The following is an 889483-nucleotide window of genomic DNA, read 5'->3' on the forward strand; positions in this document are numbered from 1 at the left end:
GCTGCCAGGCCGGCGGCGTGCCGTTGATGGCGCGGTCGCCCTCGGGGCTCACCGGCAGTTCGCTGGTGCGGGTGTTGGGAAAGTCGCGCGCCCGGTTGAACCAGCCGGCGCCGCCGTGGATCGACTGCGCCGCCTGCGCGAACAGCTGGCGCAGGGCGGGGTGCGTTTCCTCGCGCGACAGCAGCGAGGTGGTGGCCGCGAGCAGCGACACGTCGTGCGGCGGCAGGTCTTTCGACAGGTCGACCACGCCGCGCGGCAGCGTCACTGCCGAGAGGAACGGAAAGCGCCGCGAGTAGGCATCGGCCTGGCCGAAGTCCATGAGCTTGATGTCGTCCGAGCGCAGCAGCCGCTGCACCTGCGGCGACTGCGGCGCCGAAGACAGCACGATGGCATCGAGCAGCCCGGCCTGCAGCGCTTCGGCCGCCGCCGCCTGCTCGAGGTTCGACAGCAGCAGGTCGTCCGGGCCCAGATGGTTGGCCTTGAGCATCCGCTCCATGATGTCGGGCAGGCCGCTGCCCGGCAGGTCGACGTTCACGCGCAGGCCGCGCAGTTGCGTGAGCGATGTCAGCGTGCCGGTCTTGCGGTCGATCTTCTGCGCCGAGTCGGCGCGGTAGAACAGCCAGATCGGCTCGTAGAACAGGCTGCCGAGCGAGGTCAGGCCGGCTTCTTCGTCGGCCACCGGGTCGGCGCTGCCGCCGCGCACGAAGCCTACGTCGGCGCCGCCGGTGCGCAGCAGCTGCAGGTTCTCGGTGGAGCCCGACGTGGGCTTGAGCTCCACCTCGATGCCGGCGCGCTTGAGCGCTTCCGCGTAGTGCTTGCCGAACTGTGCATAGGCGCTGCCCGTGGGGCCGGTGGCGAGCGTGACGTGCTTGGGCGGCTGTGGCTGCAGCCACCAGTAGGCGGCGATCAGCAGGCCGATCACGATGAACACGATCGGCCCGGCCGAGGCGATCAGGTCGCGGATCGACAGCAGGATCAGTTTCAAGGTTCTGGGAAACGCCATGGTGTCTCTTCCGTGTTCAGCCGCGCGGCGTGGCGAGATCGGCCGCGCAGGGAATGTGCAACTCGCCCACGGTCACGGACCGCGCTGCGTGCACCGCGCGCAGCGTGGCGATCGCGACGGCCTCGGCCGCCATGGTGCTGAGCACCGTCATGCCCGGCGCGCTGCCTTCCAGCGGCACGCGGCCGGTGGCCAGCGCGAACAGCGTGTCGCCATCGCTCATGGTGTGCACCGGGTTGATGGCGCGCGCCAGACCGTCGTGGGCGACCACGGCGAGCCGGTTGGCCTGCACCTTGGTCAGCACCGCGTCGGTGGCGATCACGCCGATGGTGGTGTTGGTGCCCGCCAGCAGCGGCTTGGGGCTGTCGCCGCGCAGCAGCGCGCGGCGCGTGTCGAGCAGCGCCTTGCCGTCTTCGGTGCGCGCGCCGGCCACGGGCTGGCCGGTGTTGTGGTCGATCACGTCGCCCAGCGAGTTGACCGCGATCAGCGCGCCGACCGTGACGCCGCCGACCGTGACAGACGCGGTGCCGACACCTCCCTTCATCGCTCGGTCCACGCCGAAGAGCTTGCCCACCAGCGCGCCGGTGCCCGCGCCCACGTTGCCTTCGGCGGGCGCCGCGGTGCTCGCGGCCTCGCAGGCGGCGTAGCCGGCGGCGGCATCGGGGCGGATGCGCGCATCGCCCATGGGCAGGTCGAACAGCACGGCGGCTGGCACGATGGGCAGGATGCCGAAGCGCACGTCCATGCCGATGTTGCGTTCTTCCATCCATCGCATGGCGCCGTCGGCGGCCGCGAGGCCCCAGGCGCTGCCGCCCGCGAGCATCACCGCGTGCACCTGCTGCACGAGGTTGCCGGGCGCGAGCAGGTCGGTCTCGCGCGTGCCGGGAGCGGCGCCGCGCACGTCCACGCCGGCCACCGCGCCGTCGCGCGCCATGACCACGGTGCAGCCGGTGGGGCGGCGGGTGTCGGAGAAATGGCCGACCTCGATGCCGGCGACGTCGGTGATGGAACCGGCGGATTGGGAGGGAGCAGAAACTGAGGCTGGCATGGCGGCCGATTATGGGACCGCACCCTCTACGATCCTCGTCATGACAGTTGCAAGAAGTTTCTCTCCCGGTGGCGGACGCCGCCATGTGGTGGTGATCGGCGCGGGCGCGGTGGGCAGCGCCACCGCCATCGAGGCGCTGCGCGCGGGCCTGCGCGTGACGGTGCTGGAGCCCGGCGAACCGGGCGGCCCGCAGGCCACGAGCTACGGCAATGCCGGCTGGCTGTCATCGCACTCCGTGGTGCCGCCTGCGTTGCCGGGCGCCTGGCGCAAGGTGCCGGGCTGGCTGGCCGACCCGCTCGGTCCGCTCGCCCTGCGCTGGCGCTATCTGCCGCGCGCCTTGCCGTGGTTGCTGCGCTACCTGGCTTCGGGCTGGACCGAGGCGCGCGTGCAGCGCACGGCCGACGCGCTGCGCACGCTGCTGGTCGATGCGCCCGCGCTGCACGCGCAACTTGCGGCCGAGGCTGGCGTGCCGCAGCTCATCGAGCGGCGCGGGCTGTTGCATGCCTATCGCTCGCGCGCGGAATTCGATGGCGACGCGCTGGGCTGGCGCGTGCGCCGGCGTGTGGGCATCCAATGGAACGAGTGGAGCGAAGACGAGCTGCGCCGCCGCGAGCCCGATCTGGATGCGCGCTACACGCTCGGCATCTTCGTGCCCGAAGCCGGCCATTGCCGCAATCCGGGCGCCTACGTGGCCGCATTGGCGCGGCATGCGCTCGATGCGGGCGCCGAACGCATCACCGCCCGCGCGACGGGCTTTCTCGTCGATGGCGGGCGGCTGCGCGCAGTGCGCACCGAGGCCGGCGACATCGCCTGCGACGGCGCCGCCATCTGCGCCGGTGCGCGCTCGGGCCCGCTCGCGGCGGCGGCCGGTTCCGCGGTGCCGTTGGAGTCCGAGCGCGGCTACCACGTGGTCATCGAAGACGCCGCGGCCGGCCCGCGCACCCCGACGATGGTGGCCGACGGCAAGCTCATCGCCCACTGGATGGACGGCGGCCTGCGCGCGGCGGGGCAGGTCGAGATTGCCGGCCTCGAAGCGGCGCCCGACTGGCGCCGCGCCGGGATCCTGCACCGGCATCTGCAATCGATGTTTCCCGCGCTCGCTGCAGGTGCATCGCCGGCGAAGCACTGGCTCGGCCATCGCCCGAGCCTGCCCGACGGACTGCCCTGCATCGGCCCGGCCGCCGCCAGCGCCGACATCGTCCTGGCCTTCGGGCATGGCCACGTGGGCCTGTGCGGCTCGGCGCGCACGGGGCGTCTGGCGGCGCAACTGCTCGCGGGCGTTGCGGCGGAGATACCGTTGGCCCCGTTCGATCCGGGCCGCTTCAAGCCATAGGGCCAGCCGACATGCCGAGCGCGTCAGTTCGCCGGTGCGATCGACAGCACCGTGAGCGCGCCATCGACCTTGTCGGCCGTGAACTGCACCTTGTCGCCCGGCTTCACCTTCGCGAGCAACGCAGGGTCGCTCACGCGGAAGACCATCGTCATGCCGGTCATTTCGAGGTTGGGAATGTCGCCGTGCTTCAGCGTGATCTTCTTCGCGCCGGTGTCGATCTTGCGGACCTCGCCTTCGACGGACGGCAATGCAGCCTGCGCGAAAGCGGCTGCGGCGAGTAGCGCGGCGGAGAGTGCGGTGAACAGTTTCTTCATGATGAGTTTGCCTTCCTCGGTGGTCGGTTGATTCAGCGATAGCTTTGATAGATGCGCGTGCTGCCATCGGCCAGCACCAGCAGCACGTCGTAGGGATCGCGCTGGTCGCCATAGGCAGGGCCGTCCATGCCCGGCGAGCCGACCGGCATTCCGGGCACGGCGAGGCCGACGGCCTTGGGCTTTTCCTTGAGCAGCCGCTGCACTTCGCGTGCGGGCACGTGGCCTTCGATGGCGTAGCCGCCGACGAGGCCCGTGTGGCACGAGCCCAGCTTGGCAGGCACGCCCAGGCGGGTGCGCGCGGCTGCGTTGCCTTCGTCGTGCACGCGCGTGGCGAAGCCGCTCTTGTTGAGGTGCTTGACCCAGTCCTGGCAGCAGCCGCAGTTCGGGTCTTTCCAGATCTCGACCATCGGTGCTGCGGCCATCGCTGTGAAAGGCAAAGTGGTCGAGGCCAGTGCCAGCAGCAGGTTTCTTCTTTGCATGGGTTCTCCTTCAGGATTTGCCAGCGGCAGCCAGCACGCGGATGCGGCCGGCCATGCCGAGTTCGTAGTGGTCCTTCACGAGGCAGGCGAAGTCGAAGTCGCCGGCGCGGTTGAAGGTCCAGACCATGTCGCCGGTCTTGCCGGCGGGCACGTGCACCATCCACGGGTCGTCGTGTTCCATGTCCGGGAACTTCTTCATCATGGCCGCGTGAGCCTCGATTTCGGCGGTGGTGCCGAGCACGAGTTCATGCAGTTCCTTGCCGCGGTTCTTCAGGCGCAGGCGGATGGTGTCGCCTTCGCGCACTTCGATGACCGAGGGCGTGAAAGTCATGTCGTCGGCCATCGCGATGTCGATGGTTCGCTTCACTGCATTGGCTTTGCCTGCGATGCCCCAGGCCTTCTGCTCGGGCGCGAGCGTGGCAGCGCCTTTGGGCTTGGGGCCGTTGTGGGCCTCGTGGGCCAACGAAGCAGTAGCGGCAGCCGCGAGCACGAGGCCCGCGGCGATGGACTTGATGAGTGTCTTGTTCATGAGTTGAGCTCCAGAGAGGAAAGGGGAAGGAATCAGTGGTTGTGTGCGCCATGCCCGGAGGGCTTGCGCACGGTTGCATTGGGGGTGGCGTTCTTCATCGACGGCGCGGGTGTTTCCTTGCGCGTGGCCGGTGGCGCGTTCGCGTTCGGTACTTCGCGCGCGACGGTGCCGGGCGGGTGCTTGAACCACCCCGGGTCGCGGTAGTCGCCGGGCTTCTGGTCGCGCCGCACCTTCAGCAGCGTGAACATGCCGCCCATCTCGGCCGATCCGAAGGGGCCGGTGCCCGTCATCATCGGCACGGTGTTGTCGGGAATGGGCATCTCCATTTCGCCCATGTCCGCCATGCCCTTGTCTCCCATCACCATGTAGTCGGGCACGAGCTTGCGGATCTTCTCGGCCACGCCCTTGTGGTCCACGCCGATCATGGTCGGCACGTCGTGGCCCATCGGCCCCATCGTGTGGTGCGCCTTGTGGCAGTGCAGCGACCAGTCGCCTTCCTCGTCGGCGATGAATTCCATCTGCCGCATCTGGCCCACCGCGATGTCCACCGACACCTCGGGCCAGCGCGCGGTGCGCGGCACGGGGCCGCCGTCGGTGCCGGTCACCTCGAACTCGTGGCCGTGGATGTGAATGGGGTGGTTGGTCATCGTCAGGTTGCCCACGCGGATGCGCACGCGGTCGCCCTGGCGCACGTTCAGCGTGTCGATGGCCGGGAACACGCGGCTGTTGAAGCTCCAGATGTTGAAGTCGGTCATGGTGTTGACCTTGGGCGTGGCGCTGCCGGGCTCCACGTCGAAGCTGCCGAGCAGGAAGCAGAAGTCTCGCTCGACCTTCTCGATCAGCGGATGCTCGGCCTTCGGGTGCGTGACCCAGAAGCCCATCATCCCCATCGCCATCTGCACCATCTCGTCGGCATGCGGGTGGTACATGAAGGTGCCGGGCCGGCGCGCGGTGAACTCGTAGACGAAGGTCTTGCCCGGCGGAATGTGCGGCTGCGTGATGCCGCCCACGCCGTCCATGCCGTTGGGCAGGCGCTGGCCGTGCCAGTGCACGGTGGTGTGCTCGGGCAGCCGGTTGGTCACGAAGATGCGCACGCGGTCGCCTTCGACCACCTCGATGGTCGGGCCGGGCGACTGGCCGTTGTAGCCCCACATGTTGACCTTGAAGCCGGGCGCCATCTCGCGCACGACGGGTTCGGCGACGAGGTGGAATTCCTTGACGCCGGCGTTCATGCGCCAGGGCAGCGTCCAGCCGTTGAGCGTGACGACGGGGTTGTAGGAGCGGCCGTTCGGCGGCACGAGTGGCGGCGCGGTGGCGGTGGAGCCCCGCGACACCGGTTCGGGCAGCGCGGCCATGGCCACACGGCTTACGGTGGTTGCGGCGACGGCTGTGGCCGCGCCTGCGAAGAAGTTGCGGCGGTTCATGTCAGTGGCCTCCCTTGGCGGGGGCGTCACCGGCCGCAGCGGTCTGCAGCGCCGTCATGCCACCGGGCGAACTCCCCGTGAGCACCAGCTGCAGATCGGTGTCCGCCAGCCAGAAATCGCGCTGCGCCTCGATGCCCGCGTTCACCGCGAGCATGCTGGCGCGCGTCTCGCCGAGCAGTTCCCACACGCTCGCGAGCATGCCGTTGTAGCGCAGCACCATCTCTTCGTTGACCTTCTTGCGCAGCGGCAGCACCTCGTCGCGGTAGCGGCGGGCGAGGGTGTAGGCGGTGTTCCAGCCCTGCCATGCCTCGCGCGCCTCGCTCGCGGCCAGCACGCCCACGTCGCGCACGCGGGCGGCCGACTGCATGTACAGCGCCTCGGCGCGTCCGCTGCGTGCCTGGCCCCAGTCGAAGATCGGAACCGGCAGCTCCAGCTCGAAGCCGCGCTGCGTTCTATGCGAGCGTTCGGCGCCGTTGTCGAACTTGCTGTTGTGCGCAATACCGAGCTCCATCGCGTTGATCACGCTCGTGGCGCGCGTGAGGCCGAGCGAGCCGGCCACGGCCGTGTTCTGCGCCTGGGCCGAGCGCACGTCGAGCCGATCGCGCAGCGCGAGCGCCTGCACGTCGCCGAGTTCGGGCGCGGCCTTGGGCAGCGGCGGGAGGCGGTCGGGCAGGGTGTACCTGGCGGCGCGGTCGCCGCTCAGTCCGAGCAGCCGGGTGAGCTGTTCGCGCGAGGCGACGGCCGCCTGCTCGGCGCGCGCGAGCTGCGCGGATGCATCGGCCAGCAGCAGCTGCTCGCGCGCGCGCTGCAGCGCGCTCCAGTTGCCGACCTGGGCCATGCGGTGCGCGAGTTCGGCACCGGCTTCGGTGGCCTCCTTCGCGCCGCGCAGGTAGACCACGCTCTGCTGCGCGGCCACCGCGCGCACCCACGCGCGGCGCGTGTCGGCGGCCAGCACCAGCACGCTCTGCGCGGCCTGCAGCTTGGCCGACTCGTGCCGCTGGCCGGCCCAGCGCGCCTGCCACGGCAGAGTGAGCAGGCCCACCACGTTGAAGCTCAGCAGCCGGTCGATCTCGCGTTCGCTGCCCTCGGTCAGGCGGCCGAAGGCGAACACCGGGTTCGGCAGGCTCTGCGCCTGCACGCGGTCGGCATCGCTGAGCTGCAGGGTGGCGAAGGCGTCCTGCACGCGCGGGCTGTTGGCCAGCGCGATGCGCACGGCGGCCTCGGCGTCGAGCGGCCCGGCGAGCAGCTCGTCAATGTGCTTGCGCGAGGCTTCGTCCGGTGCGCGCTGGGCCGTGGCGCCTGCCATCAGCGGGTTGCCGTTGACCAGCGCCTGCACGTCGGCGCTGCCGCCGTCAGGCGAGAGGCTGGCGCAGCCGGCCAGTGCCAACACTGCGGCCAGCACGGCGCTGGTCCTGAGGAATGAAAGCAGGGGCCTGTGGGTGCCCGGCGGACGCAGGCCGATGCGCTTGCGATAGCGATGGATGCCGGCAGGCTGCCGGCGAACAATGGGGTTCACGCTCGATCTCCATGAGCAATACGACGGACGCCGCGAGCCGGAAAGGGCTCACCGCGGACGGACTACGGGCAGGGAGATCAGGAAATGGGCGGCTTCAGGCCCGCAACGGGCTCTGCACTGGCGAAGCGGGCCGCGTGTGCCGCAGGCGGCGCCTGGGGCGCGCTGTGCACGATGTCGACGAGGGGCATGCCGCCAAGGGCCACCGTGTGGCAGACCTGGCAGGCGGTGCAGGTGCCGCAGCCTTGATGGCCGGCGCCGTCGTTGCTGCTGTGGTTGTCATGCGAACCGGCGTGGTCCGCCATGTCCATCTGCATGTCCATGCTGTTGCCGGCCTCCATCGCCTCGTGGCAGTGGGCTTCGGTGGCCGCAGTCGCCGTGGACACGGCCGCCTCTGCCGCCGGCAGCGAATGCCGCACCATCTCGATCGCCATGGCATCGCCGAGCCAGCCGCGGATGGGCAGCAGGGCGATCATGAGGGCGAGCAGCAGGGTGCGCATGGGCGGGATGATAAACCTGCGCTCTTAAGACACCAGCTGGCCCCGGGCCTTGTCCACCCATACCTGCAGGTTGTCGAGCAGGTCCTTCTGGCTGAAGGAGCAGCTTTCCTCGCTGAAGAGCGCGCTCGACTCCAGCCGGTCGAGCAGGCTCAGCAGCACCTCGCCGTAGCGCGGTGGCAGGGCGCCGAGCAGCTCGGTGCTGGTGCGGGCTTCGTTCGACAGCGTGGTGACGGATCCGCCGCCATCGGTGCGCAGGGCCGCGATGCGCGCGGCGATGGCGTCGAGTTGCTGTGCGGCGCTCATTGCTTGTTCTTTCCGGGCGGCGGCAGCGACAGCCCGCGCTCGCGCATCAGATCGCGCAGGATGTCGGGGTAGTCCGTGATGATCCCGTCCGCGCCCCAGTCCATCAGCCGCTGCATGTCGGCGCGCTGGTTAACGGTCCAGGGCAGCACCTTCAGTCCGAGCTTCTGAGCTTCCTTGATGACGGTGGGAGTCAGGTCGGCGAAGGCCGGCGACCAGATCACTGGGCCCGGTGCGTTGGCCGATGCGGCCCTGACCATCTGCGGCACCGAGACGAAGCCCGCCGCGTCGATCCCGGCCGTCCAGCGGTTGTCCTTCAGCGTGCGGGGCGTCGTCAGGTAGGCGCGGGGCAATTGCGGCGCGAGCTTGCCGACCAGCGCCAGCGTGCGCCAGTCGAAGCTCTGGATCGTCACGCGGCCTGCCATCTTCGCCTTGTCGATCTCGGCGAGCAGCGCGCGCACCATCGGCTCGGGCGCGGCGGTTTCCTCCGGCCTGGTCGGATCGATCTTGGTCTCGATGTTGAAGCGCACCGTTGCCGCGTCGGCGCCGCGCGCCTGCACCTGCGCGAACAGCGCGGCCAGCGTCGGGATGCGCTCGCCGTCGCGCGGCTGCTGCAGCGCGAACTGCTTGCCGTAGTTGCTCGCCGGATTGAGGCGGCCCACGTCGTAAGTCTGCAGCTGCGCCAGCGTGAGCGAGCGGATCGACGCGCCGCTGTTCGGTGCCAGCCAGGCGCCGCTGGCGTCGCGCGTGTGGTCGGGGTTGAGCGAGGTGTCGTGCGAGATCACGACCACGCCATCGACCGTGAGCCCGATGTCGAGTTCGAGCGTGGTCACGCCCAGGTCGATGGCGTTGGAGAACGCGGCCAGCGTGTTCTCGGGTGCCAGCCCGCGTCCGCCGCGGTGGGCTTCGAGGTCGAAGTGCTGCTTGGCCGTGGGTGCGATGGCGGCGCAGCCGGCGACGAGCAGGGCGGAGGCGAGGAGGACGTATTTCATTTGAGCTGCACTTTGATGCCGTCGTCTTGCACAGTGATGTCGCCGATCTCGTAGGTCTTGCGCCCGACCGTCAGTTCGTTGGCCGTGAAGCTGCGCAGCACCTGGCCCTGCAGCAGCTCCTGCGCGACCAGGGCGCCGATTTTTTGCAGCCGCTCGGCATCGCGGCCTTCGATACCCTGCAGTTCGATGCGCTCGGCCTTGGGCTGGTCGAGCCGCAGCGCGCGCGCGGCTGCGTCGTACTTCAGTGCGCTGCTGACCGACACCACGCCCTGCACCGGCGACGCCGCCAGCAGCGGGCTCGCGATGGTCAGCGTGGCCGTGATGGCCGCGCGGTTGGCCTGCGCGTCGAGGCCCAGCTGAGGATCGCGCAGCCCGACCATGAAGATCTCGGCATAGCGCTCGGCCACCGGAAAACGCTTGGCGATCTGCATCTGCAGCTCGTCGCGGGTGGCGGTGTATTCGCTCGTGAAGAAATTGAAGCCGGCCAGCGCCGCGAAGGGCGCATGCAGGGCCGCGGCGCCCAGCAGCGCGCGCAGCACCCGGCGGCGGGAGGTGGGAAACGGGGTGCGGAGGTTCATGGGGGCTCCGAGCTTGCCACAGGCGGGAACGTTCCCGCCAGTGCGATGGATCAGCGCACCCAGGCCAGAATCAATCGTGCAGCGAAGAAAGAAACTGCTTCAGCTCCGCCGTCTGCGGATTCCCGAACAGCTCCGCCGGCGGCCCCATCTCGTGCACACGTCCCTGGTGCATGAAGATCACGCGGTCGCTGACCTTGCGCGCGAAGCTCATTTCGTGCGTCACCATCAGCAGCGTCATTCCCTCGTCGGCCAGCGACTCCACCACGCGCAGCACCTCGCCCACCAGTTCGGGGTCGAGCGCCGAGGTGATCTCGTCGCACAGCAGCACGGCCGGTTCCATTGCCAGTGCGCGCGCGATGGCCACGCGCTGCTGCTGGCCGCCCGAAAGCTGGTCGGGCATGGCGTCGAACTTCTCGGCCAGGCCCACGCGGTCGAGCAGCTTGCGCGCCTGGGAGGCCGCCTCCATGCTGCCGCGCTTCTTCACCAGCGTGGGCGCGAGCATCACGTTCTTGCCGACCGTGAGGTGCGGAAACAGGTTGAAGCTCTGGAAGATCATGCCCACGCGCTGGCGCAGCTCGCGCATGGCCATGGTGCTTTCGTGCAGCAGCGGCTTGCCGTCGACGGTGAGCGAGCCTTCCTGGAACACCTCGAGCCCGTTGATGCAGCGCAGCAGCGTGCTCTTGCCCGAGCCGCTCTTGCCGATGATGGCGATCACCTCGCCGCGCTTCACGTCGAGGTCGATGCCCTTCAGCACTTCGTTGGTGCCGTAGGACTTGCGCAGCGCGGTGATGCGCACGATGGGGGCGCCCACCGAGGTGGCGGGTTGCTGTTGTTGCGGTTCAAGCACGGCGGCCATGGGTCTTCCTCTCGAGGTTCTTGGCGTACAGGCTCACGGGGAAGCACAGCACGAAATAAAGCAGGGCCACGCAGCTGAACACCACGAAGGGCTTGAAGGTGGCGTTCGAAATCATGCTGCCGGCCTTGGTGAGTTCGACGAAACCGATCACCGAGGCGAGCGCCGTGCCCTTGATCACCTGCACCAGGAAGCCCACCGTCGGCGCGACCGCGATCTTCACGGCCTGCGGCAGGATCACATGGCGCATCTGTTCGGCGAAGCTCAGGGCCAGGCTGCCCGAGGCCTCCCACTGGCCCTTCGGGATCGAGGCCACGCAGCCGCGCCAGATCTCGGTGAGAAAGGCGCTGGTGTACAGCGTGAGCGCCACGCTGGCCGCGGTCCACGCCGACACGTCGACGCCGAACAGCGCGATGCCGAAGTAGGCGAGGAACAGCTGCATCAGCAGCGGCGTGCCCTGGAACAGCTGCACATAGAGGCCGACGGCGCGGTTCATGGCGCTGCCGCCGCGCAGGCGCAGGAACAGCAGCAAGGCGCCGACCAGCCCGCCGCCGATGAAGGCGATGAGCGACAGCACGACAGTCCAGCGCAGCGCCATCAGCAGGTTGCGCAGGATGTCCCAAAGGGAAAAATCGACCATGGTGTGTGTGGCTTTCCCGCGTTCAGCGGCCGAAGAAGAATTTCGGCCCGGCCCAGTTGAGCAGCCGCCGCAGCGCGACCGCCAGGGCCAGGTAGATCAGCGTGGCGACGATGAAGGCCTCGAAGGCGCGGAAGTTGCGGCTCTGGATGAGGTTGGCCGCATAGCTCAGCTCCTCGGTCGAGATCTGCCCGCACACGGCCGAGCCCAGCATCACGATGATGATCTGGCTCACCATGGCGGGCCACACCTTCTTGAGTGCCGGCGGCAGCACCACGCGGGTGAACACCTGCGCCTTGCTGAGTGCCAGGCTCACGGCCGCTTCGATCTGCCCCTTGGGCGTGGCCTCGATGCCGGCGCGGATGATCTCGGTGGAGTAGGCCCCGAGGTTCATCACCATCGCGATGATCGACGCTGTCTCCGGCGTGAGCTTGACGCCCGCCGCGGGCAGCCCGAAGAAGATGAAGAACAGCTGCACGATGAAGGGCGTGTTGCGGATCAGCTCCACGTAGGTGCCCACGATGGCGCGCAGCCATGCAGGGCCATTGGCACGCGCCCACGCGCAGAAGGTGCCCACGATCATGCCCAGCACGGTGCCCACGGCGGTGAGGCCGATGGTCCACGCCACCCCGCGAAGCAGCAGCGGCCACTCGGAGAGCACCGCGCCGAAATCAAACTCGATGTTCATAAGTCAGTCTGTTCGTGAAACGCCGCGGAACCGGCTTTGCCGGGCCGCAGGCGTTGCCCCCGGCGAGGGGGTGTGCGCAGCGACACGAAGTGCGCGAAGCATGGGGGAGCGCTTGTTCAGACCGGCAGGTCGCCGGCGGCCTTGCCGAGCCACTTCTTCGACATGGCGTCCAGCGTGCCGTCCTTCTTGGCGGCGGCAATGATCTCGTTGACCTTGGTCTTCAATGCGGTTTCGCCCTTGGCAACGCCGACGAAGCAGGGGCTGTCTTTCAGCAGCAGCTTGAACTCGGCGCTCACCTTCGGATTCTTGGCGAGCATGTCGCCGGCGACCGCCGCGCTGGTCGCGATGGTTTGCGTCTGGCCGGCCACGAAGGCCGCGATCGTCGCGTTGTTGTCTTCGAAGCGGCGGTAGTCGACGTTCGGGGGAGCCACCTTGTTCAGTTCCTGGTCTTCCATTGCGCCGCGCGTCACGGCGACGGTCTTGCCGGCCATGTCGGCGAAGCTCGTGAGCTTCATGCTCTTGGCCGCATACACGGCCTGGAAGAAGGGCGCGTAGGCCGAGGTGAAGTCGATCACCTTCTCGCGCTCGGCGTTCTTGCCGAGCGTGGAGATCACGAGGTCGGCCTTGCGGGTCTGCAGGTACGGAATGCGGTTGGCGCTGGTCACGGGCACCAGCTCGACCTTGACGCCCAGCTTGGCGGCGATCAGCTCGGCCATCTCGATGTCCAGGCCCTGGGGCTTCATGTTCCTGTCGACCGAGCCGTAGGGCGGGTAGTCGGTCGGCACGGCGATCTTGATGGTCTTGGCCTTGAGCACGTTGTCGAGTGCGTTCTGGGCCTGGGCGGCGCCCGTGGCGGCCATCATGGCGAGCGAAGCCAGTGCGAGCGCGAAGCGGCGTTTGGACGGAGAAGAGAAGGTCATAGCAAGGCTCCTAGGTAAGTCGAAGAATCGGAAGCAGGGGATGCGGCCGCCTTGCGGCGCTTGCCCTTGGGCGCCGCTGCGGCGGCGGTGTTCGTGTTCTGCAGCGGCGCCAGCGCATCGCGCAGCTGCGCGAGCGGATCGGCGGGCGCCTGCACGCGCAACGCCGACTGCACCGTGCCGATGTGCGCGGCCATCAGCGCCTCGGCGGCGGCGTGGTCGCCGCGCTCCAGCGCCGCGACGATCTGCACGTGGTCTTCGCACGACTGCACCGCGTCGTGCGTGGACTGGTAGAGCATGGCGATCAGCGTGGTGCGCGCGGTGTAGTCGCGCAGCGTGTCGGCCAGCAGCGTGTTGCCCAGGCATTCGGCCAGGCACACATGGAAGTCGCCCAGCAGAAAGCTGCGGTTGCCGACGTCGCTCTCTTTCAGTGCGGCTTTTTCACGCTGAAGGTGCGCCTTCAGCTCGCGCAGGGCGGCCTTGTCGATCTTGCCGGCGCTGCCCGCGCTGCGGATCAGCCCCAGTTCGATGACGCGCCGGGCCTCGAAGGCCTCGCGCGCCTCGTCCTGCGAGGGCTCGATGACGAACCAGCCGCGCCGTGCGCTCACCGTGACGATGCCGCGCGCCGCCAGCCGCGTGAGCGCCTCTCGCACGATGGTGCGGCTGCAGTCGAACAGCATCGCCAGCTGCTGCTCGCCCAGGCGCGAACCCGGCGCGAGCTTCTGCGCCATCACCGCTTCGATGATGCGTGCACTGATTTGGGATGCGGAGGTGGCCATGGCCTGCATACCAGCAGCTTCTGTGCCAACTGGTATGCAAGATATGTGCACCGAAATGGGACATGGCCCCACCCTGGGGCCTCCGGGCGGGCGCGTTGCTCAGTGCCTGGTGCGCCCCAGTGCGCTGGCCGGAAGTGCCACAAGCATGAGCAATGCCGACAGCACCAGCGCCCCGCTCAGCACATACAGGCTGGCGGTGAACCCGCCCGTCAGCGTCTTGAGCGCGCCGACCATCATCGGCGCCACCAGCCCCGCGCTGCCGCCGATGGTGCTGATGAGCGCGATGCCCGCGGCCGCGGCGCTCTTCGACATGAAATTGCCGGGCACCGACCAGAGCACGGTGAACGCGGCGGAAATGCCCATGGCCGCCAGTGCGAGGCACAGCACGGCGGCGAAGGCGTTGTGCATGAACAGCGTGGTCAGCGCCAGCCCGGCCGCGCCCACCACCGCGCTCAGCGCGAAATGCCAGCGGCGCTCCTTGTGCCGGTCCGAATGCCGTCCGACGACGATGTTGGCCGCGATGCCCGCCACCGCCGGAACGACCGAATAGAAGCCGATCTGCAGCACGCTGAGCCCCATCGACTTCAGGATCGTGGGCTGCCAGAACGACAGCGCATAGATGCCGAGGATGATCAGGAACGACATGAAGCCGATCAGCCACACCCGGGCGTCGAGCATCGCCGCGCCGAAGGTGTGGCGCCCGGTGGCGCCATTGGCGGCCTGGTCTTCGGCCAGCAGGCGCGCCACGCGCTGCTTCTGCGCTGGCGACAGCCAGGCCGCCTGCGACGGGCTGTTCGACAGCCAGCGGAAAGCCGCCACGCCGAGCAGCACGCTCGGAATCCCTTCGAGCAGGAACAGCCACTGCCAGCCGCGCAGCGACAGCACGCCGTCGAGATACGTCATCGTGAGCCCTGCGATGGGCCCCGCCACGATGGGCGCGGCGCCGAAGGCCATGAAGAACAGCGCGGTGGCCTGCGCGCGGCGGTGCGAGGGGAACCACAGCGTCAGGTAGAACAGCACCCCCGGCGCGAAGCCGGCCTCGAACACGCCGATGAAAAAGCGCAGCACATAGAAGTGCGTGGGCGTGGTCGCGAACATCATCGCCGCCGACGCCAGCCCCCACAGGCCCATGATGCGCAGCAGCGTCGCGCGCACACCGATCTTCGCGAGCATCAGGTTGCTCGGAATCTCGAACACCGCATAGCCGATGAAGAAGATGCCCGCGCCCAGGCCGAACATCGCGTCGCTGAAGCCGAGCTGGTCCTTCATCTGCAGCTGCGCGTAGCCCACGTTGGTGCGGTCGAGGTAGTTCAGCACGTAGCAGGCGCACAGCAGCGGCATCAGGCGCCAGGTGATCCTGCGGAAGAGCGCGGCGTCGTCGCGCGCGGCGGTATCTGCTGCCGGGGTGCGCGCATCCGCTGCGTCGAGGGTGGCGGTGTTCATCGTGTGTCTCCTTCTGTTGTTCCTGCCCGAGATGCTTCAGGCGACCGTGGGCGTGCCGAAGCTCGTCTCGCCCCACAGGTGGCTGGCCGGCGCACCCGGAAACAGCCAGTGCGGCGAGCATTCGGCCGACGGCACCACGTTGCTGAACCCGTGCGAGGACGAGGTGCCGGCGAGGGTCTTCTCCAGCACCATCGACAGGTACTGGTCGTTGCTGCCCTCCTGCGTGTTGCCGTTGAGGATCACCTCCGCGCCCGTGGCCTGCGCGTAGCGGCGGATGCCGTTGTGCCGCGACTGCAAAGGCGCCCAGCTGTCGGCTGCCACGCCGTTCTCGCTGCTCACGCGCAGGCCGTCGCCGGTGCGGTAGACCAGCGAATGGTTGCCCTCGGTGTGGCCCGGCGTGTGCACCAGAGCGAGCCCGCGGCCCAGCTGGATGCTGCCGTCGAAGGCGACGATGCGTTCGGCCGGCACGCCGTCGAGGCCGCGCGGGCAGTACCACTCGGCCTGTATCGGCAGCAGGCCCCGCACGTTCTCGAGCTCCTGGCGGTGCACCAGCAGCCTTGCGTTCGGCAGCAGGCCCGGCGTGCCGGCGTTGCCGAGCCAGCGGCGCACGTCCTGCGTGTGCAGGTGGTCGTAGGTGATGTAGTCGACTTGCTCCGGCGCGATGCCGCAGCTCGCCAGCGCCTGCGGCACGGTCTGGTAGACCGGCGCGATCGCCTTGTGCAGGAACTTCGGCGTCTGCTCGCTCAGGCGCTTGAAGTAGGGCGTTTCGTTGCCGGCCTCGAAGTCGGCCGGCGTGAACAGCAGCGTGCGCAGGCGGCCCTCGAAGTCGTCGTACTGGATCAGCACGGTGCGCGCCAGCAGGTGGACCATGTGCGGCTTGAGCAGTTGCTGCGAGTACACGCCGGTAAAGGCGAACCACGCGGGGTACGGAATGCGCAGCAGGTTGAAGCTGCGCGCAAAGCGCACCGGCGGCGCGTCGAGCAGCCGCTCGCGCAGGCCTTCGGCCCCATGGCGGATGGCGCGCAGGCGATCCTGCGGCATGGCGGCGTTGCGTGTGCCGTCGAATTCCGGCAGCTGTGCGAAGCCGGTGGGCTCGGGGTCTCGGATCATGGTCGTCTCCTGGAAATGAATGCTTGCTTTTCGATTCGTCGTGCGTTGTTCGGGGGAGCGGTTGAACTGCCGGCATGAGCAGAGCGCTCATCGTGCGCAGGGCGCCGGGTGCTCCCCGCAGCGAAATAAAGGAGGAGGCCGCAGGCCGGGGGACATTCGCGCAGGGGAGTACCCGGTGGCCTGTGCACACGCCCCGAATGCCCCTTCAGTACATCGACCGCCCGCCCGAGATGTCGAACACCGCGCCAGTGCTGAACGAACATTCATCCGATGCAAGCCACGCAGCCATCGCAGCCACTTCATCGACCTCGACAAAGCGCCCCATCGGCACGCGCGACAGCAGCGCAGTCCGCAGCTGTTCGCGGTGCTCCACAGGCACGGCCGCGAACACCTCGGTGTCGGCCGCAGACGGCGTGATGCAGTTCACCAGCACGCCCGAAGAAGCCAGCTCCTTGCCCAGCGACTTGGTCAGCGCGATGAGCCCCGCCTTCGACGCCGAGTACGCGGCATTGAATCCGTTGCCCTCCTTGCCGGCGACCGAGGCGATGTTGACGATGCGCCCGCGCCGCTGCGCGAGCATCACCGGCGCCACCGCGCGGCAGCACAGCCACGCGCCCGTCAGGTTGATGTCGAGCACGTTGCGCCACTGTGCGGGCGTGTGCTCCCAGGCCGGCACGGTCGGGCCGAGCACGCCCGCGTTGTTGACGAGGATGTCGATGCCGCCGAAGCGCTCCTGCGACTGCGAGGCCGCGCGAGCAATCTGGTCTTCGTCGCGCACATCGACGACCGCCGAGGTCGCGGTGCCGAGCGGTGCGAGCGTTTGCAGCGCATTCGCCAGCACGGCCGCATCGAGGTCCCACAGCGCGACGCTGGCGCCGGCCGCGAGGTAGCGCTGCGCAATCGCCCGGCCGATGCCGCGCGCGCCACCCGTCACGACGGCGTGGCGGCCCGCGAGCGCATCGTTGCGCGGCGCAGTCATGCGGCTGCCGCTTCTTGCGGGCGTGCGGCTGCGGGCTGGCCCAACAGTGCGCCCATCAGCGCGGCCACATGCTCCGCGGGCACGCCCGCCAGCAGTTGCCGCAGCATCGTCAGCGTGTCGAAGTACACGCGCTCGCACACCAGCCGGTCGCCTTCGAAGATGAAGAAGGCATTCATGCGGCAGCGAAAGCTGTTGCCCGTCGGGGGCAGGCCCTTGAGCGGACCGCGATGCGTGCCCAGCAGCCAGAACTCGACGACCACCGAATCGTCGGCGTGCCGCAGCTGGATGATCTCGTGGCGCTGGTCGGGAAAGGCACGGCGCGTGTCGGTGTAGTACTGGCGCACGTCGGCAATGCCGTCGTGCACCTCGCCGCTCGGGATCAGCTCGTAGTGCGGGTGCGGGAAGGTGCCGAGCACGGCGTCGAAGTCCTGCCGGGTTTCGTCGGCGAAGTGATCGAGCACGAGGCGCTCGCGGCGGGCTTGAAGTTCGGTGCGTTGTGTGTTCATCAGGGGTGTGCTCCATGTGACAGGGACGACAGGTGACATCGGGTTGCTGCGAATGCGCCGGCCCGGGCTCGCTGCGTACTATCGGCACGCCCTTGAAACAAGACTGTCCGGTGTTGGCAATCGCCGCTACGGACAAACCCGCGATGCCACGCACGCCCCCTTCATCTCCCGACACGGCGCCGGACGCACAGCCATCGCCGGTGCACAACGGCGACATGCGGCTGGCCGAAGACGTGCAGCGGCGCCTGCTCGAAGTGGCGCACCGGCGCACGCTGGCGCGCGGCGAGTCGCTCTTTCACAAGGGCTCGTCGCCCGATGCGCTCTTCGGCGTGGTTTCAGGCTCGCTGCGCGTGAGCGTGGTGGCGCCGGGCGGGCGCGAGGCCGTCATCGCGATGCTCGAACCCGGCCACTGGTTCGGCGAGGTCTCTTTGCTCGTGGGACGCGAGCGCGTCTACGACACCTGCGCGGTCGACACCACCGAGATGGCGGTGGTCGCGGCGGCCGATTTCCACCGGCTGGTGGCCGAACATCCCGACGTGCACATGGCCTTCACCCGGCTGGTGTGCCTGCGGCTGCGCCAGGCGCTGGCGTGGATCGACGACGTGATCCTGATGCCGCTGCCGGTGCGGCTCGCGCACCGCCTGCTCACGCTGGACGCACGCGCCGAGGGCACGGGCGAGGGCGGCGGCACGATGCTGGGCGTGTCGCAGGAAGACCTGTCGTTCATGCTCGGCGTGTCGCGCCAGAGCGTGAACCGGCAGCTCAAGCTATGGGAGGAAGACGGCACGCTGCGCGTGCGCTACCGCGCCATCGAGCTGCTGGACCGCGCGCAACTCGAGCGGCATGCGGCCACGCCGCCCTGAGCCACGCCGGGCAAGTCAGTCCATCCGTGCGCCGGATGCCTTCACCGCCTTTTCCCAGCGCGGCGTTTCCGTCGCCAGGAAGCGCGCGAAGTCCTCGCTGCCCAGGAAGGCAGGGTCGGCGCCCTGGCTCACCATGCGTTCGCGCACCTCGGGGCTGTTCAGCACCTGCCTGAATGCATCGCTCAGTTTGGCGACCACGTCCTTGGGCGTGTCCTTCGGCGCGAGGAAGCCGTAGAAGCCCACCACCTCGAAGCCCTTGACGCCCGATTCGATGACGGTCGGGATGTCGGGCAGGGCGGGGTTGCGCTCGCGGCTTGTCACGGCCAGCGCGCGCACCTTGCCCTGCTTGTGATAGTTGGCGGCTTGCGGAATCGACTCGGCCATGAACTGCACCTGCCCGCCCATCAGGTCGGTGAAGGCCGGGGCGCTGCCGCGGTAGGGGATGTGCACCATGAAGATGCCGGTGGCGGTCTTGAACATCTCCGGCACCAGGTGGCTGATGCCGCCGTTGCCGGCCGAGCCGTAGTTGACCTGGCCGGGCCGCGCCTTGGCGTAGTCGATGAACTGCTTAAGGTTCTGCACCGGCAGCTTGGGCGTGACCAGCAGCGCCAGCGGCTGCATGGCGGTGCGCGCGATGGGCACGAAGTCGCGCTGCGTGTTGTAGGGCAGCTTGCTGTAGAGAGCGCCGTTGATCACGGCCACGCCGGTGTTGGCCAGCATCAGCGTGTAGCCGTCGGCCGGGCTTTTGGCGACCGCGTCGGCGCCCACCGAGCCGCCCGCGCCGGGCTTGTAGTCGACGATCAGCGGCTGGCCGAGCACGGCCTGCAGCCTGTCGGTGAGCAGGCGCGCATGCTGGTCGAGCGGGCCGCCGGCCGGGAAGCCGATCACGACCTTGATCGGCTTGTCGGGGTAGGCGGCCATCGCCGTGGTGCCGATGGCAAGGGAAAGGACCGCGAGCGCGATCCGGGCAGTCTTGTTGTTCATGATCCGTCTCCTTTTTGTGAGGAGACGATCATAGGCAGCGCGCTCAGCCGGCCAGCGTGGCCTTCAGCGTGATTTCGGGCACGCTCGCCAGCGCCTTCGACAGCGGGCAGCCGGCCTTGGCGGCGGCCGCGATCTGCTGGAACCTGGCTTCCTCGAGGTTCGGCACGGCCGCGTCGAGCTCGAGCTGGATGCGGTCGATCTTGAAGCCGTCGCCGTCCTTGGCCAGCCGCACGGCGGCCTTGGTGTCGATGCGTGTGGCGGTCAGGCCTTCCCGTTCGAGCGCGAAGGCGAAGGCCATCGTGAGGCAGGCGGCATGCGCCGCGCCGACGATCTCCTCGGGGTTGGTGCCGCGCTTGTCGTCCTCGAAGCGGCTCGCGAAGCCGTAGGGGTAGTCTTTCAGGGCGCCGGTCTCGGTGCTGACCTGGCCCTTGCCGGTCTTGCCGGCGCCTTCCCAGTGGACGCTTGCGTGCTTGTCTGCTGGCATGTCGGTTCCTTCGCTTGGGTGGTGTGTGGAGGGAACGGCAGGTTCGCCCAGAAACCGGCGGCTGTCTGTAGTCGTACGGCGCGTGCGCAGGTTCGAAAGGGGAAGGGGCGTCAGAAGAATGGGCGTCGCCTAGGCGACGCTCCGGGGGGCTTCCCCCATGGGAGCGGCGGCCGTGGCGGCTTAGGCTGGCGGGCTGTCGCTTTTTCTTTTCCCCGCCTGTACTCACCATGCAACAACGCCCGCATTACAAGTTCTGGCCCAAACGCCTCCCTCACTCGATCACCGTCCCCGCCACCTCGCTCTGGCACAACCTGGCCACCTCGGCCGCACGCTACCCCGACAAGCCCGCGCTCGTGTTCTTCGGCCGCGTGACCACCTACCGCGACTTCGCCGCCCAGGCCGAGCGCCTGGCAGGCGCGCTGCATGCGCTGGGCGTGAAGCGCGGCGACCGTGTGATCCTCGACATGCAGAACTGCCCGCAACTGGTGATCGCGCATTTCGCGATCCTGCGCGCCAATGCCGTCGTGGTGCCGGTCAACCCGATGAACCGGGCCGAGGAGCTCAAGCACTACATCACCGACTCCGACGCCAAGGTGGCCATCATCACCGGCGACCTGGCGGGCGAGCTGGCCAAGGCCAGCAATGCGCTGCCCGTGGAGCAGCGGCTCGACCACATGGTCGTGACCCAGTTCACCGATGCCTTCGACGCCGACGCATCGGGCGACGACGCTCCGGCACCCGCCTGGAAAGACTGGCTCACCACCCGCCACCCGCTGCCCGCGCTGGACGGCGGCAAGACCGTCGCGTGGACCGACACGCTCGAAGCCAACCACCCGCCGCCCGAGCACGTGGTGGGCGCCAACGACATGGCGCTGCTGCCCTACACCAGCGGCACCACCGGCCTGCCCAAGGGCTGCGTGCACCACCATTCGAGCCTGATGCACAACGCGGTGGCCGGGCAGCTGTGGGGCGGGTCGACTTCCGAGACGGTGGTGCTGGCCGTGGTGCCCATGTTCCACATCACGGGCGTGGTGAGCATGATGCACACGGCGATCCTGGCGGCGGCCACGCTGATCATCATGCCGCGCTGGGACCGCGACGTGGCCGGCCGGCTCATCTCGCGCTGGAAGGTCACGGCCTGGACCAACATCCCGACCATGGTCATCGACCTCATGGCCAGCCCCAACTTCGCGAGCTACGACCTGTCGAGCATGACCTACATCGGCGGCGGCGGCGCGGCCATGCCGCAGGCCGTGGCGCAGCGCCTGCTCGAGCAGTACGGCCTGAAGTACCAGGAGGGCTACGGCCTCACCGAGACCGCCGCGCCGTCGCACACCAACCCGTCGGACCATCCCAAGCAGCAGTGCCTGGGCATCCCGTTCATGAGTACCGACGCGCGCGTGGTCGACCCTGACACGCTGGCCGAAATGCCGATCGGCGAATCGGGCGAGATCATCATCCATGGCCCCGAGGTGTTCCAGGGCTACTGGAAGCGCCCCGACGCCACGGCCGCCGCCTTCGTCGAGTTCGAGGGCAAGCGCTTCTTCCGCTCGGGCGACATGGGCCGCATGGACGAGGACGGCTACTTCTTCATCACCGACCGCTTGAAGCGCATGATCAACGCGAGCGGCTTCAAGGTGTGGCCGGCCGAGGTCGAGCTGCTGATGTTCCGCCACCCGGCGATCCAGGAGGCCTGCGTCATCTCGACCAAGGACGCCTACCGCGGCGAGTCGGTCAAGGCCGTGGTGGTGCTGCGCGCCACGCACAAGGACACCACCGAGCAGGAGATCATCGACTGGTGCCGCGAGAACATGGCGGTCTACAAGATCCCGCGCAAGGTGCAGTTCGTCGATGCGCTGCCCAAGAGCGGCAGCGGCAAGGTGATGTGGCGGCTGCTGCAGGAGGTGGAGGGCGCATAGGCAAATTGTCTTCTCTCGATCGAGATCGAGCCCGCGGCCGTGCTTGCGCTTCATCGCATGATCGGCCGGGGAAATTGCTGGCTTCACAGGCTCTACCCTATTTGAAGCTGCACTGCAATGAGTACAAACATATTCAAAAGCAGGGCGCAAGCTGACTTCGATGGTCAGGATTCAGAAGATCCTCTCCGTTATTCTTTGCAACACATTCGTTGTAAAAAAGTTATCTATGCGCTCCTCTCGGCTTTGCAGTCTTGTCCTCTCGGCTCTCTGTTTGGGGGGCGTTGCCGCCAACGCTCAAACATCGTTGCGAGCCTGGAACACCCACCCCGATGGCTACCCGGTGACGGAGGCGATGAAAAGCTTCATTCAGGAAGTGGATGCGGCAACCAAGGGGAAATACAAGATCGAGCTGTTTTCCAACGCTGTTCTGGGAGACCAGGGCAAGGCTGTAGCGATGCTCAAGGCCGGCGAGATCGATGTCGCCGAGTTCAATTCGGCGCCACTGTCCGAAGCGGCGCCGGAACTCAAGGCATTCAATCTCCCGTTCCTGTTCACGGACTCGGCCCACATGTTTCGCTACCTGGATGGCGAAATAGGGGCGCGACTGGCGCAGACACTGCAGGCTTCGGGCTACGTGGTGCTTGGCTGGTATGACGGGGGCGCTCGGTCGTTCTATTGCGCCAACAAACCATTGACCACGCGAGAAGATCTTGTTGGCCAGAAAGTTCGGGTGCAACAGTCCGAGGTCTACATCGAGATGGTCAAGCTGCTGGGCGCCATTCCGGTGGTGGTGCCCTACAAGGACGTGCTCGATGGGTTCCAGAAGGGAACGATCGATTGCGCCGAAGGCAACATGGTCTCCTACGAAGCCACCGGACACTACAAGGCGGCCAAATACACATTGCTGGACAGCCACATGATTTCTCCCGAAGCATTGGTCGTCTCCACCAAACTGTGGAACCGGCTCAGTGCGGACGAAAAAGCGGTGTTCCAGAAGGCCGGGAAAAAATCGGCGAACCTGATGCGGGAGCTCTGGGAGAAACGAGTCGTCTCCGCACGTGCTGCCGTGACGAAAGAAGGCGCCCAGTTTTCCAACGTGCAGGACTTTTCTTCATACATCCGGAGAATGTCGCCGCTCTACGCCAAGTACATGGCTGATCCCACAACCCGGGCCGCGCTATTTGCCATCGTCGGCAAGCAGTGAGGAAAGCATCAGGGCGGAGATAGATGCCGCGTCGGTCTTATCGATCTCCCCCGCACCCGTTGCGCTGGAGCACAGGCAGTAGCTGCGGCCCCAGCGACTTCAGCAACTGAGTCGGCAGCGCGCTCGTGAACCGATAGCGAGCGGCATAGGGCTCGTGCACATAAGCCATGATGGTGCCGAAGTAGCGGTCTCCGATCATGAACACGAAGGTGGCCGATCGATCGATCTTGCGCTCCGAGATCACCCGTCCGTTCCGGTCGGTCTTCTCGTAGCGATGGTCTCCGGTGCCGGTCTTGCCACCGATCTCGATCGCGCGGCCATGCGTGTCCACGAGCGAGCCCTTCAGGCGCCGTGCCGTGCCGTCGTTCACCACCTCGACCAGCGCGCGCCGTACCGTCGCGACCACCTCCGCGGGCAGCAGCCGTTCGGCGCTCGCGTTGCGCGGTTCCAGCCGTGTCTCGTAGGGCGTGTCGCGCCCGAAGTGCAGTGCACCGATTCGTTGCGTCGGCAGCCGTACACCGTCGTTGACGAGGATGCCCATCAGTTCCGCCAGGGCAGCCGGCCGGTCGCCCGACGCGCCGATCGCGCTCGCGTAGGACGGCGTCAGCGATGCGAAGGGGTAGCCCAGGCGCTGCCACGAGCGATGAACCTGCGCGAAGGCGTCGAGCTCGATCAGCTCGCGCAGGCGCTTGTCCTGCGCGCTCTTGTGGCGCGTCTTGAAGAGCCAGGCGTAGGTTTCCTGGCGTTCGCGCGCGCTCGCCTCCAGCACCTGGGTCAGCGAGGCGCCGGGTTGGCGCTGCAGGAAACCGACAAGCCAGAGCTCCAGCGGATGCACGCGCGCGACGTAGCCGCGATCGGCGAGCGACAAGCCGGCGTAGGTACTGCGCAGCGCCCGCAATGCGCGCGGCGAGCCGGCGCCGCGGCCCAGCCGCTGCACGAGAAGCTCGTCGAGCCGCGCGTCGCTGGCCTCGGGCTCGATCGTGAACAGCACGCTCGCCAGGCGCGGCGCCGATGGCCTCAGGCCCTGCAGCAGCAGGGCTTCGGCCTCCGCAGCCGACCGGTGCTGGTACTTGCGATAGAAGCGGACGAGGAAGGCCGAGCCTTCGCGATCGGCAAAGCGCGCGAGCAACTCGCGCCGGCGCGGGTCGGCAGGGTCGTTCAGCAGGCGCTCGGCGTCCGACGCGCCGCCGAACATGTGGTGGCGCACCAGGTCGCGCATCAGGCGGATGAACACCAGGTTGACCGAATGCTTGAAGCCCTCGCGCACCGTCATCGTTTCGCTGTCGCTCGAGCGCTCGAAGTTCGCGAACTGATGCAGGCCGCCGCCGGTGAAGAAGGCCTCGCCGGGGTTGGCCGAGTACTTCCGCCCCATGGCCGCCTCGAGCATCGGCGCGAGGCGGCGATCCTTGGCGCGCAGGAGGTACTGCCGCGCCCACGCGCCCAGCGGGTCGCGCGGATTGTTCTCCAGCGCCGAGAGCTGGGCGGGGGAGAGGTCGGCCCAGCGGGCGTGCAACTCGGCCACGAGCTCCAGGTAGCTCACCAGGGTGCGCAGCTTGGCGGTCGAGCCGAGGTCCAGCCGCGCGCCCTGGTTCACATCGAAGGGCTGGTCGATGTTGTCGGCCTGAACGCGCAGCAGGTTCTCCTGCGCGCCCCGCTCGAACAGCGTGAAGCTGTAGACCAGCGGGCCCGGGTCCGCACCCGGATCGAGCAGGTGGAAGCCGAACAATCCCGCAGCCTTGGCCGCGGCGGGCGTCCGCAGGCCGGCCAGCACCCGCGCCACCATCGCCTGCGCCTCGCCGTCCAGGCTGGTCTCGGCCTCGAGGTCCAGTCGCTCCAGGTCGTAGGCGCGCGGCACGCCGAGCAGCGTGGAGATGTGGGTGCGCAGTGCAGTCGCGGCCTTGCGCTGCACGAAGTCCGGCCGAGGCGTTGGTGGCAGTTCGGGCCGCAGCCGCAGGGGCAGTGGCAGGGCCGCATCGCGCAACTCGGGCGAAATCAGGCCTGCCTCGGCCATCAGCCGCAGGTAGCTGTCGGTCAGCCGGCCAAGGCCTGTGCCGTCGCCGAGCAGGTGCTGCGACGGTCGGCGCTGCGCGATCATCAGCGACAGTGCCTGCTTGAAGGCCTCGGCCTGCTGCCGCAGCGCTTCGTCGGTGAGCGCCGTCCCCTCGGCGTTGTCGGCGAGCAGGCGGTTCACTTCGCCGAAGTCGCGTCCATACCAGGCCCACAGGCCGTCGCCCAGGCCGTGCACCTCGCCCATGCCCGGGCGTGCGGCCAGCGGCACCGTGTCGAGGTAGTCGACGACGATCTGGCGGCGCCGCGCCTGCGTGTCCTCACCGTCCTGGTAGGCACGCAGCGAGGCCGATGCCATCTGGCGCAGCTTGTCGCGGACCGACCCGGTGCGGCCTTGCGGCGAGTGGCGGTACTTCTCGATCTGGGTCGCCAGCGTGCTGCCGCCCGTCGCCGTATGGCTCAGGCTGACCGCCCGCAGCGCCTGCTCGAGCGCGGCCTTCGCGAAGCGTTCCGGATCGATCGCGGGGTTGCGCTGCGCCGGCTCCGCGTCCAGCAGGTGGCGGTCTTCGACGAACAGCAGGGCGCTCACCAGCAGCGGCGGCACGTCCTCGAAGCGCTCGTATGCGCGCTGAGGCACGCGCGTGTGCAGCAGAGCCGCATTGCGGCAGTCGCGCACGGCCAGGCCGGCCTGGTTCTTCTCGCGGTACGGGATGAAGAGCCCGCGCTCCTGCAGTTCGATCAGCCGAGGCGACAGGCGGGCCTGGCGGGTGATGGCGTAGCCCTGGGAGTCCAGGCGCTGGATGAAGTCGGGAAGATCGTGATAGCCCAGCCGCTCGTCGTAAGGTCCGGTGTGGGGAAAGCGGATGGCATCGCTGGCACCGGCGTCGACGCTGAAGCTGGCACCGTTGCCGAGGTCGCGCCACAGGGCCGATTGCAGCCGGGAAGTCTTCAGTTCGTCTACCGCGAATACGGCAAGCGTGCCCCCCACGGCGACCCCGGCGCCGACCCAGAAAAGCTTCTTGAACCATGTCATGCTCTGCCTCGCGAACAGTCTGCACCGTGGGTTCGTCAGTGACGATGATGCTCTTTTTCGCGTCGATTTGGCATGGGTAAGATCGCGCCAGCCAACTGGCCCGGGCGTCCTTGCCTTTCCTACTTCCGGCCCACCTACTTCCGGCCCAGCGACTTCAGCAGCCTGCCGGCTTCCTTCTTCCCGTCCACGCTGACATACGAGGAGGCCATCGCCTTCGTCAGGTAGTCGACCACCTTGCGGTGATTCTGGTTCGGTCCTTCCCAGAGAAAGAGCCGGCCCAGTTCCAGCGCCGCGTCGCCGTCGCCTTGCGCATAGGCGCGCTCGAACCAGAAGCGGGCCCAGCGGAAGTTGCCTTCGTCGCGATAGCAGATGGCGAGATTGGCGCAGCCCGCGACATCGCCGGCCCTGGCGGCCTTGCGGTACCAGTCGCGCGCAGCGGCGCTGTCCTGCTTCACGCCGATGCCGTGGTCGAGGAAGTAGCCGACGCTGTTGAGCGCGTGGGCCTCGCCCGCGGCCGCCGCCTTGAGAAACAGCGACAGCGCCTTCTTGTGCGCGCCGGCGTCCCACGCGTCGTTCGCCGCGAAAAACCAGTCGTCCCGGGTGGGTTCCTGCATGTGAGGGGTCTCCTTCGAAGCGCGGTTCAGAAGAAAGAAAAAATCTGTGTCCCGACCCCTCCCTGCGCACGGATCACTTAGCCTCGATCGGTCCGGCCATTCTGCCCACATCCGGCTCTTCCATGCACTTTCGCGCGCTGCCCATCGTTCTTCTTGCCTTTCCTCTTCTCACCCAGGCCGCTCCGCGCACCTGCCTCGTCGTCGGCATCAGCGACGGCGACACGCTCACCGCCCGCTGCGGCCGTATCGGCGCCTACGAGCGCGTGAAGGTGCGCATCGCCGCCATCGACGCGCCCGAGAAAGCCCAGCCCTACGGCCAGCGCAGCAGGCAGGCGCTGAGCAACATCTGCTTTCGGGAGCAGGCGCTCATCACCGAGATCGACACCGACCGCTACGGCCGCACGGTGGCCGACGTGAGCTGCAACGGCGAGGACGCCGGCAGCCGCATGGTGGCCGAAGGCTGGGCCTGGGTGTACGACTACAACCACCTGGCCACCCGGCGCGGCGGCGGGCTGTTCAGGCTGCAGGACAGCGCGCGCGCCCGGCGCCTGGGCCTGTGGGCCGACTCGAAGCCCACCCCGCCCTGGGAATGGCGCAGGCAGCAGCGCGACGAGCAGCCGCACTGGGGCAGCTTCTTCTGACGGCGGTGTGATCGGAGCCTGAGGCCGCTGGCGAGGAGGGCATCGCTCAGGATTCGCTCTTGCCTTGCACTTCCGCCACCACGCGCGCGTTGCGCTGGAAACTCCAGTAGGCGCCGGCCCAATCCATCATCACGACGATGCGATTGCGAAAGCCGATCAGGAAGTACGCGTGCGCGAACAGCCAGAACAGCCACGCGAGCCGGCCGCTGAAGCGCAGCGGGCCGAAGGGCGTGCCCAGGTCGACCACGGCCGAGTTGCGGCCGATGGTGGCGAGGTTGCCGTAGTCGGCATAGCGGAACGGCACCGTCGGCTGGCCCGCGATGCGGCGCAGGATGTTGGCGGCGGCTGCACGGCCCATCTGCTTGGCGCCGGGCGACACCCCGGGCACCGGCTTGGGCGGCTTGCCGGGCGCGTGGCTCATGGCGGCCGCGAGGTCGCCGACCACGCAGATCTCGGGACGGCCCGCCAGGCTCAGGTCGGGCTCGACCTTGATGCGGCCCGCGCGGTCGCACTCGACGCCGGTGGCCGTGCCCAGCATGCGGCCCAGCGGCGATGCTGCCACGCCGGCCGCCCACACCACGCAGCTGCTATCGATCCGGTAGCTCTCGACGGGCGCGCCGTCCGCGCCGCCGCCGGTCTGCACTTCGAGCCCGGTGGCGTCGATGGAGGTCACGCGCGCATTGAGCCGCACTTCGACACCCAGCTTCTCCAGCTGTTCGAGCGCCTTCCGGCTCAGCGATTCGGGCATGGCCTGCAGCACGCGCGGACCGCCTTCGACCAGCAGCACCTGGGCACTGCTGGGGTCGATGTGGCGGAACTCGCCCGACAGCGTGTGCTTGGCGATCTCGGCCAGCGTGCCGGCCATCTCGACGCCCGTGGGGCCCGCGCCGATCACCACGAAGGTGAGCAGGGCTCGGCGGTGTTCCAGGTCGGCCGTGATTTCGGCGCTTTCGAACGACAGCAGAACGCGGCGGCGGATCTCGAAGGCATCGGCCAGCGTCTTCAGCCCCGGCGCCACGGGCGCCCATTCGTCGTGCCCGAAGTAGCTGTGCGTGGCGCCCGCCGCGACGATCAGGTGGTCGTACGGCACCCGGTCGCCGTTGGCCAGGTGCACGGACCGCGTCGCCGGGTCGATGCCGGCCACTTCGCCGAGCAGCGTCGTGATGTTCGGCTGCTTGCGGAACAGCGCGCGCACCGGCGCCGCGATCGACGGCGCCGCCAGCCCCGCGGTCGCCACCTGGTACAGCAGCGGCTGGAACAGGTGGTGGTTGGTCTTGTCGATCACCGTCACGTCCACGTCGGCGTTCTGCAGCTTGCGCGCGGCTTCGAGCCCGCCGAAGCCGCAGCCGACGATGACGACTTGGGGCCTGCCCGAGGGGTTGGTCGTTTGCATGCGGCGAATGATACGCAGCCGCCCTGCACGTGCTTCCATCTTGTGCCACAGTGGCTGCCCTTTTTGCCGATGTGCTCGCGGCGGGCCGGCGGCGTTTTGTCCTACGCGCCGCCGCGGCCCGGATGGGCTACAACTTGCGGCTGACCCGACTGGAGATTCCATGACGCTTTCCCGGCCGATCACACAGGCGGCGAGCGCACTGCGCGACAGGTTTCGCGAGGTGCGTGCAGCGAGCCTGGCGCTTGCCGCCCCGCTTTCCGCCGAAGACCAGTGCATCCAGTCCATGCCCGACGCGAGTCCGACCAAGTGGCACCTCGCGCACACCACGTGGTTCTTCGAGACCGTGCTGCTGCAGCCGCATGCAGCGGGCTACCAGCCTTTCGATGTGCGCTTTCACTATCTCTTCAACTCGTACTACGAGGCGCTGGGGCCGCGCCACCCGCGCCCGCAGCGGGGCCTGCTGACGCGGCCGTCGGTGGACGAGGTGCATGCCTATCGCCGGCTCGTGGACGAGGCGGTGGTCGCGCTGCTGGAAGAGGGCGGGCTCGACTGGGCCACCGTCGAGCCCATCGTCACGCTCGGGCTGAACCACGAGCAGCAGCACCAGGAACTGCTGCTCACCGACATCCTGCACGCGCTGTCATGCAATCCGCTGCTGCCGGCCTACAAGCCGGCCGGCGGGCCTGCGCTGCGGCTGGCCGCGGTACCGCCGGCTGCGCGCTGGCTCGCGCAGCCCGGTGGCGTGGCCGAGGTGGGGCATGCGGGGCAGGGCTTTTCATTCGACAACGAGACGCCGCGCCACAAGGCCCTGCTGCAGCCCTATGCGATTGCCGACCGGCTGGTGAACTGCGGCGACTACGCGCAGTTCATCGCGGATGGCGGCTACCAGCGGCCCGAGCTCTGGTTGTCCGACGGCTGGTCCGCCGTGCAGGCGAACGGGTGGCGGCATCCGGCGTACTGGCTCGCGTCCGACGATCCGCGGCTGGGCTTCGGTTCGCAGCCGCAGGGTGCTGCGGGCTGGCATGTGTTCGGCCTGCATGGTGTGCGGCCGATGGAGGCCGATGCACCCGTCTCGCAGCTCAGTTTCTATGAAGCCGCCGCATATGCCGAATGGGCCGGCGCGCGGCTGCCGACCGAATTCGAATGGGAGGCCGCGTTCGATGCGCCCGGCATCGCGCAGATGGCCGGTCATGTCTGGCAGTGGACGCGTTCCTCGTACGACCCGTACCCCGGCTTCCGGCCGATGCCCGGCATCGCTGCCGAATACAACGGCAAGTTCATGGTGGGGCAACTGGTGTTGCGCGGTGGCAGCGTGGCCACGCCGGCGGGGCACACGCGGCCCAGCTACCGCAACTTCTTTCCGCCGGCGGCGCGCTGGCAGTTCTCGGGGCTGCGGCTCGCGAAAGACCTTTGATCATGCGCAATCCAACTTCCTCTTCCTCGTCGCTGTCGTTCGTGCCTGCCGCGAAGCCGCGCGCTTCGTCTGCGCCTGCAGCCGCCGCGCCGTTGTCCGAGTTCGGACGCGAGATGCAGGCCGGGCTTTCGCGGTCGCCACGCCGCATTTCGCCGAAGTTTTTTTACGACGCGGCGGGTTCGCGGCTGTTCGACCGGATCTGCGAACTGCCCGAGTACTACCCGACCCGCACCGAGCTGCGCATTCTTGGCGAGTGCGCGGGGGAGATCGCCGGGCAGATCGGGCCGAATGCGGAGATCGTGGAGTTCGGTGCGGGGTCGTTGACGAAGGTGCGGCTGCTGCTCGATGCGCTCGACTCGCCCAAGCGCTATCTGCCCATCGATATTTCCGGCGAGCATCTGGAGGCTGCTGCGCAGCGGCTGAAGGCCGACTATCCGGAGCTGGTGGTGCAGCCCATTGCCGCTGACTACACGATGCCCTTGGTGCTGCCCGCGCCCGTGGCGGGTGCCGGGCGGCGCGTCGGTTTTTTCCCGGGGTCGACGATCGGGAATTTCGAGCCTGAAGAGGCGCTGGCCTTCCTGCAACTGGCTGCCCGGATGTTGCGTGGCGGAGGGCTCTTGATTGGCGTGGACCTGGTGAAGGATCCGGGGCGGCTGCATGCGGCTTACAACGATGCGCAAGGGGTGACTGCGGACTTCAATCTGAATCTCCTGCGGCGCGCCAATGCCGAGCTCGATGCGGACTTCGATCTTGACGGGTTTGCGCATGCGGCGTTCTACAACGCGCCTCGGCAGAGGATCGAGATGCATCTTGTGAGCCGGTCGGCTCAGAGCGTTTCGCTGAATGGGGAGACGTTCGGGTTCGAGGAGGGCGAGACCATTCATACGGAGTACTCGCACAAGTTCACTGTTGAAGGGCTTCGTGCCTTGGCTGTTCGGGCCGGGTTTCGACCTGGGGCTGTTTGGACGGATCCGGAGAAGCTTTTTAGCGTTCACTGGCTGGTTGCCTAGGGTTGGGGTCCGGGGCCTGGAGTTCCGCCCGGCGGCGGACTTACTTTTCTTTGGCGAAGCAAAGAAAAGTAGGTCGGCCGCCGGGCCGAGACCCGGCCCCGAAAAACAAACACCCCAACAGGGCACATACAGCCACGAAGAAAGCGACGGTGCCAAGCAAACGGCACAATACCCCGGCCCCGTGCGGCAGCGCAACGGCCAGCGCCCCGCAACCCTCCCCCTGGAGCCAAGACCATGAAAGCAACCTGGAACGGCGTCACCATCGCCGAAAGCGACGACACCGTGATCGTCGAAGGCAATCACTATTTCCCGATGAGCGCACTCAACCGCGACTACGTCACCTTCAGCAACCACAAGACCACCTGCCCCTGGAAGGGCTCGGCCAGCTACTACTCGCTGCTGGTCAACGGCGAGCTCCACACCGACGCCGCCTGGTACTACGCCGACCCCAAGCCCGAAGCCGAAGAGATCCGCGACCGCGTCGCGTTCTGGAAGGACGTGAAGGTCAGCGCGCAGTGACCACGGCCGCCTTCACTCCGCCGTTCATCGCCCCGGCCGAGCTGCCCGCCGCACTGCGCGAGCAAGGCTATGCGGTACTCAGTCCGCAGGGTGTGGGCGAATGGCTTGGCGCACCGATCGCGCAGCTCGATGCACTGCACGCCGACTGGGACGGCCTCCCGCCCGACGACTACCTGAAGGACGGTGGCCGCTACCGCACTCGGCGCCACGCCTGTTTCACCATCGAAGCCGACGACCACGCCACGCTCACGCAGGTGCCGCACCGCGCGCACTGGCAGCCGGTCGAATACAACGCGCTGCACGGCGGCATGCAGCGCTGGTTTGCGCCGATGCTCGATGCCACCGTGGCACAACCCGTGTGGCAGCGGCTGCTGCGGCAGCTCGGCAAGGCCTGCAGCGACATGCGTGGCACGACACAGCAGCGCTGGTACGTGGAAGCGCACCAGTTCCGCATCGACACCGCCGGCGGCATCGGCCGGCCGACGCCCGAAGGTGCGCACCGCGATGGGGTCGATCTCGTGGCCGTGGCACTCGTCGGCAGGCACGGCATCAAGGGCGGCGAGACGCGCGTGTTCGAGGCCAATGGCCGCCGCGGCGAGCGCTTCACCATGACCGAACCGTGGACCCTGCTGCTGCTCGACGATGCGCGTGTGATCCATGAATCGACGCCGATCCAGCCGCTCGAGGAGGGCGGCGAAGGCTGGCGCGACACGCTCGTGATCACTTGCCGGGCCAAGGGTTTCCAGGGGGATTGACGCCCCGTTTCCCGTCGCTGCCTTGAGTCCTACAGGTTCCCTCCGGCATCGGGGTTAAATTCGGGGTCCGGCTCGACGGTGAGTCGTGTCTGTCTGCGACGAAAGCGAGGTCCCGCCATGTTCAATCACATCCTGGTTCCGATCGACGGCTCCGAAACTTCCATGCTCGCCGTCAGCAAGGCCAGCGGCCTCGCGCTGGCTTTCGGTAGCCGCATCACGTTGATTCACGTGATCGACAACTATCCCTTCATCGGCGTGGGCGCGGACTACGCGCTCGGCCAGAACGAATACCTCGCCGCAGCCACGGCCAGTGCCAATGCGGCGCTCGCGCGCGGCGTGGCTGCCCTGGCGGCCGAAGGCCTGCACAGCGACCAGCGCGTGATCGACGGCCACGTGGTGCACGAAGGCATCGTCGATACGGCCATCGCCATCGCGGCCGACCTGATCGTGATGGGCTCGCACGGCCGCAGCGGCATCGAGAAACTGCTGCTGGGCAGCGTGACGCAGCGCGTGCTTCAGGACGCCAACATGCCCGTGCTGGTCGTCAAGGGCGGCTGATCGCTCAGGAGACGATGAAATCGGGCGGCCGATTGAAGCAAAGGTCTTGCTGCGTCACCGGGTGCACGAATCCCAACTCGCTCGCGTGCAGCAACAGGCGCGGCGCACGCGCCTGCAGGGCTGCATCGCCGTACAGCGCATCACCGAGGATCGGATGGCCGATCGAAAGCAGGTGCACGCGCAGCTGATGCGAGCGGCCCGTCAGCGGTTCCAGCAGCACGTGGGTCGCGGCGGGCTCGCCGGGTAGCAATGACACCGCCTTCCACCGCGTGACGCTGGGCTTGCCCGCAGGATCGATCTTCTGCAGTGGCCGGCGCGGCCAGTCGGCCATCAGCGGCGCGTCGATCAGCGACCAGTCTTCCCGCACCGGCATCGCGCCGTCGACGACGGCTTCATAGCGCTTGTGCACCCGCCGCTCGGCAAAGGCCGCGCTCAGCGCGCGCTGCATGGGGATGCCGCGTGCCATCACCACCAGCCCGCTCGTGCCCATGTCGAGGCGATGCACGATCAGCACGTCGGGCCACTGCCGCATTGCGCGCGCGCTCAGGCAATCCTGCTTGTCCTCGCCGCGGCCGGGCACGCAGAGCAGGCCGGCGGGCTTGTCGAACACCAGCAGGTAGGGGTCTTCGTGGAGGGGGTGCAGGAGCGGCGGCGCGGTCATGGATGCCGCCGAGTGTAGAGAGCCCGTTGCAGGCCCGTTTTGGCCCTCTCATGCCGCGCTCATGAAGCCTCGGCTATCCTCGAACGAATGTCCGGCCCCGCCCCTGTTTCCGCTTCTTCCACCGACGCCACAGCCATTCCCTCGGGCGCCGCGGTCTCTTCCCCCGGCTTTTCCGGCCTGACGCGCGAGCGTCCGTTCATGCAGATGTGGACGGCGCGGCTGTTCGGCACCGCCGCCTCGCAGATGCTGCTGGTGGCCATCGGCTGGCACATGTACGAGCTCACCGGCAGCGCCTGGGACCTGGGCCTCGTGGGCCTCTACCAGTTCGTGCCCGCGCTGCTGCTGGCGCTGCTGGCCGGCCATGTCGTCGACCGCCACCATCGCGGGCGCATCGTGGCGGCCTGCTTCGCGGTGCAGGGACTGGTGGCACTGGCGCTGCTGCTGGCGGTGCTGGAGAAGCACGACACGCGCGGCCTGCTGCTGGGGCTGTCGCTGGTGCTGGGCGCGGTGCGCGCCTTCCAGATGCCGGCACAGCAGGCGCTGACGCCGCTGCTGGTGCCGCCCGCCATGCTGTCGCGCGCGATGGCCTTCAGCTCGGCCGGCATGCAGGGCGCGATCATCGGCGGGCCGGCCCTCGGCGGCCTGCTGTTCGTGGCGGGCATGGCGGTGGTCTACGGCGCCAGCGTGGCGTTCTTTGCGGTCGCCTGCGCGCTGGTTCTGCGGCTGCGCTATGCCTACACGCCGGCCGCGCGCGAACCGGTCACGCTGGCCACCGTGTTCGCGGGCGTCGATTTCATCTGGAAGCGCAAGCCCGTGCTCGGCGCAGTCTCGCTCGACCTGTTCGCGGTGTTGCTGGGCGGTGCGGTGGCGCTGCTGCCGATCTACGCCAAGGACATCCTGCACACGGGGCCCTGGGGGCTCGGCCTGCTGCGCAGCGCGCCGGCGGTGGGCGCGCTGGTGATGTCCATCGCGCTCACGCGCCGGCCGGTCGAGCGCAACGTGGGTCGCACGCTGCTGCTGGCCGTGGGGCTCTTCGGGGTGTGCATGGTGGTGTTCGGCATTTCGAAGAGCTTCGTCGTCTCGCTGATCGCGCTGGCGGTCTCGGGCGGCGCCGACATGGTCAACGTGGTGATCCGCCAGACGCTGGTGCAGCTCGAGACGCCCGATGCGATGCGCGGGCGGGTGAGCGCGGTCAACTCGATCTTCATCGGCGCGAGCAACCAGCTCGGCGAGTTCGAATCGGGCGCCACGGCGGCGCTGCTCGGACCGGTCGGCTCGGTGGTGGTGGGCGGCGTCGGGACGATGCTGGTCGCACTGACGTGGTTCAAGCTGTTCCCGTCGCTGGCGCAGCGGGACCGGCTGGTGGTGGCGGCGCCTTCCGCCAGGCCTCCCCCGGCCTAATCCGCGAACAGGGCGCGAGCGCCGGGCACGTCGAGCGTCAGGTCGCCCAGCGCCTGTGCCACGCAAGGCAGGATCCAGCCCTCGGCCTTTTCCTCGGCGCTCAGGCCGGGCCATTCGATGGTGTGGCGGGTTTCGCCGGACAGCCGCCGGCAGATGCAGGTGCGGCAGGTGCCGTTGCGGCACGAGCTCGGCAGTTCGATGCCGGCTTCTTCGGCGGCCTTCAGGAGCGTGGTGGCGGCGTCGGTCTCGAAGTCGAGGCCCGAGGGCTCGAGTCGGACCTTCATGGTTGCGGCGGCGGTTCCTGTTGCTGCTGCTCGCGGCGTTGCTCGCGCAGCATGAAGAGGTACAGGCTCTCGACCTTCTCGCGCGCCCACGGCGTCTTGCGCAGGAACTTGAGGCTGGAACTCACGCTCGGGTCGAGCGTGAAGCAACGGATGGGGACGAGTTCGCTCAGGTGCTCCCATCCGTAGTAGTCGACCAGCGCCGTGACGATGGCTTCCAGCGTCAGCCCGTGCAACGGGTTGCGTGGCTGGGCCTTTTTGGCCGCGGGGGCTGGCGCTTGACCGGTCACTTGTTCTTGAGCTTGCCGCGGGGGATCACGGCGGTGGTGATCGTGCGCACGGGCTCGATGCCGCCGGTGCCCACAGGCTTGGGTGGCGAAGTGTCCTTCTTCGGTTTCTTCGCTTCCTTGGTGCTGCGTTGCTGACCCTTGGCCATGTCGAATTCTCCTGTTGTTGCGACGGATACAGCAGGCAGTTTAGCGGTGCGGCGACAATACGCGGTTCCATCCGATTTCCCGCATTCATGTCAGATTACGAAGTTCGCCCCGCCACCATGCGCGACGCCAAGGCCGTTGCCGAGGTCCACGCCCTGTCCGCCAAGGCCGCCTACGAAGGCATCCTCCCCGAAGAAGAGCTGCGCATGCTGGCCCCGGCCTCGCGCGAAGCCAAGTGGCGCGAAGCCATCGAATTCAGCGAACCCCAGGTGCACGTGGCCACGCTCGACGGCCAGATCGTCGGCTTCGTCGGCTTCGACCGCTCGCGCGACCCCAAGACGCCGCCCACCACCGGCGAGATCTGGGCGATCTACGTCAAGCCCGAGCATTGGGGCAAGGGCGTGGGCGTGGCCCTCTGGGACGCCGCGCGCGAAGGCCTGGAAGAAGAGGGCTGCACGACGGTCACCATCTGGGTGCCGATCCGCAACGATCGCGCCATGCGCTTCCACGAACTCGCCGGCTTCAAGCGCGAGATGAAGACCGCCAAGACCACCGCCCTGGGCACCGTGCGCGTCGAGGAAATCCGCCTCAAGCGCGACGTTTCCTGACATGGACGCCGGCGGCAGCACCCTCGGCCACGCCGCGCGTGTGCGATCGCACCAGCGCCGCACCGCCGCCGTGCAATGGATTCGCCGCACCCATGGCTGGTTCGGCCTGTGGGGCGCGGTGCTGGGGCTGCTGTTCGGTTTCAGCGGCATCTGGCTCAACCACCGCAACGTGCTGAAGCTGCCGCAGGCCCAGGAGCGCACGCGCGCCCAGCTGGCGCTGCCCGATCCGGTGCCGGCAACGCCCGAGGCGATGAGCCTGTGGCTGCAGGGGGCGCTGCACATGAGCGGCCCGCCCAGCTCCTCGCGCATCGAACCGGCCAAGCCCGTCGCCTGGGCCGACAAGAGTGACACGGGCGATAAGAGCGCCCCGGCGCTCATGCAGCCGGCCCACTGGGTGTTCAACTTCGGCGGCCCCAACGAGATCGTGCAGGCCGAGTACTGGCAGGGCAACCGCTCGGTCGGCGTCGCCACTACGCACAATGGTTTCGTTGCCACGCTCACCAACATGCACAAGGGCGGCAGCATGCCGCTGCCGTGGATCCTGCTGGTCGACACGCTGGCCGGCAGCCTGATCTTCCTGTCGATCTCGGGCGTGGCGCTGTGGATGCTTACGCACCGCCGCCGCCGCGTGGGCCTGGCGCTGTTCGGCGTGTCGCTGGCCGCGATGCTGGCCATTGCGCTCGGCGCTCTCTGATTCGCCGGCAAGCTCGCATGCCGGCTCCCGTTCAGGGCGTCCGCGTACGGTTATTGCAGGGGGCGGGTGGCGGCTGCGGATAAGCTCGCCGCTTCTTTTTCAGCCCTGATCTTGCCCCATGGCCACCAGCCTGCTCCTGCTTCTCGACGACATCGCGACCGTTCTCGATGACGTGTCGATCCTCACCAAGGTCGCCGCCAAGAAAACGGCCGGCGTGCTGGGCGACGACCTTGCGCTCAATGCGCAGCAGGTGTCCGGCGTCAAGGCCGAGCGCGAGATTCCGGTGGTCTGGGCCGTGTGCAAGGGCTCGTTCGTCAACAAGGCCATCCTCGTGCCCGCGGCGCTCGCCATCGGCACCTGGCTGCCGTGGCTGGTAACGCCGCTGCTGATGGTGGGCGGTGCGTTCCTGTGCTTCGAAGGTACCGAGAAGCTCGCGCACAAGTTTCTGCACAAGAAGGAGCACGAAGCCGACACCCAGCGCCACGAGAAGGCCGTGGCCGACGCCTCGGTCGACGTGGTCGCGATGGAGAAGGACAAGATCAAGGGCGCGGTGCGCACCGACTTCATCCTCTCGGCCGAGATCATCGCCATCACGCTGGGCACCGTGCAGGGCCAGCCTTTCACGACGCAGTTGACCGTGCTGGTCGGCATTGCGCTGATCATGACCATCGGCGTCTATGGCCTCGTGGCCGGCATCGTGAAGCTCGACGACGCGGGCCTCTACCTGAGCCAGCGATCCAGCGCCGCATCGCGCGCCCTGGGCCGCGGCATCCTGGCTGCGGCACCCTGGCTCATGAAGGCGCTGTCGGTGGCCGGCACGGCCGCGATGTTCCTCGTGGGCGGCGGCATCCTGGTGCATGGCTTGCCGGCGCTGGGCCATGCGGTCGAGGGCTGGGCCACGGCCACGGGCGGCGTGTTCGGCACGCTGGGCTCGATGGGCGTGAACGCCGGCGTGGGCCTCGTGGCCGGCGCCATCGTGCTGGCCGTGGTGGAACTGGTCGGCAAGCTGCGCGGCAAGAAGGCCTGAGAGGCCAGGTTGTTGGCTACTGGCGCGGCTTGCCGCGCTTCACCAGCTCGACCGCGATCAACGCCACGCCCAGCACCACCGCGAACCAGCCGACCAGATAGGCCCCTGCCACCATCTCGAACCAGCGCGTGCCCTGCAGGAAGCGCGGCCCCAGCAGAACGGCGACGCCGATCACGAGGCAGAGGATGCCGCGCTCGAGCGTGCGGAGTTGTCGTTTGGGTTGCGCCATGGCTTTTTCGTGCGGGGGAGTGTGGATCGATCAGTGCGTCATTGTCCCGCGCATCGCGGCCGGATGGCCCTGCAGCGGAAACGACTTGCCCGTTGGCACCAGCGTGTCGCCATCGAGCCGCAGGATCGTGATGTCCTGGTCGATGAAGTTGCCCACGTAGAGGTACTTGCCGTCGGCGCTCCACACCGCGCCCTCGGGCAGGCCGCGCACCTCCACCTCATTGGCGCGCGTGACCTTCTTGCCGTCGATCTTCAGCAGCACCACCGAGCCGTTGCGGTTGTAGAAGTAAGCGCTCTTCGACGCGTTGCTGCCGCGCAGGATCACCGCCACCGCATGCCTGCCGGTCGGGCTCACGGCGAGGCCTTCGGGGCCGTCGCCCACCACCACCTTGTCGACCACGCGTGGCGGCGCGGCTTCGAGGTCGATCACGCTCACCGTGTCGACCTGGCCGTCGGAGGCGCCCGAGTTGCCGTTGTCGGCCGTGAGCGCGAGCTTGCCGTCGGGCGTCACGTCGACGTTGTAGGGCCACAGGCCGGCGGCGAGGTCGACCTTGTTGTAGCTGACCTTCTCGCCGTTCACGTCGAGCAGCGCGATCTTGTGGCTCGGAAACTTGGCAGCCAGCGCGCGCTTGCCATCGGGCGTGAAGCGCACGTGCGCCACCGAATCGCCCATGGCCACGGTGTCGATCAGCGTCACCTTCTTGCCCGCGATGCGCAGCACGCTCACCGAGTTGTCGGCGCGGTTGGCCACCAGCGCGAGGTTGCCCGCGCGGTTGATCGACAGGCCCGAGGGCTGCTTGCCGACCTGCAGCGTGTCGAGCAGCCTGGGCGGCGTGGTGGTCAGGTCGATCACGAAGAGGCGGTTGTCGGGTACCTGCCTGCGCGCGCCGTTCTCCTCGATCACGTTGAGCGAGTTGGCGACCAGCGCCAGCGTTTCGCCGGGCGTGATCGCGAGGTTGGTCGGCGGCCCGGCGATGGTGTTGTCCAGCTGCAGCGTGCCGAGCACCTTGGGCGCCAGCGGGTCGGTGCCGATGTCGAGCACCTGCACCGTGTCGCGCCCCATCGGGCCGAGGGCCACGACACCGGCGTCGTTCCACGACTGCTTCTCGTCGTTGGCGACCAGCATCAGCTGGCGCTGCGGCACGGTGGGCGTCATGTTCGCGCAGCCGGCAAGCACTGCAAGGGCGGCGGCCAGGGCGGGGGCCGCGAGTGCGGCGGGGCGGAACTTCATGCTGTCTGTCTCCGGTGTTGTTGTGCGCGCATGGTAGCGAACGGCGCGGCTTCGCCGCCGGCCCGCGCCCGGCACAATCGATCGATTCATTCCCCGGGGCCCACATGACCATCGAGATACCGAAGGAAGCGCGCCAGCAGGCCATCACCTCCATCGAGCGCTACTTCCGCGAAAACATGGAGGAGCCGATCGGCAACATCGCGGCCGGCGCGCTGCTCGGCTTCTTCCTCGAAGAGGTCGGCCCGCTCGTCTACAACAAGGCCGTGGCGGATGTGCAGGAGCGCCTGCAATCGCGCATCTCGGAGGTCGACCTCGAAGTGCACGAGGACGAATTCCAGTATTGGCGCAAGTACGACAAGCAAAAGAAGGGAAGGTAGGGCGTCGCGCCCGCGCATCGCCGCGCATTCAGAAGTGCTTCAAAACGTTGCAGAATTCGAAGCCATGCATCTCCACCGCACTTCCCCACGTTCCGCGCTCACCTCCGCTCTGCGCGCCCTTGCCGCCTTGCCCCTCGTGCTGGCTGCGTCCCTTGCCACCGCGCAGCAGGAGCCGTCCGGCTTTCCGATGGATTCGGTCGGGTACTTGAACGAGGAACTGCCTCGCATGGAAGCCGCCATCGCCGCGAGGGACCGCAGCTTCTTCCATGGCGCGATGATCCGCACGGTGCAGTTTTCGGAACGCTGGGGCTTCAAGGTCAAGGCCAATCCCGATCTCGCGGCCTACCCGATGTGCACGTCGGCGGTGATGGACTACGTGGTCGTCGGCATGTGCAGGCTCACGCCTTCCGACGAGTGCGAACCGGGGCTGGCCTCGCGCTTCGATGCCAATGTGCAGCGCTGCCGCGAAGCGGCCGCGAAAAAGTAGACGAAAGAGGCACCCGCCATGGACTACGCCCGCTACCAGACCCTCGCCATCACGCGCCGAGGTGCGAATGGCGCGGTGCTCGACATCCAGATGCGGGCCGCCAACGGCAAGCTGCCCACGGCGGGCCATGACGGCCACCGCGAGCTGGCCGAAATCTGGCGCGACGCATCGGCCGACGACAGCGTGCGCTGCGCGGTGCTGCGGGGCGAAGGCCAGGGCTTCTCGGGCGGCGGCGACCTCGCGATGGTGCAGGACATGACCACCGACGATGCGGTGCGCCAGCGCGTGTGGCGCGAGGCGCGCGACCTCGTCTACAACATCATCAATTGCGACAAGCCCATCGTCAGCGCCATGCACGGCCCGGCCGTGGGCGCGGGGCTGGTGGCGGGGCTGCTGGCCGACATTTCCATCGCCGCGAAGAACGCGAAGATCGTCGACGGCCACACGCGCCTGGGCGTGGCGGCGGGCGACCATGCGGCCATCGTGTGGCCGCTGCTGTGCGGCATGGCCAAGGCCAAGTACCACCTGCTGCTGTGCGAGCCGGTGAGCGGCGAGGAGGCCGAGCGCATCGGCCTCGTGTCGCTCGCGGTGGAGGAGTCCGACCTGCTGCCGCGCGCCTACGAGGTGGCCGACCGGCTCGCGGCCGGCAGCCAGAGCGCGATCCGCCTGACCAAGTACGCGCTGAACAACTGGCTGCGCCAGGCCGGGCCGACCTTCGATGCCTCGCTGGCGCTCGAATTCATGGGCTTCGCGGGCGCCGACGTGCGCGAGGGCGTGGCCTCACTGCGCGAACGGCGCGCGCCGGACTTCGGCTGACTGCTTCCATCGGGCAGCGTGCCGAACTCCAGGCACGGTGCGCGGTCCTCAGCCTGGAGGAAAGTCGACGCCCGCCTCGCCCGCCTTCCAGGGCGCGTACTTGTGCATGGCGCGCTCGAACAGGTCCGAGGCGGTCCAGTCCGACAGCCATGCCTGCAGGCGGGGCCAGGGCTGGGCATCGAACCATGTGGCGTCGACCATCGCGAACTGGCGCACGAAGGGCATGACGGCGGCGTCGGCCAGCGTGGCGTGGGCGCCGGCCAGATGCGGCGTGGCCGACAGCCTGGCTTCGAGGCCGCGCAGGAACTGGGCGCCGCGCTCGCGGGCGGGCTTCCCACCATCCGCATGCCGGTCGGGATATTTGTAGCGGTCGAGCTGGGGCTTGAAGTCGTCGTCGCAGGCGCCGACCAGCGCGAGCATGTCCTGCAGCGTGCCGGTGCCGGGCTGCAACCAGCGCCGCGGATCATTGCGGCGCAGGGCCCACAGCATCACATCGAGGCTTTGTTCCAGCACCGCGCCGTCTTCGGTGAGCAGTACGGGCACCGTGCCCTTGGGCGAGGCCAGCAGCATCTCGGCGGGCTTGTTCTTCAGCACCACTTCGCGCAGCTCGCAAGGCTGGCCGCTCGCGACCAGCGCCAGGCGGGCGCGCATCGCGTAGGGGCAGCGGCGGAACGAATAGAGGACGGGGAGAGCGTTGGGCATGCGCGGCGTACAGGCGAAGCGGCCGATTTTCGGTGACCGTGCCCGGTCGCGTGCGGGCAGGTTTTTTCACACAATCGCCGCATGCATGAACGCATTTTTCCTCCGGCTCGACGACGACCCCTTGCACGGGCCTGAATCGAACCTGCCCGCCGGCACGCTACGCCCGCTGAAGGATTGCGTGGCGGTGGTCACCGGCGCGAGCCGCGGAGAGCTGGCGCGCACCGAATCGCCGCGCTACCTGGGGCGGGCGGTCGCGGCGCTGGCGGGCGATGCGAGGGTGCTGGAGAAAAGCGGCGAGGTGTTGCGCGTTGCCGACCTGGCGCGCGAGTACGGCTTCACCGACATCGATGGAAGGCAGGTCGCGGCTTTCGAGATGCAGGTAGGGCCGTAGGACAAGTTCGCGCCCGACCGGGGAAAAGCGCGTACCGGCAACGGCCTGCGCGCGGGTGCACCATGCACGTCAATCCCTTCAATCACCCCAGGAGGTGACCTGCCATGTCCGCCCCAGCCGAAGCCACCGAACTGGTATCCGCCAGCCGGCTTGCCCGTTCCAATTCCGTCCGGTTCCCGGGCGAAAGCGTCGCCTACCGGCGGGCTCGCACGGAACTCCTTGCCGAGGAGATCGATTTGCGCCGACGCATCGAACGCGTCGCGGAAATGCGCCGCGCACTGCCCCCGGGTGGCGAGGTGCCGCAAGACTACGAGTTTCAGGGAGCCGGTGGGCCGGTCAGGTTCTCCGAACTCTTCGGCAAGCACGGCACGCTCATCACCTACAACTGGATGTATGGCCCGAAACGTGAGCGTCCGTGCCCCATGTGCACTTCGCTGCTGAGCGCCTACGACGGCGAGATGCCCGACATCCTGCAGCGCGTGGCGTTCGCGGTCGTCGCGAGCTCGCCGATCGAGCGGATGACGGCTTTCGCCAGGGAGCGCGGCTGGCGGCACCTGCCGCTGTATTCATCGGCCGGCAACACCTTCAACCGCGATTACGCCGGCGAGACGCCCGAAAGCGGCGACAACCCGGCATTCAACGTGTTCCGGCGCGACGGCGGGACGATCCGCCACTTCTGGGGCGGCGAGATGGGCGCTGGAACCTCCGACCCCGGACAGGACCCGCGCGGCGCGCCCGATGCGATGCCGATATGGAACCTGCTCGACATGACGCCCGAAGGGCGGGGGACCGACTGGTATCCCAAGCTGTCCTACTGAGCGATTGGGCCTCTCGGGGGGGGGGTATAAACGCAACATGGTTGCGTTGCTTCATATAATGCAATTCTGTTGCATATATGGAGACCACCCCGATGGCCGACCGCCTTCCCGTCACCGTGCTTTCCGGCTTTCTCGGCGCCGGCAAGACGACGCTGCTCAACCACATCCTCCACAACCGCGAGGGCCGGCGCGTGGCGGTCATCGTCAACGACATGAGCGAGGTCAACATCGACGCTGCGCTCGTGCGCGACGGCGGCGCCCAGCTCTCGCGCACCGACGAGAAGCTGGTCGAGATGAGCAACGGATGCATCTGCTGCACCCTGCGCGAAGACCTGCTGCTCGAGGTCCATCGCCTCGCGAAGGAGGGCCGCTTCGACCAGCTCGTGATCGAGTCCACCGGCATCTCCGAGCCCCTGCCCGTGGCCGAGACCTTCACCTTCGCGGGCGAGGACGGCAAGAGCCTGGCCGACGTGGCGCGGCTCGACACCATGGTGACCGTGGTCGACGCCTTCAACTTCCTGCGCGACTACGGCTCGGCCGACAGCCTCGGCCAGCGGGGGCAGTCCCTCGGCGATGAAGACACGCGCACGGTGGTCGACTTGCTGATCGAGCAGATCGAGTTCTGCGACGTGCTGGTGGTCAACAAGACCGACCTCGTCACGCGCGAGGAGCGCGAGCGGCTGATGGCGATATTGCACAGGCTGAATCCGCGCGCGCGCATCGAGGTGTCGGAGTTCGGCCGCGTGGCGCTCGACCGCGTGCTCGACACCGGCCTGTTCGACTTCGAGCAGGCCGAGCAGGCGCCGGGCTGGCTGGCCGAGCTGCGCGGCGAGCACCTGCCGGAAACCGAGGAATACGGCATCCGCAGCTTCGTGTACCGCTCGCGCATCCCGTTCCATCCCAAGCGCTTCTGGGAGCTGGTGCACAGCGAATGGGAAGGCGTGGTGCGCTCCAAGGGCTTCTTCTGGCTCGCGAGCCGCGCCACACGCGCCGGCTCGTGGTCGCAGGCCGGCGGCGCCTGCCGCCATGGCGCGGCGGGTTTCTGGTGGGCGGCGGTGCCGCGCGAGCACTGGCCGACCGACCCTGACGCGCTGGAGCTGATCCGCAAGAACTGGGACTCGGCCACGGGTGACGCCCGGCAGGAGCTGGTGCTGATCGGCATCGGCATGGATGAGGAAGCGCTGCGCACCCGGCTCGATGCCTGCCTGCTCACGGAAGACGAGATGCGCTTCGGCGCCTCCTGGTGGCGGAACTTCCCGGACCCGTTCCCTTCGTGGAACGCGTGAAAAGAGCTATCGGGCGCAGTCGCCGCAGGTGCCGTGCAGCGTCAGCGCGGTGTGCCGCGTATCGATGCCCTGCTTGCGCAAGGCCCGGCCCAGCCGGCCCATCACCTTCGGAAGCTCGGGGTCGGACGGCAGCGCCAGCACCTTGTGGCACTGGTCGCATTCGAAGGTGTTGCCCGACTCGGCCTCCACGTGGCGCGAGAAACGATTGACTCGGTCGGCGCCGACGCGGCGGTCGCACAGGCCCGCCTCGACCAGTCGGTCGAGCACGCGGTAGACGGTGACGCGGTCGGGTGCTTCGCCTGTGGCCGCCGTATAGGCAGCGGCCACTTCCTCGTGCGTGAGCGGCTGCGAATTGTGTTCGAGCAGTTCGAGCACGGTCTGCGCGGCGCGGGTCACGCGCAGGCCGCTGCCGCGCAACAGCGTTTCGCTGTCGAACGGGGCGGCGGGACAGGGCTTCGGATGCGAGGTGGTGGTCTTCATATGCGAAACGCCATTGTGTTGCATTCCGCGGCGCCGCGGGCGGCGAAACGATGTGCAAGTCAGCCAACCGGCCGTATCGGCGCCTTCGGCCGGGCCCGAATGCGCTAAGGTCTGGCCATCCGCGTCCCTGAATACCTTTGTCCGACCATGTCCCGTCCTCCCATCGAGATCGAAACCGCCCCCAATCCCACCGCCACGGTGATCGTGATGCATGGCCTCGGCGCCGACGGCAACGATTTCGTGCCCATCGCCAACGAACTCGACCTCTCGCCCGTGGGCCCGGTGCGCTTCGTGTTCCCCAATGCGCCGGTCATGCCCGTGACCATCAACGGCGGCTACCGGATGCCGGCCTGGTACGACATCGCCTTGCCCGACCTGGCGGCGCAGGAGGACGAGGCCGGCCTGCGCCGCTCGCAGGCGACCATCGAAGCGATCATCTCGAATGAAAAGGCCCGCGGCATCGCCGCCAGCCGCATCGTGGTAGCCGGCTTCTCGCAAGGCTGCGCGATGGCGCTCATGACGGGCCTGCGCCACACCGAGCGCCTGGCCGGCATCGTCGGCCTCTCCGGCTACCTGCCGATCGCGGCCACCACGGCGGCCGAACGGCACGCCGCCAACCACGAAACGCCCGTGTTCCTCGCCCATGGCCGGCAGGACCCCGTGGTGCCCCTGGCCGCCGCGATGCGCTCGCGCGACGCGCTGGCCGCTCTGGGCCATGCCGTCGAGTGGCACGAATACACGATGGCGCACTCGGTGTGCATGGAAGAAATCGCCGACCTCAACAGCTTCCTGCTGCGGGTGCTCGGCCGAACCTGGTCGAAGGAGGCAACAAAATGATTCTGGTCATCGGACACGCCTTGGCAAAGCCCGACACCCTGCAGGCGATGCTCGCCATCAGCACCGAGCACGTGCTGCGCTCGCGTGCCGAGCCCGGCTGCATCTCGCACGAGGTCTCGACCGACGTGCAGGAGCCGCTGCGCCTGACTTTCGTGGAGCGGTGGAGCGACATGGCCGCGCTGCAGGCGCACTTCCGCGTGGATGCCTCGCGGGCTTTCGGCAAGGCGCTCGCGGCCATGGCCGACGGCACGCCGGAGATGCACGTCTACGAGTCGAGCGAGATCGACCTGTCGGCGGGCCGCGCCAGGGCCTGAGCTTCGTGCGCCATCCGAAGCGCGGCCTATGCAGAAAGCTATCAAAAACATAGCGAGCGACAGGGTAGCGGGGCGAGGGATTCCCTGCACGAGCAATGCCCGCGCGCCCGTGCTACCTTCCAGCCCCTCAGAAGATTGATGGGTATAACAATATGAGCAACAGATTGCAGGAGAGGCTGGTTGCACTTTCAGCCGCACGACTGAAGGGCATGCGGCGTGGCATCGAGAAGGAAAGCCTGCGCGCGCTGCCCGACGGCAAGCTCGCGCTGACGCCGCATCCGATCGCCCTGGGCTCGGCGCTCACGCATCCGCACATCACCACCGACTTCAGCGAATCGCAGCTCGAACTCATCACGGGCGTGCATGCGGGCGTCGAATCGGCGCTCGAGGAACTGACGCGGGTTCACCAGTTCACCTACCGCGTGCTCGACCAGCTCGGCGACGAGCGTCTCTGGGTCTCGAGCATGCCCTGCGGCCTGCCGACCGACGAGACGATTCCGATCGGCCGCTACGGCTCCTCGAACGTGGGCCGCGCCAAGAGCGTCTACCGCATGGGCCTGAGCCACCGTTACGGCCGGCGCATGCAGACCATCTCGGGCATCCACTACAACTGGTCGCTGCCCGACGTGTCGAGCGAACAGTACTTTGCGCTGATCCGCAATTTCCGCCGCCAGGCCTTTTTGCTGCTGTACCTGTTCGGCGCCTCGCCGGCCCTGTGTTCGAGCTTCGTGGCGGGCCGTCCGCACGAGCTGCAGCCGCTGGGCGACGGCAGCATGTTCATGCCGCACGGCACCTCGCTGCGCATGGGCCGCCTGGGCTACCAGAGCGACGCGCAGGCCTCGCTGGCCGTGAGCTACAACAGCCTCGAGGGCTACGCCGCCTCGCTGCAGGACGCGCTCACGCGCCCGTGGCCGGCGTACGAAGCCATCGGCATCCGCAACCTCGGCGGCGACTACAACCAGCTCGGCACCAGCCTGCTGCAGATCGAGAACGAGTTCTACGGCACCATCCGCCCCAAGCGCGTGATCAACCCCGGCGAGCGCCCGCTGCATGCGCTGCGCGAGCGCGGCGTGGAGTACGTCGAGGTGCGCCTGATGGACCTCGACCCCTTCGAGACCGTCGGCATCAACGCGCAGACCATGCGCTTCATCGACGTGTTCCTGCTGCACTGCCTGTTGAGCGACAGCCCCAACGACACGCCGCAGGAAATCGCCGAGCTCGCGCAGAACCAGCACCTCACGGCCGCGCGCGGCCGCGAGCCGGGCCTGAAGCTGCTGCGCGGCGGGCGCGAGGTGGCGCTGGCCGACTGGGGCCTGGAGCTGGTCGAGCAGTGCCAGCCCATCGCCGCCGCGCTCGACGCGGCGCAGGGCGGCACGGCGCATGCCGACGCGGTGCGCGCCGCCAGGGCCGCGCTGCACAACCCCGACAGCCTGCCCTCGGCCCGCGTGCTCGCAGCCGTCGAGAAAGACCATGGCAACTCCTTCATCGGCTTCGTGCGCGCCCAGTCCGAGCAGACCCGCGCCACGCTGCTGGGGCTGCCGTTCCCGGCCGCGCAGCAGGCCGAATTCGAGCAGATGACGGCCGAGTCGCTGCAGGAGCAGAAGCGCATCGAGGCGGCCGACACCATGCCCTTCGAAATTTATCGCGAGCAGTACGTCTCGCCCGCGCGCCTGGGCGTGTCACGCGGCCGCATGGCCGTCGCCGCTTAGGACTTTGGTTCAGTCTTCGTTTCGAGCCCCTTCGCTTGACGACAGGGGGGGTGGCGGATGACCTACAGGCATTGACCCGCATTGCCCACCGCGTGCAAACGGGCCGGGGCGAAGATGGCCGCCATGCGGTTCAAGGCATATCTCGTCGAAGACAGTCCGGTGATCCGGGAGAACCTGGCCGGTTTTCTGGAAGACGTGGCCGAGGCACAAGTCGTGGCTTCCGCGAGCACCGAGCAGGAGGCCATCGACTGGCTGCGCCTGCACGCCTCCAAGGACGACTGGGACCTGACCATCATCGACCTGTTCCTCCAGCGCGGCAACGGGTTCGGCGTGATTCGCGCCTGCCGTCACCGGGCGCCGCACCAGAAGGTGGTCGTGCTCAGCAACTACGCCACCGCCGACATGCGCGAGCGTTCGCGCGCGCTGGGCGCCGATGCCTTCTTCGACAAATCGGCCGAACTCGACCAGCTGGTGGCCTTCTGCGAGAAGGTGCGCTCCCCCGGGTGACGCGCGCACGACTGGGGTCGTACGCCTTCTGGGGTAAAACGCCACGCTGCCGCCCGAGGCGGCGCCGAGCAACTCCCAGGAAAGCGACAGAGAGAAATGAGCAACAACAGCAGCATCGACTTCAAGGGCCGCGTGGCCATCGTGACCGGCGCGGGCGGCGGCCTCGGCCGCCAGCACGCGCTGGCGCTGGCCGCGCGCGGCGCGAAGGTAGTGGTCAACGACCTGGGCGGCGCGCGCGATGGCTCCGGCGGTTCGGTGAGTGCCGCGCAGGCGGTGGTCGACGAGATCAAGGCCGCGGGCGGCGAAGCTATTGCCAACGGCGCGTCCGTCACGGACTTCGAGGCGGTGCAGGCCATGGTCCAGCAGGCGGTCGATGCCTGGGGCCGCGTCGACATCCTGGTCAACAACGCCGGCATCCTGCGCGACAAGAGCTTCGCCAAGATGGAGCTGGCCGATTTCAAGCTGGTGGTCGACGTGCACCTGATGGGCGCAGTGAACTGCACCAAGGCCGTCTGGGCGCTCATGAACGAGCAGAAGTACGGCCGCATCGTGATGACCACCTCGTCGTCGGGCCTGTACGGCAACTTCGGCCAGAGCAACTACGGCGCGGCCAAGCTCGCGCTGGTGGGCCTGATGCAGACCTTGAGCATCGAAGGCGCGAAGAACGACATCCGCGTGAACTGCCTGGCGCCCACCGCCGCCACGCGCATGACCGAGGACCTGTTCCCCAAGGAAATGCTCGAAGCCTTCCGCCCCGAGGCCGTGGTGCCCGCGATGCTGGTGCTGGCCGCGCAGGATGCGCCCAACCGCACCATCCTGTGCGCGGGCGCCGGCACCTTCGAGGCCGCGCACATCACGCTGACGCAGGGCGTCTGGCTGGGCATTGACGCCGACACGCCGGAGCAACTGGCGGCGCGCCTGTCGGAGGTCACGCAGCGCGAAGGCGAGGCCGTGCCACAGAGCGGTACCGCGCAGGGCGCGAACGAAGTCGCCAAGGGCATGGCGAACGCGAAGAGGGGCTGATCGACGCCCATGGTGTCCATGGCGCTTGACCTCGAGTGCACCCGAGCATTTCCAATGGATTTTCCGGAATCGCCGGTTCATTCAATCCAAGCACCGGCCGCACGGTGCACGCCATCCGCTGGTACGAGACGCAGGGCTTGGTGCCCGGCGTGGCGCGCGACGAGGGCGGCCGGCGCCTCTACGTCGAGCTGCACGTCGGCTGGCTCGACCTGATGGAGCGCCTGCGCCGCACCGGCATGTCGATTGCCGAGATGCGCGAATACACCGCGCTGGCAGTGCAGGGCAAGGTCACGCTGCGCCAGCGGCGCGACATGCTCGCCGCGCACCGGGAGCGCGTGACGCAGACCATCGCCGAGTGGAAGCGGGCGCTGTCGCTGGTCGACCGCAAGATCGGCTTCTACGACGAATGGATGGCCAGCGGCCGCCGCCCGCCGCTCGTTCCCGCCGAAACGCCCGGCCCGAAGCCGCCGAAGCGCAAGGGCAGGTGAGCGGACCTACTCGGCGATGAAGCCCGGGTCCGTGCGGATCGAGCCGCGGTCGCGGTGGTTGTGCAGGCGCCCCAGCGTGTTGTCCAGCAAGCGCTTGAGCTTGTCGGCCGCGCCGCGGAAGGCCTCGTCGAGGCTGGTAGCGTGCTGCGTCACCGCCAGCGGCTGATGGTGCGCCAGGCGTGCCTCCATCACGCAGCACTTGTCGCCGCCGCCGGTCTTGTCGTGGTTCTCGTCGCTCAAGTGCACTTCGACGCGCGTCACGTCGTCGACGAAACGGCTCAGGTGCTGCTTGATCTCGGTGTCGGCCCAACGCTCCAGCGCGTCCTTGTTCGTGATGCCGTTGCTCGTGTTGACCTGGATCTGCATGCAATATTCCTGCTGGATAGATGGATGAACGAAGACCCACTGTGCGCCCCCCTGTGCCCCGGCGTGCGTAGGCCTGTTCCCTACCCATGCGCCGGGCAGGGTCCGCAAAGCGGGCAACAGGGGTTCAGCTCTGGATGTACGTGGTCAGCTGCTCGATGGTGGCCTCGTGGTCCGAGATGATGTCGTCCATCAGGTCCTGGATGGAGATCATGCCGATCACCTTGTCGCCGTCGACCACCGGCAGGTGGCGGAACTTGCGCTGGCTCATCAGCGTCATGCAGGCGCGCGTGCGGGTCTGCGGGGTGACGGTCATCACGTCGGGCGTCATGATGTCGCGTACCTTCACTTCCTTCGAGTTCTTGCCCTGCAAGGCGACCTTGCGGGTGTAGTCGCGTTCGGACAGGAAGCCCACCAGCTTCTCGCCGTCCATCACCATCAGCGCGCCCACCTCGAAGCGTGCCAGGGTGGACAGCGCATCGAACACGCTGGTGTCGGGGGAGGTGCGCCATGCTGCGGAACCATGGCGCTTGAGCAGTTCGGAGACGGGTTTCATCGCGGGTAACTCCATCAAAGGGTTTCGATTCGACCGACGCTCGGGCGCCGCACTCGGTCAAATCATAGGGGCGATGACTGCCCCCGCGATGCAAACCCCCTAGGGGATTGCGCGTGTTTGCAACGCACGCGCAATGCGAGAGGACTTAAGGCTGGGCGGGCGCTGCGGCCAGGACGCGGCTCAACGCCACGGGATCGCCCACCACCGTCTTCACGAGACCCCTCTCGTCGAACTGCACCTGGAACTCCGACCAGCTGTCGCGCCAGTAGCGCCACACCGGTGCGTCGAGGCTGGGGTTCTCGCTGGCAACCGGATAGCCGATGGCCATCAGCACCTGCTCGCGCGTCATGCCGGGCATCACCTTCACGGCGAGGATGGCGTCGCGCACGGCGGGCGGGAAGGCCGCCATCTTCTGCTTCGGGTCTTCGGTCACCACATAGCGCTGCGCGAACGCAGGCAACGGGATGTTGCGGCTGTAGTCGTTCTTGATGCGCTGCGGCTTGCCGGCCAGATCCAGGTTGAACCAGCGGAAGTCGTACGCGGTGATGCGCGCCGGCGTGCCCACCGCGACGATGCTCGTGCCCTGCTCGTCGTAGTTGATGTCGCTGATCGAGTCGCCGTAGGTGCGCATGTTGCAGCACAGGTAGCCGTTGATCATGGGGCCGGGGGGAGGAGAAGGCCGCTGGGCATGGGCGACGGTGACGGTCGCGGGCACGACGATGGCTGCCATCAGGGCGGCAGCGGCAAGGCGCTTGAACATGGATTTCCCTCGAAGTTGTTGGAGTGGCTGCGCGGGCAGCGCGCGGATTCTAGGATCGAACAGGCCCGAAGCGAAGGCAGAATGCCCGCATCCAGCTATCGAAAGCGTAGCAACAAGGTCCCGTTCAGGTTCCCGGTTCACAATGCGCACCCGGCCCCCTTTCGGTGGCCACCCATTCCCAGACAGCGCGAAAGAAAGAGCCATCGATGGCGATCCAGTGGTTCCCCGGTCACATGTATTCGACCCAGAAGGCCATCACCGAGCGGGTGAAGGACATCGACGTGGTCATCGAACTGCTCGATGCGCGCCTGCCCGGTTCCAGCGCCAACCCGATGCTGGCCGAGCTCACGGCCGGACGGCCCACGCTGAAGGTGCTCAACAAGCAGGACCTGGCCGACCCCGTGCGCACCGCACTCTGGCTGGCGCACTACAACGCGCTGCCTGCCACGCGCGCCATCGGGCTCGATGCGAGCCAGACCACGCCCGCGCAACAACTCGTGAAGGCCTGCCATGAGCTTTCACCGAACCGCGGCGGCATGGCCAAGCCGATGCGCGTGCTGATCTGCGGCATTCCCAACGTGGGCAAGTCCACCCTCATCAACACGCTCACCGGCGGACGCAAGGCCAAGACCGGCGACGAGGCCGGCATCACCAAGCTCGAACAGCGCATCACGCTGGCCGACGACTTCTATCTGTGGGACACGCCCGGCATGCTGTGGCCGCGCATCATCGTGCCCAAGAGCGGTTACAACCTAGCGGCCAGCGGCGCGGTGGGGCGCAACGCCTTCGACGAGGAAGAGGTGGCGCTGGAGCTGCTCAACTACCTCAAGACGCACTACGCCGCGGGCGTGGCCGCGCGCTTCAAGCTCGTGGAGCTCGACACCGAGACCATGGCCGGCATGAAGGACGAGGCGCTGCTCGACACCATCGGCCGCAAGCGCGGCGCGCTGCTGGGCAAGGGCCGCGTCAACCTTCAGAAGGCAGCGGAGATCGTGATGCACGAGTTTCGCGCGGGCAACCTGGGGCGCATCACGCTCGAAACGCCGGAAGAGTTCGCGCTGTGGCTGGCCGATGGCCAGCGTGCCGATGCCGAGCGCGCGGCGAAGAAGGCCGCGCGCAAGTACAAGGGCAAGCCGAAGCCCGAGATCGCGCCCGAACAGGACGCCTGAGAGGCGCCCGACGCCCCGAGACTCGCCACTCCGGCGCGAAGAGCGCCGCTGTCGCCAATGCAACTGTTCACTACCCCGCCCGTCACGCGCGTGACGGCGCCTGTCCTGCGTGGTTCGTAGAGTGGCCTGAACCGCTTCTCACACCCGCCCCCGCAAAGGACACGCCATGCTCGAAACCTTCAAGGCTCTCAACGAAACCGCATCCTTCAATCGCTGGGCCGGCATCGAGGCCACCCAGGCCGGCAACGGCGAGGCCGAGCTGCGCATGAAATGGCGCAAGGAAGACATGGGGCAGTACGCCGGCTTCCTCCACGCGGGGATGATCTCCGCACTGCTCGATACCGTGAGCGGCTACGCAGCCGCCTCGCTGGCCGGCCGCGTGATGACGTCGCACTTCTCGGTGAACTTCATGTCACCGGCCGTGGGTCAAGCCTTCGTGGCACGCGCGCGTGTGGCGAAGGCCGGGCGCAAGCAGGTGTTCGTTGCGTCCGAGCTTTATGCGCAACCCGAAGGCGGAGGCGACGATGCGCTCAAGCTCGTGGCGACGGGGAACGCCATCCTGGTTCCGGTGGAAGAGGCTGCGGCGAAGCCGGCTGCCTGAGCTTCAGCCCGAACAGCGGCCGAAGCCAGTTCACGCGGCGGATCAGACCGTCGGTCAGCGCCCAGCTGCCGAGCACCGTGAGCGCCACCAGCAGCGCGGGCTCCAGCACCGGGCCGAGCGCAAGCGGTGCCAGCGCGCTCGCGGCGGCGATGATCAGCGTCTGGTGCAGCACGTACCACGGGTACACCGACTCGTTGGCCCAGCGAAGCCAGGGCCATGGGCGGTTCAGGTGGCGGTGGGCATGGCCGAGGATGGCCGCGACGGCCAGCCACAGGTAGAGCATGCGCAGCGTGTCCATCGGCAGGCCGGACGCCGGGCCCTTCGCGCCGGCCCGCAGCGCGATGAAGGCGGCGATCACCGCGACCGCCAGCGTGAGCGACACCCGGCGCAGCCGCTCCAGTTCCCTCCACACGCCGGTGTCCACGCCCATCCAGTAGCCGTAGAGGAACATCGTGAAATACAGGCTGTGCAGGTGGAAGTCGCGCACAAGGTTGTGCGTGGGTGGAAAGCGCGAGGCCAGCAGCGTGGTGAAGACGAGCAGCGGCACGGCCGGCAGCAACAGCAGTTTCCAGTCGCGCAGGCCGTTGAAGCCGCGTCGCAGCCACTGGCCGGCGGCGGAATTCCACAGCGGCAGTGTCAGCGCGACCAGCGCCGTGTAGGTGAACAGATAGGGCAGGTACCAGAGGTGGTTCCAGGTGATGCCGAACTCCGCGCCGTCGAAGGCCCGCTTCGGCCACGGTTCGGCCATCGACAGGTAGCGCAGCACGAAGGCACCGAAGCCCGGCGCGACCAGCCCGTTGGCCACCCCCTGCGCATAGGCCTGGTACGGCACGATCACCGCCATGCCGAAGGCCAGTGGCAGCATCAGCCGCAGACCCCGGCTGCGCAGCAGGCCCCAGGTGCCCTGGCCCCGGCTCAGGAAGCCGAGCGACACGCCCGAGACCAGGAAGACGAGGTCCATGCGCCAGAGGTTCAGGACGCGCATCGGCCACTGCAGCCATTCGGCCGCGTGCGGGCTCTTCAGGTGCCAGGGCCAGTCGGCCACGTAGTACATGCCCACGTGATAGAGGACGACGAACAGGAAGGCCAGCGCGCGCAGGGCGTCGATGTCGTGGCGGCGATGGGCGGACGGGTCGGCGGTGATGTTCATCGCAAGCTCCTCGAAGCAAAGAAGCCGCGATGCTCGGGCCCGTGTTCCCCGCGCGGCGCATCCGGGGGACGGATGCCCCCCGCTTTGTGACGAGCGGTGGTCTCGAGGGACGAAATTCACCGCCCCCAAAGGCCCGTTTTCGGGAGAATCCCGCCCCATGGGAGACCCACGCAGGAACCTCTACGAGCGCTACGAGCCGATCCGCCGTCCCGTGGAGGTGGCCTTCTGGATCGTGTTGATGACGCTGCAGGCCGTGTTCAGCACGATGGTCGCGATCGTCGACATGCGCGCGCGCGCCGTGCCGCGCGCCAACTGGGAGGTCGCGACCTGGGAAGGATCGAGCCACCTGGTGCTGTTGCTGCTGATCCCGGCGCTGGTCGCCGTCGAGCGCCGGCTGTCGCCGCTGGTGCGCGGGCACTGGGTGCGCTTCCTGGCCTGGCATGCGGTGGCGAGCGTGGCGTTCAGCGTGGTCCACGTGGTGGGCATGTTCGGGTTGCGCGCAGTCGTCTACGCGTTGGCCGGCGAACGCTACGAATTCGGCGGCTGGATCGACCAATGGGGCTACGAGTACCTGAAGGACGTGCGTGTGTACGCAAGCATCGTCTTCGGCATCTGGGCCTACCGGCTGTTCATGCTGCGGCTGCAGGGCGAGGCGCGGGTGCTCGATGCGCCGGAGGCTCCGGCGGAACAGAAGGGCGCCGCACCCGCCGAGCCCGAAGCCTTGTCGCCGCCCGTGCGCCCCGAGCGTTTCCTGGTGCGCAAGCTGCGCCGCGAATTCCTCATCGCCGCCACCGACATCGACTGGCTCCAGGCCGAGGGCAACTACGTCGGCCTGCACGTCAACGGCCATGACTACCTGCTGCGCGCCACGCTGACCGACTTCCTGGCGCAACTCGACCCCGTCCGCTTCGTTCGGGTGCACCGAAGCCATGCGGTGAACCTGGGCCGCATCAAGGAAATCGAGCCGCTGGACGGCGGCGATGCCCGGCTGCACATGCACGACGGCACCACCGTGCCCTGCAGCCGCCGCCACCGGGACGCGTTGCGCGCCGGTGCGGGCTGATCCGGTGCGTGGCGGGCTCGCGGAAGTCCGTTTTGGTTCATTGCGCACCATCGGAGAGCCTTCGGGCACCATTTTTGCTTCATCGATCGACCGCTCCAGGTCATTCAGGTGCGACGCACCAATTCGAATCAAAAATCAGCAAGAAGCTTCAATGGACGCACTCAAACAGGGCGCAGATGCGCTGTTCATCCTTCTCGGCGCCATCATGGTCCTGGCCATGCACGCCGGTTTTGCCTTTCTCGAACTGGGCACCGTACGCAAGAAGAACCAGGTCAATGCGCTGGTGAAGATCCTGGTCGACTTCTCGGTGTCGACCATCGTGTATTTCCTCGTGGGTTACGGCGTGGCCTACGGCACGCACTTCTTCGTCGGTGCCAGCGAGCTGGCGGAAAAGAGCGGCTACGAGCTGGTGAAGTTCTTCTTCCTGCTCACCTTCGCGGCAGCCATCCCGGCCATCATCTCGGGCGGTATTGCCGAGCGCGCCAAGTTCTGGCCGCAGCTGATCGCGACTGCGGTGATCGTCGGCTTCGTCTACCCGCTGTACGAGGGCATCGCGTGGAACAAGCACTTCGGCATCCAGGGCTGGATCGCCTCGCTCACGGGCCACGAGTTCCATGACTTCGCGGGCTCGGTGGTGGTGCACGCGGTGGGCGGCTGGCTCGCGCTGCCGGCGGTGCTGCTGCTGGGCGCGCGGCGCAACCGCTACAGGGGCGACGGCTCGCTGAGCGCGCATCCGCCATCGAACATCCCGTTCCTCGCGCTCGGTGCATGGGTGCTGTGCGTGGGCTGGTTCGGCTTCAACGTGATGAGCGCGCAGAGCATCGACAAGATCTCGGGCCTCGTGGCCGTCAACTCGCTGATGGCGATGGTCGGCGGCACGCTGGTCGCGCTGGCCATGGGCAAAAACGACCCCGGCTTCGTCTACAACGGCCCGCTCGCCGGCCTGGTGGCCGTGTGCGCCGGCTCCGACCTGATGCATCCGCTGGGCGCGCTGGTGGTGGGCGGCGTGGCGGGCGCGATCTTCGTCTACATGTTCACGCTGGTGCAGAACAAATGGAAGATCGACGACGTGCTCGGCGTGTGGCCGCTGCACGGCCTGTGCGGCACCTGGGGCGGCATCGCGGCGGGCATCTTCGGCACGCAGGCGCTGGGAGGCATCGGCGGGGTGAACGTGTGGGCGCAGCTCATCGGCACCGTCATCGGCGTGGCCTGGGCCGCGCTGGCGGGTGCGGCGGTGTATGGCGCGCTCAAGGCTTCGGTGGGGCTGCGGCTGTCGCAGGAGGAGGAGTACGACGGCGCCGACCTGTCGATCCATCACATCTCGGCCACGCCGGAGCGCGAGGTCAACTGGTAATCGCCAGCCATCGCAGCAGGATGGGCCTGCTTGGGCTATTCTCGGCGCCCCTTACAACCGCCGAGGAGTAGAACCCATGACAAGAACACCCGCCCGCTGGCTGCGCCGCGGCATCGCCGCACTGGCCGGCAGCCTGTTGATGCTTTCGTTCGCGGCGCAGGCCGGCGCCCCGCAGGTCAAGACCCAGGCGCCCGGCTTCTACCGGATGATGCTCGGCGACTTCGAGGTGACTGCGCTGTTCGACGGCACTCTCGACCTCGAACCCAAGAAGCTGCTCACCAACACCACGCAGGCGCAGGTCGGCAAGCTGCTCGATCGCGGTTTCGAGAAGGATGCCGTGCCCACCTCGGTGAACGGCTACCTCATCAACACCGGCAGCAAGCTGGTGCTGGTCGACACCGGCGCCGGCGGCCTGTTCGGCCCCACCCTCGGCAGCCTGCAGGCCAACCTCAAGGCCGCGGGCTACCAGCCCGACCAGGTCGACGACGTGCTCATCACCCACATGCACGGCGACCACGTCGGAGGCCTCGTGCAGGACGGCAAGCTGGTGTTTCCCAACGCCACCATCCACGCCGGGCAGGAAGACGCCGACTTCTGGCTGAGCAAGGCCAACCTGGAGAAGGCCCCTGCCGAGATGAAGGACTTCTTCCGGGGCGCGATGGCGTCGCTGAACCCGTACGTGGAAGCTGGTAAGTTCAAAGGCATGAAGGGCGGCACCGACCTGCTGCCCGGCATCAGGGCCGTGCCCGCCCATGGCCACACGCCGGGCCACAACATCTACGTCGTCGAGTCCAAGGGCCAGAAGCTGATGCTGTGGGGCGACCTGATGCACGTTGCCGCCGTGCAGTTCGCGCAGCCGCAGGTCACGATCTCGTTCGACGTCGACTCGAAGCCTGCCGCCGTGGAGCGCAAGAAGGCGTACGCCGACGCGGCCAAGGGGCGCTACCTCGTGGGCAGCGCGCACCTGCCGTTCCCGGGGCTGGGCCACGTGCGGGCCGAGGGCAAGGGCTACGTGTGGGTGCCGGTGGACTACCAGCAGGTGCGATAGCCGGCTGAATGGATGAAGCCCGAGCGGCGCGGCCCGGTGTTGCTGCGCCCTCGGCGCGAATGCGCGTCCTGTAGCAAACTGGCCGACCGCTTCGCCTTAATCATTCGCCCCATGACCCAATCTCCCCCCGCCCTCGAAGTCCTCCCCCGCGACCTTTCTGCGTACCGCAAGGGCAACGTCGGCATCGACTACGTGCACCGCTTCGAGTCCGGCAAGCCCGGCCCGCACGTGCTGATCAACGCGCTGACGCATGGCAACGAGATCTGCGGCATGACGGCGGCCACGCACCTGCTCGACAACAACGTGCGCCCGAAGATCGGCACGCTTACCGTGAGTTTTGCCAACGTGGCCGCGTACGAGTCCTTCAACGAGGCGCTCCCCTTCGACAGCCGCCAGCTCGTGCACAACCTCAACCGCATCTGGTCGCCCGAGTGGCTGGACGGCAGCGAAGACAGCCCCGAGCTGAGCCGTGCGCGCATCCTGCGCCCGGTGGTCGATGCGGCCGACCACATCCTCGACATCCACTCGACCAGCCAGCCCGTCGTGCCGTTCTGGGTCTACCCGGCGTTCGAGCGCAACGCCAAGGTCGCGCTGGCCATCGGCCGTCCCTCGGTGCACCTCGTGATGCCCGACGGGCTGGGCTCGGGCACCCCGCTGATCCAGTACGGCAGCCACGGCGGGCCGGACGGCAAGGGCGTGGCGATGGTGGTCGAGTGCGGCCAGCACTTTCTGCGTTCGGCATCGGAACTGGCGACGGCCGTCACGTACGACTTCCTCGCGTACTTCGGCCTCGTCGACAAGGACCTGGCCGCGCCTGCGCCCGAGCCGCAACGGCGCTTCCAGCTGCTGCAGACGCACGTCATCAGGTCGCCGGACTTCGCCTTCGTGCGACCGTTGATCGGCTTCGAGACCTTCGCCAAGGGCGAACTGATCGCGACCAACGGCGACGAGGAAATTCGCGCGCTGTGCGACGACTGCACGATCTTCATGCCGGCGCAGCGCGTGATCGTCGGGCGGGAGGCGGTTTATCTGACCAAGCCGATCTGAGGCACTGAGGTCCAGGTCTCCAATAGCTTCACGGCTTCACCGATCACTTCGAGGTTGCGCACTACGGCATCTTGCGTTTTCCGGTCATACCGGCACAGCCTCGCGTAGTACTTGATCTCGAAACTTCGGAGGCAAACCGTTGGGCGTCAGCACGTCAACCTCCAAGCCAAGCAGGCTCTTCAATTCGAACCTGATCGCTCCAATGTCCATGAGGGTGGCTTGCGCGGTGGGTTCGACCAGCAGATCGAGGTCGCTGTCAGGCCCGTCCTCGCCGCGCGATGCAGAGCCGAACACCCACACGCCATTGACGTGGTGACTCAGTGCAATCTCGCGAACCGGCGCGATGTTGGAGTGTGGCGCGGCTGCTCGTTCGATCTCAAACCGCAATGAACAACGCCGGGTCCACCATCGCCCGGTTCAGCATCACCGACCAGTGCAGATGCGGCCCCGTCACGCGACCAGTCGCTCCGACGGCGGCCAATGGTTCGCCGGTCTTCATCACGTCGCCGACCTTCACGTCGACGCGGCTCAGGTGGCAGTACATGGTCAGCAGGCCGCCGCCGTGGTCGAGCCAGACGGTGCCGCCGTTGAAGAAATAGTCTCCCGTGTCGATCACCTTGCCGGGCAGGGGCGCGAGCACCGGCGTGCCGGTGCCGGCCGCGATGTCCATGCCGCTGTGCGGATTGCGCGACTGGCCGTTGAACACGCGGCGCAGGCCGAAGGAACTGGAGCGGCGGCCGGGGACGGGCACGCGCATCTGCAGAACGGTGTCGGGGCGCATGTCGGTGAGGGTGGCCATCACGCCGGTGAGGTGGTCGCGTTCCTTGACGTAGCGCGCCTCGTCCTCGGGCGACAGGTCGACGGTGCGCGGGGCCACGGTGAGGCGCTGTTCGCGGTACTGCTTCGGGGCCACGGTGTAGGCGATCTGGCGCTCGGGCTTGCCTTCGGCGCGCACGGTGATGCTCGCCTCGCCGGGTTCGGTCGCGAGGGGGATGCCGACGATCGCAGTCCATTCGATGGTGTCGCCCACCACGAGCAGGGGGATGTCGCCCGCGAAGGCCTGCGGCCGCTTGGCCGACGGGCCCAGCGACAGGCGGGCGATGCCACCGGGCACCTGCGAGGCGCGCGGCCATACGCCGGGTGCTGCGGCTGGCTGCTTCTTTGCCGCCGACTTGGTCGCGGCGTCGGCGTGCATCGTGGCGATGAGGCCGATGGTGCCGAGCACGGCGCTGCGGCGATTGAGGGCGGGAGGGGCGGGGAAGGAAAAGGGCGTTTGCTTCATGTGAAGAGAAGGTTGGGAATGCGTTGGATGGAGGGCGCTATCCGCGCCAGGTTCCGGGCGCGAGGCCTTCGAGCGTGTGGGGCCCGATGGCAGCGCGGATCAGCCGCAGCGTCGGGAGCCCCACGGCCGCCGTCATGCGCCGCACCTGGCGGTTGCGGCCCTCGCGGATCGCCAGTTCGATCCACGCGGTGGGAATGCTCTTGCGCTCGCGGATGGGCGGTTGCCGCTCCCACACCTCGGGCGGCGGATCGAGCAGCCGGGCACGCGCGGGGCGCGTGGGGCCGTCGTTGAGCTGCACGCCCGAGCGCAGGGCGGTGAGCGCCGCTTCGGTCGGCTCGCCTTCCACCTGCACCCAGTAGATCTTCTCCATCTTGAAGCGCGGATCGGCGATGTGTGCCTGGAGCTTGCCGTCGTCGGTGAGCAGCAGCAGGCCCTCGCTGTCGGCATCGAGCCGGCCGGCGCCGGAGACGCCGGGGATGTCGATGAAGTCTTTCAGGCCGCGCCAGCGGCCCTCTGGCGTGAACTGGCTGAGGACGCCGTAAGGTTTGTTGAAGCGGATCAGGCGGGAAGAGCTCGGAAAAGTCATGAGCGCACAGGATAGCCCGGGTCTGTCCTGCAGCATTCGGGCCGCCTTGGAGATTCCAATCGGCTCATCACACAGGAGAACCCGGCATGACGATGCGAAGCCACATCCATCTCGCGTGCGTGGCGGCGGCAGGCCTTTCGATGGCCGCCTGCAGCAGCTCATCCTTGCGCGTCGGCGGCGCGCCCGAGGCGAGCGTCAAGAACTGCGTCGCTGCGGCCGCGCGCGAACTGCGTGTGCCCCCGGGCAGCATCGTGGTGGACAGCGGCACGACGCCGCGCGACGGCGTCTACACGATCAACCTGAAGGTCGGGCCGCAGGGACGGTCCGCCGTTTGCACCACCGACGAGAACAGTGCGGTGCTGGGCGTGGTCTACAAGCGGCCCGAATAGCGGCGCAGGGCTTACTTGCCCCAGCTGTCCCGCATCCCCGCCGCGCGGTTGAACACGGGCTTGCCGTCCGCGCTGGCCTTCGCGTCGAGCACGAAGTACCCATGCCGCTCGAACTGAATGCCGACACCCGCTTCGGCCTTGGCCAGCGAAGGCTCGACGAACGCCGAGCACACCTCCAGGCTCGCCTTGTTCAGTTCCTCCAGCAGTTCGCCGCTGCCCGGATGGGCCGCGGCAAACAGCCGCTCGTACAGCCGCACCTCGGCCTGCACCGCATCCGCGGCCGCCACCCAGGTGATGTTGCCCTTTACCTTGATCGCATCCGCGCCGGGCGTACCGCTCTTGGTGTCCGGAACCAGCGTGGCCTGCACTTCGACGAGCTTGCCGCTCGCATCCTTGGTGCCGCCGGTGCATTCGATGACGTGGCCGTACTTGAGCCGCACCTTGTTGCCCGGGAACAGGCGGAAGAAGCCCTTGGGTTGCACTTCTTCGTAGTCGGTGCGTTCGATCCATACCTCGCGGCCGAGCTTGAACTCGCGATGGCCCATTTCCGGGTGATGGGGGTGAACCGGCGCCGAGCAGTCGTCGAGCGTGCCGTCGCCGCCCATCAGTTCGCCCCAGTTGGTGATGACGAGCCTGACCGGGTCGAGCACGGCCATCGCGCGCGGGGCGATCGGGTCCAAGGTGTCGCGCAGCGCGGCCTCGAGGCTGGCGTAATCGATCCAGCCGCCCGACTTGGTCGTGCCGCTGCGTTCGCAGAACAGCCGCAGCGCCTCGGGCGTGTAGCCGCGGCGGCGCAGGCCGGCGATGGTGGGCATGCGCGGATCGTCCCAGCCGTCGACGTATTTCTCTTCGACCAGCTGGCGCAACTTGCGCTTGCTGGTGAGCACGTGGGTCACGTTGAGGCGGGCGAATTCATACTGGCGCGGGTGCGGGCTGGCGACGAGGCCGCCTTCGGCGAGGCGATCGAGCAGCCAGTCGTAGAAGGGACGCTGGTCTTCGAACTCCAGCGTGCAGATGCTGTGGGTGATCTGTTCCAGCGCGTCCTCGATGGGGTGCGCGTAGGTGTACATCGGATAGATGCACCACTTGTCGCCGGTGTTGTGGTGGGTGGCCCGGCGCACGCGGTACAGCGCGGGGTCGCGCATGTTGATGTTGGTGCTGGCCATGTCGATCTTCGCGCGCAGGATGGCGGCGCCATCGGCGACCTGGCCGTCGCGCATGGCGCGAAAGCGCGCGAGGTTTTCCTCGGGCGTGCGGGTGCGGAAGGGGCTGTCGGTGCCGGGCGTGTTGAAGTCGCCGCGGTTCGCGCGCACCTCTTCGGCGGTCTGTTCGTCGACGTAGGCGAGGCCGGCGCCGATCAGGTATTCGGCGGCCTCGTACATGAAGTCGAAGTAGTTGCTCGCGAAATACTCGTGCGGCTGCAGCGTGCCGGGGGCGCTGGGGCGGTCGGCCAGATAGGTTTCGTAGCCGAGCCACTTCACCGCGTCGCGGATCGAGTCGACGTATTCCTGGTCTTCTTTCTCGGGGTTGGTGTCGTCGAAGCGCAGGTGGCTCACGCCGCCGTATTCCTTGGCCAACTCGAAGTTGAGCCAGATGCTCTTGGCATGGCCGATGTGCAGGTAGCCGTTGGGCTCGGGCGGAAAGCGCATGCGCACCCTGGCCGGGTCGGCCATGCCCTGGGCGTGGTGGGTGGCGTTGCCGGGCGATCCGCCCCATTTGCGGCCAGAATAAGCACCCTGTGCGAGATCGTTCTCGATCACGTGGCGCAGGAAATTGCTTGGTGCAGCGGTCGTTTTGGCGCCGTTTTTGTCGGTCGGGGAGGTCATTGCCTCATTCTAGAGGGCACCCCTTATAGGTTACCTTTGGCAACGTTCTTCACAATGCCCGGTGCACCCCCTTTGCATTTGCCGCGTTCAATACATCCATGGGCGGTTCAGATCCGAACGCAGCCCACCGAAACAAGGAGTCCAGGATCATGAGCCTCACACGTTCAACTTTCTTCAAATGGGCCACCGCAGGCGTGGTGGCAGCCGGTGCATTGTTTGCAGCCACTTCAGCCAGTGCCCGTAGCGACGTGAGCTGGTCGGTCGGTGTCGGCCTTCCCGGCGTGGCAGTGGGCGTGGGCGCTCCGGCCTACTATCCGGCGCCGGTCTATGCGCCGCCGGCACCCGTGTACTACGCACCCCCGGCCCCGGTCTACTACAACCCGCCGCCCGTGTACTACCGTCCGGCCCCTGTCTACTACGGCCCGCCGGCCTACTACGGCCCGCGCTACTATGGTCGAGGCTACTACCGCGGCCATGGCCACTGGCGCTAAATTGCAACGCCATTCGTGACTGAATGAAAAAGCCGGCCCCCGAAGGGCCGGCTTTTTCTTTGGGCGCGCCAGCCGATTTCACATGGCGCGAAAAAGATGGGCGTACAGGCGGCTGACCGGGATCTTCTCGGCCCTGCCACGCAGCATCAGGTGCAGCTTGCCGGCCTCGTCGCGGTGCACCGATTCGATGGCCGAACTGCGCACCACCACCGCCCTATGCACCTGCCAGAAAGTGTCGGCGTCGAGCTGGGTCAGCAATTGCTTGAGCGGCGTGCGGATCAGGTATTCGTGCGAGGCGGTCAGCACGCGCAGGTATTTGTCGGCGGCTTCGAAGTACAGCACTTCGTCGATGGGCACCATGCGCACGGTGCTGCCACCGGCGTCGCTGGCGGCGATCAAGCGCAGCGGGGCGGTGGCCGCTGCTGCCGCGCCGGCTCCAGCGGCCGTCAGCACCTGGCGCCACTGGGCGAGCGTTCGTTCGAGCGCTTCGTCGGCCACGGCGGATGTGGGCGCAGGTTGCCGTGCGGACAGTGCCTGCTGCAGCCGGCCTACGGTCTTGCGCAGGCGCCCGGGCTGCACGGGCTTGAGCACGTAGTCGAGGGCCTGGGCCTCGAAGGCGCGGGTGGCGTATTCGTCGTAGGCCGTCACGAACACCAGCTGGGGCATCGGCGCCTCGTCGATGGGCCAGCTGTCGGCCAGTTCGGCGGCGGCGCCCAGGCCGTCGAGGCCGGGCATGCGGATGTCGAAGAACAGCACCTGCGGCAGCAGGCGCAGCGCCTCGCGCACGGCGCTGCGGCCGTCGCCTGCCGTGGCGACGATCTGCAGTTCGGGCCATGCGGCGGCCAGCTCGGCCTTGAGGGCCTGAGCGAGCAGGGGTTCGTCTTCGGCAATGAGGGCGGTCGGGGTCATCTGGTTGTTGTTGTGGGGTGAGGTTGTTCAGACCGGCGTGGGGAAGCTCAGCGTGGCGCAGGTGCCGCCGGCGGGCGAGGGCGAGAGGCTCATGCGGCCCTGGGCGCCGTATACCGTGGCCAGCCGCTCGCGCACCTGCTCGAGCCCGAAGCCGCTGCCTTCAGAAGGCGGTGCGGCATCGAGGCCCACGCCGGTGTCGCTCACCTCGACCACCAGCAGCCCGGCCTGCCTGCGGGCTCGCACGACGATCTCGCCGCCGTCCACCTTCGGCTCCAGTCCGTGGCGGATGCTGTTTTCCACCAGCGGCTGCAGCAGCATCGGCGGCACGGGCGCGTCGCGCAGGTCGTCCGGCAGGTCGAGCGTGTAGCGCAGGCGTTCGCCCATGCGCACCGACATCAGTTCCAGGTAGTCGCCCAGCCGCTCGAACTCGGCCGACAACGGATGCGACAGCGCGCGCGAGCCGCTCAAGGTCATGCGCAGGTAGCTGTTGAGCCGGTCGAGCATGGCCACGGCGCGCGGCGGGTCGACGGTGATCAGCACGCGCAGGTTGGCCAGCGTGTTGAACAGCATGTGCGGCTCGAGCTGCGTCTCGAGCAGCTTGAGCCGTGCCTCCGTGGCATTGCGCTGTGCCAGCTCGATCTGGCCTTGCATGTGCTTGCTTCTGCCGAGGCTGTAGAAGAAGAAGCACATGCCGACCGTCGCCATGATGGTGATCGTGGCGGCAGTGGCCAGCTTGTGGCCCTTGAGTTCGAGGAAGTCGAATCGGGGCGCGCCGAACCAGGCGTCACCGATGAGGTTGCCGACGAAGAAGCCGACGACCATGCCCATCGCGATCAGGAGAAAACCCGCCGGCCATCCTGGCCAGAGGGTTTCGCGGTGTCCGCTGATCAGCAGCCGGCCGAAGTCGATGAACAGCCAGCTCACGGTGCCGATCGCCAGCGAATAGACCAGGTGGCCGGCCCAGTTGCCACCGCCGGTGAGGGTCATCGCGGTGGCGATGAGGCAGCAGAAGACGGCGGTGATCAGGCCATGCCGCAGCATGCTCCTCAGGTTCTCGGGCGTGAACCTGTTGTTTGCAGCAGGCAGGCCTGGATTCACCCGCGGTCCCCGGCACCCAGTGCGCGGCGTTCGCGCTCCACGAGCCTGTCGTAGAAGCCGCCGCCGGCCACGAACCAGACCACGGCGCCATGGATCAGCAGGCCCAGGCCCCAGCCCATGAGCGGGTACATCGCCCAGTTGCGGCCATGGGCAGCCGAGAGCGCAACGAGGCCGAGGTTGACCAGCACGTAGACAAAAGCGTGGATGTACCAGCCCATCTTGGCGCCGGCGCGGCGGCGGGCGAGGCGCTCGACGTCGGAGCGGGTGGGGTTCGATGCAATGTGGTTCATGACAACTCCTTGTATTGGACAGGAATGAAATCTGAGGCGGCCAGCGATGGCGGCGATGTCGCCTGCAAGGCCGCGCGCTCCCGCAGCTCCTCGGTCGTCTCGCCCGGCCCGTCGGGCTTCCAGCCCGGCGGCTTCACGAGGTAGCCGACGAAGGCGCGCACCGAGCGGGCCGAGGCCAGGTCGCGGAACAGCGCGCGCCAGTGCATGAACTCGATCTCGAAAAGGTTGTACGAGGTGACCGGGTTCACCAGCCCGTAGCGGCAGGGGATGTCGGCGCGCTCGGGAATGTAGGTGCCGAACAGGCGGTCGAACACGATCAGCACGCCGCCGTAGTTGCCGTCCAGGTATTCCAGGTTGGAGGCGTGGTGCACGCGGTGGGCCGAGGGGGTGTTCAGCACCCATTCGAGCGGCCCGAGGCGCGGGATCCAGGTCGCGTGGATCCAGAACTGGTACAGCAGGTTCAGCGTGAGCATCAGCAGGATCACCCGCGGCGGCATGCCCAGCAGCGGCGCCAGCATGAAGAACGCCAGGGTGCCGGTGAGGCGGCCGGTCCAGCCGAAGCGGTAGGCGGCCGACAGGTTCAGCTGGTTCGGCGAATGGTGGATGGCGTGGGTGCACCAGAACCAGCGCACCCGGTGCGCCGCGCGGTGGTACCAGTAGTAGCAGAACTCCTGGCCGATGAAGCAGGCGGCCCAGCCGGTCCAGTGGTCCATCGGCAGGGTGAAGAGGCGGTGGGCGTAGAACCAGTCCATCGCGCCGCTCCAGAAGGCCAGCGGCAGCAGCCAGCGCATTGGGTATTCGCGCACCAGGAAGTCGACCACCGAGATGCCGGACGCCTTCCAGTCGTAGCTGCGCCAGCCGTTGCGCCAGGACAGCACGAGCGCCTCGGCGATGGAGGCGGCGAGCACCACCGTGACGGAGATCTTGAGGATCAGCAGGAGTACGTTCATGGCGGTGATTTCCTGGGGGGCTGCGGCTCGGGATCTTAGGCGGCGCCGACCGTGGCCGTCATGGCGTCAGTACGGATGGCCAGCTTCCACAGGCGCACCGCACGGGCCGCGAAGACACCGCTGAAGGCACCGTACAGCACCGGGATCACGAGGCCGAAGGCCGCCTGCTGGCGCAGTTCGGGGTGCATGGCCAGCGCTGCGCCCACCACGTACTTGGTCAGGAAGATGCCCATCATGAGCATCAGCGGCACCGGGCTGCCGGCCACGTGGAAGCGGCGCGCTGCCGCGTCGTAGCGGGTGGTGGCGGGCAGCGGGCGCTGCAGCACCAGCGCCATCATCGCCACCGCCGCGGCGGCCCAGCCGAGCAGGGCGCCGAAGGAATCGCCGAAGACGGAAACCACGCCATAGACCGACAGCGCGCCCATCGCCACGGGCATCAGCGTGACGCGCGTCAGGCTCACGTTGTTGGCGAGCAGCTGCCTGGCGCCGAGCCACAGCAGCAGGAAGAACACGGCGAAGACCCACTTGGGCGTGTGAAGGATGATTTGCATCAGCATGGTTGCGCTCCGTTGAAAGTGGAAGGTCGAATCGATGCAGCGGACTGTGCCGACGCTCGCCCATTCCTGCCACGGGCGTGCGACGAAATGCATGCGGGCGGCGCGAACTGCGGCCCGAAGGCGTGAATTGCGCTTGATCGCGGATGTCGGCGGGCAGCTTTACCGTCGCTTTACGGCATAGCAAACAGCCGGACTACCATTCCGCGCTGTACTACGCTGGTCCGCACTCCTGCCCTGCATTTCCTGCACGCACCGTCCATGGAACAAGAAAAACCGCCCGAGCCCCTGCCTCCCACCGTCTCGCCCACACATCCGACGGTGCGCAGGCGCCGCTGGGTCGGCGGGCTGCTGACGTTGCTGCTGCTCGTGGCATTGGGCTGGGGCGCCTGGTATCTGATCCAGCGGTCGAAGACGCCCGTTCCCGGTCCCGGTGGCGGCCCCGGTGCCGGCCGGCAGGGCGGGCCCGGTGGTCCGGGCGGCCCGGGTGGGCGCGGCGGCGGTGGCGGGGCCTCCAGCACGGTGGGCGTCGCCACGGCCAGGCAGGCCGACATCCCCGTGCAACTCGAAGCGCTGGGCACCGTCACGCCGCTGGCCAACGTGATCGTCCAGCCGCAGGTGTCGGGCGTGCTCACTGCCGTGCTCTTCCAGGAAGGGCAGATGGTCAAGAAGGGCGACGTGCTCGCCACCATCGATCCGCAGCCGTTCCAGAACGCGCTGGCGCAGGCCTCCGGGGCGCGCCAGCGCGACGAGGCGCAGCTGGCGGCGGCGCGCGTCACGCTGCAGCGCTACCAGACTCTGCTGGGGCAGGACTCCATCGCCCGGCAGGACGTGGACACGCAGGCCGCGCTGGTCAAGCAGCTCGAAGGCACTGTGGCCATCGACCGCGCCAACGAGAACACGGCCAAGCTCAACCTTGCCTGGAGCCGCATCACCGCGCCGGCGAGCGGGCGCATCGGCCTGCGGCCGGTGGACGCGGGCAACTACATCTCGACCGGCAGTACCAACGGCGTGGCGACCATCACGCAGATCGCACCCATCGACGTCGAGTTCGCCATTCCGCAAGACCGCGTGCCCGAAGTGCAGGAGCGCCTCGCGCAGGGCGCCAAGCTCGACGCCACCGCCTTCGACCGCACGCGCACGCGCCGGCTCGCGAACGGTACCTTTGCCACCCTCGACAACCTGGTCGACACCGCGACCGGCACCGTCAAGGCCAAGGCCCGTTTCTCCAATGCCGACGATGCGCTGTTCCCGAACCAGTTCGTCAACCTGCGGCTGCTGCTGCGCACCGTGAGCAGCGCGGTGGTGGTGCCGGTCACGGCGCTGCGCCACGGCCCCAACGGCGACTATGTGTATGTGCTGAACGACGACAGCACGGTGTCGCAGCGGCCGGTGACGCGCGGTGAATCGAGCGTGGACAACGTGGCGGTCATGTCGGGCCTGAAGGCCGGCGAACAGGTCGTGACCGAAGGCGGCGACCGGCTGAAGGATGGCGCGCGGGTGCAGACCCAGGCCGAGCGCCCGGCCGGCGCGGCATCGGCGCCCGCGGGCGGCACGGCTCGTGGCGGGCGCCGCCAGGGTGGTGCCGGCGGCGGCGGCGCGGCGATGCCGAAGGGTGCCGCATCGGGCCCGGCCGCAGCGGTTCCCGCTACCCCTGCTGCCCCCGCCGCCCCCGCGGCGGAATCCGCGCCTCCCGCCAAGCTCCCGACCGCCGAGCAGCGCCAGCGCATGCTCGATTCGGCCAAGGACAACCCGGAACAGCTGGAGCGCCGCAAGCGCTTCCTCGAGGCGCTGGACCGCGGCGACCCGGCGGCGCTGGAGCGCTGGCAGCGCATGTCCGAAGGCCGCGGCGAGGGCGGACAGGGCAGGCGCGGCCCATGACAGGCAATAGCCGCTGCAGCGCGGAGACCTCCCGGTGAGCCCCTCACGCCCGTTCATTCTCCGGCCGGTGGCGACCTCGCTGCTGATGGTCGCCATCGTGCTGGCCGGCCTGGTGGCGTTCCGCTTCCTGCCGCTGTCGGCCTTGCCGCAGGTCGACTACCCGACCATCCAGGTGCAGACGCTTTACCCCGGGGGCAGCCCCGAGGTGATGAGCAACACCGTCACCGCGCCGCTGGAGCGCCAGTTCGGCCAGATGTCGGGGCTCGACCGCATGAGCTCGACCAGCGCCGCGGGTGTGTCGATCATCACGCTGCAGTTCTCGCTCGGCCAGACGCTCGACGTCGCCGAGCAGGAAGTGCAGGCCGCCATCAATGCCGGCGGCTCGCTGCTGCCGGCCGACCTGCCCGCGCCGCCGGTGTATGCCAAGGTCAATCCGGCCGATGCGCCGGTGCTCACGCTGGCCGTCACGTCCGACACGCTGCCGCTCACCGAGGTGCAGAACCTCGTCAACACGCGGCTCGCACAGAAGATCAGCCAGGTCTCGGGCGTCGGGCTGGTGTCGCTCAGCGGCGGGCAGCGCCCGGCCGTGCGCATCCAGGCCAACACGCAGGCCCTCGCCGCCAACGGCATCGGGCTGGACACGCTGCGTACCGCCATCAGCGCGGCCAACTCGAACGGCGCCAAGGGCAGCTTCGACGGCCCCAAGCGCGCCTACACCATCAACTCGAACGACCAGCTGCTCACGGTCGAGGACTACAAGAACCTCATCGTCAGCTACAAGAAGGGCGCGCCGATCCGCATGGTCGACGTGGCGCAGGTGGTCAACAGCGCCGAGAACACGCAGCTCGGCGCATGGGCCGGGACAAAGTGCCCCCCCGAAGTTGCTTCGCAACCTCCCCCCAAGGGGGGCGACTGCCTTGGGACGGCCCGGCGCCAGCCCGGGACCGCCGAGGCCGGTGAGGGCAAGCTCACGCCGGCCATCATCCTGAACGTGCAGCGCCAGCCGGGCGCGAACGTGATCGCCACCGTCAACGCCATCAAGAAGCTGCTGCCCGAGCTGCAGGCCGGCTTTCCCGCGGGCCTGAAGATCGAAGTGCTCAGCGACCGCACCGCGGGCATCCGCGCTTCGGTGCAGCACGTGGAGATGGAACTGGTGCTGGCCGTGGTGCTGGTGGTGCTGGTGATCTTCGCCTTTCTCGGCAGCCTGCGCGCCACCGTCATTGCCAGTGTCGCGGTGCCCATCTCGCTCATCGGCACCTTCGGCCTGATGTACATGCTGGGCTACAGCCTGAACAACCTGAGCCTGATGGCGCTGACCATCGCCACCGGCTTCGTGGTGGACGACGCGATCGTGATGATCGAGAACATCGCGCGCTACATCGAGGAGGGCGAGAAGCCCCTGCAGGCGGCCTTCAAGGGCGCGACGCAGATCGGCTTCACCATCATCTCGCTGACGGTGTCGCTTATTGCCGTGCTGATCCCGCTGCTCTTCATGGGCGACGTGGTGGGGCGGCTGTTTCGCGAGTTCGCGGTGACGCTGGCCATCACCATCCTGATCTCGGCCGTGGTCTCGCTCACGCTCGTGCCGATGATGTCGGCGCGCTGGCTCAAGCACCAGCCGAAGAAAGAAGGCGGCACGGGCTTCGGCGCGCGTGCCCAGCGTTTCTTCGAAGGCGTGATGCTGCGCTACGACCGTTCGCTGCATTGGGTGATCGATCACCAGCCGCTCACGCTGCTGGTCGCCTTGCTCACCATGGTGCTGACCGTGGTGCTGTACCTCACGATCCCGAAGGGCCTGTTCCCCACGCAGGACACCGGCCAGCTGCAGGGCCGCATCCAGGCGGCGCAGGACGTGTCGTTCGACCGCATGTCGCAGCTGCAGCAGCAGGCGGCCCGCGCGATTCTGGACGACCCCGACGTGGAGAACCTCAGCTCCTTTGTCGGCGTGGACGCCGCCAACAACACCATGCTGCACACGGGCAGCATGCTCATCAACCTGAAGTCCGGCCACGACAGCCAGCAGAAGGTGATGGACCGGCTGCGCGAACGCGCGCGGCAGGTGGCCGGCGTCACGCTGTACCTGCAGCCCACGCAAGACCTGACCATCGACGCCGAGACCGGGCCGACCGAATACCGCGTCTCGCTCGAAGGCGTGGACAGCGCGACGATCACCGGGTGGATGAAGAAGCTCGTGGCGAAGCTGCAGGACTCCGACAAGGTGCGCAACGTGAGCAGCGATGCCGGGGCGCAAGGGCTGGCCGCCTTCGTGAACGTGAACCGCGATACGGCGGCCCGGCTGTCGATCACCGCGAGCACGGTGGACGATGCGCTCTACAGCGCCTTCGGCCAGCGCATCGTGTCGACGATCTTCACCGAGACGAACCAGTACCGCGTGATCCTCGAGGCGCAGCCCGGGATGGTGAACACGCCGCAGACGCTCGGGCAGCTGAGCCTGATCGCGGGCTCCGGCACTGCGACGCCGCTGTCCGCCATTGCCGACATCACCGAGCAGCAGGCACCGCTGCAGATCACGCACGTGGCGCAGTACCCGGCGAGCACGCTGAACTTCGATACCGCACCTGGGGTTTCGCTTGGCGCTTCGGTCGATGCGATTCGCGCGGCGGCCAAGGAGATCGGGCTGCCGGGCAGCGTGACGATGACTTTCCTGGGCGCTTCAGGGGCCTACGAGAGGTCGCTGTCGAACCAGCTGTGGCTGATTCTTGCCGCCGTGGTCTGCGTGTACATCGTGCTGGGGGTGCTGTACGAGAGCTACGTGCATCCGCTGACGATCCTGTCCACGCTGCCTTCTGCCGGGGTCGGTGCGTTGCTCGCGTTGATGATCACGGGCAACGACCTGGGGGTGATCGGGATCATCGGGATCATCCTGCTGATCGGCATCGTGAAGAAGAACGCGATCATGATGATCGACTTCGCTATCGATGCGGAGCGTACCCAGGGCAAGTCTGCGCGCGAAGCCATTCATCAGGCTGCCTTGCTGCGCTTCCGGCCCATCTTGATGACGACGCTGGCCGCCTTGTTTGCTGCCATTCCTTTGATGTTGAGTTTTGGGGAAGGCGCCGAGTTGCGCAGGCCTCTGGGCTTGGCGATCTTCGGCGGGCTGATCGTCAGCCAGTTGCTGACGCTGTTCACTACGCCTGTGATCTACCTGGCGTTTGACCGGCTGGGTGGGGGGAGCTCTCGACGGGTCGTGATCGAGGAGGAGGCGGTTTGATGCTGTCTGACTCCTGGTGCCTGGTTTGCTTTCCGGGGCCGAGGCCCGGCCGGCGCCCCGAGCAGGGGGCACAGCGATGAATCTCTCGCTGCCCTTCGTCCGCCGCCCCATAGGCACAGTCCTGCTGACCATCGGCGTCGCCCTCGCAGGCATCGCCGCGTTCTTCGTCCTCCCCGTCTCACCGCTACCCCAGGTCGACTACCCGGTCATCTCGGTAAGAGCATCCATCCCGGGAGCAAGCCCCGAGACGATGGCAACCAGCGTGGCAACCCCGCTGGAGCGCCACCTGGGCACCATCGCAGGCGTCAACGAAATGACGTCCACCAGCTCGGTAGGCTCCTCAAGAGTCACCCTGCAGTTCGACCTGAGCCGCAACATCGACGGCGCGGCCCGCGAAGTGCAGGCCGCCATCAACGCCAGCCGCGTGGACCTTCCCGCCACGCTGCGCAGCAACCCGACCTACCGCAAGGCCAACCCGGCGGCCTCGCCGGTCATCATCCTGGCCCTCACGTCCAAGACCAAGACCCCGGGCCAGATCTACGACGCCGTCTCGAACATCGTGAGCCAGCGACTGTCGCAGGTGGATGGGGTGGGCGACGTGGAGATCGGCGGCGGCTCGCTTCCCGCGGTGCGCGTGGAACTGCTGCCTTTCGCGCTCAACCGCTACGGCATCAGCACCGAAGACGTGCGTGCCGCCATCCAGGCCTCCAACGCCAACCGCCCCAAGGGCATCGTGCAGGGCGAAGGCCGCAAGCTCCAGATCTACACGCAGACGCCGGCCCTGCGCGCCAGCGACTACGCCTCGATGGTGGTGGCCTGGCGAAACGGCGCGGCGGTGCGGCTGCAGGACGTGGCGGAGGTGCTCGACGGCGTGGAAGACACGCGCACGCTGGGCCTCTTCAATGGCCAGCCGGCGATCGTCATCCTCATCACGCGGCAGCCCTCGGCCAACATCATCGAAACCGTCGACAGCGTGCGCGCGCTGCTGCCCGAACTGCAGGCGCAACTGCCGCCCGACGTCACGCTGCAGGTCGCGTCGGACAGCACCAACTCCATCCGCGCCTCGTTGCGCGAGGTCGAGTTCACTCTGATCGCCGCGGTGCTGCTCGTGGTGCTGGTGGTCAGCCTGTTCCTGCGCAGCGGTCGCGCCACCATCGTGCCGGCGGTGGCCACGGTGGCGGCCCTGCTCGGCACCTTCGGGGTGATGTACCTGCTGGGCTTCAGCCTCAACAACCTGAGCCTGATGGCGCTCACGGTGGCGACGGGCTTCGTGGTGGACGACGCCATCGTCGTGCTCGAGAACACCAGCCGGCACATCGAGTCGGGCATGACGCGCATGAAGGCGGCGCTGCTGGGCGCGAAGGAAGTGGGCTTCACCGTGCTGTCGATCAGCGTGTCGCTGGTGGCGGTGTTCATTCCGCTGCTGTTCATGGGCGGGCAGGTGGGGCGGCTGTTCCGCGAGTTCGCGATCACGCTGTCGGCGGCGGTAATGATCTCGCTGATCATCTCGCTCACCACCACGCCGATGATGTGCGCATGGCTCCTGAAGCCCGGCGGCGAGCACGACAAGAACAAGCCGCAGGGACGCCTCGGCCGCATGGCGGCGCGCAGCTACGACTGGGTGCTCAAGCGCTACGAGAACAGCCTCGACTGGGCGCTCGACAGCAAGGCGCTCGTCATGCTCATTCTGGTGGCAGTAGTCGGGCTCAACGTCTACCTCTTCAGCGCCGCGCCCAAGGGTTTCTTTCCGCAGCAGGACAGCGGCCAGCTCAACGGCGGGTTGCGCGCCGACCAGAGCATTTCGTCGCAGGCGCTGGCCGACAAGCTGCGGCAAGTGATCGATATCGTCCGCAAGGACCCCGCGGTTGACACGGTGATCGGCTTCACCGGCGGATCGCGTGCGGGTGGCGGCTTCATGTTCGTCAACCTGAAGCCGGCCAACCAGCGCACGGAAAGCGGCCTGGCCGTGATCGCGCGGCTGCGGCCGCAGCTCAACGAGGTGACCGGCCTGCGCGTTTTCCTCGGCCCCGTGCAGGACGTGCGCTCGGGCGGCCGCGCCAGCAATTCCACCTACCAGTACTCGCTCAAGAGCGACAGCCTGGCCGACCTGCGCACCTGGGCCGTCAAGCTGTCCGACGAACTGAAGCTGCAGCCGGTGCTGACCGACATCGACACCGACCAGGACCAGAACGGCGTGGAGACGGTGGCCAAGGTCGACCCGGACAGCGCGCGCCGGCTCGGCCTGACTTCCACCGCCATCGACAACGCGCTCTACAACGCCTTCGGCCAGCGGCAGGTGGCAACCATCTACACCGAGCTCAACCAGTACCACGTGGTGATGGAGTGGGCGCCGCGCTACACGCGCAGCCCCAATTCGCTGAGCGATGTGTACGTGCCGGCGACCAAGACCTCGGTGATCGGCGGGCAGACGGTGACCACGCAGGTGGCGGCGGCGACGGGCACCACGTCGTCCTCCGGCAGTTCGGCGGCATCGGCCACGGCCGCGAGCGCGACGGTGCCGGTCTCGGCCAACGCGGGCCTGCGCGGCGCGTCGACCGGCAACGTGCTCAGCAACACGCCCACCGCCCTGGTGCCGCTGTCGGCGGTGGCGAAGTTCGAGGAGCAATCCGTCGCAACCTCGGTAAGCCATGAAGACGGCGAGTTGGCGACCACGATCTCGTTCAACCTTGCCGAGGGCGCGAACCTCGGCGACGCGCGCGAGGCCATCGCCAAGGCCGAGGCCAACATCGCCATGCCCACCAACGTGCGCGGCGCGTTCGCCGGCACGGCAGCCAGTGCGCAGCAGTCGCAGGGGCAGCAGTTGATGCTGATCCTGGCGGCGCTGGTCGTGATCTACATCGTGCTGGGCATCCTCTATGAAAGCCTGGTGCATCCGATCACCGTGCTGTCGACGCTGCCGTCGGCCGGCGTGGGCGCGGTGCTGGCGCTGCTGATGTTCCGCATGGAGTTCTCGATCATTGCGCTGATCGGCGTGTTCCTGCTGATCGGCATCGTGAAGAAGAACGCCATCCTGATCATCGACTTTGCGCTGGAGGCGGAGCGCTCGCGCGGGCTCACGCCGCTCGAGGCGGTCCGCGAGGCCTGCCTGCTGCGCTTCCGACCGATCCTGATGACCACGCTGGCAGCCGCGTTGGGTGCGCTGCCGCTGGCCATCGGCTTCGGGGAGGGCGCCGAGCTGCGCCGGCCGCTGGGCGTGGCCATCATCGGCGGGCTGATCGCGAGCCAGCTGTTGACCCTGTTGACGACGCCAGTGGTCTACCTGTTGCTGGACAAGCTGCGCCGCCGAAGCAAACATGAACACGAATTGAGCCGTGCCACGCCCGTCTGAGAACAACACCGCCATGAACGCACTGCTTTCCACTTCGCGCTTTTCGCTCTCGGCGCTCGCGCTCGCCGCGGCCCTCGCCGGCTGCGCCGTCGGCCCGCGCTACGTGCAGCCCACCACCGCCGCGTCCATCGACTGGAAAGAGCAGAAAGCCGCCGAAGGCTGGCTGCCCGCCGCGCCGGCCGATGCGCTCGACCGCGGCGAGTGGTGGAAGCTGTTCGCTGACCCCGCGCTCGACGAACTGGCTGGCCGCGTGCAGGTGTCGAACCAGAACATCGCCGCGGCGGTGGCCAACTACACGCAGGCCCAGGCGCTGGTGCGCGGCGAGCGGGCGGCACTGTTCCCGTCGGTGTCGCTCGACGGTTCGGGCAAGCGCTCCGGCACCGTGGGCGGCAGCAGCACGTCGAGCCCGGCGAACACTTTCTCGGCCACGCTCGGCGCGAGCTGGACGCCCGATGTGTGGGGCCGCCTGCGCGAAGCCGTGAGCAGCGCGCAGGCCAACGCGCAGGCGAGCGAGGCCGATCTTGCGGCCGCGCGGCTCTCGGCCATTGGCAGCCTCGCGACCAACTACTTTTCCCTGCGCGAGGCCGATGCCGAGATCGTGCTGCTCGACGAGACCATCCAGGGCTATCAGCGCGCCTTCGAGATCACGAGCAACCGCTATGCGGCCGGCATCGCCGCGCAGACCGATGTGCTGCAGGCGCAGACGCAGCTCGTCAACGCCAAGGCCGAGCGCGTGGGCCTGCAGCGCACGCGCTCCACCTACGAGCACGCCATTGCGATGCTGCTGGGCGTGGCGCCCGCCGACTTCAGCCTGCCGGCCGCGCAATGGACGCCCATGGTGCCCGGTGTGCCGCTCGGCGTGCCTTCCACGCTGCTGCAGCGCCGGCCCGACATCGCGGCGGCCGAGCGCTCGGTGGCGGCGGCCAATGCGCAGATCGGCATTGCGCGCGCGGCGTACTTCCCGAACATCGGCCTCACGGCCTCGGTGGGCAGCAACGCAAGCCGCGTGAAGGATCTGTTCGGCTCGGCCAACACACTGTGGGGGCTCGGGCTGTCGGTGGCACAGGTGATATTCGACGCGGGCGCGATTGCGGCCAATGTCGATTCCGCCAAGGCCGGCTACGAGTCCAGCGTGGCGCGCTACCGCCAGACAGTGCTCACCGCCTTCCAGGCCGTGGAAGACCAGCTCACCGCCAGCGCAACGCTCGCGCAGCAAGAGGGCCTGCGCCGCGAGGCATCCGCGGCGGCCGACAAGACCGAGCAGCAGCTGCTCAACCGCTACCGCGCCGCACAGGTGAGCTACACCGACGTGGTCACGGCACAGGCTGCCGCGCTCAGCGCGCGGCGCACGCTGGTGCAACTGCAGGTCAATCGCCAGAACACCGCCGTCGCGCTGATCCAGGCGATGGGTGGCGGATGGCAGGCCGGGTGGATGGAGGGCAACGCCAAGGCGGATGCGGCAGCACCGCACCCCGCCGCTTCCCGCACGCAGTAGGGCGGCGATGCCGGGGATGGGCGCGAGGCCCATCCGCAAGCCCGAGGGTCAGCGCAGGCGCTTCGCCGGGCCTGATTGCAATGTCACGACGTCCGGGCGGTCAATGCGCCGTACGGTCGATGGTGTGGCCCAGGTAGTCCTTGTCGGTCACCAGCACCCACAGCGCCAGCACCAGGATCACCGCGGCCACGAGCACCGCGTTGACCATGGCCATCTCGATGCCGCGGAAACCGAGCACCCAGGGCGAAACCGCGAGCCAGGCTGCCAGGCCCACCTCGGTCCATTCTTCCCACTGCCGGGGCACGAAGGTCGCACCGAGCGCCACCGCGCCGAGCAGGATGCCGGTCGCAACCATCGTCCACATGGCGGCCGTCGTGCCCGAAAAGCCCAGAACCCAGGGCGAGACGATCAGCCAGGCGCCGGCGACGGCGTTGACAGGGTCTTGCCAATGCTTCACTTGCTTCATGGTCATTACCTCCTGTCGCGACAAGGCGCCGCGACAACGGTTGGATACACCATCGCGGGCAGGGTTCCGCTGGAGGAAGCTAGCTGCCCCGCGCCGCCGGGGCCGTGAGGTAGGCCCCCGATTCGAACAGTTGCGCCTCCGCCTGGTCGATGCGCCGGATCACGGGCTTGCCGGCGCGGCTGGCCAGCAGTTCGACCAGCGCTTCCGTTACCGCCACCCCGGCCGCGACCGAGGGGAAGAACGAGGGGCTGTTGATCGTGAAGAGCAGGGTCTCGTCCGCCAGCAGCGACAGCGGCGAGGCCGCACTGTCGGTGATGGCAACGATGCGGCAGCCCGCCGCCCGGGCCGCCTGCGCCACCTGCAGCGCCTCGCGCGAGTAGGGCGCAAAGCTCGCCACCACCAGCGCGTCGCCCTTGGCGAAAGCGCGCTGCTGCATCTCCAGCGAGCCGCCCTGGCCGTCGACCAGGTGCACGCTGGCGCGGAAGAGCCGGTACACGTAGACGAATGAAAAGGCGATCGGAAAGCACGCCCTGAAACCCGCGGCGTGCACGGCCGGCGCCTTCTCGATCAGCAGGCAGGCCTTCTGCAGCGCCTGCTCGCTTTGCTGGTGGGTGGCCTCGAGGTTGCGGCGCTGCACCTCGAACATTTCGCCGGTCAGCGTCTGGTCTTTCGCGCGGCCGACGAGCTGCTTGGCGCGCCCGCCGTAGGTTTCGGAGCCCAGGCCCATGTCGGCGGCAAATGCTTCCTTGAGCTGCGGCCAGCCTCCGAAACCCAGATGCTGGGCGAACCGCACGAGCGTGGCAGGCGTGCTCTGCGAACGCGTGCCGACGTTGCGCATCGAGCCCGTGACCACCTCGTTCGGATGGTCGAGCACGTAGCGCGCCACCTGCTGCAGCGCGGGGCTCAGTTCGTTGAAATGCTGGCGGATCTGCTCTCTGGTGTTCATTGGATGACCTCCGTGCTTCGCACTGCGGTGCGCGCTTGCTTGGGACGGCCCGGCGGCGGCGCTCATGGCTCCGTCTCTCTTCGGCTGCGGTTGGAACAAATGTACCGGAGGTGGAAGACGGGAACAGTTGACGGAACAAATGTTCCAAACAATAATCCGGGCGAAACGTTGGTTCCAAGCATCCAAAACACCATGACGCACGTCTTCCACCGCCACCTTCGCCAGACCCCGCCCGTAGCCGCCGGCTCCCACGGCATGTTCATCCGTGACGCCGAAGGCCGCGAATACCTCGACGCTTCGGGCGGCGCTGCGGTGTCGTCGCTGGGCCATGCGCACCCCGAGGTGCTGGCCGCCATGCACGCCCAGCTCGACAAGCTGGCCTATGCGCACACCAGCTTCTTCACGAGCGAGGTGGCCGAACAGCTGGCCGACGAGATGATCGGCTCCGCTCCCGAAGGCATGAGCCACGTCTACCTGGTGAGCGGCGGTTCGGAGGCGGTGGAGTCGGCGCTGAAGATGGCGCGGCAATACTTCGTCGAAATTGGCCAGCCGCAGCGCACGCACTTCATCGCGCGCCGCCAGAGCTATCACGGCAATACGCTCGGCGCGCTGGCGGTGGGCGGCAACGCGTGGCGGCGCGAGCCCTTCGCGCCGATTCTCGTGCCGGCCACGCATGTGGCGCCGTGCTATCCGTACCGCGAGCAGCGCGCCGACGAAAGCGCCGAACAGTACGGCCTGCGCCTCGCGGCCGAACTCGAGGCGGCCATCCTCGCGCAGGGTGCCGACCGGGTGATCGCCTTCGTGGCCGAGACCGTCGGCGGTGCCACGGCCGGCGTGCTCACGCCCGTGCCGGGCTACTTCAAGGCGGTGCGCGCGGTGTGCGACAAGTACGGCGTGCTGCTGATCCTCGACGAGGTGATGTGCGGCATGGGCCGCACCGGCTCGCTGCACGCCTGCGAGCAGGAGGGCGTGGTGCCCGACCTGATGACCGTCGCCAAGGGCTTGGGCGGCGGCTACCAGCCCATCGGCGCGGTGCTGGCGCAGCGCAGCATCGTCGATGCCATGTCGAAGGGCAGCGGCTTCTTCCAGCACGGCCACACCTACCTCGGCCATCCGATGGCCTGTGCCGCCGCGCTCGCGGTGCAGCGGGTGATCCGGCGCGACGGGCTGGTGGCCAAGGTGCGCGAAGACGGCATTGCGTTCGGCGCGATGCTGGCCGAGGCGCTGGGCGCGCACCCGCACGTGGGCGACATCCGTGGCCGCGGCTTCTTCTGGGGCATCGAGTTGGTGGCCGATCGCGCGAGCAAGGCGCCGTTCGATCCGGCGCTGAAGCTCAACGCCACCGTCAAGAAGGACGCCATGGCGCGTGGCCTGCTGTGCTACCCCTTCGGCGGCACGGTCGATGGCCGGCAGGGCGACCACGTGCTGCTGGCACCGCCCTTCATCGCCACGCGGCAGGACCTGCAGGAGATCGCCGCGCGGCTCGCGGCCTCCATCGACGCTGTCACGCGCGCCGCTGCGGCAGCTGCGCGCTGAGCACCACTTTTTCAGTTCCCTTTTCCTTCAACCGTCGTTCCGAGGAGCGTTCCATGCCCAAGCTTCGTCTGCCGTTTCCCTTCGGTGCCACCGCGCTCGCGATGCTCTTCGCGGCCCTCATGCCGCTCACGGCCGCACAGGCCCAGGACAACGACACGCTTGCCAAGATCAAGGCCAGCGGCGCCATCACCTTCGGCTACCGCGAGTCGTCGTTCGGCTTCTCGTACCTCGACGGCAACCTCAAGCCGGTGGGCTACAGCATCGAGATCTGCAACCGCATCGTCGAGGCGGTGAAGGCCGAGCTGAAGCTGCCCGCCATCGAGATCAAGTACCAGGCTGTCACCTCGGCCAACCGCATGCCGCTGGTGCAGAACGGCACGGTCGACATCGAGTGCGGCTCCACCACCAACCTGGTCGAGCGCCAGAAGCAGGTGGCGTTCTCGCCGGACATCTTCCGCTACAACGTGCGCATGCTGGTGAAGGCCGATTCGGGCATCAAGGGCATCGCCGACCTGCAGGGCAAGACCGTGGCCACCACCACCGGCACCACCTCGTTCCGCCTGCTGCGCGAGGCCGACCGGGGCCGCAGCCTCGACGTGACCAACCTCGCGGGCAAGGACCACAGCGACTCCTTCCTGCTGGTGGAAAGCGGCCGCGCCCAGGCCTTCGTGCTCGACGACATCCTGCTGGCCGGGCAGATCGCGAATGCGCGCAACCCGAAGGACTTCCTCATCACCGGCGAGAGCCTTCGCACCGAGAACCAGTCGCTGATGTTTCGCAAGGACGACCCGGCCTTCAAGGCGCTGGTCGACCGCGTGGTGTCGGGCATGATGAAGTCAGGCGAGATGGAAAAGCTCTATGCCAAGTGGTTCATGTCGCCCATCCCGCCGAAGGGCATCAACATCAACTACCCGCTCAACGCCGAGACGAAGGACGCCTTCGCGAACCCCTCGTCGAAGGGCATCTGAACCCCATCATCCCATGACTCGCATTGCCCTGATCCACGCCCTGTCGCACTCGGTCGCGCCCATCAACGACGCCTTCGCGCGCGACTGGCCCGAGGCTCGGCGCATGAACCTGCTCGACGACAGCCTGTCGGCCGACCTCGCGCGCAACGGCAGCAAGGGGCTCGACGGCGCCATGCACGAGCGCTTCCAGCGGCTCGCGCAGTACGCGGTCGACACGGGCGCGCAGGGCATTCTCTTCACCTGCTCGGCCTTCGGGCCGTGCATCGAGGCGGTGGCGCGGCGCCATGTGGGCATTCCGGTGCTCAAGCCCAACGAAGCCATGATCGACGAGGTGGCGCAAGGGCAGGGGCGGCTCGGGCTGATCGCCACCTTCGCGCCGACGCTGGCCTCCATGCCGCCCGAGTTTCCGCGGGGTACGGCAATCGAACCCGCGCTGGCCGAAGGCGCGCTCGACGCATTGAATGCCGGCGACACGCAGCAGCACGACGCCCTGATCGCCGCGCAGGCCGTGGCCCTGAGCAAGCGCAGCTGCACGCGCATTGCCTTGGCCCAGTTCAGCATGGCGCGCGCGCGCGCCGCCTGCGAAACGGCCAGCGGCCTGCCGGTGCTGACCACGGTCGACAGCGCAGTGCGCGCACTGCGCCGGCGCATCGGGCCCGGGTCAGCGTGAGCGCGAGCCTTCGATGACCGAGAACAGCGCCGTCATCGCGATCTGCGCCGCGTCGCTGCGCCCCAGGTAGCGGGGTATGCCGGTTTCGCGGTCGGTTGCGTCCAGGCCTTGCGACAGCCGCCGGTAGATGCCCGCCGAGGGCATGCACGCCGAGGTGCCCAGCGCATCGCAATAGGTGTCGATGAGCACGCCCGCGAGCTGCTCGCTCTGCGCGTTCGACAGCTTCATCGGGGTGCCCGCGAACACGGCGGCGATGCAGTGCATCAGGTAGGCCTGCGTTTCGAGCGAGAACGACTGCTGCCGCACGTAGCACTCGACGGCTGCCCAGAACAGCGGCTCGGAGGTGCGGCGCCAGCTTTCCAGCACCTTGCGCGCCTTGGCCACCAGGTCGGCGTGCGCATCGCCGGGCTCGGTGGGGCGCAGCGCCAGGCCCTGCAGCGTGAGCGCGGCCTCGGGGCCGGCCGCACCGAGGATGAAGCTCCAGAACTTCCAGCGGGCGTACCACTTCTTGTCGTGCGCCGGGTCCAGCGTTTCGAGCAGCCGGAAATCGATGCTCTGCATGGCGTCGACCTGCTGTTCGGCCATGTTGCCGCCGCCGAGGTCCAGCACCGGCATGCCCGATTGCATGCGGTCGGCGGCGATATGGCCCTGCGCCACGATGCCGACACTCGTGCCCGAGCGGTCGATGTCGAGCAGCCGCTGCATCAGCTGCTGCAGCTCGCTGGCCGATGCGCCGGTGGCCTCGGCCACCCGCCGCATCGAGGCGCGCTGCTCGCGCTCGAGATCCTGCGCGTTCTTCCGGCGGTCTTCGCCGTGGTCGTCGGCGGTCGAGGCGTGTTCTTCGAGCCCGTCGTTGGGCGTGAACGTTCGCATTGGGTCAAGGCTCCTTCGGGCGCCACACATGCCCGAACATGCCCGACTGTGTGCCAATGCACCGGGTCTGAACATCACCCGAACAGGGGAGCCTGAATGGCGCCTGACTGCTCCCTCGCGATAATGGCCGCTCTTCAAAGGAGTGCGCGTGGACATTGTTTTGCTGGTCAAGGCCGCCGTGATGGGCATCGTCGAAGGGCTGACCGAATTCCTGCCGATCTCGTCGACCGGCCACCTGATTCTTGCGGGCTCGCTGCTCGGTTTCGACGACGACAAGGCCAAGGTCTTCGACATCGCCATCCAGACCGGCGCGATCTTCGCGGTGATCCTGGTCTACTGGCACAAGATCAAGTCGACCGTCGTCGCGCTGCCCCGGCAGCCGAAGGCGCAGCGCCTGGCGCTGAACATCTTCATCGGCTTCCTGCCCGCGGTGGTGCTGGGCCTGCTGTTCGGCAAGGCCATCAAGGCGCACCTGTTCATCCCGACCGTGGTGGCGAGCACCTTCATCATCGGCGGCTTCATCATCCTCTGGGCCGAGAAGCGGCCGCCGGGTTCGGTGCGCGTGGAGCATGTCGACGACATGTCGCCCTGGGACGCACTCAAGGTCGGCCTGGTGCAGTGCTTCGCGATGATCCCCGGCACCAGCCGCAGCGGCTCGACCATCATCGGCGGCATGCTGCTGGGGCTGTCGCGGCAGGCGGCGACAGATTTCTCGTTCTTCCTGGCCATTCCGACGCTGATCGGTGCCGGCGTGTACAGCCTCTACAAGGAGCGCGCGCTGCTGTCGGTGGCCGACCTCCCGCTGTTCGCGGTGGGGCTGGTGTTCTCGTTCATCAGCGCATGGTTGTGCGTGCGCTGGCTGCTGAAGTACATCAGCACCCACAACTTCATTCCGTTCGCCTGGTACCGCATCGCCTTCGGCATCGTGGTGCTGGCCACTGCGTGGACCGGCACGGTGGTCTGGGCGGACTGATCCGGACTTGATTCCTCAGGCCGAGGCGCCCAGCAGGGCGCTTGCGGCCCTGGCTTCCTGCCGCACCGCCGCGGCGATGGGCCCATCGATGGACGGGTCGAAGCCCCCCGTGGCGCCCAGCGCGGTGATCACGGCGCAGACCCTCCCCGCATAGTCGTACACCGGCGCCGCCACGGCGCTGATGCCGCGCAGGTAGGTGTCCCTGACGCTCGCGCAGCGCGCCTGCCGCACCTCGTGGCGCAGCTGGCCGATCGGGTCTTTCGCGTCGAGCAGGGCGCGCATCTCTGGCGTGGCATCGGCCAGCTCCTGCTCGGCCAGCGCCAGCACGCGCGACTCGTCGAGCAGCCCCAGGAAGGCCCGGCCGGTGGCCGACCACAGCATCGACATCACCGAGCCGGCGCGCACATTCACCGTCACAGGCAGTCCCGGCTCCTCGAAGCGCACGATGGTCGGGCCCTTGTTTCCCATCACCGCCACGAAGCAGGTCACCTCCAGCGATTCGCGCAGGCGTATCAGGCAGGGCTCGGCCGCCCGGATCGGATCGGCCTGGCGCATGGCGGCCAGCCCGATCTGGATGGCTTCGGTGCCCAGGTAGTAGTGCTGCGAGGCGGCGTCCTGCAGCACCAGGCCCGCTTCCATCAGGCTCGCGAGGTAGCGGTGCACCTTGGCGGGGCTCTCGGCGACGTGCGCCGACAGCGCGGTCAGGCTGCTGCGCCCGCCCAGGTGCGCCAGCCCCTTGAGCACGGACATGCCGGTCTCGGCGGACTGCACGCGCTGGCGGCGTTCGCGGGTGGGAGGAGAGGAGGGCTCGGATTCCGTGGACTGCGTCATGACGGCTGGATGTTAGGTGCTCGCGCGATGGGGTCGGGTAAACCCGCGATTCGTGAATTACGCTATGCGTATGATAATTACGCAATACACAAAATCCAGTACGGAGACACCCTCATGAAGAAGCACTTCGCCCGCTGCCTCGCGGTTCTTTCCCTGGCTGCCGTCGCTGCCGGCGCCGGCGCACAGCAGGCCTTTCCCGCCAAGCCGATCCGCTGGATCGTTCCCTACGCAGCCGGCGGCGGTTCCGACTTCCTTGCGCGCACGGTGGCGCAGACGCTGTCCACCCAGGTCGCGCAGCCGGTGCTGGTGGACAACAAGCCGGGTGGCAACACCGCGCTGGCCGCTTCCGAAACCGCGCGCGCGGCGGCCGACGGCTACACCATCCTCTCGGCCGACAACGGCACGCTGGTGTTCAACCCCGCGCTCTACAAGTCGCTGAGCTACAGCCCCACGAAAGACCTGGCGCCCGTCACGCTGATGGGCAAGTTCCCGATGATCCTGGTCGTCGGCGCCAACTCGGGCTTCAGTTCGGCCAAGGACTTCATCGCCCAGGCCCGGGCCAAGCCGGGCGGCATCAACTACGCCTCGGCCGGCGCGGGCAGCCCGCACCACCTGGCCATGGAGCTGCTGAAGGTGGAGGCCAAGCTCTTCATGGTGCATGTGCCGTACCGCGGCGCGGCACCCGCGCTGGCTGACGTGGTCGGCGGGCAGCTGCCGGCCATGATGGTCGACCTGGCCGCGGGCTCCGGCTTCATCAAGGGCGGCAAGGTGCGCGCACTGGCCGTGGCCAACCCCACGCGCCTGCCGCAGCTGCCCGACGTGCCCACCTTCGCCGAGCTGGGCTACAAGAACGTCGAGGCCGCCGCGCTGGTCGGCGTGGTGGTGCCCTCGGCCACGCCAGCCGACGTGGTGAACACGCTCAACCGCCAGCTGGTCGCCGCCATCAGCGAGCCCTCGGTGCGCACGCGCATGGTCGACTTCGGCGTGGAGCCGGTGGGCAACACGCCCGCGCAGTACGCCGAGCTGCTGAAGAACGAGACGGTGCGCTGGCACAAGCTCATCCGCGACCTGAAGATCACCCTCGACTGAAGCTGCCCGCCATGTCCGATACCGCCACGTCCTCGCGCACCTCCGGCTGCCCCGTCGCGCACGGGGCGCTGTCCTCCGAGCGCACGCCCACCGGCTGCCCGGTGAGCCAGCGCGCCGCCGGCTTCGACCCCTTCGAGGACGGCTACCAGCAGGACCCGCCCGAGTACGTGCGCTGGGCGCGCGAGCAGGAGCCCATCTTCTACGGCCCCAAGCTGGGCTACTGGGTGCTCACGCGCTACGAGGACATCAAGGCGGTGTTCCGCGACAACATCACCTTCAGCCCCTCGATCGCGCTGGAGAAGATCACGCCCACCGGCGAGGAGGCCAATGCGGTGCTGGCCTCCTACGGCTTCGCGCTCAACCGCACGCTGGTCAACGAGGACGAGCCCGCCCACATGCCGCGCCGCCGCGCGCTGATGGACCCGTTCACGCCCGAGGCGCTGAAGCACCACGAGCCCATGGTGCGCGAGCTGGCGCGCGAGTACGTCGACCGCTTCATCGACGACGGCCGCGCCGACCTCGTCGACCAGATGCTGTGGGAAATTCCGCTCACGGTAGCGCTGCACTTCCTCGGCGTGCCCGAGGAAGACATGGACACGCTGCGCAAGTACTCCATCGCGCACACCGTCAACACCTGGGGCCGTCCGAAGCCCGAGGAGCAGGTGGCCGTGGCGCACGCGGTCGGCAACTTCTGGCAGTACGCCGGCAAGGTGCTGGCCAAGATGCGGCAGGACCCGGACGCACCCGGCTGGATGCAGTACGGCATCCGCAAGCAGATGCTGCACCCCGAGGTGGTGACCGACTCGTACCTGCACTCGATGATGATGGCCGGCATCGTCGCCGCGCACGAGACCACCGCCAACGCCACCGCCAACGCGGTGAAGCTGCTGCTGCAGCACCCGCAGGTGTGGCGCGAGCTGTGCGAGGACCCGGGGCTCATTCCCAACGCGGTGGAAGAGTGCCTGCGCCACAACGGCTCGGTGGCCGCGTGGCGGCGCATGGTCACGAAAGACACTCAGGTCGGCGGCGTCGACCTGCCGGCGGGCTCGCGCCTGCTGATCGTCACCTCTTCGGCCAACCACGACGAGGGGCATTTTTTCGATGCCGACCTGTTCGACATCCGCCGCGACAACGCCAGCGACCACCTGACCTTCGGCTACGGCTCGCACCAGTGCATGGGCAAGAACCTGGCGCGCATGGAGATGCAGATCTTCCTGGAGGAGTTCACGCGCCGGCTGCCGCACATGCGGCTTTCCGAGCAGCGCTTCACCTACGTGCCGAACACCTCCTTCCGCGGCCCCGAGCACCTGTGGGTGGAATGGGACCCGGCCGCCAACCCCGAGCGCGCGAACCCCGGCCTGCGCGACGTGCGCGTGCCGGTGCGCATCGGCGAGCCTTCGGCGCACGCCATCGCACGGCCCGTGGTGGTGCAGGCCGTGACGCCCGTGGCCGATGGCATCGTCAGGCTGCGCCTGGTGTCGCCCGACGGCAAGCCGCTGCCGCGCTGGACGGCCGGCTCGCACATCGACGTGGAATGCGGCACGCCCGAGCTGTCGCGCCAGTACTCGCTGTGCGGCGACCCGGACGACGCGGGCGCCTTCGAGATCGCCGTGCTGCACGAGCCCGAGGGGCGCGGCGGCTCGGCCTGGGTGCATGGCAGCGTGAAGGCGGGCGACCGGCTGCGCATCCGCGGCCCGCGCAACCACTTCAGGCTCGACGAGTCGCTGAAGAAGGCGATCTTCATCGCCGGCGGCATCGGCATCACGCCGGTGAGCGCGATGGCGCGGCGCGCGAAGGCGCTGGGCATGGACTACGAGCTGCACTACAGCGGCCGCAGCCGCAGCAGCATGGCCTTCGTCGACGAGTTGGCCGCGCTGCACGGCGAGCGGCTGCACCTGCACGTCGCGGACGAAGGCCGGCGCAACGACCTGCAGGCGCTGCTCGCGCAGCCGGTGCCCGGCGCGCAGGTGTATGCCTGCGGCCCGCTGCGCATGCTCGAGGCGCTGGAAGACTGCTGCGCGGCCTGGCCCGAGGGAGCGCTGCGCGTGGAGCATTTCGAATCCACGCTGGCCACGCTCGATCCATCGAAGGAACATGCCTTCGAGGTGGAGCTGAAGGATTCCGGCCTCGTCCTCACGGTGCCGCCCGACCAGACTCTGCTGACCGCGCTGCGCGCCGCGAACGTCGACGTGCAGAGCGATTGCGAGGAAGGCCTGTGCGGCTCCTGCGAGGTGCGCGTGCTCTCCGGCAAGGTCGATCACCGTGACGTGGTGCTCACGCGGGTGGAGCGCGACGCCAACACCAAGATGATGGCCTGCTGCTCGCGCGCCTGCGAAGGGCGGCTGGTGCTGGAGCTCTGATCAGACTGCCAGCGGCATTCGCAGCGCGACTTGCGTTTCGCCCGGGCGCGACTGCAGCAGCAGCTCCGCGCCCAGCCGGCGCGCCCGCGTGCGCAGATTGCGCAGGCCCGCGCCGGCCGTCTGGCCCTCGACCTCGAAGTCGCGCCCGTCGTCGCGCACGCTGAGCCGCAGATCGGCGCCATCGCGCGCCACCGTCACGTCCACCCGGCGGCTCGCGCTGTGCTTGAGCACGTTGGTCAGCGCCTCCTGCAGGAAGCGCATCAGGTCCAGGCTCTGCGAGGGCGGCAGCTCCAGCGTGTCGATGCCCGACACCTGCCAGCGGCAGTCGATGCCGTTGGCGTCCAGCAACTGCGCGCTGCGGTGGCGCATCGGCGCCAGCAACTCGCCCAGGGCGCGGGCGCCGTCGTCGCGGCCGGTGGCGTCGATGATGAGCCGCAGGTCGTCGCGCAGGCGCTTGAGCATCGCCAGCAGCTCGGGCGCGCCGAGGTTCCCGGGCTTGCGCTCCAGTGTCGCGATGCTGCCCACCAGCATGCCGCCCAGCCCGTCGTGCAGGTCGCTCACCAGGTTCACGCGCTCGCCGATGCGCGCATGGGCCAGCTCCAGCGCATGCTGCTGCGCCAGCGTGGCGGCCAGTTCGGCCTTGGCCGCGTTCACTTCCTCGATCAGCTCGGTGTTGAAGTTCTCGATGCGCTTGAGGCTGCTCACGAAGCGCGCGGCCAGCGTCAGCGCCATGCCCAGCAGCAGCCCGTAGGACGAGATGGCCGTGTAGTAGATGGTGGCGTCGATCAACTGGGTGAACGCCAGCAGGTCGTGCGTGGCCGCGGCCGCCGATACCGCCATGAAGGGCGTCAGCGAGCGCATGGGGCTGTCGCGATGGCGCGCGGCGTGAACGATCGAGGCGCAGTTCACGGCGATGCTCATGAGCGTTCCTGCCGACATCCAGATGGCGCGATGCGCGATCAGATCGGAAACGGGCGCCAGCCACAGGTCGAGCACGCCGGCGACCGCGATCACCAAGGCCGCACCCTCCAGCCAGGGCATGCGCCGCGCGCAGAAGCGCAGCGCGAAGACGAGGTAGGACACGCTGAAGACCAGCAGCACCGAGATGTTCAGCGCCTGCCATGCGTGGTTGCTCGCAAAGGGCCAGGGGCTGGTGGCGATCTGGTTGTAGCCGAACAGCAGCCACAGCATGTTCATCAGGGCGAACCAGCCGTAGGCGCCTTCCTTGCGCCGCAGCAGCCACAGCGCGGCGAAGAAGGCCGACACGGCGGCGCTCACCGCGAGGCCCAGCACCTGCAGGTCGCGGCGCACCAGGCGTTCGCTGTCGAACTCGGCCTGCGTCGCGGCCGGCGTGCCCAGGCTCACCGGCCCCAGCCCTGCCTGGTAGGCGAAGAGGCCCGACACGCGCACCAGCAGCGTGTTGGTGCTGCCGGGTTTCAGCAACGGCGGCACCAGCAGCCAGTAGCGCGGCGTGTTCCAGGCGCGGGTGAGCGGCTCGACCAGGCTCTGGTCGCGCGAAATCGTCGTGCCGTTGAGCGACACCTCGCCGGCCATGTTCAGGTAGTGCAGCAGCAGGCCCGCTTCACGCGGCTGTTCGGGCTGCTCCCAAGTGAGGCGATACCAGACCACGCCGTCGAAGCCGGGCCAGCGTTCGGCCCAGCTGTCGGGCAGCGTGACGCGCGTCCAGCCGTCGGTCGGCGGACTGGTCTCGTTCCAGCCCGTGCCGCGCACTGCCTCGACATGGAACTCGGGAGGAGGGGGCTGCTGCGCGAGCGTCCTCGCAGGGATGTAAACAAGGAGGAAGAAAAGAAGGGCGCCCATCAACGCGGCAAGCAATGCCTGTGCGGGCGACGCGGGCTGCCGGCTCCTCATCCGATCCAGATCCTTCATTTACCAGTTCTCGGGGATGGCCTCGATGAAAACGAAAAGACACACTTTGCCATGTTTTGTCTTGGTTGTTCACAGAGGGAGAAGTCGATGTCCATCCGGATCCACGTCAATGGCGAGTATGAAGTCTTGCGCGAATGCCCGAGAGGAAAACGGCGGTTCGCAGGGGGGCTAAGGCAACTGCTGGCGATGACCTTGCTTGTCGCAGGAAGCGCGCACGCCGCGGGCTATGCGGCCGGTGGCGCGGGCAACGCAGGGCCCACTCTGCCAGGCTGGACGACCAGTGGCGGCGGCGGCGCGGCTACGGTTTCCGGCGACGGGGCCACCGCGATCGGTGCGGGTGGAGATGGCAGCAGCGGAACTGCTGGCGGAACCGGTGGAACAGGCGGCGTTGGCGCCAGTGCAACCGCGAACGGTTCGACGGCCATCGGGGGTGGCGGAACCGCGGGGGCAGGTTCTGCGGGTGGCACGGGAGGGGCAGGGGGAAGCGGCGCCCAGGCCACGTCCTTCGGCGCCATTGCCGTCGGCGCTGGCGCCGCCGGCATTGACGGCTGCTGCGGCTTCGGCGGCCAGACCGGCGGCAGCGGTGCGCAGGCTACGGGCAACTCGGCGGTCGCCATCGGAAGCGCCGCGGGCACCAACCAGGGCGCATTGGCGTCCGGCAACGGCAGCACGGCGATCGGCGGCGCGAACGGTGGCGCTTGGGGCGCGGCGGCGCTTGCGACAGGCGGTGTGGCGATCGGCTCGGGCAGTCGGGTCGAAGGCGGTGCGAGCGGCAGCGTGGCCATTGGCGCGAACTCCGTTGCCACGGCGGCCAATACGGTCTCCTTCGGGTCCACCGGCCAAACGCGCGGCCTGATCAACGTCAGTGCGGGATCGGTGACTGCCACGAGCACCGACGCGGTCAACGGCGGCCAGCTGTACTCGGTGCGAGAGACCGCCGACACCGCCCTTGCCAATGCAGGTACGGCACAGGCCATGGCGAACGGAGCCCAGACAGTGGCTGTTGCTGCCCAAGGAACGGCGAACACCGCGCTCGCCAACGCGAGCACGGCCCAGACCACGGCCAACGGAGCCCAGGCCGCGGCAGCAGCGGCCCAGGGCACGGCGAATACTGCCTTGGGCGTGGCGAACAACTCGGTCCAGTACGGTCCGGGTGGCGCGACCGTCAGCCTGAATGCCAACGGCGGCGCGGGAACCACGCTCAGCAACGTTCGCGCCGGCACGGCCATGACGGATGCCGCCAACGTCGGGCAGGTCCAGCAGGCCGAGCAAGGCGCCGTGGCGACCTCCAACAGCTTCACGGTGCAGCAGGTGGCCGCATTGCAGAGCGTCATGAATCAGGCCTTCGCCAACGGCCTGTGCAGCTTCAGCGGAGGCAGCGTGACCTGCGGCACGGGCAGCAAGGCCACCGGTGCGGGCGCCACGGCGATGGGCACCAATGCCACGGCCAACGGGGACAGCACCACCGCCGTCGGCAGCGGCGCCGAGGCCCGCCATGCCGGCTCGGTCGCCATCGGTGCAGGCGCCAGGGCGCTGGCCGATCCCACCACCGCCGTGGGCAACAACGCGGTGGCCACCGGCAACAACGCCGTGGCGCTCGGGGCCAACACGCTGGCTTCGGGCAGCAATGCGGTCGCGCTGGGCCAGGGCTCGGTGGCCGATCGCGACAACACCGTGTCGGTGGGCAACGCGGCCACCGGGCAGTTGCGCGGCATTGCGAATGTCGCACCCGGCGTGCTGGGCACCGACGCCATCAACGTCAACCAAATGCAGCAGGCGGTGAGCAGCGCGACCAGCCAGGCGAATGCCTTTGCCGCAAAGGGCATTGCAGCGGCGCTCGCCATGCCCTCCATGCCGACGCTTGCGGCAGGCAGGAAGTGGATGGGGGCCGCCGCGGGCAACTACGCCGGCGCATCCGCCATCGGCTTCGCTTTCGGCTACCAGGTCAACGACAACCTGAACCTGGGGCTGGGTGTATCCACGGCCACCAGCAGCGGCAGCAGCAACCGCATTGCCGCCCGCGTTCAGGCGGGCTATGCATGGTGAAGGGCAGGGAAGAAGGCCGGCGCGGGCCAGGTCAGCGCAGCAAGCCGTGCCGCCGGCCCTCGAAGACGGCTTCGGTGCGCGAGCTGACGGCCAGCTTGCGGTAGATGTTCTTGGTGTGGCATTCCACGGTCAGCCTGGAGATCGACAGTGATTCGGCCATGTCGCGGTTGCTCAGGCCTTGCGAGACGAGCTCCAGTATCTTGCGCTCCCGGCGCGTGAGCGCGGCCGGTGCTTTGCCGGAGGCCTGCACCGCCGCTTCGGCCGGCGGCGGCTGGTGCGTCGCCAGCCAGGCGAGGATGTGGCGGGCGATGCTCGGGTCGATGGGCGCGCCACCCTGTTCGATGCTGCGCAGCGCGATGCCCAGCTCGATGTCGTCGCGCTCCTTGAGCAGGTAGCCGATGGCGCCTGCGCGCAGGGCTGCGAAGATGATTTCCTCCGTGCGCCAGGCCGAGATCACCACCGCCGGAACGCCCGGGTGGTGCGCCTGCAGCCAGCCGATGAGCTCGACCCCGCTGCCGTCGGGCAGGCCGATGTCCACCAGCACCACGCCGTAGCCCTGTTTGTCGAGCAGTTGCCGGGCGCCGGTGACGCTGTCGGTCACCGAAATGCGGTTCTCGTCGCAGCCGAGGGTGGACAGCACGTAGCGCAGGCGCTCCTGCATGGCCGGCTCGTCCTCGACGATCAGCGTGGGGCTCAGCGAAACGGGTTCGGCGTCTTCGGTCGGAAAGGGGGGCATGCGGCGGATTCTTCGGCCAGGCCGGCGAGCCGGGCGCAAGGTATTTGCTTATTTTTCCAGACTTGTTGCCAACTATTGTCAGGTAGGCCTGCACATGATCAGGTAAGTCGAATTCGTGACCGGCTCCAGGTGCTCCGCCTCGCCGCGGAAGCCCAGCCGCTCGTAGAAGGCCACGCTGCGCGGCGTGAAGGTTTCCAGGAAGCAAGGCACGCCCGCCGCGTCGGCCTCGGCCAGCGTGGGCGCCAGCAGCTGCCCGCCCAGCCCGCGCCCCTGTGCATCGGGCGAGATGCCGAGGATCGACAGGTACCAGGCATGCGCCGGCGCCACGGCCGGCGAGCGGGCGGCCATGAAATCGACGATGCGGCGGTAGTTGTCATGGCCTCGCGGGCCCAGCGCCCCGGCGAGGTAGTCGCTCTTCGCCGCCGACTCGGCCGCATCGATCGCATCGGCGCGAGGCAGCAGCCAGGCCGCCGCCCCGAGCCGGGCGTCTTCGGCGGCGAGGTAGCGGCCAGTGCGCGCGGCCTCGCCCAGCGAGTAGGCGAAGTAGTTGGCGAGCACCGCCTTGCGCTGCGGCATGTCGTGCTCGAAATCGACCGAGATCGCGAGATAGAACGGGTCGACGATCAGTGCGTCGGCCAGCGCGGGCGCTGACGGAAATTCAGGCTGCATGCGGAATCGGCGAGGTTCGGGAATGACCCGGGCGATTCTAGGGAGCCCGCCCTGACCACACCTTAGTCCAGCGTGACACCCCCGCTCAGGTTCAGCACAGCGCCCGTCATCGCGCCCGCACCTTCGGAGGCCGCGAACAGTGCGGCGGCCGCCATCTGGTCGAGCGAAGGCAGACGCTGCACCAGCAGGCCGGGCGGCTTGGCCGCGAGCATCTGCTCCACCGTGAGCCCCATGCTCTCGGCGGCCGGGCGGAACACCTCGCGGGCGTGCGAGCCTGCCGTCACCGCCTCGGGAATGGCGTGCGAGCGGATGCACACGGTGCGGATGTTGAAGGCCGCCAGCTCGCCCGCCATGTGGCGCGAAAGCGCCTCCACGCCCGCGCAGGCCACCGCGTGGCCCAGGTAACCCGGCCCCGGCAGGCGCGAGGCTGGCGTGGACACCGAAAGAATCACGCCGCCGCCGCGCTTCGCCATGTGCGGCGCCACGGCCTTGGCCGTGAGAAAGCAGCCGCGGGTGTAGGCCTGCACGGGCAGAAAGAAGTCTTCCAGCGGCAGCGCCGCGAGCGGCGTGCCCTGCACGTGCATCACGCCGATGGCGTCGAGCGCGATGTCGATGCCGCCGGCGCGTTCGGCCACCTCGGCGGCGTGGCGGATCATGGCCTGCTCGTCGAGCGCATCGACCACGTCGGCCTCGGCGCGTCCGCCCTCGGTTTCGATGGTCCGCACTGCCGCATCGAGCCTGGAGCGGTCTCGCCCCGTGATGAACACCCTGGCGCCTTCACGCGCGAAGGCGCGGGCCACCGCGCCGCCGATGGCACCGCTGCCACCGTGAACCACCACGCACTTGTTCCTGAACGTCTGCGACATCGTTTCTCCTCGGATTGCCGCCCGCGACATGCGGGCGTTCCATCCAAGGACGCGGGGCGGCGGTCCGATCCGACATCGCCGCGGAAGTTTTTCCTCTTTTTTCAGACCTGCGGAATGCGCGCCGCAATCACGCCCGGGTCGTACCAGGTGACCGGCCTGATCTCGAACACCCCGCCCTCGAAGGCCAGCCGGTGCGCGGCGTGGGTGGCCTCCTCGACCGACTCGCACTCCACGATGTAGATGCCCATGAGCTGCTCCTTCGTCTCGGCGAAGGGGCCGTCGGTGACCAGAGGGTGCATGTCGCCCGCGCGGCGCACCGTGGTCGCCACGTTCGGCATCAGCCGCAGCACGGTGCCGAGCCGGCCCTGCGAGTGCAGGTCTTCGCGCAGGTCGGTGTGGCGTTCGAGCATTTCCTCTTCGACGCCGGGCTCCCAGGCGGCCACCGCGGATTCGGAGCCGTAGATGAGGATGGAATAGAGCATGGTCTTCCTTTTCTTTCCGTGGTTCGTGGCGGGTGGGATGGATGGAGTCAGCCGGGCGAGCCCAGGCGGTCGAGCATCGTGCGGATGTGCGCGGCCTCCGCTGCCGTGCGGGCCATGCCGAGGGCGCGTGCGAAGGCGGCACGGGCTTCGTCGGCGCGCTCCAGCTGCATCAGCAGCGCGCCCTGCAGGCCGTGGAAGTGGAAGTAGCCGTCGAGCGCGCCGGCCAGCGGTTCGGTCAGCGCCAGCGCGGTCTGCGGCCCGTGCAGCTTGTGCACCGCCACCGCGCGGTTCAGCGTGACGACGGGCGATGGCTGCAAGGTTTCGAGCGCGGCGTAGAGGCGGTCGATCTCGGCCCAGTCCGTGTCCCCGGCGTGCGCGGCCTGCGCGTGGGTGGCGGCGATGGCGGCCTGCAGCTGGTAGGGGCCGGGCCCGCGCTGCCGCAGCGCGCCTTCGACCAGTGCCAGCCCCTCGGCGACGAGCGCGCGGTTCCAGCGTGCGCGGTCCTGGTCTTCGAGCAGCACGACCATGCCGCCGGCATCCAGCCGCGCATCGGCGCGCGCATGCTGCAGCAGGAGCAGGGCGGCCAGGCCCATCAGCTCGGGCTCGCCGGGGAACAGTTCGAGCAGCAGCCGCGCAAGGCGTATCGCCTCCTCGCACAGCGCGGTGCGCACGTGCTCCTCGCCGCCGCTGGCCGAATAGCCTTCGTTGAAGAGCAGGTAGACGGTGGTGCACACGGCCGCCAGCCGCTCGTCGCGTTCGCGCCGGCCCGGCGTGTCGAAGGGAATGCCGGCCGAGGCCACGCGCTTCTTGGCGCGGGTGATGCGCTGCTCCATCGCGCTTTCGCCGACCAGGAAGGCGCGCGCGATCTCCCGCACCGACAGGCCCGAGACGATGCGCAATGCCAGCGCGATCTGCTGCGTCAGCGGCAGCTCGGGGTGGCAGCAGACGAAGAGCAGGCGCAGCACGTCGTCGCGGTAGTGCGCCTGGTCGAGCCGCTCGACCAGGGCGGCCTCGGTGTCGTCGAGGTCGGAAATGAGCGCGTCGTCCTCGGGCAGCGGCTCGTGCTGGCCGCGCCGGCGCACCTCGTCGAGCGCCGCGTTGCGCCCGACGAAGATCAGCCAGGCCAGCGGATCGCGCGGCGGGCCGCTCGCGGGCCAGTGCCGCAGGGCGCGCAGGCTGGCTTCCTGGAAAGCTTCCTCGGCCATGTCGAGCTCGCGGAAGTAGCGCAGCAGCGCGGCCACCGCGCGCGGGCGCGAGGCGGTCAACGTGGTGGCGATCCAGGCGGTGTCGTCGTCGGTCATGCGGCGCGCTTGCTTGTCCTTCGTTCCTGCTCACCCAAGGACGCACGAGTATGCGTCGCGCCGACACGCTCGGCAAAATCGGACGCACTTTCCTCGACGAACAAGAAATGGAGCACCGCGAAATGACGTTGGCAATGAGCTGGAGCGAATGGGCTGATCACGACGGCATCGGTTTGGCCGAACGCGTGCGCAAGGGCGACGTGACGGCGGCGGAACTGGCCGCGCAGGCCGCGGCCGGCATCGCGAAGGTCAGCCCGCATCTGGACGCGGTCGTCGAGGTTTTCGACGACGTGGTGGCCGACCCGCTGAAGGACGGCATGAACCCCGAAGGTGTGTTCGCGGGCCTGCCCTACCTGATGAAGGACCTGGGCCCCACGCTGAAGGGCCGGCTGCAGGAGTTCGGCTCGATGATGATGCAGGGCCATCGCCCGGCGGCCGACAGCTTTCTCACACAGCAGCTGCGCAAGGCGGGGCTGAACATCGTGGGCCGCAGCACCACGCCGGAGTTCGGCGTGTGCAGCTCGGCGGAGAACGCCTTCCACGTCACGCGCAATCCCTGGGACCTCGAATACACCACCTGCGGCTCGTCGGCCGGCACGGCGGCGATCGTGGCCGCGGGCGTACTGCCGCTGTCGCATGCCACCGACGGCGGCGGCTCCATCCGCATTCCGGCGGGCGTGAACGGCAACATCGGGCTGAAGGTGTCGCGCGGCGTGTTCTCGCTGGCGCCGGGGCTGTCCGATCTTTCGGGGCTGGTGTCGATCCAGGGCTGCCACAGCCGCACCGTGCGCGACACGGCCGCCTTCGTCGACCACTGCCGCGGCGGCGCGCCCGGCGAGTTCATGCCCTTCTGGTCGCCGGCCGCGCCGTACAGCGAACTCATCCGGCGCGACCCGGGCCGCCTGCGCATCGCGCTGTCGCACGAGTGGGGCGACTTCCGCGCCACGCCGCATTTCGTGGCCGAGCTGGAGCGCGTGGGCAGGTTCCTTGAAGGGCTGGGCCATCACGTCGAGTGGGCCCTGCCGGAGGTGGACTTCCAGACGGCCTTCGACGCGCAGACCACCTGCTACATCAGCAACTTCGCACAGGTCATCGACGGCCACCTGCACCGGCTGGGGCTGGAGCGCCCGCCGGCCGAGCTGCTGGAGCCGATCAACATCAAGATCTGGGAAGCGGGACTGCACACCTCGTACACCGAGCGAGCGAAGATGCAGGCGGTGTTCAACACCACTTCGCGCGCCTTCGGCGACTTCTTCCAGCGTTGGGACATCATCCTCACGCCCATCACCGCGCTGCCCACGCCGAAGGTGGGCACCAGCGAGTACCTCACGACCAGCACGAATCCTTCGGTATACGACTGGTTCGCCAACCTCTGGCAGAACTTCGCCTACACGCCGCTGGCCAATCTGTGCGGCATGCCGGGCATCTCGCTGCCGATGGCCGCGCAAGACAATGGCCTGCCGCTGGGCATCCAGGCACAGGCTGCCCAGGCGAACGACGGGCTGCTGCTGCAGCTGGCGGCGCAGATCGAGCGGGCGCTCGGGGGCCAATGGAATTCGGGCAGGCGGCCCGGGGTGCACGTTGCCGAAGAGTGACGGCGCGGCGGCCGCTCAGAGCAGGTTGCGCAGCGCCGCCTCGATGGCAGCGGCGGTGGCCAGCGGCTTTTCCATGGGAAACAGATGGCCGCCGTCGAGCATCGCGATGCGTCCCTTGGTGACTTGCTCGGTCATCGCCATGCCTACCTGCCTCATCTCCACCGACTGGCGCCCGCCGATGAAGGCCACCTTGCACTTGGGCGGGTGGCGGCGCAGCAGGGCACCGAGGTTATGGGGCAAGGTGTTGTAGATGGCCGTTTCCACGTTGCGGTCGAAACTCAGCTCGCGCGTGTTTTCCCCCTCGAAGGTGCCGTGGTCGATGTAGTCGTGCAGCACCTGCTCGTCCCACTTGGCAAACGCCTTCTTGCTGCGGAAGTGCTCGAACACCGCCTCCCGGTGTGCCCAGCTGTTCCTGCGCCGGTGGCTGATGGCGCCGGGCGACACGCTCTTCATGAGGGGCGTGCGCTTGACCACATTGAGCGTGTTCGCGCGCCAGCCGCTGAGGATCGGCGAATCGAGCAGCACCACGCCGCAAGCGAGCTCCGGATGCAGCGCCGCGCACATCAGGCTCAGGATTCCACCCAGCGAATGGCCGACCAGGAACACCGGTCTGCTGGCGCGGCCGGCGTGCTGCTGCGCGAAGTCGGCCAGCTGCTGCACGAGGTGCGGCCAGTTGTCGGTGACGGGATACTTCGGGTCGTGCCCGAACTTCTCGATGGCGTCGACCTCGAAGCCGCGGTCGCGCAGGCTGTCGAGAACGACGCGGTAGGTGCTCGCGGGAAAACTGTTGCCGTGCGAGAAGACGACGGGAGGCATCACCACAGCCGCACCGGGCTTCAGATGAGTTTTTCGTCGGGCGTGGAGATCTTGCGCAGCGCGCTGTGCCGCGTGGCGGGCATCTTCAGCGGATGCTCGGTATGGCTGTCGTCCCACACCGGATCTTCGATGCTGTCGAACACCTCGCGCAGCTTCTGGCCCCAGCTGTTGTGCATCATGCGGTAGTAGGGGTTGTCGGCGTCGATGCAGATCACGCGGTCGGTCTCGAGCTTGTTGGCCTCGTACACCACGAGGTCGAGCGGCAGGCCGACCGACAGGTTCGACTTCATGGTCGAGTCCATCGACACCAGCGCGCACTTGGCGGCCTCGTCGAGCGGGGTCTCTGGCGTGAGCACGCGGTCGAGCACGGGCTTGCCGTATTTCGATTCGCCGACCTGGAAGTAGGGCGTCTCGGTGGTCGCTTCGATGAAGTTGCCCGCCGCGTAGACCAGGAACAGGCGCATGCCCTCGCCCTTGACCTGCCCGCCGAAGATGAAGGACACGTTGAAGTCCAGCCCCGCATGCTTGAGTGCTTCGGCGTCGCGGTCGTACACGTGGCGCACCGCCGAGCCCAGCACGCGCGCGGCATCGAACATGCTCTTGGCGTTCCAGATGGTGATCGGGTCGCCCTGCGTGCCGTCCTCGCGGGTTTCGCGCAGTTCCTCGATCTGGAGGATTTCGCGCACCGACTGCGAGATGCTCAGGTTGCCCGCCGACAGCAGCACCATGACGCGGTCGCCCGGCTGCTCGTAGACGATCATCTTGCGGAAGGTGCTGATGTGGTCCACGCCCGCGTTGGTGCGCGAGTCGGAGAGAAACACCAGGCCGGCGTTGAGTTTGATGCCTACGCAGTAAGTCATGAGTTCATCTTGCATGAACGGTGCCCGGTCATGCGGCGCCGAGTTCACGTTTATTCAGTTTTTGAAGGGCATACAAGGCGTCGAGCGCCTCGCGCGGGCTCATGGTGTCGGGGTCGAGCGCAGCCAGCGCGGATTCTACGGCGCTGGCCAGCGGCGTTTCGGCTACCGGGGGCGGTGCGAACAGGTCGACCTGTGCACGAGTTTGCGCATGCTGCGATTCGAGTGCTTCCAGCGCTTGCCGCGCATGGTTGACCACCGCCGCGGGCATGCCCGCGAGCCGCGCCACCTGGATGCCGTAGCTCTTGCTGGCCGGGCCGGGCTGCATTTCATGCAGGAACACGATGTCGCGGCCCGCCTCGGTGGCGCTCACGTGCATGTTCACCGCACCATGGTGCGTGGCCGGAAACTCGGTCAGCTCGAAATAGTGCGTGGCGAACAGCGTGAAGGCCTTGCTGCGGTCGTGCAGCTGGGCCGCAATGCCCGCGGCCAGCGCCAGCCCGTCGAAGGTGCTGGTGCCGCGGCCGATCTCGTCCATCAACACCAGCGACTGGGCCGTGGCGCTGTGCAGGATCTGCGCGGCTTCGGTCATCTCGAGCATGAAGGTCGACTGCGCATTGGCAAGGTCGTCGGCCGCGCCGATGCGGGTGTGGATCGCGTCGATCGGCCCGAGCCGGCAGGCGGCCGCCGGCACGTGCGAGCCGATGGAAGCCAGCAGCACGATGATCGCCACCTGCCGCATGTACGTCGACTTGCCGCCCATGTTGGGGCCGGTGATGACCTGCATGCGCTGCTGCGGCCCAAGCTGCGTGTCGTTGGCGATGAAGCCGCCCGACGACTTCTCTGCCAGCCGCGCCTCCACCACCGGGTGGCGGCCCTGCTGGATCTCGATGCACGGGTGCGCCACGAAGCTGGGCGCGCGCCAGTGCAGCGCGTGCGAGCGCTCGGCCAGTGCGCACAGCGCGTCGAGCGTGGCGATGCCGCCGGCCAGCTGCGTGAGCGCGGGCACCGAGGGCTGCAGCGCGTCGAGCAGCTGCTCGTACAGCCATTTCTCGCGGGCCAGCGCGCGGTCTTGCGCGCTCAGGGCCTTGTCCTCGAAGGCCTTCAGCTCGGGCGTGACGAAGCGCTCGGCATTTTTCAGCGTCTGGCGGCGGCGGTAGTTGTCGGGCACCTTGGAGAGCGCGCTTTGCGTCACCTCGATGTAGAAGCCGTGCACGCGGTTGAACTGCACCCGCAGGTTGCTGATGCCGGTGCGCTCGCGCTCGCTGATCTCGAGTTTCAGCAGGAAGTCGTCGCAGTTCTCGCTGATGGCGCGCAGCTCGTCGAGCTCGGCGTCGTGGCCGGTGGCGATCACGCCGCCGTCTCGCACCAGCGCGGATGGGTCGGGCTTGATAGCGCTGGCCAGCAGGTCGGCGCAGCCCGGTGGCGGGGCGAGGCGTTCGGCGATCCGGGCCAGCAGTGCGGCGGCGCCGGGCAGCAGCGGCGCGAGCTGTTCAGCCTTCGACAGCGCCAGGCGCAGCGCCAGCAGTTCGCGCGGTCGCACCTGGCGCAGCGCGATGCGCGCGGCGATGCGTTCCACGTCGCTCGTGTTCTTGAGCTGCTCGCGCAGCGTGCGCCAGGGTGCAGCCGTGCCGCCCAGCACCGTGGCCTGCAGTGCGCCAATGGCTTCGAGCCGGGCCTGCGCCTCGGAGCGGTCGCGCCGCGGCGAAAGCAGCCAGCGCTTCAGGAGCCGGCTGCCCATGCCTGTCATGCAGGTGTCGAGCAGCGAGAACATGGTGGGCGAGTCTTCGCCGCGCAGCGTCTGCACCAGTTCGAGGTTGCGCCGCGTGGTGGGCGGCAGCTCGATCAGGTCGCCGTCGCGCTCGACCGAGAGGCGTTGCACGTGCGAGAGCGCGCGGCCCTGCGTGTGCTCCGCATAGCCCAGCAGCGCGGCGGCCGCGGCGTGCGCGTTGGTGAGCGACTCCGCGTTCCAGGCGGCGAGGCTGTTGCTGCCCATTTGCTCGCTGAGCTTGCGTTCGCCCAGGCCACCGTCGAACTGCCACGCCGGTCGCAGCGACAGCGTGAACGGCGTGGTGGCGCGCGCGGCCTTCAGGCGTTGCTCGAAGGCGGGCGTCACTTCGGCGCTGTAGAGCAGCTCGCTCGGCGCGATGCGCGCGATCCAGGCTTCGAGCGCGTCGGCCGGGCATTCGGCCAGCCGCAGTTCGGCACCTGTCACGCTGAGCCAGGCCAGTCCGCAGAAATTGCGCGAGCCAGCATGCACCGCGAGCAGCAGCGATTCGCTCTTGTCGTTGAGCAGTTCGGAGTCGGTCAGCGTGCCGGGCGTGACCACCCGCACCACCTTGCGCTCCACCGGCCCCTTGCTGGCGCCGACCTCGCCCACCTGCTCGCAGATGGCCACCGATTCGCCCAGCTTGATGAGCCGCGCGAGGTAGGTGTCGACCGCATGGAAGGGCACGCCGCACATCACCACCGGCTGGCCGGCCGACTGGCCGCGCTGGGTGAGCGTGATGTCGAGCAGGCGCGCGGCCTTCTCGGCGTCGGCCCAGAAGAGTTCGTAGAAATCGCCCATCCGGTAGAACAGCAGGGTGTCCGGATGGTTGGCCTTGAGGCCGAGGTACTGCGCCATCATGGGCGTGTGGCCCGAAAGATCAGTTGCCGCCAACTGTGTTTTGTCCGTCATTGGTTGTCTGCATAAGCCATGGATGACATGGAGAAAAGAGGCTATCCGGCGTTGCCCTGGGGGCAACGCGGCGAAAGATCAACCCATTATTGTGGCCTGCCCGGCGCCACCCTTTCGCAGGGCCATCAGGACACCCGGATCGTCTGCTCGCGCGTCAGAGCGATTCCCGGGGTGCCGATCTCGATTTCCAGCGTCCAGACCGTCTCGAGCCGGTTGCCCGAACTCGACGACATGCCGGTCCGCCGTATGAGCCTGCTTTTCTCGGGTCTCGGCGTCTTCTCTGAAGCTGCCGTGGATCGCTTCCCCGAATGCGTACTCCTTCGCCCGCATGGCACCATTGGCAGCTTATGACTGCGAACTTTGTGGGGTACCGATGCTGATCAACTGCGTGGCCTATGAAAACGGTGCCAAGCTCGCCGACATTCCGGTCGAGGACATCAGCGAATACATCAGCCGGCCGGGGTGCTTTGTCTGGGTGGCACTGAGCGACGCCACGCCGGGGGAGCTGGCCGAGATGCAGCAGGAATTCGGCCTGCATCCGCTCGCGGTGGAAGACGCGCAGCATGGCCACCAGCGCCCCAAGGTGGAGGAGTACGGCGATTCGCTCTTCGTCGTCATGCACCTCGTGGAGCCTTCGCCCGAGGGCGAGCACTGCACGAACGTGGGCGAGGTCGACGTGTTCGTCGGCACCAACTACGTGCTGTCGGTGCGCAACCGCAGCAAGCAGGGCTTTCTGGGCGTGCGCGAGCGCTGCGAACGCGAGCCCGAGCTGCTGCGCAACGGCGCGGGCTTCGTGCTGTATGCGCTGATGGACGCGGTGGTCGACCGCTACTTCCCGGTGATCGACGCGCTGGAGGTGGAGCTCGAGGCCATCGAGCAGCAGATCTTCGGTCAGGGCGGCGTGGCGCGCGACAAGATCAAGCAGCTGTACGACCTGAAGCGGCGCAGCATGATCCTGAAGCGCGCGGTGGCGCCGCTGCTGGAGGCGGCCAGCAAGCTGCACGGCGGGCGGGTGCCCCAGATCTGCATGAGTTCCCAGGAGTACTTCCGCGACGTGGGCGACCACCTGGGGCGCATCAACGGCTCGATCGACGCCATGCGCGACACCATCGGCACGGCGGTCCAGGTGAACCTGTCGATGGTCACCATCGAGGAGAGCGAAGTCACCAAGCGCCTTGCATCCTGGGCCAGCATCTTCGCGGTGTGCACCGCCTACGCCGGCATCTGGGGCATGAACTTCGAGAACATGCCGGAGCTGAAATTCCGCTACGGCTATGCGGTGGCGCTGGGGCTGATCGCCGGCACCTGCGGCTATCTCTACTACCGGTTCAAGCGCGCCGGCTGGCTGTGAGGGCGGGGCTGCCCCGGTTTTTTTCCTTCCCCGGGGAGGGGAAGGAGCAAGACCTTACTCGTCGTGCGTGTCGTGCGTGGCGATCGCGCCGCGGCGCCAGTAGCCCGAGGCCCGTGTCCATTTCGGGTTCGCGCCTCGCTCGCCCACGAGGTGCGCGCGCAGCGCCTTGGCGATCGCCGATTCGCAACCCACCCATGCATGGAAGTCGCCGGCCGGCAGCTGCATCGCTTTCAGCGCGTCGAGCAGCACAGGACTCAGGCCCGGTTCGGTGCCGCGGCGGTGCACCCACCCGAGCGTGAGCTCGGCCTTCGTGTCGAACGGAATCTCGTCGGCTTCGCTGTCGACTTCCGCCAGCACCACCGCGCGCGCACCGGCCGGCAGCTCAGCCAGGCGGCGCGAGATGGCGGGCAGGGCTGTGTCGTCGCCGATCAGCAGGTGCCAGTCGAATTCGGTCGGCACGATGAACGAACCGCGCGGGCCGCCCACGCCGACGACGTCGCCGGGCCTGGCCTGCTCGGCCCATTGCGTGGCGGGGCCGGCTTCGTGCAGCGCGAAGTCGATCTCGAGCGTGCCGGCCGTCGCGTCATGGCGGCGCGGCGTGTAGTCGCGCATGGTCGGGCGGCCTTCGGGCCAGATCGGGCCCTCGGGGCCGGCCGTGGGCAGCGTGAGCTTGCCGGTGGCATCAGGAAAGAAGATCTTCGCGTGGTCGTCGAAGCCGGGGCTGGTGAAGCCCGCGAGGTCGTCGCCCGCGAGGGTGATGCGGATCAGGTGCGGCGTCACGCGCCGCGCGGTTTTCACCGTGAGCCGGCGAAAGCGCAGGTCGTGGCGCACCCGGCGCGGCGTGCGGTCGGGCGCGGTGGAGGCGGATGAGGTACTGGAGTCAGTCATTGCAGGAATCCTGTGGTGAACAGGACGGGTTGAGATTCGGGGGAGGGCGCAGGCTCAGATCTTTTCGATCTGCTGGGCCGCGGCGTCGAGCACCGCGGCGAATTCATGCGCCTGCTGCTCGGTCATCGCGGCGCCCGACAGGCGCATGCGCATTGCGAGCTTGAGGTTCTCGATGGCGCGCGTGACCTGCGGCGGCCGTCCGCCGCGCGGGCCGGCGCCGTCCACGCCGCCGCTCATGCGGGCCATCATGGCGTCGGCCATCTCGCGGTTCGCAGCGAGGAATTCCTGGCCGCTGGCCGTGATGCTGTAGCGCTTGCGGCCGCTGCCGTCGCCGGCTTCCACGCTGAGGTAGCCCATTTCCTCGAGCAGTGTGAGCGTGGGGTAGACCACGCCGGGGCTCGGCGCGTAGCTGCCGCCGAGGCGGTCTTCGATGGCCTTGATCAGTTCGTAGCCGTGAGCCGGCTTGTCGGCAATGAGCTGCAGCAGCACGAAGCGCAGGCCGCCGTGGCCGAACACGCGTGCGCCGCCACGGCCACCGCCGCGGTGTTGTCCGCGCCCGCCGGAAAGGCCGTCTTCATGTTCGCCGCGGGCGGTGCGGCAGTGGTGATGGCCGGAATGGAAATGTCTCATGGCGAGCATCCTTCATGATGTGTATCGGAATTATTTTAGATATATCTAAAATAAAGTCAAACCGATACCCTAGACCGCACGGGAGGCGGCTCGCCCATCGCCGCGAGTCAGCCGTCCGAAGCCTCTCCAGCGGCCACGAAGCGCCGCTGCCGCATCCACTTGGTCGCCACCCATTTCTCGCCGCGCAGCACGGGTCCGCCCGCATGCAGCGATGCATGGTCCACCTGCCCAAGGCTGTTGCAGTACTCGAAGTACACCGCGCTGCCGCGTCGTGGCGACACCGACCAGCCGCATTCGGGAAATACGGTCTCGCCGCCTTCCTCCACCTCGTTGAGGTAGCTCACGAGCGTGCTCACGCGCTGGCCGCTGCGTGCCAGCGAGGCCTTGTTGGCTGCGTTCGACGGCACCAGGAAATCGAAGTGGGGCATGCTCTGCGCGCCGGCCGGGTAGCACAGCACCTGCAGGCCTTCGCCGTTTTCCACCGGCAGGTTCATGAGCTCCGACACGCGCTGATCGAGCCTGGCGATGAAGGCGTTTTCGCGCAGCCGGAAGAACATGCCCAGGCTGCTGCGCTGTTCACCGACAAGGTCGCGCCCGGACAGCGGATCGACGGTGGTCGATGGCGCCAGCCGGGGCCTCGCGAGCGCGATCAGCTCTTCGCATTCCCGCGCGTCGAACACGTCGTCGAGCACAGCCATGGCCGGCTGCGCCGCGCGCGCGGCCACGCGCACGAGCCGGTCCGTGGTGCGGATCGACGTGCCCGGCGGCAGCCGCGGCGGCTCGTACTGGTAGAGGGGCGCTACCGTTACCGAATCGACAGGCACCGGGCTTCCGGTGCGCAGCGCGAACACGAAGGCATCGACGATGGTCCTGGCGGCCTCGGGCGGCATGTCTTGCGCGCACATGGCCTTGATCACGTTCGCGGGGGCGCAGCCCTGGCGCAGGTTGTGCAATACCCAGTCGCTCAGCGCGGGCGAGAAACGCAGCACCGCATCCATCGGCTCAGACTTCCGCCGGAACCCAGCCGTTGCCGGTGCGTTTGAAGTTCTGCTTCAGCTGCATGGTGCCGGCGCCGCGCACCACGCGGTCGACCATCGGAAAGGCCTTTTGCACGTCGGCATTGTCCGTCCAGGGCGCGGCATCGATCCTGTAGGTGTAGGTGACGACGACTTCGGCCGGGTCCTTGGCGTCCTTGCGCGCTTCCCAGCCGACGATCTTGTCGAGCGTCAGGTGGGCGGCGCAGAAGTCGCCCTGGCCGCCCTGGCCGCTTTGGTTCTTGCGCACCAGAAAGTACTTCTTTCCTTCGTCGGTCAGCGCGTAGCGGGTGACCTCGATTTCGCCAGCCTCCTTGTCGTTCTCGACCTTCGCCGTGGACGCACTCACCAGCCCGACATGCTCCAGCACCGGCATCTGCACCGCGTTGCGCGCGCGCGTGCCTGCCTCGCGCTGCGGCACGTCGATGGGCCATTGGGTCTTGCCCAGGCACAGGTCGCCTTTTTTCGCAAGGTAGGCGTTCATCGCGGCCGTGAGGTTCGGCAGGTCGGCTTCGGGCTGCTGCGGGCCGCAGCCCGCGAGTGCGGCCAGGGCGGCGGCGCCGATTGCCGCGCAAAGGATCTTGTTGTTCATGTGTAGGCAAATCAATTGACGCACGCCCCCGGCTTCGCGGGCGTGGCCGGTGCCGTGTCCGCATCGCTCAGGGTGTTCAGGAAGCAGAGCAGGTCCGCGATGTCCTGCTCGGACATGGGAGGTGCGGAGCCCGCGGCGCGGCCGTCCATCGGCAGTTGCGTGTCGATGTTGGCTGCGTAGGCAGCCGGCAGGTCGTCGTACTTCCGCACCTTGCCGCCCGTGTACTGCGTCGTGACGAGGCCGTACGCCGGAAAGCCGGGATCGTTCTTCGCCTTGGGCGTTCCGCCGACGGTGGGGTACCACAGCTCGGGCTGCGTGTCGCGCGTGTTGTAGAAGCGCACGACCTGCTCCAGCGAATGCATCACGCCGTTGTGGAAGAAGGCCTGCCGCGTCGCCACGTTGCGCAGGGTCGGCGCCTTGAACATGCCGCAGAAGCCGTTCGCGGCGTTGGGTGCGGCCGGCGCGTGGCCGGTGCGCAGCGGGCCGCACACGCCCATGTCGAAATACTTCAGGTCGCCGTTGGCCGGAATGCCCGCGTTGCGCGGCACGCTGATCGCCTCGTACGAGAAGTCGGTGAACAGCGCCGAGCTGCCGTTCAGGCCCGCGCCCTGGTAGTGGCACGAGGCGCAGTTGCCGGTGGCCGGGTTGGTGAACACCTTCAGCCCGCGCGTTTCCGCCGGCGTGAGCGTGCCGCCGATCTTGTTGGCCGCGTACAGGTCGAACTTGCTGCTGTACGGGTGAAAGCTCTTGTCCTCCAGCTGGTAGGCCTGCAGGGCCTGCAGCGCGCTGGCGAAGGCGGCGTCGCTGTCGTCGAACACCTTCGCGCCGAAGGCCTTGGCGACCAGCGGTGCGTAGTCGGCCGCCTGCAGTTTCTTCACCACGTCGGTGCTGCTCGCGTTGGCCATCTCCAGCGGATCGAGCAGCGGAAGGCGGGCCTGCGCGGCCAGCGTGTCGGCGCGGCCGTCCCAGGCGAAGCCGCCGCCGGGGCCGGGCGCGCTGATGCCGTCGGGGTTGTCCAGCAGGTCGGCGTAGGGCGGCGTGATGTCCTTGTAGCGCAGCGAGGGCACTGCGCGCAGGCCGGCCTTGTCCATGTGCTCGCCGCCGAGCTGCACGGAGAGGTCGTTGGCCGGCGCGTACGCATGGGCCGGGTCGTGGCAGCTCGCGCACGACATGGCGCCGGAGCCCGAGAGGTTCTTGTCGAAGAACATCTTCTGGCCCACCTGCGCCGCGAGGCTCAGCGTGCTGGCGGCGGCGGGCGCCGCCGCGGGCGAGCTCGCCGCCGTGGTGGGCTCGGAGGCGGCCGGCAGCGCGGCCACCGATCCCCCGCCACCGCCGCCGCAGGAGACGAGCACGACTCCCGCCACGCCTGCTGCAGCCAGCACCGCCAGCCCGATCCAGCCGGCGCGTGTTACCGCCGGCCCTTTCGGGCCCGAACGGCGTTCTTCGCTCATTGCTTCAGCGACCAGACGTTGAACTGGTTGGCATCCGGCCCGACCTGCGCGGCGGTCGACACGTCGCCCGACTGCTTCTGCGTGTAGTTCGCCGGGATCACGAAGGCGTGGTTGATCGGCCGCACGCTGTCGAAGTGCGTGTCCGCGCTGCCCGCGTACTCCGGCAGGTTCATGATGTTCTGGGCGATGAAGGCCTCGGTGTACTTCGAGCGGTTCATGTACGAGCCGTCGACCGCCGGGTCGGCCAGCTGGAACATGTCCTGCAGCGTGCGCACGAACGAGAAGTGGCTGTAGGCATCGCTGTCCGATACGCCCTTGGGCGCGTCGGGCTGGTTGGTCAGGATGCCGAAGATGCTCTCGCCGTGGCCGCGGTTGCCCTTGGTGTAGTTGTTGATCGTGGCATCGACCGACCAGGTACCGTCCGCGTTCTGCTTGATCGGGTTGGCAACGGTGCTGTTGGCCACGTTCCAGCCGCAGCAGGAATTGAAGCCGCTGGTGGCGCTGCCTTCGTCGAACATCAGCACGATCGCCACGCGCTTGTGCGTGTTCTTCCACAGCGGCGAAGCCTGGATGCGCTTGACCGTGAAGTCCACGTAGTTGTCGCCGCGCGTGATGATCGGCGAGACGGCCGTGGTCGACACGTTGTTCGCCACGCTGCTGCAGTCGCTCGCGGTGCCGGTGCCGCCGGCGCCCTTCACGCTGATGCCGTGCATGTCGTCGCACTGGTCGGGCACCAGGAAGTTCAGGTTGCCGACGTTGCCGCTGGCCAGGTCGGTGCCGAGCTGGTCGTAGTCGTAGCTTGCGGGAATGGCGTAGTCGGTGCTGTTCTTCAGCGCCGCATCCCATTGGCCGCCGCCCATGGTGCGGTTGCTGTACTTCCATTCGGGCGCGCTGCGCACGTTCTGGTAGGCCATGCCGGGGTGATGCTTGGTCTTGTACAGGCCCGCGGGCAGCGGCAGCGTGAGCGTGGCGTCGCCGATGGTCGCGTTGTTGCCGCCGAGCGTGCCGGGCGGGTAGACGTTGTCCTTCGCGGTGACGGCGGCGTCGGCCACGCTGTCGGTGCGGAAGTCCTGGCCCGGGTTCATTGACTCGCTGTAGGTGCGCCAGGTGAGGCCGGCGCTCGTGATCGCGTTGAAGAGGTTCGGCTTGCCGACGATGTTGTGGTTCACCGCGGCGGCCTGCGTGCAGGTGGCCGCGAATGGCGACTTGGCCAGGCCCGGTTGCGTGTTGTCGGGCACGGGCGTGTCCTGCACCGCATTGGCGCCGGTCGCGTCGCAGTTCCACTGGCTGTCGTCGCTGATGCCCCAGTCGTCCGCGCCGCCCAGCGCCGTGTAGTTGGGCTCGCTCGGGTTGCCGGTGGCGTAGTAGCTCACCAGCTGGTTTCCGGCCTTGAGGTAGCCGTTGATCTTGGGCGCGTAGGCCGAGTTCAGGATCGACATCGTGGCCTTGTTCTCCAGCATCACGATGAAGATGTTGTCGTAGCGCGGAATGCCCTCGACGTTGAATGCGGCCTGCTGCGCCTGCAGGAAGGTGATGGGCTTGCGGTTGTCCGCGACGCCTGCCGTCGCCACCGTCACGCCCGCCATGCCGCTCAGGCGCGGGTCGCCGCCGGGGTTGGCCAGCGCGTCGGGGTACAGGTCGCCGCGGTCAAGCTTGGTGGTCGCGTAGGCGAAGCGGTTGTTGAGCGCATTGGCCTCGCCGAACAAGGCGGTCTGCACATTGGCGGCCGCGGCATTGAAGTCGGCAAGCAGGGCGTCGACCGGCACGCCCAGGCGCGTGGCCAGGTTCTGCTTCTCGGCTGCGTAGCTCGTGCCGTTGGCTTCGATCAGGCGCGCGACCTCGGATGACAGCGGGCTCACTACCACGGCCGTGCCTTGCTCCTTCACCTGGTCGAGCGCCACGCGCAGCACTTCGCGCCTGGGCACGCTGGCGTTGGTGGCGGTGTTCTTCGCGTTGGTGCCGATGTCGGCAATGAGCGCGGACGCGGCGGACAGCGAGAGGCTGAACTTGCCGTTGGCATCGGTCACGGCGGCGGGCTCGCCGCTGTCGCAGCGGCCGTTGTTGTTGCTGTCGACGCAGACCGTGGCGCCTGCGTAGTAGCCGGCCGCAATCACTGGATCGGTGCTGCTGCCGGCCTTGAAGGCGGTGGCCGCGAGCACGCCGCTGAAGGTGGTGTTGCCGGAGCCCGCGGGCTGGCTCGCGGGTTGGCTCGCGGGCGGCGGGAGGAACGCAACCGGCCCCGAGCCGCCGCCTCCGCCTCCGCACGCAGCCAGCAGCGAAGCTGCGAGCACGGTCAGGGTGGGACACAGCAAGCCGGATCTGATTTTTTGAATGGCTTTCAATTTCTTCTTTCGAGCGTGGAGGGGGGCGTGAAGCAGCGGCGCAGCCGATGGCTGCGCTTGCACTGCGGATCGCGGATGAATCTAGGAGCGCCGCATGTCAGTCAAAAGGCAGAAGACTTAGCAGCGAATTAGCGAGGCCCCGCGACCTGACCACGTCGAAAGAAGCACAGGAAAAGCCGAAACGAACGGCGTGCAGGAGGGCTGACTGCCACCTGACTTTTTGGCGCGCCGCGCACCTGAAATGCGGCCGTCGCGGGGCGAGCCGACACTGGCGGCGGCGTGATCGCGAGCCACCCACCCAGACCGTGGAAAGCCGGTCAGGGACGTCGCGCCGGAAGACTCAGGACTTCGCTTTCTTCGAAGACTTCGCCTTGCCCGCCCCATTGAGCGCGACCGCTTCGAGAACCAGCGCCTTGAACGCGGCTGCGTCCGGCTCTTCACCTTCATGGATGTCGATGGCGCGGCGCACGTTGCCGTCGAGGCTCGAATTGAAGAGTCGGGCCGGGTCCTTCAGCGACGCACCCTTGGCGAAGGTCAGCTTCACCACGCTCTTGTACGACTCGCCCGTGCAGATGATGCCGTCGTGCGACCAGACCGGCGTGCCCATCCACTTCCACTCCTCGATCATCTGCGGGTCTGCCTCGGTGATGAGCTTGCGCATCCTGGCGAGTGTTGCGCCGCGCCAGTCGCCGAGTCCGGCGATTTTTTCGGAGATGAGTTCCGAGGCCGGCTGGCCCTGGTCTGCTTTCGTGTCCGACTGCTTCATGTTCGTACCTCGATGAGTGGATCCAGTTCGGCGCGGAGGCGTTTTACCGCCACTTCGTGCCGCAGCGTCTGCGCGCCGCGCCCGTAGGTCGCGGCCTTGCGAATCAGCCGCAACTGCTCACGCTGCAGCCGTGCCTTCAGGCGCCTTGCGCGCCAGCCGTAGGTCCAGCCCGTTTCCCTGCGGAGCTTGTACCGCTGCATGGGCGCGCCCAGCCGCACCCATTCGTCGTCGCGGATCAGCTCGCGCTCCGGCACGAACCAGGCTGCCAGTGCGTGCAGGTACGTGCCGTTCTCGCGCGCGGCAACCTGCCAGAAGAGCCCCGCCACGATGATCGCGGGGAGCCCCTTGATCACCAGCATGATGGCCATTTCGCCGTACCCGCCATCGAAGAGATCTTCGAGGAAAGGCGAGTTCCAGATGAAATGCATCGCCCATGCGAGCATGAAGCACAGCAGCGCGCATGCGATGCGCACCGCCATCGGCCGATGCGGATGCAGCAGGAACCACGCCACGCCGAAAGACGCGATCGCCGTGTAGGCCGCGTGGCTCCACAGCCCGCTCAGCAGCCCGCGCGTCAGCAGGTTGAGCAGCACCGGATACACCTGGTTCTCCAGCGGAAAGTGCATGGAGGCGTTGACCGTGTAGCTCAGGTTCTCGACCACCTGAAAGCCCAGTCCCGCCATCGCGCCGACGATCAGCACCGACAGGTAGGTCTGGAACTGGTTGCGCGCCACCAGCACCAGGAGGACGACCCCGGCAAGCTTCAGGAACTCTTCCGTGACCGGCCCCGCAACAGCCGGCCCCCACACCGCGACGAACTCCGGCGACACCAGCTTGGCGCACAGACTTTGGATGGCGATGTTGGCCGGCGCCGCGAAATACACCGCGCCCATGCCGCCCCATGCGAAGGCCAGCACGTAGGCCTCCGGCGGGTGCTGCTCGAGCAGGTCCAGCGTGCGAAAGGCCAGCACGAAAAGCAGCGTGTAGGCCCCCCACACCAGCAGCCCCAGGAATGCGGTGATGGGCACCACGCGAAACCCCATCGAGAACATCTGGACCGTGTAGAACAGCCCGTTGACGATCAGCGCCGCCAGCAGCCAGAAAGCGGCGCGCCCTGGCTGGAAGAACGAGTCGGTGCCGACCGGCCACTGGGCCCGGTCCTGGTCGAAGACGGGCGGCCTCACTGCGCGGCCTCCAGGTCCATCGAGTCCAGCATGCCGCGGGCTTCGGTCAGCGCGTCGTCCATGCCTTCGTTGGCGCCGTAGAAGTCGATCTGCACGAGCGATTTGCGCTGCAGGTCGACCACCTGCCAGAACCGGCCCGCCAGCTTGGAGCCGTAGTAGGCGAAGGTCTTGCCCTGCAGCCCCCACGACGTGACGAAGTCGGACACGTCGCCATCGATGCGCAGGCGCTGGCCGCGCTCCATCAGCCGCTGCTGCCGCACCAGCGAGCCATCCGGCCCGCCGGCCCAGGGCTGCGTCGTTACCAGGAACTTGTGGCTGCCCTTGAAAAGCATCAGCGACTGGCCTGCCTTTGAGCGGGAAACGTCCATCTCCCATCCCTCGGCGGGGACGAACCTGGCCTGGCCGGCGTCCACCGTCTGTCCCGCGGGCAACGGCCGGTTGCCCGGCGTGTGACGGTTCCAGAAGGTGAGACCGCCCACATAGGCGGCAATGGCGAGGAGCACCGCCAGCGCGCCCGGCCAGGTGCGATACGGTATGCGGCGTGACGGCTCATGCATCCTTTGATCGTGCCATACGATCGCATGCGCCTGGCGGCCCCCGCAACCGATGCGGCATACTGCCAGCCCCTAAAAACTCCCAGAAGCCCGCCGAATGGAAAACGAAGTCGACCCCCAGGTACTCGCAGTCATCAATGAAAAGCGACTGTCCGGACCACGGCTCACGCCGGTCGAAATCGTTGCCAAGATGGGCGTGTTCGACGCGCGCGAAAAGCCGTTCGACCACGCCTGGCTCGCAACCGGCGACAACGTCATCGCCACCATCTGGGCCGAATGGGTGAACGTGGGGGCCGGCGGGCGCTGGTTCTGCCTGGAGTCGCTCGACATCCACCACCGTGCGGGCGGCGGCGAGCGCAACGCGCAACAAGTCCAGCGCGGCAAAGACCGCCTGGCCTTGCTCAAGCGCACCTTCGACGCCGGCCAGGGCTTTCGTGCCGTGGTGCAGACCAACCGCCTCGCCATCGTCGAAGTGGAAAGCAACAAGGACGCCAAGGTGTCCACCCGCGTGCGCGACGACGACGAATGGCACGTCGCCAGCTGGAAGCCCGAGCAGAAGCTGGCCGTGCTGGTTCGCGGCCCGCGCGGCTGGGTGCCGACCGAGGCCGAAGTGCAAACCGCCAGGGCGCGCAGCAACGTGCCGCAGCAGCTGGCCGCAGCCGCCGGTGCAGCCGATGGCGCCGCAAGCAAGGCGTCGCCCGAAGAAGTGCGGGCCGCCGCCATCGCGTATGTCATCAAGCATTTCACCGGCTACGGCTACAAGGCCGAGAACCTCGCCGACAAGAACATCGGCTACGACCTCGAAGTGTCGAACGCCAAGGGCCAGACGCTGCTGCGCGTCGTGGTCAAGGGCACCGCGCCGGGCGTGCCGAGCTTCAAGCTCAGCGAAGAAGAAAGCGCATGCTCCGTGCGCGAACCGCTCTGGCGTCTGCTGGTGGTGACCGACGCGGGCAGCCCGACCGCGCAGCACAAGATCTACAAGCCCACCGAGATCAGCTCGGCCCCGGGCCACGACCCGTCGTAAGCAGCGCGCCGGGGCCGGCGCATCTCAGGCCCACCGCATGGAGGAATCCAGATGCCTGTTGCAATGTTCGCCGCCCTGGGCTTTACGGTCGCGCTCCTCGTCACGACGGCCTACTTCATCATGGGTTCGATCCCGCTTCTGGTCCTGAAGCACGACACACCGCTCGACGCCCGCTTTGTGCGCGGCTTCTTCAACATCTACTACAACGCCGCGTTCATTACCGCGACTGCAACAGCCATCAGCTTTGCACTTGCAGGGCGCGCGGGGCTCGCCGCGGGTGCCGTGGTTTTGGCGCTGATTGCCGTCGCCCTGCGCAGGAAGATCATCCCCAGGATGGACTCGCTCGGGGCGCAGATCCAGGCGAACTACATGGACGCCATTCCGGGATTTCGCCGAACCCACGTCATTGCGATCCTGATCAACATCGCCCAGCTCGTGGCCATCGTGTGGAGCCTCATTTCGCTGGGCCGATAGTTCGAGCCGGAAGCCCGACTGTCTGCTGCGCCTCGGCGACTGCCAATGCCTCGCCCAAGGTGCCGGCGCACAGAACCCGCGCCTCGGGTCGCAGTGCGCGCAAGCCGAAAGCGAAGCCGGCCTGGTACAGAGGGCGGGGGCGGGTGCTCGCGTGGAAATCGACCCGAGTAGACTCCGCGGCTTTCTGTTCTGCAGAGGAGCGACCCGCGATGGCTGTCTTCGGCACTGGCCCTTACTTCCACGGTACGCGGGCGGACCTCCAGGTGGGCGACCTGCTCACCGCAGGCTTCCGCTCGAACTACGACGGCCGCGTCGTCATGAACCACATCTACTTCACCGCCTGGCCAAAGGGCGCCGGGCTGGCCGCCGAAATGGCGAAGGGCGAGGGCCGTCGCCGCGTCTACATCGTCGAACCCACGGGTGCCTTCGAGGATGACCCCAACGTCACCGACAAGAAGTTTCCGGGCAATCCCACACGCTCGTACCGCAGCCGGGAGCCGCTTCGGATCGTGGGCGAACTGGCGACCTGGGAGCTCTTTGACGCGGAGTACATCCTGCAGCTCAGGGAGCGCGTACGCGTGGGCATGGGGGAGATCATTAACTGAATCCGGCCTGCCATGCCGCGCTGGGTAGCGATCGGAAATGGACTGGGTCGCGGAGATCGCCCAGCGCGATGCCCGGCGTTGGATGATGGATTCGAGCGTCGGCCACAACCAGACTTTAGGAGTGCACCACGGATGGTCCGCGCAGCTCGAACAGTCATTCACCGACGGCGAGCGGCCGCACCACCCGCTCACCGCAGTTCCGGAAAAGACAGCCCCATCACATTTGCCGATTCAAGCCAGTGATCCCTGTGGCGCAGGAATTCGCATGCGCGCGTTTCCCACGGCAGCGGTCCTTCCCGCCGTTCATCACCTCTGCGGCATGTCCTTGATCGAATACCCCAGGCTCACAGTCGCATCCTCCGGAATCGCCGGCATCGTCGCATTCCAAGCCTGCCAATCCGCCCGCATCGCAGCCAGCCTTTCCGGCTCCTTCTTCGCCAGATTCGCCCGCTCGCGCTCATCCCCGGGAATGTTGAACAGGTACTCGTTCCCGTCCACCTTCAGGTACTTCCAGTCCCCATCGCGCATGGCTTCCTGCCCGCGGTGGTTCATGCGCCAGTGCAGCGGCCTGCGGAAGCTTTGCTTCGCGTCCTTCAGCACGGGCATCAGCGAGACGCCGTCCAGCGGATAGTCCGCATGCGCCGCCACGCCGGCCGCGTCGAGCATGGTGGCCGACCAGTCCATGGTCATGCACAGCTGCGTGCTCTCGCCGCCCTTGCCAATCACCGCAGGCCAGTGCGCGATCCATGGCACGCGGATGCCGCCTTCGGTCAAATCCATCTTGCCGCCCACCAGCGGCCAGTTGTCCGAGAAGCGCTCGCCGCCGTTGTCGCTGGTGAACACCACCAGCGTGTTGTCGGCCATGCCGTGCTTCTGCAGCGCGGCCATGATCCAGCCGATGCCTTCGTCCATGTGATGGATCATGCGGCGATACACGTGGATGTTGCCGCCGGCCAGGTCGAACAGGTTGTCCTTCACGGCGGGTGCTTTGGCCGCGTCGTCGCGCGTTTCCCATGGCCAGTGCGGGGCGGTGTAGTGCAGGCTCAGGAAAAAGGGCGCTTCCTGCTTCGCCATGCGCTCCACGTACTCGACCGCGCGCTTCGAGAGGATGTCGGTGAGGTAGCCCTCTTCGACCTTGTCTTCCTCGCCGAACCACAGGTCGTGCCGTCCGGTGGAGTCGCAGTGGGTGAAGTAGTCGACCCCGCCCGACATCGGACCGAAGAATTCGTCGTATCCCGAGCGCAGCGGCCCGAAGCTGGGCGGGTAACCCAGGTGCCATTTGCCGATGAGCGCCGTGCTGTAGCCGCTGGCCTTCAGCAATGAAGGCAGCGTGGGATGGTCGGTCGGCAGGCCAAGCGTGGCGCTGCCGCGGCTCCTGCTGTTGATGGGCTCTTCGGCGGCGCCGCGCAGGCGGTACTGGTAGCGCCCGGTGATCATGCCGAAGCGGGTAGGCGAGCACACGGGCGAGTTGGCGTAGCCCTGCGTGAGCTTCAGGCCGTTGGCGGCCAGCCCGTCGAGCACGGGCGACACGGGGCCGAACACGGCGTCGCGGCCGCCGTAGCAGCCGAGGTCTGCGTAGCCGAGGTCGTCGGCGACGATGAAGATGATGTTGGGTCTGTTCATGTCTCTTTGGCGTCGTCGGAGCTCAGGGCTGGTAGCCCGACTTCTGCACCACCGGGGCCCACTGCGCGCGGTAGGACTTCAGCATCGCGGCGGTCTGCGCCTGCGTGCTCACTACCGGGGTCATGCCGGAGTCCTTGAACTTGCGCTGCGTGTCCGGGTCCTGCATCACTTCGCGAATGATGTTGGACAGGCGCTCGACCTTGTCCTTGGGCATGCTGGCCGGCGCGAAGAAGGTGTTCCAGCCGGTGGCGGACAGGTCGAGGCCTGCTTCCTTGAAGGTAGGCACGTTCGGCGCAAAGGGCGAGCGCTTGGCGCCCGACAGCGCGAGGATGCGCAGCTTGCCGGCCGCGTGCTGCGGGATCACCACGTCTTCGGTGTCGACGGCAATGGGCACCTGCCCGCCGATCAGGTCGTTCAGCAGCGGCGCGGAGCCGCGGTAGCCGATCACCTGGGTCTGCACCTTGGCCTTCTCGCCCACCATGAGGCCGAAGAAGTGCGGCAGGCTGCCGGTGGCCGGCACGCCGACGTTGGCCTGGTTGGGGTTGGCGCGCATCCAGGCGAGCAGATGGTTGAGCTCGCGCACGGGCAGGGTGGGGGACACCGCCAGCGCGAAGTTGTAGTCGTTGACGTAAGACACGGGCACGAAGTCGCGCTCGGCGTCGTAGTTGTTGTCCTTGAAGACCAGCGGCGCCACCACCATCACGGCGGGGTTGGCGAGCATCAGCACGTTCTGGCTGGCCGGGGTGGTCTTCACCTGCTGCGCCGCGAGGCGGCCGCCCGCACCGGGCTTGTTGTCGACCACCACGGGCACGCCCAGGCGCGAGGAAAGCTTGTCGCCCACGATGCGCGCCACGCGGTCGGTGGCGCCGCCGGGGGCGTAGCCGACGACGATGCGCAGCGGGGTGTCGAACGTCTGCGCGCTCGCCGCGGGTGCCGTGGCGGCGATGGATGCCATGAAGCCGGCTGCGGCAAGCAGCGTGGCCAGGCGGCGGGTGATGGGGGTCGTATTCGGCATATCGGGGTTCCTCCTCGTTTCGGTCGTTCGTTTGGTTGTTCAGTCGTTGGCCTGGAAATTCACGGCTTTCATGATGCCCGCCCAGCGCGCGGTGTCCTCGCGCATGGTCTTCAGCAAGGCGTCGCTGCCGTCGCCGACCGGATACATGCCGTTCTGCAGCAACTGTTGGCGCACCTCGCGCGAGTTGACGGCGCGGGCGAATTCCGCGCGCAGCTTGTCGACGGTGGCTTGTGGTGTCTTGAGCGGTGCGTAGTAGGCGAACCAGGCGGTGGCCACCACGTCCTTGTAGCCGGCTTCGACGAAGCATGGCAGGTTGGGCATGAGCGGCGAGCGCTTCTCGCCGCTGGTGGCCAGCACCTTCACGCGGCCCGAGGGCATCATCTGCTGCGCGCCGCCGACGGTGTCGAAGTACACGGGTATGGTGCCGCCCATCACGTCCTGCCGCGCGGGCGTGGAGCCGCGGTAGGGCACGTGCACCATCTTCAGCCCGGCCGTGCGGTTGAGCATCTCGCCTAGAAAGTGCGAAGGCGTGCCCGAGCCGTAGGAGCCGAAGCTCAGCTTGTCGCCCTGCGCCTTGGCCCAGGCGATGAACTCGGCCAGCGTGTTGGCAGGCACGTCCTTGTGCACGGTCAGCGCCAGCTCGAAGCGCGCCGCGTTGATGATCGGCACGAAATCCTTGAACGGGTCGTACGAGAGGCTGCGGTAGGCGCTCGGGTACATGGTCATCATGCTGGCCGTTCCCAGCAGCAGCGTGTGGCCGTCGGGGGTGGCCGTCTTGACGGTTTCCGCCGCAATGCGGCCCGCCGCGCCCGCGCGGTTGTCGACGATGAGCGGGCCCAGCGCCTCGCGCAGCAGGTGCGCGATGGCGCGGGTCAGCACGTCCTGCGTGCCGCCGGCGGGCACGCCGATCAGCACCTTGATGGGCTGGCCGGGCCTGAAGGCCTGGGCCCGCGCATCGAGGGCGAGCGGCGCAAGGGCAAACCCGCCCAGGGCGGCGAGTGCGTGGCGGCGGTCGAACGAAGAAAGGTGCGTGGGCATGGGGCGGCGTCTCCGGGGTTTTCTCGGGGTTGGAGTTCGATCCCGAAGACTGTAGAGACGCTACAGTCGATTGATCTAATCAACCAACCCCCGGACTAACCCCCAATGACCACGCAGCACCGTTCGCTCGACGACCTGCTGCTGTACCGGCTGTCGCGGGTGGTCGGCGTGGCGGGTGGCATGGTGATCCGCCTGTGCGAGGGCCGCTTCGGCATCACGCGGCGCGAATGGCGGCTGATCGTGGTGCTCGCGCGCCGCGGCGAACTGGGCTCCTCCCAGCTGGCCGAGCATGCCCAGCTCGATCGCGCCCGCACCTCCAAGGCCGTTGGTTCGCTGGTCGAAAAACAGCTGGTCTCGCGCGTGGCCCGCGTGGGCGACCGGCGGCAGGTGCTGCTGGACCTGACCGAGGCGGGGCACGCGCTGTACGCGGAGCTTTTTCCGCTGGTCACCAGGATCAATGCCGAGCTGATAAGCGCCCTGAGCGGCGAAGACGCGGCGCGCCTGGACCAAATCCTGCACCTCCTGCAGGCGCAGGCCGAGCGTATGGTGGCAGTGGCCGTGCTGCCCAAGGCGGACCGGGGCCGCCGCGGGGCGGGCGGCATCAGGCCACCTTCATCACGGTCGCCTTGACGATGCCGCGGTAGCGCACCTGGTTGCTTGCCAGGCGGTGCGCTGCGGCACCGCCTTCATCGGCGAGCGCCTCAACGCCGTATCAGGCCACGGCTCGTTGCTGCTGTTGTCCGTATTCCTGGTCGCCGTCGCTCGCGATGCGCATCTTCGGCAGGAACTGCGGGTGCTCGCGCTGCATGAAGTCGATCAGCCCTTCGCGCACGCTGCAGCGCAGGTCGAACGCAAGGCCCGATGTTGCCGCGGTGCACAGCACGCGGATCTGCATGGTGCGCTCGGTCGCATCGGTCACTCGCAGGTTGAAGAAGCGGCCGTCCCATTCGGGTGCGGCCTTCACGATGCGCTCGACCTCCGCGCGCAGCGGCGCGAGCGGCATGCCGTAGTCGACGTAGATGAACACGGCGCCCAGCAGCTGCGCCGAGTGCCGCGTCCAGTTCTGGAACGGCTTCTCGATGAAGTAGGTGAGTGGCAGGATCAGCCGGCGCTCGTCCCAGATCTTGAGGACGACGAAGGTGCCCGTGATCTCCTCGACGCGGCCCCATTCGCCCTCGACCACGAGCACGTCGTCGATGCGGATCGGCTGCGCCAGCGCGATCTGCAGGCCCGCAATGAGGTTGCTGAACACCGGCTTGGCCGCAAGGCCGGCCACGATGCCGATCACGCCGGCCGAAGCCAGCAGGCTCGCGCCCACCTGGCGCGCACCCGGAAAGGTCATGAGCATCATCGCGCCGCCGGCCACCAGCACCACCGTCATGGCGGTGCGCGCCAGCACGCGCGTCTGCGTGAGCACACGGCGCGCCTGCAGGTTGTCGTCGATGTCGGAAGGGTTCTGGGCGAGCACGCCTTCGGCGAAGCCGCTGATGGCCTTCACCGTGAGCCAGGTGGCGGCGGCGATGAGCAGCAGTCCGTTGAGGTGGCGAACGTTGCCGATGAAGCGAAGGTCGTCAGGCGCCGCCTGGAAGATGAGCAGCAGCGCCACCAGCGGCAGCACGAGCCGTGCTGGCGCATTGCAGTTGATCACCATCGCGTGCACCGTGGGTACGGGGCGGGTGATGCGCTTCAGGACAAGGCCGCCGATGCGGTGAACCAGAAGAGCGAGCGGGATGGCGACGAGGATGGCAATCCATGTGCCGAACCAGGGGTGGGCAAGTATCTCTTTGGTCATCAGGCGGTGGTCGTCGTGGCTGCTGTTGTCTCGTTCAGGGGTTGAAGAATGCGCGCCGCGTCGTCGCGCAGCTGCGTGGCGAGTGCCGTGGCGAGGTCGAGCCGGCGCAGCAGCCAGGGGCTGATGTCGTTGTCGAACGGGTCGGGCAGGGGGATCGGGCCACCCACGGTGGTCGAGCCGGCGCTCTCGGGTTGAGAGGGGCCGGTGGTAGGGATGGTTCCGATGGCCGCTTCGATGCGCTGCGCGGTGCGGCTGATCGGGCCTTCGACCTCTGCGGGCGTGAGGCGGTCACGCCGCAGCACCAGCATCGACTTCACGGCGCTCAACTGCGCAAGCAGCTGGTAGCTGTGTGCCTGCAGGTGCTCGAGCGGCTCCAGCGGCGGCTGCACCGCGCGCGGCTCCGAGAGCGAGCGCTGCGTGGCCTGCACCAGCGCCGAGAGGCTGTCGTAGGCCTCGCGGCGCGCGAGCCGCCATTCGAGCTCGGGGCTGCTGTCGATGGCCTTGAGCTGACCCAGGCCGAGCGCGAGCCGTGCATGCCGCGCCTGCGCGCTGAGCACGCGCGACACCAGCGCCGGAATCTGCGTGCGCTCCCACGAGGGCAGCACGTAGCAGAAGCCCCAGGCCAGCGCGGCGCCAATGAGCGTGTCGGCGATGCGCTCGAAGAGCGCGAAGATGGGCGCGATGCCCACGTTCAGCATGTGGGCCTGCACCAGGCCGAGCACGGTGGCGGCCACGGCGGTAATGAGGTAGCGCCGCACTGCGAAGCTGTGCGCGATGGCCTGCGCCACCGTGACGATGACCAGCAGCATCAGCGCCGACGGGTGCGCCGACAGCAGCCCCACCGCGAGCACGCAGCCCAGCAGCGTGCCGGCCACGCGCGCGTTGCGGCGCTCCAGCGTCTGCGACAGGCTGCCGCGCAGCACGACCACGATGGTCAGCAGGATCCAGTAGTCGTGCGAGCCCCAGGGCATCGACACCGCGATGGCGTAGCCGGCTGCGATGGCCAGCGCGGCGCGGATGGCGTGGCGCAGCGGCGGCTGGTCCCAGCTCCACAGTGTGAAGAAGGGGCGCAGCGACCAGTCGGTAGGGCTCACGAAGAGCTGCCAGTTGGCGCGCACCACGGCGAGGTTGGGCTCGGCGTCGCCGCGCGCCATGGCCGACAGGCGCAGCACCTCGTCGTTGATGTGGCCGATGCGGCTGGCCAGCCCGCGCGCGAGCATGGCGGCCGTGGGGCCGATGTGGCCGCCGCTGCCGCCGTGCATGTCGGCGCTGTCGTCGGCCGAGACGTGGATGGCCGCCAGGCGTGGGCGGCGGTCGGCTATGGCCTCGGGGTGGCGGCCCATCATGAGGGCGTCGGCCAGCGCGATGGTCTCGTCGGCGAGCTCTTCGAGCACGCGGCGCATCTCGATCAGCGCCTCGGCGTGCGCGGGGTGGGCGCGCAGGGTGTCGAGGTCGAGCTCGCTGGCCAGCAGCTGGTCGCGCATCTCGAGCACGATCACCAGCATGGCGGCCAGGCGCTGGCGGCGCGGAGTGCGCGGCGATTCGAGCACGATGTCGCGCGTGGCCTGCAACTGGTCGGCCAGCGCGGCCTGCTCGCGCAGCAGTTGGCCCAACAAGGGCGCGGGAGTGTCGCGCACGTCGCGGGTCTCGTCCTGCGGCAGGAACTGGCTGGCCTCGGTTCGCATCAGCGCGGCCAGCGAATACAGCACGTCGGCCACCGACTGGGTGCGAAAGCGCCCGTTGAGCGCGAGGTTGGCCAGCGTGGCCCAGATCACGTAAAGGCCCGCGCCCAGTCCGAAGTGCCAGGTGCGCTCGATGGCGTCGGCCATGCCGGCGGGCGGCGGCGTGGCCATGGAGAACACCATCGAGAACATCACCGCGATGGCGATCGGAATGCCGCGCTTGCCCCAGGCCATGGCCAGGAAGGCGACGAAGGTGGCGGGCACCAGCACCAGCCCGAGCCGGATGGGGGCACTGTGCAGCATCTGCACCGCGAAGAAGAGCGGCAGCCCGATGAGCGGCGCTGGCAGCATCTGCAGGAACTTGCCGCGGCGTGGTCCGGGCAAGTCGGGCGGCGCGGTGACGATCACGCCGGTGGCGGCCGCAGAGGCCGCAATGGTGCCGAGCCAGAGGTGGATGCCGCCCGAGATGAACAGCAGGCCCAGCGCAACGGTGAGCCCGCTCGCGACGTAGTGGCTCAGCGCGATGCGCAGAGCGGCACGAACGCGGGGCGCGGCGTGGGGCCCCAGCATCGTCACTTGGCGGGCGTGTCGCCCTCGGAGGGGCCACTGGCGGCGGGTGCGTCGCGGCGGATGCGCGTGAGCTTTCGGGGGCGGGTGCGGCGGCGGGTGCCGGGGCGGCGCCTTCGGCAGCTTCATCCGCGAAGTCGACCACGGTGCTGCGGGCGTACAGGTCGACCGAGGCGTCGGCGGCATTCGACTTGGTCGAGGCGGACACGGCGCGCACGCGGTCGCTGGCGCGCAGCTTGTCGTCCACGTTGGCAAACTTCGAATACTTGGCGAGCAGCGGCACCAGCTGGCCGTAGATGCGCGGGGCGCCGGCCAGGCATTCGCGCTGTTCGAGGAACTCGGGCTCGCCCGTGAAGTTGCCGATCAGGCCGCCGGCCTCGGTCACCAGCAGCGAACCCGCGGCCACGTCCCAGGGATTCAGGCCGGTCTCGAAGAAGGCGTCGGTGAAGCCGGCCGCCACGTAGGCGAGGTCGAGTGCGGCGGCGCCGGGGCGGCGCAGGCCGGCCGCGCGGGGCATCATGTCCGCCATGATGGCCAGGTACTGCTTGAAGTTGTCGCCGGTGCGGAACGGGAAGCCGGTGGAGATCAGGCACTCGTTGAGGCGGGTGCGCTTGGAGACGCGGATGCGGCGCTCGTTCATGTAGGCGCCGCGGCCCTTGGTGGCGGTGAACAGGTCGTTGCGGGTGGGGTCGTACACCACGGCCTGCTCGATCTTGCCGCGCACCGACAGCGCGATGGACACGCAGTACACCGGGAAGCCGTGGATGAAATTGGTGGTGCCGTCGAGCGGATCGATGATCCAGACGTAGTCGGAGTCCTTGGCGCCGTGTTCGGTGCCCGATTCTTCGGCCAGGATGCCGTGCCCCGGGTACGCGCCAAGCAGCGTCTCGATGATCGCTTTTTCGCTGGCGTGATCGACTTCGGTGACGAAGTCGTTGACCTGCTTCTGGGAGATGCGAACGGCCTCGACGTCGAGGGCGGCGCGGTTGATGATCGCGCCGGCGGCGCGTGCGGCCTTGACGGCCACGTTGAGCATGGGATGCAGGTTGGGGGACGACATTGGATTGTGGGAAGAACGGTGGGGAGGCCCCCGGAGGCGGCCCGGCGATGCGGGCAGCGAGAATCGGGGGATTTTACCGGCTCCGCCGTTTCGTGTCTCCAAATCCGCCATGCGCACCCGTTTCATCCTGATCCAGACCAGCCACGCCGGCAACGTGGGCGCCGCCGCCCGCGCCATGAAAACCATGGGTTTTTCCGACCTCGTACTGGTGGCGCCGCGCTGGGCCAACGTGCTGCGGCGCGAGGAAACCATCCAGCGCGCGAGCGGCGCGCTCGACGTGCTGACCAACGCCCGCATCGTAGAAACGCTGGACGAAGCCCTTGACGGCGTCACCCACCTGTGCGCCACGGCCATGATCCCGCGCGACTTCGGCCCGCCCACGCGCACGCCCCGGGAGCACCTGGAACCCCTGGCCAAACAGGGCGACCAGCACGTGGCCTTCCTGTTCGGCTCCGAGCGATTCGGCATGCGCAACGAGGACGTCTACCGCTGCAACGTGGCCCTGAGCATCCCGACCGATCCGAAGTTCGGCTCGCTCAACCTGGGCGCGGCGATCCAGGTGGTGGCCTACGAGTGGCGGCTCGCGCTCGGTGGCTACGAGGTGCGCGAAGCCATCAACCCCGTGCAGGCGGCCGATGCGCAGGCGGTGGGCGGCATGCTCGACCACTGGGAGCGCTCGCTCGTGGAGATCGGTTTCCTCGATCCCGAAGCGCCCAAGAAGCTGATGCCGCGGCTGCAGCAGCTTTTCAACCGCGCCCAGCCTACGCCGGAGGAAATCCACATCCTGCGTGGCATCGCCAAGGCCATGGCCGACGCCGCCAAGGCACCCAAGGCCGGCAAAAGCTCCTGAATAAAAAACCCCTTCGGCCCTACGCGAAGACCCCCGGCCTTAGACTGCTTCGCCCCTATCGATATAACGACAACAGACAGAAGGCAGCGATGTTTACTCGACTGCGCGCCGACATCCGGTGCATCCTCGAACGCGACCCGGCCGCCCGCAGCGCATGGGAAGTGATCACGGTCTACCCCGGCTTCCATGCCGTGGTGCTGCATCGCTGGGCGCACGCCTGTTGGACGCATGGCTTCAAGTGGCCCGCGCGCTTCATCGCGCACTGGGCGCGCTGGCTCACCGGCATCGAGATCCATCCGGCCGCCAAGCTCGGCGAGCGCGTGTTCTTCGACCACGCCATGGGCGTGGTGGTCGGCGAGACGGCCGAGATCGGCGACGGCTGCACCATCTACCAGGGCGTGACGCTGGGCGGCACCTCGCTCTACAAGGGCGCCAAGCGGCACCCGACGCTGGGGCGTGATGTGGTGGTGAGCGCGGGGGCCAAGGTGCTGGGCGGCTTCGTCGTGGGCGATGGCGCCAAGATCGGCAGCAACGCGGTGGTCATCAAGCCGGTGCCGGCGGGGGCGACCGCGGTGGGCATTCCCGCACGCATCATTCCGTCGAAGACCGGCGAAAGCGCCGATGTGGCCGCGCCGCAGAAGTTCTCCGCCTACGGCATCACGCAGGAAGACGACCCGCTGAGCCAGGCGCTGCGCGGGCTGATCGACAGCGCATCGAGCCAGGAGCACCAGATCGCGCTGCTGTGGCAGGCCATCGAGAAGCTGTCGGCGCAGCCGGGCACCAAGGATTGCGTGCCGGGCGATGCGGCGCGCGACGAGAACTTCGAGGCGGACAAGCTCACGCAGCTGGTGGGCAAGTAAGAAGAAGCCCGATCAGCCGCCCCGCTTGGCCGGCGCGTGCAGCGCCCCGTGCACATGGCCTGCGTGCTGGCCGAAGGTCTCGGGAGCGAGGGAGGCGGTGTCCAGTTCCTGCAGGATGCCGCAGGCGTTGGCCGATTCGGGGCCGCAGCATTGTTGGCGCAGCGCCTTCAGTTGCTTCTCCAGCATCTTGAGTTCGGCGATGCGCGTGGCAACGTGGCCGATGTGGTCGTCCAGCAACTGGTTGACCTCGCCGCAGTCGTCCTGTGGCGCGTCGCGGAATTTCAGCAGGCTGCGGATCTCGTCGAGCGTCATGTCGAGCGAGCGGCAGCGGCGGATGAAGCCCAGGCGCTGGGCATGGTCTTCGTCGTAGATGCGGTAGTTGCTATCGGTGCGCGCGGGCTCGGGCAGCAGTTGCTCGCGCTCGTAGTACCGGATGGTTTCGACCGGCGTGTTCGCGACCTTGGCCAGTTCCCCGATTTTCATGATGCGGCAAATGAACGAGTGGGAATGAGCGTTTGACTCTACACCTGCTTCAGGGTTTCCAATCGATGCCATGACGAATCAGAACGCCCTGAAGCCGGTGACGCCGGCCCTTCATCCGCACGACCACGATCATGGTCACGACCACGCGCCCGGGCATGCGCATTCCCCTGCCGCAACATCCTGCTGCGGCGATCCGGTCTGCGGCTCGTCGCCCGCCATCGACGCGGCCGATATTCCCAAGGGCGCCTTGCTCTTTCACATTCCCACGATGGATTGCGCCGTCGAGGAATCCGAGATCCGCCGTGCGCTCGAGCCAGTCGCGGGGGTCAAGGGCCTGCGCTTCCGGCTTGGCGAACGCACCATGGCCATCACCACCGACGACGGCGTGCTGCCCCAGGCGCTCGCCGCGATCCGCGAGGCCGGCTTCAAGCCCGAGCCGCTGAACGCAGAGGGTGCCGCGGCAGCCGCGCCCGCGAAGATCGCCGGCATGAGCATCGGGCTTGCACGCCTGGTGGCTGCACTGCTGCTGGCCATCGCGGCCGAATCGATCTCCTTCATGGGGTTCGAGAGCAAGGGCTTCATGGCGGCCGAGATGGTGCTGGCGCTGGGCGCGATCGGCCTCGCCGGTCTCGACACCTACAAGAAGGGCTTTGCCGCATTGGTGCGCGGGCGCCTGAACATCAACGCGCTGATGGCCGTGGCCGTCACCGGTGCTTTCATCATCGGCCAGTGGCCCGAAGCCGCGATGGTGATGGCGCTCTATGCCATCGCGGAACTGATCGAAGCGCGCGCCGTGGACCGTGCGCGCAATGCCATCCAGAGCCTGCTGGCGCTCGCGCCCGAGCAGGCCGAGGTGAAGCAGGCCGACGGCAGCTGGCGCACCGTGATGGCCAGCGAGGTGGTGCTGGATGCCATTGCGCGCATCCGCCCCGGCGAGCGCGTGCCGCTGGACGGTGTCGTCACCGAAGGCACCAGCGCCATCGACCAGGCGCCGGTCACGGGCGAGAGCATTCCGGTCGACAAGACCGTCGGCGACCAGGTGTTCGCGGGCACCATCAACCAGACCGCCGGGCTGGAGTTCCGCGTGACGGCGGTGGCGGCCAACACCACCTTGGCGCGCATCATCCACGCGGTCGAGGAGGCGCAGGGTTCGCGCGCGCCGACGCAGCGCTTCGTCGACAGGTTCGCCGCCATCTATACGCCCACCGTCTTCGTGCTGGCGCTGGCCGTGGCGGTGCTCACGCCGCTGTTCATGGACTGGACGTGGCTGCAGGCCATCTACAAGGCGCTGGTGCTGCTGGTCATCGCCTGCCCGTGCGCGCTGGTGATCTCGACGCCTGTCACCGTGGTGAGTGCGCTGGCCGCGGCCGCGCGGCGCGGCATTCTCATCAAGGGCGGCACGTACCTCGAAGAGGCGCGCAGGCTCAAGGCGGTTGCGCTCGACAAGACCGGCACCGTCACCGAAGGCAAGCCGAAGCTGGTCGACTCGGTGCTGGTCGACACCTCGGGCAACGAGGCCACGGTGTTCACCATTGCTGCCAGCATCGCGGGCCGTTCGGACCACCCGGTGTCGAAGGCCATCGCCGAAGGCCTGAAGGGGCCGCAGGACGAAGTCGGCGACTTCGCCGCGCTGCCCGGCCGCGGCGTGCAGGCCACGCACGCGGGGCAGGCCTACGTGCTCGGCAACCACCGCCTGATCGAGGAGCGAGGCCTGTGCACGCCGTCGCTCGAAGCCGAACTGAAGCGCCATGAAGAGGCGGGCCGCACCGTCACGCTGCTGGCATCGGACAAGGCCGTGCTCGCGCTGTTCGCCGTGGCCGACACCATCAAGGAATCGTCGCAGGCCGCGGTGGCGGAACTGCGTGCGCTCGGCGTCGTGCCCGTGATGCTCACCGGCGACAACGCCGCCACCGCGAAGGCCATCGGCGCCCACGCCGGCATCGACGACGTGCGCGGCAACCTGCTGCCCGAGGAGAAGCTCGACGCCGTCAAGGCCATGCAGCAGCGCTACGGCGCCGCCGCGATGACCGGCGACGGCATCAACGACGCCCCCGCGCTCGCGCAGGCCGACATCGGCTTCGCGATGGGCGGCGCCGGCACCGACACCGCGATGGAAGCGGCCGACGTGGTCATCATGAACGACGACCTGCGCCGCATCCCCGAGACCATCCGCCTGTCGCGCCGGGCGCATTCGGTACTGTGGCAGAACATCACGCTGGCGCTGGGCATCAAGGCCGTGTTCTTCGTGCTCGCGGTGTTCGGCAGCGCGACCATGTGGATGGCGGTGTTTGCCGACATGGGGGCGAGCCTGCTGGTGGTGGCGAACGGGCTGCGTCTGATGCGCGCGCAAAAGTAGAAGCCACGGCTTCACTTCACCAGCGCGCAGCCCACGCCTCCAGCGGCACCCGCGCCGCATTGCACACATAGCTCACGGAGTGATACCAACCCGCGAGCATCATCAGCTCGATCAGCTGCGCATGGCTCCAGTGCGCGCCCAGGGCCTCCCACAGTGCATCGTCCACATTGCTCGTGTCGTGCAACTGGTCGACCATCGACACCAGAAGCCGGTCGCGCGGCGCGAGCAATGAAAGATCGCCATCGGCCGATGCCATCACGCGCCGGTCGGTTTCGCTGAAGCCGGCCGCGTCGGCGAAACCGGCCCAGTGCACGCCCCATTCGTATTCGGCACCGCAGCGGACACAGACCCGCAGGATGACGATCTCGCGTTCGCGCAGGCCGATGGCCGCCTTGCGGCCCAGCAGGTAGCGGCCCAGGTCGAGCGCGCGTTCGGCCAGCGCAGGGTTCACGGCCATCACGCGGAACAGGGCGAGGATTTCGGGCGCCTGCGGCGGCGTCATGCGCCGGAGCAGTTCGCCGATGGACTCGGGATAGGGCGCTTCGAGCGGGGGAATCCTCGGCGTGGGGTTCGCGGCTGTGCCGGCCATGGACGGTTCCTTCAATGCAATGATGGAAATCGCTACGAAAAGCGTAGCGATTCGCCGCAGTCTATCGCTACGAAATGCGTAGCGCAAGCGCGTACACTCGCCGAACGACCGATCAACCGAAGGACCCGGCATGGAAGACGCACAACCCGCGGCATCGCGCCGGCCCATCATGCGGCTGCTGGAGCAGCTCGGCCGCAAGGGCACGTTGCGCATCCTGTGGGAGCTGCGCGACGGGCTGCCGCAGAGCTTCAGGGCGTTGCGCACCAGCACGGACGACATGTCGCCCTCGGTGCTGAACGACCGGCTCAAGGAGCTGCGCGCTGTCGGCGTGGTCGAGCTTGCCGATGCAGGCTATGCGCTCACCGAGTCGGGCGGCGAACTCGTCAAGCGCCTCGCGCCGCTGAACCAATGGGCCAACCGCTGGCTCGACGACACGGCTTCGAACTAACATCCGCCGCATTGCCTTCCGTACTCCCGTCCCCCGATGTCTGTCACTTCGCTCCTGCTGCAACTCATCGTCATCCTGATCACTGCGCGTCTGTGCGGATGGATTCTTCGCCACGTGGGCCAGCCGGGCGTTGTCGGCGAGATGGCGGCGGGGCTGATGCTCGGGCCGGTCGTGATGGGGGCGCTGTTTCCCTCGCTGCATGCGCAGCTGTTCTCCAAGGAGTCGCTGCAGGGGCTTTCGTCGCTGTCGACGCTGGGGCTGGTGCTGTTCATGTTCGTGGTCGGCCTGGAGCTGCGGGCGTCGCAGGGCGTGCGTGAGCAGCTTCGCTCGGCGGGCTACGTGGGCGTGCTGAGCGTGGCCGTGCCGATGGCGCTGGGCCTGGCGATCGCGCCGGCGCTGCATCCGGCGCTCGCGCCGGCCGGGGTCGCGGTGTGGCCGTTCGCGCTGTTCGTCGCGGCGGCGCTGTCGATCACCGCCTTTCCCGTGATGGCGCGCATCCTGAAAGACCGCGGCATGACGCGCACGCCCTTCGGCCAGCTGTCGCTGGGTGCCGCGGCCGTGGTCGACGTGTTCGCCTGGATCCTGTTGGCCGTCGTGGTCGCGCTGGTCGGTGCGGGCGAGGGCTACCGGGGCCTGCTCAAGACCACGCTGGGCATGGCGGTGTTGCTGCTGACGCTGTTCTTCGGGCTCAAGCCGGCCTTCGCGCGGCTGCTGCGCGCCAAGGCGCCCGAGGGCGAGCCTTCGACCACGGTGATGGCGGCGCTGATGATCGGCCTGCTGGCGACGGCGCTGGTCACCGAGTGGCTGCACCTGCATGCGGTGTTCGGCGCCTTCCTGTTCGGCGCCTGCCTGCCGCGCGACGACCGGCTGCTGAAGTCGCTCACTGAGCGCATCGAGCCGATTTCCATCGTCGTGCTGATGCCGCTGTTCTTCGCGCTGGCGGGACTGGGCACCACGGCCAATGCCTTCTCGGGCGCGAGCCTTGGCGCAATGCTGCTGATCGTGGGCGTGGCCACCGTGGGCAAGATCGCAGGCGGCGCGGCCGGCGCACGCATGGCGGGCTATGGCTGGCGCGACAGCCTGGCCACGGGCTCGCTGATGAATGCGCGCGGTCTGATGGAACTCATCGTGATGAAGATCGGCCTCGATGCCGGGCTGATCGGCCCCGAGCTGTTCACGATGCTGCTGGTGATGGCGCTCGTGACCACGGCAATGACGGGGCCGCTGATCAACCTGTTCATCGGCCGCAAGGCAGCAGTCGCGTCGGACGGCGCTCACGCCAAGTCCTGACGGCGGTTCAGCCGTCGCGGCGCACTGTGAAGCCGATGCGCGTCTCGCCGCCCTGGCTCGCCGCGAACACGCGCCCGCCGTGCATGCGCGCGATGGCTTCCACGATGGACAGGCCCAGGCCGTGGTGCCGAGGCGAGCCGTCGCGGGCCGGTGCCGCGCGATAGAAGCGATCGAACAGGCGAGGCAACGCGGCGGGGTCGATCGGCTCGCCCCGATTGACCACCGCCAAGGTGAACTCGCTGTGGTTCTTCTCGCTCCCGATCTCGAAGCGGATCGTCGAGGCAGGCGCCGCGAAACAGATCGCATTGCCCAGCAGGTTGAAGAGGGCGCGCCGGACCAGCGCGGCGTCCACGTCGGCCATGGCGTCGCCCTTCACCTCGGCGCGCAGGCCGGCTTCTTCCAGCATGGCGTCGTAGAAGTCGATCACGTCGCCCGCCTGCGCCGCCAGGCTGGCCGCCGCCCGTGTGCGCATCGGCGTGCCGCTTTCGGCCTGCGAGAGAAACAGCATGTCGGTGACGATGCCCGAGAGCCGCCCGATCTCTTCGAGGTTGGACGCGAGCACGGCCTGCAGCTCCTCGTTGCCGCGCGGGCGCGTGAGTGCGAGTTCGGTGGCGCCGATCAGGTTGGCCAGCGGCGTGCGCAGCTCGTGCGCCACATCGGCGTTGAATGATTCGAGCTGCACATAGGCGCGCTGCACCCGCAGCAGCAGCGCGTTGAACTGGGTGATCCAGGGGCGCAGTTCTTCGGCGAAGTCCATCGCATCGATGGGGCGGTTGGCCTTGTCGGGCGCCATTGCAGCGGTGCGCTCGGCCAGCGCCTTGAGCGGGCGCAGGCCGCGCCGCACCAGCCACATGCCCGTGAGCGAGACCAGCGCCGTGCCCAGCACGACGGCGCCCAGCAGTGTCCATCCGAGTCGCTCCAGCAGGCGGTCTTCCTGCGCCGTGTTCACGCCGAGCTGAACCTGCAACTGCGTCGTCAGGCCACTCTGCTGCCAGGGCACCACGAGGTCGCGCCGCATCCAGCGGCCGCCGGCTGTGGGACTGGACTGGAAAAGCTGCTTGCCCGCATGCGAGATCGACAGGCTCACGTCGTCCTGCATCGAGAAGAAGTCGTCGAGCTTGTGCCGCAGGAAGACGAGGTCGCCGCCTTTGTCGGCCTCCTTGAGCAGGTGCTCCACCAGCACTGCCTTCTGGTTGAGCTCCTCTTCCTGTTTCTGCCCGAAGCTCCAGGCCGTGACGAGGTAGATGGCGAAGCAGATCACGCTGAGCCCGAACAGGGTCTGCGCGGCGAACCAGAGCGACAACCGGCTCTGGAGTGAGTGCGGCCGGGCGGTCAAGACCAGGAGCGGTCTTCGAGGACGTAGCCCATGCCGCGCACGGTGTGCAGCAGCTTCACCTCGAACGGATCGTCGAGCTTGCTGCGCAGGCGCCGGATGGCCACTTCCACCACGTTGGTGTCGCTGTCGAAGTTCATGTCCCACACCTGCTCGGCGAGCGTGGTGCGCGACAGGATCTGGCCGCGCCGGCGCAGCAGCACCAGCAGCAGCGTGAACTCCTTGGCCGTGAGGTCGAGCCGTATGCGGTTGCGCATGCACTTGCGGCTGACGAGATCGACCTCCAGGTCGGCCAGCCGCAGCACGGTGGATTCCTGCTGCTTGCCGCGGCGCATCAGCGCCTGCACGCGCGCCAGCAGTTCGGAGAAGGAGAAGGGCTTGACGAGGTAGTCATCCGCGCCCTGCTGCAGCCCCTGCACGCGGTCCTCGACCTTGTCGCGCGCCGTCAGCACCAGCACGGGCACGTTCTTCGTGCGGCGGATGGCCTGCAGCACGGCAAAGCCGTCGATGCCGGGCAGCATCACGTCGAGCAGGACGAGGGCGTAGTCGCCCTCGGTGGCGAGGTACCTCCCCTCGATGCCGTCGCGAGCGATATCCACGACGTAGCCGTTCTCCTCGAGCCCCTTTTTCAGGTAGTCGCCAAGTTTGGGTTCGTCTTCTATGACAAGGATCCGCATTCACGCATGATATCGAAGCGCTTTTGATACGAGGATTACGATTTGGTAATCCTATTGACGGACGAAGCCTTCACCCGGTGCCATACATTGCGCCGGGCCCGCAGGCCGCAAGGCCTTTGCCCGAGCCTGCCGCGCGCCGCCGATATACTTTTTGCTCCCATGCGCCGCTGGCTTCTCATCTTCCTGCTCGTCCTGTTGCCGTTCCAGTTCAGCTGGGCGTCGGCATCGGCGTACTGCCAGCATGAGCGCGACACGCAGACCGAGCACTGGGGCCATCACGAAAGCGAAACCCGCGGCACCGACCGCAGCCACAGCGGGGAGGGCGCGCAGAAGAACTCCAGCACCCAGCCGAATGCCGTGGTCGGCGACTGCGCGGTCTGCCATTCCGGCAGCGTGCAGCATGCAGAAGCTTCGGCGGAGCCGGTGAAGGCCGCGGCGCGCGTGGCTCCGGCCCTGCGCGCGACGTCCGCCGAGCGCTTCGCCTCGCACATTTCCGATGTTCCAGTCCGTCCCGACTGGTCTCTCGCCCTTTGATTCGGCGAGAGAACACCTCTTTTCTGATTTCCACCATCAGCTGAGCTCTCGCCGAATTCGTCCGTCCGTTGTTTCGCAACCCAGGAGAATTCGATGCGCACGCTCTTCGTGCCGCTGGCCGCATTGGCCATGGCGGCGCCCCCGGCTTTTTCACAGGTCACACCGACCGCTGCCGGCTCCCCGTATTCACAGCCATCCGGCGCGGCGGCCCGCACGCTGGAGCCCTCAGGCCCGCTGACGCTGGGCAATGCCGTCGCGATGGCGTTGCAGGCCAACCCCGGCCTGTCCGCGGCATCCCGCGAGAAGGACGCCACCGAGGCCGCCATCGTCCAGGCCGGCGCCTGGCCCAACCCCACGCTCGATGCGCAGGTCTTCCACCTGCGCCGCGACAACCGCACCACCACGCTGCAGCTGAGCCAGCCGCTCGAACTGGGCGGCAAGCGCGCCGCCCGCGTGACGGCGGCCGAGCGCGCGAGAGACCAGGCCGTCTCTGCGCTGGCCGGCCGCCGCGCCGAGATCCGCGCGGCGACGGTCACCGCCTTCTTCGACGTGCTGACCTCGCAGGAGCGCCTGCGGCTCGCGCAGGATTCCGCGGGACTCGCGCAGACGGCCACCCGCGCGGCGGCCAACCGCGTGGCAGCCGGCAAGGTCTCGCCGCTGGAAGAAAGCAGGGCGCGCGTGGCCGAGGCCGGCATCCGCGTCGAGCTGCAGCAGGCGGAGGGCGCGCTGCGCTCGGCGCGCCGGCAGCTGGCCGCGCTGTGGGGCAATCCGAGCCCGCGCTTCACGCAGGTGGAAGGCGTGGTCGACCAACTGCCGGCGATGGTGCCGGCGCAGGAAGTGGAAAGCCGCCTGGGTGCCGCGCCCGCGGTTCGGCAGGCGCGGCTCGAAGTCGAGCGGCGCAAGGCGCTGTCCGAACTGGAGCGGGCCAGGCGCATTCCCGACCTGACTGTGTCGCTCGGTGCCAAGCGCGTGCCGTCCTCCGAGGGCGAGACCGGTGGCAGCCGCCGCAACCAGGTGGTCGTGGGCCTGTCGGTTCCGTTGCCGATCTTCGACACCAACCGCGGCAACGTCGCCGAGGCCCTGAGCCGCGAAGAGAAGGCCCGCGACGACCTCGCCGCCGCCGAGTTGCAGCTGGGCGCAGACGTTACGCAGGCTTCGGAGCGGCTGCGCTCCGCGCGCGCCACCGCGCAGACGCTGCAACGCGATGCGCTGCCTGGCGCCGAAGCCGCCTACGAGGCCGCGGCCAAGGGCTTCGAGCTCGGCAAGTTCAGCTTTCTTGAAGCGCTCGATGCGCAGCGCACGCTGTTCCAGGTGCGTGCGCAGTACCTGCTCGCACTGGCCGACGCGCACCGCGCGGCCGGCGACCTCGACCGGCTGCTCGGCAACGAAGCCAGCGACTTCTCTCCCGCGACGGCGCCCATTGCGCGCTGACAAGCAAGGAATTCCAAAGATCATGAACACCGAAGAACGCAAACCTTTCGCTGAAAAAAGCGGGGGCAGGAAGCAGTGGATCGCCATCGCGGTCGTCGTGGTGCTGGGCCTTGGCGCTGGCGCGATGATTCTGCGCACCGCACCCGCCAAGCCCGAAGCGGCAGGCCATTCGGAGGCCACGGGGCACGGCGACGGCGAGCATCACGAAGACGAAGGCCAAGAAGGCCACAAGGAAGCCGGGGCGCAGGGCAAGGACCACGATCACAGCCATGGCGAAGCCTCGGGCCATATCGACAAGGAGCACCACGAAGAGGGCAAGCGGGAAGCCAGCCACGAGCCCGCCGGCCACAAGGAAGACGAAGAGAAGATCGCCTTCACGGACGAGCAGATCAAGGCGGCCGACGTGAGCATCGAGAGCGCCGGCCCCGCGCGCATCAAGACGTCGCTGCAGCTGCCCGGCGAGATCAAGTTCAACGAGGACCGCACGGCCCACGTGGTGCCGCGCGTGGCGGGCGTGGTCGACAGCGTGTCGGCCAACCTTGGCCAGGAGGTCAAGCGTGGGCAGGTGCTCGCGGTGCTGTCGAGCCCGGGGCTTTCGGAGCAGCGCAGCGAACTGCAGTCGGCGCAGCGCCGGCTGCAGCTGGCCCGCACCACCTACGAGCGCGAGAAGAAGCTATGGGAAGAAAAGATCTCCGCGCAGCAGGACTACCTGCAAGCCCAGCAGGCGATGCAGGAGGCGCAGATCGCAGTGGCCAACGCCAACCAGAAGCTGCTGGCGCTCGGCGCCACGCCCGGCTCGTCGGCGCTGGGCCGATACGAGCTGCGCGCGCCCTTCGACGGCATGGTGGTCGAGAAGCACATCTCGCTCGGCGAGTCGGTGGGAGAAGCCGTCAACGTTTTCACCATCTCCGACCTGTCGACCGTGTGGGCCGAGATCAGCGTGGCCGCCAACAACCTCAACCTCGTGCGCATCGGCGAGCGTGTGACCATCCGCTCGACCTCGTTCGATCAGACGGCCAGTGGCTCGGTGTCGTACGTGGGCTCGCTGATCGGCGCGCAGACGCGCACCGCCACCGCGCGCGTCACGCTCACCAACCCGCAGCGCATCTGGCGCCCGGGCCTGTTCGTGAACGTCGAGCTCGTGGCCTCCGAGATGGATGCGCCCGTGACCGTCTCGGCCGAGGCGGTGCAGACGGTGGAGGACAAGCCGACCGTGTTCCTCAGGGTGCCCGGCGGCTTCGTGCCGCAGCACGTGCAGACCGGGCGCAGCGACGGCAAGCGTATCGAGATCGTGAGCGGACTGGAGCCCGGCGCGGCCCATGCCGCCAGCGGCAGCTTCGTCGTGAAGTCGCAGCAGGGCAAGAACTCGGCCACGCACACCCACTGAGGACGCCTGCATGTTCGAACGCATCATTCGCTTTTCCATCGAACAGCGCTGGCTGATCCTGCTCGCCGTGCTCGGCATGGCCGCACTCGGCATCTTCAGTTACCAGAAGCTGCCCATCGACGCGGTGCCCGACATCACCAACGTGCAGGTGCAGATCAACACTGCCGCACCCGGCTATTCGCCGCTTGAGGCCGAGCAGCGCGTGACCTACCCGATCGAGACGGTCATGGCCGGACTGCCGGGCTTGCAGCAGACCCGTTCGCTGTCGCGCTACGGCCTGTCGCAGGTGACGGTGATCTTCAAGGACGGCATCGACATCTACTTCGCGCGGCAGCTCGTCAATGAGCGCATCCAGTCTGCGCGGGAAAGCATGCCGAGCGGCATTTCGCCGGTGGTCGGGCCGATCTCGACCGGCCTCGGCGAGATCTACCTCTGGACCGTCGAGGCGGAAGAGGGCGCGAAGAAGGCCGACGGCAAGCCGTACTCGCCCACCGACCTGCGCGAGATCCAGGACTGGATCATCAAGCCGCAGTTGCGCAACGTGGCGGGCGTGACCGAGATCAACTCCATCGGCGGTTACGCCAAGGAGTTCCAGATCGCGCCCGACCCCGCCAAGCTGCTGGCCCACGGCCTCACGATGACCAACCTGGTCACCGCGCTGGAGCGCAACAACGCCAACGTGGGCGCGGGCTACATCGAGAAGCGCGGCGAGCAGTACCTCATTCGCGCGCCGGGGCAGGTGAAGTCGGTGGAAGACATCGGCAACGTGATCCTCGGCAACGCGCGCGGCATTCCGCTGCGCGTGCAGGACGTGGCCGAGGTCGGCATCGGCAAGGAACTGCGCACCGGCGCGGCCACCGACAACGGCCGCGAAGTGGTGCTCGGAACCGTGTTCATGCTGATCGGCGAGAACAGCCGCACCGTGTCGCAGGCTGTCGACAAGAAGATGCGGGAGATCAACCGCACGCTGCCCGCTGGCGTGAAGGCCGTGACGGTGTACGACCGCACGGTGCTGGTCGACAAGGCCATCGCCACGGTGAAGAAGAACCTGTTCGAGGGCGCGGTGCTGGTCATCGCGATCCTGTTCCTGTTCCTCGGCAACATCCGTGCGGCGCTGATCACTGCGCTGGTGATTCCGCTGTCGATGCTCTTCACCTTCACCGGCATGGTGAACCAGAAGGTCAGCGCCAACCTCATGAGCCTGGGCGCGCTGGACTTCGGCATCATCATCGACGGCGCGGTGGTGATCGTGGAGAACTGCGTGCGAAGGCTGGCCCATGCGCAGTCACACAAGGGGCGGCCACTGACGCGCAGCGAGCGCTTCCACGAAGTGTTCGCGGCCTCGCAGGAGGCGAGGCGCCCGCTGCTGTTCGGCCAGCTGATCATCATGATCGTGTACCTGCCGATCTTTGCGCTCACGGGCGTCGAGGGCAAGCTGTTCCACCCGATGGCTTTCACCGTGGTGATTGCCCTGCTGGGCGCGATGATCCTGTCGATCACCTTCATCCCCGCGGCCGTGGCGCTGTTCATTGGCAGCAAGGTCAGCGAGAAGGAGAACCGCCTGATGGTGTGGGCCAAGCGCGGCTACGAGCCGCTGCTCGCGCGCGTCATGTCGGCCAAGCCGCTGGTCATTACCCTGGCCGCGGTGGCGGTGGTGCTGTCGGGCCTGCTGGCGACGCGCCTGGGCACGGAGTTCGTGCCGAGCCTGAGCGAGGGAGATTTCGCGATCCAGGCGCTTCGCATCCCGGGCACGAGCCTCACGCAGTCGGTCGAGATGCAGAAGCAGCTCGAACGCACGCTGAAGGCGAGGTTTCCGGAGATCGAGCGCGTGTTCGCGCGCACGGGCACGGCCGAGATTGCATCGGACCCGATGCCACCGAACATCTCCGACGGCTACATCATGCTCAAGCCCGAGAGCGAGTGGCCCAAGCCGAAGCGCACGCGGGAAGAGCTGCTGGCCGCCGTGCAGGAAGAGGTGGAAAAGCTGCCGGGCAACAACTACGAGTTTTCGCAGCCGATCCAGCTGCGCTTCAACGAGCTGATCTCGGGCGTGCGCAGCGACGTGGCCGTGAAGATCTTCGGCGACGACATGGACGTGCTGAACAAGACCGCGGCCGAGGTGTCGGGCGTGCTGGGCAAGATCGCCGGCGCGGCCGAGGTGAAGGTCGAGCAGACCACCGGCCTGCCGATGCTCACCGTGAACATCGACCGCAACAAGACTGCGCGCTACGGCCTCAATGTGGGCGACGTGCAGGACGCGATCTCGGCGGCGGTCGGCGGGCGCGAGGCGGGCACGCTGTTCGATGGCGACCGGCGCTTCGGCATCATCGTGCGCCTGCCCGAAAACCTGCGCACCGACCTCGAGGCCATCAAGCGCTTGCCCGTTGCCTTGCCCAATGGCGCGGGTGCCGAAAGCATGCGCACCAGCTTCATCCCGCTGGGCGAGGTGGCCACGCTCGACATTGCGCCCGGCCCCAACCAGGTGAGCCGAGAGGACGGCAAGCGCCGAATCGTGGTCAGCGCCAACGTGCGCGGCCGCGACCTCGGCTCCTTCGTGGCCGAGGCCGAGGAGGCGATGGGCAAGGTGAAGATCCCCGCCGGCTACTGGACCGTGTGGGGCGGCCAGTACGAGAACCTCGCCTCGGCCACCGAACGGCTGCAGGTAGTGGTGCCGGTGTCGCTGCTGCTGGTGTTCACGCTGCTGTTCGCGATGTTCGGCAACCTCAAGGACGGCCTGCTGGTGTTCACCGGCATCCCCTTCGCGCTCACGGGCGGCATCGTGGCACTGTGGATGCGCGGCATTCCGCTGTCGATCTCGGCGGCGGTGGGCTTCATTGCGCTGTCGGGCGTGGCGGTGCTCAACGGACTGGTGATGATCTCGTTCATCCGCAACCTGCGCGAGGGCGGCCTGCCGCTGGACGCCGCGATCCGCGAAGGCGCGCTCACGCGGCTGCGGCCGGTGCTGATGACGGCGCTGGTCGCTTCGCTGGGTTTCGTGCCGATGGCCATCGCCACCGGTACCGGTGCCGAGGTGCAGCGGCCGCTGGCGACGGTGGTGATCGGCGGCATCCTGTCGTCTACCGCGCTGACGCTGCTGGTGCTTCCGCTGCTCTACCGCATCGCGCACCGGCGGGAGGAGGAAGGCGAGCGCGAGGTCTGGGGCCTCAGCGCCTGATGGCGGACTTCGGCCTGAACGCCTTGCAGACCGAATCGTCCGTCTCGAGGTACGGCCCGCCGATCAGGTCGATGCAATAAGGCACCGCTGCAAAGATGCCGGGTACGACCTGCACGCCTTCGGTGTCCTTGAGCCCTTCGAGCGTTTCCGCAATCGACTTCGGCTGCCCCGGCAGGTTGATGATCAGGCTCTTGCCGCGGATTACCGCCACCTGCCGCGACAGGATCGCCGTCGGCACGAAGCGCAGGCTGATCTGGCGCATCTGTTCGCCGAAGCCGGGCATTTCCTTGTGGGCCACGGCCAGCGTGGCCTCTGGGGTCACGTCGCGCAGGGCGGGGCCGGTGCCGCCGGTGGTCAGCACCAGCGAGCAGCCGGCGTCGACCAGTTCGATCAGCGTCGCGCTGATGCGGTCGGCCTCGTCGGGGATCAGTCGGGGCTCGAATTCGATGGGGTTCTTCAGTGCCCGGCCGAGCCACTCCTTCAGCGCAGGCAGGCCCTTGTCTTCGTAGGTGCCGCTGGAGGCGCGGTCGCTGACCGAGACGATGCCGATGCGAACAGAGTCCGGTGCGCTCATGGTGTTGCTCCTTCCCGGGAGGGGAGGGAGAAAGACAAGGGGCTCATGCGTCGTCTTCCCGGTCTTGTGCGGCGGCGGCCGCCGCATGGTCCGCGCCTCCGTGCACTGCCAGTTGCGCGCGCACGAGCTGAAAGATTTCGCGATAGGCCTTGCCCTGGCGCGGCGCTTCGCCGGCCGGGCCGGACTTCATGTCCTTGCGGGCCTGGCGCACCAGCGCGCGCAGCTGTTGCGAGTCGGTGGCGGGATGGGTTTCGATCCAGCCGCCCAGGGCGTCGTCGTCGGCAATCAGCCGGTCGCGCCACCGTTCGGCCTCGTGCAGGGCGGCGGTTTCGGCGGCCGGCACGCTGTTCTGTTCGCTCAGGGCGAGCTTCACTGCCTCGAGCACTTCGGGCTCCAGCTTGCGCATGAGCTTGCCGATGAACTGCATCTGGCGGCGCTTGCCCTCGAAATTGGTGATGCGCTTGGCCTCGGCGATGGCGTCGACCAGTTTCTCGTCGAGCTGGAGTGCGTCGAACAGGCCGGCGCGCAGTGTGAGCAGCTCGGTGCCAAGCTTCTGCAGTTCGTCGCTTTCGCGCTTGAGATCGGTGCGGCTGGCTTCGTCGGAGCCCTTGAGCTCGCGCTTGAGCTCAAGGTCGAGTTCGCTGCCTTCGGCTACGAACTGGCCACGGACGAAATAGCCTTTTTTGGGTTTGCGGGACATGAGGTGGATTCTGGGCCGCACCGTGCGGCGTTGCAACGCGTGCAATGCGCAGTGGGAAGCTAGGGGAAAACGGGAAATGGGGGGCGCAAGTATCATAGCCACCACATGACGACATCCTCCTCGCGCGCCGATTCCGGCTTCGCCTACAGCCGCTCCTTCTTCGAAAACCTGGTCGACTCGGCCTTGGCCCATGCCAAGAAGCTCGGCGCCACCGACGCCGGGGCCGAGGCCTCCGAGGGCTGCGGCCTGAGCGTCTCGGTACGCAAGGGCGAGCTGGAAAACGTCGAGCGCAACCGCGACAAGTCGCTGGGCATCACGGTCTACGTGGGCCACCGCCGCGGCAACGCCAGCACCTCCGACTTCTCCGACGCCGCCATCAAGCAGACCGTGCAGGCGGCCTACGACATCGCCCGCTTCACGGCCGAAGACCCCGTCAGCGGCCTGCCGGACGAAGAGGACATCGCCAAGGTGCACCCCGAACTCGACCTGTTCCATCCCTGGGACGTGACGAGCGAGCAGGCCGCCAGGCTGGCGCTGGAATGCGAAGAGGCGGCCCTGACGACCGACAAGCGCATCACCAACAGCGAAGGCGCGGGCGTCTCGGCGCAGCAGAGCCACTTCTTCAGCGCCCACACGCACGGCTTTCGCGGCGGCTATGCCAGCTCGCGGCACTCGATCTCGGTGGCGCCCATCGCCGGCAAGGGCGACGACATGCAGCGCGATGCCTGGTACAGCTCCATGCGCTCGGCCGGTGAACTGGCCAGCCCGCAGGCCGTGGGCCGCTACGCCGCCGAACGGGCGCTGAGCCGCCTGAAGTCGCGCAAGATCAAAACCACCGAATGCCCGGTGCTGTTCGAGTCGCCGCTGGCCGTGGGCCTGCTGGGCGGGCTGGTGCAGGCCGTGAGCGGGGGGGCGCTGTACCGCAAGAGCAGCTTCCTGCTCGACTCGCTGGGAAAGCCAGTGCTGCCCAAGCACGTCGATGTGGCCGAAGACCCGCACCTCATTCGCGGCAAGGGCAGTTCGCCCTTTGACGACGAAGGCGTGACCACGCGGGCGCGCAAGGTGGTCGATGCCGGCCGCCTCGAAGGCTACTTTCTCTCGACCTACTCGGCCCGCAAGCTGGGTATGAAGACCACCGGCAACGCCGGCGGTTCGCACAACCTGACGCTGAGCTCGCGCCTCACCAAGCACGGCGACGACCTCGACGCCATGCTCGCCAAGCTCGGCACCGGCCTGTTCGTGATCGAGCTGATGGGCCAGGGCGTGAACTACGTGACCGGCGACTACTCGCGCGGCGCCAGTGGCTTCTGGGTTGAGAAGGGCCGCATCGCCTTCCCGGTGCAGGAGATCACCATCGCCGGCAACCTGAAGGACATGCTCATGGGCATCGAGGCCATCGGGGCCGATGCCTACACCTTCGGCGCCAAGACCACGGGGTCGGTCCTGGTGAACCGCATGAAGATCGCGGGCAGCTGAGCCCCTGGGCGGGCGCCCGCCCACCGGTCACTTCTTTGCAGCTTCTGCGGGCGGTGCGATCAGGTGCTCGAGCATGCGCCGCGCATTGAGCGGCAGGTCTTCCGACGAACGCACGCAGGCCATCAGCGTGCGTTCCGCCCAGGTGTCGGAGAGCGAGGCGCGCGCAATCTTCATCGAACGCGCGCAGCGTTCGGCCGCGGTCTGGGGCACGATGCCGACGCCGATGCCGTACTCCACCATGCGGCACACGGCCTCGAAGTTGCGCACGCGCACCCGGTAGGCCAGGTGCTTGCCGAGCGCGCGCACATGCTGGGTGATCAGCTGCTGCAACGCACTGTTCGCAGGCAGGCCCACGAATTCGCTGTCGACCACGTCGGCCAGCCGCAGGCGCCGGCGTCCGGCCAGCGCGTGGCCGCGGGGCATCACGAGCACGAGGTCGTCGCGGCGAAAGGGGTGGCATTCCAGTCCTTCGCTGTCGATGGCGTCCGAGACGATGCCGATGTCGCACAGGCCGCCGCGCAGCGCTTCCACTGTGTCCGGACTGGCGCGCTCCTCGAGGTCGACCGAAATGCGCGGATGCTCGGCGAGAAAGCGGCTCAGCACCTCGGGAAGGTGCTCGGTCAGCGCCGAGGTGCCGCACATGAAGCGCACGTGGCCCTTGAGGCCCTGGCCGTATTCGCCGAGCTCGCCGCGCAGGCGTTCCATCTGCTGCAGAACGACGCGCGCATGGTGCAGCAGCGTGCGGCCGGCTTCGGTGGCGCGCACGCCCTGCGCGTGGCGCGTGAGCAGCGGGCTGCCGAGGGCGTCTTCCATGCCGCGCACGCGCTGGCTCGCGGAGGCCAGCGTCATGTGCGAACGCCCGGCGCCGCCGGTGAGGCTGCCGGCTTCGACCACGTTGAGAAAAAGCCGAAGGTCGGTGAGATCGAATCGCATGGTTCGGCGGAGTGTGCATCAAGAGCCTCAGTCCCAGCCTGAGGCCGGCTCTGCGAACACCGCATTTCCCGGTGCGGCATTGCCCGGCAGACTCGGCCGCGATGATGCATTCGAACGACTTGACGGGCTTCTGGGTTGCCGCAGCGGCCGTGTTCCTGCTGGCCGGTGTGATCAAGGGCGTGATCGGGCTGGGGCTGCCCACGGTGTCGATGGCGCTGCTCGCGCTGTGGATGCCGCCAGTGCAGGCGGCGGCACTGCTGATCGTGCCATCGCTGGTCACCAACGTCTGGCAGACCGGGCCGCGCGCGAGCTTCCTGCCGGTGCTCGAGCGTATCGGCGGCATGCAGGCGGGGATCGTCGTCGGCACGCTGGGCGGCGCGTTGTGGCTGGGCGTGCCGTCGGGGGCATGGGCGACGGTGGCGCTCGGCGTGGCGCTGGTGCTCTATGCGGGCTGGGGGCTGACGGGGCGGCAGCTGCACGTGGCCGAGGGGCAGGCGCGCTGGCTGGGGCCTGTGGCGGGCATCGCCACGGGGCTGGTGACGGCCGTGACCGGTGTGTTCGTGGTGCCGGCCGTGCCGTACCTGCAGGCGCTGGGGTTCCAGCGCGACTCGCTGATCCAGGCGATGGGAATTTCGTTCACCACCTCGACCGTGGTGCTGGCCATGGGGCTGGCCGGAAATGGGAGCTATCCGGCGTCTGCGGTGGGCGGGTCGATCGCGATGCTGGTGCCGGCCATCGGCGGCATGATGCTCGGGACTTGGCTGCGGCGGCGGCTTTCGGTGGCGGTGTTCCGGCGCTGCTTCCTGGTCGGGCTGGCGCTGCTGGGCGTGTACATGGCCACGCGCGCCGCGGGCTGAAAAGGCTCAGGCCGCGAGCAGCAGGGCCGTGCGCACGCGCTCGATGGTCTGGCGGTAGGGCAGGGCGAAGTCGTCGATGGCATCGCCGGGTTCGAGCCAGCTGAACAGGAAGATGAGGCCTTCTTCTTCGGGACTGCCGGTGGCGGTGTGCATGAAGGTCTCGGGCAGCCCGCCCTCGGCGCGCATCAGGAACAGGTGCCACAGCTGCGGATGGCGGTGCGTGTTGCCCTCGACGCCGGCTTCGCATTCGCGGTCGAGCGTGCCGAGCGACTGCAGCGGGCCGGCGTAGTCGATGCCCGATTCTTCGAGCAGCTCGCGGCACACCGCGATCTCGGGCGACTCGCCGGGCTCGATGGTGCCCTTGGGGAGCTGCATGTTGCCATCCTCGGGATGGCGGAACACCAGCAGCCGGCCCTGCGCGTCGACCAGGCAGGCACAGGCCTTGAGGATCGGGGCGCGGGGCCTGCCGGTGCTCATCAGGCGCCTGTCAGGGCCGCTTTGACGGCAGCGCTGACCTGGCCCATGTCGGCCTTGCCGGCGAGGCGGGTCTTGACCACGCCCATCACCTTGCCCATGTCGCCGGGGCCGCTGGCGCCCAGTTCGGCCACGATGGCCTTCACTGCGGTCACCGTTTCATCGGCGCTCATGCGCTGGGGCAGGTAGACCTCGAGCACCTTGATCTCGGCAGCTTCCTTGTCGGCCAGGTCGACGCGGCCGCCGGTGGTGAAGGCGGCGATCGAGTCCTTGCGCTGCTTGACCATCTTGTCGACGATGGCGACGACCATGGCGTCGTCGAGCTCCACGCGCTCGTCGACTTCCTTCTGCTTCAAGGCTGCGAGCAGCAGGCGGATGGTGGCGAGGCGCTCGGAGTCCTTGGCGCGCATCGCCGTCTTCATGTCTTCGGTGATCTGTTCTTTGAGAGTCATTCGGCAACCTTTGGCAAAAACAAAAGCCGCGGCAGGTTTCCCTGGCGCGGCTGAGGCAACTGGGCGACGGCGCCGACTTTCGTCGAGGCCTGCCGCCCGGGGGCGTTGCTTAGTACAGCTTCTTGGGCAGCTGCATGCTGCGCACGCGCTTGTAGTGGCGCTTGACCGCGGCGGCCTTCTTGCGCTTGCGCTCGGCGGTCGGCTTTTCGTAGAACTCGCGGGCGCGCAGGTCGGTCAGCAGGCCGAGCTTTTCGATGGTGCGCTTGAAACGGCGCAGTGCGACGTCGAAGGGCTCGTTTTCTTTAACGCGGATGGTGGTCATTGATGAATCGTTGAACTGAAGTTGGCTCGGGGAGATCGAGGCCCAAAGCCGGGGTTCCTCAACTGAAATCTTTGGTGGCCGTTGAGGGGAGGCCAGAAGTTAGCCCGAGATTATAGCGCGCTTGCGCAGGCATGCGCGCTCGCCCAGGCCCATTGGAAGTTGTATCCGCCCAACCAACCCGTCACATCGACCACTTCGCCGATGAAATACAGGCCCGGCTGCTTCGATTCCATGGTCTGGGACGACAGGTCGCGGGTGTCGACACCGCCGGCCGTCACCTCGGCCTTCTTGTAGCCTTCGGTGCCGCTGGGCGTGATCTGCCAGCGGGCGATGCGCTCCGACAGGGCGGCCAGCGCCTTGTCGGCGGCCTCGTTGACGGGGCGCTGCAGGGCCGGGTCCTGGCCGACCCAGGCGTCGGCCAGCCGGGAGGGCACCAGCGTGGCCAGTTCGTTGGCGATGCGCTTCTTCGAGCGCAGCTTGGCTTCGCCGAGCGCCTCGGCCACGTTCGTGCCCGGCGCGAAATCGAGCGTCAGCGGGGTGCCGGGCTTCCAGTAGCTCGAAATCTGCAGCACGGCCGGGCCCGACAGTCCTCGGTGGGTGAACAGCAGGTCTTCGAGGAATGCCGTCTTCTCTTTCCTGGCACCGGTCTCGATGCGCACCGGCAGCGCGAGCCCGGCCAGTTCGGCATACGGCGCCCAGGCCTCGCCGCCGAAGGTCAGCGGCACCAGCGCCGGCCGGGGCGCGACGAGGCGCAGCCCGAACTGCTCGGCGATGCGGTAGCCGAAGTCGCTGGCGCCGATCTGGGGAATCGACAGGCCGCCGGTGGCAACCACGATCTTCGGCGTCTCGATGGCACCGCGGCTGCTCTCGATTCGATAGCTGCCAGAGCCCGTCAGCGTGATGTTTCCGGCCTTGCACGGCTGCCAGCGCTCGACTCCGCCCGCCGCGCATTCCGCCAGCAGCATGTCGACGATCTGCTGTGAGGAGCCATCGCAGAACAGCTGCCCCTTGTGCTTCTCGTGGAAGGCGATGCCGTGCCTCTGTACCAGTTCGATGAACTGCTGCGGCGCGTAGCGCGACAGCGCCGAGCGGCAGAAATTGGGGTTGTCGCCGATGAAGTGGCGCTGCGGCGCGCGCACATCGAGATCACGGTTGGTGAAGTTGGCACGGCCGCCGCCCGAGATGCGGATCTTCTCGCCCACCTTCTCGCTGTGGTCCACCACCAGCACCTTGAGCCCGCGCTGGCCTGCGATGCCGGCGCAGAACAGCCCGGCGGCCCCGGCGCCGATCACGACGACGTCGAAGCGGGAAGACGCGGGCGCGCTCAAGGGCCGTCTGCCGCGAGCAGCGGCGGCGGGTTGTATTTCAGGTGGCCCACATAACGCAGCGGCTGCGTGGCGGCGATGGAGGGCACGTCGCCTTCGCGCATGTGCAGCAGGTCGGCCGGGCTCACCCAGCGCGGATCGGCGCTGGTGATCGGCAGGCCGGCCTGCCGGTAGGCCTCGAGCACGAACTGCGAGCAGAAGAACTGGTCGTCGCGGCTCGCGCCCAACTGAACCATCGCCATGCCGCTCATGCAGTAGTGGCTGACTGCGCCCGGCATCAGCGGCAGCTCGCACAGGCGTCGGTTCAGCACGAAAGGCGCGTTCAGCAGCACGCCCACGGTGTTGTAGCGCGCGCCGACCTGCGACAGCGCCCATTCGCGCATGCGCCCGGCGCCGGCTTCGTCCACGCCCGGCACGCGGAAGGCCACCACCATCTGCTCTTCATCGACCACCTCGGCCAGCGGCCGTGCGCGCACGCCGGTGCCCACGGCTTCGGCGATCTGGCCGTCGCCGAGGTAGAGCACCGCATGGCTCACTGGCGAGAAGGTGCCCAGCCGGATGCCGAAGGAGTTCAACGTGGCGATGGAGGTCAGCAGGATGTCGCCCGGCGCCAGCGCGTCGGCGGCGATGAGCTCGCCGCCGTTGCCCGGTGCGATGACCGAGCTCTGCACCCGCACGCGCAGGCCGGTGTCCTTGGTCGGCAGGTCGACGCGGGTGGCGCAGGCCGTGAGCAGCAAGGCGGCGCCCGCGGCAGCGAGGGCCGCGAAAGTCCGGAAGCGGGAGTGCATCAGCCTTTCCAGACGAAGGGGAACTTCAGCTGCTTGAAGAAGCCGTTGGGCACGTAGTCGCCCAGCACGCCGTATTTCTCGGGCCAGAGCTTGGTGCTCTTCACCGCGGTGCCGAAGAGGTAGTCGAGGAAGGCGTAGTGCGCCGCGTAGTTCTTGTCCAGCGCCTCGATGTCCTGGCTGTGGTGCCAGTGGTGGAAGTTGGGCGTCACGATCAGGTAGCGCAGCGGGCCGAGCCGTACGCTCACGTTGCAGTGGTTGAACACCGCCTGGAAGCCCACCACCACGATGTAGGCGTCGATCACTTCCTTGCTGAAGCCCAGCACGTAGATGGGCGCGAGCACCAGCGTGCGCGTGATCAACAGTTCGAGGATGTGCTGGCGCGAGCCCGCCATCCAGTCCATGCTCTTCACGCTGTGGTGCACCGCGTGCAGGCGCCACAGCACCGGCACTTCGTGGTACGCGCGGTGCGTCCAGTACTGCACGAGGTCGGCCACCAGGATGATCAGCAGGATGCCGGCCCAGAACGGCAGGTTGCCCACCCAGCCGCGGATGCCGTCGTTGGCGGCCCAGCCGAAGAACTTGTGCACCATCAGGTTGGTGGCCAGTAACACGAAGCCCACGATCATGTGGTTCACCACGAAGTGGTGGAAGTCGGTCTGCCACTCCTCGCGGAACACGGGTTGGTCTTCGCGCAGCGCAAAGAGCTTCTCGATGAAGATGAAGATCAGCGACGAGCCCAGCAGGTCGAGGATGAACCAGTCCAGCCCGATGTACGGCGTGTTGTCCGCGAAGTCGTGCACCGGCACCTTGTGCCCGCCCAGCAGCGCCGAGGCCACTACCAGCAGGAACGCGGCCGACGACAGCCAGCGCGAGCGGTTGAAGATGATGTTGACCAGCGACAGCCCGCCCGAGATCACCATGGCCGCCAGCAGGATGAAGCGCATCACGTCGACGTTGTAGCTCTTGCGCAGCTCGGGCGTGGTGAGGTACTGCGGAAAGTGGAAGGCCAGCACACCGAGGAAGCACAGAATGCCGAGGCTCAGTGCGATGGTTCCCGTGACCAGGCCTCGGCCGCGGCGCAATTCGCCGTGGCTTTCCGTGAATTCATTGAGTTTCTCGAGCATTTCCGCCTCTTTCTTGCTTGCGCTTTTGTTGGGGCGCGATTTTAGGCGGCTGTAGGAAAACGCTCACGCCTTCCGCACGGAGCGCCGGCGCAGCAGGGCAGCCGCGCCCAGCGCCACCGCCATCACCAGCAGCGACACCACGGTGGTCACCGTGCCGAGCGCATAGATCGAAGGTGTGGTCACCGTCGAGGTCAGCCCCTGCAGTTCGAGCGGCAGCGTGTTGACGTCGCCGATGGCCTGCGAGGTGCGGGCAATCTCGTCCCACGACAGCGTGAAGCCGAACATGCCGATGCCAACGATCGATGGGCCGATCAGCGGCAGCACCACGAAGCGGAAGGTCTGCCACGGCGTTGCGCCGAGGTCGCGCGCGGCTTCCTCGTAGGCCGGGTTGAAGCGGTTGAACACCGCGAACATGATGAGCAGCCCGAATGGCAGCGTCCACGTCAGGTGCGCGCCGAGGGCGGAGCTGAACAGGCCGAGCGCGGTGCCGTAGCCCTCGAGCAGCGTGGTTGCGTCCACGGCCGTGAGCAGGCTCTTGATGCCCGTGTCGAGCAGCCGGAACTGCAGGCCGATGCCCAGCGAAATGATGATCGACGGCATGATGAGGCTGGCGACCGTGACGAAGAACAGGGCGTTGCTGCCCGCGAGCTTCTTGCGGAATGCGAGCCCGGCGAGCACCGACAGCACGACGGTGAAAGCCATCACCACCGCACCCAGCGCCAGCGAGCGCCGGAAGGCCGCGCCGATGTCGACGGTGCCCAGGCCTTCGACCAGCTTGTAGAACCAGTGCAGCGACAGCCCGCGCAGCGGAAAGGTCAGGCCGCCTTCGGGGCCCTGGAAGCTCAGCACGAAGATAGTGATCATCGGGCCGTAAAGGAACAGCACGAAGAGCCCGAACACGGTGGCCAGCGGCCAGAAACCGGGCGCGCGCTGGGCGCCGATGGGTGTCTGCATCTCAGAGCTCCTTGCGGATGTCGACCATCCGGGTCAGGCCCCAGATGATCATCAGCACCACCGCCAGAAGGATCATGGCGTTGGCCGCAGCCAGCGGGAACTGCAGGTACGAGGTCTGTACCTGGATGATCTTGCCGATGGAGGCGATCTGCTGCCCGCCCATCACGCCGATGGTGACGAAGTCGCCCATGACGATGGTGATGACGAAGATCGAGCCGATCAGGATGCCGGTGCGCGACAGCGGCACCACCACGTTCCACAGCGTCTGCCAGCCCGAGGCGCCGGCGTCGCTGGCCGCTTCGAGCAGCGAACGGTCGATGCGCATCATGCTGTTGAAGATCGGCACGATCATGAACATCGTGTACAGGTGCACGAAGGCCAGCACCACCGAGAAGTCGGAGAACAGCAGCCACTCGACCGGCTGGTTCACGAGGCCCACGCCCATCAGCGCCTGGTTGACCAGTCCGTTGCGTCCCAGCAGCGGCACCCACGAGATCATACGGATCACGTTGGAGGTCCAGAAGGGCACGGTGCACAGCACGAACAGCACCGTCTGCATCGTCGACGAGCGCACGTGGAACGCCAGGAAGTAGGCCACCGAAAAGCCGACGAGCAGCGTGATGCCCCACACCAGCACGCAGAACTTGAAGGTGCTCAGGTAGGTGTTCAGCGTGACGCAGAGGTCGCCGTTGTCGGTGAGGCTCGCGCAACCCTCGAACAGGCTCAGGTAGTTGCGCAGCGTGACGGCCGGGATCAGCTCGTACTCGTTGAAGTTCCACAGGCTGACCATGGCGACCAGCGCCAGCGGGATCAGGAAGAACAGCAGGAACACCAGCGCGAACGGCGCCGCCTGCCACCACGCCTTCACCGTCAAAGCTCGCCCCCAGTCTTCGCGCACTTCGTGTCGCTACGCCAACCCCCTACCGGGGGCAACACCAGCGGCCCGGCAAAGCCGGTTCCGCGGTGTTTCTGGAATGGGATCCGCACGGTCAGGCCGCAACGAACTCGTTCCATTTCCTCACCATGTACTCGTTCTCGTCCATGACGGCGTTCCAGCACGCGATGCCGCCCATGCGCTGCTCGTAGCTGCCGCCGTCGCGCACCGCACCGGCCTTGGCGATCACGTCGCCCTGCGGGCTCTTGATGTCCTGGGTGGCGGGCTTGCCTTCCATCCAGTAGGCCCACTCGTAGGCTTCCATCTTGGTCTTGGCGGTGTCGAGCACGGCGCTGTAGTAGCCCTGGCGGTTGAGGTAGGCGCCTGCCCAGCCATCGAGGAACCAGTTGATGAATTCATAGGCACCGTCGAGCTTCTTGCCCGAAAGCGTGGCCGGCAGGCCGAAGCCCGAGGCCCAGGCGCGATAGCCTTCCTTGAGCGGCTGGAAGGTGCAGTCGATGCCCTTGCTGCGCACGGCCGTGACGGCGGGCGACCACATCGACTGGATCACCACTTCGCCGGAGGCCATCAGGTTCACCGACTCGTTGAAGTCCTTCCACAGCGCGCGGAACTGGCCGGCCTTCTTGGCTTCGATCAGGGTCTTGATCGTCAGGTCGATCTCGGCCTTGGTCATGTTGCCCTTGTCGGCGTATTTGTGGATGCCCTTGGCCTCCACCACCATCGCGGCGTCCATGATGCCGATCGACGGAATGTTCAGGATCGCGGCCTTGCCCTTGAACTCGGGGTTCAGCAACTCGGCCCACGAGCCGATGGGGCGCTTGATCAGGTCCGGGCGGATGCCCAGCGTGTCGGCGTTGTAGGTGGTCGGGATCAGCGACATGAACTGCGTGGCCGACTTGGCGAAGGCCTTGCTCTTCTCGCCTTCGAGGTAGATCACCTTGACCGGCGCCGTGCCCTGGCTGCCGACCTTCTTGCCCGCCACTTCGCCCTTGGTGAAGAGCGAGGTGATCTTGTCGGCGTTCTTCACGCGCTTGGTGTCGATGCCCTTGAGGTTGCCGGTCGGCACGATCTTCTTGAGCGAGAAGAACTCGGTGTCGATCAGGTCGAAGCTGTTCGGCGCGGTGACTGCGCGCTTGGTCACGTCGTCGGTGGTCACGGCCACGTACTGGATCTCGATGCCGGTGTCGGCCTTGAACTTCTCGGCGATGGCCTTGTCCTGGTTCACGGCGGTGCCGAGGTAGCGCAGCACGACCTTCTCCTGCGCATGCACGAAGGGCGCGACGCCCGCAGCCAGGATGCCGGCCGTGCCTTGCAGAAGGGTGCGGCGCTTGACGCCGGTGGACGAGTCGATGGGGTCGGTCATGGCTAGGTCTCCAGAAAAAAAGTGGAAGGGGACGAACGCGGGAAAACGAGAAAGCGGGCTACTGGAGCGCTCACAGGGTCAGGGCGAGTGCGGCCGTGTCGTCGCGCAGGGCGTTTGCGTCGACGGGCGCCGGCACGCGCTCGCCCGGCGGCCTGGCGCCGGGGCCGAGCACGCGAGCGTCGGCCTCGGCCCACGAAAGGCGCACCGCCTCGCCCTGCGCATAGGGGCGCGAAAGAAAGGCGGCCTCGCCCAGAAGCACCGAAACGTTCTGGCGCCCCGGCGCGACGGCGTCGAGCGCCAGGCCGAGCAGCACGTAGGTGCCCTGGTACTCGACGTCGGTGACGGTGGCGGGCAAGCCGGCCGCCGTGGCGGCATCCGTTGCCGCGGCGATCCGCATGTGGTCGTTGCGCACCGCGATCGGGCCGGCCGGCGTATCGAACACGTTGTGGCCGCCCATGAAGCGTGCCACGAATTCGCTCGCCGGATGGTTGTAGACCGCGTGCGGCGAGCCGACCTGCTCGATCACGCCGTGGTTCATGACCACCATGGTGTCGGCCAGCGCCATCGCCTCCTCCTGCGAGTGCGTGACGTGCACGAAGGTCAGGCCCAGTTCCTTCTGCCAGCGCCGCAGCTCGGCGCGCATCTGGATGCGCAGGAAGGGGTCGAGCGCCGAGAGCGGCTCGTCGAGCAGCAGCACGCGCGGTTCGGTGATGAGCGCCCGCGCCAGCGCCACGCGCTGCTGCTGGCCGCCCGAAAGTTCACCGGGCTTGCGTGCGGCCAGGTGGCCCATGGCGACGCGCGCGAGCAGGTCGTTGGCGCGCCGATGGCGCTCGGCCTTGCCGACGCCCTTCATCTTGAGACTGAAGGCCACGTTGTCGGTGGCCGACAGGTGGGGGAACAGCGCGAAGCTCTGGAACATCATCGCCGTGCCGCGCGCGGCGGCGGGCAGGTTCGTGATGTTGCGGTTGTCCAGCAGGATGTCGCCGCTGGTGACGGACTCGTGGCCCGCGATCATGCGCAACGTGGTGCTCTTGCCGCAGCCCGACGGGCCGAGCAGGCAGCAGTAGCTGCCGCTGGCAATGCGCAGGTCTATCCGGTCGACGGCGGCCGGTGTGCCGGGGGCATAGCGCTTGGTGAGCGCGACGATCTCGACTGCGGCGGGTTCGGGCGTGGCGACGGCATTCATTGCCGATGGCTCAGCACGATCCATGCCACGTTGTGGTGCGCGGCGCCCGTGCCGCTCGTGCTGTCCTCGCCCTGGTCAGGTGCCGATCAGGTACCGAACTTGTCCGCGTCCACCGGTACCTCAGCGGCTGCCAGCCCGCGCAGCACGTCGCCTACCACGATCACCGCCGGGCTGGCCAGGCCGGCCTTGGCGATACCGTTCTGCAGGTTGCCCAGCGTGGTCGCGATGTGCCGCTGGTGCGGCAGGCTCGCGTGCTGGATGACCGCCACCGGCGTGTCGCCCGGCAGGCCTTGCAGCAGCTCGCGTTCGATGTGCGCGGCACCCGACACGCCCATGTAGATCACCAGCGTCAGGCGTGCGTTGTAGGCCGTCGCGGCCAGCGCGCGCCAGTCGGTCGGGTCTTCGCCCGCGCCCGCGCCGGTCTTGGCGTGGCCGGTGACGAACACCGCGCCCTGCGCATGGTCGCGGTGCGTGAGCGGCACCCCCAGCGAGGTCACGGCCGCGAGGCCCGCGGTGATGCCGTTGACCACGGCGCATTCGATGCCGGCTTCGCGCAGGTGCTCCACCTCTTCGCCGCCGCGGCCGAAGATGAACGGGTCGCCGCCCTTGAGCCGGACCACCGTCTCGCCTTCGCGCACCGCGGTGATCATCAGCCGCTCGATGAATGCCTGCGGCGTGCTCTTGCAGCCGCCGCGCTTGCCCACGTGCACGATGCGCGCGCCGGGGCGGGCGTAGGCCTGCACGATCTGGTCGCTCACGAGGTCGTCGACCAGCAGCACCGTCGCGGCCTGGATCGCCTTCACGGCCTTGACGGTCAGCAGTTCCGGGTCGCCCGGGCCGGCGCCGACCAGGGTGCAATGGCCGGTGATGAGAGTGGATGCGTTGTTCATGCGTGGGATGCCAGTTGCGTGATGTGCCTGACTTGCGTTGCGATGGCCTCGGGCACGGGAAGCTCGCCGGCCAGCACGCGGCGCGTGTAGTCGGCGGTGGTCGCGACGTCGATTTCCTTCGGCAGGCCCGGCACGTCGGCGGCGGTGCCGGCCTGCTGCGCCTGCAGCTCGGTGCGCACGCCGCGCACGAAGCCGTCGATCTGCGCGGTGCGGCGCGGGTCGGACACCACTTCGCCTTCGAGGCCGCGCGAGAGCAGGGCGGTCATGCCCGTGAGCTCGAAGGTCTCGCCCATGGTGCGCGCGTATTCGGGGTGCGTGTAGCTCGCGATCACCACGCAGGGGCCGGCGGTGGGCTGCATCAGCTTGACCACGCTGTGGCCGGGGTTGCGCAGGCCGACCACGCGGCGCACGTCGAGCAGGCGCTTGAGCGCGGGGTTCAGCAGCTCGGTGGGCGCAAAGGCCGCTTCGCCGTTGGCGATGGGGCGGATTTCGGCCATCGGCGGCAGCCCGAGTGCCGTGAGCACGTTCGATGCGAGCACGCGCGAGGTTTCGCTTGCGCTGCCATGCACCAGCACCGGCAGGCCTTCGCGGGCCAGCAGCAGCGCCAGCAGCGGCGTGAGCACCGGCAGCTTGCGCGCGCCGTTGTAGCTCGGCAGCACGACCAGCGGGCGGTCACCGGCAGGGATGCGGTTCAGCCGCGCATGGGTCGCATCGAGGAAGCCGGCCATCTCCTCGGGCGTTTCGCCCTTGATGCGCATGGCCAGGCAGAAGCCGCCGATCTCGAGGTCGGTGACGGTGCCGTCCAGCACCTGGCCGAACAGGTCGGTGGCCTGTTCGCGCGTGAGCGGCTTGGCGCCTCGCGCGCCGCGGCCGATTTCCTTGATGTATTGGCTGATTCCCATGGGTGGATGGATTGTCCTGCAAGGCTTATGCCGGAATGCGAGATGGCTTATGCCTTGGATTGGCTCCCTCCCCCAGCGGGGGAGGGAGCAAGACTGGGAATCATGGGGTGACCGCTTCGGCCTCGGCCGGCGTCGCCCGCACCATCCGCTTGAGTTCCGGAATGCACGATCCGCAGTTCGTGCCGCACTTCAGGGCCCCCTGCAGCTTGGCCAGCCGCTCGTCGGCCGTGCCGCTGCAGCGCCCCAGCTCGGTCTGGATCGCCACGTCCGCGACGTTGAAGCATGTGCACACCGTCTTGCCGCGCGACTGCACCGCCACCGGTGCCTTCGAGCCCGGCGACAGCAGCAGGCGGCCATAGCTCTGCGCCGGCAGCTCTTCCCGCAGCAGCGTGGCGATCCAGGCTTCCGCGCTGGTGTCGCCGCCCAGCAGGAAGGCCTCGAGGCCGGCGCTGCCGTCGGCACGGCGCACCAGCCGCGCGGAGCGTCGCTGGCCGCGCCGGCGGTCGGCGTAGCGCAGGGTGTCGGCGGTCTGCAGGCCGAGCAGGGCTTCGATCTTCTCGACCAGCGCCTCGTCGGGCGCGTCGTGCGCGGCGGCGCGGAACAGGATGCCGCTGCGCTCCTGGCCTTGGGTGTTGCCCGCGAACGGCACGCAGGTCGCAAAAGGAAACAACGCCATCAGCGGCTGCAGCGCGCGGTGCGTGGCCAGTGCCGCGTCGGCGGGCAGCCAGGCCATGGCCAGCAGCGACCACAGCAGTTCGGCCTTGAGGATCTTCACCGGCGTGTGCTTCAGCTCGGGCTGCTTCGAGGTCGGGCAATAGGCCGGCGTGGTGAGCGCGTTGATACCCGCCAGTCGCACGCCGGTCGACGAGCAACCGCTCAGGTATTCCTCGCCCCAGTGCATGGCGACGAAGGCCTGGCTCAGGCCGATCTCGGCGCTGGCGCGCGCGGGCAGCATGATCGAGCCCCGCTTCGAGGTCAGGTGCACGAGGTCGCCTTCGCCGATCTGGCGGCGCGCCATGTCCTGCGCGTTCATCTGCACGACTGGCTCCGACACGTGCCCGAACAGCCGGCCGGCCGTGCCGGTGCGGCTCATGCCGTGCCACTGGTCGCGCAGGCGGCCGGTGTTCAGCGAGAAGGGGTAGCGCGCTTCGCGGGCCTCGGCCACCGGCTTGTAGACGGTGTCGACAAAACGGGCGCGGCCGTCGGGCGTGGGGAACACGCCGTCTTCGTAGAGGCGAATGCGGCCGGTGCTTTCGCCTTCCTTCAACGGCCATTGCTGCGGGCCGGCGGTTTCCAGCATCGCGTAGCTCAGGCCGGTGATGTCGAGGTCGCGCCCACGCGTCGATTCGCGGTGTTCGTTCCAGACCGATTCGGCCGTCTCGTACGGGAACAGCGTGGGCGCGCGGCCGAGCTGTCGTTCGAGCCGGTGCGCGAAGGCCACCGCGATCGACCAGTCGTTGCGCGCCTCGCCGGGTGCGGCAACGGCCGGGCGCACGCGCGAGATGCGGCGCTCGCTGTTGGTCACGGTGCCTTCCTTCTCGCCCCAGGTGGTGGCGGGCAGCAGCAGGTCGGCGAAGGCGCAGGTGGCGGTGGTGGCGAAGGCTTCCTGCACCACCACGAACTCGGCGCGCTCCAGCGCGCGGCGCACCGTCGCCTGGTCGGGCATCGATTGCGCGGGGTTGGTGCAGGCGATCCACAGCGCGCGGATCTCGCCGTCGGCCGCGGCCTGGAACATCTCGACCGCCGTCTTGCCCGGCTTCTCGGGCACCGAGGGCACGCCCCACAACGCGGCCACTTCGGCGCGGTGATCGGGGTTCGCCAGGTCGCGGTGCGCGCTCAGCAAGTTGGCCAGGCCGCCGACCTCGCGTCCGCCCATCGCATTGGGCTGGCCGGTCAGCGAGAACGGGCCCGCGCCGGGCCGGCCGATCTGCGCGGTCGCCAGGTGCAGGTTGATGAGCGCGGCATTCTTCGCCGTGCCGCTCGACGACTGGTTCAGGCCCTGGCAGTACAGGCTCAGCGTGGCAGGCGATGTGGCAAACAGCCGTGCGGCCGCGAGCAGGTCGTCCTTCGAGATGCCGCAGACCTGCGCCACCTTGTCGGGCGTGCATTCGCGCACCGTGGCCTTCAGCGCGTCGAAACCGCTGGTGTGGGCGGCGATGTACTTCGCATCGATCCAACCTTCCCACAGCATCAGGTGCAGCATGCCGTTGAAGAGCATCACATCGGTGCCGGGCTGGATCGGCAGGAACAGGTCGGCGATCTCGACCGTGTCGGTACGGCGCGGGTCGGCCACGATGATCTTGAGCGCGGGGTTCGCGGCCTTCGCGTCCTCGATGCGGCGGAAAAGAATGGGGTGTGCCCACGCCGTGTTGCTGCCCACGATGAACAGGCAGTCGGCATGCTTCAGATCGTCGTAGCAGGCCGGCGGCGCATCGGCGCCCAGCGTCTGCTTGTAGCCGGCGACCGCGCTGCTCATGCACAGGCGCGAATTGGTGTCGACGTTGTTGGTGCCGACCAGGCCCTTGGCGAGCTTGTTGAAGACGTAGTAGTCCTCGGTGAGCAGCTGGCCCGACACATAGAAGCCGACCGCGTCGGGGCCATGGTCGCGGATCACCTGCGCGAACTTGCCTGCGGCGTTGTCGAGCGCGGTGTCCCACGCAACCGCCACGGGCGCTTCCGCGCGCACCAGGCGCTGCATGGGCTGCAGCAGCCGCGTCTGGCGCGTGACCGTTGCGCTGGCCGTGAGGTGCAGCGTCGAGCCCTTGGTGCACAGGCGGCCAAAATTCGCCGGATGGTCGGGGTCGCCGCGCACGCCGGTGATCTCGTCGCCACTCGATTCGATGATGACGCCACAGCCTACGCCGCAGTAGGGGCAGGTGGAGCGGGTTTCCCGCATTGCACCCGCTCCCTCCGGGAGCGAGCGGGGGTGAGGGTCGACGGCGCTCACGAAGGTCACGCTGCTGCCCTCACCCTAGCCCTCTCCCAGGGGGAGAGGGGACAACACCTTGGGACCGGCAATGGGGCGTGGCAGGTCGATGGCGTGCGTGGCCAGTTCGCCCGCGTCGAGATGCACCACGCCGTCTTCCACCTTCACGGCGAACTTCGGCGTGCAGCCTTCGTCGGGCGACTTGGCGCAGCCGTCGTCCAGCCCGATCGCCCAGTTGTGCAGCGGGCAGGCCACGCTGGTGCCGAACACGATGCCCTGGCTGAGCGGGCCGCCCTTGTGCGGGCAGCGGTCGAGCAGCGCGAACACCTGGTCCTCGGCATTGCGGAACACGGCGACGTCCACGCCGGCAGGCCGCGCCACGCGGCGGGCGCCGAGCACGGGGATGTCGTCGATGCGGCAGATGACTTTCCAATCGCTCATGGTGGGCTCTCTTTTCGTCTACGTCTTGATTTCTGAGTACAGGCCGGTGACGCGGTCCATGATCGCCAGCAGGTTCTCGCTGGCGACGAACACGTCGGACATCAGGGCGGGCGACGCGCCGGCGCCTTCGAGGCGCTGCAGGCCCCGGTTGAAGAACATCCACTGCGCATCGGCCAGCACCAGCTCCTGCCTGATCTGCGCGGTGGCCTCGGGCGCGTTGCGCAGCACTTCGAGCGCGGCCAGGAATTCGGCGCGCGACTTGCCGATCTCGGCCGTGCTGCCTGCCGGGTCGATCTGCATTGCCGTGGCCAGGTAGAACTTGGCCATGCGCTGCGACAGCATGCGCTGGCGGCCCGCGATGTTCACGAGCTTGCCCACCGGCCTGCCCGAGGCGGCTTCGTACTGCGCGGTGCCCTGGTTGGCCAGCGCGAGCACGGCGGCGTCGAGCTTCACGACTCGGGTGGCTTCCTCCTTGCCGGGCGTCATGCCCGTGAGTTCGCGCTTGAACTCGCTCCAGGCGTTGTCGAGCGACTCGTAGGTGCCGCGAATGGTCGGGTTGGGCGCGAAGGCTTTCAGCTCGCCGAGCTGGCGCTCGAACAGCGCGATCGACTTGTCGAGCACCTGCTGCGCGTTGCGCGATTCGACGTTCTGCACCAGTGCCAGATATGCCTTGCTCGCGCGCTGCGACAGCATGCGCTGGCGGCCCGCCTTGTTGATCGCATCGTTCAGGTCGGTGACCTGGGCATTTGCGCCCATCCCGGCGCCCATGCCGGCGGCGGCCGCGGATGCGAGGAAAGCCCTGCGCTTCATGCGGTCAGCGGCGTGAACTGCCGCACGTCCACCGAGGCCTGCGCCGACTCGAACCACGGATCCGGCTCGCCGTCGAGCGCGAACTGCAGGCGCTCCCACAGCGTCTTGCGGGCCTCCGCGTCTTCGAGGATCCGCTTCTTCACGTAGTCCAGGCCCACACGGCCGATGTAGTGCACCGTGCGTTCCAGGTACCAGCCCTCTTCGCGATACAGCTGCAGGAACGCGCCCGCGTACTCCATCACCTCTTCGCTGGTCTTCACCTTGACGAGGAATTCGGCCACCTCGGTCTTGATGCCGCCGTTGCCGCCGACGTAGATTTCCCAGCCCGAATCGACGCCGATCACGCCCACGTCCTTGATGCCGGCCTCCGCGCAGTTGCGCGGGCAGCCCGACACGGCCAGCTTGACCTTGTGCGGCGAGTACATGGCCCACAGCGCGCGCTCCAGGTCCTTGCCCATCTGCGTGGAGTCTTGCGTGCCGAAGCGGCACCACTCGCTGCCCACGCAGGTCTTCACCGTGCGCAGCGACTTGGCATAGGCAAAGCCGCTGGGCATGCCGATGTCCTTCCAGACGTTCTCCAGGTCTTCCTTCTTCACGCCCAGCAGGTCGATGCGCTGGCCGCCCGTGACCTTGACGGTCGGGATCTTGTACTTGTCGGCCGCGTCGGCGATGCGGCGCAGCTCGTCGGGCGTGGTGTGGCCGCCCCACATGCGCGGAATGACGGAGTAGGTGCCGTCCTTCTGGATGTTGGCGTGGCTGCGCTCGTTGATGAAGCGGCTCTGCGGATCGTCCTTCGCTTCTTTCGGCCAGGTGCTGATCAGGTAGTAGTTGACGGCCGGGCGGCAGGTGGCGCAGCCGTTGGGCGTGCGCCAGCCGAGGTTGCGGTAGACCTCGTCGTGCGTGAGGTAGTGCTGCTTGCGGATCGCGTCGCGCACGTCCTGGTGGCTCACGTCGGTGCAGCCGCACACGGCCTTCTTCTTCGGCGTGGCCGAGTAGTCGCCGCCGGCGGTGAACATCAGGATCTGCTCGACCAGCCCGGTGCACGAGCCGCAGCTCGCGCTGGCCTTGGTGTGCTTCTTCACCTCGTCGAGCGTGAACAGGCCCTTGTCCTTGATGGCCTTGCAGATCGTGCCCTTGCTCACGCCGTTGCAGCCGCATACCTCGGCGTCGTCGGGCATGCTCGCGGCCTTGCTGTGGCCCTCGTGGCCGGTGTCGCCGATGTTGGATTCGCCGAACATCAGCTTGTCGCGAATGTCGTGCACGCTGCGGCCATCGCGCAGCAGCTTGAAGTACCAGCTGCCGTCCACCGTGTCGCCGTACAGGCAGGCGCCGACCAGCTTGTCGTCCTTGAGCACCAGCTTCTTGTAGACGCCGCCGAAGGGGTCGCTCATGACGATCTCTTCGGTGCCTTCGCCGCCCATGAACTCGCCGGCGCTGAACAGGTCGATGCCAGTCACCTTGAGCTTGGTGGAGGTGAGCGACCCGAGGTAGCGGCCGATGCCGAACTGGGCGAGATGGTTGGCCGCCACCTTGGCCTGCTCGAACAGCGGCGCGACCAGGCCGTAGGCGATGCCGCGGTGCGCCGCGCATTCGCCCACCGAATAGATGCGCGCGTCGGTCACGGTCTGCATCGTGTCGGTGACGACGATGCCGCGGTTGCAGTGCAGGCGCATCTTCTCGGCCAGCTCCACGTTGGGGCGGATGCCGACCGCCATCACCACCAGGTCGGCCGCGACCTCTGTGCCGTCCTTGAAGCGGATGGCTTTGACGCGGCCCTCTTCATTGCCGACCATGTCCTGCGTCTGCGCACCCATCAGGAACTTGAGTCCTCGGTCTTCCAGCGACTTCTGCAGCAGCTTGCCCGCCACGTCGTCGAGCTGGCGTTCCATCAGCCAGGGCATCACGTGCACCACCGTCACGTTCATGCCGCGCAGCATCAGGCCGTTGGCGGCTTCCAGGCCCAGCAGGCCGCCGCCGATGACCACCGCGTTCTTGTGCGTGCGCGCGGTCTCGATCATGTAGTCGGTGTCGGCGATGTCGCGGTAGGCGATCACGCCCTTCAGGTCCTTGCCTGGCACCGGCAGCATGAAGGGGTTGGAGCCGGTGCACATCAGCAGGCGGTCGTAGGCGGCTTCGGTGCCATCTTCCGCGCGCACGATGCGCTTCACGCGGTCGACCTCGACCACCTTCTTGCCGGCATGCAGCGTGATGTGGTTGTCGCTGTACCACTCCCAGCTGTTGAGCACGATCTCGTCGACCGTCTGCTCGCCGGCCAGCACGGGCGACAGCAGGATGCGGTTGTAGTTGGGATGCGGCTCCGCGCCGAAGACGGTGATGTCGTACAGGTCGGGCGCGATCTTCAGCAGCTCTTCGAGCGTGCGCACGCCGGCCATGCCGTTGCCGACCATCACGAGTTTCATTTTCTTCATGGGGCCCTACCTTTCGTCGAATCAAGCAAGCGAGTGCCCGCGGCGCGCGAGGAGAATCGCGCCATGAGCTTTGAAGTGGACATCGGCTACAGCAGCCAGCGCGGACCGCGCGAGCTGAATGAAGACTTCGCCGGCGCGGTGCATGCGCCGCGGGGCGACGAGGCGCGCGGCCTCATCGCGGCCATTGCCGATGGCGTGTCCAGCGGCGGGCACGGCCGCGAGGCGGCGCAGACCACGGTGATGGGCCTGCTGGCCGACTACTTCGCCACGCCCGATACCTGGGAGCCGACCGCCGCGCTCGACCGCCTGATCGGCGCGCAGAACGGCTGGCTGGCCGACCACAACCGCCGGCGCCAGGGCAAGGACGGCGGCGGCACGGCGCTCACCACGCTCACCGCACTGGTGCTGCACGGCCAGGGCTACACGCTGGCGCATGTGGGCGACACGCGCGCCTGGCGTGTGCGCGCGGGCGGCGAGCCGGCCGTGCCGCTCACGCAGGACCATGCCTTCGACCATCCCGACATGCGCAGCCGCCTGACGCGCGCCATCGGCCTGGACGACCAGGTGCGCGTCGACTACGTGCAGGGCGACGTGCGCGTGGGCGACTGCTTCGTGCTGAGCTCCGACGGCGTGCATGGCGTGCTCAGGCCGCAGCAGGTGGCCGCGCTCGCCTTGCAGGGCGACGCCGAGGCGGCCAGCGAGGCGCTGGTGCGCGCGGCGCTGGAGGCCGGCACGCGCGACAACGCGACGGCGCTGGTCATCCGCGTGGTGGGGCTCGACGCGCGGCAGCTCGACGACGAACTCGGCGACGGCCGCCGGCTCGCACCACCGCCCGCGCTGAAGGTGGGCGACGTGCTCGACGGCTACGCCATCACCGCGCTGGTGGCCGACACCGGCGTGCACCTGCTGTACCAGGCCAGGCATCCGGCCACGCGCGAGCTGGTCGCGCTGAAGACGCTGCACCCCTCGCGCGCCGGCGACCCGCAGGAGCGCGCGATGCTGGCGCACGAGGCGTGGCTCGGTTTTCGCGTCGGCGGCAACGGCTTCGTGCGCGTGCACGAGCGCGCCGCGGATGCGAGCGCGCTGTACATCGTGTTCGACTGGCACGGCGGCCGTACGCTGGAGCAGCTGCGCAAGGCGAACGCGCGGGGCGCGGTGGGCGAGGTCGTTGCCGCCGCCATCGCACTGAGCCGTGCGCTCGGCCGGCTGCATCGCCAGGGCGTGGTGCACCGCGACATCAAGCCGGGCAACCTGCACCTGGGCGAGGACGGCCGCTGGCGCATCATCGACCTGGGGGTGGCGCTGTCCGGCCGCGAAAGCGCGGCGCAGCGCGAACTGCATGCCGGCACGCCGAGCTACATCAACCCCGAGCAATGGGAGGAGGGTGGCGTCGCCGATGCGGGCAGCGACCTGTTCGCGCTCGGCGTCACGCTGTACCAGTGGCTCACCGGCCACCTGCCTTACGGCGAGATCGAGCCCTACCAGGTGGCGCGCTACCGGCGGGACCCGGTCGCGCTCTCGCGCCTGCGGCCCGACGTGCCGATCTGGCTCGACCACCTGGTGCGCAAGGCCGTCGCCCGCGATCCGCGCGAGCGCTTCGAGACCGCCGAGGAGCTGCTGCTCGCATTGGAGCGTGGTGCCTCCCGCCCGGTGAATGCGCCCGCCGCCACGCCACTGATCCGCCGCGACCCACTTGCGCTCTACCAGCTGGCGCTGGGCGTGTCGATGCTGTTCAACCTCTTGCTGATCGTGTGGCTCCTGTTCCTGCCACGTTGAACGGAGGTCGGCGGGGCGGTTCATGACCGGGCAGCTTTCCGCGAGTTGTTGTTGACTGCGGGCGAAGCATGTACCGGTGCAACGCGCGCTCGGCCACCCTTCTCGGCCCAGGTGCGGGTCCAGCGGATCTGCATCACGCGCATCACGCCCAGCATCGCTAGCGACAGCATGGCGAAGAACACGAAGCCCCACAGGTAGCTGCCCAGATACTGCTTCGACAGGCCCATGGCGTTGGGCACGAGGCCACCGCCCAGCGCGCCGATCTCGCCGATCATCGAGCCGGCCACTGCCGTACTTGCGGGCCAGCGCAGCGGCACCAGCTGGAACAGTGCGCCGTTGCCCGCGCCCAGCGCGGCGAAGCACACGATCAGCACCAGCGTGGTGACGGCCAGCGAGCCCGGCGAGACGCCCACCAGCACGAGGCTCACGGCCACCACCAGCAGCACAACGGTCAGCGTGTTCACGCCGCCCCAGCGGTCGGAAAGCCAGCCGCCCACGATGCGCACCGCCGCGCCCATGAAGGCCGCGAGCATGGTCAGCTGGCCGGCCTGCACCTTGCTCACGCCGAACTGGTCGTAGTAGTAGGAGGGCAGGAAGGTCGTCAGGCCGATGAAGCCGCCGAAGGTCACGCCGTAGATCAGGCTGAACACCCAGCCGTCCTTCTCGAACAGGCAGGCGATGTGCTCGCGAAAGCTCGAATGGGCGTTCACGTCCGGCGGTTCCTTGGCGAACACCACCATCACCACCATGGGAACCAGGATGGCGACCGCGGCCACGCCGTACACCGCCTGCCAGCCCAGCCACAGCGCGAGCGGCGGCGCCACCAGCACCGACACCGCGGTGCCCACGTTGCCAGCGCCCACCAGACCCATGGCCAGGCCCTTGTGCTGCGGCGGGAACCAGCCCGAGCCCAGCGACAGCGCCACGCCGAAGCTCGCGCCCGCGATGCCCAGCAGCACGCCCATGGCGAGCAGGTTGTTGAAGCTCTTCACGAAGAAGAAGCCGAACAGCATCGCCACCGCGATCAGGCCCATCTCGACCAGCGTGGCCTTCTTGCGGCCGATGTACTGCGAGAGGATGCCGAGCGGAAAACGCATCAGCGCGCCCGCGATGATCGGCACCGACAGCATCAGGCCCTTCTGCGCCGGCGAGAGGTTGAAGGTTTCGCCGATGAAGGGCGCCATGGCGCCGTTGAGCACCCAGATGCAGCAGGAGAACGAGAAGTACAGGAAGGCCGCGAACAGCGTCGGACTGTGGCCTGACTGCAAGAAGTTCTTGAAACTGGACATGGCGTTCAAAGGTGCAAAAAGCCGCGGCGCGACCCTGGAGGGGTCGTGTCGACGGACGGGGTTGGAGACGGAGTGCCGGCAGCGGACGCTGTCGGCGTGGGGGCGCGCTCGGCATGTGCGTTGCCGAGCCGGATGCAGGAGCCTGCAGCCTCACCAAAGCGGTGCTTCGTTACACCGCGGTCCGTTCCATGCAAGAGGCATGCCTGCGAATTCGCGCGGGCGTGGCCTATGCTCGCGGTGCGCTCCCACACCGCTTTTCCAAGATGCCCCTTCTCGTTGTCCTGCCCGATGAAACTGCTGGCCCCGTGCTGCCGGAGGCGCTTGCACAGGCGCTGTCCGACGCCAGTCTCGAGGTGGTCGGCTGCGCGGATGCGGGCACCTTCGCGCGGCAGGTCGAGGCGCTGGCCCCGGCCCAGGCCTTGATCTGCCTGCCTTTGCCCACGCCCGCATTGCTCGACGCGCTGCGCGCGTGGTCCGGCGTGCCGCCGTGTGCGCTGAGCTTCGTCGGCGAGCCGTTGAGCGGTGCGCAGCACGAGGAGCTGGTGCAGCTCGGCGTGCAGGCGTGGATGCAGAACGATGCCGTCGATGCCGCATCGCTCGCCGCGCTGGCTGCTCGTGCCCAGGCCCGCTGGCAGCGCGAGAGCGTCTTGCGCACCGAACTGGAGAGCCTGCGCACCCGCATGGACGAGCGCAAGTGGGTCGACCGCGCCAAGGGCCTGCTGATGTCCGCGCGCGGCATCGGCGAGGACGAAGCCTTCGGCCTGCTGCGCGGCGCCGCGATGCACGCCAACCTGCGGCTCGGCGAGGTGTCGCGCTCGGTCATCGAGGCGGCGCAGTGGGCCGACGCGATCAACCGCGCCGGGCAGTTGCGCATGCTCTCGCAGCGGCTGGTGCGCGTGGCGGCGCAGCTGCTGGGCTGCATCGATGCGCAGCGGGCGCGGGTGCTGCGCACGCAGTCCGCCGAGCGGGTGCAGCAGAACCTCGATCACCTGGCGGCCCTCGGGCTCGATGCGGCTGGCGCGCAGGCGCTCATACAGGCGCAAGCCGCCTGGAGCGGGCTGGCTCCGGCCTTGACGGCGCGGCCCACGGCGGCGGGACTGGCCGACGTCGACCAGCGCGCCGAAGTGCTGCTCTCGGCCGCGGAGGCGCTGACCGAGGCGCTCGAAGCCTCGGGCGCGCGGCGTGCGCTGCGCATCGTCAACATCTGCGGACGGCAGCGCATGCGTGCGCAGCGGTTGGCGAAAGACGCGCTGCTCGCTGCCACGCTGAAAGAGAAAGCCGCGAATGCGCGGCTGGTGCCCACCATGGCCGAGTTCGAGGCCGCCTTGCTCGAACTCGAGCGCGCCCCGCTCAGCACCACGGAGATCCGCACCGCGCTGGCCAGCGCCCGCGACGAATGGCTGCGGCTGGTCGGCGGCGTGCACGCGCTCGACAGCGCCGATGGCCGCGCCACGCTCGTTCGCTCCAGCGACGCGCTGGTCGACACCTTCGAGCGCCTCACGGCGTCGTACGAGCACAGCCTCCAGGTGATCATGTCGTGAACCTGGCACACCCCCAGGCTTCGCGCACTGCGTGTCGCTACGCCAAGCCCCTTGCAGGGGGGCAACACCTGCGGCCCGGCAAAGCCGGTTCCGCGGTGTTTGCTGGAAGGAAGGCATGGCTCGACGCGCCTGGGCGCTGTGTCGATCTGTCAGGCCGCGGCCTTCTCCACGTGCGCCTGGCGCGTGTAGAGGAAGTCGATCACCGCCTTGCGCGCGTGCACGTAGGCCGGGTCTTCGGCCAGCTCGACGCGGTTGCGCGGGCGCGGAATGTCCACGGCCAGCACGTCGCCGATGGTGGCGGCCGGACCGTTGGTCAGCATCACGATGCGGTCGCTCAGCAGCACCGCCTCGTCCACGTCGTGCGTGACCATGACCACGGTGCTGTGCGTCTTCTGCACGATGGCCAGAAGCTCGTCCTGCAGCTTGGCGCGGGTGAGGGCGTCGAGCGCGCCGAAGGGCTCGTCCATCAGCAGCACCTTGGGTTCCATCGACAGCGCGCGTGCTATGCCCACGCGCTGCTTCATGCCGCCGGAGATTTCGCCGGGGCGCTTCTGTGCGGCGGGCGTGAGACCCACCAGCGCCAGCGCGGCATCGGTGCGTGCGCGCAACTGCGCCTTGCTCTCGGTGGCCGCGAAGACGCGCTCGACCGCGAGGTAGACGTTCTCGAAGCAGGTGAGCCAGGGCAGCAGCGAATGGTTCTGGAACACCACCGCGCGCTCGGGGCCGGGGCCCTTGATCTCCTTGTTGGCGCACAGCAGTGAACCTTCGCTGGGCGTGGTGAGCCCGGCGATGAGGTTCAGCAGCGTCGACTTGCCGCAGCCCGAGTGGCCGATGAGCGTGATGAACTCGCCCTTGGCCACGTTCAGGTTCACATCGCGCAGCGCGACGAAGCGGCCCTTGGGCGTCTTGAAGGCCTGTTCGACGCCGTGGATCTCGATGTACTTCGAATCATCGATCATGACTTCACCTCTTCGAACGTGAACGCAGTGGCGAGCTTGATGAGCGCAAACTCCAGCACGAGGCCGACGATGCCGATCACGAAGATCGCGATGATGATGTTGGCGACGTTGAGGTTGTTCCACTCGTCCCACACCCAGAAGCCGATGCCGACGCCGCCCGTGAGCATCTCGGCCGCCACGATCACCAGCCACGCGGTGCCCACGGCCAGCCGCACGCCGGTCAGCATGTAGGGCAGCACGGCGGGGAACAGGATCTTCGTGAGGATCTTCCATTCGCTGAGGTTCAGCACCTTGGCCACGTTCATGTAGTCGCTAGGCACGCGCTGCACGCCCACGGCGGTGTTGATGACCATCGGCCAGATCGAGCAGATGAAGATGGTCCAGATGGCGGCCGGGTTGGCGCCCTTGAACACCAGCAGGCCGATGGGCAGCCACGCCAGCGGCGACACCGGTCGCAGCAGGCTGATGAGCGGGTTGAACATGCGCGAGAGGAACTCGAAGCGCCCGATCGCGAAGCCGGCCGGAATGCCGACCAGCGCCGCGAGGCCGAAGCCCAGCGCCACGCGCTGCAGCGACGAGAGCACGTTCCAGCCCACGCCCTGGTCGTTCGGCCCCTTGCTGTAGAACGGATCGCTGAACACGGTCACGGCCTGCTGCCAGGTGGCCGCTGGCGTCGGGAAGCCAGTGGTGCTCTTCATGGCCACCACCTCCCAGATCAGCAGCAGCAGGCCGAAGCCTGCGAGCGGCGGCAGCACGCGCATCCAGAAGGCGCGCAGGTCGAGTGGCGTTCTCGGTTTCTGCTCCTTCTCCCTTCTGGGGAGAGGGGTGGGGTGAGAGGCGGCTTCGGCGCGGGGCTTGCCCTCGCCCCGGCCCTCTCCCGCGCGCGGGAGAGGGAGGGAGGCTTCGAGCGGTGAATGAAAAACGGCGCTGACCATGGTGTTCTCCCTATGCATGAAGCTTGAAGGACTCGGCGTACTTCTTCGGATCCTTGCCGTCCCAGACCGAGCCGTCGAACAGCTTGCTGGTGCGCATGGTTTCCTTGGGCACCGGCGTCTGCGTGGCGGCGGCGGCCTGCTTGTAGATGTCGATGCGGTTGATCTCGGTAGCGACCTTCAGGTAGTCGGGGTGCTCCTTCAGCAGGCCCCAGCGCTTGTGCTGCGTGAGGAACCACATGCCGTCCGACAGGTACGGGAAGTTCACGGCGCCGCCGTTGTAGAACTTCATGTGGTTGGGGTCGTCCCAGCTCTTGCCCAGGCCGTTGGTGTAGCGGCCCAGGATGCGCTGGTTGATGGCGTCCACGCTCGTGTTGACGTAGCTCTTGTCGGCGATGGTCTCGGCCATCTTGTTCTTGTTCTGCAGGCCGGTGTCGATCCACTTGCCGGCCTCGAGGATGGCGGCCGTCACGGCGCGTGCGGTGTTCGGGTACTTCTTCGCGAACTCGGCGGTGCAGCCAAGCACCTTCTCGGGGTGGTCTTTCCAGATGTCCTGCGTGGTGATGGCCGTGATGCCGATGCCGTCCATGATGGCGCGCTGGCCCCAGGGCTCGCCCACGCAGTAGCCGTCCATGTTGCCCACGCGCATGTTGGCCACCATCTGCGGCGGCGGCACGGTGATGTTCTTGACGTCCTTGAACGGGTCGATGCCGGCCGAGGCGAGCCAGTAGTACAGCCACATGGCATGCGTGCCGGTGGGGAAGGTCTGTGCGAAGGTGTATTCGCGCTTCTCCGTTGCGATCAGCTTGGCGAGCGAGGCCGCATCGACCGCACCCTTGTCCGAGAGCTTCTTCGACAGCGTGATGGCCTGGCCGTTGTTGTTCAAGGTCATGAGCACGGCCATGTCCTTTTTCGGGCCGCTCAGGCCCAGGTGCATGCCGTAGACCAGGCCGTAGAGCACGTGCGCCATGTCGATGTCGCCGTTGGAGAGCTTGTCGCGCACGCCAGCCCAACTGGCTTCCTTGCTGGGGACGATCTTCACGCCGTACTTCTTGTCGATGCCCAGCACCGAGGCCATCACCACGCTGGCGCAATCGGTCAGCGGGATGAATCCGATCTTCACTTCCTCTTTCTCGGGCTTGTCCGAGCCCTGGGCCCAGACGGCGGCGCGCAGCGCGGGGTCGATGCCCACGGCGCCGATGGCGGCGGCTTGCAGGACGCGGCGTCGGCTGAGGCGGGTTGTGAGCAGGTCGGTCATGGGCGGGGCTCCGGTTGAAGGCGAACAAACAAAAGACAAAAACAAAAAAGGCGTCCGCACCGCGCAGGGGCTGCTCGAAAACGAGCCCTTGCGGGATGGGGACGCCTTTGTCCGGTTCGGTAGCAAGCACCCGCCGTTGGGTGCCGCCTGCCTGAAGACCCATTGGGGGCCTGTGAACGAAATGCTTGCAAGCGGTGTGCCAGCCTTCAGGACCTGGGTGCTGCTATCAAGAAAGTAGCTCGATGCAGTGGCGCAGCACGGGCGAGGGCCCGATCGGGCCGCGCAGCGCCGATCGCACGGTTGTTGTGCACTGCACCAAGTTGAACGGCCGGGGGCGCTTCAGCGAGAGGGCGCGCGGTCGAGCATGGGCAGGTAGTCGGCCATTGCCAGCATCGACTCGGCCACGTCGACCAGCCGCCGCTTCTGGTTCATGGCGGTCTGGCGCAGCATCTTGTGCGCCTCTTCCTCGCTGAGCCGGCGGTGCGCCATCAGCAGGCCCTTGGCGCGCTCGACGATCTTGCGTTCATTGAGCGAGGCGCGCACGGTTTCGAGCTCGTCGCTCATGGCCTGCAGGCGGTGCGACTGCTCCTGGACCATGTCGAGCACCGAGCGTTCGAGGTGGCGGCCGAACTGGGCGGGCGTGGCGGCCTGCGCGTCGGCGTCGTCGAAGAACAGGGCGCCGGCCTGCGGCGCCAGCGTGTCCAGCAGCTGCCGGTAGTCCTGCAACTCGCTGCGCGCCTGCGCGGTCTTGCGTTCGCACAGTGCGCGCAAGACTGCGGCCAGGCGCTCTTCCACGGTCTTCATGGCGTCGATGCGGCGGGTGCAGCAGTCGAACCAGGCCTGGCTAAGCGGTACGTCGGCCGGGGCGGAGGTGGCGCCGCGCCGGCGGATGCGTTCGAGCTCTGCCACTTCGGCGTCAGGCTGGCTGCTGCGCCAGAGCGCGAGCACGGCCTGGCCGGAGAAATCGGTGAACACCTGGAAGCAGCGCTCCTGCGACTCGATCAGGTGCTGCCACTGCAGGCGCTGCGCCTCGTCGCTGCGGCCCAGCGCCAGTGCGGCGGCACCGAAGGCGCGCTCCTGGCCGGCAAATTCCTTGCCCTGCATGAAGTTGAACATCGCGACCAGCAGGCGCGAGATCTCGGGGTCGGTGGCGCCGTCGGCGGCTTCGAACACCACCGACAGCAGGCCGGCAACGAGCTTGGCGAAGGCGGCGGTGGACTGCGCAGGCTGCAGCTCGAGCGCATCGATGCGGCGGCGAAGCGCAGGCAGGGCGTCCAGGCCCGGGAGCACCCAGGCGATGCGGCTGAACAGGCGCGCGCTGTGGCCGGCGCCAGCGCCGCGGTGGTCGTCGGCTTCGAGCTGGTCGAAGCCGGCGCGCACCTCCTGCTCGAGCGCCATGCATTCGGCGATCTGCGGGCCGCGCTGGTCTGCGAAGCGGCCGCCGTGCGACGCGAGGAACATGTTCGACATGCCCCGCTCGCGCTGCAGCGCGTGGACGAGGCGGCCGATCACACCCACCAGCTCGCTGGTGCGGGCGAGCCGGTCCAGCTCGTCGATCTCGCAACGGCGGGCGGCGATCAGAAAACTCAGTCCGGATTTCATGGTGGGAGGGGCGCTGACCCTCTCACTGCAACATCCGTGCCTTGCAGGACGCCGTTTGCCCCTTCGCGGGCGGCCGCACGGGGCGCCGCCTACACTCGGCGCCATGCTCTTGTTGGGAATCGAATCATCCTGCGATGAAACCGGCGTGGCGCTGGTCGAGTCGCACGGCAGCGCGCTGCCGATGCTGCGTTCGCACGCGCTGCACAGCCAGATCGCCATGCACCAGGCCTACGGCGGCGTGGTCCCCGAGCTGGCCAGCCGCGACCACATCCGCCGCGTGCTGCCGTTGACCGAGACGGTCATGGCCGAAGCCGGACGCTCGCTGGCCGAGATCGACGTGGTGGCCTACACGCGCGGGCCGGGCCTGGCGGGCGCACTGCTGGTGGGGGCCGGCGTGGCCTGCGCGCTCGGCGTGGCGCTTGGCAAGCCGGTGCTGGGGGTGCATCACCTAGAGGGACATCTGCTGTCGCCCTTCCTGAGCGCCGATCCGCCGGAGTTTCCGTTCGTCGCGCTGCTGGTGTCGGGCGGCCATACGCAGCTGATGCGGGTGGACGGCGTGGGCCGCTACGAGCTGCTCGGCGAAACCATCGACGACGCGGCCGGCGAGGCCTTCGACAAGAGCGCCAAGCTCATGGGTTTGCCGTACCCCGGCGGACCGTGGCTCGCGAAGCTGGCCGAAGGCGGCAACGCAACGGCCTTCAAGCTGCCGCGGCCGCTGCTGCACAGCGGCGATCTCGATTTTTCCTTTGCCGGCCTGAAGACGGCCGTGCTCACGCAGGCCAAGAAGCTCGGCGACCAGCTCGACGCGAACAAGGCCGACCTGGCGGCGTCCACGCAGGCGGCCATCGTCGAGGTGCTGCTGAAGAAGTCGCTCGCGGCACTCGACCAGACCGGACTCAAGCGGCTGGTGGTGGCAGGCGGGGTGGGGGCCAACAGGAATCTGCGCGAACAGCTGAATGCCGCGTGCGCAAAGCGCAAGGTGCGTGTGCACTACCCCGAGTTGCACCTGTGCACCGACAACGGCGCCATGATCGCCATGGCTGCGGCGATGCGCCTGCAGTCCGGGCTGTCGCAGGCGAGCGAGCGCTATGCCTTCGACGTCAAGCCGCGATGGCCCATGGCGTCGCTCTCGTCGGCTGAGGCGCCGCTGCCGCAGGCTGCGTAGCCGGCTGCCGCGAGCGGCCGATTGCCGGCAGCGGCAGCACGTCCAGCACATTGCGCCACAGCTGGCGCCATTGCGGCCAGTCGTGGCCGCCCTCGATCGTGAAGACGCGCCCCGGCGGCAGGGCGTCGGCCAGCAGCTTGTGGTTGCTGGCAAAGCGGTCGTCCAGCCCGAAGCCCAGGTACAGCGGCGGCAGGTTCTTCGACGGCTTGGCGTCCAGGTACTGCTGGAAGAAGGGCCAGAGCTTGCGGTCGGGCTCCTCGTCGGCCTGCGGTCCGGTGGGCGCCTGCCAGGCGCGCAGGCCGCCGGCCTTCCTGATCTCCGCGCCGAGCACCCGGCGCCCCAGGTAGGGCGCGAGTGCCACGATGCCGTCCACCGAGCCCGGCCGCGCCAGTTCGTGGATCAGCGCGCCGAAGCCGCCGATGGAAATACCCACGAGCCAGATCGACTTGTAGCCCCTGGCACGCTGGGGCTCGATGACCTCGGTGTGCAGGCGCTCGCTCAGCGTTTGCTCGTAGTAGTAGGAAACGTCCGCGTCCACCAGCAGCGCGTCCGCCGCCAGATGGCGCTCGCGCACCGCGGCGATGAACCCTTCGCGCTCGAACTCGTCGGGCTTCAGGTAGGCCCCGGGGAGGAACACCAGGAGCGTGTCGGACTGTTCGTTGGGATCGGCAGGTTGAAGGTGCGTTTTCATGGTGCCTTTTGGGGCACCCGAACCGCACCGGCAGGGAATTCGGTGCGTTACGAGACGCCCACGAAGAAAAAAGTTCTAAGAAAACGTCACATCATGTGACGTTATTCAGCGCTATTGTGAATAAGGTGCTCGTTTAAAGTCAAAACGAGGCCGTTACCAACATTTTCTTCTTGTGGGCATAGGCCAGACTAGTTGATTTGCAACTGTGCGGCCTGGCTCGCGGGCACCAGTTTGCCGAGCTTCAGCGTGAGCACGCCGTTCTCGAGCTTGGCCTCGCTGGTGGCCACGTCGATGTCCTGCGGCAGCTCGTAGGCGGCCTTGAACTGGCGCTTGGCTTCGGCCTTGCTGTCGATGCGCAGTACGGCGCCTTCGATGCTGATCGCGAGGTCTTCGCGCGCAAGGCCCGGCACGTCCAGCGAGAGGGTCCAGCTCTTGTCGTCCTGTTCCACCAGCGGGGAGCGGCGGGGGGCGGCGAAGGCATCGTTCACGAAGCGTTCGAAGGCGCGGTCATAGGCGCGGGGAGCGAAGCGGGCGGTGCGAAGGGTGGGGGCGAAAAGCATGGTGAAGAACTCCTGAGTGAACACAATGGGGACAAGGAATGTGTGTCCCTTACACTGCGCGGCCGTTCCATCGTGAGTGCCGCTTGAGACCTCATCTAGGCGCATCGGCACGCGTTTCAAGACAATGAATCTCCCCTTTATTTGGCGTCGCGAGGCCTTGAAATTCGCGGCGCTGGCGCTATGCGCGAGGCCGTTCGCCGCGCTGGCGCAGGCGGCCCCGCCCGCACCCATTCGCCTGGCGCTGATCGAAAGCATGAGCGGCCCGTTCGCCAACACCGGCGAGGCCGTGTTCCGCAACCTGCTGTGGGCGGTGGAGCGCGTGAATGCGCGCGGCGGCGTGAAGCTGCCCGGCGGCGCGCGTCCGTTGCAGCTCGACCGCTACGACAGCAAGGGGCAGAACGAGGAGGCGCTTTCCGCGCTGCGCGCCGCGATGGACGACGGCGCGCGCATCGTGCTGCAGGGCAATTCGTCGGCCACGGCCTCGGCGCTGGTCGATGCCATCGACAAGAACAACGAGCGCGATCCCGCGCGCCGCGTGGTCTTCCTCAACTACGCGGCCGTCGACCCGGCGCTCACGAACGAGCGTTGCAGCTTCTGGCACTTCCGCTTCGACGCGCATGCCGACATGCGCGTGGCTGCGCTGATGGATGTGGTGAGGGACGATGCCGCGCTCAAGCGCGTCTACCTGATCGGCCAGGACTACAGCTTCGGCCAGGCCGTGCTGCGCGAGGCGCGCCGGCAGCTCGGTGCGCAGCGCCCCGACGTGGAGATCGTGGGCGACGAACTGCATCCGATGGGCAAGGTGAAGGACTTCGCGCCCTACGCCACCAAGATCATCGCGAGCGGCGCGCAGGCCGTGGTCACGGGCAACTGGGGCAACGACCTCACGCTGCTCGTGAAGGCGGCACGCGAGGCGGGCTTCAACGGTACTTTCTATACCTTCTACGGCAATGCGCTGGGGGCACCGGCCGCCATCGGCGATGCGGGCATCGGCCGCGTGATCGCCGTGGCCGACTGGCTGCCCAACGTGCAGACGGCGCAGTCCGAAACCTTCTACCGAGCCTTCCGCACGCGCTTTCCGAAGCCGGCCGACGACTATGTGCACATGCGGCTGCAGCTGATGATCGAAGCGCTCGTGCAGGCCATCGAGCGTGCGGGCAGTGCCGACGCGGTGCCGATGGCGCGCGCGCTGGAGCAGGCCGACGTGAGCCTGTACGGCCAGCGCGGGCGCATGCGCGCGACGGACCATCAGTTCCAGCAGCAGCTCGTCGTCGGCGTGATGGACCGGCAGGGCAGGCCGGGCGTGCAGTTCGACGTCGAGGGCTCGGGCTACGGCTTCCGTGTGGTCAAGACGATTCCCGCCGAGCGCGCCGAACTGCCGACCTCGTGCAAGATGAAGAAACCTTGAACTTGGCTCTCCCCGCAGGCTTCGCGCACTTCGTGTCGCTTCTCCCTCCCCCTCACCGCGAGCAACACCTGCGGCCCGGCAAAGCCGGTTCCGCGGCGTTCCTGAAAAAAGAAAGGTATTTCCATGCGTTCTGCGATCCATCAGCTTGAAGCGTCGAAGATCCGCGAAGTCGCCAACGCCGGCATGGGCCGCGACGACGTGCTGGCCTTCTGGTTCGGCGAAAGCGACGAAGTCACGCCCGAGGTGATCCGCCAGGCGGCCATCGATTCGCTGCAGCGAGGCGAGACCTTCTACGCCCACAACCTTGGCCTGCCCGAGCTGCGCGAAGCCATCGCGCGCTACACGAGCGGGCTGCATCCGGCGGTCGATGCCTCTCGCATCGCCGTCACCTCGGGCGGCGTGAGCGCGCTGATGCTCGCGGTGCAGGCGCTGGTCGATGCGGGCGACGAAGTGGTCGCCGTGACGCCGGTGTGGCCCAACCTGACGGCTCAGCCCGCCATCATGGGCGCGCGCGTTCGTACCTTGCCGCTGGTGCCGGTGAACGGGCAGTGGACGCTCGACCTGCCCGCGCTGCGCGCGGCGGTCACTTCGAAGACGAAGCTGCTGATCGTCAACGCGCCCAACAATCCCACGGGCTGGACCATGACGCGCGACGAGCAGCAGGCCGTGCTCGACCACTGCCGCCAGACCGGCACGTGGATCCTCGCCGACGAGGTGTACGAGCGCCTGTACTACGAGCCGACGCCCAATGCCTGCGCGCCGAGCTTCCTCGACATCTCGAAGCCCGACGACCGGCTCGTCGTCACGCACAGCTTCTCGAAGAGCTTCTTGATGACGGGCTGGCGCCTGGGCTGGCTGGTGCTGCCGTCGTCGATGGTGGACGACATCGGCAAGCTGATCGAGTTCAACACCTCGTGCGCCAGCGTGTTCACGCAGCGCGCCGCCATCACTGCCATCGAACACACGAGCGAGATCACGCCGCGCGTGGTGGCGCACCTGAAGCACTGCCGTGACACGCTGGTGCCGCTGCTGGCGGCGCTGCCGGGCGTGCAGGTGGCTTCGGCCAAGGGTGGCATGTATGCCTTCTTCCGGCTCGAAGGCTTCGGCGATTCGCTCGAAGTGGCCAAGCGGCTGGTCGCCGAGGCGGGCCTGGGGCTCGCGCCGGGCAATGCCTTCGCGCCCGAGGCGCAGGGATGGCTGCGCTGGTGCTTTGCCTCGAAAGACCCGCAGCGGCTGGTGAAGGGCGTGGAGCGCCTGCGCAACTGGCTGGCGGAGCAGCCGCAGCGCAAGGGCTGATCCGGCCGTCTGCAATTTCGTTCAATACGCGGCGCGACCGGACCGCGAAGCTCGGACTTTTCTCGAAAGCGAAAGGTCTGGCATGTCGGAACGGTTGAAGGGAATGGCGCTGTGCGCGCTGGCGATGGTCACGGTGGGTAGCACGGTGGTGGCCAGCAAGGTCATCGCAGGCGGACTCCCGCCGTTCACCGCGACCGCGCTGCGGTTCGCGATGGCGCTGCCGGTGTTTCTCCTGCTGCTGCGGCTGACGCGCACGCCTTGGCCTCGCCCCGACCGGCGCGACCTGGTGCTGCTCTTGTTCCAGGCGGGTTTGGGCAGCGTGGGCTATACGGTGCTGCTGATCCTTGGTGTGAGGTGGGCGCCGGCCGCCAGCGCGGGCGTGGTGGCCGGGACGCTGCCTGCCGTTGCGGCGCTGGCGGCGGTGCTGGCTTTGCGCGAGCGGCCGGGGCGATATCTGGTGGGCAGCATCGTGCTGGCGACGGCAGGGGTGCTGGCAATCAGCTGGCCGGGCGAAGGCTCAGCAGGGGACTCCAAATCGGCCGCGGCGTTCGCCGGCAACCTGCTGATACTGGGTGCGGTCGTGTGTGAGGCAATGTTCATCCTGCTCAACAAGCGGCTGCGGGTGCCGGTGCGGCCGCTGGCGCTGTCGACGTTGATGACGGCCTTCGGGCTCCTGCTGTCGCTGGTTCCGGCGCTGTTCGAGCGGGCCTGGGAGCGCCCGTTGCCGAACGATGCGCTGATCGGCGTCGCCTACTACGCGCTGGTGCCGACGGTGCTGGGCTTCGTCCTCTGGTTTGCCGGGGCGGCCAGGCTGAAAGGGGCCGAAGCGGCGCTTTTCACTGCGCTCCTGCCGATTTCCGCACTGATACTGGCTGCCCTCTGGCTGGGGGAAAGTATCAGCCTGGCGCAGATCGGCGGGGCCGCCTGCGTGCTCGGCGCGGTAGGCCTGGCTTCGCTCGATGGCAGGAGTGGCAAGGGGCTCGACCCGGCAGCGGCCCCTTCGTGAAACACCGAGGAACCGGCTTTGCCGGGCCTCAGGTGTTGCCCCCGGTAGGGGGTAGGCGAAGCGACACGAAGTGCGCGCAGCCTGGGGGCGAGCTATAATTCCAAGGCTTTGCATGCCGCAAGGCGCACGGTGAGGGCAGTTCCAGCGCTCACCGCAAGTCAAACACCTAGGAATCAAGGAAATCATCATGATCGCAGCCTCCATCAAGGCCGAAGTCGTCAAGGACAACGCCCGCGCCGCCAACGACACCGGCAGCCCCGAAGTGCAAGTCGCACTGCTGACCGCCCGCATCAACGAGCTCACCCCCCACTTCAAGACGCACGCCAAGGACCACCACGGCCGTCGCGGCCTGCTGCGCATGGTGAGCCGCCGCCGCAAGCTCCTCGACTACCTCAAGTCCAAGGACGCCGACCGCTACACCGCGCTGATCGCCAAGCTGGGTCTGCGCAAGTAAATCGAATCGCATGAAAAAACGCCTGGGTTAGTCCGCTAGCTCAGGCGTTTTTTACTTCGCGATCCACTTTCGGAGTGCCAAACAGAGCGAAGCTGTGTCATTCCAATGAAGTTCCCTCCGAGCTTCGCTGGAATGGCATCGTGTTCTGAGACAGCCTCCGCCCCTTGCGAACCCTGAGTGGTTCGCTACTAAAACAGGAGCAAACATGAGCCTCTTCAACAAAGTCACCAAGTCCTTCCAATGGGGCGACAAGACCGTCGTCATGGAAACGGGCGAAGTCGCCCGCCAGGCCAATGGCGCCGTGCTGGTCGACATCGACGGCACCGTGATCCTGGCGACCGTGGTCGCCTCCAAGTCGGCCAAGCCCGGCCAGGATTTCTTCCCGCTGACCGTCGACTACATCGAGAAGACCTACGCCGCGGGCAAGATCCCCGGCAGCTTCTTCAAGCGCGAAGCCAAGCCCAGCGAACATGAAACGCTGACCAGCCGCCTGATCGACCGTCCGATCCGCCCGCTGTTCCCCGAAGGCTTCCTGAACGAAGTGCACGTGGTCATCCACACCGTGTCGCTGAACCCTGAAGTCGACGCCGACATCGCCGCCATGATCGGCGTGAGCGCAGCGCTCGCCATCTCCGGCATTCCGTTCAGCGGCCCGATCGGCGCCGCCCGCGTGGGCTACATCAACGGCCAGTACGTGCTGAATCCGGGCCAGACCGCCCGCAAGGATTCGCAGATGGACCTGGTCGTCGCCGGCACGCAAGCCGCCGTGCTCATGGTCGAGTCCGAAGCGCAGCAGCTCAGCGAAGAAGTCATGCTGGGTGGCGTGGTGTTCGGCCATGAACAAGCCAACATCGCCATCAACGCGATCCATGACCTCGTGCGCGACGCCGGCAAGCCGGTGTGGGACTGGCAGGCGCCCGCCGAAGACGAAGCCTTCGTCGCCAAGGTCAAGGGCCTGGCCGAAGAAAAGCTGCGCGCGGTCTACCAGATCCGCAGCAAGCAAGCCCGCACGCAGGCCCTGCGCGAAGCCAATGCCAGCGTGATGAACACGCTGAAGGAAGGCGGCGAGCCCTTCGACGCCGGCAAGGTCAACGACCTGCTGTTCGCCATCGAATCGAAGATCGTGCGCAGCCAGATCCTGTCGGGCGAACCCCGCATCGACGGCCGCGACACGCGCACCGTGCGCCCCATCGAGATCCGCAACTCCGTGCTGCCGCGCACCCACGGTTCGGCCCTGTTCACGCGCGGTGAAACCCAGGCGCTGGTCATCACCACGCTCGGCACCGAACGCGATGCACAGCGCATCGACGCGCTGGCCGGCGAGTACGAAGACCGCTTCCTGTTCCACTACAACATGCCTCCCTTCGCCACCGGCGAAGTGGGCCGCATGGGCTCGACCAAGCGCCGCGAAATCGGCCACGGCCGCCTCGCCAAGCGCGCGCTCGTCGCCGTGCTGCCGACCAAGGAAGAATTCCCGTACACGGTTCGCGTGGTGTCGGAAATCACCGAGTCGAACGGCTCCTCGTCGATGGCTTCGGTCTGCGGCGGCTGCCTGTCGATGATGGACGCCGGCGTGCCCATGAAGGCGCACGTGGCCGGTATCGCCATGGGCCTGATCAAGGAAGACAACCGCTTCGCGGTGCTGACCGACATCCTGGGCGACGAAGATCACCTGGGCGACATGGACTTCAAGGTTGCGGGCACCACCAACGGCATCACCGCGCTGCAGATGGACATCAAGATCCAGGGCATCACCAAGGAAATCATGCAGGTCGCCTTGGCGCAAGCCAAGGAAGCGCGCATGCACATCCTGGGCAAGATGCAGGAAGCGATGGGCGAGGCCAAGGCCGAAGTCTCCAGCTTCGCCCCGCGCCTGACCACGCTGAAGATCAACCCCGAGAAGATCCGCGACGTGATCGGCAAGGGCGGTTCGGTCATCCGCGGCCTGCAGGAAGAAACCGGCACGACGATCAACATCGACGAAGACGGCACCATCACCATCGCCTCGACCGACCCGGAAAAGGCCGAACTGGCCAAGAAGCGCATCGAGCAGATCACGGCCGAAGTCGAAATCGGCAAGGTCTACGAAGGCCCGGTCACCAAGATCCTGGACTTCGGTGCGCTCATCAACCTGCTGCCCGGCAAGGACGGCCTGCTGCACATCAGCCAGATCGCGCACGAGCGCGTCGAGAAGGTGACCGACTACCTGAGCGAAGGCCAGATCGTGAAGGTCAAGGTTCTGGAAACCGACGAAAAGGGCCGCGTCAAGCTGTCCATGAAGGCCCTGACCGAGCGTCCGGCCGGTATGGAATACGGCGAGCGCCCGCCGCGTGAAGACCGTGGTGATCGCGGCGACCGCGGCGGCGACCGCCGCGAGCGTTCGGACCGTGGCGACCGTGGCGGTGACCGCGGCGGCGATCGTGGCGAGCGCGCACCGCGCTTCAACGACCAGCAGCAGGCTCCGGCCGGCGAGCAGTCGCAGGCCCCGCGCGAGCCTCAGGAGTAAGAAGGGCGCAACGGCGGTTCACTGCCGCCGTTGCAATCTTTTGAACGTCAAGCTTCGCCCCATCTGCGGGCGTTGGAGGCCGAAAGACCATGAAAGCCATTGAAATCACTTCGTACGGCGCCCCTGAGGTGCTGCGCGTGGCCGATCGTCCCGATCCGGTGGCGGGTGTGGGCGAGCTGCTGATTCGCGTTGCGGCCAGTGGTGTCAACCGGCCCGACGTGCTGCAGCGGATGGGCCACTATCCGGTGCCGCCGGGTGCATCCGATCTGCCGGGCCTCGAGGTGGCCGGCGAGATCGTCTCTGGCGATGCCGCGGCGCTGGCCGAGGCGGGGTTCAAGGTTGGTGATCGTGTCTGTGCGTTGATCGCTGGCGGTGGCTATGCGCAGCTGTGCGTGGCGCCCGTGGCGCAATGCCTGCCGGTGCCGAAGGGTTGGAGCGATGTCGATGCGGCCTCGCTGCCCGAAACCTTCTTCACCGTGTGGAGCAATGTGTTCGAACGCGGCCGTCTGCAAAAAGGCGAGACGCTGCTGATCCAGGGCGGCTCGAGCGGCATCGGCGTCACGGCGATCCAGATCGCCAAGGCGCTGGGTGCGACGGTGATCGTCACGGCCGGCAGCGACGACAAGTGCGAAGCCTGCAAGAAGCTGGGGGCCGACCACGCCATCAACTACCGCACGAGCGATTTCGTCGAAGAGGCGAAGAAGCTCACCGGCGGCAAGGGTGTGGACGTGATCCTCGACATGGTCGCAGGCGACTACGTGGCGCGCGAGATCGAGTGCCTGGCCGAAGACGGCCGGCTCGTGATCATCGCGGTGCAGGGCGGCGTGAAGAGCCAGATCAATGCGGGCCTCGTGCTGCGCAGGCGCCTCACGATCACCGGCTCGACGCTGCGGCCTCGGCCGGTGGCCTTCAAGGGCGCCATTGCCAAGGCCCTGCGCGAAAAGGTGTGGCCGCTGCTGGAAAGCGGTGCCATCAAGCCCGTGATCCACAGCACCTTTGCAGCAGCGGGCGAGCCTAGCGGCGCAGCCCAGGCTCATGCGCTGATGGAATCGAACCAGCACATCGGCAAGATCGTGCTGACATGGTGACGGGAAGAACGCGATGACAACCAAGAAGAAGCTGATCGCCGGCAACTGGAAGATGAACGGCAGCCTCGCTGCCAACGAGGCGCTGGTGAAAGCCTTGCAGCAAGGCCTGGCCGCAAGCCCGGCCGCGTGCGACGTGGCGCTGTGCGCGCCCGCGCCGTACTTCGCCCAGCTGCAATCGCTGCTGGCGGGCTCGCCGGCACTGGCGCTCGGTGCGCAGGACATCTCGGCGCATCCGCAAGGTGCATTCACCGGCGAGCAATCGGCGGCGATGCTGAAGGATTTCGGCGTGCGCTATGCGATCGTCGGTCACTCGGAGCGCCGGCAATACCATGGCGAGACCGATGAGGCCGTGGCGGCGAAAACCGCTGCGGCATTGGCCAATGGCATCACGCCGATCGTCTGTGTCGGCGAAACGCTGGCGCAGCGCGAAGCAGGGCAGACCGAAGAGGTCGTCAAGCGCCAGCTGGCTGCAGTGATTCACGTGAACGGCCATTGCATCAGCGAGATCGTCGTGGCGTATGAGCCCGTCTGGGCCATCGGCACCGGCAAGACGGCCACGCCGGAGCAGGCGCAAGCGGTGCATGCCGTGCTGCGCGCGCAACTGCATCACGCGGCGAGCGAGCATGCAGCGGGCATCCAGATTCTTTATGGCGGCAGCATGAATGCGGCCAATGCCGCCGAACTGCTGGCGCAGGCCGACATCGACGGCGGCCTTATCGGTGGCGCGTCGCTCAAGGCGCCCGATTTTCTGCAGATCATTTCTGCCGCTGCGCGCTGAATGCGCAACGGCTGTATCAATTAGGAGTAAGAACGAATGAACGTGGTCCTCAACCTTCTGGTCGGCGTGCAGATGCTGGCAGCCCTCGCAATGATCGGCCTGATCCTGGTCCAGCATGGCAAGGGCGCCGACATGGGCGCAGCCTTCGGCAGCGGCAGCGCCGGCAGCCTGTTCGGCGCCAGCGGCAGTGCCAACTTTCTCTCGCGCACAACGGCCGTGCTTGCTGCCGTGTTCTTCGCCTGCACGCTGCTGCTGGCCTATTTCAGCCATGCACGTCCCGCAGGCGGCGGCAGTCTTCTGGAGCGCGCCGCGGTGGGTGCACCTGCTGCGCCGGCTTCCGGCGCGGCTGGTGAAATTCCTGGCGCGGCAGCTCCCAGCGCCCCCGCTTCGGCTCCTGTAGCCCCGGTTTCGGGTGCGGGCCAGATCCCCGGCAAGTAATCAACTCGTTTTCATGAGTTGCCCGTGAGAAATGGCTTCATTTCAGGGTAAACTCTAAATCTGTTCGGAAAGCCAAATGCCTCTTGCAGGTACCTCATGCCATCCGAACAGCAAAAAACCGCGGTCGTGGTGAAATTGGTAGACACGCTATCTTGAGGGGGTAGTGGCGAAAGCTGTGCGAGTTCGAGTCTCGCCGACCGCACCAAATCTCATCGGCAGAAAACCTCATCCAGGGGTTCTTCTTGCCGGTGGCAAGCGGTGAAAAACTCTCGATGAATCTCGACTCCTACCTCCCCGTCCTTTTGTTCATTCTGGTCGGAGTCGGCGTAGGCGTCGCCCCTCAGGTCATCGGATACATCCTCGGCCCCAATCGGCCGGACGCCGCGAAGAATGCTCCCTACGAGTGTGGCTTCGAGGCCTTCGAGGACGCGCGCATGAAGTTCGATGTGCGCTACTACCTCGTCGCGATTCTCTTCATCCTGTTCGATCTCGAAATTGCCTTTCTCTTCCCCTGGGCCATCGCGCTCAAGGAGATTGGCGCTATTGGCTTCTGGGCCATGATGATCTTTCTCGCCATCCTCGTCGTGGGCTTCGCCTACGAGTGGAAAAAAGGCGCGCTCGACTGGGAATGACAAGGAAAGCACACGATGGCCATTGAAGGCGTTCTCAAAGAAGGTTTCGTCACCACCACCTACGACTCTGTGGTGAACTGGGCGAAGACCGGATCTCTCTGGCCGATGACATTCGGCCTCGCATGCTGTGCGGTCGAAATGATGCACGCGGGCGCTGCCCGCTACGACATCGACCGTTTCGGCATGCTGTTTCGTCCGAGCCCGCGCCAGTCCGATCTGATGATCGTGGCGGGCACGCTGTGCAACAAGATGGCGCCGGCCCTGCGCAAGGTCTATGACCAGATGCCCGAGCCGCGCTGGGTGCTGTCGATGGGTTCGTGCGCGAATGGCGGTGGCTACTACCACTACAGCTATTCGGTCGTGCGCGGCTGCGACCGCATCGTGCCCGTCGATGTGTACGTTCCGGGTTGCCCGCCCACCGCCGAAGCATTGCTCTACGGCGTGATCCAGTTGCAGCAGAAGATTCGCCGCACCAACACCATTGCCCGCGCCTGAGAGATTGCCGACGATGACTGACTTTGCAATTTCGCCGGAGGTGCTGCGCGCCACCATTGCCGAGACGCTTGGCGCCAAGGCCAGGAGCGTGACGCTTGCCTTGGAAGAGGTGACCGTGGTGGTTGGTGCCGCCGACTACATCGAAGCCGCCTTGCTGCTGCGCGACGCGCCCGGCTGCCGCTTCGAGCAATTGATCGACCTTTGCGGCATGGACTATTCCGACTACCGCGAGGGCGAGTGGCAGGGCGAGCGTTACGGCGTCGTCACGCACCTGCTGTCGGTGAGCCTCAATCAGCGCGTGCGCCTCAAGGTGTTTGCGCCGAGCGAAGACCTGCCCGTGGTCGATTCGCTCCAGCCCGTCTGGAGCGCCGCCACCTGGTTCGAGCGCGAAGCCTTCGACCTGTACGGCATCGTGTTCGATGGCCACGACGACCTGCGCCGCATCCTGACCGACTACGGCTTCATCGGCCACCCGTTCCGCAAGGACTTCCCGGTGTCGGGTCACGTCGAGATGCGTTACGACGAAGAACAGAAGCGCGTGGTCTACCAGCCGGTATCGATCGAGCCGCGGGAAATCACGCCGCGCGTGATCCGCGAAGACAACTACGGCGGCGGTTTGCACTGATATGGCCGAAATCAAGAACTACACCCTCAACTTCGGCCCCCAGCATCCGGCCGCGCACGGCGTGCTGCGCCTGGTGCTCGAGCTCGACGGCGAAGTGATCCAGCGCGCCGACCCCCACATCGGCCTGCTTCACCGCGCCACCGAGAAGCTCGCCGAGTCGCGCACCTTCATCCAGTCGCTGCCTTACATGGACCGCCTCGACTACGTGTCGATGATGTCCAACGAGCACGCCTACTGCCTGGCCATCGAACGGATGATGGGCCTCGAGGTGCCGATCCGTGCGCAGTACATCCGCGTGATGTTCGCCGAGATCACCCGCCTGCTGAACCACCTGCTGTGGCTCGGCGCGCACGGTCTCGACTGTGGTGCGATGAACATGCTCATCTACTGCTTCCGCGAGCGTGAAGACCTGTTCGACATGTACGAGGCCGTGTCCGGCGCGCGCATGCATGCGGCGTACTTCCGTCCGGGTGGCGTCTATCGCGACCTGCCGGACGCGATGCCGCAGTACAAGGTCAGCAAGATCAAGAACGCGAAGGCCATCGAGCGCCTGAATGAAGATCGCCAAGGGTCGCTGCTCGACTTCATCGACGCCTTCTGCGCGCGCTTCCCGAAGATGGTCGACGAGTACGAGACGCTGCTCACCGACAACCGCATCTGGAAGCAGCGCACCGTGGGCATCGGCGTGGTCACGCCGGAGCGCGCGCTGAACCTCGGCTTCACCGGCCCGATGCTGCGTGGCTCGGGCGTCGAATGGGATCTGCGCAAGAAGCAGCCCTACGACGTCTACGGCCAGATGCAGTTCGACGTGCCCGTGGGCAAGACTGGCGACTGCTACGACCGCTACCTCGTGCGCGTGGAAGAAATGCGCCAAGCCAACAAGATCATCCAGCAGTGCTCGGCATGGCTGCGCGCCAACCCCGGCCCGGTTATCACCGACAACCACAAGGTCGCCGCGCCCGCGCGTGAATCGATGAAGGCGAACATGGAGGAGCTGATCCACCATTTCAAGCTCTTCACCGAAGGCTTCCATGTGCCCGAAGGCGAAGCGTATGCCGCCGTCGAGCATCCGAAGGGCGAGTTCGGCATCTATCTCGTGAGCGACGGCGCCAACAAGCCGTACCGCCTGAAGATCCGCGCCCCTGGTTTCCCGCACCTCGCCGCCCTCGACGAAATGTCGCGCGGTCACATGATCGCCGACGCTGTCGCGGTGATCGGCACGATGGACATCGTGTTCGGTGAAATCGACAGGTGAGAAAGAGCGAATGACGACTTCCTCAACCCATCACCATGACGCGGCCCCTTCGGCCCCGTTGAAGGCCGAGATCCTCGAGCGCTTTGCGCGCGAGGTCGCCAAGTACCCCGAAGCGGGCAAGCAATCCGCCGTGATGGCCTGCCTCGCCATCGTCCAGCAGGACGAGGGCTACGTCAGCCTGCAGCGCGAGCGCGAGATTGCCGAATACCTCGGCATGGCGCCCATCGCCGTGCATGAAGTGACGACCTTCTACAACATGTACAACCAGCATCCGGTGGGCAAGTTCAAGCTCAACGTGTGCACCAACCTGCCTTGCCAGCTGCGTGACGGCGTCACGGCCCTCGTGCACCTCGAGAAGAAGCTCGGCATCAAGATGGGCGAGACCACGGCCGACGGCCTGTTCACCCTGCAGCAGAGCGAATGCCTGGGCGCTTGTGCCGATTCGCCCGTGATGCTGGTCAACGACCGCACCATGTGCAGCTTCATGAGCAATGAGAAGCTCGACCAGCTCATCGAGGGCCTGCGTGGCTCCGTCAAAGGGGAGGCCGCCTGATGTCGCCCGAGCAAGTACTCCAGCAGTTCCAGGCCACGGGCGTCCAGACCTGTTTCCATGACCGCCACATCGAGCCGCAGATCTATGCCGGCCTGAATGGCACCAACTGGCGGCTGGCCGACTACGAGGCGCGCGGCGGCTACAAGGCGCTGCGCAAGATCCTCACCGAGGGCCTCACGCCCGACCAGGTGATCGCCGAGGTGAAGGCCTCGGGCCTGCGCGGCCGTGGCGGCGCGGGTTTCCCGACCGGCCTGAAGTGGAGCTTCATGCCCCGCCAGTTTCCCGGCCAGAAGTATCTCGTCTGCAATTCGGACGAAGGCGAGCCCGGTACCTGCAAGGACCGCGACATCCTGCAGTTCAACCCGCACATCGTGATCGAAGGCATGGCCATCGCCGCGTATGCAATGGGCATCAGCGTCGGCTACAACTACATCCACGGCGAGATCTTCCAGAGCTACGACCGCTTCGAGGAAGCCCTCGAAGAAGCGCGCGCCGCCGGCTACCTCGGCGACAAGATCATGGGCAGCACGTACAACTTCCAGTTGCACGCCGCCCACGGTTTCGGCGCCTACATCTGCGGCGAGGAAACCGCGCTGCTCGAATCGCTCGAAGGCAAGAAGGGCCAGCCGCGCTTCAAGCCGCCGTTCCCGGCGAGCTTCGGCCTCTACGGCAAGCCGACCACCATCAACAACACCGAGACCTTCGCGGCGGTGCCCTGGATCATCAACAACGGCGGTCCGGCCTACCTCGAATGCGGCAAGCCGAACAACGGCGGCACCAAAATCTACTCGGTGAGCGGCGACGTCGAGCTGCCCGGCAACTACGAAGTGCCCATGGGCACGCCGTTCTCCAAGCTGCTCGAACTGGCCGGCGGCGTGCGCAAGGGCCGCACGCTCAAGGCGGTGATCCCCGGTGGCTCGTCGTCGCCAGTGCTGCCGGCCGACATCATGATGGCCTGTACCATGGACTACGACTCCATCGCCAAGGCCGGCTCCATGCTGGGCTCGGGCGCGGTGATCGTCATGGACGACAGCCGCTCGATGGTCGAGTCGCTCAAGCGCCTCTCGTACTTCTACATGCACGAGTCCTGTGGCCAGTGCACGCCGTGCCGTGAAGGCACCGGCTGGCTCTACCGTGTGGTGGACCGCATCCACAACGGGAAGGGCAAGCCCAGCGACATGCAACTGCTGGACTCCGTTGCCGGGGACATCATGGGCCGCACCATCTGTGCGCTCGGCGATGCGGCGGCAATGCCCGTGCGCGCCATGATCAAGCACTTCCGTCACGAGTTCGAAGCCCTGATTCCGGGCCACGTCCCGACGGCGCCCGTCAAGGCCTGAGCGCGAGAAGAAACATACTCATGATCGAAATCGAACTCGACGGCAAGAAGGTCGAAGTGACCGAAGGCAGCATGGTGATGCATGCGGCCGACAAGGCGGGCACGTACATCCCGCACTTCTGCTATCACAAGAAACTCAGCATCGCGGCCAACTGCCGCATGTGTCTGGTCGACGTGGAAAAAGCGCCCAAGCCGATGCCGGCCTGCGCCACGCCCGTGACGCAGGGCATGATCGTTCGAACCAAGAGCGAAAAGGCCATCAAGGCGCAGCAGTCGGTCATGGAGTTCCTCCTGATCAACCACCCGCTGGACTGCCCGATCTGCGACCAGGGCGGCGAATGCCAGCTGCAGGACCTGGCCGTGGGCTACGGCGGTTCTTCCTCGCGCTACGAGGAAGAAAAGCGCGTCGTGTTCCACAAGGACGTCGGCCCGCTGATCAGCATGGAGGAGATGAGCCGCTGCATCCACTGCACGCGCTGCGTCCGTTTCGGCCAGGAAGTGGCCGGCGTGATGGAGCTCGGCATGTCGCACCGCGGCGAGCACTCCGAAATCGAAACTTTCCTCGGCGACTCGGTCGACTCCGAACTGTCGGGCAACATGATCGACATCTGCCCGGTCGGCGCGCTCACGAGCAAGCCGTTCCGCTACAGCGCCCGCACCTGGGAGCTGTCGCGCCGCAAGTCGGTGAGCCCCCACGATTCCACCGGTGCCAACCTGATCGTCCAGGTCAAGAACAACCGCGTGATGCGCGTGGTGCCGCTCGAGAATGAAGACGTCAACGAATGCTGGATCGCCGACCGCGACCGCTTCTCGTACGAAGCGCTCAACGGCCCCGAGCGCCTGACGCAGCCCATGCTGAAGCAGGGCGGCCAATGGCAGCAGGTCGACTGGCAGACGGCGCTCGAGTACGTCGCCAACGGCCTCAAGCAGATCAAGGCCGACCACGGCGCGCAAAGCATCGGCACGCTGGTCAGCCCGCACAGCACGCTCGAAGAGCTGCAGCTCGCCGCCATGCTCACGCGTGAACTGGGCAGCGACAACATCGACTACCGCCTGCGCAACGCCGAATTCACGGCATTCGAGGGCGTGCGCTGGCTCGGCACCTCGATCGCATCGCTCACGCAAGTGCAGCGCGCGCTCGTCGTCGGCTCGAACCTGCGCAAGGAACACCCGCTGTTCGCGCAGCGCATCCGCCAGGCCGTGCGCAAGGGCGCCGCACTGTCGGTGATCACCTCGGCGAGCCTGATGGCCGCCCGCGACGCCTGGGCCATCGACGTGGCGCAATCGTCCATCGTCGAAGCCGACCAGTGGGTCGAAGCGCTGGCCGCCGTGGCCGCTGCGGTCGGTGAAACCAACGGCGCAGCCGCGCCACTGGCACCGAAGAACGCACCGGATGCCGCCGCCAAGGCCATCGCAGCCTCGCTGCTGAGTGGCGAACGCAAGGCTATCCTGCTCGGCAACGCCGCCGCCCATCACGCCCAAGCCAGCAGCTTGCTGGCCCTGGCGAACTGGATCGGCGCGCAAACCGGCGCCACCGTCGGCTACCTGACCGAAGCCGCCAACACCGTGGGCGCGCAGATCGTCGGCGCGTTCCCGAAGAACGGCGGCCTCGATGCCGGCCGCATGCTCGCCGCAGGCTCCGGCCTGAAGGCCATGCTGCTGCTGAACACCGAGCCGGTGTTCGATTCGGCCGCTGGCGCCGCCGCCGCCGATGTCATCGGCAATGCGCAGATGGTCGTCACGCTGAGCCCCTTCAAGGCCAACCTCGAGTTCAGCGACGTGCTGTTGCCCATCGCGCCGTTCACCGAGACTCCGGGCACCTTCGTCAATGCCGAAGGCCGCCTGCAAGGATTCCATGCCGTCGTGAAGCCGCAAGGCGAAACGCGTCCGGCATGGAAGGTGCTGCGTGTGCTGGCCAACCTGCTGGGCCTGCCGGGCTTCGCGTTCGAATCAACCGCCGAGGTGCTGGCCACCATCGGTGACAAGGGCTCGGTGCCGGCGAATGCGCTGAGCAACGCCACGTCCGCGAAGGCCGTCGCCTCCGGCGGGGCAGCTGCCGCACCCGTGGTCGCGAGCATCTACCAGCTCGACTCGATCGTGCGCCGTGCGCCGTCGCTGCAACTGACCGCCGACGCGCGCAACGCGTCGTCGACCGCACCGGCGCGTGCCGAGGAGGCACTGGCATGATCGTCGACACCATTCACGGCTTCGGCCAGGGCCTGGTGGCCGCAGGCTGGTGGACCGGCGTGGTCTGGCCCGTGGTCTGGACGCTGCTGAAGATCATCATCGTGGTGATCCCCCTGATGCTGGCCGTGGCGTACCTCACGCTGTGGGAACGCAAGGCCATCGGCTTCACGCAGATCCGCATCGGCCCGAACCGCATCGGACCGCTGGGCCTGCTCCAGCCGATCGCCGACGCGCTCAAGCTGATGACCAAGGAAATCATTCTTCCGACGGTCGCCAACAAGGGCCTGTTCCTGCTGGGCCCGATCATGACCATCATGCCGGCGTTGGCCGCATGGGCCGTGATTCCCTTCGGTCCCGACGTGGCGCTGGCCAACATCAACGCCGGACTGCTGTTCGTGATGGCCATCACCTCGCTCGAGGTGTACGGCGTGATCATCGCCGGCTGGGCTTCGAACTCGAAGTACGCCTTCCTGGGCGCGCTGCGCGCCTCGGCACAGATGGTGAGCTACGAAATCGCGATGGGCTTCTGTTTCGTCGTGGTGCTGATGGTCACGGGCAGCCTGAACATGAGCGAGATCGTGAACGTCCAGGGCAAGGGCATGTTCGCCAACATGGGCGTGGGCTTGCTGTCATGGAACTGGCTGCCGCTGCTGCCGATCTTCGTCGTCTACTTCATCTCGGGCCTCGCCGAAACCAACCGCCACCCGTTCGACGTGGTGGAAGGCGAGTCTGAAATCGTGGCCGGCCACATGATCGAGTACTCGGGCATGAGCTTCGCGATGTTCTTCCTGGCCGAGTACGCCAACATGTGGCTCGTCTCGATCCTGACCGTCGTGCTGTTCCTGGGCGGATGGCTGCCGCCGTTCGAGTTCCTGAGCTTCATCCCCGGCTGGATCTGGCTGGGCGCCAAGACCTTCTGCGTGGTCACCATGTTCCTGTGGGTGCGCTCGACGTTCCCGCGCTTCCGCTATGACCAGATCATGCGTCTGGGCTGGAAGATCTTCATTCCCGTCACTCTCGTGTGGCTGGTCGTGGTCGGTGGCTGGATGCAGACGCCGTTCAACATCTGGAAATAACAGGAAGCGCCAACATCATGACTGCTTCGCACACCGCCGGCGCGCTGGCGCGCCCTTCCAAGCTCGCGTCTGCGCCTTTTTCGCTCAAGGACTTCCTGAGCAGCTTCATGCTGTTCGAACTGTTCAAGGGCCTGGCCATCACCGGCAAGTACGCCTTCGCCCGCAAGATCACGGTGCAGTTCCCCGAAGAGAAGACGCCGCTGTCGCCGCGTTTCCGCGGCCTGCACGCGCTGCGCCGCTATGAGAACGGCGAAGAGCGCTGCATTGCCTGCAAGCTCTGCGAAGCCGTCTGCCCGGCGCTGGCCATCACCATCGAATCGGATGTGCGCGACGACGGCTCGCGCCGCACCACGCGCTACGACATCGACCTGACCAAGTGCATCTTCTGCGGCTTCTGCGAAGAAAGCTGTCCGGTCGACTCGATCGTCGAGACGCACATCTTCGAATACCACGGCGAAAAGCGCGGCGACCTGTACTTCACGAAGGACATGCTGCTGGCCGTGGGCGACCGCTACGAAAAAGAAATTGCAGCGAACAAGGCGGCCGACGCCAAGTACCGCTGATCCGACCAGCCCGAACCCATTCGAATTCCATGGACGTCAAGACCGGTCTGTTCTATCTGTTTGCCGTGGTGCTGCTGTTCGCAGCGTTCCGCGTCATCACCGCCCGCAATCCCGTGTATGCCGCGCTGTATCTGGTGCTGGCCTTCTTCCAGGCATCGGCCATCTGGCTGCTGCTGCGCGCCGAGTTCCTCGCGATCTCTCTGGTGCTGGTGTATGTCGGCGCCGTGATGGTGCTGTTCCTGTTCGTCGTGATGATGCTGGACATCAACGTCGACAGCTTGCGGGAGGGCTTCTGGAAGCACTTCCCGCTGGCCGCCGGTGTCGGCGCGCTCATCGCGCTCGAAATGGCGGCCGTGCTCATGGGCGGCTTCCGCCTGGGCGAGGCACCGCGCGCTGCTGCCGGTGCGATGGGTGCCAACACTTCCAATACGCTCGAACTCGGCAAGCTGCTTTACTCCGAATACCTCTACCCGCTGGAAATCGCCGCGGTCATCCTGCTGGTGGCCATCGTGGCGGCCATCGCACTGACGCTGCGCACCCGCAAGGACAGCAAGTACGTCAATCCGGCCGACCAGGTCCGCGTGAAGGCGCGTGACCGCGTGCGCATCGTGCAGATGCCGGCAACGCGTGCTGCGGAGCCTGTGGTCGAAGTTGCGGACGCTGCAAAGGAAAACAAGGCATGACGCTCACGCTCGGACACTTCCTCTCGCTCGGCGCGATGCTCTTCGCGCTGTCCGTGATCGGCATCTTCCTGAACCGCAAGAACCTCATCGTGCTGCTGATGGCCATTGAGCTGATGCTGCTCGCGGTCAACATGAACTTTGTGGCGTTCTCGCACTATCTGGGCGACATGCACGGCCAGATCTTCGTGTTTTTCATCCTGACGGTGGCCGCGGCCGAGTCGGCCATCGGCCTGGCGCTGCTGGTCCTGCTGTTCCGCAACAAGTCGAACATCAACGTCGACGAACTCAACTCACTCAAGGGTTGAACGCAACATGAGCGCAACCCTTTCCGCATCCACCCTGCTGGCCGTGCCGCTGGCACCCCTGGTCGGCGCCGTCGTCGCCGGCCTGTTCGGCACCAAGTTCGGCGGCGATCACATCGGCCGCAAGGTCACGCATTCGCTGACCATCCTGGGCGTGCTGGTCGCCTTCATCATCTCGGCCATGACGCTCAAGAGCGTGGTGGCCGACGGCGCCCGCTTCAACGAAACCATCTATGAATGGATGACCGTTGGCGGCCTGAAGATGGAAGTCGGCTTCCTGATCGACGGCCTCACCGCCATGATGATGTGCGTGGTGACCTTCGTGTCGCTGATGGTGCACATCTACACCATCGGCTACATGGAGGAAGACGACGGCTACAACCGCTTCTTCGCGTACATCTCGCTGTTCACCTTCTCGATGCTGATGCTCGTCATGAGCAACAACATGCTCCAGCTGTTCTTCGGCTGGGAGGCGGTGGGCCTGGTGTCGTACCTGCTGATCGGTTTCTGGTTCAACCGGCCGACCGCGATCTTCGCGAACATGAAGGCCTTCCTGGTCAACCGCGTGGGCGACTTCGGCTTCATCCTCGGCATCGGCCTGATCGCGGCCTATGCCGGTACGCTGAACTACGGCGAAGCCTTCGCCAAGGCCAACACGCTGGCCGGCATCACCTTCCCGGGCACCGAATGGATGCTGATCACCGTGATCTGCATCTGCCTGTTCATCGGCGCCATGGGCAAGAGCGCGCAATTCCCGCTGCACGTGTGGCTGCCCGACTCGATGGAAGGCCCGACGCCCATCTCCGCGCTGATCCACGCGGCAACGATGGTGACGGCCGGCATCTTCATGGTGGCGCGCATGTCGCCGCTGTTCGAACTGAGCGACACGGCACTGAGCTTCATCCTCGTGATCGGCGCCATCACCGCGCTGTTCATGGGCTTCCTGGGCATCATCCAGAACGACATCAAGCGCGTGGTCGCGTACTCGACGCTCTCGCAGCTCGGCTACATGACGGTGGCGCTCGGTGCCTCGGCCTACTCGGTCGCGGTGTTCCACCTGATGACGCACGCCTTTTTCAAGGCGCTGCTGTTCCTCGGTGCGGGCTCGGTGATCATCGGCATGCACCACAACCAGGACATCCGCTGGATGGGCGGCGTGCGCAAGTACATGCCGATCACCTGGATCACCTCGCTGCTGGGTTCGCTCGCGCTGATCGGCACGCCGTTCTTCGCCGGCTTCTACTCGAAGGACAGCATCATCGAAGCGGTGCACGAAAGCCACCTGTGGGGCGCGAACTTCGCGTACTACGCGGTGCTGGCCGGCGTGTTCATCACGGCGTTCTATTCGTTCCGCATGTACTTCCTGGTCTTCCACGGCGAGGAACGCTACGACCAAAACCCCGACGCGCACCACCACGACGAGCATGCGGAGCACGACGACGATCATGGCCACGGCCACAAGCCGCACGAATCGCCCTGGGTGGTGTGGCTGCCGCTGGTGCTGCTGGCCATTCCCTCGGTGGTGATCGGCTTCATGACGATCGAGCCGATGCTGTTCGGCGAGTTCTTCAAGAACGCGATCATCGTGGACGGCACCAGGCACCACGCCATGAAGGAACTGGAAGAAGCCTTCCACGGCCCGGTGGCCATGGCCATCCACGGCCTGACGGCGCCGCCGTTCTGGCTGGCGCTGGCCGGCGTGGTCCTGTCCTGGTACATGTACATGATCAACCCGGCGCTGCCGGCCGCGATCAAGCGCGCCTTCGGTCCGATCTACCGCCTGCTCGAGAACAAGTACTACATGGACTGGTTCAACGAGAACGTCATCGCCCGCGCCACGCGCGCGCTCGGTACCGGCCTGTGGAAGGGTGGCGACCAGGCCCTGATCGACGGTGCCGTCGTGAACGGCTCGTGGAAGGTGGTCGGCCGGGTTTCAGGCGTGGTTCGCTGGATGCAGTCCGGCTACATCTATCACTATGCCTTCGCGATGCTGCTCGGCATCTTCATCCTGATGACGTACTTCGTCTGGTTCAAACGCTGAGCCTAGCGCTGGAGAAAAAGAAAAATGGGTTTGTTGAGCCTTGCCATCTGGGTGCCGATCGCATTCGGCGCCGTGCTGCTGGCGTTTGGCCGTGACGAGCACGCCAGAGGCGTACGCTGGGTCGCGCTCGTCGGTTCCATCGTGAGCTTCCTGGTCACGGTGCCGCTGGTCACGCGTTTCCAGAACAGTAGCGCCGCGATGCAGTTCGTCGAGAAGACGGGCTGGATCTCGCGCTTCAACGTCAACTACCACCTCGGGATCGACGGCATGTCGCTCTGGCTGGTGCTGCTGACGTCGTTCATCACGGTCGTCGTCGTGATCTCGGCCTGGGAAGTGATCACCGAGCGCGTGAACCAATACATGGGCGCGTTCCTGATCCTGTCGGGCTTCATGATCGGCGTGTTCGCTGCACTCGACGGCGTGCTGTTCTACGTGTTCTTCGAAGCCACGCTGATCCCGATGTACCTGATCATCGGCATCTGGGGCGGCCCGAACAAGATCTACGCGGCTTTCAAGTTCTTCATCTACACCTTGCTCGGCTCGCTGCTGATGCTGGTGGCGCTGATCTACCTGTACAACAAGTCGGGCGGCAGCTTCGACATCCTGAGCTGGCACAAGCTGCCGCTGGGTGCGAGTGCGCAGACCTTCCTGTTCTTCGCCTTCTTCGCGGCCTTCGCGGTGAAGGTGCCGATGTGGCCGGTGCACACCTGGCTGCCCGACGTGCACGTCGAGGCGCCCACCGGCGGTTCCGCCGTGCTGGCCGCGATCATGCTGAAGCTGGGCGCCTACGGTTTCCTGCGCTTCTCGATGCCCATCGCGCCCGATGCCTCGCACGAATGGGCCTGGCTCATGATCGCGCTGTCGCTGATCGCGGTGATCTACGTGGGCCTGGTCGCGCTGGTGCAGCAGGACATGAAGAAGCTGGTGGCTTACTCGTCGGTGGCCCACATGGGCTTCGTGACGCTCGGCTTCTTCATCTTCAACGAGCTCGGCGTGTCCGGCGGCATCGTGCAGATGATTGCGCACGGCTTCGTGTCGGGCGCCATGTTCCTGGGCATCGGCGTGCTGTACGACCGCGTGCACTCGCGCCAGATCGCCGACTACGGCGGCGTGGTCAACACCATGCCCAAGTTCGCCGCGTTCGCGCTGCTGTTCGCCATGGCCAATTGCGGCCTGCCGGGCACCGCCGGTTTCGTGGGCGAGTGGATGGTGATTCTGGGTGCCGTGAAGGCCAACTTCTGGATCGGAATGGCGGCAGCGACCGCGCTGATCTTCGGTGCCGCCTACACCCTGTGGATGTACAAGCGCGTGTACCTCGGCCCGGTCGGCAACGACCACGTCAAGGAAGTCAGCGACATCAATGCCCGCGAGTTCCTGATGCTGGCGCTGCTGGCGATCGCCGTGCTGTGGATGGGCCTCTATCCGAAGCCTTTCACCGACTCGATGAACGCTTCGGTGACCGAGCTCCTGCGCCACGTGGCGATTTCCAAGTTGCCCTCCTGATGCCACGCTGAACAAGAGAACGAGATGATTGACAAACTCAGCTGGGTCACGATCTACCCCGAAATCGTGTTGCTGGTCATGGCCTGCATCATTGCGCTGGTCGACCTGTCGGACGCGAGCCCGCGCCGTACCCGCACCTATGTACTGACGCTGGCCACGCTCGCCGTGGTCGCGGTGTTGTCGGGCCTCGCCGCCCTCGGTGGCAAGACTGCCTACGGCTTCGGCGGCATGGTCGTCAGCGATCCGATGGGCAATTGGCTCAAATGCTTTGCCACCGTTGCCCTGATGGTCACGCTGGTCTATGGCCGTCCTTATGCGGCCGACCGCGAGATGCTGCGCGGCGGCGAACTGTTCACCATCAGCATGTTCGCGCTGCTGGGCATGTTCGTGATGATCTCGGGCAGCAACTTCCTGCTGATCTACCTGGGCCTGGAACTGCTCACGCTGTCGAGCTATGCGCTGGTGGCGCTGCGCCGCGACAACGCGGTGGCCAGCGAAGCCGCCATGAAGTACTTCGTGCTCGGCGCCATGGCCAGCGGTTTCCTGCTGTACGGCCTGTCGATGATGTACGGTGCGACCGGTTCGCTCGACGTCAACGAAGTGTTCAAGTCCATCGCTAGCGGCAAGGTGAACCACCAGGTGCTGGTGTTCGGCCTGGTGTTCATCGTGGCCGGCCTGGCCTTCAAGGTGGGCGCCGCGCCGTTCCACATGTGGGTGCCCGACGTCTACCAGGGCGCACCGACGGCGGTCACGCTGCTGATCGGCGCCGCGCCCGAACTGGCGGCCTTCGCCATCATCATCCGCCTGCTGGTCGACGCGCTGCAGCCGCTGGCCATCGACTGGCAGCAGATGCTCGCCGTGCTCGCCATCGCCTCGCTGCTGGTCGGCAACCTGGCCGCCATCGCGCAGAGCAACCTGAAGCGGATGCTGGCGTACTCGACGATCTCGCAGATGGGCTTCATGCTCCTCGGCCTGGTGGCGGGTTCGGACCAGCAGGGCACGTACAACGCCCAGTTCGCCTACAGCGCCTCGATGTTCTACATCGTGACCTACGTGCTGACCACGCTGGCGAGCTTCGGCATCATCCTGCTGCTGGCGCGCGAAGGTTTCGAAAGCGAAGAGATTACCGACCTCGCAGGCCTGAACCAGCGCAGCCCGCTGTATGCCGGTGTGATGGCCATCGCGATGTTCTCGCTGGCCGGCCTGCCGCCGCTGGTCGGCTTCTACGCCAAGCTGGCCGTGCTGCAGGCGCTGATCGCCTCGGGCCAGGCGATCTACATCGGGTTGGCCGTGTTCGCGGTGATGATGTCGCTGATCGGTGCGTTCTACTACCTGCGCGTGGTCAAGGTCATGTACTTCGATGCGCCCGTCACGGCCACCACGGTGTCGGCACCGCGCGACGTGCGCACCGTGCTCACGATCAACGGCGCGCTGATCCTGATCCTGGGCATCGTGCCCGGCGGCCTGATGACGCTTTGCTACGACGCGATCGTGGCCACGCTGGCCCACTGACGCGGCCGACCTCGGGTGTCGCAAACCGCGTCGGTCTGGGTCGTTCTGCTGGTGGCCCTGGTGGCCGCCAACCTGCCGTTCTTCAACGACCGCCTGTTCGGCGTCGTGCCTCTGGCGACAACACCCAAGTCGCTCGCGGTGCGGCTCGCCGAGCTGGTGGTCTTGTACTTTCTGGCGGGCGGCGTCGGGCTGCTGTTCGAGCGCAGGGCGGGGCAGATCGCCTCGCAGGGCTGGGAGTTCTATGCGGTGACCGGCGCGCTGTTCATCGTGCTGGCCTTTCCCGGGTTCACCTGGCGCTACCTGATGAAACACAGGCACTGACGACATGACCTCGACCACCACGACCACCGATTCGCACCTGAAGGAAGAACTCACGCAGAGCGTGGAGCTCTTCAAGGGCAACTTCCTGCACGCCAAGCGCGACACCGTGCGACTGCCCGACGGCCACACCGCCACGCGCGAATACGTGGTGCATCCGGGTGCCGTGGTGGTCATTCCGTTGCTGGACGATGGCCGCGTGGTGCTGGAGCGCCAGTTCCGCTACCCCGTAGGCCACGTGATGATCGAATTCCCCGCGGGCAAGCTCGACGCGGGTGAAGACCCGTTCGTCTGCGGCCGGCGCGAGCTGCTCGAGGAAACCGGCTATACCGCGCGCGAATGGGCGCATGCGGGTGCGATGCACCTGGCGGTGGCGTACTCGACCGAAATCATCCACATCTACTTCGCGCGCGGTCTTTCGCTGGGCGAGCGGCAGCTCGACCATGGCGAGTTCCTCGACGTGTTCACGGCCATGCCCGGAGAGCTGGCCGGCTGGTGCCGCGACGGCATCGTGACCGATGCCAAGACGCTGACCTGCACGCTCTGGCTGCAGAACGTCCTTTCGGGCGCATGGGCTCTGGACTGGCAGGCCGTGCCGGCAGAAGGCAGCGCGGGATAATCCGCGCATGAAGGTTCTCAATCTCCGCTGCGCACACGGCCACGGCTTCGAGGGCTGGTTTGCGTCCAACGAGGCCTTCGACAGCCAGTTGGCGAGCGGACTGGTCGAGTGCCCGGTCTGCGGCGACACCGCGATCGTCAAGTTGCTGAGCGCGCCGCGCCTCAACCTCGGCAATGCCAAGGCGCCGCAGGAAGCCGTTGCAACTGCCGCTTCAAATGTTGTTCCCGCCGAACTCTCGCCCGAGGCCCGCTGGATGCGAGCCGTGCGCGAGGTGCTGGCGAAGACCGAAGACGTCGGCGAGCGCTTTGCCGACGAAGCCCGGAAGATGCACTACGGCGAGGCCCAGGAACGGGGCATCCGCGGACAGGCCACGCTCGAGCAGACCGAGGCACTGCTCGACGAGGGCATTGCGGTGATGGCGCTGCCGATACCGGCTGCGCTCAAGGAAACCCTGCAGTAGCCAACCGGGCCGCCGCTGTTGCTCATGCCGTGAATTGGAGCGCAGCGAGGCGCGCATAAACGCCGCCCTGCGCCACCAGCGTCGCGTGCGTTCCCTGCTCGACGATCCCGCCGTGGTCCAGCACCACGATGCGGTCGGCCTTCTGCACCGTCGCCAGGCGGTGTGCGATCACGACCGTCGTGCGGTTTTCCATCGCCGATTCCAGTGCCGCCTGCACCATGCGTTCGCTCTCCGCGTCCAGTGCGCTCGTGGCCTCGTCGAGCAGCAGCAGCGGCGGGTTCTTGAGGATCGCACGCGCGATCGCGATGCGCTGGCGCTGTCCGCCCGACAGGCGCACGCCGCGCTCGCCGAGGAAGGTGTCGTAGCCCTCGGGCAGCGCCTGCAGGAAGTCGTGGGCGAAGGCGGCGCGGGCGGCGGCATGCACCTCTTCGGCCGTTGCCTCGGGCCGGCCGTAGCGGATGTTCTCTAACGCGCTGGCCGAGAAGATCACCGCATCCTGTGGCACCAGGCCGATGCGGGTGCGCAGGTCGGGCAGGGCGAGCGAAGCCAGCGGAGTGCCATCGAGCAGCAGGCGGCCCGATTGCGGGTCGTAGTAGCGCAGCAGCAACTGGAACACCGTGCTCTTGCCCGCGCCGCTCGACCCCACCAGCGCCACGGTCTCGCCGGGCGCGACGTCGAGGCTGAAGCCGCGCAATGCCGGCGTGTCCGGCCGGGACGGGTAATGGAAGGTCACCGCGTCGAACCTGATCGCGCTGCCCGCCACGGGAACGGGCGCGACCGTCGGATTCGACGGTGAAAAGATGGCCGCGGGCGCATGCAGCAGTTCCATCAGCCGCTCGGTTGCGCCGGCTGCGCGGAGCAAGTCGCCGTACACCTCGCCGAGCACGGCGGTCGCGCTGGCCAGGATGGCGACGTAGACGACGGTCTGGCCCAGGTGGCCGGCCGTGATGTCGCCGCGCAGCACTGCCTGCGTGCCCTGGTACAGGCCCCAGAGCAGCGCCGCGGAGGTCGCGATGATGATGAACGCCACCAGCACCGAGCGGGCCTTGGTTCGGCGCACGGCGGTGCGGAAAGCGTTCTCCGTCGAACCGCTGAAGCGCGCGGCCTCGCGGCCTTCGGCCGTGTAGCTCTGCACCACCGGAATCGCGTTCAGCACCTCGGCAGCGATGGCGCTCGAATCGGCCACGCGGTCCTGGCTGGCGCGCGACAGCTTGCGCACGCGGCGGCCGAACCACATGCTCGGCAGCACCACCAGCACGAGGATGCCCAGCACCTGCACCATCACATAGGGATTGGTCCACACCAGCACGGCCAGCGCGCCGATGCCCATCACCGCGTTGCGCAGGCCCATGCTCAGCGACGAGCCGACGACCGTCTGCACCAGCGTGGTGTCGGCTGTCAGGCGCGAGAGCACCTCGCCGGTCTGCGTGGTTTCGAAGAAGGCCGGGCTCTGCTTCAGCACGTGGCCATAGACCGCGTTGCGGATGTCGGCCGTCACGCGCTCGCCCAGCCAGCTCACCGTATAGAAGCGCGCCGCCGAGAAAAGACCGAGCGCCACTGCCACCGCGAAGAGGGCGCCGAAGTGCTCGCGCAGCGCCATCGTCTGGGCGCCCTTGTCGGCGCTGATCAAGCCACCGTCAATCAGGCTGCGCAATGCGATAGGGAAAACCAGTGTGGTGAGCGCCGCCATCACCAGAAAGATGCCTGCCAGGACGATCTGCACCCGGTAGGGACGGAGAAAAGGGCTCAGGCCCGAGAGCGATCGGGGCGAGCCCTTGGCCATGGAAGACGGTGGGGGAGAAGCCATGGAAGGATTCTACAGAAACATTGCTACTACAAAGGCAGCCTTGACAATAACTGCCTCGGCAACTAATATTCGGCCCATGAGCGATGCAACTACCCCCCAAGCCCCGTCGGCGCCTGCCGACGCCGAGCGTCGCGCGCCTGCAGCCTTCTACAGCCCGGAAACCTACCGTACCGAAGAAAGCATCGGCTACCTGATGCGCCGCATCGTCACGGCGGTCGGCCAGTCGGTCGAAAACCGCATGTGCGAGCCGGGCAGCCCGACCTATCCGCAGTGGGTGCCTCTCTATAAATTGCATGTAGGCGCCGCTACCACCGTGGCCGAACTGGCCCGTGCCTGCGAACTCGACACCGGCGCCATGACGCGCCTGCTCGACCGCCTCGAGGCCAAGGGCCTGTGCCGCCGCGTGCGATCGCTCGAAGACCGCCGCGTGGTCAATATCGAGCTCACCGACGAAGGCCGTGCCGCCGCCAAGGAAGTGCCCTACGTGCTGAGCCGTGTGCAGAACGAACACCTTGCCGGCTTCAGCACCGAAGAATGGGAGCAGCTCAAGGGGTACTTGCGCCGCATCCTCGACAACGCCCAGGCCCTCGCGGCCCGTGGAGATAAAAATGACTGAATCCCTCGCCGTGCGCGCCGTGCGTCGCACACCCATCATGGCCGCCGCACTGCTGGTGGTGGCATTGGCCGGCTGTGCCGACATGTCAGGCATCGGCTCGCAGGCCAAACTGCGCGACGCCTCGTCGCTGGGCATCGCGCCCGACAGCGCCGCGGCGCCTGCGTCCCGGCTCGACAGCCAATGGTGGCTGGCCTTTGGCGATACGCAGCTCGATTCGCTGATCGATCAGGCCGTGGCCGGCAACCCGAACCTGCAGGTCGCTCAAGCCCGCCTTGCGCGTGCGCAGGCCTCGGCGGACATTGCCGGCGCGGCGCTCAAGCCGCAGGTCAAGGGCGACCTCGACCTGAAGCGCCAGAAGTTCAACACCAACTACATCTACCCCGCACCGCTGGGCGGCTCGACGCAGAACATCGGCCTGCTGCAGCTCAGCGCCAGCTGGGAACTCGACTTCTTCGGCAAGAACCGCAGCGCGCTCGACACCGCCATCGGCGCGGCCAACGCCGCGGCCGCCGATGCGGATGCCGCACGCGTGCTGCTCGCGAGCAACGTGGCGCGCAGCTACTTCCAGTGGGCGCGCCTGAACGACCAGCTCACCGTTGCCGGGCGCACGCTGGCGCAGCGCGACGAAACGCTCAAGCTCGTGCGCGACCGCGTGTCCGCCGGCCTCGACACCCGTCTCGAACTGCGCCAGAGCGAAGGCGGCCTGCCCGAGGCACGCCAGCAGATCGAATCGCTCAACGAGCAGATCGCGCTGCAGCAGCACGCACTCGATGCGCTGGTCGGCCAGCCGAACGTGTCCGCATCGCTCAAGCCACCGGTGCTGGCGAACGTCAGGCCGATGGCGCTGCAGGCGAACATTCCGGCCGACCTGCTGGGCCGCCGCGCCGACATCGCCGCCGCGCGCTGGCGCGTCGAGGCCGCCACGAGCGACGTGGCCAATGCCAAGACCCTGTTCTATCCCAACGTGAACCTCACGGCCTTCGCCGGCTTCCAGAGCCTGGGTTTCGGCAAGCTGCTGAAGTCGGGCAGCGAGCAATGGGGCGTGGGCCCCGCCATCACGCTGCCGATCTTCGAAGGCGGCAAGCTGCGGGCCAACCTGCGCGGCAAGTCGGCCGACCTCGACGTGGCCATCGAAAGCTACAACGCTACCGTGCTCGACGCGGTGCGCGACGCGGCCGACCAGGCCACCAGCGCGCAGTCGATCGCGCGCCAGCAAGCTGAACAACGCGCCGCGCAGGCCGCTGCCGAGGGCGCCTACGACATCGCCGTGCAGCGTTACCGCGCGGGCCTCGGCAACTACCTCAACGTGCTGACGGCGGAAACCTCCGTGCTGGCGCAGCGCCGGCTGGCGGTCGATCTGGCCGCCCGCGCGCTCGACACACAGGTAGGTCTGGCGCGCGCGCTGGGCGGCGGCTGGCAGCCCCCGGCCACCGCCACGGCAGCGGCGCCATCAGCCGCAATGAACTGACATCACCCGAACCAGTCCGATTTTTTCGTCTTCGGAAAGAACTTCATCATGAGCGACAACAACACTCCGACGTCCGCTGCAGCCGCAGCTTCCGCAGCCCCCGAGGCGCCCGCCGGCAATGGCAAGCGCCGCCGCGCGCTCACCGCGCTCGCCGCGGTGGTGATCGTCGCCGGCGGCGGCTGGGGTGTCTACGAATGGCTGGTCGCCAGCCACTACGAGGACACCGACAACGCCTACGTGCAGGGCAACGTGATCCAGATCACGCCGCAGATCGGCGGCACCGTGATGGCCATCAACGCCGATGACACCGACTTCGTGAAGGCCGGCCAGCCGCTGGTGCAACTCGACCCGGCCGATGCCAAGGTGTCGCTCGAACAGGCCGAAGCCGCGCTCGCGCAGGCCGTGCGCCAGGTGCGCACGCTGTACGCCAACAACGGCTCGCTGGCCGCGCAGGTCACGCTGCGCCAGGCCGACATCGTCAAGGCGCAGAGCGACATCGCCAAGGCGCAGGACGACCTGCAGCGCCGCCGCGCGCTGTCGGGCAACGGCGCCGTGTCGAAGGAAGAGCTCAACCATGCCGAAACGCAGCTCGACACCGCCAAGAGCCAGCTCGCAGCGGCGCAGGCCGGCGTGGTCGCCGCGAAGGAAGCCCTGGTCAGCAACCAGTCGCTGACCGAAGGCACCAGCGTGGCCCAGCACCCCAGCGTGCTGGCCGCTGCCGCCAAGGTGCGCGAGGCCTACCTCGCCACGCAGCGCGTGGCCATGCCCGCGCCGGTCGACGGCTACGTCGCCAAGCGCACCGTGCAGCTCGGCCAGCGCGTGGCCGCCGGCACGCCAATGATGTCGATCGTGCCGCTCAACCAGCTGTGGGTCGACGCCAACTTCAAGGAAGTGCAGTTGCGCAACATCCGCATCGACCAGCCCGTGAAGCTCACGGCCGACGTCTACGGCAAGAAGATCGAATACAGCGGCAAGGTCGCGGGCCTCGGCGTGGGCACGGGCAGCGCGTTTGCGCTGCTGCCCGCGCAGAACGCCACCGGCAACTGGATCAAGGTGGTGCAGCGCGTGCCCGTGCGCATCGCGCTCGACCCTGAGCAGCTCAAGTCCAACCCGTTGCGCATCGGCCTGTCGATGGATGCCGAGATCGACATCTCCTCGAAGAGCGGCAAGATGCTCGCCGACGCGCCGCGCGCCGCTGCGCTCACGCAGACGCAGGTCTACAGCCAGCTCGACCGCGGCGCCGACGCCGAAGTGGAGCGCATCGTCGCGGCCAACCTCGGCCGCAGCGCGTCGGCCACGGCAGCTGCCGCACCGGCGAAGAATCCGACAGCGCCTGCCACGTCGGTGGCCGCGCAGGGGCAACCGGGCTGATCGCCCGGACTTTCTTCCTCAGGTAAACAGCTCGCCCATGGCCACCGCTGCTCCTGCTTACGTCGCGCATCCGCCGCTCGAGGGCGCAGCCCGCCTCTGGGGCACGGTCGCGCTGTCTGCGGCAACCTTCATGAACGTGCTCGACTCGTCGATCGCGAACGTGTCGCTGCCTGCCATCTCCGGTGACCTGGGCGTGAGCACCACGCAGGGTACCTGGGTCATCACCAGCTTCGCGGTGGCCAACGCGATCGCGGTGCCGCTCACAGGCTTCATGACGCAGCGCTTCGGACAGGTGCGCCTGTTCATGGCCAGCGTGATCCTGTTCATGATCACCTCGCTGATGTGCGGCCTGGCGCCGAACATGACGACGCTGATCGCCTTTCGCGCGCTGCAGGGCTTCGTTGCGGGCCCGATGATCCCGCTGTCGCAGACGCTGCTGCTGTCGAGCTATCCGCGCGCCAAGGCGGGCCTCGCGATGGCGATGTGGTCGATGACCACGCTGGTCGCGCCGGTGATGGGGCCGCTGCTCGGCGGCTGGATCACCGACAACATCTCGTGGCCGTGGATCTTCTACATCAACATCCCCGTGGGCATCGTCGCCGCGGCCATCACCTGGGCGCTGTACCGTCACCGCGAGAGCGCCACGCACAAAGTGCCGATCGACGCCATCGGCCTTGCGCTGCTGGTGCTGTGGGTGGGCTCGCTGCAGCTGATGCTCGACAAGGGCAAGGAACTCGACTGGTTCCACTCGGCGCAGATCATCACGCTGGCGGTGGTGGCCGTGGTCGGCTTCGCGTTCTTCCTGGTGTGGGAGCTGACCGACAAGCATCCGGTGGTCGACCTGTCGCTGTTCAAGCGCCGCAATTTCTGGTCGGGCGCCGTGGCAACGGCCGTGGCCTATGGCCTGTTCTTCGGCAACGTGGTGCTGCTGCCGCTGTGGCTGCAGCAGTGGATGGGCTACACCGCGACGCAGGCGGGCATGATCATGGCGCCCGTCGGGCTGCTGGCGATCTTCTTCTCTCCGGTGGTGGGGCTCACGGTGGCCAAGATCGACCCGCGCCGCTATGCGACCTTCTCGTTCCTGGTGTTCGCGCTGGTGCTGTGGATGCGCTCGCACTTCAACACGCAGGCCGATTTCGTGACGATCATCATCCCGACGATCATCCAGGGCATCGCGATGGCGTTCTTCTTCATTCCGCTCGTGACCATCACGTTGTCGGGCCTCACGCCCGACCGCATTCCGGCCGCGTCGGGACTGTCGAACTTCCTGCGGATCACCGCGGGCGCGATGGGCACGTCGATCACCACCACGTTGTGGGAGAACCGCGCGGCGCTGCATCACTCGCAATTGGCGGAGACCGTGAACCAGGGCAACAACGCGGCGACCAGCGCGATGTCGGGCCTCGCGGGCAGCGGCTTCAGCAGCGAGCAGGTGCTGGGGCAGCTGAACCGCATCGTCGACCAGCAGTCGTTCATGCTGGCGACCAACGACATCTTCTATGCGTCGGCGATCCTGTTCCTGCTGCTGATCCCGCTGGTGTGGTTGGCGCGGCCGCAGCGCGGCGGTGCCGGCAGCGACGCCGCAGCCGGCGCGCACTGAGCGCGCACACCATCGCCTCATCGACCCCCAGCCTCCGCAAGGAGCCTGGGGGTTTTCTTTGTCGCTGCGACGACAGTCCCGATTCGGATGCCGCACAGGTCCGTGCAGGTTGCACTGCAGCATAGGCATTTGCCCCAGTATCCAAGCGAGTGGCACGCACGAACAATCGGTCCGCGCTCAATGGTGGCGCATTGGGATGGACCGCATGACCGACTTTCTTTTTCCGAATCCGGGCGACCTCGCGAGATGAGCGACGTCATCCTCGAAACACGCGAGCTCACCAAGGAATTCAAGGGGTTCACTGCCGTCAGCAAGGTCAATCTCTCGGTGGTGCGCGGCTCGATCCATGCGCTGATCGGCCCGAACGGCGCCGGCAAGACGACCTGCTTCAACCTGCTCACCAAGTTCCTCGAGCCGACCACCGGCACGATCCTCTTCAACGGACAGGACATCACCGGCGAGCGGCCCGCGCAGATCGCGCGGCGCGGCATCATCCGCTCGTTCCAGATCTCTGCCGTGTTCCCGCACCTCACGCTGCTCGAGAACGTGCGCCTGGGCCTGCAGCGCCGGCTGGGCACTTCGTACCACTTCTGGAAGAGCGAGAAGTCGCTCAAGCCGCTCGACGCGCGCGCCCGCGAACTGCTCGCCGAAGTGGGCCTCGAGGCACTCGCCGACGAACAGACCGTGAACCTGCCGTACGGCCGCAAGCGCGCGCTCGAGATCGCGACCACGCTGGCCATGGAGCCCGAGCTGATGCTGCTCGACGAGCCCACGCAGGGCATGGGCCATGAAGACGTGCACCGCGTGGCCGAACTCATCAAGCGCGTGTCGGCCGGACGCACCATCCTGATGGTCGAACACAACATGAGCGTGGTCTCCACCATCGCCGACACCATCACCGTGCTTCAGCGCGGTGCCGTGCTGGCCGAAGGACCTTACGCCGAAGTCTCCGCGAATCCCCAGGTCATGGAGGCCTACATGGGCACCACCGACGGCCAGCTGCAAGGGGCCCACTGATGACCGCGGCACTTCAGATCAAGGGCCTGCAAGCCTGGTACGGCGAATCGCACGTGCTGCATGGCGTCGACATGGTCGTGCAGCCGGGCGAAGTCGTCACGCTGCTGGGCCGCAACGGCGCGGGCCGCACCACCACGCTGCGCGCCATCATGGGGCTCACCGGCGCGCGCAAGGGCAGCATCGAGGTCAACGGCAAGGAGACCATCGGCATGCCGACGCACCGCATCGCGCACCTCGGCATCGGCTATTGCCCGGAGGAGCGCGGCATCTTCGCGAGCCTTTCGTGTGAAGAAAACCTCTTGCTGCCGCCCGAGCTGAAAGGCGCGGGGCAGGGCATGTCGGTCGAAGAGATCTACGCCATGTTCCCCAACCTCGCCGAGCGCCGCCACAGCCAGGGCACGCGCCTGTCGGGCGGCGAGCAGCAGATGCTGGCCGTGGCGCGCATCCTGCGCACCGGCGCCAAGCTGCTGCTGCTCGACGAAATCTCCGAGGGCCTCGCGCCAGTCATCGTGCAGGCGCTGGCCCGAATGATCACCATGCTGCGCGCCAAGGGCTACACCATCGTCATGGTGGAGCAGAACTTCCGCTTCGCGGCGCCGTTGGCGGACCGCTTCTATGTGATGGAGCATGGCCGCATCGTCGAAAAATTCGGCGCGGCCGAACTTGAAGCCAAGATGCCGGTGCTCACCGAACTGCTCGGCGTCTGAACTCGAACACCCAACAAGATTTTTCAGGAGACCCAACACCATGAACAAGAAACTCGGACTCATCGCCACCGCCGTCGCCATCCTCGCCTTGAGCGCAGGCGCTGTGCAGGCGCAGGAAAAAGTGAAGATCGGTTTCGTCACCGATATGTCGAGTCTCTACGCCGACCTGGAAGGCAAGGGCGGCGCCACCGCCATCCAGATGGCCATCGACGACTTCGGCGGCAAGGTGCTGGGCCAACCCATCGAACTGCTGACGGCCGACCACCAGAACAAGGCCGACATCGCCGCTTCCAAGGCGCGCGAATGGATCGACACCGCTGGCGTGACCATGGTTTTCGGCGGCACCAACTCCGGCACCGCGCTGGCCACCGCCAAGGTGGCGGAAGAGAAAAAGCGCGTGTACTTCAACAACGGCGCCGGCAGCTCGGTGCTCACCAACGAGCAGTGCAGCCCCTACACCGTCCACTATGCCTATGACACCGTGGCGCTGGCCAAGGGCACCGGCGCGGCCGTGGTCGATCGCGGCGGCAAGAGCTGGTTCTTCCTGACGGCCGACTACGCCTTCGGCCACGCACTCGAAGCCGACACCACCAAGGTGGTGAAAGAGAAGGGCGGCACGGTGGTGGGCGCGGTGCGCCATCCGCTGAACGCATCCGACTTCTCGTCGTTCCTGCTGCAGGCGCAGAACTCCAAGGCGCAGATCCTCGGCCTGGCCAACGCCGGCGGCGACACCATCAATTCGATCAAGGCCGCCAAGGAATTCGGCATCAACAAGACCATGAAGACCGCCGGCCTGCTGGTCTTCCTGAGCGACATCCACAGCCTGGGCCTGAGGAACACCGAAGGCCTGCTGCACACCACCAGCTGGTATTGGGACCTGAACGACGACACGCGCAAGTTCGCCAACCGCTTCTTCGAGAAGACCAAGCGCATGCCCACCGACGTGCAGGCTGCCGACTACTCGGCTACCACCACCTACCTGAAGGCCGTGGCCGCCGCCAAGACGACCGACTCCGACAAGGTGATGGCGCAACTCAAGAGCATGAAGGTTGACGACTTCTACGCCAAGGGTCAGATCCGCGCCGACGGCAGCTTCATCCACGACATGTACCTGGTCGAAGTGAAGTCGCCCGCCGAATCGAAGAAGCCTTGGGACTACCTGAAGGTGCTCAAGACCCTGCCGGGCGACCAGGTCTTCACGGCCAAGGCAGAAACCAAGTGCGCCAGCTGGAAGTGATGCTCGCCCTCACGACTTTCCGTTCCTTCTCCAGGAGTTCCCGACCATGAAAAAGACGTTCGTGCTTTCCGGCCTGTCCCTTGCCATGGCGCTTGCCGCGGGCGCCGTCCAGGCCCAGGACAAGGTCAAGATCGGCTTCATCACCGACATGTCGAGCCTCTACGCGGACGTGGAGGGCAAGAACGGCGCCCTCGCGATCCAGATGGCCATCGACGACTTCGGCGGCAAGGTCAACGGCATGCCCATCGAGCTGCTGCAGGCCGACCACCAGAACAAGGCCGACATCGCGGCTTCCAAGGCGCGCGAATGGATCGACACGCAGGGCCTGACGATGCTGTTCGGCGGCACCAGCTCGGGCACTGCGCTGGCCATGGCCAAGGTGGCGCAGGAGAAGAAGCGCGTGTTCGTCGTGAACGGTGCCGGCAGTTCGGCGCTCACCAATGAGCAGTGCAGCCCCTACACCGTGCACTACGCCTACGACACCGTGGCGCTGGCCAAGGGCACGGGCAGCGCCGTGATCGCACGCGGCGACAAGAGCTGGTACTTCCTGACGGCCGACTATGCCTTTGGCCAGGCACTGGAAGCCGACGCGTCCAAGGTCGTGAAGGAGAAGGGCGGCACCGTGGTGGGCAGCGTGAAGCATCCGCTCAACACCTCCGACTTCTCCTCGTTCCTGCTGCAGGCGCAGAACTCCAAGGCCCAGGTGCTGGCGCTGGCCAATGCGGGCGGCGACACCATCAACTCGATCAAGGCCGCCAAGGAATTCGGCATCACCAAGACCATGAAGATGGTCGGCCTGCTGGTGTTCGTGACCGACGTGCACAGCCTGGGCCTGAAGAACACCGAAGGCCTGCTGCTCACCACCAGCTGGGACTGGAACCTCGACGACAAGACGCGCGCCTTTGGCAAGCGCTTCTTCGAGAAGACCAAGCGCATGCCCACCGACATCCAGGCCGCCGACTATTCGGCCACCATGACCTACCTGAAGGCCGTGCAGTCCGCCAAGACGGTCGATGCCGACAAGGTGATGGAGGCGCTCAAGAAGACCCCCGTCGACGACTTCTATGCCAAGGGCAGCATCCGCGCCGACGGCCGTTTCGTGCACGACATGTACCTTGTGCAGGTCAAGTCGCCGGCCGAATCCAAGCAGCCGTGGGACTACTACAAGGTGGTCCAGAAGCTGAAGGGCGAAGAGGTCTTCACGACGAAGGCCGAGAGCAAGTGCGCCCTCTGGAAGTGATCTCCCGCGGGCGCGCAGCCGCCCGGGTTCGTTGAAACACTTATGACCATTTCCCTTCCTGCGTTGTTGAGCCAGCTCCTTCTGGGGCTGGTCAACGGCTCGTTCTACGCCATCCTGAGCCTCGGGCTGGCGGTGATCTTCGGCCTGCTCAACGTCATCAACTTCGCGCATGGCGCGCTGTTCATGCTGGGCGCCGTCCTGACATGGATGGCGATGGAGTATCTCGGCGTCAACTACTGGGTGATGCTGATCGCGGCGCCCCTCGTCATCGGCATCTTCGGCGTGCTCATCGAGCGCCTGCTGCTGCGCTGGATCTACAAGCTCGACCACCTCTACGGCCTCTTGCTCACGCTGGGCCTCACGCTGCTGATCGAGGGCGTGTTCCGCTCGGTCTACGGCGTGTCGGGGCTGCCCTACGACGCGCCCGATGCGCTGTCGAGTTCCACCGACCTGGGCTTCATGGTGCTGCCGAACTATCGCGCCTGGGTGGTCGTTGCATCGCTGGTGATCTGCTTTGCGACCTGGTTCGTGATCGAGAAGACCCGCCTGGGCGCCTACCTGCGCGCCGGCACCGAGAACCCGCGGCTGGTGGAGGCCTTCGGCGTCAACGTGCCGCTGATGATCACGCTGACCTATGCCTTCGGCTGCGCGCTCGCGGCCTTCGCCGGCGTGCTCGCTGCACCGGTGATGCAGGTGTCGCCACTGATGGGGCAGAACCTCATCATCGTGGTGTTCGCGGTGGTCGTGATCGGCGGCATGGGTTCGATCATGGGCGCCATCCTCACGGGTCTCGGGCTCGGCGTGATCGAAGGGTTCACCAAGGTTTTCTATCCCGAGGCATCGTCTACGGTTGTGTTCGTGATCATGGTCATCGTGCTGTTGATTCGCCCCGCCGGCCTGTTCGGCAAAGAAAAATAAGGCGAGTGGCATGAACACGAAAAAAATCTCCCTCATCGTCTACGCACTTCTGCTGGTCGCGCTCGTCGCGGCGCCGTTCTTCGGCGCCTACCCGGTGTTCGTGATGAAGCTCATGTGCTTCGCACTGTTCGCCGCGGCCTTCAACCTGCTGCTGGGCTTCACGGGCCTGCTGTCGTTCGGCCACGCGGCCTTCCTCGGCGGCTCCGCGTACGTGGCGGGCCATGCCATCAAGGTCTGGGGGCTCACGCCTGAACTGGGCCTGATCGCGGGCACGCTCAGCGGCGCTTTCCTCGGCTGGATCTTCGGCGTGCTGGCCATTCGCCGCCAGGGCATCTACTTCGCGATGATCACGCTGGCGCTCGCGCAGATGATGTTCTTCGTCGCGCTGCAGGCCAAGTTCACCGGCGGCGAAGACGGCCTGCAGGGCGTGCCGCGCGGCAAGCTGTTCGGTCTGGTCGACCTGTCCAACGACCTCACGATGTACTACGTGGCACTGGTCATCGTGGTCGCGGCCTTCCTGCTGATCGTGCGCACCATCCACTCGCCCTTCGGGCAGGTGCTCAAGGGCATCAAGGAGAACGAGCCGCGCGCGCTGTCGCTGGGCTACGACGTGAGCCGCTTCAAGCTGCTGGCTTTCGTGATCTCGGCGGCGCTGTCGGGACTGGCCGGTTCGCTCAAGACGCTGGTGCTGGGCTTCGCCACGCTGTCGGACGTGCACTGGACCGCTTCGGGCCAGGTCATCCTGATGACGCTGGTGGGCGGCCTGGGCACGCTCTCGGGTCCGCTGGTGGGCTCGGCCGTGGTGGTGCTGCTCGAGAACAAGATCGGCGAACTCGGCAACCTGCTTGCGCGCATCACGACGGTGGACTGGTTCAACACGCTGGGCGAGTCGGTGACCATGGTCACGGGCCTGATCTTCGTGATCTGCGTGCTGGCCTTCCGCAAGGGGATCATGGGCGAGATCATCGCGTTCATCGACAGGCGGCGGGCGAAGTAATGCGCGGCCAACAAAAAAGGGAGCCTGGGCTCCCTTTGTGTTTGCGGATCAGCAATCGGTAATCAGCAGTTGCCTTTTTTCGCCTGGCCGGGCGGGCAGAAATCGCGATCGCGGTCATGGCCGTGCCGATGGCCGCCGTCGTGGTGGCGGTGGTCGTCTTCCCATTCGCGCTCGCGGCGTGCTTCACGGCGGGCTTCTTGCCGGCGCCAGTCGCCTTCGGTCCAGCGCCAGCCGCCGCGGTCTTCGACCCAGCGGCCCGGGGCATAGGCGTATCCCGCGCGCTCGGGCTGCCAGCCGCCCGGGCGCCATCCGTAGGCGCGGCCGTCCCAGGCCCAGCGGCCTGGTACCCAGACGAAGCCGCCGCGTGGCGGGGGCAGAGGCTCGTAGCGCGGCGGCGGCGGTGCCGTCATCACCAGTCCGGGCACATTGATGTTGACCGAGACTTGCGCGTTGGCGGCAATGGGGCTTGCAAGGATGGAAAGGGCGCCGGCCGCGGCCAGCACTGCGATTCGAATCTTCATGGATGATCCTCCGTTTTAAATGAGTGGGGCACGATTCCCAACGCAGGCGGCAAGGAATCGGTTGTCAGGCCTTGTGCGCGGCTACAACAGTTACAGCTTCAGCGGTGCGGCGTAGCCCGTCATTTCCAGATAGCCGCGGCCCACGCGGTGGCCTTGGACATCGAGCAATTCGCTCACGCCTTCCCAGTACACGCCGCCGGTCGAACCGCGGCTGTCGAGTTCCTGGTCGTCGAGCAAGGCGCGCACTTCGAAGTTGCCGGCGGGCGTTTGCACTCGCCATTGCGTCGGGTACTTCGCCTGCGTGCGCGGACTGTCCCAGGTCTTGAGGGCTTCGAAGCGCACTTCGTCGTTCCTGAAGGCTCGTGCCGCGCCATCGCGCTGGCGGAACGAGCCGCCGGTCCACAGCGCGCTGCCGTCGCTGCGCCGCAGGCGGAAGGCGGTGAGGGCGCTGCCGTCGTCGAGGTTCATGCCGATCCAGTCCCAGCCCACGGCCTCGGGGTGCATCAGCGCTTCGCTCCATTCGTGGTCGAGCCACGCGGCGCCGGCGACATCGAAGGCTTCTCCCTTGAGCGTGAGCCTGCCCTGGGCCTTGAGTTGCGGCTCGCTGTAGTAGTAGCTCGCCTGCGATTCCTCGGGGCCCTTGCGCGAGAGGCCGGCGTTGCCTTGCAGAAGCACCGGCTGCGTCGGCGTGAAGCGCAGCTCGAGCGTGAATTCGCCGGCCGGAATGCGCGCAACGTAGAGCCCGTTCTCCCGCACCAGCGACCAGTCGCGGATGCGCACGTCGGTGTCGTTGGTGCCGGCTTCGGCCACGCCAAAGCCCGCGCGTGCGATGCGCTGGTCGTGCAGCAGCACGCGGCCTTCGAGGTCGGTGACGGCCGCGTGCGCGAACACGAGATGCTTCGCGGCGAAGGCCGAGCGCATGCCCTGCGTGGCGTCGACGCGCGAGCGGAAGAAGGTCACCTGGAAGCCGAACTCTCGTCCGCCCGGAGTCTTCGCGTGGCCGGTGACGTACCACCATTCGGTGTGCAGGTCGGGGTGGCTGCCGAAGTCGCGCGGGAACTCCATCCGGCGCTCGGGCAGTGCCCACGCCGTCAGCGGCCCGGCCGCGAGCGCCGCCAGCAGCAGGCCGCGCCGCGAGAGGCCGAACAGCGACGAAGGAGGAGGCCTCATGCCGCCACCAGCGCATCGATGCGCCGCTGCGCCGGCGCGATGTCGCCGAAGGCATTCCGCACCCAGGCCGCATCGTGGTAGCTCGGCAGATAGCGCTCGCCCGCATCGCACAGCAGCGAAAGAATGGAGCCCTGCTGTCCCGCCGCGCGCATTTCGTGCGCCACGGCCAGCATGCCGATGAAGTTGGTGCCCGTCGACGGCCCGACCTTGCGGCCCAGCAGTGCCGACAGTGCATGCATCGCCGCCACCGAGTCGAGGTTCGGCACTTCGATCATCCGGTCGACCAGCGTGCGGATGAAGCTGGGCTCCACGCGCGGCCGGCCGATGCCTTCGATGCGTGAGCCCGCGTCCGTCAGCGAGGTATCGCCCGTGCGGTGGTAGGCCGAGAACACGGAGCCCTCGGGGTCGGGCACGCACACCTGCGTGTCGTGGCAGCGATAGCGCAGGTAGCGCCCGATGGTCGCGCTGGTGCCGCCAGTACCCGCGCCCACCACGATCCACTTCGGCACCGGATGCCGCTCGCGCGCCATCTGCTGGAACATGCTCTCTGCGATGTTGTTGTTGCCGCGCCAGTCGGTCGCGCGCTCAGCATACGTGAACTGGTCCATGTAGTGGCCGCCGCTGCGCTCGGCCAGCGCGCGCGCCTCTTCGTACACCTGGGCGGCATGGTCCACGAAGTGGCAGCTCGCGCCGTAGAAGGCGATCTGCGCGACCTTCTCGGGCGACGTGGTACGCGGCATCACGGCGATGAAGGGCAGGCCCAGCAGCCGCGCGAAGTAGGCCTCGCTCACGGCCGTGGAGCCACTCGAGGCCTCGACGATGGTGGTGCCCTCGCGCACCCAGCCGTTGCACAGCGCGTAGAGAAAGAGCGAACGCGCGAGCCGGTGCTTGAGGCTGCCGGTCGGGTGCGTCGATTCGTCCTTCAGGTAGAGGTCGATGCCGTGCGCCGCGAGCGAGGGCAGGGGCAGCGGGATCAGGTGCGTGTCGGCGCTGCGCTGGTAGTCGGCCTCGATGCGGCGGATGGCGCTGTCGAGCCAGGCGTTGCAGGACGAAGAAGAAAGTATTTGCTGCATATCGGCCTCAGTCTACAAGTCATGGTTTGTAACCCGGCGCGGCCGTAAATCGGGATACTGTGCGCTGCCGCTCACAAGGCAGAGGAGATGGAGACACATGAAAAAAACGAACCTGGGCGCCGTTGCGCTCGCGGCCCTCGCATTGTCCGGCTGCGCCAGCAGCCCCTCCGGCAACGGCATGCCGACGCGGCCCTCCTCGTCGTTCGCAGTGCCGGGGCTCGAGAAGCCCGCCGAGGTGCTGATCGACCGCTGGGGCGTGCCGCATCTCTATGCGGGCACGCTCTACGACGCCTTCGTGGCGCAGGGCTACATCGCCGCGCGCGACAGGCTCTGGCAGATGGACCTGTGGCGCAAACGCGGCCTCGGCGAAATGGCCAGGGACTTCGGCCCGGCCTGGGTCGAGAGCGATCGCGCCGCGCGCGCCGTGCTCTACCGCGGCGACATGTACCGCGAATGGCTCGCCTACGGCTCCGACGCCAAGCGCGTGGCTGAAGCCTTCACCGCGGGTGTCAACGCCTACGTGGCACAGGTGCGCGCACAGCCCGCACTGCTGCCCGCAGAATTCGCGCTGCTCGGCTACCAGCCCGCGACATGGTCGCCCGAGGACGTGGTGCGCATCCGCCACCACGGCCTCACGCTCAACTTCACTTCCGAGATCGAACGCGCCCGCGCGTTCTGCGGGGGCGCTGCCGGCGTCAAGGCCGACTGGCTGCGCCGCGAGCTCGATCCGCCCGTCACGCCGCGCGTGCCGCCGGGGCTCGACCCGTGCGGCATTCCGGCCACCGAATTGCGCGCGGCCTACCTGCGCGCCACCGAGCCGCCGCAGTTCACCAAGGCCAATACGCGGTTGGGCGTGAACGCGGGCGCGACTGTCGTGCCCGTGTCCCTGCTGCCCGGCAGCGCGGAAGCCACGGCGCAGCTGGGAGAAGAGCAGCAGCAAGCGTCGCAGGGCGACCCGACTGGCGCCTACGGCAGCAACAACTGGGTGATCTCGCCGAAGCTCACCGCCACCGGCCGGCCCATCCTGGCCAACGACCCGCACCGCTCGCACGGCGCGCCGAGCCTGCGCTACATGACGCACCTGAGCGCGCCTGGCATGGACGCCATCGGCGCAGGCGAGCCTTTCCTGCCGGGCCTGTCGATCGGCCACAACGGCACCATCGCCTTCGGCCTCACGCGCTTCTACATGGACCAGGAAGACCTGTACGTGTACCAGCTCAACCCGAGCGACCCCGGCGAGTACCGCTACCAGGGCCGCTGGGAGCCGATGACGCGCGTCACGGAGCGCATCGAGGTGAAGGGCGAGAGCGCGCCGCGCGAGGTGGTCAACACCTTCACCCGCCACGGCCCCGTGCTGCTGGCCGAGCCCGGCAAGCAGCGCGCGTATGCGTTGCGCGCCGCGTGGCTGGAGCCTGGCATGGCGCCGTATTTCGGTTCGATGGACTACATGCGCGCGCGCAACTGGGACCAGTTTCGCGCGGCCATGAACCGCTGGGGCGCGCCAGGCGAAAACCAGGTCTACGCCGACACCAGCGGCAACGTCGGCTGGATTCCCGGCGGCCTCACGCCCATCCGGCCCAACTGGGACGGCCTGATGCCGGTGCCCGGCGACGGGCGCTACGAGTGGGCGGGCTTTCGCAACGGCGACGAGTTGCCTTCGGAGTTCAACCCCGCGCGCGGCTATGTCGTGACGGCCAACGAGAACAACATTCCGCCCGACCACCCCGCCGCGAAGAAGGGCGTCGGCTACGAGTGGAGCGACGCGGCCCGCGCACGCCGCCTCGAGGCGCTGTTCGCGGCCAGGGTGGCGGCGGGCTCGCGCTTTACCGTCGAGGACTCGCAGCGCATGCAGAACGACATCGTCGCCACGCCCGCGCAGCGGCTGCTCAAGCTGCTGGCCGGCTTGCGCAGCGACGATCCGCAGACCGCTTCGGCGCTGCGCATGCTCCAGGGCTGGGACGGCGCCATGGACCGCGACAGCGCCGCCGCCGCGCTGTACGAAGTCTGGAGCAGCAAGCCCTTGCGCGCGGCCGTGCTCAAGGCCGGCGCGGGCGATGCGGGCGCCGCGCTGGCCGGGCCCGGCGACAACACGCGCATGGTGCTGCTGCTCGAGAACCCGTCCGGCTGGGTCACGAACGAGCAACGCGACGCGCTGTTGCTCGAGACCCTGCCGCTCGCCATGCAGGAACTCAGCGCCAGGCTCGGCCCCGATGCCGCTGCATGGAAGTGGGGCACGCTGCATCGCGCCGAGTTCCGCCATCCGCTGGGTGGCGTGGTCGATGCGGCCACGCGCAAGAAGCTCGACGTGGGCGACTGGCCCATGTCCGGCTCGGCCTTCACGCCGATGGCCGCCACCTATCGGCCAAGCGACTACAAGTTGACTGCGGGCGCCTCGTTCCGCATGGTGCTCGACGTGGGCAACTGGGACGCGTCGCGTGTCATCAACACGCCGGGCCAGTCGGGCAACCCCGACAGCCCCAACTACCGCGACCTGGCGCCACTGTGGTTGGAGGGCAAGTACGTGCCGCTGGTCTATACCCGCGCTGCGGTCGAGAAGGAAACCGTGGAGCGCATCCAGCTGACGCCAGGCCGCTGAGGCCGGGACGGCAGGCGAAGCACCTGCCTACCAGTCTTCCTTCACCGCCAACACCACATCCCTGCCGGCCGCCGCCCGCCCTGCCAGCCAGGCGGTGACGGTGCCCGCCACCACCACCGCGCCGCACAGCGCCAGCAGCCGCAGCCACGGCACCAGCAGGTCCATGCTCCAGTGGAAGCTCTGCGGGTTCACCACCTTCACCAACACCACCGACACGGCCAGCCCGAGCAGCAGCCCCGCGACCGCGCCGATGGCCGTCCACGCGGCGCCTTCGCCCGCCACTACCGCCAGCACCTGCCGCCGTGTGAAGCCCAGGTGTGCGAGCAGGCCGAACTCCTTGCGCCGTGCCAGCACCTGCGCGCTGAAGCTCGCGGCGATGCCGAACAGGCCGATGGCGATGGCCACCGCCTGCAGCCAGTAGGTCACGGCAAAGCTGCGGTCGAAGATGCGCAGCGAGGTCGTGCGGATCTGGCCGACCGAGGCGATCTCGACGGACTCCGCGGAGCCGCCTTCCTGGCGCGCCGCCAGTGCGCGCACCTGTGCCTGCACCGCGCCCTCCGGCGCACCGGGCGCGAGCCACAGCGCCACGTCGCTCACGTTGCGTTCGCCGGTGATGCGTTCGAAATCGCGCGCGTCCATCGTGACCGCGCCGAACTGCCGCGCATAGTCGCGCCACACGCCCGCCACGAAGAACACCTGCGGCTTCTTCGTGCCGGCTGCCACGCCCATTGCGGCCGACAGCGGCGCGAACGCGGTGCCCGGCTTCGCGCCGTACAGCTCGACCATCGGCTCGCTCACGTAGATGCCGACCTGCCCCTCGGGCACCGGCAGCGCGGCGCCCACCAGCGGCAGCGACTGCGTGGCGCCGCCTTCGAGGCTGCGCGCGATCAGCGTGACCGCGGGCCGGGTCGCGTCGAGCTGCAGTGTCTTCGTGCGCAGCGTGCCCGTGCGCGCCACGCCGGGCAACTGCGCCAGCGCCTGCACGAAGGCGGGCGGGAAGGTCGCGGTGTCGGTGCTGCTGCTGTTGCCGGCGTTGCTGCCGCGCCCACCCGCAGTGGCGCGCAGGTACAGGTCGGCCGGCAGGACCACGTCGAGCCAGTGCGTGACCGAATCGCGAAAGCTGGCGACCATCACCGTGAGCGCGACCGCGAGGCTCAGGCTCGCGACCACGCCGCTCACTGCCACGGCCGCCGTGCCCCGCATGCGGCGCGCGCGCTCGATGGCCAGCATCGGCAGCACGCGTTGCGCGAACGCGGGCGCGATGCGGTCGTACAGCAGCGCGATGAGCCAGGGCAGGGCGGTGATGCCGCCCACCAGCAGGCAGGCCACCGACAAATACGCGGCCACCGGAATGCCGCCGATGGCCGGCACGTTGGCCAGCACCGCGCCGAGCGCGATCAGCCCCAGCGCCAGCCAGTGGCTGTTGCCCTGGGTAGGCGCCGCGCCCAGCCCCTTGAGTGTTTTCGCTTCGGGCAGCGCCTGCGCCGCGCGCGCGGGCCACCAGCCGCCCACCAATGCGGCCACTACGCCGAGCCCGCCGTAGAGCGCTGCCGCGCCGCTGCTCCAATGCAGCTTGGGCGCGACGCCTTCGAAATACCCGCCGCCCAGGTCGCCGCCGAGCACCCGCAGCGCAAAGGCCGCGAGCGCGGTGCCGAGCACGAGCCCGGCCGTGCTGCCGATCAGACCCAGCACCAGCGATTCGGTCAGCACCAGCCGCAGCCGTTCGCGCGGCGTCAGGCCCAGCACGCCGAGCAGCGCGAACTGCTGCGCGCGCTTGGCCACGCTGAGCGCCAGCACCGAGAACACCAGGAACGCGCCCGTGAAGAGCGCCACCAGCGCCAGTACCGTCAGGTTGACGCGGTAGGCGCGCGACAGGTTGCTCACGCGCTCGGCCGCATCGCCGGGCTCGGCGAACTGCACGCCTGCGGGCCAGCCCGGCGACTGCTGCAGCGAGGCCATGAAGGCGGCCCTGTCGGTACCGGGTGCCAGCCGAAGGTCGATGCGGCTGAGCCGGCCGACCTGGCCGAACAGCTCCTGCGCGGCCGCGATGTCCATCACCGCGAGCGCCGAGCCGCTCGCGGCGACGTGGCCGGACACGTCGAGCCGCTGCCAGGCATCGCCGCTGCGCAGCTGCATCGTCTCCACGACGCCACCGCCGGGCGCTTGCGCGGGCAGGCCCAGCGCAGTGCGCGCCGCGGTGTTGAGAAACACATGGCCCGGTGCGAACAGCGCCAAGCGATCGGCACCGGCTGCGGCCTGTGGCATCAGCGCCGGAGCGATGGCAGGCAGCACCAGCGCATCGACGCCGATCACGCGCATCGGCACCTGGCGTTCGCCCGCCAGCGCCAGGCCCTGGAACTCGACCACGGGGCTCGCCAGCGTCACCTGCGGATGACGGGCCAGCCGCGCGAACACGGCCTCGTCGAAGCCGCCCTGCACGGCGCGCACTTCCAGGTCGGGCTGGCCGTTGACCGAGCGCACCGCGCTCGCGAACTCGTCGAGCGCCGACGCATTGATCAGCTGCACCGAGAAGGCCAGCGCCACACCCAGCATCACCGCCAGCACGGCCGCCGCATTGCGCCAGGGGTGATGGCGGAGTTCCTGCCAGGAGAAGGTGGTGAGCAATGCGCGCATGGGCCGATTGTCGATGTGCACGGATCGAAGCTGCTGGTGCGCGAGACTGAGCCGGTGGCCGCGCCGCGGGAGTGACGGCGGCGTTGATGAAGAGCCGGCCGCTCAGAGCCGGTCCGACATCGCATGCAGATGCGCACGCACCACCGCGCTGGCGCTGAGCCCGATGGCCCGGTCGTAGGCCTGCCGCGCCGCCGCCCGTGCACCGCCGGCCGCGAGCAGATGGGCGCGCGCCGCCCAGAAGGGCTGGTAGTTCGTCACCTCATTGGCCGCAATGGCATCGAGCGCCCGCAGGCCGGTTTCAGGTCCGCGCGCATTGGCGAGCGCGCAGGCGCGGCTGACCTGTGCACCGACGCTCGGCCGCAGCGCCAGCAAGCCCTCGTACAGGGCCACCAGTGTTTCGGGCGGCACCGGTGCGCCGGCGCGGCGCTCGCAGTGTGCCGACTGGATCGCCGCCTCCAGCTGGTAGGCGCCGAGCGACTGCATGGCGCAGGCCCGCCGCAGATGGTGTTCAGCTTGCGCGAGCAGTTCATGGTCCCAGCGCGTGATGTCCTGCTGATCGAGCGGCACATAAGCGCCGGCATCGCTGCGGCGCGCGGCCGTGCGGGCCTCGCAGAACAGCATCAGCGCGAGCAGGCCGAGCGGCTCGGGTTCGTTCGGCATCAGGCCACAGAGGATGCGGCAGAGGTCGATGGCCTCGGCCGTGAGGCCGCGGGGCAGGGCGTCGGCGCCGTCCACGTCGTCCCAGCCGGTGCCGTAGGCGGCGTAGATGCCGTCGAGCACGTCCTGCAGCCGCTGCGGCAGGTCGCGCGCTCGCGGATATTCGAAGGGAATGCCGGCCGCGCGGATGCGGGCCTTGGCGCGCACCAGCCGCTGGCCCAGCGTGGCCGGCGCGGTGAGGAAGGCGCCGGCCATGCGCGCGGCGTCGAGCCCGAGCACGGTCTGCAGCATGAGCGGTGCGCGCGCGGCCGCGTCGATGGCTGGATGCGCACACACGAAAAGCAGGCGCAGCCGCTCGTCGGGCACGGCCGCGCCGTCGGTGGTGCCTTCGTCGACCTCGCCGGCCAGCAACATCAGGCTTTGCGTGGCCGCGTCCTGTACGCGAGTGTGGCGCCAGGCGTCGAGCTTGCGGTGCCGCGCCACGCTCAGCAGCCATGCGTCGGGCTGTGCGGGAATGCCATCGGCCGGCCAGCGCTCGAGTGCTCGCGCGAAGGCGTCGGCCAATGCGTCTTCCGATGCGGCGATGTCGTGCGTGCGCGCCGACAGGATGGCCAGCAGCCGGCCATACGAATCGCGCGCCGCACGCTCGGCGGCCTGGCGAGCTGCCGGATTGCTCACCCGAGAACCTCCGCGCTCCGCGCTGCGATATTCGCCTTGGGAGCGGCCCGGCGGCTCATGCCGTTGCTACGGCCGTGGCCGTGAAGACGGGTCGGACCTCCACTCCACCGCTGGTGGCGCAGGGGGCACGCGCCGCCCACTCGAGTGCCACGTCGAGGTTGGGCACGTCGACCACGAAGTAGCCGCCGAGCTGCTCCTTGGTGTCGGCGAAGGGGCCGTCCTGCACCTGGCGCTTGTCGCCGCGCACGCGCAGCGTGGTGCCGGTCATGGGCGGGAAAAGGCCGTGGCCGCCGAGTGAAATGCCGGCCTGGCGCACGGCGTCGGCGTACGCGACCCAGCTGGCCCGGTAGGCCTGCGAGGACGCATCTTCGCGTTGTTCGAATTCGGCCGCGGGCTGATAGAACATCAACATGTACTGCATGGTGTCTCTCCGTCATGGAAAAGGCTGTCGAGCAGGATCGCTCACCACAATGACGGCCCGCCGGCGGTCATTTCGACACGTGGGGCGTGCCGAGCAGAAGATTTTTTACGCGATTGCCGTCGGGTGCAATGCCCGCCCCGAAGGTGCGAACATCGCCTCCATCTCGCTGCGCAGCTTGTAGGCCGCGGTCGTCTTGTCGATCGCCACGTCGGCCCAGCTCAGGCTCTGGCCCTTCTTCACCGGCCGCACCAGCTTGACGTTGTGCGCCAGCCCGAGCGGCAGGCCGCCCAGGCGCAGAGAGCGCTCGGCCGGCAGCAGCTTGCCCCACACCGTGTAGCCGCCTTCGCCGTCGAGCATTCCGCCTGCCGGCAGGTCGCGCTTGGCAGTGGCGACCACGTCGGCGTTCCAGCAGGTGGCGACACCGGTGGGCTCGCCGCGCAGCGCTACGCTGGCCACCGACATGCCGACTTCGAGGCCGATCAGATGCCAGCGCTTGTAGAGCGTGAAGTAGCGCCCGCTGGGGTCGGTGTGGGCGTTGTATTCCTCGAAGCAGTTCCGGATGTAGTCGGTCTCGGCCTCGACCGTGACCCACACGCCCATGCGGATGTCGTACGGGATCTTCCGCCCGTCGGCTTCGAGCGAGGACACCACCTCGACCATGCCCTTGCACTCCAGCACGCCGCCCTCGCTCTTCGGCCGCGTGACGAAGGGAATGTCCTCCACGCTCGCGGGCGGGTAGAGCAGGCCGTCCGACGGCACGGTGAGGCCGGTGGCGTTGGCGACCGCCGAGCTTTCGATGGAAGGCTTGGAGCCGTCGAGAAAGCTGTTGAACATCTTCGGGTTGAGACCGCCGCGCCTGGCCTGCTCGGGCGTGAGGCCGTAGTTGTCCCACACCGTCTCGGGAGTCGATTCGGTGAAGTGCGGCAGCCACTTGTGGCCGCGCCCGGCCGCCACCACCGGAAAGCCGCAGGTGCGCGCCCAGTCGACCAGGTCGCAGATCAGCGCGGGCTGGTCGCCGAAGGCGAGCGAATACACCACGCCGGCCTGCTGTGCCCGGCGGGCGAGCAGCGGGCCGCAGAAGGCATCGGCCTCGACCGTCACGTTCACCACGTGCTTGCCGTGCGCGAATGCATCCAGGCAGTGGTCGACCGCGGCGATCGGGTTGCCCGTGCACTCGACCACGATGTCGATCGATGGCTCGCGCGTCACGGCCTGCCAGTCGTCGGTGATCCAGGTGGTGCCTTGCTTCAGCGCTTCCTGCACCGAAGCCGCGGCGGCGCGCCCCGCCTTCCAGCCCACGCGTTCGAGGTTGACACGGGCCGCGTCGGGCGAGAGGTCGGCAATGGCGACCAGTTGCACGCCGGGCGTGCGCGGATTCTGCGCGAGGTACATCGCGCCGAACTTGCCGGCGCCGATCAGGCCGATGCGGACGGGGCGGCCTTCGGCGGCGCGCTGCTGCAGGCGGGCGTGCAGACTCATGTCGTTCAGGCCTCCACGGTGTCGAGCGCGTCGAGCGAGGTGCGCGATGCGCTCTCTGGCAGGCCGTTCTTCCACGGCACCTCGACGGGGTAGGGCTTCAGCAGGCAGTCGTCGGGCAGCATCTCGATGGGCGTGAAGTTTCGGTGCGCGATGTACTCGGGCCGCTTGTGGCGCCGGATGTGGTTGCTGACGGCGCACAGGCTCAGGTACACCGCCACGCGGTTGAAGGGCGAGAGGTTGCTGCCCGATGCATGTACGAGGCAGCTGTGAAAGAGGATCATCGAGCCGGCCGGGCCCTTGGGCGAGACGATGCCGCCGTGCTTGCCGCCCGCGCGATCCACCAGCTGGCGGATCAGGTCGTTGTCCACGGTCCACAGTGGGTAGCTGGTGGTCGTGAGGTCATGCTTCGCATCGACCACGCCCTTGCGGTGGCTGCCCGGAATGAACATCAGCGGGCCGTTGTGCTCGGTCACCTCGTCGAGAAAGATCGCGACGTTCATCGCGCGTTCGGTGGGCATCAGGTCATCGTTGAGCCAGGTGCCGTAGTCCTGGTGCCACTGCCACACGTCGCCCTCGAAGGCCATCTTGCCGTTGATCTTGAACTGGTGCATGTAGACCTCTTCGTCGAAGAGGTCGGTCACCGGGCCGACCATGCGCGGATGGCGCGCCAGGCGGGCGAAGGGCTCGCTGACGAGGTGCGCGGCAAAGTTCGTGCGCACGGCGTCGGAGCCTTTCTCGCGCACGTTGAAGGCCTCGCGCCTGCTGTAGAGATCGGGCACCGCGTCGGTCAGCACCCTGGTTTCTTCAGCCGAGAAATGGCCGGGGAAGAACAGATAGCCGTCGCGCTCGAACTGCGCGCGTTGCTCGGGGGGCAGCTTCATGCCTTGTCTCCTTTTTTCTGCGTGGTGGTGGATGCGGTGCGCGCCAGTTGCTGCGCGAGCCGTTCGCTCAATGCCTGGCTGGCCCGAGAGACGTGTTCTTCGCTCAGGCGTGCGGCGCGGTCCGCGTTGCCGGCGGCAATGGCCGCGGCGATCGCCTCGTGCTCGTCCCACAGCGATTCGCGCTGCGGCTCCGCCTGCAGCACCGCGCCCATCGCGCGGCGCAGGTGACGCCAATGCGGGTCGGCGCTCTGGCCGATCAGCGGGTTGCCCGAGGCCTCGTAGATGGCCTGGTGAAAGGCCACGTCCGCATCGATCATGGCTTCGACGTTGCGCCCGCGCGCGGCACGCCGGCCGCGTTCGATGAGCTTCGGGTCGATGCGAAAACGCTGGCGCGCCGCGAGCCGTGCGGCCAGCACGTCGAGCGCGCCACGCACCTGGTAGACCTGGCGCATCGCCTCGGCTTCCAGCGGCGCCACCAGCACGCCGCGGCCGGGCGCGTCGAGCACGAAGCCGTCTTTCTTGAGCAGCCGCAGCGCCTGGAGCACGGGCTGGCGAGACACCGAGAGACGCTGAGCGATGTCTTCCTGCGTGATGCGTTCGCCCGGCGCGAGCGTGCCGCTGCTGATGGCGCCGAGCAGGGCGCGGTAGACCTGGTCGACGAGATCGGGGGCGACTTCGATGCTGAGGAGCTGGGCGGGCATGTCGGCTTTCTTTGAACTCTGTATACAGAGTACAGAAATTGCGCGAGCATGCATCCCGGGTTTTTACCCATCGGGGCTGCAAAAAAACGTGAGCCCCCGCTAAGCTCGGCCCATGCAACTACCTACCTATGACGACGTCATTGCCGCGGCCGCGCGGCTCGAAGGCCAAGCCCACCGCACGCCGGTGCTGCGCTCGACCACCGCCAACGAACGCTGGGGCGCCGAGTTCTTCTTCAAGTGCGAGAACTTCCAGCGCATGGGTGCATTCAAGTTCCGCGGCGCGTTCAACGCGCTGTCGAAGTTCGATGCCGCGCAGCGCAAGGGCGGCGTGATCGCGTTCTCGTCGGGCAACCATGCGCAGGCCATCGCGCTGTCGGCGCGCCTGCTGTCGATGCCGGCGGTGATCGTCATGCCCAAGGACGCGCCCGCCGCCAAGGTCGCTGCCACCAAGGGCTACGGCGCGGAAGTGGTGATGTACGACCGCTTCACCGAAGACCGCGAGGCGCTGACGAAGCGGCTCGCGCAGGAGCGCGGCATGACGATGATCCCGCCCTACGACCATCCCGACGTGCTTGCGGGGCAGGGCACGGCGGTGAAGGAACTGATCGAGGAAACCGGCCCGCTCGACCACCTGTTCGTGTGCCTGGGCGGCGGCGGGTTGCTGTCGGGTTCGGCGCTGTCGGCGCGCGCGCTGGCGCCGAACTGCAGGGTCTATGGCGTCGAGCCCGAGGCGGGCAACGACGGCCAGCAGTCGTTCCGTGCGGGGAAGATCGTGCACATCGAAACGCCGAAGACCATAGCCGACGGTGCACAGACGCAGCACCTGGGCGAGTACACCTTCGGCATCATCCGCCGTGACGTGGACGACATCTTCACCGTCACCGACGAGCAGCTCGTCGACGCGATGCGCTTCTTCGCCGAGCGCATGAAGATGGTGGTGGAGCCGACCGGCTGCCTTGCCTTTGCAGGCGCCATTGCGGCCGGCAAGGCCGTCGCCGGACAGCGCGTCGGCATCGTGATCAGCGGCGGCAACGTCGACCTGTCGCGCTACGCCGCGCTGATCGCGCCGCAGTAGTTCAGGCGCGTATTCCGCCGGCCGTCAGGTGCAGCAGGCGGTCGGCCCGGGCCGCCGCGCTCTCGGAGTGCGTCACCAGCACCAGCGACGCACCGTGCTCGCGGGTCTGGCTGATCAGCAGTTCCATCACCTTTGCAGCGGTGGACGGATCGAGGTTGCCCGTGGGCTCGTCGGCCAGCAGCAGGGCGGGGCGGTGCACCAGCGCGCGCGCAATCGCCACGCGCTGCAACTGGCCGCCCGACAGCGTCTGCGGCAGCCGAGCGCCCATGCCGGGCAGGCCCACCGATTCGAGCATGTGCGCGACGCGGGCGTCGTCCTTCTGCTGTGCGCCGAGCAGCATCAGCGGCAGCGACACGTTCTGCGCCACGTCGAGGTGCGGCAGCACGTGGAAGGCCTGGAACACGAAGCCGACGTGCCGCCGCCGCCAGAGCGCGCAGGCCTCGCCGTCGAGCGCGCCGATGTCGGTGCCTTCGTGCGTGACCGTGCCCTGGTCCCAGCTGTCGAGGCCGGCCATGCAGTTGAGCAGCGTCGACTTGCCGACGCCCGATTCGCCTACGACGGCGACGAACTCGCCGGGCCGGACCTCCAGCGTCACGTTCTCGAAGACAGGCGCATCGCCGTAGTGCTTGCCGAGGTTGGAAATGCGCAGCGTCATCCGGGGCTTGTGGTCTTGGCGATCAGTTGAACGGCGGCCTGCACCGCGTCGGGCGCGTCGCAGGCGATCACGGTGCGCTGCGGCATGCTGCGCAGCCAGGTGATCTGCCGCTTGGCAAGCTGGCGCGTGGCGGCGATGCCGCGTTCGCGCAACTCGGCCATGGCCTTGGCGGAGGGCGCCGCGTTGTCGCAGGCATCGAGCGTTTCCCACGCCTGCCGGTAGCCGACGCAGCGCATCGAGGGCAACTCGGTCGACAGGTCGCCGCGCGCGCGCAACGAGCGCACTTCGTCGAGGAAGCCGGCCGCAAGCATCGCGTCGAAGCGCTCGGCGATGCGCGTGTGCAGCCAGGCGCGGTCGGCCGGTTCGAGCGAGAACAGCACGCCGCCTTCGACAGCCTTGGCGGTCTTGTTGTCGCTCGCATGAAAGCTCGACAGCGGCTGGCCGCTGCTCTCCCACACTTCGAGCGCGCGCTGGATGCGCTGGCTGTCCTGCGGCGCGAGCCGCGCGGCCGTGACCGGGTCGACCTGCGCGAGCCGCGCGTGCATGGCCGGCCAGCCGAGCGTGGCGGCTTCCGCATCGATGCGCGCGCGCACTGCGGCATCGGCCGTGGGCATGGCGTCGATGCCGTCGAACAGCGCCTTGAAATAAAGCATCGTGCCGCCCACCAGCAGCGGCAGCGCGCCGCGCGCGCGGATCTCGCCGATGAGCCGAGTGGCGTCGGCCACGAACGCGGCGGCGCTGTAGCTCTCGCGCGGATCGAGGATGTCGATCAGGTGATGCGGCACGGCGGCCTGTTCGGCGGGCGTGGGCTTGGCGGTGCCGATGTTCATGCCGCGGTAGACGAGTGCCGAATCCACCGAGACGATTTCCACCGGCTGGATGCGCGCGAGCGCCAGCGCGGCGGCCGTCTTGCCCGAAGCGGTGGGGCCGGCGAGTGCGACGTAGCGCGGCGGACCCGGGGGCGCCGCGGTGGGCGTGGCCGGGGGAGCGGCCTCGGCGGCCGGTACGGAGCGGGGAAACATGATGCGCCGAGGGTAGCAAATGGCGCGCGCCGGTCAGCGCGTGCGCGGCGGATGCCCCCGGGCGGCTCAGGTCGCTTCGCGCATCCGCCGGATGTCGCGCAGCGGCGGCGCGCCGAACAGGCGCGCGTACTCGCGGCTGAACTGCGAGGCGCTCTCGTAGCCCACGCGCACGCCTGCGGTGCCGGCGTCGATGCCCTGGTTCAGCATCAGCTGTCGCGCTTCCTGCAGGCGCAGCTGCTTCAGGTACTGCATCGGGCTCATGCCCGCCATGGCCCGGAAGTGCTGGCGGAAGGTCGAGGGGCTCATGTTCGCGGATGCGGCCAGCGCGTCGGCCAGCACGGGCCGCGTGAAATTCATCTTGAGCCAGGCCATGCTCTGGGCCACCTGCTGACTCGGCGAGCCGATCGCCACCAGGCGCTGCAGCTGCGGGCCGTGGCGCCCCGCCAGCAACCGCACGAGGATCTCCTGCTGCAACAGCGGCGCGAGCTGCGGCATCAGCCGGGGCTCGGCGAGCAGCTGGACGAGCCGCGTGACCGCGCCGAGCAGCGTCGGGTCGAGTTCGCCGAGAGACATGGCGCGCTGGGTGCCGTCCCTGGCCGGCGGGGGCAAGGCCATCTCGGCGGCAGCCTGCACGACGGCGCGCGGGTCGAGCCGCAGCATCAGGCCCATGAAGGGCTGCGTGGCGCTGGCCCGGGTGATGTGCGTCACCACAGGCAGGTCGGCGGTGGTCAGCAGCGATTGGCCCGCCGAATAGTCGAACACCTCGTCGCCGAGCGCCACCCGCTTCTGCCCGCGGATGGTGATGCCCACGCCGAAGCCGTAGATGCAATGCAGCGGCTCGGTCGTGGTGCTGCGACGGTGCAGCGAAAGCTCGGGAATGGCCGTCACGTAGTCGCCGTCGCTGTGGGCGATGTGTGCGACCGCCCGGGCCAGATCGTCCAATGCACCCGGTTCGCCCGATTCGCCGTGCTGCGCCGGCTGTGCCGCTTCCATCTGAATCCTTTCGAGTGACGCGAACGAAAAAGTCTAGCCCGCGCGCCTGGCAGGGCCTGCGTTTTCGATGCAGTTTCGGTGTTTCAGGCAAGAACGAGAGCGAATCAGGCAAGTGGCTGGCCGGTCTTCGTCCGACACTCGCGGGCAGCGCTCCTCGGTGCACCGGCGTTGCATCCGATGCGGTCCGCGGGGGAGTGTCCGTCGAATCAGACAACCCGCTTTTTTCCACGGTGCCACGATGAAAACAGAAACGACTTCTCTCTACCGGAACCTGCCGCGCGGCACGGGCCGCATCGCCTCCCTTGCCTTGGCCGCGGCCTTCGGCGCGAGCGCGCTGTGGCCGCTGCACGCCGCTGCGAGCCAGGCGCTGGCGCAAAAGTATTCATGCGTCGCATGCCACCAGCCCGCGACCAAGGTGGTGGGCCCATCCTGGCAAGACATCGGCGCCAAATACGGCGACGGCAAGGGCACGGCCGCACAGTTGGCCGCAAGCATCAAGGCAGGCAGCTCGGGCAAATGGGGCGCGATGCCGATGCCGCCGCAGGCCCAGGTGCCCGATGCCGATCTGCAGTTGCTCGCCCAGTGGCTGCTCGACGGCGCCAAGTGAATCCGACCCTCAACCACCCACGGAGAAAAAGAACATGAGTGCGCTCCACGTCAATGGCCGTGAACACACGGTCGATGCCGATCCCGGCACCCCCATCCTCTGGGCCCTGCGCGACTCGCTGGGCATGACCGGCACCAAGTTCGGCTGCGGTGCCGCGCTGTGCGGTGCCTGCACCGTGCACATGGACGGCCAGGCCATCCGCTCGTGCATCACGCCCATCGCCGCGGCCGAAGGCAAGAAGATCACCACCATCGAGGCCGCCACCGACGGCAGCGACAAGGTCGGCGCCGCGGTGCACGCCGCCTGGGTGCGGCACGACGTCGCGCAATGCGGCTACTGCCAGAGCGGCCAGATCATGAGCGCGACCGCGTTCCTGAAGTCGCTCCCCGCGGGCAAGCAGCCCAGCGCCGACGAGATCGACTCGGCCATGGCCGGCAACATCTGCCGCTGCGGCACCTATGCGCGCATCCGCGCCGCCGTGGCCGATGCGGCCCGAACCCTCGCCTGAAGGAGTCCTCATGCTGCCCTCCATCGACTACCACGACCTGCCGCGCGCCCTGCAGCGCCTGATGGCCCAGGCTTCGGCCGAAGAGCCCGCCACGCTGCCCCGCCGCAGCTTCCTCAAGATGGCCGGTGCCGGCGGCCTCGCGCTCGGCGCCTTTCCCCACCTGGCCATGGCGCAGGCCGATGGTGCAAAGCCAGCGGCCGGCGGCCTCAAGCCGACGCAGCAACCCTCGGCCTTCGTGCAGATCGCGCCCAGCGGCGAAGTCACGGTGACCATCAACCGGCTCGAATTCGGCCAGGGCGTGCAGACCGGCCTGCCGATGATCCTGGCCGAGGAGCTGGACGCCGACTGGGCGCTGGTGCGCAGCCGCAACGGCACGAACGATGCGGCATACGCAGACCCGCTGTTCGGCATGCACCTGACCGGCGGCTCCAATTCGATCAAGAACAGCTTCACGCAGTACCGCGAACTCGGCGCCCGCGCCCGGGCCATGCTGCTGTCGGCTGCGGCGGCGCGCTGGAAGGTCGACCCGGCCACGCTGCGCACGCAGGCCGGCACGGTGCTGGGCCCGGGCGGCCGCAAACTGGGCTACGGCGAACTGGCCGAGGCGGCCATGGCGCTGCCGGTGCCCGAGAAGGTCACGTTGAAGAACCCCAAGGACTTCCGGATCATCGGCCGCGCAACGACGCGCCTGGACGCGCGCGCCAAGAGCAGCGGAAAGCAGGACTTCGGCATCGACGTGCGGCAGCCGGGCCAGCTCACGGCCGTGGTGGCGCATCCGCCGGTGTTCGGCGCCCGCCTGGCCTCGGTGGACGACAGCGCCGCGCGCGCCGTCAAGGGCGTGAAGGCAGTGGTGCGCATCCCGCTGGACCGCGGCGCCGAAGGCGTGGCCGTGGTGGCCGACGGCTACTGGCCGGCCAAGCTGGGCCGCGACGCGCTGAAGCTGCAATGGGACACGGCCGCCGTGGAAAAGGTGGACAGCGACAAGCAACTGGTCCAATACCGTGACCTCGCCGGCCGTCCCGGCAATCGCAAGTTCGACGCCGACATGGCACCGCTGGCCACCGCGCCGCGCAAGCTCGAGGCCGAGTTCGTGTTTCCGTACCTCGCGCACGCGCCGATGGAGCCGCTGAACTGCACCGTGAAACTGTCGGACGGACGCGCCGAACTGTGGGTCGGCACCCAGAGCGCCGACCTCGACGGCCAGGCTGCGGCACGCACGCTGAAGCTCGATCCCGCGCAGGTGAAGGTGAACGTGCAGATGGCGGGCGGCGGTTTCGGCCGGCGCTTCGTGGGCTCGAGCGACTTCGTGGTCGAGGCCTGCGAGATCGCCAAGGCCACGCGCGCGGCAGGCCTCGACGCGCCCGTGCGCCTGCTGTGGAGCCGCGAGGACGACATCAAGGGCGGCTACTACCGCCCCATGCACCTGCACCGCGCGCGCATCGGCTTCGACGAGCGAGGCAAGATCCTGGCTTGGGACCACGTCATCGTGGGCCAGTCCATCACCGCGGGCACGGTGTTCGCCGGGATGATGGTGAAGGATGGCATCGACGCCACGGCCGTCGAGGGCATGCGCGATCCGTACCCGGTGCCGATGCGCCTCACGGTACACCATCCGCAGGTCAACGTGCCGGTGCTGTGGTGGCGCAGCGTGGGTTCCACCCACACCGCCTTCGTGATGGAAACACTGATCGACGAGATCGCCCGCAGCACCAGGCAGGACCCGGTGGCCTACCGCATGCAGCTGTTCGGCGACAAGCACCCGCGCCATCGCGCCGCGCTGCAGCTGGCCGTGGACAAGAGCGGCTACGGCAAGAAGAAGCTGGCGGATGGCCGCGCCTGGGGCGTGGCGGTGCACGAGTCCTTCGAATCTGTGGTGGCCTACGTGGTGGAAGCCTCGGTCAAGGACGGCCAGCCGGTGCTGCACCGCGTGACCAGCGGCGTGCACTGCAACCTCGCCGTCAACCCGCGCAGCGTGGAGGCGCAGGTGCAGGGCGCGGCGGTGATGGGGCTGTCGACCTGCCTGCAAGGCAGCGCGATCACGCTGAAGGACGGCGTGGTGCAGCAGGGCAACTTCGGCGACTTCACCGTGGCGCGCATCACGCAGGTGCCGGAGTTCGACATCCACATCGTGCCCAGCGCCGATGCGCCCAAGGGGATGGGCGAGCCCGGCCTGCCGCCGCTGGCGCCCGCGTTCGCCAATGCCGTCGCGCAGCTGACGGGCAAGCCTTTGCGGCAACTGCCTTTCAACCTGGCCTGATACGGGATTGCGTTCGAAGGGGGTTGTCCTTTCGAACGCAGCCCCGGGCTAGATCGCCGCGGGCACGCTGCTCGCGCGCGCCTCGCCGTGCACGTCCTGCGGAGCCAGCGAGGGCGGCGACAGCTTCGGCTGGTTGCGCGCCACCATGCCCTCGGGCTTCATGCGGAACAGCTGTGCCAGCGCCGCGCGGTACTGCGCCTCGCCGACCGAGTTGGTGTTGTGGTGCGAGCCGCCTTCGACCAGCACGAACAGCTTGGGCACGGTGGCCGCGTCGTAGAGCTTGCGGCCCAGCGTGGGGTTGATCAGGCTGTCGGCCGTGCCATGCACCACCAGCAGCGGCGCACCGATGTCCTTGACGGTGTTGATGGCCTCGAAGCGCTGCGTGATGAGGGCCCCGAAGGGAAGCCAGCCCCACTTGAAGCCGCTGACCACGTCGGCGATGGAAGTGAACGTGCTCTCCACGATGGTGCCGCTTTCGTCGTTCACATGCGCCGCCAGGTCGATGCCGATGGCGCCGCCCAGCGAGTGGCCGAAGATGTAGCGGTGCTGCCTGGGATGGCGCGCAGCCAGCCAGGTCCAGGCGGCGCGGGCGTCCTCGCGGGCCGACTCTTCCGAGGGCAGGCCCTTGGAGCTCTTGCCGAAGCCGCGGTAGTCGATCGCCAGCACCGAGAAGCCCAGCTCGTGCATGCGCTGGATGCGCGGCGCCGAGCCGGCCACGTTGTAGCGGGCGCCGTGCAGGTACAGCAGCACGGGCGTGTCAGTGGTCTCGGGCGCGCCGCCCAGCCACAGGCCGTGCAGGCGGGCGGGCTCACCGGTGGTGGACGACTGGAAATCGATCCACACGTCTTCCATGCCCTTGGCCATGGTGGCGGTATTGCCCCAGCTGCTATCGCTGGGCTGAAAGATCCATTCGCGCTGCCGCTCGTCGAGCGTCGAGCAGCCGGCGGCCAGCAGGGCACACAGCGAGAGGACAGACGCGAGGAGGGTCCAGCGTTTCATCATGGGGTTGAAAGACAGCAGAGCCGGCTGAAAAGTTCATCTGCTTTCACCGAGGTGCGCCGACACTGCACTTTGGTAACCCCCCGAAACAACGCTCGCTGGCGCCTTGACGAACCTATGCAACGTACGTGCCCACAATTCCGATGACGGCGGAAAACCCTAGAAAAAAGGCCTAAAAACGCGGATCTGCCTATCGGCCGCGCATGAACAGCGAATCGAGCTCGCGGATCGACAGCTGGCGCCAGGTCGGCCGGCCGTGGTTGCACTGGTCCGAACGTTCTGTTGCTTCCATCTGGCGTAACAGTGCGTTCATCTCGTCGATGGTGAGCTTTCGGTTGGCCCGCACTGCCCCGTGGCAGGCCATGGTGGACAGCAGTTCGTTCTGGGCGCGTTGCACCACGGTGCTCGCGTCGTGCTGGCCCAGCTCGGCCAGCACGCTGCGCGCCAGTTCCACCGGATCGCCGTCGGCCAGTGTTCCGGGCACGGCACGCACCGCGAGGGTGCGCGCCGAGAAGGGGGTGATTTCCAGGCCCAGCGTCGGCAGCACTTCGGCGCAGGCTTCGGCCGTGGCCACTTCCTGCGGCGTGGCGGCGAAGGTGGCCGGGATCAGCAGCGGCTGGCTGGCGATGGCCGCGCCGTCGAGCTGCGTCTTGAGCCGCTCGTAGACGATGCGCTCGTGCGCAGCGTGCATGTCGACGATCACCAGGCCCTGGCTGTTCTCGGCCAGGATGTAGATGCCCTGCAGTTGGGCCAGCGCGCGGCCCAGCGGCCAGGCCCCCTCGTTGGTGGCGAGGGGGGCGGTGTCGGCGCGGTCGTCCGCGGGCAGCCCTGCGGATGGCGGGAACGTCGTCGCAACCGCACTGGCGGAAGGCCAAAGGAGCGAGGCGGTGGGCTCCGCCGTATGCGCCAACTGCTCGCTGCGCCTGGGCCACATGGCCTCGAAGTCGCCGGCGCCGCGTTCCCGCGCCGTGAAATTGATGCCGGGCTGCGCCCAACTGGCGTTCGATGGCAGCGGGGCCTGCTTGAAGAACGGCTGCGGTGCGCCCGCGGCCACCACGGCGTCGCCCGCGCGTGGAGCCGCCAGCGCGTCCTCGATGGCGTGGCGCACCGCCTGGTGCACCTCGCGCCCGTCGCGAAAGCGCACTTCGATCTTGGTCGGATGCACGTTCACGTCGACGCGCGCCGGATCGATTTCGAGGTACAGCGCATAGATCGGCTGGCGCTGTCCGTGCAGCACGTCTTCGTACGCGCTGCGCACTGCGTGCGAGAGCACCTTGTCGCGCACGAAGCGGCCGTTGACGTAGAAGAACTGCTGGTCGCCGCGCGAGCGCGCCGCATCGGGAATGCCGGCGCGGCCGATCACGCGCACCGGGCCGCCTTCGCGCTCGACGGCCACGCTCTGCGCCACGAAATCGTCGCTCAGTGCGTCGGCCAGCCGCTGCTCGCGCGTGGTGGCGGCGCGCCACTGCTCGACCAGCTTGCCGTCATGCCAGACCGAAAAGCCCACCTCCGGCCGTGCCAGCGCGTGGCGGCGCACCGCCTCGATGCAATGGGCCAGTTCGGTGGCGTCGGTCTTCAGGAACTTGCGGCGCGCGGGGGTTGCGAAGAACAGCTCGCGCACCTCGACCGTGGTGCCGGTGGAGCGGGCCACGGGCCGCAATTCGCCGGTGCGGCCGTCGAGTGCGAAGGCACCCTCGGAACCGGCGAAGCGCGAAAGGATGCTGAGTTCGGCGATCGCATTGATGGCGGCCAGCGCTTCGCCGCGGAATCCCATGGTGCCGACCGTTTCGAGGTCGTTGAGGCTCGCGATCTTGCTGGTCGCGTGGCGGCGCAGGGCCACCGTGAGTTCCTCGCGCGGGATGCCCAGGCCGTCGTCCTCGACCGAGATCAGCCGCACGCCGCCCGAGGCCAGCCGCACCGTGATCTGGCCGGCGCCGGCGTCGAGCGCGTTGTCCAGCAGTTCGCGCACCACCGAGGCGGGGCGCTCGACGACTTCGCCGGCGGCGATCTGGCTGATCAGCTCGTCGGGGAGTTCGCGGATGGGGCGGCGTTCGGTGGGGGAGATGGAAGTGGGGAGGGCGCTCACCGGGGCATTCTAAAAGCGGTGCTCGTTCAGGCGCTGGCCCGCATCGGTGGCACGCGTATGTGCGGCATGGGGTGATTGGCAGGGCGTTCGGTGGCAGCAAGGATAATCCGCCCCCATGGAAATCATCAGCTTTCTCGTCGACTTCATCCTTCACGTCGACAAGCACCTCGAAGCCTTCGTCATTGCCTACGGGCCCTGGGTCTATGCGCTGCTGTTCCTCATCGTCTTCGTAGAGACCGGCGCGGTGGTGATGCCGTTCCTGCCCGGGGACTCGCTGCTCTTCATCGTGGGCGCGCTGTGCGGCGTGGGGCTCATGAGCTTTCCGCTGGCCTGCGGGATCCTCATCGCCGCGGCCATCCTGGGCGACCAGTGCAACTATTCGATCGGCCGCTACTTCGGGCCGAAGGTGTTCCAGTGGGAGAACTCGCGCTTCTTCAACCGCAAGGCCTTCGACCAGGCCCACGGCTTCTACGAGCGCTATGGCGGCATCACGATCATCCTTGCGCGTTTCATGCCCTTCATCCGCACCTTCGCGCCGTTCGTGGCCGGCGTGGCCGAGATGAGCCGCGCGAAGTTCACCATGTACAACGTGATCGGCGGGCTCCTCTGGGTGCTGGGCATCGCGACCGCGGGTTACTTCTTCGGCAACCTGCCCTTCGTGCGTCAGCATCTGGACAAGATCATCTGGGCGCTGATCTTCGTGCCCGGCCTGCTCGCGATCTTTGGCGCGTGGCGTGCATCGAAGGCAGAGAAGGAGCGCGCGGCGCGGGCCTGACGACTTGCTCCATCAACGACAAAGCGCGCCAATCGGCGCGCTTTGTCGTTCAGGCTGCTATCAGTAGTTCGGCCCGTTGCCCGGGTAGTAGCCGCTGCCCCGCGGATAGCGCTGCTGGTTGTAGTAGTAGTTGCGCTCGTCGGCACTGCGACCGATCTGGTTGCCGATGACGCCGCCGATGGCCGCGCCACCCACCGTGCTTGCGGTGTTGCCGCCGATGGCATTGCCCACCAGCGCGCCGCCTACGGCGCCTACCCCGGTCCCGAGATTCTGGTTAGGGCCGCTCGCGCAGCCTGCAATCGCCATGACCGAAGTGGCTGCGGCTGCAGCGATCCAGAGACGTGTGTTCATGATGTCCACCTTTCGAGGAGTGATGAGTCATCATGTCCGCAAGGCGGTGCCCCGGTGTAGGAGCCTGCCGCACCTGCCTGTGCGGTGTAGCGGGCCGCACGGCGTGGGACGGAAGGCGTGCTTTGGCTTTACAAAAGCCGCAGCGCGAGATCAGAGCTGCCGGCTGCGTGCCAGAGGCGGGTTCTGGGCGAAATAGCGCTGGATGCCGCGCATCAGCGCATCGGCCAGGTTCTCCTGGTAGTCGACACGGCGAAGGTTGGCTTCTTCTTCCGGGTTGCTGATGAAGGCGGTCTCCACCAGCACGCTCGGGATGTCCGGCGCCTTCAGCACCGCGAAGCCGGCCTGTTCGACCTGCCCCTTGTGCAGCCGCGCACCGATGCCCTTGATCTCGCCGAGCATTGCGCCACCCAGCTTCAGGCTGTCGTTGATCTGCGCGGTCGTGCTCATGTCGAGCAGCGCGCGCTGTACCTGAGCCTCGTGATTGCCGACGTTCACGCCGCCAACCTTGTCGGCGTCGTTTTCCTTGTTGGCGAGCCAGCGCGCCGCGCTGCTCGACGCGCCGCTCTGGCTCAGCGCGAAAACGCTGGCGCCGCGCGCGGCGGGCGTGGTGAAGGCATCGGCATGGATGCTCACGAACAGGTCGGCCTGCACGCGCCGCGCCTTCTGCACGCGCACACCCAGCGGCACGAAGAAGTCGGCGTCGCGCGTGAGAAACGCGCGCATCGGGCTGCCGTTCACGCTGCTCGCGTTGATGCGCTCGCGCAGCCGGTGCGCCACCTGCAGCACGATGTCTTTCTCGCGCGTGCCGTTGGGTCCGATGGCGCCGGGGTCTTCGCCGCCATGGCCGGGGTCGAGCGCCACGATGATGATGCGGTCGGTGCGGCTCGCCGTGGCGTCACCGCGTCCGGCGGCTACCGGCGGCGCGACGGGCCTGGCGGGTGCCGCGGCCACCGCAGGCGGCGGGGGAGTCAGGGGCACGGGCAGTCCCGTCGGGCGCTCGCTGCCGGTCACCACGGGCGGCGGCGGTGCGGGTGGGCCGGGACGCACCGCCTGCTGTGCCATCAGGTCGCCCAGCGGATCGACGGCCGACGGGGCGAGGCGTGCCGGTGCGGGCGGTGCGCCGGCCACGGCTGCGGAGCTGTTGTTGCTGTTGCCGCTGCGGGGCGCATCGCGCAGGCGCTCGGCGATCAGCGCTTCCATCGGATCGACCGCCTGCTCGGGATACAGGTCGAGCACCAATCGGTGCTTGTATGCAGCCACGGGCGCGAGCGAGAACACCTGCGGCACCACGGCCTGCTTCAGGTCGAAAACGATGCGCACCACCTTCGGCGCGTTCTGGCCGACGCGCAGGCCGTTGATGTACGGGTCACCCGGCTTGATCTTGCCGACCAGTTCGCGCAGCTCGGGGCTGAGCTCGATGCCTTCAATGTCGACGGCCAGGCGCGGCGGGCTGCCGACCACGAGCTGCTGCGAACTGAGCCGCGCATCGGACTCGATGGTCACGCGCGTGTAGTCGGCCGCCGGCCAGACGCGCACCGCGAGGATGGTGGCGCCGCGTGCGATCTGGTGCACGCCGAGCATCAGCGCGATGCTGCCGCCCTGCAGCAGCACGCGCCGTTTCAGGCCGCGCCCCTTCATGCGGCGGTGCGCGCCAGCAGATCGCTGCCGCGAGGGGTGTTCGCGAGGAGGGTCACGCTGCGTGTGTCGTCGGTCATTGCTTCTATTTTAATAGCGAGGTCGGCAACTGGTGTGCGGCCCGCGGCGTTCTCCGGCCATTCGGCCAGCTTGAGGCCCGGCCCTGCGAAGATGTCGCGGAAGCCGGCGTCGTCCCATTCGCGCGGATCGGCGAAGCGGTAGAAGTCGAAATGGAAGATCTGCAGGCCGTCGGGCGCTTCGTGGGGCTCGACCACCGCGTAGGTGGGGCTCTTGATACGGCCCGCGATGCCGAGCGCGCGCAGCAGGTGGCGTACGAAAGTGGTCTTGCCGGCGCCGAGGTCGCCTTGCAGCGCGATGAAGGCGTCGCGCAATGCGGGCGAAGCGGCCAGCGATCGCGCGAAGGCGTCGGTGTCGGCTTCGCTGCACCAGCGCAGGATGCGGGTGTTCTTGTGCGTTTCTACAATCGGCAAGTGATCGTCAGCCATCCACTCGTTGTTCGTATTCGGGCTTTGGCCCGGGAGCTCGGATTCTCCCAAATCGGGATCGCGGGCGTCGATCTATCGAGCGCCGAGGACGGTCTGATGCAATGGCTGGCCCATGGGTTCCATGGCGAGATGCAATACATGGCAACACACGGCACGCGCCGTGCCCGTCCGGCCGAACTGGTGCCGGGCACGGTGAGCGTGATCACCGCGCGCATGGACTATCTGCCGCGCAGCACAGAGTCCGAGTGGCAGGCCATCGAGTTCGACCGCCTCACGCGGCCCGGCGAAGCCATCGTCTCGGTCTATGCGCGCGGCCGCGACTACCACAAGGTGCTGCGCAACCGCCTCGCAAAACTGGCCGAGCGCATCGCGCAAGAGGTCGGGCCTTTCGGCCACCGCGCCTTCACCGACTCGGCCCCCGTGCTCGAAGCCGAGCTGGCCTCGCGCAGCGGGCAGGGCTGGCGCGGCAAGCACACGCTGATACTGGACCGCAACGCGGGCTCGATGTTCTTCCTGGGCGAGATCTACGTCGACATGGAACTGCCGCCGAGCGAGCCCGTCACGGCGCACTGCGGCAGCTGCAGTGCCTGCATCGACATCTGCCCCACGCGAGCCATCCTCGCGCCGCAGCGGCTGGATGCGCGGCGCTGCATCTCGTATCTCACCATCGAGCACGGCGGGCCCATTCCGGTGGAGTTGCGCCCCCTGATGGGCAACCGCATCTACGGCTGCGACGACTGCCAGCTGATCTGCCCCTGGAACAAGTTCGCGAAGAAGAGCGAGCTGCCCGACTTCGATGCGCGCGAAGGGCTCACGGGACGCACGCTGGCCGAGCTCTTTGCGTGGACGGAAGAAGATTTTTTGCGCCGCACCGAGGGCAGTCCCATTCGCCGCATCGGGCATGAGCGCTGGCTGCGCAACATCGCCGTGGCACTGGGCAATGCGGCGAGAGCAGGCGAGGCCGGTGCGCTGGAGGCGCTGGCGACACGCGCCGGGCATTCGAGCGAACTCGTGCGCGAGCATGTCGCGTGGGGCCTGGCGCAGCAGGCCGCGGGCTGACACTTCAGGCCGGCAGGATCTCGCGCACGCGCTCCCGCGGCCGGCACATCAGCGTGCCGCGCGGCGACACCACGATGGGCCGCTGCAGCAGGATCGGATGCTCGACGATGGCGTCGAGCAGCTGGTCGTCGGTCCATTTCGGATCGGCCAGCTTCAGTTCTTCGTATGGCGCTTCCTTGGCGCGCAGCAGATCGCGCGCACCCATGTTCATCGCCTTCGCCAGCTCGCGCAGCTTCTTCTTCGATGGCGGCGTCTCCAGGTACAGCACGATCTCGGGCTCCACGCCGCTCTCGCGGATCAGCGACAGCACGTTGCGCGAGGTGCTGCAGTTGGGCTTGTGATAGATCGTCATCGGATAGGCGGTGGTCGGCGTGCGTGCGGTCATGGGGTCGAAGGGGTCGTGGTGAAGGGAAAGCGCGCCGCCCAGAAGTCTGCCAGCCGGGGATCGGCATCCACGAGGCGAACCACCCGCGCCATGCGCGGCGCCACGCGGTAGAAGCGCGTGCGCTGCGGCGTCCAGCGCGACATCACGGTCACGTACAGGTCGAGCATGCTCAGCTTCTCGCCGAGCAGGTAGGGCGCGGGCTCGTCGATCTGTGTGTCCATCAGGTGCCAGCAGTGCGCGATGCGCTCGGCGGTGCGTTCGAGCATCACGGCCTGCGCGGCCGGGTCGGGCGTGAGGCGCGTGGGTTCGTCGCGCACCCAGAACAGCGAATAGATGGACGCCGACAGGTAAACCATCCAGCGCAGGTAGCGCGCGCGCAGCGGATCGCCGGGCGCGGGGCAGAGCCCGGCCTCGGGGTAGCGGTCGCCGAGCCAGATCAGGATGGCCGCGCTCTCGGTCATCAACTCGCCCGAAGGCAGCACGAGGGCGGGCACCTGCCGCATCGGATTGATGCTCGACATGCGTTCGCGCTCGGCCTCGCTTTCCCAGGGGGAGATTTCGACGGTTTCGACCTGCGCGCCGATCAGCGTCAGCGCGGCGTGTATGGGGGTGGCGCCCGAACCGGGCGCTCCGTAGAGGGTGTAGCGGTCTTCTCTGGGGGATGGTGATGAAGAACTCATCCCCCCAGATTACTGCAGGCTTGCGCCTGTTGTCACGCCGCCAGCAGCGCGTCGACCTTCTTCAGCCCTTCGAGCGTCTTGAAGCAGGCCTCGGCCACTTCCGTGCCCTTGACCGCGAAGTGGCGGTGGAAGTACTTGCGGTGCTCCACGTGCTCGTGGAAATGATGCGGCGTGAGCACGGCCGAGAAGATCGGCACGTCGGTTTCCAGTTGCAGCGACATCAGCGTGCTGACTACCGTGTTCGCCACGAACTCGTGGCGGTAGATGCCGCCGTCGACCACCAGCGCGCACCCGATGATGGCCGCGTATTTGCCCGAGCTGGCGAGCCGCTTGGCGTGCAGCGGGATCTCGAAGGCGCCCGGCACGTCGAAGATGTCGATGCGTTCGCGGGCCACGCCAAGGCGCGCCATTTCTTCGAGGAAGGCGTCGCGTGCCTGGTGGACGATGTCCGAATGCCATTGCGCTTCGACGAAGGCGATGCGCTCGCCACGCGATGCATTCGACGCGGTGATGGCGGAGAGGGGAAGGTCGTTGATCTGACTCATGGTGTGCCTCTGAAAGCAGGTTTCCTGAATCAGGGCGCACGAAACCGCAAGGCAGGCCGCGCGCTCACGGCAGAACGCGCGGGCTCGCCCGCATTTCGCGCTCTCTTTCATCCGGACTGTGACCGTCGGCTTCGGAATCGCACCGAAATCTGCTGACCCCTAGGCCTGCTTGCGCAGCCTCGGGCGCTCGCGGGCTTGTGCGGTTTTTTACGCCGCCATCACCGCCGGTGGGGAATTGCACCCCGCCCTGAGAACGCTTGCCGTCCGGCGAACCGGACAACGGCGCGATTCTAGAAGCCCGTTGCCGCGCGCGGTTGTCGCCCGCGCGCCAGACCTTCGGGCGCAAGGGGATTTTGTCCGGGCTCAGCGCCCGGCCAGGAACTGCGTCATGCGGTGCAGTTCGTCGTCCAGCGCCGCGCGGAAGGCCGCGTCGCGTGGCTTCTTGCCGGCGTAGCCGAAAGCCGGCTGCAGCCGGCCCTCGGGCGCCGTCACGTTGGCCCAGCCGATCACTCGGTCGTGCAGGAGCATCGGCAGCGCGTAGTAGCCGAACTGGCGCTTGGGCGCCGGCGTGTAGGCCTCGAACTTGTACGTCCAGTCCCATAGCAACTCGAAGCGGCGGCGGTCCCACACGACCGGATCGAACGGCGCCAGCAGGCGCACCGCGTCGTCGGGGGCGTGCCGGCGCGAGACGGGGTTCTCGTCGGCAGGCCAGTACCACGTAGTGCCGTCGATGCGGCAGCTCGCGAGTTCTTCGCGGGCGATGCGCAGAGCCGCCTGCGTCTGCTGCGACAGGTGCGGCGCGCCATAGCCGAGCAGCCGCACGAGGTACGTCAGGCTCGCGGCCGGCAGAGGCGCGTACTTGCGCACCACCAGTTCGATCAGCGCGGCGGCGCGTTGGGCGCGGCCGGCGGGGCTGTCGTCGGCGGGCTGATGCGTCACGGCTTCGTAGACGCGCGTGCCGCTGTCGCGCCGCACCACGCGCAGCATGCCGCGGTAGTGCATCTCGTCGAGAAGGTGCGTGGTCGCGTTGCTGGAACCGCCCCAGTAGTTCTTGATGCGGCCGTGTGCAAAGTGCTGTTCCACCTGCCGCGGGTGCACGGGGCCGTGTTCCCGCACGTAGGCGAGCACATCGGCTGCCTTGCGCCGCGTGTCGGCGTCCCATGCGCGCTTGGCTTCGCGCGGATGCATCAGCGCCAAGTGCTCGCGCGGCAGGAAGCCGTAGTTGACGAGGCAGTCTTCCTCGATGGCGAGCCGCGTGTAGCGGTTCTCGAGATCGCCTGCGCGGTAGTCTTTCACGCGATGGCGCAGGGTGAGGTCTTGCGCGCGCGCCGGTGCGCGGATCGGATCGGCCTGCACGAAGCCGAGCCGGCGGATCGCGCCCGGCAGCGTGGTCGGCTTGAACAGGGTGCGCGCTATTGCGTATCGGCGCAGGTCGTCGAGGGTCGTGGCAGCCATGGGCGAATTGCAGCACAGGTGGCTGCTGTTCGCGAGGTGTTCAGGGCGCGCTCACGCCGACGGGGTGCCTTGCTCCGCGAATGTCCTCCGACCCCTTCGGCCTCCCCCTGTATTTCGCTGCGCAAGGCACCCCGCCGGCGTGAGCGTTCAGCAGAGCGGTTGGACTGCCGGCGCTAGCGGAGCAGAACCCGAGCGCCTAGACGGCCCGCTTGTGCCGCTCGATGCAAACATCCAGCGTCTCTTCGCCGGCCCGTTGCCACCAATCGAGGTTCGAAAAGATCTCGACCTCGCTGAACCCAGCGAAACCCGCGTCCTCCACCCAGCCGCGGATCTTCTTCAGTTCGACCACGCCATCGCCCATCATCCCGCGGTCGGAGAGCAGGTCGCGCGTGGGCGTGAGCCAGTCGCAGACGTGGTAAGCCAGCAACCGCTCGCGGCCGGCGCGGGCGATCTGCTGCTGCAGCTTCGGGTCCCACCACACGTGGTAGATGTCCAGGGCCACGCCGAGCATGCCGGTCTTGTCCGCATCGAGTTCGTCGCACAGGTCGAGCGCGTGTTCCAGCGTGTTGATGCACGCGCGGTCGGCCGCCTGCATCGGGTGCAGGGGCTCGATGGCCAGCGGCATGCCGGCTTCGCGGGCGTATTCGAGCGAGGCTGCGATGCCGTCGTGCACCTCGCCGCGCGCGCGGCCGATGTCCTTGTAGGCGGCCTTGCCTTCGAGCGCACCGGGCAACGCGCCGACCACGAGCACCAGGCAGGGTGCACCGAGCGTCTTCGCTTCGTCGATGGCGCGGCGGTTGTCGTCGAGCGCAGCTTTCAGGCCTGCAGCGTCGGGTGCGGGAAAGAAGCCGCCCCGGCAGTAGCCCGACAGGCCGATGCCGTGCGCTTTCAGCTGCTTGGCCACCTTGTCGAGCCCGACAGCCGTTACCTGGTCACGCCAGGGGCTGATGGCGCGGATGCCGCGTTCGGCGCACTGGTCGATGATTCGGTCGAGCGGCACCTCGGAGCCCGACTGCTTGCGGATGGTGGCGGTGTTGATCGACAGCCAGTCGTGGTTCTGCGAGAAATCGCGCATGGCCTTGCTCATCCTTCCACGCCGTGCAGTGCCAGCAGCGTCTTCATGCGCCGAACGGCCAGCTCGGGTTGCTCCAGCAGGTTCGCCGCATCGGCCAGCCTGAACAGTTCGGCGAAGTGCTGCAGCGAACGCGTGCTCTGCTGGCCGCCCACCATCGTGAAGTGCTTCTGGTGGCCGTTGAGCCAGGCCATGAACACCACGCCGGTCTTGTAGAAGCGCGTGGGCGCCGCGAAGATGTGGCGCGACAGCGGCACCGTGGGGCCGAGGATCGCGTGGAACTTCTCGGTGTGGCCCTGGGCCAGTGCGCCCAGCGCGGCGCTCGCGGCGGGAGCGATGGCGTCGAAGATGCCAAGCAGTGCGTCGCTCTGGCCGTGCGTCGGCTCATTTCCGAACCCGTCGCCCGCAATCAGCTCGGCGTAGTTGAAATCGTCGCCCGTGTACATGCGAACGCCCTGAGGCAGCCGCCGGCGCATCGCGATTTCCTTGTCCTTGTCGAGCAGCGAGATCTTGATGCCGTCGACCTTGCCTGGATGCGCCGCGATGATGCCCACGGCGGTGTCCATCGCTGCATCGACATCCTTCGTGCCCCAATAGCCGGCCAGCGCCGGGTCGAACATGTCGCCGAGCCAGTGCAGCACCACCGGCTGCTTCGCCTGGCGCAGGATGCGGTCGTACACGCGCTCGTAGTCGGCCGGGCTCTTGGCCACGCGGGCCAGCGCTCGGCTGGCCATCACGATGAGCTTGCCGCCGAGCGCCTCGATGGCGGCCATCTGCTCTTCGTAGCCGCGGATCACGTCGTCGGCGCTCTTCACGTCGTCGATGTTGAGGTGGTCGGTGCCGCAACCCGAAGCGACCAGCGCGCCCGGCACGTCCTTCGCGGCATCGAGCGAGCGTCGGATCAGCTCCAGCGAGGTCGGCCAGTCGAGCCCCATGCCGCGCTGCGCGGTGTCCATGGCCTCGGCCACGCCCAGGCCCAGCGAGAACAGGTGGCGGCGGTAGGCGATGGTGGTGTCCCAGTCGATCGCGCACTGCAGCCATGGGTCGATGGCCGCGAGCGGGTCGGCTACGACGTGCGCGGCCGAGTAGGCGATGCGGTTGAACTTGACGCACGCATCGGGCTTGACCGGTGCGCTGCCGCGCAGGGCGTAGGGCGCGAGGGCGCCGCTCGCGGTGGGGAGGGTCAGCGAAAGTGCCATGCTGCCTGCCTCAGACTTTCAGCGCGGGCACGTCGACCCAGCGGCGGTCCTTCCACGACTCGAGTGCGGCCTCGACCAGCTGCACGCCCTTGGCGCCTTCGGGCAGCGTCCATTTGTAGGGCTCGTTCTCGACCACGTGGCGAATGAAGTGCTCCCACTGGATCTTGAAGCCGTTGTCGTAGACCTGCGAATCCGGAATCTCCTGCCACTGGTCGAAGAAGTTCATGGTCTGCTTCTCGTCGGGGTTCCACACCGGGCGCGGCGTGGCGACGCGGCTCTGCGCGCGGCAGCTCGACAAGCCCGCGACGGCGGAGCCATCGGTGCCGTCCACATGGAAGGTCACGAGGTCGTCGCGGCGCACGCGCGTCGCCCAGCTCATGTTGATCTGCGCGATCACCGGCTCGCCGTTGTGGCCCGTGAGTTCGCAGGTGGCATAGGCGGCATCGTCGGCGGTGGCTTCGTAGGGTTTGCCGGCTTCGTCCCAGCGCTTCGGGATGTGAGTGGTACCCAGGCAGCTCACCGACTTCACTTCGCCGAACAGGTTGTCCAGCACATAGCGCCAGTGGCACATCATGTCCAGGATCATCCCGCCGCCGTCTTCCTTGCGGTAGTTCCAGCTCGGGCGCTGGATGGGCTGCAGGTCGCCCTCGAACACCCAGTAGCCGAACTCCAGGCGCACGCTGAGCATGCGGCCGAAGAAGCCGGCGCGGCGCAGCATGTCGAGCTTGCGCAGGCCCGGGAGAAAGAGCTTGTCCTGCACCGCGCCATGCTTCAAGCCGGATCCTTCGGCCAGGCGCGCGATCTCAACGGCTTCGTTCAGGTTGGTGGCGATCGGCTTCTCGCAGTACACGTGCTTCCCGGCGCGGATGGCCTTGGCCAACAGCATGGGGCGCATCTGCGTGGTGCCGGCATCGAAGAAGAGGGAGTCGTCCTTGTTCTCGAGCGCCTTGTCGAGATCGGTGCCCCAGCGCGCGATGTCGTGGGCCTTGGCAAGCGCTTCCATCTTCTCGGCGTTGCGGCCGATGAGGATCGGGTCGGGCATGACCTTGTCGCCGTTCGACAGCGTCACGCCGCCTTGCGCGCGAATGGCGCAGATCGAGCGGATCAGGTGCTGGTTCATGCCCATGCGGCCGGTGACGCCGTGCATGATGATTCCTAGACGTTGGGTGGCCATCGTTTTCTTCCTTGAGATGCGAGAGAGATTGAGAAGTCGGCTTCAGTAGACGGAACGCATGGCGTCCCAGGAGATGCCGGCGCCGGGTCTGCCGGTGGCGAAGCCGGGCGCGGTGGTAAGCGAGGACAGGTCGAGCTGGCCCTCGCGGATGGCGAGGCGCACAGCGCCGTCGCTCAGTTCGTACAGGCCCGGGTGGGCGCGCAGCAGGGCCTGCTGTTCGGCTTCGGGCGCCGCGGCCAGGCCGTTGACATAGTGGTGGCCGTTGCGCTCGACGTGCGACAGGCCGAGCCATGCGACCAGTGCCAGGTCTTGCTGCACGCCCAGGCCGGCCTGCATGGTCAAGTCTTCGCCTGAGAGAAAGTAGCGTGCGGCGTCATCGGTCGAGTTCCACTGCGCGCAGCGCGCCGCGTTGACGACCGACTTGTAGAAACCCTTGCAACTCTTGCTCGACACCCCGGTGTAGCCCAGCGCGCGGGCCTGCACGAAGGCATCGAGCGTGGCGTCCGATTCGTCGATGAGCAGCGCAATGCGCTTGCCCAGCGCGGACACGTCGCGCTGCAGCGCCGCGTCGCGGCGGATCGGCTGTTCGACGAAGACCGTCTTCTGCGCGAGCTTCCAGAGCACGGGCGTGGACAGCATGCGGTCCAGGAAGGTGGCGAACGCATCGGCGTCGGCGTATTGCTCGTTGCCATCGAGCGTCACCAACTGCGCGTGCTCGTCGATGACGTGGGCGATGCGTTGGAGGCGCGCGATGTCCTGTGCGGTGTTGCCGCACAGCTTGAGCTTGAAGTGCGTGAGGCCGTAGCGGCGCACGGCGGCTTCGAGAGTCCTCGGAAGGCCGTCGGCGGGGGCGTCCGGCAGGGCGTCGTAGTCGTCGATGGCATCGGCCAGGCCCACCGTATGGCGCGCCGCGATGCGAGTGCGCGGCGATTGCTTCGCCAGGAAGGCCGGCATGTCGAAGCCGGTGAGGTCATCCGCGAGGCCGCTGCCTGCGATGTCGAGGCCGCAGAGGTTGCCGCTCATGGCCGTCGCGAAGCTCACGCCACTGCGCAGGCACAGCGCGTCGAGCAGGGCGCGGTCGATCAGTGCAGGGCCGTAGCTGGCCACCAGCGGTTGCAGACCCTTGGCCTTGGCGCGCGCCTGCAGCGCCGCGTAGTTCGATGCGAAGTGTGTCCACGCGGTTTGCGCATCGGGCTCGGCGATATAGGCCTTGCGCGCATCGCGCAGCGCAAAGCGCAGTTGCTCGAAGTTCTGTTCGTTGGTGAGCGCCGGGTTCTTGTCGAACCACTTGGGCACCATCATCTCGGCGGCGCAGCCCTCGGCCGTGCGGCCGTTTGAAAAGCGGATGCGGGCTTTCACATAGACCTGCGGGCAGGCCGTGACGGTCGCCGCACCGAAGCGGAACGGCAGCCGCAGCGCCACGTCGCGCTCGGCAAAGCGGATCTCCTCGACATGAAAACGGACTGCATCCATGGCCGGTGCCTTCAGTGGTCCAGGATGCCTTGCGAGAAGAAATGCGCGCGCACCAGCTTCGTGTACGCGCCGAACTCGGCTGAGCCCATCATGTCGAGCGTGCGGGGGCGCGGCAGGTCGATGTCGTAAACAGCGGCAATCGAACCTGGCCGCTCGCTCATCACGATCACGCGGTCCGACAGGAAGATCGCCTCGGGGATGCTGTGGGTGATCAGCATCACCGTCTTCTTCGACGCCATCCAGATGCGCTGCAGCTCAAGGTTCATCTTCTCGCGCGTCATCGCGTCGAGCGCACCGAAGGGCTCGTCCATCAGCAGCACCGACGGGTCGTGCAGCAGCGCGCGGCAGATCGAGGCGCGTTGCTGCATGCCGCCCGAGAGCTGCCAGGGGTACTTGCCCTCGAAGCCCTTGAGGCCAGCCATTTCCATCAGCTCGCGTGCGCGGGCTTGCGAGGCCGCCTTGGGCAGGTGGCGCATCTCGGCTTGCAGCAGGATGTTGTCTTCCACGCTGCGCCAGGGCAGCAGCACCGCGCTCTGGAACACAATGCCCACGTCCTTCTGCGGCCCCTTGATCGGCTTGCCCGCCAGCGTGAGCTCGCCGCCGCTGATGGGCAGCAGGCCCGCCACCATCTTCAGCAGCGTGCTCTTACCGCAGCCCGAGGGGCCGACGACGGAGACGAACTCGCCTTCCTTGACGGAGAAGGCTAGAGGCTTGAGCGACTCGACCGGGCCGTCCTTGCTTTGGTAGGTCTTCGAGACGCCGCGCGCCTCGATCAGGACATCACTGGACATGGAGAGTAGTTAAAGGACGGAAGCGGACGAGGCGCCGGGATGCTGAGGTCTTTTCGGGGAACACCGCGGAACCGGCTTTGCCGGGCCGCAGGTGTTGCCCCCGGTAGGGGGAAGGAGAAGCGACACGAAGTGCGCGGAGCCTGGGGGCGAGCCTGCTTACGGCAGGAAGTCGAGGGTCACGTAGTCTTCAGGCTTGCCGCGCGTCGACGGGTCCATGCCGCCGTACTGCACCAGCAGGTCGAGCGAGTCGTTCACGTTCTTCATCGCGACGCGGAACGGGCGCTGGTTGGCCGTTTCCTTCGTGTGATAGAGCGCCACGCTCTGCTTCATGCCCACGATCAGCGTGTCGCGCACGCCTGCTTTAGGGTTGGCCTTGAGCATCGCATCGACAGCGGCTTCTGGGCTCTTCTCGGCGGCTTCGGCGGCCTTGGTCGAGGCGCGCATGAAGCGCTTCACGAGGTCGGGGTTCTCGGTCAGAAGGTTCTTGTTGGCGATGATTCCGGAGCTGATCTGGTTCACGCCGGAGTCGGCAAAGCGGATCGGCGTCACGGGCTTGCCGGTAGCGTCCTGCAGCTTGATCGCCTGGTCCATCACATAGCCCAGCAGCAGGTCGGCCTGGCCGTTGGTCACTGCATTGAGCTTGGTCTGGGCGTCCCCCGAGACGATCTTCACCTGGTCCGGCGAGATGTTGTTGACCTTGAGGAACAGCGGCCACATCTGGGACATCGAATCGCCGGGCGTGACGGCCACGGTCTTGCCGACGATGTCCTTCGGCACCCTGATGTTCTTCTCGGTGAAGCCCATGACCGACATCGGACTCACCTGGAACAGCACGCCGGTCGACTTCAGCGGCGCGCCCTTGGCGGCGGCCTTGATCATGGTCGTGACGTCGATGTAGCCGAAGGTGGCCGACTTGGCGGCCACCGCCTGCGCGGTGACGGCGGAGCCGCGGCCCTCCTGGATCTCGAGGTCGATGCCTTCGTCGGCGTAGAAGCCCTTTTCCCTGCCGAGGAAGAAGGGCGCGTGCTCGCTGTAGAGGTACCAGTTGAGCATCAGCGTGACCTTGTCCTTGGGCTTGTCGGCCTGCGCGTGGGCGGGAGCGATAGCGAAGGTGACGAGCGCTGCGGCGGCGAGCAGCGAGGGAAGCAGCTTCTTCATGGTCTTGTCTCCGGGAGTTGTTGGCTTGGCGAAGGAACTCATTGGGCGTGGCGCTGCGAGGCGTGCCACGGAATCATCACGCGCTCGATGAGGTCGACGGCGACGAAAAGAATCACGCCGATGCTCGACAGCACGACCAGCGCGGCGAACATCAGCGGCAGGTCGAAGTTGCCGTTGGCCACCTGCAGCACGTAGCCGATGCCCGAGTTGGAGCCGACGAACTCGCCGACCACCGCACCCACCACGGCCAGCGTGACCGACACCTTCAGGCCGCTGAAGATCGCGGGCATGGCTTGCGGCAGGCTGATCTTGAAGAAGGTCTGCAGGCGGCTCGCGCCCATCGAGCGGGCCAGGTCGAGCATGTCGGGCTCGACCGACTTGAAGCCCATCACCGTGGACACGACCACCGGGAAGAAGCCCAGCAGGAAGGCGCTGATCACCTTCGGGAAGATGCCGAAGCCGAACCACACCACGAACAGCGGCGCGATCGCCACCTTGGGGATGCTCTGCGAGAACACCAGCAGCGGGTACACGTACGACTCGACGACGCGCGAGTAGGCGATGACCATCGCGATCGGAATGCCGATCAGGATCGTCAGGCCGAAGCCGCCGAGCGTGGCGAGCGTGGTCTTCCAGCTCTCGCCGAGCAGGCGCGGCCATTCGGCGACGAGCTGCTTCACGACCTCCCACGGCGGCGGGATCAGGTAGGCCGGAATCCTGAAGAGGCGGATTGCCAGGTCCCACAGCACCAGCAGCAACAGGATCAGGATGAAAGGACGCAGGGCCGGAGAGAGCAGGAGCTTGCGGAACATGGCGGGCATCGAGGCGTGCGTGCGTGTCTACTGCTGCACCGACAGGCCGGCGGCCTTCACGAGCTGCGCGTTGCTGGCGATTTCTTCCTTGATGTAGGCGTCGAACTGCTCGGGCTTGAGCGTCCATGCATCGGCGCCGAGCTTGGCGAAGCGCTCCTTCACCTCGGGCGAGGCCAGCGCCTTCGCCACTTCGGCGTTCAGCCGCTCGACGATGTCGCGCGGGGTCCTGGCGGGCGCCATCATTCCGATCCAGAAGTTGAATTCGGAGCCGGGCACGCCGGCTTCGGTGGTCGTGGGCACGTCGGGCAGGGCGGCGGCGCGCTTGGGCGAACCGACGGCCAGCGCCAGCAGCTGGCCTTCCTTGATCTGGCCGATGACCGGTGCGATGGGCGAGAAGTAATAGTCGACGCGGCCCGAGAGCACCTCGGTGACGGCCTCGCCCGATCCCTTGAAGGGGATGTTGGTGGCGTCAATCTTCGCGGCCATCTTGAATTTCTCGGCGTTCAGGTGCGTGGCGCTGCCTTGGCCGGCAGAGGCGAAGTTCATGCTGCCGGGCTTGGCGCGCGCGGCGGCAAGCAGCTGCGGCAGCGTCTTGATGTTCTTCGTGGGCGAGATGACCAGCGCGTTGGGCAGCGACGAGATAGGGGTGACGCCTGCGAAGTCGTGCAGCGTGTCGAAGGGCAGCTTGGCGAAGGTCGAGGGGCTCACCGTATGCGACGACGAGTGGATCATCACCGTGTAGCCGTCGGGCGTGGCCGTGGCCACCGCCTGCTGGCCGATGGTGCCGCTCGCGCCGCCTCGGTTGTCGATGACCAGCGCCTGGCCCATGCTGAGGCTCATCTTGTCGGCGATGGCACGCGCAATGATGTCGGTGGTGCTGCCGGCCGCGAAGGGCACGACCACACGGATCGGCTTGCTGGGGTAGGCGCCCTGCGCGGAGGCCACGCACGGCAGCAGGGCAAGGACGCAGGTCAGCGAGGCAAGGAACTTCATGGAATGTCTCCGCGCGGTCGGGCCGTCTTCTCGAATCGATCAATTCACCATTGAGTGAATTATTCATTGTAGAAACGGCTGCGCCGCAGCGTCAACGGCTGCTGCCTAGTGAATACCCGGGGTGTGCGAAGGTGCGCTGAGGCTCAGTGCAGGACGTAGCCCAGCACGAGGTCGGTCATGTGCGAGAGGCGTTGCGCCATTGCCTTGGGTGCGCGCAGGTCGCGCCCGAAGATGGCCGACAGCGTGTGGTTGTTCGAGAGATAGAAGTAGCAGAGCGACGCGATGGAGATGTACAGCTGCACCGGGTCCACGCCGGCGCGGAACAGCTTGTCGCGGCGGCCGCGCTCGAGCACCGTGTCGAGCAGCTGCACCAGTGGCGAGTTCATTTCCTGGATGCGTTCGGAGCGTTTCAGGTGTGCCGCGCAGTGCAGGTTCTCGCTGTTGAGCAGCGTGATGAACTCGGGGTGCTCGAGGTAGTAGTGCCAGGTGAAGGACACCAGCTGGCGGATGGCCTCGACCGGCTCGATCTCGTCGAGGTGCAGGCGCTGCTCGGCCGCGCGGATGTCGGCGTAGACGCGCTCCAGCACCGCGAGGAACAGATCGTCCTTGCTGCCGAAGTAGTAGTAGATGAGGCGCTTGTTGAGGCCTGCGCGCTCGGCGATGCTGTCCATGCGCGCACCGGCAAGGCCGCGCTCCGCGAACTCGTCGCGTGCGGACGCGAGGATGGCGAGCTGCGAACGGTCTGCGTCGCGCGAGCGGGGCTCGAGCGCTTCGGGCGTGGGTTCCTTGGGGGCCTTCATGGCGAGAATTTAACCAATTGGTGAATTAACGCAAGGCACCTGGAGTGGGCACAGAGAATTGCCGAGGACATTGCAGCTGAGGTTCTACTTCTCATGAGTACATCACAACCCGCGGGCCACCTGATCGTCGAGTGCCGGGTCGGATCCCGCGCTCGGCGAAGCAGCGGCACTCGCAGGGTCGAACGCGGCGCTGCAGGCGAAAAAAAAGCCCGCAGAGCGGGCTTCTTGATTCAGGAGCGCGAAGCCCCCGAGCGCTTACTTGACGTGCTTGCCGATCAGCGCGGCCAGCTCGAACATCGACACTTGCGGCTTGCCGAAGATTTCCTTCAGCTTGGCGTCGGCGTTGATGTTGCGCTTGTTGGCCTTGTCTTGCAGGTTGTTCTTCTTGATGTAGTCCCACAGCTTGCTCACCACAGCGGTGCGCGGCAGAGGCGTCGAACCGACCACAGCGGCCAGGGCCGGGCTGGGGGTCAGGGCCTTCATGAACGCAGCGTTGGGGGTGCGCTTCTTGGCGGGAGCGGCCTTCTTTGCAGGAGCCTTCTTCGCGGGAGCAGCCTTCTTTGCAGGAGCAGCCTTCTTGGCGGGTGCCGCAGCCTTCTTCGCGGGAGCGGCCTTCTTTGCAGGAGCCGCAGCCTTCTTCGCGGGAGCGGCCTTCTTTGCCGGAGCTTTCTTGGCCGGAGCCTTCTTTGCAGTTGCCATGGTTGATTTCCTTTTTTGGTTGAACGTTCACCAATGAAAAACTTGCGTCTCCAGTGGCAATGCGGATGCTAAATGAGAAGAAACGCGTTTCCAAGGGAAAAAGCGCTTTTTTCATTGGGAGCTGTTGTTTTTTCAGAGGGGAGAAGCGCGCTTTTTCACGTTCGGCGACCGGGCCACGTTGCAAGCACCACGCCCACGAGCGCGATCACGAACGCAACCAGCTGTGGCGAAGAGAGGCTTTCACCCAGTACGAGCACGCCCACGAGGGCCGCGCTCACGGGCAGCATCACGGCGAAAACGCCCGCCTGTGCGGCTGGTACGTGGCGAAGTCCGGTCATCCAGAGCCACACCGTCCAGATGCTCGCGGCAAGCGCGTAGGCCACGAGCAGCGCCCAGGTGCCGAAGCGCACCGAGGTGAAGTCGAACTGCAGCGCGAACCAGATGCCGAAGGGCATCGAGAGCACGAAGCCCCAGAGATTGATGAGCGAGGCGATGCGCTTGGGCCCCAGCCGCCCCGTGAGCGACTTGCCGATCACCGCATACGCCGTCTCGCACAGCACCGCGCAGAACACCAGCAGGTTGCCGAGCCAGGGCATGGACGATTGCGTGGAGGCGGGCGATGCCCGCGCGTGCGCTGGCGACAACGCGAGCAGGCCGATGCCGAGCGCGGCGCAGCCGATGGCCAGGCCGATGCGCACGGTGATGCGTTCGCGCAGGAAGAGCCAGCTCGCGACGGCCACGCATGCGGGGATCGACGCCATGATCACGCCCGCGGACACAGCACTCGTCAGGCTCACGCCGAACAGCATGCAGATCGAGAACATGAAGTTGCCGAGGAAGGACTCGAGGAACACCAGCCAGCGCGTGCGCGCCGCCATCGGTGGCTCGTCGGTCGCGCGCTTGAGCCAATGCGGCATGGCCAGCGCGGCGATGCCGAAGCGCAGCCAAGCAAGCAGCAGCACCGGAAAGGCCGCAACAAGAGGTTTGGAAAGGGCGACGTAGCCGCCGACGAGCGACATGCTCAAGGCCAGGCAGCCGTAGGCCACGAGGCGGCCTGATGCAGGGGTAGCGGAGTTCAATAGACTGAAGCCATGTAGTTGCGGAGAAAGCGATTTCGATGATGCCCCACGTTTTTGTCTACGGCACGCTGCGCCGCGGCGGGCGCAACGACATCGCGCGCTACCGGCCCGCGCCGGCGTGGATCGGCGAGGCGGGCATCGCCGGCACGCTGTACGACCTGGGCGCCTATCCGGGCGTCGTGCTGGGTGGGACGCGGCGTGTGAGGGGCGAGGTCTACGTCATCGAGCCCGCCGTCGAGGCGGCGCTCGATGTGCTCGAAGAGGTGGCTGCCGACGGCTCGGGTGAGTACATCAAACGACAGGTGCGGGTGGAGGTTGGCAGCCATTGGTTCGACTGCCTGGTCTACGAGATCCATCCAGCGCGCATCGCGGGCCGTCGTGTGATCGAAAGCGGCGACTGGATCGCACATGCGGCGCGCGGCGATGCCCGGTTTTCACAACCGAAAGACTGATTGCGCATAGCGAAATCCACAACTGTTGCGCTGCAATATTTTTTCTCAATATGAGAAAAATAATTTTGTATTGAGAAATATCTCGATAAGTTGTTGATTTTGTTTGATGAAAAATATGTCTTATATAAGACATAAGAGTCTGCGATTCGATTAAAGTAACTCCACGGCCGCAGCGCCAAACTTCAATCAACCTCACGGAGTGACCATGCCCCAGACCCTCACAGAACAACTGAGCCGCGAACAGCAGATCGCCGCCCTCGAAAAAGAATGGGCCACCGACCCCCGCTGGAAGGGTGTCAAGCGCGGCTACAGCGCGGCAGACGTCGTGCGCCTGCGCGGTTCCTTCCCCATCGAGCACACGCTGGCCAAGCGCGGTGCCGAGAAACTCTGGGACAAGATCAACGGCGGCGCCAAGAAGGGCTACGTGAACGCGTTCGGCGCTATCTCCGCCGGCCAGGCGATGCAGCAGGCCAAGGCCGGCCTGGAAGCCGTGTACCTGTCGGGCTGGCAGGTCGCCGCCGACGGCAACACGTCGGAGACGATGTACCCCGACCAGTCGCTCTATGCGTACGACTCGGTGCCGACGATGGTCCGTCGCATCAACAACACCTTCCGCCGCGCGGACGAAATCCAGTGGGGCCGCGGCATCAACCCCGGCGACAAGGAATTCATCGACTACTTCCTGCCCATCGTTGCCGACGCGGAAGCCGGTTTCGGCGGTGTGCTCAACGCCTTCGAACTCATGAAGAACATGATTGCCTCGGGCGCGGCCGGCGTGCACTTCGAAGACCAGCTGGCCGCCGTGAAGAAGTGCGGCCACATGGGTGGCAAGGTGCTCGTGCCGACACAGGAAGCCTGCGAGAAGCTGATCTCGGCACGCTTTGCCGCCGACGTCATGGGCGTGCCCACCATCGTGCTGGCCCGCACCGACGCGGAAGCCGCGAACCTGATCACCTCCGACCACGACGCCAACGACAAGCCCTTCCTGACGGGCGAGCGCACGCAGGAAGGCTTCTACCGCGTGAAGAACGGCCTGGAGCAAGCCATCAGCCGCGGCGTGGCCTACGCGCCCTACGCCGACCTGGTGTGGTGCGAAACCGGCGTGCCGGACATCGGCTTCGCCCGCGAATTCGCACAGGCGGTGCACGCTGCCTGCCCCGGCAAGCTGCTGTCGTACAACTGCTCGCCTTCCTTCAACTGGAAGAAGAACCTCGACGACAAGCAAATCGCCTCGTTCCAGGAAGACCTGTCGGAGCTGGGCTACAAGTACCAGTTCATCACGCTGGCCGGCATCCACGTCAACTGGTTCAACACCTTCCAGTTCGCCCACGCCTATGCCCGCGGCGAAGGCATGAAGCACTACGTCAACATGGTGCAGGAACCCGAGTTCGCCGCGCGCGACAAGGGCTACACCTTCGTGTCGCACCAGCAGGAAGTGGGCGCGGGTTACTTCGACGACGTGACCACCGTGATCCAGGGCGGCTCGTCCAGTGTGAAGGCGCTGTCGGGTTCGACCGAGGAAGAGCAGTTCCACTGATCCGCGGACGCGGTTTTCGCTGTCACTCTCGAGCCCGGCCACGCGCCGGGCTTTTTTATGGGCAACCCGACGAGGCGCCGGGGCTCCACGGCGCCGCGGCCGCGGCTTGAACGGGCAGAAGTTAGAATCCCCGCCTCTGCACTCAACAAGAGCGAGAAAGGCATCTTGGTTATGACACCGCGAACTACTCCGCAAGGATTCAGCGGCTTTTTCTTCTTCGAAGGAAAAGGCCGGTAGCCCCGCGCTCGCTGGTTTCCGCCAGCTCTTCAACCAGGCAAAGCGCGGCATCCACCGCGCTTTTTTGTTTTTCTCCCGAGGTTTCCACATGATCCAGATCACGCTCCCCGACAACTCGCGCCGCGAGTTCCCCGGCCCGGTTTCGGTGGCCGAAGTCGCCCAGTCCATCGGCCCCGGGCTCGCCAAGATGACGGTGGCCGGCAAGATCGACGGCCGGCTGGTCGATGCCAGCGACGTCATCGACCACGACGCCAGGCTGCAGATCATCACGCCCAAGGACGACGAGGGCCTGGAGATCATCCGCCACTCGACGGCCCACCTGGTCGGCCACGCGGTGAAGCAGCTCTATCCGACGGCCAAGATGGTGATCGGGCCCGTGATCGACGAGGGCTTCTACTACGACATCTCGTACGAGCGCCCCTTCACGCCCGAGGACATGGCCGCCATCGAGGCGCGCATGCGCGAACTGATCGCGCAGGATTACGACGTGATCAAGAAGATGACGCCCCGCGCCGAAGTCATCGAGGTCTTCAAGTCGCGCGGCGAAGACTACAAGCTGCGCCTCGTCGAGGACATGCCCGACGAGCAGGCCATGGGCCTGTACTACCACCAGGAATACGTCGACATGTGCCGCGGCCCGCACGTGCCGAACACGCGCTTCCTGAAGGTCTTCAAGCTCACGAAGCTGGCCGGCGCCTATTGGCGCGGTGACGCCAAGAACGAGCAGCTGCAGCGCATCTACGGCACGGCCTGGGCCGACAAGAAGCAGCTCGACCAGTACATCCAGCGCATCGAGGAAGCCGAGAAGCGCGACCACCGCAAGCTTGGCAAGGAACTCGACCTGTTCCACATCGACGAAGTGGCGCCGGGCGTGGTGTTCTGGCACCCCAAGGGCTGGGCCGTGTGGCAGCAGGTCGAGCAGTACATGCGCGGCATCTACCGCGACACGGGCTACTGGGAAGTGAAGGGTCCGCAGATCCTCGACAAAAGCCTGTGGGAGAAAACGGGCCACTGGCAGAACTACCGCGACAACATGTTCACGACGGAGTCGGAAAAGCGCGAATACGCGCTCAAGCCGATGAACTGCCCGGGCCATGTGCTGATCTTCAAGAGCGACCTGCGCAGCTACCGCGACCTGCCGCTGCGCTATGGCGAGTTTGGCCAGTGCCACCGCAACGAGCCCAGTGGCGCGCTGCACGGCATCATGCGCGTGCGCGGCTTCACGCAGGACGACGGCCACATCTTCTGCACGGAAGACCAGATCCTCGACGAGTGCATCGCGTACACGGAGCAGCTGCAGAAGGTCTATGCCGACTTCGGCTTTACGGACATCCTCTACAAGGTGGCCACGCGGCCCGACAACCGCGTCGGCTCCGACGAACTGTGGGACAAGGCCGAGCATGCGGTGATGGAGGCGCTGCGCCGTTCGGGCGTCGACTTCATCATCTCGCCGGGCGATGGTGCCTTCTACGGCCCGAAGATCGAATACACGTTGAAGGACGCGCTGGGCCGCCAGTGGCAGTGCGGCACGATGCAGGTCGACTTCAACACGGCCGAGCGCCTGGGCGGCGAGTACGTGACGGAATCGAGCGGCCGCGCGCACCCCGTGATGCTGCATCGCGCCATCGTCGGCAGCCTCGAGCGCTTCATCGGCATGCTGATCGAACACCATGCCGGCGCACTGCCCGCATGGCTCGCTCCGGTGCAGGTGGCGGTGCTCAACATCAGCGAAGGGCAGGCCGACTACGCTGCTTCAGTGGCGAAAACGCTGCAGAATCAAGGGCTTAGGGTCCAGCTGGATCTGCACAACGAGAAGATTACGTATAAAATACGGAAGCATTCGTTGCAAAAGCTCCCTTACATCCTCGTCGTGGGCGACAAGGAAAAGGAAGCAGGTGCCGTCGCAGTGCGCGCCCGGGGCAATCAAGACCTCGGAGCAATGTCCCTCGAATCGTTCGTGCAACGGCTCGTCCAGGACGTTGCCGACAAGCGTTGATTTGCCTCTGAAACACCCCATATGTTTCCTAGCCAGATCGTCCCGCTTGTCCGCGAGGACTGACCGGCGTTCGCTACAGATTTTGTAGCAATTTTTGAAGGATTCTGACCATCGCTACTGCATTTCGCGACCGCCGCCACCGCGAGGAACGCCAACACCGCCTGAACCGGGAAATCATGGCCCCGGAAGTCCGCCTTGTAGGCCCGGAAAACGAGCCATTGGGTGTTATGAGCCTCTCGGAGGCCTTGCGCCTCGCCGGCGAGGCCGATGTGGATCTGGTGGAGGTCGTCGCGGCGGCCAACCCGCCGGTATGTCGCCTGATCGAGTACGGCAAGTTCAAGTACCACGAGCAGAAGAAGGCAGCCGAGGCGAAGTCGAAGCAGAAGGTCATCGAGGTCAAGGAAATCAAGTTCCGGCCCGGTACCGACGATGGCGACTACAACATCAAGATGCGCAACATCAAGCGCTTTCTTGAGGACGGCGACAAATGCAAGATCACGCTGCGCTTCCGCGGCCGCGAGATCACGCACCAGGAGCTGGGTCTGGCATTGCTGCAGCGCATTCGCGACGAACTGGGCGACCTGATCATGGTCGAGCAGTTCCCGAAGCTCGAAGGCCGGCAGATGATCATGATGATCGCGCCGGGCCGCAAGAAGGCCGGCGGCGGGGTTCCCAAGCCGGCAGCAGACGCTGCGCCGGCAACGGCGCCGGCTGCAACTGCCTGAGGCGCTTGCAGCAGTCAGGGTTTTGAAGGGATTTCGCCGTTGCCGGCACTTTGAAAGAAGAGCGGGCAGGGGCGAGATAAAGAAGTGTCTCGGGGCCAACAAGTCCGTGGAGCATCCATGGCGCCTCACGAGCACAAACTAAAGGAGCATTCACATGCCCAAAATGAAGACCAAGAGCAGCGCGAAAAAACGTTTCCGCGTTCGTCCCGGTGGCACCGTCAAGCGCGGTCAAGCCTTCAAGCGTCACATCTTGACGAAGAAGACCACCAAGAACAAGCGTCACCTCCGTGGTGCAGTCGCAGTGCATGAGACCAACATGGTTTCTGTCGCCGCCATGCTGCCCGGCCGTGGCATTTAACTCAGACGAACAAGGAGTACACACATGCCTCGCGTCAAACGTGGTGTAACGGCTCGCGCCCGCCACAAGAAAGTTCTCGCACTCGCCAAGGGTTTCCGCGGTCGCCGCGGCAATGTCTTCCGCGTCGCCAAACAGGCGGTGATGAAGGCAGGCCAATACGCCTACCGTGACCGTCGTACCAAGAAGCGCGTGTTCCGTCAGCTGTGGATCGCGCGTATCAACGCCGCCTCGCGTGAACTGGGCCTGACCTACAGCCAGTTCGCCAACGGCATCCGCAAGGCCGGTATCGAGATCGACCGCAAGATGCTTGCGGACATCGCCGTGCACGACAAGGCCGCTTTTGCCGGCATCGTGGAGCAGGTCAAGGCCAAGCTGGCTGCTTGATTTTGCACAGCAGGTCGCCGTCTCCGGACGGCTTCTTGCGCCCACGGCTCAAGGGCTGGCGCTTGAAAAGGCTCCAGCTCTTTTTTATTTCCCCTCGAAGATTTTTGTTGCTATGAACGAGTTGGACTCCCTGGTCGACACCGCACGCGCCGCTTTCGCCGAAGCGAAGACGCCCGCCGAGCTCGAAAACGCCAAGGCGCAGTTCCTCGGCAAGTCGGGCCGCATCACCGAGCTGATGAAGGGCATGGCCGCGCTGAGTGTCGAAGAGAAGAAGTCCCGCGGCGCCGCGATCAACGTGGGCAAGCAGTCCATCGAGACCGCGCTGACCGACCGCCGCCAGCAACTGGCCGACGAAGAACTCTCGCTGCAACTGCGCGCCGAAGCGCTCGACGTGAGCCTGCCCGGCCGTCGCCGCATTTCCGGCGGACTGCATCCCGTGAGCCGCACCCTGGAGCGCATCGAGGAGATCTTCTCGAGCATGGGCTTCGACGTGGCCGACGGCCCCGAAATCGAGAGCGACTGGCACAGCTTCACCTCGCTCAACAACCCACCGAATCATCCTGCACGTTCGATGCAGGACACCTTCTACGTCGACCTGAATGGCGACGACGGCATTCCCTACAACCTGCGTCCGCACACCAGCCCGATGCAGGTTCGCTACGCGCATCAGCACATCAAGAAGTACGCGGCCGAATTCGCCGCCGCTGCAGCCGACACCACCGGCACCGTGAAGGCGCCCGAGATCCGCGTGATCGCGCCGGGCCGCACCTATCGCGTCGACAGCGATGCCACGCACTCGCCCATGTTCCACCAGTGCGAAGGCCTGTGGCTCGGCGAGAACGTGAGCTTCAAGGACCTGAAGGTCGTCTTCACCGACTTCTGCCGCACTTTCTTCGAGCGCGATGACCTCGTGCTGCGCTTCCGCCCGAGCTTCTTCCCGTTCACCGAACCGAGCGCCGAGATCGACATCCAGTTCGCGAGCGGCCCGCTGGCCGGCCGCTGGCTCGAGGTGGCGGGCTCGGGCCAGGTGCATCCGAACGTGGTGCGCAACATGGGGCTCGACCCCGAGCGATACATCGGCTTCGCCTTCGGCATGGGCCCCGACCGGCTCACCATGCTGCGCTACGGCGTGAACGACTTGCGCTTGTTCTTCGACGGCGACCTGCGTTTCCTCTCGCAGTTCCAGTGAGCCCCCTCCACAGATAGAAAAACCAGATCGAGATCGAAGAGATGCAATTCCCGGAATCCTGGCTGCGCGAGTTCTGCAACCCGCCCATCGACAGCGCCGCACTGGCCGAAACGCTCACCATGGGCGGCTTCGAGGTCGAGGAGCGCCGACCGGTGGCGCCGCCTTTCACGCGCATCGTGGTCGGCGAGATCAGGGAAGCGGTGCAGCACCCCAACGCCGATCGCCTGCGCGTGTGCCAGGTCGACGCGGGGCAGGGCGCCTTGCTCAACATCGTGTGCGGCGCGCCGAATGCGCGCGTCGGCATCAAGGTGCCGTGCGCGCTGGTCGGTGCCGAACTGCCGCCGGGCGAAGACGGCAAGCCCTTTCTCATCAAGCTGGGCAAGCTGCGCGGCGTCGAGAGCCAGGGCATGCTGTGCTCGGCGCGCGAACTGAAGCTGAGCGAAGACCACGGCGGTCTGCTTGAACTCGCTGCCGATGCGCCCATCGGCGCCGACGTGCGCGACGTACTCAAGCTGGACGACGCGTTGCTCACCCTGAAGCTCACGCCGAACCTGGCGCACGGCCTCAGCGTGTACGGCGTGGCGCGCGAACTCGCCGCACTCACCGGCGCACCGCTGAAGACGCCGGCCATCGCGGCCGTGGCCACGTCGTTCTCTGATGTGCTGCCCGTCAAGGTCGAGGCGCCCGACCTGTGCGGCCGCTTCTCGGGCCGCATCGTACGCGGCGTGAACACCAAGGTCGCCACGCCGGCATGGATGGTCGAGCGCCTCGCGCGCTGCGGCCAACGCAGCGTGACGCCGCTGGTCGACATCTCGAACTACGTGATGTTCGAGTACGGCCAGCCCAGCCACATCTTCGACCTCGACAAGATCCACGGTGGCCTCACGGTGCGCTGGGGCAAGGCGGGCGAGCAGCTCAAGCTGCTCAATGGCAACACGATCACCGTGGACGACAAGGTCGGCGTGATCGCCGACGACCGCGAGGTCGAGTCCCTCGCCGGCATCATGGGCGGCGACGCCACTTCGGTGTCCGACGACACGCGCAACATCTACGTCGAAGCCGCTTTCTGGTGGCCGGAGGCGGTGCAGGGCCGCTCGCGCCGCTTCAACTTCTCGACCGACGCGGGTCACCGCTACGAGCGCGGTGTCGATCCGAGCCGCACGGTGCAGATCATCGAGCGCATCACGCAGCTGATCATTGAAATCTGCGGCGGCGAGGCTGGCAGGATGGACGACCAGACGCTGCGCGTGCCCGAGGCCGTGCCCGTCACGCTGCGCGTCGAGCGTGCGGCGCGCGTGATCGGCATGCCGCTGACGCAAGCGCAATGCGCCGACGCGCTGAATCGCCTCGGCTTCGCGATCACCGAAGGCGAGGGCACGTTGACTGTGACCCCGCCGCCGCACCGCTTCGACCTGCTGATCGAAGAAGACCTGATCGAAGAGGTCGCGCGCCTGATCGGCTTCAACAACCTGCCGACCATCGCACCGCTCGCACCCATCACCGCCCGCGTGCGGCCCGAGGCGCAGCGCAGCCGGTTCGCGGTGCGCCGCAGCGTCGCAGCGCTGGGCTACCAGGAAACGATCAACTTCAGTTTCGTCGAAGCGCATTGGGAGCAAGACCTCGCAGGCAATGCCAACCCGATCAAGCTGCTGAACCCCATCGCCAGCCAGATGAGCGTGATGCGCTCGTCGCTGCTCGGCTCGCTGCTGCAGGTGCTCAAGTTCAACCTCGATCGCAAGGCGCCGCGCGTGCGCGTGTTCGAGCTGGGCCGCGTGTTCATGCGCGACGACAGCGTCGTCACCACCGACAGCACCGTGCGCGGCGTGAATCAGCCGATGCGCGTGGCGGGCCTCGCCTGGGGCGATGCCGACGAGGCGCGCTGGGACGGCAAGCCGAACCGCGTCGACTTCTACGACGTCAAGGGCGACGTCGAGGCACTGCTTGCACCGCTCGTGCCGGTCTTCGAAGTGGCTGAGCATCCTGCGCTGCACCCGGGCCGTTCGGCACGTGTGCTGGTTGACGGCAAGGCCATCGGCTTCGTCGGCGAACTGCATCCGCGCTGGCGCCAGAAGTGGGACTTCGCCCAGGCGCCGGTGCTGTTCGAACTCGACCTCGACGTCGTCACTGCACGCTCCGTGCCGGTTGCGCAGCCCGTGCCGAAGCACCAGGCCGTGGAGCGCGACCTCGCCGTCGTCGTGGCCGAAGCCGTCACGCACGATGCACTGGTACAGGCCATTCGCACGGCAACAGCCGCACAGGGTCTGCTGCGCGACGTGACGCTGTTCGACATCTATCGTCCGCAGCCATTGCGCGATGGTGCCGTGGTTGCGCCCGGTGCACTGGCCCAAGGAGAGAAGAGCATGGCGGTTCGCCTGACCTTCCAGAACGACGGCGCCACCTTGACGGACGAGCAGGTCGAACCTGCGGTCCGCGCAATCGTCGAACAATTGGGCGCCACGCTCGGCGGCCGCTTGAGGGGATGACGGGAATGAACGCTGCCGAATTCACGCTCGAGGCTCTCGAAACGCCCGCGCTCACCAAGGCGCATCTGGCCGACCTGCTGTTCGAGCAGATCGGCCTGAACAAGCGTGAGTCCAAGGACATGGTCGAGGCGTTCTTCGAACTCGTGGCCAACAGCCTCATCGAGGGCACGGACGTGAAGATCTCGGGCTTCGGCAACTTCCAGATCCGCGTGAAGGCGCCTCGGCCGGGCCGCAATCCGCGCACCGGCGAGGCGATTCCGATCGGCGAGCGCCGCGTGGCCACGTTCCACGCGAGCGCCAAGCTCAAGGAACAGATTCACGGAAGCATCGACCAGAACGGCGCAGCCGAAGTCGAGTGGAGCTTGGGGGCGGAATAGTGCTTGGTGCTGTGCGCCCGGGTGGAGTAATCTCTAAGGTTTCCCGCGCACAGTCTTGATTTCAATGGAGAAAACGCTCCCACCGATTCCCGTCAAACGCTACTTCACCATCGGTGAGGTCGGCGAGTTGTGTGGCGTCAAGCCGCACGTGCTGCGCTATTGGGAGCAGGAGTTCACGCAGCTGCGGCCGATGAAGCGGCGCGGCAACCGCCGCTACTACCAGCACCACGAGGTGCTGATGATCCGCCGCATCCGCGATCTGCTCTACGACCAGGGCTTCACGATCAGCGGGGCGCGCAACAAGCTGCAGGAACTCGTGCAGGGCGAGCGCGACCGTCGCAAGGCAGGAGAGGTGCCGCTTGAAGGCGTGGAGGCCATCGAGATCGATCAGGAAGAATTCGACGCCGCGGTGGTGCAGGAGTCCGCTGCACCCGCTGCTGCGCAGACGGTCGATCTGTCGCAGTTGTTGCACCTGCGGCGCGAACTCTTTGAAATTCGTGAGCTGTTGACTATCGGACGCTGAATTTCAACCGCTATAATCGAGAGCTTCGGTGTGTGGCGCAGCCTGGTAGCGCACTTGCATGGGGTGCAAGGGGTCGAAGGTTCGAATCCTTTCACACCGACCAACAAAACGTCCAAGGGCGTCCGGTTTCATCCACCGGACGCCCTTTTTCATTGGGGAACTGGGCGAATCGCGTCCGCCGGCATACACTGAAATCCGGTGACTGCCAGCGCCAAGTGGGGGTACAAAAGGGGGTACAAGCCGCCTGAACCCCCTGGGATGGCGGTTTTGTACCCCCACCCCATGGATGTACCCCATGCCGTTGACCGATGCCGCATGCCGCAACGCCTCCTGTCCACCTGACCGAAAGCAGGCACGCTACGCCGACGCAGGCGGCCTCTATCTGGAGGTTTCGGCCTCGGGTTCTCGTCGGTGGTTCTGGAAGTTCAGGATCGAAGGGGTCGAGAAGAAGTTCGCCTTGGGCTCCTATCCTGACGTGAGCCTCGCCGCGGCGCGCAAGGCGCGTGATGCGGCCAAGGCGCAGAAAGCGGCCGGGATCAACCCCATTCAGGCGAGGCAGGTCGTCAAGCTCAAGGCGGCCGTGAACACCGGCGACACCTTTCGAGAGACCGCGCTCGAGTGGTTCGACAAGCACCATACACGGTGGAGCGGCCACTACGCCACCCGCGAGAAGCGCAACCTGGAAAAGGATCTTTTTCCGTACTTTGCTGCTCGTCGCATCAGCGAAATCGAGGCCATCGAGTTGTTGGCGGCCCTGCGCCGTGTCGAGGAACGCGGCGCTCTCGACGTGGCCGGCCGCGTGCTGATGACGGCACGGGCGGTGTGGCGCTACGCGGTCGCAACCGCGCGGGCGCCGCGCGATATCACGGTGGATCTCAAGGGGGCACTCACGCCCCACAAGAAGCGGCACTTCGCGGCGATCACCGATCCGGCCCAACTGGGGACGCTGATACGCGTCATCCGGGGCTACCAAGGCGGAGCCATCGTGCGCACGGCGCTTCAACTGGCGCCTATGCTTTTTCAGCGCCCGAACGAATTGCGAGCGGCGGCCTGGGCCGAGATCGATCTCGACGGGGCGCTCTGGACCGTGCCCGCTGCGCGGATGAAGCGGCGCATCGATGGCAAGCAACATGGTGATCCGCACTTGGTACCGCTGCCCAGGCAGGCTGTGGAGCTGCTGCGCAAGCTACATCCCATTACGGGCCACAGTACGCTAGTCTTCCCGGGTGAGCGCAGTCATGAGCGGCCAATCTCGGACAACACCCTGCGTGCAGCGCTTCTGACCCTGGGCTACGGCCCAACCGTGCAGACGGTTCATGGCTTCCGGGCGACAGCCCGGACCTTGCTGGCAGAAACGCTGGAGATCGATCCGCTGGTGATCGAAGCCCAGTTGGCGCACGCCGTCAAGGACGCCAATGGCCGTGCCTACAACCGTACGCAGTATCTCAAGCAGCGGACCGTGATGCTCCAGCGGTGGGCGGACTATCTGGATGTGCTGACTACCAAAGCGGGTTCTCCACTGGCTGAGCTGAAAACGGCCGCCTGAGAACGACTCTTGTCGGGTGATAGCACGGCACCTCCGAGAGCGCCGTTCGAGCAGTATGTCGCGGTGCGCTGGTGCCTGGAGGCGGCGTCATCGTTCTCGAGCGGCCGCGCAAGGCGACGGCGACGAGGTATCAATCAGGTCTCGGCCAAGGTGCGAAGCGGGATCGCGCGCAATGGATCGCCGGGACAGTGTCTGCTGTCCTCTTATTGATGATTCTGCACGCTCTGGCTGGCTGCGCGTCTGCGATTGGGGGCGGCTTTGCGGCAGTTGCGGTCTTCCGTTGGACCAGCTCTTTTTCGCGCTTACTGCCGGCAAGCGGTCGCTGGGGGCGGCTGAGCAGAGCAGCGTCAGGAAGGAGGTCATGGAAGTTGTGAGCCACGGCCATCGACGCATGTTCATGGGCGCGCCTTCATAACCTGATTTACGATTAGACACACGTCAGAAGAACCCGTTCTAGCCGACCCTTTGGGAGGACCTGTGATCCGACTAACCGTGCCGTCCGTCAAGGGCGTCGATGCCAAGACTTTGCGGGGTTTTATCGGCCAGCTCGCGCATCCCTCTGAGGTTGTCGAGGGCGCGTTGACAAAGTTCACGGTGCCCTCGCGAACGGGATGGAAGCTGAGCGGCACTGACGGTCGCGTCCTGTATGTCTTTCCTAAGGCACCGCCGACAAGTCAGATGCCAAACGACGGGCCCGTTCTGCTCGGCGATGTCGCTGATGGTGCGGTTGAGGCCGACCTAAGCCAAGGCAAATGGCTCGCCCACCCGGACCTCGGCACTGGTCCCACGGCCGCCCAGGCGCGGGACAGCTGGTTCGCCGCGTTTAACTTCATTGGCGAGGACCAGCTCCGCGGAGGACAAGTCGGCTTGCGCCGCCCTCAACTGGGAGCGCTTCATGCAATTCACGCTCATTGGTCTACCAAGAGCGATGTTGCGACCGTCGTCATGCCGACCGGTACGGGCAAAACCGAGACGATGTTGGCCACGATGATCTCCGCCCTGTGCACGCGGGTCGTGGTGATCGTGCCCACCGACGCGTTGAGGACGCAGATCGCGTTGAAGTTCTTCTCGCTGGGCATTCTGAAGGATCCCCGCTCCGTGCTGCTCGCAGCGAACGTGCTGAGGCCTGTCGTCGGCACGCTTGAGAAGCGGCCCACGACCGTCGAGGAGGTGGATGAGCTGTTCAAACGGTGCAACGTCATCGTGACAACCAGCGTACTTGCAGGGAAGTGCAGCCACGAGGTGCAGGTCAGGATGGCTGAGCTCTGCACGCACCTGTTCATCGATGAAGCCCATCACGCCGAAGCACCGACCTGGCACGCATTCAAGTCGGTTTTCAAGGCACACAAGCGGCATGTCTTGCAGTTCACCGCCACGCCATTCCGCGAAGACGGGGTGCCTCTGGACGGAGAGATCGTGTACGTCTATCCAATGAGGCAGGCGCAGCGAGAGGGCTATTTCCGAGCCATCAGGTTCAGCTCGGTGTATTCCTTCAATAACGCCAGAGCTGACCGCGACATCGCCGCCAAGGTCATCGAGGAGCTCAACGCCGATGCCACAGGCCTGCACGTTGCCATGGCACGCGTATCCACGCAAATACGGGCTGCACAGGTGCTCACGATCTACCAGGAGCTTGGCCAGTTCAATCCGGTGATGCTTCACAGCGGCATGACGAAGGCCGACGCTCAGGCAGCACGCAGCCAGCTGGACCAGCGCAGGTCGCGCATAGTCGTTTGCGTTGACATGCTCGGCGAAGGCTTCGACATGCCGGAGTTGAAGATCGCGGCCTTCCACGATCTCCGCAAGAGCCTGGCGGTGACGCTGCAACTTGCCGGCCGCTTCACGCGGTCCAGGGACGACCTGGGCGATCCGGTGTTCATCGCGAACATCGCCGACGTCAACCTGCGCGAAGAACTCCGAACTCTTTACACCCAAGATCCCGATTGGAATCTCCTGCTCCCCAGCCTGAGCGAAAGTGCGATCGGACAGGAACTGGAGGCACAGCGCTTCATGGGCGGGTTCGACAACCAGCTGGACGAGATCCCGGTAAACGAGATCAGGCCGGCCGCAAGCATGGTGGCCTATCGGACGCACTGTGCCCAATGGAAGCCTTCCGAGCACAACAAGGCTTTCCCGGGGCTGGCTGAAGGCGAAGAGATCTACCCCATCCTCAACGAGAAGGAAAGGACGCTCATCATCATCGCGGCCAAAAGGCAAGGCGTGGCGTGGACCGCCGTACCCGCTGTCGAGGGATTGGTCTGGGAGCTTTGCATCGCAGTCTGGGACAAAGACCAGTCACTGCTTTTCATCCACGGATCCACGAACACGGGCAACTACGCCCCGTTCGCGCGTGCCTTGTGCGGGGACGACGTCGAGCTGATCCAAGCGCCCGGCGTCTTCAGAGCGTTTGCGGGCATCAATCGGTTGATGTTGATGAACGTCGGCCTCGACGAGCAGTTCGGTCGCCAGGTGCGGTACACGGGCCGCATGGGCCCCGACGTCGGGGCACGCTTGACCGATACAACCTTGGAGACGACCACGAAAGCCGTCCTCGCCGGGTTCGGCTTCGAAAACGGCGGCCCTGCCTCGATCGGTGCGGGCAAGAAGGGGCGCGTGTGGGCAACCTTGCGGCTGAAGGTCAACGAATTTGCCGCCTGGTGCAAGCATGTCGGTGCCAAGCTCGTCGACGACAGCATTGACCCCGAGGAGGTCCTGAGGGGCACGTTGATACCCCGGCTTGTGAGTGCGCGGCCGGCCTCGGTGCCAGTAGGTGTGGACTGGCCCGTGGAATTGCTCGACTTGGTGGAGTCGGCGACCAAGATCTCCTTCGTCTACACGGTCGAGGAGCATCTGACCAACGTCAGCATCGAGGTTCGGGACTTCAACTCGACCGGCCCGATCGTCCTGCGCGTGTACAGCGAGTCCCGGGAGGTTCAGGTCCGGCTCAATTTCGTGACGCGTGGCAGGGCCGCCGACTTTGAGTTCGTCTACGAAGGTGCCGCGACCGCAACGATTCATCGCGGGGGCGACTACGACCTTTGCGCCTACCTGACTGAGCATCCTCCGACGATCTGGTTCGCCGACGGATCAAAGCTGGAGGGAAACACACACGTCGAGCTGCGCACCTCGGCGCAGCTGTATTTGCGAGACCGCTTGGAAGTGCTCGACTGGACAGGCATTGACATCACCAAGGAATCACAGAGAGAGGAACGTCGCAAGGACTCCGTTCAGTACCGAATGATTGAGCACATCAAGGCGGAGAACAGGCACGAAATCGTGTTCGATGACGATGGCGCCGGCGAAGCCGCGGACATCGTCGGCATCAATCTGGACAGCCAGAGCCAGCCCCGACTCATCACGGTAGACCTCTACCACTGCAAGTACTCGGGCGGCGATGTGCCCGGGGCGCGCATTGACGACATGTACGTCGTCTGCGGGCAAGCTCAGCGCAGTGTCATGTGGCTCCACAACAAGGAGCGTCGCACTGACCTCTTTGCACATCTCCTTAAGCGGGACGCGGACCGTGTAGAGGGCGGCCGGCCAACGCGCTTTGAGGTTGGCTCCAAAGACCGCTTGGCACAGATCCGTGATCTCAGCCGCATCTGTGCCGTCACGTTGAGGGTCTATATCGTCCAGCCAGGCCTTTCCAAGACGGGGGCAGCTGATCATCAGCTTGCCCTGCTCGGCGTAACGGACCGCTTCCTGTCCGAGACCTACCAGACGCCGCTCAAGGTGTATTGCGGATAGACCGGCCGCACCGGCTGCTCCCACACTCGGCGTCGACTTCGCTGTTGCGTTGCGCGCAGCAGACGGGCTGCATGCAGTATTCATGTCGCGCGCCCGTCCATGCGATCCGCGATCCATGATTGCACGGCGCTCTCTGGCCACGCCGCGGCGCGCTGTCCGGTTTTCACCGAGCGAGGAAAGATGCCCCTGCGCATCTGCTCGTAGATGGCCGACCTGCACAGGCCGGTGAGGCGCTCGACTTCGGGCAGTCTCAGAAGCCTGTCGGAGGCGCGCTTTGCCGTCTGCATCGGCGGCGCCGTTGCGTCACCGCGAAGGAGCGTGAGCGCCTCTTGCAGCAGATGAGCCGCCTGCAGGGCTCTTTGAACGCTAGGGTCGGCGGCGACGCGCGCGCTCGGTTCGTTGAGGGTATGGGTTCGCATGGGCATTACCTTTCGGTTCTTCCGCAGCGCGTTCAATGCCGTTGCGGGACGTCCGTAGGTTGCCAGCGATGTCTGCTGGAACCAACTCGCCAGAGCGATGCGAGGCGCACAACGGCGTAGGCGTGGAAATCGGAGAAGGGCGTTCAGTGCATGGCGAGCGTTCAAGCTCTCTGCCCTATGACCGATCCCCTCTCAACGACCTTCCCTCTTCCTTTCCAGCAGGAATGCCTTGCGCTCGGCTCGTGCGTCGGCGGCTTGCTTCAGTTCAGCATAGGACTTTGACTCGATAACCGCTCCGCTGGGGTTCTTCACGTTCGGGTTCGTGACCACGGCGTAGTAGGTGGGCGGCGATTTAGGCCCAGCATCGCGATAGATCTGCACCTGCATGCCGCTGTGCAAGTACTCTTCGACGACCTGGTCGTGGTCGGAGGGGTCTGAGTGCGGGATCTGGGCCTTCACATGACGCGCACTATCTTCCGCGGCGATCGGATAGACGTTCAGCTCCAGGACTTGGGCATTCAGGCCCACCTGAATTGCCGATCGCAGTGCGGCCTTGGTGGCCTCCGCGCCCTGGCCCGCGAGCGGGTTCATCTCGATGAGAACGTGCGCAAGGATTCGGCGGTTCTCGGCCATGTTGATTTCCGATCGTTTCTGCGAAGGTTGTTGATGTGGGCTGGGGCGCCTCATTCCGGCCACCAAAGCGGCCGTTCCGGCTGCGCCGCTTCGGTACGCAACGCGTTGGCCAGTTCATGCACGGGATCCTTGAGGCTGTTTCGCACGAGTGCGATCCATGTGCGCAATGCGTCGTCCTCGGGTCGATCGCGGGCGATCCCCTCCAGGCGCGACAGCACATCCAGGGCACTGTGATAGGTCGCAAGGGATTGGCCGACCGCAACGGCGCGATGCAGTTGATTCGCTCGCGCTTCCCGGCGCTGCGCATACGCCTGCTCTGCGGCGAGCGCAATGCTGTGCGCCCGCGCCGCCTCCCGCTCCTGCTTTTGTCGGATAACTGCTTCCTCGGTCAGCAGCTTGGACCTCAGTGCCTCGGCTTCCGGGAATGCGATCAGGGCGCGCGTGATCTCCGGGAGTTGCTGCTCCAGCTCTTCGCGGCTGCCTGTCCATTGGCGGGCGATGACGTGCCAGTCTCTCTCCAGCTTCAGCTTGTAGCCATTAAGGGCCCTGTACTCATCTCGATGAAAGAGGAAATCCTGGCGCTTTGGTTGAGCAATTTTCTCAACCTGTTCGGAGAAGTTCAGCCTGATGGCGCCGCCCGCGCGCCGGATCTCGATCGTGTTCGACACGTCTCCCCGGCCAGCGACGACCTGGCATCCCCCGGCAATCAGTCCCCGGATGAGCGCTTCGTGGAAACGGAGAATCCAGTCAATGTGGGTCAGGGTGGCGGTGATGCGCAGGCAGCCGCTGCCGGAGGTGTACCGGCCCGAGGTCATTCTGTGGCTCGACGCGGCGCCGAAGAAGGGCTTGCGCAGTCGCCTGGCTTCTTCCGCCTCCACCGCCAACTTCGCCTCATCGCGCTCGATGGACTGGAAGAAGCGAGCGGTCTTTGCCACCAGAGGGTGGCAGTGGTCGAGTGAGGGCGGTATGTCGATGGGCTGCAGCACGACGGCGTCCCTCGCCCGGGAAAACGCCTGCTGGACCTGCTGGGTCCTCGTGGCGTCGGAAGCGCGGGCCGCCGTGGTGTCCTTCTCCGGCAAGTGGACTTCGTGATCGACGTCGGAAGGCGGCAGTGGGGTCTGCACACAGATCTTGCCGGCCGCGAGGCGGGTCCAATAGCCGACGGGTGGAACAGGGATTTCGTATCGGCGGCAGAGCTTGGAGAGTCCGACATCGGACAGGCCGAGATTCGGCCCCAGATGGCGAAGGGGTGTCTGCCAGACCAACGCATACAGTTCGGATCGTTTCACGCACATCTCCATCGTCAGTCAAGAGGAATGCCACGACGAAGCCGTTGGGAGGACGCCTGAAGCCCGGGTCGCTGACCATCTTGATCGGCGTCCAGCACCCTCCCTCAAGAAGAACCACTGCGCGCTGCGCTTGCCCAATCGGGTGGGAGCGTGGTGGGGCGGCTTGCTGGTTCCCTTCATCTTTGCACACCGTTCTCGCTGTCAAGGTCTGCGCGTGCTGCGCACGCTGGCGTCCTTCGGCCGTCTGTGAACCCTGACGGCTGCGCTGCGGTGTGCCGGTTCCGGTCTCGGGCAATCCCGCCCGATCGCTGGAGTTCGCCATGTTGCACGATCTGTTCTCTTCCCTCGATTCCTTCGTTTCGGTTCCCTCGTCTTCGCTGCTGGTTCGCGATGTCGCGGGCGAGTACCGTCCGGCCGGGGCTGATGAGGTGCTGGCGGCGGCGCAGCGGGTGCTGGCGAGCCAGGTGCGCGGCGCCAACGTGCTGACGTCGCCGGCGGTGGTCAAGGATTTCCTGCGGGCGCGGCTCGGGGCCTTGTCCCATGAGGTCTTCGCGGTGGTCCATCTGGATGCGCAGCATGTGGTGCTGGATTACGTCGAGATGTTCCGGGGCACGGTGACGCAGACTTCGGTCTATCCGCGCGAGGTGGTCAAAGATGCGCTGGCGTTGAACAGTTCCGCGCTCCTGCTGGTGCATTGCCATCCGAGCGGCTGTGCCGAGCCCTCGCGGGCCGACGAGCAACTGACGCAGACACTCAAGCAGGCGGCGGCGCTGGTGGACGTTCGGGTGTTGGATCATCTGATCGTCGCGGGTGGCACCATCCTCTCGATGGCCGAGCGGGGGCTGCTGTGATGCAGGGGGCCTTCGGGCCTTCTCTCGCTTCTTGCTGGTGCGCCGCTTATGCGCGCGGCGCGTCGGCTTCCGCCGCGCCTTCTGCCTTGGGCAGCAGGCTCACAGACCAATGGCCGCCTTGTTCCTGCTGAGAAGCCAGCAGGTCGTAGGTCTTGACCATGTTCAGCAGTCCCGAGTGGCCGTAGGTCTGGGGCGAGAAGGCCGGGTCGGTGCGCTTGAGGTACTGGCCCAGGACGCCCAGGCCGACCTTGCCCTCGGAGGTGTCGCTGGCCAGCAGCGCCACGGCCTCGACGAGGAAGCGTGGCCGGCGCTTCGGCGCCGGCTTGGGTGGCTCCTGCTTCGGCGGCTCGGCCTTGGCCGGCTCCGCCTTCGCGGCGGCCTTCGGCGTGGCCTCGACCCCGGCTTCCGCCGGGGGCTCGGGGCGGACCCATTCGAAGAACTGGTCGCTGGCGTTGCGCAGGGCATCGGGGGTCTTGGGTTCGCCGACGATGCACACGGTGGCGCCGCGTTCGCGCAGCTTGCGGCACAGGTAGGCGAAGTCGGAATCGCTGGTGACCAGGCAGAAGGTGTCGGCGCGCTCGTCGAAGAGCGCTTCCAGTGCGTCCAGCGCCAGGGCGATGTCGGCGGTGTTCTTGCCGGCGGCGTACTGGTACTGCAGGCAGGGCGTGAAGGCCAGGCGAACCAGGGCGTCCTGCCACTTGTTCGCCAGCGTGCCCTGGTTGCCGTAACCGCGGCGCAGCACGACACGGCCGAACTGGGCCACCATGCGCAGCGCGTGTTCGAGGATGTCGGGCGGCACGTTGTCGCAGTCGACCAGGACGGCGACGCGTGTCTCTGTTGTCATTGGAGTGGTGCTCATCCGGGATGTCGTGTTGCGGGGTTGAACTGCTCGCAACAGTAGCTGATTCCTGGCGTCTCCGGCCACGGAAGTGATGGCCGGTCGCGCTGTCGTGCGTGCGCATCGAGCCACCCTTGGCGTCTCGCCCCTTTGGGCTTCCATCGTACCCTCGCTCCGCACGGCTGACGCCTACGGCCCGGCTCGTTGATCCGGGCCTGCGCGCTTCGCTTGCGTGGGGTCTGCGACGAAGGCGGCCGCTGCCTGTCCAGCCATCTTTCCTTCCCTCATCACCTTGTCCGCGACCGTAGCGCGCGCCGGGGCGCTGTCAAGGCGCGCCAGGCCGTGTCCTCGCCTTCGGCTGCGGGCCGCACCAGCCCTGGCGCTTCTTCCTTGACAGCGCCCCGGCGTGCGCTCCTTGGGTCGCGGGCGATGAACTCAGGAAAGACGGTGGCAACGAGGCCAACCGGGTTCTTCGTGCCGACCGCACCGGAAGACCCGAAGAGGGCTCCGAATCTAGGAATCCGGTGAGGCTTTTTTCAACAGCCAACTTCGTCAGGAGAAATCACCATGCAACTTGCATCCCGTTTCGCCAACCACTCGCCGGTGCTGCGCTCGGAGCATCCCTTGTCGGATGACCAAATACGGACCGTGGCTCCGTCCATTTTCGCGCAGGCCCCGCACGGCAGCCGCTCGGAGCGCTACAGCTACATCCCCACGGCCACCGTGCTGGGGGAACTCAGAGGGGAGGGCTTCGAGCCCTTCATGGTGTGCCAGACCCGCGTGCGGCAGGAGGGGAGGCGCGACTTCACCAAGCACATGATCCGGCTGCGCCATGCCAGCCAGATCAATGGCCGCGAGGCCAACGAAATCATCCTGCTGAACTCCCATGACGGGACGAGCAGCTACCAGATGCTGGCGGGCATGTTCCGCTTCGTGTGCAGCAACGGGCTGGTGTGCGGCGACACCGTGGCCGATGTGCGCGTGCCCCACAAGGGCGACGTGGCGGGCCATGTGGTCGAAGGCGCCTATGCCGTGCTGGAAGGCTTCGGGCAGGCCCAGGAATCGCGTGAATCCATGCAAGCCATCACGCTGGGCGCCGGGGAATCCGAGGTGTTCGCCCGTGCCGCGCTGGCCCTCAAGTACGACGATTCGGACAAGCCCGCGCCCATCACGGAAACGCAAATCCTGATGCCGCGCCGCACGGACGACGACCGCCGCGACCTGTGGAGCGTCTTTAACCGTACGCAGGAAAACCTCATCAAGGGCGGCCTGCGTGCCCGCGCCGCTAACGGTCGCTGCCAGAGCACACGGCCCGTGCAGGGCATCGACCAGAACCTGCGGCTGAACCGCGCCCTGTGGCTGCTGGCCGATGGCATGCGCCAGCTCAAGGCCTGAGCCATTCCGAAGGGGCATGCAGCCCCTCCATTCATTCCTCGGTTTTACGTCTTTCCATCTTTCCGATTGGAGCTACTCATGAACACCGCTACCTTTCAAGAAACCGCTGCCATCGGCGCAGCCGCTTACATCGCCGCATCCGTCCCCACGGGCGGCGCTGCCGCTGTCGCGGCTTCGCAGCAACTGCTGCTCATTCCGCTGTCCAGGCTGCGGCCTTCGAGCCGCAATGTGCGCAAGAGCGGCGGCACGTCGATCCCCGAACTGGCATCGAGCATTGCCCGCGTGGGCTTGCTGCAAAACCTCACTGTGGTGGCCGCACCCGATGGCGAGCACTACGAGGTGGTCGCTGGACGGCGGCGCTTGGCTGCGCTCAAGCTGCTGGTCAAGCGCCGCAAGCTGGCGAAGGACCATGAGGTGCATTGTCTGTTGGTGCAGGACGATGCGGCGCGTACCGTGAGCTTCACCGAGAACGTGCAACGCGAGGCCATGTCGCCCATCGAGGAACTGTTCGCGTGGAAAGACCTCGTGGCCGAGGGCCGTCCGGTGGAGGACATCGCGGCCGACTTCGGGGTGACGCCTTTGGTGGTGCAGCGGCGCCTGAAGCTCGCCAATGTCTCGCCCCGGCTGCTGGCGGACTTCGGATCGCAGGCCGTGACGCTGGAGCAGTTGATGGCGCTGGCCATCACCGATGACCATGCGGCGCAGGAAGCGGCGTTCTACGAATCGCCGCAATGGCAGCGCAGCCCCGAGGCGCTGCGCGATCACCTGACCGGTGACGAGATCGACGCCGGCCGCGATGCGGTGGCGCGCTTCGTGGGGGTGGAAGCCTACGAGCAGGCGGGCGGCGGGGTGCGCCGCGACCTGTTCGCGGACGAGCAAAGCGGCATCTTCCTGACCGATGGCGCGCTGTTGGATGCGCTGGCGCGCGACAGGCTTGCACCGACCGTCGAGCAGGTGCGGGCCGAAGGCTGGGCATGGGTGGATGCCGCGCCGCGTGTCGCGTCCTCCGATCTGTACCAGTTCCAACGCGCGCGCAGCGTGCGGCGCGAACCCTGCAAGGCCGAGGCCAAGCGAATCGCCAAGCTCGAAGATCAACAGGCGAAGCTGCAGGCGCGGTTGGACGACGAGAACGCGGACACGACCGACGAACAGGCGCAGGCGCTGCAGGAGGAAATGGACGAGCTCGGCAACGAGCTGGACGCCATCGAGCAGAGGCTGGTCGAATACTCGCCCGCCGTGGTGGCGCTGGCCGGGGCCGTGGTGTCGCTCGATCCCATGGGCGGCGTGGTCGTGCATCGCGGCTTGCTGCGCGAGGAACAGGCCAAGACCTTGCGGGAGCAGGCGCGGCAGGAAGAGGGCGGAGCGGGCAGCAACCCGGTCGATAGTGACGGACCGGCCAAGCCCGGCATCTCGGAGAAGCTGGCGAAGCGCCTGAGCGCGCACCGCACCGCCGCGTTGCAGGCCGAGGTGGCGCGGCACCCGCAGGTCGCGCTGGTGGCCTTGGTACATCGTCTCGCTATGCGTGTGATTGTGGACAGCTACGGCTCGGGCGGTTCGCCGGTCGATATCAGCGCCACGCCGCAGGACGGGTTGGGGCTGCATGCGCCGGACGTGGCGCAGTCGCTTGCAGCCATCGGCATGACGAAGGTTCGACAGGCTTGGGCCGATCGCCTGCCTGACAACCCGGAAGCACTGTTCGCCGAACTGCTGACCTTGCCGCTGCAGGAACTGCTGTCGCTGCTGGCGGTGTGCGTGGCCTCCACGGTCAGCGTGCTGGCTTCGCACGAAGAGGAGATGCCCGCCGCCGCGCTCGCGCGGGCGGTGAACCTCGATATGCACGACTGGTGGACGCCGACCGCTGCGGGCTATTTCGAGCATGTCTCGAAAGCCAAGGCGCTGGAAGCGGTGCAGGCGTTCGCGTCGGATCAGGTGAACCGGCTGGGCAAGCTCAAGAAGGCCGAGATCGCGAGCGAAGCCGAGCGGTTGGCGGTGGGTACGGGCTGGTTGCCTGTGATGTTCCGGGGGCAGGACGCTGCTGTCGCAGCCGAAGCGGAAACGCGTGTCGTGCCGGAGAGTGAGGTCAGGGCCGAAGCCGTAGGCCGTGGCAGCATCGAGGCGGTGGCCAAAGAGGGTGAGCACGCTACTGCGTGAACATGAGCCCCGGCCTTCGGGCCGGGGCTTTTGAATCGGCGCGACGCGCGCGGCAGGTGTGCCGCGCGCGTTTTGACATCCAGCGGCTGCGCCGCTGAGACCTTCCGGGAGTGCGACCCGCCGATGGGCGGAGCGGGTTCACGACAGGCTTGGCTGCGCTGGGTTCCGGAATGCAGCGTCGTCCTCGACGCTGGCGGCAGGCCACCGTGAACGACGGAGGCCTTCTTCGACAGGCCGTCCGCCATGCCCTTCCATTTCGCCGATGCCGACTTCCATGCCGCTGCGATGCGGCGGTGCGTTCTTTCTGGTCTTCGCGAGGCGGCTACTTTGGCGTTCGGGTGCGGGCGGGTCCATGCCGGAATGCTGTTGCTTCGAGCGGGTACCAGGCTCATGCGTCCTTTGCGAGAACAGGTCCGCGCCCACGGCCTTGTATTTGCCGTGAATCCTGGCGCGGGCACGGCGGCGCTGCTCTTCGTTTCGTTTCGCCTCGGGCTTCCTCGCCGCAACCGTGCGGCCCGACAAATTTCCCCTCTGCTGCGCAGATTCCTCGCGAGGCAAATTTCTCGGGCCTGTCGGTCCTCCGCCGCGCTGCGGCCTTCGGTGCGGCGCGCCCTGACCCGCGCCGTCCGGATCACGCCAAGGCCGCGATGGGCGCGGACCTGGATCAACCTCGAAAGGACTTCATCATGAGCACCATTGGTAACTTCATCGCTTCGGGCAACGGCTACACCGGCACGGTTCGCACCCTGACCTTGAACGTCAAGGTCAAGATCGCCGCCAGCGAGAAGGCGAGCGAGAACGCCCCCGACTTCCGCGTCGTCGCGGGCAACGGGCTCGAGATCGGCGCGGCGTGGAAGAAGGTCAGCAAGGCGGACCGGCCCTACTTGTCGGTGACGCTGGATGACCCGTCGTTCCCGGCGACCATCTATGCCCGACTGGTCGAGGGCGAGGACGGTGCGCACAACCTGATCTGGTCGCGCAGCAAGGGCGACTGAGCGTCGCCTTCGGCGCCCCGTTGCGGCGGGGTGCCGTCTTCCGCCAAGCGCTTCGACGGCCCGCGCGTGTTCGCGAGCCTTGTCGTGTCTGATTTCCAGTTCTTGGGTGCCGTGTTCCTTTGCGGAAGCGCGGATCGGCGCAAAAGCGTGCTGTCGTGTTCGCACTTCGTCGTAAAGCCGATGTCCCGGGTTCGTGTGTCTGCGGCTTTGCGGAGATGCGCCAAGCCGGATTCGCGGTTCAGCGGATGTCAGCAGATGCGCTTCCGAGGTTTCACGGATCCGTGCGTCTCCGGCGGTGCCGGACCGCGCTGTCGTGCTGGCGCATCGAGCCGCCCATGGCGTCTCGCCCCGTTCGGGCTTCCATCCCTGACGCCTTCGCACCTGCGGTGCTGCGCGCAGCCGCTTGCGATGCGGGTGCATGCAGGGGGGGGCTGGGCTTGCTGTTCCCTTCATCGTCGCACGCCGGTCTGGCCGTCAAGGTCTGCGCGTGCCTTGCACGCTGGCGTCCTGGCGGCCGTCTTCGAACCCTGACGACTGCGCTGCGCCGTGCCGCTTCCGGTCTCGGGCAATTCCGCCCGGCATCCTTCCAAGGAGAAAGACCATGACGAAGCTCATCACCGACGAACAACGCGCGCAACTGCTGGCCAACGGCCGGGAGTCGGCCGAGAATCCCGACTTCGATCCGCGGCCGGTCGTCAAGCTGTTCACGCCCAATGCGGGCGCGACCTGGCTGCTCACCGAACTTGATGCAGAAGAAATCGCATTTGGACTTTGCGATCTCGGGCAAGGTTTTCCCGAGCTGGGCTATGTAAGCCTGGCGGAGCTGGAGGCCTTGCGCGGGAAGTGGGGGCTGCCCATCGAGCGCGATCTTTACTTCGTCGCGGACAAGCGGCTGAGCGGCTACGCACATGAAGCGCGGCTGGCAGGCCGCATTGTGGCGTAGCGCCGCGGGCGCGGCCCAACGGCCGCGCTTTCATTCTGTTTGCGAGCCCTGGATTTCGGCCAGTTCACGTCGTACACGCTCGAAGAGCTTGTCTCTGGCCCTGTCGTTGTCACTGTAGGCCAGCGTCAGCAGCGTGAGTGGATGCACGTCCATGGCCTCGCACAGGTCGTTCACCTTGCTTAGGGTCGGACTCTTCAGGCCGCGCTCGAGCGAGCTCAAGTACGTGCGACTCGACACATCGGAAAACGCTTCCTGGCTCAGACCACGAGCTTTCCGGACGGCTTTGAGAGCCGCAGGGAAAGAGTGTGTGGTGGAGGTCATTCGGTCGTTCGTCGAGGAACGGCGATGACACCCTATCGACCTCTATAGAGCTACAATCTATAGTGTTCAAAAGGAGAATTCTCATCAAGACATTCGGCTTTGCGTCGAGCTAAGGCTTTGCCGAATGAGATCTCGTAGTTGGGCCATCGTGCGAGCTTTGAGTCGCATGAAGTCACCAATTCGACTTACAGCTACTCGTTGCTCGCACTAGCATTCCAAGGTCTCTTCTCGAAGCCATGGCATTCCTCACTGAACAGCAGCGTGACCAGATGCTGGCCAACGGCGCGGCGCGCGCCAGTGGGCAGGTCGCGGACCCTTATCCGGTCGTCAAGCTGTACACGCTCGACGCTCCTGCTTGCTGGCTGCTCACTGAACTCGATGCCGACGGCGATCGAGCCTATGGGCTGACCGATGCCGGCACGGGCTTTCCCGAACTCGGGCACGTGAGCCTGTCGGCGCTCGAAGGCGTGCGCGGCCCCAAAGGGCTGCGCATTGTGGCCGATCCGCATTTCAGAGCTCGTCAGCCGCTGTCCGGCTATGCAGCCGACGCGCAGCGCGACGGATCAATCAACGACTGATCCTCTTTGGCGGGCCGGCGGGCGTACGGGATCGTCGCCGCGCGCGCGAGAGCGCATCGCCGCAAAAGCCAGCCGTGCCGGCCACGCCTGTGGCAGCCTCGGCGCAAGCAAAGGAATGAGTTCTGCCATGACCGACCGAAAGGCCGAAGGCCTGCCGAGCGCGCCCTGGGGCGTGTCGGCGGCCTACCTCTACACGCTCGATCTCGACAGCCCCGCGCTCGCGTGGGAGTACCTGCGCCGCCATCCGCAGTACCAGGCGGACTGGGCGCGGCGCGCCGCATCGCTCATGCGATGGGGGTTGCGACAGCGCCGAGGACCCCCGGCTCGATGCGCGCGAAGCGCGGCCATTCTGGATCTCGGCGACTGACGAGCTGCTGCACGTGCGCGCTTCGCGCGCGCATGGTGCGTCGGCGCGGCCGGCCTTCGATCTCTGGCAGGTGCCAGGCCGCAAGCATTTGGCGCTCGGCGGTGTCGGCCTGACGCTGCTGACCAACATATCTGCGCAGCGCATCCGCATGTCGCTGGCCGATGACCTCGTCGATGGCGCAGCCTACACCTGCACCGTCCCGCTCGGTCCTGCCCTGCGCGGCCAATTGGATGCGTTCAACGCGCAGGCACAGGTACTTCGAGGTCACGCGCCGGCATCGGCGCATAAGCGGCCCGCTACCCGCGCCGCGCTTCTGCATCTTCGCGCACTGCAGGCACTCGATGGTGCGCAGGCCGGCGCGTCGCACCGCGACATTGCCCAAACCCTGTTCGGTCTCGAAGCCGTAGTGCGCTGGCACGCCGATGGCGAGTTGCGCGCCCAGGTCCGGCACCTGCTGCGGCGTGCCGAGGCATACATGGGCGGTGGCTATCTGAGTCTCGCGGGCATACGGCGCACCGCAGCCGAGTCCCCCGGAGACGAACCGATGCGCTGAATATCTCCCTGCGCAAAAAGGGCCTTACTCCCGAGACTGCCTCCATCGGGCTGTGAATGGTTCGCGGCCCCGTGACAACGATGGAGGCCCTCATGGCAAGTGCCAGTTCCTTGTTTCCCGCCCGTGCTGCGGCGGCTGCGCCGCGGCCCCTTGCGGTGCCCGCCGCGCCTGCCAACCCCGAGTTCCTGACCACTGACGAAGCGGGCGCTTTCCTGCGGCTGTCCCCACGTACGCTGGAGAAGCAGCGCGTGCTGGGCGGTGGCCCGCGTTTCCGCAAGTTCGGCGCGCGCGTGGTCTATGCGGTCGAGGACCTGCGTGCCTGGGCGAACAGCCGCGCCTACGGCATGACCTCCGATCCTGGCTACGTGCAGCGCGACTCCGTCCGCTGACCGGCACGCAAGGCAGGGAGCCTCACCCATGTCGAAGCGCTCGAGCGAACGCGAACAGCTGTCGCTGTTCCGCGCGCTGCCGGGAGCTGACATGGCGCTGCGCGATGCGCAGGACCTGATGGCCTACCCGTTCTTCTCGCTGGCCAAGTCGGCGCGCATCGTGCCGATCCGCTTTGACGCTGGCGGCGTCTCGCTCACCGTCGAGGGCGTGCCGGAGCACGGCATCGCGACGATCTGGGATGCCGACGTGCTGATCTGGGCCGCGAGCCAGATCGTCCAGGCCAAGAAGGAAGGCATCGCGCCTTCGCGCCTGATGGTGGCCACGCCCTACGAGATCCTGCGCTTCACGCAGCGCGGGACAGGCCGCAGTGACTACCTGGGGCTGCGCGCCGCGCTGGATCGTTTGCAGTCCACCACCGTCGCCACCACGCTGCGCCAGCGCGAGCGCCCGAACGGCACCATGCGCGTCCACCGCTTCTCCTGGATCAACGAGTGGAAGGAGTACATGCGCCCCGACGGACGCGCCGACGGCATCGAGCTGATCCTGGCCGACTGGTTCTTCTCGGGCGTCTTGGACGAAGCCCTGGTGCTCACGCTCGATCCCACGTATTTCCGGCTTTCCGGGGGGATTGAGCGCTGGCTCTACCGGCTCGTGCGCAAGCACGGTGGACGGCAGCCCGGGGGCTGGCGCTTCGACATGCGCCACCTGTACCTGAAGTCGGGGGCGCTCCAGCGCTACCGCGACTTCGCCGCGCATGTGCGAGGTCTGTCTGTGCGACAGGCGCTGCCGGGTTACCGCCTTTTCATCGAGCGCAGCGGCGGCATCGAATGGCTGGCATTCCGCCCAAGCGCAGCCGAGCCCTCCCCAAGCGACTTGTCCACAACTTCTGTTGAAGAACCTGTGGATGACGTGGGGACGGACTCGGTGGATCACCGGCGCGCGACTCGGTGGATCACCGGCGCATCTATCGGTGGATCACCGGCGCCAAACAGCCCGCAAGCCGCGCCCAGCAACGGTTTGGGACCTCCCTAAACATCTAAAGGGATACATAAATGGAAGTCACGCGCGCGCGAGCAGATACTGCTCAAAAGATGGGCAATGGTTCGGCGACTGCAAATCAGGCAGACCCAGCATCCGAAACCAGCTCGCCAGGAAGAGAGGACAGCCGCCCCGGCAAAGTGATCGCGCTGCTCAACCAGAAGGGCGGGGCAGGCAAGACGACACTCGCCACGCACCTGGCCGGCGAGCTGGCAATGCGGGGAAGCCGCGTCACGCTGCTTGATGCCGATCCGCAGGGCTCAGCCCTCGACTGGGCGCAGCGGCGGCTTCAGAGCGGCCAGGAGCGGCTTTGCGGCGTCTTCGGGCTGGCGAGGGACTCACTGCACCAGGAGGCGCCGCAGATCGCTTTGCAGGCCGACTTCGTGGTAATCGATGGGCCCCCCCGAGTCGCGGCCCTCGCGCGTTCCGCGTTGCTGGCCGCCGACCTCGTGCTGATTCCGGTGCAGCCCAGTGCCTACGACGTGTGGGCCAGCCATGAGATGGTGCAGCTCGTCATCGAAGCGAGAGTGTTCCGCCCCGCATTGCGCGCGGCCTTCGTGATCAATCGGCGCGTGGTCGGCACGGTCATCGGTCGTGAAGCGCGCACGGCCCTGGCCGATCAGCCATTCGCTGCACTGCACGCTGAAATCTCGCAGCGCATCGTGTTCGCCGACAGCGTCGCCGCGGGGCGGCTCGCCGGCGAAGCGGCGCCGAAGAGCGCAGCCGCGCGCGAGATCGCCGCACTGGCGCAGGCCGTGCGGGAGATGCTGCGATGAAGGTGCAGGCGCCATCCGCAACGCAGAAGCGGGCACCGATCGGCCGCAAACCGGCGGCCGATCCAGCATCGGCCTGGGTGCGGCGCGCCGACGAACCGGCGGCTGCGGGCAAGGCGTCGATCTATACCGCACGCCTGACCATCGACGTGACGCCCGCGCTGCGCGGACACATCAAGGTGGTCGCGTTCAAGCGCGGCGTGACTGCGGCCGAGATGCTGCGCGAGCTTCTGGAGCGCGAGTACGGCGGAAGCGAGTCATGACAGCGCTGGCTTCGCATTCCACGCCGGCTGTCATCCCGATCTCGCTGCAGGCCGCGCTGCCGCAGCGGCCGGCGCACATGCGGGTGTCGCTCGCGTTCGTCGAACACCGCGTGAACGTCTGGCTGCGCTTCGGCCGACCGGTGCGCGAGACCGTCCTCGACCGTTGGCGGCGCGTCGCGAGCTTCGAGCCGGAGGCGGTCTGCTGCCGCGTCCAGTGGATCGGCAACGACTATGGCACGGCGCTCTGGCAGCTGATGGTGTTGCAGGCGCCAATGGCGTTCGACGACGCGCAGCGCGTTGCCGGCGTGCATCCTGGCGCGCGCATTCTGCTGCGCGCCGATGGCGAGGTGCAGGTCAAGGCCGTGCTCGCGGTGGTTGACGCCATAGAGGCCTCAGGCATCGACCCGTGCGCGGTAGCAATCACGTACTGGCGTACGGTCGGCAACCGGCTGGCTGCACGCCTGCCGCTGCCAGCCTACACCGCCGAACGGCATGCGGCACATCTGGCGCGCGGGGCGCTGCGATGACTCCGCGCCTGTTCTTCGCCTGCATGGGCATCGGCTTGGCTGCGCTGTGCGCGCCCGCCGTCATGCCCGTGGCGACACGCGACCGCGTGCTCGTCGTCTACAACCCGAGCGACAGCGTACCGCGCGGTTGGTACCGCATCAGCCGCATGGAAAGCCTAGCGTCGCTGCACGTAGGCAGCATCGTGCTGGCACGACTTCCCGCCGGCGCGGCCGCCTTCGCGGCCCAGCGCGGCTACCTGCCCAGCGGCGTGCCGATCCTTAAGCGCATCGGTGCCCTCGCGCCGCAATCGGTGTGTGTCCGGAACCAGCTTGTGCGCATCGACGGCGTCGCAATGGCGAACGTGCGCATGCATGACGGCGTGCATCGGCCGCTGCAAGCCTGGTCGCAGTGCCGCCTCCTCGCAGTGGGTGAGCTGTTCCTGCTCGGCGACGCGCACCCGGCGTCATTCGACAGCCGGTATTTTGGGCCGATTGCTGCGTCGGCCGTGCTCGGCATCGCGCAGCCTTTGTGGACATGGAGTGCGTCATGAGCCTCGCGATGTCGAGTGATCGAGCTGCAGCCGGCCGTGCGTCTGCGCTGCATTCTGTCGTGCAGAGACCCCGCCGCCAGCGTGCGGCGCGAGCTGCACCGCCGCGGCCCTCCGGGCAGCGTTGCGCACCCCGTGCGCGGCTGGCGGCAAGTCGGAGCCGGGAGCGGATGCGGGAGGCGGAGACGGAGGGCAAGATAAAAGGGGCGGCACGCCTCGGCCTGCCAAGCCGGTCTGCACGTGGGTTGGGGGCGGCACCGCGTCTGCGGCCTCCAGTGCTGCGCAAGCACGCAATGCTTTGCGAGGCCGGGCTTCGGCGTGTGCCGCTTCCGATCCACTGCGCCATGCTGCGCCGGGGCTTGTGCCATGGCTTCGCGTAAGGGAGTGCAAGACGGCGACCATTTCCGCGTCCGACCGTCGGCGCCGAAGGCGCGTTCCGGCCCGCGTTCTCAGCGTTTTGTCGCGCAGGTGCTGAAGGCTGCTTCCAAGGCGGGTGCGAAGGCCTCGGGTGGCAAGGGTGCGCGGCCTGCATCGACTTTCGGCCGAGGCCGCGTCGCGGCCGGCATTGCCGGTAACCGGCTGGGCGCGAACGCCCGGCGCGTCGTCATCAAGTCCCGCTTCGTGATGCTCAAGAAGGCCGGTTGCCGGTCGGTGGCAGCGCACTTGCGCTACATCGAGCGCGATGGCACAACCCTCGACGGGCAGCGCGGCCAAGCCTACGGGGCGAGCACCGATGCCGCCGACCTGCAGGCGTTCGAGGAGCGTGGCCGGGGCGACAGGCACCAGTTTCGCTTCATCGTTTCGGTGGAGGATGCATCGGAGCTCGAGGACCTGCGTGGCTACACGCGCGAACTGATGGCGCGCATGGAAGTGGACCTGGAGACCCGCCTGGACTGGGTGGCCGTCGATCACTGGGATACCGACAACCCGCACACCCACCTCGTGCTGCGGGGAAAGGTGGGGCAGGGCAGGGACGCGAGGGATCTGGTGATTGCTCCCGATTACATGGCCCATGGCATGCGCCAGCGCGCGAGCGAACTGGCGACCGAATGGCTGGGGCCGCGCACAGAACTGGAGATGCGGCAGGGCCTGCTGCGCGAGGTCGAACAGGAACGGTTCACCAGCCTGGATCGGGTGCTGCTCCGGCAGGCGGCTGTGGATGTGGTGGATCTGACCGCGATACCGGGAGCAGCGGTGGACCGGGGGCGGCGCCAGGCGATGCTGCGTGCGCGGCTGCAACAGCTGCAGGCCATGTCGCTGGCCGAGCGGATTGATACCACCCGTTGGCGGCTGGCAACAGGCATGCAGCAGACCCTGAATGCTTTGGGCGAGCGCGGGGACATCCTGCGTGCGATGCACAAGGCGATGAAAGGCGAACCGCGCGAGTTCGCGCTGGAGGCAGCAGTGACCGGCTCCATGGTGGGCCGCATCGCAGCAAAAGGACTGGCCGACGAACTGAATGACCAGGTTTATCTGGTGGTCGACGGCGTCGATGGGCGGGCGCATTACGTGAAGCTGCCCAAGGGAATCGACCTTGCGGAGCTGCAGGGTTTGCCCATTGGCGGCATCGTGGAAGTGAAGGCCAGGGGTCAACCAAGGGGGGTAGACAGGACAGTGGCTGCTATGTCTCAGGATGGCGTGTACCGCGCAGAGGATCATCTGGCCTACCTGCGAATTGCCCGAGTCAGCGATCCGCAATCCACAGTCGACGTGCATGTCCGCAGGCTCGAGGCGCTGCGCCGCGCAGGGATCGTTGACCGACAGGCGGACGGAGTCTGGCGAGTCCCGCACGATCTGGTGGAGCGGGCTCAGCAGTATGACCAGCAGCGTGCCAGTCCAGTGCTCACGCTGCGTTCACATCTATCTATCGATCAGCAGGCTCGCGTCCTGGGCGCGACCTGGCTTGACGAGCAGCTCATAAATCGTGGACAGGGACTGACGGGCAAGGGATTCGGCCTGGGTGCGCGGGACGCCATGCAGCAGCGAACGGACTTTCTGGTGGAGCAAGGACTGGCTGAGCGTCGGGGTGGGGCCGTAACCTTGGAGCGACATCTGCTGCGGACTTTGCGCGACAGGGAGGTGGCCTTGGCGGGCAGGGCGCTCGAAAGCGAAATCGGAAAGGCCCATCGCGCTGTTCAGGACGGTGATCGGGCGAGCGGTGTCTATCGCTGCACCATCCAACTCAACAGTGGACCTTATGCGTTGCTCGACGGCGAACGGGGCTTCTATCTTGTCCCATGGCGGCCAGTCATCGAAAGCCGGCTGGGGATGCAGCTATCGGCCTCTGTTCGGGGCTCTGCCGTGGACTGGGATCTGACCCGGAGCCGCGGTGTTTCGCGGTGAGGGCGGGTACTATTTCGTCGGCTTCTCAAAGCATGGACCGGCCAACACGCTATGTCGCGTGCCATAACAGCACCGTTCGCGCGCAGCTTCTCATATCGAATGCCCGACTCCCTGTGGTGAACCACGCCGGTTGCAGCCGGAGCGGGTCGCATTCGGTAAATGGATGGGTGGAACGCGGCCGTTCAGCGGCCATTGGCCACTCGCTTGCCATGTTGCAATGTTGGGCTGCAAGAGGCTACGACGGTCCCGTCCTGCTAATGAGGTTCGTAGGAATGCAGGCGTTGACAAGAGGAGAAATGCAGCATGACGTGTCACAAGGCGCGGCAAACCCGAGGCTCCGAGCAAGCAGAGCCTTGCGAGCTTTGTTGGACCAGGAAGTCAGCCCCAGGATTGGTTTCGTACGAAGTCTACGAACGCGCGTAGCGGTGCCGGCAAATCGCGGCGTCCTGAGAAGTACAGGAAGGGCCCCGAAAAGTGCGGCCACCAAGGCTCCAGCAGCGGCTCGAGTTCACCGCGCTGCATGAAGGGGCGCAGCCAGTCCTCGAAGAGATAGACGATTCCGCTGCCGGCCACCGCCGCGTCGACTGCCAGGTCCGTTGTCGCGCCGAGCCCGACTATCAATGGCCCGGTCGGTTCGACCTTGAAGGCCTTCCCGTTGCGCTCGAACTCCCAGGGATTCGTGGCCCCGCTCGAAAAGCGTCCGCGCAGGCAAGTGTGGGCGAGCAGCTCGCGCGGATGCTTCGGGCGGCCGCGAAGAGAGAGGTACGCAGGCGAAGCGGCAACTGCAAGGCGCTGCACACGCGGGCCGATCGGCACTGCGACCATGTCCCGCTCGAGCCGCTCCTCATAGCGAATGCCCGCATCGCAGCCTGCGGCCAGCACATCAACGAAGCGATCTTCCGCCACGACTTCCAGCACGATGTCCGGGTACTGAGCCAGGAACGGCGGCACGATCCGCGGCAGAACCAGCCGCGCCGCACTCACCGGCACATTGAGCCGCAGGCGACCAGCTGGCCGGTCGCGGAAGGTATTGACCACATCGAGCGCTGCGCGCACCTCGCCCAGCGCCGGCTCCAGCCGCTCCAGCAGCCGCGTCCCGGCATCGGTCGGCAAGACGCTGCGGGTCGTGCGGTGGAGCAGCCGGACGCCCAGCCGCGTTTCCAGCCGTCGAACAGCATCACTCATCCGCGATGCGCTCGTGCCGGCTCTGCGAGCGGCGCTGCGAAATCCGCCCTCGTGAGCAACGGCCATGAAGGCGGTGAGATCAGCGAAATCGTCCATGGACTGTCCAGAATTCTGCACGCCCTGTGCAGTTTGCATTGGATTGTCGCGCAGTGCACTGCAGCCTAGAGTCGAGTCATTCCCATCTTTTACGAAGCGAACCATGCCATGAACACCAGTACATTTCGACTCGGCGATCGTCATATCCACCGCATCGGCTATGGCGCGATGCAACTCGCCGGCCCGGGTGTCTTCGGCCCGCCGAAGGACACCGCAGCCGCACTTGTCGTGCTGCGCGAGGCCATCGCTCTCGGCGTCGACCATCTGGACACCAGCGACTTCTACGGCCCGCACATCACCAATCAACTGATTCGCGAAGCGCTCCACCCTTATCGGGACGAGCTCGTCATCGTCACCAAGGTCGGCGCGCTGCGCGGCGACGACGGTTCATGGAGGGCTGCGATCTCAGCCGACGAACTGGAGCGCGCCGTGCATGACAACCTGCGCAACCTCGGACTCGAGGTGCTCGAGGTGGTGAACCTGCGCGCGATGTTCGACGCCCACGGACCGGCCGAAGGATCGATCGAGGCGCCACTAAGCGCGCTCGCCGAGCTGCAGCAGCGAGGACTGATCCGGCACATCGGACTCAGCAACGTGACTCGCGCTCAAGTTGCGGAAGGCCGTGCGATCACGGACGTCGTCTGCGTGCAGAACCAGTACAACCTCGTGCACCGCGGCGACGACGCCCTCATCGATGAACTCGCGGCGAGCGGCATTCCCTATGTTCCGTTCTTCCCGCTGGGTGGATTCACGCCGCTGCAGTCCGGCGCGCTGAGCGGCGTGGCCGAGCGGCTCGGCGCGACGCCGATGCAGGTCGCTCTGGCCTGGCTGCTGCAGCGATCGCCGAACCTGCTGCTGATCCCCGGAACGTCTTCCGTCGACCATCTGAAGGAAAACCTCGCGAGTGAGTCGCTCGAACTGACCAACGACGACCTGGCTGTTTTGGACCGCATGGCATGAATTACCTATCAGCGCGCAGACCCCCCAGGGGCAAGAACTAGTTCCTTGGCATGAGCTGCACATTGGCGTGCATAGCCGCACGGGGCTGGGCCATTGCCGCCGGACTTCCGATGACACTCAGTCCGCCGACGGTCCCGCCGCTGACCGAGCCGTTGGCGACGATCCTGATCCTCAATGCGCGGGTTGCCACTCGCCTGTCCGCTCGGCAGGACCGTCGCGTACGGGCCGACATACACCGAAGCCGGCGTCGCTTCGCCTCAACAGCGGGATCATCAGCGTGGCCGAGGTGTCGGTTTCGACGCGCACGTCCAGTGCGCCGAAGCGCGCGTCGGTGGACATGCGCTCGACCTCGGTCCGCAGCGTCACGTCGGAGGTCGGTAGGAGCCAGCGCGCCTTCGACAGTTGCTCTAGGCTCGGAACGCTTCCTGCCAGCGGGTGTCCGGCGCGAACCACCAGGCGGTAGCGTTGAGGTCCGACCCGTGTGTGCGCCACATCGGGGGGAGATGCTGCACGCCAAAGCACACCGCCAGGTCAAGTTTGCCTTCTTCCAGCATGCGCACCAGTTCGGCCGACTGCTTGACGCCCACCAGCAACTGGATAGAGTGCGGGCCGGGGAGCATCTCGGTTAGTACTGGCGCGGCCACGCTGGCCAGCAGCGCCGGCACCACACCGAGTCGGATCGCCCCGCGCAGCGAGGCCACCTCGCCGGCCATGTCGCGCCGCGTCGTGACGGTGAGCGCGCTGAGCTCCCTGGCCCGCTGGTACAAGGTGCGGCCGGCCGGGGTCAGCGCGAGCGAGCGGCTGCCGCGCTCCATCAGTTGGACGCCGAATTCGTCTTCGAGCTGGCGAACGACCTTGGTAACGGCCGACTGGCTCAGCCCGCAGCGAAGTGCTGCACGCTGGAAGGTGCCGGTCTCGTGAACAGCTCTAAAGACATCCAGATCTTCAAGGCGCATTGAGGCAGCATAGCCGAGGTGCACCGGACAGCTTCGGAAGTACGCAAGGTCCCTTCGCCCCAAGACGGGATCGGTCTGGCCCTATGAGGAATCGTCGCGCCGCTGCCATCCCATAAGGAAATGCGTCACCCCCAGAACAAGGACCTCTTTGCTTCGGTATCGAGGCCGTCCTACCGTTGCTTCATCGGCATTGACACACCAGCGAAGAGGAAAAGTCCTGTGAACCCGTCCCGTATCTCTAAGCGCATTCGCCGCATCAAGCCTTCCCCCAGCAGCGCGGCCGCGGATCGCTTCGCCGAGCTTCGCCGGGAGGGGAAGGACATCGTCAACCTCGCCATTGGGGAGCCGGACTTCGACACCCCCGTTCACATCCAGGAGGCCGGCTGTGCCGCCATCCGGCACGGCGAGACCCGCTACACCCCCGTCGCCGGCACGCTGGCCCTGCGACAAGCCATCGCCGCCAAGCTGCAGCGCGAGAACGGCCTGAGCTACAGCCCGCGCGAAATCATCGTCACGGTGGGGGCCAAGCACGCGCTCTTCAACGCGCTGTCGGTAACGGTGGAGGAAGGCCACGAGGTCATCGTGCCGGCGCCGTACTGGGTCTCCTACCCGGACATGGTGCTGGCCTGCGACGGCACCCCCGTCACCGTGCCCTGCAAGGAAGAAGACGATTTCCGACTGACGCCAGAGGCGCTGGAGGCGGCCATCACGCCCGCCACCCGTTGGCTGGTCTTCAACTCGCCCACCAACCCCACCGGCACGACCTACACCGGCGAACAGCTGCGCGCCCTGGCTGACGTGCTGATGCGCCATCCCCAGGTCATGGTGCTGACCGACGACATCTACGAGCACATCCGCTTCACCGATGCGACACCGCCCCACCTGCTGACCATCGAGCCCGGCCTGCGCGACCGCACGCTGGTGGTGAACGGCGTGTCGAAGACCTACGCCATGACGGGCTGGCGCATCGGCTATGCGGCGGGCCCCGCGGACATCATCGCCGCACTCGACATGCTGCAGTCGCAGTCGACCAGCGGAGCCTCGTCCGTGAGCCAGGCTGCGGCCGTCGCCGCCCTGAACAGCGACGCGGACTTTCTACCCGGATGGGTCGCCACGTACAGGCGGCGCCGCGACACCGCGACGCGGCTTCTCAACGAGATTCCCGGCATCCGCGCATGCGCGCCGGGCGGCGCGTTCTACCTCTATCCCCACTGCGGTGGATTGATCGGTAAGCGAACGCCCGAGGGAAAGACGCTGGAGACCGACAACGACGTCGTGATCTATCTGCTCGAAGCAGGCGGCGTCATGCTGCTGGCGGGCACGGCCTACGGGGTGTCGCCTTACTTCCGCATGTCGACAGCCACGAGCATCGAGCAGATCGAGGAAGGCTGCCGGCGCATTGCCTCGGCAGTGGCCAGGCTCACCTGAGCCCGCCGTCGCGCCGGCCTATCAGGAATCCTTATAGGCGAAGGTCGAAGACGTATTGGCTGGCGGGGCAGCCGCTTCCTACCATTCATTCACAACCCCTTCCATGACTCGGAGAAAAGCAATGAGCTACCCCACGAACTCGAGATTGCGCGGCGCGGCCCTGGTGGCCATTGCCGCGATCGCCGGCTTCTGCGCGCTGGCGCCCGCCAGTGCACAGACCGACACCTTCAAGATCGGTGTCATCGCGCCCATGAGCGGCCCCAATGCCCGCTACGGCGCCTTCGCGAACAAGGGCGCGGCGCTCGCCGCCAAGGAAATCAACGCCGCCGGCGGCGTGCTCGGCAAGCAGATCGAGCTCGTGAGCGGGGACAGCCAGTGCGTGCCGGCGGAAGGCGTTGCCGCCACCCAGCGCATGATTAGCCTCGAGAAAACGCCGGTGATCATTGGCGACGTCTGCAGCTCGGTGACGCTGGCGATGCAGCCGCTGGCCGAAGAGTCGAAGGTGCTGCTCGTGAATGCGGCCTCGTCGAACCCAGACATCACCTACAAGGCCGGCGTGGGTGGCTTCAAGTGGACCTTCCGCAACTACCCGACCGACGAGGTGCGGGCCGCGACGGTGCTGGAGTACGCCTCGAAGACCAAGGGCTTCAAGAAGTTCGCGGTGCTCTCGGTCGACAGCGACTACGGCCGCGGCGCCATCAAGTTCACCAAGCGCTACCTGCCGAAGTACGAAGGCGCCGAAATCCTGAGCGAGGACTACTACAAGGATTCGGAAACCGACTTCCGCTCGGTGCTGAGCAAGATCCGCCGCTCGGGCGCGCAGGCCATCATCCTCTACGGGCAGGCCGACACCACGCCGATCATTGCCCGCCAGATGCTCGAGCTGGGGCTGGCCGGCAAGGTGGCACTGGTCGGCAACGGCGAGTTCAACACCAAGGAAACCATCGCCGCCGCGCCGAAAGTCATGAACGGCGCGGTCGAGGCCGCCGCGTGGCTGCCCGAGGTGCCGGCGCCGCGCAGCCTCAAGTTCGTCGAGGACTACAAGAAGGCCAACGGCGGCGAGATGCCGAACAACCATGCCTACACGCACTACGACACGCTGAACCTCGTCATGGCCGCGATCAGGAGCGCCAACAGCCTGAAGGCCGAGGACATCCGCAACGCCATGGCGAAGATCAAGTACGACAGCCCCATGGGTGTCGTGACCTTCGACGACCACAACCAGGCGGTGATGCCCATGGTGCTGCTCGAGATCACCGACGGCAAGCCGGCCATCAAGGGAATGATCGCGACCAAGGTCGACTACGCGGGCGGCGCGAAGTGAAGAAGAAGCGCCCTGCGCGGCCTGCGAGAACACCGTGAGTTCCTTCCTCTTCGAACAGATCGTCAACGGCATCATCACCGGGTCGGTCTACGCCCTGGTGGCCGCCGGAATGACGATGATCTTCGGCGTGCTGCGGGCCATCAATTTCGCCCACGGCGAGTACTACATGCTGGGCACCTTCGCGGCCTGGTGGGTCATGTCGAAGCTCGCGGCCGATTACAGCCTGGCCATCGTCGGCGGCGTGGCCATCGTCAGCGTGATCGCGGTGCTGATCGGGCGCAGCGTGATGCAGCGCCTCATCGGCCAACCGTTCCAGGCCGGCGTGCTGGCCACGCTGGGGCTTTCGCTCATCCTGCAGAACGTGGTCATCCTGGCCTTCGGCGGCGGCTACAAGGTGTTCTCGGGCGGCTGGCTCGAACCCATCGAGCTCGGCGACTTCGGCATGTCGCAGCAGCGCGTGATCCTGGTCGTGATCACGATCGCGGTGTTCGCCGGGCTGGAATGGATGGTACGCAGTACGCGCCTGGGCCGCTCGATCCGTGCCGTGTCGCAGAACATCGAGTGCTGCCAGGTCAACGGCATCGACGTCGAGCAGGTGGTGCGCCGCACCTTCCTGATCGGCGTGGCCATCGCGGCGCTCTCCGGCATCCTGACGGGGCCGATCAACGTGAGCATCTACGGCGGCATGGGCGAGGCGATCACGCTGAAGACCTTTGCCGTCATCGTGATGGGCGGCATGGGCAACGTGCGCGGCACGCTCATCGCGGGTTGCCTGCTGGGCGTCGTCGAAAGCCTCGTCGCCGGCTTCATCGGCCTTCAGTACCGCGACTCCGTCGGCTTCATCGTGCTTCTGTTCATGCTCATGTTCCGGCCGCATGGCCTGTTCAGCAGCAAGGCCCGCTTCTGAGAGCGTCAACGTCATGAAACAGGCAATCTTGTCAACCACCACGCTGGACACGCCGCGCATGCCGGCCGCCCGGGTCGCCGCGGTCAACTGGAGTGCGTGCGCCATCGGCGTCGTCGCGCTGCTTTGCGCGCCGCTCTTCCTCGGCGACTACTACCTGCACGCGATGGTCCTCGCGATGATCTTCCTGCTGCCTGCCCTGGGGCTGAACCTCATCCTGGGCTACACGGGCATGCTGTCGCTCGCGCAGGGCGTGTTCTTCGGGCTCGGCGCGTACGCGTCGGCCCTCATGTCGATCCACTTCGGCACGCCGTTCCTGGTGAACTTCCTGGTCGCGGGCCTGGTGGCCGGGTTGGTCGCATTGCCGCTGGGCATTCCGGCGCTGCGGCTGCGCGACACCTCCTTCGTGATGTGCACGCTCGGCATGGTGGTCATCGCGCAGATGGTGTCGAAGAACTGGATCGACCTGACTCGCGGCGACATGGGGCTGTCGGGCGTGGCCCGGCCGCGCCTGGGCTTCGGCGACTGGGTCTACACCGTCATCAAGGCGCCCGAGTACTTCTACCTGGTGCTCGCCGTTGCCGCACTGGCGGTTGCTGCGTTCGTCGCACTGATCCGCTCGCCCGCTGGACGCTGCATGGTGGCTATTCGCGACAACGAGACGCTGGCCGAATCGCTGGGCGTGCCGACCTGGACCTACAAGCTGCTGGTCTTCATGCTGAGCGCCGTCTTCGCGGGGCTCGGCGGCAGCCTCTACGCGCATTTCTCGACGGTCGTGAGCCCGCTGGTGTTCCAGGCGTACTACTCCAACACCATCCTGATCATCGTGCTGGGCGGTGGCGTGGGCAAGGTGCCGGGCGCCATCATCGGCAGCTTCGTCTTCGTGGCGGTGTCCGAGGCGTTGCGCATCACGCCCGAGCTGCGCATGGTGATCTACGGCTTCGTGCTGCTGGGGCTGGTGTTCCTGTTCCCGCAAGGGCTTGCGCCGCTGGTCCAGCGTGCAGCAGAACGCATTGCCGGTATCGGAAAGGGGCCGCGCGATGTCCGCTGAGTCCATGCTGCGCGTCGAGGGCCTGCGCAAGAATTACGGCGCCGTCGCGGCGCTCCAGGGTGTGGACATCGAAGTCCGCCGCGGCGAGGTGATGGGGCTCATCGGCCCCAACGGCTCCGGCAAGTCGACGCTGTTCGACTGCTGCACCGGCCTGCAGCGCAGCGACTCGGGCCGCGTGCTGCTCAAGGGCGTGGACATCACCGGCTGGCCGATGAACCGCATCGCCCGCGAGGGCCGCTTCCTGCGCAGCTTCCAGAAGACGGTGGTCTTCCCCACGCTGGACTCGGAAGAGAACCTGGTGCTGGCCGGACAGATGTCGCGCTTTCCGAATGTGCTGTCGACCTTCTGGGTCGGGCCGTCGGCCAAGAAGCGCATCAAGGCCCTGCGCGAACGCGCGAAGGAACTGATCGAGGTGACAGGACTGGCGCGCGTGGGGCACCTGCCGGCCGGCAACATGTCCGGCGGGCAGCAGAAGCTGCTGCAGTTCGCGTCGATGCTGATGCCCGAACCCGAGCTGATCCTGCTGGACGAACCACTGGCGGGCATCAACCCCGTGCTCATCGAGAAGGTCATCCAGTGCATCGAGCACGCGAACCAGAAGCTGGGCGTGACCTTCGTGGTGATCGAGCACAACACCGACGTGCTGATGAACCTCAGTCACCGCGTGGTCGTGCTGCACCAGGGCGCCAAGCTGGCCGACGCCACGCCGGAAGAAGTCGTTCGCAACCCGGAGGTCATCGAGGCTTACCTCGGCGGTTGACACGAAAGAACAGCACCATGGAACTCGAAATCGACAACCTCCGCGCCGGCTACGGCCACCTCGACATCCTGCACGGCGTGGATCTGAAGATCCGACACGGCGAATTCGTCACGCTGCTCGGGCCCAACGGGGCCGGCAAGTCGACGCTGCTGAAGTCGCTCTTCGGCATGACCACCCACAAGGGCGGCGCGATCCGCTGGAAGGGCAAGGACATCGCGGGGCTGCGCCCGCAGGCGATGCTCGGCCACGGCATTGCCTACGTGCCGCAGGGCCGCTGCAACTTCCAGCTGATGTCCATCGACGAGAACCTGGAGATGGCGTCCTACACCATCAAGGGCGGCGACTTGAAGGGCGAGCGCGAGTACGTCTACGACCTCTTTCCGATCCTGCGCAAGCGTCGCAACGAGCTCGCCGGCAACATGTCCGGCGGCGAGCAGCAGCTGCTCGAAATGGCGATGGCCGTGCTGCGCCGCCCCGAGATTCTGCTGGTGGACGAGCCCTCGGTCGGCCTCTCGCCGCAGGCGATCACGCTGGTCTTCAACGAACTCAAGCGCCTGCACAAGGGCGGCCGCACGATCCTGCTGGTCGAACAGAACACCCGCAAGGCCATGGAAGCGGCGGAGCGCGCCGTGGTGCTGCGCCTGGGCAAGGTCATCTGGGACAGCCCGGTCGGGGCACTGAGCACCGCCGACCTGGGCGAACTGTTCATGACGGGCAAGCGCGCATCCGACGCAGCCGCGGCCTGAGCCCACATCTCAACCGAACACTCAAGGAGCTGAAAGGCATGAAACTGGCATTTGACACGGGTGGCACGTTCACCGACTTCGCGATGACGGAGGACGACGGCACCATCCTGTTGCACAAGGTCCTGAGCACGCCCGATGCGCCCGCGCGCGCCGTGCTCCAGGGCGTGGACGAGCTGCTGGCCAAAGTGCGCGCCCGAGATGGCGGCAAGGCCAGGGGCAACGGCCAGCTGCAGATCCTGGGCGCGACCACGGTCGTGACCAATGCGGTGCTGGAGCGCCGCGGTGTGCACACCGCCTTTATCACCACCGCCGGTTTCCAGGACATGCTGCGCATCCGTACGGAGGGGCGCTACGACCTCTACGACCTGCGCATCCAGTACCCCGATCCGCTGGTGTCGCGCGAGCTGTGCTTCGGCGTGGAAGAGCGCATTGCCGCGGACGGCACGGTGATCAAGGCGCTCGACGAAGACGGGGTGCGCACCATCGGCCGCGTGCTGCTTGACAAGAAAGTGGAGTCGGTCGCCGTGTGCCTGCTGCACGCCTACAAGTACGCGCAGCACGAGCGGCGTGTGGCCGAGATCCTGGCCGAGGTCGCGCCGGGCATCTCCGTCTCGCTCTCTTCGACGGTCTGCCCCGAGGTGCGCGAATACGACCGCGCGTCGACCACCGTCGTCAACGCCTACACCCGGCCGATGATGGTCGGACATGTGAACCACCTTGAGCGCGAGCTGTCGCAGCGCGGTGTCGAAGGGCAGCTGCTGTGGATGACGTCGAGCGGTGGCGTGGTGCCGAGCTCGTCGGCCTCGCGCACGCCGGTGCGCTTGATCGAATCGGGCCCCGCGGCGGGCGCCGTGGCGGCGGCGGACTATGCGCGCCAAGCCGGCGAGTCGAGCGTGCTGTCGTTCGACATGGGCGGCACTACCGCCAAACTGTGCCTGATTCCGAACGGCCAGCCGATGGTGGCCAACGACCTTGAAGTGGCCCGCCACGAACGCTTCCGCAAGGGCAGCGGCTTTCCTCTCAAGATCCAGTCGATCCACATGATCGAGATCGGCGCGGGCGGCGGGAGCATCGCGGCGCGCAACAAGCTCGGCCTGCTGGGCGTGGGGCCGCGCAGCGCGGCGGCGGCGCCAGGGCCTGCCTGCTACGGGCGCGGCGGCACGGAGCCGACGGTGACCGATGCCGACCTGCTGCTGGGCTACCTGAACGAAAAGTCCTTCCTGGGCGGCGACTTCGCGCTCGACAAGCCCGCCGCCGAAGCGGCGATGGCACGGCTCGCGAAGGAGCTTGGCATCTCTCTGGAGCGCTGCGCCTGGGGCATCCACGACATGGTCAACGAGAGCATGGCCGAGGCCGCCTCGATGCAGGCCACCGACAGCGGTGTCGACCCGCGCGCCCTGCCGCTGATCGCCTTCGGCGGCGCCGGTCCGGTGCATGCCTACGGCGTGGCCCGCAAGCTGGGCATCCGCAAGGTGATCTGCCCGCTGGGCGCCGGTGTCACCTCGGCCATCGGGCTGCTGGGCGCGCCGGTGGCGGCGGACCTGTCGGCCAGCCTGCCGATGCGCATCTCGGCCTGGAACCCGAGCGCGGTGAACGTGGTGAAGGCCACGCTCGCAGACCAGGGGAGCGAAGTGGTGCTGGCGAGCAAGGTGCCTGTGGACCACATCAGCTATTCGTACACCGTGGACATGCGCCACGTCGGCCAGGGCTACGAGATCTCGGTGCCACTGCCGGAACTGGATCCGGCGGACCCGACGTTCATCGAGGAACTGCTGGCCCGCTTCCATGCCAACTACGTGGCCCTGTACGGCCGCGCCGTCAGCGGTACCGACGCGGAGGTCATTACCTGGCGCGTGCGTGCCAGCGGGCCGAAGGCGCCGGTGTCGCTCGCCAGCCTGCGCGGCGAATCTGGTGCGGCGCGCGATGCGCGCAAGGGCACGCGGCCGGTCTTCTTCCCGGAGCTCGGCAAGTACGTCGACACGCCGGTCTACGACCACTATGCGTTGGTGCCCGGCGTTCCGATCGAGGGGCCCGCGATCATCGAGCAGCGCGAGTCGACTGTGGTGATGGGGCCCAACGCCAGCGCCTCGCTCGATGCCCAACACAACCTGATCATGCTTTTGTCCTGAGGTCTTCTCGCCATGTCCATGCTCAAACCCGACTTCAACGACCCGATCACCCTGCAGGTGATGTGGGACCGCCTGGTCTTCATCGCCGACCAGGCGGACAGTGCGCTCGGCCGCACGGCCTTCTCGCCGATCGTGCGCGAGAACCACGACTACGTGAACGTGCTGCTGGACGCCAAGGGGCGCGCGCTCGCGCAGTGCACCTGGTCGATTCCGGTGTTCATCACCACGCTGCCCATGGCCGCGCAGAACTACTTCCTCAAGGCCTTTCCGCCCGAGTCGCTGGAGCCCGGCGACGTGCTGGCCACCAACGACCCGGTGATCGGCACGGGCCACCTGCCGGACATGGTCATGCTCACGCCGATCTTTCGCAAGGGAAAGATCGTGGGTTATGCGGGCAGCATCGCCCACCTGCCGGACATCGGCGGCCGACCGCAGTCGCCCGACTCGACCGACATGTTCGAGGAGGGCATCCGCATTCCGATGCTCAAGCTGTTCAAGGCCGGCAAGCCGAACACCGATGTGTTCTCCGTCATCGAGGCCAGCGTGCGCCTGCCGCACGAGGTGCGCGGCGACATCCAGAGCATGGTGGCCGCCAATGAAGTGATGAGCCGCGAGCTCACGCGCTTCATGGACGAGTACGGCCTGGAAGACTGCGACGGCCTCGGCGAGGCGATCTTCAGCCGCTCGGAGCGCCACATGCGCAAGGCCATCGCGGCCTGGCCGAACGGCAGCTACAAGGCCGACATGACGATCGACGGCTTTGAATCCGACGTGAAGCTGTGCGTAAGCGTGGAAGTGCGCGACGACTCGATTCATGTCGACTACACCGGCACTTCGCCCGAGGTGGCGCGCGGCATCAACGTGGTGCCGCACTACCGTGTGGCGCACAGCGTGTATGCGCTGAAATGCCTGCTCGATCCGGAGACGCCGAACAACGAGGGCTGCATGGTCGCGCTGACCGACTCGGCGCCCGCGGGTTCGATCCTCAACCCGCGGCCACACGCGGCAGGCGCCGCGCGCAATCTCGTGGGCCATTGCATTCCGAGCCTGATCTTCAAGGCTCTGCAGCACGTCGTGCCCGACGGCGCGATGGGCGACAGCGGCGGCGCGCCGATCTGGGGCATCAACTGCCAGGGCCAGCGCTCCGACGGCACGGCCTACGGCAGTGCGCAGAACTTTCATGGCGGACAAGGCGGACGCTCGTCGATGGACGGCCTGGACACGCTGAGCTTTCCGTCCAACTGCCGCGTGACGCCGATCGAGATGTACGAGCTCGCGGTGCCCGTGCTCACCGAATGCAAGGAGCTCATTCCGGACTCCGGCGGCCCCGGCAAGTTTCGCGGCGGACTGGGCCAGCGCGGCGTGATCCGCAACCTGTCGGACTGCGAGATGAACATCTATCTGAGCACTGAGCATGTGAAGTACCCCTGCCTCGGTGTGCTGGGCGGCCAGGCCGGACGCAACGGCGCGGTGCTGCACGACGGCAAGGCCGTGTTCCCGAAGGGCCGCCTGGTGCTGGCGCCGGGCGAGCGACTGACGATCGAGCTGCCGGGCGGCGGCGGCTGGGGCGATGCGCAGCAGCGCTCGCGCGAGCTGGTCGAAGACGACTTGCGACAGGGCCTCGTCAGCATGGCCGGCGCGCAGGTCGACTACGGGTACGAGGCCGAGGCGAGCTCCGAAGCGCAGAAGGCGGTGGCGTGATGGTCGGCGCACTGAAGGGACAGGTCGCGCTCGTCACCGGTGGCGGTTCGGGCATCGGCCGCTCCACCGCGCTGATGCTCGCCGCCGAGGGCGCACGCGTTGTCGTGATGGGCCGCAGGCTTGAACCGCTGCAGGCGGTGGTCGAAGAGATCCGAAGCGCCGGTGGCGAAGCGTGGGCGCGCCAAGCCGACCTGCAGGAACGCGAGCAGCTCATCGCGCTGGTGCGGTGGACCGAGAAGGAAGTCGGCCCCATCGGCATCCTCGTCAACAACGCGGGCCTCACCAGCCGCGTGCGCAACATCCGCTGGATCGAGCCGGACGACTGGGAGTCGGCGGTGTCGGTCAACCTGACGGCGGTCTACGTGCTGATCCAGGCCGTGCTGCCGGGAATGCTCGATGCCGGTGCCGGCACCATCGTCACCGTGTCTTCGCTGGCTGCCGTGCGTCCGAACCTGTTGGGCGGTGCGCCCTACGGCGCGGCGAAGGCGGCGGTGACGAACCTGATGGGCTTCGTGCACGGCACCTTCCGCAACAACAACATCCGCGCCACGACCATCCTTCCCGGCGAAGTCGACACGCCGATCATGGACACGCGCGTGCGTCCGCCGAGCGCCGAGGAGCGCGCGGCCATGGTCGCGCCTGACGACGTGGCGCGCGCTATCCTGCTGGCCTGCACACTGCCGCAGGCCACCACGATCGAACAGCTGGTGATCAGCCCGACCCGCGCGCGCGACCAGGGCCCCGACATCGAGATCAGCCGCTGGCTTGGTGCCCCCGACGGAACACCCGGCAAACCCTGAACGAGACGAAGCATGAGCGACACCCTTCATCAACGCCTGGCACGCGGCGACTCCGTGCTGATGGTCAACCCCAACCATGTGTCCCCCACGCTATGCGAGAAGCTCGTGCGCTCGGGCGCGGACTCGGTGTTCATCGACTGCGAGCACGGCCTGGCCAGCTTCGAGGACATCCATCACATGGCCAAGGCCGCCCGCTATGCCGGCGGCTTCGGCATCGTGCGCCCGCAGAACCAGGAGCGCTCGACCATCACGCGCTGCCTCAACGCAGGCGCGGACGGCGTGATGGTGCCGCTGATCCACACCGCAGAGATCGCGCGCCAGGTGGTGCACACCTGCCGATATGCCTGCCCCGACGATCACGCGACGAAGCTGCTGGTCGGCATGGTGGAATCGGTCGAGGCGGTGCGCAACCTCGACGAGATCCTGGCGGTCGAAGGCATCGACGTGTTCTTCGTCGGACCCGGCGACCTGTCGCAGTCGATGGGCTACTCGCCCGCGGTGGCACCGGGCAAGCGCCGCCCGCAAGCCGCGCTCGACCTGGTCGACCAGACGCTGCAGCGCATTCGCGCGGCCGGAAAGATCGCGGGCACGCTGGTCGTGAAGCAGGACGTCGAACATCTGGTGTCGATGGGTGCGCAGCTGCTGTACTACCACGCGGACCCGTTCGTGACGGAAGGCGTCGGGGCAATGCGCAGCCTGTCGCGGCCGGTGGCGGCCGCCGCGCACTGAGCCTGCGCCCTTTTAATTCAGGCTGCAGGCGGCGCGGCAGCCTCCGGCGCGCGAATGCCTTCGAGGCGCCCGGCCTCGAACAGGCTACCGATCTGCAGCCTGAGGATCTCCAGGACGGCGCGCGCCTGGTCGGACATCGGCAGGTGATCGGGCACACACAGCGCTACCGTGGCTTGCAACTCGGGCTCCACGATCCTGCGGATTACCGGCGCTGCCGCAGCCGATGGGAAGTTCGCCAGCGCGGAGGGCAGGATGGTGGCACCCACGCCGGCCTGGATCGCCTGGCGCAGCGTTTCGGCAGATTCGATCTCGGCGCGGATGTGCGGAACCACGCCGACGCGGGCAAAGGCTTCGTCCACCATGCGGCGCAGGAAGTGCATGCGACTCGGCAGCAGCAGGTCGACGCCGGCGAGCGCACGCAAGGAGATGGTCTGGACGTCCTGCTGCGCCAGTTCCATACCGGGCGGCGCGATCAGGAACAGATCCTCGGTCAGCAACGGCTGCAGCGTGAGCCCCTTCATGGGGCTGCCCGCATAGATAATGGCCATGTCCAGGCGCCCGGTCATGACCATCTCGCTGAGCACCAGTCCGAAGTTGTCGTTGATGAACAGGTTGACGCCCGGGTAGGCGCCGCGCACTGCCTGCAGCAGCGGCATGGAAAGCGCCGAGGCCGTACTGTAGGTAGCAAGCCCCACCGAGACCGGACCAAAGATGAAGCTTTCGTCGGTGCGGTTCATCAGCTCGCGCTCGACCTGTTCGAGGTGGCTCAGCATGATCCGGGCGTGACGGTAGAGCTCGTTGCCCGCGGCAGTGGGCGTGACGCCGGCGTTGGATCGGTTCAGCAGCCTGTGCTTGAAGTGCTCCTCGAGCGAGGCGATGTGCTGACTCAGCGCCGGTTGCGCGACGCTGAGCTGCGCAGCAGCCGCAGAGAGGCTGCGGGCATCCACTGCCGTCACGAAACTCTTGAGCGTCTTGAAGTTGACCGTCATGGGAAATTGGATGCGCGCTGATCGTAACCCCGATTGACGCTCTCCAGAAGTGGCTCGATGCTTGCTTCTCCATAGAAGCAGACAGACAACGGAGTCCCGGTGAACCTCAGGCGGCTGAAGTATTTCGTGAAGATTGTCGACGTGGGCAGCCTCACGCAAGCCTCGGAGGTCCTGCACGTCGCGCAACCGGCGCTGAGCCAGCAACTCGCGACGCTCGAAAGCGAGTTCAAGCAGCGCCTGCTGCTGCGCACCCAGAAGGGCGTGGTGCCCACGGAAGCAGGCCGTGTGCTTTACCGCCATGCGCAGCTCATGCTGCGCCAGTTCGAACAGGCGCGCGCGGACGTCCTCAATGCAGGGCGCAGCCTCGTAGGGCAGGTGTCTGTGGGGCTGGCACCGGGCACCGCAGCCTCGGGCCTCGCCCTGCCGCTGCTACAGACGGTGCAGGAGCGCCATCCGCAACTCGTGCTGCACATCAACGAGAACTTCGGCACCACGCTTTGCGACGTAGTGAGAAACGGTCTCATGGACATGGCCGTGCTCTATGGCGGCGATCACGAGGTGCGCGGTCTTGCGTTCGAACCGCTGCTCACCGAAGACCTCTGCGTCGTGGCGTGCCAGGGCATGCTGCGCATGGACGGCAACGAGTTCGAGCTGTCGGAGCTGCGCGACGTGGACCTGCTCCTGCCCAGCATCGACAACCAGCTGCGTCGCAGCGTAAACCGGGCCTTCGCGTCGGCGAGGATCGTTCCGCGCGTGGTGGCGGAGATGGAGTCATCGAGCACGCTGTCGGCGGCGGTCGCCTCAGGCATGGGGGCGACGATTCTTCCCGTATCGCTCGCACGCTCGGTCGCCGCCGCAGCCTGCGTCGATGTCGGGCGGCTGGTATCGCCGCACGTCGAGATTCCGTTGGCGCTGTGCGCTTCGGATCACCTGCCGCTATCCGAGCCTGCGCAGGCGGTCAAGGGAATCCTGATGGAGTTGGTCAATCGCCTCGAGTTGGGCGGTGGCATGCACATGGTGCACTAAGAACCTGTAGGCGAAATCCAAATGACGGGAGGCTGAGAGCGATATGGACGTGTGCCGACGTCTGAGTTCATAGCAATAGTTCAATCAGGGAGGGGCCCCTCGGCAGCTTGCGCTCGTCGCATCGCATGCGCGAACTGACCTAGGATGCAGGGACAGTGACCACGGGCTCTGGCCGCGGCAACTCGACAGGGACGAACCGCAGGACAGGCGCGGTGCCGTTGGCCGCAAAAGGCACTGCGTCGCCCATGCGCTTGAGGCCCCGATCCGCGAGCCACTTGCGTACGACGTCGGCGTTCAGTCCGTGCGCGATGGCCATGGCCGAGACCAACGCACCGCGTTGCCGGCACTCGGCTAGGATCCGCGCCTTGAACTCAGCACTGTGGACCCGGCGATTAGAGCTATTGGGATGCATAGGCGTCCGCTAAAACAGGTGGACGCCATCCTCGAAGAGCGTCGCGGCGGGCAAGGTGGACCGCCGGACGCTCACGGTGGAGATGATGTCTCGCCATTGCCTAAGCCAGCGAGTGAATGCTTCTCGCTTGTAGCGGCCGAGATAGCTGTTACGGATAATTTGCCACCGTACTCAATGCGGTTGCGCCTGGCCGGCCCGGTGGCCAATCAGAAAGCATGGCGGATACCGAAGTCGTAACCGGTCGATGTCTTCGGGGTGAAGGACTGAGCAGCGGCACCGGTGCCGAGTTGCGTCACGAACGACGGACCTCCCACAGTCAAGGCAGCACCATACTTGTTGCGGATGCGAGCCACCGTCGCGTACAGGGCCGTGCGCTTCGATAGGTTGTGCACGTAGCCGATCGCGAACTTGTTGGCGCGCGGGTCGGGCGACGAGCCGAATAGGGTGAAGGGCGCGTTGAAGTCGTACTTGATGCGCGAGTACGAAGCACGGATCAGGCCGGGGCCGATGGGCACGGTCAAGCCGAGCAGGTAACCCTTCAGATCCACGCCGGGCCTTGGGGACAGCAGGAAGTTTGTGACGTCAACTTCGTTCTTGGCCTTCGAGTATTCACCGAAGAGCGTCGCAACGCCGAAGTCGTAGGAAGCGCCGACGTTGAAGGTCTTCACGTTGGTCGTCGTGCCGGCGAAGAAGGCGTCGCCGATGGTGCTCTGACCGTAAGCTGCAGCCACGTCCAGAGGGCCCTTAGCGTAGCCGAAGCGGCCACCGACGTAACGTCCGGTGCGCTGGGTGTTCAGCGGCGTCGGCGTCGCGGTGCCCGGATCGTACTTGTCACGCTCGTGGAAGGCGTACATCACCTGGCCATAGAAGCCGCCGAGGTTTGGAGGCAGGAAGTAGCCAACAGTGTTGCTGGCGCGAATATAGCTGCTGCCGGTCACGTTGCTGAAGCCGGGGACACTGCTCGTGCCTCCGCCGAGCCAAGCACCGAAACTGGTGTTTGCGGTGCTGATCAGGTTGCTGCCGACGCCGTTCGCGCCGAAGGGGTCGAACACGGCGTCGTTCCAGAACGTCGGGGTCCAGTCACGGCCCAGACGGACTTCACCGAAACCACCGGACAGGCTCACCGTCGAGCGGCGGGCGAAGGTGGCGATACCTTGCTGGCCATCGTCGTTGCTGATCGGGGCTTCGAGCCAGAAGCTGGCAGCTAAGCCGCCGCCGAGGTCTTCCGTGCCACGGAAGCCGACTCGGCTGGAGTTGTAGCCCGAGTTCGACAGAACGGTGCGCTTGACCGTGATGCTGCCGACGAACGCCGGTGGAAATGACGTCGAGTTGTCCGACTTATTGGAATAGCTGCTGATACCAGCGTCAATCACGCCGAACAGCGTAACGGATGATTGAGCCGAGGCAACACCGGTAGCCAGGGCAGCCAGCGCCTTCAGAGAAGCGCGTGAAAATGTGCTCACCGCGATCACAGAGCTTGCGACGCCATTGTGCTGAACCCGTTGCGAACGCCAGGTGACGCCGCGAAGCGCTGCGAAATTTCGCAAATGCGCTGGTCGTCTCGGCTTGTTCTCCCGAGCAATCTCCTCGGCCGTAAGCATAGTTGTCCTCATCATTGTCTCCATAAGAGTGAACTAAGAAAAAGCGAACAGCCAAAGAAGGCCTTCCGAGCAGCGGTGCGTGCCCGATGACCGTTTTCGATACGGCGATTCATTGTTCCGATGGCGCCGTTCCATAAGTCGACGCCGTCGCAAGTTCGAGGAATAGGTCCTCGTCATCGGCACGCCAGCCAGCGTTTCGCGCGGATCAGAGTTCGCGCGTGAAGTTGGAATGGGCTATTCGAGCTTCACTCCTGATCCCTTGATGATCCTGGCATAGGCGGCATGGTCGTCGCGTACTCGCTGAGCAAACGATTCAAGTGAACCTGCCATGGGCTCCACTCCCAACTCGAGCAACTTTTGTTTCACACCCTGGTCTTCAAAGGCCGCCTCAAGGGCCGAGTTCAAGCGGAGCAGAACGTTCTTGCCTGTTTGCTTGGGGGCAAACACACCGAACCAGGTGGACATTTGCCATGCTGCGAGACCAGCCTCTGTGGAAGTCGGAACCTCTGGGAGACTCGCGAGCCGTTTCTTTGCCGCTACGGCCAGGGCCTTCAATTGCCCACTCTTGAGGTACGAGCGGACGGTGCCGAGACTCGTTACCATTGCCTGCAGTTGCCCCGCAAGCAGGTCGGAAACGGCGGGAGCCAATCCCTTGTACGGCACGTGCTCGGCCTGGATTCCCGCCAGAAAGGCCAAGTGGCTCATTGAGATGTGCGGGATGCTTCCGGTCCCGGCCGAGCCGTAGAAAATGGCTCTGGGATTTGCCTTGGCATATGCGATGAAGTCGGTCAATGTCTTGACGGGAAGGGATCCTGAGACGACCAAGAGGTGAGGTGCGTCTCCTGCACCAAATACCCCTTGCATTTCCACGACCGGATCGATGGCCGAACCCTTGTCGAGGAATGGCGTGGAGAAGAGACTCCCGTTGGAACAGAACAGCAACGTATAACCGTCAGCTGGAGACCTGATCAGGGAGTCTTGTGCCAAGCGCCCATTAGCCCCGGCCTTGTTGTCAACGACGAGGGGCGTGCCCAAGCTCCTGGCCACCCTGTCGCCGGCGATCCGTGCCAGCAGGTCTGTAAGTCCGCCCGGCGTGCTATCGACAATGAGCTTGATCGGCTTATTGGGGTAATCGCTTGCCGCATATGCACTGCCAGGCCGCACGGCGACCGCGAAGAGTATTGCCGAGAGCATCGATGCCAAGGTATCCCTGCGGCTCAACGCTCCTCGTAAGTCAGTGTTCCGGAGCGGGATAGAGGCGCGAGCTTTCATTTGTTGTCTCCTGTGTTTTCATGGCAAGGCGCTTCAGTCGGAAAGCGAGCGCAGCGCACAATCGCGGCGCATCACTTCGAGCTGCCTTCTGCGCTGAACCGCTTGAGATAGGCCCATAGATCACTACTCTCTTGGTCGGACTTGATACCCGAGAACGTCATCTTGTTGCCCGGCATCCTTCCCGCCGGATCTCTCATGAATACCCTGAAGCTTTCTTCGGTCCACACGATTCCAGCTTTCTTGACGGCATCGGAATAGCTGAAATTACGCACGGCCCCTGCGGCGCGCCCATCGAGTCCATTGAGCTGCGGGCCGAGCTTGTTCTCGGCGTTCGGCCCGATCGCGTGACAAGCCACGCACTTCTGAAATGAGCGCTCACCCTTCTGAATGTCCTGCGCCAGAGCGCCGCTCGTAGAGATCGTGACCATCAGTGCCACTGCCATTTTCCGGATCATTCCTCGGTCCCTTCGTTTGCGTTCCGTGCGCACTGCTGTCATGAGGATGTCGGGGTTCGCAGCGCGTCGAGCCTCCATTTCGCCGTGATTCGATCTGCCGGACATCGAGTTCTCGGCGGATTGGGCAGCAGCGCCGGACGGTGCCGCAGCAACACCTCCCCCGAAAGACAATGCGAACGTGAGGCTGGCACTCTGAGCGAGGAATTGATGGAGTCCGATGCCTTTTTGCGCGGGCACTAGGCGGCTATTGGATCGCATAGTTCAGCCCTCTGTTGCCGCGCGCTGGATCGCGGTGATGATGCGCTTGTACGTCCCGCATCGGCAGATATTCGTCTGCATGTGTTCGACGATTTGCTCGCGAGTCGGATTCCTGTTCTTTGCGAGTAGCGCTGCCGCACTCATGATCTGCCCCGACTGGCAATAGCCGCACTGCGGTACGTTTTCGGCGATCCAGGCCTTTTGAAGCGGGTGACTGCGGTCGGGCGAAAGACCTTCGATCGTCGTCACTGACTTGCCGCTGACTTCGGTCACCGGCGTCTGGCAGGAGAACGCCCTGTCACCGTTGACGTGGACCATGCAAGCTCCACACAGCCCCGCCCCGCACCCGAACTTGGTGCCCGTCAGCTTCAAGTGCTCCCGGATGACCCAAAGCAAACGCGTCTCACCTCGACTTTCGACCTTAACGGGGTTGCCGTTCAGTTTGAACTCGATCACTTTGGTTGTCTCCGCTCTTGAGTCGGCACAGTCTATGAATCAAAGCAAAATCTTCATAGGCAATGCTGCCAATACGGAGTATCTTTTTTGCAGATGGATGAGCGGGCTACGAATCTCTCATAGGTCGACGATGAGCTGCGCATTGCGCGGGCGGGAGCAGCACCGTGGAAAGCAATCATTGCGCTCCTTGTTAGCGACAGTGCAATCGTGAGCGGCAAGGGGGCGCATAAAAACTGGTCTTATGCCGTAAGTCCAATGCTCTCTTGGTAGTCGATGGGGCTGAAAGAGCCAAGGGAGATCTTGATCCGCTCTTCGTTGTACCAATGGATGTAGGAGTCCACGGCTTGTATGAACTGCTCGGTGGTTCTTCAAGAAGATCTTGTTCGAGCTGCCGTCGTCTGGCGCTCCAGGTCCTCTCGTTGCGGGCCTGCGGGCAAATCGTTGACGCTTCCTGGATGCTCTTGTCGCAGCGTTGTGCGCCTCTCTTCTGCACGCCGCGTTCCATCTGCAAAAAAAATAGATCATATTGTCCGAGCCATATATTCAGATCTACGAGTGCCTCTTAGACTAAACCAAAATGTTGATCGATCCCGCATAGTTCATTGCTACTCAGGGCGAGGTTCACCAACTGATTGATCCAACCTCAAGAGGAAGCAGGCCTTGGCCAAATGTGCCGCTGATCGAAACCACTCGGTGAGTAAGCCAACTCTCCGCGCATTCATCGAGCATTTCGAGACGGTCTGGCATTACGTCCTGGGCTGCTTTGCGGTAAGCGCTCAATAAACCACGCCCTTGCGCTCGGCGCCGGAATCGATGCGCGCGCAGAGGTCTATGGTTCGACGAGCTCGATGTTCCAGGGCAGCAGCGCCTCGTAGTCGTCGGCAGTCTGCGCCAGCGGCAGCTTCTTGAACAGCGCGACGAGGTAGCGGTAGGGCTCGATGTTGTTGGCCTTGGCGGTCTCGATGAGCGAATAAAGATTGGCACTGGCGTTCGCGCCGCCCACGGTGTCGGCGAACAACCAACTGCGCCTTCCGACGACGAAGGGCCGGATCGCGTTCTCCACCGGGTTGGAGTCCAGCGGCCAAGCGCCGTTTTCCAGGAACCGCACGAGCTTGGGCCACTGCCCGTGCAGGTAGTGCAGTGCCTCGCCCAGCAGGCTCGACGGCGCAACACTGTGCAGGTGCGTCAGCAGCAGTCGCTCGATCTCGCGCACGACCGCGGCGCTGTAGCGCGAGCGCATCCGCAACCGACGCGCGGGCGTCCAATCCCTGGCCAAGGCCTCCGCACGGTACAGCTTGCCAATCAGCCGCACGAACCGGGTCGCGAGCTGATCCGGTGAGCGAGCCGCCTTCGGGATGGCTTCCTCGGCCTTGATCAGCGGTCGGCGCGCGTGGACCCAGCATCCGAGATGCGTGAGGCCGCCGGCCTTCGCGATCCCGTTGTAGACCTCGTAGCCGTCAGTGATGAGCGTGGTGCCAGGGCGGATGCCGGCATACAGCTTCTCGGCGTGCACGGCACCGCGCCCCGGCGCATAGGCGAACAATCGCACCGGTGGACCCGTGCCATTCATCTGCGCCCACATAAAACTCTTCGTCTGTGCCTTGCGCCCAGGCTCCTTCAGTACCTGGACGTGGGTCTCGTCGCCATAGATCAGATCCGAGTCCAGCAAGTGATCGCGCAGCAGGTTGATGACCGGCTGCACGGCCTGGCCGATGCGCACGATGCCCGCAGCCAGCGTGTTGCTCGCGATGTCGCCGCCGAAGCGGCGCAGCAATACGGCCGTGCGGTACAACGGCATGCCGAACTGGTACTTGCCGGTGATGACCCAGGCCTGGGCCTCTTCGGTGAGGAGGCCTCGCGGGATGATGCGCGCCGGCGCCCGTGCAAGCTTCAGGCTCTGGTCGCAGCAGGGACAGGCGTACTTGATGCGGTGGTGCTGCAGCACACGCACCTGCTCGGGGATGACGTCCATCTGCTCGCTGACCTCGGCGCCGATCTCCACCAGCGCGTGCCCGTCATGGGCGCACACACGCTCGGCCTCGGGCAGCTCGTGGCGCACGATCTCGCGCGGCAGCGCGGGGTCCAGCGGCTTGCGTCCACGCTTCTTGCGCTGGTGCCCGGCGACCGGCGTCGATTCCTCTTCGTCGATGTCTTCGACCTCGGCCTGCGGCGTCAGATCGGTGGGCGCGAGTGCCTCGGCCTCGTTCAGGAACAGGTCCTTCTGATCGGTGCCACGGGCTTCGCTCTTGGCGGCGAAGAGCTGGCGCTGCAGCGCCTTCAACCGCTCCAGGGCGAGGTCCCGCTCGGTGGTCGCCACCCGCAGCGCGCCGGCCAGCGCATCGCGCTCGGCAATGAGCGCGGCGAGTTCTTCAGCGGTGATGGTGGCAGGGGCGGCTGGTGGCGACACGCCCGCTTGGATCGACATGCCCCATCATTGTTCCGTCAAACCTCAAGCCACGCTGGCATAGCGCAGTCGGGAGTGGCGTTGCACCACCGCGATGTCGATGCCCTCGAGCAGCCAGTGCAGCTGCTCGGCCGTCAGCGTGGGAACCGCCTCGGCCGAGGGCCAGACGAACCTGTCCTTCTCGAGACGCTTGAGCAACAGCCAGAAGCCGTTGCGCTCCCAGCCCAGGATCTTCACCCGGTCGCGCCGGCGGTTGCTGAACACGTACGCGCACGAGGCGAACGGGTCCAGGCCCAGGGCCTGCTCCACCAGCACCGCCAGGCCGTTGATGCTCAGCCGGAAGTCCACCGGCTCGCGGTGCAGGTAGACCTTCAGCCCTTCGTCGAAGCGGAACATGGCAGTCGGCTCAACATCTGCACCAGCGTCGGCAATTCTTGCAAGCTCATCTCGCCCAGATCGAGCTGCACGCCGTTGGGCAGCCGCACCTGCAAACCGACCATCGGGATCGGTGCCGCCGCCAAGGGGCTGTCATCCGGGATCACCGCCACTGCCGTAGCAGGTGCGTGGGCCATCGCGGGCGCAGCCACTGCACACTCGCGATGAGGCAGATCTTGCTCACCCTCGACGTGTACAGCAACGAATGCTGCATCGTGCGTTCGCGCGATGTCACCTGTCGGCACCTGGGCACTTCGCCGCTGGTAAGCCGTGATCCACGTCCTCAGAAGGTTTGTGTTGACACCGTGCTCCATCGCCATGCGTGCCACCGACACTCCCGGCTTGAGGCAGGCAATGATCAATTCCTTCTTGGCAGCTTCGTCGTAGACGCCGCGACCGTCACTCTTGCGTCCCACAACCAACCGGCTTCTCAACTCTGCGTACTGCTCTGTCATTTCTACATGTCCATGTTGCTCTACATGGACACGCAGCCTCACAGCTCATCATTCACTCAACAAGGGCGTGGTTAGTTGACCGCATACGCTTTGCGACGCAGGTTCAACATCCATCTCGGTCGTTGCCGCGGCCGATCGGGCCGCGAAGAAGGCCGAGTCCAGATCGATCGCCGCCGCAAGCCATTCGTTTTCGGCCTCCGGTGTCGCAGCGCCGCTGCCCTGATCGGGCGGTGCCGACCCGCGCGCGTCTCCGCCCAAGTCCGTAACGGCGAAGCGATCTAGCGCGCGGCAGCAAGCTGCAATAGTCAGGAGCAATCTCATGGCCGACTTCCTCCTCGTTCACGGTGCATGGCACGGCGGGTGGTGCTGGCGCGACGTGGTGCCCCATCTCCTGGCCGCCGGTCACCGGGCGCATGCCGTCACGCTCACGGGCCTGGGCGACAGAGCGCATCTGATGTCGCCCGCGATCACGTTGGAAACCATGATCTCCGATGTTGTCAACGCGATGGAGGCCGAAGAGATGACGCGACCAATGCTCGTGGTGCACTCGTTCGCGGGCATGATCGGGACGGCAATCGCGGATCGCATGCCACAGCGTCTCGAACATCTGGTCTACATCGACGCCATGGTTCCGCTGCCCGGCGAAACCTGGAGCAGCACGCATGCGCCCGCCACGCGCGAAGCGCGAATCAGTGCCTCAGAGGCGTCACGCGACTACAGTTTCCCGCCTCCCGATCCATCGGTGTATGGACTTGCCGGCGCGCAGTACGACTGGGTCAAGCGTAGGCAGGTGCCGCATCCCGGCCGCACCTATACAGCCGAGCTGAGTTTCGATCCGGTGCGTGTCGGGTCGGTGCAGCGGACATACATTGCCTGTACATCGCCAGCACTTGCAACCATCGATGTGAGCCGGAAAAGGGTTCGTGACCCGGCGTTCTGGGGTGCGCCTTGGCGGGTCGCGGAACTCTCGACGGGGCACGATCCTATGGTGAGCGAACCGGCTGCGCTTGCCGGCATTCTTCTGAGGATCGTGCAAAGCACATAGCGCCGCGCGGGCGCGGCCGCGAACCATCTATCAATCGCGTCCTGAAAGCCGGGTCCCGGCCCGATATCCGCGCGTGGCCGTCGCTTCCGTGGCGGCGGCCGTTGATCTCGCTTGCGCACTGGAGGCCGACCTCGGCAACTTCGTGGGCGCCTTCGAAGGCCTGTCGTGCGGCGCGCTGAAGGCAGCGTCGCGGCACCTCGGCACCAGCGTCTTTGCAACGACGCCGGAGTACGCTGTCCTCGTGGAACTGTCGAGCACGATGACGCCCGGAACGGGCGTCGAACTCGAGCCACTACTGCTGGACTGGATGGAAGCCCACCTCGAGTCCGGATCCTCGATGCTGTCGTTCACAAGCCCGAACAACTCTGGCGAATACGCCACAGCGTCAGCGAGTCCGTGCAGGCGCTGGGGCGCATGGCGGCCTTCGACATTTCGGTACCCAGATCGGCCTTCGCTGCATTCCGAGGTCGTGCTCAGGACCTGGTCCTGATGACCGTTACCGACGCCCAGCTGTGCGACTTCGGGCATCTTGGCGACGGAGGGGTTCACCTAAACGTCGTCCGTGGTTCAGGACTTTCGGGGACGCTTCAGCGCGGAGCACGGAATCGGTCCCTGCAACCAGAGCTTCTAGGACCGCTTTACGGAGCACCGGATGCGGGCGCTCTGCGGGATCCTCCAATCGACGCTCGACCTTGGCGGGCAGCTTGGCAATGTCAGGTTGAGCTAATTGCGCGAAGCGCAGCGTCTACTGGAACGTGGTCCATAAGGGGCTGGGAGCCAGCGCTTGCCGTAACCAGTTCAGAAGAGCTTGCACTCGAGCGACAGATGCGCGGCTGCTTGGCACCAGTGCCTTGAGCCAGAGTTCCGCGAGTGGATAGCTTGGCAGGACCTGCTGCAGCGCGCCGCGCGCTATCTCTGGCACCGCCAAATATGCAGCTAACGGAGCAATGCCGTTGCCTGCAATTGCTGCACCGCAAACAAGTTGAACATCGTTCGAAGTGAAGCGTGGCTGCAACTGCATCTTTACTTCGCCTGTCGGTCCGAGGAACACCCAAGGGTTACCCGTCGGAATGAAGTTCAAAGTGTCGTGGTCTACGAGGTCTTTGGGATGTGCCGGAGCGCCCTTGCGCGCCAAGTAGGCGGGTGAGGCGCAGAGCCTCCGTGCGATGGCGCACAAGGGCTCTTCTGCCACATCGCTAAATGTATTCGGCAATAGGGTCAAAACGACGTCGAACCCTTCGTCCACGGGGTTGACTACTCGATCTAGCGCAATGACTTCCAGGCTGATGAGTGGGTGGTTGTACTGAAAGGCGTGGAGCAACTCGCCAAGGTGCAAAACGCCCAGTGAGGTCGGAACCTTCACGCGGATGTGGCCTTGTAAATGGGGCGCAGCCCCCCGCACGTCCGCCATCACGCCATCGAGGTCGGCAATGGCGCGCTGCAAGGCGGGCAAAACTTGGCGGCCGGCAGCAGTCAGGCTGACCCGGCGAGTCGTACGTTCCAGAAGCGGAGCCTTAAGGAGCCACTCGACCTGGCTCACTCTCTTGGTCACCACGGAGGGCACTACACCAAGCTCCCGGGCGGCCGCAGCAAACGTGCCTGTGCGAGCTACCGCCAGAAACGCCCGGTAGTTGGCCAAAGTGTCCAAGATTGTTCTCGATGTGCGTATGCAGTCTTCGCATTTTGGCAGATTGTTCTCGATCTGCAATCGTCGCATCATCACATTCCACCGAAAAGGAGTGCCTTGATGACTACCCCGACTCCCTCCCGGCCGGGCTATGCGCCGGCTGCCGTTGCCGATGCGCTGACGCCGGCGCAGGACGCAATGGTCCTGCTGGCGCGCGTGCTGCTCGCCTGGGTCTTCGCGCCCTCCGGCTGGGCGAAGCTCGTCGGCTTCGCGGGCACCGCCGGGAGCATCGCATCCAAGGGCATTCCACTGCCCGAGGTCTGTGCCGCGATCGCGATCGCGGCAGAGCTCGGACTCGGGCTGTTGCTGCTCGTCGGCTGGAAGGCGCGCTGGGCCGCACTGGGCATGGCGATCTTCGTCGCCGTGATCACTCCGCTGTTTCACAACTTCTGGGCCATGCCCGAGGCGCAGCAGATGCTGCAGAAGCAGGCCTTCAGCAAGAACGTCGGCATCGTCGCCGGCCTGCTGGCACTTGCCGCCTTCGGCGCCGGCGCTTTCAGCCTCGACGGCCGCCGGAGAGCCTGACGCAGTGACCGACGGGGATCTCACCTTCAGAGATGCAGCGCCTCGACCCGCACAAGACATAGCTCCCTCGGAAGCGTCATGACAGCACTATTGACCGCAAGCGACCGCCTCAGACGTCGCCCCAAATTCATTCTGAGCGCCGGAATCTCGAATTGCGCATCGCTGGTCGCCGCGTCATGGGCCATTGGGGCCAGCGCTCAGGTCGCAGTGGTGCCGCCCCCCACCTTTCCTTCAGCCGCGCCGTTTCGCGCCGAGCTTGCGCCCCTGTCCGCGCGCCAGCAGAGCGACATGGTGACCATCGCCGGTGGCACATACGACATAGGAGCGCCGGCCACGCACCCCTTTGCCAGCGCAGTTGCGATGCCCGAGCACCGGGTCGAACTCAGCGAATTTCGCATCGATCGGACCGAAGTCACGAACGGCCAATTTGCCGAGTACCTCAATATGCTGCCGGTCAAACCTTCGGGTACGGCGCCCGGCGGCAGTGTCGTCGCATCTCAATTGCCTACAGCGTTCAGCGCTGTGCTTCTCACCTCCGGCTCCTATCCCATCATTCAATTGAATGACGAAGACGTCCGGATCGGCGTTCGCAACGGACGCTTTGCGCCCAACGAGGGATTCGACGAGCATCCGGTGACCGAGGTGACCTGGGCGGGAGCATTCGCCTACTGCCGCTGGCGCGGCGCCCGACTTCCCTCGGAAGCGGAGTGGGAAGCAGCCGCTCGTGGCAAGGATGCACGCCCTTTCCCGTGGGGTTCGGCGGCACCCACGCCATTGCTGGCGGCGATGAACACCTCCGGAGGTGCGCAGCGTGTAGCCAGCCGCCCGCAAGGGGCCACCCCAGACGGACTCCTGGACATGGCCGGGAACCTGTCGGAGTGGACCAGCTCCCTTGACCGCCCGTATCCCTACCGCGCGAATGACGGACGCGAGAACCCGACGGCTGCCGATGAGCGCGTCGTACGGGGCGGCGACGCAACGTTCAACAACTCGGCCGACCGGCTTGTGAGCTGGAGCCGCACGACATATTCCCGAAGGCCGTCGGCTGGCCATCATCACATTGGATTCAGGTGTGCTGCCTGACTAAAAGGCATCACTGCCATGCCTCTTTTCTCACGATTGCGATAGACCACCAGGAGACTTCATGACAGCATTCCACCCACCTGCCAGCCATGTACTGGAGCCAGCCCGTCAGACACCGGTATTCGGTGAATACGACGTGGTGGTGCTGGGCGGCGGTCCCGCAGGGATCGCAGCCGCGATCTCCGCAGCCAAGGGCGGCCAACGCACTCTGCTGCTGGAGTCCTATGGATTTCTCGGCGGTATGGGGACGGCGGCCGGAGTGACCAACTTTTGCGGCCTGCATGCGAACGTGTACGGCGAACTGCGCCAGGTCGTGCATGGGGTGGCTGACGACATTCTCGACCGCATGCGCGCGATCGACGGGCTCAGCACGCCGCACGTGATGTTCGCCGGCAAGACCGCAGCTCAAGCCTACGACAACGCCTCCCTTAAGATCGCCGCCGATCAGGCCGTGGTGGCCAGCGGTGCGGAAGTGCTCTTCCACGCTCTTGCCACTGGTGTCCTGATGCGCGAGAACGGCGAGATCAGCGCCGTGCTGATCGAAACCAAGTCGGGCCGCCAGGCAGTGCTGGGGCGGGTGTTCATCGACTGCTCGGGGGACGGCGATCTGTGTGCCTATGCCGGCGCGCCGTTCGAAAAGGGCGCCGATGGCCACGAGATGATGTACCCGTCTACCTTGTTCCGCGTCAACAACGTCGACCCCGTGCGGGCTGGTGACGCATACAACCACTTCGGGCGATTGATGGAAGAGGCCGAAGCCCGCGGCCGCAAATTCGCCCGCAAGGCGCCCATCATCCGGCCGCAGAAGAATCCGGTGGAGTGGCGAGCCAACGTAACCCAGCTCGCCCGGCCCGACGGAGGGCCCGTCGACGGCACCGATGCGCGCCAGTTGAGCGCCGCGGAACTGGACGGCCGCAGGCAGATCGCCGACTTCATCGGCTTCCTGCGGGAAGCAGCGCCCGGATTCGAGAAGGCATACATCCTGGACATCGCACCCCAGGTGGGAATCCGCGAGACGCGGCGCGTCCTCGGCGAGTACCAGTTGACGGAGGCGGACGTTCTCGAGTGCGCGAACTTCGACGACACCATCGGCGTCAACGGCTGGATGGTCGAAGAGCACCTGGCAGGCAACGTCAACTTCAAGTTCCAGGACATCCCGGGCAGCCGCGGTTTCAACCACTTGCCGTACCGCATGTTGCTTCCACTGAAGGTGGACAACCTGCTGATGGCCGGCCGTTGCGCCTCCATGACGCACATGGGTCAGTCAGCCGCGCGCGTTTCCGGAGGCTGTTTCGTCATGGGCCAGGCCGCCGGCACTGCGGCTGCGCTTGCGCTGCGGCAAGCCGTGCGCCCGCGCGATCTGCGAGTTGCCGATCTTCAAGCGCGTCTGGAGGCAAACGGCGCCTGGTTGGGGCGCACCGATACGCCGCCTTCTCCTCCCATCGTGAGAACAGAAAAAGGCTAAGACTGCCATGCAGCGCAGACGACTTATTCTGGGAGCCACGGCCGCCGCCGGCGTTATGACGGTTCCCGCACTCGCACAGACCAGCGCCACATGGCCCCAACGGCCGATCCGTTTGCTGGTGGGCTTTCCTGGAGGCTCCACGCCAGACATGGCTGCCCGAGCACTCTCCGAGCCTCTCGCTGCCGCGCTCGGCCAACCGGTAGTGGTCGACAACAAGGCCGGGGCAGCGGGCAACATCGCCGCGACTCAGATCGCCAAGAGCTCTGACGATCACACGCTGGGTGTGGTGATCAACGGCAATCTCACCTCAGCCAAGATGCTGTTTCCCGCTCTCCCGTACGATCCAGCTGGGGACTTCACATACTTGTCGTTGCTCACGACAGCTCCTCTGGTGTTGGTCACGCCAGCGGGACAGCCCAGCGGAGCGGCCTTCTTCGCAGAGGCGCGCAAGCGAGGTAAGGCCTGGAACTACGGCTCGGTCGGCACGGGGTCGGTGGCGCATCTGGGCATGGAATTGCTCAAGTCGAAGATGCCGGGCTTTGAGGCGGTGCACATCCCCTACAGCGGCAATCCGCAAGTCGTCACGGCGATTCTGGGCGACCAGATCCAGTTGGCACTCATGCCGCCCGGGGTTGTGTTGCCGCACATCCAATCCGGTAAGTTGCAGGCAATCGGCCTGACAAGCGGCCGCAGCTTGCTGGCGCCTTCGATCGCTCCTTTGACAGACTTCGGCGTACGCGACTACGCCCTCGAGGTCTGGACTGCGCTGGTGGGTCCGGCAAAGCTTTCGGCAGCGGCGCGCCAAAGACTCGGCCAGGAGGTCTCGCGCATCATGCGCAGCCCCGAGACGCGTCAACGGCTGTTTCAGCAAGGGTGGCAGGCTGTCGGAACGGCGCCCGAAGGCCTGCAGCAGCGGGTGCAGGAAGAGAGGGAAATCATGGAGGCAATGATCCGGGTTCAGCGCCTGCAACCCGAAAGCCCGCCCAAGTCGTGACGCGCTATAGGCGTCTAAGAACAAGTCTCGACCCTCAAGGGCGTCATCACCTGGATAGGATTTTTTGCATAGGCGAGCAAACATGACGAGCACCTCATTGAACGCTGCCACGGAAATCGGGGCATCGCTGGCCAGAATTGAACTATGCAGCACCAATCCCTCGGCGCTTGCTTCGTTCTACGAATCGACATTTCGACTCGCGGTGACGCAACAGGCGAACGGAAGCATCCTCTGCGAGGCCCCTGGCCGGCGACTCGTCATTCGTCCCGGTCCTGCCGCTCAATTGCACGAGGCAGCCTTCACCTTCGCAAGCAGGGAGCTCTTCGATCGGCATCGGCAGCGAATTTTCGAGAGCGAGCTAACTGTTCTCGATCACTCGGACGAAAACTATGCAGTGCAGGATCCGGAAGGTCGACGTGTCCGCTTCTCGGCGCCTGGCGTCAAGTCATCCAAGGTTGCGCCAGCGCAGTCGGACGACAGACTGCGCGCGCGTCTGCAGCATCTGGGATTGCGCACGCCGGCCCTCACGCTGCTAGCAGATTTCTACATGAAGAAATTGGGCTTCGTACTTTCCGACGAAGTGCGAGACGCCGCGGGCGATGTCACGGCTGTATTCCTGCGCACGGACAAAGAGCACCATTCCCTGGCGCTCTTTCGTGCGCCGGTCATCCGTTTCGATCATTTCAGCTGCGAGGCGGACGGATGGTCGGAGTTGCGTGACTGGGCAGATTACATGGCAAGCGTCGGGGTGGACCTGGCGTGGGGCATCGGCCGACATGGACCGGGAAACGACAACTTCCTCATGGTCAAGGATCCCGACGGCAACATGGGCGAGGTTTCTTCAGATCTGGAGGTTTGCGTTGCGGATCGTCCGTCCGGCGTGTGGCCTCACCGCCCTCAGACGCTGAACCAGTGGGGCGTAGCAATCATGCGCTCCTAGAACCGAACAGATTAGCCAGAGGGGCGATCACGGCGCCTCACTTTCATCCTTTCAACATTCTCCTCAAATGGACGACGGGCTCGTCGCCTTTCCAAGGTAGGCACTTATGCGATTTCTCAGCTACACCACCCCCGATGGCATGGCATCCTATGGCCTGTTGCTCGATATCGGCATTGTCGATTTAGCACGTCGCCTGCCGCAGGCACCCGACCTGCAGGCCCTCATCGCAACTGGCAATGCGTCGATGCTGTGCGCCGGTCTTGACGATGCGCCCGCTGATTGGCAGCCGAACGAGGTTCGCATGCTTCCGGTGATTCCCCAGCCTCGCACGGTGGTGTGTGTGGGCCACAATTACGAGGAGCATCGCCGCGAAACCCAGCGCGACCCCACCGAACACCCTTCGATTTTTTTGCGCACCGCCGAGTCTCTGCAGGCGGCAGGCGAAGCGCTCCTGATGCCCCGCGAATCCGACCAGTTTGACTATGAAGGCGAATTGGCAGTCGTCATTGGCCGGGCGGGGCGGCGGATCGCCGAGGCAGACGCCTGGGCTCATGTATTCGGCTTTGCCTGCTTCAACGAAGCCAGCGTTCGTGACTGGCAGCATCACTCACGCCAGTTCACTCCAGGCAAAAACTTCCCTCGGACCGGAGCATTCGGGCCTCACCTCGTGACGCTCGACGAAGCCGGGCCCAACCCTGACTTGAAACTGCAGACCCGTCTCAACGGCCAGGTGGTGCAGCAGGCGCGTACGTCGCAGATGATATTTCCGATACCAGAAATCTTGGCTTACGTGTCAACCTTCATCACTTTGCAGCCAGGCGACGTCATTGCGACCGGTACGCCAGGAGGCGTCGGTGCGAAGCGGAACCCACCGCTGTGGATGCGCGACGGCGACAAGGTCGAGATTGAAATCGAAGGAGTCGGCCTGCTGCAGAACACGGTTCGCAGAGAGAGCGCTGGGGCGTAGCACCGCACGGGCGCACACGCGAACCATCAATCGATTGCGTCCCGGAAACCGGACCCCTGCCCGAACAGCTTGGCGATCAGGATACGCAGCCAGACGATCCGCGGATCCTTGTCGAAGCGTCTGTGCCAGAACTGGCAGATGCTGTAGCGAGGAATCGAGAACGGGTGCGCGACTGCAACGATCTTGCCGGTCGATGCGAACGCCACGCCGAGCCCGTGGGGCACCGTGGCGATCATGTCGGATGCGGCGAGGATGGGTGGCAGCGTCATGAAGTGCGTCGTGCGCATCTTGATCTTGCGGACGATTCGATGACGCGCGAAATATTGCTCCAGGACCTCCTGGCTGTGGATCGGCGTCTGTACCACCACGTGATTGAGGCGGCAAAACTCTTCTTTCGTCAGATTCGTGGCGGCCGGATGCCCCTCCCGAAGCACGCAGCAGGGTCTATGCATGAAGAGCTGTTGCTGGAAGATGTTGCTGCCGCCCAGGTCCGGCAAGTGGCCGATGGCGATGTCGAACTTCCCGCTCTCAAGCATGGGCTCGAGTTCCGCATGGTCATAGACCCCCGCGTACACAGTCGAATTGGGGGCAAGGTGCTCGAGCGACTCCAGGATGCGGGGGAGAAACTGTGTCTGCGCGATTTCCGTCATCGCAAAGCGGAACTCCGTCCGGGCTTCGGCGGGGCTGAAATCGGGAGCGGTCAGGATCCGCTGGTTGACGCGATTCAGCACCTCCCGTGCCTCCGAGATGATCAGCTCGCCTCGCGCGGTCGGCTCCATCCCTGAGCCGGTGCGAACGAAGATCGGGTCACCAAAGCAACGGCGGATGCGCACCAGGGCGGTACTCAGGCCGGGTTGGCTCATTCGCAGATCCGCTGCCGCGCGCGTCACGCTCTTCGTGTTCGCGACGGCAACAATGACGGTGAGCAGGTTGAGATCGAATTGTGTCTTTTCCATCTGCTCGAAAAATAGTTCATATCGCCAGAATTGTCTATGCAGATTTGGGGGGTCTTCATAGACTTGGTCGATGGACAAACTGAAATACAGCAGCAGCTGCGGATGCGAGGGCAAACCCCACCGCATCGATACACATCACCACATCTTTCCGCCCAAGTACCTCGCGCACGCCAGTGACCGGATCGTCGCGGCCGCACCCGGTCACACCACGAACCTGACGAAGTGGACGCCGCGACAGGCCCTCGATGCAATGGATGCCAACGGCATCGCAACTGCAGTCACGTCGATTTCGACCCCCGGCATCTGGTTCGGAGATGCAGATGCGACGCGGGCGTTGGCGCGCGACTGCAACGAGTTCGCGGCGCAGATGGCGGGCGATCACAAGGGCCGCTTCGGCGTATTCGCGACGCTGCCGCTACCGAACGTGGACGACAGCCTCGCGGAGATCTCCTACGCGCTCGATGTGCTGGGCGTCGATGGCTTTGGACTGGTGACGAACTACGGCGACGTCCTGCCCGGCGACCCCCGGATCGCGCCGGTGTTCGACGAGTTGAACCGGCGCAAGGCCGTCGTCTACTTCCACCCGACGGCGGCCACGTGCTGCGTCAACCATTCCACGAACCTGCCGCCCGCGATCATCGAATTTCCGTTCGATACGACTCGCGCGATCGCGAGCCTGCTCACCAGCGGTACGCTCTCACGCTGCCCGGACATCCGCTTCATCTTCTCGCACGGCGGCGGCACGCTTCCCATGCTCGCGGGACGGATCGCGCGCATCATGACGGCGCGCAAGGAACTGGCCAGGAACGTGCCGAACGGCGCGATGCATGAACTTAAGCAGCTTTACTACGACGTCGTGAGCATCAACACGTCGGCCGCGTTCCAAGCCCTGCGTTCCGTCGCCGACATTCCGCACTTGCTGTTCGGCAGCGATTTCCCCTACTGGTCGCCCGCGGTGGCCGTGGAGGAGTTGCGCGCCCAAGGCTTGTCGCAGGAGGACATCTGCGACATCGAGCGGAACAACGCGTTGCGCCTGATGCCCCGTCTCGCGCAGGTCCCGGCAGGCGCGTGAGCACGTCGATGACGGACGCGGCCTTCAAGGTCACCCTGCGGCCGAGCGGCAACGTCTATGACGTTCCCCCCGGGGCGACGGTTCTCGACGCGGGCATGGCCGCGGGCATGGCCATGCCGTACAACTGCCGTGCCGGCTCCTGTGGAACGTGCCGTGCGCTCGTCCTGAAGGGCGAGGTCGACTATGGCAACGTCCACGCCGCCTATCTGACCGAAAAAGACAAGCAGCGTGGTTTTGCGTTGCTTTGCAGGGCGAAACCGCTCGGCGATCTCGAGATCGAAGTCGCCGAACTGGACCTGGCCCAGGTCGCACCCCGGGTCATCCCGTGCCGCGTCAAGCGCATCCGGCGCGTCAGGCAAGACGTGGCCATCGTCGACCTCCGGTTGCCGATGAACGAGAACCTGCTCTTCGCCCCCGGGCAGCATGTCGACGTCATGCTGCCCGACGGGCAGGCGAGGAGTTATTCGATCGCAAGCGAGCCTGCGGCCGAAGGCGTGATCGCGCTGGAGCTTCACGTCCGGCACAGCCCCGGCGGGCTTTTTACCGACCGCGTCTTCTCGACGCTCAAGGAGGGGGAACTGCTGCGAGTCCGAGGTCCGCTCGGAACGTTCTACCTGCGGGAGAAGAGCACGAAACCCGTCGTCCTCGTCGCCACAGGAACTGGCATTTCGCCCTTCCTGTCGATGCTCAGGTACGCCGCGATGAAGAAGATCGACAGACCGATGCGCCTCTACTGGGGTGGCCGCCGTCATGAGGACTTCTACGCCGAGGATCTCATGCGCGGCTTCGAGCAACAACTTCCGTTGACGTACGTCCCCGTGCTGTCCAGGGCGCGGCGCGAAGACGGCTGGACCGGCGCCACGGGGTACGTCCAGCACGCGGTCCTGCGGGACTTGCCGGACCTTTCGGGGCACCAGGTCTACGCGTGCGGTTCCCCTGCGATGGTCGCCGCGGCCGCCCGGGATTTCATCTCCGATGCGCGATTGCCGGAGAACGAATTCTTCGGCGATGCGTTCCTGAGCGCTGCCGACGTCGCGAGCGCCGCCTGACGATCGGCCTCATCCGTCCCCCAACCCCATCACTGGAGACACCCATGCGAATCAAAGACGCGCTTGCTCCCAACCCGAACCCGCATTCGATCGTCAACCCGGAATACCTGTCGCACGGAACACTGGAGTGCTTCAGCCTGAAGGAGTCGCGCAGGTTCTATGAAGAGTTTCTCGGCTTCGAATGCGCGCGCCACGGCAAGACCTCAATGGTCATCCGTTGCGGCATGAAGTTCCACATCGTCTGCCTCGAGTCGGGCGACAAGCTGCACCCGTGCCATGTCGACAACCACTGGGGCATTGACGTCGGCAGCCCGGAAGAGGTCGACCGCATCTGGAAGGCCGCGAACGAAGTGAAGGATACGTACGGCATCCGCCAGATCTTCGACGCCGTCAAGCAGCACGGTTGCTATTCCTTCTATCTGGAAGACCGTGACCACAACTGGTGGGAGTTCCAGTATTACGACGGAATCCAGGCCGAGGACTTGTTCGATTTCGGCGATCGTTTCGATGACTCCGGCGCTCCAAAGACCGATGCCTAAGCTTTGACGCCAATCAAGCCATGAGCTACATGATTCTGAATTTCCTGAAGGACGAGGAGCCGCGTGCCGGCCTTCTGGTCAACGGTCTCTGCTACGACATTGTGCTGGAAGCCGGCGAGAAGCGGTTTGCTTCGACGATGGACCTGCTGCAGGATTGGCAGCGTGCACGGCCGATGCTGGAATCCATTGCGGTTCGCATCGGCAAGGGCGATGCGAAATCTTCCGGAACACCTGTTGTGCAGATTCAGATGCTGGCGCCTCTTCTCCAACCGGGCGCGGTCTATTGCGCGGGGGCCAACTACTACGACCACGTTCGCGAGATGGAGCGTGCGCAGAACCTGCCGGAAGGCCCGACTTTGAAGGAACAGGGCGAGCGGCCCTGGCACCTGTTCAAGGGCTCACGCAGCATCATCCGGGGTCCCGGCGTCGCAATTGCCCTGCCCGCATTCTCGAATGCCGTGGATTGGGAGATCGAACTTGTTGCCGTGATCGGACGCACGACGAGCAACGTTTCGGTCGATGACGCGCTGGACTACGTGGCGGGGTACACCATTGCCAATGATCTCTCAGCGCGCGACTCGATGGCGAGGGAGGCGATACCCCCCGGCAACCCTTTTCGCTTCGACTGGCTCCCGCACAAGTCCTTCGACGGCTCCTGCCCCATCGGGCCCTGGATCGCGCCGGCGTCGGAAATCGGCGATCCACAGGATCTGGGGTTGAAGCTCTGGGTGAACGATGAACTCAAGCAGGATTCGAATACGCGCCAGATGATCTTCAGCGTGGCGGAGCAGGTCGCCGCGATTTCGTCGCGTGTGACCTTGCATCCCGGCGACCTTATTCTCACTGGCACGCCTGCCGGCGTCGGCGCTCCGCGCCGCGAGTTTCTCAAGCCCGGCCAGACCGTGAAGCTCTGGATCGAAAAAATCGGCGAACTCGAGAACCGACTGGTTTCGAGCGGCCTGACCGGAGACAAAGAGCAATGAAGTGGGTGACACGCCAGAACCTCCACCTCGACCGCGTGGCCACGCCGTGGCTGATCGTGCGATTCATCGATCCGGACGCCGAGTTCGTTTTCGTGCCCTGGAAGGAAGAGCACCTGGCGCCTCCTGAGGCGATCGGCTTTGCGATTCCCGGCGCCGAGTTGGGACCGCACGACCACGACGGACCGACCTTCGCCAAGGTGATGCGCAAGTACGAGCTCGTCGATCCCGCGCTGGATCGGATTGCCGAAGTCATTGAGGCAGGCGTGGCTTATGTGCTCGAGGGCTACAGGCCGCCGGCGGACGACCACGCCGGGCAAACTGCGGTGGGATTGCTCGCCTTCGCCGAAGGGGTGTTTCTGACGCACCAGACAGACCCGGGCATCTTGGCCGCCAGCTTTCCGGTGTACGACGCGCTCTATGCGAACTTCAAGGTGCTCGAACTCCTGAAGTCCAGGAAGATGGAAATGCCTGACGACCGCGATGGGCGCGGCCCCAGCAAGATGTTCGAAGGCCTGCGGCGCCTCTACAACGAAGCCGGCGAGCCGACGCCGTACGGTCCTGCGACCCGGCTGAGCGACGAGTCCCAGTGATATTCCAATCTGCGTGCATCACATGATCGAAACCGATGTCCTGGTCGCCGGCGGCGGCCCCTGCGGCCTCATGCTCGCCAACGAACTCGGCCCGAGGGGCATCCGCCTGCTGCTGGTGGATCCCAAGCCCGGCACGGCCTTCAACCCGCAGGCCAACGCAACACAAGCCCGCACCATGGAACACTTCAGGCGGCTCGGGTTCGCGGCCGAGGTGCGTGCCGAGGGGCTGCCGACCGATCACCCCACCGACATTGCCTACTTCACACGCTACACCGGCCATGAGCTGGCGCGCCTTTCGCTGCCCACGGCACAGAAGGCGGTGGCGCGTATCCGGGAGATGGGTGGCTCCTGGAGTGCGGCCGAACTGCCGCACCGCGTGTCGCAGAAATTCGTCGAGGCGATCCTCCGCCGTCATGCGCAGGCGCACGCAAGCAATGACATCCGCTACGGATGGCGCCTGGTACGCTTCGAGGATTGCGGCGACCATGTGTCGGCCACCATCGAGCCGGTGAACGGGGGCGTCACGCAGGAGGTTCGCGCGAAATACCTGATCGGCGCCGACGGGGCCCGAAGCGGCGTGCGTCAGGCGCTGGGCATCGAGTGGAGCGGCGAGACTGGCATCCGCCGGGCATTCATGGGCGGGCTGATGTTCGCCGTGTACCTGCGCGCACCACACTTCTATGACGTGCTCCCTCACGCGCGCTCGTGGATGTACGTGTCCTTCAATCCGCAGCGGCGTGCCTTCATGGCGTCCGTGGACGGCCGGGGGGAGTTCGCCTTCCATGCGGCCATCCATGACGGCGAAGACCCCACGAACTGGACCGAGGCCGACGCGCGCCGTGTGTTCGCCGAGGCGCTCGGACGCGAGATCGACTGCGAGGTGCTGTCTTGCGGGAGCTGGCTCGCCGGCCATGCGCTGGTGGCGCAGTCGTTCCAGCTGGGGCGTGTGTTCATCGGTGGCGATGCGGCGCACCTGTTCACGCCCACAGGCGGGCTGGGCTACAACACGGCGGTCGACGACGCGGTCAACCTCGGATGGAAACTGGCCCATGTCATCCAGGGGCGTGCTGCGCCATCGCTGCTGAACAGCTATGACGCGGAGCGGCGGCCGGTGGCGCAGCGCAATACCGCCTTTGCCCGCGGCTTCGCGGACTCGGTCGGTCTGTTCCCGGCCGCGCCCCGCCTGGAAGAGGAAAGCGCAGAAGGCCAACGTCTGCGAGCCGAGGCCGCCCAGCGCCTGAACGCGCATGTCCGTCTCGAATTCAACATTCCCGGTGTGACGTTCGGGGCGCGCTACGACGGCTCGGCGGTGATCGTGGGCGACGGCACGCATCCGCCGCCCGACAGGGCGAACGAATACCAGGCCACCGCATGTCCGGGCGGCCGCCCCCCGCATGCATGGCTCGATGACGGGCGTTCGCTGTACGACTGCTTCCATCGCGAGTGGACACTGCTTGCATTGGGCCCCCAGCCACCCGATGCGTCGCAGTTCGTCGACGCGGCGCGTGAGCTCGGGCTCGACCTCAAGCTGGTGGCGCACGATGTGGGCGGGCTTCGTGAGCTCTACGAGGCGCCTCTCGCGCTGATCCGTCCCGATCACGTCGTGGCCTGGCGCGGTGCGGATGCATCGAACGCCGAGGCGGTTCTGCGCCGCGTCTCCGGCCACTCCTGAAGTCAATCACTGCGGCGGAGCTTCGGCATGCGCAACCTGAACGAAGACAACATTACCGAGGCCGTGGTTGCGCGGTTTGCCGGCACCCCTGACCTACGGCTCAAGGAAATCCTCACGAGCCTGGTGCATCATTTGCACGCATTCGCGCGTGACGTGATCCTCACGGAGGACGAATGGTTCAAGGGCATCGACTACCTCACTCGCGTGGGACACATCACCGACGGCAAGCGCCAGGAATTCATCCTGCTGTCGGACGTGCTGGGGCTGTCGATGCTCACGGTGGCCATGAACAACCAGAAGCCGGCCGGCTGCACCGAGTCGACGGTGTTCGGACCCTTCCACGTCAAAGGCGCGCCGCGCTACGAGCTGGGCGCCGACATCTCCAACGGCGCGAAGGGGGTTCCTTGCCTCGTGCGCGGTACGGTACGCAGCCTCTCGGGCGAAACCCTCGCTGGCGCGAAGCTCGACGTGTGGCAGTCCGACGACGACGGCCTCTATGACGTCCAGCACACCGGCCTCGACCATGCGCAGGCGCGCGGCATCCTGACCGCCGACCACGAGGGGCGTTTCCACTTCCGCACTATCGTTGCCGTGCCGTATGCCATCCCGCAAGACGGTCCCGTCGGCGAGATGTTGCGGGCGAGCCGGCGGCATCCGTGGCGGCCGGCCCATCTGCACTTCATGGTGGAAGCGCCGGGATATGAGACGCTCATCACCCACGTTTTCCGCAGCGACAGTGAATACCTCGATTCGGACGCGGTGTTCGCCGTGCGCGAGTCCCTGGTCTGCGACTGGGTGCGCCAGGCCGATGGTTCCTTCCTGTTGGAGTATGACTTCGTCTTGAACCCGAAGGGGCCACGCGCATGATCCGGCACATCGTGATGTGGAACGTCCGCGGCGAGGACGCGCAGCAGCGGTTCTGCAATATCGAGCTTCTCAAATCTGCATTCCTGAGCCTGCGTGGCCGCATCCCCGGAATGCTGAAGCTCGAGATCGGGGTGGATACCAGCCGTGTCGACTATGCGTGCGACGTGGTCCTCTACAGCGAATTCGAGTCGCAACGGGCGCTGGAGGCGTACGCCACGCATCCCGAGCACCTTCGCGTCAAGGCAGCGCTCGGCGACATGCGGATTGCCCGCCACCAGGTGGACTACAAGACGTGACGACGAGAGGGGAGGCTCCCAATGATCGACAAGATCGCGACATCGATCGCGCATGCCTTGCTAGGCATCCGTGACGGAGCCACGGTGCTGGTCGGCGGCTTCAGCACGGCCGGCAATCCCGACGAACTGATCGAGGGATTGATCGAGCATGGCGCGCGTGACCTCACCGTCGTACGACAACGCGGCCAACGGCGACACCGGACTGGCAGCGTTGCTCAAGGCGGGCCGCGTGCGCAAGATCATCTGCAGCTTTCCCGCCAGGCGGACACCCATGTCTTCGACGGCCTCTATCGTGCCGGGCGGATCGAACTGGAGCACGAGTTTCCGGCCGGCCATGCGGAACTGGAGGGGCTCGTGGGCATGCCATTGGCAGGAGGTGCATCGTGAAGGCTTTTGTCTATTCAGCGCAGACGTCGCGTGTCGTCTTCGGGGCCGGCTCGCTTCGAGGTCTCTCGGCCGAGATCGATCGTCTCGGCGGGCATCGCGCGCTTGTGCTGGCGACGCCCGAGCAGCGCAGGTCCGCGGAACGGGTGGCGGCGCTTCTCGGCCCGGTCGCGGCCGGGGTGTTCGATCGCGCGGTGATGCACGTTCCGAGAGAGACCGCGCAGGAAGCCCGCAGGGTGGCTCGTTCCCTCGGCGCCGATTGCGCCGTCGCCATCGGCGGCGGGTCCACGATCGGGCTCGGCAAGGCGATCGCGCTCGATTCCGGGCTGCCGATCATCGCGATCCCCACGACGTATGCGGGCAGCGAGGTGACGCCGATCTACGGCATCACGGAAGCGGGCCTGAAGAAAACCGGCCGCGACCCCAGGGTGCTGCCACGGACCGTGCTTTACGACCCGGAGCTCACACTGAGTTTGCCCGCCGGCTTGAGCATCACCAGCGGCATCAACGCGATCGCTCACGCTGCGGAGGGCCTGTACGCCGTGGACGGCAATCCGATCATGGACCTGATGGCGCAGGACGGCATAGCAGCGCTGGCGCGCAGCCTTCCCACGATCAAGGCAAAGCCATCGGACATCGAGGCACGCTCACGCGCCCTCTACGGGGCCTGGCTGTGCGGGACGGTGCTCGGGAACGTCGGGATGGCGCTGCATCACAAGCTTTGCCACACGCTGGGCGGCAGCTTCAACCTGCCGCATGCGGACACGCACACGATCGTGCTGCCGCACGCGCTGGCGTACAACGCGGCCGCTGCTTCGGAGGCGATGTCGCGAATTGCCCGTGCAATGGGTGGATCGAGCGCCGCGCAGGCGGTCTTCGACCTGGCTGCACACAACGGCGCACCCGTGGCGCTGCGTGAAATCGGAATGAAGCGGGACGATCTGGCGAAGGCTGCGGATATCGCGATGCAGGATCAGTATCCCAATCCTCGCCCGCTGGATCGCGATGCGGTCCTGCACCTGCTGCAGGACGCCTACGAGGGGCGCAGGCCTGCACGCTGAGCGTGAACGACGGCTTGGCATCTGCCGAAAAAATAGTGCCTATCGGTTCGATCTTCTATGAAGATTTTCAGCCTGTTCATAGACTACAGATGACGACGATGCCCACAGGGTGCCTCGCGTTTGCACGGCCCAACCAGGAGACAGGAATTGATTGAATTCAAGTTGAACGGCAACGCCGTGAAAGTCGAAACGTCCGGCAATACCCGTTTGCTCTGGGTCATTCGTGAACACCTGAAGCTGACGGGCACCAAGTTCGGATGCGGGGCGGGGCTGTGTGGAGCTTGCATGGTCCACGTCAACGGTGACAGGGCGTTCTCCTGCCAGACGCCGGTGACCGAAATCAGCGGCAAGTCGGTCACGACGGTCGAAGGTCTTTCGACCGACCGCAGTCACCCGCTTCAAAAGGCCTGGATCGCCGAGAACGTACCGCAGTGCGGCTATTGCCAGTCGGGTCAGATCATGAGCGCGGCAGCGCTGCTCGCAAAGAACAGGAATCCGACTCGCGAGCAGATCGTCGAACACATGCAGACGAACATCTGCCGATGCGGGACGTACAAGCGCGTCATCAACGCGATCCAGCGCGCGGCGCGGGGGGTTTGAACGATGGCACTCGATAACCGGCACCTGAATGCGCAAGGCGGTGTTCGCCGCCGTGAGTTCCTTGCGCACGGAGCGGGCCTCACTTTCGCACTCTCGTTCGCAGGCGGGCTCTCTGCGGCCCCGTCCGAGGCTCATGCGCAACCCGCCAGTGACGTGCTACAGACAGCATGGGTCACGATTCGCACGGACAACACGATCACGATCATGTCCGCCGCCGCGGAACTGGGGCAGGGGTCCATGACCTCGCTTCCTCTCATCTTTGCGGATGAGCTGGACGCGGACTGGTCGAAGGTGAAGATCCAGGTCTCGCCTTCGGACGACAAGCTCTATGGCAACCCGCGCTACGTCATCATGTACACGGCCGGCAGTTCGGGTGTCCAGACCTATTTCAAACCGCTCCGGATCAAGGCAGCGCAGGTTCGCAGGGTTCTTCTCGACAGTGTCGCAACAAGATGGCGCGTGCCGCGCGGTGAGTTGACGACGGAGCCGAACGTCGTGGTTCACAGAGCTTCGGGTCGGCGAATCAGCTACGGAGAGATCGCGCAGTTCGCGCGCATGCCCGAAGTGCTGCCGGAAGTGGCGGAGGCGGACCTGAAGACATCGAAGGACTTCCGGTATATCGGAAAGGACACGATGCGGATCGACGTCCCGAGTAAGGTGGACGGTTCGGCTCAATTCTCGATAGATGTCCAACTGCCCGGGATGCTATACGGTGCGGTGCTCCGAACGCCGGTTCACGGCGCCAAGCCCGCGACCGTCGATGATTCCGGCGCGCTCAGGATTCGCGATGTCGTCAAAGTTGTGTCGCTGCCCGATGCCGTCGGCATCGTCGCCAAAACTCCGGAGGCGGCGTTTGCCGCGAAAGCCAGCCTCAAAGTCACTTGGACCAAGATGCCGGCCGATTCCTTCGATTCGGACGAAGCGTTCGAGCGCTACGCGCGTGCCGCGAGAAACTTTGGTCCGGAAGGCAAGAACTGGCAAAAGACCGGCGACGTGGCTGCCGCACTGACCGCAGCCGCGATAGTTGTGGAGGCCGAGTACCGTACCGACTTTAATTATCACGCCCAGCTCGAGCCCCTGAACTCGGTTGCCTCGGTGAACGAGGCGGGCGATGGCGCGGAAATCTGGGCGGGTACCCAAGCGCCGACCTCTTCGGTCGCTGCGGCTGCACAAGCTCTGGGAACGACGCCCGACAAGATCGTCCTCCACCGCACTCTTGTCGGAGGCGCTTTCGGCCGCAGAGGCGCTCCTGATATGGAGTTCGTCGTCGATTCAGTGCTGCTGTCGAGAGCCGCCAAGTCTCCCGTGAAGGTCATCTGGACACGAGAAGACGACGTCCACAGCGGGCGCTTCCGCCCGATGACCGCGAGGTACCTGCGGGCTGGCCTGGACGCACAAGGAAATGTCGTCGCGTGGCGCCACCGGATCTCCAGCGAGTCGGCGCTGGCCTTTCTATCCACCGAGCGCTTCAAGGCACGCGGGGAGATCCCCTCATTCGTGTTTCACGGAAGTGAGGAGCCGTACGACTTCCCCAATCGACTGGTGGACCACATCCGTCAAATCGACGGGATTCGCTTGTCGGCGATGCGCGGTACAGGGTACCCGCACAGCGTCTTCGCGGCTGAATCGTTCATGGATGAGATCGCCCTGTCGCAAAAGGCGGACCCGGTTGAGTTCCGAATGCGCCACTTGACCAAGGCACCGCGCATGAGGGAGGTTCTCAAGGTTGCCGTCGAGATGGCCGACTGGAAGCGGAAACGGCCCCAAGGAAGAGGCCTGGGCGTCTGCCTGCGCGAACACGGCGGGACCTACATTGCACTAGCGGCCGAAGTGTCGGTCGACACAAGTACCGGCGCGGTGAAAGTTCACGACGTGTGGGCTGCGGTCGACGCGGGTCTTGTGGTGCAGCCTGACAACGCGGTGGCGCAAGTCGAAGGAGCGATCACCTTTACTCTCGGCGCCGCGCTGTTCGAGCGCGTCACCGTCAAAGCGGGCAAGGTCGAACAAAACAACTTCTACGACTACCGCTTGCCGAGGATGAGTGACCTTCCGAACATAGAAGTCAAGCTCTTGTCCACTGACAACCCGCCCATGGGCGTTGGCGAAGTCGGTGCCAACGTGCCAGGCGCAATTGCCAACGCGTTTGCAGCGGCGACCGGCGTGCGAGTGCGCCACATGCCGCTCACACAGGAACGCGTCCTTGATGCGCTGCGGGCCAAGACCGGCGCATGAGAAGGCTGGCCGCAAGGCACTGGCATGCATCCCGTCGAACAAGAAGGCCGCGACGCGCGAGGATCTGCGTCACCTCGGTGGCTAAATGGGGCTGCTCGTGGCGTCACCGTCCGACTTCTCCGTGCACGAGATGGTGGCCGGCCTGCGTACGGCCGAAGCATTTGGGGCGAACTTCGAGGCGGTCGTTAAGAGCGTGGGAGTGATCAATGGAATCGGATGAGCCCACCGCGCGCGCTACGGCGCCCGAGCAATGCCATTGCAGTTCGAGCCGCCGTCGGTTTCTCAGTGGGCTGCTGGCAGCCGGCGCGACTGGACTTTCTGCTTGCGTAGGCGGCGTAGGTGCGCGGAGGCCCGCAACGCGCGTGGATACGCACCGCCACTTCTTCACGCCACGCCAGAACGCGATCGCCGAAAAGACCGGTGAAGCCAACGCCCTGACGCGCAGTTGGTCGGTTGCACGTACGCTCGACGACATGGACAAGGCAGGGATCGCCACCTCCATCCTCTCATCCGTCACCTTCTACACCGGGGGGCTGTCGCCCGCAGAAGCTCGCGCGGCCAGCCGCGACGCCAACGAGGGGGGCGCCAGGCTCAGGAGCGACCACCTGGGGCGTTTTGGCTTGTTCGCTTCGCTACCGTTGCAGGATACGGAAGGCGCCCTGCGCGAGATCGAATACGCCTTGGACATCCTGCACGCGGATGGCATCCTTCTTCACACCAACTATGGTGACAAGTGGCTGGGGCACGCGCAATACGCCCCTGTGATGGACGAGCTCAACAGGCGCAAGGCAATCCTCTACACGCATCCGCAAAGCGCGAGCTGTTGCGTCAACCTGCAACCCGCCATACCTGACTCGGTGATCGAGTTCGGCGCAGACACCACCCGAGCCATCGTGGACATCGTCTTCTCGGGTACGGCGGCCCGCTGCCCGGACCTGCGCTTCATCTTCTCCCACGCTGGCGGCGCCATGCCCTACCTGTCCGAACGCCTGGTCAGGCTACCGGTCACCGATCCACGGCTCGTTCCGCGTGTGCCGCGCGGCGTGTTGACTGAACTGCGCCGCTTCTACTACGACACGGCGTGGGCGGCCAACCCGATGGCGCTGTCATCGCTCACGCGCTTGGTCGGCATCTCGCAGGTACTCCTTGGCTCCGATCATCCGTATCGCACTGGAGAGGACAACGTCGCGGGCTTGGCTGCCTGCGACTTCACACCCGCCGAGCTGACCGCAATCGAGCGGGAAAATGCTGCTCGCCTGATGCCGCGGCTGAATCAGCTCCTTTCCTAGGGGCAACTCGACGCCTCGGTGAACCAGCCTCGGCTTGACGGCGCGGCAATGGCACCACCCGTGATCCCGAGCCGGCTTGGCACGGCGACTTCGAGAGACTGCCCATTAGGTTCTGCCAGGCAGGTGTCCCGCCCTCGTTGACCTTGGCGGCGGCCCCATGCGCTTACCCCCGGGTATTTGTGCGCCGCGCAACCTGGCCATGTCACGCGCGGGCGGTGCCCCGAACTGGCGGCCATACTCACGGCTGAACTGCGTTGGGCTCTCGTACCCGACGCGATAAGCCGCTGCTGCAGCGTCGAGGTTCTCGGCCAACATCAGTCGGCGAGCCTCGATCAGGCGCAGCTGCTTTTGATACTGGAGCGGGCTCATCGACGTGAGCGCCCTGAAGTGCTGATGAAAGGTCGTTCCGCTCATGCGCGCGTCGCGCGCGAGGTCTTCGATTCGAAGGTCCTCCGCGTAACGCGTCTTCAAGCGGGCGATTACGCGCGCGATTCGGTGGCCTTGCGCGCCGACCGTTGAGATCTGCCGCAACCGGTTGCCTGCTGGGCCAACGAGCAATCGGTAAAAAATCTCGCGTCGGAACAATGGCGCAAGGGACGGCATGTCCTCGGGTTGTTCGAGCAGATCGAGCAGGCGGCGAAACGCATCTAGCAGAGACGGCGTCACTGCACCCGAAGCGATAGGCCCTCCGCCACCGGCCTTATGCGGATTCGTCGGCGCTTCGAGCATGAGCCCGGCGATCTCACGCAGATCGAGTGGCAGCATCAGCGAGAGATAGGGGCGCTGCGGACTCGCTTCGAGAAGCGTCATCGACGTCGGAAGGTCCAACGTGCAAACCAAGTAATGTCGCGCGTCGAAGGACAGCGTGTCGTCGCCCACCACCAGACGCTTGCTGCCTTGCAGGATGACTGCGACGCACGGCTCGTAGACGCCGGACACGGAGCTGTTCAACGCGTCACTGCGAAACACCGTCAGCCCCAGTTGCTGGGACAGCTGGTGCGAACCGCCGGTGGGCGCCAACAGCCGCGCGCGTCCAGCGAGTTCAGCTCTCAGCGTCGCCAGGGTGAGAGGTTCTTCGGAAGAAGGATTCGAGCGGGAAACGGGCACAGCAGCTCCAACGGGAAACGAGCTGAGATGCTAGACCAAAGCGCAGGAATCTTCCGGATCGGCGGCGGATTAGGCAAGCAAACCGTCGGTTTGGGCTACCGCGTTCGCTCACATCCGCTCGACACTGGAGGCCTTCGGAGAGCAACCGCTGTCGAGCGCTCCGGCGATCCGCAATTGCTCAAACTTTCAACCACACCCCAATCAGTCCGTACATGAAGGCAATCCGTTTTCACGCCTACAAAGAGTCGCCTGTAATCGAAGACGCGCCCGTCCCTCAGATCACGCCCGATCAGGTGCTGGTGCGCGTTCAAGCCGCCGCGCTCAATCCGCTCGACGCGCTCTTGGTCTCGGGTCTGGGAGCGAAGTTCTTCTCGATCACATTTCCCCACACGCTCGCCTGCGACTTCGCAGGAGTGGTGGAGCGTGTCGGCAGTTCGGTAACCCAATGGAAGGCCGGCGATGGCGTCATCGTTTGGGCCGACCCGGCCGCGGGTGGAGGGTTGGCCGAGCTCGCGGCCGTACCAGCCAGCGCATGTGTGGCATTGCCGACCAACTTGTCGGCAGTCGAAGGCGCCGGAATTCCGACGGCGGGTAGCACCGCGTGGCATGCGTTGTTCTCGGCGGCCCGCCTGCAGACCAATGAGACCGTGCTGATTCACGGCGCGGCAGGTGGTGTCGGCACCTTCGCCGTCCAGTTCGCGGCCAAGGCTGGCGCGCAAGTCATCGCCACCGCCTCGGGCGAAGGCGTGGCACTGGTGCGCAGCTTGGGTGCGGACCAGGTGATCGACTACAAGTCGCAGGACTTCAAGACCGCGGTTTCCAACGTGGACGTGGTGCTCGACCTGGTCGGCGGTGACACACAAGCGCGCTCGTACGATGTAATGCGCAAGGGCGGACGCCTTGTGAGCACTGCGCTGCCGCCCGACCCCGCCATCGCGCAGGCCCGCGGCGTGTCCGCCAGCATGTTCTACGCCAAGCCCTTTACCGACCGCTTGGCTTCGGTCGTCGAGACGATCCGCGCGCAGGGTGTGCGCGTCGTCATCGACCGGACCGTTCCTTTCGCCGCGTTCAATGAGGCCTGGTCGCGGCAGACCTCCGGCAGAGCGCGCGGCAAGGTCGTGATCGCCCCGATGTAGACGTTGTAGATCGCTGACCATGCAAGCCTCAAAGGATCTCATCGGTATCCTCGGGAGCCGTCCCGTCAGCCGTCTCGGTTACGGTGCAATGCAGTTGGCGGGTCCCGGCGTGTTCGGTCCTCCCAAGGACCGCAACGCCGCGCTCGCCGTGCTGCGCGCAGCCATCGATGGCGGCGTAAACCACATCGATACGAGCGACTTCTACGGGCCGCACGTCACCAATGAGCTGATTCGCGCGGCCTTGCACCCGTATCCGGACGGCCTCGTTATCGCCACCAAGGTTGGCGTCCTTCGCGGCGCTGATGCCTCATGGCGGAGCGCGACGTCGCGCGAGCAACTGACACAAGCAGTGCACGACAACTTGCGCAACCTCGGCGTCGACGTGCTCGAGGTGGTAAATCTGCGAAGCATGCTCGACACCCATACGCCGGCTGGAGACAGTCTCGAGGAGCCGCTCTCGGTGCTTGCCGAATTGCAGCAGCGCGGTCTGGTGCGTCACATCGGCCTAAGCAACGTCACAGCCGACCAGGTCTCCCAAGCCCGTCGCATCTGCGAAATCGTGTGCGTGCAGAACCACTTCAACCTTGCGCACCGCGCCGACGACGTGTTGATCGACGATCTGGCACGCGATCAGATTGCCTACGTGCCGTACTTCCCGCTCGGCGGATTTGCACCGCTGCAGTCGTCCGTCTTGTCGAAGGTCGCGGTGAGGTTGCACGCGACGCCGATGCGGGTTGCTCTGGCCTGGCTGCTGCGTCGTTCTCCGAACATCCTGCTTATTCCGGGCACCTCGTCAGTCGCGCATCTGCGCGAGAACCTGGCAGCCAAGGATCTTGAACTGCCCGAGGATGCCGTCGAGCAGCTCGACACCATCGCCGCTCGTGTGCGTTGATTGAGACGAAGGCGAATGAGATCCGCATAAGCTTCTTGGGTTCAACAAGAACATCCAGGCCGCGTGAGACCGACAAGGATCTCGATCCCTGAGGCAACACGGGCGTCGATTCACATGATCGAACAACAGGCTTCACATCATTCCCAATGGGGCAACTCATGATCAAGTTGACTGTCAACGGCAAACCGCGCGAGGTCGATGTCGAACCCGAAATGCCGCTCCTTTGGGTTCTGCGTGACGTCCTCGATCTGAAGGGAACCAAGTTCGGTTGCGGTATCGCTCAGTGCGGCGCATGCACAGTGCACCTGAACGGCGAGCCGGTGCGCTCTTGCATGTACCCGGTATCGGCGGCGGCGGGCCGGCGCGTGACGACCATCGAGGGTCTGTCCCGCAATGGCGACCATCCGGTGCAAGCGGCTTGGGTCAAGCACCAGGTTCCGCAGTGCGGCTATTGCCAGTCCGGACAGATCATGGCGGCCGCAGCGCTGCTGGCGAAGAAGCCCAACCCGAGCGACGCCGACATCGATGCCGCGATGACCAACATCTGCCGCTGCGGTACCTACGCCCGCATCCGCCCCGCAATCCATACGGCGGCGCGCGGCGTGAAGTCGAGCAAGGCTTGACGGGGCGGCCATGACGAATATCCTGAAAGCAGAGAAGACGTCTAATCAGTCTCGGCGCGATTTCATGGTTCGCACCGCTGCGGTGGGTGGCGGCCTGGCCGTTGGTTTCGGCATTCCGGCCGCTCTGGCGCAAGCGGGGGGCGAACCGGGCGCGGAAGTGGGTCTGTGGGTGCTTATCCGGCCCGATGATGGCGTGGTGATCCGATACGCGCGCTCGGAGATGGGGCAGGGCAGCATGACCTCGGCGCCGATGTTGGTCGCCGAGGAACTGGGCTGCGACTGGAACAGGGTGCGGGTGGAATACGTGGACACCAACGCCAATATGCGGCGCAAGCTTCCCTGGGGCCCGATGGGCACGTTCGGCAGTATGACGATCCGTTCGTCCCAGGAGTATCTGCGGCGCGGTGGCGCCGTTGCGCGGGAGATGCTTGTCGCGGCGGCGGCGCAGCAATGGGGCGTGTCGGCGGCCGAATGCAAGGTCGACAAAGGCGTCATCACGCACGTGACTTCGAAGAGGCGAACCACGTTTGGCAAGGTGGCGGAAGCTGCTTCCAGGCTGCAGCCGCCGACGGACGTGGTCCTCAAGGACTCCAAGGACTGGACGATCGCTGGCAAGCCGATCAAGCGAGTGGACATTCCCGCTTCGGTGAACGGCACGCAGCGCTACGGGATCGATATCCAACTTCCCGGCATGCTCTATGCAGCCATGATGGCTGCACCAGTGTTTGGAGCAAAGTTGAAGTCCTTCGACGCCTCGCGCATCCAGGGGCGTCGGGGCATCGTCAAGGCGATGCCGGTCGGGGACGATGCAGTGGCTGTGGTGGCCGACAACTGGTGGCGCGCCAAAGAGGCCTTGAAAGACGTCACGGCGCTGTGGGAGGAGGGCCCGAACGGTGCCATTTCGAGTGCGAGCATCACGGAGTTCTTGCGCGCCGGTCTCGCCCAGGCCGAAGCGCCTGTGGCGAAACGCACCGGCGACGCCGATAAGGTGCTCGCCTCGGCGGCTAAGGTGTTGGAAGCGGACTACTACACCCCTTACCTCGCACATTCCCCGCTGGAGCCGATGGGCGCCACAGCCCAGCTGAAGGACGGGCGCCTCGACGTATGGCTATCGACGCAGAACTCCGAATGGATCCTGACGCACTGCGCGAGAGCGCTCGGCATGGCGCCTGAGGATGTTCATGTGCACCGGACCCAGAACGGCGGTGGCTTCGGCCGGCGGGGCGCCCCCGTGGACTATGCCGTTCCCGCAGTGCTGATCGCCAAGGCCATGGAGGGCACGCCGGTGAAGCTGCTGTGGACACGCGAGGAAGACACGACGCACGACTACTACCGGCCGGCGGCGATGTATCGCCTGCGCGCCGGGCTGGACGCGTCCGGAAACCTGGTCGGCCTGACCGCGCGCATCGCGTCGCCATCCATCGCCGCGCAGTTCCGTTTTCCGTTGAAGGACGGCGTTGACCAATTCGCCGTAGAAGGATTCCAGGAACTACCCTACGAGATTCCCAACCTTCGTGTCGAATTCGTGCAACGCGACCTGCATGTCCCGGTCGGGTTCTGGCGCGCCGTTGGCTGGTCGCAAACGCCCTTCGCGCGAGAGTGCTTCATCGACGAGGTGGCGCATGCGGCTGGGAAGGACCCGTTCGAGTTTCGCCGTGCGATGCTCGCACATGAGAAGCGGCCGCTCGCCGTACTCCAGGCGGCGGCCGAGGCGGCAGGCTGGGGCAAGCCCCTGCCGAATGGCGTATTCCGCGGCATTGCCGTCACAGAGCCGTACGGAAGCTTTGCCGCAGCGGCGATTGAGGCATCGGTCGACAAGAATGGCGGGATCAAGATCTGCAGGGTCGTCCAGGCAATCGATCCGGGCTACGCCGTGAACCCTGACAACATCCGAGCCCAGGTGGAGGGAAGCACTGCCTTTGCACTCACCATGGCGTTGTGGGGTGAGATCACGATCAAGGAAGGGCGCGCCGAGCAGGCGAACTTCGACGCCTATCGCATGATGCGGCTCAGCGAGATGCCGAAGGTCGAAACCGTCTTGGTGCCTTCCGGTGGCTTCTGGGGCGGCGTTGGCGAGCCTTCGGTGGCGCCTGTCGCGCCGGCGTTGTGCAACGCGATATTCGCCGCCACCGGCAAGCGCATCCGGTCGCTGCCGCTGATGAACGAAGGGATGTCCTTGGTCTAGCGGCCGAGCAGCGTTGATCCTGAATCGGCTTTCCATCCCTCTAAGCCGACGTCATGGGCGGCCAGGTGGCGGCGATTTTCTCGACGCTGCCGCTGCTGATCCAGCCCCACAAGGCAGGGAAGGGCCGCATCCTGACGTAATCCGGCGAAGCGCGCGCCTCATCGGTCGAAGACATGCCGACGTTCGCGGAGGCCGGACATGCGCCGTTGACCATGAGCGAAATGTTCGTCGTGGCTGCGTCCTCGAAGTTGCCGGCGTCGGTTCAGCAGCAACTCGCGGCGGCTTTGAGCGCGGCCGTCGGGTCGGTTACCATGAAGGCGACGCTGCGGGCGGCAGAGTTCGAGCCGCTTTCAATGCCACAGGATGCGATCGTCGCCCGGGTCGATTCCGAGCACCATCACTAGGGTCAGGTCGTGAAAGCGTCGGGCTTCAAGCCGGAATCCTGATGACAGGGCAGGTTCGACGACGAAAAAGCCCCGCACGAGAGAACGTGGCGGATGTGCAGGGGGCCTTGATAAGCAAGCGAAAGTCGAGACCTCAACACGTCGGTGCCGGAGCCTTGAGCCGGCAGCTTCACCCTCTCGTACTTTCAATTGTCGGGCTTCAGGCCGGCGCGTTCGATCACCGGTTTCCAGCGGCGCAGTTCTTCGCCCATGAAGTTACTGAGTGCATCGGGTGTGCTGCCCACTGGATCGAAGTACGCCGTCTGCAAGCGCTTGAGCGTTTCGGGTTCCCTCAACACAGCCGCGATCTCACGACTCATGCGCTGCACAACCTCGGGCGACGTACCTTTGGGCGCCATGTAGGCGTACCACGGCACGGCCTGGAGGTCCGGCAGGCCTGACTCGCGCAGCGTTGGCAGCTCGGGCAGCAGGGACGAGCGCTCGGCCGAGGTAACAGCCAGCGCCTTGAACCGCCCCGCCTGGGCATGCGGCATCACCGCGACGGGCGGCAGGCAGGCGTACTGCACGTCGCCTTGGATGAGTGCCGTGACCGCCTGTCCGGAGGATGCATACGGGATGTGCACCGCGAACGAGTTGGTCTTGAGCTTGACGAGTTCCACTCCCAGATGTGAGATGGAGCCATTGCCAGTCGATGCGAAGTTGAACTTGCCGGGGTTCTGCTTCATTGCCGCGAGCCAGCCCTTGACCGAATCGACATTCATCGAATTCGACACGACACATACGTTCGGCGTGGTGGCCGCGAGCGATACCGGCACGAGGTCCTTGAATGGGTCGTAGGGCAGGTTCTTCTTGTAGAGGACGGTGTTATAGACCAACGGCGCATTGACCGATAGCAAGAAGGTGTAGCCGTCGGGCCGTGCCTTCGAGGCTTGGTCGGTGCCAGTATTGCCACCGGCGCCGGGCTTGTTGTCGACGATCAGCGGTTGACCGACCCGGGCCGAAAGCCTTTCGTTGATGATGCGAGCCAGGATATCAGGCGACGAGCCGGCTGCGAACGGCACGACGATCCGGATCGGGCGCTGCGGCCATTCCTGCGCGTGGGCGGTTACCGCGCCGGCAATGGCAATGGTCATTACCGCCACCGTGACGGGGGCAGGGAGGCGGGATGTATTGAGCTTAGTCAAGGCTGCGCCCCCACGTCGACCATACCCAGATGGTCTTTCTGCTCTCTCGCGATGAACCCTGCGATCATGGCGCGAAAGCAGGCTTCCACGACTTCAGGATACGCGCCCTCCTTCTCGGCCAGCGCTTTCACCTTGTCGAGCACCTCTTGCTGACGCCTCGGCGCCGAAACCTGGAAAGCGTCGCGCTTGAAGCGCGCCGCATCCTTCACGTAGCGGCCACGCTCGGCAAGCAGCGCGACAATCTTCTCGTCGAGTGCGTCGATGCGCTCGCGTACCTCGGCGAGGTTCGCGCACAGCGGTACGTAGGTGGGGTCGGTGAAGCGCCTCAGCGGCGCGGCGTGTGTATTGGGTTCTTTCCGGGGAAGAACTGCCGGTGGCGTGTTGTCCATGCTTTGTGTCTCCTATACCGCCGTGGGGCGGCATCTCTTGTCAGAACAGTGATGATCGCCCTTCGTGCACCGTTGCTCAATAGAATTTGATGAATAGGAAATATTGATTTTGGGAATGTGAGGTGCCATTCATTGGATTGAGGACACCAACTCATCGACGATCCTCTGTCCCGGCGAACGCCGATGATCAGCTTGGGCGCTCTCCGCGTAGCGAAAGATGAATGGGAACTGAAGAGGAGAGCTGCCGTTCAGCAAGCCACTGGCCATGTTTTGGCCATCCTGCACGCCGAGCTGCAGGCGGTGACAACACAGGCCGCTGCAACAGCGATGATCTTGCACTGCATGTATGTTCAGGTTCGAGGGGCGGTTCCGAATGCGGCGCGAAACACCCGGCATGGACCTCGCGCGAAACATCGATGCTTGTTCTCGGGTGCGCGCAGGGGTCAGGCAGAGGCGATACCGGCGCGCCGGAGCATCGTATCGAAGATGAGTCGGTGCACTTCCGCGCTGCCCGCGACGCGGGTTTCCGGCACAGTCTTGAGGATTTCCGCGGGGATCCGTCGATTCGGGCCAAGGCCAGCATCCGAAGCCAGTTGGATCTCGCAGCCGCGTTGCAGTGTCCACAGCCGGTTGAAGGCTGAGGGAATGCCCGGTCCGACGACGAGCAGGCCGTGGTTGCGTAGGATCAAGTGATTTCGCTTCCCGAGCGAGGCGACGAGCCGCGGTTGCTCGTCTTCCTTGGTGGTGACACCTTCGTACTCGTGGTAGGCCACGTCTTCATACAGCATTGCAGTGTAGAAGTTGTCGTGCCGCAAGCCTTCATCCTTGCAGGAGATCGCGCAGCCCGCCGTGGTGTGCACATGCATGATGCAATGGGCATCCTCGCGGGCGGCGTGGATGGCGCTGTGGATGATGAAGCCGGCCTTGTTGACACGTCCACCACTGCCATCGCGCACGTTGCCGTCGATGTCGATGCGAACGAGATTCTCCGGCGTCACTTCACAGTAGTGCAAGCCGAAGGGATTGATCAAGTACTGCGCCTTCTCGCCTGCCGGCGTGGGAACCCGGACCGTGATGTGGTTGAAGATGAGCTCGGTCCAGCCCAGCCAATCGAACAGGCAGTAGCAGTTCGCCAGATCGCGGCGCAGTTGTGCTTCAGTTTCCATCGTGCAATTTCCTCTCGTTTGTCAGATTCCGCCGAGGCATATGTACTTGGTGTGCATGTACTCTTCGATGCCCAGTCGGGATCCTTCGCGGCCCATGCCCGATTGCTTGACGCCCCCGAAGGGGGCCACGGCCGTGCTGATGATGCCGGTGTTGATGCCCACCATGCCGGCCTGTATGGCGTCGGCAACCCGCCAGACCCGTGCGATGTCGCGCGAGTAGAAGTAGGAGGCGAGACCGAACTCCGACGAGTTGGCGATGGCAATGGCCTCGTCTTCGGAACGGAAGCGGATGATCGGTGCCACGGGCCCGAAGATCTCCTCGTTCGCGATGCGCATCTCCGGTGTGACTTCGGCCACCACCGTGGGCTCGAAGAAGGTGCCGCCCAGCCGGTGGCGAGCACCGCCGGCGGCAATGCGTGCGCCCTTGTCGATGGCGTCGTCGAGCAGCGTGAGGACCTTGCCCAGGGCTGCGTCGTCGATCAGCGGGCCCTGTTGGACGTCGGCGTCCCGCCCATCCCCTACCTTGAGGGCTTTGACGGCAGCCGACAGCTTGGCTACGAAGGCGTCATGGATTCCTTCCTGGACCAGGAGCCTGTTGGCGCAGACACAGGTCTGGCCGCTGTTGCGGTACTTGGAGGCGATAGCGCCTTCGACGGCGGCATCGACGTCCGCATCGTCGAAGACGATGAATGGCGCGTTGCCGCCAAGTTCGAGCGACAGCCGTTTGAGCGTCTGGGCGCATTGGCCCGCGAGCAGGCGTCCGGTCTCGGTGGAGCCGGTGAAGCTGAGCTTGCGAACGACCGGGCTGCTGGTCAGCTCGGCTCCGATCTCCCGTGCGGTGCCCGTGATCACATTCAGGACACCGGGAGGAATCCCTGCTTGCTCCGCGAGTGCCGCCAGGGCCAGGGCTGACAGGGGCGTCTGTTCGGCCGGCTTGACGATGATTGTGCAGCCGGCCGCCAAGGCGGGCGCAACCTTGCGGGTGATCATGGCGGCCGGGAAATTCCAGGGCGTGATGGCGGCGCAGACGCCCACGGGTTCGCGCTTGACCAGTATCTGCTTGTCGGCCCAGGGAGATGGCACGACGTCGCCGTAGGTCCGCTTGGCTTCCTCGGCAAACCACTCGATGTAGGAGGCGGCATAGCCGATCTCGCCCTTGGCCTCCGCCAGAGGTTTGCCTTGCTCCGCGGTCATGATCGCGGCGAGCTCGTCCTGGTGCTCCAGCATCAGCTCGTACCAGCGGCGCAGGATGCGTGCGCGGTGTTCGGCGGTAGTGCGGCTCCAGCTCTTGAAGGCGGCGTCGGCGGCCTCGATGGCGCTGCGCGTTGCGTCTCGTCCGGCGCGCGGGACGGTGCCGACTAGCTCGCCGCCGGAGGGATTGCGAACCTCGATGGCAGGGGCGCTCTTGTCGTCGAACCAGCGGCCATCGACGAAGATCTGCGAGCGCAGCAAGGACGAGTTCTTGAGTTTCAGCATCAATAGGCTCCCGAAGGTTCTGCAGGAGTGGCGGTTGTGCCCCTGAAATGGGTAAGCAGATCCTTGGCAGCGCGCACCAGAAGCGTGGTGTCGACGCCGATCGCGACGAAGGTAGCGCCCGCCTCCAGGTATTTCTTGGCGAGCGTCTGGTCTGCGGAAAGAACGCCTGCCGCCTTGCCGGCGGCGGCGACGCAGCTGATGCCCTCGACAATGGCTTCCTGGACTTTAGGGTGCCCGGGCTGGCCAAGCAGGTCCATCGAAGCCGAAAGATCGGCGGGGCCGAAGAACACTCCGTCTACACCTTCGACCGCAGCGATCTCGGAAACCCTACTCAACGCAGTTGCACTCTCCACCTGCACTAGAAGGCAGATGTCGTCCTGGGCCCTGGCGAGGTAGCCGTCGATCTGGTTCCAGCGTGAGGAGCGGGCGAGGGCGCTTCCCACCCCGCGGACGCCGTTCGGGGGATAGCGCGTCGCGGACACGAGCTGCTGTGCCTGCTCAGGCGTCTCCACCATCGGAATCAGCAAGGTCTGTGCGCCCAGATCGAGCAGTTGCTTGATGTATGCCGTCGTTCCTTCCGGGGGGCGAACAACAGGGTGAGACTTGTATGGGGCGATGGCCTGCAACTGCGCAAGTACACCCCGCAGATCGTTGGGTGCATGCTCTCCATCAATCAGCAGCCAGTCGTAATCGGAGGTGGCAAGAGCCTCCGCCACATAGGCGTCGGCAAACCCGACCCACAGACCCAGCTGTACCTGGTGCTTTCTGATCGCTTGCTTGAAGGTGTTCTCAGGCGCTTGCATGGTCAGTGCCTTCAGACAAATCTGAACTCGAACCGACCAAGCGATCCGTAGTCGGCGTCGAAGACATCGCCATGCTTGGCGGCCATGGGTCGGGTGAACGATCCGGCGAGGACCACTTGGCCCGGCAGCAAGGCCTCACCCCAAGGGGCCAACTTCCGAGCGAGCCAGGCGACCCCCACGGCGGGATGGCCTTGAACGCCGGCCGCCAGGCCAGTTTCCTCGACAACGCCGTTCTGGCGCAGGACAGCGCCGCACCACGGAAGATCGACCTCGCTCGGCCGGACCTTGTGGCCGCCAAGGATGATCCCGGCGTTCGCGGCGTTGTCACTGATGGTGTCGTACACCTTGCGCATGACCTTGGTATGCCGATCGAATTGCTCGATCCGCGAATCAATGATCTCGATCGCCGGCTGGACATACTCCGTGGCAGCCAGTACATCCTCGACCGTCGTGGCTTCGCCTTCGAGCTTGTCCTTCAGTATGAAGGCCAGTTCGACCTCCACGCGCGGTGCGATGAACCGGTCGGTAGGAATATCGCCTGGCTCGAAGAACATGTCATCGAGCAGCGTGCCGTAGTCTGGTTCCGTGATCTGGCTTGCCTGCTGCATCGCGCGGGAAGTCAGCCCGATCTTGTGCCCTTTGACGATTCGGCCCTCGGCAAGCTTGAGCATCATCCAGGCACGCGAGATGGCGTAGCCGTCCTGGATGTTCATTTCCGGAAAGCGCTTGGAGAAGTGTTCGATCTGTACGCGAGACTTCTCGCTGGCATGAAGCTCCGCGGCGAGCTGGTGGATCAAGTTGTCGTTGAGCATGGAGGATCAGTGCTTGTTGTTGAAGAGAGGATGCAAGTTGCTGTGCTTGCCGTCATAAACCTGCCCGGGGGGCTCGTCGATCTGCAGCGTGCAGCCCATCAGCTGGTGGCCAAAGATCGGACCGACATGCGCCTTCACGCCTGCAATCAGATCGTCGCCCGCCTTCTTCTTGACGGCCTCCGAGCGCCCCGCGCCCATACGCAGGTTCAGGTAGACGAACGCGTAGTCGTCCTTGCCGTCGGCTACCGCGTAGTGCGCCGCCGGAAAGGCCAGCACCCGCGTGCCGCCGGTGGGAAAGACTTGGCGGCCGTCCTCGTCGCGTTGCTCCAGCATCACGTCCGCCAAGCGCCGGCAGAGCCCCGTCATATCGGTGAGGCCTTCGAGGTTGGGGGTATAGAGAACGACCAGGTGTGGCATGTGGTTCGATGTTGTGGCGGGGTCAGAGGCGAGAAACGGCCTGGAAGCCTTCGGCACTGGACGCTTGGGCCTTGGGGATGGCGTGGCCGTCTTGTGGTGTTACGGGAAACACTGCGTTGATCTGTCCGGTTGCGGAAGATCCGAAGTAGGGCGTGACGATCTCCGCTTTGCCGTCATAGGCCGACCAGCCCAGCGCGCCCAGCAGCATGGCCGTGTCGTGCATGAAGCCCTCGCCGTGGCCTTTGACGGCGTACTCTGGCAGCATGGTGCAGAAGTCGGTCCACTCGCCGTTCTCCCACATCTTCACCACGTCGTGGTCCATGCGCTCGAGCAGCGGGCTCCAGACGCGGTCGGCGAACTGCGGAGCCAGCCCGTTCTGCGCGAAGCGGTGCGACAGTGAGCCGCTGGCGAGGAAGACCACTGTACCGTCATAGTGGTCCTCTACTGCGCGGCGCATGGCCCAGCCCAGGCGCGCACTGTCATTGAGGTAGTGGCTGGTGCACAGAGCCGAGACGCAGATTGCCTTGAAGTGCAAGTCTTCATTCATGTAGCGCATGGGAACCAGGGTGCCGTACTCCGGACCCAGCGTGGTGGCATCGTGCGCCAGCGTCTCCACGCCCCACTCGTTGCACGATTTTGCAAGCAGCCTTCCGAGCACAGGATTTCCCGGAATCTCGTAGGGCATGTTGCTGATGAAGTGCGGCAGTTCGTTGCTGGTGTAGACGCCCTGGAAGTGCGGGCCGCAGTTGATGTGATAGCTGGCATTGACCAGCCAGTGGGTGTCGAACACCACGATGGTGTCTACGCCCAGTTCGCGGCAGCGCCGGCCGATCTCCTTCAGGCCGTCGATGGCGGACTGCCGGCTGCCTTTGCGCGGACCGTCCAGTTCACTCAAATAGAGCGACGGCACGTGCGTGATCTTGGCGGCGAGTGCGAGCGTGCCCATGGTCAGGCTCCCCAATGCGGAATGTGGTGCGAACCCAGCGACACTGCCACGTTCTTCGGTTCGCAGAACACTTCATAGCTCCAGGTGCCGCCTTCGCGTCCCGTGCCCGAGGCCTTGGTGCCGCCGAAGGGTTGGCGCAGGTCGCGAACGTTTTGGCTGTTGACGAAGCACATGCCGGCTTCCACGGCGGCCGCCACGCGGTGTGCTTTGCCGATGTTCTCGGTCCACACGTAGCTGCTGAGGCCGTAGGGGATGTCGTTGGCGAGGCGGATCGCATCGGCCTCGTCCTTGAACGCGATCAGGCAGGCCACCGGGCCGAAGATTTCGTCCTGCGCGATCTTCATGCGGTTGTCGACATCGGCGAAGACGGTGGGCGCCACGTAGTTGCCCTTCTTCACGCGATCGGGCAGTCCCGGCACCTCGAGGCCGCCGCACAGCAGCGTCGCGCCTTCCTTCGGGCCCAGCTCGATGTAGCTGCGCACCTTGGCCAGGTGGGCCTGCGAGATCATCGGGCCGACGATGGTCTTGTCGTCGAGCGGGTCGCCGACCGTGATGCGCTTCGCGCGCTCGGCGAACCTGGCGGCGAAGTCGGCGTAGATCGACTGCTGCACCAGGATGCGTGAGCCGGCCGTGCAGCGCTCGCCGTTGTTGCTGAAGATCATGAACACGGCCGCGTCGAGCGCGCGGTCGAGGTCGGCGTCTGCGAAGATCACGAACGGGCTCTTGCCGCCGAGTTCCATGCTGAACTTCTTGAGGCCCGCGCTCTTCACGATGCGGTTGCCGGTGGCGGTGGAGCCGGTGAACGAGATGGCGCGCACGTCGGGGTGCGCCACCAGCGGTTCGCCCGCTTCCTTGCCGTAGCCGTGCACGAGGTTCAGCACCCCGGGCGGAATGCCGGCTTCGAGCGCCAGCTCGCCCAGGCGCGCGGCCGTGAGCGGCGAGAGCTCGCTCATCTTCAGCACCGCGGTGTTGCCGAAGGCCAGGCAGGGCGCGACCTTCCAGGTGGCGGTCATGAAGGGCACGTTCCACGGGCTGATGAGCGCGCACACGCCCACCGGATGGAACAGCGTGTAGTTCAGGTGCGTGGGCGTGGGGTAGGTGTGGCCGTCCACCCGCGTGCACATCTCGGCGAAGTAATAAAAGTTGTCGGCTGCGCGCGGAATGAGCTGCTTGCCCGTTTGCGCGATGACCTGGCCGCAGTCGTTGGTCTCGGTTTGCGCGATCTCGGGCACGTGCTTCGCGATCAGGTCGCCGAGCTTGCGGACAAGCTTCGCGCGCTCGGTCGCGGGCAGGCCGGCCCATTTCGGAAAGGCTTCCTTCGCGGCCGCCACGGCGGCGTTGACTTCGGCCTCGCCGCCCGACGCGACTTCGGCCAGCACTTCCTGGGTGGCAGGGTTGACGGTTTCGAAGTAGTCGATGCCGGGGATGGGCTTGCCGTCGATCAGGTGGTCGATTCGCATGTCTTTGTTCCAATGTTGATTGCCAGGGTCGAGCTAGCGCCCGAAAATTTCATCGCCCGCGATGGTGTTCACCAGCCGGCCAATGCCTTCGATCTCACAGACCACTTCATCGCCTGTCTTGACGTCAACCACACCCTCCGGCGTGCCGGTCAGGATGACGTCGCCAGGGGAGAGCGTCATGAACGCGCTCAGGTATTCGATGAGATAGGGAATGTCGAACACGAAGTCACGAGTGTTGCCCTCCTGGGTCACTTGGCCGTTGACCAGCGTCCGCAGCTGCATCGCCACCTCCTCGCCGACATCGGCGGCATCCACGAACCAGGGGCCCAGGACCGTTCCTCCGTCGCGGTTCTTCACGCGCAGGTTGGGGCGGTACCAGTTCTCGAGGTAGTCGCGAATCGCGTAGTCATTGGCCACGGTGTAGCCGGCCACATGCTCCATGGCGGTCTCGCGTCGCACCTTGCGGGCTTCCTTGCCGATGACGACGGCCAGTTCGCACTCGTAGTGCATGAACGTCGCGCCAGCCGGGCGGCGTGTCACGCCACGGTGACCGATGACGCCGCCGGGGCCTTTCAAGAAGGCCAGCGGCTCCTCCTGCGCTCCGAAGGACAGCTCCTTGGCGTGGTCGGCATAGTTCAGGCCCAGGGCGACAATGGTGCCGACCTCGAACGGCGGCAACCACACCACGGCGTCTTCAGCGACGACACGCCCATCGGCTAGTTGCAGTCCCCGAGGATGAGGCACTGCTTCGTGAATGGCGCCTGCATAGGCAACGCGTGCGCGCTTCATCGCTCGTCTCCGAAGAAGCTGGCGTGCACTGTGGCGACGCCGCGGATCTCGACAGAGGCCTGTTGTCCCTTGCGAGCGCGGGGAGCACCGTGCGGCACACCGAGCAGAAGCATGTCGCCGGGGGATAGGGTCATAAAGTCCGTGACGTCTGCGAGCAGCTGGGCCGCCGGGCGGATCATGCTGCTCAGCGAGGACTCCTGGACGAGCTCGCCATCCAGATAGGTGCGCAAGGTTAGAGCGCCAGGGTTGGCGACGGCCTTTTGCGCGATGACCTCATCGGCTACGATCAAGGATCCGTCTCTGGCCTTGAACCGGATCGAGGGCCTGTAGAAGCTTTCGTGGGGCACACTCAGGTCCGCAGCCACGGTGTAGCCGGCGACATGGTCGAGTGCGTCGCCGATGGAGACGCGGCAGGCGGTGCGACCGATCACCAGCGCCAGCGACCCTCCAACTTCCCACTGGGGGATCGCTTGCGAGGTGACAACCCTGGCGCCCGATGGGCGGAAGGTGTTCCGGGGCTTGACGTACAGCACGGGCGCCTTTGGTGCGCCCTTGTACGGCGGCTCGTCGACGCTTTCGCCCATTGCCGCCAGCGCATGCCGATCGTTGAGCAAGGTGCCGTACACCGTGCCTGTCAGGCGATACGGTGCAAAGTCGAAGTGGTAGTCGTGGGGATTCAAGATCAAGGCTCCGCTGGCCGCGTGGCGGCCGTCGCGTTCAGGTGGGGCTGGAGGGGCTAGTTGGCCGGCTGTTCGACCAGCTCCAGCATCTCTTCGCAGTGGACGAGTTCCTCTTCACCGCTTTCGGGGTCGCGCAACTGCAGCCAGATGCCGTCGCCGATGTTCTCGATGACTTCGGCTACCGCGCCGTTCTTTAGGCGGATGGTTTGCCCGACCTGGACATTGATGAGATTGAGCATGGCGCGACCTTGTTAGAAAAAGATGCTGAGGTTCTTTGCCAGAAGTACGTTCTGGTGGATGCGGATTTCCCGGCGCGCGAGCTTCCAGCCGTCGGCCGTTCTGCGGATGCGATCCTTGCGATCGCCGACGAAGAAGTACTGCTCGTACTCGCAGCGGTTCTGGTAGGTGAGGAAGCGGCTCGACACATCGACCTCGAGATCGCCCTCGTCATTGGCCTGCATGGCCGTGAGCTGCACATTGCTCACGAGGCGGCTCACGCGCGACAGCGGCTCTTCCGCCCAGTGCACGCCCGTAAGGATCTGCTCGGCGCGCTTGGTCAGGGTCCACTTGCCCTCGTTGAACCAGCTCATCTGCTTCTCACGGGTGGTGAGCTCGCGGCGCGCGTGTTCGCCCGCCTTCACGTTGTATTCCATCGGCATGAAGTACTCGAGGTCATCGGCGAGGGTGTCCACCCATTCCTTGAAATGCCGGTCATCGAGAAGATTCGCCTCGTCGTAGAGGAACTCCTCGATTTCGCGCTTGACTTCGTAATACTTCGCGTCGCGCGGAAGGCGGGCGACATGTTCGACCACCGGTTCTGCGAGTTCAGACATGATTTCTCCTGGTGTTGGGCTCAGTGCGTGGAGGGAATGGGCCCGCCCTGGTGGGCGAAGCAGCCGACATCGATGACGGTCCCCGAGATCGTGGCGGCGTCGTCGGAAAGCAGGAATGCAACGGCATTGGCGAGGTCGCGCCCGTTGGCCGGCCGTCCTGCGACCGTGCCAGGCGCCGGTTTGCTCTTGAAGGCAGAGACATCGCCGCCCATGCGGCCGACGCTCATGCCCGAGACGATCCCGCCCCCGCCCGGAATGGCGACGTTGACGCGCACGTGTTCGTGGAAGTGGTCGTAGGCCATGGCGGTGCTCAAGGCGACGATCGCTCCCTTGCTGGCGCTGTAGATCGCCATGTTCGGCTTGCCCCAGCCTGCGCCGGAGCCGATGTTGACGATCGATCCGCCCCCAGCGCGAACCATGTGGGGCAAGGCGGCCCGCGACATGAGGTAGGTGCCTTTGAGGTTCACGTCGACGATGCGGTCGAAGGTCGATTCGTCGGTGCTGATAATCGTCCCCAGCGGACCGATCGCCGCGTTGTTGACCAGTCCGTTGATTGCCCCGTGCTTTTTGATGGTGTGATCGATGACGCGCTCGACGTCAGCAGCATTCGAGACGTCTGCTTCGAGGACATCGGCGGTGCAGCCCGCGCTCTTCAGTTCGGCCAAGAGGCTGTCGAAGCCCTCGGCCGTGCTGGAAACCTGCGGCTGCGCGAGACCAAAGGCCACGACCTTGTGCCCCCGCCGAGCCAGCTCGACCGTGATCGACTGGCCCAGGCCGAAGGTTCCACCTGTGACGATGACGACACCCATGATCAGGCGGCGAAGCTCGCCGGCTCCTTGTCCTTGCGGCCCAGGAGCGTGTCCCAGTCGGCGCTGTTCATGTAGTCGCGCCAGCGGCGGTAGAACTGCCGAGGGTTCTCTTCGCTCACCTGCAGGCTGACATTGCCCGCGACGGGACCACCCGCTTCGACCTTGCCGAGCGACTGCGCGTAGTTGTAGGGGTAGCGCTTGGCAATGACGCCGCGGCTGCCGGCGGTGGCGTAGTTCCAGTTTTCCATGTCGTCCTGCTCGGTCATGCCCGCCGGGCCGGAGTAGCGCATGTAGTAGGACCGCAGGAAGTCCTTGACCTCTTGAGGGGCATCCGCATCGACGAGGAAAAAGCGCCAGGCTTCGGTGGACTCGGGGCCGTGCGGATGCCACACGCACAGGTTGCGCGGCTGGTTGCCATGGAAGGAGACGTTCGGGTAGATCGTGCCGACGAACGGCACGAGCCGGTGCTGCTCGGCGCCGAGCCGCTCCTTGCGCTTGGCGTGGGCTTCGCGGAAGTATTCGGCGACGATCGGATTGTTTTGGTAGGTGTCGAGGAACTCCCAGGTCTCCGGCATGATGGCGCTGTGCACGCCGTGGCCCGCGGGAAAGTTCACCCAGAGGTGCTTGGCCTTTTCGAGTTCATTGTCACGACGGCCCTTGGCGCCGGATTCGGCGGAGGGGCCGATGCCGATCAGGTCCACGGAGCGGTGGCTCACGTTGTGATAGGTGTCGCCAAGGAAGTTCTCCGCGGCGAATTTCCAATTGCACGGGATGATCCACTTGTGCACGCCGAAGATGACCTCGGAGCCGCCCTCACGACCGTCGCGGCAATCCAGCGCTAGGTCCAGGTGCATCTTGGCATCGCCCAGATAGGTCATAAGGTCCGGTGCATCCTTGTCCCAGGACGCCCACACGGTGCCTTTGTAGGTCTCCATCTTGGGCACCTCGATGAGCGACCATTCCTCCTTATCCAGGCAGCCCTCATAGAGGTTCTTGAACTGCGGCACGCCGAACAGCTTGCCCTCGGTGGTGTAGCTCCAGCTGTGGTAGGGGCAGGTGAAAAGCGTGGTGTTGCCGTGGTCGTACTGGCACACCTTCATGCCGCGATGGCGGCACGAGTTCAGGAAGACGTGGACTTTCTTCTTCTTGTCGCGGGCCAGGATCACCGACTCGGCGCCCATGCGCGAAGTGAAGAAGTCGCCGGGATTGGGGACCTGGCTTTCGTGGCCGACGAAGAGCCATGCGCGGGTGAAGACCTTCTCCAGTTCTTCCTGGAAGATCTCCTTGTCGGAAAAGATCTCGCGGCTGATCTCGCCCTTGCGCAGGTTGATCATCGCGTTGTAGCGGGATTCGGTGGTGATCGGGATCATGGGTTATCTCGGTTAGGGGGTGAGCGCGGGCGGGAAAATCAGGCAAATCGTTCGCACAGGACGTCCTGGCGCGGCAGGCCTGCCGCTTCTGCAGCCTTGCGGCCGGCTTCAACCATCGGCGGTGGGCCGCAGAGGTAGACACGGGTGGTGGGATCCAGGCCAAGAGCGGCGATCAGATCGGTCGCGTAGCCTTGATGGCAATCGGGGTTCGCATCCTGCTCGACTGCAAGCCTTACCTGGACATGCGGCAAGGCCAGGCGAAGGGCTTCGAGTTCCTCGAGCGCAAACAGGTGGCCGGGCGTGCGTGCGCCGATCAGCAGCGTGGTGGGTTGCGCCCGGGCCTTGTCACCCATGCTGCGCAGCATCGACAGGAACGGAGCTACGCCAGTGCCACCGGCGACAAAGAGGCGAGGGCGTTCTTCGTCACGCAGGAAGAAGGTGCCATGGGGAACGCTCAACTCCACCTTGTCGCCTGCCTTGGCGCCGGCCAGCCAGTTCGAGAACGCTCCGTCCGGCACGAGCCGGATGAAGAACTCCAGGCAGTTGCTCCCGGGTACGTTGGCCATGGAATACGACCGATGAAAGTCCGAGCCTTCGGGATGAATCCGCACGTACTGTCCGGGCTCGAACTGGATGCCATCCGGGATCGAAACCTCCAGCAGCATGGTCTCGCTGGCGACCTGGCGCACCGCAGTGACCTCCCCGTCGATCGGGGCGGGCTCTTCTGAGAGAGCCTCGGCCGACTCGTAGGGAAACTCCACCGCGCACGCACTGGTGACACGGCAGACACAGGGAAGGACGGTGCCGGCGTCTCGGTCGTCGTCGGGCAGGACGGCCGTGTCGTAGTCCTCCATTTCCACCGTGCCCGAAAGCAACTGGGCGGTGCAGGTTCCGCACTGACCGTTGGAGCAGTCGGTCAGAAGATTCAGTCCAGCCTCGCTGGCAGCTTCGACGATCTTCTTGCCGCACGGCACGTCCAGTCGGTGTGCGACGCCGTCGGAAAACAGCAGCGTGACCGGAACGATCGAACTCATAGAACAGTCTCCTTTATTTGTGTCCGTGAGGTGGACATGGCATCCATTGTATGGACTTACACCGGTCTGTGCAAAGTGTCCGCGTGACGGACAAAGGCGAGAAGTACCATCCTCAAGACAAGCTGCTGTGGCTGAAACGAAAACATGCAGACCGCCAGGTGCGCACGAGCCCCCGTGAGGTTTCAATCGAGAGATGATCCATAAAGAACCCTTGTCGCTGCGCGGATTGCCTTCGGTGCGGCAGCTGCGCGCGTTCGTCGCGGTCTATCAAAGTGGCCATGTATCGGCTGCGGCCGAGATACTTTCAGTGACGCAACCGGCCGTCACCGTTCTGCTCCGCGAAATGGAAGATCGCCTCGGGGTGCGTCTTTTCGACCGCTCGACCCGCTCCCTGCGCCGCACGGAGGCGGCGGTGGAGGCTTATGGCTACGCCTTACGTACGCTGGCGGAACTCGAATCCCTGGGAAGGTCGATGGCCGACTACTCCGGAAGCAGACGAGGCCGACTTCGCATTGCCGCGACCTCCACGGTCGCGCAGACGCTTCTGCCATCCCTCTTGCAGGCGTACGCCGCGGTTCATCCGGACGTACAACTGCTCATCGATGATTGCGCCCCCGGCGAGTTCGTCGAGCGAATCCTCAGCGAACGTGTTGACTGCGGTATTGGAACGCTGGAGGCGGCCATCCCCGGTCTGGTGGAGCAAGTCTTTCTCCATGACTCACTTGTGGCCGTGGCAACGCCGAGGTATTTTCCAACCGAGAAGCCCCTGACATGGAAACAACTGAGCGCCTACCCCGTCATCGCGGTCAAGCCGGGATACGGTGTGCGCAGGAGAATTGATCGCGCAGCATTTGAGGCGGGCGTGGAGCTGCGGATCGCAAACGAGGTGTCTTTGCTCACGACGGCGATCGCGCTCGCTGCCGGAGGCCTCGGTGTCGCTGTGGTGCCCGGTTCAATCGTGGTGGCCTCCCGAAACGACAGCCTGAAAACGCGCCGCATTCTTCGCCCACAAGTGGAGCGGAACACGGCCTTCATCTTCAAGCGGGACCGCACTCTGCCGCCTGCGGCCGCAAGCCTGCAGGAGCTCGTCCTCCGAAAGCAAAACCTGTAGCGAACCACACCCGGCGAGGTGGGGGGTCTTCAGCGGCGCCAGCGCTTCTTCAAAGAGCAGTCTCGCCGAAGAAGCAACCGCGCAGTCGGTCGACGAGCGCCAGCGAATCGTCGGGAAGGCAGTCGCCGCGCCAAGCGACGTGCTGATCCGGCCTCGACAGCACGAGCGCGTTGCGGTAGGCGCTTGGCACATCCTCCGCCTCCACATCCAGCACCGCCAACGGGACGCCCCTGAGCGCTGCAGCGCGCTCCAGCGGGCCGACGTCCACTGCCCGATCGAATCGCAGCAGCGTGTACTCAGGACCCATCGCATCGTAGAGTGAGCGGCCATCGGCCAGCCAGAGGTGGGGGATGCGGCAACCAGGAACCGTGGATGGCGTGAACGCGTCCATCGCATAAGCAGGGGCCGATTCACCGTCATAGGCGATCAGCGGCGAGGCATCGTAGAAGTAGCCGAAGTTCAGACCGCCGCAACAGTACTGCTTCACGTTAAGGTCGTAGAGTGCCTGCCCGGCGAGCTTGCGGGCCGCCTCGCCCGCCGGGCCCGGCTCCTCGATGCCCGCCGGCACGCCTTCGCGTTCTTTCTGCAGTGCCAGTGCGTGGTCCATGGCGAGCTTGGAGACTTGCTCGGTGATCGGCTGGCGCTCCGCTTCATAAGCGGCCAGTACGCCTTCACCACCCCAGCCATTCAAGTGCGCGGCAAGTTGCCATGACAAATTCATTGCGTCTGCGATGCCCGCGTTCATGCCATAGCCGGCCATCGGTATCCATAGATGGGATGCGTCACCGCAGATGAAGACCCGGCGATCGCGGAACCGGTCGGCAACCAGGCGGCGCCCGATCCAATCCTCCTTGGAGAGGATCTCGTACTCGAAGTCGTCGCTGACGCCCAGGATGGTGCGGATCGCCCAGTCGCGATCGACGGATTCGAAGTCGGGTTCGTCGGAACGCAGATAGTTGTGCAACAGGAACGTCTCGCGCCCATCTATGGCGTACACGTTGCCGCTGCGCCGAGGATTGAGAGAGAACGTGGCCCATGCCGGAGCGCACTCTGCACGTGAGAGGAGATCAGGCGCCCGGAAATAGGTGGACTGCACGCGCCCTACGACATCCGTGCCGGAGAGCTTGGCGCCGATGGCCTTGCGCACAGCGGAGCGGCCGCCGTCGCAGCCGATCATGTACAGGCTGGAGATCCGAACCTCTTCGCCGGTGTCGATGTCGATGCCTTTGGCGCTCACACCGTCGTCGTCCTGGCTGAAGCCGTCGATACGGATGCGGTTGAGAACGGTCAGGCCGCGAGTCGCTGCCGCATGGGCGAAGAGAACGGGCTCGAGATAGATCTGGTTGATCCGGTGCGGAGGCTCCGGTGTGGGCCACCATCCGTCGGGTCCGCTCTTGTCGCTGTACCGGGTTGCCCTGGCGGGGATGTGGATCCGGGACAACTCCTGGCCCGTGAAGGTGGTGCGGTACGACACGTCGTTGGCATGATCCGCTGGAAGGCCGGCTTCGCGCATCGCCTTCGAGATACCGAGGCGACGGAAGATCTCCATCGTGCGGGCCGACACGTGATTGCACTTGACACTGGGTGGCTCGCCGCGGTGCCGCGTTTCCGCAACGAGGACGCAAATGCCTCGCTGAGCCAAATCGATGGCTAGCGTCAGGCCAACCGGCCCGGCCCCGACAATCAGTACTCGAGTCTCGATGTTCTTGGTCATGCGCTGTTCCAAATGGAGGGAGAAGAGAACCCTGATTAGAGGCAGTGCATCGGCAACAGGAAAATGAAACCTCTGCGACGATTCATAAACAAACTTTATCGATGCGGCATCGACGGTGCCGTTGCCAGCTGCGGTGCACGTACCGCACTGGTCGTCGGCGTGGTCCGCAGGACCCTGTCCGTATGGCGGACAATAGGCGGGAACCGCCATCATCGAGAGGAGTTGTTGTGGCTACCACCGACAAGAATGAAAACGTGCGCGCCGTCGGGCGCGCGCTGGAAATCCTGCTGGCTTTCACCGCTCAGGATTTCGAGCTTTCAGCATCCGAGTTGCTCAAGCGCGTGGACCTGTCCCGGCCCACGCTCTACCGGCTCCTGTACACGCTGCAGGAGCACGGGTTCCTGATTTCCGTGGGGGAGCCGCAGCGATTTCGCCTGGGAGCCTCGGTCGCGCGTCTGGCCCACGTCTGGACGTCCAGCCTCGACCTGGCTGCCGTGGCGGAACCGGTCCTGCGGCGAATCTGGCGAGCCACGGGGGAGACGGTGGCGATGTTCCTGCCGCAGCGCGAGTTGCGGCTGTGCGTGGCGGAGCTGCCGAGCCCGCAACCGCTCAATTTCAAGCGCGGCGTTGGCTACACGGAACGGATCGTGCGTGGCGCCACGGGCCGGGCGATCCTGGCGTACATGGGGGCCACTTCGGAGGAGCTGAGTTCCTATGCGAAGGGGACCGGGATCAACGCCAAGGAGCTCGAAGTGGAACTGGCCCGCACGCGCAAGCGCGGTTGGGCGAGCAGCCACAGCGAACTGATCCCCGGGGCAGTGGCCGTTGCGGTGCCGTTCTTTGACAGAAATGCGGCCGTGGCGGGTTCGATCGGCGTCTTCGGACCCGAAGTGAGGCTGGGTGCGGAGCGCTTGAAGCAGATCACAAAACTGTTGCAGGAGGAGTCGAGAAACCTGTCGGCCATGCTGGGGTATGGGAGCAAGGACAAAAACGCCGCCTGAGACCTTCCGGTGCAAGATTGCGAGAGGCCTCCGGCAGGGCTTTCTCGCGTCAGTGCGAAGCCGTCACTTCCCCGTTCGGTCGCGCTGTCATGTAGGCCAGCGTGCTGCCCACCAGGGCGCGCACGCCAACCCGCAAGGCCTTTTCATCGATGACGAATTCCGGAGAGTGGTTCGGCGCACCGGGCTTGTCGCCGAAAGGCGATGCGTTCAGGTTCCAGAAAACCACCGGCCGGTTCTTGCCGAAGGAGCCGAAGTCCTCCGAGGCCATGCGCGGCCCGATCTCGCGCGCCTGCACAGCGGGGGCAGCGGCCGCCTCGAGGCCCTTCACCACCACCTGGGTGGCACCGGGGTCGCTCACCAGCACCTCGTAGCCGGTTTCGATGTCGACCTTGGCCGTGAGACCGTACTGTTCGGCGATCTTCTGTGCCTTCAAGCGGATGTTTTCGTGCGCCACCTTCTGGTTCCTGGCTGACAGCGAGCGCACGGTGCCAGCGATCTCCGCCGTCTCGGGCAGGATGTTCACGCGGTTGCCGCTCTGCAGCACGCCGACGGTGACGACGGTGGGACCGTCGAGCGGGTCGATGCGGTGGCTCACGATGTTCTGCAAGGCCAGCACGATCTCGGCTGCGGCCACCGTCGGATCCTTCGCGGTCCAGGGCGAGGAGCCGTGGCCGCCTTGACCCTTGAGAGAGATCTTGAACACGTCGCCGCTCGCCATCAAGCTGCCGCGCCGGTAGCCGATGCCCAGCGGGCCGCTTGCGTTGATGTGCTGCCCCATCACCACATCCACCTTCGGGTTGTCCAGCACGCCGGCCTGGACCATCGCCGGCGCGCCGCTCGGGACCGGTCCGGGCCCCTGTTCCTCGGCCGGCTGGAACAGGAAAACCACGGCGCCGGGCAGTTCGGACCGCATGTCCGACAGCGCTTGCGCAGCGCCCAGCAGCATCGCGACGTGGGTGTCGTGGCCGCAGGCGTGCGAGACAGGCACTTCCTTGCCGAGCCAGTCGGCCTTGGCGGTGGACTTGAAGGGAAGGTCGTTGCGCTCCTCAACCGGCAGTGCGTCCATGTCGTCACGCAGCGCCACCACCGGCCCGGGCCTGCCCCCGCGCAGCACGGCCTTGATGCCGGTCTTGGCAATACCGGTCTGTACCTGGATGCCCGGCATCTTGCGCAGCGCCTCGGCCACGTAGGCGGCGGTGCGCACTTCTTGGAACGAGAGCTCGGGGTTCTGATGGATGTGGCGACGCCATGCGATCACCTGCGCCTCGGTGGCGTCGGCCAGCGACAGCCCGCGCTGCTGCAGCGCGTCGGGCGCCGCTGCATCGGTGCTCTGGGCGAGGGCGGTCACGTTCAGCAGGCAGGTCGCGGCGAGTCGCAGAGGGAGTGCAGGCGCATGATGCAGATTCTCGAAGTGGTTGAAGAAGAAGGGGATGAGGCCCTCATGGGGGCGAAACCTCAGTCGATCCGCGTCCAAGATAAGCACCTTGATCCTCGATTGTTCGCTGCAGCGCCCTGACGTCGATGTCATGAACGGACACACCACCCGATACGGCGAGCGCAGCCGCTGTGCCGGCAGCCTGCCCCATCACGAAGCAGGCACCTGTCACTCGGGCGGCCGATTGGCCGTCGTGGGTCATGGAGGCGCAACGTCCGGCGACGAGAAGATTGTCCACCCCACCGGCAGTCGAACGGCGGGGCAGCATCATGCGAAAGGGAAGCTGGTTGTAGCCACGCGATTCGGGAATCGGCGGCCACATCCACTTCACATCCCCGGCAACGTGCATCTCCAGGGGCCAACCGTTGACGCCGATCGTGTCGTCGAAGTCCGCGCAGCCGAGCACGTCGTCAGCGGTGAGCATGTATTCGCCTACAAGCCGCCGGGTTTCTCGAATGCCGATCTGGGGCGCAATATCCAAGGCGTAGGCGTTCTCGAAGCCGGGCACCTTTGCGCGAAGGAACTTCAGGTAGTCGATGATCTGCCGGCGGCCCTCGAGCTCGCCGTCGCTGAGAGCGGTGACATCGGTGCCGTCGATGGCCTTGCCATCGGGCATCTTCAGTTGCGTGACGTTTGCGCGCCATTCGTATGGGTGCTTTTGCGGACGGACGATTGCTCCCTTGCGGGGAAATTTGAACTCGCCTTCTGCCTCCGCCTCGGCCATCAAGGACGGAATCCGGGTCCAAGCATCCCCAGCCCGCTGCGCATCGACGTTGCCGATCCGAAAAAGTAGCGTGGGGTACAGCATGTGGCCCTGATCGTCGCCCTTTTCAGTGGGAACGCCCGCCCAGTGCGCGATGTCGGCGTCGCCGGAGCAATCTATGAAGCACTTTCCACGCACCGCGAGCCGCCCCGACTTGGATTCCAGGATGACGGCGTCAATCCGGCCATCGGGTGCTTTCACGACTCCCGCCGCCAGGGCATGAAACATGATCTGGACCCCAGCAGCCGTAACCACCTCGTCCGCCGCGCACTTGAACGCGGACATGTCATACGCTTGGGCGAGGATCTTGCCGAAAATCAGATGTGGTTCGCTGAGTCCGTCCAAGTCGCGCATCTTCTGAAGCACTTCGTCCGCGAATCCATGAACCACCTGTTTCATGGTGCCAAAGACGTTCGCGTGCAGGCCACAGAAATTCGTGACGCCCGCGGCGGTGCCCATGCCGCCCATGAATCCGTATCGCTCGGTCAGCAGCACTGCGCCTCCGTTACGCGCAGCTGCAGTTGCTGCGGCCATGCCCGCGGGCCCGCCGCCAAGTACGACGACGTCATATTCGCCGAATATTGGGACCTTGCGGCCCGGTTCGGCAACGGACTGAGATTGTGTATTCATTTCGTAAGCTCCCGATCAGTCGAGCGTGATGTTGTTCTTCTCAATCACCGGCTTCCAGCGGGCAACTTCGTCATTCACCATGCTTCGAAATTCTGCAGGCGTATTCGCCACCGGATCCATGTACTGGAGGTGCAGCTTCTCTCGGAGGGCCGGTTCGGCGAGGATCTGCACGAGTTCGTTGCGCAGGCGGGTCACGATCTCCACCGGAGTCTTGGCCGGAGCGACGATGCCGATCCACGCATCGGCTTGAACTTCAGGCGCCCCCACCTCGGCGAGGGTCGGCAATTGCGGCAGAAACTGCGAGCGCTTCGATGAGGCGATCGCCAGGGCTTTTACCCGCCCAGACTTGACGAATGGCATGACTGTCGCAGCAGGGAGCACGCCCATATCCACCTCGCCCGAGATGATCGCCGTGACGGCGGCTCCAGAGCCAGGATAGGGGACGTGCACGAGATTAGCCGACGTCCGTGCACCGAGGGCTTGCATTGCGAGATGGGATGCCGAGCCGGCGCCAATGGACGCGAAACTGTATTTCCCAGGGTTCTTTTTCAGCTGCGCGAGCAGATCAGCGACGTTGTTCGCGGAAAGCTTGGTAGACGTGACCAAGACCGCCGGCTGGGAAGCGGCGACCGTGATGAGCTCGATGTCGCGTGCCGGGTCGTAGGGCATTTTCTTGTAGAGCAGCGCGTTCACTGCAAGGGTGCCAGCAATCCCGATTCCCAGGGTCTGCCCATCCGGAGATGCCTTCGCCACCGCCGTGGTTCCAATGTTGCCGGACGCTCCGGCCTTGTTCTCCACCACAACGGGTTGGCCCAGACGCGTACCGAGCCTCTCGCCAACGAGGCGAGCGACCAGGTCCGGGGTCGAACCAGCCGCAAAGGGAACAACGAGGTGGATGGGACCCTTGGGATACTGTTGCGCATGAAGCGAGACGGCCGCAAGGCCAAGGGACAGAGAAAGAAGCCACTTGAGTGACAGGCGACGCTGCATGAGATGTCTCCGATAGTTGGCTCTGAAACCGGGCCAGTTGCCGCCACTCTAGGTTTCGATGATCATGACGTCCATGCAATAGTCACGATACCTTCAAGCAGGAAACTAAATAATGGACATGCGCCTCCTTGCGGTGTTTGATGAGGTGTACAAGACACGCAGCGTGACCCGAGCCGCCGAGAACCTGGACATCCCGCAGACCTCGGTGAGCCTGGCCCTCGCGCGCATGCGACGCCAGTTCAACGATCCGCTCTTCGTGCGGACCGCAGAGGGGATGGTCCCCACGCCACATGCGAATGACCTGCTCGCCCCGCTTCGCCAGGCCCTGGAACTGCTGCGGTTGGCGACCCGGCAGCAGGTCGTTTTCGACGCCGGAAGCTCGAACCGGCACTTCAGGCTTTGCATGACCGACGTCAGTCATCTGGAATTCCTTCCTCGGCTCATCCATCGCGTCGCTGAAGTCGCTCCCTCGATCCATATCGAGGTACTGCGGATAGCGCCGGAAACGCGGCGGTTGCTCGAGAACGGAGACGCCGACCTGGCCGTCGGGTTCATGCCGGAACTGGAGGCCGGCTTCTACCAGCAACGCCTCTTCGAGCAGGGTTTCGCGTGCGTGGTACGCAAAGACCATCCCCGAGTGGGCAAGCGAATGACGCTGACGACTTTCAAACGCGAGAAGCATGTCGCGATCACGGCGCCCGGGACCGGGCACGACTTGCTCGTGCAGCAATTGAAGCGCTTGGGGATCGAGCGACAGCTTGCCCTCTCGCTCCCCACATTGCCGGGCCTGGGCAACCTGGTTGCACAGACCGATCTCATCGCCACGGTGCCAGAGCGAGTCGCCCAGATGTTGGTCCGAATTGCGGCAGTGAGGTTGCTGGCCCCGCCATTTGAACTGCCCACTTTTGCCATCAAGCAGCACTGGCATGAGCGCTTCCATCTCGACCCGGCGAATCAATGGCTTCGATCGATGATCGCCGAAATGTTCCTCGAATAAGCGAAGGACGGCCAGTTCCGGCCGAAGATTGAATCGCCTGTGGCGCTACGCTTGAGCGTCTGCTGCGACCGTTTCCGAATCGAAGAGGGCGATCAGCACCCCCCGAAGCCATTCGCTGCCCGGATCTCGATGAAATCGCTGGTGCCACGTCATGGTGACATCGAAACCCGGAAACTGCACCGGGGGCTCGAGGAGCTGCAGGCCCATGTGCGTTGCAACCATTGCTCCGAGGTTGCTCGGAACGGGGCCGATCAGGTCGGTAGACGCCACGATCGGCCCTACACAAAGGAAGCTGTGAACTCTCAGGGCTACGCGCGCATTGACACGGGGGCCTGACAACACCTTCTCGACCGAAGCGGCGTGCTGCATACCCTCTGGACCTGCGATGACGTGGCGCAGTTCTCTGAGCTGTTCGCGACGTAGCTTTTCGCGGATGCCGGGATGGTTCTTGCGAGCGACATAGACGAAGCGTTCATGAAACAAGCGGCGCTGGTGCATCTGCTTCCCCAGGTCGCTCAGGTAGCCCACGGCGAGGTCGATCTGACCGGAGGCAAGTCCGTCGTGAAGCTCGCCCTGGCTCGGAGAGACTGCGTCCACGACGACCCGGGGCGCGGTCTCTGCCAGATGCGACATCAGGCGGGGAAGGAAGAGCCGCTCGCCGATATCGCTCATGGCGACCCGGAAAGTTCGTGCCTCAACGTCCGGCCTGAACGTTGGTCGTTGCACGGTCGACCGCAGGATCTCCAGAGCGGAGGCCACAGGCGTTACCAGGGTATCGGCGAAGGGAGTCGGCACTACGCCGCGTTGCTGCCGCACGAACAACGCATCGCCATACATCTCCTTCAGGCGCGAAATGCCTCGGCTCACGGCAGGCTGCGTCAGGCCGAGCTGCGAGCCAGCCGCCGTGAGGTTGCGCGTGCGATAGACCGCCTCGAAGAGCTCCAGGAGGTTGAGATCCAACTGCCGCGAGAGGAGGCGCGAGGGGTGCCGCGGCTTGATATCGGATTGAGGCATATGACAAATTCTATTTTTTCATTTCAGGAATGTCACGGGCTCTTCTACATTGACCGCACCTGAAGCCGAAGGAGACAACCAGTGATCAACCTGCTCGACATCCGATACGTGCGTCTTGGCACGCGCCAGCGCGTCGAAACCGATCGTTTTGCGCGCGAGGTGCTCGGCCTGGAGTTGGCGCGGGTGGAAGCAGGCTCCTCCTATTTCCGCAGCGACAGCCGTGATCACACGCTCGTGTATTTCGAAGGTGATCCTGCCGACCATACGGTTGGATTCGAGATCAGGACCTCCGAAGAACTCGACGCCGCCGGTGCAGAGCTCAGCAACTCGGGCATCGAGGTGCGCGCGGGTTCAGCAGAAGAGTGCGAGCAGCGCCATGTGAACGGCTTCATCCATTTCAGGGACCCCACTGGAAACAAGATCGACCTCGTGCTGGGCCCGCACCACAGCGGCCGTCGCTACTTCGCTGAGCGGGATGCAGGCATCACCGGGTTCAGTCATGTAGGCCTTTGCACGACCGATGCGAAACGAGACGAACGCTTCTGGACCCAGGTGCTCGGCGCGCGTGTGAGCGATCGGATCGGCGACGCGCCGCTGCTTCGTATCGACGACGTTCATCACAAGGTGGCGCTGTTTCCGACGAACCGCTCCGGCGTCCAGCATGTCAACCATCAAGTGGAGTCCGTGGACGACATCATGCGCGCCTGGTACATGCTGAAGCAGCGAGGCGTTCCGATCGCTTTCGGACCGGGCCGCCATCCGACCTCGGGCGCAAGGTTCCTGTACTTCCGCGGACCAGACGAGATGATCTACGAATTCTCCACTGGCGTACGGACCATTACTGCCGAGGAGGAGCTGAACTACCAGCCTCGCCAATTCCCCCGCGTCAACGAATCGTTTTGCATGTGGGGCTCCGTGCCAGACATCGCCGAGTTCCGCAAATCCGCTGACGAGGAAACGCAGCCATGAATGCGGCGGAGTCTGTCCAGAAGCAGTTGCGCATCGCGGCTCGCGCACTCGGCCGCCACGGGTTGGCCCACGCGTACGGCCATTGCAGCGAGCGCCTCGACGAGAAGCACTTCCTCGTCTGCGCCGCGCGCCCAATGGCATTGATCGCCCGCGGGGAAGCAGGTCGAGTGGTTCCGGTGAATGGTCCGCTCCCGGATGGTGTTCTGGGGGAGGTTCGCCTCCATCAGCAGATCTACCAGCGCCATCCGCAGACGATGGCTGTTGCGCGAACCATGCCTCCCGCGCTCATGGCCCTGGGAACAGCACGCCGAACGCCTCGACCCCGCCACGGCATGGGCGCGTACTTTGGTACCGGGGCTGCTCTTTGGGACGACGCTCAGCTGGTCCGCGATGACGAACGTGCCTCGGCCGTCACCGACGCGCTGGGCGATGGCAATGCCGTCGTGATGCGTGGCAACGGGGTTGTGGTAGCGGCGGATTCCCTGGTCAAGGTGGTTGTGCTTACCTGGTACCTCGAAGACGCGGCGCGCCTCGAACTGGCCGTCCTCGGGGCCGGTCTGCAGGAGGCATCGGTGATCCTGAGCCCCTCGGAATGCGAGCGTCGGGCGACGGACTCTGGAGGCATATACGAGCGGATGTGGGAGTACCTCACAGCCGGCGATTCCGAACTTCAATCTTAGGAGACAGAGGTGATCCGCAATTTCATCAATGGCGAGTACCGAGAGGGTCGCACGGGCCGGACTTTCGACGACATCAACCCGGTCGATGGCTCACTGATTGACAAGGTGAGCGAAGCCGCTCGCGAGGACGTGGACGACGCAGTTCGTGCCGCGCGGGAGGCGCTCTCTGGCCCATGGGGCTCGCTCAAGCTCGCCCAGCGGTGTGACTTGCTGTACGCAGTCGCTGCAGAGATCGATCGTCGCGCCGAGGACTTCATTGCCGCTGAAATCGCCGACACGGGCAAGCCACGTTCCCTCGCTTCGCATCTGGACATTCCGCGCGGAGCCGCAAACTTTCGCGTCTTTGCCGACGTCGTTCGCAATGTCCCGACGGAATCCTTTGCGAGTCATGCGCCCGATGGGAAGCCGGCTCTCAACTACGCTTCCAGGCGCCCCAAGGGCGTGGTCGCTGTGGTCTGCCCCTGGAATCTGCCGCTTCTGTTGATGACCTGGAAAGTGGGTCCGGCGCTCGCTTGCGGGAACACGGTTGTGGTCAAGCCATCCGAGGAGACGCCGGCAACGGCAGCCCTCTTGGGCGAGGTCATGAATGCCGTTGGCATCCCCAAGGGCGTCTACAACGTGGTCCACGGCTTCGGGCCGGACTCGGCCGGCGAATTTCTGACGACCCATCCTGGCATCGATGCGATCACTTTCACCGGAGAGACCCGCACAGGGGCGGCGATCATCCGCGCGTCCGCGGCCGGAATCAAGCCAGTCTCCATGGAACTGGGCGGTAAGAATGCGGCCGTTGTTTTCGAGGATGCAGACCTCGACGTGACCATTGCGGGACTTGCCCGTTCGGTCTTCGAGAACACGGGTCAAGTCTGCCTCGGAACCGAACGCGTGTACGTCCAGCGCTCGGTTTTCGACTCCGTAGTGCAGAAGCTGGCCGATGCCGCTGCGCGTCTCAAGCCAGGCCGCGCCAATGATCCGGATGCGAATTTTGGTCCGCTGATTTCGGCCGAGCATCAGAAGAAGGTACTCGACTACTACGCCTTGGCGAAGGCAGATGGCGCGAAAGTCGTTGCGGGTGGCGGGATACCCGAGCTTCCCAGTCCATTGAAGGGAGGCTCATGGATCGACCCCACCATATGGACCGGCCTTGCCCACGGTTCGCGTGTTGCGAGCGAGGAGATCTTTGGACCTTGCTGCGTCGTGATTCCCTTTGACACCGAGAAGGAGGCGCTTCACATGGCCAATGACACGCCTTACGGGCTCGCGGCATCCGTCTACACCCGGGATATCGATCGCGCACACCGATTCGCCGGCGCGCTGAGGGTTGGCGTGGTGTGGGTGAATACGTGGTTCCTGCGTGATCTGCGCACCGCATTCGGCGGCTCCGGCGCGTCGGGGATTGGACGCGAGGGTGGGGTTCACTCGCTCGAGTTCTATACCGAACTGTCGAATGTCTGCATCAAGCTAAACGGAGAAGCTCAATGAACCAGCATGATATAGATGCCGCAGCGCAGCTGCTGTGGGCCGCGGCTGAAAGCGGCAACGCAATCGCGCCACTGCGCGAAACCTACCCTGGCTTCGGGCCCCGGGAAGCCTACGCGGTTCAGGAAGTCAATACGCAGCGTCGGCTGAGTGCCGGCGGCCGCCTCGTGGGCAGAAAGATCGGGCTCACTGCGAAGGCTGTGCAGAAGCAACTCGGGGTAGACCAGCCCGACTACGGAATGCTGTTCGCAGACATGGCGATTGCGGACGGAGAGCCAGTGCGTTGGACCGCCCTCCAGCAACCGAAGGTCGAGGCTGAAGTGGCCTTGGTGATGGAGCGCGACTTGTCCGAGCCCGGTGTCACCGTGGCACAGATGTTGCGGGCAGTGGCATTCGCGCTGCCGGCGATCGAGATCGTTGGCAGTCGCATCGCCGACTGGAACATCCGCTTCGTCGACACCGTGGCGGACAACGCCTCGAGCAGCGCGTTCGTGCTTGGGAATACGCCGATTCGCCTGGACGGTCTCGACCTTCGCCTCGCCGGCATGGTGATGGAGCGCTCGGGGGAGCAGGTCTCGCTCGGCGCCGGAGCAGCATGCCTTGGGCATCCGTTGAATGCTGCCGTCTGGCTCGCCAACAAGATGGCGGAGTTGGGGCGGGGATTGAAGGCTGGGGATGTCGTGCTGACCGGCGCGTTGGGGCCTATGGTCCCGGTGCGCCCCGGCGATGTCTTCGAGGCTCGAATCCATGGCCTTGGGTCCGTTCGCGCCGTATTTGAGGAGCAACAGCAATGAGTGAGCAAAGCATCACATCCTTGGCGCAACGGGTCGATGACGCCGCGCGCTACGCCAAGCCGATCGCCCAGTTTGGCGGGGAGGAACAGCTCAGCGTCGAAGAGGCATATGAAATTCAGCGCCTTTCCATCGCCCAGCGCCTCACACGCGGAGAACGGCGAACCGGCATGAAGATGGGCTTCACCAGCCGCGCAAAAATGGTGCAGATGGGCGTGCACGACATGATCTGGGGGCGCCTTACCGACGCAATGGCCGAGGAAGATGGCGGACAAGTCGCCCTGGGCCGCTTCGTACATCCACGCGTCGAGCCTGAACTGGCATTTTTGCTCGGTAAACCGCTGCCAGCAGGCGCCAGCCTTGCGCAGGCACTGGAAGCGGTGGTGGCCATCGCGCCGGCGCTCGAGATCATTGACTCGCGCTTCGAAGCCTTTCGCTTCTCGCTGGAGGACGTGGTTGCCGACAACGCTTCGTCCTCGGGCTATGTGATCGGCCCCTGGCAGGACCCGCGGCAGGACTTCAGCAATCTCGGCCTCGTGTTGTCGGTCAACGGGACACCACGCCAGATCGGAAGCACTGCCGGGATCCTGGGCAATCCACTGCGATCGCTCGTCGCGGCTGCGCGTCTGAGTGCGCAGGCGGGCGAGCCGTTGCAGGAAGGCTGGCTCGTCATGGCAGGGGGCGCAACCGCGGCGGAGGCACTGGCTCCGGGGCAACACGTTGCGCTCGAGATGCAGGGGCTCGGACGCGTTGAGTTCAACACCACAGAGTGAGAAGAGCATGCCACTCATACAAGTCACCCTCATCGAGGGGCGAAGCGCCGAGGCCAAGGCGGCGCTCATTCGCGGCCTCACCGACGCGGCGGTCGACGCTACTGCGGCGCCGCGCGATTCCATCCGCGTCATTTTGCAGGAAGTGCCCGCGGCTCATTGGGGCGTTGGCGGCGTTCCCAAAGGCGCTCCCATCAAGGAGGCAGGACATGGCTGATGGAAAACTGAAGGCCGCCATCATCGGCAGCGGGAACATTGGCACGGACTTGATGATCAAGATCCTGCGCCACGGGCGGCATATCGAGATGGGCGCGATGGTCGGCATCGATACCGCCTCCGATGGATTGGCACGTGCCACCCGAATGGGCGTGGCGACGACCTACGGGGGCGTCGAGGGTCTTTCCCAGCTGCCCATTTTTGCCGACATTGACATCGTGTTCGATGCGACGTCCGCCGGTGCTCATGTTCGAAACGATGCATTTCTTCGGGAGCTCAAGCCCGGGATCCGGCTGGTGGACCTGACGCCTGCGGCGATCGGTCCGTACTGCATCCCTGTTGTCAATGGCCAGGCTCACCTGGACGCGCTGAACGTGAATATGGTCACCTGCGGCGGACAAGCCACCATCCCGATGGTGGCGGCCGTGTCGCGGGTTGCAAAGGTTCACTACGGGGAGATCGTCGCGAGCATCTCGAGCAAGAGCGCTGGCCCCGGCACTCGAGCCAACATCGACGAGTTTACGGAGACCACATCGAAGGCGATTGAGGTGGTTGGCGGTGCAGCCAAGGGTAAGGCGATCATCGTCTTGAACCCGGCCGAACCACCTCTGATGATGAGGGATACCGTCTACACGTTGAGCGAGTTCGCCGACGAGGGCGAAATTGCCGAATCGGTCGCAAAGATGGCGGCGGAAGTGCAGGCGTATGTTCCCGGGTATCGCCTCAAGCAGAGCGTGCAGTTCGACCGCATCGAGGCGGCCAGCCCGATCCGAATCCCGGGAGTGGGCGCGCAGATGCACGGACTGAAGACCTCCATATTCTTGGAGGTCGAGGGTGCAGCGCACTATCTGCCGTCGTACGCGGGCAATCTTGACATCATGACCAGCGCTGCATTGCGCACTGCCGAATCCATGGCCGAGCGCATGCTCGCCGCGGTGGCCGCTTGAAGGAAATCGTCATGACGCACGACCTGAGCAAGAAAATCTATATCTCGGATGTAACGCTGCGCGACGGCAGCCACGCCATCCGCCATCAGTACAGCATCGCGCAGGCCAAGCAAGTTGCCGCGGCTCTCGATGAGGCCAAGGTGGACTCCATCGAGGTCGCTCACGGCGACGGCCTGCAAGGTGGGAGTTTCAACTACGGCTTTGGCGCACACTCGGATGTCGAATGGATCGAGGCGGTCGCAAGCGTGGTTAAGCACGCGAAGATTGCGACCCTGCTGCTGCCTGGAATCGGCACGGTCCACGACCTCAAGGCCGCCTATGAAGCGGGAGCACGCATCGTGCGCGTGGCCACGCACTGCACCGAGGCCGACGTGTCGAGGCAGCATATCGAGTACGCCCGCCATCTGGGCATGGAAGCGGTGGGCTTCCTGATGATGAGTCACATGACCACGCCGCAGGCGCTGGCGGAGCAAGCCAAGTTGATGGAGAGCTATGGAGCGACTTGTTGCTACGTGGTGGACTCGGGCGGCGCGCTGAGCATGAATGACGTGCGTGACCGTTTCCGCGCGTTCAAGGACGTGCTGAAGCCGGAGACCTTGACCGGTATGCATGCGCACCACAATCTGAGCCTCGGCGTGGCCAACAGCATCGTCGCGGTGGAAGAAGGCTGCGACCGCGTGGACGCGAGCCTGGCAGGAATGGGCGCCGGCGCGGGCAATGCTCCGCTGGAGGTGTTCATCGCCGCGGCTGCTCGCCTCGGCTGGAGCCATGGCACCGACTTGTACAAGCTGATGGATGCGGCCGACGACATTGTGCGTCCTCTTCAGGACCGGCCCGTGCGAGTGGACCGCGAGACGTTGGCGCTGGGCTACGCGGGCGTGTACTCGAGCTTCTTGCGGCACTCGGAAGTGGCTGCAAGAAAGTACGGCCTCAAGACGGTGGACATCCTGGTCGAACTTGGCAAGCGGCGCATGGTCGGGGGTCAGGAAGACATGATCGTCGACGTGGCGCTTGACTTGCTCAAGGCTGCCGAGCACGACCGTATCCATCCGCTGCCGAGCATGAGCGAAGCAGCTTGAGGTAGCCGGTCTACCTCTGCATCGCTCAGAGAGATTGCGAGGTCGATCGCGTCAGCCGACCAGCCCGTCGCCCCGTCATATGCGAGACAGACATGACAGAAATCCAAGATGCTGATTTCACAGATGTCATGAGGCTCCCTAGAGTAGCCGGCGCAGCAAGAAGACTGCAGGAAACAGGAGACGAACGATGACGATAGCGACCCGCGCAAATCTGAGCACGCTTGCTCCCGCAAGCGGTCCATCGCATGCAAGCTGGGAAAATGTGAGATGTCGTCGGTGGCTGCTCGCGCCCGCGCTTTTCCTGCTTGCATTGACGGCGGCTGCTCAGGTTCCAACCGCCGCCGCAAAGTGGCCCGCACAACCAGTGCGATTTGTCGTTCCGTTCCCCGCAGGATCCGCCCCCGACGTTCTTATCCGCTTCGTTGGGGTCAAGCTGAGCAACAAGTGGGGGCAGGCAGTTGTGATCGACAACAAGCCTGGCGGAAGTGGCGTCATCGGCATGAATACGATCTTGAGCGGCCCGTCTGATGGCTCGACCTTCGGGTTCGTTCAGGGATCCGCCATCTCTGTCGCGCCGAGCACCATCAAGGGCGTGTCTTACGATTTCGACCGTGATTTTGTGCCGGTGACGTTGGCGGCGGTGGCTCCCTTCGTGCTCGCGGTGCCTGCCGATTCGCCGTACAAAACCCTCGGCGAATTTGTCGCCGCAGCAAAGGCCCGGCCTCAGGGCATGGAGGTCGCGGACAACGGGCGCGGCACGGCGCCGCATCTCGCATCGGCGCTCCTCGGTCTTCAGTCTGGAACTCAGTTTCTCGAGGTCCACTACCCGGGCGGCGCGCAGGCCATGCAGGCAACGCTGGGCGGCCAGACCAAGATGATGGTGGAAACCTATAACGTGGTTGCAGGAAACGTTCAGAGTGGGAGGCTTCGAGTTTTGGCGTCAATGAGTGACCGTGTCGAACCGGGCCTTGATCAATTCCCCCTCGCCAAGGACACCGTTTCGGGAGCGGTGGCGTTTGGTTGGTTCGCGGTGATTGCGAAGAAGGGCATCGATGCTTCCATTCTGGCCAGACTCAACAGAGATATGGGCGAGGCTTTGCTTCTGCCCGATGTGATAGCCAAGTCGCGCGAGTTAGGCACCTATCCGCGTCCTGGCACCCCCGAGCAGCTTGCGAGATACATCGAAGCTGATCGCAAGACTTGGCAAGGCGTGCTCGACAAGCTGAATATCAAGCCGGAATAGCAGGCGGCACGTGCCCGCACTGAGTGCATTGCCTCGCCAACTTGAGCGGAGGGGCGATGCAGGCCCACGCAAGCAAAAGGGAAAAGCGGCCAACCCAAGTTCTAGCTTGATGTAGGGCTGGCGAGTGCGCTTGCGAAGCCATTCGGCCGGTACTCAAGGGGGCTATCTAGTTTCCTGCTAGGAGCTATTAAAGGCTTGAAATAGGCATCGGGCGTTGGTCGCGTCGATGCCGTGTGGCCAGGGCTCCGTGACCTTGCCCCCAAAAAACGTATCCCTTGCTGAGTGTTTCAATACAAGCAAGGAGAGTCGAAATGACGAAGACGGCAAGAGCGCGCTACACGCTCGAATTCAAGCAGGAGGCGGTGCGGCTGGTCGAGGGCGGCCAGAGCATCGCGGCGGCAGCGCGCACCTTGGGCGTGGTCGAGCAGACCTTGTTCAACTGGGTCAAGGCCCAGCGTCAGGGCAAGCTCACCGGCGCTGACAGCAAGGCGCTGAGCGCCGAACAGATGGAGATCAGTCGGCTGCGTGCCGAGCTGGCGCGCGTGAAGATGGAGCGCGATATCCTGGAAAAAGCCACGGCGTACTTCGCGAAAGTGCAGCGGTGAAGTACGCCTTTGTCCAACGCCACCGAAGCGTGTGGCCGATCTCGGTGCAATGCCGGGTGCTGCGAATCAGTTTGACGGGATATCACGAGCACTTCGTGCGCAAGGCCAGCGGCGCGCAGCGCCGTCATCTGAGCGACGATGCGTTGCTGGTGCACATCAAGGCCATCCATGCCGAGACACGTGGCGGCTACGGGTGGCCGCGTGTGTGGAAAGAGCTTCTCGCACGCGGCATCCGCGTGGGCAAAGATCGGGTTCAAAAGCTCATGCAACGGCACGGCATCCGCGCCAAGGGCAAGCGGCGCTTCAAGGTCACCACCGACAGCCGCCACGACCTGCCGATCTCGCCCAACCTGCTGAACCGCGGGTTCACCGTGAGTGAGCCCGACAAGGTCTGGGCCGGTGACATCACCTACATCGCCACCAACGAGGGCTGGCTGTTCCTGGCGGTGGTGATCGATCTGTTCAGCCGCCAGGTGGTGGGTTGGTCGCTGCGAGAAGACATGACGCGCGAGCTCGTGATCGATGCGCTGCGCATGGCGTGGTTCAAGCGTCATCCTGGCAAGCAGGCCGGTCTGATCTTCCACAGCGACCGTGGCAGCCAGTACGCCAGCCACGACTTCAGGGATGTGCTCAAGGAGTACGGCATCACCAGCTCGATGAGTCGCAAAGGAAACTGCTGGGACAACGCCTGCAGCGAAACCCTGTTCGGGTCATTGAAGGTGGAGCGGCTGCACGGACAACGCTTCGAAACCAAGCGCGAAGCCAAGGACGAAACCGTCGCGTGGCTGCTCTGGTACAACCGTACTCGACTTCACTCGACGCTGGCCTACGTCAGCCCGATGCAGTTCGAGCAGAACTGGCTCGCCAATCAACCAAGGCAAGCCAACTCATGAGCTCATCTATGGGATACGGATTCCAAGGGCAAGGTCACCGGCGCGGCTCATATTGAGATGACGGGAGGAATCCTGGCATCAATGCCCTCTGACGAGATCACGCAGTCGCGCAAGCCGGATCCGTTTGTTCACTTGTCCCCGGTCGCCGGATCTACGCCGAGCCTTGGCTGGCTGCTGATTGTCCGGCTGGCGGACTGTGTAATCAGAATTTGACGAGCATCAGATCGTGTCCGTAAAATGGACTATCAATCCGGCATGCGGACTTGATTGATTACGTCGCCCTCGACGACCCAACGGAGACAAGACAATGCACAAGCCATCGGCACGCCCGCGCAGGGCAGCCTTGCGCGCCCTCGGCGCCGCGCTCGCGACGACCTTCATCTCGTTCGCCCCTCAGCTCGCTTCGGCCCAGACCTATCCGGACAAGGCCGTCAAGATCGTCGTCGGCTTCTCGCCCGGCGGCACCAACGACATCCTGGCCCGCCTGCTTGCGGCCAAGTTGCAGGACAAGCTGAAGCAGACCTTCATCGTGGAGAACAAGCCCGGCGCGAACTCCGCCATCGGCAACGACTTCGTCGCCAAGGCACAGCCTGACGGCTACACGCTGCTCGTGTCTTCCAGCGGTGGATTGACGACCAATCCGATCCTGATGAAGAACCTGCCGTACGACCCGGTCAAGGACTTCGAGCCGATCGCGCTGCTCGGGACCTTTCCACTCGTCGTGACCGTGCCTGCTTCCTTGCCCGTGAAGAACTTTGCCGAACTCGTGCAGTTCTCCAAGACCACGAAGGACGGCAAGCTGGACAACGGGACGCCGACCACCTCGTTCGTGCTGGTGGCAGAGACCATCTCGACCACCGCGGGCGTGAAGTTCAACCACATCCTTTACAAGGGGTCCGGCCTCGTCGTGACCGGCCTGCTTGGCGGCGAGATTCAGTCGGGTGTGCTGGACAGCCCCGCGGTGATCCAGCAGGTCAAGGGCGGCAAGCTCAAGGCCCTCGCGGTCACGACCGCCAAGCGCTCGGCCGCATTGCCGGACGTGCCCACCATCGCCGAGCTGGGCTATCCGGGCTACGACGCCCCGATCTGGACGGCCCTGATGGCGCCCAAGGGCACGTCGGCCCCGGTGCTCGCCAAGCTCCGTGCGGCGGCGGGTGAGGTCCTCAAGGAAAAGGACATGGTCGAGAAGATGCATGCGCTTGGCATGGATCCAGGCGACAACGACGCCGCGGCCTTGTCCAAGCGCATCGCGAGTGACATCGCGCGTTGGACCAAGGTCGCCAAGGCCGCCAACCTTCAGCCCGAATAAAAAGCCAAAGGAGACAAATCGTGATCGCTGCAATCTGGCGGCTGGCCGCCCCCTTCGCGCTTCTTTCGATGATCGCTGGGACGGCGGGAGCCCAGTCCTTTCCGGCCAAGCCCATCACCTTGATCGTGCCCTTCGCACCCGGTGCTTCCGCCGACGCCATTGCGCGCATTGTCGGCAAGGAAATGTCGCAACAGCTCGGCCAGCCGGTCGTCGTGGACAACAAGCCGGGGGCTGGCGGAGCCCTGGGCCTGATGGCGGTGACGCGCGCGCCGGCGGACGGCTACACCATCGGCCTGGGGGCCACGGGCGCGATTGCCGTGAATCCGCATCTCCCCGATGCGCCGCCGCTGAACCCGAAGCGCGACCTGTACCCCATCGGAAAGCTGGCAGATATTCCGCTGGTTGTCGCGGCCTCCGCCTCGGCGGGCTATGGCAACCTGCAAGCCCTCCTGGCCGACGCCAAGGCAAATCCCGGAAGGATTTCCTATGCGACCCCAGGCCAATACACGTCGCAGCACCTGTCGGGAGAACTGTTGGCGAAGATGGGGAACGTCTCGCTCTCCGCGGTGCCGTATCGCGGGAGCGGCCCGGCCGTGACCGATCTGCTCGGAGGCGTGGTGCCGGTGGCAGTCGTCGACCTCACGTCTGCCTACCCGCACATCAAGGCAGGAAAGCTCGTGGCTCTGGGAGTCACCAGCGCCACGCGTAGCAAGGTTGCGCCGGAGCTTCCTACGATCGCCGAAGGGGGCGTAAAGGGGTACGCGGCACCGGCCTGGATGGGGCTGTTCGCCAGTGCCAAGACGCCCGCCGACGTGCGCACCAAGCTCTCCGAAGCGCTGCAGAAGGCGCTCGCGAGCCCGGACGTTCAGCAACAGATCACGAACTTGGCTGCGGAGCCGGCTTACATGGACTCGCAGGCCTTCAGCCAGTTCATCGCAGGTGAGTCCAAGAAATGGGCCGACCTGATCTCGCGCATGCCGCCTCCGGCGAAGTAGGACTGAATTCATGATGCACAGGATGATTGCAGCGGGGCTCGCCGCAGCGGGCCTCATGCTGGCCGGAGCACCGACTACCGCTCAGGAATGGGCGCCCACGAAACCCATCAAGATCGTGGTGCCCATCGTGGGAAGCACGAATGACGCATTGGCCCGGCTGATCGCGCCGAAGCTCCAGGAGGCACTGGGCCAGCCGGTCATTGTGGAGAACAGGCCAGGCGCGGGCGGAAACATCGGCGCCGACTTCGTGGCCAAGTCGCCTCCCGACGGACACACCTTGCTTGTTGGCTACAACGGCCCGCTGGCGATCAACCCGTCGCTGTTTGCCAAGATGCCCTACGACCCGCAAAGGGACCTGGCGCCCATCACTCTTGCGGTGAAGACTCCGCAGTACCTGGTGGCGGGGCCCGCAGCGGATTTCTCGACCGCCAAGGAATTCATCGCCAAGGCGAAGGCCAGTCCCGGCAAGTATTCGTACGCGTCGGTTGCCATGGGAAGCGCCTCGCACCTGACGATGGAGATGCTCAAAGCCGCCGCCGGCATCGGTGTCACGCATGTCCCCTACAAAGGAGCCACGCCTGCGGTGACGGATCTGCTCGCCGGCAATGTGCAGGTGGCCTTCATGGTGCCCGGCAACGTCCAGCAGTTCGTGGCGCAGGGGCGACTGAAACTGCTGGCGACCACAGGGGAGAAGCGGTTCCGGAGTTCTCCGAATGTCCCGACGCTGATCGAACTTGGTTACCGGGATCTCGAGGCCACCGGCTGGGTCGGCCTGCTCGCTCCGGCCGGAACGCCCAAGCCGATCATCGAGCGCTATCACCGCGAGCTCGTCAAGATCCTGAACTCACCGGACATGACGGGGCGGCTTCACGACATGGAGTTCGAGGTGGTCGCAAGCACTCCGGATCAGTTCGCGTCGTGGATCGCATCCGAGTCCCGGAAATGGGGCGCGGTCGTCAAGTCCACCGGGGCCAAGGTCGAGTAGGTCGACCTGCACGCCCGGCGATAGACATCAACCTGGGCCTTGCGTGATGGGCGCCGGACGTGGCGCCCCATCCTCGGCTTCTGCACATCCATTTTTCATTTCAAGCGAGCTGCACATGAGCGACACACCGCAAACCACCGGAGGCCAGGCGCTGGTCGATGGCCTGAGCAAGAACGGCATCAAGGATCTCTTCCTCATCCCAGGCATCCAGCTCGATTGGGCAGTGGATGCACTGCGGCAGCGAAGCGACGAGGTCCGCTTGTTCATTCCTCGGCATGAACAGACAACCACCTACATGGCGGACGGCTATTACCGCGCTACCGGCCGGATCGGAGCCGCCATGGTGGTGCCAGGACCCGGTGCGCTCAACGCGGGCGCCGGCCTGGCGACGGCCTATGCTTCGAACTCCAAGGTCCTGTTCGTGACGGGGCAGATCCATTCCAGCGGCATCGGCAAAGGCTGCGGACTGCTGCATGAAATCAAGGATCAGTCAGGCTTCGTCCGGGGACTGACCAAATGGCATCACATGGTCACGTCCCCCTCCGACATCCGCGTCGCGTTGGACAACGCCTTCCGCGAACTTGGACGAGGCCGACCGCGTCCGGTGGGCCTCGAGATTCCTCACGACTACCTGAGCGCGTCGACTGCTATCGATCCCCAGGCCCCGGAATCTGATCAATCGCAGAAAAGTCTGAGCGCGGAAGATCTCGTACAGATTCAGAAAGCGGCCGCCTTACTGGATGAGGCCTCCTTTCCCGTCATCTATGTGGGGGGCGGCATCTTCGCAAGCGCGGCGCATGCTGAACTGCAGCGCCTCGCGGAAAAGATCGGCGCGCCTGTTGTCATGAGCGACAACGGCCGAGGAGCGATCAGCGACAACCATCCGCTGGCGATGAATGCTTTGGCGGGGCGAGCAGTCTTCGAGCACGCGGACGTGGTGCTCGTCGTGGGCAGCCGGTTCGCCGACGTGCTGACGCCGACGCCCTCCTGGCCCGCCGGAAAGGTCCGCTACATCCACGTCAACATCGACGAAGCGGACCTGGGCCCGCCAAGGTCGCCTGAGGTTTCGCTTGTGGCCGACGCCCTGCCGGCCTTGCGCGAACTGGCGGAACGGGTGAAGGCGAATGTTCGTCTGTCCAATGATCGCGCAGCCTTGGTCAAGCGCTGGGCGCAGGGCCAGATCGACTTGGTGGAGCCGCAGGCCTCCTATGTCCGGGCGATCCGCAAGGCGATGCCGGAGGACGGCATCTTCGTCAACGAGTTGACGCAGGTGGGCTACCTGGCACGAATCGCGTTCCCCGTCTATGCGCCGCGAACCTACATCGGACCCGGGTATCAAGGGACGCTGGGCTATGGGTTCCCTGTCTCGCTGGGGGCCGCGGTGGGTGCCGCCGGACGACGCGTTGTTTCGGTGACCGGGGATGGCGGCTTTGGCTGGAACATGCAGGAGCTGGCGACTGCGCAGCGCTACCGGCTTCCGGTGACCTTGATCGTCTTCAATGACGGGTACTACGGCAACGTGCGTGCCATCCAGAAGCGGGAGTTCGGCGCAGAGGTTGGTGTCGATCTGGCCAACCCCGACTTCGAATTGCTGGCGCGAGCCTTCGGTGTCGCCTTCCAGGCGGTGGGATCGCCATCGCAGCTGGAGGCCGCCGTGCGTGAGGCGAACACGCATCCTGGGCCGGTGCTGATCGAGGCCAAGGTGGGCGTGATGCCGAGCCCGTGGCATCTGCTTCGGCTTCAGCCGATGAAGGGCATGAGCGGGCCGCAGGCGCCGGCCAATCCGCTGGGCGAGACCCCGCGATGAGGCGCTATGACAGCTTCTACGCCAATGGCGCGTTCGTGCGATCCGAAGGCGCTCCTGCCATGCCGGTGGTGGATCCTTCCACGGGGTGCGCCATCGGCGAGGTCGTTCCCAGTTCGCCGGGGAATGTCAACCAGGCGGTCCAGAGCGCGCGCACCGGATTCCAGGTGTGGTCACGATCGACGCTGGAGGAGCGAAGCGAGGCCTTGACTCGCCTGCACGCGGAACTTCTCAAGCGTACCGACGAGGCGGTTTCGCTCCTTGCCCGTGAGATGGGCTGCCCCGTGTGGCTGGGCCAACTCATGCAGGTCCCAATGGCCCTGAAGGGCCTGGAGTTCGCGAGAGACGGTATTCAACAGATCACGTGGACCGAGCAGATCGGCAACGGACGGGTCGAACGGGTGCCGTCGGGGGTCGTGGCCGCAATCACGCCCTGGAATTTCCCGCTGCATCAGATCGTCGCCAAGGTTGCCCCAGCGATCGCTGCCGGGTGCTCGATCATCCTGAAGCCCAGCGAGGTCTCGCCCGGTGCCGCGCACGTGTTCATGGAAGCGGTCCACTTCGCCGGCCTGCCGCCGGGCGTGGTGAACATGGTCTGGGGCGGGCCTGACGTCGGAGACAGGCTTGTTCGGCATCCCGATGTCCAGCACGTCAGCTTCACGGGATCGACCGCCGTCGGCCGCCGCATCATGGCTGCGGCGGCTGAGGATCTCAAACCGGTCACCCTGGAGTTGGGTGGCAAGTCAGCTGCAGTACTGCTTGAGGATGCGGACCTGGGCACGGCCCTGGCCGCAGTGGTGCGCTTGAGCATGGCCAACTCCGGACAGGCGTGTGTCAGCCAGTCCCGTCTTATCGCGCCTCGAGGCCTGCTTGAACAGGTCGAAGGCCGGCTGGGCGCCGCGTTGGAACCATGGCCGCTTGGCGATCCCCTGGACGCGGGCACTCGCCTGGGACCTGTCGCGAGTCGCAGCCAACAAGAACGGGTGCTGGCCATGATCGCACGAGCGCGTGAACAAGGCGCGCGTCCGGTGGCAGGGGCTGGCAAGGTGCCGGAAAAGCTCTCGCACGGGTACTACGTGCCGCCGACGGTCTTCTCCGGCGTTCGACCGGACATGGAGATCGCCCGGGAGGAGGTCTTTGGACCCGTTCTCTCGGTGATGGTTTACGACTCCGAGGATGAAGCCGTTGCCCTGGCCAACGCCACACGCTATGGCCTGTCCGGCGCGGTGTGGTCTGCGGACCCGGTGCGTGCCGCCGCGTTCGCGAGGCGCATGAAGACCGGGCAGGTGGTGATCAACGGTGCTGCCCAGAATCTCGCGACACCCTTCGGCGGTTGGGGCTGGTCCGGATTCGGGCGCGAGAACGGCCGGTTCGGGATCGAGGATCTCCTGCAGTACCGGTCGCTGCACGGCGCCTGATCGCTCTTCGCCAACAGCATGGATCAGTGAAAAGATGTTGCGCCGACAATTCCTCTTTGCATCCGCCGCCGTACCGCTCTCGTCTGCCGTGAAGGCGGCGGAGCCTTTCCCGCAAAGGCCGCTCAAGATGGTCGTTCCCTTCGCTGCCGGGGGAGGAACCGACATCGTGGCCCGGCTGGTCGCGGCCGAAATGAGCGGCACGCTGGGGCAGCCCGTGGTGATCGACAACCGGGCGGGGGCCGGTGGGAGCCTGGGTTCGGACATCGTGGCCAGATCGCCCGCGGATGGATACACCGTGCTGATGGCCACCGTGTCGACCCATGCGATCAACCCCGCGCTGCATGCGAAGCTGCCCTATGACCCGATACGCAGCTTCGCACCCGTGTCCCTGATCGCGCGCGTGGGAGGCATCGTCGTGGTGCAGGCCTCCTCGGCCTGGCAGTCCTTGGGGCAGCTCGCGCAGGCCATGCGCAAGGATCCTGGCAAGTTGACCTTTGGTAGTCAGGGGGTGGGTGGGTTCAGCCACCTGATGGGAGAAATGTTCAATTCGCAGGCGGGGGTTCAGTCCACGCATGTCCCCTACAAGGGAGCAGCACCCGCCTTGCAGGACCTGCTCGCGGGGAACATCGACATCGTCTACGACACCGTTCCCGCGCTTTTGCCCCATATCCAATCTGGAAAGCTGCGTGCACTCGCGGTGACAACGCCACAGCGACTTTCAAGCCTGCCGGTCACGCCGACTTCGGCCGAGGCCGGCTTCCCCGCCTTTCTCGCCGAGACGTGGAACGCGCTCCTGGCACCGGCCAACACACCTTCATCTGTCATCTCGCGGCTCAACGACGCAGCGGCGCGGGCAGTGCAGGCCTCGGCGGTGCGAAAACGGATGGAGGATCTGAATGCCGATCCGGTGGGGTCGAGCTCCGCCGAGCTCGGGCAGTTCATGGCCAGCGAAATCAAGCGCTGGGCGCCCGTTGTGCGTGCCTCCGGTGCTCGGGTCGACTAACCCGAATGATGTTGCGCTGATTGCCGGACGCAATCGCGATGCGCCAGCAAAGCTTTCAAATATGACCGGATAAAGACAGCATCGCGCAGCCTTCACTCAACCACGCAAGATCATGTCCATCATTCCTCGTCGCTCCACTCTTCTCCTTGGGCTGGCCATCGCATCGATCGCCTTCTCGGTCCACGCGCAAATGCCGCCGCTGATCAAGCTGGTGGTGCCCTATCCGCCCGGTGGCAGTGTCGACACCCTGGCTCGGCTCATCCAGCAGCCACTGCAGGATGCCCTGAAGACCACTGTGGTCGTCGATAACCGTCCGGGCGCAGGAGGGCGGATCGCCGCATCGCAGGTCAAGCGCGAGGCTGCGAACGGCAGTGTGATCCTAATTGCACCGAACTCGTTGACCACCATCCAGTCATTGGTCTATGCGGACAAGCTGGACTACAAGATCACGGATGACTTCGTTGCAGTTTCCCGCCTCGCGAGCTACCCCTTTGGCCTTGCCGTTCCGGGCACGTCCAGCACCAAGACCGTGGCGGAACTCACCGCGGCGATGAAGGTATCTCCCAACCCCAGCTACGGAACCTCAGGCGCAGGCGGCATGGCTCACTTCACGGGCCTTGTATTCGGGAGAGAGACCGGGATTGATTGGACCCACATCGCCTTCAAGGGAGGTGCGCCGCTGGTCTCAGATCTGATCGGCGGGCACCTGCCCGCAGGCATCGACACGCTCATTGATCAGATCGAGCATCAGCGGGCGGGAAAGATCCGCGTGATCGGCATCTTCAGTGACAAGCGCTACTCGCTCGCCCCCGAGATTCCTACGCTCGCCGAGCAAGGCGTGAAGATGGGATCGGTGCAAGGCTGGTTCGGGGCCTTCATGCCGGCGAAGACCCCAAAGGACATAGTCAATCGCGTGGATCGCGCCTTTGCACAGGCGCTTGCCTCGCAGGAATTGAACGGAAGACTGAACAAGATGGTGATCGAAAGCGCCTACATGCCGTCCACGGACTTTACGCGCCTGCAGGTCCAGGAGCTTCAGCAATGGGCGCCGGTCGTGCGCGAATCTGGTTTCAAGCCTGAGTAGCAGGTTCGGTGGGGACGAGCCCTGTGCCCATCCGGGAGGACGATTCAGGCATGGCGCAGCGGTTGGTCTGAACAACTGCCGCTCAGAAAACTGTCTCGACAACGTGCATCACTCTAGAGGGGATATGGAATGAAATCGTTCATCCGTCCGAGCGCCCGGTCGGTCATTGCCGTGTCCGCGGTTTGGCTGTCCCTGGTTGCGCAGGCCGCAGGTGCGGCGCAGATCGTCGTGGGCCAGGTCGCTCCCCTGACGGGACCAGAGGCGCGGCAGGGCCGGGCCTACAGCGCTGGCATGCAGATGTACTTCGAGGCGGTGAATAAGGAGGGAGGCGCCAACGGCCACACTTTCACCCTGGTGCGCAAGGACGACCGTGGCCAGCCCAGCGACACGGTGGCGCTCACCCGGCAACTTGTGACCGAAGCCAAACCCTTGGTCTTGGCCGGCTACTTCGGCAGCCGAAATATCTCGGACCTGGCAGCTTCGGGGTTGTTGAAAGACGAGCGCCTTGTGCTCGTGGGTTATCGAAGCGCGGAGATGCAGGACGAGGCGCCAATGCTTTATAGCGTGCGCGCCGGCCTTCGCGATGAGCTTGCCCGGATGACTACGCATCTGGCCACGGTGGGTATCAAGCGCTTGGCGCTGCTCTACGAAAATGGCCCCAATGCGCAGGTGCTGGTCGCTGCTGCCGATGCCGAGGCGCAAAAGGCGGGCGCCACAATCATCACGCGAGCCTCCTACACACCTAACACCACCGTGGTGAGCGAGGCGACGAACCAATTCATACAGGCAAAGCCGCAGGCCATCATCATGGTCACCAGTGGCGCTGCGGCGGCGGCCTTCATCGAGGCTTACCGCAGCCTTGGCGGCACGGCCCAGTTGCTGGGACATTCGGGAACCGAAATCGAGCAGCTGTCGCAACGCCTGAGCGAGGAGCAGATGGCGGGGGTGATCATCGCTCAGGTCGCGCCCAGCCCCTATCAGATCAAGGGCCGCCTCACCAAGGAGTTCGTCGACGCGGTGAGGGCGCAAAAGCTCGAGGTGCCGTTGAGTTTCGCGATGATGGAGGGCTACGTTACCGGCCGCGTGATTGTCGAAGCCGTGCGCCGCCAAGGGGCGAAGCCTACGCGCGAAGGCATGGTGAACGCCTTGCACAGCATGGCGCCCTATGACATGGGCGGCTACAGTGTGGCCTTCAAGCCGACGCAGCACACGGGATCGCGCTATGTCGAACTGTCGATCGTGAGCGGCCTGGGAAAGATCCGCCAATAGCGCAGCGAATTCTCCTCGTGGCTGTTGGGCTTCAAGCCTGCGCAAGGGTCGAGCGTTGAAGACCCTGCGTCATGCGTGAGAACGATTTGAGCATGGATGCGAGTTGCGATGCCGCAGGACTCAAGCGCCTTCCAGCCTTGTAGACGATGCCGACTTGAAAGACCAGATCCGCCTGTTCGCGGATACGAATTTCGGTCAGCGTATTGGCTGCAAGCGGGTGCGTGAGCAGCGACGACGGCAGCCGCGCGACGCAGTCGGATTCGAGAAGCATCGAAATGGCTCCAAACAGCGAGTCCGATACACAAGCGAAGCGGGGCCGTCCGAGACGATGCTGCAGGAACAATTCCTGAATGCTCTCGTCCTGCTGCCCCGGGCGGGATGGATCACCCACCACGATCCATTCCGAGTCAGCAAGATCGCCGATAGATTTCGCGTTGCGTAGCGGATGATCCAGGCGCGCGAAGAGCGCGGCGGTGGCCGTGTACAACGCCTGCACGCACAGATCGCCTGTTTCGTCCAATTGGGGCAGCCGCATCACGGCCAGGTCCAGCCTGCCGTCGCGGACGGCCGCCAGAAGCTCGCTGGACGAGCGCTGGGCGAGGTGGATGACCGCTTGTGGAAAGACATGGCGGAAGTCCTTTAGGACCGCAGGTACCAAACGCAAGGAGGGTTCGACTGAAACCCCGACCTTGACCTGCACGTCGCCTGGCGCCTTGATCGCCTGCAACCAATGCTCGGCACGCTCCGCTTCCAGCAGGACGGCCCGGGCGTGGGCCACGAACTCTTCTCCGCGTGTCGTGAGGACGACGCCTTTCGCGGTTCGCTGCAGAAACTCGATGCCGTACTCCTCTTCCAACTTGGCCAAGCTCTTGGTCAGCCCGGCCTGGGAAACACCAAGGACCCGCGAGGCCGCACGGTATCCACCGTGGGCGACCACGGCGACAAGATCTTTCAACTGCTGCAATGTCATGAATGCGCTGGCTGCGAACAGAGAGGGTGATTTCCAAAGGCAATCATGAATGGCGCGGCCTGACTAGGCAAGGCTGGGAAACTACGGGAGCATCCGCACATGACTGCAACGCCCATTTACCCCGCCCATATCGCATCCCTCAAACCCTACGTTCCCGGATTGCCAATCTCCGACCTGGCTGCGCGACTTGGATTCGAGGAGAACGAAATCGTCAAGCTCGCATCGAACGAGAACCCGCTCGGGGCAAGCCCCAAGGCGCTGGCCGCTCTGGCCAGCGCGGCGATCGATATCTCGAGGTATCCCGACAGCGACTGTGCGGCTCTCGTGAAGGCGATCGCTCAGTTCCATGACATCTCGCCGGAGTGGGTGGTCGTTGGCGCAGGTTCAGAGAGTGTGCTGGGAAACATTGCCGCAACGATTCTGGAGGGCGGACGAAAGTCGGCGTATTCGGCGTACTCCTTTCAGGCTTATGTCAATGCGGCGAAGCGAATGGGCGCGGTGCCCATCGTCGTGCCCTCACCCGATCTCAAGGTCGATCTGGGCGGGCTGGAGCGGGCGCTTGGCGAGAATCCCTCGCTGGTCTACATTGCCAACCCGGGCAACCCGACCGGGACGGTCCTGGAACCGGACGAACTGGAATCCTTTCTGTCGCGCGTGCCTGCGCACGTGGTGGTCATTCTCGACGAGGCTTACTTCGAGTTCGTCAGCCCGCAACTTCGGGGGGATTCCGTCCATTGGGTCAGGCGCTTTCCGAATCTTGTCGTGCTGCGCACCTTCTCGAAGGCCTATGGACTGGCGGGACTCCGTGTGGGATACGGAATTGCCCAGCCTGCGCTCGCGGACATGCTCCGCAGGGTTCGCTCTCCATTTACCGTGACGCACACTGCTCAGGTGGCTGCGATCGCGGCGTTGGATGACCAAGAATTCCTGTCGCGCACGATCGAGATGAACGGTCGCGTGTGCCAGATGCTGGTGAAGGGTTTGACGAGCCTTGGAATTCAAAGCCTCGAGTCGCACACTAATTTCGTTCTCGCCAAGGCAGGGCAAGGCGCGGCATTTGCGCGGAGGCTGGAAAAGCATGGCCTCATCGTTCGTCCCGTCGATTCGTATGGTCTACCGGAGTGGGTGCGAATCAGCGTCGGCACGGAGAGCGAGGTCAAGCGGCTGCTACACGCGATCCATGTCGAACTTGCGACTTGATGCCTAATCGGAGCAATGGCGTTTGCGCTGAACCTGGGTGCACTTGCCCGTACGGCTCTGATCAGCCTCGCGTCGGCTAGTGGTTCAGTGACACTGCAGCAAGAATGATTGAGCTTCGCCATCTACGCTACTTCATCGCAGTCGCGGAGGAGCTCAACTTCCGAAAAGCGGCCGAACGCATTCACATCGACCAGAGTCCGCTGGCACGCACCATCCGGGATCTGGAGGATCGATTGGGAGTCTTGCTGTTCGTCCGCTCACCGACGCGCAAGTTGCAACTCACACCGGCCGGAGTAAAGTTGCTGGAACACGCTCACAGGCTTTTTATTCGGCTGCAACGCATCAAACGCGTCGTACGCGCAACTGATGCACGGGACCGTGCGCCGCTTCGCATTGGCGTGGCCGACGGGATGGCCCAACCCAAGCTCTCCGAGTGCTTCGCCAGATGGCAAACGCTCCCGCCCAGCGTCCCGCTCGAAATCACGGAGATGCGCGCGGTCGAACTGCTGACTGCGCTGCGGCGCGAGGAAGTGGACGCCGGGTTCTCCTTCGGTGTGCCGAACGACGATGCCATCGTCCAAGATGCGGCATGGTCATACCCATTGGTCGCATTGCTCCCGCCTGGTCACGAGTTGGCAACACGCGACGTCCTGCCGATTTCTGAGCTCCTTGGGTTTCCTATGATCGCCTCTCACCCCGATCGTTTGCCGGGGCTTCGCAGTCAGATGGATGCTGTACGTCGGAAGTTCGCGGTGAGCGCTGTCATCGCCGGCGAAGCCCGGACCCTGGCGGGTTACGTCACCCGTGTGGCTGCCGGTCTGGGGGTTGGAGTCGCCGATGCCGGCCACATGGCTACCTTGCGCCGCACCGACGTGGTGGCCTTGCCTCTGCAAGAGGACATACACATCACCACGTACGTGCTGCATAAGCGCCAGAGCTACGAGTTGAATGATGCGCTGCAACGTTTCCTCGCGAACGCCATAGCGCCGCGTTGAACCGTACGGCGTGTTGCCGTTGGCGCGACGCTACCTCGCGCCAACGGCGTTGGACAAGCCCACGTTCTCCTGAAATGCTACCCGCCGCCTGACGAGCTGCGATCCTCCGCGCTTGGCCTTCGGCAGGCTCAAAGCCACAACAACACACCCGACCAAGTACGCCGCGCCACGCTCCCGTGGGTGTGCGCGACGGCACTTCCAATCCAGACTTCAGAGAGCGGTGCCGCGTTGGCATGCGCGCTGGAATGAACGCGGAGGTGACTTATGCCGAGGGGAGCGAACGGCATCCTGTTCGGACAGATTGTTGTAGTGGTGGGCGTCACGACGAGTAGCCTGTGGGCTGCCACGCAGTGGACTGCGCATGCGCTGGGGTTTCAGCCGCGGCTCGGAAATCCTTGGGCCGAACCTTGGGGCGTGCCCGTCTACGAACCCTGGAAGTTGTTCCAGTGGTGGTATTGGTTTGATGCCTATGCTCCTGACATCTTCTTGCGTGGTGGGACCATTGCGGCATCGGGTGGGATGCTGGCTACCGGAGCGGCCATCAGTATGGCTGTGTGGCGCTCGCGGGTGGCCGCGCGCGTCACGACCTACGGATCGGCACGCTGGGCGGAATGTGAAGAGATCGCCAAGGCCGGGCTGACGAAGAGCGCAGGCGTGTTCCTTGGTCGGTTACCGGCTCGCGAGGGAAAGTATCTGCGTCACGACGGACCAGAACACGTGATGGCGTTCGCCCCGACGCGATCCGGCAAGGGTGTGGGCCTCGTCGTGCCGACGTTGCTTTCGTGGCCTGACTCCGCAGTAATTCACGACATCAAGGGCGAGAACTGGAATCTGACTGCGGGTTGGCGCGCGCGCTTTTCTCACTGCCTGTTGTTCAACCCGACCGATGCACGATCGGCCGCCTACAACCCGCTCCTCGAAGTGCGCCGTGGCGCCCACGAGGTCCGTGATGTTCAAAACATTGCAGACATCCTGGTCGATCCCGAAGGCGCGCTGGAACGTCGCAACCATTGGGAGAAGACCAGCCACGCACTGCTGGTTGGCGCGATCCTGCACGTGCTGTACGCGGAGGAGGACAAGACGCTGCGCGGAGTCGCGAACTTCCTCTCCGATCCCGCATGCCCCTTCGAGGTCACTTTGCACCGGATGATGACGACACGGCACCTAGGCCAAGAAGTCCATTCGGTCGTTGCTTCGGCCGCGCGCGAGGTGCTCAACAAGAGCGACAACGAACGCTCGGGCGTGCTGTCCACCGCCATGTCCTTCCTGGGCCTGTATCGAGATCCCACGGTGGCCGAAGTCACGTCACGCTGCGACTGGCGCATTGCCGACCTGATCTCCGCCGAGCATCTGGTGTCGCTGTACCTGGTGGTGCCGCCCTCGGACATCAGCCGCACCAAGCCGCTGATCCGTTTGATCCTCAACCAGATCGGCCGACGGTTGACGGAATCCTTGGACGGCTCCGACGGTATCGCCCGCCGCCACAAGCTGCTGCTGATGCTCGACGAATTTCCGGCGCTCGGCCGGCTGGACTTCTTCGAGTCGGCGCTGGCGTTCATGGCCGGATACGGACTGCGTGCGTTCCTGATCGCGCAGTCCCTCAACCAGATCGACAAGGCCTATGGCATGAACCACTCGATCCTCGACAACTGCCATGTTCGCATTGCCTTCGCGACCAACGACGAGCGCACCGCCAAGCGAATCTCGGAGGCGCTGGGCACGGCGACCGAGCTGCGCGCGCAGCGCAACTATGCGGGTCACCGGCTGGCTCCCTGGCTCGGCCACCTGATGGTGTCGCGCCAGGAGACGGCGCGGCCGCTGCTGACGCCGGGGGAGGTGATGCAGTTGCCCTCCGACGACGCGGTGGTGATGGTCTCGGGTCATCCGCCGATCAAGGCCAGAAAGCTGCGCTACTACGAGGACCGCAACTTCACGCGGCGCGTGTTGGCGCCGCCGGTATTGGCACCGGGCATGTACGCGGATCGACCGGCGGTGCGGCCCGATGATTGGAGCGGACTGGCGCCACTCGCCGCACCCGAGGTTGCGTCGGGCAACTTTGCAGGAGCCTTCGCCGAGGAGGGCGGACATCAGCTCAAGCCCGAGCTGGAGGTCGTGCGCGACCCGTCGGCGCTACCGGAGGACGAAGGCTTGCTGGTGCTCGAGGACGAGGACGACGTGCCCCTGCGCTCGCGGGATGTGGACCGTCAGCTCGCGCGTACCGCGCGCCTCGCGGCGCTGGACCCTGACGACGGGATCGCGCTGTGAGCCGGGCTCGACTCAACATATTCATCGAGCCGGAGCACGCCAAGCGGCTGGACCGATTGGCGGTGCACAAGGGCGTGTCGAAGTCGGCGGTGGTCGCGGCCGCGCTGGCGTCGTTCCTGTCGCCCGACGGCGGTGACCAGCGCGAGACAGCGATCGCCAAGCGCCTGGACCGGCTTTCCCGCCAGTTCGACCGGCTGGAGCGTGACCAGAACGTGCTGATCGAGACGGTAGCGCTCTATGTCCGTTACTTCCTCACGGTCTCGATCCCGGTGCCCGAGGGCCAGCAGGAAGCCGCCCGCGCGCAGGGGCGGGCCCGCTTTGCCCAGTTCATCGAGCAGCTCGGGCGCCATCTGCAGCGCGGGCGCAGCCTGGTGCGGGAAGTCCACGAGGAGATCGAGCCCGAACCGACGCCATTGCAGGCAGGGCAGGGGGGATCGGAGGAGGCCGTTGATGGTCCAGCCGCGTGATCCTTCTTCCGGCGCATCGGACGGCGGCGCCGCGGACAGCGCTGTGGCGCGGCGCATCCGCATGCTGCGCACGGCCATGGGGCCGGAGATCGCGGAGGCTCTCGCGGACCCGGAGGTCGTGGAAGTGCTGCTCAACCCGGATGGCTCGCTGTGGGTGGACCGGCTCGGCACAGGACGCGCGCCGACCGGTGTGGCACTGCCTTCACCGGTGGCCGAACGCATCATCCGCCTCGTTGCCGCGCACGTCCGCGCCGAGGTGCATGCGGGCCTGCCGATCCTCTCTGCCGAGCTGCCCGAGACCGGCGAACGCTTTTTGGGCGTGCTGCCGCCGGTGGTGCGCGCGCCCTCGTTCGCGATCCGCAAGCGGGCGCTGCGCATCATGAGCCTGGCGCAGTACGTGGCCGACGGAATCCTGACGGGGGAACAGGCGGGGTTCCTGCGGCAGGCGGTGCGCGAGCGCTTGAACATCGTCGTGGCCGGCGGCACCAGCACGGGCAAGACGACGCTCGCGAACGCGCTGCTCGACGAGATCGCCGAGACGCGCGACCGGGTGCTGATTCTCGAGGACACGGTGGAGCTCCAATGCCGCTCCGATGACCACGTGAGCCTTCGCAGTGAACCGGGTGTGACCACCATGGCCGACCTGGTGCGCGCCACCCTGCGGTTGCGGCCCGACCGCATCGTCGTCGGCGAGGTGCGTGGCGCCGAGGCGCTGGACCTGCTCAAGGCGTGGGGCACCGGGCATCCGGGCGGCATCGCCACCGTGCATGCCGGCTCCGCGCTGGGCGCGCTCACGCGGCTGGAGCAGCTGGTGCAGGAAGTCTCCGTGACCGTGCCGCGCGCCCTGATCGCCGAGGCGGTCCACGTCATTGTCTTCATCGCCGGGCGCGGCCGCGCCCGGCGGGTGCGCGAGATCGCGTGCGTGATCGGCCACGACAACGAGGGCTATCAGCTCGATACCTCGGCGGTGCCTGGGTTCCCGTTGCTCTCTTCATCTCGTCCTGCCCCATCAACCCCGTCGTCTCCTGGAGAACCGTCATGACGATTTCACGCAATTCCGCAAAACCTCTGCTGCACACGGCGGCAGCGGCAATGCTCTTGCTGGCCGCCGCGCTGCCCGCGCAGGCGGCCGGTTCCAACATGCCCTGGGAAGCGCCGCTGCAGTCGATCCTCGATTCCATCCAGGGGCCCGTGGCCAAGATCGTCGCGGTGATCATCATCATCGTGACCGGGCTGACATTGGCCTTCGGCGACACCAGCGGCGGCTTCCGCCGGCTGATCCAGATCGTGTTCGGCCTGTCGATCGCGTTCGCCGCCTCCAGCTTCTTCCTCACCTTCTTCAGTTTCTCGGGTGGGGCGGTGCTGGCATGAGTGAGTCGACTGCTTTCTCACCGGGGCACGCGCCCGGCTTCGAGATCCCGCTGCACCGGTCCCTCACCGAGCCGATCCTGCTGGGCGGCGCGCCGCGCACCGTGGCGATCGCCAACGGCACGCTGGGCGCCGCGGTCGGTCTCGGGCTGCAGCTCTGGCTGCCGGGCATCGCGCTCTGGGTTGTCGGCCACGCGCTGGCGGTCTGGGGCGCGCGGCTGGACCCGCAGTTCATGCAGGTTTTCGCGCGGCACATCAAGCAGCGACCGCTGCTGGATGTGTGATGTGGGGAGGGGAGACGCCGACGCCATGCTGAATCTCGCCGAATACCGCAAGCGCCCGGCGCTGCTGGCCGACTGGCTGCCTTGGGCCGGGCTGGTGGCCCCCGGGATCGTGCTCAACAAGGACGGCTCGTTCCAGTGCACGGCACGGTTCCGCGGACCGGATCTGGACAGCGCGACGCAGGGCGAACTCATCGCCACGTCGGCGCGGTTGAACAACGCGCTGCGCCGGCTCGGCTCGGGCTGGGCGCTGTTCGTGGAAGCCGAGCGGCGCGAGGCGGCTGGCTATCCCGAGTCGTCGTTCCCCGAGGCGCTGTCCTGGCTGGTCGACGAGGAACGCCGCGCCGCGTTCGAGGAGGACGCCAGCCACTTCGAGAGCCGCTACCACCTGACCTTGCTGTACCTGCCGCCCGAGGAGTCGAAGGCACGCGCCGCGGGGCTGCTCTATGAGCGCCCAGGGACAGACGTCCAGGATGGATCGGGTGCGTCGGACGGGACAGATTGGAAGAGTCGGCTGGAAGCCTTCGTGTCCGAAACCGAGCGTTTCCTTGGCCTGCTCGAAGGCGTGATGCCCGAGATCGACTGGCTCGACGATGCGCAGACGCTGACCCACCTTCACGGCTGCGTGTCCACGCGTCGGCATGCGGTCGCGATGCCCCAGATGCCGATGCACCTCGATGCGCTGCTGGCCGACGAGCCGCTGACGGGCGGGCTGGCGCCGATGCTCGGCGGTCGGCACCTGCGGGTGCTGACGGTGCGCGGCTTCCCGACCTCGACCTGGCCGGGCCTGCTCGACGACCTGAACCGCCTGGGCTTCGCCTACCGCTGGAGCACGCGCTTCCTGTGCCTGGACAAGGCCGAGGCGGAAAAAGAACTCGTGCGGCTGCGCCGCCAGTGGTTCGCCAAGCGCAAGAACATCGTGGCGCTGCTGCGCGAGACCATCTTCCAGCAGGAAAGCGCGCTGGTCGACTCGGACGCCTCGAACAAGGCGGCCGATGCCGATGCGGCGCTGCAGGAACTCGGCAGCGACCAGGTGGCCTTCGGCTACGTGACCGCCACCGTGGCGGTGCTCGACGCCGATGCCGCGGCGGCCGACGAGAAACTGCGCGCGGTCGAGCGCGCGATCCAGGGCCGCGGTTTTGTCACGATCCCCGAGACGCTCAACGCTGTCGAGGCCTGGCTGTCGTCGATCCCCGGGCATGTCTATGCGAACGTGCGCCAGCCGATCGTCTCGACCCTGAACCTCGCGCACATGATGCCGGTGTCGGCCGTGTGGGCAGGTCCCGAGCGCAATGCGCACCTCGACGGGCCGCCGCTGATCGTCACACGCACCGATGGCGCGACGCCGTTCCGACTCGTCACGCACATCGGCGACGTCGGGCACACGCTCGTGGTCGGGCCGACCGGCATGGGCAAGTCGGTGCTGCTCGCGACGCTCGCGCTGCAGTTCCGCCGCTATCCCGGCGCGCGCATCCTCGCTTTCGACATGGGACGCTCGTTGCGGGCCACGATCCTTGGGCTGGGCGGCGAGCACTACGACCTCGGTTCGGATGGCGCCATCGCGTTCCAGCCGCTCGCGCGCATCGACCAGGACGGATACCGCACCTGGGCGGCGGAGTGGGTGGAGGGTCGGCTTCGTCAGGAAGGCATCGAGGTCGGGCCGGCCGAGCGGGAGATGGTGTGGTCGGCACTGGCCAGCCTCGCCACCGCGCCGCCCGAACAGCGCACGATGACCGGTCTGGCGGTCCTGCTGCAGTCGAATGCCCTGCGCCAGGCACTGGCGCCCTATGTGCTCGGTGGTGCGCACGGGCGGCTGCTGGACGCGGACCGGGACCGGCTGGGAGCCTCCTCCATCCAGTGCTTCGAGATGGAGGAGCTGATGCACAGCAAGGCGGCCGTGCTGGCTGTGCTCGGCTACCTGTTCGCGCGTTTCGAGGAGCGCTTCGACGGCGCGCCGACCCTGCTGATCCTCGACGAGGCCTGGTTGTTCCTCGACGATCCCGTGTTCGCCGCGCGCATCCGCCAGTGGCTCAAGACGCTGCGCAAGAAGAACGTCTCGGTGATCTTCGCGACGCAGTCGCTCGCGGACATCCAGAACTCCAGCATCGCGCCTGCGATCGTCGAGAGCTGCGCGAGCCGGATCTTCCTGCCGAACCCGCAGGCCACCGAGCCGCAGATCCGCGTGATCTACGAGGGCTTCGGGCTCAACCGCCGGCAGATCGAGATCGTCGCCACGGCGCAGCCCAAGCGCGACTACTACTACCAGTCGCGCCTTGGCAACCGGGTCTTCGAACTCGGGCTCGGGCCGGTGGCACTGGCCTTTGCCGGCGCTGCCTCGCCCGAGGACCAGCGTGAGATCGACCGCGTCCAGGCCTCGGTGCTGGCGTCGCCGTTCGCGCGCATGCCTTCGGTATTCGCGGCGGCCTGGCTGCGCCACCGTGGCCTGGGCTGGGCCGCCGACCTCATCCCTTCGTTTCCCTCTGCATCACCGTCTCTTTCCTCAACCCCGCAGGAGAAATCACCATGAACCTCACGTCCTCATTCAAGCCCCGGATCGCCGCGCTGGTCGCGGCCGGGGCGATCGCTTTCGGTGTGGCCCCGCCGGCGCATGCCATCTTCGGTGTCGGCGACACCGTATTCGATGCGTCCAATTTCATCCAGAACATGCTGACGGCGGCCCGCGCGCTGGAACAGATCAACAACCAGGTCGAGCAGCTGCAGAACGAGGCGCAGATGCTGCGCAACCAGGCGAGGAACCTTCAGGGCCTGGATTTCAGCGCGCTGGCCGAGCTCAAGTCGACCCTGTCGGCCACGAACCAGCTGATCCAGCAGGCGCAGGGGCTGGCCTTCAACGTCTCGCGCATGGAAGAGGAGTTCCAGCGGCTGTACCCCGAGTCAATTTCGGCGGCGCTGTCCGGTGCGCAGATGGCCGGCGATGCTCGGCAGCGCTGGCGCAATTCGCTCGAAGCCCTGCGCACGGCCACGCAGGTGCAGTCGCAGGCGATGCAGAACTTTGCCTCTGACGAACGGGCGCTCACGGACCTCGTGAACCGCAGCCAGTCGGCCACGGGCGCCTTGCAGGCGATGCAGGCGACCAACCAGCTGCTGGCGCTGCAGTCGCGTCAGGCGATTCAGGCGCAGCAGCTGCAGATCACGCAGGACCGCGCCACGGCGCTGGAGCAGGCGCGGCAGGTGGCGGTGCAGGAGCGCGCGCGCGAGGTGCGCCGGCGCTTCATGGGTAGCGGCACGCCGTACACGCCCTACCGCGTGAACTTCTATGGCCACTGAGGGGAACGTCCATGAAGCATCTGAGTTTCATCATCACGGCCGCCGTGGTCCTGCTGCTCGCCGGCTGCGGCAAGTCCGAACCGACCCAGTCTGCGATCGAGTCCGTTGAGGCCCTCGTCGCGAATCCCGAGCGGCTGAAGGATCTGCGGGCGCAGTGCAAGGCCGACCATGCCCGGATGGGCGACGCGCAGTGCCATGCGGTGGCCGAGGCCACGCGCCAGCGCTTCATGCGTGGCGGCTCATCGCCCTACGCGGGCGAGCCGGTCCCGCCGCCGGCCGCACCAGCTTCGCCGCCGGCCAGCGCGGGCGCCAAGGACTGACGCGATGAACGATGTCGCGGTCATCGATCGCTTCCTCGATGTCTTCTCACGCTACATCGATTCGGGCTTCGGACTGCTCCACGGCGAGGTGGCGTTCCTGACGGCCACGCTGGTCGTGATCGACATGACGCTGGCTGGCTTGTTCTGGGCGATGAGCCATGCGGCGGGGCAGGGCGACGACGTGATCGCGCGGCTGATCCGGAAGGTGCTTTATGTGGGGGCGTTCGCTTTCATCATCGGCAATTTCAACCAGCTGGCGGGCGTCCTGTTCCGGTCGTTCGCGGGGCTCGGCCTGCTGGCGTCGGGCTCCAGCCTGACACAGGCGCAGTTCCTGCAGCCGGGCCGACTCGCGCAGGTCGGCATCGATGCGGGCCGGCCGATCATGGAACAGATCAGCGAGATGACGGGCTTCCCCGAAACCTTCGCCCATCTGGACACCATCGCCGTCCTCTTCCTGGCCTGGCTCGTGTTGATCGTGAGTTTCTTCGTGCTCGCGGTGCAGCTCTTCGTCACCCTGATCGAGTTCAAGCTGACGACCCTGGCGGGCTTCGTGCTCGTGCCCTTCGCGCTGTGGAACAAGACCGCGTTCCTGGCCGAGAAGGTGCTGGGCAACGTGATGTCCTCGAGCATCAAGGTGCTGGTGCTGGCCGTGATCGTGGGGATCGGCACCGGCCTCTTCGCGGAGTTCCGTACGCCGCCCGGGGCCGAGCCGTCCATCGACCATGCGCTGACGATCATGCTGGCGGCGCTCGCGATGCTGGGCCTGGGGATCTTCGGACCGGGGATCGCGACGGGGCTGGTGTCGGGCGCGCCGCAGCTCGGTGCCGGCGCGGCGGCGGGGACGGCGCTGGGTGCGGCGGGCCTGGCGGTCGCGGGTGGCGCGGCCGTAGCAACTGCAGGTTCCGCTGTGGCCGCGGGGACGCGCATGGCACCCGGCGCGGTGCGGGCGGCCATCGGTGGCGGCGCGGCCGTCGCGCGCTCGGCCAGTGGCCTGTCGAGCGGCGCGAAATCGGCCTACCAGGTGGGCGCAACGGCGTCCGGCGGTGGCGGTGCGCGCGCGGCCGGTGCCGGGCTCGCCCATCTCGCGAAAACCAGTGCCGGTGCTGCCGGCCAGCGCATCGCATCCGGCGCCAGAGCCGTGAAGGACCGCGTGGCGAACTTCGTGGCCGACGCAGCCGCGCCTGTCGCCGCGGCGAATGCGGCATCTGCCGGTGCGGACGAGGCTGGCGAACCAACGCCCGAACCGGCATGGGCCAAGCAGATGCGCCGCAAGCAGCAGCTGAGCCATGCGGCCTCGACGACAGCGCACGTCCTGCGCTCGGGCGACCACGGCGGCAGCGGCACGGGCCCGAGCCTGCGTGACGACTCCACCTGATCTGAATCTTTGAGGAGAACCATCCATGCGATTCAAGCGACCCCAGGTGCGCTACTCGGACACACCCGAGCCCGTCACCCCGTACCAAGCTGCGGCTCAGGTCTGGGACCAACGCATCGGCATCGCACGCGTGCAGGCGAAGAACTGGCGCTTGATGGCCTTCGGCTGCCTCTCGTTGGCGCTGCTGATGGCTGGTGGCCTGGTCTGGCGCTCGGCGCAGTCCATCGTGACACCCTATGTCGTCGAGGTGGACAGCGCGGGCCAGGTGCGGGCGGTCGGTGAGGCCGCCACGCCGTACAAGCCCAGCGATGCGCAGATCGCGCATCACCTCGCGCGCTTCATCACCGACGTGCGCTCGCTGTCGATCGATCCGATCGTGGTACGGCAGAACTGGCTCGAGGCCTACGAATACACGACGGACCGCGGCGCCGCGACCCTGAACGACTACGCGCGCGCCAACGATCCGTTCTCGCGCATCGGAGAGAGCTCGGTGGCGGTGCAGATCAACAGCGTGGTGCGCGCGAGCGATTCGTCGTTCCAGGTGCGCTGGACCGAGCGGCGCTACGTCAACGGCGAGGCGGCCGGACTGGAGCGTTGGACCGCGGTGCTCGCGATCGTGCTGCAGGCGCCGCGCACCGAGGAGCGGCTGCGCAGGAACCCGCTGGGCATCTACGTTAACGGTCTGTCCTGGAGCCGCGAGCTTGATGCGACGGACGCAGCATCGAAAGGAACCAAGCCATGAAGACTGATTTTCGTAGAGGCGTATCTGCGCCGATCCTGATTGGGGCGGCCGTCCTTGCCGGCTGTGCCACGCAGGGCAAGCCGCCGCCAGCGATCCCGCTGGACGAGCCGGTGGCGGTCCCCGCGCAGTCGGTGCCGGAGCCTGCCCCGCCCATCGAAGTGGTGGAGGTGCCGAAGCCTTTGCCGCTGCCTGGGCAGATGAAGGCGCTGCCGAGCGCGCAGGAAGCCAAGCCGGTGCCCGAACCCGCCGACGAGAAAGTGCGGGTCTCGCGCGCCAACGAAGAGGCCCGCATCGCGCCGACGCGCGAGGGCTACGTCAACGCGATCCAGGTCTGGCCGTATGCCGACGGCGCGCTGTATCAGGTCTACACGAGTCCGGGCCGCGTGACTGTCATCGCGCTGCAGGAGGGCGAGGAATTGGTGGCGGTCTCGGCCGGCGATACGGTGCGCTGGATCGTGGGCGATACGGTCAGCGGCAGCGGTGCGAACCAGCGGGTCCACATGCTGGTGAAACCCACGCGCGTGGGCCTGAAGACGAACCTGGTCATCACGACGAACCGGCGGACCTATCTACTGGAGCTGTCATCGACGCCGCAGGCCTGGATGGCGTCGGTGTCCTGGGAGTATCCGAAGGACCGGATGCTGGTGTTGCAGAGGCAGGCAAGGGAGGCGCAGTCCGCGGCGCCGGTGGACTCGGGACTGTCGGTGGAGCAGATCCGGTTCCGCTACGCGATCAGCGGCGATGCGCCGTCCTGGAAGCCGCTGCGTGCCTTCGACGACGGGCAGAAGGTCTACATCCAGTTCCCGGGCGGCATCGCGCAGGGCGAACTGCCGCCGCTGTTCGTGATCGGGCCGCAGGGCGACGGGCAGCTCGTGAACTACCGTTTCCGCTCGCCGTACTACGTGGTGGACCGCCTCTTCGGCGCGGCGGAACTGCGGCTGGGCGGCTTCAAGGACGGCAAGGCCGAGGTGGTGCGTATCGAGCGGACGGATGGCGCGAACGGCAGCGTTCGGGGTGCACGGAGCGATGGGTCATGAGTGCGGAGGAAACCCTTCCGCCACCGTCGTCCCCGGTCCCGCCCAAGGTCGCGCCGGAGACGGTGGCCCTGCGCGCGCAGCCTCGGTCGGTCGTGCGGCTCAATCGGCGCATGCTGGCGGTCGGCGCCGGCACCCTGGCCGCCGCCGTGCTGGGCGGCACGATGTGGTCGCTGCAGTCGCAGAAGCGCGAGCGCAATCCGGCCGCCGAGCTGTACAACGTGGACCGCGTGGCGCGGGCCGATGGGCTGGATCAGCTGCCGAAGGACTATGCCGGGATGTCGCCAGCGCCGAAGCCGGCGCCGCCGGTGCTGGGGCCACCGCTGCCGGGAGATCTTGGGTCGGCCATGGCGAAGGCGCAGCAGCCGATGGAGGCGAGGGTGGGGCAGGGCGTCGATCCGGCGCAGGCCGAGCGGTTGGCGGCCGAGGAGGCTGCGCGGTCGTCGGTGTTCTTCCGGCGCAGCGGCGATGGTGCCGCTGCAAAGCGGGGGACTGCCGCCGAGCGGACCATGCCCGCAGCGGACGTCGATCGGTCCGGGCTGACCGCGGGGCAGCTGCCATTCAATCCCTTGGGCGCGATGAACCCAGCCTTGAATTCGCCGGCCGATCCTGTAATGGCGCAGAACCGCCAGGACCGAAAGGAAGCCTTTCTGGCGAATGCCGGTGACCCGGCCACGCGCAATCCCGGCAGTCTGCAGTTGCCGACTTCGCCGTACCAGGTGATGGCGGGGACCGTCGTCCCGGCGGCGCTCGTGACGGGCATCAACTCCGACCTGCCGGGGCAGGTGATCGCCACCGTGACCGAGGCGGTCTACGACACGGCGACCGGCCGGCACCTGCTGATCCCGCAGGGCTCGCGGCTGATCGGGCGCTATGACAGCCAGGTGGCGTTCGGGCAGCGGCGCGTGCTGCTGGTGTGGACGCGGCTGATCCTGCCGGACACGTCATCGGTGGCGCTGGATCGGCTGCCGGGGATCGATCCCGCTGGCTATGCCGGGCTGGAGGACGGTGTCGACTGGCATTGGGATCGCATCTTGGCCGGCGCGGCGCTGTCGACGCTGCTCGGCGTGGGCGCCGAGTTGGCGGCGCCGCAGAGCCGGACGGACCAGGACGGCAATCGCCTCGTGATCGCCGTGCGCGAGGGGGCGCAGGACACGGTGAACCAAGTAGGGCAGGAGATCACGAAGCGCAACGCGAGCATTCAGCCGACACTGACGATCCGGCCGGGCTTCCCTGTACGGGTGATGGTCAGCAAGGATCTGGTGCTGCGGCCGTATCAGCCGCTGACTTTTACGCGCGGGAGTTCGCAATGAGCAAGGGTGCTGGTCGCTTGAGTCTGGGCGCGCTGCCGCGTGCCGAAAGCGTGAAGCTGACGATCACGGTGCCGGTGGAATTGAAGGCGCAACTCGAGGCCTATGCCGAGGTGCACAGCCGGCTGCACGGACCGGTGGATGCGGTGGCACTGGTGCCACACATGCTCGCCGCGTTCATTGCGCGGGATCGAGGTTTCAGAACATTGCGCGGAAAGCGTCAAAGCTGAAATTGGATTGAGCACTGGCCGAGAGACGGCTCCACAGTACTACTCGCAGCCGGCGGTGCAGGGCCGGGCTGCGGCGGGCCCTTGCCGTGCGAAACTGTGAGCCATGGACCCAACCAACTTCCTGATGCAATACGTGCCCGGCTATGCTGACTTGGGCCAGCAGGAGCGCGACGCCATTTCGCACTTCACCCTGCTATGGAGCGCCATGGAGGGGCGCGTATTGCAAGCGAATGCCAACCCCACCTCGCTTGTTGGCGCGGTCAAGGTAATGGCTGAGAACGGGCTGCTCGATATCGACGCGTATCAGGGTAGCTTGGCTTACTTCCGCGACCGTTACTTCCGGGACGGTGGGTTTACCTACCATTTAGACCAGTTGCTGTTCCGTTCGCGTGACCGACGCCCGCTGGTGGAAGCGGTGCTGTGCGGCAAGGAGAACGATCCGATCAGTGTTGTTTCCGCGTTATTGCTCGTCGTTTACCGGCTGAGGAACAATTTGTTCCACGGAGCCAAGTGGGCGTATGGGATCAAGGGCCAGCAGGCCAACTTCACGCATGGTGCCGAGGTCCTGATGCGTGTGCTGGAGGCGCACCACTGCCCGTAAGTGGCTTGCCCGCCCGGTGCGAGGAACGAACCGGTTCTACGATCGGGCCGGCACTGACGCCGAGAGGTAGTTTGCGCGTTCGCGTAATGCGTGCATGAGTATGCGGGGCATGGAAGACTGCGCTGATCGCGGACCCACTACAGGCACTCCGCGCCTACTATGATGGCAGCCCACCATGGCCATTGATCTTCGCTTGTTGGGCAACAAGTTCGCGAAGTACCGCGGGCAGTTGCAAGAGTCCCTGCTCGATGTCGCGACCTCGACAGGGATTGACGCGGCCCGGCTCGCCCAAATCGAGGGCGGCCAGACCGAGCCGACTGGCGATGAGATCCTGATTCTCGCGGACCACTATCGCTGCGATTTCAAGTTCTTTATTTCCAATGAACAGGTCGCCCCTTTCGAACAGACCGAGGTGCTCTATCGCGCGCACGGCTCGGACTTTTCAAAGGCGGATCGGCGGGCGGTTCAGGATTTCCTTTATCTCTGCGAAACCGAGGACTTCTTGATGCGCGAGCTGGGCCGTGCACCCGGCTCTTTCACCTTTTCGCCCTCCGGTGACTACTACAAAGGGCACGCCGAGGTCGCCGCGGTTCGACTACGATCGGCGATGGGCTATGCGGACAACGCCGTTCCCCGAGACGTGTATGCCGACTTCCGAAGCGTGGGGGTGCATGTCTTTCGGCGAAAACTTGGCAATTCGAACATCTCGGGGCTGTTCATCGCGCACCCGGTCGCAGGCAAATGTGCCCTCGTGAACTATAGCGAGGACATCTACCGACAGCGATTCAGTGCGGCCCACGAAATGGCTCATGCTATTTTCGACGCTGAGCAAGGGGCCAGTGTGAGCTTCAAGCGGCCTGACGGTTCCGACCTAGTTGAACTCCGCGCGAACCGATTCGCCTCCTGTTATCTCATGCCCCCGAGGTTTCTATCGAAGCTTCCCGACCCGAATGGGTGGAAGGATTCCGATGCGATCGACTGGGCCAACAGGCTGCGGGTGAGTTGCTCTGCGTTGGCCATCGCGTTGCGCGAGGCGAAGCTCGTAGCTCAAGCTACGTATGCCCGGATCTCCCGACTCCGCGTTCCCCGAGATGCCAAGATCGATCCGGAGCTCCCCGAGTCGCTTAATCCCGTGCAGCGCTCACGCAAGGAGCAGTTGTTGGAGCTCGGCCTCTCAGATCACTATGTCGCACTTTGCTTCGAAGCACAGAGTTCCGGCGTGATCAGTCAGGGACGGCTGGCCGAGGCGCTCCTGTGCAGCCAAGCCGAACTGCTTGAGCTGGCCAACCTTTATGGCCGGACGCTCCATGGCCATTGACCCGTCCAAGTTCCATCCCGTCAACGTGGCTGACACGTGCTCGGTGTGGAACATCTTGTCCTCGCCCCGGCTCAATGCCGCGGCCAAGGAGGCTCGGTGCGACTTCTGCGTGACCAGCTTCGTCCAATACGAGTGCCTGATAAAGCCGCGAAAGTCGATTTTGCCAAGCGAGCAGAGATTGATGGATCGTTTGCGAGCAGAGCAGCGTCGCGGCGCCTTCCAGGCCCACTCATGCGGCATCGGAGATCTTCAATCAATCGAACTGCTGGAGAAGCGCAAGAAGCTGGGCAAAGGCGAGCTTTCATCGATCGCCTTCGCCATGAAGATCCGCCAAGGATTCATCACCGACGACAGAAAGGCATGGCAGTTGGCCAAGGACGTCGGTCACCCGCACGCGCAAACGACCCCTCATCTGTTTTCTTGGTTGATCTTCACCGGCAGGCTTGGCGATGGCGACAAGGACACTGTCATCGCTCAGCACGTAGACTCGGGAAGGCACATTGCGCCACACCTGCAGACCGCCTATGAGATGGCCCTCCAATGCCGGCTCAATTCAACGGCCAAGTCCTGACTTGAAGATGGTGCGAACTCGTCGTCCCCGAAGCCCCGAGCGCGTCGCTTTGACCTTCGGTCCGGATGACGACGATCCAGAACACATTGAGCGAACCGTCTTTCTTCCGACCGACTTCCCCTACATGGAACTGCGGGCCCTCGGCGAAATGCTGGAGACTGAGGGCGTGTTCGTCCCGGGCTACAAACCACCGCCCGTGGGGCTGTGCCACCCCGACGGCTTCATCTTCGAGGCCCAATTTGAAAAGATCCAGACCATCCTTCTGCCCGATCGAAACATCGCATCTCGGATGGCGAAGATCGTGGCCGGCGCGCCAATGGATGCGACGCTCCGGAAGATTGCTGCAATCAAGTCCTTTTGCCACTTTCTTGACATCCAGCTCGAGCCCGCCGTCGCTTTCCACGAACTCGCCCATGCGCAAGGCAACGACACGGCAAATCTGGAGCTGGCTCGATTTCGGGACGCCGACAACGCGGATCCCTACCCATGGTTGGACTTGGCTTTCGGCGACCGGGATGCACTTGACCCGCAGGAATCCGAACGATTGCCGGAGTCCCACGACTTGGCCTATCCACTGCGACGTTGGCGGCGCAACTACATCGCGGCCCTGAAGATCGCCGAGTTTGAGCTCTCCGCTCGCCCCAATTTGGATCGGATGCTGGCGTTGCTGGCCTGGATGCGCGACGACTCCGTGATCGCGGGCCCTGCGGCTTTGCTCGCCTGCATCTACTTCGCCCCCAACTCTCCGCCTCGCAAGGGCTTGTTCAAGCAACTCCGCTCTCCCCAAAGGCTGCGAGCGATCGAAGGTGCGCGTAACGCCGCCTGGGACCTGACGCATTTGAGCGAGATGATCAGGAAGGTAAACGAAGCGAATGGTGCGTCGACCCGCCTGATCTTCGCCAGCTTCGACGAGGGGCTCCGCAGCTTGGCCACACTCTTGTTCAATTTCTTTTCGGCCGACGTTTTTTCGGAGCGAATATTGTTCGAAGCGCTCACCCCTCACTGGAGTCCGGCCCACGCCGAAAAAATCGCAAGGGCATTGATCGAGCTTCTGGCTCATATCGATGACGAAGACCGCAAGCGCCGGCAAGCAATTTCACCGCTGTCGATCGATGAGATGATTCAGCGAGGGGAACAGTCCATCTTGTCTGCTCCCGGAATCTCCTGAAGCCGATCATGCGTGACAACGATACCGGCACAGCCCCGATAGAAATCGACAAGGTTCGAGCATCAAAGGCGGGCCATGCCTTTCATGAAGCATGGGCGGCGCGCACCGCACTTGAACTCCTGCCGCCGTCGTCCGACCTGACCGCTATCACGCTTGAGGGTTTCGATGAGCTGGATGAACAAGGCTTGGGAACCGGTGCGGTCGAGATTGCCGATCTTGTCCGGTACCACGGCGCCACAGATGTTGCCCGGGCACATCGCGTCACAGTCGTTCAGTTCAAGTACTCGATCGCAAGCGCGGAAACGGCAGTTCGAGCTGCTGACTTAGCATCAACTCTCGCCAAGTTTGCCGCGACGGATGCTGAGCTTCGGGCAATGCATGGCGATGACCACGTTATTGCCGTGGTGCGGTATGAGTTTGCCACGAACAGGCCCATCCACGAGAACTTAGGGAAGGCGATCTCAGCGGTTGTCGCGGGCTCCCAAGAAGCCGGTGATATAGGCCGCCAAGCGGGCCAGATCGCGCAAACCCTGAAAGAGTATCCCCATCCCGTTGCTGACCTGCTGCGGCGATTGGAATTGGTCGGCAGCAAGGGAAGCTTGATCGAGGCGGAGCGTGCGATTTCAACAACGCTTGCCGCATGGAGCGAGCCCGGCGATCCAGATGCGGAGAAGCGCCTGCTCAAATTGCGAAACCTCATCAGGATTAAAGCCGGTCCTGGCAGCGAGACGGATAAACGAGTTGATCGGGTAGCGGTCCTGGCTGAGCTGGAGGTGGAGCACGAGGATCGTCTGTATCCCACGCCTGACGCGTTCCCCGAGGTCGAGGTAGTCATTCAGCGCGACGTTCTTGACGACATTGCAACACTCGCCCGCGAAGCTGGTCTTCCTCTCGTCGTCCATGCAGCAGGCGGGATGGGCAAGACTGTCTTGATGCAAGGCCTCGCCGATCGATTGCGAGCCGACGGCCCCGTGGTGCTCTTCGATGGCTTCGGTGCCGGTCGTTGGCGGGATCCTGCCGATAGTCGGCACCTTCCAGAAAGGACGCTGGTCCATCTTGCCAATCTCATGGCCGGAAAAGGCCTGTGCGACATCCTGTTGCCAGTGGCGGATGTCACGGGCTTGCTGAGGGCGTTTCGGCGGCGGCTCGCACAATCGGTAGAGACTGCGCGGCGAACGCGCAGCGGTGCATGTATTTCACTGATGCTGGACGCAATCGATCACGCTGGGCTTGCCGCGCAGGAAACCGCGACATCGTCGTTCGCACACCTCCTCATGCGCAGCATCAGCGTCGATCCGATCGATGGCGTTCGCATCGTCGCATCGTGCCGGACTGAACGGCTCACGTTGGCAACCGGCGATACATCGCATCGTTCCTTCTCAGTTCCGTTGTTCACTGACACTGAGGTTCGTGCCCTCGTTGGGCGGCGCGTGCCGGATGCCTCGGCCGACGAGGTCGCTGCCCTGCTGACGCGGTCAGGGCGCAATCCACGCTGCCTCGACAACCTGATCACGACCGGGCGACCGTTTGATCCGGTGATTTTTCCTGATGCCCTGGAAGAGCCGCAGGATCTCCTCGACGTGTTGCTTCGCAAGCGTCTCAACGAAGCGCGTGAAACTGCACGCGCTCGCGGTGCGAGCGATGCGGACATCGATCTCCTGCTCACAGGTATCGCCTTGTTAGTGCCCCCAGTTCCCACTGAAGAGCTTGCTGCGGCACACGGGCTGATCGCGGAACAGGTTGAAAGCTTTGCGGCCGACCTTGCTCCCTTGCTCGAGCGAACGCCACATGGCCTGATGTTCCGCGACGAACCGACTGAGTCCTTGATCCGATCAACCTACGGTGCGAGCCAAGCCGGTAGAGATCGTGTCATCGCTGCCCTCCAAGAACGCCAGCTCGCCTCAAACTATGCGGCCCGAGCGCTGCCGGCGTTACTCACTTCGCTACGCGATGCTGGTCAGCTCATCCAGCTGGCCTACGACCTGCGCGTTCCCCGAGGTGCTTCACAAGTAAGCGCGCGCGACATCCGCCTATCACGGATTACTGCCGCAATAGCACTGGCGGGAGAGCTTGGCCGGCGCGAGGATCTTTTGCGCCTGCTACTGGAAGCGTCCCTCGTAGCTGCGGGGCACGAGCGGTCCGACCGCTTCCTATACGAGCATCCCGATCTCGCTGCCGTGGCTGGTGACCCCGAGGCCCTGCGACGGCTTTCCGCGACCAATGTCGGCTGGCCCGGGGGGAAACACGCCGCTCTTGCGCTTGCGAATGCCTTTGCCGGAGACCGAGACGAGGCGCGTCGCCACGCTCGGAGATCAATCGATTGGCACAATTGGGCCGCGCAGACCAAGCGCAGCGAGCGCTTCAACCATTCGACGATCTCACGACAGCGCGACGATATTGGCTTCGCCTATGTCGAGATGCTGGCAGGCAATGATGTGCGTGTTGCGGAGTTCTTCGCCCGTCGAGACGAGAGTGCGGCATTCACCAAGTTCCAGGACTTATTCGATCTTTTGGATCGACATCAGCATTCACCGCACCCGCCCGAAACGCGCGTCGCAACACGGTTATTGCGTTGCCGACTGCAATCTCGAGCACTCTACGCCGCTGCGGTCCCATTCGTCGGTCGTGACCCATCCCACGCCAAGAGGCTTGTCACGGCGCTTGCAGCCGCGCCTCCCGGGAATGGCAAAAACAAAGGCTTGGCGATGGCCAGCGTGCTTGCGTCGGCACTGGCGCTTGAGCTTGGGTTGGAGAGAGAGGCAGCAACCATCCTTGCTGGAGCTGCACTTACATCGCCGACCATTTATGACTATTCAGGTCACCATCCGATTGATCCCACGATCCACGTGGCCGTTCTGGCCGCTGGTGTTCGAGCGGCCTTGAGTCGAAAGCGCGCCGCTTTGATCGACATTGCGCCGGCAGATTTCATCGGGTTGGTGCCTGCAGGTACGCGATCGCGGGGCCCCAAGACCTTCGGCCGGGTACTTAATCAGAAGCTGGCAGCTCCCAAGTTCGATGGAACTCGTCACCGACGGAAGAGGCGCGATGGCCTCGATGAGGAACAGCGATCGGACTATTCACGTGTGCTTAGCAGCCGGATCTTGCCGCTGTTGAACTACGCGCAGGATGTTGCTGACATCATTCGTCCGCCGCGTGGCAAGGCGCGCGGCGAGATGGTGACCGCGGCTTTCGATCGACTTGTCCACGATGTCGAGCAGTCATCTAACTATCCATATCGGGACGGGAAAGCTCATCTCGCGCGAACCGGTTTCCGAGTGATTTTCGATCTTGTCGACGCGTTAGGTGCGCTGGATACCACGCTTGCAAAGCGCATGGCCGAGTGGGCGGCGAGCGCTCCGGGCCTGTTCACGCCGGAACTGACCAATACGGTTGCTCAACTATCGCGTATCCCCCAATGCCACGATGCTGCGCTTCTCCTTGCCGGCCATATCGAGCGCAAGATCCAGCTCGATACCGATGTCGGAACCAGGGTTTCATCCTACGGCGATCTCGCCCGCGCAGTCTGGCGAGTCAGCATTGAAGAGGCGGCGGCCTATTTCCGCCGCTCCCTAGACCTTGCAGAGGCAATTGGATCGGATGACTTCGATCGTACCAATCACTTGCTTGAGCTGACCGGCCACTATTCCGGTCCCGAACTTTCGCCGGCGGCGGCGCACACCCTAGCGCGCATCCTCGAATTGAATCAGAACGAGGACGGAAAATTCCCCTGGACTGAATATGCCAAGACGATGGTGCCGATTGCCGGTCGGGGGACGTTGGCAACACTGGCGCGGCTAGATGATCGTGACGCAGCGCGCCTTGGACTGTCACTCGGTCCAGCGTTAACTGTCCTCGTTCGCAATTCGAAGCTTTCAGTTGAAGTCGCCGCCGCTCTGTTTGGTTTGGCTCCTCCAATCGAAAGTTGGACATGGCATATCTCGGACTTCGCGTCAGAGGTCATCAGCGGTCTGCCTCGAGGGCAACGGGAGTGGTTCTTCGACCTGCTACTGGTTGAGATTGATCGCGACGATCAACTTTCTCCCGCAAGGAAGACGATCGAAGGGCTACGCGACCTCGCAGAGCGCAGTCTTCCTGTCGCTTCCCGAGCTCGAATGCGAATCGAGGGCTTGCTTGCTCGGCTTGGACCCAAATCCGAATCGAAAACGGTCATCTCCCCGTCGGCCACATCAGAGCCTCCGATCGTCTTCCCGGTGGATCTCACGGACCCAGACGAGATCGATCGCCAGATACGCAACGAAGAGATTGATCAGACGGGAAGACGATGGCCGGTTCGGACACTGATCGATTTAGCCAGGCGAGCTAGCTCACCTGCCGAGCGCCTCGGATTCGTCCGCGCGGTCGTCGAAGCGACGGCTGCTACGCTTGCCGACAAAATCCATGCGCTGGACGATCACTTGGAGGAGTGGAGCAAGTCGTCAGCGGCTATGCGCGATGCACTACCGGATTTAGGGTTGCGCTTGGCAACCAAGCACGCAGCCGAACTCGCTAGTTCTAGCACCGACGCATGGGGCGGCTGGCGGGACCTTGAGCAATACTTTCATGTCAATCTGGCAACCCTTGTCGAGCACGTAGTTGCCGCGCTCCGGAGCACCGCAGATAGCGTTGGCGGTAACGCCTGGCTTGCGCTCGCCGCGAGGCTAGCGCCTGATGTCAGCGCCAGCGCCATTGCGGAGGGCCTTGAACGGTTTCTGGCGAATACCGGCGAGAAGCTGCCGTCTGAAGTTGGAGACGGAACGTGGGACGCGCGTTTTGCGGTTCCTGTCGACGAGGCGACATTCGTAGCTGGGCTCGTGTGGGCGAGGCTTGGCCATCCGGTAGCAGCAATGCGCTGGCGCGCTGCTCATGCGGTAAGGCGCTTGGCGGCGGCCGAACGCTTCGATGTGATTGAAAGACTGGTCGAGCGCTTTGGTTCTGCCCGGAGCTTGCCTTTCAGCGACGCGAAGCTCCCTTTCTACGGAATGCATGCGCAGCTCTGGCTGTTGATCGCTCTTGCCCGCGTGGCAAAAGACGTTGCTCTCGCACTGGCCCCTCACCGCGCATTTCTTGAAGGAATCGCCTTTTCCACTGAGTTTCCTCACGTCGTCATGCGTGCGTTTGCGATAGACATACTTCGCGAGCTTGCGCCGTCACTGACACCCGAAGAGCGCGGAGCTCTCATTGCCAAACTTGCGCAAGCGAACCAGTCGCCCTATCCACATGTGAGGCGACACGACAAACTGCCCCCCCGACGACATGAGGAATTGACCCCCCTCATAGCAGGAGGCCAAGATGGAAGCCAACGTGTTCGAGCAAGCTCCGCGATCCGAACGGATCGATTGGAGGCAGGCGATGCAGGCACCAGAGGACGTAGAGGCGATGCTCAAGCTGGCGTCGCTTGGGTGGGGCGCCAAGCGCATCGCCCATGAGTTGGGATGCAGCCGCAATACGGTGCGACGCTACCTTCGTCAGGGGGGCTGGCAACCGTACGAATCACCCGAGCGACCGGGGCGCCTGCACGCGCACGCCGAATGGCTGGCTGCCCAGTTCCGCCAGCATCGGGGCAACTGCGATGTCGTGCGCCAGGAGTTGCTGCGGGTGCACGGAATCGAGGTCAGCCTGCGCACCGTTGAACGTGCTGTGGTGCACCTTCGACGCGAGGTTCTGGCGCAGAGTGTTGCCACGGTGCGCTACGAGACGCCGCCCGGTCATCAGTTGCAGATCGACTTCGGCACCGTGCGTGTGCCGGTGGCCGATGAACCGCTGAAGGTCCACTTGTTCGTGGCGACGCTGGGCTACTCACGGCGCACCTTCGTCACCATCTTCCTGCACGAACGCCAGTCGGCATGGCTGCAAGGATTGGAGAGTGCCTTCCGGCACTTCGGCGGAACGACCCAGGAAGTGCTCGTGGACAACGCGCGAGCGTTGGTCAACGAGCACGATGTGCAGACACGCGAGGTGCGCTTCAACGACCGCTTCCATGCCTTCTGCCGGTACTGGAAGGTGATCCCACGGGCCTGCGCGCCGTACCGCGCACAGACCAAAGGCAAGGACGAACGCGGTGTCGGCTACGTCAAGCGCAACGCGATAGCCGGGCATTGCTTCGCGTCCACGGAACACCTGCAGGCCCACCTGGCTCGCTGGATGCGCGAGGTGGCCGATGTGCGCATACACGGCACGACGGCCGAGCCGCCGGCGCTACGCTTCGAGCGTGACGAGCGCTGCATGCTGACGCCGCTCGCCGCCAAAGCGCCGTTCCTTCAGGTGCGCGAACTGACCCGCCGCGTGCACAGCGACGCCTGCATCGAGCTGGACACCAACCGCTACAGCGTGCCGTGGAAGCTCATTGGCGAGAGTGTCACGGTCGTCGTAGCCGAGCGGCAAGTGCGAGTCCTCTATGCCGGGCAGGAGGTCGCCTGTCACGCCCAGCACGCGGACCGCCGCGTCACTGTGATCGAGCGTACGCATCTGGCGGGCATCGTCGGCTCCCACTTGGTGGGCGCGAGTTGGCTGAGCAGAGCATCGGCCGGCGCTGCGCCCACGACGATGACGCCGGCAGTGCCCGCAGAGCTGCTGCGCCCCCTCGCCGAATACGAGAGTGCGCTCGGAGGTCCCTGGTGATGGCCGCCGGCAAGAAGGCCAAGGTGCCGGCCCTGGAGGTGGCGGGGGACCTCGAACCAATGCTCACCCGTCTGAAGCTGACCGCCATCCGCGACCAGCTCGACACGCTGCTGGACCAGGCCGGTCGAGCCGAGCTGAACCTGCGCGAGGCGCTGTCCATGCTGTGCGCGGCCGAGGTCGCGCGCAAGGATGAGCGACGCATCCAGATGGGCATGTCGATTGCCAAGTTCCCATGCGTGCGTACGCTGGAGGGCTTCGAGTACGAGGCGCAACCATCGGTCGATCCCAAGCAGATCCGTGAGCTGGCGACCTCGCGTTGGATCGGCAACGGCGACAGCCTGCTGTTGCTCGGACCACCGGGCGTGGGCAAGACGCACCTGGCCGTGGCACTTGGGCGCGAAGCCATCGTGCGGGGGTACTCCACATTGTTCGTGCCGGCCACGGGACTGGTGACGCAACTGGCACGTGCGCATGCAGAGGGCCGGCTCGAGGAGAAGCTGCTGCACTTCACCAAGCCCAAGTTGCTGGTGGTCGATGAGCTGGGTTACCTGCCGTTTGAGACGAACGCGGCGCACCTATTCTTCCAATTGGTGAGCCGGCGTTATGAGCGCGGCTCGATGTTGGTGACCAGCAACCGATCGGTAGCCGAATGGGGCACGGTGTTCGGCGACGCTGTCGTGGCCACGGCAATCCTGGACCGGCTGCTGCACCACAGCCACGTCATCACGATCCGCGGAGACAGCTACCGGCTTCGCTCGAAGCGCCGTACCGGGCTGATAAGCCAGGCAGCCACCGCGTCCGAACTTACCGAACAGGAATAAACACTGGGGTCACTTCTTCATGTCGCCCGGGGGCCAGCTGCTGATGTCGCTTGACAATCCACATGCTCCCCGAACTGCCCATGGCGAGTTCCGCTATGCCTCCAGGCCAGATGCCTCGCCGCGACCAGAGGATGGCTTTCACCTCGATTACGACTTCAACAAATATCAGGTCGAGCGCTTGTGCCATGTCTTCGCTTGTCCAAGCTGGGAGGTGGAAGACCGCATAGGCGCGTGGGTGCGGCGGTGGGACAAAGAAATTCGAGCAATGCACGATTGCCCGCGCAGCAGCAGCTATGACGAAACTTGGTCGTCGGGATATGTTCCCGATCGAGATCGGTACGGGGGGTATCTTGGCTGGCATGCACTCATGCTTGTTGCCGGTGATCTGCTGGCGACACGGGCGGTTGTCGGCGAGGACTGGAGCGGCGACGCTTGGGCCGCGTTCTTGAGGGAATACGCGCTGTCAAGAGATGACGGTCTCTGGCTTGCCGATCTCACAGATCCTTTTCCGCTCGACCTTACCAAGGAAGCGGATATGCCCATGCCGGAGAGCGGTGAGCGCGGCACCGTCCGCGAAGATAGCAATCTGCTGGCACCGTTGCTCGGCTTGCTGGACGGCAAGGTGGCGGCGGATTGGCTTCCGGTCGCGGGACGTTGGTCGATCGGGCGAGACACAACTGTCACGCTTCAAAGCGTACTGGCGAATGCCGACGATGCGCGAGCGGTGGTCATGGCCGTGCTGTCAGCTGAGGCATTCTTTAGATGGTTGCCCGACGACGAAGATGAGATTGCCCGTCATTTCGGCGGCGACGGCCACACGGTTCAACCATGGGTCGCAAAGACACCGAACACTGAGCGCCAACTCGATCGCCATGATCCTTATGGTGCAGCCACCGCACTCGACAGGCCTTTCCCATCGGATTGGACGCGAGATCTGTTAGGGACAGTCGCGGATGACAAGGCGATACGCCGCTGGTCAATCGACGGGAGAACAGCGTATTGCGCCGAATCTTGGGGTGCTGAGGGCGGACGGGGTGAGTATGCCTGGAGCGAGACTGGGCACCGGTTGTTCGTCAGTCGTGGCGCATTATTTTCTCTGCTCAAGATGTCCGAGCGCAGTCTTGTCATTGCGCTCATACTGCAAAAGTATCACAAAGGAAAATCGAGCGGACGTGGTGGGGACACCAGCGGCTTTACCCATCGGTCGTTGATGGTGGTCGTGAACGAACGCGGCCAGGTTTGGTCGCCGCAACGCCTCTCTCGACAAGCCAAAGAAGCCCTTACGACGCTCGATCCCGATCGACGGCGGGATATTTATCCGAGATTCCGCGCGATCGCTGACCTACCCGACGAACGGCTATCTCGGCGCAGCGAGCTACCAAATCTCGAGGAGCTATACCGAGTGTTCGTCGAGCGCCAAGAGCCAGAATAGGGTGGCGGCCGGCCTCACTTCTTACTCGAATCCGTTGCCTGATGCGTGCGACTGTTCCACGGACCCCCCATTTCAGCTGATCGACAGTGAGGCCCGATGGCTGGGAGAGCGTCTACAGCACCTACGAACTCGACCCGCGCCCCGCCCCCCTGGGCATCGTTTAGGCAACTGCTGTTGAGACAGTCGAGTCTCGCGGGACAATCGAGCGGCCCCAGCAATGATGCGTGAGAACAACGCAAAAGATGAGACCTATTGGTGGGGGTACAAAAGGGGGTACGAAAGTTTTTTCTAATCGGCAAAAGCCAGTATTCATGCGGGGTGCAGCCCATCTTTCGATCGGTTTCACAAATAAAACGTCCAAGGGCGTCCGGAATCATCCTCCGGACGCCCTTTTTCATTGGGAAACTGGGCGAATCGGGTCCGCAGGCATACACTGAAATCCGGTGACTGCCAGCGCCAAGTGGGGGTACAAAAGGGGGTACAAACCGCCTGAACCCCCTGGTACGGCGGTTTTGTACCCCACCCCCTGGATGTCCCATGCCGTTGACCGATGCCGCATGCCGCACGCCTCCTGTCCGCCTGATCGCAAACAGGCACGCTACGCTGACGCAGGTGGCCTTTATTTGGAGGTCTCGGCCTCGGGATCTCGCCGATGGTTCTGGAAGTTCAGGATCCAGGGGGTCGAGAAAAAATTCGCCTTAGGCTCCTATCCCGACGTGAGCCTTGCGGCGGCGCGAAAGGCACGTGACGCGGCCAAGGCCCAGAAGGCTTCCGGCATCAATCCCATACAGGCGCGCCAGGTCGTCAAGCTCAAGGCGGCCGTGAACACCGGGGATACCTTTAGAGAGACGGCACTCGAGTGGTTCGACAAGCACCGTGCGCGCTGGAGCGGCCACTACGCCACGCGCGAGAAGCGCAACCTGGAAAAGGACCTGTTTCCGTATTTCGCTGCTCGTCGCATCAGCGAAATCGAGCCCATCGAGTTGCTGGCAGCCCTGCGCCGTGTCGAGGAGCGTGGCGCTCTCGACGTGGCCGGCCGAGTGCTGATGACGGCACGCGCGGTGTGGCGCTACGCGGTGGCAACTGCGCGGGCGCTGCGAGACATCACGGCGGATCTCAAAGGGGCACTCACGCCCCACAAGAAGCGGCATTTCGCGGCGATCACCAACTCGTACCTGGCAGCAGGCTTAGCGAGTCTAGGCATCATCCAGGCGCCCTCGTACGCGGTTCATGAGGCTATCTCGGCGGGGAGACTCGTCGCGCTGCTGAAGGATTGGCGCACGCCCACGATCCCCGTCCACGCGATCTATGCGCCGAACCGCTACCTCAGTGCGAAGGTGCGTGTCTTCATCGACTGGGCGGTGACGCTCTTCGAGCGCCACGAAGACTTGCGACCCAGCTGATCTTTCCGAAATCCGTGAGTGGAGGCGAGGATGCGCCGCGGCCGCTCAGGGAGAACATTCGACAGTCACATAGTCCGCGGGCGTGTTGATCTCTATCAGCTCGAGGTCGTCAGACTGGCGAATGACGTTGTGCGCCACTCCGGCGGGCTGACTGAGGCAGGAGCCGGCAACGACGGTCACCGGTTCGGGCATGCCGTCAAACCGGAATTCGACCCAGCCTTTCAGCACGTACACGAAGTGCGCGGTCATGTCGTGCCAATGCCAACCGGTCTCCTTGCCGAACGGCTGGACAGCGCGGATGTGCTTGGCGCTGATGCGTCCCCCCGAAGCCTCCGCCATTCCGAGATCCCGGTACTCCACGTTGGCGCGAGGACCATCCCGATGAAAGCGGTTGTCCTCCAGAGGGGTGAGAACAAATTTGGATTTCGCCTGGTCGAGCGCCAAGGGACCTTGGTATCGCGCAGTCTTGCTCATCGGATTCCTTTCAGTTGATTGGCCAGCGAGTGCCGTCGAGATGCGCGGCGCGGGCGTCGGAGGGGAGGGGCGATTGGTCGATCAGCCGGCAATCGGCGCCAGATTCTGGAGCGCGCCCCCTTGCCGGGCCGAAGCGTAGGCCGCGTCCATGATCTGCATCATTGCCTCGGCGTCGCGCAATGACGCAATCGGCTTTGCACCTGTGCGAGATTCAGCAAGGACCCGTTTGACGAACAGGGGGTAGTAGGCGTCGGTGTCCAACTCGAGGCGCAGACTCCGTGTGCCAGCGGCAAGATTGCTTCGGTCGCGGAACTCGATCCGGTCGGGGCCCGATTTCGCGTACATGCGATCGGATGAAAGGGTGAACGAGAATTCGCGCTGCTCGTCCGGCGTGCTGGGGAAGCTGTATCCGGTCTCCACGAGTCCGATCACGCCATCTTCGGTTTGCATCGTCAGCAACGAATAGTCTTCAACCTCACCTCGGTGCGTCCGAGCGTTCATGGTCGCTGAGACGCGCGTGACTTCCTTGCCGGTCAGCAATCTGAAAAGGTCAATGAAGTGCGTCGCGACATTGATCGTGGATCCGCCACCGGAAAATGCGGGATCGAGCGCCCAGCCTGCGCCTGCAGCTTCGTAACGGCCAGGCGGACCAACGATGAACCGGAAGGACATGTAGTTGAAGTCCGAAGGGATGCGACCCTCGGCACCGTGGAGCGCACTGAGCAGGTCGCTCATGCGAAAGATGAGCGGTACCGCGCAATAAAGATCGGCTTCCTCGGTCAGTTTCCGCAGCCGGGTCACCTGCGACATGTTGACGCCGCAGGGCTTCTCCAGCGCAAATGGAATTCGCCGCGCGATCGCCGCCTCCGCGAGCGTTGGCATTTCGGAATGCCGACCGAACACAAACGCGAAATCGACTTCCTCGCGCTCGAGCAGCTCATAGGGCGACGAGTACAGCCTGCTTCCGAATCGCGTTGCGATCGCTTGCCCTTTCACTTGCTCCGAATCGGAAACGGCAACCACCTCGATCCCGGGCGCCTCGAGCGCATCGAGATAGAGCGGGACATGCCAATGGCTGGCTTCCAGCAAAGCAACTTTCATGCGTGTTCTCCTCTCGCGCAGCGAGCCGCACGGAATGCCGCGGCAACCCTGCAAAGCCTATTCATGACATCTTCCTTTCATTGAGATGGCCACAACTGCGTGGTTTCGGGCGCGTCTGGTAGTGACTTCCCGTCAGGTCGGTAATCGAATCCAAGAAAACGCAGGGCGTGCAATGCCTGTCCTTCATGCATGGGGCGTCCGCCTTGGGTGCGGCAACCGCGCGCATGGGCGGCGCGGCAAAGCGGCGTCGGCTCGGGCGCATTGACGATGTCTACGACGATGCTGCCGGGCTCCAGCCGTTCGGGATCCACGGGCATGGCGTCCGTCGCGTTCATGCCCAGCGGCGTGGCATTGATGACGATCTCGAATCCGTGTGGATCGGGCGAGCCGGCTCGCGCGTTGCAGCCTGTTGCGGCCACAACGGCTCCGGCGAGCTCGTCGGCGCGGCGCCCGTCGACATCGAAGATGGTCAACGTCCGGGCACCCGCGGATGCGACTGCGAACGCGATGGCTCTTCCCGCGCCCCCGGCGCCGACGAGAAGAACGGACTTGTTCGCCGGATGGTTGCCCTCCCACTGCATGCCAAGCACACAACCGAGACCATCGAAGATGGCGCCGACCCAGCGCCCATCCTTATCGCAACGGACGACGTTGAGTGCGCCGACCTGGCGGGCAGTCGGATGCAGTTCGTCGACAAAGGCCAGCATCCGTTGCTTGTGAGGCATCGTGACCAGCACGCCGGAGAGATTCCCCAACGCCCGTGCACCGGTGACGAATGCGGGCAGGTCATTGTCCTTGACCACGAATGGGATGCACACCGCGTCTGCGCGCTGTTCGGAAAAGAGCCGGTTCAATAATTCGGGCGACTTGGCTGTCGTCAGGGGATCGCCCACCAACCCGTAGAGCCGGGTTGTTCCTGTGACATGCGGCATCATGCTTTGGCCAGCGCTTCGGTATAGCGGGTGCGCACCTCGAGCGCCACGGCTGCAGGTGCCAGATCACGCAGGATCATGCGCTGGAAGGCTTCGCCGCAGATCTGGTTGAAGGTCGACTGGATGATGGAGTAGTTCACCATTCGGCCGCGTTTTTCCACGAGCGCCTTCCAGCCCAGTTGGTCCTCGGCTTCCGGCGTCTTGAAGTAGGCGTCCTTGTAGGCGCTGGCGCGCGCCACCACTTCGCCGCCCCGCGCGGCGATCGCCTGAGCGGCCGGGCTGGCCATGAACTTGACGAACTCCCATGCGCCGCCCTGGCGTGGCGAATGGCGGTTGATGCACATCTGGAAGCCATACACCGCGTGCTTGTCGTCGGGCTCCACCGAAGGGGCCGGCGCCCAGGCCAAGTCGTCGGCCACGGCGGCCTTCAGGCCACGGTAGCGGTACAGCCCGAAGGTGGCGGATGCCACCGTGCCCGCCCGCATCCCATCCTGGAGCTCGTTGTAGGCGAACTGCAGGCTCACGGGTGTCGCCGCTTTCTTCTGGAACAGGTCCTTGACGATGGTGGCTGCCAGCAGCAGCCGCTTGTCGCTAAAGCCGATCTCGCGGCCGCTGGGTGCGAAGAACGGATCGCTGTTGCCCGCAACGATGGAACTCACGATGAACTCCATGAACGCCTGCGCGCCGCCGATCCCGCCGCTCAGGCCGATAGGGACGCCGTAGGCCATCTGGTTCTGTTTGGTCAGCAGCGGGCCGAGCGCGCTCACTTCTGCGTACGTGCGCGGCGGGGTCGCAATCTTCGCCTCGTCGAACTTGCTCTTGCGGTAGACGTAGATCGGGATGCGATAGTCCTGCTGCAAGCCCCAGATCTTGCCGTTGACGCGCGTCTGGTCCATCCCGATCAGCCAGTCCGTGGTGTCCACCTTGTCTCGCGCGATCAGCTCGTCGATGGCCAGCACCGAGCCGGTGGACACGAACTCGGGCATCTGGAAGTTGTTCACGCGGATCACGTCGGGGCTGTCCGACTTGGCGCGCGCCGCGCGTACGCCGTTTTGCCCGGCGGGGTCCACCACCACGCGTACCTTCACACGCGGCTGGCTGGCTTCGAAAGCCGCGATCATCTGCGTCTGCGCCGCCGCACGCGGGTCTTTGGTGTTGGCCGGGTCGAGAAAGGTGTCGTAGGCGATGGTCTCGGTGGTCTGCGCGAAGGCCCGGCCCGCGGGTGCGCCCAGCATGGCAGCCATGCCACCCAGGAAGATGCGCCGGCTCGTACGGGGCGCTGGTTTCTGTTCGTTCATGCTTTCTGGTTTCTGCTCGTTCATGTTTGTCTCCTGGTTTAGGTGCGCATGTCGCGAGTGCGCACGTGGTGGACTAGCCCTTGACGGCGCCGGCGGTCAGGCCGCTGATGAACCATCGCTGCGCAAGCACGAAGATGGCGACGATGGGAAGGGAGGACACCACGGCGTAGGCCATGACATATGACCAGGTGATGCCGATGCTGTCGAACACCTGGTTGACCAGGGCCACTTGCAGCGTGCGGTGCGCCACCTCGGGCGCGAACGCGGCCACGGTGATGTAGTCGTTCCAGGTCGTGACCATGCCGATGACGGCACTTGCGGCGATGCCGGGCCGCACCAGCGGCAGGATGACTTTTGTGAAGGTTTGCCAGTGATTGGCGCCGTCCACTTGGGTGGCCTCGTCCAGCTCGCGCGGCACGGCGTCCACGAAGTTCTGCATGAACCAGACCGTCTGCGGCACCAGGCGCGCGGCCTGCACCACGATGATGACTGCAGCGTTGTTCAGGAGCCCCAGCGCGTCCAACAGGAAGTAGGTCGGCACCAGCAGCGCGACGCCGGGGATCATGGACGTGGACAGGATCAGCAGCATCACGGTGCGCTTGCCGCGGAACTCGAAGCGTGAAGCGGCGTAGCCGGCAGGCGCGGACAGCAGAACCGCCAGCGCGACCGCACCGATCGCGTACAGCACCGAGTTGAACAGGTCGGAGCCGAAGGTCTCGTTCCGGAATACCGCCTTGTACGCCGAGAGGCTGGGCTCGGTAGGGAAGAAGGTGGGCGGATAGGCCATGACGCTGGCCTCGCTCTTGAGCGAGGTGAACACCGCCCAGGACAGCGGGATCAGCACGACCAGGACCAGGGCGGCCAGCACCGCCCAGGACAGCATTTTTTCGGAGCGGCGGATATGCATGATGTTCAGCCCGAGACGCGGCCGGTGAGCCGCGTGTAGAGGTAGCCAAGGAAGAGATTGACCGCGAGCACCACGACGGAGATGACCGACGAGGGCGACAGGTCCACCGAGCGGAAGGCGCTGGAGAACACTTCGAAGCTCCAGGTGGCGGTCGAGCCCAGCGGCCCGCCGCCGGTGAGCACCAGGATCAGCGTGATGAGCGTGAGATAGAGGATGCCCAGCGCCAGCGCGGTGCTGCCCAGCGTGGGCGCGATGTGCGGCCACACCGCGTGGCGCAGGCGCGCGCGCAGGCCGCCTCCGTCGATGTCGATCGCCTCGTACAGCTCCGCCGGGATGCTTTGCAGCGAGGCGCTCATCATCACCATCACGTAGGGGAAGGACCACCACGCGGTGACCAGGATGACGAGCACGAGCGCCAGCGAAGGATCGCCCAGCATCAGGCCGGGCTCCATGCCCAGGGACCGCATCAGGTAGCTCATGGGCCCGTACGAGGGATTGAGCAGCCACAGCCAGAAGCAGCCCACCACGCCCATGGACAGCGTCCAGGGCAGCAACAGCAGGGTGCGCACGTACGCAGCGCCGCGCGCAATGTTCTGCAGCGCAAGGGCGCTGGCCAGACCCAGAGGCAGCACCACGGCCAGCGCGCCGAACACGTACAGCAGGGAGTTGAGGCTGAGTTCGAGGAAGGCGGAAGAGGTGATCACCGAGACATAGTTCGCCAAGCCCACGCCTTCCACCACTTCATAGAGGCGCGTGCGGTGGACGCTCAGCCACAGCACCACGGCCGTGGGGTAGAGCGTGACGGCGAGCAGCACGGCGACGGCTGGCGCAAACCAGGCGAAACGCGCCCAGAAGCCCGGCGGTCGGGGGGGCGCCTGCGCCACAGTCGCGGCCTCCGCATAGGGAATGGCATTCATTAAAACGACCTTACATAGAACATTGTTCCAATGTAGTGGCTTGAATGTGCCTCGTCATGCGGGATATCCCTCGGCTTTGGGTTGCTATGTGATGCTACATTGGAACTCTGTTCTAAATACATGGAGATCTTCGTGGCCACTGGCGACATGATCGAGCGCGTGCTGGACATCCTCACGCTGCTGGCCGACTACCCCCAAGGGCTGCCAATCAGCGAGGTCGCGCGGCGACTGGAATTGCCCAAGAGCGCCGTGCACCGGCTGCTGTCCATCTTGGTGAGGCGTGGGCTGGCGGTGCAGGACGAGTACAGCCAGCGCTACCGCATGACGGTGAAGCTGGCCGCCATCGGCTTTCGTTTCCTCGCGGCCTCCGGCATCACGGAAATTTGTCAGCCCTCCCTGGACCGGCTGGCCGCGCGCACCGGCGAACTGGTACGCCTCGCATTGGTGGAAGACGATGCGCTGATCTGGATCGCCAAGGCCCAAGGTGCGCTCTCGGGCCTGCGTTATGACCCGGATATGGGACAACCCGTGGTGCTGCATGCCACGTCGACCGGCAAGGCCTGGCTTGCGAGCCTGGACGAAGAGCAGGCCGTGGCGCTGGTCAAGGCGCGCGGCTTTGTCGTACCTTCGCGTTTCGGCCGGCCCATCGTGCGCGATGAGGCGAGCCTGCGTGCCGAACTCGCACTGACGCGCGAGCGCGGCTATGGCACCTCCATCGAGGAAGGGGAGCCCGGCACGTGTGCGGTGGGCTGCGCCATCGTGGATCCGCAAAGCCGCCGCGCCATCGGTACCGTCAGCGTGGCCGGTCCCGTGGCGCGACTCCCACCAGAGCGCATCGCCGCCATCGCGCCGGACGTGCAAGCCACCGCGGCGGAGATCGCCGACCTGTGGCCGAGCCGCAAGGTGATGGAAGCCATGATGGGGATTACGCCGCTGAAAGTCTCCAATGGCTGAAGGCCTTCCCCGTCGGAAGCTTGCCGGAGCCGAGGTGTCCTGCGCAAGCGCCGCACCAGGCGTCGCTTTCATTCACAGGCGTCCATCGTGCGCGGCCGCACGAGCGGTTGCGCTGTGTTTCCGAAGGGTCGGCCAAGCCGCGCTCAACCTGCGCGAGGCCGTACCCACCACATTCAAGGAGCAAAACCATGCTGGCAGGTGAAGGTGCAGTGGCTATCTGGAACGACATCGCCGAGGCCGGGCGCGCGGAGTTTTACGCCTGGCATCTGCACGAGCACATGCCCGAGCGCGTGGGCATTCCCGGCTTTGTGCGGGGGCGTCGCTATCGCGCTGCCGACGCAGCGACGCAGCCGGAGTTCTTCACCCTGTATGAAACCGCGAGCTTCCAAGTCATCCAGGGCAGCGACTATCTGTCGCGCTTGAACGAGCCTACGGAGTGGACGCGTGCGGCCACCGCACATTTCCAGACGACCACGCGATCACTCACGCGCGTGGTGGCGAGCCACGGCGTGGGCTCGGGTGGCGCGATGCTGACCGTGCGCTTCGACATCGCGGACGACACGGTGCGCGACGTGGTGCCGCGTCTGAGCTCGGCGCTGGAAGCCGCTGCGCGGCTGCCGCGCATCAGCGGTGCGCACCTGCTGGGCTCGGACGTCGGCATGTCGGGCCAGCGCACCGCCGAAAGCAAGGACCGCAAGGACCTGCAGGCCCCGGCTCGCTGGGTGCTGTTGCTGGAAGCCTGTGATCCCGGCGCCTTTGACGCGGCCCTTGCGCTGTTGCAACAGTCCACCGAACTGCGTGACGCTGCCGTGGGTCGCTATCTGCATGAATACACGCGGCTGAAAACCGCCTGGCAAGCGGGGTGAGGGATCACAACCTCCTTCGACCCGGCGGCACGCGACCGGCTGTGCGCGACACCGGCTTCACTTTTTGAATGAGGAGACAAGATGGCAACAGTTGAGATCCAGGACGTAGCCAAGTCCTTCGGCAGCACGCAGATCATCCGCGGCGTGAGCATCGACATCCGAGACGGTGAATTTGTCGTGCTGGTCGGCCCGTCGGGCTGCGGCAAGTCCACGCTATTGCGCATGGTCGCGGGCCTGGAAGGCATCGACGGGGGCGAGATCCGCATCGGCGGGCGCCGTGTGAACGGCCTGCTGCCCAAGGACCGCGACATCGCCATGGTGTTCCAGAACTATGCGCTGTACCCGCATCTCACGGTGGCGGACAACCTCGCGTTCTCGCTGAAGCTGCGCCATGCGCCGCAGCAGGAGACCGAAGAGCGCGTGGCCCGGGCCGCCAAGATCCTGGGGCTGGAGCCACTGCTCACGCGGCTGCCCAAGCAGCTCTCCGGCGGCCAGCGCCAGCGCGTCGCCATGGGCCGCGCCATCGTGCGCGACCCGCAGGTCTTCCTTTTCGACGAGCCGCTGTCCAACCTGGACGCCAAGCTGCGCGTGGCAATGCGCGCTGAGATTCGCGAGCTGCACCAGCGCCTGAAGGCCACCACCGTCTACGTCACGCACGACCAGATCGAGGCCATGACGATGGCAGACAAGATTGTGGCCATGCACGATGGCATCGTGGAACAGGTAGGCACGCCGCTCGACCTGTTCGACCGGCCGCGCAACGTCTTCGTCGCGGCCTTCATCGGCTCGCCGTCGATGAACCTGCTGCCCGTCAAGATGAACGGCAAGGGCGTTGTGGACAACGCGGGCAACCACTGGACCGTGCCCGGTGTGCCGGCCACAAGCGGGCAGGACCTCACGCTGGGCGTGCGGCCCGAGCACCTGCGGCTGGACGCCGATGGCGTGGAGGCGCGGGTGCTGGTGGTGGAGTCCACCGGCTCGGAGACGCACCTCATCGTGGATGCGGGCGGCACCAAGCTCACCTGCGTGCTGCGCGAACGGGTCAGTGTGCGCCCCGGCGACCAGGTGCGCCTGGGTGCGGACAGCGCGCATGTTCATCTTTTCCGCGCGGACTCCGGCGAACGGCTCGAGACGTTGCACTGATCCTTGCAAGGATCACAAGAGGAATGACCAACATGAAGCCGAGCGCCATCGAGGCTGCCGCGCGCTACCTGCACGCACTTCAGTCGTCGGGTCGCTTCGGTGCAAGGCTGGAGGCCGGCTTGCGCCCTGCCACGCCGCAAGACGGTTGGCGCATCCAGCGGCGGATCAGCGAACTGCGCGGCAGCCCCGCCATCGGCTGGAAATGCGGGTTGCCCCCGGGCGATCGCTGGGTCGCCGCCGCGCTGCATGATGCCAGGCCATCGGGCGGTGTGGCTGCCGCGCCTGCCGGACCGACGGGCGCAGCGCGCATCGAACCCGAACTGGCATTCGAGCTCAAGCAAAGCCTGCCGCCGCGGGCCACCCCCTACACCCGCGCCGATGTCAACGCCGCCATCGGCAGCGTGCGGCTGGCGGTCGAGGTGCTTGGTTGTCGCTATGACGATGCTGCAGGCGCCAGCGGCCCTGAACTGATGGCCGACAGCCTGTGGCACCAAAGCGTGGTGCTGGGACCGACTGTCGCCGTGGACCTTGCGCAGGAGCCATTTCCTGGTCCTTTCGAGATTGCACTCTCGGTGCAGGGCCAGGACGACATCACATTTGCAGCCAGCCACCCCAACGGCGACCCGCGCTTGCCTCTTTACTGGCTGGCCGAGTTTCTGCGCAGCCAGGGCATGGGTCTGGAGGTCGGGCAGGCCGTCATCACCGGCTCATTTGCGGAGGTGATTGACCTGCCGTTCAAGCGTCCCGCCGTGCTTCGCTATGGCAACTTCGGCGAGCTTGCGCTGACGCTCGAGCAGCTTTGACAACGCGGCCTCCAACCTGAATACCTACTTCAAAAGCCAAAAGGATTCCCATGCGTCTCGTTCGATTCGGCCCCCGCGGCTCTGAAAAACCCGGCCTCATTGATGCACAAGGCACCTTGCGCGATTTGTCTTCCGTCGTGAGCGACATTCACGGGCCAACACTTTCACCCGAGAGCCTTGCAAGGCTGCGCGCCCTCGATACCTCGAGCTTGCCCGCCGTGCCCGCCGATACACGGCTCGGCCCCTGCGTCGGCCAGGTTCCGAATGTGGTTTGCATCGGCCTCAACTATTCCGACCATGCGGCAGAAACCAACACGCCGATCCCCACGCAGCCGATTGTGTTCAACAAGCACACCAGCGCGCTGGCAGGCCCCAACGACCCGGTCGTCATCGCGCCCGGCTCGGGCAGGCTTGATTGGGAGGTCGAACTCGCTATCGTGATCGGTCGCCCGGCCTGGCATGTCAGCGAAGCAGAAGCGCTGCAATATGTGGCCGGCTACTGCCTTTGCAACGACGTGTCAGAGCGTGCCTGGCAAATCGAAATGGAAGGCCAGTGGACCAAGGGCAAAAGCTACCTGGGCTATGCGCCGATTGGCCCCTGGTTGCTGACGGCTGACGAAGTGCCGGACCCGCAGAATATCGACCTCTGGCTCGACGTGAACGGAACTCGCCGGCAGACCGGCAACACCCGAACGCAGATTTTTGGCGTTGCCACCATCGTGTCTTATCTCAGCCGCTTTATGGCGCTTCGGCCTGGCGACGTGATTCCAACCGGTACGCCGCCGGGTGTGGGTCTCGGCCAGAAACCGCCTGTGTTCCTGAAGGACGGTGATGTGATGACCTTGGGCAGTGAACTGCTCGGCACGCAGCGCCAGCAAACCATCGCCTACAGCGACGCCATGGGCGCCGCCTGGCGCGCTGGCCACTTGCCTGCGCTTTAAGGCGATTGCCTGCGCGGGCGCATACCCGAGGGGGCCCGGCGAGGATGGGAGCTGCGTTCGCACGCCGGCGACCGTCGAGCCGGTGTACATGCCATGCCTAGTTCTCGCGGGTGCGACAGGACGCGTTGGGGGCAGATTGACGGCGCTGCTCGTCGACGATCCGGTCGATCTCGTCGTGCTGACGCGCCAATCCAGCCCAGCGCAACTGCCCGAAGGGGGCCATTTCCAAGGTCGACTTCAAAGGCGCTGAGACGCTCGGCAGGGCCCTGCGCGGCGTCGACCGGCTCTTCATCGCGCATGGCACCTCCCTCGAACAGGTCGTCAACGAAATCGCGTTGATCGATGCAGCCGTCGCAACAGGCGTTCGGCACATCGTCAAACTGTCCGCCCTCGGTCCTGCGACCCGGCTTCTGCCCCTCGCCTGGCATATGCAGATCGAGGCGCATCTGGCACGGCAGCCGATCGCGTCTACGGTCTTGCGGCTGACGACCTTCCCCGATGTGCTCAAGCGCGTGGGGCCACACATCGCCACCGGGTCCTGGGCTGGCGCTGCAGGGAATGGCCGAGTGAACTTCATCGATACCCGCGATGTTGCCGAGGTGGCGCGCATCGCGTTGCTTGAGGAGATCGAGCCAACGTCGCAACGTGCGTACCACCTGTCCGGCCCGCGCAACCTCAGCGAATTTCGAGCCTGAGCTCTCCATTCCCCCGCCCGCCAGGAATCGAAACATCGCGCGCAGGCGAGCCGGCTCCGAGTTGGCCCACTGGCGCGGTTTCCCGAGACGGCAGCTGGGTCGATCCGTGGGATGCATCAGCGCATTGCAGCCCTGCGGAAATCGGACGGCGTCACGCCGGTCGCCTTCTTGAACGCAGTGCTGAAGTGCTGAGCATGGCTGAAGCCGCATTCCAGCGCGACTTCAGTTGCAGTGCGGCGAGGATCCAAAAGGAATTCCTTGGCCCGCTGCAGACGCAGGCTGTACACAAAGCGCAATGGCGTCTGACCGGAACTTTCCCGAAAAGCCCGCATGAAATGCCGAGGACTGACGCCGGCGATTTCCGCCAAGCCATCGATCGTGAACGGTCTCGACAAGTCGGCCTCGATGTAGTCGATGACGCGCCGCAAGCTGCCAGGTGCGAGGCCCCCGGACGGGCGAGCGGTGGCTGTCGGGTTACCGTTGACGCGCCCGAGCAGGGCGAGTGCTTGCATTGCCCAACCCTCGGCGAACAGCCCGTAAAGGCTGTCTGCATTGCGCGCCTCACGGCATAGAACCGAAAGGCCACGTTGCAGATCGTCATTGCCGAAGGCAATCAGCGGCCTGTCGAAGTGGCAGCCAGTGCCGGACGCAACGGTCGGGTCGAGGAAGACCACCGTGTAGTCGAAGTGCGGGGCGACGTCGAACTCGCCTTCGACCGAAGTCGAGGCCGGGAACAGCGCAAGGCTTGTTCCTTGTCTTATTCCGGAGTGGATGCGGCGGCCGTCGAGCTCCAGATTCAACTCTTTAAGGCCGTTGCGAAACCAGAACAGCGCGAGCCGCGGTTGACGAAAGCGCCAGGAAATAGGGCCGGTCGCTCGGCGCGCGAGGACTTCAAGATGCGTGGTGCGCGAATCAACAATCGTGCCGGATACGAATTCGCCTCCCACCTCGCGATATTCCGTTTGTGCGTCTAGGTGGCCATGCATTGCTTGCCTCCGCTTCGGCCTTGCGTCCGTCATTGTGCGGCGCGTCCTCTCCCCTGACCTTGCAAGCGAATCAATTGCGGGTGAGTTCCCCTTGAAGGGAGAGCCGTCGACACATAGACAGAGGTCAAATCAACCGTCTCGCTTGCGTCTCCATCCTACACCTTGGCTCCTTGTGCTGTGCTGCAGCAACGGCGTTGCGATGAGCCCAGGGCAACGAGCCGCCGCCGTTGGTTTTGGCAAACTCGTCAACCCTGTTCCCTCTCAGAACTCGACTTTCCCGATGCCTTTCAGTTGGAGGATTTCCCGGGCTTCGTTCGGGCTGGCGATTTCGAGACCAAGCCCTTCGATGATCTGGCGCGCCTGCAGCACCTGCGCCGCATTGCTCTCGGCCAGCGTGCCGCGTCCAAGCCATAGGCTGTCTTCCAATCCGACGCGCACATTGCCGCCCATACTGGCAGACATTGCTGCAAGGCGAAGCTGATCCTTGCCTGTCCCCAGCACCGACCAGCGATAGTCATCGCCGAACAGGCGATCGGCTGTCCGCTTCATGTGCAACACGTCTTCTGGATGCGATCCGATACCGCCCAGGATCCCGAACACGGTCTGAACGAAGAACGGCGCTTTGACCAGGCCACGCTCGGCGAAGTGCGCCAGGTTGTAAAGATGGCTCACGTCGTAGCACTCGAATTCAAAGCGCGTGTCGTTGGAAGCACATTGCGCCAGGGCGTATTCGATATCCCTGAAGGTGTTGCGAAAGATCAGGTCACGACTGGCTTCGAGCGCCTCGCGCTCCCAGGCATGTTTGAACTCCTTGAAACGCGCCAGCATCGGGAACAGTGCGAAGTTCATGGAACCCATGTTGAGAGAGGCCACCTCGGGCGCAAAGCGCATCGACGGCTGGATGCGTTCCTCGATCGTCATGTAGGGCGAGCCACCGCTGGTGATATTCAACACTGCATCGGTGCGTGCCTTGATCTGCGGCAAGAATCGGCCGAATGCATCGGGGCTTTGATCTGGCTTGCCCGTGACAGGATCACGCGCATGCAGGTGAATGATCGCGGCGCCAGCTTCGGCCGCGCCCACCGAGGCTTCGATGATCTCTTCCGGTGTAACCGGTAAATGCGGAGACATCGAGGGCGTGTGGATCGCGCCGGTGACAGCACATGTGATGATGACTTTGCTCATATTGCGAAAGGGAAGCCCGCATGAGATGGCCAGTTTGGTGCCACCGTCGCCATCTTCAGATCTGGGCCTTGCCACCGTCGACGAACAGTTCAATACCGTTGACGAAGCTTGAATCATCGGAAGCAAGGAAGACTGCCACCTTGGCAATTTCGTCCGGATCGCCGACGCGGCCCATCGGGATCTTCGATGCGAGGGCGTCCAGTATTCCCTGCTGCCGTTCTGCATCTGCGCCGGCCAGGTTGAACAAGCCCGGCGTCTTGGTGGGGCCGGGGCTGAGCGTGTTGACCCGGATGCCGCGGCCCTTCAGATCGAGAATCCAGTTGCGGGCGAATGAGCGTACGGCGGCTTTTGAGGCGGCATAGACACTGAATGCCTCGGTGCCGCCGCTGGCAGCGGTGGAGCCATTCAAGATGACTGATGCGCCGTCCGCTAGCAAGGGCAGAGCCTTCTGCACCGTAAACAGTACGCCCTTGACGTTACTGCCAAAGGTGTTGTCATAGTGTTCCTCGGTAATCTTACCGAGCGGCAGTTTCGAGCCGACCCCTGCGTTGACGAACAGCACGTCGATTCGGCCCTTTTCCGATTTCACCCAATCAAACAGCGTGTCCAGTTCGGCCATGTTCGATGAGTCGACCCGCATTCCGGTGGCGTTACCGAGTTCGGACACCGCGGCATCGAGTTCGGCCTGCCGACGGCCGGTGACAATGACATGCGCTCCTTCGTTGGCGAACCGCTTGGCGGTGGCGAGCCCGATTCCCGTGGATCCACCGGTAACGATTGCGATCTTGCCGTCGAGTTTGCGTGACATGAGAGTTTCCTTGATTGATTGATTGCGAGTGGAGTGGGCTCGGATGCTGCGAGGATCAGTTGCGTGCAGATGCGCGCAGACTGCCTTAACCTCATACGCGAGGGGCTTCGGGCAGGCGTTCGCCGCCACGCACGACGTACTTGGCGGGATAAAGCGCGACGAGAACCTCGACTTCGTCCTCTGAAGCCCCGGTGCACGCGCTCCAGATCGAGCTCACCCTTTTGGCCAGCGACAGCACGGCGCCGTCGCTGCGCCCGTCCCGTATGTGGCAGAAGATCAGCGTTTCAGCGGTGGGCTCTCCCGAACGGTAGGTGTTCTCGGGAGTCGCTTCATGGAAGACGACGCTGATTAGGTCGAGCGGCGAGAGGATGATTTCCCTGATGGCGCTGGTGAACTCGGCGGCCATCCTGGCCTTGACGCCAGCTGGGATTGCGGCCTTGCATTCGCAAACAATGACGGGCATTTCGTGTCTCCGTGGAAGGGGGGCTATTGAGGCTCCCAGTCTCTCGGAGCAAAGCCGTTGCCGATTGCAGCGCGGCGCCACCACTTGCTTGGGAGTGCCACGAATGGGTTCCTGACAGATACGGGTTGCGTCTGCGTCAATGACGTTGCCGGAGGCGCCGCGTTCGGAGCCTGGTGTACATGAAACCTTCGTGGCCGCACGGTCATGTCCGCGCCGATTCAGTGCTCCGTGAATGCGTCCAGCGCTCCATGCCATGGAGGAAATCCTTGTTGACGCAAAGCGGTTGATGGCATAGCCTTCGTTTACTAAACGATCGTTATATTGCTTGGGCGATGCCACGATGCCACGATGCCACGATGCAACGTGAAATCGGAGACAACTTGATGGTTTGAGGACTGATCACACTCGCACAAATGTGCACCCAGGCTCGGAGCTGACGCAGCTGGCCAAGCCACAACGAATGATTCTTCAGTCACAGCACCTTGCCGTTCTTGGCCGGTGCACGGAGACAAACTTGGCACAAGCTCGCAGAACACTTCTCAGGGCGACCGCAACCTTGCCGGCCGCGGCTTTCAGCGCGCCATCAGAAGAAACCACCGCGCTGAAGGCCAGCGCCGATGCCGTGCTGGCCCGTGCCGTGGCATACGGCGACACGGCCGGCGTAGCTGCTGCGGTGATTACTCGCGATCAGACCCTCTACGCCGGAGCGCAGGGGGCGCGCACGCTCGGCGCCACCGCAGCAATGGATCTGGACACGGTGATGTTCATCGCCTCCATGACCAAGCCGATCACGAGCGCCGCAGCCATGCAGCTGGTCGAGCAGGGCAGGTTGAGCTTGGACGATCCAGCTGCCGCAGTTGTCCCCGAGCTGGGCGCTCTCAAGGTTCTGCAGGGCTGGGACGCGAATGATGCACCCCTGCTGCGCGATGCAGAGGGGCAGCTCACTCTGCGGCACCTGCTCACCCACACGTCCGGGTTCGCCTATGAGATCTGGAATGCGAACCTTGGGCGCTTCTGCCGAACACAGAACATCCCCGGCGTTCTGACGGGACAGAAAGCGGCGCTGCGCGTGCCTCTGTGCTTCGACCCCGGCACGCGCTGGGAATATGGCTTAGGCATCGATTGGGTGGGCCAGCTTGTCGAGGCCGCCAGCGGCCTGAGCTTGGGTGAATACTTCCAGCGCAACATCACAGGCCCGCTGGGCATGGACAGCACGGCGTTCAAGATCAGCGCGCCCATGCGCACCCGACTTGCGGGCATGCACTTGCGCGGCGACGACGGAAAACTGTCGGTGATCGATCTCGGCAAAGTGCAAGATCCCGAGTTCGAGTCAGGCGGCGCGGGCCTGTACTCCACCGCCAACGACTACCTGAAGTTCATGCGCATGATCCTCAATGGGGGGCAGGGCAATGGCAATCAGATCCTCCGGCCGGAGACGGTGGCCCTGATGTCGCGCAATGCCATGGGCGCGCTTCGCGTGAGGAAGCTGCCAACGCAGATCCCCTTTTTCTCACGCGACGTGGAATTTTTCCCTGGCGTTCCCACCACCTGGAGCCTGGGCTTCTTGGTCAACGAGGGCGCGGCGCCCACCGGCCGCAGCGCCGGCAGCCTGGCATGGGCGGGACTGGCCAACACGTACTTCTGGATCGACCCCAGTCTGAGCATCGCAGGCCTGGCTATGACGCAGGCTCTGCCGTTCTCGGACCCGAGAACCCTTGACCTGTTCCACGGTTTTGAAAAGAGCGTCTATGCCTCGCTGAACTGTTGCCCTGAAGGGAGGATCACCGCCTCAGATTGACTGTGCAGCACCCATGACATGACCGATCACAACACCTTGCCGGCCTTTCGACTGGCGCACGGAGACAAACATGAAAACACCGATCCGCAGACTCTTTGAGACCGCCCTTGTTGCGGTCGCACTTTGTGGTGCCGCGGCCACCGCCAACGCGCAGCCCTATCCGAACAAGCCCATCCTGATCAAGGTCGCCTATCCTGCCGGGTTTGGCGTTGACGCCTCGGTGCGGCCATCCGTACCCGTGCTGCAGCGCGCCCTTGGACAGTCTCTTCTGGTTGACAACATGCCTGGCGCGAACGGCTCCATCGCGGCGATGAACGTGCTGAACGCGTCGCCTGACGGATACACCTTGCTCGCAACCGCCGGTCCGGACTTCGTGGTGGCGCCGCTCACGGTCGCTTCGGCCAAGTACACGTTCGACAGCTTCAAGCTCATTGGTTCGTTCGGGATTGCGGACATGGTCCTCGTCAGCCATCCCGACCGACCTTTCAACACCCTCAACGCACTCGTCGAACAGTTGCAAAAGCCAGGCGCGAAGGAGCTTTCCGTTGCCCATTGGGGCCAAGGCACGCTCGCTCATCTCGCGGCCGCTGAATTCCAGGGGCGTGTCGGCGCCAAGTTGCTGGAGGTGCCGTACAAAGGCATCGCTCCCATCGCCACGGCCATCGGCGGCGGCGAGGTGGATCTCGCCTTTGTCCCTCTTGCGGGACCAATTCTGGGAATGATTCAGACTGGGCGCATCAAGGCCATCGCCATCGCAAGCCCCAAGCGTCATACGCTCCTGCCGAACCTGGCGACGCTAAGTGAGGACGCTCGGTTCAAGAACTTCGAGTTCGGCATCTGGACCGGCCTGTTCGCGCCCGCACGCACACCCGATTCCGCCGCCGCGCGCCTGAGCACGGCCTTTCGAGAATGGAATGACAGTCCGGAATTCCTGGCGCTCGCCACCGCGCAGGGTTTGCGCAAGCTGGACTCCATGACCCTCCCGCAGGCAGCGACCTTCTTGCGTGCAGAAAACGAGAAGTTCATCAACGTCGCCAAGACGCTTCATCTGGTGGCGCAATAGCGCCGCTACAGAAAGGCCCCTCAGATGACCGTTCGAGACTTTCATTACTACGAGCCCGCCAAGGGTCACGGGCTGAGTCACAACCCGCTCAATGCGCTGGTAGCGCCGCGGCCTATCGGCTGGATCTCGTCACGCGACGCCCAGGGGCGGGTCAATCTCGCACCCTACAGTTTCTTCAATGCGTTCAACTACGATCCACCGATCATCGGATTTTCTTCGATCGCCTGGAAAGATAGCGTTCAGAACGCATCGGAAACGGGTGAGTTCACTTGGAACCTGGTCACGCGCGAACTCGGCGATCAGATGAATCAGACCTCGGCACCGCTTCCGCGTGGGGAGGACGAATTCCCGTTCGCGGGCCTCACAGCGGTGGCAGGCCGCATGGTCAACGTCCCGCGGGTGGGCGAAAGCCGCGCTGCCATGGAATGCAAGGTGATCGACATCGTGCAGTTCCGAAACACCGCGGGCGAAAAGGTAGGTGGCTGGTTGGTGCTGGGCGAAGTGGTGGGCGTATACATAGACATGGCACTTCTGAAAGGCGGCGTCTATCAGACGGCAGAGGCGTATCCGATCATGCGTTCCGGGGGGCTGAATGACTATGTTCAGGTTTCGCCGGAGAGTGTTTTTCAGATCGCGCGGCTCGCGGGCGCCAGCAGCCCGTCGTCGCATGGCAAGGGATAGCAACATCCGCTAGATGTCAGAGTCAGAAGCAAGCGCGGCGTGTGTTGCGCTTCTTTTGAGCCGCGCGCCGACAGTGTTTGCGCGCTGACTCGTCCGGCCGTCGCGCCTGCAGCCTGCCACATACTGCGGTTCCGCGCTTCGGATCAGACCACTGTCTCTCGGCATGAGCCGAGCAGAATTCCGATGAAGCGAGCGCCGCCGCGGCCCCATTCCTGCGGCTCATTGGCCTCGTATCAAGACCACGCGGTATGAGACGCAATGTACGCTCTGAGCGCGGGGCCCCCGTGCGCTTGATTGACTTGGCGCGCGCCATGGGAATGGCGGAATGCAGCCTGCATCGAAACCTTCGTCCATTGTTGGCGGCGCGATGGATTCAACGGGAGTACGTGGCCGACCGGTGCCGGAGGCTGGGCTGCAGATGATGTGGGGGGCTCACGAGCTTCAATATCAAGCCGAACGGTAATTGGCTGAAGCGCTTGGCGCGAGGACTCGAGCATCTGCGCGTCGCCATCGAAGACTGCATGCGCCTGTTGCAGGAGGAAGGCGCACCTGGTTCCTACTCGACGTGCACGCCATAAGAGTGTCACGACGTGTCGTCTAGACGTTCCGGGGGCGCCGGTGCGTGGAGGTCGCTCATCGAAGCGTTGCACTTCCAGTCAGGGAAGAGCCATCTCAGGCAAGTTTTCGAGACACAGCTCCGCGTGGTTGCGCTGCTTCAATTCGAATCAGGGCAAAGCGTCGGCCGCGCGACTGGTTGGGCTCTCCAACTGCGCGAGGGTGATCATTTTCGTCGTCCATCCCGAAGCTCGACGGCGGACGTAGAACAAGTCATCGGCTTCAGTCCGTCGCCGTGCCGCTTCTCAGAGGGTAGGCTGTTGAGTAGGTTTCGCCATCAAATCGCCCACCCTCAGCAGGTCGAGCGTCAAGGCAGCTGGCCGATGGCTCTCGTGTCGTGGCTGTGTGAAGAGATCGGCAGCCTTTGCCTGATCAGAGCAACCGCGACACCGCCGATGACCGCGGCAATTGCAATGGCGAGGAAGTTCTGCACCAGTGGCAGCTTCATAGAAACCAGCAGTCCAATCATGATCGGCGCCGCGATTGCGCCGATGCGCCCGACCCCCGAAGCAAAGCCGAGTCCCGTCGCGCGGATCGAGGTCGGATAGAACTGCCCGGCATACGCATACAGCAGGATCTGCGTGCCCAGCGTAGACGCGCCGATGACTGCAACGATGAGGAACAGCGGCTGCGCTCCGTAGCCGAGCAGCGTCAGCGAGACCGCGGCGACCGCGAAGAAGGCGCTCGTCACCCACTTGATGTTCAGCTTGTCGGCGAGCCATCCGCCGCCGACAGCGCCCACGACTGCACCAGCGTTGTAGGCGAGCAGAAAGTTCAGCGAGGAACCGAGGCTGTATCCGGCCATGCCCATCAGCTTGACGAGCCACGAACTGAGCGCGTAGAGCATGAACAGGCAGGTCATGAAAGCGAGCCAGAACATCAACGTGCTAAGGCCGCGGCCGTCCAGGAACAACCTGCCTATCGCCGGGCCTTCGGCTTTGTCCTCAGCTGGAACGAGAAACTCCTCGTGCGGCTCAAGCCGAATGTCGGGTCGCATCTTCCGGACCACTTCGCGCAGACGCGTGTCGTCGTGCTGCTTGGCCAGGAACGGCAGTGACTCAGGCATGTACTTCAGGATGAACGGGATCAGTAACACCGGGGCGCCGGCGGCGATGAAGACCGATTGCCAGCCGTAGGTCTCGATGAGCTGCTTGCCAAGCAGCGCAGCGAGGATGCTGCCAACCGGGTAGCCGCAGCACATCAGCGTGACCATCACGCTGCGCACTTTCTTCGGTGAGTATTCGCTCATCTGGGCGGCCGCATTCGGGATGGCGCCGCCGATGCCGAGCCCGGCGAGGAAACGCATTGCGCTGAAAGTGATCGGGTCGTGGGTAAACCCGGCGGCCGCGGTGAAGACGCTGAAGAACAACACACAGATCGAAATTGCCCATCGGCGGCCAATCCTGTCGGCCAGCGCGCCGAGCGCGATAGCGCCGAACATCATGCCGAACAGCGCCGAACTGGCCATGAATCCCGCGGTCGCGGCCTCGACATTCATGGCTTTCATGATCGACGGAAGCGCGATGCCGGCGACCGCCAGGTCGTAGCCGTCAAGCACCAGGACCACGAAACACCAGAGCAGCACGGAGCAATGAAAGCTGTTGAACTTAGCCTCGTCGGCCAGTTTATGAACATCTATCGGGCGGGTTGATTTCATTGACTTGTCTCCTTATTTTTGTACGAGGTTTAGGACGCAGCGCGCAGACTGCCTTAACCTCACACGCGAGGGGCTTCGGGCAGGCGTTCGCCGCCACGCACGACGTACTTGGCGGGATAAAGCGCGACGAGAACCTCGACTTCGTCCTCTGGCGCCCCGGTGCACGCGCTCCAGATCGAGCTCACCCTTTTGGCCAGCGATAGCACGGCGCCGTCGCTGCGCCCGTCCCGTATGTGGCAGAAGATCAGCGTTTCAGCGGTGGGCTCTCCCGAACGGTAGGTGTTCTCGGGAGTCGCTTCATGGAAGACGACGCTGATCAGGTCGAGCGGCGAGAGGATGATTTCCCTGATGGCGCTGGTGAACTCGGCGGCCATCCTGGCCTTGACGCCAGCTGGGATTGCGGCCTTGCATTCGCAAACAATGACGGGCATTTCGTGTCTCCGTGGAAGGGGGGCTATTGAGGCTCCCAGTCTCTCGGAGCAAAGCCGTTGCCGATTGCAGCGCGGCGCCACCACTTGCTTGAGAGTGCTATTACATGGCGTCGTGCGGCCAGTTCTGCGCGAGCCGGTGCTGACCCCACATTGATCTCGCCGTTGGCACTCGCTCTCTCGTGCGCATGGGCGGGCGGCCGTTGAACACACTTTGGGCCCTGCCTGCTGCCCTGCTGCGTCACCTCAGCGCGGAGCTCGACATCGAGGTGTCCGATACCTTGCCTCGCTGCGATCGCTGTATACGCAAGCGCACTTTGTCGAACCATCAGCAACTGGCCTGCGAGACCCCCTTGGGTTCCGCTGGATCAGCGAACACCAGCGCCGAGCGCTCGTGCGGGTGCTGCGCGATGAAGCGCTGCGCCGCGTCGATCGTGAACAGCTTTTGGTGCATGTAGGCCAATGGCTGTATGAGCACCAGCTGATCATCGCGATTGGGATGTTGAGATACCCACGGACGACGGACTGGTCGCCAAGGCGACACCGCCCCCGGCCCGCGCGGCCGTGCTACGTCGCCTGGCAACGCTTACCCTGTCGACCTCAACGCGTCAGCGCCGATGTTTTTCGACCAGATGGCGCTGGTCGTCATCCGATGCTGATGTCGTACGGTCCGTACGGCCGCATCGCCATGCTGCACGAGCCGCTGGTCGTAATGAGACTCCAACCATACCGAACGACCAGAAGGACCGTTCGAGGGTCAGGTTCGCAAACTGAGTGCCTGTGAGTTACCTATTTCAATACGCTCGATACGCGTGCGCTTATTGCGCATGCCCAAAAGGGCGACGGCGCAGGCTGCGACGACCATCGGCACCGCCAGCGCCAGGAAAATCTGTCCGAGTCCCCATCCCCAGCTCATCATGGTTGCGCCGATAAAGCCGCTGGCAATAGCGCCCAAGCGGCCGAAGCCATGCATCCAGCTGATTCCTGTCGAGCGGGCCGCAGTTGGGAATGACATAGCCGAGAGCGCCTGCAAGCCAGTCATTGATCCATGGAAGAAGCATCCCAAGGCAAACATCAAGACGCACAAGGCACCGAAATTTCTTGGTGCGACGCTGAGGGAGGCGAGGAATGCGCCAGCGATCAGAAACGTCGGTACCAGTACCCAGTGCGGACGTACCCGATCCATGATCGCACCGATACAGATCGATCCGATCGGACCGCCGAGCGTGATCAGGGACGTAATGACCACGCCCTGCCCGAGGGTGAAGCCGGCGTCCTTGGCAATGACTGGCAGCCAGTTGACCATGACGTACGTGGCGCACACGCCCATGAAATACGCCAGGCACAGCAAAAAAGTCCCCATGGCATAGGCTTTTGTGAACAAGATGGCGACAGATCCCTTTGATTGATCAACGGGTGTCGGAATCCAAAACGCGGCGTCCGAGAGGACGTTGGAGCTCTTGTCGATTTTGCGGAGAATTTTAGGGATGGCCGCAAGGCGTTTTCCTTTCAGCGTGAGAAACGCGACCGATTCAGGCAGCCACATGGCTAGGACGAGGGCCAATGCGATCGGGAGCAGCCCCCCAATTGCGATCATGACTCGCCATCCAAATGCCGGAAGCAGCCATGCCGCAATCAGACCGGCAACGGCAGCCCCGCCAGTAAAACCGCTATAGACGATCGTGACGATCAGCGAGCGTTTTCTCATTGGCGCATACTCGGAAATCAGCGTAACAGCGTTCGGCAATGCCGCACCGAGGCCGAGGCCTGTCAAGATCCGCAGCGTGATCAACATATTGACGTCTGCCGCCTGAGAGGAAACCAAGGTCAGCACGCCGAACCAGAACACGCTCGCGGTCAGAATGAGCTTGCGACCGTAGCGGTCGCCGATGGGGCCTGCAATGAGGGCGCCGGCTGCTACGCCGAAGAAAACTGCCCCCAAGATCGAGCCCATTTGCGACTTTGTAATGCCCCAGGTCCGAATGATTTCCGGCGCGGCGAAACCCATGATCGCGACATCCATGCCATCAAATGCAACGACCAGAAAAACCAAGATAATGATAAAGATTTGATAGCGTCCGACCGGCCGCTCATCGATGAATGAGCGGACATTAATTTTTTGATTCTCCGACATGGTTGTCTCCGTATTTTTTGTGTGGGTCAGCGCGAAGCGCGCCGTAGTACGGGTTAAATGATTGAACGACCGCCGTCGATGAGCAGGGTTTGGCCAGATATGTACGATCCGGCTGGCGACGCCAGCAAAATCGCGGCGCCGACGACATCGTCTGGTTCGGCGATGCGGTTAGAGGGCGATTTTGCGGCCATCGCTTTTTCAGCTTCTGGGGTGTTCAACATGATTTGCGAGAACGCCGTGCGTACCATCGACGGGGCTAAGGCGTTGGCGCGAACGTTCCATTGCCCCCATTCCGCCGCGATGCTGCGTACCACGCCGTTCAGCGCAGCCTTGGCGGCACCATAGGCGCCGAGGGCCGGACTGGCGCGTTCCGATGCAATACTGGACGTCATGAGAACGCTCCCGTAGCGGCGTTCGGCCATCTCCGGCAAGAATTGACGGACCAACACCAGGTTATTTCGCACTGTTGTGAGGAGCAAAGCGCCCAGCTGATCAATGTCGGTGTCGGCAATCGGTCCGACCGGGACCGGGCCGGCCGCGTGGCAAACGACAATATCGACGCGACCGAAAGCGCGTTTGGATTCTTCGGCAAAGCGTTTGACGCCGTCCAGATTGGTGATGTCGCAGGGGATACCTTTGACGTCGAAACCCTCGCTTGCCAATAACGACGCTGCCGCATCGGTGTCCGACTGGAGATGGCTGGATACAATGACTTGCGCACCACATTGGGCCAAGCCACGAGCAATGGCCAGCCCCATTCCGGAAGTCGAGCCGGTTACTATTGCGACTCTTCCAGCAAGGTCAAACCCCTTGTAATTCATAGTGTTTTCTCCATGTCTCAATTTAATTAATTCAGAAATTGCAGGGCAGAACCGGCAAATTGTGTGGCGTACTGAACAGGAAACCCGTGGCCCAAATCTGGATCGACGATCTGTTGGGATCTGTTGGGATCGGTTGGGTTCAACTCTTATTGCGCCAACACGCCGCCATCGACGGGAAGGATATGGCCGGTAACCATGCTCGATGCGGTAGTAGCAAGAAACAATACTGGCCCGGTCATGTCCGCAGGTTCGCACAGTCGTCCTAGCGGTGTCAGCGCTTCGAATTTCGCAACCGCTTCCGGTTGACTTGTGAGCGCTTCGGTCATTGGAGTGCGAATAATGCTCGGCGCTACAGCGTTGACGCGGATGTTGTAGGGCGCCCATTCGACAGCCCACGAACGGGTCATATTGACCACTGCGCCTTTAGTAGCCTGGTAGACAATATTCGGATACCAACCGCCGGAAATACCAAGTATCGATGCAGTGTTGACGATTCGCCCGCCGCCGCCATCGCGCATATGCCGCGCGGCGGCCCTGGCGCAAAGAAACATGCCGGTCATGTTTACTGCTACAACCGCATTCCAATCCGCGATCGTCAAATCAAACGAAGTGTTGCGCCGATTGATACCTGCGTTGTTGAATAGCACGTCGATTCGACCGTGTTGGCGGGCGACGTCCTTCATGACGCTTTCGATTGCGTCTTCATTGGACACGTCCGCAACCGCATGTTGTGCCATCGAGCCAATCTCGCTGGCCACCTGCTCTGCCGCCGCGCCGTTTGTATCCAGTACAACGACCCGGGCACCCGCGCCAGCAAACGTGTGTGCCAGGGCCCGGCCAATACCGCTACCGCCGCCAGTAACGACGGTGACCTGGCCAGTAAGGCGAAAATCGGGGAATGGATGAGGCATGTGAATTCCTTTGGTTAAGTAAGTGAGGACCGGGGGCAGGTCAACCCGTCACGACAGTGGCGCTGAGCGTTTCATGCCGCTTCCAGCGTGCCAATCCGCCCGTGCGCCTCGATCACCCGCTCCAGCAACTCGTGCACGTTCCGCTCCTTGACAGGGCTTGCGTGGCGGATCAACGGCCCTTGAATTCGAGCGGCGGGCGCGGCGTGCCGGCCTTCAGGGCCTTGATGGCCGAGGCAAGCCCGTCCTTCGCGTCTTCTGTCTCGAACAAGGGCATGGCAACGTTGAACATCACATCGTCGGCCGCCTGGACACCGCCGTTGGCCCAAGTGCGCAGCAAGGCCTTGTGCGCGGCGTGAGCGCGTGTCGGGCCGTGCACGAACTTCGCGGCGAAGGCATGCGCCTCTGCAAGCAGCTCGGCATCGGCGACGACGCGGTTGATCACGCCGAAGCGCTCCATCGTTGCGGCGGGGACACGCTCGGAAGTCAGTGCCCATTCCATGGCACGTGCGCGTCCTGCGCGTTCGGCGACGCGGTAGATGCCGCCCAGCAGGGTCACCAAAGCAAGCGACTGTTCCGGATGGCAGAACGTTGCGCTTTCGGCGGCAAAGACGACATCGGCGCGCAACGCCAGCTCGAAACCACCGCCGGCGCATAAGCCGTGTACCACCGCGATGACAGGCAAGGGCAGGCGTTCGAAGCGATTGAAGACGTCCATGTAACCCTCGAAGCGCGCACGCAACTGGCGGGGGGTGTCGTCGGGCCACGGCACGATGTCGCCGCCAAAGCTGAAGTTCTCGCCTTCGGCGCGCACCAGCACGACGCGCGCGTCACTGCGTTCGATCGCGTTGATCGCCGTGGCCAGTTCGTCAACCATCTGGTCGCCGATGCGATTTTGCGGTGAGCGATCGAGGATGATCGTGGCAATGCCATGCTCGATGGTATGGGTGAGATGAGACATATCGGGCTCCTGCGTTGTCGCAAGTTGCGGTTACGCGAGGTGTTCCTTGAACCAGTCCAGCGCGGCGGCACTGGATTGATCGAATCTGGTGATGTACGGATCGAAGTGACCGCCGGGGATCGTCACGAGGCGCTTCGGCTCAAGGGCGCGCTCGTAGGCGGCCAGCTCGAGATCGGTCAGCGTGATCGTGTCCTGCAGCGCGACGATCATCAGCAGCGGCGTGGGAGACACGCGCGCAATCCACGCGCCCGGTTCGTACATGCGCGCGGCGCGCGTCGAGCGCACCGTGACGCTGTTCTCCCAGGCGCCGTCGGGCACGGGCTGCAGATAGAACTCGATGGCGTCCTTGGCACGGTACGAAGCAGGGACGGCCGGATCGGCGCTGACGATCGTCTGCCGCCGCGGCGGCTCGCCGCGCGCCTGCGCGCGTTCGTCCGCCGAGAAGGCCTCCTCGATGCCGGCGACGGCGTCGGGCGGAATGCGGCGCAGTCCTTGCTCGAAGCCGCTGATCGTCGGCACCTGCGTGACGACCGCGCGCAAGCGGCGTTCGGTTGCGCCAAGCACGAGTGCGTGGCCGCCGGAATAGCTCGTGCCCCACAAGCCGATGCGCTTCGCGTCGACGATGTCCTGGTGTTCGAGGAAGCTGATCGCGCGCCGCCAATCGGCGATCTGACGCCATGGATCGATATCCTGGCGCGGCGTGCCGTCACTGGCGCCGAAGTTGCGGTGATCGTGCAGGAGGACGACAAAGCCGTTGGAGGCGAATTTCTCGGCGAATCGCTCCAAGCCGTGCTCCTTCACGCCTGCGTAGCCATGCGCCATAGTGATGGCGGGATGCGGGCCGGTGCCGCCGGTGGGCACATAGAGCCAGCCGCGCAGCGTGACGCCGCCCTCGGCTTCGAATGCGATATCGGTACGGTGAAACATGAGAGTTCTCCTTGTAGAAAGATGTCAGGCGGCGCCGTAAAAGTGACTGGCATCGACCTTGCCTTGCAGACGGCGGCCGAGTTCCGCGGAAAATTTCCGGACGCCATCAAGCGGCCGGCGATGAATTGCTGCGTGCACGATTTCGCTCGACGTCAAGTCAATCACCCGGTCGCTCAAGCGTGAAGAGCTGCCCCGCGCCGATTTCGAAGTAGTCGGCCGGCCCACCGCCGCGCAGGATCGGGCGCGCCCGCGCAGTCTGGTACACGCCGTCCTTGATCAGCTGCCGGTCAATGTGGATCGCTACTGCTTCGCCCAGCACCAGCCACGCCGGGAGCGCCGCGCCGTCCTGCGCCTCAAGCTGCACGATCTGGGTGACCACGCACTCGAACTGCACCGGACTAGCCGCAACGCGCGATGGCCGCACCTTGGCAGCAGGCAGCGTCTCCAGCTTGGCCAACTCGAACTCATCGACGTGTGCTGGCACAATCGCCGCGGAGGCGTTCATCGGCTCGGCGAGTTCACGCGTCGCCAGATTCCATACGAACTCGCCGGTGTCACGCGCGTTGGCGAGCGAGTCCTTCGCACCAAGCGAGCAAAAGCCGACGATCGGCGGCTTGTAGCTGAACAGGTTGAAGAAGCTGAAGGGCGCAAGGTTGCGCACGCCGTCGTTGGAGACCGTGCTGATCCAGCCAATCGGTCGCGGAGCGACGATGGCGTTGAGCGGATCGTGACGCAGGGCATGCCCCTGCGCCGGTTCGTAGAAATGCCAGTCGGTCATAGCTTTACTTCTTTGGGGCAGGCGCAAGGAGTGCAGCCTCCAACGCCTCCGGCTCGGTGCGCGTCCGAGGCACCAGGGCCGGAGTGGTGGCTGTATTCATTCCGATACTCGTCCAGAGAATGGTGTCGGATCGAAGCCAGATGAGACCCACGCCTGAGAAACGAACGAGACATCCGTTTCAAGTCAATTTCGCTGCCCCGTTTCCAAGGAACAGGGCAGCTTCGTGCTTCTTATTTGTTTACCCAAGGCATAGAGAGGTCGATGTCAGAGACCAGCTTTCCACCGCCGAAGCTCATGCTCTCCAAGGGAATGGCATACATCATCAGGGTGACATCGTCCTGGCCGACGCCAACCTTTTCTACTGCGTATCGGGTGACCAACTCCGCGAGCTTGCGCTTTTGCTCCACCGTCCTGCTCGTACCGGCCGTCACCGTTACGATGATGGCCTTGTCGGATCTCTTCAGGTTAGGAAAAGTCGGATGGATGAAGAATTCATCGTCCTTGTGCTCACTGATGATGACGAAACGGTCATCCATGGGCGTATCCATGGCTTCATGAAGAGCGAGATTCAAGGCATCCGCCAAAGCCCGTTTCTCTTCGCTAGAGAACTTTTGAGCCGGAATGTGGGCGTGAAACATTGGCATGAGTGTTTCCTCGGTCGTGTTGTTGAGGTTGCTTGAGGCAATGAAGTTGGGCTGTTTTCCCGGCTCAGCCAAAGAAGTCCTGACCAAGTGTTCCTGCGAGTCGCTCCTTGAGGCCAGACGAGAACTCACGAACGACGGGAAACGGGCTTTGGAAGAGCTTGATGTTGTTGATGAGGCCAGACTCATTCCGAGTGAGTATGGTGACGCCGGCGATCGGCTTGCCACCGTGGATGGCCTCCCACTCAAGGTAAGTCTTCCCACCGTCGACCGTCTCCGCAGTGAACACGAAGTCTTCGTACATCGTGCTCGTCGCGGTAAAGAACGCCCCGATGAGTGTCGGGCCGACCACGGCCTTGCTGAGGGGGGAGGTCTGAAGGCTGGCGTCAGCGGTGAACGACGCCGCGAACTCGCTCGTTCCTTTCTTCTTGACGATTTGCATCCATGCCGTTCCTGGCGCGTTGGTGTCAGTAGTCATTGCAATCTCCTAGGTTGGTCTCGGTAGTCGTTGCGATATTCCCATCGCATGTCTACGACTTCTATTTCTCGAGGTGCCCGACGAGAAACTCGCCGGCTCTCTGCAGCGCGTCGTGGGCCTGAGGCAATGAGCCTGTCTGGATGTGCCAAACGTGCAGCATTTCCGGCCAGACCTCAAGGTGCGACTCGCCGCCGGCCGCGCGCACCTTTCGGTCAATTTCAAGCGCGTCGTCGAGAAGTACCTCGTCGCTTCCGACATGGATGAGCAGTGGAGGAAAACCGTGCATGTCGGCGAACATGGGTGAGATGCGCGGATCCTTCAAATCGTGGTTGCCAGCGTAAGCCTCGACCATCTCCCGCATTGCACTCGCGTTGACCATGGGGTCGCGGTCGGCCAACTGCGTCAACGAGGGCAGCGTCAGCGTTAAGTCTGCCCATGGGCTGATCAGCAGCGCTGCTCGCGCGTCCTTGTGGCCCTTCGAGGACGCGTAGGCAAGAACGTTGAGAACCATGCCACCGCCACTGGAGTCTCCTGTCACGGCGAACGGCTTGCCAAGTGCACGCAGTGCTTCGTAGCCGCGGATGGACTCGTCGTAGGAAGCCGGAAATGGGTGCTCTGGTGCCTTGGAGTGGTCCAGAACGATGACCTGGGACTTTGCCGTGCGAGACAGCTCTCCGAGCATCCCCAGATGCGAGGCAGGAGAGCCAGCCACCCAGCCACCACCGTGGAAATGGTAGATGACACGGTCTTTGGATGCGCCGGGAGCCGTGATCGCTACCGCGGCCACGCCACCGAGTTCGGTCGGCTCCACGGCCAGGTCAGCCGCCGGCGGGTTTGCCTGTGGAATTGCCTCCATGCCAACGCGGAGCGTCTCGATGGTTTGTTCGGGATGCGCAATGTTGAAGGCGAACATCGCATCGCGGAGCTTGCGGACGGAAGATGAATCGTAGGTCATGGTTCATCTCACTTCAGGTTGAGGAAGGTCGCCGGGACCCAGTCGTATCCAGCGCCGGTGTCGGCCTTGCGAACGCGGCCCAGGCCAGGGAACGGCATGTGGGCGGCGGCGATCATCGTCTTGTCCGCAGCAAGCTTCACCAGAAGGTCTTCACGAGTCTTGATGGCCATCGGGCCGTCCGAGTCGAAGGCGATGCCGATTTCCGGGTGCGGCATCTGGACGGCGAGGACGTGAGCGGTGTCACCCCAGACCAGCAGCGACTGACCCTTCGAGGAAATCATGTAGCCGGTGTGACCGGGCGTATGGCCGGGAATGGCATGCGGCGCGATGCCGGGGACGATTTCGTCCATGCCTTCGTACGGCTTCCACTTGCCGGCAGCGATGTAAGGCGCGGCGGCATCCTGTGCCACCTTGAAGAAGATTTTTGCGTCTTCCGGGGCCTTGGCCGTGATTTCCTTCGACAGCCAGAAGTCGGCGTCGGCCTTCTTCATCATCACGGTCGCGTTCGGGAAGACGCGTTTCCCGTTTTTGTAGATCCCGCCAACATGGTCGGCGTGAAGATGGGTCACCAGCACCAGGTCAACCTGCTCCGGCTTGTAGCCGGAGGCCTTCAAGTTCTGCACGAGCTTGCCCAGCGTCGGGCCGCCCCAGTGGCCGCCTGCACCCGTATCGATGAGAACGAGCTTGGAGCCGGTATTGACGAGGTAGCCTTGGACGGTGGCCGAGACATTCTTGGGATCGTTTTGGAAGGAGCGCGCCAGGAGGGACTGGATGAGCGCCGGATCGCCATGCAGGAGGCTGGAGTCAATGCCGGCGCCGCCGTCATGGAGCGCGGTGACTTCATAGTCGCCAATCATCGCGCGATAGAAGCCCGGTACCTGCTTGTGCTGCAGCGGCGCTGCAGCTTGGGCCGGCGCTACCGCAACGAAGGTGCCAGCGAATGCCAGCGACACCGCGAGCACGGCACGCGAAGTGATGGTGAAGAATTTCATAGTGTTTCCTAACGATCTGCCAAGATCTCTACGGCACTTGCATTGTGCAAGTGGTTGAATGGTACGCCTACAACTTGCATAATGCAAGTAGAAATTTAGGAGAGAGCTTTGTCGCAAACAAGACGATCGGGCTGCCCGATCAACCTGACGCTTGAGCAGATCGGCGACCGCTGGAGCCTGATCGTCATCCGCGATGTCATGTTCGAGAACAGGCGCAGCTATGGCGCTCTGCTTGAGCAAAACAAGGAAGGCATCGCCTCGAACATCCTCGCAAGCCGGCTGAAGCACTTGACCGCGTCTGGCCTGCTGACACGATCTTCGGATCCGAATCATCAGCAGAAAGGCATCTACAGCCTCACGGAAGCGGCCATACAGCTTGTACCTCTGCTCGCATGTATGGCGGCCTGGGGCCTTCGGCATACGCATCCGGAGGCGTCTTTGCGCTCGGAGTTGCTGGAAAAGGGCGGTCCTTCGCTTTGGAGTGCCTTGATGGATGAACTGCGTTACCTGCATCTCGGTGCACCGCGTCCGACGCGCTCAGTATTGGGCGAGTTCCGGACCGATCCGAGAGTTGAACAAGGGCGAGGGCCGCAATGCGCGGGCCCGTGCACCAAGCCCAACGCACAGGCGTTGGTCGATGCGAAATCGATACCGGCCCGCAACGCTACCTAGCCCGAAGGACTAAGCTTGCTTGACCAGCTACTGGGGTTGGCTGCTGAAACACTACGTTGGGGGCGGATAAAAACTTGGGACTGGTTTTATGTCGCAAGTCCAAGACTCTCTCGATATTCGATGGGGCTGAGAGAGCCAAGGGAGATCTTGATCCGCTTCTCGTTGTACCAGCGGATGTAGGACTTCTTTGATGAACTGTTCGACCGTGGCGACCCTCCAGTCCCGAGGGTAGAACAGTTCCGTTTTCCCAGTTGTACAGCGTCGGCCTGCACACGCCCAGCTTTTCGGCCACAGCCTGCGCGCCTTCTTCTCGATTGCAAAGTCCGATGACTCCGGCGTGCTTCAATGCCTCTGGATACCTTGGAGGCCCAGACTTGCCAACCATGGCCTTCATGGTCTCAGGAAGCGCCTCGCGAATCCATGCGGTCAACGTCCCTCGACCGGGATAGCCCAGGGCCCTCATCGAGGCGCTGCTCGAATTCCCGGCACCAGCCCTTCAAGGCATTCTTTGTTGGGTAACCCAGCTGACGAATGGTCGCTCTGAAGCGTTTACCGAGCTTGATGTAGAGCTCGACCGCTAGGGCTACGCTGAAAAAGGTCCACCACCATCCAGGCTTATTCGTTGATCAGAACATGAAGCAACAGACCTTGGCGATGGCCGCCGACAAAGGTTTTGAGCAATTCCGCCGGCCTACGAAGCGTGACGTGTTCCTCAACATGATGGACAAGGTCATGCCCTGGGAGGAGCTTTGTGCGGTGGTGCAGCCGCACTACCCCAAAGGCGAAGGCGGGCGCCCGCCCGTCGGGCTGGAGCGGATGCTGCGCATGTTGTTCGTGCAGCACTGGTTCAATCTGGCTGACGAGGCCTGCGAAGAGGCGCTGTATGACAGCGCCAGCTTGCGCAGCTTCGTAGGCATCGACCTGGGTCGCGAGCGCGTTCCGGATGCGACGACGCTGCTGAAGTTTCGCCGGCTTCTCGAGAAGCACCATCTTGGGCAAGCGCTGTTCGCCAAGGTGGGCGAAGTGCTGCAAGGCCATGGCCTGAAGGTGGGCGCCGGCACGATTGTGGATGCCACGATCATCAGTGCGCCCAGCTCCACAAAGAACGCCGACAAGAAGCGAGATCCCGAGATGCACCAGGTGGCCAAAGGCAAGAACTGGTTCTTCGGCATGAAGCTGCACATCGGCGTGGACAGCCACACGGGGCTGGCCCACAGCGCAGTGGTCACGGCGGCCAATGTGCACGACAAGCACCCACTGCCCGAACTGCTGCACGGCGAAGAGTTGAAGGTCTACGGAGATTGCGCCTACGCGGGCCAGCAGGAATTGATCGCCAGCAAAGCGCCTGCGGCGCTGGACTGCACCAACGAGCGTGTGCGCAAGATTGACGGGGTGCCCGATGAGGGCCAGAGGCGGCGCAACCGCAACAAGTCCAAGGTGCGCGCGCAGGTCGAGCACGTGTTCGGGGTGGTCAAGAGACTGTGGGGCTTCAGCAAGGTGCGATACCGTGGGCTCCATAAGAACGCGACCAGGGCATTCACGGCCCTTGCGCTGGCCAACATCTACATGAGCCGAGGGTTGCTGCTGGTGCGCGTGCGCCCGTAAAACGCAGAAGGCCGCCCAAAGCAGCGCGCCGATGCACCGACACGGGAAAAAACTGTCATCCCTGAGTGCCGATCAGCGCAATCCAAAGCGTGCAGCATGCTCGATTCCGAAAAGGGTGGCTACTTCAGCGTAGCCCTAAAGCGGGCGCACACGAAGGACGGCCATGCAGCGACTGCCAGCCTTCGAAAGGCTCGCTCGAATAGGTACTATCGGCCACAAGCCGACGTTCGCTACCGCCCTCTAGTTTCGCCTCCTAGACAGAAGGTTCGAACAGCGCGGGCACACTTACACTAGGTCGCATAACAACCGGTCAGAAGCGAACGTTGAATATGGCATTTCCAGATATGCACCCGCGCATTGAGTCTGCCCTCGGACACCCGATACCGGCAGAGCACTCTGTCCACGGTTTGGCGGCTCTTCCAGCGCAAATAATGAACGATGCTGTGTTGGTCTACGAGCGGTGCGGGGCTCTACACGCGTTTGCCTATCTGTATCACGTCACAGACGCCGAATTCCACCATGTCAAGGAATTTTGCGGAGCGCAAGGCTGGACTACAGGCGTTGATGACTAACGTTGGCCACGGGCTGCTTTGGGCACCTCGCAACGCTTGAGCGACCGGCAACAGCCGGCCAGAAGCGGCCGCTCAGCACTGCACACAGATTTGACGAAGTGAATCCTTCGATCTTTGTGATTCGCACGACAAAAAGGGGAAATTCACGATGGGTTTGAGCCTAAATTTCGTCGACAACGGCACTGAGCACAACGATATCGTATTGGAGTGGGCAGGACAGACTTGGGTTTGCGATTCCTATTACCTAGCGCTTGATGACTACCTGCAGCCAGAAGTCGAAGACGCAGCGAAGACTCGAGCCGTCCTGTGGCGAGTGTTGGAGCAATGGCTGGAAGTGCTAAACGAGCTGCGCGTCGATGAGATCGCCTTCCTGCCATATGACTTCTCGGACCAATACACTGGTTGGCTGCGCTGCACTCGTCGCCAAGATGGATTCCTAGTTGCGCGAGGTTGGTCCAACGTCGAAGGGTGGTCTTTCGCTCCATCAAGAGTCGGTGGTCTGCTGCGCAACCTTGACGGATTCCGCACCGATGGTCCGTCTGTCGAACTGCCTACAGAAGAACTCTTGGAATCGATTCGTAAGTCTATGTCCCGTGTTGCGAGCTAAGAGGACACCAGAAGTGGTTGGCCTTGTGAGTTGTCGGTAATGACTGCATGTGCCAAGAACGGACAGCTGCGTTGGGGGAGGTTTGAAGGACCGCTCTCGGCTCGCAACGATGGCGGCTTAGGGCCCTTTCGCGACGGTAGCGCGACCAGCTACAGTCGGCCAGGAGCCATAAACTGCCACGCCAAGGGAGGTCCGATGTCACAAGCAAACCAACTGCGCCCGTTTTCGTTCGTGCTGGCTGTGCCGGACCTTGAGCGAAACACCGCCTACTTCAGGGATGCCTGGGCTTTAAGGCTGAATACGCGCACCGACTTTTGCCGGAACTGTTTCATCCAGAGGGCTAACGCCAGCCCGATCGGGCGACCGCTCCGGCAGAACTCAGCCACAGTAGCGGACGGTCGGGCCTTCCAGCACATCTCATGAAAACAAGACTTCATGCTATTCGAGCCGACATCACTGGGCTGTCGGTCGATGCCATCGTCAATGCAGCCAATTCGTCATTGCTTGGCGGGGGCGGTGTCGATGGAGCAATCCACCGCGCCGCAGGTCCTGAGCTGGTACATGAGTGCCGCTTGCTGGGGGGATGCAAAACAGGTGATGCAAAGATCACAAAAGGCTATCGGCTACCGGCCCGCTTCATCATTCATACGGTCGGTCCGGTCTGGAGGGGAGGGGTAAACGGCGAGGCGGACCTGCTGGCGTCCTGCTACCGAAAATCGCTGATGCTCGCAAACGAATACGGGGCGCGAACGGTGGCGTTTCCGAGCATCAGTACGGGCATCTATGGCTACCCGATCGAACGGGCTGCGCAGGTGGCCGTTGATGCGGTCCGCGCTGCGTTGGAAGAAACTTCGGTCATTGCAGAGGTCACGTTCTGCTGTTTTTCAGACGAAGACTTGGCAATTTACAGGTCTGTTCTTGGATAAGGTAGGTGTAGGCCTCCTTCTCACCATGGCAGACACTGAGGCCCGCCGCCGCGCTGTCCAACGGCCTAAGCCGGCCTCAACGGCGCGGCGAACCTGTAGGTATTGAGGACAAGGCCGGACGGCGTCGTCTTCGTGCTGACGAGCTCGAAGGAACACCCCGGGGTCCCCTCGGCGAAGAAGCGCTTGCCCGTGCCCACCAGCACCGGATAGAGGATCAGCATGACTTCGTCCGCAAGTCCGTGCTCCAGCAGCGTCGATGTCAACGTGGAACTGCCCCACAGAACCAGGTCCGGGCCAGCCTTCGACTTGATGCGCCGCACGCCCTCGACCGGGTCCGGCCCGACGCCCTCGAACGGCCCCCACGCGAGGCTTTCCGGGCGATGGGTGACGACGAACTTGGTGGCCGCATTCAAGCCATCAGCCATCGGACTGGCCGGCATCTTCGGCCAGTAGTCCGACCACATGTCGTAGGTGCGCCGGCCCAGCAGCAGGTCGAAGCGCCCGCCGTGCGCGGCGAGCACCTCGTCCCGGCCGGCGGGAGTCCGGTAGGGCGCCGTCCAGTCGGCATACGGGAAGCCGTCTTCGCCGGAGGACTGGATCACGCCGTCCAGCGACACGTGCTCCATGATCTTGAGCTTTCTCATTCGGGTCTCCGTGTTTGGTTGTTGGGCTTGGAGGGGATGAGGATGCTGAACCGCTCTCGGTCTTCGCGCAACTCCGCCGGCCTAGGAGTCAGGCGTTGCTCGCGCGCGCCATCTGTGGCTCATCGAAGCGCTCGGGAGTCTGAGGCGAGCCGGCCAGGTCCGCGCGGGCGAGCCGGGAGCAGTCTGTTCCGGCGGGAAGCTCGATCTCTCCCAACAGAGGCAAGCCGTCTTCCTGAATGACGCCCGCGACGTAGTGCAAGGCGCGCAAACGCTCGTCCAGTTGTTCGCCTGGGACGAAGACCAGCGCGATGCCGGCTCATCCGACCCAGACCCCGCGCCTCTCTTCGACGCATGCCAGCGCGCCTCGCTGCAGCGACTTCTCTCGGCAACGCCGGGCCTCCTTCACGCGCGGATCGAGTCCAGTGCGAGGCGCTGGCGGGGCAGGGCCTCGCCTTCCTTTCACATCGGCGGCATCCTGTCGAACTTGGCCAATGCCGGGTCCAGAAAATCCCATCGATGTCCGCGCACGGCATACGTGACCGCCTGTGGCTTGTACCGGCCAGGGTCGTCGAGGCTCGCGGCGTGCACCGTGAAGATGTCGGGCATCGCCGCAAAGGTCATGTACACGGGCGAGCCGCAGTGCGGGCAGAACGCCCGGGTCTTGACGTTGCCGCTGTCGCCGACCATGTCCCACAGCGCGGCCTGGCCGCTGTGCTTCACGCCGCCACGCGGGAAGGTGAGGTACGAGCCATGGCCGGTGCCGCTCTTGCGTTGGCAGTCGCGGCACTGGCAGTCGTTCTGGAAGATGGGCTCGGCTGAAATCTCGTAGCGGACTGCGCCGCATGCGCAGCCGCCGGTGTAGGCGTGGGTCATTTCCTGGTTCCTTCGAGGTGTGCTTTCCGGCGCTCTGGCCGAGTGCTGCCAATCTAGCGGGGGCACGCGTGTCGCGGGGAGTAACAAGTTCGTCGCGAGTCGCTTCGCCGAGCCGGCTGGATGCCAGGGCCGCCATTTGAAGTGCTTACAACTTCGGCGCCATCCAGGCTGCTGCCAGACGGTAAAGTTCCCGTCTCCGGTTTCGGATCGTCCGCGGCCCTTTTTTCCACCGCCTCCCGCTTTTCCGCTCGCCCCCCATGTCCAACCTCATCGTGCACGGCGGAACGCCGCTGCGTGGCCGCGTCACCCCCTCCGCCAACAAGAACGCCGTGCTGCCGGTGCTCTGTGCCACCTTGCTCACCTGGGAGCCGCTGCGCCTGCACGGCGTGCCCGACATTACCGACGTGCGCAAGATCCTCGACATCTTCCGCACCCTGGGCAGCGACGTGCGCATGGACCACGAGACCGGCACGCTCGAGCTGCACCATCGCGAGACTGCCTTCGACGCATCGCGCCACCGGCTGCCGGAGGAGATGCGCTCGTCGATCATGCTGGTGCCGCCGCTTTTGGCGCGCTTCGGCGTGGCGCGGCTCGAGGACAACGTGAAGGGCTGCACGCTCGGTGTGCGCGAGATCGATCCGCACGTGGAGGTGTTCCAGCGCTTCGGCGGCGAGGTGGAGCGCACCGAAGGCTCGCTGCTGGTGCGCAGCGCGGGCCGCCTCACGCCCACGGACCACTGGCTGGACTACGCCTCCGTCACGACCACCGAGAATTTCGTGCTGTGCGCAGCCGCAGCGGGCGGTACTTCGACGTTGACCAATGCGGCGTCGGAGCCGCACGTGCAGGAGTTCTGCCGCTTCATGGCGATGCTCGGCGTGCGCATCGAAGGCATGGGTACCTCGCGGCTCACTGTGCACGGCGGCGGCACGCTCAAGGGCGGTGAGTTCCGCTTCGACGAAGACTTCCACGAGATCACGACCTTCCTGGCGCTGGGCGCCATCACCGGCGGCGACGTGGTCGTGCGCAACAGCGCACCCGAAAACTTTCCGCTGCTCGACCGCACGTTCGCGAAGTTCGGCGTGCAGATCGTGCATGAAGACGGCTGGTCGCGCGCCATCCGCAGCGGCCCGCTGAAGGTGCAGACGCCTTTCACGAGCAACGTGCTGACCAAGGTGGAGGCGGCGCCGTGGCCTTACTTTCCGGTCGACCTGCTGCCGATCTTCATCGCGCTGGGCGTGCGCGCGCAGGGCAATGCGATGTTCTGGAACAAGGTGTACGACGGGGCGCTGGGCTGGACGGGCGAGTTGTCGAAGTTCGGCGCGCACGTGTTCTCTTCGGACCCGCACCGGCTCATCACCTTCGGCGGCAATCCGCTGACGCCGGCCGTGGTCGAAAGCCCGTACATCATCCGCGTGGCGATCGCCTTGTTCATGGTGGCGGCGAGCATCGAAGGGCGTTCCGAGATCCGCAACGCCACGCCCATTCGCCGCGCCCATCCGCGCTTCGTCGAGAACCTGCGCAGCCTTGGCGTGCAGGTGGAGTGGACGAGCGAGGAGTGAGCTGATCCACGGGCGATGGCCCTGTTGCGGGAGGCAACTCCGCCTTGGCGGGAGAATTGGCGGTATCCGACACAAAAGGAGCGCCTTCATGACCACGCTGCAGCAGATTCTCGGCACCGAACTCCCGTTGATCCAGGCCCCGATGGCCGGCATTCAGGGCAGCGCGATGGCCATCGCGGTGAGCAACGCAGGCGGCCTCGGTTCGCTGCCTTGCGCCATGCTGAGCCCCGAGGCCATGCGCAGCGAGCTCGCCGCGATCCGCGCGGGCACCGACAAGCCCTTCAACGTCAACTTCTTCTGCCATACGCCGCCCGTGCCGAGCGCCGAGCGCGAGGCGGCGTGGCGCGCCGCGCTGGCGCCTTACTACGCCGAGTTCGGCATCGATGCGGCCGGGATTCCGACCGGGCCGGGCCGCAACCCCTTCAGCGCCGAGGTGGCCGAGCTGCTGGCCGAATTCGCACCGCCGGTGGTGAGTTTTCATTTCGGACTGCCGTCCGAGGCGCTGCTGGCGCGGGTGCACGGCTGGGGCGCGAAGGTGCTGGCCTCGGCCACCACGGTGGAAGAGGCGCTGTGGCTCGAAGCGCGCGGCGCCGATGCCGTCATCGCCCAAGGACTGGAGGCCGGCGGGCATCGCGGCCATTTCCTCTCGCACGACCTGACGAGGCAGCTCGGCACTTTTGCGCTGGTGCCGCAGGTAGTGCATGCAGTGAAGGTGCCGGTGATCGCGGCCGGCGGCATCGCGGATGCGGGCGGCGTGGCCGCGGCCATGGCGCTGGGCGCTGCAGGCGTGCAGGTGGGCACGGCCTACATGCTGACGCCCGAGGCGACGACCAGCGCGCTGCACCGCGAGGCGCTCAAGGGCCGGGCCGCGCGGCACACGGCGCTGACCAATCTCTTTACCGGCCGACCGGCCCGCGGCATCGTGAACCGTGTGATGCGCGACCTGGGGCCCATCGGCGAGGCCGCGCCGGAGTTTCCGCTGGCCACCTCGGGCATTGCGCCGCTGCGGGCCAAGGCCGAGGCGCAGGGCAGCGGCGATTTCTCTCCGCTGTGGTCGGGGCAGAACGCAACCGGCTGCCGCGAGGTGCCGGCGGCCGAAGTTACCCGCGCGCTCGCGCAAGGCTTTCACGCAACCGTCTGAAGATCCATCGATGCCTCAACTTCACTTGCCCCTCAAATTCCTCGAACACGCGGCCCGGCCCGAGGCCCGCGAACCCTGGCTGCTGGTGCTGATGCACGGCGTGGGCAGCAACGAGCAGGACCTGTTCGGCCTCGCGCGGCTGATGCCGCCGCAGTTCCACGTGCTGAGCCTGCGCGCGCCGTATGTGCTGTCGCCCGGTGCCTACGCGTGGTTCGAGTTCCAGGTGCTGCCGAACGGCGAGCGGCAGATCAACGAAGAGCAGGAGCGCGAAAGCCGCTTCCTCGTCGGCGAGATGATCGCCTCGGCCTCGCAGCAGCTCGGCGTGCCGGCCGAGCGGGTGGTGGTTGGCGGCTTCAGCCAGGGCGGCATCATGTCGCTGTCGCAGCTGCTTACCAAGCCGCAGAGCGTGCGTGCCGCGATGGTGTGGCACAGCCGGCTGCTCTCGCAGGTGGTGCCACACATCGCGCCGCCGGAGGCCTTCGAGGGCAAGGCGCTGTGGGTGAGCCATGGCAGCGCCGACAACGTGATTCCGCCGAGCGCCGCGCAGGCCACGCGCGAGCTGGCGCGCGGCTTGCCGCTGGCGCTGTCGGGCTCGGACTTTCCGGGCGCGCACGAGATCCGCCCGGCCGAGCTGCAGGGGTCGATTGCCTGGCTGCAATCGCTGAGCGGGCCCACCGACGCGGCCTGATTGCGCAGCTTGCGCGGCACGGGGCGACACAGGGCGTTACGCGGCCGTGGTGCCATGGAGCGCCCGATTGGTGCAACATGACCGGTCTCTCCGCATCACACACAGCCTTAGCAGAAGGAAAGTGCAGCCATGTCCGACCGAGATACCCCCGGCTCCGGGGACGATTCCCCCGAATTCCGGCCACGCCGCGAAATGCCCATAGGCGCCATCGTCGCCTTCATGCTGGTGGTGCTCGGGACGGCCTTCGTCGGCTGGCGCTGGTATCAGCAGCAGCAACAACTACCCGAGGCCCCGCCGGTGGCCGCGGCGCCGAACGACGGGCTCGCGCCCGCGCCGGCGCCCGTGCCCGCGCCCGAGTCCCTGGAGCCGCGCAACCCCATCGACGCGATTGCCGTGCCCGACACGGGGCTGCCTACCGTCACCGATTCCGATACGCGCGTGATGAAGGCGCTCGTCGACCTGCTCGGCAGCAAGAACGTGGCCGACTTCCTGAAGTTCGACGGTGTCGTGCGCCGCTTCGTGGCAACGGTCGACAACCTCGCGCGCGAGCAGGCGCCAGCGAGTGCGTGGCCGGTGCAGCCGGCCAGGCAGCGCTTCACCACCGCAGGGCAGGGCGAGAAACAGGTCATCGCGCCCAACAACGCCGCGCGCTACAACGCCATCGTGCTGTTTGCCGAATCGGTCGATCCTGCGAAGGCGGCCAAGACGTATGCCCGCCTCTACCCGCTGTTCCAGCAAGCCTATGAAGAACTCGGCTATCCGGGGCGCTACTTCAACGACCGGCTCATCGCCGTGATCGACCACCTGCTGCAGGCGCCGGAGCCCGCCGGCCCGGTGCAGGTGCGGCTGGTCGAGGTGAAGGGCAATGTTCCTTCGCAGCGGCCCTGGGTGCGCTACGAATACGCCGATCCGCAGTTGGAGTCGCTTTCTTCCGGCCAGAAGATCATGGTGCGGGTGGGGCTCGAAAACGAACGCAGGCTGAAGGCCAGCCTGCGCGGCTTCCGCGAGCAGATCGCCACGGCCGGCCTGGCGAAGAAGAAACAGCCCTGACGCGCACGGTGCGCCGTGTAGGCGCGGACCGATTGCATGCCGCGCAGATGCCGCAGATGATTTGTTCCCAAGACCAAGATCTCGAGGACAAACGTATGAACCCGATGAGCGTCGACCTCTACCAGAGTGCCACCGATCCGGAGAAATTCCTCGCGCTTCCCGCGGGCGCCGATCCTGCCGAACTCATGGGTCCGATGACCTTCGACCAGGACTACGCGCAGGTCAAGCGATACCAGGAGGCATTCCAGTTCAACCCGTCCGAGGCCTATGCGGGCGTCAACGCGGCCAAGATCGCCGCGGACATCCTGACTGTGAAGTGGGCCATCTATCGCCGCGAATCCCCACCGAAGAAGGGCGCCGCGGCGCGGCGCGGCTGAGCCCGCCTGCGGGCCTTCTCAGGCCTCTTCGGTTTCCTGGTATTCGCCCACCGGCACGCAACTGCAGAACAGGTTGCGGTCGCCGTACACGTTGTCGACGCGGCCGATCGGCGGCCAGTACTTGGCCTGCTTGAGTTCGGCCAGCGGGAACGCGCCGAGTTCGCGCGAGTAGGGGTGCGGCCATTCGGTGCCGAGCAGGCTCGCGGCCGTGTGCGGCGCGTGCTTGAGCGGGTTGTCGTCCTTCGGCCAGACGCCTTCCTCCACGCGGCGGATCTCGCCGCGGATGGCGATCATCGCGTCGACGAAGCGGTCGAGCTCGGCCAGAGGCTCGCTCTCGGTCGGCTCGACCATCAGCGTACCCGGCACCGGGAAGCTCAGCGTGGGCGCGTGGAAGCCGTAGTCGATCAGGCGCTTGGCCACGTCCTCGGCGGTGACGCCGCTGGTGTCCTTGAGCGGGCGCAGGTCGAGGATGCACTCGTGCGCGACGTGGCCGTTCGGGCTCGCGTACAGCGTGGGGTAGTGGTCCTTCAGGCGCGCGCTGATGTAGTTGGCGCTGAGGATGGCCGTTTCGGTCGCGGCCTGCAGGCCCTTGGCGCCCATCATGCGGCAGTACATCCAGCTGATCGGCAGCACGGCCGCATTGCCCAGCGGCGCGGCCGACACGGCGCCGACGCCGTTCGATGCGATGCCGGCCGTGGCATGGCCCGGCAGGTAGGGCACGAGGTCTTCGACCACGCAGACCGGGCCCACGCCCGGGCCGCCGCCGCCGTGCGGAATGCAGAAGGTCTTGTGCAGGTTCAGGTGGCTCACGTCGCCGCCGAATTCGCCCGGCGCGGCCACGCCGACCAGTGCGTTCATGTTGGCGCCGTCGACGTACACGCGCCCGCCGTGCTCGTGCACGAGCTCGCACAGTTCCTTCACGCGCGTCTCGAACACGCCGTGCGTGCTCGGGTAGGTGATCATCACTGCGGCGAGGTGGGCGCTGTGCTTCTCGCAGGCGCGCTTGAGGTCGTCCATGTCGACGTTGCCCTGTGCGTCGCAGGCCGTCACCACCACCTGCAGGCCCACCATCTGCGCGCTGGCCGGGTTGGTGCCGTGCGCCGACGACGGAATCAGGCAGATGTTGCGGTGGCCCTGGCCCTTGGCCTCATGGAAGGACTTGATGGCCAGCAGGCCCGCGTACTCGCCCTGCGAGCCGGCGTTGGGCTGCAGGCTGATGCCGGCATAGCCGGTGGCCTCGCACAGCCATGCGCGCAGCTGCGCGTCGAGCTGCGCATAGCCCTGCTGCTGCTCGGCCGGTGCGAAGGGGTGGATGTTGGCGAACTCGGGCCAGGTGATGGGGATCATCTCGCTGGTCGCGTTGAGCTTCATGGTGCAGCTGCCCAGCGGGATCATGCTGCGGTCGAGCGCGAGGTCCTTGTCCGACAGGCTGCGGATGTAGCGCAGCATCGCGGTCTCGCTCTTGTGGGTGTTGAACACCGGGTGCGTGAGAAAGGCGCTGGTGCGGCGCAGGTCTTCGGGAATGAGCGGCGCGGTGTTGGCGGCCAGGTCGTCGAAGCGCGGCATCGGGGTGCCGGCGGGCACGAACAGCGCCCACAGCGTCTCGATGTCGGCGCGCGTGGTGGTCTCGTCGAGCGAGATGCCCAGGTGCTGCTGCAGGCGCTGGCGCAGGTTGACGCCGCCCGCCTGCGCGCGCTCGATGATCGCGGCCGTATCGTCGCCGGTGCGGATCGTCAGCGAGTCGAAGGCCGTGGTGTTGACCGGCTCGCGGCCCATCTGCGACAGGCCCCGGGCGAGGATGGCGGTGAGCGCCGCCACGCGCTGCGCGATGCGCGTGAGCCCGTCGGGCCCGTGGTACACGGCGTACATGCTGGCCACCACGGCCGGCAGCACCTGTGCGGTGCAGATGTTGGAGGTGGCCTTCTCGCGGCGGATGTGCTGCTCGCGCGTCTGCAGCGCGAGTCGGTAGGCGGGCTGGCCGTGCGTGTCGACGCTCACACCCACCAGGCGGCCCGGCAGCGAACGCTTGAACGAATCGCGGCAGGCCAGGTAGGCGGCGTGCGGGCCGCCGTTGCACAGCGGCATGCCGAAGCGCTGCGTGGTGCCGCAGACGATGTCGGCATCGAACTCGCCGGGTGCGACCAGCAGCGTCAGCGCCAGCAGGTCGGCCGCGACGATGAGGGCGGCGTCGCACTGGTGCGCGTGGCCCGCGAGCGGGCGCAGGTCGTGCACGTGGCCGGTGGTGGCGGGGTATTGCGCAAGCACGCCGAAGAATTCGCCGCTCACCATCAGGTGCGGCAGCGTTTCCGACACGGTGCTCACCTTCACCTCGATGCCCAGCGGCGCAGCGCGCGTCCTGATGACTTCGATGGTCTGCGGATGGCAGTCGCCCGACACCAGGAACACGTTGCTCTTGCTCTTGACGCTGCGCTTGGCGAGCGTCATGGCTTCGGCCGCGGCCGTGGCTTCGTCGAGCATCGATGCGTTGGCGATGGCCATGCCCGTGAGGTCGCACACCATCGTCTGGAAGTTGAGCAGGGCTTCCATGCGGCCCTGCGAAATCTCGGCCTGGTAGGGCGTGTAGGCGGTGTACCAGGCGGGGTTCTCGAGCACGTTGCGCAAGATGACGCCCGGCGTGTGCGTGCCGTAGTAGCCCTGGCCGATGAAATTGCGGAACACCTTGTTCTTCGACGCCATCACCTTCAGCTCGGCCAGCGCATCGGCTTCGGTCGCCGGTGCGGGCAGCCGCATCGGCTTCGCGCGGCGAATGGCCGCGGGCACGATGCCGTCGATGAGCTCAGCCCGCGTCTCCGAGCCGATCACGGGCAGCATGCGCGCCTCGTCCGCCGCATCGATGCCGATGTGGCGGGCGAGGAATTCTTCGGCGTTCTCTAGTTGTTGCAGGGAGGGGAGGGCGTGGCTTGACATGGCGGAGAGGTAGGGCGGGAGGGGCGGGAGCGGTGGTCCGTGTTCAGCAGCGCATCAAGACTCGGCGGCGAACTTGTCGTACGAGGCCGCATCGAGCAGCGCGTCGAGCTGCGCCGGCTCGCTCAGCTTGACCTTGAAGAACCAGCCGCCGGCCAGCGGGTCGCTGTTGGCGAGCGAGGGGTCGGCGCGCAGCGCTTCGTTCACTTCGGTGATCTCGCCCGACACGGGCATGAACACGTCGGCCGCGGCCTTGACCGATTCGACGACGCCGGCGACTTCACCCTGGGCAAAGGTCTTGCCGACTTCGGGCAGATCGACGAACACCACATCGCCCAGCGCGTCCTGCGCGTGCACGGTGATGCCGACGGTGGCCGCGCCGCCTTCGGCCGAGACCCATTCATGGTCCTTGGTGTACTTGATGCTCATGTGAAAAACTCCTCGTGGAAAAAATGATGATCGGGGTGCGTAGCCTAGCCGCGGTAGTAGCGGGTGGGCACGAAAGGCATGGTCGAGACTTCCATCGGCACCGGCTTGCCGCGCACGATGGCCTGGATGCGCGTGCCCGGCTCGGCGAAGGCGGTGGCCACGTAGCCCATGGCGATGCAGCGGTCGGCGGTAGGGCCGAGCAGGCCGCTGGTGACGAGGCCGATGTCCTGGCCTTCGAAGGATTGCAGCACCGTGCCGTCGCGCACCGGAATGCGTTCGAGGGCAACGAGGCCCACGCGCTTGCGCTTCAGCGTGTCGTGGTCGGTGTGGCCTGCCGCGCCCACGGTGGCCGCTGCGAGCTGCGCCAGGATCTTCGCGGCGCCCGGAAAGCCGCCTGCGCGCGCGCCGCCGGTGCGGCGCACCTTCTGCATCGCCCAGTTGAGCGAGGCCTCGACCGGCGTGGTGGTGGTGTCGATGTCGTGGCCGTACAGGCACAGGCCGGCTTCGAGCCGCAGCGAATTGCGCGCGCCCAGGCCGATGGGCTTGACCTCGGGCTGGGCCAGCAGCAGGCGGGCGAGGGCGTCGGCGTCCTTGGCGGCCACCGAGATCTCGAAGCCGTCCTCGCCGGTGTAGCCGCTGCGGGTGACGAAGGCGGGAATGCCGCCGATCTGCACTGCGCCGCCCGTCATGAACACGAAGCGCTCGACACCGGGCGACAGCCGCGCGAGTGTGGCGGCGGCCTGCGGGCCTTGCAGTGCGAGCAGGGCGTGGTCGGGCAGGGGCTGCACGTCGCAGCGGGCGCCGATCTTCTGCTGGATGTGCGCGATGTCGGCCACCTTGCAGGCCCCATTCACGATCACGAAGATCGAGCCGTGGCCTTCGTTGAAGAACATCAGGTCGTCGAGGATGCCGCCCTCGTCGTTCAGCAGCAGGCCGTAGCGCTGCTTGCCGGCGGGCAGGTCGATCACGTCGACGGGCATCAGGGTTTCGAAGGCGGCTGCCGCATCGGGCCCGACGAGGCGCAGCTGTCCCATGTGGGAAATGTCGAACAGGCCGGCCGCATCGCGCGTGTGCTTGTGCTCGGCCATCAGGCCGGCGGGGTATTGCACGGGCATCGAATAGCCGGCGAAAGGCACCATGCGGGCGCCGAGCTCCAGATGGAGGTCGTACAGCGGCGTTTTGAGAAGAGGGGCGTCGGAGGGAGCGGAAGAAGCAGCCACGGGGCACTCCAAAGGGGCAGTCGAAATCCATGGCTGCAACGCCATGGGCCACCCCTGCTGTCCGCTTTACCTGAGAGATTCGCCCCACGATCGGGGTTTGCTCCTTCGGTGGGCCGTTGCTTGGCAACGGCCTCTCTCCAGCAAGGAAACACCGGTGTCCACCAGTGCCTTGTCAGTCCTTTTGCCTGAGCGTTCGGGAATCCCCTGCGCCTTCGGCGGCCCCGGCGTGCGGGGCTCTCTCCTGACCCCGGCAAGTGTAGTGGATCGCGCAGCCCGCAGCGCCGGATTTGCCCTTCACCCTATCGCGACCACAGGCGCCACGCCGCGACGCCGACCGCGATCCACACGGCCACGACAAGCGCGGCGCCATACCGGCTGGTTGGCCTGGCGCCCGACTTCTGCATCCAGTCGTCGGCTTGCCGGCGGCACTCCGCGAGCACCGGCGGCGGAATCATCCGGATCGCAAGCCAGATCAGCCCCGGCAGCAGGAGAACGTCGTCGAGGTAGCCCAGGACCGGGATGAAGTCGGGAATGAGGTCGATCGGGCTGAGCGCGTAGGTGACCACGAACATGCCCAGTGCCTTGGCATACCACGGGGTGGATGCATGCCTGCCGGCGAACCACAGCGTGACGCCGTCGCGCTTGACGCGCCGGGCCCAGGCGCGAAGCCGGTCGGACAGGGGCGGTTTTTCAGGAGCGGAGTTCACCTCGCGATGGTGTCACAGGCTGCGTTCGCGCCCGGGGTGCGCTCTTCAATGAACGATTTCGGCCGGCGGCAGCAGCCGGTCGATGCGCTCGCGCAGCGATTCGGCCCGCTCCACGCCGGCGGTTTTCTCGATCTCGGTCAGCATCAGCGCGGCGATGGTCAGCATCGCCTCGCGGTCGCGCGCCTCGCGCAGCGCGTCGCGCATCTGCAGCGCGAACTTCGGGTCGCGCCGCACGAACATGCGCTCGCAGATGTCGAACAGGAACATGCGCGTGGTGGCCAGCGAGCGCTTGCCGTCGAAGGTATCGGCCGAGGTGGGGAGGCGGATCGGTTCGTTGGCGGGGATCGGCACGGGCTGGGCGGGTGCCGGTGCGTCCGCGGCTTGCGGGCTCTGCAGGTAGCCCCTCTGGATCAGCGCCCGGATCGCCAGCTCGGCTTCATGCCGGTCGGGGAACAGCGCGCTGAAGTCGGTCAGCGAGCGCCGGCCGTCGGCCATCAGCAGCAGGGCGCGCTCGCGCTGGCTGAGCGTGCGCTGTCCGCCCTGGAGTTCGTCGCGCGCCTTGTCGGTCTTGGTGGGAAACATGGCAGCCACAGCTTTGGGGAGTCGAGGGCCGCAGCATCGTTGCAACCGATGACATCTTCATGAACCGTTTGCCTCGCAGGGCCATTGGCTGCCCCGGGGCGGCCCGCGCGTTCCGCCGCACGCCGGGCGCGCTGCCCGGCGTGGACCGCGCCTCGGCTACCTGGCGTAGACCAGGTCCCGCAGCGCGAGCGAGATCCACGGCACGTAGGTGATCACCATCAGGCAGGCCAGGATCACCAGCACGAAGGGCACCAGGTATTTAATGATCCGGTCGAGCGAGATGCGGGCCACCGTACAGGCCGCGAACAGGTTCACGCCGAAGGGCGGGGTGATCATGCCCAGCGCGAGGTTCACCACCATGATCAGACCGAAGTGCACCGGGTCGATGCCGAAGTGCACTGCTACCGGCGCCAGGATCGGCGCGAGCACGATGATGGCCGCACTGGTCTCGATGAACATGCCGATGATGAACAGCGCCGCGTTCACGCCCAGCAGGAACATCGCGGGCGACTTCAGCACTTCCTGCAGCCAGTGGCCGATGGCGTCGGGCACGCCTGCGCGCGTGATCAGGAACGCGAACAGTCCCGCGTTGGCGATGATGAACATGATCACCGCCGACGACAGCACCGACTTGCGCAGGATCGCGTACAGGTCCTGCAGCTTGATCTCGCGGTAGATCACTATGCCCACCACCAGCGCGTAGAACACCGCCACCGCCGAGGCCTCGGTCGGCGTGAAGATGCCGCCGTAGATGCCGCCCAAAATGATGACGGGCATCAGCAGCGCCCAGCCGGCCTGCCACAGCGCGCGGCCGAAGGGCATGCGGCCGTCGCCGTCGTTCTTGCCCCAGCCCTTCCACTTGCAGTAGATCCAGACGAACAGCATGAGCGCCAGGCTGATCAGGATGCCGGGGCCGAAGCCCGCGATGAACAGCTCGCCGATGGACACCTCGGCGCTCACGCCGTAGAGAATCATCGGGATCGAGGGCGGGATGATCACGCCCAGTTCGGCGCTGGTGGCCTGCAGCGCCGCCGCGTACGCCGTGGGGTAGCCGTGCTTGATGAGCGCCGGGATCAGGATGGCGCCGATCGCGAAAGTGGTGGCTACCGACGAGCCCGACACCGCCGCGAAGATCATGCAGGTGAGCACGCAGGTCATGGGCAGGCCGCCCTGCACGCCGCCCACGATGCTCTTGGCGAACTCGACCAGCCGGCGCGAGATGCCGCCGGTTTCCATCAGGTTGCCGGCCAGGATGAAGAACGGGATGGCCGCCAGCGGAAACTTGTTGATCGCGTTGAACATCTCCTTCACGGAGATCAGCATGTTGGCGTTGGCCACCTGGATGCCCAGGATCGACGCCAGCCCGATGGACACCGCCACCGAGATCGACAGTGCGAAGCACACCACCATCGTTGCAACCATCACGACACTCATTGCGCGGTCTCCAGTTCGAGCCGCTTGGGATCGAGAAAATTGCCGACGATGCCGAACAGGCAGAACAGCGAGCCGACCGGCAGCGCCAGGTAGGACCACATCATGGAGAGGCTCTCGAGCCCGGCCATCGATTGGACGCGGCCGCGCATCGCATAGTCCCAGCCCCACCAGAGGATGACGAGCATCAGGGCCAGCGCCGCAATGCTCACAACCGCGTCGAGCACGCGGCGCACGCGCGGCGGGCTCCAGCGGTAGAGCACGTCCACGCTCACCATCGCGCCCTGGCGGAACGCCATCGGGATGCCGAGGAACACCATCCAGATGAGGCTCACGCGGATCAGGATCTCGCTCCACTCGGCCGGCTGCTCCAGCACGAAGCGGGTGATGATCTGGAACACGCCCAGGGCCGATGCAATGACCAGCATCACGCAGGCCAGGACCATCGACACGCCGGTGGTCCAGCGCTCGATGCCAAGGAATTTTTCTTTCACTTGTAGTCGCGGATCTTGTCGAGATTCGCCTTGCCGAATTCCTTCTCGAACTGGGCGTTCACCGGTGCCAGCGCGGCGACGAACTTGGCCTTGTCGACGTTGTCGATCACGGTCATGCCCTTGGCGCGCAGGTCGGCCACGCCCTTGGCGTCGTCCTCGTCGACACGCGCGCGGTTGGCCTTGGTGCCTTCCTTGGCGGCGTCGAGGAAGGCCTGCTTGTCGGCGGCGCTGAGCTTGTCGAAGCTCGCCTTGTTCATCAGGAAGATACAGGGCGAGTAGACGTGGCCCGTGAGCGACAGGTGCTTCTGCACCTGGTCGAACTTGGCCGAGATGATGACCGGCAGCGGGTTCTCCTGGCCGTCGACCGTGCCCTGCTGCAGCGCGGTGAACACCTCGGGGAAGGCCATCGGCGTGGTGATGATGCCGAAGCCCTTGTAGGCCGCGATGTGCACCGGGTTCTCCATCGTGCGCATCTTCAGGCCCTTGAGGTCTTCGGGGGCCTTCACGTCGCGCTTGCTGTTGGTCATGTGCCGGAAGCCGTTCTCGGCCCAGGCCAGCGCCTTGAAGCCCTTGGCGTCGAACTTGGTCAGCAGGTCTTGTCCGATGGGGCCGTCGAGCACGGCACGCGCATGGGCCTTGTCGCGGAACAGGAAGGGCACGTCGAGGATCTTGGTCTCGGGCACGAAGTTGGGCACGGGGCCGGTCGAGGAGAAGGCCAGTTCCTGCGTGCCCAGCTGCACCGCCTCGATCGACTCGCGCTCGCCGCCCAGCGAACCGTTGTAGAAGGTCTGCACCTTGTAGCGGCCCCCCGTGCGCTTCTCGACTTCCTTGGCGAAGGTGTCGATGGCCACGCCCTGGTGGGAGTTCTGTGCCGTCGAGATGCTGATCTTCATGGTCGTCTGCGCGAAGGCGACCGAACTCAGGGCGAGCGAAAGGCAAGCGGCGGCAATGGGGCCGAATTTCATGGTGTCTCCGGGGAGTTGAGGTCAGGAGCGCGTCAGGTGCGCTTGGCCCCGACTATGCAACACCAGGGAGTTTCACCGCGTCGGGATTTTCACGGACGTACTCGCGAATGACCGTCTCGAAGTTCTCGTCGCAGCCGAGACCCAGCGTCCTGGCGCGCGCGGTCTCTATGCGACCGGGCCAGGTCTTCACGATGCGCATGATCGCCGGGTCGGGCGTGCGATCGAGCAGGGCGGTGGCGGCCTTGCCGGCCACGCGCTCCAGCGCCGCGGCCATCTCGCCCACGGTGGTGGCCAGCGAGGGCAGGTTCAGTGCGGTGCGCGGACCCCACTGCGCATCGCTCGCCTCGGCGGCGCGGATGATGCCCTCGATGGTGCGCGCCGGTGACGCGATGGCGACAGGCGTCGAATCGGGCACGGGGCAGGCCGCGCGCAGGCCGGCCAGCGGCTCGCGGATCATGCCGCTGAAGAAGCCCGAGGCCGCGCCGTTGGGTTTGCCCGGGCGTACGCTCACCGTCATGAGCCGCACGCTGCGCCCGCGCACGAAGCCCTTGCGCGTGAAATCGGCCACCAGCTGCTCGCCGATGAATTTCTGGATGCCGTAGCTGGTCTGCGGCGTGGGCAGCGTGTGGTCTTCGATGACCTTCGGCAGCGGCTGCTCGGGCGAATCGCCGAACACCGCGAGCGAGCTGGCGAACACCAGCACTGGCTTCGTGCCGAGCGCACGCACCCGTTCGAGCAACGCGTGCGTGGCTGCGAAATTGCTGCGCATGCCGAGGTCGAAGTCGGCCTCGCACTCGCCGCTCACGGCCGCGGCCAGGTGGAAGACGGCATCGGCTTCGCGCCAGACGGTCGCGTCTGCATCGGGCGAGAGTTGCGCGTTGAGGTCGCCCGTCACGGTGGCGATGCGCGCATCGGACGCGAGGTCGGCGGGCGCGCCCACGCGGTCGACCAGCGTGATGCGCTCGATCGGCCGGGCCGGTGCGCCGGCCAGCGAGAGGGGGCCTTGCTTCAACAGCGTGCGGGCGAGGCGAGCGCCCAGAAAACCGGCGCCGCCGGTGATGACGATGTGCATGGGTTTCGTCTCCTGTGAGCCGCCAGAATACGCGAGGCTCCGGCAACACGAAGCGCAGCGGAGAGCCGAAATGAAAAAGCCCTCCGAAGAGGGCTCGCCGACGAGGCAAGGAGGCCTTACATGCCCACGTAGTTCGGCCCGCCGCCGCCTTCGGGTGTGACCCACACGATGTTCTGCGTCGGGTCCTTGATGTCGCAGGTCTTGCAGTGCACGCAGTTCTGCGCATTGATTTGCAGGCGCTGCTTGCCGTCCTCGGTGCCCACGAACTCGTACACGCCGGCCGGGCAGTAGCGGCTTTCGGGGCCGGCGAACTTGGCGAGGTTGATGTTGACCGGCACCGTCGCGTCCTTCAGCGTCAGGTGGGCCGGCTGCTGCTCTTCATGGTTGGTGTTGCTGATGAACACGCTGGAGAGGCGGTCGAAGGTGAGCTTGCCGTCCGGCTTCGGATAGACGATGGGCTTGCACTCCGAAGCGGGCTTCAGGTAGAGGTGGTCGGGCTTGTTGCGGTGCAGTGTCCATGGAATGTGGCCCTTGAGCAGCCACTGCTCGATGCCGTTCATGAAGGTCGCGATACCCAGGCCCTTCTTGAACCAGGCCTTGAAGTTGCGCGCCTTGTTCAGCTCGGTGTAGAGCCAGCTCTTCTCGAACGCGGCCGGGTAGGCCGTGAGTTCGTCGTGCTGGCGGCCGGCCTGCACCGCCTCGAAGGCGGCTTCGGCGCACAGCATGCCGGTCTTGATGGCCGCATGGCTGCCCTTGATGCGGCTCACGTTGAGGTAGCCGGCCTCGCAGCCGACCAGCGCGCCGCCCGGGAACACCGTCTTGGGCAGCGACATCAGGCCGCCGGCCGTGATGGCGCGCGCGCCGTAGCCGATGCGCTTGGCCGGCTTGATGCCCTGGGCCTCGTCGCCTTCGAGGTACCAGCGGATGTTGGGGTGCAGCTTCCAGCGCTGCATTTCCTCGAACGGGCTCAGGTAGGGGTTGCTGTAGTCCAGTCCGGTGATGAAGCCCATCGTGACCTTGTTGTCCTCCATGTGATAGAGGAAGGCGCCGCCATAGGTGTCGCTCTTCATGGGCCAGCCGGCCGTATGCAGCACGAAGCCGGGCTGGTGGCGCTTGGGGTCGATCTCCCACACTTCCTTCACGCCGAGGCCGTAGGTCTGCGGGTCCTTGCCGGCGTCGAGCTTGTACTTCGCGATGAGCTGGCGGCCGAGGTGGCCGCGCGCGCCTTCGGCGAACACGGTGTACTTGCCCAGCAGCTCCATGCCGAGCTGGAAGTTCTCGGTCGGTTCACCGTCCTTGCCCACGCCCATGTTGCCGGTGGCCACGCCGCGCACCGAACCGTCTTCGTTGTAGAGCACTTCCGCCGCGGGGAAGCCCGGGAAGATTTCGACGCCCATGTTCTCGGCCTGCTGCGCCAGCCACTTGGTGAAGGCGCCGAGGCTGATGATGTAGTTGCCGTGGTTCTGGAAGCAGGCCGGCAGGAACAGGTTGGGGGTGCGCAGGCCCGACTTCTCGCCGAGGAACACCATCGCGTCGTCGGTCACGGGCTGGTTGAGCGGCGCGCCGAGTTCCTCCCAGTCGGGCAGCAGCTCGTTGAGCGCGCGCGGGTCCATGATGGCGCCAGAGAGGATGTGCGCGCCGGGCTCCGAGCCCTTTTCGAGCACCACGACCGAGATCTCCTTCTCGTGCTGCGCGGCCAACTGCTTGAGCCGGATCGCGGTCGAGAGGCCGGCCGGGCCGCCGCCGACCACGACCACGTCGTATTCCATGGCTTCGCGAGGGCCGAACTGGGCGAGGATTTCGTCGTGGGTCATGTGGGTTGGGTCGATAATGATTTTTCGAGGCGCGGGGCATTTTATGCGGCGTCCACGGGCGGTCCGTGTCACTCGCGGACGGGCCTGTTTCGTCACCTGCGCGACTCCACAGGATCCAGTCCATGGCTTACAGCATCGATCTTTCCGGCCGCGTGGCCTTCGTCACCGGCGCCTCCAGCGGGCTCGGCGCGCAGTTCTCGAAAACCCTGGCGCGCGCCGGTGCCGCCGTGGTGCTGGCCAGCCGCCGCGTCGAGAAGCTCAAGGAGCTGCGCGCCCGCATCGAAGGCGAGGGCGGCGACGCCCATGTGGTCGAGCTCGACGTGACCGACATCGGCAGCATCAAGGCCGCGGTCGCGCGTGCGGAGACCGAGGTCGGCCCCATCGACATCCTGGTCAACAACTCGGGCGTGAGCACCACGCAGCGCCTGCAGGACGTGACGCCCGACGACTACGACTACATCTTCGACACCAACGTGAAGGGCTCCTTCTTCGTCGCGCAGGAAGTCGGCAAGCGCATGCTGGCGCGCGCCACGGGCACGGCACCGGGCACCTACATCGGCGGGCGGATCATCAACATCGCCTCGTCGGCGGCGCTCAAGGTCATGCCGCAGATCGGCACGTATTGCATGAGCAAGGCCGCGGTAGTGCAGATGACCAAGGCCATGGCGCTCGAGTGGGGCCGCTTCGGCATCAACGTGAACGCGCTGTGCCCGGGCTACATCGCGACCGAACTCAACGAGGAGCACTGGACCACCGAGGCAGGCGCCAGGCTGGTCAGCATGCTGCCGCGCAAGCGCGTGGGCAAGCCCGAGGACCTGGACGGCCTGATCGTGCTGCTGGCCAGCGGCGAGAGCCATTTCGTGAACGGTGCCGTCATTGCGGCCGACGACGGGTTCGCGCTCTGAGTCCGCGGGCCTGGACCGGCATTGCCGCCGGCCTGGGCGCGGGTGCGCTCTGGGGGCTGGTGTTCGTAGCGCCGCGCATGGTGGGCCAATTCGGCATGGTCGACATCACCGCCGCGCGCTTTCTCGTGTTCGGCGCGGTCTCGGGGCTTGCGGTGTTCGCGCGGCCGGCCGCCGTGCGCTGGCCAAACGGTCGGCAGGCGCTCGCGGCGCTGGGGCTCAGCGTGCTGGGCTTCAGCGGCTACTACCTGCTGCTCGCCTTCGGCATCGCGGCAGCCGGCACCGAGGTGCCGAGCCTCGTCATCGGCACGATCCCTGTCTGGATGATGCTGCTGGGCCGGCCCGCGGGCCTGCACATGCGGGCCTTGCTGCCCGGGCTGTTGCTCACGGGCGCGGGCATGGCACTCATGATCTGGGGCGCCTGGTCGGCGCACGGCGGCGCGGGCAGTGGTGCTGGCGCGCGCTTCGGCGGGGGCATTGCGCTGGCGCTGTGCTCGATGGTGAGCTGGACGGTCTACGGCTTGCTCAACGCCGCCTGGCTGCAGCGGCACCGCGAGGTGCACGCGGCCGACTGGGCCAACTGGCTCGGCATTGCCACCGGCCTCGGGGCCTTGCTGCTGTGGGCGGCGGCGGGCAGCGATGCCGCCACGCTGCGGTCGCAGCCCGACGGCATGCTGTTCATCTGGATCGCACTGGCGAGCGGTTTCGGTTCGTCGTGGCTCGCGACCATCCTGTGGAACGTCGCGAGCCAGCGGCTGTCTGCGAGCCTGTGCGGCCAGCTGATCGTCAGCGAGACGCTGTTCGCATTGCTCTATTCCTTCCTCTGGGACGGCCGCTGGCCGCTGGCCACCGAATGGCTGGCTGCCTTGCTGTTCGTCCTGGGCATCCTCGCATCCATCAAGGCTCACCGATGAGAATCGAAATCCCCGAAAAGAAGAAGCTCGTGTACGAAATGTCGATCCCCATCCGCTGGGGCGACATGGACGCCATGGGCCACCTGAACAACGGCACCTACTTTCGCTATCTCGAAACCGCGCGCATCGACTGGATCCGCTCGATCGGTGTCGAGCCCGCGCCGGGCGGCGAGGGCATGGTGATCGTCAATGCCTTCTGCAACTTCTACCGGCAGATCGAATACCCGGGCAACGTGCGGATCAAGATGTACGTGAGCGACCCGGGGCGCACCACCTTCGAAAGCTGGGCCACCATGGTCCGCGAAGACGCGCCCGACGTGATCTGCGCGGCCGGCGGCGCAACCACCATCTGGGTCGATTTCCCGAAGCAGAAGGCGCTGGCGCTGCCCGACTGGCTGCGCACGCTGGTGAGCGACTGAGCAGGAGCCGCTGACGCAGCTCAGGCCGGCTGCAGCACGATGCGAGCCTCGAAGCCATGCGCCGCGGCCGCCGGCGGCGACGAGAGTTCGAGCCTCGCGCCGTGCTTCTCGACGATGGTGCCCACGATCGAGATGCCCAGGCCGTAGCCGGCGCGGTCGGAGCTATGGCGCACATGGCGCTCGCGCAGGGTTTCGAGCTGCGCGGGGTTCACGCCGGGGCCGAAGTCGCGCACGGCAAGGGTGCAGGGCGCCGTCACCTCGACGACGACGCGGCCACCCCCGTAGCGCAGCGCGTTCTCCACCAGGTTGCGCAGTGCGATCGCGAGTGCGTCGAAGTCGCCGAGGGCCAGGGGGGTGGCGCTGTCGGGCACCTTGAGCACGAGGCGCTCGGTGTTGCGCGGGTCTTGCCAGAAGTCCTGCGCCACGGCGCCGGCGAGCTGCACCAGGTCGACCCGCGTGCGTGTGAGCGAGGCGCCCGATTCCGCGCGCGACAGCTGCAGCAGCTTCTCGGTGCGGTGGCTGAGGGTGCGCAGCGCATCGAGCGCGGCCTGCACGTCGTTGCGCTGCAGGTCGTGTTCGAGCGCGGTCTGCAGCCGCAGGCGGGCGGCGGCAAGCGGTGTTCGCAGTTCGTGCGCGGCGTTGGCCGCCAGCGCGCGCTCCACGTCGAGCGAGTGCGACAGGCGCTCCAGCAGCCGGTTGACGTGGTCGCCGACGGTGCGCAGCTCCCTCGGCAGGCCGGGCAGGGCGATCGGGCTCAGGTCGGCGCCGCTGCGTTTCTCGATCTCACCGGCCAGCTCCTGCAGCGCCCGCAGCTCGGTACGCGCCACGTTGCGCAACACCAGCGCGAGCAGCGGCAGCACCGCGACGAGCGGAATGATCAGGCCGAAGAGCGTGCGGTTCAGGGCATGGCGGCGTTCGTCGAGCGGGTCCGCCACCTGGAAGAACAGGCCCAGCGTCGGATGGCGCACGGTGTAGATGCGCCAGCTCGGGTTGTTCGCGAAGCCGGCGGCCAGCGGCACATCGAAGGTGTCCGCGGGCGCTTCGGCGGAGCGCAGCAGTACGTGTTCGTGCAGGTCGACGATCTGGTAGATCACCGCGTCCTCGGAGAACAGCTGCTTGGGCGCGATCAGCGGTTCGCGCGGCGGCTCCTGTCTGGGGTGCTGCAGCTTTTCCAGTTCCTGCACGGCCATCGCGAACATGCGGTGCGAAACTTCGACCATTTCGTTGTCGAAGTTGTGGTTGATCTCGCGGTCCACATACCAGACCACGGCGAACACGCACAGCAGCCACACGCCGCCGACCCAGAGGATCAGCGTGCGGGTCAGCCGGCCCGCGAGCGTGTCGCGGCCGGCCACGAGCTTGTTCAGGCTCATTCGTCGTCGTCCGCCGAGAACGACAGGCGATAGCCGAGGCCGCGCAGCGTCTGGATGTGGTTGCGTCCCAGCTTGCGGCGCAGGCGGCTGATGAAGACCTCGAGCGTGTTGCTGTCGGCCTCGTCGCCGAAGCCGTAGAGCGCATCGGCAAGGTTCTCGCGCGTGTGGATGCGCTCGGGTCGCGTGGCCATGACGCGCAGCAGCGCCCATTCCTTCTGCGTCAGCGTGATCGGCGAGCCGTCCTTGCGCACCATGTCGTGCGCCAGGTCGATCTCCAGCGTGCCGAGCTGCAGCACCGGCGAGCTGCTCGTGCTGCGGCGGCGCTCGACCGCGCGCAGGCGCGCCAGCAGCTCGGCGGGGTCATAGGGCTTGATGAGGTAGTCGTCGGCGCCGGCATCCAGGCCGCGGATGCGGTCGGTCACCTGGTCGCGTGCCGTCAGCACGATGACGATGGGGCGCTCGGGCAGGGCGCGCACCTGCGGCAGCAGCGAGAGGCCGTCGCCGTCGCCCAGGTGCAGGTCGAGCAGCACGGCCGCGTATTGCACCGAAAGCAGGGCGCCGCGGGCGTCGGCCAGGCTCGAAGCCACGTCGACCACGAAGGCCTTGGCCAGCAGGTAGCTGCAGACGGCATCTGCCAACGCAGTGTCATCTTCGACCAGCAATATGCGCACGCCATGTCCTTCCAACAAAAAAATGGAGTCTAGCGCTGCCCGGTTGCACGGGGCCTGCCAGTCAGGTTCGGTTCATCTTGCTTCAGGCTGGGTTCATTCCGCGAACGTAGGCTCGCGTCTGTTTTTCAGTCCCGCCTTCGTTCATGACACGTTTCCCGCTATTTCGCCTGGGGGTCTTGACCCTTTTTGCACTGGTTGCACTGATGGCATGGGACGCGACGGGGGCAGACCTGGCGCTGGCGCGCATGGCAGGTTCGCATGCGGGTTTTCCCTTGCGCGACAACCCTTTCACGGTTCACGTGATGCATGAGGGCGCCCGGAACCTGAGCTGGGCGCTCGTGATCGCATTGTTCGCCGCAATCCGGTGGCCGTTCGGCTTCCTGCGCCGCCTGAGCACCGGGGGCCGCGCCCAGCTGGCGCTCACGGTGCTGGCCTCGGTGATCGCCGTCAGCGCGCTCAAGCATGCCAGCCAGACCAGCTGCCCGTGGGACCTGCAGGAGTTCGGCGGCGTTGCACGGTATGTGTCGCACTGGTCGTGGGGCGTCAACGATGGCGGACCGGGCGGGTGTTTTCCTGCCGGCCATGCGTCTGCGGCCTTTGCCTACGTGGGCGGGTACTTCGTGCTGCGCCGGGTGTCGTCCCGTGCGGCGGCGATCTGGCTGGGGGTGTCCGTGGTTGCGGGGTTCGTGCTGGGCGCGTCGCAGCAACTGCGCGGCGCCCATTACATGAGCCACACCCTCTGGACCGCGTGGGTCTGCTGGGTGATGGGCTTCGTCATCGAGGCGGCGGTGACTCGCTTCAAATCGCGCACGCTGAAGCCGGCGATGCCCGCACATGCAGGATCTTGATTTCGCACTGTTCAGGCTGATCAACGCGGACCCTTCGGTGCCTGCGTGGAGCCTGCGTGTCGCCGAGTTCTCCTCCAACCTGCTGCCGGCCCTGCTGACGCTCGCCATCGGGGTCTGCGCGCTGTTCAGCCGGCGCTGGCGCCATGCGCTGTTCACGGTGCTGGTGAGCGTGCTGGCCGTGTGGTTGATCGTGAACATGATCCGCACGCTGATGCCGGTTCCCCGGCCTGCGTTCTATGGCCTTGGCATCCAGTGGGTGCCCCAGGGCGTGCGGCCCGGCTTTCCGAGCCTGCATGCGGCCGGAACCTTTGCCGCCGCCTTTTCGCTCTGGTGCCTGCCTTCCCGCGCAGCCATGCTGGCGGCGCTGCTGGTGGCTGTTGTGGTGGCATGGAGCCGGGTGTTCCTGGGCCTGCATTTTCCCTCCGATGTCGTCGTGGCGGCGGTGCTGGGCGCGGTGGTGTCGGTCATTGTGGAGCGCGGCGTCAGCCGGCCGCTGGGCCTGGCCGCTTCCGGCGTGCTCATGGCGCGCAGGCGCGCGAAGATGCGACTGCGCCGGGCCAGCCTGAACACCGACTGAAGGGGCAATTCAGGCTCGCTTCAGGCGGACTCGCTACATTCGCCGCATGTCTGTTTCGCGAATCGAGCCCGCACCCCTGCAGCGGGCGAGCACTTCTGACCCCAAAACGCCGCACTCACCCGCCTCCGGTACGTCGTGGGAGCGCTTCAACCTGTGGTTGAAGCAGCCGCGTTCGGCCGCCGTGCTCGTTCTTTGGCTCAGCCTCTACCTCGTATTGACCACCAACTGGCCGCTGTGGAACGAGCTGGCCCGTATCGGCGGTGCGCCGAGCACCTACATGTCCACCATCGTGGCCATGAGCCTGCTCACGCTGTGCGGCTCGGCGGCCATGCTGTCGCTGACCGCCTGGTCGCGCTGGATGAAGCCGCTGTGGCTCGCCGTGGTCGTGCTGGCCGCGGTGGTCCAGCACTACATGCTCCAGTACCGCGTGGTGATGGACCCGACCATGATCGCCAACGCGCTGCAGACCGATCCGAACGAGGCGCGCGATCTGCTGAGCTGGCGCATGGCCTTCAACGTCGGCGTGGTGGTCCTGCCTGCGGCCTGGCTGCTGTGGCGGGTGCGCGTCACGCCGATGCGCTTTCTGTCGAAGCTCTGGCGCAACGCCGCGCTGTTGCTGCTGTCGGTGCTCGTCGCGCTGGGCGCGGCGGTGTCCATGAACCGCGAGCTGGCGCCGCTGATGCGCAACAACGTTCATCTGCGCTACATGATGAACCCCATCGCGACGCTCTATTCCACGGGCTCGCTGTTCATCAAGCCGCTGTTCAAGCGCAGCGGCAAGCTGATTCCGATCACTGCCGGCACGGCGCTGGGCGCCAGCTATGCGGCTCAGACCAAGCCACCGCTGTTCGTGGTGGTGGTGGGCGAGACGGCTCGCGCCGACCACTTCGCCTTGAATGGCTATGCGCGCGACACCACGCCCGAACTCGCCAGGCGCGGTGTGCTGAGTTACCGCGAGGTGCATTCCTGCGGCACCAACACGCTGGCCTCCGTGCCGTGCATGTTCTCGCCACTGGGCAAGGAAGGCTACGAATCGCGCAAGGACGACTACGAGACACTGGTTGACGTGCTGCAGGCTGCGGGCCTGGCCGTTTTCTGGCTGGACAACCAGGCCGGCTGCAAGGGTGTGTGTGTCCGCGTGCCGAACGCCTCGGCCTTCGAAGGCCTCGATGCCGCCACCAAGAAGGCGCTGTGCGACGGCGACGAATGCCTCGACGACGTGATGCTCAAGGGCCTCGACGAGCGCATTGCCGCGCTGCCGGCCGAGCGCCGCGCCAAGGGGGTCGTGCTGGTGATGCACCAGATGGGCAGCCACGGCCCGGCCTACTACAAGCGCTCGGCGCCCGACGTGAAGCGCTTCCTGCCCGAGTGCAAGACCAATGCGCTGGCCGAGTGCGGCCACGCCGAGCTCATGAACGTGTACGACAACTCGATCGTGCAGACCGACCGCTTCCTAGGCCAGACCATCGACTGGCTCAAGGCCCAATCGAAGCAGTACGACCCGGCGATGCTGTACGTGAGCGACCACGGCGAGTCGCTCGGCGAATACGGCCTGTTCCTGCACGGCGTGCCGTACAGCTTCGCGCCCGAGGCGCAGAAGCACGTGCCGATGGTCACGTGGTTCAGCGAAGGCATGAGTCAACGGCGCAAGCTTTCGCGTTCGTGCATGGAGGCGGGGCTCGACACGCCGCTCACCCACGACAACCTGTACCACACGGTGCTGGGCGTGATGGACGTCGCCACGCCTACCTACAAGCCGGCGCTGGATGCACTGGCTTCTTGTCGCGGCAAGGGCTGAGCTTCTATCGGAGCTTGCCTGCGGTTGATGGCCCAGGGGCATTCGCGCAGAGGAGTACCCGGTGCCCTGTGCACACGCCCTGAACGGACCCCGCATCAAATCAGGCTCACTTCTTCTCGCGCGGCAGCCGCCCCATCAGGAAGAACTCGTTGTTCGGCTGCATGCCGCTGAAGCTCGCCAGCCGGTTGCTCAGGCCGAAGAAGGCGGTGATGGCCGCGATATCCCAGATGTCCTCGTCGTCGAAGCCGTGCGCGTGCAGCGGCGGGAAGTCGCTGTCGTCGATCTCGTGCGAGCGTTCGCAGACCTTCATCGCAAAGTCGAGCATCGCGCGCTGGCGCGGCGTGATAGCGGCCTTGCGATAGTTCACCGCCACCTGGTCGGCCACCAGCGGCTTCTTCTCGTAGATGCGCAGCAGCGCGCCGTGCGCCACCACGCAGTACAGGCACTTGTTGGCCGCGCTGGTGGTGGTGACGATCATCTCGCGGTCGCCCTTGGTGAGCGAGCCTTCCTCCTTGAGCATGAGCGCGTCGTGGTACGCGAAGAAGGCGCGCCATTCGGCGGGGCGGCGCGCGAGACCGAGGAACACGTTCGGCACGAAGCCGGCCTTTTCCTGCACCGCGAGGATCGCGGTGCGGATGTCTTCGGGCAGGTCTTTCAGTTCGGCGAGGGGATAGCGCTCTGCGGCCATGTTGTCTCCGGTGCGGGTTGCTTTGATGGAGCCATCATAGGCAAGCCGCACCGCAGACGTGGAACCGCTCCTTCTCCTACTTGAGTGCCTTGCCCTGCGTCGCACCCAGCGGCGTGTGCAATTGCGACGGCACCCACTCGCCGGTGTTGTCGTTGCGCCCCTGCAGCAGATAGCGCGTGTCGGCCTTGCCGTAGTTCTGCACCGCCATCGCCGAGAACTTGCCGATGTCGGTCTTCGGGTCGCGCAGGCGGTTCACGATCAGCACCTTCTTCGTGTCGGCGAAGTCGGCCATCATGTTCTGGTCGCCTTCGCTGTCGCCGGCCACGAAGCTCGGGCCGTAGCCGTACTTGGCGACGAGGAAGCGCTGGATGTTCTTCGTCTTGCCCGGGCCCTGCGTCTGGTCGTAGCCGCGGCGGAACTCGGGCTGGATCACGCCATTGGCATCGCGCTCCAGTTCCATCGCGAGCACGCGCTCGGGCGGGTTGTTGTAGCCGAAGGCGGGGTTCGACGAGATTTCCTTGATGACATCGACGAACGACGCCGAGCACACCCACACGTCGAAGCCCGCGTTGCGGAAGGCGGCGTACAGCGCCTGTATCTCGGGTTGCAGCCGCAGGCCGTTCTTCCAGCTCACCGACACCACGCCGGCGCGGCCCGGCAGGGCTGCGGGCGACGTCCACTTGACCTTGACGATCGGCTCCTTCAGCTGCCATGCCACCGTGTCGGCCGTGAGCTTGCGCACCTGCGCCTCGGTCATGCCGGCGAAGAGGTAGGTCACCCACGGGTAGGCCGTGTCGTGGTCAAAGGTGTCGCCGATGGCTTCGTAGAGATAGCGCACCTTGGTGGTGAACGCGATGTAGTGCGGATTCAGCTTCACGGCCGCCAGCGGCTGGCTGCCCTTGAGGCCGGCATAGTTCTGATAGAGCCAGGTGTAGCTTGCCACGATGTCGGGCACCACCAGGTCGATGTTGACCGACCCGCCGGCCGCGTTGTTGAACGGCGGGAGGAAGTCTTTCTTCGGAATGTTCTTGCGCAATGCCACCTCGAGCTGCGCGGGCGTGGCGCCGAACACCAGGTTCTCGAGCTGGTAGATCAGCGAGGCTTCCTCGATGTCGAGGAAGACGCTGGTGTTGTCCCAGTCGAAGACGACGTAGGGCGGCCTGGCGGCGTTGTAGCCAGGGCTGTCCTTGCCGAGGCCGGCGATCAGGCCTTCGATCTGCGCGCGGTTGAAGGCGTCCCAGTGGCCGGGCGACAAGCCCTTGGCGGGCGAGAGGCTGGCGCAGCCGGTGGCGACGAGCGCGGTGGCGAGGGGGGTAAGGAGAATGAGGCGGCGTTGCATGCGTTCCCTGTTGTTGTGCGGTGTGGATGGGAAGCACCGAGCGTATGCGGCGCTGGTGACACTTCCGCGTCGACCTACGCATCAGCCGTGCCAGCCCACCGCATGAGCTCACGCTTGCCTCCTGCCGCCTCGACGCTCGCCGCGGCCCGCCGATCTCCACGCCAGCTTCGACACGCCGGGAATTGGAAGGCGTCTAGCCGGGCAGCCCCGGCCTCACCGCACCGGGTTGCTTCAGCACTGCGAGATCGCTCTCGTCCTTGAGCCCGACGCCGGTCAGCCCGCGGCGCAGGGATTCGCGCATCAGCCATGCCAGCTTGAACGCGGCGGTTTCATAGGACAGGCCTTCGGGCCGCACATTGGAGATGCAGTTGCGCTCGGCATCGTGCCGGCCGCGCTTGGGCGAATGCGTGAGGTAGATGCCGAGGCTGTCGGGCGAGCTCAGGCCGGGGCGCTCGCCGATCAGCATGACCGAGAGCGCCGCGCCGAACAGCTCGCCCACCTCGTCGGCCAGCGCCACGCGTGCCTGCGTGGCGATGACCACCGGGGCGAAGCTGGTGTCGGGCGGCAGGTGCGAGCGCAATGCGGCCAGCAGCGGCGCCGCATGGCGGGCGACGGCGAGCGAGGAGAGCCCGTCGCCGATCACGACGCAGACATCGCAGCCGTAGCGGCCGTCGACGAGCAGGCGCGTGGCGTCGTCCTCGTCGAGCTGCCGGCCGAGGTCGGGGCGGCGCAGGTATTCGGTGCGGTCCGCTGCACGGCTGCGTGCGCGCGCCACCTCCCAGTGCTGCGATCGCAAGGCGGCTTCGAGCGCATCGACGTCGAGCGCGGCATGGATGGCATCGCGTGCCATCGCATGTGCCCAGCCAAAGCGCAGCGTCTCGTCGGTCGGCATGCCTGCGCCGGCGCGGCCCAGCGCCAGCCGCGCGGGCGTGGCCGAGCGCCATTGCGCCCAGGGGTTGGGTGTGACCGGTGAATCGCTCATGACGCGAGCGCGGACAGCCCGCTCATGTCGGCCAGCAGCCGGTTGGCAGCAGGCGGCGCCAGTTGCCCGGCCGCGTTGGTGATCTGCATGCGCTGCAGCCAGGCCTCGAATTCGGGCGCGCGCTTCAGGCCCAGCGTTTCGCGCAGGAAGAGCGCGTCGTGGAAGGAGGTGCTCTGGTAGTTGAGCATCACGTCGTCCGCGCCCGGGATGCCCATGATGAAGTTGATGCCCGCCGTGCCCAGCAGCACGAGCAGCGTGTCCATGTCGTCCTGGTCGGCCTCGGCGTGGTTGGTGTAGCAGATGTCGCAGCCGATGGGCAGGCCCAGCAGCTTGCCGCAGAAGTGGTCCTCGAGCCCGGCGCGGATGATCTGCTTGCCGTCGTACAGGTACTCCGGCCCGATGAAGCCGACTACCGTGTTGATGAGGAAGGGCTTGTAGCGTCGCGCCAGCGCATAGGCGCGCGCCTCGCAGGTCTGCTGGTCGACACCGAAGTTGGCATTGGCCGAGAGCGCGCTGCCCTGGCCGGTCTCGAAGTACATGACGTTGTCGCCGATGGTGCCGCGCTTGAGCGACAGCGCCGCGGCATAGGCCTCGTCGAGCAACTCGGGCGTCACGCCGAACGAGAGGTTGGCCTTCTCGGTGCCCGCGATCGACTGGAACACCAGGTCCACCGGCGCGCCAGCCTCGGCAAGCTTGAGCGTGTTGGTCACGTGCGTGAGCACGCAGCTTTGCGTGGGAATCTCGAAGCGCTGGATCACCTCGTCGAGCATGCGAAGCAACTGCCCCAGCACGGGCATGCTGTCGGAAGCCGGGTTGAGGCCGATCACCGCATCGCCCGCGCCGTAGAGCAGCCCGTCGAGCGTGGAGGCCGCCACGCCGCGCAGGTCGTCGGTCGGGTGGTTGGGCTGCAGCCGCACAGCCAAGTGGCCGGGCAGCCCGATGGTGTCGCGAAAGCGCGTGACCACGCTGCATTTCTTCGCGACCGATACCAGGTCCTGGTTGCGCATGAGCTTGGACACGGCCGCGACCATCTCGGGCGTGAGGCCCGGTGCCAGCGCGGTGAGCGTGGCGGTGGTGGCCGCTTCGGACAGCAGCCAGTTGCGCAAGTCGCCGACCGTGAGATGCGCGACCGGCGCGAACGCCTGCGCGTCGTGGCCGTCGATGATGAGGCGCGTGATGTTGTCGCTCTCGTATGGAATCAATGCTTCGGTCAGGAACTGCCTGAGCGGCGTCTCGGCCAGCACGTGGCGCGCGGCCATGCGCTGCTGCGCGGTGGCCGCGCCGATGCCCGCAAGGTAGTCGCCCGAACGCGCCGGGCTCGCGAAGGCCATGACCTGCCGCAAGTCGTCGAAGGCGAAGACATGGCTGTCGATGGTGGTGCGGTATAGCATCTGTCAGGCGGCGGTCTTCGAGGAAGACAGCATCTCGTCGGGCGCGGCCGCCTTGCGCTGCGCCGAGGTCAGCAGGAAGTAGCCGTACGCCGCTGCCATCAGCACGATGAACAGCAGCGTGAGCATGCCGTTGAACCACACCATTGCGCCCAGGCACACGACGCCGAGCCCAAGCGCAATGGCCGGGAACACGGGGTAGAAGGGCGCGCGGTAGGTGCGCAGCAGGTTGGGCTCGGTGCGGCGCAGCTTGAACAGCGCTGCCATCGAGATCAGGTACATCACGATGGCGCCGAGCACGGCCATGGTCACGATGTTGGCGGTGAGCGTCTGGCCGCCGAACTGCACCCACTCGTCGCTGAAGATCGCGACCACGCCGATCACGCCGCCGGCCAGTAGCGCGCGGTGCGGCGTGTCGAAGCGCGGGCTCAGCCCGGCGAAGTAGCGCGGCAGGTACCCCGCGCGCGCCAGCGCGAAGATCTGGCGCGAGTAGCCCATGATGATTCCGTGGAACGAGGCGATCAGCCCGAACAGCCCGATCCACACCAGCATGTGCAGCCAGCCGCTGTTGTCGCCCACCACCGCCTTCATGGCCTGTGGCAGCGGATCGTTGATGTTGGCGAGCTTGCGCCAGTCGCCCACGCCGCCCGCGAAGATCATCACGCCGAAGGCCAGCACCACCAGCGTGACGATGCCCGTGGTGTACGCGATGGGAATGGTGCGGTGCGGATCGCGCGCCTCCTCGGCCGCCATGGCCGCGCCCTCGATGGCGAGGAAGAACCAGATCGCGAACGGAATGGAGGCGAAGATGCCCGAGATGGCCGCGCCGTTGAGCACGCTGCCGCCGGCCCAGCCGTTGGCCACGAAGTTGGCCATGGTCCAGCCCGGCGTGACCACGCCCATGAACACCAGCAGCTCGACGATGGCCAGGATGGTGACGAACAGCTCGAAGGCCGCCGCGATGCCCACGCCGATCCAGTTGAGCCCGATGAAGATCACGTACGCGCCCAGCGCGAACCACTTCGGGTTGATGCCCGGGAACTGCACGTTGAGATACGCACCGATGGCCAGCGCGATGGCCGGCGGCGCGAAGACGAATTCGATCAGCGTGGCAAAGCCCGCGACGAAACCACCGTTCGGACCGAAGGCGCGCCGCGCATAGGCGAAGGGCCCGCCCGCATGCGGAATGGCGGTGGAGAGCTCGGTGAAGCTGAAGATGAAGGTGGTGTACATCGTGGCCACCAGCACCGTGGCGACGAGGAAGCCGAGTGTGCCGGCCGTGTTCCAGCCGTAGCTCCAACCAAAGTACTCACCCGAGATGACGAGGCCCACCGCGATGCCCCAGAGCTGGACGGGACCGAGCACTTTCTTGAGATGACCGGTGCCTGAATGGGCGGGCGTCGTGCCCGTGCTGGCGGCTGCGGTGGAGTTCATGCGGCTTCCTCTCTTCGTGGATGTTGACAGTGCACATTCCGCAAAGCAAGGGCTGTTCCAACACGCGCATCGGTCCCGAATATCCCCTTACAGGCCTGGCCGGCCGCTGGCCATAATCGACGACTTTCAACCTCCGAGGTCTTTCGTGAAGTCTCTTCTCTGCGCCGCAATCGTGTCCGTTCTCGCCGCTCCCGCCGCCTTTGCGCAATCCGCGCCGGTGACCACGCCCAGCGGCCTGGTCTACCAGTCGCTCAAGGAAGGCACCGGTGCCTCGCCTGCCGCGACCGACACGGTCAAGGTGCACTACCGCGGCACCTTCCCCGATACCGGCAAGGAATTCGACAGCTCCTACAAGCGCGGTGAGCCCACCGAGTTCCCGCTCAACGGCGTGATCCCGTGCTGGACCGAAGGCGTGCAGAAGATGAAGCCGGGTGGCAAGGCCAAGCTGACCTGCCCGCCGTCGATTGCCTACGGTTCGCGCGGCGCGGGCGGCGTGATTCCGCCGAACGCCACGCTCAATTTCGAAGTGGAACTGGTGTCGGTTACCAAGCGCTGATTTCAGGCTGCAGCCCCGCCCGCAGTCAGACTCCCGGCTGGTACTGATACAGCCAGGTTTCCGTAAGCGTCTTGTCCCCCGTCTTCAGGTAGAGCCGCATGTCGACCGGCTCGTTGCCTTCGGGCGTGAAGTCGAACTGCGCGCGCCAGTGGCCCGGCACGCCGTTGGGCACGGCCTCGGCGAAGATGTACGAGAACTTGCCGCGCGCCGCCGTCAGCACCACCTCGGGCTTCACGCCGAAGGGCACGGTGGTCAACGGTTGGCCGACGAACTCGACCATGAACTTGCGCACGCCCTGCGGTCGCGGCTGGCCCGGCTGTCCGCCGCGGCCGATGCGCGTGGCCACGCAGCGCGCGAGCGGCGACGGAAACGGCTCCTGGTCAGTCCAGTGCAGCCGGTACTGCAGGCTGTAGCTCGCGCCCGCCTTGGCATCGGCCTTCGGCACCCAGAAGGCGACGACGTTGTCGTGGATCTCGTCGTCGGTCGGAATCTCGATGAGCTGTACCGAGCCTTCGCCCCAGTCGCCCAGTGGCTCGATCCACAGGCTCGGGCGCTTCTCGTAGCCCACGCCGTCCTGGTAGTGGTCGAACGCGCGGTCGCGCTGCAGCAGGCCGAAGCCACGCGGCCTGGTGTCCGCGAACGCGGATGCGCGCGTCTGCGTCGGGTTGTTGAGCGGGCGCCAGATGCGCTCGCCCGCGCCGTTCCAGATCGCGAGGCCGTCGGAGTCGTGCACCTCGGGGCGCCAGTCGATGGCCGTGGGCTTGATGGTTTCCGAGTACCAGTACATCGACGTGAGCGGCACCAGGCCCAGGCGCGACACGTCGCGGCGCAGGAACATGCGCGCGTCGATGTCCATGATCACGGCCTTGGTGCGCTGCATGACGAACTTGAACACGCCCGTCACGCTCGGTCCTTCGAGCAGCGCGTAGACCGTCATCGAGGTGGTGTTGTTCGCGGCCGGCGTCTCGAAGTAGAAGCGCGTGAAGCTCGGGAATTCCTCGGGCTTGTCGGGCACCGCCACGTCGAGCGCAATGCCGCGCGCCGACAGCCCGTACTGGTAGAGCTCGCCGATGGCGCGGAAGTACGAGGCGCCGAGGAACGCGACCCAGTCGTTCTTCTGCCAGTCGAGCTTGGCCTGGTCGCCCAGCCGGCTCTCCTGCAGGCGAAAGCCCGCGAAGCCCGCGCCCGGCGGCAGCGCGCGCGCGGGGCTGTCGGGCGGCATTGAGAAGTAGGTGGGGCTGTAGAGCACCTCGCGGGCGAACGCATCGCCGTCGGTGTTCTCGAGCACGTGCATGCGCACCGGCGTCTGGAAGAAGCGGCCGAGGTGGAAGAAGGTGACCGGGAACGCGCCGGGCCCGTCGCGGAACAGGGCGTTGGCGACGTCGAACTTGATCTTGCCGTGTGCGTCGTAGTCGATGCGCTCGAGCACCTCGGGGGCCAGCGGCGCCGCGGCCGCATAGGGCCTTGCGGCGAGCGACTTCGCTTGTGCGACCAGCGCGTCGAAGGAGAAGGGAGCGGGCTGGCTCAGTTGCAGTCCGTTGGCGGCAAGCGCCTCTTCGGGCAGTCCGAGGGCGGCGAGTGCGGCAGCGGCTCCGCCGGCGGCAAGGAAGGATCGGCGATCAAGCATGTGGTTCTTGAGGGTTGCGAATCTTTGGGGGAAGAAGGGAAAGCGGCGGAAACGACAGCGCATTTTCCGCGAATGGGAACACCGGCGAGCTTGGCCCGGCGCGGGATCGAACCGCGTCAGCCATCCAGCGCAAGCCGGGCCGGACAAAGCCGGCAATTCACGAAATTGTGCGTTTATGTATCGGCCTCGTTCTCCGCCTTCAACGCGTAGAGCGCATACAGCGGTACGCCCAGGAACAGCATCACCATCGGCGCGAACAGCGTGTAGGGCAGGCCGGCGCCTTCCAGCACGCCGTAGGTGGCGGCCAGCCGCAGGCGCGGATGGGGTTGCGTCAGCTCGGCCGGCCGATGGATGCCCCAGTGGAACTCCGCGCCGGTCGCGCGCACCGAAGGGTGCTGCTTCGCGTGGCCCACCGCGAGCCAGCACAGGGCGTCGAAGACCAGCATCGAGCCCGCAGGCGCGCGTTCGCCGAAGGTGGCGAGCACCGCCTGCACCTGCTCGGGCTTCAGGTACATCAGCACGCCTTCGGTGAACAGGAACACCGGCCGCGCATTGCGCCTGCGCGGCAGGCCCAGTTGCTCCCACCAGCCGGGCGCGGTCAGGTCGAGTTCGCGCAGGTCGTGGCGTTCGTTGGCTTCGGGGATCAGCTCGCGGCGCAGTTCGAGCACTTCGGGCAGGTCGGCGTCGGTCATGCGGGACTTGCCGTCGTCCAGCCACTGGAAGTAATGGCTCAGGCCGCAGCCCATGTTCACCACGCGTGCTCCGGGGTGCTCCTTGAGGAAGTCCTGGGCCAGGCTGCGGAAGCGCCGCGTGCGCGAGAGGATGCCGTAGATGGTTGCCCGGTCTTCCGGCAGCGCGCTGCCGTCGTCGCGGATCTGCTCCAGGATGCCGGCGGCGTAGGCGTCCCGCACGGCCATCTGCGGAAAGATGGCGTCGCCCGAGGCCCGCGCAGCGAGGGGAATCCGCAAGGTGGAAGGGACGGCCGAGAGGCGCTGTGCCTTTTTTCTGGTGGTCATGAATGCGAGGGCGAGGCCATGCGCAAAGTCTGGCCGCTGCGGCATGGCGGGGCAAGTCAGTCTTTGGTTGTGCGGGCGGCCTCCGCCGGCCGCCCTGTCAGTGCCCGGAAGGCTTGCCGCGCTGGCGTGCGAGATGGCGGTAGATGGTGCTGCGGTGAACGCCGAGGCGGCGCGCGGCCTTCGCCACGTCGTGCTCGCAGGCCTTCAACGCCTCGTCGATGGCGTGGCGTGTGATGGCCTGCAGCGGCTCGGCATGCGCAGGGGCGCACTCGAGCGGGTCGTCGGGCAAGACGGTAGGCTGCGCGCCCAGCAGGTGCGCGGGCAATGCGCTCGCCGTCACCGAGTCGCCCGTATCGGCCAGTGCCACGATGGCGCGCAGCGTGCTGCGCAGCTCGCGCACGTTGCCCGGCCAGCGGTAGGCGGCCAGCACTTCGAGTGCGTCGTTTTCCAGCTGCAAGTGCTTGGCCGCGCCGCCCGCTTCAAGAAACAGCCGCGCGATCAGCGCGTGCCGGTCGTCGCGCCGGCTCAAGGGAGGCAGGGCGACGGTGAACCCCGCCACGCGATACATCAGGTCGGCGCGGAAGCGTCCGGCCTCCACCAGCGCCGGCAGGTTGCCGTGCGTGGCGCAGACCAGGTCGAAGTCCACCGCCACCCCGTGGCCGCCGCCCAGCGGCGTGACCACGCGCTCCTCCAGCACGCGCAGCAGGCGCGTCTGCAGGGCCAGCGGGATCTCCGCGATCTCGTCGAGGAACAGCACCCCGCCATGCGCTTCGCGGATGCGGCCCCCCATGCCCTTGCGCTTCGCGCCGGTGAAGGCGCCTTCCTCGTAGCCGAACAGTTCGGACTCGATCAGCGTCTCGGGCAGCGAGGCGCAGTCCACCGCCACGAAGGGGCCCGTGCTGCGGCGGCTCGCGGCGTGCAGCCGGCGCGAGAAAACCTCCTTGCCGCTGCCGGTCTCGCCGTTGACCAGCACGGAGACGCCTTCGTTCAGCACCCGCACGGCCTTGTGCAGCAGAGGCTGCACATCGTCGGTTTCGGGCTCGGCCACCGCGCGCCGCGTGGGCGTGCGCGAACCGCCGGCCGCATGCGAACGCTCCATCACCGTCGCGATCTGCCGGCCGCCCGGCAGCGTCAGCAGGCTGCGCCGGTGTTCCATGCGCGGCCAGTTCGCGCCGAGAAAGGCCTCGGCGTCCAGTTCGAGAAGACCGTCCCACGAGCGCCCGAACAGCTCGAGCGCCACCCGGTTCGCCGCGACGATGCGCCCGCCCTCGATCACCATCAGCCCTTCGCGCGCGGTGCCGATCAGCGCCGGGCGCGCATGGAAGCGCAGTACGTGGCCGTTGGCCTCGGCCAGCATCATGCGGTGCTCGACCTGCTGCGCCGCCATGCGCACCAGGCCGAGCGCATGCGTGTTCACGCGCACCGTCTCGCCCGAGATGTCGAGCGCGCCCGCCAGTTCGCCGCGCCCGGTGAAGATGGGCGCTGCCGCGCATCCGAGCGTTCCGTTCTGCGCCAGGTAGTGCTCGGCGCCCAGCACCATCAGCGCCTCGCGCTCCGCCAGCGCCGTGCCGATGGCGTTGGTGCCCCGGTTGCGCTCCGACCATTCCACGCCGGGCTGCAGCGCGATGCGCTCGGCCTTGGGCAGGAAGTCGGCGCTGCCGACCTCCTCGAGGATCAGGCCGCTGGCATCCGACAGGATCACCACGCAGCCGTTGCCGACCGCATGCTCGGCCAAGCCGTCGAGCTCGGGCTGCGCGCAGTTCAGCAGCCGCATGGCCTGCTCGCGCCGTTCGCGCAGCAGGGCCAGCGCCATCGGCTCGGGGTCCGTGGCCTGGTGGCCGACCGGTCGGCAGCGCTGCCAGGAGCGCGAGATGTGCGGGGCGATCCACGGCGCGGGATCGCAGCCTTGTCCAAAGAACAGTTCGCGGGCCTGCGCCACTTTGATCGACGGCAACTGCGCTGCGCTCATGCGTGTCTCCGAGAGGTTTTCGCCTTGTGCGACATCCTAGTCGCCATGTTCGCGCGGACATGTCGCATATTGCGAATGAAAACCCCCTGCGGCATGCGATGCCCAGGAGGAAGTACCCAGGGAATGTACCGATCCGGCCGGGTACGCGGCTTGCGATTGCTCAAGCAGGTCGCCGCATGTCGCGGCGCCGCCAGCAGCAAATGGAGACAAGTCATGGACATGCTCGAACCGGGCAAATTCGGCACCGCGGTGCCGTTCAAGAAGCGTTACGGCAACTACATCGGCGGCGAATGGGTCGCGCCGGCGGACAACCAGTATTTCGAGAACATCACGCCCGTCACAGGCAAGGTTTTCTGCGAAGTGCCGCGCTCTACCGCGGCCGACATCGAACGTGCGCTCGACGCCGCGCACAAGGCCAAGGGCCCCTGGGGCCGCACCTCGACCACCGAGCGCGCCAACATCCTCAACAGGATTGCCGACCGCATGCAGGAGAACCTGCCCATCCTGGCGGCAGCGGAGACCTGGGACAACGGCAAGCCCATCCGCGAAACCACCGCGGCCGACCTGCCGCTGGCCATCGACCACTTCCGCTACTTCGCCTCGTGTGTGCGCTCGCAGGAAGGCGGCATCAGCGAGATCGATCACGAAACCTTCGCCTACCACTTCCATGAGCCCATCGGCGTGGTCGGCCAGATCATTCCGTGGAACTTCCCGATCCTGATGGCCGTGTGGAAGCTGGCGCCCGCGCTGGCGGCCGGCAACTGCGTGGTGCTGAAGCCGGCCGAGCAGACGCCGGTGTCGATCCTCGTGCTGCTGGAGGTCATCGGCGACCTGCTGCCGCCGGGCGTGCTGAACGTGGTCAACGGCTTTGGCGTGGAGGCGGGCAAGCCGCTGGCGTCGAGCAACCGCATCGGCAAGATCGCCTTCACCGGCGAGACCACCACCGGCCGGCTGATCTCGCAGTACGCGAGCCAGAACCTGATTCCGGTCACGCTGGAGCTGGGCGGCAAGTCGCCCAACATCTTCTTCGCCGACGTGATGGACAAGGACGACGCCTTCTTCGACAAGGCGCTCGAGGGCTTCGCAATGTTCGCGCTGAACCAGGGCGAGGTCTGCACCTGCCCGTCGCGCGCGCTCATCCAGGAGTCGATCTACGACCGCTTCATGGAGCGTGCGCTGAAGCGAGTGGCAGCCATCAAGCAGGGCAGCCCGCTCGACATGGCCACCATGATCGGCGCGCAGGCCTCCGGCGAGCAGCTAGAGAAGATCCTGTCGTACCTCGACATCGGCAGGCAGGAGGGGGCGAAGGTGCTGATCGGCGGCGAGCGCCAGCGGTTCGAGGGCGACCTGGCCGACGGCTACTACGTGAAGCCGACCGTGTTCCGGGGCCACAACAAGATGCGCATCTTTCAGGAGGAGATCTTCGGCCCGGTGGTGTCGGTCACCACTTTCAAAGACGAGGAAGAGGCGCTTTCCATCGCCAACGACACCCTCTACGGCCTGGGCGCCGGCGTGTGGAGCCGCGACATGAACCGCGCCTTCCGCATGGGCCGCGGCATCCAGGCCGGCCGCGTGTGGACCAACTGCTACCACCACTACCCGGCGCACGCGGCCTTCGGCGGCTACAAGCAATCGGGCATTGGCCGGGAGAATCACAAGATGATGCTCGACCACTACCAGCAGACCAAGAACCTGCTGGTGAGCTACAGCGAGAACAAGCTGGGCTTCTTCTGATGAGCTCCACCGGCGACGTCCTGCGCGTCACCGCGACCGATGCCGCGCTCGCGCTGATCGACAGGCTCGCCGCAAAGCACGGCCCGCTGATGTTCCATCAGTCGGGCGGCTGCTGCGACGGCAGCGCGCCCATGTGCTATGCCCAGGGCGAGTTCATCGTGGGCGACTACGACCGGCTGCTGGGGCACATCGGCGGCATGCCGTTCTACATCAGCGGGCCGCAGTTCGAGTATTGGCAGCACACGCAACTCATCATCGACGTGGTGCCGGGGCGCGGCGGCATGCTCTCGCTGGAAGGCCCCGAGGGCGTGCGCTTCCTGACGCGCTCGCGGCTTTTCACCGACGCGGAATGGGCCGTGCTGGAAGCCGAGGAGGCGAAGTAGGGCTGCTGCAAAGGGTGCGGCCCTGTCGCCACCGAAGTCACGCCCGACAGCCGCGAGCAGCATGTTCTTCCGCAGCGGGACATCTTCGATCGCGCGAATGCGCCGCGCCATGTAGGCATTGATTGCGAGCAGGAGGGCGCAAGCGCCGAGCAGAATGAATGTAGACATCGTCATGCGCTGGCCTGTTTCAGGAGTTGCCCGACCAGCAAGAGGGCCGCGGGGGAGAGATCGGCACCCGTCTTCGTCGCCATCAGCAACCGCCGGGTGGCCCATGCATCCTTGAGCCGCACGACCTTCAGATCGAGCGCCTCCACCTGCGCCTTGCACGCCGCCAGCGGCACCACGCCGATGCCGAGGTTGGCCGCGATCATGTGGCACATCGCGTCGAAGCTGCGCACTTGCACGCGCAGGCGCATCGGAATGCCTGCCTGCTCGGCCGCGCGCGAGGTGAGTTCGAGCAACGAGCTGCTGCGGTTCAGGCCGACGAACTCGTGCGCGAGACAGGTCTTGAAGTCGGCCTGTTTCACGCGGCTTCGCGCCAGCGGATGCGGCTTCGCGCACAGCACCACGAGCTCGTCGGTCTGGAAAGTCTGCACGTCGAGGCCGTAGGCGGGCGTGTTCTCCGCGAACACGCCGACATCGGCAAGGCCATCGACCAGCGCACGCACGATGTCGCCGCTCAGTTGCTCCTCGACCTCGACACGGATGTCGGGATGCTGCGCGAGAAAGGTCGCGAGCGTGGTGGGCAGGAACTCCGTCAGCGCCGACATGTTGGCCCACAGCCGCACATGGCCGCGCACGCCGCTCGAGTAGTCGCCGAGCTCGTTGCTGAACTGCTCGAAGCCCTGGAAGAGCCGCATCGCATGCTGCATTGCCACATGGCCTGCCGGCGTGAGCGCGATGCCTTGAGAGCTGCGCTCCAGAAGTTTCGATCCCGTCGCCGCCTCGAAGTCCGAAAGCCGCCGGCTCGCGGCAGAAAGCGCAAGGTGGCATGCTTCCGCGCCCTTGGTGATGCTGCCGGACTGGGCCACGGCGCAGAACAGGCGCAGCGTCACGAAATCGACACGAGCGGGGTTGATGGGGTTGGCCATCGGCGGATTCTAGGGAGAACACAGGTGGCCTTCGCGTTTCGCGAAGGACCGCTGCCGCCAAAGCAATTCCACGTTCCGCGATCCGTTCCTAGAGTCGGGCCAGCCCAACAAAGGAGACGGACGCGGACATGAATGCACTCGAAGGCCTGAAGGTGCTGGAGCTCGGCCAGCTCATCGCCGGCCCCTTCGCCGGCAAGACGCTGGCGGAGTTCGGCGCCGATGTGATCAAGGTCGAGCCGGCCGGCGTCGGCGATCCGCTGCGCAAGTGGCGGCTGCTGCGCGACGGCACCTCCGCGTGGTGGGAAGTCCAGTCGCGCAACAAGCGCTCGGTGTGCCTGGACCTGCGCAGCGCCGAAGGACAGGAGGCCGTGCGCGCGCTGGCGCTCGAAGCCGACGTGCTGATCGAGAACTTCAAGCCCGGCACGCTCGAAGGCTGGGGCCTGGGCTGGGAAACGCTGCATGCGCTGAACCCGCGGCTCATCATGCTGCGCATCTCTGGCTACGGGCAGACGGGCCCCTACCGCGACAAGCCCGGCTTCGGCGTGCTCGGCGAATCGATGGGCGGGCTGCGCTACCTGAGCGGCGAGCCGGGCCGGGTGCCGGTGCGTGTGGGAGTATCGCTGGGCGATACGCTGGCGGCGCTGCATGGGGTGATCGGCGTGCTGACCGCGCTGCACCATCGCACGGCTCACGGCGGCGAAGGGCAGTTCATCGACGTGGCGCTCTACGAGTCGGTGTTCAACGTGATGGAAAGCCTGCTGCCCGAGTACGACGCCTTCGGAGCCGTGCGCGAGCGGGCCGGCAGCGCATTGCCCGGCATCGCGCCGACCAATGCCTACCGCTGCGGGGACGGACACTACGTGCTGGTGGCCGGCAACGGCGACAGCATCTTCCGCCGCCTGATGCGAGCTATTGGCCGCGAGGACCTGGAGAACGACCCTGGGCTCGTGCACAACGACGGCCGCGTGCTGCGCGTGGAAGAGATCGACGCCGCCATCGAGGCATGGACGCTGCAGCGCAGCCGCGACGAGGTGCTGGCCGCGCTCGACGCGGCGGGCGTGCCGGTCGGGCGCATCTACACGGTGGCCGACATCGCGAGCGACCCGCAATACCAGGCGCGCGGAATGATCGTGGAGGCACCGAGCTCCGACGGTTCCACGCTCAAGGTGCCGGGCGTGGTGCCCAAGCTCAGCGCCACGCCGGGGCGCATCGCGTACCCCGCGCCTCGGCTTGGCGAGCACGACGGCGATCTGCTCGGCGCCGGATGGCCCGCGCGACGCGCGGAAGGAGTGGTGGCATGAAGACGGGCGACGGCAAGCGGCTGTTCATCAACGAAGTCGCCACGCGCGACGGCTTCCAGATGGAGAGCCGCTTCATTCCCACGGACGACAAGATCGCGCTGGTCGACCGGCTGAGCGGATTGGGCTACGCCAAGATCGAAGTCACGTCCTTCACTTCGGCGAAGGCGATTCCCGCGCTGCGCGACGGCGAAGAGGTGATGCAGCGTGTCGCCCGTCGCCCCGGCGTGGTCTACACCGCGCTGGTGCCCAACCTGCGAGGGGCGGAGCGTGCGCTGGAGAGTCGCATCGACGAGTTCAACATCGTCATGTCTGTGAGCGAGACGCACAACCTCGCCAACCTGCGCATGGCGCGGGAGCAATCGTTCGCGCAACTGGCCGGCGTCATCGCGCTGGCGAAGCAGGCCGGTGTGCCGGTGAACGTGTCGCTGTCGTGCGTGTTCGGCTGCCCTATGGAGGGCGAGGTGCCGCTGGCGACGGTGCGGGGCTGGATCGATCGCTTCGCAGCGCTCGATGTGCAGGGCGTCACGCTTTGCGACACGACGGGCATGGCCTATCCCACGCAGGTGGGGCAGGTCTGCGAAGCCGTGATGGCGAGCCACCCGGCAATGGAATGGACGGCCCATTTCCACAACACGCGCGGCATGGGCCTCGTGAACACGGTCGCCGCCGTGGAAGCCGGCATCCGCCGGCTCGACATGTCGCTCGGCGGCATCGGCGGCTGCCCCTACGCCCCGGGCGCGACCGGCAACGTGGCGACCGAGGACGTGGTCCACATGCTGCAATGCATGGGCTATGACACGGGCATGGACCTCGCCGGCCTGGTCGCCGCCGCAGCGGAGCTGGAGGCGCTGGTAGAGCACGAGCTGCCGGCCCAGGTCTCGCGCGCGGGCCACCGGCTGACGCGCCATGCGCCGCCGCCCGATTTCAACGACACCGTGGCCCGCGCCAGGGAGCGCGGGCACGCACCGAAGGAGCTGCAACCATGATCGACCACCTGGACCACCTCGTACTGACCACCGCGCACGAGGAAGCCTGCATCCGTTTCTACGTCGACGTGATGGGCATGGCGCTGGAGAGCTTCGGCGCCGGCCGCAAGGCCTTCCGCTTCGGCAACCAGAAGATCAACCTGCATGTGAAGGGCCACGAGTTCGAGCCGAAGGCGCAGTTGCCGACGCCCGGCTCGCTGGACCTCTGCTTCATCGCCAGCGCGCCGCTCGACGAGGTCATCACCCGCCTCGGCGAGAAAGGCGTGCCGATTCTTGAAGGGCCGGTGATGCGCACCGGCGCCACCTCGCGCATCCGCTCGGTCTACGTGCGCGACCCCGACCTGAACCTGATCGAGATCTCGGAGCTGTCGCCCTGAGGGCACCGCCCGAAGACGGCAGGCAAGCGAATACAAAACCACCGGAGACAAACCATGAAACCCATTCACCGCCTTCTCGCGGTCGGCCTCGCTCTGGGCGCTCTGACCGCCTCGGCCAGCGACGCCTGGCCTTCGAAACCGATCACCATGGTCGTGCCGACCGCGCCCGCCGGCTCCACCGACATCATGGCGCGACTGGTCGGCGACCCGCTGCAGCGCGCGCTGGGCCAGGCCGTGGTCGTCGACAACAAGCCCGGCGCCAGCGGCAACATCGGCACCGAGTTCGTGGCGCGCGCCGCGCCCGACGGCTACACGCTGCTGATGCAGTACTCGGGCTACCACGTGGGCAACCCCTCGCTCTACCCGAACATCCGGTGGAGTCCCACGAAGGACTTCGTGCCGGTGGCGATGGTGATGCGCGCGCCGCACGTCGTCGCGGCGAGCGGCAAGCTGCCGGTGAAGTCGATGAAGGAGCTCATCGAGTACGGCAAGAAGAAGGAGGGCGGGCTCTTCTACGCCTCCTCTGGCAGCGGCTCGATCCAGCACATCGCGGGCGAGCTGCTGTCGCGGCAGACCAGGCAGGCGATGACGCACGTGCCCTACAAGGGCTCGGGGCCGGCGATCAACGACCTGATCTCGGGCAACGTGGACATGTTCATCACCACGCCACCCTCGGTCATCGGACATTTCGCGGGCGGGCGCATCAAGCCGCTGGCGTACACGGGCAGCAAGCGCCATCCGTCGATGCCCGACGTGCCGACCTCGGCCGAGGCAGGGCTGCCGGGCTACGAGGTCGAGTCGTGGTTCGCGGTGTTCGCGCCGGCGAAGACGCCGCCGGAGATCGTCAACAGGCTGAGCGCGGAACTCCGCAAGATCGTGGAGAGCGAAGCCTTCCGCAAGAAGGTGGACGAGCAAGGCGCCTTCGCGACCTACATGGACCCGCCGACGCTCGCGAAATTCGTCGACCAGGAGCTGGCGGCGTGGTCGAAGGTGATCAAGTCGGCGGACATCAAGCCCGATTGATTCGAAATACGGGCACGACCGGCTACAGCTTGACTAGCCCGCGATCAGCTTCTGCACCAGTTCCGCGGTGGTCGCGGCCGCGTACTTGCGCATCAGCCGGGCCCGGTGCAGTTCCACCGTGCGGTGGCTGATGCCCAGCGCCTTGCCGATCTCCTTCGAGGTCAGCCCGCGCATCACTTGCGCCGCCACCTCGCGCTCGCGCGGCGTGAGTTCGGCCTTGACGGCGCGGCGCGAGCCCAGGTCCTCGAAGGTCCAGATGCCGGCCTCGTGCGGCGCGGCGCGGTTCATGGCGTGGCCGGTGACGTGGCACCAGAAGGTCTCGCCGGCGATGGCGCCGTGCAGTCCGCCCAGGCGCTTCATCATGCGGTTGTCGGCGTAGTGCCCGCTGGCATTCAGAAAGGGCTCCATGCGCTTGCCGATGCGCTCGAACTCGACCACGCTGGGGTACAGGATGCTGAACGAATGCCCGACCAATGCGGAGGGCGTTGCGCCAAAAATCTCGCACACGCGAACGTTGCAGGCCACGATGGTGCGGTTGCTCGACACCACCATGCCGACGGGCGCGTGTTCAAAGGCCAGCCGGTAATCGATCTCGGGCATCGGGGGTCACCATTACGAAATACTACGTATGCGAGTAGGTAGTATCGTTCAGGGCTTTCCCACCTCTCTCCATTCACCCATCAAGGAGCCCGAGTGAACAAGATTTATCCCACCGCGGACGCGGCACTCAAGGGGGTCGTCGCCGACGGGCAGATGCTCGCGGTCGGCGGCTTCGGCCTGTGCGGCATTCCCGAAGCGCTGATCGACGCGCTGAAGGACTCCGGCGTGCAGAACCTCACCGTCGTGTCGAACAACGCGGGCGTCGACGGCTTCGGCCTCGGCAAGCTGCTGGAGACGCGCCAGATCAAGAAAATGATTGCGTCCTACGTCGGCGAGAACAAGGAGTTCGAGCGCCAGTACCTCGCGGGCGAACTGGCCCTCGAATTCACGCCCCAGGGCACGCTGGCCGAGAAGCTGCGCGCCGGCGGCGCGGGCATCCCGGCCTTCTTCACCAAGACCGGCGTGGGCACGCAGGTGGCCGAGGGCAAGGAGCTGCGCGAGTTCGACGGCGAAACCTACGTGATGGAACGCTCGCTGGTGCCCGACGTGGCGCTGGTGAAGGCCCACGTGGCCGACAAGTCGGGCAACCTGCGCTTTCGCCTCACGGCGCGCAACTTCAACCCGGCCGCCGCCATGGCCGGCAAGATCTGCATCGTCGAGGTCGAGAAGATCGTCGAGGTGGGCGAACTGGCCCCCGACGACATCCACCTGCCGGGCATCTACGTGCACCGCATCGTGCTCAACGCCAAGCCCGAGAAGCGCATCGAGAAGCGCACCGTGAGCGCCTCGGTCGATGCCGTCGCCGCCAAGGTCGAGGCCCAGACCGCCATCGCCCAGGCCGCTGCAGGCAGTGAAGTGCCAGCCAAGGTCGTCAACAAGAAAGAAGGAGCCTGAGATGCCCTGGACCCAAGACCAGATGGCGGCCCGCGCCGCGCAAGAACTCGAAGACGGCTTCTACGTCAACCTCGGCATCGGCATTCCGACGCTGGTGGCCAACCACACCGGCACCAAGGAAGTGTGGCTGCAGAGCGAGAACGGCATGCTCGGCATCGGCCCGTTCCCGACCGAAGACAACGTCGACGCCGACCTCATCAACGCCGGCAAGCAGACCGTCACCACGCTGCCCGGCTCGGCCATCTTCGGCAGCCATGACAGCTTCGCGATGATCCGCGGCGGCAAGATCAACCTGTCGATCCTCGGTGCCATGCAGGTGAGCGTGAAGGGCGACCTCGCCAACTGGATGATCCCCGGCAAGATGGTCAAGGGCATGGGCGGCGCGATGGACCTCGTGGCCGGCGTGAAGCGCGTGATCGTGCTGATGGAGCATGTGGCCAAGAAGAAGGACGGCACCGAGGACCTGAAGATCCTCGAACAGTGCACGCTTCCGCTGACCGGTGTGGCCGTGGTCGACCGCATCATCACCGACCTGGCCGTGATGGACGTGGTGCCCGAAGGCCTGAAGGTCGTCGAGCTGGCGCCGGGCGTGAGCTTCGATACGCTGCAGGCCAAGACGGGTGCGAAGCTGATCCAGTAACAAGGCTGCGAACGCAACGACGACAAAGGGCAGGGCCGCGCAAGCGGGCCCTGCCTTTTTTCCTGGAGAGACGGAATGAATGCAAGCGAAGTTCTGGGCGACATCTGGCAGCAGGCGGGCCTGCCCGCCGAAGCCTTGGTGTTCGCGCGATTGACGGGCGCCGACCCAGTGCTGCCGTCGTCCTTCGCGGTCGGCACAGCGGCGCAGAGCACCATCGCGGCGGCCGCGCTCGCGGCCTGCGAACTGGGGCACAGGCGCGGCACGGCGCGGCAGCAGGCCGGCGTCGACATGCAGCATGCGGCACTCGACTGCACCGGCTGGTTCAGCCTCGACGGCCGCGTGCCCGACCCGTGGGACGCCTTCTCGGGGCTGTACCGCTGCGCGGACGGCTGGGTGCGCGTGCATGCGAACTTCGCGCACCACCGAGACGGTGCATTGCGCTTGATGAAGCTGGGCCCGGCCACCGCCACCCGCGCCGACGCCGAGGCTGCGATGGCCGGCTGGCGCGCGCTCGATTTCGAAGAGGCGGCCTCGGCACTGGGGCTGGTGGCGACCGCGCTGCGGCGCTTTGACGAGTGGGATGCGACTCCGCAAGGGCAGGCCATCGCGGCCCAACCGCTCTTCACGCTTGAGCGCATCGGCGATGCGCCACCACTCGCACTGCCGCCGCTGCGCGAAGACCAGCGTCCGCTGAGCGGCCTGCGTGTGCTCGACCTCACGCGCATCCTCGCGGGACCGGTCGGCGGCCGCGCGCTCGCGGCCTATGGCGCCGACGTGATGCTGGTCAATTCGCCGCAACTGCCGAACATCGAAGCCATTGCCGACACCAGCCGCGGCAAGCTCTCGGCGCACGTGGACCTGCGCACCGACGAAGGTCGCGCCGTGCTGCACGGCCTCGTCGCCGACGCACACGTCTTCGTGCAGGGCTACCGTCCCGGCGGCATCAAGGCGCTGGGCTTCGGCCCCGAGGCGCTGGCGCGCGAGCGGCCGGGCATCGTCTGCGTCTCGCTCACGGCCTATGGCACGCAGGGGCCGTGGGCTGACCGGCGCGGCTTCGATTCGCTGGTGCAGACTGCCATGGGCTTCAACCATGCCGAGGGCGAGGCTGCAGGCGACGGCAGGCCGCGCCCGCTGCCCATGCAGATCCTCGACGAGGCCACCGGCTACCTGATCGCCTTCGGCGCCGCTGCGGCGCTCTGGCGCCAGCAGCGGGAAGGCGGCAGCTGGCATGTGCAGGTGTCGCTGGCGCAGACGGGGCAGTGGCTGCGCGGGCTGGGGCGCGTGCCGAATGGGCTGTCGATCGCGAGGCCCGATATCAAGCCGTACGTCGAGACCTCGGCTTCCGGCTTTGGTGAGCTCGCGGCGTTGCGCCACAGTGCGCAGCTGCCGCGAACGCCTGCGGCATGGCCGCGGCCGTCGATGCCGCCGGGCAGCGATGCGCCGGTGTGGCCGGCCGTCACGACCGGGTAGGCGCCGCGCATCGCTGGGCGAGGGGCGCGCGTCTACTCCCCGGCCTGCGCTGGGGCGGGGATCGGCAGCCCCTCGAAGCCCTTGAATTCCTGGAGCGAGAAGCTCGTGCGCACCTGCCGCACGCCGGGCAGCCGATGCAGCCGGGTCTGCAGCAGCGTGGAGTAGTGGTCCAGGTCGCGTGCCACGACCACCAGCATGAAATCCTCGGGCCCGGAGATGCCGTGGAACATCACCACCTCGGGAATGGCCTGGACTGCCTCCTCGAACTCGGTGGAGCGGGCGTCGTTCTGGTGGTCGATGCCAATCATCACGAACGCCATGACCCCATACCCCAGCGCGCGACGGCTGAGCCGGGCCTGGTAGCCGGCGATCAGCCCGCTTTCTTCCATGCGTTTGATGCGGCGCCAGCAGGGCGATTGCGACAGCTGCGTCATCTGTGCGAGCTCGCCCGTGGTGAGCCGTGCGTTGTCTTGCAGCGCCTTCAACAGCTTCCGGTCGGTCAAATCGAGGTCGGTTTGCATAATTATTTCTTCAAATTGAAAAATGAGAATAAACATACCTCAAATTGATATATGTAGGGTTCAACACTACGTTATTTGTCGATTCGATGCATAGCATTGCGTGAAATTCAGAAGCAAGACCGGTCCCGGTTGCGCTTTTCCTGCCCCCCTCCAGAAGCTCCAGCCTCCACGACCATGTCCATGTCACCGCCCCCCCTGTTCGCCCACGTTCCGTCCTATGCCGGCGACCCCATCCTGTCCTTGATGGAAGACTTCCAGAAAGATCCGCGGACGAACAAGGTCAGCCTCAGCATCGGCATCTACTTCGACGGCGCGGGCCGGCTGCCCGTCATGGAAGCCGTGCGCAAGGCCGAGACCGCATTGCTCGACGGCATCGGCCCGCGTCCGTACCTGCCGATCGAAGGCGTGGCGGACTACCGCCAGGCCGTGCAGCGCCTGCTCTTCGGTGCCGGGCACGAGGCCGTGGCCAGCGGCCGCATCGCCACGCTGCAGACCCTCGGCGGCTCGGGCGGGCTCAAGGTGGGCGCCGATTTCCTGCGCCGCTACTTCCCCGAGTCCCAGGTCTGGGTCAGCGACCCCACCTGGGAGAACCATCGCGCGCTGTTCGAAGGCGCGGGCCTGGCCGTCAACACCTACCCCTACTACGACCCGGCCACCGGAGGCCTGTGCTTCGACGAGATGCTGGCCAGGCTCGCGACCCTGCCGCGCCACGGCATCGTGCTGCTGCACGCGAGCTGTCACAACCCGACCGGCGTCGACCTCTCGCCGGCCCAGTGGCAGGCGCTGATTCCGGTGCTGCGCGACCGCGGCCTGATCCCGTTCGTCGACATCGCCTACCAGGGCTTCGGCGACGGGTTGGACGAAGACGCCTTCGCGCTGCGCGCGCTCGCCGACGCGGGTCTGCAATTCTTCGTGGCCAATTCCTTCTCCAAGAACTTCTCGCTGTACGGCGAACGCTGCGGCGGCCTCAGCGTGGTGTGCGCCGACAGCGCCACGGCGCAGACGGTGCTCGGACAGCTGAAAGCCACGGTGCGCGCCAACTACTCGACGCCGCCCACCCATGGGGCGCGCATCGTCGCCACGGTGCTGCGCAGCGCCGAGCTGTTCGCGCTGTGGACGCAGGAAACCGCGCAGATGCGCCAGCGCATCCGCGCCATGCGCGAGCGCCTGCACGCCGCGCTGGACGAAAGATTCCAGGGCCGGCGCAACTTCGACTACCTGCTCACGCAGCGCGGCATGTTCAGCTACACGGGCTTGAACGAAGCGCAGGTGACCCGCCTGCGCGACGAGCACGCGGTGTACCTGGTCCGCTCGGGCCGGATGTGCATCTCGGGCCTGACCGACGGCAACGTCGATCACGTGGCGGCGTCCATGGCCGCCGTGCTGGGCCGATGACACAGCCGGCGAGGAATGCCATGAAAGAGATCATCGACGTCGGCCTGCCCGCGCTGAGCCAGCCGTTTTCCTGGGCCGTGAAATCGGCCGGCCTGCTGTTCACCGCGCACGGCCCCGTGCGCTCCGACGGCAGCATCGACACCGGCGCCGTCGACGATCAGGCTCGCCTGACCTTCGCCAACCTGCGCCGCGCGCTCCATGCTGCCGGCGGCACGCTGCACGACGTGACCCAGGTGCTGATCTACATGACCGACGTGCAGGACATGAAGGCCATCGATGCGGTGTATCGCGAGTTCTTCGAGGCGCCTTACCCCAACCGGTCGAGCATGGGCGTCAACGGCCTCGTGGTGCCCGGCATGAAGCTCGAGATCGTGGCCTACGCCGTGATCCCCGAGCCTCCTGCATCCGCATGACTTTCCAAAATACGAGGAGATGACGATGTCCAGCAGCTTTCAGGAAATATCGAACAGGGAAAAGGGCCTGCAGAAGGAGCTTTCCGCAGGCCAGATGGCGATGATCGCGATCGGCGGAGCCATCGGCACCGGCCTGTTCCTCGGCAGCGGCTTCGCCATCGGCCTGGCCGGCCCCAGCGTGCTCGTGAGCTACGCGATCGGCGGCCTCATCGCGCTGCTGCTGATGGGCTGCCTCGCCGAGATGACAGTGGCGCATCCCACCTCGGGCTCGTTCGGCGCCTACGCCGAGCACTACATCGGCCCGTGGGCCGGCTTCATCGTGCGCTACGTCTATTGGGCCTGCGTGGTGCTGGCAGTGGGCACCGAGGTCACGGCCATCGGCGTGTACATGGCGTACTGGTTTCCCGGCTCGCCGCAGTGGCTCTGGGTGGTGCTGTTCTCGGCACTGCTGATCATGGTCAACGCCATGAGCGTGAAGGCCTTCGGCTTCGTCGAGTACTGGTTCTCGATGGTCAAGATCGTGGCCATCGTGCTGTTCATCCTGATCGGCGCCTACGTGGTGTTCGGCTCGCGCCCCGCGGGCATCGGCCTGGACAACTACGCCGTGCAGGGAGGCTTCTTTCCCAAGGGCGTGTGGGGCACCTGGGTGGCGGTCGTGGTCGCCATCTTCAGCTACATGAGCGTCGAGACCATCGCCGTCGCCGCCGGCGAAGCCAAGGACCCGGAGCGCGCGGTGACCGGTGCCTTCCGCGCCACCATGCTGCGCCTGGCGGTGTTCTACCTCGCATCGATCGCGTTGATGCTGGCCATCGTGCCGTGGAACGCCACCAACGCCGACAAGAGCCCGTTCGTGAAGGTGATGGAAATCATCGGAATTCCCGGCGCCGCCGCGGTGATCAACTTCGTGGTGCTGATCGCCGCGCTGTCGGCCATGAACAGCCTGCTCTACATCGCCACGCGCATGATGTTCAGCCTGTCGCGCGCCGGTCATGCGCCCAAGCGCTTCGGCCGCATCCGCGGCAACGGCGTGCCGGTCGACGCGCTGGCGATCTCCTGTGCCGGCATTGCCATCGCCACCGCGCTGAGCGTCGTCGCGCCAGAGCAGTCGTTCGCGCTGATGATGGCCATCGCCATGTTCGGCGGCCTGTTCACCTGGTTCATGATCTTCACGACCCACTGGTTCTTTCGCCGCCGCTGGGTGAAGGAAGGGCGCCCCGGCCCAGGCTTCCGCATGTGGGGCTTTCCGTGGCTCACGCTGCTGGGCGCGGGGCTGGTGCTGGCGATCCTGGTCACCACATACTTCACGCCGATGTTCAGGTTGACGCTGCTGGTGGGCCTTCCGTTCCTGGCCGTCCTGGTGGTGGTGTACCTGGCCTGGTACCGCCCGCTTTCCGGCGGTGCGGCGCTGCCGGCCCGGGCACGCCGCTAGGCGTCCAGCGCGGCGCGCACCTTCTCGCCCAGTCCGCGCAGCCGTTCGACCGGCTCGTTGGAAAACACGAAGCGCAGGTACTGCGCGCCATGCGTCTCGCCCCAGTCCTTCATCGCGGTGGCGCACACGCGATGCTTCAGCAGGCGCTCCGACAGCGTCTGCCCGTCGATGCCGAAGTCGCTCGCACGCAGCAGCAATGACCAGCCGCCCGCGGGCACGCCGACCGGCAGTCCCCTGAGTTCATCGAGCACCGTGTCGCGCCGCCGCTCCAGTTCACCCACATACGGCGCGAGCGTGTGCGCCGATTGCGCCAGCGCCGTGGCCACCGCGTCCTGCGCAATCCCCACGGGCACCACCACGTTCGCGAGCGACACGGCCACGAGGTCCGGCATGTAGCTCTCGGGTGCCACGGTCCAGCCCACGCGCCAGCCGATCATGCGCAGCTCCTTGGCCGATGAACCCACCGTGATCGTGCGTTCGGCCATGCCGGGCAGGCCCGCGGGGTGGATGACCTCGCGGCCGTCGTACAGCAGGCGTTCCATGGCGGTGTCGAGGATCAGCGTCAGGTCGTGCCGCACGCACAGTGCGGCGATGGTGCGCCAGTCGTCCGCGTCGAAGTACCCGCCCGTCGGCATCGACGGCGACATCAGCAGCATCACGCGCACGCGGGGGCCGATGGCCGTTTGCAGCGCGGCGCGGTCCAGCTTCCATTCGCCGCCGGGGTTGAATGCAAAGGGCAGGTACTTCGGCGTGCCGCCGGCGAGCCGGATGCGGTTGAGCAGGCCGGCGTAGGTCGGATCGGTGACCAGCACTTCGTCGCCCACCTCGACGGTTGCGAGCAGCGCGTTGAGGATGCCCGAGAGCCCGCCGGCCGAGATCACGCAGTTGCCTGCGTCGTAGGCAACGCCCGAGAGCGCGGACACATGCCGCGCCGCGATCTCGCGCAACCGGGACTGGCCGACGAACGGGAGGTAGCTGTTGTCGGCGTCTTCCGAGGCGGCACGCACGGTGCGCGCGATGGCATCGGGGTCGGGCGGGATGTCGACGTCGAGGTTCTCCAGCCGCAGGAACGGTGGGCCGTCCGCGTCGTCGGCGATCGCGCCCATGCGGTCGACGCCGATGCCTGCGATGTGTTCCAGGCGGGCGGGGCGGTGGCGTGGCATGGGGCGAATCTCCGTGTCGGGGTTGGCTTGCTACGGGGCCGGCCTGCGCGAACGGGCCGGCCGCTGCTGCGACGCGCCATTCTCATCGCCGGGCGGGGCCGGGAGCAACAGCGCCTGCCGGGCCTGCGCCGTCTCGCGCAGGAAGCTCCACACCGCCTGCATGCGCGCCAGGTGCTTGGTTTCCTCCGGCATCGACATCCAGAAGGTGCGCGTGAAGTTCGCCTGCCCCGGCAGCACGGGCCGCAGCGCGCTGTCGTTCTCGGCGATGAAGGCCGGCAGCACCGCGATGCCCGCGCCCGCCGCCACCGCACTGTGCTGCGCGAGCACGCTGGTGCTGCGCAGCGCGAAGCTGTCGGGGCGGTGCAGTTCGTCCAGGTACTGCAGCTCCTTGCTGAACAGCAGGTCGTCTACGTAGCTGATGAAGGTGTGGCCGCGCAGGTCTTCACGCGTCCTGATGGGCTTGTGCGCTGCCAGGTACTTCTTCGACGCATAGAGCCGCAGCGTGTAGTCGGTGAGCTTGGTGACGACCACCGGTCCGCGCGCCGGCCGTTCGAGCGAGATCACGATGTCGGCTTCGCGCCGCGACAGGTGCACGAGCCGCGGCATCGCGAGCAGGTCGATGGTGAGCTTCGGATGCTGCAGCGCGAACAGCGCGAGCTGCGGAGCGAGCACCACGGTGCCGAAGCCCTCGGTGGCGCCGATGCGCACCAGCCCCGACAGGCCCTCCTGCGAGGCCGGCGCGGTGCTCTCCACGGCCTGGAAGGCGCTCTCCATCGCCTCGACTTGCGGCTGCAGCCGCCGGCCGGCCTCGGTAAGGCGGTGGCCGCCCGCTTCGCGCGAGAACAGCGGGGCGCCGACTTCCTTCTCCAGCGCCTGGATGCGGCGCGCCACCGTGGTGTGGTCGACCTCGAGGCGGCGCGCGGCGCTCATCAGCGTGCCGGAGCGGGCGAGTTCGAGGAAGTAGCGCAGGTTGTCCCAGTCCATGTGTGTTCGGGTTCTCGATGGAGGTTTGCATCCTCTGCGCCTTGTTCCGCATTCTGCATTTATGCAAAACCAAGGTGCAGATTTGTCTATTGTCATGGCAAATATGCAAAGCTAGGATGCACGCTGTACCGGCCCCCGACCGGCATCGCCTTCCCGAGATTTACAGGAGACAAACCCCATGGACGCCACCACCACCCCCTCGACGCAAGTCGCCACCGTCAAGCTGCTGATCGGCGGCAAGCTCGTCGAGTCGAAGACCACCGAATGGCGCGATGTCGTCAACCCGGCCACGCAGCAGGTGCTGGCCCGTGTGCCCTTCGCCACGCAAGCCGAGCTCGACGCTGCCGTGGCCTCCGCCAAGGAGGCCTTCAAGACCTGGCGCAAGACCCCCATCGGCGCGCGCGCCCGCATCTTCCTGAAGTACCAGCAGCTCATCCGCGAGAACATGAGCGAGCTGGCTGCCATCCTCACGGCCGAGCAGGGCAAGACGCTGCCCGACGCCGAAGGCGACGTGTTCCGCGGGCTCGAAGTAGTGGAGCACGCATCGAACATCGGCAACCTGCAGCTGGGCGAGCTGGCCAACAACGTGGCCAACGGCGTCGACACCTACACGCTGCTGCAGCCGCTGGGCGTGTGCGCCGGCATCACGCCATTCAACTTCCCGGCCATGATCCCGCTGTGGATGTTCCCGATGGCCATCGTCACCGGCAACACCTTCGTGCTGAAGCCTTCCGAGCAGGACCCGATGGTCACCATGCGCCTGTGCGAACTGGCACTCGAAGCCGGCATTCCGCCCGGCGTGCTCAACGTGGTGCATGGCGGCGAAGCGGTGGTCAACGGCATCTGCGACCACAAGGACATCAAGGCGATCAGCTTCGTCGGCTCGACCAAGGTCGGCACGCACGTCTACAACCGCGCCACGCTGGCCGGCAAGCGCGCCCAATGCATGATGGGTGCGAAGAACCACGCCATCGTGATGCCCGACGCGAACAAGGAGCAGACGCTCAACGCACTGGCCGGCGCCAGCTTCGGTGCAGCCGGCCAGCGCTGCATGGCCGTGTCGGTCGCGGTGCTGGTGGGCGAGGCACGCAACTGGGTGCCCGAACTCATCGAGAAGGCCAGGACGCTGAAGATCGGTGCGGGCACCGAGAAGGGCGTGGACGTGGGGCCGCTGGTGTCCTGCGCTGCCTACGACCGCGTGAACGGTCTCATCGAACGCGGCGAGGCCGATGGTGCCAAGCTCGTGCTCGACGGCCGCAAGCCCACGGTGCCCGGCTACGAGAAGGGCAACTTCGTCGGCCCGACGATCTTCACCGGCGTGAAGCCCGGCATGTCGATCTATGACCAGGAAGTGTTCGGCCCGGTGCTGTGCATCGCCGACGCCGAGACCATCGACGAAGCCATCGAGCTGATCAACAGCAACCCGAACGGCAACGGCACGGCGATCTTCACGCAGTCGGGCGCGGCCGCCCGCCGGTTCCAGGAAGACATCGACGTGGGCCAGGTCGGCATCAATGTGCCGATTCCGGTGCCGGTCCCGATGTTCTCGTTCACCGGCTCGCGGGCCTCGAAGCTCGGCGACCTGGGGCCGTACGGCAAGCAGGTCATCATGTTCTACACGCAGACCAAGACGGTGACGGCGCGCTGGTTCGACGACAGCACCGTCTCGCACGGCGTCAACACCACGATCAGCCTCAAGTAAGAAGTCCGCCGGATGGACTTCGAACTTTCCGAAGAGCAGCGCGCTTTCGCGCAAAGCGCGCGCGACTTTGCGCAGGCCGAGTTCGCGCCCCATGCGGCGCAGTGGGACGCGGAGGCCGTCTTCCCGAAGGAGGCCATCGCCAAGGCCGGCGAACTGGGCTTCTGCGGACTCTATGCGCCCGAGCGCATCGGCGGCCTCGGACTGCCGCGGCTCGATGCGGCGCTGGTGTTCGAGGAGATGGCCGCGGTCGACCCCTCGACCACGGCCTTCATCACGATCCACAACATGGCGACGTGGATGCTCGGCACCTGGGCCACCGATGCCGTGGCGCAGCAGTGGGGCGAAGAACTCACGAGCGGGCGCAAGCTCGCGTCGTACTGCCTGACGGAGCCGGGCGCGGGCTCCGATGCGGGTTCGCTGAAGACGCGCGCCGAGCTGCGGGGCGCCGAGTACGTCATCAACGGCGGCAAGGCCTTCATCTCGGGCGCGGGCTCGACCGACGTGCTGGTGCTGATGGCGCGCACGGGCGGCGCGGGCGCCAGCGGTATCTCGGCCTTCGCGGTGCCGGCCGACGCGCCCGGCGTCAGCTACGGCAAGAAGGAGCACAAGATGGGCTGGAACAGCCAGCCCACGCGAAGCATCAACTTCGACAACGTGCGCGTTCCCGCGCAGAACCTGCTGGGCAAGGAGGGCGAGGGCTTTCGCATTGCCATGAAGGGGCTCGACGGCGGGCGCATCAACATCGCGACCTGCTCGGTGGGCGCGGCGCAGGGGGCGCTCGACGCGGCCCGCCGCTACCTGCACGAGCGCCAGCAGTTCGGCAAGCCGCTCGCGAGCTTCCAGGCGCTGCAGTTCAAGCTGGCCGATATGGCGACCGAACTGGTGGCAGCGCGGCAGATGGTGCGGCTGGCGGCATCGAAGCTCGACGCCGGGCATGCCGACGCCAGCACCTATTGTGCGATGGCCAAGCGCTTTGCGACCGATGCGGGCTTCAACGTCTGCAACGACGCGCTGCAGCTGCATGGCGGCTATGGCTACCTGAGCGAATTTCCGCTGGAGCGGCTGGTGCGCGATGCGCGCGTGCACCAGATCCTCGAAGGCACCAACGAGATCATGCGTGTGATCGTTGCGCGAAAATTGCTGGAGGGCGACAGCGATATCCGCTGAAGTTTTCGCATCCAGAACCTCTCAAGACAATGACCGACTCCGTAGTTCTCTTCGACGAAATCAAGACCGCCGGCGGCCAGCGCTTCGGCGTTGCCACCCTCAACGCGCCGGCTTCGCTCAATGCGCTCTCCGTGGACATGGTTCGCCTGCTCACGCCCAAGCTGCGCGAATGGGCGAAGGACGCAGGCATCGTCGGCGTCCTGCTGCAGGCCGCGGGCGAGAAAGCCTTCTGCGCCGGCGGCGATTTGCGCCAGCTCTACCAGACGCTGCTCGACTGCGGCCCCGAGCGCAACACCTACGCCGAAGACTTCTTCCGCGAAGAGTACGAACTGGACCACCTGATCCACACCTTCCCCAAGCCCTTCCTGTGCTGGGGTCACGGCATCGTGATGGGCGGCGGCGTGGGCTTGCTGGCTGGCGCCTCGCACCGCGTGATGACGCTGCAAAGCCGCATCGCCATGCCCGAGATCAACATCGGCCTGTACCCCGACGTGGGCGGCAGCTGGTTCCTGCGCCGCACGCCGGGCCGCACGGGCCTGTTCCTCGCACTCACTGCCGCGAACATCAACGCGGCAGACACCATCTTCTGCGGGCTGGCCGACGTGCTGGTGCCGCAGGAGCGCAAGGGCGAGGTGCTGGAAGCCGTCGCTTCGACGAAATGGGCCGGCGAGAACAAGGCCGACCGCGCCACGCTGTCGCGCATCCTCGCCAAGGCGGGCGAGGGCACCGAGATGCCGCCATCGAAGGTGCGCGAGCAATACGACACCATCAACGCGCTGATGGCGGGCGACGACCTGCTCGACATCGCAAGGCGTTTGCGCGATCTGCAGAGCGATGACACATGGCTGCAGACCGCAGCCAAGACCTTCGCCAAAGGCGCACCCAGCTCGGCCGCGCTGAGCTTCGAGCTGTGGCAGCGAGTTCTGCGCATGTCGCTGGCCGAGGTGTTCCGTCTCGAATACTGGGCCTCGCTCGGCTTCTGCGCGCACAAGGACTTCGCCGAAGGCATCCGCGCGGTGCTGGTCGACAAGGACCGCAATCCGCGCTGGAGCCCCGCGACGCTCGAAGAGATCACGCCAGCATTCATCGAAGATCATCTGCGCCCGCGCGGCGAGATGCCGGTCGAGCTGGCGTCGCTGGTCTGATCCACACGCATAGATTCCTGCACAGAACAACGGAGACAAGACATATGAAGATCGCATTCATCGGCCTCGGCAACATGGGCGGCCCGATGGCCATGAACCTGCTCAAGGCAGGCCATACGCTCAGCGCCTTCGACCTCTCGGCCGAGGCCTGCAAGAAATTCGGCGTCGAAGGCCTGCCCATTGCCAAATCGGCGGCCGAGACGGTGGCCGATGCCGAGGTGGTCATCAGCATGCTGCCGGCCAGCGCGCACGTCGAGGGGCTGTTCCTCGGCAGTGGCGGCAAACCCGGCCTGCTCGACAGCATCCGCGCCGGCACATTGGTGATCGACAGCAGCACCATCGCCGCAGCCACCTCGCGCAAGGTGGCCGAAGCCGCTGCCGCCAAGGGCGTTGCGATGATCGACGCGCCCGTATCGGGCGGCACCGGCGGTGCGATTGCCGGCACGCTGACCTTCATGGTCGGCGGCGAGACGGGTGACCTGGAGCGCGCGCGCCCGGTGCTCGAAAAGATGGGCGCCAACATCTTCCACGCCGGCGCGGCCGGCGCGGGGCAGACCGCGAAGATCTGCAACAACATGCTGCTGGGCATCCTGATGATCGGCACCTCGGAGGCGCTGGCGCTGGGTGTGGCCAACGGGCTCGACCCCAAGGTGCTGTCGGAGATCATGCGCCGCAGCTCGGGCGGCAACTGGGCGCTGGAAAAGTACAACCCGATGCCGGGCGTGATGGAAACGTCGCCCGCCTCGAAGAACTACGCGGGAGGGTTCGGCACCGACCTGATGCTCAAGGATCTGGGCCTGGCGCAAGAGAACGCGACCGCCGTGCGCGCAGCCACGCCCCTGGGTGGGCTGGCGCGCAGCCTGTATGCTGCACACAGCCTCGCCGGCCACGGCGCGCTCGATTTCTCGAGCGTGCTGAAGCTGGTGCAGAAGGCTTCCTGAAGCGGGCTCTGTGATCAGCCGTAGTGGGAGTGCAGGGCCCACAACAGGCCGATCACCACCACGAAGAGCACCGCGAAAAGCGCCCAGGCACGCATGACTGCCTGGTTCTCCGTGATTTCGGCGGGAGCTGCCTCGGGAGGCTGGCTAGGAGCGGCGGGCGGCGGTTGGGTCATTCCCGACTGTACCCCGCGCCGAGGCGGCCGGGGCGAGCTTTGCAGAAGCGTCCATCCGCGACATCGCCCACATGATGCCGGCCGCCACGAGGTTGGCGCCCACGCTGGACAGGATCGGCAGCATGTAGCTGCGGCTGATGTCGAAGGCAAAGCCCGCGGCGGCGGGGCCGACCAGCGTGCCGAAGGCCACGCTGGTGTAGAGCACCCCGATGATCGCGCCGATGTTGCGGCCGCCGAAGTAGTCCATGACCAGCGCCGGCAGCAGCGCGACGAAACCGCCGTAGAACGCGCCGTAGAAGAACGCGAACACGGCCAGCCCCGGGAAGCCGCTGGACGCCGCCCACACGAGCAGCGACAGGGCCATGCCCGTCGACATCAGCAGCATGGTCTGCGCACGCCCCATGCGGTCGGCCAGCCCACCGAGAAAGAATCGCCCGGCCGTGCTGCCGACGCCGATGGCGCCCAGCAGCAGCACCGCGGAGGCGTTGGGCACGCCGTGGTCCAGGGCGTAGGGCACGAGGTGCACGAAGGGCACGAACAGGCCGAACGAGCTGATGAGGCAGGCCGCATACAGGCCGGCGAAGCGCCTTGAGCGCACTGCATCGCGCACCGTGAAGCCTTCGGGCCCGGCCGAAGCGGCCAGCGGCTGCGGCGGATCGCCGTCGGGGCCGAGCCCCCGGTCGCGCGGGTCGTTTTCTATCAGCAGTGCCATGCCCACGCCCACCACCACCGCCAGCCCGCCGAGTGCCATGTAGGCGTGCCGCCAGCCCAGGGTTTGGATGAACAGCGACGCCAGCGGCGGCATCACCAGCGTGCCCACGCCGATGCCGCTCACCGCCAGCCCCGACGCGAAGCCGCGCCGCCTGACGAACCAGCGCTGCACCGCGCCCAGCACCGGCACATACGACGCGCCAACCCCGAGGCCGACGCCAAGCCCGTAGGCCAGGTAGATCTGCGTGAGGCTCTGCGCCTGCCCCGCAACGGCCAGCCCCAGCCCGACCAGCACCATGCCGGCGACGGCCAGCCGCCGCGAACCCCAGCGGTCGGCCAGCGGCCCGCTCAGCACGCCCAGGCCGAAGTAGAGAAAGCCCGCCAGCGAGAACACCAGCGACACCGAGCCGCGCGAGGCGCCGAAGTCTTTCTGCAGCGATTCGAGAAAGGCGCTGAAGGTGTAGGCGCTGCCGAAGCCGACCAAGGTCACGGCGAAGGCGCCCGCGACCACCAGCCAGCCTCGGAAGAGGCCCCCGTTGCTCAACGGATGGCCTCCATTGGATGGATCAGAATATTTGAATTCATAGTTGCGAGTGGCGAATCAGATCGGTTTTCTTCTTTCCCTGCGTGTGCCAATATTCCTGCTTCGAGGCCCGCTTCGCAAACCAGAATTTCTGACCGGTTCGGATCAGATTAGCTAAACCATGGAGCACCAACTCCCACCGCTCAACGCTCTGCGCGCCTTCGAGGCTGCCGCACGCCATCTCTCGGTGAAGAACGCCGCGGACGAACTGTGCGTGACGCCGGGTGCCGTGAGCCAGCTCGTCAAGACGCTGGAGCTGCACCTCGGCGTGGAGCTGTTTCGCCGCGTCAACCGCGGCATCTTCCTGACCGATGCGGGCCAGGCCTACCTGCCACCGGTGCGCAATGCCTTCAGGCAGATCAGCGACGCCACGCAAAAGGTGGCCGTGCCTGCGGACACCGGCCTGCTCACCGTGAGCACCACGCCGTTCTTCGCTGCCGCCTGGCTCGTGCCGCACCTCAAGTCATTCCAGAAAGCGCATCCCGGCATCGACCTGCAGGTGCGGGCCAGCAACACGCTCGCCGATTTCTCGCGCGACGGCATCGATGTGGCCATCCGCCACGGCATGGGCCGGTACCCCGGGCTTGCCAGCCAGCGCGTGCTCACGGTCGAGATGGTTGCCGTCGCCGCGCCCGCGCTGGTCGCCGAGCACGGCAAGCCGAAGAAGCCGGCCGACCTGCTGCAATGGCCGCGCGTGAACGACGCGGAACGCAAGGGCTGGCACATGTGGTTCGAGGCACAGGGCGTTGCTGACACCGGCCCGGCCCGCGGGCCGTCGTTCGACGATGCGGGGCTGCTGGTGGGCGCGGTGCAGGCGGGGCAGGGCGTCGGCCTGCTGCCCGCGGCCCTGGTGGCGAACGACGTCGCAGAAGGCCGGCTGGTGCGGCTCTTCAGGGCCGCATGGCTGGAAGACTTCGCCTATTACCTCGTGTACCCGCAGGCCAGCCACGATCGGCCGAAGGTGGCGGCCTTCCGCGCCTGGATCGGCGAGGCGATGCGCCGCGGTCAGACGGCGGCGAGAAAGTCGCCGGCGTCCCCGCCTTCGCATTTCCAGTCGGCAAAGACACCGACGAGGCTGCAATTGGTGCAGCGGCAGCCGAGGTAGTACCAGCGCACGTCGGTGCTGTCGGCATGGAGTGCTACGCCCGAGAGCAGCTCGAAGGCTTCGGCGCCGCAGACGCATTCGTGGTTCTCGAACTCGGCTTCGTCTGCGTATTCGGCGCTGTCGCCCATCAGGTGAACGTTGCCGCAGGCCGTGCAGGTGCGCCGCGCCGCGCCCGTGTCTTCGTCGGTCTCGAGCTTGAAGACGCGTCGACCGCAGCTGCATGCCGATGCCGCGAACCGCGTGGCCGGGTAGGCGTTGGCCTGGCTGTAGCGCTGCATTTCGGCCTGGGTGTCTTCCGAACCATCGCCGTACCAGTAGCGGCCTTTTTTCTTCAGAGCCATCGGGTCTTCCTGTCCTCGAGTGCGGATGCGAAGTCGCGATTCTGCAGTGCCATTGCTACAGCAGCTCGATCCCCGGCAGGCTCTTGAAGCAACTCTCGCGCGTGATGCGCACGAAGTCCGCCAGCCATGGCTGCCCCGACGTGCCCCGCGTGCACGCCATGTAGAGCCGCCCCGTCAGCCCTTTGCTGCCCACGCGGCGTGCCGTGACGTAGCCGCGGTCGAGGTAGTTCTGCACCGCCCACAGCGGCAGCGTCGCCACGCCGCGCCCGCTCGCCACCAGTTGCAGCATCGCCACCGTGAGCTCGGTGGTGCGGCGGTGCGCGGGCTCCACGCCCGCCGGCGCCAGCACCTGCCGCACGATGTCGAGCATGTCGTCGGGCACGGGGTAGGTGATGAGCGTCTGGTTGGCGAAGTGGCGCGCCGTCAGATACGCCTTGGCTGTCAGCGGATGGTCGTTGGCCAGCAGCGCCATGATCTCGAAGCGAAACAGCGCGTGGTAGTCGACGGTTTCGTCGGGGTCTTCCTCGGACACGATCGCCACCTCGGCGCGGTTCTGCAGTACCAGCGCGATCGGGTCGGGGTGAAAGCCGGAGACGATGTCAAGCTCGATCTCGGGCCAGCGCTGGCGGAACGCGTCCATCGCCGGCATCAGCCAGTCGAAGCAGGTGTGGCACTCGACCACGATGCGCAGCTGCCCGCTGCGCCCCAGCGCGAGCCGGGCCACGTCACGCTCGGCTTCCTCGATGAGCGGCAGGGCGGTGTCGGCCAGCTGCAGCAACCGCAGGCCGGTGGTGCTGAACTGGGGCGGCACCGACTTGCGTTCGAACAGCTGCGCGCCGTAGCGGTCCTCGAGCAGCTTGATCTGGTGCGACAGCGCCGATTGCGTGAGGTTGAGCAGCTGCGCTGCGCGCACCAGGCTGCCGGTGTCGCGCAGCGCGATGAGCGTGCGCAGGTGGCGTATTTCGAGGGTCGACTGCGACATGAAAATTATTCAATCGAATGGGCAAAAGGTTTCGTTTGAATCATATGCCCCAAACGCCGACCATTGCAGGCTCCCAAGATCAGCGATTACTACTTGCAAATGACCACCCGTATCCACACCCTCGGCTTTCCGCGCATGGGCGCCCACCGGGAACTCAAGTTCGCCCTCGAAAAGCACTGGCGCGGCGAGATCGATCGCGCCTCGCTCGAAGCGGTCGGCGAAGAACTGCGCGCGCGCCACTGGCAGGCCCAGCGCGATGCGGGACTCGACTTCGTGACGGTCGGCGACTTTGCATACTACGACCACGTGGCCAACCATATCCAGCTGCTCGGCTGCGAGCCGTCGCGCTTCGGCTTTCATGGCGGCGAACCCGAACTTTCGCGTTACTTCACGATGGCGCGCGGCGTGGAAAGTGAAGCCGGCCACGTACACGACGACAGCTGCAACCACGCCGAAGGCACTTTCGCGCTGGAAATGACCAAGTGGTTCGACACCAACTACCACTACCTCGTGCCCGAGTTCGATGCGGCCACGCAGTTCAAGCTCGTGTCGACGCGCCTGTTCGACGAAGTGGCGCAGGCGCAGCAGGCCGGGCACGCGGTCAAGGCCGTGCTGCTCGGGCCACTGAGCTTCCTGTACCTCGGCAAGGAAAAGGAAGCCGGCTTCGACCGCTTCTCGCTGCTCGACTCGCTGCTGCCCGTCTATGAACAGGTGCTTCGGCGGTTGAAGCAGCAGGGCGTGGAATGGGTGCAGGTCGACGAGCCCATCCTCGGCCTCGACCTGCCCGACGCGTGGCGCAACGCCTTCGAGCGCGCCTACTGGCAACTGGCCCGCAGCGCGCCGAAGCTGCTGCTGGCCACGTACTTCTCGCCGCTGTCGGACAACCTGCGCCTGGCCTGCCAGCTGCCGGTGGCGGGCCTGCACGTGGACGCCGTGCGTTCGCCGCAGGAACTGACGGGCGTGGCCGACTGGCTGCCGGCGCACAAGGTGCTGTCTGTCGGCGTGGTCGATGGCCGCAACATCTGGCGTACCGACGTTGATGCCGCGCTGGCCAAGCTCAGGCCAGTGGCGGAGAAGCACAAGGGCGAGCTGTGGATCGCGCCTTCGTGTTCGCTGCTGCATGTGCCTTTCAACCTCGAGGCCGAGACGAAGCTCGACACCGAGCTCAAGTCGTGGCTCGCCTTCGCCATCGAGAAGCTCGACGAGCTGCGCGTGCTGCGCGCGGCCATCGACGGCGATGAAGCCTCGGTCGCGACCGAACTGGTGGCCGCCCGCGCGGCAGTGTCGGCACGCCGCGCCAGTCCGCGGGTGCACCGCGCCGACGTGGCCCTGCGCCTGGCGCGCAGTGTGGCCGGCGACGACAGCCGCGTGTCGGTCTTTGCGCTGCGCCAACCGGTGCAGCGCACGCGCTTCGCCTTGCCGGTGCTGCCGACCACCACCATCGGCTCGTTCCCGCAGACGCCGGACATCCGCGCCGCGCGCGCCGCCTTCAAGCGCGGCGAGCTCGACGCCGCCGGCTACCGCGAGAAGATGCGCGCCGAGATCGCACTCGCCGTACGCAAGCAGGAGGAACTGGGCATCGACGTGCTGGTGCATGGCGAAGCCGAGCGCAATGACATGGTCGAGTACTTCGGCGAGCAGCTCGACGGCTTCGCCTTCAGCGCCAACGGCTGGGTGCAGTCGTACGGCTCGCGCTGCGTGAAGCCGCCGGTGATCTTCGGCGACGTGGCGCGCCCGGCGGCGATGACGGTGGAGTGGAGCGCCTATGCGCAGAGCCTGACGAAGCTGCCGATGAAGGGCATGCTGACCGGCCCCGTCACCATCCTGCAGTGGTCTTTCGTGCGCGACGACCAGCCGCGCGCCACCACCTGCGAGCAGATTGCCTGGGCGATCCGCGACGAGGTGGTCGACCTCGAAGGCGCGGGCATCGGCATCATCCAGATCGACGAACCCGCGATTCGCGAAGGACTGCCGCTGCGCCGCGCCGGCTGGCCTGCGTACCTGAAGTCGGCCACGCGCGCCTTCCGCATCAGCGCTTCAGGCGTGCGCGACGAGACGCAGATCCACACGCACATGTGCTATTCGGAGTTCAACGACATCCTGCCGGAGATCGCGGCAATGGACGCCGACGTGATCACCATCGAGACCAGCCGCTCCGACATGGAACTCCTGCGAGGTTTCGGCGGCGAAAACGATGCGGGTGGCTTCCGCTACCCGAACGAGATCGGCCCGGGCGTGTACGACATCCACTCGCCGCGCGTGCCCTCGGTCGACGAGATCGTGCGCCTGATGCGCAAGGCCGCGGGCGTGGTGCCGCACGAGAACCTCTGGATCAACCCCGACTGCGGCCTCAAGACCCGCGGCTGGCCCGAGACCGAGGCGGCGCTGTCGAACATGGTGGCCGCAGCGAAGCTGCTGCGAAAGGAACTGGTTCCCGCTTGAGGTGAGGAGGGGCAATGCGGGCGCGCCAATAATGGCGGCATGCTTTGCCCAGACCGTCTCTTCCCGTTCCGTTTCTCCCTGTTGCTCCTGTTGCTCCTGGCCCCCGTGATGGGCTGGGCGCAGAACCGCGCGGAAGCGCTGCTGCAGTTCGAAGGCGTGCAGGCGCGCTATGAAGCGTCCTATGCGCCCGGTGCCGTCGCGCGTGGTGCGAGGGAACTGCTGGAGCCCGATGACCAGGCCATTGCCGACAAGGCACTCAAGGCGCTGGACACTGCCGCCGGCCGTGCGTTCAACACCAGGGCCTCCGTGGCCGCGATCCAGCAGGAAGTAGCGTTGGCCGGCAACGGCGGTGCCGCTCCCGGCCCGCAGGTGCTGGCCGCCGTGGCGCATCTCGTGAAACTGCGCACCGACTACGCCGCCATGACCGAGGCCGGCAAGGCCGAGTTCTTCAGCCGCGAGCGCGCCAAGCCCGCCGATCCGGTGCGCACCGAACTGCTCGAACGCATGGCCGTGGCAGAGGTGCGCGAGATCGACTTCTCGAGCCAGTTGCTGATGAGTGCGGTGGTCAAGCAGCTCGCGCGCGGCAATGGCGGCCAGCTCAGCTCGCTGCCGGACCGCACCCTGGACATGGCACTCGACACGCTGTGGTCGCGCGGCGTAACGTCGACGCGCCCACGCAACCTGATGATCGTGGCGCGCGAATTCGAGAAGCAGGTGACGCAGGCACAGCTCGCCGCGCTGCCCGATGCGGACGTGGCCGCATTGCTGGCCTGGCGCAACGACCCCCAGGCTGCAGCCGAGCGCGAGGCCCTGGTGGGCACCTACCGCGCAGAGGTCAAGGGGAGCGGCGCGGTCGCGCTCCGGACGCTGGTGCGCGCCTGGTCGCGCTCCTGATCGCGCCTGCCGCCGGTGCTGCCGCATAGGGCATGAACCGGCTCTGGTTCTCGTCCACGGCCAGCGGCCGGCCCACGAACGGAAACGCGCGCTGCGGGCAGGTCTCGCGTTCGCACACCTTGCAGCCCGCGCCGATGGGCGTGGGCACGTCGGGGTCGCGCAGGTCCATGCCCTTCGAATAGACCAGCTGCGTGGCATGGCTGATGTCGCAGCCCAGCCCGATCGAGAAGGTCTTGTTGGGCGAACCGTAGCCGCGGTAGCCGTGCGACACCGTGCGCGCGATCCAGAGGTAGGCGCGCCCGTCGGGCATGCGCGCGAGCTGCGTGAGTACGCGCCCGGGCTGCGCGAAGGCCTCGTACACGTTCCACAGCGGGCAGGTGCCGCCCGTCTTCGAGAAGTGGAAATGCGTGGCCGACTGCCGCTTCGAGATGTTGCCCGCGCGGTCGACACGGATCAGGAAGAAGGGCACGCCGCGCGCATCGGGCCGCTGCAGCGAGCTCAGGCGGTGGCAGATGGTCTCGAAGCCCACACCGAAGCGGCGCGCCAGCTGGTCGATGTCGTAGCGCAGCAGCTCGGCGGTTTCGAGGAACTCGCCGTAGGGCAGCAGAAGCGCCGCGGCGAAGTAGTTGGCCAGGCCGATGCGCGTGAGCGAACGGGCCGTATCGCTGGACAGCGGCGCGGTCGCCACCAGCTCTTCGAGCATGTCGCCGAGCTCCAGGAAGGCGAGCTGCGTGGCGAGCTGGAATGCATGCTGCCCGGGCTCCAGGTGAGGCGAGAGCCGCAGCACGCGCGAGGCCGGGTCGTAGCGCCGCAGCGCACCGGCTTCACCATCTTCGGCGGGCACCACCTGCACGCCGTGCGCTTCGAGCAGCCGGCGCGCGAGGCGGTCGCCGGGGTTGCCTTCGCGCAGGCGCCATTGCGCAGCGAAGGCTTCGGCCGCATCGTCGAGCGGCGCAATGTGGTTCTGATGCGCGAAGAAGAAGTCGCGCACTTCCTCGAAGGGCATGGGCCGCGCCTGCGGCAAGCGTGCGAGATCGCCACGGCCGTCACCCAGTTCGCCCGCCAACGCTTCGAGCCGTTCCATCGCATCGCGGTGGCGCTGGTGCAGGGCCACCAGCGCGCGGCCCACGGCCGGCATCTGCGTGGCCACCTCGCGCAGCTCGGCCAGCGCGACCGCGTCGCCGCCTGGGTTGTCGGCCAGCGCCTCGCGCAAGCTGGCGATGAGCCGCGCTTCCTCGTCTTCCGAGAAGGCCTGGATGTCGACGCCCAGCGTGGCATGCAGGCGCAGCAGCACCGGCACCGTGAGCGGCCGCTGGTTCTGCTCGATCTGGTTCAGGTAGCTGGGCGACAGGCCCAGCTGCTGTGCGAGCGCGAGCTGGCTCAGGCCGCGCTCCTCGCGCAGGCTTCGCAGCCGCACGCCCATGAAGGTCTTCTTCATCGTCTGTGTCCGTTGTTCGCAAGATTCGCAAATCTGACCACGTTTCCTTCGCAATCATTCGCCAGTTCAGGTCTTCATTATGGGCACGATCTTGCGTAAATTGCGAATCATGCAAGGCACTCGCGGCTCGGTCCGTCTCATCGAGGTGGTGTTCCCGGAACACACCAACCACTACGGCACGCTGTTCGGCGGCCAGGCGCTGCAGCTGATGTCTAAGGCTGCCTTCCTGGGCGGCCGGAGCTTCGTGCGCGGCGACGTGGTGATGGCGCGCTGCGGCGAGGTGCTGTTCCATGCGCCGGTGCGCCTGGGCAGCACGCTGGTGCTCGAAACGCACGTCTCGCGCGCCGGCCGCAGCTCGCTCACCGTGCGTGTGCGCGGCTGCGTGCAGGACGTGGCTACCGAGGCGCTTGCATGCGTGCTCGAAGGCGAGTTCGAGATGGTGGCGGTCGACGCCGCCGGACGCCCGAGGCGCATGGCGCGCCTCGCCGAAGCAATTTCCGAGGAGATCGTATGACCACAGATACCGCAAGCCCCACCGGCTTCAAGCCAAAGAAATCCGTCGCGCTCTCGGGCGTGGCCGCGGGCAACACCGCGCTGTGCACCGTGGGGCGCACGGGCAACGACCTGCACTACCGCGGCTACGACATCCTCGACATTGCCGACGTCTGCGAGTTCGAGGAAATCGCGCACCTGCTGGTGCACGGCAAGCTGCCCAGCAGCGCCGAGCTGCGCGCCTACAAGGGCCGGCTGAAGGCGATGCGCGGCCTGCCCGCGAGCGTGAAGGAAGCGCTGGAGCGCCTGCCCGCCAGCGCGCATCCGATGGACGTGATGCGTACCGGCGTCTCTGCGCTCGGCTGCGTGCTGCCCGAGAAAGACGACCACTCGCTGCCCGGCGCGCGCGACATCGCCGACCGGCTGATGGCATCGCTCGGTTCGATGCTGCTGTACTGGTATCACTGGTCGACGCAGGGGCGGCGCATCGAGGTGGAGACCGACGACGACTCCATCGGTGCGCACTTCCTGCACCTGCTGCACGGCCGCGCACCCTCGGCGAGCTGGGAGCGCGCGATGCACACCTCGCTCAACCTCTATGCGGAGCACGAGTTCAACGCCTCGACCTTCACCGCGCGCGTGGTGGCGGGCACGGGCTCCGACGTGTACTCGGCCATCACCGGCGCCATTGGCGCGCTGCGCGGGCCCAAACATGGCGGCGCCAACGAGGTCGCCTTCGAGATCCAGAAGCGCTACGACACTCCCGATGAGGCCGAGGCCGACATCCGTCGCCGCGTCGAGGCGAAGGAAGTGGTCATCGGCTTCGGCCACCCGGTCTACACCGTGTCGGACCCGCGCAACGTGGTCATCAAGCGCGTGGCGAAGCAGCTGTCGGAGGAGGCCGGTTCCACCCGCATGTACGACATTGCCGAGCGGCTCGAAAAGGTGATGTGGGACGCGAAGAAGATGTTCCCCAACCTCGACTGGTTCAGCGCCGTGAGTTATCACATGCTGGGCGTGCCGACCGCAATGTTCACGCCGCTGTTCGTCATTGCGCGCACCAGCGGCTGGGCCGCGCACATCATCGAGCAGCGGCAGGACAACAAGATCATCCGGCCGAGCGCCAACTACACCGGTCCCGAAGACCAGACCTTCGTTCCCATCGCCAACCGCTGAAAGCCTCTTTCTCCATGTCCGCACACATCAGCAACATCCGCCCCGAACCCGACCAGGTGCTGGTCGACATCGTCGACTACGTGCTTGCCCACCAGCAGATCACGAGCGCGCTGGCGTACGAAACCGCGCGCCACTGCCTGATCGACACGCTCGGCTGCGGCCTCGAGGCGCTCGAGTACCCGGCCTGCACCAAGCTGCTCGGCCCGATCGTGCCGGGCACGGTGGTGCCGAACGGCGCGAAGGTGCCGGGCACGCCGTACCAGCTCGATCCGGTGCAGGCCGCCTTCAACATCGGCACGATGATCCGCTGGCTCGACTTCAACGACACCTGGCTTGCGGCGGAGTGGGGCCACCCGAGCGACAACCTCGGCGGCATCCTCGCCACGGCCGACTGGCTCAGCCGCAACGCCGTGGCTGCCGGGCGCAAGCCGCTGACCATGCGCGACGTGCTCACCGGCATGATCCAGGCGCACGAGATCCAGGGCTGCCTCGCGCTGGAGAACTCGTTCAACAAGGTCGGGCTTGATCACGTGGTGCTGGTCAAGGTGGCATCGACGGCCGTGGTGGCGCGCCTGCTGGGGCTGACGCGCGACGAGATCGTCAACGCCGTGTCGCTCGCATGGGTCGATGGCCAGAGCCTGCGCACGTACCGCCATGCGCCCAATACCGGCAGCCGCAAGAGCTGGGCGGCGGGCGACGCGACCGGCCGCGCGGTGCGCCTCGCGCTGATCGCGAAGACGGGCGAGATGGGCTACCCGGGCGTGCTCAGCGCCAAGACCTGGGGCTTCTACGACGTGCTTTTCAAGGGGCAACCCTTCAAGTTTCAACGCCCGTACGGCAGCTACGTGATGGAGAACGTGCTCTTCAAGATCAGCTTCCCGGCCGAGTTCCACAGCCAGACGGCGGTGGAGGCTGGCATGGCGCTGCATGCGCAGTTGCACGAGATCGGCAAGACCGTGGACGACATCGAGCGGGTGACCATCCGCACGCACGAGGCCTGCATCCGCATCATCGACAAGCAGGGCCCGCTGAACAACCCGGCCGACCGCGACCACTGCATCCAGTACATGGTGGCGGTGCCGATGATCTTCGGCCGCCTCACTGCCGGCGACTACGAGGACAGCGTGGCAAATGACCCGCGCATCGACGCGCTGCGCGACAGGATCGTGTGCGTGGAAGACCCCCACTTCACCGCCGACTACCACGACCCCGAAAAGCGCAGCATCGCGAACGCGCTGACGGTGGCGTTCAAGGACGGCACGAGCCTTGCCGAAGTGGTGGTCGAGTACCCCATCGGCCATAAGCGCCGCCGCGGCGACGGCATTCCGCTGCTCGAAGCCAAGTTCCGCACCAACCTTGCGCGCCGCTTCGCGCAGAAGCAGCAGCAGGCCATCCTCGATGTGTCGCTCGATGCGAGGAAGCTCGAGGCGATGCCGGTGCACGAGTACGTCGACCTGTACGCGGCCTGAACCATGCGGGCGAACAACGAATCCCCGAAGAAGGTATTGCGCCGCCTGGCCGAGGCGCGCCGCGGCGTGCTGGTGCCGGGTGCGTTCAATGCGATGTCGGCCCGCGTGATCGAAGACCTCGGCTTCGAGGCGATCTACGTCACCGGCGCGGGCGTCACCAACATGCACCTCGGCCTGCCCGACCAGGCCTTCATGGGCCTGCACGAGATCGCCGAGCACACGGCGCGCATCCGCGACGCGGTGAGCCTGCCGCTGCTGGTCGATGCCGACACCGGCTTCGGCAATGCGCTCAACGTGCGGCACACGGTGCGTGTGCTCGAGCGGGCAGGGGCCGACTGCATCCAGCTCGAAGACCAGGTGAGCCCCAAGCGCTGCGGCCATTTCGCGGGCAAGGCTGTGATCGAGACAGGCGAGATGCTCGGCAAGATCAAGGCCGCGGTCGATGCGCGGCAGGACGGCGATCTGCTCGTCATGGCCCGCACCGATGCGGCGGCAGTGCATGGCTTCGAGGCCGCCATCGAGCGCGCGCAGAAGTTCGGCGAAGCCGGCGCCGACATCCTCTTCGTCGAGGCCGTGACGCTGGCCGAAGAAGTGCGCACCATGCCGCAGCGCCTCGGCAAGCCGCAGCTCATGAACATGGTGATCGGCGGCAGGACGCCAACCTTCGGCGCGCAGGAACTGGGCGCGCTGGGCTATGGCTTCGTGCTCTACGCCAATGCCGCGTTGCAGGGCGCGGTGGCTGGCATGCAACGTGCGTTGACCGTTCTGCGCGATACCCGGCGGCTGGATGAAGACCCGGCACTGGTAGCACCTTTTGCTGAAAGGCAGCGCCTGGTCGGCAAGCCATTGCTTGATGAGCTAGAGAAAAAGTACACGAATTAGCCGCGGTTTTGACGGCGAAGAAGGCGGTTGAGTTAGCTTCGTCAGAAAGTTCCTCGTCATTGTTTCGATTTCATGAACACTGCGATTCGGTTGCATAGGGGTTTGCCCTAGTAATCGTGATGCACACTTGAGGCACCCAAAGGCCCAATGAATAAGGAATTGAAATGAAGACCTCGAACATCCTCGCCGCCGCCGCCCTGTCCCTGCTCGCCGCTGCTGGCGCTCACGCAGAAAGCTACGAAGGCGTGCAGCCCCTGACTTCCGGCTACAGCCGCGCCGACGTGGCGCCCCAGGCAGTTGCTGCGGCCCGCGCCGGCAATGCATATGGCGACAACGACGGCGCTGCTTCGACCGCAACGCCCGCGCTGACTGCTTCGGCCGACCGCGCCGCCGTCCGCAATGAAGCTGTTGCCGCTGCACATGCACCGGGCCAGAACCTGCGCCCCGAAACCTTCGCCGGCAGCGTGATCCCCGCGCAAGCGAAGGGCCTGGCCTTCACGCGCCAAGCCGGCCTGTAAATTGTCGCGGCGCAAGCCGCTTCACTTAGCAGCCAGACAAAACCGGACCATGCGAAAGCGTGGCCCGGTTTTTTTATTGCGTCATTTCAGCTTGGCCTCGTGCCGATGGCAGTCGTGCGCATGGTCGTCCACGATGCCCGTGGCCTGCATCCACGCGTAGACGATGACGGGGCCGACGAATTTGAAGCCGCGCTTCTTGAGCGCAGCCGAAATGTCTTCCGACAGCGGCGTCTTCACGGGCACGCTGCCCGTGCGGTTGACGATGGGCTTGCCGCCAGCCATGCCCCAGATGAATTCCGAGAAGTCTTCGCCCGCCGCCTGCATCGCAAGGTAGGCGCGCGCATTGCCGATGGTGGCTTCGATCTTCGAGCGCGAGCGCACGATGCCGACGTCCTGCATGAGCCGTTCGACATCGGCCTCGGTGAACTTGACGATCTTCTCCGGCACGAAGCCCTTGAAGGCCTTGCGGAACGCATCGCGCTTGCGCAGGATGGTGAGCCACGAGAGACCGGCCTGGAAGCCGTCGAGCATCAGCTTTTCCCACAGCGCACGGCTGTCGCGCTCGGGAACGCCCCATTCGGCGTCGTGGTAGGCGGCCAGCAGCGGGTCGGTCTGGGCCCATGCGCAGCGGATCTTGGCGTTGCTGTTGTTCATCGTTCGGTATTTCGCTCGGCTATCGTCGGGAATGTTTTTCAGAATGAGGAGGTCACCCTGATGCAGCATTTTCGATTTTCATTGTCGGCCCTGTCGATGGTCGTGCTCGGCCTTGGTGCGAGCGTGCACGCCGAAGCACTCAGGAAGCCCCAGCTCGATCAGCTCGCCGCCGCATGGCAAGCCGGCAAGGCCCCGGCCGATTTCAATGCCTTCCTCGCGCAGGCAGCCAGGAGCAACCCCGCGCTGCAAGCCAACGTGGCCGCCTATCGCGCGAAGAAACCGCTGGCCGGGGACGACCTCGTCAACATCGCGCGCCTGCTCGGCTTGTACAACCGCCTGCAGAACCAGCAGGCCGTGATCGCGAGCATCGGCACCATGGTGGCGATTCCGACGGTGCGCAACGTGCAGGTTCCGCCCCACGAGAGCGCACCGATCATCGAGTTCGGCAAGCTGGTCGAGAAGATGGCGGGCGACTTCGGCCTTGCCTACCGCAATGTCGACAACCGCATCTTCGAAGTCAGCCTCAAGGGCAAGGGTACGGAAGAATTCGGCATCCTCACGCATGCCGATGTGGTGCCTGCGGTGCTGTCCGAATGGGTGCTCGACGACGGCACGCGGCTCGACCCGTTCAAGATGACCCGCGTGGGCGACTTCCTCTACGGCCGCGGCACCATCGACGACAAGGGCTCCATCGCCGCCGTGCTCTACGCGATGAAGGCCGTGAAGGACAGCGGCCTGCCCATCGAGCGAAGCATCCGCCTGATGATCGAGACCACCGAGGAAACCGGTGGCGACGCCATGCAGTACTACCGCGCGAAGACGCAGCTGCCGGCCTACAACATCGTGCTCGACAGCAAGTACCCGGCCGTGGTGGCGGAGAAGGGCTCGGGCGCGCTGAAGGTGCTGTTCCCGGCGGAAACGGCCGATGGCGCATCGACGGCGATCACGGCCATGGCCGGCGCCGCATCGGCCAACGCGATCTCGCAGACGGCAACCGCCACGCTCAAAGGCGGCGACCTTGCAGGCGTGCTCGCAAAGCTCGAAGCAGCAAAGCCGGCCTTCCTGCAGAAGTACGAAGCGCAGGGCGGCAAGTTCGCCATCGACATCGCACGCGGCGCCGACAGCATCGAGCTCAAGGTGACAGGCGTCTCGGCGCACGGCTCGCGCCCGGAGGAAGGCGTCAACCCGCTACCGCGCCTTGCACTGTTCCTGGAGGAGTCTGGCGTGCCGCTGGCCGCCAACCAGTACCTGAAGGCCGCGAAGTACATCGACGCGCTCTACGGCACCGGCTACCTCGGCGAGAAGATGGGCCTGGGCTACACCGACGATTTCATGGGCCCGCTGACCTTGTCGCCGAATCTCGTGCGCATGGGCAACGATGGCAGGCTGGAGGTCACGGTCAACGTGCGCATGCCGCGCGGCCGCACGCCCGATGAACTGAAGGCGCAGGTCACCTCGAAGGTCAACGCCTGGGCGAGCGCGAACAACGTGAAGCTCGATGTGGTCTACGACCAGGGCAACTGGATGGCGCGCGACCCCAAGGGCGCATGGCTGTCGACGCTGCTCGACATCTACGGTGACACCACCGGCCTTGAAGCCAAGCCCGTGCCCACGGCCGGCAGCACCACCGCGAAGCTGATGCCCAACGCCATCAACTTCGGTCCCGCCATGCCAGGCAAGAAGTACACGGCGCACAACGCCAAGGAATACAAGGAAGTGCCCGACCTCGACGCCGACCTGCAGATGTTCACCGAGATGCTGGTGCGCATCGGCAACCTGCAGCAGATGCAGTAGCGTCAGCGCAGGCCGTGTGCCTGCAGCACGGCCTTGAGCCGCCGCACTTCGTGCTCCAGGTCGAGGATCAGCGCGGCGGCATCGAGCCCCACGCCGAAGTCGCGCTCCAGCCGGCGCACTTCGAGCGCGTGCTGCAGGTCTTCGCTGGAAAATTGCCAGCGCTCGGGCTGGGTCTCGGCCGTTTCGATCTGCAGGATGCCGACCTCGACCAGTTGCACGACCCAGGCGGTGTCGGCGCCGACGGCGTGCGCCAGTTCGCTCGCCGCGAGCGGCTGCGAGGCGCTGATGGCGGTGGCGGTCGTAAGGGTGAAGTTCACCATGCTCAGACTCCCAGATGCTGGCGTGGGTGGAACGATGCCGTGGCTTGCGCCAGCTGCTCGTAGGCCTTGCGCGCATCGTCGCTGTCGGCCGGCGGCAGGGCGATGTCGAGCAGCAGGTACAGGTCGCCGGGCGTCTTGCCCGCGAGGCCCCGGCCCTTGAGCCGCAGCTTCAGGCCGTTGCGCGCATTGCGCGGCACGGTCACCTCGACCACGCCGCCGGTCGGCGTCGGCACCTGCACCTGCGTGCCCAGTGCCGCCTCGGTGGGTGTGACGGGCAGCGTCATGTACAGGTCGCGCTCTTCCACGCGGTACAGCTTGTGCGGCGCAATGCGCACTTCGAGATACAGGTCGCCCGGCGGCTCGCCGCCGTGGCCGGGCATGCCTTGCCCCGCGAGGCGGATGAACTGGCCCGGGTGCACGCCCGGCGGGATCTTCACGCTGAGCGTGCGGTTCTGCCACTGCGGGTGGCCCTGCGCGTCGACGGTCTGGGCGCGCAGCGTGATCTCGCGCTCGGCGCCGTTGAGCGCGTCCTCGAGTGCAATCTCGATGGCCGCATGGTGGTCTTCGCCGCGCGCCTTGTAGTTCCGCCGCGCCGCGTCGCGCCGCTCGGCCTCGCCGAACAGCGACGAGAAAAACTCGCTGAAGTCCGCGTGGTCGGCCGGGCCCTGGCGCGGGCCGCGGTGGAACTCGAAGCCCTGGTCCCAGCCCGGCGGCGGCTGGAAGCCGCCCTCGGGGTGGCCGCCGCGTGCGACACGGTCGGCCAGCGCGTCGTAGGCCGCGCGCTTTTCCTTGTCGCCCAGCACGTCCTTGGCCTCGTTGATGTCGCGCATGCGCTGCTCGGCGTCGGACTCCTTGCTGACGTCGGGGTGGTACTTGCGGGCGAGCTTGCGGTAGGCCTTGCGCACTTCGTCGTCGGACGCGGTGCGGTCGACGCCCAGTGCGCTGTAGTAGTCCTTGAATTCCATGGTGTGTGGCAGTTCGTTGTGTGGACGGCATCAGGGCCCGGGGCGCCGGGGTTGGTTAAGCCAGGGCTGCGTTTCCGTCGGTTTGCCGCAGCAGCGGCGTTACGCCCCATGTGGGGCCTGTGCGCTCGAAACGCAATGGCTGTGCGTTGCCGAGCAGGCCGAGGTCGATAGGTACACCCAGCAGTGCAGCCAGCGCATAGAGCGTGCCGCCGTGCGCCACCACCAGCACCGGGGCGGGCAGCCGCAGTGCCTCGTCGAGGGCGGCGCGCGTGCGCGCGACGAACTGCGTGAGCGTCTCGCCGCCCTCGGGCTCGCAGGCCCTGTCGATGTTGGCGGACGAGGTGCCGATCAGCGCGCCGAAGTTGCGCTCGCGCAGCGCTGCCTGCGCGGCCGGCACCTGTTTCTGCGCGGTGCCAACGGCGTGGGCGGTGTCGTTCGCGCGCCGCGCATCGCTGCACACGACGGTGCGGATGGGCTCGCCCGCCAGCAGCCCGGCAGCGCGCGCGGCCTGCTGCAGGCCGAGCTCGCTCAGGGGTTCGTCCACCGCCTGGAAGATGCGCTGCGCATTGCGCCCGGTCTGGCCATGGCGCAGGAAGTAGAAGTGATCGCAGTCGGGCGACAGCGGTTGCGTCTCGGCGATGCAGACGAGCTGATCGAGGCCGCCGGTGCCGATGTGAACGGACGTGGTTTGTGACATGGCGTGTCGCTTTCAGCCGAACTTCATGCCCTTGGGGCGGCCCTGCAGCCGGTTGACGTAGGCGTCGAGCTTGGGCCGGTTCAGGATGCCGCCGAACGCGCGGTGCCAGATGAGCATCGAGCCGATCATCACGTCGGCCGCGGTGAACTGCGCGCCGAACAGGTAGGGGCCATCGCCCAGTTCGCGCTCGACCGCGTCCTTGGCCGCCTCGAAGTCCGTCCAGCCGCGCGCTCTGTTGTTGCTGCGGATCTTCAGCAGGCTGTCGCCCATCGCAGGCTCCAGCTGCGAGGTCGAATAGACCATCAGCGACAGGTAGCGGCCACGATCCGGTGAACCGGGGAAAGGCGCGAGCCGCTTGCCGGGAAACTTCTCGGCGACGTACATACAGATGGCCGCGTTCTCGAAGACGCGCGTGCGGCCGTCGACCAGCGCCGGCAGCTTGCCCGCCGGGTTGATCTTCAGGAACTCGGGCGTCTTGTGGGCCTTGTCCTTGATGAGCGTGGTCACGATCTCGTAGTCGACGCCGGCTTCGTCAAGCATCCATCTGGCAACCTGCGAGCGGCTGTGCGGGTCGAAATACAGCTTCATCGTCATCGGCGTGTTTCCTTCGTGTTGAACGGTCAGAACTTGGGGATGCGCAGCGTCTTGCTGATCATGAGCGTGCCCGACAAGGCGAACAGCAACACCAGCGGATGCAGCTGCCACGGGCCGACGGCCCAGGCGGCGCCCCACAGTGCGTCGCCGATGCGGCCCTGCCAGGCCGCGTACGCCAGCACGCCCACCAGCACCACGCTGGTCGGGATGGGCGTGCCCTCGAAATACTTCACCTTGTCGGCGCCGGCCGACAGGGCTTCGGCCGTGACGTTGTAGCGCGCGAGCCGGCTCACGCCACAGCCCACAAAATAGATCAGGATCACGCAGTCCCAGCCGCCGCTCAGCCCGGCCGCGAAGCCGAGCGCGGCGGGCGCCACGCCGAACGAGATCACATCGGCGAGCGAGTCGAGCTCGCGCCCGAGGGCCGATTGAGTCTGGCGCCAGCGCGCGATGCGGCCGTCGAGCACGTCGAAGATGAAGGCGGCCGGCGCGAGCGCTGCCGCCCACAGGAACTGCGCGAGCGAATGGCTCGCCATGAAGGCCATCGCCAGGAACACCGCGCCCACTCCGCAGGCCGCATTGCCGAGCGTGAACGCATCGGCGAGGTGGAACCCCCGGATCATCGAAAAATGCTTGCGGGCTGGCGCGGTGGAAGGAGTGGTCATGAAAGAAGGGTTGGCAAACGGCGAATGGACCGCACCTTAACCGAAGCGCGCGGCGCTTCCTGTAGTCGCGGTCCGACGGACCGGCGGCGCTTTCGGGCCGCCGAAGCTCAGCTGCCGTGGTGCGCTTCGACAATCCGCGCGAAGCGCCCGAGCAGCCCGGCCGCCGCGTCGGTAGGGCCTACGCGCTCGCGCAGCGCGGCCGGATCGACGCCGGCGGAAGCCAGGTCGTCGGCCAGCAGGTCGATGTAGCCGCGCATGGCCTCGCCGTCGAACTCGGGGTGGAACTGCACGCCCCAGGCGTGCTTGCCGATGCGGAAGGCGTGCACCGGCTCGTGGTCGTTGCCGGCCAGCCGCACCGCGCCTTCGGGCAGGCGAAGCGCGCTCTGCCAGTGCACCACGTGCGCCGGAAACTGCGCGGGCAGGCCGCGCAACAGCGGGTCGGTGGCGGCCGCCTCTTCGAGGGTGACCGTGACGGTACCGACCTCCACGCCCGCCGGATGATTGCCTGCTTCGCCACCGAGCGCATGCGCGAGCAGCTGGTGGCCGTAGCAGATGCCGAGCACGGGCGTGTCGTGCGCCACCAGCTGCGCGAGCCACGCGGCGGTGGTTTCGCTCCAGGGCTCGCGGTGCGACACCATTGCGTGCGAGCCGGTCACCACCACGCCGGAGACCGCTTCCGCGTCGGGCAGTGTGTCGCCGCGGCGCGGGTCGATCACCAGGATCGGCAGCGCCTGCGTGTCCAGCCCGTCGGCAATCCAGTTCTCGAAGTCGCCGCGCTCTGCGCGAAGGGCTTCGAAAGTGCTTCCAACCTTGACGATGACCAGCGGATTCGGGGGCGTTTTTTCCATGCCCGCGATCATGCCGCAGACCGAAAGAGAGGTTTCGACGTGCGGTTTCAGCGCGAGGCTTCCCTGCTGTGCAGCAGGTCCATGAAGGCCCGGCCCACCGGCGAGGGCGACCGGCCCGCGCGCGTGATGAGCCCGATGGGCCGAGACATGGCCGGGCGCTGCAGCGGCACCGTCACCAGGTCGTCGTTGCGCGTGAGCTGCAGCGCCAGCCGCGGCAGCGCCGTGATGCCCAGACCCGCGGCCACCAGCGCGCCGGCCGCGGCCACGCTCGGGTACTCCAGCGCCGGCACCACCTGCAGCCCGCGCTGGAGAAAGGCCGCGTCGGTGATCGGGCGGATGCTGCTGCGAAAGCCGCTGGCAATGAAGGGCCGCGTCGCGAACACCGACCATGCCACCGTCGTCCGCGCCGCCAGCGGATCGTCGCGCCGGCACAGCAGCATGAACGGGTCGTCGATCAGGTGGCGGTACAGCATCGGTTCCTGAGGCCCGGGGCGCACGCTGATGCCGAAGTCGGCCCGGCCTTCGTCCACGGCCGAGCGCACCAGCTCCGCCGGCCCTTCGATCAGCGAGAACTCTACCTGCGGGTGGCTGCGGCGGAATTCCACGATCGCGTTCGGCAGCAGCGCCGCGCCCGTGGACGGCAGCGACGCAATGGTCAGGTGGCCGCTTCGGCCTTCGAGAAACTGCGACAGCTCGCTGAACGAGCTGTGAAAGTTCTCCAGGATGCGCAGCGCAATCGGCAGCAGCTCGCGCCCGGCGGGCGTGAGTTCCACGTGGCGCGTGTCGCGGTCGAACAGCCGCGCGCCGGCCAGGTCTTCGACGATGCGGATGGTGCGGCTCAGCGCAGGCTGCGACACATGCAGCGCGAGCGCGGCGGCGCGGAAGTTCGAGGTCTTCGCCACTTCGGCGAAGGCCTCCAGCTGCTGCAGCGTGATGTCGATTCGCACCGGCGCATCCCTTGTGGATTGATCCATCCAAGTTATCACAGATATAGAAATATTCGTCTTCCAAGATCAATGCGGGAAGCCCAGACTGGCGCCACTGAAACGAGACAACGGGCCTGGCAACAGGCGCGAGACATGCAAAAAATACTGGAAGGCATCCGGGTGCTCGAACTCGGACAGGTGCTGGCCGGGCCGTTCGCGGGGGCGATCCTCGCGGACCTGGGGGCTGACGTGGTCAAGCTCGAACGCACCGAGGGCGGCGACGACGCGCGCCACATGGGCCCCGCGTTCCGGCACGGCGACGCGCTCAACTTTCATGTGTTCAACCGGGGCAAGAAGTCGGTGGCCATCGACCTCAAGGGCGCCGACGGCATGGCGGTGTTCGAGCGGCTGGCGGGCGAGTCCGACATCCTGATCCACAACCTGCGCCCGGGCGTCACGCAATCGATGGGCATCGACGGACTGGCGTTGTGTGCGCGCCATCCGCGCCTCGTCTACTGCGAGATCTCCGCCTTCGGCCACGCCGGGCCGCTGGCCATGCAGCCGGGCTACGAGCCGCTGATACAGGCCTTCAGCGGGTTGTCGAGCATCAACGGCGGCCCCGAAGACCCGCCCCTGCGCACCGGCGCCTCGGTGTGCGACCAGGGCACCGGCATGTGGGCCGTGATCGGCGCGCTGGCGCTGCTGCAGCGGCGCCACGTCACCGGCAAGGGCGGCGTGGTGAGCGCCTCGCTGCTCGAGACGGCGCTGGTCTGGACCGGTCAGAAGGCCGACGCCTATGCCAACGAAGGCCGCCTGCCCGATCGCCACCGCTCGGGCCACCCGGGCTTCGTGCCCTACGAATCCTTCGACACCGCCGACGCGCCGCTGCTCGTGTGCTGCGGCAACGACCGGCTGTTCGCCAAGTTCGCACACGAACTCGGCCGCGGCGACTGGACCGGCGACGAGCGCTTTGCCACCAACCGCCAGCGGCTGCGCCACAAGGCGGCACTGTTCGAGCAGATCGTGCCGCTGCTGCGCGCACGCACCCGCGACGACTGGGCTGCGCGCTTCGCCGCGGCCGGCGTGCCCTGCGCGCCGGTGCACACCGTGCCCGAGGCCATCGCGCACCCGCAGGTCGAGGCACTGGGCATGCTGCAGGCCGGGCCGTGCGAAGACTTCAGGCTGACCGCGCTGCCGCTGTCGTTCGACGGCGCGCCGCGGTGGCGCCGCGGCTGGGCCAGCACAACGCGGAGTTCGGCGCGCCCGCTATACCGCCACAGAAAGACCAGGGAGCCGCACATGTCTGATTTGCCGCGCCGCGTTCACTTGCACGAGGAAGGCCCGCGCGAGGGCTTCCAGATCGAGGTCGGCCCCATCGCGTCAGCCGACAAGGTGCGCCTCATCGAGGCGCTGGCAGAGACCGGGCTCGAAGAGGTGCAATGCGTGTCCTTCGTCAACCCCGAGCGCGTGCCCGGCATGGCCGACGCCGAACTGGTCGCCCAGTCGATCCGCAAGCGCGAAGGCGTGCGCTACTCGGGCCTGTGGCTCAACCTGCGCGGGATGCAGCGCGCCATGCGCACGCAGCTCGACATCGAAGGCACCATCGGCACCAGCGCGTCGGAGGCCTTTTCGGTGTGCAACAACGGCAAGGGCCTGGCCGCGCTGCGCGAGGCCCAGCGCGAAACGCTGGCGTTCTGCGTGGATCACGGCATTGCGGTCACGCGCGGCATCGTCACCACGGCCTTCGGCTGCAACCTCGAAGGCACGATCGCCCCGGCCACCGTGGTCGAGCGCGTGGCGCAGATGCTCGACACCATGACCGAGTTCGGCCTGCGCCTGCCGATATTGCGGCTGGCCGACACCGTGGGCTGGGCGCAGCCCAACGCCATTGCCGCGGTGGTGGGCGCCGTGCGCGAGCGCTGGCCCGGGCTGCGGCTGGGCCTGCACCTGCACGACACGCGCGGCACCGCCATGGCCAATGCATTGATGGGCCTGCAGATGGGCATCGACACCTTCGACAGCGCCTGCGCCGGCCTGGGCGGTTGCCCGTTCGCGGGCCACACCGGTGCGGCCGGCAACATCTGCACCGAAGACCTGGCCTTCATGTGCGAGGAGATGGGCATCGAGACCGGCGTGGACCTCGACGCGCTCATCGGCTGCGCGCAGCTGGCCGAAGACATCGTCGGCCACCCGCTGCCGGGCAAGCTCATGCGGGCCGGCACGCTGGGCCGGTTCCGGCACTGAGCGCTTGACGGCCCCCTTGCAAGCCGAAGAAAAAACATTCCACAGGAGACAACGACATGCCGACATTCTTCTCCCGACTCTGTGCCGCCTCGACGCTGTGCGCGGCCGTGCTGGCCGCCGGCCCGGTGCACGCGCAGCCGTACCCGAGCAAGCCCATCACCATCGTCGTGCCCTTCGGCGCCGGCAGCGGCACCGACCAGCAGGCGCGCAGCATGGCGCAGGCGCTGGGCGCCGAGTACAAGGTGCCCGTCATCGTGGACAACCGGGCCGGTGCGAGCGGCTTCATTGCCGCGCAGTACGTGGCCAAGGCCGCGCCCGACGGCTACACCCTGCTCATGACCACCAACACCACCCACGCGGCCAACGAGCACCTGTTCAAGAAGCTGCCCTACGACCCGGTGAAAGACTTCACCCCGGTCACGCTGCTGTCCAAAGGACACATGCTGCTGCTGGTGAATGCCGAGTCGCCCATCAAGTCGGTGGCAGACCTCGTGGCCGCGGCGAAGAAGTCGCCCGGCAAGCTCAACTTTGGCAGCGGCAGTTCGTCGAGCCGCGTGGCCAGCGAACTGCTCAAGCAGATGGCCGGCATCGACATGGTGAACGTGCCCTACAAGAGCAACCCGCTGGCCATCACCGACCTGCTGGGCGGGCAGGTCGACTTCATGTTCGCCGATGCGCCCACCGCACTGCCGCAGGTCAAGAGCGGCAAGCTGCGCGCGCTGGCTGTCAGCGGCAACAAGCGACTTGCCGCCGTGCCGGCGCTGCCCAGCGTGGAAGAGGCCGGCGTGAAGGGCTACGACATGTCGTACTGGACGGCCGTGTACCTGCCGCCGGGCGCGCCCGCGGCCGTGACGAACAAGGTCAACGAGATGATGATCAAGGTCTCCGCCGCGCCCGCCGTGGTCGCCTACCAGACCACCACCAGCGGCGAGGCCGTGACCAGCACGCCCGAGGGGCTCGCGCAGTTCCAGGCGGCCGAGTCGCAGAAGTGGGGCCAGGTGATTCGCGCGGCCGGCATCCAGCCGGAATGACGACGCCGTGAGTGGGGGCGGGCGCCGGGGGCTCGCAAGGCGGGCAGGGTGCGGCTACAGTTGGTGCATCTTTCGCAGCCGACCTGCAACCCGACCCGACCTCACCTCACCTCACTGGCCCATTCATCAATGCGTTCCCTGGCACTCTTCCTGTCGATCTTCGCCGCCGCGGCAGGCGCGCACGCGGAAGTGGTTCGCTGCACCGATGCCAATGGGGCCATCTCGTACACCAACGTCGAATGCCCGGCGGGTAGCAAGCAGTCGCGCCAGGTGCAGATCCTGGAAGCGCCGGTGCCCGTCCCCAACCGCCGGCCCGACTACGCGCCACCGCAAGGCGCTGCGCCATCCACCCCGCCGCCCGCCCAGGTGGCCGCCAACCCGCCGTCGGGCCCCGCCATCATTCCGCGCTACCCCGCCGGCATGCAGGAGCTGCAGCAACAGCAGCCGGCTGCCGACCCGCCCGTGGTCATCCTGAGCCCCGACCCGTACTACGACGGCGTGCGCCCCATCCGCCGGCCGCCGCCGCATGTGCGCGACCCCGGGCCGCCGCCGGGCCAGCGGCCCTGCCAGAACCTCGCGGGCATCAAGCGCAACAACTGCTGAATGAGCGCAGGGGAATCCAGCGGGCCTGGCAGCCTTCTTCCGTGGACCGTCTATTGCGACGGCAGCGCCATGCCCAACCCGGGCCGCATGGGCATCGGCGCCGTCCTCACCGCGCCGGACGGAGCGCGCCACACGCTGTCGCAGGCCACGCACACCACCGGCTGCAACAACGAGGCCGAACTGCTCGCACTGACGCTGGCCCTGCAGGAGTTGCGCGCACGCGGCGCGACGGCGGTGCGGGCCTACAGCGACAACAGCATCCTCGTCGAGCAGCTGGCCGCGTCCGAAGCGAAGCCGATCGTGCGCATGGCCGCGTTGTTCGACGATGCCCGCGCCTTGCTCGCAAGCTTCGACGACGCGCGCGTTCAGTGGATCCCGCGCCACCGCAATGGCGAGGCCGACGCACTGGCCCGTGCCGCCCTGGGCTTCGCGCCAAAGCCCCCGGCGCGGCACGCGAAGAAGAAGCGGCGCTAGGGCAGGGCGCGGAGCCCCTATCATCACGCGCCATGACAGAAGCCACTCCCCGCCCACCCCTTCCCGATCACCTCTCCATCGATCCGCGCAGCCCGCATCACGTGGCCGCCGCCTTCGAACACGACATCGGCATCCGTTTCAACGGCAAGGACCGCCTCGACGTCGAGGAATACTGCATCAGCGAAGGCTGGGTCAAGGTGCCCGCCGGCAAGACCCTCGACCGCAAGGGCAAGCCGCTGCTGCTCAAGCTGAAGGGCAAGGTCGAGGCGTTCTACAAGTAAGCCGGTTCAGCGCCACTGCAGCAGCAGCGACCAGGGCTGGCGGCTCATGTGGCGATCGATGCAGCCCGGCGTGCCCGGAGTGCATCCCTCGGACTGGTAGCTCGGGTCCAGCCACCGAGTGCCCGGCGCAAAGTCGAGCCGGCGCCGCGTGACCGACTGCAGCACGTTGCCGCCCACCGTGTCGAAGCCCGTGGCATCCACGGCCACCACCACGTCGCAGTGCATGGGCAGCGACTCGCCGCCGGTGTCGCGCGTGGCCAGCACTCCACCGATCTTGTCGAAGGTGTCGAGTTCGGCGCCCGCGCCGCGCGCCTGGCAGACGATGTCGCCGATGCGCGGGGGCGTGCGCCTCAGGTCGCAGGCTCGCAGGGCGTAGCGCGTGGGCCGGCCCGCGGCCTCGACGATGCCGGCTTGCCAGGCGGCGCCCGCATAGTCGACATGCGCTTCGGAGAAAACGAACTCGTCGTCCGCCAGACCGGCCTGTCGCGCCAGCCAGCTGATGAAGGCCGCGGACCAGGGCGTGTCGATCACCGCGACGCGGGCGAGGGCGACCTGCACCGCGCGCAGCTCTCCAGAATCAAGCCCCTCGTCGGGGCCTACGCCCATGCCCTGAAGCCGCCCGGCCGTCGCCTCGTTCAACGCCTGCATCAGCAGGTGCCGGTCGGCGGGGCGCAGGGCGCCGAAGCGCACGAGCGACGGCAGCCGCGGGTCGACCGCCTGCCAATAGCCGAGCACCCGCTGCCATGGCGCCAGGCCCGGCAGGGTGGGGCGCGTGTCTTCGGCCTCGGAGCTGCCGGCTTCGGTCATGCGGCCTTCGGCGTCCATGGCCTGGCCACCGAAGGCTTCGTGCTCCTGCAGCGCGAAGGTGGCCATGGCGAGCGCGCGCGATGGCGAAGGGGCTTGCGTAGCGGTGTCGAGGCAGCCTTGCGCGGCCGACGCGGGACTTGCGAAGGCCAGCCACAGGGCGCAGGCGAGCACGGCCAACGAGCGGCGAGGCGTGCGAGGAATCGTGACGGGTGGCGGCATGTGCCGGGAGCATAGCTGCGGGCAGGATGCTCCGGATGCGGAGGTCTATCGCCGCGTCATTTCCGCTTTCCCTCGACGGGCTGTGGCGCCACCTGGAAGTTGTTGCGGCCCGCCCCCTTGGCCTGGTAGAGCATCTCGTCGGCCTGCCTGACGAGCGCGGCAGCCGTTGCGGTGCCGCCTTGGTAGAACGCCACGCCGATGCTCGTGCTGATGGAGATCGTCCGCTGTTCGGTGGTGAACGGCACCTGCATGGCCTTGATCAACTTCGAGGCGGCGGAAACCGCGGCGTCCCCATTGGACAGACCCTCCATGATTACCGTGAACTCGTCGCCGCCCAGGCGCGCGCGGACGTCGCTGGAGCGCAGCGCCTGCGACAACCTGCCCGCGAAGCCCCGCAGAAGCTCGTCTCCCGTCTGGTGGCCGAACCGATCGTTGATCTGCTTGAATCCATCGATGTCCAGGTACATCAGCGCCATCAATGCACCGGGGCCTCGCGCACGCTCCATCGCCTGCGCCAGGCGCATCTCGAATCCCGCGCGATTGGCAAGACCGGTGAGAGGATCGATCTGCGCCAGGTTCACCAGGCGCTTCTCCTCGAGCTTTTGCCGCGTGATGTCGGTGATCACGGCATGGAAGCCGACGATGGCCTCGTCGTTCACCGCAGGTTGCGGGATGTACTGGGCTTCGTAGCAGTAGTAGGCGTCGCTCTTGTCGATCTCGCTCTGGAAGGTGACGACCTCGCCGGCCAGGGCCGCGCGGATGTGCGGTTGCACGGCCTCGTAGGCGGGCTCGCCCAGGAGCTCCTTCACGGTGTGCCCCTCGATCTGGTCGCGGGAGAGTCCGAACCCGCGCTCGTAGGCCAGGTTGTTGAATCGATAGCGCTCCTCCGCATCGATGTAGGCGACGCGCATCGGCAGCGCGTCGGCCACCGTGCGCAGGCGGGCCTCGCTTTCCTGGAGGGCTTCCTCCGCCTCGTGGTGCGCGGTGATGTCGCTGTCCAGCGTATAGAGGCCGATCACTTCGCCGCGTTCGTCGCGCTCGGGAACCAGCGTGGCCTGGATATCGCGGCGCCCGCCAGGCGTTGCCAGCCTGCGCTCGTAAGTGACCTGGCGCCCGGCCAGAGCGGCGCGCATGTGCGGCTCCATCTGTGCCCACGCTTCATTGCCGTAGAACTCGCGCAGGCTCAGGCCGAGCAGTTGTTCGGGCTGGACGCCGAACCAGTCCTGATAGGCCTTGTTGACGAAGCGCAACCGCAGGTCGCGGTCCAGGTAGGAGACCAGCGCCGGCAGGTGGTCCGTCACCATGCGCAGGCGGTGTTCGCTGTCGCGCAGCGCCCGCTCCGCGGCCTTGGCCGCCGAAATGTCGCGCATCAGCCCCGAGAAATACTCCACCTTGCCGTGCTTGTCGCGATGCGCGATCACCATGTGGCTGGCCGGAAACTCGTTGTGCTCGGCGTCCCACACCATCGATTCGCCCACCCAGACGCCGGTCTTGACCGCTGTGGGCACCACCTCCGACCGGAACCTTTCCATCGTCTCCGGCGGATTGAAGTCGGCCGCGCTGAACTGTTCGATGGGGGCGTCGAGGGCCAGCCCCGTGCGGCGGCGCGCGGCCGGGTTCATGTAGATGAGCCGCCCCGCCGCGTCGAGCTGGACGATGTAGTCGGTCGTCATGTCGAAGATGGCCGTCAACGTGCGAAGTGCCCGTTCGGCCCGCGTGCGCTCGGTGATGTCGGTCACCGTTCCCACGTGGCCGAGGACGCGGCCTTCGGCGAGCACAGGCCGGCTTCTCAATGCCACCAGCACCTGGGTTCCATCCCTGCGATGGAGCCGGCGTGTGGCGCTCAACGGCGCGGCCGTGCTGACGACACGAACCCAGTCCTGGCGAACCGTCTCTCGAATCTCCTCGCGCACGAGCGTGAGCCAGCCTTCTTCGGCGTCCTTCCGCTCGAGCCCGTGGATCGCCAGGTACTCGTCGTTCACGTAGGTCATGCGCCCGTCGCTGTCGCAACGGAACAATCCCACGGGTGATGCATCGGTGACCGCCGCCATCTCGAGCCGCTGCTCGCGCAGGTCGGCCATCAGTGCATCGAACTCGCGTGCCAGGTCCCCGCGCTCGTCGTTGGCGACGACGTCGAGTCTTACCTCGCTGTCCGGCGAACGGCGCAGGGTGCGGATCGCGCCGCTCAACGCCTCCAGGGGACGCATGACCCACGCAGTCCCCAGCCAGACCAGGAGCGCGCAGCCCAGGCCCAGCCCGATCAATTGCAGCAGCAGGTTGCGCCTTGCCTTTTCCAGTGGCGCGTAGGCGATGCGCGCAGGCACGATCAGGCGCAGTTCCCAGTCGGCACTGGGCACGGTGGCGCGCGTTGCCATGTCGATCTCGGTACCGCCGTTGAAGGCGACTTCGACTGCGGTTGCAGGCTTGAGCAGCAGGTTCGCATCGGGGTGCATGACGACCTGCGGAGACTGGCCGCGCGTGACGATCATGTAGTGGCCGCCCCGGCCGATGGTGGCGCGGCTGAGATCGCCAAGCACGTTGGCGCGCTGCAGGTTCAGCGCCGCGCCGAGCACGCCGGCGAGGCGGCCATCGGGGCCCTTGACGGGGACCGCCATGACGACCGCGGGCTGTTGGGTGCTCTTCGTGAGCAGGGGCGCAGAGATCGCGGGCTGGCCCATGTCGCGCACGCGCCGGAAGTAGTCGCGGTCGCCGACGTTCGAAGGCCGGCTGGTGGGCGGGTCGATGGCGACGATGGCGCCGTCCAGTGTCGCCAGCGCGGTGTTGTCGAACATCGTGCGCAGGTCCTCGTCGGCAAGGAAACGCTGCTGCGCCGCGGGGTCCGCGAAGCCGTGCAGGCTGAGTTCCCGGGCCGCGCGCGCCAAGGCGGCCAGATGGATTTCGAGCTTGTAGTCGAGATCCGCCGCTGCGCTGTCGGTCAGTGCCTGCTGCTGCTCGCGCATCAGGTTGAGGTATTCGCTGGACAGGCTCCGGTACTGCCACCAGCCGGCCACACCGACCAGCGTGAGTACGAGCGCTGTGATCAGCAGTGCTGTCTTTGTTCTTAGCTTGAGCCGCACTTGGTTTCCTCCGCCACCACGGTGCCGGCGGCCGCATTGTTCGATGATAGCAACGGCTTTTTCACGGCCGCCGCAATGCCGCACGCGCACACGCCAGAAACGGCTTGATGAGCGGACTGTCCCAATCGCTGCGCCAGCACGCGGCGATGTCCATCGTCGCGTCGATGCCGCGAAAGGGGCGGAACACCACGCCCGGGGGGCGGCCGATCTGGGCGCAGGCAGGCAGGATGGCCACGCCCTTGCCCGCCAGGACAAGCGCCAATGCGGACACCATGGTTTCGACCCGCAGCGCAATCGGCATGTTGACCTCGTGCCTGCGCAGCATCGACGTGACGACGGATTTGTCGATGTCGCCTTCCGGAACGGGAAGGCCGATCAGAGGCATGCCGGAGAGGCGCGCCAGTGGAATGCTGGACATCCGTGCCAACGGCGAATCCGATCGCACGGCAAGCAGCAGCGGCTGGGTGCCGATGCGTTCGATCGCAATGCCAGGCTGTGCAATCGGTGGGATGCAGATCGCGACCGAAACGTCCGAGTCGGTGATGGCCTCCACGTTGTTGACGGCGTTCAGCTCCACGTACTGGATCTCCACGTCCGGAAGCCTCAGCCGAAGCTCGTTTTCCAGCCGTGGCAGCACCAGGTAGGACAGCACGACCATGGTTCCGACCGCGAGTCGCCCTCTGCTGCCCGAACCCACGGCGCGCGCGGCGTCGAATCCTTCGTTGGCGAGCAGCAACGCCTCCTTGGCGCGCTGGAAGAGGGCATTTCCCGCGTCGGTGATCTCCATGCCGCGCGCTGCCCTGCGGAACAAGGGCGCGCCGATGGCCGCTTCCAGGTTCTTGATGTGAACAGACAGCGGCGGCTGGGCCATGTTGAGCCGCCGCGCCGCCTTGCCGACGCTGCGCTCCTCTGCAACGGCCACGAAGTAGCGAAGCGATCTAAGGTCGGGTGTAGCCATACGCTGTGCATATGCCTTTTCTGGAAAACAGTATTGGACGCAATGTTGCCGCGTATCAATCATCTACGCATGAAGAATTTTCCGCGCCTTCCAAGGTCCGAGATCTGCGAGATGTCCGCGTCGGCGATGCGCACGCTGGTCGCGCAGCGCGAACTCTCCCCGGTGGAGATCGTCGACGAGGTGCTGCGCCGCGCCGATGTGCTCCAGCCGCACCTGAACTGCTTCATCACTCTGTGCCACGACGAGGCGACGGAACAAGCCCGGCAGGCCGAGCAGGCGATCATGAGAGGCGACACCGTGGGGGCACTGCACGGCTTGCCGTTCACCGTGAAGGACATCGTCGACACCGCGAACGTCAGGACTACCTACGGATCGCTGCTGCATCGCGATCACGTGCCCGCGCACGACGCCGTGGCCGTGGCGCGCATGCGCGAGGCAGGCGGCATCCTCATCGGCAAGACGACCTCGTCGGAGTTCGGTGCCAAGTGCATGACCGACGCGCCACTCTTCGGCAGCACGCGCAATGCATGGGATCCGACGCGCACCAGCGGCGGCTCCAGCGGCGGAGCCGCCGCGTCGATGGCGGCAGGCATCGCGCCGCTGGCCATCGCCACCGACGGGGGCGGCACCACCCGCATTCCCGCGGCGTGCAACGGCGTGGTCGGGCTGAAGCAGAGCCTGGGCGTGGTTCCGCACAGCCAGGTGCAGGACGCGTTCGGCAATTACACCTACGTGACGCCCACCACGCGCAACGTCGGCGACACGGCGCTCATGCTGCAGGCGATGACCGGCGCCCACGGTTCGGACCCCTGGTCGCTGGGCGTGCCGGCCCGACGCTACTTCGACGACCTGCAGCCTGGCGGCGACCTGCGCGGCAAGCGCGTCCTTTTCAGTGCGGCCCCGGCGGGGCGGCCGATTTCCGCCGACGTCGCCGCCGCTTTCGAGGCCGCCCTCGCAACCCTGCGGTCGATGGGCGCGGACCTGGAGGAGATGACGGACGAGGGCTATGACGTCGAGCCGGTGTGGCGCGTGATCAACCACACGAGCTGGCGAGGCCGGTTCGCTCCGCTGGCCGAGGCGCATGCCGACCGGTTGAGTCCGTCGCTGCTGCAGCAGCTGGCGCTGGCGGAGCACGTCGACGGGGTCGCCTTCCAGCAGGCCATGTTCGCGAGGACCGCGCTCTTTCGCAAAGTCCAGGCGCAACTGGAGACGCACGACTTCATCTTCACGCCGACTCTTTCGCGCACGGCGCTGCCGATCGACCAGGACCTCTTCGGAAGCATCGAGATCGACGGCAGGGAATTTGCAGAGCTGCGGCCCAACTGGTTCCCCTGGACGATGCCGTTCAACCTTACCGGGCACCCCGCCATCAGCCTGCCGTGCGGCGCGGGCCGCGACGGATTGCCCATCGGCATGCAACTCGTCGGCGGCTTCCGCGAAGACCTGCAGTTGCTGCAGGCCGCGGCGGCTTTCGAGGCCAACCACCGGCCGGCCAATCCGCTGCCGGTCCTGGCCTTCTGAGCACGCCATTTCTCTTCCTGTTTTCGTCAATCAACCTTGCGGGTACCTCACCATGACCTCGTTTCCAAAGACACTCGTGCTCAGTGCGTTGGTCGCCCTGGGCGGAAGCTTCGCGCATGCGGACAACAACGCGCCCATCAGGCTGATCGTGGGCTTTCCACCGGGTGGCGCGCTCGACAACCTGGCACGCTCGGTGGCCGAGGACTTGCGCACGGCGCTCAAGGAACCGGTGCTGGTGGAGAACCGGCCCGGGGCGTCGACCCGCATTTCCATCGAAGCGGTCAAGGCGTCGCGGCCTGACGGGCGCACCATCCTGATCGGCGCGACGCCACCGTTCGTGTTCTTTCCGATGACTTATGCGCGGCTGAACTACGACGTCGACAAGGACTTCATTCCCGTTGCCCACCTCGCCAACGTGCCCAGCGTCATCTCCGCCGGCGCGGGCCAGCCGTACAGGACGGTTCCCGAATACGTGGCGTGGATCAGGAAGAACCCCGGCCAGGCCAGCGTGGGCATGACCAACCTCGGGGGCGGGCTTCACTTCAGCGTGCTGCAGCTGTCCAAGGCCATCGGCGTGCCTCTGACGGCGGTCACCTACAGGGGCGGGGCGCCGCTGGCGACCGACATCATCGGCGACCACGTGCCGGTCGGCACCGACGCGCTGGCCAGCCAGCTCGAGCTGCACCGTTCCGGAAAGCTGCGCATCCTGGGCGTCGCAGGAACGAAGCGGCTGAGCTGGCTGCCCGACGTTCCGACGATCAAGGAAGCGGGCTACGACGCGTTCGACCGGGCCAACGCCGCCTATGCCGCGTTCGTGCCGGCGGGCACGCCGAAGGAAGTTGTGGCGAAGCTCGAAAGCGCGTTCCTGGCCGCGATTCGCAGCCCGCGGGTGCGCGGGCAACTCGATCACATGGGCCTCGAACCGACGGGGCTTCCCGGCGCGGAAGTGACCCGGGTGATGAACGAAGACCGCGAGTACTGGCGCCCCGTCGTCAAGGCCTCGGGATTCAAGAGCGAAGACTGAACCGGTGGCAGCCGCATTCATCGCCGGTTCTTCGCGTGCAGAGGCGGCTGCCGACGACGAGGACAGGGCCGGATGGGCCGTGCTCGCCGCGGCATGCCTCGGCGCGCTGCTGTGCTTCCTGAATCTCAGCGCGCTCAACGTGGTGCTGCCCGCGGTGGGGCGCAGCCTGCAGGCCTCGCCGGCGCAGGCGAGCTGGATCCTGCTGTCCTACATGCTCGTGAGCACCGTGTGCATTCTCAGCTTCGGAAGGCTCGCCGACCTGTGGGGGCGGCGGCACCTGTTCCTGGCGGGGCTGGGCCTCTTCGTGACCGCCTGTGCAGCCTGTGCCGTCGCGACGAGCGCGGAAACGATGCTTGTCTTCCGCATCTGCCAGGCCGTGGGCGCCGCGGGCGTCATGGCCAACACCAGCGCCCTGGTGGGCGATGCGTTCGGCCGCCGCAGGATGGGGCTCGCCCTGGGTGTGCTCGCGATGGTGGCCGCGCTGGCCCAGGTCGCCGGCCCGCTGGCGGGCGGCTTCATCGTGTCGTGGTGGGGGTGGCGGGTTCTCTTCATGCTCAATGTCCCGGTCGGCCTGTGCGTCCTGGCATGGTCGTGGCGGATCCTCCCGAAGACGGCGGCGGTCCGTGCCGAGCGCTTCGACATGGCCGGCGCCGCGTTGTCCCTGGCCGGGATCGGATGCGTCACCTATGCGCTCTCGCTGGCGGGGAGCCACGGCTGGGCCAGCATGTCGGTATGGGGCTTGCTGCTCGCGGGCGGCGCGGGAATCCTGTCGTTCGCCCGGCTTCAGCGGCGCGTGGCCAGTCCGCTGGTCGACCCCGAACTCTTCGGCGACCTGCGACGCCGCACCGCCTACATTTGCATCCTGCTGCTGTCGATGACGCAGGCGGCGCCTCTTTTGCTGATAGCGCTGTATCTGCAGGCATGCACGGCCCTGTCTGCCTCGGATGTCGGGCTGCGCGTGGCGCCTGTGGCCCTCGGGATGCTGGTGGCCGCGCCCGTGGCCGGCGGCCTGCTGCAGCGCTTCAGGCCCGAATCGATCTGCATGGCTGCGATGCTGCTTGCCGCAGGCGCGCTGGCGCTGCTGGCCGCGCTGCTGCAGCCGGCGATCGGTGCCGGGCAGCTTGCCATGTGCCTGCTGATGCTCGGCTGCGGCATAGGGAGTTTCGTGACGCCCAACAACGCGTCGATCCTGCAGAGCGTGCGTCCCCAGCGCCGGGGCATCGCCAACGGCGTGCGCTCGACGCTCCAGAACGCGGGAATCATGGTAGGCACAGCGTTGACGCTGGGCGTGGCGATGGCGCAACTGCCCGAGGACTCGCAGCGAATGATCCTGGGACACAGCGGCACAGGTCTTTCGGCCTTGGATGTTGCGCTGCTCACCCGGGGCGCGAGGTACGCGCTGCTCATGCTCGCGTTGTGCTGCGTGTCGGGAGCAGTGCTGATCGCGAAGACATGCCTTCGGCCCGCGCCGCCGCCGCCGGCCTGAAGCCGCTCGGCGCCGTTACAGCAGATACACCCGGGACGCGGAACGTCGCCGGGCGGCTGGATCGCCGGGAGGGGCGCTCCTAGGATTCGCTTCGTCCCATCCACTCGCCGAATGAAAGAGAAGACGAAATGAATCCTCCCGTCCAGCGCCGCAGCCTGCTGCTCGCGGCCTCCGTCCTGCCGCTCGCCGGCGCATGCACCGCGTGGTCCCGAACGGGATCGCCGTCTTCGGCCGAGGCGCAGCTCGCCGAGCTCGAACGCGCTTCGGGCGGCCGCCTGGGCGTGGCCGGCTTCCACACCGGCAGCGGTGCGCGCATCCAGCACCGGGCGCACGAGCGCTTTCCGCTGTGCAGCACCTTCAAGCTGATGCTGGCGGCGGCCGTGCTCGAACGCAGCGCGAAAGACGCCAGCCTGCTCGCGCGGCGCATCGGCTACGGCAAGGCCGACCTCGTCTCCTGGTCGCCCATCACCGAGAAGCATGTGGCCGACGGCATGACGGTCGCCGAACTCTGCGCCGCCACCGTGCAGTACAGCGACAACGCCGCCGCCAACCTGCTGCTGAAGATGCTGGGCGGCCCGGCCACCGTCACCGCCTTTGCGCGCGGCATCGGCGACCAGGCTTTCAGGCTCGACCGCACGGAGCCCGAACTCAACACCGCAATTCCCGGGGACCTGCGCGACACCACCACGCCCGCGGCGATGTCCGACAGCGTGCAGCGGCTGGCGCTGGGCGACGCGCTGGGCACGGCGCAGCGCGACCAGCTGGCGACCTGGCTGCTGGGCAACACCACCAGCGCCGAGCGTTTCCTGGCGGGTGTGCCGGCCGGCTGGAAGGTGGGCGACAAGACCGGCTCGGGCTCCTACGGCAGCACCAACGACGTCGGCGTGCTGTGGCCGCCGGCCGGTGCCCCGGTGGTGCTGTCGGTGTACCTGACCTTTCCGCAGAAGGACGCGAAGGGACGCAGCGACGTCATTGCATCGGCAACGCGCATCGTGGTGGCTGCGCTGGCGGGCTGAGGCGCCCTCAGCTGCTTTGCCGCACCACCAGTTCGAACCCCATGTCCACCATCGGTTCGTTCACCGGCTCGCCGCGCATCAGTGCCAGCAGCATCGAGGCGGCGCGCATGCCGATCTCCTTGCGCGGCGTGCGCACGCTGGTCAATGGCGGCAGCATCTGGTCGCTGCCGTCGAGGTCGTTGAAGCCTGCGATCGCCACGCGCTGCGGTACCGCGACGCCGGTGCGCAGCGCGGCGAGCAGGCCTCCCTGCGCAAGGTCGTCGTTGCAATAGAAGATCGCGTCGACGTCCGGGTGGCGGGCGAGCAGGTCTTCGAACTGTCGTCCGCCGAGCGCCATGGACGTCGGACCCGGCGTGAGCAGTTCGAGCTGCGGGTCGTGGCAGCCCGCCGCTCGCAGCGATTGCCGATAGCCTTCGAGCCGCTGCATCACACGCGGATCGAGCTGGCCCGCCGCATAGGCGATGCGCCGGCGGCCGCGCTGCAGCAGGTGCTCGGTGAGCGCACGGGCCGCATCCTGCTGGGAGAGCCCCACGCTGTAGGTACCCGGTGCCGGCGAGGTTTCCATGAGGTGCACGCAGGGCACGTCGCTTTCTTCCAGCATGCGCGAGGCGGCCGCGCTGCGGTCGAGGCCGGTCAGCAGCAGCCCGGCGGGGCGCTGCGAGAGATAGCTGCGCAGCAGCGCTTCTTCCTGCGCGAGGTCGTAGTGCGTCACACCGATCAGCGACTGGAAACCCGAAGGCGCCAGCGTGTCCTGCACCGCCTCGAGCAAATCGACGAACAGGGCGTTCGTCAGCGACGGGATCAGCACCGCGACATGGGAGCTGCGGGCCGAAGCCAGCGCGCGCGCGGCAACGTTGGGCACGTAGCCGAGTTCGTCCACCGCGGCCTGCACGCGGGCCTGCAGGTCCGGCGCCACGTTGCGTGCTCCGCGCAGCGCGCGGGACACGGTGATCGGGCTGACGCCGGACACCCGGGCCACGTCGTCGAGCGTGACGCGGCTGGAAGAACGGGAGCGGGGGCGTTCGGAGGTGTCGGCCATTTTTATTGGGGTTAATACCAGTATTTAATTGGACAGCGCAGTCCTAGGATAGCGCTATCCCAGTCCTGGGCCATCGGCACAAACCCGGTTCGATTGCCCTGCGGCTGATTTTTTCGATCTTTGAGGATAGCGCTATCCCAAAAATGCCTGGCCACCCCCTTGCAGCCAGGATCCTGGAGACAACATGTTCGGTTTAAGCAAAGAGGTGTTCCTGCTGGTCGATGCCCTGGCAGCGATCCTCGGGCTCATCCTTCTGATCACGCGCTGGCGCGTGCATCCCTTCATCGCGTTGACGCTGGCCGCTGGCTTCCTGGGCCTGACCTCGGGCATGCCCGTGGCGCTGGTGATGAAGTCCTTCCAGGACGGCTTCGGCGGCGTGCTGGGCTTCGTGGGCATCGTGCTGGGCCTGGGCACCATGCTCGGCAAGATGATGGCCGAGTCGGGCGGCGCCGACCGCATCGCGCGCACGCTGATCGGCGCCTTCGGCCGCGAGCGGGTGCACTGGGCGATGATGTTCGCGGCCTTCCTGGTCGGCATTCCGCTGTTCTTCGAGATCGGCTTCGTGCTGCTGATCCCGCTGGTCTTCATCGTGGCGCGGCGCACCGGCGTATCGCTGATCCGCATCGGCATCCCGCTGCTGGCCGGCCTCTCGGTGGTGCACGGCCTCGTGCCGCCGCACCCGGGGCCGCTGCTGGCCATCGGCGTGTTCAACGCCGACATCGGCAAGACCATCTTCTACGGCCTGCTCGTCGGCCTGCCCACGGCGATGATCGCGGGCCCGATCTTCGGCAAGTTCATCTCGAAGTACGTGCCGGGCGAGGCTTCGCCCGAACTGCTGGCGCAACTGGCGCACGAGCCCGAGGCGCGCGAGCTGCCGGGCTTCGGCATCACGCTGCTCACCGTGCTGCTGCCGGTGGTGCTGATGCTGCTCAAGACCTTCGCCGACGTGGCGTTCGACGAGAAGAACGTCGTGCGGCAGTGGCTGGACTTCATCGGCCATCCGATCACGGCCCTGCTCGCCGCGTTGCTGCTGTCGCTCTACACCTTCGGTACCGCGCGCGGCTTCACGTCGAAGCAGATCATGAAGTTCGTCGACGACAGCCTGGCGCCCACGGCGGCCATCGTGCTCATCATCGGCGCGGGCGGCGGCTTCAAGCAGATGCTGGTGGCCAGCGGCGTGGGCAACGCGATCGGGCAGATGGCGCTGCATGCGCAGATATCGCCGATCCTGCTGGCGTGGCTCGTGGCGGGCCTGATCCGCATCGCGACCGGCTCGGCCACGGTGGCGACCATCACGGGCGCGGGCATCGTCGCGCCGCTCGCCACCATGGTGCCGGGCGTGAACCGCGAGTTGCTGGTGCTTGCCACCGGCGCGGGCTCGCTGATTCTTTCGCACGTGAACGACGCGGGTTTCTGGCTGGTGAAGCAATACTTCAACATGAGCGTGGCCGAGACTTTCAAGACCTGGACCGTGATGGAAACGCTGATCTCGGTTGTCGCGATCATCTTCATCATGCTGCTCAGCATGGTCGTCTAGGAGAAAGCACATGAACCGCATCGCCATCGGGGTCGACATCGGAACCACCAGCACCAAGGCGGTCGCCTTTTCCACGGCGGGGCGCGTGCTGGCGAACGATGCGGTGGAGTACCCCCTGCTGCAGCCTGAACCCGCGGCCGCGGAGCAGGACCCGGAGCAGATCTACAGGGCCGTGCTGTCGACCATTGCCTCGTGCGTGCGGCAGTGCAAGGCGGCGCCGGGCGATGTGCTGTGCGTGTCGTTCAGCGCAGCCATGCACAGCCTCATCCTGGTGGACGAGCACGGCGCGCCGTTGACGCGCAGCATCACCTGGGCCGACCACCGCAGCGCGGCCTGGGCCGGGCGCATTCGCGCGGAGTGGGAGGGCGACGCGATCTACCACCGTACGGGCACGCCGATCCATCCCATGTCGCCGCTGGCCAAGCTGGTGTGGCTGCGCCACGAGCGCCCGGAGCTTTTCGCGCAGGCCCGGCGCTTCGTCGGCATCAAGGAGTACGTGTTCTTCCGGCTGTTCGGCCGCTGGCTGGTGGACCATTCGATCGCCTCGGCCACCGGGCTCTTCAACATCGGGCAACTCGACTGGGATGCCGGGGCGCTCGCGCTCGCGGGTGTGCGCGCCGAGCAGCTCTCGGATCTCGTGCCCACGACTTGGCACGTGGAGGGATTGGCGGGCGAGACGGCGGCGCAGCTCGGGCTGTCGAGCGACACGCCCTTCGTCGTCGGGGCCAATGACGGCGTGCTTTCCAACCTGGGCGTGAACGCGGTGGCGCCGGGCGAGGTGGCCGTGACCATCGGGACCAGCGGCGCGATGCGCACGGTGATCGACCGCCCGATGACTGACTCCGAAGGCCGCACCTTCTGCTATGCGCTGGCCGACCGGCGCTGGGTGGTCGGCGGGCCGGTGAACAACGGCGGCATCATCCTGCGCTGGGTGCGCGACGAGTTCGCCTCCGCCGAAGCCGAGACAGCCAAGCGACTGGGCATCGACACCTACGAGGTGCTCACGCGCATTGCCGAACGCGTCTCGGCCGGCTCCGAAGGGCTGGTGTTCCATCCCTTCCTGACCGGCGAACGTGCGCCGTACTGGAATGCGGATCTGCGCGGCTCCTTCTTCGGCCTGGGCATCCATCACCGCAAGGAGCACATGATCCGCGCCGTGCTCGAGGGCGTCATCTTCAATCTCTACAGCATCCTGCCCGCGGTCGAGTCGATTGCGGGCACGAGCACCAGCATCAAGGCCACGGGCGGCTTTGCGCGCTCGGGGCTGTGGCGCCAGATGATGGCCGACGTGTTCGACCGCGAAGTGGTGGTGCCGGAGAGCTTCGAGAGCTCCTGCCTCGGCGCGGCCGTCCTCGGGCTTTATGCGCTGGGGCACGTCGATTCCCTGGACGTGGTGTCGGGCATGGTGGGTGCCACGCACCGCCACACGCCCAATCCGAAGAACGCGGCGCTCTATCGGCAATTGCTGCCCGTGTACCTCTCCCTGCCGCGCAAGCTCGGCGACGAATACCGCACCCTTGCGAAGTTCCAGCAGCAGGCGGTGCAGCGCACCGGTGACTGAGGCCATTCCTTTCTAGTTGGAGATCCGGTCTTGTTGAACACGATCCCGCCAGCCATCGCCGCCCGACCGCACATGCCCGACACCATGCGCCGCGCGATGCTCCAACGGCCTGGTGCCGACGTGTTCGACAAGAAAACCTCGATCCACTGCGCCGAGTACGCAGCCCGCGACCGGCAGGCCGGCCTGCACGACTACGAACTCCATCTCACGGGGGCCTTGCCAGGGCGCATCCGCGTGAGCGACGGCGTGGACAGGGAGGTGCCGCCGGAGGCGGTCGTTCTTCTGGGCCCCAGGCTGCCGCACAGGCTGGCCATCGAATACCGCGCCAGCGGGGCGGCTGAGCAGCCGTGCGGCCTGGTGCTGCGCTTCGGCGACGAACCGCTGCGCCGGGGCATGGCGCTGTTTCCCGAACTCAATGACGCGGGCCCGCTGCTGGCCCGCGCACGGCATGGCGTGCAGTTTCTCGGCCTCGGCGAGGGCACGGTTGGGCGCTTCAGGCGCATCCACGCGCTGCAGGGGCTCGCACGCTTCTCGGAATTCACTGCGCTGCTGAGCGAGCTTGCGCAGTGGAACGACTACCGTCTTCTTTGTACGCCGTCGCTGCAGGACGACGCGCATGACGAGAACGGCCGCGCGACGCGCATCCACACGGCGCTCGACCACATCCGGGAAAACTACGCGGAAGAACTCTCGCTCGCCGAAGTCAGCGCCGTGGTCGGCATGCGCGAGCACACCTTCTCGCGCTGCTTTCGCCGTGCCACGGGGCAGACCTTCACCGATGTGGTGATCGGCCTGCGCGTGGACAAGGCCTGCCGGCTGCTGCTGTCCACGCGCCAGCACGTCAGCAGCATCTGCTACGAGGTGGGGTTCAACAACATCTCGAATTTCAACCGGCACTTCCGCAGGCTCAAGGGCATGGCGCCGGGTGAGTTCCGCGCCATTGCGCGGGAGTAGGACTTACAGCACGAACCACCCCACCGCCACATAGTGGCTCGCCGTCCCCGCCAGCACGAACAGGTGCCAGGCCCCGTGCGCATGCCGGAAGCCCTGGCGGTTGCGGTAGAACACCGTTCCCGCTGTGTAGAGCACGCCGCCGATCAGCAGCCATGCCAGCCCCGCGCCCTCGAGCCGCGCGGCCAGCGGCACGGCGGCCAGCACACCGAGCCAGCCCATGCCGATATACAGCGCCAGTGATGGCTTCTTCAACGCCTTGCCTCCGGCCGGCATCAGCTCGCGCCAGATGCCGAAAAGCGCCGCTCCCCAGATCGTCGCCAGCAGCAGCCAGCCCCACGGACCTTGCAGCGTGACCAGCGCGAAGGGCGTGTAGGTGCCCGCGATCAGCAGGTAGATCGCGCAATGGTCGGCGCGCTCCCACATGCGCTTGAGCCGGCCGCGCGTGCTGTGGAAGAGGGTGGAGGCCGCATACAGGGCCACGGCCGAGAGCGAGAACACCAGCGCTCCCGCGATGCGCGCGGGATCGCCGGTGGGCACGGTCTTGGCGAGCAGCAGGGCTGTCGCGGGCAATGCGAGCAGCAGGCCCAGCAGGTGGCTGTATCCGTTGAACCGTTCGCCGGGGTACATGCGCTCGCTGCAGGCCTCAGCGGCCCGTTTCCTTCAGGTAGCTCGTGCGCGCCGCGAACGCCGTGTTCGCGAAATCGGAGAACACGCCGTCGATGCCCGCGCGGAAGTACGCGAGGTACTCGGCCGTCGGATCGCCCTTGTAGACGCCTGCCAGGTACTTGGCCTCGTTGCGGAAGGTGTAGCTGTGCACGAACAGGCCGGCCTTGTGCGCATCGGCGATCAGGCTGGTGGGCTTGATGGTGTTCACATCGGCAAGGCCCTTGCCTGCGACAAAGGGCACGATGGTGTGGGCCATGACCTGTGGCTTCCACGGGCCGATGCCGTCGGCATAGGTCTTCACGTCGGCCAGGCCCGCTGGCGTGAGCATCTCTGCGAACCACTTCGGGTTACCGGCCAGCGTCCAGCTGTAGGGGCGACCGTCGACGAAGGTGTAGACATCCTTGGTGACGTAGATCATCTCGCCGGTCTGGTAGTTGACGTCGTTGCCGTCCACCAGTTGCACCGCACGGGCCTTCATGCCGGCCGAGCGCAGGTACTTCAGGCTCTCGGGTTCGAAGCTCTGCACGAAGATCGGCGCGTCCTTGCGGTTCAGGCCGTTGAAATTCATGATCTTCAGCAGCGCGTCTTCCAGCGGATGGCTGCCGGCCGGCCCGCAGCCGTTGGCGATGGCCTGGGCGTTGTTCCAGATCGGGTTCTTGGTCTCCGGGTACACGGTGAGCGTGCGGCCGGTGGCTGCGCTCTTGGCCTTGGCGATGTCGATGATTTCCTGGAAGCTCAGGATCGGCAGCTTGCCGTTGAGGTCGGTCGGACGCTGGTCCCTGGCGTCGTAGGTGGTGCCGCGGATCCACTGGCGCAGCTCGTCCATCGTGAAGTCGGTGATCGACCAGTCGTTGGTGTGGTCCTCGCCATCGACGACGAGCGACTTGAGCACCGACTTCGGATCACTCGGGTCGGTCAGGTCGCTCAGGTACTGGGCCGGGCCGTTGGCCTCGACGGGCGGGTACGTCACGTTCACCAGCACGCCCGGCACGGTGCGCTTGCGGCCCGCGACGGTGGTGTTGGTCTTGGCCACGTCGGCGATGTTGGTGTTGTCGCTGAGCCAGGGGTTGTGCCGCGCGACGAGCACGCAGTCCTTGGTGAGGTGCAGGTCGGTCTCGAGCGAATCGGCGCCGGCATCGGCCGCGGCTTCGTAGGCGACCTTGGTTTCCTCGGGGTACAGGCCCGGCAGGCCGCGGTGGCCGATGACCAGCGGGACCGAGCCGTCGAGCGTGCCCAGGGGCGCGGGAGCCGGGGCAGGGGCCGGCGGTGCAGGTGCCGGTGCCGGCGGGAGAACCGGGAACGCGATGCCCCCGCCGTTGCCGCCCCCGCAGGCTGCAATCACGAGGCAGCCGCCGATGGCTGCGATGGCGGCGCGAACCGGGCGTGGCGCGGGCACGGGGACGCTCTTTTTCATATGCGGTCTTCGGGTGTTCGTTGAAAGAGAGACAAAAGCCGCCGGATGCTAGGTCGGGTGCGTGACGCGGCAGTGACCGAGGCCGAAGGCCCAGGCCTCGGGACTGCGAGCGCGGCGCGAACGAATGGCAGACGATGTTCCGAGCGCATCGGAAATAACTGAAACGCAGCGCGAGCCCGCACCATCTAATGGGAAAAGCAGCACACCATGCCCCACACCGCCTCCACACCCGACGCCGCCCCCGAAACCGGGGGTGCATCCGACCGCGAGCTTGCGGCACGCTCCGCACAGGGCGACACGCGGGCTTTCGCGGCCATCATGCGGCGCCACAACCAGCTGCTGTTCCGCACGGCGCGCAGCGTGCTCAAGAGCGACTCCGAGACGGAGGACTCCGTGCAGGAGGCCTATTTGCGCGCGTGGCGGGCCATCGGCACCTTCCGGGACGACGCGCAGCTTTCGACCTGGCTGGTGCGCATCGTCATCAACGAGGCCCTGGGGCGCCTGCGGCGACGAGGGGCGCAGGTGATTCAGCTCGACGGGGCGCACGTTGCCGACGTGGACCCGGACCCGGCGTCGGCGGTGGCCGACGATCCCAACCTGCAACCCGAACATCTGGCCATGCGTGAAGAACTCCGCCTTCTGATGGAGCGCCGCATCGATCGGCTGCCCGATGCCTACCGCACCGTGTTCATGCTGCGGGCGGTCGAGGAAATGAGCGTGGCACAGACGGCGATCGCGCTCGCACTGCCCGAAGCGACCGTGCGCACGCGCTTCTTTCGCGCACGCAGCCTGCTGCGCGAGGGCCTGTCTCGCGACATGGACGTCGCTTTGGGCGACGCCTTCTCATTCGACGGCGCACGTTGCGATCGCATCGTGGCGGGTGTGCTGTCGAGCCTTGTCAACGGGCGGGAATCGCCCCGCTCGTGACGTTCACCCTGCGAGGAAAACAAAATGTCCTTCTTTCAGATGGCTTCCCCCATTGCCGCCCGGCGCATGTTCCTGGGCCGTTCGGGCCTGGCGCTGTCCGGCGCCGCGGTTGCGCTGCTGGCCGGCAAGGATGTGCTGGCCGCCAAGGCCGGCGGCGCGACCGGGAACGATGTGCAGATTCTCAATACCGCGCTGGGCGCGGAGCTGGAAGCCATTGCGGCGTACCAGCTCGGTGCCGAAAGCAAGTTGCTCGAGAAGCCGGTGCTCGACCTGGCGGTGACCTTCCAGGGGCACCACAAGGCGCACGCGGAGCTGCTGGCCCAGACGATCGCCAAGCTCGGCGGCAAGGCCGTTGCGGCAAAGCCGAAATACGACTTTCCGGCGAACCAGCTGAAGTCGCAGGCGGACGTGCTGCGGTTCGCGGCCAAGCTCGAACAGGGCGCGGTGAGCGCCTACCTGGGGGCCGTGCCGCTGTTTGTGAACCGCGACCTGTCGAAGGCGGCGGCGAGCATCCTCGGCGACGAAGCCATGCATTGGGCCGTGCTGCGCCACGCGCTTGGCGAAGCACCGGTTCCTTCGGCCTTCGTGTCGTGACGCCGCTGCAGCTTCTGGCGGTTGCCGCGCTGTTCTCAAGCATGGCCGCATGGGGCGCCGCGCCCGATGCGGTGCGCGGCGAGCAGATCTACGCGCGCTGCCTGGCGTGCCATGCGCTGGCGACCGACCGGGTCGGGCCCAGGCACTGCGGCCTGTTCGGACGGCTGGCTGGCAGCGTGCCCGGTTTCAGCTATTCGCAGGCCATGAAGAATTCGAAGATCGTGTGGAACGACAAGACACTCGACCGCTTCCTGGCGAAGCCGCTGGCCATGGTGCCCGGAAGCGCCATGACCTATGACGGCGTGCCGGACCCCATGGAGCGGGCGGACCTGATTGCGTACCTGCGGCAGGCGAACGGCAAGCCTCCGTGTACGAACAGCCATTGAAGAAAAGCATCACGCGCGCGTACCCGCGAGCACCGGCTGGAAGAACGCGCCGTCGACGCGCCCCAATCGGCGCTCATGCCCGCGGCACCTTCCCCGCCGTATTCGGCGCACGGAGAAAGTCGAAGTCCACGCCCTTGTCGGCCTGCGTCACGGTCTGGAGGAACAGCTTTCTGTAGCCGCGCTCGGCGGTGGGTTCGACCACTGTCGTCTCCTGCGCGCGGCGCGCCAGTTCTTCGTCCGTCACCAGCAGCGAAATCTCGCGCCTTGCCACGCTGAGGCGGATGCGGTCGCCGCTGCGTACGTAGGCCAGCGGCCCGCCGATGGCCGACTCGGGCGTCACGTGCAGCACGATGGTGCCAAAGGCGGTGCCGCTCATGCGGCCGTCGGAGATGCGCACCATGTCCTTCACGCCGGCACGCGCGAGCTTGCGGGGGATGGGGATGTAGCCGGCCTCGGGCATGCCCGGCGCGCCCTTGGGGCCGATGTTCTTGAGCACCAGCACGTCTCGCGGCGCGACGTCGAGCGTGTCGCTGTCGATGCGGGTCACCAGGTCTTCGGCGTTCTCGAACACCACCGCGCGGCCTTCGTGTTCCATCAGCGCCGGGTCGGCGGCCGATTGCTTGATGATCGCGCCGCCCGGCGCCAGATTGCCCCAGAGCACCGCGATGCCGCCCTGCGGATAGATCGGCCGGGCAGCCGGCCGCACCACGTCCTGCCGAAAGCCGGGGCCCGCGCGCTCGAGCTCCTCGCCCAGCGTGCGGCCGGTGACCGTGAGCGCGTCGAGGTGCAGCAGCGGCTTGAGTTCGCGCAGCAGCGTGGCCATGCCGCCCGCGGCGTGGAAGTCTTCCATGTAGTGCTGGCCCGAGGGCTTCAGGTCGAGCAGCACCGGCGTCTCGCGGCCCATGCGGTCGAGCGCGTGCAGGTCGATGTCCAGGCCCATGCGCCCCGCAATGGCCGCGAGGTGCACGATGCCATTGGTCGAGCCGCCGATGGCCAGCAGCACGCGCATCGCGTTCTCGAAGGCGGCGGGAGCCAGCACCTTGTCGATGGTGAGGCGATCGCGTGCCATCTGCACGGCCTGCGCGCCGGTCTGCTCGGCGATGCGGATACGGTCGGCCGTCACAGCGGGCGGCGAGGCGCCGCCCGGCATCGTCATGCCCAGCGCCTCGGCGATGCAGGCCATGGTGCTGGCCGTGCCCATCACCGAGCAGGTGCCCACGCTCGCGACCAGCTGGTTGTTGACGTCGGCGGTTTCCTCGGCGTCGATCTCGCCCGCGCGGTACTTGCCCCAGTAGCGCCGGCAGTCGGTGCAGGCGCCCACGCGCTCGCCGCGGTGGCTGCCCGTGAGCATCGAGCCGGTGATGAGCTGGATCGACGGCAGGCCCGCCGAGGCCGCGCCCATGAGCTGCGCGGGCACGGTCTTGTCGCAGCCGCCGATCAGCACCACGGCATCCATGGGCTGCGCGCGCACCATTTCCTCGGTGTCCATGGCCATCAGGTTGCGCAGGTACATGCTGGTGGGCGCGGCGAAGCTCTCGTGCACCGAGATGGTCGGAAAGTCCATCGGCAGTCCGCCCGCGAGCATCACGCCGCGCTTGACGGCCTCGACGAGTTGCGGCGCGTTGCCGTGGCAGGGGTTGTAGGCGCTGCCGGTGTTGGCGATGCCGACCACCGGACGATCAAGTGCGGCATCGGTATAGCCCGCGCCCTTGATGAAGGCCTTGCGCAGGAACAGCGAAAAGCCGCGGTCGCCGTAGCTGGTCAAGCCCTTGCGCATGCCTGCACGGTCCGGGTCCGTGCCGTTGTCGTCATCGGGTTCGAGGGGCAAGGGGGACATGGAAGGGCCTCTGTGTTGCTTGCGTGATCGTATGCCCGTGCCCGGGCAAACCCGATTACCACTTTTTGTTTCAAATCCTTACGATTGGAGCCGGGGATGTTTCCGTGGCATCCCCTTGCGCTGGCGCGCAATTTGCACTGGTTTTGCCTTTTCTCATCGAGGGAGAGTTCATGAAAAGCTTCTTGCCGTGGCACCGGGCGGGCGTGCTGCTGATGGCATTGGGTGGCGTCATCGCTGTCCACGCCCAGGCCCAGGTGCTGCAATTCAAGTGGGGCCATGTCTACGAGCCCGCGAGCATCTTCCACCAGCAGGCGGAGCTGGCGGCGCGCAAGATCGCCGAGCAGTCCGACGGCAAGATCAAGATCGAGGTCATTCCCTCCTCCAGGCTGGGGCAGGAGGGCGACTTTCCGCTGATGCTGGCGAACGACTCGGTGCAGATCGCCTACGTCGGGCAGGCCACGCTGGCCGAAGGCTATCCGCCGCTGAGCCTGGGAACCTACCCCTTCGCCTTCAAGGACCTCGACCACATGCGCAGGTACCTGGCGAGTCCGCTGTTGGCCGAGCTGATGAAGGGCTACAACGAGAAGAGCGGCAACCGCATGGTGGCCTCGGTGTACTACGGCGCGCGGCAGGTCACGTCGGCAAAGCCGCTGTCCAGGCCCGAGGACTTCCGCGACCTGCGCCTGTACGTGCCCGCCGCCGCGGCCTACCAGCTGTTCGCCACCGCGCTCGACGCCAAGCCAGTGACGCTGCCTTTCATGAGCCTCTACGGCTCGCTCAAGAAGAACGAGGTGGAGGCGCAGGAAAACCCGCTCGACATCGTCAAGTCGAAGAAGCTCTACGAAGTCCAGAAATACGTGCTGCTGACGGGGCACGTCTACGACACTCTGGGCATCGTCATCGGCAAGGCCGCCTGGGCGAAGCTCGCGCCGCCCCAGCAGGCGATGGTCGAGAAGGTGCTCGCGGAAACCGCGAAGTGGACCAACGTGGGCGTGATCGCCGGCGAGCTCGAGGACGAGAAGTTCCTGCGCGACAAGGGTATGACCGTGTCGCCGGCCAACCGGCAGCTGTTCCTGGAGCGGATCGCGAAGCGGTCGACGCCCGAGCAGATGGGCGCGCGGCCGGGCGACTACGCGCGCCTGCAGGCGCTGGTGAACTGACGAGGCGGTTTCAGGCGGCTTCGAAGGCGCGCAGCAGCGCGTGCGAGAGGTCGGCCACGAGTGCTTCGCGCTGGGGAGAAGGGCGCCAGAACGCGCGGCTGGCCACGCCCGTGGCTTCCCATTCGGGATGGTTGCGCGCCGGCTGCACGCCGCGCACCGCGGCCGCGGCGGCACGCGTGGGAGCATCGCCGTTCTCGGGCGCATCGGCGGCGATGCGCTGCGTGGCCGCGTGGCCGCGCTGCTCGAGGGCCTGCGTGAGCTTGAGCTGCCATGCGGCCAGCGTGAACAGCACGCCGTCTTCCACCGTGAGTTCGTGCACGTCGCGCAGCTTGTTGGCCAGCTTGCGCCCGAGCGGCCCCAAGCCCTGCGACACCGCACCGCCGATGGCGCCGCCCAGCGCCGCGCCCGCACCGAGCGAGATGCCGGCCACCGCCAGGTCGGCCACCACGCCCACGGCCGCGCCGATGACCGCGCCCTTGCCGAGCCGCAGGCCCGCGTCCTTCATGGCTTCGGGGCTGAAGAAGTCGAGCGTCCAGCGGCCTTCGATCATCGGCAGCGGTGCCTCGTCGGCGTCGCCCTGGCGGAAGCCGTAGAGCGCGAGCAGGTCGTCGGTGCAGCGCTGGGCCTTGTCGAATACCGCCTTCTGCAGCGCCTCGACGAGCGCCTGGCGGCGTGCCGCGTCGGCGAACTCGGTGGACGACACCGTGCGGCGCACCGCGGCCGCATCGACGAGCAGGCCGGCGATGCGCGTGCAGGCGGACTGGCGGCGCCGGGCCGCCTCGGCGTCCAGCGCATCGACCACGGCGCGCAGCAGGTCGCGGCGCTCGCGCAGCAGCGTGGCGAGGTCGTTGTACAGGTCTTGTTCGGCGCCGACGAAGGGGGCCGCCGCGTCGAAGCGCACCTGCACGTGCAGGCCATAGGCCGAGAGCAGTTCCTTCCACGCCGTTTCGCGGCTGGCGGCATCGCGCACGAAATTCAGCACCGGCAGCACGGGGCGCGCACAGGAGTTGAGCAGTTCGATCTCGTCGCGGAACTTGGGCAGCACCGGCTCGCGCACGTCGATGACCAGGAAGGCCGCGTCGATGTCGAGCATGGTGCGCAGCACCTTGGCCTCCTGCTCGAACACGCCATGGGCTTCGGGACCCTGCAGGAACCGGCGGATGCGCTCGGGGGGCGTGGCCTGCTGGTCGAATCCGGCCAGGTGCTCGCGCAGCGCGACCGCGTCTTCCAGGCCTGGCGTGTCGAAGAAGCGCACGGCGGCTGCGCCATCCACGTCGAGGTCGACCGATTCGACATGGCGCGTGGTGCCGGGGCGCTGCGACACCTCGCCGAAGCCGACGCGGCGCGTGAGCGTGCGCAGCAGCGAGGTCTTGCCCGCGTTGGTGTGGCCGACGACGGCGATGCGGATGGGCGGTTGCGGCGTCACGGTGCGGCGACCCCGTCCTGCAAGGAGACGTCCAGGCGGTCGCCGGCGGTTACGCGCTCCAGGCCGGTGTCGCGCAGCCAGTCGAGCCAGCGCTGCGTGGCGCCGGCATGCGGCGCATCGGCCAGCCAGATTCGGCACTCGCCGCAATGCGCGAGCAGCTCGCGCAGGAAGCGCTCGGTGCCGCGATCGGGGCTCGATGCGGCGTGGCAGACCAGCAGCACGGTACGCGGATGGACGTGGGCCAACTGGTCGAGCAGGGCGCGGCGCGCGGGGGCGCTGCCGTCGATGCGCTGCACCTGCGTCGCGATGCCGGCGGGCAGGGCGGCTGGGGGCCAGGGCATGTCGGGTGGCAGTTCGAAGCCGACGACGAAGAGCGCGTCATGCAGCTCCGAGGCCGGCAGGCCCGTGGGCAGCGCACCGCGCGTGCGGCCCGGGTCGGCATCGACGATGGCCGCCGGGGCCATCGCGGCGAAGCGGGCCAGCAGCTTGCGGTAGTAGGGCTCGCTCCAGTCGGGCTGCAGCGCCTTGCGGCGGCTGCGCCACACGGCCGCGCTCCACAGCACGAGCACCACGCGCGGCAGCAGCCCGTAGACCACGATGCAGCCGGTAAGCCACAGCGCCCAGGCGCGTTGGCCGCCGGCGTTTGCGGCACCGGGTGCCGCGGCCAGCACGGCGGTGGCATCGGGCACGGGAAAGCCGAGCCGCGCCGGCGCCCAGCCCAGCGCCTGCACGGCCCGCACGAAGAATGCCGGCTCGAGGATCGTCGTCTCCCAGCTCAGCGTGTAGCTGCGGAACGCGAGCGCGAACAGCATCGCGGCCAGTACCACGGCGAACGACAGCGACCAGATGCCGTGGCTCACGAGCCCGAAGGCCCATGGCAGCAACTTCGCGCGGGACAGCAGCCCGGTGGCCGCACGCACCAGCAGCGGCGCCTGGCCGCGCCTGCCGCCGGCCACGCGGGCGGTGAGCGACAGCCAGATCCAGCCGAGCGATGCGGTACTGAAGAAAACGAAGGGCACCCACAGGCCCACGAGCCAGAGCAGCAGCGTGAGCACATGCAGGCCCAGCAGGCTCGCGAGCGCGACGATCACGTTGATGTGGCGCTCGCCGCCGCCGACCACGTTGCCCGCCAGCCCGAGGCCGGCCGCAACGATCAGCGCCACCAGCGCGAGCAGCACCCAAGGGGCCCAATGGCGGGCGCGTGCGAGTTCAGCCTGCAGGCCGATGCGTTCGCCGAGCCGGAGTGCGCGTTCGACGATCTGTCCGTGGGCATCGGCTGTGCGCGAGGCTGCGGTGCGCAGGGCTTGCGCATCGTCGAGCGGACCGGCCTGCTCGGTCCATCGGATGGCCTCGGTGATCACCGCGTCCGGAAAAGCAGTTTCGCGCAGCGCGGTGTTGGTCAACAGGGTCCCTTCGCAGCCAATCGGTCATCGCCCCGCCGGGTGCGGGGGGCGCGCGAATTATGCCCGGCGCATCAGGGACGGCCACGAAGGAAACGGGGCCGCAAGCGGCCCCGTTCTGCATGTCGCGGGAGGCGATGGCGCGTGCCCGGTCTCAGCGAAGGCCGAAGAACGAAAGCACGGCTACGACCACCACGATCAGACCGACGATGTAAATGATGGAATTCACGCGAGGACTCCTCTGTGTTGAGACGGGTCCAGCATTGCGCCGCCTGCGTGGCACCACTGTCGGCAGGGGGCGGCGTGTGCTGTAGGCGCGGGTGAAGCACCGCCCGGAGGTTTCCCCGGGGGCTCGTGGCGGCTCGCCTCATTTGTGACGATTGTTTGCAGGCGCAACCGGCGCCGTTCAGGCGCGCATCGCCTCGTCTTCCTCGAGGTTGTCGCCCAGGAAGCCACCGCTCTGGTGCGCCCACAGCCGCGCATACAGCCCGCCCTGCGCCATCAGCGTGCGGTGGTCGCCTTCTTCCACCACGCGGCCCTCGTCGAGCACGATCAGGCGGTCCATCGCGGCGATGGTCGACAGCCGGTGCGCGATCGCGATCACGGTCTTGCCCTCCATCAGCGCGTAGAGGCTTTGCTGGATGGCGGCCTCGACTTCGGAGTCGAGCGCGCTGGTGGCTTCGTCGAGCAGAAGGATCGGCGCGTCCTTCAGCATCACGCGCGCAATGGCCACGCGCTGGCGCTGGCCGCCCGAGAGCTTCACGCCGCGCTCGCCGACGTGCGCCTCGTAGCCGCGCCGTCCGGTTGCGTCGCCGAGCGTCTGGATGAATTCGTGCGCCTCGGCCCGCTTCGCCGCCGCCTCGATCTGTGCGTGCGTGGCGTCGGGCCGCCCGTAGGCGATGTTGTCGGCCACCGAGCGGTGCATCAGCGAGGTGTCCTGCGTGACCATGCCGATGTGGCTGCGCAGCGAGTCCTGCGTGACGTGCGCGATGTCCTGCCCGTCGATCAGGATGCGGCCGCTCTCCAGGTCATGGAAGCGCAGCAGCAGGTTCACCAGCGTCGACTTGCCCGCGCCCGAACGGCCCACCAGGCCGATCTTCTCGCCGGGCTTCACCACGAGGTTCAGGTCGTCGATCACGCGGCGGCCTGCATCGGCATAGCGGAAGCTCGCGCGCTCGAAGCGCACCTCGCCGCGCGGGACTTCCAGGGTCTTGGCACCGGGCGCGTCGAGCACGGTGCGCGGGCGCGACAGCGTCTTCATGCCGTCCTGCACCGTGCCGATGTTCTCGAACAGGCTGGTCATCTCCCACATGATCCAGTGCGACATGCCCTGCAGCCGCAGCGCCATCGCCGTGGCCGCGGCCACCGCACCCACGCCCACCGCGCCGTGCGACCACAGCCACAGCGCCGTCCCTGCCATGCCGGCGGTGAGGCCCATGCTCAGCGTGTGGTTGACGATCTCGAAGGCGCTCACGAGGCGCATCTGCCCGTAGCCCGTCTTCATGAATTCGCGCATCGCGTCGCGCGCGAAGCCGGCCTCGCGCTGCGTGTGCGAGAACAGCTTGACGGTCGCGATGTTGGTGTAGGCGTCGGTCACGCGGCCTGTCATGAGCGCGCGGGCGTCGGCTTGCGCCTTGCCAACCTTGCCCAGGCGCGGCACGAAGTACACGAGCGAGCCGATGTAAAGCGCCAGCCAGATCAGGAAGGGCCATGCCAGTTGCGGGTCGAGCACGCCCACCAGCAGGATCATGGTGGCCACGTACACGCCCATGGCCACCAGCACGTCGGCCAGCACGAAGATGGTGTCGCGCACGGCCAGTGCGGTCTGCATCACCTTGGCCGTGATGCGGCCGGCGAACTCGTCCTGGTAGAAGGCCATGCTCTGGCCCAGCATCAGGCGGTGGAAGTTCCAGCGCAGGCGCATCGGCAGGTTCACCGCGAGCGTCTGGTGCTTCACGATGGTCTGCAGCGCGACCACGCCGATGCTGATCACCAGGAACGCGGCCAGCCACATGAGCGTGGTGCCGCGTTCTTCCCAGAGGCGCGAAGGCTCGAGCCCGCCGAGCCAGTCGACGATGCGCCCGAGGATCGCGAACAGCGCCGCCTCGAAGATCGACATGACGGCGGTGAGCGCGGCCATCGCGGCGATCTTGCCGCGCACGCCGTGCGTGCAGGCCCAGAGAAAGGCCACGAAGCCCTGCGGCGGCAACGCAGGTTCGGCTGCAGGGTAGGGGTGAAGGAGTTTTTCGAAGAGGCGGAACAAGGAAACAGTCTCCCGGAGAGCTCAGGACTTTAGCCGCGCAGGCATGACCTTGCCCCGCAAAGGTGCGCTCAGCGGCGCATCCCTGCCGAGCCGCTCACCCAGGAAGTCGATGAAAGTACGCAGTTTGGGCGACATGTACTGCCGGCTCGTGTACACCGCGAACAGCGTGACGGGCGCGGCCTCGAACTCCGGCAGCAGCCGCACCAGCCGGCCCTGTGCGATGTCCTCGTCGATCAGCCACAGCGGCAAGAAGGCGATGCCCATGTCCGCGCGCACCGCGTGCAGCGTGAGCGTGGTGTCGTCGGAGCGCAGGGCCGGCGCCAGCCGCAGCGCAAACATCCGTCCGCCCGGCCCCTTGAGCGCGAGGTTCTCCAGATTCACGTAGCTCGGCACGATGGCACCGAGCTTCGCCAGGTCGGCCGGCAGCGCGGGAGCGCCGCCCATGCGCTCCAGGCAGGCCGGCGTGCCCGCGAGGTAGAAAGGCACGCGGCACAGCGGCCGGGCGATCAACGCGGGCGAGGGCTCCTGCGTGGCGCGCAAGGCGAGGTCGTAGCCGTCGGCGGCGAGATCGACCTTGCGGTTCTCCAGATGCATGTCGACCAGCACCTCGGGGTATTTCTCGCGATAGTCGGCCAGCACCCGTGCGAAGCGCGGCGTGGCGCACCACACGGGCGCGCTCACCTTGAGCTGGCCGCGCGGCGCGTCGTGGGCCTGGCCGATGGCGGCTTCGGCCGCATCGAGCAGGTCGAGGGCGCGGCGGCTCTGCTCGTACCAGGCGGTGCCGGCCTCGGTCAGGCTCAGGTGACGGCTGGAGCGATGCAGCAGCCGCGCCCCGAGCGACTTCTCGAGCTGTGCCACGTGCTTGCTGGCCATCGGCGGCGACAGGCCCAGCCGCTCGGCCGCGGCCACGAAACTGCCGGCCTCGACGACTTCGCGGAACACACGCAGGCTGGTCATCCGGTCCATGGCAATATTTCCTGTGGAGAACTGATTCGATGCATCGTAGCCCGTCGATTTCCTTGCAGGAAATGTCTACAGTCGATGCAACGCCTTCAAGGAGCATCGACTTGACCCACGACAACGCCAGCGCTTCATCGCGCCTGCCCACCTACTTCATCTCGCACGGCGGCGGCCCCTGGCCCTGGATGAAAAAGGAAATGGGCCCGACCTACGACCAGCTCGCCGCCTCGCTGGCCGACATGCCGCGCCAGATAGGCCGCACGCCCAGCGCCATCCTGATGGTGTCGGCGCACTGGGAGGCGCCCGTCTTCACGGTGCAAGGCAACCCGAAGCCGCCGATGATCTACGACTACGGCGGCTTTCCGGCGCACACCTACGAAGTGCACTACGGCTCGCCCGGTTCGCCCGAACTCGCGCAGCGCGTGCAATCGCTGATTGCCGCGGCGGGCCTGCCGGTGCAGATCGACCCCGAGCGCGGCTACGACCACGGCATGTTCTCGCCAATGGCCGCGATGTACCCGAAGGCCGACGTGCCGGTGGTGCAGCTGTCGTTGCGCCGCGGGCTCGACCCTGCCGAGCACCTGGCGCTGGGCCGCGCGCTCGCGCCGCTGCGCGACGAGAACGTGCTGATCGTCGGCAGCGGCCTGAGCTATCACAACCTGCGCAACTTCGGGCCGCAGGCGCACGGTGTGTCGAAGGCTTTCGACGACTGGCTCGACGACGCGGTGGTGCAGGGCGCGCCGGCCGGGCGCAGCGCCCGACTGATCGACTGGGCTTCAGCCCCGGCGGCACGCATGGCGCATCCGCGCGAAGAGCACCTGATTCCACTCATGGTGGCCGTCGGTGCGGCAGAGGGCGAGACCGGCGAGCGCGTGTACCACGAGGATGCCTTCATGGGCGGCCTGGTGGTGTCGAGCTTTCGTTTCGGCGCCTGAGGCTTCAGCCCCGCCGCACGCCCTCGGCATCCACCAGCCCGACGCGCGTCTGCCGGCCCCAGGTGCCGCGCCCGGTCAGGAACATCCACCAGCCCCAGGCCGCGCCCGTGTGGCGCAGTATCTGGAAGGTGAAGGGCTCGACCAGCGCGGCCAGGAAGGCCTGCACCATGTTGGCTTCGCTGCTGTGGCCTATCCAGCGCCGGTACAGGAACACCGACCACAGGTGGAAGACGAGGTCGAGCACGATCTTCGCGCCGATCACGCCGGCCACCGGCGCGAGCACGCCGAAGTTGCCGCGCACCAGATACACCAGCAGCAGCCCGAAGGCCGCAAGGCCGTAGAGCGGCTGCAGCGTGTCGATGGCCTTCACCGGCAGCATCGCAACGCCGAGCCAGCCATAGCGCCGGTCGCCAACCATGGCGCGGTACCAGAACTGCGTCTGCAGGAAGCCGCCGAACCAGCGGCGGCGCTGGCGCAGGAAGGCGCCCGTGCTGCTGGGCGCATCGGTGTGGGCCTGCGCGTCGCCCAGCACGCGCACCGTCCACGGCAGGCCGTGGGCCTGGGCGTGGCGGTGCAGGCGGTGGATGAGCTCGTAGTCTTCCACCAGGCAGTCCGTGTCGAAGCCGCCCACGGCGCGCACAGCGCCGGTGCGAAAGCCGGCGAAGGCGCCCGAGATCAGCAGCAGCCCGTTGACGCGCATCCACGCGTAGCGCGAGAGGAAGTTGCGGATGTACTCGTAGGTCTGGAACCACTGGAAGCAGCGCCCGGCCAGCGTGCGGCTGCACACCGGGATGATGACGCCGGTGGCGGCCACGAGGTTGGGCTCTTCGGAGAACGCCCGGCGCACGGCGCCGATGGCCTGGCTGTCGAGCAGCGTGTCGCCATCGACCGTGAGCACGGTGTCGGTGTCGATACGCAGGATGGCCGCGTTCAGCGCGGCCGCCTTGCCGCCATGCGGCAGGCGCAACCAGAAAAGAGAAGGATGTGTCGTGCTGGGCGCGCTCAACTCGCCCGGGGCCGGCGCGACGAGCCCGTAGCGCGTGGTCAGCAGCTCGGCCGTGCCGTCGGTCGAACCATCGTCGGCGATCACGATGCGGTCGGGCAGGTCGGTCTGGCCGAGCAGGGCGGCCAGCGTCACAGGCAGCACGGCGGCCTCGTTGTGCGAGGCGACGATCACGCCCAGCGTGTCGCGCCGGGTCGCGCTTGCGACAGCGGGCAGGGGGCGCGGCCGCAGGATCGGCAGCGTCATCCACGCCACGAACAGCAGCAGTACCGTGTCGTACAGCACATAGGCCACGCCCACCGACCATGCGGCGACGTTGCCGAACTTGAAGGCCATGGCGAAGAGCAGCGCCCACAGCACGAGCACGCCGCCGTGGATGAGCCAGCTTCGCAGCGGAGTATTGGGGGGCGACAGGCGCGGCGATGCGGCCGCGAAGGCGCGTTGGAGAGAATCGTTCAAGTGAAGGTGCCCCGGGGCGACAGTCGGTCGTTCGTCGATACGCAAAAACTCGGCCTGCGGTTTCGAAAATCCCGGGCAAAGCCGGGACAATCGCACGCGCCTTCGACTGAGTCGCCTCACGCCCGAAAATTCCCCGCATGCTCGCACAAACTCGCTACACCCGAACCGCCATCGTGCTGCACTGGCTGGTCGCGGTGCTCATGATCGCCAACATCGTCCTGATCCTGCTGGTCGACCATTACCCCGACGACTGGGTGCGCCCGGCCGTCGACACCCACAAGTCGATCGGCATCACCGTGCTGGGCCTCGTGATCCTGCGGCTCCTCTGGCGCGCCACGCATAAACCGCCACCCATGCCGGGCTCGTACGGTGCGCTCGAACGGTTCGCGGCGCATGCGGCCCATGGCGCGCTATACCTTGTGATGGTTTTGCTGCCGCTGTCGGGCTGGATGCACGACTCGGCCTGGAAGGACGCGGCCACCCACCCGATGCAGCTCTTCGGCCTGTTCGAATGGCCGCGCATCGGCTGGATCATGGCCATCGAGCCTGCCGTGAAGGAAACCTGGCACACCGTGCTGGGCGGCGTGCACGCCTGGGCGGGCTATGTGCTGTACGTGCTCTTCGGGCTGCACGTGCTGGGTGCGCTCAAGCACCAGTTCCTCGATGGCGAGGCCGAACTCCAGCGGATGCTGCCATGACGACACCGCAGGCCGGGGCACGCGACCTCATCGCGCGCATCGACGCACTCTCCACCCACCACGACCCGGTGCACGAGGGCGTGCGCGTGCGCTGGCGCCGCTTCGGCACCGACGCGACGAAGCCCCCGCTGGTGCTGCTGCACGGCGGCCACGGCAGCTGGATGCATTGGCTGCGCAATGCCGAGGCGCTCTCGGCCGGCCGCACGCTGTGGCTGCCCGACATGCCGGGTTTCAACGAATCCGATGCGCTGCCGCGCGTGGCGCCGGGCGAAGACCCGCTGCAGCCGCTGCTGGCCGCGCTCGGTGGCACGCTCGACCAGCTCATCGGCGCGGGTACCGTCATCGACCTCGGCGGCTTCTCCTTCGGCGGTCTGACGGCCGCGCGCTTCGGGGCCGGGCGCGGGGCGGTGCGCCGCTTCGCGCTGATCGGCAGCGGCGGCCACGGCACGCTGCGGCGCATGACGGCGAAGATGATCAACTGGCGCGCCGCGCCCAACCGCGACGAAGAGCGTGCCGCACTGCTGCACAACCTGGGCGCGCTGATGCTGCACGACGAGCCAGCCATCGATGCGCTGGCCTTCGAGATCCACGACATCTCCTGCCATGGCACGCGCTTTCGCAGCAAGGAGGTGTCGCAGTCGGGCGGGCTGCAGCAGGCGATCGGCACCATGAGCGTGCCGACGCTGCTGCTGTGGGGTGAGTTCGACGTCACGGCCGATCCGCGTCCGCTGGTGGCGCAATTGGCCTCGGAAGGGCCGGCGCGCGAAGGCGTGGTGATCGACGGCGCCGGGCACTGGGCGCAGTACGAGCGCGCCGACGAGGTCAACGCGCGGCTCGTGGAGTTCTTCCGCTGAGCCTGACTTACTGGGGCTGCTTCACCAGCCCCAGCTTGCGGATGATGTCGCCCCACTGGTCGTAGGTCGCGCGCGTCAGGTCGGCCAGCTGCTTCGGGCTCGACGACTCGGCCTCGTAGGCGCCCTGGCGGAAGAAGTCGCGCGTGGCCGGCATCGCCAGCACCTGCGCCAGCGCGGCGTTGAGCTTCTCGACCACCGGCGCCGGCATGCGCGCCGGCCCGTAGAAGCCCAGCCAGCTCGGCATGTCGACACCGCTCACGCCCTGTTCGCCCATGGTGGGCACGTCGGGCAGCATCGGGCTGCGCCTGGGCGCGGCCACCGCGAGCATGCGCACCTTGCCGGTGGCGGTGTTCTGGATGGCGTTGGGCGCGGCGTCGAAGTAGTACTGCACGCGGCCTGCTAGAAAGTCCTTGGCCGCGTCGGCGCCGCCCTTGTACGGCACATGCACCACGTCCAGCCCGGCCTGCCGCGCGAAGGCTTCGCCGTAGATGTGCGAGGAGGTGCCGGTGCCGAAGGAGGCATAGCTCATCTTCCCCGGGTTGGCCTTGATGTACGCCACCAGCTCCTGCACCGTGCGCGCCGGCACGCTCGCGTGCACGGTCAGCACCAGCGGGCCGCGCGCGCCGAGCGATATCGGCGTCAGGTCCTTGAACGGGTCGTAGCGCACCTGCGCCAGCGTCTGCGGGTTCTGCGCCACCACGGAGGAGGGCGCGTACATGAAGGTGTAGCCGTCGGGCGCGGCGCGGATGACTTCCTCCGTCGCGAGGATGAAGCTCGCGCCCGGCCGGTTCTCCACGATCACCGGCGTCTGCAGCACCTCGCCGAGCTTGTTGGCGACGAAGCGCGCCTGCGCGTCCGAGGCGCCGCCGGCCGCCAGGCCCAGCACGATGCGGATGGTGCGGCCCTTGTCCGGAAAGGGCGCGGCGGCATGCACGTGCAGCGGAGGCATGGCCGCGCCGAGCGCGAGCCAGCCGGCAACGCGGCGGCGGCGAAGAGAAACAGGCCCGCCGCTCATTGCTTGACGAACCCCACCTGCTGCACCATCGCGCCCCAGCTGTCGTAGGTCGAGCGCGTGATGCTGGCGAACTCCGCCGGCGTGGTGGAGCCGGCCTCGTAGCCGCCGCTGCGGTAGAACTCGCGCACCTGCGGCATCGCCAGCACCTTCGCCAGCGCGGTGTTTAGCTTCTCGACCACCGGCGCCGACATGCGCGCCGGGCCGTAGAAGCCCAGCCAGCTCGGCAGGTCGAGCCCGGCGTAGCCCTGCTCGGCGAAGGTGGGCACGTCGGGCAGCGCGGCGATGCGCGCATTGGCCGCCACCGCGAGGATCTTCACCTTGCCTGTGGAGGCGGTGATGATGGCCGAGGAGGCCGAGTCGAACATGTACTGCACGCGCCCGCCGATCAGGTCCTTCGCCGCGTCGGAGCCGCCCTTGTACGGGATGTGCACCGCGTCGATGCCGGTCTTCTTCACGAAGGCCTCGCCGTAGATGTGCGAGGAGGTGCCCGCGCCGAAGGAGGCGTAGCTCACCTTGCCCGGGTGCGCCTTCACGTAGGCCACCAGTTCCTTCACGTTGTTCACCGGCACGCTGGTGCTCAGCGACAGCACCAGCGGCCCGCGCCCGCCCATCGAGATGGCGGTGAAGTCCTTGAACGGGTCGTAGGGCACCTGCGCGAAGGTGTGCGGGTTCTGCGCCATGGTGGACGAGGGCGCGTACAGCAGCGTGTAGCCGTCGGGCTGGGCGCGCGACACCTCGTTGGCCGCCAGCATGGTGCTGGCGCCGGGCTTGTTGTCCACGATCACGCTGGTGTCGAGCACCTCGCCGAGCTTCTGCGCAACGATGCGCGCCTGCGCGTCGGTGCCGCCGCCGGGCGTGAAGCCCACGACGATGCGGATGGGCTTGCCGCGCACCGGGAAGTCTTGCGCGAGTGCCAGTGGCGCGAGGCCCAGAAGGGCTGCGGCGCCGAGGGCCGAGCCGAAGGCACGGCGGGTGCCGTGGGGTTTCTTCATCGATGTCTCCGTTGGAATGCTTCTTTAATATTGATCTTGAAATCCATAAAAATCCATATTAACTAGGGAATACCCCAAACAATCTCGCATTTTGTTTGACAAAATGGAAAGTGAAATCAAAATACGAAGAAACAAGCCAAGCCGAGAACGCATTCATGAAAACTGTCGTCCGTACCGACGAGCGCATCCTGTCCTCCGACATCTTCGACCGCGACAGCCGCGTCAAGCGGCCTGACCACGGCAGCTGGGCCGAGCCCGGCAAGAGCATCCCGGTCTATCACCGCTGCGGCGTGCTGGTGGTGGGCGGCGGCCCCTCGGGCACCGCCGCCGCTGCCGCCGCTGCCCGTGCGGGCGCCGACGTGGCGCTGCTGGAGCGCTACAACCACCTGGGAGGCCTCTCGACCGGTGGCCTGGTCATCTGGATCGACCGCATGACCGACTGGGAAGGCAAGCTGGTGATCCGCGGCTTCGCCGAAGAGCTGTTCGACCGCCTGCCGGCCGAGGCCATCGCCGGCCCGGCACGCGAGGACTGGGGCTCGCAGGACGCCGCCAAGGCCGCGCACTGGTCGCAGCGCACCGCCGCCTACCACGGCGTCGTCACCTGGTCGCCCACCATCGACCCCGAGCGGCTGAAACTGTTCTCGCAGGAGATCGTGCTGGAGCGCAAGGTCAAGCTCATCTACCACTCGTGGGCGGCCATTCCCATCGTGCAGGACGGCGCGGTGAAGGGCGTGGTGTTCGAGAGCAAGGAAGGCCGCATGGCCATCATGGCCGACGTGGTGGTCGACGCCACCGGCGACGGCGACCTGTTCGCCCGCGCCGGCGCCGAGTACGTGAACGACATCGAGGAGGCCGACGTGCATCACTGCATGAACACCTCGTGGCTCTTCGGCGGCGTGGACATGAACCGCTGGATCGAGTTCAAGGCGGGCAAGCCCGAGGCCTTCACCGCCTTCATGGCGGGCGGGCGCGAGCAGTGCGGCCTGTTCGAGCGGCCCTTCGTGTCGTGGCGCAACGACGTGGCGCTCTTCATGGGGCCGCGCCAGTCGGGCTACTCGGCGCTCGACGTGGACGACCTCACCGCCGTGGAGGTACGCTCGCACCGCGCCATGGCCGCGCACCTGGACTACTTCCGCGCCCATGCGCCGGGCTTCGAGAACGCCTACCTGATGCTGAGCGCGCCGCAGATCGGCGTGCGCCATGCGCGGCGCCTTGTCGGCGTGGGCTCGGTGCTGCGCAGCCAGTGGCCCGACGGCGTGCCGCTGGCCGACGAGATCGGCGTGTCGCCCGCCGTCTCGCCCAAGTTCCCGAACATCTCCATTCCCTACGGTGCGCTGGTGCCCAGGCAGCTCGACGGCCTGCTGGCCTGCGGGCGCCACATCTCCTGCGACCGTAACTCGCACGGCTTCATGCGCGAGATCCCGCAGTGCTGGATCACAGGCCAGGCGGCGGGCGTGGCGGCGGCGCTGGCTTCGCGCGGCGACATCGCTCCGCGCTTCGTCGACGTGGGCGCGCTGCAGTCCGCGCTGCTGGAGCAGGGCGTGTACCTGCGCGCCGGTGCCGGCGCCGGGCAGGGCGACAGCGCTTCGCTGGCCACGGCCGAGGCCGGTGCCTGACGCACGCGCAAGGCCATGAACCCGGCAACCCTGCGTTCGCGAGCCTCTACATTGGAGAGTCTCGCGAAGGATTCCTCCATGTCCACTGAAAAAAACGACAGCTCCTTTTCCGCGGCCGAGCCGGCCGATGTGCGCGGCGAGCGTTCCGACACGGTGAGCGCGCTGGAGCGCGGCATCTCCGTGCTGCGCTGCTTCAGCGAAGAACGCCCGGTGCTGGGCCATGCCGACATTGCACGCATCACCGGCATTCCGCGCCCCACCGTCAACCGGCTGGTCGCCACGCTGCTCTCGCTGGGCATGCTCAAGCCCGCGCAGGCGGCGGACCGCTTCATGCTCGGGCCGGGCGTGGTGTCGCTGTCGCGCGTGTTCCTCGGCAGCCTCGACGTGCGCGCCGCCGCGCGGCCCAGCATGCAGGCGATGGCGGAAGAAGTCGGCGCCTCGGTCTACCTGGCCGTGCGCGACGGCATGGAGATGGTGCTGATCGAAGCCTGCCGCCCCCGCTCGTCGATGCTTTCGGCGCGGCTGGACGTGGGCTCACGTGCGCCGCTGGCCAACTCGGCGCTCGGCCGCTCGTACCTTTCGGCGTTGCCCGAGGCCCAGCGCAATCAGCTCATCGATTCGATGCGCCTGCTGCGCGGCCCCGAGTGGGACAGCATCGCGCCCGGCATGAACCGCGCCATCGGCGAGTCGAAGCGGCTGGGCTACTGCCTCTCGCTCGGCGAGTTCCACCGCGAGATCAACTCGGTGTCGGTGCCGCTCATCGGACCCGACGGCGAGGTGATGGCGCTCAACGGCGGCGGCGCCGCCTTCGTCTTCACCGAGGAGCGGCTGCGCAACGAACTCGCGCCGCGCCTGCACGACATCGCGCTGAGCATCGCGCGCGACATCGGCGGCCACGTACCTACACCCTCGCCGGGCTAGCAGTCCCGGCCGGGGTTCATTCCCCACGACACAGAAGAACGGAGACACAGGTCATGCACCTGAGCGATGAAGAAAAGGCCATGTACGACGGCCGCGACGGCCCGGCCGTGCAGAAGGCGATGGATCTGCTGGTGCGCTACGGCGAAGCCCTCGGCGCCGAGCGGCTGGTGGAGACGCACAATGTCTGCGCCACCATCACCTCGACCACGCCCTTCCAGCGCGACTTCGCGCTCGCCAAGGGCGGCGGCATGGATGCGGTGTTCTCCGAATTCAGCCTCGACAGCCAGGAAACGGTCGAGATCCCGAAGTTCAAGGTCTTCACCAGCCACCTGCAGCTGGGCTTCGACCCCGGCCAGCCCGAGCGCATGGGCGTGAGCGAGGAGATCGTGCGCTTCTACGAGAAGAGCGAGCGCCACGCAGCCGGCCTCGGCGCGCAGATCATGAACACCTGCACGCCCTACCAGGTGGGCAACATCCCGACGCGCGGCGAGCACTGCGCGTGGATGGAATCTTCGGCGGTGGTCTATTGCAATTCGGTGCTGGGCGCGCGCACCAACACCGAAGGACGCGAGAGCACCGGCGCCGCCATGCTCACCGGCCGCATTCCCTACTGGGGCTACCACCTCAACGAGAACCGCCGTGCGACGCACGTGGTCGAGCTCGACATCGAGGTCGAGTCGGTGCAGGACTGGGGCCTGCTCGGCTACTACATCGGCGAGCATGTGCAGGAGCGCGTGCCGGTGGTGCACAGCCGGTGCGGCATCTCGCGGGTGCCGAACCTGCCGAGGCTCAAGCACTTCGGCGCGGCGGCCTCCTCCTCGGGCGGCGTGGAGATGTATCACATCGCGGGCGTCACGCCCGAGGCGCTCACGCTCGAACAGGCACTGGGCGGGCGCGCCCCGGCGCAGGTGCTGCGCTACGGCGAGGCCGAGCGCCGCGCCACCTACGAGAAGATCAACATCACCGCCAAAGACGCCGAGGTGCAGTACGTGATGCTGGGCTGCCCGCACTACACCATCGAGCAGATATGGGAGGCCGCGCAGCTCATCGAGGGCCGCAAGGTGCACCCCGACTGCGAGCTGTGGATCTTCACGCCGCGCGCCATCAAGGCGCTGGCCGACCGCAACGGCTACACGAAGATCATCGAGGACGCGGGCGGCATCATCATGGGCGACAGCTGCTCCGCCATGAGCCGCGCCGTGCCCAAGGGCACGAAGACCGTGGCGCTCGACTCGGCCAAGCAGGCCCATTACCTGCCCGCCATCCTCGGCGTGCAGGCCTGGTTCGGCAGCACGGCCGAATGCATCGATGCAGCCTGCACGGGCCGCTGGAACGGAGCCTACGCATGAGCGCCGAAGTCATGAGCGAAGCAACCATCGTCATCCGCGGCCGCAAGGTGGTGGGAGGCGTGGCCGAAGGCGAGGCGCTGGTCACGCGCGACCGCATCTCGGGCTGGGGCGGCATCGATCCGCGCACCGGCACCGTCATCGAGACCCGGCACGAACTGCGCGGCCAGAGCTTTGCCGGCAAGGTGCTGGTGTTCCCGGGGGCCAAGGGCTCCTCGGGCTGGTCGGCCATGTTCCACATGACGCGGCTCATGAACTCGGCGCCGGCCGCGTTCCTGTTCAACGAGATGACGACCAAGATGGCACTGGGCGCCGTGGTCACGCACGCGCCTTCGATGACCGACTTCGAGCGCGATCCGCTCGAATGCATCGAGACCGGCGACTGGGTGCGAGTGGACGCCGACCGCGGCGTGGTCGAGATCACGAAGAAGAAACAGGAAGGTGCCGCATGACCCGACCGCTACGCAGCAACTTCCCGCGCGGCTCCTACCTCTGGTCCGTGCGCAACGCCCACTGGCGCGCGCTCGGCATTCCGGAGGAGGACTGCGAGAAGCCCAAGATCGCCATCGTCAACAGCTCCTCCGAGCTGGCCGCCTGCTTCAGCCATCTCGACCGCGTGGCGGCCGAGATCAAGGACGCCATCCGCGCTGCGGGCGGAGTGCCCTTCGAGATCCGCACGGCCGCGCCCAGTGACTTCATCACCGGTGCCGGCGCGCGCGGCGCCTACATGCTGGCGGCGCGCGACCTCGTCACCAACGACATCGAGGTGGCCGTCGAAGGTGCGCAGCTCGACGGCATGGTCTGCCTTACCTCGTGCGACAAGACCGTGCCGGGCCAGCTCATGGCGGCCGCGCGGCTGAACATACCGACGCTGCTCGTGCCCTGCGGCTACCAGCCCAGCGGCGAGTACAAGGGCCATCACATGGACATCGAGGAGGTGTTCATCGGCGCGATGCATGCGGTCACCGGCAACCTGCCGGTGGAAGAACTCGTGGGCATGAGCCGCGAGGCGATTCGCGGCCCCGGCGTGTGCTCGGGCCTGGGCACGGCGAACTCGATGCACATCGTCTGCGAGGCGCTCGGCATGGCGCTGCCCGGCAGCGCGCCGGTGGCTGCGCTGAGCCCGAAGATGATGGCCGACGTGCGCGCGGCCGGCACGCGCATCGTGCAGATGGTGTGGGACGACCTGAAGCCGCGCGACATTCTCACGCCCGGCGCCTTCGCCAACGCGGTGCGCGCGGTGCTGTCCATCGGCGGCTCGCTCAACACCGCCAAGCACCTGCAGGCGGTGGCTACGGAGGGCGAGAGCGGCGTCGACGTGTACGGCATGTTCGAGCGCCTGGGCCCCGAGACGCCGGTGCTGGCCGGTGTGCGGCCCATCGGCGCGCATTCGATCGAAGCCTTCGAGGCGGCGGGCGGCTGCCGCGCGCTGATGAAGCAGCTCGAGCCGCTGCTGGACACCGGCGCACGCACCGTCACCGGCGGCACGGTCGCCGACAACCTGCGCGATGCCAAGGTGGCGAACGCCGAAGTGATCCGCCCCATCGGCCGCCCGGTGGCACCGCTGCCGGCCATCGTGCTGCTGCGCGGCAACCTCGCACCCGAGTCGGGCCTCATCAAGACCGGCATCGCCGAGCGCAAGGTGCGGCGCTTCACCGGCCCGGCCGTGTGCTTCTGGACTTCGGACGCCGCCATCGCCGCGCTGAAGAAGGGCGAGATCGTGCCCGGCCAGGTGATCGTAATGCGCGGCGCCGGTGCCTGCGGCGGCCCGGCCATGGGCGGCGGCGCGTCGCGCGTGGTCTTCGCCGTCGACGGCGCGGGGCTGGGCGACCAGGTGGCGCTGCTGACCGACGGCCATCTCTCGGGCCTGGTCTGCAAGGGGCTGGTGGTGGCCGAGGTGTCGCCCGAAGCCGCGCTCGGCGGACCACTGGGGCTGGTGCGCGACGGCGACACCATCACCATCGACCTCGACGCGCGCCGCCTCGACATCGACCTGACGGACGCCGAGCTGCAGGCGCGCCGCGACGGCTGGCAGGCGCCGCCGCCGGTGCATGACACCGGCTGGCTGCAGCAGTACCGGCGCAACGTGGGGCCGCTCTCGAAGGGCGCCGTGCTCGTGCGCACCGAGCGGCCCGAGCCCTCGAGCTAGACCTTTTTCACCCCCCGGCCTTCGCCAACCGGTGCGCACACCCGAGCGCACCCGGTGGCGCAGCCCTGCGCGTGTTCCGAGTTTTTCAACCGAAGAGAAGAAGCAGGAGACAAGGAAACCATGAAGAGAATCTTGATGTGGTCGGCGCTGGGACTGGCCGGCACCGGCGTGGCGCACGCGCAGTCGAGCGTCACCGTGTTCGGCGTGATGGACCTCGGCATCCAGTACACGAACGGCACCGGCGGCGGCTCGGTGAAGGCGCTGTCGAACGGCGGGCTCTCCACCAGCCGGCTCGGCTTTCGCGGCACCGAGGACCTGGGCGGCGGCCTGCGCGCGGGCTTCTGGCTCGAAGGCAGCCTGAACCCCGACACCGGCACCGGCCGCCCGAGCAACAGCAACAACCAGGCGAGCGGCGCGGGCACGGCGGGGCCGATCACCTTCGACCGCATGTCCTTCGTGAGCCTTTCGTCGGACACGCTGGGCGAGCTGCGGCTGGGCCACGATTTCATTCCCACGCACTACAACAGCATCTACTTCGACCCCTTCAACGCCAACGGCGTGGCGCGCGCGGGCAACCTGACCTTCGCGGCCGTGGGCACCGGGCCGCTGCCTACCACCATCACCGGCAGCAACACCGTGAGCTACTGGCTTCCGCCGAACCTCGGCGGCTTCTACGGCATGGCGATGGTGGGCACCGGCGAGAACGATTCCACCCTGGCGAACCGCCACGACGGCAACTTCGCCGGCGCGCGCTTCGGCTTCGCATCGGGCGCCTTCGACGTGGCGGCGGCCGTCACGCGTTCGAAATTCAATGCCACCGCCACCATCGGCAACTACACGCACGCCAACATCGGCGGCTCGTGGGACGCGGGCTTCGCCAAGTTCTTCGCGCTCTACAACAAGGTGACGGTGAAGCTGGCGGCCGGCACGGTGCGCAAGAACACGGCCGAGATCGGCGCGCACATCCCGGCCTTCGAGGTGGGGCGCATCCGCATCAGCTACGCCTACCTCGACGACCGCAGCGACGAGAGCCTGCGCAACGCCAACGGCATGCCGCGCAACCGCGACGACGCGCGGCAGTTCGGCATCGGCTACGTGCACAACCTCTCCAGGCGCACCGCGCTCTACGGCACCTACGCGCGGCTCATGAACAGCGGGCAGGCGCGCTACATGGTCAGCGGCGGCGTGGCGCCCGGAGCCGGGCAGCGCTCGACCGGCTGGGAATTCGGTGTGCGCCATCTCTTCTGAAGGAGCCTCTCATGCGACGCAGAACCCTGACCCTGGCGGCCTTCGCCGCGACTGCCTTGCCCGGCACGGCCGCATGGAGCGCCGATGCCTTTCCCAACAAGCCGCTGAAGCTGATCGTCGGCTTCGCGGCCGGCGGCGGGGCCGACGTGCTCACGCGCATCATCGCGGAGGGGCTGGCCAAGCAACTCGGCCAGCAGGTGATCGTGGAGAACCGGCCCGGCGCCGACGGCGTGCTTGCCGCGCAGGCCACCTCGGCGGCCAGGCCCGACGGCTACACGCTGCTGATGGGCACCAACACCGCGATGGTGGCCGCGCCCACGTTGCGGCCGACGCCGCCCTACGACCCCTTCAAGGCCTTCACGCCGATCAGCTCGGCCGGGCAGTTCTCGATGTTCCTGGTGGTGCCCACCAGCCTGCCGGTGAAGAGCGTGAACGAGCTGCTCGCGCTGGTGGCCTCGAAGCCCGGCGCGCTCAACTCGGCGTCGAGCAACAGCGCCTCGGAGCTCGCGATGCTGCAGCTGCTGGGCGACCGCAAGGTGGTCAACGCGCGCTACAAGGGCGACATGCAGGCCATGACCGACCTGCTGGGCGGGCAGATCCAGATGATGTTCACCACCGGCACGCTGGCGCCGGGCTTCGTGAAGGAAGGGCGCATCCGCGCGCTGGTGACGCTGCTGCCGCAGCGAAGCGGCCTCCTGCCCGACGTGCCCACGGGCGGCGAGCTGGGGCTGGGCAAGCTCACCATCACGCCGTGGGCCGGCTTCTTCGGACCGCCGGGGCTGCCGCGGGAGATCACCGACAGGCTCTCGCAGGAGCTGCAGAACACGTTGAAGCGCCCCGAGGTGCATGCGCAGCTGGTGCAGCAGGGCTTCGAGGGCTACGGCATGAGTCCCGCCAAGTTCGCCGAGTTCTTCCGCACGCAGTACGACGCCTTCGGCGCCACGGTGCGCGAGCACAACGTCAAGTTCGAATAGAGGCGGCCTCGCGCTGCCAGAAGGCCGCGTCGGGAAAACTGCCCGTGCCGGCTGCCGCGTTGTCGGCCATGTGCTCGCGGCGGCTGGTGCCCGGTATGGCGCAGGTCACGGCCGGGTGGCTCAGCACGAACTTCAGCAGCACCTGCGCCCAGCTCGTGCAGCCGATCTCGGCGGCCCAGGGCGGCAGCGGTTTGTCGCGCAGCCGGCGCAGCAGCCCGCCGCCGCCGAAGGGCATGTTGACGATCACCGCCACGCCGCGCTCGGCGGCCAGCGGCAGCAGGCGCTGCTCGGCCTCGCGCGCGTCGAGCGAGTAGTTGATCTGCAGGAAGTCGAGCTTCTCGGCCTTCAGCACCGCTTCGACCTCGCCGTAGGCCGAGGCGGTGTAGTGCGTGATGCCGATGTAGCGCACGCGGCCCTGTTCCTTCCAGCCGCGCAGCGTGGCGAGGTGCGTGCGCCAGTCGACGAGGTTGTGCACCTGCATCAGGTCCATGCGCTGCGTGCGCAGCCGCGCGAAGGACTGCTCCATCTGCGCGATGCCGGCCTCGCGGCCCGAGGTCCAGACCTTGGTGGCGAGAAAGGCCTTGCCCTGCTGCTTCGAGGCGGCCAGCAGCTCGCCGGTGGTCTCCTCGGAGCGGCCGTACATCGGCGAGCTGTCGATCACCGTGCCGCCGGCCGCGAACAGGGCGTCGAGCACGCCGGGCAGGCGCGCGTATTCCTCGCTGCCGGGGCGCTGGTCGAAGCCGATCCAGGTGCCGCAGCCGATCACGGGCAGGGCCTCCTGGGTGGAGGGGAGGGGGCGGGTGTTCATCTTCATCGCAGGCCTGCCTTGTTGCTGGGCGAAGGAGGGGAGCGCGGCGCCAGCGCAAAGTGCGACGCTCGCACGCAGCAGCCGGGCGCGCGTGAAAGCGGGGAGGTGGGGTTCGTTCGTGAAAGGCGTCGTCACGGACGAAATTCTGCGCCGACAGGTTTCGGCCTGGAACCTGTCGGGGCCAGCGGCAGGCAAGGCCCTCAGCGCAGGTAGCGCCCGTCGGCCTTCAGCATCGACAGCTCGGAGAAGGTGAGGCCGCGGTGCTCGCCGGGCCGGTACGACACCGCAATGCCGCCGATGTCGAGCGTCTTGAACGACTCCAGGCCCTTCTGCAGCGATTCCGGCGTCGGGTTCGCCCCGGCGCGCTTCAGGCCTTCGACCATGACCTTCGCCGCGACATAGCCTTCGAGGCTGGCATAGCCGAACTCGGTCGCTCCGATCTTCTTCATGGCCGCCTGGTACTCGGCGATCACCGGCATTGCGCTGTTCCACGGATAGGGAACGACCTGCGAGATGACCACCCCGGCAGCGTCCTTCTTGATGTCCTGGAACAGCTTCTGCCCGTTCAGGAAGGAGAACGAATAGAAGGCCGTCTCGCCGCCCGTCGCGCGGTAGGCCGTGATGAACTTCGCCGCCACCTCGTTGGTGGCTGCCAGCACCACCGCCTTGGGCTTGAGCTTGGCCAGCTCGGCGGCGCGCTCGGCGGCGTCGGAGCCGTCGTTCTTGATCGCCACGCTGCCGGCCATCTTCTCGCCGCGCTCGGCAATGAACTTCTGCGTGCTTTCCAGCGCCGACCGTGCGCCCGGGTTGTCGTTGTGGGCGAAGGCGATGCGCGAGAGGCCGATCGTGTAGAGGTGGTTCACGATGCGGCTGTATTCCTCGTCGAAGCTGATGCGCACCGGGAAGCCGTATTCGGTGGGCTTCACCACCGGGCCAGAACCCGAGTAGGGCCCGACGACGGGAACCTTGAGTTCGTTGGCCGCCTTGATCGCGCCGATCGACGACGAAGTGCCGATGGGCATCAGCACGCCGATGGCGCCATCCTTCACGAAGGTCTTGACGTTCTCGGCGCCCTTGGCCGGGTCGTAGGCGTCGTCGAGCTGGCGCAGCTCGACCGGCCGGCCGTTGATGCCGCCGTTCGCGTTCACCGCGGCGAACATGGCACGGATGCCGAGCAGGGGCTCGGGCGACAGGGACGCCAGCGGCCCCGTCTGCACGTAGGTCTGGCCGATCAGGAGCGGCTTGGTCTGCGCCTGCACCGCAGACGGAAGCCCCAGGACAGTGGAGAGAGCGACGAAGGCCGAAGCCAGAAGATGAATCTTTTTGTGCATGTTGGTAACTTAATGTTATCGATTCCATCTTAAGGCGATGGCCCCGCGAGGTAAATCGGGTCTTTGGTTGCGGCCTGGAGGGTACTGTATAAAAATACAGTTAACAGTCTTCACCATGGGCCTCCCTTTCCTCGACTCCTTTTCCGCTGCCGCGGGCCGCGGCGTCTGGCATGCCGACGAACTCGGCCTTGCCGACGCGCAGGTCGCCGCTACCGGCCACGCCGCGCTCGATGCGCAGCTGCCGGGCGGCGGCTGGCCGGTGGGCGCGATGACGGAACTGCTGCAGGGCGCACCCGAGGCCCATGTCTGGCGGCTGCTGCTGCCCGCGCTGGCGCAGGCGGTGCAGGCGCGCGGCGGGCCGGTGGTGCTGGTCGGCGCGCCTTATGAACCCTGCGCCGCGAGCGACGGCCCGCAGGGGCTGCCGGTGGAAGCGCTGATGTGGGTCAGGAGCGAGGCTCCGGCCGCGCGGCTGTGGGCCTGCGAGCAGGCGCTGCGCTGCGCGGACATCGCCGCCGTCGTGGCCTGGCTGCCGCAGGCGCGGGTGGGCGAATTGCGGCGGTTGCAGCTGGCGGCCGCGCAGCACGAGGTGCTGCTGTTCGTGTGCCGGCCCGAATCGGCCGCGCTGTCGGCCTCGCCGGCGCGGCTGCGCATCCGCGCCGGGCGCTGCGAATCGGATGCGTCGCAGATCGAGCTGCACATCCTCAAGCGCCGCGGCCCGCCGCTGGCCGCGCCGGTGATGCTGCCGGCGCGCAACGAACGCATGGCCGCGCTGCTGGCCGCCGCCCGGCTGCGGCGCAAGTTGCGGTTGCAGCAGTCGGGCACGGTGCCGGCCGGCGAGACGGCAGCGTCTTCGGCGACCGTGGTGCGCATCGACGCGTGGAAAGGAGGAGGCCCGGATGCACTGGATCGCCTTGCAGTGGTTGCCTGACGCCGACACGCCCGACGTTCCCGCGCTGCCTACGCCCGAATCGCTGGGCTGGTGGGCGCTGCAGTACACCCCGCACGTCGCCTGGCAGGACGAGGCGCTGATGCTCGAAGTCTCCGCCTGCGAGCGCCTGTGGGGCGGGCGGCTGCAGCTGATGCGCCAGCTGGTCGCCTCCAACCCCGCGCCCGATGTGCGCATGCTGGGCGCGCAGGGCGCCACGAGCCTGATCGCGCTGGCGCGGCTGCGCCTGTTCGAGCGCGATGAGAACAGGCCCCAGGACATTCCGGCCGGCCTGCCGCTCGACACCCTGAGCGCCGCGCGCGACCACCTCGACCTGCTCGCGCGCCTGGGCTGCCGCACCTGGGGCGATGTGGCGGCACTGCCGCGCGGCGGCCTCACGCGGCGCTTCGGCACCGGCTTGCGCGAAGCGCTCGACGCCGCCTGGGGCCTGCGCCCCGAAAGCCATGCCTGGCTCACGCTGCCCGACGTGTTCGAGCAGAAGCTCGAGCTGCCTGCGCTGGCCGAGACAGCGCCCGAACTCATGTGGTCGGCCAACCGGCTGCTGTCGGCCCTGCAGATCTGGCTGCGCGCCCGCCAGCGCGGTGCGCGCGCGCTCGAGCTGCAATGGACGCTCGACCTCAAGCGCTTCAACGGCGTGAACCTGCCGCCGCACCAGCAGGTCACCGTGCGCACGGCCGAGCCCACGCAGGACATGGCGCACCTGCGCCGCCTGCTGTCGGAAAAGCTCGCCCTCACCACGCTGGCCGCGCCCGCGAGCTGGCTCAGGCTGCGCACGCTCGAAACCGATCCGTGGGCCGGCGCCAGCACCAGCTTCCTGCCGGAGGACAACCGCAAGGGCGACAGGCTGCACGAGATGGTCGAGCGGCTCAGCGTGCGGCTCGGAGCGCAGCAGGTGGTGGTGCCGGCGGCGCAGGCCGATCACCGGCCCGAGCGCAAGCAGGCATGGCGCCCCGCGCTGCAGAAGGAGAACGCGCCCGCCAAGGCCCGCAAGGACGAAAAAGCCGCAGCCTCGCAGCCCGATGCCATCTATCCGCCGTGGCTGTTGCCCGAACCGCTGCTGCTCGAGATGGACGGCGAGCGCCCGTGCTACCGCGGCCCGCTGAGCAGGCTGAGCGGGCCGCAGCGTGTCGAGGCCGGCTGGTGGGGCGACAAGGAAGACGGCGGCCAGCCTGCCATGCGCGACTACTACGTCGCCGAAAGCCCCGAAGCCGGCCTGGTGTGGATCTTCCGCGAGCGGCCCTCCGCCCGTTTTTCGTCCGGCGAGGTGCGCTGGTACCTGCAGGGGTTCTATGCCTGACCTGAGCGGCAAGCAACTGCGTGGACGCAACTCGGCGAAGGTGCATGCGCTGCCCTTGCCGCTGCGCGGGAAGCCCACATTCACGCTGCCCGACTACGCCGAGCTGCATTGCCTCACCCACTTCAGCTTCCAGCGCGGCGCCTCGACGCCGGAGGAAATGGTGGAGCGCGCCTACCAGCTCGGCTACACGGCCTTGGCCATCACCGACGAATGCTCGGTGGCGGGCATCGTGCGCGCGCATGTGGCCCTGCGCGACCTGCCTGCGAAGCTGGACGAGTACGAGCGCGAACATCCCGATGAGCCGCCGATTCCGCGCAATCCCGGTTTCCGCCTGCTGTTCGGCAGCGAGTTCCAGTTCGAGCGCTTCAGGCTCGTGGTGATCGCGAACGGCACCGAAGGCTGGGGCAATCTCTGCGAGTTCATCACCGCCGCACGCAACACCGAACTGCCCAAGGGCGAGTACCGCGTGAGCTGGGAAGGCAGCGACGTGGCCTCGCTGCGGGACTGCCAGGTTCTTTTCGTACCGCAGCGCAACCCCGGCGGCGCGATGGACACGGCGACGCTGCACGAAGACCTGTCGGCCGCCAGGGCGCTGTATGGCGCGAATCTCTGGCTGGCCGTGGAGCTGTTCAACGAACTCGACGACGACCTCTGGTTCGTCACGCTGATGCAGGCGGGCGAAGAGGCCGGCGTGCCGCTGGTGGCGGCCGGCGACGTGCACATGCATGCGCGTTCGTGCAAGCCACTGCACGACGTGCTGACGGCCGTGCGCGAAGGCCGGACCGTGGCCGAATGCGGCTTTGCGCTGCAGCCGAATGCCGAACGGCACCTGCGCCCGCGCATGCGGCTGGCCGATCTCTACCTGCCGCAGATGCTGGCGAACACGCTGGTGGTGGCCGGTCGGTGCAGCTTCGATCCCGAGGTGATCCGCGAAAACTACAAGTACCCGCTGGAAAGCGTGGGCAGCCATGAAACACCGGCGCAGACGCTGGTGCGAAAGACGTGGGAGGGCGCGCAGGTCCGCTATCCCCAGGGCGTTCCCGACGTGGTGCGGGCGCAGGTGCAGAAAGAGCTCGACCTGATCCTCGAACTCGAATACGAGATGTTCTTCCTCACCGTGGAAGACATCGTGCGCTTCGCGCGCTCGGAGCACATCCTCTGCCAGGGGCGCGGGTCGTCGGCCAATTCCGCAGTCTGCTATTGCCTGGGCATCACCGCGATCAACCCCGAGAAGGGCCACCTGCTGTTCGAGCGCTTCCTGAGTCGCCACCGCCGCGAGCCGCCCGACATCGACGTCGACTTCGAGCACCAGCGGCGCGAAGAGGTCATCCAGTACATCTACAGGAAGTACGGTCGCGAGCGCGCCGCCATCGCGGCCGTCGTCATCTGCTACCGCTCGCGCAGCGCGTTGCGCGATGTGGGCAAGGCCATCGGCATCGACGAGCGGCTGATCGACGAGTTCGCGAAAGACCACTACTGGTTCGACGACACCGTGCTCGGCGAGCAGCTGCGCCAGGCGGCCGCACGCGTGGGCGTGGAGGAGGACGAACTCAAGCTGGTGCAATGGATCGAGATGACGCAGCGGCTCAAGGGCTTTCCCCGCCACCTGAGCCAGCACGTGGGCGGCTTCGTGCTCACGCATACGAAGCTCACGCGGCTGGTGCCGGTCGAGAAGGCCTCGATGAAAGACCGCTCCGTCATCCAGTGGGAGAAGGACGACCTCGAAGCCATGGGCATGCTCAAGGTCGACGTGCTCGCGCTCGGCATGCTCAGCGCGATCCGCAGGGGACTCGACCACATGAACCGCTGGCGCAACTCGGCGATCGAGATGCATCACATCCCCAACGACGACCAGAATGTGTTCGACATGATCTGCGATGCCGACACCATCGGCGTGTTCCAGATCGAGAGCCGGGCGCAGATGTCGATGCTGCCGCGCCTGAAGCCGCGCACTTATGAAGACCTCGTGATCGAGGTCGCCATCGTGCGGCCGGGGCCGATACAGGGCGGCATGGTGCATCCGTATCTCAAGCAGCGGGAGCGGAAGCGCAACGAGCTGCCCATCCACTACGAGAAAGAAGAGCTTCGCCCCGCGCTGGAGCGCACGCTGGGCATCCCGATCTTCCAGGAGCAGGTGATGCAGATCGCGATGATCGCGGCCAAGTTCACTGCCGACGAGGCCGATCAATTGCGCCGCGCCATGGCCGCGTGGAAGCGCAAGGGCGGCCTGGGCAAGTTTCACGACAAGCTCGTGGATGGCATGGTCGATAACGGCTACAAGGCCAGCTTCGCCGAAGCCATCTTCAAGCAGGTCATGGGCTTCGGCGACTACGGTTTCCCCGAAAGCCACGCCGCCAGCTTCGCGCTGCTGGTCACGATCAGCAGCTGGCTCAAGAACTACGAGCCGGCCTGCTTCCTCGCGGCATTGCTCGATTCGCAGCCGATGGGCTTCTACAGCCCCTCGCAGCTCGTGCAGGACGCGCGGCGCCATGGCGTGGAAGTGCGTCCGGTCGACGTCACGAAGAGCGAGATGGACACCACGCTCGAAGCCCGCGCGCTCGATGCGCCGCGCATGCCGACGGGCACCGATGCGCGCTACGCTGATCGCCTGGGCAACGAGAACCAGCCCGCGGTGCGGCTCGGCCTGAAACGGATCTCGAGCCTCAGCGAGCAGGGCGCCAAGCGACTGCTCGAGGCGCGTGCGCAGGCGCCTTTCACCAGCACCGAAGACCTTGCCCTGCGCGCTGAACTCGACGGCAAGGACATGGCCGCGCTGGCCGCGGCCGATGCACTGATGTCGCTCTCGGGCCATCGGCGCCAGCAGGTGTGGGACGCCACCGCCACCCGTGGCATGGGGAGCCGCGCCCCGGCCCTGCTCAAGGGCGTGCCGATCCACGAGCAGGCGCTGCTGCTGCCGGCCGCGCCGGAGGGCGAGGAGATCGTCGGCGACTATGCGGCGCTCGGCCTCACGCTGCGCCGCCATCCGCTCGCGCTGCTGCGCCCGCGCCTCGCGCGCTTGAAGCTCATGAGCGCGGAGCAACTGCGCGCGCAGCCCAGCGGCCAGACCGTGCGCGCCTGCGGCATCGTCAAGGGGCGCCAGCGGCCCGGAACCGCCAACGGCACCATCTTCGTCACGCTGGAGGACGAGACCGGCAACGTCAACGTGATCGTCTGGAGCCATGTCATCGAAGCCTGGCGCGAGCCGCTGCTGAAGTCGCACCTGCTCGCGGTGCAGGGCACATGGCAGCGCGACGACGACAGCGGCGGCAAGGTGCAGCACCTGATCGCCACCGGTTTCAAGGACCTGACGCCGCTCATGGGCCGGCTCGCGCAGAGCAACACCAGCCGCGACTTCCATTGACGGGCAAGGTCGAATGCAACCGATCGTTCCATGCCTCGCGCACCCCTCGACTTTTCGCTAACCTGTTTCTCCCATGTCCGCACTCGCTCTTGACTCCGTCGTCGACACGCCGATCGGCCCACCGCCGCCCGCGCCCGACGTGCCCATACCCGTGCCGCCGCCACCGCCGCCCGGACTTCCGCCCGAGGGCGATCCGCCACCCGCGGAGCCGCCGTTCACCGATCCCGGTTTTCCGCCACCCGTGGTGGAGCCTCCGCCGCCCATACAGAGAACCGGCGAGGTGCCGTTCGGAAAACTGCATGCGCGGCGGCTGCGCGAGATCTACCGATCCGCGGGGTGGCCCTGCTGCGATGCCATCGAGGTCGAACTGCTGGCGGGCGGTTATCTGGAGCGCGTGCGCACGCCGCACGGCCACGAGACGCTGCGCGTGACCGACGCCGGCATTGCGCGCATCGCCACCACGCTCACCATCAACCGCGCGGCGCTGTCGCCGCACGAGGCATTGGTCGAGCGCGTGGCGCGCGAGATGACGCGCGGCGGCCGCGTCGCGTGGCGCGGCCTCGGCCTGCGGGCTCGCCTGCCGCCGTTGGAAGAGGGCGGCAAGCCGCGCTGGTGCGTTGCGCGGCCCGATGTGTTCTCGATCCGCAATACCAGCGTCGAGGCCTATGCGCACCCCATCGTGCACGAGGTGAAGGTGAGCCGCGCCGACCTGCTGGGCGACCTGCGCAAGCCCGACAAGCGCGCGGCCTACCTCGACCTGGGCGGCGAGTGCTGGTACGTGCTGGGCAACGACGCGAAAGGCCGCTGCATCGCCACGCCCGAGGAGGTGCCGGCCGAGTGCGGCGTGATGGTGCTCGAGGGCGATCGCCTCGTGGTGGCACGCGCGGCCGTGCATCGCGCGTTCGATCGCATTCCGTTTGCGGTGTGGCTTGCGCTGGCCAAGGCGCAGCCGGTAGAGGGCTTCGAGGACGACGCGCAGGACATGCTGATCTGAGCCGTTTCCTTGCGCAGTTCAGTGCAGGGGATAGGAGTCCAGCAGCTCGTGGCGGAACGGGGACGTGAAATGCGAGCGCACCAGGCGGAATTCGGTCGCCGTCCAGCGGATCGGGGCCCGCAATGTGGGCCCTGCGGCATGCTCCGAGTGCCGTGCGATCGTGATGTGCGGTGTCCACACGTGAACCAGAAGGGGAAAGCCGGCCCGCAGCAGCACGTGGGTGATGTCGCGCTGAAGGCGTCGCAATCCTTCGTGCTCGGACAGCTGCATCACCGAGACATTGTTCGACCAGGTGCATGAGCGGTCGAGCGTGAGCTCCAGCGGCTGCATCGACACTTCGGCGAGCGCGGCACGCAGCCGTTGCTCGGCGTCTTCCTGTTGGTCGTCGAGGTACTGAAGCGTCAGGTGCAGGCGTTCCTGGGGCGGAAAGGAGCAGCCGCGGGGCCACAACCAGTCCTTGCGGTGAGTCTCGATGTCGACCTGGACTTCCCTGGTGGGAAAAAGCCCGATGAGAAGCTGTCTGCGAGCAGCCATTGCGCACCTCCATCAGGATTCGGATGGCCACCAATTCTCGGCCGTCGTGCGGATCACGCGCGCCGCCTGGACGCGAATGTCGTCCCTGTCGCGGGCTACCTTGAAGGGCCAGGTCGAAATCCGGCCAGTGCGAGAGCGGGAGCGGGCCTGCAACGGATGCAGCCGGGAGAAAAAAAGAACCTGCGCAGAGGGCGCAGGCGGATTGGCGGTGGTCATGGTCGTCGCCTTGAAGTTGTTCTCGGAGACGACGAATTCTAGGGAAATACTGTGTTTGTGTACAGTATGTTTCCGGGCTCGCAAGACCTGAGGAAGGCTGCTCTCTAAGGCTGGACGGGTGCGCCGAGCAGGGCGTCCAGGTCGATGGCCGCCGCCATCGCCTTGTAGCCGGCATCACCCGGATGCAGGTGGTCGCCCGAGTCCATTGCCGCCTTCAGCCGCGAGGGGCGGGCCGGGTCGCGCAGCAGCGCATCGAAGTCGACTACCGCGTCGAACACCCTGCTCTCGCGAATCCAGCGGTTCACGGCCTGGCGCACCTTGTCCTTGTCGGGCGAGTAGTGGCCTTCGAGCGGCGTGCCTCCCAGCGCGCGCTCGGTCGGCGCGATGGTGCCGGCCATGATGCGCACGTTGTGGGCATGGGCCATCTCGGCCAGTTGCCGCAGGCCCTGGATGACGGCTTGCGCGCTCACCGCGGGCTCGTCCGGTGCGAAGGGGCCGCCGGGCCAGCCGATGTCGTTGGTGCCCAGCAGCACGACCATGGCGCGCACGCCGGGCTGGCTGAACACGTCGCGGCCCGCGCGCTCCAGGCCGGCACGGCCCATGCCGTCCTTCAGCAGGCGGCCGCCGGAGATGCCGGCGTTCAGCACAGCGACGTTGCTGCCCGCCAGCCGCTCGGCCAGCGCGTCGGGCCAGCGGGTGTTGGCGCCGGGCGTGGAGCCGTTGCCGTCGGTCAGCGAATCGCCGAGGGTGACGACGGTGATGGGTGGCTGCTGCGTCTCGACCATGAGGCCGCTCACGTAGACGCGGGTGCTCCACGCGGTGGCCGTGGCAGGCAGGCGCTGCGCCGCGCTCAGGTCGCCGTCGGCCACGTAGGCTGTCTGGCGTGCATCGAAATGAAAGCCCGCGGGCTGGCTGGGCTGCGGCAGGTAGAGCGACACGGCCACCTCGGCGAGTGCAGGCAGGGCAATGTCCACCGGGTCGCTGACCAGCCGCGCGCCGGGCGGGATGGTGACTTCGGTCTGCCCGCCGAAGCGCAGCGGCCGGTCGCTGCCTTCGACGACCGCCGAGCCCTCGGCATGCCGCGCCAAGCGCGCCGCGCCGATGTGCAGCGGTGTGGTGCCGCCTTCGTTGCTGATCGCCACGCGCAGCCGCGAGCCACCGATGCTCAGCCGCGCCACCTGCCGCACGGTCTGCCGGTTGAACTGGAACGGCAGGCCGGTGGGCAGCACGAAGTCGCCGCTCCAGATCGGCTGCGTGCTGGACATCCAGCTGGGGCTCCAGTGCGCGGCGGCCGGTTCGGCCACCGAGCCGGCAGCGAGGCCGGCCAGGGTGAGTGCGAGGGTGCCGTGGCGCAGGATCGATGCGAATTTCGGGGTTGTCATGAGAGTCCTTCGATGAGCGGTGAAGCCAGGACTCGACTTTCTTTCATGCGTATCCGGAGGGGTAGACGGCAGAATGGCATGCAGACCATTCCATATTCGAATACACCATGGACACCCTGCGCGCCCTCGAAGCCTTCGTGCACAGCGTGGAGCTGGGCAGCCTCTCGGGCGCGGCCCGCGCGCTCGGCACCACGCAGCCGACCGTCAGCAAGCTGGTCGCGGGACTGGAGCGCTCGCTCGGGGTGCGCCTGCTGCGGCGCACGGCGGCCGGCCTGAGCCTGACGGAGGAGGGGCAGCGATTTCACGAGCGCGCACGGCGCATGCTGGAGGACTACGGCGACGCGGTGTCCGATGCACGCGAAGGCATCCAGCAGCCGCGCGGCCTGCTGCGCATGAGCGCGCCGGTGACGATGGGGCAGCGGCATCTCAATGCGATGGCGCTGGAGTTCCTGGGCCTGTATCCGGACATCGAACTGGAGCTGGTGCTCGACGACCGCTTCGTCGATCCGCTGGAGGAGCGCATCGACGTGTCGCTGCGCGTCGGCGGCGCCTTGCCGCCCGACCTCGTTGCCCGCCACCTGGGCACGTGGCCGCGCGTGCTGGTCGCCTCGCCCGGCTACATCGCGGCGCGCGGCAGGCCGCGCAAGCCGCAGGACCTGCTGGCGCACGACTACCTGCGCTATGCGTCAGGCGACGACGGCGTGCTGCTGCAAGGCCCTGAAGGCTCCGTCACGGTGCCGGTGCGCAGCCGCTACCGTGTGAACAACGCGGTGGCTTTGCTCGACAGCGTGCTCGGCGGCGCAGGCATTTCGCTGCAGCCCACCTGGATGGTGGCCGACCTGCTCGCGCAAGGCCGGCTGGTGCGCGTGCTGGGCCGGCACACCGGGCCGCCGCAGGAGGCGCACCTGCTGTATGCCCCGCGTCGCCAACTGCCGCTGCGGGTGCGCGTGCTGGTGGACTTTCTGTCGGAGCGGGTGGCGAAGCTGCCGGGCGCCTCCCGCGCGGCTGTTTCGTCTGCTGGGTTCAGTGGCAGCCGCAGGCCGGCTCCCGAGCCGTTGCAAAAGAAGACGGCAGGTCAGTCGAGGCGGATCTCGAAGTAGGCCTCGTCGGCTTCGCCCAGCGCACGGAAGCCCGCGGTCTTCGCGGCTTCGTAGGCCTTGGCCCAGGTGGCGGCCAGTGCGAGTTCGTCCTTGGTGAGTTCGTCGGCGCTGGACTCGCTGGCGTTCTCGAATGCCTTCAGCGCAGGTTCGACGCCGTCGCCCAGCAGCTTGTCGAGTTCACGGCGAAAGCGCGACTCCGCGGTGGCGATGACGTCGGCCGGGGCGTCGGGAAAGTCGACCAGTTTCACGGTGTAGCTCATGGCCGGATGCTACGTGATGCGGGTGCAGGGAGCGGCCCCTTCGCTCAGACGACCGACACAGCGGCGGACCCCGCGGCGCGGTTGTCGAAGATCGGCGGCGTCTTGACGATCGACGTGAGCGCGGGTACGGCCGCGCGCAGCGAGGCCAGGTCGGGGCGCGGACGGCGCAGCTGCGCGTCCGGGGAGAACGCCGCCTCCATGGCATGCGCCGCACCCAGCACCTGGTGGTCGGCCCTGAACCCGCCCACGATCTGCAGCCCGAACGGCATGCCTGCGTGGTCGAGGCCGCAGGGCAGCGAAATCGCCGGGTGCGTCGTCAGCGTGACCACGTAGGTCAGCGCGAGCCAGCGGTAGTAATTGGCCTGCGTCTCGCCATTGATGGTGTCGGCGTACAGCTGTGTCCACGGGAAGGGCGAGACCGGCGTGGTCGGCGACAGCACCAGGTCGTAGTCGGCGAAGGTCGCCTGGAAGCGCTTCAGGAGCCGGGTCTGCTCGGCCTGCGCCCAGGCGCTGTCGAGCAGGCTCATGCGTGCGCCCATCTCGTAGTTGGCGCGCGGGTTGGGGCCCAGGCTGTTCGGGTCGCGCTCGTAGGCTGCCTGCATGCCCGCCACGAAGGCCTCGGCGCGCAGCACGTCGAAGCAGCGATGCGCTTCGCCCATGTCGAACTCGACCTTGTCGCAGCGGCGAAACAGGTGCCGCATGGCCTCGATCTTCCGGCGGAAGGTGGCGCGGATGCCGTCGTCCACCGCGCAGGTGCCGAAGTCCTCGGTCCACGCCACGCGCAGGTTGGCCAGGTCGACGCGCTCCGGCACGAGAAATGACTGCGGGTCCAGTGGATAGCTCAGCGGGTCGCCGGCGTTCGCGCCCGCGGACGCCGCCAGCTGCAGGCAGGCGTCTTCCACCGTGCGGCCCATCGGGCCGACCACCGAGATCGGCGTCCAGCCCAGCGGCTTGCGCACGCTCGGCACGACGCCCGGCGAGGGACGGAAGCCCACCACGCCGCACTTGGATGCGGGAATGCGCAGCGAGCCGCCGGTGTCGGAGCCCGTGCACACGGGCAGCATGTCGCAGGCCAGAGCGGCCGCCGAGCCGCCGGACGAGCCGCCGGCATTCAGGTTCGGGTTGAAGGGGTTGCCGGTGGCACCCCACACGTCGTTGCGCGAGTTGGCGCCCGCGCCCATCTCGGGCACGTTGGTCTTGCCCGCCACGATGGCGCCCGCGCGGCGCAGCCGGGCCACGAGCTCGATGTCTTCCGTCGGCACGTGGTCGCGGTAGATCGCCGAGCCCCAGGTCGTGAGCAGGCCCTCGGTGGGCTCCAGGTCTTTCACGCCAAGCGGCAGGCCATGCAGCAGGCCGAGCGTGTCGCCGCGCAGGACGGCGCTTTCCGCCGCCTTGGCCTCGGCGCGCGCGCGCTCGAAGCAGGTGGCGGTCACCGCGTTGACGAAGGGGTTCACGCGCTCGATCCGCGCGATGCACGCCTCCAGCAGTTCGACGGGCGAGACCGCCTTGCTGCCGATGAGGCGGCGGAGTTCGACGGCGGACTTCTCGACGAGCTCCGTGCCGGTGTTCATGTGATTCATCAGTCGGCAGTGATGTTGGCGCGCGCCGCAACCGCGCGCATCAGGGGCAATTCACGGGTGATCAGCTCGCTCGCCGCGGCGGCGTTGCTGTAGGTCGGCTCCAGGCCCTGGCCCAGCAGCTTGGTGCGCGTGTCGGGGTCGGCGATGGTCACGGCCAGCGCCTTCTCGAGCTTGGCCTTGACGTCGGCGGGCAGGCCCTTCGGCCCCGCCACCATCAGCCACGAGTCCATGTCGATGCCGGCGTAGCCGCTCTCGGCGAAGGTGGGCACGTCGGGCAGCAGCGCGGAACGCTTCGCGGTGGTCAGTGCAATGGCCTTGATCTTGCCGCTCTTGAGCTGGGGGATTGCCGCGCTCACGGTATCGATGCTGAACGGGATCTGGCCGCCCATCAGGTCGGTCATTGCGGGGGCGCTGCCCTTGTAGGGCACGTGCGTCATTTTCAGGCCGGTCGCATGCAGCATGGTCTCGCCGGCGAACTGGGCGGTCGTTCCGGTGCCGAAGGAGCCGTACGAGTATTTGCCCGGCGAGGCCTTCACGTAATCGACGAACTGCTTCACCGTCTGCACCGGCACCTCGCTGTTGGCCAGCAGGATCAGCGCGACGCGCCCCGCGATGCCGATCGGCTCGAAGCTCTTCACGGGGTCGTAGGGCAGGTTGGAGCGGATCGCCGGGTTGACGGTGAATGTGGAGCCCGAGCTGATCAGCAGCGTGTAGCCGTCGGGGGCCGCTTTCGCCACATAGCTTGCGCCGACGACCGTGCCTGCGCCCGCGCGATTCTCGATGACGACGGGCTGGCCGAGTTCCTTGCCGAGCCGCTGTGCGATCACCCGGCCGTTGACGTCCGTCGCGCCGCCGGGCGGGAAGGGAATCACCAGCGTGATGGGGCGCGACGGGAAACCCGTGTCCGCGGCGAGGGCGGCCAGCGGTGCAAGAGCAAGGCAGGACAGCAGCGCCGTGCCGACCATGAGCGGGAGACGGTTCATCGGGATACTCCTGGAGCTAGGGGGGATGAGTTCATCCTAGGAGTGGCGGCGCGCTGCTACAAGCGCAATGTTTAGAATTGTCGATTGCCGATTAGGCAATCGACGCAGGCCGCTTGTGGCCGCACCAACCGGGAAATCCATGGCAATTCGCGCCTTGCAGGAAACCGCGGTCCGGTACTTTCTAGAGGTTGTGAAGACCGGTTCCGTGAAGGACGCCGCGCTCAAGCTCAACGTCGCGCCCTCGGCGGTCAGCCGGCAGGTGGCACGGCTGGAGCGCGAGCTCGACACGCTCCTGTTCGAGCGCCACGCGCGCGGCATGGTGCCCAACGCGGCCGGCGAGATGCTGGCCGCGCACGCCAAGCGGGCGCAGCAGGACATCGAGCGGGTCACCAACGACATCGCCGGCCTGCGCGGCCTGCGCAGCGGGCATGTGCGCGTGGCGAGCACGGAGGGTTTTGCCTTCGACTTCATCCCGACGCTGATCGCGCAGTTCCGGCAAAAGCACGAAGGCATCCGCTTTCACCTCGAGGTCTGTTCGCTGGGCGACATTTCCAGGCGCGTGCGCGACGGCGAAGCCGACGTGGGCATCACCTTGAGCGCTGTGCCCGAGCCCGGCATCGAGATCGAACTGCGGCACCCCAGCCCCATCCTGGCCGTGATGGCGAGGGATCACCCCCTGGCGATGCAGCGGCAGTTGTCGCTGCGCCAGGTGGTGGCGTACCCGCTGGGGTTGCCGCAGGAAGACAGCTCGATCAGGCGCCTGCTCGACGCCAGCTGCATCCGGCAGGGTTTGCGCTATGAGCAGGCCATGTCCAGCAACCACGCGAGTGCGCTGCTGAGCTTTGCGGCGGCCGGCGGCAGCGTTGCTTTCTATGGCGCGCTGTCGATGCGAACGCTGTTGCGGAGCAAGGCGCTGGTCGCCATTCCGCTCAAGGACCGCGAGATGAACGAGCGCCACCTCGAGATCGAGACCATGGCGGGGCGCTCGCTGCCCGATGCCGGGAAAGCCTTTGTGCGGTTCTTGGTCGAGGCCGTGAAAGCCTCCGGCTGATCCGGCCGCCCAGCAAGGACCGCCCCACGCGAATCGCGTGCGGACCTCCTATAAATACGGGATGCCTGGAGAGGCTCCTTTCAGGTCAACTCGGGCACTTGCAAGCATGCGAAAGCGAAGCAATGCCGAGACGGACCATCCACAGCGCGACCATCACCTTGAAACTGCCATTCGACCTGGACGCCAGCGAAGAGGTCACTGCCCTTCGGGCTGCCGGCATTCCCGTTGACGCGCAGGGCAATGCAGAACGGGGCTTTCTCTTCGTCAGGTTCGGCGAAGAAAGGGGAAAGCAGACCAACATCTTTCGGTGGTTTGCCGGTGGGGTGGGGCCAGACCGTCGCGATGTCCGCACTGCTTCTCGATCCCGCGAACACAGTGCCGCGCGTTCAGGCGACGTGCTCAATGGCTGGATGCCCAACTAGCTTCGCGTCCAGGTCGGGTGGTCGAATAACCCCGCCTTCGCCGCTGGGGTCGAACATATACCCGACGCCCCACACCGTCAGGATGTAAGAGGACGGCCCGTTCTGCAATAGCTTTCGAAGCCGGGAGACTTGCACATCCAGGCTGCGCTCGAAAGCGCCGAGTTCGCGGCCACGCGCTACCTGAGCGAGTTTTTCCCGCGAAAGCGGCTGCCCCGCATGGCGGACCAGCACCTTGAGTATCGCGATCTGAACGGTTGTGATGCCCAGGATTTGCCCGTCCCTGCGAAGCGTGCGGGTGCCCAGGTTGAATTCGAATGGACCAAACCGGACCACCTCGTTTCTGCTCGAAGGACCGCCCGGCTCCTCCCTCGGAGGGCTGCGCCGCAGAATTGCCTGGATACGCGCTCGTATTTCCCTGGGATTGAATGGTTTGCGGACATAGTCGTCCGCGCCCATCATCAATCCCGCAATTCGATCGGTATCTTGCGCCTGCGCACTGAGAATGATGATGGGAACCCGGATGCCATTGGCTCGCAGCCGCTGGCAGATCGAAAAGCCGTCCTCGTCCGGCAGCAGCAGGTCGAGCACGATGAGGTCAATCGCGCGGCGATGCAGGATCGACGAGAGCGATGCACCGTTCTCGGCCTCGAATACCTCGAATCCCTCTTGCGAAAGATAGCTGCCTAGCAATTGCCGCACGCGGGGGTCGTCATCAACTATTGCGATCGCGTCGGCTCGGTGGGCTATCGTCATGGAAGCAAACTTTGTTAAATGAGAATCTCGCTCGTATCGGCGGTTTTGCGGGGTTATAGGGCTGCACCAGTTGATTGATCAAATCCATCAATTTGGCCGAAGGGCTATTTGCGGAGCGAAAAGGCAGCCCCTCCGGACCCCGTTGTTTCCAATTGACACGATAAATGAAATTCAGTCTCTCATATTTCAATGCAATCTTGAGATCGATTCAGGATGCAATAAAAACGAACGTGAATAAATTGGCGTTTGTACGAGGAATGCATAATTCGGGCTGAGGCGAAAGCTCCAATTACGATTGTTTGTATTTAGAGTCCGCGGCTCGCACAGGGAGGCATGGAGCACCGGAAACACCGGCGCCCGCGCTCGCAGTTCTTGCGGAGCGCATTGCCAGGACAGACAGGTTATGAACCGGATTTTTCGCGTCATCTGGAACGACGCACTCGCCCTTTGGACCGTCGCTTCCGAATTGGGACGTGGCCACGCAAGATCTACCTCAGCCACGCAGGGCGTGGCCCTGCTAGCCGCCACTTTGCTGGCGGCTGCTTCCTTGCCCGCCTCCGCCGCATGTACGACGGACACGAATGCCAATGCAGTCAATTGCACGGGAAACCAGGGCACGACGGTAGGTACGGGCGCGGCCACCACGCCGGGCGTCTCGGTCACGGTCACGTCGGGCGCGACGGTCGATACAGGCAACAGCTCGGGCATCAGCGTCGGCGACCAGGCAGCCATCGTGATCCAGAACGGCGGGATCGTTCAGAACAATGCCGCCAGTGGCGGCGCGTCGCCTTACCCGGGCATCGGTGCGAACACGATCGAGGTCAACAACAACAGCACGATCACCATCGATGCAGGGGGCTCCGTCGCCGCCAGCGGCTCAGGTGGCAACTCCGAAGCCATCAACCCCCTGGGCAGCGGAAACATCATCACCAACAACGGCGCGATCAGCTCTGCCCATACCGCGATCTGGTTCCAGGCGAACAGTGGTTCCAACACCGTCGTGAACACCGGCAGCATCGTGGCCGGCGCCGGCACGAACTCGACCACGACGACCGTCATCGGCGCCAGCGGCACGATGGCGGTCGATTTCACCAACAAGGGCAGCCTCGTCGGCTCGCTCGCCTTCGCTGGCGGCAGCGACGTGCTGCGCTGGTACACGGGAGCCACGATCACCGGCAACATCAGCGGTGGCGCGGGCGCCGACCTGCTCACGCTCAACAGCGACAACGGCGCGAGCGACACTTTCGCGCCGCGGTCTCTCACCGGATTCGAAACGCTGGTCAACAACAGCGGCACCTGGAAATTCAATGTCGCGCTGGCACCAGCGGGCATCACGAGCACCACGGTCCTGGGCGGAACGCTGATCCTTGGCGCCGACAACAGCGCCTATGCAGGCAGCATGACCGTGGGCTCGGGCGGCGTGCTGCAGAGCAGCGCGCAGTTCGCGCCGGCGACGATCACCGACAACGGACTCGTGCGCTTTGCCCAGCCCGACAACGCAACCTACAGCGGCCTGTTGAGCGGCACGGGCGGCATCGAGAAGACCGGCACGGGCACGCTCACGCTGATCGGGGACCAGACCTTCACGGGCCTCACCACTGTTTCCGCGGGAACGCTGCAGCTCGGCAACGGCGGCACCACGGGCAGCATCGTGGGCAACATCCTGAACAACGCGACGCTGGCCATCAACCGCTCGAACGCGCTCACGCTGTCGGGCACGATCAGCGGCACCGGCTCGCTCGTGAAAGAGGGCGCCGGCGCCACGACGCTGACCGCAGCCAACAGCTACAGCGGGGGCACCGCGCTCAAGCAGGGCCGATTGAACGTCGGCAACAGCCTGGCGCTGGGCACCGGCGCGCTGGCAATGGACAACGGCACCACGCTCGGCTTCGCCGCCGACGGCCTGAACCTCGCCAACGCCATCGTGCTGACCGGCAGTGAAGACCCGGTCATCGACACCGGCAGCTTCAGCGCAGCGCTCAGCGGCAACATCAGCGGCAGCGGCTTCATCACCAAGCTGGGCAGCGGCACCCTCACGCTCTCGGGCGCCAACAGCTATACCGGCGCGACCGACGTGGCCGAAGGCACCCTGAGGGCAGGCGCGAGCGGCACCTTCAGTGCGGCCTCGGCACACACGGTGGAAAGCGGTGCCACGCTCGACCTCGCGGGCTTCAGCCAGACGGTGGCCTCGCTCGCCAACAGCGGCACCGTCTCGCTGGTGGGCACCGCACCGGGCACCACGCTCACCGTCACCGGCGCCTATGCCGGCAACAACGGCGTGCTGCGGCTGGGCACTTTCCTGGGCGACAGCAGCAGCGTGAGCGACCGGCTGGTGCTGGACGGCGCGAGCGCCTCGGCCAGCGGCCGCACCAGCGTGCAGATCACGCAACTTGGTGGCCTGGGCGCGCTGACCACGGGCAACGGCATCGAGGTGATCTCGGCGCGCAACGGTGCCACCACCACCGCGCAGACCACGAAGGACGCCTTCTCTCTCGCAGGCGGGCACGTCGATGCGGGCGCCTACGAGTACCGCTTGCATGCCGCCGACGCGAGCGGTGCCGGCGAGAACTGGTACCTGCGCTCGACCACCACGGCGACGGTATCGACGGGAACGCCAGCGACAGGCGCGGACGGCTCGACCGGCAGCACAGGCGGTACCGGCACTACAGGCCCGATCACCGTGCAAGTGCCAACCTATCGCGCCGAAGTCCCGCTGCTGTCCGCGTTGCCCAGCCAGGTGCGCCAGATGGACCTGGCCATGATCGGCAACCTGCACCAGCGCATCGGCGACGACGACGTCAAGGCCGGCGGCCCCGCATCGACCGGCACCGAGCGCCGTGCCTGGGGCCGTGTGATCGCCACGGACATCGACATCCGCCAGCAGGGCACCGTCAGCCCGCACAGCAAGGGCAACGTCAAGGGCTTCCAGGCCGGCACCGACCTCTTCGCCACCTCGAACTGGCGTGCCGGTGTGTACGTCGGCCAACTCGACGGCCGCGTCAGGGTCAACGGCTTCGCCAGCGGCATCGCCAACCTGGCCGTCGGTTCCAACGACCTGCGCAGCCAGTACCTGGGCGCCTACGGCACCTGGACCGCCGATTCGGGTTTCTATGCCGATGCCGTGCTGCAGGCTGGGCGGCACCGCTACACCATCGAGCCGTTGTCGACCTCGCGCGGCGCGGGCAAGGGCGACAGCCTGATGGCGTCCATCGAAGTGGGCCAGGCCTTCGCGCTAGGCGAGAGCGGCTGGAAGATCGAGCCGCAGCTCCAGCTGATCCACCAGCACCTTGGCCTGGACAACATCGCGATCTCCGGTGCGAACGTGCGGCAGGACAGTGACGACGGCTGGATTGCACGCGTCGGCGTGCGCCTGAAGGGCGAGATGGCCACGACGCTCGGCACGCTGCAACCGTACGGCCGCTTCAACCTCTACAAGGCGAGCAGTGGTGCCGACGTGGTCCGCTTCGTCGGACCCGCCGCCGCGACCGACGTCACGGGCCGCACCGGTTCCACCGTCAGCGAGCTGGCCGGTGGCCTCACCCTGGCGCTGAATCAGACGACCAGCATCTACGGCGAAGTCGGCAAGCTGTGGGCCTCGGGTGGCGCGACGGATGTGAAGACTTCCCTGCAAGGCTCGCTCGGGCTGCGCATGAAGTGGTGAGAGCGCGCCGCGCCATGAACCAGTTCTTGGCGCGGTGCGGTCTTGCGCCGGCAGTCGAGAAGAAGCCCGGCCAGGACAAGAATTCAAAGGTACCTGCCAGCCCCCTATGAAGCCGGACATCGATCTTCCTTGGACTCCTTTCAGCTTCGATGGTGTAGCAACCTGGTTGTGTCCCAGTCTGTGGGACGAGACGAAGCACGTCCCCTTCAGGGGGGCGTTATTCGTACTTTCCTACAGCGCATCAACCATCTTCTTTTTCTCGGTAGTGATGGTTCCCGTCGGGTTGCTTGTTTCCGTTCCGTTGATGACGACGCTTGCGATCGCACTCATCCCCGGGACGTGGTTTGGTATCGCGATGGGTTTGCTTTCTGGGTGGCATTTCAGAAGAAAAGTGCATAAATCCAGGCAGCCATAGCACGGCGGGCCCCTGCCGAGCAAGACCTCAGGCCGCGGCCCACTCCAGCGCCTGGCCCACGCAGTGCAGCGCGGCGGCGAGCTCGGCGTTGGTCGCCAGGCCGAAGCCGAGGCGGAACACACGGGGCTGGTCGCCGAACCAGGGGCCCGGCGCCAGCCGAACACCGCGTTCATGCAGTGCCGCCTGAAAGCGCTGCAGCGCCGCATCGTCATACACCTGCGGCTTCAGCCGCACGCAGCACAGCGCGCCGGCGTCCGGACGCACCCATTCGATCCGCGCGGCGTGGCGGCCGACCCAGGCCTCGAGCGTCCCCAGGTTGTGCGCGAGATGCCGCCGCCGCGCGCCGACGATGTGCTCCCCTTGCTTCAGAACCGTGGCCGCCAGTGCCTCGTCCAGTGGCGAGCACGAGATCACGGTGTTGAACTTTGCCGTGATCAGCGCTTGCCGCAGCGCCGCGTCGCGCACGATCGCCCAGCCGATGCGCAGCCCCGCGGCGCCATGGCACTTGGAGAGCGATGCCACCGTGACCACCCGAGGCCCCAATGCACTGGCGCTGGGCAAGGTGGAGTGGTCGCCGTAGGCCGCCTCGCGATAGGTCTCGTCGACGATCAGCCAGGCATCGGGCGCATGCGTGCGCATCAGCTCGGCCACTTTGCGCAGCGTCGACGCCGGGATGGCGACACCCGAGGGGTTCTGCGGCGAAGCGAGGCTCACGATGCGGGTCTTCGACGAGAGCAGCGCGCGCAGCGCCTCGAGGTCGATCCGGTAGCCGGCGTCGAAGTTCAGCGGCAGCGAGCGCACGGTCGCGCCGACCGCCCCGAGCGTATTGCGCGCGAGCGGAAAGGCCGGTTCGGCGATCACCGCTTCGTCGCCTGGCCCGCAGAGCGTGAAGGCAAGGAGAAACAGCGCATGCATGCCGCCGACCGTGACGACCACATCGTCGGCATCCACGCCATGACGCGCGGCGATCTGCGTGCGCAGCTGCGCACCGCCCGCCGCAGTGCCGTAGCCCAACTGAAGCGCGCCGATCTCTGCCAGGTTGGAGCCGAGCAGTTCGCCGAGCCAGAGGTTCGGTCCCACGCTCTCGGCCAGGTCGTGGCGCGGCGCGCTCGAGACCAGCGAGATGATGTCGTTGTCCGGAAATCGATCCATGGCTTCTCGTACCCGTCTTGTGTAGCTGCCTTCGATGGTGCAAGCTCCAGGTTCAAGATAACAGCCACAGTTTTCTGAAATTGCGACCAGCACAGTTGAAGCCATGACGCTCGAAACACATTCCGCCGGCGGTGCCGATCCGCAGCCCGCCACGCGCTTCCGCTACGAAGAGCTGGCCGATTTCATCGCCGGCCTCGTCGAGAGCGGCACGCTGCCCGCGGGCAGCCGCGCGCCATCGCTGCGCGAGATCAGCGCGCAGCACCGCACCAGCCTGAGCACCGCGGTGCAGGCCTATCGGCTGCTCGAGGACCGCGGCGTGCTCGAGGTGCGGCCGCAGTCGGGCTACTACGTGGCCCGGATACCGACGGCGCTGCCGCTGCCGGCACCCACGCGGCCGCCGCTGCGCCCGACCAAGGTGGCAGTGTCGAACCTCATGCTGCAACTGCTCGAGAACGCATCGAACGAGGCCTACGTGCCGCTGGGCTGCGCCATTCCTAGCGCGCGGATCCTCGCTTCCTCCAAGCTCGACCGCATCCTCGCGCGCACCGCGCGTGTGAAGGGCGCGCAGCTCAACACCTACTCGCCGCCGCGCGGCGAACTGTCGCTGCGCATGGAAATCGCGCGCCGTGCCATGCGCTTCGGACAGGCTTTGTCACCTGACGCCATCGCCATCACCTGCGGCTGCACCGAGGCGTTGGCGCTCGCGCTCGACGCGGTCACCGAGCCTGGCGATGCGGTCGCCATCGAATCGCCGACTTACTTCGGCCTGCTGCAGGTGCTGCGCATGCGCGGCCTGCGGGTGGTGGAACTGCCCACCGACGCCGGCACCGGCGTGGTGATCGATTCACTGCGCGACGTGCTTGCCGCGGGCCAGGTGCGCGCCTGCGTGCTGGCTTCGAGCTTCCAGAATCCGCTGGGTTTCACGATGCCGATCGAGAATCGCCGCGAGGTGCTGCGCCTGCTCGCGAAGCACCGCGTGCCGCTGATCGAGGACGACGTCTACGGCGACATCCATTTCGGCGAGGAACGCCCGATTCCCTTCAGCGCGCTCGACCGCCACGACAACACCATCTACTGCGGTTCGTTCTCGAAGACGCTGGCGCCGGGCTATCGCATCGGCTGGATCGTGCCGGGCCGCCACATGGCACGCGTGCTCGAGAGCAAGTTCGCCTCGACGCTGGCCACGCCGGTGCTGACGCAGGCTGCGCTTGCGGACTTTCTCTCGAACGGCGACTACGACCGCCACCTGCGCCGCTTGCGGCGCGAGTTCGCCGACACGCTGGAGCACATGTCGCGCGTGATCGAGCAAGCCTTTCCGCCGGGGACCAGGATCACTCGGCCAGCGGGCAATTTCGTGCTGTGGCTCGAACTTCCCAAGGCGCTCGACACGCGGGCGCTGTTCGCTCAGGCGCTGAAGAAGGGCGTGTGCTTCGCGCCCGGCGTGGTGTTCTCGGCGAGCGGGCGCTATGCCCACTGCATGCGCCTGAGCGGCGGCTACGGCTGGGATGCGCGCATCGAGAAGGGCCTGCGCACGCTGGGCGCGCTCGCGGCGAAGGCAGTGAGCTGAACGAAGAGGCAGCGGCGGGAAACCCGGGGCTCACACCCGCCGGTGCGCAGCCACCCGTTCGAGCAATTCGAACAGCATCCCTCGCTCGCCGGGCGTCAGGTGTGCCAGCAGATCGGCCTCCATCTTCGCCGCGACGGTCTCCGCCTTCTTGACGAGATCGCTGCCCTTGCGCGTGAGCCGTACGTGCGCCGAGCGGCGATCGGTCTCGCTGCGGCTGCGATTCAGCAGGCCGCGTTCTTCGAGCCGATCGAGCGTGATCGTGAGATAAGGCATCGAGACGTACAGCGCACGCGCGAGCTGCTTGGGCGTCACATCGCTGTTCGAGTCGACCAGCACGAGCAGCGAGAACTCGACCCGCCGCAGGTTGAAGGGTTCGCCCACGTGCTTCTCGTAGAGGGTCGACGTGGGGATCGTGGCCTGCACGAGGCTGTAGCCCAGCAGCCGGCGCATGCGTTCGTCTTCCAGTCCGCTGCGGTCGGGATGGCGTGCGGGCTCATGGGAAGAAGAAGGAGGGGGGCGGGCCGTCATGGAGAGGGCCAGTGTAGCGGTCCGGCCGGACCGATCGCACCCCGTCTGGCAGGCGGGCGACCGCATCGCGGCCGGCAGTGCCCGCCGTCAGTTGGCGCAGACGAACTTGCCGGGATCGTTCTGTTCCAGCAGTGCCGCCGGCGCCGAGCCGGTGGTCCCGATGTACTGCGCGTATTGCGGGTAGGGGCACAGGGGCCGCACGCGCGAGCTCACTCCCGCGGGCAGCGTCCAGCCGGCGGTGTCGGGATTGCCGGGCTTCGAGCTCGCGATCAGGCGATCGGGCGCCTTGCCTTTCTCGACCCAGTCGACCACCGCGCTGAATACCGGGAAGGTATCGGTGGCGGGGCCGCCCGAGCAGTGGTTCATGCCGGGCACCGCGAACAGCCGCACGAAGTCCTTCACGGTGCCGTTCGCCGTGTTGCCGGCCAGCGAATCGACCCACTTGGCCGTGTAGTTGAAAGAGAAGACCGGGTCGCTGGTGCCGTGATAAAGAATCAGCTTGCCGCCCTTGCCCTTGAGCTTGGACATGTCGGTCGAGTGCGTGCCCATGAAGCTGTAGGCCGACTCGGTGTAGGTTCCGTCGGTGGCCTTGATCTTCGGCGCGTCGGCATCCCAGTCGAAGCGCAGTTGGAACTGCACCAGCGAGTTGCCGGTCGCCAGGCCCTGTGTGGGCGGGGTGGTGAAGATCAGCGGACCCGCGCCGCCGCCGAGGGTGGCGTTGATCGCATCGTTCGCGCCGCTCGTGCGGTAGCCGAATCCGGTCTTCCAGATCTGCCATCCGAAGGCGCCGATGCCTGCGTCCCAGGGCCAGTCCGAGTAGAGCGCGTCGCCGGCGCTGTTTTTCACGCCGCCCATTACCTTCTGCATGGCCGTGACCTGGGCCGGAACGAGGCAGCCCGGCGCGCCTGGTGCGCCCGGCGCGCCGCAGGCCAGGGTGCTGACATCGAAGGTGCAGGAGCGCTTGTTGATCATGCCGTCGACCAGCCCGTCGTCGGCATCGCACTTCGCCAGTACCGCTTGCTGCAGGGCCGCCCATTGCGCGGGCTGGAAGGCCGCATTCATCAGGGGGGTCGCGTTCGAGGCGCCGGGGCCCGTGGTTTCCAGGAAGCCCTGCGCTTGCGCCGCAGCCGCGAATTGCTGCGTGTCCCAGGCTTCGGCGAGCCAGGCCTTCGGAAGATCCGAGCCGGGGTCTCCGGCGACCACGCCGTCGAACTCGTCGCCGAAGCGCTGCGAAACCATCATCGCTTCGCGTCCGCCTTCGGAGCAGCCCATGAAATAGGCGTAGTCCTGCTTCTTGGCGTAGTAGCGCGCGACCAGCTGATTGGCGAGCTGCTTGGTCTGGCCGATCGCGTTGTAGCCGAAATCGACGCGTGCCACGGGGTCGAGTCCGAAGGAGGCCGTGCCCGCGTTGTTCGGATCGTTGTTGGTCGCGTTGCTGTGGCCGCTGTCGTTCGAGATGGTGGCATAGCCCGACAGCAGCGGCTGGACGGTTTCACCGTTGCTGATGGCGCCCGTGGTGTCCGGCACCGAGCCATCGGAGCCGCCGCCGCCGCTCATGAACATGCGGCCGTTCCACCGCGTCGGCAGGTTGATCTGGAACGCGATTGCATAGGTCGACATCGCGTCGGTCTGGCCCGCGGCCTGGAGGCCCTTGCGGCCGCCGTTGATGGTGCCGGCCACCGCGCAGTAGCTTTGCGGGTTGCCGCTCGCGTCGGTCGCCGTGGTCTTCGCGATCTTGGTCGAAGTGATGCTCACGGTGCGTCCCGCGGCCGAGAGCTCGGCCGCCAGTGCCGCGACCGCTGCACAGCCGCCGGCCTCGTCGGGCGTGTTGAGCAGCGCAGGCTGTGCCACGGGTGCCGGCGCGGGCGACGGCGGGGGCGCAGACGGGGGTGAAGTGGGCGCCGGGGCTGGTGTCGGCAACAGGGTGAATGCGGAAGCCGCCCTGTCGCTCCCTCCGCATCCGCTTGCGGCGGCCGCCGCGACGACACAGGCCAGCAGCGGCCTCCGGATTGGGGAACTCATTCGATTGTCTCCAGTTGTTAACTAGTTTCCGAGCCCGCACAGCCCGATCCCCCTCGTGAAATCGGAGGAAGCGAGTCGTTCGAACGGGAGAATAGTTAACTCGATTAATCAAATGATCGGGACTTACCCGAGGCCCCATGCAGCGGGCTGAAGCTCGCGCTCGTGCTATTGGTGCTGGCTGGACATCAGTGTCGGGCTCTCCCAGGTTCCGGTGCTGGCCGTCGCGGGCTTCCATGTTCTGAGCGGCCGCGTTTGGGCATTCGGTCCTCCGGGGGCGGGCAGGGTAGGGCCTCCGGATTTGACCGTCACCGCAACTGCAACTTCATCACCACTTCACGCGCACGCCAACCGAGCCATTGACCGAGCTCTTGACCCTGGCGTTGCCGCCGCTCGCCCAGAGCTTGCCGACTTCTCCGTAGAGGCTCGTCGACTCGCCCAGGGTCAGCGTGAAGCCGCCCGCGAGCTCGGTACTCGCGCCGCCGGTGGGCACCGAGATGTCAGTCGTGATTGCTCCGTTCACGAAGCGCGCGATGTCCGCGCCGCTGGAGCTCCTGTAGACGTTGAAGCGGCCGTACGGCTGCAGCATGCCGATGCCGGTGTCGACCTGGCCCTTCACCCGCACACCCGCGCGGGCGATCCAGCCGCTGTCGGCCTGCGGTTGGACGACGGCGCCGACAATGGCGGAGTTGTTCAGATCCATGTGCTGGTGGATCAGCTGCAACTGGGGCTCGATGCTCCAGCCGCTGCCACCGAGCGCAAAGGCTTGCCCCACCTCGATCGAGCCCAGCAGGCTGTTGCCCTTGCCGCCGACGCCCTGGCCCAGCAGCGGCTCGACCGTGTAGCGGTGGCGGCCCGACTGCAGCACCGCATCGGCATAGAACCCGCTGTCACCGGTGTAGGTGCCGTACACGCCCACATACTGGCTGCGAAGGTCGTTGCGGCCCACGGCCAGGTTCTGGATACCGCTGGCGAAGCCCCGCACGCGGGCGTCGCCGTCGAGTTGGCCGACGTAGATGCCTGCGCGCCAGTTCGGCGCGGCCAGCAGGTCGGTGCCGGCCTGGAAGCCCGTGAGCCGGCCCTTGCCGGTGGGGGAGACGGCGCCACCTTGCTGGACGTCGATGTCGGCGGAGAGCACGCGCGCCCAGGCGTGGCGATCCGAGCCGCTCGGCATCGCCGCGCTGCCCTTGACGTCGTCGTCCCCCACGCGTTTGCGTAGGTCGCCCAGCATCGCAAGATTGCCCTGGCGCAGTTGGCTCGGCAGCGCCGCGTAGAGCGAGGCTTCCGATCGGTAGGTGATTACCGGCGCAGCGGGCGCCGCCGGTGGGACCGCATTGATGCTTGATCGCAGGAACCAGTTCTCCCCCGCGCCCTTGGCATCGGCTGCGTAGAGGCGGTACTCGTACGCACCTGCATCGACGTGGCCGCCGGCCAGCGAGAACGCGTCCTTGGTGGTCTGGGCCGTCGTGGTGGCGCCGTTCAGTGCGGAAATCACTTCGATGCCATTGCCGCTGGTCAGTGCGCCCAGTCCACCGAGATTGGTGATCTGCACACTGGTCTTTCCACTGGCCACCGCTGCGGCGCCGTCGAAGATCAGGCGGTCCGACGAGCCCGAGTTGCCGAGAGCAGTCCCTAGCCTCAGCACACCGTTGTTGCCGACGTAGGCGCCGTTGAGGGCCAGCGTCGTGCCCGCGGCCGCCCCGACCAGCGAGACGGTGCCGCTGTTGCTCAGCGAAGCCACGGTCTGGTTGAAGCCTGCAAGATCCAGCGTCGCGCTCGAAGCCACGCTGTACGCGGAGCTTGCACTGAAGGTGTTGGCGGCGCCGGCCTTCAGCGTGCCCTGCGCCACATTGGTGGCGCCGGTATAGGTGTTGGCGCCTGAGAGCGTCAGCGTGCCCGTGCCTTGCTTCGTGATGAAGCCGCCGCCGCTGATCGCGCCGCTCAGCGTTTCGTTGAAGCTGCCGGTGTCGATGACCGGATCGTTGTTGCCTGTCAGTTGGATCGTGTTGGCAATCGTCAACCCATCGGCGCTGAAACCCAGCGTGGTGTCGTCGTCCATCGCCAGCGCGCCGGTGCCCAGCGCCTGGTTGTGGCCGAGGTTCAGGCGCCCTTGACGCAGCGCGGTGCCGCCCGTATAGGTATTGGCGCCCGAAAGCGTCAGTGTGCCGGTGCCGATCTTGACCAGCGAGCCGCCGGTGCCCGAGATCACGCCCGAGACTTCGGTGTTGGCGTTCAGCCCGCCCGTGGTCAGTGCCTTGGCGCCGAGAATCACGTCGCCCGTGCCCGACAGCGCGCCGATGGAGATTCCTGCTGTGGTCAGCGAGCTGATACGCAGGCGCCCGCCAGCGTTGTTGACCACCGTGGCTTGGCCGGCGCTCGCGCGGTCGAAGATGTCAATCAGCCCGCCGCTTTCGTTGACGAAGGTCGCCTGGCCCGCGCTGGCGTCGTCCAGCAGGTTGATCTGGCCGCCCGAGAAGTTGGTGATGCGCGCGTTGCCGGCCGTCGCGTTGAACCAGATGTTGGTCAGCCCACCGTGGTTCTCGATGACGGCGTTGCCCGCGGTGGCGTTGTCGCGAAACTCGGCGGCCGCGCCGTTGTTCATGACCAGACGGGCATTGCCTGCCGACGTGGTGCCGCCGAAGCGGACGAAGCCGGCATTGCCGGTGGCGCCGCGCTCGGCGGCGGTAATGGTCAGTCCGCTCGCGTCTGCGTTGCCGCTGAAGAGCAGCGAGGCATTGGCCGCCACCGAGACAGGACCGCTGCCCAGCGCGCCGGTCGCGGCTGCATTGAGGCTGCCCGCCTCCACGGCCGTCCCGCCGACGTAGTTGTTGGCCGCACTGAGCACCAGCGTGCCGGCGCCGGTCTTGTGCAGGCTGCCCGGACCGGAGAGCGTGCCGTTGAGGGTCAGCGTACGCACCAGATCGACTTCGAAGGTCGCACCGCCCGCTCCGAGGGTGATGCTGCGCGTGGCGGTGGTCGTGCCGGTGGAGCGCAACGTGCCGGCGTCGAGCGTGAGCCTGCCGGACGAGTCGCCGAGCGCGCCGTCGTCGGCGATGGCGAGCGTGCCTCCGAGCACTGTCCAGGGCGTCAGCCCGGTGGTGGTGCCGGTCAGCGTCCAGGTGTTGGCGCCTGTCTTCTCGTAGCGCTCGAAGCCGCGATAGGTCGCGGCGCCGAGCGAAGTGGTGCCGTCGGTCGCCACGCCCGAGAGGCGCAGCACGTTCCCGGTGCCGATTGCCGACAGGGTCCCGTTGATCACCGAGCCGTTCTGCAGCTCGACCGAGTTGTCGTTGCCGGTGACGCGAACCGCGTCGCCGCGCGTGACGCCGTCGCCGCCCATGCCGCCTGTCAGGGTGCCGCTGTTGACGATGCTGTTCGCATTGCCGCGGATGCGCAGGCCTGCGCCGCCGATGCCATTGGCGGCACTGCTGCCGCCGGCACCGCCCGCGCCCCCCACCAGTGCCCCGGTATTGAGCACCGAGTTGCCGCTGGACTCCATCGCCAGGCCGGCGCCGCCCTCGCCGCCGCCGCCCACCATGCCGCCGATGGTCGCCACGCCGCCATTCCCCCCGCTCCCGCCAGTGGCCGTGCCAGTGTTGGTGACGGTGGCGCCCCCACCTTGCAGCACGATGCCGTCTCCGCCGCCGCCGCCACCGCCGGCCCATTGGCCGATACCGCCGTTGCCGCCATTGCCGCCGACGATGGCCTGGCTCGCATTGCTGACTACCGCATTGGCGGCGACACCCTGAAGGCCCGCGCCACCACCGCCGCCGCCGCCGGCCAGTCGCCCGCTGCCACCATCGCCGCCACTGCCCCCCAGGAGCGTGGTGGCGCCCGTCACGGTGATGGAGGTGCCAGAGGTGTACACGGCGGCACCACCGCCGCCGCCGCCGCCCGCCCCATAGATCGGATCGGGATCGGGAACGCCGGTGCTTCCCGACGATCCGCCGACGGAGCCCGTGACGCTGGTCGCGCCCACCGCTCCCCCGACTCCGCCGGCACCAGCCGCTCCGTTACCGCCGGCTCCGCCACTGCCTCCCGATGGAGACGATCCGTTGCTGGTGGGGTACATGCCGATGTAGCCGCCGCCGCCGCCGCTGCCATTTCCAGCACCGCCCCGGCCGCCAGTACCCCCGCCCGCGACGAATGCAGTACCGCCGCTGGCCTGCGCCCAGGCGCCTGCCGGCAGGCCAGCCAAGGCCAGCAAGCACACGGCGGCAGCGACCGAAGAAGCGCGCCGCCCGCACCGATGCGAAACCTCCGAAACGGCGACCCAGGCGCCGAGCGCAGCGTTCCAGATGCTGCGGTACACAGTGTTCATGTCCCAACCTCTCCTAACGATGGATATGCAACCAAAACAGGCTGAATGTAACTAAACGTGCAGGAGGGAGGGTACTGTTTTCGTCGGCGCTCAAACATCGCCGGAACGGGTGATAGCCAAATGACTGACGCAGGGCCGCTGAGTTGCCGATTGCAGTGTTCGTTCGTACTCATTTGCTCCAGGAGATCGGAGCGGACAACCGCCCTCGGGCTGCACTCAGGAGTGCCAGTAGAATCCGTGCCTGCCGCGGGTGTAGTTCAATGGCAGAACGGCAGCTTCCCAAGCTTCATACGAGGGTTCGATTCCCTTCACCCGCTCCATGCCTGCTACGCAGGCCATGTCATCGCCGCAGCGAACGCACCTACTCGCCGGGTACAGGCGGTATGTATTTCCCAGCCTGCTCAAGGCTCGCGCGCTCAACAACCTCCTCGCTGCCATAGGGACTTTCCCGACAAGCCTCCCGTTGTCAGGTGGAGGTCAGGTATTCGATCCAGCATTGAAACAGAAAGTACTACTTTCGCTCGCAGGCCTTGCCCGAGCCTCGGTTCGGCGGCAGGGGCCCAAAAGCGATCTGGAGGGTGCGATGCGCGTGACCAACTTGAATTGGGTCGGGACTTCGGAAACGACGTTTCGCGTGTGGCCGGATGACCCTGGCGGCTTCTCCACCCAGAGGATCACGCCGATGCACCACAACTTTCACGAGCATCCCCTGTTTCAGGTGCCCGAACTCGTGAAGCTCGGGATGGAACTCTCGAAGCTGGACCAATGCAGGTTCATGAACCCGGACAGGACGGTCGCGTCCACGCTTGCGCACGACAGCCGGCATCCTGACGGGCGCAGCATCGAGGAATTCTTCCAGCGCATGGAGGAGCCGGGTTCGTCGGTTTCCTTCTACAACATCGAAGTCATTCCCCGCTATCAGGCCCTGCTGATGTCGGTGGTGAATTCGATGCGCGCTCTCGTCGAACGTGAGCAGCCGGACATCTTCAGGGTGAACGGATTCGTCTTCTTCTCTGCGCCGCCGTCCGTCACGCCCTTTCACATCGACCGAGAGAACAACTTCTGGCTGCAGTTGCATGGGCACAAGACCCTCAACGTCTGGGATCACCGCGATCGCACCATCGTGCCGGCCGATGCCGTGGAGGACTTCATCGTCACGCAGTCGCTCAAGAAAGTGCGTTTCGACGAAGCGTTCCTGCCGCGCGGGCTGGAGTTCAATGCGCAGCCAGGGGATGCCATCTATTTCCCGAGCACCTCGCCCCACATGACGAGGTCCAAGGTCGACGGGGCTGGCCCAGGCGATCGCCTGTCGATCTCGATCGGGGTGACCTTCTACACCGCTGCCACGCGCGAGGTTGCCCGCATCCATCAGGTGAACCGGCTGATGCGCAAGTGCGGCCTGTCCCCCTCGTATCCGAGGGAATCGCCCACCGCGGACGCAGTCAAATCGGCCCTCGGCGGCATGGTCGGTGCAGGGCGCGCCAGGCTCGGCGCCGCGCGCGCCCGGCTCATCAGCATGACGACGGCGCGACGTTTCAAGCACACGCCGCCGCCCGGCTCCTACTGAAGAACGTGCCTGCGCCGGGCCGCTCCCTCCCGCTCGAACTGTGGTGGCATGTCCTTCGATGCCCACCCCACCAAGGAGGAGGCTGGCACCATATCGAGCATGAAATTCAAACCCACCAGGCTGGCTGTCCATCTGCTCCTCGCCGCGGCAGCCGGGTCGTGCGCCGCTGGAACGATCGTGTGCGCGCCTGCTTTGAGCGGCGCAGGGCCGGCTCCCTGGATCCGCAGGATCTCGATCGACGAGCACTCTCGCACCGTCAACATGGACGTCGTTCGCCAGAGGACGAAAGACGCGGACACCATGGGCAAGATGAGGGCCGAGCTGCTGAGCATGGACGAGACCCAGGGGGGCGAGCCGGTCTACGTGTTCAACGCCATTCCCGCCGCGAGTGACGAAGTTACGCACCTCTTCAAGCTGTTCAAGGCAGGGGAGTGGCGCCTGATACGTGCCGGGGTGACGTTCGTCGGCAAGGTGCCGGCACTGCGAACGATCGAGACGAGCACGGTCCTGGATTGCAAGCGGTCGGACTTGGGGTAGCTTCGTCGCCATCGGATCAAACAAAGAACGGACAACGTGCCACGGGCAGGGAGCAGGGGCGGAAATGCCGCAACAAAAGCAGGTAACCCGAAGGTAGGCGTGTTCCGACAGACTTGAAGGCTGGCGCGGAGGAACATGGCTTCCCACCGCACCCTCGCGGAAAGGAGCGTGAAATGACGTTCGACTTCTTGTTTCGCCCGACTCACACCGCGTATCTCCGGCGCGCGGCGGCACTTCTGGAAGAGGCGCAGATGGCGCGCATCGAGCATCAGGCTGCGGCAGAGCATCACAGCGCCCTCGCCAGGATGTACGCCGAACGCGTCAGGCGTCTCGAGAACGAGCTCTATCGCCAGCCGCAGAATGTGGCGCACGGAATGCCCGCCGAAGGTGCCGCCGCCGACGAGCGGCCGCAGTTGTATTCGCTGGACGGAACCCGCAAACCCGGGCTGACCTCGGCGACCTGAGCCAGGGGGCGGCCTCTGGGCCATGCGTGGGCGAGTCCAAAAAAATACCCGCCGAAGCGGGTACGAATAGCCCATGGAGGGGCGCTCTGGGCACTGACCGAGAGCTCTTCTTTTATGGGCCCTGTTGCGTGACAGCATCGGTATCGTCGATGCCCCCCTGGGGTCCGGGTGTCAGTCGGAAATAGGCAGTTGCCGTAGGACACTCATAAAAACGTGAACTATTTGGCAATATTTTTCCGGCCATCAGCGCAGGAACACGTGCCGCATGAACTGCATGATCGGGTACTGGATGACCGTCTGCACCTTTGCCGGTAGTTCCAGAGGCCGCATCAGCATCTTGAGCGTGTGGCCGGGGCTCAGGTTGGTGCGGATGGTGCTGTTCATGTCCGCGCTCAGTTGCTGCACGTAGGCCGTGTCGGTGGCGCGGCCGGGCGAGCGCGTCTTCACCACGTGGCGGATCGCGCAGTCGGCGTCTTCGCTCTTGAGTTCGAGCGTGCGGCGGCCGATGGTGCCCATCACGCGCAGGCGGCCCAGCTTTTCCTGCTCGCGGTAGCGGCGGAAGAAGCGGTAGAAGTGCTTGTAGTGGTTGACCTCGTCGGTCGCGATGCGGGTCGCCAGGTCCCGCAGCACGGGTTCGTCGGTGCAGCGCGCCATGGCGCGGTAGTAGGTGGCGGTGCCGGTCTCGACCACGCAGCGGGCGGTCATTTCGAGGGCGCGGGTCGGGGCCAGCAACTCGACCTTGCAGTAGGTCGCGTATTCCTCCAGGAAGCCCTGATAGGCGACATCCCATTCGAACTCCGGCCAGACGTGGCGGACATATGCGCGCAGGGCCCTGCCGTGCTGCAGTTCCTCGAGTTCCCAGTGGTTCGACAACCAGTCGGTGACCTCGTCGTCGCCCCGGAAAAAATCGACCAGGTTGTGTGTGTAGAGGTCCGAGCCGCTCTCGACGAAGGAGGCGGAGGTCACCAGATAGAAGAGATTTTCGTCCGGGCGTACCTTGTCGAGCGCGATGCGCGAGAAATCCAGGTCTTCGATCTTCCAGTGCTGATCCGCCTCTTGGCTTGCCATTCGAGCTCCTTGATCTTGTGTCCGTACAAGTACGGATGGCGCCGGCCGTATTTGGTTCTCTTCTTTTGCGCCAAGTCACATATTAGCCGTGGCCTCCGGATCGTGCAGCTTGCGAGGCGGCGCGGGCGCATGGCGAAACCTATAATCGTTTGTTCAAGCAAATCAAGCAGTTAGGCCGGTTCGCCGCAGTGGGTTCGACATGAGGGTCGCCATCGCCGCGCCGCCCTCGACAGAAGACGAATCCAAAGATGAGCCAGCCCACATTCACGGTCGCGGACATCCGCAAGACCTTTCTCGATTTCTTCGCCTCCAAGGGCCATACGGTGGTGGCCTCGAGCTCGCTGGTGCCGGGCAACGACCCGACCCTCATGTTCACCAACTCAGGCATGGTCCAGTTCAAGGACGTGTTCCTGGGCGAAGACAAGCGCAACTACGTGCGCGCCGCTTCGGTCCAGGCCTGCCTGCGCGCCGGCGGCAAGCACAACGACCTCGAGAACGTGGGCTATACCGCGCGCCACCACACCTTCTTCGAGATGCTGGGCAACTGGAGCTTCGGCGACTACTTCAAGCGCGAATCGCTCAAGTGGGCCTTCGAGCTGCTGACCGAGGTCTACAAGCTGCCGGCCGAGAAGCTCTGGGCCACCGTCTACATCGAAGACGACGAGGCCTACGACATCTGGACCAAGGAAATCGGCCTGCCGCCCGAGCGCGTGGTGCGCATCGGCGACAACAAGGGCGGCCGCTACATGTCCGACAACTTCTGGATGATGGCCGACACCGGTCCGTGCGGCCCGTGCTCCGAGATCTTCTTCGACCACGGCCCCGAGATCCCCGGCGGCCCGCCCGGCTCGCCCGACGAAGACGGCGACCGCTACATCGAGATCTGGAACAACGTGTTCATGCAGTTCGACATGCAGCCCGACGGCTCGGTCAAGAAACTGCCCGCACCCTGCGTCGACACCGGCATGGGCCTGGAACGGCTGGCCGCGATCCTGCAGCACGTGCACAGCAACTACGAGATCGACATCTTCGACGCGCTCATCAAGGCGGCCGGCCGCGAGACTGGCACGCAGGACCTCGCGAACAACTCGCTCAAGGTGATTGCCGATCACATCCGCGCCACCTCGTTCCTGGTGGCCGACGGCGTGATCCCGTCGAATGAAGGCCGCGGCTACGTGCAGCGCCGCATCATTCGCCGTGCCATTCGCCACGGCTACAAGCTGGGCCAGAAGAAGCCCTTCTTCCACAAGCTGGTGCCCGACCTCGTGAAGCTCATGGGCGATGCGTACCCCAAGCTGGTGGCCGATGAGAAGCGCATCACCGATACGTTGAAGGCCGAGGAAGAGCGCTTCTTCGAGACGCTGGCCAACGGCATGGAAATCCTCGACGCGGCGCTGGCCGGTGGTGCCAAGGTGCTGCCGGGCGAAGTCGCCTTCAAGCTGCACGACACCTATGGCTTCCCGCTCGACCTGTCGGCCGACGTGTGCCGCGAGCGTGGCGTGAGCGTCGACGAGGCCGGCTTCAACGCCGCCATGGAAAAGCAGAAGGCTGCGGGCCGCGCCGCCGGCAAGTTCAAGATGGACCGCAACGTCGAATACGCCGGTGCGGGCAACACCTTCACCGGCTACGACCACCTCGAAGAAAACGCCAAGGTCGTGGCGCTGTACTTCGAAGGCGCTGCCGTTCAGGAACTGAAGGAAGGCCAACCCGGCATCGTGGTGCTCGACACCACGCCTTTCTATTCCGAGAGCGGCGGCCAGGTCGGCGACCAGGGCGTGCTCGTTGCCGAAGGCGTGCAGTTCGGCGTGGAAGACACGCAGAAGATCAAGGCCGACGTGTTCGGCCACCACGGCACCCAGACGCAGGGCACGCTGAAGGTCGGCGACGCGGTCAAGGCCGCGGTCGACACCGCCCGCCGCGCCGCCACCATGCGCAACCACAGCGTCACCCACCTGATGCACAAGGCCCTGCGCGAAGTGCTGGGCGACCACGTGCAGCAGAAGGGCTCGCTGGTCGATGCCGACAAAACGCGCTTCGACTTCGCGCACAACGCGCCCGTCTCGCACGCGCAGATCCTCGAGATCGAGAAGCGCGTCAACGCCGAGATCCTCGCCAACTCCGAGACGCACGCCCGCGTGATGGACATGGAGTCGGCCCAGAAGACCGGCGCCATGATGCTGTTCGGCGAGAAGTACGGCGAGACCGTGCGCGTGCTCGACATCGGTACGAGCCGCGAACTCTGCGGCGGCACCCACGTGGGCCGCACGGGCGACATCGGCCTCTTCAAGATCGTCAGCGAAGGCGGCGTGGCCGCCGGCGTGCGACGCATCGAGGCCGTTACGGGTGCCAACGCGCTCACCTACCTGCAGGACCTCGAATCGACCGTGCACAGCGTGGCCGCCACGCTCAAGTCGCCGGCCGCCGAGCTGCAGGGCCGGCTCACGCAGGTGCTGGAGCAGGTGAGGGCGCTCGAACGCGAAGTGGGGGCGCTCAAGGGCAAGCTCGCGTCGTCGAAGGGCGACGAGCTCGTCTCGCAGGCCGTGGACGTCAACGGCATCAAGGTGCTCGCGGCCAAGCTCGACGGCGCCGACGCCAAGACGCTGCGCGACACCATGGACAAGCTCAAGGACAAGCTCAAGACCGCCGCCATCGTGCTGGCCGCCGTCGACGGTGACAAGGTGCAGATCGCGGCCGGCGTCACGGCCGACAGCGTGGGCAAGGTCAAGGCCGGCGAGCTGGTCAACTTCGTGGCCCAGCAGGTCGGCGGCAAGGGCGGCGGCAAGGCCGACATGGCCATGGCCGGCGGCACCAACGCGGCGGGCCTTGCGGCCGCGCTGCAGTCGGTGCAGGCCTGGGTTGCGGAACGCGCCTGACCATCCACCCGTCTCGACCCGCACAAGCACTTCATGCCAGACGCAATCCCCGGTGAAGTGCTCGTGATGGGGGCGGGCACCATCGGGTGCTTCATCGGCGGCAGCCTTGCAGCGGCCGGCGTGCCCGTCACTTTCGTCGGACGTCCGCGCATGCTGGACAAGCTCGCGGCGCATGGCCTGACGCTCACCGACATCGACGGGGCGACGCGCAGGCTGCCTGCCGAGAAATTGCGGCTGTGCGACCAGGTCCCGGTGGGTGCGCGGCCTTCGCTGGTGCTGCTGTGCGTGAAGAGCGGCGCCACTGCCGCGGCGGCCGGCGAGCTGGCTTTTGCATTGCCCGCGGGCACCACGGTGGTCTCGCTGCAGAACGGCATCTCCAATTCCGCGGCCGCATCGCAGACCGGCCCCTCGCTGAATGTGCGGGCCGGCATGGTGCCGTACAACGTGGCCGAGATCGGCCCCGGCGCCTTCCATCGCGGCACCGCTGGCCGGCTGGCCGCGGAAGACGATGCGGCGCTGCGACCCTGGCTGCCCGTGTTCGAGCGCGCCGGCGTGCCGCTCGACCTGCATGCCGACCTGCTGCCCGTGCAGTGGGGCAAGCTGATGCTCAACCTCAACAATTCGGTCAACGCGCTCTCGGGCCTGCCACTGCGCGAAGAGCTGATGCTGCGCGGCTACCGCCGCTGCTTCGCGTCGCTGATCGAGGAGGCGTTGGACATCCTCAAGGTCGCGGGCATTGCACCGGCGCAGGTCGCTGCCGTTCCGGCGCACCGGCTGATCAACCTGCTGCGCCTGCCCGACTGGCTGTTTCGCATCGTTGCGGCGCGCATGCTGCGCATCGATGCCAAGGCTCGCTCCAGCATGGCCGACGACTTGGCGCTGGGCCGCCGCACCGAGATCGACTCGCTCAGCGGCGAGGTCGTGCGCCTCGCGCAGGAGCACGGCCTGAGCGCGCCGCGCAATGCGCGCATGGTCTCGCTGCTCGAGGCTTGGCCGCAGAGCCCCAAGCGCTGGACGGCACGGCAATTGCAGGATGCGCTCGGCCTGTAGCGCTTAGCCTGTACCCTCGGCTGCGTTGCAGCAGCTTTCAAAGGGTTGTTCTCATGCAGGTCCTGATTCTCGGCAGCGGTGTCATTGGCACCTCGATGGCTTACTACCTGGCGCGTGCCGGGCACGAGGTGACGGTGCTGGAGCGCCAGCCGGCGCCCGCGCTCGAAACCAGCTTCGGCAACGCGGGCGAAGTCTCGCCCGGCTACTCGGCGCCGTGGGCCGGGCCAGGCGTGCCGGTCAAGGCCATCAAGTGGATGCTGATGCAGCACAGCCCGCTGGTCATCAAGCCGATGCTCGATCCGGCCATGTGGCGCTGGGGCCTTGCGATGCTGCGCAACTGCACGCAGGCGCGCTACGAGGTCAACAAGGGCCGCATGGTGCGGCTCGCCGAGTACAGCCGCGATTGCCTGAAGGCCCTGCGCGCCGACACCGGCATCGCCTACGACGAGCGCATGCAGGGCACGCTGCAGTTGTTCCGCACGCAGCACCAACTCGACGGCACCTCGAAAGACGTCGAAGTGCTCAAGGCCTCCGGCGTGCCCTACCAGGTGCTCGACCGCGAAGGCTGCGTGCAGTACGAGTCCGCGCTTGCATCGGTGAAGGACAAGTTCGTGGGCGGCCTGCGCCTGCCGGGCGACGAGACCGGCGATTGCTTCAAGTTCACGCAGGCACTCGCCAAGCTGGCGGAAGCCGAGGGTGTGAAGTTCAGGTTCGGCGTGAACATCCAGGCCCTCGAGCACGATGCAGTCAAGGGCGTGACGGCTGTGCGCACCGATGCCGGCAGCTTCACCGCCGAGCGCTACGTGGTCGCGCTCGGCAGCTACTCGCCCGCGCTGGTCAGGCCGCTGGGCATTCGCCTGCCGGTGTATCCGGTCAAGGGCTTCTCGATCACCGTGCCCATCTCCGATGCCGGCGGCGCGCCCGAGTCGACGGTGATGGACGAGACCTTCAAGGTGGCCGTCACGCGGCTGGGCAACCGCATCCGCGTGGGCGGCACCGCGCAGCTCTCGGGCTTCGACCTGCGCCTGGACGCGCGTCGGCGTGACACGCTCGAACACGTCGTGACCGACCTGTTCCCCCGGGGCGGCAACGTGCGCGACGCCTCCTTCTGGACCGGCCTGCGCCCCATGACGCCCGATGGCACGCCGGTGATCGGCGCCACCCGCATTCCCAACCTGATGCTGAGCACCGGCCACGGCACCCTTGGCTGGACCATGGCGGCCGGCACCGGCCGCGTGATGGCCGAGCTGATCGCGGGCCGGACGCCCGAGATCGACATGGAAGGTCTCACCGTGGCGCGCTACGGCAGCTGAAGCGGCAACCGCGCTTTCCAATCCCGCAGGGCGGCCCGCAAAGGCCGCCCTGTTTTCGTTGTGTCGCAGAGATCAGGGTTTGTACTTAGTCATGAAGTTGTCTTCCTCGGTATTCTTCGTGGCGTTCCATTAATAAATCGTTGTTTCTTTAGTGAAACAAAACCGCGATCCAAAGAACCCGATGAAACACACACGCCGCCATGCCTTTGCCGCTGCCATTTCCCTGGCGGCCGCTTGCGCCACCGGACTCGCCTGGGCAGACAGCTACCCGAGCAAGCCGATCACCCTGGTCGTTGCCTATCCGGCCGGTGGCGACACCGACGCATTGGCGCGGCTTTTCGCCGAAAAGCTGTCGGCGCGCGTCGGCCAGCCCGTGGTGGTCGACAACCGCCCCGGCGCCAGCGGCATCATCGGCAGCGCCTACGTGTCCAAGGCCGCGCCCGACGGGTACACGCTGCTGCTAGCGCCCAGCACCTTCTCGATCGCGCAGCTGGTGCTGAAGACAAACGGCTCCGCGGGCTACGACGTGCTGAACGGCTTTACGCCGATCGTGCAGACGGGCAGCCAGCCGCTGTTTCTCGTGGCCGCCGGCAGCAGCGGCTTCGCGAGCGTGAAGGATGCGGTGGCCGCTGCGAAGGACGGCAAGTCGCTGAGCTATGCGAGCCCGGGCAGCGGCTCGCCGATGCACATCCTCGGCGAGATGTTCGCCCGCACCTCGGGCGCGAGCCTCTCGCACGTGCCCTACAAGGGCGTGGCACCCGCCATCAACGATGTGCTCGGCGGCCACGTGCCGGTCACCTTCATCACGCTGGGCCCGGTGGCGCCGTACATCCCCAACGGCAAGCTGCGCCCGCTGGCAGTGGCCTCGGCCCAGCGCTCGCCGCTCGCGCCCAACGTGCCGACGCTCGCGGAGATGGGCTACAAGGACGTCGAGGTCACGGCCTGGAACGGCCTGTGGGGCCCGCGCAACCTGCCGCCCGAGATCGTGAAGATGCTCAACAGCCACTTCAACGAGATCCTCAGGATGCCCGACATTGCCGCACGCATGGCGGTGCTCGGCACCACGCCCGTGGGCGGCGAGGCCGGCGTGCTTGGCAAGACCAACGCTGCCGACTACACGCGCTTCGGCAAGGTCATCAAGGAGCTCGGCATCCAGGCCGACTGAACCACGCATCCCATGTCCGAACTCAAAGCCATTCCCGATCCTTCGAGCCTGCAGGCACTGCTGGCCGAACTGCCCGCCAACCTGTTGGCGGGCCGCCGCATCCTCGTGACCGGCGGCGCGCGCGGCCTCGGGCTTGCCTTCGCGCAGTGCATCGCCGCGGCGGGCGCGAGCGTGGTGCTGGCCGACATCCTGGGCGAGCTGGCCGACACCGAAGCGCAGGCGCTGCGCAAAGCGGGCCGCATCGCCCACGCGCTGCCGGTCGACCTGTCGAATCCGGGCTCCATCGTGGCCTGCGCCACCGAAGCTGTTCGACTGCTCGGCGGCCTCGACGGCCTCGTGAACAACGCCGCCATCACCAACTCGGGCGGGCGCGACGCACACCAGCTCGAGATCGACATGTGGGACCGCGTGATGGACGTCAACGTGCGCGGCAGCTGGCTCATGGGCCGCGCCTGCCGGCCCGCACTGGCCGAAAGCGGCCGCGGCGCCATCGTCAACCTCGCGTCCGACACCGCGCTGTGGGGTGCGCCCAACCTGCTGGCCTATGCGTCGAGCAAGGGCGCCGTCATTGCCATGACCCGTTCGCTGGCACGCGAATGGGGCGGCGACAACATCACCGTCAACGCCGTGGCGCCCGGCCTCACGCTGGTCGAGGCGACCGAGTACGTGCCGATGGCGCGCCACCAGAAATACCTCGAAGGCCGCGCCATCCCGCGCGAGCAGCAAGCCGCCGACGTGTGCGGCGCGACCCTGTTCCTGCTCTCCGGCCTCTCGCGCTTCGTGACCGGCCAACTGCTTGCCGTCAACGGCGGCTTTGCGATGCACTGAACGAATTTTTCCGACCAAGGAGTACACCTGATGAGCGATCTGTCCGAACAGCAAAAGATCACCGATGGCAACAGCAGCCTGGCGCAGCCCGAAGGCGCGAGCCTCGCGGAGTGGATGAACACCCGCATCGCACGCTACGAAACCCGCAAGTACGACTGGGATGCGCTGAAGTTCCAGGCCGACTTCGACCCCAAGTTCCGCCGCGCCCAGATGCGCTACGTGGGCACGGGCGGCACCGGCGTTGCGAAGGACGTCAACACCGTGCCCGCCGAGCACTTCACCTTCTCGACCATGGTGATCCCCGCCGGCCACGAAGGACCGCCGCACCTGCACACCGACGTGGAAGAAGTGTTCTTCCTGATCCGCGGCAAGCTCAAGGTGGTGATCGAGAAAGACGGCGAGCGCTTCGAGACCATCATGACCGACCGTGACCTGATCTCGGTGCCGCCCGGCGTGTACCGCGAGGAGATCAACATCGGCGACGAAGACGCGCTGATGTGCGTGATGCTCGGCGCGAAGAAGCCGGTCACGCCGACGTACCCTGCCGATCACCCGCTGGCCAAGATCAAGCGCTGAGCGAGCCGGCCATGAACGACGCCATCGCTTCCGACCTGCCAGCCTCCGAGCTGGCCCGGCTCGACGCCCGCTTTCCGGCCCGCCATGTGGCCGTGGGCGGCGGTGCCGTCGTGTCGGTGCGCGAATGCGGTCAGGGCCCGGTGGTCGTGTGCCTGCACGGCATCGGCTCGGGTGCGGCGTCGTGGCTCGACACCGCCGCGCTGCTGGCGTCGCAGGCCCGCCTGATCGCGTGGGACGCGCCGGGCTACGGCGAATCGACGCCGCTCGAAGCCACCGCACCGACTGCCGCCGACTACGCGGCGCGGCTGAGCGCCCTGCTGGACGCACTCGCCATCGATTCGTGCGTACTCGTCGGCCATTCGCTGGGCGCAATCACCGCCGCATCGGCCGCACGCGGCGACAAGCGCATCCGCCGCCTCGTGCTCGTCAGCCCCGCCATCGGCTATGGCGCGCCGTCCCGCGCGGAAGCCCGCGCCAAGGTCCGCACCGAACGCCTCGCCACACTCGACGAACTCGGCATCGCCGGCATGGCCGCGAAGCGTGCGGGCCGGCTCGTGTCCGACAAGGCGAGCGACCACGCCCGCCGGTGGGTGCGCTGGAACATGGCCCGCCTCAACGACCATGGCTACCGCCAGGCCGTCGAGCTGCTGTGCAACGCCGACCTGCTGGCCGACCTGCCGCCGCCGATGCCGGTGCGCGTGGCCTGCGGCGCGCTCGACGTGGTCACGCCGCCGGCGTCGTGCGCCGAGGTCGCGCGCCAGTGCGGCGTGACGCTCGAATTGTTGGACGATGCGGGGCACGCCGGCTATGTGGAGCAACCGCAGGCCGTTGCCACGCTGCTGCGCGAATCGCTCGCCGGTTGACCGCAATACACACAGACAAGAAATTCAAGGAAAGAACAGGCATGGCCACCAACGACAACGAGGCGATGGAAGAGGGCGCCGACCGCTACAACGTGCCGGCGCTGGAGCGCGGCCTGCGCCTGCTGTGCGAGTTCAGCCGCGAGAGCCGCACGCTCTCCGCCCCCGAACTGGCCCGCCGCTTCGACCTCCCGCGCTCGACCGTGTTCCGCCTACTCACCACGCTGGAGAACATGGGCTTTCTGGAACGCGCCGAGGGCGGGCGCGACTATCGCCTGGGCCTGGCCGTGCTGCGCCTGGGCTTCGAATACCTCGCGTCGCTGGAACTCACGCAACTCGGCACGCCGCTGCTCAACCGCCTGTGCGACGAACTGCGCACGCCCTGCAACCTGGTGGTGCGCGACGGCCGCTCCATCGTCTACGTGGCCAAGGTCGCGCCGCCTACGCCTTTCGCCAGCTCGGTGACGGTGGGCACGCGGCTGCCGGCCCATGCCACGGTGCTCGGCCGCATCCTGCTCGAAGACCTCACGCTGCCGCAGCTGCGCGCGCTCTACCCCGAGGACAAGCTCGAAACCTTCTCGCCGAGCACGCCCAAGACCGTGAACGAACTCTTCGACATGGTGCAGGCCGACCGCCAGCGCGGCTATGTGCTGGGCGAGGGCTTCTTCGAATCGAACATCTCCAGCATCGCCGCACCGGTGCGCGACCACAGCGGCCACATCGTGGCGGCGCTGGGAGCCACCGTCACCTCGGACCACATCGACGAGAGCCGCATGGACGAGATGGTGCTGCGCGTGCGCGGCACGGCCGACGAGATCTCGGGCCTGCTGAACTATTCGCCCGCGCGCGCTGCAAAAGTGGTGCCGCTTCGCAGCGCATGACGATCATGAAGACGCATTCTTCTTCCCTCCTTGCCGCCGACGCATTGGCCGGGCGCGTGGCCGTGGTCACGGGCGGCTCGTCGGGCATCGGCCTCGCGACCGTCGAGCTGCTGCTCGGCTGCGGTGCGGCCGTTGCGCTGTGTGGCCGCAACGCCGAACGGCTCGACGCGGCCGTGGCCGGCCTGCGCAAGCAGCACCCGGACGCGAAGCTCTTCGCGCAGGCCTGCGACGTGCTCGACGCCAAATCGGTCAAGGCATTTGCCGCCGCCAGCGAAGCCGCGCTCGGGCCGGCCTCGATGCTCGTCAACAACGCAGGGCAGGGCCGCGTCTCCACCTTCGCCGACACCGACGATGCGGCCTGGACCGAAGAGCTCAACCTGAAGTTCTTCTCCGTCATCAATCCCACGCGTGCCTTCCTGCCGCAGCTCGAGGCGCAGCGCGCGGTGCTGGGCGACGCCTCCATCGTCTGCGCGAACTCGCTGCTCGCGCGCCAGCCCGAGCCGCACATGGTCGCGACCTCGGCCGCGCGCGCCGGCCTGCTGAACCTCGTGCGCTCGATGGCCACCGAGTTCGCGCCGCAGGGCGTGCGCGTCAACGGCATCCTGATCGGCCTCGTCGAGTCCGGCCAGTGGCGCCGCCGCTTCGAGGCGCGCGAAGACAAGTCGCAGGACTGGGCCGCCTGGAGCGGCCAACTCGCGAAGAACAAACACATCCCGCTGGGTCGCCTGGGGCTTCCGACCGAAGCCGCGCGCGCGATCCTTTTTCTTGCTTCGCCCCTCGCGTCGTACACGACGGGCAGCCACATCGACATTTCCGGAGGCCTTTCGCGCCATGCATAACCCCAACAAAACCGTCACGGTCGGCGCAGTCGTTGCCGCCTTCCTCGAGCAGTGCGGCGTCAAGGCTGCCTTTGGCGTGATCTCGATCCACAACATGCCGATCCTCGATGCCTTCGCGCAGCGCGGCACGATCCGCTTCATCTCGGCGCGGGGCGAGGCGGGCGCGGGCAACATGGCCGATGCCTATGCGCGCTCCACCGCCAGCCTGGGCGTGTGCATCACCAGCACGGGCCCGGCCGCGGGCAACATCGCGGGCAGCATGGTCGAGGCACTGACGGCGGGTGCGCCGCTCCTGCACATCACCGGGCAGATCGAGACGCCGTACCTGGACAAGGGCATGTCGTACATCCACGAGGCGCCCGACCAGCTCACCATGCTCAAGGCCGTGTCGAAGGCCGCGCTGCGTGTGCGCAGCGTCGAGACGGTGCTCGGCACGCTCAAGCGCGCGGTGCAGCTCGCGCTGACCGCACCCACCGGTCCGGTCAGTGTGGAGATTCCGATCGACATCCAGTCGGCGCTGACGACCATGCCGGCCGACCTGTCGCCGCTGCCCATCGAGCGGCCGGTGCCCTCGGCCGCCGCGCTCGACGCGCTGGCCGCGCGCCTCGTCGTTGCCAAGCGCCCGATGCTGTGGGTCGGCGGCGGTGCACGCCACGCCCGCGCCGCCATCCAGCGCCTGCAGAAGCTGGGCTTCGGCGTCGTCACCACGACGCAGGGCCGCGGCACGGTACCCGAGGACGATGCCGGCTCGCTCGGCGCCTACAACATCCAGAAGCCGGTCGAGGCCCTCTACCAGACCTGCGATGCGATGCTCGTGGTCGGTTCGCGCCTGCGCGGCAATGAGACGCTGAAGTACGAACTGAAGCTGCCGCATCCGCTGTACCGCATCGACGCCGATGCCGCCGCCGAGGGCCGCTGCTACGCGTCCGAGGCCTTCGTCTGCGGCGATTCCGCGCTGGCCCTCGACGGCCTGGCCGACCGCCTCGAAGCCGCCAAGTACAAGGCCGACCCGCAGCTGCTGGTCGACCTGCGCACCGCGCACGACCAGGCGGTCGCCACGCTGCGCGACGGCCTCGGCCCGTACGCCGAACTCGTGCGCCAGATCCAATCGGTGGCCGGCCGCAAGTTCAACTGGGTGCGCGACGTCACCGTTTCCAACAGCACCTGGGGCAACCGCGAACTGCGCGTCTTCGAACCCAGCGCCGGCGTGCATGCCACGGGTGGCGGCATCGGCCAGGGGATGCCCATGGCCATCGGCGCGGCCATCGGCGCGGCGGTGACGGGCTCGGGCCGCAAGACCTTCTGCCTGGCCGGCGACGGCGGCTTCATCCTGAACCTGGGTGAACTGGCCTGCATGGTGCAGGAGAAGGCGCCCATGGTGATCGTGCTCATGAACGACAAGAGCTACGGCGTCATCAAGAACATCCAGGACGCCCAGTACGGCGGCCGCCAGTGCTATGCCGAGCTGCACACGCCCGACTACGACCTGCTGTGCAAGTCGATCGCGCTGCCGCACGCGCGCGTGCAGGACCTTGCCGATCTGCCGGTCCGCCTGGACGAGGCGCTGGCCGCCAACGGCCCGTTCCTGCTGGAGATCGACATGCTGTCGATCGGCGGTTTCAAGACCACCTTCGCCGGCCCGCCGACCAACACGGTCACGCAGATTCCTGCGCTCGGCGCGGCCAAGTGAGCGGAGCCTTTCCCATGCCCGCCATCACGCGCATTGCACTCATCGGCTGCGGAGCCATCGGCACCTCGGTGCTCGAACTGCTCCGGGGCGATCCGGCCCTCGAGGTTGTGGCCATCGTCGTTCCCGCGGAGGGCGTCGCCGCCGCGCGGAAGGCCGCGCCCGACGCACAGGTGGGCAGCGCCGTGCCCGCCGCCGGCATCGACCTTGTGGTCGAGACGGCCGGCCATGCCGCCATCGAAGAGCACGTGCTGCCTGCGCTGGCACGCGGCACGCCCTGCGTGGTGGCGTCTGTGGGCGCGCTGTCGGCCACAGGCTTCGCCGAGAAGCTCGAGGCCGCCGCCATTACCGGCAACACGCAGGTGCAGCTGATTCCCGGTGCCATCGGCGCCATCGACGCGCTCGCCGCGGCCCGCATCGGCGGCCTCGACAGCGTGCGCTACACCGGCCGCAAGCCGCCGCAGGCCTGGAAGGGCACGCCGGCCGAGCAGGGCTGCGACCTCGACAGGCTGGCGCAGGAAACCGTGATCTTCGAAGGTAGTGCGCGCGAAGCGGCCCTGCTGTTTCCGAAGAACGCCAACGTCGCGGCCACCGTCTCGCTCGCGGGGCTCGGCCTGGACAAGACGCTGGTGCGCCTCATTGCGGACCCTGCCACCACCGAGAACGTGCACACCGTCGAAGCCGAAGGCGCCTTCGGCAGCTTCGAGCTGACCATGCGCAACAAGCCGCTCGCGGCCAATCCCAAGACCTCGGCGCTGACCGTGTACAGCGCCGTGCGCGCGCTGCGCAACCGCGTTGCCGCGCTCGCCATCTGAGTCACCCCATGATTTCTTCCGAACTTCTCCCGATCTGCATCGCCGGCGAATGGCGCCTGGGCGGCGGCGACGTGTACGAGAGCCTTTATCCGGCCACCGGCGAACCCATCGCACGCCTGAAGGCCGCGAGCCTCGCCGATGTCGAGGAGGCCATCACCCGTGCCGACCACGCGTTCCGCACCAGTGGCTGGGCCCAGCGCCTGCCGCACGAGCGCGCCGCCGTGCTGCACCGCGTGGCGCAGCTGATCCGCGAAGAGGGCGAGTCGCTCGCGCAGAAGCAGCGCCTGGACAACGGCAAGCCGATCAGCGAAACGCGCAACCTCGTGGCCAGTGCCGCGGGCACCTTCCAGTTCTTCGCGGCAGCGCTCGAGACGCTGGAAGAAACCATCACCCCTTCGCGCGGCGCCTTCGTCACGATGAGCGTGCACGAGCCGATGGGTGTGGTTGCGGCCATCACGCCGTGGAACTCGCCCATTGCGAGCGAAGCCCAGAAGCTCGCGCCCGCGCTCGCAGCCGGCAACGCGGTGGTCGTGAAGCCCGCCGAAGTCACGCCGCTGATGGCGCTGGAGCTGGCGCGCATCTGCGAGCAGGCCGGCGTGCCGAAAGGCATCGTGAGCGTGCTGCCGGGCAGGGGCTCGGTCATCGGCGATGCGATCACCAAGCATCCGCTGGTCAAGCGCGTGTCGTTCACGGGTGGCACCACCACCGGCAAGCACATCGCGCACATCGCGGCCGACAAGATGATGCCGGTGTCGCTGGAGTTGGGCGGCAAGTCGCCCACCATGGTGCTCGACGACGCAGACCTCGACCATGCGGTGAACGGCGTGCTCTACGGCATCTTCAGTTCGTCGGGCGAGTCGTGCATCGCGGGTTCGCGCCTGTTCGTGGCGCGCGGCATCTACGACGAGTTCCTCACGCGGCTGGCCGAAGGCGCCAATGCATTGCGCGTGGGCGATCCGGCCTCGGAGCGCACGCAGATGGGGCCGCTCATCACGGCGAAGCACCGCGAGGGCATCGAGCGCTATGTGGATCTGGGCGTGTCCGAAGGCGGGCGCATCCGCACCGGTGGTGTCCGGCCCCATGGCGACGTCTACGACAACGGCTACTTCTACAAGCCGACCATCATCGAGGGCCTCGACAACAGTGCGCGCATCAGCCAGGAAGAGATCTTCGGCCCGGTGCTCGTCGCGATGCCCTTCGACAACGAGGAAGAGCTGATCGCGCAGGCCAACGACAGCGTCTACGCGCTGGCCGCCGGCGTCTGGAGCCGCGACTTCAAGCGCGCCTGGAAGCTCGGCCGCGCGGTGCAGGCCGGCACGGTCTGGGTCAACACCTACAAGCAGTTCTCCGTGTCCACGCCGTTCGGCGGCTGGCGCGACAGCGGCCTGGGCCGAGAGAAGGGCCGCGAAGGCATCTTCCAGTACATGGAGCAGAAGAGCATGTACTGGGGCACGAACGAACAACCCTTGTCGTGGGCACTGACATGAGCGTACTTGGCATCGACCAGATCACCTACGGGGCGGACGACCTGCCCGCCTGCCGCCAGTTCTTCCAGGACTGGGGCCTTGCATTGAAGTCGGAGGCCGCCGACGAACTCGTCTTCGAGTGTCTCAATGGCTGCAAAGTCGTCGTTGCGGCGTTGGACAAGCCCGGCCTGCCGCCCGCGATGGAAGAGGGCCCGACGCTGCGCGAAGTGGTGTGGGGCGTGGAGAGCGACGCCGACCTGGACCGCTACGCCGCCGCCATCGCGCAGGACCCGGCCTTCACCGACAGCACCGTCGACGGCGCACGCCGCATCGGCTGCATCGACCCCAACGGCCTCGCCGTGCGCCTGCAGGTCAGCCGCAAGCATGCCGTCGACGTCGAATGCGGCGCCATGAACACCTGGAACGCCAAGCCGCGCATCAACCAGGCCGCACCCATCTACGAACGCGCGACGCCCATCGAGGTCGGCCACGTCGTGTTCTTCGTGAGCGACGTGAAGGCCGCCAGCGCGTTCTATGCGCAGCGTTTCGGCTTCGTCTCGTCCGACAGCTATCCAAACCGCGGCGCCTTCATGCGCTGCGCGGCGGAGGGTGGCCACCACGACCTGTTCCTGCTGCAGATTCCTTCGGGCAAGCGCGGGCTCAACCACGTGGCCTTTACCGTGCGCGACATCCACGAGGTGTTCGGCGGCGGCCTGCATTTCTCGCGCCGCGGCTGGGAAACCCAGCTCGGCCCGGGCCGTCACCCGGTGTCTTCGGCGTACTTCTGGTACTTCAAGAACCCGGCCGGCGGATTGATCGAGTACTACGCCGACGAAGACCAGCTCACCGCCGACTGGCAGCCGCGCGAATTCGAGCCCGGCCCCACGGTGTTCGCCGAATGGGCGGTCGATGGCGGCCTCGACGGCAACACGCGGCGCCAGAAGAACGCGGATGGCCCCAAAGGTGCCTTTCTCACCGAGAAGAAATAGACCTATGCTCACCCCCAGTCTTCGCGCACTTCGTGTCGCTTCGCCAACCCCCTTCCAGGGGGCAACACCAGCGGCCCGGCAAAGCCGGTTCCACGGTGTTTCACGAACATGCTTCGCTGCGCTCGCAACGATGGCTTTCTGTGTTGCTGCTTTTGCCCAGAGCGATGCGCAGAAGCAGCTGTCAAGCGAGCGCTTCACCATCGTCTCGCCGTTCCCGCCCGGCGGTCCGGTCGACACGCTGGCGCGCGTTCTCTCCGACGGTCTCGCCAAGCGCTACGGCCAGGCGGCGGTGGTCGAGAACGTCGTCGGCGCGGCCGGCAACATCGGCATCGACAAGGTCAAGCGTGCGAGGGGCGACGGCCACACGCTGCTCGTGGTGCCCGCAGGCAATCTCACGATCAATCCGACGCTGATGCCGAACTTTCCGTTCGACATCGAGAAGGACTTCGTGCCCATCACCATGCTCGCCAAGGCGCCCAACGTGCTGGTGGCGTCGCCCTCGTCGGGCATCAAGAGCGCGAAGGAACTGGTTGCGCTGGCCAAGGCAAAGCCGAACACGCTGTCGTACGCCTCGCCGGGCGTGGGCAGCGGCCTGCACCTGGCGGGCGAGCTGTTCAAGCAGCAGGCCGGCATCGATCTGCTGCACGTGCCTTACAAGGGCACGGCGCCCGCGCTGAACGACGTGCTCGGCGGCTCGGTGCCGCTGATGTTCAGCAACCTGCCCGCGACCATGCCCTTCATCAAGAACGGCAAGCTCGTCGCATTGGGCGTGACCGAGGCCAAGCGCAGCGCCGCCGCACCCGACATCCCGACGCTCGCGGAGCAGGGCATCCAGGGCGTGACCGTGACCTCGTGGTACGGCCTGCTGGCGCCCAAGGGCACGCCGCCGGCCGTGGTCGAGCAGCTTGCGAAGGACGCGGCGCAGATGCTGGCCCAGCCCGATGTGCGCGAGCGCCTGAAGGTGCAGGGCATGACCGACGCGGCGATGAAGCCTTCCGAGTTCTCTGCGCTCATCCGCGACGAGACAGCCGTATGGGCCAAGATCATCAAGGCCCGCAACATCGTGGCCGAGTGAGCCGCACGCAAGAACCAAAGCGGAGACACCCATGAAGACAACAAGCGAATCCACCATCGGCATCGTCGGTGCCGGCATCGGTGGCCTGGTGGCTGCCATCGCGCTGCGGCGCGCCGGGCATGACGTGGTGGTGTTCGAGCAGGCGAAGCAGTTCGCCCGCGTCGGCGCCGACATCAACCTCACACCCAACGCCGTGCGCGCGCTCGATGGCCTCGGCGTGGGCGAGGCGGCCCGCGTGACGGCGGCGCGCCCGTCGCACCGCATCAGCCGCACCTTCGACACCGGCGAGGAAACTTCGCGCCTGGAGATGGCCGATTCGGCGGAGCAACGCTACGGCGCGCCGCAGCTCACCATCCACCGCGCCGACCTGCTGGCCGCATTGGCCGACATGTTTCCGGCCGAGTGCGTGGCCCTCGGCAAGCGCGCGGAGAAGATCGCCGCGGATGACAAGGGCGTGAGCCTCTCGTTCGCCGACGGGACCAGCGCCCGTGTCGGCGTGCTGCTCGGCGCCGACGGCATCCACTCGTGCGTGCGCACCGCCATGTTCGGTGCCGAGAGCCCGCGCTTCACCGGCATCGTCGCCTACCGCGCCGTGGTGCCGGCCGAGCGCGTGGCCGGCGTGCCGAACCTCGGCGCCTTCACCAAGTGGTGGGGCCCGACCCCGCAGAGCCAGATCGTCACGTTCCCGCTGAACCGGGGCAGGGACATCTTCATCTTCGCGACCACGCCGCAAGACACCTGGCATCTCGAATCGTGGACCGCGCCCGGCAGCGTGGATGAGCTGCGGGAGCAATACGTGGCCTACCACCCCGAGGCGCGCGCCTTGCTCGACGCCTGCGACACGGTGCTGAAGACTGCGCTGTACGAACGCGACCCGATGCCCGCCTGGGCGCAAGGCCGCATGGCGCTGCTGGGCGATGCCGCGCACCCGATGCTGCCCTTCATGGCGCAGGGCGCCGGCATGGCCATCGAAGACGCGGTGGTGCTGTCGCGTCATCTCGAAGGCGTGGCCATGGCCGACGTTCCGGCCGCGTTGAAGAGCTTCGAGACCGCCCGCATCGAGCGAGCCAGCCAGGTGCAGCTCGGTTCGCGTGGCAACAACTGGCTGCGCGAAGGCGGCAACGCCGACTGGGTCTACGGCTACGACGCCTGGACTGCACCTCTCGGCACGCCTGCGATGGCCGCCACCGCCTGATTCATTCCACCTCACTCCACGGAGGCACACGATGCAACAAGACCGCTATCTCCAACCGCACCAGGCGCGCCAGCGCCCCGCGACCACCTACGAAGACCTGCTGGGCGACGTGATCGAACGCGCCTTTGCCGACGGCATCCACGACCTTGGCGGGCTGGTGCAGCGCCTGAACGACAGCGGCCTTGCCACGCCCGGCGGCCAGCCGTGGACCGAGGCGCTGTACCGCAAGGAAATGGCCGCGCTCGGCGCCTGAGCAGAGAGACAGAGAGAGAGACATCACCATGACCATCGCCATCACCCCCGTCTCCGCCGACCCGGTGGACCACCTGCTCGAGATCGGCCTGAAGGATCTCTGGTACCCGATCTGCCCCTCGCATTTCATCAAGGAGAACCCCATCTCTCTGCGCCGCCTCGGCCGCAAGCTCGCGCTGTGGCGCGACAACGAAGGCGTGCTGCATGCGCTGGAAGACCGCTGCCCGCACCGCGGCGCGCCGCTGTCGCAGGGCGTGGTGCTCGGCGACCGGCTTTCGTGCCCATATCACGGCGTCGAGGTGCGCCACGACGGCGTCGTCACGCGCGTGCCCGGCAGCCCGGGCTGCAATCTGGAAGGCTCGCAGGCCACGCGGCACTTTCATGTGCAGGAGCGTGCAGGCGCCGTGTTCCTCTACAACTCGAAGGAATCGGTCGACGTGCCGCCGCCGCTGGTGCTGCCCGAGCAGCTGACAGATGACGCCGAATACGCGAACTTCCTCTGCTACACCGAATGGAAGGGCGACTACCGCTACGTGCTCGACAACGTGATGGACCCGATGCACGGCACGTACCTGCACAAGCAGTCGCACTCGATGGCCGAGGGCGACTCGAGCGCCAAGTTCGGCATTCGCGCGACCGACATCGGCTTCGTGTTCGAGAAGGAAGGCCAGCGCAACGTCAACTTCGACTGGACCGAATGGGCCGACACCGGCATCCACTGGATGCGCCTCGAAATCCCGTACCCGAAGACCGGCGGCCCTGGCGGCAACTTCATCATCATCGGTGCCTTCTCGCCGATCGCGAAGGGCATGACGGCCACCTTCTTCTGGCGCGTGCGCAAGCTGCCGGCGGGCTGGGAGCGCGACACCTGGCGCTTCCTCTACAAGAATCGCCTGGAGGCGCGCCACTGGCACGTGCTGGAGCAGGACCGCGTGATGCTCGAAGAGATGGAGCCCGACGCCAACCAGCACGAGAACCTGTACCAGCACGACCTGGGCATCGTCCGCCTGCGCCGCCACATGCGCAACCTCGCGGTCGCCCAATTGGCCGAGGCCGAAGCCACTACGGCCTGAACCGCAAGCGAGCATCGCCATGTCTTCTCCCACGCTGAACGCCCTCGTGCACACCATGCGCTACGAGGCCGACGGCATCGTCAGCGTCGAGTTCCGGCCGGCCACACCGGCGGTGGACTTTCCCGCCTTCGAGGCCGGCTCCCACATCGACCTGCACCTGCCCAACGGGCTGGTACGCAGCTACTCGCTGTGCAACCCTTCGAGCGACCGCCAGCGCTACGTGGTCGGCGTGCTCAACGACCGCAAGAGCCGAGGCGGCTCGCGCTACGTGCACCAGCAGCTGCGCGTGGGCATGACGCTGCCCATCTCGGCGCCGCGCAACAACTTCAAGCTGGAAGAGGGCGCCGAGCGCTCGGTGCTGGTGGCAGGCGGCATCGGCGTGACGCCCATCTGGTGCATGCTGCAGCGGCTGGTGGCCATCGGAAAACCTGTCGAGATCCTGTACTGCGCACGCACCCGCAAGGAGGCGGCCTTCTGCGATGCCATCGAAGCGCTGGCGAAGGAAAAGTCGGTACAGCTCGCCTGGCATTTCGACGACGAGAAGGGCGTGCCGCCCGACCTCGCGAAACTGCTGGCCGGCAAGGGCGCGGCCAGCCACTACTACTGCTGCGGCCCGACGCCGATGCTCGACGCTTTCGAGAAAAGCTGCGAGCAACTCGGCTACGCCAACGCGCACATCGAACGCTTTGCCGCCGTGCACGTGGAGGCGCCCAGCGCCACGCAGAGCTGTGTGGTGATGTGTGCAAAGAGCGGCAAGAGTGTCGAGGTGCCTCCGGGCAAATCGATTCTCGACAGCCTGATCGACGCCGGCCTCAACCCCGACCACAGCTGCAAGGAGGGCGTCTGCGGCGCTTGCGAGACCGCTGTGATCGAGGGCGAAATCGATCACCACGACGGCATCCTCACGAAGATCGAACGTGCGTCCAACAAGACCATGATGATCTGCGTCTCTCGCTGCAAGGGCGAGCGGCTGGTGCTGGACATCTGAACAAGGCCACAACCCAAAGACGGCCGAGAAAAACCAACCGAGACATTCAATGAAAAAGTACTTGATCGCGATGGCTGCGGCCACCGCGGCTGGCGCAGCGCTGGCCCAATCTTCCGTCACGCTCTTCGGCGTGGTCGATGCCGCCGTCACCTATACCACGGGCAGCGGCGACGGTTCGGCCCACAAGACGCAGCTGACCAACAGCGGCAACATGTTCAGCCGCCTGGGCTTTCGCGGCACCGAAGACCTGGGCGGCGGCTACTCTGCCAACTTCTGGATGGAGATGGGCCTGCAGAACGACAGCGGGCAGGGCTTTCCGTCGAACTCGAACAACCAGGCCAGCGGCAACGGCACCGCGGGCATCCTGAGCTTCAATCGCCGCTCGACGGTGAGCATTGCGGGCCCCTTCGGCGAAGTGCGGCTGGGGCGCGACTACGTGCCGGCGTTCTGGAACACGGCCATCTTCGATCCCTTCGGCACGGGTGGCGGCATCGGCGCCAACCAGATCTATTTCTCGGGCCTCGGCGGCCTGGTGGCACCCACCGGCACGCGCGCGTCGAACAGCGTCGGCTACTTCCTGCCGGCCAATCTTGGCGGCTTCTACGGGCAGGTGATGTATGCCATGGGCGAGAACGCTTCCAACTCGGTGCTGCCGAACACGCTGGCGTCGAACAAGCACGACGGCGAGCATACCGGCGCGCGCTTCGGCTACCAGAGCGGCGGACTCAACGTGGCCCTGGCCACCGGCCGCACGCGCTACGCGAGCGGCGACCTGCGCGTGACCAACCTCGGCGCGGCCTATACCTTCGATGCCTCGCTCATGAACCTCAAGCTCACGAGCGAGCTGTACAAGGAATCGAAGGGCAGCACCGACGCCAAGGGCGCGCTCATCGGCTTCCATCTGCCCATCGGGCCGGGAGAGATCAAGGCCTCGTATGCACGCTACAAGCTCGAGCCCGCCAACGCGGCGCTCAAGCCCACGTCGTCGAAGCTGGCCATCGGCTATGTGCACAACCTGTCGAAGCGCACGGCGCTGTACGCCACCATCGCGCGCATCAGCAACAAGAACGGTGCATCGCAGGCCCTGGCGGGCGCGATCACCATGCCGAACCGCGCCTCCAGCGGCACCGAGTTCGGCATGCGCCACATGTTCTAGGCGCGCAGGCGCGTCATCACCCTCACACCGGCAGGACAGATCATGCAGAGCAAGAACTTTCGTTGGTACGGCGTCCTCACGCTGTTCGTGATCGTTGCGATCTCCTACGTGGACCGCATCAACATCGCGGTACTGATCACCGATGCCGCGTTCCTGAACCACGTGGGCATCGCCGCCACCGACCGCGTGAGCCAGGGCTTCCTGGCGACGGCCTTCATGCTGGGCTATGGCGTGTCGGCCTTCGTGCTCACGCCGTTCTGCTCGGCCTTGTTCGGGGTGCGGCGCAGCCTGGTCTATGGGCTGGTCCTCTGGGGCGTGGTGACGTGGGCCTCGCCGATGTTGCACAGCTACGGCCTGCTGCTGGCCTCGCGCGTGCTGCTGGGCGTTTCGGAAGGGCCGCTGTTCTCGCTGGCCTCGTCGTACATCAAGGCGCATTTCCGCAGCGACGAGAACGGCAAGCCCAACGCCTTCGTCAACATGGGCACGGGGCTGGGGCTGGCCATCGGTTATCCGCTGGTGGGCTGGCTGCTCACCCGGTTCGCGTGGGACACCTCGTTCCACGTGCTCGGTGTGCTGAACATCGTGCTCGGCATTCCGCTGGTGCTGGCCTTCGTGCGCATGCCGCCCGCGCATGCCGACGGTGTCAAGCCTTCGTCGTTCGGCGAGGCGATGGCGCGCGTGGGCGGCATCGTGAAGGGTGCGCTGCACACGCGGCATCTGTTCCTCATCACGCTGCTGACCTCGGCCGCGCTCGCCTACCTGTGGGGCAGCAGCAACTGGCTGCCGACCTACCTGCGCGAGGCGCGCGGCTTCTCGATGCGCGAGATGGGCTGGCTGGCCTCGCTGCCGCAGTACGCCACCGTGCTCGCGGTGTTCGTGGGCGGCGTGCTGATCGACAAGGTCGGGCGCGAGCGCGTGCCCTTCATCTTCATGGGTGCGAGCGCGGGCGTGGCGCTGTCGGTGCTGATGGCCATCAACGCGAGTGACCCGTATGCGGCAGCGTGCTGCCTCGTGGCGGCCAACTTCTTCTGGGGCCTGCAGAGCCCGGCCATTCCGAGCACGGTGCAGTACTGCTCGCGGCCCGAGCACACGGCCAGTGCGTTCGGCGTGACCAATGGTGCCGGCAGCCTGGTGGCGGGCTTCATGCCGGCGTTGATGGGCGGCGTGATCAGCGCTGTGTCGCATGGTTCGGGCGCATCGGGCGCGGCCGCGGCTTCGGCCGCCTCCGCCTCGGGCTTCTTCGCGGGCTTTGCGCTGCTGATCGGCACGCAGGTGGTGGTGTTCGGCTGCGGCTTCATGCTGTGGCTGCGGGACCGTACGCCACCGGCAGTGGGCGTGTCTCAGTCGCAGGCTTCATAGCTGTTCCGCCGCAGAAATCCGATGCTGTGGCTGCAAGGTCACAGCGAATGCGCGCGGCATACGCGGCAGGCGACGCATGCGATGAACCATCTTCGTACCGCATGGCACACGCGATGTGCGGTGACTCCATTCGGCCTATCGCGCGCGAACATTTTGAGAGGGAAAAGTTCCGCGATCCGTTGAGCGAATGTGTGCGATCAGATAAAACTGAGCGCACACCAATGGACGAGGGAATGCGCGTGAAATCAACGACAAGAGCCGCAGACAGTCTTGCTATCGCCGAGATGGCCCGTGCCGTTTGCACTTCGCGCAAACGCACCGCTCCCTTATCTGAGCGCTGAACGCAAGCCTTCGCGCTACAAGCCCGCGTTCGCATCCCACCACCCCGCGTCTCGACGGGAATGGAGCCTCTTACGCCCCGCATCCTGGGACCACCGCTTTTTGCGCGGTGTGCCTTTGCATGACTGTGTGGTCCTGACGAACGTAAGCGTTCGCCGGGAGGGCATCGTGTTGCCCTTTTCTTTCAGATAACCCCGTTGTTCATCTCATCACCGCGCGCGTCACGCGCATCGCCGGCTATCCGCCGGTGCATGCAGGACGGCGCATGTTTCTTCTTACCAAGAGTACCCAGAGGCGATCATGAAAAAATTCAGTACACCCGTCATCAATCATCTTGCCATCACGGCGGTGACCCTTGCCGTGCTGACGGCATGCGGTGGCGGTGGAGACAGTGGTGGCGGTTCGCTCGGTGGCGCAGGCGTCGGTCTCGGTGCGCCATCGGAGCCGGTCGCTTCCGCTCCGGCGTCCGATCCCACGGCGAAGGCACCCGACGATGGCGCGCCCACCGTGGCGTCGGTCGACCGCACGGCCAAGCCCATGGAGCTGCCCGACACCGTCTGGCCGAGCAACTACAAGCTGTGGTTTCGCCCCGATGCGGCGCTCAAGACCTTCGTGGGCCGCGGCGACGTGGAGATCGAGGTGCTCAAGCCGGTCGATGCCATCGTCGTCGCCGCGCACAACCTGAACTTTGCCAAGGGCCGCACCACGCTGCGCAAGGTGTCGAAACCCGGCGAGGCGATCCCGCTGATCCCCACGCCGCAGACGCTCGGCGACTTCGTGCAGCTGCGCCTGAACGACGGCCAGATCGCCAAGGGCAAGTACCTGCTGCACATGGAGTGGGACGGCAAGATCCAGTTCTCCGATGCCGAGTACTGCCCACCCGCCGAAGTGGCGCGCAACCCGTTCTGCTCGGCCGCCACCGGCGTCTTCAAGGTGGGCCTTTCCACACCCGAAGGCGTGAGCAGCGACGCCATCGTGACGCAGGGCGAAACCAACTATGCGCGCCAGTGGTTCCCGGGCTGGGACGAGCCGGCCTTCCGCCACACCTTCGAGATCTCGGCCGAGGTGCCGGGTGACTGGAAGACCGTGTCGAACGGCGCGCAGACCGAGGCGACGAAGCTGCCCGACGGCTACCAGCGCGTGGCCTTCGAGAAGACGCCTTCGATGCCGATGTACCTGGCCTTCTTCGGTGGCGGCAAGTTCGACATCCTGGCCGACACCTTCAAGAACCCGCTCGACGGCAGCGACATGCCGCTGCGCTGGTTCACGCCGCCGGGCCGCTCCGACTGGGCGAAGTTCGCGATGGAGTGGACCAAGGTGTCGATGGACTACTACTACAAGTACACCGGCATCCCGCTGCCCTTCAAGAAGTTCGACACCGTCGCGGCCAACGACAGCTACGACAACAAGCCCAACACCGGCTTCGGCGGCATGGAGAACTGGGGCTCGATCTTCGAGTTCGCCGACCGCGTGCTGACCAAGCCGGGCGACACGCCGACGCTGTACTCGGTGACGGTGGTGACCCATGAGGTCGCGCACCAGTGGTTCGGCGACCTTGTCACGCTCGACTGGTGGGACAACGTGTGGCTCAACGAATCGTTTGCGCGCTGGTTCGAACGCCGCACCACGATCAAGTTCCACCCCGAGTACTACAGCTTCTCCGACTACGTGCTCGACAAGCACAACGTGATCGTGGCCGACCTGAAAAGCACGGCCGTGCCGGTGCAGCGCAACCTCAACGATGCGGGTTCGTTCGGCTTCATCAGCCCGTCGATCTTCGTCTACAACAAGGGCAGCCACGTGCTGGAGACCATCCAGAACTACATCGGCGAAGAGGCGATGCAGAAGGGTCTGCAGATCTACCTGAAGGACTACGCGTTCGGCAACGTCACGCCTTCGCGCCTGTGGAGTTCGCTGGAGAAGGCGACCGACAAGAAGGTCAGCGAGATCGGCGACAGCCTGATCCGCCAGACCGGCATTCCGCTGCTCACGGTGGACGCGCAGTGCGCGGGCAACAGCACCTACGTGAACATCACGCAGGAGTCGTTCCCCAACCAGAACGTGTACCCGGCCTCGACGTGGACCATCCCCGTCACGCTGGCGTACGGCGACGCGATGGACCAGCGCAAGACCTTCGTGATGTCGAACAACAGCACGCAGGTGGAACTGCCCGGCTGCACGGCGGTGCTGGCCGGGCCGACCGGGCAGGACTACTACGTGAGCAACTACAGCGCGCAGTCGTGGAGTGCGCTGCTGGCCAGGGCGCAGAGCTTTGCCGGCAACAAGCCGCTGCTGCTGAACATCGAGCGCGATGCGTTCCGGCTGCTGAGCGTGGGGCGCATCACGCAGGCGCAGTACGACCAGATCAAGGGCGTGCTGAACCTGCCGGCGACGCTGCTGGCCAAGACGCAGGTCAGCGAGCAGAAGATGGCGGCGGTGGCCACCGGTGCGGAGAAGGAGGAGTACCCGCATGCGCTGCGCTTCCAGGGCGGCCTGAAGCTGCGCGAGAACCTCAAGCGCTGAACGTTGTTTGAAACCCCGGCGCGCACCGTCCGGCATGCCTGCAGGGCGGCGCGCGCCTCATCACACCGGGATCATCATGAATACAGCATTGAAATGGTTGGCCATGGGCGCTTGCGCCATGTTGCTGGGCGCTTGCGGCGCAAGCAATGGCGGGCCGGAGGCCGAACTGGTCGGGGTCTACGCCGTGAAGCAGAACGGCGCGCTCAAGGAACTGGTCAAGATCGAGCGGCAGGGCGACCGCTACGTGATGCGCGACAAGGTGCGCACGCCCGAATGGAGCGAGCCGAAGATGCAGATGCAGCCCGTGACGCGCGAGCGCTGGAGCCGCATCACGACCGACACGGAGAACACGTCCTTCGTCGGCATCTCGAGCGACCAGCTCGGCATCTTCAAGGTGCCGCCTGGGTGGCAGAAGAACGGCTTCAAGACGCTGACAGGGTACTTCCTGTTCTACTCACAAGGGCCTGTGGAGGCGTACAAGCTTTGATTCGCGCTGCGTGTTCGGGGCGTCGCTCACGCCGACGGGGACATTCGCGGAGGGAAGTACCCGGTGGCCTGTGCACGCGCCCTGAACAGGAGCGCTCAACTACGGCGCAACGATTGCACCCTCGATGCGATGGCGTTTCAACGCATCGGCAACAAAGCCCGAAGCCTTCATCTCCTCGACAAAGGCGGCGAGCAGCGCCTGCGCCTCGGCGCCCCGGCTGGCCGGCGTACCCATCGCCTGCTGGATCACCATGAAGCGCCCAGGCAGCACACGCACACCCGGCGCGCGGGCAGCCTCGCCTTCGAGCAGCTGGCGGATGCCCGCTGCCACCTCGACCTGGCCCGCGCGCAATGCGGCGAGCGCAGGGCCGGCACCCTGGAGGCGCACGATCTCGGCGGCCTTGATCTCGCGTGTGAGGAACAGGTCGTAGGCGCTGCCCGAGCCGACCGAGATGCGATGGCCTTCGGCATCGACCTGCGCGTTGTCGGTCAGCGCCGACGATTCGGGCACGAGGTAGCTGCCTTCGATCAGCACGTAGGGTGCCGTGAAGCGCAGCCCTTCGCTGCGCGCGGGATCGACCGCGAAGAAGCCGATGTCGGCTTTCTCGTTCTTCACCGCGTCCACCGAGGCCGCGGCCTTCTCGAACACCACCAGCTCGACGCCCACGCCAAGGCGCCGCGCGAACTCGCGGGCAAGGTCGATCGATACGCCGACAGGCTCACCCGTGGCGACGTCCTTATTGGCGAGGATCGGATTGCCGAGGTTGATCGAGGCGCGCAGCGTGCCGCTGGGCGCAAAGGCGGTCACGAGGATGGAAGAGGGCCGAGTGGTCATGGCGTCCGTTCGTCGGGAAGGAATGAAGGCCGCCAGTTTACGGGCCGTGGTTTCGCGGTTCAGCGCGCCGTCAGCGGCTCCAGCCCTGTCTTCGCGATGGTCGGCGCCGCGGCCGGGGAGTTGAGATAGCGGATAAGCTGCCGCGCCGCATCGGGCTGCTTCGACGCGGTGGCGATGCCGGCCGAGAACACCGTCACGCGCTGCACCTCGGCGGGCAGCGGACCGATGTAGTCGATGCCCTCGATGGGCAGCAGCTCGCTCACCTGCTGCAGGCCGAGCGCCGCGTCGCCGCGCGCCACCACCGAGCCCACGCGCTCGCTCAGGATGCGCTTGCTCTTGGGTTTCACCTGGTCTTCGATGCCCAGCTTCTTGAGCAGCTCGGTCTCGTAGTAGGTGCCGCTCGCGCTCGCCGAGTAGGCAATCGACGGCGCCGCGAGCAGCGTGCGCTTGAGCGCGTCGACCGTGCCGATGTCCGGCTTGGGCGCGCCCTTGCGCACCGCGAAGCCAATGGACGAGCGCACCAGGTCGACCTGGCTGCCCGCCACCACCTTGCCCTGCGCCACCAGCGCATCGAGCGCCGGGCGCGCGAGGATCACGACGTCGGCCGGCTCGTTGCGCGCCAAGCGGCTGGGGATCGAGTCGGTGGCGTTGCCCATCGAGGCGCCATAGGCGGTTTTGACGGTGCGGCCGCTGCTGCGCTCGAACTCCGGGCGCAGGTCGTTGTAGGCGGCGGTGAAGCCGCCCGAGGTCATGACGTGGATGTCTTCGCCCGCAGGCTTGTTGCCGCCGCCGAGGGTGCCGCAGCCGGCGAGCGCGAGGGCTGCGACCAGCGGCAAGGCAGCGCGGCGGGTGAGGGCGAGGAAGGGGGAAGGAAGGGGCTTTGTCACGATGTCTCCGGGAGGAAGAAAAGGCCAGTGGCCTGGAGGCCGCCTGTCGTTTGCCTATCGTAGAGGCCGGAGCTGTCATTCCGCCTTCAGCGGATTCGGGGTTATCACCGAGGCGACACGGCTTGTTGGGTGCATCGGCGGATCGCGGCTGCCTGGGCGCCGCATCTCTTGATCGACCGGCAGGGACGCTCCTTTCCCGCCGGCCGGGTTGGCGCATCAATCGACGAGGTCGAAGCAGCAGCCCGCGTAGTACGGCTTGTCGCCGCCAGCGACGAAGGGCACCTCGATCGGCTTGCCCTCGTTGCGCCACACGTCGCGCTTCCTGTAGCCCGAGCGTGCGAGATCGGCCAGGAGTTCGTCGTGGTGCTGGATGCGGTAGGCGCACACGGCCACGCCGATGCTGTTGAGCGTGTAGATCGTGCGCTCGGGGTGCACGGCCGTGGTGTTCATGATGATGCGCCTCGGCTTCACGGCCAGCGCGGAAAGAATCGCGTCCATGCGCGTCGGCAGGTACTGCAGGCTACCCGAGACATACAGCACGTCGCAGCCGCTCGCATCGCGGTAGTCGGTGGTGAAGCCGAGCTGCGCGGTGGCTTCCCGCTTCACGGCCATCGCGCGGCCGCTCTCGACCACGCCGGGCACGTCGCACACGGTCCATTGCAGGGTGGCGGGGTAGCTCAGCACGCGCCGGAATGCGTAGTACTTGATGCCGACGTGCCCGCCGAGGTCGAACACGCGCGTCAGCCCCGCATCGATGGAGCGCCCCAGCCAGAAGAGGCCGGGATAGTCGTAGAAATAGATCTGCGGGCTGTAGAGGTCGCTCGCATCGGCATTGGCATAGCCCACGGCTTTGGAGGGCGGCGCGCCGGCCTCGGCCGCCGCGAAGCTCTCGAACGAGCCCATGAAGAGGTTCTCGTCCGTGTTGTTCAGGAACTTGCGCCTGTACGCACTTTCGCGGGGAGGAAACTGCAGAAGGCTTGAGAGCATTGTTGACTCCGGTAGCGTTCTCATTTTGAATGCAACCAAAGTATTCGCGACCTATAGCCCCGTGCCGTTGGGGCGGTTACCCCATGGGGGTTACATACCGCTCGCCAGCGCCGCCGCAGCCGCCCGCGTCTCCACCCCCAGCTTCTCGAAGATGTGCTCCAGGTGCTTGTTCACCGTGCGCGGGCTGGTGCCGAGGATGTCGCCGATGTCGCGGTTGGTCTTGCCCTTGGCGAGCCAGGAGAGCACCTCGGTCTCGCGCGGCGTGAGGGCGGCATCGGCCAGCCGGGCCGCCGGGCCTTCACGCTGGATGGCGAACAGCAGCATCGTCTCGCCGAGCGCCGCGGCGCCGAGGTTGCGCACCGACAGCCGCATGCCCGTGGCGGTGCCGATGGCAATGGCCGCGCCCGGCGCCAGCGCCGGTTCCAGCGACGCGGGCAGCAGGCCCGGCGCCACCGGGTCTTCGAGCGCGTGCAGCCACAGCGCGGCCTGCGGCGAGCGCCACGCGATGCGCCCGCGCGTGTCGACGAACACCACGCCCATGCCGGCCACATCGACCGCGTCGCGCGCCATGCGCGTGATGCGGGCGTTGCGCGCGTGCGTGTGCAGCCGCGCCAGCACCTCCTGAGCGCGGATCGGCTTCACCACGTAGTCGACGCCGCCGCACTCGAAGCCCTCGACCACGTGCGAGGTTTCCGACAGGCCCGTCATGAACAGCACCGGGATGTGCGCGAGCGCCGGGTTGGCCTTGATGCGCCGGCAGGTCTCGAAGCCCGAGAGACCGGGCATCAGGCCGTCGAGCAGGATCGCATCGGGCACCACGAGTTCGAGCCGCTGCAGCGCGGCCTCGCCGTCGACCGCCACCAGCACGGTGTAGCCGCTGGCCTCCAGCGTGTCGCACAGCATGCCGAGGCTGCTGGGCGCGTCGTCCACCACCAGCACCACGGGCCGTTCGGATGACGATTCAGGGGGCGAGGGTGTCTGCATCTTCGGCCAGTGCGTTGCGGAGGTTGTCGAGTTCGAAGCGCACGACCATGCCGCGCAGCCAGGTGCAGGTCGATGCGGCGGCGGGCGAGGCGGCTGCCAGCCGGTCGAGCGCCGTGTGCAGGCCGCGCACGTGGCCCATCTGCACGAGGCGCATGAGTTCGGCACGGTCGTCTTCCGAAAGAGCGAGTTGCCGGGGGCGCTGCAGCGCTGCTTCTGCGTCACCCGCGAGGGGCGCAAGTGCGTCAGCGGTCGACAGCCATTCGAGCCCGAGGTGGCGCTCCAGCGTGGCGATCAGCTCCGACTCGATCACCGGCTTGCCCACAAAGGCCTGGCAGCCTGCCGCTTGCAGGCGCTCGTTCTTGTTCTCGAACATGTTGGCCGAGACGATGATGATCGGGATGTCCCCGAAGCCCGAGGCGCGCACCGAGGTGGCGGTCTGCCAGCCGTCCATGTCGTCCATCGTCAGGTCAAGCAGGATGGCCGAGGGCAATTCTTCGCGCAGGCTGTCGAGACATTCGGTGCCGCTTGCGGCCTCGCGTATCTCGAAGCCCAGCGGTGCGAGCATGCCGGCCAGCATCTGGCGCTGCACGGGCTGGTCGTCGACCACCAGCAGCGTGCGGCGCGCGCCGATGTAGCCCGACACGGGCTGCCGCAGTGCGCCGGCCTTGGCCTGCGGGCCCGGGTCGGCCACCTCGCGCAGGTACACGCGCACGCTGAAGGTGCTGCCCTGCGACGATGTCGATGCCAGCCTGAGCTCTCCGCCCATCAGCGAGGTGAGCAGCCCGGTGATGGTGAGGCCCAGCCCCGTGCCCGGCTCGCCACGGCGGCGGCCCGCTGCGCCGCGCTCGAAGGGCAGGAAGATGCGCTGATGGTCCTGCGGCGCGACGCCGATGCCGGTGTCGACCACGTCGAAGCGCAGTACCTCGCGCCGCGCATCCACATGCAGCGTGACCGTACCGCTGTCGGTGAATCGCACGGCATTGGTCAGCAGGTTGATGAGGATCTGCCGCAGCCATTTCGCATCGGCGTGCACCCACGGCGGCAACCGCCCTGCATGCGTGCAAACGAAGGCCAGGCCCTTGTTCTCGGCCTGCGGGCGCACCATGTGCACGAGCTGGTCGAGAAACGCGGGCAGCGCGAGCGGCGCGGGTTCGAGCTGCAGCCGGCCGGCCTCGATGCGCGCCAGGTCGAGCAGCCCGTCGATCAGGCCCAGCATGTGCTCGCCGCTGCGGTGAATGGTCTGCACCGCCTCGCGCGGGGGCGCGACCGCGTCGCCCTTGAGCAGGATCTGCGAGTAGCCCAGGATGCTGTTGAGCGGCGTGCGCAACTCATGCGTCATGCCGGCCACATAGCGCGTCTTGGCCTGGTTCGCGGCCTCGGCGGCTTCCTTGGCGGTCTGCAGTGCGGCGTCGGTGCGGCGGTGCGCCTCGATCTCGAGCGCGAGCAGGTTGTTGTGGCGCATCGATTCTTCCTGCGCCATCTGCCGGCTCTCGCTGCCCAGCACCACCCACCATGCGGCGACCGCGGCCACCACCGAGAGCAGCGCGAACACTTTCAGGAAGGCCGTGGCCATGACCGAATCGCTCGTGCCCGCCAGCGCCTCCTGCGCATAGACCACGCCGACCACGGTGGCCAGCAATGCAATGAGCGATGTGGCGATCAGCAGGTAATGCGCCACGCGGAAGTTGAGCCGCGCCGACAGCGCCGGCGGCAGCAGCGCCTGCAGCCAGCCGCTCATCTGCTCGGCCGCGCGCGAGTCGGTCTTGCAGCGGTCGTGGCAGCGCGATTCGAGCGTGCAGCACAGCGAGCAGATCGGTGCGCTGTAGGCCGGGCAGTGCGCCATGTCTTCCGACTCGAAGCTGTTGTCGCATACCGAGCACTTCACGTTCTGGCCGGGCGTCCAGCGGTCGATGTCGTGGCGCGCGAGGTAGTAGCGCCCGCGTGTGCGCCAGGCCAGCAGCGGCGACACGGCCATGGCTGTCACCAGCGCGATGAAGGGCGAGAAGGCTTTTGCCCAATGGCCAAGCACGCCCGAGTAGGCCAGCATCGCCAGCGCGGCGGCCACCAGCATCGCCACCAGCCCGACCGGGTTGATGTCGTACAGGTGCGCGCGCTTGAACTCGATGGTCTTCGGGCTCCACCCCAGCGGCTTGTTGATGACCAGGTCGGCCACCAGCGCGCCGACCCAGGCGATGGCGATGTTGCTGTAGAAACCCAGCACGTGCTCCAGCGCCGCGAACACGCCGAGCGCCATCAGCAGGATCGCGATGACCACGTTGAACACCAGCCACACCACGCGCCCCGGATGGCTGTGCGTGAGCCGCGCGAAGAAGTTCGACCATGCCAGCGAACCCGCGTAGGCGTTGGTGAGGTTGATCTTCATCTGCGAGACCACCACGAAGAGCACCGTGATGCCCAGCACCCAGGCCGGGTCGCGCAGCACGTACGAGAAACCGGTGAGGTACATCTGCGTCGGCTCGATCGCATGGATGCCGGGTATCTCGTGCTGCAGCGCGAGGAAGGCAAGGAAGGCCCCGCCCATCATCTTCAGCATGCCCGGCACGATCCAGCCCGGCCCCGCGATCAGCACCGCGGCCCACCAGCGGCCCCGGTTGGCGGCTGTCTTCTCGGGCAGGAAGCGCAGGTAGTCGACCTGTTCGCCGATCTGCACCACCAGCGAGAAGGCCACCGTGGCGGCCGCTCCGAACATCAGTGGGTCGAAGCCGCTGCTGTCGGAGGTGCGGCCCACGAGGCCGGTGAAGTCGGCGTAGAGCTCGGGCTTCTTCACCATCACCGCGATGAAGGGGCAAACGAACAGCACGATCCAGATCGGCTGCGTCCACAGCTGCAGCCCCGAGATGAGCGTGATGCCGCGCGCCACCAGCGGAATGATGACGATGGACGACACCAGGTACAGCAGCCACAGCGGCCAGTCCAGGTACATCTGCAGTGCCAGCGCGAGGATGGCCGCCTCCAGCGCGAAGAAGATGAAGGTGAAGCTCGCGTAGATCAGCGAGGTGAGCGTGGAGCCCAGGTAGCCGAAGCCCGCGCCGCGTGTGAGCAGGTCCATGTCCACGCCGTGGCGCGCCGCGTAGTACGAGATCGGCAGGCCGGTAAGGAAAGTGATGAGCCCCACCACCAGGATGGCCCACAGCGCGTTCGAGAAGCCGTAGCTCAGCCCGATGGCACCGCCGATGGCCTCCAGCGCCAGGAACGAGGTGGCACCGAAGGCCGCATTGGCCACGCGGAACTCCGACCATTTGCGAAAGCTGCGCGGCGTGTAGCGCAGCGCGTAGTCCTCCAGCGTTTCGTTCGCGACCCAGGCGTTGTAGTCGCGGCGGATGCGAAAGATCTTCTGTCCGGAGACGGATTGCATGGCGGGTTCTCGCGGCGGCGGTGGCATGAGGGCGGACACAGCAAGAAGCGCTCCCTGGTTGCATTGCCGCCAATGTCGTGCCTTCGAGTCTGCAGGCAGGGCGCCTGCGCACCGCTACGTTGAATGACGTATTCGCGAGTACGCAGGTGATTTCTAAAGTGCCAGCCATGGTGCTCGGGGCACCGTCCGATGCACTGTGATGGTGCGCGGCCCTACTTTCCAACAACCTGCCTGGAGTTTCCTGATGTCGCGTGATTCCGATCTTTCTCTCGATGCCCTGGCATTGCGCCGCCGCCGTCTGCTGCAGGGCGCCGCCGCGTTGCCCGTGTTGGGCCTGAGCGGCCTCAGCTTCGGCCAAGGACAGTTCCCCACGGCCAAGGTGAACACCACCAAGCTCGCTGTGACCGACACCGAGGTGACGGTGGGCCAGCTGCACTCGTCTTCCGGCACCATGGCCATCTCGGAGACCGGCTCCATCCAGGCCGAGCAGCTCGCCATCGACCAGATCAATGCCATGGGCGGCATCCTGGGCCGCAAGATCAAGGTCATCAAGGAAGACGGCGCCTCCGACTGGCCCACCTTCGCCGAGAAGTCGAAGAAGCTGCTGGTCAACGACAAGGTCGCGGCCGTGTTCGGCTGCTGGACCAGCGCTTCGCGCAAGGCGGTGCTGCCGGTGTTCGAGAAGGAGAACGGCCTCTTGTACTACCCGACCTTCTACGAAGGCCTGGAGCAGAGCAAGAACGTGATCTACACCGGCCAGGAAGCCACGCAGCAGATCATCTGGGGCCTGGACTGGGGCGCGAAGGAGAAGAAGGCCAAGACCTTCTTCCTTGTAGGCTCCGACTACATCTGGCCGCGCACCTCGATGAAGATCGCGCGCAAGCACATCGAGAACTTCCAGAAGGGTTCGGTCAAGGGCGAGGAGTACTACCCGCTGGGCCACACCAACTTCAACTCGCTGATCAACAAGATCAAGGTGGCCAAGCCCGACTGCATCTTCGCGGCCGTGGTGGGCGGCTCGAACGTGGCCTTCTACAAGCAGCTCAAGGCCGCGGGCATCACCGGCGACAAGCAGTTCCTGCTGACGCTGGCCGTGACGGAAGACGAGATGACCGGCGTGGGCGGCGAGAACTTCGCGGGCTTCTATTCGTCGATGAAGTACTTCCAGACGCTGGACAACCCGAACAACAAGAAGTTCGTGGAAGCCTTCAAGGCCAAGTACGGCAAGGACGCGGTGATCGGCGACGTGACGCAGGCGGGCTACCTCGGGCCGTGGCTGTGGAAGGCGGCGGTGGAGAAAGCGGGCAGCTTCGACGTGGACAAGGTGGTGGCGGGCTCGCCGGGCATCGAGCTGAAGACGGCGCCCGAGGGGTACGTGAAGCTGGACGCGAACCATCACCTGTGGAGCAAGGCGCGTATCGGGCAGGGGCAGCTCGATGGCACGTTCAAGGTGGTGGCGGAGTCGGCTGAGCTGATCAAGCCGGATCCGTTCCCGAAGGGCTATCAGTAAACCCTGATGTCTTTCTCCCTCCCCCTTTGGGGGAGGGCAGGGGTGGGGGCAAGCGGCGTCGGATAAAGCCTCGCGCTCGCAAGCGCCGCCTGCCCCCATCCCAACCTTCCCCCAGAGGGGGAAGGAGCCAATACCAACATCCAAATCCGGAATCCGCGCCATGACTCTGTCGGACATGATGAACATCGGCCTCATGCAGGGCTTCGCGGGGCTGAGCCTCTTCGCGGTGCTGCTGCTGATGGGGCTGGGCCTGGCGATCATCTTCGGCCAGATGGGCGTGATCAACATGGCGCATGGCGAGTTCATGACCATCGGCGCCTACTCGATCTACCTGGCCGCGCGCGTCACCGAAAGCCTGGCGCCGGCGTTCATGCCGTACTACTTCCCGATCGCCATCGGGCTGGCCTTCGTCTTCGCCTTCATCGTCGGCTGGATCGTGGAGTGGGTGCTCATCCGCCACCTCTACAAGCGACCGCTCGACACGCTGCTCGCCACCTGGGGCGTGAGCCTGGGCCTGCAGCAGATCTTTCGCACCTTCATCGGCCCGAAGGAAGTGAGCCCCACGCTGCCCGAGTGGCTCATGGGCTCGTGGACGCCGCATGAAGGCCTCGACATTCCGATCAACGGCCTGTTCGTGCTGGCGCTCACCGCGCTGGTCACGGGCGGCGTGCTCATCGCGCTGCACAAGAGCCGCTGGGGCCTGAGGGTGCGCGCCACCGTCGCCAACCGCACGATGGCCAACGCCACCGGCATCGACACGAAGAAGACCGACCGCCTCACCTTCGCCATCGGCTGCGGCATTGCCGGCGTGGCGGGCGCGGCCTTCACCACCATCGGCTCCACCGGGCCGACCTCGGGCTCGCTCTACATCGTCGACGCCTTCCTGGTCGTCACCTTCGGCGGCGCGGCCAGCCTCTTCGGCACGGTGGTCTCTGCCTTCGGCATTGCACAGACGCAGTCGGTCTCCGAGTTCTTCATGACCGGCTCGATGGCCAAGGTGCTGACGCTGTCGCTGATCGTCTTCATCCTGATGCTGCGGCCACAAGGGCTATTTGCAGTCAAGGTGCGCCGCTGAATCCGATTCCCTCCTGGAGAACGTTCCGATGAATTTCATCAAGGCCTCGATCCAGCGCTACCAGCTGGGCAGCCTCCTGCTGCTGGTGCTGCTGCTCGCGGTGGTGCTGCCGCTGTCGCTCGACATCTTCCGCCTCAACCTCGTGGGCAAGTACCTCACCTACGCCTTCGTGGCCGTGGGCCTCGTCATGGTGTGGGGCTACGGCGGCGTGCTGAGCCTGGGGCAGGGCGTTTTCTTCGGCATCGGCGGGTATGCGATGGCGATGTTCCTCAAGCTGGAGGCGTCCGACCCGGTCTCCACCAAGATCCAGACCACGCCGGGTATTCCGGACTTCATGGACTGGAACCAGATCACCGAGCTCCCCACGCTGTGGCTGCCCTTCAAGAGCCTGCCGCTGAGCCTCGCGCTGGTGGTGCTGGCGCCGATGGCACTGGCCTGGCTCATCAGCTTCGCGATGTTCAAGCGGCGCGTGGGCGGCGTGTATTTCGCGATCATCACGCAGGCGGTGGCGCTGATCTGCACCGTGCTCATCATCGGCCAGCAGGGCTATACCGGCGGCGTGAACGGCATGACCGACCTGAAGACCCTGTTGGGCTGGGACACGCGCACCGACAGCGCCAAGTACGTCCTCTACTACGTCTGCGTGGCCCTGCTGGTGGGCAGCATCCTGCTGTGCCGCTGGATACAGACCAGCAAGCTGGGCACGCTGCTGCTGGCCATGCGCGACAAGGAAGACCGGGTGCGCTTCTCGGGCTACGACGTGTCGAACTTCAAGGTCTTCATCTTCTGCCTGGCGGCCGCGCTTTCGGGCATCGGTGGCGCGATGTTCGCGCTGCAGGTGGGTTTCATGTCGCCGAGTTTCGTGGGCATCGTGCCTTCGATCGAGATGGTGATCTTCTGTGCGGTGGGCGGGCGCATGAGCCTGGTGGGCGCGGTGTATGGCGCGCTGCTGGTGAATGCGGGCAAGACGCTGTTCTCGGAGAGCTTTCCGGACCTGTGGCTGTTCCTGATGGCGGGCCTCTTCATCGGCGTGACCATGGCCTTCCCGATGGGGCTCGCGGGCGTGTGGGAAGAAAAGATCCGCCCGTGGTGGAAGTCGCGCCGGCAGGCGCTGCGCGATGCGGCCGTGAAGCCTCCGGTTGCCCCGGCCGCGCCTGCAGCACCGGTCCTGACGGAACCCGAGCCCAAGCTGCCCGAAGGCATCGGCAGCCAGCGCGCCTGAACACACGCGGAGCAACCTCATGAGCAACACCGACTTCGCGCTCGCCGTGGAAGACCTCACCGTCTCCTTCGACGGCTTCAAGGCCATCGACGACCTCACGCTGTACATCGACCGCAACGAGCTGCGCGTGATCATCGGCCCCAACGGGGCAGGCAAGACCACGCTTCTCGACCTGATCTGCGGCAAGACGCGCGCAAGCGCCGGCAGCATCAAGTTCAAGAACACCGAGCTCACGAAGATGGCCGAGCACAAGCGCGTGCGGCTGGGCATCGGCCGCAAGTTCCAGACACCATCCATCTACGAGAACCTCAGCGTGTTCCAGAACTTGGAGGTGTCGTTCCCGAAGGGCCGCTCGGTGTTCGGTGCGCTGGCTTTCAGGTGCGACGACGAGGTCAAGAACAAGGTGCAGGCCATTGCCGAGGACATCGGCCTTGCCGACAAGCTCGACACCGAGGCAGGCCTGCTGAGCCACGGCCAGAAGCAGTGGCTCGAGATCGGCATGCTGTTGATGCAGGAGCCCGAGCTGCTGATGCTCGACGAGCCCATCGCCGGCATGAGCGCACGCGAACGGGAACTCACGGCCGACCTGCTCAAGCGCATCTGCCAGAACCGCGCAGTGATCGTCATCGAGCATGACATGGCCTTCGTGAAGCAGATCGCGCACAAGGTCACCGTCATGCACCAGGGAAAGATCCTTGCCGAGGGGGCGATGGAGAAGGTGCAGGCTGATCCGAAGGTCATCGACGTCTACCTGGGCCACTGACATGAGCAACATCAACCTGAAGGTCGAAGACCTGCACGTCGCCTACGGCCAGAGCGAGGCGCTGCATGGCATCTCGTTCGAGGGCCATGCCAACGAAACCATCGCCATCATGGGCCGCAACGGCATGGGCAAGACCACGCTGTTCAAGAGCCTCATGGGCGTGCTACCGCTGAAGAGCGGGCGCATCGAGGTGGCGGGGCAGGACGTGTCGCGCGACGAGAGCTTCCGCCGCGTGGCCAAGGGCATCGCCTACGTGCCACAGGGCCGGATGATCTTTCCGACGCTGACGGTGGAGGAGAACATCCAGACCGGCCTGGAGAACTCGAAGACGCGGCGCATTCCCGAGGAAATCTACGCGCTCTTCCCTGTGCTGTGGGACATGAAGAGCCGCAAGGGCGGCAACCTCTCGGGCGGCCAGCAGCAGCAGCTCGCCATTGCGCGCGCGCTCGTCACCGACCCCAAGGTGCTGCTGCTCGACGAGCCCACCGAGGGCATCCAGCCTTCGATCATCAAGGACATCGCCAAGGCGCTCAATGAGATCCGCAAGCTGCGCGGCATCACCATCGTCGTGTCCGAGCAGGTGCTCAGCTTCGCGATGGACGTGGCAGACCGGCTCTTCGTCATCGAAGGCGGGCGCCTCGTGCACGAGACCGCGCGCGACAAGACCGACGTGGATCACATCAAAGCCTATCTCTCTGTCTGATTTCCGCTCAACCACAACCCAACCAGGAGCCACTGCAAATGACGGACACGCTGATCAAGGTCGACCTGACCAAGCCGCCCACCGAGAACGAGATGATCCACAACCGCTGGCATCCGGACATCCCGATGGCCTGCTGGGTCAACCCGGGCGACGACTTCATCCTGGAGACCTTCGACTGGACCGGCGGCTTCATCAAGAACAACGACAGCGCCGACGACGTGCGCGACATCGACCTGAGCACGGTGCACTACCTCTCGGGGCCCGTGGGCGTGAAGGGCGCCGAGCCCGGCGACCTGCTGGTGGTCGACCTGCTGGACATCGGCGCGAAGCAGGACAGCCTCTGGGGCTTCAACGGCTTCTTCTCGAAGAAGAACGGCGGCGGCTTCCTCACCGACCATTTTCCTGAGGCGCAGAAATCGATCTGGGACTTCAAGGGCATGTTCACCAGCTCGCGGCACGTTCCGGGCGTGAACTTCGCGGGCCTGATCCACCCTGGCCTGATCGGCTGCCTGCCCGACAAGCCGATGCTCGACATGTGGAACGAGCGCGAGAAGGCGCTCATCGCCACCGACCCGGACCGCGTGCCCGGCCTGGCCAATCCGCCCTTCGCCGGCACCGCCCACATGGGCAAGATGACCGGCGAGGCCCGCGCCAAGGCTGCGGCGGAGGGCGCGCGCACCGTGCCGCCGCGCGAGCACGGCGGCAACTGCGACATCAAGGACCTCTCGCGCGGCTCCAAGGTGTTCTTTCCGGTCTACGTCGACGGCGCTGGCCTGAGCGTGGGCGACCTGCACTTCAGCCAGGGCGACGGCGAAATCACCTTCTGCGGCGCCATCGAGATGGCCGGCTGGGTGCACATGAAGGTCTCGCTCATCAAGGGCGGCATGGCCAAGTACGGCATCAAGAACCCGATCTTCAAGCCCAGCCCGATCACGCCGCAGTACAACGACTACCTGATCTTCGAAGGCATCTCGGTCGACGAGAGCGGCAAGCAGCACTACCTCGACGTGAACGTGGCCTACCGCCAGGCCTGCCTGAACGCCATCGAGTACCTGAAGAAGTTCGGCTACTCGGGCGCGCAGGCCTATTCGATCCTGGGCACGGCGCCGGTTCAGGGCCACATCAGCGGGGTGGTCGACGTGCCCAACTCGTGCGCCACGCTGTGGCTGCCCACGGGCATCTTCGACTTCGACATCAACCCGAACGCCTCGGGCCCGGTGAAGTTCATCGACGGCAGCATCGACATGCCGCTGTCGCACGACCTGCGCTGAAGCAAGCCATGCCGACCTACGACTACGCCTGCGGGCAGTGCGGCGGCTTCGAGGCGTTGCGGCCCTCAGGCCTGCGCGACGAGGCGGCTGCGTGCCCCGATTGCGGATGCGCTTCGCCGCGCGTGCTGTCGGCCGCGCCGCGGCTCGCACTGATGGCCTCGGGCACGCGCCGCGCCATGGAAACCAACGAGCGCGCGCGGCACGAGCCGGGCAACTCGCGCGACTACGCGCGCTTCAAGCATCCGGCGGGGTGCGGCTGCTGCGGCTCGGGCAAACGAAGTGCGACGGTGACGGCGCCGAGCGGGGCCAAGTCTGCGCCGTCGCGGCGACCGTGGATGATCAGCCACTGACGACCGGCTGTTTTCAAGGGTTCGATTGTTTCAATCCTGTGAACGCCGTGGTTCCTTTTGCCGGTGTTTTTCGAGGCTTTTCAGGATCAAACTTCTCCTCACCAACCAACCATCTGAAGGAGATTGAAATGAATGCCTCGAAGATCCTCGCTGCTGCTGCTCTCTCGCTCCTGGCCGCTGCCGGAGCCCATGCAGAAACCTACGACGGCGTGCACGTCGTGAACTCTTCTGTCACCCGCGCCGAAGTCGCACCGCAGGCCGCTGCCGCCGCACGCGCCGGCAACGAGTACGCCGATGCCTCCAGCGCTGGCGCACAGACCTTCACGTCGACCGCCAACCGCGCGACCGTGCAAGCCGAAGCCGTTGCCAAGGCTCACGATCCGCTCGCCAGCCTCGATCGCCGCGCGTTCTACCGTGACGAAGTGCCGCAAGCCTACAAGAAGCCCAGCGTGTCGTTCACGCGCCAGGCAGGCCTGTAAGCCGAACTGGCAAGCATGAAGAACGGGCCTTCGGGCCTTTTCTTCGTGTTCGCTTCGTGTAGTCCGCGTTATCGGCTGATGACGCCCGACCCTAGAGGGTCTCGTTTTCCTTGAGAACGCCCGCGTTGCGCAGCGCGGAGTTCAGCCATTTGGCAGCCGTGTTGCCATTCTTGATGGCCTCGATGCGCGCAGCCTCGTCCTCGACCTTCTTCGCCGCCGCCTGAAGAAGCGTCTCCACCTTCTCCCGCTCGACGACGACCACGCCATCCGCATCGCCGATGACGAGGTCACCGGGGGTACCGGCGCGACAACGCCAGTCCCACGCTGGCGCGCGCATCGTCGAGCTGGCGGTGAAGACATGCGATTTCACTTCGAGGGCGAGCCAGCACGAGGTGGCGCCGGCGAACCCGCCGCGCGGTTCGGGTTCGACGCTGCGGCAGCGCTCGCAGCGCCAGGTGGCGAAGAAGCCTGCGAGGAAGACCCGTAGGTAGCCAAAACGGCGGGCGCTTGTTCGTTTTGCTTTGAAAATATACGCATTGAGTATATGCTTGTGGCCCATGAACATGCCGCAACAGGTGCTCCTCCGCGACGCGATGCGTCAACTCAACATGACGCGCGACGCCTTTGCCGAACGCATCGGCAGCCGAAGACGGGCGCTCGACGCCTGGCTGCTACCCGACGAGTCCAATGAATTCCGGGCCATGCCCGAAGTGGCCCGGCGCTTCGTGAGCGAAATCCTGGCTTCGGACGGGCGTCGCGCGGAATATACGCAAAGCGCATATGAAAGCGCCTTGCGAAGGTCGCTTGCCATTGAAGGCTCGCACCACCTGCTCTCGGTCAACCAGTTCAACCGCGACGCCATCGACGAGCTGTTCCAGCTGGCTGACGTCATGCAGCCCATCGCGCGGCGGCGCAAGGTCAGCCGCGTGCTCGAAGGCGCCGTGCTGGCCAATCTTTTCTTCGAGGCCAGCACGCGCACGCGTGTGAGCTTCGGCGCGGCGTTTTGCCGGCTGGGCGGTTCGGTGTGCGACACCACCGGCTTCACCTTCTCGTCGATGGCCAAGGGCGAATCGATCTACGACACCAGCCGAGTGATCAGCGGCTATGTCGACGCCATCGTGGTGCGGCATCCGGAGCAGGGCTCGGTCGCCGAATTCGCGCGCGCCACCAACGTGCCGGTCATCAACGGCGGCGACGGACCGGGCGAGCACCCGAGCCAGGCGCTGCTCGACCTGTACACCATCCAGCGCGAGTTCTCGCGCCTGGGGAAGCTGGTGGACGGTGCGCACATCGCCATGGTCGGCGACCTGAAATACGGGCGCACCGTGCACTCGCTCATCAAGCTGCTCGCGCTGTACAAGGGGCTGAAGTTCACGCTCATCTCGCCGCCCTCGCTCGCCATGCCGGCGGAAATCGTGGACGCCGTGAGCCGCAACGGCCACGTGGTCGAGACCGCGGCCGCGCCGGCGCGGGCGCTGGCCGGCGCCGACATCATCTACGCCACGCGCATCCAGAAGGAGCGCTTCGCGCACGACGAAGTGCTGGAGGGCTTCGACAACGCTTTCGAGATCAACCGCGCACTCGTCGAATCGGCCTGCAAGCCAGACGTGGTCGTGATGCACCCGCTGCCGCGCGACGGCCGCCCGGGCTCGCACGACCTCAGCGTCGACCTCAACAACGACCCGCGCCTGGCCATCTTCCGCCAGACCGACAACGGGATTCCCGTGCGCATGGCGATCTTCGCCACGCTGCTGGGCGTGGAAAAGCTCGTGAGCCGCTCGATGCGCGACGCCGCCTGGACGCCGCCCTCGCACATCGGGCCGGACGACAGCATGTTCCACGGGCTCGACTGAAACTGCCGCAGGGCGCACCGCCCCTGACGGGCGCCGACGGCTTCATTCCCGCGTGAGAGCGAACTGCTTGCGAATGCCGCCCGCAGCCGAAGGCCCCACCCAGAGATCGAAATCGCCGGGCTCCACGGCCGGCTTCATGTCGCGGCCGACGAATGCCAGGTCGTTGGCCGTGAGCGCGAACTCGACGACCGTCGATGCGCCGGGCGCAATGTCGACCTTGCGGAATTCCTTGAGCTCGCGCACGGGCCGGGTCACGCTGGCGGCGCGCTGGGCGATGTAGAGCTGCACCACTTCCTCGGCCTCGCGCTGGCCGGTGTTGCTGACGGTGGCGCGCACGCGCAGCGTGCCCGACAGCGGCAGGCGCTCCGAACTCAGCTCCACGCCGTCGTAGTGCACCGGTGCATAGCCGATGCCGAAGCCGAAGGGGTAGAGCGCCTCGTTGGTCGCGTCCAGGTAGCGGGTCCTGAAGGCCGTGCCCGGTGCGTTCTCGGGCGAGGGGCGGCCGGTGCGCTTGTGGCCGTAGTAGTAGGGCACCTGTCCCGCCGTCTGCGGAAAGCTCACGGGCAGGCGGCCCGAGGGATTGAAGTCGCCGAACACCACGTCGGCGATCGCGTTGCCGGTCTGCACGCCCAGGAACCATGTGACGAGGATGGCGCGCGCATCGCGCACCGCACCCTTGAGCGCCATCGCGCGGCCGTTGCTCAGCAGCACGACCACCGGCTTGCCGGTGGCGGCCACGGCTTCGGCCAGGTCCTGCTGCGCCTGCGGCAGGCCGATGGCGGCGCGCGAGCGCGCCTCGCCCGACATCTTCTGGCTCTCGCCGATGGCCAGCAGCACCACGTCCGCATCGCGCGCGGCGGCCACCGCGGCGTCGATGCCACCGGGCAACGCCGACTCGATGCCCGAGCCGCGCACGACGTTCACCGACGAATCGGCCCCCAGTGCCGCGCGCAGACCCTGGTCGACGCCCACCGGCGCCGACTGGCCCGGGGACAGGCTCCAGGCGCCCATCAGGTCGACAGTGCCCTCGGCGAAGGGGCCGATCAGCGCGATCTTCGTGCCGGCCTTGGACAGCGGCAGCAGCGCGCGCTCGTTCTTCAGCATCACGATGGAGCGGCGCGCGCTCTCGCGGGCCAGCGCGATGAATTCGGGGTTCTCTGTGCGTTGCGCGGCAGGCGGGCCGTCGAGGCCGCGCATGGGGTCGTCGAACAGGCCGAGCTTCTGCTTCACGCGCAGCACGCGGCGCACCGCGTCGTCGAGCCGCGCCATCGGCACTTCGCCCGAAGCCACCAGCTCGGGCAGATAGCGCGCGTACAGGCCGCTCTGCATGCTCACGTCGGTGCCGGCCATGAAGGCCTGTCTGGCCGCTTCGCGCGGGTTGGCGGCGTAGCCGTGCTCCACCAGTTCCTCGTCGGCCGTGTAGTCGGACACCACGAAGCCCTTGAACTTCCACTCGTCGCGCAGCACGCCTGTGAGCAGCGCGGGATTGGCGGTGGAGGGCACGCCGCCGATCTCGTTGAAGGCGCTCATGATCGACAGCGCGCCCGCGTCCAGTGCCGCGCGGAAGGGCGGCAGGTACACCTCGCGCAGCGTGCGCTCGGAGATGTCGCTCACGCTGTAGTCGAGTCCGCCCTCGGCCGCGCCATAGGCCGCGAAGTGCTTGGGCGTGGCCAGCATGGCGTCGGGCCGAGAGAGGTCGGGGCCCTGGAAGCCGCGCACGCGCGCGGCGGCGAACTGCCTGGAGAGGTACGCGTCTTCGCCCGCGCCTTCGAGGCCGCGGCCCCAGCGCGCGTCGCGCGCGACGTCGACCATCGGCGCGAAGGTCCAGCGGAAGCCGTCGGCCGTGGCTTCGACCGCCGCGGCGCGCGCGGTGCGCTCGGCGAGCGCGGGCTCCCAGCTCGACGCCTCGGCCAGCGGCATCGGGAACATGGTGCGAAAGCCGTGGATCACGTCCGCACCGAAGATCAGCGGAATGCCCAGGCGCGACTCGTTCACCGCCATCTGCTGCAGCCGCCGCTTGCCTTCGAGGCCCGCGTTGTTGAACAGGCCGGTGAGGCGGCCGGCGCGCACGTCAGCGGCTTCCTGCTGCACGTTGCGCGAGCCGGCCTGCGGGTTGTTGGGGGTGTCGATATCGGCCGGGCCGTAGAGGCTCAGCTGGCCGGCCTTCTCCTGCACCGTCATGCGGGCGATGAGCGATTCGATGCGGGCCTCGGCGGCGTCGGGCGAGCGGGAGGGTTGAAGGTCCTTGGAAACGGACGCCGCAGTGGCGGGAGGAAGCAGGGCGGGGAAGGAGAGTGCGGAAAGGAGGAAAACGAGGGCGGGAACCGCGGCTTTTCGAACGTGCATGGCCCTCTATTCTGCAGACAATGCACGCCGGCCCCGGCCAGCGGGTTTCCGCCCTGGCCGTAGGGGCTTGTCCGAGCCGGCCCGCCTATTCGGCGGTGGCGCCGGCTTCCTTCGCCACTTTGACCCACTTGGTCGTCTCGGTGCCGATGAAGCTGGCCAGTTCCGTGGGTTTCATGTTCCCGGCCGTTACACCCTGTTCCTCGAAACGTTTGATCACATCGGGCTGTTGCACCGCGCGGGCGAGTTCGGTGTTCAGGCGCTGCACGATCTCGGGCGGCGTGCCGTGCGGCGCCATGAGCGCGAACCATGTCGTCATGTCGTAGCCCTTGAGGCCGGCTTCGTCGAGCGTCGGCACACCAGGATAGGCGGGCGAGCGCGCCTTCGTGGTCACGGCCAGCGCGTGCACCTTGCCGGCCTTGATGTGCGGCGAGGCCGAGGGGCTGGTCTCGATGGCCATCTGGATCTGCCCGCCCATCAGGTCGGCCATCATCGGCGCGCCGCCCTTGTAGGGCACGTGCACGATGTCGGTCTTCGTCATCGAGCGGAACAGTTCGCCCGAGATGTGCTCGGTGCTGCCGTTGCCGGCCGAGCCGAAGTTGACCTTGCCGGGGTTGGCCTTGATGTACGCGACGAGTTCGGCCACTGTCCGTGCAGGCACCTTCTCGTTGACGATCAGCACGTTGGGCGTGGAAGCCGCGAGCGCGACGGGATCGAAGTCGCGCTGGAAGTCATAGGCGAGCTTCTTGTAGAGGCCCGGCGCGATCGCGTGCGCGATGGTGGCGAGGAACAGCGTGTAGCCATCGGCCGGCGCCTTCGACGCGATGGTCGCGCCCACGGTGCCGCCTGCCCCGCCGCGGTTGTCGACGATCACCGGCTGCTTGAGCGATTCGGAGAGCTTCTGGCCGATGGTGCGCGCGACGATGTCGGTGGTGCCCCCGGCCACGAAGGGGACGACGAGCGTGATGGGTTTCGTCGGCCATTCGGCGGCGGATGCCGCGCCGCTGGCGAGCATCAGTGCGGCGATGGTGGTGCGAAGGAAGGTGTGTCGGTTCATGGTCTTGAGGTCTCGGTGTTGTTGTGGAGGTGAAGGGTCTCGCGCATTCAGTCCGCGCCCAGCCGCAGCCGGCTCGGCAGGCGCTTCTCGATGGCGAACTTCAGCAGCGCCGCGCAGCGGAAGATGCCGTGCGCGAACTTGCCGTAGGGCAGCGTGAGAAAGAGCGCCATCACCACGCCCAGGTGCACCGCGAGCAGCAGCGCCATGAAGCGGGTGTCGCGCCAGGCCAGCAGCGCCAGGCCGGTGAGGCTGGTGAGCAGCAGCAGCGCGATGAAGCCGCGGTCCATCGGCCGCTGCGCCGCGTCGCCGTGCGCGGCGTGGCGACGCAGGTTCAGCCAGAGCAGACCGACGGGACCGATCGCGAGGCCGATGCCGCCTGCAGCGCCCAGCAGCACCGGCAGGCTCGTGAGCGCGTAGGGCGCGTGCAGGTCGAACAGGTAGTGATAGAGCGTCGCCACGCAGGTCGAGGCAAAGCACAGCATGAAGCCGTAGAAGGTGAAGTGATGGAAGCGCCGACGCCAGAGGGTGAAGCGGTCGTCGTCGTTGTTGCATCCCTCGCCGTGGCCGCCGTCGAGGTACTTCAGGCGCAGCGCGTCGTGCGCGGCTTCGGCGCCGGCCGCGCGGCGCACGCCCGGCAGGTCGGGGGCGTTGCCTGGATCGTTCGCGGGCGACACCTCGCGCCAGAAGCGGCGCGTGCCCATCGCCAGCGCGAACATCACGAACAGGAACACCGCGCCGAACACCAGGGCGAGGAAGTTGTGCGGAAAGATCGCGTAGAAGTTGCCCGCAAGCGGTTCGTGCAGCAGCGCGCCCGACATCGCCACGGCCAGCACGAGGAACAGCGCGAGCCCGCCCGCCAGTGCGAGCGCGACGGTGAGCCCGGCCTTTTTGTAGAGCGCGCCCATCACGGGCGGCCATGCGTAGTCGTGGTAGGTCTGCAGGCGCACTTGCGCCATCGCTTGTGGCACGTTCACCGCGAACTCGTGCGGCGGTGCGTACTGGCAGGCATGCAGGCACGAACCGCAGTTGTGGCAGAGGTTTGCGAGGTAATGCGTATCGGCCTTGCCGAATTCGAGCCGTCGCGTCATCGCGGGGAACACGGCACAAAAGCCTTCGCAGTAGCGGCAGGCGTTGCAGATCTGCAGGATGCGTGCGACCTCGCCTTCAGGCGCGGTCAGCGGCAGGGCGGGCTGGATCGGGATCACGCGCGACGTGGGATTGCCGCCGATGCCGTCGGCATCGGCACGGGCGCGCGCGACGAGGTCAGTGAGCTGCTGCAAGGGCGGCCTCCGGAGATTGCTTTGAGACGTTCTTTGCTGCGTTCGCCGCTTGCGTGCCGGCGATGCGCCCGAAGGCCGTGCCGATGCTCATGCCCACGCCAGCCGTGTAGCCCTTGCCCAGCACGTTGCCGGCCATCATTTCGCCGGCCACGAAGAGGTTGGGGCTCGGCCGGCCGCCGAAGCGCACGGCGGCGGTCTCGTCCACCTTCAGGCCGAGATACGTGAAGGTGATGCCGGGGCGCAGGGGGTAGCCGTAGAAGGGTGCGGTGTCGATCGGCCGCGCCCAGTGCGTCTTGGCGGGCGCGAGGCCTTCGGTGTGGCAATCGTCCAGCGCCGTGTGGTCGAAGCGGCCGACGCGGCAGGCGGCGTTGTAGTCCTGCACGGTGCGAACGAAGGCGGCTTGGTCCAGGCCGAGCTTCATGGCGAGTTCGCCGAGCGTGTTTGCCTGCGTGCCGGTGAACACCGGCGGCATGAAGCGCCCGACCGCTTTCTGATCGATGACCGACCAGGCGATCTGCCCCGGCTGCTGGGCCACGAGCCGGCCCCAGATCGCGTAGCGCTTGGGCCAGAAGTCTTCGCCCTCGTCGTAGAAGCGCTGCGCGTCGCGGTTGACCACCACGCCGAGCGACACGCAGTCGATGCGCGTGCAGATGCCGCCGTCGTACAGCGGTGCGCGCGCGTCGATGGCCACCATGTGGCCCTGCGACGGATCGCCGATGCTGTCGGCGCCCGCATCGATCATGTGCTTGAGCAGCACGCCCTGGTTGAAGCGCGTGCCGCGGATCAGGAAGTTGTCGGCCGGCCATTCGCCGCGTTCGTTTCGGCCCCACGCTTCGCGCAGCCACTCGCGGTTCGACTCGAAACCGCCCGAGGCCAGCACGCAGCTTTTTGCCGCGATGCGCCCGCCGGCTTCGGTGTGCACGGCAACGAAGCGGTCGCCGTCGAGTTCGACCGAGGCCACGGGCGAGTCGTAGCGGATCTGCACGCCCAGCCTTTCGGCGCTGCGGTAGTAGGCGTTGACGAGCGCCTTGCCGCCGCCCATGAAGAAGGCATTGGTGCGCGCCACGTGCAGCGCGCCCGACAGCGGCGGCTGGAAGTGCACGCCGTGGCTGCGCATCCAGTCGCGGCAGTTCGACGAGGCGCGGATCACCAGCCGCGCGAGGTGCTCGTCGGTGAGGCCTCCCGTCACTTTCAGCAGGTCGTGCCAGTACTCCTCTTCAGGGTAGGCATCGACCAGCACATCCTGCGGCGCGTCGTGCATGCAGCGCAGGTTGCGGGTGTGCTGCGAATTGCCGCCACGCCATTCTTTGGGCGAAGCCTCCAGCAGCAGCACCGAAGCGCCGGCCTCGCGCGCCATCAGCGCGGCGCACAGCGCGGCATTGCCGCCACCGACAACCAGTACGTCTATCACTCGTGGGTCTCCTTGGAATGCAGGAGACTTTAGGGAGTGAAGCCTTCACGCGAAAGGCCAAAAGAAGCAACAGGTGTTCAGTGATCGAGAAGACTTGCGCCGGCCCAGCGGCCTTCGCGCACCAGCGTGCGCGCGGTCTCGGCCACCACCACGCGCGCGGCCAGCGCGGCGGGCGAGAGCTCGTCGTCCGACAGACTCACGAGCAGGTTGCGCCGGCCCACGTGCGCGTCGGAAATCTGCGTGAGCACGAGATCGTCGCGGTCGCGCCGCGCCGTGGCGGCGCCGGGCTGGATGGTCGCACCGTGGCCGGCGCGCACCGCGTCCATCAGCAATGCCAGGCCATCGACCTCGGCCACGATGCGCGGCGCCACGCGTGCCCGCGCAAAGGCGGCCATCAGCGTGGCGCGCAGGCCGTGGCTGCCGCTGGGCAGGATCAGCGGCACTTCGGCCAGCTGCGACAGCCGCACCTTCGCACCGGTGGGGCGCGGTGACAGCGTGGGCGAAGCGATCACGAAGAGCTTTTCGGCCAGCAGCGGCGCCACGCTCCAGCGCCGCGGCGTGTCGGTCTGGAACAGAACGGCCAGGTCGAGCTGGCGCGCGTGCAGCATCGTCGTGAGGTGCCCTGACAGCGCCTCGACCATGTGCAGGCGCACTTCGGGGTAACGCGCCTGCATGGCCTGCATCAGCGGCACGCCCAGCACGGTGGCGGTGGTGGGAGCCAGGCCCACGCTCACATGGCCCGACAGGCGCGCCTGCTGGGCGGCGCGCACGGCGTCGTCGGCGTGGCGCAACGTGAGCTGCGCCTGGTGCAGGAAGGCCAGGCCCGCGTCGGTGGGCATGACGCCGGTCGAATGGCGGCGCAGCAGCCGCGTCGAGAGTTCGCTTTCGAGCCGGCTGATCTGCTGGCTCAGCGCCGAGGTGACCACCCCCAACTCCACGGCCGCGCGGCCCATGCTGCGAAGCTCGCAGACCTTGACGAAGTAGCGCAGTTGCCGGAGTTCCATCGCCCGATCATCGCGCAGGCGCCGTCGGCCGCGAAAACAGCGGGCGGCGCGCGTCTTATTGTTTGTAGCTGTCGTCGATGCGGTCGAGCTTGCGGATCAGCGAAGGCCAGACGAACTGGCCGCCCATGCCGCCGGTCTGCACCTTCATTGCCTGGCCCACGCCCTCGACGATCTTGGGGTTCACCTGCGTGAGTTCACTGCCGCCCGACTGCGCCGCAATCTGGATCTGGCAGGTGTTCTCGAAGGTGTACATCGAGAGGAAGGCGTCGGCGATGGTCTTGCCGCAGGTCAGCAGGCCGTGGTTGCGCAGCATGAGGAAGTTGGCGCTCCCCATGTCGGCCTGCAGGCGCGGCTTCTCGTCGTCGCGAAAGGCCACGCCTTCGTAGTCGTGGTAGGCCAGCGAGGCCAGCACGAAGGTCGACTGCTGGCTGATGGGCAGCACGCCGTTTTTCTGCGCGCTGACGGCAATGCCGGCCTTGGTGTGGGTGTGCAGCACGCACTGGATGTCTTCGCGCGCGGCATGCACGGCGCTGTGGATCACGAAGCCGGCCGGGTTCACGGGGTAGGGCGAGTCGATGATCTTGTTGCACTGCTGGTCGACCTTCACCAGGCTCGACGCGGTGATCTCGTCGAACATCAGGCCGTAGGGGTTGATCAGGAAGTGGTGCTCCGGGCCGGGGATGCGTGCGCTGATGTGCGTGAACACCAGGTCGCTCCAGCCGTACAGCGCCACGAGGCGATAGCAGGCGGCAAGGTCGACGCGCAGTTGCCACTCCTCGGCGGAGACGAGCTTCTGGATTTCGGGTTGGGTGGTGGCGTTCATGGCGTGGTGTCCTTTGGTGGTTATGGAGTTCGGCATCAGGCCGCAGCCGGCTCTTGCAAGGCCGCCTTGTAGATGCTTTGCTTCGGCTGTGCCATCAGGCGGCGCAGCATGGGTTCGAATTCCCCGATCGGCAGGGTCTCGGCCTTGGGGTCGAAAGCGGGGTTGTCGTAGAGAGCGCAGAACTCGGCCGTGCGCTCGTAGTGCGGATGGTCCTTGAAGCTGTCGCGCATGTCGCGGTCCAGCCCGATGTGATGGAAGAAGTAGTGCCCCTGGAAGATGCCGTGGTGCTGCACCATCCAGTGATTGGCTTCGCTCACGAAGGGCTTGAGGATGGCGGCGGCGATGTCGGGGTGGTTGAAGCTGCCGAGCGTGTCGCCGATGTCGTGCAGCAGCGCGCACACCACGTACTCCTCGTCGCGGCCGTCGCGCAGCGCGCGCGTGGCGGTCTGCAGCGAGTGCGTGTAGCGGTCGACCGGAAAGCCGCCGTAGTCGCCTTCGAGGATCTGCAGGTGCTTGATCACGCGTGCGGGCAGGCCGCCCGCGAACTGCATGAACTCGCCGCCGATCAGCTGCCAGTCTTCGCGCGTGCTTTCCTGCATGCTCCTGAAACTTGCGCGTGCGTTGCTCATCGTGAGGTCTCCGTTCTTGTGGGTGCCGGTCACTGTATGCCTGCGCTTGACGCGGAACTGTCAAGAATTTGACAATGCGGGGTTCTGGTAAACCCCCGCCCGCATGGCCGCTTCGTCCAAACCCCGCCTCTCTGCCGCGCATCGCGGTGCCCTCGAGGGCAATCCATGGTTCACCAGCATTCCGCGCGCGCAGCGGGAGGCGCTGCTCGGCGCGGCCGAGCTCATCCATGCACGGCGCGGCGCGATGGTGTTTCGCCAGGGCGATCCCATTCACGCGGCTGGCGGCGGCTTCTATGGGCTGGTGGCCGGCACCATCAAGATCTCGTCTCTGCGGCAGGACGGGCGCGAGGCCATCCTCGCCGTGCTGGAGCCCGGCAACTGGTTTGGCGAGATCACGCTGATCGACGGCTCGCCGCGCACGCACGACGCCACCGCGCTGGAAGCGCTCGACCTGCTCGCAGTGCCGCCCGCGGCTTTCGTGCAGCTGATGCGCGACGTGGTCTTCTCCAACGCCATCGCCGCGATGCTGGCGGCACGCGTGCGCATGCTCTACGGCCTGACGGAAGACGCCATGCTGCGCAGCCTGCGCGCCCGCGTGGCGCACCGGCTGCTGGTGCTGGCGCGCGGCGATGCCACGCAATCGGTGCACCTGCGGCACCAACTGCAGCTGCCGCAGGAGGCGCTTGCCATGATGCTGGGCGTGACGCGGCAGACGCTGTCGAAGGAGCTCAATGCGCTGGCAGGCGAGGGCGTCGTCGCACTGGGCTACGGGCGCATCGAGCTGCGGTCGATCGATGCGCTGCAGGCGCTGGTGAGCACGGGTTGAGCCCGTGCGCAGGCATCAGCGCAATACGCGGCCGTCGGCGGAGATGCTGATGAGGTCGATGCTGCGCACGCTGTCGCGCAGGCCCGGGCGCAGGTTGATGCGGAAGCCGCCCACGTCGTAGTCGGTCATGCCGGACATCACACGCAGCAGGCTCGCCGTGTTGAAGCCGCGGCCCGCGCGGCGCACGGCCTCGCCGGCCGCCTTGGCCGCGATGAAGCCTTCGAGGCCTTCGTACGACGCGGTCTGGTCGGAGTTGTCGACGGCCGCAAGGTACTCCTTGACGATGGGAATGGCCGATGGCCGCGGCGAGGGCACCACCTGGGAGATCACGATGCCGCCGATGTCCTTGCCGAGCGTGGCGTAGAGCGGGTCGATGCCGACGATGGAGAAGGCCATGAAGTTGCCCGCATAGCCGCTCTTGCGCAGCTTGCGGATGGCGTTGGCCGTGGTGCCCGAGAGCGACACCAGCACAATGGCCTGGGGCGACTGCTGCTGCACCGCCTTCAAGGCTGCGTCGAGCTTGTCGCCGGTCGGCGGCACCAGTGCGGTTTCGACCAGCGGCGTGAGCTTGAGTTCGCTGATGGCCTGCTCGACGGCCGCGAGGCCGGCGCGGCCCATCGCGTCGTCGTCGCCCACCAGCGCCACGCGGGTCTGCCCCACGGTGGCGCACTGCTTCACGATTTTCAGGGCCTCGTCGATCATGCCGGGCCGCACGTGGAACACGTTGGGATGGTCGGCGCCGCGCAGCGTGTCGGAGGCCGCGAAGGGCGCGAACAGCAGGCTGCCCTGCTGCGTCGCAACGTTGGCGCCGGCCTCGCTGCTGGCCGTGCCGACGAAGCCGAAGAGCATGTCAGCCTTCTGGGTGGTGAGCAGGGTGCGCGCGTTGACGGCGGCGCGGGCCGCGTCGTAGCCGTCGTCGAGCTGCAGCAGCTTCAGCTGCAGGCCGCTGGCGGCGTTGCGTTCGTTGAAGTCGCTCACCGCGAGGCGGCTGCCGGCGGCGAAGGCGGTGCCGATCTCGTTGGCACTGCCCGTGAGCGGCACCGATTGCCCAAGCAGTACGACACGCGGTGCGCCGGCCGCCGTGCGCGCGGACTGCGCCATGGCGGGGTGAGCAATGCCGATGCCGCTGCCCAGCATCACCGCGCCCCATGCCTTGCCCAACCACTCTCTGCGTGATCCGTTCATTGGACACCTTCTTTCACATTAGTAAAAAAGTGTAGCAATTTCGGGGCCAAGGGGGAAGGCGGGTTAGCTCGGCCTCCTGGTCGCGAGGAGCCGGCTCAGGACAGCTGCTGGATGCGGATCAGGCTGCCTGCAGGATCGCGTACGGCGCAGTCGCGAACGCCGTACGGCTGGTCGGTCGGCTCCTGGACGATCTCGGTGTCGCTGGACTGCAGCCGTGCGAAGGTGTCCTCGAGATCGGGGGTGGCCAGCAGGATGGCGGCATAGGTGCCCTTGGCCATCATCTCGGCGATGGTGCGGCGCTCGTCGTCGGTGATGCCGGGGTAGGCGGCCGGCGGCGCCAGCACGATGGACGTGCCGGGCTGGCCGGCGGGGCCGACCGTGATCCAGCGCATGCCCCCGTATCCGACGTCGTTGCGGACCTCGAAGCCGAGGAGGTCGCGGTAGAAGGCCAGGGAGGCTTCGGGGTCGTTGTGGGGGAGAAAACTCGCGTGAATGGTGATGTTCATGGTGCTCGGTCCAGTCCAGGTGTTGTCAGGCCGGCCAGTCTAGATTCGGACCTTCGAGTGGCGCTTCTCGATTCCTGATCGGTCTGGTGACCTGTTTCGCCACGCACGCCGGCATTCCCGCGGCCGCATGCGCGGCTTGGCGCCGGTAGGTGCTGGGCGGCACGCCGACCAGTTCGGCGAAGCGCGTGCTGAAGGTGCCCAGCGACGAGCAGCCGACCTCGAAGCAGACCTCGGTGACGTTGAGGTCGCCGCGGCGCAGCAGTGCCATCGCGCGTTCGATGCGCCGGGTCATCAGATAGGAATAGGGCGACTCGCCGTAGGCGAGCCGGAACTGGCGGCTGAGGTGTCCGGCCGACATGTGCACGCCATAGGCGAGCGCCTCGACGTCCAGCGGCTGTGCGTATTCCCGGTCGATGCGGTCGCGAACGCGGCGCAGCCGTGCGAGGTCGCGCAGATGCTGCGCCGCTTCGGGTTTGCTGGTCATCCGCGGGATCGTGCCACGCCCCACCGGGGCGCTCAAGCCCGCTGACAGGGCGTGGTCAGGTCGATGCGACCCGCTCGAACACCAGGTCCCACACGCCATGCCCCAGCTTGATGCCGCGGTTCTCGAACTTGGTGAGAGGGCGGTAGCCGGGCTTGGGTGCATAGCCTTCGGCCGTGTTGCGCAGCAGCGGCTCGGCCGACAGCACTTCGAGCATCTGCTCGGCATAGGGCTGCCAGTCGGTGGCGCAATGGATGTAGCCGCCAGGGCGCAGGTGCTGCGCGAGCTTGGTCACGAACTCGGGCTGGATCAGGCGGCGCTTGTTGTGGCGCTTCTTGTGCCACGGGTCGGGGAAGAACACGTGCACGCCGGCCAGGGTGCCGGGCTGCAGCATGTGGTCGAGCACGTCGACCGCGTCGTGGGCGCAGATGCGGATGTTCGACAGCGACTGCTCGCCGATGCGCTTGAGCAGCGCGCCCACGCCGGGCTCGTGCACTTCGCAGCAGAGGAAGTTGGTCTCGGGCAGCACGGTGGCGATGTGCGCAGTGGCCTCGCCCATGCCGAAGCCGATCTCCAGCACCGTAGGGCCGGCGCGGCCGCCGAAGGCGGCAGTCAGGTCGAGCGGTTCGGGCTTGTAGGGCAGCAGGAACAGCGGGCCCAGTTCGGAAAAGGCGCGTGCCTGGCCGTCGGTGGTGCGGCCGGCGCGCTTCACGAAGCTCTTGAGGCGGCGATGCAGCGGGTGCGGCTTGGCCGCGTCGTCGCTGCCTTCGGAAGAGGGCGCATCGTCGCTGCGCGGGAGGTCGTTGGACACGGTGTCGGGAGAATTCATTACGGCTGCGAATTGTAGAGAGCGCGCCATTCGGGCACCCAGCCGGCCAGGGCGTCCGCGCAGCCGGTGGCCGTGGTGGGTCGCAGGCCGAGCACGCGCGCGGCGCTGTCCAGTGCGGCCAAGGCAGCTTCGGGCGTGCCCGTGTCGATCGAGGTGGCGCCGTTCTGCTTCGACAACTTGTCGCCATCGGCGCCGCGCACCAGCGGTGTGTGCAGGTAGCTGGGTGTGGGAAAACCGAGCGCGCGCTGCAGCAGGATCTGGCGCGCCGTGTTGTCGGTGAGGTCCTCGCCGCGGACCACGTCGGTCACGCCCTGTTCGGCATCGTCGACCACCACGGCGAGCTGATAGGCCCACGGGCCATCGGCGCGGCGCAGCACGAAGTCGCCGACTTCGCGGCTCACGTTCTGGCACTGGCGGCCGAGGCGGCGGTCGGTCCAGCAGAGTTCGCTGCCGGCATCCGGGGCGTCGGCGTCTTCTTCCTCCCAGGGCACGCCCGGTGTGGGCGGCTGGTCGGCTTCGAACTTCGCGGTGGCGAAGCGCCAGGCGCGCGCCGGCTTGCCGTGCAGTCCGTTGCGGCAGGTGCCGGGATAGACCCGCTCGCCGTGGCGCTCGTGCCGCAGGCCGAGGCGCGCGAGCGCCTGGTTGATGTCCTTGCGCGAGCAGCCGCAGGGGTAGGCCAGGTCGCAGGCCTGCAGCCTGGCCAGTGCGGCTTCGTAGCGCGCGGTGCGCTGGGTCTGCCACACGGGGGCTTCGTCGGGCAGAAGGCTGCAATCGGCCAACTGCTGGAGGATGTGCTCGCCCATGCCGGGCAGGCAGCGCTCGGTATCGGCGTCTTCGATACGGACCAGCCAGCGCGCCTGCGGACCGCGGGCGCGCACGTCGAGCCAGCTTGCCAGCGCTGCCACGAGAGAACCCGCATGCAGCGGGCCGGTGGGCGAGGGCGCGAAGCGGCCGGTCTCCCTCATCATCTCCCGGTCAGATGACTTCGAGTGCGAGCGACAGGCCGGAGAGGAACGCGTCTTCCACGCGGTGGCCGGTGCACCAGTCGCCAGCCACGCCGATGCGCGCCTTGGCGTCCCAGAGGTGGGTGGTGCCCATCGGCACCTGTGTCTGCGCTTCGCTCCAGCACAGCGCCTGGGCGTGCGCGGGGGTGGCATGGACGCCGGTGATCTCGGCGAAGGCGCGCAGCAGCTTGGCCTCGACGCGCGTGGGCGTGTCGCGCACGTGTTCCTGCGACCATGCGGCGCTGGCCTGCAGCGTCCAGCGTTCGACGGGCTCGCGGCCGGGCTTGGAGGATTCGCGCGCCAGCCATGCCACGCGGTGGTGGGTACTGCGCGCCGCATTCCACTGCGGGCCGAGGTGCGACATGGTGGGCTGGTTGGCCTGGGGGTAGGCAATCATCAGCGTCCAGCAGGGCGCGATGCGCACGGGTTCGATCTTGCGGCTGAGCGTGGCCGAGAGCTTGCCGTTGCCCAGCAGCGCGCGGGCGCGCGAAGGCGGCACGGCGAGCAGCACGGCGTCGAAGCCCGAATACACGTGCCGGGAGTCGTCGGTGCCCGTGGTGCGCAGCTGCCAGCGCTGGGGGGCAAGTGCATCGGGCTCGATCTGCGTGACCTGCGTGCCGGCGACGAGGCTGTCGCCGAGCGGCTTGGCCCAATGGGCCACCAGCGCATCCATGCCGGGCTGCGCCACCCAGTGCGGCTCGAGCGAGGGCAGGGCCGCCTCGGCTACGCGGCCGTGGGCGTCGAGCACGCGCACGAGGTTGGCGCTCCAGCGCTTGCACAGGCCGGGCGTGCTTGCCAGCGCGAGCGCAAAGCGCGGGTCGCGCACGGTGAAGTACTGCGCGCCGCTGTCGAAGCGGCCGAAGGCGGTGTCGATGCTCGCCATGCGTCCGCCGGCCGTGGCCTCGCGTTCGAACAGCGTGACCTTGTGGCCGGCTTGCACCAGCGTTCGCGCACAGGCCACCCCGGCAATGCCAGCGCCGACGACGGCGTAATGGCGCGGGGTGGCTGGGGTTCGGTGGCGGACGGAGGGCTTGGCAGTTGCGCGAGTGCTCATTGCAGACTCTTTTCTTCTGGGTGGGAATGCGGTTGGATGTGTCTGCACTCTACATCGGTCCGAGAGGGGCTTCGCCTGAGGGCACACCCTTAGCGAAGCCGCGCGATCCTCGGCAATACTTATCGGCCCCGATGCCGATCGAGCAACGCGCGCCGCGTGCCTTCGTGCTCGAACTGCGCCAGCCACCATTCGAGCGCCTTCCCCGGCTTGCCCGCGCTGCGCACGCGCCATGCGCAATGCATCGTTCCAAGTGGCGGCTTGCGCTCCGTCTTCAGCTCGACCAGGTGCCCGGCCTCGATGTACGGCCGCGCCATCGGCTCCGGCAGGAAGCCACCGCCCAGCCCGTGCAGCTGCGCCGCGATCTTGGCCTGCATGCTCGGCACGGTGAGCACGTCCTGCCCGCTCACGAGGTTCACCGTCATGCTGGGGCCGTGCCGCGCCGAATCGGCTGCGGCCACCGCGCGGTGCTGCCGCATCACCGCGTCGCTCAGCGGCTCGGACACGCGCGCCAGCGGATGTTGCGGCGCCACGGCGTAGACGAAACGCAGCTCGCCGATCAGCCGGCTGCGGATGCCGGTGGCGGTGAACGTCAGGCTCGCCGCATCGAGCACCGCGCCGATGGCCAGGTCGGCCTCGCCGGTGGTCAGCGCCTCGATGGTGCCCAGCAGCGTCTCGTCGCGCAGCTTGAGCCTCGTCGGCGGCTCGAGGGCGAAGAAGGCGGTGGCCAGGTCGAGCAGCGGGTCGCGCGCGATCACGCTGTCGACCGCGATGGTCAGCATCGGCTCCCAGCCCGTGGCCACGCGCTTCACCCGGTTGGCCACCGCATCGATCTCGGCCAGCAGCCGGTCGGCCTCGCGCAGCAGTTCGGCGCCGGCCTCGGTCAGCCGCGCCTGGCGGGCGCTGCGGTCGAACAGCAGCACGTCGAGCGCGTCCTCGATCTGGCGCACGCGGTAGCTCAACGCGCTCGGCACGAGGTTCAGCGAGCGGGCGGCGGCAGCAAAGCTGCCGGTGCCGGCCACGGTCTGGAGCATGGCGAGGGCGTCGGGGGTCAGCACGTCTCGGGGGCTGGGCATAGGGGCTCCATTGATCAAATTATTTGAATGGTGCCATCAAACCGAGGCGTCTTTCCGAATGGGGTGCGGACCTAAAGTTCTTCACATCCGCTGCGCATCCGGCGCGGCATACGAAAAAGGCCCGCACACCCCAACGGGGCAGGGCCAAAGGAGTTCGACGATGTTGCAAGTCCGTAAATCTCAGGAACGCGGTTATGCCGACCATGGCTGGCTGCGCTCGTTCCACAGCTTTTCCTTCGCCGGTTACTACGACCCTGCCTACATGGGTTTCGGCAACCTGCGGGTGATCAACGAAGACCGCGTGGCGGCGGGCGCCGGTTTCGGCACCCACGGCCACAAGGACATGGAGATCATCAGCTACGTGCTCTCGGGCGAACTGGCGCACAAGGACAGCATGGGCAACGTGGAAAGCATTCCGCCGGGCGACGTGCAGCGCATGAGCGCGGGCCGCGGCGTGATGCACAGCGAGTTCAACCACAAGGCCGACGAGACCACGCACTTCCTGCAGATCTGGATCGAGCCGAATGTGCGCGGCATTGCGCCGGGCTACGAACAGAAGCAGTTCACCGACGCCGAGAAGCGCGGCAAGCTGCGCCTCGTGGCCTCGCCCGACGGCAGCGACGGCTCGGTGACGGTGCATGCCGATGCCCGCCTGTACGCCGGCCTGCTCGACGGCGAGGAAAAGGCCGGCCTGGCGCTCGACCCGCAGCGCAAGAGCTATGTGCACCTGGTGCGCGGCGAGCTCGAAGTGAACGGCCAGAAGCTTGTCGGCGGCGACGCCGCGATGCTGCAAGGCGAATCGCAACTGACGCTGGGCGCCGGCAAGGACGCCGAAGTGCTGGTGTTCGACCTGGCCGCCTGATCCCCCTTGCCGGGCGCGTGGTGCGCCCGGTTCTTTTCTTTTCTCTTTTTTCTTTTTCAACAACCGAGGAGTTTTCAACCATGGCAACCGCAACCGCAACCACCACCAATTCCACACAAGACACGCTCGCTCTGATCGGCCGCATCCTGGTCGCCTACCTGTTCATTCCCGCCGGCATCGGCAAGCTCATGGGCTTCGGCGGCACGGTCGGCTACATCACCTCGGCCAGCCTGCCGCTGCCCGAAGTAGCGGCGGCCATCGCGATCCTCATCGAACTGGGCCTTGGCATTGCGCTGCTGCTGGGCTTCAAGACCCGCTGGACCGCCATCGTGATGGCGATCTTCTCTGTGGTCACGGCGCTGTTCTTCCACAAGTACTGGTCCGCGCCCGACGCGATGAAAATGATGCAGCAGATCAACTTCAACAAGAACATCGCGATTGCCGGTGGCCTGCTTGCGATCGCTGCTTTCGGCGCTGGTCGGTTCAGCATCGATAGAAAGTAAGCTCTTCCTGGAGGCTTCGCGCACTTCGGGTCGTTTCGGGGTGCGCTCATGCCGACGGGGTACCTTGCTCCGCGAATGTCCCCCGGCCTGCGGCCTCCTCCTTTATTTCGCTGCACAAGGCACCCCATCGGCGTGATCGTTCAGCAGGGCGGTTGAACTGCCGGCATGAGCAGAGCGCCCTTCGTGCACAGGGCACCGGGTGCTCCCCGCAGCGAAATAAAGGAGGAGCCGAAGGCGGGGGACATTCGCGGAGGGGAGTACCCGGTGTCCTGTGCACGCACCCCGAACAAAAGCACCCCGAACAACCCACAGTCACTGGAGAAAACATCCCATGGCAAACATCGTCGCCGTCTTCCATTCCGGCTACGGCCACACCCAGCGCGTGGCGCAAGCCGTGGCCGATGGCGCTGACGCCCAATTGCTCGCCATCGACGCGGACGGCAACCTGCCCGAAGGCGGCTGGGAACTGCTCGCCGCGGCCGACGCGATCATCTTCGGCTCGCCAACCTACATGGGCGGCGTGAGCTGGCAGTTCAAGAAATTCGCCGACGCGTCGTCGAAGGTCTGGTACACGCAGGGCTGGAAGGACAAGCTCTTCGCCGGCTTCACCAACAGCGCGACCATGAACGGCGACAAGGTCACCACCATGACCTACCTCTGGACGCTCGCGATGCAGCACGGCGGCATCTGGGTCAGCATGGGCATCCTGCCGGCCAACAGCAAGGCCGCCACGCGCGACTCGATGAACTACGTGGGCGGCTACGGCGGCCTGCTGACGCAGTCGCCGTCCGACGCCAGCCCGGCCGAAATGCCGAAAGGCGACTTCGACACCGCCCGCGCGTTCGGCGAGCGCATCGGCACAGTGGCAAGATCGCGCGAATAACCGGCAACCCCACGGAGAACACGATGGCCGACACCAACCCCGAGACCCAATTGCTCAACCCGCACGACAAGGACCTCGGCGGTGGCTTCAAGGTGCGGCGCCTGCTGCCCGCGGCGCAGCGCCGATCGGTCGGCCCGTTTGTGTTCTTCGACCATTTCGGCCCGGCCACCGAGCAGCCGGGCACGGAGCACGACGTGCGGCCGCATCCGCACATCGGCCTCTCGACGGTCACGTATCTCTTCAAGGGCGCGATGATGCATCGCGACAGCCTCGGCAGCGTGCAGGAGATCCTGCCCGGCGCCATCAACTGGATGACCGCGGGGCGCGGCATCGTGCACTCCGAGCGCAAGCCCGAGCGCCTCAAGGCCGACACCTACGTGAACCACGGCCTGCAACTGTGGGCAGCATTGCCGCAGGCGCATGAAGAGATCGAGCCCAGCTTCGAGCACACGCCGGCCGACGCGATTCCCGAGTTGAAAGAGCAGGACGCCGGCGTGCGCGTGCTGGTGGGCGAGGCCTTCGGTGCGCGTTCGCCGGTCAAGACGCTGTCGCAGACCGTGTACCTCGACATCGCGCTGCCGGCAGGCGGGCGCTTCGTGCTGCCCGCGCTGGCGCCCGAGCTGGCCATCTATGCGGTCGATGCCGATGTCAGCGTGAACGGCGAGCCTGTTTCCGTGCACACCATGGCCGTGCTGCCCGACGGCCAGGGCGCGGTGCTGGCTTCCGACACCGCCGCGCGCCTGATGGTGATCGGTGGCGGACCGCTCGACGGTCCGCGCTACATCACCTGGAACTTCGTCTCCAGCCGGCGCGAGCGCATCCTCGAAGCCGGCTCCGACTGGGCCGCCCAGCGCATGGGCCATGTGCCCGGCGAGACCGAGTTCATTCCGCTGCCCGGCAAGCCTTTTGGCGTGCGCGAGCCTGATGTGGGCACTACGCCGGTCTGATCTCGAGTGCCCGTTGTCCGGAGCGCGTGCGCAGGCGTTGTTTCGCTCGATCAACAAGTGCCATGAAAAAGGGCCCGTTCAACGGGCCCTCTGCATTGGCGAAGCGCGCGGGTCATTCGCCGCTGAGGGACACCGCCTCGGCCGGTGGCGAGCCTTCCGGCGCCTTCGGCAGCTCGACCATGGCCTTGCGGCCGCCACGAGCGCGCCACGCCGAGTAGCCCACGCCCGCCAGCAGCAGCGCGCACAGGCCGATGAAAGTGCCGCTGATCGGACGCGTCACGAACACCGACATGTCGCCGCGCGAGAGCAGCAGTGCGCGGCGGAAGTTCTCTTCCACCATTGGCCCGAGCACGAAGCCCAGCAGGATCGGCGCGACCGAGAATTCGAGCGTCATCAGCACGGCGCCGACGATGCCGAACACCAGCACTTCCCAGATCTGGAACAGGCTGTTCTGCGTGCTGTACACGCCCGTCGCAATGAAGAACATCGCGGCCGGGAACAGGTACTTGTAGGGCACCTTCAGCAGCTTCACCCACACGCCGATCATCGGCACGTTCAGGATCACGAGGATCACGTTGCCGATCCAGAACGAGGCGATCAGGCCCCAGAAGATGTCCGGATGCTCGGTGATGAGCTGCGGGCCGGGCTGGATGCCCTGGATCAGCAGCGCACCCAGGATCAGTGCCATCACCGCGTCGCCCGGAATGCCCAGGCTCATCGTCGGGATGAAGTCGACCTGCGTCTTCGAGTGGGCAGAGGCCTCGGGGCCGGCCACGCCTTCGATCATGCCGGTGCCGAACTTGTTCGGCGTCTTCGACACCTTGCGCTCCAGCGCATAGGCGATGAAGGTGGTGATGGTCGGGCCCGTGCCGGGCATTGCGCCGAACACCGTGCCCACCAGCGTGCCGCGCAGCATGGCGGGGAAGGCGCGCTTGAGTTCTTCCTTGCTCGGGCGCATGTCGCTGAGCTTGAGCGTACCGGTGTCGCCGATGGCCTTCATGCGGTTCACGTTGAGCAGGAAGTCGGCCACGCCGAACAGGCCCATCGAGATCGCCACGAGTTCGAGGCCGTCGCTCAGTTCGGGCAGGCCGAACGCGAAGCGGAAGCTGCCGCTGTTCACGTCGGTGCCGACCACGCCGCACAGCAGGCCGAACAGCGTCATCGCCACGCCCTTGAGCGGCGAGCCGCGGGACATGGTGGAGCCGGCGAGCAGGCCCAGCAGCATGATCGAGAAGATCTCGGTCGGGCCGAACTTGAACGCGATCTGCACCAGCAGCGGCGAGGCGAAGATCATCACGATGATGCCGACGGACGCCGCGAAGAACGAGGCGATCATCGTCACCCCGAGCGCGACGCCCCCCTTGCCCTGCTTGGTCATCGGGTACCCGTCCAGACAGGTCACCGCGTGCGGCGGGTGCGACGGCATGTTCATCAGGATGGCACCGATGGCGCCGCCGTACTGCGAGCCGTAGAAGATGCCGGCCAGCATCAGGATGGCGGGCACCGGATGCATCGCGTAGGTGAGTGGCAGCAGGATCGAGATGGCCTGCAGCGCGCCCATGCCCGGCAGCACACCGATCAGGTTGCCCACCAGCACGCCGAAGAACGACCACAGCAGGTTGGAGCCCTGGAACGCAACGCCGAAGCCGAACCAGAGGTCGTGAAGCGATTGACCGATCATGATCTCAGCCTCCCCATTGGAACAGGGGCAGCTGCAGCTTCAGCGCCCACCAGAAGACGACCACCGCGATGAACGACATCGCGAGCGAGAGCAGCAAGGCTTCGGTCAGCGTGTTGTCGCGGTCGCCGAGCGCTGAGATGAACACGATCGCGAAGGTGGCTGGCAGGAGGCCGCCGTACTCGCCGAACAGCAGGAACGCGAGGATGCCGAGGATGATGCAGATGCAACCGCGCATGTCGGGCATGCCGCCCGGATGGCCGTGCGACGCAGCCTCTTCACTGGCGCCGCTCGCGGGCTTCTCGGCGCGCGCCGAGATGGCAATGAGCAGGCCGGTGAGCGCCAGCAACCCGCCGAGCGCAACCGGAAAGAAGCCCGGTCCCATGTGCGCCAGCTCGCCCACGCGGTAGCCGATGCCGGCGTATACCGCGGCCAGTCCGATGACGATCAGCAGGGCGCCGCCGTAGTAATCTTTTTTGAATTTTGAAGCGGGCCGGGGCGCGTGCGAGACCGGATCTTCACCGAGCTGGTGATGCATTGAGACTCCTTCGTTTGGAAGGAGCGGAGTCTAGGAATCGAGACTTTCAATCGCCTTTCGGATCACGTCCAAACGGCCCGGTGGCCCGCAAAATACGTGTATTCACGTACCGGCATATGCGGTGAAACCCTAGCAAAAAGGACCTCAGAAGGCGCACAGCGGCAGCCTCAGGATGGCGCGCAGTCCGCCGCCGTTGGCGCTCTCCGGCATGTCGGCATTGTCGAGTTCGATCTCGCCGCCGTTGCGCCGCGCATAGCTGCGCGCAATGGTCAGGCCAAGGCCCGCGCCGTGCGCAGCATCGGCGCCTGCGGAAGGGGCGCGATGGAAACGCTCGAACACCTGCTCGCGCCGTTCGGGCGCAATGCCCGGTCCGCTGTCGCACACCTCGGCCAGGGCGTACGAAGCCTCGCGCCGCACGGTCACGGTGATGTTGCCGCCGCGCGGCGTGTACTTGATGGCGTTGTGCACGAGGTTGGCGAGCGCCTCGTGCAACTCTGCGGCGTTGGCCGCGACGGGCAGCACGGGCGGGTCGTTTTCCTCGCCGGCCTCGTCGGTACCGTCGATGTCCGCCACGCCGTTCGCAGTGTCGCCGCGCGCATCGACCCAGCCCAGGTCCTGGTCGTTCTCGCGCGCCAGCGGCAGGTACTGCAGCACCACGGCGCGCGCGATGGCGTTGAGGTCGGCCACCGCGGGCTCGGCCGGGGCGGTCTCGTCTTCGGCGGTGGCGTGGGCCAGTGCCAGCAACTGTTCGCTCAGGCGGCGCGTGCGCGCGAGCTGCGCGACGATGGCGTGCAGCGACTCGCGCATGCGCGCCGGATCGGTCTCGCGCACCGCGTAGCCCGCCTGGATCGACAGGATGCTCAGCGGCGTGCGCAACTGGTGCGAGGCATCGGCCAGGAACTGCGATTGCTCGGCCACCATGCGCCGATGGCCCGCGATGTGGTGGTTCACCGCGTCGACCAGCGGCACGACTTCCTGCGGCACGCCGCTGGCGTCGAGCGGCTTCAGGTCGTCGCGCGAGCGTTCGCGCAGCGAGCGGCGCAGGCGCTCCAGCGGGCGCAGCGACCAGGCCACGCCGAGCCACACCAGCAGCGCCATCACCAGCACCATGCGCGTGTCGCGCAGCAGTTCCTGGCGCAGCGTCTCGGCCTGGGCCTCGGTGCGCGGGCCGATGCCCTCGGCTGCCTGGATCAGCACGCTATAGGCAACGCCGGGGTGGACGTCGTCGTACACCGTCTGCCGCAGCGCGGCCACGCGCACCGGATGCTGCTCGTGCACCGCGTCGTAGAAGACCGGCGTGCCGTCGGTCGGACGCTGCGCCGGGCGGGGCAGGCCAGGCACGCCCATCAGCGTGGTCTCGGGCGAGTTCACGTCCAGCGTCTCGCCTTTGGGAATGCGCTGCACGCCGACGTGCAGGTACTTGTAGCGCAGGTGCGTGGACTCGAACATTGCCTGGATCGAGAACGGCTCCTGCACGCGCACGCTGCCGTCGCCGGCCACCACGATGCCGTTGGCCAGCGCCTGCACGGGTTCGAGCAGGCTCTGGTCGTAGGCGACCACCAGCGAATCGGTCAGCGCCTGATAGTCGCTCCAGCTGTCGAGCGCCAGCAGTGCGACGATGCCGGGCAGCAGCAGCGCGAGCAGCCGCGCGCGGATGCCGAAGCGCCGCACTTGCTGCGGCGCCGGCTCAGTCGTCTTCGCCGGGGCGTTCGGGGTGGAGTGCTGGGGCAGAGGATCCATCGGCAATGCTCTCCAGCATGTAGCCCAGGCCACGCACGGTGACGATGCGCACGTCGCTGTCCGCGAGCTTGCGCCGCAGCCGGTGCAGCACCACCTCGATGGCGTCGGGGCCGGCGGTGCTGTCGTTGGTGAACACCTTGGCAAAGAGCTGCGACTTGCCGACCGGCGCGCCGCTGCGCATCAGCAGGGCGGTGAGCGCGGCCTGTTCGCGCGGCGTGAGCGACAGCAGCGCGCCGCGCAGCGTGAAGGCGTGGCTCTGGCTGTCGTACGACAGCGAGGCGCACTGCAGGCGCGGGTGCTGCTTGCCGCGGCTGCGGCGCACCAGGGCCGACAGGCGCGCTTCGAGTTCGGCCAGCTCGAAAGGCTTGGTGAGAAAGTCGTCGGCACCCAGGTTCAGGCCGCGCACGCGATCCTGCAAGGCACCCTGCGCGGTGAGGATAAGCACCGGCGTGCGGTCGTCGGCATTGCGCATGTCGGCCAGCACGCTCAGGCCGTGCTTGTCGGGCAGGCGCAGGTCGAGCACGATGGCGTCGTATTCGGTGCCGGCCATGAAGCCCTCGGCGGTGCGCGCATCGGGCGCATGGTCGGCCACGAAGCCGCTCTGGGTCAAAGCGCGGACCAACCACGAGGCCATGTCCAGTTCGTCTTCCACCAGGAGGATCCGCATCCGGCGCCCTTGTTACTTCTTGATGCCGAGGTCCGGATCTTCGGATGCGCGGGCACTGGCGCGGGCCGAGCGCGCGCTCAAGTCGGGCGCCAGGGCCTCGCGGCCGTCGAACACGAAGCAGTCGCCCTGGTAGTGCGCGCTGCCGACTTCCTCGAAGTACTTGAGGATGCCGCCTTCGAGCTGGAGCACATGCTCCACGCCTTCCTCGCGCATCAGGATCGCGGCCTTCTCGCAGCGGATGCCGCCGGTGCAGAAGCTCACGACCGTCTTGCCCTTGAACTCCTCGCGATGCGCCTTGAGGGCGGGCGGGAACTCGGTGAACTTGCCGATGCGCCAGTCGATGGCGCCTTCGAAGCTGCCGTAATCGACTTCGAAGGCATTGCGCGTGTCGAGCAGGGCGATCTCCCGGCCCTCGTCGTCATGGCCCTGGTCGAGCCAGCGCTTGAGCGTAGGGGCGTCCACGCCGGGCGCCCGGCCCGCGGCGGGCTGGATGGCCGGGTGGTCCATGCGGATGATCTCGCGCTTGAGCTTCACCAGCATGCGGCGAAAGGGCTGCGCGGCGGACCAGCTTTCCTTGGCCTCGAGGTCGGCAAAGCGCGCATCGGCGCGCAAATGGGCCAGAAAAGCCCGCACCCCGTCGGTGGGGCCGGCCAGGAACAGGTTGATGCCCTCGGGTGCCAGCAGGATGGTGCCCATGAGTCCCAGGGCCTGCGCGCGGGCGCGCAGGTCTTCGCGCAGCACGGGGCTGTCGTCGATGGCCACGAACTTGTAGGCCGCGATATTCAAAATCTCTTGCACGGGGCGGGATTCTAGGTGTCGCCGCGGTGCCCGCCGGGCTCGGGGCCTCTGTCCGGCAGGCCGGCGGCGATTTCTGGGATTGCCAACCCACATCGTGGAGGCGGCGCTTTCTACAATGAAAGGATGTTTGTTCACCTGCGCCTGCACACCGAGTTTTCCGTCGTCGACGGCACCAACCGAATCGACGAAGTCATCAAGGCCGCCGCTGCCGACAAGCAGCCCGCGCTGGCCATCACCGACCTGAACAACCTGTTCGGCGCGGTCAAGTTCTACAAGCAGGGCCGTGGCAAGGGCGTCAAGCCCATCATCGGCGCGGAAGTGTTCGTGGAAGGGCTGGGCAAGGAGCCCGGCGTGCTCACCCGCATCGTGCTGCTGGTGCAGAACATGGAAGGCTACCTGAACCTGTCCGAGCTGCTGGCGCGGGCCTGGACGCAGAACGTGGGCCGGGGCCAGTCGCAGGCGGCCTGCAAGATGGAATGGGTCGAGGAGCTGGCGGGCGGGCTGATCGCACTCTCCGGCGCCCAGGCCGGGCCGCTGGGGCAGCCGCTGCTGCAGGGGCAGGGCGAGCGCGCGGCCGAGCTGGCACTGCGGCTGGCGGGCATCTTCCCGCATCGCTTCTACATCGAGCTGCAGCGCGCGGGCCGGCCTGAAGACGAACCGCACGTGATCGCCGCGGTGCAGCTGGCGGCCCGGCTGCACCTGCCGGTGGTCGCCACGCACCCCGTGCAGTTCGCTGCCCGCGAAGACTACGAGGCGCACGAGGCGCGCGTGTGCATTTCCGAAGGCGAAATTCTTGGCAACCCGCGCCGGGTGCGCCGGTTCACCGAAGAGCAGTACTTCAAGTCGACAGCCGAGATGCAGGCACTGTTCGCCGACGTGCCGAGCGCGCTGGCCAACACGGTCGAGATCGCCAAGCGCTGCAACCTGACGCTGGTGCTGGGCAAGCCGCAGCTGCCGGACTTCCCGACGCCTTTCATCAGCGAAGGCGTGCGCATGCCGATCGACGACTTCTTCCGCCAGGAATCGTTCGACGGGCTGGAGCAGCGCCTGAAGCATCTCTTTCCCGACGAGGCCAGGCGCGAGGCCGAACGCCCGCGCTACGTCGAGCGGCTGGAGTTCGAGATCAACACGATCCTGAACATGGGGTTCCCGGGCTACTTCCTGATCGTGGGCGACTTCATCCAGTGGGCCAAGAACAACGGCTGCCCGGTGGGCCCCGGCCGGGGCTCGGGTGCGGGTTCGCTGGTGGCCTACGCACTGAAGATCACCGACCTCGATCCGCTCGAATACAAGCTGCTGTTCGAACGTTTCCTGAACCCCGAACGCGTCTCGATGCCCGACTTCGACATCGACTTCTGCCAGGGCAACCGCGACCGCGTGATCGACTACGTGAAGGACAAGTACGGCCGAAACGCCGTGAGCCAGATCGCCACCTTCGGCACCATGGCTGCGCGCGCGGCCATCCGCGACGTGGGCCGCGTGCTCGACATGAGCTACATGTTCTGCGACGGCATCAGCAAGCTGATTCCGAACAAGCCGGGCATGTCGGTCACGCTGCAGTACCCGCCCGAGAAGAAGATCGAAGGCGACAAGAACAACTACGCCATCGAGATGGAGCCGCAGCTCGCGGAGCGCATCGAGAAGGAAGAAGAAGTCAAGATGCTGGTCGAGCTCGCGCAGAAGCTCGAAGGCATGACCCGCAACATCGGCATGCACGCGGGCGGCGTGCTCATCGCGCCGGGCAAGCTCACCGACTTCTGCCCGCTCTACCAGCAGCCCGGCAGCGAATCGGCCGTGAGCCAGTACGACAAGGACGACGTCGAAGCGATCGGCCTCGTGAAGTTCGACTTCTTGGGACTGGCGACGCTCACCATCCTGGAGATCGCGCGCGAGTTCATCATGAAGCGCCACAAGGGCCAGGAGAACTTCGCGTTCGAGAACATCCCGCTGAACGACGCGGCCACCTACCGGCTCTTCTCCGACGGCAAGACCGAGGCCGTGTTCCAGTTTGAAAGCCGCGGCATGCAGGGCATGCTGAAGGACGCGCGGCCGACACGGCTCGAAGACCTGATCGCGCTGAACGCGCTGTACCGTCCGGGCCCGATGGACCTGATTCCCAGCTTCGTGGCGCGCAAGCACGGCCGCGAAGAGGTGGAGTACCCGCACCCGGCCGTGGCCGAGATGCTGTCGGAGACCTATGGGATCATGGTCTACCAGGAGCAGGTGATGCAGACCGCGCAGATCCTGGGCGGCTACTCGCTCGGCGGCGCCGACCTGCTGCGCCGCGCGATGGGCAAGAAGAAGCTCGAGGAGATGGCCGAGCACCGCGAGAAATTCCGCGCGGGCGCACTGGCAACGCACGGCATCGTCCAGGACAAGGCCGATGAAATTTTCGACTTGATGGAGAAGTTCGCGGGCTACGGCTTCAACAAGTCGCACGCCGCCGCCTACTCGCTGCTGGCGTACCACACGGGCTGGCTCAAGGTCCACTACACGGCCGAGTTCTTCTGCGCGAATATGACCGTGGAAATGGACGACACGGACAAGCTCAAGCTGCTGTTCGAGGACGCCCAGAAGAACTTCGGCATCACCTTCGAGCCGCCGGACGTGAACCGCGGCAACTACCGCTTCGAGCCGGTCACCAACAAGATCATCCGCTACGGCCTGGGCGCGGTGAAGGGCACGGGCCAGCTCGCGGTCGAGGCCGTGGTGCGCGCGCGCGAAGAGGGGGGGCCGTTCAAGAGCCTGTTCGACTTCTGCGTGCGCATCGACCGCCAGCGCATCAACAAGCGCACGGTCGAGGCGCTCATCAAGGCCGGCGCGTTCGACGCGATCCAGCAGAACCGCGCGTCGCTGATCGCCTCGGTCGATCGCGCCTTCGAATTCGCCAACGCCACGGCGGCCAATGCGGCGCAGGTCGACATCTTCGGCGACGCGGAGCACGGCTCGGCCACCGCCGAGCCCGACCTCGTCGACGCCACGCCCTGGGGCGTGAAGGAGCGGCTGACGCTCGAGAAGACGGCCGTGGGCTTCTACCTGTCAGGCCACCTGTTCGACGAGGTCTCGCACGAGGTGCGGCGCTTTTGCAAGCGCGAGATCGGCGACCTGCTCGACAGCCGCGACCAGCAGGTCATTGCCGGCATCGTGAGCGACTTCCGCGTGATCAACGGCCAGCGCGGCCGGCTGGCGATCTTCAAGCTCGACGACAAGTCGGACTCGATCGACGCCACGGCCGACGAGGCACTCATCAACGCCAACCGCAACACGCTGAAGGACGACGAGCTGGTCATCGTCAGCGGCCGGTTGCAGCCCGCGCGCGGCGGTTTCGAGGCGCGCTTCCAGGTGCAGCAGGTGTGGGACCTGGCCACCGCGCGCTGCCGCTTCGGCAAGTTCCTGCGCGTGGCGGTGAACGGCAAGGCACCGGACATCGCGCGCCTGCTGAAAGACTTTCCGCCGCGCACCGAGCAGTCCGAGGTCGGCGACCTGATCCAGGGCCTGCCGGTGCGGCTTTCGATGGCGCGTGGCGGTGCGCAGGTCGAGCTGCAGCTGGGCGAGCGCGCCAAGTTCTTCCCGACCGATGCGGCGCTGGCCAGCTGGACCGCGCAGGCGGAAGCCGGCAAGGCGCAGATCGTTTACGACTGAGCCCGAGCGGGGGTGAAGGGCGCGTCGTCAGTGCGCCATCGGCGCCACCGCGAGGTCCGGCACCACGTTCATGACGCGCAGCGTCTGCTGCACGATCTGGCTGAACACCGGCGCCGCAACCAACCCGCCGAAATATTTGCCCGCGCCGGGTTCGTCGATCATCACCGCGACGATGATGCGTGGCTTGTCGATGGGCGACATGCCGGTGTACCAGGCGCGGTACTTGTTGCTCGCGTAGCCCTTGCCGACCTGCTTGTGCGCGGTGCCTGTCTTGCCGCCGACCGAGTAGCCCTCGGTCTGCGCCAGCGGCGCGGTGCCGCCAGGCGCGGCCGCCAAGTGCATCATCTGGCGCACCTCGCTCGCCACCTGCGGCGAGAACACCTGCACGCCGGGCGGCTCGGTGCCGGTGCTTTTCAGGAGGCTCACAGGAATGACCTCGCCGCCGTGCGCGAACGCGGTGTACGCATGCGCGATCTGGAAGAGCGACGCCGAAAGGCCGTAGCCATACGACATGGTGGCCTGCTCGATCGGCCGCCACGACTTCCAGGGCCGCAGGCGCCCGCTGACCGCGCCGGGGAAGGGCGTCTGCGGCTTCTGGCCCAGGCCCACGGCGGTGAACGAGTTCCACATCTCCTGCGCCGTCATGCGCTGCGAGATCTTGGTGGCACCGACGTTGCTCGATTTCTGGATCACGCCCTCGACCGTCAGCACGCCGAAGTTCTCGTCGTCGTGGATGGTCGCGCCCGACACGGTGATGCGCCCCGGGTTGGTGTCGATGATGGTCTTGGGCGTCACGCGGCCCAACTGCAGCGCGGTGGCGACGGTGATCGGCTTCATCGTCGAACCGGGCTCGAACACGTCGGTCATCGCGCGGTTGCGCAGCTGTTCGCCCGTGAGTTTGCGGCGGTCGTTGGGGTCGTAGCTCGGGTAGTTGGCCATGGCCAGCAGCTCGCCCGTGCGCGCATCGACCACCACCACGCTGCCCGCCCTGGCCTTGTTGGCGACGACCGCGTCGCGAAGCTTCTCGTAGGCCACGAACTGCACGCGGTCGTCGATGCTCAGCTGGATGTCATGGCCGTCGGTCGGCGGCACCTGGTCCTCCGTGTCCTCGACGATGTGGCCGAGCCGGTCCTTGAGTACGTGGCGCGAGCCCGATTTGCCCGCCAGCTCCTGGTTGAACGCGAGTTCCACGCCTTCCTGCCCGATGTCCTCCACATTGGTGAAGCCGGCCAGGTGCGCCGCCGCCTCGCCTTCTGGGTACTGGCGGCGATAGTCGCGGCGCAGGTAGATGCCCTTGATGTCGAGCGCGGCGACCGCCTTGGCGACCGGTTGATCGACCTGGCGCTTGATCCAGACGAAGGTCTTGTCCTCGTCCTCGAGCTTCTTGTCGAAATCCTTCTGCGGCATGCCCAGCAGCTTTGCTGCCTGCCTGAGCTTGGCCTGCACCTCGGGGTCGTCGCGCTCGATGTCCTCGGGAATGGCCCAGATGCTGGGCGCCGGAATGTCGGAGGCCAGGATCAGTCCGTTGCGGTCGAGGATGCGGCCGCGGTTGGCCGGCAGCTCCAGCGTGCGCTGGTAGCGCACCTCGCCCTGGTGCTGGAAGAAATCGTTGTTGAAGATCTGGACGTAGGCGGCCCGGCTTGCCAGCAGCACGAAGCCGAAGGCGATGCTGGCCACGATGAACTTGCTGCGCCACACGGGTGTGGGGCTGGCGAGCAGCGGACTGCTGCCGTAGCGGATGCGGCCGTTGGGGGTCATCTTGTGCGGGCGTGGACCCGGCTGTTGTTGTGCGCGGGTAGACAGTGCGGTAACCGAGGAGTTCCGGGTGGCCTTGGAGAAGATCGCCCGGAACCGGCAGGAATCAGCGCTTGGGCCGCAGTGACACTATCAGCGATGGGAAGATGCGCCCGTCGGTGTCGCGCGGCAGCTTGTCGGTCTTGCGCAGGCCGCGCTCGGCCGCGTCGTCCCAGCCAGGCAGGCCGCTTGATTTGCTCAGCTTGACGCCGACGATGGTGCCGTCGGGCGCGAGGCTCACTTCGAACTCGGCCGCCGGGTTGCCGTTCACGGTTTCGGCATCGGGGAAGGTGATGTTCGGGCGCACGGCAGCGGCGATGCGGCCGGCGTAGCCACTCGAAGGCCCCGAAGAGCGTTGGGCCGTGCCCTTCGAATCGTCGCTGCCGCTCGCACCGGCCAGGCCCTGCATGCGCTTGAGCGCTGCGGCACGGTCGGCGGCGGCCTGCTTCGTGGCGGCCTCGGCCTTCTTGGCTTCGGCCTGCTTGGCCTCGGCTTCCTGCTGCTTCTTCTGCTCGGCCAGCTTCTTCTGCTGTTCCTTCTTGCGCTCGGCTTCGTCCTCGGCGCGCTGCCTGGCTTCGAGCTCTTTTTTCTTCTGCTGCTGTTGCTCCAGCTCGCGCTCTTTTTGTTCCTTCTGCTCCTTGAGCTTCTTCTCGCGCTCCAGGGCAATGTCGGGGGCCTTGGGTGCGGGCGCGGGCTCGGGGGCCTTGGCAACAGGCGGGGGCGGCGGTGCGGGGGCCGGCGGCGGCGGCGCGGGAACCGGGGTGGGTGCCGGCGGCGCCTGCAGGCGAGGCGCTGCCTGCTGAACCGTGGACGACCACAGCTCTGCATCGACCGCGCCTTCGTCGGCATCGCTGCGCCAGCGCACGCCCCAGGTGAGCGCCGCGATCAGCAGCGCATGCGCGATGAGCGCCAGCACGACGGCGCGCGGCGTGCCGCGCTGCGGCGGCGGCGCGAACTCGGGGCGATCCAGTGCGAGCGACATGCCTTATTTGCCGCCCGTGGTCGTGACCGACAGGCCCACGCGCTCGACGCCGCTCTTCTTGAGCTGGTTCATCGCCTTCACGACGGTTTCGTACTTCACCGACTTGTCGGCGCTGATGACCACCGGGCGCTGGTCGTCGCCGCCCTGGGCCTGCTTGGCGGCCGAGCCGATCTGGCTCATGGGGATCGAGGTGCCGCCCGTGCCGGTGGACGGGTCCTTCTTGATCTGCACTTCGTCCTCGCTCTTGATGACGATCTCGATGGGCTTGTCGGGCTGCTTGTTGGCGCGGTCGACCGAAGGCAGGTTGATCACGCTCGGCGTGATGAGCGGCGCGGTGACCATGAAGATGATCAGCAGAACCAGCATCACGTCGATGAACGGGACCATGTTGATCTCGTTGATCGTCCGGCGGCCGCGGCCCCGGGATGAAACGGCGGGCATGCGTTGCGCCTCGCTCAGCGGTTGGCCGGAGCCACCGACGATGCAGCGCCCGCGTTCGGGTTGGCCGAGAGGTTGCGCTGCAGGATGTTGGAGAACTCCTCGATGTAGGTCTCGAGGGCGATGGCGATCTTGTCGATCTCGCGGGCGAAGCGGTTGTAGCCGACCACCGCGGGAATGGCGGCGAACAGGCCGATGGCGGTGGCCACCAGCGCCTCGGCGATGCCGGGGGCTACGGTGGCCAGCGTCACCTGGGCGAGGGCCGCGAGGCCGGTGAAGGCGTGCATGATGCCCCAGACCGTGCCGAACAGGCCGACGTACGGCGACACCGAACCCACGGTGGCCAGGAACGAGAGGTTCTGCTCGGCCGCGTCGAGCTCGCGCTGGAAGCTCGCGCGCATGGCGCGGCGGGCGCCGTCTAGCAGCGTGGCGGCGTCGCTCACGTGGCGTTCGCGCAGCTTCTGGTACTCGCGCATGCCGGAGGCGAAGATGCGCTCCATCGGGCCGGCGAACTTGGCGTTTTGCGCGGCCGAGGCGAACAGCTCGTTCAGGCTGGTGCCTGACCAGAACTCGCGCTCGAAGTCGTCGTTGAGGGCGCGCATGCGCCGCAGCGCGAAGTACTTGCGGATGATCGCGGCCCAGCTGGCGATCGAGACGATCACCAGCAGCAGCACGACCAGTTGAACCACGAAGCTCGCATGGAGCAGGAGATTGATGATGGAGAGGTCTTGGTTCATGGCTTGAAAGGTTGTGTCATGGAGCCGCTGTAGCGCTCGAGGGTTCCCGTCACTTGCTTCGGAATGCGTGCGGGACGCAACGTGGCGGCGTCCACCCAGCCGATGCGGATCGTGCCTTCGCACAGCAGGACAGGCGCCGAGGCATCTGTTCGCTCTTGCTCTGTTTTTGATAGCACGCGCTGGCCGATTATCAACGACGCCGTGCCCAATTGTTGAAGATCGGCTGTAACGAGCAGTTCGTCGTCCAGCCGCGAGGGGCGATGGTATTTGAGCTGCGTTTCGCTCACCACGAACTGGCCGCCGGTTTCCTCGCGCAGCTTGTGCTGCTCGACGCCCAGGGAGCGCAGCCACTCGGTGCGGCCGCGTTCCATGAACTTCAGGTAGTTGGCGTAGAACACGATGCCGCCGGCATCGGTGTCTTCCCAGTAGACGCGGATCGGGAACGCGTAGCTCATTGGGCCCGGTTCTCTGCCATCGCCCGCAGGCGCTCGATGGATTCCTGCAGGTGCGCCATCGAGCTGGCTGTGGAGAAGCGCACGAACTTCGCTGTCTGCGCCGTGCCGAAGTCGCGGCCGGGCGTGACAGCGACGTGGGCGCGCTTCATGGTTTCGAAGGCGAAGTCCCAGCTGCCGGAGATGCCGAGCTTCTCGGCGAAGCCGGTGCAGTCGGCCCAGGCGTAGAAGGCGCCGTCGGGCACCACGGGCACGTTCAGGCCCAGCGCATTCAGCTGCGGGATGAACCAGTCGCGGCGCGCCTTGAATTCGGCGCGGCGGCGTTCGTACTCGGCGATGCTCTCGGCCTCGAAGCAGGCGAGCGCCGCGTACTGCGACACCGTGCTGGCGCAGATGAAGAGGTTCTGCGCGAGCCGCTCGACCACCGGCACCAGCGCCTCGGGCACCACCAGCCAGCCGAGCCGCCAGCCGGTCATGTTGAAGTACTTGCTGAAGCTGTTGATGCTGATGACGTTGTCATCGATGGCCAGTGCGGTTTGCCCGAATGCGTCGTCGTACGAGAGGCCGAGGTAGATCTCGTCGATCAGCGTGATGCCGCCGCGCTGCGACACCGCCTCGTGGATGCGGCGCAGCTCGGCGGGCGCGATGGAGGTGCCGGTCGGGTTGGAGGGCGACGCCAGCAGCACGCCGCGCGTCCTGTCGGTCCAGGCGGCCTCGACCTTGGCGGCCGTGAGCTGGAAGCGCTCTTCGGCCGTGGTCGGCACCAGCACGGCCTTGCCGTCCGCCGCGCTCACGAAGTGGCGGTTGCACGGATAGCTCGGGTCGGGCATGAGAATTTCGTCGCCCGACTCGATCAGCGCGAGGCAGGCCAGCTGCAGTGCGGCCGAGGCGCCGGCCGTGATGACGATGCGCCGGGCCGGCATGTCGACGTTGAAGCGCTGCTTGTACCAACCGCTGATGCGTTCGCGCAGGTGGTCGAGGCCGGTGGCCTGTGTGTACTGCGTGGCGCCGGCGCGCACGGCGCGGGCTGCGGCTTCCTGGACCAGCGGCGGGGCGGTGAAGTCGGGTTCGCCGATGTTCAGGAAGATCATCGGCCGGTCGGTATGGGCCACTTCGCGGGCCAGCGCACCGGCCGCCTTCGCCACCTCCATCACGTAGAAGGGCTCGATGCGCTGTGCGCGCGTCGAGATCCTCATGCCTTGGCTTTCCCCGAAGCGCGGTCGGCTTCCACTTCGAGCGGACGCAGCTGCGGCGCCAGGCCGTTCAGCACGGCGTTCACGTACTTGTGGCCGTCGGTGCCGCCGAATTCCTTGGCGAGTTCGATGCACTCGTTGAGCACCACGCGCCATGGCACGTCGGGGCAGTTCTGGAACTCGTACACGCCGATCCACATCACGGCGTGCTCGATGGGCGAAATCTCTTCGAACTTGCGATCCAGCAACGGGCGGATCAGCGCGTCGAGCTGCTCGGCGCCTTCGATCGAACCGTGCAGCAGCGCGTCGTAGTGCAGCGCATCGGCCTTGTGGAAGCCCGCGAGGTCGCGCGTGAAATGGTCGATGTCGGTCGGGTCGTTGCGGCCCACCAGGTGCTGGTAGAGCGCCTGCAGCGCGAACTCGCGCGCGCGGCTGCGGTTCGATTTGGCCGAAGCCTTGCGCGCGCCGGTGCTGGTGAGTCCGACGCGCGACTGGCGCGGCTTGGCGCCAGCGGACTTGAGGGGCTTGGAGGTGTCTTCGGTCATGAAAGGGTGGCCAGCAGTTGCGCCATCTCGACGGCGACCTGGGCTGCGTCGCGGCCCTTGTCGGTTTGCCGCGCGATGGCCTGCTCGAGGTTTTCGGTGGTGAGGATCGCGTTGGCGATGGGCAGGCGGTAGTCGAGCGCGACGCGGCTCACGCTCGCGCCCGATTCGTTGGCCACGAGTTCGAAGTGATAGGTCTCGCCGCGGATGATGCAGCCCAGCGCAATGAGCGCGTGGTAGCCGCCGCGCTCGGCGAGCGCCTGCAGGGCCACGGGCACTTCGAGTGCGCCGGGAACCTGCAGGTGGTGGATGTCGCTGGCAGCCACACCCAGTGCCTCGAGCTCCGAGAGGCAGGCCGAGGCCAGCGCGTCGGTGATGTCGGCGTTGAAGCGCGCCTGCACGATGCCGATGCGCAGTCCCTTTCCGTTGAGCGTCGTCTCGCCCTTGTTTGAACCTTGCATGGTCGTTCAGTCTTTCGTGAGGTAGCCGGCAATTTCGAGGCCGTAGCCTGCTGCCATGCTCGGCATGCGGCGCGGCGTGCCCAGCAGGTTCATCTTGTGCACCCCGCATTCGCGCAAGATTTGCGCGCCGATGCCGTAGCTGCGCAGGTCCATGCGGCCGCGCTCGGGGGCTTGCGCGGGGCGCGCGGTGCCGTCGAACTGCGCAAGCAATTCACCGGCGGTTTCGCCGCAGTTCAGCAGTACGGCCACGCCCTTGCCCTCGGCTGCGATGTGCGAGAGGCTGGCGTCCAGGCTCCACGAGTGCATCGGGCGGTTGATTTCGAGCGCGTCGAGCACCGAGAGCGGCTCGTGCACGCGAACCGACACCGTGTCTTCCGGCGCCCACTTGCCGCGCACCAGCGCGAGGTGCACGCCGCGGCTGGGCTTGTCGATGAAGGCGTGGGCAGTGAAGGCACCCCAATTGGTCTGGATCTCGCGGCAGCCGACCTTCTCGACCAGCGATTCGACGCGGCTGCGGTGCTCGATCAGCGCGGCGATGGTGCCGATCTTGATGTCGTGCTCGGCCGCGAAGATCTGCAGGTCGGGCAGGCGGGCCATCGTGCCGTCTTCGTTCATCACTTCGCAGATTACCGAGGCGGGCGAGCAGCCGGCCATGGCGGCCAGGTCGCAGCCGGCTTCGGTATGGCCGGCGCGCATCAGTACGCCGCCGTCCACCGCCTGCAGCGGGAAGATGTGGCCCGGTTGCACCAGGTCGGCGGCCACGGCGTTGGGCGCCACGGCGGCCTGCACGGTGCGGGCGCGATCGGCGGCGGAGATGCCGGTGGTCACGCCTTCGGCCGCCTCGATGGAAACTGTGAACGCGGTCGAGTGCTTGGCGCCGTTGCGCTGGACCATCGGCGGCAGCTGCAGCCGCTCGCACATTTCGCGCGAGAGCGTGAGGCAGATCAGGCCGCGTGCATGGCGCGCCATGAAGTTGATGGCTTCGGGCGTGATGTGGTCGGCCGCGATGACGATGTCGCCTTCGTTCTCGCGGTCTTCCTCGTCGACCAGGATCACCATGCGGCCGGCGGCGAGCTCGGCCACGATCTCCTCGACCGGGGAGATGGGGGCAGGAGCGCGCGCGGCGCGGGGGGCGCCGATCGGCGTGACGGAGGCATTCATTCGGCTGTGTCCTTGGAATACGTGGAGGGCGGCACCAGCACGCCGGCCTGGAGCATGCGCTCCACGTAGCGCGCCACGGTATCGATTTCGAGATTGACCTTCGAGCCGGCCTGCAGGCTGCCGAGCGAGGTGTTTTCGACGGTGTGCGGGATCAGGTTGATGCTGACCTCGGCGCCTTCGGCGATGTCTTTCACGCTGTTGACCGTGAGGCTCACGCCGTTGATGGTGATCGAGCCCTTGTACGCCAGGAAGCGGGCCAGCGCCTGCGGCGCAACGATGCGCAGCTCCCAGCTCTCGCCGACGGGCTCGAAGAAGCTCACGCGGCCGATGCCGTCCACGTGGCCCGAGACGATGTGCCCGCCGAGGCGGTCGCTGGCGCGCAGCGCCTTCTCGAGGTTGATGCGGCTGCCTTCGTCGGTCAGGCCCGCGGTCTTGTCGAGGGACTCGGCTGAAATGTCGATGGTGAACTGCTGTCGCTCGGGGGCGAGCGTGGTGACGGTCATGCAGGCGCCGTTGAGCGCGATGCTGTCGCCGAGGCCGACGTCATCGAGGTAGCCGTCGGGCGCCGCGATGCTGAGTCTTTTGCCGTAGGAGGAGGAGGTGCCGAGGTCGTGAATGGCGGCGATGCGCCCCACGCCGGTGATGATTCCGGTGAACATCCGCGCATTTTCGCAGACATCCTGGGTCCGGCCGTCGGACGCTCGCATTCGCCCGCTAGAAAGCATCCCTTCCGGCCACCCGGGCCACGATCCGGAGGTCCGGCCCGATCCGCTCGAAGGTCCGGAATTCGAGCGGTAGCGCACCTGCCAGGTCGGCCAGCGGGCCGCCCGTGTGAATGCCGGACGCCATGCCGAGGCCATCGCCGATGAGTTTCGGCGCCAGATACACCAGCAGTTCGTCGACCAGGCCTTCGCGCAGCAGCGAACCATTGAGTTTGTGGCCGGCCTCGACGTGGAGCTCGTTGACCTCACGCCGGGCGAGATCCCGCAGCATCGCCGCCAGATCGACCTTGCCCTGCGCATTGGGCAGAAAGGTGATGATGGCGCCGCGCGCTTCCAGGGCGGCGGCCTTCGAGCCGTCCTGCGCCGCGGCGTAGATCCAGACAGCGCGGCCGGGCAAGAAGAGCTTTGCGTCGGGCGGGGTCTGCAATTGGCTGTCGATCACCACCACGTGCGGCTGGCGCGTGGTTTCAACGAGGCGCACGTCGAGCCGGGGATCGTCTTCCAGCACCGTGCCCACGCCCGTCAGTACCGCGCTGGCCCGCGCACGCCATGCATGGCCGTCGGCGCGCGCCGGTTCGGACGTGATCCATTGGCTCACGCCGTTGTGCAGGCCGGTCTTGCCGTCCAGCGAGGCTGCGGCCTTGAGCCGCACCCAGGGTGTCTTGCGGACCATGCGGCTGAAAAAGCCGATGTTGAGCTCTCGCGCTTCAGCTGCGCCGGGCCCCACCTCGACCTCGACGCCCGCAGCGCGCAGCCGCTCGAAGCCCTGGCCAGCGACCAGCGGGTTGGGATCGGCGAGCGATGCAACGACCCGGCCGATGCCTGCCGCGACCAGTGCATCGCAGCACGGGCCGGTGCGGCCGTGATGAGCGCAGGGCTCGAGCGTGACCCAGGCGGTTGCACCCGCGACCGAATGGCCCCGTGCCGCGGCATAGCTCAGCGCCATGACCTCGGCATGCGAGCCGCCGACCCGCTGGGTGTAGCCCTGGCCGATCACCCCGCCATTCGCGTCCACCAGCACGCAGCCGACGCGCGGATTGGGATCGGTTTCCGGGCCGGCCTGGCGCGCGAGGTCCAGCGCATGGGCCATGAAATTTGCATTTGTCATTTTTGTTAATTCAAATTAATTGGGGAATCAATTTAAAACAATTGAGTCTGCCGATCCGTTGATCTGTTTGTTTTGACCGTCTGTCGATCAATAGGCGATCAATAAGAATTCGACAATAGAATTTCCAAAAATTGCAGTCAGGGAGAAACGTCCGCGGCCCCAGCCAAATGGCGAGGCAGCGGACGGTACAACATGAAAAACGGATTCTGCACGTCCGTGCAGGCACACCTGCGCCGACGCGGAACGCCACGCGGCTTCACGCTGGTCGAAATGATGGTCGTCATCGTATTGACGGCCATCCTGCTGGCACTGGCCCTGCCCAGCTTCAACAGCCTGATCGAGAAGTATCGCGTCGAGGGCATGGCTTCGGCGTTGATGGCGAGCGTGAGTCACGCGCGCTCGGAGGCGGTGCGTCGCGGACAGGTCGTGACCATCCGGCAGCGCGCGGAGTGCACCGGCGCAGACTGGAGCTGCGGTTGGGAAACGGTGGTCGGCAGTGGCACCGGGTTCGAGATCGTTCGGCGGCAAGACCCCGACGCGCGCGTTGCGGTCGAGAAAAGTGCCCTCGGATCCATGGCCTTCGACCCCATCGGCCATTTTTCGAGCGTCGCCCGTGTCGACTTCCGTCCCGTGGGAAGCACGGGTTCATCCAACGACATTGCCGTGTGCATCTCGCTCGGCTGGCGGATTCGGCTGGTGAAGGGGGGCGGGACATGCTGAGCGTTTCGATTCGCGCGCCGCGCAAGCTGCGCCGAACGCAGGCAGGCTTCTCGATGATCGAGGCCCTGGTGGCCGTTCTCGTGCTCTCGTTCGGCTTGCTTGCACTGGCCGGCTTCCAGCTGCGCGTGCTCTCCGACAGCGTGGGCGCGAACAACCAGAACATCGCCGTGCAGTTGGCCGGCGACATGGCCGATCGCATTCGCGCGAACCCGGTGGCGGGCGCCGTGTCCAGCAGTCCTTATGTCGCCGATTGGTCGGCGGCGAGCGCCAGCCAACCTGACCCATCCTGCGCGGGGGCCACGGCCAGCTGCACGCCCCCCCAGCTGGCGGCCCACGATCTGTGGAACTGGAAGCGCAGGGTGGCGGGTGCGCTGCCGGGCGGGGCGGCGAACGTGCAGAGCAGGAAGGCCGCGGGGGGCTTGCTGTTCGTGCACATTGCCTGGGACGAGCCCGCCGCCGTCAACCCGATCGCACCGGATTCGGCCTGGAGCTGCCCGACCGGCAAGGCCTGCCAGGAAGCCATCGTCGCGGTGCCCCAGCCATGAACAACAAGACCTTCGCTCATCGCCTGCAGCAGGCCGGCTTCACATTGGTCGAAATCCTCGTCGCGCTGATCATCGGCATGCTGGTGGTGCTCGCCGCCATGGCCAGCATGCTCGGGACGCGCAGCACCGCCAAGACAGGCGACGACGTCAACGTGCTGCACCAATCGTCGGCGCTGGCGTTCAGGCTGCTGGGCCAGCAGATCCGGCAGGCTGGCTACTTCCCGATCGATGCCACGGGGTCGCGGTACTACTTCAATGTCGATGCGGACGTCGACACCAAGCTCGCGAGCGAGCCGTCCTTCTTCGCGGTCAAGGGGCAGGAGGCGGCCGTCGGTTCGGTGAACGACACGCTGAAGGTCGGCTATGCACCGAACCCCGATTACTTCAAGGACTGCCTCGGGCAGCAAGCCAAGGGTTCGACGGGTGCAGCGTACAAGCCCGCCAATCCGGCGGACGCCGGAAACGTGCGCTTGATCACTAGTGAGTTCTCGGTGGTGAACGGTACCTTGCGCTGCGAGGGCAGCGGCAACGGCAACAAGCCGCAGCCGATCATCGACGGCGTCGAGCGCTTCGACGTCATGTACGGCATCGGCGATGTGGGAGGTGAACGGCTGGTGCGCTACGTGACGGCCGCGAACGTGGGGAGCTTCGATCAGGTCCGCTCGGTGCGCGTGTGTCTGCAGCTCGCGGGCACTTCAACGAGCAACCCGGGCGGCAGCTACGTCGATTGCGATGGTTCGTTGCGAGCCAGCAGCGACGGCAGGCTGCGCCGCGCTTACACGGCGGTGTTCGCACTGCGGAATCTATGACTACCCCCAGTCTTTGCGCACTTCGTGTCGCTTCGCCAACCCCCTGCAGGGGGGCAGCACCAGCGGCCCGGCAAAGCCGGTTCCGCGGTGTTTCTGGCAGATGCTCAGCGCGGCACCGGGGGTTCTCGCTGTTCATCGTGCTCATCATGCTGCTGCTCTCGGCGCTGCTGGCGGTGGGAGGCGCGCGAATGGCCCAACTGCTCGAATCGATGGCGGGCAACCAGCGCGAATACCAGCGCGCCTTCGAGGCCGCCGAAGCCGCGCTGCTGGATGCGGAGCGCGACATCCGGCAACTGGCGTTCGATGCCGCGACCCAGACCTACGTGAAGTGCTCCGCGCTCGCAGTGTCGCCCTGCCGCAAGGCCGCGGACGGTCGCGTCTTCCCAGACCGGGACACGGGCTGGGTGACCGCCTACGTGGGAAGGGGCGCCAACAGCTGCGAACGGGGCATCTGCTATTTCGCCGGGGCCGATTCCGTGAATGCCGCTTCAGGCAGCGAGGCCTATCAGTTCTGGGCCCGTTCCGCGTATGTGGACCAGCACGCCGCCTATGGGCGATTCACGGGTGCACCGGATGCCGGCAGCCCGGCACTGGCCAGCGCCAGGTACTGGATCGAGGTGATCGACCGACCGCGCGGCGGCGAGCCGCTGTACCGGATCACTGCGGTTTCCACCGGCGCGCGCACTGCGAGCACGGCCGGCGGCACGCGGGTTGTCTTGCAGGAGTCTTTCGACCCGGATGCGGTCAGGAAAGTCAACTGAGCACGGCGAGGGACTATGAACATGAATCTGTTTTCCAGGAACACCGTGCTGTGCGGGCTGATGCTGGCGCAGTCCGCCGGCCACGCCGTGCAATACCCGCTGGCGCAAGAGCCGCGCAACACCGCGATCAAGGAACCGGCGCCCAACGTGATCGTGTCGGTCGACAACTCGGGCAGCATGGCGTGGTCGTCGCAGGCGTCGGACGGAAGCTGGGCACCACCAGCCGGAACGCCCACCCGGATGGAAGCGCTGAAGACCGCGCTCAGGGACAACTTCTCGGCGTCCAACATCCCCAACGACCGGATCCGCCTCTCCTGGCAGGCGATGAACAACAACAAGGACAACAGCTGCGTCGGTTTCTTCGGCGACACCGCGGCTGGCATCTATCGGGCCGGCAATTGCCTCGTCAACGGCCGCGCCAATGCGAATCTGATGCGTTCGCTGGACGACGCGCAGCGCGCCAATTTCATGACCTGGGTCGATGCACTGGCCGCGGGTGGCGGAACGCCCTTGCACGCCATGATGACCCGCGCCGGCGAATACATGAAGACGACAGGCCGATTCAGTCCCTATTCGGATGACCCGGGCGTGGAGGGCGCGACGCAGTCGAGCTGCCGCAAGTCCTTCCACATCTTCATGACGGACGGCGACTACAACTTGTTCGGCTTCAACCCGGATCCGGCGGCACTCAGCATGCCGGCCATCGGCAATGCGGATGGAACCAGCCGCGCCTTGCCCGATGCCGTGGCCTATGTACCACGGGCTCCCTACAAGGACGACGCAGGCGCGGTGAACAGCGGCCTCAACTGGGTGAAGGACGCGAACGGCGGCTGGAGGCCGACGGCGGAATATCGGCCCACACTGGCCGACATGGCCTTTCACTACTGGGCCAGCGACCTGCAGTCCGGCATCTCGGACAACCTCAAGAAGGTCGTTGCCGAGCCTGGCAGCGCGACCGTAGGAACGGCGACAGTCCCCGAGTACTGGAACCCCAAGAACGATCCCGCCACCTGGCAGCACCTGACCACCCACACCATCGGCTTTGGCGCTGCCTCGTCCTGGACGGGTGCGCCGGCCATTACGACGGGCGCGTCGCAGCCCACCTACAGTGGAGACTATGCCAGCTTGGTGGACGGCTCGATGACCTGGTCCGACCCATTGGCGAACACCTTGGCAACCACCTCCACGGCCGACGGCTACAACGGCTTCATGAACTGGAACTCCGGCAGTGCCGTTGGTTACTGGCATGAAAAGACATCCAACGCCGCCGCCGTTCGCATGGACCTCTGGCACGCCGCGCTCAACAGCCGAGGCACCTTCACGCCGGCCTCGAACGCGCAGGCACTCGGCGATGCCTTCAGGTCCATCCTGGCGCAGATCCTGTTCAACACCAGCACCCCGCTGACCTCGATTGCGGCCAGCAGCTCCAGGACCTCGACAGCCACGGCGGCCTACCAGGCCGGCTACGATACGGCCGACTGGTCGGGCAAGTTGACGGCCACGCCGTTCGGCAGCAACGGCAAGCCGGCCGCCACGCCCGCGTGGTCAGCGCGCGAACTGCTCGATGCACGCATGGCCGTGGCGGGCGCGCACGACAGCAATCGCAAGGTGCTGAGCTTCTCCGGCACCACCGCGGCGGCGCCAACCCATGCCGCGACCACCGGTTCCGGCGTGCCGTTCCGATGGGCCAGCCTGAGCGATGCGCAGAAGGCGGCGCTCAAGGGCAGCACCGGCACCGACACCGCGAGCGAAACGCTCGGCCGGGGAGTCCTGGACTTCCTGCGCGGCGATCGCAGGAACGAGGGTACCGGCCTGAACCTGCGCAGGCGTGGCCACGTGCTGGGCGACATCGTGGGCTCCAGCCTCATGTACGCGGGGCAGCCCCGGAGCGGCTTCACCCAGGACGGCTATGCCAAATTCGCTTCGACCATCGCCCGCGCGCCGATGGTCTACGTCGGCGCCAACGACGGCATGCTGCACGCCTTCTTCGCCGGCACCGGCGAAGAAGCGTTCGCCTATGTACCCGAGGGCCTCTACGGCTCGGCGGCGGCGCCCCAACTCAAGAAGCTCAGCGAACCCACCTACTCGCACAGGTACTACGTCGACGGTAGTCCGTTCGTGGCCGACATCTACATGGGTTCGGCCGCCAACGCCACGGCCACCGATACCGAGAAGGCCGCGCTGTGGAAGTCCTTCCTCGTGGGCACTCTGGGGGCGGGCGGCAAGGGTTATTTCGTGCTCGACGTCACCAAGCCCGAGAACATCGGCGAGACCAACGCCGCAGATGTGGCCCTGATCGACACGACCGCGCTCGCCGACGACGACCTCGGCCACCAGTTCCAGCAACCCGCGCTCGATTCCTTTTCCAAGCGCGCGCTGCAGGTGGCGTCGCTCAACAACGGCCGCAGGGCCGTGATCCTGGGCAATGGCTACAACAGCACGAGCGAGAAGGCGATGCTGTGGATCCAGTATCTCGACGGCGACAAGTCGGTGCTGAAGATCCCGGCTCCCGCCGCGCAGGCCGCGGGCGCCGGCAATGGGCTCTCGGCGCCGCAGGTGGTGGACCGCAATGGCGACGGCAAGGTCGACTATGTCTACGCCGGCGACCTGCTCGGCAACCTCTGGAAGTTCGACCTGAGCGATGCCGACAGCACCAAGTGGAAGGCCACCATGGGCTCGGAGGCTGCCGCATCGAGCCTGGACGGCGTGCCGTTGTTCGCCGCCGGCGCCACGCAGCCGATCACTGCCGCGCCGCTGGTCGTCGACCATCCGCGCGGCGGCTACATGGTGATGTTCGGCACCGGCCGGCTGTTTGTCTCCGGCGACGAAAGCAGCACCGCCGCGCAATACCTGTACGGCGTCTGGGACCGCGCCAACGGCAGCACGGGCACCGCGGCGCTGACCGACTTGGTGGCACAGACCATCGGCGTCGATACGGTCAAGGAAGGCGATGCCGAATATCGAACCGCGTCGAGCCAAAGCGTGAGCTACAGCGGTGCGAGCGCCAAGCGCGGCTGGTATCTCCAGTTCGGCGCCACCGGGGAGCGCATGGTCTATCCAGGCGATGCGCTGAGCGGCAGCGCAGGCCTGTTCTCGACCACCATTCCCGGCTCCGCCAGCAATTCGCTCGACTGCGCGCCGGGCACCGGCGACGACGGCTGGTCGATGGTGATCGATTTCTTCAGCGGCGCCATCCCCGACGGCATCGCCTACAACGGGTCCACCGGCACGGCAGGTGCCTACCTCGGCTTCCGGAACCGTTCAGGCCGGGACGACCTCGTCCTGCGGCCTCAGAAGGCCGATGAAACAGGCAAGCACGTGATCTGCAATGCAGCCGGCGGCTGCAACGAAGCCGACCTGCCGCAAGCCGTGCGCCGCTTCGGCTGGCGCAACCTGATCTCGTGGAATTGACGGCGCAGCGGACCCTACCCATGAACAAATATCCCGAAGCGCAGACCCACAATGGCCGGATCCGCTCGCGCGGCTTCACGCTGGTCGAACTCATGATCGTGACGGCAGTGATTGCCATCCTCGCCGCGATTGCCTACCCGAGCTACGGGCGCTATGTGCTGCGGGCGAAGCGGGCCGATGCCAAGCAGCAACTGCTGCAGGCCGCGCAATGGACCGAGCGCTACCTGACGGCCAACGGTCAATATCCCCCGGCAACCGTTGCGCTGCCGGCCGGGCTCGACCAGGCGCCGTCGTCCGGCACGGCGAACTACGCCATCGGCTATGCCGCGAGAACCGCGACCACCTACACGCTGCAAGCCGTGCCGCAAGGCGCATCGACCGCCGACGAGTGCGGAACGCTCACGGTGAACCATCAGGGCGTCAAGCTGGCGGCTGGCCAGACCAGCGCCTCGAATGCGCAGGTACAAGCCTGCTGGAACCGCTGAGGCGGCCCCGCGCGCGGGGCGCCTCAGATGTCGCGCAGCAACTGCCTGAACTCGTCCACGTCCTCGAAGCTGCGGTACACCGAGGCGAAGCGCACGTAGGCAACCTTGTCGAGCTTCTTGAGTTCGCGCATCACGAGCTCGCCCACCTTGGTCGAGTCGATTTCGCGCAGGCCGCTGGCCAGCAGCTTCTGCTCGATGCGCAGCAGGGCGTTGTCGATCTGCTCGATGCTCACCGGGCGCTTGCGCAGCGCCAGCATCATCGAGGCGCGCACCTTGGTCGAGTCGAAGTCGGCGCGGCTGCCGTCCTTCTTGACCACCACGGGGAAGTTGACGTCGGGCCGCTCGTAGGTGGTGAAGCGCTTGTCGCAGGCGCTGCATTGGCGGCGCCTGCGCACGAAGTCGGCGTCTTCCGAAACGCGGGTCTCGACGACCTGCGTTTCAAGATGACCGCAAAAAGGGCATTTCATGCGGTCAGGTCTTCCGGGTGATCAGCGGTAGACGGGGAAGCGGCTCGTCAGCGCGTGCACCTTGGCGCGCACCGCGTCGATGTTCGCCGCATCGCGCGGGTTCTCGAGCACGTCGGCCACCAGGTTCGCGGTGATGCGGGCCTCTTCGTCCTTGAAGCCGCGCGTGGTCATGGCGGGGGTGCCGATGCGCACGCCGCTGGTGACCATCGGCTTTTCCGGGTCGTTGGGGATCGCGTTCTTGTTGATCGTCATGTGGGCGGCGCCCAGCACGGCTTCGGCTTCCTTGCCGGTGATGCCCTTGGCGCGCAGGTCGACCAGCATGACGTGGCTCTCGGTGCGTCCGCTCACGATGCGCAGGCCGCGCTCGGTAAGGGTGTCGGCCACGATCTGAGCATTCCTGACCACCTGTTGCTGGTAGGCCTTGAACTCGGGCGCCATGGCTTCCTTGAACGCGACGGCCTTGGCGGCGATCACGTGCATCAGCGGGCCGCCTTGCAGGCCCGGGAAGATCGCGCTGTTGATGGCTTTCTCGTGCTGCGACTTCATCAAAATGATGCCGCCGCGCGGGCCGCGCAGGCTCTTGTGGGTGGTGGAGGTGACGACGTCGGCGTGCGGCACCGGGTTGGGATACACGCCCGCGGCCACCAGGCCGGCGTAGTGGGCGATGTCGACCATGAAGATCGCGCCGACGTCCTTGGCCACCTTGGCGAAGCGCTCGAAATCGATGCGCAGCGAATAGGCCGAGGCGCCCGCGATGATCAGCTTGGGCATGTGCTCGTGCGCCTTGCGTTCCATCGCGTCGTAGTCGATGGCTTCGTTGGCGTCCAGGCCGTAGCTCACCACGTTGAACCACTTGCCGCTCATGTTCAGCGGCATGCCGTGCGTCAGGTGGCCGCCTTCGGCCAGGCTCATGCCCATGATGGTGTCGCCGGGCTTCAGGAAGGCCAGCATCACGGCTTCGTTGGCCGAGGCGCCGCAATGCGGCTGCACGTTGGCGGCGTCGGCGCCGAAGATCTGCTTGATGCGGTCGATGGCCAGTTGCTCGGCCACGTCGACGTGCTCGCAGCCGCCGTAGTAGCGCTTGCCCGGGTAGCCTTCGGCGTACTTGTTGGTGAGCTGCGAGCCCTGGGCGGCCATGACGGCCGGCGAGGCGTAGTTCTCGCTGGCGATCAGCTCGATGTGGTGTTCCTGGCGCGCGTTTTCCGCTTGGATCGCAGCCCAGATTTCGGGATCGGTCTGTTCGACCAGGATATTGCGTTGGTACATGGCAGTCCTTTGAAGACGAGGTCCTTGTTCTTCAACCAAACAAGGGCTGCCCAGGCGAACGGCTGAACGCCTGTGGTGCAGGCGGTACGCTTCCCAGTGGTGTTCCACGTCAGCGCGTGGCACCTTGTTCGGATGCTGCGCCTATCGCCAGTCGCGTACCGGCCGAGTGTAGCTCACACCCGGCCCGCGAAGCTCAGGAAACGGAGGAGAGCAGGGCGACCTTGGCCGGCTCTCTGCCTTCCTCAGGCTTGGCCGGCACTACCACGGGGATCGGCTGAGCACGCACGCTTGGCGGCGTGGCAGTCGACGGCGAGCGGCCGTTGGCCACCTGCCGCAGGCGCTCGTGCTCGGCCATCACCTTGCTGGCGTAGCCGCCGTCGTCCTCGAGATTGGCCGCGCCCACGTAGTAGCGCAGGCCGCCTTCGAGCGAACCGGCGCGGGTGATGCATTCCTGCAGCACCTTCACGCCGACACGCATGTTGGTCACCGGATCGAAGGCGGTGAGCGTGCCGCCCGCACTTTCGTACTTGTCGCCGTGCACGCGGGTCATGACCTGCATCAGGCCTTGCGCGCCGACCTGGCTCTGGGCGAACGGATTGAAGCTGGACTCGACGGCCATGATCGCGAGGATCAGGGTCGGATCGATCTTGGTGCGCTTGCCGATGCCGTAGGCCTCGGCCACGAGCACGCTCAACGGCTCGGCGGCCACGCGGTACTTCTTGCTCAACCAGTAAGCCACGGCGGCCTGCTGCTTGGGCAGGTCGGCGGGGCTCGCGGCGGTTGTGCGCTCGATGGCGGTCGGCTCCAGGTCGGTGGCTTCAGGCGCGGGCTTGCGCGACTGCAGCCAACCCATCAGTTGCTCCTCGCCGGTCTGGCGCAGGTCGGGCCGCGCCACGAGGGCGAGGGCCGCGAACACGATGGCGAGGCCGACCAGTGCAAACCCGTTGTGGGTGATTTCAAAAAAGCCGTCTGCCACGTCGGACACGAAGGTCCGTAGCCCGCGGGCTGTGGCATGGAACGCCTTGTTCATCGCTCTTCCTTTCTGTGCGGCACCTGCTCGCAGCGCCCGGGAAGGCGATGGATGAAAGGCAACGACGCTTGGATTGGTACGAATCAGGCTCCGCGCATGGAATGAAGGGGGTTGAGGGCGCGGCGACCTGATCAAGCCGGGGGAATTCGGCAGCGGATTCAGGGAGGCTCTGCTGCATCGGGCAGTCGGAGCAGGGCGGATTCTAGCGTGGCTAAATACCCGGTCAAGCATAAGAAATTGTTTTTTTATGCTAATAAAAGGTTAAAAAATCGACTGGCAAGAGGTGTTTAGGTTTACGGGAAACCCCTTGGCAAAACGCGTTTGCAATCCGAGGGTGCGACGCCTAATCTGGACGGGCCTGAGTTTTCAGGTGTTTTCCGAGGTCCGGCAGCCCGAGGTGCAAGTCAAGGGCTCAGCGGCCGAGGATCCATGGTGGCAATCTCTTGCTGCCAGCACGGCAGGAACCATTGACTTCCGGTCGCGCGAATCGATGGCATGGGTTTTGGGCCCGCCATCAAGCCCGGCAACAAGACAATTCCGTCGCGTTGCCGGGCTTTCTTGCTTCTGGATTGGCCATCCGTTTGCGGCACACTCCCTTGATGGACTTTGCTTCGATCAAACAAAACAAATGGGCGCGGCGTGGGGTCGTCGCGGTGCTGGTTCTGCTGGCCTTCTGGGCCATCGCCTGGCTGGCAGTGCCGCCGATTGCCAAAAGCCAGCTCCAGAAGATCGCGAGCGAGAAGCTCGGGCGCCAGGTAACAGTAGGAAAGATCGATTTCAAACCCTGGACGCTCGAACTCACGCTGAGCGATCTGCGCATTGCCACCGCCGACGGCAGCAAGCCGCAGGTGGCCATCAACCGCATCTACGCCGATGCCGAACTGCAGTCGCTCCTGCGCCTTGCGCCGGTGATCGACGCAGTCACGATCGACGGCCCCGCCGTCCTGCTCACGCACCTGGCCGACGGCAAATACGACATTGACGACATCCTGGCCAAGCTCTCGGCGGGCCCGTCGCGCGATCCGAACGCCAAGCCCGCGCGCTTTGCCATCTACAACATCGCGATCAATGGCGGCTCGGTCGATTTCGACGACCAGACGGTCAAGCGCAAGCACGAACTGCGCGACTTCGTGCTCAAGGTGCCGTTCCTGAGCAACCTCGATTCCAAGCGCGACATCAACACCGAGCCCAAGCTGGCCTTCGCGCTCAATGGTGGAAAGTTCGACTCGGCCGCCTTCACCACGCCCTTCGCCGACAACCGCAAGACCGACGCCCACGTGCAGTTCAAGGGGCTCGACCTGGTGCCGTACCTCGGCTACATCCCCGGCGGCCTGCCGGTGCGCCTGCAGGCGGGCAGCCTCGACGCCGACCTGAAGATCGGCTTCGAACAAAGGGAGACCACCGGCCTGAGGATCACCGGCACGGTCGAGGCGCACACCGCCAAGGTGGCCGATGCGCGCGGCCGCGACCTGCTGGCCTTCGACTCGCTCAAGCTGGCGCTGGCCGACGTGCGCCCGCTGGAATCGGTGTTCCACCTGAGCGAAGTCGCGCTGGTCAAGCCGCAGCTGGCGGTGGCGCGCGACGCGGCCGGCAAGCTCAATCTGCTGGCCACCGATCCATCCACTGGCGCGGCCGAGAAGGCGGCGCCGCTGCCGGCCGCTACGGCGAGTGCTCCGGCCGGCAAGGCGGTGCCAAAGCCGGCCTTGAAAGTGCAGGTCGACAAGCTGGCGCTGGACGGCGGGCGCATCGGCTGGCGCGATGAAACGACCAATCCGGCCGCGGCCGTCGACCTGATCGACCTGGGCATCGACGTCACGGGCGTCACCTGGCCGATGGAAAAGCCGGCCGCATTCAATGGCAGCACGGCCATCGCCGGCGCCTCGCTCAAGTTCAAGGGCACCGCCACCGACAAGGTGGCGGACGTGCAGACCGAGGTCGACGCGCTGCCGCTGTCGCTGGCCGCACCCTATCTGGCACAAAGCCTGGAGCCCACGCTGGACGGCAAGCTCAGCGGGCAGATCGACGTCGCCTGGGCCCAGCCCGACCTGAAGTTCAAGGCGCGCCGCCTGTCCGCCGACGGTCTCGCGCTGACCCAGGCCAAGACCGCGCTGGCGAGCGTCGGCCGCTTCGAGCTGGTCGATGCCGAGGCCGACATGACGAAGCACACATTGAACGTGGCCTCGTTCACCGCGACCAACCCCAAGGTGCGCGTCGAGCGCGACAGCGAAAAGCGCTGGATGTTCGAACGCTGGCTCAAGACGCCGGCCGGCGGCGGCGCCAAGGAGGCCGAAGCCAAGGTCGCCGCGCCCAAGCCCGCAGGCGCAGAGACGCCGAAACCGGGCGCCAACACCAAGCCCTGGGCGCTGACCATCGGCACGCTGGCGATCGACAACGGTGCGCTTTCCTATGCGGACAAGGCCGACGCCACCCCGGTGGCCGTGGAAGTCACTGCCTTCAAGCTTCAGGCCCAGAAGATCGCGCCCGAAACCAGCACGGCGTCGCCGCTGGAAGTCTCGGGCCGCATCGGCTCCGGTCGCTCCGAGCCGGGCCGCTTCGACTACAAGGGCAACGTGGTGCTCAAGCCGCTCGCGGCCGAGGGCCGGCTCGAGGTGGCGTCGTTCCCCGCGCATACCTTCAAGGCCTACTACGCGGACGCGCTCAACGTCGATATCCGGCGCGCCTTCGCGAGCTACCGCGGCACGGTGCGCTATGCCACGTCGCCGGCGGGCATGAGCCTGAAGCTGGCGGGCGACACCGCGCTCGACGACTTCCGCGCCAACAGTGTCTCCCTCACGCAGTCGCCCGGTTTCGATCGCAACACCAACCAGTTGCTGAGCTGGAAGACCTTGAGCCTGCGCGGCCTGCAGGTCAGCATGGCGCCCAACGCCCCGCCGAACGTGGACGTGCGCGAAACCACGCTGACCGACTTCTTCGCCCGCGTGATCGTCGACCCGACCGGCCGGCTCAACCTGTCGAGCCTGACCAAGAAGGGCGAGGCCGAGGCGAACGCGGCTGCGGCGGCGGCCGGCGAGGCCAGTACCCGCAAGGGCCCGGGCGGAACCTCCACCACCACGGCCCGGGCACCCGTGCAGAAACCCGCGGGGGGCGCGCCGGTGTCGGCCGAGGAGATGGTCGGCGGGGCACCTCCATCCGCCAAGCCGGTGGCGACCGCAGCGGGGCCCGCTCCGGCAGCCGATGCGGGCCCCGCACCCATCATCAACTTCGGCCCGATGAGCCTGGTCAACGGCAAGATCGACTTCACCGACCTGTTCGTCAAGCCCAACTACTCCGCCGACCTCAGCGAGCTGACAGGCAAGCTCAGTTCGTTCTCGTCGAACCCGCCCAAGGGCGAGGGCGGCCGCCCCGCGCTGGCCGACCTGGAACTGCGCGGCAAGGCGCAGCAGACCGCGGCGCTGGAAATCACCGGCAAGCTCAATCCGCTGGCCAAGCCGCTCGAACTCGACATCACTGCCAAGATGCGCGACCTCGATCTCGCTCCGCTGTCGCCGTACTCGGTGCGCTACGCCGGCCACGGCATCGAGCGCGGCAAGATGAGCATGGACGTCAACTACAAGGTCGCGCCGGACGGGCAGCTGACGGCCACCAACAAGCTGGTGCTCAACCAGCTGCAGTTCGGCGACGAAGTCGCAGGCTCCACCAGCAGCCTGCCGGTCAAGCTGGCCGTGGCGCTGCTGGCCGACCGCAACGGCGTGATCGACGTCGACCTGCCACTCAGCGGGTCGCTCAACGATCCGCAGTTCAGCGTCGGCCCGTTGATCTGGAAGGCCGTGGTCAACCTGATCGCCAAGGCCGCGACGGCACCGTTTCGCTTGCTTACAGGCGGCCTCGGCGGCGGCAGCGACGAATCGAGCGCCATTACTTTCGAGCCCGGCAGTTCGGAGCTCGGCGCCACCGCCAAGGAGGGCCTCGACAAGGTCGCCAAGGCGCTGACCGACCGGCCCACGCTGCAGATGACGGTGGTCGGCACCTCCAGCCTCGAGAAGGAGCGCGACGCCTACCAGCGCCAGCGCGTGCGCCAGCTCGCCTACGCCGAGAAGCGCCGGGTCGCAGTGCGCGGCGGGGAGACCGGCACCGAGGTGCCGCCCGTCACCGATGCCGAATACCCCGGGCTGCTGACCGCCGTGTACAAGCGCGCCGACATCACCAAGCCGCGCAACCTCGTCGGCCTGGCGAAAGACCTTCCGGTTCCGGACATGGAGAAGCTGCTGTTCGCCAGTGTGCCGGTCGACGAAGAGTCGATGCGCCAGCTCGCGGTCGAACGCGGCGCGGCCGTGCGCGACTACCTGCTCGCGAAGAAGCTGCCGAGCGAGCGTCTGTTCCTGGGCGCCGTGCGCACCAGTGCCAGCGGCGGCGACTGGAAGCCGGGCGCCGAGCTCAGCCTGACCATGAGGTGAGGCGCGGCGATCCGCCCGCGGGACTTGGTTTTTTTCTTCAGCTTGCTATATATGTAGTTCATTCGCCTCCCGCCCACGACCCGTGTTCGCCACCGTTTCAGGACGGAATTCAGCGGCTAACCGCAAGTGGGTGAAAATATCGATGTGCGCCGGCCTTGGCCGGCGCCTTCGCTTTCTCTACCAAGACAACGATTTCGCGCAGTGACCTCTACTTCTTCCAAGCCACACGACCTTCAGGCCCTCGACACGCTCACCGGCGGCGCCTTCACCGCGCCGACCTCCGGGGAGCGCGCCGCGCGCATCCGCGACTGGCTCGCGGGCAACCCCGCGCCCGAGCTGATGCAGGAGGTCTTCAAGGAGCTGAGCGGTCGCGACAAGGGCGCCGCGCGCCTGCTGCGCGAAAAGCTCGACGAACTCAAGCGCGCCAAGGGCCAGGAGGCCATTGCCGCCGAATGGGCGCAAAAGGCCGAAGCGCTGCTGGGCCAGTCCAAGCTCAACATCGCCGATGCACTGGCCTGGCAGCGCGACGCCGCCAAGGCCGGCGCGCCGCTGTCGCGCGAACCGCTGGCTGGTCTAAAAGCCAGGCTGGCCGAACGCGTCAAGGGCATCGAAGACCTGCAGCACCGTGCCCAGGTGCACCGCGAAGCCGCCGTGCTGCTGGCGCAGCGCTTCGAGGTGCTGTCCACCAAGGGCTGGCAGGATGCCCAGGCGGCCGAGGAATCTCTGCGCGCCGACGTGACCCACTGGCAGCAGCAGGCGGGCGAGATCACGGCCGACGCCAACTGGACCAGCCTCGACGCCAAGTTCGCGCCGCAGCTCGAATCGTCGAAGTCGCAACTGCTGGTGGTGTCCGATGCTTTCCACAGCGCGCTGGCCCAGGCCGTCGCGGCCGCGGCCGATGCTGCCGCACCGCTGCCGCCCGTGCCCGTGTGGGCCGATGAATTGCGCGCTGCGCGCGGCGAGGTCGTGGCGCCAAAGCCTGCCGCCCCTGCTCGCCCCGCTGCGCCCAAGGTCGACCCGGCCGTGCGCGCCGCTGCGCAGGAAGCGGTGCAGGCCGCGCTTGCCAAGCTCGAGCAGGAAACCGCCGAAGGCCATGGCAAGGCCAGCGCTGGTGCGGCTGCTGCGCTGCGCGCCGTGCTCAAGGAACACGGCAAGCTGGTCGAGGCGCCGCTCGAAGCCCGCGTGCATGCCGCGCTGGTGGCCGCTGGCGAACTCGAAGGGTGGCAGCGCTGGAGTGCCGACAAGGTGCGCGAAGACCTCGTCGCCAAGGCCGAAGGCCTGCTCAAGCGTCCCGAGGGCCAGGCCCTCGGCGGCCGCAAGATGCAGGAAACCCTGCGCGCCCTGCGCGATCAGTGGAAGCAGGCCGACCAGGGCGGCGTGCCCAACCACGCGCTCTGGAAGCGCTTCGACGAAGCCTGCAACGAAGCCCACAAGGTGGTCGAGGCCTGGCTCGAGAAGGTCCGCGCCGATGCGGCCGAGCACCGCGCGCACCGCGTCGCGCTGATCGAAGAAGTCAAGGCCTGGGCTGCCGAACATGCCGGCGCCACCGACCTGAAGGCGCACAACCGCGCGCTGCACCAGTTCGCCGACCGTTGGCGGGACGGCGGCCACGTGGGCGAGAAGGTGTTCGCCGAGCTGCAGTCGCAGTGGAACGAAGCCTTTGGCGCGGCCCGCGCTCCGTTCGAGGCCGCGCAGAAGGCCAGCGTCGAACGCCGCCAGGCGATGATCGCCGAGGCGATCGAACTCGGCGCCCAGCCGGTGCTGCGCATCGATGCCGTCAAGGCGCTGCAGCAGCGCTGGCAGGCCGAGGCGCAGAGCGTGCCGCTCGACCGCCGCCACGAACAGAAAATGTGGGACGCATTCCGCGCGCCCATCGACGAAGCCTTCAACCGCAAGACGGCCGAGCGCGAAAAGGCGTCGTCCGCAATGAGCGAGCACGACCGCCATGTGCTTGACGCGTCCAAGGCACTCGACGCAGCCAATGCTGGCGGCGACGTGCAGAAGATCCGCGCCGCCATTGCCCGGCTGGAAGCCGCGATGCGCGGTGAAGTACCGCCGCCCGCATCGAAGGCCGAGCAGGCCGCTGCCGCGAGCGACGGTCCGTCGGTTGGTGCGACCGAGATCGAGGCTCCGGGTCAGGCCGCCGCTGAATTCGGCGAAAGCGCGGAGCAGGCGCCGAGCCCGAGCGATGCGGAAGCCTCGCCCGGTACGCACGCAAGCCAGGCGCCTGCCGCTTCGGTCGATCTCGTGGCGCCCGCTGACGGTGCCGATGCCTCGGCACGCGCCGATGGCCCGGCGCATGACGCCGGCGAAGCCGCCGCTGTCGAAGCGCCGGCCGCGGCACCGAAGCCCGCGCCCAAGCCCGTCGTGGCGATGCGCGGCGACGACCGCCCCAGCAGCAAGAAGGCCGAAGCGGCTCCCGCAGCCCGTGGCGCAGGTGGCCGGTTCGGCGACCGCCGCGAAGGCGGTCGGCCTGGCGCTGGCGGTCCGGGCCGCTCAGGCGAGCGCGGTGCTCCGCGCTCGGACGCACGCGGCGATCGCGGCGCACCTGCGGGCCGTTTCGGCGACCGTCCGCCGCGTTTCGAAGACCGTGGCCCGCGTCTGGGCGATGCAGCCTTCCGCGCGCAACGCGAAGCACTCGAACGCGCCGATATGGCGCTGCGCAAGCTCGCCGCGCAGGCGCATGGCGAAGCGCTGACGCAGGTGCTGGGCGCTTGGGAACAGCGCGACGCCAGCCGCCTGCCGAGCATTCAGGAGCTGGGCCGCGCAGTCACGCCCGCTGTGCGCAGCGGCTGGTCGCAAGCCATCGGCTCCGCGCCGACGGCCGCCGCGCCCGATGCCGCCGAAGCGCTGCTGCGCCTCGAAATGGCGGCCGAAGTGCCGACGCCGGCCGAACAACTCGACGCGCGCCGCGCGTTGCAGCTCAAGCTGCTCACGAAGCGTGGCGACCCGGCGCCGGCACAGACCTGGGGCCAGGATGCCGGCAAGGTTCTGGCTGCTGCACACGATGCCTCCAGCGCGCGACGTTTGCAGAACGCACTGAAGGCGCTGCTGCGCAAGTAAGCAGCCGGCCGAAAGTCGCGGCCACGAAAAAAGGCGCCCTTCGCCGGGCGCTTTTTTCTTTTGGGGCAGCGAATCGAACGCCGAGTCGTTCAGGCCTTCCCGCCGATGAAGAATTCATCGAAAAGCGCGAGCACGCCCGGGAAGTCCCGGGCGAAGTTCGGGCGGTTCACGAAGTAGGCCTCGCACGCCACCGCAAAGAACTCGCTGATCGAGGTGGCGCCATAGGCGTCGAGCCATGGCGGCTCGCCGCCGAAGCGCTCGGCCTTGATGGTTTGCTCGCGAAATTCCTCGTAGGCAGGCTGCAGCACAGCAAGCCACGCCGTGCGGGCTGCGCGCGCGCTGCGCTGGCCCGCAAAGCCGGGGGGCAGCGGCGGGCAGCCGTTGGCGTCGCCGCTGCGCATGTCGATCTTGTGGGCGAACTCGTGGATCACGACGTTGTAGCCGCGCTCGCTGGTGATGCTGCTTGCCAGCACATCGTCCCAGCTCAGCATGACGGGGCCGCGGTCCATGGCTTCGCCGGCGACGACTTCGCCGTACTCGTGCACCACCTGGGCCTCGTCGACAACCTTGCGGCGCGCCACCACCTCGGAGCGGTGCACGACGATGCCGACGAAGTCGTCGTACCAGTTCAGTCCGCCCTTGAGATGCAGCACCGGCAGCACGGCCTGGGCCGCGATGGCCAGCGCGACTTCATTGGTGATGGTGAAGCCCTTGGCGCCGTGGAATTCCTTGTCGCGCAGGAACTCGGCCGTCAGCGTGCGCAGGCGTTGCCGGTCGGCGGCGGGCAGGGCGCCGAGAAAGGCGTAGCGCCTGAGCGCGGACTGCCAGGCGGCTTCGGGAATCGGGGGCAGGGCGCGCAGGCGGCGCAGCCACTTGAACATTGGCGGCGGCGCGGCTAGCGCAGATCGACGCGCTGCGCGCCGGCGGCGGACAGGCACAGCAGCTGCGCGCGCGGCGGATGCGCTGCCACATCCCAGTCGCTCAGCACGACGCGGTGCAGGCCGTCGCCCAGGTCGTGATCGGCAGGGCGGTGCGTGTGGCCGTGAACCAGCGTGTGGGCGTTCGCCTGCTGCAGCCAGTTGCGCGCGGCGGCGGTGTCGACGTCGGCCCAGATGGCCGAGGGGTTGCGCTTGCGGTCTTCGCTCTGCACGCGCATGGAACGTGCGAGCGCGCGGCGCTCTTCCAGCGGCCTGGCCAGGAATGCGGCCTGCCACTCGGGCGTGCGAACCTGCGCGCGAAACTTGAGGTACTCGGTGTCCTCGAGGCAGAGGATGTCGCCGTGGCTCAGCAGCCATCGTTGGCCGTGCAGCACGAGCACCGTGGGATCGTCGAGCAGCGTGAAGCCGCATCGCGCAGCGAAAGCGGGGCCGACGAGGAAGTCGCGGTTGCCGTGCATGAAGAACACCGGCAGCCGTTGCGCGGCGCGGCACAGCAGCTCGGCGCACTGTGCCTCGAAACCAGCGGAGTCGAGCGAGTCGTCGCCGACCCATACTTCGAACAGGTCGCCGAGGATGATCAGCGCATCGGCCGGCGTGGTCTGCAGGTAACCCTGCCAGGCTTCGAAGGTGGCGGGCTCGCCGGCTTGCAGGTGCAGGTCGGAAATCAGGTCGACCGTGCGCCACGCAGGCGGCGCCACCAGTTCCTTGAACACCGTTGTTGCGGCCGCCGCCGGGCTCACAGTCACTCGGCGATGACGACGGCCTTCTCGATCACCACGTCTTCGAGCGGAACGTCGTCGTGGAAGCCCTTGCGGCCCGTCTTCACGGCCTTGATCTTGTCGACCACGTCGGTGCCGTTGATGACCTTGCCGAACACGGCATAGCCCCAGCCCTGGGCCGAAGGTGCGGTGTGGTTCAGGAAGCCGTTGTCGGCCACGTTGATGAAGAACTGCGCGGTGGCCGAGTGGGGCGCGCTGGTGCGGGCCATCGCCACGGTGTAGTTGGCGTTCTTCAGGCCGTTGTTGGCTTCGTTCTCGATCTCGGCGCCGGTGGGCTTTTGCTGCATGCCGGGCTCGAAGCCGCCGCCTTGCACCATGAAGCCGGGGATCACGCGGTGGAACACCGTGTTGTCGTAGTGGCCCTTCTTCACGTACGAGAGGAAGTTCTCGACCGACTTCGGCGCCTTGGCGGCGTCGAGTTCGAGCGTGATCACGCCGTAGTTCTTGATGTGCAGTTCGACTTGGGGATTGCTCATGAGGGGACTCCTGCTTGGGAAATGAATTACTTCGCCACCAGCGTGGCGGACTTGATGGTGACGGCTTCGAGCGGCACGTTCTGCATGCCGCCCTTGTTGCCGGTGGCCACCGCGCGGATCTTGTCGACCACGTCGGTGCCGGCGACGACCTTGCCGAACACGGTGTAGCCGTAGCCGTCGGGGTTGGGCGCGTTGAGCGAGTCGTTGTTCTTCACGTTGATGAAGAACTGCGAGGTCGCGGAATTCGGATTGCCGGTGCGGGCCATGGCGATCGTGTATTTGTCGTTCTTCAGGCCGTTGCTCGCTTCCAGCGGAATGGGGGCGCGCGTGGGCTTTTGCTGCAGGTCGGCCGTGAAGCCGCCGCCCTGGATCATGAACCCATCGATCACGCGGTGGAACACCGTGCCGTCGTAGTGCTTGTCCTTGACGTACTGCAGGAAATTCTCGACCGACTTGGGTGCCTTGGCCGCATCGAGCTCGACCACGATGTCGCCAGCCGAGGTGGCCAGCTTGACGTGCGGCGCCGCGGCAGTCTGTGCATGGGCCGTGGCTGCGAACGCGAGGGCGGTGGCCAGCGCGAGTGCGCTGCGGCGGCTGAAGCGGGAGAGGGACTGGATCGTCAAATGAGGCTCCGTGTGCGGATGAGGAAACGGGGCCGCACGGCAGGCACCGTTGCGGCGCCCATGCCGGCGGTGGCGATTACTTGCTGGTGCGGCCGACCGGTTTGCGAATGACCGCCGGCGGTGCGGGCAGGGGGGCGGCCTCGGCCTCGGCCTTCGGCGTGAAGATCTGGCGTATCAGCACGAGCTTGGGCGCAACGCTCGCATTGGTGCTGGCGAACTGTTGCGCACGCACGTATTCCTGGGCAGCGAGACGGGCATACACGTCGCCGAGGTTCTCGTGCGCCGTGGCGTAGTTCGGGTTGAGCTTGATGGCCTGCTCCAGCGCGGCGCGCGCCTGGTCGAACTTGCTTTGCGACGCGTACAGCGCGGCCAGGTTGTTGTAGGGCTCGGACAACTCGGGGAAGTCCTGCGTGAGCTGCGTGAAGGCGGCGATGGCCTCGGCCTGCTTGTTCTGTTCGGTGAGGATCACGCCGCGCAGGAAGCGCATCTGCGGGTCGCGCGGCTTGCCGGCGATGTAGGTGTCGGCCTTGGCGAGCGCCTCGTTCGACTTGCCCTGGCGCAGCATCAGGTTCACGTCGTCGTATTCGTTGGCGTGCGCTGCGGAGCCCCACAGGCTGAACAGCAGCGCGAAGGCAATGGAGAGTCTGGAGAATGCGGCGTGCTTCATGAAGCCTCGGCGGAAATGGGGGAGATGCGGGCTCAGCGGGCTTGGGGAACACCCGCACGCCGCTCGGCAGCAGACGTTTATACTAGGTCGGATTGTAGCCGAGGGGCCATGTCCAACCCCTCGCGACACAGCCCCCGTCACCCCTGAAAAACACCGTCTTTCGCCCGTGCCGCACGTGCGCGAAACGACGCTTTCCGAGCCTCATGAGTCTGCGCATCTACAACACGCTGTCGCGTGAATTGGAGGAATTCTCCCCATTGCAACCGGGACAGGTGCGCATGTACGTTTGCGGCATGACGGTCTACGACTACTGCCATCTCGGCCACGCCCGCTCGATGATCGCCTTCGACGTGGTGCAGCGCTGGCTCAAGGTGAGCGGCTTCGATGTCACCTATGTGCGCAACATCACCGACATCGACGACAAGATCATCCGCCGCGCCGTTGAAAACGGCGAGAGCATCCGCGCGCTGACCGATCGCATGATCGACGCGCTGCACGAAGACGCCGACGCGCTGGGCATCGAACGCCCCACCCACGAACCCCGCGCCACCGACTACATCCCGCAGATGCTGTCGATGATCGGCACGCTCGAGAGGAAGGGCCTGGCCTACCGTGCCGAGAACGGCGACGTGAACTATGCGGTGCGCAAGTTCCCGGGCTACGGCAAGCTCAGCGGCAAGTCGATCGACGAGCTGCATGCGGGCGAGCGCGTGGCCGTGCTCGACGGCAAGGACGATCCGCTCGACCCGGTGCTCTGGAAGAGCGCCAAGGCCACCGAGCCCGACGAGGTGAAGTGGGCCAGCGAATTCGGCGCCGGCCGTCCGGGCTGGCACATCGAGTGCTCGGCCATGGCCTGCGAACTGCTCGGCGAGACGCTCGACATCCACGGTGGCGGCGAAGACCTGCAGTTTCCGCACCACGAGAACGAAATCGCGCAGAGCGAGGGGGCCAACGGCAAGCCGCTGGCCAACTTCTGGATGCACAACGGTTTCATCGTGACCGACAACGAGAAGATGTCCAAGAGCCTTGGCAACTTCTTCCTGATCCGCGATGTGCTCAAGAAGTACGACGCGGAGACCATCCGCTTCTTCGTGCTGCGCGCGCACTACCGGCGCCCGCTCAACTACAGCGACGTCCACCTCGACGATGCGCGCGCCTCGCTCAAGCGGCTGTACACGGCGCTCGATCTCGTGGCGCCGGCCGACGTGAAGATCGACTGGACCGACCCGTACGCCGCGCGTTTCAAGGCCGCGATGGACGAAGACTTCGCAACGCCCGAAGCCGTGGCGGTGCTGTTCGACCTGGCGGGCGAAGTGAACCGCACGCAATCGGCCGCCCAGGCCGGATTGCTGAAGGCATTGGGTGGCTGCGTGCAGATCCTGCAGGACGACCCGAAGGCCTTCCTGCGCGCGGGCGCCACGCTCGACGAGGCCACCATCCAGGGCAGGATCGAAGCGCGCGCCGCAGCCAAGGCCGCGAAGAATTTCGCCGAGGCCGATCGCATCCGCCAGGAACTCCTCGAGCAGGGCATCGTGCTCAAGGATTCGCCCACAGGCACGACCTGGGCGGCTGCGCAGTGAACGGAACGACGAACCCCATGCCCGCCACCAGGAAGACCAGCGTCCAGATCTATACGCCGGACTATTGGGAGGAGGCATGCAAGCACCTTTCCCGGAAAGACCGCGTCATGAAGCGGCTCATTCCGAAGTTCGGCGATGCCTGCCTCGAGTCGCGCGGCGACGCGTTCACCACCCTCGCGCGCAGCGTGGTGGGCCAGCAGATCTCGGTGAAGGCCGCGCAGTCGGTCTGGGACAAGTTCGCCGCGCTGCCGCGCAAGCTCACGCCGGCCAACGTGCTCAAGCTCAAGGTCGACGACATGCGCGGGGCAGGGCTGTCGGCGCGCAAGATCGAGTACCTCGTCGACCTGGCCCTGCATTTCGATTCGGGCATGGTCCACGTCGACGCGTGGAAGGACATGTCGGACGAGCTCATCATCGAGGAGCTGGTGGCCATCCGCGGCATCGGCCGCTGGACGGCCGAGATGTTCCTCATCTTTCACCTGATGCGCCCGAACGTGCTGCCCGTGGACGACCTGGGGCTGCTCAACGGCATCAGCGTCAATTATTTTTCCGGCGATCCCGTGAGCCGCAGCGATGCCCGCGACGTCGCCGTGGCCTGGGCGCCATATTGCAGCGTGGCGACTTGGTATATTTGGCGATCGCTGGACCCGGTTCCAGTCGCGTATTGAACAACAGGAGAAGACGTTGGCGAAACGAACCTTCCTCGACTTCGAGCAGCCCATTGCTGAACTCGAAACCAAGATCGAAGAATTGCGCTATGTGCAGACCGAATCCGCGGTCGACATCTCTGAAGAAATCGATCAGCTCGGCAAGAAAAGCCAGCAGCTCACCAAGGACATCTACAGCGACCTGACGCCCTGGCAGATCACCAAGATCGCCCGGCATCCGGAGCGCCCGTACACGCTCGACTACGTCAACGAGATCTTCACCGACTTCGTCGAACTGCACGGCGACCGGCACTTCTCCGACGACCTGTCGATCGTGGGCGGCCTTGCGCGCTTCAACGGCGTGCCCTGCATGGTGCTTGGCCACCAGAAGGGCCGCGACACGAGGGAACGCACCGCGCGTAACTTCGGCATGAGCAAGCCAGAGGGCTACCGCAAGGCCTTGCGCCTGATGAAGATGGCCGAGAAGTTCAAGCTGCCGGTGTTCACCTTCGTGGACACGCCCGGCGCGTACCCCGGCATCGACGCCGAGGAACGCGGCCAGTCGGAAGCCATCGGCCGCAACATCTTCGAGATGGCGCAGCTCGAGGTGCCGATCATCGTCACCATCATCGGCGAAGGCGGCTCCGGCGGCGCGCTGGCCATTTCGGTCGGCGACCAGTTGGTGATGCTGCAGTATTCGATCTATTCGGTGATCAGCCCCGAAGGCTGCGCTTCCATCCTGTGGAAGACCAGCGACAAGGCGCAGGAAGCGGCCGATGCGCTGGGCATCACTGCGCACCGCCTCAAGGCGCTGGGCCTGGTCGACAAGATCGTGAACGAGCCCGTCGGCGGCGCGCATCGCGACCATCGGCAGATGGCGGCTTTCCTGAAGCGCGCGCTCAACGACGCGTTCCGCCAGGTCGGCGACCTGAAGACCAAGGAACTGCTGGATCGCCGCTACGAGCGCCTGCAGAGCTACGGCCGCTTCAACGACACCAAGGCCGACAGCGTCAGATAACGCGCGGGCGCTGTCATGAACTCCGCTTTCGAACGCGCCATCGCCGCGTTCGAGCCGGCGCATTGGCCGCTGGCGGTGGGCTTCAGCGGCGGCGCGGATTCAACCGCCTTGCTGGCTGCCTGCGCATCGCGCTGGCCGGGGCAGGTGGTCGCCTTTCATGTGCATCACGGGCTGCAGGCTGCGGCCGACGATTTCGAGCGGCATTGCCGGGCGGTGTGCGAACGCCTGGGCGTGCCGCTGGTCGTCCATCGCGTCGATGCGCGGCATGCGCCCGGCGACAGTCCGGAAGATGCCGCCCGCCGCGCCCGCTACGCGGCGTTCGCCGAGATGGCACGCGCGGATGGGGCGAGGGCGGCTGTCAAATGTGTGGCGCTGGGGCATCACGCCGACGACCAGGTCGAAACCCTGCTGCTGGCGTTGTCACGCGGCGCGGGGCTCCCGGGGCTCGCTGCCATGCCAGCGCAGGCGCGACGCAACGGGCTCGACATCCATCGGCCGCTGCTTGCCGTTGCCGGCGCCGACATCCGCGAATGGCTGGCCGGTAGAGGCCTGCCGTGGATCGAAGATCCGACCAACGGCGACGCACGCTACACCCGCAACCGGATTCGCTCCGTGCTGCTGCCGGCGCTGGAGCAGGCCTTTCCGCAGTTCCGTACGACGTTTGCGCGCAGCATTGGCCATGCCGCACAGGCGCAGCAGCTGCTGGCCGAACTGGCGGCGCAAGACCTGGAAACCGTGGGCAGCCCGCCGCGCATTGCGACGCTGCAGACGCTGTCGCGCGCCCGCCAGGCCAACGTGCTGCGCCACTGGCTGATGCAGTCGCACGGCTGCGCGCCCAGCGCCGCGCAGCTCGACCAGCTGCTCGACCAGGTCCGCGCCTGCGCCACGCGCGGCCACCGCATCCACCTCAAGGTGGCCGCCGGTTTCGTCGAGCGGCAGGGCGATTGCCTGCATTGGTACAATGTTTCGCCCTCGCCGAAGACTTTGCTCTGACAGCTTGCAGGGCGCCGCCTTTCAAGCGGCCCTTTCCCTTTCTCTGATTTCACCCATGGCATTGATCGTTCACAAATACGGCGGTACGTCGATGGGCTCGACCGAGCGCATCAAGAATGTCGCCAAGCGCGTCGCCAAGTGGGCGCGCGCAGGCCACCAGATGATCGTGGTTCCGAGTGCCATGAGCGGCGAGACCAACCGCCTGCTCGGCCTGGCCAAGGAACTGGCGCCCAGTAAACCCGGCGTGGCCCACAGCCGCGAGCTCGACATGCTGGCCTCGACCGGCGAGCAGGCGTCGTCGGCGCTGCTGGCCATCGCGCTGCAGGCCGAAGGCGTCGAGTCCGTGAGCTACGCGGGCTGGCAGGTGTCGGTGCGCACCGACAACTCGTACACCAAGGCCCGCATCGAGAGCATCGACGACGAGCGCGTCATGGCCGACCTGAACGCCGGCAAGGTGGTGGTCATCACCGGCTTCCAGGGCGTAGACGACGACGGCAACATCACCACGCTGGGCCGTGGCGGCAGCGACACCTCGGCCGTGGCCATCGCCGCGGCCATGAAGGCGCACGAATGCCTGATCTATACCGACGTGGACGGTGTCTACACGACCGATCCGCGCGTCGAGCCCGATGCGCGCCGCCTGACGACCGTGAGCTTCGAAGAGATGCTCGAGATGGCGAGCCTGGGCTCCAAGGTGCTGCAGATCCGCTCGGTGGAATTCGCCGGCAAGTACAAGGTGCCGCTGCGTGTGCTCTCGAGCTTCACGCCGTGGGACATCGACATCAATGAAGAGGCCAAGTCCGGCACGCTGATCACTTTCGAGGAAGACGAAAACATGGAACAAGCCGTCGTATCCGGCATCGCATTCAACCGCGACGAAGCCAAGATCTCGGTGCTCGGCGTGCCCGACAAGCCCGGCATCGCATATCACATCCTCGGTGCCGTGGCGGACGCCAACATCGAAGTCGACGTGATCATCCAGAACCTCAGCAAGGACGGCAAGACCGATTTCAGCTTCACCGTGCATCGCAACGAATACGCGAAGACGGTCGACCTGCTGCAGTCGAAGGTCATGCCCTCGCTGGGCGCGACCGAGATCGTGGGCGACACCAAGATCTGCAAGGTCAGCATCGTGGGCATCGGCATGCGCAGCCACGTAGGCGTGGCGAGCAAGATGTTCCGCGTGCTGAGCGAGGAGGGCATCAACATCCAGATGATCTCGACCAGCGAAATCAAGACTTCGGTTGTGATCGACGAAAAATATATGGAATTGGCAGTGCGCGCACTGCACAAAGCCTTCGATCTGGATCAGCCGAGCGCCTAAAGATGGCATAATCTCGGCTTCTTTCAGGAACTGTGACCGAGTGGCCGAAGGTGCTCCCCTGCTAAGGGAGTATGGGGTGTAGAGCCTCATCGAGGGTTCGAATCCCTCCGGTTCCGCCAAGTTGATGAAGCCCCGTTGATCGTGTGATCGGCGGGGCTTTTTTCATGCTCCGGGAAAGCGGCGGGCATCGCCCTGAAGCTCTCGGCGGCGCGTTGTTCATCTTCGTTTTCCGACGGAGCCAAGTCTCGCGGCTTTCCTCGGTCCTCAAGAACCTTGGCAGCTGTAGCTGTCGGCTGAGTTCGCGTCGCCGCTGCCCTTGTATTTCGGGAAGGTCGGGTACTGGCACAAGGGGCGCGCCAGCGTGGCGGCCTTGGTCGCCGGATCGAGCTTCTTCGCCACGATGCTCTGCGCGGAGGGCTTGGCACCACCTTCTCGCCATTTCACGACAGCGTCCACAAGATCGACGGTGTCAGGGCCGACCCCGCCAGAGCAATGCTGGACGCCCGGCTGGAGGAAGAACTCCATCGAGGCATCCCGCGTGGACGCGCCACCAACCGCGGTCGCGACATCGTTGAAGTACTTGATCGAGCCCTTGTAGCTGATCGCCCAGTCATTCGTTCCGTGAGCAAGGATCATCTTGCCGCCCTGTCCAAAGAAGGAGCGGAGGTCGGGCGTCGCATCGAGTGTTGTGGCCGCGAGGCGCAGTCCCGCAGAGTAGAGCTCCGGATCGAAGCCCAGCACGTTGAAGGCCGGGTCGCCCGTGACCCAGTACTTCACCAGGCCGCTGCCGAACATGAACTGGAGGCCGGTGCCGCCGATGGCGGAGCCGGTCACCCACAGGGGCCAGCCCAGGTTCTCGCCGCCGGGGCCCCAGCCGGGATAGACGCTCGTGCTGTCCGCACGCTTGAGTTCGGAATAGATCGTGTTGGCCGTCGCTATCTGCTGGTCGGTCAGGCAGGTTTCCGCATCTCCTGCCGTGCAGCGCAACACCGCCGGGTCGAAGGTGCAGGCGGCCTGGTTGCTCACGATGCCGTCCGCAATGCCGTCAAGCGCATCGCACTGCGCGGTGACGGTCTTGCCGATAAGCGAGGCCTTTGCATCGCTGAGCTGTCCACCCGGTGCCGCGAGAGCCTTTCCGTTCGCAACGAAGGCCTGGAACAGTTCGGTGAAAGAGTAGGCCGGCGCACGCACGACGATGCCGTCGAAGTCGTTCGGGAAGCGCGTGGCCTGGATCAGCGCCTCTCTGCCGCCATTGGAGCAGCCTTCGAAGTAGCTGAACGTGGCATCCGAGCCGTAGCGCTGGCGAACGATCTCCTTGGTGACCTCATTGACCGAGTGGATCGAGAGATAGCCGAAGTCCGCTTGTGCCGTGGAATTGTTCAGGAAGACCGAGGCGTCCAAGGCGTCTCCCTGGCGCCCTCCGTCCGAGGCCACGAGCACGTAGCCTGCGGTGGACCCGCTGGGCGAGATGGGCGTGATGTTGATGCTGCCGTCCCAGCCGCCACCGCCGGCATACAGGAGCTTGTTGTTCCACGCGGTGGGGAGGTGCACCTCGAAGTTGAGCGTGCCATGAAGAGTGCCCGTGACCTTGCAGTACTCCGCGGAGTCCGCCGCTGCGGCGACGAGCTTGGCGTCTTTCAGCGACGCACCGGCGAGCGAGGCGCCGGCGAAGGCCGTGCACTTCTCCTGCGCTGACGCGACTGGGGCTGGCGCGGGCGTTGGCGGCGGGGTCGATGTCGGCGCAGGCGTGGGGAACAACACCGGCAGGTTGCTCCCGCCGCCGCCGCCGCCGCAAGCCGCCAGCATGATGGGGATGCACGCAAGAGCGCAGCGCGCCATCGAGAGAGGGTTTTTCATGATTTGTCTCCTGTTCGTACTGCCACATAAACTCAGGCGGCCCGGACCATCGCCTGCGCAGCGCATGCTAGGCACTACGGTCGAGGAAGAAAGTCTTTCCAATGACAAAGCACGTGCAGACCATTGCCATGCTGCGAGCGGCTGCCTGGGCTCGCGGCTTGTCGCAAGAACAGCTTCAGCGCGTCGAGCAGGAAACGCAGGATCGTTTCTATTCGGCCGGCGAAATCGTCTGTCAGAAATCGAGCCCGGCCACGCACTGGATCGGGGTCGTCGAAGGCATGGTCAAGGTGGATGTTCTTTCGGCGGATGGCAGAAGCACCACTTTGACCGGGGTATCCGATGGAGGGTGGCTCGGAGAAGGATCCGTTCTGAAGGGAGAGTCGCGTCCCTACGGTGTCGCGACGCTGCGAGACAGCCGCATTGCATTGATGCCGAGCTCGACCTTCCACTACCTGGTCGCCAACAGCTTGACCTTCTGCCATTTCATGATCAACCAGCTCAACGCAAGGCTTGGCCAGTTCATCGCCCTCGCTGAAGGCTATCGGATGCACGACATCAACTCGCGAGTGGCACATTGCCTGGCCGAACTCTTCAACCCGCAGCTCAATCCCCAGACCAATCCTGTGCTGCACATATCGCAGGAAGAGATCGGCCGGCTGGCCGGTATCTCGCGCCAGATCGCCCACCGCGCGCTGCACGAACTCGAGGACGCGGGCCTGCTTCACATCCGCTACGGCAGCATCGACGTGCTGGATGTCGACGGCCTGCGGCTGTATGCGCGCGAACACGCGGAGTGAGGGCCTTGGGCTATTCGATGGCCGCCACCTCGGACTTGCTGCCGGGTTGCCAACCCCCGCCCAGTGCCTTGAAGGCTGTCACCGCGGCGCGTGCCGATTCGGTTTGCGCCTGGGCCCGTGCATCGGAGGCGCGCAGCAGGTTCTCGTCTGCCTGCAGCACTTCGATCAGGCTGACCACGCCTTTCTGGTAGGCCGCGAATGAAGCGCCTCGCGCGCGGCCGAGCGAATCCACGCCCTGCGCGAGCGTGCTGGCCTGCTCCTCGCGCTTGACCAGCGCCGAGAAGGCGTTTTCCACGTCCTCGGTGGCGCGCAGCACGGCCAGCCGGTACGCGGCGAGCATCTCCGCATCCTGTCCCTTGGCGAGGTCGATCTGCGCGTCGATGCGGCCAAAGTCGAAGAGGCGCCAGCGCAGGCCCAGCACCCCGGCGGCCTGGCTGGCACCGCCGGTGAACAGGTGACCGCCGGACACCGACGTCGCACTGCCGATCAGCCCGCTCAGCGAGAACTTGGGGTAGTACTCCGCGACGGCGACCCCGATCCGGGCGTTCGATGCGGCGAGGCGGCGCTCGGCCGCGATCAGGTCGGGCCGTCGCCTGAGCAACTCGCCCGGCGAGCCCGCGTCCCTGATCTGCGGGGCGACCGGTATGGCACCGGCCTCGGCCAGTTCCGCCCGATGCGTACCCGGCGGCGAGCCCAGCATCACATCCAGCGCGTTCATGGCCGCGTCCAGGCCCGCCTCCAGGACCGGGACGGAGGCTCCAACCTGGGCAAGTGCACCTTCGGCCTGCCGCACCTGAAGTTCAGCCGCCAGCCCTTTGCCATAGAGAAGGTTGGCCGTGGAGAGCAAGTCCTGTTGCGTGCGCACCTGCCGGCGCGCCACGTCGAGCCGGGTCTGCAGCCCCCGGATGCTGATGTAGATATCGGCGGTCTGTGCCGCCACCGCCAACCGGGTGGCGGCCGCGCCTGCTTCCGAAGCCCGGTAGTCCGCCTGCGCCGCCTCGCGTCCACGGCGCAGGCTGCCGAACACGTCCAGTTCCCAGCTCGCACCGAGATTGGCCTCGTAGGCGCTGCCGTAACGATCGAAACCGGGCCTCGAGTTCAACACCTGTCCCAGGGGCGTTTCAACCGACTGGTAGGCCCTGGCCGACTGGCCGCTGACATTTCCTGACGGCAGCAAGGCAGCATTCGCCGCCCCGAGTCCTGCGCGAGCCTGGGCCACGCGCGCGGACGCCTGCGCGAGGTCAAGGTTCTGCGCCAGCGCCAGCGCGACGAACCGGGCCAGTTGCGGGTCGCCGAAACCCATCCACCATGCGGTGAGATCGGCATTGGAGGTGGCAGGGCGTCGATCGACGGCGGCTTGGCCCATGTACCGTTCGGGCAAGGGCGCCTCAGGCCGGACATAGTCGGGGCCGACTGCGCATCCTGCAGCGAGGCTGGCAACGAAGAGCGTGGCAAGGGTGCGTTGGAGCATGGCTTCTTCCGGAAGATGGTCAAGAAAAGCGTGACGAATGAAGTGACTATAATTCAATATGGTCACTCGTTGTTGATTTTCAGGGGAGGCGCTAAGCTTCAGGCATGAGCAAAGCCACCCTTTCTTCCGTTTCTGCACGCGGCCCGGCCGACCACGACGTGCGGGACCAGATCGTTCTCGCGGCCACGGAGCACTTCAGCCGGTATGGCTACGAGAAGACCACTGTTTCCGACCTCGCCAAAGCCATTGGTTTCTCCAAGGCTTACATCTACAAGTTCTTCGAGTCCAAGCAGGCCATCGGCGAGATGATCTGTGCGAACTGCCTGCGCGAGATCGAAGCCGAGATCCGGGCGGCCGTCGAAGGCGCCGATCGCCCTCCCGAGAAGCTGCGCCGGATGTTCAAGTCGGTGGTCGAAGCCAGCCTTCGCCTGTTCTCCCAGGATCGCAAGCTCTACGAGATCGCGATTTCTGCGGCGACCGAGCGCTGGCAGTCGGCGATCACGCATGAAGAGCGCATTCGGCAGTTGCTCCACGACATCCTGCGTGAAGGCCGTGAAATGGGGGAGTTCGAGCGCAAGACGCCACTGGACGAGGCGGCGGGGGCCATCTATCTCGTCATGCACCCCTACATCAATCCGCTGCTTCTGCAGCACAGCTTCGACCACACGGCCGAAGCGCCGGCACAACTGTCGGGCCTGGTGCTGCGCAGCCTGTCGCCTTGAGAAAAAAGAGATGTGACCATTGACTGAATTAGTCACTGGTATCAGAATGGCGGTCCCGATCACTTCGTCACTGGGACTCTCATGCTCTGGCGCCGCCTTGCCACTTCTGCAGTCATCTGCGCATTGCCGTTGGCGTTGGTCGCTTGCGGCGAAACAACGCCCTCCGATCCACGCACGCAGGCGCCGCAGGTGCGCGTCACCTCCGTCCAGGGGGCCGGCGCTGCATCGCGCGCCTTCACCGGCACCGTAGCCGCCCGGGTCCAGAGCGACCTGGGTTTTCGCGTCTCCGGCAAGGTGCTGGAGCGGCTCGTGGACGCGGGGCAGGCCGTCAAACGCGGTCAGTTGCTGATGCGCATCGACCCCGCCGATCTGAATCTGGCGGCCCATGCGCAGCAGGAGGCAGTCGCCGCGGCGCGGGCGCGCTCGCGGCAGACGGCGGAGGACGAAGCCCGCTACCGCGACCTGCGCGGCACCGGCGCGATCTCGGCCTCGGCCTACGACCAGATCAAGGCGGCCGCGGACGCCGCCAAAGCCCAGCTCAGCGCGGCCGAGGCCCAGGCCGACGTGGCCCGCAACGCGAGCCGCTATACCGAGCTCATGGCAGACGGCGATGGCGTCGTCATGGAAACGCTGGCCGAACCCGGCCAGGTCGTGAGCGCTGGGCAGGCCGTGGTGCGCGTGGCCCGAGCCGGTCCGCGCGAAGCCGTGGTCCAGTTGCCCGAAACCCTGCGGCCGGCGGTCGGTTCCGCCGGGCAGGCCACGCTCTTCGGCAAGGAGGGCGTGACGGTGCCGACCACGCTGCGGCAACTCTCAGACGCCGCGGACCGGCTGACCCGCACCTTCGAGGCGCGTTATGTGCTCAAGGGCGAGCTCGCCAATGCACCGCTGGGGGCCACGGTCACCATCCGGATCCCGGACGGGCTTCCCGCCGCGCAAGGCGGCCTGCAGGTGCCGATCGGCGCCCTGTTCGACGCGGGCAAGGGGCCGGGCGTGTGGATCATCAGCGGTGAACCGGCGAAGGTCAGCTGGCGGCCCGTCGTGGTCGAGCACCTCGATGACGATGGTGCGCGCGTTGCCGGCTCGCTCAAGCAAGGCGACCGGATCGTTGCGCTCGGCGCGCACCTGCTGCGCGAAGGCGAGCAGGTGCGTGTGGCGGGCCAGGCCGCTGCGGCGGAGGGAGCCCGTCCGTGAGCGAAGGCCGCTTCAACCTGTCGGCGCTCGCAGTGCGCGAGCGCTCGGTCACCCTGTTCCTGATCTTCCTGATCTCGCTCGCGGGTCTTGTCTCATTCTTCAAGCTGGGCCGCGCGGAAGACCCTGCCTTCACCGTCAAGGTGATGACCATCATCACCGCCTGGCCCGGCGCCACCGCACAGGAAATGCAGGACCAGGTGGCCGAGAAGATCGAGAAGCGCCTGCAGGAGCTGCGCTGGTACGACCGCTCCGAGACCTACACCCGGCCCGGCCTGGCCTTCACGACCTTGACCCTGCTCGACAGCACGCCGCCTTCGCAGGTGCAGGAGCAGTTCTACCAGGCTCGCAAGAAGGTCGGCGACGAGGCGGGCAACCTTCCGTCCGGCGTGATCGGGCCGATGGTCAACGACGAATATGCGGACGTCACCTTCGCGCTGTACGCGCTCAAGGCCAAGGGCGAAGCGCAGCGCCTGCTGGTGCGCGACGCGGAGACGCTGCGCCAGCGCCTCCTGCATGTGCCGGGCGTGAAGAAGGTCAACATCGCCGGCGAGCAATCCGAACGCATCTTTGTCGAGTTCTCGCACGAGCGCCTGGCAACCTTGGGTATCGGTCCGCAGGACGTGTTCGGCGCGCTCAATGGCCAGAATGCCCTGACGCCGGCGGGCTCCGTCGAAACCAAGGGGCCCCAGGTGTTCATCCGCCTGGACGGGTCTTTCGACGAGCTGCAGAAGATCCGCGACACGCCGGTCGTGGCACAGGGCCGCACCCTGAAGCTGTCGGACATCGCCACCGTCAAGCGCGGCTATGAAGACCCGGCGACCTTCATGATCCGCAACGGCGGCGAGCCTGCCCTGCTGCTGGGCGTTGTCATGCGCGAAGGCTGGAACGGGCTCGACCTGGGCAAGGCGCTGGATCACGAGGTCGGTGCCATCAACGCCGAGCAGCCGCTGGGCATGAGCCTGAGCAAGGTCACGGACCAGGCCGTCAACATCAGCGCCTCGGTTGATGAGTTCATGGTCAAGTTCTTTGCCGCGCTGCTGGTGGTGATGCTGGTGAGCTTCCTGAGCATGGGCTGGCGCGCGGGCCTGGTGGTGGCCGCGGCCGTGCCGCTGACATTGGCGATCGTCTTCGTGGTGATGGCCGCTACCGCCAAGAACTTCGACCGCATCACGCTGGGGTCGCTGATCCTGGCGCTGGGCCTGCTGGTGGACGACGCGATCATCGCCATCGAGATGATGGTGGTGAAGATGGAGGAGGGCTACAGCCGCGTCGCCGCGTCCGCCTATGCCTGGAGCCATACCGCGGCGCCGATGCTCTCGGGCACGCTGGTCACGGCCGTCGGCTTCATGCCCAACGGCTTCGCGCCATCGACCGCGGGCGAATACACCAGCAACATGTTCTGGATCGTCGGCATCGCGCTGATCGCGTCCTGGGTCGTCGCCGTGGTTTTCACGCCCTACCTGGGTGTCAAGCTGCTGCCCGATTTCAAGAAGGTCGAGGGCGGCCATGCCGCCATCTACGACACGCCGCGCTACAACCGCCTGCGCGCGGTGCTCGGGCGCGTCATTGCGCGCAAGTGGCTGGTCGCCGGCGCGGTGGTGGGCCTCTTCGTCGCGGCCATCCTCGGCATGGGACTGGTCAAGAAGCAGTTCTTCCCCATCTCCGACCGGCCCGAGGTCCTGGTCGAGGTGCAAATGCCCTATGGCACGTCGATCACGCAGACCAGCGACGCCGCGGCGAGGGTGGAGGCATGGCTGGCCAGGCAGAAAGAAGCGCAAATCGTCACGGCCTACATCGGGCAGGGCGCGCCGCGCTTCTACTTCGCGATGGGTCCGGAGCTGCCCGATCCGTCCTTCGCCAAGATCGTGGTGCGCACGGGCAGCCAGGAAGAGCGCGACGCGCTGAAGCACCGGCTTCGCCAGGCGATCGCCGATGGCCTGGCCCCCGAGGCGCGCCTGCGTGTCACCCAGCTCGTGTTCGGGCCCTATTCGCCGTTCCCTGTCGCCTATCGGGTCTCGGGGCCGGACCCGGACAAGCTGCGCCAGATCGCGGCCGAAGTGCAGCAGGTCATGGATGCAAGTCCGACGATGCGCACGGTCAATACCGACTGGGGCACGCGCACGCCCACGCTGCACTTCACCTTGCACCAGGACCGGCTGCAGGCCGTGGGGCTGAGTTCCAGCGCGGTGGCGCAGCAGCTGCAGTTCTTCCTGAGCGGCGTGCCTGTCACCGCGGTGCGCGAGGACATTCGCACGGTGCAGGTCGTGGCCCGCTCGGCCGGCGCCACCCGGCTCGATCCGGCGAGGATCGCGGACTTCACGCTGTCCGGCGCCAACGGGCAACGCATTCCGCTGTCGCAAGTGGGCGAGGTCGACGTGCGCATGGAAGAGCCGGTCATGCGACGGCGCGACCGCATGCCCACGATCACCGTCCATGGCGACATCGCCGATGGCTTGCAGCCGCCGGACGTGTCGACGGCCATCACCCGGCAACTGCAGCCCATCATGGACAAGCTGCCGGCGGGCTACCGCATCGAGGAGGCCGGCTCCATCGAGGAGTCGGGCAAGGCGACCAAGGCCATGCTGCCGCTGTTCCCGATCATGCTGGCGGTCACGCTGCTCATCATCATCCTGCAGGTGCGCTCCCTCTCCGCGATGGTCATGGTCTTCCTGACCAGCCCGCTGGGTCTGATCGGCGTGGTTCCCACCCTGATTCTTTTCCGGGAGCCATTCGGCATCAATGCACTGGTCGGCCTCATTGCGCTGTCGGGCATCCTGATGCGCAACACGCTGATCCTGATCGGGCAGATCCACCACAACCAGGAGGAGGGACTGGACCCCTTCCGTTCGGTCGTCGAAGCCACCGTGCAGCGTGCACGGCCGGTGATCCTGACGGCGCTCGCCGCGATCCTGGCCTTCATCCCCCTGACCCACTCGGTGTTCTGGGGAGCGCTCGCCTACACGCTGATCGGCGGCACCTTGGCGGGAACGGTGTTGACGCTGGTGTTCCTGCCGGCCATGTATTCCATCTGGTTCAGGATCAGACCCGGCCACGGCAGCCGGCCTGCGCACTGATCCGCTCTTCATCCCATTCACCTGTATCGAGGAACAGCAATGTCGAATTCAACAGTGGTCGTGGTCACCGGCGTGTCGTCGGGCATCGGACGCGCCGCCGCACAGAAGTTTGCCGAGCGGGGTTGCCAGGTATTCGGCACTGTGCGCAACCTCGCGAAAGCGCCCGCATTGCCCGGCGTCGAGCTTGTCGAGATGGATGTGCGCGACGAAGCTTCTGTCCAGGGCGCGGTCCGATCCATCATCGACCGGGCCGCGCGCATCGACGTGCTCGTCAACAGCGCGGGAACGACGATGATCGGCGCGGTGGAGGAGACCGCGACGGCCGAGGCCGCAGCGCTGCTCGATACCAATGTGCTCGGCATCCTGCGCACGGCCCAGGCCGTGCTCCCGCACATGCGGGCACAGCATCGCGGAAGGATCGTCAACATCAGTTCGGTGCTCGGCTTTCTTCCAGCTCCGTACATGGGGCTCTACTCGGCGTCCAAGCATGCCGTGGAGGGGCTGTCCGAAACGCTGGACCATGAGGTTCGCCAGTTCGGCGTGCGCGTCACGCTGGTCGAGCCGTCTTACACCAAGACCAACCTGGATATCAATTCGCCGCATGCAAAGTCAAAGATCGCGGCCTATGGCCGCGAACGCGACCTCGTAGCGCGCTCCATCGCCAGCAGCGTCAACGGTGCACCCGAACCCGATGGCGTGGCAAACACGATCGTCGAAGCGGCGCTTGGCGCGTGGCGCATGCGCTGGACTCCACCGGGCCAGGCATCCGTGCTGAGCAAATTGCGCCGCTTCATGCCGGCTGGTCCTGTCGATGCGAGCTTGAGAAAGAAACTCGGACTCGCCTGAAGCATCGACGAGGCGGATCGGCCAACGGCCGATCCCACGCGAAGTCTTGCAAGAAAGGAGATGCTTTGGATAGCTTGGATCTTTTGCGAACCTTCAGCGAGGTTGCAGTTTCAGGCAGCTTCTCGCGCGCCGCCGAGCATCTGGAGATGTCGAGAGGAACCGTGAGCAAATACATCGCGACACTCGAGGGGCGTTTCGGTGTCCGGCTGCTGAACAGGAACAGCCACGCTGTCAGTCTTACAGATGCCGGCGTGTTGCTGCTCGAAAGAAGCAAGCCCATGTTGGAGCTGGCCGACATAACGCGCGCGGAACTCCAGGAACGAGCGCTGACGCCCAGCGGGCGCCTGCGTATCTCCGCACCGCATGGTATCGATCAGACGGAGCTTCCGGCGCTGGTCAATACTTTCCTGGGCCACTATCCGGAGGTCAGCGTAAGCCTTGTTCTGACCAATCGCCAGGTCGATCTGGCGGCGGAAGGGATCGACATAGCCTTGCGTTTCGGGCCGACTGCGAACGAGAACCTCATCGTCCGCAAGTTGCTTCTGATGGATTTGGCGGTGTGCGCGTCTCCGATGTACTGGAAAAACCGGGGAATTCCAATGCACCCCGGCGATCTTGCGAATCACGATGCGCTGGTAAGCATCCATCTGAACCCCCTATCGAAGTGGCGATTTCAAGTGGACGGAGAACCATTGGAGGTTGCGGTGCGCGGCCGACTGGACGCGACGGAAGCCGGGCCGTTGATTCAGGCCGCGTTGCGGGGCGCGGGCGTCCTGTACCTGCCGTCGGTGATGCTGAGGCCGTACATCGAGAGCGGTCGCCTCGTCCCGGCATTGACGGAGTTCGTTCGCAGCGACATGTGGCTCTCGGCGGTCTATCTGCAGCGGCGACACAGTACCGCGGTCCAGCGCGCCTTTCTGAGCTTTCTCGAGGACCGGATCAATCCTCTGCGGTCTCCGCACAGAACTTGAGCCAAGACGGGGGAGCGAAGTTTCCGCCTTGAAGACACGACGTTGCTGCATGCGCGTATCAAGATGGCGGGAAGGCGCCAGAAAATCGCATACGCGGCAACAAATTTCAGAGCAATGAAAGTTTGAGCCGAGCAAGGATCGACACTCAACTCTCAAGGACCGATATGAAGAAAATTCAAATTGTTCAAGGCGCCATTCTTGCGCTTATTTTCGCTTCAGCCGCCCAGGCGGAAACCTATGACGGCGTGCTTCAAAGTTCCAGCGTTCGCTCCCGGGCAGACGTCGACGCAGAGGCCGCAACCGTCGCGCAGAAGGAAGATCTTTACAGGGAATCGGCATCGAGCGGAGTCATCGCACCGCTCGGGTCTTCAAAGTCCCGGGATGTCGTCAATGCCGAAGCAGTCAAGGAAGCCCATTCCGCCAACCAGAATCTCACCGGCAAGGCCTACTACAGGGATGCCATTCCCTCCCAGTACCAGAGTCGGCCGCAGCTGGTGAACGCGGCGAAGTAGGAGTGCGGTCAGTGGATTCCGTTGTCCTGAAACGTCATGCCGCGTGTGGCTCCCGCTGCAGCGGCAGCCACAGCACGAACCGCGTTCCCGTCGGCTTCGATTCCCAACGGACCACGGCCTTGATCGCCTGCGCCCGCCGCCGCTGGTTCTGCAGGCCCCGTCCGGATGCGGACGGATTGGCCATCACCTTCTGGACGTCGAAGCCCTGACCGTTGTCCTCGATCGTCACCTGCACACCCGCGCCCTCCAGCGAGGTGCCAACGCGTATCTCCGTAGCGCGCGTGTGCCGCAGGATGTTCGAGATGCTTTCCTGCACGATGCGCAGGATGTGCAGCGCGCTCGAGGGATCGAGCCAGCCCAGGGCCGGCAACTCCTGCACTTCCCATCGCAGCGAAACACCGGTGCCTTCGAGCCGCGGCTCCAGCCGGTAGCGCAGCGTGGCCAGCAGCAGCAGCAGGTCGGCCTCGACCGGCTCCAGGGAGTCGAGCGCGAGCCTCAGGTCGTCCAGGCAGCTTTTGAGGATCTGCGAGACCTTGTCGTCGCTCATGCCGCCGCTCTCGACCGAGCGGATCGCGCTGATCAGTGAAGAGCCGAGCCCGTCGTGCATGTCCTGCATCAGGCGCTGGCGCTCATCGCTGATGGTCTGCAGGCGCTCGACCTCGCGCAGCCGCTGGTGGCTCAGCTCGAGTTCGGCCTCGCGCTTCTGCAGGCGCTGCGCAAGGCTCGCGTTGAGCTGCTCGACTTCGCCGATGGCATGCATGTAGCGGCGGTACATCAGCACGCCGAATACGCTGAAGGTGACGGCGTTGGTGTACGCCCCCATGTACCAGCCTTCGGGGCTGATGAAGTTGTTCTGCAGCAGCCAGTCGGTCAGGCCCAGCAGCACGCAGATGCCGATCCCTATCGCCACCAGCCGGCCTTCGTTGGAGCGGCGCCATGCGCTGACGCCGCCCACAAGGCAGACCGCCGCGCCCAGCAGTGCCGCGACCGCGTAGATCAGCGGCGTCACGCGGGGAGTGTTCTGCACGATGGACAGGCCGGGCATCGTGGCGATGCCGATGGCGGTGGTTGTCACGACCACGCCGCAGGTCAGCCCTTTGAGCTGCCGGCCGTGCAATTGGCGCAGGAAGAAGTGCACGATCATCACCAGCCAGAAAAGCGAGTTGACGGTCAGCCAGGCGAACCAGTCGTTCGCGATCGGCAGGCTTACGTAGAAATGCAGCCCCCGCATGAAAGAGGTGGCCGAGAGGTTGAAGAACAGCAGGTAGCCCGTTTCGTCGCGGCGCCTGAACCACACGAACAGTGCGAACACGCCCACGGCCATGAAGGCCGCACTGAGCAGTGCCGGCAGCTCCTGCTGCAGCCACTGGCGCATGCCGTAGCGGCCTCTCAGCGCGTCGATGGGGCCGATCCACAGCGACGACAGCGCCACCTGGGCGCCCCGGGTGTGCTCCAGGCGCAGGAGGATCTCGCTGGGCGGCTTGCTGCCGGCGCCGTCGTCCAGCTGGACCCACAGCGGAGTGCGGGTGCTGTTCCATAGCGGACCCGACTGCTGCGCCCGGTGGACCAGATGGCCATCGGCGTAGACCGCGATGGTGCCGTCGGTCTTGATCCGGATGCCATACAGCGCAAGCGGCCCGGGGTTGGGCGGCAGGCCGCGCACGGACAGCCTGATCCAGGTCGTTCGCGTCGTCCTTGTGGAAGTGGCCTCTGCCTGTCGCAGCAGCGCGATGGGGAGGGCGAGGGGCAGTTCGAGCTGCTTCCAGGTGTTCGGCAGGGCGCTGCTGTCCTGAAGAGGCGCTGGATTGCTGAAGCCAGGCGCGTCGTCGACCTGCCAGTCGGCCCGCGTGAGGTGCAACAGCGCATGGGACTGCTGCGAGCCGACCGTTCCGGCCAGCAAGACACCAATGACGCCCAGCAATGCCATCGAAACGACGAGCACCACGTTGGCGAAGAAGGGCGCGGGACGGTAGGTCAAGGGGAGTTCGGATGGGCAGCGTTCAGAACCGACGCGAACGAGATGTAACCTATTTTCTCATTTTGTAATCCAACTTCGAGACGTGCGCCGTCGTGCATTCACGACAAGGTGATTCAGGAGTAACTATATGTATGGTTAAATCCCCGCAACTATCGCGAAGAAGACGAGGGATTGCATGAAGCTGCTGCTGAGCATTGTGTTCGCCGCCGTGAGCCTGGCCGGTTGCGCCAGCGCACCGCCCACACCCACCGAACCCGGAACGGGCACAGGCACTTCCTATGTGCCCATGGTCGCCATGGAGGGCGTGGACAAGGCGCGCTACGACAACGACGTGGCGGCATGCCGCACGGCATCGACCCGCATCACGGCCCGCAGCGAAACCGGCGACGCCATGTGGGGTGCGCTGGGCGTCGGGCTGATCACGGTGTACGGGCAGGGCATCGTCGCCGCAGCCTCCTACACCGGCATCACCGCCGCCGTCATCGACTGGAACGGCCGCCCCGATGCAGAACTGATCGCCGAGCACCAGCAGGTCGCCATCGTGCATTGCATGGCCAAGCGCGGCTATCGCAACCTCGACCCCAACGTGCGCGAATCGTTCTACGGCAACACCTTCACCCCGGGCGTCATTGCGAAGCCCCGCCGTACCGGCGTCGACACCTATAACGTCGAGACGCTCGCCAAGGCCGGCCGCTGCAACCTGCAGCCGCGCGCGGAGCTCACGGCCAAGGGCCCCGGCTACGAGAACTACAACGTGCCCTGCGACAACGGCGGAACCTGGGCCGTGCGTTGCGAGTTCGGCCAGTGCCGCGTGCTGGCGCAGGCACCCACCCGCCGCTCCTGAGCCTCGACGGCCCCGCGCGGGGCCGGCAAGCTCACTTGACGATCATTCCCTTGAGCGCCGGGTCCGGCGGCGGCGGCTTGAGCTTCATCTGCCGCATCGTCTTCACCAGCAGCTGCGCGATCATCACGTTGCGATGCCGCTTGCTGTTGGCGGGCACCACGTACCAAGGCGCGTGATCGGTCGATGTGGCGCCCAGCGCGGTCTCGTAGGCCTGCTGGTAGGCGCTCCACTTGGTGCGCACCGCGAGGTCGTCCATGCTGAACTTCCATTGCTTGCCGAGCGTATCGATCCGGGCCTGCAGGCGCTCCCGTTGCTCGTCCTTGTCGATGTGCAGCATGCACTTGACGATCACCGTGCCGGTTTCGGTGAGCAGCCGCTCGAAGTCGTTGATCTGAGCGTAGCGGCGTTTCGCCTCGGCCTTGTCGATCCAGCCCTCGACCACGGGCACCAGCACGTCTTCGTAGTGGCTGCGGTTCCACACCATGATCTCGCCGATGCGCGGCACGGCGGCATGGCAGCGCCAGAGGTAGTCGTGTGCGCGTTCCTCGTCGTTCGGTGCCTTGAAGGCCGTCACGCGCACGCCCAGCGGCGAGGTGCGCGAGAACACCCAGCGCACGGTGCCGTCCTTGCCGCTGGTGTCCATGCCCTGCAGCACCAGCAGCAGCTTGCGCCGCCCCTCGGCGTGCAGCACGTCCTGCAACTCGTCGAGCTCGACGGCCAGTGCGTCGAGTTCCGCGCGCTGCAAGGCCTCGTCCCCATGGCAGAACGACGTGTCGTCGGGGTCGATGTGCGAGAGCCTGAACTTGCCGCCGGCGCGGTATTTCTTGAAGCTGGCCATGAAGCGGGACTCCGTGAAGAAAAAGAGCCGACAGCGTACGCGATCGATCAGCGCTCGTCGTCTTCGGGGGGCAGGGAGGCGCTCCAGCGGTCGTCCCATTCGGCATGCTGGCGCGCGGCGCCGTCGAGTTCGCGCCGGTCGCGCTTGGTGGGGCGGCCCTGTTCGATGGCCAGGGCCGTCTCGGTGCCCGCGCGGCGCTGCTCCCGGAAGGCGGCCTGCGCCGCGAGGCTCTCGGCGGTTTCCTCGTAGAGCTGCTGCGCCACCGGCGCCGGCCCGCGCTGGCCACTGAGGCCGCGCACCGTCACGGTCCGCGTCAGCGGGCCCATGCGCATGGCCACGGTGTCGCCGGGCTTGACTTCGCGCGAGGCCTTGGCGACGTCGCCGTTCACCTGCACGCGGTTCTTGCCGATTTCCTCCGCGGCCAGCGAGCGCGTCTTGAAGAAGCGGGCGGCCCAGAGCCATTTGTCGATGCGCAGACGGTCCATGGATGTCGAAGAGTGGGTGTCAGGAATTGTGCCCCGACAGCGGCAGATGCACGACCGCGTCCAGCCCGATCACCTGTTCGGCCCCGCTCTGCGCGTCCGGCTCGCTGCGGTTGTCGAGGCTGATGCGTCCGCCGAGCGCCAGCACGATCTCGCGGCAGATCGCCAGGCCCAGCCCCGAGCCGCTCGACGCGCTGCCGGCGGAGAAGGGCGCGAACAGGCGCTGCCGCAGCTCGGACGAGATGCCGGGGCCGCAATCGCGCACGGTGAGCACCGCGTCCTCGCCCTCGGCGCGCACCGAGACCGACAGTGCAGCGCCCACGGGGCTCTGCTTGATCGCGTTGTGCAGCAGGTTGCGCGTGAGTTCCTGCAGCATCCAGTGGTGGGCGCGCACCGGCACTGGCTCGTCGATGGCGAGCTCGAAGTCGAGCGCCTTGTCGGCCACCAGCGGCGACAGGTCGAGCGCGATCTGCCGGGCCACCTCGCCGAAGTCGAGCGTCACCGATTCCGGCTGCTGGCGCAGCTGCTCCACCTTGGCAAGCGACAGCATCTGGTTGGCAAGCGTGGTCGCACGCTCCACCGTGTGGCTGATCTCGCCGAACGCCTGCTCGGGAGCGACGTCGCCGCGCCGCGCCGACTGCACCTGGGCCTTCAGCACGGCCAGCGGCGTGCGCAACTGGTGGGCGCTGTCGCGCACGAAGCGCTTCTGGTGGTCGAGCAGCCGCTGCAGCCGGCCCATCACTTGCGTGGTGGCGTCGATCAGCGGGCGCAGCTCGCGCGGGGCATCGGGCGCGTCGATGGGCGAGAGGTCGTCGGCCGGGCGCTTCTCGATGGCTTCGCCCAGCTCGCGCACCGGCCGCGTGGCGCGCTGCACGACGAACACCGTGACCAGCGCGATCACGCCCATCAGCAGCAGCTGGCGCCACAGCATGTCGAGCAGCAGCTTGCGCACCAGGGTTTCGCGCAGCTCCAGCGTCTCGGCCACCTGCACCACGGCCATGCCGCGGCCGGTGGCGCTCGCCACCGGCTGCAGCAGCACGGCGACCCGCACCGGCTGGTTGCGGAATTGCGCGTCGTAGAAGTCGACCAGCGCCGCATACGCGCCGCGGTCCGGAATGCGGCCGCGCCAGAAGGGCAGTTCCGCAAAGCCCGAGATCAGCTTGCCGTCGAGCGCCGAGACTCGGTAGAACAGCCGGCTGCGGTTGTCGGCCTCGAAGGCCTCCAGTGCGGAGTAGGGCACGATGGCCCGCAGCCGCGCCATGTCTTCGTAGCCCTCCACGTCGAGCTGTTCGCCGATGGTCTTGGCGGACGCGAGCAATGTGCGGTCATAGGCCGTGGTGGCGGCCGCGAGGCTCTGGCGGTACAGGCTCACGCTGTTGATCACGATGAACACCGCAATCGGCGCGAGGATGCCGAGCAGCAGCCGCGCGCGAAGCGAGGAAACGCGGGTCATGTTTCCGGGCGCAGCAGGTAGCCCAGCCCGCGCATCGTCATCAGCACGGCGCCGGTGCCCACGAGCTTCTTGCGCAGGCGGTACACCACCACCTCGATGGCTTCGTACTGCACGTCGGCCTCGCCCGGGAACACCAGCTCGAACAGGCGCTCCTTGGTCACGGCGTGGCCGGGCTTCATCATCAGCGCCTTCAGCAGCGCCAGCTCGCGCGGCGTGAGTTCGAGCAGCTCGGCGCGGTTGTAGATGGCGCCGTTGTCGGGCTCGAAGCGCAGCCCGCCGATCTCCTGCGGGTTGAGTCCGGCGTCCTGCCCCGCGACGCCGTGGCTGCGCCGGCGCAGCGCGCGGATGCGGGCTTCCAGCTCGTCGAGGTCGAAGGGCTTGGGCAGGTAGTCGTCGGCGCCGGCGTTGAGGCCGACGATGCGGTCGCCGACCGTGCCGCGCGCGGTCAGCAGCAGCACCGGTGTGCGCAAGCCTTCGGCGCGGGCCTGGGCCAGCACCTGCAGGCCGTCGAGGTTGGGCAGGCTCAGGTCGAGGGCGACCACGTCGGGCTCGATGGCGCGCCACTGGGCGACGGCCTCGGCCCCGTCGCCGCAGACGCGCACATCGATCCAGCGGCGCCCGAGGGTGCGCTGCAGGGTGATTTGCATCGAGGGATCGTCTTCGACCAGCAGCAGCTTCATACGGTGGCGGCAGGGATGGGTACTTTGGTGTTTTCCCCAGTCTGGCGGACAGCCAACTGACAGCGGGGCGGCGCATGATAGCGCTCAGCTAAAAGTCAGCTTCCTTTCAAGTTCCTTCCAATTCCAGGAGACACGCATGCGTCGCGACACCTTTCTGAAGTCATTGGCCGCGCTGGCCGCCACCGGTGCCCTGCCACTGTCGGCCCTGGCGGCCGCCAACGTCAAGATGATGATTCCCGCCAACCCCGGCGGCGGCTGGGACACCACCGGCCGCGCACTGGGCAAGGCCATGACCGAAGCCAAGGTGGCCGACACCGTCACCTACGACAACAAGGGCGGCGCCGCCGGCGCGCTGGGCCTGGCCCAGTTCGTGAACGGCTCCAAGGGCGATGCGAACGCGCTGATGGTCATGGGCTCGGTCATGCTGGGCGGCATCATCACAGGCAAGCCGCCGGTCAACCTGTCGCAGGCCACGCCCATCGCCCGCCTGACGACCGAGTACAACGTGTTCGTGCTGCCGGCCAACTCGCCGCTCAAGAGCATGAAGGACGTGGTCGACCAGCTCAAGAAGGACCCGGGCAGCGTCAAGTGGGGCGGCGGTTCGCGCGGCTCCACCGAGCACATCGCCGCGGCCATGATCGCGCAGAAGGTGGGCGCAGATCCGTCCAAGATCAACTACGTCGCCTTCCGTGGCGGCGGTGAAGCCACCGCCGCCGTCCTGGGCGGCAACGTCACCGTCGGCGGCAGCGGCTACAGCGAATTCGCCGAATACATCGCCGCCGGCAAGATGAAGGCCATTGCCGTCACCTCCGCGCAGCGCCTGCCGGGCATCAACGTGCCCACGCTGAAGGAGCAGGGCATCGACGTCGAGATCGGCAACTGGCGCGGCGTGTACGGCGCGCCCGGCATCTCGGCCGAGCAGCGCAAGGCGCTGACCGACATGGTGCTGGCTGCGATGAAGAGCCCGTCGTGGGCCGAGTCGCTCAAGAAGAACGACTGGACGCCGGCGGTGCTCTCGGGCGACGCCTTCGCCAAGTTCGTCGATGACGACTTCGCGAGCCTCCGGGCCATCATGGCGAAGTCCGGCATGGTCTGAACAAGGTTCACCCCCAGGCTGCGCGCACTTCGTGTCGCGCGCGCCTTCCCCCTGCCGGGGGCAACACCTGAGGCCCGGCAAAGCCGGTTCCTCGGTGTTCCCCGAAGGGGCTCTCTTCCCCCCGACTGCGGGAGCAAAAAATGACAACTCCAGACTCCTCGGCCTCGCCGCAACCCTCGGCCACGTGGCCGCAAACCCTGGTCGGCGCCGGCGTGCTGCTGACCGGCCTCGCGCTGGCCTTCGGCGCGATCGGCATTTCTTCCGAAGCCGGTTATGGCGGCGTCGGCCCCAACTTCCTGCCCTGGCTCGTGTCCGTGGTGCTCGTGCTGTGCGGCGCCTGGATCCTGTGGGAGGCGCGCACCGGCGGCTTCCGCGAGCTCGACGCGCCTACTGGCGCCGAGCATGCCTACTGGCCCGGTTTCGTCTGGGTGTCGGCGGGGCTGCTGCTCAACGCCGCGCTCATCACCACGCTCGGCTTCATCCTGAGCTGCACGATGTGCTACGTGCTCGCGGTGCAGGGCCTGCGCCGCGCGAGCGGGCAGGGCGGCGTCAACTCGCCGCGCACCTGGCTCGTCGACTTCGTCACCGGCGCGCTGATCTCGGCCCCGGTGTTCTGGATGTTCACGCAATTCCTGGCCATCAACCTGCCTGGCCTCACCAACACCGGGTGGATCTGACATGGATATCTTCAACGCACTCATGGCGGGCTTCGCCGCCGCCATCACCCCCGTCAACCTGCTGTGGTGCCTGGTCGGCTGCGCCCTGGGCACGGCCGTGGGCGTGCTGCCCGGCATCGGCCCGGCCGTGGCGGTGGCCATGCTGCTGCCCATCACCGGCAAGGTCGACATCACGGCCTCGATGATCTTCTTCTCGGGCATCTACTACGGCGCCATGTACGGCGGCTCGACCACCTCCATCCTGCTGAACACGCCCGGCGAAACCGCCAGCATGGTGACGGCGATGGAGGGCAACAAGATGGCCAAGAGCGGCCGCGCGGGCGCAGCGCTTGCCACGGCCGCCATCGGCTCGTTCGTGGCCGGCACCATCGCCACCGTCATCGTCACGCTGTTCGCGCCCTTCGTGGCCGACTTCGCGGTCAAGCTCGGGCCGCCCGAGTATTTCATGTTGATGCTGCTGGCCTTCACCACGGTAAGCGCGGTGCTCGGCAAGAGCACGCTGCGCGGCATGACGGCGCTGTTCGTCGGCCTCGCCGCGGGTTGCGTCGGCCTTGACCAGATCTCGGGCCAGGGCCGCTATACCGGTGGCGTGCCCGAACTGCTCGACGGCATCGAGATCGTGCTGGTGGCCGTGGGCCTGTTCGCCGTGGCCGAGGTGCTGTACGCCGTGCTGTACGAAGGCCGCGTGGTCGAAGGCCAGAACAAGCTCAGCCGCGTGCACATGAGCAAGCGCGACTGGAAGCGCTCCATTCCCGCCTGGCTGCGCGGCACCGCCATCGGCACGCCGTTCGGCTGCATCCCGGCCGGCGGCACGGAGATCCCGACTTTCCTGAGCTATGCGACCGAGAAGAAGCTCGCCAAGGACAAGGACGCCAAGGCCGAGTTCGGCACCACTGGCGCCATTGAAGGCGTGGCCGGCCCCGAGGCCGCCAACAACGCCACGGTGACGGCCGCGCTGATCCCGCTGCTCACGCTGGGCATTCCGACCTCGAACACCACCGCCATCCTGCTGGGCGCGTTCCAGAACTACGGTATCCAGCCGGGTCCGCAGCTGTTCACCACCTCCGCTGCGCTGGTGTGGGCGCTGATCGCATCGCTGTACATCGGCAACGTGATGCTGCTGGTGCTGAACCTGCCGATGGTCGGCCTGTGGGTCAAGCTGCTGAAGATTCCGAAGCCCCAGCTGTACGCCGGCATCCTGATTTTCGCGACGGTGGGCGCCTACGGCATGCGCCAGAGCGCGTTCGACCTGTTCCTGCTGTATGCCATCGGCCTGCTGGGCGTGGTGATGCGCCGCTTCGACTTCCCGACCGCGCCCGTGGTGGTCGGCATGATCCTGGGCCCGCTGGCCGAAGCGCAGCTGCGCAACGCCATGTCGATCGGCGAGGGGAGTGCGTCGGTGTTCTTCCAGCGCCCGATGTCGATCGCGCTGGTCGTCATCGTGGTGGCCGTGCTGGTGCTGCCGCGCCTTGCCAAGCGCATGAGCGAACGCAAGCTGAAGCGGCTGGCACAGCTGGACGCCTGACGCTCCTCGGGGCTCGCCCGAGCCCGGGCAAAAAAAAGCTGCGGCAATGCCGCAGCTTTTTTTGTTGCCGCCGTGAGGCTTATCGTCCCGCCGCAGGCGTCTCGACCAGGTCGTCGTCGATGTGCGGATCGGCCGGCTGCCCGCGCAGCTTGCGCACGGTGCGCCGGATCCAGTGCTCGATGTCGTCCACGTAGGTGAACACGGCCGGCACCACCAGCAGGCTCAGCACAGTCGAGGTGATCAGCCCGCCGATCACCGCCATCGCCATTGGCGAGCGGAAGCTGGAGTCCGCGGCGCCGAAGCCGACCGCGATCGGCAGCATGCCCGCGCCCATGGCGAGCGTGGTCATGATGATGGGCCGGGCGCGCTTGTGGCAGGCGTCGCGCAGCGCGTCCCAGCGGCTCATGCCGTGGTCGCGGCGCGCCACGATGGCGTACTCCACCAGCAGGATGGAGTTCTTGGTGGCAATGCCCATCAGCATGATGAGACCGATCAGCGAGGGCATCGACAGCGCCTTCTGCCCGATCAGCAGCCCCACGAACGCGCCGCCCAAGGCGAGCGGCAGCGCGCACAGGATCGTCACCGGATGCAGGAAGTCCTTGAACAGCAGCACCAGCACGATGTAGATGCACAGCACGCCGGTGAGCATCGCCAGGCCGAAGCTGGCGAACAGCTCGGTCATCACCTCGGCGTCGCCCACTTCGGTCACGCGCACACCGGCCGGCAGCTTCTGGATCGAGGGCAGCTTTTCCACCGCGGCCTTGGCGTCGCCCAGGCCCACGCCCGAAAGCTCGATCTCGAAGTTCACGTTGCGCGAGCGGTCGTAGCGGTCGATCACGGCCGGGCCGCCTTCCATGGTGAGCGAGGCCACCTGGTTCAGCATCACGGGCCCGCGCGCGCCGGGCACCGAGAGGCGTCCGAGCAGGTCGATGTCCTTGCGTGCCGAGTCTTCCAGCTTCACCACGATCGGCACCTGCCGCTGCGCGAGGTTGAGCTTGGCCAGCGCCTGGTCGTAATCGCCCAGGGTGGCCACGCGCAGCGTCTCGGCGATGGCCGAACTGGTCACGCCCAGGTCGGCGGCGCGCGCGAAGTCGGGGCGCACGGCGATCTCGGGGCGGATCAGGCTGGCGGTGGAGGTGATGTTGCCCAGGCCGGGAATGGTGCGCAGGTCTTTCTCGACTGCGCTGGCGGCGCTGGCCAGCGCCGCCGGGTCTTCGCCCGTGAGCGCCAGGATGTACTTCTCGCCCGAGCCGCCCAGGCCCACGGTGCTGCGCACGCCGGGCAGCGTTTCGAGCGCGGTGCGGATCCGGTTCTCGATCACCTGCTTGCGCGGGCGGTCGCCGCGCGGATCGAGCTTGATTGTGAGCGTGGCCTTGCGCGTTTCGGGCGTGCCGAAGTTCGCGAACGGGTCACCACCCGCGCTGCCGCCCGCCACAGTGGTGTAGACGCTCTTCACGTGGTCGATCTTCATCACGCGGTTGCGGGTTTCCTCGGCGGCGGCCGTGGTCTGCGCCAGCGTGGAGCCGGGCGCGAGCGAGAGATAGATCTGCGTCTGCGAGTTGTCGTCCGCCGGAATGAAGCCGGTCTTGAGCAGCGGGATCATCGCCAGCGAACCGAAGAAGAAGAGGGTGGCCAGCACCATCGTCTTAAAGCGGTTGTGCGTGCTCCATTCCACCGCGCGCATGTACCAGCGCAGCCAGCCCGGCTCCTTCTCCGCGCCGACGATCGGCTTCAGGATGTAGGCCGCCATCATGGGCGTGAGCACGCGCGCCACCACCAGTGACGCGAACACCGCCAGCGAGGCCGTCCAGCCGAACTGCTTGAAGAACTTGCCGGCCACGCCGCTCATGAAGGCCGTGGGCAGGAACACCGCGATCAGCGTGAAGGTGGTGGCGATCACGGCCAGGCCGATCTCGTCGGCCGCCTCCATGGCCGCCTGGTAGGGTGTCTTGCCCATGCGCAGGTGGCGCACGATGTTCTCGACCTCCACGATGGCGTCGTCCACCAAGATGCCGACCACCAGCGACAGCGCCAGCAGCGAGATCACGTTGACCGAGAAGCCCAGCAGGTACATGCCGATGAACGCCGGGATCACCGACATCGGCAGTGCGATGGCCGACACGAACGTGGCGCGCCAGTCGCGCAGGAACAGCCACACCACCACCACCGCCAGGATGGCGCCTTCGTAGAGCAGGTGCAGCGAGCCGTTGTATTCCTCGTCCACCGGATCGACGAAGTTGAATGCCTCGGTCAGCTCGATGTCGGACCGCTTCGCACGCAGGTCGGCCAGTGCCTTCTGCACGGCGTGGCCCACTTCCACCTCGCTGGCACCGCGGCTGCGGGCCACCTCGAAGCCCACCACGGGCTTGCCGTTGAGCAGCGCGGCCGCGCGCGGCTCGGCGATGGTGTCGCTGATGCGCGCCACCTGGTCGAGGCGGATGCGCCGTCCGTCGGTCAGCACGATCTGCATGTCGGCCAGCTGGTCAGCCGACTGCACCGTGGCCATGGTGCGAACGGGCTGCTCGCTGCCGCCCAGGTCGAAGCGGCCGCCCGCGCTCTCGGTCTGCACCTGGCGCAACTGGCGCGAGATGTCGGCTGCCGAGGCGCCCAGCGCCTGCAGCTTGCCCGGGTCGAGGTCGACGTGCACCTGGCGCGCGACGCCGCCCACGCGGTTCACCGCACCTACGCCGGGCAGCGCGAGCAGCTTCTTGGTGATGTCGTTGTCGACGAACCAGCTCAGTGCCTCGTCGTCCATGGCCGAGGAGGCGATGGTGAAGGCCAGCACCGGCTGGGCCGCGAAGTCGAGCTTGGTGACGACCGGGTCGCGCACGTCGGCCGGCAGGTCGGCGCGCACGCGCTGCACCGCGGAGCGCACGTCGTCCACGGCTTCCTGCACCGGCTTCTCGAGGCGGAATTCGACGATCAGCGTGGCGGCGCCGTCCTGCACCTTGGTGGTGATGTGCTTCAGGCCCTGCACCGTGGCGATGGAGTTCTCGAGCTTGCGCGCGACGTCGGTCTCCAGCTGCGAAGGCGCGGCGCCGGGCAGCGACGCCGAGACCGTCACGGTCGGCAAGTCGATGTCCGGAAAGTTCTGCACCTTCATCGCGTTGAACGACAGCAGCCCCCCGAAGGTGAGCAGCACGAACAGCATCACCGCCGGAATCGGGTTGCGTATGGACCAGGCGGAAACGTTCATGGGCGTGTCCTTTGAATTGCTTACTTGGCCGCGGCGGCGGAGGCCGCCGACCTGGCCGGCTGCGCGGAGGGCGCGGGCGCATCCACCACGCGCACCAGGTCGCCGTCGTTGAGGAAGCCCGCACCCTGCACCACCACCTGGGCGCCGTCGGGCAGCGCGCTGGTGATTTCGATGCGGTCGTTCAGGCGCCGGCCGATCTGCACCTTCATCTGCGCCACCTTGTTGTCAGGCTTGAGCAGGAAGACGTTGTTGAAGCCGTCGCGCGGCACGATGGCGCTCTGCGGCACCGTGGGCGCCGAGCTGCGGCCCAGCTCGAAGTCGCCGCGCGCGAACATGCCCGCCTTGATGCCGGTGTTCTGCTGCACGTTGGGAAGGTCGACGTACACCAGCGCCGCGCGCGTCTGCGGATCGACCGTGGGCGCAATGCTGCGCACCTTGCCGCGCACCTGCGCGCCGCTGGCGCTGACCACGAAGGCGGTGGTGCCGACCGAGATGCGGCTCAGCTCCGCCGAGGTGACCTCGGCGCGCCATTCGAGCCGGCCCTGGCGGATCAGGCGGAACAGCTCGGTGCCGGCCGCGACCACGCTGCCGACGGTGGCGGTGCGCGCCGAGATCACGCCGTCGTCGGGCGCCAGCACCTGCGTGTTGCGCCCGCGCACCTGCTGCGCGGCCAGCACCGCCTCGGCCGCCTCCACGCGCGCCTTGGCGGTCTGCTCGGTCGTCTGGTACTGGTTGATCTGCTGCTGGCTCAGCGCGCCGGTGGCCTGCAGCGTGCGGGCGCGCGCGGCATTGCCGGCGGCGTCGGCCGCGGTGGCGCGGGCTTCGGCCAGCGAGGCGCGCGACTGCGCGATGTCGGCCTGCACCGTCTCGGGCGAGAACACGGCCAGCACCTGGCCCTTCCTGACGACGTCGCCCACGTTCACGCGCACCTCGGCCAGCTTCAGGCCGTTGGACTCGGAGCCGACCACGGCCTCCTGCCAGGCGGCCACGTTGCCGTTGGCTGCGAGCGTGAGCATCAGCTCGGTGGCCTCCGGCCTGGCGACGGTGACGGTCAGCGCGGGCCTGGGTGCGGAGGCGCCGTCCTTTGCCTTGGCGGCGGACTCGGCCGCCTTGTCCGAGGGCTTGCCGCGCGCCACGAAGAAGATCGCCGCGATGACGACGACCAGCGCGAGCAGCGCGATGACGAGAGTGGAACGCTTCATTGTTTTCATGGCGACGTCGCGACCTGGGTGGCCGGGGTGGTGGTCATTGAGGACGATTCGGAAGAGGGCGCGGAGCGGCTCCAGCCGCCGCCCATCGAGCGGTACAGCGCAACCCATGCCTCGGTGCGCTCGCGCTGCAGCGAGACGCGCGCTGTCTGCGCGGAGAACAGCGTGCGGCGCGAATCCTCCAGCTCGAACAGGCTCGCGAGGCCGCTGCTGTAGCGGGCCTGCGTGGCGTCGAAGGAGGCCTGGTAGTTCTTCACCGCGGCGTCGGCGTCGGTGGTGCGGGCGTCGGTGGCGTCGAGGTTGACCAGCGCCTCCTCGACCTCGCGCACGGCCTGCCGCACGTTGGCGCGGTAGAGCGACACGGCCTCGGCGTAGCGCGCCTTGGCGGCGTCGGTGTTGGCCCTGCGCGCGCCGCCGTCGAGCAGCGGCACGGTCAGCGACAGCGGGCCCACGGTCCAGGTCTCGAGCGACTGGTGCACGCCGCTGACGCGGTATTGCGTGCGTCCGATCGAACCCGACAGCGTGAGCTTGGGGTAGCGCTCGGCTTCGGCCGAGCCTACGTCGGCGCTGGCCGAGGCTACGCCGAGCTCGGCCGCGTACACGTCGGGCCGCTGCGAGATCGCCTCTGCCGGCACGCTGGCGATGCTGCCTACGGCTGGCAGTGCACGCTGTGCTGGCGCGGCGGCGAGCTTCTGCTCGAGCGTGGTTTCGTCGATGCCGCTGAGCGCCACCAGCGCCTTGCGCTGCACCGCGCACTGGGCGCGCTGCTGGGTGAGGCGGCCCGAGGCGTCGGAGGCGCTGGCGCGGGCCAGTGCGGCATCGGCCGGTGCGGTGAAGCCGGCCTTCGCGGAGAGGTCGTTGAGCCGCGCCGTCTCCGAGCGCGAATGCGCGTCTGATTCGGATACCCGCAGCTGCTGCTGGCAGGCACGCTCGGCGAAATAGGCGTTGGCCGTCTCGGCCGCCACCGCCACGCGGGCGTCGTGCCACTTGGCATTGGCGCTGTTCTGCTTGGCCTCGGCGGCGTCGCGGTCGGCGCGCAGTCGGCCGAACAGGTCGATCTCCCATTTCGACTGCAGGCCCGCCTGCAGCGTGGTGATCGGCGTACTCGCGGAGAGGTTGCTGCTGTTGCTGCCGCCGCCGCTGGAAGCAAAGCCCGAGGTGCCGCGGCTGGCCGAAGCCGTGCCGTCCAGGCTCGGCAGCAGCGCGGCGCCGGCCTGCACGCGCGTGGAGCGCGCCTCGGCCACGCGCGCCGCTGCGCTGGCAATGTTCGGGCTTGCCGCTTCGGCTGCGGCGATCAGCTCGACCAGCAGCGGATCGTCGAGCTGGCGCCACCAGTCGGCCAGCGATGCCAGCGAGCCGCCGTGGGGCAGGGGAGCGTGCCATTGCGCAGGGAACGGCGCCTCGACCTGCGCGGGCGGGCGCGTCAGCGAACAGCCCATCAGGCCGATGCCCAGGCAGAGGGCAGCCATCAGTTTCAGTCGGAGTCTTCTCATTTCTTCAGCTTTCTCTCGGCATTCCGGCGGACCGCCTCGGCTTCGACCAGCGCCAGCGCATAGCCCGTGAGGCGGTCGGCCCAGGTGTCGATGGCGCGCGGTGTGCGCAGCAGCGAAGGGCGAATGGCCTCGATGAAATCCTGGCTCACGTAGAGCTGCATCGACAGCCCGGTGATCGCGAAGGTCAGGCGGTGGATGTCGTCGTCGGCCCGCTCCACCTTCAGGTGGCGGCACAGCAGGTCGGCGATGGCGCGGTGCGGACCCTTGATGTCGCGCTCCAGCTCTTCGGCCCAGCGGCTCGTCGGCTCCAGCATCTCGCGCATGTGCAACTGGATGCACTGCCGCACGATCTCGCCCTGCTTGAGCGGGTCGATCATCGACACCATGCAGATGCGCAGCGTGTCTTCGAGCGACTGGCCGGGCACGTTGCAGGCGGCGACGAGGTCGCTGGAGTCGCCGCCCATCGGTTCGCTGAAGGTGGCCGCGTACAGCCCCTCCTTGTCGCCGAAGTAGTAGCTGATGGCCGAGATGTTGACCCCCGCCTCGCGGGCGATCTCGCGCGTGGAGGTCTTGGAGAACCCCTTCTGCGCGAACAGCCGCAGCGCTGTGTGGAGCAGCCGGTGGCGTGCCTCGGCGCCGTCGCTGCGCGGTGCGCGGCGCGGGGCCTGGGTGATCGGGTCTCTCGCATTCATGCCCCGCATTAAACCATGCATGAAATCAAACGATTGATTTACTTAAGGGCTGCTGAAGGCTTTTGTCTGCAACTTCGATTCTGGGCATTTCCCCGCGGACTTTGATGCCGGATTTGTTGCCGATTGATGCGCGCTACGATCCCGCCATGCCTGTCGCTCCCACCGCACCGCCCACACTGCCCCTCGACGCCGAGGGCATCCTCGCGCTGGCCGCGCGCTCGATGTTTCATTTGTTTTCAAGCATCAGCCAGGGCATGTTCCTGGTGGACAGCAGCGGGCGCATCGTGTGGGTGAACGAGGGCTACCGGCGTTTCCTGCCGGCGCTGGGCTTTTCGTCCATCGACCAGTTCCTGGGGCACATGGTGGAGGACGTGATTCCCAATACCCAGATGCGGCGAGTGCTTGAGACCGGCGAGCCGATCCTCGTGGACCTGCTGACCAACAAGGCCGGCACCTTCGTGGTCAGCCGCCTCCCGCTGCGCCAGGAGCGCGAGGGCGGGGCGGGCGAGGTGATCGGCGCCATCGGCATCGTGCTGTTCGACCAGCCCGAGACCACGCTGCAGCCGCTCATCAGCAAGTTCGCGCTGCTGCAGCGCGACTTGGACGACGCGCGGCGCGAACTCGCGAGCCAGCGCAACAACCCGCTCTACCAGCATGCGCCCGATGGCCAGCGCCGCTCCAAGTACACCTTCGCGAGCTTCATCGGCAGCAGCCCGGCGGCGGTGGAGGTGAAGCGGCATGCGCGCCGTGCGGCCCAGTCGGCCAGCCCGGTGCTGCTGCTGGGAGAAACCGGTACGGGCAAGGAACTGCTGGCGCACGCGATCCATGCCTCGTCGGCGCGGGCGAAGGGCCAGTTCGTCAGTGTCAACATCGCGGCCGTGCCGGACACGCTGCTCGAAGCCGAGTTCTTCGGTTTCGCACCCGGCGCCTTCACCGGCGCCGACCGCAAGGGCCGCGAGGGCAAGTTCAAGCTGGCCGACGGCGGCAGCCTGTTCCTCGACGAGATCGGCGACATGCCGCTTGGCCTGCAGGCCAAGCTGCTGCGTGCGCTGCAGGAGGGCGAGATCGAGCCGCTGGGCTCCAACAAGCTCGTGCCCTTCGATGCCCGCGTGATCGCGGCCACCTCGCGCGACCTGCCGGAGCTGGTGCGGCGCGGACTGTTCCGCGAAGACCTCTACTACCGCCTCAACGTGCTGCCGCTGCGCGTACCGCCGCTGCGCGAGCGGCGCTCGGACATTCCCGCGCTGGTCGAGGCGCTGGGCGAGGACATGGCGCTGCGCAGCGGCGAGGCACCACCCGAACTCACGCCCGACGCGCTCGCGCTGCTCGCGGGCCAGCACTGGCGCGGCAACATCCGCGAACTGCGCAACGTGCTGGAGCAGGTGACCATGCGCAGCGACTCGCAGCGCATCGATTCCGTGCAGCTCGAACGCATCCTGCGCGAGGCTGGGCTGGAGCAGATCGAGTTGCCGGCCACCTTGCAGAGCGCGCACGATGCGGATGAAGAAGCGGCGTTGCTGCGGCCGCTGGCGCAGCAGGTGGCCGAGCTGGAGCGCAAGGCGATCGCGGCGGCGCTGGCTTCGACGGGCGGGAACAAGCTGGCGACCTCGCGCCTGCTCGGGATTTCGCGGGCGACCTTGTATGAGCGGATGACGAGTCAGGAACAGCCAACGTGAATTCACTGTCTGCCATGCGCAGATAAGCCGCGCGGACATCGAGCGCCACACGTCCATTGGCGAGTCCTGATGCACGAATATGAGAGCCGAAGGGTTGCCGACTACGACCAGCAGGTCTACGAGGCTCGGGGCCACAAGCAGCTCTATTGGGTGGAGTCCCCGTGACCGGAGCATTGAGCCCGGTGTCAGAGCGATACTCCCGCTCCAGCCCACAACTCCGACGCCACATCCGATGAAGAAGGCCCTTGCCCGCTCCGCTGCCTGCCTTGCCCTCTGCGCCGCTGCCAGTTTGGCAAATGCCGCGCCTCAGTGTTCCGGCGAGGCCGTCGCCCGTGCCAAGAAGCTGCTGACCTTCCATTTCGGCGAGGACGACCGCATCCGCATCAGCCCCGACGTGAAAGAGCTGCCGCCGATCCGCAACCCTGCCAACAAGAAGCAGCAGTTCAAGGTGCTCGAAGTCTGGGGCAGCATCTACAAGGGCGAGTACCGCATGCGGCTCATCTACTTCGTGTCGGGTAACGACTGCACGCTGATGGGCCAGGAGATCCTGGAGTACGCGAACCTGTGAGCATCAAGGCACTGCGCTCCACCTTCGGGCCCAACTGCCATTGGTGCGGGCTGCCTATGGATTTCGAGGAGCCCGCGGGCCGGCCAGAGGCCGCCACCATCGAGCATCTCGTCGACTCGACCTTCGGCGGCATCCGTTCGTCAAAGCACCGGCGGCTCGCGCACGCAGCCTGCAATCACGCGCGCAACGAATTCCGCATGCAGGCCGAGCGTCAGTTCAAGCAATGGATCGCGCAGCGCCAAGCCTCCGCGAAAACCCTGAACAATAAAAAGACAGATGTCTGAAAAAAAGACATCGCCAGTGTTCTGAATTCAGTCGAATGGCGCTCTTCTCGAATAAAGAAGCGTTTGTTATCAATGGCTTAGAGAATGGCACGAACTGTGCAATATTCAGTCACCATTATCAGGAGACAAAGAATGAACCGTCGCCACCTCGTCGCCCTGGCCGCACTCGCCACCTGCGCAGCCGCCGCACCCGCCTGGGCCCAGTCCAACGAAATCCGCATCGCCCACATCTACAGCAAGACGGGCGCACTGGAGGCCTACGGCAAGCAGACCCAGACCGGCTTCATGATGGGCCTGGACTACGCCACCGGCGGCACGATGATGGTCAACGGCAAGAAGCTCGTGGTCATCGAGAAGGACGACCAGGGCAAGCCCGACCTCGGCAAGTCGCTGCTGGCGGCCGCCTATTCCGACGACAAGGCCGCGCTGGCCGTCGGCCCGACCTCGTCGGGCGTGGCGCTCGCGATGCTGCCCGTGGCCGAGGAATACAAGAAGATCCTGCTGGTCGAGCCTGCGGTGGCCGACTCGATCACCGGCGACAAGTGGAACAAGTACATCTTCCGCACCGGCCGTAATTCGAGCCAGGATGCGATCTCCAACGCGGTGGCCGTCGACAAGCCGGGCGTCACCGTCGCCACGCTGGCGCAGGACAACGCCTTCGGCCGCGACGGCGTGAAGGCCTTCGGCGCAGCGCTCAAGAAGGCCAAGCTGGTCCATGAGGAGTACCTGCCGCCCACCACCACCGACTTCACGGCCGGCGCGCAGCGCCTGATCGACAAGCTCAAGGACCAGCCGGGCCGCAAGGTCATCTGGATCGTCTGGGCCGGCGCGGGCAACCCGTTCAAGATCGTCGACCTCGACCTGAAGCGCTACGGCATCGAGATCGCCACCGGCGGCAACATCCTGCCCGCGATGGCGGCCTACAAGGCGCTGCCGGGCATGGAAGGCGCGGCGTACTACTACTTCGGCATCCCGAAGAACCCGGTGAACGAGGCGATGGTGTCGGCGCACTACAAGCAGTTCAAGACGCCGCCGGACTTCTTCACGGCCGGCGGCTTCTCGGCCGCGATGGCGGTGGTCACGGCGCTGAAGAAGACCAACGGCGACACCAACACCAACAAGCTCATCAGCACCATGGAAGGCATGAGCTTCGACACGCCCAAGGGCAAGATGACCTTCCGCAAGGAAGACCACCAGGCGATGCAGTCGATGTACCACTTCAAGATCAAGGTCGACCCGGCGTTTGCCTGGGGTGTGCCGGAGCTGGTGCACGAGATCAAGCCTGAAGAGATGGACATCCCGATCAAGAACAAAAGGTAAGGGCTCGCCCCCAGGCTGCGCGCACTTCGTGTCGCTGCGCCTACCCCTACCGGGGGCAACACCAGCGGCCCGGCAAGCCGGTTCCGCGGTGTTCCTTGAGTGTTCTCCATTTCGCCCCGGATGGCCGCCGGGCGAAGCGCCAGCCTGCGTCTGCGCAGCCAGCCTGATCCACGGCCGATTCGTCAGCAAGCAAGCGTTCGATACCCACAACACAAGGAGACAGCGATGCGATCGATGAACTGGAAGGGATTCGCCGCGGCCGCGGCAATGGCGGTGGCGGCGCATGCCGCCACGGCGGCTGTGCCGCTGCCGGCGCTCGGCGCCAACCCGGCGGATGTGAGCGTGTCCGGCCTGTCGGCGGGCGGCTTCATGTCGGTGCAACTGCATGTGGCCTATTCGGCCACCTTCAAGCGCGGCGCCGGCGTGGTGGCGGGCGGGCCGTTCTATTGCGCCGAAGGCTCGGTGACCAACGCCACCGGGCGCTGCATGACGCACAGCACCAGCATCCCGGTGTCGTCGCTCGTGAGCACCACCAACAGCTGGGCCGCCAGCGGCGCGATCGACCCGGTGTCGAACCTCAGCGGCTCCAAGGTGTACCTGTTCTCGGGCACATCGGACAACACCGTCAAGCAGGCGGTCATGGACGACCTGAAGACCTACTACCAGAGCTTCGTGCCCACCGCCAACACGGTCTACAAGAACAACATCGGCGCAGGCCACGCGATGGTCACCGACGACTACGGCGGCGCCTGCAGCACCACCGCCGCACCCTACATCAACAACTGCGGCTTCGACCTCGCGGGCGAGATCCTCACGCAGCTCTACGGGCCGCTGAACCCACGCAACAACGGCACGCTGGGCGGCACCTTCACCGAGTTCAGCCAGTCGGAGTTCATCACCGGCCACGGGATGGCCACCACCGGCTGGATCTACGTGCCGCAGGCCTGCACCACCACCTCGTGCCGCGTGCACCTGGTGCTGCACGGCTGCAAGCAGAACTACACCGACGTGGGCGACCAGTACGTGCGCAAGACCGGCTACAACCGCTGGGCCGACACCAACAACATCGTGCTGATCTACCCGCAGACGAGCACGGCCGCCACCAACAGCTGCTGGGACTGGTGGGGCTACGACAGCGTCAACTATTCCAAGAAATCCGGACCGCAGATGGCGGCGATGAAGGCCATGATCGACCGCGTCACCGGCTCGGCGGGCGGCAGCGGCCTGCCCGCGCCCACCGGCGTGGGCACCTCGGGCGCGACCAGCAGCAGCATGGTGATCGGCTGGGCTGGCGTCACGGGCGCCAGCGGCTACAACGTGTACCGCGGCGGCAGCAAGGTCAACGCCTCTCCCGTCGCCGCCACCAGCTACACCGACACCGGCCTGGCCGCATCGACCACGTACAGCTGGACGGTGGCCGCGCTGGACGCGAGCAACGTCGAAGGCGCCATGTCGGCCGCAGCCACGGGCGCCACCACCGCGGGCTCCGGCGGCGGCGAAACGTGCTACACCGCGAGCAACTACACGCACACCGTGGCCGGGCGAGCCTATGCACTGTGGGGCCTTACCTATGCCTACGGCTCGGGGCAGTCGATGGGCTTGTGGAACATCTACGTCACCACCACGCTGAAGCAGACCGGCCCCAACTACTACGTGATTGGCACCTGTTGAGGTCCGTCTTCATTTCTCTTTTCAATTCGCAATGACCAACGATGCTTGAGACCCGGGACCTGACCATCCGCTTCGGTGGGCACGTGGCCGTCAACGGTGTGAGCTGCGCCTTCGCGCCGGGCACGCTGACGGCCATCGTCGGCCCCAACGGGGCGGGCAAGACCACTTACTTCAACCTTATCTCGGGCCAGCTCAAGGCGAGCGCCGGCACGGTCTCGCTCGACGGGCACTCGCTGTCGGGCCTGTCGCCCTCGGCGCGCACGCACGCGGGGCTGGGGCGCGCCTTCCAGCTCACCAACCTGTTCCCGAACCTCACGGTGCTGGAGAACGTGCGCCTCGCGGTGCAGGCCACGCGCGAGGGCGCGCACCGGCGCGGGCTCAACCTGTGGAGCATCTGGAGCGACCACAAGGCGCTGACCGAGCGCGCGGACCAGATCCTTGGAGACGTGGCGCTGAAATCGCGCGAGCACGCGACCGTGGCGAGCCTGCCGCACGGCGACCAGCGCAAGCTCGAAGTGGCGTTGCTGATGGCGCTGGAGCCGAAGGTCTTCATGTTCGATGAGCCCACGGCCGGCATGAACGCGGCCGAGGCGCCGGTCATCCTCGATCTGATCCGCAAGCTCAAGCAGGACAAGAGCAAGACCATCCTGCTGGTCGAACACAAGATGGACGTGGTGCGCGAGCTCGCGGACCGCATCATCGTGCTGCACAACGGCACGCTGGTGGCCGACGGCGAACCGGCGGAGGTGATCGCCTCGCCGGTGGTGCAGGAGGCGTACCTGGGCATCGCGAAGGAGGCTGCATGAGCGCCGAGAATCTTCTTCTGAGCCTCGAGGGCGTGCACACACACATCGGGGCGTACCACATCCTGCACGGCGTCGATCTCGCCGTGCCGAAGGGCCAACTCACGATGCTGCTGGGCCGCAACGGCGCGGGCAAGACGACCACGCTGCGAACCATCATGGGCCTGTGGCATGCGTCGCAGGGCAGGGTGCGCTTCGGCGACAAGGAAATCACCACGCAGCACACGCCGCAGATCGCCGGCCTGGGCATTGCCTACGTGCCCGAGAACATGGGCATCTTCTCCGACCTCACGGTGAAAGAGAACATGCTGCTCGCCGCGCGTGGCGCCAAGAACGCAGCGCAGATCGACGACACGCGCCTGAAGTGGATCTTCAAGCTCTTTCCCGCGGTCGAGAAGTTCTGGAACCACCCAGCGGGCAAGCTCTCGGGCGGGCAGAAGCAGATGCTGGCCGTGTCGCGCGCCATCGTGGAGCCGCGCGAGCTGCTCATCATCGACGAGCCCAGCAAGGGCCTTGCGCCCGTGATGATCAACAACATGATCGATGCCTTCGACGAGCTGAAGCGCAGCGGCGTGACCATCCTGCTGGTGGAGCAGAACATCAACTTCGCCCAGCGACTGGGCGACACCGTCGCGGTGATGGACAACGGCCGCGTGGTGCACAGCGGCTCGATGGCGGCGTTCTCCGAGGACGCGCAACTGCAGCAATCGCTGCTTGGACTGGCTCTATGAAGTATTCGATGTATTTCTCCCTCCCCCTCTGGGGGAGGGTTGGGGTGGGGGCTCGCGGCCTTCGATGCAGCGTGGCCTTGCAAGCGCCGCCAGCCCCCATCCCAGCCTTCCCCCAGAGGGGGAAGGAGCACGAGGGAGCGCGCGCATGACGAAGATCGACTTCGACTGGAAACCGCTGCTGCTCGCGCCGGTGCTCGCGTTGGCCGCGCTGCCCCTCACCGGTTCCTTCTCCACCTGGCTCACGCTAACGGTCGCGGGTCTGGCGATGGGCATGATCATCTTCATCATCGCCTCGGGCCTCACGCTCGTGTTCGGCCTGATGGATGTGCTGAACTTCGGCCACGGTGTGTTCATCGCGCTCGGCGCCTTCGTGGCCAGCAGCGTGCTCGGCCTGATGGGCGACTGGACCGGCTCGGGCGAGCTGTGGCGAAACCTCGTGGCCGTGTTCCCCGCGATGCTGGTCGCGATGGCGGTGGCCGGTGCCGTGGGCCTTGCCTTCGAGCGCTTCATCGTGCGGCCCGTGTACGGCCAGCACCTGAAACAGATCCTCATCACCATGGGCGGCATGATCATCGGCGAAGAGCTCATCAAGGTGATCTGGGGCCCGGGGCAGGTGCCGCTGCCCTTGCCCGACGCGCTGCGCGGCTCGCTGCTGGTCGGCGACGCGGCCATCAGCAAGTACCGGCTGCTCGCGGTGGCCGTGGGCGTGGTCGTGTTCGGCGTGCTGGCATGGACGCTGGGGCGCACCAAGATCGGCCTGCTCATTCGCGCCGGCGTGCAGGACCGCGAGATGGTCGAGTCGCTGGGCTACCGCATCGGGCGGCTCTTCGTCGGCGTGTTCGTGGTGGGCAGTGCGCTGGCCGGACTGGGCGGTGTGATGTGGGGCCTGTTCCAGCAGAATCTCGTGCCGCAGATGGGCGCGCAGGTCAACGTGCTGATCTTCATCGTGATCATCATCGGCGGGCTGGGTTCGACCGGCGGGGCGCTGATCGGTGCGCTGCTGGTGGGGCTCATGACCAACTACATCGGCTTCCTGCTGCCCACGCTCACGCAGTTCGCGAGCATCTTCCTGATGGTCGCGGTGCTGCTGTGGCGTCCGCAGGGCGTGTATCCCGTGGCAAATCGCTGAGAAAGAAGACGTCAATGTTCCTGAAACGACTTCTCTCCAATGACATGCCGCGCAGCCGCTTGCTCGCGCTGCTGCTGGTCGCGTTGTTCATTGCGCTCGCTTTTGCGCCGTTCATCTTCCCGGGCGTGAAGGCGCTCAGCGTCGCGGCCAAGATCCTGGTGTTCGTGGTGCTGGTCGCGAGCTTCGACCTGCTGCTGGGCTACACCGGCATCGTGAGCTTCGCGCACACGATGTTCTTCGGCATCGGGGCGTACGGCATCGCGATCTCGGCGACGCGGCTCGGGCCCAACTGGGGCGGGGTGCTGGTGGGGCTGGGCGCCTCGCTCGCGATCTCGCTGCTGCTCTCGTTCGCCATCGGCCTGTTCTCGCTGCGGGTGCGCGCGATCTTCTTCGCGATGATCACGCTGGCCGTGGCCTCGGCCTTCCAGACGCTGGCTTCGCAGCTTTCCGACTTCACCGGCGGCGAGGACGGCCTGACCTTCAAGCTGCCCGAACTGATCTCGCCGAGCTTCGAGTTCGCGGAAGAGCCTTTCCTCGGCGTCTCGCTCGACGGCCGGCTGCTGTGCTACTACCTGCTGTTCGTGGCGGCGGTGGTGCTGGTGCTGGCGCTGCTGCGCATCGTGAACTCGCCCTTCGGCCGCGTGCTGCAGGCTATCCGCGAGAACGAGTTCCGCGCAGAGGCCATCGGCTACCGCGTGGTGGTGTACCGCACCACGGCTGCCGTGCTGTCGGCGCTGTTCGCCACGCTGGCCGGGGCGATGCTCGCGGTCTGGCTGCGCTACAACGGGCCCGACACCTCGCTGAGCTTCGAGATCATGATCGATGTGCTGCTGATCGTGGTGATCGGCGGCATGGGCACGATCTACGGCGCGGCCATTGGCGCGGTGCTGTTCGTGGTGGCGCAGAGCTACCTGCAGGACCTGCTGCGCATAGCCAGCGAGGCGGCGAGCGGCTTGCCCTGGCTGGCTGCGCTGCTGTCGCCCGACCGATGGCTTCTGTGGCTGGGCGTGCTTTTCGTGCTGTCCGTCTATTACTTCCCCACCGGCATCGTCGGAAAACTGCGTGCGAGGGCGGTCAAATGAAGCTCACCCCCAGGCTTCGCGCACTTCGTGTCGCTACTCCCACCCCCTTGCAGGGGGCCGTGCCAGCGGCCCGGCAAAGCCGGTTCCGCGGCACGCCTGAAAGGGAATCACAGAAATGAACTTGCCACTTTCCCGCTACGCCCAGCTCGCGGGCCGCGAAATCCACTGGCTCGACTGGGGCGCGCCGGAGGCGCCAGTGGTCATCGCATGGCACGGCCTGGCGCGCACCTGCCGCGACATGGACGAGCTGGCGCAGCACTTCGCCTCGCGCGGCTTGCGCGTGATCTGTCCCGACACCATCGGCCGCGGCCTGAGTCAGTGGAGCCCGCTGCCCGACGAGGAATACAAACTCTCGTTCTATGCGCGCATCGCCAATGCGCTGTGCGACGAACTGCAGCTCGGGCGTGTGCATTGGGTCGGCACCTCGATGGGCGGCGCCATCGGCACGGTCTGCGCGTCAGGCCTGTTCGAGCCGCGCATGAAGGCGCGCATCGCGAGCCTGGTGCTCAACGACAACGCGCCCGAGCTGGCCCAGCCGGCCATCGAGCGCATCCGCGCCTATGCGGGCGAGCCGCCGTCGTTCGATACGGTGGCCGAGCTGGAGGCCTTCTTCCGCACGGTCTACAAGCCCTATGGCTGGCTCAGCGATGCGCAGTGGAGGCGCCTGACCGAAAGCTCCACGCGCCGGCTGGCCGACGGCCGCGTCACGCCGCACTACGACCCGGCCATGGTCCGCCAGTTCAGCGCGCACGACAACGACTACCTGATCTGGCCGCACTACGACACCATCGAGGTGCCGGTGCTGTGCCTGCGCGGTGCGGAGTCGGACCTCGTGCTGCCCGAGGTGACGCAGCAGATGCAGCAGCGGGGGCCGGGCGCCGCCGGGTTGCTGAAGGTGGTCGAAATCCAGGGCTGCGGCCACGCGCCCGCGCTCAACGTGCCGGAACAACTGGAGCTGATCGAAGGGTTTATTCGCGCGGCCGGATCCTGAGGCTCGGGCGGCGTGACAATCGCCGCCGATTCCAACCACAAGGCCTCGAACACCATGGCGCTCTCGATGTACGACCTGTCCGTGCCCGTCTTCATCCGCGGACTCGGACAACTCACCCATTTTCTCGACAAGAGTCTGGCGCATGCCAAGGCCAACGGCATCGATCCGGCCACGCTGGTCGAGGCGCGCCTCGCGCCCGACATGCTCACGCTGGCCGGCCAGATCCAGCGCGCGAGCGACGCGTCGAAGCTGGGTATGGCCCGTATCGCGGGCATCACCGCGCCGAGCTTTCCCGATGAGGAAAAGACCTGGGACGACCTGGTGGCGCGCATCGCGAAGACGCAAGACTTCCTCGCGGGCGTGGACCGGGCGCTGATCGACGGCCAGGAAGAGCGGCCCGTGACCATCAAGGCCCGCGAGGGCGAGGCGCATTTCACCGCGCAGCGCTACCTGCTGCAGTTCGCGCTGCCCAACTTCTTCTTCCACGTGACCACGGCCTACGACCTGCTGCGCCACAAGGGCATGCCGATCGGCAAGATGGACTATCTGGGCAAGTTCTGAAGACCGGGCGCCTTCACGGCGCCGGGACAAACTTCAAATTGCCGTGACACATGCGCACGCAGCGCGTGCGCCGCAAACAATCGCGCCTGACCGCTGTCGGTCTGACACGAACAAGGTTGCGATCATGAAGAGCATGGTGTCCAGAAGGGCGTTCTCGGGGTTCGCCGTGGGGGCCTTGGCGCTTGTCACGGCAGCAGGCGGCGGGTGGCCGGCGCGCAGTGCACTGGCCGCGTCGCCGGGCCTGCGAGACTACGGCAAGGCGCCCGAGTTTGCGGGCATCGACAAGTGGCTCAACTCGGAACCGCTCACGTTGCAGGGGCTGGCCGGCAAGGTGGTGCTTGTCGATTTCTGGACCTACTCCTGCATCAACTGCATCCGCACGCTGCCGCACGTGGTGCGCTGGTACGAGAAGTACAAGGACCAGGGCTTCGTGGTGGTGGGCGTGCATTCGCCCGAGTTCGCGTATGAAAAATCGACGCGCAACGTGCAGGACGCGATCGAGCGCTTCAACATCCGCTACCCGGTGGCGCAGGACAACAGCTTCACCACCTGGAGGGCCTACAACAACCAGTACTGGCCAGCGTTCTATCTGGTCGACGGCAAGGGGCAGGTGATGCGGCAGCACTTCGGCGAAGGGGAGTACGCCGAGATGGAGGCCGCCATCGAGGTGTTGCTGGCGCGCAGGCCGGCGGGTTGAGCGCGCCCGGTCATTCCGGCGACGAGACGATGCGCTTCATGTCATGACGGATGTCCGTTGCGTGGGCCAGCCCGCCAGGTTGCGTTCGGCGATGTCCGCGAGCGCGGTGATCCATGCCGGGCTGTCGTTGAGGCAGGGGATGTAGCTGAAGGCCTGGCCGCCCGCGTGCATGAAAGCCTCGCGGCCTTCCATGGCGATTTCTTCGAGCGTCTCCAGGCAGTCGGCTGGGAACCCCGGGCACACCACGTCGACCCGCTTGATGCCGGAGGCACCGAGTTCGCGCAGCGTGGGCTCGGTGTAGGGCTCGAGCCACTTGGCACGGCCGAAGCGCGACTGGAAGGTGACGCGGTGCTGGGCGGCCGTGAGGCCTAGCCGCGCCGCGAGCAGGTGAGCGGTCTCGAGGCACTGCGACTGGTACGGATCGCCCAGCGCGATGTTGCGCGCGGGAATGCCGTGGAAGCTCATCAGCAGCACTTCGCCGCGGCCTTCGGCCTTCCAGTGCTTCTCGATGCCTTGCGCCAGCGCTTCGATGTAGGCCGGGTCGTCGTGGTAGTCGTTGACGAAGCGGAACTCCGGCAGGCGGCGCTGCCTGCGGCTCCAGTCGTTCACCGCGTCGATCACGCTGGCCGTGGTGGTGGCCGAGTATTGCGGGTAGGCCTGCAGCACCAGCACGCGCGTGGCGCCTTCGGCCTGCAGCGCGTCGAGGCGGGAAGCGATGGACGGGTTGGCATAGCGCATCGCGTCGCGCACCGTCACGCGGTGGCCGCGCTCGCCGAGCCAGCCGGCCAGCAGCGTGGCCTGCTTCTGCGTGAACACTTTCAAGGGGGAACCCTCGGGCGTCCAGATGCTCGCGTACTTGGCGGCCGACTTCGCCGGGCGTGTGCGCAGGATGATGCCGTGCAGGATCAGTGCCCAGATCGCCCTCGGGATTTCGACCACGCGCGGGTCGCCCAGGAAGTCGGCGAGATAGGGCCGAACGGCGGCTGCGGTGGGCGCGTCGGGCGAACCCAGGTTGCACCAGAGCACAGCGGTGCGCGGGGTACTTGAGGAGGCGTTCTCGTGGGTCGAAGGCATGCGATATTCTCGGGCATGACTTCCGCTTCCCCGGTGCCTGCGGGCGCCGCGCCCCTCGATCTCAAGCGCATCTCGGCGATCTCTCTCGACCTCGACGACACCCTGTGGCCGATCTGGCCGACCATTGAACGCGCCGAGGCCGTGCTGCATGCATGGCTGCTGCGCGAGGCGCCGAAGACGGCTTCGCTGCTGATGACGCCGGGCATCCTGCGTGAGCTGCGCGAAGCCACAGCCAAGGAGCGCTCCGACCTCGCGCATGACCTGAGCGCATTGCGCCGTGAGTCGATCCGCACCGCGCTCACGCGGGCTGGCGAAGACCCGGCGCTGGCCGACCCGGCCTTCGACGCCTTCTTCGCGGAGCGCCAGCGCGTGACGCTGTACGACGACGCGCTGCCCGCGCTGAAGTGGCTCAGCGAGCGCTATCCGCTGGTCGCGGTCTCGAATGGCAATGCAGACATCCACAAGACCGGCGTCGGCCGCTGGTTTCGCACCGCCTTCAATGCACGCGCCTTCGGCAGCGGCAAGCCGCACGCGCCGATCTTCCGCGCCGCCGCGGCTTCGGTCGGCCTGTTGCCGAAAGACGTGCTGCACGTCGGCGACGACGCCGAGCTCGACGTGGTGGGCGCGCTCAATGCCGGCATGCAGGCGGCCTGGCTGGTGCGCGACGAGCGGCCCTGGGTGCACGGCGCGCGGCCGCAGCTGATCGTGCCCAACCTGCACGCGCTGTGCATGGCGCTGGGCGGCTGAGCGCTATTTGAAGACCGGTCGGAAGAAGCTGCGCTCGTAGCTGAGAAAGCAGCGCGTGTCCTGCGCGTACTTGAACGCGGCCTGGCATTCGGGGTCCTGCATCGAGTCGGCGCGGTACTTTTCGTACGCGGCCAGGCTCGGGAAACTGAACATCGCCAGGGCCAGGTCGTTCGCGCCCTCGGAGGGCAGGAAGTAGCCGTGGTGCTGGCCGCCGAACTTCTCGACCAGCGGAATCCAAAGCCTGCCGTAGTGCTCGAACTCCTTGAGCTTGTAGGGGTCGACGATGTAGCGCAGGTAGCAGGTGACCATGGATGTTGTTCCGGCTGTGAAGGGGGTATTGCCGCCGCGTCTGCAGCGATTCATGGGCCTGACTATAGTTTGCGCCACGACGTCTTGCGGCTGCGCTCCGGCCAGGAAAAACCCACATGCATTTCTCCAACTGGCTCCTCTTCTGCGGCGTGACACTGCTCGTTGCGTTCACGCCGGGTCCGGCCGTGCTGCTCGCCGTCTCGAATTCGATGAGCGTGGGTCCGCGCCGCGCGATGATCAGTTCGCTCGGCAACGCCATGGGGCTGTTCATGGTCTCCGCCGCGGCAATGGCCGGGCTGGGCGTGGTGCTCTCCACCTCGGCCAATGCGTTCATGGTGCTGAAGGTGGCCGGCGCCGCTTACCTGATCTATCTGGGCATCAAGCAGTGGCGCAGCCAGGGCAGCGTGTTCGCCGACCTGCAGGGCACGTCGGTCGAGGGGTCGCCGCGCTCCAGTTGGCGGCTGTTCGGGCACGGCCTGACGGTGGCGCTCACGAACCCGAAGGGCATTCTTTTCTTCTCGGCGCTGTTTCCGCAGTTCCTGACGCAGGATGCACCGCTCGCCATGCAGTTCGCGGTGCTGACGACCACCTTCGCGACGGCCTCGGTGCTGTCGCATGCGTTCTATGTGCTGCTGGCGCGCCTGCTGCGCAAGCAGCTGTCGGACCCGCGCCGCACGCGGGTTTTCAACAAGGTGTCGGGCGGGGCGTTCGTGCTGCTGGGGATGAGCCTGCTGCGCTTGCGCAACAAGGCGGCCTGATCTTTTTCAGCCCAGCGCGAACTGCTCGCGCAGCGCGGCGCAGAAATCGGCAGTGCCACTCAGCGAGAGGGTGAGGGTGTCGAAGCGCGGGTTGTCCTCGTGCGTCTGCTGCAGGTCGTAGTCCCAGGTCGCGCCTTCATCGAGGGCGCCGCGCGCATGGGGAAACGTGGCTTCGGCCCAATCGAGCACCTGCGCGATTTCAGCTCGCACCTCGGGTGTCTTGTCCGGCGTGGTCGACGCCATCGCGTCGAAGGTGCCGTGGCCTTCGGTGTCTTCGCTGTAGTCGAAATCGAGATAGCGCAGTTCGGTCGTCATGCGTTCAATGCCTTCGCCGCTGCCAGCCCGCTGAGCACCGCGCCCTCCAGCGTGGCAGGGTAGGGACCTTCGATGTAGTCGCCGCAGGCTCGCAGGCCGGGGGCGATGTCCATCGGCGGCCGCGACAGCCCCGGGGTGCAGGCGAATGTGGCGCGCTTCTCGACCACGGTCTGCACGAGCTGCAGCTTCGTCTGGCCCAACTGCGCGAGCGCTTGCGCGATCACCTGTTCTTCCAGCGCCTCGCGCGGCGTTTCGTTGGCACTTACGACCATGGCAAGCACTCCGGGCAGGCCGCTGAGCTGGCCCCGGTCGAACGCGAATTGGGCCGGTGCGCTGGCCGGATCGCTGCGCAGCGCGAGCATCGGTTCGGCGAGCGGCGTCGCGCCGCGCACGTAGACCGTGGCGATGGCCTCGAAGCGCAGGGCTTCGGTGGTTCCGCACCAGCGCTCGGCCGGCAGTCCGGATGCGCGGACCAGCCGCGCAGCATCCCATGGCGCGCAAGCCAGCACGACCTTGTCGAAGAGCTCGTCGTCGACGCGCCACGGTCCGGCTTCCGGCGCGATGGCACGCACACGGGCGCCGATACGCACCGCTGCGCCGTGCTTCATGAGCCATTGGACGGCGGCATCGGGCATCAGGGCGCCGAGGTCGGCGCATGGCAGCAGCAGGTCGGCGCCGCCGCTGCCGCTGAACAGGGCGTCGTTCAGCACGCGCAGGAACACTTCCCCGCTCGATTGCGCAACGGGCGTGTTCAATGCGGAAACGCACAGCGGCTCGATCAATTCCTGCATCACGCGCGGCGTGAGGCCTGCGCACAAGTCGGCGACCGTGGTACTGCTGGCGCATCGAAAGCCTGCAAGCCGCCACCGGATCGCGGTGCGCAGCAGCGAAGACTTGTCGCGCCATGTCCAGCCGCGCGCCGTGAAGATGCCGGCCAGCAGGTCGAGCGGCGCGGGCAGCCGCGGCAGCTTGAGCCCGCCGCCATCGGCGAAGCGCAGCGAGAGAGGCATGCGCAGCAGCGCGCCTTCGACATCCACGCCCACATCGCGCATCAGCTGCAGCGTGGCGGTGTACGCACCGATCAGGATGTGCTGGCCGTTGTCCAGCGCCAGCCCGTGCATGTTGTCGACCCGCCGCGCCCGGCCGCCCGGCATGTGCGCCGCCTCGAACAGCGTGACGGCATGGCCGAGCCGCGTGGCTTCCACCGCGCAGGCGAGGCCGGCCCAGCCGGCGCCGATGACGGCGGTTTTCTTCTTCAAGCTCAGATGCGTCCCAAAGCCTGGACCTTCCACGCCAGCCAGAACTTGCGCACCGGCGTCAGGCTCACGCGCTGGTTCAGCACCTGGAAGTTGTCGCGCTCGATCTCGCGCAGCAAGGTGCGGTAGATGCTGGCCATCATCAGCCCGGGCTTCTGCGCGCGGCGATCGGCCAGCGGAAGCAGTGCGAGCGCTTCGTCGTACGCCGCGTGGGCGCGCTCGGACTGGAACTTCATCAGCGCGACGAAGCGATCGGAGTGCACGCGGTTGAGGATCTCGTGCGCCTTCACGTCGAACTTCTGCAACTCGTTCACCGGCAGGTAGATGCGTCCGCGCAGGGCGTCCTCGCCCACGTCGCGCAGGATGTTGGTGAGCTGCAGCGCCAGGCCGAGCTTGTGGGCGTAGGCGGTGGTCTGCGGATCGGTCTGGCCAAAGATGCGCGCCGCGACTTCGCCGACCACGCCGGCCACCAGGTGGCAGTAGCGCGCAAGGCCGGGAAAGTCGAGATACCGGGTCTGCTCCAGGTCCATCTGGCAGCCGTCGATCACTTCGTTGAGCTGGCGTGCCTCGATGCCGTAGGCCGCGGCATGCGGCATCAGTGCCTGCGTCACCGGATGGCGCGGCGTGCCTGCGAACGACTGGGCGACCTCGGTGCGCCACCAGGCGAGCTTGGTGGCGGCCACGCCGGGGTCGGAGACCTCGTCGACCACGTCGTCGACCTCGCGGCAGAACGCATAGAAGGCCGTGATCGCGGCGCGGCGCGGCTTGGGAAGGAACAGGAAGGCGTAATAGAAACTGCTGCCCGAGGCGGCGGCCTTGTCTTGTACGTATTGCTCGGGATTCATCGGGGAGGCGCTGCTTTCATGGGCCGCAATTGTCTCCGCATCCGCATGGCCTTCCAGAGCAGCACGGGCGCATCGAATTTGCCGATGGTGGGGCGCTGCGAGAAGGTGTCGAAGCCCAGGGCCTCGATCTTGTCGAGGATGCGCAGGCCGCCCTGCACCACGAGGCGCAGCTCCCAGCCGGCGCGGCCCGGCAGGCGGTGCACGAGGGGGGCGCCCTGGTGCATGAGTTCGCGCGCCCAGTGCGACACGATGGCCATCAGGTTGATGGCCTCCTGCGGAGGCGGGCCGCTCGCGAGCGGTGCAAAAACCTTGAAGTTCTCGCGTGTCAGGCTGCGCCGCTCGCAGTCGGCCAGCGGAAAGTAGAAGCGGTCGCGCGGCAGGTCGACGCTCGGGTCCTGCCAGAAATTGATGAGCTGCAACGCGCTGCAGATGGCGTCGCTCTGCGCGAGCGCCTGCGCGTCGTGCACGCCGTAGAGATGCAGCAGCAGGCGGCCGATCGGGTTGGCGGAGCGGCGGCAGTAGTCGAGCAGCTCGGCGCGGTCGGCGTACGTACCGCGGTCGCGGGTCTTCTCGATGTCCTGCATGAAGGCGCTCAGCAGGTCAGCGAGCAGGTCTTCGGGCAGGTCGTACCGGGCGATGCTGTGGGCCAGCGGTCCGAACACCTGTGGCCAGCGTGATGCGGGCAGCACCTCGCCCCGGGCGGCGGCGGCGAGTTCCTCGCGGTAGGCATTCAGATCGGCCAGGCGTTCGCCGGGCGAGGCATTGCCTTCGTCGGCGATGTCGTCGGCGGTGCGCGCGAAGTGGTAGATGGCGGCGATCGGCGGGCGCAGGTGCGGCGGACACAGCCACGAGGCGACCGGAAAGTTCTCGTAGTGCGCGGACGGCGCGGCAAGGTGGGGAGTGGCGGACACGCCACGATTGTCAGCGACGACGCCACGCTCCGGCACTATGCTCGCAGCGTCGCCACTTTGAATTCCCCGCTTCATGAAAGCATCCGCTCCGGCTTCCGGGCCCCAGGTTTCCGCGTACGGCGAGGCGGCGCACCCGAAAGGCCCGGTGCTCATGATCGCGGCCCTGGGCGTCGTGTTCGGCGACATCGGCACCTCGCCGCTGTATGCCTTCAAGGAAACGATGAACCCCGAGCACGGCATCCCGTTCTCGCCCGATTCGGTGCTGGGGCTGCTCTCGCTGATCTTCTGGGGGTTGATGTTCGTGGTGACGCTGAAGTACGTGGTGTTCGTGCTGCGCGCCGATCACGACGGCGAGGGCGGCATCCTGGCGTTGCAGGCCCTGGCACGCAGCGCCGTGGGCGGACCGAAGACCAAGCCCTGGGTGTGGAACGTGATCGGCATGCTGGGCCTGGTGGGCGCGGCCATGTTCTACGGCGACAGCCTGATCACGCCGGCCATTTCGGTGCTCTCGGCGGTGGAGGGGCTGGAGGTGCAGGCGCCGGTGCTGCAGCGCGCGGTGATTCCGATCACGATCATGATCCTGATCGCGCTGTTCGCGGTACAGAAGAAGGGCACGGGCGTGGTCGGCAAGGTGTTCGGGCCGATCATGCTGCTGTGGTTCCTGGTGCTGGCCGCGGCCGGCCTGTGGCAGGTGCTGCAGCAGCCGCAGGTTCTGGCGGCGCTTGATCCTCGGCGGGCCGTGGGCTTTCTCGTCGAGCACCGGGCGCAGTCGCTGGCGGTGCTGGGCGCGGTGTTCCTGGCCTTCACGGGCGGCGAGGCGCTGTATGCGGACATGGGGCACTTCGGTGCGCGGCCAATCCGGCTGGCATGGCTGTTCATCGCGCTGCCGGGGCTGGTGCTGAACTACTTCGGGCAGGGCGCGCTGGTGCTGGCCAACCCCGGCGCCATCGACAACCCCTTCTTCCGGCTCTTTCCCTCGTGGGGCGTGCTGCCGATGGTGGTGCTGGCCGCGATGGCCACGGTGATCGCCTCGCAGGCGGTGATTTCTGGCGCCTTCTCGCTCACGGCACACGCGATGCGCATGGGCTACCTGCCGCGCATGCGGGTGATCCAGACTTCGGGCGCGGCCATCGGGCAGATCTACGTGCCAGCCGTGAACTGGCTGCTGATGGTGGGCGTGCTGCTGCTGGTGGTGGGCTTCCGCAGCTCGAGCGCGCTGTCGGCGGCGTACGGTATCGCGGTGTCGATCACGATGGTCACGACCACGCTGCTGGCCGGCATCGTGGCCTGGGGGCTGTGGCGCTGGAACAAGGTGGCGGTGGTGGTCGGCGTGGCAGCCTTCGCGGTGATCGACCTGACCTTCGTGGTTGCCAACAGCCTGAAGGTCGCCGAGGGCGGCTGGCTCACCTTGGCGGTGGCCGCGGTGGTGATGGTGGTGTTCACCACCTGGGCCAAGGGCCGTCGCCTGGGGCTGGAGGCGGCCGCGGCCGAGAGCCTGCCGCTGCGCGCCTTCGTCGAGTCGCTGGCGCTGCACATGCCTCACCGGGTGAGCGGCACCGCGGTGTTCTTGAACCCCGACGCCACCGCGGTGCCGCACGCGCTGCTGCACAACCTCAAGCACAACCAGGTGCTGCACGAGCAGGTGATCGTGCTGCGCGTGCTGCCTTGCGACACACCGCGCGTCGACGCGCGCATTCGCATCGAGGCAGAGCAACTGATGGACGGCATCTGGATGGTCACGGCGCGCCACGGTTTCATGGAGCGGCCCGACGTGCCGGAATTCATCCGCATCCTGGCCTACCAGAAGACGCTGGCGATCGATTCGATGAAGACCTCCTACTTCGTTTCGCGCGCCTCGATCGGCGAGGAAACCCTGCCTGGCATGAACCCGATCCGGCGTGCCCTGTTCGGCTGGCTGCAGCGCAACGCGGGGCGCGCTTCGGACTATTTCGAACTGCCTGACAACCGCCTCGTGGAGATGGGCCAACGAACCTAGTGACCGGCGGGTCATTGACAGTGCTTCACGTTTACCCTAAATTACTAACCAGTGGGTCATTAATGATCCGGTTCGTCCTTTCCAGGGTGTCTCATGACCGCCTCCGCCGTTCTCTCGTCCCGTGTCCGCAGTGCCGCATGGCTGCTGCTTCCCGCCATTTTTCTGGCCGGCTGCTCGCCGAAACCCGCCGCCGAGGATCCCGTGCGCGCGGTCAAGTTCGTGACCGTGGGCACGAGCGAATTCGATGCCCAGCCCGAGTTCTCGGCCGAGGTTCGGGCGCGCGTCGAATCGCGCCTGGGCTTCCGCGTGGCGGGCAAGATCACCAGGCGCCAGGCTGAACTCGGCCAGCATGTGCAGGCCGGCCAGGTGCTGGCCCAGCTCGACCCGCAGGACTACAAGCTCGCCGCTGAGGCCGCTCGAGCCCAGCAGGCCGCCGCGCTGACCAACCGCGACCTGGCTGCCGCCGACCTGAAGCGCTACACCGAATTGCGCCAGCAGAACTTCATCAGCGGCGCCGAGCTCGAGCGCCGCGAAACCACCTGGAAGGCCGCGCAGGCCCAGCTCGAACAGGCTCAGGCGCAGCTCGCCTCGCAGGGCAACCAAGCCAACTACACGACGCTGGTGGCGGACGTGGCCGGCATCATCACGGCCATCGAGGCCGAGCCGGGCCAGGTGGTGCAGGCCGGCACGCCGGTCGTGCGCATCGCACAGGACGGCGCGCGCGACGTGGTGTTCGCAGTGCCCGAAGACCGCGCCACGCTGATCAAGGCGGGGTCGCCCGTCACGGTGCGCGGCTGGTCCGGCGGCAGCGAGCTGCAGGGCGAGGTGCGCGAAGTAGCGGCCAGCGCCGACGCGGTCACGCGCACCTACTCGGTCAAGGTCGCCATCGATGCGGCCGCCTCGCCGCCGCTCGGCGCCACGGTCTATGCGCGTCCGCAGGCGCTCGCGCATGGCACCACCGCGGTGATGAAGCTGCCGACCAGCGCACTGCGCCAGGAGGGCAAGGGCTCTGCCGTGTGGGTGCTCGACAAGCCGACCATGACGGTGCGTTCGCAGACTGTGCAGGTCGCCACGGCTGACGGCAACGAGGCGGTGATCGCCAGTGGCATCGCCCCCGGCATGATGGTCGTGGCTGCGGGCGTGCACGTGCTGTCGCCGGGGCAGAAGGTCACCATCTACCAGTCCAAGGAGGCGGCCGCGGCCGCCGCAAATGCCGGTGCGAAGGACTCGGCACAGCCCGTGGCGGCTGTCGCTGCGACGAACAAGGAGATCGCAGCGGGTGCCGCCAAATGAGCGGCGGCGCAGCAACTCCCCCCGCTGAGAAGCCCGCCGGCTTCAATCTCTCCAAGTGGGCGCTGGACCACGCGCCCCTCACGCGCTACCTGATGGTGGTGCTGATGGTGCTGGGTGCCTTCGCGTACTTCCAGCTCGGCCAGGACGAGGACCCGCCGTTCACCTTCCGTGCGATGGTGGTGCGCACCTACTGGCCCGGCGCCACCGCGCAGCAGGTGGCCGAGCAGGTCACCGACAAGCTCGAACGCACGCTGCAGGAAGCGCCGTACGCCGACAAGATCCGCAGCTACTCGAAGCCCGGCGAGTCGCAGATCATCTTCAACATCAAGGACTCGTCGAAGTCCACCGAAGTGGCCAATGTCTGGTACACGGTGCGCAAGAAGATCGGCGACATGCGCGCCACCTTGCCCGCCGGCGTGCAGGGGCCGTTCTTCAACGACGACTTCGGCGATGTCTATGGCGTGATCTACGCGCTGGAGAGCGAAGGCTTCAGCTACGCCGAGCTCAAGACGTTGGCCGATGACGTGCGCCAGCAGCTTCTGCGCGTGAAGGACGTGGCCAAGGTCGACCAGTTCGGCGTGCAGGACGAGAAGGTCTACATCGAGATCTCGCAGAAGCGCCTGGCGCAGCTGGGGCTCGATTTCAACGCAGTGCTGGCGCAGCTCGGCTCGCAGAACGCGATCGAGAGCGCGGGCTCGATCCAGTCGCCGCTCGACGTGGTGCAGGTGCGCGTGGCCGGTCAGTTCACCAGCGTCGACCAGCTGCGCGAGATGCCCATCCGCGGCAGCTCGGGCAGCCAGATCAAGCTCGGCGACATCGCCGACATCCATCGCGGCTACATCGATCCGCCGGCGGTCAAGGTGCACCACCAGGGCAAGGAAGTGATCGCACTTGGCGTGTCGATGGCCAAGGGCGGCGACATCATCGCACTGGGCAAGGCGCTCAAGGCCACCACCGCCACCATCGACCAGCGCCTGCCGGCCGGCGTGAAGCTGGCGCAGGTGCAGGACCAGCCGGTGTCGGTGGCCAGCTCGGTCAACGAGTTCGTCGGCGTGCTGATCGAGGCCGTGGCCATCGTGCTGGCCGTGAGCATCATTTCGCTCGGCCTGCACAAGGGCGGGCGCTTTGGCTGGTACATCGACATGCGACCCGGGCTGGTGGTGGCGATCACCATTCCGCTGGTGCTGGCCGTGACCTTCCTGGCGATGAACTACTTCGGCATCGGGCTGCACAAGATATCGCTGGGCTCGCTGATCATCGCGCTCGGCCTGCTGGTGGACGACGCGATCATTGCGGTCGAGATGATGGTGCGCAAGATGGAAGAGGGCTACGACAAGGTCCGCGCCGCCACCTTCGCCTACGACGTGACGGCCAAGCCGATGCTCACGGGCACGCTCATCACGGCCGCGGGCTTCCTTCCGATCGGCATCGCCAAGTCGGTGACGGGCGAGTACACCTTCGCGATCTTCGCAGTGACGGTGATCGCGCTGGTGCTGTCGTGGATCGTCTCTGTGTACTTCGTGCCCTACCTCGGCACGCTCTTGCTGAAGGTGAAACCGCACGACCCCGAGGCGCCGCCGCACGAGCTGTTCGACACGGCCTTCTACAACGCCTTTCGCCGCGCGGTGAACTGGTGTGTGCAGCACCGCTGGATGACCATCGGCGCCACGGTGTTGATCTTCGCGCTCGGTATCTTCGGCATGGGCAAGGTGCAGCAGCAGTTCTTTCCGGATTCGAGCCGGCCCGAGATCCTGGTCGACATCTGGTTCCCCGAGGGCACCTCGTTCGCGGCCAACGAAGAGGTGGCCAAGCGCGTCGAGAAGCGTTTCATGCAGGAAGCTGGCGTGAAGACGGTCAGCACCTGGATCGGCTCGGGCGTGCCGCGTTTCTATCTGCCGTTGGACCAGGTGTTTCCGCAGACCAACGTGTCGCAGCTGATCGTGCTCGCCAAGGACCTGAAGGTGCGCGAGACGCTGCGCCTGAAGCTGCCGCAAGTGCTGGCGCAGGAATTTCCGGAGGTGCGCGGGCGCGTCAAGCTGCTGCCCAACGGGCCGCCGGTGCCGTACCCGGTGCAGTTCCGCGTGATCGGCACCGACCCGGCGCAGCTGCGCGGCCACGCCGACGAGGTGAAGGCCGTGTTGCGCGAGAACGCCAACATGCGCGGCGTGAATGACAACTGGAACGAATCGGTCAAGGTGATCCGCCTCGAAGTCGACCAGGCCAAGGCGCGCGCGCTCGGCGTGACGAGCCAGGCCATTGCGCAGGCCTCGAAGACCATGTTCAGCGGCACGACAGTGGGCCAGTACCGCGAGAACGACCTGCTGATCGACATCGTGCTGCGCCAGGCGCCCGACGAGCGCCAGGCCATCTCGGACATCGGCAACGCCTACATCCCGACCACCTCGGGCCGCTCGATCCCGCTCACGCAGATCGCCAAGCCGGTGTTCACCTGGGAGCCGGGCGTGATGTGGCGCGAGAACCGCGACTACGCCATCACCGTGCAGGGCGACGTGATCGAGGGGCTGCAGGGCGCGACCGTGACGGCGCAACTGCTGCCAAAACTGCGCCAACTCGAGGCCGGCTGGGTAGAGGCCGGGCAGGGCGGCTACCGCATCGAGGTGGCGGGCGCGGTGGAAGAAAGCAGCAAGGGCTCGGCCTCGATCGTGGCGGGTGTGCCGATCATGCTGTTCCTGGTGTTCACGCTGCTGATGCTGCAGTTGCACAGCTTCAGCCGTTCGCTGCTGGTGTTCATCACCGGGCCTATGGGCATTGCCGGTGTGGCCGGCGCGCTGCTGGTGCTGAACCGACCCTTCGGTTTCGTGGCGCTGCTGGGCGTGATCGCGCTGATGGGCATGATCCAGCGCAACGCGGTGATCCTGATCGACCAGATCGAGCTTGACCGCGCGGCGGGCGTGCCGGCGTGGGACGCGATCGTGGAGTCGGCGGTGCGGCGGCTGCGGCCGATCGTGCTGACGGCCGCGGCGGCGGTGCTGGCCATGATTCCGCTGTCGCGCAGCGTGTTCTGGGGGCCGATGGCCGTGGCCATCATGGGTGGCCTGATCGTCGCGACGGTGCTGACGCTGCTGGCCTTGCCCGCGATGTATGCCGCGGCATTTCGTGTGAAGCGGGAGCCGAAAGAGGCGCCGATTAGCGTTTAAAATCGAAAGCTGACCGATTTCAAGCGGATGGTCTTTGGCCCGTGGGGTTCCACGGCGCAAAGAGGCCGTCCGCTTTTGCATTCACCTGAAAGATTGGCATTGCGCGGGTGGCGAAATTGGTAGACGCACCAGGTTTAGGTCCTGACGTTCGCAAGAACGTGCCGGTTCGAGTCCGGCCCCGCGCACCAGCCTGCCGAGTAGCCCGTTCCATCGGGCATTGACGAAGCCCCCGTTTCGAGAGAGACGGGGGCTTTTTCTTTTTTGCGCGCCTTCACCAGTCGCTGTTGTCGCCGCCGCTGCTGCCCCCGTCATCCCACGAACCGGTATCGGTGATGCCGAAGTCGTTGTCGACGATGCGTTCGGGCGCCTGGTCGGCGGAGGGCGAGGAAGAAGGCCAGAGGCTGCGGCCCATCTCTGCGTTGCCGCTGTCTGCGATGTGAGAAGTGTCGTTCCGGTCGGTGTTGTCCGACCGGTTGTTCATCCAGTGGCGCACGGCCTCCTGGGCCACCACCGCGCCTACGCCCACCGCCGCACCGGTGGCCAGCGCCGAGCCCAGGCCCATGCCGGGAGCGGCTGCGGGTGGGGCCGCGGGCGTCCAGTTGCCGCCCGGCGCGTAGCTTCCGTATCCAGCGCCTGGTGCGCCCTCTGCAGGGCCGTACGACGGGGCTTGGGCCACAGGCGGCGCCACCCGGCGACGGAAGGCGAGGTAACCCACGACCAGCAAGCCCACGAGCGCAATCGGCAGCCATGGCGTCGAGCCGCTCTTGGCTTCGGTCTGCGGCGGGGCCGGGGCTGGTGTGCTCATGCGCGCGGGTTCGGTCCGGGTCGGTGCGGCGGCGGGCTTGTCGAGCTTGCCGGTCAGCCGCTCGATGGCCTCGGGCTTGGCGAAAGACAGGTCGGGCGCGAGCGCCTTCGCCTGGGCCAGCGCGCTTCGCGCGCCGTCGAACTTGCCTTGCGCCGCGAGCAGTTCGGCCTGGACGAAATGGGCCTTGGCGCTTTTGGGGTGGTCCTTCAGTACCTTTGCGATCATGGTGTCGGCCTCGGCCATCCTGCCGCCGTTCGCGGCCTCGTAGATCTGCTGGATGGTGGGCTCGGCCGGAGTGGGCGAATCGGCCTTCGCCTGTGCCAACGAGGGCATGCCGAATGCCACGACAAGGGTGAAGGCGAGGGCGGCGAACAGTCGCTGAAGCATGATTTTTCCTGTGCGTTCCTGTGGAGAGGGGGCGAATCGGAACTGACTTTACGGCTGGAATATTGGTCAAGCCTGACCATCGTTCGCGCCGCGCCAGGCCCCCGTGAAAACCCGCTTTCCCGGCGGATTAGAATCCTGGGTTGCCCAGTTTTGCAGGCGGCACGTGCGTGCCTCCGCATAAATCCCGCCAGCGCGTGTAAGTCCTTGATCTGTATTGATAAAAAAGATGCAGGCCCCGCGCACCGGCCCCCTTACCAGGAAGACATCATGACCGTGACCGTTGAAACTCTCGAGAAGCTCGAACGCAAGATCACGCTGACCCTGCCGGTCGGCACCATCCAGAACGAAGTCGATTCGCGCCTCAAGAAGCTCGCGCGCACCGTCAAGATGGACGGCTTCCGTCCCGGCAAGGTGCCGATGAACGTGGTGGCCCAGCGCTATGGCTATTCGGTGCACTACGAAGTCATGAACGACAAAGTCGGCGAGGCCTTCTCGCAGGCCGCCAACGAAGCCAAGCTGCGCGTGGCCGGCCAGCCCCGCATCACCGAGAAGGAAGAGTCGCCCGAAGGCGAGCTGGCCTTCGACGCGGTGTTCGAGGTGTTCCCCGAAGTCAAGATCAACGACCTGACCGGCGCCGAAGTCGAGAAGCTCTCGGCCGAAGTGGGCGACGAAGCCATCGACAAGACGCTCGACATCCTGCGCAAGCAGCGCCGCACCTTCGCCCAGCGCGCGCAAGACGCCGTTGCGCAGGACGACGACCGCGTGACCGTCGACTTCGAAGGCAAGATCGACGGCGAGCCCTTCCAGGGCGGCAAGGCCGAAGACTTCCAATTCGTGGTCGGCGAAGGCCAGATGCTGAAGGAATTCGAAGACGCCGTGCGCGGCATGAAGGCCGGCGACAGCCGCACCTTCCCGCTGTCGTTCCCGGCCGATTACCACGGCAAGGACGTGGCCGGCAAGCAGGCCGACTTCATGGTCACCCTGAAGAAGATCGAAGCCTCGCACTTGCCCGAAGTCAACGAACAACTGGCCAAGTCGCTCGGCATTGCCGAAGCCACCGTCGAAGGCCTGCGCGCCGACATCAAGCGCAACCTCGAGCGCGAAGTGAAGTTCCGCCTGCTGGCGCGCAACAAGAACGCCGTGATGGACGCCCTGGTGGCCAATGCCGAGCTCGACCTGCCGAACGCCAGCGTGCAGTCGGAAGTCAACCGCATGGTCGAAGGCGCCCGCGCCGAACTGAAGCAGCGCGGCATCAAGGACGCCGACAAGGCTCCGATCCCCGACGAAGTGTTCCGCCCGCAAGCCGAGCGCCGCGTGCGCCTGGGCCTGGTGGTCGCCGAACTGGTGCGCGCCAACAACCTGCAGGCCAAGCCCGAGCAGATCAAGGCCCACATCGACGAGCTGGCCGCCAGCTACGAAAAGCCGGCCGACGTGGTGCGCTGGTACTTCAGCGACAACAACCGCCTGGCGGAAGTCGAAGCCGTGGTCATCGAGAACAACGTGACCGATTTCGTCCTGGGCAAGGCCAAGGTCAACGAAAAGTCGGTGTCGTTCGACGAGCTGATGGCGCAGCAGCAGGGTTGATCCGCCGCTACGGTAACGCCAATGGGGCTTGTGCTTTGCGGCACGAGCCCCATTTCACTCAGGCGTACAGTTCAGAAACAGCGAACGATTCCATTTCTCGGAGAGCAAATTCATGAGCGCACAGGAAATCCAAGGCCTCGGCATGGTCCCGATGGTCATCGAGCAATCGGGCCGCGGCGAGCGGTCCTATGACATCTATTCGCGCCTCCTCAAGGAGCGCATCATTTTCCTGGTGGGCGAGGTCAACGACCAGACGGCCAACCTCGTCGTGGCGCAGCTGCTGTTCCTCGAGAGCGAGAACCCGGACAAGGACATTTCGTTCTACATCAACTCCCCGGGCGGCAGCGTGAGCGCCGGCATGGCGATCTACGACACCATGCAGTTCATCAAGCCCGACGTGTCGACCATGTGCCTCGGCTTCGCGGCCAGCATGGGCGCCTTCCTGCTGGCGGCCGGCGAGAAGGGCAAGCGCTTCTCGCTGCCCAACTCGAAGATCATGATCCACCAGGTGCTTGGCGGCGCACGCGGCCAGGCCACCGACATCGAGATCCATGCGCGCGACATCCTGCGCACCAAGGACCAGATGAACCGCATCCTGGCCGAACGTACCGGCCAGCCGCTGGAAAAAGTCAAGACCGACACCGAACGCGACTATTTCCTGACGGCCGACGAGGCCAAGGAATACGGTCTGGTCGACCAGGTCGTCGCCAAGCGCGGTTAAAACTGTCCGGCGCCCTGTGGCGCAAAAGGCAAAAAACGGCGTTTTCCACACGGGAAACGCCGTTTTTGTTTAGTTATCATTGTCCCTACCCTGTAACGAGGCAAAAGTCCATGGCCGATAAAAAAGGCTCCTCCAGCGAAAAAACGCTTTATTGCTCGTTCTGCGGCAAGAGCCAGCACGAGGTCAAGAAGCTGATCGCGGGCCCTTCGGTCTTCATCTGCGACGAGTGCATCGACCTTTGCAACGAGATCATCCGCGACGAGCTCCCCGCGGGCGAAGAAGCGCGTGAAGCACGCAGCGACCTGCCGACGCCGCTCGAGATCAAGACCAACCTCGACAACTACGTGATCGGCCAGGAGCCGGCCAAGCGCATGCTGTCGGTGGCCGTCTACAACCACTACAAGCGCTTGCGCCACAAGGAAAAGGCCAAGGGCGACGACGTGGAGCTCAGCAAGAGCAACATCCTGCTGATCGGCCCTACGGGCTCGGGCAAGACGCTGCTGGCGCAGACGCTCGCGCGCATGCTCGACGTGCCTTTCGTGATGGCCGACGCCACCACGCTGACCGAAGCCGGCTACGTGGGCGAGGACGTCGAGAACATCATCCAGAAGCTGCTGCAGAGCTGCAACTACGAGGTCGAGCGCGCCCAGCGCGGCATCGTCTACATCGACGAGATCGACAAGATCTCGCGCAAGTCCGACAACCCCTCGATCACGCGCGACGTGTCGGGCGAGGGCGTGCAGCAGGCGCTGCTCAAGCTCATCGAAGGCACGATGGCCAGCGTGCCGCCGCAAGGCGGGCGCAAGCACCCGAACCAGGACTTCCTGCAGATCGACACGACCAACATCCTGTTCATCTGCGGCGGTGCGTTCGCGGGCCTGGAGAAGGTCATCGAAAACCGCACCGAGGCCTCGGGTATCGGCTTCGGCGCCGCGGTCAAGAGCAAGGCCCAGCGCAGCATCACCGAGGTGTTCCGCGAAGTCGAGCCTGAAGACCTGATCAAGTTCGGCCTGATTCCCGAACTGGTGGGCCGGATGCCCGTGGTCGCATCGCTCGCGGAACTCAGCGAGGATGCGCTGGTCCAGATCCTGACCGAGCCGAAGAACGCCGTGGTGAAGCAGTTCACCAAGCTGCTGCAGATGGAAGGCGTGGATCTGGAGATCCGTCCGGCGGCGCTCAAGGCGATCGCACGCAAGGCGCTGGCCCGCAAGACCGGCGCACGCGGCCTGCGCTCGATCCTTGAACAGTCGCTGATCGACACCATGTTCGAATTGCCGAACGCGACCAATGTCGACAAGGTGGTGGTCGAGGAATCGACCATCGACGAAAACAAGCCCCCGCTGCTCGTGTACCGCGAAGCGGCGAAAAAGGCCTAAAGCCAAAGACCCGAAGGATCTGCATGTCTGGCCACACCCCTCTGCCTTCCGAAGCCCTCGACCTGCCGCTGCTGCCGCTGCGCGACGTCGTGGTGTTTCCCCACATGGTGATCCCGCTCTTCGTGGGACGCCCCAAGAGCATCAAGGCACTCGAACTTGCCATGGAGGCGGAGCGCCGCATCATGCTGGTGGCGCAGAAGGCCGCCGCCAAGGACGAGCCCTCGGTCGAGGACATGTTCGAAGTCGGCTGCGTCTCGACCATCCTGCAGATGCTCAAGCTGCCCGACGGCACCGTGAAGGTGCTGGTCGAAGGCCAGCAGCGCGCACGCGTGAACCGCATCGATGACGGCGAGACGCACTTCTCGGCCAACGTGACGCCCGTCGTGGCGCCCGAAGGCGGCGAGAAGGGCACCGAGGTCGAGGCGCTGCGCCGCGCGGTGATGCAGCAGTTCGACCAGTACGTCAAGCTGAACAAGAAGATCCCGCCCGAGATTCTCACTTCGATTTCGAGCATCGACGATCCGGGCCGTCTCGCGGACACCATCGCCGCCCATCTGCCGCTCAAGCTCGACAACAAGCAGGCCGTGCTTGACCTCGACGACGTCAAGGCACGCCTGGAGAATCTGTTCGGGCAGCTCGAGCGCGAGGTCGACATCCTCAACGTCGACAAGAAGATCCGTGGCCGCGTGAAGCGCCAGATGGAGAAGAACCAGCGCGACTTCTACCTCAACGAGCAGGTCAAGGCCATCCAGAAGGAGCTCGGCGAAGGCGAGGAGGGCGCGGACATCGAGGAGATCGAGAAGAAGATCAAGCTCGCCAAGATGTCCAAGGAAGGCCTGAAGAAGGCCGAGGGCGAGCTCAAGAAGCTCAAGCTCATGTCGCCCATGTCGGCCGAAGCCACCGTGGTGCGCAACTACATCGACGTGCTGATCGGCCTGCCCTGGAGCAAGAAGACCAAGATCAAGCACGACCTCGCCAATGCCGAGGCGGTGCTCAATGCCGACCACTATGGCCTCGAGAAGGTCAAGGATCGCATCCTTGAATATCTCGCGGTGCAGCAGCGCGTAGACAAGGTGAAGGCACCCATCCTGTGCCTCGTGGGCCCACCAGGTGTCGGGAAGACCTCGCTGGGGCAGTCGATCGCGAAAGCGACCGGCCGCAAGTACACCCGCATGGCGCTGGGCGGCATGCGCGACGAAGCCGAGATCCGCGGCCACCGCCGCACCTACATCGGCGCGCTGCCGGGCAAGGTGCTGCAGGGCCTGAGCAAGATCGGCACGCGCAATCCGCTGTTCCTGCTCGACGAAATCGACAAGCTGGGCACCGACTTCCGCGGCGACCCGTCGAGCGCGTTGCTCGAGGTGCTCGACCCCGAGCAGAACCACACCTTCGGCGACCACTATGTGGAAGTCGACTTCGACCTGAGCGACGTGATGTTCGTCGCCACCTCGAACTCGATGAACATCCCGCCGGCGCTGCTCGACCGCATGGAGGTCATCCGCCTCTCGGGCTATACCGAGGACGAGAAGACCAACATCGCGATCAAGTACCTGCTGCCCAAGCAGATGAAGAACAACGGCGTGAAGGACGACGAGCTCTTCGTCACCGAAGAGGCCGTGCGCGACATCGTGCGCTACTACACGCGTGAAGCTGGCGTGCGTTCGCTCGAGCGCGAACTGTCCAAGATCTGCCGCAAGGTGGTGAAGGGCCTGCTGCTCAAGCAACTCACGCCCAAGGTCACGGTCGACGGCAAGAACCTCAACGAGTTTCTCGGCGTGCGCAAGTACAGCTTCGGCCTCGCGGAGAAGCAGAACCAGGTCGGCCAGGTGGTCGGCCTTGCGTGGACCGAAGTCGGCGGCGACCTGCTGACGATCGAGGCCGTGACCATGCCCGGCAAGGGTGTGATCAGCCGTACCGGTTCGCTGGGCGACGTGATGAAGGAATCGGTCGAAGCTGCGCGCACCGTGGTGCGCAGCCGCTCGCGCCGCCTGGGCATCAAGGACGAGGTATTCGAGAAGCGCGACATCCATATCCACGTGCCAGATGGCGCGACGCCGAAGGACGGCCCGAGCGCGGGCGCGGCGATGACGACGGCCTTCGTGTCGGCGCTCACGGGCATCCCCGTGCGCGGCGACGTCGCGATGACCGGCGAGATCACGCTGCGCGGCGAGGTCACCGCCATCGGCGGCCTGAAGGAAAAGCTGCTGGCGGCACTGCGCGGTGGCATCAAGACCGTGCTGATCCCGGAGGAAAACGCCAAGGACCTGCAGGACATCCCCGAGAACGTGAAGAACGGCCTCGAGATCGTGCCCGTGAAGTGGATCGACAAGGTCCTCGAGATCGCGCTCGAGAAGATGCCCGAGCCGCTGTCCGACGAAGAGGTGGCTGCATCTGCTGCTGCCGTGGCCGAACTGGCCAAGCAGCGCGCGGCGGCACCCGCCGCGGAAGGTTCGGTCAAGCACTGACCGGTTGATCGCAAAACTTGTGGAGCCTCGAAAAACTGATATATAATTCGAGGCTCGAAACGCGGGAATAGCTCAGTTGGTAGAGCGCAACCTTGCCAAGGTTGAGGTCGAGAGTTCGAGACTCTTTTCCCGCTCCAGTTTTGAAAAAGGGAAGCAGCAGCTTCCCTTTTTTTCGCTAGGTCGATTTCGTATTTCTGCGTGGCGCGATAGCAAAGCGGTTATGCAACGGATTGCAAATCCGTCTAGCCCGGTTCGACTCCGGGTCGCGCCTCCACCTTCTCGTTCAACTCGATTCGACCCCGACGACCAAGCCCCGCCAACCCATGTTGCCGGGGCTTGTTTTGTTTGGGTTATCGTCGATGTTCAACCTGACGCCCGGATGGTGAAATTGGTAGACACATCGGACTTAAAATCCGCCGCTTCCTTAATCGGGGCATACGGGTTCGACCCCCGTTCCGGGTACCACACTTACAAGGGAGCATTCGATGCCTCGCTACAACGCTCCATTTGAGATCCATGTGCACGGCGACGTGCCGCTGCGTTCGGACGTGACCTTCGACCAGATCCAGGAGGCGCTCAAGCCGCTCTGGAAGTACGCCGGCGCCAAATCGCTGGCCGACGGTGCCACCAGCACCTACGAAGAAGAGCCCGGCATCCGCTTCGAGCAGAAGGACCACACGCTGCAGATGTGCTGGACCGTGCCCGGCGATGAAGACTTCCGCCAGGCCCTCGACGAGATGTGCATGGCCCTGAACGAGCTCTCCGAGCGCGGTGCGGCCATCGAGGTCACCTTCTACGACACCGACTTCGACGAGGAAGAGGGCGACCCCGAGGAAGAATCGCGCGACGACTTCCTGATGCTGTTCGTCGGCCCGAACCCGGCAGCAATCATGCAGGTGCAGCGCGATCTGCTGGTGGAAGACGTCGTCAATCTCATGGAGCGCCACTTCGACGGCGCTGAACTGGGTGGCGTGGTCTCCGAGATCGACCGCCTCTTCAGCGACCGTTTCGACGCGCTCGTGAACTCGCTCGAGATCGGCAAGCGTCCGCGCGGCACGGGCGGTCCCGGCAGCGGCGGTGGCCACGGCGGCGGCCGCCGTCCGCGCCACCTGCATTGATCCGTTCTTCATAGACAAGGCCTCGTGGCCCTGTTTCCCGCCTCCGCGCTGCGCCCAGGGGTACGCAAGCGCGAGGTGTTCGGCTGGGCGATGTACGACTTCGCCAATTCGGGCTACACCACGGTCGTCATCACGGCAGTGTTTGCGGCCTACTTTGTGGGCGGCATCGCCAGGGGCGCGCCCTGGGCCGCCTTCGCATGGACGGCCGCGCTCAGCGTCTCCTATGCCATCGTGATGCTCACGATGCCGGCCATCGGCGCCTGGGCCGACTTGCGCGCGGCCAAGAAGCGGGTGCTCGTCTTCGCGACCGTCGGCTGCGTCCTCGCAACGGCAGCGCTTGCAATCACGCCCGGCTTCTCGGGTGCTTTCGGCGTTGCGCTGGCGATGGGGCTGGTGATCGTTTCCAACGCCTTCTATTCCTATGGCGAGTCCCTCACGGGTGCCTTCCTGCCCGAACTCGCCACGGCCGAGGGCATGGGCAAGGTGAGCGGGTGGGGCTGGGCCTTCGGCTATGTCGGCGGCATGCTGGCCCTGGGCATCTGCCTGGCCTATGTGCTGTGGTCGCAAACGAAGGGCTTGCCGGCGGCGCACTTCGTCCCGGTCACGATGCTCATCACGGCAGCCATCTACGGCGCGGCCGCCTGTGCCACCTTCGTGCTGTTGCCCGAACGTGCGCAGCCTCGAACTGCAGATGCCGAACTCGGTGCATGGCAGCAACTGCGCGCCACATACCGCCAGGCCAGGGCCTATCGCGACTTCATGTGGCTGCTGGCCTGCACGGTCTGCTACCAGGGCGGCGTGGCGGTCGCCATCACGCTTGCTGCGATCTACGCGGAGCAGGTGATCGGCTTCGTCGCGAGCGAGACCATGGTGCTGATCTTCGTGCTCAACATCGCGGCGGCGCTGGGCGCCTTCGGCTTCGGCTACATCCAGGACCGCATCGGCCACAAGATTTCGCTGGCCGCCACGCTGGTCGCCTGGATCGCGGTCTGCGTGATCGCCGCCTTGGTGACGACCAAGGGCGGCTTCTGGTGGGCGGCCGCCATTGCGGGGCTGGCCATGGGATCGAGCCAGTCGGCCGGCCGTGCCATGACGGGCTATCTGGCGCCGCCGCAGCAGCTCGCGGAGTTCTTCGGGCTCTGGACCTTCGCGACCCGGCTCGCCAGCATCATCGGTCCGCTGAGCTTCGGCGCGATCACCTGGATGACGGGCGGCAACCAGCGCATCGCGATTCTCTCGACGGCGGTGCTGTTCGTGGCGGGGTTGCTGCTCCTGTTGCCAATCCGCATGGAGCGGGGCCGCGCTGCCGCTCTTCGCAGCCCGGCCTGAAGGCGTTCAGGGCACCTGCTGGCGAAGCGACTTCGGCACCTTGAAACGTTCGCCGTCGTAGCGCAGCGTGACGGTGTTGAATTTCGGGGGCAGTGCCTTTTCCACGCAGCCCTGGTCTTCCTGCTCCTGCGCGCGGCTCTGCAGCAGCGTACGCGACAGCTGCAGGTCGGCAAGGCCGTTGCTGCTGCCCTTGCCGACGGACAACATGGTGCGCAGCTTGTCGAAGTGGCCGGTGCAGGTGGCGTCCCATCCACCATGGTCGTGGTCCAGCTCGATCTCCTGCAGAACCTCGCGCAACTGCTTGCCATGGTGCACGTAGAGCCGCACGGTTTCGCTGGCCAGCGGGCTGCCGGGCGCGTTGCTGCCGCGGTAGCGCACGCGCAGGCCGAAGGCGCGGGCCTCGGGCGACAGCACGTAGCGCGAGGTGTCGATGCGGATGTCCTGGATCGAGGTGGTGGCGTCCTCGTCGAGCGCCTCGGGCTGGAGGAGCCGGGCGATGACGGTGTCGCGTTCGGTGTTGCCGTTGTCGGGGCGCTGGATCAGCAGGATCTCGAGATCGAAGACCTTGGCGCCGTGGTCGGTCGTTTCGCGCGGCATGGGCAGCACGACGATGCTGCGCCCCGGAAAAGCCGGCCAGACCTTGCAGGCCGCGAGCCGCTCGTCGAGCGGCCGGTGGGGATGCAGCTTGGCATGCATGCGCTCGGCCAGTCCGCTTTCGCAGGCCGCGTGGCTCAGCCCGGCGGCCGAGAGGCAGAAGAGTAGAGCGGCGTGGCGCAGCAGGCGCATCGAGGTCAGGCTTCGGTGGCCGTGGGAAGCCCGAGCCAGCGGGCGGCCGCCGCTTCGAGCACGGCGACGTTGCCGCTGCTTTGCAGCAGCAGGCTGCCGACGCCGCCATCCGCGAGTCGGCCTGCCGACGCGAGCAGGCGCCGCGCCTGCTGCGCGACCGGCACGCCGGTGTCGATGAAGCGCAGCGTCGCCGGTGCATGCCGGCTCAATTCGTCTTTCACGAGCGGGTAGTGGGTGCAGCCCAGCACCACGGTGTCGACGCCATCGGGGCCGTCGCTGAAAGGCCCGGCCTCTTTCATGTAGCGCTCGCACAGCGCCGCGATACCCGCAGCGTCGAAGCCTTCGATGGCCTTCACGAGCCCGTCGCACGGCACGGAGCGTACGTCTGCCGATCCGGCGAACGAAGCGCGCAGGGCCGCGTACTTGGCACTGGCCAGGGTGCCTCGCGTGGCCATCACCGACACGCGTCCGGTGCGGCTGGCCGACACCGCGGGCTTGAGGCCGGGCTCCAGCCCCACGATGGGCAGGTCGGGATGCTCGGCCCGAAGCAAGTGGATGGCGGCCGTGGTGGCTGTGTTGCAAGCCACCACGAGCGCCTTGATTGCATGCTCGCGCCGCAGATGCTCGACCACCGAGCGCGAGCGCTCGATCACGTAGGCGTCCCCGCGCTCGCCGTACGGCGCATAGGCCGTATCGGCAAAGTAGACGAAGTTCTCTTGCGGCAGCTCGGCCCTCAGCGCGGCCAGCACGCTGAGGCCGCCGACCCCGCTGTCGAAGACGCCTACAGCGGTCACTCGGAAACCTCCGTGCTGCGCACTGCGGTGCGAGCGCCTTCGGGCGGCCGAGCGGCGCTCAAGCTTCTTCCATCATGATGGTCTTGAACTCGCCGCTGGCGATGCGCTTCTGCCACTCGGCAGGGCCGGTGATGTGCGCGCTGGTGCCGCCGGCATCGACCGCCACCGTCACGGGCATGTCGACCACGTCGAATTCATAGATCGCTTCCATGCCCAGGTCGGCGAAGCCCACCACCTTGGCGGTCTTGATGGCCTTGCTCACGAGGTAGGCGGCGCCGCCCACAGCCATGAGGTAGGCGCTCTTGTGCTTCTTGATCGCCTCGATGGCGACGGGGCCGCGCTCGGCCTTGCCGATCATCGCGATCAGGCCGGTCTGGGCCAGCATCATCTCGGTGAAGCCGTCCATGCGCGTGGCGGTGGTGGGGCCGGCTGGGCCCACGGCTTCATCGCCGACCGGATCGACCGGGCCGACGTAGTAGATGACGCGGTTGGTGAAGTCCACCGGCAGCTTCTCGCCCTTGGCCAGCATGTCCTGGATGCGCTTGTGCGCGGCATCGCGGCCGGTGAGCATCTTGCCGTTGAGCAGCAGGGTGTCGCCGGGCTTCCAGCTGGCCACTTCGGCGGGCGTGAGCTTGTCGAGGTCGACGCGCTTGCTCTTCTTTTCGTCGGGTGCCCAGTTGACGTTGGGCCACAGGTCGAGCGACGGCGGATCGAGGTACACCGGGCCGCTGCCGTCCATCACGAAGTGTGCATGGCGGGTGGCCGCGCAGTTGGGGATCATCGCCACTGGCTTGCTGGCCGCGTGCGTCGGGTACATCTGGATCTTGACGTCGAGCACGGTGGCCAGGCCGCCCAGGCCCTGCGCGCCGATGCCCAGCGCGTTGACCTTCTCGTACAGCTCGATGCGCAGCGCCTCGACCTTGCTGAGTTCGGCGCCCGACTTCTTCTTGGCCTGCAGCTCGTGCATGTCGAGGTCGTCCATCAGGCTTTCCTTGGCCATCAGCGCGGCCTTCTCGGCCGTGCCGCCGATGCCGATGCCCAGCATGCCCGGCGGGCACCAGCCGGCGCCCATGGTCGGCACGGTCTTGAGCACCCAGTCGACCACGCTGTCGCCGGGGTTCAGCATGGCCAGCTTGCTCTTGTTCTCGCTGCCGCCGCCCTTGGCCGCGACCGTCACCTCGACGGTGTTGCCGGGCACGATCTCCGTGAAGATCACCGCGGGCGTGTTGTCCTTTGTGTTCTTGCGGTCGAACTGCGGATCGGCCACGACCGAGGCGCGCAGCGTGTTGTCGGGGTGGTTGTAGCCGCGGCGCACGCCTTCGTTGATGGCGTCGTCCAGGCTGCCGGTGAAGCCGCCCCAGCGCACGTCCATGCCCACCTTGAGGAACACGTTGACGATGCCGGTGTCCTGGCAGATCGGGCGGTGGCCCGTGGCGCTCATCTTGCTGTTGGTCAGGATCTGCGCGATGGCGTCCTTGGCCGCGGGGCTCTGCTCGCGCTCGTAGGCGCGGGCCAAATGGGCGATGTAGTCGGCGGGGTGGTAGTAGCTGATGTACTGCAGCGCGGCGCTGATCGATTCGATCAGGTCGGCCTGCTGGATCGTGGTCGTCATGGTGGGGGGTGTTTTTTGGGAGTGTGAAAACGCCCCCCGATTATCTCAGCCGGCGCGCCTACCTCGCCGCCGCCCGGGCTTCCTCGATCCAGCCGTCGAACAGCGGCCGATGCGCCTTGATCCAACCATCGGTGTGGCGCTCCAGGTCTTGCTGGGTATTGGCGCCCCGGCTCATGCGCAGGTTCTGGGCATTGATGTCGCCGATCGGCAGCTTCATCACCTCGAACAGCCTGCCGGCCGCGGGGTTCTTCTCGACGAAGGCCCGGTTGGCGACGATCTGCTCCTGGTTGGCCTGGAAGCCGTAGTTCTTGCCGTTGGGCAACCGCGTATCGGCGCCGTCGCCCTGCGACGAAGAGGACGGCACCTGCAGCCACACCACGTCCGCGCCCGGACGCAGCACGGCGCTCACCCAGTAGGGCGTCCAGGTGTAGTACAGCACCGGCTTGTCCTGCCTGAAGCGGGCGATGGTGTCGGCCATCAGCGCGGCATAGCTGCCCTGCTTGTGCGTGACGGTGTCGCGCAGCTGGTAGGCCGTCAGGTGTTTTTCGATCGCGAGTTCGCAGCCCCAGCCGGGGTTGCAGCCTGTCAGGTCGGCACGGCCGTCGCCGTCTGTGTCGAACAGCTTCGCAATGGCCGGGTCCTTGAGCTGCGCGATGTTGGTGATGTTGTATTGCTCGGCTGTCTTGCGGTCGATCAGGTAGCCCTGCACCGCGCCGTCGGAGTACACGCCCCTGCGCCACAGCTTGGCGTCGCCGCCGCTGTTCTTGTAGAAGTCGGCGTGCAGCAGGCTCCAGTGGTTGGCCATGAAGGTGGCGTCGCCGTTGGCGATGGCGAGGTGTTCGGTGGCGGGCTCCAGGTCTTTCATGGGCTCGACCGTGTAGCCGAGCTTTTCGAGCGCGCGCATCACCAGCAGCGTCTGGAACGCCTCTTCGGCGAGCGAGCTCTTGAGCGGCTGCACGGTCACACCCTTGCCGGGGAGGTCGTTGGCGGCTTGCGCGGCCATGCCGAAGGCGACGAAGCCGAGGGCCAGAAAGCTGCGTGCGATGAAAGTGGTTTTCTTCATGCGTTGAATTCCTCCGTGGCGGGTCATTGCGCTTGCGTGGACAAGGCGGGAACAGGCGCGTTCGCACCGCGCGACGGCGTGCCCAGCAAGCGCTGCAGCACGCGCAGCGAGAAGCCGGCCGGCCCGGTGTGCCACCAGCGGCGACCCGCGCTGCGGCGCGACTTGCCCATCGCCTGCGTCAGCCGGTCGAGCGAAATCGCCAGCAGCACGATGCCCAGGCCGCCGACCGTCGCCAGGCCCATGTCGAGCCGGCCGATGCCACGCAGCACCATCTGGCCCAGGCCGCCCACGGCGATCATCGAGGCGATCACCACCATCGACAGCGACAGCATCAGCGCCTGGTTGATGCCCGCCATGATCGACGGCATGGCCAACGGCAGTTGCACCTTCACCAGCATCTGCCATGGCGAAGCGCCGTAGGCGCGCGCGGCTTCGATCAGGTCGGGCCGCACCTGGCGCAGGCCCAGGCTGGTCAGGCGCACCAGCGGCGCCAGCGCGAAGATGATCGTCACGATCACGCCCGGCACATTGCCGATGCCGAACAGCATCACCACCGGCACGAGGTACACGAATGCTGGCGTGGTCTGCATGGCGTCGAGCAGCGGGCGCATGAGGCGCTGGGCCCGGTCGCTGCTGGCCAGCAGCACGCCCAGCGGCAAGCCGATGAACATGCAGAACACGAGCGAGGTCAGCACCAGCGACAGCGTTACCATGGCTTCGGGCCAGATGCCCAGCATCGCCACGAGCAGCAGCGCGACCGTGGTGCCGACGGCCAGCGCGCGGCCGGCGAATTGCCAGGCGAAGAGGCCGATCAACGCGATCATCGCCAGCGTGGGCAAGCCGGTGAGCAGGCCCTGGACCCAGTTCAGCGTGCTGTCGATGGGCAGGCGCACGGTCTGGAAGAAGGGCCGGAAATGTTCCACCACCCAGCCGAGGCCCTGGTTGATCCAGGATTCGACGGGCAGGGACCCGTCCCAGAGGCGGTGCAGCTGGAGGCCGTCAGTCGCGGCATTGGCCGATCCGGCCAGCTGGTGGGCCGTGTCGACAGGGGCATCGAGCCAGGCGCTGGTGGCAGAGGTGTCGGGCGCGGCCGAGAGTGCTTCCCACGGATCGACGAAGGTGGGGGCTGCGGGCGTGTCCAGCACCGGCGTGCCCAGGTCGGAAGGAAGTGTGTTGTCGTTCATCGTTCAGGGTCCTCCGTGAATTCAGTGCGGCTCGGCGGCGAGCGCGGGGGCGGCGTTGGGCAAGACGGGCTCGATCGGCGGCGTGTCGCGGTCGAGGAACTTGAGCAGCGTCGTCTTGCTGATCGCACCGCAGAAGCGGCCGTCGCTGGCCACCACCGGCAGCGCGCACGGTGCCTGCGCGAGCTGGCCGATCAGGCCCGCCACGGGGGCTTCGGCGTCGATGCGCGGCAGGTCGTCGAGGAACGCGTGCTGCAGCCCCAGCGGACCCGAATGCCCATCGAGCGCGCTGCGCAGCGTGTCCGCCGACACCACGCCCAGGTAGCGCCTGTTCGGGCTGGTCACGTAGGCGAAGTCGCGGTCCTGGTCTTCCAGCACCTTGAGCGCCGCGCGCGCACCGCGCTCGGGGTGCTCGCACACGACGGTGAGCGATTTGCGCGCGATGTCCGCTGCCTTGAACACCGCCGCCGCATCCACGCCGCGCACGAAGCTGCGCACGTAATCGTCGGCGGGGCTGCGCAGGATCTCGTCGGGCGTGCCGACCTGGATCACCTGGCCGTCCTTCATGATCGCGATGCGGTCGCCGATGCGCATCGCTTCATCCAGGTCGTGCGAGATGAAGACGATGGTGCGGCGCTGTTCCTTCTGCAGTCGCAGCAGCTCCGACTGCATCTCGGTGCGGATGATCGGGTCGAGCGCCGAGAAGGCCTCGTCCATCAGCAGGATCGACGGGTCCGAGGCCAGCGCGCGCGCCAGTCCCACGCGCTGCTGCATGCCGCCGGAAAGCTCATCGGGATAGCTGTCGCCCCAGCCTGCAAGGCCTACTTGCGCGAGCGCCTGATCGGCCTGCGCGAGCCGCTCTTTCTTGCTCGTGCCCGACAGTTCGAGGCCGAAGGCGGTGTTCTCGCGCACCGTCATGTGCGGCATCAGCGCGAACGACTGGAACACCATGCTGATGTCCTTGCGGCGCAGCGCGCGCAGCTTGGCGTCGGAGTGCTCGTTGATGTCGGCGCCATCGATCACGATGCGGCCGGCGGTCGGCTCGATCAACCGGTTCAACAAGCGCACAAGCGTCGACTTGCCCGATCCCGAGAGGCCCATGATCACGAAGATCTCGCCGGCCTGGATCTCGAAGGTGGCATCGAACACGCCGATCGACTGGCCTGTCTCGGCGAGGATTTCCTTCTTCGAGAAACCTTGCCGCACGAGTTCCAGGGCCTGCCCGGGCGCGTCGCCGAACACCTTGAAAACATGGTCGATGAGAATTCCTTTGGCCATATGCCGGGGCTCCTTGGGTGAAGGTTGGACACAGCACCGCCCCGGAGGACGGCAACGGTCACGCCATCAGCCGATGGGACTGTCCGAACAGAGAGCGCGTGAGGAAAACGCGTGCAATGGCCCGGCGAGCCTCTGGGGCTGCCGACAGGCACTGAAGACGACGTGGCGACGAAACCAGCGCCCGCCGAAAGGTGGCGTGGCAGTGGGGCCGGAAACGATCCGGCCGGTTTGCCGGGCAGGGCCCGGCGGGGAGAACCTTGCACCGCGACGGGATTCGGAGATCCGCGAGTAGTGCAGGGCCGATCAACATGACTTGTTGGTCGTCTGAAGCCCGTGATTATAACTTTTTGACATGACGCGAGTCAACCCAACGGGCGTAACGTAATGTCGGCGGCGGCCCAATGGCCCCGTCAGATGCGAGCTATTCTTATTGGCCGATACTTTGGCCCGCGCCCGATCAGGCGGCGCGACCATCCAAGACTGCGGAGCTTTTTCACCATGACGACTTCCCCCAAGACCCGTGCCGAGCGCGATACCTTTGGACCGATCGACGTGCCGGCCGACAAGCTGTGGGGTGCGCAGACGCAGCGCTCGCTGCAGAACTTCGACATCTCCGGGGAGCAGCAGCCGCGCGAGATCATCAAGGCGCTGGCTCAGGTGAAGCGCGCGTCGGCCGTCGTCAACCACGCGCTGGGCCTGCAGGACCAGAAGAAGACGAACGCCATCGTGGCAGCGGCCGATGAAGTCATCGCCGGCAAGCACCCGGGCGAGTTCCCGCTGGTGGTCTGGCAGACCGGCTCGGGCACGCAGACCAACATGAACGTCAACGAGGTGCTGGCCAACCGGGCGAGCGAAATCCTCGGCGGCGAACGCGGGGAAGGGCGCCTCGTGCACCCGAACGACGACGTCAACCGCAGCCAGTCGAGCAACGACGTGTTTCCCACCGCAATGCACGTGGCCGCCGTCGAGGCCATCACGCACAAGCTGCTGCCGGCCATCGCCAAGCTGCGCGGCACGCTCGACCAGAAGGCCAAGGATTTCGCCGACATTGTGAAGATCGGCCGCACCCACCTGCAGGACGCCACGCCCCTCACGCTGGGCCAGGAGTTCTCGGGCTACGTGGCGCAACTGGCGCACGGCGAGGCGCATGTGCGTGCCGCGTTGCCGCACCTGTGCGAACTGGCGCTGGGCGGCACGGCCGTCGGCACCGGGCTCAATGCGCCCAAGGGTTATGCCGAGAAGGTGGCCGCCGAGTTGGCCAAGCTCACGGGCCTGCCTTTCGTCACCGCGCCGAACAAGTTCGAAGCCATGGCCAGCGTCGACGCGCTGGTACACGCCCACGGCGCGCTCAAGACGCTGGCCGCCAGCATGAACAAGATCGCCAACGACGTGCGCTGGCTGGCCAGCGGCCCGCGCAGCGGCATCGGCGAACTGAGCATCCCGGAGAACGAACCCGGCTCGTCGATCATGCCGGGCAAGGTCAACCCGACCCAGAGCGAAGCCGTCACGATGCTCGCCGCACAGGTGTTCGGCAACGACGTGGCCATCAACATCGGCGGCGCCTCGGGCAACTTCGAACTGAACGTGTTCCGCCCGATGGTGGCGCACAACTTCCTGCAGAGCGTGCGCCTGCTGGCCGACGGCATGGTGAGCTTCAACGACCACTGCGCCGTGGGCATCGAGCCGAATCGTGAACGCATCACGGAGCTGGTGCAGCGCTCGCTGATGTTGGTGACGGCGCTGAACACGCACATCGGCTACGACAAGTCGGCGTACATCGCGAAGAAGGCGCACAAGGAAGGCACGAGCCTGCGCGAGGCGGCAATTGCATCCGGCCACCTCACGGCCGAGCAGTTCGACCAGTGGGTGGTGCCGGGGAACATGACCGGCCGCTGATGCCGTGGTGGGGGCTGTCACTCGCGGGGGCCGCCGCGCACGGCCGCCCGAAGCGGCCGGCCCGCCCCCGGTAGGGGGTCGGCGAAGCGACACGAAGTGCGCGCAGCCTGGGGGCGAGCTTCAATACCCGATGGTGTAGCGTTGGCGCGGGTGCGCCGGCTTTTCGAGCTCGTCGATGAACGCGATTGCGTAGTCCTCGAACGTGATCCAGCTGCGGCCTTCGGCGCTCACAAGCAGGTCGTCCTTGCCCAGGCGGAACTTGCCCGTGCGCTCGCCTTCGACGAACTCGGCGGAGGGCGACAGGAAGGTCCAGTCGAGTTCCTTCTCGTTGCGCAGCGCCTCGAGAAACACGCCGCCGGCCGAGGCTTCGGCGCGGTAGGCGTCGGGGAAGTTCGGCGTATCGATTACTTTCAGGCCGGGCGCCGCGAACAGGCTGCCGGCGCCGCCGACCACCAGCAGGCGCTTCACACCCGCGCGCTTCACGGGTTCGATGATGGCCGCAGGCGGCACGGTGGAGAAGTGCGCGGCGCTGAACACGGCGTCATGGCCGGCCAGGGCTTTCTCGAGCGCGGCGCCGTCGAGCACGTCGAGGTCGACGGCCTTCACGTTGGCGCGGCCCGCCAGCTTGGCGCTGGCCTTGCGCGCGATGGCAGTGACCGTGTGGCCGCGGCGCAGGGCTTCTTCGAGAAGGCGGCCGCCGGCGCGTCCGGTAGCACCAATGATGGCGATGTGGCTCATGAGGGACTCCTGTGAAAGATCGAAAGGATCGGATGGAATGAACCGTATCTTAGGTTTCTGTTTTCGAAAGAAATACCTCGATTTGCGCGCTTGTTTATTCCTAAAATCGTTCGAATGGACCGATTGAATGCAATGCGCGTGTTCGTGAACGTGGTCGATTCGGGCAGCCTTTCGGCCGCGGCCGACAAGCTCGACCTGTCCCGGCCGGTCGTCACGCGCTACGTGGCCGAGCTGGAGCAATGGACCGGTGCGCGCCTGCTGCACCGCACGACGCGCCGGCTGAGCCTCACAGCCGCTGGCGAAGAACTGCTGCCGCGCTGCCGCCAGGTGCTCGAGCTCACCGGCGACATGCAGGCCGCGGTGCGGCATCCGGCCGAGGCGCCCCGTGGGCAGTTGCGCATCACGGCCAGCACCTCGTTCGCGCAGGCGCAACTGGCCGATGCGGTGGCCGACTACGTGCGGCTCTACCCGGGTGTGGCTGTCGACCTGGTGCTGCTCGACAGGGCCGTGAACCTGGTCGACGAGCGCATCGACCTGGCCATTCGCGTGGCCGCGGAGATCGACCCCAACCTGATCGCGCGCCGGCTCACCGACTGCCGCTCGGTCGTGTGCGCGTCACCGGCGTACCTGAAGGAGCACGGCCAGCCGCTGCGCGTGGAAGAGCTGGCGCAGCGCAATTGCCTCACGCATTCGTACTTCGGGCGCAGCCTCTGGAATTTCACGCGCAAGGGCACGGGGGAGCCGGCCTCGGTGGCCGTGGGCGGCAATGTCTCGGCCAACGATGCAGCCAGCCTGATGTGCCTGGCCCGGGCCGGGGCCGGCATCGCGATGCTGCCGACCTATCTGGCGGCGCCACTGCTGCAGGAAGGGGAACTGGTGCGGCTTTTCGGCGATTTCGAGCCGCAGGTGGTGGGCATGTACGCGGTGTATGCCTCGCGCAAGCACATGCCGGCCACGCTGCGCACGATGCTCGATTTCCTGGCCGCGCGCTTCACTGAAACGCCGGCCTGGGACACGCCTTAGTGGTGCGTGTTGGCGGCTGCGGCTTCGTTCATCAGCTTGTCGGTATAGGCGATGGCCATGGCCGAGAACAGGAAGGCGATGTGGATCGCGGTCTGCGCGATCAGCACGCGGTCGGTGTAGTTGTCCGCGTTGATGAAGGTCTTCAGCAGGTGGATCGAGCTGATGCCGATGATGGCGGTGGCCAGCTTCACCTTGAGCACCGAGGCGTTCACGTGGCTCAGCCATTCGGGCTGGTCGCGGTGGCCTTCGAGGTCCATGCGGCTCACGAAGGTCTCGTAGCCACCCACGATCACCATGATCAGCAGGTTCGAGATCATCACCACGTCGATCAGCGCGAGTACCACCAGCATGATCACCGTCTCGTTGAGCGTGCCCACCGGCGCCGTGGTCTTGTAGCCGATGCTGGTGATCAGCGCCTGCAGCGCATCCTGGCTGCCGAAGGCGGCTTCGACCAGGTGCAGCAGCTCGACCAGGAAGTGCACCACGTACACCGCCTGCGCCACGATCAGGCCCAGGTAGAGCGGCAACTGCAGCCAGCGGCTCGCGAAAATCAGCTTGGGCAGGGGGCGCAGCGGCGAACCACGGGCTGGTACGGGCGGGTTCCGGGTGTCGAAAGGATCGGTAGCGGACATTGGCGGGCGAGAGATGAAAGACCGCGGATTCTAGGTGTGCCCCTGTGTCGTACTCGTGATAACCCTGCGAACTAACATCGAACCCGTCAGTGACCCGTAAGTGCGGCCACCGACATTACGGCCGCACCTTCCAGGAGACAAAAAGCATGAGCAGCGCATCGAAGAACATTGAATCCGTCCTCGTCGAGAACCGTGTATTTCCCCCTGACGCCCGCGCCACCGAAGGCGCCCGCATCTCCGGCATGGCCGCCTACGAGGCCCTGTGCAAGGAGGCCGAGGAGGACTTCGAAGGGTTCTGGACCCGCCTGGCCAAGGGCAACCTGCAGTGGACCAAGCCCTTCACGAAGACGCTGGACGAATCGAAGGCCCCGTTCTACGAATGGTTCGGCGACGGCGAGCTCAACGCCAGCGCCAACTGCCTCGACAGGCACATGGGCACCCCGGTCGAGAACAAGACCGCCATCGTCTTCGAAGCCGACGACGGCACCGTCACCAACGTCACCTACAAGGAGCTGCTCGCCCGCGTGAGCCAGTTCGCCAACGCGCTGAAGGCCGCGGGCATCCAGAAGGGCGACCGCGTCGTCATCTACATGCCGATGACGGTCGAGGGCGTGATCGCCATGCAGGCCTGCGCGCGCATCGGCGCCACCCACAGCGTGGTGTTCGGCGGCTTCTCGGCCAAGGCGCTGCAGGAGCGCATCATCGATGCGGGCGCGGTGGCGGTCATCACGGCCAACTACCAGATGCGCGGCGGCAAGGAACTGCCGCTCAAGGCCATCGTGGACGACGGCATCGCGCTGGGCGGTTGCGAATCGATCAAGACCGTGTTCGTCTACGAGCGCACGCCCACCGCATGGACGCGCGTCGAGGGCCGCGACAAGACCTTTGCCGAGGCGCTGAAAGGGCAGGGCACCGAATGCGCCCCGGTGCCGGTGAACGCCGAACACCCGCTCTTCATCCTCTACACCTCGGGCTCCACCGGCAAGCCCAAGGGCGTGCAGCACGCCACCGGCGGCTACCTGCTGTGGGCCAGGCTCACGATGGACTGGACCTTCGACATCCGCCCCGAAGACGTGTTCTGGTGCACCGCCGACATCGGCTGGATCACCGGCCACACCTACGTCGCCTACGGCCCGCTCGCGGCCGGCGCCACGCAGGTGGTGTTCGAGGGCATTCCTACCTTCCCGCATGCGGGCCGCTTCTGGCAGATGATCGAAAAGCACAAGGTGTCGGTGTTCTACACGGCGCCCACCGCGATCCGCTCGCTCATCAAGGCGGCCGAGGGCGACGAGAAGGTGCATCCGAAGAACTGGGACCTGACGAGCCTGCGCATCCTCGGCTCGGTCGGCGAGCCCATCAATCCCGAAGCCTGGATGTGGTACCACCGCAATATCGGCGGCGAGCGCTGCCCGATCGTCGACACCTTCTGGCAGACCGAGACCGGCGGCCATGTGATCACGCCGCTGCCGGGCGCCACGCCGCTGGTGCCGGGCTCGTGCACGCTGCCGCTGCCGGGCATCATGGCCGCCATCGTCGACGAGACCGGCAAGGACCTGCCCAACGGCGCCGGTGGCATGCTGGTCATCAAGCGGCCGTGGCCCTCGATGATCCGCACCATCTGGAACGATCCCGAGCGCTTCAAGAAGAGCTATTTCCCCGAGGAAATGGGCGGCACCATCTACCTGGCCGGCGACGGTGCGGTGCGCAGCGCCGACCGCGGCTACTTCCGCATCACGGGCCGCATCGACGACGTGCTGAACGTGTCGGGCCACCGCCTGGGCACGATGGAGATCGAGTCGGCCCTCGTGTCCAAGACCGACCTCGTGGCCGAAGCCGCGGTGGTCGGCCGTCCCGACGACGTGACGGGCGAGGCCGTGTGCGCCTTCGTCGTGCTGAAACGCGCCCGCCCGACCGGCGAGGAAGCCAAGCAGATCGCCAACGAACTGCGCAACTGGGTGGCCAAGGAGATCGGTCCCATCGCCAAGCCCAAGGACATCCGCTTCGGCGACAACCTGCCCAAGACGCGCAGCGGCAAGATCATGCGGCGCCTGCTGCGCAGCATCGCCAAGGGCGAGGCGATCACGCAGGACACCTCGACGCTCGAGAATCCGGCCATTCTGGAGCAGCTCTCGCAGACGAACTGACCAGCAGTGCATTAGTGCTGTAGGACGTGGCCGTTTATGCGGCCATTTGCGCCGAACAGGGCTCTTCGCTGAGGTAAAACCATCGGATCACCGCGCGCCTCGAAGCGCGCAGGTTTCCATGTGTTCGATCTTTCCGAAGGAGGCCCCCATGGGCGTGAGATCCGCTTTTCTTCTTGTCATCGTGCTGTTCATCGCAGCGCTCGCCGCGCTGAACTGGGGCACGCTGTCCGCACCCACCAACGTATGGCTGGGTTTCATGACCGTCTCGGCGCCGCTGGGCCTGATCATGCTGGGCCTGACGGTGGTGCTGGCGGCCTTCTTCCTCGTCTACGTGCTGTACCTGCACAGCTCGGTGCTGATCGAAACCAAGCGCCACACGAAGGAAATGCAGGTCCAGCGCGACCTTGCGGACAAGGCCGAGGCCTCGCGCTTCACCGAACTGCGCAACTTCCTGGAGGCGCAGGAGAACAAGCACATGGCGCAGAACGCCGACCGGCAGGCGGCGATGCTGGCGCGCCTGGAGCAGCTCGAAACCGCAATCCGCCTGCGCTCGGACCAGACCGACAACACCGTGGCCGCGCACATCGGCCAACTCGAAGACCGCATCGAGCGCCGGCCGCTGCCGGCGGACATCAACCCGCAGGCGTGATGTCCCCGGAACCTACTTCGTCGACAGCACCCAGGCTGCGAGCTTCCGGGCGTCGGCTTCGCTGACCTGGTTGTTCGCCGGCATCGGCACCGGCCCCCACACGCCGGAGCCGCCCTTGACGATCTTGCTGGCAAGAGTGTCGACGGCACCCTTGTCGTCCTTGTACTTGGCGGCCACGTCCTTGAATGCCGGGCCGAGCACCTTGCGCTCGACCGCGTGGCAGCTCATGCAGTTCTTCGAGGTTGCCAGGGCGAGGTCGGCGAAGGCGGGCGCGGCGAGTCCGACAAGGCCGAGGCCGAGGGCTGCCGACAACAAGACTCTTTTCATGGGGGGTATTTCGTAAGGGCTGAGTTACATTCGACTCAACGCGATTGTAGGTAGCGCCGTGCACGTCGTACGGGTGCGTGCCAATACAACCCGGAGGGATTCGCGATGTGGTTTCTGGCGCTGGGCCTGCTTGGATTGGCCCTCAAGTATTTGGAAGTGGGCATGGTCGCCGGCTGGAGCTGGTGGATCGTGCTGTCCCCGTTTGCAATGGCCGTCGCATGGTGGGCCTGGGCCGATTCGTCGGGCTATACCAAACGCAGGGTCATCGAGCGGGAAGACCGGCGCAAGCAGGATCGCATCGATCGCCAGAAGACCAACATGGGCATGAAGACCGGCAACGGGCAGCGCCGGAAGTAGGGCTTGCCCCCAGGCTGCGCGGCACTTCGTGTCCACTTCGCCTTCCCCCTGCCGGGGGCAACACCTGAGGCCCGGCGAAGCCGGTTCCTCGGTGTTTCACGCAATAGCCCCGATCAGAACTTGTCGAGCACTGCGCCCGAACTGGCGCTGGACGCATTGAACGCGAACTTCGCCTGCACGCCGCGCGTGTAGCGGGGTGCCGGTGCCTTCCAGCCTTCGCGGCGCTTCGCGATCTCAGCTTCGGGCACGTTCAGTTCGAGCACCAGCTTGTGCGCGTCGATGGTGATCGAGTCGCCTTCGTTCACGAAGGCGATGGTGCCGCCGGCGGCCGCTTCGGGCGCCACATGGCCGACCACCATGCCCCAGGTGCCGCCGGAGAAACGGCCGTCGGTGATCAGGCCGACGCTTTCGCCGAGGCCCGCGCCGATCAGCGCACCCGTGGGTGCCAGCATTTCCGGCATGCCCGGGCCGCCCTTGGGGCCGAGGTAGCGCAGCACCATCACGTCGCCGGCCACGATCTTGCCGGCCAGGATGGCCTGCAGTGCTGACTGCTCGTCGTCGAACACGCGCGCCGGGCCGGTGATGACGGGGTTCTTCAGGCCGGTGATCTTGGCGACCGCGCCTTCGGGCGAGAGGTTGCCCTTCAGGATGGCGAGGTGGCCCTGGTCGTACATCGGCTTGTCGATCGGGCGGATCACGTCCTGGTCGGCGCGCGGCACATCGGGCACGTCCTTCAGCACTTCGGCAATCGTCTGGCCCGAGATGGTGATGCAATCGCCGTGCAGCAGGCCTGCGTTCAGCAGCACCTTCATCACTTGCGGAATGCCGCCCGCCTGGTGCAGGTCGACCGCGAGGTATTTGCCCGATGGCTTCAGGTCGCACAGCACCGGCACCTTCTTGCGCATGCGCTCGAAGTCGTCGATGGTCCATTCGACCTCGGCCGCGTGCGCGATCGCCAGGAAGTGCAGCACCGCATTGGTCGAGCCGCCCGTGGCCATGATCACGGCCACTGCGTTCTCGATGGCCTTCTTGGTCACGATGTCGCGCGGCTTCAGGTCTTTCTTGATGGCTTCGATCAGCACCTTGGCCGATTCCTTGGCCGAGTTGGCTTTTTCATCGTGCGGATTGGCCATGGTCGACGAGTAGGGCAGCGAGATGCCCAGCGCCTCGAAGGCGCTGGACATGGTGTTGGCCGTGTACATGCCGCCGCACGAGCCGGTGCCGGGAATGGCGCGCTTCTCGATCTCGTGCAGGTCTTCGTCGCTCATGTTGCCCGCGGCGTTCTGGCCCACGGCCTCGAACACGCTCACGATGTTCAGGTCTTGCCCCTTGTAGCGACCGGGGAGGATGGTGCCGCCGTACACGTAGATGGCCGGCACGTTGGCGCGCAGCATGCCCATCAGGCCGCCGGGCATGTTCTTGTCGCAGCCGCCGACCACCAGCACGCCGTCCATCCACTGGCCGCCGACGCAGGTTTCGATGCAGTCGGAAATGACTTCGCGGCTGACCAGCGAGTACTTCATGCCCTCGGTGCCCATGGCCATGCCGTCGGAGATGGTGGGCGTGCCGAACACCTGTGCGTTGCCGCCGGCTTCCTCGATGCCGGCGATGGCAGCGTCGGCCAGCTTCTGCAGGCCCGAGTTGCAGGGCGTGATGGTGCTGTGGCCGTTGGCGACGCCGACCATCGGCTTCTTGAAGTCGCCTTCCTCGTAGCCCATGGCGTAGAACATGGAGCGGTTGGGCGCGCGGCTCTTGCCTTCGACGATGTTGGCGCTGCGGCGGTTGATCTGGATCGGCTTGGTGTCCATGGTGTCTCTTCTGTCGTGGGGGATCGGGGGGAACCCAAGTATCGGACTTCTGATTGATTGGTTCCAATCCATTTTCGAGCACAGATTGATATGCTTGGCATATGAATGAAGCCCTGATCGACCTGCGGGCCTGGCGGCAGTTCGTGGCCGTGGCCGAGGAGCTGCACTTCGGCCGCGCCGCGCTGCGGCTGCACATGACGCAGCCCCCGGTGACGCAGGCCATTGCCCAGCTCGAGAAGACGCTGGGCGTGGTGCTGTTCGACCGCACGCGAAGACGCGTGGCGCTCACGCCCGCCGGCGAGGCCTTGCTGCCCGACGTGCGCGAGCTGCTGGCGCGCGCGCAGGCGCTTCCCGCGCGGGCACGGGCGGCAGCGGCGGGGCAGGTGGGGCGGGTGCGCATCGCCTTCGTCTCGACGGTCGGCTTCGAGCAGCTGCCGGCCTGGGTGCGCGAGTTCCGCGTGCTGTGCCCGGAGGTCGCGCTCGAACTGGTCGAGGCCACCGGCGACGTGCAGCTCGAAGCCTTTGCGCGCGGCGAGATCGATGCCGGGCTGATGCTGCATTCGCCCGGCGCGGCGCCGCCCGGCCTGTCCCGCCTGCCGGTGGAGGAAGAGGCGCTGGTGCTGGCCCTGCCGGCGCAGCACCGGCTCGCCCGCGCGCGGCCCGTGCCGCTGGCAGAGGTGCTGGCCGAGCCGCTGGTGATCTTTCCGCGCCGCATCGTGCCGTCGCTGCACGATGCGGTGTTCGACCTCTATCACGCAGCTGGCCGAGTGCCCCAGGTGGCACAGGAGGCGATCCAGATGCAGACCATCGTCAACCTCGTGTCGGGTGGCATCGGCGTGGCCTGGGTGCCGCACAGCGTGATGCAGTTCCGGCGCGCTGGCGTCGTCTACCGGCAGGCCGGCGAATTCAAGGGCGTGGGCCGGCGCCGCGTGGCGCTGCCGGCTTGCGAGACGAGCCTCGTATGGCCAGCGCCGGGTGCGCACCCGGCGCTGGCGCGGTTCGTGGCGTTCGTGCGCGAGCGCACGGCGGGGGCCAAGCAGGGCGCAGGGGCCGCTCGCTGACCAGCAAATTCGCAGAACACCGCGGAACCGGCTTTGCCGGGCCGCAGGTGTTGCCCCCGGCAGGGGAGGGCGAAGCGACACGAAGTGCGCGAAGCCTGGGGGCGAGTCATTCGCTCCGGGCACAATCTGCGGATGCTCATGTATCCGCAGATCAATCCCATCGCCCTGCAGCTCGGGCCGGTGGCCATCCACTGGTACGGCCTGACCTACCTGGCCGCGTTTGCGCTGTTCTATTTTCTCGGCACGCGCCGGCTGCACCACGAGCCGTACCGCTCGCTGGTGGGCGCGGGGGTGTGGCAGCGCAAGGACATCGAGGACATTCTTTTTCTCGGCGTGATGGGCGTCATCGTCGGCGGGCGGCTGGGCTACTGCCTGTTCTACAAGCCCGAGTTCTATCTGACGCATCCGCTCGAAATCCTCTACGTGTGGCAGGGCGGCATGAGCTTCCATGGCGGGCTGCTCGGCGTGATCGGTGCCATGGTCTGGTTCTCGCGTTCGCGTGCGCGCCCGTTCTGGCAGGTGATGGACTTCGTCTCGCCCTGCGTGCCGACCGGGCTTGCAGCCGGCCGCGTGGGCAACTTCATCAACGGCGAACTGTGGGGCCGCTTCAGCAGCCCCGATCTGCCCTGGGGCATGGTGTTCCCGCAAAGCGGATCGATGCTGCCGCGCCATCCCTCGCAGGTCTACCAGTTCCTGCTCGAGGGGCTGTTGCTCTTCGTGGTGATGTGGCTCTATGCGCGCAAGGAGCGCAAGCAGGGGCAGGTGGCCGCGGTGTTCCTGATCGGTTATGGCGTGCTGCGCTTCGTGGCCGAGTACTTTCGCGAGCCCGACGACTTCCTCGGCCTGCGCGCGCTGAACCTGAGCCAGGGGCAATGGCTCAGCGTGCCGATGGTGATCGCCGGCATCGCACTGTGGTTCTGGTTCGGCCGCGCCAACAACAAGACCGCCCCCGCGCAGGCGTGAGTTCGTTCAGCCGGAAGCTTGCAGGGTAAGTCCCAGCCGCGCAGGGCGTGCGCGGCTCTTGCGCCAAATGTTCGGCGGGCTCAGAATTACGCGTAATTACAGGAAATTACGCTATTCCAATGCGCCTGGTTCCCAACTCCCTGCACGACGAAGTCGCTGCCACGCTGCGCGAGCAGATCTTCGACGGCACGCTGGCGCCCGGCAGCTTCGTGGACGAGGCGGCGCTGTGCGAGCGGCTCTCAATTTCCCGTACCCCGTTGCGCGAGGCACTCAAGGTGCTCACCGCAGAGGGCCTGCTGCGGCACGAGCCGCGGCGCGGCTGCTTCGTCAACGAGGTGACCGAACGCGATCTCGACGAGATCTTTCCCGTCATCGCGCTGCTCGAGGGCCGCTGTGCCTACGAGGCCGCGCGCAACGCCAGCGACGCCGAGCTCAACGAACTCGATGCGCTGCACGAGCGGCTGGTGCGCCACGCCAGGGCGCGCCGCATCAATGACTACTACGCCACCAACCACATCATTCACGAGGCGATCATCAAGCTCGCCGACAACAAGTGGCTGGCGCAGGTGATCGGCGACCTGCGCAAGATCCTCAAACTCGCGCGGCTGCAGCAGCTGCATGCGCCGGGGCGGCTCGACCAGAGCCTGTCCGAGCACCTGGCCGTGTTCGCGGCGCTCAAGGCGCGCGACAGCGAAGGCGCAGACGCCGCCATGCGCACGCACATGACGCGCCAGCGCGAAGCGCTGCGTGAAGTCGCGCGCCAGCAGAAATCCAGGGTAATGCCGTGACCGCCGAACGCGCCATGCCCGCCCCCCCAAGCATTGGAGTGCCCCGATGAGTGCGACCGAATGGTTCCAGGCGCGGCTGCGTTCTGGCGAAAAGTCCAAGGTGCCGGTGGCGTCGGAAGGCGCCGCCAAGGGCGCGTCGAAGAGCGCGCCCAAGCCCAGCGCACGTTCTACCGCCGAGCGCCTGCAGGCCACGCTGCGCAAGGCCGACGAAGCCTTGTCGCCGCGCGCGCTGCGCCGCGTGCTGGCCGACCTGCAGGCCGTGATCGATCCGCGCGTGAGCGAGGTCGAGGGCGGCCGCCGCGCGCATGCCATCGCCGACGCCTACCGCGCCGCCACGCCCGAGGAGCGCCGCGACTACTGGGCCCTGATGAGCGAGCATTTCGCCGCCGACGCGCAAAAGCTCGAGACCGCCCGCAACCAGCACCAGGCTGCCGTGGGCACGCCCGACGAAGGCCAGGCCGAGCTGCGCCTGCGCCGCGCGCTGGTGTCGCCGCGCATGCGCCTGCTGCAGCGCTTCGCGGTCGAGCCTGAAGGCATGCGCTTCCTGGTCGATCTGCGCGCGGAACTGCTGCCGTGCCTGAAGGCCGACAAGCGCCTTCTTGCGCTCGATGCCGAGCTGGAGCATCTGTTCTCCACCTGGTTCGACGTGGCCTTTCTCGAACTGCGCCGCATCGACTGGGACTCGCCGGCCTCGCTGATCGAGAAGCTCATCCGCTACGAGGCGGTGCACGACATCAAGAGCTGGTCCGACGTGAAGAACCGGCTCGACGACAGCGACCGCCGCTGCTATGGCTTCTTCCATCCGCGCCTGCCCAACGAGCCGCTGATCTTCGTCGAGGTGGCGCTGGTCGACCGCATCAGCGACGGCATCACGCCGCTGCTCGACGAGGCTGCCGTGCCCGTGCTGCCGGCCAGGGCCACCACCGCCATCTTCTATTCGATCAGCAACACGCAGAACGGCCTGCGCGGCGTGAGCTTCGGCGACTCGCTCATCAAGCGCGTGGTCGAGACGCTCCAGGACGAACTGCCACGCTTGAAGACCTTCGCCACGTTGTCGCCCATTCCGGGCTTTCGGACCTGGCTCGCGAAGAACGTCGTCGACCTGCTGCCGCGCCTGGACGAGAAGCGCGAAGCCGAACTCGGCCGCCTCGTCGGCTCGCTGCCGCCGACCGCCGAGCGCCTGCTCGCCGCGGCGGACTCTGCCGCCACCTTCGACGCGAAGTCACCGCTGCGCCAATGGCTGATGCAGGCCGCCGCCGAATACCTCGGCCGCGCGCTGGTCGACGGTACGCCGGCCGACCCGGTCGCGCGCTTCCACCTGGGCAACGGTGCCCGCGTGGAGCGCCTGAACTGGGCCGGCGACCCGTCGCCCAAGGGGCACAAGCAGTCGTACGGGCTCATGGTCAACTATCTCTACGACCTCAAACGCCTGGACAAACATCGCACCTGGCTGGCGGACGGCAAGGTGGCTGTATCGGGAGACATCGAAAGCCTGTACTTCAAAAAAGGCTGATGGCGTTCGCAGGCCGGTGGCAAACAGTACGCCGGACACCGCATCGGGCGGCAAGATCCACAACGACAAACTGGAGATGAGACAAATGAATCCAAGCTTTCAACGCCGTGACGTCTTGCGCGCGGCTGCCGCCGGTGCGGCCGTTCTCTGCGGTGCTGCCCGGGCCCAGCAGGGCTGGCCGACGAAACCGGTGACGATGATCGTGCCGTTCCCGGCCGGCGGCGGGACCGATGCGTTCGCGCGGCCGCTCTCGGGCCAGTTCTCGCGCATCGCGGGGCAGACGCTGGTCATCGACAACCGCGGTGGGGCAGGGGGCACACTGGGCGCGAGCATCGCCGCCAAGGCGCCTGCCGATGGCTACACGCTGTTCATGGGCGCGGTGCACCATGCGATCGCGCCGTCGATCTACCCGAAGCTCGACTACGACATCGAGAAAGACTTCGTGCCGCTGATGCTGCTGGCCAACGTGCCGCAGGTGGTGGTGATCAACCCGAAGCGTGTGCAGGTCAACACGGTCCAGGAGTTCATCGCGCTGGCCAAGCGCAACCCCGGCAAGTTCAACTACGGCTCGGCCGGCTCGGGCACCTCGCACCATCTGGCGGGCGAGCTGTTCAAGCTCCAGACAGGCACCTTCATCACCCATATTCCGTACCGCGGCGCGGGCCCGGCACTGTCCGACCTGATCTCGGGCAACGTCGACCTGATGTTCGACGGTTTGGGCTCCTCGGCCCAGCACATCAAGAGTGGCCGCATCAAGGCGCTGATGGTCGCGGGCAGCAAGCGCAACCCCGCCTTTCCCGACGTGCCCTGCGCGGCCGAAGTGGGCCTGCCCGACTACACCGTCACCACGTGGTACGGACTGTGGGCGCCCAAGGGCACGCCAGCCGAAGCGCAGGCGCGCGCGATCGACGACATGAAGAAGGCGCTCGCCACCGATGACCTGAAAGCCATCTGGGCCCAGAACGGCTCCGAGATCCCGAACCTCACCACCACCGCCTACGGCAGCTTCGTCAATGCCGAGATCAGGCGCTGGGCCGCGGTGGTGAAGGCATCAGGCGCCAAGCTCGAATGACCGATAGCTGCATTTCGCTGCGCCGGGAAGGCGCCATCGCGGTCGTCGCTTTGTCGAACCCAGGGCGCCTCAACGCCATGACGCGCGCTATGTGGCGCGAGCTGCGCGCCGTGTTCGACGGCCTCGGCGGTGACGACGATGGCCTGCGCTGCGTCGTCGTGCGCGGCGAGGGCGCAGCCTTCTGCGCGGGTGGCGACATTTCCGAATATCCGTCGTTTCGCTTCGAAGAGCCGAGCCTGCGCGAGTTCCACGAGAACGAAGTGTGGGCCGCGCTGCAGGCCATGCTCGATTGCCCGCTGCCGCTGATCGCGCAGATCGAGGGCGCCTGCATGGGCGCGGGCGTCGAGATCGCCAGCTGCTGCGACATCCGCCTGGCCGGCGCGTCGGCGAAGTTCGGCGCGCCCATCGCCAGGCTCGGTTTTCCGATGGCACCGCGCGAAGCCGCGCTGGTGCATGGCGCCATCGGCGATGTGCTCGCGCGCGACATGCTGCTGGCCGCCGGCGTGCACGGGGCGCAGCGTCTGTACGACGCGGGCTTTCTGCTGCAGGTGCTGCCGGACAACGAAGTGGCGCTCGCGGTGCAATCCCATGCCGCACGCATCGCCGCGCTCGCGCCGCAGGCCGCACGCCTGCACAAGAAGACCTTTGCCGCGCTGCGTGCCGGCGCCCCATCCGCCCACGGCCTGCTTGCCAGTGCCTACGACTACGCCGACTCCGCGGAGCACCGCGAAGGCATCGCCGCCTTTCTCGCGAAGCGGCCCCCGAATTTCTGAAGAGAAGAAACCGTCCGATGAAGAAGACCGCCAACGCCAACCTGTTCGCCGCCCTGCGCGCGGCATTTCCCGCCGACCTCGACCGCATCGCCGTCGAGACCGACAACGGCCTGTTCTACTCGTGGCGCGACATCGAGCGCGCCAGCGCCATGATCGCGAACCTGCTCGACGCGCTGGGCCTGGAGAAGGGCGCACGCATCGCGGTGCAGGTCGAGAAGTCGGTCGAGGCGATGCTGCTGTACCTCGCCACGCTGCGCGCGGGCTATGTGTTCCTGCCGCTCAACACCGCCTACCAGAGCGCCGAGATCGAATACTTCATCGGCAACGCCGAGCCGGCCGTGGTGGTGTGCACCAGCCGCAATGCCTCGTGGGTCGCGCCGATTGCCGCCGCGGCGGGTACGAAGCACGTCTTCACGCTGGACGACGACCGCACCGGCACGCTGCTCGAAATGGCCGCGCAGTGCAGCGACCGGCACACGGTGGCGCAGCGCAAGGCCGGCGACATGGCCGCCATCCTCTACACCAGCGGCACCACCGGCCGCAGCAAGGGCGCGATGCTCACGCACGGCAACCTGCTGTCGAACGCCAAGGTGCTGAAGGACTACTGGGGCTGGACCGAAGGCGACGTGCTGATCCACGCGCTGCCCATCTTCCACGTGCATGGCCTGTTCGTGGCGCTGCACGGCGCGCTGCTCAACGGCAGCAAGATGCTGTGGTTCTCGAAGTTCGAGCCGAAGCGTGTCGTCGCGAAGCTGCCCGAGGCGACGGTGTTCATGGGCGTGCCCACGCTGTACGTGCGGCTGCTGGCCGAGCCGGGCCTCACGCGCAAGGCGGTGCGCAACATGCGGCTGTTCGTCGCGGGCTCGGCGCCGCTCCTGATCGAGACCTTCGACGAATGGCGCGAGCGCACCGGCCACACCATCCTCGAGCGCTACGGCATGAGCGAGACGGCCATGCTCACGTCCAACCCCTACAGGCCGGAACAGGGCGAACGCCGCGGCGGCACCGTCGGCTTTGCGCTGCCGGGCGTGCAACTGCGCGTACGCGACGACAGCGGCCGCAGCTGCGCCACCGACGAGATCGGCAACATCGAAGTCAGCGGCCCCAACGTGTTCGCGGGCTACTGGCGCATGCCCGAGAAGACGAAGGAAGAGTTCACCGCCGACGGCTTCTTCAAGACCGGCGACGTGGGCAAGATCGACGGCCGGGGCTACATCACCATCGTCGGGCGCAGCAAGGACCTGATCATCAGCGGTGGCTACAACGTGTACCCGGCGGAGATCGAGGGCTACATCAACGAGATGGCCGGTGTGGCGGAAAGCGCCGTGGTCGGCGTGCCGCACCCCGACTTCGGCGAGGTGGGCGTGGCCATCGTCATTCCCAAGGCGGGCTCCTCGCTCGATGCCGATGCCATCGTGGCCGAACTCAAGTCGAAGCTCGCGAACTTCAAGATCCCCAAGCGCTGCTTCGTGGTGCCGGAGCTGCCGCGCAACACCATGGGCAAGGTGCAGAAGGCGCTGCTGCGCGCTGAGCACAAGGGGCTGTTCGCCGCCTGAGACTGCCTACGAAGCGGGCGCGAGCCCGTTCATCAGCCCGCTGCCCGCGTGGCAGTTGACGTACTCGTAGCTCTGCTCGTCGGCCTTGAGCACCGACACCTCGTGATACACGCGCAGCTGCAGCTGGAAGTTCAGCGCCTGCACGTAGCGCATGAAGCTGCCGAAGATCGCGACGTGCGTGGGGTGCGACTCGGCCCAGCGCTCCATATCGGCCAGCGCGCGCCAGTAGCTCAGGCCGAACGACTTCTGCAGCGGCGTGCCTTGCGCGTCGAGGTGGCGCATGTAGCGGTTGCTGTAGCAGCCGATGCCCAGCCCCTGGTCGCGCAGGAAGTCCATGCCTTCGCGCAGCACTGGTTCCATGTCCTGCAGGTAGAGCGTGCGTTCCTGGCCGGTGGTCTCGGTCCATTCCTGGCCGGAGCGGATCATCGCGACGTTCTCGTGGCCCGCGATGCGAACGCGCTGCCCCGGCGCCGGCGTACCCGCGATCACCGCGCGCATGCCCGAGGGCGCCATCGCGTCGGTCTGCGAGAGCGGGATGCGGTCGCGCATCGAACCCCAGTAGCCGTGCTCCTGCAGCTCGCCGCTGACCCCGCCCATCACCACACCGACCCCTTCGAAGCGGTCGGGTGTGTTGAACATGGTCTCGAAGTGCTCGACGCGCGGCGAGGCGATCTCGCGGAAGTAGCCCAGGCCTTCCCTGAGCCGCTCGTCGGAGCGCCACCAGGCGTCGACCGCGGGCGTCGCGCACCAGCGTGCGTAGGCTGCGGGATCGCTCCAATAGGCGATGGCGATCATGTTGTCGAAGCCTTCGGCGTCGACGTAATGCGTCAGGTCGTGATGGCCGGGGCCGTCGGGCAGGGCGAAGTCGCGTGCGATCTTCATCAGCGCGGCGCAGGCGCGGCCCTGCATTTCAGCGCCGCGCGACTGCACGCCGAAGTAGCCCATCACGACCTGCTTCACCGCGACCGGGGCCCGCGCCGACCACACGGGGTAAGGCGGCACGTAGTCGTCTTCCACGCGGCGATGCCGCGTGCGGGGGCACTTCAGGTGCTCGTCGATGGCGGATTCCATGGCGTGCCTCCACTGCTTCAGGCTGCGACCGGCTCGGACACGGCGCCTTCGGGCTCGGCCTTGGGCCCCGGCGACGCCGCCTGCTGCACCACGACCGGTTCGCGGCGCGTCTTGTTGAGCAGCAGCTGCGTGACATCGGGCCGCGAGTAGTGGCCGCTGGGGTCGGCGGCAGCCTTGGCGAGAGAGATCATGCCGAGGTCGATGTCCGCAACGACCAGGCCTTCCTCGTCTTCCGCCAAGGGCGTGCCCAGCGGCGAGCCGTCGGGTGCGTAGATGCGCGCATAGCCGCCGCCGGTGCGCAGCATCTGCTGCTTGCCGGCATCGGTGCACATCAGTTCGCTCATGGCCTTCGACACGGTGGCGCAGGGCGCGATCACGAAGCACTGGCCCTCGGCCGCATAGACCTGGCTCGCGGCGTTGTTGACCTCGGGCCCCAGCGCGTAGGCCGCACCACGGTACAGCGAGAAGCTCGGCCAGGCGCCGCAGTGGATCTGCTCGTTCTGCGAATACATCGCGTACTTGCTCAGAGGCTGCAGGTGCTCCCAGCACGAGAGCGAACCGATGTTGCCCAGCGGTGTCTCGACCACGGCAAGGTCGGAGCCGTCGCCTTCGCCGAACACCGTGCGCTCCACGTGCGTGGGCTTGAGCTTGCGCCGCGTCTGCACCGTGTCGCCCTGGTCGTCGATGAGCGCCTGTGCGATGTAGAGGCTGCCCGCGGCCTTCTCGCTGTAGCCCAGCGACACCCAGATCCCGAGCTTGCGCGCGGCCTCCCTGACGCGGTCGAACTCGGCCGAACCGACCACCAGCGAGTTGTCGTGATAGCGCTGCACGAACTGCATGCCCCAGGCCGGCGAGTCGAGCCAGATCCACCATGGGTAGCCGGGCACCCAGGTCTCGGGAAAGGCGACGAGCTTCACGCCCTGTTTCGCGGCCTGCGCCATGAGGTCGATGGTCTTGTCGATGGTGCCGTCGAGGTCGAGGAACACGGGCGAGGCTTGTACTGCTGCAACGCGCAGCTTGGGATGAACGGTGGTCGGCATGAAGCTTCTCCAGATGCAATGGAAGTAACGGGGCGTGGGCCGCAAGCACCGGGTTTGCGCTGTGGCATGCGGGTTGCTTGAAGCGTAGATTCGCGCCGCCGGAACGCCTTGACCCGGTTTGGCCGCGTTCTTGTTCCAGCGTTGCATGCCTTCGCAGCCCAGGCTTTCCGAGGAACCCCGATGACCCAGTTGCTCAGCACCGACGCCGTCCCGCGCGACCAGCGGGTCGCCTACTGGACCGACATGATCTGCAACGTCTACGTGCAGCTCGGTTGCGACCCGGTGCGCGAGGGCGAGGCCGGCGATTTTGAAGGCAGCATCCGCCAGCACACGCTGCCCGGGCTCGACGTGTCGGTCGTCACCTCGGGGCCGCAGAAGGTGATGCGCACGCCGGGGCATATCTCGCATTCCAGCGACGACTACTTCCTCGTGAGCATCCAGGCGCGCGGCCAGGGCGTGGTGCGGCAGGACGGCCGCGATGCGGTGCTGTCGGCCGGCGACTTCGCGCTGTACGACAGCACGCGGCCCTACCAACTGCTGTTCGACCAGTCCTTCGAGCAGATCGTGCTCAAGCTGCCCGGCGAGCGCCTGCGCAGCGAGCTGCGCGACACCGAGGCGCTGACGGCCACCACGGTTTCGGGACGCGAAGGCGCGGGGCACCTGCTGCTGAGCATGATCCGCACGCTGCGTGAGGACATCGACACGCTGCAGCCGGCATCGGCCCTCGCGGTGGCCAACGGCGTGCAGAACATCCTAGTGGCCGGGCTGCAGACCTTGCCGGTGGCGAGCGCGCCTTCGCTGAGCAATCTCGCGACTTACCACCTCGCGCGCGTGAAGCGGCGCATCGACGAGCAGCTAGCCGATCCATCGCTGTCGGTGAGCACGCTGGCGGCCGGGCTGGGCGTGTCGGTGAGCCACATCCACCGCGTGTTCAAGAGCGAGCCGCTCACGCCCTCGCAGTACATATGGGAGCGCAGGCTGGAGGCATGCAGCCGCGACCTGCTGGAGCCGCGCCTCGCGGGCCGCCCCGTGGCCGACATCGCCTACGGCCGGGGATTCAACGACGCGGCGCATTTCAGCCGCGCGTTCAAGGAGCGCTTCGGCTGCTCGCCGCGCGAATGGCGGCAGCAGCGCACGCGGTAGCGACGAAGAAAACTACTGCACCAGCAGCACCGTGGTGTTCGTCTCGGCGATCACCTTGGTGGCGACCGAGCCCATCAGCGCGCGGCCGAAGATGCCATGACCGTGGGTGCCGAGCACGATCAGCCCCGCTTGCGCTGCAGTGGCGGACTTGAGGATTTCCTCGGCCACGTGGCCGTGGCGCGATTCCACCGTGTAGTTACTCACGCCGCTCTCGGCGAACAGCGCCTTCACGGGGTCGAGCACCTTGGCACTTTCCTCCGCGTAGTAGTCCGCGACGATCTCCTTGCTCAGGTGGCGCGAGACGTGGCCCGAGATGCCGGTGCACACGTTCACCACCACCAGCTGATGCCCGTCCACGAACATGCCCCGGTTGGACAACAGGTAGTCGAGCGCCTTGCGGGTGTAGGCGCTGCCATCGACGGCGATGAGGATTTTCATGAGGCCGTTATACGGCGCGGTCCTGCGCGCCGCAATGGGACGGACCTCGGGCGCGAAGGGCTTTTTCGCCCGACGGATCAGCCGTGCAGCCCCTTCCAGAGCATGTAGGCCGCCAGCAGGTACAGGATGCTCGCGAACACGCGCTTGAGCTTCCTCACCGGCAGGCTGTGCGCGGCCTTCGCGCCCAACGGCGCAGTGAACACGCTGCAAATGGCGATCACAGCCAGCGCGGGCAGCCAGATGTAGCCGAAGGAGCCCGCCGGCAGGCCCTGCACCGACTGGCCGCTGACCGCATAGCCGAGCACGTTCGCCACCGCGATCGGAAAGCCCAGCGCCGCGCTGGTCGCCACCGCGTTGTGGATCGACACGTTGCACCACGTCATGAACGGCACGCTGATGAAGCCGCCGCCCGCGCCCACGAGGCCCGAGACGAAGCCGATCACACCGCCCGCCGCGAGCTGGCCGCCCGCACCCGGCATCTGCCGTGTAGGCGCGGGCTTCTTGTCGAGGAACATCTGCGTGGCCGAGAAGCCCACGAACAGCGCGAAGAAGATGGCGAGCGCCGTGCCCTTGAGCAGCGAGAACACGCCGAGGCTGCCCACCAGGCTGCCGATGACGATGCCGGGCGCGAGCCGCCGCACGATGTCCCAGCGCACCGCGCCGCGCTTGTGATGCGCGCGCACGCTCGACACCGACGTGAAGATGATCGTCGCCATCGAGGTCGCGATCGCCATCTTCACCGCGAGGTCGGCCGGCACGCCGCGATGGCCCATGATGATCGTGATGAACGGCACCATCAGCATGCCGCCGCCGATGCCCAGCAGGCCCGCGAGAAAACCGGTGCCAAGGCCCAGGGCGGCGAGTTCGGCAATCAGGATGGGGTCGAGCAGGGCAGCGAAGTTCACGGGAAGGTCAGGCGAGGGGAGTTTGGAAAAAGCAACGGCCCCATGCAGTGGATGCAGGGGGCCGTGGCAGGAATAGGTGTCTGCAGGTGATGTGCCGGACCCGCATCCTGAACCAGGGTTCAGGTGGGCGAGGGCAGCAGGACTTCGGGTTCATCTGACGCGAGATGATCACGCCCGTCGAGCGATGTACCAAGCCCGGCTCCGGAGAGCATTGGAACAAGGAAATATTAAGCCCGACACAGTCTGCAGACGGAGTGGATTTTACGCTTCGTCTGTCTCCCTGCGGGATTCATTCAGAGTAAATGTCCATCGCCGGCCAGGGCCTGATCGAGTCTTTGAATGAGTTGCGCGGCCTTCGGGTCGGCATCGCCGCTGTCTGCTGTGGCGGCAACGGCGGGCGCCGCCATTGGCGCGGCTGCGGCCTGCTGCTGTGCCGCCAGATCGAACGCCAGGTTCAGCGAGGCCAGCACCGCGATGCGATCGCGGGCCTTGACTTTTCCCGCATCGCGGATCTTGCACATGGCCGCGTCCACGCGTTCGACGGCTTCGCGCAGCTGCGCCTCGCCGCCATCGGGGCAGCCGAGCAGATAGCTCTGGCCCATGATCTGTACTTCAATCTGCTTCATGCGGGGGAATCTTCGGAAGGTGGTTCAGCCGGCAGCCGTTCGAGCAGGGCATCGAGACGCGTGCGAGCCGCGGCGAGGCGCGACTTCAGGCCGTCGCGTTCGCGCGTGAGCGCATCGACCTGCTCCTGCAGCAACGCATTGGTGCGTTGCACCTCTTCGTGACGCACGAGCAGTCGTTCAACACGCTCGGCGATCTGGTCGATGGGGCTGGAGGCGGGCATGGTTGGCGATTGTAGTTTCACGGGGAGGCGGTCCCGCCGAGGCCGGGCGCGGCATCTTCGTGGCATGGATTCTGCTGCCTTCCAGTTGCCTTTCAAACTCCCAGAAGCAACCAATGACCACGAAGAGCAACACTTTATTCAGCCGGCGTGACCTTCTCACGCTCATCGGCAAGACCGCGGGAGGCGGTGCGATGTACCAGGCGATGAGTTCGCTGGGTTTTGCTGCCGAGTCCAACTACGCGGGGCCGCCCCGGCTCGACGGTGCGAAGAAGGGCGCATCGGTGCTGATCCTGGGCGCTGGCCTGGCCGGCATGGCCGCCGCGCTCGAACTGCGCAATGCCGGGTATTCCGTCAAGGTGCTCGAATTCAGCCAGCGCGCGGGCGGCCGTTGCTGGACGCTGCGCGGCGGCGACACCTTCACCGAACTGGGCGGCGCGGTGCAGCAATGCGGCTTCGCCGAGGGCGAGTACTTCAACCCCGGGCCGTGGCGCATTCCCTACCACCATCATGCGGTGCTCGGCTACTGCAAGCGGCTGGGCGTGGCGCTCGAGCCCTTCGTGCAGGTCAACTACAACGCGCTCGTGCATTCGAGCAAGGCCTACGGCGGCAAGCCGCAGCGCTACCGCCATGTGCAGGCGGACTACCAGGGCTACGTGGCCGAACTGCTCGGCAAGGCCTCCTCGCAGGGCAGCCTCGACACGGCGCTGACGAAGGAAGACAAGGAGAAGCTGCTCGAGGGCCTGCGCCGCTGGGGCGCGCTCGATACGCAGTTCCGTTACCGCGAAGGCACCATCAGCAGCGACCGCCGGGGCTACGAAGTCGATGCGGGCGGCGGCCTCATGCCGCTGGCCAAGCCCTCGAAGCCGCTGGACATGAGCGAGCTGCTGCAATCAAACCTTTGGCGCTACATCGCGAGCGGCCAAGATTACGAATTCCAGAGCGCGATCTTCCAGCCCGTAGGTGGCATGGACATGATCGCCAAGGCCTTCGCCAAAGAAGTCGGCAGCCTCATCCGATACGGCGCGAAGGTCACCAGGATCGAGCAGAACGACCGCGGCGTCACCGTCACCTACACCGACGAGGCCAAGGGCGGCGCGGTCACGCAGGCCAAGGCCGACTGGTGCCTGTGCACCATTCCGCTGTCGGTGCTCAGCCAGATCGACATCCAAGTCAGCGCCCCGATGCAGGAGGCGATCAACGCCGTGCCTTATGGGGCATCGGTGAAGGTGGGGCTGCAGTTCAAGCGCCGCTTCTGGGAAGAAGACGAGCACATCTACGGCGGCATCAGCTACACCGACCTGCCGATCTCGCGCATCTCGTACCCCTCGACGCGCTACGGCGCCAAGGGCAAGGCGGTGGTGCTCGGCGCTTATGTGTTCGACGGCCCCAACTCCTATGAATTCACCGCCATGGCGCCCGAGGAGCGCGTGCGCCGCGCGGTCGAGTTCGGCACGCAGTTGCATCCGCAGTACGCGAGCGAGTTCGACAACGGCATCTCCGTCGGCTGGCACCGTGTGCCGGGCACGCATGGCTGCTACGGCATGTGGACCGACGAGACGCGCGCCAAACACTACAAGAACCTGTGCCAGGTCGACGGGCGTATCGCGCTCGCGGGCGAACACGCGTCCTACATCCCGGCGTGGCAGGAAGGGGCCCTGCTCTCCTCGCTGGACGCCATCCAGCGCCTGCATGCCCGTGCGGTTGCCGCGTAGCCACCGAGTGAAGGACATACCCACCATGAACAACTGCAAGACCATGATGAGTTTTTTCAAGCGCGCGCTGCTCGCCGTTTCGCTCGGGGCGCTGGCTGCGACGGCCTTCGCGCAATCGCCGGAGCCTGCGTTCTCGGTCGGCCCGAAATTCCAGGAGCTGTCGGGCGAATCGATCTATCGCGCCACCTGTCAGGGCTGCCACATGGCGCAGGGGCAGGGCGCGAAAGGCGCTGGGACTTACCCGGCGCTAGCCTCCAACCCGAGGCTGGCGGCACCCGAATACCCCCTCTACGTGGTGCTCAATGGCCAGAAGGGCATGCCGGCCTTCGGCAAGATGCTGAGCGACGAGCAGATCGCCGCGGTGGTCGGCTATGCGCGCACCCATTTCGGCAACCAGTACCCCGAGGCGATTCCCGCCGAGACCGTCAAGAAGCTGCGGCCTTGAGATCTTTTTTTCACTCACCCGTGCAGAGACAACATCCATGACCATGACCCCCTTCGCAAGGCAGCTGGCGCTCGCCGCCGTACTGTCCACCGCCGCCGCAGGCGCCGCCCATGCGGCCGACGACGTCATCCGCCATCGCATTCCGAACTCCACCTTCCCGATCTCGGCGGCGGTCGAGGTACCGGGTTCCTTCACGAATGTTTACTTCTCCGGCCAGGTGCCGCCGCTGCAGGACGCGACGCAACCGAAGAACAGCGCGGCAGCCTACGGTGGAGACACCAAGGGCCAGACCGTCGGCGTGCTCAAGGCCATCGAGAAGAGCCTCACGGGACTTGGCCTGACGATGGGCGACGTGGTGAAGATGCAGGTGTTCCTGGTGGGCGACCCGGCCAAGGACAACAAGATGGACTTTGCCGGCTTCATGGAGGGCTACACCCAGTTCTTCGGTACCACCGCGCAGCCCAACCTGCCGTCGCGCTCGGCCATGCAGGTCGCGGCGCTGGCCAATCCGGCCTACCTGGTCGAGATCGAGGTGGTGGCGGTGCGCCGCTCCAAGCCGGAAAAACCGGAGAAGTAAGAAAAAAGGGGGCGCCGTCGCGCTATTCGCTCAGCCGCACGCAGGTGGCGAGCAGCGCGGCGACCGCAACTTTCGAATTAACGAGCCGCCGGCAGGCTCTAAAATCCCGCCCGTTGGTGCCTGCGGCGTGGTTCACGCGCCGCGGTTCAACGGGAAGCAGGAGTGGAAGCCCCCGACCTCATCAGGTCGGAACAAGGCCGAAGCCGCCTGCGCTGCCCCCGCAACGGTCAAGCAGACGGCGCCGCAAGGCGCCAACCCCTTTCCATCGAAGCCACTGGGTGCCCTGAAACAGGCGCCTGGGAAGGCGGCAGGGGTCGTTCTGCCAGCCCGGATACCGGCCAACAAGGCGGCTGCCGCATGCGTGATCGTTGCATGGGGCGGCCATGGCGCCCAGGCGCCGGCGGGGAGGCCGGCGAGGGGTATTGACGTTCGTTCGGCTCATTCCATGATTTCCCACGTTTGCTTTTCTCGCGGCCGCGCTCCTGCGCGCCGTTTCCGCCACGCCTGCCTGCCGCTGGCGCTGGCTACCGCCTTCGGCGGCCTGGCCCATGCACAGGAGGCCCCCACGCTCGGCGAAACGGTGGTCACGGCCAACCGCACGCCGCAGGCGCTGTCGGACCTGGTGGGCGACGTGTCCATCGTCGACCGGCAAACCATCGAGCGCAGCGGCGCGACCGGCGTGGCCGACGTTCTCTCGCGCCTGCCCGGCATCGAGATCTCGCGCTCGGGCGGCTTGGGCAACGCCACCAGCCTGTACATCCGCGGCGCGGAAACGCGCTTCACGGCGGTCTACCTCGACGGCGTGCGCATCGACTCGCAATCGACCGGCGGCGCCGGCTGGGAAGGCATTCCGCTCTCGCAGATCGACCGCATCGAAGTGCTGCGCGGCCCGGCCGCCGCGGTCTATGGCTCGGACGCCATCGGCGGCGTGATCCAGCTCTTCACCAGGCGCGGCGAAGAGGGTGTGGCGCCCTACGCGGGCATCGGCTTCGGCAGCAACGGCCTGCGCAAGATCGAAGGCGGCGTGAGCGGCAAGTCGGGCCTGTTCGACTATTCGTTCGGCGTGGCGCATGAAGAAAGCAAGGGCTACAACGTGCAGCCCGCCAACAAGCGCAACGTGGTCAAGGACGGCTACGCCAGCCCCGACCGCGACGGCTACACCAGCACCTCGGGCAACGTGAAGCTGGGCTTCCAGATCTCGCCCGACCAGCGCATCGATGCCACGCTGCTCACCAGCGATATCAAGGCCGGCTACGACGCCGCCGTGTCCTACAGGACCAGGCCGCCGATCCTGTTTCGCGACGACGAGTCGACCAATACCCTGCGCACCGCCGGCCTGACCTGGTCAGCCAAGTGGAACGACGTCTACAGCACCCGCGTGCAGGTGACCGATTCGCAATCGGTCTACAAGACGCAGCCTTCGTTCTACCGCACAGAAACCAACCTGCGCGGCTACCTGTTCCAGAACGAGTTCCGCTTCGGCCCGCACCTGGTGACGGCCACGCTCGAACGCCGCGAGGACGCACTCGAAAACGCGCCCACCACTACATCCAAGCTGCTGTCGCGCGATCGTTCGCAGGATGCAATTTCGCTCGGCTACGGCTTCGTGCAGGGCCCGCATTCGCTGCAGCTGCACGTGCGCCACGACAAGGACAGCGAGTTCGGCGGCAAGACCACCGGCAGCGCGGCCTACGGCTATGCCATCACGCCATCGCTGCGCTTCACGGCTTCTGCGGGCACGGCCTTCCGCGTGCCCACGCTGTATCAGCGCTTCAGTGAATTCGGCTTGGCCACGCTCAAGCCGGAATCGAGCCGCAACGCCGAGCTGGGCCTGCAGTTCACCGAAGGCGCCACGCAGGCGGGCATCGTCGTCTACAGCAGCCGCGTGCGCAACCTGATCGGGTTCGATGGAACGGCCAAGGGCTGCGCCTCCTCGTTCGGCTGCTACTCGAGCACCGCGCGCGCCCGCTACCAGGGCGTCACGCTGTCGGGCAGCCAGCGCTTGGGCGACGTCACGCTGCGCAGTTCGTTCGACTTCCAGGACCCGCGCGACCTCGCCACCCACAACCTGCTGGCCCGCCGCGCGCAGCGCCACGCCACCCTGGGCGCCGACTGGCGCATTGCCGGCTGGACGCTGGGCGCCGAGGTGCAGACATCGAGCCGCCGCTACGACGATGCAGCCAACAGCGTGAAGCTCGGCGGCTACACCGTGCTGAACCTGTCGGCCTCCACGCAGATCACGCGCGATCTCAACCTCGTGGCGCGCGTCGACAATGTGGGCAACAAGGACTACCAGTACGCGCGGCTGTACGCCAATGCCGGCCGCACTGCGTACGTCGGTCTCAAGTGGACGCCTCACTAAGCCAACCCTCGCCACGAAGCGGCGCCGCCGGTGCCGAGGTGGCCTCGTGCGCCGCCGTGCTGGTGGCTGCCCCGGCCTCGGGGCAGGGCAAGACCACCGTCGCGGCGGCGCTCGCGCGGCTGCATGCGCGCCAGGGCCGCCGGGTGCGCGCTTTCAAGTGCGGGCCCGATTTCCTCGATCCGCACTGGCTGGCGCTGGCCACCGGCGCGCCGGTGCATTCGCTCGACCTCTGGATGACCGGCGAGGCCGATTGCCGGGCGCGCCTGCGCGCCGCAGCGGCCGAATGCGACCTGCTGATCGTCGAAGGCGTGATGGGTCTGTTCGACGGCACGCCCAGCGCGGCCGACCTTGCCGAGCGTTTCGGCCTGCCGGTGCTCGCGGTGATCGATGCGCACGCCATGGCCGGTACCTTCGGCGCGCTGGCCTACGGGCTGCAGAACTTCCGGCCCGGATTGCCGTGGGCTGGCGTGCTGGCGAATCGGGTGGCCAGCGAAAGGCATGCGGGCATGCTGAAGGACGCATTGCGCGAGCCTTCGCAATGGCTCGGCGCCTTGCCGCGCGACGCAGGCTTCACGCTGCCCGAGCGGCACCTGGGCCTCGTTGCCGCCACCGAACTCGGCGATGCGATGGCGCGGCTCGATGCGGCGGCCGATGTGCTGGCCGCCACGCCGCTCGGCCGGATGCAGGCCGGTCAGCTGCCGCAGGTGCGCTTCGAAGCGACTGAACCTGAAGCAGCGATCCCGGCGTTGCTGGCCGGGCGCACCATCGCCATCGCGCGCGATGCGGCCTTCTCGTTCATCTATCCCGCAAACCTCGACGTGCTCACTGCGCTGGGCGCGCGGCTCTCCTTCTTCTCGCCACTTGCGGGCGATGCCCTGCCGGCCTGCGACGCCGTCTGGCTGCCCGGCGGCTATCCCGAGCTGCACGCTGAAGCGCTGGCCGCCTGCGCAGCAATGCGCGAATCGCTCGCCGAGCATGCTGCATTGGGCAAGCCGGTCTGGGCCGAGTGCGGCGGCATGATGGCGCTGTTCGACGAACTGGCCACGCAGGACGATGCACAGGTCCACCGTCTCTGGGGCCTGCTGCCCGGCCGCGTGACGATGCAGAAGCGGCTCGCCGGCCTCGGACCCCAGCAGCTCACGCTCGGCAGCGACACCTTGCGCGGCCACACCTTCCACTATTCGCGCTGCGAAACGACGCTCGCGCCTGCCGCCCACACGGCCCGGCCCGGCGCAACGCAGGCCGTGGGCGCGCGCAGCGGCGAGGCGCTGTACGTGCACGGCCCGGTGCGCGCGAGCTATTTCCACGCGTGGTTTGCCTCCAGTCCGCAAGCCACGGCCCGCCTTTTCGGCGCCATGCCCATCGATTTGGAGAGCCATGCCGCAACCGAGTAAGCCGAAGACCGCCGAGCACGAATTCATCCTGGGCGGCCAGAAGAGCGGCAAGTCGCGCCGGGCAGAGCAGCGCGCCATCGACTGGCTCGCCGCCGAGCCTCGCACGCACCGCGCCGTGCTGATCGCCACCGCGCAGGCTTACGACGACGAGATGCTGGAGCGCATCGTGCGCCACCAGGCCGACCGTGCCGAGCGCGTGCCCGGCATGCGCACCATCGAGGAGCCGATCGAACTCGCGCGCGCCGTCGTCACGCAGAGTTCGCCAGAGACGCTGGTCGTGATCGACTGCCTTACGCTATGGCTCACCAACCTGCTGATGCCGATGCCCTCCGAAGACGCTCGGCCCGTGACACGCACCCCGGCAACGCACGTGGCGATGCTGCTGGCCGCGCTGCGCGAGGCGCGCGGGCCGGTGGTACTGGTCGGCAACGAGATCGGACTGGGCGTGATTCCGCTGGGCCGCGAGACGCGCGCCTTCGTCGACGCACTCGGCCGGCTCAACCAGGACGTGGCCGCCGCCTGCGGCCGCGTCACGCTGATGGCGGCCGGACTGCCGCTGAGTCTGAAGGCACCTGCTGCATGAAGAAGATCCGTAGTCCGCTGGCGGCATTCGGCCTCGCCCTTTTCGCCCTGGCCGCGCACGCACTCGACGTGGTCGACGAGCGCGGCGTTTCCGTGAGCCTCCCTCGACCACCGCAGCGCATCGTCTCGCTGCTGCCGGCGCTGACCGAATCGGTCTGCGCGCTCGGCGCCTGCGGCCGGCTGGTGGGCGTCGACCGCTACTCCAACTGGCCCGAACAGGTGAGGGCGCTGCCCCAGATCGGCGGCGGCATCGACCCTAACGTGGAAGCCATCGCCGCGCTCAGGCCCGACGCGGTGCTGCTCGCCAAGTCGTCGCGCGTCACGCAGCGGCTCGAAGCGCTGGGCCTGAAGGTGCTGGTGCTCGAACCCAAGAGCCACGCCGATGTGCAGCGCGTGCTCGACAAGCTCGACCAGGTGCTCGGCACGCATGAAGCGCCCAAGGTTTGGCGCGTGATCGATGCCAGCGTGTCGGCCGCCGCGCAGTCGGTGCCCGCGAGTGCGAAGGGGTTGCGCGTGTATTTCGAAGTGAACAGCGCGCCGTATGCGGCGGGCGAGTCGTCGTTCATCGGCGAGACGCTCAAGCGGCTCGGAGAGAGGAACATCGTGCCGGCATCGCTGGGGCCGTTTCCCAAGCTCAACCCCGAGTACGTGGTGCGCGCGAATCCCGACCTCATCATGGTCAGCGTGCGCAGTGCGCAGGGGCTGGAGCAGCGCCCCGGCTGGGCCGGCATCCGCGCGGTGCGCGAAGGCCGCATCTGCCGCTTCGACGCTGCGCAATCCGACGTGCTCGTGCGCCCCGGCCCGCGCATGGACGAGGCTGCGCGCCTGATGGCGCAGTGCCTGAGCGACAAGGGCGGCAAGCGGTGAACGCGGCGCTCAGGCATACGGCCCACCTGCGCCGCGTCCTGCTGCTCGGCTTGGGCCTGCTGGTACTCGGCGCCGCGCTGATGGTGCTGGGGCTGGGCATCGGCAGCACCGGTTTCGAAAGCCTGTTCGCGGCGCGGCACGACCCGGTGGCGCTGCAGATCGTGTGGGAGATCCGCCTGCCGCGCACGCTCGGTGCATGGCTGGCCGGCGCGCTGCTGGGGCTGGCGGGTGCGGTCGCGCAGGGGCTGTTCCGCAATCCGCTGGCCGATCCGTACCTGCTGGGCAGCGCCTCGGGCGCTTCGCTCGGCGTGGCACTGGCGCTGCTGATGTTCGGCGGTTCGGCCGCCAGCGCTCAGTGGGTGATGCGGCTCGGGCTGACCGGCGCGGCCTTCCTCGGTGCGGTGCTGGCGGTGATGCTCACGCTGATGCTGGCGCGCGGCGTGCAGCAGACGCTGCGGCTGTTGCTGGCCGGGGTAATCGTCGGCGTGGTGCTCGGCGCCGCGAAAGACCTCATCACCATCGCCTCGGCCGACATCCTGCAGGCGATCCAGGGCTTCATCCTGGGCAGCACCGGCCTCGTCGGCTGGAGCGCCTGCGCGGTGATGGCCATGGTCGGCGCGGTCTGCCTGCTGCTGGCCTGGGCGCTGGCGCCGGTGCTCGACGGGCTCGCGCTCGGCGAGGCCACGGCGCGCAGCCTGGGCCTGCCGCTGGGCGCGATGCGCGCGGCGCTGGTCGTGGTGCTGGCGTTGGCCACGGGTGCGGCGGTGGCGCAGACCGGGTTGATCGCCTTCGTCGGCCTGGCCGCGCCGCACCTTGTGCGCTCGGTCGTCAAGACCACGCACGCGCGGTTGATCGTGCTGTCGGCGCTGATGGGCGGCTTGCTGCTGATGGCGGCCGACCTGCTGGCGCGCTGGCTGATCGCGCCGCAGGAACTGCCGGTGGGCGTGCTCACGGCGGTGCTGGGCGGCAGCTACCTGCTGTGGCTGATGCACCGGCGCGGCGCGCGGAGTGGCGTGGCATGAGCGAGCGGCACATACCCGCCCTCGAGGCGCGCCGCGTGAGCGCTACGCTGGGCGCTACCGAGGTGCTGCACGACATCGACCTGCAGCTGTCCACCGCCCGCTGGACCAGCATCGTCGGCCCGAACGGCGCGGGCAAGTCGACGCTGCTCAAGGCGCTCGCGGGCCTGCTCGCACACCGCGGCGAGGTGCGGCTCTTCGGCGAGGCGCAGGGCAAGGTGCCGGCGCGCATCCGCGCCCAGCGCCTCTCGTGGCTCGGCCAGAGCGGCACGGGCGAGGGCAGCGCCGACGACCTGATGGTCTACGACGTCGCCATGCTCGGCCGGTTGCCGCACCAACGCTGGCTGGCTGCGCCCAGTACCGCCGACCGCGAGGCCGTGGAGCGTGCCCTGCGCAGCACGCAGGCCTGGGACTGGCGCGATCGTCCGCTGGGCCAGCTTTCCGGCGGCGAGCGCCAGCGCGTGCTGCTGGCGCGCGCGCTCGCGGTCGAGGCCGAACTGCTGCTGATGGACGAGCCGCTCGCCAACCTCGACCCGCCGCACCAGGCCGACTGGATGCAGACTGCGCGCGCGCTCGTGGCCGGCGGCAAGACCGTGGTCAGCGTGCTGCACGAGCTGCCGATGGCACTGGCCGCCGACGAGCTCGTCGTGATGGACCGCGGCCGCGTGGTTCATCATGGCGGCTGCGGCGACCCTATCACTCACGCCGCACTGGAACAGGTGTTCGACCACCGCATCCGCGTGCACCGGGTGGCGGACCAGTGGATTGCGTTGCCGCTATGACGTGCGCTGTGTTTTTTGCGCGTTGTTCGGGGTGCGCGCGCACCCCGAAACAGCAGCCCCGAAACTGACAAGAGAACCCATGCAAATAGAAACCCCTCCCAGCGAGAAGCCCTACGAGAAGCCCGACGGCGAACGCCGCGGACTCGTCATCGTCAACACCGGCGACGGCAAGGGCAAGAGCACCGCGGCCTTCGGCCTCGCGCTGCGCGCGCACGGCCGCGGCAAGGCCGTGAAGATCTACCAGTTCATGAAGGTGCCATCGGCGCGCTTCGGCGAGCATCGCATGTTCGAGCAGATCGGCATTCCGATCGAAGGCCTCGGCGACGGCTTCAGCTGGAAGAGCCAGGACCTCGAACGTTCGGGCCAGCTCGCGCGCGACGGCTGGGAAAAGGCCAGGGCGGCGATCCTGTCGGGCGAGCACTTCCTCGTGGTGCTCGACGAAATCACCTACCCGCTGATCTATGGCTGGCTGCCGCTCGAAGGCGTGCTCGAAGCATTGCGAGCGCGGCCCAAGCATGTTCATGTGGTGCTCACGGGGCGGCGCTGCCCGCCGGAGATCGTCGAGCTGGCCGATACCGTGACCGAGATGACGCTGGTGAAGCACGCCTTCAAGGCGGGCATCCCGGCGCAGCGCGGCATCGAGGACTGAGGTGAATAGCTGTCGTCGTCGTTCGGGGCGTGATCACGCCGACGGGGTACCTTGCTCCGCGAATGTCCCCCGGCCTGCGGCCTCCTCCTTTATTTCGCTGCGCAAGGCACCCCATCGGCGTGATCGATCAGCAGAGCGGTTGAACTGCCGGCATGAGCAGAGCGCCCATCGTGCACAGGGCACCGGGTGCTCCCCGCAGCGAAATAAAGGAGGAGGCGAAGCCGGGGGACATTCGCGGAGGGGAGTACCCGGTGGCCTGTGCACGCACCCCGAATGACGCATCACGCCTTCCCAAAGGATGAGACGCAGGCCGTCTACCGTGCTATCCACGAACGCCGCGACATGCGCCACTTCGCAGGCGGGCAGGTCGAGCCCGAAGTGCTGCGTCGGCTGCTCGATGCGGCACACCACGCGCCCAGCGTCGGCTTCATGCAGCCCTGGCGTTTCATTCGCATTCGCGGCGATGCGCTGCGCCAGGAATTGCACCGCGTCGTCGAACAGGAGCGCGTGCTCACGGCCCGTGCCCTGGGCGAGCGTGAAGACGAATTCATGCGCCTCAAGGTGCAGGGCCTGCTCGACGCCGCCGAACTGCTGGCGGTGACGCTGGTCGACGGCCGCGAGAAGCATGTGTTCGGCCGCCGCACGCTGCCGCAGATGGACCTGGCTTCGGCCTCGTGCGCCATCCAGAACCTCTGGCTCGCGGCGCGTGCCGAGGGGCTGGGCATGGGCTGGGTGTCGCTGTTCGATCCGGCCGAGGTGTCGGTGCTGCTCGGCCTGCCCGAAGGCGCCGAGCCCATTGCGCTGCTGTGCCTGGGCCCCGTGCACGGCTTCTACGAAGAGCCGATGTTGCAGCGCGAACGCTGGGCGAAGCGCGAGCCGCTCGCTTCGCTGGTGTTCGACGAAGGCTGGGGCCGGCCTTCGGACCTTTTCGATCAACCGCCTGCCGTGGAGCCTATCTGATGCTGGCTTTCGATACCGTTCTCTTCGAGCTTGCGCGCCTGTTCCTCTGGCCGGTGACGCTGGGCGTGCTGCTGTCTTTCGTCTATGCCGTGTACTGCCTCGGCGCGTTCGGCATCGAGTATCTGCAGCGGCTTCGCGACCCGTCGCGCGCGCTGGTGCTGCAGCGCCACGCGCAGGCCAGCCAGGAGCAGATGGAGCTGGTCGTGCTCAAGCAGCTCGAAGGCGTGCGCCTGTGCAGCCGCGTGGCGCCGATGCTGGGGCTGATCGCCACCATGATCCCGATGGGCCCCGCGCTCGTGGCCGTGGCCTCGGGCGAATCGCAGGGCGTGGCGCAGAGCCTGGCGCCCGCGTTCGCGAGCGTGATCGTGGCGCTGGTCTCGGCCTCGATCGCCTTCGTGGTCTACACCGTGCGCCGCCGCTGGCTCATGCGCGAGCTGGTGACGGTGCTCGACGCGCGGGACCGGCTGTCATGAGCAGTCGTCGCCAGTTTTCCATACTGAGCAGCCTGGACAGCGACGACGACGACCCGGTGCTCTCGACCATCAACCTGATCGACGTGTTCATGGTGGTGATCGGCATGCTGATGATCGCGGTCATCAACAACCCGATGAACCCTTTCGCGCAGGACAAGGTGACGATCATCCGCAACGAAGGCCAGCCGAACATGGAGATCGTCACGCGCGAGGGCCGCAAGATCACGCGCTTCAAGGCCAGCGGCGCGACGGGGCAGGGCGACGGCGAGAAGGCCGGCACGGCATGGCGGCTCAAGGACGGCACGATGGTTTATGTGCCGGCCGATGCGGTGCCGGCGCAGGACGGGAAGTGACGCGATTCCTCTTCTGGTTGTTGATGGTGGGGCTGGGCGTCTTTTCGCCGGCCCAGGCGCAGCAGGCTCCTTCCCGCGTCGTGGTGCTGAGCACGTCGCTGGTGTCCCCGGCGCGCGTGGTGAGGTTGCAGGCCGCGGCGCGCGAGGCGGGGCTGCCGCTGCAGGTGGTGTCGGCGTCGCAGGACTCGCCCGGGACGCTGGCCGCTGCGCTCGAAGGCGCGCGTTTGCTCGTCGTCGATGCGCCGCATATCAGCGTAGCGCAAGCTGCCGCTGCACGCTTCGGCGACACGATTGCGCAGAGCGCCGCGCCGTATGTGCTGATCGGCGAGTTCGCGCTGGTGGCCAAGGGGCAGACCTCCGCCGCCGCGCCGCTGCTGGCCGAACGCGGTGTCGATGCGGCGTGGGCGCAGCGGGTGCGCGAGTACTGGCGCTTTGCCGGTACCGCCAACCTCGACGCGGCAATGAATGCACTGGCGCAGCCCGGCAATCTCGCTGGCCTGCCCGATGCCGTGCCGCTGCCGCTGGCCGGCCTCTATCACCCGGCCTGGCCCCGTATCGAAACCGAGATCGCCGCCATCGAACGGCTGCCCGGCAGCGGCACGGTCGCCATCGCCGTCAACAGCGCCACCGTGACGGGCGACGACACCGGCTGGCTCGACGCGCTGATCGCCTCGCTCGAACGGCGTGGCATGCGCGCCTATGCCTTCTACGGCCCGCGCCAGCAGAAAGACCTGTTCTTCCGCATGACGCACGCCGGTGAACGGCGCGTGGCCGATGCGATCGTCAATGCCTCGCTGGTGTTCAGCCCCAACGAGCGCAAGGCCGAGCTCGAGCGCATCGGCGTGCCGGTCCTGCAGACGCTGCCCTCGCTGGCGATGGATGCCGCGCAATGGGCGCAGAGCAAAGACGGCCTCTCGCAAACCGACATCGCTGCGTACTACAGCCCGAGCGAGCTGGCAGGCATGACCGACCCGATGCTCGTCAGCGCCCGCGATGCCGCGGCCGGCACGCTGCAGCCGCTGCCCGCGCAGATCGACGCCGTGGCCGACAAGGCCGCCGTGCTGCTGCGCCTGCAGCGCACGCCGGCTGCGGACCGCCGCGTGGCGATGCTGGTCTACAACTATCCGCCGGGCGAGGCGAACTTCGGCGCGTCCTTTCTCAACGTGCCGCGCAGCGTGAGCAACATGCTCGCGGCAATGAAGTCGGCCGGCTACCGCACCGAGCAGCCGGGCGCCGACGCGCTGATCGCGCAGGTGCAGGCCGCGATGAAGGCCTACTACCCGACGGGGCAGGGCGACGAACTGCAGCCGCTGCTCGACAGGAACCTTGCCGACGCGATGCCGCTGTCGCGCTACCTCGCCTGGTTTCGCGCGCTGCCCGTGGAGACGCAGCGCCGCATCGAAACCTACTGGGGCCCGCCCGAAAAATCGACCATGCTGCGCCCCGTTGCCGGCGAGCCGGCCTTCGTGATTCCGCGCGTCCAGTTCGGCAACGTCGTCGTGCTGCGTCAGCCGCCGCGCTTCGAGCCCGGCACGCAGGTGGCGGGCAAGGCCGAGCAGGTCTACCACCGCTCGGCCGTGCCGCTGAGCCACAGCTACCTCGCCACCTACCTCTGGCTGCGCACGCAGTTCGGCGCCGGCGCCGTGGTGCACGTGGGCACGCACGGCACGCTCGAATGGTCGGCGGGCAAGGAGCGCGGGCTGTCGGTGCAGGACGATCCGCTGCTCGCGCTGGGCGATCTGCCGAACGTCTATCCGTTCATCATGGACAACCTCGGCGAAGCCACCACCGCCAAGCGCCGCGGCCGCGCGACGATGGTGAGCCATTCGACACCGATGTTCGCGCCCGCCGGCTTCCGGCCCGGCGTGCAGGAAATGCACGAGCGTATGCACGACTGGGAAACGCTGTCGCCCGGCCCTGTGAAGACCGCGATGGAAAAGCAGCTGGCGGCCGAGTTCGTCGAACAGCACTACGACCGCGACCTCGGCTGGACGCCCGCGCGCATTCGCGCGGACTTCGCGGGTTTCGTCGCCGTGCTGCATCCGTACCTCGACGAACTCGCGCAGACCGCGCAGCCGTTGGGCCTCGCGACCTTCGGTCAGGCGCCCGATGCGCAGCGCCGCCGCATGACCATCCTGCAGATTCTCGGCAAGCCGCTGGTCGAGGCGCTCGGCGAAGACATCGACGAGGCCTTCCTGATCGATGCGAAGCGCATTGCCGATTCGCGCCCCACGCGCTGGGTCGAGCTTGCGCTTGTCGATGCGCAGACTGCGAGCGCCATGGGAAAGACCGTCGCCGGGAAGCAAAGTCTTCTGTTGCTGGCCGAGCGCGCGCAGAAGCTCGACGCCGTGCTCGCGCACAACGAGGAAATCGAAGGCCTGCTGACCGCGCTCGATGGGCGCTACCTGAAATCGAGCTACGGCGGCGACCCGGTGCGCAATCCGGACAGCCTGCCGACCGGCCGCAACCTCTACGGCTTCGACCCGAGCCGCATGCCGACACGCGCGGCGTGGGAGACGGGCGTGGCCGCCATGGACGCGTGGATCGCCGAACACGCGAAGTCCCATGCCGGCAAGCCGCCGGAAAAGATCGCCTTCACGCTCTGGGCCGGCGAGGCCTCGCGCCACCAGGGCGTGCTGGAAAGCCAGGCCTTCTACGCCATGGGCGTGAAGCCGCGCTGGGACGAGGGCGGGCGCATGGCGGGCATCGAGGTGATTCCCGCGCCGGTGCTGAAGCGGCCGCGCATCGATGTGCTGATCAGTGTCACCGGCTCCTACCGCGACCAGTTTGCCAACGCGATGCGTTGGCTCGATGAGGCCGTGCAGCAGGTGGCGGCCCTGCACGAATCGGGCAACGCCGTGGCGCAGCACAGCGAGGCACTGGCACGCAAGCTCCGCGCGGAAGGCGCGACAGCACAAGAGGCGCAGCGCTGGTCGACGGCGCGCGTGTTCTCGAACGAGCAGGGCAGCTACGGCGCCGGGCTGGAGGAGGCCGCGCTTGCGAGCGACGTGTGGGCGAGCCAGCAACGCGGCGGCGGCGACGCGCAGATGGCGCAGCTCTACATGGACCGCATGGGCCACGCCTACGGCAAGGGCCTCGACGGCGCCGCGCGGCCTGGCGCCTATGCGGGCAATCTCATGCAGGTCGACGCGGCGTTGATGGCGCGCAGTTCCAACCTCTACGGCGTGCTGACCAACGACGATCCGTTCCAGTACCTCGGCGGCATCGCGCAGGCGGTGCGCCAGCTCACCGGCAAGGACCCGGCCCTGTACGTGCAGAACCTGCGCGACAGCGGCGCGGTGCGCACCGACACGGCCGCAGGCGCCATCGCGCGCGAGATGCAGACCCGCTACCTGCACCCGCAATGGGTCGAGGCGCAGAAGGCCGAGGGCTACAGCGGCACGCTGCAGGTGCTGAAGACCGCGCAGTTCCTCTGGGGCTGGCAGGTCACGGCGCCGCAGGCCGTGCGGCAGGACCAGTGGCAGTCGCTGCACGACGTGTACGTGCGCGACAGATACAAGCTGGGCACGCGCGAATGGCTGGAAGGCGACAACCGTGCAGCCTTCGCGCAGACGCTGGAGCGCATGCTCGATGCGGTGCGGCTGAATTACTGGAAGCCGGATGCGGCCACACGGCGCGAGCTGGCGCGGGCCTATGAGGAGGCGGTGCGCACGACCGGGCTGCGCGAGCGCAATGCGGGTGTGCAGCGGTTCGCGCAGGCGGAGCTGTCGCCGCCTGCAGCTTCGCACAAGCCGAGCGCGCCGGTCGAGCCCGTGGTCGTGGCTGCACCAGCGTCGGCGCCGGTGCAAACACCGGCGACTGGGCCTGCACCCGATAGTCCCCAGCCCGTCAGCGGCCTCAAGCTCGAACCCACGCCCGCCGACGCGCCATCGCCCAAGGCCGAGACAGTCGTGCTTCGGCTCTGGGTCGCGTTGGGCGCAGCACTGCTTGTCGCACTCGGCGCGCTGATGCAGTGGCGCCGGGGCAGGGCGCCTGCCTGATTCGCGAGAATGGCGGCTCTCATGCCCTATCTGAATCCCGAGCACGCTATCGTGGCCACCGCCGCGCTGTGGCTCGCGCTGGCCATCGACCATTGGCTGGGCGAGCCGCCTGCACGCCTGCATCCCGTCGTGTGGATGGGGCGCTACCTCGGCTGGGTCGGTTCGAGCGTTGCACCGCATGCGTACCAGGCGAAGCCGGTGGATCTGCCGATGTTCTTCATCGGCGCGCTGACATGGTGCGTGGGTGCGGCGGCCGTGTGGGGTGTCGCCATGGCCATGCAGGCATTCATCGCGCTGTCGCTGCCCGCGTGGGCCGGCGCGTTGCTGCTCGGCCTGCTGCTCAAGCCGCTTTTCGCCTGGCGCATGCTGCGCGACGAAGTGCTCGCGGTCGAGGCGGCGTTGAGCGTGTCGATCGATGCCGGACGCAAGCAACTGGCACGACTGGTGAGCCGCGATGTCTCCCGGCTCAGTGAGCGAGAAGTGCGCGAAAGCGCCATCGAATCGCTCGCCGAAAACCTCAACGACTCGCTCGTGGCCCCGGTGTTCTGGTTCGTGCTGCTCGGCCTCCCGGGCGCGGCGCTCTACCGTTTCGCCAACACGGCCGATGCGATGTGGGGCTACCGCGGCGAGCGCAACGGCCGCGACTGGACATGGTTCGGCAAATGGGCCGCGCGCGCGGACGATCTGCTCTCGTGGATTCCGGCGCGCATCACCGTGGGGCTGCTGGCGCTGGCGGCGTGGCGCTGGCCCACGGGGCTGTCCGGCGAGGCGCGACGCACGCCGTCGCCCAACAGCGGCTGGCCGATGGCGACGATGGCGCTGCTGCTCGGTGTGCGGCTGGCCAAGCCGGGCGTGTATGCGCTGAATGCCGAGGGGCGTGCGCCTTCGGCGGCGGATATGCAACGCACTGCGCAACTGGGCGGACGCGCCGCCGCAGCGCTGGGCGTGTTCGCGTCGCTGGCCATCGCGGCAACGACCGGCTGGAGGTGGGTATGAGCGCGGTCCTGCACGGCGGCCCCGATGCATCCGGTGCCGCGCCGCACGACTTCTCGACCAATGGCAATGCCGTGGGCGCGTGCCCGGCCGTGTTGTCCGCGTTGCGCGTCGTCGACGCCGCTCGCTATCCGGACCCGCAGTACACGGCGCTTCGAAGCAGGCTTGCGGCCTTTCATGGCGTGACGGCCGCACGCATCGTCATCGCGGCGAGCGCGAGCGAGTTCATTCATCGCATCAGCGCCGCTGTCGCACAAGGCGGCGGTCGTTGCGTCTGGCTGCCGGCGCACAGCTATGGCGACTATGAGCGTGCGGCGCAGGCCTGGGTTTTGCAAACGATTCGCGCACCTCAGGCGTACACCGACGCTGCGCTGCGCTGGTGCTGTGAACCGTCGAGCCCGCTGGGGCAGCCGCAAGCCGATCTGCCGCAGCTGGCTGCGAGCCCGGGTGGCGCATGTGTGCTCGACCTGGCCTATGAGCCGTTGCGCCTCGAAGGCCAGGCTTCGCTCGACGCCACTCAGCGCGACCGCCTCTGGCAGCTGTGGACACCGAACAAGGCCATGGGCCTGACAGGCATCCGCGCCGCCTACGCGATCGCCCCTGAAGACGCCGATGCGAGCCTCGTGCAACGCATCGAACGGCTGGCCCCTTCATGGCCGCTGGGCGCGCACGGCGTGGCGATGCTTGAGGCCTGGACCGGCGACGAAGCGCAACGCTGGCTGGCCCAAAGCCTGCAGACCCTGAGGGACTGGAAAAACCGACAACGCGCGGTCTGCGAATCGCTCGGCTGGCAATGCCTCCCGAGCGACGCCAACTTCTTCTGCGCGCGTACCGACCGTCCGTACCCAGACGTGGCCGCCGCGCTGCGCACCGAAGGCATCAAACTGCGCGACTGCACCTCCTTCGGCCTTCCCGGCCACGTGCGCCTCGGCGTATTGCCCCCGGCCAGCCAGCAGGCGCTGAAGCAGGCCTGGACAAACACGTCCTGACCACATACACCCGCGAGAAAAAATGCTCTACGCCATCACCGCGCTCTTTATCTGCCAACTGGCCGGCGAACTGCTCGTGCAGTGGCTCGGCCTGCCCATCCCCGGCCCGCTGATCGGCATGGTGCTGCTGTTCGCCGGCCTGCTGGTGCGACGCGGCGTGCCACAGGTCCTGGCCGACACCTCGGGCCACCTGCTGCGCAACCTGATGCTGTTGTTCATCCCGGCCGTGACCGGCGTCATGCTGCATTTCGAGCGCGTGGGGCGCGAGTGGCTGCCCTTCCTTGCGGCGGGCATCGCCGGTGCGGCATTCACCATGACGGTCACCGCGCTCACGTTCCGCTGGATGATCCGCATCACAGGCAAGGACGCCGAATGACAGCGCCCGCGAAGCTCTCCGAGATCTGGGTCTTCCTCGCGCAGTCGCCGCTGCTGTGGCTTTCGCTCACGCTGCTGGCCTATCTTGGCGCACTGTGGCTGCACACCCGCAGCGGACGCAATCCGGTGGTCAACCCGGTGCTGGTCTCGGTGATCGTCATCGTCGGCGTGCTGCTGCTCACGCGCACGCCCTACGACACGTATTTCGAAGGCGCGAAGTTCGTGCACTTCCTGATCGGCCCCGCCACCGTGGCACTGGCGGTGCCGCTCTACAGCCAGGTCGGACGGCTGCGGCGGTTGTGGCTGCCCATCGGCGTGGCGTTGTTCGTGGGCTCGGTCGCGGCCATCGTGTCGGCCATTGGCATCGCGTGGGTGCTGGGCGGATCGTACGAGCTGATGATGTCGCTCGCGCCCAAGTCGGCCACCATGCCCATCGCCATGGGCGTGGCCGAGAAGATCGGCGGGCTGCCCTCGCTGGCGGCGGTGGCCGCGGCCGTTGCCGGCATCTCGGGCGCGATCATGGCGACGGGGCTGCTGAACCTGCTGCGCATCAGGGAGCCCGCGGTTCGCGGGTTCGCGGTCGGCCTTGCCGCGCATGGCATCGGCACGGCGCGGGCGATCCAGGTGAACGAGACGGCGGGCGCATTCTCCGCGCTGGCCATGGGGCTCAACGGCATCGCGACCGCACTGCTGGTGCCGCTCGTCGTCAAGCTGATGGGAGTGTGAAGGTGCCGTTGTACCGATCCCGTCCCGTCACCGATCCCCGGCCGATGGAGCTCGTCTGGCCCGCGAGGCCTTACCTGGCCGGCTACGTCTCGGCGTTGAACAGGGGCTGGTCGCGCGATGAGACGCGCCCCGAATCGGGCGCCGAGGAACGCGCCGCGATCAAGTCCGACCCCGCCCTGTTCCTCGCGAGCCTGGTCGACCGCGAGGCCAGGGGCGCGCCCATCACCATGCCGGACGGCACGCAGGTGCCGCGCCTGCCGGGCTACAAGTGCTGGATGTGGGACGGCGAGTTTTGCGGCAGCATCGACCTGCGCTGGCAGCCCGGCACCGACGCCTTGCCGATCTACTGCCTGGGCCACATCGGCTACAACGTGGTGCCGTGGAAGCAGCGCAGGGGCTACGCCACGCGCGCGCTCGGCGCGATGCTGACGCTGGCCGCGCGCGAGGGGCTGAGCCGCGTCGAGATCACGACCAGCCCGGACAACTTCGCGTCGCAGAAGGTGATCGCGGCCCATGGCGGCATGCTGGCCGAGACCTTCGTCACGTTGCCCAGCCAGGGCAGCCTCATCAAGTACCGCTACTTCATCCATCTCTGAAATCTTTCGAGCAAGGAGCACGACCCATGGCCCAGTACACCGCGGAAATCCTCTGGGAGCGGGGCGATCAGGACTTTCTCGGCAACACCTACAGCCGCAGGCATGTGCTGCGCTTCGACGGCGGGGCGGAGGTGGCGGCCTCGTCGTCCCCGCACGTGGTGCCGCTGCCGATGTCGGATGCGTCGGCGGTCGATCCGGAGGAGATGTTCGTCGCCTCGCTTTCCAACTGCCACATGCTGTGGTTTCTCACGATGGCCGTGAAGCGCAGGTTCATCGTCGACCGCTACTTCGACGCGGCCACTGGCGTGATGGAGAAGAACGCCGACGGCAAAATGGCGATGACGGTGGTCACGCTGCGGCCGGCGGTGGCGTTCTCGGGCGAGAACATTCCTACGCGCGAGCAGATCGAGCAGATGCACCACCGGGCGCATGAAGAATGCTTCATCGCCAACTCGGTGAAGACCGAGGTGCGCTGCGAGCCGGTGTAGTCCGATTCAGCGGCGCTGCAGCCGCGGATTCTTGGCGAACAGCTCCGCCGCCCAATCCACGAACGCGCGCACCTTCGCGCTCAGGTGGCGGTTGGGCGGGTACACCACGTGGATCGGCAACGGGTCGCGATGCCAATCGGGCAGCAGCTCGATGAGCTCGCCGCTTTCCAGCAGCGGCTCGGCCATGAAGGTGATGCACTGCGAGATGCCGAAGCCGCCCAGCACCGCGGTGATGTGCGCGTTGCTCTCGTTCACCGACACGCGGTAGGGCCCGTTCAGCTCGATCTGTTCGTCGCCCTTCTTGAACTCGTGCGGGTAAACGCGCCGCGTGGTGCCCGAGAAGTAGCTCACCACGTGGTGGCGCTTCTCGATGTCGCTCGGGTGCTGCGGCATGCCGTAGCGCTTCACGTACGCCGGCGATGCCACGGTGACGAAGTGCAGCGTGCCGATGCGCCGCGCCACCAGCGACTGGTCGTTGAGCTCGCCGGCGCGGATCACGCAGTCGACGTTGTCACTGATCAGGTCGACGGTGCGGTCGCTCACCCCCAGGTCGACCTGGATATCAGGATAGCGGTCGCAGAAGCTGGCCAGCGCAGGCAGGATGATCTGCCTTGCCACCGAGGTGCCGACGTCGATGCGCAGCCGCCCCGTGGGGTTGGCCTGCGCATTCGTCATGCTGGCTTCCATGTCGTCGAAGTCGTTGAGAAGGCGCGCGGCCCGCTCGAAGTAGGCCGCGCCGTCGGGTGTGACCGTGACGCGCCGCGTGGTGCGGTTGAGCAGCTTCACGCGCAGGCGCGATTCGAGCGCCTGGATCTGTTTGGTGACCGTGCCTTTGGGCAGGGCGAGAGAGTCCGCCGCACGGGTGAATGTGCCGGCTTCCACGACGCGGACGAAGATCCGCATGGCCTGGATTTGATCCATTGAATGCCTGTTCTGGGTACCCGGCCCACACCGGGGAGGCGGATTCTCACACAAGCAGCCAAACCCTTGGCGGGTGGCCCCGATTGTTATCGGTTTGGAAACAGAGTAGGGCCGGCTTGCCTGTTTCAACGCTGCGCCGGGCGACTTATATTTCAACCATCGCCCAATTCCCTGAGGTCGCCCATGTCACCCGTTCCATCGTCCCGCTCTGCCGAAGCCGCCGCCCGTGCGGCGGTACAGGGCGTGGAAGCCGATCTGTCGATCGAGCTGCCCGGCCGCGAACCGGTCGGTGCCCGTGTGTACGGCCAGCGTGCCAAGGGTGAAGTCGCACCGCTGGTGCTGCATTTCCATGGCGGCACCTTTGTGTGCGGCGATCTCGACAACGGCCGCAACGTGGCCCGGCTGCTGGCCGGCGCGGGGGCGGTGGTGGTGTCGGTGGCCTATCCGCTGGCGCCCCAATCGCCGTTCCCGGAGCCGATCGAGGTGGGCTATGCCGCCCTCGAATGGCTTTACAAGCAGCGCACCAAGCTCGGCGGCAAAGGCGCGCAGGTGTACTTGGCCGGCGAGGAAGCCGGCGGCAACCTGGCGGCCGCGGTGGCGCTGATCGCCCGCGACCGGGCGCATCCGCCGGTTGCCGGCCAGATCCTGCTGTCGCCCATGCTCGACCCCTGCGCCGGCACCGCCTCGTTGCGCAAGGCCACCAGCGATGCGGCCGAATGCCGCTGGGCCAGCGGCTGGGAGAAGTACCTGAGCTGCCCCTCGAACGCCACCCATCCCTATGCGGTGCCCAGCGGTTCGCTGCGGCTGTCGGCCCTGGCGCCTGCGCTGGTGCTGGTGGGCCAGGACGACGCCATGCGCGACGAGGCGCTGACCTTCGCCGGCCGCCTGCGTGCCGCCGGCATCGAGGTCACGAGCAGCGTGCTGCCCAGTGCCTCCAACTGGCCCAAGGCACTCTACGACACCGAGAACACGGGTTGCGTGGCCTGTGAGGCCACGGTGCAGCAGCACTTCCGCGAGTTTTTCAGCGCGACCACGCCACCGGGTGCGGCGCCGAACCACCCCAGCTAGTTCCCGGCCGATCCCGGCTGCCTGATCGACACGCCGCCAGCGCGGCAGCGTGCGAGGGCCTTGTTTTTTCTGAATTCCGCCGCCTGGTGCCAAAAGCGCCGGGGTGGCCTGTTGCATCCCTGAAGTCATCGAGAAGGACGAACCATCATGTCGAACAACGAGAAAAAGCTGTCTTCCGTCGCCCGCAAGGGCCTGTGGCCCGCCGTGACCGGCATTACCGCATTGCTGGCCGTGGCGGCCGCCGTGTTGGGCATGCACAGTTTCAAGGCCGAGGCCAACAACGCACCGGCGGCGCCGCAGGCCACCCCGGTGTCGGTGGCCACCGTGGCGTCGAGCGAGATCAACGCCTGGGACGAGTTCTCGGGCCGGCTCGAAGCCGTCCAGCGCGTCGATGTGCGCTCCCGCGTCGCGGGCGCCGTGCAGTCGGTGCACTTTCGCGAAGGCGCATTGGTGAAGCAGGGCGATCTGCTGATCACCATCGATCCCGCCCCGTACGCGGCCGAGGTCGAGCGCGCCGAAGCACAAGTGGCCTCCGCGCAGGCCCGCCAGTCGTTCAGCCGCAGCGAGCAGGAGCGTGCCAAGCGTCTGTGGGACGACAAGGCCATTGCCCAGCGCGAGTACGACGAGCGTGTGAATGCCGGCAGCGAAGCCAATGCCAACCTGCGCGCCGCCCAGGCCCAACTGCAGACCGCGCGCCTGAGCCTGGGCTACACCCAGGTGCGCGCGCCGGTGTCGGGCCGCATCGGCAAGCTCGAAGTGACGGTGGGCAACCTCGTCGCCGCGGGCCCCGGTGCGCCGGTGCTGACCACGCTGGTGTCGGTGAGCCCGATCTACGCGAGCTTCGACGCCGACGAGCAGGTCATCACGCGAGCCCTGAAAGACCTGCCGAGCGGCTCCAGCGCCCGAGGCCAGATCGAGAGCATTCCCGTGCAGATGGGCACCGCCGGCCTCGACGGCACGCCCTTCACCGGCAAGCTGCAGCTGATCGACAACCAGGTCGATGCCAAGAGCGGCACGGTGCGCGTGCGTGCTTCGTTCGACAACAAGGACGGCGCGCTCATCCCCGGCCAGTTCGCCCGCATCCGCATGGGACAGGCCCGCAACGACACCGCGCTTCTCGTGAGCGAACGCGCCATCGGCACTGACCAGAACAAGAAGTTCGTGATGGTCGTGGGCGAAGACAACAAGGCGGTCTACCGCGAAGTCACGCTCGGTGCGTCGATCAACGGGCTGCGTGTCGTGAGCAAGGGTCTGAAGGCCGGCGACAAGGTCGTGGTCAACGGCCTGCAGCACATCCGCCCTGGTGCGCTGGTGGCGCCGAAGCAAGTGACCATGGACGCCAAGGCCGACCCCAAGCAACAACAACCGGAACGTGTCGCGGAAGCGGCCAAATCTTGAACCACCCCCAGGCTTGCTCACTTCGTGTAGCCGCCAACCCCCTCGCGGGGGCAACACCAGCGGCCCGGCAAAGCCGGTTCCGCGGTGTTCCTGAAATGGGAGCCACTTGGATGCCGCATGCCTGCATGCGGCGTGGACCGCGCACGACGCGGTGGAGTAAACGAACATGAATCTCTCAAAATTCTTCATCGACCGGCCGATCTTTGCCGGCGTGCTGTCGCTATTGATGCTGATAGCCGGCCTGATCGCGCTGCGCGGGCTGCCGATCTCGGAGTACCCGGAAGTCGCGCCGCCTTCGGTGGTGGTGCGCGCCCAGTACCCCGGTGCCAACCCGAAGGTGATTGCTGAAACGGTGGCCACGCCGCTCGAAGAGCAGATCAACGGCGTCGAAGGCATGCTCTACATGGGCAGCCAGGCAACGACCGACGGCGTGCTGACGCTCACCGTGACGTTCCGCCTCGGCACCGATCCCGACAAGGCACAGCAGCTCGTGCAGAACCGCGTCTCGCAAGCCGAGCCGCGTCTGCCCGAGGAAGTGCGCCGGCTTGGCATCACGACCGTCAAGAGCGCGCCCGACCTGACGATGGTGGTCCACCTCGTCTCGCCGAACAATCGCTACGACATCAACTACCTGCGCAACTACGCGGTGCTGAACGTGAAGGACCCGCTGGCGCGCATCGAAGGCGTGGGCCAGGTGCAGATCTTCGGCGGCGGCGACTACTCCATGCGCGTGTGGCTCGACCCGCAGAAGGTCGCGCAGCGCGGCCTCTCGGCGAGCGACGTGGTGGCTGCCATCCGTGGCCAGAACGTGCAGGCCGCGGCCGGCGTGGTCGGCGCATCGCCGGGCCTGTCGGGCGTGGACATGCAGCTGTCGATCAATGCGCAAGGTCGCCTGCAGAGCGAGGAAGAGTTCGGCGACATCATCGTCAAGAGCGGCACCGACGGCGCCGTCACGCGTCTTCGCGACATCGGCCGCCTCGAGATGGGCGCCGCCGACTACTCGCTGCGCTCGCTGCTGAACAACGACCCGGCCGTCGGCATGGGTGTGTTCCAGGCGCCGGGCTCCAATGCGCTCGACATCTCGTCCAACGTGCGCAAGACGATGGCCGAGCTCAACAAGAACATGCCCGAGGGCCTGGAATACCGCATCGCCTACGACCCGACTCAGTTCGTGCGCGCGTCCATCGAATCGGTGATCCACACGCTGCTCGAAGCCATCATGCTGGTGGTGCTGGTCGTGATCCTGTTCCTGCAGACGTGGCGCGCGTCGATCATTCCGCTGCTGGCCGTGCCGGTGTCGGTGATCGGCACCTTCGCGGTGCTGCACGTCCTCGGCTTTTCGATCAACGCGCTGAGCCTGTTCGGGCTGGTGCTGGCCATCGGCATCGTGGTGGACGACGCCATCGTGGTGGTGGAGAACGTCGAGCGGAACATCGAGGCGGGGCTCACGCCGCGCGAGGCGACCTATCGCGCGATGCGCGAAGTGTCCGGGCCCATCATCGCGATTGCGCTGGTGCTGGTGGCCGTGTTCGTTCCGCTGGCTTTCATCAGCGGCCTCACGGGCCAGTTCTACCGCCAGTTCGCGGTGACGATTGCGATCTCGACGGTGATCTCGGCGATCAACTCGCTGACGCTGTCGCCCGCGCTCGCTGCACTGCTGCTGCGCGGCCATGACGCTCCCAAGGACGCACTGACGCGCGGCATGGACAAGGCCTTCGGCTGGCTGTTCCGCGGCTTCAACAAGCTGTTCCATCGCGGCTCCGAGGCCTACAGCGGCGGCGTGAAGAACGTGATCTCGCGCAAGGCGCTGATGCTCGCGATCTACGTCGCGCTCATCGCCGTGACCTTCGGCCTCTTCAAGGCGGTGCCCGGCGGCTTCGTGCCGGCGCAGGACAAGCAATACCTGATCGGCTTCGCTCAGCTGCCCGACGGCGCCACGCTCGACCGCACCGACGAAGTGATCCAGCGCATGGGCGAGATCATGAAGAAGAACCCGAACGTGGAAGACGCCATCGCCTTCCCGGGCCTGTCGATCAACGGCTTCACCAACAGCTCCAACTCGGGCATCGTGTTCGCCACGCTCAAGCCCTTCGACCAGCGCAAGCGCGCCGACCAGAGCGGCGGCGCGGTGGCGGGCCAGTTGAACGGCGCCTTCTCGAGCATCCAGGACGCCTTCATCGTGATGTTCCCGCCGCCGCCGGTGGCGGGCCTGGGCACCACGGGCGGCTTCAAGCTGCAACTGGAAGACCGCGGCTCGGTGGGCTACGACCAGATGGACGCGGCAGTGAAGGCCTTCATGGCCAAGGCTTACCAGGCGCCCGAACTGGCCGGCATGTTCACGAGCTGGCAGGTCAACGTGCCGCAGCTGTACGCCGACATCGACCGCACCAAGGCCCGCCAGCTCGGCGTGCCCGTGACGGACATCTTCGACACCATGCAGATCTACCTTGGCAGCCTGTATGCGAACGACTTCAACAAGTTCGGCCGCACGTACTCCGTGCGCGTCCAGGCCGATGCGCCTTACCGCGCCCGTGCCGAAGACGTGGGCCTGCTGAAGGTGCGCTCGACCTCGGGCGAGATGGTGCCGCTGGCCGCGCTGATGAAGGTGAATTCGACCTTCGGCCCGGAACGCGCCATGCGCTACAACGGCTACCTCGCCGCCGACATCAACGGCGGCCCGGCGCCGGGCTACTCCTCGGGCCAGGCGCAGGACGCGATCACCAAGATCGCGGCCGAGACGCTGCCCAAGGGCGTGAGCTTCGAGTGGACCGAGCTGACCTACCAGGAAATCCTGGCCGGCAACTCCGCCTTCCTGGTGTTCCCGCTGGCGATCCTGCTGGTGTTCCTGGTGCTGGCTGCGCAGTACGAAAGCCTGACGCTGCCGATCGCGATCATCCTGATCGTGCCCATGGGCATCATGGCCGCGATGACCGGCGTATGGATATCGGGGGGTGACAACAACGTCTTCACGCAGATCGGGTTGATCGTGCTGGTGGGGCTGAGTGCGAAGAACGCGATTCTTATCGTGGAGTTTGCCCGGGAGCTCGAATTTGCCGGCCGCACACCGATACAGGCCGCCATCGAAGCAAGCCGCCTGCGCCTGCGCCCGATTCTCATGACCTCGCTGGCCTTCGTGATGGGCGTGCTGCCCCTCGTGCTGTCCACCGGCGCGGGTTCGGAGATGCGCAAGGCCATGGGCGTGGCGGTGTTCGCCGGGATGATCGGCGTGACAGCCTTCGGCCTGTTCCTGACGCCTGTGTTCTACGTGCTGCTGCGCCGCCTCGCGGGCAACCGGCCACTCAAGCTGCATGGCGAAGTGCCGCATGGCGACGACTTCGTGTCGGCCGGGCATCCGGCTTCGCATGGCGGCGCCGGTGGTGGCGGCCTTCATCCGGTGCCCGCATCGCCGCGTTCTTCGCATGACGACTGATCGAGAAAGCGCATCATGAAATTTTCAGTACAACCTCTGGTGAAGCCGCTTCGTACCGCGTTGCTGCCGCTGATGGCAGCCCTGGTGCTCGCCGGCTGTGCCACCGCGCCCTCGGGCCTGCCCGAGATCACGACCACCGCCCAGTTCAAGGAGCAGGGCAAGGACCAGGCGGTGACGCCGCCCGCCGGCTTCACGCGGGCCGCGCCCTCCGAGGCGCAACCGCGCGGCGACTGGTGGCTTGCGTTCAACGATCCGGCGCTCAACGCACTGATCGAGAAGGCCGACGTCAACAACACCAACATCCAGGCCGCGGCCGCTCGGCTGGCCGAGGCTCGCGCGCTGGCGCGCAGCGCCAACGCCGACCGCCTGCCGCAGATCGGCCTTGGCGCTGGCGCCAACCGCGGCGCGGGCCTGGACAAGGCCACGGCCAGCACCCGGCCAGCCACGATGACGAACATCGGCGCCACGTTCTCGTACGAGGTCGACCTGTTCGGCCGCCTCTCGGGCGCGAGCAATGCGGCCAAGCTCGATGCGGCCGGCCGCGAGGCGCTGCTGCAAAGCACGCGCCTCGCCGTGCAGGCCGAAGTGGCGCAGACCTACCTGCAGTTGCGCGCGCTCGATGCCGAGCGCGCCCTGGTGCGCGAGCAGGTCGAGGCGTATCGCGACACGCTGCGCCTGTCGCAGCGCCGCGAGCAGGCCGGCGACATCGCCGAGCTCGACGTGGCGCGCGTGCAGACCGAGGTGTCGTCCACCGAGTCGGATGCGCTCGCGCTCGACCGCCAGCGCGCCCAGGTGGAGCATGCGCTCGCGGTGCTGGTGGGCGATTCGGCTTCCAGCTTCGGCTTGCGCGTCGACGAGTGGGCGACGGCGCTCCCGTCCATTCCGCCGGGTGTGCCCGCCACGGTGCTCACCCGTCGCCCCGACGTGTCGGCCGCGCAGAGCGCTGTGCTGGCCGCGCAGGCCCGCGTGGGCGTGGCGCAGGCCGCGTGGTTCCCGGACATCTCGCTGACCGGCGCCGCCGGCTATGCCTCGCCCGAGATCGGCGACCTCTTCAAGTGGTCGGCGCGCTCGTGGGGCGTGGGCGCGCTGCTGTCGCTGCCGATCTTCGACGGCGGCCGCCGCGAGGCCGGCGTGCAGGGCGCCAATGCCCAGCTCGACGGTGCGCTCGCGAGCTACCGCACGCAGGTGCTGGTGGCGTTTCAGGAAGTCGAAGACCAACTGGCCGCCATCCGCATCCTGCAGGAGCAGTCGGTCGTGCAGGCACAGGCCGTGACATCGGCCCAGCGCGCCACCAGCCTGTCGGACACGCGCTATCGCAACGGCTACGTCAGCCAGCTCGACCTGCTGGACGCGCGCCGCAGCGAATTGCGCAACCGCCGGCAGGCACTGCAGGTGAAGTCGGCACAGTACCAGGCGGCGGTGGGGCTGATCCGCGCCATCGGCGGCGGCTGGGAAGCGCCGGCGCCGGTCGCGGCTGTCCCGGCACGGACGGCCGTGGCCGTGCGCTGAATCGCGATCAAGGATTGAAATTGAAAGCCTGAGCGCCGCAAGGCGGTCTTGCGCCGCCGTGGATTCAGTCGGTTTTCTTGCCGGCTGGATTCGCGGCGGCGCTTATTTTTTGCAGCTCCACCGCGCCCACGGCCAGGGCGTTTGAATAGCTGGCCTGCGGCCTCGACGCTGTCCGGTAGACCCGGTAGTCGAAGGTTTCGGAGACGGCGTCGCCATGGTGGGCTTCGAGCAGGATCCAGAAGAACTGGCCCGGCTCGCGTTCCTCGACGGTTAGCGCCAAATCATTCAAGGCTGGCATGGGTTCCCGGGTGCAATGCGGTGTGGTGGCATCTGGTGTACGCAAAAAATGCTACTGTTTGATGCACCGGATGTATTTGCAATGCCCGGTGATGTGAAAGATGTCGCATTTCGTCGCTTCCATTTGGCCTTTCCCGGACCTGTGTGGCGCTCAACGACAATTCGCCGATGAGTTCAAAGGCGAAAAGCGGGCCGGCGCGTTGCGTCATGGTCCTGGGCACCACCAGCGGCGCCGGCAAGAGCTGGCTGGCCACGGCGCTGTGCCGCTGGTATGCGCGGCAGGGCCTGAAGGTGGCGCCTTTCAAGGCGCAGAACATGAGCAACAACGCCCGCGTGGTCGACGGCGGCGAGATCGGCAGCGCCCAATATTTCCAGGCCCTGGCCGCCAATGCCGTGCCCGGGGTGCGCATGAACCCGCTGCTGCTCAAGCCCGAGCGCGACACCCACAGCCAGGTGGTGCTGATGGGGCAGGTGAATGACGAACTCTCGGGCTTGCCCTGGCGCGGCCGCAGCGAGCGCGTCTGGCCGCAGATCGCGCAGGCGCTCGACGAACTGCGCGCCGGAAACGACGTGGTGGTGATCGAAGGCGCGGGTTCGCCGGCCGAGATCAACCTGATGGCCAGCGACATCGTCAACATGCGCATCGCCCGGCACGCGCAGGCGCGCTGCCTGCTCACGACCGACATCGACCGCGGAGGCGCCTTTGCCCATCTGTACGGCACCTGGGCGCTGCTGCCCGAGGCCGACCGCGCGCTGCTGCGCGGCTTCGTGCTCAACAAGTTCCGCGGCGATGCCTCGCTGCTCGCGCCTGCGCCGCAGCAACTGCAGGAACTGACCGGCGTGCCCACCGTGGCCACGCTGCCGATGTGGTGGCAGCACGGCTTGCCCGAGGAGGACGGCGTATTCGATGACCGCAGCCGTGCGAGCGGCACCGTGACGCGCACGGTCGCGGTCGTGGCATACCCGCGCATCAGCAACCTCGACGAATTCCAGGCGCTGAAGAACGTGCCCGGCGTGCGGCTGGTCTGGGCCCGTACGCCGGCCGACGTGGCCGGCGCCGACTGGATCGTGCTGCCCGGCTCCAAGCACACCAGCGGCGACCTGGCCTGGCTGCGCGCCCAGGGGCTGGACAGCGCCGTGGCCGCGCATGCCGAACGCGGCGGCGCGGTGCTGGGCATCTGCGGCGGACTGCAGATGCTGGGAGAGGCGCTGGTCGATCCGCACGGCATCGACGGCAATGCGCCGGGACTGGGCCTGCTGCCGCTGGTGACGGTGTTCGCGCGCGAGAAGACGGTGCGGCATCGCACCGGGACCTTCGGCGAGCTGAGCGGTGTCTGGGCCGCGCTGTCGGACGTGCCCGTCGCCGGCTACGAGATCCACCATGGCCAGACCGCCGCACACCCGCAGATGGCGCAGGACGGCCAGGCCGTGATGCCCGACGGACTGGCCTGGCAGAACGCGCGCGGCAACGTGCTCGGCATCTATCTTCACGGCCTGTTCGAGGACCCGCGCGCGCTGCACGCGCTGTTCGGTGCCTCCGTGCCCACGCTCGACGCCACCTTCGACGGCCTGGCCGACTTCATCGATACCCACTTCGACGCCGGCGTGCTCGCCGGACTGATTGCATGACCGAAACCATTCCCACCATTTCCGACATCACCGACACCGCGCTCGCCGCCCGCCTGCAGAGCGCGCTCGACAACAAGACCAAGCCGCTCGGCTCGCTGGGCCGGCTCGAGGCGCTGGCGCTGCGCATCGGCACCATCCTCGGCACCGAAAGCCCGGAGCTCGAAGCCCCGCAGATGCTGGTCTGCGCGGGCGACCACGGATTGGCGGCGCGCGGCGTCTCGGCGTACCCGAGCGACGTGACCTGGCAGATGGTCGAGAACTTCCTCGCCGGCGGCGCGGCCGTGAGCGTGCTGGCGCGCCAGCACGGGCTGGCACTGACGGTGGTCGACTGCGGCGTGCGGCGCGACTGCCCGGCGGCCCCGGGGCTGGTGTCGCGCCGGATCGCCGAAGGTACGGCAGACGCTTCGCAGGGCCCGGCCATGACGGCCGCGCAGTGCGCCCAGGCCATCGCCAACGGGCGCGAGGTGGTGCGCGTGCTGCCGGGCAATGCGTTGCTGCTCGGCGAGATGGGCATCGGCAACAGTTCGTCTGCCGCGCTGCTGCTCTCGCGGCTGGGCGGGTTGGACATCGACGCCTGCACCGGTGCCGGCACCGGCCTCGATGCGGCCGGGCTGGCGCGCAAGCGCGATGTGTTGCGGCAGGTGCTGGCGCTGCACGCGGGCGCGACCGCGCCTCTGGACGCGCTGGCCGCCTTCGGTGGCTTCGAGGTGGCTACGCTGGTCGGCGCGGTGCTGCAGGCGGCCGAGGAGCGGCGCGTGATCGTGGTAGACGGCTTCATCGCCAGCGCAGCGGTGCTGGTGGCGCAGGCGCTGCAGCCGCACGTGGTGCAGCGCTGCGTGGCCGCGCATTGCTCGGCCGAACCCGGCCACGTGCTGCTGCTGGAGCGGCTGGGGCTGGAGCCGCTGCTCAAGCTCGAACTGCGCCTGGGCGAAGGCTCGGGCGGGGCGCTGGCCTGGCCGCTGCTCGAATCGGCCTGCCGCATCCTGCGCGAGATGGCGAGCTTCGAGTCGGCCGGCGTGTCGCGCAAGGACAGCTGAAGAGGATGAACGGCGTTCGCCATTTCCTGCTCGCGCTGCAGTTCTTCACGCGCGTGCCGGTGACGGGGCCGCTGGCTGCGTGGGTCGGCTTCAGTCCGCAGATGCTGCGTTCGAGCGCGGCGCATCTGCCCGGCATCGGATGGCTGGCAGGTGGCGTGGCGGCGCTGGTGTTCGCGGGTGTGGGCATGGGGCTGCCGGGTGTCGCCGGTGCGCTGGCTGCTGCCGTGCTGAGCACCACCGCCACCGTGATGCTGACCGGCGCCTTCCATGAAGACGGTCTGGCCGACGTGGCCGATGGCCTGGGCGGTTCGGCCGACCGCGACCGGGCGCTGGAGATCATGAAGGACTCGCGCATCGGCGCCTTCGGTGCGCTGGCTCTGGCGCTGGCGCTGGGCCTGAAATGCGCGCTGCTCGCAATGCTGGCCGGGCACGGCCTGCAGGCGGTTGTTGTCGCCATCGTCGGCGCACATGTGCTGTCGCGGCTGACGCCGCTGTTCCTGATCCGGTGGTTGCCCTATGTGGGTGACAGCGGGGCGAGCAAGGCGAAGCCGCTGGCGGATGCGATCAGCGGTGGCGCGTTGCTGATCGCGGTGGTGTGGGCGCTGCCGGCGGTGGCACTGCTGCTGCATGCACACGACGTGGCGCACGTCTTGGCGGCCTTGCTTGCGGCCGTTGTTGCCGCAGGCTGGATGGCGCGTCTTTTCATGCGCCGGCTGCAGGGCTTCACCGGCGACGGCCTTGGCGCCACCCAGCAGGTCTGCGAGCTGGCGATCTACCTCGCACTGGCGTGGCGCGCATGAGCGACGCCGCCCGAAGGACGCTCTGGCTCCAGCGCCACGCGCCCGTGGTGGCCGAGCCCGGGCTGTGCTACGGCGCCACGGACCTCGAAGCCCATGCAGACGCCACGCTCGCTGCTGCGCAGCGCATCGCGCCTTTGCTTCCTGCGGCCATCAGCGTGCGCAGTTCGCCGCTGCGGCGATGTGCCGGGCTGGCCGATGCCATCGCCGCGTTGCGCCCCGATCTTCGGGTGCGGCACGACGCACGGCTGGCCGAGATGAACTTCGGCGCCTGGGAAGGGCGGCCGTGGTCTGCCATCGCACGCGAGGAATTCGACGCCTGGACCGGCAATTTCGCCGATGCGCCTGCCGGCGGCCATGGCGAAAGCGTGCGCGCATTTATGCAGCGCGTGGCCGCCGCACATGACGAATGGCTTGTGGACGAGGGCGATGCGCTGTGGATCACGCACGCCGGCGTGCTGCGGGCGGTAACGTTGCTGCAGCGCGGCACCCGCTGCCCTGGAGTCGCCGCCGACTGGCCTGATGGGGAACTGCCCTTCGGCGGTTGGCTGACTTTCGACAATTAGCTGCCGTCGGCCAGTGCCGATTGCGGCTCAGTTCTTCTGCCGCCACTGTTCGCGCCAGAGCCGCTCCAGCTGCGGCGCAAGTGCAGCCGGCGGCGTGCCCAGGAAGCGGTTGCTGCCGTTGCGCTGCACCAGGCCGTAGAGGCGGCCGGAGCCCTGGTCGTAGAGCGCGATCGCGTTGTTGTCGTAGCAGTCGTGCGGCTTGCAGAAGGCCTGCAGGAGGTAGCGCGTTCCCTCGACCGTCACCCATTGCGGCTCGGGCGCCGGACCTTCGCGGCGCACCAGCCAGCGGTCGTTCTCGCGCGTGCCCAAGGCGGCGCGCCAGGCCTTCTCCATGGCCGGGCCCCGCGCCAGCGCCGCCGGGCTGCCCGTGGGCGGGGGAGGCGCCTTGACGGCGGGCTCGACGGGCGGGGCCACGGCCCGCACCGCGCCGTTGCAGCGCCAGTAGCGCAGCTTCATCATGTCGGGGCCGAGTTGGCCGGCGACCGGCTTGTCGGCGTCCAGCGCGATGTACTGGCCGCGCGCTTCGCGGTAGACGAGGAAGGTCATTGCGCCGGACTTGCCCGGGCTGCTCATCAGCGCCACGTCGAAGCCCGCCGGCGGCGGGCGGTTGCCGAAGAAGCTGTGGGCGGTCTGCGGTTCGTTGCCGGTCACGCGGCGCTTGCCGCTTTCGGCGATCAGCATGTCCTGGCGCACCTGCAGCGTCGGTGCGGCCGCGTTGGCGCAGTTCGTCGACCAGCGGCCGCCGTAGATCGCCATGGCCTCGGGCGGCAGGCCGCCGCCCCGCTGCGACCATGCCGCGGCCGGAAGGAGGGCGGCGAGCAGCGTGGCGGCCAGCAGTGCCCGGGAGTCGTTCTTTCGTGTCGTCATTCGTCGTCGGTCTCAGGCCGTCTTCGGCATCGGTGTCTTTGGCTTGTAGGCGCAGAAAACGGCCACCGCGCACTCCCAGCAGCGCGGCTTGCGCGCCACGCAGATGTAGCGGCCATGCAGGATGAGCCAATGGTGCGCATGCAGCCGGTATTCGGGTGGGACGCGCTTCTCGAGTTTGAGTTCCACCTCCAGCGGCGTCTTGCCGGGCGCAAGCCCGGTGCGGTTGCCAACGCGGAAGATGTGCGTGTCGACCGCCATGGTCGGCTCGCCGAAGGCCACGTTGAGCACCACGTTCGCGGTCTTGCGGCCGACGCCCGGCAGCGCCTCCAGCTCGGCGCGGGTGCGCGGCACCTCGCCGCCGTGCAGCTCCACCAGCATGCGGCAGGCCTCGATCAGGTGCTTCGCCTTGCTGCGGTACAGCCCGATGGTCTTGATGTACTCCTCCAGCCCCTCGACACCCAGATCGAGAATGGCCTGCGGCGTATTCGCCACCGGATACAGCTTGCGCGTGGCCTTGTTCACGCCCACGTCGGTGGCTTGTGCCGACAGCAGCACGGCGGCCAGCAGCTCGAAGGGGGTTGTGTATTCGAGTTCAGTCTCGGGCTCGGGGTTGGCCGCCTGCAGGGTGGCGAAGAAGAGGGGGATGTCGTTTTTTTTCATGGGGCTTCGTGGGGGGGCGGCACGCGCAATATATCGTTGAAAGGCGATAGCCTTACGCAGCTTTATTGCCTGCCGCTTTCGCGACAATGGCACCCCAGAAAGTGAGACCGACCATGCAATTCGCCTCCCGCCTCGACAACGTCGAGACTTCCGCCATCCGCGAACTCTTCAAGCTGCTGGGCAAGCCCGGGATCATCAGCTTTGCGGGTGGCTTTCCCGACAGCGCCATGTTCGACGTCGAGGGCCTCAAGGAGGCGAGCCAGAAGGCGCTCTCCGAAGAACCCGGCGCTGCGCTGCAGTACGGCGCCACCGAAGGCTACGAGCCGCTGCGCAGCCAGCTCAGCGCCTTCATGAAGACCAAGGGCGTCGAGGTCGACCCCGGTGGCCTGATCGTCACCACCGGCAGCCAGCAGGCGCTCGACCTGCTGGGCAAGACCATGATCTCGCCCGGCGACAAGGTGATCGTCGAGGGCCCGACCTTCCTGGCCACCATCCAATGCTTCCGCCTCTACGGCGCGCAGCTCATCAGCGCTCCCATCGACGCCAACGGCGTGAAGACCGACGAGCTCGAGAAGCTCATCGCCGAGCACAAGCCCAAGTTCGTCTACCTGATCCCGACCTTCGGCAACCCCAGCGGCGCGATGCTGACGCTGGAGCGCCGCAAGAAGGTGCTCGAGCTGGCCGTGAAGTACCAGACGCTGATCGTCGAGGACGACCCCTATGGCGACCTCTATTTCGGCGAAGCACCTCCGCCCTCCATCCTGGCCCTGAGCAAAGACGTGCCGGGCAGCCGCGAGTTGCTGGCGCACTGCGGCAGCCTGAGCAAGGTGCTGAGCCCGGGCCTGCGCATCGGCTGGATGATCGCGCCGCCCGAGCTGCTGTCCAAGGCGACGATGTGCAAGCAGTTCAGCGACGCGCACACGAGCACGTTCTCGCAGGCCACGGCTGCGCAATACCTCAAGAGCGGCCGCATGCCGGCCACGCTGGCGCACGTGCGCGAGGTCTACGGCCAGCGTGCCCAGGCCATGGGCGCGGCGCTCAGGCGCGAGCTGGGCGATGCAGTGAGCTTCACCCAGCCCGACGGCGGCTTGTTCTTCTGGGCGCGCCTCACCGGCGCCAATGGCAAGCTGGCCGATGCGAACGAACTGGCGAAGCGAGCGATCGAGAAGCTCGTGGCCTTCGTGCCCGGCGCGCCGTTCTTCGCGGAGAAACCCGATGTGGCCACGCTGCGGCTGAGCTTTGCGACGGCCGACGTGGCGAAGATCGAAGAGGGCGTGAAGCGCCTCGGTCAGGCGCTGTAGTCGATCCGATCAGGGGGACCGGTGCAGCCGGGGCGCTGCAAGCAGGTCCAGGTTGTCTGAAATGGCCGCATCCACGTTCGGATAGCGGCCTTTCATTTTCGACAACGTCATGATGGTCTGCAGCGCCTTCAGGTCCTTGACCGATGGCGCGACCTTGATCTGCGCGATGGCTGCGGCGGGGTTGCCACCGTTGATCAATGCCATCACCTTGCTTGCCCAGTCGTTTGCGCGCGCCATGTCTTCACCTGCTTTCGTTCGAAGCGCCGACTGTACACAGCGCCGTGCCGATCACAGCCGGAACCGTCACGCCGTGCCTGCAAATCCTCCGAAGAAAGCGCGTGCGTTGGCTTCCAGGCTGTCGAGGTGATAGCCGCCTTCCTGGACGATCAGCGTAGGCAGCCCCAGCGCGCCTACGGCCTTGCCGAGACGGCCGAAACCCTCGGTCGTCACCGCGACCTGCGACTGGGGGTCGTCCTTGTAGATGTCGAACCCGAGGGCCAGGACCAGCGCGTCCGGCGCGAATCGTTGCAGCACGCCCGCCGCATCGCCGACGCGCTCGAAGAAGGCCGCTTCCGTCGCCCCGTGCGGCATCGGGAAATTGACGTTGAAGCCATCGCCGTCGCCGGCCCCGCGCTCGTCGTCGTAGCCGGCGACGGCAGGGTAGAAGTTGGTCGGGTCGCCGTGGATCGAGACATACAGCACGTCGCTGCGGTCGTAGAAGATTTCCTGCACCCCCTGGCCGTGGTGCATGTCGGTATCGAGGACCGCCACGCGAGCGAAGCGCCCGCGCAGCGCCTGGGCGGCGATGGCCGCGTTGTTGAGGTAGCAGAAGCCGCCAGCGGCATCGACGCGCGCATGGTGGCCGGGCGGGCGGCACAGTGCGTAGGCCGCAGGGGCGCCGTCGACGATGGCCGCCGCGCCGGCCACCGCGCTCTGGGCCGACCAGTACGCGGAGCGCCAGGTCTCGGCCCCGACCGGGCAGCTGCCGTCGGCAAGGTAGCGCGCCGCCTTGGCCAGCACGCCGCGCAGGCGGTTGGGCTCGCGCACGTAAACGTTCGACATCACCTCGTCGCCCCAGTCGGGCGGCATCTGCTTCCATTCGCCGTGCGCGTCCTCGAGAAAGCGCAGGTAGTCGGCACTGTGCACGGCGGCCAATGGCGCCATGCCGGCGTCGGCCGGCGTCCGGAGATCGAAGCCGAGCGATTGCACGGCGGCGACGAGCCGAAGTGCGCGGTCGGGAATTTCCTGCGGGGTGCGCATCTGTCCGCGCGACAGGTAGCTGCGCGGATGGTGCAGCAGCTGCTCTGGATGGAAGTAGGTCAGCATGGGCGATTCGGCACGGCCGCCGTGGAATTTGCTCGGCAGCCATGGTAGCGAGCAAGATCGGTGCCCATCGAGGGCATCGGATGGCGCGCGAATCGGCGGCATCCACATTGGTTACGATCACCCATGAGAAAAACCTTTCAGCTTCAGGTCGAGGGCAAGCACCCCGACCGTCTCCTCGAAGCCATCAAGCACGAGATCCGCAAGTACATCAAGCGCGAGCGGCGGCGCGAATTGCCCGAAGGCAGCGATTTCTGGGACTTCGATTGCAAGTTCGGCGCGGCCCAGGAATCCGCCGAAGTCATTCACCTTTCTGCCATCACGGGCCTCATCGACGGGGTGGTGAAGGAAGGCGGCAAGCAGTTCTACATCGAGATCCTGGCCAAGCCCGGCAAGCGCAAGCCGCGGCCTGAAGGCGAACAGGGCGCTGCCACCGATTCCGAAGAGGAATAACCGCCGTCAGGCCTGCGCCAGCGCCAGCCGCAGGCCGTACCGCTGCTCCGCATCCTGCAGCGAGCGCGCAATCGACGGGTGCAGCCGCACCCCGTTCCTGGCCTGCGCTTCCCGACGCTTCAAACCGCCTTCGCCCGGCAGCCGCACAGGCTTGGCCGGGTCGATGGGCACGTTGCCGCGACACTTCGCCGCCACATGGTCCATCTGGCGCAGGAAGGCATCCTTGCCGCCGAAGGCATTCAGGTCGTGCAGCGTGATGTGCACTGTCGCGCCCCAGCCCTCGGGCGGATCGGCCCGGCCGTGGCCCGCGAGGCCGGCCGTGAGCGTCTCGACCAGCAGCGCCATGCCGTAGCCCTTGTGGCCGTGGCTCAATCCGCCGACCGGCAGCAGCGTGCCAGGCGGCTGGTCGAACAGCACCTGCGGGTCGTTCGACGGCTTGCCGGCCGCGTCGATCAGCCATTCCTCGGCGAAGGTCTCGCCCGCTGCGCACTTGCGGTTGCTCATGCCGTTGGTGGTGATGGAGGCCGAGATGTCGACCATCACGCCGCCTTGCGAGAGCGGAAAACCCATGGCCAGCGGATTCGGCGTGAACACGGCCTGCGTGCCGCCGAAGGGCGCGACGCTGGCGGCATTGGGGTCGGAGCAGGCCAGCAGCATCAGCATGTCTTCCTGCAGCGCGCGCAACATGTAGACGGCGAGGCAGGCGATGTGGTGGCTGCGGCGGATGACGAGCGAGGCGGTGCCGAGTTCGCGGGCACGCGGAATCAGCAGATCCATGCCCTGGTCCATGAGCCAGGGACCGGGCAGGCGCTTACCGTCCCAGAGCACGGCGGCGGGGCGGTCGGACAGTACCTCGGGGGTGCCGTCGCGCGTCATGCCACCGGATTCCAGTTCCTTGACGTACCCGGCCAGCAGCGCGAGGCCGTGCGTGTCGTGTCCCAGCAGGTCGCCTTCGACGAGCGTGCGGGCGACGCTGTCGGCCATTGACGCGGCGAGCCCGGCTTTTTGCAGCAGGGCGCTCGCGTAGTCCTTGAGGGCTTCGGCGCGGTAGAGCGGGGCGGTGTCGGTCATGTCAGTGGTCCGTGTCTCGTTCGGGCGGTTGTTCTTTGGGGGGCTGTCGTTCAGGGCGCGTGCAAGGGCACCGGGTACGCTCCTGCGCGAATGTCCCCCGTCGGCATCATCGCCCCCCAACCATGCCCCCAATCGCTCATCGCAGTATTTCGAGAAGGCGGTCCAGTCCGCCTTCGTTGATTGCAACCATTGCCTGTTCACGCACCTTGGGTTTCGCGTGATAGGCCACCGACAGGCCGGCTTCGCCCATCATCGGGAGGTCGTTCGCGCCGTCGCCCACGGCGATGGTTTCCTGCGGCGAGATGCCCATGAGCGAAGCCACCTCGAGCAGCGTCCTGCGCTTTTCGGCGCCGTCGCAGATGTCGCCCCAGCTCTGCGTGACGACCTCGCCGGTGAGCTTGTCATCGGCTTCGTCGAGCAGATTGGAGCGCGCGAAGTCGATGCCCAGCCGGTCCTTCACCCGGTTCGCGAAGAAGGTGAAGCCACCGGACACCAGCAGCACCTTGAGGCCGGCTTTCTTGCAGGCTGCTACCAGTTCGCTCGCGCCCGGGTTGAGCTTCAGCCGCTCGTCGTACACCTGCTGCAGCGCCTCGACCGGCACACCCTGCAACAGCGCCACGCGGCGGCGCAGGCTTTCCTTGAAGTCCTTGATCTCGCCGCGCATCGTGGCCTCGGTGATGGCGGCGACCTCGGCCTTCTTGCCGACGGCATCGGCGATCTCGTCGATGCATTCGATGTTGATCAGCGTCGAGTCCATGTCGAACGCGATCAGCTTGAAGTCGGCGAGCCGCAACGGCGGCTTCACGCGCTGGATGACGAGGCCGGGGGAGATTTCTTGGGTAGCGCTCATGCGGTGACGGTTTCCTTGACGAGGGGTTGGCCCAGGCTGCGCAGCACGTCGCGCACCATCTGGGCTCGCTCTTTCGGCTCTTTCAGCTCGCGCTCGATGCGCAGCTTCTCGTTGCCGGCGAGCTTGATGTGCTTGTTCTTCTGGATCAGCTGGATGATGGCCATGCCATCGACCGGCGCATCTTTCTTGAACGTGATGTTGATGATGCCCGGCGCCGCGTCGACCTTGACCACGCCGTAGGGCCGCGCCAGCACGCGCAGGCGGTGCGTGTCGATCAGCGTCTGTGCCTGCGGCGGCAGCTTGCCGAAGCGGTCGACGATTTCTTCGAGCAGCGTGTCGATCTGGTCGGGCGTCTTCGCGGTGGCCAGCTTCTTGTAGAACGACAGGCGCAGGTGCACGTCGCCGCAGTAGTCGTCGGGCAGCAGGGCGGGCGCGTGCAGGTTGATCTCGGTGGTGACCGACAGCGGCGCAAGCAGGTCGGGCTCCTGGCCGGCCTTGAGCGAGCGCACGGCCTCGCTGAGCATCTCGTTGTAGAGCTGGAAGCCGATTTCCATCATGTTGCCGCTCTGGTTTTCGCCGAGCACCTCGCCGGTGCCGCGAATCTCAAGATCATGCATCGCAAGATAGAAGCCGGAGCCCAGCTCTTCCATCTGCTGGATGGCGTCGAGCCGCTGCGCCGCCTGCTTGGTCAGGCCCTCGGTGTCGGGCACCATGAGGTAGGCATAGGCTTGGTGGTGCGAGCGGCCGACGCGGCCGCGCAACTGGTGCAGCTGCGCCAGGCCGAACTTGTCGGCGCGGCTCATCACGATGGTGTTGGCGGTCGGCACGTCGATGCCGGTCTCGATGATGGTCGAGCACAGCAGCAGGTTGTAGCGCTGCGCCACGAAGTCGCGCATCACGCGCTCCAGCTCGCGCTCGGGCATCTGGCCATGGGCCACGGCGATGCGGGCCTCGGGCAATATTTCTTCCAGCTTCTGGCGCCGGTTCTCGATGGTCTCGACCTCGTTGTGCAGGAAGTAGACCTGCCCGCCGCGCTTGAGCTCGCGCAGCACGGCCTCGCGGATCACGCCCGTGCCTTCGTTGCGCACGAAGGTCTTGATGGCGAGGCGCCGTTGCGGTGCGGTTGCGATCACGCTGAGGTCGCGCAGGCCTTCGAGCGCCATGCCCAGCGTGCGCGGAATCGGCGTGGCCGTGAGCGTGAGCACGTCGACCTCGGCGCGCATGGCCTTCATCGCCTCCTTGTGGCGCACGCCGAAGCGGTGCTCCTCGTCGATGATGAGCAACCCCAGATTCTTGAACTTGACCGACTGCGACAGCAGCTTGTGCGTGCCGACCACGATGTCGACCTGGCCCTCGGCCAGCCCCTTGGCGGCGGTGGTGATTTCCTTGGCCGAGCGGAAGCGGCTCATCTCGGCCACCTTCACGGGCCACTTGGCGAAGCGGTCGACCAGCGTCTGGTAATGCTGCTCCGCCAGCAGCGTGGTGGGCGCGAGGAACGCGACCTGCTTGCCGCCGGTGACGGCGATGAAGGCGGCGCGCAGCGCCACCTCGGTCTTGCCGAAGCCCACGTCGCCGCACACGAGGCGGTCCATGGGCTGGGGCGAGATCATGTCCTGCACCACGGCGTGGATAGCGGCCTTCTGGTCGGCGGTTTCCTGGAAGCCGAAGTCGTTGGCGAACACCTCGTAGTCGGCCGGCGAGTAGCGGAAAGCATGGCCTTCGCGCGCGGCGCGGCGAGCGTAGATGTTGAGCAGTTCGGCAGCGGAGTCGCGCACCTGCTCGGCGGCCTTGCGCTTGGCCTTTTCCCATTGGCCGGAGCCCAGCTTGTGCAGCGGGGCCTCGTCGGCGCTCACGCCGGTGTAGCGGCTGATCTGGTGCAGCTGCGACACGGGCACGTAGAGCGTGGCCTTGTCGGCGTACTCCAGGTGCAGCATTTCCTGCAGCAGCGGCTTGCCGTCGGGGCCGCTGCCCTGGCCCAGGTCCATGTGGATCAGGCCGCGGTAGCGGCCGATGCCGTGCGCGGTGTGGACCACCGGGTCGCCGACGTTGAGTTCCGACAGGTCCTTGATCAGCGCCTCGACGTCGCTGACCTGCTCCTGCTTCTTGTTGCGCCGGCGCGTGGTGGGCGCGGTGGCGAACAGTTCGGTCTCGGTGACGAGGTCGATCCCCTGCTCGCGCCAGGCGAAGCCCGAGGCCAGCGCGGCGGTGGCGATGCCGACCTTTTCGTCGGCAGAGGCTTCGAACTCGGCCAGCGAGTCGAAGGCCGGCGGGCTCACGCCGCTGGCGCGCAGGAAGTCGAGCAGGCTCTCGCGGCGGCCGTCGCTCTCGGCGATCAGCAGCACGCGGTGGGGCGTGGCCTTGATGTGGGCCTTGAGCCCGACCAGCGGGTCTTCCGCGCCGCGCACCACGGCGAAGGGCGGCAGCTTGTCGAATTCGGCGTAGGGCGCTTCCGTGGGCACGTCGCCGCGGATGGCGAGTTGCGCGTGCGGCTTGGCGCGCTGGTAGAACTGCTCGGCGTTCAGGAACAGCGCCTCGGGCGGCAGGGCGGGGCGCTCGGGGTCGCCACGCACCAGCCGGTAGCGTTCGTTCGTGTCCTGCCAGAAATGCTGGAACGCAGGTTCGAGGTCGCCGTGCAGCACCACCGTGGCGTCTGCGCCCAGGTAGTCGAACACCGTGGCCGTCTCGTCGAAGAACAGCGGCAGGTAGTACTCGATGCCGGCGGTGGCCACGCCGTTGCCCATGTCCTTGTAGATGCGGCTCTTGGTCGGGTCGCCCTCGAGCAGTTCGCGCCAGCGGCTGCGAAAGCGCGCTCGCGCGTCGTCGTCCATCGGGAATTCGCGGCCCGGCAGCAGGCGCACCTCGGGCACGGGGTAGAGGCTGCGCTGGGTGTCCGGGTCGAAGGTGCGGATCGTGTCGATCTCGTCGTCGAACAGGTCGACGCGAAACGGCACCGGCGAGCCCATGGGGAACAGGTCGATCAGGCCGCCGCGCACCGCGTATTCGCCGGGGCTGACCACCTGCGTCACGTGGGTGTAGCCGGCCAGCGTGAGCTGGGCCTTGAGCTTCGATTCCTCGAGCTTCTGCTTGGCCTTGAAGTGGAAGGTGTAGCCGGCCAGGAAGGCCGGGGGTGCGAGTCGGTAGAGGGCGGTGGTGGCGGGCACCAGCACCACGTCGGCCTCCTTCTGGCTGATGCGCCAGAGGGTGGCCAGGCGCTCGCTGATCAGGTCCTGGTGGGGCGAGAAGCTGTCGTAGGGCAGCGTCTCCCAGTCGGGGAACAAGGCGCATCGCAGGTCGGGCGCGAAGAAGGCGATTTCATCGATCAGGCGCTGCGCGTCGTTGGCGTCGGCCGTGAACATCGCCGTGGCGCGCCCGGCGGCTTTCTCGCGCATGGCCAGCTGCGCCAGCAGCAGTGCATCGGCCGACAACGGGGGACGCGGCAGCGTGAAACGCTTGCCCGCCGTGAGGTGGGGGAGGTCCATGGAACGCTTACTGGAAATGCACAACACCCCGCGCCGGTTGGCGAGGGGTGTGCGTAGCGGTCGATTCTAGAATGGCGGCCCTTTATTCGCTTGCTGGCCAGCGCCGGCGCCGGGCCCTCATGTCCTCTTCCCGACTTTTCGTGCTGATCCCATGCGCCGGCTCCGGCCATCGTGCGGGGCATGCGCAGTCCGCGCTGCCCAAGCAGTACCGACGCCTGGCCGGCCTGCCGATGGTGGCCCACACGCTGGAGGCCTTCCGCGCGCTGGCGGGGCGCTTCGCCGGGCTGGCGCTGGTGGTGTCGCCGGACGACCGCGACGTGGATGCGGTGCTGCCGCGCTTTCCCGCCGAAAACGAATACCTGCTGCGCGTGGGCGGCGTGACCCGCGCGGCCACGGTGCGCAACGGCCTGGTGGCACTGCGGCAGAAGGGCGCAGGCGCGCACGACTGGGTGCTGGTGCACGACGCGGCGCGCTGCCTCGTCACGTCGAGCCAGATCGAGGCGCTGATTGCGGCCTGCGAGCACGACGCTGTGGGCGGCCTGCTGGCGCACCGGCTGGCGGACACACTGAAGGCGTCGACGGCCGAGAGCCGAGTAGCCCAGACGCTGTCGCGCGCCGACAAGTGGCTGGCGCAGACGCCGCAGATGTTCCGCATCGGCATGCTGCTCGACGCGCTGGAGCGCACGGGCGACACCGTGACCGACGAGGCCAGCGCCATAGAGGCCATCGGCCTGTCGCCGCTGCTGGTGCAGGGTAGCGCGCAGAACTTCAAGGTGACGTTCCCCGAGGACTTCGCATTGGCCGAGGCGGTCCTGCAGGGCCGCAAGAAGGGCATTGCATGACGAGCGCCTTCAACATCCGTGTCGGCGAGGGCTGGGACATTCACCAGCTGGTGGCGGGGCGCAAGCTGATCCTGGGCGGTGTCGAGGTGCCGCACACCACCGGCCTGCTGGGGCATTCCGATGCCGACGTGCTGCTGCACGCCATCACCGACGCCCTGCTGGGTGGCGCGGGGCTCGGCGACATCGGCCGGCATTTTCCGGATACCGACGAGCAGTTCCGCGGTGCCGATTCGTCGGTGCTGCTGGCCGAGGCGGCGCGCCGGGTGCGCGCGGCGGGCTGGGAGATCGGCAACGTCGACAGCACCGTGATCGCGCAGGCGCCCAAACTCGCGCCTCACATTCCGCTCATGTGCCAGCGAATCGCCGGCACGCTCGGCATTGCGGTCGGCCAGGTGAACGTGAAAGCCAAGACGGCCGAGAAGCTCGGCCCGGTGGGCGAGGGCCGCGCGATGGAAGCCCGCGCGGCCGTACTTCTGCATCGCTGAGGCCTCCGCGGGCTCAGGCTGGCTTCCTGCCTCCCGGCAGCTCACCCGGCTTCGGCGCCGGCATCGCGCGCGGCATCCTGATGTGCGCCGCCAGGCCGCGGCCCGGCGTGCTGGTCAGCGCGAAGGTGCCACCCATGCGCTCGATGTTCTTCGCCACGATCGACAGGCCCAGGCCCGCGCCGGCTGCCGAGGTGCGCGCCGTGTCGCCGCGGAAGAAGGGCTTGGTCAGCTGCGAGAGCAGGGCGGGCTCGACGCCTGCGCCGTGGTCGCGCACCTTGATCAGCACCGCGTCGTTGTTGGCCTGTGCCTGGATCGTGACGTCGGCCACGCCTGTGGAGGGCGATTTGCCATAGCGCCGCGCGTTCTCCACCAGGTTGGAGATCACGCGCGTGAGTTCGACTTCATCGCCCATCACGCGCAGGTCGGACGGCACCTCGACCTTGATGTTCATCTCCTCGTAGTCCTGCACCGCATAGGTGCAGGCGTCGACCACGTCGCGCAGCAGCACCGGACGAGGATCGACATGGTCGGGCCGCGCGTAGTCGAGGAACTTGTCGATGATCGCGTCGAGCTGGGCGATGTCGGCCGCCATGTGGTCGCGCGCGTCCTCGTCGGCCACGCTCATCTCCGTTTCCAGCCGCAGCCGGGCCAGCGGCGTTCGCAGGTCATGCGAGATGCCGGCCAGCATGATGGCGCGGTCCTGCTCGATCTTGGCGAGCTGGTCCGCCATGCGGTTGAAGCCGATGTTGACGGCGCGGATCTCGTTGGTGCGGGCTCGTTCGTCGAGCCGGTGCGCCTCGTACTCGCCTTCGCGCACCTGCATGGTCGCGCGCGACAGCTGCTTGAGCGGCAGGTTGATGAGCCGCGTAATCAGCGCCGCGCCGGCCAGCGAGAGCGCCATCGCCGTGCTGAGCCAGACCAGCCAGGTACGCCCTCCCACGCGGCTGAAGCGCGTGGGGTCGAGCAGCAGCCAGTAGGTGTCGCTCTCGATGGTGAAGCCGATCCAGAGACCCGCCTCGTCGTTCACGCGGCTGGCCACCGTGGTGCCTTCACCGAGCTGATCAATCAGCTCCTCGGTCACGCGCAGGTCGAGCGCGCCGCTGGTGTAGGGCTGGAACCGGTCGTTGGGTTCGCGCGGCAGGATGCGCACGCCCTCCTGGTCGGCCAGCGTCTTGATGAGCGACACCCGGGTTATCGCGTCCGAATACACCAGCGCCGCGCGCGTGAGGTTCACGAGCGAGGCGATCTGGTGCGCGGTCTGGATGGCGCGCGGCTCATATTCGAGCGAGCGGAAGGTCTGCAGCCAGGCGACCGTGCAGCCGATGAGCAGCAGCGCCAGCAGAAAGAAGGTGCGCCAGAAAAGGCTGAACCCCAGCTTGAGGCCGGGGCGGCGGTCACGTTGCGCGCTCGCTTCGAGCGGGCTCGGCATCGTGACCTGCACGCCGTCCTCCTGGGCCGCGCCGGGTCTGGTGGGTTGGCCGACGGCCACCTGTCAACGGCGCGTCAGGCCGTGCCGTCCGGCACGAACACGTAGCCGACGCCCCAGACGGTCTGGATGTAGCGCGGCGCCGCGGCGTCGGACTCGACCAGCTTGCGCAGGCGCGAGATCTGCACGTCCAGGCTGCGGTCGAAGGGCTCGAACTCGCGCCCGCGCGCCAGCTGGGCCAGCTTTTCGCGCGACAGCGGTTGACGCGGATGGCGCACGAGCGCCTTCAGCATCGCGAACTCGCCGGTGGTCAGCGAGAGTTCTTCGCCATCCTTCTTCAGGGTGCGCGAGCCGAGGTCGAAGGCGAACGGGCCGAAAGTGACGGTCTCGTTCTCGGTAGAAGGGGCGCCCGGCGCCTCCAGCGGCGGACGGCGGCGCAGCACGGCGTGCACACGGGCCAGCAGTTCGCGCGGGTTGAAAGGCTTGCCGAGATAGTCGTCGGCGCCGACTTCGAGGCCGACGATGCGGTCCACGTCCTCGCCCTTGGCGGTGAGCATGATGATCGGGGTGCGGTCGTTGGCGGCCCGCAGGCGGCGGCAGACCGAGAGGCCGTCTTCGCCGGGCATCATCAGGTCGAGCACGATCAGGTCGACCGTGTCGCGCAACAGGATGCGGTTGAGCGCCTTGCCGTCCTCGGCCACGATCACTTCGAAACCTTCTTGCGTCAGGTAGCGGCGCAGGAGGTCGCGGATGCGGGCGTCGTCGTCGACGATCACGATCTTGTCGGTGCGAGCGGGAACTTGAGTCATTTCTACAACGATGAATTTGTAACAGGGCCGATTCTGAAGGCGTTAAGGCTCCGTTGAGCCGGATTTACTTATGGTTTGACACTAAGTTACAAAACTTGCGGACGCTCGCGGTCTGGTCATCCGACGTTAGCGGGGAGGTGGCAAAGTCCCATTTCCTGATGACTTGTGCTCAATGAGACGTCCATTTTTCGCCCTGCCGTTCATCCTCGTTTTCGCCTGCGGTTCGTCGCTGGCGATGTCCGGCGATTTCTTCAGGGTGGGCGAAGTGCGCCGCAGCGAAGTCCGGGACGCGGTGGCGGCCCATCGTGCCGCGCAGCGCGAGGAGGTCCGCCGCGAACAGGCGGCCGCGGGCAGGCGCCTGACCGCCGCCGAACTGTTCGAGCTGCGGCAGCAGGTTCGCGGCCAATGGACCCCGCCCGCGACGGGTGCTTTGCTCAATTCGGCAGAATCGCAGCCGGCCGAGCGGATCGTGCCGGTGCCGCCGCCCGCGGCCCGCCCGTCCTTGACCGCACCGCGCAGCCAGCGCCGCTGACGCGCGAGCCTGCGGGCGCAGGCTTGTCTTTCATACCAACTCAGGGGAGTACTTCGTCTTGAAGAAAACAATCAAATTGCTCGCGGCGTGCGCCGCCCTGGCCGCCGCCGGCACCGCACTGGCCCAGAACGCTGCGCCGGTACCGCAGAACGTGCTGCAGCTGGCGGCTTCCGGCACGGTCGAAGTGCAGCAGGACATGCTGAGCATGACGCTCGTGACCACCCGCGACGCCCCTGACGCGGCCGCCGTGCAGACGCAGCTGAAGGCCGCGCTCGACGCGGCCCTGGCCGAAGCAAAGAAGAATGCCCAGGCGGGCCAGCTCGACGTGCGCACCGGCAACTTCAGCCTGTCGCCGCGCTATTCCAAGGACGGCAAGATCAACGGTTGGCAGGGCTCGACCGAGCTGGTGCTCGAGGGACGCGACTTCCCGCGCATCACCCAGACGGCCGGCCGCATCACGACGCTCAGCGTGGGCAACGTGGGCTTCGGCTTGAGCCGTGAGCAGCGCGCCAAGACCGAAACCGAGGCGCAGAACATCGCCATCGAGAACTTCAAGCAGAAGGCCGGCGAGCTGGCCAAGGGCTTCGGCTTCAGCGGCTACACGCTGCGCGAGGTATCGGTGAACGCGAACGACGGTGGCCCGATCCGCCCGCGCATGATGGCGGTGCAGGCCAAGTCGTTCTCGTCCGACTCGACGGTCCCGGTCGAAGCCGGCAAGACCAGCGTCGTGGTGAGCGTGTCGGGCTCGGTGCAGCTCAAGTAAGGGGCGCGCGTACCGGCAGGCTACCCTTTATTGGGCAGTCCAGCCGCCGTCCATGGCCCAGGCGACGCCTCGGACCTGATCGGCCGCCGGCGAGCACAGGAAGACGGCCAGGCCGCCCAACTGCTCGACGGTGGTGAACTGCAGCGATGGCTGCTTTTCGCCCAGCAGCTCGTTCTGCGCCTGCGCCGCCGTGATGCCTTCGCGCGCCGCGCGGTCGTCGATCTGCTTTTGCACCAGCTGGGTCAGCACCCAGCCGGGGCAGATTGCATTGGCAGTGACGCCGGTGGTCGCGGTTTCGAGCGCGACCGACTTGGTCAGGCCGACGATGCCGTGCTTGGCGGCGACATAGGCCGATTTCTGCGCGGATGCCACGAGGCCATGGGCCGACGCGATATTGATGACGCGGCCCCAGTTGGCTTCGCGCATCGCGGGAATCGCCAGCCGCGTCGTATGGAATGCGCTGGTGAGATTGATGGCGATGATCGCATCCCAGCGTTCGGTGGGAAAGTCTTCGACCTTGGCCACATGCTGGATGCCGGCGTTGTTCACGAGGATGTCGACGCGGCCGAACTTCGACGCGGCGAACTTCATCATGTCTTCGATCTGGTCGGGTTTGCTCATGTCGGCGCCGTGGTACTCGGCGCGCACGCCGAGCGCCTCGATCTGGGCCTTGGGGGCTTCGGCATCGCCGAAGCCGTTGAGCACGATGTGTGCGCCCTGCTGGGCGAGAGCCTTGGCGATGGCGAGGCCAATGCCACTGGTGGACCCCGTGACAAGCGCGGTTTTGCCTTTGAGCATGAAGATCAATCTCCGGATGAATTAGGATGCGACGAGACAATTATCCGCACCAGGACGACTTCGTTTTCATGACAGAACCGACGCTTCATTACGTGGCGTGCGATGACGCCCAAGGCGGCCATCGCATGGCCTATTGGCAATGGGGCGACGCGCGCAGTGCGCATGTCGTGATCTGCGTGCACGGGCTGACCCGGCAGGGCCGCGATTTCGACCTGTTGGCTCAGGCCATCGTGGCGCGCGCTGCCGGCGATGTGCGCGTGGTCTGCCCCGACGTGGTGGGCCGTGGGCGCAGCGACTGGCTGCGCGACCCCGCTTTCTATCAGGTGCCGGTGTATGCGGCCGACATGGTCGCGTTGATCGCGCAGCTCCATCGCGAGCAGGCCATCGGCACGCTCGACTACCTCGGCACCAGCATGGGCGGGCTGATCGGCTTCGTGCTCGCGGGCCACAAGGAACTGCCGCTGGCGCGGCCCATCCGCCGCTTCATCGCGAACGATGTCGGTCCGACGATCGAGCCGGCCGCAGTGCAGCGCATCGGCGCCTACGTAGGGAAGAACGGTTCCTACGCGAGCGTGCAGGCGGCGGCCGATGCCATGTGGACGTTGTCGACCAGCTTCGGGCCGCACACGCCCGCGCAGTGGCTGGCGCTGTCGCAGCACATGGTGGTGCCCGCGTCGCAGCGCACTGCCGATGGTTCGGCCAAGGCCGAGGCTGGCGGCGACGAGGGGGCCTGGCTGCTTCACTACGACCCCGCCATCGGCGTGGCGCTGCGCGCCATCACGCCCGAGGCCGCGGCGCAGGGCGGCGCGATCATGTGGAGCCTGTACGACGCCATCGAGGCGCGCACGCTCGTCACGCGGGGCGCCGAATCGGATCTGTTGTCGCGCGAAACCGCACTGGCCATGACACAGCGCGGCCCGCACGCCACGCTGGTCGAGTTCGAAGGCGTGGGCCACGCGCCGACCTTTGTCGATCCCCTGCAGATCGCCGCTGTCACCAACTTCCTGTTCGATTGATTGATTGAAGCGTGAAGCGCGATTCCTCGAGTCTCCAGACGGCACCCATGTCCGACGCGGCCATGGTCGACTATCCGTTGTCCGCGGCAACGGCCGACCGTACGCCGGTGATGGAAAACATGCTGGCGCGCGCGCGTGCGTTCGCCGAACCGCTGATCGCCGACGAGAAGCTCGACACGGGCGAGAACTCGCTCGCGCATGCCGACGCGGTTGCCGCCATCGTCGCGAAGATGGGTGGCTCCGAGGCCATGCAGGCGGCGAGCTATCTGGTTTATTCGTGTCAGCACCTGAATCGCCCGCAGGAGGTGATCGCCAAGGTGTTCGGCGACAACTTTGCAGCGCTCGCCGTCGAGACGACCAAGCTGGTGCGTGTGCAGGAGCAGGCCCGCTCCGCGTCGCAGGGGCATCACGTCGAAGGCGCGGGCGCGCAGACCGAGAACGTGCGCAAGATGCTGCTTGCGTTCTCGCGCGACCTTCGCGTGGTGATGCTGCGGCTGGCTTCGCGCCTGCAGACGCTGCGGCATGCGGCCGCAAGCAAGCAGCCTGCGCCCGAGAGCGTGGCTCGCGAGTCGTTGCAGGTGTTCGCGCCACTGGCCAACCGGCTGGGTATCTGGCAGGTGAAGTGGGAGATCGAGGACCTCTCGTTCCGCTTCCTCGAGCCCGAAACCTACAAGCTGATCGCGCGCCTGCTCGACGAAAAGCGCATCGAGCGCGAGGGGCACATCGAGCAACTGCGCTCGCAGCTCGAGCACGAACTGCAGGCCGAAGGCGTCAAGGCCACTGTGCAGGGGCGCCCCAAGAACATCTACAGCATCGTCAAGAAGATGCGCGGCAAGTCGCTCGACTTCGAGCAGGTCTTCGACATCCTCGCACTGCGCGTGGTGGTGCCCGACGTCAAGGATTGCTACGCGGCGCTGGCGTGGGTGCATTCGCACTTCCAGCCGATCGACGAGGAGTTCGACGACTACATCGCGCGGCCCAAGCCCAACGGCTATCAGTCGCTGCACACGGTGGTGCGCGAGCTGGTGGATGGCAAGGCGGGCAAGCCGATCGAGATCCAGATCCGCACCGAAGAAATGCATGACCACGCCGAGCATGGCGTGGCGGCGCACTGGGCCTACAAGGAAGCGGGCCACAAGGGCTACGCGGGCGTATGGGCGAGTGGCGAGTACGACGCGAAGATCGCGGTGCTGCGGCAACTGCTGGCATGGGAGCGCGATCTGTCGGGCGGCCTGCAGGGTCAGGGTCTGTTCGACGACCGCATCTATGTGCTGACGCCCAATGCCGCCATCGTCGAGTTGCCGCAGGGCGCGACGCCGGTCGACTTTGCCTACACCGTGCACACCACGCTGGGCCATCGCTGCCGCGGAGCGCGCGTCGATGGTGCGATGGTGCCGTTGAACACGCCGCTGTCGAACGGGCAGACGGTCGAGATCATCGCGGCCAAGGAGGGCGGTCCGTCGCGCGACTGGCTCAATGCTGAACTGGGCTATCTGGCCAGCCATCGTGCGCGCGCGAAGGTGCGCGCATGGTTCAACGCACAGATCACGCACGAGACCGTGGCGCGCGGACGCGAAGCGGTCGAGAAGCTGCTGCAGCGCGAAGGCAAGACAGCAGTGCGGCTCGAAGACCTGGCGTCGCAGCTCGGCTTCAAGTCGGCGGACCACCTGTTCGAAGTGGTGGGCAAGGACGAGTTCTCGCTGCGCAACATCGAGACGCTGCTGCGTCCGCCCGAGCCCGCACCGGGGCCGGATGACGGCGTGCTTATCAAGAAAGCGCGCGGCAGCGAAAAATCGGGCAAGGGCGGCGTGCTGGTGGTGGGCGTGTCTTCGCTGATGACGCAGCTCGCCAAGTGCTGCAAGCCCGCGCCGCCCGATGCCATTCGCGGCTTCGTCACGCGGGGCCATGGCGTCAGCGTGCACCGCGGCGATTGCAGCAACTTCCGCACGATGGCAGCGAAGGATGGCGAGCGCGTTATCGATGTGGAGTGGGGCGTTGCGAAGAAGGGTGCCGATGCGCCTGTGTATGCGGTGGACGTGGCCGTCGAGGCGGCCGACCGCCAAGGGTTGCTGCGCGATATCTCCGACGTGTTTGCGCGCGAGAAGATGAACGTGATCGGCGTGCAGACGCAGTCGATCAAGGGCACGGCGTGGATGACGTTCACTGTGGAAATCGCAGATGCCGCGCGGCTCACGCAGGTCCTTGGGCTGGTCACTGCAGTTATTGGTGTGCGATCTGCACGTCGCCGCTGAAAAGCGCGTTTTCTCCTGCTACAATAGCTGCTTCTCGGACACATCCTTAGGCGCGTAGCTCAGCTGGTTAGAGCACCACCTTGACATGGTGGGGGTCGTTGGTTCGAGTCCAATCGCGCCTACCAATTTCTGTTTCAACCCCGGCCAACCACCGGACCCGTTGAACAGAGCATGCACCGGGTTCCCCGGTGCACATATCGTCCCATTTGCGGTGATGCGGAAAAAGCCCTCGACCATGTTGTTGTGCTACCTTGGCCTCTCTGCATCCTCATTCCATTTTTCTTGACAAGCGATCCGATGAATACGCGATCAACGCTGGTTGATCGGGCTCATGCCGACAGGCGCCTTGCGGCGCTGTTGAAGCAGGCTCCCATCGAGTTTGCGCGTGCTGTCTACGGCATCAACGACCACGCGGGTGGACGTACCGACACGATGGCGGCGCGCGAAGTGGCGCGTGCCCAACGCCAGGGCATGCCCTTGACCGAAGAGCGCGCCGAACAGCGCGCTCGTGCCTACCTGCCGACCGTGGGGCAGGAGCACTGTCCGCGCTGCTGGGTGGTCTACGGCCAAAAAACACCGCTGCGTTTTCGAGAGGCCGACGAAGAGCGGCCCGAGTCGGCCGCCTGCCATGCGTGCGGCGCGGAGTACGCGACATCGTCGGATTGAGGAAGGCGGCGAGCCCGGTCAGGGTAAACCTTGTCGCGGCGCAGCAAAACCGCTCCCTAGAATCATCCGATGACATGGGCGTCCATGTGAAGGAGTCCGCAGTGCAGAGCAAGAAGTCCGGGGTCAAGCCGGTACAGCGTGTGATCAAGAAGTACCCCAACCGAAGGCTCTACGACACCGAGACATCCACGTACATCACGCTGACCGAGGTGAAGCAGTTGGTCATCCAGAACGCCCAGTTCGTGGTGCGCGATGCCAAGACGGGCGACGACCTCACTCGCAGCATCCTGCTGCAGATCATTCTCGAAGAAGAAGCGGGCGGCGCGCCGATGTTCACCGAGCAGGTCCTGGCCAACATCATCCGGTTCTATGGACAGGCTATGCAGGGCTACATGGGGCCGTATCTCGAGAAGAACATCCAGGCCATGACCGAGGTGCAGGCACAGTTGGCCGAGAAGGCCGAGGGGCTGACGCCGGAAATGTGGTCGCGCTTCATGACCATGCAGTCTCCGATGCTGCAGGGGCTGATGGGCAATTACGTCGAGCAATCGAAGAACGTTTTCCTGCAGATGCAGGAGCAGATGCAAAAAAACACCGAACAGGTACTGGGGGCCTTTGGCATCAAGCGCCCTTGAATGCCCAGCCGTCACCGATAGCTGGGACAATAGAGGCATATGAGCGAAGTTGCCTCCCCCGAACGTACGGCCACGCCGGCCGCCCCCAAGGTCGGATTCGTGAGCCTGGGCTGTCCCAAGGCCCTTACCGATTCCGAACTGATCCTGACCCAGCTGAGTGCCGAGGGTTATCAAACCGCCAAGACTTTCGAAGGCGCCGATCTAGTGATCGTCAACACCTGCGGCTTCATCGACGATGCCGTGAAGGAGAGCCTCGACACCATCGGTGAGGCTTTGGCCGAGAACGGCCGTGTGATCGTCACTGGCTGCCTGGGCGCCAAGACTGGCGACCAGGGGGGCAACCTGGTGCGCCAGATGCACCCGAGCGTGCTGGCCGTGACCGGTCCGCATGCCACGCAGGAGGTGATGGACGCGGTGCATGCGAACCTGCCGAAGCCGCACGATCCGTTTATCGACCTGGTGCCGAACACCTTCGGCGTTGCCGGCCTCAAGCTGACGCCGCGCCACTACGCCTACCTGAAGATCAGCGAAGGCTGCAACCACCGCTGCACCTTCTGCATCATTCCCTCGATGCGCGGCGACCTCGTGTCGCGGCCGGTCGGAGATGTTCTGAGCGAGGCGAAGGCCCTGTTCGAAGGCGGCGTGAAAGAACTGCTGGTGATCAGCCAGGACACTTCGGCCTATGGCGTCGACGTGAAGTACCGCACCGGGTTCTGGGATGGCAAGCCGGTCAAGACCCGCATGCTCGAACTGGTGCGCACGCTGGGTGAAATCGCCGAGCCCTACGGCGCATGGGTCCGTTTGCACTACGTGTACCCGTATCCGAGCGTCGACGAAGTCATTCCGCTCATGGCCAGCGGCCAGGTGCTGCCGTACCTCGACGTGCCGTTGCAGCACAGCCATCCCGATGTGCTGAAGCGCATGAAGCGCCCGGCCAGTGGCGAGAAGAATCTGGAGCGGCTGGCGCGCTGGCGCGAGGTGTGCCCGGAGCTTGTGATCCGCAGCACCTTCATCGCCGGCTTTCCTGGCGAGACGGAGCGGGAGTTCGAGCATCTGCTCGACTTCATCCGGGAAGCCGAGATCGATCGTGCTGGTTGCTTTGCCTACAGCCCGGTCGAGGGCGCGACCGCCAATGACATTCCCGGCATGCTGCCCGAGCCGGAGCGTGAAGCGCGTCGCGCCCGCTTCATGGAGGTGGCGGAGATCGTATCGATCGCCAAGCTGCAGAAGCGTGTTGGCTCGACGATGCAGGTGCTGGTTGATTCGGCGCCGGGCATGGGCCGCAAGGGTGGAGTGGGGCGCACGTACGCCGATGCGCCGGAGATCGACGGCACGGTTCGCCTGCTGCCGCCCGAGAAGATCAGCAAGACGCTGAAGGTGGGTGAGTTCACTCGCGCCCGCATCGTGGGCGCCGAGGGCCATGACTTGATCGCGCTGCCCGTTTGATGCTTCAGATTCAAGCGGACAAGAAAAAAGCCACCGGAGGCCGGTGGCTTGAATCGAATGACCCGGTAAGGGTCTTGTTGAATCTGGTGCCCAGAAGAGGACTCGAACCTCCACGATGTTACTCGCTAGTACCTGAAACTAGTGCGTCTACCAATTCCGCCATCTGGGCTTGTTTTTGCTTTTCAGCAAAGATTGCGATTATACATATTTTTGCGAAGCAACTTTGCTGCGCCGGCTGCTCGATGCAAATTCAAGCAGCCATGAAAAAAGCCACCGGAGGCCGGTGGCTTGAATCGAATGACCTGGTAAAGGTCTGTTTAAACTTGGTGCCCAGAAGAGGACTCGAACCTCCACGATGTTACTCGCTAGTACCTGAAACTAGTGCGTCTACCAATTCCGCCATCTGGGCCCACAGAACTGCCGAAGCAGTTATGTTTTGAATTTCAGGAAAGAAGGAGATCATATCAAAAATAATGTCACTTCCAGCGGCTTGCTGGATGAATTCGAAGGAACCGTTCAAGGGCATCGTGACGGGCATGGCTTCGTTCAGCGCGATGACGGCGAGGCAGACATCTACCTGCCCCCGAACGAGATGCGCGCGGTGCTGCACAAGGACCGCGTCAAGGCGCGCGTTGTGCGCCAGGACCGCCGCGGCCGTCCCGAGGGGCGCGTGGTGGAGATCGTCGAGCGTCCCGAGCAGCCCATCATCGGCCGCCTGCTGCACGAAGGCGGCATCTGGCTTGTTGCGCCGGAAGACAAGCGCTACGGACAGGACGTCCTGATTCCCAAGGGCGCCACCGGTCCCGCAAAGGTGGGGCAGGTGGTGGTCGTGCAACTCACCGAGCCGCCGGCGTTGTTCGGCCAGCCGGTGGGCCGCGTGAAGGAAGTGCTGGGCGAGATCGACGACCCCGGCATGGAGATCGAGATCGCCGTGCGCAAGTACGGCGTGCCGCATGAATTTTCCGCAGAGTGCCTGGCCGAGGCCAAGGCGCTGCCAGAGAGGGTTCGTCCCGCCGACAAGAAGGGGCGCGTGGACCTCACCGACATTCCGCTCGTCACCATCGACGGTGAAGACGCGCGCGACTTCGACGACGCCGTGTACTGCGAGCCTGCGAAGGTGGGCCGTGGCAAGGGCTGGCGCTTGCTGGTTGCGATCGCCGACGTCAGCGCCTACGTGCAGACGGGTTCGGGCATCGACATCGACGCCTACGACCGCGCCACCAGCGTCTACTTCCCGCGCCGCGTCATTCCGATGCTGCCCGAGAAGTTGTCGAACGGCCTGTGCTCGCTGAACCCCGAGGTCGAGCGCCTGTGCATGGTGTGCGACATGCTCGTGGCCGCAGACGGCGAGATCTACGCTTACCAGTTCTATCCGGCCGTGATGTTCAGCCATGCGCGCTTCACGTACACCGAAGTGGCGGCCATCCTCGGCAACACACGCGGCCCCGAAGCTGCCAAGCGCAAGGACCGCGTCAAGGATCTGCTGAACCTCGCCGATGTCTACAAGGCGCTGCTCAAGCAACGCGGCAAGCGCGGCGCGGTCGACTTCGAAACCACCGAGACGCAGATCATCTGCGACGACGCCGGGCGCATCGAAAAGATCGTTCCGCGCACGCGCAACGAAGCGCACCGCCTGATCGAGGAAGCGATGCTCGCGGCCAACGTCTGCAGCGCCGACTTCATCGCCGAAGGCAAGCACCCGGGCCTGTACCGCGTGCACGAAGGCCCGACGCCTGAGAAGAAGGAAATCCTGCGTGGCTACCTGAAGGCGATGGGCGTGGGCCTGAGCATCACCGACGACCCCAGGCCGGGCGAGTTCCAGGCGATTGCCGAGGCCACGAAAGAGCGCCCCGATGCGCAGCAGATCCACACCATGCTGCTGCGCTCGATGCAGCAGGCGATCTACACGCCGATCAACAGCGGCCACTTCGGCCTGGCCTACGAGGCTTACACGCATTTCACGAGCCCGATCCGGCGCTATCCGGATTTGCTGGTGCATCGTGTGATCAAGGCGATCCTCGGCAAGACGCGCTACCAGCTGCCGATGCTGCCCACGCCCGGCGAAGCGCACGCCAAACTGGCCAAGCGGCTTGCGTCGCGCGTGAAGGCGCCGACCAACAAGCCGCAGAAGGCCACTGTGGCGCCAAGCAAGGAAGTGCTCGCATGGGAGGCCGCGGGCCTGCATTGCAGCGCCAACGAGCGCCGAGCCGACGAAGCCAGCCGTGACGTCGAGGCGTGGCTCAAGTGCAAGTACATGCGCGAGCACCTCGGCGAGGAATACGGCGGTGTGGTCACGGCCGCCACGACTTTCGGCATCTTCGTCACGCTCGATGCGATGTACGTCGAGGGCCTGGTGCACATCACCGAGCTTGGCGGCGAGTACTTCAAGTTCGACGAGATGCGCCAGGAATTGCGCGGCGAGCGCACCGGCATCCGCTACGCCATCGGCACGCGGGTGCGGGTGCAGGTGAGCCGCGTCGACCTCGACGGCCGCAAGATCGACTTCCGCCTCGTGCGCGAAGGCGAAGAACTGGCGACCCGTGCCATGAAGGACAAGGGCGTGGCATCGGGCGTGCCGGTCAAGGCCTCGGCCAAGCGCAGCACGCGCCACAAGGCTGAAGCCGGCAACGCCGAGCCGCGCGCGGAGCGCGGTTCCTCGCCTGCAGCAGGACCGCAGTCGGCAATGCAGGCCTTCAAGTCGGCGGTCAAGAAGGCCGCCAACAAGATGAAGGGGCGCAAGCCGCGCCGATGAAGCCCAGGCCGCACGAACCATCGACCAACCCAAGAAGAGAAGGAGACACACAGCATGAGCGCTGAAGACAACAAGGGCCGCATCGCCATCGTCACGGGGGCGGGCTCCGGCATCGGCCGCGCAGCCGCACTGGCGCTGTTGGGCGACGGCTGGAGCGTGGCGCTGGCGGGGCGCCGCCTGGAGCCGCTGGAACAGGTGGCGCAAGAATCGAGTGCCGGCGCGCGCGCCTTCGCGGTGCCGACCGACGTGGCCAATGCGGACTCGGTGCAAGCCCTGTTCGCGGCCACGGTCGAGCGCTTCGGCCGTGTCGACCTGCTGTTCAACAACGCCGGCGTGGGCAACCCGCCGGGCCCGTTCGAGGACTGGACGCCCGCGCAGTGGCAGGGTGTTGTCGACATCAACCTGACGGGCATGTTCTTCTGCATCCAGCAGGCGTTCCGCACGATGAAGGCGCAAACGCCGCAGGGGGGCCGCATCATCAACAACGGCTCCATCTCGGCCACCGCGCCGCGGCCGAACTCGGCTGCCTATACGGCGACCAAGCATGCGGTCGAAGGGCTGACGAAAACTGCGTCGCTCGATGGCCGCAAGTACGACATCGCGGTGGGGCAGGTCGACGTCGGCAATGCCATGACCGAACTGGCCGCACGCATGGCCAAGGGCGTGCCGCAAGCCAACGGCGAACTTGCGATCGAGCCGCTGATTGACGTCAAGATCGTGGGCCAGTCGGTGCTCTACATGGCAAACCTGCCGCTGGAAGCCAACGTGCTGTTCCACACCATCATGGCGACGAAGATGCCCTTCGTCGGGCGCGGCTAAGCGCCGTCAGGCGGACGCACGGCGGGCCAGCGTGCCGGCCGTGAGCGGGGCGGCATCGGCCGGCCAGGTATCGGCGATGTGGCCGTGCTGCCAGACGGCTTCGTGCGCCGCCTCGAAGGCTGGCTGGCGCATGGCCAGTGCCGCGCCGATCATGCCGGCCAGCACGTCGCCGGTGCCGGCCGTCGCGAGGCGCGCATTGCCGGTCAGGTTGATGATGGGTGGTGCGCCGCGGGCATCGGCAACCACAGTGCCTGAACCCTTGAGCACTGTCACGACACCGAAGCGCGCGGCGAGTTGGCGGGCTGCGGCCAGCCTGTCGGCCTGGACCTCGCCGACCGGGCAGCCCAGCAGGCGCGCCGCCTCCAGCGGATGCGGCGTGATCACGGTGGGTGCTCCGCCTTTTCCTCGCAGTACCAATTGGGCTTGCAGCGCGCCATCGGCCGCGATGGCATTGAGCGCGTCGGCATCGAGTACCAGTGCGGCCGCCGTCGAGAGCGCGCGCGGCAGCAGTTCGACCACGGCCTTTGCGCCGCCGCATCCGCACACTGCTGTCATGCCTGACAGGTCGAGCGTTCGGGCGTCGCGCAGCATCAGTTCGGGTTGCGCGATGTCGACGGGGGCCGCGCTCGGATCGAGCAGCCCGACGAATACGCGCCCCGCACCGCTGTGCAAAGCCGCCGACCCGGCCAGCAGCGCGGCTCCTGCCATGCCGAGCGCGCCACCGATCACCGCGACATCGCCAAAACTGCCCTTGTGCGACGCATGTGCGCGCCGCCGAGCTTCGGGCGCCCCGGCGATCCGGGCCGCGGGTTGATCCTTGAATGCGCCGCAACCCAGATCGTCGAACCACACGGCGCCTGCCGCATCGCGGCCCTGGGCGGTGAACAGGCCGGGCTTCAGCGTGAGGAAGGTGACGCAGCTGCGCGTCGATGTCTGGGTAGGTTCGATGCCGTGGGTTAGCGTGCCCGTGTCGGCATTCAGGCCCGATGGCACGTCGACGCTGAGCACCGGCCGGGCACTTGCATGCATATTCGCCAGCCATTCGGCCATCGTGCCTTCGGGTGGCCGAGTCGATCCAATGCCGAGCATCGCGTCGATGACCAGTTCATAGGCCGAAGGCGGTGTCGATGCGAATGTCACGCCTGCGTCGCGGGCGCGCTGCAGCGATGCCTTGGCGTCCGGCGGCAAGCGGCTTTCATCCCCCAGGAAGGTGACGACCGGAAAGAAGCCCCTGTGCCGCAACTGCGCAGCGGCCTCGAAGCCATCGCCGCCGTTGTTGCCTGGCCCGCAGGCCACCCAGATCGTCCGTGCATGCGGCGCGATCGCCATTGCCAGCCGTGCGACTGCGAGGCCGGCACGCTGCATCAGCGCGTGCGCGGGCAGGGCGGCCGCCGCAGCCTGTTCGATGCGGCGCGTGGCGGCGATGTCGAACAGCTCGGCAATGGTGGCGGACGTGATGCGTTGCATCGGCGCATTGTGCCGTCGCGTCGTCTCCTTATCATCCGGGGATGAATCTCAAGAGCGTCGGCTGGGTGCTCGTCCTGCTTTGCGCGGCGCTCGTCTTCTTCGTGGCTGCGACGATGTCGTGGATTGCAGGGCTGGGATGGGGCCTGGGCCTGCTGTGCTGCGTGTGGGGCGTCTTTCTGCTGGCCGATTTGAAGCGATGGGTGGCTTTGCGGGACCTGGCATGGGCCGCCAATGTCGGCTTCGGCATCAGCGTGGTCCGCTGGTTTGACGTGCCGTCCGAAACCGTTTCCGGTCTGGCGCGCCTCGCGCTGCTGAGCGCTGATGCGCTGTGCCTGGGCTTCTTTGTGCTGGTCGGCCCCGGTTTGCTGGGATGGACTGCGCAGAAACTCCGGCCGCCGCCGGAGCCCGCGTTGCCCGTCGAGCAGCCGGCCAGCGCCGAGCGCCTGCGCCGGTGGGGTCCTAAAGACTGAGCCGTTCGACGCCCAGGCCTTCGAGGTCGATGCCAGGGTCTTGTCCGGCGATCAGGTCGCCCAGCACGCGCGCGCTGCCGCATGACAGCGCCCAGCCGCTCGAGCCGTGGCCGAGATTGAGCCACACGCCGGGGATGCCGCTTGCGCCCAGCACGGGCGGGCCGTCGGGCAGCATCGGCCGCGCGCCTTTCCATTGCTGTACGCCGGACTGCAGCGTGGCCGCGCCCGGGAACCAGTCGTGCAGCACCTTGTAGAGCGTCTGCACGGCAGCCGGATTCATCGTGTCGAGCGAGCCGCCGATCTCGGCTCCGCCAGCCACGCGCACGCGCTGGCCCAGACGGGAGATGGCAACCTTGTAGCGCTCGTCCATCACCGCGCTGCGCGGTGCATTGAGCGGTTCGCGGATCGGCGCACTGATCGAATGGCCGTAGACCGGCGCCATCGGGATGCGCAGCCCCAGCGGCCGCAGCAGCGACGCCGACGCCAGGCCGGCGCACATCACGACCGCGTCGTAGCGCACCGGGTCCGAGCCGCTCGCCAAAGACAGCGAAGTGGGCGCCGCGCAGCTCAGGGGGGCAATGTCGCAGTTGAAGTGAAACTGGGCGCCGAGCGACTCGGCCTCCCACTTGAGGAGCAGTGCGAACTGCCGGCAGTTGGCCACTTCATCGTCGGGCAGGTGGATGGCGCCCGCCAGCGGGGCCTCGGGGTTGAGGGCCGGCTCGATCAGCCGGGCCTCGTCTGCATCGATTTCCTTGAAAACGCTGCCGGCCGCGCGCAGTACGTCGAGCCCGGGCTGCACCAGCTTCTTTTCGCGCTTGGAACGCAGCAGCACCAGGTAGCCGTCGCTGCGTTCGTAGCTGAGCTCGCGCGCCTCGGTCACTTCGTGCAGGCGGTTGCGGCTGTAGAAGGCCAGGCGCTGCATGCGTGCGCGATTGGCGAGGTAGGTTTCGAGCTTGCAGGCCTTTTGCCAGCGCGACAGCCATCCTATGTCGCGCGAAGCCAGCGGCCATCGCAGCTTGACGGCGCCGTGCGAGGACAGCAGCGAACGCAGCACCTTGCCGCGCATGCCGGGGGCGGCCCATGGCGTGACGTACCCGGGAGCGACCACGCCGGCGTTGGCGAAGCTGGCTTCTTCTGCGGCGGCGCCCCTGCGCTCGAACACGGTCACTTCATGGCCGTCGGAAACCAGTTCCCAGGCGGTGGTGACGCCGACGATGCCGGCGCCCACGATCGCGATTTTCATTGAATTTTCTGGATAAGAGAGATGGTTGGCGCCCGTGAGTTGGGCAGCGTCGGTTGTTATTTTTGCAGCGAGCGCTCGGCCTGGAGCGCAACTGCGAGCACGGCGTCGTCGTGCAGCGCGGCGTGCCACAGCATCAGGCCGACCGGCAGTTCGCCGTCGACGTGGCAGGGCAGCGAGATGGCGCAGCCGTCGAGCATGTTGACGATCGATGGATTGCGCAGCAGCAGTGTATTGACGCGGAAGAATTCGTCGTCGCGCTCGGCGCCCGGCGCCACGCTGGAGATGGACGGCGCGGTGATCGGCACGGTCGGCGACAGGACGGCGTCGAACGGGGCGAGTGCGGTTTCGACGCGGGCGATCCAGTCGCGGCGGGCATGCATCAGGTCGATGTATTCGTGCGCCTTCATCGTGGCACCGCGCAGGATGCGCTGGACCACGCGCGGATCGTAGCCTGCGCCGCTGCGCTCCAGCAGCAGGCGGTGCCAGGCGTAAGACTCGGCTGCCGAGAAGCCGCCGGTGGCGTTGATGGTGGTCAACTCGGCCAGTTCGGGCAGTTCGATCTCGATGATGCGGGCGCCGGCGGCCCGCAACGTCTTCAGCGAGCGCTCGAAAGCGGCGGCCACGGCGGGTTCGATACTGTCGAAGAACACGTTCTTCACTACCGCCAGCCTGTAGGTGGCCAGCGGGGCGTTGCCGGCGGTCACGCGCCGCGCGGCGAGGATTTCGTGCACCGTGATGGCGTCGCGCACCGACCGCGTCATGGCGCAAACCGTGTCCAGGGTGGTCGAGAGCGGCAGTGCGCCTTCCGCAGGTGTCAGCCGGGCCGTGTTCTTGAAGCCGACGATGCCGTTCAGCGCCGCCGGGATGCGGATCGAGCCGCCGGTGTCGGAGCCCAGCCCGATGAACGCAGCGCCGCTGGCCACCGACACTGCCGCGCCGGACGACGAGCCGCCCGGGATGCGGGGCGTGGCGGCGTCGCACGCGTTGGCCGGCGTGCCGTGGTGCGGATTGACGCCGACGCCCGAGAAGGCGAACTCCGTCATGCTGGTGCGGCCGGTCAGCACGCCGCCTGCGGCGCGCAGCCGCGCCACGGCAAGGGCGTCGGCCTTGGCAGCGGGCGCATGGGCCAGCACTGCGGAGCCGGCGGGCGTTGGCTGGCCTTCGACATCGAACAGGTCCTTCGCGGTGAAGGCCAGTCCGGAAAGGCGGCTCTCGGGGGTCGACGCGGCGGCAGTCTGGCGGGCCTCGTCGAACATGGTGCGGGTGAAGACGTGCGCGCAGGCCGGGGACAGGGCGATGCCGATGGCGCGCTCCATTTCGGTGCGGGCGTCGGAGCCACCTGCCAGAAGGGTAAAGCGAGTGGCGTGAAGGTCGTTCATGGAGGCTGCGGGTGCCGTGAGGCGGCTCGGTTTCGAGGGAGAAGGGGCGGCGGCCGTGCTATACTCCTTGGGTTTCGCTGGCAAAGCGACGGCTTTCGTTGCATCCAGCCAGACACATCCGCAAACCGGCCCAATCAAGGTGTTGTGACTCCGTTCAAAAGAGCACAAAACGGGCTGGATTTTAGACCCAACCTTTGGAGTAATTTCAATGTCTACCACCATGCGCGAAATGCTGGAAGCAGGTGTCCATTTCGGTCACCAAACCCGCTTCTGGAACCCCAAGATGGCCCCGTTCATCTTCGGCCATCGCAACAAGATCCACATCATCAACCTGGAAAAGTCGCTCCCGATGTTCCAGGACGCGATGAAGTACGCCAAGCAGCTCACCGCCAACCGCGGCACGATCCTGATGGTCGGCACGAAGCGCCAGGCCCGTGAAATCGTGGCTGCCGAGGCTCGCCGCGCCGGCGTGCCTTTCGTCGACACCCGCTGGCTCGGCGGCATGCTGACCAACTTCAAGACGGTCAAGACCTCGATCAAGCGCCTGAAGGACATGAAGGCCCAGCAGGAAGCCGGTCTCGACTCGCTGAGCAAGAAGGAGCAACTGACCTTCTCGCGCGAAATCGAGAAGCTCGAAAAGGACATCGGCGGCATCCAGGACATGACCGCGCTGCCCGACGCCATCTTCGTGATCGATGTGGGCTTCCACAAGATCGCCGTGGCCGAAGCCAAGAAGCTCGGCATTCCGCTGATCGGCGTGGTGGACTCCAACCACTCGCCCGAAGGCATCGACTATGTGATCCCTGGCAACGACGACTCGTCGAAGGCTGTCACGCTGTACGCCCGCGGCATCGCCGACGCGATCATCGAAGGCCGCAACAGCGCCACCGGTGACGTGGTCAAGGCCATCGCCGAAGGCAGCGACGAATTCGTCGAAGTCGAAGAGGGCGCTTCGGCCTGATTGGCGCGCTCGCGAGCCTGAAGAAGGGGCTTTGGTGCCCCTTTTTTTTAACCTGATTTTTGGATTTACGGAGATACAACAATGGCTGCAATCACCGCAAGCATGGTCGGCGAACTGCGCGCAAAGACCGACGCGCCGATGATGGAATGCAAGAAGGCCCTGACCGAGGCCGACGGCAACATGGAAAAGGCCGAAGAGCTGCTGCGCATCAAGCTCGGCAACAAGGCTGGCAAGGCATCGGGCCGCATCACTGCCGAAGGCGTGGTCACGGCATTCGTCGATGGCGCTGCCGGCGGCATGATCGAAATCAACTGCGAAACCGACTTCGTCACCAAGAACGACAGCTTCCTGGCCATGGCCAACGCTGCCGCGATGCTGGTCGCCAAGAACAACCCGGCCGACATCGCTGCGCTGGGCGCGCTGCCTTACGAGCAGGACGGCTTCGGCCCGACGCTCGAGGATGTGCGCAAGGGCCTGATTGGCAAGATCGGCGAGAACATGAGCTTTCGCCGCTTCAAGCGCTTTGCCGGCAACGGCAAGCTGGCTTCGTACCTGCACGGCACGCGCATCGGCGTGATGGTCGAGTTCGAGGGCGACGATACGTCGGCCAAGGACGTGGCGATGCACATTGCCGCCATGAAGCCGGTCGCCATCCAGGCGTCGGACGTGCCTGTCGAGCTGATCGAAAAAGAGCGCGCTGTGGCTGCCGGCAAGGCTGCCGAAGACCGCAAGGTGGCCGAGGCCGAAGGCAAGAAGCCGCAGCCCGACGACATCGTTGCCAAGCGCATCGAAGGCGGCGTGCAGAAGTACCTGAAGGAAGTCTCGCTGCACAACCAGCCGTTCGTGAAGAACGACAAGCAGACCGTCGAGCAGATGCTCAAGGCCGCCGACACCTCGATCAAGGGCTTTACCTTGTACGTGGTCGGCGAAGGCATTGAGAAGAAAGTTGACGACTTCGCTGCGGAAGTTGCCGCGCAGGTCGCCGCAGCCAAGGCCGCTGCCTAAGCCTTTCGGGCTCCAGCGACGGTGCGCCACGCGTGCCGTCGCTTTTTCATCGCTACGTTTTACACTCGTCCCCGCCAAATCAAAGGAAATTGCCCATGTCTGATGCCCGCCCAGCCCACAAGCGAATCTTGTTGAAGCTGTCGGGAGAGGCATTGATGGGCGATGACGCCTTCGGCATCAACCGCGCCACCATCGTGCGCATGGTGCAGGAAGTGGCCGAGGTCGTGAACATGGGCGTCCAGGTGGCGGTCGTGATCGGGGGCGGCAACATCTTCCGCGGCGTCGCGGGTGGCTCGGTCGGCATGGACCGCGCCACGGCCGACTACATGGGCATGCTGGCCACCGTGATGAACTCGCTGGCGCTGGCCGACGCAATGGACAAGCAGGGGCTCGTAGCCCGCGTGATGTCCGCCATTGCCATCGAGCAGGTGGTCGAGCCCTATGTGCGCCCCAAGGCCCTGCAGTACCTCGAAGAGGGCAAGGTCGTGGTGTTCGCGGCCGGCACGGGCAATCCGTTCTTCACCACCGATACGGCCGCCGCGCTGCGCGGCGCCGAGATCGGCGCCGAGCTCGTGCTCAAGGCGACCAAGGTCGACGGCGTCTATACCGCCGACCCCAAGACCAACCCCGATGCAACGCGCTACGCCACGCTGACTTTCGACGAGGCGATCGCAAAAAATCTCGGCATCATGGACGCCACGGCCTTCGCGCTGTGCCGCGACCAGAAGCTGCCGATCAAGGTGTTCTCGATCCTCAAGAACGGTGCGCTCAAGCGCGTCGTGATGGGCGAGGACGAGGGCACGCTGGTGCATGCCTAGGAGTATTTGAGATGACCATTGCAGACATCCGCAGTGCGACCGACGCGAAGATGAATCAGTCGCTCGCCGCATTCCAGAACAACCTCACCAAGATCCGAACGGGCCGCGCCAATTCGGCGCTGCTCGACTCGATCCACGTCGAGTACTACGGTTCGCAGGTGCCGCTGAGCCAGGTGGCCAACGTGTCGGTGCTCGACTCGCGCACCATCAGCGTCCAGCCCTGGGAAAAGGGCATGGGCGCCAAGATCGAGAAGGCCATCCGCGAAAGCGACCTGGGCCTGAATCCCGCCTCGATGGGCGACCTGATCCGCGTGCCGCTGCCCGCCATGAGCGAAGAGCGCCGCAAGGAAATGACCAAGCTGGTCCGCAACGAAGGCGAAACCGCCAAGATCGCCACGCGCAACCTGCGCCGTGACGCGAACGAGTCGGTCAAGAAGCTGGTCAAGGACAAGCTGGCCTCCGAAGACGACCAGAAGCGTGCCGAAGCCGAGATCCAGAAGGTTACCGACCGCCACATCGCGGAAATCGACCGCCTGGTCGCGGCCAAGGAAGCGGAGATCATGGCCGTTTGAGGCTCGCCATGGCCTCGTCAGCGCCGCGCATTCCCCACCACGTTGCCATCGTCATGGACGGCAACGGCCGTTGGGCGACGCGACGTTTCCTGCCTCGCGTCGCGGGGCACAAACAGGGCGTCGAAGCGCTGCGGCGCTGTGTCAAGGCCTGCGCCGATCGCGGCGTGGGCGTGCTCACGGTGTTTGCGTTCTCCTCCGAGAACTGGAATCGGCCCGTCGAGGAAGTCTCCGGGCTTATGGAGCTGATGGTCGGGGCGCTCGCCCGCGAGGTGCCCAAGCTCAGCAGCGACGGTGTGCGGCTGCATTTCGTCGGCGAGCGGGGCGGCCTGTCGCCGAAGATGGTGAAGGGCCTGGTCGACGCCGAGGTTGCCACGGCACACAACACGCGCATGGTGCTCAACGTCTGCTTCAACTACGGCGGCCGCTGGGACATCGCGCAGGCCGCCGCCAGATTGGTGGCGCAGGGCGAAGCGATCACCGAGATCAGTCTCGACCGCGCCATGGCCCTGGCCCACGTGCCCGACCCCGACCTGTTCATCCGAACGGGCGGCGAGCAGCGGTTGTCCAATTTCCTGCTTTGGCAGAGTGCCTACGCCGAGCTCTTCTTCAGCGACAAGCTGTGGCCCGAATTCGACGAGGCCGCGCTGGACGAGGCGATTGCCGCGTTCCAGGGCCGCGAGCGCCGCTTCGGCCAGACCTCGGCACAGGTTTCGACGGCTGCGGCCTGAAGACCCCACAACCTCACGCATGCTCAAACAACGCATCCTCACGGCGATCGTGCTGCTCGCGATCCTGCTGCCGGCGCTGTTCTACCGAAACTACATTCCTTTTGCCTGCGTCATGCTGGTCTTGATCGGCGCGGCCGCTTGGGAGTGGGGGCGCCTGAACGGATACGGCCAGCGGCTGTCGGTATTCCTCGGCTTCGAGATGGTGGTGCTGTGTGCGTTGTCCTGGTGGCTGGGGTTGCTGGAGCGGCCGCTGGTGCTGGTGTGGACCCTGGCCAGCGCAGCCTGGGTGCTGGGCGGTGCGGCCCTGCTGCGCGTGGCGGTGCCGGGCTGGCCCCGCATTCCGCGTGGGCTGCGGCTGGTCGGCGGCCTGCTTGCGCTCTGGGTGGCGTGGCTTGCCGCGGTGCAGGCGCGCATGATCGGCATCAACTTCCTGCTGTCGATCCTGGTGCTGGTATGGGTGGCCGACGTGTTCGCCTATTTCGCCGGCCGTGCCTTCGGCCTCAGGTTCACGCGCAACAAGCTCGCGCCCGCGATCAGTCCCGGCAAGAGCTGGGAAGGTGTCTGGGGCGGCATGATCGGCGTGGTGGTACTGGCCTTTGCCTGGGCCTGGGCCGACAAGGCAACCGGCGCCGCCGTGGCCAGCCTCTACACCCGTCTCAACGAGCGTGGCTGGTGGCTCCTGCTGCTCGCCGCGTTGTTCCTCTCGGCCATGAGCGTCGTGGGTGACCTCGTCGAATCTCTCATCAAGCGCAGTGCCGGCGCCAAGGACAGCAGCCGGCTGTTGCCCGGCCACGGTGGTGTTCTCGACCGCGTGGATGCCCTCTTGCCGGCGCTTCCCATTGCCATGATGCTGGCTTTCCTGTGAACTCACTCAGAAGACAACGCGTCACGGTGCTCGGCTCGACCGGCTCGGTCGGCGTAAGCACGCTCGACGTCATTTCGCGCCACCCCGAGCGCTTTGAGGTGTTCGCGCTTTCGGCTGCCACCAAGGTCGACGAGTTGCTGGCGCAGTGCGCCCAGTTCTTGCCGCGGTTCGCGGTGATGGCCAGCGCGCCGCATGCCGCGATGCTGGCTGAAAAGCTGAAGCAGAACAGCCTGAAGACGGTTGTCCTGATGGGTGGCGATGCTCTCGAAACGATAGCGTCCCACGACGAAACGGATGCCGTCATGGCCGCCATCGTCGGTGCCGCGGGCCTGGGCCCGTGCCTGGCCGCCGCGCGCGCCGGCAAGCGCCTGCTGCTGGCCAACAAGGAGGCGCTGGTCGTCGGCGGCGAGCTCTTCATGCGTACCGTGCGCGAGGGCGGCGCCACGCTGCTGCCTATCGACAGCGAGCATTCGGCCATCTTCCAGTCGCTGCCCGAAGATCCATCCACCTGGGCACGGCGCATCGACAAGATCATCCTGACCGCCTCGGGCGGTCCGTTCCGTACGCGTGCTCCGGAAACCCTGGGCACGGTAACGCCCGAGCAGGCCTGTGCCCATCCGAACTGGGTCATGGGCCGCAAGATTTCGGTCGACTCGGCCACCATGATGAACAAGGCGCTCGAGGTGATCGAGGCGCGTCACCTGTTCGGCGTCTCGCCCGAGCAGATCGAGGTCGTCATCCATCCGCAGAGCGTGGTGCACTCGATGGTGCAGTTCACCGATGCATCGGTCATCGCACAGCTCGGTACACCCGACATGCGGGTGCCGATCGCGGTGGGTCTGGCCTGGCCCGAACGCATCGAGAGCGGCGCCGCGCGGCTCGACTTCCGCCAGATGGCCTCGCTGACCTTCGATGCACCCGATGCGGCGCTCTTTCCAGGGCTGGGCTTGGCATGGCACGCGCTGCGCGCCGCACCGGGCACGACGGCGGTGCTCAACGCTGCCAACGAGGTTGCGGTGGAAGCTTTCCTGAGCCGCCGCCTTCGGTTCGATTGCATTCATGCGGTCAACATGGAAACTTTGGAAGCAGTCTCTCCCTCCAAGCCGGCATCGCTGGCCGACCTGCTGGCGATCGATGCCAGCGCCCGTGCGGCGGCCAATGCCGCTGCGCTGCGCTTCGCAGCCTGACGTACCCCCTCAAGAGACCAAGGATCCCGATGCTGCTCACAGTCATAGCCTTCGTGGTCGCGCTCGGTGTCCTGATCGCGGTGCACGAATACGGGCACTACCGCGTGGCCGTTGCCTGTGGCGTCAAGGTCGAGCGCTTCTCCGTCGGATTCGGCAAGGCGCTGTTTCGCTGGCAACCGAAGCGCCAGCATCCGGGACAGCAGACCGAATTCGTCATCGGCGCCTTTCCATTGGGCGGCTACGTCAAGATGCTCGACGAGCGCGAAGGGCCGGTTGCGCCCGAAGAGCGTCATCGCGCCTTCAACACCCAGCCGCTGCGTTCGCGAGCGGCCATCGTTGCGGCGGGGCCTATTGCCAATCTGCTGCTGGCCGTCGTGCTTTACACCGCGGTCAACTGGATCGGCGTGCAGGAGCCGGTCGCCAGGCTTGCGCGGCCGGTGGCGGCTTCTCTGGCCGAGGCAGCGGGCCTGCGCGGTGGCGAACAGATCACCCGGGCGGGCTTCGATGGCGACCTTTCGCCGGTGCAGTCCTTCGAGGACCTGCGATGGCGCATGACGCGCGGCGCGCTGGACGGACACGACCTGACGCTCGAAGTGGCGGGCGAGGGCGGCCGGCCGGCGCGGCAACTGGTGCTGCCGCTGAGCCGCATGGAGGCCAAGGACGCTGATCCTCAAATGTTCCGCAAGATCGGCGTGCTGGCACCTCTGACCAGGCCCGAGATCGGTGAAGTCATGGCAGGTGGCGCGGCCGAGAGTGCCGGTCTTCGCAACGGCGACGTGGTGCGTGCCATCGGCGGCACGGCCATCGTCGACGGGCAGCAGCTGCGTGAAGCGATCCGGGCGTCGGTCGATGGCGGCGAGCCGCGCACGCAGGCCTGGCAGGTCGAGCGCGGTGGCAGGTCGCTCACGATCGACGTGAAACCCGAGGTGCGGGAAGAGGGCAGCAACAAGGTCGGTCGCATCGGCGCGTACGTCGGTGCGCCGCCCGAAATGGTGACGGTGCGCCAGGGGCCGATCGACGGTGTCTGGCGCGGCGTGGTGCGCACCTGGGAGGTCTCCGCGCTGACCGTGCGCATGATGGGCAAGATGGTCATCGGCGAGGTTTCGCTCAAGAACCTGAGCGGTCCGCTCACGATCGCCGACTACGCGGGCAAGTCCGCAAGCCTCGGCTTCACTCAGTATCTGATCTTCCTGGCGCTCATCAGCGTGAGCCTCGGGGTCCTCAATCTCATGCCGCTGCCGGTCCTCGATGGTGGACACCTGATGTATTATCTTTGGGAGGGCCTGACCGGCAAGTGCGTCTCCGACGCCTGGATGGAACGGCTTCAGCGCGGGGGTGTGGCCCTGCTGCTGGTCATGATGTCGGTCGCACTCTTCAACGACGTCACGCGGCTCTTTGGTTAACTTTCAGCCGGCCCTTTCCGTGCCGGTTCAATTCACAGATGAACAAAAACTTCAGTCGCTTTCGCCTGCGTAGCGTTGCCGCGGTGGTCGCCAGTGCGCTCGCCGCCACGGCAGCTTGGGCCGTCGAGCCTTTCACGGTGCGCGACATTCGCGTCGAAGGCCTGCAACGCGTCGAAGCCGGCACGATCTTCGCATCGCTGCCGCTGCGCGTGGGCGATACCTACAGCGACGAGCGCGGCTCAGCCGCCATTCGCGCGCTGTTCGATCTGGGGTTGTTCAAGGATGTGCGCATCGACGTGAACGGCAACGTGCTGGTGGTGATCGTCGAAGAGCGTCCGACCATTGCAGACGTCGATTTCGTTGGTGCGAAGGAGTTCGACAAGGCGGCTCTGCAGAAGGCGCTGCGCGAAGTCGGTCTGGCTGATGGCCGTCCCTACGACAAGGCGCTGGCTGACCGTGCCGAGCAGGAACTCAAGCGCCAGTACGTGAGCAAGAGCCTCTACAACGCGCAGGTCGTGACCACCGTCACGCCCATCGAGCGCAACCGCGTCAACCTGACCTTCACCGTGACCGAAGGCGATTCGGCCCGCATCCGCGAAGTGCACGTGGTGGGCAACAAGGCCTTCAGCGAATCGACGCTGTTGAGCCTGTTCGACCAGGACAGCGGCGGCTTCATGAGCTGGTACACCAAGTCGAACCAGTACTCGCGCGCCAAGCTCAACGCCGACCTCGAAACCCTGCGCTCGTACTACATCACGCGCGGCTATCTGGAGTTCCGCATCGACTCGACCCAGGTTGCCATCTCGCCGGACCGCAAGGACCTGACGGTGACCGTGAACATCACCGAAGGCGAGAAGTTCGTGGTGTCGAGCGTCAAGCTCGACGGCAACTATCTCGGCCGCGACGAGGAGTTCAAGTCGCTCATTACCATCAAGCCGGGCGAGCCCTACAACGGCGAGCAGGTCACCGAGACCACCAAGGCCTTCAACGACTATTTCGGCACCTTCGGCTACGCGTTCGCACGCGTGCAGGCGCGCCCCGAGATCGACCGTGTCAACAACCGGGTCGCGCTCACGCTGCAGGCCGAACCTTCGCGCCGCGTGTACGTGCGGCGCGTGTCGGTGGGCGGCAACAACAAGACCCGCGACGAAGTCATTCGCCGCGAGTTCCGCCAGTACGAGGCCTCCTGGTACGACGGCGACAAGATCAAGCTCTCGCGCGACCGCGTGGACCGCCTGGGGTTCTTCACCGAGGTGAATGTCGATACGCAGGAAGTGCCCGGCTCGCCTGATCAGGTGGACCTGACAGTCAACGTGGCCGAAAAGCCCACCGGCAGCTTGCAGCTCGGCGCCGGCTACTCGAGCGCCGAGAAGGTCGCACTGACCTTCGGTATTTCGCAGGAAAACGTGTTCGGCTCGGGCAACTTCCTGGGCGTGCAGGTCAACACCAGCAAGTACAACCGCACGTTGTCGCTGACGACGACCGACCCGTACTTCACGCCTGACGGCATCTCGCGCACGATCAGCGTGTATCACACGACGACACGGCCGTATTCGACGACCATCGACGGCGACTACAAGCTGGTCAACCAGGGCGCTTCCATCCGCTTTGGCGTTCCGTTCAGCGAGGTCGATACGGTCTTCTTCGGCATCGGCCTGGAGCGGTATGCGTTCGATCCGAACAAGACGACGGCACTCGCGGGCTTGACCACGCCGCGTTCCTACCTCGACTACTTCCAGTGCCATCTCAACACGAGCCCTGTGAGCAACGGTCCGCTGCTGCCGCCGACACCGGCCGGCTGGCTCGTTACGGGCTGCTCGCAGGACAGCGTCTGGGGCGTGCCGCTGAGCGTAGGCTGGGGCCGGGACAACCGCGACAGCGCGCTGATTCCGACCACCGGGCGGCTGCAGCGTGCCAACCTCGAACTGGGGGTGGCGGGCGACATGAAATACGTCAAGACGAACTACCAGTACCAGCAGTTCTTCGCGATCAACAAGCAGTACACCTTCTCGATCAACGGCGAAGTCGGCTATGCCAAGGCGCTGGGCGGCAAGGTCTATCCGATCTTCAAGAACTTCTACGCGGGTGGTCTCGGCTCCATTCGCGGCTTCGAGCAAAACTCGCTGGGTCCACGCGACGTGCCGCTGTTGGGCCAGAGCGAAGGTGCTGCTTTGGGCGGCACCAAGAAGGCCATCTTCAACGCGGAGCTGAGCACGCCGTTCCCGGGGGCCGGCAACGACCGCACGCTGCGCCTGTACGGCTTCTTCGACGTCGGCAATGTGTTCGGCTCGCGTGCCGCCGGACTGACCGACGAGCAATGGAAGGCCGAGAAGAAGCTGCGCGCTTCCGTCGGCCTGGGCATCAGCTGGATCTCGCCGCTGGGCCCGCTGCGCCTCGCCTACGCCTTCCCCATCAAGTCCCAGAAGGAAGTAGGGGTCCCGCTGACGCCCGGCTACATCCCGAAGGATAGAATTCAGCGCCTCCAATTCCAGATCGGAACGTCTTTCTAAATGAAGCATTTGATTCGCGCCGCGGCAGGCGTGTTGTTGATTCCCGCTCTCGCGTTCGCTGCGGTGCCCGCCCAGGCGCAGGAAACCTTTCGCATCGGTTTCGTGAACCCGGACCGCGTGCTGCGCGAGGCGCAGCCGGCCAAGACTGCCCAGGCAAAACTCGAAGCCGAATTCCTGAAGCGCGAGAAGGATCTGACTTCGCAGGGCGACGCCCTGAAAGCGGCCTCGGAGAAGTTCGAGCGCGAGGCACCCACCCTGTCGGAAAGCCAGCGGGCAGCGCGCCAGCGCGGGCTGGTTGACCAGGACCGCGACTTTCAGCGCAAGCGGCGCGAGTTCCAGGAAGACCTGAACTCGCGCAAGAATGAAGAGCTCCAGCAGGTCTACGAGCGCGCCAACCGCGTGGTGAAGCAGGTGGCCGAGGCCGAGAAGTACGACGCCATCCTGCAGGAGGCGATCTACATCAATCCGAAGCACGACATCACCGACAAGGTGATCAAGGCGCTGAACGCGTCGGTCAGCTCTTCTGCGCCTGCGGCCGGCAAGTAACGCCGGGAGCCGGCGTGTCACTGCAGCTCGGAGCCATCGTTGACGCCCTTGGGGGCGAACTTCATGGCGATGCGGCGCTGTCCATCGAGCGGTTGGCGCCGCTGCAGAATGCGCAGCCCGATGCGCTCAGTTTCCTGAGCCATCCCAAATACCAGCAGGAATTGGCGGCTTCGAAGGCCGCTTGCGTGATCGTGTCGCCGGCCATGCGCGAGGCGGCTGTGGCGCGTGGCGCTTTCATCCTCACGCCGGATCCGTACTTCTACTTTGCCCGCCTGACACAGCTCTGGAAGGCGCACCACGCGCGTCCGGAAGCCGATCGCATCCATCCCAGCGCAGTGATCCATGCTGAGGCGCAAGTCGATGCCACTGCGCGCATCGGCGCGCTGTGCGTGGTGGAGCGGGGCGCGCGCATCGGTGCGGGCACTGTGCTGAAGTCCCGGGTGACGGTCAGCGAAGACTGCACCATCGGCGAGCGCTGCCTGCTGCACCCGGGCGTGGTCATCGGCGCCGACGGCTTCGGCCTGGCGCCGCACGAGGGGCGCTGGATCAAGATCGAACAGTTGGGTGCGGTGCGCATCGGCAACGACGTCGAGATCGGCGCCAACACCTGCATCGACCGCGGCGCGCTCGACGACACAGTGATCGACGACGGCGTGAAGCTCGACAACCTGATCCAGATCGGCCACAACGTGCGCGTCGGCAAGAATACCGCCATGGCGGGCTGTGTCGGCGTGGCTGGCAGCGCCACCATCGGTGCCAACTGCACCTTCGGCGGCGGCGCCATCGTGCTGGGCCATCTGACGGTGGCCGACGGCGTCCACGTGTCCGCCGCAACCGTGGTTACCCGTTCGATCCACAAGGCCGGCCAATACACCGGCATGTTTCCCATCGATGACAATGCGAGCTGGGAAAAGAATGCGGCAACGCTCAAGCAGTTGCACAGCCTGCGCGAACGACTGAAGGCGCTGGAGAAGGCTCCCTCGAAAAAATGACGACGATGCAGGAACAGAAAATCATGACAAAGCCAGCGATAGCGCTCGATATCCATCAAATCCTCAAGCTGCTGCCCCACCGCTACCCGTTCCTGCTGGTGGACCGCGTACTGGACATGGAAAAGGGCAAGCGCATCACGGCGCTGAAGAACGTGACGATGAACGAGCCGTTCTTCAACGGCCACTTCCCGCACCGTCCGGTGATGCCGGGCGTGCTGATGCTCGAAGCCATGGCCCAGGCCGCGGCCCTGCTGTCGTTCCACTCGCTCGACATCGTGCCGGACGACAACACCGTCTATTACTTTGCCGCCATCGACGGCGCACGTTTCAAGCGGCCCGTGGAGCCCGGTGACCAGTTGACGCTCGAAGTCGAGATCGAGCGCATGAAGGCCGGCATTTCCAAGTTCAAGGGCCGGGCCCTGGTGGGCAGCGAACTCGCCTGCGAGGCGACGCTGATGTGCGCCATGCGCCAGATCAACTGATCCGGCCGCAGTCGTTTCCACAAGGCATGACCCAGGTTCATTCGACCGCACTCGTCGACCCCCAGGCCGAACTCCACGCCTCGGTGTCGGTCGGCCCCTATACCGTGATCGGTCCGCACGTGCGGGTGGGCGCGGGCACTACCATCGGCGCGCATTGCGTGATCGAGGGGCGCACGACCATCGGGCGCGACAACAGGATCTTCCAGTTCTCGTCGCTCGGCGCCATTCCCCAGGACAAGAAGTACGCGGGCGAACCGACCGAGCTCGTTATCGGCGACCGCAACGTCATTCGCGAGTTCTGCACGTTCAATCTCGGCGTGCCGGGGGCGGGCGGCGTGACGCGCGTGGGCGACGACAACTGGATCATGGCGTACACGCACATCGCGCATGACTGCCAGGTCGACAACCACACCACGCTGGCCAACAACACCACGCTGGCCGGGCACGTTCACCTCGCAGACTGGGTGACGGTCGGCGGGCTCACCGGCATTCACCAGTTCGTCTCGGTGGGAGCGCATGCCATGCTCGGCTTCGCAAGCGCGGTGTCGCAGGACGTGCCGCCTTTCATGCTGGTCGACGGCAATCCACTGGCAGTGCGCGGCTTCAACATCGTCGGCCTGCGGCGGCGCGACTTCTCTGCCCAGCGGCTTGCAGCGGTGAAGCAGATGCATCGCCTGCTATACCGCCAGGGCAAGACGCTCGAAGAAGCGCGCATGGCCATTGCCGCGCTCGCGACGGAAATGCCGGAAGCCGCAGGTGACGTCGCGCTGATGGAGTCCTTCCTCGCCAACTCGACGCGCGGCATCGCGCGCTGACGTGACGGCGATGCAGAAGGACGGACAGCGACGCTTCGCGCTGGTCGCGGGCGAAGCCTCCGGCGATCTGCTCGCGGGTTTGCTGCTCGATGGCCTCCAGGCCCGTTGGCCGGATCTCCAGACCGTCGGCATCGGCGGCCCCCGCATGCTGGCCCACGGCTTCCAGAGCTGGTGGCCGCAAGAAAAGCTCGCGGTGCGCGGCTACGTCGAGGTGCTGCGGCACTATGCCGAGATCGCCGGCATCCGCCGCCGGCTGAAGACCCGTTTGCTGAGCGAACGGCCCGAGCTGTTCATCGGCGTCGATGCGCCCGATTTCAATCTCGATCTCGAAGCCGGGCTGCGCAGCCAGGGCATCAAGACCGTGCATTTCATCTGCCCTTCGATCTGGGCCTGGCGGCCGAAGCGCATCGAGAAGGTCCGGGCTGCGGCCGACCATGTGCTGTGCATCTTCCCGTTCGAGCCCGAACTGCTCGAAAAGCAGGGTGTTGCCGCGAGCTACGTGGGGCATCCGATTGCCAACGTGATCCCGATGACGCCCGACCGCGCCGCGGCCCGCACCGCGATCGGGTTGGCGTCCGACGCTCAGGTCGTCGCCTTGTTGCCGGGCAGCCGCCGCTCCGAGATACGCTACCTGGCGGACCGATTCTTCGCCGCCGCCGCGCTGATGCAGAAGGCCCGGCCGGCGCTCCAGTTCGTGGCGCCCATCCTTCCGGGGCTGCGCTCCGAGGTCGAGGCCTTGCTCCAGGCCACCGGCATGACGGGCCGGGTGAAGCTGCTCGACGGCCAGTCGCACGCCGCACTGGCCGCCTGCGACGCCACGCTGATCGCCAGCGGCACCGCCACGCTCGAGGCGGCGCTGTTCAAGCGGCCGATGGTCATCGCCTACAACATGAACGCGCTCTCGTGGCGCCTGATGCAGCGCAAGCAGTTGCAACCGTGGGTCGGCTTGCCCAACATCCTGTGCCGCGAGTTCGTGGTGCCCGAACTGCTGCAGGAAGCCGCCACGCCCGAGGCGCTGGCCCAGGCCACGCTCGCCTGGCTCGACGAGCCCGAAAAGACGCGGGCCCTGCAACAAAGATTTTCCGAGCTGCACGTGCAATTGCAGCGCGATACGCCGACACTTTGCGCCGATGCGATCCAGAAAGTTCTTGAAAGCTGAGCAAGCCCGTTTGGTGTGGGACGCGCCGGGCCTGCTCGCAGGCGTGGACGAGGCCGGTCGCGGGCCGCTGGCGGGCCCCGTGGTGGCCGCGGCGGTGATCCTCGACGACACCCGGCCGATCCGCGGACTGGCCGATTCCAAGACCCTCACACCTTTGCAGCGCGAGCGCCTGCACGACCAGATCCTGGCCAAGGCCCTTTGCTGCTCCATCGCCCAGGCGAGCGTCGAGGAAATCGATACGCACAACATCCTGCAGGCCACGATGCTTGCGATGCGGCGCGCGGTCGAGGGCTTGCGCCTGAAGCCGGCCAAGGTGCTGGTCGACGGCAACCGCCTGCCCACGCTGGACGTGCTGGCCGAAGCCGTGGTCAAGGGCGATGCGCTGGTCAAGGCGATTTCGGCTGCGTCCATCCTGGCCAAGGTCCATCGCGACCGTCTCTGCGAGCAATTGCACGTCGAATTTCCGAACTACGGCTTTGCCGGCCACAAGGGCTACGGCACGCCGGAGCACCTGGAAGCGCTGCAGCGCCACGGCGCCTGTGTGCATCACCGCAGGTCGTTCAGCCCGGTTGCCGCCGCGCTGGCTCGGACGGCAGCGGGTACCGCGCAGGTCGTCGAGACTGAGTCTGCCGCGCCCACGGTGTTCGCGGCAACGGTCGAGACCGTGCACCTCGACCTGCGCGCTGCGCCCTGACTCTCATGACCATCGATCCCGGCGCGAGCCTCATCAGTTCGCGCGACAACCCACTCCTCAAGGACCTGCGCAAACTGGCCCAGGACCCGGGCGCCTATCGCAAGCTGCGCCGCATCTGGCTCGAAGGTGACCACCTGTGCCGGGCGGCGCTGGCGCGCGGCGTGAAGCCGGCGATTGCGGTGTTTTCGGAGTCTTTCTGGCCCACAGCCCCTGCCGAATGGGTAAGTAGTGCTATTAAAACCGTAGTAGTCAGCGACGATCTGCTGCGCGGCGCCAGCGGCCTGGAGTCGCCTGCGCCGATGGGCTTCGTGCTCGACCTGCCAGCGCGGCCGGAGCTGATCCCCGATGCGCCCAGCGTGGTGTTCGACCGTCTGCAGGACGCCGGCAACGCCGGCTCCATCCTTCGCAGCGCAGCCGCTTTCGGCTTCATCCAGGTGATCGCGCTCAAGGGTACGGCGGCCCTGTGGGCGCCGAAGGTGCTGCGTGCAGGCATGGGTGCGCATTTTGGCCTGCGGCTGATCGAAGGCGTGGATGCCGACGTGCTCGACGGCCTGAAAGTGCCGTTGGTGGCGACCAGCTCGCATCACGGCGAGTGGCTTCACAAGGCTGAGCTGCCGCATCCCTGCGCCTGGCTGATGGGCCATGAAGGGCAGGGCGTGTCGCCCGCGCTCGAGGCGCGCGCCACGCACCATATCCGCATCGCCCAGCCAGGCGGCGAGGAGTCGCTCAACGTCGCGGCAGCTGCCGCGATCTGCCTGCATGCTAGCGGAGCAGCCCTGCAGGCCAAATAACACACCCAGTCCGGGCTACAATCGGGGGCTTACTCGCAAATCAGCGTCGCCCGGCCGCCTTTAACGCCAAAATCCCCTGAAGCAGCAGTCCGCAGGCAACGCGCCTGGGGCTCCGGGCGACCGTAACCATCCGGAGAACCCAGTGCTTTTGTCTCTCAAGGGAAGTTTCCCGCCCGCCATCCTGGCGCTCGCAGACGGCACGGTCTTTCAAGGCAATTCGATCGGAGCCACCGGCTCCACGACCGGTGAAGTGGTGTTCAACACCGCCATGACCGGTTACCAGGAAATCCTCACCGACCCGAGCTACTGCCAGCAGATCGTGACCCTCACGTATCCGCACATTGGCAACTACGGCGTCAACGGTGAAGACATCGAAGCCGACAAGATCCATGCCGCGGGCCTGATCATCAAGGACCTGCCCCTCGTCGCCTCCAACTTCCGCAAGACCGCCACGCTGACCGAGTACCTCGTGTCCGGCAACACGGTGGCCATTGCGAACATCGACACCCGCAAGCTCACGCGACACCTGCGCACCCACGGCGCGCAGAACGGCTGCATCCTGGGCCTGGCCGCGGGCGAGACCGTGACGCAGGCGCTGATCGACAAGGCCATCGCCGCAGCCAAGGCCGCGCCGAGCATGTCGGGCCTCGACCTCGCCAAGGTGGTGTCGGTCACGCAGACCTACGAATGGACTGAAACCGAGTGGAAGCTCGGCGCGGGCTACGGCGTGCAGATCACGCCGAAGTTCCACGTCGTCGCCTTCGACTACGGCGTCAAGAAGAACATCCTGCGCATGATCGCGCAGCGCGGCGCGCGCATCACCGTGGTGCCGGCACAGACGCCCGCGGCCGACGTGCTCAAGCTCAAGCCCGATGGCATCTTCCTGGCCAACGGCCCCGGTGACCCGGAGCCTTGCGACTACGCCATCAGCGCCGTCAAGGAACTGATCGAGACCGGCATCCCGACCTTCGGCATCTGCCTGGGCCACCAGATCATGGCGCTGGCCTCGGGCGCCAAGACCTTCAAGATGAAGTTCGGCCACCACGGCGCGAACCATCCGGTGAAGGACCTGGACAACGGCCGCGTGAGCATCACCAGCCAGAACCACGGCTTCGCGGTCGACGAGAAGTCGCTGCCGGCCACCCTGCGTCCCACCCACATCAGCCTGTTCGACAACACGCTGCAGGGCCTGGCGCGCACCGACAAGCCTGCGTTCTGCTTCCAGGGCCACCCTGAAGCCTCGCCCGGCCCGCACGATATCGGCTACCTGTTCGATCGCTTCACGGCACTCATGGAAAAGCACAAGACGGAGAGCAAGAATGCCTAAGCGCACAGACCTCAAATCGATCCTCATCATCGGCGCCGGCCCGATCATCATCGGCCAGGCCTGCGAGTTCGACTACTCCGGCGTGCAAGCCTGCAAGGCGCTGCGCGAAGAGGGCTACAAGGTCATCCTGATCAACAGCAACCCCGCGACGATCATGACCGACCCGGCCACGGCCGACGTCACCTACATCGAGCCCATCACCTGGCAGACGGTCGAGAAAATCATCGCCAAGGAACGCCCCGACGCGATCCTGCCGACCATGGGCGGCCAGACCGCGCTGAACTGCGCGCTCGACCTCTGGCGCAACGGCGTGCTCGACAAGTACACGGGCGCGGCCACCAACAAGCCAGTCGAACTCATCGGCGCCACGCCCGAAGCCATCGACAAGGCCGAGGACCGTCTGAAGTTCAAGGACGCGATGACCAAGATCGGTCTCGGTTCGGCGCGCTCGGGCATCGCCCACACGATGGACGAAGCCTGGGCCGTGCAGAAGACGCTCGGCTTCCCGACCGTGATCCGCCCCAGCTTCACGCTCGGCGGCACGGGCGGCGGCATCGCCTACAACCCCGACGAATTCGAGACCATCTGCAAGCGCGGCATCGAAGCCTCGCCGACCAACGAGCTGCTGATCGAAGAATCGCTGCTCGGCTGGAAAGAGTACGAGATGGAAGTCGTGCGCGACAAGGCCGACAACTGCATCATCGTCTGCTCGATCGAAAACCTCGACCCGATGGGCGTGCACACCGGCGACTCGATCACCGTGGCACCGGCGCAGACGCTGTCCGACAAGGAATACCAGATCCTGCGCAACGCCTCGCTGGCCGTGCTGCGCGAGATCGGCGTGGACACCGGCGGTTCGAACGTGCAGTTCTCCATCAACCCGAAGGACGGCCGCATGGTCGTCATCGAGATGAACCCGCGCGTCTCGCGCTCCTCGGCGCTGGCCTCCAAGGCCACGGGCTTCCCGATCGCCAAGGTCGCGGCCAAGCTGGCCGTGGGCTACACGCTCGACGAGCTGCGCAACGAAATTACCGGCGGCGCCACGCCCGCGTCGTTCGAACCGTCGATCGACTACGTGGTCACCAAGATCCCGCGTTTCGCCTTCGAGAAATTCCCGCAGGCCGACTCGCGCCTGACGACGCAGATGAAGTCGGTGGGCGAGGTGATGGCCATGGGCCGCACCTTCCAGGAGTCGTTCCAGAAGGCGCTGCGCGGCCTCGAAGTGGGCGTCGACGGCCTGAACGAGAAGACGCAGGACCGCGAAGTGCTCGAAAAGGAACTGGGCGAGCCCGGTCCCGAGCGCATCTGGTACGTGGGCGATGCCTTCGCCATGGGCCTGAGCGTGGACGAAGTGTTCGCGCTGACCAAGATCGACCCGTGGTTCCTGGTGCAGATCGAAGAGATCGTGAAGATCGAACTCGAACTGGAAACCAAGTCGCTCGACGACATCGACAAGGACACGCTGCTCGCGCTGAAGAAGAAGGGCTTCTCCGACCGCCGCCTCGCCAAGCAGTTGAAGACCACCGACACGGCCATCCGCGAGAAGCGCCGCGCCCTGGGCGTGCGCCCGGTCTACAAGCGCGTAGACACCTGCGCCGCCGAGTTCGCGACCAACACCGCCTACATGTACTCGACCTACGAGGACGAGTGCGAAGCCGATCCGACCGACAAGAAGAAAATCATGGTGCTCGGCGGCGGTCCCAACCGCATCGGCCAGGGCATCGAGTTCGATTACTGCTGCGTGCACGCTGCGCTCGCCATGCGCGAGGACGGCTACGAGACCATCATGGTCAACTGCAACCCGGAGACCGTGTCGACCGACTACGACACGTCCGACCGCCTGTACTTCGAGCCGCTGACGCTCGAAGACGTGCTCGAGATCGTCGACCGCGAAAAGCCGCTCGGCGTGATCGTGCAGTACGGCGGCCAGACGCCGCTGAAGCTCGCGCTCGACCTCGAAGCCAATGGCGTGCCGATCATCGGCACCTCGCCCGACATGATCGACGCGGCCGAAGACCGCGAGCGCTTCCAGAAGCTGCTGCACGAGCTGGGCCTGCGCCAGCCGCCGAACGCCACCGCGCGCACCGAACCCGAGGCGCTCGAGAAGGCCGCGGCCCTCGGCTATCCGCTGGTGGTGCGTCCGAGCTACGTGCTCGGCGGCCGCGCGATGGAAATCGTGCACGAGCAGCGCGACCTCGAGCGCTACATGCGCGAAGCGGTCAAGGTCAGCAACGACTCGCCGGTGCTGCTCGACCGCTTCCTGAACGACGCTGTCGAGTGCGATGTCGACTGCATCCGCGACGCCGAAGGCGCCACGCTGATCGGTGGCGTGATGGAGCACATCGAACAGGCCGGTGTGCATTCGGGCGACTCTGCCTGTTCGCTGCCGCCCTATAGCCTGAGTGCAGAAACCATCGCTGAACTGAAGCGCCAGAGCGCCGCGATGGCCAAGGCTCTGAACGTGGTCGGCCTGATGAACGTGCAGTTTGCGATCCAGCAAAAGGATGGCAAAGACGTCATCTACGTACTGGAAGTGAACCCGCGCGCTTCTCGCACCGTGCCCTACGTGAGCAAGGCCACCGGCATCCAGCTCGCCAAGGTGGCGGCACGCTGCATGGCCGGCCAGTCGCTCAAGTCGCAGGGTGTGACGAAGGAAGTCACGCCGCCGTACTTCAGCGTGAAGGAAGCCGTGTTCCCCTTCGTCAAGTTCCCGGGCGTGGACACCATCCTCGGCCCAGAGATGAAGTCGACCGGCGAAGTGATGGGCGTGGGCAAGACCTTCGGCGAAGCCTTCGTGAAGTCGCAGCTCGGCGCGGGCACACACCTGCCGAAGTCGGGCAAGGTCTTCATCTCGGTGAAGAACAACGACAAGGCGCGTGCCGTGGAAGTGGCGCGCGGACTCGTCAAGCTGGGCTTCGAGATCATCGCCACCAAGGGCACGGCTGCCGCCATCGGCGCCGCCGGCATCGAATGTGCGACGGTGAACAAGGTGACCGAAGGCCGCCCGCACATCGTGGACATGATCAAGAACAACGAGATTGCGCTGGTCATCAACACGGTGGAAGAGCGCCGCAATGCGATCACCGATTCGCGGCAAATCCGCACTTCGGCGCTGCTGGCGCGCGTGACCACGTTCACCACGATCTTCGGCGCCGAAGCCGCGGTGGAAGGCATGGGCTTCATGGACGAGCTGGGCGTGATCTCGGTGCAGGAGATGCACGCGCAGCTGGCTGCCGCCTGAGCGCCGTCATGGAAACGCAGCTCGTCGAACTGGGCCTGAGCGACTGGAACGCGGCCACGCCGAACGAGGCGTGGATCGCGGAGCTGGAAGCGGGCAAGGTGCTGTATTTCCCGCGCCTGGGCTTCGAGCTGCTGCCCGAAGAGCGCAGCCTGCTCACGCCGAGCCTGCTGTCGCCAGATGTGCGCAACATCAGCCTCGGTGCCGATGGCAAGCTCAAGGGCGCTGTCGGCGACGAGGCGGTGCAGCGCAAGGCCGCGGCGATGGTGGGGCGCTTCCGGGCGCAGGCCACGCAGCTCATTCATGGGCTGCTGCCGCATTACACGCCAGCCTTGCGGCTGGCGCCCACGAGCTACCGGCCGGCGCAGGTCGAGACGCGCGTGCAGTCGTGGCGCGCGGACGATCGGCGTTTGCACGTCGATGCGTTCCCGTCGCGTCCCAACTACGGCGAGCGCATCCTGCGTGTGTTCACCAATGTCAATCCTGAAGGCGCACCGCGCGTGTGGCGGGTGGGCGAGCCTTTCGAGAACATCGCGAAGCGCTTCCTGCCGCGCGCCAAGCCGTATGTGCGCTGGCAAGCCAGGCTGCTGCAGGCGCTGCACGTGACCAAGTCGTTCCGCAGCGAGTACGACCACCTGATGCTGCAGCTGCACGACGGCATGAAATCGGACATGGCGTACCAGGAAAACTCGCCGCAGGAAAAGGCCGAGTTCCCGCCGGGCTCGGTGTGGGTGTGCTTCTCCGACCAGACCTCGCACGCCGTGATGGCGGGCCAGTACATGCTCGAGCAGACCCTTCATCTGGCCGCTTCGAAGCAATACAATCCCGACTCGAGCCCGCTCGCCATCCTGAGCCGGCTGACCGGACGCAATCTCGTCTGACCTGTCCCCCCAATCGACCGCCGAACGGCATCGTTCGGCGGTTTCGCTTTATGGAGAACCAAACATGGCCACCATTCCAATTACCAAGCGCGGTGCCGAAAAGCTGCGCGCCGAACTTCACCAGCTCAAGACGGTGGACCGTCCCTGGGTCATCAACGCCATCTCCGAAGCGCGTGCCCAGGGCGACCTGAGCGAGAACGCCGAATACGAAGTCGCCAAGGACCGCCAGGGCTTCATCGAAGGCCGCATCCAGGAGGTCGAAGGCAAGCTGTCGGCCGCGCAGATCATCGATCCTAGCGAGCTCGATGCCGGTGGCAAGGTGGTGTTCGGCTCCACCGTGGAGCTCGAAGAGGAAGAGACCGGCGACGCGGTGAAGTACCAGATCGTTGGTGAAGACGAAGCCGACCTGAAGCTCGGCTTGATCAACATTTCCAGCCCGATCGCGCGTGCGCTGATCGGCAAGGAAGAAGGCGACACCGCCGAAGTGCAGGCGCCCGGCGGACTCAAGCGCTACGAGATCGTGGCCGTTCGCTACCTCTGATTCTTCGACCCGTGAAAGACCGCATTGCGCTGATGCTGGCCGCCTTCTGGTGGGGCAGCCTCACCACGATCGGCTTCCTGGTGGTGCCGATGCTGTTCGCGAAGCTGGGCAATCCATCGGTGGCGGGCAACTTCGCCGGCCAGTTGTTCGAGGCGCAGAGCTGGGTCGCAATTGCCTGCGGACTGATCCTGCTGATCCATTTCAGGTCCAAGGCCGACGAGCGCATGGACGGGCCGGCGATGACGGCGATCTTCTTCATCCTGGGGGCGCTGTTGCTGGCGCTGCTTCAGCAGTACGCCGTGGCGCCGCGCATCCTGGCGCGCGAGAACCTCAAGTTGTGGCACGCCGTGGGCACCGGCATGTACTTCGTGCAGTGGCTGTGTACCGGCGTGCTGCTATGGCGCATGGGCGCCCGCAAGCCGGGCTGAAGTGCAGAGGCGGCAATTGCCGCCTCGTGCCTCTCACTCTTTCCAATACTTGGCGACCCAGCCCGCAGGCCGGATGTACCGGAAGGCCCGGTTGCGGCGGCCTGCCAGCGCATCCGGCGGGTTGCACTCGCCATGGAACACCATGATGCGCGCGCCCTCGGGCACGAAGGGCTCTTCCCAGTAGTTGGTTGGCCAGGTCGGGATGCCGTGGTACTTGAAGCTCGGGCACCAGGCGTCAGGCCAGTAGGCCAGCTTGCCCTGCTTGTGGAGCACGTCGGAGAGGTAGGCCTGCTCGTTGCGGTACTCGGCCTGGACCTTGTCCATGTTGGCGCGGAAATACGCCAGCACGTCGGCATGGGCGCCCAACTCGAAACGGTAGACCGACGAATTGCCGGTGACCCGCTCGCGTCGCCAGGGGCGGGCGTAGTCGTGAATGATCAGGAATTCGCCAGGCTGTTCGAAGAAGGCGTCCAGGCTGCCGACGACCACCACGTCGAGGTCGAGGAAGAGAGCGGTGCCGCGCAGGCCGTGCAGGTCCTGCTCGAAGGTCGTGAGCTTCTTCCAGGCGCCATCGCGCTGGCCCGGGGCCAGGTGCAGATTGAGGGGCGGGATCGGCAGGCACGTCACCTCGGGGTGGATGCCGTTGCCGTCGTCGGTCAGGCACACGAACTTGAAGTCGCCGCGGAGGTTGCGGCGCACCATCGCGTAGAGCCGGTTGACGTATTCGGGGCCGTATTTCGTGCCCCATTTCATGCAGAGGATGTGGCGCTGGGCGCCTTGCGCTGCCACCAAGCTCAGTCCGCCTGGTTGCGCTTCTTGGCCGACAGCGGCCGCTTTGCCTTGGCGCGCTTGATGGTGCCGCCGGGGGTGAGGCGCTGATTGCCGAGCACGCGCAGGGTCTTGATTTCGGGGCGCTGGCCGCCGCGCTTGCTGTACTTGACGATCTTGACGTCGCGCGGGCCGGGCATGCGGTCTTCATCGACCACGCGTTCCTTTTCGGGCTTCGGGCGCCACAGCACCAGCAGCTTGCCGATGTGCTGGATCGGGGCCGCGCCGAGTTCGTCGGACAGCTCTCGCAGCATGGCGTCGCGGGCGAGGCGGTCGTCGGAAAAGACCCGGACCTTGATCAGGCCATGGGCCTTGAGCGCCGCATCGGCCTCTTTTTTTACGGCAGGGGTGAGCCCGTCTCCACCGACCATGACGATCGGATCCAGGTGGTGAGCTTCGGCGCGGTGCACCTTGCGCTCGGCAGGGGTAAGTTGAATGGCGGGCATCCCCGTATTATCGACGCGTACACGAAGACCTTCATGAGCACCAAAGCCAAAAGCAAAAAAGTCAACAAGGCGTGGCTGCACGACCATATCAACGACCCCTACGTGAAACTCGCCACCAAGGAGGGTTATCGCGCACGCGCCGCCTACAAGCTCAAGGAGATCGACGAGTCGCTCGGGCTCGTCAAGCCGGGGCAGCTGGTGGTGGACCTCGGTTCTACCCCGGGCGCCTGGAGCCAGTACCTGCGCCGGCGCATGTCGCCCGGCGGGGCGGCGGCCGGCGAGCTCAACGGCACCATCGTTTCGCTCGACATCCTGCCGATGGAGCCCATCGAGGGCGTGACCTTCCTGCAGGGGGATTTCCGCGAAGACGCGCTGCTGCAACAGTTGCTGGGCGTGCTGGCGGGCCGAAAGGCCGACCTGGTGGTGTCGGACATGGCGCCCAACCTGTCAGGCATCCATTCGGCCGACGCCGCCCGCGTGGCTCACCTGATCGAGCTTGCGATCGACTTCGCCCAGCACCATCTGAAGCCTGAAGGAGCGCTGGTGGCCAAGCTGTTCCACGGCAGCGGCTACGACGACCTGGTGAAGCTTTTCAAGGCGAATTTCCGCATCGTCAAGCCGTTCAAGCCGAAGGCATCGCGGGACAAATCGGCTGAAACCTTCCTGGTCGGCGTGGGCCTCAAGGCCTCGGA

At 66.6% G+C, this 889483-nt stretch carries 831 protein-coding genes, 11 tRNA genes, 7 pseudogenes and 5 riboswitches (2 of these 854 running past the window's edge); of the genes and pseudogenes, 477 read left to right on the top strand and 372 right to left on the bottom strand.

Annotated elements, in window-relative coordinates; all coding sequences use genetic code 11:
- Together ACEN9N_RS04440 and ACEN9N_RS04445 are read right to left on the bottom strand one after the other, a co-directional pair.
- Positions 1 to 1003, bottom strand: the 5' portion of a protein-coding gene (locus ACEN9N_RS04440) for a TAXI family TRAP transporter solute-binding subunit (protein WP_007829541.1). It extends 377 nt beyond the left edge of the window; 1003 of the gene's 1380 nt are visible here — the first part of the coding sequence; the start codon lies at positions 1001 to 1003; the stop codon falls past the left edge of the window.
- A 16-nt stretch (positions 1004 to 1019) separates the two neighbouring features.
- Positions 1020 to 2048, bottom strand: a complete 1029-nt coding sequence (locus tag ACEN9N_RS04445; RefSeq protein WP_495655431.1) for a P1 family peptidase — start codon at positions 2046 to 2048, stop codon at positions 1020 to 1022.
- A gap of 40 nt (positions 2049 to 2088) precedes the next feature.
- Here ACEN9N_RS04445 and ACEN9N_RS04450 point away from each other — a divergent pair, with 40 nt between their 5' ends.
- On the top strand, positions 2089 to 3381 hold the full coding sequence (locus ACEN9N_RS04450) for an NAD(P)/FAD-dependent oxidoreductase (RefSeq protein WP_495655432.1): 1293 nt from the start codon (positions 2089 to 2091) through the stop codon (positions 3379 to 3381).
- A 23-nt stretch (positions 3382 to 3404) separates the two neighbouring features.
- Here the strand turns inward: ACEN9N_RS04450 and ACEN9N_RS04455 are convergent, their stop codons facing one another.
- From ACEN9N_RS04455 to ACEN9N_RS04540, 18 genes are all read right to left on the bottom strand, one after another.
- Entirely contained in the window at positions 3405 to 3695 is a 291-nt protein-coding gene (locus ACEN9N_RS04455; protein ID WP_495655433.1) for a copper-binding protein, read from the bottom strand.
- Between the two features lie 32 nt (positions 3696 to 3727).
- Positions 3728 to 4174 (bottom strand): DUF411 domain-containing protein, encoded by a 447-nt coding sequence (locus ACEN9N_RS04460; protein ID WP_495655434.1) that lies wholly within the window; start codon positions 4172 to 4174, stop codon positions 3728 to 3730.
- 10 nt (positions 4175 to 4184) lie between these two features.
- Positions 4185 to 4703, bottom strand: a complete 519-nt coding sequence (locus ACEN9N_RS04465) for a cupredoxin domain-containing protein (RefSeq protein WP_495655435.1) — start codon at positions 4701 to 4703, stop codon at positions 4185 to 4187.
- A 32-nt stretch (positions 4704 to 4735) separates the two neighbouring features.
- The gene (locus ACEN9N_RS04470; RefSeq protein WP_495655436.1) at positions 4736 to 6127 is read right to left on the bottom strand and encodes a multicopper oxidase family protein; all 1392 of its coding nucleotides are present in this window, start codon (positions 6125 to 6127) and stop codon (positions 4736 to 4738) included.
- Between the two features lies 1 nt (position 6128).
- Positions 6129 to 7643, bottom strand: coding sequence for a TolC family protein (locus ACEN9N_RS04475; RefSeq protein WP_495655437.1), 1515 nt, complete (start codon positions 7641 to 7643; stop codon positions 6129 to 6131).
- Between the two features lie 77 nt (positions 7644 to 7720).
- On the bottom strand, positions 7721 to 8140 hold the full coding sequence (locus ACEN9N_RS04480; RefSeq protein ID WP_495655438.1) for a hypothetical protein: 420 nt from the start codon (positions 8138 to 8140) through the stop codon (positions 7721 to 7723).
- Positions 8141 to 8164: 24 nt separating this feature from the next.
- Positions 8165 to 8443, bottom strand: coding sequence for a hypothetical protein (locus tag ACEN9N_RS04485; protein WP_007829571.1), 279 nt, complete (start codon positions 8441 to 8443; stop codon positions 8165 to 8167).
- Positions 8440 to 9432, bottom strand: coding sequence for a glycerophosphodiester phosphodiesterase (locus tag ACEN9N_RS04490; protein WP_495655439.1), 993 nt, complete (start codon positions 9430 to 9432; stop codon positions 8440 to 8442). Before ACEN9N_RS04490 ends, ACEN9N_RS04485 begins: the two co-directional genes overlap by 4 nt.
- Positions 9429 to 10010, bottom strand: a complete 582-nt coding sequence (locus tag ACEN9N_RS04495) for a DUF1439 domain-containing protein (RefSeq protein WP_007829573.1) — start codon at positions 10008 to 10010, stop codon at positions 9429 to 9431. Before ACEN9N_RS04495 ends, ACEN9N_RS04490 begins: the two co-directional genes overlap by 4 nt.
- Before the next feature lie 70 nt (positions 10011 to 10080).
- Positions 10081 to 10866, bottom strand: a complete 786-nt coding sequence (locus tag ACEN9N_RS04500; RefSeq protein WP_007829574.1) for an amino acid ABC transporter ATP-binding protein — start codon at positions 10864 to 10866, stop codon at positions 10081 to 10083.
- The gene (locus ACEN9N_RS04505) at positions 10850 to 11503 is read right to left on the bottom strand and encodes an amino acid ABC transporter permease (RefSeq protein WP_007829575.1); all 654 of its coding nucleotides are present in this window, start codon (positions 11501 to 11503) and stop codon (positions 10850 to 10852) included. The genes ACEN9N_RS04500 and ACEN9N_RS04505 overlap by 17 nt, the downstream gene beginning before the upstream one ends.
- A 22-nt stretch (positions 11504 to 11525) precedes the next feature.
- Positions 11526 to 12188, bottom strand: coding sequence for an amino acid ABC transporter permease (locus tag ACEN9N_RS04510; RefSeq protein WP_007829576.1), 663 nt, complete (start codon positions 12186 to 12188; stop codon positions 11526 to 11528).
- Between the two features lie 116 nt (positions 12189 to 12304).
- The gene (locus ACEN9N_RS04515; RefSeq protein ID WP_413314113.1) at positions 12305 to 13108 is read right to left on the bottom strand and encodes a transporter substrate-binding domain-containing protein; all 804 of its coding nucleotides are present in this window, start codon (positions 13106 to 13108) and stop codon (positions 12305 to 12307) included.
- A complete protein-coding gene (locus tag ACEN9N_RS04520) occupies positions 13105 to 13884 on the bottom strand; it encodes a GntR family transcriptional regulator (RefSeq protein ID WP_413314114.1) in 780 nt (259 codons plus the stop codon). Before ACEN9N_RS04520 ends, ACEN9N_RS04515 begins: the two co-directional genes overlap by 4 nt.
- Positions 13885 to 13983: 99 nt before the next feature.
- On the bottom strand, positions 13984 to 15327 hold the full coding sequence (locus ACEN9N_RS04525; RefSeq protein WP_495655440.1) for an MFS transporter: 1344 nt from the start codon (positions 15325 to 15327) through the stop codon (positions 13984 to 13986).
- A gap of 36 nt (positions 15328 to 15363) precedes the next feature.
- Positions 15364 to 16437 carry an MBL fold metallo-hydrolase gene (locus tag ACEN9N_RS04530; protein WP_495655441.1) on the bottom strand — a complete coding sequence of 358 codons (1074 nt, stop codon included), beginning with the start codon at positions 16435 to 16437 and terminating at the stop codon, positions 15364 to 15366.
- A gap of 205 nt (positions 16438 to 16642) precedes the next feature.
- The gene (locus ACEN9N_RS04535) at positions 16643 to 17416 is read right to left on the bottom strand and encodes an SDR family NAD(P)-dependent oxidoreductase (RefSeq protein WP_413314118.1); all 774 of its coding nucleotides are present in this window, start codon (positions 17414 to 17416) and stop codon (positions 16643 to 16645) included.
- Complete coding sequence (locus ACEN9N_RS04540) at positions 17413 to 17922, bottom strand: ester cyclase (protein ID WP_007833966.1); 510 nt, start codon at positions 17920 to 17922, stop codon at positions 17413 to 17415. The genes ACEN9N_RS04535 and ACEN9N_RS04540 overlap by 4 nt, the downstream gene beginning before the upstream one ends.
- Positions 17923 to 18065: 143 nt before the next feature.
- On the opposite strand from ACEN9N_RS04540, the gene ACEN9N_RS04545 reads away from it, so the two are divergent.
- On the top strand, positions 18066 to 18785 hold the full coding sequence (locus ACEN9N_RS04545) for a Crp/Fnr family transcriptional regulator (RefSeq protein ID WP_483159583.1): 720 nt from the start codon (positions 18066 to 18068) through the stop codon (positions 18783 to 18785).
- A gap of 15 nt (positions 18786 to 18800) precedes the next feature.
- Here the strand turns inward: ACEN9N_RS04545 and ACEN9N_RS04550 are convergent, their stop codons facing one another.
- Together ACEN9N_RS04550 and ACEN9N_RS04555 are read right to left on the bottom strand one after the other, a co-directional pair.
- On the bottom strand, positions 18801 to 19769 hold the full coding sequence (locus ACEN9N_RS04550; protein ID WP_495655442.1) for a Bug family tripartite tricarboxylate transporter substrate binding protein: 969 nt from the start codon (positions 19767 to 19769) through the stop codon (positions 18801 to 18803).
- Between the two features lie 43 nt (positions 19770 to 19812).
- Positions 19813 to 20253 (bottom strand): OsmC family protein, encoded by a 441-nt coding sequence (locus ACEN9N_RS04555; RefSeq protein ID WP_007833959.1) that lies wholly within the window; start codon positions 20251 to 20253, stop codon positions 19813 to 19815.
- Between the two features lie 227 nt (positions 20254 to 20480).
- On the opposite strand from ACEN9N_RS04555, the gene ACEN9N_RS04560 reads away from it, so the two are divergent.
- Together ACEN9N_RS04560 and ACEN9N_RS04565 are read left to right on the top strand one after the other, a co-directional pair.
- Positions 20481 to 22172: a long-chain fatty acid--CoA ligase gene (locus ACEN9N_RS04560; RefSeq protein WP_413314123.1), complete on the top strand. Its 1692-nt coding sequence runs from the start codon at positions 20481 to 20483 to the stop codon at positions 22170 to 22172.
- Positions 22173 to 22398: 226 nt separating this feature from the next.
- A complete protein-coding gene (locus ACEN9N_RS04565) occupies positions 22399 to 23376 on the top strand; it encodes a TRAP transporter substrate-binding protein (RefSeq protein ID WP_042673454.1) in 978 nt (325 codons plus the stop codon).
- A gap of 37 nt (positions 23377 to 23413) precedes the next feature.
- Here the strand turns inward: ACEN9N_RS04565 and ACEN9N_RS04570 are convergent, their stop codons facing one another.
- Together ACEN9N_RS04570 and ACEN9N_RS04575 are read right to left on the bottom strand one after the other, a co-directional pair.
- Positions 23414 to 26416 carry a transglycosylase domain-containing protein gene (locus tag ACEN9N_RS04570; protein WP_495655443.1) on the bottom strand — a complete coding sequence of 1001 codons (3003 nt, stop codon included), beginning with the start codon at positions 26414 to 26416 and terminating at the stop codon, positions 23414 to 23416.
- 134 nt (positions 26417 to 26550) lie between these two features.
- Positions 26551 to 27030 (bottom strand): tetratricopeptide repeat protein, encoded by a 480-nt coding sequence (locus tag ACEN9N_RS04575; RefSeq protein WP_413314125.1) that lies wholly within the window; start codon positions 27028 to 27030, stop codon positions 26551 to 26553.
- A gap of 122 nt (positions 27031 to 27152) precedes the next feature.
- On the opposite strand from ACEN9N_RS04575, the gene ACEN9N_RS04580 reads away from it, so the two are divergent.
- Positions 27153 to 27671 carry a thermonuclease family protein gene (locus ACEN9N_RS04580; RefSeq protein WP_007833944.1) on the top strand — a complete coding sequence of 173 codons (519 nt, stop codon included), beginning with the start codon at positions 27153 to 27155 and terminating at the stop codon, positions 27669 to 27671.
- A gap of 46 nt (positions 27672 to 27717) precedes the next feature.
- Here the strand turns inward: ACEN9N_RS04580 and ACEN9N_RS04585 are convergent, their stop codons facing one another.
- Positions 27718 to 29064: an NAD(P)/FAD-dependent oxidoreductase gene (locus tag ACEN9N_RS04585; protein ID WP_495655444.1), complete on the bottom strand. Its 1347-nt coding sequence runs from the start codon at positions 29062 to 29064 to the stop codon at positions 27718 to 27720.
- A gap of 160 nt (positions 29065 to 29224) precedes the next feature.
- Between ACEN9N_RS04585 and egtB the strand changes: the two genes are divergently transcribed.
- The 5 genes from egtB (at position 29225) to ACEN9N_RS04610 (ending at position 33320) form a co-directional block, all read left to right on the top strand.
- The gene (gene egtB, locus ACEN9N_RS04590; protein WP_495655445.1) at positions 29225 to 30478 is read left to right on the top strand and encodes an ergothioneine biosynthesis protein EgtB; all 1254 of its coding nucleotides are present in this window, start codon (positions 29225 to 29227) and stop codon (positions 30476 to 30478) included.
- 113 nt (positions 30479 to 30591) lie between these two features.
- Positions 30592 to 31488, top strand: coding sequence for an L-histidine N(alpha)-methyltransferase (egtD, locus tag ACEN9N_RS04595; RefSeq protein WP_495656350.1), 897 nt, complete (start codon positions 30592 to 30594; stop codon positions 31486 to 31488).
- Between the two features lie 234 nt (positions 31489 to 31722).
- Entirely contained in the window at positions 31723 to 32007 is a 285-nt protein-coding gene (locus ACEN9N_RS04600) for a DUF427 domain-containing protein (protein WP_056587596.1), read from the top strand.
- Complete coding sequence (locus ACEN9N_RS04605; protein WP_413314128.1) at positions 32004 to 32762, top strand: 2OG-Fe dioxygenase family protein; 759 nt, start codon at positions 32004 to 32006, stop codon at positions 32760 to 32762. The genes ACEN9N_RS04600 and ACEN9N_RS04605 overlap by 4 nt, the downstream gene beginning before the upstream one ends.
- Positions 32763 to 32879: 117 nt before the next feature.
- Positions 32880 to 33320: a universal stress protein gene (locus ACEN9N_RS04610; protein WP_007833935.1), complete on the top strand. Its 441-nt coding sequence runs from the start codon at positions 32880 to 32882 to the stop codon at positions 33318 to 33320.
- 4 nt (positions 33321 to 33324) lie between these two features.
- Here the strand turns inward: ACEN9N_RS04610 and ACEN9N_RS04615 are convergent, their stop codons facing one another.
- On the bottom strand, positions 33325 to 33981 hold the full coding sequence (locus ACEN9N_RS04615) for an RluA family pseudouridine synthase (protein WP_495655446.1): 657 nt from the start codon (positions 33979 to 33981) through the stop codon (positions 33325 to 33327).
- Between the two features lie 87 nt (positions 33982 to 34068).
- On the opposite strand from ACEN9N_RS04615, the gene ACEN9N_RS04620 reads away from it, so the two are divergent.
- The gene (locus ACEN9N_RS04620) at positions 34069 to 35382 is read left to right on the top strand and encodes an MFS transporter (protein WP_495655447.1); all 1314 of its coding nucleotides are present in this window, start codon (positions 34069 to 34071) and stop codon (positions 35380 to 35382) included.
- Here ACEN9N_RS04620 and ACEN9N_RS04625 read toward each other — a convergent pair.
- Genes ACEN9N_RS04625 through ACEN9N_RS04635 form a run of 3 tightly spaced genes read right to left on the bottom strand, consistent with a single transcriptional unit; the run spans position 35379 to position 36099 of the window.
- The gene (locus ACEN9N_RS04625) at positions 35379 to 35666 is read right to left on the bottom strand and encodes a 2Fe-2S iron-sulfur cluster-binding protein (protein ID WP_413314130.1); all 288 of its coding nucleotides are present in this window, start codon (positions 35664 to 35666) and stop codon (positions 35379 to 35381) included. The genes ACEN9N_RS04620 and ACEN9N_RS04625 overlap by 4 nt on opposite strands.
- A complete protein-coding gene (locus ACEN9N_RS04630) occupies positions 35663 to 35953 on the bottom strand; it encodes a VF530 family protein (RefSeq protein ID WP_007833923.1) in 291 nt (96 codons plus the stop codon). The genes ACEN9N_RS04625 and ACEN9N_RS04630 overlap by 4 nt, the downstream gene beginning before the upstream one ends.
- Positions 35950 to 36099, bottom strand: coding sequence for a hypothetical protein (locus tag ACEN9N_RS04635; RefSeq protein WP_007833921.1), 150 nt, complete (start codon positions 36097 to 36099; stop codon positions 35950 to 35952). The genes ACEN9N_RS04630 and ACEN9N_RS04635 overlap by 4 nt, the downstream gene beginning before the upstream one ends.
- Before the next feature lie 87 nt (positions 36100 to 36186).
- On the opposite strand from ACEN9N_RS04635, the gene ACEN9N_RS04640 reads away from it, so the two are divergent.
- From ACEN9N_RS04640 to ACEN9N_RS04650, 3 genes are all read left to right on the top strand, one after another.
- On the top strand, positions 36187 to 36705 hold the full coding sequence (locus tag ACEN9N_RS04640) for a GNAT family N-acetyltransferase (RefSeq protein ID WP_042673438.1): 519 nt from the start codon (positions 36187 to 36189) through the stop codon (positions 36703 to 36705).
- Position 36706: 1 nt separating this feature from the next.
- Positions 36707 to 37399, top strand: coding sequence for a PepSY-associated TM helix domain-containing protein (locus ACEN9N_RS04645; RefSeq protein WP_413314131.1), 693 nt, complete (start codon positions 36707 to 36709; stop codon positions 37397 to 37399).
- Between the two features lie 118 nt (positions 37400 to 37517).
- The gene (locus tag ACEN9N_RS04650) at positions 37518 to 38426 is read left to right on the top strand and encodes a DUF808 domain-containing protein (RefSeq protein ID WP_495655448.1); all 909 of its coding nucleotides are present in this window, start codon (positions 37518 to 37520) and stop codon (positions 38424 to 38426) included.
- Between the two features lie 16 nt (positions 38427 to 38442).
- Here ACEN9N_RS04650 and ACEN9N_RS04655 read toward each other — a convergent pair whose 3' ends face one another.
- Positions 38443 to 38655 carry a hypothetical protein gene (locus tag ACEN9N_RS04655; RefSeq protein WP_007833897.1) on the bottom strand — a complete coding sequence of 71 codons (213 nt, stop codon included), beginning with the start codon at positions 38653 to 38655 and terminating at the stop codon, positions 38443 to 38445.
- 30 nt (positions 38656 to 38685) lie between these two features.
- On the bottom strand, positions 38686 to 39885 hold the full coding sequence (locus ACEN9N_RS04660) for a lactonase family protein (protein ID WP_413314132.1): 1200 nt from the start codon (positions 39883 to 39885) through the stop codon (positions 38686 to 38688).
- 104 nt (positions 39886 to 39989) lie between these two features.
- Here ACEN9N_RS04660 and ACEN9N_RS04665 point away from each other — a divergent pair, with 104 nt between their 5' ends.
- From ACEN9N_RS04665 to ACEN9N_RS04675, 3 genes are all read left to right on the top strand, one after another.
- The gene (locus ACEN9N_RS04665) at positions 39990 to 40262 is read left to right on the top strand and encodes a DUF2164 domain-containing protein (RefSeq protein WP_007833887.1); all 273 of its coding nucleotides are present in this window, start codon (positions 39990 to 39992) and stop codon (positions 40260 to 40262) included.
- A gap of 64 nt (positions 40263 to 40326) precedes the next feature.
- Positions 40327 to 40749 carry a hypothetical protein gene (locus ACEN9N_RS04670; protein WP_413314133.1) on the top strand — a complete coding sequence of 141 codons (423 nt, stop codon included), beginning with the start codon at positions 40327 to 40329 and terminating at the stop codon, positions 40747 to 40749.
- A gap of 18 nt (positions 40750 to 40767) precedes the next feature.
- Positions 40768 to 41565 carry an enoyl-CoA hydratase/isomerase family protein gene (locus ACEN9N_RS04675; RefSeq protein ID WP_007833879.1) on the top strand — a complete coding sequence of 266 codons (798 nt, stop codon included), beginning with the start codon at positions 40768 to 40770 and terminating at the stop codon, positions 41563 to 41565.
- 48 nt (positions 41566 to 41613) lie between these two features.
- Here ACEN9N_RS04675 and ACEN9N_RS04680 read toward each other — a convergent pair whose 3' ends face one another.
- Positions 41614 to 42267: a glutathione S-transferase gene (locus ACEN9N_RS04680; RefSeq protein ID WP_495655449.1), complete on the bottom strand. Its 654-nt coding sequence runs from the start codon at positions 42265 to 42267 to the stop codon at positions 41614 to 41616.
- Between the two features lie 211 nt (positions 42268 to 42478).
- Here ACEN9N_RS04680 and ACEN9N_RS04685 point away from each other — a divergent pair.
- From ACEN9N_RS04685 to zigA, 3 genes and pseudogenes are all read left to right on the top strand, one after another.
- Positions 42479 to 42658: pseudogene (locus tag ACEN9N_RS04685) on the top strand (oxidoreductase); the annotation flags it as partial.
- Positions 42659 to 42762: 104 nt separating this feature from the next.
- The gene (locus ACEN9N_RS04690; RefSeq protein ID WP_413314135.1) at positions 42763 to 43476 is read left to right on the top strand and encodes a DUF899 family protein; all 714 of its coding nucleotides are present in this window, start codon (positions 42763 to 42765) and stop codon (positions 43474 to 43476) included.
- Positions 43477 to 43568: 92 nt separating this feature from the next.
- The gene (gene zigA, locus ACEN9N_RS04695) at positions 43569 to 44762 is read left to right on the top strand and encodes a zinc metallochaperone GTPase ZigA (protein WP_495655450.1); all 1194 of its coding nucleotides are present in this window, start codon (positions 43569 to 43571) and stop codon (positions 44760 to 44762) included.
- 6 nt (positions 44763 to 44768) lie between these two features.
- Here the strand turns inward: zigA and ACEN9N_RS04700 are convergent, their stop codons facing one another.
- A complete protein-coding gene (locus ACEN9N_RS04700; RefSeq protein WP_495655451.1) occupies positions 44769 to 45242 on the bottom strand; it encodes a Fur family transcriptional regulator in 474 nt (157 codons plus the stop codon).
- Positions 45243 to 45389: 147 nt separating this feature from the next.
- Between ACEN9N_RS04700 and ACEN9N_RS04705 the strand changes: the two genes are divergently transcribed.
- From ACEN9N_RS04705 to ACEN9N_RS04730, 6 genes are all read left to right on the top strand, one after another.
- Positions 45390 to 46079, top strand: coding sequence for an alpha/beta hydrolase (locus ACEN9N_RS04705; protein WP_495655452.1), 690 nt, complete (start codon positions 45390 to 45392; stop codon positions 46077 to 46079).
- Positions 46076 to 46393 carry a putative quinol monooxygenase gene (locus tag ACEN9N_RS04710; protein ID WP_413314138.1) on the top strand — a complete coding sequence of 106 codons (318 nt, stop codon included), beginning with the start codon at positions 46076 to 46078 and terminating at the stop codon, positions 46391 to 46393. Before ACEN9N_RS04705 ends, ACEN9N_RS04710 begins: the two co-directional genes overlap by 4 nt.
- A gap of 152 nt (positions 46394 to 46545) precedes the next feature.
- Positions 46546 to 48102 (top strand): glutamate--cysteine ligase, encoded by a 1557-nt coding sequence (gene gshA / locus ACEN9N_RS04715; protein WP_042673437.1) that lies wholly within the window; start codon positions 46546 to 46548, stop codon positions 48100 to 48102.
- A gap of 123 nt (positions 48103 to 48225) precedes the next feature.
- Positions 48226 to 48609 (top strand): response regulator, encoded by a 384-nt coding sequence (locus ACEN9N_RS04720; RefSeq protein ID WP_056587832.1) that lies wholly within the window; start codon positions 48226 to 48228, stop codon positions 48607 to 48609.
- A 96-nt stretch (positions 48610 to 48705) separates the two neighbouring features.
- On the top strand, positions 48706 to 49632 hold the full coding sequence (locus ACEN9N_RS04725) for an SDR family NAD(P)-dependent oxidoreductase (protein ID WP_413314140.1): 927 nt from the start codon (positions 48706 to 48708) through the stop codon (positions 49630 to 49632).
- A gap of 47 nt (positions 49633 to 49679) precedes the next feature.
- Entirely contained in the window at positions 49680 to 50120 is a 441-nt protein-coding gene (locus tag ACEN9N_RS04730) for a MerR family transcriptional regulator (RefSeq protein WP_495656351.1), read from the top strand.
- 6 nt (positions 50121 to 50126) lie between these two features.
- Here ACEN9N_RS04730 and ACEN9N_RS04735 read toward each other — a convergent pair whose 3' ends face one another.
- The 3 genes from ACEN9N_RS04735 to ACEN9N_RS04745 all read right to left on the bottom strand — a co-directional run bounded on the left by ACEN9N_RS04735 (position 50127) and on the right by ACEN9N_RS04745 (position 51799).
- Positions 50127 to 50486 carry an HPF/RaiA family ribosome-associated protein gene (locus tag ACEN9N_RS04735; RefSeq protein ID WP_007833857.1) on the bottom strand — a complete coding sequence of 120 codons (360 nt, stop codon included), beginning with the start codon at positions 50484 to 50486 and terminating at the stop codon, positions 50127 to 50129.
- A 124-nt stretch (positions 50487 to 50610) separates the two neighbouring features.
- Complete coding sequence (locus ACEN9N_RS04740) at positions 50611 to 51039, bottom strand: CBS domain-containing protein (RefSeq protein WP_495655453.1); 429 nt, start codon at positions 51037 to 51039, stop codon at positions 50611 to 50613.
- A 145-nt stretch (positions 51040 to 51184) separates the two neighbouring features.
- Positions 51185 to 51799 carry a cell envelope protein SmpA gene (locus tag ACEN9N_RS04745; RefSeq protein ID WP_495655454.1) on the bottom strand — a complete coding sequence of 205 codons (615 nt, stop codon included), beginning with the start codon at positions 51797 to 51799 and terminating at the stop codon, positions 51185 to 51187.
- A 206-nt stretch (positions 51800 to 52005) separates the two neighbouring features.
- Here ACEN9N_RS04745 and ylqF point away from each other — a divergent pair, with 206 nt between their 5' ends.
- Positions 52006 to 52968: a ribosome biogenesis GTPase YlqF gene (gene ylqF, locus ACEN9N_RS04750; protein WP_495655455.1), complete on the top strand. Its 963-nt coding sequence runs from the start codon at positions 52006 to 52008 to the stop codon at positions 52966 to 52968.
- A 166-nt stretch (positions 52969 to 53134) separates the two neighbouring features.
- The gene (locus ACEN9N_RS04755) at positions 53135 to 53569 is read left to right on the top strand and encodes a PaaI family thioesterase (protein ID WP_007833850.1); all 435 of its coding nucleotides are present in this window, start codon (positions 53135 to 53137) and stop codon (positions 53567 to 53569) included.
- On the opposite strand, the gene ACEN9N_RS04760 is transcribed toward ACEN9N_RS04755, so the two are convergent.
- Positions 53499 to 54719 carry an acyltransferase family protein gene (locus tag ACEN9N_RS04760; RefSeq protein WP_495655456.1) on the bottom strand — a complete coding sequence of 407 codons (1221 nt, stop codon included), beginning with the start codon at positions 54717 to 54719 and terminating at the stop codon, positions 53499 to 53501. The genes ACEN9N_RS04755 and ACEN9N_RS04760 overlap by 71 nt on opposite strands.
- Before the next feature lie 157 nt (positions 54720 to 54876).
- Here ACEN9N_RS04760 and ACEN9N_RS04765 point away from each other — a divergent pair, with 157 nt between their 5' ends.
- The 4 genes from ACEN9N_RS04765 to ACEN9N_RS04780 all read left to right on the top strand — a co-directional run bounded on the left by ACEN9N_RS04765 (position 54877) and on the right by ACEN9N_RS04780 (position 59231).
- Positions 54877 to 55782, top strand: a complete 906-nt coding sequence (locus ACEN9N_RS04765; protein ID WP_413314145.1) for a LytTR family DNA-binding domain-containing protein — start codon at positions 54877 to 54879, stop codon at positions 55780 to 55782.
- Positions 55783 to 55933: 151 nt separating this feature from the next.
- Positions 55934 to 57136: an ammonium transporter gene (locus tag ACEN9N_RS04770; protein ID WP_495655457.1), complete on the top strand. Its 1203-nt coding sequence runs from the start codon at positions 55934 to 55936 to the stop codon at positions 57134 to 57136.
- Between the two features lie 76 nt (positions 57137 to 57212).
- The gene (locus ACEN9N_RS04775) at positions 57213 to 58184 is read left to right on the top strand and encodes an MBL fold metallo-hydrolase (RefSeq protein ID WP_495655458.1); all 972 of its coding nucleotides are present in this window, start codon (positions 57213 to 57215) and stop codon (positions 58182 to 58184) included.
- Between the two features lie 111 nt (positions 58185 to 58295).
- Positions 58296 to 59231 carry a M14 family metallopeptidase gene (locus ACEN9N_RS04780; protein ID WP_413314148.1) on the top strand — a complete coding sequence of 312 codons (936 nt, stop codon included), beginning with the start codon at positions 58296 to 58298 and terminating at the stop codon, positions 59229 to 59231.
- Between the two features lie 84 nt (positions 59232 to 59315).
- Here ACEN9N_RS04780 and ACEN9N_RS04785 read toward each other — a convergent pair whose 3' ends face one another.
- Genes ACEN9N_RS04785 through ACEN9N_RS04795 form a run of 3 tightly spaced genes read right to left on the bottom strand, consistent with a single transcriptional unit; the run spans position 59316 to position 61099 of the window.
- On the bottom strand, positions 59316 to 59618 hold the full coding sequence (locus ACEN9N_RS04785) for a nucleotidyltransferase family protein (protein ID WP_495655459.1): 303 nt from the start codon (positions 59616 to 59618) through the stop codon (positions 59316 to 59318).
- Complete coding sequence (locus ACEN9N_RS04790) at positions 59608 to 60513, bottom strand: peptidoglycan DD-metalloendopeptidase family protein (RefSeq protein WP_495655460.1); 906 nt, start codon at positions 60511 to 60513, stop codon at positions 59608 to 59610. Before ACEN9N_RS04790 ends, ACEN9N_RS04785 begins: the two co-directional genes overlap by 11 nt.
- Before the next feature lie 37 nt (positions 60514 to 60550).
- Positions 60551 to 61099, bottom strand: a complete 549-nt coding sequence (locus tag ACEN9N_RS04795) for a pseudouridine synthase (protein ID WP_495655461.1) — start codon at positions 61097 to 61099, stop codon at positions 60551 to 60553.
- 86 nt (positions 61100 to 61185) lie between these two features.
- Here ACEN9N_RS04795 and ACEN9N_RS04800 point away from each other — a divergent pair, with 86 nt between their 5' ends.
- The gene (locus ACEN9N_RS04800; protein ID WP_007833827.1) at positions 61186 to 61488 is read left to right on the top strand and encodes a hypothetical protein; all 303 of its coding nucleotides are present in this window, start codon (positions 61186 to 61188) and stop codon (positions 61486 to 61488) included.
- Positions 61489 to 61499: 11 nt separating this feature from the next.
- Here ACEN9N_RS04800 and ACEN9N_RS04805 read toward each other — a convergent pair whose 3' ends face one another.
- Positions 61500 to 63314, bottom strand: a complete 1815-nt coding sequence (locus tag ACEN9N_RS04805; RefSeq protein ID WP_495655462.1) for a glutamine--tRNA ligase/YqeY domain fusion protein — start codon at positions 63312 to 63314, stop codon at positions 61500 to 61502.
- A gap of 149 nt (positions 63315 to 63463) precedes the next feature.
- Here ACEN9N_RS04805 and ACEN9N_RS04810 point away from each other — a divergent pair, with 149 nt between their 5' ends.
- Complete coding sequence (locus ACEN9N_RS04810; protein WP_007833825.1) at positions 63464 to 63805, top strand: hypothetical protein; 342 nt, start codon at positions 63464 to 63466, stop codon at positions 63803 to 63805.
- Positions 63806 to 63883: 78 nt separating this feature from the next.
- Here ACEN9N_RS04810 and ACEN9N_RS04815 read toward each other — a convergent pair whose 3' ends face one another.
- Genes ACEN9N_RS04815 through ACEN9N_RS04835 form a run of 5 tightly spaced genes read right to left on the bottom strand, consistent with a single transcriptional unit; the run spans position 63884 to position 67609 of the window.
- Positions 63884 to 64714, bottom strand: coding sequence for a LytR/AlgR family response regulator transcription factor (locus ACEN9N_RS04815; protein ID WP_413316348.1), 831 nt, complete (start codon positions 64712 to 64714; stop codon positions 63884 to 63886).
- Positions 64715 to 64741: 27 nt separating this feature from the next.
- Positions 64742 to 65755, bottom strand: coding sequence for a sensor histidine kinase (locus tag ACEN9N_RS04820; protein WP_495655463.1), 1014 nt, complete (start codon positions 65753 to 65755; stop codon positions 64742 to 64744).
- A gap of 53 nt (positions 65756 to 65808) precedes the next feature.
- A complete protein-coding gene (locus ACEN9N_RS04825; protein ID WP_007833819.1) occupies positions 65809 to 66102 on the bottom strand; it encodes a 2TM domain-containing protein in 294 nt (97 codons plus the stop codon).
- Complete coding sequence (locus ACEN9N_RS04830; protein ID WP_007833817.1) at positions 66099 to 67052, bottom strand: sterol desaturase family protein; 954 nt, start codon at positions 67050 to 67052, stop codon at positions 66099 to 66101. The genes ACEN9N_RS04825 and ACEN9N_RS04830 overlap by 4 nt, the downstream gene beginning before the upstream one ends.
- Positions 67053 to 67087: 35 nt before the next feature.
- Positions 67088 to 67609, bottom strand: coding sequence for a DUF6622 family protein (locus ACEN9N_RS04835; RefSeq protein ID WP_413316356.1), 522 nt, complete (start codon positions 67607 to 67609; stop codon positions 67088 to 67090).
- A 258-nt stretch (positions 67610 to 67867) separates the two neighbouring features.
- Between ACEN9N_RS04835 and ACEN9N_RS04840 the strand changes: the two genes are divergently transcribed.
- The 4 genes from ACEN9N_RS04840 (at position 67868) to ACEN9N_RS04855 (ending at position 77563) form a co-directional block, all read left to right on the top strand.
- Complete coding sequence (locus ACEN9N_RS04840; protein ID WP_495655464.1) at positions 67868 to 69487, top strand: efflux RND transporter periplasmic adaptor subunit; 1620 nt, start codon at positions 67868 to 67870, stop codon at positions 69485 to 69487.
- A 34-nt stretch (positions 69488 to 69521) separates the two neighbouring features.
- Positions 69522 to 72719, top strand: a complete 3198-nt coding sequence (locus ACEN9N_RS04845; RefSeq protein WP_495655465.1) for an efflux RND transporter permease subunit — start codon at positions 69522 to 69524, stop codon at positions 72717 to 72719.
- Positions 72720 to 72795: 76 nt separating this feature from the next.
- Entirely contained in the window at positions 72796 to 76068 is a 3273-nt protein-coding gene (locus tag ACEN9N_RS04850) for an efflux RND transporter permease subunit (protein ID WP_495655466.1), read from the top strand.
- A 13-nt stretch (positions 76069 to 76081) separates the two neighbouring features.
- Positions 76082 to 77563: an efflux transporter outer membrane subunit gene (locus tag ACEN9N_RS04855; RefSeq protein ID WP_495655467.1), complete on the top strand. Its 1482-nt coding sequence runs from the start codon at positions 76082 to 76084 to the stop codon at positions 77561 to 77563.
- A 100-nt stretch (positions 77564 to 77663) separates the two neighbouring features.
- On the opposite strand, the gene ACEN9N_RS04860 is transcribed toward ACEN9N_RS04855, so the two are convergent.
- Together ACEN9N_RS04860 and ACEN9N_RS04865 are read right to left on the bottom strand one after the other, a co-directional pair.
- The gene (locus tag ACEN9N_RS04860; RefSeq protein WP_007833805.1) at positions 77664 to 78029 is read right to left on the bottom strand and encodes an SPW repeat protein; all 366 of its coding nucleotides are present in this window, start codon (positions 78027 to 78029) and stop codon (positions 77664 to 77666) included.
- Positions 78030 to 78108: 79 nt separating this feature from the next.
- Positions 78109 to 78975, bottom strand: coding sequence for a MurR/RpiR family transcriptional regulator (locus ACEN9N_RS04865; RefSeq protein WP_495655468.1), 867 nt, complete (start codon positions 78973 to 78975; stop codon positions 78109 to 78111).
- 192 nt (positions 78976 to 79167) lie between these two features.
- On the opposite strand from ACEN9N_RS04865, the gene ACEN9N_RS04870 reads away from it, so the two are divergent.
- From ACEN9N_RS04870 to ACEN9N_RS04880, 3 genes are read left to right on the top strand one after another with little or no spacing between them, the layout of a single operon-like run.
- Positions 79168 to 80511 (top strand): aspartate aminotransferase family protein, encoded by a 1344-nt coding sequence (locus ACEN9N_RS04870; protein ID WP_413316150.1) that lies wholly within the window; start codon positions 79168 to 79170, stop codon positions 80509 to 80511.
- 53 nt (positions 80512 to 80564) lie between these two features.
- Positions 80565 to 81479 (top strand): transporter substrate-binding domain-containing protein, encoded by a 915-nt coding sequence (locus ACEN9N_RS04875; protein WP_495655469.1) that lies wholly within the window; start codon positions 80565 to 80567, stop codon positions 81477 to 81479.
- Positions 81480 to 81492: 13 nt separating this feature from the next.
- Complete coding sequence (locus ACEN9N_RS04880) at positions 81493 to 82149, top strand: aspartate/glutamate racemase family protein (protein ID WP_495655470.1); 657 nt, start codon at positions 81493 to 81495, stop codon at positions 82147 to 82149.
- Here ACEN9N_RS04880 and ACEN9N_RS04885 read toward each other — a convergent pair.
- Positions 82141 to 83022, bottom strand: a complete 882-nt coding sequence (locus ACEN9N_RS04885) for a hypothetical protein (RefSeq protein ID WP_413316153.1) — start codon at positions 83020 to 83022, stop codon at positions 82141 to 82143. The two genes, ACEN9N_RS04880 and ACEN9N_RS04885, sit on opposite strands and share 9 nt — an antisense overlap.
- Positions 83023 to 83170: 148 nt before the next feature.
- On the opposite strand from ACEN9N_RS04885, the gene ACEN9N_RS04890 reads away from it, so the two are divergent.
- Positions 83171 to 83995, top strand: a complete 825-nt coding sequence (locus ACEN9N_RS04890; protein WP_413316154.1) for an undecaprenyl-diphosphate phosphatase — start codon at positions 83171 to 83173, stop codon at positions 83993 to 83995.
- A gap of 15 nt (positions 83996 to 84010) precedes the next feature.
- On the opposite strand, the gene ACEN9N_RS04895 is transcribed toward ACEN9N_RS04890, so the two are convergent.
- Positions 84011 to 84826 carry an IclR family transcriptional regulator gene (locus tag ACEN9N_RS04895; protein ID WP_413316155.1) on the bottom strand — a complete coding sequence of 272 codons (816 nt, stop codon included), beginning with the start codon at positions 84824 to 84826 and terminating at the stop codon, positions 84011 to 84013.
- A 114-nt stretch (positions 84827 to 84940) separates the two neighbouring features.
- Here ACEN9N_RS04895 and ACEN9N_RS04900 point away from each other — a divergent pair, with 114 nt between their 5' ends.
- Positions 84941 to 85915, top strand: a complete 975-nt coding sequence (locus tag ACEN9N_RS04900; RefSeq protein ID WP_413334077.1) for a Bug family tripartite tricarboxylate transporter substrate binding protein — start codon at positions 84941 to 84943, stop codon at positions 85913 to 85915.
- 11 nt (positions 85916 to 85926) lie between these two features.
- Positions 85927 to 88275, top strand: a complete 2349-nt coding sequence (locus ACEN9N_RS04905) for a cytochrome P450/oxidoreductase (RefSeq protein ID WP_495655471.1) — start codon at positions 85927 to 85929, stop codon at positions 88273 to 88275.
- Here the strand turns inward: ACEN9N_RS04905 and ACEN9N_RS04910 are convergent, their stop codons facing one another.
- Positions 88276 to 90147 (bottom strand): sensor histidine kinase, encoded by a 1872-nt coding sequence (locus tag ACEN9N_RS04910; RefSeq protein ID WP_495655472.1) that lies wholly within the window; start codon positions 90145 to 90147, stop codon positions 88276 to 88278.
- A 204-nt stretch (positions 90148 to 90351) separates the two neighbouring features.
- Here ACEN9N_RS04910 and ACEN9N_RS04915 point away from each other — a divergent pair, with 204 nt between their 5' ends.
- Positions 90352 to 92211: a YadA family autotransporter adhesin gene (locus tag ACEN9N_RS04915; RefSeq protein ID WP_495655473.1), complete on the top strand. Its 1860-nt coding sequence runs from the start codon at positions 90352 to 90354 to the stop codon at positions 92209 to 92211.
- Positions 92212 to 92242: 31 nt separating this feature from the next.
- On the opposite strand, the gene ACEN9N_RS04920 is transcribed toward ACEN9N_RS04915, so the two are convergent.
- The 5 genes from ACEN9N_RS04920 to ACEN9N_RS04940 form a co-directional block, all read right to left on the bottom strand.
- On the bottom strand, positions 92243 to 92947 hold the full coding sequence (locus tag ACEN9N_RS04920) for a response regulator (protein ID WP_495655474.1): 705 nt from the start codon (positions 92945 to 92947) through the stop codon (positions 92243 to 92245).
- A gap of 78 nt (positions 92948 to 93025) precedes the next feature.
- On the bottom strand, positions 93026 to 93616 hold the full coding sequence (locus ACEN9N_RS04925) for a GNAT family N-acetyltransferase (protein WP_495655475.1): 591 nt from the start codon (positions 93614 to 93616) through the stop codon (positions 93026 to 93028).
- A gap of 62 nt (positions 93617 to 93678) precedes the next feature.
- On the bottom strand, positions 93679 to 94482 hold the full coding sequence (locus ACEN9N_RS04930; protein ID WP_413312613.1) for an SDR family NAD(P)-dependent oxidoreductase: 804 nt from the start codon (positions 94480 to 94482) through the stop codon (positions 93679 to 93681).
- 101 nt (positions 94483 to 94583) lie between these two features.
- Positions 94584 to 94964, bottom strand: coding sequence for a YciI family protein (locus ACEN9N_RS04935; RefSeq protein ID WP_495655476.1), 381 nt, complete (start codon positions 94962 to 94964; stop codon positions 94584 to 94586).
- Between the two features lie 47 nt (positions 94965 to 95011).
- Entirely contained in the window at positions 95012 to 96265 is a 1254-nt protein-coding gene (locus tag ACEN9N_RS04940) for an RNA polymerase sigma factor (protein ID WP_495655477.1), read from the bottom strand.
- A 122-nt stretch (positions 96266 to 96387) separates the two neighbouring features.
- Between ACEN9N_RS04940 and ACEN9N_RS04945 the strand changes: the two genes are divergently transcribed.
- Entirely contained in the window at positions 96388 to 97860 is a 1473-nt protein-coding gene (locus ACEN9N_RS04945; protein ID WP_495656352.1) for an amidase, read from the top strand.
- A 15-nt stretch (positions 97861 to 97875) separates the two neighbouring features.
- Here ACEN9N_RS04945 and ACEN9N_RS04950 read toward each other — a convergent pair whose 3' ends face one another.
- The 3 genes from ACEN9N_RS04950 to mutS are packed head-to-tail and all read right to left on the bottom strand — an operon-like array spanning position 97876 to position 102213.
- The gene (locus ACEN9N_RS04950) at positions 97876 to 98676 is read right to left on the bottom strand and encodes an alpha/beta hydrolase (protein WP_495655478.1); all 801 of its coding nucleotides are present in this window, start codon (positions 98674 to 98676) and stop codon (positions 97876 to 97878) included.
- A 20-nt stretch (positions 98677 to 98696) separates the two neighbouring features.
- On the bottom strand, positions 98697 to 99536 hold the full coding sequence (locus ACEN9N_RS04955; RefSeq protein ID WP_042673444.1) for a proteasome-type protease: 840 nt from the start codon (positions 99534 to 99536) through the stop codon (positions 98697 to 98699).
- Positions 99537 to 99564: 28 nt separating this feature from the next.
- Positions 99565 to 102213, bottom strand: coding sequence for a DNA mismatch repair protein MutS (gene mutS, locus ACEN9N_RS04960; protein WP_495655479.1), 2649 nt, complete (start codon positions 102211 to 102213; stop codon positions 99565 to 99567).
- Positions 102214 to 102231: 18 nt separating this feature from the next.
- Here mutS and ACEN9N_RS04965 point away from each other — a divergent pair, with 18 nt between their 5' ends.
- Both ACEN9N_RS04965 and ACEN9N_RS04970 read left to right on the top strand, forming a co-directional pair.
- Complete coding sequence (locus tag ACEN9N_RS04965) at positions 102232 to 102564, top strand: hypothetical protein (RefSeq protein ID WP_495655480.1); 333 nt, start codon at positions 102232 to 102234, stop codon at positions 102562 to 102564.
- A 22-nt stretch (positions 102565 to 102586) separates the two neighbouring features.
- Positions 102587 to 103564, top strand: a complete 978-nt coding sequence (locus ACEN9N_RS04970) for a magnesium and cobalt transport protein CorA (RefSeq protein ID WP_495655481.1) — start codon at positions 102587 to 102589, stop codon at positions 103562 to 103564.
- Between the two features lie 54 nt (positions 103565 to 103618).
- Here the strand turns inward: ACEN9N_RS04970 and ACEN9N_RS04975 are convergent, their stop codons facing one another.
- The 9 genes from ACEN9N_RS04975 to ACEN9N_RS05015 form a co-directional block, all read right to left on the bottom strand.
- Positions 103619 to 104452 carry a siderophore-interacting protein gene (locus ACEN9N_RS04975; RefSeq protein WP_495655482.1) on the bottom strand — a complete coding sequence of 278 codons (834 nt, stop codon included), beginning with the start codon at positions 104450 to 104452 and terminating at the stop codon, positions 103619 to 103621.
- 54 nt (positions 104453 to 104506) lie between these two features.
- Positions 104507 to 105082 (bottom strand): PadR family transcriptional regulator, encoded by a 576-nt coding sequence (locus tag ACEN9N_RS04980; protein WP_495655483.1) that lies wholly within the window; start codon positions 105080 to 105082, stop codon positions 104507 to 104509.
- A 107-nt stretch (positions 105083 to 105189) separates the two neighbouring features.
- Positions 105190 to 106080, bottom strand: coding sequence for a 2OG-Fe(II) oxygenase (locus ACEN9N_RS04985; RefSeq protein ID WP_495655484.1), 891 nt, complete (start codon positions 106078 to 106080; stop codon positions 105190 to 105192).
- Positions 106081 to 106084: 4 nt separating this feature from the next.
- Positions 106085 to 106708 carry a hypothetical protein gene (locus ACEN9N_RS04990; RefSeq protein WP_495655485.1) on the bottom strand — a complete coding sequence of 208 codons (624 nt, stop codon included), beginning with the start codon at positions 106706 to 106708 and terminating at the stop codon, positions 106085 to 106087.
- An 11-nt stretch (positions 106709 to 106719) separates the two neighbouring features.
- Positions 106720 to 108159, bottom strand: a complete 1440-nt coding sequence (locus ACEN9N_RS04995; protein ID WP_495655486.1) for a cytochrome-c peroxidase — start codon at positions 108157 to 108159, stop codon at positions 106720 to 106722.
- Positions 108156 to 110471, bottom strand: a complete 2316-nt coding sequence (locus tag ACEN9N_RS05000; protein ID WP_495655487.1) for an alkaline phosphatase family protein — start codon at positions 110469 to 110471, stop codon at positions 108156 to 108158. Before ACEN9N_RS05000 ends, ACEN9N_RS04995 begins: the two co-directional genes overlap by 4 nt.
- Before the next feature lie 370 nt (positions 110472 to 110841).
- Positions 110842 to 111267, bottom strand: coding sequence for a DUF1801 domain-containing protein (locus ACEN9N_RS05005; RefSeq protein ID WP_495655488.1), 426 nt, complete (start codon positions 111265 to 111267; stop codon positions 110842 to 110844).
- Positions 111264 to 112451: a PrsW family intramembrane metalloprotease gene (locus tag ACEN9N_RS05010; RefSeq protein ID WP_413334104.1), complete on the bottom strand. Its 1188-nt coding sequence runs from the start codon at positions 112449 to 112451 to the stop codon at positions 111264 to 111266. Before ACEN9N_RS05010 ends, ACEN9N_RS05005 begins: the two co-directional genes overlap by 4 nt.
- Positions 112448 to 113008: a hypothetical protein gene (locus ACEN9N_RS05015; RefSeq protein WP_495655489.1), complete on the bottom strand. Its 561-nt coding sequence runs from the start codon at positions 113006 to 113008 to the stop codon at positions 112448 to 112450. The genes ACEN9N_RS05010 and ACEN9N_RS05015 overlap by 4 nt, the downstream gene beginning before the upstream one ends.
- 94 nt (positions 113009 to 113102) lie before the next feature.
- On the opposite strand from ACEN9N_RS05015, the gene ACEN9N_RS05020 reads away from it, so the two are divergent.
- The 3 genes from ACEN9N_RS05020 (at position 113103) to arr (ending at position 115108) form a co-directional block, all read left to right on the top strand.
- Entirely contained in the window at positions 113103 to 114029 is a 927-nt protein-coding gene (locus ACEN9N_RS05020) for a protein NO VEIN domain-containing protein (protein ID WP_495655490.1), read from the top strand.
- Between the two features lie 51 nt (positions 114030 to 114080).
- The gene (locus tag ACEN9N_RS05025) at positions 114081 to 114503 is read left to right on the top strand and encodes a hypothetical protein (RefSeq protein ID WP_413312598.1); all 423 of its coding nucleotides are present in this window, start codon (positions 114081 to 114083) and stop codon (positions 114501 to 114503) included.
- A gap of 209 nt (positions 114504 to 114712) precedes the next feature.
- Entirely contained in the window at positions 114713 to 115108 is a 396-nt protein-coding gene (gene arr / locus ACEN9N_RS05030; protein ID WP_495655491.1) for an NAD(+)--rifampin ADP-ribosyltransferase, read from the top strand.
- Between the two features lie 306 nt (positions 115109 to 115414).
- Here arr and ACEN9N_RS05035 read toward each other — a convergent pair whose 3' ends face one another.
- Genes ACEN9N_RS05035 through ACEN9N_RS05045 form a run of 3 tightly spaced genes read right to left on the bottom strand, consistent with a single transcriptional unit; the run spans position 115415 to position 118784 of the window.
- Positions 115415 to 116731, bottom strand: coding sequence for a sulfatase family protein (locus ACEN9N_RS05035; protein WP_495655492.1), 1317 nt, complete (start codon positions 116729 to 116731; stop codon positions 115415 to 115417).
- A gap of 22 nt (positions 116732 to 116753) precedes the next feature.
- Entirely contained in the window at positions 116754 to 117746 is a 993-nt protein-coding gene (locus tag ACEN9N_RS05040) for a Bug family tripartite tricarboxylate transporter substrate binding protein (protein ID WP_495655493.1), read from the bottom strand.
- A gap of 39 nt (positions 117747 to 117785) precedes the next feature.
- Complete coding sequence (locus ACEN9N_RS05045; protein WP_495655494.1) at positions 117786 to 118784, bottom strand: Bug family tripartite tricarboxylate transporter substrate binding protein; 999 nt, start codon at positions 118782 to 118784, stop codon at positions 117786 to 117788.
- Between the two features lie 105 nt (positions 118785 to 118889).
- Between ACEN9N_RS05045 and ACEN9N_RS05050 the strand changes: the two genes are divergently transcribed.
- On the top strand, positions 118890 to 119414 hold the full coding sequence (locus ACEN9N_RS05050) for a MarR family winged helix-turn-helix transcriptional regulator (protein ID WP_007833731.1): 525 nt from the start codon (positions 118890 to 118892) through the stop codon (positions 119412 to 119414).
- An 82-nt stretch (positions 119415 to 119496) separates the two neighbouring features.
- Here ACEN9N_RS05050 and ACEN9N_RS05055 read toward each other — a convergent pair whose 3' ends face one another.
- The 3 genes and pseudogenes from ACEN9N_RS05055 to ACEN9N_RS05065 all read right to left on the bottom strand — a co-directional run bounded on the left by ACEN9N_RS05055 (position 119497) and on the right by ACEN9N_RS05065 (position 123885).
- Entirely contained in the window at positions 119497 to 120576 is a 1080-nt protein-coding gene (locus ACEN9N_RS05055) for a mechanosensitive ion channel family protein (protein ID WP_007833730.1), read from the bottom strand.
- Positions 120576 to 122828, bottom strand: a complete 2253-nt coding sequence (locus ACEN9N_RS05060; protein ID WP_413312593.1) for an FUSC family protein — start codon at positions 122826 to 122828, stop codon at positions 120576 to 120578. The genes ACEN9N_RS05055 and ACEN9N_RS05060 overlap by 1 nt, the downstream gene beginning before the upstream one ends.
- 2 nt (positions 122829 to 122830) lie before the next feature.
- Positions 122831 to 123885: pseudogene (locus ACEN9N_RS05065) on the bottom strand (inositol monophosphatase family protein).
- A 109-nt stretch (positions 123886 to 123994) separates the two neighbouring features.
- Between ACEN9N_RS05065 and ACEN9N_RS05070 the strand changes: the two are divergent.
- Both ACEN9N_RS05070 and cysE read left to right on the top strand, forming a co-directional pair.
- Complete coding sequence (locus ACEN9N_RS05070; RefSeq protein WP_495655495.1) at positions 123995 to 124735, top strand: RNA methyltransferase; 741 nt, start codon at positions 123995 to 123997, stop codon at positions 124733 to 124735.
- A gap of 89 nt (positions 124736 to 124824) precedes the next feature.
- Complete coding sequence (gene cysE / locus ACEN9N_RS05075) at positions 124825 to 125595, top strand: serine O-acetyltransferase (protein WP_007833726.1); 771 nt, start codon at positions 124825 to 124827, stop codon at positions 125593 to 125595.
- 12 nt (positions 125596 to 125607) lie between these two features.
- Here the strand turns inward: cysE and cadR are convergent, their stop codons facing one another.
- Positions 125608 to 126078, bottom strand: coding sequence for a Cd(II)/Pb(II)-responsive transcriptional regulator (cadR, locus tag ACEN9N_RS05080; RefSeq protein ID WP_495655496.1), 471 nt, complete (start codon positions 126076 to 126078; stop codon positions 125608 to 125610).
- A gap of 70 nt (positions 126079 to 126148) precedes the next feature.
- Between cadR and ACEN9N_RS05085 the strand changes: the two genes are divergently transcribed.
- Positions 126149 to 128434, top strand: a complete 2286-nt coding sequence (locus tag ACEN9N_RS05085; protein WP_495655497.1) for a heavy metal translocating P-type ATPase — start codon at positions 126149 to 126151, stop codon at positions 128432 to 128434.
- Positions 128435 to 128450: 16 nt separating this feature from the next.
- Here ACEN9N_RS05085 and ACEN9N_RS05090 read toward each other — a convergent pair whose 3' ends face one another.
- Positions 128451 to 129023, bottom strand: a complete 573-nt coding sequence (locus ACEN9N_RS05090) for a carboxymuconolactone decarboxylase family protein (protein WP_495655498.1) — start codon at positions 129021 to 129023, stop codon at positions 128451 to 128453.
- Between the two features lie 130 nt (positions 129024 to 129153).
- Between ACEN9N_RS05090 and ACEN9N_RS05095 the strand changes: the two genes are divergently transcribed.
- Together ACEN9N_RS05095 and ACEN9N_RS05100 are read left to right on the top strand one after the other, a co-directional pair.
- A complete protein-coding gene (locus ACEN9N_RS05095; protein WP_413312590.1) occupies positions 129154 to 129471 on the top strand; it encodes a winged helix-turn-helix transcriptional regulator in 318 nt (105 codons plus the stop codon).
- 36 nt (positions 129472 to 129507) lie between these two features.
- Positions 129508 to 130761: a cation:proton antiporter gene (locus ACEN9N_RS05100; RefSeq protein ID WP_495655499.1), complete on the top strand. Its 1254-nt coding sequence runs from the start codon at positions 129508 to 129510 to the stop codon at positions 130759 to 130761.
- A 7-nt stretch (positions 130762 to 130768) separates the two neighbouring features.
- On the opposite strand, the gene ACEN9N_RS05105 is transcribed toward ACEN9N_RS05100, so the two are convergent.
- Complete coding sequence (locus ACEN9N_RS05105; protein ID WP_495655500.1) at positions 130769 to 132097, bottom strand: heavy metal sensor histidine kinase; 1329 nt, start codon at positions 132095 to 132097, stop codon at positions 130769 to 130771.
- A complete protein-coding gene (locus tag ACEN9N_RS05110) occupies positions 132094 to 132771 on the bottom strand; it encodes a heavy metal response regulator transcription factor (protein ID WP_413312587.1) in 678 nt (225 codons plus the stop codon). Before ACEN9N_RS05110 ends, ACEN9N_RS05105 begins: the two co-directional genes overlap by 4 nt.
- 159 nt (positions 132772 to 132930) lie before the next feature.
- Between ACEN9N_RS05110 and czcI the strand changes: the two genes are divergently transcribed.
- The 4 genes from czcI to ACEN9N_RS05130 all read left to right on the top strand — a co-directional run bounded on the left by czcI (position 132931) and on the right by ACEN9N_RS05130 (position 139298).
- On the top strand, positions 132931 to 133305 hold the full coding sequence (gene czcI / locus ACEN9N_RS05115; protein WP_495655501.1) for a cation efflux protein, CzcI family: 375 nt from the start codon (positions 132931 to 132933) through the stop codon (positions 133303 to 133305).
- A 93-nt stretch (positions 133306 to 133398) separates the two neighbouring features.
- Entirely contained in the window at positions 133399 to 134736 is a 1338-nt protein-coding gene (locus ACEN9N_RS05120) for a TolC family protein (RefSeq protein WP_495655502.1), read from the top strand.
- A gap of 22 nt (positions 134737 to 134758) precedes the next feature.
- Positions 134759 to 136123 (top strand): efflux RND transporter periplasmic adaptor subunit, encoded by a 1365-nt coding sequence (locus ACEN9N_RS05125; RefSeq protein WP_495655503.1) that lies wholly within the window; start codon positions 134759 to 134761, stop codon positions 136121 to 136123.
- 10 nt (positions 136124 to 136133) lie between these two features.
- On the top strand, positions 136134 to 139298 hold the full coding sequence (locus ACEN9N_RS05130; protein ID WP_495655504.1) for a CusA/CzcA family heavy metal efflux RND transporter: 3165 nt from the start codon (positions 136134 to 136136) through the stop codon (positions 139296 to 139298).
- Here the strand turns inward: ACEN9N_RS05130 and mog are convergent.
- Together mog and yjgA are read right to left on the bottom strand one after the other, a co-directional pair.
- Complete coding sequence (mog, locus tag ACEN9N_RS05135; protein WP_413312582.1) at positions 139288 to 139872, bottom strand: molybdopterin adenylyltransferase; 585 nt, start codon at positions 139870 to 139872, stop codon at positions 139288 to 139290. The two genes, ACEN9N_RS05130 and mog, sit on opposite strands and share 11 nt — an antisense overlap.
- A gap of 43 nt (positions 139873 to 139915) precedes the next feature.
- Positions 139916 to 140572 (bottom strand): ribosome biogenesis factor YjgA, encoded by a 657-nt coding sequence (yjgA, locus tag ACEN9N_RS05140; RefSeq protein WP_413331828.1) that lies wholly within the window; start codon positions 140570 to 140572, stop codon positions 139916 to 139918.
- 105 nt (positions 140573 to 140677) lie between these two features.
- Here yjgA and pmbA point away from each other — a divergent pair, with 105 nt between their 5' ends.
- Positions 140678 to 142048 (top strand): metalloprotease PmbA, encoded by a 1371-nt coding sequence (pmbA, locus tag ACEN9N_RS05145; protein ID WP_007833703.1) that lies wholly within the window; start codon positions 140678 to 140680, stop codon positions 142046 to 142048.
- 27 nt (positions 142049 to 142075) lie between these two features.
- Here the strand turns inward: pmbA and ACEN9N_RS05150 are convergent, their stop codons facing one another.
- Positions 142076 to 142981: a LysR family transcriptional regulator gene (locus ACEN9N_RS05150; RefSeq protein ID WP_413312580.1), complete on the bottom strand. Its 906-nt coding sequence runs from the start codon at positions 142979 to 142981 to the stop codon at positions 142076 to 142078.
- 101 nt (positions 142982 to 143082) lie between these two features.
- Between ACEN9N_RS05150 and ACEN9N_RS05155 the strand changes: the two genes are divergently transcribed.
- Positions 143083 to 143838, top strand: a complete 756-nt coding sequence (locus ACEN9N_RS05155; protein ID WP_413312579.1) for a sulfite exporter TauE/SafE family protein — start codon at positions 143083 to 143085, stop codon at positions 143836 to 143838.
- Positions 143839 to 143844: 6 nt separating this feature from the next.
- Here the strand turns inward: ACEN9N_RS05155 and ACEN9N_RS05160 are convergent, their stop codons facing one another.
- The 16 genes from ACEN9N_RS05160 to nirB form a co-directional block, all read right to left on the bottom strand.
- Positions 143845 to 144315: an NUDIX domain-containing protein gene (locus tag ACEN9N_RS05160; protein WP_495655505.1), complete on the bottom strand. Its 471-nt coding sequence runs from the start codon at positions 144313 to 144315 to the stop codon at positions 143845 to 143847.
- Positions 144315 to 144764: a GatB/YqeY domain-containing protein gene (locus tag ACEN9N_RS05165; RefSeq protein WP_495655506.1), complete on the bottom strand. Its 450-nt coding sequence runs from the start codon at positions 144762 to 144764 to the stop codon at positions 144315 to 144317. The genes ACEN9N_RS05160 and ACEN9N_RS05165 overlap by 1 nt, the downstream gene beginning before the upstream one ends.
- A gap of 109 nt (positions 144765 to 144873) precedes the next feature.
- Entirely contained in the window at positions 144874 to 145086 is a 213-nt protein-coding gene (gene rpsU / locus ACEN9N_RS05170) for a 30S ribosomal protein S21 (protein WP_007833691.1), read from the bottom strand.
- A gap of 110 nt (positions 145087 to 145196) precedes the next feature.
- Positions 145197 to 146414, bottom strand: coding sequence for a BaiN/RdsA family NAD(P)/FAD-dependent oxidoreductase (locus ACEN9N_RS05175; protein ID WP_413312578.1), 1218 nt, complete (start codon positions 146412 to 146414; stop codon positions 145197 to 145199).
- Positions 146411 to 147199 carry a YaeF family permuted papain-like enzyme gene (locus ACEN9N_RS05180; protein ID WP_495655507.1) on the bottom strand — a complete coding sequence of 263 codons (789 nt, stop codon included), beginning with the start codon at positions 147197 to 147199 and terminating at the stop codon, positions 146411 to 146413. The genes ACEN9N_RS05175 and ACEN9N_RS05180 overlap by 4 nt, the downstream gene beginning before the upstream one ends.
- The gene (locus ACEN9N_RS05185; protein WP_495655508.1) at positions 147199 to 148323 is read right to left on the bottom strand and encodes a sterol desaturase family protein; all 1125 of its coding nucleotides are present in this window, start codon (positions 148321 to 148323) and stop codon (positions 147199 to 147201) included. Before ACEN9N_RS05185 ends, ACEN9N_RS05180 begins: the two co-directional genes overlap by 1 nt.
- A gap of 63 nt (positions 148324 to 148386) precedes the next feature.
- The gene (locus ACEN9N_RS05190; RefSeq protein WP_495655509.1) at positions 148387 to 149277 is read right to left on the bottom strand and encodes an ABC transporter permease; all 891 of its coding nucleotides are present in this window, start codon (positions 149275 to 149277) and stop codon (positions 148387 to 148389) included.
- A 1-nt stretch (position 149278) separates the two neighbouring features.
- Positions 149279 to 150151, bottom strand: coding sequence for an ABC transporter permease (locus tag ACEN9N_RS05195; protein ID WP_413312575.1), 873 nt, complete (start codon positions 150149 to 150151; stop codon positions 149279 to 149281).
- Positions 150152 to 150266: 115 nt separating this feature from the next.
- Complete coding sequence (locus ACEN9N_RS05200; RefSeq protein WP_413312574.1) at positions 150267 to 151535, bottom strand: ABC transporter substrate-binding protein; 1269 nt, start codon at positions 151533 to 151535, stop codon at positions 150267 to 150269.
- 70 nt (positions 151536 to 151605) lie between these two features.
- Positions 151606 to 152721, bottom strand: coding sequence for an ABC transporter ATP-binding protein (locus tag ACEN9N_RS05205; RefSeq protein WP_007833674.1), 1116 nt, complete (start codon positions 152719 to 152721; stop codon positions 151606 to 151608).
- Between the two features lie 86 nt (positions 152722 to 152807).
- A complete protein-coding gene (gene cobA / locus ACEN9N_RS05210) occupies positions 152808 to 153611 on the bottom strand; it encodes a uroporphyrinogen-III C-methyltransferase (protein WP_495655510.1) in 804 nt (267 codons plus the stop codon).
- A complete protein-coding gene (gene ybiB, locus ACEN9N_RS05215; RefSeq protein WP_413312573.1) occupies positions 153608 to 154513 on the bottom strand; it encodes a DNA-binding protein YbiB in 906 nt (301 codons plus the stop codon). The genes cobA and ybiB overlap by 4 nt, the downstream gene beginning before the upstream one ends.
- A 100-nt stretch (positions 154514 to 154613) precedes the next feature.
- Positions 154614 to 157409 carry a nitrate reductase gene (locus ACEN9N_RS05220; protein WP_495655511.1) on the bottom strand — a complete coding sequence of 932 codons (2796 nt, stop codon included), beginning with the start codon at positions 157407 to 157409 and terminating at the stop codon, positions 154614 to 154616.
- Positions 157410 to 157484: 75 nt separating this feature from the next.
- The gene (gene nirD / locus ACEN9N_RS05225; protein ID WP_007833669.1) at positions 157485 to 157880 is read right to left on the bottom strand and encodes a nitrite reductase small subunit NirD; all 396 of its coding nucleotides are present in this window, start codon (positions 157878 to 157880) and stop codon (positions 157485 to 157487) included.
- An 18-nt stretch (positions 157881 to 157898) separates the two neighbouring features.
- Complete coding sequence (locus ACEN9N_RS05230; RefSeq protein ID WP_495655512.1) at positions 157899 to 158690, bottom strand: type IV pili methyl-accepting chemotaxis transducer N-terminal domain-containing protein; 792 nt, start codon at positions 158688 to 158690, stop codon at positions 157899 to 157901.
- Entirely contained in the window at positions 158687 to 161119 is a 2433-nt protein-coding gene (nirB, locus tag ACEN9N_RS05235) for a nitrite reductase large subunit NirB (protein WP_007833664.1), read from the bottom strand. Before nirB ends, ACEN9N_RS05230 begins: the two co-directional genes overlap by 4 nt.
- 63 nt (positions 161120 to 161182) lie before the next feature.
- Here nirB and ACEN9N_RS05240 point away from each other — a divergent pair, with 63 nt between their 5' ends.
- On the top strand, positions 161183 to 162895 hold the full coding sequence (locus tag ACEN9N_RS05240; protein WP_495655513.1) for a bifunctional protein-serine/threonine kinase/phosphatase: 1713 nt from the start codon (positions 161183 to 161185) through the stop codon (positions 162893 to 162895).
- Between the two features lie 20 nt (positions 162896 to 162915).
- On the opposite strand, the gene ACEN9N_RS05245 is transcribed toward ACEN9N_RS05240, so the two are convergent.
- A complete protein-coding gene (locus ACEN9N_RS05245; RefSeq protein ID WP_413312568.1) occupies positions 162916 to 164184 on the bottom strand; it encodes an MFS transporter in 1269 nt (422 codons plus the stop codon).
- Positions 164185 to 164447: 263 nt separating this feature from the next.
- Here ACEN9N_RS05245 and ACEN9N_RS05250 point away from each other — a divergent pair, with 263 nt between their 5' ends.
- Positions 164448 to 165725 (top strand): ANTAR domain-containing protein, encoded by a 1278-nt coding sequence (locus ACEN9N_RS05250; protein WP_495655514.1) that lies wholly within the window; start codon positions 164448 to 164450, stop codon positions 165723 to 165725.
- A gap of 149 nt (positions 165726 to 165874) precedes the next feature.
- Here the strand turns inward: ACEN9N_RS05250 and ACEN9N_RS05255 are convergent, their stop codons facing one another.
- The 4 genes from ACEN9N_RS05255 to ACEN9N_RS05270 all read right to left on the bottom strand — a co-directional run bounded on the left by ACEN9N_RS05255 (position 165875) and on the right by ACEN9N_RS05270 (position 170476).
- A complete protein-coding gene (locus ACEN9N_RS05255; RefSeq protein WP_413312566.1) occupies positions 165875 to 166684 on the bottom strand; it encodes an ABC transporter ATP-binding protein in 810 nt (269 codons plus the stop codon).
- Entirely contained in the window at positions 166681 to 167619 is a 939-nt protein-coding gene (ntrB, locus tag ACEN9N_RS05260; RefSeq protein ID WP_413312565.1) for a nitrate ABC transporter permease, read from the bottom strand. The genes ACEN9N_RS05255 and ntrB overlap by 4 nt, the downstream gene beginning before the upstream one ends.
- Before the next feature lie 10 nt (positions 167620 to 167629).
- Complete coding sequence (locus ACEN9N_RS05265) at positions 167630 to 168874, bottom strand: CmpA/NrtA family ABC transporter substrate-binding protein (protein ID WP_413312564.1); 1245 nt, start codon at positions 168872 to 168874, stop codon at positions 167630 to 167632.
- Positions 168875 to 169213: 339 nt separating this feature from the next.
- Positions 169214 to 170476, bottom strand: coding sequence for a nitrate regulatory protein (locus tag ACEN9N_RS05270; RefSeq protein ID WP_007838171.1), 1263 nt, complete (start codon positions 170474 to 170476; stop codon positions 169214 to 169216).
- Between the two features lie 103 nt (positions 170477 to 170579).
- On the opposite strand from ACEN9N_RS05270, the gene tsaD reads away from it, so the two are divergent.
- Positions 170580 to 171641 carry a tRNA (adenosine(37)-N6)-threonylcarbamoyltransferase complex transferase subunit TsaD gene (tsaD, locus tag ACEN9N_RS05275; protein ID WP_413312562.1) on the top strand — a complete coding sequence of 354 codons (1062 nt, stop codon included), beginning with the start codon at positions 170580 to 170582 and terminating at the stop codon, positions 171639 to 171641.
- Here the strand turns inward: tsaD and ACEN9N_RS05280 are convergent.
- Both ACEN9N_RS05280 and ACEN9N_RS05285 read right to left on the bottom strand, forming a co-directional pair.
- The gene (locus tag ACEN9N_RS05280; RefSeq protein WP_413312561.1) at positions 171577 to 172332 is read right to left on the bottom strand and encodes an alpha/beta hydrolase-fold protein; all 756 of its coding nucleotides are present in this window, start codon (positions 172330 to 172332) and stop codon (positions 171577 to 171579) included. The two genes, tsaD and ACEN9N_RS05280, sit on opposite strands and share 65 nt — an antisense overlap.
- Before the next feature lie 188 nt (positions 172333 to 172520).
- Complete coding sequence (locus tag ACEN9N_RS05285) at positions 172521 to 172892, bottom strand: Hsp20/alpha crystallin family protein (protein ID WP_413312560.1); 372 nt, start codon at positions 172890 to 172892, stop codon at positions 172521 to 172523.
- Between the two features lie 124 nt (positions 172893 to 173016).
- Here ACEN9N_RS05285 and ACEN9N_RS05290 point away from each other — a divergent pair, with 124 nt between their 5' ends.
- The 26 genes from ACEN9N_RS05290 to ACEN9N_RS05415 all read left to right on the top strand — a co-directional run bounded on the left by ACEN9N_RS05290 (position 173017) and on the right by ACEN9N_RS05415 (position 198029).
- The gene (locus tag ACEN9N_RS05290; RefSeq protein WP_495655515.1) at positions 173017 to 174300 is read left to right on the top strand and encodes a branched-chain amino acid ABC transporter substrate-binding protein; all 1284 of its coding nucleotides are present in this window, start codon (positions 173017 to 173019) and stop codon (positions 174298 to 174300) included.
- A gap of 123 nt (positions 174301 to 174423) precedes the next feature.
- Positions 174424 to 175596 carry a pyridoxal phosphate-dependent aminotransferase gene (locus ACEN9N_RS05295; protein WP_413331847.1) on the top strand — a complete coding sequence of 391 codons (1173 nt, stop codon included), beginning with the start codon at positions 174424 to 174426 and terminating at the stop codon, positions 175594 to 175596.
- 82 nt (positions 175597 to 175678) lie between these two features.
- Positions 175679 to 176602 carry a DMT family transporter gene (locus ACEN9N_RS05300; RefSeq protein WP_495655516.1) on the top strand — a complete coding sequence of 308 codons (924 nt, stop codon included), beginning with the start codon at positions 175679 to 175681 and terminating at the stop codon, positions 176600 to 176602.
- A gap of 187 nt (positions 176603 to 176789) precedes the next feature.
- Entirely contained in the window at positions 176790 to 177056 is a 267-nt protein-coding gene (gene rpsO, locus ACEN9N_RS05305; protein WP_007837783.1) for a 30S ribosomal protein S15, read from the top strand.
- Positions 177057 to 177261: 205 nt separating this feature from the next.
- The gene (gene pnp / locus ACEN9N_RS05310) at positions 177262 to 179562 is read left to right on the top strand and encodes a polyribonucleotide nucleotidyltransferase (RefSeq protein ID WP_495655517.1); all 2301 of its coding nucleotides are present in this window, start codon (positions 177262 to 177264) and stop codon (positions 179560 to 179562) included.
- Between the two features lie 89 nt (positions 179563 to 179651).
- Positions 179652 to 180650, top strand: a complete 999-nt coding sequence (locus tag ACEN9N_RS05315) for an NAD(P)H-quinone oxidoreductase (protein ID WP_413312556.1) — start codon at positions 179652 to 179654, stop codon at positions 180648 to 180650.
- Between the two features lie 13 nt (positions 180651 to 180663).
- Positions 180664 to 181428, top strand: a complete 765-nt coding sequence (tpiA, locus tag ACEN9N_RS05320) for a triose-phosphate isomerase (protein ID WP_007837775.1) — start codon at positions 180664 to 180666, stop codon at positions 181426 to 181428.
- Between the two features lie 36 nt (positions 181429 to 181464).
- Positions 181465 to 181866 (top strand): preprotein translocase subunit SecG, encoded by a 402-nt coding sequence (gene secG / locus ACEN9N_RS05325; protein WP_413312555.1) that lies wholly within the window; start codon positions 181465 to 181467, stop codon positions 181864 to 181866.
- Between the two features lie 120 nt (positions 181867 to 181986).
- Positions 181987 to 182071, top strand: a tRNA-Leu gene (locus ACEN9N_RS05330).
- A gap of 67 nt (positions 182072 to 182138) precedes the next feature.
- Complete coding sequence (locus ACEN9N_RS05335) at positions 182139 to 182498, top strand: NADH-quinone oxidoreductase subunit A (protein WP_042674206.1); 360 nt, start codon at positions 182139 to 182141, stop codon at positions 182496 to 182498.
- 15 nt (positions 182499 to 182513) lie between these two features.
- Positions 182514 to 182993 (top strand): NuoB/complex I 20 kDa subunit family protein, encoded by a 480-nt coding sequence (locus tag ACEN9N_RS05340; RefSeq protein ID WP_007837763.1) that lies wholly within the window; start codon positions 182514 to 182516, stop codon positions 182991 to 182993.
- A gap of 13 nt (positions 182994 to 183006) precedes the next feature.
- On the top strand, positions 183007 to 183618 hold the full coding sequence (locus tag ACEN9N_RS05345) for an NADH-quinone oxidoreductase subunit C (RefSeq protein WP_007837755.1): 612 nt from the start codon (positions 183007 to 183009) through the stop codon (positions 183616 to 183618).
- A 1-nt stretch (position 183619) separates the two neighbouring features.
- A complete protein-coding gene (locus tag ACEN9N_RS05350) occupies positions 183620 to 184873 on the top strand; it encodes an NADH-quinone oxidoreductase subunit D (RefSeq protein WP_413312554.1) in 1254 nt (417 codons plus the stop codon).
- Between the two features lie 10 nt (positions 184874 to 184883).
- The gene (locus tag ACEN9N_RS05355) at positions 184884 to 185426 is read left to right on the top strand and encodes an NADH-quinone oxidoreductase subunit NuoE family protein (RefSeq protein WP_413312553.1); all 543 of its coding nucleotides are present in this window, start codon (positions 184884 to 184886) and stop codon (positions 185424 to 185426) included.
- Positions 185426 to 186766, top strand: a complete 1341-nt coding sequence (gene nuoF / locus ACEN9N_RS05360) for an NADH-quinone oxidoreductase subunit NuoF (RefSeq protein ID WP_007837749.1) — start codon at positions 185426 to 185428, stop codon at positions 186764 to 186766. The genes ACEN9N_RS05355 and nuoF overlap by 1 nt, the downstream gene beginning before the upstream one ends.
- Positions 186767 to 186786: 20 nt before the next feature.
- Positions 186787 to 188952 carry an NADH-quinone oxidoreductase subunit NuoG gene (gene nuoG / locus ACEN9N_RS05365; RefSeq protein WP_007837747.1) on the top strand — a complete coding sequence of 722 codons (2166 nt, stop codon included), beginning with the start codon at positions 186787 to 186789 and terminating at the stop codon, positions 188950 to 188952.
- Entirely contained in the window at positions 188949 to 190028 is a 1080-nt protein-coding gene (nuoH, locus tag ACEN9N_RS05370) for an NADH-quinone oxidoreductase subunit NuoH (RefSeq protein ID WP_007837745.1), read from the top strand. Before nuoG ends, nuoH begins: the two co-directional genes overlap by 4 nt.
- A 17-nt stretch (positions 190029 to 190045) precedes the next feature.
- On the top strand, positions 190046 to 190591 hold the full coding sequence (nuoI, locus tag ACEN9N_RS05375; protein WP_007837743.1) for an NADH-quinone oxidoreductase subunit NuoI: 546 nt from the start codon (positions 190046 to 190048) through the stop codon (positions 190589 to 190591).
- A gap of 29 nt (positions 190592 to 190620) precedes the next feature.
- Positions 190621 to 191274, top strand: a complete 654-nt coding sequence (locus ACEN9N_RS05380) for an NADH-quinone oxidoreductase subunit J (RefSeq protein ID WP_007837742.1) — start codon at positions 190621 to 190623, stop codon at positions 191272 to 191274.
- Positions 191271 to 191579, top strand: a complete 309-nt coding sequence (gene nuoK, locus ACEN9N_RS05385) for an NADH-quinone oxidoreductase subunit NuoK (protein WP_007837741.1) — start codon at positions 191271 to 191273, stop codon at positions 191577 to 191579. The genes ACEN9N_RS05380 and nuoK overlap by 4 nt, the downstream gene beginning before the upstream one ends.
- A 7-nt stretch (positions 191580 to 191586) precedes the next feature.
- Complete coding sequence (gene nuoL / locus ACEN9N_RS05390; RefSeq protein ID WP_413312552.1) at positions 191587 to 193617, top strand: NADH-quinone oxidoreductase subunit L; 2031 nt, start codon at positions 191587 to 191589, stop codon at positions 193615 to 193617.
- A gap of 24 nt (positions 193618 to 193641) precedes the next feature.
- Positions 193642 to 195120 (top strand): NADH-quinone oxidoreductase subunit M, encoded by a 1479-nt coding sequence (locus ACEN9N_RS05395; protein WP_007837739.1) that lies wholly within the window; start codon positions 193642 to 193644, stop codon positions 195118 to 195120.
- A 24-nt stretch (positions 195121 to 195144) separates the two neighbouring features.
- A complete protein-coding gene (nuoN, locus tag ACEN9N_RS05400; RefSeq protein WP_413312550.1) occupies positions 195145 to 196632 on the top strand; it encodes an NADH-quinone oxidoreductase subunit NuoN in 1488 nt (495 codons plus the stop codon).
- Positions 196633 to 196647: 15 nt separating this feature from the next.
- Entirely contained in the window at positions 196648 to 196953 is a 306-nt protein-coding gene (locus tag ACEN9N_RS05405; RefSeq protein WP_056511131.1) for a DUF2818 family protein, read from the top strand.
- Positions 196954 to 196957: 4 nt separating this feature from the next.
- Positions 196958 to 197569 (top strand): NUDIX domain-containing protein, encoded by a 612-nt coding sequence (locus tag ACEN9N_RS05410; RefSeq protein ID WP_495655518.1) that lies wholly within the window; start codon positions 196958 to 196960, stop codon positions 197567 to 197569.
- A 7-nt stretch (positions 197570 to 197576) separates the two neighbouring features.
- Positions 197577 to 198029, top strand: a complete 453-nt coding sequence (locus ACEN9N_RS05415) for a DUF1178 family protein (protein WP_007837732.1) — start codon at positions 197577 to 197579, stop codon at positions 198027 to 198029.
- A gap of 22 nt (positions 198030 to 198051) precedes the next feature.
- Here ACEN9N_RS05415 and ACEN9N_RS05420 read toward each other — a convergent pair whose 3' ends face one another.
- Positions 198052 to 199836 (bottom strand): ABC transporter transmembrane domain-containing protein, encoded by a 1785-nt coding sequence (locus ACEN9N_RS05420; protein ID WP_495655519.1) that lies wholly within the window; start codon positions 199834 to 199836, stop codon positions 198052 to 198054.
- 76 nt (positions 199837 to 199912) lie between these two features.
- Here ACEN9N_RS05420 and ACEN9N_RS05425 point away from each other — a divergent pair, with 76 nt between their 5' ends.
- The 10 genes from ACEN9N_RS05425 (at position 199913) to ACEN9N_RS05470 (ending at position 211007) form a co-directional block, all read left to right on the top strand.
- A complete protein-coding gene (locus ACEN9N_RS05425; RefSeq protein ID WP_042674198.1) occupies positions 199913 to 200452 on the top strand; it encodes a MarR family winged helix-turn-helix transcriptional regulator in 540 nt (179 codons plus the stop codon).
- Complete coding sequence (locus tag ACEN9N_RS05430) at positions 200445 to 201920, top strand: efflux transporter outer membrane subunit (RefSeq protein ID WP_413312546.1); 1476 nt, start codon at positions 200445 to 200447, stop codon at positions 201918 to 201920. Before ACEN9N_RS05425 ends, ACEN9N_RS05430 begins: the two co-directional genes overlap by 8 nt.
- Positions 201921 to 201968: 48 nt before the next feature.
- On the top strand, positions 201969 to 203291 hold the full coding sequence (locus tag ACEN9N_RS05435) for an HlyD family secretion protein (RefSeq protein ID WP_413312545.1): 1323 nt from the start codon (positions 201969 to 201971) through the stop codon (positions 203289 to 203291).
- Between the two features lie 37 nt (positions 203292 to 203328).
- Positions 203329 to 204891 (top strand): DHA2 family efflux MFS transporter permease subunit, encoded by a 1563-nt coding sequence (locus ACEN9N_RS05440; protein WP_007837722.1) that lies wholly within the window; start codon positions 203329 to 203331, stop codon positions 204889 to 204891.
- Positions 204892 to 205137: 246 nt separating this feature from the next.
- Positions 205138 to 205908 (top strand): ABC transporter ATP-binding protein, encoded by a 771-nt coding sequence (locus tag ACEN9N_RS05445; protein ID WP_007837720.1) that lies wholly within the window; start codon positions 205138 to 205140, stop codon positions 205906 to 205908.
- Positions 205908 to 206615, top strand: coding sequence for an ABC transporter ATP-binding protein (locus ACEN9N_RS05450; protein WP_413312543.1), 708 nt, complete (start codon positions 205908 to 205910; stop codon positions 206613 to 206615). The genes ACEN9N_RS05445 and ACEN9N_RS05450 overlap by 1 nt, the downstream gene beginning before the upstream one ends.
- A 40-nt stretch (positions 206616 to 206655) precedes the next feature.
- The gene (locus tag ACEN9N_RS05455; RefSeq protein WP_007834406.1) at positions 206656 to 207852 is read left to right on the top strand and encodes an ABC transporter substrate-binding protein; all 1197 of its coding nucleotides are present in this window, start codon (positions 206656 to 206658) and stop codon (positions 207850 to 207852) included.
- 46 nt (positions 207853 to 207898) lie between these two features.
- Positions 207899 to 209092, top strand: coding sequence for an ABC transporter substrate-binding protein (locus ACEN9N_RS05460; RefSeq protein WP_495655520.1), 1194 nt, complete (start codon positions 207899 to 207901; stop codon positions 209090 to 209092).
- A 42-nt stretch (positions 209093 to 209134) separates the two neighbouring features.
- Complete coding sequence (locus ACEN9N_RS05465) at positions 209135 to 210010, top strand: branched-chain amino acid ABC transporter permease (RefSeq protein WP_495655521.1); 876 nt, start codon at positions 209135 to 209137, stop codon at positions 210008 to 210010.
- A 10-nt stretch (positions 210011 to 210020) separates the two neighbouring features.
- Positions 210021 to 211007, top strand: a complete 987-nt coding sequence (locus tag ACEN9N_RS05470) for a branched-chain amino acid ABC transporter permease (RefSeq protein WP_413331857.1) — start codon at positions 210021 to 210023, stop codon at positions 211005 to 211007.
- A 62-nt stretch (positions 211008 to 211069) separates the two neighbouring features.
- Here the strand turns inward: ACEN9N_RS05470 and ACEN9N_RS05475 are convergent, their stop codons facing one another.
- The 3 genes from ACEN9N_RS05475 to ACEN9N_RS05485 form a co-directional block, all read right to left on the bottom strand.
- Positions 211070 to 211528: a YXWGXW repeat-containing protein gene (locus tag ACEN9N_RS05475; protein WP_007836611.1), complete on the bottom strand. Its 459-nt coding sequence runs from the start codon at positions 211526 to 211528 to the stop codon at positions 211070 to 211072.
- A 90-nt stretch (positions 211529 to 211618) separates the two neighbouring features.
- Positions 211619 to 212698, bottom strand: coding sequence for a lipocalin-like domain-containing protein (locus ACEN9N_RS05480; RefSeq protein ID WP_495655522.1), 1080 nt, complete (start codon positions 212696 to 212698; stop codon positions 211619 to 211621).
- On the bottom strand, positions 212695 to 213771 hold the full coding sequence (locus ACEN9N_RS05485; protein ID WP_495655523.1) for a PLP-dependent cysteine synthase family protein: 1077 nt from the start codon (positions 213769 to 213771) through the stop codon (positions 212695 to 212697). The genes ACEN9N_RS05480 and ACEN9N_RS05485 overlap by 4 nt, the downstream gene beginning before the upstream one ends.
- Before the next feature lie 97 nt (positions 213772 to 213868).
- Between ACEN9N_RS05485 and ACEN9N_RS05490 the strand changes: the two genes are divergently transcribed.
- Entirely contained in the window at positions 213869 to 216367 is a 2499-nt protein-coding gene (locus ACEN9N_RS05490; RefSeq protein WP_495655524.1) for a penicillin acylase family protein, read from the top strand.
- Positions 216368 to 216394: 27 nt separating this feature from the next.
- Here ACEN9N_RS05490 and ACEN9N_RS05495 read toward each other — a convergent pair whose 3' ends face one another.
- From ACEN9N_RS05495 to ACEN9N_RS05520, 6 genes are all read right to left on the bottom strand, one after another.
- Complete coding sequence (locus tag ACEN9N_RS05495) at positions 216395 to 219001, bottom strand: FtsX-like permease family protein (RefSeq protein ID WP_495655525.1); 2607 nt, start codon at positions 218999 to 219001, stop codon at positions 216395 to 216397.
- 102 nt (positions 219002 to 219103) lie between these two features.
- Positions 219104 to 220336, bottom strand: coding sequence for an RNA polymerase sigma factor (locus ACEN9N_RS05500; RefSeq protein ID WP_495655526.1), 1233 nt, complete (start codon positions 220334 to 220336; stop codon positions 219104 to 219106).
- Positions 220337 to 220391: 55 nt separating this feature from the next.
- Entirely contained in the window at positions 220392 to 220757 is a 366-nt protein-coding gene (locus ACEN9N_RS05505; RefSeq protein ID WP_007836593.1) for a YciI family protein, read from the bottom strand.
- Between the two features lie 105 nt (positions 220758 to 220862).
- Complete coding sequence (locus tag ACEN9N_RS05510; protein WP_495655527.1) at positions 220863 to 222236, bottom strand: NAD(P)H-dependent oxidoreductase; 1374 nt, start codon at positions 222234 to 222236, stop codon at positions 220863 to 220865.
- A 5-nt stretch (positions 222237 to 222241) separates the two neighbouring features.
- Entirely contained in the window at positions 222242 to 223117 is an 876-nt protein-coding gene (locus ACEN9N_RS05515; protein WP_413312528.1) for a phytanoyl-CoA dioxygenase family protein, read from the bottom strand.
- The gene (locus ACEN9N_RS05520; protein WP_413312526.1) at positions 223114 to 223818 is read right to left on the bottom strand and encodes a GntR family transcriptional regulator; all 705 of its coding nucleotides are present in this window, start codon (positions 223816 to 223818) and stop codon (positions 223114 to 223116) included. Before ACEN9N_RS05520 ends, ACEN9N_RS05515 begins: the two co-directional genes overlap by 4 nt.
- Positions 223819 to 223930: 112 nt before the next feature.
- Here ACEN9N_RS05520 and ACEN9N_RS05525 point away from each other — a divergent pair, with 112 nt between their 5' ends.
- Positions 223931 to 224893, top strand: coding sequence for a threo-3-hydroxy-L-aspartate ammonia-lyase (locus ACEN9N_RS05525; RefSeq protein ID WP_495655528.1), 963 nt, complete (start codon positions 223931 to 223933; stop codon positions 224891 to 224893).
- 1 nt (position 224894) lies between these two features.
- On the opposite strand, the gene ACEN9N_RS05530 is transcribed toward ACEN9N_RS05525, so the two are convergent.
- The 3 genes from ACEN9N_RS05530 to ACEN9N_RS05540 form a co-directional block, all read right to left on the bottom strand.
- The gene (locus tag ACEN9N_RS05530) at positions 224895 to 225548 is read right to left on the bottom strand and encodes an ABC transporter ATP-binding protein (RefSeq protein WP_413312522.1); all 654 of its coding nucleotides are present in this window, start codon (positions 225546 to 225548) and stop codon (positions 224895 to 224897) included.
- Positions 225545 to 226570, bottom strand: coding sequence for a tRNA (adenosine(37)-N6)-dimethylallyltransferase MiaA (gene miaA, locus ACEN9N_RS05535; RefSeq protein ID WP_413312520.1), 1026 nt, complete (start codon positions 226568 to 226570; stop codon positions 225545 to 225547). The genes ACEN9N_RS05530 and miaA overlap by 4 nt, the downstream gene beginning before the upstream one ends.
- Before the next feature lie 66 nt (positions 226571 to 226636).
- On the bottom strand, positions 226637 to 227563 hold the full coding sequence (locus ACEN9N_RS05540; RefSeq protein ID WP_413312518.1) for an AraC family transcriptional regulator: 927 nt from the start codon (positions 227561 to 227563) through the stop codon (positions 226637 to 226639).
- A gap of 238 nt (positions 227564 to 227801) precedes the next feature.
- Here ACEN9N_RS05540 and ACEN9N_RS05545 point away from each other — a divergent pair, with 238 nt between their 5' ends.
- Genes ACEN9N_RS05545 through ACEN9N_RS05555 form a run of 3 tightly spaced genes read left to right on the top strand, consistent with a single transcriptional unit; the run spans position 227802 to position 230935 of the window.
- Positions 227802 to 228170 (top strand): c-type cytochrome, encoded by a 369-nt coding sequence (locus ACEN9N_RS05545; protein WP_495655529.1) that lies wholly within the window; start codon positions 227802 to 227804, stop codon positions 228168 to 228170.
- A gap of 34 nt (positions 228171 to 228204) precedes the next feature.
- Complete coding sequence (locus ACEN9N_RS05550; protein WP_007836578.1) at positions 228205 to 228678, top strand: (2Fe-2S)-binding protein; 474 nt, start codon at positions 228205 to 228207, stop codon at positions 228676 to 228678.
- A 10-nt stretch (positions 228679 to 228688) separates the two neighbouring features.
- The gene (locus ACEN9N_RS05555) at positions 228689 to 230935 is read left to right on the top strand and encodes a xanthine dehydrogenase family protein molybdopterin-binding subunit (protein ID WP_007836577.1); all 2247 of its coding nucleotides are present in this window, start codon (positions 228689 to 228691) and stop codon (positions 230933 to 230935) included.
- Positions 230936 to 230983: 48 nt separating this feature from the next.
- Here the strand turns inward: ACEN9N_RS05555 and ACEN9N_RS05560 are convergent, their stop codons facing one another.
- Both ACEN9N_RS05560 and mutL read right to left on the bottom strand, forming a co-directional pair.
- A complete protein-coding gene (locus tag ACEN9N_RS05560; protein WP_237726147.1) occupies positions 230984 to 231934 on the bottom strand; it encodes an alpha/beta hydrolase in 951 nt (316 codons plus the stop codon).
- Between the two features lie 190 nt (positions 231935 to 232124).
- Positions 232125 to 234020 carry a DNA mismatch repair endonuclease MutL gene (gene mutL, locus ACEN9N_RS05565; RefSeq protein ID WP_495655530.1) on the bottom strand — a complete coding sequence of 632 codons (1896 nt, stop codon included), beginning with the start codon at positions 234018 to 234020 and terminating at the stop codon, positions 232125 to 232127.
- A gap of 115 nt (positions 234021 to 234135) precedes the next feature.
- Between mutL and ACEN9N_RS05570 the strand changes: the two genes are divergently transcribed.
- Positions 234136 to 234795 (top strand): DedA family protein, encoded by a 660-nt coding sequence (locus ACEN9N_RS05570; RefSeq protein ID WP_007836574.1) that lies wholly within the window; start codon positions 234136 to 234138, stop codon positions 234793 to 234795.
- 60 nt (positions 234796 to 234855) lie between these two features.
- Here the strand turns inward: ACEN9N_RS05570 and ACEN9N_RS05575 are convergent, their stop codons facing one another.
- The 3 genes from ACEN9N_RS05575 to tsaE all read right to left on the bottom strand — a co-directional run bounded on the left by ACEN9N_RS05575 (position 234856) and on the right by tsaE (position 237287).
- Positions 234856 to 235146: a YMGG-like glycine zipper-containing protein gene (locus ACEN9N_RS05575; RefSeq protein ID WP_413312509.1), complete on the bottom strand. Its 291-nt coding sequence runs from the start codon at positions 235144 to 235146 to the stop codon at positions 234856 to 234858.
- Positions 235147 to 235296: 150 nt separating this feature from the next.
- Positions 235297 to 236784: an N-acetylmuramoyl-L-alanine amidase gene (locus ACEN9N_RS05580; RefSeq protein ID WP_413312507.1), complete on the bottom strand. Its 1488-nt coding sequence runs from the start codon at positions 236782 to 236784 to the stop codon at positions 235297 to 235299.
- A complete protein-coding gene (tsaE, locus tag ACEN9N_RS05585) occupies positions 236781 to 237287 on the bottom strand; it encodes a tRNA (adenosine(37)-N6)-threonylcarbamoyltransferase complex ATPase subunit type 1 TsaE (RefSeq protein ID WP_007836569.1) in 507 nt (168 codons plus the stop codon). Before tsaE ends, ACEN9N_RS05580 begins: the two co-directional genes overlap by 4 nt.
- On the opposite strand from tsaE, the gene queG reads away from it, so the two are divergent.
- Positions 237273 to 238346: a tRNA epoxyqueuosine(34) reductase QueG gene (gene queG, locus ACEN9N_RS05590; RefSeq protein WP_495655531.1), complete on the top strand. Its 1074-nt coding sequence runs from the start codon at positions 237273 to 237275 to the stop codon at positions 238344 to 238346. The two genes, tsaE and queG, sit on opposite strands and share 15 nt — an antisense overlap.
- A 4-nt stretch (positions 238347 to 238350) precedes the next feature.
- On the opposite strand, the gene arsC is transcribed toward queG, so the two are convergent.
- From arsC to ACEN9N_RS05665, 15 genes are all read right to left on the bottom strand, one after another.
- On the bottom strand, positions 238351 to 238731 hold the full coding sequence (arsC, locus tag ACEN9N_RS05595; RefSeq protein WP_495655532.1) for an arsenate reductase (glutaredoxin): 381 nt from the start codon (positions 238729 to 238731) through the stop codon (positions 238351 to 238353).
- Positions 238728 to 239411: a glutathione S-transferase family protein gene (locus tag ACEN9N_RS05600; RefSeq protein ID WP_413312501.1), complete on the bottom strand. Its 684-nt coding sequence runs from the start codon at positions 239409 to 239411 to the stop codon at positions 238728 to 238730. The genes arsC and ACEN9N_RS05600 overlap by 4 nt, the downstream gene beginning before the upstream one ends.
- 32 nt (positions 239412 to 239443) lie before the next feature.
- Positions 239444 to 239956: a 6,7-dimethyl-8-ribityllumazine synthase gene (locus tag ACEN9N_RS05605; protein WP_007836561.1), complete on the bottom strand. Its 513-nt coding sequence runs from the start codon at positions 239954 to 239956 to the stop codon at positions 239444 to 239446.
- Between the two features lie 95 nt (positions 239957 to 240051).
- Positions 240052 to 240215, bottom strand: a riboswitch (FMN riboswitch).
- 104 nt (positions 240216 to 240319) lie between these two features.
- Entirely contained in the window at positions 240320 to 241411 is a 1092-nt protein-coding gene (locus ACEN9N_RS05610) for a DNA glycosylase AlkZ-like family protein (RefSeq protein WP_495655533.1), read from the bottom strand.
- A 196-nt stretch (positions 241412 to 241607) separates the two neighbouring features.
- On the bottom strand, positions 241608 to 242486 hold the full coding sequence (locus tag ACEN9N_RS05615) for a sugar phosphate isomerase/epimerase family protein (RefSeq protein WP_413312618.1): 879 nt from the start codon (positions 242484 to 242486) through the stop codon (positions 241608 to 241610).
- Between the two features lie 8 nt (positions 242487 to 242494).
- Positions 242495 to 243682: a dihydrodipicolinate synthase family protein gene (locus ACEN9N_RS05620; RefSeq protein WP_495655534.1), complete on the bottom strand. Its 1188-nt coding sequence runs from the start codon at positions 243680 to 243682 to the stop codon at positions 242495 to 242497.
- A 10-nt stretch (positions 243683 to 243692) separates the two neighbouring features.
- Entirely contained in the window at positions 243693 to 244856 is a 1164-nt protein-coding gene (locus tag ACEN9N_RS05625) for a Gfo/Idh/MocA family protein (protein ID WP_413312495.1), read from the bottom strand.
- A 42-nt stretch (positions 244857 to 244898) separates the two neighbouring features.
- Positions 244899 to 246329 carry an enolase C-terminal domain-like protein gene (locus ACEN9N_RS05630; RefSeq protein ID WP_495655535.1) on the bottom strand — a complete coding sequence of 477 codons (1431 nt, stop codon included), beginning with the start codon at positions 246327 to 246329 and terminating at the stop codon, positions 244899 to 244901.
- A gap of 11 nt (positions 246330 to 246340) precedes the next feature.
- Positions 246341 to 247120 carry an ABC transporter ATP-binding protein gene (locus tag ACEN9N_RS05635; protein ID WP_413312492.1) on the bottom strand — a complete coding sequence of 260 codons (780 nt, stop codon included), beginning with the start codon at positions 247118 to 247120 and terminating at the stop codon, positions 246341 to 246343.
- Positions 247121 to 247276: 156 nt separating this feature from the next.
- Positions 247277 to 248278, bottom strand: a complete 1002-nt coding sequence (locus ACEN9N_RS05640) for an ABC transporter substrate-binding protein (protein ID WP_007832482.1) — start codon at positions 248276 to 248278, stop codon at positions 247277 to 247279.
- 38 nt (positions 248279 to 248316) lie between these two features.
- Positions 248317 to 249090 (bottom strand): ABC transporter permease, encoded by a 774-nt coding sequence (locus ACEN9N_RS05645; protein WP_042673261.1) that lies wholly within the window; start codon positions 249088 to 249090, stop codon positions 248317 to 248319.
- A gap of 27 nt (positions 249091 to 249117) precedes the next feature.
- Positions 249118 to 250083, bottom strand: coding sequence for a tripartite tricarboxylate transporter substrate binding protein (locus ACEN9N_RS05650; RefSeq protein ID WP_413312488.1), 966 nt, complete (start codon positions 250081 to 250083; stop codon positions 249118 to 249120).
- 143 nt (positions 250084 to 250226) lie between these two features.
- Positions 250227 to 250883 (bottom strand): TetR/AcrR family transcriptional regulator, encoded by a 657-nt coding sequence (locus ACEN9N_RS05655; protein ID WP_007832485.1) that lies wholly within the window; start codon positions 250881 to 250883, stop codon positions 250227 to 250229.
- Between the two features lie 255 nt (positions 250884 to 251138).
- Positions 251139 to 251582 carry an SWIB/MDM2 domain-containing protein gene (locus tag ACEN9N_RS05660; RefSeq protein ID WP_007832487.1) on the bottom strand — a complete coding sequence of 148 codons (444 nt, stop codon included), beginning with the start codon at positions 251580 to 251582 and terminating at the stop codon, positions 251139 to 251141.
- Between the two features lie 155 nt (positions 251583 to 251737).
- Entirely contained in the window at positions 251738 to 252661 is a 924-nt protein-coding gene (locus tag ACEN9N_RS05665) for a DMT family transporter (RefSeq protein WP_495655536.1), read from the bottom strand.
- A gap of 38 nt (positions 252662 to 252699) precedes the next feature.
- Between ACEN9N_RS05665 and ACEN9N_RS05670 the strand changes: the two genes are divergently transcribed.
- From ACEN9N_RS05670 to ACEN9N_RS05730, 13 genes are all read left to right on the top strand, one after another.
- Positions 252700 to 253113 (top strand): gamma-glutamylcyclotransferase family protein, encoded by a 414-nt coding sequence (locus ACEN9N_RS05670; protein WP_495655537.1) that lies wholly within the window; start codon positions 252700 to 252702, stop codon positions 253111 to 253113.
- A gap of 205 nt (positions 253114 to 253318) precedes the next feature.
- A complete protein-coding gene (gene aceA / locus ACEN9N_RS05675) occupies positions 253319 to 254650 on the top strand; it encodes an isocitrate lyase (protein WP_007832492.1) in 1332 nt (443 codons plus the stop codon).
- A 325-nt stretch (positions 254651 to 254975) separates the two neighbouring features.
- On the top strand, positions 254976 to 256883 hold the full coding sequence (gene thrS / locus ACEN9N_RS05680) for a threonine--tRNA ligase (protein WP_495655538.1): 1908 nt from the start codon (positions 254976 to 254978) through the stop codon (positions 256881 to 256883).
- Positions 256884 to 256984: 101 nt separating this feature from the next.
- A complete protein-coding gene (gene infC / locus ACEN9N_RS05685) occupies positions 256985 to 257608 on the top strand; it encodes a translation initiation factor IF-3 (protein ID WP_413312617.1) in 624 nt (207 codons plus the stop codon).
- 154 nt (positions 257609 to 257762) lie between these two features.
- A complete protein-coding gene (gene rpmI, locus ACEN9N_RS05690; protein ID WP_007832497.1) occupies positions 257763 to 257966 on the top strand; it encodes a 50S ribosomal protein L35 in 204 nt (67 codons plus the stop codon).
- Between the two features lie 24 nt (positions 257967 to 257990).
- A complete protein-coding gene (rplT, locus tag ACEN9N_RS05695; RefSeq protein WP_007832499.1) occupies positions 257991 to 258350 on the top strand; it encodes a 50S ribosomal protein L20 in 360 nt (119 codons plus the stop codon).
- Between the two features lie 112 nt (positions 258351 to 258462).
- Positions 258463 to 259539: a phenylalanine--tRNA ligase subunit alpha gene (pheS, locus tag ACEN9N_RS05700; RefSeq protein WP_495655539.1), complete on the top strand. Its 1077-nt coding sequence runs from the start codon at positions 258463 to 258465 to the stop codon at positions 259537 to 259539.
- A gap of 41 nt (positions 259540 to 259580) precedes the next feature.
- On the top strand, positions 259581 to 262022 hold the full coding sequence (gene pheT, locus ACEN9N_RS05705) for a phenylalanine--tRNA ligase subunit beta (protein WP_495655540.1): 2442 nt from the start codon (positions 259581 to 259583) through the stop codon (positions 262020 to 262022).
- A gap of 5 nt (positions 262023 to 262027) precedes the next feature.
- A complete protein-coding gene (locus ACEN9N_RS05710; RefSeq protein ID WP_042673257.1) occupies positions 262028 to 262399 on the top strand; it encodes an integration host factor subunit alpha in 372 nt (123 codons plus the stop codon).
- A gap of 64 nt (positions 262400 to 262463) precedes the next feature.
- Positions 262464 to 262922 (top strand): MerR family transcriptional regulator, encoded by a 459-nt coding sequence (locus ACEN9N_RS05715; protein WP_007832504.1) that lies wholly within the window; start codon positions 262464 to 262466, stop codon positions 262920 to 262922.
- 26 nt (positions 262923 to 262948) lie between these two features.
- A tRNA-Pro gene (locus tag ACEN9N_RS05720) sits at positions 262949 to 263025 on the top strand.
- A 192-nt stretch (positions 263026 to 263217) separates the two neighbouring features.
- Complete coding sequence (locus ACEN9N_RS05725; protein ID WP_495655541.1) at positions 263218 to 264468, top strand: tyrosine-type recombinase/integrase; 1251 nt, start codon at positions 263218 to 263220, stop codon at positions 264466 to 264468.
- Positions 264469 to 264960: 492 nt separating this feature from the next.
- On the top strand, positions 264961 to 268215 hold the full coding sequence (locus tag ACEN9N_RS05730) for a DEAD/DEAH box helicase (protein WP_495655542.1): 3255 nt from the start codon (positions 264961 to 264963) through the stop codon (positions 268213 to 268215).
- An 80-nt stretch (positions 268216 to 268295) separates the two neighbouring features.
- Here the strand turns inward: ACEN9N_RS05730 and ACEN9N_RS05735 are convergent, their stop codons facing one another.
- From ACEN9N_RS05735 to ACEN9N_RS05745, 3 genes are all read right to left on the bottom strand, one after another.
- Positions 268296 to 268640, bottom strand: a complete 345-nt coding sequence (locus tag ACEN9N_RS05735; protein WP_495655543.1) for a helix-turn-helix transcriptional regulator — start codon at positions 268638 to 268640, stop codon at positions 268296 to 268298.
- Positions 268641 to 268826: 186 nt separating this feature from the next.
- Complete coding sequence (locus ACEN9N_RS05740; RefSeq protein WP_192322897.1) at positions 268827 to 269267, bottom strand: hypothetical protein; 441 nt, start codon at positions 269265 to 269267, stop codon at positions 268827 to 268829.
- A 50-nt stretch (positions 269268 to 269317) separates the two neighbouring features.
- Complete coding sequence (locus tag ACEN9N_RS05745) at positions 269318 to 270556, bottom strand: hypothetical protein (protein ID WP_495655544.1); 1239 nt, start codon at positions 270554 to 270556, stop codon at positions 269318 to 269320.
- Between the two features lie 320 nt (positions 270557 to 270876).
- On the opposite strand from ACEN9N_RS05745, the gene radC reads away from it, so the two are divergent.
- Complete coding sequence (radC, locus tag ACEN9N_RS05750; protein ID WP_495655545.1) at positions 270877 to 271407, top strand: RadC family protein; 531 nt, start codon at positions 270877 to 270879, stop codon at positions 271405 to 271407.
- Positions 271408 to 271453: 46 nt separating this feature from the next.
- On the opposite strand, the gene ACEN9N_RS05755 is transcribed toward radC, so the two are convergent.
- The gene (locus ACEN9N_RS05755; RefSeq protein WP_495655546.1) at positions 271454 to 272266 is read right to left on the bottom strand and encodes an NYN domain-containing protein; all 813 of its coding nucleotides are present in this window, start codon (positions 272264 to 272266) and stop codon (positions 271454 to 271456) included.
- A gap of 546 nt (positions 272267 to 272812) precedes the next feature.
- Between ACEN9N_RS05755 and ACEN9N_RS05760 the strand changes: the two genes are divergently transcribed.
- Both ACEN9N_RS05760 and ACEN9N_RS05765 read left to right on the top strand, forming a co-directional pair.
- On the top strand, positions 272813 to 273640 hold the full coding sequence (locus tag ACEN9N_RS05760) for a DUF932 domain-containing protein (protein ID WP_495655547.1): 828 nt from the start codon (positions 272813 to 272815) through the stop codon (positions 273638 to 273640).
- A gap of 78 nt (positions 273641 to 273718) precedes the next feature.
- Complete coding sequence (locus tag ACEN9N_RS05765) at positions 273719 to 275791, top strand: ParB/RepB/Spo0J family partition protein (protein ID WP_495655548.1); 2073 nt, start codon at positions 273719 to 273721, stop codon at positions 275789 to 275791.
- A gap of 138 nt (positions 275792 to 275929) precedes the next feature.
- Here ACEN9N_RS05765 and ACEN9N_RS05770 read toward each other — a convergent pair whose 3' ends face one another.
- A complete protein-coding gene (locus ACEN9N_RS05770) occupies positions 275930 to 276313 on the bottom strand; it encodes a hypothetical protein (RefSeq protein WP_309928872.1) in 384 nt (127 codons plus the stop codon).
- Positions 276314 to 276477: 164 nt separating this feature from the next.
- Between ACEN9N_RS05770 and ACEN9N_RS05775 the strand changes: the two genes are divergently transcribed.
- Both ACEN9N_RS05775 and ACEN9N_RS05780 read left to right on the top strand, forming a co-directional pair.
- Entirely contained in the window at positions 276478 to 276786 is a 309-nt protein-coding gene (locus ACEN9N_RS05775) for a DUF736 domain-containing protein (RefSeq protein WP_495655549.1), read from the top strand.
- 601 nt (positions 276787 to 277387) lie between these two features.
- Positions 277388 to 277729: a DUF2958 domain-containing protein gene (locus ACEN9N_RS05780; protein WP_495655550.1), complete on the top strand. Its 342-nt coding sequence runs from the start codon at positions 277388 to 277390 to the stop codon at positions 277727 to 277729.
- Between the two features lie 30 nt (positions 277730 to 277759).
- Here ACEN9N_RS05780 and ACEN9N_RS05785 read toward each other — a convergent pair whose 3' ends face one another.
- Positions 277760 to 278050, bottom strand: coding sequence for a helix-turn-helix domain-containing protein (locus ACEN9N_RS05785; RefSeq protein ID WP_495655551.1), 291 nt, complete (start codon positions 278048 to 278050; stop codon positions 277760 to 277762).
- Positions 278051 to 278286: 236 nt separating this feature from the next.
- Here ACEN9N_RS05785 and ACEN9N_RS05790 point away from each other — a divergent pair, with 236 nt between their 5' ends.
- The 10 genes and pseudogenes from ACEN9N_RS05790 to ACEN9N_RS05835 all read left to right on the top strand — a co-directional run bounded on the left by ACEN9N_RS05790 (position 278287) and on the right by ACEN9N_RS05835 (position 285409).
- Positions 278287 to 278628 (top strand): DUF2958 domain-containing protein, encoded by a 342-nt coding sequence (locus ACEN9N_RS05790; protein ID WP_495655552.1) that lies wholly within the window; start codon positions 278287 to 278289, stop codon positions 278626 to 278628.
- A 127-nt stretch (positions 278629 to 278755) separates the two neighbouring features.
- Complete coding sequence (locus tag ACEN9N_RS05795; RefSeq protein WP_495655553.1) at positions 278756 to 278995, top strand: transcriptional regulator domain-containing protein; 240 nt, start codon at positions 278756 to 278758, stop codon at positions 278993 to 278995.
- 13 nt (positions 278996 to 279008) lie between these two features.
- The gene (locus tag ACEN9N_RS05800) at positions 279009 to 279548 is read left to right on the top strand and encodes a DUF2285 domain-containing protein (protein WP_495655554.1); all 540 of its coding nucleotides are present in this window, start codon (positions 279009 to 279011) and stop codon (positions 279546 to 279548) included.
- A 92-nt stretch (positions 279549 to 279640) separates the two neighbouring features.
- Positions 279641 to 279937, top strand: coding sequence for a helix-turn-helix transcriptional regulator (locus ACEN9N_RS05805; RefSeq protein ID WP_495655555.1), 297 nt, complete (start codon positions 279641 to 279643; stop codon positions 279935 to 279937).
- A gap of 28 nt (positions 279938 to 279965) precedes the next feature.
- Positions 279966 to 280784: pseudogene (locus ACEN9N_RS05810) on the top strand (replication initiator protein A); the annotation flags it as partial.
- Positions 280785 to 280990: 206 nt separating this feature from the next.
- On the top strand, positions 280991 to 281752 hold the full coding sequence (gene parA / locus ACEN9N_RS05815; protein ID WP_495655556.1) for a ParA family partition ATPase: 762 nt from the start codon (positions 280991 to 280993) through the stop codon (positions 281750 to 281752).
- Positions 281749 to 282012 (top strand): chromosome partitioning protein ParB, encoded by a 264-nt coding sequence (locus ACEN9N_RS05820; RefSeq protein WP_495655557.1) that lies wholly within the window; start codon positions 281749 to 281751, stop codon positions 282010 to 282012. The genes parA and ACEN9N_RS05820 overlap by 4 nt, the downstream gene beginning before the upstream one ends.
- Entirely contained in the window at positions 282009 to 282539 is a 531-nt protein-coding gene (locus tag ACEN9N_RS05825; protein ID WP_495655558.1) for a DUF2840 domain-containing protein, read from the top strand. Before ACEN9N_RS05820 ends, ACEN9N_RS05825 begins: the two co-directional genes overlap by 4 nt.
- Entirely contained in the window at positions 282536 to 283069 is a 534-nt protein-coding gene (locus tag ACEN9N_RS05830) for a S26 family signal peptidase (protein WP_495655559.1), read from the top strand. The genes ACEN9N_RS05825 and ACEN9N_RS05830 overlap by 4 nt, the downstream gene beginning before the upstream one ends.
- 363 nt (positions 283070 to 283432) lie before the next feature.
- A complete protein-coding gene (locus ACEN9N_RS05835; protein ID WP_495655560.1) occupies positions 283433 to 285409 on the top strand; it encodes a DUF3363 domain-containing protein in 1977 nt (658 codons plus the stop codon).
- Positions 285410 to 285787: 378 nt separating this feature from the next.
- Here the strand turns inward: ACEN9N_RS05835 and ACEN9N_RS05840 are convergent, their stop codons facing one another.
- Positions 285788 to 286690 (bottom strand): LysR family transcriptional regulator, encoded by a 903-nt coding sequence (locus tag ACEN9N_RS05840; protein ID WP_495655561.1) that lies wholly within the window; start codon positions 286688 to 286690, stop codon positions 285788 to 285790.
- A 108-nt stretch (positions 286691 to 286798) separates the two neighbouring features.
- Here ACEN9N_RS05840 and ACEN9N_RS05845 point away from each other — a divergent pair, with 108 nt between their 5' ends.
- Positions 286799 to 287650, top strand: a complete 852-nt coding sequence (locus ACEN9N_RS05845; RefSeq protein ID WP_495655562.1) for an aldo/keto reductase family oxidoreductase — start codon at positions 286799 to 286801, stop codon at positions 287648 to 287650.
- A gap of 171 nt (positions 287651 to 287821) precedes the next feature.
- Here ACEN9N_RS05845 and ACEN9N_RS05850 read toward each other — a convergent pair whose 3' ends face one another.
- Together ACEN9N_RS05850 and ACEN9N_RS05855 are read right to left on the bottom strand one after the other, a co-directional pair.
- On the bottom strand, positions 287822 to 288172 hold the full coding sequence (locus ACEN9N_RS05850; RefSeq protein WP_495655563.1) for a LysR substrate-binding domain-containing protein: 351 nt from the start codon (positions 288170 to 288172) through the stop codon (positions 287822 to 287824).
- Positions 288058 to 288606, bottom strand: a complete 549-nt coding sequence (locus tag ACEN9N_RS05855; protein WP_495655564.1) for a LysR family transcriptional regulator — start codon at positions 288604 to 288606, stop codon at positions 288058 to 288060. Before ACEN9N_RS05855 ends, ACEN9N_RS05850 begins: the two co-directional genes overlap by 115 nt.
- A gap of 219 nt (positions 288607 to 288825) precedes the next feature.
- Here ACEN9N_RS05855 and ACEN9N_RS05860 point away from each other — a divergent pair, with 219 nt between their 5' ends.
- From ACEN9N_RS05860 to ACEN9N_RS05905, 10 genes are all read left to right on the top strand, one after another.
- Entirely contained in the window at positions 288826 to 290034 is a 1209-nt protein-coding gene (locus tag ACEN9N_RS05860) for an aspartate transaminase (protein ID WP_495655565.1), read from the top strand.
- Positions 290035 to 290155: 121 nt separating this feature from the next.
- The gene (locus tag ACEN9N_RS05865) at positions 290156 to 291358 is read left to right on the top strand and encodes an ABC transporter substrate-binding protein (RefSeq protein WP_495655566.1); all 1203 of its coding nucleotides are present in this window, start codon (positions 290156 to 290158) and stop codon (positions 291356 to 291358) included.
- Between the two features lie 34 nt (positions 291359 to 291392).
- Positions 291393 to 292265, top strand: a complete 873-nt coding sequence (locus ACEN9N_RS05870; protein WP_495655567.1) for a branched-chain amino acid ABC transporter permease — start codon at positions 291393 to 291395, stop codon at positions 292263 to 292265.
- A gap of 13 nt (positions 292266 to 292278) precedes the next feature.
- Positions 292279 to 293313, top strand: a complete 1035-nt coding sequence (locus tag ACEN9N_RS05875; RefSeq protein WP_495655568.1) for a branched-chain amino acid ABC transporter permease — start codon at positions 292279 to 292281, stop codon at positions 293311 to 293313.
- Positions 293303 to 294073, top strand: coding sequence for an ABC transporter ATP-binding protein (locus ACEN9N_RS05880; RefSeq protein WP_495655569.1), 771 nt, complete (start codon positions 293303 to 293305; stop codon positions 294071 to 294073). The genes ACEN9N_RS05875 and ACEN9N_RS05880 overlap by 11 nt, the downstream gene beginning before the upstream one ends.
- 17 nt (positions 294074 to 294090) lie before the next feature.
- A complete protein-coding gene (locus ACEN9N_RS05885) occupies positions 294091 to 294819 on the top strand; it encodes a branched-chain amino acid ABC transporter ATP-binding protein (protein ID WP_495655570.1) in 729 nt (242 codons plus the stop codon).
- Between the two features lie 38 nt (positions 294820 to 294857).
- Positions 294858 to 296948 carry a hydantoinase/oxoprolinase family protein gene (locus tag ACEN9N_RS05890; RefSeq protein ID WP_495655571.1) on the top strand — a complete coding sequence of 697 codons (2091 nt, stop codon included), beginning with the start codon at positions 294858 to 294860 and terminating at the stop codon, positions 296946 to 296948.
- A 12-nt stretch (positions 296949 to 296960) separates the two neighbouring features.
- Complete coding sequence (locus ACEN9N_RS05895) at positions 296961 to 298649, top strand: hydantoinase B/oxoprolinase family protein (protein WP_495655572.1); 1689 nt, start codon at positions 296961 to 296963, stop codon at positions 298647 to 298649.
- Entirely contained in the window at positions 298649 to 299449 is an 801-nt protein-coding gene (locus ACEN9N_RS05900; RefSeq protein ID WP_495655573.1) for an SDR family oxidoreductase, read from the top strand. The genes ACEN9N_RS05895 and ACEN9N_RS05900 overlap by 1 nt, the downstream gene beginning before the upstream one ends.
- A 12-nt stretch (positions 299450 to 299461) precedes the next feature.
- Positions 299462 to 300178: an HpcH/HpaI aldolase family protein gene (locus tag ACEN9N_RS05905; protein WP_495655574.1), complete on the top strand. Its 717-nt coding sequence runs from the start codon at positions 299462 to 299464 to the stop codon at positions 300176 to 300178.
- Between the two features lie 17 nt (positions 300179 to 300195).
- Here the strand turns inward: ACEN9N_RS05905 and ACEN9N_RS05910 are convergent, their stop codons facing one another.
- A complete protein-coding gene (locus ACEN9N_RS05910; RefSeq protein WP_495655575.1) occupies positions 300196 to 301167 on the bottom strand; it encodes a LysR substrate-binding domain-containing protein in 972 nt (323 codons plus the stop codon).
- Positions 301168 to 301266: 99 nt separating this feature from the next.
- Between ACEN9N_RS05910 and nac the strand changes: the two genes are divergently transcribed.
- Complete coding sequence (gene nac, locus ACEN9N_RS05915) at positions 301267 to 302193, top strand: nitrogen assimilation transcriptional regulator NAC (RefSeq protein WP_495655576.1); 927 nt, start codon at positions 301267 to 301269, stop codon at positions 302191 to 302193.
- A 618-nt stretch (positions 302194 to 302811) separates the two neighbouring features.
- Here the strand turns inward: nac and ACEN9N_RS05920 are convergent.
- From ACEN9N_RS05920 to ACEN9N_RS05960, 9 genes and pseudogenes are all read right to left on the bottom strand, one after another.
- Positions 302812 to 303978: a porin gene (locus tag ACEN9N_RS05920; protein ID WP_495656353.1), complete on the bottom strand. Its 1167-nt coding sequence runs from the start codon at positions 303976 to 303978 to the stop codon at positions 302812 to 302814.
- Positions 303979 to 304440: 462 nt separating this feature from the next.
- A complete protein-coding gene (locus tag ACEN9N_RS05925) occupies positions 304441 to 305478 on the bottom strand; it encodes a Bug family tripartite tricarboxylate transporter substrate binding protein (protein ID WP_495655577.1) in 1038 nt (345 codons plus the stop codon).
- Between the two features lie 71 nt (positions 305479 to 305549).
- Entirely contained in the window at positions 305550 to 305921 is a 372-nt protein-coding gene (locus ACEN9N_RS05930; protein ID WP_495655578.1) for a c-type cytochrome, read from the bottom strand.
- A 273-nt stretch (positions 305922 to 306194) separates the two neighbouring features.
- A complete protein-coding gene (locus ACEN9N_RS05935; protein WP_495656354.1) occupies positions 306195 to 306644 on the bottom strand; it encodes a (2Fe-2S)-binding protein in 450 nt (149 codons plus the stop codon).
- Between the two features lie 242 nt (positions 306645 to 306886).
- A pseudogene (locus ACEN9N_RS05940) lies at positions 306887 to 307012 on the bottom strand (IS3 family transposase); the annotation flags it as partial.
- A gap of 464 nt (positions 307013 to 307476) precedes the next feature.
- Positions 307477 to 309072 (bottom strand): IS66 family transposase, encoded by a 1596-nt coding sequence (gene tnpC / locus ACEN9N_RS05945; protein WP_495655579.1) that lies wholly within the window; start codon positions 309070 to 309072, stop codon positions 307477 to 307479.
- Between the two features lie 24 nt (positions 309073 to 309096).
- A complete protein-coding gene (tnpB, locus tag ACEN9N_RS05950) occupies positions 309097 to 309447 on the bottom strand; it encodes an IS66 family insertion sequence element accessory protein TnpB (RefSeq protein WP_495655580.1) in 351 nt (116 codons plus the stop codon).
- Entirely contained in the window at positions 309423 to 309941 is a 519-nt protein-coding gene (locus ACEN9N_RS05955; protein WP_495655581.1) for a transposase, read from the bottom strand. Before ACEN9N_RS05955 ends, tnpB begins: the two co-directional genes overlap by 25 nt.
- Before the next feature lie 48 nt (positions 309942 to 309989).
- Entirely contained in the window at positions 309990 to 310262 is a 273-nt protein-coding gene (locus ACEN9N_RS05960; protein WP_495655582.1) for a hypothetical protein, read from the bottom strand.
- Between ACEN9N_RS05960 and ACEN9N_RS05965 the strand changes: the two genes are divergently transcribed.
- The 3 genes from ACEN9N_RS05965 (at position 310261) to ACEN9N_RS05975 (ending at position 311841) form a co-directional block, all read left to right on the top strand.
- Positions 310261 to 310986 (top strand): alpha/beta fold hydrolase, encoded by a 726-nt coding sequence (locus tag ACEN9N_RS05965; RefSeq protein ID WP_495655583.1) that lies wholly within the window; start codon positions 310261 to 310263, stop codon positions 310984 to 310986. The two genes, ACEN9N_RS05960 and ACEN9N_RS05965, sit on opposite strands and share 2 nt — an antisense overlap.
- A 73-nt stretch (positions 310987 to 311059) precedes the next feature.
- A complete protein-coding gene (locus ACEN9N_RS05970; protein ID WP_495655584.1) occupies positions 311060 to 311476 on the top strand; it encodes a hypothetical protein in 417 nt (138 codons plus the stop codon).
- A complete protein-coding gene (locus ACEN9N_RS05975) occupies positions 311401 to 311841 on the top strand; it encodes an FAD-linked oxidase C-terminal domain-containing protein (protein WP_495655585.1) in 441 nt (146 codons plus the stop codon). The genes ACEN9N_RS05970 and ACEN9N_RS05975 overlap by 76 nt, the downstream gene beginning before the upstream one ends.
- Here the strand turns inward: ACEN9N_RS05975 and ACEN9N_RS05980 are convergent.
- Positions 311732 to 312634: a LysR family transcriptional regulator gene (locus ACEN9N_RS05980; protein WP_495655586.1), complete on the bottom strand. Its 903-nt coding sequence runs from the start codon at positions 312632 to 312634 to the stop codon at positions 311732 to 311734. The genes ACEN9N_RS05975 and ACEN9N_RS05980 overlap by 110 nt on opposite strands.
- Positions 312635 to 312733: 99 nt before the next feature.
- On the opposite strand from ACEN9N_RS05980, the gene ACEN9N_RS05985 reads away from it, so the two are divergent.
- From ACEN9N_RS05985 to ACEN9N_RS06010, 6 genes are all read left to right on the top strand, one after another.
- Positions 312734 to 313198 carry a DoxX family protein gene (locus ACEN9N_RS05985; protein WP_495655587.1) on the top strand — a complete coding sequence of 155 codons (465 nt, stop codon included), beginning with the start codon at positions 312734 to 312736 and terminating at the stop codon, positions 313196 to 313198.
- Positions 313199 to 313276: 78 nt separating this feature from the next.
- A complete protein-coding gene (locus ACEN9N_RS05990) occupies positions 313277 to 314281 on the top strand; it encodes a formylglycine-generating enzyme family protein (RefSeq protein WP_495655588.1) in 1005 nt (334 codons plus the stop codon).
- 61 nt (positions 314282 to 314342) lie between these two features.
- Entirely contained in the window at positions 314343 to 315746 is a 1404-nt protein-coding gene (locus ACEN9N_RS05995) for an FAD-dependent oxidoreductase (RefSeq protein WP_495655589.1), read from the top strand.
- Between the two features lie 7 nt (positions 315747 to 315753).
- Positions 315754 to 316740 (top strand): Bug family tripartite tricarboxylate transporter substrate binding protein, encoded by a 987-nt coding sequence (locus tag ACEN9N_RS06000; RefSeq protein WP_495655590.1) that lies wholly within the window; start codon positions 315754 to 315756, stop codon positions 316738 to 316740.
- 82 nt (positions 316741 to 316822) lie between these two features.
- Complete coding sequence (locus ACEN9N_RS06005; RefSeq protein WP_495655591.1) at positions 316823 to 317680, top strand: VOC family protein; 858 nt, start codon at positions 316823 to 316825, stop codon at positions 317678 to 317680.
- A gap of 106 nt (positions 317681 to 317786) precedes the next feature.
- Positions 317787 to 318647: a fumarylacetoacetate hydrolase family protein gene (locus tag ACEN9N_RS06010; RefSeq protein ID WP_495655592.1), complete on the top strand. Its 861-nt coding sequence runs from the start codon at positions 317787 to 317789 to the stop codon at positions 318645 to 318647.
- Between the two features lie 26 nt (positions 318648 to 318673).
- Here ACEN9N_RS06010 and ACEN9N_RS06015 read toward each other — a convergent pair whose 3' ends face one another.
- The gene (locus ACEN9N_RS06015) at positions 318674 to 319603 is read right to left on the bottom strand and encodes a LysR family transcriptional regulator (protein ID WP_495655593.1); all 930 of its coding nucleotides are present in this window, start codon (positions 319601 to 319603) and stop codon (positions 318674 to 318676) included.
- A gap of 70 nt (positions 319604 to 319673) precedes the next feature.
- Between ACEN9N_RS06015 and ACEN9N_RS06020 the strand changes: the two genes are divergently transcribed.
- The 13 genes from ACEN9N_RS06020 (at position 319674) to ACEN9N_RS06080 (ending at position 332237) form a co-directional block, all read left to right on the top strand.
- Positions 319674 to 320675: an amidohydrolase family protein gene (locus ACEN9N_RS06020; protein ID WP_495655594.1), complete on the top strand. Its 1002-nt coding sequence runs from the start codon at positions 319674 to 319676 to the stop codon at positions 320673 to 320675.
- 8 nt (positions 320676 to 320683) lie between these two features.
- The gene (locus ACEN9N_RS06025) at positions 320684 to 321724 is read left to right on the top strand and encodes a CDP-6-deoxy-delta-3,4-glucoseen reductase (protein ID WP_495655595.1); all 1041 of its coding nucleotides are present in this window, start codon (positions 320684 to 320686) and stop codon (positions 321722 to 321724) included.
- A 44-nt stretch (positions 321725 to 321768) separates the two neighbouring features.
- Positions 321769 to 322263, top strand: coding sequence for a VOC family protein (locus tag ACEN9N_RS06030; protein ID WP_495655596.1), 495 nt, complete (start codon positions 321769 to 321771; stop codon positions 322261 to 322263).
- 20 nt (positions 322264 to 322283) lie between these two features.
- Positions 322284 to 323246: a fumarylacetoacetate hydrolase family protein gene (locus tag ACEN9N_RS06035; RefSeq protein ID WP_495655597.1), complete on the top strand. Its 963-nt coding sequence runs from the start codon at positions 322284 to 322286 to the stop codon at positions 323244 to 323246.
- Positions 323243 to 323836 (top strand): chromate resistance protein ChrB domain-containing protein, encoded by a 594-nt coding sequence (locus tag ACEN9N_RS06040; protein ID WP_495655598.1) that lies wholly within the window; start codon positions 323243 to 323245, stop codon positions 323834 to 323836. Before ACEN9N_RS06035 ends, ACEN9N_RS06040 begins: the two co-directional genes overlap by 4 nt.
- Before the next feature lie 22 nt (positions 323837 to 323858).
- Positions 323859 to 325508 (top strand): FAD-dependent oxidoreductase, encoded by a 1650-nt coding sequence (locus ACEN9N_RS06045; RefSeq protein WP_495655599.1) that lies wholly within the window; start codon positions 323859 to 323861, stop codon positions 325506 to 325508.
- A 27-nt stretch (positions 325509 to 325535) separates the two neighbouring features.
- Entirely contained in the window at positions 325536 to 326375 is an 840-nt protein-coding gene (locus ACEN9N_RS06050; protein WP_495655600.1) for an intradiol ring-cleavage dioxygenase, read from the top strand.
- Entirely contained in the window at positions 326372 to 326671 is a 300-nt protein-coding gene (locus tag ACEN9N_RS06055) for a Dabb family protein (RefSeq protein WP_495655601.1), read from the top strand. The genes ACEN9N_RS06050 and ACEN9N_RS06055 overlap by 4 nt, the downstream gene beginning before the upstream one ends.
- A 21-nt stretch (positions 326672 to 326692) precedes the next feature.
- Positions 326693 to 327058, top strand: a complete 366-nt coding sequence (locus ACEN9N_RS06060; RefSeq protein ID WP_495655602.1) for a CoA-transferase — start codon at positions 326693 to 326695, stop codon at positions 327056 to 327058.
- Positions 327055 to 328116: a maleylacetate reductase gene (locus ACEN9N_RS06065; RefSeq protein WP_495655603.1), complete on the top strand. Its 1062-nt coding sequence runs from the start codon at positions 327055 to 327057 to the stop codon at positions 328114 to 328116. Before ACEN9N_RS06060 ends, ACEN9N_RS06065 begins: the two co-directional genes overlap by 4 nt.
- A 150-nt stretch (positions 328117 to 328266) precedes the next feature.
- A complete protein-coding gene (locus ACEN9N_RS06070; protein WP_495656355.1) occupies positions 328267 to 328716 on the top strand; it encodes a (2Fe-2S)-binding protein in 450 nt (149 codons plus the stop codon).
- A gap of 3 nt (positions 328717 to 328719) precedes the next feature.
- Entirely contained in the window at positions 328720 to 330948 is a 2229-nt protein-coding gene (locus ACEN9N_RS06075; protein WP_495655604.1) for a xanthine dehydrogenase family protein molybdopterin-binding subunit, read from the top strand.
- Between the two features lie 362 nt (positions 330949 to 331310).
- Positions 331311 to 332237, top strand: coding sequence for an amidohydrolase family protein (locus ACEN9N_RS06080; protein ID WP_495655605.1), 927 nt, complete (start codon positions 331311 to 331313; stop codon positions 332235 to 332237).
- A gap of 105 nt (positions 332238 to 332342) precedes the next feature.
- Here the strand turns inward: ACEN9N_RS06080 and ACEN9N_RS06085 are convergent, their stop codons facing one another.
- Complete coding sequence (locus tag ACEN9N_RS06085) at positions 332343 to 333344, bottom strand: AraC family transcriptional regulator (protein ID WP_495655606.1); 1002 nt, start codon at positions 333342 to 333344, stop codon at positions 332343 to 332345.
- Between the two features lie 212 nt (positions 333345 to 333556).
- Here ACEN9N_RS06085 and ACEN9N_RS06090 point away from each other — a divergent pair, with 212 nt between their 5' ends.
- The 5 genes from ACEN9N_RS06090 to ACEN9N_RS06110 all read left to right on the top strand — a co-directional run bounded on the left by ACEN9N_RS06090 (position 333557) and on the right by ACEN9N_RS06110 (position 338584).
- Positions 333557 to 334480: an NADP-dependent oxidoreductase gene (locus ACEN9N_RS06090; RefSeq protein ID WP_495655607.1), complete on the top strand. Its 924-nt coding sequence runs from the start codon at positions 333557 to 333559 to the stop codon at positions 334478 to 334480.
- A 19-nt stretch (positions 334481 to 334499) separates the two neighbouring features.
- Positions 334500 to 335372, top strand: coding sequence for an aldo/keto reductase family oxidoreductase (locus tag ACEN9N_RS06095; protein WP_495655608.1), 873 nt, complete (start codon positions 334500 to 334502; stop codon positions 335370 to 335372).
- A gap of 158 nt (positions 335373 to 335530) precedes the next feature.
- Positions 335531 to 335995, top strand: a complete 465-nt coding sequence (locus ACEN9N_RS06100; protein ID WP_495655609.1) for a (2Fe-2S)-binding protein — start codon at positions 335531 to 335533, stop codon at positions 335993 to 335995.
- A 10-nt stretch (positions 335996 to 336005) separates the two neighbouring features.
- Positions 336006 to 338180, top strand: coding sequence for a xanthine dehydrogenase family protein molybdopterin-binding subunit (locus ACEN9N_RS06105; RefSeq protein WP_495655610.1), 2175 nt, complete (start codon positions 336006 to 336008; stop codon positions 338178 to 338180).
- Positions 338181 to 338353: 173 nt separating this feature from the next.
- Positions 338354 to 338584 carry a hypothetical protein gene (locus tag ACEN9N_RS06110; RefSeq protein WP_495655611.1) on the top strand — a complete coding sequence of 77 codons (231 nt, stop codon included), beginning with the start codon at positions 338354 to 338356 and terminating at the stop codon, positions 338582 to 338584.
- Positions 338585 to 338769: 185 nt separating this feature from the next.
- Here the strand turns inward: ACEN9N_RS06110 and ACEN9N_RS06115 are convergent, their stop codons facing one another.
- From ACEN9N_RS06115 to ACEN9N_RS06190, 16 genes are all read right to left on the bottom strand, one after another.
- Complete coding sequence (locus tag ACEN9N_RS06115; RefSeq protein WP_495655612.1) at positions 338770 to 339717, bottom strand: Bug family tripartite tricarboxylate transporter substrate binding protein; 948 nt, start codon at positions 339715 to 339717, stop codon at positions 338770 to 338772.
- Between the two features lie 47 nt (positions 339718 to 339764).
- Entirely contained in the window at positions 339765 to 340157 is a 393-nt protein-coding gene (locus tag ACEN9N_RS06120) for a chorismate mutase (protein ID WP_495655613.1), read from the bottom strand.
- Between the two features lie 443 nt (positions 340158 to 340600).
- Positions 340601 to 341323: a class II aldolase/adducin family protein gene (locus ACEN9N_RS06125; protein WP_495655614.1), complete on the bottom strand. Its 723-nt coding sequence runs from the start codon at positions 341321 to 341323 to the stop codon at positions 340601 to 340603.
- Positions 341324 to 341344: 21 nt separating this feature from the next.
- Positions 341345 to 342802, bottom strand: a complete 1458-nt coding sequence (locus ACEN9N_RS06130) for an NAD-dependent succinate-semialdehyde dehydrogenase (protein WP_495655615.1) — start codon at positions 342800 to 342802, stop codon at positions 341345 to 341347.
- Entirely contained in the window at positions 342799 to 343602 is an 804-nt protein-coding gene (gene hpaI / locus ACEN9N_RS06135; RefSeq protein WP_495655616.1) for a 4-hydroxy-2-oxoheptanedioate aldolase, read from the bottom strand. Before hpaI ends, ACEN9N_RS06130 begins: the two co-directional genes overlap by 4 nt.
- A gap of 11 nt (positions 343603 to 343613) precedes the next feature.
- The gene (gene hpaH / locus ACEN9N_RS06140; protein ID WP_495655617.1) at positions 343614 to 344414 is read right to left on the bottom strand and encodes a 2-oxo-hept-4-ene-1,7-dioate hydratase; all 801 of its coding nucleotides are present in this window, start codon (positions 344412 to 344414) and stop codon (positions 343614 to 343616) included.
- Positions 344415 to 344420: 6 nt separating this feature from the next.
- The gene (locus ACEN9N_RS06145) at positions 344421 to 344831 is read right to left on the bottom strand and encodes a 5-carboxymethyl-2-hydroxymuconate Delta-isomerase (RefSeq protein WP_495655618.1); all 411 of its coding nucleotides are present in this window, start codon (positions 344829 to 344831) and stop codon (positions 344421 to 344423) included.
- Between the two features lie 22 nt (positions 344832 to 344853).
- The gene (gene hpaD, locus ACEN9N_RS06150) at positions 344854 to 345777 is read right to left on the bottom strand and encodes a 3,4-dihydroxyphenylacetate 2,3-dioxygenase (RefSeq protein WP_495655619.1); all 924 of its coding nucleotides are present in this window, start codon (positions 345775 to 345777) and stop codon (positions 344854 to 344856) included.
- A gap of 2 nt (positions 345778 to 345779) precedes the next feature.
- Complete coding sequence (gene hpaE, locus ACEN9N_RS06155) at positions 345780 to 347237, bottom strand: 5-carboxymethyl-2-hydroxymuconate semialdehyde dehydrogenase (protein WP_495655620.1); 1458 nt, start codon at positions 347235 to 347237, stop codon at positions 345780 to 345782.
- A gap of 33 nt (positions 347238 to 347270) precedes the next feature.
- Entirely contained in the window at positions 347271 to 348026 is a 756-nt protein-coding gene (locus ACEN9N_RS06160; RefSeq protein WP_495655621.1) for a fumarylacetoacetate hydrolase family protein, read from the bottom strand.
- Complete coding sequence (locus tag ACEN9N_RS06165; protein WP_495655622.1) at positions 348023 to 348706, bottom strand: fumarylacetoacetate hydrolase family protein; 684 nt, start codon at positions 348704 to 348706, stop codon at positions 348023 to 348025. The genes ACEN9N_RS06160 and ACEN9N_RS06165 overlap by 4 nt, the downstream gene beginning before the upstream one ends.
- A gap of 56 nt (positions 348707 to 348762) precedes the next feature.
- Positions 348763 to 348945 carry a hypothetical protein gene (locus ACEN9N_RS06170; RefSeq protein WP_495655623.1) on the bottom strand — a complete coding sequence of 61 codons (183 nt, stop codon included), beginning with the start codon at positions 348943 to 348945 and terminating at the stop codon, positions 348763 to 348765.
- Between the two features lie 12 nt (positions 348946 to 348957).
- Positions 348958 to 349539, bottom strand: a complete 582-nt coding sequence (locus ACEN9N_RS06175; protein ID WP_495655624.1) for a 3-phenylpropionate/cinnamic acid dioxygenase subunit beta — start codon at positions 349537 to 349539, stop codon at positions 348958 to 348960.
- A 20-nt stretch (positions 349540 to 349559) separates the two neighbouring features.
- Positions 349560 to 350348 carry an SDR family NAD(P)-dependent oxidoreductase gene (locus tag ACEN9N_RS06180; RefSeq protein ID WP_495655625.1) on the bottom strand — a complete coding sequence of 263 codons (789 nt, stop codon included), beginning with the start codon at positions 350346 to 350348 and terminating at the stop codon, positions 349560 to 349562.
- A gap of 2 nt (positions 350349 to 350350) precedes the next feature.
- Positions 350351 to 351718 carry an aromatic ring-hydroxylating oxygenase subunit alpha gene (locus ACEN9N_RS06185; RefSeq protein ID WP_495655626.1) on the bottom strand — a complete coding sequence of 456 codons (1368 nt, stop codon included), beginning with the start codon at positions 351716 to 351718 and terminating at the stop codon, positions 350351 to 350353.
- A gap of 38 nt (positions 351719 to 351756) precedes the next feature.
- On the bottom strand, positions 351757 to 352752 hold the full coding sequence (locus ACEN9N_RS06190) for a 2Fe-2S iron-sulfur cluster-binding protein (RefSeq protein WP_495655627.1): 996 nt from the start codon (positions 352750 to 352752) through the stop codon (positions 351757 to 351759).
- Between the two features lie 193 nt (positions 352753 to 352945).
- Between ACEN9N_RS06190 and ACEN9N_RS06195 the strand changes: the two genes are divergently transcribed.
- Positions 352946 to 353863, top strand: coding sequence for a LysR family transcriptional regulator (locus tag ACEN9N_RS06195; RefSeq protein WP_495655628.1), 918 nt, complete (start codon positions 352946 to 352948; stop codon positions 353861 to 353863).
- Between the two features lie 49 nt (positions 353864 to 353912).
- Here the strand turns inward: ACEN9N_RS06195 and ACEN9N_RS06200 are convergent, their stop codons facing one another.
- On the bottom strand, positions 353913 to 355577 hold the full coding sequence (locus ACEN9N_RS06200) for an FAD-dependent oxidoreductase (RefSeq protein WP_495655629.1): 1665 nt from the start codon (positions 355575 to 355577) through the stop codon (positions 353913 to 353915).
- A gap of 227 nt (positions 355578 to 355804) precedes the next feature.
- Here ACEN9N_RS06200 and ACEN9N_RS06205 point away from each other — a divergent pair, with 227 nt between their 5' ends.
- Positions 355805 to 356578: an IclR family transcriptional regulator gene (locus tag ACEN9N_RS06205; RefSeq protein ID WP_495655630.1), complete on the top strand. Its 774-nt coding sequence runs from the start codon at positions 355805 to 355807 to the stop codon at positions 356576 to 356578.
- Positions 356579 to 356627: 49 nt separating this feature from the next.
- Here the strand turns inward: ACEN9N_RS06205 and ACEN9N_RS06210 are convergent, their stop codons facing one another.
- The 3 genes from ACEN9N_RS06210 to ACEN9N_RS06220 all read right to left on the bottom strand — a co-directional run bounded on the left by ACEN9N_RS06210 (position 356628) and on the right by ACEN9N_RS06220 (position 360396).
- Positions 356628 to 357926 (bottom strand): M20 metallopeptidase family protein, encoded by a 1299-nt coding sequence (locus ACEN9N_RS06210; protein WP_495655631.1) that lies wholly within the window; start codon positions 357924 to 357926, stop codon positions 356628 to 356630.
- 91 nt (positions 357927 to 358017) lie between these two features.
- A complete protein-coding gene (locus ACEN9N_RS06215; RefSeq protein WP_495655632.1) occupies positions 358018 to 359406 on the bottom strand; it encodes an FAD-dependent oxidoreductase in 1389 nt (462 codons plus the stop codon).
- Positions 359407 to 359421: 15 nt separating this feature from the next.
- Positions 359422 to 360396 carry a Bug family tripartite tricarboxylate transporter substrate binding protein gene (locus ACEN9N_RS06220; protein WP_495655633.1) on the bottom strand — a complete coding sequence of 325 codons (975 nt, stop codon included), beginning with the start codon at positions 360394 to 360396 and terminating at the stop codon, positions 359422 to 359424.
- Between the two features lie 112 nt (positions 360397 to 360508).
- Here ACEN9N_RS06220 and ACEN9N_RS06225 point away from each other — a divergent pair, with 112 nt between their 5' ends.
- Positions 360509 to 361393: a LysR family transcriptional regulator gene (locus ACEN9N_RS06225; RefSeq protein WP_495655634.1), complete on the top strand. Its 885-nt coding sequence runs from the start codon at positions 360509 to 360511 to the stop codon at positions 361391 to 361393.
- Between the two features lie 45 nt (positions 361394 to 361438).
- On the opposite strand, the gene ACEN9N_RS06230 is transcribed toward ACEN9N_RS06225, so the two are convergent.
- Positions 361439 to 362407 carry a LysR family transcriptional regulator gene (locus tag ACEN9N_RS06230; protein ID WP_495655635.1) on the bottom strand — a complete coding sequence of 323 codons (969 nt, stop codon included), beginning with the start codon at positions 362405 to 362407 and terminating at the stop codon, positions 361439 to 361441.
- An 81-nt stretch (positions 362408 to 362488) separates the two neighbouring features.
- Here ACEN9N_RS06230 and ACEN9N_RS06235 point away from each other — a divergent pair, with 81 nt between their 5' ends.
- The 18 genes from ACEN9N_RS06235 to ACEN9N_RS06320 all read left to right on the top strand — a co-directional run bounded on the left by ACEN9N_RS06235 (position 362489) and on the right by ACEN9N_RS06320 (position 381943).
- Positions 362489 to 363376, top strand: a complete 888-nt coding sequence (locus ACEN9N_RS06235; protein WP_495655636.1) for a VOC family protein — start codon at positions 362489 to 362491, stop codon at positions 363374 to 363376.
- On the top strand, positions 363373 to 364056 hold the full coding sequence (locus ACEN9N_RS06240; RefSeq protein ID WP_495655637.1) for a class II aldolase/adducin family protein: 684 nt from the start codon (positions 363373 to 363375) through the stop codon (positions 364054 to 364056). The genes ACEN9N_RS06235 and ACEN9N_RS06240 overlap by 4 nt, the downstream gene beginning before the upstream one ends.
- 9 nt (positions 364057 to 364065) lie before the next feature.
- The gene (locus tag ACEN9N_RS06245) at positions 364066 to 365535 is read left to right on the top strand and encodes a 2-hydroxymuconic semialdehyde dehydrogenase (protein WP_495655638.1); all 1470 of its coding nucleotides are present in this window, start codon (positions 364066 to 364068) and stop codon (positions 365533 to 365535) included.
- A complete protein-coding gene (locus ACEN9N_RS06250) occupies positions 365532 to 366326 on the top strand; it encodes a 2-keto-4-pentenoate hydratase (protein ID WP_495655639.1) in 795 nt (264 codons plus the stop codon). Before ACEN9N_RS06245 ends, ACEN9N_RS06250 begins: the two co-directional genes overlap by 4 nt.
- Entirely contained in the window at positions 366323 to 367096 is a 774-nt protein-coding gene (locus tag ACEN9N_RS06255) for a 2-keto-4-pentenoate hydratase (RefSeq protein ID WP_495655640.1), read from the top strand. The genes ACEN9N_RS06250 and ACEN9N_RS06255 overlap by 4 nt, the downstream gene beginning before the upstream one ends.
- A 7-nt stretch (positions 367097 to 367103) precedes the next feature.
- On the top strand, positions 367104 to 367310 hold the full coding sequence (gene thmT / locus ACEN9N_RS06260) for a 2-hydroxymuconate tautomerase (protein ID WP_495655641.1): 207 nt from the start codon (positions 367104 to 367106) through the stop codon (positions 367308 to 367310).
- A complete protein-coding gene (locus tag ACEN9N_RS06265) occupies positions 367303 to 368256 on the top strand; it encodes an acetaldehyde dehydrogenase (acetylating) (protein ID WP_495655642.1) in 954 nt (317 codons plus the stop codon). Before thmT ends, ACEN9N_RS06265 begins: the two co-directional genes overlap by 8 nt.
- 11 nt (positions 368257 to 368267) lie before the next feature.
- Complete coding sequence (gene dmpG / locus ACEN9N_RS06270; RefSeq protein ID WP_495655643.1) at positions 368268 to 369335, top strand: 4-hydroxy-2-oxovalerate aldolase; 1068 nt, start codon at positions 368268 to 368270, stop codon at positions 369333 to 369335.
- A 187-nt stretch (positions 369336 to 369522) separates the two neighbouring features.
- Positions 369523 to 370578, top strand: a complete 1056-nt coding sequence (locus tag ACEN9N_RS06275) for a Bug family tripartite tricarboxylate transporter substrate binding protein (protein ID WP_495655644.1) — start codon at positions 369523 to 369525, stop codon at positions 370576 to 370578.
- A gap of 311 nt (positions 370579 to 370889) precedes the next feature.
- Positions 370890 to 372076, top strand: a protein-coding gene (locus ACEN9N_RS06280) for an IS3 family transposase (RefSeq protein ID WP_495655645.1) whose coding sequence is annotated in 2 segments (ribosomal slippage) — positions 370890 to 371145 and positions 371145 to 372076 — 1188 coding nt in all. Because the reading frame shifts where the segments join, the coding sequence is not laid out codon by codon here.
- A 307-nt stretch (positions 372077 to 372383) separates the two neighbouring features.
- Positions 372384 to 373385: a Bug family tripartite tricarboxylate transporter substrate binding protein gene (locus ACEN9N_RS06285; protein WP_495655646.1), complete on the top strand. Its 1002-nt coding sequence runs from the start codon at positions 372384 to 372386 to the stop codon at positions 373383 to 373385.
- Between the two features lie 20 nt (positions 373386 to 373405).
- Positions 373406 to 374380: a Bug family tripartite tricarboxylate transporter substrate binding protein gene (locus ACEN9N_RS06290; protein ID WP_192327985.1), complete on the top strand. Its 975-nt coding sequence runs from the start codon at positions 373406 to 373408 to the stop codon at positions 374378 to 374380.
- Between the two features lie 10 nt (positions 374381 to 374390).
- A complete protein-coding gene (locus ACEN9N_RS06295; RefSeq protein ID WP_495655647.1) occupies positions 374391 to 375365 on the top strand; it encodes a Bug family tripartite tricarboxylate transporter substrate binding protein in 975 nt (324 codons plus the stop codon).
- Positions 375366 to 375480: 115 nt separating this feature from the next.
- Positions 375481 to 377172 carry a thiamine pyrophosphate-dependent enzyme gene (locus ACEN9N_RS06300; RefSeq protein WP_495655648.1) on the top strand — a complete coding sequence of 564 codons (1692 nt, stop codon included), beginning with the start codon at positions 375481 to 375483 and terminating at the stop codon, positions 377170 to 377172.
- On the top strand, positions 377169 to 378587 hold the full coding sequence (locus ACEN9N_RS06305) for an aldehyde dehydrogenase family protein (protein ID WP_495655649.1): 1419 nt from the start codon (positions 377169 to 377171) through the stop codon (positions 378585 to 378587). Before ACEN9N_RS06300 ends, ACEN9N_RS06305 begins: the two co-directional genes overlap by 4 nt.
- 34 nt (positions 378588 to 378621) lie before the next feature.
- Positions 378622 to 379590, top strand: a complete 969-nt coding sequence (locus tag ACEN9N_RS06310) for a Bug family tripartite tricarboxylate transporter substrate binding protein (RefSeq protein WP_495655650.1) — start codon at positions 378622 to 378624, stop codon at positions 379588 to 379590.
- 112 nt (positions 379591 to 379702) lie between these two features.
- Positions 379703 to 380674, top strand: coding sequence for a Bug family tripartite tricarboxylate transporter substrate binding protein (locus ACEN9N_RS06315; protein ID WP_495655651.1), 972 nt, complete (start codon positions 379703 to 379705; stop codon positions 380672 to 380674).
- A gap of 129 nt (positions 380675 to 380803) precedes the next feature.
- Positions 380804 to 381943: an ABC transporter substrate-binding protein gene (locus ACEN9N_RS06320; RefSeq protein WP_495655652.1), complete on the top strand. Its 1140-nt coding sequence runs from the start codon at positions 380804 to 380806 to the stop codon at positions 381941 to 381943.
- 31 nt (positions 381944 to 381974) lie between these two features.
- On the opposite strand, the gene ACEN9N_RS06325 is transcribed toward ACEN9N_RS06320, so the two are convergent.
- Positions 381975 to 382913, bottom strand: coding sequence for a LysR family transcriptional regulator (locus ACEN9N_RS06325; protein WP_192328003.1), 939 nt, complete (start codon positions 382911 to 382913; stop codon positions 381975 to 381977).
- A gap of 99 nt (positions 382914 to 383012) precedes the next feature.
- On the opposite strand from ACEN9N_RS06325, the gene hisC reads away from it, so the two are divergent.
- The 24 genes from hisC (at position 383013) to ACEN9N_RS06445 (ending at position 411720) form a co-directional block, all read left to right on the top strand.
- A complete protein-coding gene (gene hisC / locus ACEN9N_RS06330; protein WP_495655653.1) occupies positions 383013 to 384113 on the top strand; it encodes a histidinol-phosphate transaminase in 1101 nt (366 codons plus the stop codon).
- Positions 384114 to 384217: 104 nt separating this feature from the next.
- Positions 384218 to 385108, top strand: a complete 891-nt coding sequence (locus ACEN9N_RS06335; RefSeq protein ID WP_495655654.1) for a LysR family transcriptional regulator — start codon at positions 384218 to 384220, stop codon at positions 385106 to 385108.
- 264 nt (positions 385109 to 385372) lie between these two features.
- Positions 385373 to 387373: a conjugal transfer protein TraG gene (locus tag ACEN9N_RS06340; protein WP_495655655.1), complete on the top strand. Its 2001-nt coding sequence runs from the start codon at positions 385373 to 385375 to the stop codon at positions 387371 to 387373.
- On the top strand, positions 387370 to 387840 hold the full coding sequence (locus tag ACEN9N_RS06345) for a CopG family transcriptional regulator (RefSeq protein WP_495655656.1): 471 nt from the start codon (positions 387370 to 387372) through the stop codon (positions 387838 to 387840). Before ACEN9N_RS06340 ends, ACEN9N_RS06345 begins: the two co-directional genes overlap by 4 nt.
- Positions 387824 to 388882, top strand: a complete 1059-nt coding sequence (gene trbB, locus ACEN9N_RS06350) for a P-type conjugative transfer ATPase TrbB (RefSeq protein ID WP_495655657.1) — start codon at positions 387824 to 387826, stop codon at positions 388880 to 388882. The genes ACEN9N_RS06345 and trbB overlap by 17 nt, the downstream gene beginning before the upstream one ends.
- Before the next feature lie 50 nt (positions 388883 to 388932).
- On the top strand, positions 388933 to 389211 hold the full coding sequence (locus tag ACEN9N_RS06355) for a TrbC/VirB2 family type IV secretion system protein (protein ID WP_342456070.1): 279 nt from the start codon (positions 388933 to 388935) through the stop codon (positions 389209 to 389211).
- The gene (locus tag ACEN9N_RS06360) at positions 389208 to 389492 is read left to right on the top strand and encodes a VirB3 family type IV secretion system protein (protein WP_495655658.1); all 285 of its coding nucleotides are present in this window, start codon (positions 389208 to 389210) and stop codon (positions 389490 to 389492) included. Before ACEN9N_RS06355 ends, ACEN9N_RS06360 begins: the two co-directional genes overlap by 4 nt.
- Before the next feature lie 25 nt (positions 389493 to 389517).
- Positions 389518 to 392016 carry a conjugal transfer protein TrbE gene (trbE, locus tag ACEN9N_RS06365; RefSeq protein ID WP_495655659.1) on the top strand — a complete coding sequence of 833 codons (2499 nt, stop codon included), beginning with the start codon at positions 389518 to 389520 and terminating at the stop codon, positions 392014 to 392016.
- Positions 392013 to 392777, top strand: coding sequence for a P-type conjugative transfer protein TrbJ (trbJ, locus tag ACEN9N_RS06370; protein WP_495655660.1), 765 nt, complete (start codon positions 392013 to 392015; stop codon positions 392775 to 392777). The genes trbE and trbJ overlap by 4 nt, the downstream gene beginning before the upstream one ends.
- Positions 392778 to 392788: 11 nt before the next feature.
- A complete protein-coding gene (locus ACEN9N_RS06375) occupies positions 392789 to 393097 on the top strand; it encodes an EexN family lipoprotein (protein WP_495655661.1) in 309 nt (102 codons plus the stop codon).
- A 4-nt stretch (positions 393098 to 393101) separates the two neighbouring features.
- Positions 393102 to 394472, top strand: a complete 1371-nt coding sequence (gene trbL / locus ACEN9N_RS06380) for a P-type conjugative transfer protein TrbL (protein WP_495655662.1) — start codon at positions 393102 to 393104, stop codon at positions 394470 to 394472.
- A gap of 25 nt (positions 394473 to 394497) precedes the next feature.
- Complete coding sequence (trbF, locus tag ACEN9N_RS06385; RefSeq protein ID WP_495655663.1) at positions 394498 to 395214, top strand: conjugal transfer protein TrbF; 717 nt, start codon at positions 394498 to 394500, stop codon at positions 395212 to 395214.
- A complete protein-coding gene (trbG, locus tag ACEN9N_RS06390) occupies positions 395211 to 396251 on the top strand; it encodes a P-type conjugative transfer protein TrbG (protein WP_495655664.1) in 1041 nt (346 codons plus the stop codon). Before trbF ends, trbG begins: the two co-directional genes overlap by 4 nt.
- On the top strand, positions 396248 to 397561 hold the full coding sequence (locus tag ACEN9N_RS06395) for a TraB/TrbI/VirB10 family type IV secretion system protein (protein ID WP_495655665.1): 1314 nt from the start codon (positions 396248 to 396250) through the stop codon (positions 397559 to 397561). Before trbG ends, ACEN9N_RS06395 begins: the two co-directional genes overlap by 4 nt.
- Entirely contained in the window at positions 397558 to 397788 is a 231-nt protein-coding gene (locus tag ACEN9N_RS06400; protein WP_495655666.1) for a DUF2274 domain-containing protein, read from the top strand. Before ACEN9N_RS06395 ends, ACEN9N_RS06400 begins: the two co-directional genes overlap by 4 nt.
- 103 nt (positions 397789 to 397891) lie before the next feature.
- Positions 397892 to 398389 (top strand): hypothetical protein, encoded by a 498-nt coding sequence (locus tag ACEN9N_RS06405; RefSeq protein WP_495655667.1) that lies wholly within the window; start codon positions 397892 to 397894, stop codon positions 398387 to 398389.
- A gap of 175 nt (positions 398390 to 398564) precedes the next feature.
- Positions 398565 to 399707, top strand: coding sequence for an ImmA/IrrE family metallo-endopeptidase (locus ACEN9N_RS06410; protein ID WP_495655668.1), 1143 nt, complete (start codon positions 398565 to 398567; stop codon positions 399705 to 399707).
- Positions 399697 to 400278 (top strand): hypothetical protein, encoded by a 582-nt coding sequence (locus ACEN9N_RS06415; protein WP_495655669.1) that lies wholly within the window; start codon positions 399697 to 399699, stop codon positions 400276 to 400278. Before ACEN9N_RS06410 ends, ACEN9N_RS06415 begins: the two co-directional genes overlap by 11 nt.
- Before the next feature lies 1 nt (position 400279).
- Positions 400280 to 401446 (top strand): hypothetical protein, encoded by a 1167-nt coding sequence (locus ACEN9N_RS06420; RefSeq protein WP_495655670.1) that lies wholly within the window; start codon positions 400280 to 400282, stop codon positions 401444 to 401446.
- 8 nt (positions 401447 to 401454) lie between these two features.
- Positions 401455 to 406872 carry a hypothetical protein gene (locus ACEN9N_RS06425; protein WP_495655671.1) on the top strand — a complete coding sequence of 1806 codons (5418 nt, stop codon included), beginning with the start codon at positions 401455 to 401457 and terminating at the stop codon, positions 406870 to 406872.
- Positions 406796 to 408064 (top strand): IS21 family transposase, encoded by a 1269-nt coding sequence (istA, locus tag ACEN9N_RS06430; protein ID WP_495656356.1) that lies wholly within the window; start codon positions 406796 to 406798, stop codon positions 408062 to 408064. Before ACEN9N_RS06425 ends, istA begins: the two co-directional genes overlap by 77 nt.
- Positions 408064 to 408885: an IS21-like element helper ATPase IstB gene (gene istB / locus ACEN9N_RS06435; protein WP_495655672.1), complete on the top strand. Its 822-nt coding sequence runs from the start codon at positions 408064 to 408066 to the stop codon at positions 408883 to 408885. The genes istA and istB overlap by 1 nt, the downstream gene beginning before the upstream one ends.
- 43 nt (positions 408886 to 408928) lie before the next feature.
- Positions 408929 to 410317: a hypothetical protein gene (locus ACEN9N_RS06440; RefSeq protein ID WP_495655673.1), complete on the top strand. Its 1389-nt coding sequence runs from the start codon at positions 408929 to 408931 to the stop codon at positions 410315 to 410317.
- Between the two features lie 557 nt (positions 410318 to 410874).
- Positions 410875 to 411720, top strand: coding sequence for a tyrosine-type recombinase/integrase (locus ACEN9N_RS06445; RefSeq protein WP_495655674.1), 846 nt, complete (start codon positions 410875 to 410877; stop codon positions 411718 to 411720).
- Between the two features lie 45 nt (positions 411721 to 411765).
- On the opposite strand, the gene ACEN9N_RS06450 is transcribed toward ACEN9N_RS06445, so the two are convergent.
- The 6 genes from ACEN9N_RS06450 to ACEN9N_RS06475 all read right to left on the bottom strand — a co-directional run bounded on the left by ACEN9N_RS06450 (position 411766) and on the right by ACEN9N_RS06475 (position 417349).
- Positions 411766 to 412194, bottom strand: a complete 429-nt coding sequence (locus ACEN9N_RS06450) for a cupin domain-containing protein (protein WP_413312958.1) — start codon at positions 412192 to 412194, stop codon at positions 411766 to 411768.
- Between the two features lie 81 nt (positions 412195 to 412275).
- On the bottom strand, positions 412276 to 413295 hold the full coding sequence (locus tag ACEN9N_RS06455; protein ID WP_495655675.1) for a Gfo/Idh/MocA family protein: 1020 nt from the start codon (positions 413293 to 413295) through the stop codon (positions 412276 to 412278).
- Positions 413296 to 413372: 77 nt separating this feature from the next.
- Complete coding sequence (locus ACEN9N_RS06460) at positions 413373 to 414230, bottom strand: shikimate dehydrogenase family protein (protein ID WP_495655676.1); 858 nt, start codon at positions 414228 to 414230, stop codon at positions 413373 to 413375.
- Complete coding sequence (locus tag ACEN9N_RS06465) at positions 414227 to 415525, bottom strand: ABC transporter substrate-binding protein (protein WP_495655677.1); 1299 nt, start codon at positions 415523 to 415525, stop codon at positions 414227 to 414229. The genes ACEN9N_RS06460 and ACEN9N_RS06465 overlap by 4 nt, the downstream gene beginning before the upstream one ends.
- A 73-nt stretch (positions 415526 to 415598) precedes the next feature.
- Positions 415599 to 416432, bottom strand: coding sequence for a carbohydrate ABC transporter permease (locus tag ACEN9N_RS06470; protein ID WP_413312965.1), 834 nt, complete (start codon positions 416430 to 416432; stop codon positions 415599 to 415601).
- 5 nt (positions 416433 to 416437) lie between these two features.
- Positions 416438 to 417349: a carbohydrate ABC transporter permease gene (locus tag ACEN9N_RS06475; RefSeq protein ID WP_495655678.1), complete on the bottom strand. Its 912-nt coding sequence runs from the start codon at positions 417347 to 417349 to the stop codon at positions 416438 to 416440.
- A 132-nt stretch (positions 417350 to 417481) separates the two neighbouring features.
- On the opposite strand from ACEN9N_RS06475, the gene ACEN9N_RS06480 reads away from it, so the two are divergent.
- From ACEN9N_RS06480 to ACEN9N_RS06505, 6 genes are all read left to right on the top strand, one after another.
- A complete protein-coding gene (locus ACEN9N_RS06480; RefSeq protein WP_413312969.1) occupies positions 417482 to 418303 on the top strand; it encodes an IclR family transcriptional regulator in 822 nt (273 codons plus the stop codon).
- A 188-nt stretch (positions 418304 to 418491) separates the two neighbouring features.
- Positions 418492 to 419169: a hypothetical protein gene (locus tag ACEN9N_RS06485; RefSeq protein WP_495655679.1), complete on the top strand. Its 678-nt coding sequence runs from the start codon at positions 418492 to 418494 to the stop codon at positions 419167 to 419169.
- An 81-nt stretch (positions 419170 to 419250) separates the two neighbouring features.
- The gene (locus tag ACEN9N_RS06490; RefSeq protein WP_495655680.1) at positions 419251 to 420312 is read left to right on the top strand and encodes an ABC transporter ATP-binding protein; all 1062 of its coding nucleotides are present in this window, start codon (positions 419251 to 419253) and stop codon (positions 420310 to 420312) included.
- Between the two features lie 32 nt (positions 420313 to 420344).
- Positions 420345 to 421115 (top strand): hydratase, encoded by a 771-nt coding sequence (locus tag ACEN9N_RS06495; RefSeq protein ID WP_495655681.1) that lies wholly within the window; start codon positions 420345 to 420347, stop codon positions 421113 to 421115.
- 50 nt (positions 421116 to 421165) lie between these two features.
- A complete protein-coding gene (locus ACEN9N_RS06500; RefSeq protein WP_495655682.1) occupies positions 421166 to 422056 on the top strand; it encodes a fumarylacetoacetate hydrolase family protein in 891 nt (296 codons plus the stop codon).
- Between the two features lie 335 nt (positions 422057 to 422391).
- On the top strand, positions 422392 to 422751 hold the full coding sequence (locus ACEN9N_RS06505; RefSeq protein ID WP_495655683.1) for a Rossmann-fold NAD(P)-binding domain-containing protein: 360 nt from the start codon (positions 422392 to 422394) through the stop codon (positions 422749 to 422751).
- Between the two features lie 116 nt (positions 422752 to 422867).
- Here ACEN9N_RS06505 and ACEN9N_RS06510 read toward each other — a convergent pair whose 3' ends face one another.
- From ACEN9N_RS06510 to ACEN9N_RS06525, 4 genes are all read right to left on the bottom strand, one after another.
- A complete protein-coding gene (locus ACEN9N_RS06510; RefSeq protein WP_495655684.1) occupies positions 422868 to 423737 on the bottom strand; it encodes a helix-turn-helix domain-containing protein in 870 nt (289 codons plus the stop codon).
- A gap of 261 nt (positions 423738 to 423998) precedes the next feature.
- Positions 423999 to 424922, bottom strand: a complete 924-nt coding sequence (gene kce / locus ACEN9N_RS06515) for a 3,5-dioxohexanoate:acetyl-CoA acetone transferase (RefSeq protein WP_495655685.1) — start codon at positions 424920 to 424922, stop codon at positions 423999 to 424001.
- A gap of 55 nt (positions 424923 to 424977) precedes the next feature.
- Positions 424978 to 425730, bottom strand: a complete 753-nt coding sequence (locus ACEN9N_RS06520) for an SDR family oxidoreductase (protein WP_495655686.1) — start codon at positions 425728 to 425730, stop codon at positions 424978 to 424980.
- A gap of 91 nt (positions 425731 to 425821) precedes the next feature.
- On the bottom strand, positions 425822 to 426193 hold the full coding sequence (locus ACEN9N_RS06525; protein ID WP_495655687.1) for a tautomerase family protein: 372 nt from the start codon (positions 426191 to 426193) through the stop codon (positions 425822 to 425824).
- 514 nt (positions 426194 to 426707) lie between these two features.
- Between ACEN9N_RS06525 and ACEN9N_RS06530 the strand changes: the two genes are divergently transcribed.
- The 3 genes from ACEN9N_RS06530 (at position 426708) to ACEN9N_RS06540 (ending at position 429735) form a co-directional block, all read left to right on the top strand.
- Positions 426708 to 427991, top strand: coding sequence for a serine hydrolase domain-containing protein (locus tag ACEN9N_RS06530; protein WP_413312986.1), 1284 nt, complete (start codon positions 426708 to 426710; stop codon positions 427989 to 427991).
- Between the two features lie 70 nt (positions 427992 to 428061).
- Complete coding sequence (locus ACEN9N_RS06535) at positions 428062 to 429054, top strand: tripartite tricarboxylate transporter substrate binding protein (protein ID WP_495655688.1); 993 nt, start codon at positions 428062 to 428064, stop codon at positions 429052 to 429054.
- Positions 429055 to 429078: 24 nt separating this feature from the next.
- Complete coding sequence (locus ACEN9N_RS06540; RefSeq protein WP_495655689.1) at positions 429079 to 429735, top strand: flavin reductase family protein; 657 nt, start codon at positions 429079 to 429081, stop codon at positions 429733 to 429735.
- A 922-nt stretch (positions 429736 to 430657) separates the two neighbouring features.
- Here ACEN9N_RS06540 and ACEN9N_RS06545 read toward each other — a convergent pair.
- The 14 genes from ACEN9N_RS06545 to ACEN9N_RS06610 form a co-directional block, all read right to left on the bottom strand.
- Positions 430658 to 432007 (bottom strand): MFS transporter, encoded by a 1350-nt coding sequence (locus ACEN9N_RS06545; protein WP_495655690.1) that lies wholly within the window; start codon positions 432005 to 432007, stop codon positions 430658 to 430660.
- 59 nt (positions 432008 to 432066) lie between these two features.
- Positions 432067 to 432438 carry a tautomerase family protein gene (locus ACEN9N_RS06550; RefSeq protein ID WP_495655691.1) on the bottom strand — a complete coding sequence of 124 codons (372 nt, stop codon included), beginning with the start codon at positions 432436 to 432438 and terminating at the stop codon, positions 432067 to 432069.
- 325 nt (positions 432439 to 432763) lie between these two features.
- Positions 432764 to 432889, bottom strand: a complete 126-nt coding sequence (locus tag ACEN9N_RS06555) for a hypothetical protein (RefSeq protein WP_495655692.1) — start codon at positions 432887 to 432889, stop codon at positions 432764 to 432766.
- Between the two features lie 303 nt (positions 432890 to 433192).
- Positions 433193 to 434569, bottom strand: coding sequence for an MFS transporter (locus ACEN9N_RS06560; RefSeq protein WP_413312995.1), 1377 nt, complete (start codon positions 434567 to 434569; stop codon positions 433193 to 433195).
- Positions 434570 to 434622: 53 nt separating this feature from the next.
- Positions 434623 to 435390 (bottom strand): SDR family NAD(P)-dependent oxidoreductase, encoded by a 768-nt coding sequence (locus ACEN9N_RS06565; RefSeq protein ID WP_209536935.1) that lies wholly within the window; start codon positions 435388 to 435390, stop codon positions 434623 to 434625.
- A gap of 146 nt (positions 435391 to 435536) precedes the next feature.
- A complete protein-coding gene (locus ACEN9N_RS06570) occupies positions 435537 to 436301 on the bottom strand; it encodes an SDR family NAD(P)-dependent oxidoreductase (RefSeq protein WP_413312998.1) in 765 nt (254 codons plus the stop codon).
- A 169-nt stretch (positions 436302 to 436470) separates the two neighbouring features.
- The gene (locus ACEN9N_RS06575; protein ID WP_413313000.1) at positions 436471 to 437259 is read right to left on the bottom strand and encodes an enoyl-CoA hydratase/isomerase family protein; all 789 of its coding nucleotides are present in this window, start codon (positions 437257 to 437259) and stop codon (positions 436471 to 436473) included.
- A gap of 30 nt (positions 437260 to 437289) precedes the next feature.
- On the bottom strand, positions 437290 to 438186 hold the full coding sequence (locus tag ACEN9N_RS06580; RefSeq protein ID WP_413313002.1) for an alpha/beta hydrolase: 897 nt from the start codon (positions 438184 to 438186) through the stop codon (positions 437290 to 437292).
- Positions 438187 to 438210: 24 nt separating this feature from the next.
- A complete protein-coding gene (locus tag ACEN9N_RS06585) occupies positions 438211 to 438342 on the bottom strand; it encodes a hypothetical protein (RefSeq protein ID WP_413313004.1) in 132 nt (43 codons plus the stop codon).
- Position 438343: 1 nt separating this feature from the next.
- The gene (locus ACEN9N_RS06590) at positions 438344 to 438964 is read right to left on the bottom strand and encodes a flavin reductase family protein (RefSeq protein WP_495655693.1); all 621 of its coding nucleotides are present in this window, start codon (positions 438962 to 438964) and stop codon (positions 438344 to 438346) included.
- Between the two features lie 230 nt (positions 438965 to 439194).
- A complete protein-coding gene (locus tag ACEN9N_RS06595; RefSeq protein WP_413313007.1) occupies positions 439195 to 439608 on the bottom strand; it encodes a tautomerase family protein in 414 nt (137 codons plus the stop codon).
- Between the two features lie 64 nt (positions 439609 to 439672).
- Entirely contained in the window at positions 439673 to 440083 is a 411-nt protein-coding gene (locus ACEN9N_RS06600; protein ID WP_495655694.1) for a hypothetical protein, read from the bottom strand.
- 61 nt (positions 440084 to 440144) lie between these two features.
- Positions 440145 to 441038 (bottom strand): alpha/beta hydrolase, encoded by an 894-nt coding sequence (locus ACEN9N_RS06605; RefSeq protein ID WP_495655695.1) that lies wholly within the window; start codon positions 441036 to 441038, stop codon positions 440145 to 440147.
- Positions 441039 to 441046: 8 nt separating this feature from the next.
- A complete protein-coding gene (locus ACEN9N_RS06610) occupies positions 441047 to 442030 on the bottom strand; it encodes an MBL fold metallo-hydrolase (protein WP_209536930.1) in 984 nt (327 codons plus the stop codon).
- Positions 442031 to 442138: 108 nt separating this feature from the next.
- Between ACEN9N_RS06610 and ACEN9N_RS06615 the strand changes: the two genes are divergently transcribed.
- Positions 442139 to 442702, top strand: a complete 564-nt coding sequence (locus tag ACEN9N_RS06615) for a winged helix-turn-helix transcriptional regulator (RefSeq protein WP_413313015.1) — start codon at positions 442139 to 442141, stop codon at positions 442700 to 442702.
- Between the two features lie 86 nt (positions 442703 to 442788).
- On the opposite strand, the pseudogene ACEN9N_RS06620 reads toward ACEN9N_RS06615, so the two are convergent.
- Together ACEN9N_RS06620 and ACEN9N_RS06625 are read right to left on the bottom strand one after the other, a co-directional pair.
- A pseudogene (locus tag ACEN9N_RS06620) lies at positions 442789 to 442948 on the bottom strand (IS3 family transposase); the annotation flags it as partial.
- Positions 442944 to 443265, bottom strand: a pseudogene (locus ACEN9N_RS06625) (IS3 family transposase); the annotation flags it as partial. The pseudogenes ACEN9N_RS06625 and ACEN9N_RS06620, both read right to left, overlap by 5 nt.
- Positions 443266 to 443335: 70 nt before the next feature.
- On the opposite strand from ACEN9N_RS06625, the gene ACEN9N_RS06630 reads away from it, so the two are divergent.
- The 3 genes from ACEN9N_RS06630 (at position 443336) to ACEN9N_RS06640 (ending at position 446412) form a co-directional block, all read left to right on the top strand.
- Positions 443336 to 444307, top strand: a complete 972-nt coding sequence (locus ACEN9N_RS06630; protein ID WP_495655696.1) for an IS5 family transposase — start codon at positions 443336 to 443338, stop codon at positions 444305 to 444307.
- 720 nt (positions 444308 to 445027) lie between these two features.
- Positions 445028 to 445486: a hypothetical protein gene (locus tag ACEN9N_RS06635; protein WP_495655697.1), complete on the top strand. Its 459-nt coding sequence runs from the start codon at positions 445028 to 445030 to the stop codon at positions 445484 to 445486.
- A 419-nt stretch (positions 445487 to 445905) separates the two neighbouring features.
- Positions 445906 to 446412, top strand: coding sequence for an O-acetyl-ADP-ribose deacetylase (locus ACEN9N_RS06640; protein ID WP_042673553.1), 507 nt, complete (start codon positions 445906 to 445908; stop codon positions 446410 to 446412).
- Positions 446413 to 446477: 65 nt separating this feature from the next.
- Here the strand turns inward: ACEN9N_RS06640 and ACEN9N_RS06645 are convergent, their stop codons facing one another.
- The 3 genes from ACEN9N_RS06645 to ACEN9N_RS06655 form a co-directional block, all read right to left on the bottom strand.
- Complete coding sequence (locus tag ACEN9N_RS06645) at positions 446478 to 447056, bottom strand: dihydrofolate reductase family protein (protein ID WP_495655698.1); 579 nt, start codon at positions 447054 to 447056, stop codon at positions 446478 to 446480.
- An 88-nt stretch (positions 447057 to 447144) separates the two neighbouring features.
- Positions 447145 to 447315 (bottom strand): hypothetical protein, encoded by a 171-nt coding sequence (locus tag ACEN9N_RS06650; protein ID WP_495655699.1) that lies wholly within the window; start codon positions 447313 to 447315, stop codon positions 447145 to 447147.
- Between the two features lie 200 nt (positions 447316 to 447515).
- Complete coding sequence (locus ACEN9N_RS06655) at positions 447516 to 447929, bottom strand: GFA family protein (RefSeq protein WP_495655700.1); 414 nt, start codon at positions 447927 to 447929, stop codon at positions 447516 to 447518.
- A 257-nt stretch (positions 447930 to 448186) separates the two neighbouring features.
- Here ACEN9N_RS06655 and ACEN9N_RS06660 point away from each other — a divergent pair, with 257 nt between their 5' ends.
- The 5 genes from ACEN9N_RS06660 (at position 448187) to ACEN9N_RS06680 (ending at position 452744) form a co-directional block, all read left to right on the top strand.
- Entirely contained in the window at positions 448187 to 449488 is a 1302-nt protein-coding gene (locus ACEN9N_RS06660; protein WP_495655701.1) for a UDP-N-acetylglucosamine 1-carboxyvinyltransferase, read from the top strand.
- A gap of 88 nt (positions 449489 to 449576) precedes the next feature.
- Positions 449577 to 450629, top strand: a complete 1053-nt coding sequence (locus ACEN9N_RS06665; protein WP_007834432.1) for an NAD(P)H-dependent flavin oxidoreductase — start codon at positions 449577 to 449579, stop codon at positions 450627 to 450629.
- A 10-nt stretch (positions 450630 to 450639) separates the two neighbouring features.
- Complete coding sequence (locus tag ACEN9N_RS06670) at positions 450640 to 451317, top strand: alpha/beta hydrolase (RefSeq protein ID WP_413315139.1); 678 nt, start codon at positions 450640 to 450642, stop codon at positions 451315 to 451317.
- Between the two features lie 129 nt (positions 451318 to 451446).
- Positions 451447 to 452367, top strand: coding sequence for a DUF3014 domain-containing protein (locus ACEN9N_RS06675; protein WP_413315138.1), 921 nt, complete (start codon positions 451447 to 451449; stop codon positions 452365 to 452367).
- A gap of 95 nt (positions 452368 to 452462) precedes the next feature.
- Entirely contained in the window at positions 452463 to 452744 is a 282-nt protein-coding gene (locus ACEN9N_RS06680; RefSeq protein ID WP_007834440.1) for a hypothetical protein, read from the top strand.
- Between the two features lie 18 nt (positions 452745 to 452762).
- Here ACEN9N_RS06680 and gcvP read toward each other — a convergent pair whose 3' ends face one another.
- The 10 genes from gcvP to ACEN9N_RS06730 all read right to left on the bottom strand — a co-directional run bounded on the left by gcvP (position 452763) and on the right by ACEN9N_RS06730 (position 464383).
- Positions 452763 to 455672 (bottom strand): aminomethyl-transferring glycine dehydrogenase, encoded by a 2910-nt coding sequence (gene gcvP / locus ACEN9N_RS06685; RefSeq protein WP_495655702.1) that lies wholly within the window; start codon positions 455670 to 455672, stop codon positions 452763 to 452765.
- Between the two features lie 54 nt (positions 455673 to 455726).
- On the bottom strand, positions 455727 to 456098 hold the full coding sequence (gcvH, locus tag ACEN9N_RS06690) for a glycine cleavage system protein GcvH (protein WP_007834443.1): 372 nt from the start codon (positions 456096 to 456098) through the stop codon (positions 455727 to 455729).
- Between the two features lie 44 nt (positions 456099 to 456142).
- On the bottom strand, positions 456143 to 457318 hold the full coding sequence (gcvT, locus tag ACEN9N_RS06695; RefSeq protein ID WP_495655703.1) for a glycine cleavage system aminomethyltransferase GcvT: 1176 nt from the start codon (positions 457316 to 457318) through the stop codon (positions 456143 to 456145).
- A gap of 47 nt (positions 457319 to 457365) precedes the next feature.
- Positions 457366 to 457469: riboswitch (glycine riboswitch) on the bottom strand.
- Positions 457470 to 457481: 12 nt separating this feature from the next.
- Positions 457482 to 457572, bottom strand: a riboswitch (glycine riboswitch).
- 45 nt (positions 457573 to 457617) lie between these two features.
- Positions 457618 to 458025, bottom strand: coding sequence for a YkvA family protein (locus tag ACEN9N_RS06700; RefSeq protein WP_495655704.1), 408 nt, complete (start codon positions 458023 to 458025; stop codon positions 457618 to 457620).
- A 45-nt stretch (positions 458026 to 458070) separates the two neighbouring features.
- Positions 458071 to 458607, bottom strand: a complete 537-nt coding sequence (locus tag ACEN9N_RS06705) for a hypothetical protein (protein ID WP_007834449.1) — start codon at positions 458605 to 458607, stop codon at positions 458071 to 458073.
- Positions 458608 to 458763: 156 nt separating this feature from the next.
- The gene (locus ACEN9N_RS06710) at positions 458764 to 460041 is read right to left on the bottom strand and encodes a TRAP transporter large permease (RefSeq protein ID WP_413312212.1); all 1278 of its coding nucleotides are present in this window, start codon (positions 460039 to 460041) and stop codon (positions 458764 to 458766) included.
- Complete coding sequence (locus ACEN9N_RS06715) at positions 460038 to 460532, bottom strand: TRAP transporter small permease (protein WP_056522364.1); 495 nt, start codon at positions 460530 to 460532, stop codon at positions 460038 to 460040. The genes ACEN9N_RS06710 and ACEN9N_RS06715 overlap by 4 nt, the downstream gene beginning before the upstream one ends.
- Positions 460529 to 461497, bottom strand: a complete 969-nt coding sequence (locus ACEN9N_RS06720; RefSeq protein WP_056522366.1) for a TRAP transporter substrate-binding protein — start codon at positions 461495 to 461497, stop codon at positions 460529 to 460531. Before ACEN9N_RS06720 ends, ACEN9N_RS06715 begins: the two co-directional genes overlap by 4 nt.
- A 52-nt stretch (positions 461498 to 461549) precedes the next feature.
- Positions 461550 to 462569 (bottom strand): D-erythronate dehydrogenase, encoded by a 1020-nt coding sequence (denD, locus tag ACEN9N_RS06725; protein ID WP_495655705.1) that lies wholly within the window; start codon positions 462567 to 462569, stop codon positions 461550 to 461552.
- A 116-nt stretch (positions 462570 to 462685) separates the two neighbouring features.
- Positions 462686 to 464383, bottom strand: a complete 1698-nt coding sequence (locus ACEN9N_RS06730; protein WP_007834459.1) for an electron transfer flavoprotein-ubiquinone oxidoreductase — start codon at positions 464381 to 464383, stop codon at positions 462686 to 462688.
- A 122-nt stretch (positions 464384 to 464505) separates the two neighbouring features.
- On the opposite strand from ACEN9N_RS06730, the gene ACEN9N_RS06735 reads away from it, so the two are divergent.
- The 3 genes from ACEN9N_RS06735 to ACEN9N_RS06745 all read left to right on the top strand — a co-directional run bounded on the left by ACEN9N_RS06735 (position 464506) and on the right by ACEN9N_RS06745 (position 466618).
- A complete protein-coding gene (locus ACEN9N_RS06735) occupies positions 464506 to 465288 on the top strand; it encodes an SDR family oxidoreductase (RefSeq protein WP_007834461.1) in 783 nt (260 codons plus the stop codon).
- Positions 465289 to 465365: 77 nt separating this feature from the next.
- A complete protein-coding gene (locus ACEN9N_RS06740; protein ID WP_495655706.1) occupies positions 465366 to 466199 on the top strand; it encodes a DMT family transporter in 834 nt (277 codons plus the stop codon).
- On the top strand, positions 466196 to 466618 hold the full coding sequence (locus ACEN9N_RS06745; RefSeq protein WP_413312207.1) for an acyl-CoA thioesterase: 423 nt from the start codon (positions 466196 to 466198) through the stop codon (positions 466616 to 466618). Before ACEN9N_RS06740 ends, ACEN9N_RS06745 begins: the two co-directional genes overlap by 4 nt.
- A 20-nt stretch (positions 466619 to 466638) precedes the next feature.
- On the opposite strand, the gene ACEN9N_RS06750 is transcribed toward ACEN9N_RS06745, so the two are convergent.
- Together ACEN9N_RS06750 and ACEN9N_RS06755 are read right to left on the bottom strand one after the other, a co-directional pair.
- Complete coding sequence (locus tag ACEN9N_RS06750) at positions 466639 to 467991, bottom strand: sensor histidine kinase (protein ID WP_495655707.1); 1353 nt, start codon at positions 467989 to 467991, stop codon at positions 466639 to 466641.
- A complete protein-coding gene (locus ACEN9N_RS06755; protein ID WP_495655708.1) occupies positions 467988 to 468662 on the bottom strand; it encodes a response regulator in 675 nt (224 codons plus the stop codon). Before ACEN9N_RS06755 ends, ACEN9N_RS06750 begins: the two co-directional genes overlap by 4 nt.
- A 143-nt stretch (positions 468663 to 468805) precedes the next feature.
- Here ACEN9N_RS06755 and ACEN9N_RS06760 point away from each other — a divergent pair, with 143 nt between their 5' ends.
- From ACEN9N_RS06760 to ACEN9N_RS06770, 3 genes are read left to right on the top strand one after another with little or no spacing between them, the layout of a single operon-like run.
- The gene (locus ACEN9N_RS06760) at positions 468806 to 469510 is read left to right on the top strand and encodes a phosphatase PAP2 family protein (protein ID WP_495655709.1); all 705 of its coding nucleotides are present in this window, start codon (positions 468806 to 468808) and stop codon (positions 469508 to 469510) included.
- The gene (locus ACEN9N_RS06765) at positions 469497 to 470087 is read left to right on the top strand and encodes a phosphatase PAP2 family protein (protein ID WP_007834473.1); all 591 of its coding nucleotides are present in this window, start codon (positions 469497 to 469499) and stop codon (positions 470085 to 470087) included. The genes ACEN9N_RS06760 and ACEN9N_RS06765 overlap by 14 nt, the downstream gene beginning before the upstream one ends.
- Before the next feature lie 46 nt (positions 470088 to 470133).
- Entirely contained in the window at positions 470134 to 471885 is a 1752-nt protein-coding gene (locus ACEN9N_RS06770; RefSeq protein ID WP_007834475.1) for a phosphoethanolamine transferase, read from the top strand.
- Positions 471886 to 471991: 106 nt separating this feature from the next.
- Here ACEN9N_RS06770 and ACEN9N_RS06775 read toward each other — a convergent pair whose 3' ends face one another.
- From ACEN9N_RS06775 to eat, 5 genes are all read right to left on the bottom strand, one after another.
- Positions 471992 to 472573 (bottom strand): peroxidase-related enzyme, encoded by a 582-nt coding sequence (locus ACEN9N_RS06775; RefSeq protein WP_495655710.1) that lies wholly within the window; start codon positions 472571 to 472573, stop codon positions 471992 to 471994.
- Positions 472574 to 472649: 76 nt separating this feature from the next.
- A complete protein-coding gene (locus ACEN9N_RS06780) occupies positions 472650 to 473912 on the bottom strand; it encodes an HAD family hydrolase (RefSeq protein WP_413312199.1) in 1263 nt (420 codons plus the stop codon).
- A 193-nt stretch (positions 473913 to 474105) separates the two neighbouring features.
- Entirely contained in the window at positions 474106 to 474894 is a 789-nt protein-coding gene (gene eutC / locus ACEN9N_RS06785) for an ethanolamine ammonia-lyase subunit EutC (protein WP_413312197.1), read from the bottom strand.
- Positions 474891 to 476285, bottom strand: a complete 1395-nt coding sequence (locus ACEN9N_RS06790) for an ethanolamine ammonia-lyase subunit EutB (RefSeq protein ID WP_007834491.1) — start codon at positions 476283 to 476285, stop codon at positions 474891 to 474893. Before ACEN9N_RS06790 ends, eutC begins: the two co-directional genes overlap by 4 nt.
- 3 nt (positions 476286 to 476288) lie before the next feature.
- Positions 476289 to 477716 (bottom strand): ethanolamine permease, encoded by a 1428-nt coding sequence (gene eat, locus ACEN9N_RS06795; RefSeq protein WP_413312196.1) that lies wholly within the window; start codon positions 477714 to 477716, stop codon positions 476289 to 476291.
- Between the two features lie 145 nt (positions 477717 to 477861).
- Between eat and ACEN9N_RS06800 the strand changes: the two genes are divergently transcribed.
- Complete coding sequence (locus tag ACEN9N_RS06800) at positions 477862 to 478272, top strand: FKBP-type peptidyl-prolyl cis-trans isomerase (protein ID WP_413312194.1); 411 nt, start codon at positions 477862 to 477864, stop codon at positions 478270 to 478272.
- A gap of 25 nt (positions 478273 to 478297) precedes the next feature.
- On the opposite strand, the gene ACEN9N_RS06805 is transcribed toward ACEN9N_RS06800, so the two are convergent.
- From ACEN9N_RS06805 to ACEN9N_RS06815, 3 genes are all read right to left on the bottom strand, one after another.
- On the bottom strand, positions 478298 to 479899 hold the full coding sequence (locus ACEN9N_RS06805) for an OpgD/OpgG family glucan biosynthesis protein (RefSeq protein WP_495655711.1): 1602 nt from the start codon (positions 479897 to 479899) through the stop codon (positions 478298 to 478300).
- A 173-nt stretch (positions 479900 to 480072) separates the two neighbouring features.
- On the bottom strand, positions 480073 to 480915 hold the full coding sequence (locus tag ACEN9N_RS06810) for a class I SAM-dependent methyltransferase (protein ID WP_495655712.1): 843 nt from the start codon (positions 480913 to 480915) through the stop codon (positions 480073 to 480075).
- A gap of 97 nt (positions 480916 to 481012) precedes the next feature.
- Positions 481013 to 482884 carry a sigma-54-dependent Fis family transcriptional regulator gene (locus ACEN9N_RS06815; protein WP_495655713.1) on the bottom strand — a complete coding sequence of 624 codons (1872 nt, stop codon included), beginning with the start codon at positions 482882 to 482884 and terminating at the stop codon, positions 481013 to 481015.
- 213 nt (positions 482885 to 483097) lie between these two features.
- Here ACEN9N_RS06815 and adh point away from each other — a divergent pair, with 213 nt between their 5' ends.
- Together adh and ACEN9N_RS06825 are read left to right on the top strand one after the other, a co-directional pair.
- A complete protein-coding gene (adh, locus tag ACEN9N_RS06820) occupies positions 483098 to 484618 on the top strand; it encodes an aldehyde dehydrogenase (protein WP_413333281.1) in 1521 nt (506 codons plus the stop codon).
- Entirely contained in the window at positions 484618 to 485001 is a 384-nt protein-coding gene (locus ACEN9N_RS06825; protein WP_495655714.1) for a DUF779 domain-containing protein, read from the top strand. Before adh ends, ACEN9N_RS06825 begins: the two co-directional genes overlap by 1 nt.
- Positions 485002 to 485171: 170 nt before the next feature.
- Here ACEN9N_RS06825 and ACEN9N_RS06830 read toward each other — a convergent pair whose 3' ends face one another.
- Positions 485172 to 486092 (bottom strand): LysR family transcriptional regulator, encoded by a 921-nt coding sequence (locus ACEN9N_RS06830; RefSeq protein ID WP_495655715.1) that lies wholly within the window; start codon positions 486090 to 486092, stop codon positions 485172 to 485174.
- A gap of 128 nt (positions 486093 to 486220) precedes the next feature.
- Between ACEN9N_RS06830 and ACEN9N_RS06835 the strand changes: the two genes are divergently transcribed.
- Genes ACEN9N_RS06835 through ACEN9N_RS06850 form a run of 4 tightly spaced genes read left to right on the top strand, consistent with a single transcriptional unit; the run spans position 486221 to position 489779 of the window.
- Positions 486221 to 487393: a CaiB/BaiF CoA transferase family protein gene (locus ACEN9N_RS06835; RefSeq protein ID WP_413312184.1), complete on the top strand. Its 1173-nt coding sequence runs from the start codon at positions 486221 to 486223 to the stop codon at positions 487391 to 487393.
- On the top strand, positions 487390 to 488379 hold the full coding sequence (locus ACEN9N_RS06840) for a hydroxymethylglutaryl-CoA lyase (protein WP_413312183.1): 990 nt from the start codon (positions 487390 to 487392) through the stop codon (positions 488377 to 488379). The genes ACEN9N_RS06835 and ACEN9N_RS06840 overlap by 4 nt, the downstream gene beginning before the upstream one ends.
- On the top strand, positions 488376 to 488756 hold the full coding sequence (locus tag ACEN9N_RS06845) for a VOC family protein (RefSeq protein WP_413312182.1): 381 nt from the start codon (positions 488376 to 488378) through the stop codon (positions 488754 to 488756). Before ACEN9N_RS06840 ends, ACEN9N_RS06845 begins: the two co-directional genes overlap by 4 nt.
- Positions 488757 to 488810: 54 nt before the next feature.
- Positions 488811 to 489779, top strand: a complete 969-nt coding sequence (locus ACEN9N_RS06850) for a Bug family tripartite tricarboxylate transporter substrate binding protein (protein WP_413312180.1) — start codon at positions 488811 to 488813, stop codon at positions 489777 to 489779.
- A 33-nt stretch (positions 489780 to 489812) separates the two neighbouring features.
- Here the strand turns inward: ACEN9N_RS06850 and ACEN9N_RS06855 are convergent, their stop codons facing one another.
- The gene (locus ACEN9N_RS06855; RefSeq protein ID WP_007834514.1) at positions 489813 to 490379 is read right to left on the bottom strand and encodes a LuxR C-terminal-related transcriptional regulator; all 567 of its coding nucleotides are present in this window, start codon (positions 490377 to 490379) and stop codon (positions 489813 to 489815) included.
- A 153-nt stretch (positions 490380 to 490532) separates the two neighbouring features.
- Here ACEN9N_RS06855 and ACEN9N_RS06860 point away from each other — a divergent pair, with 153 nt between their 5' ends.
- The 3 genes from ACEN9N_RS06860 to ACEN9N_RS06870 all read left to right on the top strand — a co-directional run bounded on the left by ACEN9N_RS06860 (position 490533) and on the right by ACEN9N_RS06870 (position 493383).
- On the top strand, positions 490533 to 491273 hold the full coding sequence (locus ACEN9N_RS06860) for a CoA transferase subunit A (protein ID WP_495656357.1): 741 nt from the start codon (positions 490533 to 490535) through the stop codon (positions 491271 to 491273).
- Between the two features lies 1 nt (position 491274).
- The gene (locus tag ACEN9N_RS06865; RefSeq protein ID WP_007834518.1) at positions 491275 to 491913 is read left to right on the top strand and encodes a 3-oxoacid CoA-transferase subunit B; all 639 of its coding nucleotides are present in this window, start codon (positions 491275 to 491277) and stop codon (positions 491911 to 491913) included.
- Between the two features lie 75 nt (positions 491914 to 491988).
- Positions 491989 to 493383, top strand: a complete 1395-nt coding sequence (locus tag ACEN9N_RS06870; protein ID WP_495655716.1) for a CoA transferase — start codon at positions 491989 to 491991, stop codon at positions 493381 to 493383.
- 32 nt (positions 493384 to 493415) lie between these two features.
- Here the strand turns inward: ACEN9N_RS06870 and ACEN9N_RS06875 are convergent, their stop codons facing one another.
- Positions 493416 to 493904, bottom strand: coding sequence for an Lrp/AsnC family transcriptional regulator (locus ACEN9N_RS06875; protein ID WP_007834520.1), 489 nt, complete (start codon positions 493902 to 493904; stop codon positions 493416 to 493418).
- Between the two features lie 195 nt (positions 493905 to 494099).
- Between ACEN9N_RS06875 and ACEN9N_RS06880 the strand changes: the two genes are divergently transcribed.
- Genes ACEN9N_RS06880 through ACEN9N_RS06890 form a run of 3 tightly spaced genes read left to right on the top strand, consistent with a single transcriptional unit; the run spans position 494100 to position 497141 of the window.
- Positions 494100 to 495299 (top strand): amino acid aminotransferase, encoded by a 1200-nt coding sequence (locus tag ACEN9N_RS06880; protein WP_193386559.1) that lies wholly within the window; start codon positions 494100 to 494102, stop codon positions 495297 to 495299.
- Between the two features lie 20 nt (positions 495300 to 495319).
- Positions 495320 to 495712 carry a RidA family protein gene (locus ACEN9N_RS06885; RefSeq protein ID WP_007834522.1) on the top strand — a complete coding sequence of 131 codons (393 nt, stop codon included), beginning with the start codon at positions 495320 to 495322 and terminating at the stop codon, positions 495710 to 495712.
- A 25-nt stretch (positions 495713 to 495737) separates the two neighbouring features.
- Entirely contained in the window at positions 495738 to 497141 is a 1404-nt protein-coding gene (locus ACEN9N_RS06890; protein ID WP_495655717.1) for an amino acid permease, read from the top strand.
- Here the strand turns inward: ACEN9N_RS06890 and ACEN9N_RS06895 are convergent.
- Both ACEN9N_RS06895 and ACEN9N_RS06900 read right to left on the bottom strand, forming a co-directional pair.
- Positions 497138 to 498304: a pyridoxal phosphate-dependent aminotransferase gene (locus tag ACEN9N_RS06895; protein ID WP_495655718.1), complete on the bottom strand. Its 1167-nt coding sequence runs from the start codon at positions 498302 to 498304 to the stop codon at positions 497138 to 497140. The two genes, ACEN9N_RS06890 and ACEN9N_RS06895, sit on opposite strands and share 4 nt — an antisense overlap.
- A gap of 30 nt (positions 498305 to 498334) precedes the next feature.
- The gene (locus ACEN9N_RS06900) at positions 498335 to 499288 is read right to left on the bottom strand and encodes a LysR family transcriptional regulator (protein WP_007834527.1); all 954 of its coding nucleotides are present in this window, start codon (positions 499286 to 499288) and stop codon (positions 498335 to 498337) included.
- Positions 499289 to 499466: 178 nt separating this feature from the next.
- On the opposite strand from ACEN9N_RS06900, the gene ACEN9N_RS06905 reads away from it, so the two are divergent.
- The 4 genes from ACEN9N_RS06905 to mmsB are packed head-to-tail and all read left to right on the top strand — an operon-like array spanning position 499467 to position 504243.
- The gene (locus tag ACEN9N_RS06905) at positions 499467 to 500990 is read left to right on the top strand and encodes a CoA-acylating methylmalonate-semialdehyde dehydrogenase (protein WP_007834530.1); all 1524 of its coding nucleotides are present in this window, start codon (positions 499467 to 499469) and stop codon (positions 500988 to 500990) included.
- Between the two features lie 12 nt (positions 500991 to 501002).
- Entirely contained in the window at positions 501003 to 502157 is a 1155-nt protein-coding gene (locus ACEN9N_RS06910; protein ID WP_007834531.1) for an acyl-CoA dehydrogenase family protein, read from the top strand.
- A 29-nt stretch (positions 502158 to 502186) separates the two neighbouring features.
- Positions 502187 to 503302, top strand: coding sequence for an enoyl-CoA hydratase/isomerase family protein (locus tag ACEN9N_RS06915; protein WP_413333266.1), 1116 nt, complete (start codon positions 502187 to 502189; stop codon positions 503300 to 503302).
- A 44-nt stretch (positions 503303 to 503346) separates the two neighbouring features.
- Positions 503347 to 504243, top strand: coding sequence for a 3-hydroxyisobutyrate dehydrogenase (gene mmsB, locus ACEN9N_RS06920; RefSeq protein ID WP_495655719.1), 897 nt, complete (start codon positions 503347 to 503349; stop codon positions 504241 to 504243).
- Positions 504244 to 504387: 144 nt separating this feature from the next.
- Here mmsB and ACEN9N_RS06925 read toward each other — a convergent pair whose 3' ends face one another.
- The gene (locus ACEN9N_RS06925; protein ID WP_495655720.1) at positions 504388 to 505671 is read right to left on the bottom strand and encodes an MFS transporter; all 1284 of its coding nucleotides are present in this window, start codon (positions 505669 to 505671) and stop codon (positions 504388 to 504390) included.
- 160 nt (positions 505672 to 505831) lie between these two features.
- Between ACEN9N_RS06925 and gcvA the strand changes: the two genes are divergently transcribed.
- Positions 505832 to 506815 (top strand): transcriptional regulator GcvA, encoded by a 984-nt coding sequence (gene gcvA / locus ACEN9N_RS06930; RefSeq protein ID WP_495655721.1) that lies wholly within the window; start codon positions 505832 to 505834, stop codon positions 506813 to 506815.
- Here the strand turns inward: gcvA and ACEN9N_RS06935 are convergent.
- Together ACEN9N_RS06935 and ACEN9N_RS06940 are read right to left on the bottom strand one after the other, a co-directional pair.
- Positions 506716 to 507156, bottom strand: a complete 441-nt coding sequence (locus tag ACEN9N_RS06935; protein WP_478178805.1) for a hypothetical protein — start codon at positions 507154 to 507156, stop codon at positions 506716 to 506718. The genes gcvA and ACEN9N_RS06935 overlap by 100 nt on opposite strands.
- A 55-nt stretch (positions 507157 to 507211) precedes the next feature.
- Positions 507212 to 508138, bottom strand: coding sequence for a LysR family transcriptional regulator (locus tag ACEN9N_RS06940; protein ID WP_007834548.1), 927 nt, complete (start codon positions 508136 to 508138; stop codon positions 507212 to 507214).
- A gap of 99 nt (positions 508139 to 508237) precedes the next feature.
- Here ACEN9N_RS06940 and metE point away from each other — a divergent pair, with 99 nt between their 5' ends.
- On the top strand, positions 508238 to 510580 hold the full coding sequence (gene metE / locus ACEN9N_RS06945; protein WP_495655722.1) for a 5-methyltetrahydropteroyltriglutamate--homocysteine S-methyltransferase: 2343 nt from the start codon (positions 508238 to 508240) through the stop codon (positions 510578 to 510580).
- Between the two features lie 81 nt (positions 510581 to 510661).
- Positions 510662 to 511474 (top strand): hypothetical protein, encoded by an 813-nt coding sequence (locus ACEN9N_RS06950; RefSeq protein WP_495655723.1) that lies wholly within the window; start codon positions 510662 to 510664, stop codon positions 511472 to 511474.
- Here ACEN9N_RS06950 and ACEN9N_RS06955 read toward each other — a convergent pair.
- Positions 511416 to 512912 (bottom strand): short-chain fatty acyl-CoA regulator family protein, encoded by a 1497-nt coding sequence (locus ACEN9N_RS06955; RefSeq protein ID WP_495655724.1) that lies wholly within the window; start codon positions 512910 to 512912, stop codon positions 511416 to 511418. The genes ACEN9N_RS06950 and ACEN9N_RS06955 overlap by 59 nt on opposite strands.
- A gap of 109 nt (positions 512913 to 513021) precedes the next feature.
- Between ACEN9N_RS06955 and ACEN9N_RS06960 the strand changes: the two genes are divergently transcribed.
- The 5 genes from ACEN9N_RS06960 to ACEN9N_RS06980 all read left to right on the top strand — a co-directional run bounded on the left by ACEN9N_RS06960 (position 513022) and on the right by ACEN9N_RS06980 (position 517449).
- On the top strand, positions 513022 to 513426 hold the full coding sequence (locus tag ACEN9N_RS06960) for an acyl-CoA thioesterase (RefSeq protein ID WP_495655725.1): 405 nt from the start codon (positions 513022 to 513024) through the stop codon (positions 513424 to 513426).
- Positions 513423 to 514580 (top strand): bifunctional 2-methylcitrate synthase/citrate synthase, encoded by a 1158-nt coding sequence (prpC, locus tag ACEN9N_RS06965; protein ID WP_495655726.1) that lies wholly within the window; start codon positions 513423 to 513425, stop codon positions 514578 to 514580. Before ACEN9N_RS06960 ends, prpC begins: the two co-directional genes overlap by 4 nt.
- A 14-nt stretch (positions 514581 to 514594) precedes the next feature.
- A complete protein-coding gene (locus ACEN9N_RS06970; RefSeq protein WP_495655727.1) occupies positions 514595 to 516049 on the top strand; it encodes a bifunctional 2-methylcitrate dehydratase/aconitate hydratase in 1455 nt (484 codons plus the stop codon).
- A 3-nt stretch (positions 516050 to 516052) separates the two neighbouring features.
- Positions 516053 to 516931 carry an isocitrate lyase/PEP mutase family protein gene (locus tag ACEN9N_RS06975; protein ID WP_413312163.1) on the top strand — a complete coding sequence of 293 codons (879 nt, stop codon included), beginning with the start codon at positions 516053 to 516055 and terminating at the stop codon, positions 516929 to 516931.
- Between the two features lie 164 nt (positions 516932 to 517095).
- Positions 517096 to 517449 (top strand): hypothetical protein, encoded by a 354-nt coding sequence (locus tag ACEN9N_RS06980; protein ID WP_056522489.1) that lies wholly within the window; start codon positions 517096 to 517098, stop codon positions 517447 to 517449.
- An 81-nt stretch (positions 517450 to 517530) separates the two neighbouring features.
- Here ACEN9N_RS06980 and ACEN9N_RS06985 read toward each other — a convergent pair whose 3' ends face one another.
- On the bottom strand, positions 517531 to 518103 hold the full coding sequence (locus ACEN9N_RS06985; RefSeq protein WP_495655728.1) for a DNA-3-methyladenine glycosylase I: 573 nt from the start codon (positions 518101 to 518103) through the stop codon (positions 517531 to 517533).
- Positions 518104 to 518163: 60 nt separating this feature from the next.
- Here ACEN9N_RS06985 and ACEN9N_RS06990 point away from each other — a divergent pair, with 60 nt between their 5' ends.
- A complete protein-coding gene (locus ACEN9N_RS06990; protein WP_495655729.1) occupies positions 518164 to 519897 on the top strand; it encodes a dipeptidase in 1734 nt (577 codons plus the stop codon).
- 2 nt (positions 519898 to 519899) lie between these two features.
- Here the strand turns inward: ACEN9N_RS06990 and ACEN9N_RS06995 are convergent, their stop codons facing one another.
- The 7 genes from ACEN9N_RS06995 to ACEN9N_RS07025 form a co-directional block, all read right to left on the bottom strand.
- Positions 519900 to 520217 (bottom strand): chaperone modulator CbpM, encoded by a 318-nt coding sequence (locus ACEN9N_RS06995; RefSeq protein ID WP_413312161.1) that lies wholly within the window; start codon positions 520215 to 520217, stop codon positions 519900 to 519902.
- Between the two features lie 2 nt (positions 520218 to 520219).
- Complete coding sequence (locus tag ACEN9N_RS07000; RefSeq protein WP_007834568.1) at positions 520220 to 521182, bottom strand: DnaJ C-terminal domain-containing protein; 963 nt, start codon at positions 521180 to 521182, stop codon at positions 520220 to 520222.
- 55 nt (positions 521183 to 521237) lie between these two features.
- Positions 521238 to 521879 (bottom strand): histidine phosphatase family protein, encoded by a 642-nt coding sequence (locus ACEN9N_RS07005; protein WP_495655730.1) that lies wholly within the window; start codon positions 521877 to 521879, stop codon positions 521238 to 521240.
- Positions 521880 to 521891: 12 nt separating this feature from the next.
- Positions 521892 to 522473, bottom strand: a complete 582-nt coding sequence (locus tag ACEN9N_RS07010) for a glutathione S-transferase family protein (protein WP_413312159.1) — start codon at positions 522471 to 522473, stop codon at positions 521892 to 521894.
- Positions 522474 to 522499: 26 nt separating this feature from the next.
- The gene (locus ACEN9N_RS07015) at positions 522500 to 523138 is read right to left on the bottom strand and encodes a CDP-alcohol phosphatidyltransferase family protein (protein WP_413312158.1); all 639 of its coding nucleotides are present in this window, start codon (positions 523136 to 523138) and stop codon (positions 522500 to 522502) included.
- A gap of 107 nt (positions 523139 to 523245) precedes the next feature.
- Complete coding sequence (locus ACEN9N_RS07020; RefSeq protein ID WP_413312157.1) at positions 523246 to 523986, bottom strand: glutamine amidotransferase; 741 nt, start codon at positions 523984 to 523986, stop codon at positions 523246 to 523248.
- A 47-nt stretch (positions 523987 to 524033) separates the two neighbouring features.
- The gene (locus ACEN9N_RS07025) at positions 524034 to 524933 is read right to left on the bottom strand and encodes a LysR family transcriptional regulator (RefSeq protein ID WP_056591889.1); all 900 of its coding nucleotides are present in this window, start codon (positions 524931 to 524933) and stop codon (positions 524034 to 524036) included.
- Between the two features lie 132 nt (positions 524934 to 525065).
- Here ACEN9N_RS07025 and ACEN9N_RS07030 point away from each other — a divergent pair, with 132 nt between their 5' ends.
- The 5 genes from ACEN9N_RS07030 (at position 525066) to ACEN9N_RS07050 (ending at position 529545) form a co-directional block, all read left to right on the top strand.
- Positions 525066 to 527156, top strand: coding sequence for a hydroxymethylglutaryl-CoA lyase (locus ACEN9N_RS07030; protein ID WP_495655731.1), 2091 nt, complete (start codon positions 525066 to 525068; stop codon positions 527154 to 527156).
- A gap of 56 nt (positions 527157 to 527212) precedes the next feature.
- Positions 527213 to 528187, top strand: coding sequence for a Bug family tripartite tricarboxylate transporter substrate binding protein (locus ACEN9N_RS07035; protein ID WP_413312154.1), 975 nt, complete (start codon positions 527213 to 527215; stop codon positions 528185 to 528187).
- 129 nt (positions 528188 to 528316) lie between these two features.
- Positions 528317 to 528790 carry a hypothetical protein gene (locus ACEN9N_RS07040; protein ID WP_413312153.1) on the top strand — a complete coding sequence of 158 codons (474 nt, stop codon included), beginning with the start codon at positions 528317 to 528319 and terminating at the stop codon, positions 528788 to 528790.
- Positions 528791 to 529264: a ribonuclease HI family protein gene (locus tag ACEN9N_RS07045; protein ID WP_413312152.1), complete on the top strand. Its 474-nt coding sequence runs from the start codon at positions 528791 to 528793 to the stop codon at positions 529262 to 529264. It abuts the gene before it with no gap.
- Between the two features lie 32 nt (positions 529265 to 529296).
- Complete coding sequence (locus ACEN9N_RS07050) at positions 529297 to 529545, top strand: DUF3297 family protein (RefSeq protein ID WP_007834582.1); 249 nt, start codon at positions 529297 to 529299, stop codon at positions 529543 to 529545.
- A gap of 6 nt (positions 529546 to 529551) precedes the next feature.
- Here ACEN9N_RS07050 and ACEN9N_RS07055 read toward each other — a convergent pair whose 3' ends face one another.
- The 3 genes from ACEN9N_RS07055 to ACEN9N_RS07065 form a co-directional block, all read right to left on the bottom strand.
- Positions 529552 to 530571, bottom strand: a complete 1020-nt coding sequence (locus ACEN9N_RS07055; protein WP_413312151.1) for a DUF2272 domain-containing protein — start codon at positions 530569 to 530571, stop codon at positions 529552 to 529554.
- A gap of 56 nt (positions 530572 to 530627) precedes the next feature.
- Complete coding sequence (locus ACEN9N_RS07060) at positions 530628 to 533648, bottom strand: PAS domain-containing protein (RefSeq protein ID WP_495655732.1); 3021 nt, start codon at positions 533646 to 533648, stop codon at positions 530628 to 530630.
- 61 nt (positions 533649 to 533709) lie between these two features.
- The gene (locus ACEN9N_RS07065) at positions 533710 to 534606 is read right to left on the bottom strand and encodes a LysR family transcriptional regulator (protein WP_413312149.1); all 897 of its coding nucleotides are present in this window, start codon (positions 534604 to 534606) and stop codon (positions 533710 to 533712) included.
- A gap of 69 nt (positions 534607 to 534675) precedes the next feature.
- Here ACEN9N_RS07065 and ACEN9N_RS07070 point away from each other — a divergent pair, with 69 nt between their 5' ends.
- The 4 genes from ACEN9N_RS07070 (at position 534676) to bla (ending at position 539653) form a co-directional block, all read left to right on the top strand.
- Complete coding sequence (locus ACEN9N_RS07070) at positions 534676 to 536127, top strand: amidase (RefSeq protein WP_495655733.1); 1452 nt, start codon at positions 534676 to 534678, stop codon at positions 536125 to 536127.
- Positions 536128 to 536179: 52 nt separating this feature from the next.
- Positions 536180 to 537151, top strand: coding sequence for a tripartite tricarboxylate transporter substrate-binding protein (locus tag ACEN9N_RS07075; protein ID WP_495655734.1), 972 nt, complete (start codon positions 536180 to 536182; stop codon positions 537149 to 537151).
- Positions 537152 to 537155: 4 nt separating this feature from the next.
- Entirely contained in the window at positions 537156 to 538637 is a 1482-nt protein-coding gene (locus tag ACEN9N_RS07080) for an MFS transporter (protein WP_495655735.1), read from the top strand.
- Between the two features lie 128 nt (positions 538638 to 538765).
- Positions 538766 to 539653, top strand: coding sequence for a class A beta-lactamase (gene bla / locus ACEN9N_RS07085; RefSeq protein ID WP_413312145.1), 888 nt, complete (start codon positions 538766 to 538768; stop codon positions 539651 to 539653).
- Positions 539654 to 539660: 7 nt separating this feature from the next.
- Here bla and gntR read toward each other — a convergent pair whose 3' ends face one another.
- Positions 539661 to 540692, bottom strand: coding sequence for an HTH-type transcriptional regulator GntR (gene gntR, locus ACEN9N_RS07090; RefSeq protein ID WP_007834597.1), 1032 nt, complete (start codon positions 540690 to 540692; stop codon positions 539661 to 539663).
- Positions 540693 to 540876: 184 nt separating this feature from the next.
- Here gntR and ACEN9N_RS07095 point away from each other — a divergent pair, with 184 nt between their 5' ends.
- The 3 genes from ACEN9N_RS07095 to ACEN9N_RS07105 are packed head-to-tail and all read left to right on the top strand — an operon-like array spanning position 540877 to position 544744.
- A complete protein-coding gene (locus tag ACEN9N_RS07095) occupies positions 540877 to 542229 on the top strand; it encodes a GntP family permease (protein ID WP_495655736.1) in 1353 nt (450 codons plus the stop codon).
- Positions 542230 to 542239: 10 nt separating this feature from the next.
- Complete coding sequence (gene gntK / locus ACEN9N_RS07100) at positions 542240 to 543790, top strand: gluconokinase (RefSeq protein ID WP_007834599.1); 1551 nt, start codon at positions 542240 to 542242, stop codon at positions 543788 to 543790.
- 30 nt (positions 543791 to 543820) lie between these two features.
- Positions 543821 to 544744, top strand: a complete 924-nt coding sequence (locus tag ACEN9N_RS07105) for an AraC family transcriptional regulator (RefSeq protein WP_495655737.1) — start codon at positions 543821 to 543823, stop codon at positions 544742 to 544744.
- A gap of 3 nt (positions 544745 to 544747) precedes the next feature.
- Here the strand turns inward: ACEN9N_RS07105 and trhA are convergent, their stop codons facing one another.
- Both trhA and ACEN9N_RS07115 read right to left on the bottom strand, forming a co-directional pair.
- Positions 544748 to 545371, bottom strand: a complete 624-nt coding sequence (gene trhA / locus ACEN9N_RS07110; protein ID WP_007834601.1) for a PAQR family membrane homeostasis protein TrhA — start codon at positions 545369 to 545371, stop codon at positions 544748 to 544750.
- A 16-nt stretch (positions 545372 to 545387) separates the two neighbouring features.
- The gene (locus tag ACEN9N_RS07115; RefSeq protein ID WP_495655738.1) at positions 545388 to 546824 is read right to left on the bottom strand and encodes a glycerophosphodiester phosphodiesterase family protein; all 1437 of its coding nucleotides are present in this window, start codon (positions 546822 to 546824) and stop codon (positions 545388 to 545390) included.
- Between the two features lie 207 nt (positions 546825 to 547031).
- On the opposite strand from ACEN9N_RS07115, the gene ACEN9N_RS07120 reads away from it, so the two are divergent.
- The 3 genes from ACEN9N_RS07120 to ACEN9N_RS07130 are packed head-to-tail and all read left to right on the top strand — an operon-like array spanning position 547032 to position 548731.
- Positions 547032 to 547751, top strand: coding sequence for an RNA polymerase sigma factor (locus ACEN9N_RS07120; protein WP_495655739.1), 720 nt, complete (start codon positions 547032 to 547034; stop codon positions 547749 to 547751).
- Between the two features lie 24 nt (positions 547752 to 547775).
- The gene (locus ACEN9N_RS07125) at positions 547776 to 548345 is read left to right on the top strand and encodes a ferritin-like domain-containing protein (protein WP_007834612.1); all 570 of its coding nucleotides are present in this window, start codon (positions 547776 to 547778) and stop codon (positions 548343 to 548345) included.
- A gap of 41 nt (positions 548346 to 548386) precedes the next feature.
- Complete coding sequence (locus ACEN9N_RS07130; RefSeq protein WP_007834613.1) at positions 548387 to 548731, top strand: c-type cytochrome; 345 nt, start codon at positions 548387 to 548389, stop codon at positions 548729 to 548731.
- 73 nt (positions 548732 to 548804) lie between these two features.
- Here the strand turns inward: ACEN9N_RS07130 and ACEN9N_RS07135 are convergent, their stop codons facing one another.
- Positions 548805 to 550568 carry an IlvD/Edd family dehydratase gene (locus ACEN9N_RS07135; protein WP_413312140.1) on the bottom strand — a complete coding sequence of 588 codons (1764 nt, stop codon included), beginning with the start codon at positions 550566 to 550568 and terminating at the stop codon, positions 548805 to 548807.
- Between the two features lie 170 nt (positions 550569 to 550738).
- Here ACEN9N_RS07135 and ACEN9N_RS07140 point away from each other — a divergent pair, with 170 nt between their 5' ends.
- On the top strand, positions 550739 to 551728 hold the full coding sequence (locus ACEN9N_RS07140; RefSeq protein ID WP_007834615.1) for a sialic acid TRAP transporter substrate-binding protein SiaP: 990 nt from the start codon (positions 550739 to 550741) through the stop codon (positions 551726 to 551728).
- Positions 551729 to 551738: 10 nt separating this feature from the next.
- Here ACEN9N_RS07140 and ACEN9N_RS07145 read toward each other — a convergent pair whose 3' ends face one another.
- The 4 genes from ACEN9N_RS07145 to ACEN9N_RS07160 all read right to left on the bottom strand — a co-directional run bounded on the left by ACEN9N_RS07145 (position 551739) and on the right by ACEN9N_RS07160 (position 557783).
- Positions 551739 to 553154: a GTPase/DUF3482 domain-containing protein gene (locus ACEN9N_RS07145; RefSeq protein WP_007834616.1), complete on the bottom strand. Its 1416-nt coding sequence runs from the start codon at positions 553152 to 553154 to the stop codon at positions 551739 to 551741.
- The gene (locus ACEN9N_RS07150; RefSeq protein WP_495655740.1) at positions 553151 to 554557 is read right to left on the bottom strand and encodes a DUF2868 domain-containing protein; all 1407 of its coding nucleotides are present in this window, start codon (positions 554555 to 554557) and stop codon (positions 553151 to 553153) included. The genes ACEN9N_RS07145 and ACEN9N_RS07150 overlap by 4 nt, the downstream gene beginning before the upstream one ends.
- 403 nt (positions 554558 to 554960) lie before the next feature.
- A complete protein-coding gene (locus ACEN9N_RS07155) occupies positions 554961 to 556817 on the bottom strand; it encodes an ABC transporter ATP-binding protein (RefSeq protein ID WP_495655741.1) in 1857 nt (618 codons plus the stop codon).
- A 21-nt stretch (positions 556818 to 556838) separates the two neighbouring features.
- Positions 556839 to 557783 (bottom strand): LysR family transcriptional regulator, encoded by a 945-nt coding sequence (locus tag ACEN9N_RS07160; protein ID WP_495655742.1) that lies wholly within the window; start codon positions 557781 to 557783, stop codon positions 556839 to 556841.
- Positions 557784 to 557884: 101 nt separating this feature from the next.
- Here ACEN9N_RS07160 and ACEN9N_RS07165 point away from each other — a divergent pair, with 101 nt between their 5' ends.
- Positions 557885 to 558712 (top strand): DODA-type extradiol aromatic ring-opening family dioxygenase, encoded by an 828-nt coding sequence (locus tag ACEN9N_RS07165; RefSeq protein ID WP_413312133.1) that lies wholly within the window; start codon positions 557885 to 557887, stop codon positions 558710 to 558712.
- A gap of 4 nt (positions 558713 to 558716) precedes the next feature.
- On the opposite strand, the gene ACEN9N_RS07170 is transcribed toward ACEN9N_RS07165, so the two are convergent.
- A complete protein-coding gene (locus ACEN9N_RS07170; protein WP_495655743.1) occupies positions 558717 to 560174 on the bottom strand; it encodes a glycosyltransferase family 2 protein in 1458 nt (485 codons plus the stop codon).
- A gap of 137 nt (positions 560175 to 560311) precedes the next feature.
- Between ACEN9N_RS07170 and ACEN9N_RS07175 the strand changes: the two genes are divergently transcribed.
- Together ACEN9N_RS07175 and ACEN9N_RS07180 are read left to right on the top strand one after the other, a co-directional pair.
- Positions 560312 to 560872, top strand: coding sequence for a cytochrome b (locus ACEN9N_RS07175; protein ID WP_007834631.1), 561 nt, complete (start codon positions 560312 to 560314; stop codon positions 560870 to 560872).
- Positions 560869 to 561726, top strand: a complete 858-nt coding sequence (locus ACEN9N_RS07180; RefSeq protein WP_495655744.1) for an alpha/beta fold hydrolase — start codon at positions 560869 to 560871, stop codon at positions 561724 to 561726. The genes ACEN9N_RS07175 and ACEN9N_RS07180 overlap by 4 nt, the downstream gene beginning before the upstream one ends.
- 7 nt (positions 561727 to 561733) lie before the next feature.
- Here the strand turns inward: ACEN9N_RS07180 and ACEN9N_RS07185 are convergent, their stop codons facing one another.
- A complete protein-coding gene (locus tag ACEN9N_RS07185) occupies positions 561734 to 562741 on the bottom strand; it encodes a Bug family tripartite tricarboxylate transporter substrate binding protein (RefSeq protein ID WP_495655745.1) in 1008 nt (335 codons plus the stop codon).
- A complete protein-coding gene (locus ACEN9N_RS07190) occupies positions 562738 to 563733 on the bottom strand; it encodes a Bug family tripartite tricarboxylate transporter substrate binding protein (protein ID WP_495655746.1) in 996 nt (331 codons plus the stop codon). Before ACEN9N_RS07190 ends, ACEN9N_RS07185 begins: the two co-directional genes overlap by 4 nt.
- Positions 563734 to 563888: 155 nt before the next feature.
- On the opposite strand from ACEN9N_RS07190, the gene ACEN9N_RS07195 reads away from it, so the two are divergent.
- The 7 genes from ACEN9N_RS07195 to ACEN9N_RS07225 all read left to right on the top strand — a co-directional run bounded on the left by ACEN9N_RS07195 (position 563889) and on the right by ACEN9N_RS07225 (position 571987).
- The gene (locus tag ACEN9N_RS07195; protein WP_495655747.1) at positions 563889 to 565349 is read left to right on the top strand and encodes an FAD-dependent oxidoreductase; all 1461 of its coding nucleotides are present in this window, start codon (positions 563889 to 563891) and stop codon (positions 565347 to 565349) included.
- Positions 565350 to 565427: 78 nt separating this feature from the next.
- Positions 565428 to 566270 carry an IclR family transcriptional regulator gene (locus tag ACEN9N_RS07200; protein WP_413312114.1) on the top strand — a complete coding sequence of 281 codons (843 nt, stop codon included), beginning with the start codon at positions 565428 to 565430 and terminating at the stop codon, positions 566268 to 566270.
- Between the two features lie 53 nt (positions 566271 to 566323).
- Positions 566324 to 567619 carry an aconitase X gene (locus ACEN9N_RS07205; protein ID WP_495655748.1) on the top strand — a complete coding sequence of 432 codons (1296 nt, stop codon included), beginning with the start codon at positions 566324 to 566326 and terminating at the stop codon, positions 567617 to 567619.
- Positions 567616 to 568068 (top strand): aconitase X swivel domain-containing protein, encoded by a 453-nt coding sequence (locus ACEN9N_RS07210; protein WP_413312111.1) that lies wholly within the window; start codon positions 567616 to 567618, stop codon positions 568066 to 568068. Before ACEN9N_RS07205 ends, ACEN9N_RS07210 begins: the two co-directional genes overlap by 4 nt.
- A complete protein-coding gene (ilvD, locus tag ACEN9N_RS07215) occupies positions 568065 to 569765 on the top strand; it encodes a dihydroxy-acid dehydratase (protein ID WP_495655749.1) in 1701 nt (566 codons plus the stop codon). Before ACEN9N_RS07210 ends, ilvD (ACEN9N_RS07215) begins: the two co-directional genes overlap by 4 nt.
- Before the next feature lie 120 nt (positions 569766 to 569885).
- Positions 569886 to 571013: a porin gene (locus tag ACEN9N_RS07220; protein ID WP_495655750.1), complete on the top strand. Its 1128-nt coding sequence runs from the start codon at positions 569886 to 569888 to the stop codon at positions 571011 to 571013.
- A gap of 11 nt (positions 571014 to 571024) precedes the next feature.
- Entirely contained in the window at positions 571025 to 571987 is a 963-nt protein-coding gene (locus tag ACEN9N_RS07225) for a Bug family tripartite tricarboxylate transporter substrate binding protein (RefSeq protein WP_495655751.1), read from the top strand.
- Here ACEN9N_RS07225 and ACEN9N_RS07230 read toward each other — a convergent pair.
- Together ACEN9N_RS07230 and ACEN9N_RS07235 are read right to left on the bottom strand one after the other, a co-directional pair.
- Positions 571974 to 572801 carry an aldo/keto reductase gene (locus ACEN9N_RS07230; protein ID WP_495655752.1) on the bottom strand — a complete coding sequence of 276 codons (828 nt, stop codon included), beginning with the start codon at positions 572799 to 572801 and terminating at the stop codon, positions 571974 to 571976. The two genes, ACEN9N_RS07225 and ACEN9N_RS07230, sit on opposite strands and share 14 nt — an antisense overlap.
- A gap of 194 nt (positions 572802 to 572995) precedes the next feature.
- The gene (locus tag ACEN9N_RS07235) at positions 572996 to 574126 is read right to left on the bottom strand and encodes an ABC transporter substrate-binding protein (RefSeq protein WP_495655753.1); all 1131 of its coding nucleotides are present in this window, start codon (positions 574124 to 574126) and stop codon (positions 572996 to 572998) included.
- 115 nt (positions 574127 to 574241) lie between these two features.
- Here ACEN9N_RS07235 and imuA point away from each other — a divergent pair, with 115 nt between their 5' ends.
- The 4 genes from imuA (at position 574242) to ACEN9N_RS07255 (ending at position 580724) form a co-directional block, all read left to right on the top strand.
- A complete protein-coding gene (gene imuA / locus ACEN9N_RS07240; protein ID WP_495655754.1) occupies positions 574242 to 575054 on the top strand; it encodes a translesion DNA synthesis-associated protein ImuA in 813 nt (270 codons plus the stop codon).
- Positions 575023 to 576369: a Y-family DNA polymerase gene (locus ACEN9N_RS07245; RefSeq protein WP_495655755.1), complete on the top strand. Its 1347-nt coding sequence runs from the start codon at positions 575023 to 575025 to the stop codon at positions 576367 to 576369. The genes imuA and ACEN9N_RS07245 overlap by 32 nt, the downstream gene beginning before the upstream one ends.
- A complete protein-coding gene (locus ACEN9N_RS07250; protein WP_495655756.1) occupies positions 576362 to 579730 on the top strand; it encodes an error-prone DNA polymerase in 3369 nt (1122 codons plus the stop codon). The genes ACEN9N_RS07245 and ACEN9N_RS07250 overlap by 8 nt, the downstream gene beginning before the upstream one ends.
- Positions 579731 to 579803: 73 nt before the next feature.
- Positions 579804 to 580724: a hypothetical protein gene (locus ACEN9N_RS07255; RefSeq protein ID WP_413336151.1), complete on the top strand. Its 921-nt coding sequence runs from the start codon at positions 579804 to 579806 to the stop codon at positions 580722 to 580724.
- Positions 580725 to 580742: 18 nt separating this feature from the next.
- Here the strand turns inward: ACEN9N_RS07255 and thpR are convergent, their stop codons facing one another.
- The 3 genes from thpR to ACEN9N_RS07270 form a co-directional block, all read right to left on the bottom strand.
- The gene (thpR, locus tag ACEN9N_RS07260; protein ID WP_007834677.1) at positions 580743 to 581258 is read right to left on the bottom strand and encodes an RNA 2',3'-cyclic phosphodiesterase; all 516 of its coding nucleotides are present in this window, start codon (positions 581256 to 581258) and stop codon (positions 580743 to 580745) included.
- A 12-nt stretch (positions 581259 to 581270) separates the two neighbouring features.
- A complete protein-coding gene (locus ACEN9N_RS07265) occupies positions 581271 to 581474 on the bottom strand; it encodes a hypothetical protein (protein WP_056592037.1) in 204 nt (67 codons plus the stop codon).
- Between the two features lie 104 nt (positions 581475 to 581578).
- Complete coding sequence (locus tag ACEN9N_RS07270) at positions 581579 to 582856, bottom strand: SGNH/GDSL hydrolase family protein (RefSeq protein ID WP_495655757.1); 1278 nt, start codon at positions 582854 to 582856, stop codon at positions 581579 to 581581.
- Positions 582857 to 582963: 107 nt separating this feature from the next.
- On the opposite strand from ACEN9N_RS07270, the gene ACEN9N_RS07275 reads away from it, so the two are divergent.
- A complete protein-coding gene (locus tag ACEN9N_RS07275) occupies positions 582964 to 583956 on the top strand; it encodes a LysR family transcriptional regulator (RefSeq protein WP_495655758.1) in 993 nt (330 codons plus the stop codon).
- Here ACEN9N_RS07275 and ACEN9N_RS07280 read toward each other — a convergent pair.
- From ACEN9N_RS07280 to ACEN9N_RS07290, 3 genes are read right to left on the bottom strand one after another with little or no spacing between them, the layout of a single operon-like run.
- Positions 583932 to 584216 (bottom strand): hypothetical protein, encoded by a 285-nt coding sequence (locus ACEN9N_RS07280; protein WP_007834682.1) that lies wholly within the window; start codon positions 584214 to 584216, stop codon positions 583932 to 583934. The two genes, ACEN9N_RS07275 and ACEN9N_RS07280, sit on opposite strands and share 25 nt — an antisense overlap.
- A 44-nt stretch (positions 584217 to 584260) precedes the next feature.
- Positions 584261 to 585787: an amidase gene (locus ACEN9N_RS07285; RefSeq protein ID WP_495656358.1), complete on the bottom strand. Its 1527-nt coding sequence runs from the start codon at positions 585785 to 585787 to the stop codon at positions 584261 to 584263.
- Positions 585788 to 585795: 8 nt separating this feature from the next.
- Positions 585796 to 586779: a Bug family tripartite tricarboxylate transporter substrate binding protein gene (locus ACEN9N_RS07290; RefSeq protein WP_495655759.1), complete on the bottom strand. Its 984-nt coding sequence runs from the start codon at positions 586777 to 586779 to the stop codon at positions 585796 to 585798.
- Between the two features lie 139 nt (positions 586780 to 586918).
- On the opposite strand from ACEN9N_RS07290, the gene ACEN9N_RS07295 reads away from it, so the two are divergent.
- Positions 586919 to 587830, top strand: coding sequence for a LysR family transcriptional regulator (locus ACEN9N_RS07295; protein WP_413312091.1), 912 nt, complete (start codon positions 586919 to 586921; stop codon positions 587828 to 587830).
- A 158-nt stretch (positions 587831 to 587988) separates the two neighbouring features.
- Positions 587989 to 588252 carry an RNA-binding protein gene (locus ACEN9N_RS07300; RefSeq protein ID WP_413312089.1) on the top strand — a complete coding sequence of 88 codons (264 nt, stop codon included), beginning with the start codon at positions 587989 to 587991 and terminating at the stop codon, positions 588250 to 588252.
- Here ACEN9N_RS07300 and ACEN9N_RS07305 read toward each other — a convergent pair.
- On the bottom strand, positions 588217 to 589005 hold the full coding sequence (locus ACEN9N_RS07305; protein ID WP_007834690.1) for a response regulator: 789 nt from the start codon (positions 589003 to 589005) through the stop codon (positions 588217 to 588219). The two genes, ACEN9N_RS07300 and ACEN9N_RS07305, sit on opposite strands and share 36 nt — an antisense overlap.
- Positions 589006 to 589408: 403 nt before the next feature.
- Between ACEN9N_RS07305 and ACEN9N_RS07310 the strand changes: the two genes are divergently transcribed.
- Positions 589409 to 592666 carry an autotransporter outer membrane beta-barrel domain-containing protein gene (locus ACEN9N_RS07310; RefSeq protein WP_495655760.1) on the top strand — a complete coding sequence of 1086 codons (3258 nt, stop codon included), beginning with the start codon at positions 589409 to 589411 and terminating at the stop codon, positions 592664 to 592666.
- 442 nt (positions 592667 to 593108) lie between these two features.
- Here the strand turns inward: ACEN9N_RS07310 and ACEN9N_RS07315 are convergent, their stop codons facing one another.
- Positions 593109 to 594233: a pyridoxal phosphate-dependent aminotransferase gene (locus ACEN9N_RS07315; RefSeq protein ID WP_495655761.1), complete on the bottom strand. Its 1125-nt coding sequence runs from the start codon at positions 594231 to 594233 to the stop codon at positions 593109 to 593111.
- Positions 594234 to 594336: 103 nt separating this feature from the next.
- Here ACEN9N_RS07315 and ACEN9N_RS07320 point away from each other — a divergent pair, with 103 nt between their 5' ends.
- On the top strand, positions 594337 to 595800 hold the full coding sequence (locus ACEN9N_RS07320; RefSeq protein WP_495655762.1) for an aminotransferase-like domain-containing protein: 1464 nt from the start codon (positions 594337 to 594339) through the stop codon (positions 595798 to 595800).
- Positions 595801 to 595830: 30 nt separating this feature from the next.
- On the opposite strand, the gene ACEN9N_RS07325 is transcribed toward ACEN9N_RS07320, so the two are convergent.
- The 3 genes from ACEN9N_RS07325 to ACEN9N_RS07335 form a co-directional block, all read right to left on the bottom strand.
- On the bottom strand, positions 595831 to 596328 hold the full coding sequence (locus ACEN9N_RS07325) for a MarR family winged helix-turn-helix transcriptional regulator (protein ID WP_495655763.1): 498 nt from the start codon (positions 596326 to 596328) through the stop codon (positions 595831 to 595833).
- Positions 596329 to 596415: 87 nt separating this feature from the next.
- Complete coding sequence (locus tag ACEN9N_RS07330; protein WP_495655764.1) at positions 596416 to 598350, bottom strand: tannase/feruloyl esterase family alpha/beta hydrolase; 1935 nt, start codon at positions 598348 to 598350, stop codon at positions 596416 to 596418.
- A gap of 325 nt (positions 598351 to 598675) precedes the next feature.
- Positions 598676 to 602665, bottom strand: coding sequence for an autotransporter outer membrane beta-barrel domain-containing protein (locus ACEN9N_RS07335; RefSeq protein WP_495655765.1), 3990 nt, complete (start codon positions 602663 to 602665; stop codon positions 598676 to 598678).
- 246 nt (positions 602666 to 602911) lie between these two features.
- On the opposite strand from ACEN9N_RS07335, the gene ACEN9N_RS07340 reads away from it, so the two are divergent.
- The 4 genes from ACEN9N_RS07340 to ACEN9N_RS07355 all read left to right on the top strand — a co-directional run bounded on the left by ACEN9N_RS07340 (position 602912) and on the right by ACEN9N_RS07355 (position 605233).
- Positions 602912 to 602985 (top strand) — tRNA-Gly (locus ACEN9N_RS07340).
- A 263-nt stretch (positions 602986 to 603248) separates the two neighbouring features.
- Positions 603249 to 604232 carry a JmjC domain-containing protein gene (locus tag ACEN9N_RS07345; protein ID WP_413312077.1) on the top strand — a complete coding sequence of 328 codons (984 nt, stop codon included), beginning with the start codon at positions 603249 to 603251 and terminating at the stop codon, positions 604230 to 604232.
- 48 nt (positions 604233 to 604280) lie between these two features.
- Positions 604281 to 604769: a hypothetical protein gene (locus ACEN9N_RS07350; protein ID WP_495655766.1), complete on the top strand. Its 489-nt coding sequence runs from the start codon at positions 604281 to 604283 to the stop codon at positions 604767 to 604769.
- A 173-nt stretch (positions 604770 to 604942) separates the two neighbouring features.
- On the top strand, positions 604943 to 605233 hold the full coding sequence (locus tag ACEN9N_RS07355) for a hypothetical protein (RefSeq protein WP_007834733.1): 291 nt from the start codon (positions 604943 to 604945) through the stop codon (positions 605231 to 605233).
- A 243-nt stretch (positions 605234 to 605476) separates the two neighbouring features.
- On the opposite strand, the gene ACEN9N_RS07360 is transcribed toward ACEN9N_RS07355, so the two are convergent.
- Positions 605477 to 606301 (bottom strand): ferritin-like domain-containing protein, encoded by an 825-nt coding sequence (locus tag ACEN9N_RS07360; protein WP_413312073.1) that lies wholly within the window; start codon positions 606299 to 606301, stop codon positions 605477 to 605479.
- 248 nt (positions 606302 to 606549) lie between these two features.
- Between ACEN9N_RS07360 and alaS the strand changes: the two genes are divergently transcribed.
- The 22 genes from alaS (at position 606550) to ACEN9N_RS07470 (ending at position 632090) form a co-directional block, all read left to right on the top strand.
- Entirely contained in the window at positions 606550 to 609174 is a 2625-nt protein-coding gene (gene alaS / locus ACEN9N_RS07365; protein WP_495655767.1) for an alanine--tRNA ligase, read from the top strand.
- Positions 609175 to 609207: 33 nt separating this feature from the next.
- Positions 609208 to 610224: a 2-dehydropantoate 2-reductase gene (locus tag ACEN9N_RS07370; RefSeq protein WP_413312069.1), complete on the top strand. Its 1017-nt coding sequence runs from the start codon at positions 609208 to 609210 to the stop codon at positions 610222 to 610224.
- Positions 610225 to 610277: 53 nt separating this feature from the next.
- Entirely contained in the window at positions 610278 to 611537 is a 1260-nt protein-coding gene (locus ACEN9N_RS07375; protein WP_495655768.1) for a D-amino acid dehydrogenase, read from the top strand.
- A gap of 181 nt (positions 611538 to 611718) precedes the next feature.
- Positions 611719 to 612702, top strand: coding sequence for a Bug family tripartite tricarboxylate transporter substrate binding protein (locus ACEN9N_RS07380; RefSeq protein ID WP_495655769.1), 984 nt, complete (start codon positions 611719 to 611721; stop codon positions 612700 to 612702).
- Between the two features lie 12 nt (positions 612703 to 612714).
- A complete protein-coding gene (locus tag ACEN9N_RS07385; protein WP_007834753.1) occupies positions 612715 to 613530 on the top strand; it encodes an SDR family oxidoreductase in 816 nt (271 codons plus the stop codon).
- 30 nt (positions 613531 to 613560) lie between these two features.
- A complete protein-coding gene (locus tag ACEN9N_RS07390) occupies positions 613561 to 614106 on the top strand; it encodes a cupin domain-containing protein (RefSeq protein ID WP_007834755.1) in 546 nt (181 codons plus the stop codon).
- A gap of 11 nt (positions 614107 to 614117) precedes the next feature.
- The gene (locus tag ACEN9N_RS07395) at positions 614118 to 614969 is read left to right on the top strand and encodes an alpha/beta fold hydrolase (protein ID WP_495655770.1); all 852 of its coding nucleotides are present in this window, start codon (positions 614118 to 614120) and stop codon (positions 614967 to 614969) included.
- A 41-nt stretch (positions 614970 to 615010) separates the two neighbouring features.
- Positions 615011 to 615847, top strand: a complete 837-nt coding sequence (locus ACEN9N_RS07400; protein WP_007834759.1) for an IclR family transcriptional regulator — start codon at positions 615011 to 615013, stop codon at positions 615845 to 615847.
- 5 nt (positions 615848 to 615852) lie between these two features.
- Positions 615853 to 616686 carry an SDR family oxidoreductase gene (locus ACEN9N_RS07405; RefSeq protein WP_413312060.1) on the top strand — a complete coding sequence of 278 codons (834 nt, stop codon included), beginning with the start codon at positions 615853 to 615855 and terminating at the stop codon, positions 616684 to 616686.
- Positions 616679 to 618376 carry a thiamine pyrophosphate-binding protein gene (locus ACEN9N_RS07410; RefSeq protein WP_495655771.1) on the top strand — a complete coding sequence of 566 codons (1698 nt, stop codon included), beginning with the start codon at positions 616679 to 616681 and terminating at the stop codon, positions 618374 to 618376. Before ACEN9N_RS07405 ends, ACEN9N_RS07410 begins: the two co-directional genes overlap by 8 nt.
- Before the next feature lie 14 nt (positions 618377 to 618390).
- Positions 618391 to 619188, top strand: coding sequence for an aspartate dehydrogenase (locus tag ACEN9N_RS07415; RefSeq protein ID WP_495655772.1), 798 nt, complete (start codon positions 618391 to 618393; stop codon positions 619186 to 619188).
- 8 nt (positions 619189 to 619196) lie between these two features.
- Entirely contained in the window at positions 619197 to 620675 is a 1479-nt protein-coding gene (locus ACEN9N_RS07420) for an aldehyde dehydrogenase (RefSeq protein WP_007834765.1), read from the top strand.
- Complete coding sequence (locus ACEN9N_RS07425; RefSeq protein ID WP_495655773.1) at positions 620672 to 621643, top strand: VOC family protein; 972 nt, start codon at positions 620672 to 620674, stop codon at positions 621641 to 621643. The genes ACEN9N_RS07420 and ACEN9N_RS07425 overlap by 4 nt, the downstream gene beginning before the upstream one ends.
- A gap of 130 nt (positions 621644 to 621773) precedes the next feature.
- Positions 621774 to 622718: a Bug family tripartite tricarboxylate transporter substrate binding protein gene (locus tag ACEN9N_RS07430; protein ID WP_413312054.1), complete on the top strand. Its 945-nt coding sequence runs from the start codon at positions 621774 to 621776 to the stop codon at positions 622716 to 622718.
- 31 nt (positions 622719 to 622749) lie between these two features.
- Positions 622750 to 623913, top strand: a complete 1164-nt coding sequence (locus ACEN9N_RS07435) for an FAD-dependent monooxygenase (RefSeq protein ID WP_413312053.1) — start codon at positions 622750 to 622752, stop codon at positions 623911 to 623913.
- 31 nt (positions 623914 to 623944) lie between these two features.
- The gene (locus ACEN9N_RS07440; RefSeq protein WP_007834985.1) at positions 623945 to 624166 is read left to right on the top strand and encodes a recombinase-like helix-turn-helix domain-containing protein; all 222 of its coding nucleotides are present in this window, start codon (positions 623945 to 623947) and stop codon (positions 624164 to 624166) included.
- 28 nt (positions 624167 to 624194) lie between these two features.
- Positions 624195 to 625238, top strand: coding sequence for a Rieske 2Fe-2S domain-containing protein (locus tag ACEN9N_RS07445; RefSeq protein WP_495655774.1), 1044 nt, complete (start codon positions 624195 to 624197; stop codon positions 625236 to 625238).
- A 19-nt stretch (positions 625239 to 625257) separates the two neighbouring features.
- Positions 625258 to 626226 (top strand): PDR/VanB family oxidoreductase, encoded by a 969-nt coding sequence (locus ACEN9N_RS07450; protein WP_495655775.1) that lies wholly within the window; start codon positions 625258 to 625260, stop codon positions 626224 to 626226.
- A gap of 49 nt (positions 626227 to 626275) precedes the next feature.
- A complete protein-coding gene (locus tag ACEN9N_RS07455) occupies positions 626276 to 627382 on the top strand; it encodes a porin (protein ID WP_495655776.1) in 1107 nt (368 codons plus the stop codon).
- Positions 627383 to 627424: 42 nt separating this feature from the next.
- Positions 627425 to 628741, top strand: a complete 1317-nt coding sequence (locus ACEN9N_RS07460) for an MFS transporter (protein ID WP_495655777.1) — start codon at positions 627425 to 627427, stop codon at positions 628739 to 628741.
- Positions 628742 to 629380: 639 nt separating this feature from the next.
- The gene (locus ACEN9N_RS07465) at positions 629381 to 631603 is read left to right on the top strand and encodes a M1 family metallopeptidase (protein WP_495655778.1); all 2223 of its coding nucleotides are present in this window, start codon (positions 629381 to 629383) and stop codon (positions 631601 to 631603) included.
- A gap of 76 nt (positions 631604 to 631679) precedes the next feature.
- Positions 631680 to 632090 (top strand): hypothetical protein, encoded by a 411-nt coding sequence (locus tag ACEN9N_RS07470; RefSeq protein ID WP_495655779.1) that lies wholly within the window; start codon positions 631680 to 631682, stop codon positions 632088 to 632090.
- 99 nt (positions 632091 to 632189) lie between these two features.
- Here ACEN9N_RS07470 and ACEN9N_RS07475 read toward each other — a convergent pair whose 3' ends face one another.
- The 5 genes from ACEN9N_RS07475 to ACEN9N_RS07495 form a co-directional block, all read right to left on the bottom strand.
- Complete coding sequence (locus ACEN9N_RS07475; protein WP_495655780.1) at positions 632190 to 632924, bottom strand: transporter substrate-binding domain-containing protein; 735 nt, start codon at positions 632922 to 632924, stop codon at positions 632190 to 632192.
- A 59-nt stretch (positions 632925 to 632983) separates the two neighbouring features.
- A complete protein-coding gene (locus tag ACEN9N_RS07480; RefSeq protein WP_413312043.1) occupies positions 632984 to 633811 on the bottom strand; it encodes a substrate-binding domain-containing protein in 828 nt (275 codons plus the stop codon).
- Positions 633812 to 634027: 216 nt separating this feature from the next.
- Complete coding sequence (locus ACEN9N_RS07485; protein ID WP_007834971.1) at positions 634028 to 634798, bottom strand: TIGR04325 family methyltransferase; 771 nt, start codon at positions 634796 to 634798, stop codon at positions 634028 to 634030.
- 90 nt (positions 634799 to 634888) lie between these two features.
- Positions 634889 to 635782: a response regulator transcription factor gene (locus tag ACEN9N_RS07490; RefSeq protein ID WP_007834970.1), complete on the bottom strand. Its 894-nt coding sequence runs from the start codon at positions 635780 to 635782 to the stop codon at positions 634889 to 634891.
- Positions 635760 to 639158 (bottom strand): hybrid sensor histidine kinase/response regulator, encoded by a 3399-nt coding sequence (locus ACEN9N_RS07495; RefSeq protein ID WP_495655781.1) that lies wholly within the window; start codon positions 639156 to 639158, stop codon positions 635760 to 635762. Before ACEN9N_RS07495 ends, ACEN9N_RS07490 begins: the two co-directional genes overlap by 23 nt.
- 244 nt (positions 639159 to 639402) lie before the next feature.
- Between ACEN9N_RS07495 and urtA the strand changes: the two genes are divergently transcribed.
- From urtA to ACEN9N_RS07535, 8 genes are all read left to right on the top strand, one after another.
- Positions 639403 to 640668 (top strand): urea ABC transporter substrate-binding protein, encoded by a 1266-nt coding sequence (urtA, locus tag ACEN9N_RS07500; RefSeq protein ID WP_495655782.1) that lies wholly within the window; start codon positions 639403 to 639405, stop codon positions 640666 to 640668.
- Positions 640669 to 640828: 160 nt separating this feature from the next.
- On the top strand, positions 640829 to 641743 hold the full coding sequence (urtB, locus tag ACEN9N_RS07505; protein WP_495655783.1) for an urea ABC transporter permease subunit UrtB: 915 nt from the start codon (positions 640829 to 640831) through the stop codon (positions 641741 to 641743).
- A gap of 28 nt (positions 641744 to 641771) precedes the next feature.
- Complete coding sequence (gene urtC / locus ACEN9N_RS07510) at positions 641772 to 642965, top strand: urea ABC transporter permease subunit UrtC (RefSeq protein ID WP_495655784.1); 1194 nt, start codon at positions 641772 to 641774, stop codon at positions 642963 to 642965.
- Between the two features lie 19 nt (positions 642966 to 642984).
- A complete protein-coding gene (urtD, locus tag ACEN9N_RS07515) occupies positions 642985 to 643728 on the top strand; it encodes an urea ABC transporter ATP-binding protein UrtD (RefSeq protein ID WP_495655785.1) in 744 nt (247 codons plus the stop codon).
- Position 643729: 1 nt separating this feature from the next.
- On the top strand, positions 643730 to 644431 hold the full coding sequence (gene urtE, locus ACEN9N_RS07520) for an urea ABC transporter ATP-binding subunit UrtE (protein WP_495655786.1): 702 nt from the start codon (positions 643730 to 643732) through the stop codon (positions 644429 to 644431).
- Positions 644432 to 644469: 38 nt separating this feature from the next.
- On the top strand, positions 644470 to 645702 hold the full coding sequence (gene fmdA, locus ACEN9N_RS07525; RefSeq protein WP_495655787.1) for a formamidase: 1233 nt from the start codon (positions 644470 to 644472) through the stop codon (positions 645700 to 645702).
- Between the two features lie 8 nt (positions 645703 to 645710).
- The gene (locus tag ACEN9N_RS07530; RefSeq protein ID WP_007834949.1) at positions 645711 to 646052 is read left to right on the top strand and encodes a zinc ribbon domain-containing protein; all 342 of its coding nucleotides are present in this window, start codon (positions 645711 to 645713) and stop codon (positions 646050 to 646052) included.
- A gap of 128 nt (positions 646053 to 646180) precedes the next feature.
- Entirely contained in the window at positions 646181 to 646531 is a 351-nt protein-coding gene (locus ACEN9N_RS07535; protein ID WP_056521981.1) for a hypothetical protein, read from the top strand.
- A 91-nt stretch (positions 646532 to 646622) separates the two neighbouring features.
- Here the strand turns inward: ACEN9N_RS07535 and ACEN9N_RS07540 are convergent.
- Positions 646623 to 646823 (bottom strand): annotated as a pseudogene (locus tag ACEN9N_RS07540) (RraA family protein); the annotation flags it as partial.
- A gap of 265 nt (positions 646824 to 647088) precedes the next feature.
- Here ACEN9N_RS07540 and ACEN9N_RS07545 point away from each other — a divergent pair.
- Positions 647089 to 648384 carry an aspartate carbamoyltransferase gene (locus ACEN9N_RS07545; protein WP_495655788.1) on the top strand — a complete coding sequence of 432 codons (1296 nt, stop codon included), beginning with the start codon at positions 647089 to 647091 and terminating at the stop codon, positions 648382 to 648384.
- A 42-nt stretch (positions 648385 to 648426) separates the two neighbouring features.
- Here ACEN9N_RS07545 and bglX read toward each other — a convergent pair whose 3' ends face one another.
- The 7 genes from bglX to ACEN9N_RS07580 form a co-directional block, all read right to left on the bottom strand.
- Positions 648427 to 650730 (bottom strand): beta-glucosidase BglX, encoded by a 2304-nt coding sequence (gene bglX / locus ACEN9N_RS07550; protein ID WP_495655789.1) that lies wholly within the window; start codon positions 650728 to 650730, stop codon positions 648427 to 648429.
- An 85-nt stretch (positions 650731 to 650815) separates the two neighbouring features.
- Positions 650816 to 651784, bottom strand: coding sequence for a Bug family tripartite tricarboxylate transporter substrate binding protein (locus tag ACEN9N_RS07555; protein ID WP_495655790.1), 969 nt, complete (start codon positions 651782 to 651784; stop codon positions 650816 to 650818).
- A 47-nt stretch (positions 651785 to 651831) separates the two neighbouring features.
- The gene (tcuB, locus tag ACEN9N_RS07560) at positions 651832 to 653064 is read right to left on the bottom strand and encodes a tricarballylate utilization 4Fe-4S protein TcuB (RefSeq protein WP_413312025.1); all 1233 of its coding nucleotides are present in this window, start codon (positions 653062 to 653064) and stop codon (positions 651832 to 651834) included.
- Positions 653048 to 654475, bottom strand: a complete 1428-nt coding sequence (tcuA, locus tag ACEN9N_RS07565; RefSeq protein ID WP_495655791.1) for an FAD-dependent tricarballylate dehydrogenase TcuA — start codon at positions 654473 to 654475, stop codon at positions 653048 to 653050. The genes tcuB and tcuA overlap by 17 nt, the downstream gene beginning before the upstream one ends.
- A gap of 77 nt (positions 654476 to 654552) precedes the next feature.
- Positions 654553 to 655479: a LysR family transcriptional regulator gene (locus ACEN9N_RS07570; protein WP_495655792.1), complete on the bottom strand. Its 927-nt coding sequence runs from the start codon at positions 655477 to 655479 to the stop codon at positions 654553 to 654555.
- A 55-nt stretch (positions 655480 to 655534) separates the two neighbouring features.
- Positions 655535 to 656302, bottom strand: a complete 768-nt coding sequence (locus tag ACEN9N_RS07575) for a class II aldolase/adducin family protein (RefSeq protein ID WP_007834916.1) — start codon at positions 656300 to 656302, stop codon at positions 655535 to 655537.
- A gap of 35 nt (positions 656303 to 656337) precedes the next feature.
- Positions 656338 to 656931, bottom strand: a complete 594-nt coding sequence (locus ACEN9N_RS07580) for an HD domain-containing protein (protein ID WP_413312021.1) — start codon at positions 656929 to 656931, stop codon at positions 656338 to 656340.
- 103 nt (positions 656932 to 657034) lie between these two features.
- Between ACEN9N_RS07580 and ACEN9N_RS07585 the strand changes: the two genes are divergently transcribed.
- A complete protein-coding gene (locus ACEN9N_RS07585; protein WP_007834912.1) occupies positions 657035 to 657757 on the top strand; it encodes a Crp/Fnr family transcriptional regulator in 723 nt (240 codons plus the stop codon).
- Between the two features lie 15 nt (positions 657758 to 657772).
- Here the strand turns inward: ACEN9N_RS07585 and ACEN9N_RS07590 are convergent, their stop codons facing one another.
- The 7 genes from ACEN9N_RS07590 to ACEN9N_RS07620 form a co-directional block, all read right to left on the bottom strand.
- Positions 657773 to 658942 carry an ABC transporter substrate-binding protein gene (locus ACEN9N_RS07590; RefSeq protein WP_495655793.1) on the bottom strand — a complete coding sequence of 390 codons (1170 nt, stop codon included), beginning with the start codon at positions 658940 to 658942 and terminating at the stop codon, positions 657773 to 657775.
- A 95-nt stretch (positions 658943 to 659037) separates the two neighbouring features.
- Positions 659038 to 659448 (bottom strand): VOC family protein, encoded by a 411-nt coding sequence (locus ACEN9N_RS07595; RefSeq protein ID WP_478178744.1) that lies wholly within the window; start codon positions 659446 to 659448, stop codon positions 659038 to 659040.
- Positions 659449 to 659473: 25 nt separating this feature from the next.
- Positions 659474 to 659932 (bottom strand): helix-turn-helix transcriptional regulator, encoded by a 459-nt coding sequence (locus ACEN9N_RS07600; protein WP_007834906.1) that lies wholly within the window; start codon positions 659930 to 659932, stop codon positions 659474 to 659476.
- A gap of 55 nt (positions 659933 to 659987) precedes the next feature.
- Complete coding sequence (gene trmB, locus ACEN9N_RS07605; RefSeq protein WP_413312013.1) at positions 659988 to 660758, bottom strand: tRNA (guanosine(46)-N7)-methyltransferase TrmB; 771 nt, start codon at positions 660756 to 660758, stop codon at positions 659988 to 659990.
- A complete protein-coding gene (gluQRS, locus tag ACEN9N_RS07610; protein ID WP_413312218.1) occupies positions 660758 to 661723 on the bottom strand; it encodes a tRNA glutamyl-Q(34) synthetase GluQRS in 966 nt (321 codons plus the stop codon). Before gluQRS ends, trmB begins: the two co-directional genes overlap by 1 nt.
- 10 nt (positions 661724 to 661733) lie before the next feature.
- Complete coding sequence (locus ACEN9N_RS07615) at positions 661734 to 662816, bottom strand: NAD(P)/FAD-dependent oxidoreductase (protein WP_495655794.1); 1083 nt, start codon at positions 662814 to 662816, stop codon at positions 661734 to 661736.
- A gap of 119 nt (positions 662817 to 662935) precedes the next feature.
- Complete coding sequence (locus ACEN9N_RS07620) at positions 662936 to 663889, bottom strand: LysR family transcriptional regulator (RefSeq protein ID WP_007834898.1); 954 nt, start codon at positions 663887 to 663889, stop codon at positions 662936 to 662938.
- 160 nt (positions 663890 to 664049) lie between these two features.
- Here ACEN9N_RS07620 and ACEN9N_RS07625 point away from each other — a divergent pair, with 160 nt between their 5' ends.
- The 4 genes from ACEN9N_RS07625 (at position 664050) to ACEN9N_RS07640 (ending at position 667084) form a co-directional block, all read left to right on the top strand.
- Positions 664050 to 664751 carry a pirin family protein gene (locus ACEN9N_RS07625; protein WP_007834897.1) on the top strand — a complete coding sequence of 234 codons (702 nt, stop codon included), beginning with the start codon at positions 664050 to 664052 and terminating at the stop codon, positions 664749 to 664751.
- 80 nt (positions 664752 to 664831) lie between these two features.
- On the top strand, positions 664832 to 665254 hold the full coding sequence (locus tag ACEN9N_RS07630; RefSeq protein ID WP_413312009.1) for a DoxX family protein: 423 nt from the start codon (positions 664832 to 664834) through the stop codon (positions 665252 to 665254).
- A 331-nt stretch (positions 665255 to 665585) separates the two neighbouring features.
- Positions 665586 to 666137, top strand: coding sequence for a flavodoxin family protein (locus ACEN9N_RS07635; RefSeq protein WP_495655795.1), 552 nt, complete (start codon positions 665586 to 665588; stop codon positions 666135 to 666137).
- A 23-nt stretch (positions 666138 to 666160) separates the two neighbouring features.
- Positions 666161 to 667084 carry a pirin family protein gene (locus tag ACEN9N_RS07640; RefSeq protein ID WP_413316292.1) on the top strand — a complete coding sequence of 308 codons (924 nt, stop codon included), beginning with the start codon at positions 666161 to 666163 and terminating at the stop codon, positions 667082 to 667084.
- A gap of 112 nt (positions 667085 to 667196) precedes the next feature.
- Here ACEN9N_RS07640 and ACEN9N_RS07645 read toward each other — a convergent pair whose 3' ends face one another.
- The 5 genes from ACEN9N_RS07645 to ACEN9N_RS07665 all read right to left on the bottom strand — a co-directional run bounded on the left by ACEN9N_RS07645 (position 667197) and on the right by ACEN9N_RS07665 (position 672505).
- Positions 667197 to 668765 (bottom strand): tripartite tricarboxylate transporter permease, encoded by a 1569-nt coding sequence (locus ACEN9N_RS07645; protein ID WP_007837948.1) that lies wholly within the window; start codon positions 668763 to 668765, stop codon positions 667197 to 667199.
- A gap of 4 nt (positions 668766 to 668769) precedes the next feature.
- Positions 668770 to 669300: a tripartite tricarboxylate transporter TctB family protein gene (locus ACEN9N_RS07650; RefSeq protein ID WP_495655796.1), complete on the bottom strand. Its 531-nt coding sequence runs from the start codon at positions 669298 to 669300 to the stop codon at positions 668770 to 668772.
- A 144-nt stretch (positions 669301 to 669444) separates the two neighbouring features.
- Positions 669445 to 671040 carry a sensor histidine kinase gene (locus tag ACEN9N_RS07655; protein ID WP_495655797.1) on the bottom strand — a complete coding sequence of 532 codons (1596 nt, stop codon included), beginning with the start codon at positions 671038 to 671040 and terminating at the stop codon, positions 669445 to 669447.
- Positions 670988 to 671707: a response regulator gene (locus ACEN9N_RS07660; RefSeq protein ID WP_495655798.1), complete on the bottom strand. Its 720-nt coding sequence runs from the start codon at positions 671705 to 671707 to the stop codon at positions 670988 to 670990. Before ACEN9N_RS07660 ends, ACEN9N_RS07655 begins: the two co-directional genes overlap by 53 nt.
- A 12-nt stretch (positions 671708 to 671719) precedes the next feature.
- Positions 671720 to 672505, bottom strand: coding sequence for a sulfurtransferase (locus ACEN9N_RS07665; protein ID WP_042674241.1), 786 nt, complete (start codon positions 672503 to 672505; stop codon positions 671720 to 671722).
- A 123-nt stretch (positions 672506 to 672628) separates the two neighbouring features.
- Here ACEN9N_RS07665 and dnaE point away from each other — a divergent pair, with 123 nt between their 5' ends.
- Complete coding sequence (gene dnaE / locus ACEN9N_RS07670) at positions 672629 to 676147, top strand: DNA polymerase III subunit alpha (protein WP_007837965.1); 3519 nt, start codon at positions 672629 to 672631, stop codon at positions 676145 to 676147.
- 27 nt (positions 676148 to 676174) lie between these two features.
- Here dnaE and ACEN9N_RS07675 read toward each other — a convergent pair whose 3' ends face one another.
- The 11 genes from ACEN9N_RS07675 to ribD all read right to left on the bottom strand — a co-directional run bounded on the left by ACEN9N_RS07675 (position 676175) and on the right by ribD (position 685737).
- The gene (locus ACEN9N_RS07675; RefSeq protein ID WP_413316300.1) at positions 676175 to 677905 is read right to left on the bottom strand and encodes a peptidoglycan D,D-transpeptidase FtsI family protein; all 1731 of its coding nucleotides are present in this window, start codon (positions 677903 to 677905) and stop codon (positions 676175 to 676177) included.
- Positions 677906 to 678008: 103 nt separating this feature from the next.
- Entirely contained in the window at positions 678009 to 678923 is a 915-nt protein-coding gene (gene tolA, locus ACEN9N_RS07680) for a cell envelope integrity protein TolA (RefSeq protein ID WP_495655799.1), read from the bottom strand.
- A 3-nt stretch (positions 678924 to 678926) separates the two neighbouring features.
- Positions 678927 to 679364, bottom strand: a complete 438-nt coding sequence (locus tag ACEN9N_RS07685) for an ExbD/TolR family protein (protein WP_007837968.1) — start codon at positions 679362 to 679364, stop codon at positions 678927 to 678929.
- Positions 679365 to 679378: 14 nt separating this feature from the next.
- On the bottom strand, positions 679379 to 680098 hold the full coding sequence (tolQ, locus tag ACEN9N_RS07690; RefSeq protein ID WP_007837969.1) for a protein TolQ: 720 nt from the start codon (positions 680096 to 680098) through the stop codon (positions 679379 to 679381).
- Positions 680095 to 680553, bottom strand: a complete 459-nt coding sequence (gene ybgC, locus ACEN9N_RS07695) for a tol-pal system-associated acyl-CoA thioesterase (RefSeq protein WP_007837970.1) — start codon at positions 680551 to 680553, stop codon at positions 680095 to 680097. Before ybgC ends, tolQ begins: the two co-directional genes overlap by 4 nt.
- Positions 680550 to 681746, bottom strand: coding sequence for a pyridoxal phosphate-dependent aminotransferase (locus ACEN9N_RS07700; protein ID WP_495655800.1), 1197 nt, complete (start codon positions 681744 to 681746; stop codon positions 680550 to 680552). The genes ybgC and ACEN9N_RS07700 overlap by 4 nt, the downstream gene beginning before the upstream one ends.
- On the bottom strand, positions 681743 to 682288 hold the full coding sequence (gene nusB, locus ACEN9N_RS07705; RefSeq protein ID WP_495655801.1) for a transcription antitermination factor NusB: 546 nt from the start codon (positions 682286 to 682288) through the stop codon (positions 681743 to 681745). The genes ACEN9N_RS07700 and nusB overlap by 4 nt, the downstream gene beginning before the upstream one ends.
- Positions 682285 to 682746, bottom strand: coding sequence for a 6,7-dimethyl-8-ribityllumazine synthase (gene ribH / locus ACEN9N_RS07710; RefSeq protein ID WP_007837976.1), 462 nt, complete (start codon positions 682744 to 682746; stop codon positions 682285 to 682287). Before ribH ends, nusB begins: the two co-directional genes overlap by 4 nt.
- 6 nt (positions 682747 to 682752) lie before the next feature.
- Complete coding sequence (gene ribBA / locus ACEN9N_RS07715; protein WP_056592274.1) at positions 682753 to 683907, bottom strand: bifunctional 3,4-dihydroxy-2-butanone-4-phosphate synthase/GTP cyclohydrolase II; 1155 nt, start codon at positions 683905 to 683907, stop codon at positions 682753 to 682755.
- Entirely contained in the window at positions 683904 to 684566 is a 663-nt protein-coding gene (locus ACEN9N_RS07720; protein WP_413316162.1) for a riboflavin synthase, read from the bottom strand. Before ACEN9N_RS07720 ends, ribBA begins: the two co-directional genes overlap by 4 nt.
- Before the next feature lie 55 nt (positions 684567 to 684621).
- Complete coding sequence (gene ribD, locus ACEN9N_RS07725; RefSeq protein ID WP_495655802.1) at positions 684622 to 685737, bottom strand: bifunctional diaminohydroxyphosphoribosylaminopyrimidine deaminase/5-amino-6-(5-phosphoribosylamino)uracil reductase RibD; 1116 nt, start codon at positions 685735 to 685737, stop codon at positions 684622 to 684624.
- Positions 685738 to 685929: 192 nt separating this feature from the next.
- Here ribD and ACEN9N_RS07730 point away from each other — a divergent pair, with 192 nt between their 5' ends.
- The 6 genes from ACEN9N_RS07730 (at position 685930) to ACEN9N_RS07755 (ending at position 692468) form a co-directional block, all read left to right on the top strand.
- Complete coding sequence (locus ACEN9N_RS07730; protein ID WP_495655803.1) at positions 685930 to 686457, top strand: GspH/FimT family pseudopilin; 528 nt, start codon at positions 685930 to 685932, stop codon at positions 686455 to 686457.
- Positions 686451 to 687002 carry a type IV pilus modification protein PilV gene (gene pilV, locus ACEN9N_RS07735; protein ID WP_495655804.1) on the top strand — a complete coding sequence of 184 codons (552 nt, stop codon included), beginning with the start codon at positions 686451 to 686453 and terminating at the stop codon, positions 687000 to 687002. The genes ACEN9N_RS07730 and pilV overlap by 7 nt, the downstream gene beginning before the upstream one ends.
- The gene (locus ACEN9N_RS07740) at positions 686999 to 687811 is read left to right on the top strand and encodes a PilW family protein (protein ID WP_413335406.1); all 813 of its coding nucleotides are present in this window, start codon (positions 686999 to 687001) and stop codon (positions 687809 to 687811) included. Before pilV ends, ACEN9N_RS07740 begins: the two co-directional genes overlap by 4 nt.
- Positions 687812 to 687957: 146 nt before the next feature.
- On the top strand, positions 687958 to 688572 hold the full coding sequence (locus ACEN9N_RS07745) for a pilus assembly PilX family protein (protein ID WP_495656359.1): 615 nt from the start codon (positions 687958 to 687960) through the stop codon (positions 688570 to 688572).
- Positions 688573 to 688593: 21 nt separating this feature from the next.
- Positions 688594 to 691983 (top strand): PilC/PilY family type IV pilus protein, encoded by a 3390-nt coding sequence (locus ACEN9N_RS07750; RefSeq protein ID WP_495655805.1) that lies wholly within the window; start codon positions 688594 to 688596, stop codon positions 691981 to 691983.
- Between the two features lie 20 nt (positions 691984 to 692003).
- Complete coding sequence (locus ACEN9N_RS07755) at positions 692004 to 692468, top strand: type IV pilin protein (protein WP_495655806.1); 465 nt, start codon at positions 692004 to 692006, stop codon at positions 692466 to 692468.
- A 23-nt stretch (positions 692469 to 692491) separates the two neighbouring features.
- On the opposite strand, the gene nrdR is transcribed toward ACEN9N_RS07755, so the two are convergent.
- The 3 genes from nrdR to ACEN9N_RS07770 form a co-directional block, all read right to left on the bottom strand.
- Entirely contained in the window at positions 692492 to 692935 is a 444-nt protein-coding gene (gene nrdR, locus ACEN9N_RS07760) for a transcriptional regulator NrdR (RefSeq protein ID WP_007836918.1), read from the bottom strand.
- A 21-nt stretch (positions 692936 to 692956) separates the two neighbouring features.
- Positions 692957 to 694201, bottom strand: a complete 1245-nt coding sequence (glyA, locus tag ACEN9N_RS07765; RefSeq protein WP_007836917.1) for a serine hydroxymethyltransferase — start codon at positions 694199 to 694201, stop codon at positions 692957 to 692959.
- A gap of 41 nt (positions 694202 to 694242) precedes the next feature.
- Positions 694243 to 694366, bottom strand: a riboswitch (ZMP/ZTP riboswitch).
- A gap of 28 nt (positions 694367 to 694394) precedes the next feature.
- Positions 694395 to 695231: a lytic transglycosylase domain-containing protein gene (locus ACEN9N_RS07770; RefSeq protein WP_007836916.1), complete on the bottom strand. Its 837-nt coding sequence runs from the start codon at positions 695229 to 695231 to the stop codon at positions 694395 to 694397.
- A gap of 599 nt (positions 695232 to 695830) precedes the next feature.
- Here ACEN9N_RS07770 and ACEN9N_RS07775 point away from each other — a divergent pair.
- Entirely contained in the window at positions 695831 to 699646 is a 3816-nt protein-coding gene (locus tag ACEN9N_RS07775) for a DUF748 domain-containing protein (RefSeq protein ID WP_495655807.1), read from the top strand.
- Positions 699647 to 699847: 201 nt separating this feature from the next.
- The gene (locus ACEN9N_RS07780; RefSeq protein WP_007836903.1) at positions 699848 to 702709 is read left to right on the top strand and encodes a DUF349 domain-containing protein; all 2862 of its coding nucleotides are present in this window, start codon (positions 699848 to 699850) and stop codon (positions 702707 to 702709) included.
- An 89-nt stretch (positions 702710 to 702798) separates the two neighbouring features.
- On the opposite strand, the gene ACEN9N_RS07785 is transcribed toward ACEN9N_RS07780, so the two are convergent.
- The 5 genes from ACEN9N_RS07785 to ACEN9N_RS07805 form a co-directional block, all read right to left on the bottom strand.
- Positions 702799 to 703590: a M90 family metallopeptidase gene (locus ACEN9N_RS07785; protein ID WP_495655808.1), complete on the bottom strand. Its 792-nt coding sequence runs from the start codon at positions 703588 to 703590 to the stop codon at positions 702799 to 702801.
- A 14-nt stretch (positions 703591 to 703604) separates the two neighbouring features.
- Positions 703605 to 704393: a UDP-2,3-diacylglucosamine diphosphatase gene (locus ACEN9N_RS07790; protein WP_413315412.1), complete on the bottom strand. Its 789-nt coding sequence runs from the start codon at positions 704391 to 704393 to the stop codon at positions 703605 to 703607.
- A complete protein-coding gene (locus tag ACEN9N_RS07795; RefSeq protein WP_007836899.1) occupies positions 704390 to 704902 on the bottom strand; it encodes a peptidylprolyl isomerase in 513 nt (170 codons plus the stop codon). Before ACEN9N_RS07795 ends, ACEN9N_RS07790 begins: the two co-directional genes overlap by 4 nt.
- Before the next feature lie 26 nt (positions 704903 to 704928).
- Positions 704929 to 705525: a peptidylprolyl isomerase gene (locus tag ACEN9N_RS07800; RefSeq protein ID WP_007836898.1), complete on the bottom strand. Its 597-nt coding sequence runs from the start codon at positions 705523 to 705525 to the stop codon at positions 704929 to 704931.
- 76 nt (positions 705526 to 705601) lie between these two features.
- Positions 705602 to 706192 (bottom strand): tetratricopeptide repeat protein, encoded by a 591-nt coding sequence (locus ACEN9N_RS07805; RefSeq protein WP_007836897.1) that lies wholly within the window; start codon positions 706190 to 706192, stop codon positions 705602 to 705604.
- A gap of 203 nt (positions 706193 to 706395) precedes the next feature.
- Between ACEN9N_RS07805 and cysS the strand changes: the two genes are divergently transcribed.
- The 6 genes from cysS to ACEN9N_RS07835 all read left to right on the top strand — a co-directional run bounded on the left by cysS (position 706396) and on the right by ACEN9N_RS07835 (position 711873).
- Positions 706396 to 707772: a cysteine--tRNA ligase gene (cysS, locus tag ACEN9N_RS07810; protein ID WP_007836896.1), complete on the top strand. Its 1377-nt coding sequence runs from the start codon at positions 706396 to 706398 to the stop codon at positions 707770 to 707772.
- Positions 707773 to 707789: 17 nt separating this feature from the next.
- Positions 707790 to 708440, top strand: coding sequence for a DNA-3-methyladenine glycosylase family protein (locus ACEN9N_RS07815; RefSeq protein WP_007836894.1), 651 nt, complete (start codon positions 707790 to 707792; stop codon positions 708438 to 708440).
- 16 nt (positions 708441 to 708456) lie between these two features.
- A complete protein-coding gene (locus tag ACEN9N_RS07820; protein WP_495655809.1) occupies positions 708457 to 709437 on the top strand; it encodes an acetyl-CoA carboxylase carboxyltransferase subunit alpha in 981 nt (326 codons plus the stop codon).
- Between the two features lie 15 nt (positions 709438 to 709452).
- Positions 709453 to 710430 carry a tRNA lysidine(34) synthetase TilS gene (gene tilS / locus ACEN9N_RS07825; protein ID WP_495655810.1) on the top strand — a complete coding sequence of 326 codons (978 nt, stop codon included), beginning with the start codon at positions 709453 to 709455 and terminating at the stop codon, positions 710428 to 710430.
- A 55-nt stretch (positions 710431 to 710485) separates the two neighbouring features.
- A complete protein-coding gene (locus tag ACEN9N_RS07830) occupies positions 710486 to 711754 on the top strand; it encodes an aspartate kinase (RefSeq protein ID WP_007836888.1) in 1269 nt (422 codons plus the stop codon).
- A 26-nt stretch (positions 711755 to 711780) separates the two neighbouring features.
- Positions 711781 to 711873: transfer RNA gene (locus ACEN9N_RS07835), tRNA-Ser, on the top strand.
- Between the two features lie 145 nt (positions 711874 to 712018).
- Here ACEN9N_RS07835 and ACEN9N_RS07840 read toward each other — a convergent pair.
- Positions 712019 to 713611, bottom strand: a complete 1593-nt coding sequence (locus ACEN9N_RS07840; RefSeq protein WP_495655811.1) for a tannase/feruloyl esterase family alpha/beta hydrolase — start codon at positions 713609 to 713611, stop codon at positions 712019 to 712021.
- Between the two features lie 101 nt (positions 713612 to 713712).
- Between ACEN9N_RS07840 and ACEN9N_RS07845 the strand changes: the two genes are divergently transcribed.
- On the top strand, positions 713713 to 714408 hold the full coding sequence (locus ACEN9N_RS07845; RefSeq protein WP_007836872.1) for a Crp/Fnr family transcriptional regulator: 696 nt from the start codon (positions 713713 to 713715) through the stop codon (positions 714406 to 714408).
- Positions 714409 to 714418: 10 nt separating this feature from the next.
- Here the strand turns inward: ACEN9N_RS07845 and ACEN9N_RS07850 are convergent, their stop codons facing one another.
- On the bottom strand, positions 714419 to 715879 hold the full coding sequence (locus ACEN9N_RS07850; protein ID WP_495655812.1) for an efflux transporter outer membrane subunit: 1461 nt from the start codon (positions 715877 to 715879) through the stop codon (positions 714419 to 714421).
- A 104-nt stretch (positions 715880 to 715983) separates the two neighbouring features.
- Here ACEN9N_RS07850 and ACEN9N_RS07855 point away from each other — a divergent pair, with 104 nt between their 5' ends.
- The 6 genes from ACEN9N_RS07855 to ACEN9N_RS07880 all read left to right on the top strand — a co-directional run bounded on the left by ACEN9N_RS07855 (position 715984) and on the right by ACEN9N_RS07880 (position 723195).
- Entirely contained in the window at positions 715984 to 716601 is a 618-nt protein-coding gene (locus tag ACEN9N_RS07855) for a TetR/AcrR family transcriptional regulator (RefSeq protein WP_413315429.1), read from the top strand.
- Between the two features lie 81 nt (positions 716602 to 716682).
- The gene (locus ACEN9N_RS07860; RefSeq protein WP_413315430.1) at positions 716683 to 717792 is read left to right on the top strand and encodes an efflux RND transporter periplasmic adaptor subunit; all 1110 of its coding nucleotides are present in this window, start codon (positions 716683 to 716685) and stop codon (positions 717790 to 717792) included.
- Entirely contained in the window at positions 717789 to 720866 is a 3078-nt protein-coding gene (locus ACEN9N_RS07865) for an efflux RND transporter permease subunit (RefSeq protein ID WP_413335202.1), read from the top strand. The genes ACEN9N_RS07860 and ACEN9N_RS07865 overlap by 4 nt, the downstream gene beginning before the upstream one ends.
- A gap of 39 nt (positions 720867 to 720905) precedes the next feature.
- Positions 720906 to 721712: an oxidoreductase gene (locus ACEN9N_RS07870; RefSeq protein ID WP_495655813.1), complete on the top strand. Its 807-nt coding sequence runs from the start codon at positions 720906 to 720908 to the stop codon at positions 721710 to 721712.
- Between the two features lie 65 nt (positions 721713 to 721777).
- Positions 721778 to 722683, top strand: coding sequence for a LysR family transcriptional regulator (locus ACEN9N_RS07875; protein ID WP_495655814.1), 906 nt, complete (start codon positions 721778 to 721780; stop codon positions 722681 to 722683).
- Positions 722684 to 722847: 164 nt separating this feature from the next.
- Positions 722848 to 723195: a hypothetical protein gene (locus ACEN9N_RS07880; RefSeq protein WP_007836859.1), complete on the top strand. Its 348-nt coding sequence runs from the start codon at positions 722848 to 722850 to the stop codon at positions 723193 to 723195.
- Between the two features lie 34 nt (positions 723196 to 723229).
- Here ACEN9N_RS07880 and ACEN9N_RS07885 read toward each other — a convergent pair whose 3' ends face one another.
- The gene (locus ACEN9N_RS07885) at positions 723230 to 725173 is read right to left on the bottom strand and encodes a sensor histidine kinase (RefSeq protein ID WP_495655815.1); all 1944 of its coding nucleotides are present in this window, start codon (positions 725171 to 725173) and stop codon (positions 723230 to 723232) included.
- Positions 725174 to 725348: 175 nt separating this feature from the next.
- On the opposite strand from ACEN9N_RS07885, the gene ACEN9N_RS07890 reads away from it, so the two are divergent.
- Positions 725349 to 726017, top strand: coding sequence for a hypothetical protein (locus tag ACEN9N_RS07890; protein WP_007836854.1), 669 nt, complete (start codon positions 725349 to 725351; stop codon positions 726015 to 726017).
- Between the two features lie 31 nt (positions 726018 to 726048).
- Here ACEN9N_RS07890 and ACEN9N_RS07895 read toward each other — a convergent pair whose 3' ends face one another.
- From ACEN9N_RS07895 to ACEN9N_RS07910, 4 genes are read right to left on the bottom strand one after another with little or no spacing between them, the layout of a single operon-like run.
- Positions 726049 to 726855: a PPK2 family polyphosphate kinase gene (locus ACEN9N_RS07895; RefSeq protein WP_007836853.1), complete on the bottom strand. Its 807-nt coding sequence runs from the start codon at positions 726853 to 726855 to the stop codon at positions 726049 to 726051.
- Between the two features lie 47 nt (positions 726856 to 726902).
- The gene (locus ACEN9N_RS07900) at positions 726903 to 727340 is read right to left on the bottom strand and encodes an RNA-binding S4 domain-containing protein (RefSeq protein WP_495655816.1); all 438 of its coding nucleotides are present in this window, start codon (positions 727338 to 727340) and stop codon (positions 726903 to 726905) included.
- 19 nt (positions 727341 to 727359) lie between these two features.
- Entirely contained in the window at positions 727360 to 728790 is a 1431-nt protein-coding gene (locus tag ACEN9N_RS07905; protein ID WP_007836849.1) for a sensor histidine kinase, read from the bottom strand.
- A complete protein-coding gene (locus tag ACEN9N_RS07910) occupies positions 728787 to 729470 on the bottom strand; it encodes a response regulator (RefSeq protein WP_495655817.1) in 684 nt (227 codons plus the stop codon). The genes ACEN9N_RS07905 and ACEN9N_RS07910 overlap by 4 nt, the downstream gene beginning before the upstream one ends.
- A 136-nt stretch (positions 729471 to 729606) precedes the next feature.
- Here ACEN9N_RS07910 and ACEN9N_RS07915 point away from each other — a divergent pair, with 136 nt between their 5' ends.
- The 3 genes from ACEN9N_RS07915 (at position 729607) to ACEN9N_RS07925 (ending at position 732768) form a co-directional block, all read left to right on the top strand.
- The gene (locus ACEN9N_RS07915) at positions 729607 to 730566 is read left to right on the top strand and encodes a tripartite tricarboxylate transporter substrate binding protein (protein ID WP_007836847.1); all 960 of its coding nucleotides are present in this window, start codon (positions 729607 to 729609) and stop codon (positions 730564 to 730566) included.
- 140 nt (positions 730567 to 730706) lie between these two features.
- Positions 730707 to 731243 carry a tripartite tricarboxylate transporter TctB family protein gene (locus ACEN9N_RS07920; RefSeq protein ID WP_007837985.1) on the top strand — a complete coding sequence of 179 codons (537 nt, stop codon included), beginning with the start codon at positions 730707 to 730709 and terminating at the stop codon, positions 731241 to 731243.
- Position 731244: 1 nt separating this feature from the next.
- Entirely contained in the window at positions 731245 to 732768 is a 1524-nt protein-coding gene (locus tag ACEN9N_RS07925) for a tripartite tricarboxylate transporter permease (protein ID WP_007837987.1), read from the top strand.
- Between the two features lie 79 nt (positions 732769 to 732847).
- On the opposite strand, the gene ACEN9N_RS07930 is transcribed toward ACEN9N_RS07925, so the two are convergent.
- Genes ACEN9N_RS07930 through ACEN9N_RS07945 form a run of 4 tightly spaced genes read right to left on the bottom strand, consistent with a single transcriptional unit; the run spans position 732848 to position 739366 of the window.
- Positions 732848 to 735964, bottom strand: coding sequence for an efflux RND transporter permease subunit (locus tag ACEN9N_RS07930; protein ID WP_413315437.1), 3117 nt, complete (start codon positions 735962 to 735964; stop codon positions 732848 to 732850).
- Between the two features lie 20 nt (positions 735965 to 735984).
- Positions 735985 to 737175 (bottom strand): efflux RND transporter periplasmic adaptor subunit, encoded by a 1191-nt coding sequence (locus ACEN9N_RS07935; RefSeq protein WP_495655818.1) that lies wholly within the window; start codon positions 737173 to 737175, stop codon positions 735985 to 735987.
- Positions 737172 to 738665 carry an efflux transporter outer membrane subunit gene (locus ACEN9N_RS07940; protein ID WP_413315439.1) on the bottom strand — a complete coding sequence of 498 codons (1494 nt, stop codon included), beginning with the start codon at positions 738663 to 738665 and terminating at the stop codon, positions 737172 to 737174. Before ACEN9N_RS07940 ends, ACEN9N_RS07935 begins: the two co-directional genes overlap by 4 nt.
- Positions 738662 to 739366: a TetR/AcrR family transcriptional regulator gene (locus ACEN9N_RS07945; RefSeq protein ID WP_413315444.1), complete on the bottom strand. Its 705-nt coding sequence runs from the start codon at positions 739364 to 739366 to the stop codon at positions 738662 to 738664. The genes ACEN9N_RS07940 and ACEN9N_RS07945 overlap by 4 nt, the downstream gene beginning before the upstream one ends.
- Before the next feature lie 137 nt (positions 739367 to 739503).
- Here ACEN9N_RS07945 and ACEN9N_RS07950 point away from each other — a divergent pair, with 137 nt between their 5' ends.
- The 12 genes from ACEN9N_RS07950 (at position 739504) to ACEN9N_RS08005 (ending at position 750870) form a co-directional block, all read left to right on the top strand.
- Positions 739504 to 741033, top strand: coding sequence for a sigma-54 interaction domain-containing protein (locus ACEN9N_RS07950; protein WP_042674253.1), 1530 nt, complete (start codon positions 739504 to 739506; stop codon positions 741031 to 741033).
- Between the two features lie 232 nt (positions 741034 to 741265).
- Positions 741266 to 741601, top strand: a complete 336-nt coding sequence (locus ACEN9N_RS07955) for a hypothetical protein (protein WP_007838001.1) — start codon at positions 741266 to 741268, stop codon at positions 741599 to 741601.
- Positions 741598 to 741885, top strand: a complete 288-nt coding sequence (locus ACEN9N_RS07960; RefSeq protein ID WP_042674251.1) for a hypothetical protein — start codon at positions 741598 to 741600, stop codon at positions 741883 to 741885. The genes ACEN9N_RS07955 and ACEN9N_RS07960 overlap by 4 nt, the downstream gene beginning before the upstream one ends.
- Before the next feature lie 132 nt (positions 741886 to 742017).
- Positions 742018 to 743205 carry a substrate-binding domain-containing protein gene (locus ACEN9N_RS07965; protein WP_478178730.1) on the top strand — a complete coding sequence of 396 codons (1188 nt, stop codon included), beginning with the start codon at positions 742018 to 742020 and terminating at the stop codon, positions 743203 to 743205.
- 225 nt (positions 743206 to 743430) lie between these two features.
- Positions 743431 to 744876, top strand: coding sequence for an extracellular catalytic domain type 2 short-chain-length polyhydroxyalkanoate depolymerase (locus tag ACEN9N_RS07970; RefSeq protein WP_495655819.1), 1446 nt, complete (start codon positions 743431 to 743433; stop codon positions 744874 to 744876).
- A gap of 41 nt (positions 744877 to 744917) precedes the next feature.
- The gene (locus ACEN9N_RS07975; protein ID WP_007829834.1) at positions 744918 to 745682 is read left to right on the top strand and encodes an ABC transporter ATP-binding protein; all 765 of its coding nucleotides are present in this window, start codon (positions 744918 to 744920) and stop codon (positions 745680 to 745682) included.
- On the top strand, positions 745679 to 746410 hold the full coding sequence (locus ACEN9N_RS07980; RefSeq protein WP_495655820.1) for an ABC transporter ATP-binding protein: 732 nt from the start codon (positions 745679 to 745681) through the stop codon (positions 746408 to 746410). The genes ACEN9N_RS07975 and ACEN9N_RS07980 overlap by 4 nt, the downstream gene beginning before the upstream one ends.
- A gap of 145 nt (positions 746411 to 746555) precedes the next feature.
- Positions 746556 to 747539, top strand: a complete 984-nt coding sequence (locus tag ACEN9N_RS07985) for a branched-chain amino acid ABC transporter permease (protein WP_413313843.1) — start codon at positions 746556 to 746558, stop codon at positions 747537 to 747539.
- Positions 747540 to 747553: 14 nt separating this feature from the next.
- On the top strand, positions 747554 to 748621 hold the full coding sequence (locus ACEN9N_RS07990; protein WP_413313844.1) for a branched-chain amino acid ABC transporter permease: 1068 nt from the start codon (positions 747554 to 747556) through the stop codon (positions 748619 to 748621).
- 115 nt (positions 748622 to 748736) lie between these two features.
- Complete coding sequence (locus ACEN9N_RS07995; RefSeq protein ID WP_495655821.1) at positions 748737 to 749612, top strand: alpha/beta fold hydrolase; 876 nt, start codon at positions 748737 to 748739, stop codon at positions 749610 to 749612.
- 54 nt (positions 749613 to 749666) lie between these two features.
- Positions 749667 to 750173 carry a DUF1993 domain-containing protein gene (locus ACEN9N_RS08000; RefSeq protein ID WP_495656360.1) on the top strand — a complete coding sequence of 169 codons (507 nt, stop codon included), beginning with the start codon at positions 749667 to 749669 and terminating at the stop codon, positions 750171 to 750173.
- Positions 750174 to 750306: 133 nt separating this feature from the next.
- Positions 750307 to 750870 (top strand): thioredoxin family protein, encoded by a 564-nt coding sequence (locus tag ACEN9N_RS08005; RefSeq protein ID WP_495656361.1) that lies wholly within the window; start codon positions 750307 to 750309, stop codon positions 750868 to 750870.
- Positions 750871 to 750906: 36 nt separating this feature from the next.
- Here the strand turns inward: ACEN9N_RS08005 and hemH are convergent, their stop codons facing one another.
- The gene (gene hemH / locus ACEN9N_RS08010) at positions 750907 to 751944 is read right to left on the bottom strand and encodes a ferrochelatase (protein ID WP_478178728.1); all 1038 of its coding nucleotides are present in this window, start codon (positions 751942 to 751944) and stop codon (positions 750907 to 750909) included.
- A gap of 15 nt (positions 751945 to 751959) precedes the next feature.
- On the opposite strand from hemH, the gene ACEN9N_RS08015 reads away from it, so the two are divergent.
- Entirely contained in the window at positions 751960 to 752691 is a 732-nt protein-coding gene (locus ACEN9N_RS08015; protein ID WP_007829818.1) for an HAD family hydrolase, read from the top strand.
- 3 nt (positions 752692 to 752694) lie between these two features.
- Here ACEN9N_RS08015 and ACEN9N_RS08020 read toward each other — a convergent pair whose 3' ends face one another.
- Positions 752695 to 753000: an NIPSNAP family protein gene (locus ACEN9N_RS08020; RefSeq protein WP_007829816.1), complete on the bottom strand. Its 306-nt coding sequence runs from the start codon at positions 752998 to 753000 to the stop codon at positions 752695 to 752697.
- Between the two features lie 116 nt (positions 753001 to 753116).
- Here ACEN9N_RS08020 and ACEN9N_RS08025 point away from each other — a divergent pair, with 116 nt between their 5' ends.
- Positions 753117 to 753758 carry a LysE family translocator gene (locus ACEN9N_RS08025; RefSeq protein WP_495655822.1) on the top strand — a complete coding sequence of 214 codons (642 nt, stop codon included), beginning with the start codon at positions 753117 to 753119 and terminating at the stop codon, positions 753756 to 753758.
- A 6-nt stretch (positions 753759 to 753764) separates the two neighbouring features.
- On the opposite strand, the gene ACEN9N_RS08030 is transcribed toward ACEN9N_RS08025, so the two are convergent.
- The 4 genes from ACEN9N_RS08030 to hpnC are packed head-to-tail and all read right to left on the bottom strand — an operon-like array spanning position 753765 to position 757085.
- Positions 753765 to 754073 (bottom strand): hypothetical protein, encoded by a 309-nt coding sequence (locus tag ACEN9N_RS08030; RefSeq protein ID WP_007829811.1) that lies wholly within the window; start codon positions 754071 to 754073, stop codon positions 753765 to 753767.
- On the bottom strand, positions 754070 to 755332 hold the full coding sequence (gene hpnE / locus ACEN9N_RS08035) for a hydroxysqualene dehydroxylase HpnE (protein ID WP_495655823.1): 1263 nt from the start codon (positions 755330 to 755332) through the stop codon (positions 754070 to 754072). Before hpnE ends, ACEN9N_RS08030 begins: the two co-directional genes overlap by 4 nt.
- Positions 755333 to 755334: 2 nt before the next feature.
- Positions 755335 to 756174 carry a presqualene diphosphate synthase HpnD gene (hpnD, locus tag ACEN9N_RS08040; RefSeq protein ID WP_495655824.1) on the bottom strand — a complete coding sequence of 280 codons (840 nt, stop codon included), beginning with the start codon at positions 756172 to 756174 and terminating at the stop codon, positions 755335 to 755337.
- Positions 756171 to 757085: a squalene synthase HpnC gene (gene hpnC / locus ACEN9N_RS08045; protein ID WP_413333344.1), complete on the bottom strand. Its 915-nt coding sequence runs from the start codon at positions 757083 to 757085 to the stop codon at positions 756171 to 756173. Before hpnC ends, hpnD begins: the two co-directional genes overlap by 4 nt.
- Positions 757086 to 757236: 151 nt before the next feature.
- On the opposite strand from hpnC, the gene ACEN9N_RS08050 reads away from it, so the two are divergent.
- From ACEN9N_RS08050 to ACEN9N_RS08065, 4 genes are all read left to right on the top strand, one after another.
- The gene (locus ACEN9N_RS08050; RefSeq protein WP_413333360.1) at positions 757237 to 759081 is read left to right on the top strand and encodes a potassium transporter Kup; all 1845 of its coding nucleotides are present in this window, start codon (positions 757237 to 757239) and stop codon (positions 759079 to 759081) included.
- A 93-nt stretch (positions 759082 to 759174) separates the two neighbouring features.
- Positions 759175 to 760374 (top strand): efflux RND transporter periplasmic adaptor subunit, encoded by a 1200-nt coding sequence (locus ACEN9N_RS08055; RefSeq protein ID WP_007829802.1) that lies wholly within the window; start codon positions 759175 to 759177, stop codon positions 760372 to 760374.
- Positions 760371 to 763532 (top strand): efflux RND transporter permease subunit, encoded by a 3162-nt coding sequence (locus tag ACEN9N_RS08060; protein ID WP_495655825.1) that lies wholly within the window; start codon positions 760371 to 760373, stop codon positions 763530 to 763532. The genes ACEN9N_RS08055 and ACEN9N_RS08060 overlap by 4 nt, the downstream gene beginning before the upstream one ends.
- Before the next feature lie 101 nt (positions 763533 to 763633).
- Positions 763634 to 763720 (top strand) — tRNA-Leu (locus ACEN9N_RS08065).
- Positions 763721 to 763803: 83 nt separating this feature from the next.
- Here the strand turns inward: ACEN9N_RS08065 and ACEN9N_RS08070 are convergent.
- The gene (locus ACEN9N_RS08070; protein WP_495655826.1) at positions 763804 to 764724 is read right to left on the bottom strand and encodes a hypothetical protein; all 921 of its coding nucleotides are present in this window, start codon (positions 764722 to 764724) and stop codon (positions 763804 to 763806) included.
- Positions 764725 to 764991: 267 nt separating this feature from the next.
- On the opposite strand from ACEN9N_RS08070, the gene tig reads away from it, so the two are divergent.
- From tig to ACEN9N_RS08115, 9 genes are all read left to right on the top strand, one after another.
- Positions 764992 to 766308, top strand: a complete 1317-nt coding sequence (gene tig, locus ACEN9N_RS08075) for a trigger factor (protein ID WP_007829791.1) — start codon at positions 764992 to 764994, stop codon at positions 766306 to 766308.
- Between the two features lie 112 nt (positions 766309 to 766420).
- Complete coding sequence (clpP, locus tag ACEN9N_RS08080; RefSeq protein WP_007829785.1) at positions 766421 to 767029, top strand: ATP-dependent Clp endopeptidase proteolytic subunit ClpP; 609 nt, start codon at positions 766421 to 766423, stop codon at positions 767027 to 767029.
- Positions 767030 to 767139: 110 nt separating this feature from the next.
- A complete protein-coding gene (clpX, locus tag ACEN9N_RS08085; protein WP_007829783.1) occupies positions 767140 to 768405 on the top strand; it encodes an ATP-dependent Clp protease ATP-binding subunit ClpX in 1266 nt (421 codons plus the stop codon).
- 23 nt (positions 768406 to 768428) lie between these two features.
- Positions 768429 to 770870, top strand: coding sequence for an endopeptidase La (lon, locus tag ACEN9N_RS08090; RefSeq protein ID WP_413313857.1), 2442 nt, complete (start codon positions 768429 to 768431; stop codon positions 770868 to 770870).
- Positions 770871 to 770931: 61 nt separating this feature from the next.
- A tRNA-Gly gene (locus ACEN9N_RS08095) sits at positions 770932 to 771007 on the top strand.
- Positions 771008 to 771070: 63 nt separating this feature from the next.
- Positions 771071 to 771144, top strand: a tRNA-Cys gene (locus tag ACEN9N_RS08100).
- 99 nt (positions 771145 to 771243) lie between these two features.
- Positions 771244 to 771335 (top strand) — tRNA-Leu (locus ACEN9N_RS08105).
- A gap of 20 nt (positions 771336 to 771355) precedes the next feature.
- A complete protein-coding gene (locus tag ACEN9N_RS08110; protein ID WP_007829779.1) occupies positions 771356 to 771988 on the top strand; it encodes a DUF6806 family protein in 633 nt (210 codons plus the stop codon).
- A gap of 24 nt (positions 771989 to 772012) precedes the next feature.
- Complete coding sequence (locus tag ACEN9N_RS08115) at positions 772013 to 773317, top strand: MFS transporter (RefSeq protein WP_495655827.1); 1305 nt, start codon at positions 772013 to 772015, stop codon at positions 773315 to 773317.
- Between the two features lie 6 nt (positions 773318 to 773323).
- On the opposite strand, the gene ACEN9N_RS08120 is transcribed toward ACEN9N_RS08115, so the two are convergent.
- The 6 genes from ACEN9N_RS08120 to proV are packed head-to-tail and all read right to left on the bottom strand — an operon-like array spanning position 773324 to position 780031.
- Positions 773324 to 774103, bottom strand: coding sequence for a PA3715 family protein (locus ACEN9N_RS08120; RefSeq protein ID WP_007829777.1), 780 nt, complete (start codon positions 774101 to 774103; stop codon positions 773324 to 773326).
- A 5-nt stretch (positions 774104 to 774108) separates the two neighbouring features.
- A complete protein-coding gene (gene murI / locus ACEN9N_RS08125; RefSeq protein WP_495655828.1) occupies positions 774109 to 774897 on the bottom strand; it encodes a glutamate racemase in 789 nt (262 codons plus the stop codon).
- A 58-nt stretch (positions 774898 to 774955) separates the two neighbouring features.
- Entirely contained in the window at positions 774956 to 776509 is a 1554-nt protein-coding gene (locus ACEN9N_RS08130) for a fumarate hydratase (protein ID WP_495655829.1), read from the bottom strand.
- 58 nt (positions 776510 to 776567) lie between these two features.
- Positions 776568 to 777572: a glycine betaine/L-proline ABC transporter substrate-binding protein ProX gene (gene proX, locus ACEN9N_RS08135; RefSeq protein ID WP_495655830.1), complete on the bottom strand. Its 1005-nt coding sequence runs from the start codon at positions 777570 to 777572 to the stop codon at positions 776568 to 776570.
- A 23-nt stretch (positions 777573 to 777595) separates the two neighbouring features.
- Positions 777596 to 778756 (bottom strand): glycine betaine/L-proline ABC transporter permease ProW, encoded by a 1161-nt coding sequence (gene proW, locus ACEN9N_RS08140; protein WP_495655831.1) that lies wholly within the window; start codon positions 778754 to 778756, stop codon positions 777596 to 777598.
- 21 nt (positions 778757 to 778777) lie between these two features.
- Positions 778778 to 780031 (bottom strand): glycine betaine/L-proline ABC transporter ATP-binding protein ProV, encoded by a 1254-nt coding sequence (gene proV, locus ACEN9N_RS08145; RefSeq protein ID WP_478178724.1) that lies wholly within the window; start codon positions 780029 to 780031, stop codon positions 778778 to 778780.
- A gap of 498 nt (positions 780032 to 780529) precedes the next feature.
- On the opposite strand from proV, the gene fumC reads away from it, so the two are divergent.
- Positions 780530 to 781927 carry a class II fumarate hydratase gene (gene fumC, locus ACEN9N_RS08150; protein WP_495655832.1) on the top strand — a complete coding sequence of 466 codons (1398 nt, stop codon included), beginning with the start codon at positions 780530 to 780532 and terminating at the stop codon, positions 781925 to 781927.
- A gap of 120 nt (positions 781928 to 782047) precedes the next feature.
- Here fumC and ACEN9N_RS08155 read toward each other — a convergent pair whose 3' ends face one another.
- Positions 782048 to 782665, bottom strand: coding sequence for an NAD(P)-dependent oxidoreductase (locus ACEN9N_RS08155; protein ID WP_007829765.1), 618 nt, complete (start codon positions 782663 to 782665; stop codon positions 782048 to 782050).
- A gap of 114 nt (positions 782666 to 782779) precedes the next feature.
- On the opposite strand from ACEN9N_RS08155, the gene ACEN9N_RS08160 reads away from it, so the two are divergent.
- Entirely contained in the window at positions 782780 to 783688 is a 909-nt protein-coding gene (locus tag ACEN9N_RS08160) for a LysR family transcriptional regulator (RefSeq protein WP_042672848.1), read from the top strand.
- On the opposite strand, the gene ACEN9N_RS08165 is transcribed toward ACEN9N_RS08160, so the two are convergent.
- Positions 783685 to 784320: a YqhA family protein gene (locus ACEN9N_RS08165; RefSeq protein ID WP_007829761.1), complete on the bottom strand. Its 636-nt coding sequence runs from the start codon at positions 784318 to 784320 to the stop codon at positions 783685 to 783687. The two genes, ACEN9N_RS08160 and ACEN9N_RS08165, sit on opposite strands and share 4 nt — an antisense overlap.
- A gap of 146 nt (positions 784321 to 784466) precedes the next feature.
- Between ACEN9N_RS08165 and acs the strand changes: the two genes are divergently transcribed.
- Positions 784467 to 786464: an acetate--CoA ligase gene (gene acs / locus ACEN9N_RS08170; RefSeq protein WP_478178721.1), complete on the top strand. Its 1998-nt coding sequence runs from the start codon at positions 784467 to 784469 to the stop codon at positions 786462 to 786464.
- 148 nt (positions 786465 to 786612) lie between these two features.
- Positions 786613 to 787113, top strand: coding sequence for an SPFH domain-containing protein (locus ACEN9N_RS08175; RefSeq protein ID WP_413313865.1), 501 nt, complete (start codon positions 786613 to 786615; stop codon positions 787111 to 787113).
- A gap of 12 nt (positions 787114 to 787125) precedes the next feature.
- Here ACEN9N_RS08175 and ACEN9N_RS08180 read toward each other — a convergent pair whose 3' ends face one another.
- Positions 787126 to 787440 (bottom strand): c-type cytochrome, encoded by a 315-nt coding sequence (locus tag ACEN9N_RS08180; RefSeq protein WP_007829749.1) that lies wholly within the window; start codon positions 787438 to 787440, stop codon positions 787126 to 787128.
- A 105-nt stretch (positions 787441 to 787545) separates the two neighbouring features.
- Here ACEN9N_RS08180 and ACEN9N_RS08185 point away from each other — a divergent pair, with 105 nt between their 5' ends.
- Positions 787546 to 787797 (top strand): TIGR04438 family Trp-rich protein, encoded by a 252-nt coding sequence (locus tag ACEN9N_RS08185; protein WP_007829747.1) that lies wholly within the window; start codon positions 787546 to 787548, stop codon positions 787795 to 787797.
- Positions 787798 to 787910: 113 nt separating this feature from the next.
- On the opposite strand, the gene ilvD (ACEN9N_RS08190) is transcribed toward ACEN9N_RS08185, so the two are convergent.
- Positions 787911 to 789605: a dihydroxy-acid dehydratase gene (ilvD, locus tag ACEN9N_RS08190; protein WP_007829745.1), complete on the bottom strand. Its 1695-nt coding sequence runs from the start codon at positions 789603 to 789605 to the stop codon at positions 787911 to 787913.
- Positions 789606 to 789706: 101 nt separating this feature from the next.
- Here ilvD (ACEN9N_RS08190) and ACEN9N_RS08195 point away from each other — a divergent pair, with 101 nt between their 5' ends.
- From ACEN9N_RS08195 to ACEN9N_RS08225, 7 genes are all read left to right on the top strand, one after another.
- Positions 789707 to 790666: a LysR family transcriptional regulator gene (locus ACEN9N_RS08195; protein WP_495655833.1), complete on the top strand. Its 960-nt coding sequence runs from the start codon at positions 789707 to 789709 to the stop codon at positions 790664 to 790666.
- Between the two features lie 132 nt (positions 790667 to 790798).
- Positions 790799 to 791629, top strand: a complete 831-nt coding sequence (lgt, locus tag ACEN9N_RS08200) for a prolipoprotein diacylglyceryl transferase (protein ID WP_042672845.1) — start codon at positions 790799 to 790801, stop codon at positions 791627 to 791629.
- 119 nt (positions 791630 to 791748) lie between these two features.
- On the top strand, positions 791749 to 792417 hold the full coding sequence (locus ACEN9N_RS08205) for a GntR family transcriptional regulator (RefSeq protein ID WP_007829742.1): 669 nt from the start codon (positions 791749 to 791751) through the stop codon (positions 792415 to 792417).
- Between the two features lie 46 nt (positions 792418 to 792463).
- Positions 792464 to 793930: a malonyl-CoA decarboxylase gene (locus ACEN9N_RS08210; RefSeq protein ID WP_007829741.1), complete on the top strand. Its 1467-nt coding sequence runs from the start codon at positions 792464 to 792466 to the stop codon at positions 793928 to 793930.
- A gap of 85 nt (positions 793931 to 794015) precedes the next feature.
- Positions 794016 to 795002 (top strand): Bug family tripartite tricarboxylate transporter substrate binding protein, encoded by a 987-nt coding sequence (locus ACEN9N_RS08215; RefSeq protein ID WP_042672844.1) that lies wholly within the window; start codon positions 794016 to 794018, stop codon positions 795000 to 795002.
- Positions 794999 to 795775 carry an enoyl-CoA hydratase/isomerase family protein gene (locus tag ACEN9N_RS08220; protein ID WP_413313869.1) on the top strand — a complete coding sequence of 259 codons (777 nt, stop codon included), beginning with the start codon at positions 794999 to 795001 and terminating at the stop codon, positions 795773 to 795775. The genes ACEN9N_RS08215 and ACEN9N_RS08220 overlap by 4 nt, the downstream gene beginning before the upstream one ends.
- Before the next feature lie 17 nt (positions 795776 to 795792).
- Positions 795793 to 797331: a malonate--CoA ligase gene (locus ACEN9N_RS08225; RefSeq protein WP_495655834.1), complete on the top strand. Its 1539-nt coding sequence runs from the start codon at positions 795793 to 795795 to the stop codon at positions 797329 to 797331.
- A gap of 6 nt (positions 797332 to 797337) precedes the next feature.
- On the opposite strand, the gene ACEN9N_RS08230 is transcribed toward ACEN9N_RS08225, so the two are convergent.
- Positions 797338 to 798402 carry a phenylacetaldoxime dehydratase family protein gene (locus ACEN9N_RS08230; protein ID WP_495655835.1) on the bottom strand — a complete coding sequence of 355 codons (1065 nt, stop codon included), beginning with the start codon at positions 798400 to 798402 and terminating at the stop codon, positions 797338 to 797340.
- Between the two features lie 17 nt (positions 798403 to 798419).
- The gene (locus tag ACEN9N_RS08235; protein ID WP_413333312.1) at positions 798420 to 799442 is read right to left on the bottom strand and encodes a carbon-nitrogen hydrolase family protein; all 1023 of its coding nucleotides are present in this window, start codon (positions 799440 to 799442) and stop codon (positions 798420 to 798422) included.
- A 180-nt stretch (positions 799443 to 799622) separates the two neighbouring features.
- Between ACEN9N_RS08235 and ACEN9N_RS08240 the strand changes: the two genes are divergently transcribed.
- Positions 799623 to 800585 (top strand): AraC-like ligand-binding domain-containing protein, encoded by a 963-nt coding sequence (locus ACEN9N_RS08240; protein WP_495655836.1) that lies wholly within the window; start codon positions 799623 to 799625, stop codon positions 800583 to 800585.
- 12 nt (positions 800586 to 800597) lie between these two features.
- Here ACEN9N_RS08240 and ACEN9N_RS08245 read toward each other — a convergent pair whose 3' ends face one another.
- The 4 genes from ACEN9N_RS08245 to ACEN9N_RS08260 all read right to left on the bottom strand — a co-directional run bounded on the left by ACEN9N_RS08245 (position 800598) and on the right by ACEN9N_RS08260 (position 802775).
- Entirely contained in the window at positions 800598 to 801023 is a 426-nt protein-coding gene (locus ACEN9N_RS08245; RefSeq protein WP_007829729.1) for a universal stress protein, read from the bottom strand.
- A 77-nt stretch (positions 801024 to 801100) separates the two neighbouring features.
- Entirely contained in the window at positions 801101 to 801928 is an 828-nt protein-coding gene (locus ACEN9N_RS08250) for a sulfite exporter TauE/SafE family protein (protein WP_495655837.1), read from the bottom strand.
- 293 nt (positions 801929 to 802221) lie between these two features.
- Entirely contained in the window at positions 802222 to 802554 is a 333-nt protein-coding gene (locus ACEN9N_RS08255; protein ID WP_007829725.1) for a cell division protein ZapA, read from the bottom strand.
- Positions 802551 to 802775 carry a hypothetical protein gene (locus ACEN9N_RS08260; protein WP_007829722.1) on the bottom strand — a complete coding sequence of 75 codons (225 nt, stop codon included), beginning with the start codon at positions 802773 to 802775 and terminating at the stop codon, positions 802551 to 802553. Before ACEN9N_RS08260 ends, ACEN9N_RS08255 begins: the two co-directional genes overlap by 4 nt.
- Before the next feature lie 113 nt (positions 802776 to 802888).
- On the opposite strand from ACEN9N_RS08260, the gene ACEN9N_RS08265 reads away from it, so the two are divergent.
- The 20 genes from ACEN9N_RS08265 to ACEN9N_RS08360 all read left to right on the top strand — a co-directional run bounded on the left by ACEN9N_RS08265 (position 802889) and on the right by ACEN9N_RS08360 (position 823118).
- Positions 802889 to 804487 (top strand): flavin monoamine oxidase family protein, encoded by a 1599-nt coding sequence (locus ACEN9N_RS08265; RefSeq protein ID WP_413313875.1) that lies wholly within the window; start codon positions 802889 to 802891, stop codon positions 804485 to 804487.
- 25 nt (positions 804488 to 804512) lie between these two features.
- Positions 804513 to 804932 carry a c-type cytochrome gene (locus ACEN9N_RS08270; protein ID WP_495655838.1) on the top strand — a complete coding sequence of 140 codons (420 nt, stop codon included), beginning with the start codon at positions 804513 to 804515 and terminating at the stop codon, positions 804930 to 804932.
- 37 nt (positions 804933 to 804969) lie between these two features.
- Positions 804970 to 805509 carry a RidA family protein gene (locus tag ACEN9N_RS08275; protein WP_495655839.1) on the top strand — a complete coding sequence of 180 codons (540 nt, stop codon included), beginning with the start codon at positions 804970 to 804972 and terminating at the stop codon, positions 805507 to 805509.
- 97 nt (positions 805510 to 805606) lie between these two features.
- Positions 805607 to 805866, top strand: a riboswitch (cobalamin riboswitch).
- Between the two features lie 88 nt (positions 805867 to 805954).
- Entirely contained in the window at positions 805955 to 807871 is a 1917-nt protein-coding gene (locus ACEN9N_RS08280; RefSeq protein ID WP_495655840.1) for a TonB-dependent receptor domain-containing protein, read from the top strand.
- Positions 807856 to 809265, top strand: a complete 1410-nt coding sequence (locus ACEN9N_RS08285; protein ID WP_495655841.1) for a cobyrinic acid a,c-diamide synthase CobB — start codon at positions 807856 to 807858, stop codon at positions 809263 to 809265. The genes ACEN9N_RS08280 and ACEN9N_RS08285 overlap by 16 nt, the downstream gene beginning before the upstream one ends.
- The gene (locus tag ACEN9N_RS08290) at positions 809249 to 809848 is read left to right on the top strand and encodes a bifunctional adenosylcobinamide kinase/adenosylcobinamide-phosphate guanylyltransferase (protein ID WP_495655842.1); all 600 of its coding nucleotides are present in this window, start codon (positions 809249 to 809251) and stop codon (positions 809846 to 809848) included. Before ACEN9N_RS08285 ends, ACEN9N_RS08290 begins: the two co-directional genes overlap by 17 nt.
- Positions 809845 to 810714 (top strand): ABC transporter substrate-binding protein, encoded by an 870-nt coding sequence (locus ACEN9N_RS08295; RefSeq protein WP_495655843.1) that lies wholly within the window; start codon positions 809845 to 809847, stop codon positions 810712 to 810714. Before ACEN9N_RS08290 ends, ACEN9N_RS08295 begins: the two co-directional genes overlap by 4 nt.
- Positions 810711 to 811736, top strand: a complete 1026-nt coding sequence (locus ACEN9N_RS08300) for a FecCD family ABC transporter permease (protein ID WP_495655844.1) — start codon at positions 810711 to 810713, stop codon at positions 811734 to 811736. Before ACEN9N_RS08295 ends, ACEN9N_RS08300 begins: the two co-directional genes overlap by 4 nt.
- Positions 811733 to 812515, top strand: a complete 783-nt coding sequence (locus ACEN9N_RS08305; RefSeq protein WP_413313884.1) for an ABC transporter ATP-binding protein — start codon at positions 811733 to 811735, stop codon at positions 812513 to 812515. The genes ACEN9N_RS08300 and ACEN9N_RS08305 overlap by 4 nt, the downstream gene beginning before the upstream one ends.
- 79 nt (positions 812516 to 812594) lie before the next feature.
- Positions 812595 to 813164, top strand: a complete 570-nt coding sequence (gene cobO / locus ACEN9N_RS08310; RefSeq protein WP_413313885.1) for a cob(I)yrinic acid a,c-diamide adenosyltransferase — start codon at positions 812595 to 812597, stop codon at positions 813162 to 813164.
- 273 nt (positions 813165 to 813437) lie between these two features.
- Positions 813438 to 814124 carry a 5,6-dimethylbenzimidazole synthase gene (gene bluB, locus ACEN9N_RS08315; protein ID WP_495655845.1) on the top strand — a complete coding sequence of 229 codons (687 nt, stop codon included), beginning with the start codon at positions 813438 to 813440 and terminating at the stop codon, positions 814122 to 814124.
- Positions 814124 to 814597 carry a MotA/TolQ/ExbB proton channel family protein gene (locus tag ACEN9N_RS08320; protein ID WP_495655846.1) on the top strand — a complete coding sequence of 158 codons (474 nt, stop codon included), beginning with the start codon at positions 814124 to 814126 and terminating at the stop codon, positions 814595 to 814597. Before bluB ends, ACEN9N_RS08320 begins: the two co-directional genes overlap by 1 nt.
- Positions 814594 to 814950, top strand: coding sequence for a DUF2149 domain-containing protein (locus ACEN9N_RS08325; RefSeq protein ID WP_007837075.1), 357 nt, complete (start codon positions 814594 to 814596; stop codon positions 814948 to 814950). Before ACEN9N_RS08320 ends, ACEN9N_RS08325 begins: the two co-directional genes overlap by 4 nt.
- The gene (gene cobN / locus ACEN9N_RS08330; RefSeq protein ID WP_495655847.1) at positions 814947 to 818951 is read left to right on the top strand and encodes a cobaltochelatase subunit CobN; all 4005 of its coding nucleotides are present in this window, start codon (positions 814947 to 814949) and stop codon (positions 818949 to 818951) included. The genes ACEN9N_RS08325 and cobN overlap by 4 nt, the downstream gene beginning before the upstream one ends.
- A gap of 21 nt (positions 818952 to 818972) precedes the next feature.
- On the top strand, positions 818973 to 819947 hold the full coding sequence (cbiB, locus tag ACEN9N_RS08335) for an adenosylcobinamide-phosphate synthase CbiB (protein ID WP_478178714.1): 975 nt from the start codon (positions 818973 to 818975) through the stop codon (positions 819945 to 819947).
- A complete protein-coding gene (locus ACEN9N_RS08340) occupies positions 819944 to 820933 on the top strand; it encodes an aminotransferase class I/II-fold pyridoxal phosphate-dependent enzyme (RefSeq protein WP_495655848.1) in 990 nt (329 codons plus the stop codon). The genes cbiB and ACEN9N_RS08340 overlap by 4 nt, the downstream gene beginning before the upstream one ends.
- A 22-nt stretch (positions 820934 to 820955) precedes the next feature.
- Positions 820956 to 821309 carry a CidA/LrgA family protein gene (locus tag ACEN9N_RS08345; RefSeq protein WP_495655849.1) on the top strand — a complete coding sequence of 118 codons (354 nt, stop codon included), beginning with the start codon at positions 820956 to 820958 and terminating at the stop codon, positions 821307 to 821309.
- A complete protein-coding gene (locus ACEN9N_RS08350; protein ID WP_495655850.1) occupies positions 821306 to 822034 on the top strand; it encodes an LrgB family protein in 729 nt (242 codons plus the stop codon). The genes ACEN9N_RS08345 and ACEN9N_RS08350 overlap by 4 nt, the downstream gene beginning before the upstream one ends.
- Positions 822035 to 822078: 44 nt before the next feature.
- The gene (locus ACEN9N_RS08355; protein WP_495655851.1) at positions 822079 to 822630 is read left to right on the top strand and encodes a GNAT family N-acetyltransferase; all 552 of its coding nucleotides are present in this window, start codon (positions 822079 to 822081) and stop codon (positions 822628 to 822630) included.
- A gap of 26 nt (positions 822631 to 822656) precedes the next feature.
- Complete coding sequence (locus ACEN9N_RS08360) at positions 822657 to 823118, top strand: OsmC family protein (RefSeq protein WP_495655852.1); 462 nt, start codon at positions 822657 to 822659, stop codon at positions 823116 to 823118.
- A gap of 6 nt (positions 823119 to 823124) precedes the next feature.
- Here ACEN9N_RS08360 and ACEN9N_RS08365 read toward each other — a convergent pair whose 3' ends face one another.
- Positions 823125 to 824039, bottom strand: a complete 915-nt coding sequence (locus ACEN9N_RS08365) for a LysR family transcriptional regulator (RefSeq protein ID WP_495655853.1) — start codon at positions 824037 to 824039, stop codon at positions 823125 to 823127.
- Between the two features lie 183 nt (positions 824040 to 824222).
- Between ACEN9N_RS08365 and ACEN9N_RS08370 the strand changes: the two genes are divergently transcribed.
- The 4 genes from ACEN9N_RS08370 to ACEN9N_RS08385 all read left to right on the top strand — a co-directional run bounded on the left by ACEN9N_RS08370 (position 824223) and on the right by ACEN9N_RS08385 (position 831444).
- Positions 824223 to 825107, top strand: coding sequence for an alpha/beta hydrolase (locus ACEN9N_RS08370; RefSeq protein WP_007837053.1), 885 nt, complete (start codon positions 824223 to 824225; stop codon positions 825105 to 825107).
- Positions 825108 to 825254: 147 nt separating this feature from the next.
- Positions 825255 to 826505 carry an efflux RND transporter periplasmic adaptor subunit gene (locus tag ACEN9N_RS08375; RefSeq protein WP_007837049.1) on the top strand — a complete coding sequence of 417 codons (1251 nt, stop codon included), beginning with the start codon at positions 825255 to 825257 and terminating at the stop codon, positions 826503 to 826505.
- A 166-nt stretch (positions 826506 to 826671) separates the two neighbouring features.
- Positions 826672 to 829935 carry an efflux RND transporter permease subunit gene (locus tag ACEN9N_RS08380; protein ID WP_413313896.1) on the top strand — a complete coding sequence of 1088 codons (3264 nt, stop codon included), beginning with the start codon at positions 826672 to 826674 and terminating at the stop codon, positions 829933 to 829935.
- A 15-nt stretch (positions 829936 to 829950) separates the two neighbouring features.
- Positions 829951 to 831444, top strand: coding sequence for an efflux transporter outer membrane subunit (locus ACEN9N_RS08385; RefSeq protein ID WP_413313897.1), 1494 nt, complete (start codon positions 829951 to 829953; stop codon positions 831442 to 831444).
- 64 nt (positions 831445 to 831508) lie between these two features.
- Here ACEN9N_RS08385 and ACEN9N_RS08390 read toward each other — a convergent pair whose 3' ends face one another.
- Complete coding sequence (locus tag ACEN9N_RS08390; RefSeq protein WP_007837044.1) at positions 831509 to 831742, bottom strand: hypothetical protein; 234 nt, start codon at positions 831740 to 831742, stop codon at positions 831509 to 831511.
- A gap of 167 nt (positions 831743 to 831909) precedes the next feature.
- Here ACEN9N_RS08390 and ACEN9N_RS08395 point away from each other — a divergent pair, with 167 nt between their 5' ends.
- The 4 genes from ACEN9N_RS08395 to ACEN9N_RS08410 are packed head-to-tail and all read left to right on the top strand — an operon-like array spanning position 831910 to position 835770.
- Positions 831910 to 833370 (top strand): cobyric acid synthase, encoded by a 1461-nt coding sequence (locus ACEN9N_RS08395; RefSeq protein WP_413313898.1) that lies wholly within the window; start codon positions 831910 to 831912, stop codon positions 833368 to 833370.
- Positions 833367 to 834407, top strand: coding sequence for a nicotinate-nucleotide--dimethylbenzimidazole phosphoribosyltransferase (gene cobT / locus ACEN9N_RS08400; RefSeq protein ID WP_495655854.1), 1041 nt, complete (start codon positions 833367 to 833369; stop codon positions 834405 to 834407). The genes ACEN9N_RS08395 and cobT overlap by 4 nt, the downstream gene beginning before the upstream one ends.
- Before the next feature lie 5 nt (positions 834408 to 834412).
- The gene (locus tag ACEN9N_RS08405; RefSeq protein WP_413313899.1) at positions 834413 to 835207 is read left to right on the top strand and encodes an adenosylcobinamide-GDP ribazoletransferase; all 795 of its coding nucleotides are present in this window, start codon (positions 834413 to 834415) and stop codon (positions 835205 to 835207) included.
- Positions 835204 to 835770: a histidine phosphatase family protein gene (locus tag ACEN9N_RS08410; protein ID WP_007837040.1), complete on the top strand. Its 567-nt coding sequence runs from the start codon at positions 835204 to 835206 to the stop codon at positions 835768 to 835770. The genes ACEN9N_RS08405 and ACEN9N_RS08410 overlap by 4 nt, the downstream gene beginning before the upstream one ends.
- Before the next feature lie 27 nt (positions 835771 to 835797).
- Here ACEN9N_RS08410 and ACEN9N_RS08415 read toward each other — a convergent pair whose 3' ends face one another.
- A complete protein-coding gene (locus ACEN9N_RS08415; RefSeq protein WP_413313901.1) occupies positions 835798 to 836637 on the bottom strand; it encodes an Ivy family c-type lysozyme inhibitor in 840 nt (279 codons plus the stop codon).
- A gap of 12 nt (positions 836638 to 836649) precedes the next feature.
- On the bottom strand, positions 836650 to 837297 hold the full coding sequence (gene nth, locus ACEN9N_RS08420) for an endonuclease III (RefSeq protein ID WP_413313902.1): 648 nt from the start codon (positions 837295 to 837297) through the stop codon (positions 836650 to 836652).
- A gap of 113 nt (positions 837298 to 837410) precedes the next feature.
- Between nth and ACEN9N_RS08425 the strand changes: the two genes are divergently transcribed.
- Positions 837411 to 838598, top strand: a complete 1188-nt coding sequence (locus ACEN9N_RS08425; protein ID WP_413313903.1) for an aminotransferase-like domain-containing protein — start codon at positions 837411 to 837413, stop codon at positions 838596 to 838598.
- Between the two features lie 9 nt (positions 838599 to 838607).
- Here the strand turns inward: ACEN9N_RS08425 and ACEN9N_RS08430 are convergent, their stop codons facing one another.
- Together ACEN9N_RS08430 and ACEN9N_RS08435 are read right to left on the bottom strand one after the other, a co-directional pair.
- Positions 838608 to 838835, bottom strand: coding sequence for a hypothetical protein (locus ACEN9N_RS08430; protein ID WP_007837035.1), 228 nt, complete (start codon positions 838833 to 838835; stop codon positions 838608 to 838610).
- Between the two features lie 66 nt (positions 838836 to 838901).
- Complete coding sequence (locus ACEN9N_RS08435; RefSeq protein WP_495655855.1) at positions 838902 to 839924, bottom strand: histone deacetylase family protein; 1023 nt, start codon at positions 839922 to 839924, stop codon at positions 838902 to 838904.
- Between the two features lie 123 nt (positions 839925 to 840047).
- Here ACEN9N_RS08435 and ACEN9N_RS08440 point away from each other — a divergent pair, with 123 nt between their 5' ends.
- On the top strand, positions 840048 to 840374 hold the full coding sequence (locus tag ACEN9N_RS08440; RefSeq protein ID WP_007837030.1) for a DUF6172 family protein: 327 nt from the start codon (positions 840048 to 840050) through the stop codon (positions 840372 to 840374).
- Positions 840375 to 840380: 6 nt separating this feature from the next.
- Here ACEN9N_RS08440 and ACEN9N_RS08445 read toward each other — a convergent pair whose 3' ends face one another.
- From ACEN9N_RS08445 to mfd, 3 genes are all read right to left on the bottom strand, one after another.
- The gene (locus ACEN9N_RS08445; RefSeq protein WP_495655856.1) at positions 840381 to 841445 is read right to left on the bottom strand and encodes an Ldh family oxidoreductase; all 1065 of its coding nucleotides are present in this window, start codon (positions 841443 to 841445) and stop codon (positions 840381 to 840383) included.
- A 136-nt stretch (positions 841446 to 841581) separates the two neighbouring features.
- Entirely contained in the window at positions 841582 to 842295 is a 714-nt protein-coding gene (serB, locus tag ACEN9N_RS08450) for a phosphoserine phosphatase SerB (protein ID WP_413313906.1), read from the bottom strand.
- On the bottom strand, positions 842292 to 845774 hold the full coding sequence (mfd, locus tag ACEN9N_RS08455; RefSeq protein WP_495655857.1) for a transcription-repair coupling factor: 3483 nt from the start codon (positions 845772 to 845774) through the stop codon (positions 842292 to 842294). Before mfd ends, serB begins: the two co-directional genes overlap by 4 nt.
- Positions 845775 to 845893: 119 nt before the next feature.
- Here mfd and ispD point away from each other — a divergent pair, with 119 nt between their 5' ends.
- Both ispD and ispF read left to right on the top strand, forming a co-directional pair.
- Positions 845894 to 846616 (top strand): 2-C-methyl-D-erythritol 4-phosphate cytidylyltransferase, encoded by a 723-nt coding sequence (gene ispD / locus ACEN9N_RS08460; RefSeq protein ID WP_007837023.1) that lies wholly within the window; start codon positions 845894 to 845896, stop codon positions 846614 to 846616.
- Positions 846613 to 847101, top strand: a complete 489-nt coding sequence (gene ispF, locus ACEN9N_RS08465) for a 2-C-methyl-D-erythritol 2,4-cyclodiphosphate synthase (RefSeq protein ID WP_413313908.1) — start codon at positions 846613 to 846615, stop codon at positions 847099 to 847101. Before ispD ends, ispF begins: the two co-directional genes overlap by 4 nt.
- A gap of 13 nt (positions 847102 to 847114) precedes the next feature.
- Here ispF and ACEN9N_RS08470 read toward each other — a convergent pair whose 3' ends face one another.
- Both ACEN9N_RS08470 and ompR read right to left on the bottom strand, forming a co-directional pair.
- Positions 847115 to 848530: a sensor histidine kinase family protein gene (locus tag ACEN9N_RS08470; protein ID WP_042674038.1), complete on the bottom strand. Its 1416-nt coding sequence runs from the start codon at positions 848528 to 848530 to the stop codon at positions 847115 to 847117.
- A gap of 74 nt (positions 848531 to 848604) precedes the next feature.
- Positions 848605 to 849336: an osmolarity response regulator transcription factor OmpR gene (gene ompR / locus ACEN9N_RS08475; protein WP_007837017.1), complete on the bottom strand. Its 732-nt coding sequence runs from the start codon at positions 849334 to 849336 to the stop codon at positions 848605 to 848607.
- A gap of 172 nt (positions 849337 to 849508) precedes the next feature.
- On the opposite strand from ompR, the gene ACEN9N_RS08480 reads away from it, so the two are divergent.
- On the top strand, positions 849509 to 849868 hold the full coding sequence (locus ACEN9N_RS08480; protein ID WP_413313909.1) for a hypothetical protein: 360 nt from the start codon (positions 849509 to 849511) through the stop codon (positions 849866 to 849868).
- A 58-nt stretch (positions 849869 to 849926) separates the two neighbouring features.
- A complete protein-coding gene (locus ACEN9N_RS08485; RefSeq protein ID WP_413313910.1) occupies positions 849927 to 850631 on the top strand; it encodes an SIMPL domain-containing protein in 705 nt (234 codons plus the stop codon).
- 27 nt (positions 850632 to 850658) lie between these two features.
- On the opposite strand, the gene ACEN9N_RS08490 is transcribed toward ACEN9N_RS08485, so the two are convergent.
- Positions 850659 to 851429 (bottom strand): 3-hydroxybutyrate dehydrogenase, encoded by a 771-nt coding sequence (locus tag ACEN9N_RS08490; protein WP_056519156.1) that lies wholly within the window; start codon positions 851427 to 851429, stop codon positions 850659 to 850661.
- 26 nt (positions 851430 to 851455) lie between these two features.
- Here ACEN9N_RS08490 and ACEN9N_RS08495 point away from each other — a divergent pair, with 26 nt between their 5' ends.
- The 6 genes from ACEN9N_RS08495 to rimO all read left to right on the top strand — a co-directional run bounded on the left by ACEN9N_RS08495 (position 851456) and on the right by rimO (position 857444).
- Positions 851456 to 852445, top strand: coding sequence for an alpha/beta fold hydrolase (locus tag ACEN9N_RS08495; RefSeq protein WP_413313924.1), 990 nt, complete (start codon positions 851456 to 851458; stop codon positions 852443 to 852445).
- Positions 852446 to 852492: 47 nt separating this feature from the next.
- The gene (locus ACEN9N_RS08500; RefSeq protein WP_495655858.1) at positions 852493 to 854697 is read left to right on the top strand and encodes a RelA/SpoT family protein; all 2205 of its coding nucleotides are present in this window, start codon (positions 852493 to 852495) and stop codon (positions 854695 to 854697) included.
- 48 nt (positions 854698 to 854745) lie between these two features.
- A tRNA-Val gene (locus ACEN9N_RS08505) sits at positions 854746 to 854822 on the top strand.
- Positions 854823 to 854994: 172 nt separating this feature from the next.
- Positions 854995 to 855363 (top strand): hypothetical protein, encoded by a 369-nt coding sequence (locus ACEN9N_RS08510; protein WP_495655859.1) that lies wholly within the window; start codon positions 854995 to 854997, stop codon positions 855361 to 855363.
- 74 nt (positions 855364 to 855437) lie between these two features.
- On the top strand, positions 855438 to 855998 hold the full coding sequence (gene phaR, locus ACEN9N_RS08515) for a polyhydroxyalkanoate synthesis repressor PhaR (protein ID WP_007837005.1): 561 nt from the start codon (positions 855438 to 855440) through the stop codon (positions 855996 to 855998).
- A 39-nt stretch (positions 855999 to 856037) separates the two neighbouring features.
- Complete coding sequence (rimO, locus tag ACEN9N_RS08520) at positions 856038 to 857444, top strand: 30S ribosomal protein S12 methylthiotransferase RimO (RefSeq protein ID WP_413313925.1); 1407 nt, start codon at positions 856038 to 856040, stop codon at positions 857442 to 857444.
- 84 nt (positions 857445 to 857528) lie between these two features.
- On the opposite strand, the gene ACEN9N_RS08525 is transcribed toward rimO, so the two are convergent.
- Both ACEN9N_RS08525 and ACEN9N_RS08530 read right to left on the bottom strand, forming a co-directional pair.
- Positions 857529 to 857613: transfer RNA gene (locus ACEN9N_RS08525), tRNA-Leu, on the bottom strand.
- A 155-nt stretch (positions 857614 to 857768) separates the two neighbouring features.
- Positions 857769 to 857853 (bottom strand) — tRNA-Leu (locus ACEN9N_RS08530).
- A gap of 81 nt (positions 857854 to 857934) precedes the next feature.
- On the opposite strand from ACEN9N_RS08530, the gene rnr reads away from it, so the two are divergent.
- Both rnr and ACEN9N_RS08540 read left to right on the top strand, forming a co-directional pair.
- Positions 857935 to 860196, top strand: coding sequence for a ribonuclease R (gene rnr, locus ACEN9N_RS08535; protein WP_413315772.1), 2262 nt, complete (start codon positions 857935 to 857937; stop codon positions 860194 to 860196).
- Between the two features lie 54 nt (positions 860197 to 860250).
- The gene (locus ACEN9N_RS08540; protein ID WP_495655860.1) at positions 860251 to 861015 is read left to right on the top strand and encodes an SDR family oxidoreductase; all 765 of its coding nucleotides are present in this window, start codon (positions 860251 to 860253) and stop codon (positions 861013 to 861015) included.
- A 6-nt stretch (positions 861016 to 861021) separates the two neighbouring features.
- Here ACEN9N_RS08540 and ACEN9N_RS08545 read toward each other — a convergent pair whose 3' ends face one another.
- Positions 861022 to 862482, bottom strand: a complete 1461-nt coding sequence (locus ACEN9N_RS08545) for an NAD(P)H-hydrate dehydratase (RefSeq protein WP_495655861.1) — start codon at positions 862480 to 862482, stop codon at positions 861022 to 861024.
- 41 nt (positions 862483 to 862523) lie between these two features.
- On the opposite strand from ACEN9N_RS08545, the gene ACEN9N_RS08550 reads away from it, so the two are divergent.
- Entirely contained in the window at positions 862524 to 862952 is a 429-nt protein-coding gene (locus ACEN9N_RS08550) for a hypothetical protein (RefSeq protein ID WP_495655862.1), read from the top strand.
- On the opposite strand, the gene ACEN9N_RS08555 is transcribed toward ACEN9N_RS08550, so the two are convergent.
- Together ACEN9N_RS08555 and ACEN9N_RS08560 are read right to left on the bottom strand one after the other, a co-directional pair.
- On the bottom strand, positions 862942 to 864195 hold the full coding sequence (locus ACEN9N_RS08555; protein WP_495655863.1) for a D-amino acid dehydrogenase: 1254 nt from the start codon (positions 864193 to 864195) through the stop codon (positions 862942 to 862944). The two genes, ACEN9N_RS08550 and ACEN9N_RS08555, sit on opposite strands and share 11 nt — an antisense overlap.
- Before the next feature lie 56 nt (positions 864196 to 864251).
- Complete coding sequence (locus ACEN9N_RS08560; RefSeq protein WP_495655864.1) at positions 864252 to 865574, bottom strand: amidase; 1323 nt, start codon at positions 865572 to 865574, stop codon at positions 864252 to 864254.
- Between the two features lie 208 nt (positions 865575 to 865782).
- Between ACEN9N_RS08560 and rpsB the strand changes: the two genes are divergently transcribed.
- From rpsB to ACEN9N_RS08665, 21 genes are all read left to right on the top strand, one after another.
- On the top strand, positions 865783 to 866535 hold the full coding sequence (gene rpsB / locus ACEN9N_RS08565; protein ID WP_007836997.1) for a 30S ribosomal protein S2: 753 nt from the start codon (positions 865783 to 865785) through the stop codon (positions 866533 to 866535).
- Positions 866536 to 866616: 81 nt separating this feature from the next.
- A complete protein-coding gene (gene tsf, locus ACEN9N_RS08570) occupies positions 866617 to 867540 on the top strand; it encodes a translation elongation factor Ts (RefSeq protein WP_495655865.1) in 924 nt (307 codons plus the stop codon).
- Between the two features lie 95 nt (positions 867541 to 867635).
- Positions 867636 to 868358 (top strand): UMP kinase, encoded by a 723-nt coding sequence (pyrH, locus tag ACEN9N_RS08575; protein WP_007836993.1) that lies wholly within the window; start codon positions 867636 to 867638, stop codon positions 868356 to 868358.
- An 11-nt stretch (positions 868359 to 868369) separates the two neighbouring features.
- Complete coding sequence (gene frr / locus ACEN9N_RS08580; RefSeq protein WP_007836991.1) at positions 868370 to 868930, top strand: ribosome recycling factor; 561 nt, start codon at positions 868370 to 868372, stop codon at positions 868928 to 868930.
- Between the two features lie 8 nt (positions 868931 to 868938).
- Positions 868939 to 869658: a polyprenyl diphosphate synthase gene (gene uppS, locus ACEN9N_RS08585; RefSeq protein ID WP_007836990.1), complete on the top strand. Its 720-nt coding sequence runs from the start codon at positions 868939 to 868941 to the stop codon at positions 869656 to 869658.
- 19 nt (positions 869659 to 869677) lie between these two features.
- A complete protein-coding gene (locus ACEN9N_RS08590) occupies positions 869678 to 870523 on the top strand; it encodes a phosphatidate cytidylyltransferase (protein ID WP_413315777.1) in 846 nt (281 codons plus the stop codon).
- The gene (gene ispC, locus ACEN9N_RS08595; protein ID WP_413315778.1) at positions 870520 to 871710 is read left to right on the top strand and encodes a 1-deoxy-D-xylulose-5-phosphate reductoisomerase; all 1191 of its coding nucleotides are present in this window, start codon (positions 870520 to 870522) and stop codon (positions 871708 to 871710) included. The genes ACEN9N_RS08590 and ispC overlap by 4 nt, the downstream gene beginning before the upstream one ends.
- A 29-nt stretch (positions 871711 to 871739) precedes the next feature.
- Positions 871740 to 873113 (top strand): RIP metalloprotease RseP, encoded by a 1374-nt coding sequence (rseP, locus tag ACEN9N_RS08600; protein ID WP_495655866.1) that lies wholly within the window; start codon positions 871740 to 871742, stop codon positions 873111 to 873113.
- A 38-nt stretch (positions 873114 to 873151) separates the two neighbouring features.
- Entirely contained in the window at positions 873152 to 875623 is a 2472-nt protein-coding gene (gene bamA, locus ACEN9N_RS08605) for an outer membrane protein assembly factor BamA (RefSeq protein WP_007836984.1), read from the top strand.
- Complete coding sequence (locus tag ACEN9N_RS08610; protein WP_007836983.1) at positions 875624 to 876169, top strand: OmpH/Skp family outer membrane protein; 546 nt, start codon at positions 875624 to 875626, stop codon at positions 876167 to 876169.
- A 14-nt stretch (positions 876170 to 876183) separates the two neighbouring features.
- The gene (gene lpxD / locus ACEN9N_RS08615) at positions 876184 to 877161 is read left to right on the top strand and encodes a UDP-3-O-(3-hydroxymyristoyl)glucosamine N-acyltransferase (RefSeq protein WP_495655867.1); all 978 of its coding nucleotides are present in this window, start codon (positions 876184 to 876186) and stop codon (positions 877159 to 877161) included.
- 23 nt (positions 877162 to 877184) lie between these two features.
- Positions 877185 to 877643: a 3-hydroxyacyl-ACP dehydratase FabZ gene (gene fabZ, locus ACEN9N_RS08620; RefSeq protein WP_007836981.1), complete on the top strand. Its 459-nt coding sequence runs from the start codon at positions 877185 to 877187 to the stop codon at positions 877641 to 877643.
- Between the two features lie 26 nt (positions 877644 to 877669).
- Positions 877670 to 878458: an acyl-ACP--UDP-N-acetylglucosamine O-acyltransferase gene (gene lpxA, locus ACEN9N_RS08625; protein ID WP_413315780.1), complete on the top strand. Its 789-nt coding sequence runs from the start codon at positions 877670 to 877672 to the stop codon at positions 878456 to 878458.
- 10 nt (positions 878459 to 878468) lie between these two features.
- Positions 878469 to 879617 (top strand): lipid-A-disaccharide synthase, encoded by a 1149-nt coding sequence (gene lpxB, locus ACEN9N_RS08630; RefSeq protein ID WP_413315781.1) that lies wholly within the window; start codon positions 878469 to 878471, stop codon positions 879615 to 879617.
- Positions 879589 to 880311: a ribonuclease HII gene (rnhB, locus tag ACEN9N_RS08635; RefSeq protein WP_413315782.1), complete on the top strand. Its 723-nt coding sequence runs from the start codon at positions 879589 to 879591 to the stop codon at positions 880309 to 880311. The genes lpxB and rnhB overlap by 29 nt, the downstream gene beginning before the upstream one ends.
- Positions 880312 to 880316: 5 nt before the next feature.
- A complete protein-coding gene (locus tag ACEN9N_RS08640; protein ID WP_495655868.1) occupies positions 880317 to 881102 on the top strand; it encodes a TrmH family RNA methyltransferase in 786 nt (261 codons plus the stop codon).
- Positions 881103 to 881244: 142 nt separating this feature from the next.
- Complete coding sequence (gene carA / locus ACEN9N_RS08645) at positions 881245 to 882429, top strand: glutamine-hydrolyzing carbamoyl-phosphate synthase small subunit (RefSeq protein ID WP_413315784.1); 1185 nt, start codon at positions 881245 to 881247, stop codon at positions 882427 to 882429.
- Entirely contained in the window at positions 882422 to 885670 is a 3249-nt protein-coding gene (gene carB / locus ACEN9N_RS08650) for a carbamoyl-phosphate synthase large subunit (RefSeq protein WP_413315785.1), read from the top strand. The genes carA and carB overlap by 8 nt, the downstream gene beginning before the upstream one ends.
- A gap of 8 nt (positions 885671 to 885678) precedes the next feature.
- Positions 885679 to 886548: a Kdo hydroxylase KdoO gene (gene kdoO, locus ACEN9N_RS08655; protein WP_495655869.1), complete on the top strand. Its 870-nt coding sequence runs from the start codon at positions 885679 to 885681 to the stop codon at positions 886546 to 886548.
- 64 nt (positions 886549 to 886612) lie between these two features.
- Positions 886613 to 887089, top strand: a complete 477-nt coding sequence (greA, locus tag ACEN9N_RS08660) for a transcription elongation factor GreA (RefSeq protein ID WP_007836973.1) — start codon at positions 886613 to 886615, stop codon at positions 887087 to 887089.
- Between the two features lie 11 nt (positions 887090 to 887100).
- Positions 887101 to 887517 (top strand): DUF4149 domain-containing protein, encoded by a 417-nt coding sequence (locus ACEN9N_RS08665; protein WP_413315787.1) that lies wholly within the window; start codon positions 887101 to 887103, stop codon positions 887515 to 887517.
- A 33-nt stretch (positions 887518 to 887550) separates the two neighbouring features.
- On the opposite strand, the gene ACEN9N_RS08670 is transcribed toward ACEN9N_RS08665, so the two are convergent.
- Positions 887551 to 888309 (bottom strand): hypothetical protein, encoded by a 759-nt coding sequence (locus ACEN9N_RS08670; protein ID WP_007836971.1) that lies wholly within the window; start codon positions 888307 to 888309, stop codon positions 887551 to 887553.
- A gap of 2 nt (positions 888310 to 888311) precedes the next feature.
- Entirely contained in the window at positions 888312 to 888791 is a 480-nt protein-coding gene (locus ACEN9N_RS08675; RefSeq protein ID WP_042674024.1) for a YhbY family RNA-binding protein, read from the bottom strand.
- Positions 888792 to 888824: 33 nt separating this feature from the next.
- Here ACEN9N_RS08675 and ACEN9N_RS08680 point away from each other — a divergent pair, with 33 nt between their 5' ends.
- On the top strand, positions 888825 to 889483 hold the 5' portion of the coding sequence (locus ACEN9N_RS08680) for an RlmE family RNA methyltransferase (protein ID WP_042674023.1). Its footprint extends 10 nt past the window's final position; 659 of the gene's 669 nt are visible here — the first part of the coding sequence; its start codon is at positions 888825 to 888827; the stop codon falls past the right edge of the window.

It is taken from the genome of Variovorax sp. Varisp46, assembly GCF_059491885.1.

Excerpts from the sequence above, each read along its gene's own strand:
- ACEN9N_RS08675 (WP_042674024.1), bottom strand. The coding sequence starts at position 888,791 with ATGCCCGCCATTCAACTTACCCCTGCCGAGCGCAAGGTGCACCGCGCC.
- ACEN9N_RS07990 (WP_413313844.1), top strand. The coding sequence starts at position 747,554 with ATGTTCCTGAAACGACTTCTCTCCAATGACATGCCGCGCAGCCGCTTG.
- ACEN9N_RS08275 (WP_495655839.1), top strand. The coding sequence starts at position 804,970 with ATGACCATGACCCCCTTCGCAAGGCAGCTGGCGCTCGCCGCCGTACTG.
- ACEN9N_RS07410 (WP_495655771.1), top strand. The coding sequence starts at position 616,679 with ATGCATAACCCCAACAAAACCGTCACGGTCGGCGCAGTCGTTGCCGCC.
- proX (WP_495655830.1), bottom strand. The coding sequence starts at position 777,572 with ATGAAGAAAACCACTTTCATCGCACGCAGCTTTCTGGCCCTCGGCTTC.
- ACEN9N_RS08495 (WP_413313924.1), top strand. The coding sequence starts at position 851,456 with ATGCGACGAGACAATTATCCGCACCAGGACGACTTCGTTTTCATGACA.
- ACEN9N_RS05760 (WP_495655547.1), top strand. The coding sequence starts at position 272,813 with ATGCAACTTGCATCCCGTTTCGCCAACCACTCGCCGGTGCTGCGCTCG.
- ACEN9N_RS04615 (WP_495655446.1), bottom strand. The coding sequence starts at position 33,981 with ATGACCGCGCCGCCGCTCCTGCACCCCCTCCACGAAGACCCCTACCTG.
- ACEN9N_RS06645 (WP_495655698.1), bottom strand. The coding sequence starts at position 447,056 with ATGAGAAAGCTCAAGATCATGGAGCACGTGTCGCTGGACGGCGTGATC.
- ACEN9N_RS05055 (WP_007833730.1), bottom strand. The coding sequence starts at position 120,576 with ATGACCAAAGAGATACTTGCCCACCCCTGGTTCGGCACATGGATTGCC.
- ACEN9N_RS04930 (WP_413312613.1), bottom strand. The coding sequence starts at position 94,482 with ATGTCGCAGACGTTCAGGAACAAGTGCGTGGTGGTTCACGGTGGCAGC.
- ACEN9N_RS06740 (WP_495655706.1), top strand. The coding sequence starts at position 465,366 with ATGGTGGGCCAATTCGGCATGGTCGACATCACCGCCGCGCGCTTTCTC.
- ACEN9N_RS05435 (WP_413312545.1), top strand. The coding sequence starts at position 201,969 with ATGAGCGACAACAACACTCCGACGTCCGCTGCAGCCGCAGCTTCCGCA.
- ACEN9N_RS08280 (WP_495655840.1), top strand. The coding sequence starts at position 805,955 with ATGATTTCCCACGTTTGCTTTTCTCGCGGCCGCGCTCCTGCGCGCCGT.
- ACEN9N_RS06815 (WP_495655713.1), bottom strand. The coding sequence starts at position 482,884 with ATGAGCGCAGCGCAGTTGCCGTCGATCAAAGTGGCGCAGGCCCGCGAA.
- serB (WP_413313906.1), bottom strand. The coding sequence starts at position 842,295 with ATGAGCGCTACCCAAGAAATCTCCCCCGGCCTCGTCATCCAGCGCGTG.
- ACEN9N_RS08340 (WP_495655848.1), top strand. The coding sequence starts at position 819,944 with ATGAGCGCGGTCCTGCACGGCGGCCCCGATGCATCCGGTGCCGCGCCG.
- ACEN9N_RS04765 (WP_413314145.1), top strand. The coding sequence starts at position 54,877 with ATGGGAGACCCACGCAGGAACCTCTACGAGCGCTACGAGCCGATCCGC.
- ACEN9N_RS04680 (WP_495655449.1), bottom strand. The coding sequence starts at position 42,267 with ATGCCCAACGCTCTCCCCGTCCTCTATTCGTTCCGCCGCTGCCCCTAC.
- mmsB (WP_495655719.1), top strand. The coding sequence starts at position 503,347 with ATGAAGATCGCATTCATCGGCCTCGGCAACATGGGCGGCCCGATGGCC.
- ACEN9N_RS04735 (WP_007833857.1), bottom strand. The coding sequence starts at position 50,486 with ATGCAGATCCAGGTCAACACGAGCAACGGCATCACGAACAAGGACGCG.
- ACEN9N_RS06970 (WP_495655727.1), top strand. The coding sequence starts at position 514,595 with ATGTCCGCACACATCAGCAACATCCGCCCCGAACCCGACCAGGTGCTG.
- ACEN9N_RS04865 (WP_495655468.1), bottom strand. The coding sequence starts at position 78,975 with ATGAACACCAGAGAGCAGATCCGCCAGCATTTCAACGAACTGAGCCCC.
- ACEN9N_RS05280 (WP_413312561.1), bottom strand. The coding sequence starts at position 172,332 with ATGAAAACGCACCTTCAACCTGCCGATCCCAACGAACAGTCCGACACG.
- ACEN9N_RS07995 (WP_495655821.1), top strand. The coding sequence starts at position 748,737 with ATGAACTTGCCACTTTCCCGCTACGCCCAGCTCGCGGGCCGCGAAATC.
- ACEN9N_RS07440 (WP_007834985.1), top strand. The coding sequence starts at position 623,945 with ATGCAACAAGACCGCTATCTCCAACCGCACCAGGCGCGCCAGCGCCCC.
- ACEN9N_RS04950 (WP_495655478.1), bottom strand. The coding sequence starts at position 98,676 with ATGCCTCCCGTCGTCTTCTCGCACGGCAACAGTTTTCCCGCGAGCACC.
- ACEN9N_RS05410 (WP_495655518.1), top strand. The coding sequence starts at position 196,958 with ATGACCTCGACCACCACGACCACCGATTCGCACCTGAAGGAAGAACTC.
- ACEN9N_RS07175 (WP_007834631.1), top strand. The coding sequence starts at position 560,312 with ATGCTCGCACAAACTCGCTACACCCGAACCGCCATCGTGCTGCACTGG.
- ACEN9N_RS05060 (WP_413312593.1), bottom strand. The coding sequence starts at position 122,828 with ATGCTGGGGCCCCACGCCGCGCCCCGCGTTCGTGCCGCTCTGCGCATC.
- ACEN9N_RS04810 (WP_007833825.1), top strand. The coding sequence starts at position 63,464 with ATGAGCCTCACACGTTCAACTTTCTTCAAATGGGCCACCGCAGGCGTG.
- ACEN9N_RS06005 (WP_495655591.1), top strand. The coding sequence starts at position 316,823 with ATGACGAGCACCTCATTGAACGCTGCCACGGAAATCGGGGCATCGCTG.
- ACEN9N_RS08015 (WP_007829818.1), top strand. The coding sequence starts at position 751,960 with ATGACTTCCGCTTCCCCGGTGCCTGCGGGCGCCGCGCCCCTCGATCTC.
- ACEN9N_RS06395 (WP_495655665.1), top strand. The coding sequence starts at position 396,248 with ATGAGTGCGGAGGAAACCCTTCCGCCACCGTCGTCCCCGGTCCCGCCC.
- ACEN9N_RS05740 (WP_192322897.1), bottom strand. The coding sequence starts at position 269,267 with ATGGCCGAGAACCGCCGAATCCTTGCGCACGTTCTCATCGAGATGAAC.
- ACEN9N_RS05270 (WP_007838171.1), bottom strand. The coding sequence starts at position 170,476 with ATGAAATCCGGACTGAGTTTTCTGATCGCCGCCCGCCGTTGCGAGATC.
- ACEN9N_RS06570 (WP_413312998.1), bottom strand. The coding sequence starts at position 436,301 with ATGCCTCATCCATTCCCCGATTTTCGCCTTACTGGCCAGGTCACCGTC.
- ACEN9N_RS07535 (WP_056521981.1), top strand. The coding sequence starts at position 646,181 with ATGAATGCCTCGAAGATCCTCGCTGCTGCTGCTCTCTCGCTCCTGGCC.
- ACEN9N_RS07640 (WP_413316292.1), top strand. The coding sequence starts at position 666,161 with ATGGCCGACACCAACCCCGAGACCCAATTGCTCAACCCGCACGACAAG.
- ACEN9N_RS06710 (WP_413312212.1), bottom strand. The coding sequence starts at position 460,041 with ATGAGTGTCGTGATGGTTGCAACGATGGTGGTGTGCTTCGCACTGTCG.
- ispF (WP_413313908.1), top strand. The coding sequence starts at position 846,613 with ATGACGAGCGCCTTCAACATCCGTGTCGGCGAGGGCTGGGACATTCAC.
- ACEN9N_RS07570 (WP_495655792.1), bottom strand. The coding sequence starts at position 655,479 with ATGGAACTCCGGCAACTGCGCTACTTCGTCAAGGTCTGCGAGCTTCGC.
- hpaH (WP_495655617.1), bottom strand. The coding sequence starts at position 344,414 with ATGCTCAACGACAACTTGATCCACCAGCTCGCCGCGGAGCTTCATGCC.
- ACEN9N_RS08270 (WP_495655838.1), top strand. The coding sequence starts at position 804,513 with ATGAACAACTGCAAGACCATGATGAGTTTTTTCAAGCGCGCGCTGCTC.
- pilV (WP_495655804.1), top strand. The coding sequence starts at position 686,451 with ATGCTGAGCGTTTCGATTCGCGCGCCGCGCAAGCTGCGCCGAACGCAG.
- ACEN9N_RS08130 (WP_495655829.1), bottom strand. The coding sequence starts at position 776,509 with ATGACGACCACGATCCAGCAGGCCGACCTGATCGAATCGATCAGCGCC.
- ACEN9N_RS05520 (WP_413312526.1), bottom strand. The coding sequence starts at position 223,818 with ATGCCCGCCCAGCTCCTCAGCATCGAAGTCGCCCCCGATCTCGTCGAC.
- ACEN9N_RS06315 (WP_495655651.1), top strand. The coding sequence starts at position 379,703 with ATGTCCATCATTCCTCGTCGCTCCACTCTTCTCCTTGGGCTGGCCATC.
- ACEN9N_RS07615 (WP_495655794.1), bottom strand. The coding sequence starts at position 662,816 with ATGAGCACTCGCGCAACTGCCAAGCCCTCCGTCCGCCACCGAACCCCA.
- ACEN9N_RS07830 (WP_007836888.1), top strand. The coding sequence starts at position 710,486 with ATGGCATTGATCGTTCACAAATACGGCGGTACGTCGATGGGCTCGACC.
- ACEN9N_RS07120 (WP_495655739.1), top strand. The coding sequence starts at position 547,032 with ATGCCCCACACCGCCTCCACACCCGACGCCGCCCCCGAAACCGGGGGT.
- ACEN9N_RS05735 (WP_495655543.1), bottom strand. The coding sequence starts at position 268,640 with ATGCCCATGCGAACCCATACCCTCAACGAACCGAGCGCGCGCGTCGCC.
- ACEN9N_RS04725 (WP_413314140.1), top strand. The coding sequence starts at position 48,706 with ATGAGCAACAACAGCAGCATCGACTTCAAGGGCCGCGTGGCCATCGTG.
- ACEN9N_RS05070 (WP_495655495.1), top strand. The coding sequence starts at position 123,995 with ATGCGCACCCGTTTCATCCTGATCCAGACCAGCCACGCCGGCAACGTG.
- ACEN9N_RS06730 (WP_007834459.1), bottom strand. The coding sequence starts at position 464,383 with ATGACCCACGACGAAATCCTCGCCCAGTTCGGCCCTCGCGAAGCCATG.
- ACEN9N_RS07140 (WP_007834615.1), top strand. The coding sequence starts at position 550,739 with ATGAAAAGCTTCTTGCCGTGGCACCGGGCGGGCGTGCTGCTGATGGCA.
- hpaE (WP_495655620.1), bottom strand. The coding sequence starts at position 347,237 with ATGCGAATCGACCACCTGATCGACGGCAAGCCCATCCCCGGCATCGAC.
- ACEN9N_RS06100 (WP_495655609.1), top strand. The coding sequence starts at position 335,531 with ATGATCAAGTTGACTGTCAACGGCAAACCGCGCGAGGTCGATGTCGAA.
- cadR (WP_495655496.1), bottom strand. The coding sequence starts at position 126,078 with ATGAAAATCGGGGAACTGGCCAAGGTCGCGAACACGCCGGTCGAAACC.
- ACEN9N_RS06230 (WP_495655635.1), bottom strand. The coding sequence starts at position 362,407 with ATGCCTCAATCCGATATCAAGCCGCGGCACCCCTCGCGCCTCCTCTCG.
- ACEN9N_RS06940 (WP_007834548.1), bottom strand. The coding sequence starts at position 508,138 with ATGTCGCAGTCGACCCTCGAAATACGCCACCTGCGCACGCTCATCGCG.
- ACEN9N_RS05440 (WP_007837722.1), top strand. The coding sequence starts at position 203,329 with ATGGCCACCGCTGCTCCTGCTTACGTCGCGCATCCGCCGCTCGAGGGC.
- tsf (WP_495655865.1), top strand. The coding sequence starts at position 866,617 with ATGGCTGCAATCACCGCAAGCATGGTCGGCGAACTGCGCGCAAAGACC.
- ACEN9N_RS04555 (WP_007833959.1), bottom strand. The coding sequence starts at position 20,253 with ATGCCAGCAGACAAGCACGCAAGCGTCCACTGGGAAGGCGCCGGCAAG.
- ACEN9N_RS05965 (WP_495655583.1), top strand. The coding sequence starts at position 310,261 with ATGGCCGACTTCCTCCTCGTTCACGGTGCATGGCACGGCGGGTGGTGC.
- ACEN9N_RS06180 (WP_495655625.1), bottom strand. The coding sequence starts at position 350,348 with ATGGGTGTCGTCATCGTCACAGGTGGAACCTTCGGCCTGGGCCAGTCG.
- ACEN9N_RS05345 (WP_007837755.1), top strand. The coding sequence starts at position 183,007 with ATGACTGACTTTGCAATTTCGCCGGAGGTGCTGCGCGCCACCATTGCC.
- ylqF (WP_495655455.1), top strand. The coding sequence starts at position 52,006 with ATGGCGATCCAGTGGTTCCCCGGTCACATGTATTCGACCCAGAAGGCC.
- ACEN9N_RS05340 (WP_007837763.1), top strand. The coding sequence starts at position 182,514 with ATGGCCATTGAAGGCGTTCTCAAAGAAGGTTTCGTCACCACCACCTAC.
- urtB (WP_495655783.1), top strand. The coding sequence starts at position 640,829 with ATGACTCTGTCGGACATGATGAACATCGGCCTCATGCAGGGCTTCGCG.
- ACEN9N_RS05900 (WP_495655573.1), top strand. The coding sequence starts at position 298,649 with ATGGTCGGCGCACTGAAGGGACAGGTCGCGCTCGTCACCGGTGGCGGT.
- ACEN9N_RS06780 (WP_413312199.1), bottom strand. The coding sequence starts at position 473,912 with ATGCAACGCCGCCTCATTCTCCTTACCCCCCTCGCCACCGCGCTCGTC.
- ACEN9N_RS07125 (WP_007834612.1), top strand. The coding sequence starts at position 547,776 with ATGTCCTTCTTTCAGATGGCTTCCCCCATTGCCGCCCGGCGCATGTTC.
- ACEN9N_RS06705 (WP_007834449.1), bottom strand. The coding sequence starts at position 458,607 with ATGTTTCCCACCAAGACCGACAAGGCGCGCGACGAACTCCAGGGCGGA.
- ACEN9N_RS05245 (WP_413312568.1), bottom strand. The coding sequence starts at position 164,184 with ATGTCCAGTTTCAAGAACTTCTTGCAGTCAGGCCACAGTCCGACGCTG.
- arsC (WP_495655532.1), bottom strand. The coding sequence starts at position 238,731 with ATGACCGCACGCACGCCGACCACCGCCTATCCGATGACGATCTATCAC.
- ACEN9N_RS04700 (WP_495655451.1), bottom strand. The coding sequence starts at position 45,242 with ATGAAGACCACCACCTCGCATCCGAAGCCCTGTCCCGCCGCCCCGTTC.
- hemH (WP_478178728.1), bottom strand. The coding sequence starts at position 751,944 with ATGCCTTCGACCCACGAGAACGCCTCCTCAAGTACCCCGCGCACCGCT.
- ACEN9N_RS05510 (WP_495655527.1), bottom strand. The coding sequence starts at position 222,236 with ATGAGTCTGCACGCCCGCCTGCAGCAGCGCGCCGCCGAAGGCCGCCCC.
- ACEN9N_RS04830 (WP_007833817.1), bottom strand. The coding sequence starts at position 67,052 with ATGAACGTACTCCTGCTGATCCTCAAGATCTCCGTCACGGTGGTGCTC.
- aceA (WP_007832492.1), top strand. The coding sequence starts at position 253,319 with ATGCCCCAGACCCTCACAGAACAACTGAGCCGCGAACAGCAGATCGCC.
- ACEN9N_RS07400 (WP_007834759.1), top strand. The coding sequence starts at position 615,011 with ATGGCCACCAACGACAACGAGGCGATGGAAGAGGGCGCCGACCGCTAC.
- ACEN9N_RS06500 (WP_495655682.1), top strand. The coding sequence starts at position 421,166 with ATGCGTCTCGTTCGATTCGGCCCCCGCGGCTCTGAAAAACCCGGCCTC.
- ACEN9N_RS07370 (WP_413312069.1), top strand. The coding sequence starts at position 609,208 with ATGCCAGACGCAATCCCCGGTGAAGTGCTCGTGATGGGGGCGGGCACC.
- ACEN9N_RS07785 (WP_495655808.1), bottom strand. The coding sequence starts at position 703,590 with ATGTTCAAGTGGCTGCGCCGCCTGCGCGCCCTGCCCCCGATTCCCGAA.
- ACEN9N_RS07965 (WP_478178730.1), top strand. The coding sequence starts at position 742,018 with ATGAACCGTCGCCACCTCGTCGCCCTGGCCGCACTCGCCACCTGCGCA.
- ACEN9N_RS04710 (WP_413314138.1), top strand. The coding sequence starts at position 46,076 with ATGATTCTGGTCATCGGACACGCCTTGGCAAAGCCCGACACCCTGCAG.
- ACEN9N_RS06510 (WP_495655684.1), bottom strand. The coding sequence starts at position 423,737 with ATGCATGGCCACCTAGACGCACAAACGGAATATCGCGAGGTGGGAGGC.
- ACEN9N_RS05660 (WP_007832487.1), bottom strand. The coding sequence starts at position 251,582 with ATGGCAACTGCAAAGAAGGCTCCGGCCAAGAAAGCTCCGGCAAAGAAG.
- ACEN9N_RS05255 (WP_413312566.1), bottom strand. The coding sequence starts at position 166,684 with ATGATCGATGATTCGAAGTACATCGAGATCCACGGCGTCGAACAGGCC.
- ACEN9N_RS08255 (WP_007829725.1), bottom strand. The coding sequence starts at position 802,554 with ATGAAGCAGATTGAAGTACAGATCATGGGCCAGAGCTATCTGCTCGGC.
- ACEN9N_RS07870 (WP_495655813.1), top strand. The coding sequence starts at position 720,906 with ATGTCGAATTCAACAGTGGTCGTGGTCACCGGCGTGTCGTCGGGCATC.
- ACEN9N_RS08120 (WP_007829777.1), bottom strand. The coding sequence starts at position 774,103 with ATGCGCCTGCTGCGCCACGCCGCTCTACTCTTCTGCCTCTCGGCCGCC.
- lgt (WP_042672845.1), top strand. The coding sequence starts at position 790,799 with ATGCTCATGTATCCGCAGATCAATCCCATCGCCCTGCAGCTCGGGCCG.
- tpiA (WP_007837775.1), top strand. The coding sequence starts at position 180,664 with ATGACAACCAAGAAGAAGCTGATCGCCGGCAACTGGAAGATGAACGGC.
- ACEN9N_RS04470 (WP_495655436.1), bottom strand. The coding sequence starts at position 6,127 with ATGAACCGCCGCAACTTCTTCGCAGGCGCGGCCACAGCCGTCGCCGCA.
- ACEN9N_RS05515 (WP_413312528.1), bottom strand. The coding sequence starts at position 223,117 with ATGAAGCTGCCCCCCGAGCAACGCGCGCAGTTCGAGCGCGACGGCTAT.
- ACEN9N_RS07770 (WP_007836916.1), bottom strand. The coding sequence starts at position 695,231 with ATGAACAAGGCGTTCCATGCCACAGCCCGCGGGCTACGGACCTTCGTG.
- acs (WP_478178721.1), top strand. The coding sequence starts at position 784,467 with ATGAGCAGCGCATCGAAGAACATTGAATCCGTCCTCGTCGAGAACCGT.
- ACEN9N_RS06225 (WP_495655634.1), top strand. The coding sequence starts at position 360,509 with ATGGACATGCGCCTCCTTGCGGTGTTTGATGAGGTGTACAAGACACGC.
- mog (WP_413312582.1), bottom strand. The coding sequence starts at position 139,872 with ATGAGCGCACCGGACTCTGTTCGCATCGGCATCGTCTCGGTCAGCGAC.
- ACEN9N_RS06485 (WP_495655679.1), top strand. The coding sequence starts at position 418,492 with ATGCTGGCAGGTGAAGGTGCAGTGGCTATCTGGAACGACATCGCCGAG.
- ACEN9N_RS07700 (WP_495655800.1), bottom strand. The coding sequence starts at position 681,746 with ATGAGGATCTCGACGCGCGCACAGCGCATCGAGCCCTTCTACGTGATG.
- ACEN9N_RS07890 (WP_007836854.1), top strand. The coding sequence starts at position 725,349 with ATGAAGCTGCTGCTGAGCATTGTGTTCGCCGCCGTGAGCCTGGCCGGT.
- ACEN9N_RS05615 (WP_413312618.1), bottom strand. The coding sequence starts at position 242,486 with ATGCGCGATTTCTCGCAGAACCACGACTGGCTGTCGATCAACACCGCC.
- ACEN9N_RS06810 (WP_495655712.1), bottom strand. The coding sequence starts at position 480,915 with ATGACCACCAGAAAAAAGGCACAGCGCCTCTCGGCCGTCCCTTCCACC.
- ACEN9N_RS08550 (WP_495655862.1), top strand. The coding sequence starts at position 862,524 with ATGAATCTCAAGAGCGTCGGCTGGGTGCTCGTCCTGCTTTGCGCGGCG.
- ACEN9N_RS06170 (WP_495655623.1), bottom strand. The coding sequence starts at position 348,945 with ATGCTCAATCTCATCAATGTCCAGGTCGGGCAAACCATCCGCCTAAAG.
- dmpG (WP_495655643.1), top strand. The coding sequence starts at position 368,268 with ATGACGCACGACCTGAGCAAGAAAATCTATATCTCGGATGTAACGCTG.
- nuoK (WP_007837741.1), top strand. The coding sequence starts at position 191,271 with ATGACGCTCACGCTCGGACACTTCCTCTCGCTCGGCGCGATGCTCTTC.
- ACEN9N_RS06565 (WP_209536935.1), bottom strand. The coding sequence starts at position 435,390 with ATGAATTACAAGGGGTTTGACCTTGCTGGAAGAGTCGCAATAGTAACC.
- ACEN9N_RS08640 (WP_495655868.1), top strand. The coding sequence starts at position 880,317 with ATGACCATCGATCCCGGCGCGAGCCTCATCAGTTCGCGCGACAACCCA.
- dnaE (WP_007837965.1), top strand. The coding sequence starts at position 672,629 with ATGTTTGTTCACCTGCGCCTGCACACCGAGTTTTCCGTCGTCGACGGC.
- ACEN9N_RS05560 (WP_237726147.1), bottom strand. The coding sequence starts at position 231,934 with ATGAAACGCTGGACCCTCCTCGCGTCTGTCCTCTCGCTGTGTGCCCTG.
- clpX (WP_007829783.1), top strand. The coding sequence starts at position 767,140 with ATGGCCGATAAAAAAGGCTCCTCCAGCGAAAAAACGCTTTATTGCTCG.
- ACEN9N_RS05120 (WP_495655502.1), top strand. The coding sequence starts at position 133,399 with ATGCGCACGCTCTTCGTGCCGCTGGCCGCATTGGCCATGGCGGCGCCC.
- ACEN9N_RS07905 (WP_007836849.1), bottom strand. The coding sequence starts at position 728,790 with ATGACCCGCGTTTCCTCGCTTCGCGCGCGGCTGCTGCTCGGCATCCTC.
- ACEN9N_RS04900 (WP_413334077.1), top strand. The coding sequence starts at position 84,941 with ATGAAGAAGCACTTCGCCCGCTGCCTCGCGGTTCTTTCCCTGGCTGCC.
- lon (WP_413313857.1), top strand. The coding sequence starts at position 768,429 with ATGTCTGGCCACACCCCTCTGCCTTCCGAAGCCCTCGACCTGCCGCTG.
- ACEN9N_RS05955 (WP_495655581.1), bottom strand. The coding sequence starts at position 309,941 with ATGACAGAGCAGTACGCAGAGTTGAGAAGCCGGTTGGTTGTGGGACGC.
- ybgC (WP_007837970.1), bottom strand. The coding sequence starts at position 680,553 with ATGAGCTACGCGTTCCCGATCCGCGTCTACTGGGAAGACACCGATGCC.
- ACEN9N_RS06375 (WP_495655661.1), top strand. The coding sequence starts at position 392,789 with ATGAAGCATCTGAGTTTCATCATCACGGCCGCCGTGGTCCTGCTGCTC.
- ACEN9N_RS05425 (WP_042674198.1), top strand. The coding sequence starts at position 199,913 with ATGAGCGATGCAACTACCCCCCAAGCCCCGTCGGCGCCTGCCGACGCC.
- hpaD (WP_495655619.1), bottom strand. The coding sequence starts at position 345,777 with ATGGGCACGCTCGCACTCGCCGCCAAGATCACGCACGTGCCGTCGCTC.
- gcvA (WP_495655721.1), top strand. The coding sequence starts at position 505,832 with ATGGAGCACCAACTCCCACCGCTCAACGCTCTGCGCGCCTTCGAGGCT.
- nuoL (WP_413312552.1), top strand. The coding sequence starts at position 191,587 with ATGAGCGCAACCCTTTCCGCATCCACCCTGCTGGCCGTGCCGCTGGCA.
- rseP (WP_495655866.1), top strand. The coding sequence starts at position 871,740 with ATGCTGCTCACAGTCATAGCCTTCGTGGTCGCGCTCGGTGTCCTGATC.
- urtA (WP_495655782.1), top strand. The coding sequence starts at position 639,403 with ATGTCGCGTGATTCCGATCTTTCTCTCGATGCCCTGGCATTGCGCCGC.
- thpR (WP_007834677.1), bottom strand. The coding sequence starts at position 581,258 with ATGGCTGCTCGCAGACAGCTTCTCATCGGGCTTTTTCCCACCAGGGAA.
- ACEN9N_RS07405 (WP_413312060.1), top strand. The coding sequence starts at position 615,853 with ATGAAGACGCATTCTTCTTCCCTCCTTGCCGCCGACGCATTGGCCGGG.
- nirB (WP_007833664.1), bottom strand. The coding sequence starts at position 161,119 with ATGAAGAAAATGAAACTCGTGATGGTCGGCAACGGCATGGCCGGCGTG.
- ACEN9N_RS04975 (WP_495655482.1), bottom strand. The coding sequence starts at position 104,452 with ATGACTGACTCCAGTACCTCATCCGCCTCCACCGCGCCCGACCGCACG.
- ACEN9N_RS07625 (WP_007834897.1), top strand. The coding sequence starts at position 664,050 with ATGTTGCAAGTCCGTAAATCTCAGGAACGCGGTTATGCCGACCATGGC.
- ACEN9N_RS08225 (WP_495655834.1), top strand. The coding sequence starts at position 795,793 with ATGAAGAAGACCGCCAACGCCAACCTGTTCGCCGCCCTGCGCGCGGCA.
- ACEN9N_RS05845 (WP_495655562.1), top strand. The coding sequence starts at position 286,799 with ATGAACACCAGTACATTTCGACTCGGCGATCGTCATATCCACCGCATC.
- ACEN9N_RS04855 (WP_495655467.1), top strand. The coding sequence starts at position 76,082 with ATGAACGCACTGCTTTCCACTTCGCGCTTTTCGCTCTCGGCGCTCGCG.
- ACEN9N_RS06905 (WP_007834530.1), top strand. The coding sequence starts at position 499,467 with ATGGACGCCACCACCACCCCCTCGACGCAAGTCGCCACCGTCAAGCTG.
- ACEN9N_RS05650 (WP_413312488.1), bottom strand. The coding sequence starts at position 250,083 with ATGAAGTTCCTTGCCTCGCTGACCTGCGTCCTTGCCCTGCTGCCGTGC.
- ribD (WP_495655802.1), bottom strand. The coding sequence starts at position 685,737 with ATGACAAATGCAAATTTCATGGCCCATGCGCTGGACCTCGCGCGCCAG.
- ACEN9N_RS04675 (WP_007833879.1), top strand. The coding sequence starts at position 40,768 with ATGGACTACGCCCGCTACCAGACCCTCGCCATCACGCGCCGAGGTGCG.
- ACEN9N_RS07375 (WP_495655768.1), top strand. The coding sequence starts at position 610,278 with ATGCAGGTCCTGATTCTCGGCAGCGGTGTCATTGGCACCTCGATGGCT.
- hpnD (WP_495655824.1), bottom strand. The coding sequence starts at position 756,174 with ATGAATCCCGAGCAATACGTACAAGACAAGGCCGCCGCCTCGGGCAGC.
- ACEN9N_RS08555 (WP_495655863.1), bottom strand. The coding sequence starts at position 864,195 with ATGAAAATCGCGATCGTGGGCGCCGGCATCGTCGGCGTCACCACCGCC.
- ACEN9N_RS05150 (WP_413312580.1), bottom strand. The coding sequence starts at position 142,981 with ATGCGATTCGATCTCACCGACCTTCGGCTTTTTCTCAACGTGGTCGAA.
- ACEN9N_RS05910 (WP_495655575.1), bottom strand. The coding sequence starts at position 301,167 with ATGACGGTCAACTTCAAGACGCTCAAGAGTTTCGTGACGGCAGTGGAT.
- secG (WP_413312555.1), top strand. The coding sequence starts at position 181,465 with ATGAACGTGGTCCTCAACCTTCTGGTCGGCGTGCAGATGCTGGCAGCC.
- rpsB (WP_007836997.1), top strand. The coding sequence starts at position 865,783 with ATGTCTACCACCATGCGCGAAATGCTGGAAGCAGGTGTCCATTTCGGT.
- czcI (WP_495655501.1), top strand. The coding sequence starts at position 132,931 with ATGCGCCGCTGGCTTCTCATCTTCCTGCTCGTCCTGTTGCCGTTCCAG.
- ACEN9N_RS05855 (WP_495655564.1), bottom strand. The coding sequence starts at position 288,606 with ATGCGCCTTGAAGATCTGGATGTCTTTAGAGCTGTTCACGAGACCGGC.
- ACEN9N_RS07595 (WP_478178744.1), bottom strand. The coding sequence starts at position 659,448 with ATGAACATCACCATTCACGCGAGTTTTCTCCCCCACAACGACCCCGAA.
- ACEN9N_RS04910 (WP_495655472.1), bottom strand. The coding sequence starts at position 90,147 with ATGAGGAGCCGGCAGCCCGCGTCGCCCGCACAGGCATTGCTTGCCGCG.
- ACEN9N_RS05550 (WP_007836578.1), top strand. The coding sequence starts at position 228,205 with ATGAGTGCGCTCCACGTCAATGGCCGTGAACACACGGTCGATGCCGAT.
- ACEN9N_RS04640 (WP_042673438.1), top strand. The coding sequence starts at position 36,187 with ATGTCAGATTACGAAGTTCGCCCCGCCACCATGCGCGACGCCAAGGCC.
- ACEN9N_RS04905 (WP_495655471.1), top strand. The coding sequence starts at position 85,927 with ATGTCCGATACCGCCACGTCCTCGCGCACCTCCGGCTGCCCCGTCGCG.
- ACEN9N_RS07750 (WP_495655805.1), top strand. The coding sequence starts at position 688,594 with ATGAATCTGTTTTCCAGGAACACCGTGCTGTGCGGGCTGATGCTGGCG.
- ACEN9N_RS07095 (WP_495655736.1), top strand. The coding sequence starts at position 540,877 with ATGTTCGGTTTAAGCAAAGAGGTGTTCCTGCTGGTCGATGCCCTGGCA.
- ACEN9N_RS05040 (WP_495655493.1), bottom strand. The coding sequence starts at position 117,746 with ATGCCGAATACGACCCCCATCACCCGCCGCCTGGCCACGCTGCTTGCC.
- ACEN9N_RS07200 (WP_413312114.1), top strand. The coding sequence starts at position 565,428 with ATGTCCACTGAAAAAAACGACAGCTCCTTTTCCGCGGCCGAGCCGGCC.
- ACEN9N_RS06190 (WP_495655627.1), bottom strand. The coding sequence starts at position 352,752 with ATGAGTTCGATCGTTCCGGTCACGCTGCTGTTTTCCGACGGCGTCGCA.
- nth (WP_413313902.1), bottom strand. The coding sequence starts at position 837,297 with ATGAAAAAAAACGACATCCCCCTCTTCTTCGCCACCCTGCAGGCGGCC.
- cobO (WP_413313885.1), top strand. The coding sequence starts at position 812,595 with ATGCAAATAGAAACCCCTCCCAGCGAGAAGCCCTACGAGAAGCCCGAC.
- ACEN9N_RS07635 (WP_495655795.1), top strand. The coding sequence starts at position 665,586 with ATGGCAAACATCGTCGCCGTCTTCCATTCCGGCTACGGCCACACCCAG.
- thrS (WP_495655538.1), top strand. The coding sequence starts at position 254,976 with ATGATCCAGATCACGCTCCCCGACAACTCGCGCCGCGAGTTCCCCGGC.
- ACEN9N_RS04860 (WP_007833805.1), bottom strand. The coding sequence starts at position 78,029 with ATGAAGCAAGTGAAGCATTGGCAAGACCCTGTCAACGCCGTCGCCGGC.
- frr (WP_007836991.1), top strand. The coding sequence starts at position 868,370 with ATGACCATTGCAGACATCCGCAGTGCGACCGACGCGAAGATGAATCAG.
- ispD (WP_007837023.1), top strand. The coding sequence starts at position 845,894 with ATGTCCTCTTCCCGACTTTTCGTGCTGATCCCATGCGCCGGCTCCGGC.
- ACEN9N_RS06220 (WP_495655633.1), bottom strand. The coding sequence starts at position 360,396 with ATGCAGCGTCGCCTGTCACTCAAGTGGCTTCTTTCTCTGTCCCTTGGC.
- ACEN9N_RS07985 (WP_413313843.1), top strand. The coding sequence starts at position 746,556 with ATGACGAAGATCGACTTCGACTGGAAACCGCTGCTGCTCGCGCCGGTG.
- ACEN9N_RS07295 (WP_413312091.1), top strand. The coding sequence starts at position 586,919 with ATGGCAATTCGCGCCTTGCAGGAAACCGCGGTCCGGTACTTTCTAGAG.
- ACEN9N_RS04800 (WP_007833827.1), top strand. The coding sequence starts at position 61,186 with ATGACGATGCGAAGCCACATCCATCTCGCGTGCGTGGCGGCGGCAGGC.
- ACEN9N_RS08295 (WP_495655843.1), top strand. The coding sequence starts at position 809,845 with ATGAAGAAGATCCGTAGTCCGCTGGCGGCATTCGGCCTCGCCCTTTTC.
- ACEN9N_RS06865 (WP_007834518.1), top strand. The coding sequence starts at position 491,275 with ATGCCCTGGACCCAAGACCAGATGGCGGCCCGCGCCGCGCAAGAACTC.
- ACEN9N_RS05035 (WP_495655492.1), bottom strand. The coding sequence starts at position 116,731 with ATGAACAGACCCAACATCATCTTCATCGTCGCCGACGACCTCGGCTAC.
- ACEN9N_RS06635 (WP_495655697.1), top strand. The coding sequence starts at position 445,028 with ATGGGTTTGAGCCTAAATTTCGTCGACAACGGCACTGAGCACAACGAT.
- ACEN9N_RS04525 (WP_495655440.1), bottom strand. The coding sequence starts at position 15,327 with ATGAACACCGCCACCCTCGACGCAGCGGATGCGCGCACCCCGGCAGCA.
- ACEN9N_RS06610 (WP_209536930.1), bottom strand. The coding sequence starts at position 442,030 with ATGAAATTCTTCACCATCACTTCGCGTGCCGTGCTCGCGGTGTCGCTG.
- ACEN9N_RS07190 (WP_495655746.1), bottom strand. The coding sequence starts at position 563,733 with ATGAAGAAACCCCACGGCACCCGCCGTGCCTTCGGCTCGGCCCTCGGC.
- ACEN9N_RS05960 (WP_495655582.1), bottom strand. The coding sequence starts at position 310,262 with ATGAGATTGCTCCTGACTATTGCAGCTTGCTGCCGCGCGCTAGATCGC.
- tsaE (WP_007836569.1), bottom strand. The coding sequence starts at position 237,287 with ATGGCTGACGATCACTTGCCGATTGTAGAAACGCACAAGAACACCCGC.
- tilS (WP_495655810.1), top strand. The coding sequence starts at position 709,453 with ATGAACTCCGCTTTCGAACGCGCCATCGCCGCGTTCGAGCCGGCGCAT.
- ACEN9N_RS08350 (WP_495655850.1), top strand. The coding sequence starts at position 821,306 with ATGACAGCGCCCGCGAAGCTCTCCGAGATCTGGGTCTTCCTCGCGCAG.
- parA (WP_495655556.1), top strand. The coding sequence starts at position 280,991 with ATGGAAGTCACGCGCGCGCGAGCAGATACTGCTCAAAAGATGGGCAAT.
- ACEN9N_RS04545 (WP_483159583.1), top strand. The coding sequence starts at position 18,066 with ATGCCACGCACGCCCCCTTCATCTCCCGACACGGCGCCGGACGCACAG.
- ACEN9N_RS04790 (WP_495655460.1), bottom strand. The coding sequence starts at position 60,513 with ATGAAGCAAACGCCCTTTTCCTTCCCCGCCCCTCCCGCCCTCAATCGC.
- ACEN9N_RS05005 (WP_495655488.1), bottom strand. The coding sequence starts at position 111,267 with ATGAAGCAGTCGGACACGAAAGCAGACCAGGGCCAGCCGGCCTCGGAA.
- ACEN9N_RS08005 (WP_495656361.1), top strand. The coding sequence starts at position 750,307 with ATGGTGTCCAGAAGGGCGTTCTCGGGGTTCGCCGTGGGGGCCTTGGCG.
- rplT (WP_007832499.1), top strand. The coding sequence starts at position 257,991 with ATGCCTCGCGTCAAACGTGGTGTAACGGCTCGCGCCCGCCACAAGAAA.
- ACEN9N_RS05875 (WP_495655568.1), top strand. The coding sequence starts at position 292,279 with ATGAAACAGGCAATCTTGTCAACCACCACGCTGGACACGCCGCGCATG.
- tolA (WP_495655799.1), bottom strand. The coding sequence starts at position 678,923 with ATGTCGCTCGCACTGGATCGCCCCGAGTTCGCGCCGCCGCCGCAGCGC.
- ACEN9N_RS07935 (WP_495655818.1), bottom strand. The coding sequence starts at position 737,175 with ATGAAAACAATGAAGCGTTCCACTCTCGTCATCGCGCTGCTCGCGCTG.
- ACEN9N_RS05050 (WP_007833731.1), top strand. The coding sequence starts at position 118,890 with ATGACCACGCAGCACCGTTCGCTCGACGACCTGCTGCTGTACCGGCTG.
- ACEN9N_RS08055 (WP_007829802.1), top strand. The coding sequence starts at position 759,175 with ATGACCGCCTCCGCCGTTCTCTCGTCCCGTGTCCGCAGTGCCGCATGG.
- ACEN9N_RS06455 (WP_495655675.1), bottom strand. The coding sequence starts at position 413,295 with ATGAAAGTTGCTTTGCTGGAAGCCAGCCATTGGCATGTCCCGCTCTAT.
- ACEN9N_RS07915 (WP_007836847.1), top strand. The coding sequence starts at position 729,607 with ATGCGTCGCGACACCTTTCTGAAGTCATTGGCCGCGCTGGCCGCCACC.
- ACEN9N_RS04580 (WP_007833944.1), top strand. The coding sequence starts at position 27,153 with ATGCACTTTCGCGCGCTGCCCATCGTTCTTCTTGCCTTTCCTCTTCTC.
- ACEN9N_RS07880 (WP_007836859.1), top strand. The coding sequence starts at position 722,848 with ATGAAGAAAATTCAAATTGTTCAAGGCGCCATTCTTGCGCTTATTTTC.
- ACEN9N_RS08210 (WP_007829741.1), top strand. The coding sequence starts at position 792,464 with ATGAGTGCGACCGAATGGTTCCAGGCGCGGCTGCGTTCTGGCGAAAAG.
- ACEN9N_RS06200 (WP_495655629.1), bottom strand. The coding sequence starts at position 355,577 with ATGACCAAGAACATCGAGACTCGAGTACTGATTGTCGGGGCCGGGCCG.
- ACEN9N_RS07545 (WP_495655788.1), top strand. The coding sequence starts at position 647,089 with ATGAACATGCCGCAACAGGTGCTCCTCCGCGACGCGATGCGTCAACTC.
- ACEN9N_RS06875 (WP_007834520.1), bottom strand. The coding sequence starts at position 493,904 with ATGCAAACCGACCTCGATTTGACCGACCGGAAGCTGTTGAAGGCGCTG.
- ACEN9N_RS07225 (WP_495655751.1), top strand. The coding sequence starts at position 571,025 with ATGCGACGCAGAACCCTGACCCTGGCGGCCTTCGCCGCGACTGCCTTG.
- ACEN9N_RS08220 (WP_413313869.1), top strand. The coding sequence starts at position 794,999 with ATGACCGATAGCTGCATTTCGCTGCGCCGGGAAGGCGCCATCGCGGTC.
- ACEN9N_RS06770 (WP_007834475.1), top strand. The coding sequence starts at position 470,134 with ATGTCTGTTTCGCGAATCGAGCCCGCACCCCTGCAGCGGGCGAGCACT.
- ACEN9N_RS07950 (WP_042674253.1), top strand. The coding sequence starts at position 739,504 with ATGCCTGTCGCTCCCACCGCACCGCCCACACTGCCCCTCGACGCCGAG.
- ybiB (WP_413312573.1), bottom strand. The coding sequence starts at position 154,513 with ATGGGAATCAGCCAATACATCAAGGAAATCGGCCGCGGCGCGCGAGGC.
- ACEN9N_RS07730 (WP_495655803.1), top strand. The coding sequence starts at position 685,930 with ATGAAAAACGGATTCTGCACGTCCGTGCAGGCACACCTGCGCCGACGC.
- ACEN9N_RS07805 (WP_007836897.1), bottom strand. The coding sequence starts at position 706,192 with ATGAAGCACGCCGCATTCTCCAGACTCTCCATTGCCTTCGCGCTGCTG.
- ACEN9N_RS06030 (WP_495655596.1), top strand. The coding sequence starts at position 321,769 with ATGCGAATCAAAGACGCGCTTGCTCCCAACCCGAACCCGCATTCGATC.
- ACEN9N_RS07920 (WP_007837985.1), top strand. The coding sequence starts at position 730,707 with ATGACAACTCCAGACTCCTCGGCCTCGCCGCAACCCTCGGCCACGTGG.
- ACEN9N_RS06640 (WP_042673553.1), top strand. The coding sequence starts at position 445,906 with ATGAAAACAAGACTTCATGCTATTCGAGCCGACATCACTGGGCTGTCG.
- ACEN9N_RS06105 (WP_495655610.1), top strand. The coding sequence starts at position 336,006 with ATGACGAATATCCTGAAAGCAGAGAAGACGTCTAATCAGTCTCGGCGC.
- phaR (WP_007837005.1), top strand. The coding sequence starts at position 855,438 with ATGGGCGTCCATGTGAAGGAGTCCGCAGTGCAGAGCAAGAAGTCCGGG.
- ACEN9N_RS06075 (WP_495655604.1), top strand. The coding sequence starts at position 328,720 with ATGGCACTCGATAACCGGCACCTGAATGCGCAAGGCGGTGTTCGCCGC.
- ACEN9N_RS04690 (WP_413314135.1), top strand. The coding sequence starts at position 42,763 with ATGTCCGCCCCAGCCGAAGCCACCGAACTGGTATCCGCCAGCCGGCTT.
- ACEN9N_RS08325 (WP_007837075.1), top strand. The coding sequence starts at position 814,594 with ATGAGCAGTCGTCGCCAGTTTTCCATACTGAGCAGCCTGGACAGCGAC.
- ACEN9N_RS05380 (WP_007837742.1), top strand. The coding sequence starts at position 190,621 with ATGGACGTCAAGACCGGTCTGTTCTATCTGTTTGCCGTGGTGCTGCTG.
- ACEN9N_RS05840 (WP_495655561.1), bottom strand. The coding sequence starts at position 286,690 with ATGGACGATTTCGCTGATCTCACCGCCTTCATGGCCGTTGCTCACGAG.
- pmbA (WP_007833703.1), top strand. The coding sequence starts at position 140,678 with ATGACGACATCCTCCTCGCGCGCCGATTCCGGCTTCGCCTACAGCCGC.
- ACEN9N_RS05530 (WP_413312522.1), bottom strand. The coding sequence starts at position 225,548 with ATGACGCTGCGCATTTCCAACCTCGGCAAGCACTACGGCGATGCGCCT.
- ACEN9N_RS07455 (WP_495655776.1), top strand. The coding sequence starts at position 626,276 with ATGAAAAAGTACTTGATCGCGATGGCTGCGGCCACCGCGGCTGGCGCA.
- ACEN9N_RS06295 (WP_495655647.1), top strand. The coding sequence starts at position 374,391 with ATGATGCACAGGATGATTGCAGCGGGGCTCGCCGCAGCGGGCCTCATG.
- ACEN9N_RS05355 (WP_413312553.1), top strand. The coding sequence starts at position 184,884 with ATGACGACTTCCTCAACCCATCACCATGACGCGGCCCCTTCGGCCCCG.
- ACEN9N_RS04670 (WP_413314133.1), top strand. The coding sequence starts at position 40,327 with ATGCATCTCCACCGCACTTCCCCACGTTCCGCGCTCACCTCCGCTCTG.
- ACEN9N_RS05420 (WP_495655519.1), bottom strand. The coding sequence starts at position 199,836 with ATGGCTTCTCCCCCACCGTCTTCCATGGCCAAGGGCTCGCCCCGATCG.
- ACEN9N_RS05525 (WP_495655528.1), top strand. The coding sequence starts at position 223,931 with ATGCAACTACCTACCTATGACGACGTCATTGCCGCGGCCGCGCGGCTC.
- ACEN9N_RS05930 (WP_495655578.1), bottom strand. The coding sequence starts at position 305,921 with ATGGCAGTGGCACTGATGGTCACGATCTCTACGAGCGGCGCTCTGGCG.
- ACEN9N_RS08070 (WP_495655826.1), bottom strand. The coding sequence starts at position 764,724 with ATGCTTCAGCGACTGTTCGCCGCCCTCGCCTTCACCCTTGTCGTGGCA.
- ACEN9N_RS07470 (WP_495655779.1), top strand. The coding sequence starts at position 631,680 with ATGAATACAGCATTGAAATGGTTGGCCATGGGCGCTTGCGCCATGTTG.
- ACEN9N_RS06300 (WP_495655648.1), top strand. The coding sequence starts at position 375,481 with ATGAGCGACACACCGCAAACCACCGGAGGCCAGGCGCTGGTCGATGGC.
- ACEN9N_RS07465 (WP_495655778.1), top strand. The coding sequence starts at position 629,381 with ATGAAAAAATTCAGTACACCCGTCATCAATCATCTTGCCATCACGGCG.
- ACEN9N_RS05820 (WP_495655557.1), top strand. The coding sequence starts at position 281,749 with ATGAAGGTGCAGGCGCCATCCGCAACGCAGAAGCGGGCACCGATCGGC.
- ACEN9N_RS05485 (WP_495655523.1), bottom strand. The coding sequence starts at position 213,771 with ATGCAGCAAATACTTTCTTCTTCGTCCTGCAACGCCTGGCTCGACAGC.
- ACEN9N_RS04885 (WP_413316153.1), bottom strand. The coding sequence starts at position 83,022 with ATGCGAACGTTCACGCCCAACGACGGGCTCGAAGAACACGCCTCGACC.
- ACEN9N_RS06145 (WP_495655618.1), bottom strand. The coding sequence starts at position 344,831 with ATGCCACACCTGGTCGTTCTCTATACCCCCAACCTCGAAGGCCTCACC.
- ACEN9N_RS06425 (WP_495655671.1), top strand. The coding sequence starts at position 401,455 with ATGCGTGACAACGATACCGGCACAGCCCCGATAGAAATCGACAAGGTT.
- ACEN9N_RS04775 (WP_495655458.1), top strand. The coding sequence starts at position 57,213 with ATGACAAGAACACCCGCCCGCTGGCTGCGCCGCGGCATCGCCGCACTG.
- ACEN9N_RS06285 (WP_495655646.1), top strand. The coding sequence starts at position 372,384 with ATGCACAAGCCATCGGCACGCCCGCGCAGGGCAGCCTTGCGCGCCCTC.
- ACEN9N_RS04820 (WP_495655463.1), bottom strand. The coding sequence starts at position 65,755 with ATGCTGCGGCATGGCCTGATCACCGCCGTCTTCTGCTGCCTCATCGCC.
- ACEN9N_RS07380 (WP_495655769.1), top strand. The coding sequence starts at position 611,719 with ATGAAACACACACGCCGCCATGCCTTTGCCGCTGCCATTTCCCTGGCG.
- ACEN9N_RS06855 (WP_007834514.1), bottom strand. The coding sequence starts at position 490,379 with ATGCCCGAGATCGATTACCGGCTGGCCTTTGAACACGCGCCCGTCGGC.
- ACEN9N_RS05505 (WP_007836593.1), bottom strand. The coding sequence starts at position 220,757 with ATGCAGTACATGTTGATGTTCTATCAGCCCGCGGCCGAATTCGAACAA.
- ACEN9N_RS08380 (WP_413313896.1), top strand. The coding sequence starts at position 826,672 with ATGAATCTCTCAAAATTCTTCATCGACCGGCCGATCTTTGCCGGCGTG.
- pheS (WP_495655539.1), top strand. The coding sequence starts at position 258,463 with ATGAACGAGTTGGACTCCCTGGTCGACACCGCACGCGCCGCTTTCGCC.
- ACEN9N_RS08060 (WP_495655825.1), top strand. The coding sequence starts at position 760,371 with ATGAGCGGCGGCGCAGCAACTCCCCCCGCTGAGAAGCCCGCCGGCTTC.
- tsaD (WP_413312562.1), top strand. The coding sequence starts at position 170,580 with ATGCTCTTGTTGGGAATCGAATCATCCTGCGATGAAACCGGCGTGGCG.
- ACEN9N_RS06020 (WP_495655594.1), top strand. The coding sequence starts at position 319,674 with ATGGACAAACTGAAATACAGCAGCAGCTGCGGATGCGAGGGCAAACCC.
- ACEN9N_RS04770 (WP_495655457.1), top strand. The coding sequence starts at position 55,934 with ATGGACGCACTCAAACAGGGCGCAGATGCGCTGTTCATCCTTCTCGGC.
- ACEN9N_RS08560 (WP_495655864.1), bottom strand. The coding sequence starts at position 865,574 with ATGAACGACCTTCACGCCACTCGCTTTACCCTTCTGGCAGGTGGCTCC.
- ACEN9N_RS06975 (WP_413312163.1), top strand. The coding sequence starts at position 516,053 with ATGCGGGCGAACAACGAATCCCCGAAGAAGGTATTGCGCCGCCTGGCC.
- ACEN9N_RS06445 (WP_495655674.1), top strand. The coding sequence starts at position 410,875 with ATGCCGCACGCCTCCTGTCCGCCTGATCGCAAACAGGCACGCTACGCT.
- ACEN9N_RS06720 (WP_056522366.1), bottom strand. The coding sequence starts at position 461,497 with ATGAAATTCGGCCCCATTGCCGCCGCTTGCCTTTCGCTCGCCCTGAGT.
- ACEN9N_RS05925 (WP_495655577.1), bottom strand. The coding sequence starts at position 305,478 with ATGAAAGCTCGCGCCTCTATCCCGCTCCGGAACACTGACTTACGAGGA.
- ACEN9N_RS06985 (WP_495655728.1), bottom strand. The coding sequence starts at position 518,103 with ATGAACAACAGCAACGCCAAGATCCGCTGCGCATGGGCCCAGACCGAC.
- ACEN9N_RS05630 (WP_495655535.1), bottom strand. The coding sequence starts at position 246,329 with ATGGATGCAGTCCGTTTTCATGTCGAGGAGATCCGCTTTGCCGAGCGC.
- ACEN9N_RS07795 (WP_007836899.1), bottom strand. The coding sequence starts at position 704,902 with ATGAGCAATCCCCAAGTCGAACTGCACATCAAGAACTACGGCGTGATC.
- ACEN9N_RS05300 (WP_495655516.1), top strand. The coding sequence starts at position 175,679 with ATGTCGGAACGGTTGAAGGGAATGGCGCTGTGCGCGCTGGCGATGGTC.
- ACEN9N_RS07255 (WP_413336151.1), top strand. The coding sequence starts at position 579,804 with ATGTCCGCACTCGCTCTTGACTCCGTCGTCGACACGCCGATCGGCCCA.
- ACEN9N_RS06405 (WP_495655667.1), top strand. The coding sequence starts at position 397,892 with ATGGACCCAACCAACTTCCTGATGCAATACGTGCCCGGCTATGCTGAC.
- ACEN9N_RS07845 (WP_007836872.1), top strand. The coding sequence starts at position 713,713 with ATGACAAAGCACGTGCAGACCATTGCCATGCTGCGAGCGGCTGCCTGG.
- ACEN9N_RS07135 (WP_413312140.1), bottom strand. The coding sequence starts at position 550,568 with ATGTCCCCCTTGCCCCTCGAACCCGATGACGACAACGGCACGGACCCG.
- egtD (WP_495656350.1), top strand. The coding sequence starts at position 30,592 with ATGCAGGCCGGGCTTTCGCGGTCGCCACGCCGCATTTCGCCGAAGTTT.
- ACEN9N_RS07010 (WP_413312159.1), bottom strand. The coding sequence starts at position 522,473 with ATGACGATGAAGCTGTATTTCGACCCGCACAGCCGCTCGCAGGTTGCC.
- imuA (WP_495655754.1), top strand. The coding sequence starts at position 574,242 with ATGGGCCTCCCTTTCCTCGACTCCTTTTCCGCTGCCGCGGGCCGCGGC.
- ACEN9N_RS07445 (WP_495655774.1), top strand. The coding sequence starts at position 624,195 with ATGACCATCGCCATCACCCCCGTCTCCGCCGACCCGGTGGACCACCTG.
- ACEN9N_RS05785 (WP_495655551.1), bottom strand. The coding sequence starts at position 278,050 with ATGACCTCCACCACACACTCTTTCCCTGCGGCTCTCAAAGCCGTCCGG.
- ACEN9N_RS05045 (WP_495655494.1), bottom strand. The coding sequence starts at position 118,784 with ATGCCCACGCACCTTTCTTCGTTCGACCGCCGCCACGCACTCGCCGCC.
- ACEN9N_RS05905 (WP_495655574.1), top strand. The coding sequence starts at position 299,462 with ATGAGCGACACCCTTCATCAACGCCTGGCACGCGGCGACTCCGTGCTG.
- fumC (WP_495655832.1), top strand. The coding sequence starts at position 780,530 with ATGACGACTTCCCCCAAGACCCGTGCCGAGCGCGATACCTTTGGACCG.
- ACEN9N_RS06605 (WP_495655695.1), bottom strand. The coding sequence starts at position 441,038 with ATGACCTACGATTCATCTTCCGTCCGCAAGCTCCGCGATGCGATGTTC.
- bla (WP_413312145.1), top strand. The coding sequence starts at position 538,766 with ATGAATCCTCCCGTCCAGCGCCGCAGCCTGCTGCTCGCGGCCTCCGTC.
- ACEN9N_RS08000 (WP_495656360.1), top strand. The coding sequence starts at position 749,667 with ATGGCGCTCTCGATGTACGACCTGTCCGTGCCCGTCTTCATCCGCGGA.
- ACEN9N_RS05865 (WP_495655566.1), top strand. The coding sequence starts at position 290,156 with ATGAGCTACCCCACGAACTCGAGATTGCGCGGCGCGGCCCTGGTGGCC.
- ACEN9N_RS08365 (WP_495655853.1), bottom strand. The coding sequence starts at position 824,039 with ATGGATCAAATCCAGGCCATGCGGATCTTCGTCCGCGTCGTGGAAGCC.
- ACEN9N_RS05555 (WP_007836577.1), top strand. The coding sequence starts at position 228,689 with ATGCTGCCCTCCATCGACTACCACGACCTGCCGCGCGCCCTGCAGCGC.
- ACEN9N_RS05465 (WP_495655521.1), top strand. The coding sequence starts at position 209,135 with ATGACCATTTCCCTTCCTGCGTTGTTGAGCCAGCTCCTTCTGGGGCTG.
- nuoI (WP_007837743.1), top strand. The coding sequence starts at position 190,046 with ATGACTGCTTCGCACACCGCCGGCGCGCTGGCGCGCCCTTCCAAGCTC.
- ACEN9N_RS06535 (WP_495655688.1), top strand. The coding sequence starts at position 428,062 with ATGAAAACACCGATCCGCAGACTCTTTGAGACCGCCCTTGTTGCGGTC.
- ACEN9N_RS04510 (WP_007829576.1), bottom strand. The coding sequence starts at position 12,188 with ATGAACATCGAGTTTGATTTCGGCGCGGTGCTCTCCGAGTGGCCGCTG.
- ACEN9N_RS06935 (WP_478178805.1), bottom strand. The coding sequence starts at position 507,156 with ATGGCTCTGAAGAAAAAAGGCCGCTACTGGTACGGCGATGGTTCGGAA.
- ACEN9N_RS08110 (WP_007829779.1), top strand. The coding sequence starts at position 771,356 with ATGCCTCGCTACAACGCTCCATTTGAGATCCATGTGCACGGCGACGTG.
- ACEN9N_RS07910 (WP_495655817.1), bottom strand. The coding sequence starts at position 729,470 with ATGAAGCTGCTGCTGGTCGAAGACGATCCCTCGATGCAAATCACCCTG.
- ACEN9N_RS05450 (WP_413312543.1), top strand. The coding sequence starts at position 205,908 with ATGACCGCGGCACTTCAGATCAAGGGCCTGCAAGCCTGGTACGGCGAA.
- ACEN9N_RS05445 (WP_007837720.1), top strand. The coding sequence starts at position 205,138 with ATGAGCGACGTCATCCTCGAAACACGCGAGCTCACCAAGGAATTCAAG.
- ACEN9N_RS04955 (WP_042673444.1), bottom strand. The coding sequence starts at position 99,536 with ATGACTTACTGCGTAGGCATCAAACTCAACGCCGGCCTGGTGTTTCTC.
- ACEN9N_RS05645 (WP_042673261.1), bottom strand. The coding sequence starts at position 249,090 with ATGTTCCGCAAGCTCCTGCTCTCTCCGGCCCTGCGTCCTTTCATCCTG.
- ACEN9N_RS08375 (WP_007837049.1), top strand. The coding sequence starts at position 825,255 with ATGTCGAACAACGAGAAAAAGCTGTCTTCCGTCGCCCGCAAGGGCCTG.
- ACEN9N_RS06665 (WP_007834432.1), top strand. The coding sequence starts at position 449,577 with ATGACCACGCTGCAGCAGATTCTCGGCACCGAACTCCCGTTGATCCAG.
- ACEN9N_RS05480 (WP_495655522.1), bottom strand. The coding sequence starts at position 212,698 with ATGAGGCCTCCTCCTTCGTCGCTGTTCGGCCTCTCGCGGCGCGGCCTG.
- ACEN9N_RS04875 (WP_495655469.1), top strand. The coding sequence starts at position 80,565 with ATGCCCAAGCTTCGTCTGCCGTTTCCCTTCGGTGCCACCGCGCTCGCG.
- ACEN9N_RS04650 (WP_495655448.1), top strand. The coding sequence starts at position 37,518 with ATGGCCACCAGCCTGCTCCTGCTTCTCGACGACATCGCGACCGTTCTC.
- ACEN9N_RS07235 (WP_495655753.1), bottom strand. The coding sequence starts at position 574,126 with ATGCACAAAAAGATTCATCTTCTGGCTTCGGCCTTCGTCGCTCTCTCC.
- greA (WP_007836973.1), top strand. The coding sequence starts at position 886,613 with ATGGCCACCATTCCAATTACCAAGCGCGGTGCCGAAAAGCTGCGCGCC.
- ACEN9N_RS06765 (WP_007834473.1), top strand. The coding sequence starts at position 469,497 with ATGCAGGATCTTGATTTCGCACTGTTCAGGCTGATCAACGCGGACCCT.
- trmB (WP_413312013.1), bottom strand. The coding sequence starts at position 660,758 with ATGAATTCTCCCGACACCGTGTCCAACGACCTCCCGCGCAGCGACGAT.
- ACEN9N_RS07450 (WP_495655775.1), top strand. The coding sequence starts at position 625,258 with ATGTCTTCTCCCACGCTGAACGCCCTCGTGCACACCATGCGCTACGAG.
- ACEN9N_RS06895 (WP_495655718.1), bottom strand. The coding sequence starts at position 498,304 with ATGCCACGCCACCGCCCCGCCCGCCTGGAACACATCGCAGGCATCGGC.
- ACEN9N_RS06175 (WP_495655624.1), bottom strand. The coding sequence starts at position 349,539 with ATGTCTGAACTCGCAGAACCGGTGGTCGAACATGTCGCCCGCCTTCCG.
- ACEN9N_RS07325 (WP_495655763.1), bottom strand. The coding sequence starts at position 596,328 with ATGACGGCCCGCCCCCCTCCTTCTTCTTCCCATGAGCCCGCACGCCAT.
- ACEN9N_RS05220 (WP_495655511.1), bottom strand. The coding sequence starts at position 157,409 with ATGCGGGAAACCCGCTCCACCTGCCCCTACTGCGGCGTAGGCTGTGGC.
- ACEN9N_RS07115 (WP_495655738.1), bottom strand. The coding sequence starts at position 546,824 with ATGAAAAAGAGCGTCCCCGTGCCCGCGCCACGCCCGGTTCGCGCCGCC.
- ACEN9N_RS06325 (WP_192328003.1), bottom strand. The coding sequence starts at position 382,913 with ATGACATTGCAGCAGTTGAAAGATCTTGTCGCCGTGGTCGCCCACGGT.
- ACEN9N_RS07130 (WP_007834613.1), top strand. The coding sequence starts at position 548,387 with ATGGCCGCATGGGGCGCCGCGCCCGATGCGGTGCGCGGCGAGCAGATC.
- trbF (WP_495655663.1), top strand. The coding sequence starts at position 394,498 with ATGCGATTCAAGCGACCCCAGGTGCGCTACTCGGACACACCCGAGCCC.
- ACEN9N_RS04755 (WP_007833850.1), top strand. The coding sequence starts at position 53,135 with ATGCTCGAAACCTTCAAGGCTCTCAACGAAACCGCATCCTTCAATCGC.
- ACEN9N_RS07015 (WP_413312158.1), bottom strand. The coding sequence starts at position 523,138 with ATGACCACTCCTTCCACCGCGCCAGCCCGCAAGCATTTTTCGATGATC.
- ACEN9N_RS06775 (WP_495655710.1), bottom strand. The coding sequence starts at position 472,573 with ATGGCCGCAGAGCGCTATCCCCTCGCCGAACTGAAAGACCTGCCCGAA.
- ACEN9N_RS07415 (WP_495655772.1), top strand. The coding sequence starts at position 618,391 with ATGCCCGCCATCACGCGCATTGCACTCATCGGCTGCGGAGCCATCGGC.
- bluB (WP_495655845.1), top strand. The coding sequence starts at position 813,438 with ATGACGCATCACGCCTTCCCAAAGGATGAGACGCAGGCCGTCTACCGT.
- ACEN9N_RS07660 (WP_495655798.1), bottom strand. The coding sequence starts at position 671,707 with ATGCGGATCCTCCTGGTGGAAGACGAACTGGACATGGCCTCGTGGTTG.
- uppS (WP_007836990.1), top strand. The coding sequence starts at position 868,939 with ATGGCCTCGTCAGCGCCGCGCATTCCCCACCACGTTGCCATCGTCATG.
- cysE (WP_007833726.1), top strand. The coding sequence starts at position 124,825 with ATGTTTACTCGACTGCGCGCCGACATCCGGTGCATCCTCGAACGCGAC.
- ACEN9N_RS04880 (WP_495655470.1), top strand. The coding sequence starts at position 81,493 with ATGACTCGCATTGCCCTGATCCACGCCCTGTCGCACTCGGTCGCGCCC.
- trbJ (WP_495655660.1), top strand. The coding sequence starts at position 392,013 with ATGAACCTCACGTCCTCATTCAAGCCCCGGATCGCCGCGCTGGTCGCG.
- ACEN9N_RS08180 (WP_007829749.1), bottom strand. The coding sequence starts at position 787,440 with ATGAAAAGAGTCTTGTTGTCGGCAGCCCTCGGCCTCGGCCTTGTCGGA.
- ACEN9N_RS07490 (WP_007834970.1), bottom strand. The coding sequence starts at position 635,782 with ATGCAGACACCCTCGCCCCCTGAATCGTCATCCGAACGGCCCGTGGTG.
- nrdR (WP_007836918.1), bottom strand. The coding sequence starts at position 692,935 with ATGAAATGCCCTTTTTGCGGTCATCTTGAAACGCAGGTCGTCGAGACC.
- ACEN9N_RS05265 (WP_413312564.1), bottom strand. The coding sequence starts at position 168,874 with ATGACCGACCTGCTCACAACCCGCCTCAGCCGACGCCGCGTCCTGCAA.
- ACEN9N_RS05200 (WP_413312574.1), bottom strand. The coding sequence starts at position 151,535 with ATGACCGACCCCATCGACTCGTCCACCGGCGTCAAGCGCCGCACCCTT.
- ACEN9N_RS06055 (WP_495655601.1), top strand. The coding sequence starts at position 326,372 with ATGATCCGGCACATCGTGATGTGGAACGTCCGCGGCGAGGACGCGCAG.
- mutS (WP_495655479.1), bottom strand. The coding sequence starts at position 102,213 with ATGACGGACAAAACACAGTTGGCGGCAACTGATCTTTCGGGCCACACG.
- ACEN9N_RS05610 (WP_495655533.1), bottom strand. The coding sequence starts at position 241,411 with ATGGCTGCCACGACCCTCGACGACCTGCGCCGATACGCAATAGCGCGC.
- ACEN9N_RS08185 (WP_007829747.1), top strand. The coding sequence starts at position 787,546 with ATGTGGTTTCTGGCGCTGGGCCTGCTTGGATTGGCCCTCAAGTATTTG.
- ACEN9N_RS07075 (WP_495655734.1), top strand. The coding sequence starts at position 536,180 with ATGACCTCGTTTCCAAAGACACTCGTGCTCAGTGCGTTGGTCGCCCTG.
- ACEN9N_RS04935 (WP_495655476.1), bottom strand. The coding sequence starts at position 94,964 with ATGCTCTATTCCATCCTCATCTACGGCTCCGAATCCGCGGTGGCCGCC.
- ACEN9N_RS06125 (WP_495655614.1), bottom strand. The coding sequence starts at position 341,323 with ATGGAAACTGAAGCACAACTGCGCCGCGATCTGGCGAACTGCTACTGC.
- ACEN9N_RS05715 (WP_007832504.1), top strand. The coding sequence starts at position 262,464 with ATGGAGAAAACGCTCCCACCGATTCCCGTCAAACGCTACTTCACCATC.
- ACEN9N_RS07315 (WP_495655761.1), bottom strand. The coding sequence starts at position 594,233 with ATGGATCGATTTCCGGACAACGACATCATCTCGCTGGTCTCGAGCGCG.
- ACEN9N_RS07975 (WP_007829834.1), top strand. The coding sequence starts at position 744,918 with ATGCTTGAGACCCGGGACCTGACCATCCGCTTCGGTGGGCACGTGGCC.
- ACEN9N_RS04600 (WP_056587596.1), top strand. The coding sequence starts at position 31,723 with ATGAAAGCAACCTGGAACGGCGTCACCATCGCCGAAAGCGACGACACC.
- ACEN9N_RS04515 (WP_413314113.1), bottom strand. The coding sequence starts at position 13,108 with ATGACCTTCTCTTCTCCGTCCAAACGCCGCTTCGCGCTCGCACTGGCT.
- ACEN9N_RS05780 (WP_495655550.1), top strand. The coding sequence starts at position 277,388 with ATGACGAAGCTCATCACCGACGAACAACGCGCGCAACTGCTGGCCAAC.
- ACEN9N_RS04570 (WP_495655443.1), bottom strand. The coding sequence starts at position 26,416 with ATGACATGGTTCAAGAAGCTTTTCTGGGTCGGCGCCGGGGTCGCCGTG.
- ACEN9N_RS08430 (WP_007837035.1), bottom strand. The coding sequence starts at position 838,835 with ATGGCGCGCGCAAACGACTGGGCAAGCAAGGTGATGGCATTGATCAAC.
- trbG (WP_495655664.1), top strand. The coding sequence starts at position 395,211 with ATGAAGACTGATTTTCGTAGAGGCGTATCTGCGCCGATCCTGATTGGG.
- ACEN9N_RS04850 (WP_495655466.1), top strand. The coding sequence starts at position 72,796 with ATGAATCTCTCGCTGCCCTTCGTCCGCCGCCCCATAGGCACAGTCCTG.
- ACEN9N_RS08355 (WP_495655851.1), top strand. The coding sequence starts at position 822,079 with ATGGAGCTCGTCTGGCCCGCGAGGCCTTACCTGGCCGGCTACGTCTCG.
- urtE (WP_495655786.1), top strand. The coding sequence starts at position 643,730 with ATGAGCAACATCAACCTGAAGGTCGAAGACCTGCACGTCGCCTACGGC.
- ACEN9N_RS05125 (WP_495655503.1), top strand. The coding sequence starts at position 134,759 with ATGAACACCGAAGAACGCAAACCTTTCGCTGAAAAAAGCGGGGGCAGG.
- ACEN9N_RS07740 (WP_413335406.1), top strand. The coding sequence starts at position 686,999 with ATGAACAACAAGACCTTCGCTCATCGCCTGCAGCAGGCCGGCTTCACA.
- ACEN9N_RS05470 (WP_413331857.1), top strand. The coding sequence starts at position 210,021 with ATGAACACGAAAAAAATCTCCCTCATCGTCTACGCACTTCTGCTGGTC.
- ACEN9N_RS08610 (WP_007836983.1), top strand. The coding sequence starts at position 875,624 with ATGAAGCATTTGATTCGCGCCGCGGCAGGCGTGTTGTTGATTCCCGCT.
- zigA (WP_495655450.1), top strand. The coding sequence starts at position 43,569 with ATGGCCGACCGCCTTCCCGTCACCGTGCTTTCCGGCTTTCTCGGCGCC.
- pnp (WP_495655517.1), top strand. The coding sequence starts at position 177,262 with ATGAGCCTCTTCAACAAAGTCACCAAGTCCTTCCAATGGGGCGACAAG.
- ACEN9N_RS07420 (WP_007834765.1), top strand. The coding sequence starts at position 619,197 with ATGATTTCTTCCGAACTTCTCCCGATCTGCATCGCCGGCGAATGGCGC.
- ACEN9N_RS08205 (WP_007829742.1), top strand. The coding sequence starts at position 791,749 with ATGCGCCTGGTTCCCAACTCCCTGCACGACGAAGTCGCTGCCACGCTG.
- ACEN9N_RS05095 (WP_413312590.1), top strand. The coding sequence starts at position 129,154 with ATGGAAGACGCACAACCCGCGGCATCGCGCCGGCCCATCATGCGGCTG.
- ACEN9N_RS05190 (WP_495655509.1), bottom strand. The coding sequence starts at position 149,277 with ATGCAGACACCCATCGGCGCCCAGCGCGCGCCCGGTTTCTGGCCGCTG.
- ACEN9N_RS07655 (WP_495655797.1), bottom strand. The coding sequence starts at position 671,040 with ATGGATCCTCTGCCCCAGCACTCCACCCCGAACGCCCCGGCGAAGACG.
- ACEN9N_RS06890 (WP_495655717.1), top strand. The coding sequence starts at position 495,738 with ATGTCCAGCAGCTTTCAGGAAATATCGAACAGGGAAAAGGGCCTGCAG.
- ACEN9N_RS06680 (WP_007834440.1), top strand. The coding sequence starts at position 452,463 with ATGAACCCGATGAGCGTCGACCTCTACCAGAGTGCCACCGATCCGGAG.
- ACEN9N_RS05290 (WP_495655515.1), top strand. The coding sequence starts at position 173,017 with ATGAATCTCCCCTTTATTTGGCGTCGCGAGGCCTTGAAATTCGCGGCG.
- ACEN9N_RS05990 (WP_495655588.1), top strand. The coding sequence starts at position 313,277 with ATGACAGCACTATTGACCGCAAGCGACCGCCTCAGACGTCGCCCCAAA.
- nirD (WP_007833669.1), bottom strand. The coding sequence starts at position 157,880 with ATGAGCGATTGGAAAGTCATCTGCCGCATCGACGACATCCCCGTGCTC.
- trbL (WP_495655662.1), top strand. The coding sequence starts at position 393,102 with ATGAACGATGTCGCGGTCATCGATCGCTTCCTCGATGTCTTCTCACGC.
- ribH (WP_007837976.1), bottom strand. The coding sequence starts at position 682,746 with ATGCAAGGTTCAAACAAGGGCGAGACGACGCTCAACGGAAAGGGACTG.
- ACEN9N_RS07345 (WP_413312077.1), top strand. The coding sequence starts at position 603,249 with ATGCGCGTGACCAACTTGAATTGGGTCGGGACTTCGGAAACGACGTTT.
- ACEN9N_RS06525 (WP_495655687.1), bottom strand. The coding sequence starts at position 426,193 with ATGCCCGTCATTGTTTGCGAATGCAAGGCCGCAATCCCAGCTGGCGTC.
- ACEN9N_RS08235 (WP_413333312.1), bottom strand. The coding sequence starts at position 799,442 with ATGCCGACCACCGTTCATCCCAAGCTGCGCGTTGCAGCAGTACAAGCC.
- ACEN9N_RS05475 (WP_007836611.1), bottom strand. The coding sequence starts at position 211,528 with ATGAAGATTCGAATCGCAGTGCTGGCCGCGGCCGGCGCCCTTTCCATC.
- ACEN9N_RS06010 (WP_495655592.1), top strand. The coding sequence starts at position 317,787 with ATGCGATTTCTCAGCTACACCACCCCCGATGGCATGGCATCCTATGGC.
- ACEN9N_RS06540 (WP_495655689.1), top strand. The coding sequence starts at position 429,079 with ATGACCGTTCGAGACTTTCATTACTACGAGCCCGCCAAGGGTCACGGG.
- ACEN9N_RS04990 (WP_495655485.1), bottom strand. The coding sequence starts at position 106,708 with ATGAACAACAAGATCCTTTGCGCGGCAATCGGCGCCGCCGCCCTGGCC.
- gcvP (WP_495655702.1), bottom strand. The coding sequence starts at position 455,672 with ATGTCAAGCCACGCCCTCCCCTCCCTGCAACAACTAGAGAACGCCGAA.
- ACEN9N_RS07035 (WP_413312154.1), top strand. The coding sequence starts at position 527,213 with ATGCCGACATTCTTCTCCCGACTCTGTGCCGCCTCGACGCTGTGCGCG.
- arr (WP_495655491.1), top strand. The coding sequence starts at position 114,713 with ATGGCTGTCTTCGGCACTGGCCCTTACTTCCACGGTACGCGGGCGGAC.
- ACEN9N_RS06340 (WP_495655655.1), top strand. The coding sequence starts at position 385,373 with ATGCCGAGGGGAGCGAACGGCATCCTGTTCGGACAGATTGTTGTAGTG.
- ACEN9N_RS05495 (WP_495655525.1), bottom strand. The coding sequence starts at position 219,001 with ATGCGCGCATTGCTCACCACCTTCTCCTGGCAGGAACTCCGCCATCAC.
- miaA (WP_413312520.1), bottom strand. The coding sequence starts at position 226,570 with ATGTTTCCCCGCTCCGTACCGGCCGCCGAGGCCGCTCCCCCGGCCACG.
- ACEN9N_RS07220 (WP_495655750.1), top strand. The coding sequence starts at position 569,886 with ATGAAGAGAATCTTGATGTGGTCGGCGCTGGGACTGGCCGGCACCGGC.
- ACEN9N_RS07385 (WP_007834753.1), top strand. The coding sequence starts at position 612,715 with ATGTCCGAACTCAAAGCCATTCCCGATCCTTCGAGCCTGCAGGCACTG.
- ACEN9N_RS07230 (WP_495655752.1), bottom strand. The coding sequence starts at position 572,801 with ATGAAGATGAACACCCGCCCCCTCCCCTCCACCCAGGAGGCCCTGCCC.
- ACEN9N_RS07245 (WP_495655755.1), top strand. The coding sequence starts at position 575,023 with ATGCACTGGATCGCCTTGCAGTGGTTGCCTGACGCCGACACGCCCGAC.
- rpsU (WP_007833691.1), bottom strand. The coding sequence starts at position 145,086 with ATGACCACCATCCGCGTTAAAGAAAACGAGCCCTTCGACGTCGCACTG.
- ACEN9N_RS08175 (WP_413313865.1), top strand. The coding sequence starts at position 786,613 with ATGGGCGTGAGATCCGCTTTTCTTCTTGTCATCGTGCTGTTCATCGCA.
- ACEN9N_RS07280 (WP_007834682.1), bottom strand. The coding sequence starts at position 584,216 with ATGAGCTACACCGTGAAACTGGTCGACTTTCCCGACGCCCCGGCCGAC.
- ACEN9N_RS07030 (WP_495655731.1), top strand. The coding sequence starts at position 525,066 with ATGCAAAAAATACTGGAAGGCATCCGGGTGCTCGAACTCGGACAGGTG.
- ACEN9N_RS06015 (WP_495655593.1), bottom strand. The coding sequence starts at position 319,603 with ATGGAAAAGACACAATTCGATCTCAACCTGCTCACCGTCATTGTTGCC.
- yjgA (WP_413331828.1), bottom strand. The coding sequence starts at position 140,572 with ATGTCCCGCAAACCCAAAAAAGGCTATTTCGTCCGTGGCCAGTTCGTA.
- ACEN9N_RS05100 (WP_495655499.1), top strand. The coding sequence starts at position 129,508 with ATGTCTGTCACTTCGCTCCTGCTGCAACTCATCGTCATCCTGATCACT.
- urtC (WP_495655784.1), top strand. The coding sequence starts at position 641,772 with ATGAATTTCATCAAGGCCTCGATCCAGCGCTACCAGCTGGGCAGCCTC.
- ACEN9N_RS06630 (WP_495655696.1), top strand. The coding sequence starts at position 443,336 with ATGAAGCAACAGACCTTGGCGATGGCCGCCGACAAAGGTTTTGAGCAA.
- ACEN9N_RS07895 (WP_007836853.1), bottom strand. The coding sequence starts at position 726,855 with ATGGCCAGCTTCAAGAAATACCGCGCCGGCGGCAAGTTCAGGCTCTCG.
- ACEN9N_RS04805 (WP_495655462.1), bottom strand. The coding sequence starts at position 63,314 with ATGACCTCCCCGACCGACAAAAACGGCGCCAAAACGACCGCTGCACCA.
- ACEN9N_RS08490 (WP_056519156.1), bottom strand. The coding sequence starts at position 851,429 with ATGCTCAAAGGCAAAACCGCGCTTGTCACGGGGTCCACCAGTGGCATT.
- tolQ (WP_007837969.1), bottom strand. The coding sequence starts at position 680,098 with ATGAACCAAGACCTCTCCATCATCAATCTCCTGCTCCATGCGAGCTTC.
- ACEN9N_RS06580 (WP_413313002.1), bottom strand. The coding sequence starts at position 438,186 with ATGTTTCACCGTACCGATATCGCATTCGAAGCCGAGGGCGGCGTCACG.
- ACEN9N_RS06060 (WP_495655602.1), top strand. The coding sequence starts at position 326,693 with ATGATCGACAAGATCGCGACATCGATCGCGCATGCCTTGCTAGGCATC.
- ACEN9N_RS07210 (WP_413312111.1), top strand. The coding sequence starts at position 567,616 with ATGAGCGCCGAAGTCATGAGCGAAGCAACCATCGTCATCCGCGGCCGC.
- ACEN9N_RS05825 (WP_495655558.1), top strand. The coding sequence starts at position 282,009 with ATGACAGCGCTGGCTTCGCATTCCACGCCGGCTGTCATCCCGATCTCG.
- ACEN9N_RS07330 (WP_495655764.1), bottom strand. The coding sequence starts at position 598,350 with ATGAGTTCCCCAATCCGGAGGCCGCTGCTGGCCTGTGTCGTCGCGGCG.
- ACEN9N_RS06790 (WP_007834491.1), bottom strand. The coding sequence starts at position 476,285 with ATGCTATACCGCACCACCATCGACAGCCATGTCTTCGCCTTCGACGAC.
- ACEN9N_RS08290 (WP_495655842.1), top strand. The coding sequence starts at position 809,249 with ATGCCGCAACCGAGTAAGCCGAAGACCGCCGAGCACGAATTCATCCTG.
- ACEN9N_RS04760 (WP_495655456.1), bottom strand. The coding sequence starts at position 54,719 with ATGAACATCACCGCCGACCCGTCCGCCCATCGCCGCCACGACATCGAC.
- ACEN9N_RS05085 (WP_495655497.1), top strand. The coding sequence starts at position 126,149 with ATGACGAATCAGAACGCCCTGAAGCCGGTGACGCCGGCCCTTCATCCG.
- ACEN9N_RS07320 (WP_495655762.1), top strand. The coding sequence starts at position 594,337 with ATGACGCTCGAAACACATTCCGCCGGCGGTGCCGATCCGCAGCCCGCC.
- ACEN9N_RS04620 (WP_495655447.1), top strand. The coding sequence starts at position 34,069 with ATGTCCGGCCCCGCCCCTGTTTCCGCTTCTTCCACCGACGCCACAGCC.
- ACEN9N_RS07530 (WP_007834949.1), top strand. The coding sequence starts at position 645,711 with ATGCCGACCTACGACTACGCCTGCGGGCAGTGCGGCGGCTTCGAGGCG.
- istB (WP_495655672.1), top strand. The coding sequence starts at position 408,064 with ATGGCCGCCGGCAAGAAGGCCAAGGTGCCGGCCCTGGAGGTGGCGGGG.
- ACEN9N_RS08265 (WP_413313875.1), top strand. The coding sequence starts at position 802,889 with ATGACCACGAAGAGCAACACTTTATTCAGCCGGCGTGACCTTCTCACG.
- ACEN9N_RS04940 (WP_495655477.1), bottom strand. The coding sequence starts at position 96,265 with ATGACCGACGACGACACCGCCTGGATCGCCACCACGTTGACCGCCTCG.
- nuoN (WP_413312550.1), top strand. The coding sequence starts at position 195,145 with ATGATTGACAAACTCAGCTGGGTCACGATCTACCCCGAAATCGTGTTG.
- metE (WP_495655722.1), top strand. The coding sequence starts at position 508,238 with ATGACCACCCGTATCCACACCCTCGGCTTTCCGCGCATGGGCGCCCAC.
- ACEN9N_RS06575 (WP_413313000.1), bottom strand. The coding sequence starts at position 437,259 with ATGTCTCATCTCACCCATACCATCGAGCATGGCATTGCCACGATCATC.
- ACEN9N_RS08155 (WP_007829765.1), bottom strand. The coding sequence starts at position 782,665 with ATGAGCCACATCGCCATCATTGGTGCTACCGGACGCGCCGGCGGCCGC.
- ACEN9N_RS08385 (WP_413313897.1), top strand. The coding sequence starts at position 829,951 with ATGAAATTTTCAGTACAACCTCTGGTGAAGCCGCTTCGTACCGCGTTG.
- ACEN9N_RS06660 (WP_495655701.1), top strand. The coding sequence starts at position 448,187 with ATGTCCAACCTCATCGTGCACGGCGGAACGCCGCTGCGTGGCCGCGTC.
- ACEN9N_RS04610 (WP_007833935.1), top strand. The coding sequence starts at position 32,880 with ATGTTCAATCACATCCTGGTTCCGATCGACGGCTCCGAAACTTCCATG.
- istA (WP_495656356.1), top strand. The coding sequence starts at position 406,796 with ATGCAGGCACCAGAGGACGTAGAGGCGATGCTCAAGCTGGCGTCGCTT.
- ACEN9N_RS07430 (WP_413312054.1), top strand. The coding sequence starts at position 621,774 with ATGGCTTTCTGTGTTGCTGCTTTTGCCCAGAGCGATGCGCAGAAGCAG.
- ACEN9N_RS04575 (WP_413314125.1), bottom strand. The coding sequence starts at position 27,030 with ATGCAGGAACCCACCCGGGACGACTGGTTTTTCGCGGCGAACGACGCG.
- ACEN9N_RS07575 (WP_007834916.1), bottom strand. The coding sequence starts at position 656,302 with ATGAACGCCACCACCCAACCCGAAATCCAGAAGCTCGTCTCCGCCGAG.
- ntrB (WP_413312565.1), bottom strand. The coding sequence starts at position 167,619 with ATGGTCAGCGCCGTTTTTCATTCACCGCTCGAAGCCTCCCTCCCTCTC.
- ACEN9N_RS05110 (WP_413312587.1), bottom strand. The coding sequence starts at position 132,771 with ATGCGGATCCTTGTCATAGAAGACGAACCCAAACTTGGCGACTACCTG.
- kdoO (WP_495655869.1), top strand. The coding sequence starts at position 885,679 with ATGGAAACGCAGCTCGTCGAACTGGGCCTGAGCGACTGGAACGCGGCC.
- ACEN9N_RS06655 (WP_495655700.1), bottom strand. The coding sequence starts at position 447,929 with ATGACCCACGCCTACACCGGCGGCTGCGCATGCGGCGCAGTCCGCTAC.
- ACEN9N_RS07020 (WP_413312157.1), bottom strand. The coding sequence starts at position 523,986 with ATGGAAAAAACGCCCCCGAATCCGCTGGTCATCGTCAAGGTTGGAAGC.
- ACEN9N_RS05250 (WP_495655514.1), top strand. The coding sequence starts at position 164,448 with ATGCCCCTTCTCGTTGTCCTGCCCGATGAAACTGCTGGCCCCGTGCTG.
- ACEN9N_RS04720 (WP_056587832.1), top strand. The coding sequence starts at position 48,226 with ATGCGGTTCAAGGCATATCTCGTCGAAGACAGTCCGGTGATCCGGGAG.
- ACEN9N_RS08500 (WP_495655858.1), top strand. The coding sequence starts at position 852,493 with ATGTCCGACGCGGCCATGGTCGACTATCCGTTGTCCGCGGCAACGGCC.
- ACEN9N_RS05805 (WP_495655555.1), top strand. The coding sequence starts at position 279,641 with ATGGCAAGTGCCAGTTCCTTGTTTCCCGCCCGTGCTGCGGCGGCTGCG.
- ACEN9N_RS07160 (WP_495655742.1), bottom strand. The coding sequence starts at position 557,783 with ATGGACCGGATGACCAGCCTGCGTGTGTTCCGCGAAGTCGTCGAGGCC.
- ACEN9N_RS07265 (WP_056592037.1), bottom strand. The coding sequence starts at position 581,474 with ATGACCACCGCCAATCCGCCTGCGCCCTCTGCGCAGGTTCTTTTTTTC.
- ACEN9N_RS06450 (WP_413312958.1), bottom strand. The coding sequence starts at position 412,194 with ATGAGCAAGACTGCGCGATACCAAGGTCCCTTGGCGCTCGACCAGGCG.
- ACEN9N_RS04500 (WP_007829574.1), bottom strand. The coding sequence starts at position 10,866 with ATGGCCGCCGTGCTTGAACCGCAACAACAGCAACCCGCCACCTCGGTG.
- ACEN9N_RS08030 (WP_007829811.1), bottom strand. The coding sequence starts at position 754,073 with ATGACGACCGAACTGCGCTATCTCGATTTCGACTACAGCGAAGACACC.
- ACEN9N_RS08545 (WP_495655861.1), bottom strand. The coding sequence starts at position 862,482 with ATGCAACGCATCACGTCCGCCACCATTGCCGAGCTGTTCGACATCGCC.
- ACEN9N_RS07195 (WP_495655747.1), top strand. The coding sequence starts at position 563,889 with ATGAAAACTGTCGTCCGTACCGACGAGCGCATCCTGTCCTCCGACATC.
- ACEN9N_RS07000 (WP_007834568.1), bottom strand. The coding sequence starts at position 521,182 with ATGGAATTCAAGGACTACTACAGCGCACTGGGCGTCGACCGCACCGCG.
- ACEN9N_RS05885 (WP_495655570.1), top strand. The coding sequence starts at position 294,091 with ATGGAACTCGAAATCGACAACCTCCGCGCCGGCTACGGCCACCTCGAC.
- ACEN9N_RS07275 (WP_495655758.1), top strand. The coding sequence starts at position 582,964 with ATGGACACCCTGCGCGCCCTCGAAGCCTTCGTGCACAGCGTGGAGCTG.
- lpxA (WP_413315780.1), top strand. The coding sequence starts at position 877,670 with ATGACCCAGGTTCATTCGACCGCACTCGTCGACCCCCAGGCCGAACTC.
- ACEN9N_RS05895 (WP_495655572.1), top strand. The coding sequence starts at position 296,961 with ATGTCCATGCTCAAACCCGACTTCAACGACCCGATCACCCTGCAGGTG.
- ACEN9N_RS06845 (WP_413312182.1), top strand. The coding sequence starts at position 488,376 with ATGATCGACCACCTGGACCACCTCGTACTGACCACCGCGCACGAGGAA.
- ACEN9N_RS05295 (WP_413331847.1), top strand. The coding sequence starts at position 174,424 with ATGCGTTCTGCGATCCATCAGCTTGAAGCGTCGAAGATCCGCGAAGTC.
- ACEN9N_RS05570 (WP_007836574.1), top strand. The coding sequence starts at position 234,136 with ATGGAAATCATCAGCTTTCTCGTCGACTTCATCCTTCACGTCGACAAG.
- ACEN9N_RS05790 (WP_495655552.1), top strand. The coding sequence starts at position 278,287 with ATGGCATTCCTCACTGAACAGCAGCGTGACCAGATGCTGGCCAACGGC.
- rpmI (WP_007832497.1), top strand. The coding sequence starts at position 257,763 with ATGCCCAAAATGAAGACCAAGAGCAGCGCGAAAAAACGTTTCCGCGTT.
- ACEN9N_RS07495 (WP_495655781.1), bottom strand. The coding sequence starts at position 639,158 with ATGCAATCCGTCTCCGGACAGAAGATCTTTCGCATCCGCCGCGACTAC.
- ACEN9N_RS06750 (WP_495655707.1), bottom strand. The coding sequence starts at position 467,991 with ATGAGCCTGAACAAGCTCGTGGCCGGCCGCGACACGCTCGCGGGCCGG.
- ACEN9N_RS07850 (WP_495655812.1), bottom strand. The coding sequence starts at position 715,879 with ATGCTCCAACGCACCCTTGCCACGCTCTTCGTTGCCAGCCTCGCTGCA.
- ilvD (WP_007829745.1), bottom strand. The coding sequence starts at position 789,605 with ATGGACACCAAGCCGATCCAGATCAACCGCCGCAGCGCCAACATCGTC.
- ACEN9N_RS05545 (WP_495655529.1), top strand. The coding sequence starts at position 227,802 with ATGAAAACAGAAACGACTTCTCTCTACCGGAACCTGCCGCGCGGCACG.
- ACEN9N_RS04450 (WP_495655432.1), top strand. The coding sequence starts at position 2,089 with ATGACAGTTGCAAGAAGTTTCTCTCCCGGTGGCGGACGCCGCCATGTG.
- nusB (WP_495655801.1), bottom strand. The coding sequence starts at position 682,288 with ATGACCGAAGACACCTCCAAGCCCCTCAAGTCCGCTGGCGCCAAGCCG.
- ACEN9N_RS06095 (WP_495655608.1), top strand. The coding sequence starts at position 334,500 with ATGCAAGCCTCAAAGGATCTCATCGGTATCCTCGGGAGCCGTCCCGTC.
- ACEN9N_RS06870 (WP_495655716.1), top strand. The coding sequence starts at position 491,989 with ATGAATGCAAGCGAAGTTCTGGGCGACATCTGGCAGCAGGCGGGCCTG.
- ACEN9N_RS07925 (WP_007837987.1), top strand. The coding sequence starts at position 731,245 with ATGGATATCTTCAACGCACTCATGGCGGGCTTCGCCGCCGCCATCACC.
- ACEN9N_RS06090 (WP_495655607.1), top strand. The coding sequence starts at position 333,557 with ATGAAGGCAATCCGTTTTCACGCCTACAAAGAGTCGCCTGTAATCGAA.
- ACEN9N_RS07205 (WP_495655748.1), top strand. The coding sequence starts at position 566,324 with ATGCACCTGAGCGATGAAGAAAAGGCCATGTACGACGGCCGCGACGGC.
- ACEN9N_RS05670 (WP_495655537.1), top strand. The coding sequence starts at position 252,700 with ATGATGCCCCACGTTTTTGTCTACGGCACGCTGCGCCGCGGCGGGCGC.
- ACEN9N_RS07350 (WP_495655766.1), top strand. The coding sequence starts at position 604,281 with ATGTCCTTCGATGCCCACCCCACCAAGGAGGAGGCTGGCACCATATCG.
- ACEN9N_RS04970 (WP_495655481.1), top strand. The coding sequence starts at position 102,587 with ATGCTGATCAACTGCGTGGCCTATGAAAACGGTGCCAAGCTCGCCGAC.
- ACEN9N_RS07390 (WP_007834755.1), top strand. The coding sequence starts at position 613,561 with ATGAGCGATCTGTCCGAACAGCAAAAGATCACCGATGGCAACAGCAGC.
- ACEN9N_RS05890 (WP_495655571.1), top strand. The coding sequence starts at position 294,858 with ATGAAACTGGCATTTGACACGGGTGGCACGTTCACCGACTTCGCGATG.
- ACEN9N_RS07620 (WP_007834898.1), bottom strand. The coding sequence starts at position 663,889 with ATGCCCAGCCCCCGAGACGTGCTGACCCCCGACGCCCTCGCCATGCTC.
- prpC (WP_495655726.1), top strand. The coding sequence starts at position 513,423 with ATGACCACAGATACCGCAAGCCCCACCGGCTTCAAGCCAAAGAAATCC.
- ACEN9N_RS04965 (WP_495655480.1), top strand. The coding sequence starts at position 102,232 with ATGGATGACATGGAGAAAAGAGGCTATCCGGCGTTGCCCTGGGGGCAA.
- ACEN9N_RS08215 (WP_042672844.1), top strand. The coding sequence starts at position 794,016 with ATGAATCCAAGCTTTCAACGCCGTGACGTCTTGCGCGCGGCTGCCGCC.
- ACEN9N_RS08360 (WP_495655852.1), top strand. The coding sequence starts at position 822,657 with ATGGCCCAGTACACCGCGGAAATCCTCTGGGAGCGGGGCGATCAGGAC.
- ACEN9N_RS06275 (WP_495655644.1), top strand. The coding sequence starts at position 369,523 with ATGACGATAGCGACCCGCGCAAATCTGAGCACGCTTGCTCCCGCAAGC.
- ACEN9N_RS05540 (WP_413312518.1), bottom strand. The coding sequence starts at position 227,563 with ATGGAAGCGGCACAGCCGGCGCAGCACGGCGAATCGGGCGAACCGGGT.
- ACEN9N_RS05995 (WP_495655589.1), top strand. The coding sequence starts at position 314,343 with ATGACAGCATTCCACCCACCTGCCAGCCATGTACTGGAGCCAGCCCGT.
- ACEN9N_RS04895 (WP_413316155.1), bottom strand. The coding sequence starts at position 84,826 with ATGACGCAGTCCACGGAATCCGAGCCCTCCTCTCCTCCCACCCGCGAA.
- rnhB (WP_413315782.1), top strand. The coding sequence starts at position 879,589 with ATGCGATCCAGAAAGTTCTTGAAAGCTGAGCAAGCCCGTTTGGTGTGG.
- glyA (WP_007836917.1), bottom strand. The coding sequence starts at position 694,201 with ATGTACCAACGCAATATCCTGGTCGAACAGACCGATCCCGAAATCTGG.
- ACEN9N_RS07485 (WP_007834971.1), bottom strand. The coding sequence starts at position 634,798 with ATGCTCTCAAGCCTTCTGCAGTTTCCTCCCCGCGAAAGTGCGTACAGG.
- adh (WP_413333281.1), top strand. The coding sequence starts at position 483,098 with ATGGACATGCTCGAACCGGGCAAATTCGGCACCGCGGTGCCGTTCAAG.
- ACEN9N_RS05285 (WP_413312560.1), bottom strand. The coding sequence starts at position 172,892 with ATGCTTTTCGCCCCCACCCTTCGCACCGCCCGCTTCGCTCCCCGCGCC.
- ACEN9N_RS04625 (WP_413314130.1), bottom strand. The coding sequence starts at position 35,666 with ATGAAGGTCCGACTCGAGCCCTCGGGCCTCGACTTCGAGACCGACGCC.
- ACEN9N_RS05490 (WP_495655524.1), top strand. The coding sequence starts at position 213,869 with ATGAAAAAAACGAACCTGGGCGCCGTTGCGCTCGCGGCCCTCGCATTG.
- ACEN9N_RS05185 (WP_495655508.1), bottom strand. The coding sequence starts at position 148,323 with ATGCTCGAGAAACTCAATGAATTCACGGAAAGCCACGGCGAATTGCGC.
- ACEN9N_RS04490 (WP_495655439.1), bottom strand. The coding sequence starts at position 9,432 with ATGAAATACGTCCTCCTCGCCTCCGCCCTGCTCGTCGCCGGCTGCGCC.
- ACEN9N_RS05315 (WP_413312556.1), top strand. The coding sequence starts at position 179,652 with ATGAAAGCCATTGAAATCACTTCGTACGGCGCCCCTGAGGTGCTGCGC.
- ACEN9N_RS08470 (WP_042674038.1), bottom strand. The coding sequence starts at position 848,530 with ATGCCGAGCCCGCTCGAAGCGAGCGCGCAACGTGACCGCCGCCCCGGC.
- ACEN9N_RS07355 (WP_007834733.1), top strand. The coding sequence starts at position 604,943 with ATGACGTTCGACTTCTTGTTTCGCCCGACTCACACCGCGTATCTCCGG.
- ACEN9N_RS07050 (WP_007834582.1), top strand. The coding sequence starts at position 529,297 with ATGACAGAAGCCACTCCCCGCCCACCCCTTCCCGATCACCTCTCCATC.
- nuoF (WP_007837749.1), top strand. The coding sequence starts at position 185,426 with ATGTCGCCCGAGCAAGTACTCCAGCAGTTCCAGGCCACGGGCGTCCAG.
- ribBA (WP_056592274.1), bottom strand. The coding sequence starts at position 683,907 with ATGAATGCCTCCGTCACGCCGATCGGCGCCCCCCGCGCCGCGCGCGCT.
- ACEN9N_RS07395 (WP_495655770.1), top strand. The coding sequence starts at position 614,118 with ATGAACGACGCCATCGCTTCCGACCTGCCAGCCTCCGAGCTGGCCCGG.
- ACEN9N_RS06560 (WP_413312995.1), bottom strand. The coding sequence starts at position 434,569 with ATGTCGGAGAATCAAAAAATTAATGTCCGCTCATTCATCGATGAGCGG.
- ACEN9N_RS04985 (WP_495655484.1), bottom strand. The coding sequence starts at position 106,080 with ATGGATGCGGTGCTGCGTTTCTCGCCCGCGCTGAGCGACTGGGTATTG.
- ACEN9N_RS04565 (WP_042673454.1), top strand. The coding sequence starts at position 22,399 with ATGCGCTCCTCTCGGCTTTGCAGTCTTGTCCTCTCGGCTCTCTGTTTG.
- ACEN9N_RS06400 (WP_495655666.1), top strand. The coding sequence starts at position 397,558 with ATGAGCAAGGGTGCTGGTCGCTTGAGTCTGGGCGCGCTGCCGCGTGCC.
- ACEN9N_RS04460 (WP_495655434.1), bottom strand. The coding sequence starts at position 4,174 with ATGCAAAGAAGAAACCTGCTGCTGGCACTGGCCTCGACCACTTTGCCT.
- ACEN9N_RS05160 (WP_495655505.1), bottom strand. The coding sequence starts at position 144,315 with ATGAGCACCGGCAGGCCCCGCGCCCCGATCCTCAAGGCCTGTGCCTGC.
- ACEN9N_RS06910 (WP_007834531.1), top strand. The coding sequence starts at position 501,003 with ATGGACTTCGAACTTTCCGAAGAGCAGCGCGCTTTCGCGCAAAGCGCG.
- urtD (WP_495655785.1), top strand. The coding sequence starts at position 642,985 with ATGAGCAACACCGACTTCGCGCTCGCCGTGGAAGACCTCACCGTCTCC.
- ACEN9N_RS04645 (WP_413314131.1), top strand. The coding sequence starts at position 36,707 with ATGGACGCCGGCGGCAGCACCCTCGGCCACGCCGCGCGTGTGCGATCG.
- ACEN9N_RS05640 (WP_007832482.1), bottom strand. The coding sequence starts at position 248,278 with ATGAAGAAGCTGCTTCCCTCGCTGCTCGCCGCCGCAGCGCTCGTCACC.
- ACEN9N_RS06265 (WP_495655642.1), top strand. The coding sequence starts at position 367,303 with ATGGCTGATGGAAAACTGAAGGCCGCCATCATCGGCAGCGGGAACATT.
- ACEN9N_RS08425 (WP_413313903.1), top strand. The coding sequence starts at position 837,411 with ATGCAATTCGCCTCCCGCCTCGACAACGTCGAGACTTCCGCCATCCGC.
- alaS (WP_495655767.1), top strand. The coding sequence starts at position 606,550 with ATGAGCCAGCCCACATTCACGGTCGCGGACATCCGCAAGACCTTTCTC.
- pheT (WP_495655540.1), top strand. The coding sequence starts at position 259,581 with ATGCAATTCCCGGAATCCTGGCTGCGCGAGTTCTGCAACCCGCCCATC.
- ACEN9N_RS07645 (WP_007837948.1), bottom strand. The coding sequence starts at position 668,765 with ATGATCGGTCAATCGCTTCACGACCTCTGGTTCGGCTTCGGCGTTGCG.
- ACEN9N_RS04925 (WP_495655475.1), bottom strand. The coding sequence starts at position 93,616 with ATGCAGCCTGAATTTCCGTCAGCGCCCGCGCTGGCCGACGCACTGATC.
- ACEN9N_RS04995 (WP_495655486.1), bottom strand. The coding sequence starts at position 108,159 with ATGAGCGAAGAACGCCGTTCGGGCCCGAAAGGGCCGGCGGTAACACGC.
- ACEN9N_RS04840 (WP_495655464.1), top strand. The coding sequence starts at position 67,868 with ATGGAACAAGAAAAACCGCCCGAGCCCCTGCCTCCCACCGTCTCGCCC.
- rimO (WP_413313925.1), top strand. The coding sequence starts at position 856,038 with ATGAGCGAAGTTGCCTCCCCCGAACGTACGGCCACGCCGGCCGCCCCC.
- ACEN9N_RS06495 (WP_495655681.1), top strand. The coding sequence starts at position 420,345 with ATGAAGCCGAGCGCCATCGAGGCTGCCGCGCGCTACCTGCACGCACTT.
- hpaI (WP_495655616.1), bottom strand. The coding sequence starts at position 343,602 with ATGCAAGCGCCTGAGAACACCTTCAAGCAAGCGATCAGAAAGCACCAG.
- ACEN9N_RS08440 (WP_007837030.1), top strand. The coding sequence starts at position 840,048 with ATGAGAAAAACCTTTCAGCTTCAGGTCGAGGGCAAGCACCCCGACCGT.
- ACEN9N_RS05335 (WP_042674206.1), top strand. The coding sequence starts at position 182,139 with ATGAATCTCGACTCCTACCTCCCCGTCCTTTTGTTCATTCTGGTCGGA.
- thmT (WP_495655641.1), top strand. The coding sequence starts at position 367,104 with ATGCCACTCATACAAGTCACCCTCATCGAGGGGCGAAGCGCCGAGGCC.
- ACEN9N_RS06670 (WP_413315139.1), top strand. The coding sequence starts at position 450,640 with ATGCCTCAACTTCACTTGCCCCTCAAATTCCTCGAACACGCGGCCCGG.
- ACEN9N_RS04585 (WP_495655444.1), bottom strand. The coding sequence starts at position 29,064 with ATGCAAACGACCAACCCCTCGGGCAGGCCCCAAGTCGTCATCGTCGGC.
- ACEN9N_RS05755 (WP_495655546.1), bottom strand. The coding sequence starts at position 272,266 with ATGAGCACCACTCCAATGACAACAGAGACACGCGTCGCCGTCCTGGTC.
- ACEN9N_RS08395 (WP_413313898.1), top strand. The coding sequence starts at position 831,910 with ATGAGTTCAAAGGCGAAAAGCGGGCCGGCGCGTTGCGTCATGGTCCTG.
- ACEN9N_RS05025 (WP_413312598.1), top strand. The coding sequence starts at position 114,081 with ATGCCTGTTGCAATGTTCGCCGCCCTGGGCTTTACGGTCGCGCTCCTC.
- ACEN9N_RS04485 (WP_007829571.1), bottom strand. The coding sequence starts at position 8,443 with ATGAGCGCCGCACAGCAACTCGACGCCATCGCCGCGCGCATCGCGGCC.
- ACEN9N_RS05165 (WP_495655506.1), bottom strand. The coding sequence starts at position 144,764 with ATGACTCTCAAAGAACAGATCACCGAAGACATGAAGACGGCGATGCGC.
- ACEN9N_RS07930 (WP_413315437.1), bottom strand. The coding sequence starts at position 735,964 with ATGAACGTTTCCGCCTGGTCCATACGCAACCCGATTCCGGCGGTGATG.
- ACEN9N_RS08240 (WP_495655836.1), top strand. The coding sequence starts at position 799,623 with ATGACCCAGTTGCTCAGCACCGACGCCGTCCCGCGCGACCAGCGGGTC.
- ACEN9N_RS07065 (WP_413312149.1), bottom strand. The coding sequence starts at position 534,606 with ATGGCTACACCCGACCTTAGATCGCTTCGCTACTTCGTGGCCGTTGCA.
- ACEN9N_RS08025 (WP_495655822.1), top strand. The coding sequence starts at position 753,117 with ATGCATTTCTCCAACTGGCTCCTCTTCTGCGGCGTGACACTGCTCGTT.
- ACEN9N_RS05430 (WP_413312546.1), top strand. The coding sequence starts at position 200,445 with ATGACTGAATCCCTCGCCGTGCGCGCCGTGCGTCGCACACCCATCATG.
- ACEN9N_RS06955 (WP_495655724.1), bottom strand. The coding sequence starts at position 512,912 with ATGAAGAAGACCTTCATGGGCGTGCGGCTGCGAAGCCTGCGCGAGGAG.
- ACEN9N_RS06745 (WP_413312207.1), top strand. The coding sequence starts at position 466,196 with ATGAGAATCGAAATCCCCGAAAAGAAGAAGCTCGTGTACGAAATGTCG.
- ACEN9N_RS08410 (WP_007837040.1), top strand. The coding sequence starts at position 835,204 with ATGAGCGACGCCGCCCGAAGGACGCTCTGGCTCCAGCGCCACGCGCCC.
- trbE (WP_495655659.1), top strand. The coding sequence starts at position 389,518 with ATGCTGAATCTCGCCGAATACCGCAAGCGCCCGGCGCTGCTGGCCGAC.
- ACEN9N_RS04465 (WP_495655435.1), bottom strand. The coding sequence starts at position 4,703 with ATGAACAAGACACTCATCAAGTCCATCGCCGCGGGCCTCGTGCTCGCG.
- hisC (WP_495655653.1), top strand. The coding sequence starts at position 383,013 with ATGACTGCAACGCCCATTTACCCCGCCCATATCGCATCCCTCAAACCC.
- gntR (WP_007834597.1), bottom strand. The coding sequence starts at position 540,692 with ATGGCCGACACCTCCGAACGCCCCCGCTCCCGTTCTTCCAGCCGCGTC.
- ACEN9N_RS04445 (WP_495655431.1), bottom strand. The coding sequence starts at position 2,048 with ATGCCAGCCTCAGTTTCTGCTCCCTCCCAATCCGCCGGTTCCATCACC.
- ACEN9N_RS07305 (WP_007834690.1), bottom strand. The coding sequence starts at position 589,005 with ATGACGATAGCCCACCGAGCCGACGCGATCGCAATAGTTGATGACGAC.
- ACEN9N_RS06590 (WP_495655693.1), bottom strand. The coding sequence starts at position 438,964 with ATGACCGACTGGCATTTCTACGAACCGGCGCAGGGGCATGCCCTGCGT.
- ACEN9N_RS07980 (WP_495655820.1), top strand. The coding sequence starts at position 745,679 with ATGAGCGCCGAGAATCTTCTTCTGAGCCTCGAGGGCGTGCACACACAC.
- ACEN9N_RS06460 (WP_495655676.1), bottom strand. The coding sequence starts at position 414,230 with ATGATGCCGCATGTCACAGGAACAACCCGGCTCTACGGGTTGGTGGGC.
- ACEN9N_RS07425 (WP_495655773.1), top strand. The coding sequence starts at position 620,672 with ATGAGCGTACTTGGCATCGACCAGATCACCTACGGGGCGGACGACCTG.
- ACEN9N_RS06735 (WP_007834461.1), top strand. The coding sequence starts at position 464,506 with ATGGCTTACAGCATCGATCTTTCCGGCCGCGTGGCCTTCGTCACCGGC.
- ACEN9N_RS08345 (WP_495655849.1), top strand. The coding sequence starts at position 820,956 with ATGCTCTACGCCATCACCGCGCTCTTTATCTGCCAACTGGCCGGCGAA.
- ACEN9N_RS05575 (WP_413312509.1), bottom strand. The coding sequence starts at position 235,146 with ATGAACACACGTCTCTGGATCGCTGCAGCCGCAGCCACTTCGGTCATG.
- cobA (WP_495655510.1), bottom strand. The coding sequence starts at position 153,611 with ATGAACAACGCATCCACTCTCATCACCGGCCATTGCACCCTGGTCGGC.
- ACEN9N_RS05020 (WP_495655490.1), top strand. The coding sequence starts at position 113,103 with ATGGAAAACGAAGTCGACCCCCAGGTACTCGCAGTCATCAATGAAAAG.
- ACEN9N_RS04550 (WP_495655442.1), bottom strand. The coding sequence starts at position 19,769 with ATGAACAACAAGACTGCCCGGATCGCGCTCGCGGTCCTTTCCCTTGCC.
- ACEN9N_RS05725 (WP_495655541.1), top strand. The coding sequence starts at position 263,218 with ATGCCGTTGACCGATGCCGCATGCCGCAACGCCTCCTGTCCACCTGAC.
- ACEN9N_RS04780 (WP_413314148.1), top strand. The coding sequence starts at position 58,296 with ATGACCCAATCTCCCCCCGCCCTCGAAGTCCTCCCCCGCGACCTTTCT.
- ACEN9N_RS08020 (WP_007829816.1), bottom strand. The coding sequence starts at position 753,000 with ATGGTCACCTGCTACCTGCGCTACATCGTCGACCCCTACAAGCTCAAG.
- ACEN9N_RS04660 (WP_413314132.1), bottom strand. The coding sequence starts at position 39,885 with ATGAAGTTCCGCCCCGCCGCACTCGCGGCCCCCGCCCTGGCCGCCGCC.
- ACEN9N_RS07435 (WP_413312053.1), top strand. The coding sequence starts at position 622,750 with ATGAAGACAACAAGCGAATCCACCATCGGCATCGTCGGTGCCGGCATC.
- ACEN9N_RS06830 (WP_495655715.1), bottom strand. The coding sequence starts at position 486,092 with ATGGCCAACCCCATCAACCCCGCTCGTGTCGATTTCGTGACGCTGCGC.
- ACEN9N_RS08260 (WP_007829722.1), bottom strand. The coding sequence starts at position 802,775 with ATGCCCGCCTCCAGCCCCATCGACCAGATCGCCGAGCGTGTTGAACGA.
- ACEN9N_RS07775 (WP_495655807.1), top strand. The coding sequence starts at position 695,831 with ATGGACTTTGCTTCGATCAAACAAAACAAATGGGCGCGGCGTGGGGTC.
- ACEN9N_RS05230 (WP_495655512.1), bottom strand. The coding sequence starts at position 158,690 with ATGAAGCGCAGGGCTTTCCTCGCATCCGCGGCCGCCGCCGGCATGGGC.
- ACEN9N_RS06995 (WP_413312161.1), bottom strand. The coding sequence starts at position 520,217 with ATGGTGAACTTCACCCTTACGACCGCCACCGCCATCAGCGCCTCGCAG.
- ACEN9N_RS06185 (WP_495655626.1), bottom strand. The coding sequence starts at position 351,718 with ATGATCCCGATCACCACCGAATCCCGCTACAACGCGATGATCAACCTG.
- ACEN9N_RS06840 (WP_413312183.1), top strand. The coding sequence starts at position 487,390 with ATGAAGACGGGCGACGGCAAGCGGCTGTTCATCAACGAAGTCGCCACG.
- ACEN9N_RS07675 (WP_413316300.1), bottom strand. The coding sequence starts at position 677,905 with ATGACCCCCAACGGCCGCATCCGCTACGGCAGCAGTCCGCTGCTCGCC.
- ACEN9N_RS07580 (WP_413312021.1), bottom strand. The coding sequence starts at position 656,931 with ATGAGCAACGCACGCGCAAGTTTCAGGAGCATGCAGGAAAGCACGCGC.
- ACEN9N_RS06600 (WP_495655694.1), bottom strand. The coding sequence starts at position 440,083 with ATGACTACTGACACCAACGCGCCAGGAACGGCATGGATGCAAATCGTC.
- ACEN9N_RS06250 (WP_495655639.1), top strand. The coding sequence starts at position 365,532 with ATGAACCAGCATGATATAGATGCCGCAGCGCAGCTGCTGTGGGCCGCG.
- ACEN9N_RS06490 (WP_495655680.1), top strand. The coding sequence starts at position 419,251 with ATGGCAACAGTTGAGATCCAGGACGTAGCCAAGTCCTTCGGCAGCACG.
- ACEN9N_RS08445 (WP_495655856.1), bottom strand. The coding sequence starts at position 841,445 with ATGACCGACACCGCCCCGCTCTACCGCGCCGAAGCCCTCAAGGACTAC.
- fabZ (WP_007836981.1), top strand. The coding sequence starts at position 877,185 with ATGACAAAGCCAGCGATAGCGCTCGATATCCATCAAATCCTCAAGCTG.
- ACEN9N_RS04505 (WP_007829575.1), bottom strand. The coding sequence starts at position 11,503 with ATGGTCGATTTTTCCCTTTGGGACATCCTGCGCAACCTGCTGATGGCG.
- ACEN9N_RS07585 (WP_007834912.1), top strand. The coding sequence starts at position 657,035 with ATGGCCGCTTCGTCCAAACCCCGCCTCTCTGCCGCGCATCGCGGTGCC.
- ACEN9N_RS05130 (WP_495655504.1), top strand. The coding sequence starts at position 136,134 with ATGTTCGAACGCATCATTCGCTTTTCCATCGAACAGCGCTGGCTGATC.
- trhA (WP_007834601.1), bottom strand. The coding sequence starts at position 545,371 with ATGTACCCCGGCGAACGGTTCAACGGATACAGCCACCTGCTGGGCCTG.
- ACEN9N_RS07600 (WP_007834906.1), bottom strand. The coding sequence starts at position 659,932 with ATGACCAGCAAACCCGAAGCGGCGCAGCATCTGCGCGACCTCGCACGG.
- cbiB (WP_478178714.1), top strand. The coding sequence starts at position 818,973 with ATGCCCTATCTGAATCCCGAGCACGCTATCGTGGCCACCGCCGCGCTG.
- ACEN9N_RS05580 (WP_413312507.1), bottom strand. The coding sequence starts at position 236,784 with ATGAAGGGGCGCGGCCTGAAACGGCGCGTGCTGCTGCAGGGCGGCAGC.
- ACEN9N_RS06305 (WP_495655649.1), top strand. The coding sequence starts at position 377,169 with ATGAGGCGCTATGACAGCTTCTACGCCAATGGCGCGTTCGTGCGATCC.
- ACEN9N_RS07755 (WP_495655806.1), top strand. The coding sequence starts at position 692,004 with ATGAACAAATATCCCGAAGCGCAGACCCACAATGGCCGGATCCGCTCG.
- ACEN9N_RS07250 (WP_495655756.1), top strand. The coding sequence starts at position 576,362 with ATGCCTGACCTGAGCGGCAAGCAACTGCGTGGACGCAACTCGGCGAAG.
- ACEN9N_RS08480 (WP_413313909.1), top strand. The coding sequence starts at position 849,509 with ATGAGACGTCCATTTTTCGCCCTGCCGTTCATCCTCGTTTTCGCCTGC.
- ACEN9N_RS05605 (WP_007836561.1), bottom strand. The coding sequence starts at position 239,956 with ATGAGTCAGATCAACGACCTTCCCCTCTCCGCCATCACCGCGTCGAAT.
- ACEN9N_RS06240 (WP_495655637.1), top strand. The coding sequence starts at position 363,373 with ATGAATGCGGCGGAGTCTGTCCAGAAGCAGTTGCGCATCGCGGCTCGC.
- ACEN9N_RS05415 (WP_007837732.1), top strand. The coding sequence starts at position 197,577 with ATGAAGGTTCTCAATCTCCGCTGCGCACACGGCCACGGCTTCGAGGGC.
- ACEN9N_RS06825 (WP_495655714.1), top strand. The coding sequence starts at position 484,618 with ATGAGCTCCACCGGCGACGTCCTGCGCGTCACCGCGACCGATGCCGCG.
- ACEN9N_RS07840 (WP_495655811.1), bottom strand. The coding sequence starts at position 713,611 with ATGAAAAACCCTCTCTCGATGGCGCGCTGCGCTCTTGCGTGCATCCCC.
- ACEN9N_RS04455 (WP_495655433.1), bottom strand. The coding sequence starts at position 3,695 with ATGAAGAAACTGTTCACCGCACTCTCCGCCGCGCTACTCGCCGCAGCC.
- ACEN9N_RS04870 (WP_413316150.1), top strand. The coding sequence starts at position 79,168 with ATGACGCACGTCTTCCACCGCCACCTTCGCCAGACCCCGCCCGTAGCC.
- ACEN9N_RS07310 (WP_495655760.1), top strand. The coding sequence starts at position 589,409 with ATGAACCGGATTTTTCGCGTCATCTGGAACGACGCACTCGCCCTTTGG.
- ilvD (WP_495655749.1), top strand. The coding sequence starts at position 568,065 with ATGACCCGACCGCTACGCAGCAACTTCCCGCGCGGCTCCTACCTCTGG.
- ACEN9N_RS06990 (WP_495655729.1), top strand. The coding sequence starts at position 518,164 with ATGCAGCATTTTCGATTTTCATTGTCGGCCCTGTCGATGGTCGTGCTC.
- ACEN9N_RS07040 (WP_413312153.1), top strand. The coding sequence starts at position 528,317 with ATGCGTTCCCTGGCACTCTTCCTGTCGATCTTCGCCGCCGCGGCAGGC.
- ACEN9N_RS07945 (WP_413315444.1), bottom strand. The coding sequence starts at position 739,366 with ATGCGGGGCATGAATGCGAGAGACCCGATCACCCAGGCCCCGCGCCGC.
- ACEN9N_RS07290 (WP_495655759.1), bottom strand. The coding sequence starts at position 586,779 with ATGAACCGTCTCCCGCTCATGGTCGGCACGGCGCTGCTGTCCTGCCTT.
- gluQRS (WP_413312218.1), bottom strand. The coding sequence starts at position 661,723 with ATGAGGGAGACCGGCCGCTTCGCGCCCTCGCCCACCGGCCCGCTGCAT.
- ACEN9N_RS05620 (WP_495655534.1), bottom strand. The coding sequence starts at position 243,682 with ATGGCACTTTCGCTGACCCTCCCCACCGCGAGCGGCGCCCTCGCGCCC.
- ACEN9N_RS04835 (WP_413316356.1), bottom strand. The coding sequence starts at position 67,609 with ATGCTGATGCAAATCATCCTTCACACGCCCAAGTGGGTCTTCGCCGTG.
- ACEN9N_RS06475 (WP_495655678.1), bottom strand. The coding sequence starts at position 417,349 with ATGAATGCCATTCCCTATGCGGAGGCCGCGACTGTGGCGCAGGCGCCC.
- ACEN9N_RS07285 (WP_495656358.1), bottom strand. The coding sequence starts at position 585,787 with ATGAACACCGGCACGGAGCTCGTCGAGAAGTCCGCCGTCGAACTCCGC.
- ACEN9N_RS06045 (WP_495655599.1), top strand. The coding sequence starts at position 323,859 with ATGATCGAAACCGATGTCCTGGTCGCCGGCGGCGGCCCCTGCGGCCTC.
- ACEN9N_RS07630 (WP_413312009.1), top strand. The coding sequence starts at position 664,832 with ATGGCAACCGCAACCGCAACCACCACCAATTCCACACAAGACACGCTC.
- ACEN9N_RS06885 (WP_007834522.1), top strand. The coding sequence starts at position 495,320 with ATGAAAGAGATCATCGACGTCGGCCTGCCCGCGCTGAGCCAGCCGTTT.
- ACEN9N_RS05985 (WP_495655587.1), top strand. The coding sequence starts at position 312,734 with ATGACTACCCCGACTCCCTCCCGGCCGGGCTATGCGCCGGCTGCCGTT.
- ACEN9N_RS04520 (WP_413314114.1), bottom strand. The coding sequence starts at position 13,884 with ATGGCCACCTCCGCATCCCAAATCAGTGCACGCATCATCGAAGCGGTG.
- denD (WP_495655705.1), bottom strand. The coding sequence starts at position 462,569 with ATGCACATCGTCATCACCGGCGGCGCCGGTTTTCTGGGCGCTCGCCTC.
- ACEN9N_RS06550 (WP_495655691.1), bottom strand. The coding sequence starts at position 432,438 with ATGCCCGTCATTGTTTGCGAATGCAAGGCCGCAATCCCAGCTGGCGTC.
- ACEN9N_RS07360 (WP_413312073.1), bottom strand. The coding sequence starts at position 606,301 with ATGGCAAGCCAAGAGGCGGATCAGCACTGGAAGATCGAAGACCTGGAT.
- ACEN9N_RS04920 (WP_495655474.1), bottom strand. The coding sequence starts at position 92,947 with ATGCCCCCCTTTCCGACCGAAGACGCCGAACCCGTTTCGCTGAGCCCC.
- fmdA (WP_495655787.1), top strand. The coding sequence starts at position 644,470 with ATGACGGACACGCTGATCAAGGTCGACCTGACCAAGCCGCCCACCGAG.
- ACEN9N_RS07180 (WP_495655744.1), top strand. The coding sequence starts at position 560,869 with ATGACGACACCGCAGGCCGGGGCACGCGACCTCATCGCGCGCATCGAC.
- ACEN9N_RS05765 (WP_495655548.1), top strand. The coding sequence starts at position 273,719 with ATGAACACCGCTACCTTTCAAGAAACCGCTGCCATCGGCGCAGCCGCT.
- ACEN9N_RS04980 (WP_495655483.1), bottom strand. The coding sequence starts at position 105,082 with ATGAGACATTTCCATTCCGGCCATCACCACTGCCGCACCGCCCGCGGC.
- ACEN9N_RS05155 (WP_413312579.1), top strand. The coding sequence starts at position 143,083 with ATGATGCATTCGAACGACTTGACGGGCTTCTGGGTTGCCGCAGCGGCC.
- rpsO (WP_007837783.1), top strand. The coding sequence starts at position 176,790 with ATGATCGCAGCCTCCATCAAGGCCGAAGTCGTCAAGGACAACGCCCGC.
- ACEN9N_RS08540 (WP_495655860.1), top strand. The coding sequence starts at position 860,251 with ATGAGCGCTGAAGACAACAAGGGCCGCATCGCCATCGTCACGGGGGCG.
- ACEN9N_RS04560 (WP_413314123.1), top strand. The coding sequence starts at position 20,481 with ATGCAACAACGCCCGCATTACAAGTTCTGGCCCAAACGCCTCCCTCAC.
- ACEN9N_RS06050 (WP_495655600.1), top strand. The coding sequence starts at position 325,536 with ATGCGCAACCTGAACGAAGACAACATTACCGAGGCCGTGGTTGCGCGG.
- ACEN9N_RS07045 (WP_413312152.1), top strand. The coding sequence starts at position 528,791 with ATGAGCGCAGGGGAATCCAGCGGGCCTGGCAGCCTTCTTCCGTGGACC.
- ACEN9N_RS06595 (WP_413313007.1), bottom strand. The coding sequence starts at position 439,608 with ATGCCAATGTTTCACGCCCACATTCCGGCTCAAAAGTTCTCTAGCGAA.
- ACEN9N_RS06465 (WP_495655677.1), bottom strand. The coding sequence starts at position 415,525 with ATGAACGAACAGAAACCAGCGCCCCGTACGAGCCGGCGCATCTTCCTG.
- ACEN9N_RS05625 (WP_413312495.1), bottom strand. The coding sequence starts at position 244,856 with ATGGCCACCCAACGTCTAGGAATCATCATGCACGGCGTCACCGGCCGC.
- ACEN9N_RS06760 (WP_495655709.1), top strand. The coding sequence starts at position 468,806 with ATGACACGTTTCCCGCTATTTCGCCTGGGGGTCTTGACCCTTTTTGCA.
- ACEN9N_RS08320 (WP_495655846.1), top strand. The coding sequence starts at position 814,124 with ATGCTGGCTTTCGATACCGTTCTCTTCGAGCTTGCGCGCCTGTTCCTC.
- ACEN9N_RS06440 (WP_495655673.1), top strand. The coding sequence starts at position 408,929 with ATGTCGCTTGACAATCCACATGCTCCCCGAACTGCCCATGGCGAGTTC.
- ACEN9N_RS07185 (WP_495655745.1), bottom strand. The coding sequence starts at position 562,741 with ATGAGCGGCGGGCCTGTTTCTCTTCGCCGCCGCCGCGTTGCCGGCTGG.
- ACEN9N_RS08415 (WP_413313901.1), bottom strand. The coding sequence starts at position 836,637 with ATGACGACACGAAAGAACGACTCCCGGGCACTGCTGGCCGCCACGCTG.
- ACEN9N_RS04665 (WP_007833887.1), top strand. The coding sequence starts at position 39,990 with ATGACCATCGAGATACCGAAGGAAGCGCGCCAGCAGGCCATCACCTCC.
- cysS (WP_007836896.1), top strand. The coding sequence starts at position 706,396 with ATGAGTCTGCGCATCTACAACACGCTGTCGCGTGAATTGGAGGAATTC.
- ACEN9N_RS07720 (WP_413316162.1), bottom strand. The coding sequence starts at position 684,566 with ATGTTCACCGGAATCATCACCGGCGTGGGGCGCATCGCCGCCATTCAC.
- trbB (WP_495655657.1), top strand. The coding sequence starts at position 387,824 with ATGGTCCAGCCGCGTGATCCTTCTTCCGGCGCATCGGACGGCGGCGCC.
- ACEN9N_RS06025 (WP_495655595.1), top strand. The coding sequence starts at position 320,684 with ATGACGGACGCGGCCTTCAAGGTCACCCTGCGGCCGAGCGGCAACGTC.
- ACEN9N_RS07745 (WP_495656359.1), top strand. The coding sequence starts at position 687,958 with ATGCTGCTGCTCTCGGCGCTGCTGGCGGTGGGAGGCGCGCGAATGGCC.
- ACEN9N_RS06835 (WP_413312184.1), top strand. The coding sequence starts at position 486,221 with ATGAATGCACTCGAAGGCCTGAAGGTGCTGGAGCTCGGCCAGCTCATC.
- ACEN9N_RS08590 (WP_413315777.1), top strand. The coding sequence starts at position 869,678 with ATGCTCAAACAACGCATCCTCACGGCGATCGTGCTGCTCGCGATCCTG.
- ACEN9N_RS06555 (WP_495655692.1), bottom strand. The coding sequence starts at position 432,889 with ATGCACCAAAAGCTGTTCACGATCGACGCGGCGCAGCGCTTCATCGCG.
- ACEN9N_RS08370 (WP_007837053.1), top strand. The coding sequence starts at position 824,223 with ATGTCACCCGTTCCATCGTCCCGCTCTGCCGAAGCCGCCGCCCGTGCG.
- ACEN9N_RS08245 (WP_007829729.1), bottom strand. The coding sequence starts at position 801,023 with ATGAAAATCCTCATCGCCGTCGATGGCAGCGCCTACACCCGCAAGGCG.
- carB (WP_413315785.1), top strand. The coding sequence starts at position 882,422 with ATGCCTAAGCGCACAGACCTCAAATCGATCCTCATCATCGGCGCCGGC.
- ACEN9N_RS07590 (WP_495655793.1), bottom strand. The coding sequence starts at position 658,942 with ATGAACGGATCACGCAGAGAGTGGTTGGGCAAGGCATGGGGCGCGGTG.
- ACEN9N_RS08435 (WP_495655855.1), bottom strand. The coding sequence starts at position 839,924 with ATGCTGACCTACTTCCATCCAGAGCAGCTGCTGCACCATCCGCGCAGC.
- ACEN9N_RS07815 (WP_007836894.1), top strand. The coding sequence starts at position 707,790 with ATGCCCGCCACCAGGAAGACCAGCGTCCAGATCTATACGCCGGACTAT.
- ACEN9N_RS06360 (WP_495655658.1), top strand. The coding sequence starts at position 389,208 with ATGAGTGAGTCGACTGCTTTCTCACCGGGGCACGCGCCCGGCTTCGAG.
- ACEN9N_RS05240 (WP_495655513.1), top strand. The coding sequence starts at position 161,183 with ATGAGCTTTGAAGTGGACATCGGCTACAGCAGCCAGCGCGGACCGCGC.
- ACEN9N_RS06160 (WP_495655621.1), bottom strand. The coding sequence starts at position 348,026 with ATGAAGCGCGCACGCGTTGCCTATGCAGGCGCCATTCACGAAGCAGTG.
- ACEN9N_RS06915 (WP_413333266.1), top strand. The coding sequence starts at position 502,187 with ATGACCGACTCCGTAGTTCTCTTCGACGAAATCAAGACCGCCGGCGGC.
- ACEN9N_RS04745 (WP_495655454.1), bottom strand. The coding sequence starts at position 51,799 with ATGTTCAAGCGCCTTGCCGCTGCCGCCCTGATGGCAGCCATCGTCGTG.
- ACEN9N_RS08510 (WP_495655859.1), top strand. The coding sequence starts at position 854,995 with ATGAATACGCGATCAACGCTGGTTGATCGGGCTCATGCCGACAGGCGC.
- cobT (WP_495655854.1), top strand. The coding sequence starts at position 833,367 with ATGACCGAAACCATTCCCACCATTTCCGACATCACCGACACCGCGCTC.
- ACEN9N_RS06115 (WP_495655612.1), bottom strand. The coding sequence starts at position 339,717 with ATGACCATTGCCATTGCCGGCGCGGTAACCGCCCACGCGCAGGAATGG.
- ACEN9N_RS07555 (WP_495655790.1), bottom strand. The coding sequence starts at position 651,784 with ATGAACCGACACACCTTCCTTCGCACCACCATCGCCGCACTGATGCTC.
- ACEN9N_RS06960 (WP_495655725.1), top strand. The coding sequence starts at position 513,022 with ATGCAAGGCACTCGCGGCTCGGTCCGTCTCATCGAGGTGGTGTTCCCG.
- ACEN9N_RS06355 (WP_342456070.1), top strand. The coding sequence starts at position 388,933 with ATGCTCTTGCTGGCCGCCGCGCTGCCCGCGCAGGCGGCCGGTTCCAAC.
- ACEN9N_RS07900 (WP_495655816.1), bottom strand. The coding sequence starts at position 727,340 with ATGGACCGTCTGCGCATCGACAAATGGCTCTGGGCCGCCCGCTTCTTC.
- ACEN9N_RS05795 (WP_495655553.1), top strand. The coding sequence starts at position 278,756 with ATGACCGACCGAAAGGCCGAAGGCCTGCCGAGCGCGCCCTGGGGCGTG.
- eutC (WP_413312197.1), bottom strand. The coding sequence starts at position 474,894 with ATGAGCGATTCACCGGTCACACCCAACCCCTGGGCGCAATGGCGCTCG.
- ACEN9N_RS06195 (WP_495655628.1), top strand. The coding sequence starts at position 352,946 with ATGATCCATAAAGAACCCTTGTCGCTGCGCGGATTGCCTTCGGTGCGG.
- ACEN9N_RS06040 (WP_495655598.1), top strand. The coding sequence starts at position 323,243 with ATGAAGTGGGTGACACGCCAGAACCTCCACCTCGACCGCGTGGCCACG.
- ACEN9N_RS06335 (WP_495655654.1), top strand. The coding sequence starts at position 384,218 with ATGATTGAGCTTCGCCATCTACGCTACTTCATCGCAGTCGCGGAGGAG.
- ACEN9N_RS04915 (WP_495655473.1), top strand. The coding sequence starts at position 90,352 with ATGACCTTGCTTGTCGCAGGAAGCGCGCACGCCGCGGGCTATGCGGCC.
- ACEN9N_RS05830 (WP_495655559.1), top strand. The coding sequence starts at position 282,536 with ATGACTCCGCGCCTGTTCTTCGCCTGCATGGGCATCGGCTTGGCTGCG.
- ACEN9N_RS04815 (WP_413316348.1), bottom strand. The coding sequence starts at position 64,714 with ATGACCCCGACCGCCCTCATTGCCGAAGACGAACCCCTGCTCGCTCAG.
- ACEN9N_RS05180 (WP_495655507.1), bottom strand. The coding sequence starts at position 147,199 with ATGCACTCCCGCTTCCGGACTTTCGCGGCCCTCGCTGCCGCGGGCGCC.
- ACEN9N_RS06255 (WP_495655640.1), top strand. The coding sequence starts at position 366,323 with ATGAGTGAGCAAAGCATCACATCCTTGGCGCAACGGGTCGATGACGCC.
- ACEN9N_RS07855 (WP_413315429.1), top strand. The coding sequence starts at position 715,984 with ATGAGCAAAGCCACCCTTTCTTCCGTTTCTGCACGCGGCCCGGCCGAC.
- ACEN9N_RS07070 (WP_495655733.1), top strand. The coding sequence starts at position 534,676 with ATGAAGAATTTTCCGCGCCTTCCAAGGTCCGAGATCTGCGAGATGTCC.
- ACEN9N_RS04480 (WP_495655438.1), bottom strand. The coding sequence starts at position 8,140 with ATGCGCACCCTGCTGCTCGCCCTCATGATCGCCCTGCTGCCCATCCGC.
- proW (WP_495655831.1), bottom strand. The coding sequence starts at position 778,756 with ATGAACGACAACACACTTCCTTCCGACCTGGGCACGCCGGTGCTGGAC.
- ACEN9N_RS05710 (WP_042673257.1), top strand. The coding sequence starts at position 262,028 with ATGAACGCTGCCGAATTCACGCTCGAGGCTCTCGAAACGCCCGCGCTC.
- ACEN9N_RS04540 (WP_007833966.1), bottom strand. The coding sequence starts at position 17,922 with ATGAACACACAACGCACCGAACTTCAAGCCCGCCGCGAGCGCCTCGTG.
- ACEN9N_RS06215 (WP_495655632.1), bottom strand. The coding sequence starts at position 359,406 with ATGAATACACAATCTCAGTCCGTTGCCGAACCGGGCCGCAAGGTCCCA.
- ACEN9N_RS08305 (WP_413313884.1), top strand. The coding sequence starts at position 811,733 with ATGAGCGAGCGGCACATACCCGCCCTCGAGGCGCGCCGCGTGAGCGCT.
- ACEN9N_RS05205 (WP_007833674.1), bottom strand. The coding sequence starts at position 152,721 with ATGAATGCCGTCGCCACGCCCGAACCCGCCGCAGTCGAGATCGTCGCG.
- ACEN9N_RS07650 (WP_495655796.1), bottom strand. The coding sequence starts at position 669,300 with ATGCATCACCAGCTCGGTGAAGATCCGGTCTCGCACGCGCCCCGGCCC.
- ACEN9N_RS05880 (WP_495655569.1), top strand. The coding sequence starts at position 293,303 with ATGTCCGCTGAGTCCATGCTGCGCGTCGAGGGCCTGCGCAAGAATTAC.
- ACEN9N_RS08195 (WP_495655833.1), top strand. The coding sequence starts at position 789,707 with ATGAATGAAGCCCTGATCGACCTGCGGGCCTGGCGGCAGTTCGTGGCC.
- ACEN9N_RS08405 (WP_413313899.1), top strand. The coding sequence starts at position 834,413 with ATGAACGGCGTTCGCCATTTCCTGCTCGCGCTGCAGTTCTTCACGCGC.
- ACEN9N_RS05460 (WP_495655520.1), top strand. The coding sequence starts at position 207,899 with ATGAAAAAGACGTTCGTGCTTTCCGGCCTGTCCCTTGCCATGGCGCTT.
- ACEN9N_RS07685 (WP_007837968.1), bottom strand. The coding sequence starts at position 679,364 with ATGCCCGCCGTTTCATCCCGGGGCCGCGGCCGCCGGACGATCAACGAG.
- ACEN9N_RS07940 (WP_413315439.1), bottom strand. The coding sequence starts at position 738,665 with ATGAGAAGACTCCGACTGAAACTGATGGCTGCCCTCTGCCTGGGCATC.
- ACEN9N_RS05975 (WP_495655585.1), top strand. The coding sequence starts at position 311,401 with ATGGCGGCCTTCGACATTTCGGTACCCAGATCGGCCTTCGCTGCATTC.
- ACEN9N_RS05600 (WP_413312501.1), bottom strand. The coding sequence starts at position 239,411 with ATGAGTTCTTCATCACCATCCCCCAGAGAAGACCGCTACACCCTCTAC.
- kce (WP_495655685.1), bottom strand. The coding sequence starts at position 424,922 with ATGAGCAAAGTCATCATCACATGTGCTGTCACCGGCGCGATCCACACG.
- tnpB (WP_495655580.1), bottom strand. The coding sequence starts at position 309,447 with ATGTTCCGCTTCGACGAAGGGCTGAAGGTCTACCTGCACCGCGAGCCG.
- ACEN9N_RS07475 (WP_495655780.1), bottom strand. The coding sequence starts at position 632,924 with ATGACCACTCGGCCCTCTTCCATCCTCGTGACCGCCTTTGCGCCCAGC.
- ompR (WP_007837017.1), bottom strand. The coding sequence starts at position 849,336 with ATGACTCAAGTTCCCGCTCGCACCGACAAGATCGTGATCGTCGACGAC.
- tnpC (WP_495655579.1), bottom strand. The coding sequence starts at position 309,072 with ATGTCGATCCAAGCGGGCGTGTCGCCACCAGCCGCCCCTGCCACCATC.
- egtB (WP_495655445.1), top strand. The coding sequence starts at position 29,225 with ATGACGCTTTCCCGGCCGATCACACAGGCGGCGAGCGCACTGCGCGAC.
- ACEN9N_RS06035 (WP_495655597.1), top strand. The coding sequence starts at position 322,284 with ATGAGCTACATGATTCTGAATTTCCTGAAGGACGAGGAGCCGCGTGCC.
- ACEN9N_RS04740 (WP_495655453.1), bottom strand. The coding sequence starts at position 51,039 with ATGAAACCCGTCTCCGAACTGCTCAAGCGCCATGGTTCCGCAGCATGG.
- ACEN9N_RS06900 (WP_007834527.1), bottom strand. The coding sequence starts at position 499,288 with ATGGACTGGGACAACCTGCGCTACTTCCTCGAACTCGCCCGCTCCGGC.
- tig (WP_007829791.1), top strand. The coding sequence starts at position 764,992 with ATGACCGTGACCGTTGAAACTCTCGAGAAGCTCGAACGCAAGATCACG.
- ACEN9N_RS06980 (WP_056522489.1), top strand. The coding sequence starts at position 517,096 with ATGAAGACCTCGAACATCCTCGCCGCCGCCGCCCTGTCCCTGCTCGCC.
- radC (WP_495655545.1), top strand. The coding sequence starts at position 270,877 with ATGTTGCACGATCTGTTCTCTTCCCTCGATTCCTTCGTTTCGGTTCCC.
- ACEN9N_RS06310 (WP_495655650.1), top strand. The coding sequence starts at position 378,622 with ATGTTGCGCCGACAATTCCTCTTTGCATCCGCCGCCGTACCGCTCTCG.
- ACEN9N_RS08230 (WP_495655835.1), bottom strand. The coding sequence starts at position 798,402 with ATGGAATCCGCCATCGACGAGCACCTGAAGTGCCCCCGCACGCGGCAT.
- ACEN9N_RS06415 (WP_495655669.1), top strand. The coding sequence starts at position 399,697 with ATGGCCATTGACCCGTCCAAGTTCCATCCCGTCAACGTGGCTGACACG.
- ACEN9N_RS05350 (WP_413312554.1), top strand. The coding sequence starts at position 183,620 with ATGGCCGAAATCAAGAACTACACCCTCAACTTCGGCCCCCAGCATCCG.
- gcvH (WP_007834443.1), bottom strand. The coding sequence starts at position 456,098 with ATGAGCATCAAGTACACCAAGGACCATGAATGGGTCTCGGCCGAAGGC.
- ACEN9N_RS06110 (WP_495655611.1), top strand. The coding sequence starts at position 338,354 with ATGCCGACGTTCGCGGAGGCCGGACATGCGCCGTTGACCATGAGCGAA.
- ACEN9N_RS07335 (WP_495655765.1), bottom strand. The coding sequence starts at position 602,665 with ATGAACACTGTGTACCGCAGCATCTGGAACGCTGCGCTCGGCGCCTGG.
- ACEN9N_RS06675 (WP_413315138.1), top strand. The coding sequence starts at position 451,447 with ATGTCCGACCGAGATACCCCCGGCTCCGGGGACGATTCCCCCGAATTC.
- ACEN9N_RS07055 (WP_413312151.1), bottom strand. The coding sequence starts at position 530,571 with ATGCCGCCACCCGTCACGATTCCTCGCACGCCTCGCCGCTCGTTGGCC.
- ACEN9N_RS04535 (WP_413314118.1), bottom strand. The coding sequence starts at position 17,416 with ATGACTGCGCCGCGCAACGATGCGCTCGCGGGCCGCCACGCCGTCGTG.
- bglX (WP_495655789.1), bottom strand. The coding sequence starts at position 650,730 with ATGCACGTTCGAAAAGCCGCGGTTCCCGCCCTCGTTTTCCTCCTTTCC.
- ACEN9N_RS06860 (WP_495656357.1), top strand. The coding sequence starts at position 490,533 with ATGCTCGCGGTCGGCGGCTTCGGCCTGTGCGGCATTCCCGAAGCGCTG.
- ACEN9N_RS04635 (WP_007833921.1), bottom strand. The coding sequence starts at position 36,099 with ATGGCCAAGGGTCAGCAACGCAGCACCAAGGAAGCGAAGAAACCGAAG.
- ACEN9N_RS04705 (WP_495655452.1), top strand. The coding sequence starts at position 45,390 with ATGTCCCGTCCTCCCATCGAGATCGAAACCGCCCCCAATCCCACCGCC.
- ACEN9N_RS06520 (WP_495655686.1), bottom strand. The coding sequence starts at position 425,730 with ATGTCACGCAAACTCGACGGCAAGATCGCAATCGTTACCGGTGGATCC.
- ACEN9N_RS04530 (WP_495655441.1), bottom strand. The coding sequence starts at position 16,437 with ATGATCCGAGACCCCGAGCCCACCGGCTTCGCACAGCTGCCGGAATTC.
- ACEN9N_RS05835 (WP_495655560.1), top strand. The coding sequence starts at position 283,433 with ATGGCTTCGCGTAAGGGAGTGCAAGACGGCGACCATTTCCGCGTCCGA.
- ACEN9N_RS05090 (WP_495655498.1), bottom strand. The coding sequence starts at position 129,023 with ATGGCCGGCACAGCCGCGAACCCCACGCCGAGGATTCCCCCGCTCGAA.
- gntK (WP_007834599.1), top strand. The coding sequence starts at position 542,240 with ATGAACCGCATCGCCATCGGGGTCGACATCGGAACCACCAGCACCAAG.
- ACEN9N_RS08165 (WP_007829761.1), bottom strand. The coding sequence starts at position 784,320 with ATGTCCGCTACCGATCCTTTCGACACCCGGAACCCGCCCGTACCAGCC.
- ACEN9N_RS07005 (WP_495655730.1), bottom strand. The coding sequence starts at position 521,879 with ATGTCACAAACCACGTCCGTTCACATCGGCACCGGCGGCCTCGATCAG.
- ACEN9N_RS05455 (WP_007834406.1), top strand. The coding sequence starts at position 206,656 with ATGAACAAGAAACTCGGACTCATCGCCACCGCCGTCGCCATCCTCGCC.
- ACEN9N_RS06470 (WP_413312965.1), bottom strand. The coding sequence starts at position 416,432 with ATGCATATCCGCCGCTCCGAAAAAATGCTGTCCTGGGCGGTGCTGGCC.
- ACEN9N_RS04825 (WP_007833819.1), bottom strand. The coding sequence starts at position 66,102 with ATGAACCACATTGCATCGAACCCCACCCGCTCCGACGTCGAGCGCCTC.
- ACEN9N_RS05395 (WP_007837739.1), top strand. The coding sequence starts at position 193,642 with ATGGGTTTGTTGAGCCTTGCCATCTGGGTGCCGATCGCATTCGGCGCC.
- ACEN9N_RS07970 (WP_495655819.1), top strand. The coding sequence starts at position 743,431 with ATGCGATCGATGAACTGGAAGGGATTCGCCGCGGCCGCGGCAATGGCG.
- ACEN9N_RS07460 (WP_495655777.1), top strand. The coding sequence starts at position 627,425 with ATGCAGAGCAAGAACTTTCGTTGGTACGGCGTCCTCACGCTGTTCGTG.
- ACEN9N_RS06120 (WP_495655613.1), bottom strand. The coding sequence starts at position 340,157 with ATGGACAACACGCCACCGGCAGTTCTTCCCCGGAAAGAACCCAATACA.
- ACEN9N_RS08160 (WP_042672848.1), top strand. The coding sequence starts at position 782,780 with ATGGACCGATTGAATGCAATGCGCGTGTTCGTGAACGTGGTCGATTCG.
- ACEN9N_RS06850 (WP_413312180.1), top strand. The coding sequence starts at position 488,811 with ATGAAACCCATTCACCGCCTTCTCGCGGTCGGCCTCGCTCTGGGCGCT.
- ACEN9N_RS06410 (WP_495655668.1), top strand. The coding sequence starts at position 398,565 with ATGGCCATTGATCTTCGCTTGTTGGGCAACAAGTTCGCGAAGTACCGC.
- gshA (WP_042673437.1), top strand. The coding sequence starts at position 46,546 with ATGAGCAACAGATTGCAGGAGAGGCTGGTTGCACTTTCAGCCGCACGA.
- ACEN9N_RS06320 (WP_495655652.1), top strand. The coding sequence starts at position 380,804 with ATGAAATCGTTCATCCGTCCGAGCGCCCGGTCGGTCATTGCCGTGTCC.
- ACEN9N_RS04655 (WP_007833897.1), bottom strand. The coding sequence starts at position 38,655 with ATGGCGCAACCCAAACGACAACTCCGCACGCTCGAGCGCGGCATCCTC.
- mfd (WP_495655857.1), bottom strand. The coding sequence starts at position 845,774 with ATGGACCTCCCCCACCTCACGGCGGGCAAGCGTTTCACGCTGCCGCGT.
- ACEN9N_RS07270 (WP_495655757.1), bottom strand. The coding sequence starts at position 582,856 with ATGACAACCCCGAAATTCGCATCGATCCTGCGCCACGGCACCCTCGCA.
- bamA (WP_007836984.1), top strand. The coding sequence starts at position 873,152 with ATGAACAAAAACTTCAGTCGCTTTCGCCTGCGTAGCGTTGCCGCGGTG.
- ACEN9N_RS08390 (WP_007837044.1), bottom strand. The coding sequence starts at position 831,742 with ATGCCAGCCTTGAATGATTTGGCGCTAACCGTCGAGGAACGCGAGCCG.
- ACEN9N_RS08050 (WP_413333360.1), top strand. The coding sequence starts at position 757,237 with ATGATCGCGGCCCTGGGCGTCGTGTTCGGCGACATCGGCACCTCGCCG.
- ACEN9N_RS07860 (WP_413315430.1), top strand. The coding sequence starts at position 716,683 with ATGCTCTGGCGCCGCCTTGCCACTTCTGCAGTCATCTGCGCATTGCCG.
- nuoH (WP_007837745.1), top strand. The coding sequence starts at position 188,949 with ATGATCGTCGACACCATTCACGGCTTCGGCCAGGGCCTGGTGGCCGCA.
- ACEN9N_RS04795 (WP_495655461.1), bottom strand. The coding sequence starts at position 61,099 with ATGACTTTTCCGAGCTCTTCCCGCCTGATCCGCTTCAACAAACCTTAC.
- ACEN9N_RS07955 (WP_007838001.1), top strand. The coding sequence starts at position 741,266 with ATGAAGAAGGCCCTTGCCCGCTCCGCTGCCTGCCTTGCCCTCTGCGCC.
- ACEN9N_RS06805 (WP_495655711.1), bottom strand. The coding sequence starts at position 479,899 with ATGCTTGATCGCCGATCCTTCCTTGCCGCCGGCGGAGCCGCTGCCGCA.
- ACEN9N_RS05655 (WP_007832485.1), bottom strand. The coding sequence starts at position 250,883 with ATGAAGGCCCCCAAGGAACCCACGCCCGAAGCGCTCGAGCCCCGCTCG.
- clpP (WP_007829785.1), top strand. The coding sequence starts at position 766,421 with ATGAGCGCACAGGAAATCCAAGGCCTCGGCATGGTCCCGATGGTCATC.
- ACEN9N_RS05015 (WP_495655489.1), bottom strand. The coding sequence starts at position 113,008 with ATGCATGAGCCGTCACGCCGCATACCGTATCGCACCTGGCCGGGCGCG.
- proV (WP_478178724.1), bottom strand. The coding sequence starts at position 780,031 with ATGGCCAAAGGAATTCTCATCGACCATGTTTTCAAGGTGTTCGGCGAC.
- ACEN9N_RS06000 (WP_495655590.1), top strand. The coding sequence starts at position 315,754 with ATGCAGCGCAGACGACTTATTCTGGGAGCCACGGCCGCCGCCGGCGTT.
- ACEN9N_RS05635 (WP_413312492.1), bottom strand. The coding sequence starts at position 247,120 with ATGTCCAGTGATGTCCTGATCGAGGCGCGCGGCGTCTCGAAGACCTAC.
- pyrH (WP_007836993.1), top strand. The coding sequence starts at position 867,636 with ATGTCTGATGCCCGCCCAGCCCACAAGCGAATCTTGTTGAAGCTGTCG.
- eat (WP_413312196.1), bottom strand. The coding sequence starts at position 477,716 with ATGAACTCCACCGCAGCCGCCAGCACGGGCACGACGCCCGCCCATTCA.
- ACEN9N_RS05775 (WP_495655549.1), top strand. The coding sequence starts at position 276,478 with ATGAGCACCATTGGTAACTTCATCGCTTCGGGCAACGGCTACACCGGC.
- lpxB (WP_413315781.1), top strand. The coding sequence starts at position 878,469 with ATGCAGAAGGACGGACAGCGACGCTTCGCGCTGGTCGCGGGCGAAGCC.
- nuoG (WP_007837747.1), top strand. The coding sequence starts at position 186,787 with ATGATCGAAATCGAACTCGACGGCAAGAAGGTCGAAGTGACCGAAGGC.
- ACEN9N_RS04495 (WP_007829573.1), bottom strand. The coding sequence starts at position 10,010 with ATGAACCTCCGCACCCCGTTTCCCACCTCCCGCCGCCGGGTGCTGCGC.
- ACEN9N_RS06545 (WP_495655690.1), bottom strand. The coding sequence starts at position 432,007 with ATGAAATCAACCCGCCCGATAGATGTTCATAAACTGGCCGACGAGGCT.
- ACEN9N_RS04945 (WP_495656352.1), top strand. The coding sequence starts at position 96,388 with ATGACGTTGGCAATGAGCTGGAGCGAATGGGCTGATCACGACGGCATC.